Consider the following 922,746-nt stretch of genomic DNA (forward strand, 5'->3'; position numbering starts at 1 on the left):
GCTGATGCCCGGACAGACCCAAAAGGGCGACGTCCGGAGCAGGCGCAGCGCGGCTCGCATTCGCTGATCCCCGGACAGACTGAAAAGGCGACGTCCGGAGCAGGCGCAGCGCGGCTCGCGTCGCTGATCCCCGGACAGACCGAAAAGGCGACGTCCGGAGCAGGCGCAGCGCGGCTCGCGTCGGCGTGGACCGAACCGCGGCTCGGGCCCCCGCGGACCGGACCGTCGCTCACGCCGGGGCGAACCGTACCTTCGTCGTGCCCGGGTCCGCCGCCGTGAGGCGTACGCGCAGGTGTTCGCCGAGGGGCAGCCTCGAACGGCCGCCCGTGATGCGGGCCAAGACGGCCGGGGACTCCAACTGCACCGTTCCGACGGTGGGGTCGTGGTCCTGTACGTCGACCACGCAGGCCTCGAAGAGTTCGCCGACCCGGTCCTTGAGCAGTGCGGCCTCGACGATGTCGACGCACTCGCGCTCGACGGTGCCCGCGCGCCGGCTGCCCTCGGCCATCTCCTTGGGAAGGGCGTCGAGGCCGGTGAGGACCCACTCGGGGGGTTCTCGGCCCGCGGCGGCGGCGAGGCAGATCTCCGCGGCGTAGCGGTCGCCGAGGCGGCGCAGTGGGGCTGTGCAGTGGGCGTACGGCGCGGCGACGGCCGCGTGGGAGGTGACGTCGGGGAGCAGGCCGTCGCGGAAGGCCGTGTAGCCCGCGCCGCGCAGCAGCGTCGTGCACTCCTGGAGGAAGGCCGCGTGGCGCGGCCGGTGCGGGTCGAGGGAGCGGATGAGCTGGGCGTAGGAGACGTGGTGCGGCCAGTCGATGCGCAGGGCCTTGGCGGTACGGCGCAGCCGGCCGACCGCGCCGTCGGGGGCGGCCGGGAGCGTGCGCAGGACGCCTGTGCCGTGGGCGAGCATCAGGTCGGCCGCGGCCATGCCGGTGAGCAGGGAGATCTGGGCGTTCCAGCCCTCGGCGGGGAGGGGGGCGCGGTAGGAGAGTGAGCAGGTCCCGTCCCGCTCGACGATCTCCTGTTCGGGGACGTTGAGCGAGATGCCGCCGCGTTCCACCTCCAGGCGCTCGCGCAGCACGCCGATGTCCTTGAGGAGGGCGAGGGGTTCCTCGGCCGTCCCCGCGTCGATGCGTCGCTGGACGTGCGCGTAGTCGAGCTTGGCCCGGCTCCGTACGAGGGCACGGCGTACGTCGGTCGACTCGGCGCGGCCCTCCGGGTCGAGGTCCAGCGTCCACAGGACGGCCGGGCAGGTCTGGTCGGGGAGAAGGCTGGCGGTGCCCTCGGAGAGCTGGGGCGGGTGGAGGGGGACCTTCTCGTCGGGGAAGTAGAGCGTGGTCACGCGGCGGTGTGCCTCGGCGTCGAGCGGGCCGCCGGGTGTCACGAAGGCGGCGACGTCGGCGATCGCGTACCGCACGCGGTACCCGCCCCGTTCGCGCCGCGTGAGGTGCATCGCCTGGTCGAGGTCGGTGGACGCCGGCGGGTCGACGGTGAAGAAGGGGATGTCCGTGGCGTCGTGGGAGGGCAGCAGGGGTGGCCGGCCCGCCTCCTCCAGGGCGTCGGGCGGGAAGCTCCCGGGTACGCCGAGCTCGGTGCGCAGGGCGCGCAGGGCGGCCCCCAGGGGAGCCTCCGGTGCGCAGACGGCGCGCATGTGGCGGCGGGGCATGGGTCGAGCGTAGGTCGCCCGCGCGCGGCGGGCACCCCGGGCCGCACCCCTTAGGCTGGCGCGCGGGCCATACCCGCCGTTAGGAGAACACCACCGTGCTCGTGCTGCTGCCGCCCTCCGAGGGGAAGGCCCCCTCGGGCCGGGGAACCGCTCTGAAACTGGAGTCGCTGTCCCTGCCCGGCCTCACCGAGGCACGTCGGGCGGTCCTCGACGAGCTGGCCGAGCTGTGCGCCGGTGACGAGGAGAAGGCCCGCGAGGTGCTCGGGCTGAGCGAGGGGCTGCGCGGCGAGATCGCCAAGAACACGGAGCTGCGCACCACCGGCGCGCGGCCCGCCGGGGAGATCTACACGGGGGTCCTGTACGACTCGCTGGACCTCGCTTCGCTGGACACGGCCGCCAAGCGGCGCGCCGGCCGTTCACTGCTGGTGTTCTCGGGGTTGTGGGGCGCGGTCCGGGTGACGGACCGGATCCCGTCGTACCGCTGCTCGATGGGTGTGAAGCTGCCCGGCCTCGGGGCGCTCGGCGCGCACTGGCGGGCCCCGATGGCCGCGGCGCTGCCGGAGGCGGCCGGGGACGGGCTGGTGCTCGATCTGCGGTCCTCGGCGTACACGGCGGCGTGGAAGCCGAAGGGCGAGGTCGCCGGGCGCACGGCGACGGTGCGGGTACTGCACTCGCAGTGGGTGGACGGGGTCGAGAAGCGGTCGGTCGTCAGCCACTTCAACAAGGCGACGAAGGGCCGGATCGTGCGGAGTCTGCTGAGTGCCGGGGCGGCGCCCAAGGGCCCGGCCCAGCTGCTGGAGGCGCTGCGGGATCTCGGGTACGTGGTGGAGGCGAAGCCGCCGGCCGGTGCGGGCCGGCCGTGGGCGCTCGACGTGGTGGTGACCGAGATCCACTAGTCCCCCGGGGACTTCCGGGTTCGTCGCCCGGGTCGCACTCCCTCGCATTGCAGCATGCGCAACGGTCTTTGCGCATGCTGCACACCCCGGGCAGGATGACGAGCATGACCTCGTCACCGCCCTCACCTTCGCCTGCCCCCGTACCCGGTCCCGTGTCCGCCTCCGTGCTGGATCTCGCGCCCGTCATGCCCGTCGTCGTGGTCACGGACGCCGCCGACGCGGTGCCGCTGGCGCGGGCGCTGGTCGCGGGCGGACTGCCCGCGATCGAGGTGACGCTGCGGACCCCGGCCGCGCTCGACGCCATCCGGGCGATCGCCGCCGAGGTGCCGGACGCGGTGGTCGGCGCCGGCACCGTCATCACGCCCGCCCAGGTGGCGGACACGGTGGCCGCCGGAGCGCGCTTCCTGGTCAGTCCCGGCTGGACGGACGGGTTGCTCGACGCCATGAAGGCGTCCGGGGTGCCGTTCCTGCCGGGGGTGTCCACGGCCTCGGAGGTCGTGGCGCTGCTGGAGAGGGGGGTGCGGGAGATGAAGTTCTTCCCCGCGCAGGCGGCGGGCGGGACGGCGTATCTCAGGTCGTTGGCCGGCCCGCTGCCGCAGGCGCGGTTCTGCCCGACGGGCGGCATCACGCCGGACTGCGCCGCGGAGTACCTCGCGCTGCCCAACGTCGGGTGCGTGGGCGGCACCTGGATGCTTCCCGGCGACGCGATCGCCGCGAAGGACTGGCGCCGGATCGAAGCGCTGGCCAGGAACGCGGCGACGCTGTACGCCCGTTGAGGCGCGGTACGGGGATCAGTTCACCCTGATGACGACCTTCCCGAAGGCCGCGCCGCTCTCGTAGTACCGGAACGCCTCGCGCACGTCGTCGGTGCCGAAGCCGAAGACCCGGTCGACGACGGGACGCGTGCCGTGCAGCGCCAACGCCCGGTTCATGGACTCGAAGTGGGCCCGGCTGCCGACGAACACCCGGCGGATGGTCGCCAGGCTCGACGCGTACGCCGCGTGGGAGATCTCGATGCCGGGCCTGCGCGGGTTCCCGGTGATCAGGAGCACGATCTGCCCGTACAGCGCGGCGGCGCGCACCGACTGCTCGACGGTGTCGGGGCCGTTGGTCTCGACGACGAGGTCGGCGCCGCGCCCGCCGGTCAGCTCCCGCACCACGGAACCCCATGCGGGATGCCGTGCGTAGTCGACGACGTGGTCCGCGCCGAGCCCCTTGAGCCGGTCGGCCTTGGCGGCGCTCGACGTCGTCGCGACGACCTGGGCGCCCAGCATCTTGGCGAACTGCACGGCGAAGAGGGACAGCGCGCCGGTGCCGAGCGTGAGCACGGTCTGGCCGGGGGCGAGCGGCTCGCCGCCGGTGAGGGAGTGCCACGCGGTGACCCCGGCACAGGGCAGACAGGCCGCCTCCTCCCAGGTCAGATGGTCCGGGACGCGTACGGCCGCCTCCTGGTCCAGACGGGCGTACTCGGTGAGCATGCCGTCGAGGGTGGCACCCGGCTGGTCGAGGAGGGCCGGGGTGATCCGTCCGTCGAGCCAGTTCGGGAAGTACGTCCCCGCCACCCGGTCGCCGACCGCGAACCGGGTCACCTCCCCGCCCACCGCGACGACCTCTCCGGCCCCGTCGCTGACCGGGACGACGTCCGGTACGGCCCGCAGCGGATAGGTCCCCTTCATGATCAGCAGATCGCGCTTGTTGAGGGAGACCGCCCGCACGCGGACGAGGATCTCCCGGGGACCGGGCTCGGGGCGGGCCGTCTCGCGCGGGACGACGCCGTCGACGGTGCCGAGTGTCTCGAGGTGGTACGTACGCATGTCGCCCCCTGCGGTGTGTGCTCCGTGTGCACGGCTCCGTGTGCACTCCTTGGATGCGTCCATGCTGTTCGGACGGGGGCCGCGCCTCAATTCCCTGCGGGGTATGACGGATCGCGCCGAGTCGCGGCCGGACCGCGTCCGGAACCGGCGCCGACCCGATGACGTCCCGCCGCCGTCCCCGACGACGTCCCGCTGCCCGCCCGATGACGTACAACTGGTCCATGGTCACCGGCATCGCGAGCGAACCTCCCCCCTTCGCACGGGAGTTGCTGCGCTGGCGCACCGCTCGCCGGGTCAGTCAGCTGGAGCTCGCCTCGCGGGCGGGGACGACACAGCGGTACGTCAGCTTCATCGAGCGTGGGCGTTCGGTGCCCGGCAGGGAGATCGTGATCAGGCTCGCCGCGTCGCTGGGCCTGACACTGCGGGAGCGCAACTCGCTGCTGCTGGCCGCCGGTTACGCGCCGGCGTTCGCGGAGTCGCCGCTCGACGCGGTCGCGCTGCGGCCCGTGCGGGAGGCATTGGACAGCATCCTGGAGGGGCACCTGCCGTATCCGGCGGTGGTGGCGGGGCCCCGGGGTGAACTCGTCGCGGCGAACGCGGCGTTCGAGGTGCTCACGGAGGGAGCCGCCGCAGAGCTGCTCGCCCCGCCGGTGAACGTGCCGCGGCTCGCCCTGCATCCGCGCGGCATGGGGTCGCGGGTGGTGAACCTGGACGCGTGGGGACAGCACATCGTGGAGAACCTCCGGGCCCGCGCCGTGCGCAGCCCCGACCCGCTGCTCGACGCGCTGGTCGAGGAACTGGCGCATTACGTGCCGGCGGGCGAGCCCGGCGCGGACTACCTCGGCTTCGCCGTCCCGCTGCGACTGCGCTGCGCGGAGGGCGAGTTGAGGCTGCTCACCACACTGACGTCGTTCGCGACCGCCGTCGACGTGACGCTCGCCGAGCTCCACCTGGAGGCGTTCCTGCCGGCGGACCCGGGGACCGCGGAGATCCTCCGGACGCGGGACGCCCGGCGAGCCGGGACCGGCGGTCCGCTCAGCGCAGGTGGGAGGTGTCGTTGAAGAGGCGCAGGCTGGCGTTGCCGTCCGCGTAGTACGCCACCGCCGACAGGGAGGCCGCGGACAGCTCCATGCGGAACAGCGACTCCGACGGGGCGCCGATCGCGAGCCGTACGAACGTCTTGATCGGGGTGACGTGGGTGACGAGCAGGACCGTGCGGCCCGCGTAGGAGGCGACCAGCTTGTCGCGGGTGGCGGCGATGCGGCGGGCGGTGGCCTCGAAGCTCTCGCCGCCGCCGGTGGGTTCGGCCTTCGGCGAGGCGAGCCAGGCGTTCAGGTCGTCGGGGTGGCGCTCGCGGACCTCGGCGAACGTCAGCCCCTCCCAGGCGCCGAAGTCCGTCTCCCGCAGGCCGTCCTCGATGGTCACGTCGAGCCCGAGACGGGCGGCGACGGCTTCCGCGGTCTGCCGGGTCCGGGTGAGCGGAGAGGACACGACCGCCTGGATCGTGCCGCGCGCGGCGAGCGCCGTGGCGGCCCGCTCGGCCTGTTCCCGGCCGACGTCCGACAGTGCGGGGTCGGTGCCACCGCTGCCGGAGAACCGCTTCTGCGGGGTCAGCGGGGTCTCGCCGTGCCGCAGCAGGACGAAGGTCGCGGGCGCGCCCATGTCGGGGGCCGCGCCCCAGCCGACGGCCGGGGCGGGGGTGGCCACGTTCCGCGCGGCCCGTACGTCGTTCTCGGACTTCGCGGCTTCGCCGCCGAGGGTCGGGTCGGTGGACGGAGTTGTCGGACCGCGGGCCGGTGGGGGCTGGTCGCGCGGTTCCCCGCGCCCCTTGTGGGGCGCCTCCGAGCCCGGCGGTCTCAAGGCCGCGCGGGCCTTCGCGGCGCCCGCCGCCGCGTCCCCCGGCGGGCCCGACGGCTCCGGCGTCGCGGACCTCGCGTCCAGCTCCGCCGTCGACCGCGACGGCGACCACCGCTCGCCCCGCTTCCCCGCGTCCATGGCCTCGTTGGCCAGTCGGTCGGCGTGCTTGTTCCGTTCGCGCGGGATCCACTCGTAGCTGACCTGCGCGGGCGGCAGGATCCGGGCCGCCTCGGCGGCCAGCGGCTTCATGTCCGGGTGCTTGATCTTCCATCGGCCGGACATCTGCTCGACGACGAGCTTGGAGTCCATCCGGACCCGGACCGTGGCGGTCGGGTCCAGCTCACGGGCGGCCTTCAGTCCGGCCACCAGGCCCCGGTACTCGGCGACGTTGTTGGTGGCGAAGCCGATGTACTCGGCGGCCTCCGTCAGCGTCTCCCCCGTGGCCGCGTCGATGACCACGGACCCGTACCCCGCGGGGCCCGGGTTGCCCCGGGAACCGCCGTCCGCCTCGACGATGAACTCCCGCGCGCCCATGGCCCCTACAGGCCGGACTCGGACGTGCGCACCAGGATCCGGCGGCAGTTCTCGCAGCGCAGCACGGTGTCCGGGGAGGCCGCCTTGACGTCGTTGACCTCGGTGATGTTGAGCTCCAGGCGGCAGCCCTCGCAGCGGCGCTGGTAGAGCCGGGCCGCGCCGACGCCGCCCTGCTGCTCGCGCAGCTTGTCGTAGAGCTTGAGGAGGTCGGCCGGGACCGAACCGGCGACGACGCCGCGCTCCTTGGTCACCGTGGCCGTCTCGGTGTCGAGGGACTCGAAGGCCGCGTCCCGTCGCCCGGTGGCGTCGTCGATCTTCGTCTGGACGGAGGAGACCCGCTCGGTCAGTTCGGCGACCCGCTCCTGCGCGGACTCGCGGCGCTCCATGACCTCCAGGACGACGTCCTCCAGGTCGCCCTGCCGCTTGGCGAGGGAGGTGATCTCGCGCTGCAGGTTCTCCAGGTCCTTGGGGGAGGTCACGGCACCCGAGTCCAGGCGCTGCTGGTCGCGGGTGGCGCGCTGGCGCACCTGGTCGACGTCCTGCTCCGCCTTGGTCTGCTCGCGGGCGCAGTCGCTCTCCTCGGTCTGCGCGGCGACGAGCAGGTCGCGCAGTTGCGTGAGGTCCTTGTTCAGCGACTCGATCTCGGCGTGCTCGGGCAGCGACCTCCGCTTGTGCGCGAGCTGCTGCAGGCGTGCGTCGAGGGTCTGGACGTCGAGGAGTCGGATCTGGTCGGCGGGCGCGGCGTTCAGTTGGGGGCTCCAGATGTGTCGGTGTTCGAGGCCGCGTGGGCGGTCCAGGGGTCGGTGACCGTCTTCGAGACGTGGACCCGCAGGTCCCATCCGTGGCGGTCGGAGATCTCGTCGAGCTGGGTGGCGGCCAGCTCGCACCAGGGCCACTCGGTGGCCCAGTGCGCCGCGTCGAGCAGCGCGAGAGGACTGGGGGTGCGGACCGCCGTGAACTCCGACGCCGGGTGGTGGCGGAGGTCCGCGGTGAGGAAGGCGTCGACGCTCGCGGCACGCACGTCGTCGAAGAGGCTGTCACCGGAGCCGCCGCTGACCGCGACGGTCCTTACGAGCGCGTCGGGGTCGCCGGCGACCCGGATGCCCTGCGCGGTGGCCGGCAGCCGTCCGGCGGCGCGCGCGGCGAACTCGCGGACGGTCACCGGGTGGTCCAGTTCACAGACGCGGCCCAGGCCACGGCGCCCTTCGGGGTCGCTCGGGTCCGGCACGAGGGGGCGTACGACACGGAGGTCGAGCGCGCCGGCCAGGGCGTCCGAGACACCGGGGTCGGCCCGGTCGGCGTTGGTGTGCGCGACGTGCAGCGCGATGTCGTTCTTGATGAGGGTGTGCACGACCCGGCCCTTGAAGGTGCCGGCCTCGACCGTCGTCGTCCCGCGCAGATAGAGCGGGTGGTGGGTGACCAGCAGGTCGGCGCCCAGCTTCACCGCCTCGTCGACGACGTCCTGGACCGGGTCGACCGCGAACAGGACCCGCGTGACCTCCTGGTCGGGGTCGCCGCAGACGGTGCCGACCGCGTCCCATCCCTCGGCCCTCTCGGGCGGCCAGAGGGTGTCGAGCGCGGCGATGACTTCAGACAGACGGGGCACGGGGAAAGGCTACCTGCCTCACGTCCGTGACCCACCGGTCGCGGGTGCGCTCGACCGGGCGGGCGGGACGCCCCCGGGCGCGGATACCGCCGTCGTCCCGGCCCCACGCGCTCCGCCGCGCCCTGCTCAGCACACCCGCCCCCGTTCCCTCAGGCGAATCGCGGCACGGCCACCCTTATGTGTGAAGCGGCCGGGCGTCGGTCCCGCGTCTGTGCGTACGAAAACTAGCTTCGTCGCCGGAGGTGACCGAACGATGACGGCCTGTGCGACCGAGCCCGCGGCGGACCACGCGAACCAGAACACGGTGAACACGGAGAACGCAGCACACGAGAACGGGCGGGCCAGCCGCCCCGGATGCGTGATCACCGCGGACGGAACCTACGCGGCGCGCCTCGCGCTCGACGGCGAGTGCTGGTTCCCGGAGCGCTGGACGCTGGACGGCCACGAGCCGTACGCCGTGCCGCTGCCGTCCCACCAGCCGGAGGAGCCCGGCACCGAGGTGCTGCCGATGACCGACGGGCGGGTGCTGATCCACCGGGTGACGGCCGGACGGCACGCGTTCTCGCTGCTGTATCCGACCGGGCCCGGCACCGGGGAGCTGCCGCTCGGCGCGGTGGAGTGCCCGGAGGAGGGCTTCCGGCTGTGGCTGCTGCCGCCCGCGCCCGACGGGGAACACGCGTACGCCCTCGCGGTGGGACGGGCATCCACGGCGGTCTGGCTGGTGGCGGGCGGCGCCTTCGGTCCCGAACACCTCGCCGAGATCCCGGGCCGTTGTTCGGGCGGGGTGTGGCTGGACGGCACGGGACGCATGCTGGCGCTGGACCGTTTCCAGGGCGGCCGGACCAAGACCGTGGTCGTCGACCTGGAGCGCGGCGGCGAGGTGTCACCGCTGCTGCAGATCGCCGAGGACAGCAACGACCGGCTGCTGCTCGCGGACGCCGACAGCGGGCTGTTGCTCATCCGTTCGGACGCGCCCTCGCCGGGGCACGCCCGGCTGGGCTGGGGGGTGCTGGGGAGCACGCTGCCGGTCCGCTTCCCGGAGTGCCTGCGCGCCTCGGACTGCGCGGTGACGCCGTTCGCGATCCAGCCGGGGCAGGTGCTCACGCCGGAGCGCTGCGCGGTGGCCCTGCGGATCGACGGGCCGGGCGGCACCTGGGTGGGGATGTGGCGGCCCGTCGAGCGCCAGGTCCACCATCTTCCGGCGCCCGAGGGGTGGTTGGCGGGGGCGGGTCTGTTGACCGGGGAGGGCGAACTCCGACTGCCGTACGCCACGAGGGCGGTGCCGTGCGGGGTGGCGCGGCTGGCGGCGCCACCCGTTCCGGTGGACGCGGAATGCGCACGCCCGCCGGAACGGGTGGCCGCGCGCCCGGTCCCGCTGCAACAGGCACCCCTGACCGGCCGGGCGGCTCCGCCGGCCCGGCCGGTGGGACAGGACGGCGCCGGTCCCGCCGCTCCGGCCGTTCCCTGCCTTCCGTTCGTCTCCGCCGTTCCGATCGTTCCGATCGCTCCCGCCTTTCCGGTCGCCCGCGCCGGGCGGGGGGCCGGGGACAGGACGCCCGGTGGATGGGAACGGGTGGAACTGGCCGGCGCGCGTCCCGGTCACCTGCCGACGACCCGGTCATGACCGCCGGTTAGAATCCCCCGGCTACAAAGAAGGATCTTGTTGACGGGGTGAACACCAGATGAGCGACATCAGCACCATGGAACCGCCGGTCACCGACGCCCAGGACGCCGCGGCGCAGGCCGCGGGCCACGGCAGGCACCGGGGGCCGGTCTCCGGCCAGGACGACGAGGCGATGCCGCACGGCCGGCACCGCAAGCCGTCCGGTCAGCCGGACAGGTCGGCCTGACAGCACGTCGGACCTACGACACGGCCCCGCTCACCTCGGGTGAGCGGGGCCGTGTCGTTCCCGTCATCGTGTCGTTCCCGTCATCGTGTCGTTCCCGTCATCGTGTCCTCACCGTCGTCGTCCGGTCCCGTGTCCTGTCCCCGTTCCCGGAGCGGCTCGTTCGCGTTCCCGGGGCTCCCGGTCACGGCCGGCCCGCCCTGTCCCGCCGGCCGGGCGCTACCCGCGCTTGAGCCCCAGGACCTCGGCCGCCGCGAACGTCTCGCCACGCGGGCGCCCGGCGTAGTGCGGGCTGAGCAGGGCGTCGAGTTCGTCGTAGGTGAAGGCGTCCTGCTTGGTGTCGAACTTGGCGGCCACCCGGGGCCGTTCGACGACCGCCACCATGCCGCCGTGCACGACGAGCAGCTGCCCGTTGACGTGCGCGGCGGCGGGCGAGGCCAAGTAGCCGACGAGCGGGGCGACATGCTCGGGGGCGAGCGGGTCCAGCCCCTCCCCCGGCTCCGCACCGGCCTGTGGAGCCGGGAAGCCCGCGAACACGTCCTCGGTCATACGGGTCCGGGCCCGCGGGCAGATGACGTTCGCCGTCACCCCGTACCTGGCCAGCGCCAGCGCGGTCGACGTGGTCAGGCCGACGATCCCGCCCTTGGCCGCCGCGTAGTTGGGCTGTCCCGCCGAACCCGCGAGGAACGCCTCCGACGAGGTGTTGACGATCCGCCCGTACACCGGCCCGCCCACGGCCTTGGACCGCGCCCGCCAGTGCGCGGACGCGAAGTGCGTCATGTTGAAGTGGCCCTTGAGATGGACCCGGATGACCGAGTCCCACTCCTCCTCCGACATCGAGAAGACCATCCGGTCGCGCAGGATGCCCGCGTTGTTGACCAGGATGTCCAGTCTGCCGAACCCGGCGACCGCCGACTCGACCAGCCCGCGGGCCTGTTCGTGGTCGGCGACGTCGCCGGTGTGGGCGAGGGCACGGCCGCCCGCGGCACGGATCTCGGCGGCGACCTCCTCGGCGGGCGCGGCCGAGGCCGCGCCCGAACCGTCCCGCCCGGGACGTCCGTAGTCGTTGACGACGACGGACGCGCCCAGGCCGGCGAGCTCCAGCGCCTCGGCCCGGCCGAGGCCGCGCCCCGCGCCGGTGACGATCGCGGTCAGCCCCTCGAGTGGCAGTGACATCAGGGTCCTCAGCGGTGGTCGGGGTCGGATTCGGGGTCAGATCTCGATGCAGGTGCGCAGGGCGGTGCCCGTCCGCATCTGGTCCAGTGCCTCGTTGATCCCGGACAGCGGCACCCGGTGGGTGATCAGTCCCTCCAGGTCGATACGGCCCGCACGCCACAGGGCGATGGTCCGCTCGTAGGAGCGCAGGACGTCGCCGCCGCCGTACATGGAGGGCAGGATGCGCTTCTCGTCGAAGAACAGCTCGAACATGTTGAGCTGGAGGTAGTCGTCCATGGCGCCCGCGCCGACGACGACGAGGGTGCCGCCGCGCCGGGTGGTCTCGTAGGCGGTGCGGGCGGTGGCCGACCTGCCGACGACCTCGAAGACGTAGTCGAAGCCCTCGCCCGCGGTCACCGACTGCTTGGCGTCGGCGAGTCCGTCCGGGGCGACCGCCCTCGTCGCGCCGAACCTCAGCGCGGCCTCGCGACGGGAGGCGACCGGGTCGACGGCGACGATCTCGGCGGCGCCCTTGAGGCGCGCGCCCTGGATGGCGGAGATGCCGACCCCGCCGCAGCCGATCACCGCGACCGACGAACCGGCCTCCACGTCGGCGGTGTTGAGGGCGGCGCCGAGCCCGGTCGTGACGCCGCAGCCGATGAGGGCCGCGATGTCGAAGGGCACGTCGTCGGGGATGGGCACGGCGCAGCCCGCGTCCACCACGACCTCCTCCGCGAAGGTGCCGGTCCCGGCGAAGCCGAAGACATCCTGGCCGGAGCGCCTGAAGTTGGGGGTTCCCGCGTTCATGAACCCGGCCAGGCACAGCTCGGTCTGGCCGCGCTTGCAGGCGGGACAGGCACCGCAGGCCGGCAGCCAGCAGACGACGACCCGGTCGCCGGGCTTGAGACCGGTGACTCCCTCGCCCACCTCGGTGACCTCTCCGGCGCCCTCGTGACCGGGCACGAACGGTGCGGGCTGCGGCAGTACGCCGCTCATCGCGGACAGGTCCGAGTGGCACAGTCCGGTGGCCCGCACCCGGATCCTGACCCGGCCGGGCCCGAAGCCCACGGCCTCGACGTCGTCGACGACGTCGAGTTTGTCCTGGCCTGTCTCGTGCTGTACGGCTGCGCGCATGGTGCGGCTCCTCTCAACGGTGGGCTGGGCTCACGCGTGCTCGACGACGGTGTCGGCCAGCACCGGCGCGTCGTCCCGGTCGGCCGCGGTCACCGACACCCGGATCCCGCCGTCCCGGGCAGGCCCGCGCCACATGCGGATGCGCAGGGTCTCGCCGGGGAACACGACACCGGCGAAGCGGGTGGTGTACGAGCGGACGCGGGACACGTCCCCGTCGAGCAGCGTGTCGACGACCGCCTTGAGCGTCACGCCGTACGTGCACAGTCCGTGCAGGATCGGCCGGTCGAAGCCGGCCAGCTTGGCGAACTCCGGGTCGGCGTGCAGCGGGTTCCAGTCGCCGGAGAGCCGGTAGAGCAGCGCCTGGTCCTCGCGGACCGGGCGTTCGACGGTCCGGTCCGGCGGCCCGTCCGGTGCGTCGAGGCGGGTGGAGGGGCCGCGGTCGCCGCCCCAGCCGCCCTCTCCCCGTACGAAGATCTGGGCGTCGTTCGTCCACAGCGGCCCCTCGGCGTCCGCGACCTCGGTGCGCATGACCAGGATCGCGGCCTTGCCCTTGTCGTAGACGGCGGCGATCCGCCCGGTGGCCGTCGCCCTGCCCTCGGCCGGTATCGGGCGGTGCAGTGCGACGCGCTGCCCGCCGTGCAGGACGCGGGTGAGGTCGACGTCGACCCCGGGCATGGACAGACCGCCGATCACACCGGGGGAGCCGGCGCCCGCGACGGTGGCGAAGCTCGGCAGGACGTGCAGCCTGGACTCGAGGGTGTAGCGCAGCTCGTCGGCGTCCGTGGCGGGGGTCCGCTTGTCCGGGTTCGCGCCCGCTCCGAGGCCGAGGTGGTAGAGCTGGACGTCCTTCCGGTCCCAGGTGATCTCACCGATACGGGGTTCGGCGGCGAGGGCCTTTGCGGCGTCGATGGGCATGGGGCTCCTGATCACTAGCGCGAAAGACCTCGATGCGGCCGTCCGCACCGTCGGCCGCACCGAGGTCGACACGGGGCCTCGGAACCCGCCTGTTCTAGAACGCGTTCCAGTACGGCGACCCCCTGTATAGCCCAGCGCCCCCGAGTTGTGAAGGCTGCTGACGTCATGTCAGATCCGGGCTCGCGGCACCGGCCGGAACACGAGCCGTGAGGCGAGACGAGGCACCGGACGCGACACCGGCCGACGGCGGCCGTGACATTTGTCCCGGCCGACTGCCCACAAGTGCCTCTGCCGGGCCCGCCGTCCCGGCTCGTAACGTCGTCCTCATGACATGGACGACGGGGACGACCGGAACGACGGAGACGGAAGCGGCGGTGTCCTTCACGGGGGCCGTCAAGGCGTTCGGCGCGGTGCGCGCCGTGGACGGGGTGGATCTGGAGATCGCCCGCGGCGAGACCGTGGCGCTGCTGGGCCGCAACGGGGCGGGCAAGTCGACCACGATCTCCCTCCTGCTCGGGCTGAACGAGCCCGACGAGGGGTCGGTCGCGCTCTTCGGCGGGCCCCCGGAGCGGGCGGTGCGCGCCGGGCGGATCGGTGCCATGCTCCAGGAGGCGCGGCCGGTGCCCCGCGTGACCGTCCGCGAGCTGGTCTCCTTCGTGGCGGGCCGCTATCCGGCGCCGTTGCCGGTGGACGAGGCGCTGCGGCTGGCGGGGATCGCGGAGCTGGCGGGACGGCGCGCCGACCGGCTCTCCGGCGGCCAGGCGCAGCGGGTGCGGTTCGCGGTGGCGCTCGCCGGGAACCCCGCGCTGATCGTGCTCGACGAGCCGACCGCCGCGCTGGACGTGGAGGCGCGGCAGGCGTTCTGGGCGTCGATGCGGGCGTACGCGCGGCGCGGGCACACCGTCCTGTTCTCCACGCACTATCTGGACGAGGCCGACGCGCACGCGGACCGGATCCTCGTCATCGACCGGGGGCGGATCGTCGCGGACGGCACCGGTGAGCAGCTCAAGCGGTCGGTCGGCGGCAACCTGGTCTCCTTCGAACTGGCCGGAGAGAGCACGCGGGGGCTGACCCTGCTGCCCGGTGTGGTGTCGGTGGAGGTGCGCGGGGACCGGGCGCGCCTGCGGACGGACGACTCGGACGCGACGGTGGTCGCGCTGGCCCAACGGGGCTCGATCCGTGGCCTGGAGGTCACCGCGGCGTCCTTGGACGACGCGTTCCTGGCCCTCACCTCACCTGCTCTGGAGGCGGTGTGATGCTGGACTACCTGCGGCTGGAGGTGCGCCGCACGCTGCGCGACACCGGCTTCGTGATCGGTGGCGTCGCGATGCCCGTGATGATGTACCTGCTCTTCACCAACCTCGGTGGCGGAGGCGACGACGGCGGCTGGAAGACCGGTTCGATGATCGGGATGGCCGCGTACGGGGCGGTGGGCTCGGCCCTGAACACCGGCGGCGGGGTCGCCGAGGACCGGGTGACCGGCTGGCTGCGGCAGCTGCGGGTGACGCCGATGACGCCGCGCGAGGTGGTGCTGGGGCGGGCGCTGACCGGCTCGGTGACCGTGCTGCCGGCGATCGCCGCGGTGCTGGCCGCGGGCGGTCTGGTCAACGGCGTGCGTCTGGCGGCCTGGCAGTGGGCGGCGGTCGCGGTGCTGCTCTGGCTCGGCTCCGTGCCGTTCACGCTGCTCGGCCTGGGCAACGGCTACCGGCTGACCGCGCAGACCACCGGCGTCGCGAACATGGCGTGCAACCTGGGGCTCTCGGTGGTGGGCGGTCTGTGGTTCCCGGTCACGCTGTTCCCCGACTGGCTGCGGTCGGTGTCCGTGTACACGCCGGCCAACCGCTTCGCGGAGCTCGGCCTGTCCGTCACCGACGGCCGCGCTCCGGCGCTCGGCGCGGTCGCGGTGCTGGTGGCCTGGCTGCTGGCCTTCGGTTCGTACGCTGTGGTGTCGTACCGCAGGGCGGCGCGGACCGCCTGAAGGGCGGCGGGCCGTCCGTACCGCGACGGTCCGCCCGGGCGGCGACGGTCCGCGGACGGCGGCGGCCCGCCCGGACGGCGGCGCGGCGGCAGCAGCAGCAGCGGGGAAAGGTCCCAACTGGAGCGGGGAACGGGGAGCACGGACATGTCGTGGACGCACAGCTCGTGGATGCGCGGAGTCGTCTGCCGGGTCAAGGCGTGGCAGGAGTCGCGGCGGCGGTGGAAGGCGGACATGGTGAGGTTCAAGGCGGCGCGGCGCACCGCGCGCGGGAACGGGCAGGCGCTGCCCGAGAACCCGGGGCCGCCGCCGACCGGGTTCGCCCTGCTGCCCTGGCTGCTGCTGGGTATGGGGGCCTTCTCCAACCTGTTCCAGGGCAGGACCGCGAACCCCTGGATCGGCGCCGCCGGCCTGTTCATCTTCAACTCCCTTTACATCAACGTCGCGTTCCGTGCCTTCGTGAAGGAGAAGCGCGAGGCCCTGTCCACGCGCCTGGCGCTCGCCGCGATGGGCGTGCTGACCTGCGGTCTCGCCATCGGCTACGGCGGCAACTGGCTGCTGTTCTTCCCGCTGCTCGGTCTCGCGACGGGGGCGACCCTGCGCGGCCCCTGGCTCGGCAGGACGGGTATCGGTCTGGCCGCGCTGGCGGGTGCTGTCTCCGGCGTCCGGGAGGGCTGGGACGCGATCAACATCGCGTACGGCACCTTCCTTTCCACGATGGTCACGGCGGCGATCCTGTCCCTCGCCGAGGCGGTACGGGAGCTGCGGGCCGCCCGTGAGGAGCTGGCCCGGCGCGCCGTGGAGAAGGAGCGGCTGCGTTTCTCCCGCGACCTGCACGACCTGCTCGGCCACACGCTCTCCGTGATCGTGGTGAAGTCGGAGGCGGCCCGCCGGCTGGCGCCCCGCGATCTGGAGGCGGCCCTGGTGCAGGTCACGGACATCGAGTCGGTCGGCCGCCAGGCCCTCACGGAGATCCGCGAGGCGGTCACCGGCTACCGCGAGGGCAGCCTCGCCACCGAGCTGGACCGGGCCCGCTCGGCGCTGTCCGCGGTGGGCGTCGACCCGGTCGTACGGCAGTCGGGGCCGCCCCTCGTGCCGCGGTCCGAGGCCCTGCTGGGCTGGGTGCTGCGCGAGGCGGTCACCAACGTCGTCCGGCACAGCGGCGCGACCCGCTGCGAGATCAGCGTCGCCGGTACGCGGGACCGGGTCCGTCTGGAGATCGCGGACGACGGGGACGGCACGCTCTCCCCGTCACCCGTGCCGGGCATCGGCGGAACCGGTCTGAAGGGCCTGACCGAACGCCTGGCGGCGGCCGGCGGGTCCCTGCGGGCCGGCCCGTCCCCGCGCGGCGGCTTCACGGTCACCGCCGAACTGCCCGTGGAGGGCGAGCTTCCCGTGGACGGTGAACTCCCCGCGGATCCGGTGGAGTTGCCGCTGTCCAAGGTACCCAGGGCGCGGTGACCACGCATCCCACCTCGTCCGTCCAGGACATGGCGCTGCCGCAGGCCTACGCTGGGCCCGTGGATGAGATGCCCCGGGATCACCGTCCGGTGAAGTGTGTGAGGGTCCTGCTCGCCGAGGACCAGGGAATGATGCGCGGGGCGCTCGCTCTGCTGCTCGGCATGGAGGAGGACCTGGAGGTCGTCGCGCAGGTCGCGGCGGGCGACGCGATCGTGGACGCCGCGCTGCTGCACCGCCCGGACGTGGCCCTGCTGGACATCGAACTGCCGGGCATGAGCGGTCTGGACGCCGCCGCCGAGCTGCGCCGGCAGGCCCCGGACTGCCGGGTGTTGATCCTCACGACCTTCGGCCGGCCCGGCTATCTGCGCCGCGCCATGGAGGCGGGCGCCGCGGGGTTCCTGGTCAAGGACGGGCCCGTGGAGGAGCTGGCCGAGGCGATCCGTCGGGTGCTGACCGGCGAGCGGGTCATCGACCCGGCGCTGGCCGCGGCCGCGCTGAGCGCCGGGCCCAGTCCCCTCACCGCCCGCGAGTGCGACGTGCTGAAGGCCTCGGTGGACGGCGCCACCGTCGCCGACATCGCGGGCAGACTCCACCTCTCCGAGTCGACGGTCCGCAACTACCTGTCCTCCGCGATCGGCAAGACCGGCACCCGCAACCGTATGGAGGCGATGCGGGAGGCCCGTCAGCAGGGATGGCTCTGACCGGCGGCCGCCCGCGTCGCCGCGCGGCTCCTACTTCGTCACCGCCACCGCCTTGAAGGTCCTGCCCTCCGGTCCCAGGCAGACGAACCAGTCGGACGGGGAGCCGTCCGCCGGGCGGATCAGGTCCTCGAAGTCCCCGCCGATGCCCGTGCCCGGGGCGGGCCGGTACGCCGTGGTCGTCGTGGCGTCGTCCCAGGTGCAGGTGACCTCCTGGGCCGTCGTGGAGACCCGGCCGATCACGAGCCGCTCGCCGGACCCTCTCGGCGTCGTCCTCCTGATCTCCAGCGGCAGTGCGGCGGACCACACGTCCCGGCCCGACATCGTGCCGCGCTTGTCGAACGCCCCCAGCATCTTGGTCGACGTCGTGCCGTCCACGGTCAGGCGCACGAAGTACGCGCTCCTGCCGACGAGTTGGACGGCGGTCGGCGGCTCCACCCCCGGATTCCCGAACCCGGACCGGGCCATGGCGTCCATCTGGCGCTGTGCCTCCGTCCGGTCACGGGGCGCCCCCCACACGTAGATGACCACCTTCCACTTCCTGCCCTGGTCGGTTCCCCTGGCCAGGTCGCTGCTCCGCGGCTCGTACAGATGCCGTTCGTCGCTCACCGGCAGGCGGGTCGCGGCCGGCGCGACCCGCTTCGCGCCGTCGTCCCTCGCCCCGGCCAGCGCCAGCGTCCCCGTCGAGCCAGCGACCACCAGGGCGGCGGTCGCGGCGATCGCCCAGCGGCGGGCCCTGCGGCGCCGGCCGGCGCGGACCAGCGCCTGGCAGGGGGCCGGGCCGATCCTCACCCCGTCCGCCGCCGTGGCCAGCAGCACGGCGATGTCCCCGTGCGTCATGTCGTGGTCGGTCTCCCGGTCCGCGTCCATCACTTCCGCCCTCCGTACGTCACCATGTCGGCCAGTCCCGGTACGGCGCGGAGCTTCGCGATCCCCTTCGCCGCGTTGCTCTTCACCGCGCCCACCGAGCAGCCCATCGCCTCCGCCACCCGCGCCTCGCTCAGGTCCTCCCAGTACCGCAGGACGACCGCCTCGCGCTGGCGTGGCGGCAGCTGGGCGAGGGCCTTCAGCAGGGCGCTGCGGTCGTCGGCCTGGGCCATCCGGTCGCCGCCCTCGGGAACCTCGTGGGTGAGGCCCGAGTCGTCCTTCGGCGCCAGGAACTCCTTGAGGCGCCGGCGGTGCCTGCGGGCATGCGCGTTGACCATCACGCGCCGGACGTAGGCGTCCGGGTCGTCGGCCGTGTCGACCCGGCGCCAGGCCACGTAGATCTGTTCCAGCGTCGACTGGACCAGGTCCTCGGCCGCGTGCTGCTCCCCCGTGAGGAGGAACGCCGTACGCAGCAGCCGCGGCCAGCGGCCGACGACAAAGCCCTGGAACTCCTCGTCCCGGGCCTGTTTCCGATCCCCCATGGGCACCTCCTAGATGTTCAAAGGAGTCCACGAGGACCGGTTTTCGTTGCCTCGGTGGCCGGATATCCTCCGCGGCGGTTTCGGCGACCCCGGCGACCCGGCGGTCCCGGCGGGATCGGCCCCGCGCCGCCGGACCTCACGGGTCACACGGTACGAGGGGCCGGCGCGCGCGGACCCCGGCGGGGCCACCCGCGTCCGGGCCGCCCTCGCCTCCGGGGTCCGGGCGGGCGTCCGCCCGGCCAGGGCCCGGCCACCGGGGCCGGTCACGACGGCCCCCACGGACGCCGGCCGGGAACGTGCGGAGCCGGCCGGTCCCGGTTCAGCCGCCTGCCGCCCGCAGCAGTGTGACCACGGCCGCCCCGCCGAGCCCGATGTTGTGGGCGAGGCCGACCCGCGCGTCCGCCACCTGCCGCTCGCCCGCCTCGCCCCGCAACTGCCAGACCAGCTCGGCCACCTGGGCGATCCCGGTCGCCCCCAGCGGGTGCCCCTTCGAGATCAGACCGCCGGACGGGTTCACCACCCACCGCCCGCCATAGGTGGTGGCCCCCGATTCGACGAGCTTGCCGGACTCCCCCTCACCGCACATGCCGAGCGCCTCGTACGTCAGCAGTTCGTTGATCGAGAAGCAGTCGTGCAGTTCCACGACGTCCACGTCCTCGATGCCGAGCCCCGCACGCTCGTAGACCTGGCGTGCGGCCTCCCGGGACATGGGCTGCCCCACGACGTCGATGCACGACCCGGAGGCGAAGGACTCCTCGGTGTCCGTGGTCATCGCCTGCGCGACGATCTCCACCGCCCTGCCGCCCAGCCCGCGCTCTTCGGCGAACCGCTCGGACACGACGACGGCCGCCGCGGCGCCGTCGGAGGTGGGCGAGCACTGGAGCTTCGTCAGCGGCCGGTGCACGACCCGGGCGGCGAGGACCTCGTCGACCCCGTACACGTCCTGGAACTGGGCGTACGGGTTGTGAGCCGAGTGCCGGTGGTTCTTGGCGCCGACCGCGGCGAGCTGCGCCTCGGTGGTCCCGTACCGCTCCATGTGCTCGCGTGCCGCGTCGCCGAAGATCTGCGCGGTGGGCGGGGACATCTCGAAGCCGTGCCGCGCGGCCATGACCCCGTAGTGCCGGGCCACCGGGGAGGTCGCGAAGTCCCCGGCGTCGGCGCCGCCGCCCAGCGCCCCGCGCTTCATCTTCTCGAACCCCAACGCCAGTACGCAGTCCGAGATCCCGCCCTCGACGAACTGCCGCGCCAGCATCAGCGCGCTCGCCCCGGTGGCGCAGTTGTTGTTGACGTTGTAGACGGGCACGCCGGTCAGGCCCAGCTCGTAGGCGGCCCGCTGCCCCGCGGTGGAGGCCTGGAAGCAGTGGCCGACGGGCACCTGCCGGACGTCGATGTACGCGATCCCCGCGTCCCGCAGGGCACGGGTACCCGCCTCCTTCGCCATGTCCCAGTACTGCCAGTCCCGGGTCTCCGGCTTCTCGAAACGGGTCATCCCGACCCCGACGACGTACGCCTTCACGGCACCCCCAGCCTCGTGGTGCGCGCCAGAGTAGAACACGTTCTACTCATCCACCAGGTCTGACGGTCGTTCAGATCCTCACGAGAAGGTCAAGTTTTCGTTAGTACGCCGAAGCATCGGAATAGTTGCCCCGGCAGACCGGGTTCACCTTGCACGTATCCCGCACCGACTCCCGCACGGATCGTTCTCGCCTGCTCTCTTCTCCCGGCCTGGAGGCCTCACGCAATGACGCACACGACGACCCAACAGCCCGCCCGGAGGACCAGTGCTGCGGTCGTGCCGGTGCTGGCCTTCGCGGGCATCGTTGTCGCGGTGATGCAGACCCTGCTCGTCCCGGTCATCAAGGACCTGCCGGAGCTGCTGGGTACCGCCCCCAGCAACGCCACCTGGGTCATGACCTCGACGTTGCTCGCGGGAGCCGTCGCCACCCCGATCATGGGCCGCCTCGGTGACCTCTTCGGCAAGCGGCGCATGCTGCTCATGAGCCTGTCCGTGATGGTCGTCGGCTCACTGATCGCCGGGTTCACCAGCGACCTGCTCGTGATGATCGCCGGCCGCGCCCTGCAGGGCTTCGCCATGGGCGCGATCCCGCTCGGCATCGGCCTGATGCGCGACATGCTGCCCCGCGAGAAGCTCGGCTCGGCGATGGCCCTGATGAGCTCCTCGATCGGTGTCGGCGGCGGTCTCGCACTGCCGCTCTCGGCCCTGGTCGCGCAGCACGCCGACTGGCACTCCCTGTTCTTCCTCGCCGCCGGACTCGGCGTCGTCTCCATCGTGCTGACCCTCGTCGCCGTACCGGAGTCCCCGATGCGCGCGGAGGGCACCTTCGACGTGCTGGGGGCGATAGGCCTGTCCGCGGGTCTCGTCCTCTTCCTGCTGCCGATCACCAAGGGCAGTGACTGGGGCTGGAGCTCGGGCACCACGCTCGGCCTGTTCGGCGCCTCCGCCGTCGTGCTCGTGCTGTGGGGCGTGATGGAGCTGCGCGTCAAGGCGCCGCTGGTCGACCTGCGCACCACCGTCCGCCGCTCGGTGCTCTTCACCAACCTCGCCTCGATCATGGTCGGGGTCTCCTTCTACGTCGTCTCCCTCGTCCTGCCGCAGCTCCTCCAGCTGCCTGAGGCCACCGGTTACGGGCTCGGCCAGTCGATGGTGGTCGCCGGTCTGTGCGTGGCGCCGCTCGGCCTGACGATGATGTTCACCGCGCCGGTCTACGCCCGGATCTCCGCCAAGTACGGCCCCAAGGTCACGCTGATCATCGGCATGCTGATCATCGGGATCGGCTACGGCGCGGGGCTCGGCCTGATGAGCGCCGCCTGGCAGACGATCGTGATCGCGGTGGTCCTGGGCGCGGGCATCGGCCTCGCCTACTCCTCGCTGCCCGCGCTGATCGTCGGCTCCGTCCCGGCCTCGGAGACGGGCGCGGCCAACGGCCTCAACACCCTGATGCGCTCGATCGGCACGTCGGTGTCCAGCGCCGTCATCGGCATGGTGCTCGCGAACACGGCGAACGACGTCGGCGGTGTCGCGGTCCCGACCATGCACGGCTTCCGGGTCTCCTTCATGATCGCGACGGGCGCGGTGGCCGTCGGCCTGGTCATGGCCCTCTTCCTGCCCCGCCAGCGGCAGGCGACCAAGCCGCAGCTGCTCGCCAGCAGCGCCGAGGACGCCGCGCTGGAGCGGGCCCACGAGGTGCTCGGCGGCTTCCGCGGCCGGGTCCTGACCACCGCCGGTGATCCCGTCGCCCGCGCCAAGGTCACCCTGATCGACCGGCGCGGCCGTCAGGCGGGCGCCACGCTCTCCGGGGAGGACGGCTGCTACGCGCTGGCCGTGCCCGCCGAGGGCGCGTACGTCCTCGCCGCCCGGGCCGCGGGCCACGGTCCGCTCGCCTCCTCGGCGACGCACTCCGGCGACGACCGTCCGGTCGACCTGGATCTCGCCCTGCCGGGCGAGACCGTCCCCGCGTAGGTCCGGGCGCACCAGCCCACCCCCACCGGGCCGGCACCACCTGGACCGCACCAGCGCCACCGGGCCGGCACCACCCGGACCAGCCGGACCGTGCCGGCCCCGCACCGGGCCGGCACCAGCGGTCCCGCCGACGACGCCCCCCGTGGGGCCCCGCCCGCGCACAGCCCACCCCCGTCGCCCCCCGCGGCGGGGGTGTGGTGCAGCATGGGGCGCTCACGGGCCCGTGCAGGAGGGACCGGTACCAGCTGGAGGACCCCATGCCCGCGGCACCCAAGCCGGAGATCCTCGCCGCCTTCGAGGCCGCCAAGGGCTTCATGCCGCTCGACGAGGGCCTCGCGCTATACGACGCCGCCGTCGAGGCGGGCCGGCTCGGACTGCCCCTCCTCGAGGTCGGCACCTACTGCGGGCGCTCCACGATCCTGCTCGCCGACGCGGCGCGCGCGGCCGGGGTGACGGCTATCACGGTCGACCATCACCGGGGCAGCGAGGAGCAGCAGCCCGGGTGGGAGTACCACGACCCGTCAACGGTCGACCCCGAGATCGGCCGGATGGACACGCTGCCCACCTTCCGCCGCACCCTCCACCGGGCGGGGCTCGAGGAGCAGGTGGTCGCGATCGTCGGCCGCTCACCGCAGATCGCCGCGTTCTGGGGGACGCCGCTCGGTCTCGTCTTCATCGACGGCGGCCACACGGACGAGCACGCGTCCGGCGACTACGAGGGCTGGGCCCCCCATGTGGCCGAGGGCGGCCTGCTGTTGATCCACGACGTGTTCCCGGACCCGGCCGACGAGTTCACCGGTCAGGCCCCGTACCGCGTCTACCTCCGGGCCCTGGAGTCGGGCGCGTTCACGGAGATCTCGGTGACCGACTCGCTGCGCGTCCTGCGGCGAACGGGAGCAGGGATCCGAGGTCGCGGTTAGAGTCGCAGACGTGTCGTACGTAGGCCCTGACTTCGATCCTCCCCAGCCGCGCCGCCCCGGGCGCGGGCCGATGACGGTGACGCTCGCCGCGCTGGTGACGGGCTCACTGGTGGGATGGCTGGTGTGGCAGGCGGTGGATGACCCGGGCGGTTCCTCCGGAGCCGCCTCGTCCTCGTCCATCTCGCCGACGTCCCCGTCCTCCGGGGCCGCCGCGTCCTCCGCGTCCCGGACACCGTCGGCGTCCGGGACGGGTGACGCGCAGCACCGGAGCCCGTCGCCCTCCGGCACCGCCACCCGTTCCGGCCCCTCCACCGCGGGTGGTCCCGGCGCCTCCGGCCCGCTCAAGGGCAAGGTCGTGGTCGTCGACCCGGGACACAACCCGGGCAACTTCCAGCACTCGGCCGAGATCAACCGCAAGGTGAACATCGGCACGAACTCCAAGGAGTGCGACACCACCGGCACGTCTACCAACGCGGGTTACGCCGAAGCCCGGTTCACCCTCGATGTCGCCCGCAGGCTGCGCACGCTCCTCCAACAGGAGGGCGCCACGGTGAAGTTCACCCAGGACGGCGACCGCTCCTGGGGCCCGTGCGTCGACGAGCGGGCCCGGATCGGCAACGACTCGCACGCCGACGCGGTCGTCTCCATCCACGCGGACGGCTCCGCAGCCGGCAACCGCGGCTTCCACGTCATCCTCCCCGCGTCCGTCCACTCGGGCGACGCCGACACCCGGCCCATCGTCGCCCGGTCGCGCGATCTGGGTGAGCGCATCGCGGGCAACTTCGTCCGCGCCACCGGAAGCGCGCCCTCCAACTACGTCGGCGGCGGCACCGGACTGGACGTCCGCAGCGATCTCGGCGGTCTCAATCTGTCAACGGTTCCGAAGGTGTTCATCGAGTGCGGCAACATGCGCGATAGCAAGGACGCGGCGTTGCTGACCAGCGGCGCGTGGCGGCAGAAGGCGGCGCGTGGAATCTCTGAGGGAATCGTGGGTTTCCTGCGCGGGTAGTGACCGGCGGGCCGCACCCTCCGGACACCCCGATCGTATGGGCGATAGTGTCGCCTTTACGATGTGGGGCCGCCCCCGCGCTTCACACCAGGGCCCGACGGCGACATGGTGTCAGCGATGCCTCCACCGACGACGAGACGACTGACGAAGGACCTGAAGTGAATATCCGCTCCCTCACTCGAGGCGACGGCGTGGTGATCGGAGCAGCGGTCCTGCTGTTCATCGCGTCGTTCCTCGCCATCTTTTCGATCGACGACGTTCCGACCGCCGACGGGCGAACGGTCCGCGTCGACAGCCCCAGCACCTGGGCGAGCGGCCCCTTCGTACTGAGCGTGATCCTGGCCGGCATCCTCGGAGCCGGACTGGTCGTCGCCTCCCGCGCGCTGCCGCACGTATCCAAGGTCGCCGGACTCGACCTCGGCCCGTTCGGTGTCGCCTTCACCGTCTTCGCCGCGTGGAGCGCGCTCGGGAACGTCTTCGACCCGACGGGCGGCTTCAACAACATCCAGGGCGGGGGCGGCGGTGTGGGCCCCGGCATCGGCCTCATCCTGTCCCTCGTCGCGACGCTGATCATGGCGGCCGCCGCGATCGCCACCCCGCTCGTCCCCGCGCTCCAGGTCGGCCTCGTGCCCGCCCCGAAGCCCGCCGCCCCCCAGCCCTACGGCGGTCAGCCGCAGGGTGGTTACGGGTACCCGGGTGCCCAGCAGCCGGGTCAGCCCTACGGCGGTCAGCCGCAGCAGGGGCAGCCGTTCGGCGCGCAGCCCAGCCAGCCGCAGCAGGCGCCGGCCCCGCAGGCGCAGCAGCCCGCCGGGGACTTCTCGCCGTTCTGGTTCGCCGTGCCGGTGCCGCGTCCGCTGTTCTCGGAGGACGGTTCGCCGGCGCCGATCGCCGAGCTCGCGCCGGGCACCTGGTACCTGGCCGTGGAGCAGCGCGGCCAGCACCTGGTGGCGCAGACGCAGGACGGTCGCCGCGGTGTGCTGCAGGACATCTCGGGGATCCAGCGCGGCTGACGCGCACAGGTCTCCGCGCGGCCCCTCGCCCTTTCGGGCGGGGGGCCGTTGCCGTACAGTCGCCTGACGGTTGCACAGAGCTGACGATGCGTCAGAACATGGCGCCTGGAGGGGACATGCGGCTCGGTCTCGCACTCGGTTACTGGGGGCGCGGCCCCTCCGCGGACCATCTGCCGCTGGCGCTGGAGGCGGAACGGCTCGGCTATCACTCCGTGTGGACGGCCGAGTCCTGGGGTTCGGACGCCTTCACCCCGCTGACCTGGATCGCCGCGCAGACCACCCGTATCCGCCTCGGTACGGCGGTCGCGCAGATGGCCGCCCGCTCCCCCACCACGACCGCGATGCACGCGCTCACGCTGGACCACCTCTCGGGCGGCCGGATGATGCTCGGTCTCGGCCTGTCGGGGCCGCAGGTGGTGGAGGGCTGGTACGGGCGCCCCTTCCCCAAGTCCCCGCTGACCGCGACCCGGGAGTACGTGGACGTCGTACGCCAGGTCCTCAGACGCGAGGGGCCCGTGCGACTCGACGGGCGTTTCCACTCCCATCCCTACCGGGGGGCCGACGGCACGGGGCTCGGCAAGGCGCTGCGTCCGATCACCCATCCCCTCCGCGCCGACCTGCCCGTCCTGCTCGGCGCCGAGGGGCCGAAGAACATCGCGCAGACGACCCGGATCGCGGACGGATGGCTGCCGCTGCACTGGTCGCCCACCCGTCCGCAGGCGTACGAGGCTGCGCTGGCGGAGCTGGGTGACGCCCGCACCGGAGCGGGCGCGGCGCCGTTCCTCGTCGCGCCCATGGCCCATGTCCGCGTCTGCGACGACGTCGCCGAGGGGCTGCTGCCCGTCAAGGCGATGCTCGGCTTCTACATCGGCGGCATGGGGCACTCGGCGCGCAACTTCCACGCCGATCTGATGGCACGCATGGGCTACGAGGAGGAGGCGCGGCTCATCCAGGAGCTGTTCCTCGCCGGGCGCCGTCAGGAGGCGGTGCTCGCCGTGCCGGACGCCTTCGCCGACGAGATCTCACTGGTCGGGCCGCGTGAGCGCATCGCCGAACGGCTCGAACTGTGGCGCAAGGGACCGGTGACAGACCTGCTGGCGCTGTCGCCGGACCCTCACTCGCTTCGCGTCCTGGCGGATCTCAACTCCTAGTGTCGCGACAGGGCGGAAGGGGTTCTCAGCCGTGGGTCAGCTGGGAGCCCGACGGCACCTTGTCGGTGACGTTGGCACCCGCGCTCTTCCCGGCGTCCTTCACCTGGTTGATGATGTCGTCGAAGGAACCCACGGTGGAGTCCGTCGACTTGCCCTTGCGGAGCTTGGCGGGCAGGGTCTTCAGTGCCTCGATACCCGCGGTCAGCGGGGCGATCGCCTTGGACAGGGTCGGGTCGCCCTTGGCGTTCCTGCTCGCCGCCTTGAGCCTGTTGTACGCGAAGGCGCCCGCCACGCCCGCCTTGATGAGGGCGAACTTGCGTCCCTTCGCGCCCTTCTTGAACTTTCCGGCCTTCCAGGGCTTCACGATCCACTGGTAGGTGGCTCCGGCCGCGAGGCTCGCGTTGGCCACGAAGCGGGTCTTCGAGAGCTTCTGCTTCTCGGCGGTGGTGCTCGGGGACGGTGTCGCCGCCGCCGCGACGGCCGCGGTGTCCTTGATGGCACTGCTGCCGCCGCTGGAACAGGCGGTGGCACCGGCGACCAGAGCACAGGAAAGAGTGAGCGCCACGATGAGGCGCCGTATCGATACAGGCACGGGGTCCTCCGGGGTGGGGAACGGTCCTCCCCGGATGCGGGAAGAACACGGCTCTTACAGCAGCCTCACCCGGCTCCGTGCATTACGCCACTTGGGCGAAACCCGTACGGGTTTCAACCCTGAATACGCGGCAACCCGGACGGCATGTCCCCTCGATATCGCAACGGCTCCAACCAGGCGGGCACGGTCATAGCGATCGTCGCCGACGTGATGGCCCTCATCCTGGGCCTGTGGATCCTCATGTATCTGCTGGACGCAAATCGGGCCAACGACCTGGTCCAGTTCGTCCACAACCTGGCGAGCTGGCTCGCGGGCTGGTCCCGTGACCTGTTCACCTTCGACGAGGCATGGGCGCGCGTCGTCGCGGGCTACGGTCTCGCCGCCGTCGTCTACCTCTTCATCGGCCACGCCATCGCCAACCGCATGCACCGCCACTGAGCCAGTCCGGCGGCACCACGGCTCGTCGGCCGTGTCCGCCCCGGTCGGCCGGACCTTTTCCACCGGTCCGGCCGACCGGGGCGGACACGGCCTAACAGCACTCCGCGTCGAGTCCCCGCGGCAGGCGTTCGCCGCCGAAGACGGCGCAGGTCGGCTCGTCGCCGCCCAGCGCGGCGACGGCGAGGAGGAGGGAACCCGCCGTCCAGGTGGTCAGCTCCTCGGGCCAGATCGCCCGGGCGTCGAAGACATAGCCCGTCCAGTAAAGGCCGGTCTTCGGATCACGCAGGTGCTGGATGGACTGGAGAATCTCCAGAGCACGGTCGGACTCGCCCACGGCCCACAGCGCCAGGGCGAGTTCGGCCGACTCACCGCCGGTCACCCACGGGTTCGGCACGACACAGCGCACCCCGAGGCCGGGCACGACGAAACGCTCCCAGCCCTCCGCTATCCGGGACTTGGCCTCGACGCCGGTCAACGCGCCGCCGAGCACCGGGTAGTACCAGTCCATCGAGTAGCGGTCCTTGTCGAGGAACCGCTCGGGGTGCCGGCGGATCGCGTGCCGCAGCAGGCCGAGCGCCAACTCCCAGTCGGGCTGCGGCTCTTCGCGCTGTTCGGCGATGGCGAGCGCACAGCGCAGCGCGTGGTGGATCGACGAACTCCCGGTCAGCAGCGCCTCGTCGGTGGCCGTCCCGTCGTCCTCGCGCTTCCAGCCGATCTGTCCGCCGGGCTGCTGGAGTCCCAGTACGAACTCCACGGCCGCGTAGACCGAGGGCCACATCCGGTCCAGGAAGGTGTCGTCGCCGGTGGCCAGGTAGTGGTGCCAGACGCCCACCGCGATGTACGCGCAGAAGTTGGTCTCCCGGCCGCGGTCCGTGACGTCCGCGAAGTCCCCGTCGGCGTACGCCGCGTACCAGGACCCGTCCGGGTTCTGATGCCGGGCCAGCCACGCGTAGGCCCGCTCGGCCGCCTCGTGCTCGCCCGCGGCGTCCAGCGCCATGGCCGCCTCGGTGTGGTCCCACGGATCGAGGTGGTGACCGCGGAACCACGGTATGGCGCCGTCCGGACGCTGCGCCCCGAGGATCGCGCGCACCGTGACGGCGGCCTCCTCGGCGGTGAGCACCCCGGGCAGGACGAGGTGCTCCGTGCGGGGTGTGGTCACGAAGCGTCCACCGTGGCGGCGTCGGCGGGCAGGTGCGGCTTGGTCGCGTACGCCACGAAGCTCTTGCCGATCAGCGGGTTCAGCGCGTTCTCCGCGACCCGGGTGGCCAGGGGTTTCTTCATGATGTCCCAGACCAGCAGCTTGTGGTAGGCCCGCACGGGCAGCGCCTTGTCGTTGTCGACGCCGAACGCGCACTTCAGCCACCAGTAGGGGCTGTGCAGGGCGTGGGCGTGGTGGGTGCCGTACGGCTTGAGCCCGGCCTCCTTCATCCTGCCCAGCAGTTCGTCCGCCCTGTAGATGCGGATGTGGCCGCCCTCGACCTCGTGGTACGCGTCCGACAGCGCCCAGCAGACCTTCTCGGGCCCGTAGCGCGGGACGGTGATCGCGATCCGGCCGCCGGGCCTGAGCACCCGGACCATCTCGGCGAGGACGCCCTTGTCGTCGGGGATGTGCTCCATCACCTCGGAGATGATCACGACGTCGAACGACTCGTCGGGAAAGGGGAGTTGGAGCGCGTCGCCCTCCATCGCGGTAGCGGTCGCGCCCTCCGGTGCCTCGCCCGCCTCCTTCATCGCGGCGAACCACTTGGCGACCTCGCGGATCTCCTCGCCGTTCTGGTCCAGCGCGACGACCCGGGCACCGCGCCGGTAGCACTCGAACGCGTGCCGGCCGGCACCGCAGCCGAGGTCCAGTACGCGGTCGCCCGGGGCGAGCGGGAACCGGGAGAAGTCGACGGTCAGCACGTGGCCCTGCTTTCGCGGTTGGGTACGACAACTTCGGCTGCTTCTTCGGCGACGCCTGCGGGGGCGGCACCGGGAGTCACGGAGGGGCCGGGGGCCGGGGACGCGGCGAGGCCCGGGGCCGGGGACGCGGCCTGGCCGGAGGCCGCCGAGGAACCGACCGCAGCGGACGCGGCGTGGCCGGAGGCCGCGGACACGAACGCCGAGGGGGCGGCGGCAGCAGACGCCGCGTCGCCGGGCACCGCGGACCCGGAGGACGCGGGGCCCGGCACGGAGCGGCGGGGGGCGGGAGCCGCGGCGCGGGCGATGGCCTCGCGGTAGTGGGCGACCGTGCCCTGGGCGGCGCGCGCCCAGGTGAAGCGTTCCAGGACCCGCGCGCGTCCGGCGGAGCCGAGCCTCGCGCGCAGTTCCGGGTCGCCCAGGAGCCGGCTCAGCCCCGCGGCCAGTGCGCCCGCGTCGCCGGGAGGCACCGCCAGACAGGTCTCGCCGTCGGGGCCCGCGACCTCCGGGATCGCTCCGCCGGTGGTGGCCACCAGCGGCGTACCGGTGGCCATGGCCTCCGCGGCGGGCAGCGAGAATCCCTCGTACAGGGAGGGCACACAGGCGACTTCGGCGGACCGTACGAGGTCGACGAGTTCCGCGTCCGAGATGCCCTTGACGAACTCGACGGCGCGCTCCAGGCCGTACCGCTCGATGGCCTGGGCGACCGGCCCGTCCTCGGCGCGCTTGCCGACGACGACGAGGTGTGCGCCGGGGCGCTCGGTGCGCACCTTGGCGAGCGCCTCGACGAGGTGGACGAGTCCCTTGAGCGGCACGTCCGCGCTGGACGTGGTGACGATCCGGCCCGGCACCTGCGGCACGGCGGGGTCGGGCGAGAAGAGGTCGGTGTCGGCGCCGATGTGCACGACGTGGATGCGGTCCTGGGTGACGCCCAGATGGTCGACGATCTCCTGGCGCGAGGTGCCGGAGACGGTGAGCACGGACGGCAGACGGCGCGCGACGCGCTTCTGCATCCGCGTGAAGGCGTACCAGCGGCGCACGGACGCGCGGCGGCGGCGCCCCTCGGCGGCGTCCAACTCCAGTCGGCGGTCGACGGTGATGGGGTGGTGGATCGTGGTGACCAGCGGCGCGCCCACGTCTCCCAGCAGGCCGTAGCCGAGGGTCTGGTTGTCGTGCACGACGTCGAACGCGCCCTGCCGGGCCCGCAGATGGCGGCGGGCGCGCAGCGAGAAGGTCAGCGGCTCGGGGAAGCCCCCGGTCCACATGGTCCCGACCTCGACGGCGTCGATCCAGTCGCGGAACTCCTCGCGCGCAGGGGTCCGGAAGGGGTCCGGCTGGCGGTAGAGGTCGAGGCTGGGCAGTTCGGTGAGGCTCAGGCCGGGGAGGCCCTCGTCCAGGACGGGGTAGGGCTGGGAGCCGATGACCTCGACCCGGTGGCCCAGGCGGGCGAGTTCGCGCGAGAGGTGTCGTACGTACACGCCCTGACCGCCGCAGAACGGGTTTCCCTTGTACGTCAGGAGCGCGATGCGCAACGGTCCGTCGCCGTCGATGGCCGCGCCCGCCCCGGGGCCCGCCTCCATGGCCTCAGCGGTCACTTACGGCCCCCTTCTCCCTGCACATTCCCGCGAGATTACGCCGGGACGCTAATCTAGAACAAGTTTCAGACTTGATCGTTCGAGGAGCACTGAATCTACCGGCAGGTAGGGCCTCTGGGAGAAGTGGATCAGGTGATCCGCGCCACGACGGAGGCGTTCCGGCCCGCGGATGTGTTCTGCCATGCTGTCTGGTCGCTCCTCCAGCTGAACCCACGGAACGGGACCCATGCCTGCGGAAGTCAAGGTGGAAGCCAAGTCCGCGCAGTTCGCCTCTCCCCCGCTCACCGAGCGGCAGGAAGCACGCCGCCGGCGGATCCTGCACGCGAGCGCGCAGCTGGCCGGCCGGGGCGGCTTCGACGCGGTGCAGATGCGCGAGGTCGCGGAGTCGTCGCAGGTCGCCCTGGGCACGCTCTACCGCTACTTCCCCTCCAAGATCCATCTGCTGGTGGCCACGATGCAGGACCAGCTGGACCACATGCACGGCACCCTGCGCAAGAAGCCGCCGGCCGGCGACTCGGCGGCGGAGCGGGTCGCCGAGACGCTGATGCGCGCCTTCCGTGCCCTGCAGCGCGAGCCGCACCTCGCCGACGCCATGGTCCGCGCGCTGACCTTCGCGGACCGCAGTGTGAGCCCCGAGGTGGACCAGGTGTCCCGGCAGACCACGGCGATCATCCTGGACGCCATGGGCCTGGACGACCCGAGCCCCGCCCAGCTCTCCGCGGTCCGCGTCATCGAGCACACCTGGCACTCGGCGCTGATCACCTGGCTCTCCGGCCGCGCCTCCATCGCCCAGGTCAAGATCGACATCGAGACGGTGTGCCGTCTCATCGATCTGACGGATCCGGGCGAACGGAGCTGAGGCGCGCCCGCGCACGTGAGGAACCTACGAGACGGGTTCCCTTCGCCGGTATGGTCCGGATCAGGTACTGGGGGTCGCCTTCGGGTCCGCCTGCTACCGTCCGGCCTCTCAGCTCGACCGTCGACGTCGGCCCCGGCGGAGGTTGCTGCCTCCCGCCAAAGTCGGCTACTCCGGTTGAGCTCCCTCACTCGTCTCGTAGGCCAATACCAGGATAGAACCTCCATCGCCGGATGGACCCTCCCATAGTGAGACTTTTTTCGAAATCTCCCGGTGAGGGCCCGTACCGACAGAGGGCCCCGGCCTCACTCCTCGGGCGGGAACACCGGCTCCCCGCTGCCCAGCAGCGTGATCATGATGGCCTCCACCGGACAGCCCTCCGCCGCCGCGAGGAGCCTCTCGTTGGCGTCGGTCTCCGGTTCGGCGGGGTGGGACTGCATGCCGGAGTCGAGGCGGAAGGCCTCCGGGACGAGGTGGACGCACTGGGCGGAGCCGATGCAGAGGGAGCGGTCCACCTCGATGTTCCAGCGGTCGCCCATCCCTCACGCCTCCCAGCCCGCGGGGAGGTGGATCATCTTGTGCTCAAGGAACTCGCCGTAGCCCTCGGGGCCGAACTCCCGCCCCAGCCCGGAGTTCTTGTAGCCGCCGAAGGGGCCGAGCATGTCGAGGCTGAAGGTGTTGACGGAGTAGGTGCCGGTACGGACCTGGCGGGCGACGTCGACGCCGTGCGCGACGTCCGCCGTCCAGACGCTGCCGCTCAGCCCGTAGTCGGAGTCGTTGGCGATCTTCACGGCCTCGGTCTCGTCGCCGTAGGGGAGCAGGCAGATCACCGGTCCGAAGATCTCCTCGCGGGCGATCCGCATGGAGTTGTCCACGTCGCCGAAGAGGGTGGGTTCGACGTACCAGCCGCGGTCGATGCCGTGCGGGCGGCCTCCGCCGGTGAGGATCTTGGCGCCCTCCTCCTGGCCGATGCGGATGTAGTCGAGGTTGCGCCGCTGCTGCCGCTCGGCGACCAGCGGGCCCACCTGGGTCGCCGGGTCCAGCGGGTCGCCGACCACCAGGGCGCTCGCCGCGGCGGCGAAGGCGTCCGCGAACTCGTCGTAGCGCGAACGCGGTACGAGGATGCGGGTCTGGGCGACGCAGGCCTGCCCGTTGTTCATCCAGGCGGCCTGGACGATCCCGGGGACGGCCGTGGCGAGGTCCGCGTCCGGCAGCACGATCGCCGCCGACTTGCCGCCCAGTTCGAGCGTCACGCGGGTGAGGTTGCGCGAGGCGACCTCCATCACGCGCCTGCCGGCCGCCACCGATCCGGTGAAGGAGACCTTGTCGACACCGGGATGCCCGACCAGGTACTCGCTCACCTCGCGGTCGGCCGGGAGGATCGACAGGACGCCCTCGGGCAGCCCTGCCTCCCGCGCGATCTCGCCCAACAGATAGGCGTCCAGCGGCGATTCGGGGGACGGCTTCAGCACGACCGAGCAGCCGGTCAGCAGCGCGGGCGCGAGTTTGGCGGCCGCCACGAACTGCGGCACGTTCCACGGCACCACGGCCGCGACGACCCCGACCGGCTCCCGCCGGACGAGGATCCTGCCGAGGACTCCGTCGCGCGTCTCCTCGTACGTGAAGCCGCGCGCCACCGTGAGGGCCGCGTCCCAGACCATCATCGCGCCGAGGGCCTGCGCGAGGACGCTCCAGGAGTACGGGGAGCCGTTCTCGGAGGAGATGACGCGGGCGATCTCCTCGTGACGGGCGCCGATCGCGTCCTTGATCCGGGTGACGACCGCGATCCGTTCGCCGGGGCTCATCCGGGGCCAGGGGCCTTCGTCGAAGGCGCGCCGCGCGACGGCGACGGCCCGGTCGACGTCCTCGGCCGAGGCGTGCGGGACGCGCCCGATGACCTCCTCCGTGTGCGGCGAGATCACCTCGATGACACCGGTGCCCAGGGGATCCGTCAACTCCCCGCCTATGAACAGCTGTCCGTGTTCCACGAGCTCGGTCATGACCGACCGCCTCCCCGGGGGGCGTTCTCCGACACTGCCGACTTCTGACGCTTCATCAGATACGAGAACTGATACCAGCTCCGGTCCGAGGAGTCCACGGGCCGGAGGCAACGGCACAACGGTTGGTTCGGGCACCCATTGGAATGCGTTCTAGTTATAGTGACGGCACGACGGCGATTGGTGGGAGCCCATGACACAGGTGACCGATCACGGCGGGGGCGTACGGTCGCTCAGGGTCCCCATCCCCGACAACCCTCTCGGCACCACGCTGGTCCACGTCGTCGACACCGACCGGGGCCCCGTACTGATCGACACCGGCTGGGACGACCCGGCCTCCTGGGACGTCCTCACCGCCGGCCTCGCCGCCTGCGGCATCCCGGTCGCCGAGGTGCACGGCGTGGTCATCACCCACCACCACCCCGATCACCACGGCCTGTCGGGCAAGGTGCGGGACGCGTCCGGGGCATGGATCGCGATGCACGCGCTGGACACCGAGATCGTACGGCGGACCCGGGAGCACAAGGCCGAGCGCTGGTTCGCCTACATGGCGGACAAACTCGAGGCCTGCGGCGCACCCGAGGAGCACGTGGCGCTGCTGCGCGCGGCGCGCACGGCCCGGCGCTCGGGCAGCCTGCCCCAGTTCTCCCCCGCGCTCCCCGACCGCGAGATCGTCCCCGGCGAACTGCTCGACCTGGCCGGCCGCCGGCTGCGCGCGATCTGGACCCCGGGCCACACACCCGGCCACGTCTGCCTGCACCTGGAGGAGGCGCACCCCGCCGGACTGCCGGGCCACGGCCGCCTGTTCTCCGGCGACCACCTGCTGCCGCGGATCACCCCGCACATCGGCCTGTACGAGGATCCGGACGACGTCACCGTCGCCGATCCGCTCGGGGACTACCTCGATTCCCTGGAGCGCGTGGGCCGCCTCGACCCCGCCGAGGTGCTGCCGGCCCATCAGCACGCCTTCACCGATGCCCCCGGCCGGGTCAGGGAGTTGCTCACCCACCACGAGGAGCGCCTCACCGGTCTGCTCACCCTCCTCGCGACCCCCCTGACCGCCTGGCAGCTCGCCGAACGCATGGAGTGGAACCGGCCCTGGGAGCAGATCCCCTTCGCCTCCCGGAACATCGCCGTCTCGGAGGCCGAGGCCCACGTCCGCCGTCTGGTGAAACTCGGCCGCGCGGAGGCCGTCCCGGGAAGCGGTCCGGTGACGTACGTGGCGGTCTGAGCCGCCCGGCGCGGCCCGCGTCCGCCGTGCGTCAGCAGTCCCCCGCCGCGTAGTCCAGCCCCTCCTCGTACGGCATGGCGCGGCCCTCTTCGTACGCCCTCTTGTACGCGGTGTCGCCGATCTCGGCGCGGATGCGGTGTTCGTGGGAGCGGCGGTTGGCGAGCAGGTCGGGTGAGTTCATCTGCGCGCGGCCGGCGAGTTCCCAGACCCGCTCGCCGATACCGAGGAGCCGGGCCGCGCGAGGTCCGTCGCCGGCCGCGAGGACGGCGGCGGCCAGGACCTCCAGCGCCATGGCCGTGCCCACGGTGTTGTGCAGCAGGGCGTGCCCAGCCGGCGCGGTACGGGCGTTGCCGACCGCCGCGCGGACCTCGCCGCGGGCCAGGTCGGTCTGCGCGAGGACCGTGTCGGCGAAGGCGGCCGCCCAGGACTCCCCGCACGCCGCGCCGGCCTCGCGCGTCTCCTCGGCCACGACGCGGGCCCGCCCGTACTCGCCCCGCAGCAGGTGGGTGAACGAGAGGGCCACCCTGACCTGGAGCTGGGCGGCCCCGAACCCGTCCGGTCTGATCGGCAGCCGGGGCGTGGCGGACAGCACGTCGACCGCCTCGGCCAGCCGGCCGCTCAGGGCCAGCTGACCTCCCGTGAGGTACGCGGCGGCCACCACGGCCACCGGGTCGGTCTGCTCGTCCGCCGCGTCCGTGCAGCGTTCCGCCCAGTGGGCCGCGACCGCGAGATCGCCCTGCAGCAGGGCCACCGCGCCCCGCGCCCACAGTGCGCGGGTGCGGTCGGGTCCGGGCTCCGGGTCGGTGGCGAGCACGAGGTCCAGGCAGTGCTGGGCGTCGCGCGGATAGCCGCAGTGCCGCCACAGGAACCCGACGTCCGCCGCCATGCCCAGGGCGATCCTGCTGTCGGGGTCGGTGAGCGCACAGTCCATCGCGGCACGGAGGTTGGCGTGTTCGGTGAGGGTGCGTTCGCACCAGGCCACCTGCCGTCCGGTGTTCCACTCGGCGCGGCCCTGGCGGGCCAGCCGCCGGAAGTGGTCGCGGTGACGCAGGCGCAGGGCGTGCTCCTCGCCGAGGGCGCGCAGCCGGTCGGCGCCGAACTCGCGTACGGTGTCGAGGAGTCGGTAGCGCTCGGGGTCGGTGCGGTGGCGTTGCACGATGGACTGCTCGACGAGCCGGTCCAGCAGTCCGGGGATCCGTCCGGCGGGCAACGGGCCGCCCACGCAGACCGCCTCGGCGGTGCGCGCGCAGAAGCCGTCCGCGAACACCGAGAGCCGGGCCCACAGCAGCCGCTCCAGCGGCGCGCAGAGCTCGTGACTCCAGCCGATCGCCGTGCGCAGGGTCCGGTGACGCGGCTCTCGGCCGCCGTCGGGCGGCGCGCTGAGCAGGTCGAGCCGGGAGGGCAGTCGTTCGCCCAGGTGGCCGTGGAGCTGGGCGAGGGAGAGTTCGCACAGCCGGGCGGCGGCCAGTTCGAGGGCGAGCGGGATCCCGTCGAGGCGGCGGCAGACGGACTCCACCGTGGGCCGGTTGGTGTCGTCGAGGGCGAAGCCGCCGGCCGCGACGGCCGCGCGCTCGGCGAACAGGGTCACGGCGTCGTCGGCGACCGGCAACGGGTCCAGCGGCAGGACGAGTTCGCCGGGCAGTGCGAGCGGCTCCCGGCTGGTGACGAGGATCCGCAGTCCGGGGAGGGCGGGCAGCAGGGTCTCGACGAGGGCTGCGCAGTCGGCGAGGACGTGCTCGCAGGAGTCGAGCGCCAGCAGCAGCCGTTTGCCCCGAGCCCAGTCGGCCACCACGTCGGCGACCGGGCCGGTCGACTGGTCGGCGAGCCGCAGCGCCTCCACGACGGCGAGGCCGACCAGGCCGGCGGTGCGCAACGGGGAGAGTTCCACCAGCCAGACGCCGTCGGGGTACGCGTCCTGGACGCGGGCCGCCGCCCGCAGCGCGAGCCGGGTCTTGCCCACCCCGCCGACCCCGACGACGCTCAGGAGCCGGTGGACACCCGCCGCTGGGTCCAACTCCTGCTCCAGCCGGGCGAGTTCCTCGCGCCGTCCGACGAAGCCGCGCGTCTCGGTCGGCAGGTCGCCGGACCGGCCGCCGGTCGTCCCGTCCTCCGCACCGCCCCGCGAACCGCCGGCCGGCCCTCGGGCCCCGCCGCCCCCGGCACCACCCACAGCACCGCCCGTCACCCCGCCGGCCGCCTTGTCGGACACACGACCAGTCTGACCGGATCATGGCCGTGCCCGGCCCCTGTCGCCGGACTCGGACGAGAAGCCGTCCACATCGGCTCGCTTCCGGACACTTTCCGACACCACACGGTCAACTCCGCGCGAACGGGGCGGTTCCTAAGGGCTGTCCCGTGATCCCCGGCGGGCGCACGACGACAGCCACGGCACCTCGCCGCGTTGTCGGATCGCCCGAACACACCCAGTACGAGGACGACCCTCCGCCTTGCGATGCACCGCATCCGACGCCGCGCGCTGATCCACCGGGGATCACGGGAAAGCCCTTAGAGGGCGAGCGTGCGGACCAGGTCCTCGGCGTCGCCGAGGAGCCGCACCTCACGTCGGCTCATCGTCGGATTGGCGGCCCGCCGCCGCACGGCCTCCGTGAGACCGTCCCGCGTCACCTGGTCCGTGTTCGCGTCGAGCATCGCGGCCAGTGTCTCCCCGGCCACCCCGGCCTGCGCCTCGTCGCCGACGGCGACCTGCGCGAGGATCACCGCGGACATGCCCCAGTCGAGGCCGGGCGGACCCTCCTCGGCGTCGGCCCAGTCGATGACCTTCGGACCGTCCGGGGTCAGCATCACGTTGTCGGGATGCAGGTCCAGGTGCAGCACCCGGACGGCGGGGTCGGCGGAGAGCCGCGCGGGCACGGCGTGCAGCTTGCGCAGCAGCCGGGCCAGGGTGAGCCCGGCCTCCTCTGCGGAGAAGAGCCCCGCTCCGAACGCCTCCAGCATGGTCGGCCCCGTCAGCCGTTCCATCACCAGGTCGCCGCGGGTCGCGGCCCGTATCCCCGGTACCGGATAGCCGTGCCGGCGTACGTGTTCCATCACCGTGGCCTCGGCCGTCGCGTCGCCCCAGCCCTCCCGGTTCCGCCGCAGCACCCACGTCTCGTCGATCTCGTAGACATCCGCCGAACGCCCCGAGCCGAGCAGTCTCCCCGTCCGCATGAGCCGAACCTAGCCGGTCGTGGGCCCCGCCCCACAGGCGGCGCCGGGGCGATTCCTACGGGCCGGTAGAGTGAGCGCGTCGTCATCACGCCCGTACGGGAGGAAGCCGGTTCAAATCCGGCGCCGACCCTGTCCCCGAGCCCTCGGCTCCGTCCGAGCGGGGAGACCCCGATCCGTGAACCGCCCGGCCGGCGGAGCCGGATCACCACGCCCGCGGACGTGAACGACTCGTGCCATCGGCAGCCCGCCGGTGGCCGGCACCGTCGAGGCACACGGAGCCGGAGCCGCTCGGGGCAGCCTGCGCCCGGTGCTGCCCGGCCCCGCAGGGAGAGTCATGATCGTTCGCCGCACCGCCGCGGTACTGGCAGCCACCGTCGTGATCGGTACGGCCCTCGTCCCGGCCGCCGTGGCCGACAGCTCCTCCCCGTCCCCCACCGCGTCCCGGGCGATACCCTCCGGCCTCTTCGGCAGCGCCGACCCCACCTACGACGGCGTGTGGCGGCAGTCCCTCGCCCTGCTCGCCCAGCACACGGTGGGCGAGCGGCCCGCGCCCAAGGCCGTCGACTGGCTGGCCGGACAGCAGTGCGCGAACGGCGCGTTCGCCGCGTACCGCGCCGACGCGGCGGCCCCGTGCGACACCAGGACCATGGTCGACACGAACAGCACCGCGGCGGCCGTGCAGGCCCTCGCCGCGCTCGGCGGGCACGACGGCGGGACGCGCAAGGCCGTCGGCTGGCTGAAGTCCGTACAGAACAAGGACGGCGGCTGGGGCTACACGGCGGGCGGGGCGAGCGACGCGAACTCCACGTCCGTGGTGGTCGGGGCGCTGGCCGCGGCCGGCGGGACGCCCGGGGACGTGAAGTCCAGGACGGGCAGGTCGCCGTACGACGCGCTGGTGAAGCTGTCGGTCGCGTGCGACGGCAAGGGCGCCGACGCGGGCGGCTTCGCCTACCAGCCGGACAAGCGGGGCGCGCTGGCCGCCAACGCGGACGCCACGGCCGCGGCGGTGCTGGGATCCCTCGGCAAGGGGCTCGTGACGACGGCCGGGAAGGCCCTCCCGCACGGCAACACCTGCGAGAAGGCGGACACCTTGACCCCCGCGCAGGCCGCGGGCAACGGCGCCTTCCACCTCGCCCACCTGCTGCACGACACCCCGTACCTGAAGTCGGCGATGCCCGGCGCCAAGGACCGGCCCGACTACGGCAACACCGCGGACGCGGTCGTCGCGCTGGCCGCCCAGGGCGGGATCGCGGAGACGAAGAAGCCCCTCGCCTGGCTGGAGAAGAACTCCGGTCCCTGGGCGACGGCATCCGGTCCGGCCGCCTACGCCCAGCTGATCCTCGCCGCCCACGCGACCGGCACGGACCCGCGCGCGTTCGGCGGCACCGACCTCGTCGAGCGGCTCGGCGCGACGGGTCCGGCCGCCCAGGCGTCCGGCCCGGCGGCCTCCGCCGACGCGAACGACAACAACCAGAAGGACCAGAAGAAGGACGACGGCAAGGGCGTCAACGTCTGGTGGATCATCGGTGTCGGTCTCGTCGGCGGCATCGGCATCGGCTTCCTGATCAGCGGACGCTCGAAGAAGCAGCAGCCGTGAGCCGGCGCCGCACGACGGCTCCGGCCCTGCTCCTCGTCCCCCTGCTCCTCGCCCCGCTGCTGCTCGTCCTCACCGCGGCCGGGCCGGCGCAGGCCGTCGGCTACCGTTACTGGTCCTTCTGGGACCGGACCGGCAGCACCTGGACGTACGCGACGCAGGGCCCGTCGACCGCGCGGCCGTCCGACGGGGACGTCGAGGGTTTCCGCTTCGCGGTGAGCGAGGACTCGCAGGACGCCTCGAAGCCGCGCGGGAACGCCGACTTCGCGTCCGTCTGCGCCGGCACCGGGGCACGGGCGGGCACCAAACGGGTGGCCCTGGTCCTCGACTTCGGCACGGCGGCCGACGCTCCCTCCGGAGAGACGCCGCCGGCACCGCGTACGGCCTGCGCCCGCGTCCCCTCCGACGCGACGGCGGCGGACGCACTGGCCTCGGTGGCCAAGCCCCTCCGCTACGACACCAACGCCCTGTTGTGCGCCATCGCGGGCTACCCGCGAACCGGCTGCGGCGAGCAGGTCTCGGCCCCGCACGAGCCGACGGCCTCCGCCCGCCCCCGGTCCGGGGCACCCCGCCACGGCCCGTCGGCGGGCCTGCTCGCGGGCCTCGCCGCGGTGGTCCTCCTCGGCGCGGCCGCGATCTGGCAGGCCCGCCGCCGCCGGGGCTGAGCCGGGGTGACCAGGATGACGACAGGCAACGGGGAACGGGGCACCGACCCGGACACACCCGGTGCACCCGTCACCGCCGCCGCGGCCTGCGCCCGGCCGATCCGGCTCCCCCGGGCGGAGTCCGGCTCCTCCGCGCCCGCCGTGCCCGCCATGCGCGCCGCACCCGCCGTGCCGGACGACGGCCGTGGCGGGCGTCGGCGGCCACGTCGCACCCGCGCGCCGCAGGCGCACCGCGGCAACGCCCTGCACCCCGGAGCCTGGTGGATCTGGGCCCTTGGCCTGGGCACCGCCGCCTCCCGCACCACCAACCCGCTGCTGCTCGCGCTCCTCGTCGGCACGGCCGGATACGTGGTGGCGGCACGCCGCACCTCGGCCCCCTGGTCCCGCTCGTACGGCGCGTTCGTCAGACTCGGTATGGCCGTGCTCGGCATCCGTCTCGCCTTCGCGGTCCTCCTCGGCTCCCCCGTCCCCGGCTCGCACGTCCTCGTGACGCTCCCCGAGGTCCCCCTCCCGCACTGGGCACAGGGCATCCGTATCGGCGGCCGGGTCACCGCCGAGGGCCTGGTCTTCGCGCTCTACGACGGCCTGAAACTGGCCACGCTCCTCATCTGCGTCGGCGCGGCGAACGCCCTCGCGAACCCGGCGCGGCTCCTGAAGTCCCTGCCGGGCGCGCTCTACGAGGCGGGTGTCGCGGTCGTCGTCGCGCTGACCTTCGCACCGCACCTGATCGCGGACGCGCAACGACTGCGCGCCGCCCGCCGGCTGCGCGGCCGCCCCGACCGTGGCCTGCGCGGACTGCTACAGGTCGCCCTCCCGGTCCTGGAGGGCGCGCTGGAGCGTTCGGTCGCGCTCGCCGCGGCGATGGACGCGCGCGGCTACGGCCGGACCGCCGAGGTGGCGCCCGCCGTCCGCCGCACCACCGCCGTCCTGACGCTGGGCGGGCTGGTCGGCGTCTGCGCGGGCACGTACGGGCTGCTGACCGCCGAGGGCGACGGTTACGGACTGCCCGTGCTGCTCGCCGGGCTGGCCGCGGCGCTGGGCGGCCTGTGGCTGGGCGGCCGCCGCTCCCCGCGCACGCGCTACCGCCCCGACGTGTGGGGCGCGCGGGCGTGGCTGGTGGCCGGGTCCGGCGTCGCCGTCGCCGCCGGACTGATCGTCAGCGCCGCGTACGACCCCGTCGCGCTGCGCACCGGTGTCGTCCCCCTGGTGGCCCCGGCCCTTCCCCTGTGGCCCGCGGCCGCCGTGCTGCTCGGTCTGCTGCCCGCCTTCGTCGCCCCCGTTCCCGGACGGCCCCGCTCACCCGGGAAACGTCCGGCCGCCCAGGAACCCGCCGCCCCCGAGGAGCCCTCATGATCCGCTTCGAGGATGTCTCCGTGACGTACGACGGAGCGGCCGGACCCACCGTCCAGGGCGTGGACTTCGAGGTGCCCGAGGGAGAACTGGTGCTGCTCGCCGGGCCCTCCGGAGTCGGCAAGTCCACCGTTCTCGGTGCGGTCGGCGGTCTCGTCCCGCACTTCACGGGCGGCACCCTGCGCGGCCGTGTCACGGTCGCCGGCCGGGACACCCGTACCCACAAGCCGCGCGAACTCGCCGACGTCGTCGGCACGGTGGGCCAGGACCCGCTGTCCCATTTCGTGACGGACACGGTCGAGGACGAACTCGCCTACGGCATGGAGTCGCTGGGCCTCGCACCCGCGGTGATGCGCCGCCGCGTCGAGGAGACCCTCGATCTGCTGGGCCTCGCGGACCTGCGTGACCGGCCGATCGCCACCCTCTCCGGCGGCCAGCAGCAGCGGGTCGCCATCGGCTCGGTCCTCACCCCGCACCCTCGGGTCCTGGTCCTCGACGAGCCCACGTCCGCCCTGGACCCGGCCGCCGCCGAGGAGGTCCTCGCCGTCCTGCAGCGCCTCGTCCACGACCTCGGCACGACCGTGCTGCTGGCCGAGCACCGCCTCGAACGCGTCATCCAGTACGCCGACCGCGTCGCCCTCCTCCCCTCCCCCGGCACCCCGCCGCTCCTCGGCACCCCGGCCGAGATCATGGCCGTCTCCCCGGTGTACCCGCCGGTGGTGGACCTGGGCCGGCTGGCCGGCTGGTCCCCGCTCCCGCTCACCGTGCGCGACGCGCGGCGCAGGGCGGGAGCGCTGCGCGAACGGCTCGCGGAGTTCACGCCGGCGGCGCCGTCGGCACCGGGGCTTCTCCCCCCGCCGGGTGCCCCCGCCGACGGGCCGCCCCAGCGTCCCCGGTCCCTCCCGCCTGTCCGTCGGCGTCCGCGTCTCCTCCGCGGGCGTACCCCCGATTCCCCGGCGGCGCCCGCACCCGCCGCCGTCGTCGAGGGCCTCGCCGTGCGCCGCGGTCAGGTCGACGCGCTCCGGCGCGTGGACCTGACCGCCGCCCCCGGGGGGATCATCGCGCTGATGGGACGCAACGGAGCAGGCAAGTCCACCCTGCTCGGCACACTGGTGGGACTGGTCGAACCGGCCGCCGGTTCGGTCCGGGTCGGGGGCGCGGTCCCGCACCGGACGGCGCCCCGGGACCTGATCCGGCGCGTGGGTCTCGTACCGCAGGAGCCACGGGATCTGCTGTACGCCGACACGGTCGCCGCCGAGTGCGCCGCGGCCGACGCCGACGCGGGCGCCGAGGCCGGTACCTGCCGGGCGCTGGTCTCCGCGCTGCTGCCCGCGATCACCGACGACACCCATCCCCGGGACCTGTCGGAGGGACAGCGGCTGGCGCTGGCGCTGGCCGTCGTCCTGACGGCCCGCCCCCCGCTGCTGCTCCTCGACGAACCGACCCGGGGCCTCGACTACGCGGCGAAGGCCCGGCTGGTCACCATCCTGCGCGAGCTGGCCGCCGAGGGGCACGCCATCGTGCTGGCCACCCACGACGTGGAGCTCGCCGCCGAACTCGCGCACCGCGTGGTCGTCCTCGCGGACGGCGAGGTCGTCGCCGACGGCCCGACCGCCGAGGTGGTCGTCGCGTCCCCGTCCTTCGCCCCGCAGGTCACCAAGGTGCTGGCCCCGCAGCCATGGCTCACGGTCGCCCAGATCAGGGACGCGCTCGCAAGGGACGCGCTCGCATGACCGCGCCCGGCGCCCCCCGGCGCACCGCACCGCACCAGCCGCAGGTCCGTGCCGTCCGTCTCGGCCCCCGCTCCCTCGCCGCCCTCTGCCTGGTGAGCGTCATCGGCGTCGCCGGATTCGGCTGGCCGCTCTTCGCGGACCCCGCCTCCCAGGTCGGCACCCACGCGCAGGACGCCCCCTGGCTGTTCGCGGGGCTGCTCGTCCTGCTCGTCGCGGTCGTGGCCGCGACGATCTCCGAGTCCGGTCTCGGCCCGAAGGCGGTGGCCATGCTCGGCGTGCTGGCCGCGACCGGCGCCGCCCTGCGGCCGATCGGGGCCGGGACCGCCGGGATCGAGCCGATGTTCTTCCTGATGGTGCTGAGCGGACGGGTGCTCGGACCGGGGTTCGGGTTCGTGCTCGGGTCCGTGACCATGTTCTCGTCCGCGCTGCTCACCGGCGGGGTGGGGCCGTGGATGCCGTTCCAGATGCTCGCCATGGGCTGGTTCACCATGGGCGCCGGGCTGCTGCCCGGACCGGACCGGCTGCGCGGGCGCGCCGAGCTGTCCCTGCTCGCCGTGTACGGGTTCCTGGCCGCCTTCGCGTACGGCACCGTCATGAACCTGGAGGGCTGGCCCTTCATGAGCGCGCTGGCCTCGAGCGTCGCCTTCGACCCGCACGCAGGCGTCCCCGCGAACCTGGCCCGCTTTCTCGCGTACTGCGTGGCCACCTCGCTCGGCTGGGACCTGGGCCGGGCCGTGGTGACGGTCGTCCTGACGCTCACGCTGGGCGCGCCGCTCCTCAGGGCGCTGCGCCGGGCCACGCGGCGGGCCGCCTTCGAGACGCCGGTCACGTTCGACCCCCGCTGAGCTGCGGCGCCCGTCACACCGGCCGGACGCGCTCCGCACATCCGTGTGCGCGCTGCGCGAGGTGGAGAGTGAAGCAGCCCACAGGGCGTTGGTCACATCCGAGGCGCGATAGTAGTGATTTCCAGTGTCATGGACGCGTCCTCGTGCCCTCTGACCTGGGGTTTGAGAGCCAGATCACATAAGGCACTTTCTCCCCTGATGCGACCACCACTAGTAAAAGGGGGTCATTGCGGACGGGCCTCGAGCCTGTTTCTCTGAAGCCGTCGCGAGGCGCCGACGAACCCACCCGGGTCGCGGCACCGGCGTACGCAGCCACCACGCACCGCGTGGTTCCGGCCTACCGCGACGTTCGTGTCCCCGAAGAAACAGGTTCTCAGTGTCCGTCTCCTTCATCCGCCGCATCGCCTCTCCGAAGAAGGTCCTCACCACTGCCGCCGTGGCCACCGCCACCGTCGGCATGGCTCTGGCCGCGGCTCCCGCCCAGGCCGCCACCACCTCGGCCTCCTCCGCCCAGTCGATCGCGCACGAGATGATCCCGGACGCCGCGCAGTTCACCGCCTTCAGCAAGATCGTCGAGCGCGAGAGCGGCTGGAACCCCAGCGCGACGAACTCCGCGTCCGGCGCCTACGGTCTGGTCCAGGCCCTGCCCGCGTCGAAGATGTCGTCCGCCGGCTCCGACTGGAAGACCAACCCCGCCACCCAGATCAAGTGGGGTCTGGACTACATGAACTCCCGCTACGGCAGCCCGGTCGGCGCCTGGAGCTTCTGGCAGGCCCACAACTGGTACTGAGCGACCCCCACCGCACGTGAAGGCGGCGGCCCCCGATCCCCGGGGCCGCCGCCTTCGCCTGTCATGGGCCAGGGGCGAGGGTCCGGTACGTCAGCGGTACGCCCGTACGTCCTCCGAACGTGCTCGGAGCCGGGAGCGCCCAGGCGAGCGGGCCGCTCCGGCGCAGCCGCTACCGCACCGGTCCGGTGGCGGGTCCCCCACGAGTGCGGTGAGCAGCGTGCAGGCCGCTCCGGCGAGTCCCCGCCGCGCACGCCAACCGGTCCGTTCCTCCCGCGTCCTGCGCGTGTCGTCACTCCTGCGTCCCGCAGGTGCCGGCACTTCTGTCGGCGGCGCCACGGGTTCGTTTCGCGGGGCATCCGAGCGTGCGCGGCGGTCGTCTTCCATGGACGGGAGCCTTCCTTGGGCTCACCCGGCTTCCGACGCCCGCGGGGCTCCGGGCAGACTTCGTCGGAGCAGTCCCATGACCAGGAGGATCACGCATGATCACGCTCACGAAGGAAGACGGCCCGGCGGACCTCGACGGGGTGACCCATCTGTCCATCGGGGTGTCCTGGGACCCCACCGCCGGATCGAGCGGCGGACTGATGGGGAAGCTCCGCCGGCAGGCCGGCACCGACCTCGACCTGATAGCGATCGCGATGCAGGGCCCGGACCCGGTGCGGCTGGCGGGCCTGGACTCCCTGGACCCGCTGGGCAACGGCTCGTTGGTGCACAGCGGTGACAACCAGACCGGCCGCGGCGACGGCGACGACGAGACGGTGACCGTCGAGTTCGCCCGGGTGCCGGCCAACGTCACGTCGATCGTGTTCGTCGCCGCCGCGTTCAAGAAGAGCAGTTCCTTCCAGAAGGCGCGGAACATCAGCATCAAGGTGTACGACGCGACCGGGGGCACCACCCAGCAGGTCGCCGACATCTGGCCGAGCCTGCTCAGCAACGACAACGGCTGCGCGGTGGCCAAGGCGATAAGGGTCGGCAATGTCTGGAAGCTGGAGGTGATCAACCAGACGGGCCGGATCAAGCAGGGTGACGAGCGGGACCTGATGCGCTTCGCGGTGAACAAGTAGGGGTACGAGCAGGGACACGTCCAGGACATGGGGGCTGACTCGTACGTCAGCCCCCACCCGGCACGCCGCCGGGCGCCCCGGCTACAGCCGCTGAATGATCGTCCCGGTCGCCAGTGCCCCGCCCGCGCACATGGTGATGAGGGCGAACTCCTTGTCCCTGCGCTCCAGTTCGTGCAGTGCCGTCGTGATCAGGCGCGCTCCCGTGGCCCCCACCGGATGCCCGAGGGCGATCGCGCCGCCGTTCACGTTGACCTTCTCCAGGTCCTGTTCGAAGACCTGGGCCCAGCTCAACACCACCGAGGCGAAGGCCTCGTTGATCTCGACCAGGTCGATGTCACCGAGCGACATGCCGGCCTTGCCGAGTACGGCCCGTGTCGCGTCGACGGGTCCGTCCAGGTGGAAGTGCGGGTCGGCGCCGACCAGCGCCTGGGCCACGATCCGGGCCCGCGGCCGCAGCTTCAGTGCCCGCGCCATCCGCTTCGAGGCCCACATGATCGCGGCGGCTCCGTCCGAGATCTGCGACGAGTTGCCCGCCGTGTGGACGGCCGTGGGCATCACCGGCTTGAGGCGCGACAGCGCCTCCGCCGACGTGTCGCGAAGCCCCTCGTCGCGGTCGACGAGTCGCCACATGCCCTGCCCGGCGCGCTGTTCGTCCTCCGTCGTGGGGACCTGCACGGCGAACGTCTCCCGCTTGAAGCGCTCCTCCGACCAGGCCACGGCCGCCCGCTCCTGCGAGACGAGACCGAGCGAGTCGACGTTCTCGCGCGTCAGCCCCCGGCGACGGGCGATCCGCTCCGCCGCCTCGAACTGGTTGGGCAGGTCCACGTTCCACTCGTCGGGGAACGGCTTCCCCGGGCCGTGCTTGGACCCCGAGCCCAGCGGCACCCTCGACATCGCCTCGACGCCGCAGGAGATGCCCACGTCGATCACCCCCGCCGCGATCATGTTGGCGGTCAGGTGCGAGGCCTGCTGCGAGGAGCCGCACTGACAGTCGACGGTCGTCGCGGCGGTCTCGTAGGGCAGGCCCATGGTGAGCCACGCCGTGCGCGCGGGGTTCATCGACTGCTCCCCGGCGTGCGTCACCGTGCCGCCGACGATCTGCTCGACACAGTCGGCGTGGATGCCGGTGCGGCCGAGGAGTTCACGGTAGGTCTCGCCCAGGAGATAGGCGGGGTGGAGATTGGCGAGCGCGCCGCCGCGCTTGCCGATGGGGGTGCGTACGGCTTCGACGATCACGGGTTCCGCGGCCATGGGGCTAGGTCCTCTCCTCGCTGACCCGCGCAGCGCGGGGCGTCCCGGCCCACCCACCGCGCCGAACTAGAACGTGTACTAGTTCTCCGTGCAGTCTGCTGAGCGGAGCCCCCGTGCCGCAAGGGGCGTGCAGGCCCCGAAGTCGCCATCCGGGCCGTCTCCGCGCTCAATTGAGGGTGCCGCACCCCTTGCGACTTGTAGAACCCGTTATTACCTTCACGGCAATTCCCTTTTTCTGATGGGTCGTCAGGCCATCGGAGACTCGGCCGTCGGAGCACGGCCGCCGGAACACCGTCGCCACAACAGAACGCGTGAGACCTGGAGTTGCCGATGCCCTGTCCAGCGCTGCCCGACGGGTTCGACTTCACCGACCCCGACCTGCTCCACCACCGTGTGCCCCTGCCGGAGTTCGCCGAGCTGCGCCGGGCCGAACCGGTCCGCTGGATACCCCAGCCGCCCAACCTGGCCGGCTTCCAGGACGAGGGCTACTGGGCGGTGACCCGGCACGCGGACGTCAGGTACGTCTCCACGCACCCGGAGCTCTTCTCCTCGTCCCTCAACACCGCGATCATCCGCTTCAACGACCGCATCGAGCGCGACGCGATCGAGGTCCAACGGCTGATCCTGCTCAACATGGACCCGCCCGAGCACACCCGCGTCCGCCAGATCGTGCAGCGCGGTTTCACCCCCCGGGCCATCCGGGCGCTGGAGCAGCGGCTGCGTGACCGCGCCCACACGATCGTCGAGGGCGCGCGTGCCCGCTCCGGGCCCTTCGACTTCGTCACCGAGGTCGCCTGCGAACTGCCCCTCCAGGCGATAGCCGAGCTGATCGGCATCCCGCAGGACGACCGGGTCAAGATCTTCGAGTGGTCCAACCGGATGATCGCGTACGACGACCCGGAGTACGCCATCACCGAGGAGGTCGGCGCCGAGTCGGCCACCGAACTCATCTCGTACGCCATGAACATGGCCGCGGACCGAAAGCAGTGCCCCGCGAAGGACATCGTCAGCACGCTGGTGGCCGCCGAGGACGAGGGCAACCTCGGTTCCGACGAGTTCGGCTTCTTCGTGCTGATGCTGTCGGTCGCCGGCAACGAGACCACCCGCAACGCCATCACGCACGGCATGCACGCGTTCCTCACCCATCCCGAGCAGTGGGAGCTCTACAAGCGCACCCGTCCGGCGACCACCGCCGAGGAGATCGTCCGCTGGGCGACCCCGGTGGTCTCCTTCCAGCGCACGGCGACCCAGGACACCGAGCTCGGCGGCAAGCTGATCAGGAAGGGCGACCGGGTCGGCCTCTTCTACGCCTCCGCCAACCACGACCCCGAGGTGTTCGCGAACCCCGACGAGTTCGACATCACGCGTGATCCCAACCCGCACCTCGGCTTCGGCGGCGGAGGCCCCCACTACTGCCTCGGCAAGTCCCTGGCCGTCCTGGAGATCGACCTCATCTTCCACGCCATCGCCGACGCGATGCCGGACCTCGCCCTGGTGGGCGACCCGCGCCGGCTGCGCTCCGCGTGGATCAACGGCGTCAAGGAGCTCCAGGTCGACGCCGGCTGACCCCGGCACCGTCTCGGGCCGACGGCCTCCCGGCGTCCGTCGGCCCGTCCCGCGGGAGGCAGGGGCAGCCCCCTACGCTCCGCCCCTGCCTCCCCCGAGGGCCGGGCCCGGGACCGCTACGCGCGCGCCGGAGATCGGCGCCGGAGCAGCGCCGGACCAGCGCCGGATCAGCCCGCCGTACGACCCGCCGGGCTGTCCGCGGGGCTGTCTGCCGGGCTGTCCGTGCGACGGCCTTCCGGGCTGCCGGCGGCACTCCCCTGACGGCCTGGCCGGCTGCCTGCGGCACTCCCCGCGGGACCGCCTTCCGGGCTGTCCGCGAGGCCGGCACCCGGACTGGCCACCGGACTGCCCGACGCCTGGGCCGGCACCTTCGCGCCGCCCTCCACCGCCCGCGTCAGCGGCCGCGGCCTCGGGCCCTGGAGGAGGTAGGTCAGGCCGAAGCCCGCGGCGACGACCGCCGCGCCGCCCACCGCGTCCAGCACCCAGTGGTTGCCGGTCGCCACGATCGCCGAGACGGTGAACAGCGGGTGCAGCAGACCGAGCGCCTTCATCCACCACTTGGGCGCCAGGATCGCGATCACCAGTCCGCACCACAGGGACCAGCCGAAGTGCAGCGAGGGCATCGCCGCGTACTGGTTGGTGAGCGCGGTCAGCGTGCCGTAGTCCGGCTTGGAGAAGTCCTGCACCCCGTGCACGGTGTCGATGACGCCCAGCCCCGGCATCAGGCGCGGCGGGGCCAGCGGATAGAGCCAGAAGCCGACGAGCGCGAGCAGCGTGGCGAAGCCGAGTGCCGAGCGCGCCCAGCGGTAGTCGCCGGGACGGCGGGTGTAGAGCAGGGCGAGGACGGTGAGCGGGACGACGAAGTGGAACGACTCGTAGTAGAAGTCGAAGAAGTCCCGCAGCCACTCGACCTTGAACACCGCGTGGTTGGCCCAGTGCTCGATGTCGAGGTGCAGGAGCCGCTCGATGGAGAGTATCTGGTCGCCGTGGTGCTCGGCGGTGGCCCGGCCGCCCGCGTTGGTGCCGCCCGTCGCGGCCAGCCTGACCTGCTGGTAGGCGGAGTAGCCGACGCGGATCAGCAGCAGTTCGAGCAGCAGGTTCGGGCGGGTGCGGACGCGGCGGAGGAAGGGCAGCAGCGGCACCCGCTTCCATCGGGTGGGGACGGGCTCCGCGTAGTCCGTGGGGATCGGCGCCCGGTAGTACTCCGAGGTGCGGGAGAGGAACGGCACGACCGTGACGGCGGCGAGCGCGGCGAGCAGCACCACGTTGTCGCGCAGCGGGTAGACCGCCGCCATGTTCGGCAGCATCATCTTCGCGGGCAGGGTCATGACGAGGACGACGGCGACGGGCCACATGGCGCGGTCCGAGGCCTTCCTGCCGACCCGGCCGACCAGCGCGAGCAGGACCCACAGCAACTGGTGCTGCCAGGTGGTGGGCGAGACGGCGACGGCGACGCAGCCGGTGATCGCCACGGCCAGGAGCAGCTGCCCGTCCTTGGCGTAGCGCACGGCACGGCGCAGGCCCAGGACCGCGACTCCCGCGCCGAGCAGCAGGAACAGGCCGATCTCCAGCGGGCCGTTGAGGCCGAGGCGCAGCAGCGCGCCGTGCAGCGACTGGTTGGTGAGGTCGTCGGCGTCCCGGCCGAGCCCGACGCCCGCGAGGTGGTGCACCCAGTACGTGTGGGAGTCGTGCGGCATCGCGGCCCAGGCGAGGGCGGTGCAGGCGACGAAGGTCAGCGCGCCGGACACGGCGGCGCGGCGGCGCCCGGTGAACCAGAGCAGCGGGGCGAAGAGCAGCACGGTGGGCTGCAGTGCCGCCGCGAGGCCGATCAGGACGCCGCTCGCCCGTTCCCCGCGGACCGTGAAGCAGGCCAGCAGGACGAGCAGGACCGGGATGATGCTGGTCTGGCCGAGGTAGAGGGCGTTGCGCACCGGCAGCGACAGCATCAGCAGGCTGATGGCCACGGGTGCGGCGAGCAGTGAGGTGCGCCGGCTCACGGGCTGCGGCAGGGCGCGCGCCGCGACCACGCCGAGCGCGACGACCAGCGACAGGCTGCCGAAGGTCCATCCCCAGCCGAGCCCCTGTTCGGCGGCGCGGGTGAGGGGCTTGAGGACGAGTCCGCCGAAAGGTGTTCCGGTGAACTGCGTCGAGTCGTACAGCGATCCCTTCACATGAAGGACGCCCTCGGGCCCGACCCAGGTCTCAAGGTCGGTCAGCCGTTCCCCTTTGGGGGTGCTCAGGACGACGGCGACCTGTCGCACCGCGAGGACCGCGGCGATCAGCCACAGCCCGATACGGATCGTGCGTAGCCGCGCCTTCGCCGATTCCGCCGCCCCCGCCCCCGCCCCCGCCCCGAAGGCACCACCCGCTCGCCCACCGTGCTCCACATTCGCCACGCCCCGTCGGCCCTCCCGCCCCGTTCGTCCCACGTATCCCGTGCGCCGGTGTCTGTCCGGACCCTAAGAGGCTCGCACTGCCCCCGTGGAAGGACGCAGGCAACCCCCTCTTCACCTGACGTCCCCCCGCCTTTTGTCCGGATGACGATAGTGCGGGATCGGTTCGGTTCCCCCCTCGGTCCGCGACATGGATCACATTCACCCGCGACAAAGGTCACAGACAGGCCACTCGAAGCCGGCGTCCGCCGGGTCCGTCGCCCCTGCGCACACGGTGTTTGCGCACGTTGCGCGCAAGACCGGCCACGGCACGTGACGCACGAGAGCGACCCTATGGTCGCTTTTTGGTCTGTCCCGGGTCATCCCGCGGGGCGGACCACGTCCTTGTCCCCGTCGAAAGGCAGGCGAGCGGAATCTTGCCCTCCGTCACTCCCGTCGCTCCCGTCGCTCCCGTCCCTCCCGTCCGGCTCCGGCCCCCCGCGCCGACGGAGGTCACCGTCACCGACCCCGCCCTGGTGAAGCGCGCCGTGAAGGCCGCCGCCCTCGGCAACGCGATGGAGTGGTTCGACTTCGGTGTCTACAGCTACATCGCGGTGACGCTGGGCAAGGTCTTCTTCCCGTCCGGCAACCCCACCGCGCAACTGCTGTCCACCTTCGGCGCGTTCGCGGCGGCCTTCCTGGTCCGCCCGCTGGGCGGCATGGTCTTCGGACCGCTGGGCGACCGCATCGGCCGCCAGAAGGTCCTGGCGCTCACCATGATCATGATGGCGGCGGGCACCTTCGCGATCGGTCTGATCCCGTCGTACGCGACGATCGGCGTCGGCGCTCCCCTGCTGCTGCTCGCGGCCCGGCTGGTGCAGGGCTTCTCCACCGGCGGCGAGTACGCGGGCGCCTCCACCTTCATCGCCGAGTACGCGCCCGACAAGAAGCGCGGCTTCTTCGGGAGCTGGCTGGAGTTCGGCACGCTCGCCGGATACATCGGCGGCGCGGGCCTGGTCACCCTCATGACCGCCTTCCTGTCCACCGAGGACCTGCTGGCCTGGGGCTGGCGCGTGCCGTTCCTGATCGCGGGCCCGATGGGCGTCATCGGCCTGTATCTGCGGATGCGCCTGGAGGAGACCCCGGCGTTCGCGGCGGAGCTGGAGAAGGCCTCGAAGAAGGAGAAGGACCGCCCCAAGGTGCCGCTGCGCGTGATGCTCGCCGGCCAGTGGCGCGCGCTGCTGCTCTGCGTCGGCCTGGTGCTGGTCTTCAACGTCACCGACTACATGCTGCTGTCGTACATGCCGAGCTATCTGACGAGCGAGCTGAAGTACGACGAGACGCACGGCCTGCTGGTCGTCCTCGGTGTGATGGCGCTGATGATGATCGTGCAGCCCTTCGCGGGCGCGCTGACCGACCGGATCGGCCGCCGCCCGGTGATCGCCGCCGGATGCGCCGGGTTCCTCGCGCTGTCCGTCCCGGCCATCCTGCTCATCCGCCAGGGCAGCCTGCTCGCGGTCGCGCTCGGCATGGGCGCGCTGGGTCTGCTGCTGGTGTGCTTCACCTCCGCGATGCCGGCCGCCCTGCCCGCGCTGTTCCCGACGAAGGTCCGCTACGGCTCGCTCTCCATCGGCTTCAACGTGTCCTTCTCGCTCTTCGGCGGCACGACGCCGCTGGTGGTCACGGCGCTCATCGGGGCGACCGGGAACATGATGATGCCCGCCTACTACATGATGGCCGCGGCCGTGATCGGCGGCGTGGCGGTGTGGTTCATGTCCGAGTCCGCGGGCCGGCCCCTGCCGGGTTCCGCGCCGGCCGTCGAACCCGGCACCCGGCCCGACGCCGGACCCGGCGCCCCCCGCGCCACCGGGGCGGACGCCTGACCCGTCTCCGCCGATCGGCCGGTGTCACCCCCGCGCACGGAGGATCACTCCGTCATGCGGCTGACAAGCGCGGGCGGCGCGACTAGATTCGTCGGCGAAACTAGTTAGCGCTTCTAACTAGGCATACGAAAGGCATGGTGCATGAGCGAGTCGCAGTTGTGGAACGACGTCGACGACTACTTCACCGCCCTCCTCGCCCCCGCCGACGAGACCCTGACCGCCGCGCTGCGCGACAGTGACGCCGCCGGGCTTCCGAAGATCAACGTCGCGCCGAACCAGGGCAAGCTGCTCCAGCTCCTCGCCCGGATCCAGGGCGCGCGCCGCATCCTGGAGATCGGCACCCTAGGCGGCTACAGCACGATCTGGCTGGGCCGCGCACTGCCCGCCGACGGCCGGCTGGTGACCTTCGAGTACGACGCCACCCACGCCGAGGTAGCCCGCCGCAACCTCGCCCGCGCCGGCCTCGACCGGATCGCGGAGGTGCGGGTGGGTCCCGCGCTGGAGTCGCTGCCGAAGCTGGCCGAGGAGAACCCCGAGCCGTTCGACTTCGTCTTCATCGACGCGGACAAGGTGAACAACCCGCCCTACGTGGAGTGGGCCCTCAAGCTCACCCGCCCCGGCAGCCTGATCGTCGTCGACAACGTCGTGCGCGGCGGTCACGTGGCCGACGCCGGCAGCACCGACCCGAGCGTGCGGGGCACCCGGGCCGCGCTGGAACTGATCGCCGCCCACCCCAGGTTGAGCGGTACGGCGATCCAGACGGTGGGCAGCAAGGGGTACGACGGGTTCGCGCTGGCCCGGGTCCTCGACTAGGGCACCGGTCCCGCTCCCCGGGCTCTACCGCTCGTGGTAGAAGCCCACGTTCACGCTCTGCGGGCCGGTGCGGTCGAAGATGACGATCTCTCCGGAGCTGCCCGCGGGGAGCTGCGCCGTCCCGCCGTACGCGACGGACTGGGTAGGCATCCCGGCGAAGGTCAGCCGGACCTCGGAGGAGGGGTCCGGCCGGGAACCGTGCAGCCAGGTGACCTGCCAGGAGCCCTCCGGACCGCACAGGAACTCCAGGTGGACGCGGGAGACGAACAGCCAGTCGTCGGGGGTGGCGAGCCGGCACACGGTCCGGTCCCGGCCCACCCGCAGCACGGCGCCGGGGTCGCTCGGTGCGTCGGCCATCAGCATTCCGGCCGTCGCACCCGCGTCCGCCCCGGTGACCGAGGCCATGGTGAGTTCGAGCACGTGCGCTCCTTCGCGTGCCGGTGATTCGTCCCACCGGTTCAATCGTCCTGGTACCGGGCGTGGTTGACGCGCCGCCGCCGCATGATAATTCGCCCGATCGTCCGCTCGGGCGTCCTCCGGCACAATGGACGTATGACCGAGCGCAAGCCACCCGGCGTCAGCTTCGAGTCCTGGGTCGACCGGCAGATCCGCGAGGCGGAGGCACGCGGTGAGTTCACGGACCTCCCCGGCGCGGGAAAGCCGCTGCCCGAGGTGACCGACACGTCGTACGACGAAATGTGGTGGATCAAGCGGAAGATGGCCCGTGAGGGCCTGTCGGTGCTGCCCCCGACGCTGGCCCTGCGCAAGGAGGCCGAGGACGCGCTCGCCGCGGCGTCAGCGGCGCCCTCGGAACGGGCCGTGCGCCGGATCGTCGAGGACATCAACGCCAAGATCCGCGAGGTCATGTTCAAGCCGCCGCCGGGGCCTCCCCTCGGCCTCAAGCCCTATGACGTGGACGAGATCGTCCGGGACTGGCGCGAGCGCCGGGCCGGGTGACCCCGTCGACGCGTGAGGCCGCGCCCCGGAACATGGTCCGGGACGCGGCCTCACGATCGCCGTGCGGTGCCGCTCAGAGGTGCAGCAGGCGGTCCGTGACCTCACGGTAGTCCCGCAGGGCCAGGCGCAGCTGCTCGGTGTCGGACGCCTCGTCCGCACCGGCCTGCTCCCAGGACGTGCGCAGCGTGCGCCGACGCCGGGCCATCGCGTCCGTGAACTGCGCCGTGAGCTCCTCGAGGACATGGTCGGCCTCCTCGACGGACGCCCGCGGACCGTCGACGAACCCGCCGACCGCGTGCCGCATCCGCAGCGCGAACTTGTCGCACGCGTCGTGCGACAGCAGCGTGGTGTCGTCCGCTCCGGCGGCGCCGTTCTCACCTGCCGTGCCGGGGGCGTGCGCGCCGGTGCGGGCGGGCTCGCGGGAGCCGTCTCCGGCGCGCCCGGCGGCCGCGGCCGCTGTCCCGGTCCCGGTCCCACGGGAGCCCTTGGACTCACGTGTGGTGGTCGCCTCACGCGAGGTGGTGCCCTCACGGGAGCCCAGGGGGACCGGTGTGCGCGGCGTCATGGCGTGCTCGCCGGTGGTGGATGCGGCCCGGTCCGGTGTCTCACGGTGATCGTCCGCGGTCGCGCCGGACGGGGCCGCAGTCTGACGGGAGGGAGCGGGGAAGGGAGTGCGCGCGGCCGTGCCACGCTCACCGGGGCCGGCTGCCCGGTCCGCGGTGTCGCGGTGGGTGTCCGCGGCCTCGCGGCCACGGTTGCGCTCGTCCCCTCGTACCGCCGTGCCCTCGGTCTTCTCGGCCTCGGTCTTCCCTGTCGTCTCGTGCTGCGGGTCTGTCGTCTCGTGCTGCGGGGTGGTCCCGTCCCTCGGGGTCCGTGCGGCGGGTGTCGCCTCCGTGTCGCCCTTCAGTACCTCGCGGCGGGTCGCCGTGTCCTTGGCTTCGTCCGGTGTCATGTCGTTCACCTTCCTCAACTCCCCTTCACCTGGCGCCTGGTGAGCGCCCACGGCGTGCGGGATCGGTTGTCGGGAGCCGGGTCCGGCCGGCCGGCGGCGGTGTCCTGGCGCTTCGTGGACACCAGTTCCTCGAAGAGTGCGCGGGCCTCGATCATGGCCTCGCGGAGTTCCTCCGTGCCGGCTCGGTCGTCCGGGGTGGGGTTGTGCGTGGCCTCGTGAACCCGCCGGTAGCCGTGGACACGGTGTCCGTGGTGGACCGAGAGGGCCTCCAGCCGCTCCTCGTAGCGCTCGCCGTCGGGGAAGCCGCGCTCACCGGCCACCTCGCCGAGCAGCCGGTCCGCCTCGGCCACCGCGTCCTGCGGCGAGTCGACGAAGCGTTCCTGGGCGGCCGTCCAGCGCGCCGTGTACTGCTCGCGGGCCGCCGCCTCCAACGGCCGCTGCCGCAGCGTGCCGTGGCGCTTGACGCGCTCGGCGAGGTCACGTTCGGCGGCCCTGGCGTCGCCGTCGTGCCGGGCGACGGCCCGGTCGTACTCGGGCCCGAAGCGCCGCCGCAACGTGCGTCCGCCCTGCGGCCTGCGGGCGAGGAGGATCAGGGCGGCTGCGACAACGGCAACGGCCGCCACGATCACGATCAGAGCGATGATGACGCCTGTGGACATGGATGCCTTCCAGGGTTTCTCGACCCAACGGGCCGGTTCGCGGATCGGGTTGCCCGGAAGTACGCCTTCAAACGGGGCAGGCCGCGCCCGGTCCCGCACGGCTGTCCCGCCGCAGGGGGCCAACTCCTCGCGTCCTCCCGCCTCCTCGTGTCCTCTCGACGTACGTCTGTCGGACGGTGACGCGTGTGGGCCGCGAGACGGCCCGGCCCGGCAGGAGGCCGTCTCGCGGCCGAACAGGCGCTTACCCGTGGGAACCGATCACACCGCCGGCGCTGAGCACGACGTACACGCCGTCGGCGTCCAGCCCGACGTCGTGCTGGTTCGCCTCCGGCGTGGCCACCGCGCCCTCGTTGCCGAGGATCTGCGCGCGGTACCGCAGCTCGCCGATCTTCCCGACCTTGGCCGTCCAGCCGCCCGCGAGCCTGAAGGTGCCCGGTCCGGTGTGTCCGCCGCCCATCCAGGAATGGACCTCGCCACCCAGTGCGAGTACGACGAACATGTCGTTGGCGTCGAGCCCGGCGTCGTACCCCTCGTCCCCAGCGTGGCCAGGACCAACCCGCGGCTGACGATCCTGACGCGGTAGTACTCGGCGCGCCGCCCGAGCCCTCAAGTCCCGGACGTACGGCCCCGCCTGACGTGGGATCAGCGTCGCGACCCGAGTGGGCGGCGGGCAGGTGTCATGCGCGTCGGACGACCAGCACGGCCACGTCGTCGATGTGGTCCACCGCGACCGCGGCGTCGAGGATGCGGTCGGCGGTCTCCTCGGCGTTCAGCCCGTCCCGGAGAGCTTGGGCGGCCAGTGTTCCGGCTCGTTCCAGGCCGGCTTCCAACGTGAGGCCCGGGCCCTCGACCAGGCCGTCGGTGACCATGACCAGCGCGCTGTCCTCGTCCAGGGCGAAAGTCCCCTCGCGGTACTCGATGTCGGGCAGGACTCCGAGGACCGGCCCCCCGGGCAACTCGCGGACGCTGTGGCTGCCGTCCCCGTGCACGCTGAGCACCGGCACGTGGCCGGCGCTGGCGCCGGTGACCCGTCCGTCGCTCGGGTCGATGTGCAACATGGTGCAGCTGGCGAAGCGTGCCGCGTCCATCGTGACGAGAAGTTCGTTGGTGCGCGTCAGCACGGCCGCCGGATCCGGTTCGCGGGCGGCGATCGCACGCATGGAGGCGCGCACCTGTCCCATGGCCGCGGCGGCGTCCACGTCGTGCCCCTGGGCGTCGCCGATCTCCAGGGCGACCGCGCCGTCGGGCAGGACGAAGGCGTCGTACCAGTCTCCGCCGATGTCCAGCCCGTGCCGGCTCGGCCGGTACCGGGCGGCGACCTCCAGGGCCGGGAGGTGCTCGGGCAGCGTGGGGAGCAAGGTCTTCTGCAACGCGGTGGCCAGCTCGACTCGTGCCTCCTGCGACCTGATGCGCCTCAGTGCCTGGCCCGCGAGGTCGGCCAGGGTACCCATGAGGGTTATTTCGTCCACGGACGGCCGGTATCCGCTGCCGTGGGTGACCAGCCACGCGCCGAGTGGCTGATCGCCCGTCTCGCTGAGGGGGGTGATGGAGACGGCGTAGTCGGAGCCCAGCCGGGCGAGCTGAGGAAACTCGGTCCCGTGCGGCCAGCGGTGGACGTAGTCCCGTCGGCTGGGGATGAACTGTGGGCTGCCGGTGCGGATCGCCTCCGGAACCGGGCTCGGATGGTCCAGCGGCAGGCCGTGCATCGCCTCGACCTCCCACATGGCTATCCCGCCGTCGGTGGAGACGCGCAGGCGGCCTTCGTCGACGAGTGCGAGCAGGGCGCCGGTGGCACCGAAGGTGGCGGCGAGCCGGGTCAGGGCGATCTGCTCCAGCTCCTGCTCGGTGGCCGCGGTGATCAGGGCCGAGGAGAAGTCGGCGACGTCCTTGGCACGCTGTCGCTCGGCGGTCAGTGCAGCCTGCACCTTTTTCCTGCGCTTCACCTGCTTGGTCTCGTCACGAACCACCCCGAAGATCCGTTCGGGGCCGCCGTACCCCAACTGGATCCGACGCGTCTGAGCTGCCAGCTGGTGCCAGCCGTCGTGCTGGGTGAGGTACCGCACCCCCACCCAGGGGGACTGGGCGGAGGTCGAGCGCAGGAGCTGCCGCAGTCCCTCCCTGTCGGCAGAGTGCACCGCCGAGATCACCGCGGAAAGGGACGCGGTGGGATCCGGGAAGAGCGCGGCCACGGCGGGTGCGCCACCGAGCCACTCCAGACAGCGGTCCCGGGACGAATACATCCACAGGCCCAGATCGGCGGCCTTGGTCGCCATCCGGAACGGGATCAGCAGGCTCGCAAGGTCGTTCCGCGCATCCAGTGCGTGCACCCAGACCAGCTGTTCGTCACCGGTGGGATCCTTCACCGGCCGCGCCTCGACCAGGCAGGCGACGGGTGCCGCTCCGCCCTGCGCGGGGAAGTCCAGCACCTGCATGGCGACCGTGTTCGTCCTGGCGGCGTGGAGCACGAGGCTCTCGGCCGACATCCGCTGGTTGGCGGGCCACAGATCACCGAAGTCACGTCCCCGGCACTGCTCCCCCCGCAGATCGGCGAAGTCACCTCCCCGGCACTGCTCGGCCGGCCTGCCCAACGCCGTGGCCATCGCGGCGTTGAGGCTGCGGACGGCACCGTCCATCGTCACCAGAGCCGCCGGGTCGGTGCTTCGAAGGAGTTCGTCCGAGGCGTTCATCTGTGACTCCCACAGGGACGGGTCAGGTCATCGGCCCCTGGGGTCGCGGCACCGAACCGTCGTGCGGGCGCTCCGCGTCGGAGCCCGACATCTCCGCGTTCAGCTCCTCGACCAGCCTGACCAGGTCCGTCGGCCGGTCCGGACCCCACCAGTCACCCAGCAGCTCGGCGAGGGACTCCTCACGGGCCTTCGCCAGGTTCCCGGCGGCCTCACGGCCCTCGTCGGTGAGCACGAGGTCGAGACCCTCGCGGTCGACGAGGCGGCGCACCTCCAGCTGACGGGCCGCGGCGAGCACCACGGGCAGCGGTACGGTGCTGCCCTCGGCCAGCTGCGCCGGCTCGGCCCAGCCGTACTTCTTGATCCGCAGCAGCAGCCAGCTCGCGGCGGGCAGCAGGTCGTATCCGGCCCGCGCGGTGATCTTCTCGTAGACCGCACGCCGCCCCTCCCGGGTGCCCAGCACCGACAGCGCGCGGCACACCTCGTCGTACGACGACCGCTCCACCGGATTGGTGGCGAGCGTCTCGGTGAGGTCCGGCGCCGTGACCGACCCCCGCAACGTGTCCTCGCGCAGGAACCAGGCCAGTACGAAGCCGAGCAGGGCGACCGGGGCCGCGTACAGGAAGACGTCGGTGATCGACGAGGCGAACGCGTGCAGGATGGGCTGGCGCAGCGTGGGCGGCAGGCCGGGGATGCCCTTCGGGTCGGCCTTGAGGCTGTCCGGAGAGATGCCGGGCGGCAGCTGCCGTCCGCTCAGCGCGGCCGTGAGTTTGTCGCCGAGGCGGCTCGCGAAGACCGTGCCGAAGATCGCCACGCCGAACGAGGCGCCGATGGAGCGGAAGAAGGTCGCGCCGGAGGTGGCGACGCCCAGATCCTCGTACGAGACCGCGTTCTGCACGATCAGGACCAGCACCTGCATCACCAGGCCGAGACCCAGGCCGAAGACGAAGAAGTACGCGCTCATGCGGCCGGCGCTGCTGTGCTCGTCGAGCTGGTGGAGCAGGAGCAGGCCGATGGTGGTGATGCCGGTGCCGGCGACGGGGAACACCTTCCAGCGGCCGGTGCGGCTGACGATCTGGCCGGAGACCGTGGACGAGATCAGCAGCCCGAACACCATGGGCAGCATGTGCACGCCCGACAGCGTGGGCGACACGCGCTGGACGACCTGCAGGAACGTCGGCAGATAGGTCATCGCCCCGAACATCGCGAAGCCGACGATGAAACTGATCACCGCGGAGAGGGTGAAGGTCCGGATGCGGAACAGTTTCAGCGGCAGGACGGGTTCGGCCGCGCGCCGCTCCACGGCCACGAAGGCCACGGCGAGGGCCACTCCGAGCGCGGCGAGGCCGATGACCTGCGGCGATCCCCAGCTCCAGGTGGTGCCGCCGAGCGAGGCGACCAGGACCAGGCAGGTGGCGACCGCGGCGATGAGAAAGGTGCCGAGGTAGTCGATGACGTGCTTGGCGGCCTTGCCGGGGACGTGCAGGACGGCCGCGATCACGACGAGCGCGACGGCGCCGACGGGGAGGTTGATGTAGAAGACCCAGCGCCAGCTGAGCTGCTCGGTGAAGAGTCCGCCGAGCAGCGGGCCGAGCACGCTCGTCGCGCCGAACACGGCGCCGAACAGGCCCTGGTACTTGCCCCGATCCCGGGGCGAGACGATGTCGCCGACGATCGCCATGGACAGCACCATCAGGCCGCCGCCGCCCAGGCCCTGCAGGGCCCGGAAGCCGATCAGCTCGCCCATGTTCTGTGCCATGCCGCACAGTGCGGAGCCGATCAGGAAGATCACGATCGCGGTCTGGAAGAGTTTCTTGCGGCCGTACTGGTCGCCGAGCTTGCCCCACAGCGGGGTCGCCGCGGTCGAGGCCAGCAGATAGGCGGTGACCACCCAGGACAGGTGCTCCAGACCGCCCAGGTCGCTGACGATGGTGGGCAGCGCGGTCGACACGATCGTCTGGTCCAGGGCAGCCAGCAACATGCCGAGCAGCAGTGCGCCGATCGAGACGACCACGCCGGCGTGGACCGTCTCCTGGGCGTCGGCGGCGGCCGCGGAGCGCCTTCGTTCGGCGGACTCGTTCACGGCGTACGGGGGTGTGTCGGCGTTCGCGCCGCGCGGGTCGCCGTACGGGTCTCGCTGCGCGTCTCCCTGCTTGTCGCCCTGTACGTCGCCGGGTATCTCGCCCGTCATTCGCACCTCCCATGGCCCCCGAGGATCTCGGTCACCCTCCATCGTGGTCGTTATGTCCGTTTGCGGCCTGTCGAGCCGGAGGGAGATGTTCCGGGGGCTCCCGGAAGAGGGCGGGGGGCGTCTGGATAGCCTCGGGAACTCAGCGGGGGATCTTCAGGGGAGGGAACCCAAGGCGTGACTGATCCGAACGGGCATGTCTGCCCGGAGTGTGCCGTGCCCCGGGCGGGGGACGGGACGCCGTCCTGCGCCTGCACGCTACGCGCGTCCGACGCCCTGCGGGACGCCCGTACGGCGGAGGCGGCCGCGGCGGAGGACTTCGATCCGCTGCGGATACGTCCGTACGTGGAACTGGGCGTGAGCGGTGGGGGCGGTGAGCCCTCCGACGCCGGGGGCGAGGGCGGAGGCGGAGGCCGGGGCGGCGACGAGGACGCTTCGGCTCGGACGATGCGGTTGGGGCGGGTGCCGGCCGAGGACACGGTGGCGCTCTTCCGGGTCGGGCACGGGATGCCGGGTGGGGGTGCCGGTACGAGTACCGGTGCGGGTGCCGGTGGCGGGGGCGAGATGGACGCGGATCGTGTCGCCGCGTCGGACAAGTCGGGGCGGCGTCGGCGGGCCGCGCTGCTGGCCGCTGCCGGTGTGGTCGTGGCTGTCACGGCGGCGGGGTTGGTGAGTGGGCTCTTCTCGTACGACGCTCCGGCGCGGGACGGGGCGCTGCCGGACGAGGTGAGGGCGAGCGTGCCCGATCCGTCGCCGACGTCCGCCTCGGCTTCGGCGTCCGCGCCGCGATCGTCACGATCGGCGGTGGCGGTGGCGCCGTCCAGCACCAGCCCGTCGCCCTCCGCGTCGGCCTCGACCGCGTCGGCCTCGCCGTCCTCATCGGCTTCGCCGTCCCGGTCGCCCGGGCCGTCGCAGTCCGCCGAGAGCCCCGCGGCGACCGGCTCGGCGGCGCCCGGACAGGGGACCTCGCCCTCGAACGGGCAGTTGTCTGCGACCCTGCGGCGCGGCGACAGGGGTCCGGAGGTCACAGAACTCCAGCTGCGTCTGCGCCAGCTCTACCTCTTCAACGGCAAGGCCGACGGCAACTACTCCCGTCAGGTGGAGGACGCCGTACGCCGTTACCAGTGGGCCCGCGGCATCAGGAGCGACGAACAGGGCGTGTACGGCAGGGCTACCCGGGCGAGCCTCGAAGCGGAGACGCGGGAGCCGTAGCAGGTGGGTGGTGGGTCGGGGCCGGGGCGGTACGTCGAGGGTGTCGCCGCCGGATCAGACGTGGGCCGGGCAAGCGACCCGCGGCTCGATCCGAACGTAAGCGACACCCTTGCGACGCACCGCCCCGGCCCCTCCCGCAGGCCGAACGACTGCGGGAGCGGACCTGCGAATGACCCGACCCGGTAGCCGTAGCGGTAGCGGTAGCGGGGGGCTGGTTCCTCCGGGGGCGGCAGGGGCAGGGGTACGAGGTAAGCGGCAGGTTGCAGGGTTCTGAGGGGCGTTCTGGGGAGAATCTGTCGGGGCGGTGGAGTTCTTGGCGAACCGGGATGCGGGTTTCGGGCGGGGTGACTTCCCATGGGCTGTATCGCTCAGTTGCCCGGCCGCCCGCGTGCCGGGGTCGGTCGATCATGGGGGGTCTGATGAGTCTCACGGGCGCGTACCTGGATACGGCTGCTCAGGCGGTGACGTTGCTGGGTGCGCCGGAAGTCGCAGCTTCCTGGGCGAAGCCCAGCGCGTTGACGGACATGACGGTCGGCGGCCTGGCCGGTCACCTCGCGTACCAGGTCTTCAGCGTTGCTCCAGCCGTGCGGGAACCCGCGTCGCAGGAGGTGCCGATCCCGCTTCTCGAGCACTACGCCCGCGCGGCGTGGATCGATGCCCCACTCGACGGTGAGGCGAACGCCGGCATTCGGGCGAAGGGTGAGGACATCGCGTCCGAGGGCGCCCGGGTGCTGCTGGAGCGCGCCCACGCGGCACTTGCCGAACAGCGGGCTGCCCTTCCGGTGGTCCGGGGTGGCCTGGTCGTGTTCATGCCCCAGACCGGGTGGGCTCTGAGCCTGGACGACTTCCTCGTGACGCGCATGATGGAGCTCGCCGTTCACATGGACGACCTGGCCGTGAGCGTGGGAATCGCCGCCCCGGAACTCTCGGCCGCGGCATTCGATCCCGTGCTGACGTTGCTGGCCAGACTCGCGGCCCGTCGGCACGGCCAGGCAGCGTTGCTGCGCGCTCTGGCTCGGGCGGAGCGCGCGCCATCGGCGATCAACGCGGTCTGAGCCGAGCCGCTCAGGCCTCGGCCCCGCCAGGGTGCGGGGCGCAGCCCCGTCGGGGAGTCGGGGGCGGAGCCCCCTGGGACGGGAAGGGTAGGGCGGCGGGAAAAAGGGCCCGGGTCAGCTGATGTGCAGGCGCAGGGAACCGTCGCTCACACGTTCCACGCGTATCTGCGTCAGGTCGCGGACGAGGACGTCGGGGCGGTGGAAGCCGGCCCGCGGCCCGACCCCGACCACCCGCATTCCGGCCGCCCGCCCGGCCGATATCCCCGCACCGGAGTCCTCGAAGACGACACAGTCCTCGGGCGCGACGCCCAGCTCGGCGGCGCCCTTCAGGAAGCCCTCGGGGTCCGGCTTACTCGCCCCGACGGACTCGGCGGTCACCCGCACGTCGGGCAGCCCGAGCCCGGCGGCGGCCATCCGCGCGCTGGACAGCCCCACGTCCGCCGAGGTGACGAGCGCGTGCGGCAGCCCGGCGAGGGAGGCCAGGAACTCCTCGGCACCGGGGACGGCGACCACGCCGTCCATGTCGGCGGTCTCCTCGGCGAGCATCCGCGCGTTGTCGGCGTGGTTCTGCTCCATGGGCCGGTTCGGCAGCAGTACCGCCATCGAGGCGTACCCCTGCCGCCCGTGGACGACCTTCATGACCTCGTCCCCGTCCAGCCCGTGCCGGTCGGCCCAGCGGCGCCAGCAGCGCTCGACGACGACGTCCGAGTTGACGAGGGTGCCGTCCATGTCGAGCAGGAGGGCGCGGGCGGTCAGAACGGTGGTGGCCGTCATCGGCAGGCTCCAGAACGCGGGGGAGAACGCGAGGGAAGGGAAGGGAACGGGGACGGCCGGTCCGAGGCTCGGCGCGGGTCCCCCCGGGGGGACAAGGCGGCCCCGCCCGCCGGTCAGGGAGTGCGGGCGGGAGCCACTTTGTTTCCCTACGATACAAAATGGACGGCTCCGGCGCCACCGCTTCCGCCGGGACCCTGCCGCTCCGGTCGGCTCAGCCCGCGACCGCCTCGTACAGGCTCCACGCCCCGAGCCCCAGCATCAGCACCGCGGCGACCTTGGTGACCAGTTCCAGCGGCACCCGCTTCATCAGCGCCTTTCCGCCGACGATGCCGAGCGCGCCCACCGCCCACAGCGCGAGCACCGCGCCGAGACCGACGGAGAGCGGGGCGTCGTAGCGGGCCGCGAGGTTCGCCGTCATGATCTGCGTGAGGTCACCGAACTCGGCGACCAGGATGAGCATGAAACCCGCCCCCGAGACCTTCCAGAAGGTCTGGTTCTCCGGCTTGCGGATCTCCTCGTCGTCCTCGCCCTTCTTCAGGAGCAGCACGGCCGCGCCGGCGAGGAAGAGCACGCCCGTGAGCGCGTGCACGATCTGCTGCGGCAGCAGGGTCAGCACGCTGCCCGCCGCGACGGCGAGCGCGACATGCACGGCGAAGGCGGCGGCGACGCCCGCGAAGACGTACGAGGCGCGGTAGCGGGTGCCCAGGACGAGCCCGGCGAGCGCGGTCTTGTCCGGCAGTTCGGCAAGGAAGACGACACCGAAGACGAGCGCCATCACGGTGATGCTGATCAACATTCCTCAATCGGTCGGGGCCGCCCCACCGAGAGTGCTGTGACTGCTGCGCGACACCTCGGCACGGCAGCACACATCGGTGCCCCCGCGTACGAGGACGCGCGGGCGGTGCACTGCATGGCCGAAGGTCTCGCCGGCCGGCCTCCGCGGACCCGGTGGGTCGCGGTCGGGGCCTGCCTCCGGGCGCCGGCTCAGACGAGCTGAGCAGTATGTCGACGGTCCGGCGAAGAGCTACTCCCCTTCTGCGCCGACCACTGTACGGGACGCCGGAAAGGGCGGGTAAGGGCCGAAGGTCCCATGGCCGGGAAGGACGCGATCCGTGATGTCACAGGTCTTGGCATGTCATGAGCACGTCACTAGCTTCTAACCTGATGCACCCCTCCCGGAAACGAGCCGGCGCAAGCATGAGCCCGCTCGCTCCAACGTCCCCCCACCCCAAGGGAGTTCGCATGCCGAAGGTCTACGCGCGTCGACGGCTGAGCATACTCGCAGCCTTCACCGGTCTGATAGCCATGGCCGGGATATTCACCGGCCCCAACGCCTCCGCCGCCCTGCCCACCCCGGTCAGCGCCGCCACCGCCCGCACCTACCTCGCCTCCCTCTCGGTGAAGACCGAGAACCGGACCGGCTACAACCGCGACCTGTTCCCCACCTGGATCACCATCAGCGGCGCCTGCAACACCCGTGAGTACGTCATCAAGCGCGACGGCTCGAACGTCGTCACCAACTCCGCCTGCACGGCCACCAGCGGCAGTTGGTACTCCGTCTACGACGGCGCCACCTGGACCGCCGCCTCCGACCTGGACATCGACCACCTCGTGCCGCTGGCCGAGGCCTGGGACTCCGGCGCCAGCGCCTGGACCACCGCGCAGCGTCAGGCCTTCGCCAACGACGTGACCCGCCCGCAGCTCATCGCCGTCACGGACAACGTCAACCAGCAGAAGAGCGACCAGGACCCGGCCGAGTGGATGCCCCCGCTCAGCTCGTACGCCTGCACCTACGTCCGCGCCTGGGTCCAGGTGAAGTACTACTACAACCTCGCCGTCGACTCCGCCGAGAAGGCCAAGCTGAGCTCCGTCCTCAGCGGCTGCTGAACCAGCGCCGTCCCCCACCACCGAAACCGGCGCGCTTCCCGGAACCTCCCCGCTCCCCTCCGTCGTTCCGTACCGTACGGGGCGACGGAGGAGGGTGATCACCATGGCGGAGCTGCTCCTGGGGCCGCTGTTGAGGTACGTCGACGGGTCGTCCGCGACCTTCTGGGTCGAGGCGAGCCGTCCGTGCACCGCCGAGGTGCGCTGCGCGGGCGGCGCCCGCGGCGAGGCGCGCACGTTCCAGGTCGCCGGGCACCACTACGCGTTGGTGCCGGTGGACGGACTGACACCGGGCACGGTGTCCGCGTACGAGGTACTGCTGGACGACGTCTGCGTCTGGCCGCTGCCCGACTCGGCCTTGCCGCCCTCGGTCGTCCGCACCCCGGACGGACAGGACGCGGTCCGGGTCACCTTCGGTTCCTGCCGCTGGGCGGCTCCCCCCGCCGACGAGAAGGACCCGGTGGGTCCCGACGCCCTGGACACCCTCGCGCGACGTATCGCCGCCGCACCGGACGGCGAACGCCCCGACGTCCTGCTGCTGTTGGGCGACCAGGTGTACGCGGACGAGGTCTCCGACGCGACCCGCGCGTGGCTCGCCGCCCGCCGCAGCCTCGCGGACCCCCCGGGCAGCCAGGTCGCGGACTACGAGGAGTACACCCGCCTCTACTACGAATCCTGGCTCGACCCCGAGGTCCGCTGGCTGCTGTCGACCGTGCCCAGCTGCATGATCTTCGACGACCACGACGTCATCGACGACTGGAACACCAGCGCCGCGTGGGTCGCCGACATCCGGGCCACGGGGTGGTGGCGCGAGCGGCTGCTGAGCGGACTGATGTCGTACTGGGTCCACCAGCACCTCGGCAACCTCTCGCCGCGCGAACTGGCCGAGGACCCCCTCTACGCCGCCGTCCGCGAGACCCCCGACGGCACGGACGTGCTCCGCGGCTTCGCCGCCCAGTCCGACGCCGACCCCGCCTCCGTGCGCTGGAGCTACCGCCGCGACTTCGGCCGCGTCCGGGTGCTGATGGTGGACACCCGGGCGGCCCGGGTGCTGGCCGAGCACGAGCGGGCGATGCTGGATCCGGGCGAGGCCCGGTGGCTGCGCGAGCAGGCACTGGACGCCCCGGGCTCGTACGACCACCTCCTGATCGGGACCTCGCTGCCCTGGCTCCTCCCCCACCTGGTGCACGAGGCCGAGGCGTGGGACGCCGCGCTGTGCCGGGGCGAGCGGGGCACGCGCTGGGCCAGGTTCGGGGAGAAGCTGCGCCGCGGGGCCGACCTGGAGCACTGGGCGGCCTTCCCGGCCTCCTTCGACGCGCTGGCCGGGCTGGTCGCCGAGGCCGGTTCGGGTCCGGACGCGCCGGCCACCGTGTGCGTGCTGTCGGGAGACGTCCACCACGCCTACGTCGCCGAACCCTCGTGGCCCGAGGGCACCTCCGGTCCCGACGCCCGCGTGCTGCAACTGACCTGCTCCCCCGTCCACAACTCCATACCGCCGTACATGCGGCTCGGATTCCGCTTCGGGTGGAGCGCGCTGGGCCGGGCGATAGGCCGCCGTCTGGCTCGGCACGGCAACTGCGCGCGCCCCGCCGTCAGCTGGCGCAGGACGGGCGGGCCCTGGTTCGGCAACCAGCTCATGACCCTGACCCTGCACGGCCGTTCCTCCCGGCTGCGGCTGGAGCACGCGCGGGCCGGGCGGAGGGGCGGGCGCGAGGGCGCCCGGCTGCGGACGGTCGTGGAGTCCGAGCTGAGTCCGTGAGGTCGGGGGCCCGCGGGTTCGGGAGACCGGGGGTTCGGGAGACCGCGGGTTCGGGAGACCGCGGGTTCGGGAGCGCGGGTTCGGGAAGCCGCGGGCCCGGGGGACACCGAGTCCCGGGGGCCGCGGGTTCGGGAGGCCGTGAGTTCGCGGCTTACGGAGGAATTCACCTCGTCCGTCCTGGACGTCCGCAGTCATCCGCAACCGCCCTTTGCAGGCGGTGTATACGGTTGTCGCGCGCGTCGCCCGTGATGCTCGTGACGCATCACACAGCCGGCGGCCTTCCAGCCGCCCGGGGCTCGGCTCCCGTGCCCCACGACGGCATGATGAGGCGGACCGTCCGCTTCCAGCGGGCAGTTCGCCGCCATGCGCCCCACCATGTCCGGGAGTCACACTCTTGTCTGCACCGACCGCGGAATCCGCAGGGCCCGCCGAGCCGACCGAGGTCGCCGTCGCCGTGGTGGGCGCCGGACCGCGGGGTACGAGCGTCCTCGAACGCCTCTGCGCCTCCGCGCCGGAACTCCTGCCGCCGGACACCAGACTGACCGTCCACGTCGTCGACCCGGCGCCGCCCGGGCCCGGCCGCGTCTGGCGCACCACGCAGTCCCCGCACCTGCTGATGAACACCGTGGCCTCACAGGTGACCCTCTTCACCGACGACAGCGTGGCCTGCTCGGGCCCGATCCGCACCGGGCCGAGCCTGCACACCTGGGCCGGCGGCGACCTCGGCCCGGACGAATACCCGACCCGTGCCCACTACGGCCGCTATCTGGAGTGGGTGTTCGCCGAGGTGGTACGGGAGGCGCCGGACACCGTCCGCGTCCGGACGCACCGGGCGCGTGCGGTACGGCTCGACGACGGCCCCGGCGGCCTCCAGACCCTCACCCTCGACGACGGGCGCGCCCTGCCCGAGCTGTCCGCGGTCGTGCTCGCCCAGGGCCATCTGCCGGTGTCCGCGGACCGCGGCCTGCGCGACCTCGCCTCGTACGCACAACGGCACGGTCTGCGGCACGTCCCGCCCGCCAATCCGGCCGACGTCGATCTCTCCGCCCTCGCCCCCGGCGAGCCCGTCCTGCTGCGTGGGCTCGGCCTCAACTTCTTCGACCACATGGCACTGCTGACGGCGGGCCGCGGCGGCCGCTTCACCCGGTCCCGCCGGGGCCTGCGGTACCACCCCTCGGGCCGGGAGCCCCGTCTGTACGCGGGCTCCCGCCGCGGTGTCCCCTACCAGGCCCGCGGCGACAACGCGAAGGGGCCGTACGGCCGTCACACCCCGCTCGTCCTCACCCCCGAGACCGTGGGCCGCTTCCGCGGACGCGCCGACTCGGGCGAGGCACCGGACTTCCTGGGCGAGATATGGCCGCTGGTGGCGAAGGAGGTCGAAACCGTCTACTACGAGGGGCTGTTGAGAGGGCGCGGGAGGCTTCGCGGCGGGCCGCGGGAGTTCCGGGAACGCTTCCTCGCCGTACCCCACGGCGATCCTCAAGAGGCCGCGCTGCTCGACGAGTTCGGTGTGCCGGAGGCCGACCGCTGGTCCTGGGACCGCATGTCGCGTCCGTACAACGGGCATACGTTCGCCGACGCCGGCGAGTGGCGCGGCTGGCTGCTCGCCCATCTGCGCAGGGATGCCGCGCAGGCCGCGCTCGGGAATGTCGAGGGCCCCCTGAAGGCCGCCCTGGACGTGCTGCGGGACCTGCGCAACGAGGTGCGGCTGATCGTCGACCACGGCGGTCTGCGGGGCGGGTCGCGCCGGGAACACCTGGACCGCTGGTACACACCGCTGAACGCCTTCCTGTCCATCGGGCCGCCCCGCAGACGCGTCGAGGAGATGACCGCGCTGATCGAGGCGGGCGTCCTGGACGTCCTCGGCCCACGGTTCGACGTGCGGGCCGAGGACGGGGCCTGGATCGCGCACTCCCCGGACGTACCGGGCTCGGCCGTACGCGCGACCACGCTCATAGAGGCACGGCTTCCGGAACCGGACCTAAGGCGGACGGCCGACGAACTGCTCGCCCGGCTGCTGAAGACGGGTCAGTGCCGCCCGCACACGAGTGACGGTTACGAGACCGGGGGGCTGGACGTGACACGGCGCCCGTACCGCCTGATGGATCGTCAAGGCCACGCGCACACACGGCGGTTCGCCTTCGGGGTGCCCACGGAGGGCGTGCACTGGGTGACCGCGGCCGGCGCCAGACCAGGGGTGGACTCGGTCACGCTGTCGGACGCCGACGCGGTGGCGCGGGCGGCGCTGCGTGCCGCGACGGCCGAGAAGGAGGCGGGCACCGCCCCTGTGGCCCCCCGGATGCTCGTCCCGGCGCCACCCGGGTAGTCCCCCCGCGCTCCCTCATTCCCCTCGGCGTCAACGCACCGTGAACAACACATGAGCCCCCCGTGACCCCGCCGTCACACCCGCCGCGTACGCTGTATGGCTGTCACAGGCCGCCCTGCCGCTCCCCCGCGACGTAGCGGCGAGGTCGTGCCCTCGGGGGAGTACAGGGGAGTTTTCGGTGCTGGAGAGTATGGGGTCGCTTACGGGCAGCCCATGGATCTACGCGGCGGTGGCCGTCTCGGTCCTGCTGGACGTCTTCCTGCCGGTGCTGCCCAGCGGCGTCCTGGTCATCACGGCGGCCACCGCCGCGGCGGCGGGCTCCACCGGAGCCGTTCCGCACGCGGTGCCCGACATCCTGGCGCTCACCCTCTCCGCGGCCACCGCCTCGGTCCTCGGCGACCTGGTGGCGTACCGGCTGGCCTGGCGCGGCGGCGAACGCCTGGCCCGTGCCATCGCCCGCTCCCGCCGCCTCTCCAGCGCGCAGGAACGTCTCGGCGCGGTGCTCGCGCGCGGCGGAGGCGCGGGCGGCGCGCTGGTCGTCCTCGCCCGCTTCGCGCCCGCCGGCCGCTCGGTCGTCTCGCTCGGCGCCGGCGCCGCCCACCGCCGCGTCCGCGAGTTCCTGCCCTGGTCCATACTCGCCGGCCTGGCCTGGGCCGCGTACAGCGTGGCCCTCGGCTACTTCGGCGGGCAGTGGCTGGGCGCGACCTGGCTGGCCACGGGGGTCTCGTTCGCGGCGCTGTTCGGCGCCGGCGCGGGCGCGGCCTACCTGATGCGCCGGCCCATACCCCAGGAGTCGGGCACCGGCGCCTGACGCACGCCGTGCCTCACGGAGCGCCTTGCGGGACCGTTCCGCCGCCGGGTCGGATCATCCGGCGCGCTGGGTGACCCCGCGCACCTCCAGGCCGCCCAGCAGCTCGGCCGTGGCGGCCGCGACCGCCTCGACCGCCCGCTCGAAGACCTCGCGGTTGTGGGCGGCCGGAGCCCGGAACCCGGAGACCTTGCGAACGTACTGGAGGGCGGCGGCGCGGATGTCCTCCTCGGTGGCCTCTTCGGGGAGTACGGGCGGGCGGAGAGTCTTGATGCTGCGGCACATACGTCCATTCTCGCGCGGACGACGCCGCCACGGGCTCCGGTCGTCGCACGCGGTACGGGTACGAGTACACGTGCGGGTGCGGGTACAGGTGCGGGTACGGGTACGGGTACGGGAATACGATCTCGTTCCGGCCCCTTGTGCAGAACATGACCCCTGTGCAGATCACCTACGTCGGCGGGCCCACGGCCGTGGTCGAGCTCGGTGGTGTCCGGCTGCTCACCGACCCGACCTTCGACGCCCCCGGCGAATACGCCATCGGCGCGCGCAAGCTGGTGAAGACCGCGGGACCGGCGGTGGCGGCCGCGGAGATCGGCGCCGTCGACGCCGTACTGCTCTCGCACGACCAGCACCCGGACAACCTCGACTCCGCCGGACGGACGTACGTCTCCGGCGCGCCCCTCACCCTGTCCACGGCATCGGCGTACGACCGCATCGGCGCTCCCGTACGGGCCCTGCCCGCCTGGGAGAACGTCGAGCTGCCGCGCCCCGACGGCGGCGGCGCGCTCCGGGTGACCGCCGTACCCGCGCTGCACGGCCCCGAGGGCTCCGAGCCGGTCGTGGGCGAGGTGACCGGGTTCGTGCTGTCCGGCGAGGGACTGCCCAAGGTGTACGTCAGCGGTGACAACGCGTCGCTGGACGTGGTCCGCGAGATCGCCCGGCGGGAGGGCCCGTTCGACGTGGCCGTCCTCTTCGCGGGTGCGGCGCGCACCCCGCTCGTACCGGACGCCCCGCTGACCCTGACCAGCGAGGAGGCCGCGCGGGCCGCCGTGATCCTGGGCGCCCGGCACGTCGTCCCCCTGCACTTCGAGCACTGGGGCCACTTCACGGAGGACGGCGCCACGCTGACGAAGGCCTTCGCGGAGGCCGGACTCGGCGACCGGCTGCACCTGTTGGAGCCGGGGGCGTCGGTGCGGCTGTAGCACCGGACGGCGCGGCTGGCATGATCCACGTCCAGGCGGCCACCGTTTCCGGGGCCGACCGACGAGAGGATCGAACGGACATGACGAGGAACGTACGCGACGAGCGGTTCACGGTGGCGGTACTGGGCCCCGGCGGCGTCGGCGGGCTGCTCGCCGCGCTGGTGGCGCGGGCCGGGCACCGGGTGATCTGCCTGGCCGGGGACGCCACGGCGCGGGTGCTGCGCGCGGACGGCATCCGGGTCCACAGCGGACGGTTCGGGGAGTTCACGGCGCGTGTCGAGGCGGACACCGAGCTGCGCGAACCGGTCGACGCCTGTCTGATCGCGGTCAAGCACACGGCGCTCGACGCGGCACTCGACCGGGTACCTGCGGGGGCGCTCGGCGACGGTCTGCTCGTGCCCTTCCTGAACGGCGTCGAACACCCCGCGGCCCTGCGCGCCCGCTACGGACCGGACCGGGTGGCCCCCGCCGTCATCCGTGTCGAGTCGACCCGGACCGCCCCCGGGGTGATCGAGCACGGCAGCCCCTTCGCGGAGATCGACCTGACCGGTGACACCGTGGCGCGCGAGCGGCTCGACGCCCTCGCCGGGGTCCTCACGGCGGCCGGACCGGCCGTCCGCGTCCAGGCCGACGAGGCGGCGGTGCTGTGGGCGAAGATGTCGTTCCTCGCCCCGTTCGCGCTGCTGACGACGCGTTACGGAGTGCCGCTGGGCGACGTCCGTACGCTGCACCGAACGGAGTTGACGGCTCTGGTGGCCGAGACGGCCGCCGTCAGCCGGGCGAGCGGGGCCCCCGCCGACCCGGCCGCGGCCCTCGCTCGCTACGACGCCTTCCCGCCGGGTACGAAGTCCTCCATGCAGCGTGACGCCGAGGCGGGCCGTCCGCTCGAACTGGACGCGATCGGCGGCGCGTTGCTTCGGGCCGCGGCCCGGCACGGGGTGCCCGTGCCGGTCGCGGAGCGGCTCGTGCGGGAGCTGGAGGACGTGCGTCCCCGCTGACGCGGGGCGCGGGTCACGCGCGGGTCTTGGCCAACAGCTCCACGATCTCGGCGGTCGTGCCGGTCTCGCCGAGGCGGGGGAAGATCCGCTCGACGCTGTTGCGGTGGGTCTCGCCGTCCAGGTCGGTCATGGCGTCGGTGGCCAGGGTCACGTGGTAGCCGTGCTCGTGGGCGGCGCGGGCGCTGGACTCGACGCCGATGCTGGTGGCGATGCCGGTCAGCACGATCTGGGTGATCCCGCGGCGGCGCAGCTGCAGGTCGAGGTCGGTGCCGTAGAAGGCGCCCCAGTTCCGCTTGGTGACGGTGATGTCCTCGGGGTGTCCGGCCAGTTCGTCGACGATGACGTCCCAGCCCTCCGGGAAGCTGCGGGCGCGGTTCGGCCCTTCGTTGCGGCCGGGTACGGCGTCCGCTCCGTCGGCGGCGGCGGTGACCCGTACGAGGACGACCGGGAGGCCCTGCTCGCGGAAGGCGTCGGCGAGCAGCACCGACCGCTCCACGACCTCGGCGGCGGTGTGAGGGGCGAGGCCCGGGTTCCCGACGATGCCGTGCTGCAGGTCGATGACGACGAGGGCGGTGTGCGGGTCGAGCGTGGTGACTGCCATGGTCAGGCCTTTCGGAGGGGTGTGCCGGTGCGTGTACGGAGGGATCGGTCCGGGAGGGGCGCCGCCGGGAGCGGTACGGCTCCGTCGGGCAGGAAGGAGGGGAACCGGCCGGCACGGACCGCCGGTGTCGGCGCGGACCGCCGGTGTCGGCGCGGACCGCCGGTGTCGGCGCGGACCGCCGGTGTCGGCGCGGACCGCCGGTGTCGGCGCGGACCGCCGGTGTCGGCGCGGACCGCCGGTGTCGGCGCGGACCGCCGGTGTCGGCGCGGACCGCCGGTGTCGGCGCGGTCCGCGAAGAAGGCGGCGTCGGTGAAGGAGGCGGCGCCGTCCGCGTAGGCGGCGTCGGCGGGGGCGACCATGACGCCGGGCGGCGGCACTGGGGGCCGGGAATCCGCCGGGACCGTGTGCGGGGGGCGGGTATCACGGGCGGGTGAGCCGGTCCAGTACGGCCATCGCCTCGATGACGCTCTGCCGTTCGGCCTCCGTGCAGCGGTCCTGGAGGGCCTTGGCCAGCCATTCCCCGCGGGCCTGCCGGGTGCCCTCGACGCGTTCGCGGCCCGCGTCGGTCAGCGTGACGAGCTGTCGGCGGCCGTCCCCCGGGTCCGGGTTGCGGGCGATCAGCCCCTGCTGGTCGAGCACGGCGAGGGTGGCGGCCATGGACTGCGGCCGGACGCCCTCGGTGGCGGCCAGCGCGCTCGCCGTGGCGGCACCGCTCTTGCTCACCAGAGTGAGTGCGGAGACCTGTGAGGGGGTGAGGTCCTGCCGCTCGGAGACCTCCCGGATCCGCCGCCGCAGCCGGTTGAACGCCACCCGCAGATCCTGCGCCGCGCGAGCGGCGGACTCGGAGATGCCCTCGGCGCTGTCGTCCATGCCGCCACACTAAATCCATCAGTCAAGACTGTCCAGTTTGAACTGGCCAGTTCAAACTGGACAGTCTTGACTGGTCAACTGCGCTGTGCGCTTCCGTCGGCCGGAGAGGGCGCGAGGGCGCATCGAGCGTCGGCCCGCCTTGGGTGACGCCAGCACTCCGCGCCGCTCGGCCAGCAGCCGAGCACGGGCCGGGCCGGGCCTGCTGAAGCGCCCGGTCACAACCGTTCGTGTGAACTCCCGGAAGGAACTCGCACCCCAAAATCGAACAGGCGTACCATTGCCGCGTGGCTGCGACCTATGACTTCCCGAGTGACCTCCTGGCAGGCCAGGAGGAGTTGCACCAGGTCCGGGCGGAGCTCCTGGCCCTGCTCAAGCGGCTCCCCTGGTCGGTGGAACCCCTGGACGGCTTCAGCGACGACAGGGGCTGGCGCCAGGTGGAACGCCCCGCGTCCCCCGGCTGGACCGAGGACGAACAGGCCGAGGTGGAGAAGCTCAGGCAGCGTGAGCGCGAGCTCGCCGTGTTCGTGACCTGCCACCGCTTCTGGTCGGAGGTCGCGCCCCCGGAGACGGTCGACGCCCGCGCGAGGCTGAAGCACGCCCACGGGGCGCCGGCGGCGAACCCGTCTTAGCCACCGTGGCCGTCGTAGCCACCTCGGCTGTCGCGGCTGCCGTGACCGTCGTAGCCGCCGTAGCCGCCGTAGCCGCCGTGACCGCCGTGACCGCCGTGACCGGCATACGATGCGGCATTCGTCGTACGGCGCGCCGGCCGTCAGGTCCGCCGCAACTCTCCCCGTGAGCCAACACGTGACCGCCCGTCCGAGGACGAAGCGGCGCGCCCCCCGAGCCCGGGGCGGCACAGGACGGCTCTCCCCCCATCGGGTGAAACCCTGCGGACAGGGACAACCTCACCCCTCCCCCTCCCCGTCGTAGACCAAAACGGTACAAACCACTCAAGGGGAGTTCATGAGCGACCACCAGTACCCGTGGCAGCAACAGCAGCCCGGACGGGGCGGACCGCCACAGGTCCCGGACTACGGCACGCCCGCGCCGGAGCCGCCCGCGAAGCGCGGCGTGGGCCGGGCCATGGCGTTCGGCGGCCTCGGCGTCCTCGGCCTCGCCGTCATCGTCGGGATCGCCGGGGCGACCGGAGGCGGCGGCCCGGACGGGGGCGGCGACGGGGACATCGGCGCCTCGAACTCCTCCTCCGTCCACAGCGGGGTGAAGGACGAGGCGCACAACGACTCACGCGACGGCTCCGGGGCCGGGGACACCGGACCCGGCTCGCAGGCGGCCGATTTCAAGTCCTGTGCGGACAAGAACGGCACCGCCGCCGAGAAGGCGGCCGTCCGGCACATCACAAGGGTGACCGGGGCCGACAAGCGGAGCAACATCCTGGACACCCCTGAGGTGTTCACCGACTTCGGCGGCGGCCTCACCGGCCCGCACCAGGGCGAGGGCAAGCTCATCGCCTCCGCGTTCAGCTCCTGCTACGAGTCGGACAACGGCCTCGTCACCGTCTACGACAAGGCGGGCGAGATCCTCGCCAACGGCACCTTCTAGCGGCCCTCGCACGGGCGGCCCCAGGACGCCGCTATGGATGTCGGCCGAGCCGACCGTTCGCCGGGGCGGTGATTCAATCGCCTGAGTGGCCCCAGAAATGGATCTCCTGGGGGTTGCCCTCGGCGTCGTGCAGCACCGCGCATCGTCCGATCCATCGGGACCGGGGGAACACGTCGAAGTCCTCGACGTGCGCCCGGGTCAGCCTGTCCGTCCCCAGCAGCTCGCGCGCTTCCTCGGCCGTCACGGGTTCCACGGTGTTGTAGTCCGGGGTGTCGTCAGGCCCCACGACGCGGAAGATGTCCAGGATCGAGTGCGTGCCGGCCTCCTGCACCAACTCGTCATCCCACAGCTCCTCGAGCGATCGCGGGCGAGGCTCTCGCTCCTCCTCCGGCCGCCAGTCGCCCCCGTTGACCCAGTAGTAGTCCCCTGCCTCGAACACCTCACGCCGCAGCTGCTGCAGCGCAGCGTTCAGGTCTTCCTGGTACGGCACGTAGTAGTCCCACCCCGAAGCCCCCACCAGCCCCCGTCCCCTTCCGGATTCCCTTGGGGGGCGGAAGCTAAGGGCTGTCCCGTGATCCCCGGCGGGCGCACGACGACAGCCACGGCACCTCGCCGCCTTGGCGGATCGCCCGAACACACCCAGTATGAGGACGACCCTCCGCCTTGCGATGCACCGCATCCGACGCCGCGCGCTGATCCACCGGGGATTGCGGGACAGCCCTTAGCACCGGCGCTGACATTCGAACTCGCAGCTCGGGAAGCTGCGGTCGCCCGCGGTCTCCTCGGCGGTGTCAGGGGTCACCGGAAGGCGTCACCGGGCGAGTTCGGTCGCTGCACCGTCCCGGAAGCGCACATGACGATCGCCCTCAGCGACTTGTTCCCGGTACGGAGCACCCGACGGGTCACCGGTCCGGTGAGCACGCGCGTCGGCGCTGGGTTCGTCGGCTCTCGGATCTCGCCGTCCGCGACCGCGGGGTCCCCGGCAGGTCGGGCAAGGACTGAATATTCACTGGTCGGTCTCATCCCGCCACGACCCCCCGATGACTTGCCCTCTCTTGCCGTCCTCGCCTCTCCTTCCGTTATGGCCCCACCTGCCGCGATGACCGTCCTCCCCGTCCCGCCCCGGTCTGCCCGTCGGGCCGGTGGGGCCGGCCGGCCCCGAGGGACCCGAGGGGCCGGGCGACCCCGAGGGGCCGCGCATGATGCCGTTCCCCTGGAGGTCGATGCGTCGCCCTCGGAGTTCGTCGATCTGCTGTTGGTGGGCGACGAGCACAGCCGTCTGCGCGACGACCGCGACGGTCAGCACCGCGCTGAGCACAAGGCGGCGCCGGGGGCCGCGCCACTCCTCGTTTACGCTTCTCACGTTATCCCTCACGCTGTGTGACGACGAAAGTGTAAAGAACGAGGCCTCGGGGAGACCGCGTCGAGTGTCCGACCCCGGGCGGCCTCGAACACGCCGAGTCCGCCGGTCACTTGCACCGAGGCACTGACGCTTGGCACCGGCGAGACCCGGCGAGCACGTGGAACCACATTCACCTGCTCAGGGCGCGACCACGACGCGCCGGAGCTCAGGCCGGCCGACCCCTCCGGCCGACAGCTCGCACCGGTGCAGTTCGTCGGAGGGGCTGTCCACACTGCGATCGAGCCCGTCCCGCCCGAAGAGGCGGGCAACTTCAAGGGCTTGGCGATGAATCGCTCGGCTCCGGCGGGACGACAGCATCCTTGCCGTCCGTCCCGTCCTTCCCGTCATGCCCGTCCCGCCCGTCCTGCCCGTCCTGGCCGTCCGTCCCGTCCTTGCCCGGCGGGCCGACGGCGCCGTCCGCACCGGGAGGGCCGGACGGGCCGGACGGCCCCGGGGGGCCGGGCTCGAGGTGCTCCTGGAGGTCGATGGGCTGTGTCTGCAGACTGTCGAGTTGCATCTGCTGGGCGACGAGTGCAGCCGACTGCGCCACCAGCGCGACCGTCAGCACCGCGCCGAGCACAAAAGGGCGCCGCGGGGTACGCAGCGCTTCGATCACGCTTCTCACATCGTTCCTCACGTTGTGTGACGGCGAAAGTGTAAGGGACGAGGCCTCGGGGGAAGGCGGAGCGCGTCGAGTGTCTTCCCCAAGGGTGTCGGTTTGGCGCTGATCGACGGGGTCGCTCCACATCGCTGCTGCGCTGCGACGTCCACGGCCGCCGGCCGGCAGTTCCTGGACGGGCCTCCGACGGCCCAGCTCGGTCGGTAGCCGAGACCTGGTTTCACATCGGAGTGCCCCGAGGAGCTTCCCTCCGCCTCGCACGAAGCCTGGTCTCCCAGCACCACCTCGCCTTGCGAGACCTGGACGGAGGACTGAAGCTGAACGTGAGGCATGCCTACCGATCACATGGACCGAACGCAGACGGCCGCGGGGCTCGGCCACCCCGGCCCCTGCAGGGAGCCGGGTTCCCATGAGGCTTGTCGTCGATCTCAACCGGTGCCAGGGGTTCGCGCAGTGCGTCTTCCTCGCTCCGGACGTCCTCGCCCTGCACGGCGAAGAGGCGCTGCTGTTCTCCCCTCGCTTCGACGAGGTCCAACGTGACCGGGTGGAGAAGGCCGCTGCCGCCTGCCCGGTCCAGGCCATCCTCGTCGACTACTCCGATGAGCCGACGAAGCGGGTGGAGCCCCATGTCGGCTGACACGGACGTCGAGGTCCTGCGGCGTCAGGGCCGCATCGTCGTCGGTGCCTCGCCGGCCGGTCTGCGCGCGGCGGAGACCTTGCGCGAGCAGGGCTTCACCGGATCACTGACCATGATCGGCGACGAACCGTACGAGCCCTACGACCGGCCGCCGCTGTCCAAGCAGGTGCTGCTCGGACGGGCACGCCCCGAGGACACCGCGCTTCCGCGGCGGCGGGACATCCACGCCGAGTGGCGTCTGGGCGTCGCCGCCGAGAGCCTGGACCCGGATGCCAAGCAAGTGCGCCTGACGAACGGCGACACCGTCCCCTACGACCGCCTGCTGATCACCACCGGGACCAGAGCGCGGCCTTGGATCCACCCGGAAGAGGCCACCCCGGACGGGGTGTTCGTGCTGCGCACGCGCGACGACTCCGCCCGCCTCTACCGGAAGCTGACCGGGGGCGCGCCCCGGGTGTTGGTGATCGGCGCCGGTTTCACGGGCTCCGAGGTCGCCTCCGCCTGCCGGGAGCAGGGCCTTGAGGTCACGGTCGCCGAACGCGGCCCCGCACCGCTGATGGGTGCGCTCGGCGGAGTGATCGGCGCGGTCGCGGACCGGCTGCAGCGCAAGCACGGGGTCGACCTGCGGTGCGGCGTCAGCGTCAAGTCGGTGGGCGTTCCCTCGCTGGGCGACCAGTTGGTCGTCGCCCAGGGGACACTCGCCGAGGAGCGGTTCGTCGCGGTGTACGGCTACCGCGGCCGCGTCATCGCCGCGGCGTCCTTCGACGGAGCCAAGTGGCTGGGGTTCTACGAGCAACAGATCGCGTCGGGCGTCCCCTTCCCGCCGGAGTACGGCTCGGTCGACCGCCGGGGCGAGATGTTGCAGCCGATCGACTCGGCCTTCCCCGACCCCCATCTGCTCACCCACGGGCCCACCATCACACTGACGGGCCACTCGCCGAACGGGCGGCGTGTCACGTTCGTTCCGTCGCATGCCTGATCACCGGCCCTGCACCGCCCGGAGCCCTTAGGAGTCACCATGACGTCCGGCACACTCTCCGCCCAGATCACCGACTACGCCAATCGGGCCGACCCCTATCCGCTCTACGCGGAGCTGCGCGAGCAACCGGTCAGGCGGGAGGACGACGGCACCTATCTGGTCAGCACCTATTACGAGGTGCGGAGCCTGGCCAACGACCCGCGGCTGAGCAACGACACGAACAACCGTCTACCCGGCTACGCCCGCGTCGGTCAACCGGCGGAGGAGTCCGGCCTGCCGCCCAGCTTCATCTTCACCGACCCGCCCGTGCACGACCGGCTGCGCGGCACCATCAACCGGCCGTTCGGCCCGCCGCACAGCCCCAGGTTCCTCGACGGCCTGCGCGAAGAACTGGCCGACGTCGTCACCGAGTTGCTCGACGCCTTCGAGGGCAAGGACCAGGTCGACATCGTGGAGGACTTCTCCTACCCCCTCCCCGTCACCGCGATCTGCAAGGTCCTCGGCGTGCCGCGCGAGGACGAACCGCGCTTCCACGTCTGGGCTGATGCCCTGGCCTCGTCACTCGACCCTCGCTCCGGCGACGACGGCGGCCCGGAAAAAGCACAGCGGGCACGTCAGGAACTGGGCGCCTACCTGTCCGATCTGATCGAGACCAAACGCCGCCACCCCGGCCCCGGGATGCTCAGCGCGCTCGCTCCCGAGATGACACCGGCAGACCTGGAGGCCACCGCGGTGCTGCTCCTGGTCGCCGGCCACGAGACCACCGTCAACGCGATCACCAATACGACGCTCACCCTGCTGCGCCACCCCGACCTCCTCGAACGGTTCCAGAAGGACCCGGACCTGGCCGTCCCGCTCATCGAGGAAGTGCTGCGGTACGAGCCTCCGGTCCAGTTCGTCCCGTGGACCACCGCCCTGGCCGACATCGACGTCGCCGGCACCACGATCCCCAAAGGCTCGCCGGTCTGGCTCATGCTGGCCGCGGCCAACCGCGATCCCCGGCGCTTCGAGGACCCCGACCGATTCGATCCCGACCGGAAGGACAACGAGCACCTGGGCTTCTACACCGGCATCCACTACTGCTTCGGCGCCCCTCTCGCCCGCATAGAACTCCATCTGGCCGTGCCCGAACTCTTCCGCCGGGTCAAGTTCTCCCGGCTGCTCGAGGACCCGCCGCCGTACCGCGCCAACGCGGTGCTGCGCGGTCCGCGCCATCTTCCCGTGGCCATCGAGGGCTTGACGACCTGAGCACCACCGAGTCTTCCGGCGCGCCGGACAGTCTGTGAACCTGCCCGCCGTAGCACGATGTTGGGACCATGATCTTCGAGGCTCGCGCCCAAGTGGCCGGGTGAACTCGCGGAGCCGACCGCCCAACCACGAGGGGTTCTGACCTCATGCTCCCTGTGCCTGCCTCCTGGACTGGAGCGGGCGTGCCGGTGGTGCCGATGGGTTAGCGCTTCTCGCGCATCTTGCGCCTCTGCGCCTTGGCTTCCTCATGCTGTGCAACGATCCTCGGTGAACGCGAGGAGAAGCCAGTGAGGTTGCGCAACGTATCGCCGGACGATGTCGACGCCTACGTCCGGATGCGGTGCGATCCCGTCATGATGGCTGACCTGGGCGGCCCCCAGTCGCGTGAGGGGATGGCGGCCAAGGTATGCCGGGATGCAGAGCAGGCGGCTGCCGACCTTGCCTGGTTCAAAATGATCGTTCCCAATCCTGCCACCCCCGAGGTGGTGGCAGGGACGGTCGCCCTCTGGTCCCACACCCCCGATGACGGACCGATCTCCGAGATCGGCTGGATGGTTCTGCCCCAGTTGCAAGGGCAAGGACTGGGCAAGCGCGCCGTGCGCGCTCTCCTGGACCAGGCTCGGGACGAGAACCGCTGGGGAGTCGTGCACGCCTTCCCAGCAACGAACAACGCCGCCTCGAACGGCATCTGCCGCTCGGTCGGTTTCCGCTTCGTCTCCGAGACCGACCTGACCTTCGCCGGTCAGATCTTCAAGACCAACCACTGGGCCGTGGACCCGAGGACGGACCTGCCCTGACGGGATATGGCGACCGCACCGCACCGGCGCCCCGACGGCCCCGGAGACAAGTCCGGGGCCGCCGTGCTTCCCGTTGCCTGGCCCCCTCGATGCGAACTATGGGCGTGAAGGACGCAGGTCTGGCGAGCACGTCAATTGGACGACTGGGGCCGGTAGTGGTCGGTTGCGGTCGTGGTGGTTGCTGTACTTCGCTGCGGTACAGCACCGGATTGACGATGGGGCACGGTCATCAGAAGGCGTCTTGCCACCATCGATGAGGTGGGTTGCCGTACGGCACAGCGTCGGGACGTTCGAGGATCTTCATATCGAGAGGCTGCACGATATTGCGGAGCTCCCGCGCGGTCTTCCTGGGGAGAGCGCAGATCGCTAGTTCCAGCAGATCTCGCTCGTCCGCGGGTTCCGGGCAACAGTCCGGAACTCCGCACCGATCTCCGAACGGCGAAGGGAGTTGATCCCACGGTGCACGGGCGATGGCATTCCACCGAGTGAGAGCTTGCTTAACCAGGCCGGGTTGGAGACGAGTCCGCTCCAACTGAATGATCTGTGCCTGAGCCGGGCCAGAGAGCCGGCCGAGCTTCGAGTAGCGGCGATGCGCAGCAAAGCGCCTGTTGTCCGCCCGCAGGCGTGATGGGCGCCTACGCGGCATGGACCTTTCGGCTGCAAGTCATGAAGGGCAGTCTGACACGCGGCCGGGCTGATGCGAAGGTCGGTGGCGTCCCAGGCAATCCAGAGGCCCTCCCCGGGTGAGCCCCTGATCGACCGCAGGGTTTGGACCTGTGGCCTCATCCTTATCAGGTCGATCACGGGGACCATCGACGTCGGTCAACCTGTCCTCTGCCTCGTCCTGCTGGCTGCTGAGGTTCGGCGTCGACCGCCCCTGTTCGCGCCTGTTGGTGTCAGGCGCTGGTGTCAGACCTGAAACTCCTGGACTGGTTCCCCTGCCCTTTGTGCGGCCTCTGCGGAAGTGGGCCCGTGCAGACCTGGAACGCATCACCTTTCTGATCGAGATCGTGATGTGTTCCTGTCGGTCGCGCTCCTCGATGCGAACTACGGCGCGACGGTCGCTGAGGCTTGCTGGGCTGCCCAGCAAGCCGCGTACGTGCAGTGATGGCCGGCTGCGGTCGTACCGGTTGCTGTACTTCGCTGCTGTACGGCAACCGGCTCCACCTCATCGGTCCTGCTGCCGTTGTCTACGACGCAACCGCCTGGCAGTGACGACGGTGACGAAGAAAGTGCCGCCTACTGTCATGGGGAGCTCAGAGGTGAAGGGCCTTAGAGGGGGGTCTTCAAGGAAGGCCCGGGCGAACGCGATTCCGATCAGGGCAGCTGTCAGCGTGATCGCCCACAGGAGCAGTACGAGCGACCATGTGCTCCGGGCGCTCAGCCAAGAAGTCATTGGATCATCATGCACCCGACATACCGCCGACCACAGTCCCCCTCGCTAGAAAGTCACGCTCAACCAGCCCTCAGTGACGTCCTGTTGGGCAACTGCTTCCCTTAAGCGCGACCCGCCCCAACTCCCATCCCGTCTGCCGTCGACCCACACACCGTGGAGCGGGCGTGGTTCATGGCGTCCAGGTGGAGCGCGCCACTGTACGAACGACCTTGACGCCCTGGGCCACGACTACCCGACTCTGCCTGGGGCGATGGCAGACGGGATGGGAGCACCCCGCGCACGCCGCTGCTCGCCCGGCACTCTCGAACGGCGCCCCCTCCATCTCGGAGCCTGAGCGCCCCCGCCGGAGGCATTCTTTGACCGGGAGTGCTGTGTATGCAGATCTCTACGCTCGGGCCGTTGCTTGCTGCGGCCCCATGGGCCGGCCCCGGCGCCGAATGAGTTCGGCGCCGCAGGTACGACACCAGTACGCCTGTCTCCTCACCACGGACCTCGGCCCGGTCGGCGTCGGCCAGGCGGACTCCCTACGGGCCAGCCGGCACGACGGCTCCCAGCAGCCAAAAAGATCAGGCCCAGGTCCCGGAATCACACCGGTTGACCTGGGCCTCTCTCGCGTCCCGAACCTCGTGGGCGCGGACGGTTTCGAACCGCCGACAGCCACCTTGTAAGGGCGGACGTGATCGGCAGCATGGGTGCCCAGGTCGCTCCGGCTGTAGCCACTGCCCAGGTGAACGGTGCATCTCGACTGTGGCGAGCCGTCGTTGACCGTGGTTGGCCGCACGATGTGGCACGACTGTGGCACGTTCGGAACGATCGAGCGTTTAGAAGGCGCTTGGCGAGATCACCGGCGCACGCCCTCTGACCTCACGTTCTTCGGCTGACGACTGCGGACGTGCGGCGCCTTCGACACGCATTCGACAGAGTGGCGGGCAACGCGGGTCGGCTGAAGCCGTACGCCCGGGGGTATCCGCCTGAACATGCTTGCTCTGATTGCCTACCGCTCGTACCACGGCGCAACGACCGTGTGGGCCTTCGTCGTTGCCATCCTCATCGTGCTGGTGGCCGGTTGGTACATCCGACGCTGAAGGTAGTCGCGACACCCGCGCATCTGCTTCCGCAGGTCCGGTAGGCCGCTATGGACGGTTGATCGAAATCTCGTAGACGATCTCGTAGTGAGCGGCGGGCACCACGATGTCCGCAGTCTCCACGGCCCGCCCCTCGTCGCTGTAATACGTCCGCGCCGCGACACTCTGGATGCCGGGTGCAGGTCGGGCAACTGCTCCGGAGGCCCTCTGGGCCTGTGGCGTCGCTGCTGGTCACAGGGCCGCTTCTGCGTGCTCGACGGCTGCATGTCCACGGATGGTCCACGGGCGCTGATGCCTACCCGCATGTGCCGGACCGGTGCTGCGGGACGAGTCGGGGCGGGGGTTGCCTCTGGTGGAGGTACTCGCGGAGAGGTGGGCCGTAGGGGAGCGCGAGCTCGGCGGGATCGTGAGGTGCAAGTTGACCCTGGTGGACGGGGGAGCCACTCGTACGCGCGCGCGTGACGACGACACGCCAAGCGCCGGTTCCCGAATCACGATTTTACGTTACATGAGGTGTCTTTGACGGCGAGTCGGACTCAACGGTGCATTGCGGACGTCAATATGAATATGTCCGACCCAGGCAGGCGCATTTGGCACCTGCCGTGAAAGGAGCACGGAATGCGGGTTTCCCGTTTTGCCGCCGCGCTGGGCGTCGCGGCCGCCATCCTGGTAGGCGGCGCCACTGGCGCCAGCGCCGCCGCCGCGCCTTCGGTGGTATCTCATGCCACGCACGACCGTGGTCACGACCATAGGGGCGGCGACCGTGACGGCCGCTGGGGTCACGACCACGACGGCCGCTGGGGCCACCACCGCGGCGACCGTGACGGCCGCTGGGGTCACGACCACGACGGCCGCTGGGGTCACGACCGCGACGACCACCGCTGACCGTCCTTGGGGGTGCACTTCCGCTGTTGGGGAGGGCACCCCTTCCGCGTCCTCCGCATACCTTCGGCCGCACAGACACCCGCGACTGGCCGAGATCTACGATCCGCTCGATTCCGACCGCAGGGATCTGGATCCGCACATTGGTGTCGTGCAGGAGTTCAATACGCGTCGGGTGCTGGACATCGGATCCAGGGACGGGTGCGCGACACCCGCTTTAGGAGTTCGATCCGGCGGCCCTTCGAGGCCTGCATAGCGGCTTCGTACCGCCGTTCGTGGGTGCGCCCTCAGCTGCACTAATACGCCGACGTTCGCGCCCGTTGATGTCAGGACTCGATGTCAGCTGGCTCGCTGACGTCCCTGACCCGCGGATCGTGAGGCAAAGGCGTTTGCGGGGTCACAGGGCGTATCGCCCCCAGGTAGGGGGCGATACGCCCTGCCGCGCGCTGGCTAACCCATGGTCTTGGCGCCGTCCAGGGACTCGCGGATGATGTCGGCGTGGCCGGCGTGCTGGGCGGTCTCGGTGATGATGTGCATCAGTACCCGGCGGGCCGACCATCGCGTGCCCGGTTCGGACCACGGGGCCTTCGGTAGCGGTTGTGTGGCGTCCAGGTCGGGGAGGGTGGCGATCAGTTCGTCTGTTCGGCGGGCTACCTCGGCGTAGTCGGCGAGCACGCCGGTCAGCGTCTCGCCGGGCAGCATCCGGAACTCGTCGGCCCGTCGGGCCCAGTCGGCATCGGTCATGGAGGTGAAGTCGGGCATCGCCGACGGGCCGTCCAGGATGAACTGCGCCCAGGCTCGCTCGACCGCAGTGACATGTTTGATCAGGCCGCCCAAGCACAGCTGGCTGGCGGTGGTCCGGCGCCCGGCCTGCTCGTCGGTGAGGTCACGGGTGGTGAATCGCAGGAAGTGACGATGCTTGGCCAGGGCCTCCAGCAAGTCGGCGCGCTCGCCGGTAGCGGTGGGCTCATGGGCCGAGTCGTGGGTGGCCAGTTCGTTGACAGTCACGGTCTCGCTCATGGTCGCTGCCTTCCGTGGTTCGTCTTGTGCCGGGCAAGGAGGACGCTAGGGGGCATGGAGGTCAGATACTGACCTAAATGACCGGAGGGGTGAGGATGCTGAGGCTTGACCTGGTGCTTGACCTGTCGGGGTGGCGGGATTTGAACCCATCCACGCCGCCGCCGCGCACTCCTACACCTCGGTCTCCGCCCCGGCCGCCGACATCCAGCCAGCGCGCACCTTCCGGTGGGGCACCCAGCTCGACGTCCGCCCCGTGAAGGCATTCGGCGACGGCTCCGACATCACCGAGCAGGCCGTCGCCTCCTACGTCGCGAAGTACGCCACCAGAGCCGCCGAGAACACCGGCACCCTCGACCAGCGGATCGGCGAACTCGCCGAACTCGACCGCCACCAGATCCCCGACCACACCCGCCGCCTCATCGAAGCCTGCAAACAGCTCGATCCGCTCTACCCCGAACGGCGACTGTGGGCGTGGGCTCACATGCTCGGCTTCCGCGGCCACTTCAGCTCGAAGTCCCGCCGCTACTCCACCACCCTCGGCGAACTCCGCCAGGCCCGCGCCGACTTCCGCGCCGCACAGGAACGGCAAGCCCTCGGCCTGGAGGAGCGCGAGCCGGACACCGTCCTCGTCCTCGCCGACTGGCAGTACGCCGGCCACGGCCACACCCCCGGCGAATCCGCCCTCGCCGCCACCATCGCCCGCGACCTCCAACACAACCGCGAAACAGCCCGCGAAGCCCTACGCGACCAACTCGCCCTGGAGGGAGCCGCAGCATGAAGGGCCGATACCTCAGCGTCGATCAGGTGGCCGAACTGCTCGGCACCTCGGCGCGCTTCCCCCGACGGCTGATAGCCGAGCGGCGCATCACCTTCGTGAAGGTCGGCCGTCACGTCCGCATCCCGGAGAGTGCCGTGGACGCCTACATCACGGAGCACACCGTGGAACCGATCACGGTCCGTGCCACGCGCCTGAAGGCGGTGGCGTGATGGCGAACTCCAAGGGGCGCCGTCGTCGCTTCGGGTCCGTGCGCAAGCGGCCCTCTGGCCGCTTCCAGGCCCGCTACCGGGGCCCGGACGGTCTGATGCGCACGGCTGACGCGACCTTCGCGACGCAGACCGCTGGCTCGTCAACCAAGAGGCCAAGATCCTCGACGGCGACTGGGCGAACCCGGACGTCAAGATTGCGTTCGGTGACTTCGCGCAGTCGTGGTTCAAGGATCGCGACTACGCGGCCACCACGCGGGAGCGCAACGCCGGCGTGCTCAACCGGCACATCCTGCCGACGTTCCGCACGGTCCCCCTGCGGGAGATCACCACTCCGCAGGTACGGCGCTGGCGTACCGACCTCCTCGACGCCGGGGTCGGGCCGGCCACCGTCTCCAAGGCGTACCAAGTCCTCCGGGCCATCATGAACACGGCCGTGGATGATGGGCTGATCGAACGGAATCCGTGCCGGGTCAAGGGCGCGGGAACGGTCACCCACACCGAGCGGCCGTTCCTCTCTGTCCCCGGGGTGTACCGGCTCGCCGACGCGGTCCCGCCTCACTGCCGCGTCCTGGTGCTCCTGGCCGCGTTCGCCGCGCTCCGCTTCGGTGAGCTGGCCGCGCTCCAGCGCCGGGACATCGACCTGGAGGCCCGTACCGTCTCCGTCCGTCGCTCGTACTCCGAGACCCGGACCGACGGCCTCACGGTCAAGGCACCCAAGAGCGCGCCGGGCGTCCGCACCGTGGCGTTCCCGGCCTCTCTCGTGCCCGACTTGGCGCACCACCTCGCGGAGCATGCGGAAGCCGGCCGCACCGGGCTCGTCTTCGTCGGGGCCCGCGGCGGTGTCCTCCGGCGGAACAACTTCCGGCGGATCTGGCTCCGCGCCCTCTCCACGACCGGTCTCGGTGACGTCCACTTCCACGATCTCCGGCACACCGGCAACACCCTCGCCGCGACCGGCGGCGCCACCACCCGCGAACTGATGCACCGCATGGGCCACTCGTCGGTGCGGGCCGCGCTGGTCTATCAACACCTCGTCAACGGCCGCGACCACCAGATCGCGGACTACGTGGGCGGTCAGATCAAGAAGGTGAAGCGGCCTCCGCGCGGCCCATCTGGCACGTGAGTGGCACGGCGGCGAAAAGTCGTCGAGAAAGATCAAGGCCCAGGTCTCCGGCTTCGCACCGGTTGACCTGGGCCTTAGTCGTGTCCTGAGACTGGTGGGCGCGGACGGTTTCGAACCGCCGACATCCGCCTTGTAAGGGCGGCGCTCTACCACTGAGCTACGCGCCCAGGACGAGTCGACAGCCTACATTGCCCGGGGGCATGCCCCGCAAACCCGTATCCGGCCGGAAGGGCCGGTGGGCGGGGGTTAACCCCACCCCCGATCCGCCAGCCGCCCGGATCCCCCGCCGGGGCCCGGATCCGTACGGTCGGAGTGCGTCGGAGGAACGTGCCCGAGGGGCCCGGCGCACTCGCGTTCTTCTCAGGGGGATGGATCTTCATGGCACGTACAGCGCGCACTCGGACGGTGGCCGCGACCGGCGCCGTCGTGGCCCTCGTCGCGACGCTCGCGGCATGCGGCGCGGGCGCCGGGGACGACCGGCATCCGGAGCACCGGTCCTTCGCCCTGCACGGGCGCACGCTCACCGTGGACTCGGACGACTCCGCGCTCGAGCTCGTGGTCGCCGACTCCGCGCGTACGGACACGGTCGACGTCACCCGGTGGTTCCAGGGGCACGTCGTCGTCGGAGGCGACCCCCGGGTGACCTGGGCGATGAAGGGCGACCGGCTCACCCTGCGGATGAAGTGCTCGGGCATGATCGCCGACTGCAGCGCCAAGCACCGGATCGTGGTGCCGTCCGGCGTCGCCGTGAACGTCGTCGACGGGGACGGCAGCGTACGGGCGAACGGATTCACGGCGGCGCTGAACATCCGCACGTCAGACGGCAGTGTCCGCGTGACGGACTCCTCCGGCCCCCTGGACCTGCGCAGCGGCGACGGTTCGATCAGCGCGCTCGACGTGGACTCGCGCCAGGTGCGCGCCCGCACCGAGGACGGCTCCGTACGGCTCGGACTCGGCGTCGTACCGGACCTGGTGGAGTCCCGCAGCGGCGACGGTTCGCTCACCATCGAGCTGCCCCACCACGCCTACCGGGTGAGCACCGGGAGCGACGACGGCTCGGTGCATGTGTCCGTGCCCCGGGACCCGGCCGGCTCGCACCGGATCTCCGCCCACACCGGCGACGGGAGCATCACCGTGCGGACCGCGAAGTAGCCCGCGGTAGACCTTACGGTGCGAACCGAGGGGACTAGCCGAGGGGACTAGCCGACGAGGTGAGCCGACGGTTCAAGCTCGCGGTGCGAACTTGCGAACCTTTCGGCCCGTGTGTTCGTCCTCTACCGGTGGGAGAATGACACCGGTACAGGGTGGATGACAGCACGGGAGAGGGATGTGACGGCGACGACATCTTCAGAGCCGCACACACCGTCGTCGTCAGGCGCGCCCTCGCCGTGTCCCCGTCGGGCCCGTCGCGCCCGTGGGTACGGTGACGCGCTGGCTCTCCTGACGCTCCCCCTGCTCGCCGCGCTCGTCCTGCCCGCCGCGTTCGCCGGCGGCGGCACCCGCCGGTGGTTCGGCGGGCGTTCCGAGAGTCAGCGGGCCGAGGCGCAGGCCGCGAAGGACGCCGCCGCGGCCGCCTTCTACGAACTGGACACCGCCCAGCGGGATCTGCGGATCTCGATCGAGACGATCACCGCTGTCGACGACTCCCCCGCCGCCCGCCGCGCCGTCTCCGACTTCGAGGCGCTGGGGCAGCGCATCGACGAGGCGAGTCGGAAGTACATCGAGGCCGTCGACGCCCACGATCTCGACCGGGACGAGCTGGAGGCCTCGGTCGCCGCGCGCGCCCGTGCCGAGCTGACCGCCGCAAAGGACGAGCTGAACCGGGTGAAGGGCGAGCTGGACCGGTACGCGCAGGGGCTCGGTCCACTGCTCGGCAACGCCGAGACCCAGCTGGCCCGCCTCGCGCCGGCCGTCGAACGGGCCCGCCAGGCGCTGCTCGCCGCCTCGAACGCGCTCGACGACGTACGTGGCTCCGGGCTCACGGCCGACGATCTCGCCGCCCGCCTGGCCGCCCTCGGACCCGAACTGACCAGGCTCAACCAAGGGGCCGGGCAGCACGGCGTGCCCGAGACGCTGGAACGGGCCGAGCGGGTGTCGCGAGAGGCCGCGGCGGTGCGCGCGGAGGCCGAGCGGCTGCCGGAGCGGGCCGCCGAGATCGACCACCGGCTGGTGTCGCTGCGCACCCGCGCCGAGGCGCTGACCACCCGTGCCGGGCAGGTGGAGCCGGTACTGAGCGAGCTGCGGCGCCGGTTCACGGCCGCGTGCTGGCAGGACTTGCAGCACGTACCGGACCATGCCGCGGAGAACGTACGGCAGGCCGAGCTCAAGCTGAAGGAGGCGCAGGCCGCGCGGGACGCCCAGCGCTGGCCGGACGCGACCTCGCTGCTGTCCACCGTGCGGGCACTGCTGAACGGTACCGACGAGGCCGTGTCGGCGGCCGGCGACCGGCTGCGGCGGCTGAACGCCGTCGCCAAGGACCCGCAGCAGGAGATCGACCGCACCCGGTTCGCCCTGCGCGACGCCCAGCGGCTGGCCATGGCGGGCCGCAACACACCGGACCCGCGGCACGCCCGTCCCCTCGACGAGGCCGTGGCCCGCCTGGACCGCGCCGTCTCCACGCTGGAGGGTCGCCATCCCGACTTCTGGCACTTCCTGACCGAGACGGAGGCGGTACGGGGGGTGGCGGCTCGGGTCGTCTCGCAGATCCGAGGGGAGCGTGGAGCCGGGGCCTGACCGCTCCGGGCCTGCCTCACCGCTCCGGGCCTGCCTCACCACCGCCGGCGGTCCTGTGGTGGCGGTCCGGGCCTCGCGGGCGGATGCTGGTGGGTACGTACGGCCTCCGCTAGCTGCAGAGGGAGGCGGATATGGCCACGCACGTACTTCGTCCCGGACCCGGAAAGCGCTTCGTCCTCGACGAGCATCTGCCCGTCGATCACCGGCTGAGCACGTTCTACCGGATCGGCGCGGGCCTCATGGGCCTGTTTCTGCTCGCCTTCGGCATCCTGGGCCTGACCGACAACATCGGCTTCTTCACCACCCACGGGGACACGGTCGTGGGGCTGAACACCAACGGCACGCTCAGTGTGCTGTCGATCTGCGCCGGGCTCGTCCTGTTCGCGGGCATGATGATCGGCGGGAACGTCGCCTCCACCGTCAACATGATCCTCGGTGTGCTGTTCATCCTCAGCGGCTTCCTGAACCTGGCGCTGTTGGACACCACCTTCAACTTCCTCGCCTTCCACATCCAGAACGTGCTGTTCAGCTTCGTGGTGGGCGTCCTGCTGATGTTCTTCGGGATGTACGGAAGGGTCGGCACGGCCCTGCCGCACGACAACCCGTACTGGAAGGCCCGCCACCCCGAAGCGGTGGAACGGGACGAGCGGACGCGGACTCTTCAGGAGTCGGCCACGGCGACGGCGCTGCAACGAGGCCGCAGCACCCCGGCGGCCCCGGCGGCCCCGGCGGCCCCGGGTACGACGATCTCCGGCGACAAGGACCCCGGCACCGTGGGCCACGGCACCATGGACCCCGGGAGCAAGGATCCCGGGGAAACCGGGGGGATTTCATGAAGGAAAGGTCAACTTCCTTAACGGATAGGTAAGTTGACCGGACCCTCGGTTACTTCACCACTGTCGACCAGTCCGGCGACTGCGCGGGGTCCAGGCTGCGCAACCGCTCCAGCGTCGCCGGCTTCTGGACGTCGAGCCAGTCGGCCAGTTCCCGGAAGGACACACAGCGAACGCCCTTCTTGGTGCAGACGTTCTTGACGACCTGATCGATGGACTTCATGTAGATGCCACCGTTCCAGTCCTCGAAGTGGTTGCCGATGAAGAGCGGCGCCCGACTGCCGTAGTACACGCGGTCGAAGCCCGCCATGTACGACTTCACGGTCTCCTGTTCCCACTCCGGGTACTTCGCCGGGTCGCCGGTGGTCTCGCCCTCGGACTGGTTGTAGAGGAAGTTGAAGTCCATGGACAGGCCCTGGTACTTGCCGCCCTCGTAGGGAAGCATCTGGAGCGGGAAGTCCCAGACGCCCTCCTTCTTGGCGGGCCATATCTGGAAATCGCCGGCCGAGCTGGCGTCGTAGCGCCACTTGTACTTCTTGGCGGTGGCCTTCATGGCCTTGAGCAGGTTCTGCTGCCCCTCCAGGCACGGCGCGCGGCCGCCGTTGACCTCGCGCGTGGGGTCGAAGGGCAGGGCCGGCAGGTCGTTGTAGCCGGTGTTGGTCTTCCACTTCTCCACGAAGGAGAAGAACTGGTCGATCTCGCTCTCCCACTCCGCCACGCTCCAGTCCCCGCCGCCCTTGTCGCCGCAGAAGTGGCCGTTGAAGTGGGTGCCGATCTCGTTGCCCTCCTTCCACGCCTCGCCGAGCTGCTCCACCGTGGTGCGGATGTGCTCGTCGGTGGGATAGCTGATCGCGGCGGAGCCCGGCGAGTGCATCGGCGGCTCGTAGAGCGTCTTCTTGGCCTTGGGCAGCAGATAGATGCCGGTCAGGAAGAACGTCATGTGGGCGTTGTATTCCTTGGCCATCTCCGTGTAGTGCGAGAAGAGCTTGTCGTCGCCCTGCAGGGCGCCGTCCCAGGAGAAGACGACGAACTGGGGCGGCTTCTCACCCGGCTTGAGCGGCACGGGCTTCAACTCGCCCTTCTGCGGGCCGCTGTAGGACGTGGAGCCGTCCCCGAGCACCTTGGTCCTCCCGTCCCACACGGGCTCCTTGGGCGCCTTCGGGGCGGCGCTGGAGCCGCGTCCGGCGGACGCGGCCGGAGTGGTGCTGTCGGAGCCCCGCAGGGCCAGGAAGGTGGCCGTCGAGGTGGCCACGACGAGGAAGGCCGTCATCGCCACGAAACTCTGGCGGGCGGACGTGGCAGCGGAACCGGGAGCGGGCTCGCGGCGGCGGCGCCTGCTGTGCTTCGAGTTCATACGGGGCACATTCTGGGAAGGGGGCGGACGGAGCGAGGGACGGCTTCTCGGCCGTCGTGGTCAGCCGAGCGGGCTCATGGCGCCGGCCCAGATGCCGTACGGGACATCGTCGTCGGGGGTGCCTGCGATCCCCTTGAGCGGCAGCGGTTCGAGACTCTTGGTCAGGTCCAGGCGGTAGAGGACGATCGCCGTCGACACGGACCGGTTCGTGCCCACGTACCAGGCGGCCTTGTCGTCCTGTGTGGTGCCGGCCTTGCCGGCCGTCTGCGGCGCGGACTGGGCCGCGGCGGGGTGCGCGCCGCGGAAGGCGTCCGTGAGCGCCTCGGTGACCTGGCCGGCCACCTCGGGGCGTACCGCGCGGCGGGGCCGGGGCGTGGCCAGGGCGACCGAGGAGCCGTTGCGGGTGACGCGTCGCACGGAGTACGGCTCGGTGTGCGACCCGTCCGCGGCGAAGGTGGCGTAGGAGTTCGCCATCCGGATCGCGCTCGGTGTGGAGCTGCCCAGCGACAGCGCGGGCACCTGCGGTCCCAGGCTGGAGGAGAGCAGTCCGCTCGCCTCGGCGGTCTGCCGCACCCTGTCCAGTCCGGTGTCCATGCCGAGTTGCATGAACGGCACGTTCACGGACTCGGCCAGCGCCTTGCGCAGGCTGATCCGCCCCCAGGACTTGTTGCCGTCGTTGTGGGCGGCGACCTTCTTGCCGCTGCGGTCCCAGTAGGGGCCCTCGGGTGTGGAGACGGGGACGCCGTCGTCGGCGTCGTAGAGGGACTCGGGCGAGACCGGTGTCGCCGTGCTGTCGCGGGTCTTGTGCACACCGTGCTGGAGCCCGGCGGCGTAGACGAACGGCAGGAAGGCCGAGCCGGCCGGGACGGTCGTCGCGTTGGACTCGTTGTAGCCCTGCGTCCGGTGGTCCGGGCCGCCGTAGACGGCGAGTATCCGGCCGTCGGTGGCCACCGAGGCGGCCCCGTAGTGCGCGGTCTTCGCCGTGTCGGCGTCGTCCTTGCGCGCCTTGTCGCGGGCCTTGGTGACGGCGTCGGTGAGCGCGGTCTCCCGCTTGCGGTCGAAGGTCGTGTAGATCTGGTAGCCGCCCAGGTCGAACTCCTTGTCGGAGATGTGGCCGGCCTTCTTGGCGTACTGGGTGGCCAGCTCCACCAGGTAGTCGCTCTGCTTGCCGGTGTCGTAGACCCGGCCCTGCTTGAGCGGCTCGGGGAACTTCGTGTAGTTGGCGCGCTCGGCGGGCGACAGCTGGCCGATCTTGACCATGCGGTCGAGGATCCAGGACCAGCGTTCCACGGCCCGGTCGTGGTTCTTCTGGCTCAGCGTGGGGTCGTAGAGGCCCGCGCCCTTGAGGAGCGAGGCGAGGAAGGCTCCCTCGCTCGCGTTGAGCCGGCTCACGTCCTTGCCGTAGTAGGCCTGGGAGGCGCGCTGGAGGCCGTAGGTGCCGCGGCCGAACCAGCTGGTGTTGAGGTAGCCCTCCAGGATCTTGTCCTTGCTCATCCTGTTGTCGAGCTTCAGGGAGATCATGGCCTCGGTGAACTTGCGGGTCACCGTCTGGTTCTGGGTCAGATAGACGTTCTTGACGTACTGCTGGGTGATCGTCGAGCCGCCCTGGGTGTCCCCCTGGCCCACCGTGCGCACCAGGGCGCGGCTGATGCCCTTGAGGGAGATGCCCGGGTCGGAGTAGAAGCTCTCGTTCTCCGCCGCCAGCACCGCCCAGCGCACCTGCTCGGGGATGTCCTTCAGCGGCATCGCCTGCCGCTGCACCCACCCGGTGCGGGCCATGGGCGTTCCGTCCGACCAGAAGTAGACGTTGTCCTGCTGGGTGGCATAGGTGTTCAGGTTCTTGGGGATGTCCGTGGCGGCGTACGCGATGGCCAGCAGGGAGGTGCTCAGGCCGATGGCCAGGCCCCATGCCGCCAGCCACTGCCGCCACGAGGGCACCCAGCGCCGCCAGCCGGTACGGCCCGGCCGGGGGTACTGCGGTTTCAGACGGCGGGCGAGAGGTGCGAGCCGCCCGGCGAGGACGGAGGACTGCACGGGCCGACGACGCGAGCCACGATGGCGTGAACTCGCCCCTCTGTCGGCTTGTTCTGTGTCCTCCTCCGCGGCCGCGGGCTCCTCGTCGGGAGTGCCGTCGGGAACCTCGGCGCGCGGCGGTATACGGAGCTGGGTGGTCTCCTCCGCGGGACCGTCCGCGCGCGGCGGTATACGAAACTGGGTGGTCTCCTCCGCGGGACCGTCCGCGCGCGGCGGTATACGAAACTGGGTCGTCTCCTCCGCGGGACCGTCCGCGCGCGGCGGTATACGAAACTGGGTCGTCTCCTCCGCGGGGAGGCCGGTGCGCGGCGGTATACGTAGTTGGGTGGTCTCCTCGGCAGCGGTCTCGTTCCCCGTACGCCGGCCCGCGGCGTCCTTCGGCGCGGCCTCGCGGCGGCCCGTGCGGCCGTCGTCCTCCGGTTCAGCCATGGCGGGCTCCGGCGCGTGGACGGCCCAGAGGATGCGGGACATCCATGCGATGCCATGCCTCGGTCACGACTGCGTCTCCCTCCGCACTTCGGAATTGCGCGCGCGGGCAGATGCAGCGGCCGCACATGCGGCTGCGAGCCCCCCTCCCCGACCTTGCGGCTCGTCGCGGCCCTCTTAAATTATCAGCGACTAATACGATCTCTTCGCTCAGGAACGAGACAGAGATGTTCCGGAGCTCAAGTCGGCCTGCCGCCCGCGACCGTGAACTGTCTGTTTCCGGTCCCCGCCGATCCCACCCGAAAGCCGGGTCACGGAACACTGCGATCGTCGCCACCGGCCCGCTAACCTGGGCACATGCCTCGCTACGAGTACCGCTGCCGGACCTGCGGCGACACCTTCGAACTGAGCCGGCCCATGGCGGATTCCGCGGCCCCCGCGGCCTGCCCCGCCGGGCACGACGACACAGTGAAACTTCTCTCCACCGTCGCGGTCGCGACGGGCGGCGCGGCGCCGGCGCCGCGCACGAGCGGTGGTGGAGGCGGGGGCGGCGGTTGCTGCGGCGGCGGCTGCTGCGGCTGAGCCGCCCTTTCTCAGGAACTCTTCACGTTCGTCCGGCGGGTCCCGGGAGCGCCGCCCCCGGGAGACCCGCCGACGTCTTCTCAGACCGGGCCCGGTCGCCCGCAGGCGGCCATGAACTCCCGCAGGATCCGTTCGCCCGCCGCGACGCCCCGCTCCGGGAGCGCCGTGACCGCGGGCCCGGTCCAGTCGGCCTCGGCCAGCTCGCCGTGGCCCGGACGCCAGCCCCGGTCGGCGGCCAGCAGCAGGTCGGCGTCGAGGAGGGAGTCGCCGGCGGCGAGGGTCAGGGTCGTGCCGGTGCGCCGGGCGATCTCCCGCATCGCCGCGCTCTTGGTGAGCGGCTTCGGAACGGCGTAGACCTTGCGGCCCTGGAGCGAGACCGTCCAGCCGCGGTTCTCGGCCCAGACGGCGAGATCCTTCACCCACTCCTCGGGCAGCAGCTCGCGCTCGACGACGAGATAGACGAACAGGTCCTCGGCGACCCGGTGCTTGCGGACCCAGGCCGGGTCGGCGGTGGCCTCCAGGTGCGCGCGCACCTCGGCCAGCGGAGCGCACTCGGCGGCGATCCGCGCGGTCACCCGCGCGTGCCACTGCGGATCGGACACGCCGTCGACGAGCAGGTGTCCACCGTTGGCGCAGATCGCGTACTTCGGGGCGGGGCCCGGCAGGTTGATGCGCTGGTACTGCTTGCGGGTGCGGGTCGTGGTGGGCACGAAGTCCGCCGTGTCGCCGAGTTCCGAGAGCAGCGCGGCGGCCGTCTCTGTCATGTACGACAGCGGCCTGCTCTCGTGCACCTCGACGCAGAGCAGCCGGGGCGCCCGTGCGTCCGGCATGGTCAGCCCGAGGGCGGCGGCGGAGTAGATGAGCGTACGGTCCAGGTCGCTGGCGACGAGTGTGTTGGCCGCGGACATCAGAGCGCCACCGCCCTGCCGTCGGCACCGGTCGCGCCGCGCGTGTACTTGGGGTGGATCAACCCCACGCAGGTGTAGGGGAGCTCGGCGACCTCCTCGACGGGCACCCCGCGCTGCTCGGCGAGCAGCCGTACGTGGTCGAGGTCGGCGCCGGCTCCCGCGCGGGCGAGGATCTTCCAGGGGACCCGGCGCAGCAGCACCCGGGTGGTCTCGCCGACGCCCGGCTTGACGAGGTTCACGTCGTGGATCTCGTACTCCTCGCTGATCCGCTCGACGGCCGCCCAGCCCTCCCAGGTGGGGGTGCGGTCGGCGGCGAGGAGTTCCTTCCCCTGGGCGCAGGCCGCCTCGGCGACGTCGGGGAAGTGGGCCGCGACGGCGTCCAGGAATTCGACGGAGACGTCGGAGCCGGCGAGTTCGCGGTAGAACTTCGCGCCGTGGAAGTCGTGTTCGCCGACCAGGTCGGAGCGCAGGACGGTCCGCGATATCAGCCCGGACACCGTCGAGTTGAGGCAGGCGGACGGGATGAGGAAGTCCTCACGGGTGCCGTACGTCCGTACGCAGGAGCCCGGGTCGGCGAGGACGGCGATCTCCGGGTCGAAGCCGGTGACGCCCTCGGCGGTCTCGAACTCCTCGATGGCCTGGGCGAGTTCGCGGGTGATCGCACCCTTGCCCGTCCACCCGTCGACGAACACGACGTCGGCGGGGTCGTGGTGGGCGGCGAGCCAGCGCAGCGCGTTGGGGTCGATGCCACGGCCGCGGACGATGGAGACGGCGTAGTGCGGCAGGTCGATGCCGTGCCGGTACTGGGCCCAGCGGCGCATGAGGACGCCGACGGGGGTTCCCGCGCGGGCCAGCGACACCAGCACCGGCCGCGGGGTGGAGGTGTCCGGGCCGAGCGGGGAGCGGGAGCGCTCGGCGAGCACCAGTTCGGTGACGGCACCGACGGCCTGGGCGATGCGGGCGGCCGAGATGTCGAGGGCCGCGCGGAACAGTTCCTGGTACTGGTCGCTCGGCTGGTACTCGACCGGCAGCGACTCCGCGTAGTGGGCGCCGCCGCTCTGGATCGCCTCCTCGCGCTCCTCCGTGGGTGCCTCCAGCGTCACGTCCGAGAGGTCCCGCAGCAGCCAGCCGACCTCGTCCGGCGCGTACGAGGAGAAGGCGGGGCCGCGGAGGGGCTCGGGCAGCATGGAGGGCCTTTCGGTGGACGGCCGTGCGGGGACGTACGAGGGGACCACGGCGAGCAGGACGCTCGGGGTGTGGTCCGCGAGCCGAGCCAGCAGTCCGCCGGGGGCGTGCAGCTCGCAGGTGTCGGCGGCGGAGTCCACGACGGCCACGACGGCGTCGAAGCCGGCGCCCGCGACGTTGTAGGCGTAGCGCTCACCGGGGCCGTCGTCCGGGTGGTCGTGGGCCGGGAAGACGAGCCGGGTGCGGATCGCGTAGCCGGGGTCGTCGAGGGCGAGGACCGGGGACCTGGTGGTCGTGGAGTAGCGCACCTCGGCGGCCACGACCTGCTCGAGTTCCCTGGCCAGCCGCAGCGGCGCGTACATCAGCTCCTCGAAGCCGAGCACCAGCACGCGGCGGGCGCCGACCGGCAGCGCCTCGGCGATCCGGGCGGCCATGGCGGGCAGGGCGCCGTCCAGCCGGACGCGGTGTCCGGGCGTGAAGCCGTGCCGGCCGCCGTCGGGGACGCCGCGCGGCCAGCCGAGCTCGACCCGGGTGGCGGCCGGGTGCGTACGGTGGCGCGGGGCGCGTCCGGGGGCGGACACGTCGGCTGAGGCCGGTACGGATCCAGACCGGGACACCTGGCCCGGAGCGGGCGCGCGCCCCGGCGGGGACGCCGCGCCCGGAGCCGGTGCGCGTCCCGGCGCGGACCCGGCGGCGTCGGCGGACTCGTACTGCGCCACCAGGGCCTGGCCCTTCTCCAGTACGCCCTCCGGAAGCCTCACCGTGCCGCTCGCGGCGACGACCAGGTCCACTCGCGCGCCGATCTCCCGGGCGAAGTCCTCCAGCCGCCCCAGGTCGGCGGCCGACCGCATGTCGACCAGCGCCACTATCACGTACCGCTCGCGCGGATGGCGGGCGTGCAGGTCCCGGATGGTGTTGAGGACGGTGTTGCCGGTCGAGAACTCGTCGTCGACCAGGACCAGCGGGCCGTCCCCCGCCAGCAGACGGGGGTCCCGCGGCAGCAGCAGATGGGACGTGGCGTGCGAGTGCGACTCCTCGAAACCCCCCGCCGGGGTGATGCCCGGGACGGGGCGGCGGGTCGAGTGGAGGTAGGGCGCGAGGGCCACCCCGTCGGCGACGCAGTGGCCGAGCCCGGTGGCCGTCTCCGCGTACCCGAGGACGACGGCCGCACGGGCGTCCTCGGTGCCGAGCAGCTCCCGCACCCGGCGGCCGAGCGCGAACCCGTACCCGTACACCACGGACGGCGACTGCGGGACGTGCTTGCCCAGCACGTTCGAGACCAGCAGATGCGCCCGCCGGGGGTTGCGCCGCAGCGCGAGTCCCAGCAGGTCGCCCAGCTTCTCGTCACCGACGAGTTCGACGCCGAGCCGCTCCGCGACCCAGGTCCCCGTCCACACCACGTTGTCCATCAATTCCTTAGTCTGCGAGGTCGTACGTGTCGGCGCGGCCCGGTCAGGCCGGGAGCCCGGCGGCGAGCAGCTCCACGAAGCCGATGTCCTCGTTGGCGACGCCGAACACCTCGGCGCGCTCCAGAGTGCGCTCGGCCCAGGCGCGGTGCGGCTTCACCTCGTTCATCTTGTTCGTGTACGCCGACCGCAGCACGCCCCCGCCGCCGCGCTCGGGCCGCAGGATGTCCTGCGCGTCGCTCCACTCCTCGTGGCTGACGACGGACAGGGCGTGCACGGCCGGGACGTGCGAGGGGTGGATGCAGGTCTTGCCGAGCAGTCCGTTGGCGCGGTCGAGGGCGATCTCGCGCAGCAGTCCGTCCATGTCGTGCTCGATCAGGGCCTCGCGCAGCTCCTCGACCTCGCCCTCCAGGAAGGGGCTGCGGCGCAGCTGCGGCTTGAACATGCGTTCCTGGACCCGGAAGTACTCCCAGACCGGTCCGGTCACCGTGAAGCCGGTGCCGTCCGCGCGGCCCAGCGTGTTCACCACGTCGGCGATCACGGAGGCGACGATCTGCACGTCGTAGGCGGTCATGTCCGGCGCTCTGCGCAGGCCGTACGCCGAGCAGAAGTCGGTGACGCCCAGGCGCAGCGCGAGGACGCGCTCGCGGTACTTGTCGACGACCCGGGAGATGCCCGCCAGGGTCTCCCGGCGGCTCTCCAGGTACAGCAGGCAGGGCGATTCGAGGACCGGCATGGCGAACAGCCGGCGCCCGCTCGCGGCCTCGGCCGCGGTGAGGGCCTCCAGGAACGGGACACCCCGCTCCTCGGTGAACTTCGGCAGTACGAATCCGGACAGCAGTCGCACGGACGCGCCGAGCCGCTGTACGAGGTCCGGGATCTGCTCCGGCTCGCGCACCCGAACGAAGAGCAGCGGGAGCTCGGCCGTGGGCCGTGCGGCGAGGTCGGCGAACTGCCGGACCAGGTTCTGCTCCGCCCCCACGACCTCGGAGTCGTCGATCGAGTCCTCCAGGCACAGCACCATGGAGACCACGCCGCGGGCGGCCTGCTTGAGGATGTCGTCGGCGAGGTGGGGTCGGGTCGCGGGGCTGTAGAGGGTGGCTCCCAGGGCCGCCGCCAGCAGGCGGGGCGAGGAGTCGGCGGTGAAGGCGCAGGGCTCGCGATAGAAGAGGCGCTGCCGCTCTTCAGGGGCGATGTGCCCGAAATGACGCATGAGACTCCCCTATGGCGGCTAGTCGGATCTACGTGATGTGGCCGGTAATAGTACGTACAAATGCATGTCAGGGGTTCCCACCGGGCGTGAAGTTCAGGTAACTCGGCCATGTCGGTTGTCCTCACGCTCCGACGGGGAATCCTCACCCCCGCGTTGTCGTGACCAGGACCGAGAGGGCAGGATGACCGCATGACGCACGCGATGCTGAAGGGGTCGAACATCCCGCTGGACGCCACAGCGGTTCGTGCCGTGCTGCGCTGGACGCCCGGGCAGGGTGTCCCGGACGTCGACGCCTCGGCGCTGCTCCTCGGTCCCGACGGTCGTGTGCGATCCGACGAGGACTTCGTCTTCTACAACCAGCCACGTCATCCTTCGGGCAAGGTCTGGCGGCTCGGCAAGAAGCGCGTCGCCGAGGGCCTCTCCGACACGATCCAGACAGATCTGGCCGGTGTCGAGTCCGGTGTCGGACAGATTCTGCTGGTCGCATCGGCGGACGGGGTGTCCTTCGACCGCGTACGCTCCCTGCGCATTCTGCTGTACGACGCCTCCGGTGCCGAGGGTGAACCACTGGCGTACTTCGACGTCAAGCCGGAGACCGGTACGGAGACGGCGCTGATCTGCGGCGAGCTGTACCGGCGCGGGGCCGGCTGGAAGTTCCGGGCGCTCGGTGAGGGTTACCCGAACGGGCTGGAGGGACTGGCCTCCGATTTCGGGATCACGGTGGACGAGTCGGAGCCGGAGGCCGCCGCAGCGACCGGGACCGTACCGGAGGCGGCGGACTGGGCCGTCCCGGTGACGTCGCCGGAGACCTCGGTGCCGCTGCCTGCCGAACAGCCCGCCCCGGTGCCCCAGCAGCCCGCTTACGGCTATCCGCAGCCGCAGACGGCACCCGGCCGGCCCGCCTACGGCTATCCCCAGCCGGCGGGCCGGCCCGCCTACGGCTATCCCCAGCCGCAGACGGCGCCCGCCGTTCCGCCGGCGTACGGCTTCCCGCAGGCGGTCGGCACGCTGCCCGACCCGGATTTCCGGCTGCCGCCGCAGGGTCCCCAGTTCGTCGGTCGCTGAGCCGCACCGCGGGGAGCGCCGTCCGGGGCGGCGCTCCGCGGCCCGGGCGGCCATCCGTCCGGCGGGGGGCGCGCCGGGTCGAGGCGTTCTCAGCGGCCGACCTTGGACTTGTACCCCCGCCCCCACTGCAGTCCCCAGCCGTACAGCCGGTCGAGTTCGGCCTGGAAGCCGTAGACGAACTTCACCTCGCGGCGCACGGTGATCTCGCCCTTGTTGTTCTCGATCATCACGACCGCGCAGGACCGGGCCTGTGGATGGCGTTCGTCGAGGCCGATCTCGATCCTCGGGCCGTTGCTCGGGTAGAGCGTGATGACGGCGTGCGTACGGTCGAAGGCGGGCGTCTGGTCGTAGATGTAGACGAAGACCAGCAGCCGTTTGATGTCGTCGCGGTGGTCGAGGTTGACGTACGCCGTCTCGCCGGAGCCGGAACCGAAGCGGTCGTCGCCGCTGAGCTTCACGAACGGCGGGCCGTTGATCTCACCGAGGAGGCCGCCCAGCGGCTGCACCACGCCCTTGGTGCCGTCCGTGAGCTCGTACAGGACACCGAGGTCGAGGTCGACGTTCACCATGCTCTGGGTGTGCGCCTGGACCACGTCCGGTTTGAAGATCTTGAGGGGGTGCCGCAGCAGACTGCCGGACTGCTGGCCGCCGCCGATGTCGGAGGTGCGCATCCGCCAGGAGAGGTTGATGCGCAGGTTGCCGGTGGCCGCGCCCTGCTTGGTGAGCGAGACCGTGTGGTTGCGTTTGGTCAGTTCTATGGAGTTGGTGGCCGCGCTGCCGGAGTCGAAGTCCGTCGTGCGTCCGCGCCACAGCTCGTCCCAGAAGCCCATTGCCGATCCCGCCCCCATGCTGCCTCGATATGCGGCGGGGCGGCCGTGAGGACTGGTCCTCCACAGCCGCCCCGTTCAGAGCGTTCCCTCACCCGGCCCCGGTTCACACCCGCGCGGCGCCGCCCCCGGGGCAAGTGGGCCGAAGGGGCGCGTCGGTGTCGAGCGGGTGGACCGGGACTCCGGAAGACGGGAGTCCGTCAGACCCCGGACGAGACCTCAGCCTTCTCGTCCGAGGTCGTGCCTTTTCCCTCGGCGGCCGCGAGCGCCTTGTTGCGGCGTACCGACGACAAGAAGGACCAGCCGATCAGGACGACACCGACGAGACCGGTGATGACCTCGTTGATCTGGTACTGGATGGTGACGAGCAGGATCACGGCGAGGGCGCCGATCGCGTAGTGGGCGCCGTGCTCCAGGTAGACGTAGTCGTCGAGGGTGCCCTGGCGGACCAGGTAGACCGTGAGCGATCGGACGTACATGGCGCCGATGCCGAGGCCGAGCGCCATCAGCACGATGTCGTTGGTGATGGCGAAGGCGCCGATGACGCCGTCGAAGGAGAACGACGCGTCCAGGACTTCCAGGTAGAGGAACATGAAGAAGGCGGCCTGGCCGGCCAGGACGACGGCGGGCTTCTTCTTGCCCGTCCGCTCGGCCTCCTCCTCTTCCTCGTGGGTGCGCTCCTCCTCCTCTTCGAGCCGGTCCTCGAAGTAGCCGGAGAGTCCGCCGACGACCATGTACGTGATCAGGCCGGCGATGCCGGAGATCAGTACCGTCTGCGCCTTGTCCGCGTGGCCGCCGCCGTGCTGGTGGGCGTGGACCGCGAAGGTGAAGGAGGTGATCAGCAGGACGACCAGGGCGATGCAGACCGACAGCATGTCGACCTTGCCGAGCTTGGCCAGCGGGCGCTCGATCCAGCGCAGCCACTGGATGTCACGGTCCTCGAAGATGAAGTCGAGGAAGATCATCAGCAGGAACATGCCACCGAAGGCGGCGATCGACGGGTGGGCGTCGGTCACCAGCTGCTGGTACTTGTCCTTGTCGTTCAACGCGAGATCGACGGCGTCGATCGGGCCGATCTTGGCGCTGATGGCGACGATGACGACGGGGAAGACCAGACGCATACCGAAGACGGCGATCAGCACACCGACCGTGAGGAAGATCTTCTGCCAGAAGGCACTCATCTTCTTCAGGATTCCGGCGTTGACCACCGCGTTGTCGAAGGACAGCGAGATCTCCAGGACGGCCAGGATCGCCACGATGCCAAAGGCGGTCCACCCCCCGTAGAAGGCCGCTGCGACCAGACCGATCGCGGTAATCGCGAACGACCAGCCGAAGGTTTTCAGAAGCACTGGCTACCCAATCATCGTGTGGTGGGGGCACCCCCAAGCGCCGGCTTGGGGGAGGGCCTCCCCCGCGCCGTACTCGGCTTTACCTACTGTTGACCACGAAGTCTAGAGGCCCGCCCTCGGCTGGTGCAGGTGGGCCTAGGAAACATTGACTCCGAAGTCGAGGGCGATACCGCGCAGTCCCGACGCGTACCCCTGGCCGACCGCGCGGAACTTCCACTCGCTGTTGTAGCGATAGACCTCGCCGAAGATCATCGCGGTCTCCGTGGAGGCGTCCTCGGAGAGGTCGTAGCGGGCGAGCTCCTGGCCGTCGGCCTGGTTGACCACACGGATGAAGGCGTTGCTGACCTGGCCGAAGGTCTGGCCGCGGTTGTCGGCCTCGTGGATGGAGACCGGAAAGACGATCTTGTCGACGTTGGCCGGCACCTTGGAGAGGTCGATCAGGATCGACTCGTCGTCGCCCTCGCCCTCACCCGTGAGGTTGTCGCCGGTGTGCTCCACCGAGCCGTCCGGGCTCTTGAGCTGGTTGTAGAAGACGAACCACTCGTCGCCGAGCACCCGGCCGGAATTGCACAGCAGCGCGCTGGCGTCCAGGTCGAAGGGGGCTCCGGTGGTGGAACGCGCGTCCCAGCCGAGACCGATCATCACGTGTGTGAGGTTCGGTGCGGCCTTGGAGAGGGAGACATTGCCTCCCTTGGCGAGCGTGACGCCCATGATCTGATTCCTCCCCGGTGAAGCGTTCACTCAGTCCTGCGGGCGGTGTCCCCGCCGTTCCCGGCCGGCCCGTCCGCTTGGTCCGGGTCCGGGAGGTGTCTTCCCCCGGCACGGCACGGCATGCGCGCGGCGCCCCGGCGCTCGGATGTCGCACACCGGGCGCGCGGATATCGGGCAGGCCCGGCGCCGCACCCGCGGAGGTGCGACGCCGGGCCGAGGAGCCGGAGGCCGTGGGCCCGGGACAGGGCCGTACGGCCGGGGGCTCGACGCCGGAGCACGGCTCAGACGTTGACGCCGAAGTCCTGCGCGATGCCGCGCAGGCCCGAGGCGTAACCCTGGCCGATGGCGCGGAACTTCCACTCCGCGCCGTTGCGGTACAGCTCACCGAAGACCATGGCGGTCTCCGTGGAGGCGTCCTCGGAGAGGTCGTAGCGTGCGATCTCCGCCTCGCCGGCCTGGTTCACCACGCGGATGAACGCGTTGCGGACCTGGCCGAAGGACTGCTGGCGGTTCTCGGCGTCGTAGATCGAGACCGGGAACACGATCTTCTGGACGTCGGCCGGGACGGCGGCGAGATTCACCTTGATCTGCTCGTCGTCGCCCTCGCCCTCACCGGTGACGTTGTCGCCGGTGTGCTCGACCGAGCCGTCCGGGCTCTTCAGGTTGTTGAAGAACACGAAGTTCTGGTCGGAGCTGACCTTGCCGTCCGCGTTCGTGAGGATGGCGCTGGCGTCGAGGTCGAAGTCGACGCCGGTCGTCGTACGGGCGTCCCATCCCAGACCGACGATGACCGCGGTCAGTCCCGGGGCCTCCTTGGTCAGCGATACGTTGCCGCCCTTGCTGAGGCTGACTCCCACGAGTCCTCCCATTGGTGTCCGGGGGCGGGGAGCCCCGTCGTGCGTTGGTATCGGATCAACGTGTCGATCCTAGTGACGGGTTCCCGCACCCTGCAGGCCCTGCGACCGAAGAATCACAGGGTGTCGAGCGCCTTCACGTACTCGTTCAGGTCACGCGCGTCCGGCAGACCGTTGACCACGGTCCAGCGGACGACGCCCGCCTTGTCGATGATGAAGGTGCCGCGCACGGCACACCCCTTGTCGTCGTCGAAGACGCCGTACGCGCGTGAAGTGTTGCCGTGCGGCCAGAAGTCGGAGAGCAGCGAGTAGTCCAGGCCCTCCTGCTCGGCGAAGACGCGCAGGGTGTGGATGGAGTCGTTGGAGACGGCCAGCAGCTGGACGTCGTCGTTGACGAACTTCGGCAGTTCGTCGCGCAGGGCGCACAACTCGCCGGTGCACACACCGGTGAACGCGAACGGGTAGAAGAGCAGCACCACGTTCTTCTCGCCGCGGAATTCGGACAGCTTCACGGTGGCGCCGTGGTTGTCCTTGAGCTCGAAGTCCGGTGCCTCGGTGCCGACCTCGATCGCCATACTCACACGCTTCCCTTCCAGGGGGCTGTTCGGGTGACGACCACCCTACGCAGGGGCGTCCGGGCGTCCCGGCACGGCCCATGGCGGAGGCCCCCGCCGGCGGATCGCCGGCGGGGGCCTCGCACACACGGATGCTCTGCGGCAGACGGAGCGACAGCTCAGCGCTTCGACTTGGGCGTGGCCAGACGCGTGCCCGACCACTCCTTCCCCACGGAAATGCTCTTCGTCTGGGAGAGGCCTGCGGTCTGGGCGGCGTCATTGATGTCGCTGGGCTCGACGTAGCCGTCCCGGCCGGTCTTCGGGGTCAGCAGCCAGATCATGCCGCCGTCCTCAAGGAGACCGATGGCGTCCACCAGGGCATCCGTAAGGTCGCCGTCCTCGTCGCGGAACCACAGCAGTACGACGTCTGCGACGTCGTCGTAGTCCTCATCGACCAGGTCCTGGCCGATCAACGATTCGATACCTTCACGGAGGTCGTGGTCAACGTCGTCGTCGAAGCCGATCTCCTGGACCACCTGTCCGGGCTCGAACCCCAGCCTGCCGGCCGGGTTGGTCCGCTCCTCCGCGTGGTCCGCGGTCGCGCTCACGGCTTGCCTCCTGATCATGTTTCGGTAGATGTCTCAGCCACGCGCGTGCGCGAAGCATTGGCCGTAGTCCACACGGGCGGGGCGGATCGCGCAAGTACCCGGCCGTCGAGACCGCCGAAACGGTGACGATCCCGGCAGTGTCGGCGCAACTCCAGTCGGTGAATCACGGCCATAGGTGACGCACACCACACCTTTCTGCCCCATTTGTGAAGTTCGGAACCCTTGGAGCGTACGAGACCCGAACGACTTTGCGGAACGCGTCACGGAGTGAGCGTATCGTTGCGTTTTGGTCTGGCACGTCCCGGCGATCTGCGGCAATGTCTCGGTTACCTATCGGTAGAGATGACGATTCCGTTCCCGAGGTACACGATTGGGGAGCGGTGCCGAGACACCGTTGATCCGCCCCAGACAGCGCCCAGAAACCCCTTACTCAGCCCCCCGGGCAGCCTTCAGACAGCCCTCTGACAGCGAAGGAACAGCGTGGCTTCCGGATCCGATCGCAATCCGATCATCATTGGCGGCCTTCCCAGTCAGGTCCCGGACTTCGACCCCGAAGAGACACAGGAGTGGCTCGACTCGCTCGACGCCGCCGTCGACGAGCGCGGCCGCGAACGCGCCCGCTACCTGATGCTGCGGCTCATCGAGAGGGCCCGCGAGAAGCGCGTGGCCGTGCCCGAGATGCGCAGCACGGACTACGTCAACACGATCGCCACCAAGGACGAGCCGTTCTTCCCCGGCAACGAGGAGATCGAGCGCAAGGTCCTCAACGCGACCCGCTGGAACGCGGCCGTGATGGTGTCCAGGGCGCAGCGCCCGGGCATCGGCGTCGGTGGCCACATCGCCACCTTCGCCTCCTCCGCCTCGCTCTACGACGTCGGCTTCAACCACTTCTTCCGCGGCAAGGACGAGGGCGACGGCGGTGACCAGATCTTCTTCCAGGGTCACGCGTCCCCCGGTATCTACGCCCGGGCGTTCCTGCTCGACCGGCTGAGCGAGCAGCGGCTCGACGCGTTCCGCCAGGAGAAGTCGAAGGCGCCGTACGGGCTGTCCTCGTACCCGCACCCGCGGCTGATGCCGGACTTCTGGGAGTTCCCGACCGTCTCGATGGGCCTCGGCCCGCTCGGCGCGATCTTCCAGGCGCGGATGAACCGCTACATGGAGGCGCGCGGCATCGCGGACACCTCCGCGTCGCACGTCTGGGCGTTCCTCGGGGACGGCGAGATGGACGAGCCGGAATCGCTCGGACAGTTGTCCATCGCGGCTCGGGAGGGCCTCGACAACCTGACCTTCGTGGTCAACTGCAACCTCCAGCGTCTCGACGGCCCGGTGCGCGGCAACGGCAAGATCATCCAGGAGCTGGAGTCGCAGTTCCGGGGCGCCGGATGGAACGTCATCAAGCTGGTGTGGGATCGCAGTTGGGACCCGCTGCTGGCGCAGGACCGGGACGGCATCCTCGTCAACAAGCTGAACACCACGCCCGACGGCCAGTTCCAGACGTACGCCACCGAGACCGGTTCGTACATCCGCGACCACTTCTTCGGCGACGACCACCGGCTGCGCGCCATGGTCGAGGGCATGACCGACGCCCAGATCCTGCACCTGGGCCGTGGCGGTCACGACCACAAGAAGATCTACGCGGCGTTCTCGGCGGCCAAGGCGCACGCGGGCCAGCCGACGGTGATCCTGGCGCAGACGGTCAAGGGCTGGACGCTCGGGCCGAACTTCGAGGGCCGCAACGCCACGCACCAGATGAAGAAGCTGACGGTCGCCGACCTCAAGGGCTTCCGCGACCGGCTGCACCTGCCGATCTCGGACAAGGAGCTGGAGGACGGCGCGCCGCCGTACTACCACCCGGGCCGCAACTCCGAAGAGATCCAGTACATGCACGACCGGCGCAAGGGACTCGGCGGCTACGTCCCGACGCGTGTCGTGCGCGCGAAGCCGCTGCAGCTGCCCGACGACAAGACGTACGCGAGTGTGAAGAAGGGTTCGGGCCAGCAGTCGATCGCCACGACCATGGCGTTCGTACGGCTCCTCAAGGACCTCATGCGGGACAAGGAGATCGGCAAGCGGTTCGTACTGATCGCGCCCGACGAGTACCGCACCTTCGGCATGGACTCCTTCTTCCCGAGCGCGAAGATCTACAACCCGCTCGGTCAGCAGTACGAGTCCGTGGACCGCGATCTGCTGCTCGCGTACAAGGAGTCGCCGACCGGTCAGATGCTGCACGACGGCATCTCGGAGGCGGGCTGCACCGCCTCGCTGATCGCGGCGGGTTCGGCGTACGCCACGCACGGCGAGCCGCTGATCCCCGTCTACGTCTTCTACTCGATGTTCGGTTTCCAGCGCACCGGTGACCAGTTCTGGCAGATGGCGGATCAGCTGGCGCGCGGTTTCGTGCTCGGCGCGACCGCCGGCCGTACGACTCTGACCGGTGAGGGACTGCAACACGCGGACGGCCACTCCCAGCTGCTCGCCTCGACGAACCCGGGCTGTGTCGCGTACGACCCGGCGTACGGCTTCGAGATCGCGCACATCGTGAAGGACGGTCTGCGCCGGATGTACGGTCCGGACTCGGAGGACGTCTTCTACTACCTCACCGTCTACAACGAGCCGATCCAGCACCCGGCGGAGCCGGCGAACGTCGACGTGGAGGGCATCCTCAAGGGCGTCCACCGCTTCAGCGAGGGCACTTCGGGCTCGGTCCCGGCGCAGATCCTGGCGTCCGGCGTCGCGGTTCCGTGGGCGCTGGAGGCGCAGCGGATCCTCGCCGCCGACTGGAACGTCAGGGCGGACGTCTGGTCGGCGACCTCGTGGAACGAGCTGCGGCGCGAGGCCGTCGAGGTGGAACGGCACAATCTGCTGCATCCCGAGGAGGAGCAGCGCGTGCCGTATGTGACGCGGAAACTGAGCGGTTCCGAGGGACCGTTCGTGGCCGTGTCCGACTGGATGCGATCGGTTCCCGACCAGATCGCGCGCTGGGTGCCGGGGACGTACCAGTCCCTGGGCGCGGACGGCTTCGGCTTCGCGGACACCCGCGGGGCGGCGCGGCGCTTCTTCCACATCGACGCGCAGTCGATCGTGGTCGCGGTGCTGACCGAGCTGGCCCGTGAGGGCAAGGTCGACCGGTCGGTGCTGAAGCAGGCGATCGACCGCTACCAGTTGCTCGAAGTGGCGGCGGCCGACCCCGGGGTCGCGGGCGGCGACGCGTAGGCCCGCGTACACCGGTCGTGTGAGGGGCGGCGGAGCCCGGAGCTCCGCCGCCCCTCCGGCTTTCTTTCTACGATGCGGGTATGAAAGAGCTATCGGCACAGCTCCGTTGGGAGCAGCGCACGCAACGGCCCCTGCTGGCGCTCGCGGTGGCGTTCGCGGTGGCCTACGCCGTGCCGATCGTGGACAGTGACGCCGGTCCCGCCGTGGCGGTGGCGTGCACGGTGGTGGAGTGGACGGTGTGGGGGTCGTTCGCCGCCGACTATCTCGTGAGGCTCCTGCTCGTCCGGCGTCGCAAGGAGTTCGTCCGTACGCACTGGCTGGACCTGTGCGCGGTGATCCTGCCGATCCTTCAGCCGCTGCGGCTGCTGCGGCTGGTCGCCACTCTGACTCTGGTCGGGCGGCGGGCCCGGATGGCCTCGCAGATCCAGCTGACGACGTATGTCGGGGGCGCGGTGATCGGGCTGCTCATGTTCGGTTCGCTAGCGGTGCTGTCGGTGGAGCGGGAGTCTCCGAACGGGAACATCAAGACGCTGGGTGACGCGGTGTGGTGGTCGTTCACGACGATGACGACGGTGGGGTACGGGGACCACGCGCCGACCACCGGGATGGGCCGTATCCTCGCCGTCGGTCTGATGCTCTCCGGTATCGCCCTGCTCGGTGTCGTCACCGCCAACATCGCGGCGTGGTTCATCTCGCGCTTCGAGAAGGACGACGTGGAGGAGCGCCGGCAGACGGCGGCGATCGAGGCGCTGACGGAGGAGGTGCGGGCGCTTCGCGCGGAGGTCGCGGCACTGTCGGGCGTCCGGGTGGCTGTCCGGCACCCAGCGCCGGGGGTGGCGGAGGAGCCTGCGCGCTGACCCGCGCGGGGGCGCCCTCCCGCCCTGGGAACTGCAGGCGCGCTGCCCCCCTCCGACAGCGCGCCGCAGATCCGTTCGCCTCCATGTTCGTGCGGAGGACGTGACCCACTGTGACCTGCGGCGCGCGTCGAACGGGCGGGATCTTGTGCGGTGTCACCCGGACGGGTGACACCGCACAAGAAGACGCCGGTCAGATGTGACCGGCCCCCGCGCCCGCGGCGTCCGCGTTCTCGCCCCGTTTGGTGAGCAGCGCGACGAAGACCGCCACCAGGGCCACCACGGCGGCGACCAGGCAGGCCAGGCTCATGCCGGAGACGAACGTGTCGTGGGCGACGGTCGTGATCCTCTCCGCGAGCTGGGCCGGGGTGCCCTTGGCCACCGGCGCGGCGCCGACCTGGACGGCCTGCGAGGCCTGGTCGAGCTGGGCCTGGGTGAGCGGCGGAAGCTTGGCGTCGGCCCAGTTGCCCGCGAGGTCGCCGTCGACCTTGGAGGCCATGACGGCGCCCAGGACCGCCGTACCGAGGCTGCCGCCGATCTGCATCGCGGCCTGCTGGAGACCGCCGGCGACACCGGAGAGCTCCATCGGCGCGTTGCCCACGATGACCTCGGTGGCGCCGACCATGACCGGGGCGAGCCCCAGGCCGAGACCGGCGAACCAGAGCGACATGACGGCGCCGCTGGTGCCCGTGTCCAGCGTGGACATGCCGTACATGGAGATCGCGGTGAGGGCCATGCCGCCCGCGAGCGGGATGCGCGGGCCCGTCTTGGTGATCAGGGCACCGGCCAGCGGGGAGCCCACGATCATCATTCCGGTGAGCGGGAGCAGGTGCAGCCCGGCGTCGACCGGGCTCATGCCGTGCACGTTCTGCAGGTAGAAGGTGACGAAGAACAGGCCGCCCAGGAATGCGATGGCCATCAGCACCATGAGGACCACGCCCGCCGACAGCGGTACGGAGCGGAACAGCCCCAGCGGGATGAGCGGCTCCTCGACCCGCGTCTCCCAGAGGGCGAAGAGCGCGAAACCGAGCACCGAGGCGGCCAGGAAGGCCCAGGTCAGGCCGGAGCCCCAGCCCCACGCCGGGGCCTTGATGAGCGCCCAGACCAGGCAGAACATGGCGCCGGAGAGCAGAGCGATGCCGGGGATGTCGAAGGAGCGCGGGGCGTTCTGCGCGCGGTGGTCGGTCAGGATCAGCAGGCCGAGGACCAGCGCGGCGACACCGACCGGGACGTTGATGAAGAAGACCGACTGCCAGCTCACGTGCTGGACCAGCAGGCCGCCGAGGATCGGGCCGCCCGCGGTGGAGGCGCCGATGACCATGCCCCAGATACCGATCGCCATGTTCAGCTTCTCGGCCGGGAAGGTGGCCCGCAGCAGGCCGAGCGCGGCCGGCATGAGCAGCGCGCCGAACAGACCCTGGAAGACGCGGAAGGTCACCACCAGGGCGATGCTGCCGGACAGGCCGATGGCCCCGGAGGCCGTGGCGAAGCCGACCACACCGATCAGGAAGGTCTGGCGGTGTCCGAAGCGGTCGCCGAGCTTGCCCGCGGTGATCAGGGTGACCGCGAGTGCGAGGAAGTATCCGTTGGTGATCCACTGGACGTCGGCGAAGCTCGCGCCGAGGTCCTTCTGGATGGCCGGGTTGGCGATGGCGACGATGGTGCCGTCCAGGGCGACCATCATGACGCCGACGGCCACGGTGAACAGGGTGAACCACGGATGGCCGCGCAGCCCGGAGGGCCCTGGCCGATCCGACGGGGCGACCGGCGTCCTGTCTCCGGACCCCGTCGTGCCGATGGTGGTCTGACTAGTCATGCGTCGAGGCTAATGACAGCCGCTGACAATCGACAAACCAATTCACAAGTCGGTAACTGTCACGTCACCCGCGAGTACGCTGAGCTGGGCAGGAGAACAGAAGAGGACCCCATGGACACGACCTCCTTCACACCGATGGCGCCGCGTCCGGGCCTGCGTGAGCGGAAGAAGAAGCGCACCCGGGACGCGCTGCTGCGGGCTGCCCTCGAGCTGTTCGTCACGCAGGGGTACGAGCGCACGACCGTGGACGAGATCGCGGAGGCCGTCGACGTCTCGCAGCGCACCTTCTTCCGTTACTTCGCGGGCAAGGAGGACGTCGCCTTGTTCACCCAGAGCATCGCGGAGTCACGCTTCCTCGCCGCCGTCCGTGAACGTCCGCCCCACGAAGCCCCGTTGGAGACACTGCGCGGTGCCGTGCTGGAGGGCTGGGACACCATCAGTGAGGCGGTCGAGGCGGTCGTCCCGATCGAACTGCACATGCGCGCCCGCCAGTTGATCGAGGCGACGCCCGCACTGCTCGCCGCCCATCTGCGCCGTTCCGCCGAGCTGGAGGACGAGATCGCCCGGGTGATCGCCGAGCGCGAGGGGGTCGACGTGGACACGGATCCGAGACCGCGGGTCGCGGTGGCCGTGTTCTGCGGGGTGATGCGGGTGACCCACCGGATGTGGGGCGCGGGCGAGGACGGCAGCGTCGAGGCGATCCGCACGCTGACCGTCACACACCTCGACCACCTCGGGCCCGCATTGGCGGAGAAGTGGCGCACGGAATGAGCAACTCCGCGCACACAACGTCACTATTTATCTGAAACTGAACCCGCTTTGCCCCAATTACCCCGCCAGAAACGTGATCCCGACCACTCGTTTAACGGGAGGCACCCCTCTTCTCCTAGGGTGTCCTCTCAGTGACTTCCTTCGACACATCTCCCCAACTGAACGTCTGGCGCGCGTTGCTCGCGCTGGCCGTGGTTTTCGTGATGCTGGCCACCAGTGGCTGGACCGCGCTCCACAGCCATCGGGGGGCAACCCCCCTCCAGGCGTCCCGCTCCGCGTGGGAGCACGGCCGGGTAGCCGGACAGGCTCTCCCGGACCCCGACTCCGCGCCGAGCCGCCTGTCCCGCTTCTTCGCCTCGCTCGACACCCACCAGCGCGGCCGTCTGGCGCACCGCTACCCGCTCGCGGTCGGCAACATGAACGGCGCGCCCGTGCGGCTGCGCTACACGGCCAACCGCATCGCCATCGGGCAGCAGCGCAGGATCGAACTGGGGCGCATGCACGACAACCGGCTCTCGTCCGTCGGGCAGCAGGAGGCCGGCCGCCGCATGCACCGCTACGAGGCGATGCTGCACAAGGGCCGTACGTTCCTCGCCTTCGATCCCATGGGCTCGGGCCGGGTCGCCGAGGTCCTCGGCGACCTCGACAGGGCCCAGCGGATCTCCGTCGTGGTCCCCGGCGTCGACACCGACCTGCTCACCTTCCAGCGCACCACCAAGAAGTACTCGGCGCCGGTCGGCATGGCGACCTCCCTGTACGAGGCGGAGCGCGCGACGAGCCCCCTGACGCGTACGGCCGTGATCGCCTGGGCCGACTACACCGCGCCCAGCGGACTCGGCATGGACGCGGCCACCGGCGTCCGCGCGCAGGAAGGCGCGGTCCGGCTGAACGCGCTGCTGCGCGCGCTGCCCGGCAGGGCCCCCGTCGCCCTGTACTGCCACAGCTACGGCTCGGTGCTCTGCGGTGTCGCCGCCCACACACTGCCCTCCCGGGTCTCCGACATCGCGGTCGCGGGCAGCCCCGGCATGCGCGCCGACAAGGCCTCGGCGCTGCACACCTCGGCCCGCGTCTGGGCGATGCGGGACTCCGACGACTGGATCCAGGACGTCCCGTACCTCGAGTTCGGCGGGCTGGGACACGGTGCCGACCCGATGTCGAAGGCGTTCGGCGCGCGGGTGCTGTCCGCCCGGGGCGCGAAGGGCCACGGCGGCTATTTCGAGCCCGGCACGGAGAGCCTGCGCAACTTCGCGGACATCGGCACTGGCGCATACGACACGGTGCGGTGCGCGCACGACGACGACACCTGCCGGCAGGATCTGGCCGGCACCTCGGCGGCAGGACGCGCGTAGAGGACCGAAGAAGTGCGGCCCGCCCGAGGAGGGGACTCCGGCGGGCGCGCCGCTTACGATGGCCCGCATGGGTGACGTACTGGCCGGATTTCATGCCGCCTGGGAGTTCGAGTCCGACTCCGTGCTCATCCGCTTCGAGCGGGGGATCCGTACACCGAAGCTGTTCCAGGTGCTCGGCGAACGCCGTGTCCCCCTGGAGGCGATCGAGGCGGTGACGCTGACGCCGGGCAGGCGCGGCACGGTCGTGCTGCACGCCCTCCCCAGGGCGGGCGCCGATCCGCTGATGGACGCGGCCTCCGGTCAGCTGAAGGAGGGGTGCGACCCCTACCGGCTGGTGCTGCCCAGCGACCGGGAGACCCTCGCCGAGTACTACGCGGACGAGCTGCGCGCCCGGCTGACCGGGAACGCCGGGCCCCCCGAGCGCTATCTCGTCGCGGCGCCCGAGGCGCCGCTGCGGTTCAAGGCGTACGACGGGAAGGCCGCCTTCGACGGCGCCGCGGTGTCCTTCCGCTGGTTCTGGACCGGCGCGTCCTCCGCCAAGTGGAAGGCCGGCGACCAGAGTTTCCCGGTCGCCGGGCTGAGCGGCGTCGAGTGGCGCTCCCCCGAGGTCTTCGAGGGTCATCTGCGGCTGCTGCGCCGCGAACCCGCCACCGCGCAGCCCGCCCAGGCCGACCAGGATCCGGCCGCCGTCGTCTTCGGACTCGGTTACGGGCCCGTCCACGAGTCGCTCCCGTTCGCGGCCTCGGTGCTCGCCGCCGTACGGGCCTCGGGCCCCGCACCGGTGACCGCGGCCCCCGCTCCCCGCCGCGACCCGGCCGACATCGCCGACCGCATCCGCCACCTCGGCGAGCTGCACGAGGCGGGACTGGTCACGGACGAGGAGTTCACGAGGAAGAAGGCGGAGCTGCTGGCGGAGCTGTGAGGCGCGCCGGCGACCGCCGCGCCGCTACTCCCGCCCCGCCGACGTGAACGACATGTCCGCGTACCGCTCCCCCGCCACCTTCGAGGCGATCGGTTCGAGCAGCGCCATCTCCTCGTCGCCGAGAACGATCCGCGTGGCCGCCGTGTTCTCCTCGACCCGGCTGCGCCTGCGCGTCCCCGGGATCGGCACCGCCGGCACCCCGTACGACGCGGCCTGCCGCTGCACCCAGGCCAGCGCGACCTGGCCGAGTGAGGCGCCGTGCGCCTCCGCGATGGCGCGCACCGGATCCAGCAGGGCGGCGTTGACGGCCGCGTTGTCGCCGGTGAAGCGGGGCTGCTGCCGGCGGAAGTCCGTGTCGGTCAGCTCCTTGTCGGCGTTCGCGAACGATCCGGTCAGGAAGCCGCGCCCGAGCGGCGAGTACGGGACGAGCGCCACGCCCAGCTCCGCGGCGGCCGGGACCACGCCCGCCTCGATGTCACGGCTGAACAGCGACCACTCCGACTGCACGGCCGCGATCGGATGCACGGCCTGCGCGGCGCGCAGCTCCCCGCCGGTGACCTCGCTGAGCCCGAGGTGCTTGACCTTGCCCTCGCGCACCAGCTCGGACATGACCCCGACGGTCTCCTCGATGGGGATGTTCGCATCACGGCGGTGCATGTAGTAGAGGTCGATCACGTCGACGTCCAGCCGCCTCAGGCTCGCCTCTACGGCCTGGCGGATGTACGGGGCGTCGTTGCGGATCACCCGCGTCGTCGGGTTGTCCGGCGGGATCGACAGGCCGAACTTCGTCGCGACGACGAGCTCGTCGCGGTGTGCCTTGAAGAACGGCGACAGGAACGTCTCGTTGTCGCCCTGGCCGTAGGCGTCCGCGGTGTCGAAGAGCGTGACGCCGAGTTCCAGCGCCCGCTCCAGGGTGGCCCGCGCCTCGTCGGCGTCGGTGGGCCCGTACGCGAAGCTCATCCCCATGCAGCCCAGGCCCTGCGCACCGACCTCGGGGCCGTCGGTGCCGAGCCGTACCTTCGCGATCTTGCTGTCCGTCATCAGGACCTCTCCGACGCCAGGGCCCGCCCGGCGTCCGCATAGAAACTGATCTTGTGGTCGAGGACCGCCAGGGTGTCCTGGAGCTCGGCGATCCGCGCCTGCACGTCCCGGCGGGTGGCTTCCAGGAGCTCGAAGCGCTCGAGGTAGGTGTCGTCGCCCTCCCGCACCAGTTCCGCGTAGCGCACCATGTCGGCGACCGGCATGCCGGTGAGCCGGAGCTTGCCGACCAGGCTCAGCCAGTCCAGGTCGCGGTTGCTGTACCGGCGCTGCCCGGTGTGCGAGCGGTCGATGTGCGGCATGAGACCGATCCGCTCGTACCAGCGCAGGGTGTGCGCGGACAGGCCGGTGAAGGCGACGACCTCGCTGATCGTGTAGCTGTCCTGGCCGTCCGGGCGCCGGTGCCGCTCGGGAGGCGCCGCGCACACATCTGTCCTGGTGCCGGTCTCGGCGGCCCCGGCCGTGGTCTCCATCACCGTCATGACCTCCACGCTAAAACCTTGGAGTGCACTCCAAGCAAGCGGTATCCGGTAAAAGGCGACCGGCGCGAAAGAGAGGACGTCCGCGGGGTGCGCTGGCTACCGTGCGGATCATGACTCTCGTACGCCGTGCCGTGCCCGGGGACGCACGGGAAGTGCTCCGCCTGCGCCAGATCATGCTCGACTCGGTCTTCACCACCGACGGATCCACGGAGTGGCACACCGGGTCGCTCCCGACGATACGCGGCAGACTGGCCCGCCCCGAGGGCGACTTCGCGGCCTTCGTCGTCGACCACCCCGGCCGGCCGGGCGCGCTGGCCGCGCTCGTCGCCGGGACCATCGAGTACCGGATCGGGCGGCCCGGCAATCCGCGGGGCGCGGTCGGTCACGTCTTCAGTGTCGCCACCGACCCCGACGTGCGGCGCCGGGGATACGCGCGGGCCTGCATGGAGACGCTGCTCGACTGGTTCCGCGAGCGGGACGTGCCCCAGGTCGACCTCAACGCCTCCGCCGAGGCCGAGCCGCTGTACGCGTCCCTCGGGTTCGTGCGCAAGCCGGACCCCTCGATGCGGCTTCGGCTGTGAGCCGCTTAGGCTCGTACACATGTCCCTGCACAGCCTGGCGTTGATCGAGAACTGGCCCGTCCCCACGGCCGCGGCGGCCGTCGTCCGTGCGGACGGCACGGTGACGGGGTCGCACGGTCCGGTCGACCACCGCTTCCCCCTCGCCTCGGTCACCAAGCCGCTCGCCGCGTACGCCGCGCTCGTCGCGTACGAGGAGGGGGCCATCGATCTCGACGAGCCGGCGGGTCCGGCCGGTGCGACGGTCCGTCACCTCCTCGCGCACACCTCGGGGCTCGCCTTCGACGAGCACCGGGTGACGTCCCCGCCCGGGGAGCGGCGGCTGTACTCCAACGCCGGGTTCGAGGTGCTCGGGGACCACATCGCCAAGGCGACGGACATCTCCTTCCCCGAATACCTGCGGCAGGCGGTGCTGGAGCCGCTGGGGATGACGGGAACGTCGCTCGACGGCTCGCCCGCGAAGGACGGGGTGTCGACGGTGGCGGACCTCGTGCGGTTCGCCGCGGAGGTCCAGGCGCCGCGGCTTCTCGATCCGCGGACGATGGCGGACGCGATGACCGTGCAGTACCCCGGTACGAAGGGCGTGCTGCCGGGATTCGGCCACCAGAACCCGAACGACTGGGGGCTCGGTTTCGAGATCCGTGACTCCAAGTCCCCGCACTGGACGGGTGCCTCGTCCTCGCCGCGCACCTTCGGCCACTTCGGGCAGACCGGTACGTTCCTGTGGATCGACCCGGTGGTGGGCGCCGCGTGCGTCGCCCTCACGGACCGGGCGTTCGGGCCGTGGGCGACGGAGGCGTGGACGCCGTTCACGGACGCGGTGCTCCTGGAGCTGCGCGGCTGACCCGGCTGCGGGATGCCGGGGACGGTTCTTCGGGTGCGGGTCGGTGGGGGCGGGTCGCGCACTTCCCCGCGCCCCTGAAGACGTCCGGACCCACCGGCGTTCGCAGGCACGGAAAACTCCGCGCGCCACAGGACACCGGACGCGGGCCACGCTTTCAAACGGCACGGAGAGCTCCGCGAACCACAGGACACCGGACGCGCGGCCATGCCTCAAGGGGCGCGGGGAACTGCGCGACCAGCCCCCACGCACCCTCAGCCGAAAGCCCTTCAGCCCGCGGCCGTCATCTCCCACAGCAACAGCTCCGCAGGAGTCGTCGCCACCGCCTCCAGATCCTTCGCGTCCGTGATGCGGGCCGCGTCGCCCGGCCCCAGCTCCCCGCCGTCCAGACGCACCCCGCCCCGCACCGCGTGGACGTAGACGAACGCCGCGTCCGGAACCGCCGTCCGCTCCCCCACCGCCAGCCGCCGCACATGCAGCATCGCCCCCGCCTCCGGGACGGCGTAGGGCGTGGAGTCCGCGATGCCGTGGACGACCTCGTAGGACGGAACGCCACCGGCCGCGGCCGGAGCCAGCCACATCTGCACGAACACGAGCGGACCCGGCCCGTCGTTGCGCTCGACGTGCCGGATACCGGCCGCCGCGCTCAGCCGCTGCACGTCGCCGGCCCGCACCAGCGACTCGTGACCGGCCGAGTCCCGGTGGGTCAGCTCGCCCTCCACCACCCACGTGACGATCTCGGTGTGACTGTGCGGGTGCTCGTCGAATCCCGCGCCGGGCGCGAGCCGTTCCTCGTTGCAGGCGATCACCGCGCCGAAGCGGAGGTTGTCCGGGTCGTAGTGCGGGCCGAAGGAGAAGGCGTGCAGCGAGGAGATCCCGGCCGCCGGGTCCCCTCCTCGGTAGCGCTCGTCAGCGCGCCGTACCTCGATCACATCCGCCACATCCGCCACATCCGACAGCGCCGTACGTCCGTCACGTCCCCCACCGTAGCCCCGCTCCCGTCGCTCCCGGCGCCGATGGGAGACCCGCCGCCGCACAGCTCCGTCCTGATAAGGCAGTCTTGTCCCGTGCCCGAACCCGAACGCAGCAACACCGAGCGCCCAGCGCACGACATCCACACGCACTCAGCGACCCTGAAGCGGCTGGAGAAGTCGTCCGGAAGTCTCGCCGCGCAGGCCATCGCGCGGATGGACGAGACGCTGCCGTGGTATCGGGCCATGCCACCGGAGAACCGTTCCTGGATCGGGCTCGTCGCCCAGGCCGGCATCGCCGCGTTCACCGAGTGGTTCCGGCGTCCCGACGCTCCCCAGGCCATCTCCACCGACGTGTTCGGCACCGCCCCCCGCGAGCTGACCAGGGCCATCACCCTGCGCCAGACCGTCGAGATGGTGCGCACGACGATCGAGGTGATGGAGAGCGCCATCGACGAGGTGGCCGCTCCCGGCGACGAGTCCGTGCTGCGCGAGGCCCTTCTCGTCTACGCCCGCGAGATCGCCTTCGCCACCGCCCAGGTCTACGCGCAGGCCGCCGAGGCACGCGGCGCCTGGGACGCCCGGCTGGAGTCCCTGGTCGTGAACGCCGTGCTCTCCGGCGAGGCGGACGAGGGCGCCGTCTCCCGCGCCGCCGCCCTCGGCTGGAATTCCCCCGAACACGTCTGCGTGGTGCTGGGTACGGCGCCCGACGGTGACAGCGAGCTGACCGTCGAGGCCATCCGGCGGGCGGCCCGGCACGCCAAGCTGCAGGTGCTGACCGGGGTGCTCGGAGACCGGCTCGTGGTGATCGCGGGCGGCAGCGACAACCCGCTCGGCGTCGCCAAGTCGCTGATCGGCCCGTACGCCGCCGGACCCGTCGTCGCCGGGCCGATCGTGCCCGACCTGCTCGCGGCGACCCGCTCCGCGCAGGCCGCCGCGGCCGGCCTGAAAGCGTGTTTCGCCTGGCAGGACGCCCCGCGCCCGGTCCTCGCCGACGACCTGCTGCCGGAGCGCGCGATCGCCGGAGATCCCTCGGCCCGTGAGCAACTGGTGGAGGAGATCTACAGACCACTGGAGGAGGCCGGCTCCGCGCTCCTCGAAACCCTCAGTGTGTATCTGGAACAGGCGAGCAGCCTCGAAGGCGCGGCCCGAATGCTCTTCGTTCACCCCAACACCGTGCGCTACCGGCTACGACGTGTGACTGACGTCACCGGTTGGTCACCCTCGGATGTACGATCCGCCTTCACACTGCGGATCGCGCTCATCCTGGGGCGTCTGGCCGATGGAGATCTCCAGACGTAGTCATTTGTCGGAGCCCTACAATTCCCCTTCGTGTTCTTCGTCCCTGTCCCCACGGGCGGCCGTGGCCGTCCACAAGAGAGAGTGTGAGAGTGCTCGTACTCGTCGCTCCCGGCCAGGGCGCCCAGACGCCCGGCTTCCTGACTCCCTGGCTCGATCTCCCCGGTGCCGCCGACCGCCTCGCCGCGTGGTCGGACGCCATCGGTCTCGACCTTGCCCACTACGGCACGCAGGCCGACGCGGACGCGATCCGGGACACGGCTGTCGCACAGCCGCTCCTGGTCGCCGCCGGACTCCTCTCCGCCGCGGCACTCGGCGACGTCTCCGCCCTCGCTCCCGGCGCCGTCGCCGGGCACAGCGTCGGTGAGATCACCGCGGCCGCGTTCGCGGGGGTGCTCGACGACACCGCCGCGCTGACGCTCGTACGCACCCGGGGCCTGGCGATGGCCGAGGCCGCCGCCGTCACGCAGACCGGTATGTCGGCGCTGCTGGGCGGTGACCCGGAGACGACGGTCCCGCACCTGGAGAAGCTCGGCCTGACCCCCGCGAACGTGAACGGCGCGGGCCAGATCGTGGCCGCCGGCACGCTGGAGCAGCTGGCGGCCCTGGAGGCGGACAAGCCCGACGGCGTACGCCGGGTGGTGGCCCTGAAGGTCGCCGGCGCGTTCCACACGCACCACATGGCACCGGCCGTCGAAGCGCTCGCGCAGGCCGCCCAGGACCTGAACCCCGCGGACCCGCAGGTCACGTACGTCTCCAACAGGGACGGCCAGGCCGTCAAGTCCGGCGCCGACGTCCTGAAGCGGCTGGTCGGCCAGGTGGCCAACCCGGTCCGCTGGGACCTGTGCATGGAGACCTTCCAGGAACTCGGCGCGACCGCGCTGATCGAGGTGTGCCCGGGTGGCACGCTCACCGGCCTCGCCAAGCGCGCGCTGCCGGGTGTGAAGACCCTGGCGCTGAAGACCCCAGACGACCTCGACGCGGCTCGCGAGCTCCTCGCCGAGCACAGCGGCTGACAAGGAGCCCGAGAGCATGTCGAAGATCAAGCCCAGCAAGGGCGCCCCGTACGCACGGATCCTGGGCGTGGGCGGCTACCGTCCCGTCCGGGTCGTGCCCAACGAGGTGATCCTCGAGACGATCGACTCCTCGGACGAGTGGATCCGCTCGCGCTCCGGCATCGAGACCCGGCACTGGGCCTCCGACGAGGAGACCGTCGCCGCGATGTCGATCGAGGCGTCCGGGAAGGCCATCGCCGACGCCGGGATCAACGCCGACCAGATCGGCGCCGTGGTCGTCTCCACCGTGTCCCACTTCAGCCAGACCCCGGCCATCGCCACCGAGATCGCCGACAAGCTCGGCACGAACAAGGCCGCCGCCTTCGACATCTCGGCCGGCTGTGCGGGATTCGGCTACGGACTGACCCTGGCCAAGGGCATGATCGTCGAGGGTTCGGCGGAGTACGTCCTGGTCATCGGCGTGGAGCGGCTGTCCGACCTCACCGACCTGGAGGACCGTGCGACGGCCTTCCTGTTCGGCGACGGCGCGGGCGCGGTCGTCGTGGGTCCCTCCCAGGAGCCGCACATCGGCCCCACGGTGTGGGGCAGCGAGGGCGACAAGGCCGGCACCATCAAGCAGACCGTGCCGTGGGACCGTTTCCACATCGGCGACGTCTCGACGCTCCCGCTCGACTCCAAGGGCGAGATCAAGTTCCCTGCGATCACGCAGGAGGGCCAGGCGGTCTTCCGCTGGGCCGTGTTCGAGATGGCGAAGGTCGCCCAGCAGGCGCTGGACGCGGCCGGGATCAGCCCGGACGACCTGGATGTCTTCATTCCCCACCAGGCCAACGAGCGGATCATCGACTCGATGGTGAAGACGCTGAAACTGCCGGAGCACGTCACGGTCGCCCGCGACGTACGCACCACCGGCAACACCTCGGCCGCCTCGATTCCGCTCGCGATGGAGCGGCTTCTGGCGACCGGTGAGGCGAAGAGCGGCGACACCGCGCTCGTCATCGGATTCGGGGCGGGTCTCGTGTACGCCGCCACGGTGGTTACCCTCCCCTAGGCACACCGTCCGGACCACTCCGGCCGGAGTACCGCCACACCCTCTGGATACATACCGAAGGAGCGCCTGACATGGCCGCCACTCAGGAAGAGATCGTCGAAGGTCTCGCCGAGATCGTGAACGAGATCGCCGGGATCCCCACCGAGGACGTCCAGCTGGACAAGTCCTTCACCGACGACCTGGACGTCGACTCGCTGTCCATGGTCGAGGTCGTCGTCGCCGCCGAAGAGCGCTTCGACGTCAAGATCCCGGACGACGACGTCAAGAACCTCAAGACCGTCGGCGACGCGACCGACTACATCCTCAAGAACCAGGCCTGATCCGCGGATCGGGCCCGGCCCGGTCCATCGATCAGTCCGTTGCCCCGCCACCCGGCGGTGGCGCCGCTGAATCCTCGTATCCGTTGGAGAAAGAATTCCCGTGAGCTCGACCAATCGCACCGTGGTCGTCACCGGTATCGGCGCAACCACACCGCTGGGTGGCGACGCAGCCTCGACCTGGGAGGGCCTGGTCGCCGGCAAGTCCGGCGTCCGCGCCCTGGAGCAGGATTGGGCCGCCGAACAGGCGGTCCGCATCGCGGCGCAGATCGCCGTGGAACCGGGCGAGGTCATCCCCCGCCCGCAGGCCCGCCGTCTCGACCGCTCGGCGCAGTTCGCGCTGATCGCGGCCAAGGAGGCCTGGGCGGACGCCGGCTTCACCGACCGGGCCGGCGACGACCCGGCCATCGACCCGGACCGCCTCGGCACCGTCATCGCCTCCGGCATCGGCGGTGTGACGACCCTGCTCGACCAGTACGACGTGCTGAAGGAGAAGGGCGTCCGCCGCGTCTCCCCGCACACCGTCCCCATGCTCATGCCGAACGGCCCGTCGGCCAACGTGGGGCTGCTCGTCGGCGCCCGCGCCGGCGTGCACACGCCGGTCTCCGCCTGCGCCTCGGGCGCCGAGGCCATCGGCTACGCCATCGAGATGATCCGCACCGGGCGCGCCGACGTCGTCGTCGCGGGCGGTACCGAGGCGGCCATCCACCCGCTGCCCATCGCCGCCTTCGGCAACATGATGGCGATGTCCAAGAACAACGACGACCCGCAGGGCGCCTCGCGGCCCTACGACGTCGCACGCGACGGCTTCGTCCTGGGCGAGGGCGCCGGCGTCCTGATCCTGGAGTCCGCCGAGCACGCCGCCAAGCGCGGTGCCCGGGTCTACGCCGAGGCGGTCGGCCAGGGCATCTCCGCCGACGGCCACGACATCGTGCAGCCGGAGCCGGAGGGCCGCGGCATCTCGCACGCCCTGCAGAACCTGCTGGACAACACCGACCTGGACCCGGCCGAGATCGTGCACGTGAACGCGCACGCGACCTCGACGCCCGCCGGTGACGTGGCGGAACTGAAGGCGCTGCGCAAGGTCTTCGGTGACGACGCCGACCACATGGCGGTCTCCGCGACCAAGTCGATGACCGGTCACCTCCTCGGTGGCGCCGGGGGTGTGGAGTCGGTGGCGTCGGTGCTGGCTCTGTACAACCGGATCGCTCCGCCGACCATCAACGTCGACAACCTCGACCCCGAGGCCGAGGCGAACGCCGACATCGTGCGCGGGGAGGCTCGTAAGCTGCCTGTCGAGGGCCGCATCGCCGCGCTGAACGACTCGTTCGGGTTCGGCGGCCACAACGTGGTGCTGGCGTTCCGTACGATCTGAAGCCGGCCCTAGGTGTACTGAACCGGCGTGTGGCCCGGACTCCCTGTCGGAGTCCGGGCCACATCCGTTTGTTCGTCCTGTTCGTCGGGTGCGGGCTCGTGGGGGGCTGGGCGCGCAGGTCCCCGCGCCCCTAGAGGCTTCCCGTCACGCCCCTCATCAGGTCAGACCACCTGGTGGAGCCAGCGGACCGGGGCGCCCTCGCCCGCGTACCGGAACGATTCCAGTTCGTCGTCCCAGGGCTTGCCCAGGAGCTTGGCGAGGTCGGCCTCCAGGTCGGTCTCGCCGCGCTGGGAGCGCAGGAGCGCGGCACGCAGCCGGTCCTCGGGGATCAGGATGTCGCCGTGGATTCCGGTGACGGCGTGGAAGATGCCGAGCTCGGGGGTGCAGCTGTAGCGCTCGCCCTCGGCCGTGGCGCAGGGTTCGGCGGTCACCTCGAAGCGCAGCATCTGCCAGCCGCGCAGCGCGGAGGCGAGTTTGGAGGCGGTGCCCACCTCGCCCTTCCAGGAGAACTCGGATCTCCAGGTGCCCGGCGCCGCGGGCTGCCGGATCCAGTCGAGGTTGACGCGCGTACCGAGCACACCCGCGACCGCCCACTCGACGTGCGGGCACAGCGCGCGGGGCGCGGAGTGCACGTAGAGAACTCCACGTGTCGTCACTGGGGCCTCCGGGCAGAGCGAGACATCTTGTAACTTAGCGGAACGGCAGTGGCAGGGCGGCCACGTGGCGAGGCTACCGTGCGGCGGCGCAAGGAGTGTGACGTACCGTCGGTCCCAGCGCCCAGAAACATCGAGGTTTCACCCGAGGGGACGCGGTGCGACCGACCGTGTACTGCGGGATGTCGGCCAACCGTGTCGGTCAGGTGCTGACCAGACATGTTCAACGAACGAGGGGAGCAGGGGATGCGCATCCGCAGCCACAGTCCGCGCGCCGTCCTCGCCGTGGTGGCGGCGGCCCTGCTGGCTGTCGCCGGGTGCGACGCCTCCGGTGACGGCTCCTCAGCTCCGCACAGCACCGCCGGGGGCCGTCCGTCCCCGAAGCCGACCCCCCTCTGGAACCCCAGTCCCCGCTCCGTGGCCGCCGTCGGGGACTCCATCACCCGCGGCTTCGACGCCTGCACCGTGCTGTCCGACTGCCCCGAGGTCTCCTGGGCGACCGGCAGCGACACCGGGGTCCGCAGCCTGGCCGTGCGGCTGCTCGGGCGGGCGGGAGCCGCCGAGCGCAGCTGGAACTACGCGGTGACCGGTGCGCGGATGGCGGACCTGCCGGAGCAGATGGCGCAGGCCGTGGTCGAGAAGCCGGAGCTGGTGACCGTGATGGTGGGCGCCAACGACGCCTGCCGCTCCTCGGTCTCGGCGATGACCCCGGTCGCCGACTTCCGCGCCGCGTTCCAGGCCGCGATGGGCACCCTGCGCGACGAACTGCCGAGGACACAGGTGTACGTGTCGAGCGTGCCGGATCTCAAGCGGCTGTGGTCCGAGGGGCGCGGCAACCCGCTGGGCAAGCAGATCTGGAAACTGGGCATCTGTCCCTCGATGCTGGCCGACGCGGATTCCCTGGGCTCCAGGGCGATGCTGCGGCGGGCGAAGGTGCAGGACCGGGTGGAGCAGTACAACAAGGTCCTCAGGGACGTGTGCGCCAAGGACCGGCGCTGCCGTTTCGACGGGGGCGCGGTCCACGACTTCCGCTTCGGTACGGACCAGCTGAGCCACTGGGACTGGTTCCACCCGAGCAAGGACGGCCAGGCCCGGCTCGCGGAGCTGGCCTATCGGGTGGTGACGGCCCGCCGGCCGGTGGGCTGAGGACTGCCCCGGCGGCCGGGCGGACGGCCCGGGCCGGTGGGCACAGGTCGTTGGCCTAGGCTTCCGATCATGGACAGCGAACTCTTCGGCACCCTTCCCGACGGCACCCCGGTCCACCGCTGGACGCTGGAGCGTGCCGAGGTGCGGGTGCGGATCCTGACGTACGGCGGGATCGTCCAGTCGGTCGAGATCCCCGACCGGGACGGGCACCGCGCGGACGTGGTGCTGGGCTTCCCCGACCTCGACGGGTATCTCGCGCACCCGGACCCGTATCTCGGGGCACTGGTCGGGCGGTACGCCAACCGGATCGCCGGCGGCCGCTTCCCGCTCGACGGTCTCACCTACAGCCTCGCGCAGAACAACGCCCCCAACTCCCTGCACGGCGGGGAGCGCGGTTTCGACAAGCGGGTGTGGGACGTGGAACCGGTCGGGCACGGGCTGCGGCTCACCCGGGTCTCCCCGCACGGCGAGGAGGGCTTCCCGGGCCGTCTGGAGGTCACGGCGACATACGGGCTGGACGCGGCGGGCGCGCTGCACATCGCGTACGAGGCGGTCACGGACGCGCCGACCGTGGTGAACCTGACGAACCACACGTACTGGAACCTGGCCGGTTCGGGGAACGCGGGCGGTCACGAGCTCCGTCTGGCCGCCTCGCGGTTGACGCCGGTGGACGCGGATCTCATCCCCACCGGGGCGCTGGAGTCCGTGGACGGTACGCGCTTCGACTTCCGGACGGCGCGGAAGGCCGGCGCCGGGTACGACCACAACTTCGTGCTGGACAAGGGAACGACGGCGAGCGCGGTCGAGGTCGCGGAGCTCCACGATCCCTCCTCCGGGCGGGTGCTGACGATCGCGACCACCGAGCCCGGCCTCCAGCTCTACACCGCCGACCATCTGGGCGAGCCGTTCGCGCCCGGCGACGGGATCGCGCTGGAGACGCAGCACTTCCCGGACTCCCCGAACCGGCCGGAGTTCCCGAGCACGCAGCTGCGGCCGGGCGGGACGTACCGTTCGGAGACGGTGTACGGGTTCGGGGTGCGCTCCTAGCCGGACCCGGCCGACGGAGAGCGGGACGGTCGGGCGATCAGGACGATCGGGCGGCCGGGCGATCAGGGCGGTCGGGGCACGAAGTCCCCGTGGGCCCTGCGGTCCGAGGCCGTTCGGGAACCGACGAGCCCCGGTCCGGAGGTCAGGTTCCGGACCGGGGCTCGTCGGGGGGGCTTGTCCCGGATCAGACGTTAATCGTCGTCACGACCCGGTGGTCGGTGATCGAGCGGCCTGCGGCAACCTCGTACGAACCCTTCACAAACACCCATGTGCCGGCCTCCTCGTCCCAGATCTCGAAAGCGCGGCGGGGGATGCCGAGCACGGCCTCGGCGCTCTCTCCCGGACCCGCCTCGACACCGGCGAAGGCGGCGAGCCGGCGGACCGGGCGCTCGCTGTCCGCCTCGACCGGCTTCAGATAGAGCTGGACGACCTCGCGGCCGGGACGCGCGCCGGAGTTGCGGACCCGGACCGTGACCGTCGCGACGCTGTCCACGTCAACGTCGCTGTCACCGTCACTGCCACCGGCGGAAGGTTCGATCGACTCGTACGCCCAGTCGGTGTAGCCAAGGCCGTGACCGAAGGGGTACGCGGGGGTCCCGCCGTCCCTCTCCCAGGCCCGGTAGCCGATGAACACACCCTCGGTGTACGGGAGTTCACCGTCGACAGGGATCACCTGGGTGACCGGGGCGTCCGCGAGCGAACCCCAGGTCGTGGGCAGCCGGCCGCCGGGCTCGTGGGCGCCCGTGAGGACGTCCGCGAGGGCGCTGCCGCCCTCCTGGCCGGGGAACCAGCTGAGCAGCACGGCGGCGACCTCCTCGCGCCACGGAAGCTCCACCGGGGAACCGGAGTTGACGATCACCACGGTGTTCGGGTTGGCGGCGGCGACTGCGTGCACCAGGTCGTCCTGGCGCCCGGGGAGCCGGAGGTCCTCGCGGTCGAAGCCCTCGGACTCGACACGCTCGGTCGTGGCGACCACGACGACGGCGGTGTCCGCGGCGCGGGCCGCCGCGACCGCCTCGGCGATCAGTTCGTCCGGATCGCGCTGCGGTTCCTGGTGGACGAGGGCGAAGCCGACCATCCTCAGGGGCGCGCCCTCGGGCAGGACGACCACCTGGCGCAGGGACACCTCGTACGTCTCACCGGCGGCGAGATCGACCCGGGCGCGCTCCTCGGGGGCGCCGAAGAACGCCGTGAAGGGGCTGTCCTCCGTGCTGACCTGGGTGCCTTCATAGCGGACCGTGCCGTCGACCGTGAGTGTGAACGCGCCGAGGCCCTTGATGCCGAAGGTGTGCGTACCGCCCACACGCGGGGTGAAGGTGCCCCTCAGGTCCACGGTGTGGAGGTTGTCGTGGGTGACGCCCTCGGGAAGGTCGTTGCCCATCCACTGGATCTGGCCGTTGGGCGCGGAGCCGCAGCCGATCATCTCGCCGTCCCGGTCGCGGCATTCCGCGCGGAGCGCGAACCCCTTGTCGGCGACGGCGAGTTCCTGGTTCGGGTCGGCTCCGACGGCGTACGACAGGCTGCCCTCGGGGAGGGCCGCGGTGAGGCCGTCCAGGGGCGACACGACGTGGGCGGGGAAGACGGTGGCGGAGCCGCCGCCGAGGACACGGGCGTCGCGGGCGGCGGCGCCGCTCAGCGCCACGGTGCCCGGCCGCAGCGGCAGCGTCGCGTTCTCGTTGCGTACGAGGACGAAGGAGCGGCGGGCGATCTCGCGGGCCAGGGCCTCGCCGTCCACGGACGCCGGCAGCTCGGTGACCACCGGTTCGGCGCCCTCCAGGATGCCGACGCGGGCGGCGAGCCGCAGGACGTTGCGGACGGCCTCGTCGACCTTCGCCTCCTCGGTGCGGCCCGCGCGGACGGCGGCGGCGAGCGCGTCGCCGTACACGGTCCCGGGGCCGGGCATGGCGACGTCGAGGCCGCCCTCGATCGCCCCCACGGTCGAGCGGGCCGCCGTCCAGTCGGAGACGTTGAAGCCGTCGAAGCCCCACTCGCCGCGCAGGATCTCGTTCACGAGATAGTGGTGCTCGGACATCGTGGTGCCGTTGACCGAGTTGTAGGCGGTCATGATGCCCCAGGGACGGGCGTTCTCGACGATGGCCTCGAAGGGGGCCAGATAGAGCTCGCGCAGGGCGCGTTCGGAGACGAGGTTGTCCACCGTGAAGCGGTCGGTCTCGGCGTCGTTGGCCACGAAGTGCTTGACGGTGGTGCCGACGCCGCCGGACTGCACGCCCCGCACATAGCCGGTGCCGATCCGCCCGGTCAGGTACGGGTCCTCGCTGTACGCCTCGAAGTGGCGGCCGCCGAGCGGCGAGCGGTGCAGGTTGACCGTGGGCGCGAGCAGCACGTGGACGTGCTTGCGGCGGGCCTCCTGGGCGAGGAGGACGCCGGCGCGGTGGGCCAGGGCGGGGTCCCAGGTGGCGGCGAGCGCGGTCGGTGAGGGGAGGGCGATGGACGGGTCGTCGGCGGTCCAGCGCACGCCCCGCACACCGATCGGACCGTCGGACATGACGAGGGAGCGCAGCCCGATCGCGGGGAGTTCGGGCAGCGACCACATGTCCTGCCCCGCGAGCAGCCGCGTCTTCGCGTCCAGGTCGAGCCTCCCGAGGGCCGCCTCGACGACCCTCTCGCGCGCCCGGTCCGCCGCGCTCCCGTCCCTGGTCCCGGCCCGGCTCTCGACAGTCCCCGCTGTCCCCGCTGTCCCCGTTGTCTCCGTTGTCTCCGCTGCCTCCGTCACGGTGGCACCTCCTCGTTGAAGTCCGTGAAGCCCGTGCAGTTCTTGAAGTCCCCGAAGTCCCTGAAGTCCGCGGAGCCGTGGGGCTGTACGGCGGACGGCCGCGGGTTCCGTCGGACGTTCTCATCCTGCACCCGCGACCTGTAGAGCGGTAGGTTTCGTTTCCTTGCCGTGATGTTCGGGGTGGACGGATACCGTACGGTGACGCCATGACGACCAGGTCCAGGAGCGAGGAGCGGCGCGCGGAGATCGTGCGCGCGGCCCTGGAGGTGATCGCCGAACGCGGTTACCGGGGCGCGAGCATGGCCGCCGTCGCCGAGCGCGTGGGCCTCACCCAGCAGGGCCTGCTGCACTACTTCCCGACCAAGGACACCCTGCTGGTCGCGGTCCTCAAGGAGCGCGACCAGTGGGACGCCGTGCCCGACAGCCGGTGGCGGCTGGATCTGCTGGCCTCGCTCGCCGACTACAACGCCATGCGGCCCGGCATCGTGCAGACCTTCTCGGCGCTGCTCGGCGAGAGCGTCACGGAGGGGCATCCGGCGCGCGAGTTCTTCACCCGGCGTTATGTCGCCGTGCGCGCGAGCATGGCGCAGGTGCTGCGCACCGAGTACGGGGAGCGGCTGCCGAGCGGGCTCACGCCGGAGCGCGCCGCCCCGCTGCTGGTGGCGGTGATGGACGGGCTCCAGTACCAGTGGCTGCTGGATCCGGAGTCGGTGGACATGCCGGCCGCGTTCCGGGACTTCCTGGTGCTGCTGGGCGAGGCCTGAAGCCCGGCCACGGACGGGCCGCCACCGCCGCGGCGGCCCGGCGTCGCAGCGACCCACCATCGGAGCGGCCACCATCACGGCGGTCCACCGGCGCCGGCCGGCTGTGCCGGCTTCACCGTCGTCGGCTCACTGCTGCCAGACGGCCGCCGCTGTCTTGCTCACCGCGCAGACGGCGGCGAGGGCGACGGCCCAGCCCGTGGCCCCGGCGAGGGCCAGCGCGGCCACGCCCGCCCCGAACCAGAGCAGTTCGAAGCCGACGCGGACCGCGCCACGGGTCTTGCGGCGCGACTTCGGGGAACCGAAGAGCGCCCACAGCACGACCAGTACGGCCGGGGCGCCGAGACCGAGCAGCCAGGTCGCCGGTGTCGCCGCGTCCGCGCCGAACCCCCAGTACCCGGCGGCCACGAGGACGGCGAGCTCCAGCAGGAACAGGACGCCCAGGTTCGCCGCCTTGATGACCTTCATGCGCGGAGTATCACCCGGAAGGATTCACTCCGGCCCCCGGACGGCGGGGACGGCGGCCACTACCTCGATCTCGATGAGCGCCTCCGGCTTGAAGAGGCGGGAGACCTCCAGGGTCATGCTGGTGGGCGGGGTGCCGGTGAGGTACCGGGCGCGTACGGCGCCGTACTCGGGGAGCCCGGTGATGTCCGTCAGATACGTACGGATGTTGATGACGTCGGCGAGCGTCGCGCCGTGTGCCTTCAGCAGCGCGTCGATCGCCTCGAAGACGCCCCGGCTCTGCTCGGCCAGGCCGACACCGTCGGCGACCTGGCCGGAGAGGTACAACAGGGCTCCACCGCCCGCGAGTTCGACGCGTGCCACCTGGGAGTAGTGGCCATTGGCGGGCTGGGGCGCACCGGCCGGGCTGTCGAGTGTGATCCGCACGGCGTCTCCTCAGGCCGAATGCCGGCGGATGCGCTCGACGGCCTGCGCGATGTCCGCGTCGGCGACGGCGGGATCGGCCGCCGCCCGCTTGTAGTGCTCCAGCACCGCCTCCATGGCGGGGAGTTCGGCGGTCCTGGTGGCGAGGGCGACGTCCTTCACCGCGAGCGAGGTACCGAAGTGCACGCCCTCGGCGAAGGCACGGCCGACGGCACCGCCGAGCGGCCCGCCCGCGAGCGAGCCGCGCACGGTGTCCTCGTCGAGGCCGAGCGCGTCCGCGAGGACCATGGCCTCGGCGACGAGGGCGACCCCGCCGAGCACAGCGGTGTTGACGACGAGCTTGAGCGCGGCGCCGGAGCCGGACGGGCCGGTGCGGGTGACGGTGCCGAGGGGGGCGAGCACCCGCTCGACGCCGGCCACGTCACCGCCCGCGAGGATGCCGAGCTGCCCCGCCGCCGCCTTGTCCGTGCTGCCCGCCACCGGCGCGTCGACGAGGCGCACCCCCTCCCCCAGCCGGGCGGCCAGCTCCTTCACCACGTCCGGGCCGACGGTCGACATCTCCACCCAGTACGTCCCCGGGCGCAGCCGCGGCACGACGGCGTCCGCGACCGCGCCGAGCGCGGCGGGGTCGGCGAGCATCGTGATCACCACATCGGCGTCCCGCACGGCCTCGCCCGGGGACGCGGCGAGCGTGGCCCCGGCGGCGACCAGCGGCTCCGCCTTCGCGGCGGTACGGTTCCAGACGGTCAACGGGTGCCCGGCGTCGAGGAGTCGGCGCGCCATCGCCGCGCCCATGTGACCGAGTCCGAGGAATGCGATCTTTTCCATGTCCTCGACGCTAGGCGGGCCCGAGCGATGCGGCAAGCGAATGTCTAGCATGGGTCCCATGCCCAACCCGCATGACGTACCCGGTCTCTCCACCACCTGGCTGCGGGTCTTCCTGGAGGTGGCACGGCACGGTTCGTTCACCGTGGCCGCGCGGACCCTCGGCTGGACGCAGTCCGCGGTCTCCCGGCAGATCTCCTCGCTGGAGTCTGCGCTCGGCGGGGTCCCGCTCTTCGACCGGCTGCCCCGGGGCGTCCGGCTGACGGACGCGGGACGGGTCCTCGTGCCGCACGCCGAGACGGTGGTCGAGCGGCTGCACGGCGCCGGACGCGAGCTGGCGGCGCTGCGCGAGGCGGCGGGCGGCCGGCTCCGTTTCGGCGCCTTCGCCACGGCCGACGCGGCGCTGGTGCCGCGCGCCATCGCCGCCTTCCGCACGCGGCGTCCGGGGGTACGGATCAGCCGCGAGGAGGGGCTGACCCCGGCACTCCTGGACCGGTTGTCCACGGGCCATCTGGATCTGGCGATCGTCTCGACGACGGGCCGCGCCCCCTTGGAGGCCCACAGCCTGCACCACCTTCTCGACGAGTCCCTGTATGTCGCCGTGCCCGCCGGTCACCCGCTCGCCGCCGAGGCGTCGGTGCGACTGCCCCAACTCGCCGACGCCGACTGGATATCCGGCTCCGCCCGCCCCGAGGGCACGCTGCTGGACGCGGCCCTGCGGCACGGCTTCCGTCCGCGTGTCGCGCACGTCGTGGCCGAGTGGACCGCCAAGCAGGGGTACGTCGCCGCCGGTCTCGGGGTGACCCTGGTCCCGGGGCTCGCGGCCGAGTCCGTGCGCCCGGACGTCGTCCTGCTTCCGGTGCGCGACGAGGAGGCGCCGGCCCGGGCGGTGTACGCGGCGACCGTACGGGGCCGGTCCCTGGCACCGGCCACGGCGGCGTTTCTGGGCGCGCTGCGGGAGGCGGCGGCACGGATCCCCGGATGACCGCCGCACCGCAGCACGGCGCGCGCCACTCCTCATGGCGTCCGCCCCCTCCGTCACGCGATACTGCGGCCGTCCGGCAGCACCCCACGGCGACGGAAGGCATGAACTCCCTTGACCTACAGAGGCGTTCGGATCGGCTTACTCGCACTGACCCTGATGGCTGGGGCGGCGGTCACCCCCACCGCGTCGGCCGCGGCGCACCCCGGCACCGCGGACTCCGGTACCACGGACTCCGCCACCGTGGGTTCCGGCACCGTGGGTTCCGGCACCGTGGGTTCCGGCACCGTGGGTTCCGGCACCGTGGAGGAACAGCGCCTCGACCGGGCCGCGCCCCAGGAGATCCTGCGGCGCTCCGGATTCGACACGGTGGCACCGGAGTTCACCCGGGCGCTGAGACGGTCGGGCTCGTACGCGCGGGCCGAGCACGTGGTCGCACAGCAGGGTGCGCGGCTGTGGCGGCGGGCCGTGGACCGGGCGCAGGGACGCGGCGCCGCGGGCGGCGACCTGAGCCGGGACGACGACCGGCCGCTGTACTGGGCGCGGCTCGCAATGACCCGCGAAGTGCGGCAGTGGACACCCGGGTTCGGGCTGACGAACGCGCAACGCACGCGACTGCTGGCCACGTTGGAGCGGGCCTCGCGCGGCCAGCAGGACATCCGCTATCCGCACGCGAAGGGCGTGAAGCGGATCCTGGTCACCGGGTTCGACCCGTTCACGCTGGACCAGGACGTCCGGACCTCCAACCCGTCCGGGGCCACCGCCCTCGCTCTCGACGGTACGACGATCCGGACGGCGGACGGACCCGCGCGCGTCGAGACCGCCGTGTTCCCCGTCCGCTGGCAGGACTTCGCCGAGGGCACGGTGGAACGGACGCTGCGGCGGCAGCTGCCGCGCGTGGACCTGTTCACGACGGTGAGCCAGGGCCGCGTAGGGCGCTTCGACGTGGAGCGGACCAACGGAGCCTGGCGGGGCGGTTTCCCGGACAACGAGAACGTGTCGCGGACCGGGACGGTCCCGGTCACCGATCCGGCCTCGCAGCCGCAGTGGACGTCGACGACCCTCCCGTACGCGCGGATCGTGGCCGCGAGCACCGGCCGCTTCCCGGTGTACGACCACACGTCGGTGACCGAGATCCCGGCGGGAGGCACCGATCCGGTCGTACGCCCGGACGGCCCGACCCCGGGCTCGACGGCGCGTGCCGGGGGCGGCGGGGACTATCTCTCCAACGAGATCGCCTACCGCGCGACGCTGCTGCGCGACCGCCTCGGTCTGCACGACAGCCTGCCGGGCGGCCATGTACACACACCCGTGCTCGCGTTCGGCACCGGCAACGCGGACCCGGCGACCGGGACGGTCACCGATCCGGAGTTCGTCCGCAACCGGCTGGACATCATCGCCCAGGTCCGGTCGATCCTGACGGTGGCCGCGGACGCGGGCGCGCCGGGGGTCAGCGGGACGGCGCGGACCCGAGACCGAGGCCGGCCGGGACGGTGACGACGGCGACGGCGAGGACCTGGTTCACGCCGTCGCCCCGAGCTCCCGGTCCTCCTGCTCTCCCCGGTCTCCCTGGGCCGCCCGGTCTGCGCTCGGCTCGCCCGTCTCCTCGCCCAGCAGGTCACGGGCCATCAGCGTGGCGCCCGCGACGGCACCCGGCATCAGGAAGACGGCGACGACGGGGACCAGGAAGGCGAGGCCCAGGGGGGTGCCGAAGCCCCAGACCAGCATCTTCCGGGAACGGAGCAGGCGGAGGCGGGCGCGGAGCTCGACGCGGCGGCGCTGGAGGGCCACCGCGGTGAGTTCCTCGGTGAGGAAGAAGCCGGTGACGAAGAAACCGATCACCGGGACGACCGTCTGGCCGACGACCGGGACGAAGCCGAGGGCGAAGAGGAGGATGCCCCAGACCAGAGCCCGTACGACGATACGGAGGCTGTCGCGTGCGGAGATCCACAGCTCGCGCCAGAGCGGCAGCCCGGACTCGGGGGCGGTGCCGTCCGGGGAGACGTCGCGGTCGACCTTCTCGGAGAGCGACTCGTAGAAGGGCTGTCCGACGAGGAGCGTGACCGCGGTGAAGGTGACCACGGCGAGCAGGAGGGCGAGGGCGAAGAGCACGGCGGTCAGGAGCCCGCGGAAGAGGCCCGTCCAGGGGCTGGTCCAGTGGTCCGCGAAGGGAGTGGCCCAGGTGACGAAGTCCTCACCCCAGACGGCGAGGGCGATGAGTGCCGCCGCGTACAGCACGAGGGTGATCAGCCCCGGAAGCAGGCCGAATCCGTACTGCTTCCCGTGCCGTGCGGCCCATCGCTGGCCCTGTATGAGGTAGTTGAACCCTGCCCCGAGATCACGCATGCGGGCCACTTTACCGGCGCTCGGGCCGCCTTCCCCCACCCCCTGCGTCCCTGGACGGGACGGTCCCCGGGGGCCTAGGCGGGGGTCACCGCCACCACCACGCCTCCGTCCGCCGCGGGCGACACCGCCGCCGACACCCGGACCGCCGCCGCCCGCGCCACCCGTCCCGCCCGGGACGCCGAGGCCAGCAGCAGTGGCTGGAGATGCTCGAGCCCGGAGACGAGGAGTTCCTCGCCGGCGATCAGGACCGGACGGACGGCGTCCGTCGTGGCGGCCGCAGCCTCCGTGAGGTCGGCCAGCGGCGGCAGCGCGGCCCGGACCACCCCCGCCCCCGCCGTGGCCGCCCGCTCGGCGAGCGCCACCTGCAGCGGCAGCAGTGGAGCGAGCGCCTCGGTCAACGCGTCCGCGATGCGCCGGAGTTCCGGCGACGAGTCGCGCAGGACGTCGGCCGCGGCGCGGATCACCGGCGTCGACGCCAGCAGCACCCCCGCCACCACCCCCGCCACCGTCGGCAGCAACGGCGACCCCGCCTCCAGCAACTCCCCGAGCGCGGAGGCCGCCTCCTCCACCGCGGGCTCCACCGCGTCGAGGATCGGCAGCAGGCTGTCGCCCACCGCGGCCAGCAGCACCCGGGCCGGTTCGCTCACGGGATGCGTCGCCAGCGGCGCCCCGGTCGTCCCCAGCCGCGTCAGCGTGTCCACGATCCGGTAGAAGGCCTCCTGCGCCTGCGGCGACGCACTCGCCTCGGCCAGCTCCGCCGTGGTCTCCCGGAGCACCCGCAGCGCCTCCGCCCCGGAGCCGTCCCGGGGGTCGAGGGTGTTGAGCGCGATTCTGGTGATGTTCCCGGCCGTGTCGAGGAGTTGGCCGCTGACGTCGGTCGTGGTGCGCGCGATGCGCAGCACGTCGGCCCTGCTGGGGAGCGACGGAATCGGGGACATGGGCCCTCCTCGCCACGCGCGGCACATCGGCCGGGAGCCCGCGCGGCCCTCCGTCGGCGCCGGTGCCCACCCCCAGCATGCCCGCTCCGGCCCGCCGGGGGTGCGCCATCCGTGGCATTGGTGACGCCCAGGTCCTTTTGTCGCGGGAGAGCCCACGGCCGCCGCCCGCCTCGTCGGCCATCCGCTCGCCAACGACGTACGCGTCACCCGCGCGGCCCGCGCCTTCCGGCTCGCGGGACGGTCGTACGCGCGGGGCCCGTACCTCGTCGACCTGCACCAGCCCAAACGCGGACTGGCCAACGTGCTGCTGGCGGACGGGCGGGACATCAGCGACCAGGTCTCGACGATGTACGACATCTCCGGCTGGAGCCCGGGGCGGCTGTGGGGCGCGTCGGTCGTACCGGTACGGGCCGGCGACCTGCCGGCGGCGACCGCGGCCGCCGCCGCCCGTGCGGTGCGGGCGGCCGCGCCGGCCGGGTACCTCGCCCCGCACGGCGACCCGCGTCTGCGCCTCGACACACCCCAGGCGATCGCGGCGCTCAACTCCCGGCTCCGGCAGGGGGTTCCGGTACGGCGGCGGGCGGACGGCAGCGCGGCCGTGCCCTCCTCGGCGCGCCCGCGGGCCAACGCCCTCGCCCGGAGGTACGACGTCGTCTTCGACGCGGCCAGGGACACCCGGGGAACGCCGCTGCACCGGGTCAGGGTCGCCGCGGCGGTCACTCCGGGCGAGCTCTTCGCCCTGCGCGAGATGGACTTCGATATCGTCCCGGTGTCGACGGCTGTCCTCGACGCGGGCTCCGACTGGTCCGCGGCGGACGTCCTGTTCGTGTCGGCGGGACTCGATCGCGCCCGTCCGAACCCGGCCGCGCGGGCGGCCCTCGACGCCTTCCCGGGCTCCCACGGGCTGGTCGGACGCGGTGTCTCCGGAGCGGCGCTCAACAGCGCGACGGGCCTGCTCGCGGCAGTACCGGTAGCGCGCGACGGGGACGCCAACGGCGTGGTCCGCGTGGTGAATTCGAGGGACGGCGGCAGCACGTCCGGCGCCCCCGGCCACAGCTTCGTCTACGCGCCCGTCTGGTTCACCGGCCTCGGCCCCCACGTCCGTGTCGAGCAGGCGTACGCGCCGGGCGACCCGCTCCTCTCGGGCCACTGGCGGCCGACGGCGGGCGGCGGCCCGAGAGCGGCCGGCGGCCACGCCTGCGTCATCAGCGGCCCGCACGCGGTCCTCTTCGGCACCGAGCCGCTCTTCCGCGATCACCCGAAGGGCGAATTCCCGCAAGCGGCACGGGCGTTGCTGACAGTGTCCTGAGGCGGCGCGGGGTCCGGCCGCCGCCCACCCCACCACGCGCGGGCCGCGCCCCGTTCCCGGGACGCGGCCCGCGCCGCGGTCGGTGGGCCCGTCAGACGAGCGTCACCGTGACGTCGCCCCGGGTCGCCTTCGAGTACGGGCAGACCTGATGGGCCCGCTCGAGCAGGTCCCGCGCCGTCGCCGCGTCCACGGCCGGGATGGCCGCGGAGATCTCGACGATGATGCCGAACCCGTCCTCGTTCTTGCCCAGACCGACCCTGGCGGTGACCGTCGAGCCGGTGAGGTCCGCGTTCAGCCCGCGGGCGACGACGCCGAGCGCACCCTGGAAGCAGGCGCTGTACCCGGCGGCGAAGAGCTGCTCCGGGTTGGTCCCGGCGCCGCTCCCGCCCAGTTCCTTCGGCGGGTTTACGACGACGTCGAGGCTGCCGTCGTCGGTGGCGACACGGCCGTCGCGGCCGTTGTGCGCGGTGGCGACGGTGGTGTACAGGACGTCGGACTGCTGGATGGACATACGGTGCGTTCCTCCCTGGTCCGCCGCGACTCGCGCCCACGATCGCAACGGCTTCGGAAAGAAGTTACCGTATGCCGGAAGTCAAGCAGAAGCCCTGCCGGGACGTCAGAGCTTGACGATCATCTTTCCGATGTTGTCGCCGCGCAGGACGCCGAAGAACGCCTCGAGGTTGTTCTCGATGCCCTCGACGAGGGTCTCCCTGTACTTGAGCTCGCCGGAGGCGACCCAGGGGCCGACCTCCTGGACGAACTGCGGCTGCAGGTCGTAGTGGTCGCCGACCAGGAAGCCCTGGATACGGCCGCGGGTCTGGATGAGACGCGCGAGATTCCTCGGGCCGGGGGCGGGCTCGGTGTTGTTGTAGACGGAGATCATGCCGCAGACCGCGACGCGGCCGTCCCGGTTCAGCCGGCCGATGGCGGCCTCCAGGTGGTCGCCGCCCACGTTGTCGAAGTAGACGTCGACGCCGTCGGGGGCGGCCTCGCGCAGCTGCTCGCTCACCGGGCCGTTCTTGTAGTTGAACGCGGCGTCGAAGCCGTACTCCTCGACGAGCAGCTTGACCTTCTCGTCGGAGCCCGCCGAGCCGATGACCCGCGAGGCACCCTTGAGCCTGGCGATCTGTCCGACCTGGCTGCCGACGGCTCCGGCCGCGCCCGACACGAAGACGGAGTCGCCCTCCTTGAAGGAGGCGGTGCGCAGGAGGCCCGCGTAGGCGGTCAGACCGGTCATGCCGAGGACACCGAGGTACGCGGAGAGCGGCGCGGCCTGCGGGTCGACCTTGACGGCCTGCTTGGCGTCCACGACGGCGTACTCGCGCCAGCCGAGGAAGTGCAGGACGTGGTCACCGGCCTCGATCCCCTCGGCGCGGGAGGCGACGACCTCGCCGACCGCGCCGCCCTGCATGACCTTGCCCAGCTCGTAGGGGGCGGCGTACGACTTGGCGGCGCTCATCCGGCCGCGCATGTACGGGTCCACGGAGAGGTACTTGTTGCGTACGAGGATCTGACCCTCCGCGGGCTGCGGGATCTCGGCCTCGACCAGGGCGAAGTCCTCGGGCTTCGGCCAGCCGACCGGGCGGGCGGTCAGGTGCCATTCGCGGCTGACGGAGGGAAGCTGGGTGTCGGTCATGAGGGTGTGTGCCTTTCCTGCATGCATGCACGCTTGCCTGCGCACTACGGCTCTAATACTTCACTACCTGAAACAACCATGCTCCTGAATATTTCATGATGTCAAGTAAGGGAGTATCCTGGAGGCCATGGCCACCCAGAAGACGCACCGGATCGACCCTCTCACCCTGGAAGTCGTCGACCTCATCGGCTCGGTCGTGGCCCGGTACCACGAGGACTACGAGGACGCCGCCGCCGAGCACGCCCTCACCGGGGCGCAGGCGCGGCTGCTCGGCCTGCTGTCGCTGGAGCCGTTGCCGATGCGGAGGCTGGCACAGAAGCTGAAGTGCGAGCCGTCGAACGTGACGGGGATCGTGGACCGGCTGGAGGCGCGGGGGCTGGTGGAGCGCCGGCCCGACCCCTCCGACCGGCGGGTGAAGCTGGCGGCGGCGACCGAGGAGGGGCGCCGGGTGGCGCACTCGCTCCGGGAGTCACTGCGGTTTGCGCGGGAGCCGTTGGCGGGGTTGTCGCGTGAGGAGCGGGTGTCCTTGCGCGATCTGCTCCAGCGCATGCTGACGCCGTAACCGGGGGCTCGACCAAGGGGCTGCCGCCCGCAGACCCCCGCATCGGCCTGAACGGCCGATGGCGGGGGTCCAGGGGGCGCAGCGCCCCTGGCGGGGTCCGGGGCGGAGCCCCGGGGACGACGGGGGTCCCCCTGCTCGAGCCAAGTCGAGAGCTTGGGGGAGGGTAGGGGGCGGCGGGGCCGAGAGGCCCTACGTGCACCACCACAGGAAACGATTGCACGTGTGCGACGGGGAAGGCGTCGGAGTCGACGGCGCCGAGGTCGGCGCGGCCGGCGGCGTCGTGACGGAACGCGGCGGCTCCGAAGAGGCGGGCGCCGACACCGACGCCCCGCCCCCCGTCCCCGCCGTGGCCGACTCCCCCTGGGTGTCCTTCTTGTCCCCGTCCTTGGACTTGTCACCCTTGGCGGACTCGGACGCGGAAGCGGAGGGCGACGCCGAGGCACTCGGCGAGCCCGTGGCGGTAGGCGCCCCGCCCCCGGAACCCCCGGTGTCACCGGCCGGCCGCGCCGTACGCTCCGCGGAGGCCCCGGAGCCCCCGTCGGCGGACGCGTCCGCGCTGGCCGCGTGCGGAGTCACTCCGGGCGCCTCGATGCCGAGTTCGGCGAGACTCAGGCCGCCCGCGGCGAGCAGCAGCCCCGCCCCGGCGAAGAGCACCCTGCGACGCCTCCTGCGGTGCGCCGCGGCCTTCCGGTCACGCCGGCTCGCCCCGCCCGCGGCGGGCCCCCGCCCGCGCCGCCGCCCGCGGGTGCGGCGCCCGCGACGGCCGTCCTCGCCGCCGCCCTCGTCCTCGTCGTCGTCCTCTTCGTCGTACGCGTCCTCGTACGCGTCCTCGCTCTCGTACGGGTCGTCGGAGTCGTACGGGTTCGTCCCCGCGTCCGGTTCCGGGTGCGCCCCGGTGCGGCCCGCGGATGAGCGGAGCTGTTCGGCTGAGGTGCCGCACCCCGGGCAGGCAAGGGCGCCGTTGAGGTGCCTTCGGCACGGGTCGCAGTAGTCCATGACGCCGGAAGACTAAGTTCCTCATGCGTCCCGTTGATAGTCACGGCTGTGAAAGTTGTGTGGTGAACCATCCGTTTCGGCGCGTCGCACCCCTCGTTCACAGCGGCACGTGGGCGACGACCCGAGGCATATCGCCAAAATCCGCCGCCGACCGTCGCGTTCGACCCATTGACACTCACGGGCCCGCATCCTACTGTCACGCCAGCATTTCGAACGTGTGACGAAATTTCGAACAGACTGCAAGAGCACAGGGGGCAACTGCCGTGCGCATCACGGGAATCAGCACACACGTGGTCGGGACGCCCTGGCGGAACCTGACCTACGTCCAGGTGCACACCGACGAGGGCGTCACCGGAGTCGGCGAGACCCGCATGCTGGGCCACACCGACGCGCTGATCGGCTATCTGCGGGAGGCGGAGGCCAATCACATTCTCGGTTCCGACCCGTTCGCTGTCGAGGACCTCGTCCGACGCATGAAGTACGGCGACTACGGGCGCGCCGGCGAGATCGTGATGTCGGGCATCGCCGTCATCGAGATGGCCTGCTGGGACATCAAGGGGAAGGCGCTCGGCGTCCCCGTGTGGCAGTTGCTCGGCGGCAAGGTCACCGACCGGGTCAAGGCCTACGCGAACGGCTGGTACACGACCGAGCGGACCCCGGAGGCCTACCACAAGGCCGCTCAGGAGGTCGTCGCCCGCGGGTACCGTGCCCTCAAGATCGACCCGTTCGGCACCGGCCACTTCGAGCTCGACCACGAGGCCACGCTCTACTCCGTCTCACTCATCGAGGCGGTGCGCGACGCGATCGGCCCCGAGACCGAGCTGATGCTGGAGATGCACGGCCGTTTCTCGCCCTCGACCGCCGTCCGGCTCGCCCGCGAGCTCGCGCCCTTCAAGCCCGCGTGGCTGGAGGAGCCGGTGCCGCCGGAGAACCTGAAGGCGCTGGAGAAGGTGGCCGCCAAGGTCGACATCCCGATCGCCACCGGCGAGCGGATTCACGACCGCATCGAGTTCCGTGAGCTGTTCGAGAGCCAGGCCGTCGACGTCATCCAGCCCGACGTCGGTCATCTCGGCGGGATCTGGGAGACCAGGAAGCTGGCCGCGACCGCCGAGGCCCACTACGTGCTCGTCGCTCCGCACAACGTCGGCGGCCCGGTCCTCACCGCCGCCTCCCTCCAGGTCGGCTTCAGCACCCCCAACTTCAAGATCCTGGAACACTTCAACGACTTCGCGGACGCGGAGATCAAGAAGGTCGTGAAGGGCGCCCCGCAGGTCGTCGACGGTTACTTCGAGCTGTCCCACGAACCCGGTCTCGGTGTCGAGCTGGACGTCGACGCGGCGGCCGAGTTCCCGCAGCAGCAGGCCCGCTTCGACCTCTGGGCGGACGGCTGGGAGCAGCGCAGGCCGAAGGGGGCGCAGTGAGTACCGCGGTCGTCGTCGACGCGCCGGGTGAGCACCGGCTGACCGCCCACGAGCCGGTGCCGCCGGCCGCGGGCGAGGCGCTGGTCCGGGTCCACGCCGTCGGTATCTGCGGCAGCGACCGCGAGGTGTACCAGGGCAACCGGCCCGAAGGGTATGTGCGTTATCCCCTCACCCCCGGCCACGAGTGGTCCGGGACGGTGGCGGAGGTGGGCGCCGGGGTGCCCGCCGGTCTCGTCGGCCGCAAGGTCGTCGGCGAGGGTTTCCGCAACTGCCAGGTCTGCGACCGCTGCCACGCGGGCGAGACCACGCTGTGCACGGCGGGGTACGAGGAGACGGGCTTCACCCAGCCGGGCGCGATGGCCGCCACCCTCACCCTGCCGGCCCGGCTGCTGCACGTCCTGCCGGACGACGCCGACCTGACGGCGGCGGCCCTCCTGGAGCCGGCCGCCTGTGTCGCGGCGGCCGCGCTCAAGGCGAACGCGCGACCCGGTGAACGGGTCGCGGTGGTGGGCACGGGGACGCTCGGGATGTTCGCCGTCCAGTTCCTGCGGGCGGGTTCCCCCGGGGAGCTGCTCGTCGTGGGCACCCGCCCCGACCGGGACAAGCTCTCGCGGACCTTCGGAGCCACCGACTTCCGTACGAAGGACCAGGAACTGCCCGCCGACTTCGACGTCGTCATCGAGACCGCCGGGTCCGCGTCCGCCGCGCGCACCGCCGCCTCCCTGCTCCGGCGCGGCGGACGCCTGGTCCTCACGGGCATCCCGGCGCCGGGCGCGGAGGGGCTCGACCCCACCGACCTCGTCGTACGGCAGTTGGAGGTGCACACCGTGTTCGGGGCGCCGCCGGCGGCCTGGGCGCACACGGTGCGGGTGTTCGGCGCGGGGCTGCTCAGCCCGTTGCCGCTGGTCACGCACGAACTGCCGCTCACCGGGTTCGCCGAGGCCATCGAGTTGGCGGGGTCCGGCGATCCCGCGGTCGGCAAGGTCCTTCTGCGTCCCTAGCCGTACGCCGGTGCGGAGTTACCTGACGGCTCCGTACCGGCGTACCACCCGGCCCCGCACGCCGAAACCCGCGAACTCCGTCCGAAATCACGAACATGAAGGACAGCCAGTGACCGACCCCTCTCCCCCGGCTCCCCGTCGACCCGCCGAGCAGGCACTCGCCGCGCTCGGCCTGGGCGCGCCCGTCCTCTCCCCCGCCGACGCCTCGCCGCACAGCTTCCCGGAAGGCGGTCGCTGGCGCACCGAGGTTCCGTCCGTGGAGGGTCCCGAGGCCTTGGCCGTGGTCCTCAAGGAGTCCTCGCGGCTCGACGTTCCGATCCACCGGATCAGCCAGGGCAGCGGTGTCTGGATGCTGACCGACGCCGAGATCACCGAGATGGTCGAGGCCACCGCTTCGCGCGACATCGAGCTGTGTCTGTTCACCGGTCCACGCGGCACCTGGGACATCGGCGGTTCGGTACGCTCCGACTCCCGCGGCGGCGGACTGCGCGCCCGTGGCCACGACGCGGTGGCCGGCTGTGTCGAGGACGCCGTCAGGGCGACGGAGCTGGGCGTCAAGTGCCTGCTCGTCGCCGACGAGGGCGTGCTGTGGACGCTGCACCGGGCCCGCGTGGCCGGGATCATCCCGGCCGACACCACCCTCAAGCTCTCGGCACTCGTGGGGCCGGTCAACCCGGCCTCGTACGCGGTATACGAAAGGCTCGGCGCGGACTCCATCAACGTCCCGAGCGACCTGACGCTCGATCACCTCACGGAGATCCGTCGGGTTTCGGCCGCACCCATGGACATGTACATCGAAGCCCCCGACGATCTCGGCGGGTATGTCCGGATGTACGAGGTGGCCGAGCTGATCCGGCGCGGCGCACCGATCTATCTGAAGTTCGGCCTGTCCAAGGCCCCCGGGATCTACCCGTACGGCCATCACCTGCGGGATCTGACCCTGAACACCGCCCGGGAGCGGGTGCGGCGCGGCAGGCTCGCCCTGGACCTGCTCGCACGGCACGGAGCGGACGGCGACATGGCGCCGCTCGGCTCGCGAACTCCCGGTCCGATGTCGCGTTTTGACACCTCCTCATAACGTTCCGACTAACTCCCCTTCACAAAAGCCGACACGGCCGCGCACAATCCCACACACCTCTCCTCGGTCTTTTCTTCGCACCGCCCCACGGAGCGTCCCCGCATCGCGAGGCGGAGCCCGGTCCACGACATCAAGGAAGATGATCATGCGCAATCGCAGAGCCGTCCTCACCGCCATAGCCGGCGCCGCGTCCCTCGCGCTGTCCCTGTCCGCCTGCGGCCAGAGCAGCGATGGAGGCAGCAAGAGCGACAGCAAGGACATCAAGGGCGCCACCATCGGCATCTCGATGCCGACCAAGTCCTCCGAGCGCTGGATCGGGGACGGCAACAACGTGGTCAAGGACCTTCAGTCCAAGGGGTACAAGACCAAGCTGGCCTTCGGTGAGGACGACCCGGACCAGCAGGTCTCGCAGATCGAGAACATGATCACGCAGGGCGTGAAGGCCCTGATCATCGCGGCCATCGACAACAAGTCGATGAACAACGTGCTCCAGCAGGCCGCCGACGCCAAGATCCCGGTGATCTCCTACGACCGCCTCATCCTCGGCACCAAGAACGTCGACTACTACGCGTCGTTCGACAACACCAAGGTCGGTGAGCTGCAGGCCGGTTACATCGTCGACAAGCTCGGCCTGAAGGACGGCAGCAAGAAGGGCCCGTTCAACATCGAGCTGTTCGCCGGCTCGAACGACGACAACAACACGAAGTACTTCTTCCAGGGCGCGATGAGCGTTCTGCAGCCGTACATCGACAAGAAGCAGCTCGTCGTCAAGTCCGGCCAGACCCAGCTGAACCAGGTCACCACGCTGCGCTGGGACGGCGGCACCGCGCAGAAGCGCATGGACGACATCCTCACCTCGGCGTACAAGACGGCCCACGTCGACGCGGTGCTCTCGCCCTACGACGGCATCTCCATCGGCATCCTCTCGTCGCTGAAGTCGGACGACTACGGCTCCAAGAGCAAGCCGCTGCCGATCGTGTCCGGCCAGGACGCCGAGCTCGCGTCGGTGAAGTCGATCATCGCGGGCGAGCAGACGATGACCGTCTACAAGGACACCCGCAAGCTGGCGACGGTGGCCTCGAACATGGTCGACGCGGCGCTCAAGGGCAAGAAGCCCGAGATCAACGACGACAAGACCTACGACAACGGCACCAAGGTCGTCCCCGCGTACCTGCTGCAGCCGGTCAGCGTCGACAAGACCAACTACGAGAAGGAACTCGTCGCCACCGGCTACTACAAGGACAGCGACCTCAAGTAACCGCCACCTCCTAGTGATTGGAAGGCACGACCATGGCGGGACCCGTCCTGGAAATGCGCTCGATCGTCAAGACCTTTCCCGGCGTCAAGGCGCTGTCGGACGTCACTCTGACCGTCCAGCAGGGCGAGGTCCATGCCATCTGCGGGGAGAACGGCGCCGGCAAGTCGACCTTGATGAAGGTCCTCTCCGGCGTTCACCCGCACGGGAGTTACGAAGGGGACATCCTCTTCGAGTCGGAGGTCTGCACGTTCAAGGACATCAGGGCCAGTGAGCAGCGCGGCATCGTGATCATCCACCAGGAGCTGGCCCTGGTGCCCTACCTCTCCATCGCGGAGAACATCTTCCTCGGCAACGAGCACGCCACCCGTGGGCTCATCAGCTGGACCGAGACGCTGCGGCACGCCTCCGAGCTGCTGCGGCGGGTCGGGCTCGACGAGAACCCGCAGACCCGCGTCGCCGACATCGGCGTGGGCAAGCAGCAGCTCGTCGAGATCGCGAAGGCGCTGTCGAAGAAGGTGAAGCTGCTCATCCTGGACGAGCCGACCGCCGCCCTGAACGACGAGGACAGCGGCAAACTCCTGGACCTCATCCTGGAGTTGAAGAACCAGGGCATGACCTCGATCATCATTTCCCACAAGCTGAACGAGATCGAGCGGGTCGCGGACTCGGTGACCATCCTGCGCGACGGCCGGACCATCGAGACGCTCGACGTGAAGGCCGCGGAGACCACCGAGGACCGGATCATCAGCGGCATGGTCGGACGCGACCTCGAGCACCGCTTCCCGGAGCGGACACCGCACCACCCCGAGGAGGGCGCCGCGCCCGCCCTGGAGATCCGCGACTGGACCGTGTTCCACCCGATCGACCAGCAGCGCAAGGTGGTCGACGACGTGTCGATCTCCGTACGGCGCGGTGAGATCGTCGGCATCGCCGGGCTCATGGGCGCCGGGCGCACCGAACTGGCGATGAACGTCTTCGGGCGCGCCTACGGCCGCTACGCGGGCGGCACGGTGCTCAGGGACGGCAAGGAGATCCGGACGAAGACCGTGTCCGAGGCGGTCGGGCACGGGATCGCGTACGTCACCGAGGACCGCAAGCACTACGGCCTCAACCTCATCGACACGATCAACCGCAACATCACGCTCAGCGCCCTGGACAAGGTCGCCAAGCGCGGGATCGTCGACGAGCACGAGGAGCGGCAGGTCTCCGAGGGCTTCCGCAAGTCGATGAACATCAAGGCACCCACGGTGTTCGAGCCGGTGGGCAAGCTGTCGGGCGGCAACCAGCAGAAGGTCGTCCTGAGCAAGTGGATCTTCGCGGGCCCGGAGGTGCTGATCCTGGACGAGCCGACCCGCGGGATCGACGTGGGCGCCAAGTTCGAGATCTACACGGTCATCGACAAACTGGCGGCCGAGGGCAAGGCGGTCGTCTTCATCTCCTCCGAGCTGCCCGAGCTGCTCGGCATGTGCGACCGCATCTACACGATGGCAGCGGGACGGCTGACCGGTGAGTTCTCGCGGGCGGAGGCCTCGCAGGAAACGCTGATGCGTCAGATGACGAAGGACAAAGAGGTAACGCGATGAGCACGGATGTGACCGCCAAGACGCCGGCCCCCGCGCCGCCGGGAAAGAGCGGATCGGCCGCCGGGGGTGAGGGTCTGCTGCAGCTGCTCCTCGACGGCATGCGCCGCAACATGCGGCAGTACGGCATGCTGTTCGCCCTCGGTCTGATCGTGGTGCTGTTCGCCGTGTGGACCGACGGCGACCTGCTGCTGCCGCGCAACGTCTCCAACCTGGTCCTGCAGAACAGCTACATCCTGATCCTCGCGATCGGCATGATGCTCGTCATCATCGCGGGCCACATCGACCTGTCGGTCGGCTCGCTGACGGCGTTCGTGGGCGCGATCGGCGCCGTGCTGATGGTCAACCACAACCTCTCCTGGCCGCTCGCCCTGGTGCTGTGCCTGGCCATCGGCGCGGCCGCGGGCGCCGCGCAGGGCTTCCTCATCGCGTATCTCGGCATACCGTCGTTCATCGTGACCCTGGCGGGCATGCTGACCTTCCGCGGTCTGACCGAGATCTTCCTCAAGGGCCAGACGATCGGCCCGTTCCCCGAGGGTCTGCAGAAGGTCGCCAACAGCTTCCTGCCCGAGGTCGGGCCCGACACGAACTACCACAACCTCACGCTGCTGCTCGGTATCGCCCTGATCGCCTTCGTGGTGTTCCAGGAGGTCCGCGACCGCAAGCGGCAGCAGGAGTTCTCGCTCGGCGTCCTGCCCAGGAACCTCTTCCTGCTCAAGCTCGTCGCGCTGATCGCCGCCGTACTCACGGTCACCATGCTGCTCGCCAGTTACAAGGGCGCGCCGGTGGTCCTGCTGATCCTCGGCGTCCTGGTCGCCGGCTTCGGCTACCTGATGCGCAACGCGGTCATCGGCCGCCACATCTACGCGATCGGCGGCAACCTCCCGGCGGCGAAGCTGTCGGGCGTGAAGGACAAGAAGGTCACCTTCCTGGTCTTCCTGAACATGGGCATGCTCGCGGCCCTGGCGGGTCTGGTCTTCGCCGCCCGCTTCAACGCGGCCTCGCCCAAGGCCGGTCTGAACTTCGAACTCGAAGCGATCGCGGCCTCGTTCATCGGCGGCGCGTCGATGAGCGGCGGCGTGGGCACGGTCCTCGGCGCGATCATCGGTGGTCTCGTCCTGGGCGTGCTGAACAACGGCATGAACCTCGTCGGCATCGGCAGCGACTGGCAGCAGGTCATCAAGGGTCTGGTACTGCTGGCCGCGGTCGGGTTCGACGTATGGAACAAGCGCAAGGTCGGTTCGTAAGTCGCTAGGGCCCCCACTTCGGTGGGGGCCTTCAACTTCCACTGCAGGAGCCGTCATATGGAAACCAGCAGACGAACGATCATCGCCGCGGCGGCCGCCGCGGGCGTCACCGCCGCCACGGTCGGCACCGCACACGCCGGCACCGGGGGCGGGAAGCCGGTGAAGGAGCTCTTCGGCAGGCTCGCCGACGGCACGAAGGTCCACCGCTGGTCGCTGGAGAACGGCGGCACACGTCTGAAGGTCATCTCCTACGGCGGGATCGTCCAGTCGCTGGAGATCCCCGACCGGCACGGACGCTACGCGAACGTCTCCCTCGGGTACGACAACCTGGCGTCGTACGTCGCCGGCACGACGTTCTTCGGGGCGACGATCGGCCGCTACGGCAACCGCATAGCGGGCGGCCGCTTCACCCTCGACGGCAAGGCCTACCAGCTCTCCGTCAACGACGGCGTGAACAGCCTGCACGGCGGGGCCAAGGGCTTCAACACCAAGGTCTGGGACATCGAGGGCTTCACCTCCGGCTCCGATGTCGGCCTGCACCTGCACTACACCAGCATCGACGGCGAGATGGGCTACCCGGGCACGCTCAGGGTGAAGGTCACCTACACCCTCACCCGGCACGGCGACTGGCGCATCGACTACGAGGCCACCACCGACAAGGCCACGGTCGTCAACCTCACCAACCACACGTACTACAACCTCGCCGGTGAGGGCCGCGGTGGCATCTACGACCACGAACTCACCCTGGCCGCACGACGCTTCACACCCACCGACGCAGGTCTGATCCCCACCGGCGAGCTGGCCGGGGTCGCGGGCACCCCCTTCGACTTCCGGCGCGCCAAGCCGATCGGCCGCGACATCCGGGCCGGCCACCCCCAGCTGGTCACCGCCAAGGGCTTCGACCACAACTGGGTGCTCGACAAGGGCGTCACCGCCCGGCCCGAGCACATCGCCACCCTGCGCGACCCGGGCTCCGGCCGCACGCTGAAGATCGCGACCGACCAGCCCGGCGTGCAGTTCTACTCGGGCAACTTCCTGGACGGCACCCTGGTGGGCACCTCCGGGCACACCTACCGGCAGGGCGACGGCATGTGCCTGGAGACCCAGCACTTCCCGGACTCCCCGAACCATCCCTCGTTCCCCTCGACGGTGCTGCGCCCGGGGCGGACGTACCGCACGACGACGGTGCACTCCTTCGGGGCGTGACACCCCGAGGGTCCGGCGCCGGACGCCGTCGAGGGCCGTGAGGTTGCCCCAGCGCGCGGACCCTCACCGGATCCTCACGAGTTGAACAGCGCCACTCCTCTCTCCGTATGAAGGGTCGGCCCGTGTTCCCCCGCACGGGCCACCCAGAGACGGAGGTTCCATGGCCGACAACGTCGCCTCGCTGTTCCGCGGTACTGCGGCGCACAGCCCCTCGATGGCTGCGCTCGCCCGCGAGAGCGATGGAGTCGGCCCGATCGACTTCTGCATCCCGTGCAACCCGTACTTCCCCACGCCCGGCATGTTCGACGAACTGGCCGGGCGGCTGCGCGAGATCATCACCTACTACCCGAGCAGCGCCGACACCATCACGGCCGAGCTGTGCTCGCTGCTCCAGCTCCCGCCGAGCTGTGTCGCCATGGGCAACGGTTCCACGGAACTGATCACCTGGATCGACCACCTGCTGGTCCGCGAGTCCCTCGCCATCCCCGTCCCCACCTTCGGCCGCTGGACCGACCAGCCGATGGAGACCGGCAAGCGTGTCGACATGTTCCCGCTCCAGGAGTCGACGGGTTTCGCCCTGGACCCCGCGAAGTACATCCAGTTCATCCGCGCCCGGGGCACCCGGGTCGCCGTCATCTGCAACCCCAACAACCCGGACGGCGGCTTCCTGAGCCGGCAGACGGTCGTGAACTTCATGGACGCGCTCCAGGACCTGGACCTGGTGATCATCGACGAGTCGTTCCTGGAGTTCGCCGACGCGGAGAACGAGCCGAGTGTCGTCGAGGAGGCGGTGCTGCGGCCCAACGTGATCGTGCTGCGCAGCCTCGGCAAGAACTTCGGTCTGCACGGCATCCGCTTCGGCTACCTCGTGGCCAACCCCGCGCTCGCGGGCAAGGTCCGTTCCATGCTGCCCAAGTGGAACCTCAACTCCTTCGCGGAGACCGTGGTGTTCATGCTCAAGGAGCACGGCGCCGAGTACATGGAGAGCCTGCACCTGGTGCGCCGCGACCGGCTCGACATGGCGCGTCAGCTGACCGCGCTGCCCGGCCTGACGGTCTACCCCTCACAGGGCAACTTCCTCTTCGTACGGCTGCCCGTGGGCGCCGAGGGCACCGTCGTCCGCGACCGGCTGCTCACCGAGCACCGGATCCTGGTGCGCGAGTGCGGCAACAAGATCGGTTCGTCCAGTCGCTTCCTGAGACTCGTGGTGCGCCCCCAGGTGGACGTGCGTCGCCTGGTGTCCGGCCTGGAGCAGGTGCTCTACGGGTCCAGGAGGGGAGCCGCCGTGCCCGAGCCGAGCGCAGGGACCAGCTACAGCTCGGGCACGGCGGCGGTGGACCGTCTGATCAGCGAGACGAACGGGGTCGGTATGCCGCTGGTCGCGCAGGCCGCCGCGATGCCCGGTCTGCCGCCCGCGCAGACCTGGCCGGGCCCGGCCCAGGCTCCGGCGCAACTGCCCGGCGGCATGCCCGGACTGATGCCCGCGCCGGCTGCCGCCATGATGCCCGCCCCCACCCCGGCGGCCGCCATGATGCCTCCCATGGCCCCCATGCCCCCGGCCGCCCCGCCACAGCAGCAGCCCATGCCCGCGGTCGCCCAGATGCCGCCCCCGCCGATGCCGGCGGTGGCCCAGATGCCGCCCCCGCCGATGTCCGCGCCCCCCATGCCGAGCATGCCCGGCATGCCCAATTCAAACGGTATGCCCGGTATGACCCCCGCGCCGGCCGCCGGACTCGGCCAGACCGGGATACCGGGCCTGCGCAACGGCGGGCTGACCGCCGCCCAGGTCCGGGGCCGCACCCAGCCCGAACCTGAGCCCGCGCCGCAGCCGACGGGCTGGCCGGCCGCCGGCGCGATGTACAACCAGGTCGGCTAGCCAGGATCGGGGCGGACGCGCGCGGCCGGAGATCCTCGCGGACCGCGCGGACGACGAAGGGCAAGGAGAACTCCCGCTCCTTGCCCTCTTCAACGTATAGCGCGCCAGGGGGCTTGCGGCAAGGCCCCGGTCGTGCCGCAGAATCGTCGACCGGGGCCGGAACCTGCGGAAATGCCTACTTCACGACGTACATGCGCCGTTGTCCGCGTATGACGTCGCGTTGCGCGCGGGCCTGCGCACGGGGCGGCCGGCCGACATCCCCTCTGGTTGAACGGGCGTACTGATGATTGACGTGATCGTGGTCGGCGGCGGACCGACCGGACTGATGCTCGCCTGCGAGCTGCGCCTGCACGGTGTGCACGTGGTCGTGCTGGAGAAGCTGTCCGAGCCGACCGCGGAGTCCCGCGGGCGCGGCCTGCACGCGCGCAGCGTCGAGATCATGGACCAGCGCGGCCTGCTGGACCGGTTCCTCGCGGTCAGCGAGAAGTTCCAGGTCGGCGGTTTCTTCGGCGGCATCCACAAGCCGTGGCCCGACGGGGTGGACACGGCGCACCCGTACGGCCTCTCCACCCTGCAGCCGGTCACCGAGCGCCTGCTCCACGAGCGCGCCCTGGAGCTCGGTGCGGAGATCCGGCGCGGCCACGAGGTGGTCGGACTGAGTCAGGACGAGGTCGAGGACGAGAACGGGGCCGCCGCCGGCGCCGGGGTGAGCGTCGATCTCGCGGACGGCACGCGGCTGCGCGCGCGGTACGCCGTCGGGTGCGACGGTGGGCGCAGTGCGGTGCGCAAGCTGCTCGGTGTCGGTTTCCCCGGGGAGCCCGCCAAGGTCGAGACGCTGCTGGGCGACGTGGAGATGACCGAGGACCGGGCCACGGTCGACGCCGTCGTCGCGGAGGTCCGCAGGACCCAGCTGCGGTTCGGCACCATCGCCAACGGGGACGGGACGTACCGCGTCATCGTGCCCGCCGACGGGGTGGCGGAGGACCGTGCGACCGCGCCGACCCTGGAGGAGTTCAGGCAGCGGCTGCGGGCGGTCGCGGGCACCGACTTCGGCGTGCACTCGCCGCGCCGGCTGTCGCGGTTCGGCGACGCGACCCGGCAGGCCGAGCGCTACCGGGTCGGCCGGGTCATGCTGGCCGGCGACGCGGCGCACATCCACCCGCCGACCGGCGGGCAGGGGCTCAACCTCGGTGTCCAGGACGCGTTCAACCTCGGCTGGAAGCTGGCCGCCGCGGTCGGCGGCTGGGCACCGGAAGGCCTCCTGGACAGCTACCACGCCGAACGCCACCCGGTGGGCGCCCGCGTGCTGGACAACACCCGCGCGCAGATCACGCTGCTGGGGAGCGACGCGGGGGCGACCGCGCTGCGCGAGCTGTTCTCGACGCTCATGGAGTTCGAGGAGGTGAACCGGTACGTGACCGAGATGATCACCGCGGTCGGGGTCCGCTACGACTTCGGCGAGGGACACGACCTGCTCGGCCGGCGGTTGCGCGACATGGAACTGAAGCAGGGTCGCCTCTACGCGCTGATGCACACCGGCCGCGGTCTGCTGCTCGACCGGACGGGCCGGCTGTCGGTGACGGGCTGGGCGGACCGGGTCGACCACGTCGTCAACGCCGGCGAGGAACTGGACGTGTCCGCCGTGCTGTTGCGCCCGGACGGTCATGTGGCGTGGGCCGGCGAGGACCAGGAGGATCTGTTCGACGTGCTGCCGAGGTGGTTCGGCGCGCCCGCCGCCTGACCGCGCGCCGCTCTGCGCCGTCCCGTTCACCGGCCGCCCGCCCGTCCGGTCAGGGCCGACCATCCCGGCAGGTCGATCTCGGCGCGGACCGTCTTGCCGGGCGGTTCCCGGTCCTGCACCTCCCACCGGTCGGCGAGCGCCTCGACGAGGACGAGCCCGCGCCCGTGTTCGCCGAGCGGGTCCGCCGGCGGTACGTCGCCCGGTCCGGGCGGACGCGTCCCGTCGCGTGTGTCGGTGACCTCGACCCGGACGCTGCCCGTGACGAGGGAGAGCCGCAGCTCGAAGTCGCGGCCGGGCACCCGGCCGTGGGTCACCGCGTTGGCGGCCAGCTCGGCCACGATCACGGCGGCGGTGTCGGAGGCGTCCGTGCCGTGCGGGATGCCCCAGGTGCGCAGCTGGTCCAGGGCGAGGTGGCGGGCGAGGCGGGCGCCGCGCGGAGTGGCGCTGAAGCGCTGCGTGAACACACGTACGGTAACCGGGCGTCGGGGGGTGGGTGGTGCGGTCATGCCCCCAATCTCGGGGTGAGCGAGGGCACTTCACCAGGTCGGCGCCGCGTACGCCACGGGAGCGTACGCGGTGACGGGGTGGACAGTACCGGTCACGGGGCGTGACCATGATCGCGGGAGGTGACCATGGCGGTCGAGGGTGCGGTGGGGACGGGTGGCGAGCCGGAGTCGTCCGACAGTCTGCGGACGTTCGGCGCGGTCGTACAGGCGTTGCGGGAGCATGCGGGGCTGAGCCGGGAGGAGTTCGGCGAACGGGTGCGGTTCTCCAAACACACGGTTGCTTCGGTGGAGTTGGGCCGCCGCATGCCGGACCCGACGTTCGTCGAGCGGGCGGAGGAGGCACTGGGGAACACCGGGGCGTTACGAAAGGCGGCCGGGCATCTGGCACGGCAGCCGGGGCTGGCGGCGTGGTTCCGGCAGTGGGCGCGGCTGGAGGCGACCGCGATCACCCTCTACACATACGAGTGCCGGTTGATTCCGGGGTTGTTGCAGACGGAGGCGTACGCGCGCACCTTGTTCACGAACCAGTTGCCCCCACTGGACGACACGCAGATCGAAGCGCAGTGGGTGGCACGCGCGGAACGCCGGCGACTGCTGCGGGAGCGCCCGAACACGGCTTTCGGCTTCATCCTGGAGGAGGGGCTGCTCCTGCGGCGCACGGGCGGGGTGGAGGTCACCCGAGGGCTCACCGATCACGTCCTGGAGATCGCCCAGCTGCGGAACGTCGAGATCCAGGTCATGCCGCAGGTACGGGAGACACATGCAGGGCTCGACGGTCCCATGCAGTTGCTGGAGACGCCGGAGAACACCTGGTTCGCCTACTGCGAGGGGCAGCGAGGCGGCTTGCTCATCCCCGATCTGAAGGAGATCAGCGTCCTCCAACGGCGCTATGCCAGGATGCGTTCACAGGCTCTCGCCATCACGGACTCCCTGAGCCTGTTGGAGCAGATGCGAGGAGCGCTATGAGCACCAGCGGACTGACGTGGTTCAAGTCGAGCTACAGCAGCGGCGGCGACGGCGACTGCGTCGAAGTAGCCCTCTCCTGGCGCAAGTCCAGCTACAGCGGTGGTTCTGGCGACGACTGCGTAGAGGTGGCCACCTCCCCCCGCACCATCCACGTCCGTGACTCCAAGAACCCCCAGGGCCCCCACCTCGCCCTCTCCCCCGCCACCTGGGCCGACTTCCTCACCTACGCCGTCACCCGCGCCTGAGTCCCGGCCGCCCTTGCCGCGCCGGGAACCTCATATGACCGGAATAGGACGTATCGCTGTGGACAATGATCACAGCGACGCCGCTGTCCCTGGGAGGCCCCGCATGGTGTTGAGCAGACGTACCTTCAGCGCACTCGCCGGCGCCGCCGCGCTGGGCCTCACGCTGGGCGGCAGCGCGGAGGGCGGCGCGTACGCGGCCGGCACCGTGCCCACCGGGCCCGCTCCCGGACCGCCCGGCGCCGACGGACGGCGGCACACCATCGGGTTCGACAGCTACTCCATGCTGATCGACGGCAGGCGCGTGGTGCTGTGGTCCGGCGAGGTCCACCCCTTCCGGCTGCCGAGCCCCTCCCTCTGGCGCGACGTGCTGCAGAAGCTGCGCGCCCACGGCTACAACACGATCAGCGTCTACGTCTCCTGGAACTTCCACTCCCCCGCACCGGGGCACTACGACTTCACGGGCGTCCGCGACCTCGGCCTGTTCCTGCGCACGGCGGCCGAGACAGGTCTGTACGTGATCCTGCGGCCCGGTCCGTACATCAACGCCGAGGTCGACGCCGGCGGCTTCCCGGGCTGGCTGACGGCCACCCGGGGCACCGCCCGGACCTCCGACCCGACGTACCTGTCGCACGTGGACGAGTGGCTGACCGCCGTGAACCGGGTCGCCTCCCGGCACCTGCACACCGACGGCGGCGGCACGATCGTCCTCTACCAGCTGGAGAACGAGTACGCGAACAACGTCACCAGCCCGCTCGGCCGCGACTACATGGCCCACCTGTACGCCAAGGTCCGCGCCGACGGCATCGACGTACCGCTGTTCCACAACGACAAGGGCAGGAACGGCCACTGGGCCCCGGGGACCTTCAGCACCGGCGGGGAGAAGGGCCGTTACCTGTACGGGTTCGACGGTTACCCGTCCCCGGTCGAACAGCCGCCGGACTGGGGCTACTACGGCATCGGCGGGACGAAGGGCGGTGCGACCGCGAGCCCCGGGACCCCCGGATTCCTGGCCGAGTTCGGCGGCGGCTGGTTCGACCCGTGGGGCGGGGTGGAGTTCGACGGCAAGGGTTACGCGGAGTCGGCCCGCACCCGGGACGCGGCGTACGAGCGGCGCTTCTACCTGACCAACCTCGCCAACGGCATCAAGGTCCACAACGTCTACATGACCTTCGGCGGCACGTCCTGGGGCTGGCTGCCCGCGCCGGTCGTCTACACGTCGTACGACTACGGGGCCGCCCTCGACGAGGCCCGCAGGCCGACCCCGAAGCTGGTCCCGATGCACCAGATCGGGCAGCTCCTGCACTCCGTGCCCGACCTCGCCAAACTGGACCGGGCGCCGGCCGTCGCGGTCGGCGAGGGCAGCGGCGGGTCACGGGCCGTCTCCGGGATCACGGCGTACCACCTCGTCAATCCCGACACCGAGGCGCACTTCCACGTGCTGCGCAACGACCGGCCCGCCGACGTCGTGGCCGACGTCACGCTCGCCGGCGAGAGCGTCCGCGTGCCCCTCCCCGGCCTCGACGCCCGGCTGCTCGCCACCGGACTCTCCCTCGGGCGGCGGACGCTGCGCTACTCCAGCGCGCAGCCCATGCTGCGGATGGCCGCCGGACTCCAGGACATCGCGGTGTTCACGGGACGGAAGGGCGAGGCGACCTGGACGGTGCTGGAGTGCGCGAAAGCGCCGAAGGTCACCGTGCTGGAGGGCGGCGCACGCCATGCGCACGCACACGGCCTCCTCCGCATCGACGCGGAACTCGGCGGTCTGACACGCGTGTTGGTGGAGGGCGGCGGCAACACCGTGCCGCTTCTGCTGCTCCTCGCCGACGACGCGGCCTCCGCGCGGCTGTGGCGTCACGACACCCCGTCCGGCCCGGTCCTGGTGCGCGGCCCGGCCCTGGTGCGCACCGCTGACCTGCGCGGCACGACCGTCCACCTCACCGGGGACACGGTGTCGCCCGCGGACCTGGAGGTGTGGGGGCCGCGCGGGGTGGACGGCGTGGTCTGGAACCAGGGCACGCTGCGCACCCGCGCCACCACGTCCGGCAGCCTGCTGGCCGAGCGGCGGCTGCCCGGCGTACCGGCCGTCACGCTCCCGGCGCTGGGGAAGTGGCGCCACCACACCGAGAACCCTGAGTCCGCCGCGAAATTCGACGACTCGGCCTGGCGGACCGCGGACCGGGCGTCGTCCCACAGCGTCACCCCCGTACCGGCCGGGCAGCCCGTACTGTTCGCCGACGACTACGGCTTCCACTACGGGGACGTCTGGTACCGGGGCCATTTCGCGGACGCGGCCGGCGTGCAGTCGGTGTCCCTGTCGTACGTCACGGGCACGCAGGGGCTGCTGATGGCGTGGCTGGACGGCAGGCCGCTGGGCACGCACCGGATGCCGGTGCCGGACAGGAAGACGGTCCGGCAGGGGACCTGGGCCGCCACGGCCACCTTCCCGATCACACCGGAGGCGAGCCGGGCGAAGGGGCCGCACGTGCTGTCCGTCCTCGTGCGCCGGATGCAGCACGACCAGGACGGCGCGGCCCGGGACACGCACAAGGCGGCCCGCGGGCTGACGGCCGTGACCTTCGACGGCGCCGCACCCAAGCTCTCCTGGCGGATCCAGGGCGCCGCGAAACCGGACCCGGTGCGCGGGCCGCTCAACCACGGCGGGCTGTACGGGGAGCGGCAGGGCTGGCATCTGCCGGGGTTCGCGGACGGCGGCTGGCAGACCGTGGAGTTCCCGCGGGCGCGGCGGGGGCAGGGCGTCTGCTGGTACCGAACCGGGTTCCGGCTCGCGGTGGACCCCGGCGTGGACGCCTCGATCGGACTCACCCTCACCGACGACCCGTCCCGCGCCTACCGTGTCCAGATCTTCCTGAACGGCTGGAACCTGGGCCAGTACATCAACGACGTAGGCCCCCAGCACACCTTCGTACTGCCGAACGGGCTGCTGAACACACGTGGTGCCAACACTCTTGCCCTCGCCGTGCTGGCAGACGGGACCACACCCGCGGGTCCGGGCACGGTGCGGCTGACACTGATGGGCAGTGCGGCCGGAGGGGTGCCGGTGACGCAGGTGAACTCCCCCGGCCGGTGACCGGCGGCGCGACCCGATCGTCCCCGCCCGGTCACCGACCGGGCGGGGACGCCGGGGAAGCCGGCCTTCGGGAAGCCGTCAGCCGGCGAACGCGGGCTGGGCCAGGCCCTTGCCGGCGCCGGGGACGACGAGCACCGAGCCGGAGAGCGGATGCGGCGCCACCAGCCCCGTACGGGCGGTGGTGATGTACAGGTCGGTCAGGTCGGCACCGCCGAACGCGCAGGCGGTGGGGCGGCGCACGGGCAGGGCGATCACACGGTCGAGACCGCCGTCGGGGGTGTAGCGGCGGACCGCGCCGCCGTCCCAGAACGCCACCCAGACGCAGCCCTCGGCGTCCACGGTGAGTCCGTCCGGGTAGCCCTCGTCCGCATCGATGTCCACCAACGCCCGCCTGTTGTACGGCAATTGGTCCGCACCGACGTCGAAGACGTCGATCCGCCGGGTCGGTGTGTCGATGTAGTACATCAGCCGGCCGTCGGGGCTCCATCCCGTGCCGTTGCTGACCGTGACGTCGTCCAGGACGGTGTGCGCGGTGCCGTCCGCCGCGATCCGGGACAGCGCGCCGCCGCCCCGCGCCTCGTCGTAGCGCATGCTGCCGGCCAGGAGCGCGCCGTCGGGGGCGACCGCGGCGTCGTTGCCCCGGCGGCCCGGGACGAGTTCGCGGTGCAGCCAGCGGAATTCCCCGGACCGGCCGGACGAGCCGGCGGGACCGTACAGCCCCACGCCGTCACGGAGGTTGACCACGAGACCGCCGCCCACGCGGGGCTTGGCGGCGCCCACGTGCTGCTCGGTGACCATGACCGTACGGCGCCCGGAGCGGGGATCGTAGGTGTGGACCCGGGAGCCGAGGATGTCGACCCAGATCAGCCGCTGTCCGCGCTCGTCCCAGGTCGGGCCCTCGCCGAGGGCCGCGTCGGCGCGTATCGCGACGTCGAGGTCGCTCATCCCACCACGCTCCGGTGTCCGAGCCGCTCGGAGAGCTCGGCGGCGCCCTTCGCGGCGAGCTGCTCCAGCTCGCCGCGGCGCTCGTCACTCCATCGGATCATCGGTACGGAGATGGAGAGCGCGGCGACGACCTGTCCCGCCCGGTCGCGCACCGGGGCGGCGACACAGCTGACGTCCGGGTTCGACTCACGGCTCTCCACGGCGACGCCGCGGCGGCGGATCTCCGCCAGGGCCTCGCGCAGGGCGCCCGGTTCGGTGATGCTGTTCGGTGTCATCGCGACCAGGTCCGCGTCGCCGGGGATGCGGGAGGCCAGCTCCGGATCGGGCAGCGAGGCGAGCAGCATCTTGCCCACGGAGGTGCAGTGGGCGGGGAGGCGGCGCCCCGCCGCCGACACCATGCGCACGGCGTGCGTGGAGTCGACCTTCGCGATGTAGATGACGTCCGTGCCCTCCAGGATCGCCACATGCACCGTCTCGTCGCAGGTCTCGGCGACGGAGCGGGCGACCTGCTGGCCCTCCGCCGCGAGGTCCAGCTGCTCGGCGTAGCGGCTGCCGAGCTGGTACGGCCGCACACCGAGGCGGTAGCGTCCGGGCTGGCCCGGTATCTGCACGATGTACGAGCGGGCGGCGAGCGTGGTGACCAGTTCGTGCACCGTCGTCCGCGGCAGTTGCAGCCTGCGCACGATGTCGGGGGCGGAGAGCGTGCCGTCCCCGTCGAGAAAGAGCTCGAGAATGTCGAGAGCCCGGGTCACGGCAGGTACGAGGCGTCCCACAACCGGCCCCCTCCCTATGTTCGAAATTTCAACAGACGATCGGCATGACGAACACAGGCTACTCATGGTGGTCTTGGAGGGGCAATGGGTGGGCCCCGGCGAGGTGCCGGGGGCTGATTTCGACCAGTGGGGACAGCGAGGCGTACGCCCCTTCCACGAGGCGCCGCCCGCGTACCGGCCCGATGCGCGATCATGGGCTCCATGCCCGCCAAGCGACCCGCCGGCCCCTTCACCCCGCTCGACTTCCAACTGGTCCTGCTGCGCCGCATGGCCGACCACAACCCGGACCTCGTCGACGACGCCCGCCGCGAACTCGGCGCCTCCCTCGCGGACATGCGCGAGGCCAACCGGCGCTGGCAGGCGATGCTGCACGCCCCGCGCTCCCGCTCCGCCGCCCACCGCTACCGCTCGGTCCTCGGCGCCCCGGAGTCGGTCACCCCGCGCCGGATCGGCGACCTCACCTGCGAGGCCCTGCTGTGGCCCGTCCCCCTCTGGCCCGGCCTGCGCTTCGAGGTTCTCGCCCTGTCGAACGGGGTGGTCTGGAACGAGTGGCTGGTCCGCGCACCCGGCGTCGCCGGTCCGGTGCTGAAGACCCTCGACGACCTGACCCCCTGGTCCTGCACGGTCGACGAGGCCGCCCGCGCCTTCGCCCCCGCCCGGCCGCTGGAGGGGACCGCCCCCACCCGCTGGGGGCTCGCCTTCACGGCCCCGGACGCGTCGGGGGCACGGCAGGAGTGCGCGGCCGAGTTCACCTGGGGGCTGCTGCAGCGGGTGGCCGTCAGCGGGCGGCCCGGATGATCGCCTCCGCGACGACGGGCACCGACTCCGGGTGCAGCCAGAGGAAGAGGTTGGGTTCCACCAGTTCCAGTTCCATGACGCACGGCTCCCCGTCGTCGCCGTCGACGACGTCGACGCGGGCGTACAGCAGGGCGTCCCCGTCCGTACCGGACGGTACGGCGGCCAGCGCGCGCTCGGCGAGGGCGAGTTCGGCCGCGGTCGGCTGCCAGGCCTCCAGCCGGGGGTGCGGGACCTTGTCCGCGTCGTACGCCGTCCCGGGCTCGAGGACGGCGCCCTTGCGGGCGGCGTGCAGGAAGCGTCCGCCGAAGAACTGCAGCGCCCGCTCGCCGGAGGTGTCGACGCCGCGCAGGTAGGGCTGGACCATGGCGGTCAGCCCCTGCTCGTGCATCCGGGCGAGCTGTCGCAGCGCGGTCTCCCGCTCCTCGGGCCGGTAGCGGGCGGCGAGCCGTGCGCCCGCGCCCGACGTGGGCTTCACCACGTACTCGTGGTCGCCGGGAAGATCCGCGGGATCGCCGGGCGCGAGATACCGGGTCGGCACGGTCGCCACCCCGGCCGCGGCCAGTTCGCCGACGTACCGCTTGTCGGTGTTCCACCGCACGACCGCCGCCGGATTCGCCAGCCGGGTGAGCTTCGCGACCCGCTCGGCCCACGCCACGAACTCCGCGACCCGCCAGCTGTAGTCCCAGGTCGAGCGGATGACGACCAGGTCGAAGTCCGCCCAGTCGACCGCCGGGTCGTCCCAGTACGCGATCTCGGCCGGCGCCCCGGCGTCCTCCAGCGCCCCCTTCAGTACGGGCAGGTCCCGGTCCGCGCTCGTCGTGCCCTCCTCCGGCCGGTAGGTGGCGAGTGCGATGCGGGGGCGGGCGGCGGTGCGGGCCACGGCGGACTCCATCCTCGTAACGTCTGATCTCCGGGGAGGCTACAACCGCCCGTACGGGCCCGGCTCGTGCGGGGGCCGGGCGTTCACCGGGCCGGGACCCGCTCGGCCGGCACGGCCGCGACGGCGCGCACCGCCCGGATGTCCTCGGGGCGGCGCAGGGCCCGCGACACGGCCTCGATCTCCGCCAGCAGGTTCTCGGTGTCCGGGTCCACGAGAGGAGCGGTGCCGCCGTCCCGACGTGTTCGCCTCCCGGTCCCGACGGCGTCCTGGACCGTCACCGCGTGGGCGAGCGCCCGCGCCCGGCCGGCCTCGAACCCCAGACCGACCGCCGCCTCGTACGCCGTGCGCCGCAGGTCCTCGTCGAGGAACCGGGAGAGGTGGAGCAGCGCGTCCCGGATGAACGTCTCACGGCGCATCAGGCGCAGTTCCGGAGTGCCCCGGAGCCTCAGCGGGACCCGGCTGCCCGCGACCGTGCGCATCAGCCGGTACAGGGGCCGCAGCCGCCAGAGGCCGAGCCGGGTGCGCGCACGCCGCTGCAGGTACTGGCCGGCGTGCGGCAGGATGAATCCGACGGCGATCAGGACGGCGGAGAGGGAGGCGACCGGCGGGCCCAGCCGGGTACTGAGCCAGTCCAGGTCGTGGCCGCTCCAGCGGGCGCCGACGGCGCAGAGCTTCCCGGCGTCGTAGACCAGGTTCACCGTGTAGCCGACGCCCAGGAACTTCAGCCCGCCGCGCAGCCATACGTCGAGTCCGTCGGTACGGATCCAGTTCCAGAGCAGCTTGGACGTGATCAGGCAGGCCGTGGTGTGCGCGAGCAGGTAGAGCACGATCACTTCACGCATGAAGGGCGTGCGGGCGTAGTACGTGTCGAGGTCCCTGATCCGCTCGACGGGCGCGTCGGCGAGCGCGAACAGCACCCACAGCGCGACGATCACGCCGGCGTAGACGGCGACGACCCAGCGGGTGGCGCGCCGGGTGGCCACACGGTCGGTGATGCCGTTGCGCCAGGTCGTGATCATCAGCAGACAGGCTCCGCTGAAGGCGGTGACGAGGCTGTAGAGCAGAGGCGCCGAGATGTTCGGTACACCGGTGACGCGGTTGGTCCAGGAGATCGTCGGCGGCGCGGCGAAGACGAAGACACAGCAGGCGAGGACGAGGAGGCCGCCGACGGCCCGAAGGAGCGGGTCCTTCCAGAGCTTGACGATGCTGGGCAGCTTGATGGCGAGGGCGGCCGTGAGGACCGCGATCGGTATCCAGAAGGAGATGTAGATCCCGGCGAGGAAGCGGGCGGGGTCCATCACCGGTCAGTCCTGGGGGCCGCGGTAGCCCAGGGAGGCCTGGATCGCGCGTCCGAGAGGGTCGGCGGGACCCTGTGGGCGGGAGCCGGTCACCCAGGAGCGGAAGACGCTCGCGAGGTGGAGGCCGAAGTCCTCGGCCTCGGCCTCGTCGGCCTCGTGCGAGCCGTTGCGGGCGGCGACGGTGAGCGCGATCTCCTGCCAGCGGGGGTCGTCCGACAGGGCGCGGGCGGCGGCCGCGCCGGCGAAGTGGTGGTGGGAGTGCGCGTGACCGGCCGACAGGTGCCACAACTCGTGTCCGAGGATGACGAGTTGCTGGACCGCTTCGGCCCGCTCCTCGACGATGACGAGGTCGAAGTCGTGGAACTCCATCCACAGACCGGTGACCTCGATCTCGTCGGGGAAGCGTTCGAAGCGGAGCTGGACGGGCCGGCCGTCCCGGCGCCGGCTCATCTCCTCGCAGAGCGCGCCGGCCAGCTCCCGTACGTCGACGGGCGGGTCGAGACGCTTCCTCATGACCCGGGAGAGCTCGACCGCGAGGGCGCGCATCTCGGAGTCGGCCCTGCGCGAGAACAGTGCCGCCGCGCGCTTCCAGACGCCGCCGGTCCGTCCGGCCGTCCTGCCCGTCACACCGCTCGCCGCACTCCGCGTCACTCCTCGCTCCGCCCCGCTCCTCGCTCCGTCGCGCCGTCGACCCGCCGCCCCGTGATGTCGTGGCGGTTGATCCGTCAAATGGTCGCGCCGTGGGCGAGACTACGGGCCCGGATCGTCCCACGCCATGGTTTTCCGCACGGTCGTTCCCGGCTCGGGAACGACGTGACCACCCGCCGCCCGGACGTCCCGGCCGCACGTGCCGGCACGCGCCCCCGCGCGAACGTCGACGCGCGTCCTCGTGCACGTCCTTCTCACCGGGTCCTGGTGCGGGCCCTCGCGCCGGGCGCCGAGCGCGTCCGGGTGCCGGTCGCCGGACGAGGTCGGGTGCCGGTCGCCGGACGAGGTCGGGTGCCGGTCGCCGGACGAGGTCGGGTGCGGACTCCCGTCCGGTGTGATCTGCCTCGCGCTCCGCCGGTCGCGGGCTCCGGCAGGTTTCCCGCGCCCTGGTGTAGGAACGGTTCTGACTGTCACCGGCAGATCGTCCCTACTGGCAAGGAGCACCCCGCGTGTCCTCCCTCTTTCCGGCCCTGGTCAGCGGTTCGACCGCACGGCGGCCCGCCCTTCGCTTCGGCGACCGGTCCCTGACGTACGCGGAACTCGCCGCCTCGGCGGGCGCGCTGGCCGCGCGCCTCGAAGGCCGGGAACGGATCGCCGTGTGGGCGACGCCGTCCCTGGAGACGGCCGTCGGGGTGGTGGCCGCGCTGCTCGCCCGGGTGCCCGCCGTTCCGCTCAACCCCAAGTCGGGCGAGGGCGAACTGGGACACATCGTGTCCGACAGCGCGCCGTCGCTGGTGCTCGCCGGGAAGGGGGACGACCTCCCCTCGCCCGTACGGGAGTTGGAGCGCATCGACGTCGTGACGCACCTCGCGGGCGGGGTCGTCCCGGAGCACCCCGACGAGCCGGACGACCCCGCCGCCCCGGCCCTCGTCGTCTACACCTCCGGCACCACGGGTCCGCCCAAGGGCGCCGTCGTCCCGCGACGCGCGATCGCCTCGACCCTGGACGCGCTGGCCGACGCCTGGCAGTGGACGGGGGACGACGTGCTCGTGCACGGGCTGCCGCTCTTCCATGTGCACGGCCTGATCCTGGGCATCCTCGGGCCGTTGCGGCGCGGCGGGGCCGTGCGGCACCTGGGGCGGTTCAGCGCGGAGGGCGTGACGCGCGAGCTGAACGCGGGGGCGACCATGCTGTTCGGGGTGCCGACGATGTACCACCGGCTGGCCGAGGCGCTGGCCGAGGACACGGAGCTGGCCAAGGCGCTCGGCCGGGCACGGCTGCTGGTCTCCGGTTCCGCCGCGCTGCCGGTGCACGACCACGAGCGGATCACGGCGGCGACCGGTCGGCCGGTCGTCGAGCGGTACGGCATGACCGAGACCCTCATGAACACCAGCGTCCGGGTGGACGGTCCGGCACGGCCCGGGACCGTCGGGGTGCCGCTGCCGGGCGTCGGGCTGCGGCTGGTCGAGGAGGACGGTTCGACGCTCGCCTCGTACGACGCGGACGGCACCCCGACCGGCTCGTACGACACCGAGGGCAATCCCACCGGCGCCTACGACGGCGAGAGCGTGGGCGAGATCCAGGTGCGCGGGCCGAACCTGTTCACCGAGTACCTGAACCGGCCCGACGCCACCGCCGCCGCGTTCACCGCGGACGGCTGGTTCCGCACCGGTGACATGGCGGTGCGCGACGCCGACGGCTGCGTACGCATCGTGGGCCGCAAGGCCACCGACCTGATCAAGAGCGGCGGTTACAAGATCGGCGCAGGTGAGATCGAGAACGCGCTGCTGGAACACCCCGCCGTGCGCGAGGCCGCCGTCACCGGGGAGCCCGACGACGACCTGGGCGAGCGGATCGTGGCCTGGGTGGTGCCGGTGGACGCCCCCGCCCCGGGCCTCGACCGCGAACTCGCCGAGCACGTGGCCCGCCGGCTGGCCCCGCACAAGCGCCCGCGCACGGTGCGCTTCCTGTCCGCCCTGCCCCGCAACGACATGGGCAAGATCCTGAAGCGGGCGCTCCCGGACGCCCTCGCGGACTCCCGCCCGAACGACGTCACGCATGACTGACCGCTTCCCGGCCCGTGAGGCCATCGCCCTCGTCACCGACGAGTTCACCGAACTCCGGGTGCCGATGAGGCATTTCGAGCCGGACGGCCCGCTGTCCTGGCAGGGGTACGACGAGGCACGCTCCCGTGCCGCCGCCCGCACCGGCGAGGACGAGTCCGTCGTCTGCGGCGGCGCGGTCGTCGGCGGCACCCGGGTCGCGCTGATCGCCTTCGAGTTCGGCTTCCTCGGCGGCTCGCTCGGCGAACGCACCGGCGACCGTCTGGAAGCCGCGTACGCCCACGCCCGGGAACACCGGCTGCCGGTCGTCTCGCTGGTCGCGACGGGCGGCAGCCGGATGCAGGAAGGCATGCTCGCGCTCACCCAGCTCCAGCGGGTGGCACGGCAGTCGGCGCTGACCCGGGAGGCCGGGCTGCCGCAGATCGCGGTGGTGCGGGATCCGACGACGGGAGGCGGCTGGGCAACGCTGGGCGCGGGTTCCGACGTGACCCTGGCGCTGCCCGGCGCCCAGGTGGGTTTCGCCGGCTCCCGGGTCCGCCCGCCCGGCGCGGACCCGGCGGCGTACACGGCGGAGGCCCAGGTGGCGGCGGGCGCGGTGGACGCCGTCGTACCGGAGGGGGAGCTGCGGGAGACGCTGGCGCTGTGGCTGGCCCTGCTCAGCGACCCCTCCGCCGAGGCCGCGCCGGTGCCGGCCGCCCTCGGCGCGCCCGGCCTGCCCGCCACCGGCTGGGACGCCGTCGTCCGGGCCCGCTCTCCCGAACGCCCGCGTGCCGAGGCCTACTTGGACGCCTACTTCAGCCGCCGCGCGGCGATCGGCGGCGATCGCTGCGGCGGCACCGACGCCGGCCTGCTGTGCGGGTTCGGCATCGGGCCCGAGGGGCGGACGGTCGCGTACGCGGCACAGTGCGGGACCGCGACCCGTCCCGCCGGGTACCGCACCGCGGCACGGCTGATCCGTCTCGCGGGCCGGCTCGGCATCCCGGTGCTGACGCTGGTGGACACCCCGGGTGCCGCCAACGACGCGCAGGCCGAGCGGCAGGGCGCGGGCTCCGCGATCGCCGACCTGTTCGCCGCGGTGGCCACCGCCCGCACTCCCGTCACCACGCTGGTGATCGGCGAGGGCGGCTCGGGCGGCGCCCTCGCCCTGGCCGCGCCGGGCAACACCTGGGCCACGCCTGACAGTTATTTCTCCGTCATCGCGCCGGAGCCGGCGGCGGCGATCCTCAAGCGCCCCGCGTGCGAGGTGCGCGCCACGGCGGACCAGCTCCGCATCCGGCCGCAGGACCTGGTGGACCTGGGGGTCGTACGGGGCATCGCGGAGCACCCGGGGAAGTGAACGCGCGGGCGGCGCCGGCTCCCTCTCCCAGGGGAACCGGCGCCGCCCGTACCGTGGGGGCCCGCTACCGCACCCCCACCGCCCGGACGGTCTCCTGGCTCACCGAGCCGCCCCGGTCGTCGCGGGCGAAGGCCCGCAGCGAGATGAACCGGGCGTCCCGGGGCACGTCCAGCGTCCCCTTCCAGGAGGCCTGTCCACCCGTGAGCCGGACCGTCCGCCAGGTGGCCCCGTCGTCGTACGACACCTCCAGCCCGCCGCCCCCGAGGGTCCCGGTGTCCGTCGCGCCCGCCACGTACCCGGCGTGGATCCCGACCCGCACCCGGCCCCCGCCGCGCACCGTGCCCGCGAGGTCGGTGTCGACGTCGTACGCGAGGTTGATCAGCGGCAGGAAGGTCCAGCGGTCGTCGGGGGTGGCCGCGGAGCGCACGGTCCACTCCGAGTGGCCCTTCGTCGACAGGGTCCAGCGGTCCGGGTCGAGCGTGGTGTCCGTGACGACCTTGTAGGTGTGCTCGTCGGCCGGCGCGTCCCAGACGTACACGCCCGAGCTCGTGCGCCGGTCCACCAGGGTGCCGTCCTGGTACACGCCGGTGACCTGGGTCATCCCGGAGTCCTCGCTCCACACGTCGCCGAAGCCGGTGTGGTCGGGCCCCGAATCGCCCCAGCCGGGGGTGTTGAACTGGATCACGCCGCCCGATCGCTGCTGGCCCCAGCCGAGGCCGGTACCCAGCCATGGGTGCAGGACCGGCCTGAACCACTTCAGCGTCGGGTGCGTTCCGCCCCGGTAGCGGATCAGGCCGCTGCGCTCCTCCAGCGCGCCGGCCCCGAGGTTCACCGACTCGTGCCACAGCTGCCCCGCCTCTGTGGAGACGTAGTCGGTCCGCTCGGCCGGGTAGTCGATCCGCTCCTGGAAGCCGATACCGACGGGGAAGGTGTCGGTGACCGAGTACCGGAACTCGCTGCCCGACGCCGGCCGCGACCCGTGGAACCTGGTGTGCAGCTCGGCGAGTTGACGCGCTCCGGGCCGGTAGGTGAGGTCTCCCCGCGGGACGGCGCCCGGGTGGCCCTGCGAAAGGTCGTACACATAGGGCGTGTTGCGTGTGCCGGTCATCCCGACGTGGCCGAGCGCCCGCAGCCGGGCCGCGTCCGCCGTGTTCACCGTGGCGATCTGCAGCGGCCGGTCCGCGTTGTCGTCCGTGCCGAACCAGGCGTTGAGCCTCCCGGCCGCGTCGTCGGTCACGAACAGGGCCTTGGCGCCGGCGTCCTGGGCGGCCTGGGCGAGCGCGGCGGGTTCGACCCCCTCGCCGAGCCGCGCGAGGACGGCCTTGCCGCGCACTCCCGTGAACGGCCCGGTCCCGACGTCGACCAGGGGCAGCCCGCCGCGGCCCTCGATCAGCGTGCCGCCGGGCTGGACCACGGCCTCACCGACGCCGTCGACCTCCAGCAGCGGCTTGCCCAGCCGCCACACCGTCCGGTACTCGAAGCCGCCCTGCGTCACCTTCGGCGTCGGTGCCGCGAACACGCTGTCGTACATGACGGGCACCTGGACGGCGCCGGACAGATCGGAGCCGCCCGCGTTCCGGTCGTACTCCATGAGCAGCTGCCGGGTCTCGGTCCGCCGGTCGACCTTCGCCTTGATCTCCCGCAACTGCCTTCCGTCCAGGATGACCTCACGATCCCGGTCGAGGGTGATCTCCGGCGCCGCGAGGAAGCCCAGGCCGAGCGAGTCGGCGCCGTGGCTGCCCCGCACGTCGAGGAAGGACGTCAGACCGTACGTCCCCGGCACCAGCCGGAGCTTCAGGGTGCCGGAGTCGCCGACCGCGGCGGAGTAGGGGTCGGCACCGGCGGCGAACCGCTGCACCGCGAGGTCGGCGGCCGCGGGAGCTCCGTCCCGGTCCTTGACGTGGACGGTGAGCGTGTACCGCTCCTCCTCCTTGACCAGCCCGAACACGGTGTGCGCGACGGGCGCGCCGTTCGCCGACGCGACGATCTGGCCGGAGGTGTCGCCCACCGGGGCCTTCGAGCCGTCGCCCGTCACCGTCGTGGACGCGGTCCCGTGCGCGGGCACGGTGAGCGCCGAGTCGGCGAGAGTGGCGACCCCGTCGGCGGCGCCCCGCACGGAGAGGCTCAACTCCACACCGGTGTCCGAGGAGTTGGCGTACGTCACGGTCTTCGTGACCGGCTCGTTCGTGTCGTAGGGCCAGCCGTAGAAGCCCAGATCGGCGCTTCCGGTGGCGGTGACCCGGGCGTCCACCGCGTCCGGCACGCTCACCCGGCCCGCGCCCAACAGGTATCCGGACGCGTCGAGTTGCTTCGACGTCGACATCAGCGCGTCCTTGAGCCGGGCACCGGACCAGTCGGGGTGCCGTTCGGCGAGCAGCGCGGCGACCCCCGCGACGTGCGGCGTCGCCATCGACGTACCGCTCATGGACGTGTAGTAGCCGTCGCCGTCGACGAGCCCGGAGCGGGCCGCGAGGATGTCGACGCCCGGCGCCGAGAGGTCGGGCTTGAGGGCGTTGTCGCCGTAGCGCGGCCCGCCGCTGGTGAAGTAGGCCGGCCGGTCGTCGGAGTCCACCGCGCCGACGGTCAGCGCGGCGTCGGCCGCGCCGGGCGAGCCGATGGAGGAGGGGGCGCCGGTGTTGCCCGCGGCGACGACGAAGAGCGCGCCCGTCTCCTCGGACAGCGCGTCGACCGCCTCCGCCATGGGGTCGGTGCCGTCGCTGGGCTCGGTCGAGCCGAGGCTCATGGAGATCACCTTGGCGTGCACGTCCCGGGCGGCCCACTCCATGCCCGCGATGATCTGCGAGTCGCTGCCCGAGCCCTGGTCGCTGAGCACCTTGCCGACGGCGAGCGCGGCACCGGGGGCGACGCCCCGCTCCTTGCCGTCGGAGGCCGCGCCGCTGCCGCCGACCGTCGAGGTCACGTGCGTGCCGTGCCCGTTGCGGTCGGCGACCTCCTGCCCCTCGATGAAGCTCTTGGTCGCGAAGACCCGCCCGGCCAGGTCGGGGTGGGTGACGTCGACCCCCGTGTCGAGGACGGCGACCGTGACGCCCTTGCCGGTGAGCCCGGCCTCCCAGGCCCGCGGTGTGCCGATCTGCGCGTTGCTCTCGGCCATCTCCGCCCGGACCCGCCCGTCGAGCCAGACCTTGCCGAGACCGGCCTGCCGGGTCAGGGACTCCCAGAAGGTGCGCCCCTTGTCCGCGGTGAGGGCGGCGCCCCGGATGCTGGGCAGGACCCGCGTGCGCTCCGAACCGCGCGGGGCGGCCGTACGCGCCGCTTTGCCGTACGTCTTCTTGTCGTACGTGACGATCAGCGGCAGTCGGTGCGTCGTACGGTCGGTGAGCCCATGGCGTATCAGCTCGCTCACGTCGAACAGCCGCCGGTCGAGGGTGCCCGCCCGAAGGTAGGGCAGCGCCTCGTCGGGTACGACGGTGACGGCGCCGTTCGTCACCTGGGTGCGCACCGCCCCGGTGGCCCCCGCGGGCCGCTCGACCGTCACCGTCCTCTTCCCGCCGCCGAGGTCGGTGACGGTCACCCGGTCGCCGGTGACGAGGGTGACGGTCCGTACCGTGGCGGGGCTCTTCGGCGCGGTACCCGTCCCCGCGGCCCCCGCCGCGTCCGCCCGCCCCATGGGCAGCGCGGCGAGCACGAGCCCGGCCGACAGCAGTGCCGCCCCGCGTCTCGCTGGTCCTCTGGTCATCGATGCCCTCTCCTCGTCGGCACGTGATGGCTCCAGTGCTGCGAAGAGTGTCGGGGGCCTTGTGTTGCGGGAGATTTGACCGGTCCTGGCGGGAAGGCGCCCTGGCGGCTTCCCGCCAGGACGGGCCGGGACGGCCCGGGACGAGCCGGGCCGAGCCGCGGAAAGCGGGACATCGACGCGATCTGCGGCGGCCCGGGGAGCGGTACCGGTTGCGGGGACGGGGGACATCTGTACGCGCGCCGGGAACCGGGGCCGCGGTCGTGCGAGCCCGGTCCGCCCGCCGGCCGAGCGTCAGGTACCGCCCGGCGTCACCCGTTCGGCGGTACCCCGCCCGGCCCCCCTCGGAAGGCGCCCCGGCCCTCTTGAGCGGACGATGCGAGAAGGGACCGCCAAGAGGCGGAGCCCGACGGTCTGCTCTCGGGAGGACCCGCCATGACCGCCAGTCTGGAGCAGCTGCGCCGCTGCCACTTCGCCGTCGACCTGGGCGCGGCCAGGACACGTGTGTATGTGAAGGGCGCGGGACTGGTCGTCGACCAGCCGAGTGTCGCCGCGATCAACACGAAGAACGGCGCACTGATCGCGGTCGGTGAGTTCGCGGAGAAGATGACGGGCCGCACCCCCGACTACATCCGGGTGATGCGGCCGGTGTCCGGCGGCACCGTCGTCGACATCGAGATGGCCCAGCGCATGCTGCGCCAGCTGCTCGGTGACAAGGTGCGCCGCGCTCTGCGCCGCAAGCCGAGGCTGCGCGCCGCCGCCTGCACGCCGCACGACGCGGACCCGCTGGCGCAGCGCGCGACGATCGAGACGCTCGTCGGACTCGGGGCGAGGCGGGTGGAGCTCGTCGACACGCTGATCGCCGCGGCGGTGGGCTGCGGGCTGCCGGTCGAGCGGCCGGAGGCCACCATGATCATGGTGTGCGGTGCCGCCGCCACCCAGGTCGCCGTGCTGTCCCTGGGCTCCATCGTGACCGCCGAACGCATCCCGGTGGGCGGCGAGGCCGTGGACCGCGCGATCGTGCAGCACCTACGCCACCAGCACGAGCTGATGCTGCCGTCGCAGTCCGTACGGCCGCTGCAGCTCGCCCTGTCGGGCAACGGGCTCACCCCGCACGGCCCGACGTCCACGGAGATCCACGGGCGGGACGTGGCGACCGGCCTCGCCCGTTCGGTGCAGGTCGACACCGCCGCAGTACGCGATGCCATCCAGACCCCGCTGACCGCCGTCCTCGACGGGATCGGGAAGGTGCTGCGGGCCTGTCCGCCGGATCTGGTGGCCGACCTCGCCGACCGCGGGATCATGATGGTCGGCGGCAGCGCGCTGCTCCCGGGGCTCGACCAGATGCTGCGGCACGCGACGGGCATGCCGGTGCACATCGCCGAGCGGCCGGACGTGTGCGCGGTGCAGGGCCTGGGCTACATGCTGGAGGGCAAGATCGAGCCGCTGACGCTGGAGCCGCTGCCGGGCTGACGGCCGGCCCGCCCGGGACCGGTCGATCCCCGTCCCCCGACCTCCGAGGGGCCCGTATGACCGACCCCGTCCCCCGCCTTCCGGCCCTCGTGGAAGCCGTCCTGTGCGTCGGTTCCGACCTCGAACTGCGGGCCACGCTCCAGCACATCGTGGATGCCGCCGCCGACCTGACGGGGGCCCGGAGCGCGGCGCTGGACATGGCCGAGCCGGGTGACGCCGGACTGCTGGAGATCCGTACGGCTCGGCCGCCGACGGCCGGCCAGGACCGGAGCCCCCATGAGCCCCATGAGCGGTCCGACGACGCCCTGGGCGTCCCGATCCTCGTCGACGACACGGTGTTCGGGAACCTGTACGTCGCCGGGAAGCGCGCCGATCCGTTCACGGATGAGGACGAGCAGTTGCTGCGGGTGCTGGCGACCCAGGCCGGCGTCGCGATCGGCAATGCCCGGCTGTACGAGACGGCCCGGCAGCGCGAGCGGTGGATCGAGGGCGCGGCGGCCGTCACCACCGCGCTGCTCACCGGGGAGGACGCCGCCGGCGCGCTGCTGACCGTCGCCGAACGGGCCCGGATCCTCGCCGACGCCTCGGCCGGCCTCATCCTGCAGCCCACGGACCAGGGCGGCATGAGGATCGTGACCGCCGCCACCCCCGACGGCTCCGCCGACCCCGGTGACATCGTCGGCACCACGATCGAGCCGGGCAGCCCCCTGGTGGCGCAACTTCTCGGCGGCGAACCGGTGTTCATCGACGACTCGGCGACCGACCCGCGACTGACCACGCATGTACGACACCGGTTCGGGCCGAACATGATGCTGCCGCTGCAGTCGGGCGGCCGTCTCATCGGCACACTCGCCCTGCCCCGCGACCGCGGCGGGCGCCCGTACAGCGCGGCGGAACGGCTGCTCGCCGCGCAGTTCGCCTCACAGGCCGCGCTGGCGCTGGTCCTCGCGGACGCCCAGCACAGCCGGGAGCGGCTCGCGGTCTACGAGGACCGCGACCGGATCGCCCGCGACCTGCACGACCTGGTCGTCCAGCGGCTCTTCGCCACCGGCATGATGCTGGAGTCCACGCAGCGACGCAGCTCCGGGGAGGCCGACGCCGAGGTACGCGAGATCCTGGGCCGGGCCGTCGACGAACTGCAGTCCACCGTCCAGGAGGTCCGCACCGCGATCTTCGCCCTCCAGCAGCCGCCCGCCGACGCCCCCACCACCCTGCGCGGCAAGGTGCTGCGCGAGACGGCGGGCGCGGCGGCAGTCCTGGGTTTCCAGCCGTCCACCCGTTTCACCGGCGCGGTGGAGGCACTCGTGCCGGAGCCGGTCGTCGGCCACCTGCTCGTGGCCCTCCGCCGCGCCCTCGCCTCCGCCGCGCGCCGCTCCGGGGTGTCCCGCGTCGAGGTCACGGTGGACGCGACGACGAGCCTGCCGGACGGGCGGGCCGGGGTGCGGCTGACGGTGTTCGACGACGGTGAGACGGGGGAGGGCGGCACAGGGGACGGGGACACGGGGGACGGCCAGGTGGGGACGACGGTCGTGTGGCGGTCGCCCCTGTGAGCGCCGGGCCGGTCACCCCTCACGTCAACTGCGCTTTTCCGCACGGCGCTTGACGCCTCACCCCGGCCTCCGTACCGTCACGTCTCGCATGCGTGGACATGACTCTGATTCACATCCGCGGACGCGAGGGACCGGACGAGCGCGGGACAGGACAAGGGTGAGGACGGGGTGGCCATGACCCAGCGGCGCGTGGTGGTGTCCGGTGGCGGCACCGGGATCGGCCTGGCGACGGCGGAGGTGTTCGCCGCGGACGGGGACCGGCTGATGCTCCTCGGCCGCCGCGAGGAGGTCCTGCGCAAGGCGGCCGACACGCTGAACAGCCGGTTCGGGGAGTCGACGGCGACCTGGTGCGCGGCGGACCTCTCCGACCCCGAACAGGTCGGCATGGTGAGGGACTTCGTCACGGGGGACGAGACCCCGGTGGACGTGCTGGTCGCCAACGCGGGCGGCAACGCGGCCGCCGCGCACGACGGCACCCTCGCCTCCATCGCGGACGGCTATCGCCGCAACTTCGACGCCAACGTACTGACCGCCGTGCTGCTCACCGAGGCCCTGCTCCCGCACGTCCGCAGGCCCGGCGGCCGCATCGTGCAGCTCTCGTCCATCGCCTCGCTGCGCGGCCCGGGGTCGTACGGCGGCTCCAAGGGCTGGATCAACACGTACACCTACGACCTCGCCCAGCGCGTCGGCCCCGAGGGCATCACCGTCAACGCGGTCGCCCCCGGCTTCGTCGGCGACACGGAGTTCTTCGGCGACCGGGCGACCCCGGAGTTCGTGGCGTCACGGGTCGCGCAGTCCCTGACGGGGCAGCCGGGTCACCCCTCGGAGATCGCCGCGGCCGTCCGGTACGTGGCGTCACCCGAGGCGGCGTATCTGACGGGGCAGCTGCTGCACGTCAACGGCGGGGCGGCGCTGGGCCGCTAAGGGCTGTGGCGCCGGGCCGACAGCGCGGGGCCGCCCTTCTCGCCGGGCGGGCGGTGAGGGCGACGCCGTCGCTCCCGGACCGGCGCCGGGGCGGATCAGCCGGTCAGGGTGGTCCCGCGCTGCCCGGGACCACGGGTGCCCGCGCCGGCTCCGTCCTGGTCTCCGCCCTGACCCCCGTCCCGGACGGTCCGTCCATGAGGACGTGCCGGCCGCCCGCCCGGCGCCTCCGTCGAGGCGCACGCCGATCTCCTTCGTCCACCCGGTGTCGTGGAAGTACAGGACGGCGGTCCGGCGCTCGGAGCCCTCGTCGGAGAAGCCGGCGGGGCCGCGACGTTCCGGAATCGGAGCGCGGCGTTCACCAGTTGGGGTGAGCCCGGCCCTGTCACCCCGCCCCTTCTCGGAGAGGTGGCCCCGGTCGTCCTCTGGTCGCGCGTGGAGGCGAGTGGATCAGGATCACCCGGCCGGTGTCCCGCACGCCGTCACCAAGGGCCGTGCGGCCGTCAACGGGGGTCCGCGGGGCGTTGGTCGGCCGTCCGTGCGCGGCGGGGCCACCTGGTCCTGGTCCGGATGGATGAATGCGGACCGCCGCCTCGGGGCTGCGACTCCCGTTACCGCGTTTCCACAGATAGAAACGGTTCTGCTACGCAGGCACTGGGTGGGGCGGGTGGGACTCGAACCCACGGCCGACGGATTATGAGTCCGCTGCTCTAACCGGCTGAGCTACCGCCCCTTACGGCGCGTCGCGCACATTTGTGCGCGCCGTCTGCCGCAGCATAGCCGCTCATACGATCTCCTGCTTCGGATGGTCGGCAACGCATGACCATGTGGACTTCGGTGCCGGCCACGCGGTTCCCCCGGACATGAAAAAGGACCCCTGAGGGGTCCTCTTCCGTTGCTCTCCCGACTGGACTCGAACCAGTAACCTGCCGGTTAACAGCCGGCTGCTCTGCCAATTGAGCTACAGGAGATCGCGCTCCCCCGACTGGACTCGAACCAGTAACCTGCCGGTTAACAGCCGGCTGCTCTGCCAATTGAGCTACGGAGGATTGCCTCGTTGCATCGAACGCACCTACCTGGGTATTCGCCAGGGGGCGTGCGCTCGCTGCGACACATACATTAGCGCAAGCAGGGGGGTGCTCCGCCAATCGGTTCCCCCCGCACCGATGCCGACGCAAGGGAAGGGTGGCCGTCATGCGCTACCGGCTCACATTCGTCGCCGGACTGGCCGTGGGTTACGTGCTGGGCACACGCGCCGGGCGCGAGCGCTACGAACAGCTGAAGAAGTCCGCGCGGCAGGTCGCGCAGAACCCCGCGGTGCGCAACACCGCCGAGACCGCCGCCCAGCAGGGGCGCCAGGCCGCGGGCAAGGCGTACCACGCGGTGAGCGAGAAAATGGGCGACCACGTGCCCGACTCGGTGACCCAGCGGGTCCGCTCCCTGCGCGAGCGGAACACCAACGGCTCCGGGGCGGACGACTGGGGCACCACCAACACCTGAGGCTCCGGACGGCACCCGAGGCTCCGGATGGCCGTATCGCCCGAAAAGCCCGGTGCGAGAGGCGTCGGGCCCCTCGCACCGAGGCCTCAGGGCCCCCGGGCACCCGTGCCCACCAGGGGTGACACCCGGCCCGGCGCGCTCACCTCCCGCGGTACGGCAGAATTTCCGCCATGGGGATAGTCGCCGGGTTGGACAGTTCACCCGATTTCACTCGCATCGTCGTCTGCGACACGGACACGGGCGCCGTGCTCAGGCAGGGGTATGCGCCGCACCCGGTGGAGAGCACCGAGAGCGGCGGCCGCCCTTCCGACGTCGATCCGCAGGCCTGGCTGCTGTCCCTGGGCGAGGCCGCCGGCGGCGGCCTGCTCGAAGGCGTGCAGGCCATCGGCGTGTCGGCGCAGCAGAACGGGCTCGTCCCACTGGACGCGCAGGGCAACACGGTGCGCCCCGCCCTGGTCGGCGGTGACAAGCGGGCCCAGGTCGCCGCCGCCGACCTGGTGGACGCGCTCGGCGGGCGCGAGGCGTGGGCCCAGGCCGTGGGCTGCGTCCCCCAGGCCGCGCAGCCGGTGACCAAGCTGCGCTGGCTGAACAGGAACGAACCCGACGCGGCCCAGCGCACCGCCGTGCTGCTCCAGGCGCACGACTGGCTGGTGTGGCAGTTGCTCGGCCGTCCGCTGCGCCGGACCACCGACCGCGGCGGGGCCTCCGGCACCGGCTACTGGTCGGCGGCGACCGGCGCCTACCGGCCGGATCTCGTCGACCTCGCGCTGGGCCACCAGGCCACGCTGCCGGAGGTGCTCGGCCCGTCCGAGGCCGCGGGCACCACCCCCGAAGGGCTGCTGATCTCGGCGGGCACCGGCGAGACGATGGCGGCGGCCTTCGGACTCGGCATCGGGCTCGGGGACGCGGTCGTCTCCCTCGGCGCCTCCGGGTCCGTGATGGCCGTACACACCGAGGCGCTGGCCGATCCCTCCGGCATGATCACCTCGCTGGCGGACGCGACCGGGCTCCACCTGCCGGTGGTGACGACGCTGAACGCCGTTCGGACCCTGCGCGGCGCCGCCGAACTGCTCGGCCTGCCCGACCTGGAGAGCCTGTCCGAGCTGGCGATGAAGTCCACGCCGGGCTCGCACGGACTGGTCCTGCTCCCCTATCTGGAGGGCGAGCGGACCCCGAACCTCCCCCACACGGCGGGCACTCTCGCCGGGCTGCGGCGCGAGTCGATGCGGCCCGAGCACCTGGCGCGGGCCGCGTTCGAGGGCATGCTGTGCGGGCTCGCGGACGCGCTCGACGTCCTGCGCGGGCGGGGCGTGGACGTCCGGCGGGTCTTCCTGCTCGGGGCCGCCGCGGAGCTGCCGGCCGTGCAGGCCGCGGCGCCCGCGCTGTTCGGCGCGCAGGTCGTCGTGCCGCAGCCCGCGGACTACGCGGCGCTCGGCGCGGCCCGCCAGGCGGCGTGGGCGCTCGGCGTGTCGCAGGGCACCCTCGACCCCCGGCTGCCACCCGTCTGGCAGGGTGCGGTCGCCCAGATCCTGGAGCCGGGTGAGGAACTGGCGGTGGGCCAGGCCGTACGGCAGCAGTACGTCTCCGTACGGGAGCAGACGCATCCTGGGGCGTTTCGCGCATGACGGCGCACAGGGGGGCACACGGGGGAACCGGGACGCGCGGTGAAGTCCCGTGGGGGCCGCGGGCGTACGTCCGAAGGTCCGGTTCGGGTCGGCTCTTGGTCCGCTCTTGGATTAATCGATTGGGGTAACGCGGGTGGAGTGTCCGACGATAGGGGGTGGTGCACCACCGACCGCACTGTCGTCGACGACTCCGAGAGAAGCCGCGTGCTCATACGACTGCTTCGGACCTACCTCAGTCCGTACAAGAAACCCATCGCCCTCCTGGTGTTCCTGCAGTTCCTGCAGACCTGCGCCACCCTCTACCTGCCGACCCTGAACGCGCACATCATCGACAACGGCGTGGTCAAGGGGGACACGGGATACATCCTGTCCTTCGGTGCCCTGATGATCGGGATCTCGCTGGTCCAGGTCTTCTGCAACATCGGAGCCGTCTACTACGGCGCCCGGACGGCGTCGGCCGTCGGCCGGGACATCCGCGCGGCCGTCTTCGACCGGGTGCAGTCGTTCTCCGCGCGCGAGGTCGGTCATTTCGGCGCCCCGTCACTGATCACCCGCACCACGAACGACGTGCAGCAGGTGCAGATGCTCGCGCTGATGACGTTCACCCTGCTGGTGTCGGCGCCCATCATGTGCGTGGGCGGCATCGTGCTCGCCCTCGGCCTGGACGTGCCGCTGTCCGCGATCCTGGTCGCCGTCGTGCCCATCCTCGGCATCGGGGTGACGCTGATCGTGCGCAGGCTGCGTCCGCTGTTCCGGACGATGCAGGTGCGGCTGGACACCGTGAACCGGGTGCTGCGCGAGCAGATCACCGGCAACCGCGTCATCCGCGCCTTCGTCCGGGACGACTACGAGAAGGACCGCTTCCGGGGCGCGAACACCGAGCTGACCAAGATGTCCCTGGCCACCGGCCGGATGCTCGCGCTGATGTTCCCGATGGTGATGACCGTCGTGAACCTCTCGTCGATCGCCGTGGTCTGGTTCGGTGCCCACCGCATCGCCAGTGGCGGCATGCAGATCGGCGACCTCACCGCGTTCCTCGCCTATCTGATGCAGATCGTGATGTCCGTGATGATGGCCACCTTCATGTTCATGATGGTGCCGCGCGCGGAGGTCTGTGCCGAGCGCATCCAGGAGGTCCTGGACACCTCCTCCAGCGTCGTGCCGCCCACCGCGCCCGTCCTGGAGCTGCGTCGCCACGGCCATCTGGAGATCCGCGGCGGCGGGTTCCGCTACCCGGGTGCCGAGGAGCCGGTGCTGAAGTCCATCGATCTGGTGGCGCGGCCGGGCGAGGTGACGGCCGTGATCGGGTCGACGGGCAGCGGGAAGTCGACCCTCCTGGGTCTGGTCCCCCGTCTCTTCGACGCCACCGACGGCCAGGTGCTGGTGGACGGTGAGGACGTGGCGACCGTGGAGCCGCAGCTGCTGGCCAGGACGGTCGGACTCGTCCCCCAGAAGCCGTACCTGTTCGCGGGCACGGTGGCGAGCAACCTGCGCTACGGCAATCCGGACGCGACCGACGAGGAGCTGTGGCACGCCCTGGAGGTGGCACAGGCCAAGGGCTTCGTGGAACAGCTGGACAACGGCCTGGACTCGGTGATCGCGCAGGGCGGCACGAATGTGTCGGGTGGTCAGCGCCAGCGCCTCGCGATCGCGCGCACCCTCGTTCAGCGCCCGGAGATCTACCTCTTCGACGACTCCTTCTCGGCCCTCGACTACGCGACGGACGCGGCGCTGCGGGCAGCGCTCGCCGAGGAGACCGCCGAGGCGACCGTGGTGATCGTCGCCCAGCGGGTGTCGACCATCCGTGAGGCCGACCGCATCGTGGTCCTCGACGAGGGCCGGGTCGTCGGCACCGGACGCCACCACGAACTGATGGCGGACAACGAGACCTACCGGGAGATCGTGCTCTCCCAGCTGACGGAAGCGGAGGCCGCCTGATGGCCGGGCCCATGGGACGCATGATGGCCGGGGGCGGCCCCGATCAGCGCTCGCTGGACTTCAAGGGATCCGGAAAACGGCTCCTGGCGCAGTTCAGGCCCGAACGCGTGACGCTCTACGTCATGCTGTGCGCGGTCGTGCTGAGCGTGGGGCTCTCGGTGGTCGGACCGAAGATCCTCGGCAAGGCCACCGACCTGGTCTTCGCGGGGATCATCGGGCGGCAGATGCCGGCCGGGGCCACCAAGGCCGAGGTCCTCGCGGGCATGCGCGAGCGGGGCGAGGGCGGCATGGCCGACATGCTCTCGGGGACGGACTTCACCCCGGGCAAGGGCATCGACTTCGGCGCCGTCGGCAACGTACTGCTGGTCGCGCTCTGCACCTTCCTGGTGGCCGGACTGCTGATGGCGGTGGCGACGCGCCTGGTGAACCGGGCCGTCAACAAGACCGTCTTCCACATGCGTGAGGACCTGCAGGCGAAGCTGTCGCGCCTGCCCCTCTCCTACTTCGACAAGCGGCAGCGCGGCGAGGTGCTCTCGCGGGCCACGAACGACCTCGACAACCTCCAGCAGACGCTCCAGCAGTCGATGGGCCAGCTGGTGAACTCGCTGCTGACCATCGTGGGTGTGCTCGCGATGATGTTCTGGGTGTCGTGGCTGCTGGCGCTCGTCGCGCTGGTCACCGTCCCGCTCTCCTTCTTCGTCGCCACCCGCATCGGCAAGCGCTCGCAGCCGCACTTCGTGCAGCAGTGGCGCACCACCGGCCAGCTCAACGCGCACATCGAGGAGATGTACACCGGGCACACGCTGGTGAAGGTGTTCGGACGCCAGGAGGAGTCGGCCGCGCAGTTCGCGGAGCAGAACGAGAAGCTCTACGAGGCCGGGTTCAAGGCCCAGTTCAACAGCGGGGTCATGCAGCCGCTGATGATGTTCGTGTCGAACCTGAACTACGTGCTGGTGGCGGTGGTCGGCGGGCTGCGGGTCGCGTCGGGCACGCTGTCGATCGGTGATGTGCAGGCCTTCATCCAGTACTCCCGGCAGTTCTCGATGCCGCTGACGCAGGTCGCGTCGATGGCGAACATGGTGCAGTCCGGGGTCGCCTCGGCGGAGCGCGTCTTCGAGCTGCTGGACGCGGAGGAGCAGGAGGCGGATCCCGTCCCGGCGGCGCGTCCGGACGAGCTGCGCGGGCGGGTGGCGCTGCAGAACGTGTCCTTCCGCTACGACCCCGAGAAGCCGCTCATCGAGGACCTGTCCCTGAAGGTGGAGCCCGGACACACGGTGGCGATCGTCGGCCCGACGGGTGCGGGCAAGACGACGCTGGTGAACCTGCTGATGCGCTTCTACGACGTCACGGGCGGCCGGATCACCCTCGACGGTGTCGACATCGCGTCGATGTCCCGGGACGAACTGCGGTCCGCGATCGGCATGGTGCTCCAGGACACCTGGCTGTTCGGCGGCACGATCGCGGAGAACATCGCGTACGGGGCCGCGCGCGACGTGACCCGCGGGGAGATCGAGGAGGCGGCGCGGGCGGCTCACGCGGACCGGTTCGTCCGGACGCTGCCGGACGGCTACGACACCGTGATCGACGACGAGGGAAGCGGGGTCAGCGCGGGTGAGAAGCAGCTGATCACCATCGCGCGGGCGTTCCTGTCCGATCCGGTGATCCTGGTGCTCGACGAGGCGACCAGCTCCGTCGACACCCGCACCGAGGTGCTGATCCAGAAGGCGATGGCCAAACTGGCGCACGGGCGGACGTCGTTCGTGATCGCACACCGGCTCTCCACGATCCGGGACGCGGACACCATTCTCGTGATGGAGAACGGGTCGATCGTGGAGCAGGGGGCGCACGCCGAGCTGCTCGCGGCGGGCGGGGCGTACGCGCGGCTGTACCAGGCGCAGTTCGCCCAGGCGGTGGCCGAGGTCGACTAGGGCGTGTTGCGAAAGTCCCGTCGTCCGCCCGGAGGGCGGGCCTCGCGGCGTCTGGTGCGTGCTCTCGGCGTGCCGGGCGGAAGCCCGCGTACTGGACGTACTCGGGTTTTCGCCCGGTGCGGCGAGAGTGCGTGCCAGGCGCCGCGAGGCAGGCGGGACTTTCGCAACACGACCTAGACCGCCGGGCAGACCAGGGGGACCGGGGAGGGGTGCTCGCCGCCGCGAGCGCTCCTCCCCGCTCCTTTGCCCGTTCCCTCGTCCGGCGCGGGCGGAGGGGTGCTCAGTCGAGGTAGCCGCGCAACTGGTCCGCGAAGGCGTGGTCCCGCAGTTTGTTGAGGGTCTTGGACTCGATCTGGCGGATGCGTTCGCGTGTCACGCCGAAGATGCGGCCTATCTCCTCCAGGGTGCGGGGGCGGCCGTCCGCCAGGCCGTAGCGGAGCTGGACCACCTTGCGTTCCCGCTCGCCGAGCGTGGACAGGACCGCCTCCAGGTGCTCGCGCAGGAGGAGGAACGCGGCGGACTCGACGGGCGACGCCGCGTCGCCGTCCTCGATCAGGTCGCCCAGTGCCACGTCGTCCTCCTCGCCCACGGGGGCGTGCAGGGACACCGGCTCCTGGGCGAGGCGCAGGACTTCGCTGACCCGCTCGCTGGGGAGGTCGAGGTGGGCGGCGACCTCTTCGGGGGTGGGTTCGTAGCCGCGTTCCTGCAGCATGCGGCGCTGCACGCGGACCACCCGGTTGATCAGCTCGACGACGTGGACGGGGACCCGGATGGTCCTGGCCTGGTCGGCCAGCGCCCGCGACATGGCCTGCCGGATCCACCAGGTCGCGTACGTCGAGAACTTGTACCCGCGGGCGTAGTCGAACTTCTCGACGGCTCGGATCAGGCCCAGGTTGCCCTCCTGGACGAGGTCGAGCATGGTCAGGCCGCGGCCCACGTAGCGCTTCGCGACCGAGACCACGAGCCGCAGGTTCGCCTCGATCAGCCGGCGCTTGGCCATGCGGCCCATGACGACCAGTTTGTCGAGGTCGAGGGCGAGTTGGCTGTCCAGGTCGCAGGCGAGCCGCAACCGCTCCTCGGCGAAGAGACCGGCCTCCACCCGGCGGGCGAGTTCGACCTCCTCGGCCGCGGTGAGCAGCGGGATGCGGCCGATCTCACGCAGGTACTGGCGGAACAGGTCGGAGGAGGGGCCGCCGGTGTCCGCGGTGCGGGTGCGGAGCGGTTCCACGGGCTCGGGGGCCTCGGTCTCGACGTCGACCGCGTCCGCGGGCGGCCCGTCCGGCTCGGTCGGGATTTCCGGCTCCGCCTCGGGGTGGTGCGCGGCACGGCTCTGCGGGGGCAGCGCCGCGCCGACGCCGGGCTCCGCGTCCGTGTCCGTGGGGTTGTCGGTCTGTGTCAGGGTCTGGGTCTGCACGGGGGCGACCTCCAGGAATGTCGCTGCTGAGACGTGCGGCAGCGGTACGTCGGGGATGGGGTCGGCGGCCTCGCCGCTGTCCATCCCGTAGTCGTTTGGCGGAACGGCGGGTATCGGGAACCCGCCGCGTGCGGGTCGGCCGCGCTCCGAGGACTCAGGCACCGGAACCCAGTGTGGAGTACGACACATCGCCGCCACGAGGGGCGTGCGGTGACTTTTTGCGTCCGGTCCGTGACCGCGCGATTACCCTCGTGCACGAGTGCGCAGGGCCGGGCGGGCGAAACCTGTGGAAAGGCGCATGTGGGCGGCGAGCACCCCGGGGGACGGCGTGAGCGCCGGGGTCGCTCCAGTGGCGTGCGGGCCGCGGGCGCGGGCCGCCGCCGCGCGGCGGCGGCCCGGACCGGGCCGGGCCTCAGAGCGCTTCCGCGCCCCGTTCGCGCAACGCCTGCCCGTACTGCTGGAGGACCCACAACTCGTTCTGCACGGCGGTCAGCTGGGCCGGGTCGCCGTGGGCGCTGGCGCGGGCCAGGGCGCCCTGGACGTCCACGACGCGGCGCTCGACGGCACGGCGGCGGACCATGACGAGCTGGTCGCCTGCGTAGGTCTCGTCGACGGTCTTGCGCATGATGGCCTCGACGGCCAGCTCGGTGACCATGGCGCGCACCGTGTTGTCCGGGGCCGCCTCGCGGACCAGGACCAGGTACTCCTGGGGGTCCTGGGCCCCGTACTCCGCGCCGCCCGCCTCCATGATCGCCTGGCGTACGGCGGCGTACGGCGGGGCGGTGAACTCGTCGATCCCGTAGGCGTCGAAGGCCGGGGAGACCAGCTCGGGGCGCTGGAGGGCGAGCTTGAGCAGCTCGCGCTCGGTGGCGAAGACGGGGTTGCGGAGGTTGAGGGCGGGACCGCCGCGCGGTGTCTGGACGGCCGCGTACGTCTGCTGGGGCCGCTGTCCGGCGGGGGCCGGGCCGGCCGGGCCCTTGCCGCCGCGGTCGCGGGCCCAACGGGCCAGCTGGGCCACCCGCTTGACCACGAACTGGGTGTCGAGGATGCCGAGCATGCCGGCGAGCTGCACGGCGACCTCGTGCTGGGCGCCGCTGTTCTTGATGCGGGCGACGACCGGGGCCGCCTCGTCGAGCGCGGCCGCCCGTCCGGCCGGGGTCTCCAGGTCGTAGCGCGCGACGATGTGGCGCAGCGCGAACTCGAAGAGCGGAGTGCGTGGTTCGACGAGGTCGGCGACCGCCTCGTCGCCCTTGGCGAGGCGCAGCTCGCAGGGGTCCATGCCGTCCGGGGCGACCGCGATGTAGGTCTCGGCGGCGAACTTCTGGTCGTCCTCGAAGGCGCGCAGGGCCGCCTTCTGGCCGGCCGAGTCGCCGTCGAAGGTGAAGATGACGCGCGCCGAGCCGTTGTCCATCAGCAGCCGTCGGAGGATCTTGATGTGGTCGCCGCCGAAGGCCGTGCCGCAGGTCGCGATGGCGGTCGTGATGCCGGCCAGGTGGCAGGCCATGACGTCGGTGTAGCCCTCGACCACGACCGCGCGGCTGGTCTTGGCGATCTCCTTCTTGGCGAGGTCGATGCCGTACAGGACCTGGGACTTCCGGTAGATCGCCGTGTCGGGAGTGTTGAGGTACTTCGGGCCGTTGTCCGCCTCGTACAGCTTGCGCGCGCCGAAGCCGACGACCTCGCCGCCGATGTCGCGGATCGGCCACATCAGGCGTCCGCGGAAGCGGTCGATGGGGCCGCGGCGGCCCTCCTGGGAGAGGCCGGACAGGAGCAGCTCCTTGTCGGAGAAGCCCTTGCCGCGGAGGTGGCGGGTGAGGTGGTCCCAGCCCTGCGGGCTGTAGCCGACGCCGAAGTGCGCGGCGGCGGCCTGGTCGAAGCCGCGCTCGGCGAGGAACTTGCGGCCGGTGTCGGCCTCGGGGCTGGTGTCGAGCTGCTCGATGTAGAACTGCGCGGCGACCTTGTGGGCCTCGACCAGGCGGATGCGTTCGCCGCGCTGGTGGGACGGGTTGTACCCGCCCTCCTCGTAACGGAGTGTGATGCCCGCCTGTCCGGCGAGGCGCTCGACGGCCTCCGAGAAGGAGAGGTGGTCGACCTTCATCACGAACGTGATGGTGTCGCCGCCTTCCTGGCAGCCGAAGCAGTGGAAGAGACCCTTGCTCGGGCTGACCTGGAAGGACGGTGACTTCTCGTCGTGGAAGGGGCAGAGGCCCTTGAGGTTGCCGCCGCCCGCGTTGCGCAGCTGGAGGTACTCCGAGACGACGGCGTCGATCGGGACCGCGTCCCGAACAGCCTTCACGTCCTCGTCGTTGATCCTTCCAGCCACGGGTGAATTCTACGGGGGCGCGGTGACAGCCGAGTGCCGCCGTGGGTCACGGGAGCAGACTGTCCAGCGGGACGTGCGGGTCGGCCAGTGCCTCGGCGTCCAGCCGGGCCCGGGATCGGATCAGCTGCTGGATCGGCTCCGTGACGTCCCACACATTCACGTTCATCCCGGCCAGCACCCTGCCCTCCTTCAGCCAGAAGGCGATGAACTGCCGCTTGCCCGCGTCTCCCCGGATCACCACCTGGTCGTAGGTGCCCGGGGGCGCCCAGCCGGAGTACTCGAGTCCGACGTCGTACTGGTCGGAGAAGAAGTAGGGCACCCGGTCGTACGGCGTCTCGCGGCCGAGCATCGCGCGGGCGGCCGCCGGTCCGCCGTTGAGGGCGTTGGCCCAGTGCTCGACGCGCAGCCGGGTGCCGAAGAGGGGGTGGGGGAAGGCGGCGACGTCGCCGGCGGCGTGGATGTCGGGGTCGGAGGTGCGCAGCCGCTCGTCGACGGCGATGCCGCCGCCGTGCGCCCGGGGGACGAGCTCCAGGCCCGCGGCCTCGGCGAGCCCGGTGCGCGGCGCGGCTCCGATGGCCGCCAGGACGTCGTGGGCCGGATGCTCCTCGCCGTCGTCGGTGCGGGCGGCGAGCACCATGCCGTCCTGGCCGACGATCTCGGTGAGGCGGGCGCCGAAGTGGAAGCGGACGCCGTGCTCGCGGTGCAGCTCGGTGAAGAGCTGGCCGAGTTCGGGGCCGAGGACCGAGTGCAGCGGGGTCGCCTCCGGCTCGACGACGGTGACCTCGGCGCCGTACTCGCGGGCCGCGGCCGCGACCTCCAGGCCGATCCAGCCGGCGCCGGCGATCACGATGTGCCCGTTGTCCCGGCCGAGCGCGGCGAGCACCCCCTTCAGCCGTTCGGCGTGGGCGAGGCGGCGCAGGTGGTGGACTCCGGCGAGGTCCGTGCCCGGGATGTCGAGGCGGCGCGGCTCGGCACCGGTCGCGAGGAGCAGCTTGTCGTAGTGGACGAGGGTGCCGTCGTCGCCGAAGCGGACCGTCTTCGCGGTCCGGTCGATCGCGTCGACGGTCTGGCCGAGGTGCAGCTCCACGTCGTTCTGCGCGTACCAGGCGGGTTCGTGCACGAAGACGCTGTCGCGCTCCTCCTTGCCGAGGAGATACCCCTTGGAGAGCGGCGGGCGCTCGTAGGGGTGGTCGCGTTCGTCGCAGATCAGTATCACCCGCCCGGTGAATCCCTCCGCTCGGAGTGTCTCGGCCGCCTTGGCGCCGGCCAGGCCTCCTCCGACGATGACGAATGTCTGATCCGCGTCGACCACTTGATGCCTCCTCGTAAGGATGTCGCCCCATGCGAGCGTCCCGCACGCAGCGTGATGCGGGAAGAGGGAGTGGCCCGATCAGGCCACGCAGGGTCACACTCCGCCGCCTGTGGTGGGGCGGGTGGTGAGCCTGAGGTGCAGTGAGCGCGCCGAGGCGTCCGTCAGCGAGGCGACCTGGTCGACGATCACCCGCTTGCGGGCGCGGTCGTCGGGCGCCTCGTCGAACAGTGCCCTGAACTGCGGGTCCAGGCCGTCCGGGGCCCGGGCGGTGAGCGCCTCGGCGAGTTCGGCGACGACGATCCGCTGATCGGCGCGGAGCAGTTCCTGCTCGGCGCGCTGCATGACGTAACGGTCGGCGACCGCCTTGAGGACCGCGCACTCCAGGCGCGCGGCGCGCGGAACGACCAGTTCCGCCCCGTAGCGGGTGAGTCTGCCGAGGCCGTACGTGGTCCGTGTGGCGCCCTCGGCTGCCAGGCAGAAGCGGCCGATGAGCTGGCTGGTGGCGTCCTTGAGCCGGGCCTGCGCGATGGCCGATCCGTCGTAGCCGTGCGGCCACCAGTCCTGGTCGAGGAGGCGGTCGAGGGCCTCGGCGAGCTCGGCGGGGTCGGTCTCCGCGGACACGTACCGCCCGATGGCCACGGCGAAGATCTCCTGCCGCTCCGGCTCGGCGTGCAGACAGCCGGGGTCGATGTGGCCCGCGTGCAGCCCGTCCTCGACGTCGTGCACCGAGTAGGCCACGTCGTCCGCCCAGTCCATGACCTGGGCCTCGAAGCAGGTACGGGTCGCGGGGGCGCCCTTGCGGATCCAGTCGAAGACCGGCCGGTCGTCCTCGTAGACCCCGAACTTCGGAGACTCGGGAGTGGTGGGGTGGGCGCCGCGCTGCCAGGGGTACTTGGTGGCGGCGTCGAGGGTGGCGCGGGTGAGATTGAGGCCGACGCTGACCAGCTCGCCGGTCTCCTCGGACCGCACGAACCGCTTGGGCTCGATGCGGGCGAGCAGCCGCAGCGACTGCGCGTTGCCCTCGAAGCCCCCGCAGTCCCGCGCGAACTCGTTCAGCGCCTGTTCGCCGTTGTGTCCGAAGGGCGGGTGGCCGAGGTCGTGGGAGAGGCAGGCCGCCTCGACGAGGTCGGGGTCGCAGCCGAGGGCCGCGCCCAGCTCACGGCCGACCTGGGCGCACTCCAGGGAGTGCGTCAGCCGGGTGCGGGGGCTGGCGTCCCAGGCCCGGTGGAGGGTCCCCCCGGTGCGCGCGAAGTCGAGGCCCTGGGGAAGGGTGCCGGGCGTGACGACCTGGGTCTTGCCCGCCAGCCGGCGCAGCGCGGAGGAGTGCAGCACACGCGCGCGGTCGCGCTGGAAGGCGGTGCGTCCGGGGCGCTTGTCGGGCTCGACCGCCCAGCGCTCGACGGCGGTCTCGTCGTACTCCTCGTGGTCGGTGTGGTGCTCGTACGCCTTCGGTGCGGTGCCTTCCATGCACCCGACAGTAGACGCAGGTGGTGACGATCGGGGCTCGGAGGACCACCGCGAGCCCCGGTTCAGGTGGCGGCGAGCTCGCGTTCGGAAGCCGGCTCGGGGGTCGCGAGGGCCTGGTCGTAGCGGTGCAGGACCAGGCGGGCCATCGCCGGGTGGGCGCCCAGGGGTGCGGCGGCGATCCAGGGGGCGGCCTCGGCGCAGGCGGTGGCGAAGCGGCCGGGCGCGGTGAAGTAGGAGGCGACGGCGATGCGGTGGCGGCCGCGGGCGGCCATGGCCCGCACGGCGGCCGGGACGGTGGGCGCGGCGGCGGAGGCGTACGCCGCCACGACGGGGACGCCGAGGCGTTCGGCCAGCAGTCGGGCGGTCCGGCGGGTGTCGACGGCCGCTTCGGGGTCGCGGGAGCCGGCGGCGGCCAGCACGACACCGCTCGCCCGGCGGGCGGCGTCACTCGGCCGGGTGCGCCAGCCGGCCTCGACCAGCCGCTCGTACAGCGTCTCGACGAGCAGTGGGTGCGGGCCGAGCGGGGCGGCGACGCGGGCGCGCAGGCCCGGGACGGCCGCCGCGGCGTCGGGGACGTCCCGCTTGACGTGGTGGCCGCGGCTGAGCAGCAGGGGCACGAGGACCGCCCGGGGGTCCCGGTCCGTGTCGATCGAGGCGAGGGCGGCGGGCAGCAGCGGTTCGTCGAGCTCGATGTGACCGAGCCGCACGGACAGGTGCGGGCGCAGCTCGCGGACCCGTTCGACGAGGGTGCGGACGGTGCCGAGCGCGCGCGGGTCGCGGCTGCCGTGCGCGACGAGCACGAGCGGCGGGGGCGCCGGGCGCCGCGTGCCGTTGAGCGAGACGAGACTGAGCTGACTGCCGAGCCGGCTGGTGATCGCGTTCATCAGTTGCGCCGTACTGTCGAGGGGGGCGCCCGGGAGCGGCCGGCCCCCGGTGCCGGTCGGGGACTCGTCGTGAAGGGGGTGCGACGCCGTCATGGACTGATCGTGCCGGTAGGAGGTTGCCGCGCCGTTGCACCGGCATGACGGGGGTTTTCCGGGGGTTCACGGTGACGTGCGGCCGGTCCGTGAGGCTTCCGCACCCACGGGTCACCTCGCGCCGGGTGACCCCGGTCACCGCACCGCGCCGAACCGAACCGGCTCACGCTGCGTCCCCATCTGTCGAACGCCGCTGCGAGCCGACGCCATCTGGGGGACACCGATCATGCTGCGCCTGCCGCGCCCGAGCATCCGTAGACCGTTTCCCCGACAGCTCCCGCGGCTCCCGCGCACCCGCGCCGGGCAGCGCAGGGCGGTGCAGGTGGTCATGCTGCTGTGCGTTCTGGCGCTGCTTCCCGCGACCTGGCTGTACGTGGTGACGGGCGACCGGCTGCGGACCGCCGCGGACGTGCCGAGGACCGAGGTCGCGGTGGTGTTCGGGGCGGGTCTGTGGGCGGGCGAGCCGTCGCCGTACCTCGCGCACCGGCTGGACGCGGCGGCTCGGCTGTACCGGGCGGGGCGGATCGAGGTCGTGCTCGTCACCGGGGACAACAGCCGCGAGGACTACGACGAACCGGACGCGATGCGCGCGTATCTGACGAAGCACGGGGTACCGGACGGCCGGATCGTCAGCGACTACGCCGGGTTCGACACCTGGGACTCGTGCGTGCGGGCCCGGAAGATCTTCGGGGTCCACGAGGCGGTGCTGATCAGCCAGGGGTTCCACATCCGGCGGGCCGTCGCGCTGTGCCGGGCGGCGGGGGTGCGCTCGTACGGCGTCGGGGTCGACGCCAAGCACGACGCCACCTGGTACTACGGGGGTGCGCGCGAGGTGTTCGCGGCGGGCAAGGCCCTGCTGGACGTGGTGTTCGAGCCCGACCCGCGGTTCCTCGGGCGGAAGGAGCCCGGGGTGGCGCGGGCGCTGGCGGCTGCGGGCGAACGGTGATCCCCGCCGACCTGACGCCCGCGGAGTGCCGGGTCCGGGACGCCTTCCCGCTCGGCGAGGGCGTCGACTTCCGCGAGAGCCCCGACGAGGATCCCGCGGGCGGGGCCTCCTGGGGACCGGAGCGGACCGTGCGCGCCGAGGTGCTGCGGGCGCTCCTGATCGGCGGAGCCGCCCGGGACGGCGAGATAGCCGGCCTGAGACTGAGCGGAGCGCGCGTCACCGGGCGGCTGGACCTCACCTACGGGACGGTCGACCACCCCGTACGGCTGCGGTTCTGCCACTTCGAGCAGGACCCGAACCTGTACGGGGCGCGGCTGCGCAACCTGGTGCTGAGCGACTCGGTGCTGCCCGGACTCACCGCGGGCACCCTGCGGGTGGAGGGGGTGCTGCGGCTCAGCTGCTGCCGTGTCGCCGGACAGGTACGGCTCCAGGGCGCGAAGATCTCGGGCGCCGTCTTCCTGAACGGGGCGCGGCTCGGCACGCCCCCGGACCCGGACGCTCCGGACCGGGATCCCGGGGCGCCCGAGGCGTCCGCGGAACCGGCCCTCCAGCTCAACCACGCCGAGGTCGGCACCGACGTGTGGGCCGTCGGTCTCGTCGCCCACGGCCAGGTCCGGCTGAACGGGGCGACCCTGGGCGGGCAGTTGAACCTCGACGACGCCGAGCTGCACGCGCCGGGCGGCACCGCGCTGCACGCCGAGACACTGTCGGTCGGCACCGATCTGCGGGCCATGGGGCTGCGCGCCCACGGGCGGGTCAACCTCAGCGGTGCCAGGATTCCCCACCAGCTCAACCTTGCCTACGCCCGGCTGTCGAACCCCGGGGGACCCGCCCTGCGGGCCACCAGCTGTGTCGTCGGCGAGCTGTGGCTGCGCGAGGCCGCCCCGATCGTGGGCACGGTCAATCTGCGCCGTTCCCAGCTGGACCTGCTGCACGTCCCTCCGGAGACCTGGCCCGGCCGGGTGCGCATCGACGGCCTCAGTTACCGCACCCTCGCCCCGCACCTGCCCGCCGAGCTGCGGCTGCCGCTGCTGGAACGCGAGGAGTCCGGCTATCTTCCGTACGCCTACGAGCAGTTGGCCGCCGCTTACCGGACCGTGGGGGACGACGCCGCCGCGCGTACGGTGCAGCTGGCCAAGCTCCGGCGGCACCGCGGGACGCTGCCACGCCCCGCCCGGTTCTGGGGCCATCTGCAGGACGCGACCGTCGGGTACGGCTTCCGGCCGATGCGTGCCGCCGGCTGGCTGCTGCTCCTGCTGTGCACGGGCGCGGTCGCCTTCGCGCTGCACCACCCGGCCGCCCTGAAGCCGGCCGAGGCGCCCGGTTTCAATCCCCTCGTCTACACCCTCGACCTGCTGCTGCCCCTGGTCGACTTCGGGCAGGAGACGGCCTTCGCGCCGCGCGGCGGGTACCAGTGGCTCTCGTACCTGCTGATCGCCACCGGCTGGATCCTGGCGACGACGATCGCGGCGGGCGTCACCCGCTCCCTCAACCGGCAGTAGCCGACGGCGGATGCCGGTCGCGCGCCGCGCCCGGCGCACCGCTCGCTCCCGCCCGCGCCGACGGCGGATGCCGTCACCGCGTACGCCGACGCTCCCGCCAGTCCCCGCCGGGGACGAGCCGGCCGTGGGCGCGCAGCCGGGCGGCGACGGCGGGGGCGGCCAGGTACACCCAGGCCCGCGTGGCCGTGCCGTCCGCGCGGGTCACGTCCCGGACCACCCGCTCGTACAGGTTGCGGGGGTCGCCCGGCACGTACTCCTCCAGCCTGTCGAGCGCGCCGAGCAGTTCCGCGTACGTCTCGGGCAGCGCCGTGACCAGCTCCCCGCGCACGACACCGTCGGGCTCCTCGACGGCGTACGGGTACCCGGGTCCGTCGTACAGCACGATCCCCCGCATCCTTCCGGGCTGTTCGGACCGCGTCCGTCCGCGCAGGAACAGGTCGTGGTTGTGCTCGCCGGGGCGCAGGGTGCCGTAGACGAAGAAGGGCAGCCGTCCCCCGTCCGTGACGCTCAAAAGTCCGTCCCTCCCTCGTTCCCGGGTTGTCCCGGCGCCGCTCCGGACGTGGTCACCACCGTCGTTCCTGTGGGCGTTCCGGGGACGTTCCGGCCGCCGTCTCCATGATCGTCTCTCATTCGTGAGGGCTCGGAAACGATTCTCTGCACACGCGCCGCAACCACGTATGCGCTATGGACATGACATGTCATGGACCTTTAAATCTGAACGGACATCAGCGCCCCCCACACACGCGCCAGAGCGTGCCTCCCCGAGGAGACCGATGAGTCGGAACCGGATACGGCCCACCCGAGGTTCCCGTCTGGCCGCCGCCGGGGTGGCCGCCGCCACCACCGCCCTGCTGGCGACCGCCCTCACTCCCCCCGCCGACGCGGCCGACCGGCCGAGCCGGGCCACCGCGATCGGCGACGCGGCGGCGGCCCTCGTGCACGAGGCCGCCCGACTGGGCCTGACCTCTGCCGAGGGCACCAGCGTGCGCGATGTCGTCATCGACGCGGACGGCAGCCGGCATGTGCGCTACGACCGCACCTACCACCGACTCCCGGTGCTCGGCGGCGACTTCGTGGTCCATCTCGCCCCGAACGGCTCCTACCGCGGCGCGAACCGGGCCACCGCCCGCGACCTCGCCGTCCCCACCACGACACCCGCGCTCTCCGCATCGAAGGCCGCCGGCCTGGCCGCCAACGCGCTGCGCGCCGCACACGTCGGCCAGACCCTGAAGAAGGTGACGGCCAGGCCGAAGCTGGTGGTCGACGCCCTGCACGGCGCGCCCCGACTGGCCTGGCGCACCGACGTGATGGGCCAGGACTCCCTGGGCAACCCGGTCGCCCGCGCGGTGCTGACCGACGCCCGCACCGGCCGGCAGATCGACGCCTGGGACAGCATCGAGACGGCGACCGGTACCGGCCGGTCGCTCTACAGCGGCTCGGTCCCGCTGGAGACCACGCCGTCCGGATCGGCGTACCAGCTCAAGGACCCCACGCGGGGGAACACCTACACGGGCGACGCGGCCAACAAGACGGACCTGTGCATCCTCGGCATCTGCATCAGCCGGGCCCCGGCGACCCTCTTCACGGACGCCGACAACCACTGGGGCAGCGGGGCGGCCTCGGACCGCGCCTCGGCCGCGGTCGACGCCCAGTACGGCACGGACGCGACCTGGGACTACTACAAGGACGTGCACGGACGGAACGGCATCGCGGGCGACGGCAAGGGCTCGTACAACCGCGTGCACTACGGCAGCAACTACAACAACGCCTTCTGGGACGACAGTTGCTTCTGCATGACGTACGGGGACGGCGACGGCACGACGTTCGGCCCCCTCGTCGCGCTGGACGTGGCCGGTCACGAGATGTCCCACGGCGTCACCTCGAAGACGGCGGCGCTGACGTACTCGGGCGAGTCCGGCGGTCTCAACGAGGCGACCTCCGACATCTTCGGCACGCTGGTGGAGTTCCACGCGCACAACGCCACCGACCCCGGTGACTACCTGATCGGCGAGAAGGTCGTGCGTTCCGGGTTCGGCAAGCCGGCCCTGCGTTTCATGGACCGGCCCTCCAAGGACGGCAACTCGGCGGACTGCTGGAGTTCGTCGGTGGGGAACCTCGACGTCCACTACTCGTCCGGTGTGGCGAACCACTTCGCGTACCTGCTCGCCGAGGGCAGCGGCGCGAGTACCGTCAACGGCGTCTCCTACAACAGCCCGACCTGCAACGGCGCCACGGTCACCGGCATCGGCCGGGACAAGCTCGGCGCGATCTGGTACCGGGCGCTGACGGTCTACATGACGTCCTCGACCAACTACGCGGGCGCGCGGACGGCGACACTGAACGCGGCGAAGGATCTGTACGGCGCGGGGAGCACGGAGTACGACGCGGTGGCGGCGGCGTGGTCCGCCGTGTCCGTGGGCTGACGCGCCGGGCCGTACACCCGGCCCGGGTACCGTCCGGTCCCGTCGACGCCGAGCCGGCGCCGTGTCCTGCCGTCGGGGCCGGACGCCCGTGCCGTCAGGGCCGGACGCCCGTGCCGTCAGGGCCTGGCGCCCGTCCCTGTCGGGGCCGGGCGCCCGTCTCGTCGGGGCCGGACGCCGTCACCCGTTCACCATCACCCTCCCCCCTTCGGACCCCCGCTTCCCCCCACGTTCGCCCCACACCGTTGACCTGCCGAAACGGTCTCCGATCCCCCCGTTCGGCCCTCTCGTACACCACCCGTTCACCACACCTCCGGTCTTTCCCCGGCAAGCGGGCCCCCACCGATGCCACTTACCTCGGAAGGGCAGGGGCACGACCGACGCAGCGGCACTTGGGGGTGCCGCGGGCCGCGCCCCCTCGGAGGAGCAGCAACCATGCGACGCACAGCCCGTCTGGTGACCGGTACCGCGTTCGCCGTCGCCGCCGCGGCCCTCACCGCCGTACCCGCGTACGGCGGGAGCACCGTGAGTCTGGAGGTGTCCCCCTCCACCGCGCTGCCAGGTCACGACATCGCCGTCAGCACGGAGGCGTGCGGCACGAACGGTGCCGCCACGGGTGACGCCAGCGCGGTCGGCGCCGGCACCTTCATGCTCGCCGCCGGCACGCACGAGAACGACGCGGTCGGCCGGTTCCGGGTGCCGCCCAGCGCGCAGCCGGGGACGTACGAGATCGTCGCGAAATGCTCCCGCGGCACGCTGGTCACCGGCGATCTGACCGTGACGATGACCGCGGCGGCCTCGTCGCGCGACCAGGTCCAGCCGCGCGGGCATGTGAACACGGGCGTCGGTGGCGCACTCGGCACCGACCCCACGAGGACCGCGGCGGGAGTGGCGGCACTGGCCGTCGCCGCCGCGGGCGGTACCTGGCTCCTGCATCGCCGGGCGAGAGGCGACGGGATCTGACGGACACCCTCCGCTGTCCGTCCGCAGGTACCGCCGTCCCCTCCCCCTCCGTGGCCCGACGCCCCTCGCGGCCCGGAGGGGGACGGGGACCCACCCACCCCCGAGCGACACCCCGAGGCAGCCCGGAATGGACCCCTGCCTCCCCCGAGAGGAGGCTCCAGTGCACCGGATACCCAAGGCCGGTCGCCCCGGCAGCGTCGGCAACACCGTCATAGCGTCCGTCACCGTGGTCGCCCTCTGCTCGGGCGTCTGGCTGGTGCGCAGCGGCACCGAGGGCCATCCGCCGCCCCAGCCCTCCGCCGCCCAGTCGGGCACCGGCAGCGCCGCCCGGCAGTCCGTCCCCGCGCTCCGCCACTCCCCGCCCGAACGGATCCGCATACCCTCGATAGGCGTGAACGCCCCGCTGATGGGCCTCGGCCTCACCCCCCAGGGCAGTCTGGACGTCCCGCCCGCCGAGGAGAAGAACCTCGCGGGCTGGTACGAGGCCGGCACCACGCCCGGTGAGCGCGGCACCGCCATCGTCGCCGGCCATGTCGACAACACCGAGGGACCGGCCGTCTTCTACGACCTCGGCGCCCTGCACAAGGGCAGCGCCATCGACGTGGCGCGCCGCGACGGCGGCACCGCGCACTTCACCGTCGACGCCGTCGAGGTGTACGACGCCCGTGACTTCCCCGACGACAAGGTGTACGGGGCCGCGTCCCGCCCCGAACTGCGTGTCATCACCTGTGGCGGCGGCTATTCGAGGACGACGGGTTACCAGGGCAACGTGGTCGTCTTCGCCCACCTGACCGGCGGCAGCTGACCCGCGGGCGGCCGGCACGGGTCCGGCCGGAGCGCCGGCCTCAGGCCAGCCACTGCTGGTACGCCAGGTTCGCGACCAGCGCGAACACCACCGTCAGCAGGACCACCCGGACGAAGCCGCTGCCCCGCTTCAGCGCTGTGTGCGCCCCGACGGTGCCGCCGACGAGGTTGAAGACCGCCATCAGCGCGGCCAGTTGCCAGTACACCGTGCCCTTCCAGGCGAAGGTCGCGAGGGCGCCCGCGTTGGTGCAGCAGTTGACGATCTTGGCGGTGGCGGAGGCGGTGACCAGGTCGAGGTGGAGCAGCGCGGTGAGGGCGAGGACGAGGAAGGTGCCCGTGCCGGGGCCGATGAGCCCGTCGTAGAAGCCGATACCGAGGCCCGCGAGACCGATCGCGGCGAGCACGCGGCGCGGCGGGACGGGCTCGGCGGAGGGCGCGGTGCCGAAGGCGGGGCGCAGGATGACGAACGTCCCGACGCCGACCAGGACCACCATGACGACCGGCTTCAGGACGTCCGTGCTCATCCCGGCGGCCACGAAGGCTCCGCCGGTGGAGCCTGCGAGCGCCGCGAGACCGATCCGGACGGCCAGCCGCACGTCGACGGGCGCCTTGCGCGCGTACGTCACCGCCGCGCCGCTCGTCCCGACGATCGCGACCGCCTTGTTGGTACCGAGCGCGTACGCCGCCGGGGCGCCGCCCGGCAGTCCGAGCAGCAGCGCGGGCAGCAGGAGCAGTCCGCCGCCGCCCACCACGGCGTCGATCCATCCCGCCGCGAGGGAGGCGAGGCACAGCACAACGACCATGGTCAGCGATATGTCGGGCATGATCGCGACCTTATGAAGGGGATGGATGTGCCGTCCATGGAATTGGGCGTCTTCTGAGATTCGGCTGCTGGTGCCGAGCGCCGCGGGACCGCCCCGCGCCCGTCGGTGACGCGTGTCGGACGACGGCACCCGCCGGTGCGCGGCAGGAGGCGACACCCACCGGTGCACGGCGCCCGGCGACGACACCCACCGGTGGCGCCCGTGGGACGGCCGTGGGGCGGGACCCTCACAACCGGCCGCCGCCTCCGCTGAGATCAGCGTTCCGCCCGGGAAACAGCGGGGATGCGGCCGGGTAACACCGGCGTCGCACGCTGCGGGCATGACCTCGAACGTGCGCCCGGCGGAGACCGGTGCCGGATCCGCGGGGCCCCGTCCCGCCCGCGGCGGGCCGAACCCGGCGCCGCGACGAACCCGGCGCCGCGAAGAACCGGTGCCTCGGTGGTGTCCGCCGTACCCGCGGGCGCCGAGGAGCACCGCCCGCGCCACCGTGTGCCGCCCGCCCGGGTCCCGGCCGCAAGCCGCACCACCGCTCCCCGACGACGGAGGCTCCTGATGTCCACGGACACCCCCACGATCGTGCTCGTCGGCCACGGCATGGTCGGCCAGCGCTTCCTGGAGGCACTGGCCGAACGCGGGCTGACCGCCACGCACCGGGTGGTCGTGCTGGGCGAGGAGCCCCGCCCGGCCTACGACCGTGTGCGGCTCACCTCGTACTTCTCGGGCCGCACCCCCGACGAACTCTCCCTGACCGATCCCGGGTTCATCAGCGCGCACGGCATCGAACTGCACCTCGGCGACCCGGCCCGGACGATCGACCGGACGGCGCGGACGGTGACGGCCCGCTCCGGCCTGACCGTCGTCTACGACACCCTCGTCCTCGCCACCGGCTCCGCCCCCTTCGTGCCGCCCGTGCCAGGCAGGGACGCCGAGGGCTGCTTCGTCTACCGGACCATCGAGGACCTGCTCGCCATCGAGGAGTACGCGAAGGCGCGGGCGACGACCGGCACGGTGGTCGGCGGCGGTCTGCTGGGCCTGGAAGCGGCGGGCGCGCTCCAGAGCCTCGGACTGGCCACGCACATCGTGGAGTTCGCACCGCGCCTGATGCCCTTGCAGGTCGACGAGGGCGGTGGCGCGGCACTGCTGCGCACCGTCGGGGAACTCGGCCTGAGCGTCCGCACCGGCACCGGCGCGCGGGAGATCGTCACCGGTGCCGACGGCGCCGTGACCGGCATGAGACTCTCCGACGACTCCGAACTCGCCACGGATCTCGTGGTGTTCTCGGCGGGCGTGCGTCCGCGCGACCGGCTCGCCCGCGACACCGGACTCACGGTCGGCGAGCGCGGCGGCATCACGGTCGACGAGCGGTGCCGCACCTCCGACCCGCGCGTGTTCGCGATCGGCGAGTGTGCCCTCGCGTCCGACGGCCGGGTGTACGGGCTGGTCGCGCCCGGGTACGAGATGGCCGAGACGGCCGCCGCGACGATCGCCGGCGCGGACGCCGGTTTCACCGGTGCCGACCTCTCCACCAAGCTCAAGCTGCTCGGCGTGGACGTCGCGTCCTTCGGCGACGCGCACGGCACCACCGCCGACTGCCTCGACGTCGTCTACGCCGACTCGCGCTCGGGCACGTACCGGAAGCTCGTCGTCGGCCGCGACGGTGAGCTGCTCGGCGGCATCCTGGTCGGCGACGCCGACGCGTACGGCACCCTGCGCGCCCTCACCGGATCGGTGCCGCCGATCGCCCCCGGGCAGCTGGTGCTTCCGGCGGCCGCGGGCGCCCCGGCCGTTCTCGGCCCCTCCGCGCTCCCCGACTCGGCCGTCGTCTGCTCGTGCCACAACGTCACCAAGGGCACGGTCCGCGACGCGGTCACCGAACACGCCTTCACCACCGTGCCGGAGGTGAAGAGGTGCACCAAGGCCGGTACCGGCTGCGGGAGTTGTGTCAAGGTCCTCGGTCAGCTCGTGGACGAGGAGCTGGCGGCGCACGGCGTCGAGGCCGACCACGGCCTGTGCGGCTGCTTCCCGCAGACCCGCGAGGAGCTGTACGAGATCGTCCTCGCGCTGCGGATCTCCTCGTACCGGATGCTGCTGGACCGCTACGGGCGGCCCGGTGCCCGGGGCGGCGACGGCTGCGAGATCTGCAAACCGGCCGTCGCCTCGGTCCTCGCCTCGCTCGCCCCGGTCATCGGCGCGAGCGGCCATGTCCTGGACGGCGAGCAGGCGGCCCTCCAGGACACCAACGACCACTTCCTCGCCAACCTGCAGAGGAACGGCTCGTACTCGATCGTGCCGCGCGTCCCCGGCGGCGAGATCACCCCCGAGAAGCTCATCGTGATCGGTGAGGTGGCCCGGGACTTCGGCCTCTACACCAAGATCACGGGCGGTCAGCGCATCGACCTGTTCGGCGCGCGGGTCGAGCAACTCCCGCTGATCTGGGCCAGGCTGGTGGACGCGGGCTTCGAGTCCGGGCACGCGTACGGAAAGGCGCTGCGGACCGTGAAGTCCTGCGTCGGCCGGACCTGGTGCCGCTACGGGGTCCAGGACTCGGTCCGGATGGCGATCGACCTGGAGCTGCGCTACCGGGGGCTGCGCTCACCCCACAAGCTCAAGTCGGCGGTCTCCGGGTGCGCCCGGGAGTGCGCCGAGGCCCGGTCCAAGGACTTCGGCGTCATCGCCACGGCAGGCGGCTGGAACCTCTGGGTCGGCGGCAACGGCGGCGCCACACCGCGCCACGCGGACCTGTTGGCCCAGGACCTGGACGATGCGCAGCTGATCCGTCTGATCGACCGGTTCCTGATGTTCTACATCCGTACCGCCGACCGGCTGGAGCGCACCTCGGCCTGGCTGGAGCGGATCCCGGGCGGTCTCGGCCATGTCCGGGACGTCGTCGTGCACGACTCGCTCGGCATCTGCGAGGAGCTGGACTCCCTGATGGCCGCTCATGTCCGCGCCTATCGCGACGAGTGGGCGGAGACCCTCCACGACCCGGTGCGACTGGCCCGGTTCGTGTCGTTCGTGAACGCCCCCGGCGTCCCCGACCCGGTGGTCGGCTTCGTCCCGGAGCGCGACCAGATCAAGCCGGACCTGCCGCTGCTGGCCATCGGCCGACGCCCTCTGGAAGGAAGCGCCCAGCGATGACCCGACCGCGGAACTCCCATCCCCCGGAGGTCCAACTCCTCCTGGGTGCGGACTGGTTGACCATCTGCGACCTGTCCGCCCTGACGCCCGGCCGGGGGGTGGCCGCACTGCTGCCGGACGGCCGTCAGGCCGCCGTCTTCCGTGACCGGACGGGCCGGACGTACGCCATCGACAACCGCGACCCGTTCAGCGGCGCGGCGGTCCTCTCCCGGGGTCTGACCGGCTCCCACCAGGGCCGGCCCTTCGTCGCCTCGCCGCTCCTCAAGCAGCGGTTCGACCTGGCGTCGGGACGGTGCCTGGACGACGAGACGGTGACCGTCACGACGTACGAGGTGCGGACCCACCGGAGCAGCGCGCACACCATTTAACTTGACCAGTCGTTCTGGAAAAGCCTAGGCTGCCCCCCATGGCCAGGACCAAGGAGTTCGATCCGGACGCGGCGCTGCAGTCGGCCCTGGAGCTGTTCTGGCGCCGCGGCTACGAGGCGACGTCGATGACGGATCTCGTCGAGCACCTCGGCGTCGGGCGGGCCAGCATCTACGCGACCTTCGGCAACAAGCACGACCTGTACCTGAAGGCGCTGGACCGTTATCAGCAGGCGCGCAATCCGCAACTGCTGCGGGAGTTGTCCCAGCCGGGCCCCGCCCTGCCGGCCGTCCGTGCGGTGGTCCGCCGTTTCGCCACCGAGGCGACGACCGGCGAACGGCGCCTGAGCGGCTGCTTCGTCACCAACACGGCCACCGAACTGGCTCCGCACGACACGGACGCGGCCCGCCGGGTCGAGCACAACTGGGACCACCTCGAGACCCTGCTGCACGCGGCCCTGGTCCGCGCCGAGGCCCAGGGCGAACTGCCCGCCGGCCGCGACCCGCTGGCCCTCGCCCGCATGCTGCTGGTCCTGATGCAGGGGCTGCGGGTGGTGGGCAAGGCGTCCACCGATCCGGCCCGCGTGCAGGACGCCGCGGAGCAGGCACTGGCCCTGCTCGACTGAACACGCCGCCGCTCGGCGCGTTTCGGCGTCCCCTCATATTGAACCGATCAGTCTATAAATTCGCCATCCCCTCGCGTACGCGTCCCGTACGACACCGCAGACGAATGGAGGACTCGTGAGCGTCCGCTTCTCCGGCAGGACCGCCCTCGTCACGGGTGCCGGATCCGGCATCGGCCGCACCACCGCCCTGGCGTTCGCCGCCGAGGGCGCGCACGTCGTCGTCGCCGGGCGCACCGCCGCCCCGCTGGACGAGACGGTCGCGCTGATCGAGGCGCGCGGCGGCAAGGCGCTGGCCGTGCCCGCCGACGTGTCGCGCGCCGCCGACTGGCGGGATCTGGTCGGGGCGGCCGTGGACCGCTTCGGCTCACTCGACGTGGCGGTCAACAACGCGGCCGTCTTCCGCGGCGGAACACCGCTCGCCGACCTCGCGGAGGCGGACTGGCACGCACAGGTCGACATCAACACGACCGGCGTTTTCCTGGCTCTCCAGGCCCAGATCCGGCAGATGCGGACCCAGCCGTCCGGCGGCGCGATCGTCAACATCGCCTCCACCATCGGCGTGCACACCCGGCGCCCGGGCGTCGCCGCCTACGCCGCGTCCAAGGCGGCCGTCACCGCGCTGACCCGCGCCGCGGCCCTCGACCACATCGCCGACGGTGTCCGGATCAACGTCGTCAGCCCCGGCGCGGCCGCCACCACGATGTCGCTGCGCCCCGGGGAGTCGGAGGCCGAGCGGGTCGAGCGCGTGCGGCACGAACTGCCGCTGGGCCGGGTGTCCAGGACGGAGGAGGTGGCCGCGGCCGTCCTGTACCTGGCCTCCGAGGACGCGGCGTCGGTCGTCGGCACGGACCTGGTGGTGGACGGCGGCGGGGCGCTCTGAGCTCCGGCGGACCGGTCAGGCCTTCAGGGCGTCGTACGACACTCCGGTGAGCTGCTCGGAAACGTCCCAGAGCCGCTCGCCCGCTGTGTCGTTGCGGGTCCAGCCGGTCCGCCAGGACTCCGCCGGCGCGCCACGCCACATCGCGAACGAGGGCCCCGTGAAGGAGTCGGGGCGCACACCGGGCGCGGTGGCCGCGTACAGCGTGGGCAGGGCCCCCGCCTGCGGGCTCTGCCCGAAGACCCGGTTGCCGATCTCCATGAACCGCTCGGCCCCCTTGCGGCCGGCCATCCTGGGCCCGGCGGTCTGCAGGTTCGTCGCGGCGTACCCGGGATGGGCCGCGGCCGCCACGACGTCGGAGCCGGTTGCGGCCAGCCGGCGTGCCAGTTCGTGGGTGAAGAGCAGGTTGGCGGTCTTGGAGCGGGCGTAGGCGACCCAGCGCCGGTAGGAGGGCCGCTCGCTGTCGAGGTCGTCGATGTCGATGTTGGAGAGCGCGTGCATCATGCTCGACACGGTCACGACGCGTGCGTCGGGGGTGTTCAGCAGCGCGGGGAGCAGCAGCCCGGTGAGCGCGAAGTGCCCCAGGTGGTTGACCCCGAACTGCGTCTCGAACCCGTCGGTGGTACGGCCCTGCGGCAGGGCCATCACCCCGGCGTTGTTGACGAGCAGATCGAGCCGCTCGCCGTGCACCTGGTCGTACGTCGACGCGAACTCCCCGACGGAGTCGAGGTCTCCCAGGTCCAGCCGCACGAACTCCAGGTCGGCGCCGGGTACTTCGGAGACGATCCGGTCACCCGCCTCGCTCCCCCGCGCCTCGCTGCGGCAGGCCAGCACGACCCGCGCTCCACGCCGGGCGAGCTCACGCGCCGTCACATAGCCGATTCCGCTGTTGGCGCCGGTGACGACGGCCGTACGACCGCTCTGGTCGGGGATGTCGTTCACGTTCCACGCGGCCATGCCGGACCTCTCTCCACCGATGTCTGTCCCTCACCGTACGCCGCACCAGGTGCCCGACCTCCGTGCCGACCGTCGCGTCGGATCAACTCGGGGTCGATCCGCCGCCCGGACGTCGGCAACGCGCCGACGGCGGCCACGATCACGACGCCCGGCGTGCAGGCGAGCAGGACGGGGACCCCGGCCCCGTCCCAGAGGACCGGCCCGCCGCCGATGACCAGATAGCTCGACTCGGCCATCTTCCCCACCACCAGGGCCGGCACCAGCCCCACCACCAACGGCGACACCACCTGCGCCACCTGCGCGGCCCGCGGAGTCCGCGTCCGCGCGCCGAGCAGGGTCAGCGCGGTGGCCTGCGGCCGCCGCGCCACGGCACGGTCGGTGGCGGCCACGAGGTCGGCGGCGGCGCCGATGACCAGACCGGGGATCATGCCTACGGTGAGGAGGGTTTTGACGATGGTGTCCGGCCCGGCGGATTGAACCTGTACTTGCCCTCATGGAAGCGCACACCCGGAACACCCATCTCCGGGAGGCCGTGCCAGGATGCCGCGACCGCGGTGCCCGCTCCGGCCAGAAGACGCCTGCCGTCACCACGCCGGCCCATACCCGCCTCATGTCTCACCTCTCGCGATCCCCAGGGCCGCATCGACCACCGGAGACGACAGAAGGCAATGGATCAGTAACGTGCTGAATCCTTTGGCCTCCGGATCGCCATCCCATCAGGTGATCCGGAAGCACGGAAGGCGCGGGCGAGGGTTCGGGGCGGTTCTCAACTGTCGCTGGGGCGCGGTGACTTACGCGGCCCGGACCGCCGGAGGGCCACGCACGACGGGGCGGCACCCCGCACAAGGTGCCGCCCCGCTTCTTTCGTACGCCGGAACCGTCGATCGCCGGTGAGGGTCGAATGGTGGTCGACGGCCCCGGAGTTCCCGGTGTTCCCGGGGCTACCGGTGGTCGCTGCCCTTCGCCGTCGACGCCGCGCGGCCCGCCTCCAGGCGTGCCACCGGAATCCGGAACGGCGAGCAGGAGACGTAGTCGAGGCCGACCTCGTGGAAGAAGTGGACCGACTCGGGGTCGCCGCCGTGTTCGCCGCAGACGCCGAGCTTCAGGTCGGGTCGCGTCGCGCGGCCCGCCTTGACGGCGGAGCGGACGAGGGAGCCCACGCCGTCCCGGTCGATGGTCTCGAAGGGCGACACCCCGAAGATGCCCTTCTCCAGGTATGCCGTGAAGAAGCTCGCCTCCACGTCGTCCCGGGAGAAGCCCCAGACGGTCTGCGTGAGGTCGTTCGTGCCGAAGGAGAAGAACTCGGCGGCCTCGGCGATCTGCCCCGCCGTGAGAGCCGCCCGCGGGAGCTCGATCATCGTGCCGATGGCGAGCTTCAGCTCGGTGCCGGTCGTCTCCTGCACCTCCGCGATGACCCGGTCGGCCTCCTCGCGGACGATCTCCAGCTCCTGGACCGTGCCGACCAGCGGGATCATGACCTCGGCGCGCGGGTCGCCCTTGGCGTTCCTGCGCTCGGCCGCCGCCTCCGCGATGGCCCGTACCTGCATCGTGAACAGGCCGGGGATGACCAGGCCGAGGCGCACACCGCGCAGACCCAGCATCGGGTTCTGCTCGTGCAGCCGGTGCACCGCCTGGAGCAGACGCAGGTCGTTCTCGTTGGCGTCGCCGCGCGACTCCGCGAGCGCCACCCGTACCGACAGTTCGGTCACGTCGGGCAGGAACTCGTGCAGCGGCGGGTCGAGGAGACGGATCGTCACCGGAAGGCCGTCCATCGCCTCGAAGAGTTCGATGAAGTCCCGCTTCTGGAGCGGGAGAAGCTCCTTCAGGGAGTCCTCGCGCTCCGCGTCCGTGTCGGCCAGGATCAGGCGTTCCACCAGCTCGCGCCGGTCACCGAGGAACATGTGCTCGGTACGGCACAGGCCGATGCCCTGCGCTCCGAAGCGCCGGGCCCGCAGGGCGTCCTCGGCGTTGTCGGCGTTGGCCCGTACCCGCAGCCGGCGGACCCGGTCCGCGTACGCCATGATCCGGTGCACGGCGGCGACCAGTTCGTCGGCGTCGTCCGCGCCGGCGTGCATCCGGCCCTCGAAGTACTCGACGACCGGGGAGGGCACGACCGGGACCTCGCCGAGGTAGACCTTGCCGGTGGAGCCGTCGATCGAGACGACGTCACCCTCCTCGATCACCACACCGCCGGGGGCCGTCATCCGGCGCCGCTTGGTGTCGACCTCCAGTTCCTCCGCGCCGCACACGCACGTCTTGCCCATGCCGCGCGCGACGACCGCCGCGTGCGAGGTCTTGCCGCCGCGGGAGGTGAGGATGCCCTCCGCCGCGATCATGCCGTCCAGGTCGTCGGGGTTGGTCTCGCGGCGGATCAGGATGACCTTCTCGCCGGAGCGCGACCACTTGATCGCCGTGTACGAGTCGAAGACGGCCTTGCCGACGGCCGCGCCCGGTGAGGCGGCGATGCCGCGGCCGATCTGCTCGACCTTCGCCTGGTCGTCGAAGCGCGGGAACATCAGCTGGGCGAGCTGGGCGCCGGTCACGCGCTGGAGCGCCTCGGCCTCGTCGATCAGGCCCTGGTCCACGAGCTGGGTGGCGATCCGGAAGGCCGCGCCCGCGGTGCGCTTGCCGACGCGGGTCTGGAGCATCCACAACTGGCCGCGCTCGATGGTGAACTCGATGTCGCAGAGGTCCTTGTAGTGGTTCTCCAGGGTCTCCATGATCTGCATCAGCTGGTCGTACGACTTCTTGTCGATCGACTCCAGATCGGCGAGCGCGACCGTGTTGCGGATGCCGGCGACGACGTCCTCGCCCTGGGCGTTCTGCAGGTAGTCGCCGTACACGCCCTGATGTCCGGAGGCCGGGTCGCGGGTGAAGGCGACTCCGGTGCCGGAGTCGGGGCCCAGGTTGCCGAAGACCATCGAACAGACGTTGACGGCCGTACCGAGGTCGTGCGGGATGCGCTCCTGGCGGCGGTAGAGCTTGGCGCGGTCGGTGTTCCAGGAGTCGAAGACCGCGTGGATGGCGAGGTCCATCTGCTCGCGCGGGTCCTGCGGGAAGTCCCGGCCGGCCTCGGTCTTGACGATTCTCTTGAACTTCGTGACCAGCTTCTTGAGGTCCGCGGCCTCCAGCTCCGTGTCGACGGTGACCTTCTTGGCCACCTTCGCGGCCTCCAGCGCGTCCTCGAAGAGCTCCCCGTCGACACCGAGGACGGTCTTGCCGAACATCTGGATGAGGCGACGGTAGGAGTCCCAGGCGAAGCGGTCGTCGCCGGCCTGCTGGGCGAGCCCCTGGACCGACTTGTCGGAGAGCCCGATGTTCAGGACCGTGTCCATCATGCCGGGCATCGAGAACTTCGCACCGGAACGGACCGACACGAGCAGGGGGTCGTCGGCCTGGCCGAGCTTCTTGCCCATGCTCGCCTCGAGCGCCTTGAGGTGCGTGCTGACCTCGTCACGCAGTGCCGCGGGCTCCTCACCGCTGTCGAGGTACGTCTTGCACGCCTCGGTGGTGATCGTGAAGCCCGGAGGGACGGGAAGGCCCAGGTTGGTCATCTCGGCGAGGTTCGCGCCCTTGCCGCCCAGGAGGTCCTTGAGGTCCTTGTTGCCCTCGGTGAAGTCGTAGACGAACTTCACGTCCCCGACGCCGCTGTCGCCGCTCTCGGCTACGTGGGGATCTTTGTTTTCCGACACGAGTCTCGACTCCTCGACGTCGCGGTGGCTGCCCTGACGGCGAGGAACATACCCAGATCGAAGGCACCTGGGTACGTCCACTTGCACGTCATGCGCCTGTAACCACCCGTCCGCCACGCGATCGAAAGTCAAGGCTTGGCAAGCGCTCGGAGGGGGATGTTTTCACTTCTTGAACGAGCGGACCTCCACACCCCAACAAAACCGCTCAGATGAGCACCCTCCGACACGTCTGAGTTTAATCGATGAACGATCAAGGGGTGGCACTGAGTGCCACCCCTTAGGGAAGTGCAGTCGTCGAAGATCCGCTCATCTGAGCGTCACCCCGATCAGGGGTGGCGAGAATCACGCCGGGACGGCGGCCGGGATTTCATCATGCGGACCGCGACGCGGACGCGACACACGGCTGTCACACGGTGCCGGGCGCCGGGGTCTCACACGCCCAGCGCCGCCAGCCGTTCCTCGACCCGCTCCGGCGCGTACAGGTACTCCACGACCAGCGCGCCGGCACCGACCAGTCCGGCCCGCTCGCCGAGCCTCGACGTCACCACGTCCAGATGAGCGGTGGAGCGGGGCAGCGCCCGCTGGTACAACAGCTCGCGCACGCCCGTGAGGAACGGGGTTCCCGCCAGGTCTCCGGCGATCATCAGCACACCCGGGTTGAGCAGGGTGACGACGGTCGCGAGGACGTCCCCGACCTGGCGCCCGGCCTCCCGCGCGAGCGCCGTCGCCTCCGGGTGCCCGGCCGTCAGCAGGTCGCGCACGTCCGAGCCGGACGCGGCCGGCACTCCGGACTCCGTGAGCCGCCGCGCCACGGCGCCTCCGCTCGCGACGGCGGCCAGACAGCCGTACGACCCGCACCGGCACAGCGCGTCGGCGCCGACCCGGATGTGCCCTATGTCGCCGGCGCCCCCGTCGACACCCCGGTAGATGGAGCCGCCGACGACCATGCCCGCGCCGATACCGGTGGAGACCTTGACCAGGGCGAACGCCGAGCAGTCCGGGTACCCGGCGCGCTGTTCGCCGTACGCCATCAGGTTGGCGTCGTTGTCGACGAGGACGGGGACCCCGGCACCGCCACTGCCCGTGTGCTCCGCGAAGGCGCGCCCCAGGCGCCCCCGGATGTCGTAACCGTCCCAGCCCGGCATGATCGGCGGCTGCACGACCCGGCCGGTCTCGCTGTCGACCGGGCCCGGCACCGCCAGCCCGATCCCGCACACCGAACCGACCGGCCGCCCGGCCTTCTCCAGCAGTTCGGCGAACCAGCCGCCCAGTTCACCGAGGACGGCGTCCGGGCCGTCCTCGATCCGCAGCGGGCCGTGGTGCTCGGCCTGGATCTCGCCGGTCAGCGAGACCACGGCGGCCCGGCCGTGCCGGGTGTCGAGGTCGGCGGCGAGGACGACGGCGTGCGCGTCGTCGAACTCCAGGGTGATGGAAGGGCGGCCGCCCAGCGGTGAGTCCACCGGGCCGCCCGCGCCCTCACGCAGCCAGCCCGCACGGAAGAGCCGGTCGAGGCGCTGGCCGACCGTGGCCCGCGACAGACCGGTGGCCTGCTGGAGCGCGCCGCGCGTCGTGGCACGGCCGCTGCGCACCAGTTCGAGCAGATCTCCGGAGCTTGCCTGGTTCCCGGCCCTCATGCCCTTCGCCGCCCTTCCCGTCATGCCGGTCATGCCCCACCCCTTGCGTTCCCCAACTCTGCATTACATATTGAGTTTTGCGTGTTAAATAGGCGTAACTCTACGGTACCCAGTGCCGAACCGGTCGGCCGGACGTCTTCGGGGAGACCTGAGTGGACCGCACAACCCAACTCACCATCCACCGCACGGGAATCACCACTCCCGTGCGCACCTCGGGCTCCCCCGCTCCGCCCGGCTCGCGCGAGATCACCCACGCCGCCGCCGACGTATACGATCCCGTCAGGTCCGCCGGGTCGCTGCACCTCAGGGCCGCTCACGTGCTCGAAGGCAACTGGACGGGAACGTCCACCGTCCCCTCGCGCGGCTTGTACCCGCACCAGTGGTCCTGGGACTCGGCCTTCGTCGCGATCGGACTGCGCCATCTGTCGCCCCTGCGGGCGCAGACCGAACTGGAGACCCTGCTCGGCGCCCAGTGGGGTGACGGCCGGATTCCGCACATCGTGTTCAACCCCTCCGTCCCGCTCGACGCGTACTTCCCGAGCCCCGACTTCTGGCGCTCCTCGACCGCGGGGCGCGCCGCGGGCGCCCCGCGCACCGTACAGACGTCGGGCATCGTGCAGCCACCGGTGCACGCGTTAGCCGCCTGGCTGGTGCACCAGGCCGACCCCGGTCTGTCCCGGGCGCGGTCCTTCCTTCCCAGGGTGTATCCCCGCCTCGCGGCCTGGCACCGCTATCTGCTGCACCGCCGGGACCTGGGCGGCGGCGGGCTCGCCTCCGTCGTCCACCCCTGGGAGCAGGGCATGGACAACAGCCCCTGCTGGGACGCCCCCCTCGGCCGGATCACCCCGGCCTCACCGCGCACCTTCCGGCGCGCCGACCTCGACCACGGGTCCGCCGAGGACCGCCCGACGGATCTCGACTACGGGCGGTACGTGCGGCTCGCGACGGACTACCGCGACGGCGGATACGCCGACGGGGCCGGGGCCGGGCGATTCGCCGTCGAGGACCCCGCGTTCAACGCGCTGCTGATCGCCTCCGAGCACGCGCTCGCGGCCATCGCCCGCGAACTGGGCGCGGCGGGGACCGCACGGCACGCACGCGCGGAGCGCCTGACGGCGGCGCTGGTGGAACGGCTGTGGGACCCGGCCGAGGGGATGTTCTTCTGCCGGGACGTGTACGGCGGGGGCGAGAGCGGCGCTCACGGAGCGGAGCGGCGCTCTCCGAGTGGCGACCGCACCTCGGAGCCACGCTCGCGGAGCAGTGCTCGCGGAGCGGAGCAGCGCTCACGGAACGGTGCTCGCGGTGCGGAGCAACCCGCACAGAGCGGTGCTCTTGGAGCGGAGCAGCGCTCACGGAACGGTGCTCACCGTAGGGAGCGGCGCTCTCCGAGTGGGGCGCTGATCCCCGAGCGCAGTGTCGCCGGGCTGCTCCCGCTCATTCTCCCGGCGCTGCCCCGCGACATCGCCACCACTCTCGTCCGCACCGCGGGCGGCCCGCACTTCGGGCTCGGCGGGGTCGCCCGGCTGGTGCCCAGCTACAACCTGACCGGGCACGCCTTCGACCCCCGCCGCTACTGGCGCGGTCCGGCCTGGTTCAACACCAACTGGCTGCTGGAGCGCGGGCTTCGGCTGCACGGGGAGCACGGGCGGGCGGAGGAGCTGCGCTCGGCGTTGCTGGAGACCGCGGACGCGTCCGGCTTCGCGGAGTACGTGGATCCGTACACCGGCGAGGCCTGCGGAGCGCTCGGCTTCAGCTGGACGGCCGCGCTGACGCTGGATCTGCTGCACGAGCCCTCGGGGGCGGATCAGGTCGTGTCCCGTCCGGGGTGCGACGCGTTCGACACGGCACAGGGCGCGGCCTCGCACGGCACACCGCCGGACGGCACGACGCCGCGCAGTTCATTCGAGACGGGCGCCAAGGGAGGGGACCGGGGATGACGGACCGGCATCATCTGCTCGTGCACGGGGGGACGTTCGCCGCCGTGGGTGACGGCGGGGACATCAGCGGGGTGCGGGGCGGCAGCTCCCCGGACGGGTTGTTCGTACGGGACGCCCGGCACCTCAGCCGCTGGCAGCTGACCGTCGACGGCGCGGTGCCCGAGGCGCTGACGCCGGTCTCGGACGGCGACACGGCGCGCTGTGTGCTCGTCCCGCGCGGTGGCCGCAACGAACCGCCCGCGTACACGCTCTTCCGTGAACAGGCGGTCACCGACGGCGCGTTCGTGGAGGCGCTGCGGGTCACCAGCAATCGTCCGACGCCCACGACCGTGCGGATCGCGCTCACCGTGGACGCCGACTTCACGGACCAGTTCGAGCTGCGCTCCGACCACCGCACGTACGCCAAGACCGGCGCCGTACGAGGGCGCCGGATCCTGGACGACGGGGTGGAGTTCAGCTACCGGCGCGGGGAGTGGCGGTCCTGTACGACGGTCGCCTCCGAGCCGCCGCCGGACGGGATCGAGGAGACGGGCACGGGCGCCCGGCGCCTCGTCTGGACCCTGGACCTCCCGCCGCACACCTCGGCGGAGCTGTCGCTGCGCGTCGCGGCGCGTCCGCACGGCGCGCTGAAGGAGCCGGAGGTGCCTGCCTCCCCCGCCGCGGCGAACGAGCGGCTGCTCGCGCTGGAGGACGAGTTCGCGGAGGGTGTGCCCTTCCCGACCGGCTGGCCGGAGCTGGCGGCGGCCTGCGCGCGCGGGCTGTCGGACCTCGCGGTGCTCCAGGTCCCGGCGACCGGCCCGGACGGCGAGGAGCTGCGGGTGCCGGCCGCGGGTGTCCCCTGGTTCCTCACGCTGCTGGGCCGTGACGCCCTGCTGACCTCGCTGTTCGCGCTTCCCTACCGGCCGCGGCTCGCCGCCGCCACGCTGCCCGCGCTCGCCGCGACCCAGGCGGTCGAGGTGGGGGCGGCCGCGGTGGCCCAGCCCGGCAAGATCGTGCACGAGGTGCGGCACGGCGAGCTGGCGCACTTCGGGCAGGTGCCGTACGGGCGGTACTACGGGTCGGTGGACGCCACGCCGCTGTTCCTGGTGCTGCTCGGCGCGTACACCGAGCAGACCGGTGACGTGGCCCTGGCCCGGCGGCTGGAGTCGCACGCGCGCGCGGCGATCGGCTGGATGCTGGACCACGGCGGCCTGACCTCGTGCGGCTATCTCGTCTACCGCGCGGACGGCGGCGGTCTCGCCAACCAGAACTGGAAGGACTCCCCGGGCGCGATCTGCTCGGCGGACGGCAGTCGTCCCAGCGGCCCGGTGATGGCGGCGGGCGCGCAGGGATACGCGTACGACGCACTGCGCCGCACCGCCCATCTGTCCCGTACGGTCTGGGGCGACGAGGTCTACGCGGCCCTTCTGGAGCAGGCCGCCGGTGATCTCCGCGACCGCTTCCAGCGGGACTTCTGGATGAGCGAACAGGCCTTCCCCGCGCTGGCGTTGGACGGTGACGGCCGCCAGGTCGACGCGCTCGCCTCGGACGCGGGCCATCTGCTGTGGTCCGGTCTCCTGGACAAGGAGTACGGCGAACTGGTCGGCCGGCGGCTGCTGGAGCCGGACTTCTTCTCGGGCTGGGGCGTACGCACCCTGGCCGCCGACCAGCCCGCGTACCACCCGCTGTCGTACCACCGCGGCTCGGTCTGGCCGCACGACAACGCGCTGATCACGCTGGGGCTGGCCCGCTACGGCCTGCACGACGAGGCCCGCACGGTCGCCCACGCCCTGGTCGACGCGGCCACGGCGGCCGGCCACCGGCTCCCCGAGGTCCTCGCGGGCTACGGCCGCGCCACGCACACGGAGCCGGTGCCCTACCCGCACGCGTGCGTACGGGAGTCGAGGTCGGCGGCGGCGCCGCTGGCGCTGCTGACGGCGGTGGGGGGAGCCTGACGGGACTCAGGGGGTGCTCATGGCGTCCCGGGCCGTCCCGGTGAACCGCTCCAGCGTGTGGCGGAAGGCCGCGTGGGCCTCGTCGAAGCGTTCGCGGGCGCCCGGGTCGCCGCAGGTCACGCGCCACAGCGCGCGGTTGGCCTGCGCCGCCGCCTGCTGGAGGGCGTTGGCCGCCTCGGCGGCCCGGACCGGGCCCTCCAGGACGACGACCCGGACACCGCGCATGAGCGGGTCGAAGGCGGCGCGCAGTTCGTCCCGCAGTTCCTGAACACGCGTCAGGCGGTCGTCCGGGTCGTCGAGTTGCGCGTAGGCGTCACCGACCCGCCAGTACAACTGGCCGGTGAGGTGCGCCTGTTCCATGAGGTCGAGGTAGGCGGCCCGCCGGGTCTCCCGGAGCCGGTCGCGGTGCTGGACCCGGGCCGACGCCTCGGCCTGGACCCGGGCCGCGCGGGCGTTGCCCAGGGTGGTCACCCAGCCGGCGAGCACCGCCGTCGCGCCGGTGAAGACCGCGACCCATACCGTGCTGTCCGTCACGCCGATCAGTGTCGGGGAGCGGTGTTCCCCTGTCGAGGGCGCCTGCCGCCGACAGGGCCGGCCCGGTCAGCCCCCGGAGGTGTCCAGTTCGGCGTCCTCGCTGATGCCCGCGCAGTCGTACGGGTCCTTCAGCCAGCCGTCCGGCAGGACGACCCGGTTGTTGCCGGAGGTGCGGCCACGGGGGCCGTCGGCGCCGGTCGGCCACGACTGGTCGAGGTCCAACTCGGCGAGCCCGTCCGCGAGTTCGGCCATCGACGAGGTGATCGCGAGGCGCTTTCGCATGTCGGAACCGACCGCGAAGCCCTTCAGGTACCAGGCCACGTGCTTCCGGAAATCGATGACGCCGCGGGCCTCGTCGCCGAGCCACTCGCCGAGCAGGGTGGCGTGCCGGACCATGACGGCCGCGACCTCACGGAGGGTCGGGCTGCCGCCGTGTCCGTCGGGGCCTTCGGCCCGGACGTCCGCACGTCCCTCGAAGGCGGCCACCAGGTCGGCGAACAGCCACGGCCGGCCGAGGCAGCCGCGCCCGACCACGACGCCGTCGCAGCCGGTCTCGCGCACCATCCGCAGCGCGTCCTCGGCGGACCAGATGTCGCCGTTGCCGAGGACGGGGATCTCCGGCACGTGCTCCTTGAGGCGCGCGATGGCGTCCCAGTCCGCCGTGCCGCCGTAGTGCTGAGCGGCGGTGCGGCCGTGCAGCGCGATGGCGGTGACACCCTCCTCCACGGCGATCCGGCCGGCGTCCAGGAAGGTGATGTGGTCGTCGTCGATGCCCTTGCGCATCTTCATCGTGACGGGCAGGTCCCCGGCGCCGCTCACGGCCTCCCGCAGGATCGCCCGCAGCAGGTTGCGCTTGTAGGGGAGGGCGGAGCCGCCGCCCTTGCGCGTCACCTTCGGCACCGGGCAGCCGAAGTTGAGGTCGATGTGGTCGGCGAGGTCCTCCTCCGCGATCATGCGGACGGCCTTGCCGACGGTCGCCGGGTCCACGCCGTACAGCTGGATCGAACGCGGCTGCTCGGTCGCGTCGAAGCGGATCAGCTGCATGGTCTTCTCGTTGCGCTCGACCAGCGCCCGCGTGGTGATCATCTCGCTGACGAACAGGCCCTTGCCTCCGCTGAACTCCCTGCACAGGGTACGGAAGGGCGCGTTCGTGATCCCGGCCATGGGGGCCAGGACGACGGGCGGCTGGACGGTGTGGGGGCCGATCGACAGCGGGGTGGCGGGGGCGAGGACGGTCGTGGACATTCCCCCATTGTCGCGTACGGGAGCGGGTGCCGTGACAGCGGCCGGGGACCTCCCGGGGAGGTGCGATGGACGTGCGGCGGACACCGGGACGCGCCGTGACCGCCGTCACGGTGTTCGGTGAGGGTCATTAGTTAGACGCACTATCGAAGTGGGCGTAGGCTTGTGGAATGCCCGAGCTCACCCCACGCCGCCGCCTCCTGGTGCTCGCGATCTGCTGTATGAGTCTGCTGATCGTGAGCCTGGACAACACGGTACTGAACGTCGCCCTGCCCTCGATGCAGAAGGAACTGCACGCGAGCGTCGCCGGCCTCCAGTGGACGATCGACGCGTACACGCTGGTCCTCGCGTCGCTGCTGATGCTCGCGGGTTCGACCGCCGACCGCATCGGCCGCCGCCGGATCTTCAAGGCGGGCCTGGTGATCTTCACCGTCGGCTCGGTGCTGTGCTCCGTCGCCCCGAACCTCGAATCGCTGGTCGCCTTCCGCATGGTGCAGGCGGTCGGCGGTTCGATGCTGAACCCGGTGGCGATGTCGATCATCACCAACACCTTCACGGACCCGCGCGAGCGCGCCCGCGCGATCGGCGCCTGGGGCGGCGTGGTCGGCATATCGATGGCCGCGGGCCCGCTGGTGGGCGGACTCCTGGTGGACTCGGTCGGCTGGCGCTCAATCTTCTGGATCAATCTTCCGGTGGGCCTCGCCGCCCTCCTGCTCACCTGGCGGTATGTCCCGGAGTCCCGCGCCCCCAAGGCCCGCCGTCCCGACCCGGTCGGCCAGGTCCTCGTCATCGCGCTGCTCGGCTCGCTGACGTACGCGATCATCGAGGCGCCCAGCTCCGGCGTCGCCAGGACCACCGTCTTCGGCGCGATCGCCGTCGCCGCCCTGCTCGGCCTGCTGTGGTACGAGCCCCGGCGCGCCGAACCCCTCATCGACCTGCGCTTCTTCCGTTCGGCGCCGTTCAGCGGGGCCACGGTCATCGCCGTCAGCGCGTTCGCGGCGCTCAGCGGCTTCCTGTTCCTGTCGACGCTCTATCTTCAGAACGTCCGCGGCCTGGACGCGCTGCACGCGGGCCTGTGGATGCTGCCCATGGCGGCGATGTGCTTCGTGTGCGCGCCGCTGTCCGGGCGACTGGTCGGCAGTCGGGGGCCGCGTCTGTCCCTGCTGATCGCGGGCGTCGCGACCACCGCGAGCGGGCTGCTGTTCGCCGCGTTCGAGGCCGAGACGTCGAATGTCACGCTCGTCATCGGCTACGTGCTGTTCGGCCTGGGCTTCGGCTTCGTCAACGCCCCCATCACCAACACCGCCGTCTCCGGGATGCCCCGCACCCAGGCCGGTGTCGCCGCGGCCGTCGCCTCGACCAGCCGTCAGATCGGCGGCACCCTGGGCGTCGCCGTGATCGGCGCGGTCCTCGCCTCCGGCATCCACGCCTCCGCGTACCGGGAGACGTTCGTCGCGGCCGCCCGCCCCGGCTGGTGGATCCTCACCGGCTGCGGTCTCGCCGTCCTCGTCCTCGGCGCCCTGACGAGCGGACGCTGGGCGCGCGGCACCGCCGAACGCACGGCACGGCAGCTGGCGCCCGCGGAGGCGGAGACGCGCGAGCCGGTGGGCGCCCGCGCCCAGGACGCGCCGGCCGCCTAGAAGCCCCGAGGAGACCCACCCCCTGGGCCTGTCCGGCCATTTCCGTGATCGCCCGCAGGGCGGACGGGAACGGCCGGACAGAACACCTAGGCCGCCTCGGTCTCCGCCGCCCGCGCGATCTCGTGCAGCTTCTCCAGCCCCTCACGGCTCGCCTCGTCGGTCGGGGCGTAGGTCACCATCCGGGCGCCCATGTCGGGGGCGAGCCACAGGTCGGTGTGATCGAGGGTCAGGAGCCCGACGTACGGGTTCAGGAACTGCTTCGTCTTGCTGCGGGCACCTCCGAACACCTCGTACCGCTCCCAGATCTCGCGGAACTCCGCCGACTCCGTCCGCAGCCGTTTCACCAGCATCTTCCAGGCGGGCTCGCCGAGGTGTCCGGCCATCGAGGCGCGCAACTTGGCGGCCATCATGCGCATGGTCTCGTCGAGGAGCACGATCGACCTGCGCCACTCCTCGTGGGTGTAGACGAGGACCATGCAGTTGCGGTCCTCGGGCGCCACCGCGTCCAGGTCGCTCATCATCAACCGGGCGTATGTGCGGTTGTACGCCAGGATGTCGTACCGGCTGTTCTGGATGCAGGCCGGGACCGGCTCCAGCTGGGTCAGCATCTGGCGCAGGGCCGGGGTGATGGTCGGGCACCGCGCGGCGGGCGTGGGGTCGACGGCGCCGGCCAGTTGGAAGAGGTGGGCGCGCTCGCTGGAGTCCAGCAGCAGGGTGCGGGCCAGCGCGTCGAGAACCTGTTCGGAGACCTGGATGTCGCGGGCCTGTTCGAGCCAGGTGTACCAGGTGACGCCCACGGACGAGAGCTGGGCGACCTCCTCGCGGCGCAGTCCCGGGGTGCGCCGGCGGCGGCCGCGGGGCAGTCCGACCTGCTCCGGCGTGATGCGTTCGCGCCGGTTGCGCAGGAAGGCGGCGAGTTCGTGCCGCCGGATCGCGCTTCCGCGCGGGGCGGCGCCGGCGGCCGGGCCCGGGGTGGTGGTCGTCTCCCGCACCATCGTCGTCATGTCTCCAGACTGCCGTCCGCCGGAACCTGTTGCCAGGTACTGCCTCTACCAGGATAAGGAAACTCTGGTACCAGCCTGAGGTGGGGACGAAGCTCTTTACGTGACCGAAACCGGAACTCTGACCGCACCCGTCCGATCACCGTCCGCGCCACCCCTTCTCAGTGGCCTCGGACTCTTCACCGTGTTGCTCGGTGCCGCACTGCCGCTCATCGACTTCTTCATCGTCAACGTAGCCCTCCCGACCATCGGCCGGGACCTGCACGCGAGCGAAGCCGTCCTCGAACTCGTCGTCGCCGGGTACGGGGTCTCGTACGCCGTCCTGCTCGTTCTGGGCGGCCGGCTCGGCGACCTCTTCGGACGGCGGCAGCTCTTCCTCGGGGGCATGGCGGCCTTCGGCCTGACCTCGCTGGCGTGCGGGCTCGCGCCCAGCGCCTGGACGCTGGTCGCGGCCCGTGTCGCGCAGGGCGCGGCGTCCGCCGCGATGCTGCCGCAGGTGCTCGCCACCATCCAGGCGGCGACCGCGGGAGGGCGCCGCGCCAAGGCCATGGGCCTGTACGGCGCGACGGCCGGACTGTCCATGGTGGCCGGGCAGATACTCGGCGGCCTCCTGGTCGCCGCGGACATCGCGGGCACCGGCTGGCGCGCGGTGTTCCTCGTGAACGTCCCCGTCGTCCTCCTCGGCCTGGTCCTGGCCGCACGGGCCGTGCCCGAGACCCGCTCGCAGCACCCGGAGCCGATCGACACCCCCGGCACCGTCCTGCTCGCCCTCTCGCTGCTGACGCTCCTGGCCCCGCTGACGGAGGGCCGCGCGGCGGGCAGGCCGCTGTGGACCTGGCTGTCACTGGCCCTGTTCCCCCTGGTCGCGGCGGCGTTCTACCACGTCGAGCGCCGGGAGGACCGCGCCGGCCGCACTCCCCTGGTGCCGCCGAGCCTGTTCGCGCTGACCTCACTGCGGCGGGGCCTGATCATGATCGTGCCGTTCTCGATCGGCTTCAGCGGCTTCATGTTCGTGATCGCGGTGGCCCTGCAGCAGGGCGCGGACCTCGGTCCGGTGGCGGCCGGGCTGGCCCTCGCCCCGATGGCCGTGGTCTTCTTCGTCACCTCTCTCTGCGGGCCGCGCCTGATCGCCCGCTACGGCACCCGGGTCGTCACCGCGGGCGGCCTGATCCAGGCGGTGGGCGTGGCCCTCATCGCGCTGACCGTGTGGCGGTCCTGGCCGGACCTCGGGGTGTGGGAGCTGCTCCCGGGCACGGCGGTCGCCGGTGCGGGCCAGGCGCTCCAGTTGCCGGTGCTCATCCGGATCGTCCTCTCCGAGGTACCGGCCGCGCGGGCCGGTGTCGGCAGTGGCGTGATGGCGACCACCCAGCAGTCGGCGCTCGCCGTCGGCGTCGCCACCCTGGGCACCCTGTTCCTGTCCCTGGTCCCGGGTCACGGCATGCGGGACGCCCTGGTGACGACGCTGCTGGTGCAGCTGGCGGGCGTGGCCCTGACGGCGGCACTGAGCCTGCGGCTGCCGCGCAAGGTCGGCTGAGCGGGCAGCGCGGCGCGGGCTGGACGGCGAGCGCCGCGGCGCGGGCCCGCAGCGCGGGCCGGGCGGCCGCCCCGTCGGGCACCGAGCACCGGGGCCTTCCGGCGACGGGTCCGTTCAGTGGCGGACCAGGCAGAACGGGTGCCCGGCCGGATCCGCGTAGATGTGCCAGCCGCGCCCGTCGGGGTCGTCGAGGACGGTCGCGCCGAGCGCCAGGACCTGTTCGCGCGCGAGGTCCAGGTCGGGGACGCCGAAGTCCAGATGGAACTGCTGGGGCCGGCCGGGCTCCGGCCAACGCGGCGGCTGGTACTCCGCCACCCGCTGGAAGGCCAGGACCGGACCGGACGGCGTGTGGAGCGTCGCCCAGCCCTCGCCGAGCGCCCAGCGTTTGTCGGGCCGGTCGACCTCGCCGCCGAGCAGTTGCGCGTAGAACCCGGCGAGCCGGTGCGGGTCCGGGCAGTCCAGCACGACGCACTGCAGTTCGGCGGTGACGGGGGCGGGTCCCGGGCCGGCCGGCGGAGCGACCAGGGTCGGCGACTGGCCCGAGCGCCGCAGGGCGTCCGCGACGAAGCCGCCGGACTTCAGCTCCTCGACGAGATCGCGCAGGAAGCGGACGGTCTCGGGGCGGCGGGTCCTGGTCGTGCCGACCGCCTGCCGGATCTGCATGAACCGGTCTTCGATCAGCCGGAGTTCGGGATGTTCCTCGACGTACGCGGTCATCGGCTGCCGGATCCCGGCCGCGGCCTCCAGCCCTTCGGCGCTGAACGCGTCGACGCCTTCCTCCCCGCGTACGACGCTCGCGTGCCGCAGCGTGCGGGTGAGGAAGAGGTCGTAGGCGGATCCGCGCTTCACACCGATCCGTACACCGGGACGGTCGACGTCGGCGGCGCTCGCGTGGTCCGAGTCGCGGGGCACGGCGTACACGCCCTCGATCACCACGTACGGCTCCGTGAAGGCGACTTCGGCCTCGCGTGCGGGCTCGACGGCCAGGAAGCAGAGGTCGGCCCGGCCCTCCGCCATCGCCTCGTAGGACTTGCGGGCCGCGTCGAAGCAGAGGAGTTCCACGGGCAGGCCCAGCCGCACGCCGATCTCGCGCGCGAGGTCCACGGTGATGCCGGCCGGGGACTGCGGAGTCCCCCCGGCCAGTACCGGATTGCCCAGGTTGATCGAGGCCCGCAGGATGCCGTTCGGTGCGAGATCCCGCCCGATGGCGGCGGCTTCGGTCGTCATGCAGCGGAGTCTAGGCCGACGGCCTCGCGGCCCCGCCGGTCAACTCGTGACCGAAGAGCCCCCGTTGATCTTCTCCATGCTGCACACTCCTTGCTGCACAGGCCTTGCCGAACAAGCGGAGCGGAAACACCAGGAGGTGTCATGCTGCAGATCAACACGAGCAAGGTGAGCCGCTGGGACCAGCACGGCCGCGAGCACGTCGTCCACGTCCAGCGGACGGGGATGCAGCGCACGATCAGGTGCGGCACCTGCGGCTGGCGCAAGAGCGCGCAGTTCCTGCCGTGGCTGAAGGCGGAGGAACACCTCGCCGACGCCCACCAGGCGACGGTGGACCCGACGGAGGGCTGAGCGCTCTCCGCCGGGTCCACCGGTCAGGGGCGCAGGCCGCGCAGGACGAGGTCGACGACCGCCGTGAACTCGGCCTCGATGCCCGGCTGTTCCCATTCGCGGGCGTAGGCCGGGTCGTGGAAGCGGTTCGTGGCGTCGAAGAGCGCGCGGGCCGTCGCGGCGGCGTCGCCGTCCACCGCCGCGAAGTCTCCCTCGCGCACGCCTCGGCCGACGATGTCCGTGAGCTGGCCGACGAGCTCCTGGACATGTTCCTCGACCACGCTGCTGGTATCGGCGAGGAGCACCGTGTACGTGGCGAACAGCTCGGGGTCGTCGCCCGCCTTGTGCCGCTTGGCGGCGAACAGCGCTCCGAACCACTGCCTGAGCGCCTCGGGAGGCGTCTCGTCCGTCGCCCCGACGATCCGGGCCAGCGTCTGCGACGTGCGGTCCAGCCAGCGTTTGGTGACCGCCTCCCGCAGCGCCGCCTTCGTACGGAAGTGGCGGTAGACGCTGCCGTGGCTGACGCCGAGCGCGCGGGCCACGTCCACCACGGTGGCCTTGGCCGGGCCGTGGCGGCGCAGCACCTCCTCGGTCACTTCGAGGATGCGCTCGGCGGTCAGGGTCTCGCTGGTCGGTGGTGCCATGACGACGACCGTACCCGGGGGTACTGTCAGCGCTCCGTGCCGAGGTGCGTCATCTGCGCCTGCGGGTAGCGGTCGCCCGCGGCGGCGCCGTCCGGCACGGCCTCCTCGATGGCGGCGAGGTCCCCGGCGTCGAGCGTGACGTCCAGGGCGCCCAGTGCCTCCGCCAGCCGCTGCGGGGTGCGGGCGCCGACCAGGGGCACGATGTCCTCGCCGCGCGAGAGCACCCACGCGATGGCGATCTGGGCGACGGAGACGCTCTTCTGCTCGGCGACCTTGCGCAGCGCCTCGACGAGGGTGAGGTTGTGCCGCAGGTTCTCGCCCTGGAAGCGGGGGCTCATGGCGCGGAAGTCGTTCGCGCCCAGTTCCCGGTCGGCGGTGAAGTGGCCGGAGATCAGTCCGCGGGAGAGCACGCCGTACGCGGTGATCCCGATGCCCAGCTCGCGGGTGGTCGGCAGTACCTCGTCCTCGATGCCCCGGGAGATGAGCGAGTACTCGATCTGCAGGTCGCTGATGGGGGCGGTGGCGGCGGCCCGGCGGATGGTGTCGGCGCCGACCTCGCTGAGGCCGATGTGCCGGACATGGCCCTTCTCGACCAGTTCGGCGATCGCGCCGACCGTCTCCTCGATCGGCACGCCGGGGTCGGCCCGCGCGATCCGGTAGACGTCGATGTGGTCCACGCCGAGGCGCTGGAGGGAGTACGCGGCGAAGTTCTTCACCGCGGCGGGGCGGCCGTCGTAGCCGCTCCAGCCGCCGTCCGGGTCGCGCAGCGCGCCGAACTTGACGCTGGTCAGGGCCTGTTCGCGCAGGGCCGCGGGGGCGGTGCGCAGGGCTTCGCCGATGAGCATCTCGTTGTGGCCCATGGCGTAGAAGTCGCCGGTGTCCAGCAGGGTCACGCCGGCTTCGAGTGCGGCGTGGACGGTCGCGATGGACTCGGCGCGGTCCGCGTCGCCGTACAGCGCGGACATGCCCATGCAGCCGAGGCCGAGGGCGGCGACCCGGGGGCCGGTCGTTCCGAGGGGGCGGGTGCGCATGAAGGTTCCTTCGATTGGGGGGTGGGTGCCGTCAGGTGACCCGTACCCACCATGACATGACAGCTGACAGATTTCAATATCTGTCAGCTGTCATGTGTCAGCGGTGGCGCTTACCCCCTACCGCCCTTGCCACCCACCCCCGCCGCCCTTGCCGCCATCGCCGCCGCCCCACTTGGTCCAGACCTATTGACGACAGGTCTGGACCGCGCGCACTGTCATGCATGCGACACGCCCCCTCCGCGCCCCCCACTCCAGGAGGCCCCGCATGATCCGCCGGAAGTTGCGCCTGCTCGCCGTCGCGCTGGCCGCCGCCGTCCTCGCCCCCCTGTCGGTCGCCGCCGCCCCCACCGCGTCCGCGGCCGACACCTGCGCCGTGAAGTCCCGCCCCGCCGGCAAGGTCCTCCAGGGCTACTGGGAGAACTGGGACGGCTCGTCCAACGGCGTCCACCCGCCCTTCGGCTGGACCCCGATCACCGACTCCCGCATCGCCGCGCACGGCTACAACGTGCTCAACGCGGCCTTCCCCGTCATCCGGTCCGACGGCACCGCGCTGTGGGAGGACGGGATGGACGCGGGCGTGAAGGTCGCGACGCCCGCGGAGATGTGCGCGGCCAAGGCGGCCGGGCAGACGGTCCTGCTGTCCATCGGCGGGGCCGCCGCCGGCATCGACCTGAGTTCCTCCGCCGTCGCGGACAGGTTCGTGTCGACGATCGTGCCCATCCTGCAGAAGTACAACTTCGACGGGATCGACATCGACATCGAGACGGGCCTGGTCGGCAGCGGGAACATCGGCCAGCTCTCCGCCTCCCAGGCCAACCTGATCCGCATCATCGACGGCGTGCTGGCCCGTATGCCGGCGAACTTCGGGCTGACCATGGCGCCGGAGACGGCCTACGTCACCGGCGGCAGCATCACGTACGGCTCGATCTGGGGCGCGTATCTGCCGATCGTCAAGAAGTACGCGGACAACGGCCGGCTGTGGTGGCTGAACATGCAGTACTACAACGGCAGCATGTACGGCTGCTCCGGCGACTCGTACTCCGCGGGCACCGTCCAGGGTTTCGTCGCGCAGACGGACTGCCTGAACAAGGGGCTGGTCGTCCAGGGCACCACCGTCAAGGTGCCCTACGACAAGCAGGTCCCCGGCCTGCCGGCCCAGTCCGGCGCGGGCGGCGGCTACATGTCACCGAGTCTCGTCTCGCAGGCCTGGCGCCACTACGGGACCTCGCTCAAGGGCCTGATGACGTGGTCGGTCAACTGGGACGGGTCCAAGAACTGGACGTTCGGGGACAACGTGAAGGCGCTGCAAGGCCGTTGAGGCGCTGTTGAGACGCCACGAAGCCCCCGCCTCCCGTGGTCACGGGAGGCGGGGGCTTCGTCGTCCCACGGGCGGCGGCCGGTCAGCGGCCGGCCGGCGCCGGCCGGCGGCTGATCAGCAGCCGATCAGACGGGACGCGAGGTAACCCTCGATCTGGTCCAGCGACACGCGCTCCTGCTTCATCGAGTCGCGCTCGCGCACCGTCACCGCGTTGTCCTCGAGGGTGTCGAAGTCGACGGTGACGCAGAACGGGGTGCCGATCTCGTCCTGGCGGCGGTAGCGGCGGCCGATGGCACCGGCGTCGTCGAAGTCGATGTTCCAGTGCTGGCGCAGCGCGGTGGCCAGGCCCTTGGCCTTGGGCGAGAGCTCCGGGTTGCGGGACAGCGGGAGAACGGCGACCTTGACCGGCGCGAGGCGCGGGTCGAGGCGCAGCACCGTGCGCTTCTCCATCTTGCCCTTGGCGTTGGGGGCCTCGTCCTCGACGTAGGCGTCGAGGAGGAAGGCCAGCATCGCGCGGCCGACACCGGCGGCGGGCTCGATGACGTAGGGGGTCCAGCGCTCGCCGGCCTCCTGGTCGAAGTAGGACAGGTCCTGGCCCGACGCCTTGGAGTGCGCCGACAGGTCGTAGTCCGTGCGGTTGGCGACGCCCTCCAGCTCACCCCACTCGTTGCCGCCGAACTGGAAGCGGTACTCGATGTCGGCGGTGCGCTTGGAGTAGTGCGAGAGCTTCTCGGCCGGGTGGTCGTACCAGCGCATGTTCTCCTCACGGAGACCGAGGCCGGTGTACCAGTTCCAGCGCTCCTGCATCCAGTACTCCTGCCACTTCTCGTCCTCGCCCGGCTTGACGAAGAACTCCATCTCCATCTGCTCGAACTCGCGGGTGCGGAAGATGAAGTTGCCGGGCGTGATCTCGTTGCGGAAGGACTTGCCCATCTGCGCGATGCCGAACGGCGGCTTGCGGCGGGAAGTCTGCTGCACCGAGGCGAAGTTGGTGAAGATGCCCTGCGCGGTCTCGGGGCGCAGGTAGGCGACGGAGCCGCTGTCCTGCGTGGGGCCGAGGTGGGTGGAGAGCAGACCCGAGAACTGCTTGGGCTCGGTGAAGGTGCCCTTGTTGCCGCAGTTCGGGCAGTTCAGGTCGGTGAGGCCGTGCTCGGGGAGGCGGCCGTGCTTGGCCTCGTACGCCTCCTCCAGGTGGTCGGCGCGGTAGCGCTTGTGGCAGGAGGTGCACTCGGTGAGCGGGTCGGTGAAGGTGGCGACGTGACCCGACGCGACCCAGACCTCGGTGGCCAGGATCACCGACGAGTCGAGGCCCACGACGTCCTCACGGGAGGTGACCATGTAGCGCCACCACTGACGCTTGATGTTCTCCTTGAGCTCGACGCCGAGCGGGCCGTAGTCCCAGGCGGCGCGCTGTCCGCCGTAGATCTCACTACAGGGGAAAACGAAGCCACGGCGCTTGCTCAGGCTGACGATGGTGTCGATCTTGTCGGCGGCCACGATGCTCTCTTCAGTACGACGGACGGCGCGAATGATTCAGGTTACCGGCGCGGCCCACCCTCGTATCAAATCGGTTCGGTGACCAGCCCGCCCGACCCGCCGTTCACCGAGGACTTACCGAGGGCTTGTTGACAATCGTTTCCAAGTTTGTTGAAAATGACTGTCATGAACGTACGACGACGCCTCATATCCGGGTCCGCGGCGCTGGCCGCCACCACCCTCGGTCTCGCCACCCTCTCCGCCTGCTCCGGCTCCGCGGCGGCCGACGGAAGGAGCGACGGGAAACTCGATGTCGTCGCGTCGTTCTACCCCATGCAGTACCTCGCCGAGCAGATCGGCGGGACGCACGTGCGCGTGACGAGTCTGACCGAGCCCGGCCAGGAGCCGCACGACCTGGAGATCAGCGTCCGGCAGACCATGCGGCTCGAGAAGGCCGGCGCCATCGTCTACCTCAAGGGCCTCCAGCCGGCCGTCGACACCGCCGTCGCCCAGTCCGGGGTCGGCACGAAGATCGACGCCGCGTCACTGACCCGACTGGAGAAGCACGGCAACGAGGTCGGTGGACACGCCGCCGCCCACGACGACAGCGACGGCGAGGAGACCGGGGCCACCGACCCGCACATCTGGCTCGACCCGGTGAAGTACGCCGAGGTCGCCCGGGGCGTGGGCAAGGGCCTGGAGAAGGCCGACCCGAAGCACGCCGCCGACTACCGGAAGAACACCGACGCACTGGTCGAGAAGCTGGGAGCCCTGAACACACGGTTCGCCGACGGACTGCGGACCACCAGGACCAGGACCTTCATCACCACCCACGCCGCCTTCGGCTACCTCGCCGAGCGCTACGGCCTCACCGAGGAGGCCATCAACGGCCTCGACCCGGAGTCGGAGCCCAGCGCGAACCGCGTGAAGGACCTTGAGAAGATGGCGAAGGCCGACGGCGTCTCGACGGTCTTCTACGAGACGCTCGTCAGCGACAAGACCGCGAAGACCGTCGCCGGTGACGCCAGGCTGAAGACGGATGTCCTCGACCCGATCGAGGGCATCACCGCGAAGTCCCGGGGCGACGACTACTTCCAGGTCATGGAGTCCAACCTGAAGGCGCTGCAGACGGCTTTGGGCGCCCAGTGATCCCTACGGAGGACGGCATGACGACCCAGCCCGTCATATCCCTGCGCGGTGTCACCGCCGAACTGGGCTCACGCCCCGTCCTGCGCGGCATCGATCTGACCGTGCGGCGCGGCGAGGTCGTCGCGCTGCTCGGCGCGAACGGCTCCGGCAAGTCGACCGCCGTGCGCAGCGTCATCGGCCAGGTCGCGGTCAGCGGGGGCGAGATCGAGCTCTTCGGTACACCGCGGCACCGCTTTCGCGAGTGGCGGCGCGTGGGGTACGTCCCGCAGCGCACGACCGCGGCCGGCGGCGTGCCCGCCACGGTCACCGAGATCGTCGCCTCCGGCCGGCTGTCCCGCGCCCGCTTCGGCGTGCTACGCCGGGCCGACCACGAGGCCGTACGGCACGCCCTGGAGCTCGTCGGCATGGCGGACCGCGCCAAGGACTCCGTGAACGCGCTCTCCGGCGGCCAGCACCAGCGGGTGCTGATCGCCCGCGCGCTGGCCTCCGAGCCCGAACTGCTGATCATGGACGAGCCGATGGCCGGCGTCGACCTGGCGAGCCAGGAGGTACTGGCGCGGACGCTCACGCAGCAGGTGGCGGCCGGCACGACGGTGCTGCTCGTCCTGCACGAACTGGGACCGCTGGAGCCGCTGATCGACCGCGCGGTCGTCCTGCGCGACGGCTGCGTCCTGCACGACGGCCCGCCCCCGGCCGCGGTGGGCCAGCACGCCCTGCCCGGCCACGACCACGTACACCCGCACACGGCTCACGACGCCGAACCGATCCGGACGGGACTGCTGAGCTGATGGAGATCCTCGACTACACGTTCATGCAGCGGGCGCTGCTCGCCGCCGTCCTGGTGGGCATCACCGCGCCCGCCGTCGGCATCTACCTCGTCCAGCGCCGCCAGGCCCTGATGGGCGACGGGATCGGCCATGTGGCGATGACGGGCGTCGGCCTCGGCTTCCTGCTGTCGGCCAACCCCGTGTGGATGGCGACGGCCGTCTCGGTGCTGGGCGCCGTGATCATGGAACTGATCCGCTGGTACGGCAGGACACGCGGCGACATCGCGCTGGCCATGCTCTTCTACGGCGGCATGGCGGGCGGCGTCATGTTCATCAACCTCGCCCCGGCCGGCTCGAACGCCAACCTGACCTCGTACCTCTTCGGCTCGCTCTCGACGGTCAGCGAGTCCGACGTGACGGCGATCTGCCTGCTGGCGGCCTTCGTGGTGCTCGTCACCGTGGGGCTGCGCCGGCAGCTGTTCGCGGTCAGCCAGGACGAGGAGTTCGCGCGGGTGACGGGACTGCCGGTGCGCGCGCTGAACCTGCTCACCGCCGTCACGGCGGCGGTCACGGTGACGGTCGCCATGCGCGTCGTCGGCCTGCTGCTGGTGAGCGCGCTGATGGTGGTCCCGGTCGCGGCGGCCCAGCAGCTCAGCCGCAGCTTCGCCGCCACCTTCGCCATCGCCGTCGCGATCGGGGTGAGCGTGACGATCGGCGGGACGGTGACCTCGTTCTACCAGGACGTGCCCCCCGGTGCGACGATCGTGCTGCTGACCATCGGGGCGTTCATCGCGCTGACCGCGCTGGCGACGCCGCTCGCCCGGCGCCGGGCGCGGGCAGCGGCGGCCGGGCAGACGCCAGGGGACCCGGCGGAGTGCGTGATTCCGGCCGGCCGCGCCCCGGAACGCAAGGTCGGCGTCTGACCACGGACAGTCCGGACTGGCACAATGACCGGGCAAGGGCAGACGTGAGGAGGCAACGGTGACTACCGCTGGATCGCCCGTTCGGGGCCGCTCCACCCGGCAGCGTGCCGCCGTGGCGGCGGCGCTCGACGAGGTGGACGAGTTCCGCAGTGCGCAGGAGCTCCACGACATGCTCAAGCACAAGGGTGACTCCGTCGGGCTCACCACCGTGTACCGCACGCTCCAGAACCTCGCCGACGCGGGCGAGGTGGACGTGCTGCGCACCTCCGACGGCGAGTCCGTCTACCGCCGTTGCTCCAGCGGCGAGCACCACCACCACCTCGTCTGCCGCGTCTGCGGCAAGGCGGTCGAGGTGGAGGGCCCGGCCGTCGAGAAGTGGGCCGAGGCGATCGCGGCGGAGCACGGCTACGTGAACGTCGCGCACACCGTGGAGATCTTCGGCACCTGCGCGGAGTGCGCCGCGGCGAACACCTGAACCCCGGAGGGGATCAGACGCGCGTCAGGTTGCGGTCGAGGATCGCCCGCAACCGGTCGACGTCCTCGGGAACGCGCACGGCGCGCTTGGGCAGCACCGTGAAACCGACGGCGTTCCTGTCGGGGCTGATCATGACGAAGACGTCCGCCGTCTCCCGGTAGCGGGGCTGCGCGACCCAGTTGAGCGCCGTGGTGGCGTTGTCGGTGCGCACCGTCACCCCGGCGTCCGTGACGGTCACGCGGAACGTGCCCTGGCGCTCCGCGAGCCGGTGGAACTGGCGGGCCATGAGCCAGGGCGACAACAGGACCAGCGGCGCGCACGCGACGAGCCAGATCGCGGGGTATACGGACGCGTCCTGTCCGGACAGCGCGAGCGCGGCCTCCAGCGCGACCACGACGGCCACGACACCCAGCACCCAGAACTGCCGCCTGCCGGCCCTGCTGACGCCTCTGCGCGCCCTCAGTGCCGCCGACAGGTCCCCGACGGTCGGCCGGTACTCCAGCTCGACGGTATCGGCCCCGTGCTCCCGCGGCTGTTCCGGCGACTCCCGCTGCCGCGCAACGCCCTGGTCCTCGACCACGGCCCCTCCCCAGTTCGGTGGTGACGAGCCGTGATCGTAACGCCCGATGCGGACAACGCCGCCAGGGGCGGGTACCACGCCGCGGGGGGTGGCGGGTATTACGACCCGTCGCCCCGCATGTCCCGCTCCATCGCGAGCAGTTGCTCGTTCGGGACGGCGCCGCCGAAGCGGCGGTCGCGCTGGGCGAACTCCACACAGGCACGCCACAGGTCACGGCGGTCGAAGTCCGGCCACAGGACGTCCTGGAAGACCATCTCGGCGTAGGCGCTCTGCCAGAGCAGGTAGTTGGAGGTGCGCTGCTCGCCGCTCGGCCGCAGGAACAGGTCCACGTCCGGCATGTCCGGGTAGTACAGGTACTTCGCGAAGGTCTTCTCCGTGACCTTGTCCGGGTCGAGCCGGCCCGCCCGCACGTCCTCCGCCAGGGCCTGCGCCGCGTCCGCGATCTCCGCACGGCCGCCGTAGTTCATGCAGAAGTACAGGGTGAGCCGGTCGTTGTCCTTGGTCTGCTCCTGGGCGACCTGGAGCTCCTTGGCGACCGACTTCCACAGCTTGGGCATCCGGCCCACCCAGCGCACCCGGATGCCGAGCGCGTCGAGCTGGTCACGCGTCTTGCGGATGAAGTCACGGTTGAAGTTCATCAGGAAGCGCACCTCGTCGGGCGACCGCTTCCAGTTCTCGGTGGAGAACGCGTACAGGGAGATGGCCCCGACCCCGGCCTCGATCGCACCCTGCAGCACGTCCAGCACCCGCTCGGCGCCGATCTTGTGCCCCTCGGTGCGGGGCAGCCCGCGCTCCTTGGCCCAGCGGCCGTTCCCGTCCATGACGATCGCCACGTGGTTGGGGACCAGCTCGCCGGGGAGCTTGGGCGCGCGGGCACCCGACGGGTGCGGCTCCGGCGTCTCGTACTCGCGGCGCTGGCGCCCCAGGAACCCGCGTACCACCATGTGTTTCTCGTCTCCCTAGGTCTTGCGTCCGTTGCCCTGCACTACTTCATGACTTCTCGACGTACCGCAGTGAGCGCAGCCCGCGCTCCAGGTGCCAGTGCAGATAGGCCGAAACCAGCCCGCTGCCCTCCCGGACGAACCGCGGCTCGCACGCGTCCGCGGTCTCCCAGTCTCCCGTGAGCAGTGCGCCCAGGAGTTCGAGGGCCCCCGCCGAGGGTACGACGCTGCCGGGCACCCGGCAGTCGACGCAGACGGAACCTCCCGCGGCGACCGAGAAGAACCGATTCGGTCCTGGCATCCCGCACTTGGCGCAGGAGCTGAAACTGGGCGCGTAACCGTTCACGGCGAGGGAGCGCAGCAGGAAGGCGTCGAGGACGAGGTGCGGTTCGTGCTCACCGCGGGCCAGGGTGCGGAGCCCACCGACGAGCAGCAGATACTGCTGCACCGCGGGCTCCCCCTCGTGGTCCGTGAACCGCTCGGCGGTCTCCAGCATGGCCGTCCCGGCCGTGTACCGCGCGTAGTCCGTCACGATCCCGCCGCCGTACGGGGCGATCGTCTCGCTCTGCGTGCACAGCGGCAGGCCGCGCCCGATCAGCTCGCTGCCCCGCGCGAAGAACTGCACGTCCACGTGGGAGAAGGGTTCGAGCCGCGCCCCGAACTTCGACTTGGTGCGCCGCACGCCGCGCGCCACGGCCCGTACCCGGCCGTGACCGCGTGTGAGCAACGTGATGATCCGGTCCGCCTCACCCAGCTTCTGGGTGCGCAGCACGATGCCGTCGTCGCGGAACAGACTCATGGGGTCCATTCTCGCCTACGGCGCCCGCGCCCCGGCCCGGGCGGGCCCCTTCCGTTCCGCCCGCTCCCGTCGCCCCCTTCAAGGGACCTCGCCGCGGCTGCGTGCGTTGGCGTACGCGGTGGCCGCGCTGAGCCGCTCCGCCGGGGTGGCCCGGCGCACCGCGCCCGGATCGCAGTCCCACTCCCTGCCGCCGCCTAACGGTCTCAGCTGTACGTACGGCCCCACGTGTCCCATGACCATCCCCACCCTCCCGGTGCCCACGTCCACGGCGTACGAGCCGACCGGCGGCCTCGTCGGCGGCTTCACCGCGGCGCCGCCCGGCCGGTCCGGCGCGACGGCAACGTAATTCCGGCCTTCTTCCGTGGTGCCCGCAATTCCTTCACCGTTACCTCCGCCTCTTCGGCGCGGGGCGCCGAGTGTTGTGCCCTCACCCTGTTCCCCGGACTCTCGGAGTTTCACGCTTCCCGTCTCCGTGGTGCCACTGTGCACCTACACTCGGCAGGAGTCTGTCCTCCACAAGTGCTGCACGTCATAGGACGTTTGACCTGTGGCCAAGGGTGCACGACAGACGGTGTGCGATTTCCTTCCGGAACCGCGCCGAACAGCTCGAACGGCCCATTCGCAAAACACGTTCGGGTGCGTCGTCGCGGATCGAAAAAACCTGGAACCCAATGGTCCTTTCGAGTACGGCGGATCAAATCCGGAGAAGGCCGGCGACGCACCGACTGGACGGGGAATTCCACGGCGCACACCGCCTCCGGGTCGTACGGATCGGTTACCGGTCGTCGGCGATGACGACACGGATCGCCGTCGGACGGCTGCCGTCGGCGGGGCCGGCGCGAGCGGAGCCGGTGCGTACGGGCGGGCGCGTGCGGCGCTGTCGGCGGGCGGCCGTACTGTGCACCCAACGCCGTCTCGCATCAGCCGCACTGGAGGAACCATGTCCGCGAGCGCCCGTCTCGTCACCACGCTCGCCGGCCCGCTGGACACGGCCGCGGCCGGCGCTCCGGACGTGCTGTGCCTGCCGGACCGGACACTGGTCCTGCAGAGCGACGACGCTCAACTGGCCGCGTACGACCTGGCCGAGGCTCTCGCGGGCGAGGCCTCGGTGGCGCGCTTCCCTGCGCCGTGGCGGCGCCGGTTCGGGACGCGCACGGTCGCGCCGGGGCTGGATGTCGCCGTCTTCGCCGGGGTGCACGCGATACGGGCGGTGGACGGACGCGGCGCGACCCTGTGGGAGGTGCGGCACGGCTGCTGGGAGGGCGGCTGCCGGGAGTTGCACACCTCGGTCGACGAATACGCGGACAGCCGCGACCACTTGTACGCCGACAGCGGCTCGGCGGTCTTCTCGGCGGACGGCAAACTCGTGTGGGCCCATGTCCGCGGACCGCTGGCCGAGGACGGCGAGGACCCGGAGGTGCTCGACGAGTGGCTGGTGCTCGACGCGGCCGACGGGACGGTGCTCGGGGAGGCGGACGCGCAGACGGTGGCGGCCGGTTCGGACCACGTGTCGCACCCGGACCCGGGTCAGATGGGGCTGAGTGTCGGCGAGGGACAGGACGGGGTGCCGCTGCTGTGGGGCCGCTGGGACGGCGAGCGGCTCTCGGTCGACCGGATCGGCGACGACGACCGGATCCTGCTCGCGGTGAGCCCGTCCGGCGAGCACTTCCTGACGGTCACGCACTATCAGGAACTCCTCGCCCTGCACCGGGTCGCGGACGGCTCGGTCGTCTCCGAGCTGGACGCCGAGGAGGCCGTCGCACCCCATCCCGCGCTCCCGCCGGAGAACGACGAGCCCGAGGTGCACTGGGACTACTACGCCGGTTTCCTCGACGAGCACACCGTCATCACGGGCACGGTCGAGGCCGACGAGGAGTTCGGGGCGGGGCGGCACTGGCTGGTCGACGTCCGCGACATGCGCCTGCTCGGCGAGGTCGGCTATCCGTTCCCGGTGTCCGGTGTTCCCCTGGCCCTGGGCGACGGCAGCTGGTGCACGGTCGACGAGGACACGAACGAACTCCAGGTGTGGCGGCTCGACGCCTGAGCCGGGATTCGGGGGGGGCGGGTCCAGGGGGTTCCGGGGCCCCGGGCAAGGCTCCCGGGAGCCGGTTCGGGGCGTGCTCAGTCGGTGAAGCGCCGTACGTACCGCCGTTGCCAGGGCGTCTCCACGGCGTGCCGGTCGTAGCCGTCGCGGACGAACGCCACCGCGCGGTCGGGTGGCAGCCCGTCGAGGACGGCCAGACAGGCCAGGGCGGTGCCGGTGCGGCCCCGGCCGCCGCCGCAGGCGATCTCCACACGGTCGGTGGTGGTACGCCGCCACGCCTCGGTCAGGGCCGCGCGGGCCTCCTCGAGGTCGCCGGGCAGCCAGAAGTCCGGCCAGCGAAGCCAGTACGTCTCCCAGGGGACCTCGGGGGGACGCCTGCCGAGCAGATGGACGGCGTACGTCGGCGCCGGGCCGCCGTCCGGGAGCGGGCGGCGCAGCCCCCGGCCCCGGACGAGCCGCCCGGAGGGAAACCGCAGAACGCCGGCGCCGGCCGGGTCCCAGGCCCCGGGCGCGCCTTCGGTGCCGACGGGATCCCCTGTGCCCCCGGAGTTCCGGATGTTCTCCACCGCGCCAGCGTAGGCGGGTCGGGCCCGCCGGCGCCGTGATCCGGCCCGGCGCCCCGCCCGGAGGCCGCGTTCAGCTCACGCCGCGCGACTCCTGGGCCGCCCTCGCCTCGATTCCGCGGAAGTGGTCGGCCATCGCGCGCTGCGCGGCCCCGACGTCGCGGGCGCGCAGCGCCGTGACGATGTCCCGGTGGCGGCGGACGGTCACCTGGGGTGCCGGGTCGTCCGTCCAGCCGCGGACGCCGGCGACCCGGCTGAAAACCGTCCAGAAGGCGCCGAGCAGTTGCGGCACCAGCGCGTTGCCCAGCGGGGCGTACAGCAGTTCGTGGAATTCCCGGTCGAGTTCGGGGAAGGGGCGGCCCGCACGGCCCGCCTCCTCCATTTCGGCCACGACGGCTTCGAGCCGGTCGAGTTCCGTCTCGGTGACCACCGCCGCGACCCGGTGTATCAGGCCCTCCTCCAGGACCTCGCGGACCTGGAGGATCTCCGCCAGCGCGCCGGTCTCGTTCGTGTCGTCCTGCTGGGCGAGCGTGCGGAAGGTGAGGCCGTCGACGAAGGGGGTGAGGGAGGCCTGGCCGACATAGGTGCCGTATCCGTGCCGGATGTCCACTATGTCGAGTGCCTGCAGGGCCTTCAGGGCCTCGCGGACGGAGTTGCGGCTGACGCCGAGGTCGTTCATCAGCTCCGTCTCGGTGGGCAGCGGGGCGCCCGCCTGGAGCCTGCTGTCGAGGATCAGCTGCATGACCTCGCGCTGGATCTGGCTGCTCACCCGGCGCTCGGGCCTGCGCCGGCTCCCGGTCTCCTCGGCCATGCGCCGCATCGTACGCTCACTGGACATCCGACGTCCCACCTCCAGGCGGATTCAGCACCAACTACCCGTATGTCAAGGCTTCATTGGTCGCACCTCTGGAAGATACGCCATTCGTGTGCGAGCCCTTGACCGCCCTCACAGCCCCTCCTATGGTCACGCTGCCCCTATGACGTAGGACGTCGTATCTCTGCCTCTCGGACCACCTCTCCCCACTGGAGGAACCGTGCGCGACGTGACCGACCTCCCGGCGCCGCACCGCCGGTCGTTCCTGAAGTACACGGGCGCGCTCGGCGCGGCCGCCGCCCTCTCCTCGTCGCTGGCCGCCTGTTCGTCCGGCCCGCAGTCCACCAACGACACCGGCGGCGGGAAGGGCGGCAAGGACGCCACGCTCACCGCGGTCATCGGCTACGGGAACGACGGAAGCTGGGACCCGACCCAGACCGCGTCCGCCTTCTCCATGGCCGCCAACCAGCACATCTACGAGGGTCTGCTCGACACCGACCCGATCTCGCGGGAGCCCTACGCGGCCCTGGCCACCGAGGTCCCCTCCGACCTCACCGGCACCTCGTGGAAGTTCACGCTGCGGGCCGGGGCCACCTTCCACGACGGCAAACCCGTCACCGCCGACGACGTGGTCTTCGTCTTCGACCGGATTCTCGACCCCAACACCCAGACCCTCGCCAAGGGGTTCTTCGAGAGCTGGCTGAAGAAGGTCCGCAGGATCGACGCCTCGACGGTCGAGCTGATCCTCAAGTTCCCCTTTCCCGACGGCCTTTCACGGCTCACCCTGGCGAAGATCATGCCGCGGCACGTCTTCTCCCGGCCGGGCGCCTGGGACGACGCGATCAAGGGGAAGGCGGTCGGTTCCGGGCCGTACCGGCAGACCGCCCACCACCCCAAGTCGAACACCACCTTCGAGGCCTTCGCCGGCTACAACGGCCCGCGCCCGCCCGCCTTCAAACGGATGAACTGGCTGACGATCGTGGACGCGGCCCCGCGCGTCGCGAAGATCTCGGGTGCCAGCGCCGGCGCGCAGATCGCCGACAACATCCCGTACGCCAACATCGAGCAGCTCAAGAAGGGCGGCATGAACGTCCAGGGGGGCGCGGGGATGAACAACCTCTTCCTGATGTTCAACACCCGGCACAAACCCTTCGACGACGTACGGGTGCGCCAGGCGCTGCACTACGCCATCGACACCGCCAAGATGGTCGAGGTCGCCCTCAGGGGGCACGGCAGGCCGTCGAGTTCGTTCCTGAACGAGGGCAACCCGACCTACCGGTCCGCGAAGACCGTCTACGGCTACGACCCCGGGAAGGCGAAGAAGCTCCTGAAGGCCGCCGGGGTTTCGGGGCTCAAGATCGACATCCTGGCGGTGAACGTCAGCTGGATCTTGGACTGTCTGCCGACCATCAAGGCGTCCTGGGACGCGATCGGCGTCGAGACCACGCTCTCTCCGCAGGAGACGACGGCCGTGTTCACCAAGATGGACCAGAAGCAGGACTACCAGGTCGTCGCCGCCGCCTCGAACCCCAACCAGTTCGGTCTCGACGCCGACCTGATCATGCACTACAACTACGGCCCGCAGAACCTGTGGATGCAGTACGCCCGTTGGGCCGACGACCCGGTCGCCCGGCAGCTCTTCAAGGACATGGACCGGGCGACTCGGGAGCCGGACGCCGACCGGAAGAAGGCGATGATCCAGGACTACGTCGACGTCGTCGCCGAACAGGCCGTGCTCTACCCGGTGGTGCACAACGAGCTGATGACGGCCTGGGATCCCGGCAGGCTCTCGGGGATCAGGGCCCAGCCCTACCCGGGGATCAACCTCCTCCAGGCCAAGTGGGCATGACGGACCGGGGAGTTCGCCGATGACGGCCATCGTCCGCATCCTGGGCCGCCGGATCGCCCTGCTCGTCCCGCTGCTGCTCGGCATCGTGCTGTTCGTCTTCCTGGTGATGCGCTTCTCGGACGTCGACCCGGCGTCCGCGTTCTTCCAGGGCGCCAACCCCACACCGCGGCAACTGCACGACTTCCGGGAACGCAACGGCCTGCTCGACCCCTTCCCCGTCCGCTACGTCCACTTCGTCGGCGACCTGCTCCACGGCGACCTGGGCACCAGCGCCCTGACCCGGGCGCCGGTCGTCGACCAGGTCACCACCGCACTGCCGCTCACCCTCCAGCTGACCTTCCTGGGCCTGGGCATCGCGGTGGTGCTGGCGCTGCTCGGCGGGGTCACCGCGGCGCTCCACCGCGACCGGCTGCCCGACCAGGTCATCCGGGTCGTGTCGCTGACCGGGGTCGCGGCGCCGGCCTTCTGGCTGGCGCTGCTGATGATCCAGTACCTGGCCGTGGACCTGGGCTGGTTCCCGACCGGCGGCTACGTCAACCCCGGTGACTCGCTGAGCGGCTGGCTGAGAACGATGACGCTGCCGGCCTTCGCGCTCTCCCTGCCGGTCGCCGCGCAGCTCACCCGGATCGTCCGTACGGCCGTGGTCGAGGAACTGGACAAGGACTACGTACGGACGGCGGTCGGGAGCGGGCTGCCGCCCCTGGTCGTGGTCGGGCGGAACGTGCTCCGCAACGCCCTGATCAACCCGCTGACCGTGCTGGGGCTGCGGGTCGGCTATCTGCTGGGCGGCGCGGTCGTCATCGAGACGATCTTCTCGCTGCCCGGAATGGGCAAGCTGATGATCGACGCCGTGCAGAACGGCGACCCGGCGGTCGTCCAGGGGGTCGTCCTGACGACGGCCACCGGCTTCGTGGTCGTGAACCTCGTCATCGACATCCTGTATCTGCTGGTCAATCCACGCCTGAGGGACGCCGCTCGATGATCATCACGCGCAAGAGTCTCGCGGCGGCCCTCTCCCGGCCCGGGATCCGGCTGCGCCGGCTCCCCGTGCTGTCCCGGATCGCCGTCTGCTTCCTGGCCGTCGTCGTCCTGCTGGCCCTGTTCGCCCCTCTCCTCGCCCCGCACGACCCGCTCGACCAGCAGCCGCGGGCCGACGGCAGCGGGCATCCCTCCGCCGGCCACTGGATGGGACAGGACAGCCTCGGCCGGGACATCCTCAGCCGGCTGATGTACGGCGCCCGCTGGTCCCTCGCGATCGGCCTCGGCGCCACCGCGCTGGCCCTGGTCGTGGGCGCGCTCCTCGGCGCGGTCGCGGCGACCTCCCGCAAGGCGGTCGACGAGACCCTGATGCGCTGCCTGGACGTGGTGATGGCGTTCCCCGGTATCGCGCTGGCCGCCGTCCTGGTCGCGGTCTTCGGCGGCGACATCACGGTCCTGATCTGCGCGATCGCGTTCCTGTTCACCCCGCCGGTGGCCAGGGTCGTCCGGGCGAACGTGCTCGACCAGTACGGCGAGGACTACGTGACGGCCGAGCGGGTCATCGGTGCCCGCACGCCGCACATCGTGCTGCGGCACGTGGCCGTCAACTGCGCCGCCCCCGTCCTCGTGTTCTGCACGGTCCAGGTCGCGGAGGCGATCGTCTTCGAGGCGTCGCTGTCCTTCATCGGCGCGGGCGTCCGGCCGCCGGACCCCTCCTGGGGCAGTGTCATCGCGGACGGCAAGAACATGGTGCTGACCGGCGGCTGGTGGGCGACGGTCTTCCCCGGCCTGCTGATGCTGATCACCGTACTGTCGCTGAACGTCCTCTCCGAGGGGGTCTCCGACGCCTGGGCGGCGCCGCCCGCGCGGGAGGTGGAGACCGGCGGGGACCGGCTGGAGACGCCGGAGCCCGGCAGCGGAGCGGTCCTCGAACTGCCGGATCTCGCGAAGGCGGGGGCCCGGCTGCGTTCCCGGGCCCGTCCGCTGCCCACCGGCCCGCCGGTGCTCCGCGTCGAGAACCTCGCCATCGGCTTCGACGCCCGGCACAGCGGCGTGGACATCGTCGACGGCATCAGCTTCGAGGTGCGCCCGGGTGAAGTCCTGGGTCTGGTGGGCGAGTCGGGCTGCGGGAAGTCGCTGACGGCGCTCGCGGTGATGGGCCTGGAGCCGCCGGGGGCCCGGGTGCGCGGCCGAGTCCTCTTCGACGGGACGCAGTTGGTGGGCGAGCCGATGCGGGTGCGGCGGCGGCTGCTGGGCCACGAGATGGCGATGGTCTACCAGGACGCGCTGTCGTCGCTGAACCCGGCCATGACGATCCGGGCGCAGCTGAAACAGGTGGTACGCAGGGGCGGCAGGCGCTCCCCCGCCGAACTGCTGTCGCTGGTCGGCCTCGATCCCGGCCGCACGCTGCGCAGTTATCCGCATGAGCTCTCCGGCGGCCAGCGCCAGCGCGTCCTGATCGCGACGGCCCTCTCCCGCAGCCCCCGGCTGATCGTCGCCGACGAACCTACGACGGCGCTCGACGTGACCGTGCAGGCGCAGATCATCACGCTGCTGCTGAGGCTGCGCGAGGAGCTGGGCTTCGCCCTGGTCCTGGTCTCCCACGACCTGGCGCTCGTCGCGGACGTCACGGACCGGGTGGTGGTGATGTACGGCGGCCGGATCGTGGAGACGGGTGTGACGGCGGACCTGGTCCAGTCGCCCGCCCACCCCTACACGCGCGGCCTGCTGGGCAGTGTCCTGTCCCTGGAGTCGGCGGCCACCCGCATGACACAGATCAAGGGGGTCGTGCCCTCCCCCGCCGACTTCCCGGCGGGCTGCCGGTTCGCCGACCGCTGTCCGTCGGCGACCGAGGTGTGCCGGACGACGAGACCCGCCCTGCTGGGCACGCCGACGCACACGGCGGCGTGCCATCACCCGGCGGTGGAGCTGACGACCACGGAGAGCGAGACCGTCTCATGACCGCACTCGTCCGGCTCGCGGACACCCATGTCGTCCACCGCGCCCGCAGCGGCAGCCTGTTCGCCCGCGACCGGGTGTACGCCCTGACCGGTGTCGATCTCACCGTCGCGCCCGGCGAGACGGTCGGGGTCGTCGGCGAGTCCGGCTGCGGGAAGTCGACGCTCGCGAAGGTGCTGGTGGGCGTCCAGCGGCCGACGTCCGGCACGGTGACGTTCGGCGGCCGCGACCTCTGGTCGATGAAGCCCGCCGAACGGCGCGCGGCCGTCGGCGGCAGCACGGGCATGATCTTCCAGGACCCGTCGACGGCACTGAACCGCCGGCTGCCCGTACGACGGATCCTGCGCGACCCGCTGGACGTGCACCGGCGTGGCACGCCGGCCGAACGTGAGCTGCGGGTGCGGGAGTTGATGTCCCTGGTGGGCCTGCCCCGGGCCCTGACGGAGGCCCTGCCGGGGCAGCTCTCCGGCGGTCAGCGCCAGCGTGTGGCCATCGCGCGCGCCCTGGCGCTCGACCCGGACCTGGTGGTGGCCGACGAGCCGACGAGCGCGCTGGACGTGTCGGTCCGCGCCCAGATCCTCAACCTCCTGCTGGACCTCAAGGAACGGCTCGGGCTCGCGCTGGTGTTCGTCTCGCACGACATCCAGACGGTACGCAGGATGAGCGACCGGGTGGTCACGATGTATCTCGGCCGGATCGTGGAGGAGTCCCCGGCCGCGGAGGTGACCGACCGGGCCCGACACCCCTACACCCGGGCCCTCTTCTCGGCCACGCCGGGTCTGCTGGCACCGATCGACCCCATTCCCCTGGCGGGCCCGGTGCCCTCGGCCACCCGCCCGCCGACCGGCTGCCCCTTCCGCACCCGCTGCTGGAAGGCGGACGGAACCTGTGCGTCCGCCATGCCGGGCTTCACGGCCGCGTCGACCCCCGGACACCGCTTCCGGTGCCACCATCCTGTGGAGGAGGGCGAGTCGACGCGCGACCTGGTGGCACAGGCCGTGGCGGTCTCTCCCCCCGTGGCCGACATCCCCGCCCAGCATCACCAGCATCAGCCCTAGGGAGCCTCCATGCCGATCCCCGCCCCGCTGACCGGTGTCGTACCGCCCGTCTGCACGCCCCTGACACCGGACCGCGAGGTGGACGTGCCCTCCCTGGTCGGGCTCGTGGACCATCTGGTGGGCGCCGGGGTCGACGGCCTCTTCGTGCTCGGCTCGTCATCGGAGGCGGCTTATCTGACCGATGCGCAGCGCCGGCTGGTGGTGGAGACGGTGAAGGCGCACCTCGGCGGCCGGCTGCCCCTGCTGGCGGGCGTGATCGACATGACGACCCCGAGGGTGCTCGACCACGTCGCGTCGGTCACCGCGGCGGGGGCGGACGCGGTGGTGGCCACGGCGCCCTTCTACGCCCGTACCCACCCCGCGGAGATCGCCCGGCACTACCGTCTGATCGCCGCGCGCTCCTCCGTGCCCGTCTTCGCCTACGACCTGCCGGTGTCCGTCCACACCAAGCTGGGCGCCGAGCTGGTGCTCGAACTGGCCGCGGACGGGGTGCTGGCCGGTCTCAAGGACTCCAGCGGTGACCTGGGCGGCTTCCGGGCGGTGGTGACCGGGGCGAGGGCGCATCCCGGTGTCACCGGTTTCAGTGTTCTCACCGGTTCCGAACTCGTCGTCGACTCGGCGCTCGCGCTGGGGGCGGACGGGGCGGTGCCCGGTCTCGCCAACGTCGATCCGCACGGGTACGTGCGGATCGACCGGTTCTGCCGGGAGGGGGACTGGGAGCGGGCCCGGGCCGAGCAGGAGCGGTTGTGCGCGTTGTTCGGGATGGTGGGGGTCGGTGACCCCGGGCGGATGGGGAGTGGGTCGTCGGCGCTCGGGGCGTTCAAGGCCGCGCTGTATCTGCGGGGGGTGATCTCGTGTCCGGCGACGGCGGAGCCGCAGGTGCCGTTGTCGGAGGGGGAGGTGGAGCGGGTGGGCAAGTATTTGGCGACGGCGGGCCTTCTGTAGACGTTCTTCCGCCCCCGCCGCCCCTACCCGACCCGACCCGTCCCTGGGGCTCCGCCCCAGACCCCGCCAAGGGGCTGCGCCCCCTGGACCCCCGCTCGCCCGAAGGGCTCGTCCTCGAACGCCGGACGGGCTGACATACATGCCCCGGCCGGCACCATCAGCCCGTCCGGCGCTTGAGGACAAGGCCCTTGAGGCCGACGGGCGTCCGGGGGCGCGGCCCCCGGCTAGAGGATGGGACGGGTAGGGGCGGCGGGGGCGGGAACAGCGGCTGCGAGGCGACGGAACTCGACGCGGGCGTACGGGCCCGACTCCCCCGTCTCGTAGAGAATCCCGACCCGCCCGGAACCGAGCGGCACGAGGTCCGAGTACGCGGCCGGACGCACGGAGAGGGTCGTGGTCCTGGTGAACGTGACGCCCGCGTCCGTACTGCTCCACACCGCCATGCCCCGCCGCGCGTGGGGGGCGGAGGGCCCGGAGAAGAGAAGGGGAGCGCGCCGGCCGGGCAGTTGCAGGACGCTGCCCTGGACCACCGGCACATCGTTCAGCCCCGGCTGGACGGCGTACTGCCGGGACAGCGTCTGCCCACCGTCACGGGAGTAGGCGTCCAGCCGATGCCCGCCCGAGCCCCCCGTGCCGTTCTGGTCCCGCGCACTGAAGTACAGCCGCCCGTCGGGGAGTTCGGCCACACCGCTCTCGTTGACGTTGAGCCGTCCGTCGTACGAGTCGTCGACGAACCCGAGTCGCCAGTGCTGTCCGCCGTCGTCGCTGTAGAGGGCGTGTCCGCCGTAGTACCGGGGCTCCCGGCCGGTGTCGGAGGAGCCGGACGGCGGCGCGGAGGAGTGGTCGGCGGGAACCACCAGCCGCCCGGCGTGCGGACCGTGCCGCAGGGCGATAGCGTGCCCGGGCCCTGTGGCGTACCACCGCCACCCCGGCCGTTTCACCGCGCCGGTGATCTCCCGGGGGGCGGAGAAGTGACGGCCGTCGTCACGGCTCGTCTGGACGAAGACACGGCGGCCGAGTCCCCGCGCGGCCTCGCCCCGCATGATCTGCGCCTCGGTCACCCGGCCGCCGTTGAAGCAGGTGAGCAGGACGACGCGGCCGCTGCGGGGGTCCACGACGGGCGCCGGGTTGCCCCGGGTGTCCCCGTCGCCGGCCGCGACGACCCGCAGCGGACCCCACGTACAGCCTCCGTCGGCGGACCGTCTCAGGACGACGTCGATGTCCCCCGTGTCGCCCTCGGCGTCGTGCCGTCCCTCGGCGAAGGCGAGCACCGTGCCCGCGCCGGTCCGGACGACGGCCGGGATGCGGTAGGTGTCGTAGCCGTCCTGGCCGGCGGTGTAGGGCACGGAGGCCGTGCAGCGGGGCTCGGACCGGGCGGCCGCGGACGCGGTGCCGACGCCGGTGGGAGCGGCGAGGAGACCCACGGCCAGCGCGGCGACGAGGCTGCGTCTCAGGGTGGCCTCGCTCTCGCCTCGCACACCACGAGGCGCGCTACGTCACGTAGCGAACACATTACCCCGGGTGACGGTGAGCGACACCGAGTGACTGCCCGCACTTCCGCGGCCCGGTCCAGGGCGTGTTGCGAAAGTCCCGTCGTCCGCCCGGAGGGCGGGCCTCGCGGCGTCTGGTGCGTGCTCTCGGCGTGCCGGGCGGAAGATCGCGTACTGGACGTACTCGGGTTTCCGCCCGGTGCGGCGAGAGGGCGTGCCAGGCGCCGCGAGGCAGGCGGGACTTTCGCAACACGACCTAGGACGGTGTGCGCGCCGCGACCAGGAGCCGTGTCACCTCGTCCGCGCAGATCGTCAGCGCCGCGCCGACGGTGGAGAGGACGTCCCGTTCGGCGGGCGTGTACGGCCCGTCGGCCAGCGCGATCCGGGCCCCCTGGAGCAGGATCGATTCGCGGCCGGCCGACGCGAGGTGCGGCGCGAGCGGGTCCAGGGCCTCGTGGAGCTCTATCGCGAGGCCTGCCCCGCAGGGCTCTCCGAAGAGCCGGCCGGTGTCGGCGGCGAGTGCCTCGACGAGCGCGGCGAGCTGGTCCTCGGTGCAGTCGTCGAAGCCGGCCGAGCGCACCGCGACGGCCGCGGTCTCCAGGGACGTACGGGAGCAGGTGCCGCCGGCCGCGAGCACGGCGAGCGCGACGGTGTGGACGGCGTCGCGGAGCATCGCCGAGAAGCGCGTGGTGGTGGGGTGGTCGAGGACGTCCGCGCCGTAGTGGCGGCGGCAGGCCGCGCACTCGACGACGGGGCCCGTCTCACCGCGCGGCAGGACCGGGACACCCAGCAGGGTGAAGCGGCGGCGGCCGGTGAGGCGCTGGTAGTTGCGGTCGCCTCCGCAGCCCGGGCAGAAGAACTCGCCGTCCCCCTTGGTGGTCCACGCGGTACGGGTGCCCAGGATGCGGGGAACCTGAACTGCACGACCGTTTCGTCCCCACCCTGGCAGCACCGTCGCACACCTCCGTAACGCCGCGGCAACATCGCCGCGCTGGCGTGATGTTAGCCACATTGTCGAGGCGGAGTCAGTACCCCGGACGAGACCTCTCCGTGATCTTCACGGGGATTGGCCGGTAAACGACGTGGCCCCGCTCGCCTCGAAAGGCGGACGGGGCCAGGAAAACGCCGGTCAGAGTGGTCAGCGGGCCGCGCGGTTGACGGCGGAGACCACGGCCTTCAGCGAGGCACGTGTCGTATTCGCGTCGATCCCGATTCCCCACAGGACCTTGTCACCGATCGCGCACTCGATGTAGGACGCGGCCTGCGCGGACGCGCCCTCGCTCATCGTGTGCTCCTGGTAGTCCAGCAGGCGTACGTCGACGCCGATGGACTGCAGGGCGTCGAAGAACGCGGAGATCGGACCGTTGCCGGTACCGGTCAGGACCGTGTCGACGCCGTCCACCGACGCCTCGACGGTCAGCGAGTCGATGCCGTCGCGGTCCGTCGTGGTCTGGCCGGTCTTGACCTGGATGCGGCCCCACGCGTTCCCGGGGTTCGGCAGGTACTCGTCCTGGAAGATCCCCCAGATGTCCTTCGGGGTGACCTCGCCGCCCTCGGCGTCCGTCTTGGCCTGGATGATCTTCGAGAACTCGATCTGCATCCGGCGCGGCAGGTCCAGCTTGTGGTCGTTCTTCAGGACATACGCGATGCCGCCCTTGCCGGACTGCGAGTTGACGCGGATGACGGCCTCGTAGCTGCGGCCGACGTCCTTCGGGTCGATCGGCAGGTACGGGACGGCCCACTCGATGTCGTCGACGGTGACGCCCTTCGCGGCCGCGTCGGCCTCCATGGCGTCGAAGCCCTTCTTGATGGCGTCCTGGTGGGAGCCGGAGAAGGAGGTGTAGACGAGGTCGCCGACGTACGGGTGACGGGCGTGGACCTCCATCTGGTTGCAGTACTCGGCGGTGCGGCGGACCTCGTCGATGTCCGAGAAGTCGATCTGCGGGTCGACGCCCTGCGAGAACAGGTTCATGCCCAGGGTGACCAGGTCGACGTTGCCGGTGCGCTCGCCCTGGCCGAACAGGCAGCCCTCGATGCGGTCGGCGCCGGCCATCAGGGCCAGCTCGGCGGCGGCGACGGCCGTACCGCGGTCGTTGTGCGGGTGGACGGACAGGCAGACGTGCTCGCGGCGGGAGAGGTTGCGGCTCATCCACTCGAAGCGGTCCGCGTGCGTGGAGGGGGTCGAGCGCTCCACCGTGGCGGGCAGGTTCAGGATGATCTCCCGGCCGGGGCCGGGCTGCCAGACGTCCATGACGGCCTCGCAGACCTCCAGGGCGAAGTCCAGCTCGGTGTCGGTGAAGATCTCGGGGCTGTACTGGTAGCCGAAGGTGGTGCGCTCGTCGAGCAGCTTCTCGGCGTACTCCATGACCAGCCGGGTGCCGTCGACGGCGATCTGCTTGATCTCTTCCTTGGAGCCGCGGAAGACGACCCGGCGGAAGACGGGGGCCGTCGCGTTGTACAGGTGGACCGTGGCCCGCCTGGCGCCCACCAGGGACTCCACCGTGCGCTCGATCAGGTCCTCGCGGGCCTGGGTCAGTACGGAGATCGTGACGTCGTCCGGGATGGCCGTCTCGTCCTCGATGATCGAGCGGACGAAGTCGAAGTCCGTCTGGCCGGAGGCCGGGAAACCGACCTCGATCTCCTTGTAGCCCATCCTCACCAGCAGGTCGAACATCTCGCGCTTGCGGGCCGGGGACATCGGGTCGATCAGCGCCTGGTTGCCGTCCCGCAGGTCCGTCGACAGCCAGCGGGGGGCGACGGTGACACGCTGGTTCGGCCAGGTGCGGTCCGGGATGTCCACCTGCTCGTACGTGCCGTACTTGTGGATCGGCATGGCGGTGGGCTGCTGGAAGTTCGGCATGATGCGTGGGCTCCTCAGAGGGTGTCCGGAAGGACGGCCGACGGCGCAACGCCGAACTCCGCGGGGAGGGGGTCGGCCTCGACTACAGGCCCTCGCCGCGGCAGCTAAGGAGAAGCAGCCCGAAACGCATGATGCTCCGCAGCCTAGCCGAGCCGCGCTCCGTACGGGGGGCTGTATCAGTATGCGGGATCGCCGACCCATAAGGAAGAAAACAGACAAAACGTACGTCACGTCACTCAGAGTGAGACTTCATACCACCCAGGAGCGGACGGGGGCACTCCCTATCACCGCATTTCACACGATCTTGGTCGCCGGTAGTGACACGGGCGTGACTCAGTGCAATCGTGCCGGGCATGACCGCCAACGCGGCAGGCTTCGAGCCTGTCTTCTGCACCATCGTGCCGCCCCACGTCCTCGACACGCTGGCCCAGCACGAGGACCCAGCGCTCTCCGGGCCCGCGCGCCGCACCCTGGAGCGCGACGCCTTCGAGCGCACCCACCGCCGGCTGACCACGGTCATCGGCGCGCCCACGGTGGCCGCGCCGCAGGGCGCTGCCACGGACAAGCCGCAGCGCACCGTCTACGACGCACGCCACCACCAGGACCTGCCCGGCAACAAGGTCCGCGGCGAGGGCGACGACCCCGGCAAGGACGCCACCGTCAACCGCGCGTACGCCGGCCTGGGGGCCACCTTCGACCTGTACCTGAACGCCTACGCCCGTAACTCGATCAACGGCGAGGGCCTTCCCCTCGACGCGAGCGTGCACTTCGACCGGGACTACAACAACGCCTTCTGGAACGGCGAGCAGATGGTATTCGGGGACGGTGACGGCGAGATCTTCCTCGACTTCACCATCCCGGTCGACGTCATCGGCCACGAGCTGACCCACGGCGTCACCCAGTACACGGCGAACCTCACCTACTTCGGCCAGCCGGGCGCCCTCAACGAGTCCATGTCCGACGTCTTCGGCTCGCTGATCAAGCAGTACACGCTCGGCCAGACCGCGTCCGAGGCCGACTGGCTGATCGGCGCCGGACTGCTCGCCCCGCGGGTCACCGGCAAGGCGCTGCGTTCCATGAAGGAACCGGGCAGCGCCTACGACGATGACGCGCTCGGCAAGGACCCGCAGCCCGCGACCATGGACGGCTATGTGCGCACCGGCCGCGACAACGGCGGCGTCCACATCAACTCCGGCATCCCCAACCACGCCTTCTACCTCGTCGCCCAGGCACTCGGCGGCCACGCCTGGGAGCGTGCCGGACAGATCTGGTACGACGTCCTCACCGGCGGCGAGCTCCCGTCGCAGGCGAGCTTCGCCGACTTCGCCGAGCTGACGGTCGCCCGGGCCAGGAGCCGGTACGGGGAGGGCGAGGAGCTCCAGTCCGTCACGAAGGCCTGGGAGCAGGTCGGGGTCGCGACGTCGTAGCCCCGGCGCCCGATCCGTACTAGACAGGACCCATGCGTATTCAGGTGAGGCGCACGGGCGGATTCGCGGGCATCGAGCGCCGGGCCGAGATGGACACCTCGGGACGGGCAGACGGCCGTGAGTGGCAGGCCCTGGCCGAGCGGGCGGTCGCCGCCGGCCGGGGCAGCCGCCCCGCCGGGGTTCCGGACGGTTTCAGCTACGAGATCACGGTGGACGGCAGGACGGTGTACGCGGCCGACCCGAGTCTGACGGAGGAGCAGAGGGAGCTGATCTCACGCGTGCTCAAGGAAGGGGCGTGAGAGGGGCCGCCGGGACGGGGCACCGGCGGGGAAGCGGCAACTCGTAGTTCACGCCCGCCCGTTGACTTCCTTTACTGTCGGTAAGGATGATCGCGCGCATGGCGACGAACCCTCTACCGCAGTTCCCGCCCGGCTTCCTCTGGGGCGTGTCCACCTCGGCCCACCAGATCGAGGGCGCCGTCCAGGAGCGCGACCCCTCGGTGTGGGACGCCTTCACCGCCGAGCCCGGCCGCGTCAAGGACGGCTCGACCGCGGCGGTGGCCTGCGACCACTACCACCGCTACCCCGAGGACGTGGCGCTCCTCGCCGACCTGGGCGTGGACGCGTACCGCTTCTCGGTCTCCTGGCCCCGGGTGAACTCCCCCGGCGGCCTCGACTTCTACGACCGGCTCGTCGACGCGCTGTGCGCCGCCGGGGTGCGCCCCGTCCCGACCCTCTTCCACTGGGACCTGCCGCTGGAGCTGGACTGGCTGAACCGGGACACGGCGGAGCGCTTCGCCGAGTACGCCGGTGTCGTCGCCGCCCGGCTCGGTGACCGCGTACAGAAGTGGATCACCCTGAACGAGCCCGCCGAGCACACCCTGCTGGGCCACGCGCTCGGGGCGCACGCCCCGGGCAGGCGGCTGCTCTTCGACGCACTGCCGGTGGCCCACCACCAACTCCTCGCACACGGCCTGGCGGTACGGGCGCTGCGTGCGGCCGGGGTCGCCGACATCGGGATCGCCAACTCGCACGGGCCGACCTGGGCGGCGTCCGGGCGCCCCGAGGACGTGGCGGCCGCGGACTTCTACGACCTCCTGCTCAACCGGCTGTTCGCGGACCCCCTGCTGCTGGGCCGGTACCCCGAGGGCATCGGCGAGCTGATGCCGGGACACCCCGAAGGCGTCGAGGCGGACCTGAAGGTGATCGCGGAGCCGCTGGACTGGTACGGGATCAACTACTACCAGCCGACCGGCGTGGGAGCCCCGCAGGGCACGGAGATCGAGTTCGGCGGACTGACCCTGCCCGCCGAACTCCCCTTCTCCGTAAGGGAACTGGAGGGGTACCCGGTCACGGACTTCGGCTGGCCGGTGGTCCCCGAGGCGCTGACCGAACTGCTGGTGGGCTTCCAGGAGCGCTACGGCGACCGGCTCCCGCCGGTGGTCATCACCGAGAACGGCTGCTCTTACGAGGGCATCGACGACCAGGAACGGATCGCGTTCCTCGACGGTCATGTCCGGGCCCTGCACCGGGCGTCGGAGCGGGGCGTGGACGTCCGCGGCTACTTCGTGTGGTCGCTGCTGGACAACTTCGAGTGGGCGGAGGGGTACGCGCGCCGCTTCGGTCTCGTGCACGTCGACTACGACACGCTGAAGCGCACCCCCAAGGCGTCGTACACCTGGCTGCGGGACGCCCTGCGGGCGCGGGGATGACGGCGGCGGACCCGGCCGCGACGCCCCTGAGCGCCCTCGCCGAGCCCGTCGAACGGGTCGGCCGGGGCTGGACATCGGCGCTCTCGCTCGCCAACGGGGCGATCTGGGTGGGCTGGTACGGCCCGCTGCAGATCCTCCTCGCCTCCCAGGCGGAGGACTTCGCGCCCGGCGCCGACCTGTCCAAGGAGACGATGCTGGCGTGGGTGACCGGCGCGGGCGCGGTCGTGTCGCTGGTCGCCAACCCTGTCTTCGGCGCGCTCTCCGACCGGACCACGGCCCGCCGGGGCCGCCGTACACCGTGGATCGTGGCCGGGTCCGCGGGCGGCGCCCTCTCGCTGCTGCTCCTGGCGGGGGCGGACGGAATCTGGACGATGGCGCTGGGCTGGTGCCTGGTCCAGCTGACCCTGAACGCCGCCTTCGCCGCGGTCACCGCGGCCGTCCCCGACCGGGTGCCCCGGCTCCAGCGGGGCTCGGTGGGCGGCTGGCTGGGCGCGGCGCAGATCCTGGGCGTGGTCGGCGGGACGGGCCTGGCGACCGTGGCCGGGGGCGTGGGCGGCGGCTACGCGGCCTGCGCGGTGTTCACGCTGGTGGGCGTACTGCCGTACGTGCTGCGCTTCCCGGACCTGCGGCTGTCCCCCGCACATCGGCCGCCCTGGTCGTGGCGCTCCTTCGCCGCCTCCTTCCGGCTGCGCCCCCGCGACCATCCGGACCTGGCCTGGGCCTGGCTGACCCGCTTCCTGATCAATCTCAGCAACGCGCTCGTCCTCCTCTACCTGCTGTACTACCTGCGTGACCGGCTGCACTACGGCGATCCCGAGAACGGTGTGCTGATCCTGACGGCGGTCAACGGTGTCACGCTGCTCGCCACGGTCGTGGTCGGCGGGGTGTGGTCCGACCGGGTGGGCCGCCGCAAGCCGTTCGTGATCTGGTCGGGTGTGCTCATGGCCCTCGCCACGGGGGTCCTGTCCGGCTGGCAGACCTGGCCGGGCGCGATCCTCGCGGCGGCGGTGCTGGGCGTCGGCTTCGGCGTCTTCACCTCGGTCGACTTCGCCCTGATGACGGACGTGCTGCCGACGGCCCTGGACCGCGGCAAGGACCTCGGCGTCATCAACGTCGCCAACGCCCTGCCCCAGGTGGCCGCCCCGGCGCTGGCGGCCCCGATCGTGACCTACCTGGGCGGCTACCGGGTGCTGTACCTGGTGGCGGCCGTGATCGGACTCGCGGGGGCGGTGCTGGTGCGGCGGATCAGGGGCGTCGACTGAATTCGGGTGCCCGGACGGGACCGTTCGTCTTGGATGACGTCATGCCCCCTGTGCACACACCGCTGGACCGGCTGGAGCGCTACTACGACGCGGTACCGCGCGCCGCCGCGCGGACCGAGGACTTCGGGCCACTGACCCTCTTCGTGCGGGAGACGGCCGGCTGGCCGTACTACGCGCGCCCCACGCTGGAATGGACGGGTCCGGCGGCCACCGTCGCGGACGTGGACCGGGTGCGGGCGCGGCAGCGGGAGCTGGCGGTGCCCGAGGCCGTCGAGTGGGTGGCGGAGGTGACGCCGGGCCTGCGGGAGGCCGTCGAGGCGAGTGGGCTACGGGTGCACGCGCACCCCCTGATGATCCGCGACCGGGACGCTCCGCTGCCCGGCCCGCATCCCCTGGTCCGTGTCCTGGGACCCGAAGACCCCCTCATCGCGGGCGCGTTGGCGGTGCCGCACCTCGCCTTCGCGGCGCCCGGCACCGCGGTGGGCGAGACCGGGGCCGAGGCACTGGCCGCCGGGATCACGGCCCGCGCCGGGGAGGTTTCCGCCGCCGCGGACCGTATCCGGGCCGGCCGCAGCGTCCTTGCCGCGGCGGTCGGGGACGGCGTCGCGCTCTGCTCCGGGATGCACCTCCCCGTCGGCCGCGTGAGCGAGATCGTGGGCGTCGGCACCCTGCCCGCCGCACGCCGCCGCGGCCTGGCCTCGGGTGTCACCGCCGCGCTGGTGGCCGACGCGCGCGAGCGGGGTATCGACACCGTGTTCCTCTCGGCCGGGGACGACGACGTGGCCCGTATGTACGCCCGCCTGGGCTTCCGGCGCGTGGCCACGGCCCTGATCGCGGAACCCGTGGAGTGAGCGGGGAGGTCCCGCCCCCGACCGCGCTCCACGGAGGGACGGACTTCGGCCACTTTCGCCGCGCCTCCGAGGAATCCCCCGGGTGTCCCTTGCCATCCCACGCCGCTCGCGCATCAATGGAACCGTAAGTTCCGACGGACCGTCAGATACGCCGTGCGGTGTCCCGCACCCCGCTCGCGGACGGTCCCCGCGTACACGTCTCTCCGCACCCGCACCGGAGCCCCGGTGACGCGTCCGTGTGCCCGGTACCGGAGACACACCGGTGCCGTCCCTCCATCCCCACATGGCAATTCCCGTACAAGGGAAGGGAACCCGATGAGACGCAAGCAACTGGGAACCGCCGCGGCGCTGGCCGCCGGCGCCCTCGCCGCGACCGGTCTGGCCTTCGCGCCGACCGCCGCGGCCGTCAGCCCGCTGACCGCGACCATCAGCGCCACCTGCACACTCGGCGGCGGCGGTGCGGCCACCCTCACGGCCACCCAGAACGGCACGGCCGCGACGATGACCCTCAGCTCCACCTCGATCACCTCCCCGCTCCCCCTGGCGCAGGACTCGATCGCCTCCACGCTGACGCTGGCGAAGGCCGGTGGCGGCACCACCGCGTTCACCGGCACGAAGAACCCCGCCATCGCGGCCGGCGACGGTGTCTCCGTGGGTCCGCTCGACGGCACCGTCGCCTCCGGGGACAGCCTGGACGCGTACGGCGGCTCCCTGCGGATGGTGGTCTTCGGCATCACCATCTCGTGCACCGCGGACGCGCCGCAGTCACCGGGCCCGTTCGTCTTCGACTGATCCCCACCCCGCGCAGGTGAGGACCGGTGTCGCCCGCGCTCGGCGGCACCGGTCCGCACGCCCGGCCACACGCCCGGCCGGCCCACGAACCCACCGGGCCGGTGATGTTGACACGATCTGATGGCCCATCAGTCGATGGTCCTGCGTTCCATTGACTTCTCTCACGACCCGCACGTCAATGGCCCCCTGTCGGCGCGGACGAGCCGCTGCGCCCGCATCCCTCAGGAGGGGGCAACAACCATGGGAACCACGGGTTCGACAACCCGAAGACGCCGCTGGGCGGCGCTGCTCGGGGCGACCGCGCTGGCGGTCACCGCGGGCGGGGCGCTGGCCACCCCGGCCGGAGCCGTGTCCACGGAATCCCAGAACGTGGACTTCGCCACGCACTGCATCCCGCCGGCGATCGCGGGCATCCCCCCGATCGACGGCACCACCACCGCGGTCGTCTCGGTGGACAACGCCACGCCCAAGGTCGGCGACACCGTCACCGTGACGTACAAGGTGGTCACGCCCGCCGCGAGCAACCCCACCGCCATCAACCTGCCGGCCGACATCATGACGCCCACCGGCAAGGTCACCCTCGGCGGGGCCCAGACGGGCTCCATCACCGTCGCGGGCCCCAAGAAGAACGACCCGGTCGCGGGCAACGCCCCCTTCCCGTCGTTCAGCATGACCGGCACCTTCACGGTCACCGCGCCGGGCGCCATCACGCTCTCGCCCGGCGACTACAACATCCACACCAGCTACATCCTGGAACTCGACACCCCGTGCACGGTCACCAACCCGCCCGCCCCGGTCTCCGACACGGTCACCGCGACGGACGGGAGCCAGACCAACACCCGTGCCCTCACGCTCGGCACGGCCTCCGGGAAGCCCGGTGACAGCGTGACCGTCACCGGCAGCCACTTCACCCCGGGCGCCACCGTGACCCTCGCCGGACGGTCCGGCACCACCCAGACCGCCGACACCGCCACCGCCACCGCCGACGCCCAGGGCGCGTTCAGCGGCACGCTGGCCGTCAACGACAGGACGACGACCGGTGTGGTGGCGTACGAGGGGGCGAGCTGGAGCGACGCCAAGGGCGCGGGGCCTGCGGCGTACGTCGTCGTCGACGACACGCCCGTCCCCGGCAACGCCCAGAAACTCACCACCACGGTGAAGGCGGGGACCCTGTCGATGTCACAGGCCGGGGACGCCGTCCAGCTGTCGGCGGTCGACTTCGGCCAGGGCGGGGCCTCGGACGGAGCCCTGCGCACGGTGACCGTCAAGGACTTCCGCGGCGGACCCGCGGGCTGGTCCCTGACCGGCAAGGTCACCGACTTCACCGGTCCCGGCGCCAAGATCGACGCCGGCCGGCTGAGCTGGAGCCCCGCCTGCGCCACCAAGGCGGGCAGCCCGAGCACCTGTCAGGCCGGGTCGTCCGGCACGGTGGGGACCTCGGGAGCGACGCTGGCGTCCACTCCCAACGGGGGCCTGGCCGGCGGTGAGTTCACCGTCGACGCGGGGCTGTCGCTGAACGTGCCCGCGTTCACCCCACCGGGTTCGTACTCCGGCGTGCTCACCCTGACGCTCACCTGACCGTTCCGTTCGCACCCCGGTGGCCGGGCGCGCACCCGCCCGTCCACCTCGTCCGTGGGGGTCCGCACCCATGCGCAAGCCGTACGCCCTCCCGCTGTCCGTCCTCCTGTCCTTCCTGCTCGCCCCGCTCGCCCTGCTCGCGCCGGCCGCGTCCCGCGCGTACGCCGCCGACAACGGCAGCTGGTCCGTCTACCCGTTCGCGACCGAGCTCTCCGCACGGCCGTACTTCACCCTCTCCGCCGACCCCGGCACCACGGTCAGGGACAAGGTCACCGTCACCAACAAGACCGGCGCCCCGCTGGCCTTCCGGCTCTACGCCGCCGACGCGTACAACACCGTGCGCGACGGGGGCTTCGCGGTGCGCACGGCGAAGGAGCGGCAGCGGGAGGTGGGCGCGTGGGCGCGGCCGGCCCGCTCCCGGGTGACGGTTCCCGCGCACGGCTCGGTCACCGTGCCGTTCACGCTCCGGGTCCCCGAGCGGGCCGAGCCCGGCGACCACGCCGGCGCGCTCGTCGCGCTCGACGAGCGGATCGATCCGGGCGCCGGAGCCGTCGCGATGGGGATCCAGCGGGCGGTCGGCGCCCGGATCTACCTCCGGGTCGGCGGCCCGACGGTCCCCGCCCTCGCCGTCGAGAAGGTCCACGTCAGCCACCGCCAGCCGCTGGTCCCCGGCACGGGCACCAGCACCGCCACCATCTCCTACACCCTCCACAACACGGGCAACGTGACGCTGGACCCGAGGGTGCGGCTGAAGGCGGAGGGGCTCTTCGGCCGGACGCTGTTGTCCCGGGGCCTGACCAGGATCCCCGCCGAGCTGCTGCCCGGACAGCGGGTACGGCTGAGCGAGCCGTGGCGCGGGGCGCCCCAGCTCGACTGGGGCGACGTGACCCTGACCGCGAGCGCGCAGGGCACCCGGCAGTCGGCGAGCACGTCCTTCCTCGCCCTGCCGTGGCTGGTCCTGGCCCTGGTACTGGCGGCGGCACTCGGCGGCGCGGTCGTGGTGGTCAGGGCGCGTGGCGGGCGGGGGTGGCCGTGGACGCCCGGGGCGGCGTGGGGCCGTGCCCGGCCGTGGCCGCTCAGAGGGCGTCGGGGCCGCGCTCGTCCGTCCGTACCCGCACCACCGTCTCGACCGGAACCGTCCACACCTTCCCGTCGCCGATCTTCCCCGTCCGCGCGGCCTTGACGATCGCGTCGACGGCCGGGCCGGCGTCGGCGTCCTCGACGACGACCTCGACCCGGACCTTGGGGACGAGGTCGACCTGGTACTCGGCGCCCCGGTACACCTCGGTGTGCCCGTGCTGGCGCCCGTACCCGCTGGCCTCCGTCACGGTCAGACCGTGGACACCGAGTTCCTGCAGAGCGGTCTTGACCTCGTCGAGGCGATAGGGCTTGACGATCGCGGTGATGAGCTTCATGCCTGGGTCCTGGCCTTCTGCGCGGTGGGGAGGGACGACGGGACCGGGGCCCGGTGGCCCGGGACCCCGTGATCGTAAGCGGTTCCGGCGTGTGCCGTGGGGCGGCGGCCGGTGTGTTCGCGCACCTCGTCCGCCCGGCGGCCGACGCCCCTGCCGAGGCGTGCGGGAGGGGCGGTTCGTGGTGGGCGGGGGCTTGCGGAACCCCGCCGCGGGCGCCGGGGGCGCACGGCGTGCGGCAGGTGCCCGTGGATCAGGGAGAATGGGCGCCATGAGCGTTCGTAGTCAGTCATCCGAGCCGTCCGAGGCCACCCATCGCGCCGGTTTCGCCTGTTTCGTGGGCCGCCCCAACGCGGGCAAGTCCACTCTCACGAATGCTCTGGTCGGCCAGAAGGTGGCGATCACCGCGAACCAGCCGCAGACCACGCGGCACACGGTACGGGGCATCGTGCACCGCCCCGACGCCCAGCTGATCCTGGTCGACACCCCCGGTCTGCACAAGCCGCGCACCCTGTTGGGTGAGCGTCTCAACGACGTCGTGCGCACGACGTGGGCCGAAGTGGACGTCATCGGCTTCTGCCTGCCGGCGAACGAGAAGCTCGGCCCGGGGGATCGTTTCATCGCGAAGGAACTGGCGTCGATCAAGAAGACGCCGAAGATCGCGATCGTCACGAAGACCGACCTCGTGGACAGCAAGACGCTCGCCGAGCAGCTCATCGCGATCGACCAGCTCGGTCAGGAGCTGGGATTCGAGTGGGCGGAGATCGTGCCGGTGTCGGCGGTCGCCGACCAGCAGGTGAACCTGCTGGCCGACCTGATCGTCCCGCTCCTGCCCGAGGGGCCCGCGCTGTACCCCGAGGGCGATCTGACCGACGAGCCCGAGCAGGTCATGGTCGCGGAGCTGATCCGTGAGGCGGCACTGGAAGGCGTGCGGGACGAGCTGCCGCACTCCATCGCCGTCGTCGTCGAGGAGATGCTCCCGCGCGAGGACCGGCCCGCCGACAGACCGCTCCTCGACATCCACGCCTTCGTCTACATCGAGCGTCCCAGCCAGAAGGGCATCATCATCGGCCCCAAGGGCAAGCGCCTGAAGGAGGTCGGGATCAAGTCCCGCAAGCAGATCGAGGCGCTGCTGGGCACACCGGTGTTCCTCGACCTCCATGTGAAGGTCGCCAAGGACTGGCAGCGAGACCCCCGCCAGCTCCGCAAACTGGGCTTCTGACCCTCCCGGAACCGCGCCTCCACTTCTTCCGGGGGCGCGGAACCCCACGCGCCGTGCGGCCTCAACAGGCCCCGCCCGCAACGGCGGACGGCCTCAACAGGCCCGGCCTGCAACGCCGGACGGCCGGAGACACGTGAAGGGGCGCGGGGAACCGCGCGACCAGCCCCACCGCCCCGCACCCGAAGAAGCTTCCGGGGTCGGGGCGCGGCCCCGGACGAAGGGGACACCGGGCAACCGACGGAGTCAGCCCGCCGTCACCGTCACACGTACCACCCCGTCCGGTCCCGCCAGCAACACCGGCGTGTCCGCCCCGCCGAGGTCACGGACGGCCGCCCGGTCCTCCTCCGGAACGGCCTCCGCCCCGGAGACCACCGCCGCCGCCTCCAGGGACGTCGCTCCGGACGCCACCGCCATCGCCACCGCGGTCCGCAGGGCGCTCAGCCGCAGCGAGGGCAGGTCCACGGTGCCGGCGACATAGGTACGGCCCGTCTCGTCCCGGACGGCCGCCCCCTCGGGCACCCCGCTCCGGGCCCGCACGGAGCGGGCCAGGGTGACGATCTTGCGGTCCTCGGGGTCGAGCGCGCTGCTGTCGGTCATGCACCGAGCATACGAAGCGCCGCCCGGGCCCCGCGCGGCGGTCCTCTCCTACCCGGCCACCGGGTACATCGACCCCCGCCGTCCCTCCGGCGAGGCCAGCCACTCCAGCTTCGCCGCGGTGTTCGCCTCCGGCAGCGGCGTGTGCAGCACGATCGTGAGGTCGGGCCGGGCCGGCACCTTCATCGCGGTGGACTCGACCGCGAGCAGTCCGACGAGCGGATGGTCGAGTTCCTTGCGGATCTGCCCCGCGTCCTCGATGTCCCGCCGCTCCCAGAGTTCCGTGAACTCCGGGCCGGCCGCCTTCAGCCGGGCCAGCAGCTCCTGAAACCCCTCGTCGTCGGGCGCGGCGGCACAGGACGCCCGGAACTGGGCGACGACCGTGCGGGCGTTCCGCTCCCAGGTCCGCGACCGTCCCCGGTACAGGGTGTCCGTGAAGAAGTCGACGACGCAGTTCTGCACGTTCTCGGGGCGCATCCCGAGGACCATCCCGGCGGCGTCGTTGTACAGGACGCAGTTGTAGTACAGGTCCATGATGTGCGCCGGGTACGGCATCCACGTGTCGATCAGCCGCCGCAGCCCCTCGCACATGTCCCGGTCGTCGGGCGCGACTTCGGGGGCGGGCGGGTTGAGCCCGGCGAGCACGTAGAGGTGCCGTCGCTCGGCGTTGCTGAGCCGCAGTACCCGGGCGACCGCGTCGAGGACCTGCGGCGAGACGGAGATGTCCCGCCCCTGCTCCAGCCACTGGTACCAGGACGCGCCGACGCCCGCGAGGACCGCGACCTCCTCGCGGCGCAGCCCCGGAGTACGGCGGCGGGCTCCTCCGTCGGGCAGTCCGGCCTGCGTCGGTGACACCCGTGCCCGACGGCTCATCAGGAACTCCCGCAGGTCCCGCCGTCGGTGGGTCCTGAGCGCGTCCTCCGTCACGTGCGAATCCCCCTCGTGGTGACTGGTGGTGCGACCACCAGCATAAGTTCCCGCTCCCCACGGATATTCCGACGGCCGCAAGCTCCTGTCATGGCCACCAAGACCACGACATCCGACCCCACGACTCGGTCCACGACCGGCACCACCCCCGATCCCGCCCGTCCCGCGCGCGGCCCCCGGCGCCCCGCCGGCGCCCGGCTGTCGGCCCGCGACAGACTCGTTCTCTTCGTGCTGTGCGCGGCTCAGTTCATGGTCGCGCTCGACTTCTCCGTACTGAACGTGGCCCTGCCCGTCCTCGGCACGGACCTGGGCATGAGCCGGTCCGCGCTGCAGTGGGCGGTCACCGCCTTCGCGCTGCCCTCCGGCGGCTTCCTTCTCCTGTTCGGCCGCATCGGCGACCTGTACGGGCGCCGCCGGCTCTTCCTGACCGGGCTCGCCCTCTTCGGTACCGCCTCGCTCCTGGCCACCTTCGCGTGGGACCCGGCGTCGTTCCTGGCGGGGCGGGCCCTGCAGGGCCTCGGCGCGGCGGCGATCGTACCGACGGGCATGTCCCTGCTGACGACGACGTTCCCGGAGGGCCCGGCGCGCGATCGGGCCCTCGGCATCTCCGGCACGCTCCTCTCGCTCGGCTTCACGGTCGGCATGGTGGCCGGCGGTGTCCTGACCGACGTACTGAGCTGGCGCTCCACCATGGGCCTGCTGTCGGTGTTCGCGCTGGTCGTGCTGCCGCTGGCGCCCCGCGTGCTTCCCCCCTCCCGCCCCCGGGACCCCAGGACCGGGGCAGCCTCCCCCGCCCCGGGCCGCTCGCGTCTGGACGTTCCCGGCGCGGTCACCGTCACCGGCGGCCTGCTGGCCCTGATCTACGCCCTGTCGACGGCGGCGGACCGCGGCTTCGGCGGCACGGACGTGATCGCGACCCTGGTCGTGGGCGTCCTGCTGCTCGCCACGTTCGGGTACGTGGAGTCCCGCGCCGCCGCGCCCCTGGTCAGCCTGCCCATGCTGCGCCGCTCCACGGTCGCGTGGGGCAACCTGGGCGGTCTGGTCACCTTCTCGATGATGTCGACGGTGGTCTTCGTGCTGACGCTGTACCTGCAGGAGACCCTCGGGCTCTCCGCCTTCGAGACCGGCCTGGTCTTCGGGGTGCAGGGCGTCCTGTCGGCCGTCGCCGGGGTGTACGCCCCGAAGGTCGTCGGCCGCTTCGGAGCCCGCCGCACACTGGTCGGTTCGCTGGCCGGCCAGGGCCTGTTCGTGGGTTCGCTGGTGCCGCTGAACGCGCACCCCTGGTCCGTCTGGCCGGCCACCGCCGCGGTCGCGCTGGCGAGCATGTGCCACCTCGGCGCGATCATCTCGTACGGTCTGACCGTCACCTCGGGTGTGCCCGACGAGGAACAGGGGCTCGCCACCGGGCTGGTGACCTCCACCCAGCAGGTCGGGATCACCATCGGTATCCCGCTCCTCGGCGTCCTCGCCACCACCTCGTCGGACCTGCTGGCCGGGGTGCACACGGTCCTCGCGCTGGACGCGGTCGTCGTCCTCGCGGCGGCGGCCCTGGTCGCGGCGGGACTGCGCCGCGGCGGCTCAGGGGCGGTCGAGCCGGAGGCGCTCGGCCTTCGGTAGACCGGCGACGACGAGGTCGTACGAGTCCTCGACCAGCTCCCGGACCAGGCGGTCCGGGAGTTCGCCGTCGGCGGTCACCGTGTTCCAGTGGCGCTTGTTCATGTGGTAGCCGGGGATGATCAGCCCGGGGTGCTCGCCGCGCAGCCGGATCGCGTCCTCCGGGGCGCACTTGAGGTTCACCGTCAGCGGGCGCGCGTCCAGGCTCGACAGGGCGAAGAGCTTGCCCAGCACCTTGAAGACCGAGGTCTCCGGGTTGAAGGGGAAGTCCTCGACGGCCGCGTTGAAGGAGAGGCAGAACGCGCGCAGCTGCTGGGGGGTCATTCCGGCTTCTCCTCCTCGCGGGGCTCCGCGCCGGCGGCCGGTTCGACGAGCACGGTGACGATCTTGTTCCGGCGTCCGGCCGCGGCCTCCGCCGTCAGCCGCAGCTCCCGCCCGTCGGGCAGCTCGACGACCGAGGAGGCCCCGGCGATCGGGACCCGGCCGAGCGCCTTGGCGAGCAATCCGCCGACCGTCTCCACGTCCTCGTCGTCGTACGCCTCGAAGCCGTACAGCTCGCCGAGGTCGCCGATGTCGAGGCGCGCGGTCACCCGGTAGCGGTCGTCACCGAGCTCCTGGACCGGCGGCAGTTCACGGTCGTACTCGTCGGTGATCTCGCCGACGATCTCCTCCAGGATGTCCTCGATGGTGACGATGCCCGCCGTGCCGCCGTACTCGTCGATGACGACGGCGACGTGATTGCGCTCCTGCTGCATCTCGCGCAGCAGGTCGCCCGCGTTCTTGGTGTCGGGCACGAAGGTGGCGGGCCGCATGGCCGTCGACACGAGCTCGGACTCGGCGTCGCGGCTGATGTGCGTCTTGCGGGCCAGGTCCTTCAGGTACACGACGCCGACGATGTCGTCCTCGCTCTCCCCGGTGACGGGAATGCGCGAGAAGCCGGAGCGCAGGGCCAGGGTGAGCGCCTGCCGGATGGTCTTGTAGCGCTCGATGACGACGAGGTCGGTGCGCGGCACCATGACCTCGCGTACGAGGGTGTCGCCGAGTTCGAAGACGGAGTGCACCATGCGGCGCTCCTCGTCCTCGATCAACGACTCCTTCTCGGCGAGGTCGACGAGCGCGCGCAGCTCGGCCTCGGAGGCGAAGGGGCCGCGCCGGAAGCCCTTGCCGGGTGTCAGCGCGTTGCCGATGAGGATGAGCAGGGACGGGATCGGGCCCATGATCCGCGCGAGCGGCAGCAGGACGTACGAGGCGACGGTCGCCGTGTTCAGCGGGTGCTGGCGGCCGATGGTGCGCGGTGAGACGCCGACGGCGACGTAGGAGACGAGGACCATGACCCCGATGGCGACGCCGAGTGCCTGCCAGGTCTTGTCGAACTCCTGCAGGCAGGCGTACGTGACGAGCGCGGCGGCGGCCATCTCGCAGGCCACGCGGACGAGCAGGGCCACGTTGAGGTAGCGGGTCGGGTCGGCGGCGACCTGCGCGAGGTTGGCGCTGCCCCGCCGGCCGCCGCGTACGGCCTCCTCCGCGCGGAAGCTGGAGACGCGCGCCAGGCCCGCCTCCGCACAGGCGGCGAGCCAGGCGACGACGACCAGCAGGACGGCGCCGAGAACGAGTTGAGGACTCATGACACGGTCGGGGCCGGTGAGGGGCCCGTCATGCCCTTCTCCGCGCGCCAGCCGTCCACGATGGCCGCCTGGAGACCGAACATCTCGGCCTTCTCGTCGGGCTCCTCGTGGTCGTAGCCGAGCAGGTGCAGCACTCCGTGGACGGTGAGGAGCTGGAGCTCCTCGTCCATGGAGTGCTGCGTCGGCGCGTCCTTGCCCTGCCGCTCGGCGACCTCCGGGCACAGCACGATGTCACCGAGCAGGCCCTGCGGCGGCTCGTCGTCGTCCTTGGACGGCGGGCGCAGCTCGTCCATGGGGAAGGACATGACGTCCGTGGGACCCGGCAGGTCCATCCACTGGATGTGGAGCTGCTCCATGGCGTCGGCGTCCACGACGATCACCGAGAGCTCGGAGAGCGGGTGGATGCGCATCCGTGCGAGCGCGTAGCGGGCGATGTCGAGGATCGCCTGCTCGTCGACCTCGGTTCCGGATTCGTTGTTGACGTCGATCGACATGCTGGTGCTGGTCTACTTCCCCTTGTGTCCGGCGTTGCCGCGGCCCTTGTGGGAGCCGTTCTCGGTGCCGTTCTCGCTGTCGTACTTCTCGTACGCGTCGACGATACGGCCGACCAGCTTGTGCCGTACGACATCGTGGGACGTGAGCCGCGAGAAGTGCACGTCGTCGAGGCCGTCCAGGATGTCCTGGACCTGGCGCAGACCCGACTTCGTCCCGTTCGGCAGGTCGACCTGCGTCACGTCACCCGTGATCACGATCTTCGATTCGAAGCCGAGGCGGGTGAGGAACATCTTCATCTGCTCGGCGCTGGTGTTCTGGGCCTCGTCCAGGATGATGAAGGCGTCGTTGAGGGTACGGCCACGCATGTATGCGAGGGGCGCGACCTCGATCGTCCCGGCCGCCATCAGCCGTGGGATCGAGTCCGGGTCGAGCATGTCGTGCAGCGCGTCGTACAGCGGGCGCAGGTACGGGTCGATCTTCTCGTAGAGCGTGCCGGGCAGGAAGCCGAGGCGCTCGCCCGCCTCCACCGCCGGGCGGGTCAGGATGATGCGGTTGACCTGCTTGGACTGGAGCGCCTGCACGGCCTTCGCCATCGCGAGGTAGGTCTTGCCGGTGCCGGCGGGGCCGATGCCGAAGACGATGGTGTGCTTGTCGATGGCGTCGACGTACCGCTTCTGGTTGAGCGTCTTGGGTCGGATGGTGCGGCCGCGCGAGGACAGGATGTTCTGCGTGAGCACTTCGGCGGGGGTCTCCTCGCCGTCGCCCTCCCCGTTCTCGCTCGCCCTGAGCATGGCGATCGAGCGTTCCACTGCGTCCTCCGTCATGGGCTGCCCCGTGCGGAGCACCAGCATCATCTCGTCGAACAGGCGCTGGACGAGAGCGACTTCACCGGCGTCGCCGACCGCACTGATCTCGTTGCCCCGGACGTGGATGTCGGCCGCCGGGAAGGCCTTCTCGATCACGCGCAGCAGTGCGTCTCCGGAACCCAGAACAGTCACCATGGGGTGCTTGGCCGGGACGGTGAAGTGCGCGCGCGCCTGCCCCTGAGCGGGGCTGTGAGCTGTGGGTGTCTGAGTCATGGGCCGGCTCTGTAGGCCTGCTTTTCCTCCTTGATCGGCACGCTTGCCACGGGGGCAGCCTTGCGCCTCCAAGGGTACGTCTCCGCACTGACGGAGCCGTAGGGCTTTTCGTCACCTCTCCCTGCGGCCTCGCCCTTTTCTCCCGGGCACGGTTCACACCGACCGGCCGAACCCGATCGTCGGCACCGCCCGCCGCAGCGGCCACGGCCGTGTCACCTCCGGCAGCAGGCCCTCCAGGAAGGCGTACCGGCGCAGGGCGGCCGGATCCTGGTCGTCGACGGACTGGACACGGCGCCACCAGGCCGCGATCTCGGACCAGCCGGGGGCGGAGAGGGAGCCGCCGAACTCCTGGACGGACAGGGCGGCGGTGAGGCCGGCGAAGGCGAGGCGGTCGGCGAGCGGCCAGTCGGCGAGGGTGCCCATCACGAAGCCGGCGACGAAGACGTCCCCGGCACCGGTGGGGTCGAGGGCCTCGACGTCGATGGCCGGAACCGCTGCGGTCTCGCCGGTGCGGCCGTCCACGGCGTAGGCGCCCTCGGAACCGAGAGTGACGACGGCCAGCGGTACGTGCTCGGCCAGCGCGTGCGCCGCGGCCCGCGGACAGCGCGCGCCGGTGTAGCGCATCGCCTCCTCGGCGTTCGGCAGGAACGCCTCGCAGTGTTCCAGGTCGGCGAGGCCCGCCAGGTCCCAGCGGCCGGTGTCGTCCCAGCCGACGTCCGCGAAGATCCGGGTGCCGGCGCGGGCGGACTCGGCGATCCACTGCGCGCGCGTGCCGGGCGCCAGGGAGGCGACGGCGGCACGCGCGCGGGGGGCGTGTTCCGGGGCGGTCTCCACCGGCGGCGGCTCGTGCCCGTGGCTGACCATCGTCCGCTCACCCTCGTAGGCCATCGACACGGTGACCGGCGAGTGCCAGCCGGAGACGGTGCGCGACGGGGAGAGGTCGATGCCCTCACCCTGCTCCAGGGCGTCCCAGCAGTACTCGCCGTAGTGGTCGTCCCCGAAGGCCGCCGCGAGGGAGGTCTTCAGGCCGAGGCGGGCCAGTGCCGTCGCCATGTTCGCCACCCCGCCGGGGCTCGACCCCATGCCGCGGGCCCAGGACTCCGTCCCGCGCACCGGGGCCGAGTCGAGCCCGGTGAAGACGATGTCGAGGAAGACGGTGCCGGTGAGGTAGACGTCCCAGGGCGGATCCTGGGGGGTGCGCAGACCGGCGAGCGGGTCGACGTGGGGGTGGCTGAACGGTCGCTCTCCGTTGGACGCGATCACGGTGCGCTCCCTGACGTGGTGCGGATTCAGGCCAGTGTGCACCAATTGGCTCGCGGGACGGAGTGGACCCCGCGGAGGCGTCCGTCGCGTAGCGAGCCCTTCGAACGAACGGCGCCGGCGGACGGAAAGCCGCGTGTCTACCCCGCCTTCACCGCACCAAACAGAACGTGACCCAGATCACGTCGCCCCACCTGTTTCCGGCCCGGGGCCGCTTGATACAAATTGCCCGCGCGTTCCTGTCCGTCGACAGCCGCCCAACCCCCTCATCGAGCCGCTTCTTTCGCATGCCCTGGGAACGCCCGTGTCCGCCCGCACCACCCTGCCCTGGCCCCTCGTCGCCCTTTTCACGGCCGGGTACCTCGCCCCGTACCTGCTGCCGACCACCGTCGGCAGACTGAACGCGGGCCTCCCCCTCTCCGCCACCGAGGCCGGCTGCGTCGGCAGCGTCCTGCTGCTGAGCTCGGCGACGGCGGGCTTCCTGCTCGCCTCCCGCGTCGACCGCTTCGGCCCGCGCCGGCTGGCCCGCGCCGGGCTGCTGCTCGCCGCCGTCGGCTACGGCAGCGCCGCCCTCACCACCACCGTGCCGCTGGTCGTGGCCGGCGCGATCGTCGGCGGCCTCGGCTCCGGCACGGTCACCACCGTCGCCGCCACCGGGATCGCCGCCCAGCGCGACCCGCACCGCACCACCACGCTCGGTCTGCTCGGCGTCTCCGCCCTCGCGGGCACGCTGTACCTGACGATCCCGCACCTGGGCCCGGGCCACGGCCAGCCGCTGGCCGCGATCGCCGTCACCGCGCTGCTCGTCCTGCCCACGACCCGGCGACTGCCCGCCCGCGCACCCGCCGCGCGGACCCTGCGCGCAGGCACCCCCCTTCCGCACCCCCGCGCCGGGGTCGTCCTCGCCGTCGCCATGCTCTGCTGGTCCCTCGCGCAGAACTCCCTGTGGGGCGTCAGCGGCCGCATCGGCCTGACCCAGGCGGGGTTGAGCGAGGTCACCGTCGGAGCGGTCTTCGCGGCGGCGCTCGGCGCCGGGCTGCTGGGGGTGATCGGGGCGGGCGCGCTCGGCCCGCGCCTCGGCCGCGCGCTGCCCATCGGGGCGGGCACCGCGCTGATCGCGGGCTGTATCGCGCTCAGTTCGGCCGCCGACGACCTGCCGTCCTTCGCGACCGGCGAGATCGCCTGGAACACGCTGTACCCGGTCGTCCTGTCCTACGTCATCGGGCTCGCCGCGTCCCTGGACCAACGGGGGCGCTGGGCGGTCCTGGTGGGCTCCGCCTCCTCGCTCGGCACGGCCTGCGGCCCGCTCTCGGGCAGTCTGCTCTCCGCGCGGACGGGCTACCCGGGGATGGGCGTGATCCTGGCCCTCGGCCTGCTCCTGCTCACCGTTCCGATGACGGCGGTGGCCCTGCGCACCCGGCGCGGCACCCCGCAGGAACACCCGGTGGTGGAGATCCCGCTGGAGACCGCCGAGGCCCGGCGGGCGGCGTACGGCACGGCGGGCCCCCGGCAGACCGCCGCCGCGTCGGCGGGGCCGGGACCCGGACCGGGCTAGTCCCCGGACCGAACCGGGCGCGCGGCTCGCGGCTCGCGGCTCGCACCCAGCGGCTCCATTCGAAGTGGGCACCGCTCCGGGTCGGCCCGGTCCAGGCGGGCCCGGTCCAGGCGGCTCTACCCGAACTCGTACGCCTCGACCTCGGCGAGGTAGCGCGCCCGTCGCTCCTCGTCGTGGTCGAGGAAGGACGCCACGAACGAGTTGCGCGCCAGTTCCCGCATCCGCTCGCGGTCCAGACCGAGCGCCTCGTGCACCGCGTGGAAGGTGTCGCCGACGTACCCCCCGAAGTAGGCGGGGTCGTCGGAGTTGACGGTGCACAGGAGCCCGGCGTCCAGCATGGCGGGCAGGGGGTGGTCCTCCAGGACGTCCACGGCGCGCAGCCGTACGTTCGACAGCGGACAGAGCGTCAGCGGCACCCTGTCCCGGACCAGCCGCTCGACCAGCTCGGGGTCCTCCATGCAGCGCAGCCCGTGGTCGATGCGCTCGACGCCGAGGACGTCCAGCGCCTCGGTGATGTACGCGGGCGGCCCCTCCTCGCCCGCGTGCGCGACGCGTCGCAGCCCGAGGGCGGCGGCCGCCTCGTACACCTCGCGGAACTTGACCGGCGGGTGTCCGACCTCCGCCGAGTCGAGGCCGATGCCGACGATCCGGTCGAGGTACGGCCGCGCGGCCTCCAGCGTCGCCATCGCCGACTCCGCGGACTCGTCGCGCAGGAAGCACATGATCAGCTGGGTGGAGACGCCGTGCGTGTCCTCGCTGCGGGAGAGCGCGCGGGACAGCCCCTCGACGACCGTCCCCATCCCGACCCCGCGCGCGAGGTGCGCCTGCGGGTCGAAGAAGATCTCCGCGTGCCGGACGCCCTGCGCGGCGGCCCGCGCGAGATACGCGTCGGCCAGGTCGGCGAAGTCCTGCTCGGTCCGCAGGACGGCCATCAGCTCGTAGTACAGGTTCAGGAACGACTGGAGATCGTCGAAGAGATACGCCTTGCGCAGCTCCTCGGTGTCCGCGTACGGGAGCGTGACGCCGTTGCGCGCGGCGAGCTCGAAGGCGAGTTCGGGCTCCAGGGTGCCTTCGACATGGAGGTGCAGTTCTGCTTTGGGGAGGGGCATCAAAGCATGGTACGGGCGTTTTATGAGCGCTTCGGAACCGGCACCCGCATCAGATCGTGCGCCACGCTCAGTTCCCCGTCGAACCCGGCGGCCCGCGCCTGCCGCTCGAACTCGTCGGGATCGGAGTACCGCTGGCTGAAGTGCGTGAGCACCAGATGCCGTACGCCCGCGTCGCGTGCCACCCGGGCCGCCTGACCGGCGGTCAGATGCCCGTGGTCGGAGGCGAGCCGGTGGTCCTCGTCGAGGAACGTCGACTCGATGACGAGCAGGTCGCAGCCCTCGGCGAGGGCGTCCACCCCCTCGCACAGCCGGGTGTCCATGACGAACGCGAACCGCTGCCCGCGCCGCACCTCGCTGACGTCGTCCAGACGGACTCCGCCCAGGGATCCCTCGCGCTGGATCCGCCCGACGTCCGGCCCCTTGACGCCGTGCGCGGCGAGCCGCTCCGGCAGTATCCGCCGCCCGTCCGGCTCGACCAGCCGGTAGCCGAAGGACTCCACGGGGTGGGAGAGCCTGCGGGCCTCCAGGGTGTAGGAGGCCGTGGCCGCGAGCACGCCGTCCGTGTCGACCGGCGCCTCGGTGAGCGCGACGGTCTCGCGGTACGCGGTGGCGTACCGCAGCCGGTCGAAGAAGCGCTGCCCGGAGCGGGGGTAGTGCGCGGTGACCTCGTGCGGCACACGGTCGAGGTTGATGCGCTGGATCACCCCGGCGAGCCCGAGCGAGTGGTCGCCGTGGAAGTGCGTGACGCAGATCCGGTGCAGGTCGTGCGCGGCGACCCCGGCCCGCAGCATCTGCCGCTGGGTGCCCTCGCCGGGGTCGAAGAGCAGCCCCTCCCCGTCCCAGCGCAGCAGATAGCCGTTGTGGTTGCGGTGCCGGGTCGGGACCTGGCTGGCGGTGCCGAGGACCACCAGTTCACGTACGGACAACGCCGGTCACCCCGGTGGCCACTGCATGCCGCGGCCACCGAGGAGGTGCGCGTGCGCGTGGAAGACGGTCTGTCCCGCACCGCTGCCGGTGTTGAACACGATCCGGTAGCTGTCCAGCTTCTCCTCGCCCGCGATCTCACCGGCCTCGCGCAGCACGTCCGCCGCGATCCGTGGCTCGGCGGCCGCCAGCGACGCCGCGTCCGGGTGGTGCACCCTGGGGATGACCAGGATGTGGGTGGGCGCCTGCGGGTTTATGTCGCGGAAGGCGAGGGTCGTCTCGCTCTCCCGGACGACGGTCGCCGGAATCTGCCCCGCGATGATCTTGCAGAACAGGCAGTCGTCCTGCGGTTCTCCCGCCATGCGTGTCCCTCCTCGTGCCGGCCGGCCCCGGTGTCCCGGACGGCGTCGGTCCCTGCGTCCGCACGGCGCCGGCCATCCCGCCGCGCACGGCGCCGATCATTACGCCGTGCATGCTATCGGCACCCTCGTCAGCCCAGCTCCGGGAGCGGCGGCGGGGTCTTCGCCGGGTTCTCCTCCAGGGCCGCCAGCGCGATCCGGATCGCCTCGTCCAGCTGGACGTCGCGGCCGGCGGCGTGGTCCTGCGGGGCCTGGACGACCTCGACGTCCGGGTCGACGCCGTGGTTCTCCACGCCCCACCCCTGCCCCTCCAGCCAGAACGCGTACTTGGGCTGGGTCACCAGGGTGCCGTCGACGAGCCGGTAGCGGCTGTCGATGCCGATCACACCGCCCCAGGTGCGCGTGCCCACCACCGGACCGATCCCGAGCGCCTTGACCGCCGCGTTGACGATGTCCCCGTCCGAGCCGGAGAACTCGTTGGCCACGGCGACGACGGGACCGCGCGGCGCGTCCTCCGGATAGCTGTACGGCCGCATCCCGCGCGGCAGGTCCCAGCCCACGATCCGCCGGGCGAGCTTCTCGACGACCAGCTGGGAGGTGTGGCCGCCGCGGTTCTCCCGCACGTCCACGACCAGCCCCTCCCGGGCCACCTCGATCCGCAGGTCCCGGTGGAGCTGCGCCCACCCGGAGCCGACCATGTCCGGCACGTGCAGATAGCCCAGTCGGCCCCCGGAGCGCTCGTGGACGTACGCCCGCCGGTCCGCGACCCACGCGTGGTAGCGCAGCGCCTCCTCGTCGGCGAGCGGGACGACCACCGCGTGCCGGGGATCTCCGCCGCCGGAGGGGGAGACCGTCAGTTCGACCGGCTTGCCCGCCGTGCCCACCAGCAGCGGCCCTGGACCGGTCACCGGGTCCACCGGCTGCCCGCCGACCTGGACGATCGCGTCCCCGGCCCGCACCGCTACCCCGGGCGCGGCGAGCGGCGCCCGTGCGTCGGGGTCGGAGGTCTCCGAGGGGAGGATCCGGTCGATGCGCCAACTGCCGTCCTCGTGACGGGAGATGTCCGCCCCGAGGAGTCCCTGCGCCCGGTCGCCGCCGGCCCAGCCGCCGCGCGGGGACACGTACGCGTGCGAGGTGCCCAGTTCGCCCTGCACCTCCCAGAGCAGGTCCACCAGGTCGTCGTGGGTGGCGATCCGGTCGAGGACCGGCCGGTAGCGGTCGAGTACGCCCTCCCAGTCGGCCCCGCCCAGATCGGGCCGCCAGAAGTTGTCCCGCATCAGGCGGCCCGTCTCCTCGTACATCTGGCGCCACTCGGCGGCCGGGTCGACCGTCTGGCGGATCCGCGAGAGGTCGACGGTGATGTTGGTGTCGCTCTCGTCGTCGTTCGAGGCGCGGCGGTCGCTGGGGACGAGCTTGAGCTTGCCGTCGGTCCACAGCAGGACCCGCTTGCCGTCGCCGGTGACGGCGAAGTGGTCGGCGTCCGCGGCGAGATGCTCGATGCGGTGCTGGGCCAGGTCGTACCGCTCCAGCTCGGTCTTCGGGTCCGGGTCGTCCGGAGTAGCGCGGGAGGCACCGAGCACACCGCGGACCGGGTGGCGCAGCCACAGCAGCCCGTCCTTGGCGGCCCGCAGCGTCGAGTAGCGGGCGGCCTCGACGGGGAACGGGACGATCCGGTCGCCGAGTCCTTCGAGGTCGATCCGGGTCGCGGGGGTGCCCTCGCTGTCGGGCGTCTCGGCCCCGCGGCCCTCGGGGGCGTCGAAGGCGCGGCCGTGCCGCTGCGGTCCGAAGGGGGACGGGGTGGTCGCGGCCAGCGTGATCAGGTGCGGGCGGGATCCGCCCACGAACGCCAGGTCGAAGACGTGTTCGTCGTAGACCGGGTCGAATGCGCGCGCGGAGAGGAAGGCGAGGTGCTTGCCGTCGAGGGTGAACGCGGGCGCGTAGTCGCGGAAGCGCAGCGGCGTCGCCTCGGTGACCGACAGGTCGGCGGTGTTCGCCAGTTTCAGCTGGCGCAGCGGACGGGGGCCGGGGTGCGACCAGGCGAGCCAGGCGGAGTCCGGCGAGAAGACCAGCCCGCTGACGTCCCCGTCGGCGCTGCGGTCGACCTCGCGCACCTCCCCGGTCTCCCGCTCGACGAGCAGTACCCGTCCGTCGTGCGAGGCGACGGCCGCGCGGCTGCCGTCGGGTGCCATCGCGAGCCCGAGGACGCGGCCGAGCCGGCCCGCGGCGAGCCGGCGCGGGGTCGCTCCGGGGGCGGTCCCGGTCGCCGGGGCGAACTCCAGCGCGTCGTCGCCCGCCGCGTCGGTCACCCACACCACGTACTCCTCGCCCTCCACCCGGAAGGTGCGCGGCAGCCGGGCGCGCACGCCGGGCCGGGCGGCGAGCGCGCGGGCCGGACCGGAGCGGTGGGTGATCCAGTGGACGGAGCCGCGCACGGAGACCGCGCTGCCGCGTCCGGTGTGGTCGGGCGCGGCGGCCGAGAACCAGCGGGACGCGCTGACGGGGTGCGGCTGCTGGCCGACGCGCTGTCCGCCGAGCCGGATGTCGAGTCTCCGCGGCTCGGCGCCGTCCAGGTCGTCGAGCAGCCACAGTTCACCGGCGGACGCGTAGACGACCCGGGTGCCGTCGGTCGCCGCGTGCCGGGCGTAGAAGCCTCCCTCACCGGGGGTGTGGCGGCGCAGGTCGGAGCCGTCGGCGAGGGACGAGTAGAGGGCCCCCACCCCTTCGTGGTCGGACAGGAACGCGAGCCGCTCCCCCGCCCACAGGGGGTATTCGAGGTTCCCGTCCAGCTCTTCGTGCAGGCGTACGAACTCGCCGTCGCCCTCGCGGTCGATCCACAGCTTGCCCGCCGTGCCGCCGCGGTACCGCTTCCACCAGGCCGCCTCGCGTCCCATCGGGGCGGACAGGAGCAGCACGCCGGGCCCGCCGTACGCGACATCGCCGACCGGCCCGTACGGAAGGGTGGTGGCGGGACCGCCGTCGAGCGGGACGGCCCGCGCCCAGCTGCGCCGCAGGCTCGCCTGGCCCTGGGTGCTGAGGGCGAGCACCTGTCCGTCCGGCGTCCAGCCGCGCACCTGGGTCCGCGGATTCCCCCAGTACGTCAGCCGTCTGGCCGCTCCGCCCGCCAGCGGGGCCACGTGCACCTCGGGCGCCCCGTCCCGGGCGGAGGTCCAGGCGACGCTCTCACCGTCGGGCGAGATGCGCGGGTGGTTCACCGGGACGTTGTCGGCGCTGACCCGCCAGGCCCGGCCGCCGCCGTCGAGGGGAGCGGCCCAGACGTCGTCCTCGGCGGTGAACGCGACCAGATCGCCACGCAGATGCGGGAAGCGGAGGTATCCGGATGATACGGACGATGCAGACTGTGTCACCCGATCACCCTATGCAGCGACAGCTCACCCGGAAAGGGGTTTGGATCACTTGCCCCGGCCGGGGGCCACCGGCGGGCGGGCGGCGTGCGCGAGGGCGTGCCTCAGTTGCGCAGGAGCAGCCACTCCTGGAGTTCCACGAGGTTGCCCTCCGGGTCCTTGAGGTGGGCCACGCGCATACGGTCGGTCATCGGAGCGGGGCCGTGGGCGATGACGCCGCCGCGCGCGACGACCCCGGCGCAGTACGCGTCGAGGTCGTCGACGCGCAGGACGACCAGGGAGCGGTGGCCCGTCGCCGAATCGCCCAGCTCGCCGAGGATCCGGGCCATCATGGCGCGGTCCTGGAGCGCGATGCCCGCGGAGCCGGTGGCGGCACTGAACTTCTCGTACGGTCCCTCGGCCGCCCCCGACTGGGGCTTGAGGCCGAGGACTTCGGCGTAGAAGCGGTAACAGGCCGGGAAGTCGGCGACGAGCAGCCGTACCTGGGCGAGTTCCAACGCATCCCCCGTGGGTGTTCGTTCAGGACCAGCGGCCGGTGCGCCCCAGCAGCAGCGCGGTCGCCGCGGTCCCTGCGGTCGACGTACGCAGCACGCTACGCCCCAGCCGGTACGCCTTCGCACCCGCCTGCGCGAAGAGGTCCAACTCCTCGGGGGAGACGCCCCCTTCAGGTCCCACGACCAGAACGATCCTTCCGGACGAGGGCAGTTCGGCCGTGGCGAGCGGCTCGCTGCCGTACTCCCGGTCCTCGTGCAGCACCGCCGCGAAGTCCGCTTCGGCCAGAAGTGCGGCGACCTGCTTGGTCGTCGCCGCGTCCGCGACCTCCGGGAAGCGCACCCGGCGGGACTGCTTGCCGGCCTCGCGCGCCGTCGCCCGCCACTTGGCGAGCGCCTTCGGACCCCGGTCGCCCTTCCACTGGGTGATGCAGCGCGAGGCGGCCCAGGGGACGATCGCGTCCACCCCGGTCTCGGTCATCGTCTCCACGGCCAGCTCGCCCCGGTCGCCCTTGGGCAGGGCCTGGACGACGGTGATACGAGGGGACTGGGGAGGTTCCTCGGCGAGGGAGTCGATGCGGACGGTCAGCCGGTCCTTGCCCTCGGCAGCGACGACGACGCACTCCGCCCAGCGTCCGGCACCGTCGGTGAGGACGACGTCCTCACCGGCCCGCAGCCGCTTCACGGAGACGGCGTGCCGGCCCTCGGGGCCGTCGAGGACATGGTGCCCCTCGCCGTCCACGTCGAAGTGGTCGACCACGAACACCGGTGCCGTCATCGGTCCGTACCGCCCGCTCCGCCGGCCGCGGACAACGCTGTCCGCGCCGCGTCCAGCTCGGCGCACAGCACCTCCACCAGTTGCCCCGCGGACAGTTCACGGGCCATCCGGTGCCCCTGTCCCGCCCACAGGGCCATGCCCTGCGCGTCGCCCGCTTTGGCCGCGGCCTTGCGCAGCGGGGAGGTGAGGTGGTGGACGTCGGGGTACGCGGCGGGCGCGTACGGACCGTGCTCCCGCATGAAGCGGTTGACCAGGCCGCGCGCGGGGCGGCCGGAGAACGCGCGCGTCAGCTCCGTGCGGACGAAGAGGGGGTTGGTCAGGGACTGCTTGTGCACGGCGTGCGCGCCGGACTCCGGGGTGGCGAGGAACGCGGTGCCCAGCTGCGCCGCGTCGGCGCCCGCGGCGAGCACGGCGGCGATCTGGCTGCCGCGCATGATGCCGCCGGCGGCGACGACCGGGATCTGCACGGTCTCGCGGACCTGGGCGATCAGGGAGAGCAGTCCGATCCCCGTGCCGTCCGTCTCCGGGTTGTCGCGGTGGGTGCCCTGGTGACCGCCGGCCTCCACGCCCTGCACGACGACCGCGGCGGCCCCCGCCCGCTGCACCGCGAGCGCCTCCTCGGCGGTGGTCGCGGTGATCATGGTGAGCGTGCCGACGCGGGCGAGGGAGTCCAGGACGTCACGGGTGGGGCAGCCGAAGTGGAAGGAGACCACCGGCACCGGGTTGTCGAGGAGGACCGCGAGCTTGGCGTCGTAGCCGTCGTCGCGGCCGCTGTCCGGATCGCCGAGGTCCGTCTCGTACCAGGTGGCCTCACCGGCCAGCTGGTGGGCGTACACCTCGACGGTGGCCGGGTCCGCGTACTCGGCCTGCGGCATGAAGAGGTTGACCCCGAAGGGCCGGCTCGTCAGCCCGCGCAACTGCTTGATCTCCTGGTACATGCCGTCGGCGGTCTTGTACCCGGCGGCGAGGAACCCGAGCCCGCCGGCCTCGGACACGGCGGCCGCGAGATGCGGGACGGAGACCCCGCCCGCCATGGGGGCCTGCACGATCGGGTGAGGGAAGAGATCGGTCAGTGCGGAGGACATGACGGCATGTTGTCACGTCCTCCGAACAAGTCCGAAATCCGGCCTTCCCCCCGCCGCGGGCCGCCGGGACGGACGGTCCACGGCCCTGTTCCGCCCTCGCGGCCGCCCCCTGCTCGTCCCGGTCCGAAGGCCGCCGCCCCCGGACCCGCTTCGGCCCGAACGGCCCCGTCCTGGAACGCCGGACGGGCCGAAACGAGCCGACGCCCGGGGTCAGCGGCCGTTGAACGCGTCCTTCAGGCGGGAGAACAGGCCCTGCTGGCCCGGCTGGAACTGCCCGGTCGGACGCTCCTCGCCGCGCAGCTGTGCCAGCTCCCGCAGCAGCCGCTCCTGCTCGGGATCGAGCTTGGTGGGCGTGGTGACCTCGACATGCACGATGAGGTCGCCCCGGCCGCCGCCGCGCAGATGCGTGACGCCGCGCCCGTGCAGCGGGATCGACTGCCCGGACTGCGTGCCGGGCCGGATGTCGACCTCCTCCAGACCGTCGAGGGTCTCGAGCGGCACCTTGGTCCCGAGCGACGCCGCGGTCATCGGAATGGTGACCGTGCAGTGCAGGTCGTCACCGCGGCGCTGGAAGGTCGAGTGCGGCAGTTCGTGGATCTCGACGTAGAGGTCACCGGCGGGGCCGCCACCGGGCCCGACCTCGCCCTCGCCCGCGAGCTGGATCCGGGTGCCGTTGTCGACGCCCGCCGGGATCTTCACCGTGAGCGTGCGCCGGGACCGGACCCGCCCGTCGCCCGCGCACTCCGGGCACGGGGTCGGCACGACGGTGCCGAAGCCCTGGCACTGCGGGCACGGACGGGACGTCATGACCTGGCCCAGGAACGACCGTGTGACCTGGGACACCTCACCACGTCCGCGACACATGTCGCAGGTCTGGGCGGAGGTCCCCGGCGCGGCGCCCTCACCGTTGCAGGTGGCGCACACGACGGCCGTGTCGACCTGGATGTCCTTCGTCGTGCCGAAGGCGGCCTCGTCCAGCTCGATCTCGAGCCGGATCATGGCGTCCTGGCCGCGCCGCGTGCGCGACCGGGGGCCCCGCTGCGACGCCGTGCCGAAGAAGGCGTCCATGATGTCCGAGAAGTTGCCGAAGCCACCGGCGCCGAAGCCGCCCGCGCCCGCGCCGCCCGCCTGGGACAACGGATCGCCGCCGAGGTCGTAGACCTGCTTCTTCTGCGGGTCCGACAACACCTCGTACGCGGCGTTGATCTCCTTGAACCGCTCCTGCGTCTTCGGATCGGGATTGACGTCCGGATGCAGCTCGCGCGCGAGCCGCCGGAAAGCCTTCTTGATCTCGTCCTGGGACGCGTCGCGGCGCACGCCGAGCACGGCGTAGTAGTCCGTGGCCACTTAAGACTCCGCCAGGATCTGTCCGACGTACCGTGCCACCGCTCGTACCGCTCCCATCGTTCCCGGGTAATCCATGCGGGTCGGTCCGACCACGCCGAGTTTGGCTACTGCCTCGTCGCCCGAACCGTAGCCGACGGAGACCACGGACGTGGAGTTGAGTCCCTCGTACGCGTTCTCGTGACCGATCCGTACGGTCATGCCCGAATCCCCTGCCTCCCCAAGCAACTTGAGGAGCACGACCTGTTCCTCCAGCGCTTCGAGCACCGGTCTGATCGTGAGGGGAAAATCATGTCCGAAGCGGGTCAGGTTCGCGGTGCCGCCGATCATCAGGCGCTCCTCGGTCTCCTCGACGAGCGTCTCCAGAAGGGTGGAGAGCACTGTCGCGACCGTACCCCGGTCGTCCGCCTCGAAGGCGTCCGGCAGGTCCTGGACCAGCGGCGGGACGTCCGCGAAGCGGCGGCCCGCGACCCGGCTGTTGAGCCGGGCCCGCAGATCCGCCACGGACGTCTCCCCGAACGGCGCCGGACAGTCGATCATGCGCTGCTCGACCCGCCCGGTGTCCGTGATCAGGACGAGCATCAGTCGCGCGGGAGCCAGGGACAGCAGCTCCACGTGCCGCACGGTCGATCTCGTCAGCGACGGGTACTGCACGACGGCGACCTGCCGCGTCAGCTGCGCGAGCAGCCGCACGGTCCGCCCGACGACGTCGTCGAGGTCGACGGCGCCGCCCAGGAAGTTCTGGATGGCCCGCCGCTCGGGTCCGGTCATCGGCTTGACGCCGGCGAGCTTGTCGACGAAGAGCCGGTAGCCCTTGTCGGTGGGGATGCGCCCGGCACTGGTGTGCGGCTGGGCGATGTACCCCTCGTCCTCCAGGGCGGCCATGTCGTTGCGGACCGTGGCCGGGGAGACCCCCAGCTGGTGCCGCTCCGTCAGTGCCTTGGAACCGACCGGCTCCTCGGTGCCGACGTAGTCCTGGACGATGGCGCGCAGCACTTCGAGTCTGCGTTCACTCAGCACCGCGCACACCTCCAGCTGTCGGTCCCTCGTCGCCTCGCTTGGCACTCAGCGCGTGCGAGTGCCAGCATTCCCCGGCCCAGTGTACGGCCGGTGGGTACGGCCCCGGCAAGGGCGGGCCCGCGATCTTGCGCACGTATGCCGACGTGTCCCGCGATGTCTCACCGGCGTCCGCCCTCCGGCCGGCGCCGCGGCACTAGCGTCACCGTATGAAGGTGACTTGGGAAGAGCCGGGGTGGGAGGAGCTGGCTCCGCACGTGGGGCGGCGGCGGCTCGCGCGCTGGGACTGCACGGCGGGGCTGGTGGTGGGCGGGAGCGCGGCGCTCATGGTCGACGCGGGGGCGAGCCTCGGGGAGGGCGCACGGTTGCGCGCCGAGGCGCGACGGCTCCTCGGCCCGGACCGGGACGTGACGCACCTCGCACTCACCCACCCGCACTTCGACCATGTCTTCGGCGCGGCGTCGTTCACGGACGCGCAGGCGTTCGGGGCGGCGGGTCTCGGCGCGGTGTTCGCGCACGAGGGCGCGGAGCTGCGCGTGGACGCCGTACGCCACGGCCTGGACCCGCGTGACGCCGCAGAGGCCGCGGACGCCCTGGTCCCCCCGCGGCACTCCGTGTCCGGCGAGCGGACGCTCGACCTGGGCGGCGGTGTGCGGGCCCTGCTGGCGAACGTGGGTCCTGGCCACACCGCGCACGATCTGGTGGTCCTGGTGACCGGGGCGCCCGGCTCACCGGAGGTCGTCTTCTGCGGGGACCTGGTGGAGGAGTCGGGCGAGCCCCAGGCGGGTCCCGACGCCGTCCCCTCCCACTGGCCGGCGGCGCTGGACCGGCTGCTCGGTCTGGGCGGCGAGGAGGCGGTGTACGTGCCCGGTCACGGGGCCGCGGTGAATGCGGCGTTCGTCCGGGCTCAGCGGGACGCGCTGGCGACACGTTTCGGCGTGTCGTAGGGATCTCACCGTCACCTCCCCGCCGGTTCTCCTATCGTCATCCGAATGCGCCAGTACTCTCCGGATCTCACCCCGCCGTGGAAGAAGCCCAAGCCGGTACCCGAGGTCCCCGCGGACCCGGGTCTGGTGGTCGAGGAACCCGGTACGGGGTTCTGCGGGGCGGTGATCGGCTGCGAGGCGGGCACGGTGACGCTGGAGGACCGCTTCGGCAAGCACCGCGTGTTCCCGCTTGAGCCGCGCGGCTTCCTGCTGGAGGGCAGGGTGATCACCCTGGTCCGTCCGGCCGCGGGGCCGGTACGGTCCGGCCGTACGGCATCCGGTTCGGTCGCCGTGCCGGGCGCACGGGCCCGGGTGGCGCGGGCCGGCCGCATCTACGTGGAGGGCCGCCACGACGCCGAACTGGTCGAGCGGGTCTGGGGCGACGACCTCCGCATCGAGGGCGTCGTGGTCGAGTACCTGGAGGGCATCGACGATCTCCCCGCCGTCGTCGACGAGTTCGGGCCGGGGCCGGACGCCCGCCTGGGCGTGCTGGTCGACCATCTGGTGCCCGGCACGAAGGAGTCGCGCATCGCGGAGGCGGTCACGAGTGAGCACGCCCTCGTCCTCGGCCACCCGTACATCGACGTCTGGGAGGCCGTGAAGCCGTCCTCCGTGGGCATTCCCGCCTGGCCCCGCGTCCCGCGCGGGCAGGACTGGAAGACGGGCGTGTGCCGGGCCCTGGGCTGGCCGGAGAACACGGGTGCCGCCTGGCAGCACATCCTGTCCCGGGTGCGCTCCTACAAGGACCTGGAGCCGGAACTCCTGGGCCGGGTGGAGGAACTGATCGACTTCGTCACGGCGCCGGAGTGACGTCGGGGCCGTCGAGGCCGTGAGGGTGGCGGGGGTCGTGGGAGCCGACGGGACCGCCGGCGCCGCCGCCCCGGCTGCGGTGACCCTTCCTGTCACTTTCTCCCTCGTAGCCGAGCGGCATCCGCTCACCGCCGAACCAGAGCCGCGGTGCCCACTGCCGACAGCCCGCCGCCACCGCGTGCCGGGCCGCTGCGGGCCGGATGGGAACACGGTGACGCAGCCGGGGCAGCCCCGGCCGCAGCGGCTCGTTGTCGCGTACCCACGCCCACAGCAGCGGGTCGTCGCGGTCGATCTCGGCCTTCGGGCAGAGTTCTAGCGTGCGCAACAGCGGCGCCTCGTAGATGCCGACGCCGGCGAGCGAGTCCCACGGGAGCGTCGCGGACCACCCGCTCCGGACGAAGTGGACCCCGTCGGCGTCCATGGTGACGCGGCAGCCGTAGTCCGCCCGGGCTCCCCGGGCGATGGCCACCACGGCCCAGCCGGCCGACAGCACCAGCACGGCGGCGATCACCTCGCGGACCACTGCGCCCGTACCGCGCCCGTGCTCGGGTACGAGTGCCCATACGGCCCACCCGCAGAGCGCCACCAGCGCCAGCGCCACGCCGAGCCGCCGGCGCACCAGGATCACGCCCCTCTGGACGACCACCGTGTCCCCGATGTCGACGGCGTCGAACAGGAGCGGTGCGCGCGTCCCGCGCGCCGGCGTGTCGGTCCGCTCGGCCGTCCGCTCCCGGTGACCCGTCTCGTCCGGCCACCCCGGATACGACATCGGCTGCTCCTTGCGCCCGAACCACAGCTCGGGCGCCCACCGCACGAACGCCTTCTCGTACGCCTTGTGGGAGTCGCCGACGTCGATGCGGTAGCGGAGCCGGGGCAGGCCCGGCCGGAGCGGTTCCGTGTCGCGGACGAACTTCCACAGCAGCGGATCGTCGCGGTCCACCTCGTCACGCGGGCACAGCTCGACCGTGAAGACGGCATGGTGGCGCGTCCGTGCCCAGTGGATACCGACCCCGGCCAGCGAGTCCCAGCGGATCAGGGCGGTCTCTTTGCCGCGCATCCACCAGAAGCCGGTCGAGTCGAAGGCGGTGACCCAATGACGGGCCCGCCAGCGGGAGACCAACTGGATCAGGCCGCCCAGGCCCATCGCCAAGAGGATCGCGAGAGGTATCCAGCCGGCACCGATCCCGTCGTCCCGGAAGGCGAACCAGAGACCCGTCCCGCCGGCCGCGAGGAACACCACCACGACCGGCAGGCTGAGCAGCAGCCGCCGCAACCCGTACCGGAGGACGGTCGCGTCCTCGGCCGGCCACTCACCAGAGATCATGCACGCGGACAGTAGTCGAACGGGTGTTCAGTCCACCAGATCCCTGACCACCGCGTCCGCGAGCAGCCGTCCACGCAGTGTGAGGACGGCGCGGCCCTCGTCGTAGGGGCCGTTCTCGAGGAGTCCGTCGGAGAGCGCGCGGCGGGAGGCCGAGAGCCCCTCCGGCCGCAGCAGGGAGAGCGGGCAGCCCTCGCGGAGCCGCAGTTCGAGGAGGATCCGCTCCACGCGGCGGTCCTCGCCGGAGAGCAGCTCGCGCCCCGCCCCGGGGGACCTCCCGGACGCCAGCGCCGCCGCGTACGCCCCGGGGTGCTTCACATTCCACCAGCGCACGCCGCCGACGTGGCTGTGGGCCCCCGGCCCGGCCCCCCACCAGTCCGCGCCGCGCCAGTACAGCTCGTTGTGCAGGCACCGGCCGGCCTCGGAGGTGGCCCAGTTGGACACCTCGTACCAGTCGAAGCCCGCCGCCGCCATCACCTCGTCCGCGATGAGGTAGCGGTCCGCGTGGACGTCGTCGTCCGTCATCGGGACCTCGCCGCGGCGGATGCGCCGGGCCAGCTGGGTGCCCTCCTCGACGATCAGGGCGTACGCGGAGACGTGGTCGGGCCCGGCGCCGAGCGCGGCGTCCAGCGAGGCCCGCCAGTCGTCGTCGGACTCACCGGGCGTGCCGTAGATCAGGTCGAGGTTCACATGGTCGAAGCCCGCCGCGCGCGCCTCGGCGACACAGGCCTCGGGGCGCCCGGGGGTGTGGGTGCGGTCGAGCACCTTGAGTACGTGCTGCCGGGCGCTCTGCATGCCGAAGGAGATCCGGTTGAAGCCCCCGGCCCGCAGGGTCGCGAGGTACGCCGGGTCCACCGACTCCGGGTTCGCCTCCGTGGTGACCTCGGCGTCGTCCGCGAGCCCGAACTCCTCGCGGACCGCGTCCAGCATCCGTACGAGGTCGTCGGCGGCCAGCAGGGTCGGCGTGCCGCCCCCGACGAAGACCGTGCGGACGGGGCGCGGGTCGTCGCCGAGCACCTTGCGGGCGAGCCGGACCTCGTCGATCAGGGTGGCCGCGTAGTTGTCGCGGGAGGCGAGCACGCCTCCGGTGCCCCGCAGCTCGGTCGCCGTGTAGGTGTTGAAGTCGCAGTACCCGCAGCGGGTGGCGCAGTACGGCACGTGGAGGTAGAACCCGAGGGGGCGAGCGGCGGCCCCGGCCAGGGCGTGCGCGGGCAGCGCCCCGTCGTCGGGGACGGGCTCACCGTCGGGGAGTGCGGAAGGCATGCCTTCCATTGTCCCGTACTCGGCCGCATGCCCCTTTCCACGCACTCTCGCCCGTCCGACCCCCCGCTCCCGCGCCGGTCCCGGCTCGCATGCCGGTCCCGCCCTACTCCGCCTGCAGCACCAGCAGGGCCAGGTCGTCCTCCGGGGGCTTGCTGCCGAACTCGTGCACCAGTCGCCGGATCCGCTCCGCGACCAGCTCGGCGCCGAGACCCGTACAACTCGCGAGGGCCTGGGCGAGCCCCTCGTCGTCGTCGAACTGACGCGGCCCGCTGCGGCGCTCCGTCACGCCGTCGGTCACGCACAGCACGGTGTCGCCGGGGTACAGGTCCAGGGTCTCGGAGACGTAGGTCGCGTCCTCGAAGACGCCGAGCAGCGTCTGCGGCTCGGCCACCTCCCGTACGTCGCCGTCGGGGCCCAGGATCAGCGGCAGCGGGTGTCCGGCCGACGCGAGGGTGCAGCGCACGCCTCCGTCGAAGGGCACCAGTTCGCCGTACAGCATGGAGAGGAAGCGGGTCTGCGGGCCCTCGTCGGGACCGAGGCCGGGGCCGCCCGCGGCCACCAGCGCGCGGGCCGCCGCGTCGGCCGCCTCCGTCGCGTCGTCGAGCAGGAGCTGGTTGAGGCGGTCGAGGACGTCGGCGACCTGGTAGCCCTCCCGGGCCAGCAGCCGCACCCACGGCCGGGCCAGGCCGATCACGACGGCGGCCTCGGGCCCCTTGCCCTGCACGTCACCGAGGACGAAACACCAGCGGCCGTCACCGGCCGGGAACAGGTCGTAGAAGTCCCCGCTGGGGCCGCCCTTGTCCAGCGGTTCGTACACGAGGGCGCTGCGCACCCCGGGGATCTCGGCGACCGCGCCGGGCAGCAGGCCTCGCTGGAGGACCCGGCTGATGGTGGCCTGCCGCGCGTACTGGCGGGCCGCGCCGATGGCGAGGGCGATCCGGCGGCTGAGGTCCTCGACGAGTCCGGTGATCTCGTCGGGGAAGCAGGTCAGCCCGGCCCGCCCGATGACGAGGGTCCCGAGCGGCCGCCCGCCGGCGATCAGCCGGTAGGCCAGCGCCGCCCCGCCCACCCCGGCGGCCCCGCTCCCCCCTCCGGCGCCGGCCAGCATGTCGCCCGCTCCCAGCGTCTCCCCCGGCCAGGGCACGGGCACGGCCCGGGACCGCACCGAGTCGGGCAGCCGGGGCGGGTCCTTCTCCAGCGCCCCGCGCAGTTCCTCGATGCGGTTCTCACTGCCGTGCCAGACCCGGGCGAGCCGCGGCCCGAGCGCCAGCCCGAGGCCGCCCGCCCGGTCGGTGGCCTCGTCCTCCAGCCAGACCGCGCACCAGTCGGCGAGCCGGGGCACCAGGAGCTGTCCGGCGAGCGCGGCGACCAGGTCCTCGTCCAGCTGGCCGGCGAGCAGGTCGGAGGCCTCGGCGAGGAAGGACAGGGCGCCGCGGTTGAGCCAGTCGTGGTCACGGGACGGATCGCGCCTCGGTTCCGCGGTGGTCGTCCCGCCGCCGGGCGCCCCGATCCCGCAATCCCCGGCGTACGCGCCGGTCTCCGCGCCACCGCCCGGGCCCGCACCGCCCGTCCACGCGACGGCACCCGGACCCCGGTCACCCGAAACCCGGTCGACGCCCGCTTCCCCTGCCACCCCCGTCCCGGTGGCGTCCCCCGTCTCCCCCTCCAGCCCGAACCCCGCGCCGAATTCCGCCGCGCCGTCCACGGGCAACCGCGCCCACACGGTCTTGACGCCGGTGCGATAGGTGATGCCCCAGGCCTCGGAGAGCGTGGAGACGAGCCGCAGCCCGCGCCCGTACTCGGGTGTGCCGTACGGGCGTTCGGCCGCGTCCTCGCGCACCGCGCGCGAGGGGTGGTGGTCGGAGACCTCGACGATCACCGCGTCCAGCACACCCGGCCCGCCGTCGTCGCCGATCTCGAGCCGACACACCAGCTCCACGTCCGTGCCCGCGTGCACCACCGCGTTGGTGACGAGTTCGCTGACGATCACGACGGCGTCGTCGCGAAGGCGCTCGCCGACCGTCTCGGCGCCGGGCAGCGCGAGTGCGGCCCGGTCGGCGAGCGCCTCGCGCACGAGCCGACGGGCCGCGCCGGGCGCGAGCGGGGTGCCCGGCAGCGCCGCGCGCACCACTGTCTCCAGGCCGGCACGGTGGTGCGCGGGCGCGTGAGGGGCAGGCGCCATGGAGTCCCGCTGCGACTCCCGTTGCGTCGGAATGGCCCCCACTGTGCGGCTCCCTGAGCAGTTCGGACGATTGCGCCTCAGGCGACACGGACAGAGTGACAGACTGGCCCCGCCCATAAGCACCGAGTTACCGAAGTGGGCCGCCATGAGTGAGAACAGTGCTACGCGCGTGCTCGAAGAAGGACAGAATCGGGCATTCGATGACGGCCGGATCCGGGCGTCCGATCCGCGTCCGCCGCTCGCCGCGACGACCGCCGCACGCGACGGGGGCTTCACCGAGGCACCGGAGACGGGGTACGGCCCGGCCGCGGAGCTCAGCACGGCGTTCCACCGGATCATGGACCGCTACGCCCTCTTCAACACGGAAGTGCAGCCGATGTGGGCGGAGTTGGCGTGGCACGAGCTGCTGTCCGCGCGTCCGGGGCGGAGCGGACGGACGACCCGTGTCGACGACGTGAGCCGGCTGCTCGACATCCTGGTGGCACCCGCCGGGAACGCGACGCGTGTCCTCGACGCGGTGGCCGGCGGCGACCTCACCCGGCGGGTCGACCCGCACGACCGGATCCGCCGGCTCCGCGGCGCCCGACTCGGCGGCGTCGCGCGCCACTACAGGGCGGACAGCCTGCCCTCGCCCGTCCGCCGCACCGCGGAGGTCGCGACGGCCGTGGGCCGGCTCGAAGCGCGGGACGGCGGCGTTCCCGAACCCGTTGTTCCGGGACCGAGCACGACCGGGGAGGCCGCGGTCCCGCCGACGACCGAGTGAGGCACAGTCACCATGAGCGCTGAGGAAACGACCGACGAGCGCGCCAGCATCCTCCTGGTCGACGACATGGAGGACAACCTGATCGCCCTGGAGGCCGTCCTGGGCTCCCTCAACGAGCCTTTGGTGCGCGCGCGTTCGGGCGAGGAGGCGATGAAGGCGCTGCTGCGGCAACGCTTCGCCGTCGTCCTCCTGGACATCCACATGCCCGGCATGGACGGCTTCGAGACCGCCGCGAACATCAAGCGGCTCGACCAGACCAAGGACGTCCCCATCATCTTCCTGACCGGTACCGACGCCGACGCGGGCTACGCCTTCCGCGGTTACGCCACCGGTGCCGCGGACTATCTGACGAAGCCGTTCGACCCCTGGGTGCTGCGCGCCAAGGTCACCGTGTTCCTGGACCTGCACCGCAAGAACCAGCAGCTGGAACGGCTGCTGGCCCAGGAACGCACCCACGCCGCCCGGATCAGCACGCGCCTGGCGGCCCTGGAGAAGCAGTTGGCGACCGAGGACCCCCCGGACATGCCGGACCTGCGCAGACAGGTGGGAGAACTGCAGCGTCTGGTGGCGCGGGTGGCCGGCACCCGCGCCCCGTGACGAACGGGGGGAACCGCCCGCCGCTAGGGACGGGAAGCGGCGCGGGGAACCGCCCGCCGCGAGGGACCGGACACGGCGCGGGGAACCGCGCGGCCGGCCACAGCGGACCCGGCCGCCGGCGAGCGGTCCGGCCGCCCCGGGCTCACGCCTCGCGCGTACCGGCGTACATCTCCTCGATCAGCCCCTTGTACTCCCGCTCCACGACCGGCCGCTTCAGCTTCAGGCTCGGGGTGATCTCCCCGTGCTCGACGTCGAGGTCGCGCGGCAGCAGACGGAACTTCTTGATCGTCTGCCAGCGCTGGAGGCCGCTGTTGAGCTCCTTCACATAGCCCTCGATCAGCTCGACCGTGACGGGGGCGGCCACGACATCCGCGTACGACCTGCCCTCCAGCCCGTTGTCCTTCGCCCACTCCAGGATCGACGGCTCGTCGAGCGCGATGAGGGCGGTGCAGAAGTTCCGGTCGGCGCCGTGCACGAGGATGTTGGAGACGTACGGGCAGACCGCCTTGAACTGGCCCTCGACCTCGGCGGGCGCGATGTACTTGCCGCCGGACGTCTTGATGAGGTCCTTCTTGCGGTCGGTGATGCGGAGATAGCCGTCGGGGGACAGCTCGCCGATGTCACCGGTGTGGAACCAGCCGTCCGCCTCCAGGACCTCGGCGGTCTTCTCCGGCAGCCCGTGGTAGCCCTCCATGATGCCGGGGCCGCGCAGCAGGATCTCGCCGTCGTCCGCGATGCGCACCTCGGTGCCGGGCAGCGGCTTGCCGACCGTGCCGGTGCGGTAGGCCTCGCCGGGGTTCACGAAGGAGGCGGCGGAGGACTCCGTGAGGCCGTACCCCTCCAGGATGTGGATGCCGGCGCCCGCGAAGAAGTAGCCGATCTCGGGGGCCAGGGCCGCACTGCCGGAGACGCAGGCGCGCAGCCTGCCGCCGAAGGCCTCGCGGATCTTGGAGAACACGAGCGCGTCCGCGACCTTGTGCTTGGCGGCGAGCGCGAAGGGCACGGAGGCGATGCCGGTGCGGCGGAAGTTGTCCTGACCGGCCTTCGCGTACTCGCGGGAGACCTCGGCGGCCCACTGGAAGATCTTGTACTTGGCGCCGCCGCCGGCCCGCGCCTTGGCCGCGACCCCGTTGTAGACCTTCTCGAAGATGCGCGGGACGGCCGCCATGTACGTCGGCTGCACCACCGGCAGGTTCTCGATGATCTTGTCCACCCGGCCGTCGACGGCGGTGACGTGCCCGACCTCGATCTGACCGGAGGTGAGCACCTTGCCGAAGACATGGGCGAGCGGCAGCCAGAGGTACTGAACGTCGTCGGGACCGAGGAGTCCGGTCGAGGCGATGGCCTTCGCCATGTACGCCCAGTTGTCGTGCGGGAGGCGGACCCCCTTGGGGCGGCCCGTGGTGCCGGAGGTGTAGATGAGGGTGGCGAGCTGGTCGGCGGTGATCGCGCCGACCCGCTCCTCGATCAGCTCGGGGTTCTTCTCCAGGTACGCGGCGCCGCGCGTCTCCAGCTCGGCCAGGGACAGGACGTCGTCGCCGGTCTCGACGCCGGCCGGGTCGATGACGACCACATGCGTCAGCTCGGGCAGTTCGGCGCGCTTCTCGCGCACCTTGGCCAGCTGGGCCGCGTCCTCGGCGATCAGGACCCGGCTGCCCGAGTCGGAGAGGATGAACGCGGACTCCCCGGCGTTCGTCTGCGGGTAGATCGTCGTAGTGGCCGCGCCCGCGCACATGATGCCGAGGTCGGCGAGGATCCACTCGACCCGCGTGGAGGAGGCGAGCGCGACGCGCTGCTCCGGCTGCACACCCAGTTCGATCAGTCCGGCCGAGATGGCGAAGACCCGCTCGGCGGCCTGCGCCCAGCTCAGCGACTTCCAGTCGTCCGCACCCTGACCGGCGGGGGCACCTGCCCGCTCGGACGAGGCCGGGGCCCCGGGGACGGCCGGCACGGGGTAGCGGTAGGCCTCGGCGTCCGGCGTGGCCGCCACGCGCTCCAGGAAGAGGGCCGCCACGGACGGCGGACGGTTCTCGATCAGGGTCTGTGTGTCGCTCACGACATCCTCCGGGGCCCGCGACAACGCGGCTGGCTGGCTCATTGCGGCTGTTGTTTAACTCGCGAGTAACTATCGAGCAGTGATCAGAGTAGAGCGCGTCCGGCCGGTGCGTAAGAGGCGGCGTCCTGTCACTTCCTACAGAGAGCGACGGTACGCATGCGCGAGGGCCCGCCACGCGAAAGCGCAACGGGCCCTTGAAATCGGCGAATCGGCCTACCCTCGGCGACTACTTCTTGCCCTTCGCCGCGCCACCGCTGTCGTCGCTGGAGAGCACGGCGATGAAGGCTTCTTGCGGAACTTCCACAGAGCCCACCATCTTCATCCGCTTCTTGCCCTCCTTCTGCTTCTCCAGCAGCTTCCGCTTACGGGAGATGTCACCGCCGTAGCACTTGGCGAGGACGTCCTTGCGGATGGCGCGGATGGTCTCGCGGGCGATCACACGGGAGCCGATGGCCGCCTGGATCGGCACCTCGAAGGCCTGCCGCGGGATCAGCTCGCGCAGCTTGGCGACGAGCCGGACACCGTACGCGTACGCCTGGTCCTTGTGCGTGATCGCCGAGAAGGCGTCCACCTTGTCGCCGTGCAGCAGGATGTCGACCTTGACCAGGCTGGAGGTCTGCTCGCCGGTGGGCTCGTAGTCGAGCGAGGCGTAGCCACGGGTCTTCGACTTCAACTGGTCGAAGAAGTCGAAGACGATCTCCGCGAGCGGCAGCGTGTAGCGGATCTCGACGCGGTCCTCGGAGAGGTAGTCCATGCCGAGCAGGGTGCCGCGCCGCGTCTGGCACAGCTCCATGATCGAGCCGATGAACTCGGAGGGGGCGAGGATCGTGGCGCGTACGACGGGCTCGTACACGTCGTTGATCTTGCCCTCGGGGAACTCGCTCGGGTTGGTGACCGTGTGCTCGCTCCCGTCCTCCATGAGCACCCGGTACACCACGTTGGGCGCGGTGGCGATCAGGTCGAGCCCGAACTCGCGCTCCAGCCGCTCACGGATCACGTCCAGGTGCAGCAGGCCCAGGAAGCCGACGCGGAAACCGAAGCCGAGCGCCGCCGAGGTCTCCGGCTCGTACACCAGAGCGGCGTCGTTGAGCTGCAGCTTGTCGAGGGCGTCACGCAGTTCGGGGTAGTCGGACCCGTCGAGCGGATACAGCCCGGAGAAGACCATGGGCTTGGGGTCCTTGTATCCGCCGAGCGCCTCGGTCGCACCCCCGTGCAGGGTGGTGATGGTGTCACCGACCTTGGACTGGCGGACGTCCTTCACGCCGGTGATCAGGTAGCCCACCTCGCCGACACCGAGCCCGTCGGCCGGCAGCATCTCCGGCGAGTTGGTCCCGATCTCCAGGAGCTCGTGCGTGGCGCCCGTGGACATCATCCGGATGCGCTCACGCTTGTTGAGCTGCCCGTCGATGACACGCACGTACGTCACGACGCCCCGGTAGGAGTCGTAGACCGAGTCGAAGATCATCGCGCGGGCCGGGGCGTCCTGGACACCCACCGGCGCCGGGATCTCGGCGACGACCTTGTCCAGCAGGGCCTCGACACCCAGACCGGTCTTGGCGGAGACCTTCAGTACGTCGTCGGGGTCGCACCCGATGAGGTTGGCGAGCTCCTCGGAGAACTTCTCCGGCTGGGCCGCCGGCAGGTCGATCTTGTTCAGTACGGGGATGATCTTGAGGTCGTTCTCCATCGCCAGGTAGAGGTTGGCGAGAGTCTGCGCCTCGATGCCCTGGGCCGCGTCGACAAGCAGGACCGTGCCCTCGCAGGCCGCGAGGGACCGGGACACCTCGTACGTGAAGTCGACGTGCCCGGGGGTGTCGATCATGTTGAGGATGTGCGTACTGCCCGGATCCTCGGAGGGCGCCCAGGGCAGCCGGACCGCCTGGGACTTGATCGTGATCCCACGCTCGCGCTCGATGTCCATGCGGTCGAGGTACTGAGCGCGCATCTGCCGCTGATCAACCACCCCGGTCAGCTGGAGCATGCGGTCGGCGAGCGTGGACTTGCCGTGGTCGATGTGCGCGATGATGCAGAAATTGCGGATCAGAGCCGGGGCGGTACGGCTCGGCTCGGGCACATTGTTAGGGGTCGCGGGCACGCAGGGTCCTGTCTCTTGAGGCGCCTGTCGCCTCGGGTCGGATCGATACGTAGGCTCCATGGTCCCACGGGTGGGGAGCTGCGACCGGTTTGGGCCGGTCGTGCGGCGGCTGGTAGCCTGGGTGGCTGTGTCTCATGCCCTCTCTGCAGGAGGCACACCCCAAGGAAATCAAACGGCGGGCGAGACTGCTGTCTCGCGCGCCTGAACCTGTAAAGGCTCATTCGTGGCGAACATCAAGTCCCAGATCAAGCGGATCAAGACCAACGAGAAGGCCCGGCTGCGCAACAAGGCCGTCAAGTCCTCCCTGAAGACCGCGATCCGCAAGGCCCGCGAGGCTGCTGCCGCGGGTGACGTCGAGAAGGCCACCGAGTACACGCGCGCCGCGTCGCGCCAGCTCGACAAGGCCGTCTCGAAGGGCGTCATCCACAAGAACCAGGCCGCCAACAAGAAGTCGGCGCTTGCTTCGAAGGTCGTCGCCCTCAAGGGCTGAGTCCTACTCGACTTGACCGCCGGAAGGGACCAAGCGGGCCCTCTCATCCGCTCCTGACCGGCACCCCCGGATCCGTGCGCGGCCTGCGTTCGCCACGCGGGCACGGCTCCACAGGCTTGAACCGAAGGCCCCGCTCGGCCTCCTTCCCCAGGAGGGCGAGCGGGGCCTTCGTCTTGTCGGGTGCCTTGTCGGGTGCCTTGTCGAAAGTCCCGTCGAAAGATCTACCGAAAGCCCTGTCGAACGTCCTAAGGGCTGTCCCGTGATCCCCGGTGGGCGCACGACGACAGCTACGGCATCTCGCCGCGTTGTCGGATCGCCCGAATACACCCAGTACGAGGACGACCCTCCGCCTTGCGATGCACCGCATCCGACGCCGCGCGCTGATGCACCGGGGATTACGGGACAGCCCTTAGCCCCGTCGGGACCGAGCCGCCCGGGCGATGGCCACGACCGCCTTCTCCAGCGCGTACTCGGGATCGTCCCCACCGCCCTTGACCCCGGCATCCGCGTCGGCGACCGCCCGCAGCGCGACGGCCACCCCGTCCGGCGTCCAGCCCCGCATCTGCTGCCGCACCCGGTCGATCTTCCACGGCGGCATCCCCAGCTCGCGGGCGAGATCGGCCGGCCGGCCCCCGCGCGCGGAGGACAGCTTCCCGATCGCCCGCACACCCTGCGCCAGCGCGCTGGTGATCAGGACGGGCGCGACCCCGGTCGACAGGGACCAGCGCAGCGCCTCCAACGCCTCCGCCGCCCGCCCCTCCACGGCCCGATCGGCCACGGTGAAGCTCGACGCCTCGGCCCGCCCGGTGTAGTACCGGCCCACGACGGCCTCGTCGATCGTCCCCTCGACATCCGCGGTCAGCTGGGACACCGCGGACGCCAGCTCCCTCAGATCGCTCCCGATGGAGTCGACGAGCGCCTGACAGGCCTCCGGTGTCGCGGACCTCCCCAGCGCCCTGAACTCGCTTCGCACGAACGCCAGCCGGTCCGCCGGCTTCGTCATCTTGGGGCACGCCACCTCCCGGGCCCCCACCTTGCGCGCGGCGTCGAGCAGCCCCTTGCCCTTGGCTCCGCCCGCGTGCAGCAGCACGAGGGTGATCTCCTCGGCCGGCGCGCCGAGATACGCCTTCACGTCCTTGATGGTGTCGGCCGACAGATCCTGCGCGTTGCGTACGACCACGACCTTGCGCTCGGAGAAGAGCGACGGACTCGTCAGCTCCGCGAGCGTGCCGGGCTGCAACTGGTCCGGGTTGAGGTCCCGGACGTCCGTGTCGGCGTCAGCGGCCCTGGCGGCGGCCACCACCTCCTGCACGGCACGGTCGAGCAGGAGATCCTCCTGGCCCACGGCGAGTGTGAGGGGGGCGAGAGGGTCGTCTTGTGCGGTCTTCTTGGCCATCCCTGACAGCATCCCACGCGCCACCGACAACGAACGCCGCGCAGTCGGGCCGTGCCATCGCCGGTACGGGTGCGGTGCCCCGACGACGCGCGAGGGATCGGACGACGCGTCCCCCGTCCAAGGCCACCGCGCAGCCGACGCGGTACCTGCGCGCCCCGCACGTCCACGTGTCCGCACCGCCCGCGTCGCGCGCCCAGCCCGATACACGGCACCCCCGCAACCCCGCGCGCCTCCGCTCCGCCCGGCACCCCGGCACCCCGGCGGGGCCTGACGCGGCGGTCCTCTACGGCTCCTCGCGCCAGCCGTCCCACTCCGCGGCGAACTCGTCCAGCTCCGTCGGATCGAGCCGCTCCTCGGAATCCGTCAGGACCACCAGCCACTGCGCGTCCTCGGCGTCGTCCTCGCCGGCCAGCGCGTCCCTGACGAGCTGCGGTTCCTCCGCGAGCCCGAACCGGTCGCCGACCGCCTCCGCCGCCTCCTCCGCCGCGTCGCGGTCGGGCAGCACCAACACATGTCTCACGTCACTCACGAGGACATTTTCCGCTACGTCCGGCCGGGCCGACGCCCGGGTCCTTCATGGCGCCGGCTCCGGTCAGGACTTCCGCACCTCCGGCACCTGGTCCAGTTCGATCCCGAAGCGCTCCCGGTAGATCGCCAGCACCTCCTCGTCCGTGGCCGGCTCCGTCACCTCCTTCGTCCCGTCCGGCGCCGTCACCGTCAGGCTCCGGCCGCTGAGCGTGATCCGCCCACCGTCCTCCGTGACCCGCGAACACACCGTCGACCGGCCGAAATGCGACATCGGCGAGGTGCTGTGCCACCAGGCACCCGCCACGAAGTCCCCGAGCACCCGCGGCCGGACCTCCAGGCGGTACTGCGGTCCGGCGTCCCGGATGACGTCCAGGTCCTCGGCCTCCCGCCGTCCTCCGACTCCCCGCACCCCCGCCGCGTCCGGCCCCGCCTCGACGACCCTGAACGTGCCGCCCGGGTCCGCCTGTTCGCTCCGCTCCCCGAAAGCCAGCGGATAGTGACTGTGCGCCCCGAAGCCGACGTCGGCCAGCCAGTCGCCCCCGTCCACCGTCCGCACCCGCAACGCGAGGTGGTCGTAGGGAATCCCCAGCCGTCCCTCCTCGCCGTACCCCCGGGCCGAGAGAAGCGTCACATCGAAGCCCAACGCCCCCAGCAACGCCCCGAACAGGCCGTTCAGTTCGTAGCAGAAGCCACCCCTGCGCGCGCCCACCACCTTGTCCAGCAGGCGTTTCTCCTCCAGCACGATCTCCTCTCCCAGATGGATCGACAGGTTCTCGAACGGCACCGTCTTGAGATGGCGGAGGTGCAGCTCACGCAACACCCCGGAGGTGGGCCACGCCGGGTGCTGGGCCCCGATCCGGCGGAGGTAGGCATCAGCCTGTGCGGAATTCATGACCTCAGTCTCTCGCCACGCCCAGCTCCGCGCCCGCACCGACGACAGCCAGTGCCCCGTCCTCGTCCGTCCGCAGCACCACGGCACCACCCGCACGCAGCGCCGCTACCGTGCCGGGAGCGGGATGCCCGTACGGGTTGTCCCTCCCGCAGGAGATCAGAGCGATGCGCGGAGCGGCCTTCCGTATGAGCTCCGGATCCTGGTAGGCCGAGCCGTGATGGGCGACCTTGAGCACGTCCACGGCCGCCAATCCACCGGCGACGGGCGACCTCAACAGCGCCCGCTGGGCCGGTGGTTCGAGGTCCCCAAGGAGCAGCATCCGCAGTCCGGCCGACCGCACGAGCAGGGCGAGACTGGCGTCGTTCGGACCGTCCGGCACAGGGCCCGGCGGGCTCGGCCCCGGCCACAGCACCTGCCATTCGAGGCTTCCCGTCCGCCGTCGCTCTCCGGCCACGGCCCGCGTCACCTCGATGTGCCGCGCGGCCGCCTCCCGTCGGACGAACTCGGCCTGGTCCGGCGGCTCCTCGAACCCGGTCGTCTCGATCGCCCCCACGGAACGACCGCGCAACACCCCTGGCAGCCCCGCCACATGATCGGCGTGGAAGTGCGTGAGTACGACGAGCGGAATCCGGGTGACCCCGAGCGCGCTGAGGCAGTGGTCGACCAGTCCCGGGTCCGGCCCGGCGTCCACCACCACCGCGGTGCCGTCGCCTGCCGCCAGCACCGTCGCGTCGCCCTGCCCCACGTCGCACATCACGAACCGCCAGCCGGGCGGCGGCCATCCCGTGATCACCCTGGTGAGGGGTGCCGGCCGCACCACGATGAGCAGGAACACCACGAGGCACACACCGATCGCCCACGGGTGCTTCAGGAACCGTCGGCCGACGAGCACGACGGCCGCCGTGACCAGGGCGAGCAGCACCGCCCCCGCCCAGCTTCCCGGCCAGTCCACGGCCCCACCGGGCAGGGCCGCTCCGGTTCGGGCGATGTCCGCGATCCACCGGGTGGGCCAACTCGCGCACCATGCCTGCGCCTTGGCGACAGCCGGGGTGAGCGGTGCGGTCGCCAGCGTCGCGAACCCCAGCACGGTGGCCGGCGCGACGGCGAACTCCGCGAGCAGATTGCACGGCACCGCCACCAGGCTCACCCGTGCCGACAGGACGGCGACGACCGGTGCGCACAGCGCCTGTGCGGCTCCGGCCGCCGCGAGCGCCTCGGCCAGCCGCGGTGGCACCCGGCGCCGGCGGAGCGCCGCACTCCAGCGCGGGGCGAGCGTGAGCAGGGCGCCGGTCGCCAGGACGGAGAGCAGGAAGCCGTAGCTACGGGCCAGCCAGGGGTCGTACAGCACCAGCAGCAGTACGGCCGTGGCCAGCGCGGGGATCAGTGATCGGCGGCGTCCGGTCGCGACGGCGAGCAGAGTGACCGTGCCGCAGGCCGCGGCCCGCAGCACGCTCGGATCGGGGCGGCAGACGATCACGAACCCGAGCGTGACCGCGCCGCCCAGCAGCGCGGTCGTCCGCAGCGGAATGCCCAGCCGTGGTGCGAGGCCGCGTCGCTCGGCACGCTGGGCAAGGCCGGGCGGTCCGATGAACAGGGCCAGCAGAATCGTGAGGTTGCCGCCGCTGACCGCGAGCAGATGCGTGAGATCCGTCGCCTTGAACGCGTCGTCCAGCTCCGGTGTGATCCGTGCGGTGTCCCCCACGACCAGCCCCGGCAGGAGGGCCCGCGCGTCCGCTTCCAGTCCGCCGGTCGCCTGCCGCAGCCCCTCGCGCAGCCGACCGGCGAACCGCTGCGGCCCGGACGGCTCCCCCACCACCTCCGGTGCCCCGCTCCCCCGTACACGCAGCACTGCCGCGACCCGGTCACCGTCCGACTGTGCGGGCGCCAGCCGCCCCTCCACCCGCACCCGGGTGGACGGCAGGAGCGACAGCCAGGGCGACCGCCGGTCGGCCGGCTCGGGCGGGCCTCTGGGCGTCCTCGCGTCGACGATCATCAGTACCGGCGTACGCGTCTCCACGGCTCGCCCGCTCCCGTCCGCCCGCGTCACCCGCCGGATCTCGGCGTCGAGCAGCACGGCGGTCGGAGCCGCGTGGTCCCCCTTGATCCGGGGTCGGGTGAGCCGTGCGTCGGAGGTGACCTCCGCCTCGACGGTCACATGGGCGAACTGCCGCGCCAGGGCCGGGACCGGCCCACGGCGCACATCCGCCCCGTGCAGTCCCGCGGAGGTGGCGGCTGCGGCGGCGCAGAGCAGCACGGCGGCTGCGGACATCCTCGGCCACACCCGCGGCGTCGCCCGTGGCCGCGGTTCGCCCCGCCGGCCCGCACCGTGCGTGCGCCTGCGTCCCGCCGCCAGCAGGACGCAGGCCACGGCCACGCAGCCCACCACCACGCCCGTGGTCCAGCCGGCCGGGGCGTCCAGCGTCAGCGCCGCCGTCATCCAGGCCGCCAGAGCGGGCGGCACGAGTCGCAGGTCCGCAGGCCCTTCCTCCTGCGGATGCGCCATACCCAGCCGCCTGCCAGAGGCCGCGTGCACGGCCCGGCGCCTCCTCGCCCCGCGGGTGTCCCTGGCCCCGCGGTTCCTGGCCCCGTGAGCCTCACCTGCCTTGCGGATGATCTTTGTCTCGCGCGTGCTCCCGTCGTCACGGAGGACCCCATCGGTGTGGAGTACCCCATCGGTGTGGAGGTGCCGGTCGTCGTGGAGGTCCGGGATCTCGGGGGTGTTCCGAGGCTCAGGGACGGTCCGGGTCACGGGGACGGTCGGGGTCGTGGACACGGTCCGGTCCGAGGCCGTCCGCTCACAGGGGTTCGTGGGCCCGCTCACGGCCGCACGAGATTCTGCAGATCGGCGAACCGGCGGTCCCCGATTCCATTGACCTCGCGGAGTTCGTCGACCGTGCGGAAACCCCCGTGCTCGGTGCGGTACTCGATGATGTGCTGGGCGAGCACCGGGCCGACGCCGGGCAGGGTGTCGAGCTGGTCAACGGTGGCCGTGCTGAGGGAGACCGGAGCCGATGGCGCCGTCCGGGGGCCGGCTCCGCCCGCACCACCGGCGAGGGAGCCGCCGCCCGTGGCCGCCCCCGCCACGGGTGCGGGAGCACCGACGACGACCTGTTCGCCGTCCACCAGGAGGCGTGCGCGGTTGAGACCCTCCGTGTTCGCCCCTGGCCGCACTCCGCCCGCGGCCCGCAGCGCGTCCTCGACCCGCGACCCGGCCGGCAGGCGCTGGAGCCCAGGACTGCGCACCTTGCCGCTGACGTCCACCACGATCACCGTTCCGGCCGGGCCCGCGGTGTTCGCCACCCCGGCCGGGCCGCCCGCCTCCGCCGACGACGGTTCCGTGACTCCGCTTCCGCCTTCCGGCCCCTCCCGTCCGCCGAAGGGAGCGACCGCCCGCACCGCTTCGGGAGCCCGCACCGGCTGTGTCCGGCCGGCCCAGAAGTGCTGCACGGCGAAGACGGCGGCGACGACGAGCAGCACACCGAGCGCCGCCACGCTCCGGCGCTCCAGGCCGCACCTCGACTGCAGCCACAGCGGCATCCGCTCCCGTACGGCGAGCCCGGCCCGGTGCCGCCACTCGGCCGCCGCACCGCGCGCGGGAACGCCGGTACCCGCGGGACCGCCCATGTCCGGTGCCGGAGCCTCTTGCCCTGAGGGTCCGTCGGGCGAGGGGACGCCACTCCGCGAGGAACGGTCCTCGCCCCAGCCCTTGGCGTCCCCGAGCCCCGCCGAGGTTCTCGCCCTCGGGGCTCCCACGTCCCGATCCAGCCCCGGCGGTCCGTGCCCCGACTCCCCTTCCTCCCGCTCCGATTGGGGGAAGAGCGCCCGTGCGCGCAGGCGGAGCGCCTCGGCCGGGGCGTCGTGGCGCCGAACGTCGGCCCGGGAGCGGCCGCGCGGGTGGGATCGGCGATGGTGGGTGCGGCCGTCGGAGACGGGGCCGCGCCCCGGTCCACTGGTCGGTGTGGCTGTGCGTGAGCGTGATCGAAGTGCCATGCGTCGAGGATCCGGCACATCGCCGACTCGCGATGATCTTGCTCAATTCCGGTGGACCACGGACGAATTGTGGACAACTCCGTCACCCGCAAGGGTCACGGCCGACGTGGCCTGCACCGCCGACTCGATCGACACGATCGCCAACGGCCGACGGCCGACACAACCGCCACGGCCGGAGAACCAGCACGATCGCGAACGCCCGACACCATCGCCACGGCCGGAGCGGTCAGCAGGGCCAGCAGGGTCGGCACGGTCGGCTCGACAACGTCCCCGCCCTCACCGAGGCGAGACGACCGCCCCCAACAACCCGGGCCCGGTGTGCGCCCCGATCACCGCCCCGACCTCACTCACATGCAGATCGGCCAGACCCGGCACCCGTACCCGCAACCGGTCCGCGAGGGCGGACGCCCGCTCGGCGGCGGCCAGGTGATGGACGGCGATGTCGACCTGGGCGCTGCCGGCGCGCTCGACCACGATCTCCTCCAGGCGGGCGATCGCCTTCGCGGCTGTGCGTACCTTCTCCAGGAGTTCGATGCGGCCGCCGTCCAGTTGCAGCAGCGGCTTCACCGCGAGCGCGGAGCCGAGCAGCGCCTGCGCCGCACCGATCCGGCCGCCGCGGCGCAGATAGTCGAGGGTGTCGACGTAGAAGTACGTGGAGGTGCCGGAGGCCCGCTTCTCCGCGGCCGTGACCGCCTCGTCGACGGTGCCTCCCGCCTCCGCGGACTGGGCCGCGGCCAGTGCGCAGAACCCGAGGGCCATCGCGACCATCCCGGTGTCCACCACGCGCACGGGCACGGGCGCCTCACGCGCCGCGAGGACCGCGGCGTCGTAGGTGCCGGAGATGTCGGCGGACAGATGGAGGGAGACGATGCCGGTCGCACCCGACTCGGCGAGCGCGCGGTAGGTGGCGGCGAAGACCTCGGGGCTGGGCCGGGACGTGGTGACGGGGCGCCGCTTCTGGAGTGCCTGGGCCAGGGAGCGGGCCGAGATCTCGGTGCCTTCTTCGAGCGCCTGGTCGCCGAGGACCACGGTCAGGGGCACCGCGGTGATGCCGTGGCGCTCCATCGTCCGGGGCGGCAGGTAGGCCGTTGAATCGGTGACGATCGCGACATGGCGGGACATGAGCTGGAGGTTACCCGCCGGGGCGCCCGGACGGCAGCCCGGCCCCTCTCACCTGGGGTCCAGGTCGGGTCAAGTCGTGCTCTCGGGGCGGGGCTTCTTCTGCCAAGGGTAGGTGGGACGCCGCCCCGGCGGGGTGATGGCGGAACGCGTCGGCTCGTCGGCCGGGCGCGACCGAGGGGGCCCCGGCCAGGTCTGGCTGTCGGAAGCTGTCGCGTCCGGAGCCGGTGCCTCCGGCCAGGAGGAGGTGGGCTGCGGCTCGGTCGTCCAGTGCCGCAGCGCGCCCGCTTCGACGTCGATCTGCGCGCTCAGCGAGTCCAGGTCGTCCTCGGCGAACCGGCGGGCGCGGTCCCGCGCTGCCCAGCGCAGCGAGTCCGCGGACCCGGTGATCCGCTCGGTGCGCTCGCGCAGTCCGGGCAGGCGCGTGGCCAGGGTGTCCTTGTCCGGCTCCGTCTCGAGGCGCTTGAGCTCGTCGTCCAGCTCCCGCCCGTGCGCGCTGAGTCGCTCGAAGAGCCCCAGGGACTCCTTCAGGGACTCGTCCTCGCCCACGCCCGCGTGCAGCGCGTCCTGCGTGGCCCGCATCGAGGTGCGCAGCTTCAGCCGCAGCTGGGCGATCTCGCCGGCCGGGCCGAACTGGGTGAAGGTCTTGGCGCGAAGGGTGCTGTCCTCGACCGTGCGGCGGGCCTGCGAGATCGTGCGGTCCACGCTGCGCTTGGCGGCGCCGATCACCTTCACCGTGGCGTACGCGCCCAGGACCACGAACAGCAGGAAGAGCAGGGCGATCACTGCGATCACGGCTTCCACCACGCTCCTCCTCCCGACGGTCGCGGCGGCTGCCACGACGCTCTTCAACGGTAAACGCAACGGGCAGGTCCGGAGTTCCGGAAGAACCCCGAACCTGCCCGTAGGGGACCACCCCGACGTCCCGGCCCGAAAGAGGCCGCGCGACGGGGAGACCTCGCGTGGACTCGGGCGCGAACCTGCGCGCGAGTCCACGCGAACCCGGCATGGACACCGGTGAGCGGCCCGCGCGCGGGCCTCCGCCCGCCCTAGCCCGTAACGATGTTCACCAGCTTCGGCGCCCGCACGATCACCTTGCGGATGCCGGCGCCGTCCAGCGCCGCGACGACCTTCTCATCGGCCAGCGCGATCTTCTCCAGCTCCGCGTCGGAGATCGACGGGGAGACCTCCAGGCGCGCCTTGACCTTGCCCTTGATCTGCACGACGCAGGTCACGGCCTCGTCCACGACGTACGCCGGATCGGCCACGGGGAAGTCCTGGTGGACCACCGTGTCCGAGTGGCCCAGCTTGCGCCACAGCTCCTCGGCGATGTGCGGGGCCAGCGGCGCGATCAGCAGCACCAGTGCCTCGGCGACCGTGCGCGACACCGGGCCGCCCGCCTTGGTCAGGTGGTTGTTCAGCTCGGTGACCTTGGCGATGGCCGTGTTGAAGCGCAGGCCTTCCAGGTCCTGGCGCACGCCGTCGATCGCCTTGTGCAGGACCCGCAGCGTGTCCTCGTCCGCGTCGTCCTCGACGACGGTGACCGAACCGGTCGTCTCGTCGACGACGTTGCGCCACAGGCGCTGCAGCAGCCGGTACTGGCCGACCACCGCGCGCGTGTCCCACGGTCGCGACACGTCCAGGGGGCCCATCGCCATCTCGTACAGACGCAGCGTGTCCGCGCCGTACTCGTCGCAGATCTCGTCCGGAGTGACCGCGTTCTTCAGGGACTTGCCCATCTTGCCCAGCAGCCGGGAGACCTTCTCGCCCTGGTAGTAGTACGCGCCGTCGCGCTCCTCCACCTCGGCGGCGGGCACGGCGATGCCGCGGCTGTCGCGGTACACGAAGGCCTGGATCATGCCCTGGTTGAACAGCTTGTGGAAGGGCTCCGCCGAGGAGACATGGCCCAGGTCGAACAGGACCTTCGACCAGAAGCGCGCGTACAGCAGGTGCAGCACGGCGTGCTCGGCGCCGCCGACGTACAGGTCGACGCCGCCGGTGGGCTGGCCCTCGCGCGGGCCCATCCAGTACTGCTCGATGGCCGGGTCGACCAGCTTCTGATCGTTGTGCGGGTCCAGGTAGCGCAGTTCGTACCAGCAGGAACCGGCCCAGTTCGGCATGGTGTTGGTCTCGCGGCGGTACTTCTGCGGGCCGCGGCCGTCGCCCAGGTCCAGGGTGACGTCGACCCAGTCCTCGTTGCGGGACAGCGGCGTCTCCGGGGAGGTGTTCGCGTCGTCCGGGTCGAAGGTGCGCGGTGAGTAGTCCTCGACCTCCGGCAGCTCCAGGGGCAGCATCGACTCGGGCAGCGCGTGGGCGACGCCGTCCTCGTCGTAGACGATCGGGAAGGGCTCGCCCCAGTAGCGCTGCCGGCTGAACAGCCAGTCGCGCAGCCGGAAGTTGACGGTGCCCTCGCCGATGCCCCTGCGGGCCAGCCACTCGGTGATGCGCGCCTTGGCGTCGACGACGCCCAGGCCGTCCAGGGAGATCTCGGCACCCGAGGAGTTGACGATCTTCGCGTCGTACGAGGCGAAGGCGTCGTCCCAGGTCGAGGGGTCGGTGCCCCGGTCGTCGCTCGGCTCGACGACGCAGCGCATCGGCAGCTCGAAGGCGCGCGCGAACGCGAAGTCGCGGGTGTCGTGCGCCGGGACGGCCATGATGGCGCCGGTGCCGTAGCCCATCAGTACGTAGTCGGCGATGAAGACGGGGATCCGCTCGCCGCTGACCGGGTTGGTGGCGTACACGCCGGTGAAGACGCCGGTCTTGTCCTTGGCCTCGGCCTGGCGCTCGACGTCCGACTTCGAGGCGGCCTGCGCGCGGTAGGCGGCGACGGCCTCGGCCGGGGTCGCGTGCGCGCCGGTCCACACCTCGTGGGTGCCCTCGGGCCAGGCCGCCGGGACGAACTTGTCGACCAGCGGGTGCTCGGGGGCCAGCACCATGTAGGTGGCGCCGAACAGGGTGTCCTGACGCGTGGTGAAGACCGTGATGGCGTCGCCGTCGACCGGGAAGTCGACCCGGGCGCCTTCGGAGCGGCCGATCCAGTTGCGCTGCTGCAGCTTGATGGCCTCGGGCCAGTCCAGCGCTTCCAGGTCGTCCAGCAGGCGGTCGGCGTACGCCGTGATCCGCATGTTCCACTGCCGCAGCTTGGCCTTGAAGACGGGGAAGTTGCCGCGCTCGGAGCGGCCGTCCGCGGTGACCTCCTCGTTGGCCAGTACGGTGCCCAGCCCGGGGCACCAGTTGACGGGCGCGTCGGAGGCGTACGCCAGCCGGTACTCGCTCAGGGTGTCGGCGCGCTCGACGGCGGTCAGCTCGTTCCACGCGCGCGCGTGGCCGTCAGCGCCCGCGACGGCGCGGTCGCCGCTCTCGAACTGGGCGATCAGCGCGGAGATCGGACGGGCCTTGCCGGCCTCGTCGTCGTACCAGGAGTTGAAGATCTGCAGGAAGATCCACTGGGTCCACTTGTAGTAGTCCGGGTCGATCGTCGCGAAGGACCGGCGCTTGTCGTGGCCCAGGCCCAGCGCGCGCAGCTGGACCTTCATGTTCTCCATGTTGGCCTCGGTGGACACGCGCGGGTGCGTGCCGGTCTGCACGGCGTACTGCTCCGCGGGCAGGCCGAAGGCGTCGAAGCCCAGGGTGTGCAGGACGTTGTGACCGGTCATCCGCTGGAAGCGGGCGAACACGTCGGTGGCGATGTAGCCCAGCGGGTGGCCGACGTGCAGGCCCGCCCCGGAGGGGTACGGGAACATGTCCATGATGAACTTCTTGGGCTTCGCGGCCAGCGCGGGATCGCCGGCCAGGTCACCACTGGGGTTCGGCGCCTCGTACGTGCCCTCGGCGTCCCAGAAGTCCTGCCAGCGTGCCTCGATCTCCGCGGCCATCGCGGCCGTGTAGCGGTGCGGCGCTGCCACCTCGGAGGCGGCAGCGGGGTTCGTCTCGCTCATGATCCTCAAAGCTCCATCGATCGTCTCTGCCAGCGGCTCAGAAATGAAAAATCCCCTCGCACAGGAGGGGAGGCCGCGCCGATTCCGACCACGGGTCGTCAGTGGTCGGGACTGATCAGCGCGGCTCACTAAGCAGAAGGCGTACGGCACGCATGGCGTCAGGGTACCGCAGCACCCGCGCGCGTCGCGACGGGCTTCCGGGGCACGCGACACGCCGCGCGACGGTCACGATCGCGCCAAAAAACTGAACAATATTCAAATATTACTTCGCGTAACGGACCCTAAGGGACAACACAAGGGCCCGGCGGCCCTTTGATAACAACGTAATAACTCAATCTCGTATCCCTCAGGAGTGACTCGACCTAGAGTGCGGCTTCGGGACCGCTTCCCCGAACCGTTGGGAGTAACCCCCCTATGAACCCTCGTCGTAATGGCAGCACCCTTTCCCGCCCAGGTCGCTCCGCCTATGGAGTGGCCACCGCTGTCATTCTGCTTCTCATACCCGTGGTCGTACTGGCAGGAGGCAACGGAGTCCGGGACTTCCTCAACTTCGGCGCCGGCGTGCTGTCGCTGGTCGCGCTCTCCTGCTCCGTCATCTGGGGGCTGGTGGCGACCGACCGGCTGTTCCTGAACACCCGCCAACGCCTGGTGGCGCAGGCGGTGCACCGCACGACCGCCGTCTCCTCGGTCGCCTTCCTGCTGCTGCACATCACGGTCAAGCTGGCGCTCGACCACACCGTGCTGATCGCCGCCCTGATCCCCTTCAGCCTCGGCGTCTCCGGGACGGCCGGACTCATCGGCTTCGGCTCCCTGGCCGGACTGCTCATGATCTTCACGGCCATCACCGGCGCGCTGCGCAGCGCCTTCGCGTCCCCGGCCCCGGTCGCGGCCCGCTGGCGCGCGATGCACATGCTGGCCTACCCGGCCTGGTGCTCCGCGCTGATCCACGGCCTCTACGCGGGTCGACAGGCGAAGCCGATCTTCACGATCCTGTACAGCCTGTGCCTGGTCGCGGTCATGGCCGCACTCGCCCTGCGCTCGGCGCCCGCCCCCTACAAGCGCAAGGTCGCCGACCGGGTCCTCGCGCTCCTCGGTGAAGGCAACGGCTTCAGCGCCCGCATGGCACGCGAGGAGCAGCTGACGGCATCCCGCGCCGCCCGGGCCGAGAACAACGCGCCGGGCTTCGCGCCACGCCCCGCCCAGCAGCCCACGGGAGACTCCTTCGTGCCGCCGCAGCGCACCCCGGGCCCCGAGCAGTCGCTCTACCAGACCCCGGTGGACCCCGCCGCCGCGGGCGGGACGCCCGGATTCGCGGCCGCCTACCGGGCCGTGTCGGGTACGCCCGGCGGGAACCCCGCGGGGGCCGCGCCGACCGAGCGCTTCCAGATGCCGATGAACACGCAGCCCACGGAGACGTTTCCGCGCGCCGACGGCAGCAGCCCGTCGGGCAGTTGGCCCATCCCCTCGCCGCCGCCGGTCGGCGAGGCACCCCGCTCCGCGTACGACCCGCTGGCGGACACGGGATACAACATCCCCGTCTACGACAATTCGGCCACGGCCGCGTACCGCACGAGTGATGTGTACGACACCGGTGAGACGAACCCCGCCTTCGGCACGTACAACACCAACGACACGTACGACAGCGGTCCCACGACTGACGTACTGCCGGGTGCCTTCGACGCTCCTGGCTCCGGTGAACCATGGAACGCCCCTTCCGGAGGCTTTAAGTGAACGAGGCCCTGCCCGACGTCCCGGAGGTCCGCGTCGTCGGACTTCCGCAGCTCACGTCGGGTTTCGACCTGGTTGAACGGCTCGATCTGCCCATGCACCTCAAGGTGCACGGGCCGCTCGAGCCGATGGGCGGTGAACAGCTCGCGGGCCTCGCCGAGGCGATCGGCCTGAAGGGCCGCGGCGGCGCGGGCTTCCCCTTCGCCAAGAAACTGCGCTCGGTCGCCGAGTCGGCCATCAGCAAGGGCATCCGGCCCGTGGTGGTCGTCAACGGGAGCGAGGACGAACCCGCCTGCCGCAAGGACACGGTGCTCATCAACCGTGCCCCGCACCTCATCCTGGACGGAGCACTGCTGGCCGCGGAGGCCATGGGTGCGCGCACCCTGGTCATCGGCGTGACGCGTGAGTCCACCCAGAGGTCCATGGAGGCGGCGCTGGCCGAACGCGGCCTGAGCGACCGGCGCGGATCGCCTCTTCGCGCGCGCGTGCAGCGCAATCCGGTACGCATGGTGACCGGGGCCGCGGCCTCGCTCATCCGCTCCATCGACGGCGGCCCGGCCATCCCGCCCGGCCGCAAGATCAGTGCGTCGCAGACCGGCGTCGGCGGCGCTCCCACGCTGCTGTCGAACGCCGAGACGTTCGCCCAGCTGGCCATCGCCGCCCGCATCGGCCCCGACCGGTACCGCAACACCGGCCTGTACGACGAGCCCGGCACCGTCTTGCTCACCGTCTCCGGCGCCGTCGCGCGCCCCATGGTGATCGAGGTCCCGACCGGCGTACCGCTGCGGTACGTGCTCCAGCTCGCCGGCGCCCCGCCCACCCCGCAGGGCGTGCTGACCGGCGGCTACCACGGCAAGTGGCTGGACGCGGCGATGGTCAACGAGGCGATCGTCTCGCGCAACTCCCTGGACGCCGTGGGCGGCGCGCTCGGCGCCGGCGCCATCCTCCCGATCACCCAGGAGACGTGCCCGCTGGGCGAGTCGCTCCGAGTGGCGCAGTGGCTGGCCGAGGAGAGCGCGGGACAGTGCGGTCCCTGCTACCTCGGCCTGCCCGCCGCGGCGCGTGGTCTCGAGGACATCCTCAACGGCGGCGGTCCGGCCGCGCTGGAGGCCGTGAAGCAGGTCGCCAAGGCCGTGAAGCGACGCGGTGCGTGCTCCCACCCGGACGGCTCGGCGATGTTCATCGAGTCGACGATCAAGGCGTTCACCGACGACCTCGCCGCGCACGTCCTCGGAAACGGCTGCGGAAGGCCCGTGGAGGGCGTTCTGCCGCTCTTCGAGGGCGGCCAGACCCCGACGGGCATCCCGGGCGGCCAGGCGCAGGAGGAGGCGGGCCCCAGCCGCCAGAAGATCTACGTCGACTGGACGCTGTGCCGCGGGCACGGCCTGTGCGCGGACATCCTGCCCGAGGTCTTCGAGCTCGGCGCGGACGGGTTCCCCACCGTCGCGCAGGCACAGGTCCCCCGGTACGCGGAGGCGAAGGCGCTGCGGGCCGTACGCCGCTGCCCGGCGCTCGCCCTGCGCATCGAGGAGGACACCAGATCCTCCGCACCGGCACGCAACAACCTGCCGGTGCTGTCCCAGCGCCGTGGCCGCCGGGCGCTGGGCAGCGGCCGCTGAACACCACGAAGGCGGGCCACCCGATCGGGTGGCCCGCCTTCAATTTCTGTGGAGCTAAGGAGAATTGAACTCCTGACCTCCTGCATGCCATGCAGGCGCTCTACCAACTGAGCTATAGCCCCTTGTTCCGCTCCGCCCGGTCTCCCCGGCGGCGACGCCAACATTACACGGTCCTCCCGGTGCACCGCCAAATCGATTCCGCGCCGCTCGGACAATACGGACAAGCGGGATAGTGTCGGCCTCCGTGACCGTGATCGCCCTCCCTCGTGTCCGCCGCCACGCGTCCGTCGCCCTGGGGACCTGCCTGTTGTCGTTCGCCGCCTTCTGGTGCGCGCAGCGGGCCGCGCACGTGTCGATGATCGACCTGACGGTGTACCGGGCGGAGGGCGCGACCGTACGCGCGGGCGGCGACCTCTACGCGCTGCGCACGACCGAGGCCCATCTGCCCACGACGTACCCCCCGTTCGCGGCGCTGCTGTTCACACCGCTGACCCTGCTCGACACGGCGGACCTGCGGACGGCGGCGACGGCCGGGAACCTGGCCCTTCTCGTGGCTTTCGTGACGCTCTCGCTGCGGCTCGTCGGCCACGCGCGCGTGGAGAGCGTGTGGTGGGTGTCGGCGGCGGCCGTGTGGTGCGAGCCGGTGTGGACGACGCTGCGCTACGGGCAGGTCAACCTGCTGCTCGGCGTGTTGGTGCTGTGGGACCTGACCGGGCGGCCCGGACGGCGCTGGGCCGGGGCGGGCATCGGGATCGCCGCGGCGGTCAAACTGACCCCGGCGCTCTTCGCGGTGTTCCTGCTGACCGCCGGCCTCGTGGAACACGCGCGCCGGGGCAGCGGAGGCCCCCGGCTGCGCCACGCGCGCGGGGCGGCCGTCGCGTTCACCGGGGCGACGCTGCTCGCGGCCGCCGTCCTGCCGTACGACTCGTGGCGCTTCTGGAGCCGGATGGTCTTCGAGACGGGCCGGGTCGGGCTGGTGGAGGACACCGCGAACCAGTCGCTGCGCGGGGTCATGGCCCGGCTGCTGCACAGCGCGCATCCCGGCCTCTGGTGGATCGCCGCGGCTGCCGTGGTGGGGTCCCTGGGCCTCACGGCCGCCGTCGCCGCGGAACTGCGCGGGCTGCGGGCCTGGGCGGTGACCGCCTGCGCGGTGACGGCACTGCTGGTCAGTCCGGTGTCCTGGTCGCACCACTGGGTCTGGTGCGTGCCGCTGACGCTGCTCCTCGCGACGCGCGGGAGGGCGTCTGCCGTCGCCACCGCCGTGGCGTTCTGCTCGTACGCGCTGTGGTGGGTCCCGCACGGCCCGGGCAGGCTCGAACTGCACCAGAACGGCGTCCAGTCGACGCTGTCGGCCCTCTACGCGGGAGCCGGCTGCGCCTTCCTGGCCCTGCTCGGGGTCAGGCTGTCGCGAACGAGTAGAAGCGCTTGAGCGTGCAGTGCTCGTCGAGGAGCCGCCCGTAGATCGGCTCGCCCTCCAGCTCGCGGTACGTCTCGATGGGGTCGCCTTTTATGATCAGCGCCCGCGCGCACTCCTCGCACCAGTACTGGTAGTCGTGATTGACCGGTTCCATGTCGCGGACGATGGGCGTACCACTGCCGCACCAATCGCACTTTCGCCTGTGTGCACCCATCGATCAGCTCCAGCTGTGGCCGCAGGCCGTGCACACGTAGGAGATCCCGCCGTTGTCGCCGAGGACCTGGGCGATGTGGACGGATCCGCAGGAAGGACAGTCGAGGCGAGTGGCTCTTCTACGTTTCGGTGCCACTTCGAGAAGATCGTGGACCTCCTCGAGGATGCTCGCAGGCATCGCTTCTCCCTCCCGTCGGGCCGCGCCCCCTTCCGGCCGTTTGATTCTGCCACGGCCGGAGCAATACGGTCAGCGACGCCTTCGTACCAGTCCGGACACGGCACCCGACGTAGCCGTCGCGGCCAGCGCAGACGTGCACATGAGGAGCGCGTCCGCAGAGGTATACGCCCCCGGGGCCCCAAGTGACTCAAGCCGGTCCGAGAAGAGTGTGACGAAGGCCGCCCGGAGGCCCCGGGTACACAAAAAACCCCGCCCCCCGGAGGGGACGGGATCTTCGTCATCGATCTTTGACGACTCAAGAGAGTCGATCTGTGGAGCTAAGGAGAATTGAACTCCTGACCTCCTGCATGCCATGCAGGCGCTCTACCAACTGAGCTATAGCCCCTTGCGTTCTTCCCGCCCTGCGGGGCGAACAAGAAGAACTTTAGCCTGCGACCTGCCGGAAAGTGAAATCCGGTCCCGACGGGTCTCCGGGACCGGACAGAGGGCCGCTCGATCCGCTCAGTCGTCGTCTCCGAGCACCGGCTCCGGCAGTGTGCCGGCGTTGTGCTCCAGCAGTCGCCAGCCCCGCGCGCCCCGTCCGAGGACGGACCAGCAGCAGTTGGAGAGGCCGCCGAGACTCTCCCAGTGCTGAGACTCCAGGCCGAGCAGACGCCCGATGGTCGTACGGATCGTGCCGCCGTGACTGACGACCACGAGGGTGCCGTCCTCGGGGAGTTTGTCGACGTGCCGCAGCACCACGGGGGCGGCGCGGTCGGCGACCTCGGACTCCAGTTCTCCCCCGCCGCGGCGCACGGGCTCTCCGCGCTTCCAGGCGGCGTACTCGTCGCCGTACCGGCCGAGGATCTCCTCGTGCGTCAGCCCCTGCCAGACGCCCGCGTAGGTCTCCCGCAGGGCCTCGTCGTGGGTGACGTCGAGGCCGGTGAGCTCGGCCAGCTCGGCGGCCGTGGCGGCGGCGCGCCGGAGGTCCGAGGCGATGATCGCGTCGGGCTCCAGCGAGGCGAGCAGCCGGGCAGCGCGCCGGGCCTGGCCGATGCCGGTCTCGGTGAGCTCGACGTCCGTGGAGCCCTGGAAGCGGCTTTCCACGTTCCAGGAGGTCTGGCCGTGCCGCCAGAGGATGACGCGGCGGCCCCGGCCCGGCTTCCTGCCGGCCCCGGCGGTCACCGCAGCTCCTCCAGTTCGGCGGAGTCCTCCTCGGCCTGCAGCTTGGCGTGCTCGGCGGTCTTGCCCCGGGTGGCCTTGGCGTCGGCCGGCAGGTCCAGCTCCGGGCAGTCCTTCCAGAGCCGCTCCAGGGCGTAGAAGACGCGCTCCTCGCTGTGCTGGACGTGCACGACGATGTCGACGTAGTCGAGCAGCACCCAGCGGGCCTCGCGGTCACCCTCGCGGCGCACCGGCTTGACGCCGAGCTCCTTGTTCAGGCGCTCCTCGATCTCGTCGACGATCGACTTGACCTGGCGGTCGTTGGGTGCGGACGCCAGCAGGAAGGCGTCGGTGATCGAGAGCACATCGCTGACGTCGTAGGCGATGATGTCGTGCGCGAGCTTGTCGGCGGCCGCCTGTGCGGCGGTGTTGATGAGCTCGATGGAGCGGTCCGTGGCGGTCACTACGCGGCTTTCCGTCGGCGGTCAGTAATGACTCAAGGGTCTCACGGACAGCAGAGGGCACCCCACGCGTTTTGGCGGCCGTGCCCCGAAAGCCCCGGGCACGGCCGCGTACACCTCGTGATCGCCGGCCGTCACCGCCGGTCGCGCGGGGTCACCCGGCCGAGGTGCTCACCTTGTAGTCCTGGCCCAGGACCACGGACACGTCCGCGTTGGACGTCGCCTTGCCCCTCGTCACGGCGCCGGTCGGCAGGCCCAGGGTCTTCGCGACCTCGACGGCGTCGTTCTTCTTGGCGGCGTCGGCGTAGGTGACCCGGGACACACTCTGGGCCGCGGCGGCGGTGCCGGAGTCCAGGAAGGTGTAGCCGCCGTTGACCAGGACGACGCGGGCCTTCTCCGTGGCGGACTTCACGCCGGTGGCGTTCCTGATGCCGACACGGACTGCGGCGCCGGCGTCGGGGCTCTTGGCGGTACCGCCGAGCACGTCCTTGACCACGCTGTCGGTGGCGCTCTCGCTCAGGGTGCCGTCCTGCTGCACGGGCAGCAGCGCCGTCTTGTAGTCGCCGCCCTTGGCGAGGTCGGCGAGCTTGGCGAGGAAGACGCCGAGGTCCTGGTCGGTCAGCGGCGGGTCGAGGATCTGCGCGAGGGTCTGCACGGTGGTCGTCGCGGCCTGCTTGTCGGACGACACCTTGCGCAGCACGCCCTGCATGACCTGCCCGAACCGCTCCAGCTGGGCGTTCTGGGCCTCACCGGGGGCCCGGTAGGTCGCGTACGCGACGGCCGCCTTGCCGCCGAGGGTCTGGTCCTCGCCCTTCTTCACGAGGGGCGGCTCGCCCTTCTTCTTGGCGTCGGGGTCGGGCACGGCGGTGTTGGTGGTGATGTCGATGTTGCCGACGAGTTCGACGAGGTTGCTGAGGTAGGGGGTGTCGAGACGCCAGGTGCCCTGGATGTCGGTCCCCAGCACCGTGTCGATCGCGTCCTGCGTCCCGGACGAACCGTCGTCGTCGACGGACTTGGCGAGTGTGGTCGTCGAGCCGTCGTCGCCCGTCAGGGCAAGGGAGTTGGGCAGCAGGACGGTGGTGCCCTGCTTGGTGGTGGTGTTGTCGACGAGCAGCGCCGTGGAGGTGCCGCCGCCCTTCGTGTCGTGCAGGTGGACGACGAGCACGTCGCGGTTCTGGGCGCTCGACGCCGTCGTCGTGGCGGGCTTGTCGTGCGAGGAGGTGCCGGGCAGCTTGCCCGCGTACCAGAGGTAGCCGACACCGCCGACCACGACGAGGGCGAACACCACGATCAGGGCGACGATCCGGCCGCGGGCGCGGCGGCGGGCCTCCTCGCGGCGCTCGGTGCGGTTCTCGGTGAACTTCAGCCAGTCGATGACGTCTTCGGACTCGGCTTCCTGCTCCTCGACGAACGCGAACTGCTCGGTGCGGTAGTCCCGGTCGGCCCGCGGCCCGCCGTCCTCCGCGGGGCCCGCCTGCTGCGGGATGTACGCGGTCTGCTCGGCGACCCGCGGCTGCTGCCCGGTGCTCGCGGCACCGGCCGTGCCCGGGGTCTGCCCGCCGTGGCCGCCGTAGCCGGCGGGCCCGTCCTGAGCCGCCCGGCCGGTCCGACCCGGCTGCCCCGTCCGTCCGGTCTGTCCGCCGCGCTCGGTCTGCGTCGTGTGAGCGGAGTGCGCCGTGTGGGGGGTCTGGGACGTCCGGGCCGACTGCCCGTAGGGGTCGTACGCCGTATCCGCCCCCTCGGGCGCGGGCGCGCCGGCCCCGTACGGGGCGTAGGGGTCGTACGCCGGGACGGACGTCTGCTGACCGGTGTCGTAGGAGGACGCCGACTGCCGGCCGGTGTCGTAGGCCGACCCGCCGGTCGCGTACGGGTCATAGCCGTAGCCCTGCGACTGCTGGGGCTGTTGGGGCTGCGCGTACGGGTCGTAGTTCTGCTGGGACTGCTGGGGCGGCACCTGCCGGTACACAGGCTGCCCGAACTCGTCGTAGCCGACGAGCTCGTACTGGTCGCCGCCCGCGTATCCGTCGTATCGGTCGTTCACCGGTGCCCCTCTCGGCTCACTCGCCGCGGTACAGCTCACGCTTGTCGATGTAGCGCACTACACCGTCCGGCACCAGATACCAGACGGGATCTCCCCTGCCGACCCTCGCACGACAGTCTGTCGACGAGATGGCGAGCGCGGGAACCTCGACGAGCGAGACCCCGCCCTCGGGAAGCCCGGGGTCGGTCAGGGTGTGACCGGGCCGGGTGACTCCGATGAAGTGCGCGAGGGAGAACAGTTCTTCCGCGTACCGCCAGGTGAGGATCTGGCCGAGCGCGTCGGCGCCGGTGATGAAGAACAGGTCGGCGTCGGGGTTGAGAGCGCGCAGGTCGCGCAGGGTGTCCGTGGTGTAGGTCGGTCCGCCGCGGTCGATGTCGATGCGGCTCACCGAGAACTGCGGGTTCTCGGCGGTCGCGATGACCGTCATCAGATAGCGGTCCTCGGCCAGGGAGACCTTCCGGTCGGTCTTCTGCCACGGCTGCCCGGTCGGTACGAAGATCACCTCGTCGAGGTGGAACTGCGCGGCCACCTCGCTGGCCGCCACCAGGTGCCCGTGGTGGATCGGATCGAACGTCCCGCCCATCACGCCGAGACGGCGCTTGCCCGGATTCGAGGGGCCGTTGCGGCGGCCGGTCGTCAGACGGCTCACGCCGCCACGCGCCCCGCCACCCGCGGCGTCGCCGACTGCGCCGCTCTCCGAGTCACTCGCCGGACCGGTAGGCATGTCCTGCTCTCCCATGCGTGCAGACCCTACCGGCCCGGTCGACGGGCTCCGCCCGACAGGGGTCCCGGGGACGGCCGCGGGTGGCTGAAAGGGCTCAGCGGTCGCGGTTGAAACGCGTCGTGATCCACAGCAGCAGGAGCAGGACGAAGAGGGCGCCACCGCCGGTCAGGAACGGGCTGAGGCTCTCGTGGTTGCCACCGTGCTCCTCGCCCTCGGCGGCAAGAGTGACCAACTGTGCGGCAGTGCTGTGGAAGCTCATCTCGGCAGGACCTATCCGATCGAGGTCCCCCCGCTCGAGCGAAGTCGAGAGTGGGGGAGGGCGGGATAAAGACGTCGGCCCATCGTAAGCGGGTGCCCCGGCCGCGATCACCCCGACTCCGCCGTTGGGGAGGCCGGTTGCCGCGCGCGACGGCCACGGGCGCACGGACGACGGCCACGGCGCCGGTTCCCGCCGCGCCGGGTGCCCGGCGCGGAGCTCAGTCGTCCTCGCGCTTGTACCCCCGCAGCAGGAACCAGGCGGTCAGGGCCAGTCCGACGATCATCACGATCAGCACGACGCGGAGCAGATCGCCCGGGCCCTGCTTGTCTGCCGCGCTCGCGGCCTCGGTGAGCCAGGCGGCTGCGGGGATGTGCTCCATGGCGTACGACTCCTTCTCTGTACTGCCCGTCCACGGTATCTCCGCCTAGGCTGGGCCGTGCCTTGGGGGCACAAAGGGCACTCAGACGCACATGGGGGAACACATGTCCGACGACAGCCAGCAGGGGAACGGGCACGAGAACGTGCCGAGCAGGCAGCGCAGGCGCTTCGAGGGGATCTCCTCGCGGGCGTACGAGCACCCGGCGGACCGCTCGGCCCTGGTGGCCCTGCGCAAGCTCACCGGCTTCGACACGGTCTTCAAGGCCCTGAGCGGCCTGCTGCCCGAGCGCAGCCTGCGGCTGCTCTTCCTGTCCGACTCGGTGCGCGTCTCGGACGCCCAGTTCGCGCACCTCAACGCCATGCTGCGAGATGCCTGTTACATCCTGGACCTGGAGAAGGTCCCGCCGATGTACGTCACCCAGGACCCGCAGCCGAACGCGATGTGCATCGGCCTGGACGAGCCGATCATCGTCGTCACGACCGGTCTCGTGGAGCTGCTGGACGAGGAGGAGATGCGGGCCGTCGTCGGGCACGAGGTGGGCCACGCGCTGTCCGGTCACTCCGTCTACCGCACGATCCTGCTCTTCCTGACCAGCCTGGCCCTCCGGGTGGCCTGGATCCCGCTGGGCAACCTCGCGATCATGACGATCGTGACCGCGCTGCGGGAGTGGTTCCGCAAGTCGGAGCTGTCGGCCGACCGGGCGGGGCTGCTCGTCGGACAGGACCCGCGGGCCTCGATGCGCGGCCTGATGAAGATCGCGGGCGGCAACCACCTGCACGAGATGAACGTGGACGCGTTCCTCGCGCAGGCCGAGGAGTACGAGGCCGGGGGCGACCTGCGCGACTCCGTGCTCAAGATCCTCAACGTCCTCAACCGTACGCACCCCTTCACCACGGTGCGGGCCGCCGAGCTGAAGAAGTGGGCCGAGTCCCGCGACTACCAGCGGATCATGGACGGTCACTATCCGCGGCGCGGCGAGGACAAGGACACCTCGGTCTCGGACTCCTTCCGGCAGTCGGCGTCGAGCTACGCGACGGATGTCAAGAACTCCAAGGACCCGCTGATGAAGCTGGTCAGCGACATCGCGGGCGGGGCGGGCGACCTCGGCGGCCGGGTGCGGCGCGGCTTCGGCGGCTTCGCGGGCGGCTCCCCCAGGGACACTCCGCCGCGGGACGGGCGGGACGGCGCCGAGCGCCCCGGTGGCACCGGCCCGGAGGACGGCCACCCGGGCGGCGGCGCGGGCTCCGAGGGCGACGCGGGATCCAAGGGCGACGGCTGACGGACTCCGCGTCGGCCGCCGGTCACCGGGCGGGCCCGTGGCACCACTTCACGATCACCGGGCGCCGCCCGAACGCCACCTCACGGTCGCCGGGCCCCGCCCGTAACGCCGCTTGACGATCGCCGGCCGCCGACGCGCAGGTCAGATCTTCGGCTGCGCGCTCGTCGCCAGCGACCCGCACAGCGCCGTCGTGCCGCCGGTCGCGTACGGGTCGGTGCCGGCCGGGCCGCCCGCCTTCGCCGTCTGTCCGGCGAGCAGGGGACGCAGCCGGTCCGCCGAGTCGTCGGCGCAGGCGAGCGGTCCGGCCTGGAGGTAGGAGACGACCAGCTCGGCCTGGTGCATGCGCAGGTCGTCGCGGTCGAAGCGGAAGTGCAGCTCGCGCCGGACGGTGAACAGGGAGGCCTTCGCGCGGGTGTCCGCGCCCGTCGGCTTCAGGGCGTAGACGAAGGTGTGGTCCGCGAGGACCTCGAGGGTGTTCGGGTCGGATTCGGCGGCCTGCAGAGTGCCCTGCACCCGGATCCTGAGGTCGGCCAGCTCGGTGCGGGCGGTGTCGAAGCGGACCAGCCAGCCGGTGGGCGCGTGCCGCCCGTCGGCGGCCGGGTGGGTGAAGCTCTGGTCGAACTGGTCGAGCTGCTGGGGGTCGAGCAGAATCCGCACCGGCCGGTCGGTGCCTCCCTTGAGCACCTCGGGGTCGAGCGAGGACTTCACGAGGTAGTCCTTGGCGGTCGTCAGGGCGGCGACGACCTGGCTGTCCGAGAAGTGCGCGGTGCGGCGGGAGGCGGGCAGCGCTATCCCCTCGGCACCGACGCCGAACTGCGCCGCGGGACTGTGCGCGTACAGGTCGTCGACGTTCGTGGCACCCGGCACGGGGGTCTGCGGCGCGAGGGGGATGACCGTCATGCGCAGCGGTTCCGGCGGCTGGGCGACGGGGTTCTGGTAGGGGTGTCGTACACCCATGTAGATCGCGGTGCCGAAGGCGACGGCTATCAGCATGACGAGGATCAGCGCCTGCCGGGACAGGCCGCGCTGGAGGGCGGGTCTGCGACGTACGGCCGGGGCGTGGTCGGCCATCCGCTCCCGCGCCGAGAACTCCTGGAGGCGGGCAGCACGGACGAACGACTCGTCGAAGACGACGGATCGGTACTCGTCCTCTCCACCTGCGGGAGCGCCCTCGGGTGTCCCCTCAGGAGGGTCTCCAGGCCCGCCCATACTTTCAGGGTAGGTCTCCGGGGCCTCGGGTAAACGCGGTGGTGCATGACAAGTTCTGACAGGATCCCACCAGGACCACCCGGGATCACCGGGGTGTTCGAAGGGTCGACAACGCCGCTGGTGTCACGGGGTTCGGGGCGTCGCCGACACGGCCGGGTGGGAGTAGTCGGCCGAAGCCGAGGGACCGGTGCCGGTGACCTTGTCCTGGCCTTGTTCGAGGCCCGTGGAGGCCGGTGGCGGGACCTGGTCCTGGCGGCCCGAGGAGGCCCCCCGGTAGACCGCCGTGAAGGCGAGGGCGACCATGCCGATGCCCATCACCAGGGCCAGCACCCAGGCCACGGGACGGTGCCAGCGGGCCTGCTTCCCGTAGGCCCTGCCGTACAGCGCGCCGTAGCGGCCTTCCAGGACCTCGGTGCCGTCCAGGTCGTCCCCGTCCGGGTCGCGGCCGTGTCCGCCGTGGCCCTCGGGGTCGAAAGGGTCCTCGTAGCGGTCGTCGTCGCCGCGGGTGCCCCGGGCGTGCGACCGGCGCGCTTCCGCCTCGGAGGCCTCCGCGCGGGCCTGAGCGGCCGCCAGCAGGCGTTCCACGGCGGTCGGCTCGTGGATCACCGCCGCCCGTACGAAGTCCTCGTCGAAGACCACGGAGGCGGACTCTTCGTCCGCACCCCCGCGGTCGCGGTCGTCGTCGGGCTCCCAGCCGTCAGGGAACGGCGTGCCCCCCACGTCCTCCGGCACGGATCCAGAGTAGACCTGGGGGGTCATTTTGGGCAGACGGTATGGAAATTCATCCGCCTGGCGAGACGCTTCTCGCGCGGACCTCACCGTCGCGCGCCGTATGGCCCGCGCCGCGCGCCCCGCGCCCCCCGGAGCCCCGGTGTCTCAGCGCCGGATGTGGCCGTCCCCCGTGACGATGTACTTGGTGCTCGTCAGCTCCGGGAGCCCCATGGGACCCCTGGCGTGCAGCTTCTGCGTGGAGATGCCGATCTCCGCGCCGAAGCCGAACTGGCCGCCGTCGGTGAACCGCGTCGAGGCGTTCACGGCGACCGTGGTGGAGTCCACCAACTGGGTGAAACGGCGGGCGGCCTGCTGCGAGGTGGTGACGATGGCCTCGGTGTGGCCGGAGGTCCACAGCCGGATGTGTTCGACGGCCCGGTCGAGGGAGTCGACGACCGCGGCGGCGATGTCGTAGGAGAGGTACTCCGTCTCCCAGTCCTCGGGCGTGGCCTCGACGACGGTGGCCTTGGAGTCCTTGGCGTAGGCGAGGACGCGCTCGTCGGCGTGCACGGTGACCCCGGCGTCCGCGAGGGCGTCCAGGGCGCGCGGCAGGAACTCGGGCGCGATGTCCTGGTGCACGAGGAGGGTCTCGGCGGAGTTGCAGACACTGGGCCGCTGGGCCTTGGAGTTGATCAGGATGTCGATCGCCATGTCGAGGTCGGCGTTCGCGTCGACGTACACGTGGCAGTTGCCGGTGCCGGTCTCGATGACGGGGACGGTGGACTCCTGGACGACCGTACGGATCAGCGAGGCGCCGCCGCGCGGGATGAGGACGTCGACCAGACCGCGGGCGCGCATCAGCTCGCGCACCGACTCGCGGTTCTCGCCGGGCACCAGCTGGATGGCGTCGGCGGGCAGTCCGGCGCCGCCCACGGCGTCGCGCAGCACGCGGACGAGGGCGGTGTTCGACTCGAACGCCGAGGAGGAGCCGCGCAGCAGGACCGCGTTGCCGGACTTCAGACAGAGGGCGGCGGCGTCGACCGTCACGTTCGGGCGGGCCTCGTAGATGATGCCGACGACGCCGAGGGGGACGCGGACCTGGCGGAGGTCGATGCCGTTGGGAAGGGTAGAGCCGCGCACGACCTCGCCGACCGGGTCGGGCAGCGCGACGACGTCCCGTACGTCCGAGGCGATGGCGCGTACGCGCTCGGGCGTCAGCGTGAGCCGGTCGATGACGGTCTCGCTGGTCCCGGCCTCCCGGGCCCGCGCGATGTCCTTCGCGTTGGCCGCGACGATCTCGCTCGTACGGACCTCCAGCGCGTCCGCGATGGCGAGCAGCGCGTCGTCCTTCTCGGCCCGCGGCAACGGTGCGAGGTCGGCGGCGGCGGCCTTGGCTCGGTAGGCGGCCCGAGTGACCGGAGACATCGAGTCGTACGGCGAGAGCGTGGTCATATCGGAAGGGTAGTGCGCCGGACGAGTCCGGCCGGTCGCTGTCCCACACCCCGAGACACCCTCAAAAAGGGTGAACTCCCACCGGAGTGGCCGGAAGCGGCCCGTACCCCTCCGCGATGCGCTGGTGGTAGGTCTCGCGGTCGATGACCTCCAGGCCGACGATCTCCCAGGGCGGGAGCTTGGCGGTCTGCCGGTGCTCGCCCCACAGCCGCAGTGCGACGGCCGCCGCGTCGTGCAGGTCGCGGGCCTCCTCCCAGTAGCGGATCTCCGCGTGGTCGTTGGCGTACCGGCTGGTCAGCAGGAAGGGGTGGTCGTGGGCCAGCTGTTCCAGCCCGCGCCGCACCTCCTTCAGCGGGGCCTCGCCGCCCGAGACGCTCAGCGTGACGTGCCACAGCCGCGGCTGGTCGGCCGGCTGCTCGCCCTCGAAGGTGTCTCCGGCCGCGACGCTCGTCAGGGCCCGTTCCTCGCCCGCCGCACGGGATGGGGCTCCCCCCGCTCGAGCGGAGCCGAGTGTGGGGGAGGCACCACCGCGGGACGCCGCCGCCCCAGGGCGCACTCGTCTCACGACGGCCTCCTTTACGCAATGGTCGTAACAGAACCTCGGGGTCTCCCTGCAACAAAGTTGAGCAGGTGGGGAGCGTCCGCGTGGCGCTTTTACGGAGTTTCACCGCGCTGCGACGGGCGTCCGCGAAACGTTCACACCAGTTTTCGGCCGGGGTGCGGGGATTGGACCCCGGGTCGTACGCAGGCGCTACGGCGCACAGGTGCCACGCACGGACGTCCTACGGAAACAGGAGCACCAGGTCGTCGCGGTGGACGACCTCGCGTTCGTAGGCGGGGCCCAGTTCGCGCGCCAGCTCGCGGGTGGAGCGGCCGATGAGCTGCGGGATCTCCTTGGCGTCGAAGTTCACCAGACCCCGCGCGACCGCGCGGCCGCCGCTGTCGCGCAGCTCGACGGGGTCCCCCGCGGCGAAGTCGCCCTCGACGGCCGCGATGCCCGCCGGCAGCAGCGAGGTGCGCCGGTCGACGACGGCGCGCACGGCCCCGTCGTCCAGGGTGAGCGCGCCCTGCGGGGTCGAGGCGTGCTGGAGCCACAGCAGCCGGTCCGCGGAGCGCTTGCCGGTGGGGTGGAAGTAGGTGCCGGTGTCCCCGCCCGCCAGGGCCTCGGCGGCGTGCACGGCGGAGGTGAGCACGACGGGGATGCCCGCGGCCGCCGCGATCCGGGCGGCCTCGACCTTGGTGACCATGCCGCCGGTGCCGACGCCCGCCTTGCCCGCGCTGCCGATGTCGATGCGCTCGAGGTCCTGCGGTGCGCGCACTTCCGCTATCCGCGAGGTCCCGGGCCTGCCGGGGTCCCCGTCGTAGACACCGTCCACGTCGGAGAGCAGGACCAGCAGATCGGCGCGGACGAGGTGGGCGACGAGGGCCGCGAGCCGGTCGTTGTCGCCGAAGCGGATCTCGTCCGTGGCGACCGTGTCGTTCTCGTTGACGACCGGCAGGGCACCCATCGCGAGGAGCTTGTCGAGGGTGCGGGCGGCGTTGCGGTGGTGGGCGCGGCGGCTGGTGTCGTCGGAGGTGAGGAGCACCTGCCCGACCCGGATGCCGTGCCGGGCGCAGGACGCGGTGTAGCGGGCGACCAGGAGGCCCTGGCCGACACTGGCGGCGGCCTGCTGCCGGGCGAGGTCCTTGGGGCGGCGGCGCAGGCCGAGTGGGGCCAGACCGGCGGCGATGGCGCCGGAGGAGACGAGGACGATCTCCTTCTCACCGCCGCTGCGGTGCTTGGCGAGCACGTCGACGAGGGCGTCGACCCGGTCCGCGTCGAGGCCGCCCGCGGCGGTCGTCAGCGAGGAGGAACCCACTTTGACGACCATCCTGTGGGCCCGCGCCACAGCCTGCCGTACCGCTGTCGCCCGCCCTGCCGCGTTCCCTTCCGCCTGCCCTGCCACCTGCGGTGTGTCCCCTCGTCCGTCCGGTCGTCCCGCCCGGCAATCTACGCGAAGGGGCCGGGCCGACGCCTCCCGGTCCAGCTGCCGGACGCCTGCCCGTAGTCGGCCGCTCACGGCTCGCGTATGCAGAAAAGGTTGTACGCGTTCCTCATGGAACTTAAAGAGGACGCAAAGATAAGTTGAACGTTGTGGCACCTAATGTTCATCCAGTGAAGCGCATACTCCTGAGATCAGGGAAAAGCCCGTATGACGCCGTTCCGGTGGAGCAGGCCCTCCACCAGGACGTCTTCGCCACCAACTCGGGCAACCTGATCTTCAGCGACGCCGCGCACAAGATCCTCGAGACCCCGGACACGGAGGTCGTGTCGAACGGCATCCGTACCGACGTCTCGGCCGCGGGCCGGATCAACGAGGAGTACGACGCGTTCGTCGTACCACTGGCCAACGCCTTCCGGCCCTCCTTCGAGCCCCAGCTCAGGCGCCTGACGCAGCTCATCGGCAAGTTGCGGATCCCCGTGGTCGTGCCGGGGATCGGCGCGCAGACCGGTCTGGACTACAACCCGGCCCGGCTGAAGCCCATGGAGCCGGCCGTACGGGAGTTCGTCACCGCGGTCCTGGACCGCAGCGCGTCCATCGGAGTGCGCGGCGAGTTCACCGAGCGCTATCTGAAGGACATGGGCTTCCACGACGTCGAGGTCATCGGCTGCCCGTCCATGTTCATGTACGGCAAGGACCTCGACGTCCGCAGGAGTGCTCCCGCGCTCGGTCCCGAGTCCAGGATCGCGGTCAACGGTTCGCACAGCGCGGTGAAGTCCCAGGGCCTCGACCGGGTGATCCGCCGGGCGCACACGCGCTACCCGTACCTGCGCTTCATCGGACAGAACCTCAGTGACGCCCGCCAGCTGCACTGGCGCGACCTGTCGGACCCGAACGGCTCCGTCACCGCGATGCCCACGCACCCGGACCACCCGATGTACCGCGAGGACAAGGTCCGCGTCTACATCGACCCCGTCACCTGGATCGACGACCTGCGGGACTTCGACTTCTCGTTCGGATCCCGCATCCACGGCAACATCGCGGCGCTCCTCGCGGGTACGCCCGCGACCGTGCTGTGCGGCGACTCGCGCACCCTGGAGCTGTGCCGCTACTTCGACATCCCGCACCGCAGGATCAACACGCTGCCGCGGGACCTCGACCCGGCCGAGCTGTACGCGGAGGCGGACTTCGGCGCGCTGACGGGCGGCCATCAGGAGCGCTTCGAGCGCTTCACGGGCTTCCTCGACCGCAACGGCCTGCGGAACACCTTCACGCACGGCGACGGCGGCGCGGCCTACGACAGGCGCATGGCCTCGCTCACCTTCCCGGCCGGCGTCCGGCCCTGGAACGACGCCGACGTGGCCTCGCTCACCACCCGGTTCGGCTGGCTGCAGACCCGTATCACCGAGTTGTCCACGGACAACGCCAAGCTGAAGCGCGACCTCGACCGGGCCCGGAAGGGTGGTCCGAAGGCCCTGGCTCAGGCCGTCGTCCCGCAGCGCTCCGTCTACCGCATGGCGCGCCGCGCGGTGGGCCGCCCGCTGCGCAAGGCGCTGCAGTCGGGCCGCCAGTAGCCATCCGCTCCCGTGGGGTCCCCCGCTCCCCGGTACGCGCCCCGCCGACGCCCGTTCCGTACGCCCCCAGGGCGCCGGAACGGGCGTTTCGCGTCATCCCTCCGCGCGGCGGGGTCCCAGCACCCTGCGGGCCACCCGGCGGGCGGTGCGCATACCGGGGAAGTGGGCGGCGGGCGCGAACTTGAAGCTCTCGATGGTGACCGTCTCGCGGCTGGTCGGGACGAACCAGCTGTCCGGGACGGGCGCCTCCTTGTCACGGAAGTGCGGGTAGCCGAGATAGGCCTTGCGGCTGCGCGGGTCCACGTGGAGCGTGGGCGCCTTCTTCTTCTTGAGGAACACCAGGAGGTCGACCAGGAGGTCGGCCCGGCCCAGCCCGGCCAGGTTCACCCGCAGCCGCTCGGCGACCTTGAGACGGTCGGCGACGCCCTCGGTCCAGTACGCGTCGATCAGCGGCTTGGCCAGCGCGAGCTTGTCGCGCCTGACCTCCTCGTCGTCCCTGAGGAAGACGGGGCCGAACTGCGGGAGCAGGGTGATGAGGAAGGGCCGGACCATCAGGCCGTCGCGGCGCTTGCCCGCGGGCACGTGTTCGGCGATCAGACCCATCAGGGCCCGGGCGGAGTCGAAGCGCAGCCGGTAACTGCCGCTCTTGGTCACGTGCTTGCCGTCCTCGCGGCCGACCAGGTAGTAGCAGTCGTAGTCGGCGATCACCGACACACCGTCGGCGCGGAGGTAGGCCTCCATGGTGAACAGGGCGTCCTCGCCGGTCTTCAGCGACTCGTCGAAGTGCATGTCGTACCGGGTGAGCAGCTCGCGTCTGAAGAGCTTCTGCGCACTGAGCGTGAACTTGATCTGCGAGGAGAACACGTCCGTGCGGGGCAGGGTCTTGCCCCACATCGACTTCGGGGCGGTGCGGTTGACCCCGATGACCTTGCCGAGGACGACGTCCGTGCCCTGCGCGTCGGCCATGGCGACCATGCGCTCCAGGGCCTCCGGGCCCAGGTGGTCGTCGGCGTCGAGGAAGAAGACGTACCGTCCGCGGGCCTTGTCGAGGCCGACGTTGCGCGGACCGCTGGGGCCGCCCGAGTTGGCCTGCCGGATCACGGTGACCGCCATGGCCGCCCGCTCCGCGAACTCCTCCAGGTGCTCCCCCGTACCGTCCGTCGAACCGTCGTCGACGGCGATGATCTCGATCCGGTCGGGCCCGAGAGTCTGGTCCTCCACCGACTGCAGGCACTTGACCAGGTACGGCATGGCCTCGTACGCCCCGATGATCACGCTCACATCAGGCTGCGTCACTGTCACGTTTCCCCATCGTCATCAGAAATTTCCCCCCGTATCACCGCAAGGACTACTTAGTAGACGGACGAGAACGGGATTCGGTTGCCTGACGAACCCTCATGTGTGACGCGCTTCACACAAGGAGCCCGGCTCCAAGGGTGCACCTCGGAGCCGGGCCCTGTCACACGCGCGTGGGCGACCGGCGGTCGGCCGGCGGCGGGGGGATCAACCCTTGACCGCCGCACCGCCCGTCTCGCCCGCGGTGGCGGTCCGCTGACCGGGCACCGCGCCCGCCGGCTCCGCCGCGGCGGACGCGCCGGCCTCCTGGCCCTGGTTGCGCACCCGGGACTTCTTCGCCAGGTCGCGCACCGCGCCGTTGAACTGGTCGATCGACGACGGCTCGTCGGGGCCCAGCAGATACCGCTTCAGCTCCCCGCGGTCGGCGGCCAGCGTGTCCGCCGACGGGTCGGCGACCCCGGCGAGCAGTTCGTCCAGTTCGGCGGCCGAGTTGGAGAGGATCACGGCGGCGCGCACCGCGGTGTTCTGCCGCTTGAACTCTTCGACGCCCAGCTCCGCGGAGTCGGTGACCGCGTACGGCTTGCCGCTCGCGATGAAGTCGGAGACCACGCTGGATATGTCCGAGACCATCGCGTCGGAGACGTTGAAGCAGTCGTACAGGCGGGGCTCGGCGCCGGTGATCACCCGGTGCTCGGCGCTGCCGAAGGAGCGCCAGTAGGCGTCGTTCCACTCGGCGCGCAGCCGGGCGACCTCGGCGTGCGCCGCGGTGTCGACCATGCCGTCACGGGTGGCCTCGGCCTCGTCGCCGCTCTCGGTGACGCCGGTCAGCTGCTCGATACGGGCCGCGATCCGGGCCAGCTCGGCCACGGCCGCGCTCCGGGCCGCCGCGTCACCGGTGAAGCGGGGGTCGGCGGCCCGTTCCGTCGCCGCCTTCTCGACCAGCGCGACGATCCTCTCGTGCGCGGCCTTGGCCCGCGAGCTGCGGGTGCCGGTGAACGGGTGCGGCTTGTAGAGGACGCGGACGGGCGGATCGGCCTGCACCAGACGACGGACGATGTTCTCGCCCGCCAGCAGGATCGAGGTGTTGCCCGGGTTGTCGTCCCAGCCCTCCCAGGTGGGGGCGTACAGGATCGTCGGGCAGCGGCCGTCCGCGCCGGTAAGGCCGTCCGGCGTGCTCTGCCAGGTCCGGATCGGCGCGAGCTGCGGGCGGCCGACCTCGGCGATGTCGTCGTCACGGACGCCGACATCGGCGATGGCGTAGCGGTCGCGGCCCGCGCGGCCGGCGGTCCACACCTCGTCGTACGCCTTGCTGAACGGGTTGACGCTGGCGAGCTTGTCGCTGTCGCCGTGCCCGATGAAGACGTGCTTCATGGTGGGGACGCGCAGCAGGTGGATGTTCTTGCCTACGTTCGCCGCGTACAGCGCGACACGCACCGTGGACAGGTCCATGTTCATCAGGTGCACCCCTCCGGGCACGCAGATGACCGGCACCGTGGTGGGCGCCATGCGGTCCAGGACGGCGCGCTCGCGCAGGATGATCAGCGGCCGGGTGTCCAGCTGCTCCATCGTCTCCAGCCACATGTTGACCTGGTACGCGGAGTCCTTGGAGCCCGAGAAGTACAGCACCGTCTCCGGGCGGTACTCGCGCAGCCAGCCGTCGACCGCGGCGAGGACCTTGTCCGCGTTCGGCGGGGTCTTCCTGGCGCGGATGTACGGGACGAGCGCGACGACGTAGAGGAACGCGAGCCCCAGCGAGACCGCGATGCCGGCGAAGCCGTACACGTTGGTGTCGGTGGCCGCGGTGACGAGCACACCGGCGACCGCCACCAGGTCGAGGTGGAGCATCTTCTCCGCGGCGCGGTTCAGCAGGCGGCGCGGGGGCGCGTCGGGGATGCGGACGCGGGAGGCCAGGTCGACGTTGCGGGTGGCGACGGGCATCTTGCGGCGCAGCCGGATCAGCGTGACCAGCGCGCTGTGCGGGGCCTGGAAACCGTAGAAGGCGAGGAAGCACGCGATCGCCGCGTAGAAGACCATGCTGTTGGACAGGTCGAGACGCGCCAGGAGGAGCACCAGCAGCAGCTGCCGTACCAGGAATCGGATGGACAGACCGGCGCGCACCTTGCTGAGGCGGTTGATCAGATAGCTGCCACGCCGGTGCAGATAGTGGTCCGCCAGGTACGTCACGGCGGCCGCGGCGGCGAAGGCGCCGACGCTCGGGAGGAGCGCCGCGAGCATCAGGCAGGGAAAGCCCAGCATCATGAGGGCCGCCGCAGCCAGCTCGGCGGCACTGCCCACCCGGGCAACGCGTATAGCGGTGGAAATCACGGATAAACCTGCTCTTGGAGGGGAGTGCCGGTTTGGTACGGAAAATGCGCTTGGTACTGAAAAAGTACTGAAGCGGTTTTGTGAACGTTCTGGGAAATTTACGGATTCAGGCCTCTGTGAATGCGCCGCGAACACGCGGCCACAGAGGCCTGAATTACCGGAAGATATTGAGATTGATTATGCCACGCCGTCCTGCCGGTCCAGCACGCTGGCCAGCGCCGCCTCGAAGCCGGAGGCCTGGCCGGCGCCCGCCGTCGGATCCTGCTGGCGCACGTCGATGACGTGACCGGTCAGTTCGGAGACGAGGACGTCGAGCGAGGTGCGCGCCACGGCCTCGGAGGAGAGCAGCGAGCCGGTGGGCTCCTGGCCGAAGGCCTTGGTGCGCATCGGGGTCGCGGTCCGCTCGGGGTTGATGCAGTTGACGCGGATGCCGTCGCCGGCCCACTCGTCGGACAGCGCCTGGGTGAGGTTCACCATGGCGGCCTTGGTGGAGGAGTAGAGGCTGTACTCGGCGCGGCCGCGGGTGTAGCTGCTGGAGGTGTAGAGCAGCAGCTGGCCCTTGGTCTCGGCGAGGTACTTGTACGAGGAGCGGGCGATCTGCACCGGGGCCAGGTAGTTGACCTTCAGCGCTTCCTCGATGGTCGCGTTGTCCGTCTCGGCGAGCTTGCCGATGCGCAGCACGCCGGCGGTGTTGATCACGTAGTCGATGCGCCCGGTCTGCGCGTAGGCCGTGGACAGCGCGTCGTCGACCTCCTCCGGGTTCTCGACGTGCGTGCCGGTGGTCGAGCGGCCGAGCGCGTACGTGTTCGCGCCGTAGCCCTCGGCGAGCTCGGCTATGTCCTTGCCGATGCCGTAGGAACCGCCGAAGACCACCACGGTCTTGCCGGTGAGCAGCTCGCGGTAGGCGGCCTCGTCGGCCTGCTCGGGCGCGGCGGTGGAGGCGAGCTGGAAGAGCTTGTCGGCGATGAAGACGTCGACGGGCTGGGTGACCTTCATGTTGTACTCGTCACCCGCGACGACGTGGATCGGCACGTCCGGCAGGTACTTGAGCACGACCGAGCAGTCGTCGGTGGCCTGGAAGTTGGGGTCACCGGACGCGACCTCGTACGCGCGGCGGATCGTGGACAGCTTGAACGCCTGGGGCGTCTGGCCGCGGCGCAGCCGGGAGCGGTCCGGGATCTCGGTGATGAACTCGCCGTCCTCGCCGTGGGTGCGGGTCACGATGATCGTGTCCGCGGACGGGATGGCGACGTCCACGGCCTGGAAGCGCTCCAGCGCGGTCACGCAATCGTCGATCACGCGCTCCGACAGCAGCGGGCGTACGGCGTCGTGGAACAGGACGTTCGCGTCCTCGCCCTCGGCCAGGCCCTCACCGAGGGCGGCGATGGCGCGCTCGGTCGTCTCGTTCCGCGTCGAGCCGCCCTCGATCACCTTGGTGACCTTCTTCAGCCCCGCCTTCGCGACGATCTTCTCGACGTCCGGGACATAGCCCGGGGCCATCAGCACGATGATGTCGTCGATCGAGTCGGCCTGCTCGAAGGTGGTCAGCGTGTGCTCGATGACCGCCTTGCCGGCGATCTTCAGCAGTTGCTTCGGAATCGACAGACCCACGCGCTGACCGGTGCCGCCGGCCAGGATCACTGCGGTGGTACGGGGCTTGGCAATGTGCTCAGACACAGGTGACCTACCTTGGGGCGACAGGGAACATTCGGATGGTCCCACTTACGGTTACTGCGGTGCAAGGTGAGCGACCTCTGCCGCATATGTGCGCGCAACCGGTTATTCACCTTGCATGCAGGCGACTTCTCCGACACCTGTCCGGGTTGTACTGATTTGCTGTGAGTAAGTGCACACGTTTTCCCTGATCCCTTCACGTCCGCTCCGGACCGGGAGAACCGTGGCCCCGCCCGGCATCGGACGCGGTGTCCGCTTCCTGTGCCGACGGTCACGCCCGCTTCGGGCACTCGGAGTGTCCTGAGTCGCTCCGTGCCGCGCCGGCCCAGGACCTGACGGATTCCCTGGACGGCCTGACATGAACGGGGTGACGGGTGTCGTGCGGGCCGGTGCGCGGCAGCCCGGGCGCGGTTGGTGGCGCGTATGGGCGGCCCGGGGATGCGGAGAGGCGGCACGGGGACGCGGGGGCGCCTTTTCCGGCGACGGCCTCGGGAGGCGGCGAATCTCTTACCTGAGTCATACGCAAGAACGCTCCGGCCCACGTGGTCCCCCCGGCCCTGGGTCGGGGCGGGCCGGGGAGATCCGTGAGCGCCGGAGCGTTCCGTTCGGGCTGTCGGGGCGGGCGCAACTGTCCGTCAGACCAGGCGTACGCCCGGATCCCCCGCCTCGACCCGCAGCCGGGCCAGCGTGCTGGAGGCGGCGTCCGGCAGCAGCACCGTCTCGGGGCGCGCACCGTCGCGTCGATGCCGTCGCGCCCGATGTCGAAGAGGTGGTAGCCGCGGTGGGCGTCGATGAACTTCCAGTGCGGGTTGTCCGGCATCCGCGCGTCCCACTCCGTGTGGAACGCCGCCTGGTCCTGGTCGCCGCCGCTGGAGATGGAGGTCCCCACGAACTCCGCGCCGACGACGTCGGAGTCCGGGTCGGCGAAGTCCTCCTTGAGGTCGCTGACCATGGTGAGGTGCCGGTCGCCGGTCAGCACCACGGGGTTGCGCACGCTCGCGAACACGCCCATCAGCGCGTTGCGTTCGGCCTGGTAGCCGTCCCAGGCGTCGTAGTACCAGAGCTTGCCCGGGCCCACCTGCAGATCGGTCTCGGCCATCATGATCTGCGAGGCGATCAGGTTCCAGCGGGTCGGCGAGTGGTGCAGGCCGTCGAGCAGCCACTCCTTCTGCGCGGCGCCGAGCATGGTCATCGAGGGGTCCTCGGCACCCGCCTGGCCGGTCGCCTGGTCGCTGCGGAACTGCCGGGTGTCCAGGACGTTCAGCCGCACCAGCCGGCCGAAGTCGAGCCGCCGGTACATCTGGATGTGCGGCCCGTCGGGGACCGCTGCCGCCCGGACCGGCATGTGCTCGTAGTACGCCTGGTAGGCGGCGGTCAGCCGGGCCACGAAGGCGTCGTGCGACTGCTTGGCCGGGTCCTGCGGGACCTCGCCCGCGAAGTCGTTGTCGACCTCGTGGTCGTCGAAGGTGACCACCCAGGGCGCGGCCGCGTGCATCGCCGCGAGGTGCGGGTCGGTGCGGTACTGCGCGTAGCGGTTGCGGTACTCGACGAGGGTGTACGGCTCCCCGCCGCCCTCGTGCCGGCGGACGGCCGTCGCCGACGGCGCGGACTCGTAGATGTAGTCGCCGACGAAGAGGACGAAGTCCGGGTCCTGGCCGAGCATGTCGGCGTAGGGCGTGAAGTAGCCGTTCTGCCAGTTCCGGCAGGAGGCCAGGGCGACACGGAGCGAGCCGCCGCGGCTGTGCGGATGCGGCGCGGTGCGGGTGCGTCCGACCGGCGAGAGCCGCCCCGAGGCGCGGAAGCGGTACCAGTAGGCGCGGTCCGGGCGCAGTCCGCGTACGTCGACATGGACGCTGTGCCCGTACGCGGGCAGTGCCTGCGCGACGCCCCTCCGTACCGGCCTTCCGAAGCGGGCGTCCTCGGCGACCTCCCATTCCACCGGCACCGCGCGGTCGGGCATGCCGCCCCCGTTCAGCGGGTCGGGAGCGAGCCTGGTCCAGATCACGACGGCGTCGGGCAGCGGGTCCCCGGAGGCCACGCCGAGCGTGAACACCTCCTCGGGCAGAGGCGTTTCGGCCGCGCGGGCGGCGGTGGGCAGCCACAGCTGGGCGGTGGCTGCCGCACCCAGCACCGCGCCGCCGGCGGTGAGAAACCGGCGTCGATCGCGTGAGAATGCTCCGGTCATCGGCGAACTCCCTTGCTTCGGTGGCCCCTTGGACACCAGAAGGCTCACACGGAGCAACGACACGGTCGCTGAACGGAGTCCATCAAGGGCATGACAACTAGGCGAGCAAAGAGCGACCCGCGGCACGCGGGAAGGCTCTCCGCTCCGCGGCGGGTCCGACGGTGTCCCTGCTTCCGACACGCTCAAGGTGCTCGCCGGTCTTCAGGTGCTCGCCGGACTCCCGGTACCCGGCGGCTTCCCGGTGCCCGACCACCACCGTTCGGCCGACCGCCACCGGGTTCGGCCGAACGTCAGCCAGCTCCTGATGAGCTCTCAGTCATTGAACCCCAGGCCCAGGCGGGCGCCGGTGGCGACAGTGCCGACCGTGCCCGCGCCGAAGGCGAACGAGTCCTTCGGCGTCACCCCGGAAGAGGTGGATCGCGGCACCCGTACCGACCCGGCGTTCGCGTTCACGCCGGGCGCGGCGAGCAGCGAGAGTGCGACGACGGCCACGCGTCGTGTGCTTCGCGGGACGGACGCCGGAACGGGCACGTGAACTCCGGGCGGCCTGAAGGAAGTCGGGCGCGGAGCGGGAACACCCGCGTCCGCGCCCTCTACGACTTCCGGTCCACCCGCTCGGTCGCCCTCCGCACGCCATGGCCGTCCCCGACGTTCACCGGGGACGGCCATGGACCGCGGGGCCCGCCGCGGCTCAGAACGGCTCGAAGTCGTCGTACTCCTTGTCCGCGTCGTCCCGCTCCGCCTGCTTGTCCCTGCGGCGCTGCGCGGCGGGCCTGGGGGTGTCGAGGCGGTGGTCCTCGCCGCGGCGGCCGAGCATCTCGGCGCCGGCCATGACCGTCGGCTCCCAGTCGAAGACGACCGCGTTCTCCTCGGGTCCGATGGCGACGCCGTCGCCCGAGCGGGCGCCCGCCTTCACCAGCTCCGCCTCGACGCCGAGGCGGTTGAGACGGTCGGCGAGGTAACCGACGGCCTCGTCGTTGTTGAAGTCCGTCTGACGGACCCAGCGTTCGGGCTTCTCGCCGCGCACCCGGAAGAGGCCGTCCTCCTCCTGGACCACGGTGAAGCCGGCGTCGTCGACCGCCTTCGGGCGGATGACGATCCGGGTCGCCTCCTCCTTGGGCTTGGCGGCGCGCGCCGAGCCGACCAACTCGGCGAGCGCGAAGGACAGTTCCTTCAGGCCCATGTGCGCGACCGCCGACACCTCGAAGACGCGGTAGCCGCGGGCCTCCAGTTCGGGGCGGACCATCTCGGCGAGGTCCTTGCCGTCCGGTACGTCGATCTTGTTCAGGACCACCATGCGGGGCCGGTTGCCGAGACCGCCGTACTGCTTCAGCTCCTCCTCGATGATGTCGAGGTCGGTGACCGGGTCACGCTCGGACTCCAGGGTCGCCGTGTCCAGGACGTGCACCAGCACGCTGCAGCGCTCCACGTGACGCAGGAACTCGAGGCCGAGGCCCTTGCCCTGACTGGCGCCGGGGATGAGACCGGGCACGTCGGCGATCGTGTAGACCGTCTCGCCCGCCGTCACCACACCGAGGTTGGGCACGAGGGTCGTGAAGGGGTAGTCCGCGATCTTCGGCTTGGCCGCGGAGAGGACGGAGATCAGGGACGACTTGCCCGCGCTCGGGTAGCCGACCAGCGCCACGTCCGCGACGGTCTTCAGCTCCAGGACGATGTCCTGGAAGTCTCCGGGCACACCGAGCAGCGCGAAGCCCGGGGCCTTGCGGCGGGCCGAGGCCAGCGCCGCGTTGCCGAGGCCGCCGCGACCGCCCTGGGCGGCTACGTACGAGGTGCCGTGGCCGACGAGGTCCGCGAGGACGTTGCCCGCCTTGTCCAGCACGACGGTGCCGTCCGGCACCGGCAGGATCAGGTCCTGGCCGTCCTTGCCGGAACGGTTGCCGCCCTCGCCGGGCTTGCCGTTGGTGGCACTGCGGTGCGGCTTGTGGTGGTAGTCGAGCAGCGTGGTGACGGACTGGTCGACGACCAGCATCACGTCACCGCCACGGCCGCCGTTCCCGCCGTCGGGGCCGCCGAGCGGCTTGAACTTCTCCCGGTGTACGGAGGCACAGCCGTGGCCTCCGCTACCCGCGGCGACGTGCAGCTCGACGCGGTCCACGAAGGTGGTCATGGGGGGTGCCTCCAGCACTTCGATTACGTCAGTACGTACGGAATGTCTTCTTGCGTACTGTATTTCATTGACAACATGCGAAAGGCGGACCCGCTTCCCGTACGGGAAGTGAGGTCCGCCTCGCGAAAGAACCGGTCAGGCGACCGGAACGATGTTCACGACCTTGCGGCCGCGGTGGGTACCGAACTCCACCGCACCGGCGTCAAGGGCGAACAGCGTGTCGTCCTTGCCACGGCCGACGCCGTTGCCCGGGTGGAAGTGGGTGCCGCGCTGGCGGACCAGGATCTCACCGGCGTTGACGACCTGACCGCCGAAGCGCTTCACGCCGAGCCGCTGAGCATTGGAGTCGCGACCGTTCCGAGTGGACGATGCGCCCTTCTTGTGTGCCATCTCTCCTCAGTCCCTTACTTCGCAGCCGCGGGGATCTCAGTGACCTTGATCGCCGTGTACTGCTGGCGGTGGCCCTGACGACGGCGGTAACCGGTCTTGTTCTTGTAGCGAAGGATGTCGATCTTGACGCCCTTGTGGTGGTCCACGATCTCGGCCTGGACCTTGATGCCGGCAAGGACCCACGGGTCGCTGGTCACGGCGTCGCCGTCGACAACGAGCAGGGTCGAGAGCTCGACCGTGTCGCCAACCTTGGCAGTGGAAATCTTGTCAACCTCAACGATGTCGCCGACAGCAACCTTGTGCTGGCGACCACCGCTGCGCACGATGGCGTACACGCGGATCTCTCTCTCGCTCGGAACGGAACCCCGCAGTCCAGCCACGCGCAGAAGCGAACGGCCTCTCCCGGGCGCATGGCGCCGGGAGGAAAAAGGTTTACGGGATGCGGCGCGTCTAAGAACACGCCGACGGTCAAGGTTACGGGGCCACGACCGAAAGGGTCAAACCAGGTCGGGCCCCGTGGATGTGCCACCGGTCACGCCGGTGCCCCGGGCTCCGCCGTCGACGGAGATCCGGGGCACCGGGCGGGACTCAGCTCTCGTCGGTGGAGGCCGTGACGGAGGGGAGCGTCTGCTCGGCCGCCGCGGTCTTCTTCGACGTCGACTTGGCGGCCGTCTTCTTGGCCGTCGCCTTCTTGGCCGTGGTGGCCTTCTTGGCGACGGTCTTCTTGGCCGCGGTCGCGGTCTTCTTGGCGACGGTCTTTTTCGCCGTCGTCTTCTTGGCGGCCGTCTTGCGGGTGGCCGCCTTCTTGGCCGGGGCCGGAACCTCGGCGTCCGCACCGGCGTCGGTCGCCTGGTCCTGCCCGGTCTCCGTGGCCGGCTCGGCGGGCGTCTCCGCCGCCACCGACGGGACGACCATGACGGCCGCCTCCTCGGACGCGGTGGGCGCGGTGGCCTTGCGGACGGCGCGCCGGCGCGGGCGGGCCGGAGCCGCGCTCTCGACGGGCGCCTCGGCGGGCGCTTCGGCGGTCTGCTCGGCCGGGGTCTCCGGCGCGGGCGCCGCGACCGGCTCCGTGACCGTCACCACGGTGTCCTGCGCCGCCTTCGGTGAACCGGCCGGGGCCGACACCTTCCGCGTCGCACGGCGCCGCGTACGGCCCTTGGGAGCGGCCTCGTCCTCGGCGGCGGGGGCCGGCGCGGCCTCCGTCACCTCGACGGCCTCGGCCTGCGCCACCGGCGCCTCGGCCGCGGGGGCCTCGACGACCGGGTCCTCGACCGCGACCGGCTCGGCCTCGGCGGCCTCGCGGGAAGCCCGCTCGGCCCGCTCCTCACGCCGGCTCCGGGGAGCGCGCTCCTCGGCCTTCGGCGCGCCCGCGGGGGCCGAGGCACGCCGGGTGGCGCGGCGCCGCGAACGGCCCCGGGACACCGCGGCCTCCGCCTCGGCGGCGCTGCTGTAGAACTCCTCGTCGGCCTGGAACTCCGACACGGGCTGCGCCGGCGCGGCGGCCTCGACGGCCACCTCGGCCTCGGCCGTCTCCGGCTCCTCCGCCGCCTCGTACGTCTGCTCATGGTCGTGGTCGTGGTCGTGCACCTGCTCGGCGCCGCCGCGACCGCGCTTCTTGCGCTTGCCGCCGCCCCCGACGGACGTCGGCTGCTCCATGTGCACGATGACACCGCGGCCGTTGCAGTGGACGCAGGTCTCGGAGAACGACTCCAGCAGGCCCTGTCCGACCCGCTTACGGGTCATCTGCACCAGACCCAGCGAGGTCACCTCGGCCACCTGGTGCTTCGTGCGGTCGCGTCCCAGGCACTCCAGGAGGCGGCGCAGGACCAGGTCGCGGTTGGACTCCAGGACCATGTCGATGAAGTCGATGACGACGATGCCGCCCAGGTCGCGCAGCCGCAGCTGGCGCACGATCTCCTCGGCCGCCTCCAGGTTGTTCCTGGTCACGGTCTCTTCGAGGTTGCCGCCCTGGCCGGTGAACTTGCCGGTGTTGACGTCGACCACGACCATCGCCTCGGTCTTGTCGATCACCAGCGAACCGCCGCTGGGCAGCCAGACCTTGCGGTCCAGCGCCTTCATCAGCTGCTCGTCGATGCGGTACGTCGCGAAGACGTCGACCTCGGAGGTCCACTTCGAGAGGCGGTCGGTCAGGTCGGGGGCCACGTGCGCGACGTAGCCGTGGATGGTCTCCCACGCCTCGTCGCCGCTGACGATGACCTTGGAGAAGTCCTCGTTGAAGATGTCGCGGACGACGCGGACGGTCATGTCCGGCTCGCCGTAGAGCAGCGTCGGGGCGTTGCCGCTCTTCGCCTTCTTCTGGATGTCCTCCCACTGCGCCTGCAGACGCTCGACGTCACGGCGCAGCTCGTCCTCGCTCGCGCCCTCGGCGGCGGTGCGCACGATGACGCCCGCGTCCTCGGGGACGATCTTCTTGAGGATGGTCTTCAGACGCGCGCGCTCGGTGTCGGGCAGCTTGCGGCTGATGCCGGTCATCGAGCCCTCGGGCACGTAGACCAGGTAACGGCCGGGCAGGGAGACCTGGCTGGTGAGGCGGGCGCCCTTGTGGCCGATCGGGTCCTTGGTGACCTGCACGAGGACCGACTGGCCCGACTTCAGGGCGGATTCGATGCGGCGCGGCCCGTTGGCCATGCCGAGCGCCTCGAAGTTGACCTCACCGGCGTAGAGGACCGCGTTGCGGCCCTTGCCGATGTCGATGAAGGCGGCCTCCATCGACGGCAGCACGTTCTGGACCTTGCCCAGGTAGACGTTGCCGACGTACGAGGTCGACTGCTCCTTGTTGACGTAGTGCTCGACGAGCACGTTGTCCTCGAGGACGCCGATCTGGGTGCGCTCGCCGCTCTGGCGGACGACCATCACGCGCTCGACGGCCTCACGGCGGGCCAGGAACTCGGCCTCGGTGATGATCGGAACACGGCGGCGGCCCTGCTCGCGCCCTTCACGACGGCGCTGCTTCTTCGCCTCCAGGCGGGTGGAGCCCTTGATGGACTGCACCTCGTCGCTGGGGTGGTCGTCCTTCTTGCCGCGGGGCTCGCGGACCTTGACGACGGTGCGCTCGGGGTCGTTCCCGGTGGAGTCGCCGTCCGTGCCGGAGTCACCGGCGCGACGACGACGGCGACGACGGCGCCGGCTGCTGCTGGAGCCGCCCGACTCCTCGCGCTCGTCCGACTCCTCGGCGTCCTCGGCGTCCTCGGCGGTCTGCTCCGCGGTGTCCTCGGCGTCCTGCGCGGCCTGCTCGGCGGCGTACTCGTCGTCACCGTCCTCGCCGTCCGCGTCGGCGGACTCGCCACGGCGACGGCGACGGCCACCGCGACGGCGGCGACGGCGCGAACCGGCCGACTCCTCCTCGTCGGACTCGTCACCCTCGGCGGCGTCCTCGACGGACTCGTCGGGCTCCTCCGCCTCGTCGGCGGCCTCGACGGGGGCGGCCTGTACGGGGGCGGCCTGTACGGGGGCGGCCACGGGCTCGTCCTCGACGGTCCGGCGGCGACGGCGCCGGCGTCCGCCGGTCGTCTCCTCGGCGGCCGCGACGGGCTCGGGGGCCTCGACGACCTCGGTCACCTCGTCGGCCTCTGGAGCCTCCACGGCCTCCTCGGCCGCTTCGGCGGCAGCCGCGGCCGCGGCCCGCTCCGGCGTCTGGAACATCGGCTCGGTGAACACGGGCGCCTGGAAGACCGCGACGGCCGGACGCGCGGGGCGACGGCCGGACTCGGTCTCCTTCGGCGCGGGGGCGGAGAAACCGACGGCGGCCTTGCGGGTCGCGCGGCGGCGGCCCCGGCGCGGGGCACCGTCCTCGGCGGTCTCCGTGGTCTCCGTGGTCTCGACAGCCTCGACCGGGGCGGCGGCGGTGCTCTCGCCGGTCCGGCGCGTCTCGCTGGGCTGGGTCTCGCTGGACACGGGCGCCTCCACACGCTCGTCGGCGGTGTCGCCCTCGGGCTCACCGGCGGGTGCGGAGACGCGCCGGGAAGCGCGACGTCGGGTGGTACGACGGGGTGCGGCGTCCTCGGCGGCGGGCGCATCGGCCTCGGCGGGCACCGGCTCTGCCGCGTCGTCGGCGGACGCGACGGTCTCGACGGCCTCGACGCTCGCGGCGGCCTGGGGCGCGCCGGTCGGCGCGGAGGCGCGCCGGGTGGCACGGCGGCGCGGGCGGGCGGCGGGCGCGGCCTCGTCGGCGGCGGCCTGCTCGGTCCCGGCCTCTACGGCGGGGGTCTGCGCCTCGGGCGCGGGAACCACGGTCTCCGTGGCCTCCGGCGCCTCGGCGGTCTCCGCCGTCACGGGGGCGCCCGCGGGCGCGGAGGCCCGGCGGGTGGCACGACGGCGGCTACGGCGCGGAGCGGTGTCCTCGGCGGTGGTGTCCTCGGCGCCGGTGCCGTCGGCCGGGGTCGGGCCGGAGGCGGTCTCGGCCACCGCTTCCTCGACCGTCTCCTCGGCCTCTTCGGCCTCGGCGGCCGCTACGGCCTCGGCGGATGCCACCGGCGGTATGGCCGGGGCGGTGGTCTCGGCCACGGCCGCGGACTCGGCAGCGCCGGTGGGCGGGCCGGCGGGACGCGACGCCGCACGGCGGCGGCGCCGCGGCGGCAGGGTGTCGCTGGGGGTGTTGTTGGTGTCGGAGCCCGTGGAGGGCTCAGTGGGTTCGGTCGGCTCGAGCATGCGGGTGGATCTCCCGTCAGGCTCCCGGGCGCCGCGCCTGGTCCGGCAGTGCCGGTGACGTCCGCGGCTCGCGCGATGCGCGGTGCCGCCGTCCGGGGCGCGGGCGCCGCACGGGAGCTCTCTGTGTCCTGTCTCGCCGGTTCCGTACGCCATGTGTGCGTACGGCCTGGCGAAAGTCTTCTGGTGGGTGCGCTGCCCGACCCAGGTGGCTCCCGGATACGAGGGCGGCGCTACGACATCCGTCCCTACGCGGGACCTTCCTTACGCCGACGCCTTCGCGGCGGCAGCTGTGGCGGCCCCTGTGCGATCGGCTGGAGCGGCCGTGACTGCCTCGCGGTCGGGCGCGAGCGGGTCGGTCACCGTGCCGGTCTCTTCATCGAACAGCCCCTGCGCCAGCCTGGTCACCGCTGCGGCGACCGGCGGCGCCAGGTCGGCCACGGCGCGAAGACCGGACAGGACGTCGTCGGGTCGAACGGCAGGCGTCACGTGCCGAACAACCAGCCGCAGTATCGCACAGGGCTGGTCCGTCGGCCTATCAGCCTGCGCGCTGTGCGCCTCGAGGCTCGCCACTGCGCTGCGGGCGTCGAAGGTGCGCATCCCGTTCTTGGTCCTGCGCTGGACCTCCACGGCGTCGGCCGCCGTGAAGGCGACGACCGCGCGCTCCGCGTCCTCGGGCGTCACGCCGTCGAGGCGCAGCTCCCACACGGACGCGGTGAGCCGGTCGGCGAGACCCGAGGTGCGGGCCTCGACCGCCTCGATGATGTCGAGCCCCACGGGCATCGACTCGTCGAGGAGCTCGCGCAGCTTCTCCGGGTCACGCGCCGCCGTGAGCGCGATCTCCAGGTACTCCGCCTCACTGCCCGTGCCGGTGGGTGCGGCATTGGCGTACGACACCTTCGGATGCGGCGTGAACCCCGCCGAGTAGGCCATCGGCACGTCGGCACGGCGCAACGCACGCTCGAAGGCGCGCTGGAAGTCACGGTGGCTGGTGAACCGGAGGCGGCCGCGCTTGGTGTAGCGCAGTCGGATGCGCTGCACCGCGGGTGCGGGCGGCGGGCCTTCGGGCTGTCGCTTGCCCAGTGTCGTTCAGTCCTTCGTGAGAGCGGTCGTACTGCTACCTAGAGTACGTGCAGCGGGGGCTCCTGGTTCCCCGCGGGGCTTCGTCGCCCGGAGCGGCTCGGGCTCGCGGGGCGTGCCGAACAGGAGCCGGCGGACGTCGGCACCGGTCTGCCGCGCGGACTCGCGGGCGGCGTCCAGGATCTGCCGGGTGACCCGGCCCACACTGCGGGCGGCCTCGGCGGCGGGCCGCAGAACCGTGTCCCGGACGGCATGCCCGAGCGGCGTCAGGACGGTCCGGTACGCCCAGCGCACGGGCTCGACGAAGGCCAGCCGGAGCAGCCGTGCGAGGAAGCGCCCGACGGCGAGCGACAGATGCCCGGCCACCCGCCAGGCGTGTCCGAGCGCGTCCACGATCTCCCGGCCGACGACGGCGAGGACGCGGCCCACGGGCACCAGGACCCCGCGCCACACGGCGAGCGCGGGCAGGACGAGCAGGACACGCAGCGTCCAGCAGAGACCGGTGCCGATCCCGCTGAAGATCATCCCTACGAGTCGTCCGAGTCCGCGTGCCGTCCACGCGACGGCCCGTCCGGCGGGCGCGAGGACCCACTCGTAGCACCACAGCGCCGGTACGACGATCAGATACCGCGTCAGCCAGGCCACGGCCCCGTACACCCCGAGTCCGACAGCCGCGAGCTCCATCCCGACGCCTTTGAGCAGCCGGGCGAGCGCGCGGCCCACGGGTACCAGCAGCCACGCGTACACCCGGCCGAGCCCGGCACCGATGCCGCGCAGCACCCGGCCGAGCCCGCTGAGAACGCCCCGCAGCACCCACGCCAGTGCGGCGCCGGTCCCCCGCACCGTCCAGGCGATCGCGTGCCCGAGGGGGGTGAGCACCCGGCCGTACAGCCAGGCGGCGGGCACCACGAGCAGCACGTACCCGAGCCGGCCCAGCATCCTGCCGACCGGGACCACGACGTACCGCCACAGCGTCGCCCAGGGCCACACGAACACCGCCCACGCCACCCACAGCAGCGCCCGGCCCACCGGCCGCAGCACGGTGTCGCGCAGCAACCGGCCGCCGGCGACCAGCGCGTCCCACGCCATGCGAACCGGCACCACGAGCACGAACACGACGATCCGTACGGGCAGCCGGACAGCGACCGTGAGGCACCCCTCGGCCCGGGGCACGGGTCGCTCGGTGGGCGGCTTTTCCAGATCCATACCGAAGTAGACGCGCCACCGCGGCGTCTGGATGCGCGCGGCCTCCCCTCTCCTCGCCTCCGCGGCCCCGTCGGGAGGGGATTGCCGGTCGCCCCCGGGCCCGTCCCCATGCACTCCGCGACCGTCCTTACCCTCGGCCCCTCACACCACCGCGCGAATGCGACAGGGCGATATTCAGAATGACGGGAACGGCAAGAATGACAAGAATGACGGGAACGGCGAGAACGGCGAGAACAGGGAGAACAGTAGGAACGAGGAGAACGAGGATCAGCGGGAAACCCTATTCCGCAAAGATCAATTCCGCACTCGACCCTCGCCCGGACCAGCGGCAGGCATCTCACCCCCCTGCCCCCAGACCGGACTCCGCGACCCCCGGCCGAAATCCGACACCCTTTCCGTTTCCGCTGTCCAGCGCAAGCGAATAGAGTCGACGGTCGACGCCAATCCACCTGCACCCTCCCGGCCTTTGATGATTCCACCTGATCCGTTCGGCGCAAATGTCGGATGATCGGAAATGTAAAATGAATTCTTCAACTGCTCATTGCGCCATCCGAAGGGTAAGCACTTCCCTTACCCTCTCCATAGCTTCCGGGCTGATTTTCCTGCGTAATATGCCACATCAGCAACATGGCTTCCCGGGCGATCGGTAGGGCCCGGTACGCCACGGCCCCCACAGAAAATGGCCCCTAGATGAAGCTGAAGTTCCCTCAAGCGGCTCGCGGCCGTAATTTGTCCGGCTTGCTGGCCTCGGCTCTCGCCGCGACGGTTGCCGCCACGATGGTCGCCCTGACACCGACACAGGCGATGGCCATTGCCACACCCGTGCCGTTGGCCACCGCCGCGAGTTTCTCCGTCCTGTCCGGTCAGGGCGTCATGAACACCGGCCCGTCGGTGCTCAGCCACGACCTCGGCACGAGCCCGAACCCGGCCATCACCGGATTCCCGCCCGGCGTGGTACTCGGCGCCGTGCACCCCGCCGACGCTGTCGCGCTCCAGGCCAAGTCCGACCTGGTGACGGCCTACAACCAGGCGGCCGGCCAGGCCACGGACTTCGCACTGCCGGCGGCCATCACCACGGGCACCACGTTGATCCCGGGTGTCTACACCGCCACGTCCGGCGTCGGACTCACCGGCGACCTGATCCTGGACGCCGGAGGAAACCCGAACGCCGTCTGGGTGTTCCAGATCCCCGAAGCCCTCACGACGGCATCGTCCAGCCGCGTGCTGCTGACCAACGGCGCATCGGCCTGCAACGTGTACTGGCAGATCGGGAGTTCGGCCACCCTCGGCACCACCTCCACGTTCGTGGGCACCCTGATGGCCCTCACCTCGATCAGCGTGACCACCGGCACGAACATCGAGGGCCGGGCCCTGGCCCGCAACGGCGCCGTGACCCTCGACAGCAACAAGATCTTCCTCAACAACTGCGCGACCACCACCACCGGCGGCACCACCACCGGCACGACCACCAGCGGTGGCCTGATCACGGGTGGCCTGGTCAGTGGCGGCCTCCTGGGCGGACCCGTCGTCAGCGTCACCAGCGGTGACACCTCGGGCAACATCGCCGGCAACACGTCCGGGAACACCGCGGGCAACACCGCCGGGAACACCACCTCCGGGAACACCCAGGGCAACACCGCCGGGAACGGCACCGCCGGAAACACCGTCGGCGGCAACACCACCGGCGGATCCGGACACGGCGGAAAACCCGAAAAGCCGCACCACCACAACAAGCCCGCCCGCCCGCACCACGACGAGAAGCCCCACCACGGCGAGAAGCCCCACCACGGCGAGAAGCCCCAGCACGGGCACGACATGGACCACGGCAAGCCCTCCTACGGCGAGCAGCCCGAGGAGAACTACGGCTACGCCGACGTCCCCCACGGCCGCGAGGCCGCCCTCGACTACGCCAAGGGCTACGAGGGCTAGACGACACCCCGCAGTGAATCCGCTCAGCGGATGACGGCGCGCGGCGGAATCCTCACCGATCCCGCCGCGCGCCGCCGGTGACAGTCCGAAAAAGTGGCCAGACATGAGTAGCTGATATGAGAAAGACAGGGTGGGCGGTGTCGAGCGGAATTGAACCAGCGGACGTGAAGGAACTCCCGCACTCCGATTCCGGCCCGGCCGCACAGGAATGTCCTGACGACGTGCCCACGCCGGCCAAGACGTCGAAGAGGGCTCGGGTACTGAAAGCAGGGATGTCCGCCGCAGTGGTCCTGTGTGTGGCGACGACTCTCGTCCATGTCGTCCTGGTGTTCCTTCACGTCGCACCTGCCAACACCGTCTCCAAGCGATACAACCCGTTGATCAACGCATGGGTGTATCCGTTCTTCGAGCAGAACTGGCGGCTTTTCGCCCCGGACCCCGAGTCGGTCAACCGGCAGATTCTTGCGAGAACGGCACGCAGCGGCACCGGGAAATCGGTTCACGTGAGTTCCTGGTTCGACCTGACGGCCGTGGACAACTCCGCCGTCGAACACGACCCGTTCCCCAGTCACACGGCGCAGAACCTGTTGCGCCGCTCCTGGACTTCCTACGTCGAGTCACACGGTGGGGACGACAGGGCGCACACGGAGCGCGCGTTGATGATGCAGAAGTATCTGAGCAACATCGCCGCGGACCGCATGGCGGCCCACAACGGCGGCACTTTCGACTTCATTCAGCTCCGGGTCGTCACACGGCCCATCGCCGCGCCCGGGTCCCCGGTCGGCAGCCGCCCGCCGGCGCCGACCGAGAACCGGCTCCTGCCCTGGTGGAAGGTGACCCCCCATGGGAACTGAGCAGATCCCCCGGATCACCCCCACGGCACCCGCACCCGACGGGTCGGGGGGCCGGCGGAAGGCGCACTCGGGCCCCGTCCAGTGGCTCGTCGACCGGGCCGCGGCCGCGGGGGAACTTCTGACCGGTCGGCCGGTGTCCCTGTACGCCGCGTCGGTGCTGCGCATCGGCTACGGACTGCTCTACCTGGTCTTTCTGCTGCGCGAGTTCCCGCACCGTGACGAGATCTGGGGCCCCGACTCCCCGTGGACCCCCGCGCTGGCGCGACAGCTCTTCGACCAGACAGGGTGGAACAGCATCCTGACCCTGTCCGACAGCCGCGCCTACTTCGAGCTCTGCTACGCGCTCGCCCTCGTCACGTCCGCGCTGTTCGTACTGGGCTGGCGGACGCGCGCCCTGTCCGTCCTCTTCGCCGTCGTGGTGGTCTCGTTCCATGCCCGGGCGATCTTCATGACGGACGGGGGCGACAACCTGGTCCTGCTGATGGCCATCTATCTCGCCCTCACCGCGTGCGGCCGGCGCTGGTCCCTGGACGCACGGAGGGTCCGGCTGAGGACCGCTCGTGGCGGCGCCCCGGCGCCGCGGGTGGAGCACCACTTCCTCCGACAACTCCGCGCGTCCCTGGCCACCTTGACCACGGTGGTCCACAACTGCGGCATGTTCGTCATCGCGGCCCAGGTCTGTTTCCTCTACGGATCAGCCGGCCTGTTCAAGGTCCAGGGCGCTTCCTGGGGCGCCGGAACCGCTCTCCACTTCGTCCTGAACCTCCGGCTCTTCCAGCCCTGGCCCGCGCTCTCCCACTACGTGGACCAGCACACGATCCTGATCGCGATCGCCGGCTACCTGACGGTGCTCCTGCAGGTGGCCTTCCCGTTCGTGCTGTTCGGCAGGCTCAAGTACCCGGTTCTCGCCATGCTGCTGGGTATGCACCTCGGCATCGCGGTGCTCATGGGGCTGCCTCTCTTCTCCGGCGCGATGATCGTCGCGGACGCCGTGTTCCTGCCCGACCGCTTCTACGTCTTCCTTCCTCGCCTGTGCCGACGCGTGGGGCTGCGGACAGGTGTGTGGCGGCCGGCACCCTCGCGGGCGACGGGAGCCGGGTCGGTACCCGCGCAGGGCGGGCCCGGCGTACCCGGCCCGAAGCGTCCCTCCGCTTCGCCGGAACCGAGAGACACCCCGGTCACCACAGAGCTCGCGTCCGGCAAGGACTGAGAGTGGACTGGGTCGTCACGCGCCGCGTCCACGACGTGCTCCGTCAGGAGTACGGGCGCAGATCACCGCGGGGCAGCAGAATCACCCGGGCCTGAAAGCTCCCGACCGGGGAACCCGACTTCTGCGACACCGATGGGTGCCGCTTCCCCGAAGGAAAGAGAAGATCGTGTACATAGGTCTGGGTACTGTCGTCCTCATCATCGTCATCGTCGCCGTCGTCATGATGCTGCGCCGCGGCTGACCCACGCCCGCGTTCCACACGGTCAGCCATGAACCACAGCCCGCCCCGAATCTCCATCTCCGGGCGGGCATGGTCATGATCGGCAACGGCCGGCTGCGGTGCTGCGAGAGCGGTGCGGTCCGCTCATGGCACCGAGCCCGGCTGACACCCTTGGCGCGTCACAGGCCCGCGCCGGCTCCGTGGAGGTGCGTGTCCGCCCCCGGCAGCACCCGGCAGCACCACCCCGCAGGCGACCAGCCCGGCCGTGACCGCCAGAACCGGGCCGGAAATCCGTGGACGATGATCCGCGTCCATCCGCCGCAATGACAAATAGCATAATGGCGAGGAAATTCAACGGGCCGCCGCTTTCCTCGAATTCGCGTTCCGGGCAACAGTGCCACGGTCACCCTTGTTAATCTGCGACTCCCAGAGATTGTCGACAAGGGATCGAACACGCCAATTGGTGAGGAATATTTGCCTTGGCCGAATAATGGCGTAGTCCGGTCGAGAGGATACGGACCACGCAGGACTTTTCTCGTCGCGGACTGCTGAAGGCCACGGCGGTCACCGGTGCGAGCGCGGTCGTTCTCCCGGGCATCGCGGCCGCGGAGGCCCCGGGCGCGAGCGCCCTCGCCTCCGAGGCCGGAGGCGCGACGTGCGGGCCGGCGAAGCTGACCGGCCGCATAGTCCGTCCCAACGATCCCGACTACGCGAACGCGAGCCTCGGGTGGGACGAGCTCTTCCGGGTGCCGACTGGGGAACCCGTGGCGAGCCGGGCGGTCAGAATGGCGCGATGGAGCATCGCCTCGTGGGCATCCCAGAGTTGACCGGCGTTCCCCGTGTCGCCGTCGTCATCGACGTCATGCGCGCCTTCACCGTGGCTGCCTGGGCCTTCTCGCGAGGCGTCGAGAGGATCGTCCTCGCCTCATCGGAGAGTGAGGCACTTGCCCTGAAGGAAAGCCACTCGGGTTGGCTGGCTCTGAAGGACGGAGCGCCGGCAGCGGGCTTCGACGCGGTGAACTCACCCGGCTTGCTCAGGTCACGCGATTTCGCCGGCCGCACGCTGGTGCAGAAGACGACGGCAGGAACCGTGGGCGCGCTGGCCGTCGCGAACGCGCCGCTGGTCCTGTGCGCGAGCTTCGTGGTGGCCGGCCCGACCGCGCGGTTCCTGCGGACCAGGGATGCCGGTCCGGTGACGTTCGTTGTCACCGGCGAGGGAGGCCGGGCCGACGAGGACCGGGCCTGCGCCGAATACATTGGCCGATGTATGGCCGGAGGCGATGTCGACCCGGCCCCCTACCTCCACCGCGCGAGGACTTCTCGTGCCGCGGCGGACCTCGCCGGTGGGCTGCGGAGTGGTTACCACCCGGACGATGTCGATCTCTGTCTGGAGATCGACAGGTTCTCCTTCGCCATGACGGCTCGCCAGGAAGAGTCCCTGACGGTGCTCCGTCCCGTTGCGGTGCCCACCATCCCGTCCGGTCTCCGCTGACCTGCTGGAACTCTGGATTTCAGGCGGCGGCGCTCACCGATCAGGGCGGCCTCTGCCGCCTACGCCGGTCGCTGGGAGCGATGCGGGTGTCGATGATGTTCCCAGGTCCCCGTGTCCCTCTGAGCCAGAGGATCCGAGAGGCCCGTCAGTCGAGAAAGCCCCGCCGACGTGCGGCGTCGGTGAGCACGCGAACCAACCAGTGCCGTCCGTGGCACAACCGGAGCATCGCGACGCCGTGGGGTATCCCAAGGATTTCCGAGACCTCCCTCGCGGAGAAGTCTTCGACGTCCGCGAGATGGACAACGATCGCCAGCTTTCGGGGAAGTTCCCCGAGAGCCGCTTTCACCTCATGGCCGGACAGCCGGTCCAGGGCCTGGGATCGAGGCATCCGAGGCGCACTGAGCGTCGGAGGGTGCTTCACCGTCCGCCAACGGCGGGGACATCCCGCCGAGCATGTCGACCGTGCCGAGCACTCCCCCTCACCGGGGGCGTGGAAAGCGGTGTCGGCCAGGAGGTGGAACAGCCGGAGCTGGAGGCTCGTGCCGCCGGTGAACGCACCGAACGCGCTGAAAGCCCGGACATACGTCTCTTGCACCAGGTCTTCGGCGAGAGCGCGGTGGTGGGTCACGTGTGTCGCGGCCACGTACAGACGGTCGAGGAATGGCATGGCCTCGCTTTCGAAGCGTACGAGGAGCCGGACTTGATCCTGGGCTGCTGGGTGAAGGATTCGAGGCGCCGGGGCCCCGTGGAGCCAGGATCTGAGTCTCGGTGGAGCTGCCGGACGGGATACGTCGCCGCCCGGGCGGTCGAGGCCTATTCATCGTTGCGATCTCGTAGATCAGCGGAGAACCCACTCATGGAGGAGCACATGTCCGTCCGCGGAGAGGCCGAGGAGACACGGGGCGGCCGAGTGGGCCTGGAGCCGCTTCGCTCGTCCGCCCCGTCGTGCCGGCGCCTGTTCAGGCGTCGGGCACTAGCGCATGGAGCGGAAGCCTGTGCGAAGCTCGTTCACGAGGAGCTCCGGCTGCTCCCAGGCGGCGAAGTGCCCGCCCTTGGGGAGCCGGTTGTAGTGGACGAGGTTCGGATAGGCCTGCGCGGTCCAGCTCTTGGGGGCCTGGTAGAGCTCGTCGGGGAAGACGCTCACGGCGACCGGGAGCTTGACCCCGTTGACGGCGAAGAACGGAGTCGTGTTCTCCGCGTAGAGACGGGCCGCGGAGACCGCGGTGTTCGTCAGCCAGAACAGCGTGACGTTGTCCAGGACGTCATCACGGGACAGACCCTCGCTCACACCGTCGAAAGCACGGGTGATCATGGCCAGGCTCTTCGCGTCGTGGTCGAGCAGGAAGGACGCCAGACCCACCGGGGAGTCCGCCAGCCCGGTCAGGGACTGCGGACGCGAACCCATCATGTACGCGTAGTAGACGTGCCGGTACACGAAGTCCAGCTGGTCGACCGCCGTCTGCTCCTCGTCGGACAGTGTCAGGCCCTCGGGCAGCGGGTCGCCCTTGGCGAGCGCGGCGTCGATGTCGGTCGGAATCACCTTCGGCATGTTGGTGTGGATGCCGATCAGGCCCTCGGGCTCCTGCGAACCCATCAGGTCGGTGACGATCGCACCCCAGTCGCCGCCCTGCGCGACGTATTCGGTGTAGCCCAGGCGCTTCATCAGCTCACCCCACGCGGCAGCGATGCGCTCCGGGCTCCAGCCCTTCTCCGAGGGCTTACCGGAGAACCCGTAGCCGGGCATCGACGGAATCACCACGTGGAAAGCGTCCGAGGCGTCCCCGCCATGAGCGGTCGGGTTGGTGAGCGGCTCGATGATCTTCAGCTGCTCGACGACCGAACCCGGCCACCCGTGCGTCACGATCACCGGCAGGGCGTTTTCGTGCTTGGAGCGGACGTGGATGAAGTGGATGTCCAGCCCGTCGATCTCGGTGATGAACTGCGGGTAGGAGTTCAGCTTCGCCTCGACCTTGCGCCAGTCGTACTCCTTCGCCCAGTACCGCGCCAGTTCCTGAACCGTGGAAAGCTGCGTGCCCTGGGACTGGTCGGCGACGGTCTCCTTCTCGGGGAAACGCGTCGCCTCGATGCGCGCACGCAGGTCCTGGAGCTCCGCCTCGGGGAATTCGAAGGTGAAGGACCGGATTGCCGTCGATGCGGCAGTGTCAGACATGTGGGGGTTCTCCTTGCGGTGGTCAGCGGCTCCGTGCCGCGGGACTCGTCCACAGTGGATGGGGGCGACGCGCGTCGCCCCAGGGGAACCCCCGGGGTCGGTCCCGTGGCCGGAACCCGGGGGCGGTCCGAGCCCGGCACGCATACCGAAATCAACAGAAGCGGAATAAGGTCATATGGCGGGGTAATCGGCGTATCAGGGAGCGACCCATGGGAGTGCCCGCCGTCGATTCACCGGTCACACTCCGTGGCCGAGGCCAGGAGAAGGCTGCGTTGGAGCGTGCGCTGGACACGGCGCGCGGAGGTAGCAGCGCTGTGCTGGTGCTTCGCGGCGAGGCGGGGATCGGGAAGACCGCGCTGTTGGGCTATGCGGCCGGCCGGGCCGAGGGGTTCCGCACCACCGCCGTCGCGGGCGTCGAGTCGGAGATGGAGCTCCCGTTCGCGGGCCTTCAACAGTTGTGCGCTCCCCATATGGGCCGGCTCCAAGGGCTGCCCGGACCGCAGCGGAATGCCCTGTCCGTCGCGTTCGGGCTGCGGGAAGGAGAGGCGCCCAACCAGTTCCTGGTGGGTCTGGCCGTGCTCGGTCTGCTGGCCGGCGCCGCCGAGGACCGGCCGCTGGCCTGTCTCGTCGATGACGCGCAGTGGCTCGACGACGGTTCACTGCAGGTGCTCGGATTCGTCGCACGGCGATTGGTGGCCGAGCCGGTGGCTTTGATCTTCGCCCTGCGGGATTCTGCCAGTGATCGTGAACTGGCGGGTCTGCCGGAAATGCTCGTCTCGGGCATGAGGGATCCCGAGGCGCGAGCCCTGCTGGCATCGGCCGTGCGCGTGCCCTTCGATCCCCTGGTACGGGAGCGGATCGTGGCCGAAGCACGCGGAAACCCGATGGCTCTGCTGCAGCTGCCGCGCGCGCTCGATCCCGCCGAGCTGGCGGGCGGCTTCGGGTTCCCCGGCGGAGGCCCCGTGGCCGGCAGTATCGAGACCGCCCTCCGCCGGCGCCTCCATACGCTGCCTGACGAGAGTCGACGGCTTTTGATGACTGCCGCGGCCGAGCCGACCGGGGATGTGGAGCTCCTGTGGCGCGCGGCCGGCCTGCAGGGGATAACCGGGGACGCCGTCGCGGCGGCCGAAGCCACCGGTCTGGTCAAATTCGGAGCCGGGGTCCGTTTCCAGCACCCCTTGGTACGCTCAGCCGTATACCGGACAGCATCCGCGCCGGAGCGCAGGGCCGCCCACAAGGCGCTGGCGGAAGCCACCGACCCGCACCACGATCCCGATCGCAGGGCCTGGCATCGCGCTCACGCCACCGCCCGGCCCGACGAGGATGTCGCCTTCGATCTGGAACGCTCCGCCTGCGGGGCGGAGAGCAGAGGCGGCGCCGCCGCGGCAGCTGCCTTCCTGCGGCGGGCGGCGGAGCTGACGCCCGACCCCGCGCGCCGCGTCACCCGCGCGCTGGCTGCCGCCCAGGCAGCGATCGACGCCGGCGGGGGCGACCAGGCCCACCACATGCTGGCGGTGGCCGAGACCGGTCCCCTCGATGACCTTCAGAGCGCCCGCTTGGAGCGGCTGCGGGCCCGGCTGGTGTTCTCCGAAGTGCGCGGCAGCGACGCGCCCCGGCTCCTGCTCGACGCCGCGCACCGGCTGGAGCCCCTGGATGCGGCCCTCGCCCGCGACACCCTGCTGGAGGCGACCGGCGCGGCGATCTTCGCCGGCCAGTTGAACGAGGGACCGGGATTGCGCGAGGTAGCGGAGGCGGCCCGCGCCGGACCGCCGCCCTCGACGCCGCCGCGGATGGTCGATGTCCTTCTGGACAGCTTTGCCAGCTTGATCATCGACGGCTACGCGACCGGCGTCGATACTCTGAGGCGTGCCCTGCACGTCGTTCTGGAGCGACAGAGATCCAGCGCGGCGGATACCGACAGGCGATGGCTGTGGTTGGCGTTCCGGGTGACGCCCGAGGCCCTCGCACCGGAGCTGTGGGACGACGAGGCGTGGTACGAGTTGGCGACCGGCGCGGTCGCTGTCGCTCGCGGGACGGGAGCGCTCGCCGTCCTCCCGATGGCACTGAGCTACCAGGCATGCTTCCACGTGCATGCCGGTCAGTTCGACACCGCGGCGGCCCTGATCGACGAGGCGACGGCTATCTCGGAGGCGATCGGCGGCGCGCCCATGATGTACTCGGAACTCGTGCTCGGTGCCTGGCGAGGACGGGAAACCCAGGCGCTGGCCGGCATCGAGAAGACCATCGAAGAAGTGCGCCCCCGGGGTGAGGGACGCGTTATCGGCCTGGCCGAGTACGCGACCGCCGTGCTCTACAACGGCCTCGGCCGTTACGAGGACGCGCTTGCCGCCGCGACACGTGCCTGCCGGTTCGAAGACCTGGGATTCTTCGGCTGGGCACTGGCCGAACTCATCGAGGCGGCTGCCCGCAACGGGCAGCCGGAGGCAGCCGTTTCCGCGCTGGCCAGGCTCAGCGAACGCACCCGTGCCTGTGGCACCGAATGGGCGTTGGGTACGGAGGCCTGCTCGCGCGCGCTGCTGAGCGACGACCGAGCCGCCGAGTCGCTCTACCAGGAGGCGATCGAGCGTCTGGAACGTTGCCGGGTCACCGTCCACCAAGCCCGCGCCCGGCTGCTGTACGGCGAGTGGCTGCGCCGCCGGAACCGCCGCCATGACAGCCGCACTCAGCTCCGCACCGCCTATGAGACGTTCACCCGGGTCGGCGCCGAAGGATTCGCCGAGCGCGCCCGTAGGGAACTCCTCGCCACCGGGGAGACCGCCCGCAAACGGACCTTCGGCACCGACTCCGAACTGACCGGCCAGGAGGCCCAGATCGCGGGGCTCGCCGGGGAAGGGCTCACCAACACCGAGATAGCCGCCCAGCTCTTCATCAGCTCACGCACGGTGGAATGGCACCTCGGCAACGTCTTCGCCAAGCTCGGGCTCAGCTCCCGCAGGCAACTGCGCTCCGCGTTGCCTCCGCCGAACCAGCGCCGCAGACGGCAGAACCAGCAGGTGGCGACCTGACGGCGAATCAGGGACGTCGCGCCGTCGCAACGGGCTTGAAAGAGGTCGTGGCAGCGGTGTCACCGTGGGTTCAAATCCCACACGCACCTCCGCCCAGGACGCCTGGTCTCTGCCCGGTTGCTGAACTCCGAGGCCGTTCATAGGCGTTGATGCCGACGATGGATGTCAACAGGCCGCGATGCATCAAGGCCGCGGCACAGACGCTCGGAAGACAAGGGTGGAGGCGCGGGACGGCCTGATCGCCCAGGTCACTCCCGCTTCGGAAGGTCGGTCAGCGGTCGAGCGGCGCGGGCTGCGACTGCCGACGGTGGCGCCTCGTCTTGAGGAGCGTGGTGAGGGCTCCGACGAACCCCACACTCAGCGCAAACCCCGCAACGATCATTCCCGCATTGTCGTCGACCGAGCCCACCATCACCGTGAGCGCCCACGTACCGAAAGCGCCGAGGCACCATGCTCGGGCAGCGAGATTGCCCCGCCGGCGCCACTGATGGAAGAGAAAGCTGCGACTGCGACCTGAGGGCTGTCCCGCGATCCTCCGATGAGTTCCGCCGGCTGCGCCGGTCTACCAGGACGCACGCCATCGAGCCACCGACTGGAGACCCGCCATGACCAATCCCGCACATCCCGGCCGCATGCTGTTCGTGAACATCCCCGTCGCGGACCTCGAGCGCAGCAAGGCGTTCTTCGGCAAGCTCGGGTTCAGCTTCGATCCGAAGTTCACCGACGAGACCGCCGCCTGCATGCTGGTCGGCGAGCACGCCTTCGTCATGCTGCTCAGCCGCGAGAAGTTCGCGGAGTTCGCGAAACTGCCGATGGCCGATCCCACCACGCACACGCTGGCGTTGTACTGCTTCAGCGTGTCGTCCCGCGACGAGGTCGACACGGTCAGCGCCGCTGCGCTCGCGGCGGGCGGCGCCAAGGCAGATGACGCCGAGGACTACGGCTTCATGTACTCACGCAGCTTCTTCGACCTCGACGGCCACGGCTGGCAGGTCATGTGGATGGACTCGACGGCGGCGGAGCAGGGGCCCGAGGCGTTCGCGGCCTCCACGCAGGACGCCGACACCCCGGCCTGACCCAATGCGTGCCGCACCTGCGCTGACCGCTGCGGTTCGTGCTTGTTGGTGTCAGCCGCTGGTGTCAGACGCCGCATGCAGTCTGACAACAAGGCTTACTTCGCCGCTCTACAGCACCCGTCCTACTCCTCCGGGTCCCACGCGCGAAGCAGGTCGAACAAACCTGCGTCTCCCTCGATCTGCAGGGAGTCCGCCGGGATACGGTCGTACACGAAGAGAACCAGCTCACTGGCCGTGCCGCGAACGGAGACGCCGGCCGCGCTCGGGCCCCCGTCGGCAGCGGCGACAGGCGTCGTGCCGGGCGCGGAGACACGGGTGGAGCGTGCGCCGTCGCCGTCGACCGTGAGGCGCCACGAGCGGCCCTCGGTGGCGTGGAAGTCGAAGGCAGTGGGCTTGTGCGGCCAGGCACTCGTCGTCGCGACACAGGTGAACAGGAACTCCTCGACACCGTCGAGTGCCACCTCACCCGGCAGCGGCTCCGGGGCACCCCCCAGAGTGACCTGGGCGTCGTACGTGTGCACCGCGAACTGCTGGAGCTGGTGCCGGGCGACGGCGCCACAGGTCCGCGGCGACTGGGACGCATCCCACCACGTCCAGCAACCGCGATCCGGGCCGACCTCCCGCAATGCGTCCAGCAGTTGCTCCGTGGACTCCGCCAACCAGGCCAGCAGGGCCTCGCGCTCCCGGGGCGCAGCCGGGGCGCCCTCCGCTGCGGACTTGGCCGGAGCAGGCCCTGCGGCGACGGTGGCGGCCCAGTCGCGGCGCCCCTCGCCGATGTGCTGCGCCAGATCGAACAGCGTCCACTCGGGGCAGGTCGGCACCTGCACGTCGAGGCTGGGCGCGGAGGCGACCGCGGCGCGGAAGGCGGTCGACCGTTCGTCGATCAGTCGCAACAGAACGGGGAACGTAAGTGTCGTTGTCACAAGGACTCTTTATCACCGTGTCCCGACAATCGGACAGTGATTTTCACAGCCGCGGCGGCGAGCGCGCGGCACGGGCCGGGCGCCCTCGGATGACGCCGTGTCCACATTCTGAAACGATCGGTGAGTCACGCAACGCCGCGCCGGCAAGGCCGGCGGAGTGCAGCCGGGTGCCCTGACGAAGTGGAGCAACCCGTAACTCAGCCGCGTAAGGCACCCCTCAGCGCCAAGCCCATAACTCACGTGCCGACGAAAGCCGGCGAGCCCCCTTCCCGCTCAGGAAAGGGGGCTCGCGGCAATACAGTCACGCAAAAGCCGGTACCAACCTGAGACCCACTCCACCTCGGAAACGGTGTGCGGCGAAGCCTCGGGGCGCGGCAGCGGCGTCCGGAGGGGCGTTGACGGCGCCGACGGCCGAGGGGCCGAGACGCCGACCGCAGCCGCCACCTCGTCCTCGCTCACCCCGCCAGCACCTCAACCACCCGTTCGAGCACCCCGCTCACCTCAGTGCGTGTGACCGCTCGAAGCGGGCGTCGGTGCAGCGTTCTTGACCGTCAGCGGCAGCAACTTCTTGCCGGTCGGGCCGATTTGGATGGACGTGTCCATCTGCGGACAGACGCCGCAGTCGAAGCACGGCGTCCAGCGGCAGTCCTCGACCTCGGTCTCGTCGAGGGAGTCCTGCCAGTCCTCCCAGAGCCAGTCCTTGTCGAGGCCGGAGTCGAGGTGGTCCCAGGGGAGGACCTCCTCGTACGTGCGCTCACGGGTCGTGTACCAGTCGACGTCCACGCCGAAGGCGGGGAGGGTCTTCTCGGCGCACGCCATCCACCGGTCGTACGAGAAGTGCTCGCGCCAGCCGTCGAAGCGGCCACCGTCCTCGTAGACCGCTCGGATGACCGAGCCGATGCGGCGGTCGCCGCGGGAGAGCAGGCCCTCGACGATGCCGGGCTTGCCGTCGTGGTAGCGGAAGCCGATCGAGCGGCCGTACTTCTTGTCGCCGCGGATCTTGTCGCGGAGCTTCCCGAGGCGGTCGTCCGTCTGCTCGGCGGAGAGCTGCGGGGCCCACTGGAAGGGGGTGTGGGGCTTGGGAACGAAGCCGCCGATCGAGACCGTGCACCGGATGTCGTTCTGGCCGGAGACCTTGCGGCCCTCGGCGATCACGTTCATCGCCATGTCGGCGATCTGCAGGACGTCCTCGTCCGTCTCCGTCGGCAGGCCGCACATGAAGTACAGCTTCACCTGGCGCCAGCCGTTGCCGTAGGCGGTGGAGACGGTCCGGATCAGGTCCTCCTCCGAGACCATCTTGTTGATGACCTTGCGCATGCGCTCCGAGCCGCCCTCGGGCGCGAAGGTCAGGCCCGAGCGGCGGCCGTTGCGTGTCAGCTCGTTCGCCAGGTCCACGTTGAAGGCGTCGACGCGGGTGGAGGGGAGGGAGAGGCCGATCTTGTCCTCCTCGTACCGGTCCGCCAGGCCCTTCGCGATGTCACCGATCTCGCTGTGGTCCGCGGAGGACAGGGACAGCAGGCCCACCTCCTCGAAGCCCGTCGCCTTCAGGCCCTTCTCGACCATGTCGCCGATGCCCGTGATGGAACGCTCACGGACCGGACGCGTGATCATGCCGGCCTGGCAGAAGCGGCAGCCGCGCGTGCAGCCGCGGAAGATCTCCACGGACATGCGCTCGTGGACCGTCTCCGCGAGCGGGACGAGGGGCTGCTTCGGGTAGGGCCACTCGTCGAGGTCCATGACCGTGTGCTTCGACACGCGCCACGGAACGCCCGACTTGTTGGGCACGACACGGGCGATCCGGCCGTCGGCCAGGTACTCGACGTCGTAGAACGCCGGGATGTAGACGTTGCCCGTCCTGGCCAGGCGGAAGAGGACCTCCTCGCGGCCGCCCGGGCGGCCCTCCGCCTTCCAGGCCCGGATGATCTCGGTCATGTCGAGCACGGCCTGCTCGCCGTCGCCGATGATCGCCGCATCGATGAAGTCGGCGATGGGCTCGGGATTGAAGGCCGCGTGGCCGCCGGCCAGCACGATCGGGTCGTCGAGCGTGCGGTCCTTGGACTCCAGGGGGATCCCGGCCAGATCCAGGGCCGTCAGCATGTTCGTGTAGCCCAGCTCCGTGGAGAAGGACAGCCCGAAGACGTCGAAGGCCTTCACGGGGCGGTGGCTGTCCACCGTGAACTGGGGGACCCGGTGCTCGCGCATCAGCTCCTCCAGGTCCGGCCAGACGCTGTAGGTGCGCTCCGCGAGGACGCCCTCGCGCTCGTTGAGCACCTCGTAGAGGATCATGACGCCCTGGTTGGGCAGTCCGACCTCGTAGGCGTCGGGGTACATCAGTGCCCAGCGGACGTCGCAGGTCTCCCAGGGCTTGACCGTGGAGTTGAGCTCTCCGCCGACGTACTGGATCGGCTTCTGCACATGCGGGAGCAGAGCTTCGAGCTGTGGAAACACCGACACAGCGGCTTCGGCAGGCATCTCGCGAACCTTCGTGAGCGGGGATGTACTGACAGGGGTGACCATCCAGCGTAACGCGACCGGGAGCACCCCCCGTACGCTCAGATCCCGCTGCCGCCCCGGATCGCCTCCCACTCCCCCGGGAACGCGGCCTCGACCGCCGCCGCGCGACGCTCCTCACGTCCGTACAGCACCCCGTACGTGAACGCGCTCTCGCCCGCCGCGTGGGCCTGGGCGGCCAGGTCGCGCAGGGCCTCGCGGGCCATCACGCTGTCCTGGTGGTCGCCGAGCAGGCTCTGCAGCGACTTCATCGACTTGACCAGGCCGGCCGCGGGTCCGCCGAGGGCGGGGACGGCGGCCTCGGCCGCGTACCGGGTGCGCTTGGCCTTCTTGCGGGCCTCGTGCATCGCGAGGTCGCGGTCGGCGCCGGGGGCCAGGTCGAGGGCCTGGTCGGCCAGCGCGGAAACCTTCGCGAAGTCCTTCCGTACGGCCTTGGTGATCACCTTCGAGGGGTCGCCCGCCGCGGCCTTCAGCCGGGGCGGGTCGGTCACCACACCGTCCAGCGCCGCCAGCAGGTCCAGGTAGCGGCCGCCGTCCAGCACGGCGATCAGGTGGCGTCGGGAGCCGTCACCGCGGGCCTGCGACCAGGTGCGCACACGGTCGCGGACGGGGCCACTGAGCAGGGCACCCGGGAGCTCGTCGAGCGCCGTCGTGAGGCGTTCGGTGAGGACTTCCTGGTCACGGCCGACGCCCAGCTCGCCGGCGAGCCACTTCAGTTCCTCGCCGATCGGGTCGGTGACGACGCGGTCGAAAATCTTGCCGTACGAGCGGAAGGCGCTGCGCATCCGGCGGGTGGCGACGCGCATGCTGTGGACGGAGTCGTGCAGGTCCCGGCGGACGGCGGGGTCCAGTTCGATGATCGCGTCGAGCTGGGTGCGGAGGTAGGCGAGGACGTGGTCGCCGGCCGTCCGCGGGGCCCGGTCCGCGGGCTTGTCCGGCTTCTTCGTGGCCTTCGTGGTCTTCGTCGTCCTCGTGGTGTCCGTGTCGCTGAGGGCCCTGGCCAGTTTGGACTTCGAGGAGGAGCGTGCGAGTCCCGCCTTGCGGAGCTTCTTCTCCACCTTGTCGAGGAAGGCCGGATCGCCGTCGTCGGCGAGCTCCACCTCGATCTCCGTCCACTCGGCGGCGCCGGTGCCGCCGCTGAGGCGCTCCGCTCGGACGCGGTCGACACTGACCTCGGCGAGCAGCGCTCCGGAGGCGTCGACGAGGTGGCGGACGTCGCGGGCCGACAGCAGGCGTACGACGGGGACGAGTTCGGCCTCGCGCACCCGGGAGCGTACGAGGGCGGACAGGGAAGCGGGGACGGTGTCGGAGAGCGGGGCGCGGATCTCGTCGCGGACGCCTTCGGAGACGGGGAGCTTGAGGTGCCAGCCGGCGTCGTCGCCGCCGGTGCGACGGCGCAGGGTGAGGGAGGCGGCGGCGAGTCGTTGGTCGGCCGTGTCGTAGTAGGTGGCGTCGAGGTCCGCCACGCCCTTGTCGATGACGCCCGAGACCCCGGGGACACGGGTCAGGTCCGGCAGGGCCGGGTCCCCTCCGGTGGGGGAACCCTCGTACTTCCGCTCGATTTCTCGCTTGGTGTCCGCCATGACCTGAATCTAGTGGCAGCGGGGCCGGGATGGCAGTGCCCGGACCTGCCGGGACTGTCGCGGGAGTCCGGATTCCGCCCCCGCCGCGCCTCGCCGTTCCGCTCCCCCCGGCGGCCGCCGTCCCCGGTTCCCCGCGCACCCTGAACGATCCCGTCCGAAAAAGCCCGGGCCGCCCTGAACACGAACCGGGCCGCCCTGAACGAACCGTCCCGACCGGCGTCCGGGGGACGGCAACCACCGTTCGGCGCACGGCACCCCGACACGAGTCGGGCCGGCCCACCGTCGGGCGGCCCCGGAGACCGGCGCAACGCGCCCTGCGGAGCGGGGCGCCCGGTGGGGCGCCCGACGGGAGACATCCCCGTCCAACCGCCGGATGCCTACGCCGACATGGGCCGTTGGACTCTGATCGACTGCAGCAGGCCCACCGCCACCCATACCGCGAACATCGATGAGCCGCCGTAGGAGACGAAGGGGAGGGGGAGGCCGGCGACCGGCATGATGCCGAGCGTCATGCCGATGTTCTCGAAGGCCTGGAAGGCGAACCAGGCGATGATGCCTGCGGCGACGATCGTGCCGTACAGCTCGGTGGTCTCGCGGGCGATGCGGCAGGCCCGCCACAGGACGACGCCCAGCAGGAACAGGATGAGGCCCGCGCCAACGAAGCCCAGTTCCTCGCCCGCGACCGTGAAGACGAAGTCCGTCTGCTGTTCGGGGACGAACTGGCCCGTCGTCTGGGAGCCGTGCCCCAGGCCGGTGCCGAAGAGGCCGCCGGAGCCGATGGCGATCCGCGCCTGGTTGGTGTTGTAGCCGACGCCTGCCGGGTCGAGGTCGGGGTTGGCGAAGGCGGCGAAGCGGTTGATCTGGTACTCGTCGAGGATCTTGAGCTGCCAGATCGCCACCGCGCCCAGCGCGCCCGCCCCGAGCAGGCCGAACACCCAGCGGTTGGAGGCACCGGAGGCGAGCAGCACGCCGAGCACGATGATGACCGCGACCATGATCGTGCCGAGGTCGGGCATGAGCATGACGATCATCATCGGGACGGCCGCGAGGCCCAGTGCCTGCAGCACCGTGCGGTGGTCCGGGTACTGCTTGTCGCCCGCGTCCACCCGGGAGGCCAGCAGCATCGCCATGCCCAGGATGATCGTGATCTTGGTGAACTCGGCGGGCTGGAGCGAGAGACCGCCCGCGACGAGCCAGTTGCGCTGGCCGTTGATCGTCGCGCCGAGCGGGGTGAGCACCAGCAGGATCATGAAGACCGAGAGGCCGTACAGGATCGGGACCGCGGTGCGCAGGGTGCGGTGGCCGAGCCAGACCGTGCCGATCATCAGAGCGATGCCGATGCCGGTGTTCATGAGGTGGCGGATGAGGAAGTAGTACGGGTCGCCCTGGTTGATCTCGGTGCGGTTGCGGGTCGCCGAGTAGACGAGGGCCGAGCCGATCAGCGACAGCGCGACGGCCGAGAGCAGTATCGGCCAGTCGAGGCGGCGGGCCAGCGAGTCGCGGGCGAGGAGCCGCGACATTCCGCCGCGCTCGGGGCCGTACCCGGAGACGGAGAAGTTGTTCGCTCCGGTCATGTCAGGATCCTCGTCCTCCGCCGCTTCCGCGGGCGCTGCGCGCGCCTGCGGGTGTCGCGGTTGCTCGTATTCGGCGACGGCGTGGTGGCCCCGTCCTGGTTCTGGTCGGTGGTGTCGGAGGTGTCCTTCTTGTTGGCCTGCTGGTCCTTGGCCGGGTCCTTGGAGATCTCCGGGGAGTCGATCGAGCCGTCGGGCTGGATCTTGGGAAGGCTCTTCTGCGGGGTGGGGAGCAGGGCCTTCTTCTTGTCGACGGCACCGTCGGGCGAGACGCCGTACAGGGCGTTGTAGATGTTGCGGACGGCCTCACCGGAGGCTCCGGAACCCGTACCGGCCTGGGCGATCGTCATGACGATCGTGTAGTCCTTGGAGTAGGTGGCGAGCCAGGACGTCGTCTGCTTGCCGTAGACCTCGGCGGTACCGGTCTTGGCGTGCAGCGGGATCTTGTCCTGCGGCCAGCCACCGAATTTCCAGGCGGCCGTACCGCGGGTGACGACGCCCTCCAGGGCCGCGTTCATGCCCTTGAGCGTGGCCTTGCTGACCGGCAGTTTCCCGCGGACCTGGGGCTTGATCTCCTTGACGCTCCTGCCGTCGGCGCTGACGATCGCCTTGCCGATGGTGGGCGTGTGCACGGTGCCGCCGTTGGCGATCGCCCCGTAGATCATGGCTTCCTGGATCGGGGTGACGAGGGTGTCGCCCTGGCCGATGGAGTAGTTGATCGAGTCACCCTCGCGCATCTTGTTGCCTTCGAGGCAGTTCTCGTACGCGATCCGCTGGACGTAGTCGCCGTTCTTCTTGCCGGTCTTGCACCAGACGGCCTTGTTGGCCTTCCAGTAGTTCTGCTTCCACTGGCGGTCGGGGACGCGGCCCGTGACCTCGTTGGGCAGGTCGACGCCGGTCTCCTTGCCGAGGCCGAACTGGTGGGCGGCCTTGTAGAAGTAGTCCTTGGGGGTCTTCTTCGGGTTGATGCCGCCGTCCTTCTTCCACTCGTTGTCGGCGAGGCCGTAGAAGACGGTGTCGCAGGAGACCTCGAGGGCCCGGCCGAGTGAGATGGGGCCGAAGTTCTCGCCCTCGAAGTTCTTGAAGACCTGGCTGCCCACGGAGTAGGAGCTCGTGCAGGGGTAGTTGCCGTCGAAGTCGTAGCCGGCCTCGACCGCGGCGGCCGTGGAGACGACCTTGAACGTCGAACCGGGCGCGGACTGACCCTGTATGGCCCTGTTGAGCAGCGGGTAGTCGGAGCCCTTGCCGGTGAGCCGCGTGTAGTCCTTGGCGGAGATGCCGCCGACCCAGGCGTTCGGGTCGTACGTCGGGTTGGACGCCATGGCGACGATCCGGCCGGTCTTGGCCTCCATCACGACGACCGCGCCGGAGTCGGCCTTGTAATTCTCGCTGGTGATCTTGTCGTACTGGGTACGGGCGATCTTCATCGCGTTGTTCAGCTCGTACTCGGCGACGCGCTGGACCCGGGCGTCGATGCTGGTGACGAGGTTCGCACCGGACTCGGCCTTGTCGCTCTTGGCCTTGCCGATGACACGGCCCAGGTTGTCGACCTCGTAGCGGGTGACGCCGGCCTTGCCGCGCAGTTCCTTGTCGTACTGGCGCTCGAGACCGGAGCGGCCGACCTGGTCGGAGCGCAGGTACGGCGACTCGGTGTCCTTGGCCTTGGTGATCTCGGCGTCGGTGACGGGCGAGAGGTAGCCGAGGACCTGTGCGGCGTTGGACTTGCCGGGAGCGGCGTAGCGCCGTACGGCCTCGGGCTCGGCGGTGATGCCGGGGAAGTCCTCGGAGCGCTCACGGATCTGCAGGGCCTGCTTGGCGGTGGCCTCGTCCGTGATGGGGATCGGCTGGTAGGGCGAGCCGTTCCAACAGGGCTGCGGGGTCTTCGCGTCGCACAGCCGGACCTTCTGGATGACGTCCTCGGGCTTCTCGCCGAGCACGCCGGCGAGCTTGGTCAGGACCGCCTTGCCGTCGTCCTTCATCTTCAGGAGGTCGGTGCGCGAGGCGGAGACCACGAGCCGGGTCTCGTTGTCGGCGATCGGCACACCGCGCGCGTCGAGGATCGAGCCGCGCACGGCGGGCTGGACGACCTGCTGGACGTGGTTGCCGGAGGCTTCCTTGGCGTACTCGTCGCCGTTGCGGATCTGGAGGTACCAGAGGCGGCCGCCGAGGGTGCCGAGGAGGGAGAGCACGAGAATCTGGATGACGACGAGTCGGATCTGGACCCGTGGGGTCCTGCCGGTCTCGGGGATGTTGGTCACTGCTGCTGCCTCCCCCTCTCAGTGTGTGTACGAGACATACGAATACCCGGCCAACCTGTGTACGCCAGCCACGGCGCCCGGAGTGAACTCATCCGCGGTCACAGTCGCTTGACCCCCTTGATGCGCCCCGCGCGGGCGACGCGCGCCCTGGCCGCCTTGACCCGCATACCGCGCTGGCTGCCGATGCGCAGACCGGTGCCGGAGGCGAGCCACCCCGAGGAGACATCGGCGGCCTTGGCCGACGCGCCGGACTCGCCGAGCGGGTTGTTCTCCGCGCGCCGGGCCAGCGCCATCAGGCCCGGCACCACGAACGGCGCGAGCAGCAAGTCGTACAGCGCGGCCGTGAACAGCAGGCTGCCGAGGCCCACATGGCGGGCGGCGGTGTCGCCGACGAGGGCGCCGACACCGGCGTAGAGCAGGGTGGAACCGACCGCGGCGGCGACGACCACGGCCATCGGTCCGGTCGCGGACTTGAGCTGGCCGTTCTCCGGCTTCACCAGACCGGCGAGATAGCCGATGACGCACAGCACGAGGGCGTAGCGCCCGGCGGCGTGGTCGGCGGGCGGGGCGAGGTCGGCGAGCAGGCCCGCGCCGAAGCCGATGAGGGCGCCGCCGACATGGCCGTAGACCATGGCGAGGGCCAGCACGGTCAGGAGGACCAGGTCCGGGACGGCACCGGGGAGGTGGAGACGGGCGAGGACGCTCACCTGGATCACCAGGGCGACGACCACCAGGGTGGTGGAGAGCAGCATCCGGTTGAGACGCATGGGGTTCGGCTCCTACTGCTGTTGCTGCTGGCCGTCGAGGGGGGCGTCCGCCGAGGGGGTGACCGTGACGGTCACGGTCGGCGTGGGCGTCGGTCTGGGCTTGGGGGGCAGGACCTCGTCGCGGGGGTCCTTGCGGGGGGCCTGGACGACGACGCCGACGATGTCGAGCTTCGTGAACGAGGCGTACGGCGTCACGTAGACCGTGCGGGTCAGGCCGCCGCCGGAGGGGTCGACGCGGGAGACCACGCCGACCGGGACGCCGGGCACGAAGGGCTTGTCGGCCTGCGAGCCGAACGTGACCAGGCGGTCGCCCTTCTTGATCTTGGCCTTGCCGTTGAGCAGCTCGACCCGCAGCGGGCGGTCGCCCTGTCCGGAGGCGAAGCCGAGTTCGTCGCTCGACTCCATGCGTGTGCCGACCGTGAAGTCGGGGTCGTTGGCGAGCAGCACGGTGGAGGTGTCGGGGCCGACGGTGGTGATGCGTCCGACCAGCCCGTCCCCGTTCAGCACGGTCATGTCGCGGGTGATGCCGTCGTTCGCGCCGACGTCGATCGTCACGGTCCAGGAGAAGCCCTGGGCCGCTCCTATGGCGATGACCTCGGCGCCCTTGATGCCGTACTGTCCGTCGCCGGCCATGCGCAGCACCTTGTTGAGCTGGCCCAGCCGGCTGCGGTTGCGGTCGTCGCTGCCGAGTTTCGCCTTCAGCGCCGCGTTGTCGTGCTCGAGCCGGGCGACGCGGTCGTGCCGGTCGTCCGAGTCACGGACCGCGGTGATCGCGTTGCCGACGGGGTCGACCGCGGAGGACACCCCGTTCTCGATCGGGCCGAAGACCGTCGCGGCGGCCTGACGGGCGCCCTGGACCGGTGAGTCCTCTCCGCCCCGGATGTCCACCGTGATCAGAGCGAACGCGATGGCGATCAGCAGCACCAGGAGCAGCCGGCTCTCTCGTGTGTCCCTCACGTGCGGCGGCCGTGCCTTCCTCGTCGGAATTCGTCGTACCCAAAGAGGGCAGCCCGCAGGGCTGACCGGAGGGCCTCCCCAAGAGGCTGCCCCAAGAGGCTCTTTGGGTGAGCTTATGCCTCTATATCAACGATCCGCCGTACGAGAGGAGATCATCTCGTACGGCGGAACCGAAGAGTTACCTCATCTGCGCGGCTGGGCGTCCAGCACCTGCTGGAGCGCCTCGAACTCCTCGACGCACTTGCCGGCGCCGAGCGCGACGCTGTCCAGCGGGTCCTCGGCGATGTGGATCGGCATGCCGGTCTCGCGGCGCAGCCGCTCGTCGAGACCCCGCAGCAGGGCTCCGCCGCCGGTCAGAACGATTCCGCGGTCCATCACGTCGCCCGACAGCTCCGGCGGGCACTTGTCGAGCGTCGTCTTCACGGCGTCGACGATCGCGTTGACCGGCTCCTCGATCGCCTTGCGGACTTCGGCCGCGGAGATGACGACGGTCTTGGGCAGCCCGGACACAAGGTCCCGGCCACGGATTTCGGTGTGCTCGTCAGTGTCGAGGTCGTACGCCGAACCGATCGTGATCTTGATCTGTTCCGCGGTCCGCTCACCGAGGAGGAGGCTGTACTCCTTCTTGATGTGCTGGATGATCGCGTTGTCCAGTTCGTCGCCCGCGACGCGGATGGACTGGGCGGTGACGATGCCGCCGAGCGAGATCACCGCGACCTCCGTGGTGCCGCCGCCGATGTCCACCACCATGTTGCCCGTGGCCTCGTGGACCGGCAGGCCGGAACCGATGGCCGCGGCCATGGGCTCCTCGATGATGTGCACCTGGCGGGCGCCGGCCTGGGACGACGCCTCGATGACGGCACGGCGCTCGACGCCCGTGATGCCGGAGGGCACACAGACGACGACACGTGGACGGGCGAGATAGCGCCGCTTGTGGATCTTCAGGATGAAGTAGCGGAGCATGCGCTCGGTGATCTCGAAGTCGGCGATGACACCGTCCTTCAGCGGACGTACGGCAACGATGTTGCCGGGGGTCCGCCCGATCATCTTCTTGGCCTCCGCGCCGACCGCGAGAATGCCACCGGTGTTGGTGTTGATCGCGACGACGGACGGCTCGTTGAGTACGATCCCGCGACCCCTGACGTACACCAGCGTGTTGGCGGTCCCGAGGTCGACAGCCATGTCACGGCCGATGAACGACATTGAGTTCCCCATCAGGATTCGTCTGGCCTTCCCAAGTGGAGCTTTGACGGCTTGTCAGGTAAGGCGAGGTGGGTGCTGTGACGTGAAGGCTTACATCGTAGACGCGCCTGCACGAACACTGCGCGAGGGTCTTCGCCATTGTCAGCATGTGCGACGCCGCCCCGCTTGTGGAGACGGGCCATCGGGGGCACGCGTTCCCCCAATCGGCACGCATATGCCACAGGACGGCCGGAAATTTCACGGCCGCCCCGGAGCGGACATCCGAATGACGAGACGATCCCGCGAAAAATTCGCGGAAAATTAGCGCTCGCGCGGTCCGTGGAACTCAGCCGCGGCCGGGAAAGAAGATCTTCAGCTCACGCTCGGCGGACTCCTCGGAGTCGGAGGCGTGGATCAGGTTCTCGCGGACGATCACGCCGAAGTCCCCGCGGATGGAGCCGGGGGCCGCGGCGATCGGGTCGGTGGGGCCGGCCAGCGCCCGCACCCCTTCGATGACCCGCTCACCCTCGACGACCAGCGCCACGACCGGGCCGGACGCCATGAACTCGACGAGCGGCTCGTAGAACGGCTTGCCCTTGTGCTCGCCGTAGTGCTGCTCCAGCGTGTCCTGGTCCAGCGTCCGCAGCTCCAGCGCGGTGATCTGCCAGCCGGCCTTGCGCTCGATGCGGCTGATGATCTCGCCGGTCAGGCCACGACGGACGGTGTCGGGCTTGAGCAGGACGAGGGTGCGCTGGCTCACGGTGGTGCTCCTTCAGGTCACAAGTGTGCGGGTGACCGAGGCTACAGGGCGTGTCGGGGTGGGTGTCACGCAGAGTCAGGTGATACGCGGCCTCGGGACCTGCGCGGAAGTCGTGGGGCGCGTCCGCTACACGGCGTGCCCCTCCGCCTCCGCCTGCGCGGCGAACCGGGCCTTCGCCTCGTCGATCTTCCGGCCGTAGTGCACCGAAGCCCACCACAGCGCCGCGAAGATCGCGCCCAGGAAGAACATCGAGGTCACGAAGAACCCGCCGGCGATCAGCACGATCTGGAGGGCCCAGCCGAGCTGCACGCCGCCGGGCCGGGTGATCATGCCACAGAGCAGGACACTCAGCACCATGACGATCCCGCTGACCGTCCAGACGGTGGACGTGGACAGCCCCGGGTCCTTCATCGCGACCAGCCCGGCGAAGCCGACGACGAAGAACTCGCCGATCAGGGTCGAAGCACAGAGCGTACGCACGGGGGTCAGCGCCTTCCCAGAAGCAGTCGGGCCTCGCCGACGGTGATGACGGAACCGGTGACGAGGACGCCGCCGCCGGTGTACTCGCCCTCCTCCTCGGCCAGCGTGATCGCGGCCTCGATCGCGTCGTCGAGGCGCGGCTCGACCTGCACCCGGTCCTCGCCGAAGATCTCGACGGCGATCCCGGCCAGCTCGTCCACGTCCATCGCGCGATGGCTGGAGTTCCGCGTGACCACGACCTCGGAGAAGATCGGCTCGAAGGCTTCCAGCAGCCCCCGTACGTTCTTGTCGGCACTCGCGCCGACCACACCGATCAGCCGGCTGAAGTCGAAGACCTCGCTGACGGCCTCGGCGGTGGCACGGGCGCCCGCCGGATTGTGCGCGGCGTCCAGGACGACGGTGGGCGAGCGGCGCACGATCTCCAGGCGGCCCGGTGAGGTCACCGAGGCGAAGGCCTTGCGGACGGTGTCGATGTCGAGGCTCTGCGCGTGCGCGGCACCGACGCCGAAGAACGCCTCGACCGCGGCGAGCGCCACGGCGGCGTTGTGCGCCTGGTACGCGCCGTGCAGCGGCAGGAAGACCTCCTCGTACTCCCCGCCGAGCCCGCGCAGCGTGACCAGCTGACCGCCCACGGCGACCTGCCGCGCCACGACCCCGAACTCCAGGCCCTCGCGGGCCACGGTGGCATCGACCTCGACTGCCTTCTTCAGCAGCACCTGGGCCGCGTCCACCGGCTGCTGCGCCAGGATGACGGTCGCGTCCTGCTTGACGATGCCGGCCTTCTCCGTGGCGATCTCGCCGGGGGTCGTGCCGAGGCGGTCGGTGTGGTCGAGGTCGATGGGGGTGACGACGGCCACGGCGCCGTCGATCACGTTGGTGGCGTCCCAGCTGCCGCCCATCCCGACCTCGACGACGGCCACGTCCACGGGAGCGTCCGCGAAGGCCGCGTACGCCATGGCCGTGAGCACCTCGAAGAAGGAGAGCCGGTACTCCTGCTGGGAGTCGACCATCTCGACGTACGGCTTGATGTCCTCGTACGTCTCGATGAACCGCTCGGCGGAGACCGGGGTCCCGTCGAGGCTGATCCGCTCGGTGACCGACTGGACGTGAGGGCTGGTGTACCGGCCGGTGCGCAGGTCGAAGGCGCCCAGCAGGGCCTCGATCATGCGTGCGGTGGACGTCTTGCCGTTCGTCCCGGTGATGTGGATCGAGGGGTACGCGCGCTGCGGCTCGCCCAGCACGTCCATCAGCGCGGCGATGCGGCTGACGGAGGGCTCCAGCTTGGTCTCGCCCCAGCGGGTGGCGAGCTCGGCCTCCACCTCGCGCAACGCCCTGTCGATCTCGGGGTCGGCCGGGCGGGCGGGCACGTCGGCCCGCTCGGCGGCGCTGCCCCGGGCACGCAGGGTGCGGCTGCCGGCCTCGATCACCGCGAGATCGGGGTCACGGTCGGTCTCGGCCGCGACGATCTCGTCGAAGAGACCGATCGGATCCCGCGGTTCCGATTCGCCTGACTCGCTGCTGTCGTCGTACGGGGGGAGCTCACTCACCCTCCCAGTCTACGGAGCCGCGCCCCTCCGGGGGTTCCCGCCCCCACCGGCCCCGCGGCCTCGACTCCGCTCGCCCAGGGACCGGCCAGGGGCGCTGCGCCCCCCGGACCCCCGCATCGGCCTGAACGGCCTCGTCCTCGAACGCCGGACAGGCTGAAACACCCACCGGGGGCGAGGCCCCGCCCAAAAGGCGCGGGGAACTGCGCGACCAGCCCCCACCGGCCCGCACGCGAGAGACCGGGCCGAATCCCCGCCCAAGGGGCGCGGGGAACTGCGCGAGCAACCCCCACCCACCCGCACCCGCACCCGCACCCGCACCCGCACCCGCAGAAACGACAAAGGCCCCCGGAACCTCAAGGGTCCCGAAGGGCCTTCGTCGGCCAGCCTCATGCCTGCGGCAGTCGCTCCAGCTGCGTCCGGATCCGCGCGATGTCCTCGTCCGCCTTGGCGAGCCGCGTACGGATCTTCTCCACCACCTGGTCCGGAGCCTTGGCGAGAAACGCCTCGTTGCCGAGCTTGGCGTTCGCCTGGGCCTTCTCCTTCTCCGCGGCGGCGAGATCCTTGGCGAGCCGCTTGCGCTCGGCCGCCACATCGATCGTGCCGGAGAGGTCGAGCGCCACCGTGGCACCGGCGACGGGCAGCGTCGCCGTGGCCGCGAAGGCCTCCCCCTCCGGCTGCAGGCGCAGCAGCTGGCGGATGGCCGCCTCGTGCGGGGCCAGCGCGGTCCCGTCGAGCGTCAACCGGGCCGGAACGCGCTGACCGGGCTGCAGCCCCTGGTCGGCGCGGAAGCGGCGGACCTCCGTGATGACCTGCTGGAGCGTCTCGATCTCCCGCTCGGCGGCGGCGTCACGGAACCCGCTGTCCTTCGGCCAGTCGGCGACGACGACCGACTCGCCGCCGGTCAGCGTCGTCCAGAGCGTCTCCGTCACGAACGGGACGACCGGGTGGAGGAGGCGGAGCGTCACGTCGAGGACCTCGCCGAGCACCCGGCCCGAGATCTCCGCGGGCTCGCCGCCCGCCATGAACGTCGTCTTGGACAGCTCGACGTACCAGTCGAAGACCTCGTCCCACGCGAAGTGGTACAGCGCGTCCGACAGCTTCGCGAACTGGAAGTCCTCGTAGAACGCGTCGACTTCGGCCACGGTCTTGTTCAGCCGCGACAGGATCCACCGGTCGGTTGCCGACAGCTTCTCCGGGTCCGGCAGCGGCCCTTCGACCGTCGCGCCGTTCATCAGCGCGAAACGGGTGGCGTTCCAGATCTTGTTGGCGAAGTTCCGGGACGCCTGGACCCAGTCCTCGCCGATCGGCACGTCCGTACCGGGGTTGGCGCCGCGGGCGAGCGTGAAGCGGACGGCGTCCGAGCCGTACGCGTCCATCCAGTCGAGCGGGTCCACCACGTTGCCGAAGGACTTCGACATCTTCTTGCCGCGCTCGTCACGGACCAGGCCGGTGAGGGCGATGGTCTTGAAGGGCACCTCGCCGTCCATCGCGTACAGGCCGAACATCATCATCCGGGCGACCCAGAAGAAGATGATGTCGTGGCCGGTGAGCAGGACGTCGGTCGAGTAGAACTTCTCCAGGTCCACGGTCCGCTCGGGCCAGCCCAGCGTGGAGAACGGCCACAGGCCGGACGAGAACCAGGTGTCCAGGACGTCCGTGTCCTGCTTCCAGCCCTCGGCCTCCGTGCCCGGCGGCTCCTCGTCGGGGCCGAGGCAGACGACCTCGCCGGCGGGCCCGTACCAGACGGGAATCCGGTGACCCCACCACAACTGCCGCGAGATGCACCAGTCGTGCATGTTGTCGACCCAGTCGAAGTAGCGCTTCGACATGTCGGCGGGGTGGATGGCGACCCGGCCGTCGCGGACGGCGTCACCGGCCGCCTGGGCGAGCGGGCCGACCTTGACCCACCACTGCATGGACAGACGCGGCTCGACGGTGGTCCTGCACCGCGAGCAGTGGCCCACGGAGTGGACGTAGGGGCGCTTCTCGGCGACGATCCGGCCCTGCGAACGCAGCGCGGCGACGATCGCGCTGCGCGCCTCGAAGCGGTCGAGGCCCTGGAAGGGGCCGTGGGTGGTGATGACGGCCCGCTCGTCCATGACCGTGATCGACTCGAGGCCGTGGCGCTGGCCGATCGCGAAGTCGTTCGGGTCGTGGGCGGGGGTGACCTTCACGGCGCCCGTGCCGAACTCGGGGTCGACGTGGGTGTCCGCGACGACCGGGATCGTACGGTCCGTCAGCGGAAGCTTGATGCGCCTGCCGACCAGGTGCTTGTACCGCTCGTCGTCGGGGTGGACGGCGACCGCCGTGTCACCGAGCATCGTCTCGGCACGGGTGGTGGCGACCACGAGGGTCTCGTCACCCTCCCCGTACTTGATCGAGACCAGCTCGCCGTCGTCCTCCTGGTACTCGACCTCGATGTCGGAGATCGCCGTCAGACAGCGGGGGCACCAGTTGATGATGCGCTCGGCGCGGTAGATCAGCTCGTCGTCGAACAGCTTCTTGAAGATGGTCTGGACGGCCTTGGACAGCCCCTCGTCCATGGTGAACCGCTCGCGGTCCCAGTCGACACCGTCACCGAGGCGCCGCATCTGGCCGAGGATCTTGCCGCCGTACTCCTCCTTCCACTGCCAGACGCGCTCGACGAACTCCTCGCGCCCCAGGTCCTGCCGCGACTTGCCTTCCTCGGCGAGCTGCTGCTCGACCTTGTTCTGGGTGGCGATACCGGCGTGGTCCATGCCGGGGAGCCAGAGCGCCTCGTAGCCCTGCATGCGCCTGCGGCGCGTCAGCGCGTCCATCAGCGTGTGCTGAAAGGCGTGGCCCAGGTGCAGCGAGCCGGTGACGTTCGGCGGCGGGATGACGATGGTGTACGCGGGCTTGTCGCTCTTCGCGTCGGCGGCGAAGTAACCCCGTTCTACCCAGCGCTCGTACAGCTTCCCCTCTACCTCGGCCGGCGCGTACTGGGTCGGCAGTTCGGAAGTGGGCGCTGATTGCGGCTGCTGAGAGTTCTCGGTCACGGGGTCAGTTTAGAGGCGTCACCGCCCTGTCCCTAAACGCGTTTCTTTCGTAACGGTCCGCCCCCCACTGCCGTGGCATCCCGGGCGTTGCGCCAGGATGTCAGGAACACATAAGCATCTGGAGGGGAACCCAGAATGAGCTACAACCAGCCGGGCCCGTACGGCGGGCAGCCCCAGCAGCCCGGACCGTACGGCGGTCAGCCGGGGCAGCCTGGCCCGTACGGCCAGCCGCCGCAGGCGCCCCAGCCCGGCTACGGCTACCCGGCACAGGCTCCGGGGACTCCCCCGCAGCCCGGCTACGGCTATCCCCAGCAGGCTCCCCAGGCGCCCCAGGGTGCCCCGCCCCAGACGCCTCCGTACGGCCAGCAGCAGCCGTACGGCCAGCAGCCCCCCTACGGTCAGCAGCCCCCTTACGGTCAGCAGCCCTACGGCGCTCCGCAGCCGCCCGCGCCCGGCGGCGGCAAGAAGAAGACGGCGCTCATCATCGGCGCGGTGGCGGTCGTGGCCGTGATCGCCGTGGGCGCGGCCCTCCTCGCCGGTGGCGGCGGGGGCGGCGCCTCGGTCGGGGACGACGGGGCGCACAAGCTGACGGCGCCGGCGACCGTGATCGACGACACGTACAAGAAGAGCGGCGACGCCAAGTCCGGCACCATGTCCAAGTCGGACATCAAGGACGCCGAGAGCTGGGGCGTCGAGAACCCCAAGGACGTCAGCGCGAGCTACCAGAGCGGCAGCCCCGTCAACGGCAAGCTGGTGACGTTCAGCGGCGTCTACGGCAGCATCGACGACCCGGAGAAGGTCATCGACGCCATGTTCGCCAACACCAAGAAGGAGTCCGAGAAGGGCTCCGCCTCCGACGGCAAACTCGTCGGCAGCCCTCAGAAGATGACGCCCGCCGGCTTCAAGAACGGTGTCATGAAGTGCCAGTTCGTGGAGACCGAGGCCAGCGGCAAGACGACCCGGATGCCGATCTGCATCTGGGGCGACCACAGCACCGTCGCCTACGTGGTCTCGTACGACACGGCGAGCATCATCGCGGGCAAGAGCGGGTCGATGGACGTCGCGGCCGAGACCGCCAGCAAGCTCCGTGACGACGTCCGCGTCAAGATCTGACCGTTCACGTCGACACACGAAGGGCCCCGGTCGGTCGACCGGGGCCCTTCGTCATGTGCCTGGTGTGTACATCTGCGGGTTACGCCGTCTTCTGCTCCCCCGGGCCCCGCCCGCGGGCGTCCCGCGGGATGAGTGTCGGGTTGACGTTCGACAGGACCACGTCGGCCGTGATGACGACCCTCGCCACGTCCTTGCGCGAGGGGACCTCGTACATCACCGCCTGGAGGACCTCCTCCATGATGGCGCGCAGGCCGCGCGCGCCGGTCTGGCGGAGGATGGCCTGGTCGGCGATGGCCTCGAGCGCCTCGCGCTCGAAGTCCAGCTCCACACCGTCGAGTTCGAAGAGACGCTGGTACTGCTTGACGAGCGCGTTGCGCGGTTCGACGAGGATCTGGAGGAGCGCCGCGCGGTCGAGGTTGTGGACCGACGTGATGACCGGGAGCCGGCCGATGAACTCGGGGATCATGCCGAACTTGACCAGGTCCTCGGGCATGACGTCCTCGAACTGGTCCTTCTCCTCCAGTTCGCGCTTCGAGCGGATCGTCGCGCCGAAGCCGATGCCCTTCGCACCCGCGCGGGACTCGATGAGCTTCTCCAGGCCCGCGAAGGCGCCGCCCACGATGAACAGGACGTTCGTCGTGTCGATCTGGATGAACTCCTGGTGCGGGTGCTTGCGGCCGCCCTGGGGCGGGACCGAGGCCGTCGTGCCCTCCAGGATCTTCAGCAGCGCCTGCTGGACACCCTCACCGCTCACGTCGCGCGTGATCGACGGGTTCTCGCTCTTGCGGGCCACCTTGTCGATCTCGTCGATGTAGATGATGCCCGTCTCGGCCTTCTTGACGTCGTAGTCCGCTGCCTGGATGAGCTTCAGCAGGATGTTCTCGACGTCCTCGCCGACGTAGCCCGCCTCCGTCAGCGCCGTCGCATCGGCGATGGCGAACGGGACGTTGAGCATCCGGGCGAGTGTCTGGGCCAGCAGGGTCTTGCCGGAGCCCGTGGGACCCAGCAGGAGGATGTTGGACTTCGCCAACTCGATGGCGTCGTCCCGGTTCTGACCGCCGCCGTTCTCACCCGCCTGGACCCGCTTGTAGTGGTTGTACACCGCGACGGAGAGGGCCTTCTTCGCGGCCTCCTGGCCGACGACGTACCCCTCCAGGAACTCGTAGATCTCGCGGGGCTTGGGGAGTTCCTCCCAGCGGACCTCGCTCGTCTCCGCGAGTTCTTCCTCGATGATCTCGTTGCAGAGATCGATGCACTCATCGCAGATGTACACACCGGGGCCTGCGATGAGCTTCTTGACCTGCTTCTGGCTCTTGCCACAGAACGAGCACTTGAGCAGATCGCCGCCGTCACCGATGCGTGCCACGGTGTGCTTCCCCTTCGCCTGGGAGACGCCTAGGTCCAGCGACTCCTGGTGCTGCCTTATGAACGACGGTACCTTGCCGAGCCCCCCGTTCGGGCCCCCCTTGGCGTGGTTCACTTTGTCGTGAACCGCGCCAAGGAGCGGCAGACGATACAGCGGTACGTCAGACGATCGCGGAACTGTTCATCTTGCGGGTGGAGATGATCTGGTCGATCAGGCCGTACGCCAGCGCGTCCTCAGCGGTGAGGATCTTGTCGCGCTCGATGTCCTCGCGGATCTTCTCGATCGGCGTGGTCGAGTGCTTGGCCAGCATGTCCTCGAGCTGCGCACGCATCCGGAGGATCTCGTTCGCCGCGATCTCGAGGTCCGAGACCTGGCCGCGGCCGGTCTCGCTGTAGGGCTGGTGGATCAGCACACGGGCGTTCGGGAGCGCCATGCGCTTGCCCGGCGTACCGGCGGCCAGCAGGATCGCGGCGGCCGAGGCGGCCTGGCCCATGCAGACCGTCTGGATGTCGGGCTTCACGAACTGCATCGTGTCGTAGATCGCGGTGAGCGCCGTGAAGGAGCCACCGGGACTGTTGATGTAGACCGAGATGTCACGGTCGGGGTCCATCGACTCCAGGCACAGCAGCTGCGCCATGACGTCGTTGGCGGAGGCGTCGTCGATCTGCACGCCGAGGAAGATGACGCGCTCCTCGAACAGCTTCGCGTACGGGTCGTACTCACGCACGCCCTGCGAGGTGCGCTCGACGAAGCGCGGGATGACGTAGCGGGACTCCGCGCGAGGACCGGTGTACTCGGCCTGCGCGCGGGCGTGGAGGCCGCTGCCGGGGAAGTCGTTCACTGTGTCTCCTGAAGAGCCTGAAAAGGGCTGAGGCGGTCGCCTGGGGGCGCTGGGGGCCCTGCGCCACCCCCGCCGGGCGGGGATGGCGGCTGGGGGCCCCACGGCCGCCCTGGGGGCGCTGAGGGGCTTACGCCGCCCCGGTGCCGCCGCCGCCCGGCATGCCGGCAGCGGTGGGCATGATGTCGTCGATGAGGCCGTACTCCTTGGCCTCGATCGGGTCGAACCAGCGGTCGCGGTCCGAGTCTCGGGTGATCTGCTCCACGGTCTGGCCGGTGTGGAAGGAGGTCAGCTCCGCCATGCGCTTCTTCGTGTGCAGCAGCCGCTCGGCGTGGATCTTGATGTCCGAAGCCGAGCCGGCGAGACCGGCCGACGGCTGGTGGATCAGGATCTCGGCGTTCGGCAGCGCGAAGCGCTTGCCGGGGGTGCCCGCGCTGAGCAGGAACTGGCCCATCGAGGCCGCCATGCCCATGGCGATCGTCACCACGTCGTTCTTGATGTACTGCATGGTGTCGTAGATCGCCATGCCCGCGGTGATCGAACCGCCGGGGCTGTTGATGTAGAGGTAGATGTCCTTGTCCGGGTCGGAGGCAAGGAGCAGCAGCTGCGCCGTGATCTTGTTGGCGATGTCATCGTCGACCGCCTGGCCGAGGAAGATGATCCGCTCGCCGAGCAGTCGGTTGTAGACCTGGTCGCCGAGGCCACCACCGATGGGGTCGCCGGCAGCTGTGGGCATCAGATTCGTCACGTATCCACCTGCTCGTCTTACGACGGCGCCGGGCCGTCTCACGTCTTCTGCTGGGGGCGTGGGACCCCGGTGCAACACCGCTCCGGGCGGCTTCGGGGACTCCCCTGCCCTCGTATTCATGGACCCTAACGCGCTGGTCCCTCCGGGGAATCCCGGAGAAGGAACTGTTCGCTGTGAGCGCATGCGCCGCGGCGCCCGGACCGGGGTGCCGCGGGCCCCTGGAGAGGCGCGCGGAGCCGCGCCGCCCACCCCCGCGGGGCCGTGCGGACGTCCGCCACCGACTGTGCGCCGTCGGGTACGTCCGGTGGCGGAGCGCTCGCCCGGTTCCGTACGCCCCCGAGACACGCGGCGGGCCCCAGGGGGCGAGGACGGGGGCCCGGAAGACGTACGGGCCCCCGGGGACTCGTAAGTCCCCGGGGGCCCGTCGCGACGTACTGGTGAGGCGGTCAGCCCTCGGGCTGGTGAGGCGGTCAGGCCTCGGGCTTGCCCTCGGCGGCCTCGGACTCGACGACCTCGGTGGACTCCGTGGAGCCCTCCGTCTCGTCCTCGTCGTCCAGGTCGACGATCTCGCCGTTCGTGTCCTTGACCGTGGCGGCCTCGACGACGACAGCGAGCGCCTTGCCGCGGGCGACCTCGCCGACCAGCATCGGGACCTGGCCGCCCTCGACGACCGCCTGGGCGAACTGGTCGGGGGACATGCCGGAGGAGGCCGCACGCCGCATGAGGTGCTCGGTGAGCTCCTCCTGGTTGACGTTCAGCTTCTCCTTGTTGACGAGCTCGTCGAGGACGAACTGCGTCTTGATGCCCTTGACCGCGGCGTCCTTGGTCTCGGCGTCCCACTCTTCCTCGGTCTTGCCCTGGATCTCCAGGTACTTCGCGAGGTCGAGGCCCATCTGGCCGAGCTGGTGGTGCTCGAGGTTGTGCTTGCGGGTGTTGATCTCGTCCTCGAGCAGCTTCTCGGGGACGGGCACCTCGACCAGCTCGAGCAGCTTCTCCAGGACGCGCTCCTGGGCCTGCGTGGCCTGGTCGTACTCCTTCATGTTCTCGAGGCGCTTGCGGCTGTCCGCGCGGAGCTCCTCGAGGGTGTCGAACTCGGAGGCGAGCTGCGCGAACTCGTCGTCCAGCTCGGGGAGTTCGCGTGCGGCGACCTGGGAGACCTTGACGGTGACCTCGGCCTCCTTGCCGGCCGCGGAGCCGCCCTTGAGCTCGGAGGTGAAGGTGGTCTCGCCACCGGCCTCCAGGCCCTTGACGGCCTCGTCGATGCCTTCCAGCAGCTCGCCGGAGCCGATGGTGTACGAGACGTCGGAGGCGACGCCGTCCTCCAGCACCTCTCCGTCGACCTTGGCCTCCAGGTCGAGCGTGACGACGTCGCCCTCCTCGGCGGCGCGCTCGACCGGCGAGGTGGACGCGAAGCGCTCACGGAGCTCCTCGACGGCCTTCTCGATGTCCTCGTCGCTCACCTCGATGGCGTCGACCTCGACCTCGATGCCGGAGTAGTCCGGGATCTCGATGGCCGGACGGACGTCGACCTCGGCGGTGAAGTTCAGCGTCTCGCCGTCCTTCAGCTCGGTGATGTCGACCTCGGGCTGGCCGAGGACGTTCAGCTCAGCCTCGTTGACCGCTTCGGTGTAGAACTTCGGGAGCGCGTCGTTGACGGCCTCTTCGAGCACGGCGCCGCGACCGAACCGCTGGTCGATGACGCGGGCCGGGATCTTGCCCTTCCGGAAGCCCTTCACCGTGACCTGCTGGTTGATCTTCTTGTACGCCGCGTCGAGGCTGTCCTTGAGCTCCTCGAAGGGCACCTCGACAGTGAGCCGAACCCGGGTCGGGTTCAGGTTCTCCACGGCGCTCTTCACGGTTCGGTCTCCTTGTGGCTGACTTCTTGGGGGTACTGCTGCGGGGTTCCGCTGCGTGCGTCCGCCCGGTCGGTCGGGCGGAGCCGTAGTGGATTCACGGGCCCTTGAGAGACGTAACAGTGCAGACATACGGGCGCGCAACCTGCATAGTAACCGCAGGCGGTACACGCCCCAAAAGGCGATCTTGCGATCCCGGCCATCGGCCTTCGGTCGCCGGATGCCGCTGGTGGTCGGGGTGGCGGGATTTGAACCCACGGCCTTCCGCTCCCAAAGCGGACGCGCTACCAAGCTGCGCCACACCCCGTCGGTGCGACACGTAGGGTACATGCCCGCAGGCAGTGCGGCTGCCGCATTTCACGGACGTCCGCGGGGCGCCGGAACAGGGTGTGCGTCGAGGGGGTACAACCCGCTACGATGCCTTCAGCGCCGCGGTCACTGACCTGCGGGGCAATGCGTGCGGGCGTAGCTCAATGGTAGAGCCCTAGTCTTCCAAACTAGCTACGCGGGTTCGATTCCCGTCGCCCGCTCTGAACGGCTCAGGGCCAGGTCAGAGGTTCATTCCTCCGCCTGGCCCTGATCGTTTCCGCGGTCCGAGTGAGCCTGCGGAAGCTTCAGCACGAGCCCTGCCCCTGACGGAACCCGGATTTGAAGCCGTCCTTGAAGCCGCGCTGGTAGTCCCTGTCCTTGTTCTTGTCCTTGTGCAGGACGGTGGCGGCTCGTTCGTCGTCCCCGCAGCTCCGCTGACCCTGGCGGACACCGGACTTGAAGCCGTCCTTGAAGCCGCGCGTGTAGTCCTGGTTCGACTTGGAAACGTTGACGGCCGCACTGGCGTGCGTCTCGCTCGGTGCGGACGCGGACGCCTGCTGCATGCCGACCGGGACCAGAGCGATGGTTGCGGCGATGAAGGCCGAGCTCAGGATGGCGGCGCCTCTTCTGTGCGCGGTAGACATAACAGTCCCTTCGCATTTTTCTCACATAGAGTCAATTCCTACTATAGTCACCCATTCAGGTGTCGCAACTGGGCTTGTCGCTCAGGCATTTCCTGCCCGGGGCGCGGCGCCCAGGGGGCGCGAGGGCAGGAGTCGAGTGGCGTTCTCCCCCGGCCCGGCCTCGGTCGTTTTCGAGGTTGCCGGGGCGCGGCGAGGCCGGCCGGTCGCGCCGCGGACGGCACGAAGGGCCGAGCATGGCGCGGACCGGCGCGAAGGGGTGAGCGCGGCGCGGACGGCGTGAAGGCTCGCGCGCTCGGCGCAATACAGCGTGAAGGGTTGCGCGCTCCGCGCGGGCGGCGCGGAGCGGTCAACCGCGGGAGTGCCGGGGTGCGGTGGCCGGGCATCCGGCGGGCAGGGGTGGCCGAGGGCGCGGCCGTCGGTGTCCGCGGCCGTCGCGTGCGGGCCGGGCCGCGGCCGGACCTGGATCAGTCAGGACCGGTCCGGTCAGAAGCTGATCGAGTTGATGGTCTGCGCTATCGAGTCGAGGAACCGTTGGATGGACGGAGCCATGCCGGTCGACGCGAGGAAGAAGCCGAAGAGCACCGCGACGATCGCGGGCCCCGCCTTGATCGATCCTCCCCGGATCAGCACCACGAGGATGATCGCCAACAGCAGTACCACTGACAGCGAGATGGCCACAACTGATCACACCCTACGGTCGGTTCGCTCTCCCGGCCCGGGGATGCAACCCCTCACACCCCCGCCAGAACCATCGTGCCACCAACGCGGCTTCCGTATGCCGCAGGTGACACATCATCGGTCGCGAACCCGTGGAGCCCACTCACCGGCCGCCTTCGGGAACGAGTGAACCACAGTGCTCCGCAGCGTAATTCGAGGGCATCCCGGTCAGGAAATTCAGCAGGACCGTTGCTGTGTCCACACATCTCGTTCGCAGGCAATTCGAATTGTTGCCACAGGCACATCGAGGCCGCCGCACACCGGTCGCCAACAGGCCACTAAAGACTAATGAATCGGACATATCACCAGAGTCGCCCGCGAACCTTATGCACCGTTTAGTCATGAAGAATGTGGACAGACCAGCCGCACAACCGCCCAGTACGGTAAGCGAATCGGTATGCGGATCCGCTTGCGAACCAAGAGGCACACATCTTCAAATACGGGGTACCCGCCGCCCATATGCAGGAATGACGCCGAGGGTTTTACGAAGACACACATACGACGCTAGGGTGCCTCAGATGTTCCACGCCGCCTCGCCCCCCGCAAGCGCAGCAACGTTCCGGACCGTCTCCCTCCGCGCCTGGCGGGAGGGTCTGTGACGAACTCACTCCGACCGAACGGCCGGCAGCGAGCGCCGCTCCCCCCGGCACAACAGCCGGCCCGGGGAGTGCCGGGTCCGCGCTCACCACGGGATCAGTCCGCGCAGCACGCCACGACGGTACCGACCGAGGCCGCCGCCCCGGCCGCGAAACCCGCGGCGCAGCGCGACGCCTTCTTCGACAACGCCAAGTACCTGGCGATCGTGCTCGTGGCCATGGGCCACGCCTGGGAGCCCCTGAAGGGCCAGAGTCGCATCCTGGAGGCGGCGTACACGGTCGTGTACTCCTTCCACATGCCGGCCTTCATCATCATCTCCGGCTACTTCTCGCGCAGTTTCGACATGCGCCCCGACCGTCTGAAGCGGCTGGTGACCGGCGTCGCCGTCCCCTACGTCGTCTTCGAGGTGTCGTACGTCCTCTTCAAGCGCTGGGCCGCCGGCGACACGTCGCTGCCGATCAGCCTGCTCGACCCGTGGTACCTCACCTGGTTCCTGTGCGCGCTGTTCATCTGGCGGCTGACCACCCCCCTGTGGAAGATGGTGCGTTGGCCGCTCCCGGTCGCGCTCGTCGTCGCCATGCTCGCGTCCGTCTCACCGGACATCGGTGACGACCTCGACCTGCAGCGCGTGCTCCAGTTCCTCCCGTTCTTCGTGCTGGGCCTGATCATGAAGCCCGAGCACTTCCAGCTGGCACGCCGCCGTGAGGTGCGCATCCTGTCGGTGCCGGTGTTCGCCGCCGCGCTCGCGGTGGGCTGGTGGGCGGTGCCGCGGATGAACACCGCCTGGTTCTACCACCGCGACAGCGCGCAGGAACTCGGCGTCCCGTGGTGGGTGGGCCCGGTGATGGTGTTCGCCCTGTTCGGCTGTTCGCTGCTGCTCACCGCGTGCTTCTTCTCCTGGGTTCCGCGCCGCCGGACGTGGTTCACTGCGCTCGGCGCGGGCACCCTGTACGGCTATCTGCTGCACGGCTTCCTGGTCAAGGCCGGCACCTACTGGGGCTGGTTCGACCACGCGTGGATGCACAGGCCGCTCGGCGAGATCTTCGTGACCCTGGTCGCGGCCACGGCCGTCACCCTGCTGTGCACGGCACCCGTCCGGCGGGTCTTCCGCTTCGCGATGGAGCCCAGCATGGACTGGGCCTTCAAGCGGGACGCCACGGAACTGGCCCGCGAACGGGCCAGGGCCAAGGCCTAAGGGCTGGACTCAGTTCGGGGGCAGGCCCAGCAGGGCCCGCATGGCGGCGTACTTCTTCGTGAGCCGTGCGCGCGTGTGCTCGTCGAGGACCGCGAGCCGGGCCGGGTCACCGTTGTGCGCCAGGTCCGAGGCCTTGACCAGGAGGGCCCCCGGAGTCGTACGGATGCGCTTCGCGTACGACTCCGGGGGCTCTCCTTCGCGTTTGGTGAGCGCCAGCACGATGTCCCGCGTACGAGCGGGCAGCGCGGCCTCGCGCAGCCAGTCCTCGGAGAGCACGTCGTCCTCGACGGCGTCGTGCAGCCAGGCCGCCGCAATCTGTTCGTCGTCGCCGCCACGCTCGCGCACCCCGTCCGCGACGGCCTGCAGGTGCTCGGCGTACGGCCGCCCCGCCTTGTCGGTCTGGGCGGAGTGCGCCGCACGGGCGAGGGCCTCTATCTCGGCCAGGGTCAGGAGAGTCTGCGTCACCCCTCCAGTGTCTCCCGCCACAGGGCCGCGCGGGCCGGGACCGCCCCCACCGTCGCACCGAGCTCGGTGATCGGCGTGGCGAGCGCACCCACGGCGTCGCGGAACGCCCTCGGGGAGAAGGGTCAGCGGGCCGGGGCCGGGGCGGGGGCTTCCCGGCAGATCAGCAGGAGCGCCCTGTCGTCGTTCACGTCCTTGGCCACCGCCTCGATGAGGTGCCAGGCGGCGCCGTGGAAGCCGCCGGCGACATAGCGGTCGGCCTCACCGGTGAGGCGGTCGATGCCCTCGACGATGTCGCGGTCGGAGGTCTCCACCAGACCGTCCGTGAAGAGCATGAGGACGTCACCGGGCCGCAGCGAACCCTTGACGGGGTCGAACTGGGCACCGTCGTACACCCCGAGCAGCGGGCCCTCGGCCGCCTTCTCCTCCCAGCGGCCGCTGCCCGCGCTGAGCTGCAGCCCCGGCGGATGTCCGGCGGAGAAGAGCTCGTAGTCGCCGGAGTCGAGGTCGAGGACCAGGTGGATGGAGGTGGCGAAGCCCTCGTCCCAGTCCTGACGCAGCAGGTAGCCGTTGGCCGCGGTGAGGAAGGCGTGCGGGGGGAGCGAGCCCAGCAGACCGCCGAAGGCGCCGGACAGGAGCAGCGCCCGCGAACCCGCGTCCATGCCCTTGCCCGACACGTCCGTGAGGACGACTTCCAGGGTCCGGCCGCCGTTCGTACGGGCCGCGACCACGAAGTCACCCGAGAAGGACTGGCCGCCGGCCGGGCGCAGCGCCATCTCACGGTGCCAGCCCAGCGGCAGCTTCGGCAGCTTGCTCTGGACCCGGATGCGCTCGCGCAGGTCGAAGAGCATGGTGCCGCCGCGGCGCCAGGGCACACCCACGCGGCTGCGGAACTGCGCGATCAGCAGACCGAAGAAGCCGCAGGCCGCGACGACCAGGACCACACCGGGGGTCACCCGGGACGGGCCCTCCGTGTACGGGCCGAGTTTCACGGACTCCACTATCAGCGCGGTGGCGGCGGCCGCGTAGAGACCCAGCAGGCTCGCGGGGCGCAGCAGGAGGCCGCCCGCCACGATCGGGAGGACCAGCGCGGCCGGTGAGCACCAGACCGAGTTGACCAGCGTGGTCGCGGCGATCAGCGGGATCGTGAGCAGCAGACCGGCCAGGGCGATCCAGTCGGACCCGTCCCCGCGGAAGTAGTCCACGGCGGATCTGCGCAGGCCGGTGCGGGCCCGGTGCCACTGCTTCTTCAACCGGGCCGTGAACGTCTCGGCCGCCGCGCGCCGCCCTCGTCCTGCTGCCATTAGTTCGGGACCCTATCCATCGGACCAGGTGCTTGGCACGGGAGGTCCCACTTGTCCCCCGTCCGAGCGCTCAACATCACAGTGAACTGCACAGTGAACTGCACGGCGAGCCTCATGGAGAAGGTCACGGCAGGCACTCCCCGCGGCCGGTGGAAAATTCTCTCGCCCGTACCGCACCGCCCTGGTAGGCATGGCGCATGACGACTGACTTGCGGGTGCTGCGGCAGCCCGAGTGGGATGCGTGGTACGACAACCTGGTTCGCGCGTTCGGGGGCGTGCCGGAGTCGTCCGAGGAGCGCGAGCTGTGGAACGAGCTCACAGAGTACGACCGTTCCCTGGGAATCTGGGAGGGCGACCAGTGCGTGGGCACCGCGGGGGCGTTCTCCTTCCGGGTCACGGTCCCCGGCGGCGCCTCCGTACCGGCCGCGGGCATCACGATGGTGAGCGTCGCGGCCACGCACCGGCGGCGCGGGCTGCTGACGTCGATGATGCGGCGGCAACTGGACGACATCCATTCCTGGGGTGAGCCGCTCGCCGTCCTGACCGCGTCGGAGCCGGCGATCTACGGCCGGTTCGGCTACGGCATCGCGACGCACCAGCACAGCGCCGAGATCGACACGACCCGGGTACGGCTGTCCGTACCGCCCGGCACCGATGACGTACGTCTGCGGTTCGCCGCGCCCGCCGATGTCCTCGACGTCTGTGAGTCGGTGTACGCACGGTCGGTTCCGGGGCGGCCGGGGATGCTGGCGCGGCGGCCCGGCTGGGAGCGGGTGACGGTGCTCGACCCGGAGAGTGAGCGGGACGGGGCGTCGCCCTTGCAGTGCGTGGTCGCCGAGCGGGACGGCGAGGTGGTCGGCTACGCCCGGTACCGGATCAAACCGGACCACGACCACGCCGGGGCCAGGGCCACAGTCGTCCTCCACGACCTCCAGGCCCTGGACCCAGCGGCGGACGCCGCGTTGTGGCGGCTGCTCTTCGACCTCGACCTGACGACGACGCTGCGCACCCGGGGGCGTCCGGTGGACGAGTCGTGGCACCACATGGTGTCCGACATCCGGCGCTGCGCCGTGCGGTTGCGGGACGGTCTGCATGTACGGCTCGTCGATGTCGACGCCGCGCTGGAGGCGCGCACGTACCAGGCGCCGGTGGACCTGGTGTTCGAGGTCGAGGACGCGTTCTGCCCCTGGAACGAGGGGCGTTGGCGGCTCACCGGTGACGCGAAGGGGGCCTCCTGCGTGCCGGCCCGGGAACCCGCCGATCTCGCTCTGTCCGTAAGGGAGTTGGGGGCGGCGTATCTCGGCGGGGTGTCGCTGGTGTCGCTCGGGGCGGCCGGGCGGGTGCGGGAGCTGCGGCAGGGGGCGCTGGCGGAGGCCTCGGTGGCCTTCTCGTCGGCGGTCGAGCCGTGGCTGCCGCACGGGTTCTAGGGGGCGGCGACAGGAGACGTTCGCCCCGTCGGGGGACCAGTAGCGATTCGGAGCCGGGGCGCCGGCTCCGGACGCGGATCACCGGTGCTGGCAGTTCGGGCACCAGAAGAGGTTGCGGGCGGCGAGACCGGCGGTGCGGATCTCGCCGCCACAGATGTGGCAGGGCAGGTTGGCCCTGCGGTACACGTAGACCTCGCCGCCGTGGTCGTCCACCCGGGGCGGGCGGCCCATGGCCTCGGGGGCGTGTGCCGGACGCACCGTGTCGATGCGGTTGTTGCGCACGCCCTCGCGCATCAGGTCCACGAGGTCGGCCCAGATCGCGTCCCACTCGGCGGGGGTGATGTCCCTGCCCACGCGGTACGGGTCGATGCCGTGCCGGAAGAGGACCTCGGCGCGGTAGACGTTGCCCACGCCCGCGATGATCTTCTGGTCCATGAGGAGGGCGGCGATCGTCGTGCGGCTGCGGGAGACACGGCGGTAGGCCACCGACGGGTCGGCGTCGGGGCGCAGGGGGTCCGGGCCGAGGCGGGCGTGTATCGCCCGCTTCTCGTCGTCCGTGATCAGGGCGCAGGTCGTCGGGCCCCGGAGGTCGACGTACGTCGTGGCGTTCGCGAGGCGGAGGCGGACCGTGTCCGTGGGGGGCGGGGCGGGGGCGTCGCCGAAGTTCACCTTGCCGAAGAGACCCAGGTGGATGTGGATCCACTCGGAGGCGCGGAAGCCGAGGAAGAGGTGTTTGCCGTGGGCGTCGGCGGATTCCAGGGGGGTGCCGTCGAGGAGGGCGGCGGCGTCCGCGAACTTGCCCTGCGGGCTGGTGACGCGGGTGGGGGTGCCGTCGGTGAAGGCCGCCGCGTAGTCCTCGGCGAGCCGGTGGATCGTGTGCCCCTCGGGCACGGGGTCCTCCTGGTGGTGTGCGTCTGTGACGAACTGGGCGGGGGCCTTTTCTCGCCCCCGCCGCCCCTACCCGTCCCTGGGGGCTCCGCCCCCAGACCCTCGCCAAGGGGCTGCCGCCCCCTGGGCCCCCGCTCGCCCGAAGGGCTCGTCCTCAAACGCCGGACGGGCTGAGGGTGCGGACCCGCGCCGGATGGTTCCGGTCGGCGTTCGAAAGGGCTACGCCTGCGGGTGGTGGGGCGGGATCGGCGGGAGGTCGCCCGTGGCCTCGTACGCGGAGAGCATGTCGATGCGGCGGACGTGGCGGTCCACACCGGAGAACGGGGTGGTGAGGAAGGTCTCGACGAACTTGGTCGCCTCCTCCTCGGAGTGCATCCGGGCGCCCACGGAGACGACGTTGGCGTTGTTGTGCTCGCGCCCCAGCTCCGCCGTCTCCTGGCTCCAGGCGAGCACGGCGCGGACGCCGGCCACCTTGTTCGCCGCGATCTGCTCACCGTTGCCGGAACCGCCGATCACGATGCCGAGGGCATCGGGGTCTGCCGCCGTGCGCTCCGCGGCACGGAGGCAGAACGGCGGATAGTCGTCCTCCGCGTCGTAGACGAGGGGCCCGCAGTCCACGGGTTCGTGGCCGGCCTCCTTGAGCCACTCCACGAGGTGGTTCTTGAGTTCGAAACCAGCATGATCGGAGCCGAGATACACGCGCATGGTCCGAGTGTGACACGGCTGTTTCGGATCGGCCTCGTCGGGTGCCGCGAGGGAAAACTGTGAGCAAGGCTACAAAACCTCAAGAAAACCTCAAGTAACGATCCGGATTCAAAGGTTCACGAATCTCTTTGCCTCCGATTCACTGGACCGGCTCGTACACCGCTCGTACGAGTCCCGTACACCGCTCGTACGGGAAGTACGAGAAGTCCGAGCAGTTCACCCCCAACGGAAGTACGGGAAATCCGCTCACCGGCGCAAAGGAATCCCCCCTCATGACCTCGCAGCCGACCCCCACGAAGGCCGTCGACGGCCCCGGAGGCCCCGGAGAACCCGGCTCGGGCCTCCAGGCCGGGCTCAAGAACCGTCATCTGACCATGATCGCCATCGGTGGCGTCATCGGAGCGGGCCTCTTCGTGGGCTCCAGTTCCGGTATCGCCACCGCCGGACCGGGCATCCTGCTCTCCTACGCCCTCGTCGGCACGCTCGTGGTGCTGGTGATGCGGATGCTGGGCGAGATGTCCGCCGCCAATCCGACCTCCGGTTCGTTCTCCGCCCACGCCGACCGCGCGCTCGGGCGCTGGGCCGGTTTCTCGATCGGCTGGCTGTACTGGTTCTTCTGGGTGGTCGTCCTGGCCGTCGAGGCGACGGCGGGTGCCACGATCCTCGAGGGCTGGGTCCCCGCCGTGCCGCAGTGGGGCTGGGCGCTCATCGTGATGATCGTGCTCACCGCGACCAACCTGGTCTCGGTCGGCTCGTACGGTGAGTTCGAGTTCTGGTTCGCCGGGATCAAGGTCGTGGCGATCGGCGCGTTCATCGTCGTCGGCGGCCTCGCGATCTTCGGCGTGCTGCCCGGCGTCGACGCCGAGAAGGCGGGGCTGGGGAACCTGACCGACCACGGCGGCTTCCTGCCGCACGGCCCCGGCGCGATCCTCACCGGTGTGCTCCTGGTCGTCTTCTCCTTCATGGGCAGCGAGATCGCGACCCTCGCCGCCGGCGAGTCCGAGAACCCGCAGCGGGCGGTCACCAAGTCCACCAACAGCATCATCTGGCGGATCGGCGTCTTCTACCTCGGTTCGATCCTGGTCGTCGTCGCCCTGCTGCCCTGGAACGACCCGTCCATCAAGGACAAGGGCTCGTACGTCGCCGCCCTCGACTCCCTCGGCATCGCGCACGCCGGTCAGATCATGAACTTCATCGTGCTGACGTCCGTGCTGTCCTGTCTCAACTCCGGCCTCTACACGGCCTCCCGGATGGCCTTCTCGCTCGGTGAGCGCGGGGACGCGCCCAAGGTCTTCGCGAAGACCACCTCGCGCGGTGTGCCGCTGGCCGCGATCGTCGTCTCGGTCGTCTTCGGCTTCGTCGCCGTCTTCTTCAACTACAAGTTCCCGGACTCGGTCTTCCTCTTCCTGGTCAACTCCTCCGGCGCGGTCGCCCTCTTCGTCTGGCTGGTCATCTGCTTCTCGCAGCTCCGGATGCGGAAGATCATCGAGCGCGAGTCCCCGGAGAAGCTGGTCGTCAAGATGTGGCTGTACCCGTACCTGACCTGGGCCACGGCCGCGCTGATCGTCTTCGTCCTCGGCTACATGCTGACCGACACCGAGCACGACGGACGCGAGACCGTGCTGCTGTCGCTCCTCGTCGCCGCCGTGGTGGTGGCCATCGCGGTGATCAGGCAGCGGCTGCGCGGCGGCGGTGCCGCCACAGAGACCGCGAGCGCCCCGGTGCCGGTCGAGGCCTCGTCCGAGGCCCGCTGAGCACCGCGGATCCGACGAGGGCGGGGCCCGGCGGCAGTGCCGCCGGGCCCCGCCCCTTTTTCGCGCAGCCGCTCACAGCGGTGTGAAGCTCTTCCTGACCTCGTCGTAGACACGCAGCGCGGCGGCCTCGATGTCCGGGTGGTACCAGGTGCTGATCTCGTACGACGTGCCCCCGGACCGGAAGCCCAGCAGCCGCACGTGCCAGAGCCGGCCCCTGGCCATGACGGTGTACTCCCACGCGACCGCGGGCTCCCCGCGGAACGTCGTCCGCTCCAGCCGGATCCGCCGGTAGTCCAGCCCCTTGCTGGTGTCCCCCTCCGCCTGCTCCCACTGCGTCAGCAGGTCGCCCCTGGCCGGGGTCGCGTTGGCCACGATCTCCTGCGCGCTGTCGGGCGAGGTGTAGTGCACCTCGGAACCGCTCTGTGCCACCCGCTGCCAGTCCTGCGGGGGGACCCAGGCGTACAGCCCGGCCTCCTTGCGGGCCCCGGCGGGCAGGCTCGGCGGACGCGACGTCCCGTCGACGGTGGGGAGAGGGGAGGAGGGTCCGCCGGACGCCACCGGTGAGCTGGACGCGGACGGTGACGACGACGCGCTGCCGGTGTCGTGGGAAGACCCCCCGTTCGCCGCGATCACGATCCCTGCGACGGCTCCCGCGACCACCACTCCGCCGGCGGCGGCGAATGCCATCCGGCGTCTGCGGTTGCCCGGAACCCACGGCACCACGGGGCCGGGGGGTTCACCCGGCGGCACGCGTACGGGAGCGAGGCCGTGGGCGGTGGGCTGCGAGACGAGGGAGGAGGGCGAGGAAGGAGGGGACGGAAGGGGTCGAGGGGAGGGGGTGGAGGAAGCGGGAGGGGCCGAGGGGGTTTCCGAGCGGACCTGTGCATGCAGCTCGGCGGGGGTCTCGGTGGAGGTGTTGGAGGTGGGAGAGGAGGGGGCGGTGAGAGTGGGGGCGGGAGGCTGAGGCGGTTCGGGTTCCTCGGCCGGGGTCTCACCGGGGTCGGGTGGGGACTTCCGCGTCGGGGTGTAGCGGAGGGGAACGGCGTCCTGCACGGGATCGAGCTCCGGGGCGAGCTCGGGAGGGGGTTCGGACCCGCGATCGGGGGCGCGTTCAGATCTGCGCTCGGGATCGGGGGCGGGTTCAGGCCCGCGCTCCGGATCGGGCTCGGGTTCCGATCCCGAGTCCGGCTCAGGGCCGGGGGCCGAGTCAGGCACGGTTGCGCATTCCGCGTCCGGCGCCTGGTCGTGGTCCGGCTCCCGGTCCTGTCCTCGCTCCCGCTCCCCCGCCTGCTCCGGCGCTACCTCCGGCTCCGGCTCCGGCTCTGATTCCGGTTTCTGCTCCGGCTCCGGCCGTGGCGGGCGGCGTCGTGCCTCTCGTATCAGCTGAGGGTCCAGGAACACCGGTGTGGGGGACTCCTCGTAGACCGGGGGGACGGAGGGTACGGCCTCCGGTACCCCGGAGAGCGCGGCGCTGACCGGCGCGGCTCCTCCCTCCCCTCCTCCCTCCGTGGAACCCGGGCTCGGATCCGGCCGCGGTCGCGGCTCCCGCGCGGGCCTCGGGAACGCGATCGGCCGCAACGCCGTCTCCAGTTCCTCAAGACCGGGCCGGGTCGACGGGTCCTTCTCCAGGAGCGCCGCCAGGACGCCCCTCAAACCGCCCTCGACCGAGGGGAGTTCGGGCTCCTCGTAAAGGACGGCGTGCAGTGTCGCCAGAGTGGTCGAGCGGGAGAAAGGGGAACGGCCGCCGAGGGCCGCGCAGAGCGTCGCCCCGAGGGACCACACGTCGGACGGCGGGCCCTGCGGGCGGCCGGAGATGCGCTCGGGCGCCATGTAGTCGGGGGAACCGACCAGCATCCCGACCATGGTGAGCGCCTCGGCGTCCTGCAACGCGGCGATGCCGAAGTCGGTGAGGACGACACGCTGACCACTCCGTTCGACCAGGACGTTGCCCGGCTTGATGTCCCGGTGCAGCACTCCCCCGGCGTGCACCTGGCGCAGGGCCGAGACGAGTCCGAGGCCGATACGGGCCGCGGTGCGCGGGTCGAGCGGGCCGTCCTCGACCACCACTTGTTCGAGTGAGCGGCCTGCGACCAGTTCCATCACGATCCACAGCCGCTCGCCCTCGTCCACGACGTCGTAGATGCGTACGACGTTGGGGTGGTCGATCCGAGCCGTGGCCCTGGCTTCGCGCAGTGTGCGTTCGCGGCGGGTGCGGGTTTCCTCCGGGTCGAGTCCGTCGATGCGCATTTCCTTGACGGCGACCTGCCGGTCGAGCACGTCGTCGGTGGCCCGCCAGACTCGTCCCATTCCCCCCTGCCCAATACTCTCGGCCAGCCGATATCGGCCCGTCACCAATAATCCCGGAACACCGCCACTCGCATTCCCCGGCAATCTCCCGCACCCCCTCGGAACCCGCCATAAACGTCCGCCACACAGGAAACACAATGGTCACACTTCATGCCGTACCAGCATAGTGCGGAGAAATCTTGTGGTACCTCTTCAAGTACTGCGAATTCAGGCGCAGCCAAGGGGGACGAACATGAGTTCTCGTCACACGACGACCATCGCGGGATCGCTGCTCACGGCATCTTTCTCGGCCGTGATGATCCTTTCCTTCACCGCCGTCGCGGACGATCAGGGACCGGGGAGCAGCAAGGGAGGAAAGGCCGTCGATCCGGCACCGGCAGGCGTGAGGCCGACCACCGCACTGCCCGCAAAGATCTCGGTCGACAACAGTTCGCACAAAACGTCGATCACCGCCACCGTAAAGAACGAGGGGACCAAGGAAAGCGGTGATATCCGGCTTTCGGTGGTCGGTTTCGACGGTTTGCAGGTCAAAGGCGTTCAGGGGTGTTCCGCCATCGCGGACAAAGATCTCCCGAAAGGTTCGAACAGTGGTTTCGTGTGCGACGTCGGCAATCTGGGGGCCGGAAAGTCGAAGTCGTACGCCGTCGACGCGACCTTCGATCTGAGCAGGACCGGAAAAATCTGCCTGCCGGTCCAGGACAGCACCGGGAAGAAGACGTTCTGGCAGCAGGGCCCGGTGCCGTTCGGTGCGACGAACCCGTCGCCCAACGCCCCGACCACCCCACTGCTGCTCGACACCACCAACAAGCCGGTGTCGCCCGGCGGCGACGAGTTGCCCAGGACAGGCGTCGGAAGTGATCTCCTGCCGCTCGGCGCGGCGGGGGCGGCCCTCGTCTCGATGGGCGCGGCGGGGCTGTGGTGGTCCCGGCGGCGGCCTCGGCGGCAGCCGTCCTGACCTGAGGGAACGTCCGTCCTGACCTGAGGGGACATCCGTCCCGACTGAGGGGACGTCCGCGCGGACGCGGAGCTGCGGATCCCAGAGTCTCAGAGCCGCGGAAACACGGAGACGCGGAAGAGGCTCGCCGAATCGAAGGTCGCGACGCGACCCGGCGAACCTCTTCCGCGGGACCACTGGATCGGGGCCCGTCACGTCGGGGCCGCGACGTCACTTCTTGTCGAGGAACTTCCACGCCGTGGGCAGCAGGCCCATCGCGAGTGCCGCCTTCAGCGCGTCGCCGATCAGGAACGGGGTGAGACCCGCCGCGATGGTCGCGCCGAGGGACATGCCGGTGGAGGCGCCCAGGTACGGGAGGCCGACCGCGTAGATGATCGCCTCGCCCAGCAGCATCGCGCCGGCCGTGCGCAGTACCGAGCGGTCGGCGCCGCGGCGGGCGAGGGCGCCCACGGCGGCGGAGGCGAGGACCATGCCGAGGACATAGCCGAGAGAGGGGGCCGCGAAGCCGGAGGCGCCGCCGGCGAACCAGGGCATGCCGGCCATGCCGACGAGCGCGTACACCAGGAGCGAGAGGAAGCCGCGGCCGGCGCCGAGGGCCGTGCCCACGAGGAGGGCGGCGAAGGTCTGGCCCGTCACCGGCACCGGGGAGCCCGGCACGGGGAGGGAGATCTGGGCGGCGATCCCGGTGAGCGCGGCGCCGCCGAGCACCAGGGCCGCGTCCCGGACGCGGGAGGCCGGGAGCAGGTCGGCGAGGACCTCGCCGGGGCGGATGCCTGTGCGGGACGTGACGGCAGCGGTGCTCATGGGGACTCCGGCGGGTGACAGGGGCTGCGGGACACGGTGACGCTATCCCAGGGGCCTTGGGTGGATCACCGTCAGCGGTCGACAAAGCGGGGATCGGCGGCTTGGTGCACCTCTCACAAAAGTGCGGCATACACCTGCCGGAGCGTGACACTGGTCACTGAGGTGGGATCGTTTCGGCTACGGAGTCGGGTCGAGCGCCCGCTGTAGGGTCCCGCCAAACCGCCGTGGCCCGATCTGAAGTCCTTCCCGGCCCGCGCTCCCCCCCGCCCCCCCCCTGGACGCGCCCCGAACCCAGACCGGGTAACCGGACCGTCACCCTCCGCATCATTCGCGTCCGTATGGTGGGCACGGGCTGCCCCGCAGCGGACGGGCCGCCCAGACTGTCGGCGTTTTGCCCCCTCGCACGTAAGGGACCACCCGCTCTCATGTCCCGCACCACCCTCGACGCCCCGCCCGGTAGCCCGGCCGCCGGGAACGTCCCGCTCTCCCACGGCCTCAAGCAGCGCCACCTGTCGATGATCGCCCTCGGCGGGGTGATCGGCGCGGGCCTGTTCGTCGGCTCCGGCGCGGGCATCGCCGCCGCCGGACCGTCGATCGTGATCGCGTACGCCGTCTCCGGTCTGCTCGTCATGCTGGTGATGCGGATGCTCGGCGAGATGTCGGCCGCCCACCCGTCCTCGGGCTCCTTCTCGGCACACGCAGAGCGGGCGATGGGCCCGTGGGCCGGCTTCACCGCCGGCTGGTCCTTCTGGGTGCTGCTGTGCACGGCCGTGGGCCTGGAGGGCATCGGCGCCGCGAAGATCGTCACCGGCTGGCTGCCGGGTACGCCCGAGTGGGGCTGGGTCGCCCTCTTCATGGTGGTCTTCTGCGCCGCGAACCTCGCCGCCGTGAAGAACTTCGGCGAGTTCGAGTTCTGGTTCGCCGCGCTGAAGGTCGGCGCGATCGGCCTGTTCCTCGTCCTCGGCGTGCTGGCCATCGCCGGAGTGCTGCCCGGCACGGACTCCCCGGGCACGGCCAACCTGGCCGACTTCCTGCCGCACGGCAGCGAGGGGCTGGTCATCGGCCTGCTCGCGTCGGTCTTCGCCTACGGGGGCCTGGAGACGGTCACCATCGCGGCGGCCGAGTCGGAGGACCCGGTCCGGGGCGTCGCCCGAGCCGTCCGTACGGCGATGTGGCGCATCGCGCTCTTCTACATCGGCTCGATGGCGGTCATCGTCACGCTGGTGCCCTGGGACTCGAAGGCGGTCGTCGAGCAGGGCCCGTACGTCGCGGCCCTGGACCGGCTGGGCATCCCGGGCGCCGGCCAGCTGATGAACGCGGTCGTGCTGGTGGCGCTGCTCTCGGCGATGAACGCCAACATCTACGGCTCCTCGCGCATCGCCTACTCGCTGGTGGAGCGCGGCCAGGGCCCGAAGGCCCTCGGGAAGGTCTCGGCCGGGGTCCCGCGCGTCGCCGTGCTCGTCTCCTGCGTCTTCGGCTTCGCCTGCGTCCTGCTGAGCTACTGGCGGCCCGACGACGTCTTCCCCTGGCTGCTGAACATGATCGGCGCGGTGATCCTGGTCGTCTGGATCTTCATCGCGGTCTCCCAACTGCGGCTGCGCCGCACGGTGGAGCGCGAGGCGCCGGAGAAGCTGGTCGTACGGATGTGGCTGTTCCCCGCGCTGACCTGGGTCGCGCTGGCCGGCATGGCCGCGATCTTCGTCCTGATGGCCCGGGAACCCGACACCCGGGTGCAGCTGTACTCCACGGGCGGGATGACGCTGCTCCTGGCGGCCGCCGGGTACACCAGGCAGCGGATGCGCGCCCGGGACTGAGCCCCGCCGCACCCACCGCCGCCCTCGCGGCGCCCGCCGCTCCCGAAAAGCCCTCGTGCCCCGCACGAGGGCTTTTTGCTGCTAGCTTGTAATTGCAAGTCTATTGCAATAAGCCTGGAGGGGACCCCGCCATGCCCGTCTACACACTCCCTGAACTGCCGTACGAATACTCCGCACTCGCGCCCGTGATCAGTCCCGAGATCATCGAGCTGCACCACGACAAGCACCACGCGGCGTACGTGAAGGGGGCCAACGACACCCTGGAACAGCTCGCGGAGGCACGCGACAAGGAGTCGTGGGGAACGGTCAACGGCCTGGAGAAGAGCCTGGCCTTCCATCTGTCCGGCCACATCCTGCACAGCGTCTACTGGACGAACATGACCGGCAACGGCGGCGGTGAGCCGCTCGCCGCGGACGGCGTGGGCGACCTCGCGGACGCCCTCACCGAGTCGTTCGGCTCCTTCGCCGGGTTCAGGGCCCAGCTGACCAAGGCCGCCGCGACCACCCAGGGGTCCGGGTGGGGTGTCCTCGCCTACGAGCCGATGAGCGGGCGTCTCCTGGTCGAGCAGATCTACGACCACCAGGGCAACGTGGGCCAGGGCTCGGTGCCGATCCTGGTCTTCGACGCCTGGGAGCACGCCTTCTACCTGCAGTACAGGAACCAGAAGGTCGACTTCGTCGAGGCGATGTGGCAGGTCGTCGACTGGCAGGACGTGGCGCGCCGTCACGCCGCCGCGAAGTCCCGCGCGAATGTGCTGCTGCCGGCCCCCTGAGACGGAGGCGAGACGTCCTGCTCGTGATCGTCTTCTCACCCTTCACGCGGCAGGCGGAGAAACGGAGAGCCCCCGCGCGGACCGGCCGCACGGGGGCTCTCCCACGCCGTGGCTCACGCGCACGGCACGTTGAGCGACAGCAGCGCGGCGGCCCCGTCCGTCATCCGGAGTTCGGTGAGCGCCGCGTTGCGCAACCCGGGGAAGACCCTGCGGTACTCGCCCAGCGGGATGCCGAGCAGCGAGCAGAGCACCAGCCGCAGCAGGGTGTTGTGGGCGACGACCAGGACGCGTTCGCCGCGGTGGGCCGCCGCGATGCGGCGCAGGGCCGCGGTGCCGCGGGCCGCCGCGGTCCGGGGGTCCTCCGCCTCCGGGAACGGGTAGGACACCGGGTCCGACCGGTACGCCTTCGCGCGGGCCGGGTTGTCGGCCTCGAACTCGGCGAGGGTACGGCCCTCCACGACACCGAAGTCGCATTCGCGCAGGGTGGGTTCACGGTGTGCGGTGAGGCCGAGGGCCCGGCAGGCGGGGGCGGCGGTGGCGACGGCGCGGGAGAGGGTCGACGTCCACACCGCGTCCACGGGATGGGCGGCGGCCCAGCGCCCGAGGGCCTCCGCCTGGGCGCGGCCCTCGTCCGTGAGGGCCACGTCGCTCACACCGGCGTAGCGGTTCTCGGCGTGCCAGACGGTCTGGCCGTGCCGGGCCAGCAGCAGGGTCGCGCTCACCGGAGTCCCGGGGCTCGTGGCGTCGTCGGTGGTGTGCGTCGTCCTCATGACCCCGCAGTATCCAGGTCGAGGCGGGCGCGTGCGTGCGCTCCCACGGAAGCGGGCAGCCAGCCGCGTTCTTCGAGTACGTCGACCAGGCGTGCGTAGGGGTCGGCGAACCGCGCCGTGCGGGCGGGGCGCGGGGTGAGGACCGTACGGACGCGGACCATGTGCGCGGCGGCCTCCGCGAGGGTGGCCGCGCCTCCTGTGCCGTACGCGGCCAACACGGCCATGCCCAGGGCGGTTTCGGTCTGTTCGGGGACGCGGGCGGGGCGGCCGAGGATGTCCGCGCGCAGCTGGTTCCAGTACGGGCTGCGGGCGGCGCCGCCCGTGAGGGTGAGCGGGCCCTCCAGTGGGGCGCCCAGGTGGTGCAGGTAGTCCAGGCAGAGGCGTTCCACGAGACCGACGCCCTGGAGGAGGGCGGCCCACAGGTCGGCGTCGGAGGCCGGGGTGCCGAGGACGAAGGGAACGGCGTCCGGGGCGAGGAAGGGAAAACGTTCGCCGGGTGAGACGAGTGGATAGGCGAGGACGGACGCGGGTTCGTGGGCGGCGGCGGCCCGGTCCAGGGCGGCCGGATCGGCTCCCGGGAAGGCCGCCCGCAACGCGCCGGCGCCGACACCCGAGGCCCCGCCCGGCAGCCAGCTGCCGTCCGGGGCACGATGGTTGTAGACCACTCCGGTGTCGTCCCGTACCGGGTGCCGGGCAACGCCCTTGAGTACGAGCGTCGTTCCGAGCACCGCGTTCCAGGAGCCCTCGCTCAGGGCGCCGGAGGCGATCTGGGCCGCGCAGCCGTCGGTGGTCCCGGCGATCACCGGTGTGCCGGCGGGGATGCCGGTCCCCTCGGCGGCCTCGGGGTGGACCGTCCCGAGGGTGCTGCCGGGGCGGACGACCTCGGGCAACAGGTCGCCGGTCAGGCCGAGTCCGGCGAGGGCGGCGTACGGCCAGGTGTCGTGCTCCAGGTCGTAGGCCGTCTTCAGCGCGTGACCGGAGTCGGTCGGCGCCGGATGGCCCACGAGGCGGGTGACGATCACGTCGGCCTGGTGGGCGATGCGGGCCGGCCCGTACTCCTCCACCAGCCACATCGCCTTCGGCAGCCCCCAGCCGTTCTGCACCCGCAGGCCCGCCTCCCGGGCCCGCCCGGCCTGCGCCGCCGCGCGACCGTCGTCGTACATCAGGCCGGGTGTCAGCGGGCGGCCCGACCCGTCGGTGAGCAGCACCGTGCCGGAGGTGGCGCACACCGCGAGGCCGCCGATCCGCGCCGCCGGGCGGCCGGCGAGCGCGGCCCGGGAGGCGGCGCACACGGCGTCCCACCACTGCGCCGGGTCCTGTTCGTGCCGCACTCCGGCGCGCCGTCCGCCCAGCGGGGCCGCGCCGCCGCCGAGGACCGTGCCGTCGCCCGTGACGAGCAGGGCGCGCACCCCCTGTGTGCCCAGGTCGATGCCCAGCCAGGCCGTGCCGTCACCCTCCACCGGGACCTCCCGCGCCGTCGCACCCGATCGGACCGTCACCCGAACGTACCGACTCCTCCTCCTGTACGGCCGCCGCGCGGGCTGGGAACCTGCTGCGGTGAGGACCACACCTGTCCATGTGCTGGCCGCCGGTGACCACTTCGTCCTGCCGTCCCTGATCGCCGGAGCGGTACGCGCCTCGCTCGGTGAACACCCCTGCTCGGTAGGAGAGTTGAAGCTCGGCTGGCCGCTGGAGCCGTTCGGTCCGGTGGCCGAGGTGGAGGAGGCGAGCGACGCCGAGGAGGAGCTGATCGACGCGCTCGCCGACGCGGACGTCCTGGTCACCCAGATGGGGCCGGTGACGGAGCGGGTGCTCGCCGCCTCGCCCCGGCTGCGGCTGGTGGTCGTGTGCCGGGGCGGCCCGGTGAACGTGAACCGGGACGCGGCGCGCGCGCACGGCGTACGGGTGTGCTTCGCGCCCGGCCGGAACGCGGCGGCCACCGCCGAGTTCACCGTCGGGCTGCTCCTCGCCGTCCTGCGGCGCATTCCGCGGGCGCACGATCTCCTGGCCCGGCAGGAGAGCTGGGAGGGGGCGGCCTACTACACGTACGAGCGGGCGGGGCTCGAACTGGAGGACCTGCCGGTCGGACTCGTCGGGTACGGGGCGGTCGGCAGCCGGGTGGCCCGGGTGCTCGGCGCGTTCGGCGCGCGGGTCCTGGTGTACGACCCGTATGCGCGCGGCGAGGTGCACGGGCTGCGGGTCGGCTCGCTGGACGAACTGCTGCGCCGGTCCCGGGTGGTCAGTCTGCACGCGCGCCTCACCCCCGAGACCCGTGGCCTGCTCGGCGCCCGCGAGCTGGCGCTGCTGCCGCCCGGCGCCGTCCTGGTGAACGTGGCGCGCGGCCCGCTGGTCGACGAGGGCGCGCTGTGCGAGGCGCTGCGGAGCGGCCGGCTGTCGGCGGCGGCGCTCGACACCTACGAGCGGGAGCCGGTCCCGCCCGGTTCCCCGCTCTTCGGCCTCGCCGCCTCCGGACGGCTGGTCATGACCCCGCATCTGGGCGGGGCGAGCCGCGCGGTGGCCGAGAAGGCGGCGCGCATCGCGGCGGCCGAGGTGGGCCGCTGGACCCGCGGGGAGCCACTGGCGCACTGCCTCGACTGAGGCCCGTTCCGAGCGACGCGTTGACCTGAGGAGGCGGCATGTACGTCGGTGTCGATGTGGGCACGTCCCTGGTGAAGGCCGCGGCCTTCGACTCCGGGGGCCGCCAACTGGCCGTCGAGGCCCGGCCGGTCGACCTCGTCCTGCGCGGCGGTCTCGTCGAGCAGGACATGGAGGAGGTGTACGGGGCGGTGGTCGCCGTGCTCACCGCGCTGACCGCCGCCGTGCCCGGTCCCGTGGAGCTGGCGGGGCTGACCGGGCAGGGCGACGGGGTGTGGCTGGTCGACGCCGAGGGCAGGCCGGTGCGCGCGGCGGCCTCCTGGATGGACGGCCGGGCCCACGAGCTGCTCGACCGGTGGCTGGCGGACGGCACGTTCGAGGAGGTCTTCCGGCGCACCGGCGGTGCGATGTTCCCGGGCTCCCCCGGCCCGCTGCTGGCCTGGCTCGACCGTCACGAGCCCGCGTCCCTCGACGCCGCGGCCACCGCCCTGTACTGCAAGGACATGGTCTTCGAACGGCTGACCGGGATGCGGGCGACCGATGTCTCGGACGCGTCGATGCCGTTCCTCGACCCCCGCACCCGGACGTACGACGACCGCGTCGTCGAACTGCTCGGCCTGACCCACCGGCGCCGGCTCCTCCCGCCGATCGGCGACCCGCTGCCCGTCGGCCGCACGCTCGGCGGTGGTCTGCCCCCGCACACCCCGATCGCCAACGGGCCCTACGACCTGGCCGCCTGTGCGCTCGGCGCGGGCCTGACCGAGCCCGGCGACGGCCTGCTGATCGTCGGCACCTGTCTGGCCGCTCTGGTGGCGACGGCCGACCTCGACCTGACCGGCGAACCGGCCGGCCTGTACATCTCCACCGACCGGCCGGGATTCTGGCTGCGCGCGATGCCCGCGATGGTCGGCACGGCGGCGCTGGACTGGGTGCTGTCGACGACGGGGGTCCACCACGACGAGGTGGACGCGCTGCTGGACGCGGCCCCGCCCGGCGCGAACGGGGTGCGCGTGCTGCCGTACTTCGCCCCGTCCGGCGAGCGCGCGCCGTTCGTGGAGCCGCGGCTGCGTGCCGAGCTGACCGGTGTCTCGCTGGAGTCCACCCGCGGCGACCTCGTGCGCGCGGTCTGCGAGGGCATCGGCTACGCGGCCCGGCACTGTCTGGAGGCCGCGGGCCTGAAGGGTTCCCTGGCGGTCTGCGGCGGCGGCACCCGCAGCCCCGCCTGGATGCGGCTGCTCGCGGACGTCCTGGGCCGCCCGCTGCGGGTGGTCGAGGGCGAGGTGGGCGCGCGCGGCGCGGTGCTCGCCGCCGCCGAGCGGTACGGGACCGCTCTCGACAGGGCGGCGTGGACGGAGCCGACGGCGGTGGTACGGCCGGACCCGGGGCGTGCGGCGTACTACGCCGAGGGGTACGAGGACCACCTGTCCAGGCTGGCGCGGGCCCGCGAACACGCCCGCCGCTGAACCCCGGGCGGCACGACGCGACCGGCGCGGGGGCGTGCGGTGTCTTACGGCATGGGGGCTTCCGGGGCATTGTGGCGGGATGCCCAAGGGCTGTCCCGTAATCCCCGGCGGGCGCATGACGACAGCCACGGCACCTCGCCGCGTTGTCGGATCGCCCGAATACACCCAGTACGAGGACGACCCTTCGCCTTGCGATGCACCGCATCCGACGCCGCGCGCTGATCCACCGGGGGTTACGGGACAGCCCTTAGGGAAATGACGTATCCCTGCTACACGTGCGGATCGGACCAGCCGCACCGACAGCCCCGGGACGACCGGGAACGGGACATCATCCGCAAGCCGGCGCACGCCCGGACGCCCCACGCGTACGTCGACGACTACTGGATCTGCGGTCGCACCGACTACGACTGCCGCAACATCCGGCACGCGTGGCGGGTCAAGCCGTTCGACCCGCCACAGAAGATGCCAGAGCCGGACTGAAGAAGATGCCCGAGCCGGACCGACTCAGAGGTTCCTGAAGTCCGGGCCGGCCGTCCGCGTCCGCTTGATCTCGTAGAAGCCGGGCGTGGAGGCGACGAGCAGCGTGCCGTCCCACAGCCTGGCCGCGGCCTCGCCCTTCGGGGTCGGGGTGACGACCGGGCCGAAGAAGGCGATCTGCTCGCCGTCGTCGCCGGGGAGCGCGATCACCGGGGTGCCGACCTCCTGGCCGACCTTGTCGATGCCCTCCTTGTGGGAGGCGCGCAGTTCGGCGTCGAACTCGAAGTCCTCCTGGTCGGCGTAGTCGATCAGGGAGGCCGGCAGGCCGACGTCGGCGAGCGCGCCCGCGACCGCCTCGATGGTCGGGCCCTCGCCCTGGTTGTGGATGCGGGTGCCGAGCGCGGTGTACAGCGGGCCGAGGACGTCCTCGCCGTGCTTCTGCCACGCGGCGGTGACCACCCGGATCGGCTTCCAGGCCTTGGTGGCGAGCATCTCCCGGTACTCCTCGGGGAGCGTGTCCAGCTTGTCCTCGTTCAGCACCGCGAGGCTCATGATGTGCCAGCGGACCTCGATGTCCCGGACCTTCTCCACTTCCAGGACCCAGCGCGAGGTCATCCAGGCCCAGGGGCACAGCGGGTCGAACCAGAAGTCGACGGGGGTCTTGCCGGAGATGGTCTCGGACATGGTTCTCCTCAAAGGGTCCTCTTTTCCGGGGCAACACCACGGGTGCCCCGGGTCATTCCCGGGTGCCCGCCGTCAGTCAGGGGCACATGGGAGGATCGCTCCTGTTCACACATGTCCATGACGCCATGAGGGAGTGCCGCCGTGCCCGGTGAGAATCTGTCCCGCGACGAGGCCCAGGAGCGGGCAGCCCTGCTGTCCGTGGACGGGTACGAGGTCTCCCTCGACCTGCGATCCGCCGTGGGCGACGCCGAGGCCGGAGCGCGTACGTTCCGCTCGGTCACCACGATCCGCTTCCGCTGTGCCGAGCCCGGCGCCGCGAGCTTCGCCGACCTGATCGCACCGAGCGTCACGGCTGTGTCACTCAACGGCAGGGACCTCGACCCCGGCGAGGTGTTCGACGGCACCCGTATCCGGCTGGAGGACCTCGCCGCGGAGAACGAACTGGTGGTCGACGCCCAGTGCGCCTATTCCCGCACCGGCGAGGGCATGCACCGCTTCGTCGACCCCGAGGACGGCGAGACCTACCTCTACACCCAGTACGAGCCCGCGGACGCCCGGCGCGTCTTCGCCAACTTCGAGCAGCCGGACCTCAAGGCGCCCTTCCGCTTCGAGGTCCGGGCCCCCGAGGGCTGGGTCGTGTGGAGCAACGGCGTCGGTGAACTCACGGACGGGGTGTGGAAGTTCGCCGAGACGAAGCCGATCTCGACGTACATCACGGCGGTCGTGGCGGGTCCGTACCACTATGTGACGGACAGCTACTCCCGCACCTTCGACGACGGTACGACGCTGGAAATCCCGCTCGGCGCGATGTGCCGCAGGGGTCTGGCCCCCCACTTCGACGCGGACGACGTCTTCCTCGTCACCAAGCAGGGTCTGGACTTCTTCCACGACCACTTCGACTACCCGTACCCCTTCGGCAAGTACGACCAGGCGTTCGTGCCCGAGTACAACCTCGGCGCGATGGAGAATCCGGGACTCGTCACCTTCCGGGAGGAGTACATCTTCCGCGGCAAGGTCACGCGGGCGTCGTACGAGGGCCGGGCGAACGTCATCCTGCACGAGATGGCGCACATGTGGTTCGGCGACCTCGTCACCATGGAGTGGTGGGACGACCTGTGGCTCAAGGAGTCCTTCGCCGACTTCATGGGCGCGTTCGCGCTGGTCGGGGCGACCCGCTTCGAGGACGGCTGGATCACCTTCGCCAACCGCCGCAAGGCGTGGGCCTACCGCGCCGACCAGCTGCCGTCCACACACCCGATCACGGCCGACATCCGCGACCTGCAGGACGCCAAGCTCAACTTCGACGGCATCACGTACGCCAAGGGCGCCTCGGTGCTCAAGCAGCTCGTCGCGTACGTCGGCCAGGACGCCTTCCTGGAGGGCGCGCGCCGCTACTTCAAGCGGAACGCCTACGGCAACACGCGCCTGGGCGACCTGCTGTCGGCGCTGGAGGAGACCAGCGGGCGCGATCTGGCCACCTGGTCACGGGCGTGGCTGCAGACGGCCGGGGTCAACTCGCTGACCCCGCAGGTGATCCTGGGCGCGGACGGACGGGTCGCCGAGCTGTCCGTGCTCCAGGAAGCGGCCGAGTCGCATCCCGAACTGCGCCCGCACCGCGTCGCGGTGGGCCTCTACCGGCGCGAGACCCGGCCGGACGGGGAGACCGGTTCCCTGGTGCGCTACGCACGCGCCGAGACGGACGTCGACGGCCCGCGGACGGTGGTCGGGGAGCTCGTCGGCGCCGAGGCCCCGGAGCTGGTCCTCGTCAACGACGACGACCTGACCTACTGCAAGATCCGCTTCGACGAGAACTCGCTGGCCACGCTGCGGGAGCTGCTCGGCGACATCACCGACCCGCTCGCCCGCGCGCTGTGCTGGTCGGCGCTGTGGAACCTGACCCGGGACGGGCTGATGCCCGCCCGTGACTTCGTCGGCCTGGTGCTGCGCTTCGCGGGCCGCGAGTCGGACATCGGCGTGCTCCAGATGCTGCACGCGTGGGCCGACTCCGCGCTCACCCACTACGCGGCGCCGGACTGGCGGGCGACCGGCGGCCGGCTCCTCGCGCAGGGCGCGCTGAAGGAGCTCCGGCTCGCCGAGCCCGGCAGCCAGCACCAGCTCACCTGGGCCCGTTTCTTCGCGGCGGTCGCCTCCGAACGGGCCGACCTGCGGCTGCTCCAGGACCTGCTGGACGGCACGGCGAAGATCGACGGCCTGGACGTCGACCAGGAGATGCGCTGGGCGTTGCTGGAACCGCTGGCCGCGCACGGGATCGCCGACGAGTCCGCGCTGGCCGCCGAGCTGGCCCGCGACGACACGGCCTCCGGCAAGCGCCACCAGGTCCGCTGCCTCGCCGCCCGTCCGTCGGCGGCGGTCAAGGCCCAGGCCTGGGCCCAGGTCGTCGAGTCGGACGCGCTGTCGAACGCGCTGGTGGAGGCGACCATCGCGGGCTTCACCCAGCCGTCGCAGCGGGAGCTGCTCGCGCCGTACGCCGGGAAGTACTTCGCCGCCATCGAGCGGATCTGGGCCGAGCGCTCCATCCAGATCGGCATGGACGTGGTGAAGGGAGTGTTCCCCTCCCTCCAGGGCTCCCAGGAGACCCTGGACGCGACGGACGCGTGGCTGACGGCGCACGAGGGCGCGGCGCCTGCCCTGCGCCGCCTGGTGCTCGAGGCCCGCGACGACCTGGCACGGGCGCTGCGCGGACAGCGGTACGACGCGGCGACCGCCGGCTGAGCCGAGCGGAAACGAGCAGCAACGGGCGGAGGCGGGCGGACCCGAGCGGAAACGAGCGGTCCGACCCGCGGCACCAGAGGGGCACCGGTTCCGACCGGTGCCCCTCTGTCGTGGACACCACCGGTACGGGTGGTTACGAAATTCAGGTACGCACAGCCGTAACCCCTGCTGGCCCCCATCCGGACCAGCGTCTTTCGGCAGTCGAACGCCCGTACTTTAGGACGAGCTTGTCCGCATTTGCCGACGAGCGTGTAACAGCGGTTAGGGGACGGATCGGGCGCGGAAAGCCCCTGTGCATGAACCACGACACCCCGCTCTCCCCCCGCCCCCTGCGTCACCTCTCCGACGTCCGGCGCCGGGTGCTGACCACCGCCGAGCTGCGCGCCCGCGGCGTCACCGCCGCCGGGGCGAGCGAGCAGTGCCGGCCGGGCGGACCCTGGCAGCAGTTCCTTCCCGGTGTCTTCCTCCTCCACGCCGGGCCGCCCACCTCCGAGGAACGCCTGCACGCGGTCCTGCTGTTCGCCGCCCGCACCCCCGCGACGGCGCCCGCGGCCGCGATCCCCGTCCAGCCGGGCGCCGAGGAGCCGCACGCCCCCCAGTCCTACTCGGACGCGCTGATCACCGGTCTCGCCGCCCTCACCCTGTACGGCTTCGCGTCGGCCCCGTCCCTGCTCTCCCTCGACAGGATCGACGTCCTCGTCCCCCGCCTGCGCCGGCTGCGCTCGCAGGGCTGCGCCCGCGTCGTCCGTACCGCCTCTCTTCCCGCGCCCTCCTACGTCACCGGTGTCCCGGTCGCCCCGGTCCCGCGCGCCCTCGCCGACGCGGTGGCGGAGCTGACGGACGCGGACGCGGTACGCCGTCTGCTGACCGAGGCGGTACGCGACGGCCACTGCGATCCGGCGGCAGTGGTGCGGGAGTTGACGCAGGCCCGGCTGCTGAGCCGGCCGCACGTGGTGGACGCCGTCGACTCCCTGCTGGCCGAGGGACGCTCCGTCGCGGAGGACCGGCTCTACCGCATGGTCCGTGAGCACGGTCTGCCCGAACCGGTCTGGAACGTGGACCTGCGTCTGCCGGGCGGCCCTCACCTGGGCGGTCTGGACGCCTACTGGCCGGAGCAGGCGGTGGCCCTGGAGCTGGACACCCGGGCTGCCCGCCAGGACGAGGACTCCCTCTGGTCGGAGCACGCCCGCAAGCGCGAGCACCTGGAGCGGCTGGGCATCACGGTCGTCCACGTCATGCCGCGGAAGCTCCGGGACGCGGTCCAGCAGCAGGCGACGGTCGTGCGGACCGCCCTGATGGCGGCGAACGACCGTGAACCGGCGGCGTATGTCGTGGTGCTGCCCCGGTAGGAGGGGCCGGTCGGGCGGCAGGAGGGGCCCCCGGGGTGCCGGTGGCCCCTCCGCGTACGTGCGGGCGCGGACCCGGGGTCCGGGCGGCTACTCGGAGCAGAACTCCGCGTCGATCACCGCGTCGCTGTCCCCCGACCAGTCCCCGTTGAAGTTGAAGGCGAGGGAGTGGCGGCCGTCCGCCGTCGTGGTGGCCGAGGACGTCGAGCCGTGGATGCCGCCGTCGTGGCCCCAGACGTGGACACCGCAGCCGAGGGTGCGGTCGATCAGGCCGAGACCGTAGCGGGCGTTCGGGATCCCCTCGGCCGCGACCGTGGTCTTCATCTCCTTGAGCTGCTCGGGCGGGAGGAGCCTGCCGCGCAGCAACGCCGTGTAGAAGCGGTTCAGGTCGGAGGAGTCGGAGATCATCCCGCCCGCGGAGGAGGCGAGGGAGGGGTTCAGGGTCGTCACGTCGTAGGTCGGGCCGGTCGTCGTCGCGGCCAGTTTCGAGTACGCGCGGCTGCTGGGGCGCGGGAGCGTCGTCCGGGTGCCGGGGACGGAGGTCGCGCGCAGGCCCAGCGGGGCGATGACGCGCCGGTCGATCTCCGTCGCGTAGGAGTGGCCGGTGACCTTCTCGATCACCATGCCCGCGAGGACGTAGTTGGTGTTGGAGTAGCTCCAGGAGGCGCCCGGCACGAACAGCGGCCGGTGGGCCGTCGCGATCGCCACCAGTTCGGCGGGCGACTTGGTGTCGTAGCGGTGCCGGAGGAACCCGTCCTTGAGGAAGTAGGTCCGTACGAAGTCCTCGTCCTCGGTGTAGTCGAAGATGCCGCTGGTGTGGTTGAGGAGCCGGCGGACCGTCACCTCGCGGCCGTCGTTGCCGTGGCCGCGGACCAGGCCCGGGAGCCATCGGTCCACCGTGTCGTCCAGCGACAGCCGCCCCTCCGCCTCCAGTTGCAGCAGCACGGTCGACACGAAGGTCTTGGTGATGCTGCCGACGCGGTAGCGGTCGTTCCCGCCGCGGGGCTCGCCGGTCCTCAGGTCGCCCACGCCCGTCGTGGCGGACCAGGTGCCGCGACGGTCCCCGGCCGTCGCCGTGACACCGGGGACACCCGACCGCACGACGGCCTCCATGGCCCGCTCCGTCGCGGCGTGGCCCGCCGCGACGTGAGCCGCCGACCCCACTCCCGCCGATGCGTGAGCCGCCGACGCGGGCCCCGCCAGGGCCGCCGCCGACGCCGGCGCGGTGAGCCCCACCACTCCCGTACGTACGGACATCCGCTTCATGCCTTCCCCTTTTTCCGCCGCTTTGTCGCCGAGCATGTCGGCGGGAGGGACTCGTGGCGCGGGGGTGCGGGTTGAGCGGCCTGGGCCCGTTGGGCGCGATTCAGCCCTTCTTCAGCACAAGTTCCGTGTTGCGGTCGCCCGAGGTGCCGCTCAGCACGGTGCTCCGGCCGGGCGCGTTGAAGGAGAGCTCGCGGTAGAGCGCCGCGAGGCCCGTCTGGCTCAGGTCGGAGAAGTCCGTGCGGTGCGGGGCGGCGGACTCGATGAGGGTGGTGAAGAGGGAGAGCGTGCCGTCCTTGTTGTCGACCAGCTCGACGATGCGGGCGAGGTGCGGGAAGTCGACGTGGGAGGCGGTGTTGATCTCCCAGAACGACCCGTTGCCCGGCGCGGAGTGCGGGATGATCTCGTTCTTGTGGGTGTGGCCGTTCACCCAGGCCAGGACGTTGCGGTGCTTGGAGAGCGCGGCGACGACCTCCTCGCCGCCGTGGCGCTGCTCACCGGGGTGCGCGGGGTCCTTGCGGCGGTTGCGCATGGACTTGCTGGTGTGGTGACTGAAGACGATCGCGTACGAGTCCTTGTTCTCGGTCAGCGTCCGCTCCAGCCACTTCAGCTGGGCCGTGCCGACCGAGCCCTCGTAGTGGCCGCCCGGGTCGGTGGTGTCGAGGCTGACGCCGATGACGTCGTCGGCGATCCGGAAGGCGTAGTACTGGGTGCCCGCGGTGAGGTTCGCCTCCGAGTAGCCGTGGCCGACCGGGCCCGGTCCGGTGTGCGCCGGGTCGAGGTGCGCCTTGAGGTACTCGGCGGGAGTGAAGGGGGCGCGCGACTCGTCGGGGGTGACCGACCTGAGCTGCCGCGCGTGCGCCTTGAGCAGGTCCCGGAGCTGGGTGCCCTTGGGGTCCTTGTCGTTCTTGATCGCGGCACGCAGGTCGACGCTCTGCGGGGCCGGCAGGCTCATCAGTTTCTTGCCGCCGACCGCGAACTCGGCGAGGAAGGAGTCGCCGTGCCGGTAGCAGCCCAGCGGCAGCGCGTCGTGGTTGCCGACGGTGGAGTACCAGGGCAGGCCGAGGCCCGGGCTGCGCAGTTCGCGGATGGCGGCGGCCAGGAACCCGTGGAGGTGCGGGAAGCCGCGCTGCTTGTCGGCGTCGCGCACGGCCCCGTCGGGCTGCCAGTACGTCGTGATGCCGCTGTTCTGGACACCCTCGTAGTGGCGCGGGTCACCGCTGTTGGGGCGGATGCGGCCACCGCTCATGACCTTCAGGAACCAGTCCAGCTCCGTCTTGGAGTTGTTGTCCGTGTTGTCCCCGGTGGTCATCACGAAGTGCAGCGGGGAGCCGGTGACGGGGGCTCCCCGCAGCGAGTTGACCCGCTCGACGAGCGAGACGGCGCCCGCGACGGTCAGCGCCTCCTGCGGACGCCAGGCGTTCGCGGCGCCCGAGCGCAGGAACTCCAGCCGCAGCGGGTGCTGGACGTCGATCAGGTGAAGGTCGGTGAACTGCACGAAGGAGGCGAGCGCGGTGCGCCGCTCGGCCCGGCCGGCCTTGGCCGACGCCAGCTCGCCGCGCACCACCCGCTTCCAGGCGGGGCCGTCGCCGAGCCGCTGGTAGCCACCGGTGCCGGAGCGCGGGGCGGCGACGCTCTGCAGGGTGGTGCCGCGCTCGTACGGCGCGAGCGGGGCGGGGGGCGCCTTGCGGGAGACGGCGACGGGGGCCTCGCCGGCGTCGGCGGCGTGCGCCCCGCCCGCGTCGGCGGCGTGCGCCTCGGAGTCGGGCCGCAGGGCGTAGCCGATGCCCGCGGACAGGGTCACCGCCCCGGTGGCGGCGAGGAGGGTACGGCGATTCATGGCAGCGGCGGTGGCGACAGAGCGTATGCGCGACATGGCGCGATCTCCCCGAGTGCGAACGCGTCGGCAGTGGTCGCGGGGGGCTCGTTGCGGTAACTCCCCGCTCACTCTGGATCGTTGGCACCTGGGGTGACCTGGACGTTAACTCGGCGGCAACGCCCGACACCGATCACCGTACGTGGATCTTGGACTACCCTGCGCGTCCATGGAGCCCTCCCCGGACGGCCGGGAGGCGGTCACTCCGTGTTCATTTTCCGGGGTAGGGAACCGTGGCCGTGGTCGGACCCGGCCCGGGCCGCCCGCCCGAGCGCCGGCCGCTCGCGCCAGAGTCCCAGGCCTATGTCGACCAGTCCGACCCGTTCGAGCGACGGCACCTCGTCGAGGGGGTACCAGGCCGCCATGTCGGTGGAGCCGTCCGTCTCGTGGCGGAGGTCACCGCCGGTGATCCGGGCCTCGTAGACGATCCGGAGGCCGTGGAAGTCGGTGGCGCCGCCCATCCGGCGCGGGTGGGTGCGCAGCTGGGAGTCGATGCCGAGCAGCGCGACCGGTTCGACGGCGTACCCCGTCTCCTCGTCGACCTCGCGGACCACGGTGTCGTACGGGTCCTCGCCGTGGTCCATCCCGCCGCCCGGCAGGGTCCACCGTCTGGTCCCGTCGCCCGCGACCCACCGGGCCAACAGCATCTGCGCGTCCCGCACGCATACGGCGTAGGCCGCCACCCTCAACTGCTTCGGCATGCCCAGACGTTACGGCAGGGAGGGGTTGGCGGGAGAGTATTCGGGTGCCGACCAGCGCAGGGGGCTGCCCGCGGGGGTCTCGACGACCCCGGTGACGGTGAAACGGACCGTGCGCTCCCCGTCCGGGGCGTACTCGGCGCGGGCCGTGCCGGTGAGCCGCAGCACCGTTCCCGACGTCCAGTCCAGGAAGAGCAGTCCGGCCCGAGGGTCCGCCTCCAGGTTGCCGAGGGTCAGGAACATGGCGTTGCCGGGGTAGTCGCGCCAGTGCAGCTCGGACGGCCCGTCCGCGTGGACGAAGCCAGGGTTGCCGCCCCGGTGACTGGCGTCTGCGCCGTGCGCGTGGACGGTGGCCAGGAAGAAGGTGTCGGCCGCCTCGACGAGGGCGCGCTGCCGGGGGGAGAGCAGGCCGGAGCGGCAGGCCTCGCCCGGCCGGCGTTCGACCGTCTCGTAGGACTCCCTGCGCTGCAGGTACTTCGGGCAGTTGGCGAAGACCCGGTCGGCCTCCACCGCGAATCCCCGGGCGGTGGGCCGGGACCGGCCGTTCAGGCGCATCCGGCGGCGGGTGCGCGGGTCGAGCGCGATCGTGCCGACGAGGGTGCCCTCGGTGGCGAGCGCGGCGGCGAGGGGATCGCCCTCGGACGGGCCGCCGGTGACCGAGATCTGCCGGACGCCGGTGGCCCGTACGAAGCCGGGCGGGCCCGTGAGCAGTGAGGCCCACACCTCGCCGGTGACCGGGTCGGCCGCCCCGGCCACCAGCATCGGCTGCTGTTCGAGGAAGGCGGCGGCCACCGGGCGGATGCCCTGCCCGACCGCCTGCCCCACGTGATCGGCGAGATCACGGACGCCCACCCGGTCCTGTACGGCTCGCGAGCCGGAGTGATAGGTCATCTCACCCTCCATCTAGAAGAAGCCGCAGGTCGGAGCGGACTCGGAGGGCGCCGGCGCCCCTTCGGCGCCGGTCGGGGCGTAGATCTCCAGCCGGGTGCCGTCCGGGTCGTGGAAGAAGATGCCGCCGGACGCCGAGCCCTCCCGGTGGGCGACCACGCCCTCGTGGGCGAACGCGACGCCCTGGCCGCGCAGCGCCGCCTCGTACGTCCTGACCTGGTCGATCGAGTCCACTTCGAGGGCGAGGTGGTGGAGGCCGGCGCGGTCCTCGCCGTACGGCCCCCGCGCCTGCTGCCAGAGGGTGAGCACGGGACGGGCGTCCCCGTCCGAGGAGCCCAGGAACGCGTACCTGCGCTCGTCCTCCTTGCCCTCGGCGAGAAGGGTGAAGCCGAGCACGTCCCGGTAGAAGGCGAGCGAGCGGTCGAGGTCCGTGACGTTCAGGCCGACATGGCCGGTGCGCGGTGTCATGACTGTCCTCCGGGACGGCGGTGGCCCCCACAGCGAGAGCTAACCTTTGTATGCGAGGTTAAGGGTTAGAATGGGTAACGTCAACCAGTCATCTACTCTTGAACGGTTAGCCGCCGAAGGGAGCCCCACCGTGTCCGCCGCCACCGACCCCCGCCCCCTCACCGGGGAACCGCTCGCGCTCGACCTGCTCAACACCCGCTGGAACCGCGAGGGGGTGCCCCAGGACCTGCTCGCCGACACCGAGGGCCTGGCCGTGTGGCTGACCGCGAACGGATTCGGCCTTCCGGCCGACGAGACCGTGCTGCGCCACACCCTCCAGGCGCGCGACGCCCTACGCGCGGCGGTGGACGGACTTCTACGGGAGAAGCGAGGGGCGGACGGGACACCCCCGACAGGGGCGGAGCGGGTCGACGCCGTCCTCGCGCACGGGCGGATCAGGGTCACCCTGACGCCCGAGGGGCCGGGCGAGCGCGCCGAGTTCGAGGACCCGGCATGGGGGCCCGGCTGGCTCGCCGCGCGCAACTACCTGGAGCTGCTGGGCACTTCCCCCGACCGCATCCGCCACTGCGCCCACGAGACCTGCGTACTGCACTTCCTCGACACCTCACGCAACGGCACCCGCCGCTGGTGCTCGATGGCGGGCTGCGGTAACCGGGCGAAGGCGTCCCGACACTACGCGCGCACGAAAGAGAGCTGAGCCGGCGCCCGGATGGTCCGAGGCGTCCGGCATGTCCGGTCATACCGCGCTATCACCGGCGTGACGTATGGCGGAAGTACGCCATGGTTCCATCCCGCCACGGTCAACTCTCCCCAAATAACTGTCCCTTGGGTAAAGCTGAGCGGTCATCCGGGTTCACATACCGGACTGATGTGATCGCGTCCCGCAGGAACGTCGGGACCGGTCACCCCACGCTCGTTCCTTTACCTACAAGGGATGCCGATGACCCACGACCCCCAGCGCGCTCCACTGTCGGGCGCGAGACGCGTGGCCCGCATAGCCGTGGCCGCCGGCCTGGTGGCCGCACTCTCCGCGGCCGGACCGATACCCATGGCCCTCGCCGCGGACCACGCACCCGCCGCGACGCCCGACCCGGGCACCAAGTCCGCGAGCGCCAAGCTCGGTTCGGACGACGCGGCCCTCCTCGCCGAGGCCAAGGCCGACGGCACCAAGAACGTCACGATGATGGTCGCCACCGCGCCCGGCCAGACCGAGCAGGTCTCCCGGCAACTGGACGCGGTCCAGGGCGGTCTCGTCGGCCGGACCTTCGACAAGGTCGGCTACGTCCGGGCCACCGTCCCGACCGCGAAGGCGGACGCCGCCATCGCCGCCGCCGCCAAGCTCTCGTCCGTGCACGGCATCGACCTGCGCCAGGACATCGCGCTCGACGACCCGACACCGGGCGCGGACACCGCCAAGGGCGCCGACAAGGCCCACGGCACGGTCACCCGCTCCGCCCCGAACAAGAACACCCCCGCCGAGAACCCGTACAACCCGTCCTTCGAGACGGGCGCCGTCGACTTCGTGAAGAAGAACCCGAAGGCGGACGGCCGCGGTGTCACCATCGGCATCCTCGACTCGGGCGTGGACCTGGGCCACCCCGCGCTGCAGAAGACCACCACCGGCGAGCGCAAGGTCGTCGACTGGGTCACGTCCACCGACCCGGTCAACGACGGCGACGGCAGCTGGCGGCGGATGACCAGCGCGGTCTCCGGCCCGTCCTTCCCCATCACGACGGCCAGCCAGGGCACCGAGACCTTCAAGGCCCCGGCCGGCGCCTACAAGTTCAACTACATGTACGAGTCGGCCACCGCGGGCGGCGACGAAGCGGGCGACCTGAACCGCGACGGCGACACCACCGACGCCTGGGGCGTGCTGTACGACCCGGCCTCCGGAACCGTGCGGGTCGACTCCAACGACAACCTCGACTTCACCGACGACGCGCCGATGAAGCCGTACAAGGACGGCTTCCAGGTCGGCTACTTCGGCAAGGACAACCCGGCGACCGACGTCGTCGAGCGCATCCCGTTCGTCGTCGAGATCCGCAAGGACGTCGTCTACGACGCGGCCGGCAGCAAGGCCGACTACGTCAACATCGGCGTCATCTCCAGCGAGCACGGCACGCACGTGGCGGGCATCACCTCCGCGAACGGCCTGTTCGGCGGCCGGATGAACGGCGCCGCCCCCGGCGCGAAGATCGTCTCGTCCCGTGCCTGCGTCTTCGGCCCCGGCTGCACCAACATCGCGCTCACCGAGGGCATGATCGACCTCGTCGTCAACCGCGGCGTCGACATCGTCAACATGTCCATCGGCGGCCTGCCCGCGCTGAACGACGGCAACAACGCGCGCTCCGAGCTCTACACGCGTCTCATCGACACCTACGGTGTCCAGCTGGTGATCTCCGCGGGCAACTCCGGCCCCGGTGCCAACACCATCGGCGACCCCGGCCTCGCCGACAAGGTCATCTCGGTCGGCGCGTCCATCTCCAAGGAGACCTGGGCCGCCAACTACGGCTCGGTCGTGGAGAAGAAGTACGCGATGATGCCGTTCTCCTCGCGCGGTCCGCGGGAGGACGGCGGCTTCACGCCGACGCTGACGGCGCCCGGCGCCGCGATCAACACCACCCAGACCTGGCTGCCGGGCTCCCCGGTCGCCGAGTCGGGCTACACCCTGCCGGCCGGCTACTCGATGCTCCAGGGCACCTCGATGGCCTCCCCGCAGGCCGCGGGAGCGTCCGCGCTGCTGCTGAGCGCCGCCAAGCAGAAGGGCATCGCCCTGACGCCCGCCGACCTCCGCACCGCCCTCACCTCGACCGCCGACCACATCAAGGGTGTGCAGGCGTACGAGGAGGGCGCGGGTCTCATCGACATCGTGGACGCGTGGAAGTCGATCAGGAACGACGCGACCGCCCACGAGTACACCGTGAAGGCGCCGGTCGACACCGCGATCGACTACGCGCTGAAGACCCCCGGCTTCGGCACCGGACTGTACGACCGCGAGGGCGGTCTCAAGGCCGGCGTGAAGAAGACCTACGAGATCACCCTCACCCGTACCTCCGGTCCGGACCGGGCGATCCGCCACGAGCTGCACTTCGAGAACAACGCAGGTGACACCTTCAGGATCGTCGGCTCCGACGAGGTGAAGCTCGAACTGAACAAGCCGGTCACCGTCAAGGTCTCCGCGAAGGCCTCCTCGGCCGGCATCAAGAGCGCCATCCTCGAACTCGACGACCCGAGGACCGAGGGCGTCGACCGGCAGATCCTGACCACGGTCGTGGTCTCGACGCCGCTCAAGTACGCGTTCTCCGACTCGGCTTCGGTGCAGCGCGACAGCACGCGGTCGTACTTCCTGACCGTGCCCGAGGGCGCCAGGAGCCTCGAGGTCGCCATCGGCGGGCTGAAGGGCCTGAGCCAGACCCGGTTCATCTCCATCCACCCGTACGGTGTCCCGGTCGAGGACACCGGCACCCCGTACTGCTACAGCAACTACCCGAACACCAACGGCTGCAAGCCCGACGTGCGTTCGTACGCGGACCCGCAGCCCGGTGTCTGGGAGGTCGAGGTCGAGGCGCGCCGTACGTCGCCGCTGCTCGACAACCCGTACAAGCTGGAGGCCACCGTGCTCGGCGCGGCCTTCGACCCGGAGACCGTGACGGTGCCCGAGGCCAAGGTGGGCACGCCCGTCACCGCCTCCTGGAAGGTGACGAACCAGTTCGCCGCGATCGACGGCAAGCTGCAGGGCGGCCCGCTCGGCTCCTCGAAGACGGACCGGCCGACCATCGCCCAGAACGCCACGCAGACCACCACGGTCGACGTGCCCGCGGGCGCCGCCTCGCTGGACGTCGCCATCGGCAACGTCTCCGACACCGCCGCCGACCTCGACCTGACGGTGTACGACTCCACCGGCAAGCAGGTCGCCCAGTCCGCGGACGGCGACTCGGAGGAGGCGGTCTCCATCCCCAGCCCCGCGGCGGGCAAGTACACCATCGAGGTCGCGGGCTACTCGGTCCCGTCGGGCTCGACCGCGTACGACTACCGTGACGTCTTCTTCTCGTCCGCGCTCGGCACGGTCGGCGTCGACGCGTCCACGCCGGTGAAGCTCTCCACGGGCGGCACGGCGACGGTGTCCGGCACGGTCACCGCCCTGGCCCCGGCACCCGAGGGACGCGAGTTCTTCGGCCAGGTGCAGCTGGTGAACGCCCGTGGCACCGCCGCGGGCCTCGGCAGCGTGAAGATCGAGAAGGTCACGCCGTAGCGCGTGCGCCCCTGAGGGGGCGGGCACCCGGAGGTCCGGGTGCCCGCCCCCTTTCTCATGCCCGGGCCGGCCCTCTCATTCGCAGGCGAGGCCATGGGAGGCGGGCAGCGCCCCGAGGATCCACTCCCGGTCGCGGGCGATCTCCTTCTCCCCCGTCGTCCACCGGTCGGGGGTCACCGCGCCCCGCCGGATGCCGACCAGTACGTGCTCACCGCGCCGCGGACCGGCCTCCCGGTCCACCAGGAAGGTGACCCGCGCCCGCGCCTTCGCCGGCTTGTAGGAGCGCGTCACGTCCAGGGTGATCCGGTCCCGCCCGGTGCCCTGGACCGGCTCGATCCCGGTGATCTCGCCCTCGACCAACAGCCGGGAGCAGGCGAGGTAGCCGGGGGCGCTGAGCGAGGCCGAGCCGCTCGCGCCGTCCGCCGCCTTCGCCGCACTGTCCGACGACGTCTTCGAATCCACGCCCCCGGCGCCCTGTGCGATCAGCCAGCCCATGCCGACGACCATCGCGGCGACCACGGCCGCGGCGAGAGTGCCCAGGGCGACCGCTAGGGGACGGCGACCCCGGTTCCGCGGCGCCCCCGCCGGGCGGCGCGGACGCCGCCCGGGAACCCGTACGGGCCTCGGCTCCTCCCCCGGTTCCGCCAGCGCGCCCCCGATGACGGCCAGCTGCTCCCGCAGCAGCGTCAGGTCCGCGACCGCCGACCGGTGCTCCGCCACTGCCTCCGGGTCGTCGCGGGCCCCTTCGGGCAGCGGTTCACCGGTGATCGCGGCCCACAGCGCGTCCGCTGCCGCACTGTCCTCGTGCTCGGCGTACCCGGCCACGTCACACCACCTCGTCCTCGTGCAGGCGGGCGCGCAGGGCACGGACCGCCGAGTGCAGCCTGCTCTTGACCGTGCCCTCCGGGATGCCGAGCTCCTCGGCTATCCCGCGCACGGAGAGATCGGCGTAGAAGCGCAGGACGAGGACCTGCCGATGCGCGTCGGGCAGGTCGTCCAGCCCCTGCGCGACGGCGAGCGAGAGCACGCTGGAGTCCTCATCCGAGGGGTGCTCCAGCTGCCGGAGCCCGGCCAGCCGCTCGCCGAGCCGCTGCTGGCGGTGCTTGGCCCGGTGCCAGTCCATCGCCAGGTTCGAGGCGACGACCGCCGCCCACGCGGACACGTCACGCGGTGCCTCGTCCCCCTTCGCTGCACGCTCCAGCAACCGCAGGCGGACCTGCTGCACCCCGTCCGGCAGGTCCGCCTGCGGTACCCCGCCGAGCGCGAGCACCGCCCGCACCCGGCGTTCCTGCGCCGCGTCCAGCGGGTCGTCCACCCCCTGGGCACTGCGTGTCCTTCTGCGCAGCACAGCTGCCCTCCCCTCCCGCGTTTCCCCTACGACGCCGCTGCGGGCCGAAACGTTCGGCCGCGCGCCGAGGAGTCGTACGGAGTCGTACGTCACACCGGACCGGGACCGGAGGGACGCGAGCACCGTACGGCTTGCGGTCACCGGGCTCCGCCGGACGGTTTTCTTGCGGCCGCCGCGCGCCGGCCGCGTCCCACTCCGCGAGCGGCGTGGGCAAAGGATTGGACACAACGGCACGGGTCAGACGCATGATGGAAGCGCTGGACCACGTAGAACGCACGCAAAGGGAGTCGCCGTGAGGGTCGGAATCGTCGGAGCCACCGGTCAGGTCGGCACGGTCATGCGCAGGATCCTGGTCGAGCGGGACTTCCCGGTCACGGAGCTGCGCCTGTTCGCCTCGGCCCGCTCGGCCGGGACGGTGCTGGACGGCGTGACGGTCGAGGACGCGACGACGGCCGACTACTCCGGCCTGGACATCGTCCTCTTCTCGGCGGGTGGCTCGACCTCCAGGGCACTGGCCGAGAAGGTCGCCGCGCAGGGCGCCGTCGTGATCGACAACTCCTCCGCCTGGCGCAAGGACCCGGAGGTACCCCTGGTGGTCTCCGAGGTGAACCCGCACGCGATCGCCGACCGCCCCAAGGGCATCATCGCGAACCCGAACTGCACGACGATGGCCGCGATGCCCGTGCTGCGTCCGCTGCACGACGAGGCGGGTCTCGAGGCGCTCGTCGTCGCCACCTACCAGGCCGTGTCCGGATCCGGTCTCGCGGGCGTGGCCGAGCTGCACGGCCAGGCGCTGAAGGTCGTCGCGGACGCCGACCGGCTCACCCACGACGGCGGCGCGGTCGACTTCCCCGAGCCGCAGGTCTACAAGCGGCCCATCGCCTTCAACGTGCTCCCGCTCGCCGGCTCGATCGTCGACGACGGTCTGCACGAGACGGACGAGGAGCAGAAGCTGCGCAACGAGTCCCGCAAGATCCTGGAGATCCCGGACCTCAAGGTCTCCGGCACCTGCGTCCGTGTCCCGGTCTTCTCCGGCCACTCGCTGCAGGTGAACGCCCGCTTCGAGCGTCCGATCACGGTGGAGCGCGCCACCGAGCTGCTGGCAGGCGCCCCGGGCGTCACCCTCTCCGACATCCCGACCCCGCTCGAGGCCGCGGGCCAGGACGCGTCGTACGTCGGCCGCATCCGCGCCGACGAGACGGTCGAGCACGGTATCGCCCTGTTCATCTCGAACGACAACCTCCGCAAGGGCGCCGCCCTGAACGCGGTCCAGATCGCGGAGCTGGTCGCGGCCGACCTCAAGGGCTGACACCCACCGCACACGCCCCCGGGGCGGTCACCCCACGGTGACCGCCCCTCCTCACGTCATCTCCGCCCCTCCCCGCGGTACGTCCGGCCGTCCCGCGGCACGGGGTCGTCACGCCCGGCGCACCTCGTAGAGGAAACAGCCGTACTCGACGGCCCGTACGTGGACCAGCTCCACCGCCGGATCGGCGAACGCCGCCTCGAAGGCCGCCTCGAACGCGGACCACTCCGGGGCCTCCACCAGCCGGCCCCCGAGGATGCGGCCCCCGGCGGAGTAGCGCCGCACGGTGCGGTGGGCCCCCTCGAACGGCCGGACGTCCGCGGCCGGACCCCCGCACTCCCGAGCGTGGACGAAGACCGGACCCTGCTCGTCGTAGGCGCCCGGATCGGCGCCGGCCGCGGCGGCCCAGCGGCGCAGCGGGGCGTACGAGACGAGGGCGATCCGCTCCCCCGGCTCACTACGGCGCAGACAGCAGCGGAGCGGAGCGCCGCCCTCCTCGTCCGTGAAGGGAACCATCGGGCGGCCCGCGTCGTCAGCTGTGCGGAGATCCTTCAGGACCTCCGGTCCGATGGGGCGTGCGATGTAGGTCGTCATGCGCTCCAGAGTCGCGCCCGAACGCCCCGGTCACCGGCGGGATACGGACATCGCGTTCCGTGCTGGTCCCGTGGAAGGATGGCGCAACCGTCACATAACGAGGAGATGACCGCGTGCCTGGCACAAACCTGACCCGCGAAGAGGCGCAGCAGCGCGCGAAGCTGCTCACCGTTGACTCGTACGAGATCGATCTCGACCTCTCGGGCGCGCAGGAGGGCGGCACCTACCGGTCCGTGACCACAGTGCGCTTCGATGTCTCCGAGAGCGGCGCGGAGTCCTTCATCGACCTGGTGGCCCCGGCCGTCCACGAGGTGGTCCTGAACGGGGACGCCCTCGCCCCCGCCGACGTCTTCCAGGACTCGCGGATCGCGCTGCCGGGCCTGCTGGAGGGACGCAACGTCCTGCGGGTCGTCGCCGACTGCGCGTACACCAACACCGGCGAGGGCCTGCACCGGTTCGTCGACCCGGTCGACCAGCAGGCCTACCTGTACACCCAGTTCGAGGTCCCGGACGCCCGGCGCGTCTTCGCGTCCTTCGAGCAGCCCGACCTGAAGGCCACCTTCCGGTTCACCGTGAAGGCGCCCCCCGGCTGGACCGTCATTTCCAACTCGCCGTCGCCCGAGCCCAAGGACGACACCTGGGCCTTCGAGCCGACGCCGCGGATCTCCACGTACATCACCGCGCTGATCGCCGGCCCGTACCACTCCGTGCACAGTGTGTACGAGAAGGACGGGCAGAGCGTGCCGCTCGGCATCTACTGTCGTCCCTCGCTCGCCGAGTTCCTCGACTCGGACGCGATCTTCGAGGTCACCCGGCAGGGCTTCGAGTGGTTCCAGGAGAAGTTCGACTACGCGTACCCGTTCGAGAAGTACGACCAGCTCTTCGTGCCGGAGTTCAACGCGGGCGCGATGGAGAACGCGGGCGCGGTGACGATCCGGGACCAGTACGTGTTCCGGTCGAAGGTCACCGACGCCGCGTACGAGGTCCGCGCCGAGACGATCCTGCACGAGCTCGCCCACATGTGGTTCGGCGACCTCGTGACCATGGAGTGGTGGAACGACCTGTGGCTGAACGAGTCGTTCGCCACCTACACCTCCATCGCCTGCCAGGCCTACGCCGCGGGCAGCCGCTGGCCGCACTCCTGGACGACCTTCGCCAACTCCATGAAGACGTGGGCGTACCGGCAGGACCAACTGCCGTCCACCCACCCGATCATGGCGGAGATCCGCGACCTGGACGACGTGCTCGTCAACTTCGACGGGATCACGTACGCGAAGGGCGCGAGCGTGCTGAAGCAGCTCGTCGCGTACGTCGGCATGGACGAGTTCTTCCGCGGCGTGCAGGCGTACTTCAAGCGGCACGCGTACGGCAACACGCGTCTGTCCGACCTGCTGGGCGCGCTGGAGGAGACCTCCGGGCGCGACCTGAAGAACTGGTCGGAGAAGTGGCTGCGGACCGCCGGCATCAACGTCCTGCGCCCGGAGGTCGAGACGGACGCGAACGGGGTCGTCACCTCCTTCGCGATCCGCCAGGAGGCCCCGGCGCTCCCGGCGGGCGCCAAGGGCGAGCCGACGCTCCGCCCCCACCGCATCGCGATCGGCCTCTACGACCTCGACGACGCGAGCGGCAAGCTGGTGCGCGACGAGCGGATCGAGCTCGACGTCGACGGTGAGCTGACCGCCGTGCCCGAGCTGACCGGCAAGCGCCGTCCGGCCGTCTTCCTGCTCAACGACGACGACCTGTCGTACGCCAAGGTCCGTCTCGACGAGGACTCGCTGGCCTTCGTGACGGAGCACCTCGGCGACTTCGAGTCATCGCTTCCGCGCGCGCTGTGCTGGGCCTCCGCCTGGGACATGACCCGCGACGGGGAGCTCGCCACCCGCGACTACCTGTCCCTGGTGCTGTCCGGCATCGGCAAGGAGTCCGACATCGGTGTCGTGCAGTCGCTGCAGCGGCAGCTCAAGCTGGCGATCGAGCTGTACGCCGACCCCGCCACCCGCGAGGCGCTGCTGACCCGCTGGACCGAGGCGACCCTCGCGCACCTGCGCGCGGCCGAGGCCGGCGGCGACCACCAGCTCGCCTGGGCGCGCGCCTTCGCGGCGACCGCCCGGACTCCGGAGCAGCTGGACCTCCTGGAGGGCCTGCTGGAGGACCGGGAGACCATCGAGGGTCTCGCCGTCGACACCGAGCTGCGCTGGGCGTTCGTACAGCGGCTCGCGGCGGTCGGCCGCTACGACGAGGCGGAGATCGCGGCCGAGTACGAGCGCGACCGGACGGCGGCCGGTGAGCGGCACGCGGCCACCGCGCGGGCCGGCCGTCCCACCGCGGAGGCGAAGGAGGAGGCCTGGGTCTCGGTCATCGAGTCCGACAAGCTCCCGAACGCCGTGCAGGAGGCGGTGATCGGCGGCTTCGTGCAGACCGACCAGCGTGAGCTGCTCGCTCCGTACGCGGACCGGTTCTTCGCCGTGGTGAAGGACATCTGGGACGCCCGTTCGCACGAGATCGCCCAGCAGATCGCGATCGGCCTGTACCCGTCGATCCAGGTCTCCGAGGAGACCCTCGCCAAGACGGACGCGTGGCTGGCCTCCGCCGAGTCCAACGCGGCCCTGCGGCGTCTGATCTCGGAGTCCCGCGCCGGGATCGAGCGCGCGCTGAAGGCACAGGCGGCGGACGCGGCCGCTTCGTAACCGGTCGTCCCGCGTCTTGCCTCGCACGCCGTACGGCTTGCGTCTCACGTCGTACGGCTTGCGTCTCACGTCGTACGGACAGGGGGCGCCCGGCATGTGCCGGGCGCCCCTTTCCGTCCCCGGGCGGGCGGATTCCTTCGGACCAGGGGGCGGCGGCCCTCCGGTGTTCACGAGGCCCGTGGATGCGTTCCGTCCACGGTGTCGCCGGACCCCTCTGTCGCCCGGGCCGCGCGAGGGGTCCTCACATCAGGGCGCGGGCGAGCACGAGCATGGTGCGGGCCTGGAGTGCGGTCTGGTCGGCGACGGGCACCCAGCGGGCGTCGAACGTGCGCTCCAGCTCGCGGGCCCACCCGGCCACGAGCGCGTCCAGCGCCGGTGCGCCGCCCAGGGCCCGGCTCATCATGGCCGCCGCGCGCAGTGGGATGCGGCGGGCCGCGATGCCGAGCGAGACGGAGTTGCCGACGGTGGTGGCCAGTTGGGCGGCGCTCCAGGTGTCCACGACGCCGGAGCCGATGTCCATGAGTTCGCGGGCCGCCGTGAAGTGGGCCAGCTCGTCGGGCGTCACGGGCGGAAGCGGGTCCAACTCACCGACCAACGACTCCAGTTGCTTGACCCGGCCGAGCAGGAGCTCGCTGACGTCGGCGAGTTCACGGCGCGGATCGGCCACCGGCCGTGGATCGCCGACGCCCGCCACGCTCCAGAAGGGCGCCTCGACCACGGCCGAGACGGTGCCGTGCCGCATCGCATGCAGCCAGGTCGACCGTGAGACGAAGCCCGAGGGGTCCCGTTCCTCCGCCGGGCTGCCGTCGGGCAGGACGAGCACGCCCGGTCCCTCGACGAGCCACCCCATGCCGTCGAAGGGCCGGTGTTCCAGGGGAACGCCCAGGTCCGCCGCGATCCGGCGGTAGGCGGCCGGCGCTCCGGGCACCGCACGGGTCAGTTGCAGGAAGGTTCCTCCTACTTCGACACCGTGCAGCGAGAACTGCACGACGGGGCGCAGTTCGTCGATGAGCCGCAGCAGGGCCTCGGACTCCGGCATCGGCGCGCGCGGATCCTCCGTGACGGGCGGGAACTCGGGCTGGGCGGCGAAGGCGGGGCGGTAGAAGCCCCGGTAGTAGCTCCCCATGAGGGGCGGTGCGGGGGCGGGCGGCACGGCGCGCGACGACGGTCGGGCACCGGACGGCGCCCCGGCCGTCCGCCCGTACGCGGTGTCCGAAGCGTTCACGGCGTCCAGGGTGCCCATGGCACCCACGCCGTTCGAGGCGGCGGAGGCGTTCGCGGACATCCAGCCCTCGGCGAGACGCGCACCGTCGGGATCGAGGCAGAGCAGGAAGTGCCAGGTGCAGTCCAGCCCTCCCTCGCCCCTGCCCAGGACGCTCGGATCACGGGCGAGCCGGCGGGCGAGCCGCAGTGAAGTGGCCCCGCCCACCGGCTCGTTGGCGTGCGCGCCGGCGACCGTGAGCACCTGGCGCGGGCCGTGCCCGGCCGACAGCAGCCACAGCGGCCGGCCGGCACGCGAGGTCCCGATGTCGCGCAGACGCAGGTCGCCGGGGAGCGCGGCCACCGTCGCACGAGCGCCTCGCAGCAGCTCGTCCAGGGTGGGATACGGGGTTCCCCGCATGCCGGGCTCCGGTCAGGTGCCGTTCGCGTTGCTGGCCCCGGTGGTCTCCTTCTTGTCCAACGGACGGATCACGATCCTGGCAGCCATGTGGTCCCCTCTCCTTCACGACCGACGGTGCGCGCAACAGCGGAGCCCGGACCGCGCCGGGCCGTCGAGCGGGTACGGCGGGCTGGTCAGCCGCCGTTGCCGCCACTGCTGTCGCCCGTGGTCTCCTTCTTGTCCAACGGACGGATCACGATCTTTGTGGGCACGCCAACTCCTCCCCCTCGCAAGGATGTTGCGCATCACGGCGCGATCGTCGACCGCGTCTTGTCAAGGCTCGACTCGGGGCACCAGAGTGTCAAGGCATGTACCTGTAACGGGAAGGGGTCCTGGTGACGGTCACGGTCGAGACGCTCCGCCGACCCCGGATCAAACCCGAGCACCGGGCCTACCGCACGATCGACGGCAACGTCCGTATCGGCAGCGTCATCCACGGCATCGGCGCGGAGATCGCGGACCCTGAGGGCTGGGTCTGGACCCTGGTCGAGGCGATGGACGGGACGCGGGAGCCGGCCGAGGTGGTGGACGCGGTGCTGCGGGCGCATCCCGGACTCCGCGGTCTCACGGACGAGGACACCCGTCAGGCGATGGCGGATCTGCTCGACGCCGGGTTCGTGGAGGACGCGGGAGCACCCGTGCCGGTGTCCGCGCGGGAGCGCGTCCGCTACAGCCGGGGCGTGCCGCTGCTGCGCTGGATGGACCTCGGTCCCCGGACGACCCCGTGGGACGCCCAGCTCCGGCTGCTCGGCGCCCGGGTGCTGCTGATCGGCGTCGGCGGCACGGGAGGCCATGCCGCGCAGAGCCTGGTCGCCTCCGGCGTGGGCCATCTGCACTGCGTGGACCCGGACGTGGTCGAACTGTCGAACCTCAACCGCCAGCCCCTGTTCCGCGAGCCCGACCTCGGCCGGCCCAAGGTGGAGGCCGCGCTCGGCACCCTGCGGGCCCTGAACTCGGACGTGACGGTGACCGGGGAACGGCGGGAGGTGCGGGGGCCGGAGGATCTGGCGGAGCTGGTGCGGTCCGGGGCGCCCGAGGCCCCGCGTCCGCCCGGGGTCCCGGATCCGCCCGAGGCCCCGCGCGCGTCCGCGGTCCCGGATCCGCCCGAGGCCCCGCGCGCGTCCGGTCCGTACGACCTGCTCGTTCTCGCCGCCGACCGTCCGGACGACATCCGGCGCTGGGCGAACCGTGTCTGCCTGGCCGCGGGACTGCCGTGGGTCGACGCCGGATACCGGGGCCCTCTGGTGACGGCCGGGGTGCACGTGCCCGGCCGGGGAGCCTGCTGGGAGTGTCTGCGGGCCGCGGAGGTCGCCCGCCGCGATCTGCGGCTGGGGCCGGGCCAGGACGAGGAGGCCGCCTCCCCGCATCTGCCGTGGAACCCGGCGAGCGCGGTCACCGCAGGTCTCTCCGGCGGTCTGCTCGCCCACGCGGCCCTGGCCCTGCTCACCGGCGTGCCCGCGCTCGACCCGGGTTTCCGCTTCGGGATGAACCTGATGCTGCCCGGGGATCCCGTGCTGGAGAGATCCCCGCGACGGCCCGACTGCCCGGCCTGCGGCGACCGGCCCACCGGAGAACGCGCCGGGTCACGGGTCGAGGGCAGGACCGAGGGAACGTCCGGAGAACGAACCGGGGACCGGACCGGAGGGCAGTCCGGACAACAGGCCGGAGGCCAGGGATGACCCGGTCCGCCGGGGAGCGTCACGGGTGCGCCGGCCCCGCCGGCCGGTCCCCGGCGGCCCCGGGCCCCACCCCCCACGTACGGCTCCACCGGCTCGACTCGCGCCCCGACGGGGACGAATGGATCGTCGGGCGGCTCGCGACCGGCCGGTTCGTCGCGCTGCCCGAGGTCGGCAAGCAGGCGCTGGACCTGCTCGGGCAGGGGCTGGGCGCAGCCGAGGTGGGGCGGCGGCTGCGGGAGACGACCGGCGACGACATCGACGTAGCCGATTTCGTCGAGGCGCTGGTGGACCTCGGGTTCGTGGCCGAGGTGGACGGGCGGGCCACGGAGTCGCCGCCTCCGCCGAAGCCGACGTTCGCCCGGATCCGCCCCCGGCACGTGCGCTGGGTGCTGAGCCCCGTCGTCCCCGTCCTGGTCGGACTGCTGATCGCGGCCGCCCTTCTCAGCCGGCCACCCGTTCCGCTCAGCTACCACACCCTCCTGTGGAGCCCGCACGGCAGCGCGGTGATCGCGCTCGGCGCGGGCGTGGGCTGGACCCTCCTGCTGCTCCACGAGTGCGCGCACCTGGTGGCCGCCCGCGCGACCGGCGTCCCCGGCCGGATGCGGCTGGGCACGCGGCTCCAGTTCCTGGTCATGCAGACGGACATCAGCGGCATCGAGATCGCCCCGCGCCGCCACCGTCTGACCGCCTATCTGGCCGGCATCGCGACCAACCTGTCCGTCGCCTCGCTCGCCGCCCTCGCGGCGGGCACCACGGACGGCGCGGGCCGCCGGGTCCTCGCCGCCGTCGCGCTGCTCGCCCTGCTCCCGCTGCCCTTCCAGCTCATGGTCTTCATGCGTACGGACCTGTACTTCGTGCTCCAGGACCTGACGCGCTGCCGCGATCTGTACGGGGACGGGGTGGCGTTCTCCCAGTACGCCGCCCGGCGGGTACTGCGGCACACGTCCGCCCCGGACCCCAGCCTCCAACTGCCCGTCCACGAACGGCGAGCCGTGCGCGTGTACAGCGCCGTGCTCGTCGTGGGCACCGCGCTGTGTCTCGCGTTCCTCGCGGCCGTCACGCTGCCCGCGGACGTCACCCTCTTCGCCCGCGCGGTGGCCCGGCTGGGCGCCGGCCACTCCGCCGCGCAGCGCCTCGACTCCGCGGCGGTCGTGGTCGCGCTCGGCGGGGTCCACGTGCTGTGGGCGCGCACCTGGTGGCGGGGGCGCCGGCTCAGTGCGGGACCATCCCGCCCGTGACGTTGACGAACGTGCCGGTGATGCCGCCCGCCCGGTCGGAGGCGAGGAAGGCGGCGGTGGCGGCGATCTCGGCGAGGGTGGGGTTGCGCCGGGTCATCCGCATCCCGGCGAGGTTCGCGAGCAGTCCCTGAAGAGCCGTCTCGTCGAGGTCCATACCGCTGTGGACCGCCGCGAGCTTCTCCCGGGTCAGCGTCTCGGGCACCCCGGCGGCCCACAGGCCCACGACCCTCAGCCCGCGTGGCCCCAGCTCCATCGCCAGGTTCCGCACCAGCGTGTCGATCGCCGCGTCGGCCGGTCCCGTGCCGCCCATCATCGGACTGCCGTGCGCGGAGCCGCTGTTGAGCGTGAGCACCACGCCCGAGCCCGCCTCGGCCATGCGCCGGGCGGCGGCGCGGGCGGTCGTGAACGTGGCGCGGATACCGGTCTCGACGGGCCGTACGAAGTCCTCGACCGGCAGGTCGACCAGCGGAACTCCTTGCACGTCGCCCCGGGTGACCAGGTTGAACGAGATGTCGACGGCGTCCAGCGAGGCGACGTGCGCCTCGACCGCCGCCTCGTCCAGGGCGTCGAGCACCGCGGTCTCGGCGTACCCGCCCGCCGCCACGATGTCCTTCGCCACCGCGTCCAGCGTCTCGCCCGTACGACCCACCAGGTGCACGCGGGCACCCTCCTGGGCGAAGGTGCGCGCGACGGCGCCGCCGATGGATCCGCCGGCGCCGTAGACGATCGCGGTCTTGTCGGTGAGCAGCATGGTGAAGTCTCCTGAAGGTGTACGGCCGTACGAGTGCGTCGTACGGGTCCGTCGAACGTGTCGGTCATACAGACGTACGCGCCCTCCCGCAGTCGTCGGTCACCACTCGTCGGTCACCACTCGTCGGTCACCACTCGCCGGTCACCAGTCGTCGGTCACCAGTCGTCGGCCGGCGCTCATCGGCCGGCGCTCACGGCGCGTCGCTCACCGGTCGGCCGGGAGCCGCAGAGGCAGTCCGAACGCCGGGAAGAGGTGCGGCTCGAAGGAGGTGATCTCCACGATGCGGTCGCCCTCGATGCGCAGGACGTCGAGGACCTGCGCGCGGTACACGGTGGTACCGGGGCGGCGTACGTAACCCCCCGCCGCGAGCTGCCCGTTGGCCCGCGCGGGAAGATGGCGCCAGTGGCCGAGGAACAGCGGGGACGCGGGGTCGAGGCTGATCCCGAGGAACTCGGTGAGCGCGGCGCGGCCGACGAACCAGTACGGGTTCGGCGGCATGGTGAGCCTGATGTCCTCGCTGAGCAGGTCGGTGAACGCGGCGAGGTCGAGGCTCTCGGCGGCTGCCATGTAACGCCCGAGGACCTCGCGCTCGCGGGCGTCGGCCTCGGCGGTCCATTCGGTGCGGCGGCGGGGCAGACGGTCGCGCAGGGTGGGCCGGGCGCGTTGCAGGGCGCTGTTGACCGAGGCCACCGTCATCTCCAGCGCCTCGCCGGTCTCGGCCGCGGAGAGTCCGAGCACGTCACGCAGGACCAGGACGGCACGCTGGCGGGGCGGCAGATGCTGGATGGCGGCGAGGAAGACGAGCTCCATGGTCTCCCGGGAGACGGCGACGGCGTCCGGCTGGTCGTCGGCGGAGGGCAGGTCCCCGTCGGGGTACGGCTGGAGCCAGGTGATGCGGGCCGGGGGTTCGGCGCTGCCGTGGTTCATTCCGGGCAGCGGCTCGTAACGCCGGGGACGGCGGGCGGTGCGCCGCTGGAAGTCCAGACAGGCGTTCGTGGCGATCCGGTACAGCCAGGTCCGTACGGCCGCCCGCCCCGCGAAGCCGTCCCGGGCCCGCCAGGCACACAGGAACGTCTCCTGCACGAGGTCCTCGGCGTCGTCGTACGAGCCCGCCATCCGGTAGCAGTGCACGCGCAGCTCGCGCCGGTACGGCTCGACGAGCGCGGCGAAGTCGCTCTCCCCGAGGGCGGCGTGCGGACCGGAGTCCTGCGTCACGGAGGTCCGCGTGGCGGAAGGCCGTGTGACGGAAGGCCGTGTGACGGAAGGCCGTGTGACGGAATCGCGCGTTGCGGAATCATCCGTACCGGAATCGCGCGTGACGGAATCGCGCGTACGGGGGCCCTGGTCCGGGGAGGTCCGCGGGGTGGTGGGGTGCGGGGCGTCATGGTCCGCTGTGGTGGGTTCGTCGGCGGGGGCGGGTGAGCCCGGCCCTTTCGTCACGTCGGCCCGCGTGACGGAACCGACCTTCGCGGTGTCCCGGGCGACCCGGGCGATACGGCGCAGCCGTCCGACCGAGGCGGCCAGGTCGGTCACGCCGGAGTAGAAGACGGACGGCGGCTGCGGAACCAGCGCCTCGACCTGCCGCCCGACCTCCTCGATCAGCCCGCGCACGGTGTCGACGGGCGCCGCCTGCCGCTCCCGGTACGCCTTCTGCCGACAGGCGGCCGAGCAGTACACCGAGCTCCGTCCCGCCCGCCCGGCCCGTCCGGCCAGGGGCTTGGCACAACTGCGGCACACGGCATCGGTCACGGGAACCTCCGGGGGACACGTCACGCGGGATCGACGTGACGCTATCGCCGCGCCCCGGTCTCGCGAAGGCGATCGGCCCGGTCCGGAGGACACCCCCGGTTCAGTCGCCCACCGCGGCCGTCACCGCCGCCTCGACCGCCGCCTCGTCGGGGGTCTCCGCGGCCCAGGCCACGTAGCCGTCGGGCCGCACGAGCAGCGTGGTCCGCCGGTCGCTCGCCCAACTCTCCACCACGAGGCGGTCCTTGCGATCGCCGGCCTCGTACGGCCGAGGGGCCGGCCCCGGCGTCACGAGGACGAACCTGCCGCCCCGTAGCGCCTCGTAGAGACGTCCGCCGCGCAGGGCGACATCCGGGACACGGGTGCCGACGAGGGCGTGCGCGCCACGCGGCGCCCGGTAGGCGTAGCCGATGCCGGTGATCTGGCCGGCCGCCTTCCGGCCCGCCGGGCCGACCCCGTTGAGGACCGTGGTGAGCGCGGTGCGCAGCGCCAGCGTCCACGGACGCCTGGCCATCGCGAGCCGTACGATCCCGCCGCTGCTGCGCAGCACCGACCTGCCGACGGGGTGGCGCTCGTCCTGGTAGGTGTCCAGCAGGGCGGGCGCCGCGTGACCGTTGACGACCAGGGCCAGCTTCCAGCCGAGGTTCGCCGCGTCCTGGAGACCGGTGTTCATGCCCTGACCGCCGGCCGGGGTGTGGACGTGGGCGGCGTCACCGGCGAGGAAGACCCGGCCGACGCGGTACGCGGGTGCCTGGCGCTCGTCGCTGTGGAAGCGGGACATCCAGCGGGCGTCGTGCATGCCGTAGTCGCGGCCCAGGGAGAGCCGGGTGATCTCCTTGACCTCGTCGAGTCCGAGCGGCTCGCTGTCGGGGACGTTGCGGCCCCGGTGCCAGCCGATCACGCGGTAGTAGCCGTCGCCGAAGGGCGCGATGAAGGCGAAGGCGTCGCCGACGGCGTTGGCGGTCAGCACCGACTCCGGTTCCTCGGCCAGCAGGACGTCCGCGAGGACGACGGACCGGATGACGGACTTGCCGGGGAACGGCAGTCCGACCGCCTCGCGCACCGCGCTGTGCATCCCGTCCGCGCCGACGACGTACGCGCCGCGCAGTTCCCCGGTCTCCCCGTCCGGGTGCCGGACGTCGAGCGTCACGCCGTCCGCGTCCTGGCGCAGCCCGGTCACCTCGGTCTCGTACACGAACCGCACCCCGGCCTCGACCGCCCGCCGCTCCAGCGCCTTCTCCACCTCGTACTGCGGGATCACCAGCAGGTGGTTGAAGCGGGAGGGGAGGGTGTCGAGCTCGACGGAGAGCCGGCCGAAGAGCCGGATGCGGTCGAGGGCCCGGCCCTGGGCCTCCAGCTCGTCGGCGAGACCGCGGGCGTCGAGCTGCTCCAGGGTGCGGGCGTGCAGGACGAAGGCCCGGGAGAGGTTACTGATCTTGTGCGGGCGCTTCTCGACAAGGGTCACGGGGACGCCGGCGGTGGCAAGGTCGGCGGCCAGCAGAAGGCCGGTGGGGCCGGAGCCGACGATGATCACGGTCCGGTACGCGGCGTCGGTGCGGGTCTTGCCGTTCATGGCGGCCTCCTGATGCCAACAATCATGGGCCAACACTCGTTGACCAACCATTCCCGCCCGGCGGTCCCCGCCGGGTGATGCTGAGCGACCGCTGGTCAACACCTCGTCAACGCTTGTTGGCCAACGCTCGTTGACAAACGTAGAACGCCCACACTGGACTGTCAACAGGTGTTGGCCTACGGTTGTTGGCATGCCCGTCAAGGAACCCTCGGCCACCGCGCCGGCCTCACCCCCGACCTCGCCCCAGGCCTCGCCCCGCCGCTCCGACACCACCCGCACCGCGATCCTCACCGCCGCCCGCGAGCGCTTCGCCGCCGACGGCTACGAGCGCGCCACCATCCGCGCCATCGCCAAGGACGCCCGTATCGACCCGTCCATGGTCATGCGGTACTACGGCTCGAAGGAGGGGCTGTTCGCCGCGGTCCTCGACGTCGATCTGCGGCTGCCGGCGCCGGAGCGGCTGAACCGCGAGGACGTGGGCCACGCCCTCGTCCAGCACTTCCTGGACCTCTGGGAGGAGAACGACGTGCTCACCGCCGTACTGCGGGTCGGCGTCACCAACCAGGCCGGCGCCGAGCGCATGCAGGGCATCTTCCGGGACCAGCTGCTGCCGATCGCCCGGCACCTCTGCCCCGACCCGGAGCAGGCGCCGGTCCGGGCCGCGCTCACCGCCGCACAGCTGCTGGGCCTCGCCCTCGCCCGCTACGTCCTGTGCTTCCCACCCGCCGTGGCGCTGCCGCGGGAGGAGATCGTGGCGTGGCTGGCACCGACGGTGCAGCGGTACCTCACGGCGCCGCACCCCTAGAGATCGCGCCGCACTCCCGGAGCGTGCGCCCGGCGCCCCCGGAAGGCGCGCCTCCCGGAAACACGTCGAGGGAGTCCGCGCGCACCCGGGTGGGTGAGCGCGGACTCCCTCGACGGAGAGACGGAAGGGCGGAAGGGAGCCGGAATCAGCCCCGCTTCGCCTGCTTGGGAGACTTGTCCAGGACCATGACGAGGCCCGCGATGATCGCGAACAGCAGGATCGGCGCGACGACGTAGAGGCCGACCGTGTCGATCACGCTCAGGCCCTTGCCGGGGTCGTCACCGTCGTCGCGGGTCAGCGCGAGCGCGGGGGACGACATGAGCAGCATCATCAGCGTCGTACCGGAAGCCAGGGCGCCGGCGCGCAGGGCGTTCTTCTTGTCCACGGTGCAAACGTAGCGAACACCCGAATGAGCCGCGCGCCCGGGGGTGCCGTACGGAGGCCTCAGCGGTGTCCCAGCGGTGTGTCAGCGGTGTCTCAGCGCTGTGGGCCACCTCCCACGCCGTCCCCGGGGAGCGCCCGCAGCACGTCGACGAGGGCGTACAGCCGCGGTGAGGCGGCCAGTTCCTCCAGCGTGACCGGGCGGCCGTCCGCGCCGGCGACGGGCAGCCGCCAGTTCGGGTACTGGTCCCAGGTGCCGGGCAGGTTCTGCGGGCGCCGGTCACCGACCGCGTCCGGGAGCCAGACACCGACCATGCGGGCCGGAGTGCGCAGCAGGAACCGGTGCACGGCCTGGATCTCGGCCTCCTCCGACACCGCGGAGCCCGAGCCGCGCAGCAGCCCGAGCCGGGCGAAGAGTGCCAGCCACTCCCCCATCTCCGACGCGGCCGCGGCCCGCTCCTCCGCCAGGCCGCCGGTCAGCAGGCCGAGCCGGCCGCGGAGTTCGACGTGGTCACCGGTGAGACGGGAGGCGGTGGGCGGCAGGTCGTGGGTGGTGGCGGTGGCCAGGCAGTCCGCGCGCCAGCGCTCGGGAGGAAGGGGCTGTCCGTCGCCGTCCCAGTCGCGCTCGAACCACAGCACCGAGGTGCCCAGCACCCCGCGCTCCTGGAGCGTCTCGCGCACCCCGGGCTCGACGGTGCCGAGGTCCTCGCCGATCACCAGCGCCCCGGCCCGTGAGGCCTCCAGCGTCAGGACGGCGAGCATCGCCTCGGCGTCGTAGCGGACGTACGTCCCCTCCGTGGGCGGCTGTCCCTGCGGGATCCACCAGAGCCGGAAGAGGCCCATGACGTGGTCGATGCGCAGCGCGCCCGTGTACCGGAAGAGGGCACGCAGCAGGCGGCGGTAGGGGGCGTAGCCCGAGGCGGCCAGCCGGTCCGGCCGCCACGGCGGCAGGCCCCAGTCCTGTCCGCGCGCGTTGAAGGCGTCCGGGGGCGCGCCGACCGACATGCCCGCCGCGTAGTACTCCTGCTGCGCCCAGGCGTCGGCTCCGCCCGGATGCACCCCGACCGCGAGGTCGTGCACGAGTCCTACGGGCATGCCGGCGTCCCGCGCGGAGCGCTGTGCGGCGGCGAGCTGGGCGTCGGTGAGCCAGGCGAGACGGCTGTGGAAGTCGACCCGGTCCATCAACTCGCTTCGGGCGCGGGCGGTTTCGGGTGAGCGGGGGTCGCGCAGGCCCACGGGCCACTTCTGCCACTCCGGACCGTGGACCTCGGCGAGCGCGCACCAGGTGACGTGGTCCTCCAGAGCCTCGCCCTCCTCGGCGAGGAAGTCGACGTACGCCGCCCGCCGTCCGGGCCCGAGCGGTACCTCGCGGATCAGTTCCAGCGCCTCGCGCTTGAGTTCCCAGACGGCGTCGCGGTCGATCAGCGCGTCCTTGTCGAGCACCGACGCGCGCAGTCGCTCGGCGCGCTCCAGCAGCGTACGGACGTGGTCGCGGTCGTCGACGTACGCGTACTCGGGGATGTCCTCGATCCGCAAGTGCACCGGGTCGGGGAAACGGCGGGAGGAGGGGCGGTACGGGGAGGGGTCCGTGGGCGTGCCGGGCACGGCCGCGTGCAGGGGGTTGACCTGGACGAATCCGGCACCCAGGGCCCGGCCGGCCCAGGCGCTCAGTTCGGCGAGGTCGCCGAGGTCGCCCATGCCCCAGGAGCGGCGGGAGAGAAGGGAGTAGAGCTGGACGAGGAGTCCGTAGGTGCGTCCGGGCGGCGTGGGCAGCCGGTCGGGGGCGACGACGAGGTGGGCGTCGGCGGTGCGGCCGTCGGGGGCGGTGGCGCGTAACGCGTGGACGCCGGGCGGGAGTTGTTCGGCCGCGGCGCGGGTCTCGCCCTGTTCGGTGGTGATCCGCAGACGGGTGCCTGCGGGCAGCGCGGAGAGCGCGTCGGGCGGCCGGCCGCCCCAGCAGACCACGGTCGGCGGCAGAAGCCGGTCCCGTGTCTCGGCCTCCCGGGCGGCGAGGGCCGCGCGGACGGCTTCGGGGGTGCTCGCGTCGACGCCGAGCGCCGCCAGCGCGGCGACGACCGCGGTGTCGGTGGCCGCGACGGTCCGGCCGGGCGAGGGGCTGTAGGAGGTGGCGACGCCGTGCAGTGCGGCGAGCCGGGACAGCGGCATCTAGACCCCCGAAGCGTCCGTGGCGGCGCCGGTGGAGATGGGTTCGCTGGTCAGGTGCGCGGCGTCGGCCAGCGGCGGCTCACTGGTCAGCGGCTCGGCGTCGGGGAGCGGGGGTTCGCTGGTGAGCGGGAGCTCGGCGGCGGTGCCCTCGGCGGTGAAGAGGCAGAAGCGGGGTTCGGCGGAGAAGCGCGGCTCGACGGAGAAGCGGGGTTCGACGGTCGGTTCCGTCGGGCGTTTGGAGAGGGCCGAGAGCAGAAGGTGTGCCGATGCGGCCACGGGGGCCTCCTTGTCGGGTACGGCGGCGGGCGGGTTACCGCAGCCCTACCCAACGCGCGGGACGGCAGACGTACACGGGCGAACAATGTGCTTTTGGTCACGTTCTGTTCCGGCTCGGACCTGTGGGCCGTGCGGGAATGAACCGGTGGTTCCGACGGGACCGATAGACGGGGTGTGAGACTGTTCCGCCCCGTGAGGGGCCACCGGGAGGACGCCACGGACGCGGCACTGCTGCGAGCCGTCGCGGACGCGGACTCGGCGGCGCTGGCCGCACTGTACGACCGGCACGCCGGATGGCTGCACACGCGGCTGACCCGGCGCTGCGGTGATCCCGAGGTCGTCCGGGAGGTGCTGCAGGACACCTTCGTGACCGTGTGGCGGTCGGCGGCCGGGCACCGGGGCGCGGAGGCGGGCGGCTGGCTGTGGACGATCGCGGCGCGCCGGCTCGTCGACGCCCGGCGGGCGCGGGAGCGTGCCGTACGGGTCGAGCGGGCCGAACAGACCGAGTACGCGGCACCGCGGCCCGTGCCCTCCGCGGAGGAGCGCGTGCTGGCGGGCCTGGAGTACGGGGACGTGGGCACGGCCCTGGACCGCATCTCCCCCGAACTGCGCGAGGTGCTGCGCGCCACCGTCGTCGACGGGCTGACCACGCGCGAGGCGGCCCGGCTGCTCGGGATCCCCGAAGGCACGGTCAAGACCCGCGCGATGCGGGCGCGCGCGGAACTCAGGTCGGCGCTCGCCCACCTCAACCCCTCTGTGGACCCGTCACCGCTGGGAGGCCCGGCATGACCGGCTGGCACGCCGCCGACGATCTCGTCGCCCGTTACACGGACGGCACCCTTCCGGAGCCGGACGCGTGGTCCCTGGAGAAGCACCTGGAGAGCTGCGGTTCCTGCGCCGCACGGGCATCCAACGCGGCGCTCGCGGGGGCCGCGGGGCCGGTCCTGGCGCGCGTGCGGGACGCGGTCCTGGACACCGTCCTGCACCCGCCCCGGGATCCGCTTCCGGCTCCCTCGCTTCCCCCGGCCGCGGCGCCCGCACCCTCGGCGCCGCGGCGCGCCCGGGCCGCCGGGGGGCGGCTCGGGCGGATCGTCTGGGCCGCCGGGCCCGCTCTGCGCGGCGCCTGGACCGGAGCCGTGCTGCTGGTGGCCGTGGGGGCGCTCGCGCTGGCGTACGGCGGCGGGTCCGACAGCGCGCGCCCGCTCCTGTTGGCCGTCGCGCCGGTGGTCCCCGTCGCCGGGGTCGCCCTCTCCTACGGCCGGCACGCCGACCCGCTGCACGAGCTCGTCGCGACGTCGCCCTCCGGCGGACTGCGGCTGCTCCTCACCCGGACGGCCGCCGTACTGGCGGTGAGCGTGCCGCTGCTGACGGCAGCGGGGCTCCTGCTCCCCACCGTCGGTCCGCGCCTGCCGCAGACGCCCACGGCGGCGGCCTGGCTGCTGCCGGGGCTCGCCCTGACGCTGGCCACGCTGGCGTTGTCCGGGTACACGAGCTGTCGTACCGGCTCCACGGTGGTGGGCGGCGGCTGGCTGCTCGCGCTGACGGCACCGCTCCTCGCATCCGGCGGCCCGGGCCTGGCGGCCACCGGCTCGGGCCTTACGGAGCGTCTCTCCCAGCAGCTCTCCCTCTACTTCACCGGCGCGCCCGCGCAGTGGGGATGGGCGACGGGGTGCGCGCTCTGCGCCCTGCTGCTCGCCGCGCGCCGCACCGCGTACGACCGTCTGGAGACGATGTGAACAACCCTGTCCCGCGCGGCACTTACCCGGAGGACGGGGGTCCGGTCGCCGGACCCGCCGCGATACGGGTGTCTGGGCTGACCGTCCGGCACCGCAGGACCACCGCGCTCGACGCGGTCGACCTGGACTTCGGCCCCGGCGTCCACGGGCTGCTCGGTCCCAACGGCGCCGGCAAGACCTCCCTCATCCGGGTCCTCGCGACCGTGGCCGAGCCCGCCGGGGGCCGTGTGGAGATGCTCGGCAAGGATCTGCGCCGGCACCGGGAGCGCAGCGCGTTCCGCCGTGAACTCGGCTACCTGCCACAGGACTTCGGGTACTACCCGGGGTTCACGGTACGGGAGTTCGTGGCGTACGTGGCCTGGCTGAAGGAGGTTCCGGCCACCGCCGCCCCGGCCTCGGTCGAACGGGCCGTGGCCCGGGTCGGGCTCACCGACCGCATCGACGCGAAGGTCCGGACGCTGTCCGGCGGCATGGTCCGCCGGGTCGGCATCGCCCAGGCCATCGTCAACGACCCCCGCGTCCTGCTCCTCGACGAACCCACCGCGGGACTGGATCCGGAGCAGCGCGTCGAGTTCCGGGCACTGCTGCGGGAGCTGGGCGAGGAGTCCACCGTGATCGTCTCCACCCACCTGGTGGAGGACGTGGCCGCGGCGTGCACGGGTGTGACGCTGATCGAGGCGGGCCGGGTCGCCTATCGCGGCACCCCCGGGACGCTGGCCGCCCTCGGCGCGGACGGCCACGAGTCCGACGGCAACGCGATCGAGCGCGGCTACACCACGGCCCTGCGCGGTCACCGCGCGGCGACAGGGGCGGCCCGATGACCGTACGGATCCGCCCGGACGACGACCGCCCGGCCGACACGGACGCCCTGCCCGGCACGGCCGGCACGGCCGGCACGGCCGGCACGGCCGGCACGAAAACCACGGCCGGCACGGACGCCCCGCCCGGCGAAGCCCCGTGGACGCGTCGGCGGCCCGAGCCGGCCGACAGCCACCCGGCAGAACCACCACCCCCACGGACCCGGCCCCGCGACAACCGCCCGGCAGACTGTCGGCCCCGGCCCCACGAAAGCCCCGGGACGGGCCCGCGGACCCGGGGCGTGCCCGCCCGCGCGGCGGCCGCCTCGCCCCACCCCCTCCGGATCGAGTTCCTGCGCGGGTTCGCCCCCTGGGCGGCCGCCGCTCTGCTGCTCGCTCTCGCCTGGGCACTCGCCGCCACGGCGGCGCAGTGGCAGGGCAGCTGGGGTGGGACGACGGACAGGCTGAGCACGGCGACCAGCGTGATCGCCATTCCCTTCGCCCTTGCCGCGGGAGCCTGGCAGGGCGGCCGGGAGCACCGGCGGCGGATGTCGGAGCTGCGGGCCTCGACCCCTCGTACACCGCTCGCCCAGCTCCTGACGGCCGCTCTGCCGCTCGCCTGCGCGCTGGCGGGGGCGTACCTGGTGGCGGCGGCCGGCGCGCTGCTGGCCTGCGCGCCCTACGCGTCGGCGGGCGGCCCGGTCCCGACCGTCTTCGCCGGGGCCGCGCTGTCGATCGTCGCGTGCACGCTGCTCGGCCATGTGGCCGGGCGGGTGATGCCCTGGCGGCTGACCGCTCCCGCGTTCGCGATCTGCGGATACGTCATGGCCATCACCAGCGGTATCGGCTCGCGGTCGGCTCCGGCCGCCCTCGCCCCCGCCTCGCTGCGCCCGTTCGGCGACGGCTACCTCCCGGTCTGGTGGTACCCCCTCGTATCGGCCCTGTGGGCGGTCGGCCTCGCCGCCGCGGTGGTCCTGGCCCATGCCGCACGCCGCCGTGTCACCGCGCTGCTGCCGCTCGCCGCCGCTTCCGCCGCGGCCGTGCTGCTGGTCCACACGGGTGACGGGATGGTGCGCGACAACCCGCTCGCGCACCGCCAGGTGTGCGACGAGTCGACCACCCCGCACGTCTGCGTCAACGCCACCCACCCGGGCCTGCTGCCGGAGGTGAACCGCGCGCTGTCGGGCCTCACCGGGCGTCTGCGGGGCGTACAGAATGTGCCGGTCCGCTTCGAGGACCTGCCGCGCTCCCCCCGCGCGGACGAGGCACAACTGCCGACGCTCACCCCGTTCGGCTGGAGCACCGTACGCGGGGAACTGACCGATCCGGAGCAGTACGCCTGGGAGGCCGCACAGCTGATGGTCCGCGTCGATTGCGACCGGTCGCCGTCCACACCGCGCGTCCAGGCCACCGACCAGGCCGTAATGCGCTGGCTGGCCCCCGCCGACATGGAGGACGACCTCCGCGAGGACTTCGTGGCATCGGCCCGGCAGCGGGGTGACACGGAGGAACTCGCGCAGTACCGCGCCGAGGACCGGGCGTACGCGCACCTCGCCGCTCTGACCGGCGACGAGCGCCGCTCCTGGCTCGGCCGCTACTTCGCCACAGCCCGCCGATGCGATCCCGACGCGAGCGAGGTCCCGTCCCTGTGAACGTCCCACGCGAAGTCACCCGGCCGGTCCCCCGCACCCTCCCCGCCCACTCCCGTGCCGCCCTCACCCTCTACGCCCGCTCCCGTGCCGTCCCGGCCACCCTGGCCGCCCTCGCCTGTGCCGCCCTCCTCACCATGTGGGCGGCGAGCGTGCCGGACGCCTTCCTCGACCCGTACCGCAGGGTCCCGCTGGTGTCGCTGGCCCCACTGGCGGTCTCGGCGGCGATCGGTGCGAGCCTGCACGTGTACGGGCGGGACCTGGACGACACCGCGGTGCGCCCCTGGTGGCCCAGGCGCCTGGCCCACCTGCTGGTCCTCACCACGCTCGGCGCCACCGCGCTCGCCCTCGCCCTCCCAGGGAACGCACAGGTGTTCGGTTCGGCGGCGATGGTCCGCAACACGCTGGGTGCCGTCGGTGTCACCGTGCTCGGGGCGGTGCTGTTCGGCGCCCGGGCCGGCTGGATGCCCACGACGCTGTACTTCAGCACGGTGTACCTGTCGGCCGGCTCGCCCCGCATGAGAAGCGCGACGATCCTGACCTGGCCCGTGCAGACGGGCCCCCAGCGGGGCGCGTGGGCCGCCGCCCTGGCGCTGTTCGTGCTGGGCGCCGGGCTGTACGCGGTACGTGGCGCCCGCCCCGAAGGACCCCGCGGCTGACCACGGGGCGCACAGGGCGGGCCACGGCGCACCCGGGCCAGGGGTGCACAAAAGCCCGGATCGTCAGGCGGAAATGCCGTCGATCCGGGCCATCGCATCCTCCGCGCCGTACGGCTGCAGGTAGGGCAGCCAGCGCGGGTCCCTGTGCCCTGTTCCGATGATGCGCCAGGCGAGCCCCGTCGGCGGGGCCGGTTTGTGGCGCAGGCGCCAGCCGATCTCGACCAGGTGGCGGTCGGCCTTGGTGTGGTTGCAGCGGCGGCAGGAAGCCACCACGTTGTCCCAGGCGTGCTGACCTCCGCGGGAGCGCGGGATGACGTGGTCGACGCTGGTTGCGACGCCACCGCAGTACATGCACCGGCCGCCGTCGCGGGCGAACAGTGCCCGACGGGTCAGCGGAACGGGCCCACGGTAAGGGACCCGCACAAACCTCTTCAGCCGGACCACGCTGGGTGCGGGGACAGTAACGGTCGCGCTGTGCATGAAGGCGCCGGATTCCTCGAGAGAGACGGCCTTGTTCTCAAGGACGAGGACGAGCGCGCGGCGGAGCGGTACGACGCCGAGTGGCTCGTACGACGCATTGAGGACCAGGACATGCGGCACGGATGCCTCCTTGTACGCCGGCGGCGCGTGGCTCGCGCCGGGACGATCTGCAGTCAGTCTCCCCTCTTGCCTGGTGGAAGCGCCACCATGTCCCGGTAACGGGCTGGGAGTGTTTTCGACCACATTCTGTTCATCCCCAGGTGAGTACTGTCTCTCCCCCGAACATCACAACGATCCACACACGATGCCCCGTTAGTGTGGTTGTTCTGCCCGGCGGCGCCCATACCTGTCCCCGAGCCGTGGGCAGACCGCTACGCCTGGAGGTACCTGCTGTGTTCTCGACCGTCCTGCGGGCCGCAGGGTCCAGTCCGTCGCCCTCCCCCTCGGCGACGACGGACCCTACGGTCGCCACGCTCCAGGACGCCCAGGAAAGCGCGACCAACGCCGCGAGCTGGGTCGAGCAGAACTGGTCGACATGGCTCGCGATAGGTCTGCGCGTGCTGCTGATCCTGGTCGTCGCGGCGGTGCTGAGAGTGGTCGTCCGGCGGTCGATCACCAAGCTGATCGACCGCATGACCCGCACCGTCCAGGCGGTCGACGGGACGGCCCTCGGCGGCCTCCTGGTGAACGTCGAGCGCCGCCGCCAGCGCTCCCAGGCCATCGGCTCCGTCCTGCGCTCGGTGGCGTCCTTCCTGATCATCGGCACGGCCGCCCTGATGATCCTCGGCACGTTCGAGATCAATCTCGCCCCGCTGCTGGCCTCGGCCGGTGTCGCCGGTGTCGCCATCGGTTTCGGCGCCCGCAACCTGGTGACGGACTTCCTCTCCGGCGTCTTCATGATCCTCGAGGACCAGTACGGCGTGGGCGACACGATCGACGCGGGGGTGGCCTCCGGTGAGGTCATCGAGGTCGGTCTGCGCGTCACCAAGCTGCGCGGTGACAACGGCGAGATCTGGTACGTCCGCAACGGCGAGGTCAAGCGCATCGGCAACCTCTCCCAGGGCTGGGCCACCGCCGGCGTCGACGTCCAGGTCCGCGCCTCCGAGGACCTGGACCACGTCCGGTCCGTGCTGAACGAGGTCGCCGAGGCGATGAGCAAGGAAGAGCCCTGGAACGAGCGCCTCTGGGGCCCGGTCGAGGTCCTCGGCCTGGACAGCGTGCTCCTCGACTCCATGGTGGTGCGGGTGTCGGCCCGGACGATGCCCGGCAAGGCGCTCTCCGTCGAGCGCGAGCTGCGCTGGCGCATCAAGCGCGCCTTCGACGCCGCGGACATCCGCATCGTGGGCGGACCCACCGCGGCCGTGGACGAGGAGCTCGTCGACCCGTCCGCCGCGGTGTCGGCCCCGTCGGCCCTCGGCAACCCGGCGTCCCCCCAGTCGGAGGCGGCCGCCCCCATCCCGGTCCCCGTCCCGGGCCCGACTCCGTCGAACGCGCCGAAGTAGGCCCCGGCCGTACGCCAGGGAGGGGGCGGCACCCGGGTTCTTCCCGGATGCCGCCCCCTCGTACGTACCAGCTCATCCAGGAGCGGTCGCGGACTCCAGCCCGGCGGCCCCGGCCATCCGACACACCGATGTCGCGCGCCCCTCACCCACCCCGACCGAGCGGGACAGCCCCGGTCCCCGCCCCCGTAGGTAACGACTCGGTTGCCTCGGGGGCGGTTTCTCTTGACGCCTCCGAGGCCTGCGGCCTACGGTCCTCCCACCAATAGGAAACCTTCCTAACAATGATCTTGCGGTGGACTTCCCCGCGACCACCCTGGGAAGCTGAGCGACCGGGCAGTTGAAAGGCAGGTGTCGACACACATGGCAGGATCCGCCGGCACGCCGGGCACCCCGCGCGTCCTGCGCGCCATGAACGATCGCGCCGCCCTCGACCTGCTGCTCGCGCACGGGCCGCTCTCGCGGACCAGGATCGGAAAGCTGACCGGGCTGTCCAAGCCCACCGCCTCCCAGCTCCTCGCCCGGCTGGAAGCGGCCGGACTGGTGCTCGCCACCGGCACCAGCGAGGGGCGGCCGGGCCCCAACGCCCAGCTGTACGCGGTGAATCCGGTCGCCGCCCACGCGGCGGGCCTGGACGTCACCCCCGAGCGCATCCTCGCCGCCGTCGCCGACGTGACGGGCCGGACCGTGGGTGAGTACGAGCTGCCGACGCCCGGCCGGCGCCCCGCGCAGCCCGTCGTACGCCAGGTCACCGACGCCCTCGACGGCGCGGTGAAGGAGGCGGGGCTGGCCCGCGACGACGTCCACCGGCTCGTCATCGGGACACCCGGCGCCTTCGACCCCAACACCGGACGGCTGCGGTACGCCTCCCACCTGCCCGGCTGGCACTCGCCGAGCCTCCTCGACGAACTCGCTGCCGCGCTGCCCATGCCGGTCGAGTACGAGAACGACGTCAACCTCGTCGCCATCGCCGAACAGCGGCTCGGCGCGGCGCGCGGACACGAGGACTTCGTCCTGCTGTGGAACGAGGGGGGCCTGGGCGCCGCCCTCGTACTCGGCGGACGGCTGCACCGCGGCTGGACCGGCGGCGCCGGAGAGGTCGGCTTCCTGCCGGTACCCGGCGCACCCCTCGTCCGGCAGGTGACCAAGGCCAACAGCGGTGGCTACCAGGAACTCGCCGGTTCCCAGGCCCTCCCGAAACTCGCCCGCGAGCTGGGCGTCCAGCCGATCCCCGCCGGGTCGTACACCGAGGTCGCCGCCGCCCTCGTCGGCCAGGCCGCCACCCGTGACGAAGGCCCCCACCGCAGGCTCCTGGAGACGTACGCGACCGGACTGGCCACCGGTCTCGCCTCACTCGTCTCGGTGCTCGACCCCGAACTCGTCGTCCTCAGCGGCTCCTCGCTCACCGCCGGCGGCGAACCGCTGCGCGCCCTGGTGCAGGCCGAGCTGGAGGAGCTGGCCGCGTCCCGCCCGCGCCTCGTGGTCGGCGACGTACACGAACACCCCGTGCTGCGCGGCGCGTTGGAGAGCGCGCTGGCGGCCACCCGCGACGAGGTGTTCGACACCTCCCGCTGAACCCCCTCGACCCACTCGCCCGTCCCGCCCACACCACCGCCCCCGGCCCTGCCCTAGGGAGACACCGCCATGCCCGGAATATCCAGGAAAGTCGCCACCGCACTCGCCGCTTCCGCGTCCCTCGCCCTGCTCACCACCGCCTGTACCGGCCAGTCGGACTCCAGCGCGAACGACGACGCCTCCAAGGAGACGACGATCAACTTCTGGCACGCCTGGAGCGCGCCGGGCGAGGTCCAGGGCGTGAAGTCCCTGGTCGCGGGGTTCGAGAAGGCGCACCCGAACATCCACATCAACATCGTCGCCAACATGACCGACGACAAGATCAACCAGGCGCTGCGTTCCGGCGGTGACAAGGCGCCCGACGTGATCTCCTCGTTCACCACCAACAACGTGGGCAAGTTCTGCTCCTCGGGCGCGCTCGTCGATCTCAACCCCTTCTTCAAGAAGGCCGGTATCGACGCGACGACGACCTTCCCGAAGGCGATGAACGAGTACACCCAGTTCGACGGCAACCGCTGCACCGTGCCGCTGCTCGGTGACGCGTACGGGCTCTACTACAACAAGACCGCGTTCAAGAAGGCCGGGATCACCACTCCCCCGAAGACCTGGTCCGAATTCGAGTCCGACGCCAAGAAGTTGACCGTCACCAAGGGTGACTCGTACTCCCAGCTCGGGTTCATGCCGAACTACCACGGCTGGGAGTCGACCACCGAGCACTACTTCGGCCAGTTCTCCCCCACGTACTTCGACGAGAGCGGCAAGTCCAGCATCGCCAAGGACCCCGCTTTCGAGGCCGGGTTCACCCTCCAGAAGAAGCTCGTCGACGAACTCGGCGGCTACCAGAAGCTGGAGAAGTACCGGTCCAAGCTCGGTGACGAGTGGGGCCCCAAGCACCCCTTCCACACCGGCCAGGTCGCCATGCAGCTGGACGGCGAGTGGCGGCTCGGCATGGCCGAGGAGGCCAAGCCGAGCTTCGAGATCGGCGTCGCCCCGCTGCCCGTTCCGGACGACCAGGCCGACCAGTACGGCAAGGGTTACATCACCGGCACCATCGCTGGCATAGCGGCCACCAGCAAGAAGCAGAACGCCGCCTGGGAACTGGTCAAATACATGACCACGGACACGGACGCCGTCGTCGGCTTCGCCAACGCCATCCACAACGTCCCCTCCACGCTCGCGGCACTCAAGTCCCCGAAGCTGAAGTACGACCCGCGTTTCAAGACCTTCCTGGACATCGCCTCCAACCCGAACTCGACGACGACCCCCGCGTCCATCAACGGCGGCACCTACCTCGTGACGATCCAGCAGTTCGGATACGACTACGAGAGCGGCAAGGCCAAGGATCTGAAGGCCGGTCTGCAGAAGACCGCCGCACAGATCGACACGGACATCGCGCAGGCGAAGTAGGAAGCAGTACGGACATGAGCGCCACCTACACCCTGCGCGCCAAGCGACGCCGGGCGGCCCTGAGAACAGCCGCCTTCATGTCGCCCTGGCTAATCGGCTTCGCGGTCTTCTTCGCCTATCCGCTGCTCTCCACCGTCTACTTCTCGTTCATGCACTACGACGGCTTCAAACCGCCGACGTGGAGCGGGACGAAGAACTGGTCCTACGTCTTCCGGCACTACCCGCTGTTCTGGCCCGCGCTGCGCAACACCCTGTGGCTGGTCCTGGTCATGGTGAGCCTGCGGGTCGTCTTCGGACTCGGTGTCGGACTCCTCATCACGAAGATCAAGACGGCTACGGGCGTCTTCCGCACCCTCTTCTACCTGCCCTACCTCGCGCCGCCCGTCGCCGCCACGATGGCCTTCGCCTTCCTCCTCAACCCCGGTACGGGGCCGGTCAACTCGATCCTGGAGAAGGCCGGCATCCCGGCGCCCGGCTGGTTCAACGACCCCAGCTGGTCCAAGCCCGCCCTCACGCTGCTCGCCCTGTGGGGCATCGGCGACCTGATGGTCATCTTCATGGCCGCGCTGCTGGACGTACCGACCGAGCAGTACGAGGCGGCGGAGCTGGACGGCGCGTCCGCGTGGCAGCGGTTCCGGTACGTGACGCTGCCGAACATCTCGCCGATCGTGATGTTCGCGGTGGTCACCGGCGTGATCCAGACCATGCAGTACTACACACAACCGCTCATCGCCGGGAAGGTCGCGTCGGGCGTCATCCAGGGCGCCGGTACGCAGTTCGAACCCGGCTACCCCGACAAGTCGACGCTCACCCTGCCCCAGCTCGTCTACAACCTCGGCTTCCAGCGCTTCGACTACGGCTCCGCCTGTGTGGTCGCGCTCGTGCTGTTCGCCCTGTCCATGGTGTTCACCGCGTTCCTGATGCGGCGCCGGGGCGGTCTCATCCAGGCAGGTGACTGACCATGACCCAAGCACCTCAGGTGTCCCGTGTACTCGACCGGACGGCGGAGCCGCGGACGAGGACCGTCTCCCCCGCCGAGCGCACCGCCCGCCGCAGGACGCTCCTGGAGTGGATCGCGGTCCACGCGCTCGGCGTCGCGGCCGCCCTCTTCTTCGTCCTCCCCTTCGTGTTCGTGTTCCTCACCTCGCTGATGAGCGACACCCAGGCACTCAGCCGTGACCTGATCCCGCACACCTGGGAGTGGGGCAACTACAAGAAGGTCTTCGACACCCCGGGCTTCCTCACCTGGTGGAAGAACACCCTGCTGTACGCCGGCGCCGGCACCGTCCTGACCGTCGTGTCGTCGATCCCCGTCGCCTACGCGCTCGCCAAGTTCCGCTTCCGCGGCCGGAACCTGTCGCTGATGCTGGTCATCTCGATGATGATGCTGCCGCCCCAGGTCGTCATCATCCCGATGTACCTGTTCTGGGCGAAGCAGCTGGACCTGTCCGGGACCCTCTGGCCGCTGATCATCCCGATGGCGTTCGGCGACGCCTTCTCCATCTTCCTGCTGCGGCAGTTCCTGATGACCATCCCGAACGAGTACCTCGACGCGGCGAAGGTCGACGGCTGCGGGGACCTGCGGACCCTGCTGAAAGTCGTCCTGCCGATGGCGCGGCCCGGGATCGCCGCCGTGGCCCTGTTCCAGTTCTTCTATGCCTGGAACGACTACTTCGGGCCGCAGATCTACGCCTCCGAGAACCCCGGCGCCTGGACCCTGTCCTACGGCCTCGAATCGTTCAAGGGCGCGCACCACACCGACTGGAATCTCACCATGGCCGCGACCGTACTGGTCATGGCCCCCGTGATCCTCGTGTTCTTCTTCGCGCAGAAGGCGTTCGTCGAGGGCGTCACGCTCACCGGAGTGAAGGGCTGACTATGAAACTGGCAGTAGTGGGCGGGGGCTCCACCTACACCCCTGAACTCATCGACGGCTTCGCCCGGTTGCGGGACACCCTGCCGGTCGAGGAACTGGTCCTCGTCGACCCGGCCCCCGAACGGCTGGAGCTGGTGGGCGGCCTCGCCCGGCGCATCTTCGCCAAGCAGGGACACCCGGGCCGGATCGTCACCACCGACGACCTGGACGCGGGCGTCGAAGGCGCCGACGCCGTGCTGCTCCAGCTGCGCGTCGGCGGCCAGGCCGCCCGCGAGCAGGACGAGACCTGGCCCCTGGAGTGCGGTTGCGTCGGCCAGGAGACGACGGGCGCGGGCGGCCTCGCCAAGGCGCTGCGCACGGTGCCGGTGGTGCTGGACATCGCCGAGCGCGTCCGCCGCACCAACCCGAACGCCTGGATCATCGACTTCACCAACCCCGTCGGGATCGTCACCCGCGCCCTGCTCCAGGCCGGACACCGGGCCGTCGGACTGTGCAACGTGGCGATCGGATTCCAGCGCAGGTTCGCCGCGATGCTCGGCGTCGCGCCGACGGACGTCCATCTGGACCACGTGGGCCTCAACCACCTCACCTGGGAAACCGGCGTGCGCCTGGGTGGCCCCGAGGGCGACAACGTGCTGCCGAAGCTGCTCGCCGAGCACGGCGACGCCCTCGCCGACGACCTGCGCCTGCCGCGCGACATCATCGACCGGCTGGGCGTCGTCCCGTCCTACTACCTGCGCTACTTCTACGCCCACGACGAGGTCGTACGAGAGCTGCGCACCAAGCCGTCGCGGGCCGCCGAGGTCGCCGAGATGGAACGGGAACTGCTGAAGATGTACGGCGACCCGTCCCTCGACGAGAAGCCGGCGCTGCTCGCCAAGCGGGGCGGCGCCTACTACTCGGAGGCGGCCGTCGATCTCGCGGCCGCGCTGCTCGGCGGGGGCGGCAGCCCCTACCAGGTGGTGAACACGTACAACAAGGGCACGCTGCCGTTCCTGCCGGACGACGCCGTGATCGAGGTACAGGCGGCGGTCGGTCCGCACGGGCCGACACCCATGCCGGTGCAGCCCGTGGACCCGCTGTACGCCGGGCTGATGGCCAACGTCACCGCGTACGAGGACCTGGCGCTGGAGGCCGCCCTGCGCGGCGGCCGCGACCGGGTCTTCCGGGCCCTCCTCAGCCACCCCCTGGTCGGCCAGTACGCGTACGCCGACGCCCTGACCGACCAGCTGATCGCGCACAACCGGGAGCACCTCGCGTGGGCATGACCTCATCGGGATCCGAAGCCGGGACGGCCTCCGGGTCCGGCCCCGCGGGTCCGGTGCTCGCCATCGACGCGGGGAACAGCAAGACCGACGTCGCGGTGGTCGCGGCCGACGGCACGGTGCTCGCCACCGCGCGCGGCGGCGGGTTCCGGCCGCCGACGGTCGGTGTCGACGTGGCCGTGGACGCGCTCGCCGAGGCGGTCGGCCTGGCCTTCGCCGACGCCGGGATCGCCTCGGTCGCCCATGTCTCGGCATGTCTGGCCAACGCCGATCTCCCGGTGGAGGAGGAGCAGTTGGCGGACGCGCTGCGGGCGCGTGCGTGGGGCGCCGGCGTGGTGGTGCGCAACGACACGTTCGCGATCCTGCGGGCCGGGATCGCGGAGCCGCGCGGGGTCGCCGTGGTGTGCGGCGCCGGTATCAACTGCGTCGGCATGCTGCCCGACGGCCGCACCGCCCGCTTCCCCGCGCTGGGCCGCATCTCCGGTGACTGGGGCGGGGGTTGGGGGCTGGCCGAGGAGGCGCTGTGGCACGCGGCGCGGGCCGAGGACGGACGCGGCGGTCCTACGGCGCTGACCCGCACGCTGCCCGGCCACTTCGGGCTCGACTCCATGTACACGCTGATCGAGGCGCTGCATCTCGAACACATCGGGCAGGCGCGGCGGCACGAGCTGACGCCGGTGCTGTTCGCCACGGCCGTGGACGGGGATCCGGTGGCCCGTGCGCTCGTCGACCGGCTCGCCGACGAGGTCGTCGCGATGGCGACGGTGGCCCTGGCCCGGCTGGACCTCATGGACGAGGAGGCACCCGTCCTCCTCGGCGGCAGCATTCTCGCCGCGCGCCATCCCCAACTCGACGACCGCATCCGCGAACTGCTCTCCGAGCGGACTCCCAAGGCGGTCCCCCAGGTGGTCACGGCCCGCCCCGTGCTCGGCGCCGCGCTGCTGGGCCTGGATCACATAGGTGCCGTGGGCGAGGCCCACACCCGCGTACGGGGGTTCTACGAGGGTTCCTGAGGTCACCCGCCCCTGGGGGCCGGCGCCCCCAGACCCCCGCTGTCGGCCTGAACGGCCTTGTCCTCAAACGCCGGACGGGCTGGAGATGCGAGCCCGCGCCGGATGGTTCCAGTCCGGGCTGGAGGTGTGAGGCTCGCTGAACGGCTGACGGCCGGGGTCATGCATTTCAGCCCGTCCGGCGTTTGAGGACGAGCCCTTCGGGCGAGCGGGGGTCCAGGGGGCGGAGCCCCTTGGCGGGGGTCTGGGGGTGGAGCACCCAGGTACGGCCACCCGAGGCAAGGGAACCGAACGGATACCGAACGCGTATTCATGGTCAGGGGGATCCCGCACACCACACCGTCGGAATCCGAACAAGATCCAGTCAAGGCCTGTGCGGATGTCGGCCCCGGCGGCGATACTTGCGGCCGTGCACCTCCCCTCGCGCTCCCGCGCGCGCGGGGGACGGTGACCGACGGATGACCATGGGGGAGGTCAAGTGACACACCCGCCGCAAGGCAGCACGGCACCACCACGGCCCACAGCCGGGGCCACGCCGGCCGTCCCGCCGCAGTCCGGCTCCCCCGCACCGCCGGGGAGACAGCCGGCGACGGCCCCGGACGCGATGCCCGCGCGCCGCACGGCCTGGGCCGAGGGCGTCGACCGGCTGCGCGCCGCGGCTACGACGGAGCCCGGCCGGCTCCGTATCATCGGCGCCGTACTCGCCCTGCTGGTCGTCGCGTTCGGCGCGGTCACCGCCTGGCAGACGACGGAGCGTTCGGCGGCCGCGGACGACGTGCTGCACAGCAGTCAGCCGCTGAGCGCCGGCGCGGCGGACATCTACCGTTCCCTCGCGGACGCCAACACCGCGGCCTCCAGCGGCTTCCTGGCGGGCGGCCAGGAGACGGCGGCCTCCCGCGACCGGTACGAGAAGGACATCCGGACCGCGGCCCAGGGCCTGATCACCGCCGCGGCCAGTTCCGACCCCGGCTCCCCCTCCGCGCACACCATCACGAGGCTCAACCAGCTGCTGCCCGAGTACAAGGGCCTGGTCGAGCGGGCCCGTGCCAACAACCGCCTGGGCTACCCGCTGGGCGGCGCCTACCTGCGGTACGCGAACGAGACGATGCAGGGGCAGATGCTCCCCGCGGCCAAGGACCTCTACGAGCGGGAGAACACGCGGCTGGGCGCCGACTACGCGGACGCCAAGCCCTACCCGTGGGCGGCCATCGGTCTCGGCGTGCTGGTGCTGGCGGGACTCGCCTGGGCCCAGCACCGCCACTACCAGCACACGAACCGGGTGCTGAACCAGGGCATGGTCGCCGCCACCGCCGCCTCGACGGTCGTCCTGCTCTGGCTCGTGGTCGGCCACACCGTGGCCCGGGCCGAGCTGAACGCCTCGTACGACCACGGCGTCCGTTCGCTGAACGTGCTGCACGACGCCCGGATCGCGTCGCTGAACGCCCGGGGCAACGAGAACCTGACGCTGGTCAGCCGCGGTGCCGAGACCAAGGAGGTGTCGCCCACCGAGGTCGTGGACCGGTACGACTACGACTTCCAGCAGGACATGAAGACGCTCACCCAGGGGCTGGCCCTGGCGGCGGACCTCGCCGACGACAAGGCGGGCGAGGCCCCCGTGACCGCGGCGACCGGCAACATGAAGGTCTGGAAGGCCCGTCACCTGGACGCCCGCAAGGCCGACGACGACGGCAACTACCAGGGCGCGCTGGACAAGGTCATAGGCGCCAAGGGCGCGACGGGCGAGTGCTTCGACGGCGTCGACACCAACCTGGCGCTGGCACTGACGCACGAGGAGAGCGAGTTCAAGCGGGCGGCGGCCGACGGCCTGGGCGCGATGACCGGTCTGCCGGCCGGTGCGGCGGCCCTCGCGGTGCTGGCCGCCGCGGGCGCGCTGCTGGGTATCGGGCGCAGGCTTTCGGAGTACCGGTGAAAGGGGGCTCGGCGATGACCGCACGGCGCCTGCGGGCGAGTCTGAAGGGCTGGGGTGGCGTGGGCGCGATGGCCGTCGCCCTGGTCGTCACCGCGGTCTTCGCCCTGCTGCTGCCGCTGAGCGGCGCCCGCGGGGAGGGCGGCGCGGACCTCGGCGGCCAGGGCGTGGCCCGGGGCACCCAGGCGAAGGCCGGCTCGTGCACCGACGGCACCGCGCAGGACAAGAGCCCCGCGCCGTCCGGTGACGAGAGCGGCGACACGATCACGGCCATCAAGGAGCGCGGCTATCTGTCGGTCGGCGTCGACCAGAACAGCTACCGCTGGGGCTACCGCGATCCGAACAGCACCAAGAAGAGCAGTGACCTGGAGGGCTTCGACATCGATCTCGCGCACGAGATCGCGAAGGAGATCCTCGGCAGCCCGACGGCCGTCCGGTTCCACGCCATCCCCACCAACCAGCGCGTCCCGGCGATCAAGAACGGCCAGGTCGACATGGTGGTCCGCACCATGACGATCAACTGTGCCCGGCTGAAGGACGTCGCGTTCTCCGCCCCCTACTTCGTCACCGGCCAGCAGGTACTGGCCCCGAAGGCGTCGGCCATCGAGGGCTACGACGCGTCACTGGCGAAGCAGCGGATCTGCACCGCGTCGGGATCCACGGCCCACGAGAAGCTGGCCGCCGACCAGAAGGCGGGCAAACTCGCCTCCTCCGCCGACATCTCCACCACCGTGCCGAACCAACTCGACTGCCTGGTAAGGCTGCAGCTCGGTGAGGTCGACGCCGTGGTGACCGACGGCGCGCTGGCCGCGAGCCAGGCCGCGCAGGACCCGACGGTCGAACTGAAGGGCAGCACCTTCACCACCGAGTACTACGGCGTGGCGATGAAGCGGGGCGCGGAGGATCTGGTACGCCGGGTCAACCAGGTGCTGGTGGACTACGTCAAGAGCGGTGGCTGGCAGGCCTCGTACGACAAGTGGCTGTCCCCGACGCTGGGCGCGGACTCGCCGTCGTCGAAGCCACCGGCGACGTGACACCGGCGGACACCTCGACGCAAGCCGCGGGGGCGACCGAGCTGATACGACTGGAGAGTTACCCCCGCGCACCGGACGGGCGCGCGGGACACGACCGAGAGCGAGAGGTGATCGATGGGCGTCACGGGACCCCCCGGGCCGGTGATGGACCGGGACGAGGTGGACCGTGCGCTGGCGCGGCTCGGCGCGGAGCACGAGGCCATCGAGACCTCGCTCCTCGCCCTGCAGGACCACGCGGGCCGCAGACTCCTCGAAGGCGCCGAGCTCACGGGCACGACCAAGGAGCGCTGGACGACCGCGGACGCGTCGATCACGCTGCTGTGGGCGTACTTCGACGCGTACACGGACGCGCTGCGCTCCGCCCGCGACATCCGTTCGCGGCGGCGCTGGTCGAGCCGTGAGGACCTGGTCGAGCTGACCGAGCTGCTGCGCGGCGCGAGCGTCACGGTCGCCGGCTCCGCCACCGCGACGGCGAACGCCCCGACGCTGTCCGGAGCGGGCCGGCTCAGCGAACAGTTCTCGCTGGCCGCCCTGGTGGAGCGGATGAACGAGTTGTACGCGACCTCGCTCGACATGGTCGTGACCGCGGACGCCGTCTGGTCCGCGCTGCCCGCCCGGATCGATTTACTGGCCGCGGAGCTCCAGCGCACCCGCCAGCTCGCGCACTCCGTCGGCGTGCGCCCCGGTGAGCACCCGTCGGGTGACGATCTGGAGCGGATCACCCGGACGCTGACCACCCTGCGAGAACGGGTCGTCTCCGACCCGCTGGCCTTCTGGGTCCCCGCGCAGGGCAGTTCGGCGCCCGGCGGCGGCCGTCCGGACACGACGACGTACGACCGCGAGGCGCGCGCCCTGGAGGACGTGCGCCGGGAGATCGACGCGGTGCTCACCGTCCGGCAGGACGCGGAGGCACGCCTGGTGCGGCTGCGCGACCTGCTCAGCCGCGCCGACCGCACCCTCGCGGAGGCGCGAAGCGCCCGCGGTGAGGTACTGGCGAAGATCGCCGCGTCCGAGGTCCCCGCCGTCAGCGGCCCGCCGACCGCGCTGCAGGAGCAGCTGGCGACGGCCGCGGAGTACCGCAGACACGCCCAGTGGCATCGCCTCTCGCCGCTTCTGGAGGCCCTGGAGGAGAAGGCCGAGGACGAACTGCTGCGCGCCCGCGAGTCGTTGACCGCGGTCACCGCGCCGCTGGCGATCCGCGCGGAGCTGCGCGGGCGCCTCGACGCGTACAAGGCGAAGGTGGCACGGCACGGCCTCGCGGAGGATCCGTTCCTCATCGAGCGCTACGACGCGGCGCGGCGCATGCTGTGGAGCGCGCCCTGCGATCTGCGGGTCGCGGAGGACGCGGTGCTGCGCTATCAGCGCGCGGCGGCCGATCTGCTGAGCCCGCGGGTGCCGGAGCAGGGCGGCCCCACCGACCGGAGAGGGCCCCAGGCGTGAGCGTTGAAGGTGATGCGGTGTGAGTGGACAGCCCGAGGGCGAGGAGCGGCGCACGTGCCAGCGGCCCGGTTGCCCGGGATCGTACGAGGACATGAGCGACGGCGAGCTGTACTGCGACACGTGCGGTCTGGCACCGGTCGTCTCGGCGACCGGCATGGTGGGCTCGCCCCCGACCGGGATCACGGCCGGCGGGCGGGGTTCGCGCGGGTCCGGCAGCCGCAGCGCCCGCTCCGGTTCACCGGCCAGCTCCCGTACGTCGTCGCGCTCCTCGCAGTCCCGGCGCTCTGTCTCCGGCCGGCTGTCGCGCTCGGTGTCGGGCACGTCGACCGGCCGCTCGGTGTCGGTGCGCAGCTCCGGTTCGGCCACCGGCTCCAGTGGGCGCGGCCGGCTCGGCGCCGGTCTCGTGCAGGTCCCGGACGTACCGCGGCCCGACCCGCGCGCGATGGTCCAGGAGAACCCGGAGGTGCCCGAGCGCAAGCGGTTCTGCTCGCGCTCCGACTGCGGTGCGCCGGTGGGTCGTTCGCGGGGCGAGCGGACCGGCCGCACCGAGGGGTTCTGCACCAAGTGCGGTCACCCGTACTCGTTCGTGCCGAAGCTGCAGGCGGCCGACATCGTGCACGGCCAGTACGAGGTGGTGGGCTGCCTGGCTCACGGCGGCCTCGGCTGGGTCTACCTCGCCGTCGACCGCGCGGTCTCCGACCGCTGGGTGGTCCTCAAGGGCCTGCTGGACACGGGCGACCAGGACGCGATGGAGGCGGCGATCTCCGAACGGCGCTTCCTCGCGGAGATCGAGCACGCCAACATCGTGCGGATCTACAACTTCGTCGAACACCTGGACCAGCGGACCGGGTCGCTGGACGGGTACATCGTGATGGAGTACGTCGGCGGCAAGTCCCTCAAGGAGATCGCCAACGGACGCCGGACGGCGGACGGCAAGCGCGATCCGCTGCCGGTGGAGCAGGCCTGCGCGTACGGGATCGAAGCCCTGGAGGCGCTCGGGCACCTGCACAGCCGCAACCTGCTGTACTGCGACTTCAAGGTCGACAACGCGATCCAGACCGAGGACCAGCTCAAGCTGATCGACATGGGCGCGGTGCGCAGGATGGACGACGAGGAGTCGGCCATCTACGGCACGGTCGGCTACCAGGCGCCGGAGGTGGCCGAGATCGGCCCGTCGGTCGCCTCCGACCTGTACACCGTCGCACGCACGCTCGCCGTCCTCACCTTCGACTTCCAGGGCTACACGAACGTGTTCGTGGACTCCCTGCCGGATCCGGACACCATCGAGGTCTTCCGCCAGTACGAGTCGTTCTACCGGCTGCTGGTCCGCGCCACCGATCCCGACCCGGCCCGCCGGTTCGCCTCGGCGCAGGAGATGGCGGAGCAGCTGACGGGGGTGCTCAGGGAGGTCGTGTCCCTCCAGACGGGGCGTGCCCGCCCGGCGCTGTCCACGCTGTTCGGGCCCGAACTCAAGCTCACGGACACGGAGCTGTTCGGGAAGCTGGACGGGGACGTGTCGCGGCTGGGCCCACGGATCGTGCCGGTGAGACGGAGAAGGGGCGTGCCGGCACCGCGGACGGGCGCCCACGGCACACCGGGCGCCGATGGCACGCCGGCGCTGCCGACGGCTCCCGCCCCCGCTCCGGTGACCCTGGTCAAGCCGCTGAACGCCGCCGCCACGGCTCTCGCGCTGCCGGTCCCCCTCGTCGACCCGGGCGACCCCAACGCGGGCTTCCTCGCGGGCCTGATGGCGTCCGCGCCCACCGAGCTGATCACCGCCCTGCAGGCGGCTCCCGCCGGCTCCCTGGAGCTGCGTCTGCGTGAGCTGCGGGCCCGGCTGGAGATGGGCGAGCCGACCGGTGCGGCCGGGGCGCTGGAAGCCCTGGAGGCGGACCATCCGGACGACTGGCGGGTGGTCTGGTACCGGGGCGTCGCGGCGCTCGCCACCGGGGAGCACGAGATCGCGGCGCTGTCCTTCGACGCGATCTACGACGCCTTCCCGGGTGAGCCCGCGCCGAAGCTGGCCCTCGGCCTGTGCGCGGAGGTGCTGGGGCAGCTGGACAACGCCGCCGAGTACTACCGCCTGGTGTGGACGACCGACCCCAGTTATGTCAGCTCGGCGTTCGGCCTGGCCCGCGTCCAGCTCGCGGCGGGCGACCGTCGTGGCTCCGTACGCACGCTGGAGTCCGTCCCGGAGTCGTCGATCCACTACACGGCGGCGCGGGTCGCGGCCGTGCGGGCGCGGCTGCGGCAGCGGCTGGCCGAGGAGGCCGCGGCAGCGCCGTTCCTGGACGATCTGACCGCCGCCGCGGGCCAGGTCGAGGCGCTGGACGGATACGGTCTGGACGCCGTGCGACGCGAGCAGTTGTCGACGGAAGTCCTCGGCTGCGCCCTGGACTGGGTACTCTCCGGTAGCCAGGGTTCCGTCCCGCACTCCGGTGGCGGACGGGTGCTGCTCGGCAGTGAGCTGGACGAGCGCGGTCTCCGCTTCGGTCTGGAGCGCTCGTACCGCACGCTGGCCCGGCTCGCGCGGGGCGGCGAGGAGAGGATCGACCTGGTGGAACGTGCCAACCGTTACCGCCCCCGGACGTGGGTGTGATTGATGTCCCAGATGCCCCAGCCGACGGCCCTTTCGCGGTGCCCCAGTTGCGAGGAGCCCCTGGAGGCGGGTGACCGCTTCTGCGGTGCGTGCGGGTTCGACCTGTCCGCGGTGCCCGCACCGCCGGAGGACCATCCCACGATCACCATGAACGGCACGCCGGCGCCTCCGCCTTCGGCCGTCGCCTCCGTGGACTGGCCCGTCGCGCCCGAGCCGACGAACTCCGGCACGCCCGTGCACCGGGCCACCGACATCCAGGGAACCGACTCGGGCGGCTCGGAACTCCCGCACGAACACGGACACGAACACGGGGTCGGGCACGGGCTCGGGCACGGGCAGGGGCTCGGGCACGGACAGCCGGGATCCGCGGGCCCGCAGCCCCCGGGCGGCCTGCCGTCCGGCGCACAGCCTCCCGGCGTAGAGCCGTCCGGCACACAGCCGCCCGACGCTCAGCCGGCCGGAGTGCGCTTCGACCGGCCCCCGGAGCCCGACGAGTACCCGCTGGCTCCCCCGGCCGGGTCCCCCGTCGGAGTCCCGTCCGAGGCCCCCGCCGGGCATCTGGCCGATCCGCGGACCGCGGACCTCGGCACTCCCCCCGCGGGCACCAAACTGTGCGTCGCCTGCCGCTCGGGCCACGTCGACAGCGACGGCTACTGCGAGAACTGCGGTCACGCCCAGCCACGCGAACGCGACCACATGGAGCAGGAGTTGACCGCGGTCGCCGCGGTCAGCGACCGCGGTCTGCGCCACCACCGCAACGAGGACGCCTTCGCGCTCTCCTCGACCGCGCTGCCCGACGGCTCCCCCGCCGTCGTCGCGATCGTCTGCGACGGCGTCTCCTCGGCGACCCGCCCCGACGAGGCCTCGCTCGCCGCGTCCCGCGCGGCCGCCGAGGCGCTGCTGGCGGCCCTGCCCCTGGGCACCCACCCGCAGCAGGCCATGCACGAGGCGATCGTCGCCGCCGCGGAGGCCGTCAACTCCCTGGCCGAGGCGCCCCCCGCCCACGACGAACACGCCCCGCACCAGAACGCGCCCGCCTGCACCCTGGTCGGCGCCGTCGTCACCCCCACCCTGCTGATCGTCGGCTGGGTCGGTGACAGCCGCGCCTACTGGGTCCCCGTGGACCGGAGTTCGCCCCCGGCACGGCTCACCGAGGACGACTCATGGGCCGCGCAGATGGTCGCCGCGGGCCTGATGAGCGAGGCGCAGGCGTACGCCGACGAGCGCGCCCACGCCATCACGGGCTGGCTCGGCGCGGACGCGTACGAACTGGAGCCGCACACCGCTTCCTTCAAGCCGGACCGGCCGGGTGTGGTGGTGGTGTGCACCGACGGCCTGTGGAACTACGCCGAGGCGGCGGAGGAGATGGCCGAGGTCGTCCCGCTCGACGCCGCCGAACGGCCGCTGCACAGCGCCCAGGTGATGGTCGGCCACGCCCTGGACGGCGGGGGCCACGACAACGTAACAGTGGCCGTCGTACCGTTCCCCGCGCCGTCGCAGGGGGCAGGATCGGCCTGAGGCCGCAAAAACGCGCAAGCGTCGACGACATCGACAACATCGGCAACGACGACAACGGCGACAACGGGGTCGGCCTCGGACCGGAGGGGACCGGTCCGCGGACAGTCATCACCTCCGTCAACCACCGGAGGCCTTGAGGGGGACGAAGAAGCATGGCCAATTTCTCGAAGTCGAGCGTGCCGCAGTTCTCGGTCGACGTGTACCAGAACGAGTACCTGCCCGAGAACGGCCGTGAGGTCAACGCCATCGTCACGGTGAGCGCCACCGGCGGCGGCACCGTGGGGAGCGCGGTCGGCGCGCCCCACCTGTACACGGCGGGGCAGAGCCCGGACGCGGCCGTGGCGATCATGGTCGACTGCTCGGGTTCGATGGACTACCCGCCGACCAAGATGCGCAACGCGCGGGACGCGACGGCCGCCGCGATCGACACCCTGCGCGACGGTGTGCACTTCGCGGTGATCGGCGGCACTCATGTCGCCAAGGAGGTCTACCCGGGCTCCGGGCGGCTCGCGGTGGCCGACGCGGCCACCCGCGAGCAGGCCAAGCAGTCGCTGCGCAGGCTGAGCGCGGGCGGCGGTACGGCGATCGGCACCTGGCTGCGCCTCGCCGACCGGCTGCTGTCCTCGGCGGAGGTGTCGATCCGGCACGGCATCCTGCTCACCGACGGCCGCAACGAACACGAGTCGCCGGAGGATCTGAAGGCCGCGCTGGACTCCTGCGCCGGACGGTTCACCTGTGACGCGCGTGGAGTGGGCACCGACTGGGAGGTCAAGGAGGTCACCATGATCGCCTCGGCGCTGCTCGGCACCGCCGACATCGTCGCCGACCCCGCCGCCCTGTCCGCCGACTTCACGCAGATGATGGAGACGGCGATGGGCAAGGAGGTCGCGGACGTCTCGCTGCGGCTGTGGACGCCCGTCGGTACGGCGATCAAGTTCGTGAAGCAAGTCGCCCCCACCGTCGCGGAACTGACCGGCCGTCGCACCGAGGCGGGCCCCCGCGCCGGCGACTATCCCACGGGTTCCTGGGGCGACGAGTCCCGCGACTACCACGTGTGCGTCGAGGTCCCCCTGGCCGGGGTCGGCCAGGAGATGCTGGCCGCCCGGGTCTCGCTGGTGATCCCGCAGGGTGACGGGAGCGTGCAGAACCTCGGCGCGCAGGGTCTCGTACGGGCGGTGTGGACCGACGACATGGTGGCCTCGACGAGGATCAACTCACAGGTCGCGCACTACACAGGTCAGGCGGAACTGGCACAAGTCATCCAACAAGGTCTTGATCTTCGCAAATCGGGAGATGTCGACGGCGCAACGGCCAAGCTGGGCCGCGCCGTTCAGCTCGCAAATGTGTCCGGCAACGCCGATACTGCGAAACTGCTTGCGAAGGTGGTGGACGTGGTCGACGCCGCGGCAGGTACTGTGCGATTGAAGGCAAAGGTCGAAGAGGCCGACGAAATGACGCTCGAGACACGGTCCACAAAGACTGTTCGTGTAAAGAAGTAGCGAGCCCGGCTCCCGTGGGGAGCCGGAGAAACCCGGTCAGAACGACCGGAAGAGGAGAGGGGGAAGCGCCGACATGCCGACCTGCCCGAACGGACACCAGTCGGGTTCCGACGACTGGTGCGAGGTCTGCGGTCACCGCATGGCCGGTGCCGTGCCTCCGCCCCCACCGCCGCCTGCCGGATACGGCTATCCGGCGCCGGGCTCGCAGCCCGGTCCCGGCGGACGGCCGCACCTCTCCGGCGTGCCCGGTGCCGAGCCGGAGCTCTGCCCGCAGTGCCGCACGCCCCGTGAGGGCGGTGCGCCGTTCTGCGAGGAGTGCCGGTGGAACTTCCTGACGAACACGGCGACCTCGTACACCCCGGCGGCGCCGCGTCCGCAGGCGCCCGCGCCCGGACTGCCCAATCCGGCGCTGCGGTTCCAGCAGTCCGGTCCGGGGCAGCCGGGCGGTCCGGGACAGCCCGGCGGTCCGGGGCAGCCGGGCGGTCCGGGCGGTGGCCCCGGTCACGACCCGTTCGACTACCAGAGCTCCCGGCCCTCGCAGATGAACCGTCCCGCGGAACCGATTCCGCCATACGGGGCGGACCCCTCCGGTTTCCGCGGCGATCCGTCCCGTCAGAGCGGCCCTCCCGGCGGCCCCGGTGGTCACGGCGGCTTCGGTGCCGACCCCTCGCGTCCGGGCCCGCCGCCCGGACCGACGTCCGGCGGCCCCGGTGCCCCGCAGGCCTTCACACAGCAGCCGGCCGCGCCCGCGTTCCCGCAGCAGGGGCAGCAGGGGCAGCAGGGGCAGCAGCACGGTCAGCAGGGGCCCGGCGGGCCCGGCGCCGGGGGCCCGTCCTTCGGCGGCGGTGACGACGACTGGGTGATCTCCCCGCCGGCCGGCGGCCAGGGCGGTCCCGGCGGTCGCCCCGGTGGTCCCGGCCCCGCTCAGGGCGGCGGCTACGGCTACCCGCAGCCGGGCGCGACCCAGGCCCCGCCCGGTGTCGGCTACCAGCAGCAGCGGCAGCAGCTGTCCTGGAACGTGACGATCGGCCCCGACCGTGAGTACTTCATGGCGATGATGCAGCGCTCCGGCCCCGAGGCCGCGGGCCTGAACCTGCCCGCGTACTCCCCGGAGCAGCAGCGCCCGCTCACCGGCAACCAGCTGACGATCGGCCGCCGCAGGCACTCCACCGGCGACACCCCCGACATCGACCTCGCGGTGCCCCCGGAGGACCCGGGGGTCTCGCACCAGCACGCGGTCCTGGTCCAGCAGCCGGACGGCAGCTGGGCGGTCGTCGACCAGAACTCGACGAACGGCACCACGGTCAACGGCGGCGAGGAGCCCATCCAGCCCTTCGTCCCGGTTCCGCTCCAGGACGGGGACCGGGTGCACGTCGGCGCCTGGACGACGATCACCATCCGGCTCGGCTGAGCGGCACGTCCCGTACGCGTGCGGGGGTCGTCCTCCCGTACGCGTACTTCGGGCCGCCCTTGCCCGTACGGGGCCGTCCTGTGCCACCCGCACCTGCCGGGGCCCCTCCCCCGCCCGTGCGCCGTGCGCGGGGTTCTACGGCAGCGGCCAGGCGTGCGGCCCCTCGGGGTCGTCCAGCCACGCCCACGCGTCCGCGCCGCTGACCGTGATCCCGTACCGCTCGCGCACCGGCTGCCGCTCGCGCTCCCACAGCGTGAACGCCTCGTAGGGATCGAGACTGCCCGCCGTGAGCGTCAGCAGGAACCGGAACAGTTCGTCGCCGCGGGCCCGGCGCGGCAGCCCGCCCAGATGCTGCGGCTCCGGGTCGTCGGGCCGGGTGTCGCCGCGCAGCGGGACGAAATAGGCGGGCGTGTGCAGGAAGCGCCCCTCGGCGAACCCGGCGTCCCGCACCCGCAGCGCGATCAGACCGGTGGCCAGCGGTGTGAGAATGAGCGCACCCGGACGGCACTGCGCCAGCCAGGGACGCGGGATCGAGGTCAGCGTGCAGGTCGCCATGATCCGGTCGAACGGGGCCCGCTCGGGGACCCCGCGGGTGCCGTCGCCGGTGACGACGGTGGGATGCCTGCCGACGGCGTCCAGGTGCTGTCGTGCGGACTCGGTGATCTCCGGGTCGAGGTCGACCGTGGTCACGAGGCCGTCACCGAGGCGGTGGGCGAGCAGCGCCGCGTTGTAGCCGGTCCCGGCGCCGATCTCCAGTACGGCGTCCCCGTCCCGTATCTCCAGAGCGGTCAGCATCATCGCCATCAGTGACGGCTGACTGCTGGAGGAGAGCAGCTCGGCGTCACGGACCCTGGTGGCCAGCGCGGTGTCCGCGTAGGCGCCGCGCACCCAGCGCTCCCGCTGTCCGGGGTCGGGGTCCTCGCACCACACCCGCTCGAAGCCGTCCGAGGCGCCGACGTAGTAGTAGGGCACGAAGAGGTGGCGCGGGACCTCCTGGAACGCCTCCCGCCAGACCGGGTCGGCGTCCCAGGCCCCGCTGGCCTCGATCACGCGCACCAGCGCGGCCCGCGCCGAGGTGGCGAGATCGTCCAGATCCTTGTCGAGTATGTGCGCGCCCATACCTCCACTGTGCTGCCGGGAGGGCCCGGAGGCGAGTGCCGGCCGGGCTGATCGGGTGCGCGCGGACCTGGCCGGGGACGGGCGCGGGCCGCTCCGGTCCGTCGGCGCATGGAGTGGTCCTAAGCCTCGAGTCCTCGGTCACCGGGTCTGAGACCATGGGAGACGTGAATGAGATCCGGCGCGGCACGCTTCAGGAGCAGACCTTCTACGAGCAGGTAGGCGGCGAGGAGACCTTCCGGCGCCTCGTGCACCGTTTCTACGAGGGAGTCGCCGAGGACCCGCTGCTGAAGCCCATGTACCCCGAGGAGGACCTGGGCCCGGCCGAGGAACGCCTCACGCTGTTCCTGATCCAGTACTGGGGCGGCCCGACGACCTACGGCGAGAACCGCGGCCACCCCCGGCTGCGGATGCGGCACGCCCCGTTCGCCGTCGACCAGGCGGCGCACGACGCCTGGCTCAAGCACATGCGCGTGGCCGTCGACGAGCTCGGCCTCTCCGAGGAGCACGAGCACACGCTGTGGAACTACCTGACGTACGCGGCGGCCTCGATGGTGAACACGGCGGGTTGACGGTGCGGCCGGCGCCGATCGCACGGCGCCGGTCGGGAGGAAGGACCCACGAAGGACCGGCGAAGGGCCTAAGAAGGGCCGACCCCGGACTCGGTCAGCACGGGCGGCCGGGGCGAAGGCCGGGGCCGCACCGGCGACTTGGGGCGAAGGCCCCGCTGGTACGGGCGACTTGAGGCGAAGGCCCCGCTGGTACGGGCGACGGCTCAGCGGACGCTGACGTCCAGCGCTCCGAGTCCCGCCCGGCGGACGGCGATCGACCCGTAGGGCGTGCGGAGCCGGAGCCACGCTCCCGACGAGTACAGGCCCAAGGGGCTCGCCTCGGGGCCGACCCGGCCGCCCTCGCGCAGGAACCCCAGCGACTGCGCCGCGTGTGCGGCCCGTACCGGAAGATCGCTGTCACCGATCGGCCGGGACCAGATCTCCCGCCCGATGCCGTCGAGTTCGGCGCGGGTACGCCGCTCGGGCGCCAACTCCTCGGTACGGGACCGGAATTCGGCGACCGCGGCACCGACCGACGCACGCACGGCGTCCGGCGCGGGCAGCCCCGGCTCCTGCCGCCAGCCGCCGCGGGGCGGCAGCACGCCCGCCCACGGCGGGCCGGTGACGGCCGCGGGAACGGTGACCGTGGCCGCCGGCTCCTCGACGGACTCCAGGAGTTCACCGGCGGAGACGGTCACGTCTAGCGTGACGTCCAGCCCGTTCTCGTACGGCTTGGCGAGCCGCACCGTACGGATCGCGAGGACCTCGAACGCCGGAGGTCGCCCGAAGACCGCGAGCGCGTTGCCGGACGCCTGGAGGCGCACGGCGGCCGCGCGGTCGTAGTGGATCAGCCGGGCGAGGAAGGCGGCGAGGTCCGCCGCCTCCCCGTCGTCGGCAAGGTAGACGGCGGTCATGCCGCGACGGCCTCGTCCACGTCGTCCCGGTACTCCTCGAGGAACTCGCGCTCCTGCGCCGTGATGCGGCGCGGACGCTGCTGCGCGAAGTCGAACGGCACGATCACCGTCGAGGCCGTGACGTAGATCTGGTCCGGGTCCTTGACCTCGTAGGCGATCGTGAACGACGCCGCTCGTATCTGCGTCACCCACAGCTCGATGTCCACCGGCGTGTGCCGGTGGACCAGCTGCCGCTTGTAGTCGATCTCGTGGCGCGCCACCACGGATCCCTGCTGGAAGTCCTTCTCCGGGCGGAACAGGAAGTCGATACGGGCTTCCTCCAGGTACCGGAGGAAGACCACGTTGTTCACGTGGCCGTACGCGTCCATGTCCGCCCAGCGCAGCGGGCAGCGGTAGATGTGCCGCAAGATCAGCCCCGGGTCAGCTTCTTGTAGGTGGCACGGTGCGGGCGGGCCGCGTCGGCACCGAGCCGCTCGACCTTGTTCTTCTCGTACGACTCGAAGTTGCCCTCGAACCAGAACCACTTGGACTCGCCCTCGTACGCGAGGATGTGCGTCGCGACCCGGTCCAGGAACCAGCGGTCGTGGGAGACGACCACGGCCGCACCGGGGAACTCCAGCAGCGCGTTCTCGAGCGAGGACAGGGTCTCGACGTCCAGGTCGTTCGTCGGCTCGTCGAGGAGCAGCAGGTTGCCGCCCTGCTTGAGGGTGAGCGCCAGGTTCAGACGGTTGCGCTCACCGCCGGACAGGACGCCGGCCGGCTTCTGCTGGTCCGGGCCCTTGAAGCCGAAGGCCGAGACGTACGCGCGCGAGGGCATTTCGACCTGGCCCACGTTGATGTAGTCCAGCTCGTCCGAGACGACGGCCCACAGCGACTTCTTCGGGTCGATGTTCTCGCGGCTCTGGTCGACGTACGAGATCTGGACGGTCTCGCCGACCTTGATCGTGCCGGAGTCCGGGTTCTCCAGACCCTGGATCATCTTGAAGAGGGTGGTCTTGCCGGCGCCGTTCGGGCCGATGACGCCCACGATGCCGTTGCGCGGCAGCGTGAACGACAGGTCGTCGATGAGGACCTTGTCACCGAAGGCCTTGGAGAGGTTGTTGACCTCGACGACGATGGAGCCCAGGCGGGGGCCCGGCGGGATCTGGATCTCCTCGAAGTCCAGCTTCCGCATCTTGTCCGCCTCGGCGGCCATCTCCTCGTAGCGAGCGAGACGAGCCTTGGACTTGGCCTGACGCCCCTTGGCGTTGGACCGCACCCACTCGAGCTCTTCCTTGAGCCGCTTGGCGCGCTTGGCGTCCTTCTGGCCCTCGACCTTGAGGCGGGAGGCCTTGCTCTCCAGGTACGTCGAGTAGTTGCCCTCGTAGCCGATGGCGCGGCCGCGGTCGAGCTCGAGGATCCAGCCGGCGACGTTGTCGAGGAAGTACCGGTCGTGGGTGACGGCGACGACGGTGCCGGGGTACTTCGCGAGGTGCTGCTCCAGCCACTGCACGGACTCGGCGTCCAGGTGGTTGGTGGGCTCGTCGAGGAGCAGCAGGTCGGGCGCCTCGATCAGCAGCTTGCACAGCGCGACGCGGCGCTTCTCACCACCGGAGAGGTTGGTGACCGGCCAGTCGCCGGGCGGGCAGCCCAGGGCGTCCATGGCCTGCTCCAGCTGGGCGTCCAGGTCCCACGCGTTGGCGTGGTCCAGGTCCTCCTGGAGCTTGCCCATCTCGTCGAGGAGCGCGTCCGAGTAATCGGTCGCCATGAGCTCGGCGACCTCGTTGAAGCGCTTGAGCTTGCCCATGATCTCGGCGGCGCCGTCCTGGACGTTCTCCAGGACCGTCTTGGACTCGTCGAGCGGCGGCTCCTGCAGCAGCATGCCGACGCTGTACCCGGGCGACAGGAACGCGTCGCCGTTGGAGGGCTGCTCGAGCCCCGCCATGATCTTGAGAACGGTGGACTTACCGGCACCGTTCGGACCGACCACACCGATCTTCGCACCCGGCAGGAAGCTCAGGGTGACGTCGTCGAGAATCACCTTGTCGCCGTGCGCCTTGCGCGTCTTGCGCATGGTGTAAATGAACTCAGCCAAGAGAAACCGTCCGGACGCTTGAAATCGGCAGTGGGCAGATACACCCCATCTTGCCTGACGGCCACCCCCCGAAGGAAACCCGTCTCATCGGGGGGCTGTGAGCTGGCGGTTCGGCGACCCCGTCGATCGCCGAACCGTCACTGACCGTCATCGATCGGACACGTTGCCGGCGGAACGCGCGCTGCCGGCCGGACACGTCGTCGGCCGAACGCCCGGAACGGGCCGACGGCGCGAAATGGCAGGGGCCGGACTCTCTTGCGATCCTGGTCCGGTGGCACGTGATCCTGAGCAGGTTGCACACCGCACCTCCGCGCACGAACCGGCCCCCGGCCCGGACCCCGGTTCCACGCCCGACACGCCCCGGACCGACTACGCGGGTGCGATCTACGGGTCGCTCCTGGCCGCTTCGGTGGTGGCCGGGGCCGGTGCGCTCGGCCCTCATCCGCGCGCCGAACTCGTGGCCCTCCTTCTCTGCACCGGTCTGGTGTTCTGGGCCGCGCACGCCTACGTCCGGTTCGTCGGAAACCGATTGCGGCATCAGTCGGTGACCTGGCGGGAGATCCGCCAGGTGTGCGCTCGCGAGTGGCCGATCGTCCAGGCGGCCTTCCTGCCTGCCGTCGCCGTGGCGATCAGTCCACTCCTGGGGCTCGGGGCCGAAGGGGCGGGATGGCTCGCGCTGGGCCTCGCCGTGGCCCAGCAGGTCGGCTGGGCCACGGCCACGGTCATCCGGGCCGGCGCCTCCGCCGGTGCGGTGGCGTCCGTCGCCGCCGTCAACCTCGTCCTCGGTTTGATCATCGTGGCCGCCAAGGTCGCGCTCCACTGAGCGTCCCGCGTCCCGCGTCCCGCGTCCCGCAATGGACGTACCGGTGCCTGCGGTGGCTTCTGATTTCCGCGGCTCCGACTTCCCCGGCTCCGATTTCCGCGGCTCCGATTTCCGCGGCTTCGATTTCGGCGGCGGCTTCTGGGTCTCCGCTCCCCCGGCCCGGAACTCTCCGCGCACGATGCAGGACCGAGTGTTCACATATCGCCCCACCCCGTGCGGAGCCGGGCGAAGAAGCACACTCTGGAAGGAGGGCTGGGGTAGCAGGGGCTGGGGTCGGCCCCGGAGGTGATCGTGATGACGCAGACGACAGCAGACATGAAGCCGACACGACCGCAGGCACGGACCGCCGTCGGCTGGCACGTCGAGATGGAGTTCGAGGAGGACGAGCACCGCACGCGTGCCGCCGCCCTCCTGCGGCTCGCCGACGGGAACGAGGTGCGCGCGCACGGGTACGCCAGCCGCCATCCCAGCGACTCGAACCAGCCGAGGGTCGGCGAGGAGGTCGCGGGAGCGCGGGCGCTCAACGAGCTGGCGATGAAGCTGCTGACCAAGGCGCACGACGAGATCGACGAGGTGTCGGGCAGAACCTCGCATCCACTGCGGTGACGATGCGACTGGCGTGACGGTCCGGCAGGGCCAGGGCTCACGCCGGTGAGGAGTCGTCCATGACTTGGCCGGGTGAGGACTCGGCCGGGTGAGTGCTGGGGCGTGCCCTTTTCGGCGTGCTCTTCTCACAGGACGCCCGATGACCGTGCCCCGGTGCCCCGGTGCCCCGGGGCGCCCCGGTGGTACGAGTGACGCGCCCGTGGCGAGGAATGAACAGGGCGCCGGCCGGTGCCGATGGCGACGGCGGGCGCCCGTCACTGCCCCGCTCCGGAAAGGGTCCGCATGCCCAAGAAGATCATCATCGACTGTGACCCCGGGCTGGACGACGCGATCGCCATCCTGCTCGCCGCCGGGAACCCGGATGTCGAGATCGTCGCCGTCACCACCGTCGCGGGCAACCACACCCTCGACAAGGTCACCCTGAACGCCCGTCAGGTCTGCACCCTGGCCGGCCTGCACGACGTACCCGTCGCAGCGGGCGCCGACCGTCCCCTCGTCCGTGACCGGATCATCGCGGCCGAGATCCACGGCGAATCAGGCATGGACGGCCCGGACTTCATCGCTCCGGCCATGGAGGCCGACCCCCGGCACGCCGTCGACCTCATCGTGGAGACGGTTCTCACCCACCCCGGCGAGATCACGCTCGTCCCCACCGCGCCCCTGACCAACATCGCGCTGGCGCTGCGCCGGGAGCCCCGGATCGCCACGCTGGTCAAGGAGGTCGTCCTCATGGGCGGGTCGTACACCCGTGGCAACGTCACGCCCGCGGCCGAGTTCAACGTCCACGCCGATCCCGAAGCGGCAGCGATCGTCTTCTCGGCGGACTGGCCCGTGACCATGGTCGGTCTCGACCTGACGACGCAGGCCGCCGCCACCCCGGACCTGCTGTACCGCATCGCGGCGCTGGACACGCCGGTGTCCCGGTTCGTCGTCGATCTCCTGCACCGCTACAACGCCACCGTCGGCAAGGTCCACGGCACGACGGCCACGATCCACGACGCGTGCGCGGTCGGCCGTGCCATCGACCCCACCCTGATGGAGGCCGTCGAGGCCCATGTCGAGGTCGAACTGCGCGGCACGGCGACCTACGGGATGACCGTCACCGACTTCCGCGGCCACATCGGCCCGCCGAACACGTTGGTGGCCACCGAACTGCACACCGAACGCCTCTGGGACCTGCTCATCCGCTCACTCGAGACCATCGCGGCCACCACCCGAACGTCCACCGGCCCGAACGTCCCCCAGCCCGGAGGCGAGCGGCCCGAGCGCACAACGCCGGGCGGGACGACCTTCGGAGGGAACACGAGAGGGCGCGTCTGACAGGAGGAAACACAGCCAGTGCGGTCGCGGCGAGGTCGCTCGGCTCCCCTCGGCTCCTGGACAGCCGGCCTGGGCCCAGTCCTGGCGTACTCGATCCCTCCATGGCCGATGTACTCGGGCGGAGCTGAGTACTTGCGCTCTGGTCGGCGGTGGGGCGAGCGGAAACGCTTGGGTCATGCGTGAAGGACCACTGAAACCTGTTCCCCAGTTGGTGTCGATCCTCCTGCTGGCCGGGGTGTCGCTGGCGGCGTGGGCTGCCTGGCTGGGCTGGGACCAGCATCGTGACGTACATCCTGACGGCACGACGACCGGTCCGTACGAGGCGTGGCAGGTGATCGGGCTGGTGCTGACTCTGCTGGCACCGGTGTACCGGGCGGCATCCCGGCGCTACATCGCGGGCGCCGTGCTCGGCACCACGGCCGGCCTCACCGCTGCTGCCTGTGCCGACTGGTCGGACGACTCCAGTGGCCTCTTCATGGTCGGCGTGGGGTTGGTCATGACGGGAAGCCTCCTCGCGACCGCCGTCGTTGCCGTGATCGCCTCCGCGAAACGACAGGGCGGGCGGCCCCGGGGACATTGACGTCCGGGCAGTTGACGCAGCCAGTGCCGGTGGGCGAGGGCACGCCCGTCGCACCGTCCCTCGACACGCCGAATTCATGGGGCGTTCCGCCGCCGACCCCCCGGACGCGCGGTGGCCGACGCCCCCGTCCGCGCGCGGCGCAACTGTGCCATGGCACAAGAGTGACGTGTGCGACGCCTTGAACGACGGCGGGGGCGGCCGGAGGATCCAGTGATCTTTCGCTCTTCGCCGCGTCTCAGGAGTTTCCTTGCCCAAGGTTCCCATCCCCCGGCCCGGGCCGATCGCCCTCGCCGTGGCGGCCGCGCTCACACTCGGCGTCCTACCGGCGTCTGCCGCTGTGTCCGCGTACTCCGCCGGTGAGGTGTCGCACGACGACGCCGGACACCGGCCCCCCGGCGATGCCGGCACCCACACCGTCACCCTGATCACGGGTGACAAGGTCACCATCGGGACCGCCGCCGACGGCACCGTCGTGCGCTCCTTCCAGGCCGCGAGCGGAGCCACCACCGGCTTCCACCGCGCCGTCCTGGACGGCGCCACCTACGTCTACCCCGACTCCGCGCTGCCGTACGTGAGCGCCGGCAAACTCGACAAGCAGCTCTTCAACGTGACGCGGCTGATCTCCGAGGGCTACGACGACGCGCACAGCTCCCGGCTGCCGCTGATCGTGCGCTACACCGGAGCCGCCGCCAAGTCCCGCACCCGGACGAAGATGTCCGGCTCGACCGAGGTCCGCCGCCTGGACAGCATCCAGGGCGCGGCCCTCGCGCAGAACCACAAGCAGGCACCGGAGTTCTGGTCCTCGCTCACCGGGGGTTCCGGCGCGGCGGCCCGGTCCGCGAAGCCGTCCTTCGCGGGCGGCGTCGCCAACGTGTGGCTCGACGGCAAGGTGCAGGCCGACCTGGCCGACTCCACCGCCCAGATCGGCGCCCAGAAAGTATGGGCGGAGGGCGACACCGGCCAGGGCGTGAAGGTCGCGATGCTCGACAGCGGCGCGGACACCGAACACCCGGACCTGGTCGGGCAGGTGTCCGACAGCGCCAGCTTCGTCCCCGGCGAGGACGACATCGCCGACTACAACGGCCACGGCACGCACGTCGCCTCGACCATCGTCGGCACGGGCAGTGCCTCCGACGGCAAGGAGCGGGGTGTCGCCTCCGGCGCCCGGCTGGCCGTCGGCAAGGTGCTCAACTCCGAGGGCAGCGGCCAGGAATCCTGGATCATCGCGGGCATGGAGTGGGCCGCCCGCGACCAGAAGGCCAGGATCATCAGCATGAGCCTGGGCGGCGGCGGTGACAGGACCGACCCGATGAGCCAGGCCGTCGACGAACTCAGCCACGACACGGGCGCGTTGTTCGTGATCGCGGCGGGCAACGGCGGCCCGCACTCCATCAGCAGCCCCGGTGCCGCGGACGCCGCGCTGACCGTCGGCGCCGTCGACTCCACCGACACGCTCGCCGACTTCTCCAGCCAGGGCCCGCGGGACGGCGACGGCGGGCTGAAGCCGGAGATCACCGCGCCCGGCGTCGACATCGTCGCGGCGCGCTCGCACTACAAGCGCGGCTCCGGCTACTACACCACGATGAGCGGTACGTCGATGGCGACGCCGCACGTCGCCGGTGCCGCCGCCCTCCTCGCCTCCGAGCACCCCGACTGGACGGGCACCCAGCTCAAGGAGGCGCTGGTCAGCAGCGTCAAGGCAACCCCGGCGTACACCCCGTACCAGGCGGGTGCCGGCCGGCTCGACGCGCTGGCGGCCGTGCACACCACGGTCTTCGCCACCACGACCGCGTACTCCGGCTTCCACACGTGGCCCCCGAAGCCCGGAGAGACCGACGTCCAGACGGTGACGTACACCAACGTCGGCGACGCCCCGGCCGACCTCGACCTGGCGGTCAACGGCACCGTCCCGGCAGGGTTGTTCAGCCTCTCCGCCGACCACGTCACCGTGCCCGCCCACGGCACCGCCACGGTCACCCTGACGGCGGTTCTGGACAAGCTGGCCGGCGACCAGTCGGTCAGCGCCATGATCACCGGTACGGACGGCAGCGGAGCCGTCCGCGCCCGGACCCTGATCGGCGCGGCCCGAGAGGGCCGGCGCCAGAATCTGACCGTCGTCGCGAAGGACCGTGCGGGCAAGCCGCTGGCGGGACGGGTCGTCCTCACCGCGGAGCACCTCTTCACGGTGATGGACCTCGACGCGTCCGGCACCGGCACCACGCGGCTGCCCGTCGGCAGCTACAGCGGCTGGCTCACCGGGGACGTGCAGGGCGCCGAAGGCCCGAACTCGCTCGGCATGGTGCTACTCGCCTTCAACGACGTGAAGCTGGACCAGGACCGCACCGTCACGCTGGACGGCCGCAAGGCGCGCCGGATCCTGGCGCGCGTGCCGCAGCAGACCACCGCCGTCGCGCCGCGCCTGGACGCCCACCGGTCCTTCACCGACAGCCTGGTGGAGACGTCGATGCTGCCCAACCCGTCGTACGACAGCGTCTGGGCGCTCCCGACCGGCAAGAAGGTCACCGACGGCGAGTTCGAGGCCGGCGCCCGCTTCCGCCTCGAGCAGCCGGCGCTGACCTTGAGCACGAAGTCGACGACCTTCAACGACCCGCTGGTCAAGCGCGCGGCCACGCCGCTGCCCGCCGGTAGCCGGAACCTGACGGCGGTCTTCGCCGGCGGCGGCACGGCCGAGGAGCTCGCGCGGCAGAACGTGCGCGGCAAGGCCGTCGTGGTGCGCGGCGCGGGCACGGAAGGGATCAAGGCGCAGGCGGAGGCGGCCGCGGCGGCCGGTGCCCGGCTGCTGCTGGTCGTCAACGACGGCGTCGGCCGTCTGGAGCCCTGGGACGAGGCCCCCTGGAGCCCGGAGAGCCCGGCCCCGGTGACGGTGGCGACGCTCACCGCCGACCAGGGCGCGGAGCTGATCGGCTCGCTCCGGCACGGCGCGGTGTCGCTGAAGGTCACCTCGCACCCCACGACGGACTACGTCTACGACGTGGTGCACCACTGGACCGGAGCCGTCCCGGCGGACCCGACCTGGCGCGAGGAGCCCAAGGACCTCGGCCGGGTGAACGTCTCCTTCCGGAACTACCGGCAGGGCAAGGCGATGGAGTTCCGTCCGGACGTCTGGCGCGGCTGGGCCGTCGGGAACCAGCTCACGGCGCCCGCCCAGGGCGAGCGCACCGACTGGGTCACCGCCGGCACCACGTGGCTGGACGACGCCTTCATCCAGGGCGAGACCGGACAGCACTCCATCGACCCGCTGCAGTACCCGGCGCGCAAGACCGGCAAGGTCAGCTGGTTCGGCCCGATCCAGCGGCCCCGCATGGGCCCGGTGAACTACCAGCCCGTGCGCTACCTCGACACGATGTACATCACCGCGCCCGGCTGGGGCGACTCGGGGTCCGGCCACGTCGGCGACGCCGGCGCGAACTTCGACGTCAAGGACTGGATGTCGCTCTACCAGGGCGACCAGCAGCTCGACTGGGGCAACGCCGAGTACCTGCAGGTTCCCGGGCTCGGTGCGGAGCGCCTGCCCTACCGGCTGGTCCTCGACAACGACCGTGGCGCCTGGGCCAACCCGTACTCGACGCACACGCTGACCGAGTGGAACTTCACCTCCGCGGTCACCGGCGGCGAGTCGGCGGTGTCACTGCCGCTGATCCAGCTCGACTACGGCGTGGACACCGACAAGTCCGGCCGCGCCGACCGGCACGCCGGGCTGACGGTGACCGCCTCGCACCTGCCGGGCACCACCGCCGCCATCGCGAAGCCGTCCGTCGAGGTCTCCTACGACGACGGTGCGACCTGGCAGCGGACCGACCTGAGCCGGTGCGGTGACGGATGGCGGACGAACCTGCGCGCGCCGCGGTCGGCCGGCTTCGCCACCCTTCGGGTCGGCGCCCGGGACAGCGCGGGCAACACCGTCTCGCAGACGATCACCCGGGCCTTCGGCCTGCGCTGACGTCACACCCCGGGAGGTCACCCGGGACAGCACCGCGTGGGTGGGACCGCAGCCGGCGGCCCCGCCCACGCGGCATGCGTCGGGCGCCCTCAGCCTGGGAAGCTGCGGGCCCTTGCAGTCCGTTGATGTGCTGACCTGGGCGAAGGCCAGGGGCATGGCCTACTCGTGCTCGGTCGCTTTCACCGTGATTCCCCGCTGTTCCCCGCTCGATCTGGTGCGGTTGTGGTGCGGTCCTCGTTGTGGCGGTCGCGCTCACGATCCCTTCTACGCCCGGAGCCGCGGCCCCAGGGCATGACGGCACTCCGGGCGTAGAAGAGGATGCGGCCATGGGATCAATGCAACCGGACACGACCTGGCCGTTCCCCGCGGTCGCCTTCCCCTCGGAGTTGCTGGCGATCGTCCAGCGCACAGTCGCCGAAGGGCAGTTCCCGGCTCTGATGGTGATCCACGACGAAGAGGATGACTGGCTCCTGTGCGACAGCATCCACGATCCGAACGCCGACGGCGCCTCGATCGTGACGCACATTGATCACGTCCTCGCCCAGGACTCGTCAATCGCAGAGCTGGCCGGCATGCCACCAGGGCACATCGCAGAGCGATCGAATGATCAGAGTCCGTGGGAGATCAGGCCATGGACGTACCCGAGTGACGAGGAGACCTGACCTGCTGCCCAACACGCTTTCCAGCTGTGGTGGTGGGGTGTTGGGCTGTGTGCAGGGGTGTTCACCTGGGTTCATGACCGGCCGGCCCGTGGCCAGGAGCGGCCTTCAGGTCTCGGCTGAACGTCGGCGGACTGTGGGGGCACAAAGGTCTTCGGGAGCCACCTCGGGACTACGTCACGGTGCGGCTCGCGGACGACACCAGGGTCCGCCGGCTGCCCTGCTGGACGCGCTGGCCGAATTTCTCTGAGCAGGGGGAGGGAAGCCCTCGCGTGGGCCGATCTTGGCTGATATACGCTGCGCCTGACTTGATCGAACAGATCGGCGAATCCGTGCCACCGGATACGCCCTGCCCGGGGGGGCATTCCCATGACTTCGCAGTTCCGCGCGGTGCTCGGCATCGCGCTCACTCCCGTCCTCACCCTGGCGGCCGCGGCCCCGGCCGCCGCCCACACCACGGCCGCGGTCGCGGCCACCGGCACCACCGCCACGGCCACCGGCACTGCCCCGGCCGCCGTCGAGACGCGTGCGCCGGGCCCGTGGGGCACCCGCACCCTGCACGCCCCGAACCCCAACCCCGTCTCCGCCTCGGGTGGGGTGAACGCCTTGGAGTCGGCCGGGAACGGCGCCCTCGTCTCCCTCACCGGCGACGGGCTCTCCCGTTCCACCCGGATCCGGCCCGCCGGCAGCACCCGCTGGCTCGCCCCGCAGACCTGGCCGGACGCCGGCGGGTACAACACCGAGCTTGTCTCGCTCGGCGACGGGTCAGTGCGTCTGGTCTGGCGGGGCGAGCGTGCCGACGACCACAACAACTACTGGCTGAAGGTGGCCACCCTCGCGCCCGGCGCGACCGCCTTCTCCGAGCCCGAGTACGTCGCCGCGGTCCCCCAGAAGGGCTACCACCACCTGGCGGCGGCCCCCGACGGCCGGCTGGTCGCCGTGTGGTCGGTCTCCGGTGTGGTGAAGGCCGCCGAGAAGACCGGCCCGCGGGCCGCGTGGACCGCTCCGGCCGACCTCAACGAGCAGCCGCCGTCCGGCAGCCGGGACATTTCCGGCATGGACCTGGCGGTCGCCAAGGACGGCACCGCCCTGCTGGTGTGGCAGTGGCAGGCAAGCAAGGCCGTCGTCGCCCTGGAGAAGGCCCCCGGTGCGTCCGCCTGGACCGCGGCCCAGGACTTCCCGGTCCCGGGCGTGGACCTGGCGCGCCCGAAGGTGTTCGCTGATCCACAGGGCGGCTTCGACGTCTTCTACGACGACACCGCGCACCTCATGCACACGCGCCGGCCCGTCGGCGCCACGCAGTGGAGCACCCCGCGGTCCGCCGCCAACTATGGCAGCACGTACGGGATGACGGCGCCCGTCTACCTGCCCGACGGCGACCTCTTCGTCGCCGGCGGGCCCGGCTACTCGACCGGCCCCTGGTACGCGGTGCGCTCGGCGGCCACTGGCGCCTGGCAGCCGTACACGCAGCCCTTCTCCACGCACGAGAAGGTGCGCGCGGTCGACGCGGCCGCCACCTCGGGCGGCACGGTCACGGTGACGTGGCGGGAGGGCTACTCGAGCGAGGAGTACACGATGGCCGCCGTCTTCAAGGGCGGCACCTGGTCCGCCCCGCGGCGGCTGAGCGCGACGAGTGCCCAGTTCACCGGGGCGCCCCAGGTGGCCGCCGACGAGCTCGGCCGGCCCGTCGTGCTGTGGGACGAGTACAAGCGGACCGAGACGAACAGCTTCGTCCTGGACGGCGTCTACCAGGCCACCACCACCAGCCGGGCGTTGCCCAAGTGGCGTGACTACACGGACGACGGCAAGGCCGACCTGTTCGGCCGCAACAGCACCGGGCTGAAGGTGTACGCGGGCGACGCGACGAAGCTGTCCGCGGGGCAGCGCGCGAGCAGCTGGCCGACGGGCACGCTCGTGCTGCCGTTCGGCGACCTCGACGGCGACCACTGCAGCGACGTGTTCGTCCGCTACCCGAAGGGCGAGGCCCGCGTCTACCCGACGATCTGCGGCGGGCTGCCCGACCAGCAGTCGTTCCACGTCAAGGTCTCCTCGGACTGGAGCGGGTACGACGCGGTCGTCTCGCCAGGCGACGTGACGGGCGACGGGCGGGCCGACCTGCTGACCCGGTCCGCCTCGACCGGGAAGCTCTACTTGTACGCGAACAACGGCGCGGGCGGCTTCAAGGCCCGCTCGCTCGCCGGGTCCGGCTTCGGCGGCTACAAGAGGCTGATCGCCGCCGGGGACCTCGACGGCGACGGCAAGAACGACCTGCTGGCCCTCGACGCGTCGAACGAGCTGTGGCGGTTCAGGGGTACCGGCGCCGGCACGTTCACGCCCCGGTCGCTGGTCTTCAAGGACTGGGGCACCTCCTACAAGGACGTCGTCGGCGGGCTCGATCTGTCCGGGGACGGCCGGGCCGACCTGATCTCGCTGGACAAGGACGGCCGGGCCTGGCTGAACCGGGGCAACGGCCACGGCGGCTTCGACAACCGGTCGCAGGTCGGCAAGGCCACGAACTGGTCGGACATCCGCATCTCCTAACGGCGCGGATCCGGGGGCCACTCGGGACCACGGGGGTTTTGGGGGCCGGCTTCGCGTCTGGTTCCGGTTCCGGCGGGTCCGTCCGGACCACCTCGACCCGGAAGGGCAGCGGACCGGCCGGGTCAGGCATCCGCAGTCGCGCCGTGACGCCCGGCCGAGCAGGGCGCCGTCCACTTTTATGGACGGCGCTCTGCCCTTGGGGCGTTTCCAGGCCCGCTGCCCCTGCACGGACGACACGCTGCGGCCTGAGTCAGACACCTTCGAGGAGACGTTCCTCGTCCAAGTCCAAGCGGACCGGACGCGGGGCGACTGGATCGATCCGACAAACGGTTCCTTCGAGACCAGTGGTTCGCAGCCGCCACACCGACGCGGGTGTTCCCAGCTGCAGGTCCTACGCGTCGACTGCGCCGTCAACGGCGGCCGGGTCGAGGGAGTCGATGTCCTCCATGAATCTCAGCATCCGGGCGTTGGCCAGGTCGGGGTGGTCGATCTGCGGTCCGTGGCCAGTTGCCGCGACGATTTCGGCGCGGGCGCCGGGGATGACACGCGGTCACCTGGGCCGATGTGTGGAAGTCATCGACGAGGTGGCACACGACGACGACGAGCCGTTCTCCACAGTCGTGGTCACCCCACCCGTGCAGGGGTGGAGAACGCAAGAACACCGCCAAGACCCTGCCGGCCGTCACGATCGCCCTGCTACGGGCCCAGCCAGCCCAGTTCGCCCCGGTGGCAGTGCGGACCGCGTTGCGTGAGTGGGCGTTCAACGCGTCCCGTCGTGCCGAAGCCCCCCGGGACGTGGTGACCATCCTCAGGTGGGTGGAACGCAACTCTCTGCCCGTCTCGGCCTGGGAGGACGCCAAGAGGGCCGATGAGGTCCTGAGAGCCGTCGACACGCGCCTCGACGGCAGGCGGGCGGCGGCCTGGTCCAGGAAGCGGCACCGCCGGATCCTCAACGTCGTCATGAAGCACGCGATCCGGCGGCGCGTCCCGCGGACCAACCCGCTCCCCAAGGGCAAGGAGTCGACGGCCGTCACCAGGACCAGCAACGCCGTGGACAAGCGGTCCTTGCCGAACGCGGACCAGGCGGCGGCGCTCCTCGACTGGATCCGGCGCCGGCCTCGCGGCGGAAAGCGGCTGCACGCGTTCTTCGCGACGCTGTACTACTGCGGTCTCCGGCCGGAGGAAGCGGTGGCCATGCGCGTGCACGACGTCACCCCCCCGGCCCGGATGCCGCGGACCAGTGGTGCGAGCTGCTGATCCACACGGCGACCCCGGAGGTCGGCAAGCAGTGGACCGACACCGGAGAGATCCACGAGGAACGCGACCTGAAGGGCCGCGCCGAGGGCGAGACACGCAGCGCGCCGGGGCATCCGTCACTGACCCGCATCCTGCGGCAGCACATCGAGGACGAACGGCTCAAGCCCGGTGACCTGCTCTTCCAGGGGGAGAACGGCGGCATTCTCGCGGGCTCGGTGATCCGCCGGGCATGGCGCGGCGCGCGGAAGGCCGTCCTGCCCCCACACGTCTTCGAGTCGCCCACGGGACGGCGCGTGTACGACAACCGCCACACCCGCCTGACCAAGTGGCTGAACGACGGGATTCCACCCGCACAGGTGGCGGACTGGGCCGGCAACAGCGTCCCGGTGCTCCTGGCGACCTACGCGCGATGCGTCGAAGGGCAGCTTCCTGACCTGAAACGGCGCCTCGAAACCGCGGGAGATCTCCTCGAGCCGCCCGACGCGGGCTGAGGCTTCCCGCCCGAAAACTTCGACACGTATTCGACACAGCCACCCGCGAAAACCCGGTGACAGCCGGACGGCCCCGGACCTTGCCCTTGATCATCGCGGCGGTGTTCGGGGCTTCGTCGGTCCGAGGGAAACATGCCCTGACCTGCAAAAAGCCCTCCCATAGGGGAGGGCGGAGACTTGCGCCCCCGGCAGGACTCGAACCTGCGGCCAAGCGCTTAGAAGGCGCCTGCTCTATCCACTGAGCTACGGGGGCCGGGTGTGGTGGCCGGTGTCGCAGTGCCCGGGTGTGGGCCGATCCGTGACCTTGTCGGGGACAAGGATAGGGCTCCCGGGTCCTTGTCCCTGGCGCTTCACCTCCGTGGCTCGATGTGGAGGTTCAGTGAAGCGGTCCTGATAATCGCAGGCAGGTACGAATCATGCACCGCTTTTGGCGCCCGGCGCCCCGGGTGTTGTGCACTCGTTATGCCTGCACCCCAGTCGCCCCTTCCGCCCCATGTGTCCTGTCGGCGCGCAGGCGTGGCCATATGCTTCAGAAAGCCTCCAAAATTGGGCATTCTTCGCATGTGGTGACCTTGGACGTACGGCCCCAGCTGCTCGACGCACTCTCCGCCCTGCGCGACCGTGTCGCCGCCGCACGCTTCCCGCTGCCCCTGGCGGGGGCTCCACGCGCGCGTGCCAACCGCGACGAACTGCTCGCACAGCTCAACGACTATTTGGTGCCCCGGTTGAGAGACCCCGAAGCGCCGCTTCTGGCCGTGATCGGTGGATCCACCGGGGCGGGTAAATCCACCCTCGTCAACTCCATTGTGGGACGCCGGGTCAGCGAGGCCGGGGTACTCCGGCCGACGACCCGTACACCGGTACTGGTGTGTCATCCGGAGGATCATCACTGGTTCAGCGGAATGCGGGTGCTCCCCGACCTCACCCGTGTGTGGATGCCCCACCAGGAGCCCGGCGACGACCTGCCCGCATCCGTCGAGCGAGGCGAACGGGTGCTGCGGGTCGAGACCGTCGACACCCTCCCCCGCGGCCTCGCCCTGCTCGACGCCCCCGACGTCGACTCCTTGGTCGCCGAGAACCGCGTACTCGCCGCGGAACTGATCAGCGCGGCCGACATCTGGGTCATGGTGACCACGGCCGCGCGGTACGCCGATGCCGTCCCCTGGCACCTGCTGCGCACCGCCAAGGAGCACAAGGCGACCCTCGTCACCGTCCTCGACCGGGTGCCCCACCAGGTGGTGTCCGAGGTGTCGCGGCAGTACGGCGCCCTGCTGACCAAGGCCGGGCTCGGCGAGGTGCCCCGCTTCACGGTGCCCGAGCTGCCCGAGTCGGCGTGGGGTGGCGGCCTGCTGCCCGCCTCCGCCGTCGCGCCGTTGCGTACGTGGCTCGTGCACCAGACACAGGACGCAGGCGCCAGACGCCAGGCGATGGCCCGTACCGCCCATGGGGTCCTCGACTCCCTGAATGTCCGGATGCCCGAACTGGCGAACGCGGCCGCGGCCCAGTACGCGGCCGCGCTGCGGCTCACCGCTGCCGTCGACGGCGCGTACGACAGGGAGCACGCGCGCGTGCAGGGGCGTTTGCAGGCCGGTGCCGTGCTCGCCGGGGACGCGCTCAAGCGGTGGCGCGCCTATCCGCTGGACTGCACCGCCGGCGAGTTGCTCGACTCGCTCGTCGAGAGTCTTGCCGCCCTGATGCTGTGCACCGTCACGGCCGCCGACGAGCGCGTGGACGAGGCCTGGCGCCGCGAACCGGCCGCCGGGGTTCCGGAGCTGACGGACCGGGACCCGGCCCTGGAGAGCCCCGAGCATCGGATCGGAGTGGCCGTACGACGGTGGCGACGGGTCCTGGAGGAGTACGCCGAGGAGGAGGTCCGCCACCTCGACAAGAGCGCGGCCCCGGACACCGAGGCCGTCGCCGCGCTGGTCGCCACCACGCTCCTGGGCGGCAACAGGGCGCATGCCGCGGGTGAGCAGCTCGCCGACCGGATCGGCGCGCAGGGTGCCCTGCGGCTGCGCGAACGGGGCGGACACCTCCTCACCGAGTACCTCGATCAGACGCTGCACACCGAGCGCGAACGGCGCCTGGCCCCGCTCGACGCCCTCGACGTCCATCCGGAGCCCCAGTCCGAACTCATCGCCGCGCTGTCCGTACTGCAGAAGGAGAGGTGACCGCGATGACCGCCGTCACAGACCACACGGACCACACGGACCACCCAGATCACACGAATCGCTCAGATCACACGGGCCACGCCGCTCACATCGAGCACGCCGGTGACGGGTCCTCCGAAAACGGCGTGTCGGACCACGACCCGTCCGAGCGGGATGCCTCCGCCCAGGACGCCTCCGCCCAGGGCACACCGGGCGACGGCCCCTCCTGGGGGTCCCACGACGAGGACCGGTCTCCGGCGGCGGCCCGCAAGGAAATCGCGGACAGGGAGCCCGCACCTGGGACGGCCCGGGACGGCCACAAGGACCGCAACGACCACGAGGCCCGCACGGACCGTGAGGCCCGCGAGGGCCACGGAACCCATGAGCCGCGCGAGAACCGTGCGGCCCGCGAGACCCGCGAGGGCACCGAGGACACTGAGGACACCGGGAACCGCCCCCCGGGCACCCCTCACCGCGCCGGCCACACGCCCCTGGAGCGCGACCCGGCACACACGCGCGTGAAGGACGACGCCGGGCACGCGCGCGTGAAGGGCGACGGCGCCCCCGCCCGTACCGAAGCCGAGTCCGTCTGGGACGACGGGCTGATCGCCCGCCGCGCGTCCGACGCCCCCACGGCTCAGGAAACCCCGGCCCCGGAGGTCAGGACCGCCACCCAGGCCCCGCCGCCCCCTCTCGCGTACGACGGGCCCCTGCGGTCGCGACTCGACGCGCTCCGGGAGCTGGTCGGACTGTCGCGCGCCCGTCTCGACGCCAGGACGCTCGCCGAGGCGGGCAGGGTTCTCGACGAGGCGGCCGCGCGGCGCAAGCTCTCCGGACAGCACACCGTCGTCGCCATCGCCGGCGCCACCGGCAGCGGCAAGTCGCAGCTCTTCAACGCGCTCGCCGGGGTGACCATCTCGGAGACCGGCGTCCGCAGGCCGACCACCGCGGCGCCCATCGCCTGCAGTTGGAGCGACGGCGCGGCGACGCTCATCGACCGGCTCGGCATCCCGGGGCGGCTGCGCAGGCGTCCTCTGCAGAGCCCGGAAACGGATGCCCAGTTGCACGGCCTCGTCCTGGTCGACCTGCCCGACCACGACTCCGCCGCCGTCCAGCACCGCGAACACGTGGATCGCATCCTGGCGCTCGTCGACGCGGTCATCTGGGTCGTGGATCCCGAGAAGTACGCGGACGCCATGCTTCATGAGCGCTATCTGCGGCCCATGGCGGGGCACGCGGAGGTCTCCTTCGTGGTCCTCAACCAGGTGGACCGGCTGCCCGGCGAGGCCGCCGACCAGGTCCTCGACGACCTGCGCAGGCTGCTCGACGAGGACGGGATCGCGCTGGGCGAGTACGGCGAACCGGGCGCGACCGTGCTCGCGCTGTCCGCGCTCACCGGGGAAGGCGTCGGCGAACTGCGGGAGGCACTCGGGCAGTTCGTGGCCGAGCGCGGCGCCGCCGCACGTCGAATCTCGGCCGATCTCGACGCGGCCGCCACTCGGCTGCGGCCCCTGTACGCGACCGGTCAGCGCACGGGGCTCAGCGAGGAGGCGCGCGACGAGTTCTCGGACCGGCTCGCGGACGCGGTGGGCGCCACCGCGGCCGGCCAGGCGGCCGAGCGCGCGTGGCGCCGCAACGCCAACCGCGCCTGCGGCACACCCTGGCTGCGGCTGTGGCGCTGGTGCCAGGACCGGCGCGACCCACCGACCGGACGGCATGCGCTGCGGATGCCCGCCGACGAGGAGGCCACGGCTCGCCAGCGTGTCGAGCAGGCCGTCCGTACGGTGGCGGACCGGGCGGCCCGCGGTCTCCCCGCGCCCTGGGCACTGGCGGTGCGCGAGGCGGCCGTACGCGGCGCACGGGGGCTGCCGGAGGCTCTGGACGAGATGGCGACGCGTGCCGCGACACCGGCGGGGCGGCCGCCACGGCCGGGCTGGTGGCCGGTCGCCGTCCTCGCGCAGGCGTCGATGACGATCCTTCAGGTCGTCGGCGGGCTGTGGCTGCTGGGGCAGATCGTCGGGTTCATGGCGCCGAACCTCTGGGTGCCGGTGCTGCTGATGGTGGCGGGCATCATCGGCGGCCCGTTCGTCGAGTGGAGCAGCAGACTGGCGGCGCGCGGGCCGGCCCGGCGGTACGGACTCGACGCGGAACGACGGTTGCGGGAGGCCGCCGCCGGGTGCGGGCGGGCGCGGGTCCTGGATCCGGTGGCGGCGGAGCTGCTGCGGTATCGGGAGGTACGGGAGCAGTTCGGGCGGGTCACGGGGGCTTCGGTCGGTTGACCGGGCTGGCCGGTTGACCGGGGCTGGTCGGCTGGCCAGGGCTGGTGGTGGACCCGGACTGGTCGCCTGTCCGGGGCCGGTCGGTTGAGGACCGGGGCCGGACGACCGATGGCCTCGCACTCCTGCGGGTGAAGCGGTTGTCCACAATTCTCGGACCGTGCACAGCGTCCAGCGGGCTCGGCCCGGCGAAGGCAGTCTGAACTCGCGGCGATCGCAGCGCATGCGATCGCCGCGACAGACGCAGTCGTACGGGAGAGGGGTCCGGGCATGAACGAGACGATGGTCTGCGCGGTGGGCAACGTGGCGACGCAGCCGGTGTACCGAGAGCTGGCGAGCGGGGCTTCGGCGAGGTTCCGCCTCGCGGTGACGGCGCGGTACTGGGACCGCGAGAAGAGCACGTGGACGGACGGGCACACCAACTTCTTCACCGTGTGGGCCAATCGAGCGCTCGCCACCAACGTGGGGGCGTCCCTGTCGGTGGGCGATCCCGTCATCGTGCAGGGCAGGCTGAAGGTACGCACCGAGGTGCGCGAGGGACAGAGCTGGACGTCGGCGGACATCGACGCGGTGGCGATCGGCCACGACCTCTCACGCGGCACTTCGGCTTTCCGGCGCCCGCACAAGGAGGGTGACGCACCGTCGGCTTCCCGATCGCCCGAGCCCAACTGGGAGACGGAGCCCGGAAGTCCGCCCGAGGCAGCTACCCCTCCGCGGGCGACGCCGGCCGGGGTGACCTGAGCCCGGGTGAGGACGGTCGCGTGCGCGGCCGGACGGTGAACGCGGCGAGGGTGCCGCTGCCGTGCTCATCCCCGTCGCCGGACGCTCCGACCGAACTGCGGCCTATCGACGCATACATGCGGTTTCTGCATGGAATGCTTCGCCGACACCCGCCATGGATTTGTCGATAAGCGCAGCTCACAGCCTTGCTGACCGATAACGATTCCGATTCGGATCGGTTATTCGGATGGAATGCCCGGGGGGCGTGGTGCGCCGCGTCCTTAGGATGCCGGGCATAGCTCACGGGGCTTCTGATTCTGCTGGCGGGACCGTCCCCCCATGTCAACGGGTCCTGCTCGAAGGGGAATTCTGTGTTTTCTGCGCTCTCTGCGTTCTCTGCGGCGTCCGCTTCGGCGGCGGCGCGCAGGCGAGGGACCGGCCGCCTCCTCGCCGCGACGACGGTGTCGGGGCTCGTCGCCGCCGGGGCGATGGTCACCGCGGGTCCGGCCGTCGCGGACGAGGTCCCGCAGAGTCAGGGCGGCGCGACCGCGACCATCACCGGACTGAAGACGTACGGGTCCGCGGTGATCCACGACAACGGCCAGGACCAGCAGGTGTCCGCGGGTCTCTTCGAGATGTCCGTCGACAACGGCGGCATGCTGCAGACCTACTGCATCGACCTCCACAACCCGACCCAGCGGGACGCCAAGTACCAGGAGACGTCCTGGAGCGGCACGTCGCTGAACGGCAACAAGGACGCGGGCCGGATCCGCTGGATCCTGCAGCACTCCTACCCCCAGGTGAACGACCTGGCGGCGCTGGCCGACAAGGCCGGGGCGAGCGGCCTCACCGAGCAGGACGCCGCGGCCGGCACACAGGTGGCCATCTGGCGGTATTCGGACGGCGCCGACGTGGACGCGGTGAACCCGCGGGCGGAGAAGCTCGCGGACTATCTGCAGAAGAGCGCGCGGAACATGCCGGAGCCCAAGTCGTCACTGACCCTCGATCCGCCAGCGATCTCCGGTCACGCCGGCGAGAAGGTGGGCCCGATCACGGTGCACACCGACGCGGACAGTGTGACGGTGACACCACCCGCGGACGCCTTCGCGAGCGGCGTGAAGGTCGTCGACAAGGACGGCAGGCCGATCACCTCCGCGGCCAACGGCAGCCGGCTCTACTTCGACGTGCCGGAGGACGGCACGGACGGCTCGGCGGCGCTGACCGTGCAGGCGTCGACGACCGTGCCGGTCGGCCGGGCCTTCGCCTCGGAGACCCGCAGCCAGACGCAGATCCTGGCCGGCTCCAGCGAGTCGACGGTCTCCGCGACGGCGACGGCGACCTGGGCCGCAAAGGGCGCGATACCCGCGCTCTCCGCCGAGAAGAACTGTGCCGCGGGCGGTGTGGACGTCATGGTGGCCAACGCCGGCGACGCGCCGTTCACCTTCGAGCTGATGGATGCCGAACACACCGTCGCGGCCGGTGAGTCCGTGACGGTGACGGTCCCGCTGCGGGAGGACCAGGCATACGCCTTCGCGGTCACGGGTGCGAACGGCTTCGAGAAGCGGTTCACCGGCATGCTCGACTGCAAGACGCAGGGCAGCGCGAGTGACGTCACGACCCAGACGGTCGGTGAGCCCAGCCCGGCCGTGTTGGACGCCGCTTCCGGGGGCACCGACCTCGCCGAGACGGGCGGCTCCGGCGCGACCCCGATCATCGCGGGCACAGCCATCGCCCTGGTCGTCCTCGGTGGCGGGGTCGTGTTCCTCCTCCGCCAGAAGGAGACGCCGACGCGGGACTGAACAGGCGCCGGACAGGCACTGGGCTGCACTGCACCTTGGCAACTCAACAGCGAGTGACCGCGAGCCCGGTGCGCTCGTGAGCCCACGGCCCCGGCCTGCCCCCCAGGCGTCCGGGGCCGCGCTCCTCTCCGGCCGGCCTGTCACCGCTCGCGTCTGGTCTCGACAGGCACCGCCGCCCTTCGTACCAGGCCTGCCCCGTGAGACCCCCGGCACCTCTCGGGGCAGGCCGTTCCCATCAGGCCGCCGCGTCGACCAGCCCGCAGAGCTCGGCGTCGGACAGCGAGGCGACGAGGGAGCTACGGGCACGGGCCACCCGTGAGCGGACCGTGCCGACCGGGCAGTCGCTCACCAGGGCCGCCTCCGCGTAGGGAAGTCCCAGGAGCTGGGTCAGCACGAAGGCCTCTCGGCGCTCCTCGGGCAGCCCGGCCAGCAGGTCGTCGAGCGCGATGCCTTCGTCGAAGCCCGGCAGACCGCGCGGCTGGGCCCGTTCGACGGCGAGTTGCCAGTCGTCGAAGTCGGCCGGCCGGGGCCGGGTGGCCGCGTTCCGGAAGCTGTCGACCACGGCACGGCGCGCGATGGCCAGCAGCCATGCGCGGGCCGAGGAGCGGCCCTCGAAACGGTGCAGGCTGCCGAGGGCGCGCAGGAAGGTGTCCTGGGCAAGGTCGTCCGCGGTCTGGGGGTCCGCGCCGAGATAGGCGACGTAGCGGCGTACGTCTCGGTGGAGAGCGCGGACGAAGTGGTCCACGGCTTCGGGGTCGCCGCCGCGGGCGGCCATCGCCCAGGCCGTCAACGAGGCGTCACGTGAGGTGGGCAGGGCAGGAGTGGTCACCTGGTGTCCTTCTCGGGTCATCCGGAATCCCGCGCCGGCGCACAGGAGTGGGCCGTGGGTCCGGTGAGGGAGACGGCCGCGCGCACAGGCACGGCCGGCCCGGGGCGCACGGTGGTCGCCCCGGGATACCGGCTGTCGTCAGACGACAGCGGTCCCGGCGGGCGGACCCCGAGAAGTGATCGCGTGGACGAGAAGGAGCAGGCGCGGAGCGCGCGCCGGGCGATGACGGCGCAGGCGCGGGCGCGGGTGGCCCACCGGGGCGGGCAGCGCCAGGAGCAGCCGCAGCGGGGCGGCCAGCCGGGCCGCGAGGGCCCGCAGGACGCGGAAGGCGGCGCGCTCTCCGTGCGCGAGCCAGAGGCCGCAGAGCAGGGCGGCCAGCAGGTGGGCGGCGAGCATGCCGAGCGAGGAGGCGCCGCCCGCCGCGCCGCCCATGTGGTCCATGGCCCCCATGGTCCCCATGTTCATGGAGTCCATATCCGCGGGCCCCATGGGCATGGCATCAGTGGACATGGAGCCAGCGGTCATGGCTCCCCCGGACATGGAGCCCCTTCCCGGGGTGCCCGTTGTGGGCGTGGTGGTTGCAGACGCCTGGGCGAGCGAGAACGCCGAGTGGAGTGCCGCCTGAGTGACCATCACCGCGGCCACGATCAGGGGCAGTCCACGCTCCCGGCCGGCCAGGCCCCACCCCGTGCCGCCGATCACCACCACCGAGGCGCCGAGGACCCACGGAGGCACCTCGCGGCCGGACATCATCACGTGCCCGAGGGCGGCGAGCAGCACACAGACGGCGGCGAACACCGCGGCCCGTACCGTGCGCGAACACCACCCAGCTGTCATGGCGGCCTCATCCTCGCATCCGTGCGCCGGTCGTCACGGAGAGGTACGGAAATTTCCCACGCCTCGCTCACGCCCGGGCCGGGCCCCGTCATCCGGGGGACCGCAGCGCATGCCGGAGGGGCGGTCGCGGGCGCGCTTCGGCGGCCCGTCGCCCCGTCGGCGGCATTACCGCCGGGCGGCGGCCGGCGGGGCGAGGACTGTCCGTTCGCCGGGGTTACGAACCGGCGTTGCGGCCGCGTACGAGGGCGAACGCCGCCGCGCCCAGGCCGAGGACGCCCACGACCAGCCCGGCGATGCCCAGGCCTCGTGCCGTGGAGTCACTGCTCGACGCCGAGCTCTCGGCCGCGGGAGCCGGAGCCGAGCTCGACGCCGCCGACGTGTCAGAGCCCGACTCCGAACCCGACCCCGAATCCGCGGACGAGCCCGCACCGGAGTCCGCGTCGGAACCGGTCTCCCCCGCCGCCTTGGCGGTGAGGGCGAGCACCGGTGCCGGGTTCTCCGGCTCCTCCCCGCCCTTCTGCGTCTCCTCGATCCAGCGGGCGACATTGCCGTCCGAGTACGTCTGCAGCGTCTTGAACGCCAACTGGCCGGTGTCGTCGGGCAGCTGCCCGAAAGCGACGTCGAAGTCCTGGAACTGGCCGTGCCGGATCCGGCCGCCGGTCCAGGTGATCTCCGAGACGGCCTCGGTGATGGTGCCGTCGTCGGTCTTGACGGGGGTCTTGAGCTTCGTGGTCGTCACCTTCGCCGTCCAGCCGCTCTGGGGGGTGACGAGTACGCCGAGGACCGGGTGGTCCGTCGGGAGGAAGACCTGCACCTTCGTTGTGCTGGCGGTGTCCTCCTCGTTGGGGACGCGGAAGGTCAGGACACCGTCCGTGGCGCCCTTGGCGTAGCTCCCGGGGTGGACGGTCACGTGCGCGGAGGCGGCACCGGCGGCGGTCAGGATCCCGGCCGCGGTGAGGGCGGTGACGAGGCCCGCGCGGCGCAGGGCGGTGCGCATCGGAGGCACTGAGAACATCGAGGGCATCGGGGACATCGGCGGAACTCCGTACTGGTGGGATTGCGGTCAGGGCGCGTACGACAGCCCCGGCGGTGGTCCCCGGCGGGACACCGCGTGCCGCAGCAGTACCTGCCGAAGCGGCCCGGGCGCGGCGGCGTCCGGGCAACCGGCGTCCGGCCGGACCGGGCCGGCCGGTCCCGTCCGCACCCGCCACCAGGCCGCGAGCCCCGGAACCAGCGCGACGGCCCGGCGCAGCAGGCACCAGAACGCCGCTTCGCCGCGACGCAGCCACCAGGTCGCCAGCACGGCTGCCGCCACATGGGCCGCCGTGGCGTGGGGGGTCATGGCGTGCGGGTAGCCCATGGGCATGCCGTGCATGTTCATCGTCATCCGCGGCCTGGCCGCCTCGAACGCGACGTGCAGTCCGGCCTGAGTGGCGAGCATCCCGCCGCCGATCCCGAGGAGTGAGCGTTCGCGCCCGCTCAGCAGACAGCCGGCCGCGAACACGGCGAGGAATCCGGCCCCGTCCGCCCACAGCGGTGGGGCCTCCCCCGAAGCGAGCCCGTGACCACCGGCGGCCAGCAGCACGCACAGCGCGGCGAACACCGCCGCGCGCAGGCTCCGTACCTCTGGGGACGCACTCATGAAGCCCAGATACTGCCACGGGGAGCGAACGGCCGTCGCGGCTTCCCCCTCAGTCGCCGCCCGCGAGAGCTCCGCGGCGGCCGCGAACGCCTCTCGGTTAGGCTCCGGTCGAGCCTGGGAGGGACCTGACATGCGACTTCGCTGTGCTGTGCTCGACGACTACCAGGGGGTGGCGACCGAGGTCGTCGACTGGTCGCCGGTCGCGGACGACGTCGAGGTGGTCGGGTTCCGCGAACACCTTGCCGACGAGGACGCGCTGGCCGCCGCCCTCGCGGACTTCGAGATCGTCGTGACGCTGCGCGAGCGGGTTCCCTTCCCCGCCTCGTTGCTGGCCCGGCTGCCCCGCCTGAAGCTGCTGATCGCCTCCGGGATGCGCAACACGGTGATCGACTACGTGGCCGCCGAGGCGCAGGGGGTGACTGTGTGCGGCACCCCGAGTTCCTCGACGCCTCCGGTCGAGCTGACGTGGGCGCTGCTGCTGGGTCTCGCGCGAGGTCTCGTCGAGGAGAACGGCGCGTTGCGGGCGGGCGGCTCCTGGCAGAGCACCCTGGGCGCCGATCTGCACGGACGCCGGCTGGGTCTGCTCGGGCTCGGGAAGATCGGCGGCAGGGTGGCGCGGGTGGGCCTCGCGTTCGGGATGCGGGTCGGCGCGTGGAGCCGGAACCTCACCGAGGAGCGCGCCGAAGAGGTCGGGGTGGAACGGGCGGCCTCCAAGGAGGAGTTGCTCGCGAGCAGCGACTTCGTCTCGGTGCACCTCGCGCTGGGCGAGAGCACCCGTGGTCTGGTGGGCGCCGCCGAACTGGCCCTCCTCAAACCGACCGCCTATCTCGTCAACACCTCACGCGCGGCGATCGTCGACCAGGACGCGCTGCTCGCGGCCCTGCGCGAGGGCCGGATCGCCGGGGCGGGGGTGGACGTGTTCGATGTGGAGCCGCTCCCCGCCGACCACCCCATGCGTACGGCGCCGCGTCTTCTCGCCACCCCGCATCTGGGCTATGTGTCGCGGGCCAACTACGAGGCGTATTACGGCGGGGCGGTCGAGGACATCCAGGCCTTCCTCACGGGCAGGCCCGTACGCCTCCTCGGCTGAGGACGCAGCCGGACCGAACCGGATCGGCCGAACCAGCCCGGCCCGGCCCCGCCCAGCCCGGCCCGGCCCGGCCCGGCCCGGAAGCGTCGGTTCAGACCTGTGCGGGCCGCCAGTAGAAACCGTACTGCCGGGTCAGATGGTGCAGGTCCACGAGGTAACGCCGGAGGGTCACATGGTCGACCGGCGCGTCCTCGCACCAGACGCGCAGTTTCTCGTTGACGGTCCGCTCGGGGTACTCGACGCCCGGTTCGAAGGTCTGCTCGGCGATGTGCCGGAGCACGACCAGCTTGCGCTGCCACTGGGCGGGGAGCCGGACCAGGCGCCCGCCGCGTACGAAGGTCCGCAGGACGGCCTCGGTCGGCTCGTCCTCGGAGCCGTGGGTCTCGGGAGGTGTCCGGGTGCCGCGTGCGAGTCGCCTGAAGTGGCCGTAGGCAACGGCCAGTCCCCCGTCGTCGGTGATGACGTCCTGGCTCAGCAGCCGGCGCAGCGCCGTGATCGCGTCCCTCGGGGACAGTCCGGCCTGCTCCATGACCTTCGTGGGGGTGTCCGCGCCGAGGGCCACCGCGGCGAAGGCGCGGACCCGGATCTCCTCGGCGAACAGCCCGGGCAGCGGGTCGATCGGCTGGTTGATCGGCGGGTCGATCGGTGGGGCGGCCGACGGGGAGTTCGACAGGTCGGTAGGCATGCCCGGCAGGCTAATTGAGGGCGCGGTGCGAGCCGTAGTGGATTTCCGCCCGCGGCGGCCCGGGTACGGCTGGGCGGCGGACGTCCCGTCCGAAATGAGTGATCCACCGATGTACGCCGTGACCGGCCGTGGGCGTGCGCGTTGAAGGATGAGTGCAGCCGCGTTCGAGCGGCCGCGCTCACCGATCCAAAGGAGAAACGTGATGTCGCGCATCGCGAAGGCAGCCGGTGTCGCTCTCGGCACGGGCGCCGTGGTCCTCAGCGGGGCCGGTCTTGCCATGGCGGACGCGGGCGCCCAGGGTGCGGCCGTCGGCTCCCCCGGCGTCCTTTCGGGCAATGTCGTCCAGGTCCCGGTCGACGTGCCGGTCAACCTCTGCGGGAACACCGTCGACGTCGTCGGTCTGCTGAACCCGGCCGTCGGCAACGCCTGCGCCAACGTCGGCGCCCCCGCCCCGGTCACCAACGTCCCGGTCACCCCCGCCCCGGGCGGCTACGGCAACTGACCGCCGTACGCACGAGGAAGGCCCCCGCAGCATGTGCTGCCGGGGGCCTCGCCGTGACCCGGGCGACACCGCTTCCCACGCGAGCGGGCAGCGGCGGGATACGGGCTGCGGGCTCTACGCGTACCGGTAGATCCTGCTGTGGTTCTCCAGTTCGTCCGGCGTGACGTCCCAGGGCGGCATCCGTTCGTGCCGGGCGACGATCCGTCCGTGCTGGTCGTTGCCGGAGCCCGGTGGCCGGGCGGGCAGGTAGCGGGCACCCCGGTGACGTTGCTGCCAGCGGGACCACTGGAGGTCCACGAAGGCGTGGTGCAGCCAGAAGACGGGATCGTTGACCGAGGCGCCGCCGAGCATGGCGCCGCCGACCCAGCGGTGGACCCGGTTGTGGTTGTGCCAGGCCGTGCTCCCGGACCCGCGCCCCCACCCTTCGAGCTTGTTGCGGAAGCCCTTGGTGGACGTGGAGTTCCAGGGGGCGGTGTCGTAGACGGGGTCGGCGAGGGCCGAGTCCAGTTCACGCTTCGTGGGCAGTTCGAACGGGTCCTGCCGACGCCCTAAGTCGCGGGTGAGGTAGGCGCCGTCGGTCACCCCCTCCTTGATCGTCCAATTCCCGTGGGCGTAGGCGAAGGGGCCGGTCATGACCTGGCGGTCGGAGCGCCGCCCGTTGCCTCCGAGCAGGTCCGCGGTCCAGGGTACGGAGGACGGCTTCCGCTCCCGTGTCCAGTCCCAGTAGGGCACGCTCACTCCGGAGTCCACGCGGCGCAGCGCCCGCTCCAGATCCAGCAGGAACCGCCGATGCCAGGGCAGGAACGAGGGGGCCATGTGGGCCGTGCGCAGGCCCCGGTCGCCGTCCGCCACGTAGTGGTCGATGTGCATCCGCACGAACTCGTCGTACTCGCCCCGGCGTTTGATCTCCAGCATCGCGTCGACGAACCGGCGTCGCTCCGCGCCGGTCAGCTTGCTGACGTTCTTACGCGTGTACACCATGGTGGCCGCTCCCCTCCGCCTCGACGCCGCGAAGGTGCTCCGAGGGGCCCAGTTCGTCGACGGCCGCACGCGCGGCAGCCAGCGCGGTCGGATACGACTCGTAGTGGTCCACCATGCTCAGATAGGTGCCGTCCGCGCGGCGCATCAGGTACAGCGGCCGGCCGTCGACGGTGACCTGCCACTCACCTCCGCCGACCGCGGCACGGCCGCCCACTCCGGTCCTGGCGCCCAGGAGGTGGCGTCCGTGGTAGACCTCGTCGAACGGGAGGTCGTCGGGGCCGGCCGGGTGCGGGGGCCATGATGCGGCGACGACGGGGGCCAGTACCGCGGCGGCCGCCGACGCGAGCAGGCCGTGCATCACACCCCTCCGGGTCACCGGCACGCTGCTCGACACTCTGCTGACGGACATGGTTCTCTCCTCGGCGGATCCGGTCGGATGAAGCGGCGGTGACCCACACGGCACAGGGCTCGTGGTGCGGTTACGCCCCCGCGCCCATGCCCAGGTCGGCCTCCGGCACCGTCTTCAGCAGCGGTGTGAGGACGGCGACCTGGGGGAGCTTCGGGTCGGGCATGCCGGGCTGTGCGGGGTTCGGCGCGGTGAGCGGGGCGTCCAGGGACAGTCCGGGGGTCAAGGCCGCCAGGTCGGCCGCGGGCGCGTCGAGCCCGAGGTGGTCGGAGCCCTCTCCGAGGACGTGCGGAAGGATCGTCCGCACGTCCGCCCCCGGCAGCCCGGCGCTGACCGGCAGTTGTGGCACGGCCCGGTCCGGGAGCAGTCGGCCCTCCACGTACCGCGGCCCTGCCGGGCTGCCCGGCATGGGTACCGGCAGTTGCCCGGCGATGTCGGGCACGGGCAGGTTGAGACCCCGTTCCACACCGTCCAGGGGGACGGGGACAGGAACCGTTCCGGCGGCGACGGCCGGGGTCACGGCGGCGGCACCGATCACTGCCGCGACACCGGTCACGACGGCGGCGCGAGTTCCTCGGGTGGTCGGCTTCATCTCAGGTACGGTCCCTTTCAGGATTCGGGGCTCTGGGTCCGTGGTCCGTACCGGGTAACGATCCCGCGGACGACTTCACCTCAAGATTCCCCCGACGGACTCAATGGTCAGCTCGTCCAGAAATCCCACCAGCGGGTCAGGATCAGCATGCCGATGACACCGACGTGCAGCAGCGGGAAAACCCAGGTGAATTCACCCAGGAATCCCCTCAACCCACGAGGTGCGGGCAGGAAATTATTTCGTACGTTGAATGACGTCACGTACCAGAACATGATGATCGTGGCGACCCAGGCCAAGCAGCACCACAGGCACAGCGAGTTGATGCGGTACAGCGACTGGAACTGCAGCCAGGTGCAGAATCCGACGCCGAAGAGGGTGCCGGCGTTGAAGGTCAGCCAGTACCAGCGCGGGAAGGTGGCCCGCGCCAGCAGGCTCACTCCGACGCAGATCACGATGCCGTACGCCACCAGGCCCAGCATCGGATTGGGGAACCCGAAGGCCGAGGCCTGGTCGCTCTTCATGATGTTGCCGCAGGAGACGACCGGGTTCAGACTGCATCCCGGCACGAAGTCCGGGTTCTCCAGCAGCTTGAACTTGTCGATCGTGATGACCCACGCGGCGAGCAGGCCGGCCGCACCGGTGATCAACAGCAACAGGGCGAGCGCACGGCTGCCCCCCGCGGTCCGCGTCATCAGCCGCGCAGGCTGCGCGCGGGCAGGAGCACGTGCGCCGCGCTGAGCAGGGTTTCCTCGTCACCGGCGAACGCGGCCAGACTCTCGGGGGCGACGGGCCTGCCCGGCTCCGCCTCGGGCCAGGCCCGGGTGGCGAACAGGAAGTAGGCGTAGCCGCGTTCGCCGACCGCCACGAGCCATTCCGGTGGCACGACGCACTGGGCATTGAGGTAGGGCATGGTGACGACGGCCTGGCCGGCCTCGACGAGCAGGGTGAGCGGCAGGCTCGGCTGCCGTGATCCGTCGAGGAGCGTGTCCCCGATGGGCAGACCGTTGTTGCGCAGCAGTTCCTCGATGGCGACCGTGGAGGCACCGGCGCCGCCCTCGCCGTCACCCAGGGAATAGGCGAGGAGATAGGGCATGTCTCCGTCAGGGGCTTCACCACTGAAGGCCATGACGGCGAGCGTGCCGAGATCTGCGGCCCGGAAAGGACGCGTTTCGCTTGAGGTTGAGGTCACCGCGGAACCTTATCGACGCACCCGAACGGACCTCACGCTTTCTCACCCGACCGGGCGACAAGCGGGCGGGTGACCACACGAAAGAGGGACACGCCTCGAACACGCCAGGCGCCGACCCATTCGAAAGGGCCGGATCCGCGGGGCACCGAGCCGACCCTTCCCTCTGAATGACGGCCTCCGCCGCGGATGGCGCGACGTCGGTAATGTGCGTAATCAGTCCAGCGCGCTATCAGTCCAGCACATAATCAGTCCAGCGCGTCATCGGTGGTGCGCTCGATCTGTGGTGCGCGCAAGCTGTCACTGGTCGGCGCAGGTGTTCCCGAACGCAGGGTTCAGCACACCGACGACGTCGACCGTGGTGCCGCAGAGGTTCACCGGAACATGCACGGGCCCTGGATGACGTTGCCGGAGGCGATACCGGGGGACCCGAGAGGACCTGAGTGCCGCGCCCTCCGCACCCGTGTCAGCGACGGCGCTGCCGGCCGCGGCGCCTCCGGCCATTCCGGCGGTGACGAAAAGGAGCGCGGCCTTCTTGGCGGTGTTCATCGTCGGGCCTTTCCTCGGGGATGTGCCACAGCCCGGGGATACGTCCACAGCACTTCCGGAAAAGACACGCGCCGAATGAATCGATCAGCTCTGGAGCGGAAGTCCGCCGAGCAGCTGCGCGGGGCCACCAGTCGAGTTGAGCGTCTTCGTGGTGCCGTTCAGGGAGTTGAGGACCGAGCCCTTCTTCTCGGTGTCGAGCGCGTCCGACTGGTGCTGCAGGGGCTGCACGTCCTTCAGGCTGAGCGAGCGCTGGCTGGTGATGGTCTCCAGGGCGCCGTTGAGGCTGGTGGGCGTGAGGTCGGAGGCCCCGGCCGCAAAGGCGGGCGCGGCGGCACCAGCGATGACCATGGACCCGGCGACGACAGCGGCGGCCTTCAGGGACTTCATCGTGTTCCTTTCTTCGGCAACTCGCGTCACCGGCGGGAGTTTTTCACTGCGCCCTGACTAACGAGCCCCGCACTGGACGGAAACCCCGTGTGCAGAAGATTCCTGCACCCCACCCGAACACCCCACCCGGGAACGGCGCGTCGCATTCTCATACAAGAACCGCCGATAAGCCGACGACGCGAAACGACCGTCGTGCCGACCGGATCGGTCGGCACGACGGCGGGCGGAGGAACACGTCGCCTCAGGCGCCGCTCCCCGTACCCGAGAGGGCGGGGGACCGGTCACCGGCGTCCACGTGGTCGACGTACACGACGCGGGCGATCGCGGCGCGGGCCTTGACCGCGCGGGCGATCACGGCGCGGGCGATCGGTTCGCCGTACACGTCGTGGGCGATCACGTCGTCGGCAGGCCGGGCAGGTTCGGTGCGGGCAGGCCACCACCGAGTACGACGGCGACGGCGAAGTTGACGAGGCCCGTCACCACAGCGGTGGCCGCGGGCACCACCTGGGTGGCATCGCCGGACGTGACCGCCTCGACCAGCGCGTCGACCGCCTTCTGCAACGCGGCGAGTGCGTCGCCCGCGAGGCTCGCCGCAGCTCGCGAACCCCTGGCGCTCGGCGCCTTGTCGTCCTGCTGCTCGGCGCAGCCGCGCGGGTGCTTGGAATCGTGTGCCCACCGTGTAAGCCGCCATCGCCTTGTGCAACCGTACGAACGCACCGTGCAATCACCCCTCGCCCCTATCACCCCCATCGCCGCTGGTGAGGAGCCACACCGGGGTCGCGCACCCCCTTCCCCCGTTCGGGGCAACGCGGACCGGCCGCCCTCCCGTTGGGGAGGACGGCCGGCAGAAGGGTCCGAGCCGACGTCAGTCGTTGGCGCAGGTGTCGCCGAACCCGGGGTTCAGCAGGCCGATCACGTCGACGGTGTCCCCGCAGACGTTGACCGGGACGTGGACCGGGACCTCCAGGACGTTGCCCGACAGGAGGCCGGGAGAGTTGGCGGCCGCGCCGTTTGCGCCACTGTCGGCGGCGGCGATGCCGGCGGTGCCCGCCATGGCGGCGGCGGCAACGGAGGTCAGGACCAGGCCCTTCGCGATACGCGACATGGAGAAGTGCTCCTTGAAATCGTCACAACAGCCGGGCGGAATGCCCAGCGCTGGAATCAACGCGCGGGGCACGCACGGGTTGTGCCTCCAAAGGAGTGATCTCACGAACCCCCGGACGACGGTTCCAGGGGCCCCGGGGAGTCACGCGCACCCCCTGACCCCGACCGGTTCTCCGGCATTACGACACACTTGTCAGGTTTCGACAAATAAATACAGATAAGAGCTAGAGTCGGTCACCTCCCGAGGCTGCTTGGAACCAGATGTCGGAAGGCGTCCCGAAACCGACGGGGGAGTCAGCGCGCACCCAAGTGATCTGCGGATCTCCGTTCCTCCGCCGGTCCAGAACCTTTTCCCGAAAGGGCAACGCCGGTCATGCCTCATTCCCCGGGCTCTCTGCCGCGCCGCGCGACGGCGGGCCGCTCCGCCCTCGTCGCCCTCCGGACATCGGTCGGCCCCGCGCAGGTCGACGGCGACCGCGGCAGCACCGGAGACCCGCTGAGCCTGTCGGCCGGCGACGATGGGCCGACCGCGCCGAGCGACGCCACCGCCCCCCTGGACGACGTATCCGACTCGTCGGTCACCGGGCCGGGGAACGCCCCCGGGGACGCCCCGGCCGCACGCGTGCCCAGGTCCTCGAACCCGCCCGGATACGACTCCGCCGTCCTCGGCCAGGACACGGAATTCCGGTTCGGGGGTGACCGGTTGACCGTCCAACTCGTTTCGCAGCGAGACGCGGCCTGGGTCGGAGCGCTGTTCGCCGCCGTCGACGCGCAGCGGTGACGCGCGCGTCAGAGCGCCGCCCGTCGCTAAGGAACCCGCGCATGTCATTGCCATCGAGCGACCGCCCGCCGCGAGTCCTGCACCTCAGCCAGCCGGTCGACGGCGGAGTGGCCCGCGTGCTCACCGACCTGGTGAAAGCACAGCTCGCCGCCGGACTGCACGTCACCGCGGCCTGCCCGCGGGACAGCGGCCTCGCGCACACACTCCGTGCGCTCGGCACCGAGGTGACGCACTGGCAGGCGACGCGCGCGCCGGGTCCCCGGCTGGTCCGGGAGGTACGAGGGCTCGCTCGCGTCGTCGCCGAGGCGCGGCCCGACGTGGTGCACGCGCACAGCGCCAAGGCCGGGCTCGCCGCCCGGCTCGTCCTGCGTGGCCGGGTGCCGACCGTGTTCCAGCCGCACGCCTGGTCGTTCGAGGCGGTCGACGGCCTCGCCGCGAACCTCGCGCTGAAGTGGGAGCGGTGGGGGGCGCGTTGGGCGTCCCGGGTGGTGTGTGTGAGTGAGGCGGAGCGAGTCACCGGAGTGCGCGCCGGGGTCAGGGCGACCTGGAGCGTGATCCCCAACGGGGTCGACACCGAGCGCTTCCACCCCGCGGAGGCGGGGACCGTACGGACCGGGATCCCCCTGCTCGACCGGCTCGATCCGGCGGCTCCCCTGGTCGTCTGCGTCGGACGGCTGTGCCGGCAGAAGGGCCAGGACGTCCTGCTGCGGGCCTGGGACACCGTACGGCTGCGGATGCCCGGAGCCCGGCTCGTGCTGGTCGGCGACGGTCCGGAGGCGGCGCGGCTGCGGGCCTCGGCACCCGGCGACGTGCTGTTCGCCGGAGCCGCCGACGATGCCGTGCCCTGGTACCAGGCCGCCGATCTGGTGGTGCTGCCGTCCCGTTGGGAGGGCATGGCGCTGGCCCCGCTGGAGGCCATGGCCTGCGGGCGCCCGGTCGTGATGACGGACGTGGACGGCGCCCGCGAGAGCCTGCCGCCGGGCCTCGACACCCGCTGTCTGGTGCCCTCCCAGGCGCCGGGGCCGCTCGCCCGCGCGATCTGCGACCTGCTGGCCGATCCCCCGCTGCGCGAGTCGCTCGGCCGACAGGGGCGGCGCCACGTACTGACCACGCACGACGTGCGGCGCGCGGCCGACGCGGTCGCGGAGGTCTACCGCGAGTTGCTCACCGCGGGGCCCGGCGGGCACGTCGTGTGCGGGGAACACACCGAGTGCAGGGAGCCCATCCACACGTGACTGCGGAAAGCACCGTTCCCTCCCCCGGCGGACAGCCCCGGGAGTACGGATTCTCGCCCGTCTCGGTCATCCCTTCGCGCGGGGCCGCCGACGGCTTCAGGTTCCCCGCCGGGCAACGGCTGTCCGCCCCGCGCGCCGCGTGGCTGCCCCTGCTCGTCGCGGACGGCGGTGCGGCGCTGCTGGCGGGCATGTCCCTCGCCCAGGTCCAGCGGCACCCGCCGTTCCTCGCCGCGCTGCTGCTCGGCGTACTCGCGCTGAACACTCACGGGGCGCTGTACCGTCCCGGGCGGATCCCCACGGTGCTCGACGACCTGCCCGCCGTGTGCGCGCGCGTCGTGATGACGTGGTGCACGCTCGCGGCCCTGCTGGCGGCGCTCTCCCCTGCCGCGGCGCTGCCAGCCCGGACCCTGGCCGTGGGCTGCGCGCTGCAGTCGGCGGTGAGCTGCGCGGCCCGCGCCGTCGTGCACTGGCGACGCCGCCGGGCCCTGGTCCTGCGTCCCGAGGCCACCCTGGTGATCGGTCCCGCGGGGACCGCCCAGCGGGTGGCCGCGGCCTTCCTGAGGCACCCGCGGTGCGGCCTGCGGCCGGTGGGCATCGTCGCCGCCCAGGGCACCGGCGCCGACGGGCTGCCGGTCCTCACCACGGGCGAGGAGGTGCAGCGGGCCCTCATCCAGAACGGCGTGCGCGCGGTGCTCGTGGTGGAGCCGCGCCGTGAACACGGTCCGTTACTGAGGGCGTTGAGCGAGGCGGGCTGCGTGCTGTGGCACGTCGACGCGGACTCGGCCTCGCAGGAGATCCCGTACGGAGTACCGCGGGGCAGAGCCCACGCGGGCGCGCACGGCAGGGCGGGCGGGAGCGGGCGGCTCGCCGGGTTCGCCTGCCGGCGGATCAACGTCTCCAGGCCGCACGGGAACCTCGGCAAACGGCTTCTCGACGTCGCCGTCTCCGGGGCACTGCTGCTCGTGATCAGCCCACTGCTGCTGGTGTGCGCGGTCACGCTGCGGCTGAGCGACGGACCGGGGGTGGTCTTCCGGCAGGAGCGCATCGGCAAGGACGGGCGGCCCTTCACGCTGCTGAAGTTCCGTACCCACCGCCCGGTCGACGCGCACGAGGCCGCGACCCGCTGGAGCGTCGCGGGCGAGCGGGAGATGAGCCGTTTCTGCCACTTCCTGCGGCGCACCTCGCTCGACGAACTGCTGCAGCTGTGGAACGTCCTGCGGGGCGACATGAGCCTGGTCGGCCCGCGTCCCGAACGGCCCTATTTCGTGGCCAAGTTCAGCCAGACCTACCCGGGCTACGCGGCTCGCCACCGCATGCAGACCGGCATCACCGGACTCGCCCAGATCCACGGGCTGCGCGGCGACACCTCGATCGAGGACCGCTGCCGGTTCGACAACGCGTACATCGACAACTGGTCGCTGTGGCAGGACGTCTGCATCCTGCTGCGCACGGCAGCCTCGCTGGTACGCCCGACGGGGAGCTGAGCCGATGAGCCGAGCCCTGCCCCACTCGCCGCCGGCCGCCGCGCACACGCCGCCGGCCGGCCCCTGCTCGCCGCCGGCCTCCTACGCGCCACCGGCCACCCCTCGCTCGCCACTGGGCACCCTGATGTCCGGGGTGCGCCGTGCGCTGCCAGTGCTGCCCGTCGTGGCGGTGGTCGCGCTGCTCGGGCTGCCGATCGCGCCGAGCGGGGAGGGCGGCGCGAACATCGCGGACGCCATGTCCGGTCTGGTCGTGGTCTGCTGCGCGGTACGGCTCGTACGGGACCGTCGGCGTCCCCTGTCCCCGGGCGCGGCGGTGGTCCTCGCCCTGCCCGTGGTCGGGATCGCGGTCGCGGCGGCCGGGGCGGCGAGCCCCGGGGCCGGGATCACCGGTCTCACCCGCTATCTGCAGATCTTCGTCCTGGTGCCCGCGGCCGTGCTGCTGCTGGTCCGGGACCGCCGCGACTTCCGGCTGCTCGCCTGGTCGTTCGTCGCCCTGGCGCTGTGGCAGGGGGCGGTCGGGGTGCACCAGTACGCCACCGGGACGGGTGCCTCCTACCGGGGCGAGGACGTCCGGGCCGTGGGCACCTTCGGGCCGACGGACGTGATGGGCATGGCGACGGTGGTCGCCTTCGGGCTGGTGTGCTCGCTCGCGCTGGCGCTCGGTTCGGGCACGGTGCGGCAGCGGGCCTCCGCCGTGGTGTGCGCGCTGGCGCTGCTGCCGCCGCTCGCGCTGTCGTTCAGTCGGGGCGCGTGGATCGCCACGGCTCTGGCGTGCGGTGTCCAGCTGACGCTGGCGGGGCTGCGGCGCGCGGTCAGGGTGGGTGCCGTCGTCGCGGCCGTGGCCGTGATCCTGGTGGGCGGGCTCGGCGTCGGTACGGAGATGCTGCAGGAGCGCGTCGACAGCATCACGCAGGTCACCAACGCCCCGGACCAGTCGGTGGTGGACCGGTACACCATGTGGGCGGCGGCCGTCGACATGTGGCGCGACCACCCGTTCACCGGCGTCGGGCTCAAGGGCTTCCCCGACCAGCGCGACGGCCATGCCTCGCTCGCCCTCTCCTCCGGCAGCGACATCGGGGGCGCCGGAACCGCCTACAGCAAGCAGCCGCTGCTCTCCCCGCACAACATGTATCTGCTCGTGCTGAGCGAACAGGGACTGATCGGGCTGCTCGCCCTCACGGGCAGCTGGCTGGCGCTCCTGGTGTGCGCGCTGCGCGGCCTGGTCCGGGTGCGCCGGACGGCGCCGGGTGCCCTGCCGGGGCTCGGCCGCCCCGTCCCGGCACCGTCGGGGCTCGACTGCGCGCTGGTCTCGTGCGGGCTGCTCGGCTGGCAGCTGGTGGACTTCGTGTACGCGGACATCGGCGGACCCTCGACCGTGCTGACGGGGGTCTGCTTCGGCCTGGTGGCCTGGTGGGCGCTGGTGGACCGGGCGTCCCCGTTGTCCCTGGCCTCCGCAGCCGCCGCGTCTCCGACACCCTGGGCCTCCGAAGCGTCCCCGACCTCCCGGGCCTTCGAAGCCGCGGCGCCGCCCCCCGTGTCCTCGTCGCCGGCGGCGGGCTCGCCGGAGGAGGCCGCGACGCGATGACGGTGCAGCCTCCCCGGGCGGCGGCGGCGGCCGACGGCGGCGGGACCGACGACCCGTTCGCCCTGCCGGGTGCCCGAGACGCCGCCCCCGCCTACGACCCGTCCGGCCCGCTCACCCCTCCTCCCCCTTTCTCCCCGTCCTCCCCGCCCATCTCCTCCTCCACCCCCACCGCTCCCGCCGCCTCCACGGAGAACGCCTCCAACCGGTTCCTCGCCAAGGCCGCCCTCGTCACGATCGCGCTGTCGATCGCCGGAGCCCTGCTGGGCCTCGGCCGCGACCAGGCCCTCGCGCACCTGTTCGGAGCCGACTCCGAGACGGACGCCTTCCTGGTCGCCTGGACCCTGCCGGAGTTCGCGGCGACACTGCTGATCGAGGACGGCCTCGCCTTCGTGCTCGTACCGGCGTTCAGCATGGCGGTGGCGCGGCGCGCCCAGGGTGCCGTCGGCGACCCGGTCCGCGCCCTGGTCGCCGCGACCCTGCCCCGGCTGACGCTCGCCGTCACGGCCGTCGCCGCGCTGCTGATCGCCGGGGCGCCCTACCTCGTGCAAGCTCTCGCGCCGGGCCTGCCGGACCCGCGGCTCGCGGTGGACTGCACCCGGTTGACGGCCACCTGCGTGTTCACCTTCGGACTCACCGGGTACTGCAGTGCCGCACTGCGGGCGCACCGCCGGTTCGTCGCACCCGCGGCCATCTACGTCGCGTACAACACCGGCATCATCACGGCCATGTTCGTCCTCGGCGGCCGCTGGGGAGTGCGCGCGGCGGCCCTCGGGGTCGCGGTGGGCGGCGCCCTGATGGTGGTCGCGCAGGCGCCCGCGCTCTGGCGGCAGCTCAGGCGGCACGAGGTGACCGCGGACGGGGCGGCCGTCGCGCAGGCGCGTCCGATGGACCTGACGCTGATCAGCACGGTCCTGCTCTTCGCCCTGTGCCGGCAGTCCCAGGTCCTGATCGAACGGTTCCTGGCGTCGTCCCTGCCCGCCGGTGCCATTTCGCACCTGAACTACGCGCAGAAGGTCGCGCAGATGCCGATGGTGCTCTCGCTGATGCTGTGCACCGTCACCTTCCCGGTGGTGGCGCAGGCGATGGCCGAGGGCGACACCGAGCGGGCCCGCGTCCGTGTGGAGCGCGACCTGGCACTGGTCTCCTGCACCGTTCTCCTCGGCACCGCGGCGGTCGTCGCGTGCGCACCCCAGATGATCCAACTGCTCTTCCAGCGGGGCGCGTTCACCGCTCAGGACACCGCCGCCACCGCCGCCGTGATGCGGGTCTACGCCGTCGGACTGCTCGGCCACACGTTGGTGGGCGCGCTCGTACGCTCCTACTTCTCCTCGGGGCGGCCCACCTGGTACCCGCTGTTCGCGATGACCGCCGGGATCGTCGCCACCTCGTGGATCGGCGCGCTGGCCGTCGGCAGCTGGGGCGTGTGCGGCATCGCCGCGGCGAACGCGGGCGGCGTCACCCTCAGCGCCCTGCTCCTGCTGTGCGGCATGGGAACACGCAGTGTGCCGATCCGCACCCGTCAGGTCGTCGCCGAACTGAGCAAACCGGTGCGCGCGGCGCTCGTCGCGGGCGCGGTGGGGGCGCTCTGCGCGAGCCGTGCGCACTCCCCCTTGGTGGGTCTCCTCCTCGGCGGCACCGTCGTGACCGTCGTCTTCGCCGTGCTGGCCTGGGCCCTGGGGGTCCAGGCCCTCGCACCCGTCCTCCGTTCCCTCAAGCGAAGGCTGCCGCATGTCCGTTTCCGCTGACCGCTTCAGACGTGTCGACGCCCGCGCCGCCACCGACCTCCGTCGCCGCACCCGCTTCCACACCGCCGTGCGGGCCGCCGACACGGCCCCCTGGATCGCGATGTACCACTCCGTGGGCGACTGCTCCGACGACCCGTACCGCATCACCGTGTCGCCGGACCGCCTCGACCACCAGCTGGGGTGGCTGAGCCGCCGCGGACTGCGCGGGGTGGGCATGGCAGAACTGCTCGCCGCACGCGCCCGGGGCAAGGGCCGCGGCCTGGTCGGTCTCACCTTCGACGACGGATACGCCGACTTCGTCGAGACCGCCCTGCCCGTCCTGCACCGGCACGACTGCGGCGCCACCCTCTTCGTCCTGCCGGGTCGGCTGGACGGCGACAACGCCTGGGACCCGCTCGGTCCCCGCAAGCCGCTGCTCGGTGCCCGGGGCATCCGGCTGGCCGCCGCCGAGGGCGTCGAGATCGGCTCGCACGGCCTCACCCACATCGACCTGACCCAGGTCGACGACGCGCTGCTGCACTCCGAGGTCGCCGAGAGCAGAGCAACGCTCTCGGACCTGACGGGCGCCCCCGTCGGCGGCTTCTGCTACCCCTACGGAACCATCGACGCGCGGGTCGTGGACGCCGTGCGCGACGCCGGCTACACCTACGGCTGCGGGATCGATCCCGGCCCGCTGACCGGCCCGCACGCCCTGCCGCGCGTCCACATCGGGCAGAACGACACCGCCGTACGCCTGCTGCTGAAACTCAAGCTGCACCGGCTGCGGCGGCGCCCGGTCGAGGGGGCCTGATGAAGGCCCTGCACATCATCACCGGCCTCGGTGTCGGCGGTGCGGAGCAGCAACTGCGGCTGCTCCTGCGGCACCTTCCCGTCGACTGCGACGTCGTCACGCTCACCAACCCCGGCGCGGTCGCCGACGGACTCGCCGCCGACGGCGTACGCGTCGTCCACCTCGGCATGACCGGCAACCGGGACGTCGCCGCGCTCCCCCGGCTGGCGAAGCTGATCCGCGGGGGCCGCTACGACCTGGTGCACACCCACCTCTACCGGGCGTGCGTGTACGGCCGGATCGCCGCGCGGCTGGCCGGGGTGAAGGCCGTCGTGGCCACCGAACACTCCCTGGGCGATTCGCAGATGGAGGGACGCAGGCTGAGCGCGGGCGTCCGCGAGCTGTATCTCGCCAGTGAGCGGCTCGGCCGGTCCACCGTCGCCGTATCGCCGACCGTGGCCGACCGGCTGCGCCGCTGGGGGGTGCCCGGACCGCGCATCGAGGTCGTCCCGAACGGCATCGACGTGGACCGTTTCCGCTTCGACCCGTCGCTGCGCGCACGCACGCGTCGCCGGCTCGGGCTGCCCGACGGCGCCTACGTCGTGGGCGGTGTCGGCCGGCTCACCGCGGCCAAGCGGTTCGACGTCCTGATCCGCGCGCTGGCCGAACTGCCCCCGGACCACTGGCTGCTGCTGGTCGGCGGCGGCACCGAGGAGAGCGTGCTGCGACGGACCGCGCAGCGGGCCGGGGTCGCGGACCGGGTGCTGTTCACCGGCGAGCGCCCCACCGGCGGCCTGCCGGGCGCCGATCTGCCGTCGCTCACCGCGGCCATGGACGTCCTCGCCTCGCCCAGCGCCGAAGAGGCCTTCGGGCTCGCGGTCGTGGAGGCGATGGCGGCCGGGCTGCCGGTCCTGTACGTCTCCTGCCCCGCGGTCGAGGACCTGCCCGCGGGTGCCGCGCCCGGCGCGCGCCGGGTCCAGGGCGGCGTCGACTCGTTCGTACGCGCCCTCCGGGCGGTCCGCGGGGCGGGTCCCGGGCCCCGTTCGGTACCGAACGCCGCCCACCACTACAGCATCACCCGCAGCGCCGCGCAGCTCATGGACGTGTACGCGGCCGCCGTCTCCTGCACCCCTCTGGGAGTGAGTTCCTCATGACCGAAATCCCCACCAGGCAGCAGCGCTCGGCCGAACCGGCCGGACCGGCGGACACGCCCGCCCCGGCCGGACCGGCGGACACGCCCGCCCCGGCCGGACCGGCGGACACGCCCGGCAAGGCCGGACCGGTGGGCACATCCGGCCCGGCGGGCACGCCCGTCACCCGTCGGAGGGGCCTGCCGCCGTGGACCCTGCTCGTCGCCGGCGCCCTGCTCGGCGGCGCGCTCGGGGGCGCGTACGGCGTCGAGAAGCCCCCGACGTACACGGCGACGAGTTACGTCATCGCCGTCCCGACGGACAAGTCGGACCCGGCGTCGGCGCTCGGCTTCGCGCAGGCGTACGGCCGGGTCGCCACACAGCTGGCGGTGCTCGCGGACGCGCAGCCGCGGGCCGGGGTGCCGGTCTCCACGCTGCAGCGCAGCGTGCAGACAGCGACCTCGCCCGACGCGCCGATGGTCGCCGTGTCGGCCACGTCCCCGCGTCGGGGCCTCGCGGCCGACATGGCGAACGCCGTCTCGCGCTCGCTGACCGAGCACGCCAACGCCACCCGTGCCAGTACGCACGTCCAACTCCTGCAGTTCTCCCGCGCGATGAAGCCGACCGCCCCCTCCTCGCCGTCGCCGAAGGTGACCGGTCTGGTCGGCGCGAGCGCCGGCGGCCTGCTGGGCGGACTGATCCTGCTGGTGCGTCCGCGGCGGGACACGGACTTGGCCCGAACGGCCTCCGTACCGAGCCCGGCGACCGCCGCCGACGCGCACGGACAGCTGTGAACGGCACCCTGCGGGCCGGACTCGGCGGCACCCTGCGGGCCGAGATCATCACTGAGGAGCGGGAGTTCGCCGCCCTGGCCCCCGCCTGGGGACGCCTGTACGGCCGGTGCGCCGCCGCCACCCCGTTCCAGAACCACGCCTGGCTGTACTCCTGGTGGCTGTCGTACGGCACCCCCGGCCGCCTCCGCCTGGTCCTGGTCCGTGACGGCGACGAGCTCCGCGCGGTCGCGCCCCTGATGCGCGTACGCCGCCCCTTGCCGGCGCTGGTCCCCCTCGGCGGGTCCATCTCCGACTACGGCGACGTCCTCATCGACGACGAGTACGCCGACCGCGCGGCGGCGACGCTCGCCGAGGGGCTGTCCCTGGCCGCACGCAGCGCGCTGATCGACTTCCGCGAGGTACGGCCCGGCGGCGCGGTGGAACGGATCTACGAGCGCTGGCGCGGACCGCGGCGCCGGGTGAACGACTCGATCTGTCTGGAACTGCCCGCCCTCTCGATGGACGAACTGGTGCGCCGGCTGCCCTCCTCGAAGGCCCAGCGCGTGCGGGCCAAGCTGCGCAAACTCGCCGCGCTGGGCATCGAGCCCCGGATCGTGCCGCCCGGGGAGGTGGACGCGGCGCTGCGCCGCCTGCTGGAACTGCACCGGCTGCAGTGGCAGGGGCGGAAGGTGACGTCCGAGCATCTCCAGGAGCGGTTCGCCGAACACCTGATCCGGTCGGTCGGACCGATGGTGAGCTCCGGGGACGCGGTGGTCACCGAGTTCCGGCTCGACGGCACCGTGATGGCGGTGGACCTCACCCTGCTGTCCCCGCGGCTGGCGGGCGGCTACCTCTACGGGGCCCATCCGGATCTGCGCGAGCGGAAGGCGGACGTGGCCGTGATGCTGCTGGACGCCTGCGCCCGGCACACCGAGGGGGACCGTCGCGGGGCACTGAGCCTGCTGCGCGGCGACGAGCCCTACAAGCACCACTGGCGCCCGAACCCCGTCGTCAACCAGCGCCTGCTGCTGGCCCGGCGGCGTACGGCGCCGCTGCTGTCGGCGGTGGTCTGCGACGTCGCCGCGCGCAGCCGGGGCAAGGAGCTGGTGCGCCGCTGGAGGGAGCGGGGTGGCGACAGGCCGTGACCGACCCGTCGCCACCCCGATGTCCCGTCCACGGTCCGGTCACCGGTTGCGCGACCACCAGTCGAGGCCGAGGCAGAGCTTCCCTCCGAGCCAGTACTCCACCCAGTCGCCCAGGTCCACCGGCGAACAGCTGGGAGGGTGCACCGGCGTCGGCACGGAAGTGGGCACCGGTGTGGGTACGGGTGTCGGCAGCGGCTTGGGCACGGAGGGCACCGGCGTCGGCATCGGTGTCGGCGCCGGTGTCGGGCCGAGGTGGCCGGAGAGCACCGCGTGGTACACCGAGGACGCCTTCGGGTTGTCCGCGCACTGCCACACGCCGTGCGGGCAGTAGTCGGTCAGCGTGTTGTACAGGGGCGGGTGCTCGTTCATCCACGCGAGCATGCGCTTCATGTACGCGGCGTTGTCGCCGTTGCGGAAGAGCCCCCATTCGGGATACGAGATGGGCTTGCCGTGGACCTTGGCGAAGTCCACGTGCTCCTGCAGGCCGTACGGCTCCTTGACCTCGTCGTCGAACGACAGTCCGCGCGGCTGGTCGTAGGAATCCATGCCGATGATGTCGACCGTGTCGTCCCCGGGATAGCACTGCGTCCAGGGAATGGCGTCCTGGCCGCGGCTCGGGGTGAAGTCGAACCGGAATTTCTGTCCGGGCACCGACCGCATGGCGGCGACGATCCTGTTCCAGTACTTCTTCCACGCGTCCGGGTCCGGCCCGCAGCGGTGGGTGTACGTGATGCCGTTCATCTCCCAGCCCAGCACGATCACGGTGTCCGGCACCTCCAGCCGGACCAGCCGCTGGGCGAGCGCTCGGAAGTGCACGTCGAACGCCCCTTCGGCGCCCTGCCGCAGCAGCGCCCGCACCTCGGGGTCGGAGACGTTCTCCTCGTTGTGCTCCAGCATCGGCACGTTGAGCACGAGCATCCGGTCGGCCCGCTCGCGCCGCCAGTTCGCCCAGACGTCGAGGAAACCGGGCGGTCCCTCGATGTTGCTCCAGAGGTCGCCCGGCAGGTACGTGTGCCCGACGCGCAGCTCCGTGCCGCCCAGCCACTGGCTGAGCTGGGCGATCCGGGCCACGCCCAGCGGGCCGTAGTCGAGGTAGGCCCCGAAGGCCGGGCGCGGTGCGACCGTCGCGGGGGGCGTGGGCTGCGCGGACGTCGCGGGACTCGGCGTCACGGGTGCGGTGGGTGGGGCGGTGGGTGTCACGGATGCGGTGGGAGGCGTCGGCGCGGGCGGCTTCGTGGACGGCGCGGGCGGCTTCGTGGACGGCGCGGGCGGTACGGGCGTCTGCGCCTGCGGTCTCACCGACGCCGGTTTCGGTGTCGGTGTCGGAGGATCGGCGGCGCGCACCGCCCCGGCTCCCACGGCGTATCCCGGACCCGGCGCCAGTGCGATCGACGCGACGATGCCGGCCGCGACGAAGGCCAGCCTTCCGCTCCGGGACCATTGCTGTTGTGGGGCCATGCCTGCTCCTCTCTCCGCTCTCTGCTGCTCCGGCTGCTTTCTCTCTCCTCCTCCACTGACACCCAGTCATATAAATGCCCGTTCCGCCAACAGAGGCATCGTCTTTCCGGCACGTCGGTCACCCGCGCGGGTGACGGAACGAGGGGAAATTCCGCTCCTCTGCTCGGCGGAGCGGGCGTGGAAGGGTGCGCGCCGCGATTCCGCGGGAATTCCCGTTCGTGGATCGGCTTTCGCCCGCGAGACGCAGCCGTCGCCGCCCGGCGTGAGCGGCGCGGGCGTCGTCCCGGCATTGCTCCGAGTGGCCGCGCGTCCGTCTCGTCCAGCCGTGCTTCATCCCGATGGATGACGCGAGCGCCGCGGCCCAGCCGTCGGCGGGCGGCGTACGGCGACGTAAGGCATAGGGCTGGAGACGGTGGGGCGGTACGGGTGCGGAGACGGTGGGGCGGTACGGGGGCGAACGCCGCGGCGGCCGAACGTCACGTCGCGGGGGACGGGTTCGGGGCGCGCCGCGAACCGTCCGGGCCGCTCGGCGACGAGCCGCGCGGGAGCCCGGCCGTGGCGGCCCACGGCCGGCCGGGGCGTCGAGTCCCCGGCGCCGGGTCTGTTCATGACGGCCCCGGGAACAGACCCGGGACCGGCTCCGACGACGAGCTCGGGTGCCGGACACGGTGAGGTGTCCGGCACCCGGTGCGTCGTACGGGCATCCTGCTGGTGCCGCGTGCTAGCGACGCGACGTGGCTCGGCCTCGCCGGTACAGGACGGCGCCGCCGATCAGCAGCGCTGCGCTGGCGGCCGAGAACCCGAGCACGTCCTCACTGCCCGTCTGGGCCAGGGAGGGCGGAGCGGGAGGGGTGACGGGCGGCGTCACCGGCGGAGTGACGGGCGGCGTCACCGGCGGTGTCACCGGCGGTGTCACCGGCGGCGTCACCGGCGGAGTCACCGGCGGCGGGGTGGTGGGGGGCGGCGGAGTGGTCGGCGGCGTCGTGGGAGGCGGCGGCGGGGTGTCGCCGTAGCCGTTCTCGCAGTCGTTGCCGAACGCGGGGTTTCCGATGCCGATCACGTTCACCGAGTCGCCGCAGGCGTTCACCGGGATGTCCACCGGGGCCTGCACGGTGTTGCCCGACCCGATGCCGGGCGAACCGTGCGTCTCGCCGTACGCCGAGGCACCGGAGCCCAGCGAGCCGGAGCCCAGGGAACCCGAGCCCACGCCGGAGCCGGCCGAGTCGTTGCCGGTGGGGCCGCTGTAAGGGCCCGACCCGTGGTGGTCAGTGTGACCACCCACGTGCCCGACCCGGCCCACCTGGTGGACGGGCTGGTGCCTCACGCCACGCGACCCTTGCGAACCCGAGCCGTTGGCGCAGGAGTTCCCGAAGGCCGGGTTGAGCGCGGCGATCACGTTGACGGTGTTGCCGCAGACGTTCACCGGCACGTTCAGCGGAACCTGAAGCGTGTTGCCCGATGCGACGCCGGGCGAGTCCGCCGTGCCGCCGTTCGCCTGCGAGTCCGCGAACGCGGGGGTGCCGTACAGGGACAGGATGCTCGTCGTGGCCGCGGCCATGACCATTCCCTTGCTCAGGGTCTGTCGCAATCTCTTGTCCTCCCTGTGTGAAGAAGTGAGAAGTGATAAGTGAGGAAGGCCGGCCCCGGAGCCGGCAAGGCGGTCCAAGGCCGGCCGTGACACAGCCGGGTGACTGGTGTCCTGTCGCGTCAGTCGTTGGCGCAGGCGCCGCCGAAGGCCGGGTTGAGCAGGCCGATGACGTCGATCGAGTCGCCGCACACGTTGACGGGAATGTGCACGGGAACCTGGACCGCGTTGCCCGAGAGGACACCCGGGGAACCCATGGCGGCGCCCTCGGCACCGGAGTCCGCGAAGGCCGGGGCGGCCATACCCAGGGCCATGATCGCGCCGGCGACGACAGCAGCGCTCTTCTTGTGCTTCACGTGCTTTCCCTTCTCTGCGGTCATGCCCCTATGACGGCCGAAGCCGAGCGAGCGCAACAGGAACGGCTCGCTTCATGACCTGCAGGCTGTAAACGAGGCCGGGACGCCGGAAGAAACTGCGGAACGCACGCCGTTTGGGAATTCACTCGAATTGCCCTGTTTCCCTGGCGGGACCGAGGCCGCACAAGAGAAGAAACGCTTCCCTGAATTGCCGGGAAGAGCAGCGGGCCGCCCGCGTCGAACGCGACGGGCGGCCCGAGCCTCTTCGAGGCGAAGATTCAGCGGCGACGGTCAGTGGTTGCCGACACCGTTGCCCGACAGGACCGGGATGTCGTCCACCAGGTGCGACAGCGGCTCGTCACCCTTGGCCTGGGTCGAGTTCTCGGCGCACTGCTGGTTCTGCGGGGCCGACAGGACCGGAATGTCCTGGACGGCGACGGGCACGAGGACCCCGACGAGCGAGCCGGCGTTCGCCTTGGCCGGCAGGCCGACACAGAGCTTGTTCAGCGAGCCCTGCGCGAGGCTGAGCTGCGGGCTCATGTTGCCGCCGGTCACCGAGTTGCCGAACGACTGGGTGGCGCCGTTCCCGCTGACCGAGGTCGTACCGCTGTCGTCACCGATGGCAAGCGCCTGGGGCGCGGCCGCCGCCGAGACACCGACGACGGAAGCGGCGACCGCCGCCGCGGCCATTGCCTTCTTGAACATTTCGCGTTCCTTTCCTGGCAGAGACACGTGTTCCTGCCCTGGCATCAACCCGGCGGCCTCGCATTGGTTTCGGTGGTTCACCCGGTTGGCCCGTTCAGCGGACGGTAATGCGCGGGAATCCATGGCGCGCGCGAGCCCGGAGTCCCTCTTCGATGTGCGCCATCGGAGTGAATGGGAGCAACCAAGGACGTCCGCCGCAGTTGACCAGTGCGCTCCGGTGGACGGGGTTTCTCCAGAAGGGACTAGCTAGTGATCAAGAAGGTTATGGCCGCCGCCGCGGTCGCCGCTTCCGTCGTCGGCGTTTCCGCCGCGGCCGCGCCGCAGGCGCTGGCCATCGGAAACGACGGTGGCACGACGTCCACCAGCGGTAACGGTGCCACCCAGTCGTACGGAAACTCGGCGACGTTCGGCAACATGAGCCCGCAGATGGCGCTCATCCAGGGCTCCCTGAACAAGCCCTGCATCGGCCTGCCGGCCAAGGCGAACCTCGGCTCGCTCATCGGCGCCGTGCCGATCAGCGTCCAGGACGTCCCGATCCTGTCGGCTCCGCAGAACCAGCAGTGCGTCGAGAACTCGACCCAGGCCAAGGGCGACGAGCCGCTGTCGCACATCCTGGACGACATCCCGGTCCTCTCCGGCAACGGTACGGGCAACAGGTAATCCCTCTCGCAGTCCTCTTCCTGAGTTCTCGTCAGCGGGCCGCCGAGCATTCGGCGGCCCGTCGGCGTTTCCCGGACCCTTCCGACTCTTCACACATTCGGCTCTTCATGCATTCCCTTCTTTCCTTCTTCAGCTCTTCGGCTTGCCCGCTCCTCAGGCAAATTCCTTTCCCGGCCGCATGGTTCGCCGCGCTTCGGCCGTGGCGTCTTCTTTCAGGGGAGCTCACCGGCGTACACGTGGCGAATCGAGCTCTCCGGGCGCTGCGCCGAATGGGGCACAACCCGAAACCCCGGCGCGGCTACGGCAGTTGATGATCATGCAGCTCCTCCCCAGGAGTCCGCTTTCCGAAGGGAACGAACATGAAGAAGCTGTGGGCAACCGCCGCTATCGCCGCTTCCGTCGCCGGCATCTCGGCCGTGGCCGCCCCCCAGGCCCTGGCGATCGGTGACGACGGTGGCACCACGTCCGTCAGTGGCAACGGAGCCGAGCAGTCGTTCGGCAACTCCGCCACGTTCGGCAGCATGAGCCCGCAGCTCTCGCTGGTCCAGGGTTCGCTGAACAAGCCGTGCGTCGGCCTGCCCGCGAAGGTCAACGCCGGTTCGCTCGTCGGCCTGGTCCCGATCGCCGTGCAGGACATCCCGGTCCTGTCGGCCCCGCAGAACCAGCAGTGCGTCGAGAACTCGACCCAGGCCAAGGGCGACGAGCCGCTGTCGCACATCCTGGACCAGATCCCGGTCCTCTCCGGCAACGGCGCCAACAACGGCTGATCCCCACATCGCGAGGAGCGGGCCGTCGAGCATCTCGGCGGCCCGCTCTTCGCGTGTTCAGGTCCCGTACAGCGCCTCGATCTCGGCCGCGTACGCGGTCGCCACCGCATGGCGCCTGACCTTCAGGGACGGCGTGAGCAGTCCGTTGGCCTCGGTGAACTCGTCCGCCACCAGGGCGAAGGCGCGGATGGACTCGGCCCGCGAGACCGCGCCGTTCGCGTGGTCCACGGCCTTCTGGACATCGGCGCGCAGCGAAGGGTCCCTCACGAGTTCGGACAGCGGGGTGCCGGCGGGACGGCCGCGGACGGCGAGCCAGTGGGCGACGGCCTCGGGGTCGAGGCTGATCAGGGCGGCGACGAAGGGGCGGTTGTCGCCGACGACGACACACTGGCCGACGGGCGGACGGCTGCGCAGCCGGTCCTCCAGGACGGCCGGGGAGACGTTCTTGCCGCCCGAGGTGACGAGGAGGTCCTTCTTGCGGCCGGTGATGGTGAGGTAGCCGTCCTCGTCGAGGGCTCCGAGGTCGCCGGTCGCGAACCAGTCGTCGCGCAGGACGGCGTCGGTCGCCGCGGGATCGTTCCAGTAGGAGCCGAAGACGACACCGCCCCTGACGAGGACCTCGCCGTCGTCGGCGATACGGACCGCGGTGCCCGGGACCGGGAGGCCGACCGTGCCGGGGCGCGGGCGCAGCGGCGGCACGATCGTCGCCGCGGCCGTGGTCTCCGTCAGGCCGTACCCCTCGTAGACGATGACGCCGGCGGCGTAGAAGAACAGATTGAGGTTGCGGTCGAGCGGGGCGCCGCCGCTGATGGCGTAACGCATGCGGCCGCCGAGTTCCCTGCGGATGCGGCGGTAGACCAGCAGGTCGTACAGCGCCCACGCCGCGTACAGGCCGGGGCGGGCGCCCTTGCCCGTCCCCAGGAACTTGTCCAGGCAGGCCTGTCCGAAGCGGACGCCGACGCGGTCGGCGCGGTCGAAGGAGGCCCCGCGGCCGATCCTCTCGGCGGTCGCCCGCCCTGTGTCGTGGATCTTCTCGAAGAGGTAGGGCACACCCACGAGGAAGGTGGGACGGAACTGCCGGAGCGCGGGGCGGAGTTCGTCCGGCTTGATGCTGGGGCAGTGGCCCAGTTCGATCCGGGCCATCAGGCAGGCGACCTGGAGGGTGCGGCCCAGGATGTGGGCGAGCGGGAGGAAGAGGAGGGTCGAGGCGGTCTGGCCGGTGACCTCCTTGAAGATCGGGTGCAGCAGCTCGACCGTGTTGGCGGCCTCGGCGTGCAGGTTGGCGTGCGTGAGGACGCAGCCCTTCGGCCGTCCGGTGGTGCCGGAGGTGTAGCAGACCGTCGCGACCGTGTCCGGGGTGAGCGCGGTGCGGCGTTCGGTGAGTTCCTCGTCGGGGATGTCCCGTCCCTGGGCCACGAGTTCGGACATCGCTCCGGCGTCCAGCCGCCGTACGTCCGGGGGTTCGGGATGCCGGGCGGTGCCGGCGGCGACGGTGGCCGCGTTCTCGGCCGTCTCGGCGATCACGAACCGTGCGCCGGAGTCCCTGACGATCCACTCCACCTGCTCGGCGGAGGAGGTCGCGTAGACCGGGACGGTGAGGCCGCCGGCCGCCCAGATCGCGAAGTCGAGGACCGTCCACTCGTAGCGGGTACGGGACATCACCGCGACCAGGCCGCCGGGTTCGAGGCCCGCGGCGATCAACCCCTTCGCGGTGGCCGCGACTTCGCGGGCGAAGGCCGCCGCGGTGACCGGGCGCCAGGTGGCGCCCTCCCTGCGGCGCAGGACCACGGCGTCCGGGGCCTCGGCCGCGTTGGTGAAGGGCAGGTCGGCCAGGCTGCCGGTGGCGGGCCGGGGCGCGAGCGGTGTGGTGCGCACCTCGCGCACCACACCGCTCGCGTCCCTGGTCAGCTCGGTCTCGGCGCGGGCCGCCAGGTCGGTCCGCCGCCCTGCCCGTTTCAGATCCTTGCGTACGCCCATGACGGCTCCACCAGGTCGCAGGATTCTTACTCGCGGGTCAACTTACCCACTCGTAACGGAAGTTCAATGGTCCGGCCACGAGCGGTCGGGAGCCGCGGGCCGGCGGTCCCCGGCCCTCGCCGTCAGCCCGCCAGTCGGCTCGCCCGCTCGACCGAGTCGGCGAGGTCGCGTACCGCCCCGTCCTCCGTGGCGGACGCCACCGTACGGGCCCGGCCCGCGAGTTCGGACAGAGGAAGGGCGCCCGGCAGCCCGCTCCCGTGGCCGCCACCCGTGCGCAGAGCGTCGGCGAAGTAGGCGGCCACCGCGTCGACCTGGAGGCGGGGTGCGGAGGTCCACAGGTCGCCGTCGAGGGAGCGGGTCTCCAGTTGGCCGGACTCCTCGTGCGGGGCGCGGGTGCGGGGGTCGAGCCAGCGCACGCTCGCGGTGGCGAGGTGGCCAGAGGCGCCGAGGCGGGTGCGCACGGCATAGAGCGCGGTGACCGTGTGGCCGGGACCGATCTCGCCGCCGTCCACCCGGTCGTCCCGGAAGTCCTGGTCGGCCACCTGACGGTCGTCGTACCCGAGGAGCCGGAACTGCCGTACGGTCTGCGGGTCGAAGGCGACCTGCGCCTTGGCGTCGCGGGCCGTGAGGTCGATGTTCTCGGGGAGCTGCTCGCAGAAGACCTTGCGGGCGTCGTCGTCGTTCGAGACGTACGTCGTGTGGCCGTCGCCCTTGTCGGCGAGGCGCTCCATGAGGGCGTCGCCGTACTCGCTGCCCACACCGACGCCGAAGAGGGTGATGCCGTGCTCGCGGCGGGCGCCGGAGATGCGTTCCAGGATGGTGTCCGCGTCGGTCTCCCCCGTGTTGGCGAGGGCGTCGGAGATCAGGACGACCCGGTTGGTGGCGCCCTTGCGCAGGCCCTCGACGGCCGTGTCGTACCCGGTGCGCACCCCCGCGCCGAGGTTGGTCGACTCCGTCGGTTCGAGCGCGTCGATCGCGTCGTGGACGCGGCCGCGGTGGTGGCCGAGTCGGGTCATCGGCAGCACGGTCTCGGCCTCGTCGCTGAAGGTGACCAGGGCGACCGAGTCGTCGTCGCGGAGCTGGTCCGTCATCACGCCGAGGGAGTCCTTGGCGAGGTCGAGCCGGCCGGGTTCGCCCATGGAGCCGGAGACGTCGATGACGAAGGTGAGGGCGGCGGGCGGGCGTTCGCCCTCGCGCGCGGACGTGCGGGTGGCGAGGCCGACCCGGACCAGTGACCAGTCCTCGTCCCGGGTGCGGGCGCCGTCGACGGTGACGGAGAAGCCGTTGCCCTCGGGGCGCCGGTAGTCCTGGCGGAAGCTGTTGACGAACTCCTCGGGGCGCACGGTGGCGGGGTCGGGCAGCCGTCCGTCGGCGAGCGAGCGGCGGGCGTAGCCGTACGAGGCGGTGTCGACGTCGAGGGCGAAGGTGGAGAGGTAGTCGGGGGACTGCGCGATCTCCCTCCGCGCGTCGCCCGTCTGTTCGCCGTCCGGCTCTCCCTGGCCGGAGCCCGAGGTCCGGTTCGGGGCGGGCAGCGGACCCGGGTATCCGCCGGAGCCGTGCGCGCCGTCCGCGGAGCTGTGGCTGCCGTCGCCCCCACTGCAGCCGGAGAGCAGCAGACCACCCGCGAGTACGAGGGCGAGCAGGGTGCCGCGCGGCCGCCACCGACGAACGGGGCGCTCCGACCGCCCGGGGTGTTCCGGCCACCCGGCGTGTTCGGGCCGTCCCGGGTGGGCTGTCCGTCCAGGACACTCCGTCCGCCACGGTCGCCGTATGTGGTCGTTCCCCATCCGTGCCCCCTCGGTGAGTCGCCCGTCGGCCCGTGTACTGGGCCGATGTCAGTGACTGTGACGTCCGAGGGGGCTCCGGCGTGCGCCACGGAGCGTTGCGGATGGATCTCGAAGCGGCCACGAAGGGCGGTCGTCGAGACCGGTAGGTGACGCTCCGGAGATCTACGACACGATGTCCTTGCGCCGGAAACCCCGGAAGGCCAGGGCGAACAGGACCAGCGCGTACGTTACCGAAATCGCCGTGCCCTTGATCATGCCCGCCCACTCCAGCTGCGGCTGAACGGCGTCGGCCCACGCGAACTGCCAGTGCGCGGGCAGGAAGTCACGCCAGTGGCCGAGGGCGGTGACGGCGTCCAGGACGTTGCCCACGATCGTCAGGCCGACCGCGCCGCCGACCGCGCCCAGGGGCGCGTCCGTCTTGGTCGACAGCCAGAACGCGAGCCCCGCCGTGACCAGTTGGGAGACGAAGACGTACGCGATCACCACCAGGAGCCGCTGGGTCGCGGTGCCCGTGGAGAGCGCGCCGCCGGTGGGGATCTCCAGCGGGCCCCAGCCGTAGGCCGCGGTGCCCACCGCCAGCGCGACGACCGGCAGCAGCACCATCGCGGCGAGGCTGAGGCCCAGCGCGACGCTGAGCTTGGACCACAGGAGCCGGGTCCGCGGCACCGGCGCCGCCAGCAGATAGCGCAGCGAGGACCAGCTCGCCTCGGAGGCGATGGTGTCCCCGCAGAACAGCGCGACCGGGATGACCAGCAGGAAGCCGGCGGACACGAACAGGTTCACCGCGGCGAAGTTCGCGCCCGACGCCGTGGCCGTGTCCATCAGTGTGACCTGCCCGTTGCGCGAGCCGGGCCCGCCGCCGATCGCGAACGCGACGACGAGCACGAAGGGCAGCACCGCCAGGATCGCCCCCATGACGAGGGTGCGGCGGCGCTTGAGCTGCCGCAGCAGCTCGACGCGCAGCGGCAGTGTGTGCCGCGGACGGTAGCCGTCCGCGGTCTCGGCCCGCTCGGCGAGCGTGCTCATGCGGCACCTCCGATCAGGGTGAGGAAGGCGTCTTCCAGGCGCCGGTGCGGGCCCACCGACGCCACCGGCACTTCGAGCCGTACGAGTTCCACGACCAGGGCTTCCGCGCTGCCGTCCGCGTCGAGGCGGACCAGCAGCCCGCCCTCGGCGGCGACGGCCGAGGCCACGCCCGGCAGCGCGCCGATCTTCTCGACGACCGGGCCGTCCACGGGGGACCCCGTGCCGACGAGGAGGGTGTCGCCGGAGCCGACGATCTCGCTCACCGGGCCCGCCTGCACCAGCCGTCCGCGGTCCATGACCACCAGGTGCGTGCAGGACTGCTCGACCTCGGCCAGCAGATGGCTGGAGACGATGACGGTGCGGCCCGCCGCGGCGTAGCGGATCATGACCTCGCGCATCTCGCGGATCTGGGGCGGGTCCAGGCCGTTGGTCGGTTCGTCGAGGATCAGGAGGTCCGGCAGGCCGAGCATGGCCTGGGCGATGGCGAGCCGCTGGCGCATGCCCTGGGAGTAGGTGCGGACCGCGCGGGCCAGCGCGTCCCCCAGGCCAGCGATCTCCAGCGCCTCCGCCAGGTGCGCGTCCTCGGGCGGACGGCCGGTCGCCCGCCAGTACAGCTCCAGGTTCTCGCGGCCCGAGAGGTGAGGCAGGAAGCCGGCGCCCTCCACGAAGGCACCGACCCTGGAGAGGACCGGCGCGCCCGGCCGGATCGCGTGCCCGAAGACGCGGATCTCGCCGCCGTCGGGCTTGATCAGGCCCATGAGCATGCGCAGGGTCGTCGTCTTGCCCGCGCCGTTCGGCCCCAGGAGCCCCAGGACCTGGCCTCTTTCCACGCGGAACGACAGGTCGCGTACCGCGTACCGGTCCGCGGACTTCGCGTACCGCTTGCTCAGGTCGGTGATCTGGAGCGGGACTTCGGCGAGGGCCGGGTCGGGCACTCCCGGCGTCATGCGGCGGCGGCCGGTGAGCAGGAGCGCCAGGGCGACCAGCGCGCCGGTCAGGGGCAGCCACCACACCCACGAGGGCAGGGGCGCCGCGGCGGTCCGCACGCCGGGCGCCGTCGGGACCTTCAGGTCGCTCCTCAGGGAGACGGTGTACGTCGCCGGGGCGGCCGGTGAGGCGTAGCCGAGGTCGGTCGAGGCGAGGACCAGCCGCAGCCGGTGGCCCTTCTGGATCTCGTGGTCGATCGCGGGCAGGACGATCGTGACGTCCTTGCCCGCCTTGGCTCCCGTCACCCGCAGCGGGGCCACCAGTTGTGCCGGCAGTACCGGCTGGGTGCCGCCCGGGCCGACGTCGTACACCTTCCCGAAGAGGACCGCGTCGTCGGTGCTCGACGTGACGTGGACCCGCACGGTCGGCGATCCCGTGACGCGCAGGCCGGTACGGACGGGCGCGGAGTCGAACCGCGCGTACTGGCCCGGGAAGTCGAGCGATACGCCGACGCCGAGGGAGGAGAGCTGGGAGAGGCCGCCGGCGCCGCCGAGTCCTGGGAGGGCGGAGATCGCGGGTGGGCTCGCGCCCGCCGGGTTCTGGAAGGTCTGCTTCCGGCCGGTGCCGAGTGGAATCGCGTGCTCGGTGCCCTCCAGGCCGGGGTATGCGTCGCCGCTCGCGCCCTTGAGCTGCACGGCGCCGTCGGTGGAGTCGATGCCTCCGGTGCGGGTGACGCGGAACGCCGGGCCGGTGTGGGCGTTCTTGTCGTCCTTCAGATAGCGGTCGAACCAGGAGCCGACGCGGGCCTCGACCCGGCCGGTCTCCATGTCCCCGCCGTCGTGCCCGCCCGCGATCCAGTCGACGTCCACGGGCGCGCCGTTGGCCCGGATCGCCCTGGCCATGGCGTCGGCCTGGCCGAGTGGGAAGAGGGAGTCGGTCTGCCCCTGCATGATCAGCGTGGGCACCTTGATGCGGTCGGCGACGGCGGACGGGGAGCGGGCCTCGAGCAGGGCACGGGCCGCGGCGTCCGGCTTCCCGGCCTCCGCGACCCGGTTGTACATGGCGCACAGCTGCGGCTCGAAGTGGGAGCAGCCGCCGCCGGAGTTGATGAAGATGCCGGCCCAGAGCTTCTTGAAGACGCCGTTCGGGAAGAGGGCGTCCGCCAGGTTCCAGTACGTGATCGACGGGGCGATCGCGTCGACCCGCGGGTCGTGCCCGGCGGCCAGAAGCGAGACCGCTCCGCCGTACGAGGCACCGGTGACGCCCACACGCGGGTCGCCGGCCTTGTCGAGCCGGACCTCGGGGCGCGTGGCGAGCCAGTCGACGAGCCTGGAGACGTCGGCGACCTCGCCCTCGGGGTCGTTCAGTCCGATCCTGCCGCTGGATCCGCCGAAGCCGCGCGCCGACCAGGTGAGCACCGCGTACCCGTCGCGGGCGAGCTTCTCGGCCTCCTGCCGGACGTCGTCCTTGCTGCCGCCGAAGCCGTGCCCGATCAGCACGGCGGGGCGGCGGCCGGAGCCGGCGGTGAAGTACGAGGTGTCGACGCGCACCCCGCCGCCCATGGCCATGACGCGGTCGGTGCGGTGGACGGCCGGTCCGTCGTCCGAGGCCACAGCCGTCCACGTGCCGGCGCCGGCGAGCACGACGACGGCGGCCGCCGCGGCTGTCCACCGTCGCCGCTTGCGCGGTGCGGCCCCGCGCAGTCGGGGCAGTCGAAGATCCATGCGTCAACGGTACGGGCCGCCGCCGGCAACCGATGCCGCCGCCGGTCTGAACCCTCGCCCCTCCTGCGGGAGTAGACGTCGGCTCCGGCGTACCGCGCCCGTGGTACGAACGCCCCATGGAGATTCGCCGCGCCACCTCCGTCGCCGAACTCGTGGCGGCCGAGCACCTCTTCGACCACGCCGTTCGCCCCGAGTGGGCCCGGCGCTTCCTGGACTCGCCGGGGCATCACCTGTTCCTGGCCCACGAGGACGGCGGCGCGGTCGGTTTCGTCAGCGGTGTCGAGACCGTCCATCCTGACAAGGGCGCCGAGATGTTCCTGTACGAGCTGGCGGTCGCCGGGCCCTTCCGGCGGCGCGGGACCGGTCGGGCGCTGGTCCTGGCGCTCGCCGCGCTCGCCCGCGCACGCGGCTGCTACGGGATGTGGGTCGGTGTGGACACCGGGAACGACGTCGCCCTTGCCGCGTACCGCAGTGCGGGAGGCAAGGACGACGGGACGTGCACGGTGGTGACGTGGGACTTCACATGACGGTCAGGCCTGCGCGTCCTCGGGGATCGACACCAGCCAGCGGGTCTCGCGGCGCGGTCGCAGGTAGAAGGCCCAGTAGAGGGTGGCGACGGCCGTGATGCCGCCGGTCCACACGAGGTAAACCGTCTCCTGCCGGCTGAGGATGTAGGCGAGGACGGTGATCAGCAGGACCGGCACCGCGGGCCACAGCGGCATGCGCCAGGCGGGGGTGTGGGCGTGGCTGCCGCGCCGGGCGAGCAGCGCGGCGACCGCGACGAGCAGGTACATGGCCGTCACGGACACGCCCGTGACGCCGTACAGCGTGTCCAGGTTGACGAAGCAGAGGGCGGCACCCGGAACGCCCACGAGGAGGGTGGCGACCCAGGGCGAGCCGAAGCGGCCGAGCCGTGAGAGGCCCCTGTTGACCGGTCCGGGCCAGGCCTTGTCGCGGGCCGAGGCGAACAGCACCCGGGAGTTCTGGATGACCATGACGATGCCCGCGTTGATGATCGCGAGGGCGACGCAGAGGCTGACGAAGGTGCCGACGGCGGAGTTGGACCAGGCGGTGACCATGGTGCTGATGTCGCCGCCGGTGAGGGCCGCGAGGTCCGGGGCGCCCATGGTGATCGCGACGACCGGCACCAGGATGATCACGGACGAGATCGCGAGGGTGGCCAGGACCGTACGGGCGACGTTGCGGCGCGGGTTCTCCAGTTCCTCGGAGAGGTAGACCGCGGTCGAGAAGCCCTGGGTGATGAAGAGCGCGATGGCGAGTCCGGAGACCACCAGCATGGCCGTCACGGTGTCCGTGTGGCCGCCGGAGCCCGCGATCTGCATCGAGACCAGGCTGCCGGCGCCCCGCTGGCTGTGCGCGAAGCCCAGGACGGCCACCACGGCCGCCGCGATGACCTCCAGGACCAGGAAGACACCGGTGATCCAGGCGTTGGCCCGCAGGTCGAGCAGGCCCGCGAGGGTGGCCAGGAGCATCACGCCCGCACCGGCAAGCGACGCGTTGAGGTGCACGATCGGTGCCAGGTAGTCCGCGGTGCCCATCGCGATCACCGGCGGCACGATCATGACGACGAGCAGGGAGAGCACGAAGACCAGCCAGCCCGCGAGCCGGCCGGCCAGCGTGGAGACCATGGCGTACTCGCCGCCCGCGCTGGGGATGAGGGTGCCCAGCTCCGAGTAGCAGAACGCGACGGCGATACAGAGCAGCGAGCCGATCGCGATGGTGAGCGCGGTCGCGGTGCCGAGGGACGAGAACAGGTCGGGCACGACCACGAAGAGCGTGGAGGCGGGTGTCACGCAGGAGAGCGTGAGCAGGGTGCCTCCGACGATGCCGATGGAGCGCTTGAGCTTCTGGGGGCTGTCGGAGGCCGTGGAGGCGGTGTCCGGGGCAGCGGTCTCGACAGGGCGGAGCGTGTCGGTCATGGAGCGGTTCCGATCGACTCGTGCGTCAGAAGACGACTCGTGCGTCAAGTGATTCGGTCGGGAGCGCTATCGCCTCCGGCGGCTCGCGTCGTACATCTCTTCTCTTCGTCCGCTCCCGGTTGGACCGAATGGAACCCCGACGAAAACCGTCGCGTCAATGGGTGTTTACCTACGGAATCCGCACCCGTAAGACCGTCTCAACGTTCATCGGGGCGCAACAGGTCAAGCGGAGGAGTGCCTTGGCTCACTACGGGAACCGCAGCACCCGCACAGAAAAAAGTGAGGCCGTCCGCTATACGGACGGCCTCACGGGTCTTGTGCGGGGGTTCTCAGTGGTTGCGCGGGAAGCCCAGGTCGACGCCGGACGGCGCTTCCGACGGGTCCGGCCAGCGGGTCGTGACGACCTTGCCGCGGGTGTAGAAGTGCGTGCCGTCGTTGCCGTAGATGTGGTGGTCCCCGAAGAGGGAGTCCTTCCAGCCGCCGAAGGAGTGGTAGCCGACGGGCACCGGGATCGGCACGTTCACGCCGACCATGCCCGCCTCGATCTCCAGCTGGAAGCGGCGGGCCGCGCCACCGTCCCGGGTGAAGATCGCGGTGCCGTTGCCGAAGGGCGAGGCGTTGATGAGGGCGACACCCTCCTCGTACGTCTCCACGCGCAGCACGCACAGCACGGGGCCGAAGATCTCGTCCCGGTAGGCGTCCGCGGTCGTGGGCACCTTGTCGAGCAGCGAGAGGCCGATCCAGTGGCCGTCCTCGTACCCCTCCACGGTGTAGCCGGTGCCGTCGAGGACGACCTCGGAGCCCTGCGCCGCCGCGCCGTGCACGTAGGACGCCACCTTGTCGCGGTGCGCCGCCGTGATCAGCGGGCCCATCTCGGAGGCCGGGTCGTTGCCGGGACCGATCTTGATCTTCGCGGCGCGCTCACGGATCTTCTCGACCAGCTCGTCGCCGATCGCGCCCACCGCGACGACAGCGGAGATCGCCATGCAGCGCTCACCGGCCGAGCCGTAGGCGGCCGAGACCGCGGCGTCGGCGGCCGCGTCCAGGTCGGCGTCCGGCAGGACCAGCATGTGGTTCTTGGCGCCGCCCAGGGCCTGGACGCGCTTGTGGTGCGCGGCGGCGGTGGTGTGGATGTAGCGGGCGATCGGCGTCGAGCCGACGAAGGACACGGCGGCGACGTCCGGGTGCTCCAGGAGCCGGTCCACCGCCACCTTGTCGCCGTGCACGACGTTGAAGACACCGTCGGGCAGGCCGGCCTCGGCCAGCAGCTCGGCGAGCTTCATGGCGGCCGACGGGTCCTTCTCCGACGGCTTCAGCACGAAGGTGTTGCCGCACGCGATGGCGATCGGGAACATCCACATCGGCACCATGGCCGGGAAGTTGAACGGCGTGATGCCCGCGACGACGCCCAGCGGCTGCCGGATCGAGGCCACGTCGACCCGGGAGGCCACCTCGGTCGACAGCTCGCCCTTCAGCTGCACGGTGATCCCGCACGCCAGGTCGACGATCTCCAGGCCGCGCGCGACCTCGCCGAGCGCGTCCGAGTGCACCTTGCCGTGCTCGGCGGTGATCAGTTCGGCGATCGCGTCCCGGTTGGCGTCCAGCAGCGCCCGGAACTTGAAGAGGATCGTGGTCCGCTTCGCCAGCGAGGACTGGCCCCAGGTCGCGTAGGCGTCCTTCGCCGCGGCGACCGCGGCGTCCACCTCGTCCACGGTCGCGAACGCGACCCGCGTGGTCACGGCGCCGGTCGCCGGGTCGGTGACCGGTCCGTACGTACCCGACTCGCCCGCGGCGTTCGCGACGGGCTTGCCACCGATCCAGTGGTCGACGGTCTTCGTCATGGCCAAGAACTCCTTCACAGATGGCGGCGTCGGGCGGCGACGTGCCGGTCGTACTCCTCACGCGCCTTGACCGCCGACGCTCGGGTCGCGGTCTCGGCCACGGGTACATCCCACCAGGCTTGGGCCGGGGGCGCGCCCGACACTGTGTCTGCCGTTCTGGTCTCCACGTAGACACAAGTGGGAGTGTCCGCGGCGCGCGCCTCGGCCAGGGCCGAGCGCAGGTCACGGACGGTCTTCGCGCGCAGCACGCGCATGCCGAGGCTGGCCGCGTTGGCGGCGAGATCGACGGGCAGCGGGGCTCCCGTGTACGTGCCGTCCTCGGAGCGGTAGCGGTACGCGGTGCCGTACCGCTCGCCGCCCACGGACTCCGAGAGACCGCCGATCGAGGCGTAGCCGTGGTTCTGCAGGATGAGGACCTTGATCGCGACGCCCTCCTGCACGGCGGTGACGATCTCGGTCGGCATCATCAGATACGTGCCGTCGCCGACCAGCGCCCACACGGGGCGGTCGGGTGCCGCCAGCCGGACGCCGATCGCGGCCGGGATCTCGTAGCCCATGCACGAGTAGCCGTACTCGACGTGGTACTGGTCCCGCGACCGCGCCCGCCACAGTTTGTGCAGGTCACCGGGGAGCGAACCGGCCGCGTTGATCAGGATGTCGTCGTCGGTGACCAGCTCGTCGAGGACGCCGAGGACCTGCGGCTGGGTGGGCCGCAGATCGATGTCCTCGGCCTCGAACGCCGCGTCGACCCGGTACTCCCAGCGCTCCTTGTCGTCCGTGTACTCGGTGACGTACCCGGGCTCGGCGTGGTGCTCGTGCAGCAGCAGCGCCTCGGTGAGGGCCTCGATCGCGGCCCGCGCGTCGGCGACCAGCGGTATCCCGGAGAGCTTGTGGCCGTCGTAGGGCGCGATGTTGAGGTTCAGGAAGCGGACGCCCGAGGCGGTGAAGAGGGTGCCGGAGGCGGTGGTGAAGTCGGTGTAGCGGGTGCCGACGCCGATCACCAGGTCGGCCGTGCGGGCCAGCTCGTCGGCGGTCGCGGTGCCCGTGTGGCCGATGCCGCCCACGTCCTGCGGGTGGTCCCAGCGCAGCGATCCCTTGCCCGCCTGGGTGGAGGCGACCGGGATCCTGGTGGACGCGGCGAGTTCCGCGAGCGCCTCCTCGGCACGGCTGTGGTGCACGCCGCCGCCCGCGACGATCAACGGGCGCCGGGCCCCGCGGATCGCCGTGACGGCGGCGGCCAGCTCGACCGCGTCGGCCGCCGGTCGGCGCACGGTCCAGGTCCGCTCCGCGAAGAACTCCGCCGGCCAGTCGTACGCCTCCGCCTGCACGTCCTGCGGCAGCGCGAGCGTGACGGCGCCGGTCTCGACCGGGTCGCTGAGCACGCGCATGGCCTGCAGGGCGGCCGGGATCAACGCTTCGGGGCGGGTCACCCGGTCGAAGTACCTCGACACCGGGCGCAGACAGTCGTTGACCGACACATCGCCCGCGTAGGGGAGTTCGAGCTGCTGGAGCACCGGGTCCGCGGGGCGGGTCGCGAAGGTGTCACCGGGCAGGAGGAGCACCGGCAGGTGGTTGATCGTCGCGAGCGCGGCACCCGTGACGAGATTGGTCGCGCCGGGGCCGATGGACGTGGTCACGGCGTGCGCCGACAGCCGGTTGCTCTGCCGTGCGTAGCCGACCGCCGCGTGAACCATGGACTGCTCGTTGCGACCCTGGAGGTACGGCATCTCGTCCGGGTACTCGACGAGCGCCTGGCCGATCCCGGCGACGTTGCCGTGGCCGAAGATGCCCCAGGTGGCGCCGATCAGCCGCTGCCGCTCGCCGTCCCGCTCCGTGTACTGCGCGGCCAGGAACCGCACCAGCGCCTGCGCGACCGTCAGCCTGATCGTCGTCGGCTCCTCCGCCGTCGGCTCTGTCATCGGTAGCCCTCTGTGCTTTCTACGTGTCCCGGGTGGAAGCAGATCCGCCATTCCCTCTCCTCGCCCGGTCCGGCCATCACGTTCAGGTAGTACATCGTGTGGCCGGGCTGGGCGATGGACGGACCGTGCCATCCGTCGGGGACGAGCACGGCATCGCCGGTGCGGACCTCGGCGAGGACGTCGGTTCCGCCCTCACGCGAAGGGAATACGCGCTGATAGCCGAATCCGTTCGGGCCGTCGATCTCGAAGTAGTAGATCTCCTCGAGCTCGCTCTCCTCCCCCGGCCGGTGCTCGTCGTGCTTGTGCGGCGGATACGAGGACCAGTGGCCGCCGGGGGTGATGACCTCGACGGCGATGAGCTTGTCGCAGTCGAAGGCGTCGGCCGAGGCGAAGTTGCGCACCTGACGGGCGCAGCTGCCGCTGCCGCGGTCTTCGACGGGAACCTCCGGCGCGGGGCCGTAGCGGGCGGGGAGTCGGCGCTCGCACTTCGCTCCTGCCAGGGCGAAGCGGCCTCCCGCGCCGGAGGCGATCTGTGCCCGGGCGTCTCGGGGCACGTACGCGAAGTCGGTGACCCCCGCGAACACGCTTTCCCGACCCAGGATTTGGAACTCTTCGTCCTCTGTGCGCACCGTACAGGCGCCGTTCAGCGGAAGCACGATCCACTCGCTGTCACCGGTGGTGAAGATGTGCGTGCCGCCCGGCTCCAGCTCCACCACGCGCAGGCTGCTGTGGGTCCAGCCGGCCCGCTCGGGGTCGATGTCGACGGCGTACAGCCCTCCAGCAGTGGCGCCCTTGGGGACGTACAGGTCGTTGCTCGTCATCGGATCCTCACAACAGTCCTACGGCGGTGTCCACCGCGGCGGTCACATCGCCGTCGGCCGGGTACAGCAGCGAGCGGCCGACGACCAGGCCCTGCACGGTGGGGAGCTGGAGCGCGCCGCGCCACTTCTCGTACGCGCCCTCCTGGTCCTCGCCGACGTCGCCGCCGAGCAGCACGGCGGGCAGGGTGGAGGTCTCCATGACCCGGGCCATGTCGTCCGGGTTCTCGGTGACGGGGACCTTCAGCCAGGTGTACGCCGAGCTGCCGCCCAGGCCACTGGCGATGGCGATGGACTTGATCACGGCGTCGGCGCTCAGATCGTTGACCAGTTTGCCGTCCGCACGGCGACGGGAAAGGAACGGTTCCACGAAGACCGGGAGTTGACGCTCCGCCATCTCGTCTATCGCGCGGGCGGTGGACTCCAGGGTGCGCAGCGAGCCCGGGTCGTCGTAGTCGATGCGCAGCAGCAGCTTGCCCGCGTCGAAGCCGAGCCGCTCGATGTCCCGGGGGCGGTGGCCCGTGAAACGGTCGTCCAGCTCGAAGGAGGCGCCGGCCAGGCCGCCGCGGTTCATCGAGCCGAGGACCACCTTGTGGTCCAGGGCACCGAGCAGCAGCAGGTCGTCGAGGATGTCCGCGGTGGCGAGCACGCCGTCGACGCCGGGGCGGGAGAGGGCGAGGCAGAGCCGCTCCAGCAGGTCGGCGCGGCTCGCCATGGCGAACTTGCGGTCGCCGACGGCGAGTGCCCCGCGGGCCGGATGGTCCGCGGCGACGATCATCAGCCGGCCGGTGTCGTCGAGGAGGGGCCGGCGCGGGCGGCGCGCGGCGGCCTCGGCGATGGCCTCGGGGTGGCGGGCACGCAGTTGGACGAGCGCGGCGACGTCGACGTCCAGGGGGCCCTCGTGGCCCACGCGTCCCGCCCTCATCGGACCGCTCCCGCCGCGAGCGCGTCCTCGACCTCTTCGGGAGTCGGCATCGCGGAGGAGCACTCCAGCCGGGAGGCGACGATGGCGCCCGCGGCGTTCGCGTGCCGCATGATCCGTTCCAGGTCCCAGCCGGACAGCAGGCCGTGGCAGAGGGAGCCGCCGAAGGCGTCGCCGGCGCCGAGGCCGTTGAGGACCGTCACCGGGAGGGGCGGGACCTCTGCGGACGTGCCGTCGCGGTGGACGGCCAGGACCCCCTTGGGTCCCTGCTTGACCACGGCGAGTTCGACACCGGCGTCGAGGAGGGCGCGGGCGGCCGCGTGCGGTTCGCGCGCGCCGGTGGCGATCTCGACCTCGTCGAGGTTGCCGACGGCCACGGTGGTGTGGCGCAGTGCCTCGGCGTAGAAGGGCCGGGCGGAGTCCGGGTCCTTCCAGAACATGGGACGCCAGTCGAGGTCGAAGACCGTCGTGCCGGACCTGGCACGGTGGGCGAGCGCGGTGAGCGTCGCCGTGCGGCTGGGCTCCTCGCTCAGGCCGGTGCCCGTCATCCAGAAGATGCGCGCCTCGCGGACGGCGTCCAGGTCGAGGTCGTGGGCGTCGAGCTCCAGGTCCGGTGCCTTGGGCTGCCGGTAGAAGTACAGGGGGAAGTCGTCCGGCGGGAAGACCTCGCAGAACGTGACCGGGGTCGGCAGCCCGGCGACCGGGGTGACCCAGCGGTCGTCGACGCCGAAGTCGCGCAGCGCCTCGTGGAGGTACGTGCCGAAGGGGTCGTCGCCCGTGCGCGTGATCACCGCCGTGTTCCGTCCCAGCCGGGCCGCCGCCACCGCGACGTTCGTCGCCGAGCCGCCGAGGAACTTCCCGAAGGACGACACCCTCGCCAGCGGGACCCCCGTCTGCAACGGATACAGGTCCACACCGATCCGTCCCATGGTGATCAGGTCGTACGCCATCGAGTTCCCTTCGCTTCGGCCTCCCCAAGGTCTAGCCCCGCGCGGGACGCCCTGTCAACGGTTTGTCCAGACATTCGGACCAGGCCTTGACACCTCACCGGGGCCGTCGGAAGCTGACGCCCATGACGTCGTTGTCACCGCAGACATCACCCCAGTCCTCACTGTCCCGCATCCGGATCGGTTCGGCTCCGGACTCCTGGGGCGTGTGGTTCCCCGACGACCCGCGACAAATCCCCTGGCAGCGCTTCCTCGACGAGGTCTCCCAGTCCGGATACGAGTGGATCGAACTGGGCCCGTACGGCTATCTGCCGACCGACCCGGCCGTCCTCAGGGAGGAGACCGCACGGCGCGGGCTCACCGTGTCGGCCGGCACCGTCTTCACCGGGCTGCACCGCGGGCCGGAGGTGTGGGACGCCACCTGGGCGCACGTCTCCGACATCGCGGCGCTCACCCAGGCGATGGGCGCCGAGAACCTCGTCGTGATCCCGGCCTTCTGGCGGGACGACAAGACGGGCGAGGTACTGGAGGACAGCACCCTCACGCCCGCGCAGTGGCGCGATCTGACCTCCCAGACCGAGCGCCTCGCCCACGAGGTCCGCGAGCGCTACGGGCTGCGGATCGTCGTCCACCCGCATGCCGACACGCACATCGACAGCGAGGAGAACGTCACCCGTTTCCTCGACGCGACCGACTCGTCGCTGGTGTCGCTGTGCCTCGACACCGGGCACTACGCCTACTGCGGCGGCGACAGCGTCAAGCTCATCGAGACGTACGGGGAGCGCATCGGGTACCTGCACCTCAAGCAGGTGGATCCCGCGATCCTGGCCGAGGTGCGGGCGAACGAGGTGCCGTTCGGGCCCGCCGTCGCCCGGGGTGTGATGTGCGAGCCGCCGTCCGGCGTACCGGCGCTGGAGCCGGTGCTCGCCGCCGCGCAGAAGCTCGACGTCGACCTCTTCGCGATCGTCGAGCAGGACATGTACCCGTGCCCGCCGGACAAGCCGCTGCCGATCGCCCAGCGGACCCGGGCGTTCCTGCGCTCGTGCGGCGCCTGACGACCTCCGGGACTCCGCGAGGCTCGTAGACGGGCTCATAGTCGGGGCGGGCGGGGGCCCGGGGCCCGTAGTCGGGGTGGGCGGGGGCCCGGGCGCCCGTAGTCGGGGTGGGAGCGGGAGCCGCGTGGCCCGTGGACGAGGGCTGGGCCGGGAACCGAGGGCGGGGGGCCGCGGGGCCTGAGACGGGGGCGGCGGGGGGCCGCCGGGCACTTCCGGTCGAGGCCGCGTGGCACCGGCCGCGGAAGCCGCGTGGCGCCGCCGGCGGAAGCCCCGTGGCACCGGCGGCGGAAGCCCCGTGGCACCGGCCTGCGGAGCCCGTCCGGCCCCACCCCCCTCTCGACGCTCCCTCCCATTGCGTCACCTGTGTCACAAATGCCACCTTCCTGTCACACATGTCCCGTGTACGCGGGTCTTCCGTCACACCCGGTCGACAAGCACTGCCCTGCTCTCACGCCGTGTCGTTCACCGGGCACAGGCTTTGTGATCACCAGCGCAGCGCCCGGCTCCCCCGACGGCCGCCCCCGGCCGCCGCCGTGGCGCGCGCAGGGAGGTGCCACTCATGACCGACCGAAGGCTCTGGTCGTACAAGGAGATCGCGGCGCACATCAAGGTGCAGCCGGACACCGTGCGGTCGTATCGCAAGCACGGGCTGCTGCCCCCTCCTGACCATGTGGAGGGGGGGAAGCCCTACTGGTACGCGGACACGGTCCGCGCCTGGGTCGCCTCCCGCCCGGGGAACCGCGGCCGCAGATCCGACTGACCGACCGGGCACGACGCCCGCGGTCCCCGCCCCTGTCCCCGCTCCACCCCTGTCCCCGTCCTGTCCCGCCCGTCCACTGCTCCCGTCCATGTCCCGGCCCGTCCACTGCCCCCGGCCTGTCCCGCCCCGCCCGGTGTCCATCGGACGGGGCGGGACAGGTGAACTCCGCTTCTCTCCCCCGCCTTGTACGGTCCCGAATCCGGGCGGGGGGGCGGGGCCGTCCCTCGCCGTCACCCCGCGACGGACCCGCTCAGTTCCACGGCTCGATGACCGTCACCCCGGTCCCGGGCGCCGTCCCCATCGCGGCCAGCGCGGCCGGTGCTGCGTCCAGCGGCAGGGTGGACGTGACCAGGAGGTCGGGCCGGAGGACACCCGCGCGCACCAGCTCCAGCATCCGCGGGTAGGCGTGCGCCTGCATCCCGTGACTGCCCAGCAGTTCCAGTTCGAGGCCGATCACCCGGCCCATCGGAACGGCGGGGGCCTCGGGCAGCAGACCGACCTGGACGTGACGCCCCCGGCGGCGCAGTCCGTTCACCGAGGCCGCGCAGGTGACCGGGGAACCCAGCGCGTCGAGGGAGAGGTGGGCGCCGCCACCGGTCAGTTCACGCACCGCCTCCGCCGTGTCCCCGGCCCGCGCGGCGTCCACGGTCTCCACCGCACCGAACGTCCGGGCCAGCTCCAGCGCCCGGGGCGAGACGTCGACCGCCACGACCCGTGCCCCGGCCGCCGCCGCGATCATCACCGCCGACAGGCCCACACCCCCGCAGCCGTGCACCGCGACCCGCTCCCCCGCGGCCACCCGGCCCTGCGCGACCACCGCGCGGAACGCCGTGGCGAACCGGCAGCCCAGCGCCGCCGCCGTCGAGAAGGACATCTCGTCCGGCACCGCCACCAGGTTCACCTCGGCGTGCTCCAGCGCCACGTACTGCGCGAAGGAGCCCCAGTGCGTGAATCCGGGCTGGGTCTGCCGCTCGCACACCTGCTGATCGCCCGCCGCGCAGGAGGGACAGCTGCCGCAGGCGCAGACGAACGGGACGGTGACCCGGTCGCCGGCCCTCCAGCCCGCCACCCGCGCGCCCACCGCCTCGACGACTCCGGCGAGTTCGTGGCCCGGCACATGGGGCAGGGTGATGTCCGGGTCGTGTCCCATCCAGCCGTGCCAGTCGCTGCGGCACAGCCCGGTGGCCTCGACCCGCACCACCACCCCGTGGTCGGCGGGCACCGGGTCCGCCACCTCACGGACCCCGGCCGGCTCCCCGTACCGCTCGAACACCACTGCCCGCATCCGTCCCGCCCTCCGCCCGAAGATCACCTTCCGGGGTGAACGCTAGCCGCGCACCTCGACCCTGTCCCGGTCCCGGTCGTCCGTCTTCTCGCTCGGGCTGCCGGGTTCCCCGCCCTCCGTGACTGCCGGCTCCCGTGTCTCGCCCTCGCTGAGCCCGAACCGGTCGTGGAAGCGGCGCAGTGGCGCGGGCGCCCACCAGGTCGCGCGCCCGGTGAGGCGCATGACGGCCGGGACCAGCAGGCTGCGCACGACCATCGCGTCCATCAGGACGGCGAGCGCGATGCCCAGTCCGAGCATCTTGGTGTTGGTCACGCGCGAGGTGCCGATCGCGACCATGACCACCGCCAGGATGACCGCGGCGGCGGTGATCAGTCCGCCGGTGCGCTGGAGGCCGAAGCGGACCGACTCCCGGTGGTCGCCCGTGCGGTCGTACTCCTCCTTGATGCGGGAGAGGAGGAAGACGCCGTAGTCCATGGACAGTCCGAAGGCGACGCAGAACATCAGCACCGGCAGGGTCGTCTCGATCGATCCCGGGCTGGTGAAGCCGAGCAGGCCGGAGAGGTGGCCGTCCTGGAAGACCCAGACCACCGCGCCGAACATCGCCGTCAGACTGAGCGCGTTGAGGAGCACCGCCTGGACCGGGATCAGCACACTGCCCGTGAGCAGGAAGACCAGCAGCAGCGTGACGATCGCGATGAACACCGCCGCCCAGGGGAGCCGGTCGGCTATCGCGTGCTTGGAGTCGACCAGGACCGCAGCCGTGCCGGTCACCGCCGTGCCGAACGGGGCGTCCGTCGCGCGCAGTTCACGCACCAGGTGCTGGGCCCCGTCACCGACGGCCTCGCCCTTCGGCTGCACCGTGAAGTACGCCGCGTCGCCCTTCACCAGGGGTCCGTCCACCCGCAGCGCCTCGGGGAGGGCGGCGATACGGCTTTTGTAGGACGCGTACTGCTCCTCGGTGGCCGGGCCCTCCGCGAGGATCTCCAGCCCGCCGCCGGGGCTGCCCGGGAAACCGTCCCGGATGTGCTGCTGGACGACATGGGACGCTGCGCCCGAGGGCAGCTGCCGGTCGTCCGCGGTGCCGAACTTCACGCCCAGGAAGGGCAGTCCGAGGACGATCAGCCCGACGGTGGTGGCCACCGCGAAGAGCGGTGCCCGGCGCATGACGAGGGAGGCCATGCGTCCCCAGGCCGCACCGTCGCCGGACGTGCGCGGCTCGCCGCGCCGGAACAGGCGCCGCAGGTCGAGGGAGTTGACCCGGTGGCCGAGCAGCACCAGGGCCGCCGGGAGCAGGATCAGGGCGGCCGCCGCGGCCAGCAGCACCACCGCGGTGCCCGCGTAGGCGAAGGACCGCAGGAAGTACTGCGGGAAGAGCAGCATCGCGGCGAGCGACACCGCGACCGTGAGGGAGGAGAAGAGAACCGTGCGGCCCGCCGTGCGCAGGGTGGTGCCGACAGCGGTCACCGGCTCGGCACCGGCCGCCAGCTCCTCGCGGAACCGTCGGACGATGAACAGGGCGTAGTCGATCGCGAGGCCGAGCCCGAGCGCCGTCGTGAGGTTCATCGCGAAGACCGAGACGTCGGTGAACTCCGTGAGACCGCGCAGGACGGCGTTCGTGCCCAGGATCGCGACGATGCCGAGACCCAGCGGCAGCAGGGCCGCGATCGCGCTGCCGAAGACCATCACCAGCAGCACGAGGGTCACCGGCAGGGCGATGAACTCGGCCCGGGTCAGGTCCTCCCGGATGGTCGTCTGCATCTCGTGCTGCACGGCGACGGGGCCGCCGACCTTGATCTCGACCGGGCCGTGCGTGCCCCGGTAGGAGGGCGCGAGACGGTCCAGGGTCTCGCTCGCCGTCTTCTCGTCGCCCGTGATCCGTGCGGCGATCAGTGCCTCGTGGCCGTCCTCGGCGCGCAGCGAGGGGGCGCCCGACGCCCAGTACGAACCGACTCCCGTGACACCCGGCTCGGTGGCGAGCCGTGCCGCCAGCCGCTTCGCCTCGGCCGCCGCCGAGGGAGCGTCGACCGTGGCGCGCCCCGAGTCGACCAGGAGCAGCAGATTGGGCTGGGAGGCGGGGAACTCGCGCTCCAGCGCCTTCGTCGCGTACGTCGACTCGGCGGTCGGGTCCTGCCAGCCGCCGCTGCCCAGCCGGTCGGCGACCCCGCTGCCGGCGACCACCGCGAGGGCGGTGAGCAACAGCGCGACGAGCAGGGACAGCCGGGGCCGCGCGGTCACGAACCGGGTCCATCCCCCCACCCGTGGACCGCCGCCCGTCCGCGCGCTGTCGCCCTTCCGCGCGCTGTCAGCCGGCCGGGGACGGTGGCCCGCGAGCGCGGCCTCACCCGTCGGCGGAGCACCGTCCGCAGCGTCCCCGCCTCGCGCGCCCCTCCCGCGCTCCGCGCCCCTGCCCCGGTCCTGATCTGCGCTGTTGACTTCGGTCATCGCGCGGTGTCCCCTTCACCGTGACCCTGTGTCCGTGCGTCCGCGGCCGTCCGTGCGCTCAGGCAGCATGGGTCTGTCATTGCCACAGAATCGGCAAACACGAGAGATCGCTCGCGTTTCACCAGAATGCGAGCGACCGCTCGCGTTTGTCAAACACGTCCGGAGAGTTGGGGATAACTCGTGCCCGACAAGCCCGAGAAGCGGCGTACCGCCGAAGAGCGGACCGCCGCCGTGCGGCCCGCCGCCGAGCGGACCCCCGGCGACCGGACCGCCGACGACGAGCGGCCCCGCCGACGACAGGCCCGCGGCGAACGCCGGATCACCCAACTGCTGGAGGCCGCGGCCTCCGTCTTCTGCACCACCGGCTACACCGCCGCCAGCACCAACGCGATCGCCCGGGAGGCGGGCGTCTCGCCGGGCACGCTGTACCAGTTCTTCCCGAACAAGGAAGCCATCGCGATCGAACTGGGCGACCGGCTCATGCACGAGATGCGGGCCACCTACGGGGAAGCGCTCGGCCCGGTCACCCCCACGACCACGCTGGAGGAGGCAGTCGGCGCCGCCGTCGACCGCTTCGTCGCCTTCAACTGCGAGCACCCCGTCTTCTTCGCGCTGATGCACGGCCCCGACATCCCGGGGCGGATCGCCGAGGAGCACGACGCGCTGCACCTGACCCTGGTCTCCCGGGTCGAAGGCCTGCTCTCCGCGTTCCTGCCCGACGCGCCCGCCGCCGGCGTCACACGCACGGCGCAGGTGTGCGTGGGCATCTACAAGGCGGGGCTCGAACTGATCCTCGCCCACGAGGGAGCCGAGCGCGCGGCGTACATCCAGGAGCTGAAGAACGTCCTGTTCCGTTACGTCGAACCGCTGACCGACGGCAAGGCACTCGCCTCCGACACCTTCGCCACCCGACCCTGACCCGCCCCCCGCCCTGCGGAGCGTCGCCCCCGACCCGGTCGGCCCGTACCCCGACCGGTCGCCGGGTCGCGCCCAGAAACAGGACATACACGCAGAACTACGACACGACAGGCTCTCTGCCATAAGGTTCGGACAAATCGGTCGGCTATCCCTCGCAACCCGAGATGCGCCCCACTCCCCGGGCCGACCCGCCCCACCCGGACCTTGCTTGGAAAAATACCCCCTAGGGGTATAGTCTGGTAAGCATCGAAGGGAACCCTGGAATCTCAGGACCCCCCTCGGCCCACAGGCATCACGCCACGACCCGCCTGCGACCGACCCGCCTACGACACTCCGCCGACCCCGCGACCCCGCACCGCCTCGACGAGGAGCACGCCATGACCACGCAGACCGACACCCAGGGTTCCATCACGGCCGTTTACCAGGTGAGCGGCATGAGCTGCGGGCACTGCGAGGGCTCCGTCTCCGGTGAGATCTCCGGGATCCCCGGCGTCAGCTCGGTCCAGGCCGTGGCCGCGACGGGCGAGGTCACCGTGGTCTCCGTCGCGCCGCTGGACGAGGCGGCCGTGCGCGCCGCGGTCGACGAGGCGGGCTTCGAGCTCGTCACCAAGGCCTGAGCCGGCCGCTTCCCGCGTCGCCCCCCAGTTCCACCTAGCTCTCCACACCGGGCCGTACCGACCAGCTGATACTGGCTCCGTACGGCCCGGCTCATTCCCTGGAGCCGGACCATGACCACCGCAGCACCCGAGTCACCCATAGCCGAGACGCCCGTGACCGCCTCGCCGACCGACGTCACCGCCGAAGTCGAACTCATGATCGGCGGAATGACCTGCGCCTCCTGCGCGGCCCGCGTCGAGAAGAAGCTCAACCGCATGGACGGCGTCACCGCCACGGTGAACTACGCGACGGAGAAGGCCAAGGTCGTGTACCCGGTGGGGGTACAGGTCGCCGACCTGATCGCCACCGTCGTGAAGACGGGATACACGGCCGAGGAACCCCCGCCGCCGCCGACCGCCACGCCGGAACCGGCCGCCACCGTCGCCGAGGACCCCGAACTCGCCTCCCTGCGCGAGCGGCTCGTCGTCTCCGCCCTGCTCGCGCTCCCCGTCGTCCTGATGTCGATGGTCCCCGCGCTCCAGTTCGACAACTGGCAGTGGCTCTCGCTGACGCTCGCCGCGCCCGTCGTCGTCTGGGGCGGGCTGCCGTTCCACCGGGCCGCGTTCACCAACGCGCGGCACGGCGCGGCCACCATGGACACACTGGTCTCGGTCGGCACGCTCGCCGCGTTCGGCTGGTCCCTGTGGGCGCTGTTCCGGGGGCACGCGGGGATGCCCGGCATGCGGCACGGCTTCGACCTCACCGTCTCGCGCACGGACGGCTCGTCGACGATCTATCTCGAGGTCGCCTCCGGGGTCGTCGCGTTCATCCTGCTCGGCCGTTATCTGGAGGCCCGATCCAAGCGGCGGGCGGGGGCGGCGCTGCGGGCGCTGATGGAACTGGGCGCCAGGGACGTGGCAGTGCTGCGGGACGGCCGCGAGGTGCGCGTGCCCGTCGAGCGGCTCACGACCGGCGACCGTTTCGTCGTACGGCCCGGCGAGAAGATCGCCACGGACGGCACCGTCGTCGAGGGCGCCTCCGCGGTGGACGCCTCCATGCTGACGGGCGAGTCGGTGCCGGTCGACGTCACGGTGGGCTCGGGGGTGACGGGCGCGACCGTGAACGCCGGGGGCCGGCTCGTCGTCGAGGCGACCCGGGTCGGAGCGGACACCCAGCTCGCGCGGATGGCGCGGCTCGTCGAGGACGCGCAGAACGGCAAGGCCGAGGTGCAGCGGCTCGCCGACCGGATCTCCGGAGTCTTCGTACCCGTGGTGCTGCTGATCGCGCTCGGCACCTTCGCGGTCTGGCTCGGCGTCACGGGCGACACGGCCGCCGCCTTCACCGCGGCCGTCGCCGTGCTGATCATCGCCTGCCCGTGCGCGCTCGGCCTGGCCACCCCGACCGCGCTGATGGTCGGTACCGGCCGCGGCGCCCAGCTCGGCATCCTCATCCGGGGCCCCGAGGTCCTGGAGTCCACCCGCCGTGTCGACACCGTCGTCCTGGACAAGACCGGCACGGTGACGACGGGGCGGATGACGCTGCGCGAGGTGTACGTCACCGCGGGCGGCGACGAGAAGGAGCTCCTGCGGCTCGCAGGCGCCCTGGAACACGCCTCCGAGCATCCGGTGGCCCGGGCGATCGCCGCGGGCGCCCAGGAGCGGGCTGGAGGCCTTCCCGCGGTGCAGGACTTCGAGAGCACCCCCGGGCTGGGCGTGCGCGGGCGCGTGGAGGGGCACGACGTCCGCGTGGGGCGGCTCGATCAGGAACCGCTCCCGGAGGAGCTGGCCCGGGCGAAGGCCGGGGCCGAGGCGGACGGGCGGACGGCCGTCGTGGTCACCCGGGACGGGGTGGCGCTAGGCGTCCTGACCGTCGCCGACACGGTCAAGGAGACCAGCGCGCAGGCCGTGCGCGAGCTGCGTGCCCTGGGGCTCACGCCCGTACTGCTCACCGGCGACAACCGGGCGGTCGCGGAGTCGGTGGCGCGCGTCGTGGGCATCGACCCCGGTGACGTGGTCGCCGAGGTGCTGCCGCAGGACAAGGTCGACGTCGTCAGGCGGCTGCAGGGCGAGGGACGGACCGTGGCGATGGTCGGCGACGGGGTGAACGACGCGGCCGCGCTCGCCACCGCCGACCTCGGCCTTGCGATGGGCACGGGCACGGACGCGGCGATCGAGGCGAGCGATCTGACGCTGGTGCGCGGTGATCTCCGGGTGGCGGCGGACGCGATCCGACTGTCACGCAGGACGCTGTCCACGATCAGGGGAAACCTCGTCTGGGCCTTCGCCTACAACGTGGCGGCACTGCCGCTCGCCGCGGCCGGACTCCTCAACCCCATGATCGCGGGGGCCGCGATGGCCTTCTCGTCCGTGTTCGTGGTGACGAACAGCCTTCGACTCAGGACATTCTCATGACGACGGAGTAAGAGTCCCCCTAGAGTCCAACGGGAGCCTCACATAAGCTCTTCACAAGGCTCGCGCATCTTCCTTACGCTTGGCCCCCGATTCCCGTATCGGGGCTCTTGCGTATCTTCAGGACATACGCAAGAGACACAGATCACAGTGATGTGAACGTAACCAGCGAAGGGGTTCGTGAGTCTAAGTTGGCGATGCCAGGGACGTCTTGGGGGGCGTTTCTGACATCTGGGGATGTCTTGGGGGACGTTCCCGGAACTGCGTTGCCGGGGCACGTACACCGGGGAGCTTTGAGCGGCCCTCCCGTCGGTACGGGTCCCGGCAGATCGCACCGGAGCGCGCGGGAGCGCGCGCTAGCACGAAGAGTTCTGCTCGTTTTACTCGCAGCGATTCAGGCGCTGTCCACAGACGCCCGGCCGGATCCCGTGGGGGGAATCCGCACCGGGACAAGGAAAGCGCCCTGACTGCCGGCCCGTGGGGGGACCGGTAGCAGGGCGCTTTCCGTTTTGCTCGGGTTGCTCGGTTTTGAACTCTTCGTACGGCTATGCCCGCAAGAAGATGATCAGCGAGCCTCGACCGGCACGAAGTCGCGCTCGACGACACCCGTGTAGATCTGACGCGGACGGCCGATGCGGGAGCCGGGCTCCTTGATCATCTCGTGCCACTGGGCGATCCAGCCCGGGAGGCGGCCGAGCGCGAACAGGACCGTGAACATCTCGGTCGGGAAGCCCATGGCGCGGTAGATCAGACCCGTGTAGAAGTCCACGTTCGGGTAGAGGCTGCGCGAGACGAAGTAGTCGTCGGAGAGCGCGTGCTCCTCCAGCTTGAGCGCGATGTCCAGCAGCTCGTCGGACTTGCCGAGCGCCGAGAGGACATCGTGCGCGGCCGCCTTGATGATCTTCGCACGGGGGTCGAAGTTCTTGTAGACGCGGTGCCCGAAGCCCATCAGGCGGACGCCGTCCTCCTTGTTCTTCACCTTGCGGATGAAGGAGTCGACGTCGCCGCCGGAGGCCTGGATGCCCTCGAGCATCTCCAGCACCGACTGGTTGGCGCCACCGTGCAGCGGGCCCCAGAGGGCGGAGATGCCGGCGGAGATCGAGGCGAACATGTTCGCCTGCGAGGAGCCCACCAGACGCACGGTGGAGGTCGAACAGTTCTGCTCGTGGTCCGCGTGCAGGATGAGCAGCTTGTCGAGCGCGGAGACGACGACCGGGTCGAGCTCGTACTCCTGGGCGGGGACCGAGAAGGTCATGCGCAGGAAATTCTCGACGTACCCGAGGTCGTTGCGCGGGTAGACGAAGGGGTGGCCGATCGACTTCTTGTAGGCGTACGCCGCGATCGTCGGAAGCTTGGCGAGCAGGCGGATCGTCGAGAGGTGACGCTGCTTCTCGTCGAACGGGTTGTGGCTGTCCTGGTAGAACGTCGACAGGGCGCTGACCACCGACGACAGCATCGCCATCGGGTGGGCGTCGCGCGGGAAGCCCTGGAAGAAGCGCTTGACGTCCTCGTGCAGCAGGGTGTGCTGCGTGATCTCGTTCTTGAAGGTGGAGAGCTCGTCCACGTTCGGCAGTTCGCCGTTGATCAGCAGCGAGGCCACCTCCAGGAAGGTGGAGCGCTCGGCCAGCTGCTCGATCGGGTAGCCGCGGTACCGGAGGATGCCCTGCTCACCGTCGAGATAGGTGATCGCGGATTTGTAGGCGGCGGTGTTGCCGTACCCGCTGTCCAGCGTCACCAGCCCGGTCTGGGCGCGGAGCTTCCCGATGTCGAAGCCCTTGTCGCCGACGCTGCTGTCGATCACCGGGTAGGTGTACTCGCCATCGCCGTACCGCAGTACTACAGAGTTGTCGCTCACGTCATCCCTCACCGACGTTGTGCCTCTTCTTCGAGGTGCCCTGACTGTCTCTACCATCCCCCATTTGGCCCTGGAGAGTGCACTCGGGGTCGACCATTGGGCCTATCGGCGGCACTCAGTGCCGCCAACCTGCTCATCCTGCCCCCCTTCGCCCTGGTTCCGGAAGTGGTGTGTGACCTTTACGACTCCTTTGATCGATCATTTTTTTGGGAGACCCGGCCGAGCGGTCCGGACGGGGTCGTGCCCGAGGACCGGCCGGAACCGGTCAGGGCCGGTGGGCCGGTTCCGGAGCGGGCACGTGGGACAGGGGGCGGCCCGCGAGACGGAAGGCCAGCGCCGTACCGCGTCTGCCGGCCGACACCGTGCGCACGGCCTGGCCGATCGCCTTCCGGGAGCCGACGAGGACGACCAGCTTCTTGGCCCGGGTCACCGCCGTGTAGAGGAGGTTGCGCTGGAGCATCATCCAGGCCCCCGTGGTGACCGGGATCACCACCGCGGGGTACTCGCTGCCCTGGGAACGGTGGATCGTCACCGCGTACGCGTGGGCCAGCTCGTCCAGTTCGTCGAAGTCGTACGGGACCTCCTCGTCCTCGTCCGTCAGCACCGTCAGACGCTGTTCCACCGGGTCGAGCGAGGTCACGACGCCCACGGTGCCGTTGAAGACACCGTTCTCGCCCTTCTCGTAGTTGTTGCGGATCTGGGTGACCTTGTCGCCGACGCGGAAGACCCGGCCCCCGAAGCGCTTCTCGGCGAGCTCGGGACGCGCGGGCGTGATCGCCTGCTGGAGCAGGCCGTTGAGGGTGCCCGCGCCGGCCGGCCCCCGGTGCATCGGTGCCAGCACCTGCACGTCCCGGCGCGGGTCCAGCCCGAACTTGGCCGGAATCCGCCGCGCCACCACGTCCACCGTGAGCCGTCCGGTCTCCTCGGTGTCGTCCTCGACGAAGAGGAAGAAGTCCTTCAGGCCGTCGGTGACCGGGTGTTGCCCGGAGTTGATCCGGTGCGCGTTCGTCACCACCCCGGACTGCTGGGCCTGGCGGAAGATCCGGGTCAGACGGACCGACGGGACGGGGCCGCCCTCGGCGAGCAGGTCCCGCAGGACCTCGCCCGCGCCCACGCTGGGGAGTTGGTCCACGTCTCCCACGAACAGGAGGTGGGCGCCCGGCGGCACCGCCTTGGCCAGCTTGTTGGCGAGCAGCAGGTCGAGCATGGAGGCCTCGTCCACGACCACCAGGTCGGCGTCCAGCGGCCGGTCCTTGTCGTACGCCGCGTCCCCGCCGGGCTTCAGCTCCAGCAGCCGGTGCACCGTCGAGGCCTCGGCGCCCGTCAGCTCGGCGAGCCGCTTGGCCGCGCGGCCCGTGGGCGCGGCGAGGACCACCTTCGCCCGCCTGGCGCGCGCCAGTTCGACGATCGAGCGGACCGTGAACGACTTGCCGCAGCCGGGGCCTCCGGTGAGCACGGCGACCTTCCTGGTCAGCGCCAGCCGTACGGCCTCCTCCTGCTCGGGCGCCAACTCCGCCCCCGTACGCCCCTTGAGCCAGGTCAGCGCCTTGTCCCAGGCCACGTCCCGGAACGCGGGCATCCGGTCCTGGTCGGTGCGCAGCAGCCGCAACAGCTGGGCGGAGAGGGAGAGTTCGGCGCGGTGGAAGGGCACCAGATAGACCGCCGTCACCGGCTCGCCACCGTCGGGACCGGGCACCTTCTCGCGCACGACGCCGGGGTCCGCGTCGTCCTCCGGGGGTGCCGCGAGTTCGGCCAGGCACTCGATGACCAGGCCCGTGTCCACCTGGAGGAGCTTCACCGCGTCCGCGATCAGCCGCTCCTCCGGGAGATAGCAGTGCCCCTGGTCGGTGGATTGCGAAAGGGCGTACTGGAGGCCCGCCTTGACGCGCTCGGGGCTGTCGTGCGGGATGCCGACGGACCGGGCGATCCTGTCGGCGGTGAGGAAGCCGATGCCCCAGACGTCGGCGGCCAGGCGGTAGGGCTGGTTCCTGACCACCGAGATCGACGCGTCGCCGTACTTCTTGTAGATGCGGACCGCGATCGACGTCGACACCTCGACGCTCTGGAGGAAGAGCATGACCTCCTTGATGGCCTTCTGCTCCTCCCAGGCGTCGGCGATCTTCTTCGTCCGCTTGGGTCCGAGGCCGGGGACCTCGATGAGCCGCTTCGGCTCCTCCTCGATGATCCGGAGCGTGTCCAGTCCGAAGTGCTGGGTGATGCGGTCGGCGAAGACCGGGCCGATGCCCTTGACCAGGCCGGAGCCGAGGTAGCGGCGGATGCCCTGGACGGTGGCCGGGAGGACCGTCGTGTAGTTCTCCACCGTGAACTGCTTGCCGTACTGCGGGTGGGAGCCCCAGCGGCCCTCCATCCGGAGGGACTCGCCGACCTGCGCGCCGAGCAGCGCGCCGACGACGGTCAGCAGATCTCCCGCGCCACGGCCGGTGTCCACGCGCGCGACCGTGTAGCCGCTCTCCTCGTTCGCGTACGTGATCCGCTCCAGTACGCCTTCGAGGACGGCCTGCTGCCGCGCCCCGGTCCCCTCCTGCTTGGACATGATCCGAAGGTACCCGCGGGGACCGACACCGCGGGCCCGGCCGGCTCGGGCGGCCCCTGAACGGGACGCGCCCTGCCGGACGGATTTCATCACGATCCGGTCTCAGAGGGTCTTTGGACCCTTGCCGCATGCCCGTGTAATCGATTCCAATCCTCCCTGTAATCGATTCCACGAGGAGGTGGGGCGGTCATGGCGAGCATCAAGGATGTCGCCGCGGAGGCGGGTGTGTCCGTCGCCACGGTCTCCCGTGTGCTGAACGACCACCCGTCGGTCAGCCCGGACGCACGCACCCGAGTGCTGACGGCCGTGGCGAACCTGGGCTACCGCCCGAACGCCGTCGCCCGTTCGCTGCGCACCGACCAGACGCGCACCCTGGGCCTGGTCATCAGCGACGTGCTCAACCCGTACTTCACCGAACTGGCCCGCTCCGTCGAGGAGGAGGCCCGCGCCCTCGGCTACAGCGTGATCATCGGCAACGCCGACGAGCGGCCCGAGATCGAGGACCACCACGTACGGACCCTGCTGGACCGGCGCATCGACGGTCTGCTGGTCTCCCCCACCGACGGCGGCTCCCCCGGGATGCTCGACGCGGCGCGCGCCGGTACCCCGATGGTCTTCGTGGACCGCTGGATCGCCGGCGTGGACGTACCCGTCGTACGGGCGGACGGACGCACGGCCGTACGTGACCTCGTGGCCCATCTGCACGGTCTCGGGCACCGCCGGCTCGCCATCATCGCGGGCCCGGCGGCGACCACCACCGGCAGTGAGCGCGTGGAGGCGTTCCGGGACGCGCTCGCCGCCCACGGCATCGCCCTGCCGGACGCCTACATCGGACAGGGCGACTTCCAGGCCGAGAGCGGGCGCCGCGCCACCGAACGGTTCCTGGACCTGGCCGAACCTCCCGAGGTCGTCTTCGCCGCCGACAACCTGATGGCGCTCGGCGCGCTGGACGCCGTCCGGGCACGTGGGCTGCGGGTGCCCGAGGACATCGCGCTCGCCGCCTTCGACGACATCCCGTGGTTCGTGCACACCGACCCCCCGATCACCGCGATCGCCCAGCCGACCGGCGAGCTGGGACGGGCCGCCGTACGCGCGCTCGTCGACCGGATCGAGGGGCGCCCCCCGCAGTCCGTCACCCTCCCCGCCCGTCTCGTCGTCCGCCGCTCGTGCGGCGAGCCGCCCCCGGTGCGGACGACGCCCGTACAACCGCCCCCCGCACAACCGACCCCACCAGAGACGACCCCCGCACAGCAGTCCCCCGTACAAAGGAGCCAGTCGTGAGCAACCAGGACGAGTTGCTGCGCATCGAGGGCATTCGCAAGACCTTCCCCGGCGTGGTCGCGCTGGACAGCGTGGACTTCGATCTGCGCCGCGGCGAGGTGCACGTGCTGCTCGGCGAGAACGGCGCCGGCAAGAGCACGCTGATCAAGATGCTCTCCGGCGCCTACCAGCCCGACTCCGGGCGCGTCCTCGTGGACGGCGAGGAGGTGCGCATCCACGGGGCGCAGGACTCCGAGCGCCTCGGGATCGCGACCATCTACCAGGAGTTCAACCTCGTTCCCGATCTGACGGTCGCCGAGAACATCTTCCTGGGACGGCAGCCGCGCCGGTACGGGCTGATCGACCGCAGGACGATGGAGGCCGAGGCCGCCGCGCTGCTCGAACGGGTCGGCGTGAACGTGTCGCCGCGCGCGCGGGTGCGCGAACTCGGTATCGCGCGCCTCCAGATGGTCGAGATCGCGAAGGCGCTGAGTCTGGACGCACGCGTCCTGATCATGGACGAGCCGACCGCGGTGCTCACCTCCGAAGAGGTCGAGAAACTCTTCGCCATCGTGCGCCAGCTGCGCGAGGACGGCGTCGGCATCGTCTTCATCACGCACCACCTGGAGGAGATCGCGGCCCTGGGAGACCGGGTCACGGTCATCCGCGACGGCAAGAGCGTCGGCCAGGTGCCCGCGACCACGCCCGAGGACGAACTGGTCCGCCTGATGGTGGGCCGTTCGATCGAACAGCAGTATCCGCGTGAGCGCCCCGAAGCCGGGACCGCCACGGAAGGCGCCGCCGGAACCGCGTTGCTGACCGTCGAGGGGCTGACCCGGGACGGTGTCTTCCACGACGTGAGCTTCGAGGTGCGGGCCGGTGAGGTCGTCGGCATCGCGGGGCTCGTGGGTGCCGGACGTACGGAGGTCGTCCGCGCGGTCTTCGGCGCCGACCCCTACGACAAGGGCGCCGTGAAGGTCGCCGGAGCCGAGCTGCGCCGGCACGACGTGAACGCGGCGATGCGGGCCGGCATCGGGCTCGTCCCCGAGGACCGCAAGGGCCAGGGACTCCTCCTCGACGCCTCCGTCGAGGAGAACCTCGGCCTGGTCACCATGCGGGGCGCCACCCACGGCGGACTCGTCGATCTCAGGGGTCAGCGGGTGGCCGCCGCGCGGATCGCCGAGCAGCTCGGCGTCCGGATGGCCGGCCTCGGCCAGCACGTGCGCACCCTGTCCGGTGGCAACCAGCAGAAGGTCGTCATCGGCAAGTGGCTGCTGGCCGACACCAAGGTGCTGATCCTCGACGAGCCGACCCGCGGCATCGACGTCGGCGCCAAGGTCGAGATCTACCAGCTCGTCAACGAACTGACGGCCGCGGGCGCGGCCGTCCTGATGATCTCCAGCGATCTGCCCGAGGTGCTCGGCATGAGCGATCGGGTGCTGGTGATGGCCCAGGGCCGGATCGCGGGCGAGCTGTCCGCGGCCGAAGCCACGCAGGACTCCGTGATGGCACTCGCCGTCAGCACACCGACCACCAACAACTCCGAAACCGCTGTGGAGGGCTCCCGTGGCCACTGACACGCTCAAGAGCACATCGGGCGCGAGTGGCGCCTCGGCGGTCCGCCGCCTCCTGCTCGACAACGGAGCGCTCACCGCGCTCATCGCCCTCGTCATCGCGATGGCGGCGCTGTCCGGCGACTTCCTGACGACGGACAACCTGCTCAACATAGGCGTCCAGGCAGCCGTGACCGCCATCCTCGCCTTCGGCTCGACCTTCGTGATCGTCGCCGCCGGCATCGACCTGTCGGTCGGCTCGGTCGCCGCGCTCTCGGCGACCGTCCTCGCCTGGCTGGCGACCTCGCAGGGTGTCCCGGTCTGGATCGCGGTGATCGTCTCGATCGCCGCCGGCATCGCCGTCGGACTGATCAACGGCGTGATGATCGCGTACGGGAAACTGCCGCCGTTCATCGCGACGCTCGCCATGCTCTCGGTGGGCCGCGGCCTGTCCCTGGTGATCTCGCAGGGCAGCCCGATCGCCTTCCCCTCCTCGGTCTCGCACCTCGGTGACACCCTCGGCGGCTGGCTGCCCGTCCCGGTCCTCGTCATGGTCGCCATGGGCCTGATCACGGCCGTGATCCTCGGCCGTACGTACATCGGCCGCTCCATGTACGCCATCGGCGGCAACGAGGAGGCGGCCCGCCTCTCCGGCCTCCGGGTGAAGAAGCAGAAGCTCGCGATCTACGCCCTGTCGGGTCTGTTCGCGGCCGCCGCGGGCATCGTGCTCGCCTCCCGGCTCTCCTCCGCGCAGCCGCAGGCCGCGCAGGGCTACGAGCTGGACGCGATCGCCGCGGTCGTCATCGGCGGTGCCTCGCTCGCGGGCGGCACCGGCAAGGCGTCCGGCACGCTGATCGGCGCGCTGATCCTCGCGGTGCTGCGCAACGGCCTCAACCTGCTGTCCGTGTCCGCCTTCTGGCAGCAGGTCGTCATCGGTGTCGTGATCGCGCTCGCGGTGCTGCTCGACACGGTGCGGCGCAAGGCCGGGGCGACCCCGGCGCCCGCGGGGGCCGGTACACCGGGCAACCGGGGCAAGCAGGCGGCGACATACATCATCGCGGCCGTGGTCGCGGCGGCGATCGTCGGTGCGATGTCCTTCGTGCACGGCGGTTCCTCCTCGCCGGCGACGAAGAAGGTGGGCCTGTCGCTCTCCACCCTGAACAACCCCTTCTTCGTCCAGATCAAGGCGGGCGCGCAGCAGGAGGCGAAGAAGCTCGGTGTGCGCCTGACGGTCACCGACGCGCAGAACGACGCTTCCCAGCAGGCCAACCAGCTGCAGAACTTCACCAGTTCGGGCCTCGGTTCGATCATCGTCAACCCGGTGGACTCGGACGCGGCGGGCCCGGCGGTCCGCTCGGCGAACAAGGCCGGCATCCCCGTCATCGGTGTCGACCGGGGGGTGAACAAGGCGAACACGGCCGCGCTCGTCGCCTCCGACAACATCGCGGGCGGCAAGCTGGGCGCCAAGGCGCTGGCCGAGAAGCTGGGCGGCAAGGGCAAGATCGTGATCCTGCAGGGTCTGGCGGGCACGTCCGCGAGCCGTGAGCGGGGCGCGGGCTTCGCCGAGGGCCTGAAGGCCTACCCCGGCATCAAGGTCGTCGCCCGGCAGCCCGCGGACTTCGACCGCACCAAGGGCCTCGACGTGATGACGAACCTGCTCCAGGCGCACCCCGACGTCCAGGGTGTCTTCGCCGAGAACGACGAGATGGCGCTCGGCGCGCTCAAGGCGCTCGGTTCCAAGGCCGGCAAGTCCGTCTCGGTCATCGGCTTCGACGGCACCCCCGACGGACTGAAGGCGGTCAAGAACGGCACGCTGTACGCCTCCGTGGCCCAGCAGCCGACGGAGCTCGGCCGGATCGCGGTGGAGAACGCGCTCAAGTCCGCCGAGGGCAAGAAGGTCGAGAAGACCGTGATGGTGCCGGTGAAGGTGGTCACGGCGCAGAACGTGGCCGGGTTCACCGGCTGAGCCGACCGGCGACGGGGCGGCCGGGCGGTCCACGCGACCGGCCGGCCGCCCCGACCCACCTCAGCTACACAGGGAGACAGTTCATGTACGACTACGACCTGCTGGTCGTGGGCTCGGCCAACGCGGACCTGGTGATCGGGGTCGAGCGGCGGCCCGCGGCCGGTGAGACGGTGCTCGGCTCCGACCTCGTCGTCCACCCCGGCGGCAAGGGCGCCAACCAGTCGGTCGCCGCCGCCCGTCTCGGGGCCCGTACGGCCCTGCTGGCCCGGGTCGGCGACGACGCGCACGGCCGGCTGCTGCTCGACTCGCAGCGGGCGGCCGGCGTCGACACCGCGGGCGTGCTCGTCGGCGGGGCGCCCACCGGCGTGGCGCTGATCACGGTGGACCCGTCCGGGGACAACAGCATCGTGGTCTCCCCGGGCGCGAACGGCCGGCTGACGCCCGAGGACGTCCGGGCGGCCACGCCTCTCGTGCGGGCCTCCCGGGTGGTCTCGGCACAGCTGGAGATCCCGTTGGAGACGGTCGTGGAGGCCGTACGGACGCTCGCGTCCGGCAGTCGTTTCGTGCTGAATCCGTCGCCGCCCCGGCCGCTGCCCGCCGAGGTGCTGGCGGCCTGCGATCCGCTGATCGTGAACGAGCACGAGGCCCGGGTGGTGCTGGGCGACGGTGCGGGCCCGGAGCCCGAGGACTGGGCGACGGCCCTGCTCGCCCTGGGCCCGCGCTCGGTGGTCGTCACGCTGGGCGCGCGGGGCGCGCTGGTGGCGGACGCGGACGGAGCCGTGCGGGTGCCGTCCGTGCGGGTGGAGACCGTGGACACGACGGGTGCGGGGGACTCGTTCACCGCGGCGCTGGCCTGGCGGCTGGGGCTCGGCGAGCCGCTGTCCGCCGCCGCCGCGTACGCGGCCCGGGTGGGTGCCGTCGCCGTCACCCGGCCCGGTGCTCAGGAGTCCTTCCCGACCGCCGAGGAGGTCGAGTCGTTGTGAAGAGAGCCGGAATTCTGAACCGCCACCTGGCGGGCGCCCTGGCCGAACTGGGCCATGGGCACGGGGTGCTGGTGTGCGACGCCGGCATGCCGATACCGGAGGGGCCGCGCGTCGTGGACCTGGCCTTCCGGGCCGGGGTGCCGTCGTTCGCCGAGGTGCTCGACGGGCTGCTCGCGGAGCTGGTGGTGGAGGGCGCCGTCGCCGCGCGCGAGGTCCACGGGGCGAACCCGGCGGCCTCCGCGCTGCTGACCGGCCGCTTCCCCACGCTGGAACTGGTCCCGCACGAGGAGCTGAAGGCGCTGTCGGCGGGCGCTCGGCTGATCGTCCGCACGGGGGAGGCACGGCCGTACGCCAACGTGCTGCTGCGGTGCGGGGTGTTCTTCTAGACGCCGGTGCCGGACCGGACGTGGTCGGACCGAACGTGGTGCCGGACCGGACGTGGTGCCGGACCGGACGGTTCGGCTACGGAGCCGGGAAGACGAGCCGCAGACCGTGCTCCCGCGCGGCCCGGTGGAGTGCCGGGACGAGGGTCGCGCGCAGGGTGCGGACCTCGGCGGCGTGGTCGGCGAGGAAACGGGCGCGCAGCCGTAGACGGGCCGGTTCACGGACGGCCTCGACGGGGCGCATGCAGTCGGCGTACGCGCTGCCGAGGGCGCGTTCGACGGCGGGCAGCCCGTCGGGGGCGGCGGTCTGTTCCTGGGTGTCGGCGAGGGCGAAGAAGCCGTTCTCGTCGCGGACCCTGATCCCGTGCCCGGCCAGGCAGCCGGGCAGGGTGCGCAGGGCCTCCAGCACGGCGGGATCGCGGCGCAGGGGGACGAGGGTGTCGAACCACCGGCCCTGGAGGGCGGCGTAGGTGTCGCGCAGCGCCGTGGCGGCGGCCGTCCCCTCGGTGACGCAGCGGCGCGCGGCGGCCGAACCGCCGGAACCATCGCCGGACCCACCACCGTCACCGCTCCCGCTCGCACCAGATGTACCGGCGCCGGTCGTCGCCGGTCCGGGCACGGCGGCGGGTACCGCGGCGCTCTCGCTCATCCCGTGCCGGGCGACGAAATCCAGGTCGGGGAGCTCGTAGTAGCGGATGAACGTGAGCGGGGCCCGTGCGGGAAGAGCGGTCCCGTGGTCCCGCGCGCACGACGCGGCGGCGGCCCGCGCCTCCTGCCGTACGAAGACGTCCAGCCCCTGGGTCCAGCGGGTCTCGGCGCCGGTCGCGGGCAGGACCATGCGGACCGGGTCGTCCGGCAGGGCGGCGCTGAGGCGGGCGGCGGCCACGCGTGCCGCCGGGGCCGGGGCCGACGGCGGGGCGGGGTCGGCCGAGCAGGCCGCGGTGAGCAGAGCGGCGACGGCCAGGCCCACGCCCCTGACCGGGAACCGGCGCCTGCCACCCGTCTCGGCCGGACGCACCATCCGAATCACTCCCCCCGCCTCCCCATCTCCTCCGCGGTCCCCCGTGTCCTGTCCCCGTGTCCCCCGCCCCTCGCCCCCTGTCCCCCGTCTCGCCCGTCGGCCCCCTGCCCCTGGCGGGGGTGCCGTCGGCCCGCGCCGATGACACCCCCGCGCGACAGGGACCGGGTCGGCGAACGCTCCGCTCCCGGTCAATGGGTGATCTTGACGGAGTCGCCGCCGTCGAGCTGGCTCGCCACCGTGAACGGGGTGTTGTCGGAGACGTCGGTGCACAGCCAGTACGTGGAGTCGTTGACGCTGTGGCTGCCGTCGGAGGCCCAGACGTAGCCCTTGCTGCAGGTGTGCCAGACGCCGCTGGAGTTGCGCAGCCGGCCGGCGTAGTAGTCCCCGTACGGGGAGGTCGAGTCGTCCGAGTAGGTGAGGTTCAGGTCGCCGCAGCTGCTGGTGGCGGACTTGTTGCGGATGGTTCCGACGCCTTCGTTGCCCCCGGTGGTGAGCGTCGAGGTCACACAGGCCTGTGGGGCGGCGGAGGCCGCGGGAGCGAGCGTCAGACAGGTCGCGGCGGAAACGAGCGCGAGCGCGCCGGCGGCGATGGCTCTGTTCATGCTTCCCCTTTTCGGTGTTCCGGGTGTTCCGGTTGTTCCGGGTGTTCCGGTGTTCCGGTGTTCGGTCGTGCCGTCGCTCGTGCACACGGCCGTGGGTCCGGACGGACAGTGGCTGCCGCGTCCGGGGTGCACGCCGCAGACGCTCGCAGAGCCGGCCCGTGCGGACCACGACCTTCGACCGGGCTCGAAAGTGCCCGGCCCGGCGGCGGAGTCCCTTGCTCCGGCGGTGACCGTGCGGCCGGTGGGGCTGGTGGGACGGTCCGGGGCGCGTTTCGCCTGCCGCGGACCGTGGGTCATGACCGGAACTCAGTGCCGGACCGCCGGGCCTCCCGGGGCCACCGGTGTCCGGCGGAGCAACGCCGCCCCCAACGGGGTGAGGGTGTGCAGCACGGTGTTGTGCCACCGCCTGCTGGTGATCAGCCCCGCGTCGCGCAGCACCGTGGTGTGGTGCGTGGCGGTGGAGGGCGAGACCCCGAGGAAGCGGGCCAGCTCCGAGGTGGTGGCGCCCAGGGCCAGGGACCGCAGGGCGGCGGCGCGGGTCCCGCCCAGCAGCGCGGCGAGGGGGGCGTCGGCGGCCGGCCCGGCGGCGGGCGGCCGGGAGGTGTGCAGGGGGTAGATCAGCACCGGTCGCAGGGAGTCGTCGGCCATCGAGATCGGCGACTGCCAGCAGAAGTACGACGGGACCAGGCGCAGCCCGCGGCCGCCGAGATACAGGTCGCGGTCCTCCACGTAGTCGACGTGGAGGACCGGTGGATGCCAGCGCATGACCGGCGACAGACCGGCGAGCAGCCCGTCGATGCCGGTGTCGAGGGTCTGGCGGGCCCGCAGCGCGCGCTCCCCGGCGATCCCCGCGCAGATGCGGTCGTGGTGCGGCGCGATGACCGCTTCGTGGTAGGCGCGCAGAGCCTTGACGAGCTCCTCGCGGGTGCCGCGTTCGACCAGCCGGGGTGCCCAGGACGGGGCTCCGCTGAGCCGGTCCAGCAGACCCACCTCGTGGGCGACGCGGGCGGGCGGGGTGTCGACGATCGCCGCCAGTCCCCGGTCCAGCCCGTCGACGGCCTCGTACGGGGTGAGGAAGTCGGGGAGGTACAGCGCGCGGGGCAGGACCGGGACGAGCAGCCGGCGGACCGCCGCACCGAGCCCAGTGCCCGCGAGGGTGTCCCGGGTGGTGCGGTACCAGTCGGCGTACGCCCAGCGCCCGCGCGTGGTCTGGAGCCTGTGCAGGCTACAGGTGATCTCCCAGAGCGGGTCGGGGGTGCCCGCCACCCGGATACGGGTGAAGTCCTCGGGCGTGAAGTGGATGCGCAGCACGGGATCCGCCCCCCGAATCGACCGTCGTCCGGCTCAGGGAGCAGCGTGGGCGTCCGCCGTCACGCGGGCAACGGCGGATTCAGCCGCTCCCCGTGGGTCACGGCCCGTGCACCGGTCCCGGCCATGAGCGGAGGCGGGGACGCGAGCGGAGGCCGGAATGCTTCGAGAGGGCCCGGTCCGTCGACCGGGCCCCCTCGCGTTCCCCTCCGCATCAGAACCCCCGCGATCCCCCCAGATCCCCCTCCAGAAGTCCTGATGCCAAGTACGACCCACCAGGTGCGGGGAGGGTTGTACGTACTTCCGGGATTTTTTCGGCGTGCCGACCGACCGGGGTGCACGTAGCGTGTGCGGCATGAACGAGGAGCCACTCCAGAAGGATGTGCTCGACGCGCTCGACGACGCCGGGCTCCAGGAGATCGCGGGTCTGCTCGGCACGGACGCGGCCGGAGCGCGCGAGGTCGTCGGCACGACGGTCTCGGAATTCTCGGGAGGCATCCAGGACCGTGCGGTCACGGATCCGGGGGAGGTCCAGCAGGCCTACGCGGAAGCGCAGGAGGCCCCGCTGAGCGGGGTGGCCACCCTGGGCGGCCTGGGCGGCATGGGGACCGGCGGCCTGATGGGCGGCCTGCTCGCCCGCATCAGCAGGCCGGCCGCGAACGCGGTCGCCAGGAAGACGGGGCTGCCTCCGGCGACGGTGGCCCGGGTGATCGACCTGGTGATCCCGGTGCTGCTGTCGGTCCTGACCAAGCGGGCCGCCCACGGAACACGGAAGTAACCTCCGCACGCTCCGGCGACGGGCGCCGACGCCACCCCGCGCAGCTGCCCACCACCGGCTACCCGGCTACCCGGCTACCCGGCATGCTCCACGAACCGTGCCACCGTCTCCGCCAGCACCTCCCGCCCGTCCCGGGCCCAGAGCCCGTCGTTGAACAGCTCGACCTCGATGGGACCGGCGTAGCCCGCCGCCTCCACGTACCCCCGCCACTCCCGCATGTCGACGGCACCGTCGCCGATCTGGCCGCGGCCGTTGAGGACGCCCTCGGGCAACGGGGTCGTCCAGTCGGCGAGTTGGAAGGTGTGGATACGTCCGGACGCCCCCGCGCGAGCGATCTGGGCGGGCGCGGTGTCGTCCCACCAGACGTGGTAGGTGTCGACGGCGACGCCCACCTGGTCGGCGGGGAAACGTTCCGCGAGGTCCAGTGCCTGAGCGAGGGTGGAGACGACACAGCGGTCGGCGGCGTACATCGGGTGGAGGGGCTCGACGGCCAGCCGTACGCCGCGCCCGGCGGCGTACGGGCCCAGTTCCGCCAGCGCGTCGGCGATGCGCTCACGGGCGCCGCGCAGGTCCTTCGACCCGGCCGGCAGACCGCCGGAGACCAGGACCAGTGTGTCGGTGCCGAGCGTCGCGGCCTCGTCGACCGCCGCCCGGTTGTCGGCCAGGGCACGGGCACGCTCGGCGGGCTCGATCGCGGTGAGGAACCCCCCGCGGCACAGTGTCGTCACCGACAGGCCCGCGTCCCGCACGAGCCTGGCGGTCGCCCCGATGCCGTAGGACCGGACCGGCTCCCGCCACAGCCCCACGCCCCGGACACCGAACTCGGCGCAGGCGGCGACCAGTTCGGGCATCGTGAGCTGTCTGACGGTCATCTGGTTGATGCTGAACCGCTCAAGGACGTCGCCCACCGGCCTCACCGGGCCGGCCGGGCTCACTGGTCCACCCCGTACAGCGCGAGCAGGTTTTTGATCCGGGTCTCCGCAAGGGCCGGGTCGGGGAACAGCCCCAGTCCGTCGGCCAGTTCGTAAGCACGGCCGAGGTGCGGGAGGGAACGGGCCGACTGCAGGCCGCCCACCATCGTGAAGTGCCCCTGATGTCCGGCGAGCCACGCCAGGAGGACGACTCCCGTCTTGTAGAAGCGGGTCGGCCTCCGGAAAAGGTGACGGGACAGCTCGACGGTGGGATCGAGCAGCTCGCGGAATCCCTTCACGTCACCCGTGTCGAGCACCCGCACCGCCTCGGCCGCCAGCGGTCCCAGCGGGTCGAAGATGCCCAACAGGGCATGACTGAAGCCCTGTTCGTCGCCCGCGATCAACTCGGGGTAGTGGAAGTCGTCGCCCGTGTAGCAGCGGACCCCGTGCGGGAGCCTGCGGCGCAGGCCGACCTCGCGCCGGGCGTCGAGGAGGGAGACCTTGATGCCGTCGACCTTGTCGGGACGGGCCGCGATCACCTCCAGGAGGACGTCCGTCGCCGCGTCCAGGTCGCTCGACCCCCAGTAGCCCTCGAGCGCCGGATCGAACATCGGGCCCAGCCAGTGCAGGACCACCGGCCGGGAGGCCTGGCGCAGGAGATGCCCGTAGACGTCGAGGTAGTCCTCGGGGCCCCGCGCGGCGGCGGTCAGGGCCCGTGAGGCCATCAGGACGGCCTGCGCGCCGGTCTCCTCGACGAGCGCGAGCTGCTCCTCGTACGCGGCGCGGACCTCCGCCAGGGAGCCGGCGGTGATCTGGTCGGTCCCCACTCCGCACGCGATCCGGCCACCGACCGCCTTCGCCTCCGCCGCCGACCGGCGGATGAGTTCGGCCGCGCCGGCCCAGTCCAGGCCCATCCCGCGCTGCGCGGTGTCCATCGCCTCGGCGACACCGAGGCCGTGCGACCACAGGTGGCGGCGGAAGGCGAGGGTGGCGTCCCAGTCGACGGCGGCGGGCGAGTCGGGGGACACGTCGGCGTAGGGGTCGGCGACGACGTGCGCCGCCGAGAAGACCGTACGGGAGGTGAGGGGCGACCCGGTGGTGAGGGCGAGGGGCTCGGCGCGGGGCTCGTACAGCCTCACCCCGCCCGCCGGGTCCGGCAGACGGACGGTCACAGCGAGATCTCCGGCACGTCGACACGGCGGCCCTCGGCCGAGGACTTCAGGCCCAGCTCGGCGAGCTGCACGCCGCGGGCGCCGGCCAGGAGGTCCCAGTGGTAGGGCGCGTCGGCGTAGACGTGCCGCAGGAACAGCTCCCACTGGGCTTTGAAACCGTTGTCGAAATCGGCGTTGTCGGGGACCTCCTGCCATTGGTCGCGGAAGGAGTAGGCGGCCGGGATGTCGGGGTTCCAGACCGGCTTGGGGGTGGCGGACCGGTGCTGGACACGGCAGTTGCGCAGCCCGGCGACGGCCGACCCCTCCGTCCCGTCGACCTGGAACTCGACCAGTTCGTCACGGTTGACGCGAACGGCCCAGGAGGAGTTGATCTGGGCGACGGCACCCCCCTCCAGCTCGAAGACGCCGTACGCGGCGTCGTCGGCCGTGGCGTCGTACGGCTTGCCCTGCTCGTCCCACCGCTGCGGGACGTGGGTGGCGGTGAGTGCCTGGACGGAGGTGACCCGGCCGAAGAGCTCGTGCAGGACGTACTCCCAGTGCGGGAACATGTCGACGACGATGCCGCCGCCGTCCTCGGTGCGGTAGTTCCAGGAGGGACGCTGGGCGGACTGCCAGTCGCCCTCGAAGACCCAGTAGCCGAACTCCCCCCGCACGGACAGGATCCGCCCGAAGAAGCCGCCGTCGATCAGGCGCTTGAGCTTCAGCAGCCCCGGGAGGAAGAGCTTGTCCTGCACGACCCCGTGCTTGACGCCCTTCGCGTGGGCGAGCCGGGCCAGTTCCAGGGCGCCGTCCAGGCCGGTGGCGGTCGGCTTCTCGGTGTAGATGTGCTTCCCTGCCGCGATGGCCTTCTTGATCGCCTCCTCGCGGGCGGAGGTGACCTGCGCGTCGAAGTAGAGGTCGACGTCCGGGTCGGCGAGGACCACGTCCACGTCCGTCGACCAGTGCTCCAGCCCGTGCCGCTCGGCGAGCGTCCTCAGGGCGTGGGCGCGGCGGCCGACGAGTACCGGCTCGGGCCACAGCACCGTGCCGTCGCCCAGATCCAGACCGCCCTGGTCGCGCAGGGCGAGGATCGAGCGGACGAGGTGCTGGCGGTATCCCATGCGTCCCGTCACGCCGTTCATGGCGATACGCACCGTCTTGCGTGTCACGTCTTCCCCTTCGTACGCGGGTTCCGCGCCGCGTACGCCCCCACTGACGAGCGTGACAGCAAGCGCTTTCTATCCAAGAGAGAAGCTAGCCTCTGTCCAGCCGATCGGACAAGACCACGCGGATGACGAGATGTTCGACCGCCCGGACGGCTGGACTTGGGGGCGCGGGCACGATCGGATGGACCCGCACGTGGCGGGCGTACACGGGTGCGGGGGTGTGCGCGACGCCTGGCCGCGCGCCTCGGCGCCCCGGCTCCTCGCACCCGCCTGTTTGCAGCACGACGACAACGCGACGCGTGACCGGAGGACGACGAGATGACCGTGACCCTGGCGGACGTGGCGGCGCGGGCGCAGGTCTCGCCCGCGACCGTGTCCCGGGTGCTGAACGGGAACTATCCCGTCGCGGCGTCCACGCGCGAGCGGGTGCTGCGCGCGGTGGACGACCTGGACTACGTACTGAACGGGCCCGCCAGTTCGCTGGCCGCCGCCACCTCCGACCTGGTCGGGATCCTGGTCAACGACATCGCCGACCCGTTCTTCGGGATCATGGCGGCCGCGATCCAGTCGGAGATCGAGGGCCCCGGGGGGCGTGCGGGCGGGGAGCGGCTGGGGGTGGTGTGCAACACCGGCGGCATCGCGGAGCGCGAGCTGACGTACCTCACGCTGCTGCAGCGGCAGCGCGCCGCGGCGGTCGTACTGACCGGCGGCGCCGTAGAGGACGCGCCGCACGCGGCGGCGGTCGCGGCGAAGCTGCGCAAGCTCGGGGAGGCGGGGACCCAGGTGGTCCTGTGCGGTCGTCCGCCCGCGCCGGACGCCCCCGAGGCGATCGCGCTGACCTTCGACAACCGGGGTGGCGGGCAGCGGCTCACCGAGCATCTGATCGGGCTCGGACACCGGCGGATGGGGTACATCGCCGGGCCCGAGGAGCGGACCACGACCCGGCACCGGCTGGAGGGGCACCGGGCCGCGCTCGCCGCGCACGGGATCGAGGACGATCCGCGGTGGACCGTTCACGGGCGCTACGACCGTCGTTCCGGGTACGAGGCGACGGTCGAACTCCTGCGCAGGGAGCCGGGGCTGACGGCTGTCGTCGCCGCGAACGACACCGTCGCGCTCGGCGCGTGTGCGGCGTTGCGTGACGCGGGGCTGCGTATCCCGGACGATGTGTCGGTCGCCGGGTTCGACGATCTGCCGTTCAGCATCGACGCGGTGCCGGCGCTGACGACGGTGCGCTTGCCGTTGTCGGAGGCGGGGGCGCGGGCGGGGCGGGTCGCGATGGGCCGTGAAGAGGCTCCGCCCGGGGGGATCGCCACGGTGCGGGGGGAGTTGATGGTGCGGGGGTCCACCGGGGTCCCCAAGACCTGAGGCCCCCGTCCTCCTGCCGGACGCCCACGGCCCGCCCCCCAAACCGTTCCTCGCCCCCGCCGCCCCTACCCGACCCATCCCGTACCCGGGGGCTCCGCCCCAGCCCCCGCCAAGGGGCTGCGCCCCCTGGACCCCCGCTCGCCCGAAGGGCTCGTCCTCAAACGCCGGACGGGCTGAAAAACCACACCTCGCCCCCGCACCCGCAGCCGCCCGTGCCACGCGAGGGGCCGTGCCGGTGTGTCGCAGGCCGTCGCTTACGTTCGGATCGAGCAGCGGCTCCCATGCCCGGCCCACGCCTGATCCGGCGGCGACGGCCTCGACACACCGGCACGGCCCCGACCCACCCACCGACCGCGGGCCGGCACTACTCACACGTGCGGCCGCCGCCCCCGCTCCCGGTGCGGGAAGGACTGGTCGGCACCGGGAAGCGTCGGCTTCGGCAGCGTCGCCACCTCACTCCTTCGCCTTCTCCAACTGCTCCGCCGTGTCGTCCGGCAGCCGCGGCGCCGGCGGTCGGGGAGCCCACGTAAGGCGGCCAAGCACCGGCGACGGCCGGGCGACGTCCCGACGGCCAGGGTCATGGCTGACACGTCCGCCCCGTGGACTCCACCTCATCCGCGCCCGTACGCTCGACCCGTACCTCTGACTGAGTCAACCGTCCCCACCACTCGCCCAGATCCACCCGCACCGATCACCCAGAGCCGACAGCCAGAGCCGACATCCGGGGTTGACCATGACCGTCCAGGACATCCGCTCCTTCAACCGCTTCTACACGAACGTCATCGGCGCACTCGACTACGGCCGCCACCTCTACGCCCCGTACACCCTCACCGAGTCACGCGTGCTGTACGAGCTCGCGCACTCCCCGCACTCCGACGCCGCCGACCTCCGTGCCGAACTGTCGCTGGACTCCGGATACTTGAGCCGGATCCTGAGCAAGTTCGAGCAGGACGGCCTGATCGAACGGGCACCCTCGCCGCGCGACCCGCGCCGCCGCCGGATCACACTCACCCAGCGCGGCCGGGAGACCGCTGCCGTCCTGGACGAGCGCTCACGGGAATCCGTCGGAGCCCTGCTGGCGACCGTCCCGGCCGACGACCGTCCCCGCCTCGCCGAGGCGATGCACACCGTGCGCACCCTCCTGTCCGCCCACCGCCCCCGCCCCGCCCCGGGTGCGCGCCACCACCGCGAGGACGTCGTGCTGCGCGAGCCCGTCCCCGGCGACCTCGGCTGGATCGTGCAGCGCAACGCCGCGCTGTACGCCGCCGAGTACGGCTGGAACACCGACTACGAAGGTCTGGTCGCCCGGATCGTCGCGGACTTCGCCGAGGATCACGATCCGCACCTGGAGCGGGCCTGGATCGCCGAGCTGGCCGGGCGGCCGGTGGGGTGCGTGATGTGCGCGCGGGACGACGCCCCGGGAACGGCCCGGCTGCGTCTGCTCCTCGTCGAGCCGGACGCCCGCGGCCTCGGCATCGGCGACCGGCTGGTCGAGGCGGTCGTCGGTTTCGCGCGGGACGGCGGCTACCGGGACCTCGTCCTGTGGACCAACGACGTCCTGACCTCGGCCCGCCACCTCTACCAGCGCCACGGTTTCTCCCTCGTCGCCGAGAAACCGCACCGTTCCTTCGGCGCGGATCTCGTCGGCCAGGACTGGCGACTGGATCTGCACGGCTCCCCCGGATGATCCGGAGTGCCGGGTAGGGTCCCGGTCCATGAAGCTGGCCTTCTCCACGCTCGGCGTGCCCGGGCTCCCCGTCCCCGACGTCGTACGACTCGCCGCCGCGCACGGCTATCACGGCGTGGAACTGCGCGCGCACCCCGAGGAACCGGTGCACCCCGGGCTCGGGCCGGCCGAGCGGGCCGGGGTGGCCGCCGCGTTCGAGGCGGGCGGTGTCGAGATCATGGGCCTGGCCGGGTACACGCGGGTGGCGGCGCCCGGTGACGACGCCCACGTCGTCGCCGAGATCCGCGAACTGCTGGACCTGGCGCGGGACCTGTCGGCCCCGTTCGTCCGTGTCTTCCCGGGCGCGAGCGCCGACCAGAGCGCCGAGGAGGCCGACTCGACGGCGGCGCGACGGCTCGGCACGGCCGCGGAGTACGCCGCCGACGTGGGTGTACGCATCCTGCTGGAGACCCACGACTCGCACCGCACCGGCGCGGACGCGATGCGGATCCTGGGTCTGGTCGGCCATCACCACGTGGGCGCGCTGTGGGACGTCATGCACACCTGGCTCGGCGGCGAGGAGCCGCCGTCGACGTACGCGGCCCTGTGCACGTACCTCGGCTATGTGCAGGTCAAGGACATCGCGTCCGCCGAGGACACCACCCCGCTCCCGCTGGGCGCGGGTGTTCTGCCGCTCGCGGAGTGTGTGGAGCTGCTCTCCCGGGAGGGCTGGGACGGCTGGCTGTGCTGGGAGTACGAGAAGCGGTGGTACGAGGCCGCCGCGCCGCTACCGGAACTGCTGGGCCCGGGCCGGGACCATCTCGGGCGTCTGCTGAACGAGTCGGCGTAGGCCCGCCCCGGCCCCTCCGGACCCGGCACCGGACCGCCCCGCGCGGACCGGCACCGTACCCCGTCGCCGCGCCCCCTCTCCGCACCCACCGCCCCACCCGTGTTCGAGGACCACCGCGCCGCCTCCCCGCCACCACCTGGGGCGATCGCCTTACCCCCCACTCACCCCCGGCAAACCGGCTATCGTGGTCGGCATGTCGGCCCCGGAACTGATCCGTATCGTCTCCCGCGACTCCCCCATGGCCTTGGCCCAAGTGGAGCGCGTACGAACCGAGTTGAGCGCGCTCCGTCCAGAGATCCGCACCGAGGTCGTCCCGGTGAGGACCACCGGCGACAAGTGGATGGGCGACCTGTCCAAGGTCGAGGGCAAGGGCGCGTTCACCAAGGAGGTCGACGCGGCGCTGCTGGCGGGCGAGGCCGATCTCGCGGTGCACTGCGTGAAGGACATCCCCGCGGACCGCCCGCTGCCCGCGGGAACGATGTTCGCCGCCTTCCTGGCCCGGGACGACATCCGCGACGCGCTGATCCACCCCGCCGGGCTCACCCTCGACGAGCTGCCGCAGGGCACCCGGATCGGCACCTCCTCGGTGCGGCGCGTCGCCCAGCTGGCCGCCTCGCACCCGCACCTGGAGTGTGTGCCGTTCCGGGGCAACGCCAACCGCCGGCTGGAGAAGCTGGCGGCGGGTGAGGCGGACGCACTGCTGCTCGCGGTGTCCGGGCTCGAACGCATCGGCCGCGCGGACGTGATCAGCGAGACCCTGTCGCCCGAGACGATGATGCCGCCGATCGGCGCGGGCATCCTGGCCCTCCAGTGCCGCGAGGGCGACACGGACCTGATCGAGACGATCAGCGACCTCGGCGACCCGGACACGCACCGCGAGGCCACCGCCGAGCGCATGTTCCTGCACGTGCTGCAGGGCCACTGCAACTCGCCGATCGCGGGCTACGCGAAGGTCGGCGGCGGCGGCGAACTGTCGCTGCGCGCCTGCGTGTTCACTCCGGACGGCAAGACGGTCCTGAACGCGCACGAGTGGGCGGGCCGTCTCGACGCCGCGACCCTCGGCACCTCGGTCGCCGTCGCCCTGCTGCGCCAGGGCGCCCGCGAACTGATCGACGGCATCCCGCACTGACCGGCCGGCATCCACCGCCCGGGCTCGGACCCGGGGATGTCGGCCAGGGCCGTGCGCTCACGCCTGCTCCCCGATCCGGTCCCGCGCCGGTCCGTCCGGCGGACGGACCGGCGCGCGGGCCGTCCATGAGGGTGCCAGGGAGGTCAGGGCCACCCCTCCCACCAGCAGCGCCGCCGCTCCCCAGCGCAGGGGGCCGACCGACTCGCCCAGGAACAGGGCCGCGGACGACATGCCGAAGACCGGGACCAGCAGGGAGAAGGGCGCGACGGTGGACGCGGGGTGGCGGTGCAGCAGCCACCCCCATGCCCCGAAGCCGAGGACGGTCGTGATCCAGGCGACGTAGACCACGATTCCGGCGCCCCGCCAGTCGAGGGCGCGCAGCGCGTCGAGGTCTCGGGCCGGGCCCTCCGTCAGCAGCGAGAGGCCCAGCAGCGGCAGTACGGGGACGGTGCTCACCCAAACCATGAAGTTGAGGGAGTCGGGCGGGGACGCCCTGCGGGTGAGGACGTTGGACACGCCCCAGCAGGCCGCCGCCGCGATCACCAGCGCGAAGGCGCCGAGCGGGCCGCCGGTGCCCTCGTCCACGGCGGCCAGGCCCACCCCGCACAGGGCCACCGCCATACCCGTGAGCCGTACACCGGTGGGCCGTTCACCCAGGACGACGTAGGCGATCAGGGCCGTGAAGACGGCCTGGATCTGGAGGACGAGGGACGACAGGCCGGCCGGCATCCCGGCGTCCATGCCGATGAAGAGCAGTCCGAACTTGGCGACGCCCAGGACCAGTCCGACCGACACGATCCACTTCCACGCGACCTTGGGCCGCCCCACGAAGAACACCGCGGGCAGGGCGGCCACCAGGAAGCGCAGTGCCGAGAAGAGCAGGGGCGGGAAGTGGCCGAGGCCGACCTCGACGATCGTGAAGTTCACACCCCAGACGGCGGCGACGAGGACGGCGAGACAGATGTGGGCGGGTCGCATGGGTCGAGGATCACGCCCGTGAACCGTTAAGCACCAGCGAATCCTGCTGCATGGTTGGATGAAGCATTCCTGATGGAAGGGGTGGGCCGTGCTCGATCTCCAGCGTCTGCGCGCCCTGCACGCCGTCTCCGTGCACGGCACGGTCGGCGCCGCCGCGGCCGCGCTCGGGTACACGCCCTCCGCCGTGTCCCAGCAGATCGCCAAACTGGAGCGGGAGACCAGGACCGTACTTCTCGAACGGCGCGGACGCGGTGTGCGGCTCACCGAGCAGGCCCTCCAACTAGCCTCCACCGCACAGCAGTTGATGGCCATCGTGGAGCGGGCCGAGACCGAGCTCGAGGAGCGGCGCGGGGTGCCCGCGGGCCGGCTGGACCTCGCCGCGTTCGCCAGTGCGGCACGCGGGCTGCTGCCCGCCGTACTGGCCGACCTGGCCGTCCGGCATCCGGCCCTCGACGCCCGGCTCACCGAGATCGACCCCCATCTCTCCGTGGACCTGGTCGCCAAGGGCGCCGTCGACGTGGCCGTCACGCACGACTGGGACATCGCGCCGCTCCCCGCTCCGCCGGGCGTGGAGCAGGCGGTGATCGGGGACGACCTGTGCGACCTCCTCGTGCCCGCCGGGCATCCCTTCGCCGGGCGGGCGTCCGTGCGGCGGGAGGAGCTGGCCGGCGAACGGTGGATCTGCCAGCCGCCCGGCCGGGTGTGCCACGACTGGCTGGTGCGCACCCTGCGCGCGGCGGGCTGCGAGCCGGACATCGTCCACCAGGCGGACGAGAACCCGACCCTCGTCGCCCTGGTCGCGGCCGGGCTCGGGGTCGCGCTCCTCCCCCGGCTCGGGCGTGGCGCGCTTCCCGACGGGGTGGTGGAGGTGCCGCTGGACCCGATGCCCGTACGGCGGCTGTACGCGGTGTGGCGCACCGGCGCGGCACGGCGTCCTGCCATCGCGGAGACGGTTCGCACCCTTCGGTCCCACTGGTCCTCGGCGTCCCGGCACGACGCGCCGTGAGCAGCGCCTCGACGCCTCACCGGACCCGCCCGGCACTCCCGTACCGACTTCGGCGATCAGCCGCTATCCGGGAACCCGGACCCGTGCCGGCCCGTCCAATCCGCATGCTGCCGCACGAGTCTCGCAGTGCGGTGTCGGCCTCGCTGCTGGCTGCGATCGCTGACCACCCTCTCCGCCGCCTGCGGCCGGCAGCACGCCGTCACCGGCGCGCCCCCCTCCAACTGCGCCGGTGACGGCCCCTGTCCGGCTACTGTGCACACCCTTGACTGGAAGAAACTTCCCGGATATTCGTGTCTCCTCGGAAGTTTCCTTCACGAGGGAAGGAGCGCTCGTGCGCGACTCCAGCACGGGAAGCACCGCACCACCGTCCAGACGTACGGTTCTCGCCGCCACCGCCGCGACCACCGCCGCTCTCGCCCTGGGCACGGTCCCCGCCCGGGCCGCCGGGGGCCATCATGACGAAACGTCACTCCGCGCCCTGATCTCCCGCATGACGCTGGAGGAGAAGGTCGGCCAGCTCTTCGTGATGCGCGTGTACGGCCACTCGGCCACCGCCCCCGACCAGGCCGACATCGATGCCAACCTCGCCGAACTCGGCGTCAGAACGGCGGCGGAACTGATCGCCCGCTACCGCGTCGGCGGCATCATCTACTTCACCTGGGCCCACAACACCCGCGACCCGCACCAGATCGCGGCTCTGTCCAACGGCATCCAGCAGGTCTCCCTGGCCCAGCCGCGGGGCCTGCCCGTGCTGATCTCCACGGACCAGGAGCACGGCATAGTGGCCCGGGTCGGCAAGCCCGCGACGCTCTTCCCGGGCGCGATGGCGCTGGGCGCGGGCCGTTCACGCGAGGACGCCCGCACGGTGGGGCGGCTCAGCGGGACCGAACTGCGCGCGCTCGGCATCCGGCAGGACTACTCCCCGGTCGCCGACGTGAACGTCAACCCGGCCAACCCGGTCATCGGCGTGCGCTCCTTCGGCGCCGACCCGGACGCGGTGGCCGAGCTGGTGACGGCCGAGGTGCAGGGATACCGCAGCGCGGGCGTGGCCGCCACGTCCAAGCACTTCCCGGGGCACGGCGACACCGCCGTGGACAGCCACTTCGGCTTCCCGGTCATCACGCACAGCCGTGAGCTGTGGTCGGGTCTCGACGCCGTGCCCTTCCGCGCCGCGATCCGGGCCGGCATCGACTCGATCATGACCGCCCACATCATGGTCCCGGCGCTCGACCCGGCCGGCGACCCCGCCACGCTCTCCCACCCGATCCTCACCGGCATCCTGCGCGAGGAACTCGGCTACGACGGTGTCGTGGTGACGGACTCGCTCGGCATGGAGGGCGTGCGCACGAAGTACGGTGACGACCGCGTCCCCGTACTGGCCCTGAAGGCCGGCGTCGACCAGCTCCTCAACCCGCCGTCCATCGACGTCGCCTGGCACGCCGTGCTCGACGCGGTGCGCGGCGGCGAGCTGACCGAGGCGCGCCTCGACGAGTCGCTCCTGCGCGTCCTGCGCCTCAAGGCGAGACTCGGGCTGCTGGAGAACCCGTACGTCGGCGACGGCGGGGTCGACCGCGCGGTCGGCACCGCGGCCCACCTCAGGGCGGCCGACCGGATCGCCGAACGCACGACGACCCTGCTGGTCAACCAGCGCGGCCTGCTGCCGCTCTCCCGCCGTGCGCACAGGAACGTGCTCGTCGTGGGCGCCGACCCCGCCTCGCCCTCCGGCACCGACGGCCCGCCCACCACCGTCCTCGCGACCGCCCTGACCGCGCTGGGCTTCACGGCGACGGCGCTGTCCACGGGGACGGCGCCGACCGAGGCGGCCATCGGCCGGGCGGTCGCGGCCGCCTCAGGGATGGACGCCGTCATCGTCGGGACGTACAACGTCACGGCGGCGAGTTCCCAGCGGACGCTCGTCGAGCGGCTGGTCGCCACCGGCGTCCCGGTCGTCGTGATCGCCATCCGCAATCCGTACGACGTGGCGCATCTTCCGTCTGCCGACGCCCACTTGGCGGCGTACTCCTGGACGGACGTCGAACTGCGGGCCGCCGCACGGGTGATCGCCGGCCGGGCGAAGCCGCGGGGCAGGCTTCCGGTCGCGGTGCAACGGGCGGACGACCCTGCTCAGGTGCTGTATCCGATCGGGTACGGAATGACGTATTAGCCCTACGTCGCAGACCGGACGCACCACCCCCGACAGACGCAAAGCACCCCGGATGTCTGGCGTGTGCCCGCCGCGGCGGGTCACGCTGGGCAGGGGTATCGGGGGGAAGACATGCGAGCCAGCTCGGTGGGTCGGCGTTGCGTCGGGGCGGTGTGCGCGCTGCTGCTGGCCGTCACCGCGCTCGCCGGCTGCGATCGCTGGTCGGCCTCCGACGACGCCGAACCCCGCCCGGTGACGACCTCGGCCCGACCCTCCGGCTACGGCGCGGTGTTCCTCGAGGTCGCCGAGTGCAGTTCCTTCGGGACGACCAGCTTCACCGAGGTGCCCTGCACCAGCGAACGGGCCGCCGCGCGCGTGATCGCCCGCTACGACGGCAGGGTCGCCGACGGTCCGCTGTGCCCGCCGGCCACCGACTTCGTCCTGCACATCAGCGAGACCCGGCCCACCGCGGACGAGAACGGCGACGGCGCGGTCCCGCAGGGCTACGCCTGCATGCGCAAGCTGGAGGCCCCGCACCCCGGTGACCCGGGCGGCGGCGGAGGTCCCCGCACGATCGTCGGCGACTGCGTCTACAGCGCGGGCAGCGGTCAGGTCCGCGAGACCGCCTGCGACGGCAAGGGCAGGAAGCCCCCGCAGTACCGGGTGACCTCGGCGGTCGTCGACCGCTCCAAGTGCCCGTCCAGCACGGCTCTCTACGTCCAGTTGGGCGGCGGCAGACCGGTGGGCTGCGCCCGCCCGGTATGACCGGCGGGCGGGCGCAGTCGCGCCTTACGGGCGCAGCGCGGGCTCGCGCTCGATGTCGCGCCGGTCGAGCCTCGCGTCGAATCCGGCCAGCGGCCGGGCCGCCGACGGGTCGGCCTGGACGGCCGCGGAGGCGACACCGGCCCATTGCAGGATGCGGGCCGTCGCGAGCGCCTTCTCGTCGGGGACGAGACCGGCGACGTTGGCACCGTGGTTGAGGCCGGGGGCGGTGAAGACGTACGCGTCACGGGCGCCCCTGCCGAGGCGGAAGCGCTCCGCGCCCCACGGGTCGTTCTGGCCGTAGACATACAGCATGTGGTGGGCGTGGTGCGCGACCCATGTGTCCACGTCCCGCATCGCCGACCGCTGGAAGGTCATCGGGATGGAGCGCGGCACGAAGTTCCGCGGCGGCTGGTAGCCGTAGCGGATCAGCTTCTTCTCGATGGAGGGGAAGTGGATCGTGGGCGCGCCGAGCTGGGTGCCCGCCTGGTAGTAGTACGGCGTGTACGTCTCCAGGCCCTGGTCTGTGTAGGCCGAGAAGCCGGAGATGGTGTCGACGGAGTCCCAGATCGCGTCGTCCGTGGCGTGCGGCGCGTCGGCCGGGATCGTCGCGCAGTCGGCGAGCAGGCTGTACTGCCAGAAGCCCCACACGTAGTCGAGGACGACCGCCTCGTAGGCCTTGTCCAGGCTGCCGATCGTGGTGAAGGTGTAGCCGTTGTCGGCCGCGTACTGCGCGTACTTCTTCTCCAGCGGCTCGCGGCGCACCAGCGCCTCGCGCTGCACCGCGTTCAGCTTGTCGCGGCACTCCTTGGTGCCGACGTTCCTGAAGAAGCGGTCGTACGCGGAGTCCTCGTCGTTCACCACGTCGTTGGGGGCGACGTAGGCGACCACGCCGTCCATGTCGCGCGGGTAGAAGCGCTCGTAGTACGTGGCGGTCATACCGCCCTTGGAGCCGCCCGTCGAGATCCACCTCTGGGTGTAGACGGGCTTGAGGGCCTCGAAGATGCGGTGCTGGTCGCTGGCCGCCTGCCAGATGTCGAGCTTGGACCAGTCGGCCGGCTGGGGGCGGGACGGGGTGAAGAAGCGGTACTCCATCGAGACCTGGTTGCCGTCCACGATCTGGGTCGGCTCGCGGCGGCTCGGGGTCGTGGAGACGTTGTAGCCGCCGGTGTAGAAGACCGTCGGGCGGGCGGTGTCCTTGTGCAGCACCGTGATGCGCTGCTGGAACGTCCCCCTGGACGGGTGCCGGTGGTCGATCGGCTGGGTGTAGTCGAGGACGAAGAAGCGGTAGCCGGTGTACGGCTTCTCCTCGATCAGGCTCATGCCCGGTATCGCGAGAAGACGGTCCTTGATGTCCCCGGTGGTCGTGCCGGTCGTGCCGGTCGTGCCGGTGGTGGCCTCCGGCTCGGCCGCGGTGGCCGCCCCGGCCGTGCTCAGCGTGCCTATGAGCACCGTGAGCGCCAGCAGCCATCTGAGCGCCTTGCGCATGCACCCTCCCCTGGAGTTACACAGATGTCCGCCGGAACCTAGCGGAGCAATGGGTGTGACACCAGGGGGACTTGAGGGAACCCTGTGACTTCTCTGTGATTCAGCCGAGAATCGCCGGGCCCCCGGCCGGGACCGCCCAGCTCAGCACAGGATCCAGCCCGAACTCACGGAACCCGAGCCGACCGAGCCCCTGATGCGGACGCAGCGGTGGCCCGCGTGGACGGTGACCGGGCCCGCGTGGTGCGTGAAGCGGCCCGCGTCGACCACCGGCCGGTTGCCGCGCGCCTGCACGCTGACCGACATCGGCCGTTTCTTCGACTGCTGCTCCTTGGGAACCGTCACGGCGCAGACGTAACCGCCGCTCCGGTAGAGCTGCACGGAGCCGGTCGCGAAGGGGACCGTGCGCACCTTGCGTCCCGAGCAGTACGAAGCGGCCTGCGCGCTCCCCGGGCACACCAACGCGAGCAGCCCGGAGGCGGTCAGCACAGCCAGGCCGAGCGCCATGCGCCGACGGATCGCACCACTGTCCACAATCGCCCCTCCCCGACCATTGAGCGTACTGGTGTACGGACGCAGAACGTATGTCGGATGGTTGCGTGCGCCCGGCCGTCCGCCCCCGCCCGGTGACCCGGACGGGTTTTTTTCCGTTTTCGGGGCAACCGCGCCGCTTTAGCCGGTGTCCAACTGGTCAGAAAAGCGAAAGGTGGTACCCGATGTCCCGCACGTCCCGTTCCCGCTCGAACCGGTCCCGCACGTCCCGTTCCCGCGCCGCTGTCGGCGCGCTCGTCGGCGCCGCGCTCCTCGCCGCGGCCGGAGCCTCCGTGCCCGCGTTCGCCGGTTCCCCCGCTCCCCCGCCCGTACGCGGCGGCGCCAACGGCCCGGCGTACGACCGGGTGGCCGACTTCTACGGCGCCTACATCGACGCCGTGACCGACCAGGGCGCCGGCCGTCTCGGCTCCCAGCTGCGCTCCTTCTACCTGACTTCGGGCCTGCGCACCCGGCTGGCCGGGTGGGAGAGCCGTGAGCACGCCGACGGCGTCCTGCGTGCCCAGGACGTGCCGCGCGCCTGGAAGGTGACGGCGGGCGACAGCGGCGCGGGCCACACCTGGTCGACCGTCCGCCTGACCTGGGGCTCCGCGCAGCACCCGACGTACACCTATCTGGCCGTCCAGTCGGATCTGTCGACGAAGAAGATCTCCGACATCAAGCAGAAGGGCTGAGCGGGCGGGCGTCAGGCGGAGGAACCGACCGGCTCCTCCGGCTCCGGCGCCCCCACGAAGGTCCGCCACAGCTCCGCGTACCGGCCGTCGAGCAGGAGCAGTTCGTCGTGCGTGCCGTCCTCCGCGACCCGGCCGTGGTCCATGACCACGACCCGGTCCGCGCGGGCGGCCGTGGTCAGCCGGTGGGCGACGACCAGGGTCGTACGGCGGCCTGCAAGCCGGTCGGTGGCCTGGTTGACCAGGCTCTCCGTGGCGAGGTCGAGCGCGGCGGTGGCCTCGTCGAGGAGCAGGACGTCGGGGTCGACGAGTTCGGCGCGGGCCAGGGCGATCAGCTGGCGCTGGCCCGCGGAGAGGTTGCGGCCGCGCTCGGCCACCTCGTGGAGGTAGCCGCCGTCCAGCGTGGCGATCATCTCGTGCGCGCCGACCGCGCGGGCGGCGGCCTCCACCTGGGCGTCCGTGGCGCCGGGGCGGCCGTAGGCGATGGCGTCGCGGACCGTCCCCTGGAAGAGGTACGCCTCCTGCGGGACCACCCCGAGCCGGTGGCGGTAGGAGGTGATGTCGAGGGCGCGCAGGTCGGTGCCGTCGACGGTGACCCGGCCGCCCGTCGGATCGTAGAAGCGGGCGACCAGCTTCACCAGCGTCGACTTGCCCGCACCGGTCTCACCGACGAAGGCGACGGTCTGCCCGGCCGGGATGCTCAGGGAGACACCGCTGAGGGCCTCCTCGTCGTCGCCGTACGCGAAGCCGACGTCCTCGAAGGCGATGTCGCCGCGCAGGGAGAGCACCTCCAGCGGCTCGGCGGCGGCCTGTGTCGACGTCGGTTCCTGGAGCAGCTCCTGGATGCGGCCCAGCGACACCGTCGCCTGCTGATAGCCGTCGAAGACCTGGGAGAGCTGCTGCACGGGCGCGAAGAACAGATCGATGTAGAGGAGGTAGGCGACCAGCGCGCCGGTCGTCAGCGTCCCGGCGTCGACCCGGTGCGCGCCCACCATCAGCACCGCGGCCGCCGCGACCGACGACAGCAGCTGCACGAAGGGGAAGTAGACGGAGATCAGCCACTGTCCGCGGATGCGCGCCGCGCGGTAGCCGGCGCTGCCCTCCGCGAACCGCCGGCTGCCCGCGCGCTCGCGCCGGAAGGCCTGCAGGATCAGCAGTCCCGAGACCGACTCCTGGAGGTCGGCGTTGACCGCCGAGACGCGCTCGCGGGCGAGTTCGTACGCCTTCACGCTCGCCCGGCGGAAGAAGAACGTGCCGACGACCAGCGGCGGCAGTGTCACGAACACGACCAGCGCCAGCTGGACGTCGATCACCAGCAGTGCGCCCATGATGCCGAAGAAGGTGACGACGGAGACGAACGCGGTGACCAGGCCGGTCTGCAGGAAGGTGGACAGGGCGTCGACGTCGGTCGTCATCCGGGTCATGATCCGCCCGGTCAGCTCCCGCTCGTAGTAGTCGAGCCCGAGGCGCTGGAGTTGCGCGAAGATCTTCAGGCGGAGCGAGTACAGGACCCGCTCGCCGGTCCGTCCCGTCATCCGCGTCTCGCCGATCTGCGCCGACCACTGGACGAGCACGGTGACCAGCGCCAGGGCCGCCGCGGCCCAGACCGCGCCGAGGGCCATCCTGGAGACGCCCTGGTCGATGCCGTGCCGGATCAGCACGGGCAGCAGCAGGCTCATGCCGGCGTCGACGGCGACCAGGCCGAGGCTCACCAGGAGCGGGAGTCCGAAGCCGCGCAGCAGCCGGCGCAGTCCGTACGACTCCTCGGGCGTGACCGCGCGTGCCTCGTCGATGGCCGGGATGTCGGTGGCCGGGGGCAGCGCCTCGACCTGGGCGAGGAGCTCGGGCGTGGCCGGCATGCCCGCCAGCGCGTTGTCCCTGGGCTCGCGGTCGCCGGTCCACAGATGCGGGGTGACACCGCGCTCGGCGTCGAACTCGGCGTCCAGCTCCTCCCGTACCGAGGTGTCCTCGGCCGCGGCCACGGGCTGGGCGTGTCCCGGGGAGACCCCGCCCAGTTCGTCCGGGTCGGTGAGCAGCCGCCGGTACAGCGGGGAACGGTCCTGGAGCTCCTCGTGGGTGCCGATGTCGGCGAGCCGGCCGCCGTCGAGCACGGCGATGCGGTCGGCGAGGTTGAGGGTGGAGCGGCGGTGTGCGATCAGCAGGGTCGTGCGGCCCTCCATGACCTGTTTCAGCGCCTCGTGGATCTCGTGCTCGACACGGGCGTCCACGGCGGAGGTGGCGTCGTCGAGGACGAGCAGGCGCGGGTCGGTGAGGATGGCGCGGGCGAGGGCGACCCGCTGGCGCTGGCCGCCGGAGAGGGTCAGGCCGTGCTCGCCGACCTTGGTGTCGTAGCCGGCGGGCAGCTCGGTGATGAAGCGGTCGGCCTGGGCGGCCCGGGCGGCCTGCTCGATCTCCTCCTGGGTCGCGTCGGGGCGGCCGTAGGCGATGTTGGCGCGCACGGTGTCGGAGAAGAGGAAGGAGTCCTCGGGGACCAGGCCGATCGCGGCGCGCAGCGACTCCTGCGTGAGCTCGCGGACGTCGTGGCCGCCGACGAGGACGGCGCCGTGCGTGACGTCGTAGAAGCGGGGCATCAGCAGCGACACCGTCGACTTGCCGGACCCCGAGGAGCCGACGACGGCCAGGGTCTCGCCGGGCCGGATCTCGAAGGTCAGCCCGTTGAGCACCGGCCGACCGTCTTCGTAGGCGAAGGACACGTCGTCGAACTCGACGGTCGCGGGCGCGTCGGCCGGGAGGGCCTTGGTGCCGTCCTGGATGGCCGGTTCGGTGTCGATCAGTTCGAGCACGCGCTCGGCGCCGGCCCGGGCCTGCTGCCCGACGGTGAGGACCACCGCGAGCATCCGCACGGGCCCGACGAGCTGGGAGAGGTACGAGGAGAACGCCACGAACGTACCGAGCGTGATCTGTCCCCGTACGGCGAGCCAGCCGCCCAGCGCGAGCATCGCGACCTGACCGAGGGCGGGCACGGCCTGGAGGGCGGGGGTGTACCGGGCGTTGAACCGGATGGTCCGCATCCGTCCGGCGAAGAGCCGTCGGCCGACCTCCCGGAGCTTGCCGGTCTCCTGCTCCTCCTGGCCGAAGCCCTTGACCACGCGGACGCCGCTGACGGCGCCGTCGACGACGCCCGCCACGGCGGCGGCCTGGGCCTGCGCGTACCAGGTGGCGGGGTGCAGCCTGGAGCGGCTGCGCTTGGCGACGAACCACAGGGCGGGCGCGACGGCCAGCGCGACCAGGGTGAGCGGCAGGGAGAGCCAGGCCATGATCCCGAGCGAGATCAGGAAGAGGAGCACGTTCCCGATGGTCATCGGGAGCATGAAGAGCAGGCCCTGGATCAGCTGGAGGTCGCTGGTGGCCCGGCCGACGACCTGTCCGGTGGACAGTTCGTCCTGGCGGCGTCCGTCGAGCCGGGTGATCGTGTCGTACATCTCGGTCCGCAGGTCGTGCTGGACGTCGAGGGCGAGGCGTCCGCCGTAGTAGCGGCGGATGTAGGTGAGGACGTAGACGACCACGGCGGCCGCTATCAGCGCGCCCGCCCAGGGGGCCATGGAGCGGGTGTGGTTCCCGACGACGTCGTCGATGATCACCTTCGTGATCAGTGGGACGACCGCCAGCACGGCCATGCCGCCGAGCGCGGACCCGAGCGCGAGCAGCACGTCCTTCGGGTACCGCCACGCGTACCCGGCGAGTCGCCCTGCCCATCCCCGTTGACCTGCCACGCCGGTGCCTTCCGTAGATCTCACTCCGCCGGAAGACACCAACACCGGGCGAAGCGGATTTCATCCCTCCGCAACAATCATTCCCTCACCGTCCGTGGCAGTCGCACGCGCAGGGAGTACGGACGGGTGGTCCGCGCCGCGGTCCGGTTGTCGTCGCCGACCGGGAACAGGCCGAGGCGGCCGTATCGGGTGCGGCCGGTGCGGTGAGCGGGGACGGGCCGAAGGGCGTGGCGACGGATGCGTCGGGGTCCACGGCGGGTCCGGAGAGACTGCCGACGGTGCCCTCGTACCAAATCCAGGGCCTGGCGGGGCAGCTCTCGACGGCGCCGGAGGGCGAACGGGCGGGGCCGGTGAGGGCCCGGGCGGGCCGGCGGCGGTCGGCGAGGTGGCCGCCGCCGGTCCGCGGTGACCGCTGTCAGCTCGCGGGCGCGGGCACGGACGCCTCCTGCGGGGTGCCGGTGGGCACGTACCGCAGCACGCTCGCGCCGCTCGTGGAGGTGGCCGGCACGAGGTCCTTGTGAATCGCCTTGGCCACACCCTGGATCGTGCTGACGCCGTAGCTCATGGTGCTGTTCCCGTGGGTGAGCACGGTGATCATGTAGTCGTGACCTGCACCGTTGAAGGTGCCGATGCTGTGGACGCGCCAGCCGTGCGTGGAGCGCGACAGCCAGCCGTTCTTGACGTGCACGGCGACCGAGGAGGGCGCTCCGGCCGGGGTGCCCCAGCGCTGCGAGGAGATGACCTTGCCCATCAGCTTCAGCTCGTACGCGCGGGAGTTGTCGCTCAGCACGGAGTTCTTGGCGGTGAGGAGCGCGAGCAGCTTCTGCTCGTCGCGCACGGTGATCTGGGTGAGACCCCAGTAGCCGTTCGCGCCCGGCTTGGTCTCGGTCATCCCGGCGGCGGCGAGGAAACCTTTCACCTTGGTCACGCCGAGCTGCTTCCACAGCGTGGTGGTCGCGGCGTTGTCCGACTTGGTGATCATGGCCGTGGTGAGCGTCTGCTCACGGCTGGTCAGATACCGGTTGTGCTTCTTCGCGTCCCACAGCAGCGTGGCCAGCACGGTGGCCTTGACCACACTGGCGGAGTCGTAGGCGGAGGTGGCGCGCAGGGTGCAGGTCGTCTTCGTCGTCCGGTCGTAGAGGCCGACGGCGATCGTGCCCGCGCGGTTCTTCACGGCCGCGGTGATGTCCTTCTGCAGCTTGGCGGCCAGGCCCGCCTTGGCCGAGGTGCAGCTGACCTGCGGCGCCGCGGCGGCCGAGGCCGGTGCCGCAGCCGCCGCGAACGGCACGAGCACCCCGGCGCCGAGGCTCGCTGCGAGCATCCGGGCACGCCGGGATATCCGGTGAGTCATGGAGGTTCCCCATCCCCTGTCGACCAGTACGAGCGCGCCTGCGGCGCACCCGACTGTCATGACTCGCGGGGGTGACCGAAAGTTGTACGTGTGTTCGCGGGGTGCGAGTACGTGCCGCCGCCCCCGTGCCGGCGTCCCTCACCTGCGCGCCGAGCCCCACGCCTTCCGGCTCCGGGTCCCGCTGTGGACCGCGGAACCGTGGAAGCCGTGGAGCCCGGAGCCGGACGATTTCCAGGAGTACGGCACCGCGGCCGGCGCCATGGCCGCGCCGGGCACGCTCCGCATCCCGCACTCCCCGGTGAAACGGGCGTTCGGCCACGCGGCCGCCACGATCGCCGCGCTCGTCCCGGCGCTCACCCCGATCGCCGTCGCCATCGAACGCGACACCGACACGTCGCCGGCGCCGCGGCGACCGCCCGGGGGAAGAAGAACGCCACCGCGGTGAAGGCGCGTACAGCAAGACCATGTCCACCGGGCCGGGTTCGGCCACGGCGACGCTCCACCGCCTGGATCCGCCGGACGTCGGCCGATCCCCTCAGGTACCGCCGACCGGCTCCGGAAACCCGGCCCCCGGCTCCTCCCCGGTCGGGGGCCGCTCGGCGCGTCATATAGCCCGCGCGGAAGGCGACCTGCCGGATTCCGACACGGAACCGACACCGCCCGTTCATTGCCCGCATCGCATGTCCATGTCACGCTCCGGTTGCCCGCTCGATCAACACGCGTAGAACGGACTCCCCACGATGCCCGCGACAACGCACATACGCCGCTGGAAGACGCTGGCGCTGACCACATCCGCCGTCCTGGTGGGCCTCACCCTGCCGACGGTCACCGCGGCTCCCGCGAGCGCCGCGACGACCACGTACGACAGCACGTACTACAAGAACGCGGTCGGCAAGACCGGCGCGAGCCTCAAGTCCTCGCTGCACACCATCATCAGCAGCCAGAGCAAGATCTCGTACTCCGCGGTCTGGAACGCGCTCAAGGTCACCGACCAGGACCCGAACAACAGCAACAACGTGATCCTGCTGTACAGCGGCGTCTCCCGCAGCAAGTCCCTCAACGGCGGCGACGTCGGTGACTGGAACCGTGAGCACACCTGGGCCAAGTCGCACGGCGACTTCGGCGAGGTGACCGGCCCCGGCACCGACCTGCACCACCTGCGTCCCGCGGACGTCCAGGTCAACGGCGTCCGCGGCAACCTCGACTTCGACAACGGCGGCAGCGCGGTGACGAACGGCGGTGGCAGCCGCGTCGACTCCGACTCCTTCGAGCCGCGCGACGCGGACAAGGGCGACGTGGCCCGCATGATCCTCTACATGGCCGTGCGCTACGACGGCGGCGACGGGTTCGCCGACCTGGAGCCGGACGAGAAGGTCAACAACGGCAGCGCCCCGTACATCGGCAAGCTCTCCGTGCTGAAGCAGTGGAACGAGCAGGACCCGCCGAGCGCCTTCGAGGAGAAGCGCAACCAGGTCATCTACGACAGCTACCAGCACAACCGCAACCCGTTCATCGACCACCCGGAGTGGGTCGAGGCGATCTGGTAGCGGCCCGGCCGGCTGCCGCTCGGGGCGGCAGTCGGCCGGTCCGGCAGTCGTTCGGCGCGGCGGCCGTTCAGCCGTCGAGGTGCGTGGGCGCGAACATCCGCAGGACCGCCGGGAGCAGCACCACCGACGGTCCGGGGGTCGCCAGCGCCTTCGACAGGTCCGCTTCGAGCGTCCCGGGGGTCGTCCGGATCCCCGGGACACCGAAGGACTCGGCGAGGGCCACGTAGTCCGGGCGGGCCAGTTCCGTCGCCGTGGCCTGGCCGAAGGCGTCGGTCATGTACTCGCGCAGGATGCCGTAGCCGCCGTCGTCGACGATCAGCCAGGTGACGTCGAGGCCGTACTGCTTCGCCGTGGCCAGCTCGGCGATCGAGTACAGCGCACCGCCGTCGCCGGAGACCGCGAGGACCGGGCGGGTGGGGTCGGCGGCCGCCGCTCCGAGGGCCGCCGGGAAGCCGTAGCCGAGACCGCCGGCGCCCTGGGCGGAGTGCATGGCGTTGGGCCGGCGCGGGTCGAAGGCGGACCACGCCCAGTACGCCAGGATGGTCATGTCCCAGAAGGACGGGGAGCCGTCCGGCAGGGCGCGGCGCACGGCCGCCAGCACGTCCTGTTCCAGGGTGAGTTCCTGCGCGGCGATGCGCTCGCCGACCCGGGCGAGCAGCGTGCGCACGCGCTCGGGCGCCGTCGGGTCGGGGCGCTCCTCGACCGTCTCCAGGAGCGCGGCGATCGCGAGCCTGGCGTCGGCGTGGATGCCCAGTGCCGGATGGTTGGACTCCAGCTTGCCGAGGTCGGCCTCGATCTGGACGACCCGGCCGCGGGGCTTGAACGTGTGGTAGTTCGAGGAGAGTTCACCGAGACCGGAGCCGACCACCAGCAGGACGTCCGCGTCCTCCAGGAGGTCGGTGGTGTGCCGGTCCTCCAGCCAGGACTGGAGGGACAGCGGGTGGTTCCAGGGGAAGGCGCCCTTGCCGCCGAAGGTGGTGACGACGGGGGCGTTCAGCCGCTCGGCGAGCTGGAGCAGCTTGCCGGAGGCGTCCGCCCGGACGACACCGCCGCCAGCGATGATCGCGGGGCGGGCGGCCGTGGACAGCAGGTGGGCGGCGACCGCGGTCAGTTCGGGGCGCGGGACCACCTCCTCCGGGGTGGCGTCCATCGCGGTCACGACCGGCAGGTGCGTCGGGGCGAGGAGGACGTCCTGCGGGATCTCCACCCAGACCGGGCCGTGCGGGGCCGTCAGCGCCGACTCCCAGGCCGCCGCGAGGGCGGAGGGGATCTGGGACTGCGTACGGACGGTGTGCACGGACTTCACGATGCCCCGGAACGAGGCCTGCTGGTCCGGGAGTTCGTGCAGATAGCCGTGGCGCCCGCCGCCCAGTCCGGCGGTCGGGATCTGGCTGCTGATCGCGAGGACGGGGGCCGAGGCGGCGGCCGCCTCCTGGAGCGCGGCGAGCGAGGTCAGCGCCCCCGGGCCGGTGGAGAGCAGCAGCGGCGCGGCCTCCCCCGTGATCCGGCCGTACGCGTCCGCAGCGAACCCCGCGTTGTTCTCGACGCGCAGCCCCACGTACTGGAGCGACGAGCGGCGCAGCGCGTCGAACATGCCCAGCGCGTGCTGGCCGGGCAGGCCGAAGACGGTGGTCGCGCCGAGCCCGGAGAGGGTCTCCACGACCAGGTCCCCGCCGTTGCGCCCCGGGGGCGGGTCGAGCGCGGCTGAGGTCTGGGCGGCCGTGGGGCGGAGCACCAGGTCGTGGTCGTGGGTCACTTGGTCCGGGCCTCCGCGATCTGACGGGACATGATCGTGGTCAGTTCGTACGCCGTGTGGGACGCGGCGACGGCGGTGATCTCGGCGTGGTCGTAGGCGGGCGCGACCTCGACCACGTCCGCGGAGACCAGGTTGCAGGAGGACAGTCCGCGCAGGATCTCCAGGAGTTCGCGGGAGGTCATGCCGCCCGCCTCCGGGGTGCCGGTGCCGGGCGCGTGCGCCGGGTCGAGGCAGTCGATGTCGATGGAGATGTAGAGCGGGCGGTCACCGATGCGCTGGCGCAGCTGGTCGGCGACCTCGTCGGCGCCGCGGCGGTAGATGTCCGCCGAGGTGACGATGCCGAAGCCCATCTTCTCGTCGTCGGTGAGGTCCTGCTTGCCGTACAGGGGGCCGCGGGTGCCGACGTGGGAGAGGGCGGAGGTGTCGAGGATGCCCTCCTCGACGGCGCGGCGGAACGGGGTGCCGTGGGTGTACTCGGCGCCGAAGTACGTGTCCCAGGTGTCGAGGTGCGCGTCGAAGTGGAGCAGGGCGACCGGGCCGTGCTTCTTCGCCACGGCGCGCAGCAGGGGCAGCGCGATGGTGTGGTCGCCGCCGAGGGTCATCAGCCGGGCGCCCGTGCCGAGCAGCTCGTCGGCCGCCGCCTCGACGGTCTCCACGGCCTCGTTGATGTTGAACGGGTTCGCCGCGATGTCACCGGCGTCGGCGACCTGGGCGAGGGCGAAGGGGGAGGCGTCCTGCGCCGGGTTGTACGGGCGCAGCAGGCGGGAGGCCTCGCGGATCGCGTTGCCGCCGAAGCGGGCGCCGGGCCGGTAGGAGACCCCGGAGTCGAACGGCACGCCGACCACGGCGACGTCGGCGGTGCCGACCTCGTCGAGGCGGGGCAGCCGGGCGAAGGTCGCGGGGCCGGCGTACCGCGGGACGCGGGACGAGTCGACGGGGCCGCGTGGCTGACTGCCGCCTGCTGCCGGGTTCTCGGTGCTGCTCATCGTCGGACTCCTCCAGGTGATACCGGTGATGCGTGGTACGGGTGATACGGGTAGTACGTCTTCCAGTGTCGCGGACCCCGACCACCGGAGTCCGCCCGGCCCGGCCGCCCCACGACGACCGGCCCGAAACTCTTCAGCCCTCCTCGGCCGCCCGGCCGCCGGCACCGGGAGGCGACGGCGCCCCCTTCAGGGTCCGGTGGGCGAGGAGGCCCCTTCACGACCCCGGGGAGGGCGGCGCCCCCTCAGGGGCGCGGGGAACCGCGCGACCAGCCACGAACGACCCGCGGCCAAACACGACCCCCAGCGTTCTCGGGCCCTCGGGGGCCGGGACCCCGAGAGCTCGCGCCCCGCGAACCCGGGGACCGATCCCCACTCACGCCGACACCCTCTCCCCCTCCACCGAGGGAACCCCACGCCCCGCCAGCCGCTCGCGCCAGGCGACCAGCACCGCCGGATCGGTCGCGGGTGTGACCAGGGACACGACCACGTACACGACCAGCGAGGACAGCAGCCCGTAGTAGACCGGCTCGTTGGCGAGGACGCCGTACGCCGCCATCAGCCCGACCACCGCGAGCCCGCCGACCACGACGGAGGCGAGCGCGCCCTGCGCGGTCCCGCGCTTCCACAGCAGTCCGCCGAGGATCGGCACGAGCAGGCCGCCGACGAGCAGGTTGTACGCGACGGTCAGTGCCTCGACGACGTTGTTGAGCGCGATGGCGGTGCAGATCACCGCGACGCCCATGACGAGGATGAAGGCCCGGTTGCCCTTGACCTCGTCGTGGTCGCCGCCGTGCTCCTCGCCCGCGGGCCGTACGGCTCCGCGCAGCCGGGACCAGATGTCGTTGTTGGCGACGGTGGCGCAGGCGATCAGCGCGCCGGAGGACGTCGACATGACGGCCGCGAGCGCCGCGGCCAGCACCAGCCCGCGCACGCCGACCGGGAGTTCGTCCTTGACGATGGTCGCGAAGGCGGCGTCGGCGCTGGGCAGCGTCGGGTAGAGGACCTTGGCCGCCGTGCCGATGACGGCGCCCGCTACGGCGTACACCAGACAGTAGGTGCCGGCGACCGTGCCGCCCCACCTCGCCGTGGTGTCGCTGCGGGCGGTGAACACGCGCTGCCAGATGTCCTGGCCGATGAGCATGCCGAACGTGTAGATGAGCACGTAGGTGAAGATCGTCTCGCCGCCGATGCCCAGCGGATCGAAGTACTCGGTGGGCAGCTTGGCCTTCATCTCGCTGAACCCGCCGGCCTTGACGACCGCGATGGGCAGGAGCAGGAGCAGCACACCGATGGTCTTGACCACGAACTGCACCATGTCGGTGAGGGTGATCGACCACATGCCGCCGAGCGTCGAGTACGCGACGACGATCGAGCCGCCGATGACGATCGCGAGCGTCCGGTTCATGTCGAAGAGGACGTCGAAGATCGTGGCGTACGCGATGGTCGAGGTCACCGCGAGCATCAGGGTGTACGCCCACATGACGACGCCGGAGATGACACCGGCCCGGCCGCCGTAGCGCAGGTCCAGCATCTCGGAGACGGTGTAGACCTTCAGCCGGGCGATGCGGGCGGAGAAGAAGACGGAGAGGGCGAGCAGGCCGAGCCCGATGGTGAACACCATCCAGGCCCCGGAGAGCCCGTACTGGTATCCGAGCCCGACGCCGCCGATGGTGGAGGCCCCGCCGAGCACGATCGCGGCCATGGTCCCGGAGTACATCGCGGGCCCGAGGCGGCGTCCCGCGACGAGGAAGTCGCTCTTGGACTTGGCGCGGCGCATGCCCCACCAGCCCATGGCCAGCATGCCGGCCAGATAGACGACGATCACTGTGTAGTCGATGGCCATGCGGGGCCCTCCTTCGCGCACTCTCGGTGGCGTGTCGTGCAGATGCGGACGGGGACGCGGCCGGGGCGAGCGCGGTCCGGCCGGGAAGACCGGCGGCGGATCCGCGAGCGATTCCCGCCCGGTCGGTGCGGCAGCGGACCGCGGGGACAAACGCCCGTACCCGCGGCTGCCGACGGCACGACCCTAGGTGGCCGGAAGACGACTCTGAAGTGTACTTTTCATCCACTGCTGCTGAACCGGATGGAGGGAATGTCCAGCATGCCGGACGCATCCGCCCCGCCAGGCCCGCCGCCCTCGTCCGCGCCCTCGGCTCCACCGGCCCCTCCGGCCCCTCCGGCCCCTCCGGCACCGCCGGTCCCGCCGACTCCGCCGGTCCCGCTGAGCGCGCTGCTGGCCCGGGAGGACCTGGCCCTGCGCCGCATCGCGGGCCCCGCCGGCCCGGACACGGTGATCCACTGGGCCCACACCTCGGAGATGGCGGACCCGTATCCCTATCTGCTGGGCGGCGAGCTGCTGCTGACCGCGGGCGTGCACGTCCCGGAGGCGGCGGGCCCGGCCGGGGAGGCCCCCGGCCGGACGGAGTCGCGGCTCAGGGAGTACTTCGACGGCTACGTCTCCCGCATCGTCGCGGCGGGCGGCGCGGCGCTGGGCTTCGGCCTGGCGCCCGTGCACGACACGGTTCCGCGCGCGCTGGTCGAGGCCTGCGACGCCCACGGCCTGCCGTTGATCGAGGTGCCGCCCGAGACGACCTTCTCGGGGGTGGCCCGCGCGGTCTGGCAGCTGATGGCCCAGGCCCGCCTGGCGGAGCTGCGCCGTGTCACGGAGGGCCAGCAGAGTCTGGCCGCGGCGGCGGCCCGCCCCGACCCGGTTCCCGCGGTGCTGCGCCAGCTGGCCCAGCGGGTGTCCGGCCGGGCGGTGCTGTACGGGCCGGAGGGCGCGGAGCTGGCGGGTGCCGGAAGGACCCGGGAGGCAACCGTCGGGCGGGCCCTCGCCGGGCTGGCGGCGGTGGTGCGCCCCGGGGAGACCCAGGGTCCGACCCCCTCCTCCGCCAGCGACACCGTCCAGGGAACCCATCTCGCCGCCTACGCCCTCGGCGGCGGGCAGGGCTTCGTCCTCGGCGTGGCGGCGCCGCGCCGCGACCCCGGGGACCACACCATCGCCTCCGTCGCGGCCGTGCTGCTCTCCCTGCTCACCGGGGAACAGCAGAGCGGGAGCGGCGCGGCACGGTCGGCGGCGCTCGTCCGGCTGCTGCTCGGGGCCGCGCCGGAAACGGTCGCACCCCTGCTGGGCGGGGAACGGTGGACGGTCGTGCACGCGCGGCCCACGGCGGACGGTCCCGCTCCGGACGCCGTCGCCGCCTCCGCGCTGGGGACGGCGCTGGGCTCCGCGCTCATCGACGCCGGCGGCGACGTGGTGCGCGTCCTCGTACCCGGCGACGGCGAACCGGCCGCCCAGCTGGGCTGGACCTGCGGGGTCAGCGCGCCCGTCGGCCCGCACGAGTGGGCGCTCGCCGACACCCAGGCCGCCCGGGCGCTGGCCCGCGCGCGGGCGACCCGTACGGCGCTGGTACGCCACGCGGAGCGTCCCGCGCTCGCCGGCCTCGTTCCCGCGGCCGACGCGGAGGCCCACGCCCGCGCCCTGCTCGCCCCCATCGCCGCGACCCCGGCCCTCACCGAGACCCTGCGCACCTGGCTCTCCCTGCACGGCAGTTGGGACCGCACCGCGGTGGCCCTCGCCGTGCACCGCAACACCGTGCGTCAACGCGTTGCGCGCTGCGCGGCGTTGCTGGGTGCCGATCTCGACGACGCCGACGTGCGCATGGAGTTGTGGTTCGCTCTGCGGGAGCGGTGAGCGGAACGCCCGGGCGCGGCGTGGCGAGCGGTGACCGGGGGTGGCACGCCACGTCCGGTCCCGCACTCCCCCGTCGCGAGTGACGCGCGTCCCAGGGCTCGGGACAGCCGTTCCCCGGGCGGGACGCCCCGGCACAATGGGGGCATGCCAATATCCGGGACCCCCAACCGCAGCGAGCTCGTCGACCACCTCGTACGGACGCGTATCGCGGGCGATGTCGCCACGCCCCGCGAGAACAACCTCTCCCACTACCGCAAGCTCGCGAACGGCGACCGCAACTTCTGGCTCGGCCTGGAGCTCGGTGACCGCTGGACCGACGAGCAGGACGTCCTCGCGGTGATGGCGGAGCGGTGCGGTGTGAACGACGACCCGGAGTACCGGTACGGGCAGGACACCATCGACCCGGAGCTGACGGTCGACGCCCTGGACCGGATGGCGGCGCGGCTGCGCAAGGCCGCGGCCGCGAAGGAGCGGGTGCTGTTCGCGACCGGGCACCCGGGCGGGCTCCTCGACGTGCACCGCGCGACCGCCGCCGCGCTGCGTGCCGCGGGCTGCGAGATCGTCGTCATTCCCGAGGGGCTGCAGACCGACGAGGGGTACGTCTTCCAGTTCGCGGACGTCGCGGTGCTCGAACACGGCGCGACGCTCTGGCACACCCACTCGGGCGAGCCGATGCGGGCGATCCTCACCGGGCTGGAGCGCGAGGGCCGCCCGCTGCCCGGCCTGGTCGTCGCCGACCACGGCTGGGCCGGCTGCGCGGGCCAGCTCGGCATCGACTCCATGGGCTACGCCGACTGCAACGACCCGGCCCTCTTCCTCGCCGAGTCCGAGGGCACCGTCCAGGTGACGATCCCGCTCGACGACCACGTGACGAGTCCCCGGCACTACGACCCGATGACGGCGTATCTGCTCAACGCGGCGGGCCTCGCCTGACACAGCCGCGCCGGGGAGACGCCCGCGCCCGACGCCGCGCGCTGATCCACGGGGACCCGGCGACTCCCGGACAGCCCTCAGGGCCAGGGGTTCAGCCCCTCGGCCCGGCGTCGGGCGTGGCCCGGGGTCGGGTCCAGGTACACCCGGCTCACCACCGGGAACGCCTCCCGCAGTCGCTGTTCGGCCTGTTCGCAGGCCCACTCGATCTGGCCGGCGGACGACATGTCGCGGAAGTCGACCTTGGCGGCGACGAGCGCCTCGCGCGGTCCCTGGACCAGGGTCGTCAGCTCCAGTACGGCCTCCACGTGCTCCACTGCGAGCAGTTCGGCCCGGATGCCCTCCCGGACGGCCTTCGGCAGCGGACGCCCGATGAGCAGCTCCGCGTTGGAGCGGCCGAGGACCCAGGCGACGTACAGCAGCAGGAGACCGATGCAGAGGGACGCGACGGCGTCCCAGACGCCGGAGCCGGTGAGCTGCCCGCCGAGCAGACCGCCCGCGGCGAGGACGAGACCGATCAGCGCGGCCGAGTCCTCCAGGACCACGGCCTTCACGGCGGTGTCCGGGGTGTGGCGGAGGTAGCGCTTGAAGGGCGCCCCGATCCGTGCCGCCTCACCGCGTGCCTGCCGTACGCCGGTGCGCAGGGAGTAGCCCTCCAGCAGGAAGGCGACCGCGAGCACGACGTAGGAGACGAGAGTGTCGCCCAGTTCCTCGCCCGCGACGAGGGTGTGCACCCCGTCGTAGATCGAGAACACCGCGCCGCCGACGAAGGTCGCGACCGCCGCGAGCATCGCCCAGATGTAGCGTTCGGGCCCGTATCCGAGGGGGTGTTCCTCGTCGGCCGGTTTCTCGCTGCGCTTGAGCGCGGTGAGCAGCAGCACCTCGGTGACCGTGTCGGCCACCGAGTGCGCGGCCTCGGACAGCATCGCGCTCGATCCGCTGATGACGCCCGCGACCGCCTTGGCCACCGCGATCCCCAGATTGGCGAGGGCGGCGACGATCACCGTGACCGTGCTCTCGCCCGCGCCGTCGTCCTGTGCAGCTTCAGTCATGCCCCAGTCTTACCGGGGGATCAGGACATCTCACGGGGGATCCGGACGACGCCCTCCTGGATCACCGAGATGGCCAGCCGGCCGTCCTGGGTGTAGATCCGGGCCTGGCCGAGCCCGCGGCCCCCGGACGCGGACGGGGACTCCTGGTCGTACAGCAGCCATTCGTCGGCGCGGAAGGGCCGGTGGAACCACATCGCGTGGTCGAGCGAGGCCCCGACGACGTCACCGGTCACCCACCCGCCACGCCCGTGCGCGAGCAGGATGGAGTCGAGGAGCGTCATGTCGGAGACGTAGGTGGCGAGGACGACGTGCAGCAGCGGTTCGTCGACGGCGCCGTCGAGTTTGCCGTTGGTGCGGAACCACACCTGGGAGTGCGGTTCGCGGGTCTCGCCCACGGTGCCGTAGGGCGGCGGGTCGACATAGCGCAGGTCGACCGACTCGCGCGCCTCCAGGAGGCGTTCCACGACGACGGGGTCCTTGAGGACGTCCGCGTACCGCGGCAGAAGCTCGGCGGCCGTGGGCAGCGTCTCGGGGTCGGGCGCGGGCGGCATCGGGGCCTGGTGCTCCATGCCCTCCTCGTGCGCCTGGAAGGACGCGGAGAGGTGGAAGATCGGCTGCCCGTGCTGGACGGCGACCACCCGGCGGGTGGTGAAGGAGCGGCCGTCGCGGATGCGGTCCACCGAGTACACGATGGGCGCGCCGGGGTCCCCCGCACGCAGGAAGTAGGCGTGCAGGGAGTGGGCGAAGCGGTCCTCTGGGACCGTGCGCCCCGCCGCGACCAGCGCCTGCGCGGCGACCTGCCCGCCGAAGACCCGCGGGACGACGGCGGAGCGGGACTGGCCGCGGAAGATGTCCTGCTCGATCCGCTCCAGGTCGAGCAGATCGAGCAGGGACTGCAGTGCCTGACTCATGGTGTCAGTTGTACCGCGCAGTTGTTTCCGGTGATCCTTCGCGGGCCTTACAGGCCCATGTCCTTCGCGATGATCGACTTCATGATCTCGCTGGTGCCGCCGTAGATGCGGTTGACGCGGTTGTCCGCGTACAGGCGGGCTATCGGGTACTCGTTCATGAAGCCGTAGCCGCCGTGCAGCTGGAGGCAGCGGTCGATGACGCGGTGCGCGACCTCGGTGCAGAACAGCTTGGCGCTGGCGGCCTCGGCCGGCGTCAGCTCGCCCTTGTCGAGGGCCTCCAGGGCGCGGTCGGCGACGGCCTGCGCGGCGTCCACCTCGGCCTGGCAGGCGGCCAGCTCGAACTTGGTGTTCTGGAAGTGCGAGACAGGCTTGCCGAAGACGGTGCGCTCCTGGACGTACTCCTTGGCGAACCGGACGGCCGCCTTGGCCTGGGCGTACGCGCCGAACGCGATGCCCCAGCGCTCGGAGGCGAGGTTGTGGCCGAGGTAGTAGAAGCCCTTGTTCTCCTCGCCGAGGAGGTCCTCGACGGGCACCTTGACGTCGACGAACGCGAGCTCGGCGGTGTCGGAGGTCTTCAGGCCGAGCTTGTCGAGCTTGCGGCCGATGGAGTAGCCCTCGGACTTGGTGTCGACGGCGAAGAGGGAGATGCCGAAGCGGCGGTCCTCGGCGGTGGGCGCGGAGGTCCGGGCGCAGACGATCACGCGGTCGGCGTGGACGCCGCCGGTGATGAAGGTCTTGGAGCCGTTGAGGACGTAGTGCGTGCCGTCCTCGGAGAGCCGGGCCGTGGTCTTCATGCCCGCGAGGTCGGAGCCGGTGCCCGGCTCGGTCATCGCGAGAGCCCACATCTCCTCGCCGGTGACGAACTTCGGCAGGAACCGCTTCTTCTGCTCGTCGGTGGCGAGCATCTTGATGTACGGCAGGCCGAGCAGCACGTGCACGCCGGAGCCGCCGAACTGGACGCCCGCGCGGGCCGTCTCCTCGTACATCACGGCCTCGAACTTGTACGAGTCGATGCCGGCGCCGCCGAACTCCTCGTCGACACGGATGCCGAAGATGCCGAGCTCGGCGAGCTTGTGGTAGAAGTCGCGCGGCGCCTGGCCCGCGGCGAACCACTCGTCGTAGACGGGAACGACCTCGGCCTCGATGAAGGCCCGCAGGGTCTCCCGGAACGCCTCGTGGTCCTCGTTGAACACCGTACGGCGCACCGCCGCCTCCTCCGCCTGGTTACCTGACGCATGTCTAAGCGCTTGCTCAGACCTCAGGTTACCCGCCGGTCACGACGGCCGTCCAGAGCCATCGGCCCCCGCCGGCCCATGACGCTCGTCACGCCGGAAACCGGAACCCGGCCGGCGCGCCCGGTCCGCCGGCTCACTCCGCCCCGGCCGCCGCCTCGAACGCCCCCAGGGCCATCCGGTGCAGCAGGGCCGCCGTCACCCCGCGCCCCGGCAGCGCACCCGGCCGCCCCAGGTGCGGCGTCGAGTTCAGCAGCCCGAACACCGAGTGCACCGCCGAGCGCGTGGTGGGTTCGGTGAGGGTCGGATACACCTCCCGCACGACCTCCACCCACAGCTCGACGTACTGCCGCTGGAGCTGCCGCACCAGCTTGCGGTCACTGTCCCGCAGGCGGTCCAGTTCGCGGTCGTGCAGGGTGATCAGGGGCCGGTCGTCGAGAGCGAAGTCGATGTGCCCCTCGATGAGCGAGTCGAGCAGCGCCTCCGGGCCGCCACCGGCCTCGGCCACCCGGCGCTTTCCCCCCGTGAGCAGCTGTCCGCTGATCCCGACCAGCAGCTCGGCGAGCATCGCGTCCTTGCCCGGGAAGTGCCGGTACAGACCGGGGCCGCTGATACCGACGGCCGCTCCTATCTCGTCCACGCCGACGCCGTGGAAACCGCGCTCGGCGAAGAGCCGCGCGGCCTCCTTGAGGATCTGCTCGCGTCGGGTGGGGGCGTCGGTTCTCGTGGCCATGAAAGCAATTCTAGACAGGGAGGTTAGCGGTCGTTAACCTGGACGACATGCGTTAACGCTCATTAACTGGTGGACCACTGGGCGAGGGGACCGCAGGACATGCAAGAAGCACCGGAGCTGACGAGCGCGGCCGATCCCGCGTCGGAGGCCTGGCGGGCCAACGAGGCGGCACATCACGCCCTCGGGGAGGAGCTGCGCGCCAAGCTCGCCGAGGCGCGGCTGGGCGGCGGCGAGCGGGCCCGCGCCCGCCACACCGCGCGCGGGAAGCTGCTCCCGCGCGAGCGGGTGGACCAGCTGCTGGACCCGGGATCACCGTTCCTGGAGCTGGCCCCCCTGGCGGCGCACGGGATGTACGAGGGACAGGCACCGGCGGCCGGAGTGATCGCCGGAATCGGCCGGGTCAGCGGCCGCGAGTGCGTGATCGTCGCCAACGACGCCACCGTCAAGGGCGGCACGTACTACCCGATGACGGTGAAGAAGCACCTGCGAGCGCAGGAGGTGGCGCTGGAGAACCGCCTCCCCTGCGTCTATCTCGTCGACTCCGGCGGCGCCTTCCTGCCCATGCAGGACGAGGTGTTCCCCGACCGCGAGCACTTCGGGCGGATCTTCTACAACCAGGCGCGGATGTCGGGAGCGGGAATCCCGCAGATCGCCGCCGTCCTCGGTTCGTGCACGGCCGGCGGCGCGTACGTCCCGGCGATGAGCGACGAGGCCGTGATCGTGCGCAATCAGGGCACGATCTTCCTCGGCGGCCCGCCCCTGGTGAAGGCCGCCACCGGTGAGGTCGTCACGGCCGAGGAGCTGGGCGGCGGCGAGGTCCACGCACGCGTGTCGGGCGTCACGGACCACCTCGCCGAGGACGACGCGCACGCACTGCGGATCGTCCGGAACATCGCGGCCACCCTCCCCGCACGCGGGGCGCTGCCCTGGGAGGTCGCACCGGCCGCGGAGCCCAAGGTCGACCCGTACGGCATCTACGGCGCCGTGCCCGTCGACTCCCGCACCCCCTACGACGTGCGCGAGGTCATCGCGCGCGTGGTCGACGGTTCGCGCTTCGCCGAGTTCAAGGCGGAGTTCGGGCAGACCCTGGTCACCGGTTTCGCCCGCATCCACGGACATCCGGTCGGCATCGTCGCCAACAACGGCATCCTGTTCTCGGAGTCCGCCCAGAAGGGCGCCCACTTCATCGAGCTGTGCGACCAGCGCGGCATCCCGCTGGTGTTCCTGCAGAACATCTCCGGCTTCATGGTCGGGCGCCAGTACGAGGCGGGGGGCATCGCCAAGCACGGTGCCAAGATGGTGACGGCGGTCGCCTGCACCCGCGTTCCGAAGCTGACCGTCGTGATCGGCGGCTCGTACGGAGCGGGCAACTACTCGATGTGCGGCCGGGCCTACTCGCCGCGCTTCCTGTGGATGTGGCCCGGCGCCAAGATCTCCGTGATGGGCGGCGAGCAGGCCGCCTCCGTCCTCGCGACCGTCAAGCGCGACCAGCTGGAGGCGCGCGGGGAGTCCTGGCCCGCCGAGGACGAGGACGCCTTCAAGGCCCCGATCCGCGCCCAGTACGAGCAGCAGGGCAGCGCCTACTACGCCACGGCCCGCCTCTGGGACGACGGTGTGATCGACCCGCTGGAGACCCGGCAGGTGCTGGGCCTCGCCCTGACCGCGTGCGCCAACGCGCCCCTGGGTGAACCCCAGTTCGGCGTCTTCCGGATGTGAGGGACCTCTGACCATGTTCGACACCGTTCTTGTGGCCAACCGCGGCGAGATCGCCGTCCGGGTCATCCGCACCCTGCGATCGCTGGGCGTGCGCTCGGTCGCCGTCTTCTCCGACGCGGACGCCGACGCCCGGCACGTGCGCGAGGCGGACACGGCGGTACGGATCGGCCCGGCGCCCGCCGCCGAGAGCTATCTGTCGGTGCCCGCCCTGCTGGAGGCGGCGGCGCGGACCGGGGCCCAGGCCGTGCACCCGGGCTACGGCTTCCTCGCGGAGAACGCCTCGTTCGCGCGCGCCTGCGCCGAGGCCGGTCTCGTCTTCATCGGCCCGCCCGCCGACGCGATCGCCCTCATGGGCGACAAGATCCGCGCCAAGGAGACGGTCCGGGCGGCGGGCGTCCCGGTCGTCCCGGGCTCCTCCGGCAGCGGTCTCACCGACGCCCAGCTGGCCGAGGCGGCACGGGAGATCGGCATGCCGGTGCTCCTGAAGCCGAGCGCGGGCGGCGGCGGCAAGGGCATGCGGCTGGTGCGGGACGCCGCTGACCTGGCCGACGAGATCGCCGCCGCCCGGCGCGAGGCCCGCGCCTCCTTCGGCGACGACACCCTCCTCGTGGAGCGCTGGGTCGACCGCCCCCGCCACATCGAGATCCAGGTCCTGGCCGACGGCCACGGGAACGTGGTGCACCTCGGCGAGCGCGAGTGCTCCCTGCAGCGCCGCCACCAGAAGATCATCGAGGAGGCGCCCAGCGTGTTCCTCGACGCCGCGACCCGGGCCTCCATGGGCGAGGCGGCGGTCCAGGCGGCCCGCTCCTGCGGGTACGAGGGCGCGGGCACCGTGGAGTTCATCGTCCCCGGCTCCGACCCGTCCTCCTACTACTTCATGGAGATGAACACCCGCCTCCAGGTGGAGCACCCGGTCACCGAACTGGTCACGGGACTCGACCTGGTGGAGTGGCAGCTCCGGGTGGCCGCCGGCGAGCGGCTGCCCTACGAGCAGCAGGACATCACGCTCACCGGGCACGCCGTCGAGGCGCGCGTCTGCGCGGAGGACCCCTCCCGCGGCTTCCTCCCGTCCGGCGGCACGGTGCTCTCCCTGCGCGAGCCGCAGGGCGACGGGGTGCGCACCGACTCGGGACTGAGCGAGGGCACGGAGGTCGGCAGCCTGTACGACCCGATGCTGTCCAAGGTCGTCGCCTACGGCCCGGACCGCGCGACCGCGCTGCGCAAACTGCGCGCCGCCCTCGCGGAGACGGTCACGCTCGGCGTCCAGACCAACGCGGGGTTCCTGCGCCGGCTGCTGGCCCACCCGGCGGTCGTGGCGGGCGAGTTGGACACCGGCCTGGTGGAGCGGGAGGCGGACGGCCTGGTCTCCGGTGACGTGCCGGAGGAGGTGTACGAGGCGGCCGCGGCCGTACGGCTCGACGCCCTGGAGCCCCGGGGCGAGGGCTGGAGCGACCCCTTCTCGGTGCCGAGCGGCTGGCGGCTCGGCGGCACTCCCGCGCCCGTGGGCTTCCACCTGCGGGTGCACGACCCCGTGGACCACGTCCCGCGCGGCACCCACACGGTCACCGCCGACCAGGTCTCCGTGACCCTCGACGGCGTACGCCACACCTTCCACCGGGCCGGTGACTGGCTCGGCCGCGACGGCGACGCCTGGCACGTCCGCGACCACGACCCGGTCGCCGCGTCCCTGACCGGTGCGGCGCACGCCGGGGCCGACTCACTGACCGCGCCCATGCCCGGCACGGTGACCGTCGTCAAGGTCGCGGTCGGGGACGAGGTGGCCGCGGGGCAGAGCCTGCTGGTGGTCGAGGCGATGAAGATGGAGCACGTCATCTCCGCCCCGCACGCGGGAACCGTCAGCGAACTGGACGTCACCCCGGGCACGACGGTCGCCATGGACCAGATCCTGGCCGTGATCACCCCGTACGAGGAGACGACATGAGCACCCCGGAACTCGGCCTCCCGATGGTCGTACCGGCCCAGGACCTGCCCGCGCGGGTGCGGATCCACGAGGTCGGCGCGCGCGACGGACTGCAGAACGAGAAGGCGACCGTACCGACCGAGGTCAAGGCCGAGTTCATCCGGCGCCTCGCCGACGCGGGCCTGACCACCATCGAGGCCACCAGCTTCGTCCACCCGAAGTGGGTGCCCCAACTGGCGGACTCGGAGCAGCTGTTCCCCCTGGTGAGCGACCTCGGCGACACGGCCGGGGTGCGCCTCCCGGTCCTCGTACCGAACGAACGCGGTCTCGACCGGGCCCTCGCCCTCGGCGCCCGCCATGTCGCCGTCTTCGCCAGTGCGACGGAGTCCTTCGCGAAGGCCAACCTCAACCGCACCGTGGACGAGTCGCTGGCCATGTTCGAGCCGGTGGTGTCCCGGGCCAGGGCCGACCGGGCGCACGTCCGCGGCTACGTCTCGATGTGCTTCGGCGATCCCTGGGAGGGCGCCGTCCCCATCCACCAGGTCGTGCGCGTGTGCAGGGCCCTGCTGGACATGGGCTGCGACGAGCTGAGCCTGGGCGACACGATCGGCGTGGCGACGCCGGGCCACGTCCAGAACCTGCTGGCCGAACTCAACGAGGAGGGCGTGCCGACCAGCGTGCTCGGCGTGCACTTCCACGACACCTACGGCCAGGCGCTCGCCAACACCCTGGCGAGCCTGCAGCACGGGGTGACGACCGTCGACGCGTCAGCGGGCGGCCTCGGCGGCTGTCCGTACGCGAAGTCCGCGACCGGCAACCTCGCCACCGAAGACCTCGTATGGATGCTTCAGGGCCTCGGTATCGACACCGGGGTCGACCTCGGCCGCCTCACCGCCACCAGCGTGTGGATGGCCGGACAACTGGGCCGACCCAGCCCGTCCCGCACCGTCAAAGCCCTCTCCCACCAGGAGTGAATCCCATGTCCCTGGACCACCGCCTCTCCCCCGAACTCGAGGAACTGCGCCGTACGGTGGAGGAGTTCGCGCACGACGTCGTGGCACCGAAGATCGGTGACTTCTACGAGCGGCACGAGTTCCCGTACGAGATCGTGCGGGAGATGGGCCGCATGGGCCTGTTCGGTCTGCCCTTCCCCGAGGAGTACGGCGGCATGGGCGGCGACTACCTCGCCCTCGGCATCGCCCTGGAGGAACTCGCGCGCGTGGACTCCTCGGTGGCCATCACCCTGGAGGCCGGCGTCTCGCTCGGCGCGATGCCGATCCACCTCTTCGGCACCGACGCGCAGAAGGCCGAGTGGCTCCCCCGCCTGTGCTCCGGCGAGATCCTGGGCGCCTTCGGCCTGACCGAGCCGGACGGCGGCTCGGACGCGGGCGCGACCCGGACGACGGCCCGGCTCGACCCGGACACGGACGAGTGGGTGATCAACGGCAGCAAGTGCTTCATCACCAACTCGGGCACGGACATCACGGGCCTGGTGACGGTCACGGCGGTCACGGGCCGCAAACCCGACGGCAAGCCGCTGATCTCCGCGATCATCGTCCCCTCCGGCACCCCCGGCTTCACGGTGGCCGCGCCGTACTCGAAGGTCGGCTGGAACGCCTCGGACACCCGTGAGCTGTCCTTCGCCGACGTCCGTGTCCCGGCCGCGAACCTGCTGGGCGAGGAGGGCCGCGGGTACGCGCAGTTCCTCCGCATCCTGGACGAGGGCCGCATCGCCATCTCGGCCCTGGCGACGGGACTGGCCCAGGGCTGCGTGGACGAGTCCGTGAAGTACGCCAAGGAGCGGCACGCGTTCGGCCGGAACATCGGCGCGTACCAGGCCATCCAGTTCAAGATCGCGGACATGGAGACGAGGGCCCACATGGCCCGCGTCGGCTGGCGCGACGCCGCCTCCCGGCTGGTCGCGGGTGAGCCCTTCAAGAAGGAGGCGGCGATCGCCAAGCTCTACTCCTCCACGATCGCCGTGGACAACGCCCGCGACGCCACGCAGATCCACGGCGGCTACGGCTTCATGAACGAGTACCCCGTGGCCCGCATGTGGCGCGACTCCAAGATCCTGGAGATCGGCGAGGGCACCAGCGAGGTGCAGCGGATGCTGATCGCGCGGGAGTTGGGGCTCACGGGCTGAGCGTCCCCCTGAGCCGAAGCCTTGTGAACAGCCCCCTGACCAGGACGCGTCCGCGCCGGTCAGGGGGCTGTTCGGCCCGGGGGCACGAGCGCCCGGCCTACGGCGGCGGCCCGAACCGCGCCCTCGTCGCCACCACTCCACCGGAACGGTCCGCGTCCGCGTCCGCGCAAGGGACGCGTCGACCCCCTGTCGGAGCGGGACGGACCTCGGCCCCTGGACGGCCGGCGCCCGCTCCGGCGACAGCCCGGTGACCAACTCCGGCACGTCGACGCCTCGAACGGCCTCGGCACGCTTCTCGGGCAGCGCTCCGGACCTGACGGGTGGCACCGGCGAGCGGCCGGCACCCGGACCCTGGACAAGTGGTGAGGTTAGGCTAACCTACCTTTGAACTTGTCCGGCGGGCGCTCCGCCCCGTGCCGAAAGCAGTCACTCTCATGTCCAACGCCCGTGCCACCCACCTCTCCCGCCGCGGCATCCTCGCCGCCGGCGGCGCCCTCGGCCTCGGTGCCGTCCTCGCCGCCTGTGGCGACGACGACGCGAAAAGCGGTGGCTCGGACTCGACGAGGGCGGCCGCCAAGTCCAAGTCCGGCCCCTGGACGTTCAAGGACGACCGCGGCACCACCGTGAAGCTCGACAGGACACCGGCGAACATCGTCGCCTTCACCGGTGTCGCCGCCGCGCTCCACGACTACGGCATCGAGGTCAAGGGCGTCTTCGGCCCGACCACGACCAAGGACGGCAAGGCCGATGTCCAGGCCGGCGACATGGACGTCACCAAGCTGACCGTGCTCGGCAACGAGTGGGGCCAGTTCAACATCGAGAAGTACGCGGCCCTCGCGCCCGACGTGCTGATCTCCACGATGTTCGACGCCGCGGGCACCCTCTGGTACGTCCCGGAGGAGTCCAAGGACAAGATCCTCAAGCTCGCGCCGAGTGTCGGCGTCTCCGTCTACGACCGCCAGATGCCGCAGTCCTTGGAGCGCATGTACGCGCTGGCCGAGTCCCTCGGCGCGGACGTGAAGTCCGCCGCGGTCGTCGAGGCGAAGAAGAAGTTCGAGACGGCCGCCGAGCGGCTGCGCAAGGCCGCCAAGGCCCGTCCGGAGATCAAGGTCCTGGCCGGCTCCGCGAGCCAGGACATCTTCTACGTCTCCGGCTCGAACCTCTCCATCGACCTCGAGTACTTCAAGGCGCTCGGCGTGAACATCGTCGAACCCTCCGCCAAGGCCCTGAAGGCCAGCGGCGGCTGGTTCGAGAACCTGAGCTGGGAGAACGTCGACAAGTACCCGGCGGACGTCATCATCATGGACGACCGCAGCTCGATCATCCAGCCGGCCGACATCACCGAGGCCACCTGGAAGAAGCTGCCCGCCGTCAAGGCCGGCCAGGTCATCGCCCGCTCCCCCGAGCCGATCATCTCCTACGACAAGTGCACCCCGCTGCTCGACAACCTCGCCGAGGCCATCGAGAAGGCCAAGAAGGTCGCCTGACACCCCGCCGCGCAACCCTGACCAGCACTCAGGAGTACTGATGACGACGGCCGTCGCCTCCCCGTTCCGTTTCTTCTCCCTCCAGGTCGTACGGACGAGGCGGCTCGGCCCGTCGCTGGTCCGGGTCTCCTTCGCGGGCGCCGACCTGGACGCCTTCGTCTCCGGCGGCCGGGACCAGAGCCTCTCGCTCTTCCTGCCGCACCCCGGCCAGACCGACCCCGCCGTCCCCTTCGAACGAGGGGACAACTGGTGGCAGGGCTGGCGCGAACTCCCGGAGGACGTGCGGGCGGTGATGCGCTCTTACACCCTGCGGGCGCTGCGCCGCGACGCCGGGGGCCGTACGACCGGGATCGACATCGACTTCGTGCTGCACGGAGTGGAGCCGGACGCCGAGGTCCCCGCCGGTCCGGCGTCCCGGTGGGCCTCACGTGCGGCGGCGGGTGACCGCGTGGTCCTGCTCGGCCCGGCGGTCGAGGACAACCGGGCGATCCGCTTCCGGCCGCCCGCCGACGCCGATCTGATCGTGCTGTGGGCGGACGAGACCGCGCTGCCGGCCGCCTCCGCCATCCTGGAGTCGCTGCCGGCCGGCACCCGGGTCCGGGCCTGGCTGGAGGTCCAGCACCACGAGGACGTCCAGGACCTGTCCGTCGCGGCCGACGCGGAGATCACCTGGCTCGTGCGCGACAGCGGCTCCCCCCTGGCCGCCGACGCCGTGCGGGCCGCCCGGATATCGTCCGCCGAGCGGCCGTACGCCTGGATCGCGGGCGAGTCCGGCTGCGTGAAGGAGATGCGCCGTCACCTCGTGCGCGAGCGTGGGATCGACCGCAGGCGCGTCACCTTCGTTGGCTACTGGCGGCGCGGGCTGACGGAGGAGCAGCTGCGCGAGGAGGAGTAGCGGAGGGACGGCCGCGCGGACGGGACGGGTACGCGCCCGCCCGCGCCGACGTGCCGCCCGCCGCGCCACCTACGGGTGAGGCCCGTCAAACAGAGGCGTACGTCACTGCCGAGAGCCGGGGAACAGGGTCGCGGAAGTAACTTAGGTTAGGCTAACCTAAGTTGAAAGACGCGACTCCGCCCCTCTCGTCTTCCCGCCCTCTCGCCCTCTCGCCCGAGCCGTCCCTCCGCCACGCCGCCCGGACGCTCCCTCTTCCCCGCACGGAGGACCCCCACATGCGCTCGCACCTGCTCAATGACAGGACCGCGGAGCGGTATCGCCGCTCCGTGACCGAAGGAATCGAGCGGGTGGCGGCCAAACTCGCCACCACCGACCGTCCGTTCACGGGCGTCACGGTCGACGCCCTCGCGCCCCGCATCGAACGGATCGACCTGGACCGCCCGCTGCACGACACCGGCGCGGTCCTCGACGAACTGGAGGAGGTCTACCTCCGGGACGCGATCTACTTCCACCACCCCCGCTACCTCGCACACCTCAACTGCCCGGTCGTCATACCGGCCGTGCTCGGCGAGGCCGTGCTGTCCGCCGTCAACTCCTCCCTGGACACCTGGGACCAGTCGGCCGGCGGCACCCTCATCGAGCGCAGGCTCATCGACTGGACCAACGAGCGCATCGGCCTCGGACCCGCCGCCGACGGCGTGTTCACCAGCGGCGGCAGCCAGTCCAACCTGCAGGCACTGCTGCTGGCCCGCGAGGAGGCCAAGACCGACAACCTCGCCCGACTGCGCGTCTTCGCCTCCGAGGCCGGCCACTTCAGCGTCAAGAAGTCGGCGAAACTCCTCGGCCTGAGCCCCGACTCCGTCGTGTCGATCCCCGTCGACCACGACAAGCGCATGCAGACCCTCGCGCTCGCCCGCGAACTGGAGCGCTGCAAGAACGAGGGCCTGGTCCCGATGGCGGTCGTCGCGACCGCGGGCACCACCGACTTCGGCTCCATCGACCCGCTGCCCGGGATAGCCGAGCTGTGCGCCCGGTTCGGGGCCTGGATGCACGTCGACGCCGCCTACGGCTGCGGACTGCTCACCTCGCTGAAGAACCGGGACCGCATCGACGGCATCGAGCGCGCCGACTCCGTCACCGTCGACTACCACAAGTCCTTCTTCCAGCCGGTGAGTTCGTCCGCCGTGCTGGTACGCGACGCCTCGACCCTGCGCCACGCCACCTACCACGCGGAGTATCTGAACCCGCGCCGCATGGTCGAGGAGCGCATCCCCAACCAGGTCGACAAGTCCCTGCAGACCACCCGCCGCTTCGACGCGCTCAAGCTGTGGATGACGCTGCGGGTGATGGGCGCCGACGGCATCGGCGAACTCTTCGACGAGGTCTGCGACCTGGCACAGGGGGGCTGGCGGCTCCTCGCCGCCGACCCGCGCTTCGACGTGGTGGTCGAGCCCTCGCTTTCCACCCTGGTCTTCCGGTTCATCCCGGCCGCCGTCACCGACCCGTCCGAGATCGACCGCGCCAACCTCTACGCCCGCAAGGCCCTGTTCGCCTCCGGTGACGCCGTCGTGGCGGGCACCAAGGTCGGCGGACGCCACTACCTGAAGTTCACCCTGCTCAACCCCGAGACGACGGTCGCCGACATCGCCGCCGTCCTCGGTCTGATCGCCGGCCACGCCGAGCAGTACCTGGGAGAGTCCCTTGACCGCGCTTCCTGAATTCGTCGAAGGCACCGGAAAGACGCACGACTTCGTAGGGATCGGTCTCGGCCCCTTCAACCTCGGTCTGGCCTGCCTGACCGAGCCGATCGCCGAACTGGACGGCGTCTTCCTGGAGTCCAAGCCGGACTTCGAATGGCACTCCGGGATGTTCCTGGAGGGCGCGCACCTGCAGACCCCGTTCATGTCGGACCTGGTGACCCTCGCCGACCCGACCTCCCCGTACTCCTTCCTCAACTACCTGAAGGAATCGGGCCGTCTGTACGCGTTCTACATCCGCGAGAACTTCTACCCGCTGCGGGTCGAGTACGACGACTACTGCCGCTGGGCCGCGTCGAAACTCTCCTGCGTCCGCTTCTCCACCACGGTCGCCGAGGTGACGTACGAGGACGCGGCCGGGGTCTACGCCGTACGGACCGAGGCCGGTGAGACCTACCGCGCCCGGCACCTGGTCCTCGGCACGGGCACCCCGCCGCACATCCCCGAGGCCTGCGCGGACCTCGGCGGGGACTTCATCCACAACTCCCGCTACCTGCGGCACAAGAGGGAGTTGCAGTCGAAGGAGTCGATCACGCTGGTCGGCAGCGGGCAGTCCGCCGCCGAGATCTACTACGACCTGCTCAGCGAGATCGACGTCCACGGCTATCGGCTGAACTGGGTCACCCGCTCCCCGCGTTTCTTCCCCCTCGAATACACCAAGCTCACGCTGGAGATGACCTCCCCGGAGTACATCGACTACTTCCACGCGCTGCCCGAGCAGACCCGCTACCGCCTCCAGACAGAGCAGAAGGGCCTGTTCAAGGGCATCGACGGCGAGCTGATCGACGCGATCTTCGACCTGCTCTACCAGAAGAACCTCGGTGGCCCCGTCCCCACCCGGCTGCTCACCAACTCGGCCCTGAACAGCGTGCGTCACGAGCACGGCGAATACACCCTCGGCCTGCGCCAGGAGGAGCAGGGCAAGGACTACGAGCTGCGTTCGGAAGGCCTGATCCTGGCCACCGGCTACAAGTACACCGAGCCCGCGTTCCTGGCACCGGTCCGCGACCGGCTGCGCTACGACACCCGCGGCAACTTCGACGTCGCCCGCAACTACGCCATCGACACCACCGGGCGCGGCGTCTTCCTCCAGAACGCCGGCGTGCACACGCACAGCATCACCAGCCCCGACCTGGGCATGGGCGCCTACCGCAACGCGTCCATCATCCGTGAGCTGCTCGGCACCGAGTACTACCCGGTCGAGAAGTCGATCGCGTTCCAGGAGTTCACCGTATGAGCCGCACCGGCATAGGCGTCCTCACCGTCCGCCCGCTCGATCCGATCCAGGACGCCGGGCTGCTGCACGGCTGGGTGACGCACCCCAAGTCCGCGTTCTGGATGATGCAGGACGCGAAACTGCACGACGTGGAGCGCGAGTACATGGCCATCGCGGCCGCCGAGCACCACCACGCGTACCTCGGGCTGCGCGACGGCGAGCCCGCGTTCCTGATGGAGAGGTACGACCCGCGCCACGTCGAACTGGTCGGCCTGTACGAGCCCGAGCCCGGCGACGTCGGCATGCACTTCCTGGTCGCGCCGACCGACACGCCCGTGCACGGTTTCACCCGGGCCGTGATCACGACGGTGATGAAGCACCTGTTCGCCGACCCGACGACCCGGCGTGTCGTCGTCGAGCCCGACGTGGGCAACACGGCCGTGCACGCGCTCAACGAGGCCGTCGGCTTCGTGGCCGAGCGGGAGATCCAGAAGCCCGAGAAGCGCGCCCTGCTGAGCTTCTGCACGCGGGAGCGGTTCGAGGCAGTGGTAGGAGCAGCCGTATGACCCTGTCCGACGCCGTGTCCCACCTCTCCCCCGAACGCTGGGAGCACGCCAACCGCCTCCTCGTCCGCAAGGCTCTCGCCGAGTTCGCCCACGAGCGGCTGATCACACCGGAGGGCGCCGGTGACGACGGATACGTCGTCCACAGCGACGACGGCCTGACCCGCTACGGGTTCACCGCGACCGTCCGCTCCCTCGACCACTGGCAGATCGACGCCGAGTCGATCACCCGTCACCGCGACGGGGCCGAACTGCCGCTCGCGGCACTGGACTTCTTCATCGAGCTGAAGAAGTCGCTCGGTCTGAGCGACGAGGTCCTGCCGGTCTATCTGGAGGAGATCTCCTCCACCCTCTCGGGCACCTGCTTCAAACTCACCAAACCGCAGGTCGCCTCGGCCGAACTCATCCGGGCGGGGTTCCAGGCGATCGAGACGGGCATGACCGAGGGCCACCCCTGCTTCGTCGCCAACAACGGGCGGCTCGGCTTCGGTGTCCACGAGTACCTGTCCTACGCGCCCGAGACCGCGAGCCCGGTCCGGCTGGTGTGGCTGGCCGCGCACCGCTCCCGGGCCGCGTTCACCGCGGGTGCGGGCATCGCGTACGAGTCCTTCGTACGCGAGGAGCTCGGCGAGCCGGCCCTGACACGGTTCGCCACCACGCTCACCGGCCAGGGGCTCGACCCGGAGGACTACCTCCTGATCCCCGTCCACCCGTGGCAGTGGTGGAACAAACTCTCGGTGACCTTCGCGGCCGAGGTCGCCCGGCGTCACCTGGTGTGCCTGGGCGAGGGGGACGACGAGTATCTGGCCCAGCAGTCGATCCGCACGTTCTTCAACACGTCGAGTCCCGAGAAGCACTATGTGAAGACCGCTCTGTCGGTCCTCAACATGGGCTTCATGCGCGGGCTTTCGGCCGCGTACATGGAGGCGACGCCGGCGATCAACGACTGGCTGGCCCAGCTCGTCGAGAACGACCCGGTGCTCAGGTCCACCGGCCTGTCGATCATCCGCGAACGTGCCGCCGTCGGTTACCGCCACCTGGAGTACGAGGCCGCCACCGACCGCTACTCGCCGTACCGCAAGATGCTCGCCGCCCTGTGGCGGGAGAGCCCGGTGGCCTCCCTCCAGGAGGGCGAGACCCTGGCGACGATGGCCTCCCTGGTCCATGTCGACCACGAGGGCGCCTCCTTCGCGGGCGCGCTCATCGAGCGGTCGGGGCTGACGCCGGTGGAGTGGCTGCGCGGCTATCTGCACGCCTACCTCACGCCGCTGCTGCACAGCTTCTACGCCTACGACCTCGCCTACATGCCGCACGGCGAGAACGTCATCCTCGTCCTCAGGGACGGTGCCGTGCAGCGCGCGGTCTACAAGGACATCGCGGAGGAGATCGTCGTCATGGATCCGCAGGCGGTGCTGCCGCCCGCGGTCGAGCGGATCCGCGTCGAGGTCCCCGAGGACAAGAAGCTCCTGTCGATCTTCACGGACGTCTTCGACTGCTTCTTCCGCTTCCTGGCGGCGAACCTCGCGGCCGAGGGCATCCTCGACGAGGACGTCTTCTGGCGGACGGTCGCCGAGTCGGTGCGCGCGTACCAGGACTCGACGCCCGAACTCGCGGACAGGTTCGCGCAGTACGACCTGTTCGCGCCCGAGTTCGCGCTGTCCTGCCTCAACCGGCTCCAACTGCGGGACAACCGGCAGATGGTGGATCTGTCGGATCCGTCCGGAGCGCTGCAACTGGTCGGCGCCCTGAGGAACCCGATCGCGGGCCGATGAGCCGGGGGGCTCAGGGGACGGTCCCCCTGAGCCCCACCTCCGTTTCACCGGATGTCAGACGCCGGGCCAGGGAACCTGCGGCGACCTGTAGTAGCCGATGCCCAGCGCTTCCCAGCGCGGCCCCTGGGCCGCGAGCCGCACCTTGTAGGTGTCCCAGTCGTGCGTCGAGGCGGGCGACCAGCCGAGTTCGGCCACTCCGGGCAGCCGCGGGAAGGCCATGTAGTCGATGTCCGCTCCGGTGACGAGGGTCTCCGTCCACAGCGGCGCCTCGACGCCCCGGATCGCCGACGCGGGCGCGCCGGGAAGGTAGGTGCCGGGATCCCAGTCGTACGCGCGCTTCACCTCGACCAGGCCCGCCCAGTCCTGCCCGAGCGGGGTGTCCTGCGTGTACTTCATGTCGAGGTAGATCCGGTCGGCCGGCGACAGCACGACCCCCGTCCCGTTCCGCGCGGCCTGCGCGACCTGCTCCTTCTCCGCGGCGCTGGTGTCGTCGAGCCCCCAGTACTGCGCGATCGCGCCCTTCGCCGGGGTGGCCCCGGTCAGCTGGTGCCAGCCGATCACCTTCTTGCCGTACTTGGCGACGAGTGGCTGCACCTTGTCCATGAAGGTCACGTAGTCGGCGTGGCTGGTGGAGTGGGCCTCGTCCCCGCCGATGTGGAGGTACTCGCCGGGCGTGAGCGCGGCCAGCTCCCGGATGACGTCGTCCACGAAGTCGTACGTCGCCGGCTTGGCCACGCACAGCGAGCTGAAGCCGACTTCGGTGCCGGTGTAGAGCGGCGGCGCGGTCCCGTCGCAGTTCAGCCCGGCGTACGAGGCGAGCGCGGCGTTGGTGTGCCCCGGCATGTCGATCTCCGGAACGACGTCCAGATAGCGCTCGGCGGCGTACCGCACGATCTCCCGGTACTGGGCCTTGGTGTAGAAGCCGCCGGGTCCGCCGCCGACCTGGGTGGAGCCGCCGTACGCGGCGAGCCGGGGCCAGGAGTCGACGGCGATGCGCCAGCCCTGGTCGTCGCTCAGGTGCAGATGCAGCTTGTTGATCTTGTACAGGGCCAGCTCGTCGATGTACCGCTCGACCTGGGCGACGGTGAAGAAGTGCCGGGAGACGTCCAGCATCGCGCCGCGGTAGCCGTAGCGCGGGGTGTCCTCGATGGTGCCGCCCGCGACCAGCCAGGGGCCCGGCTGCACGGAGTCGCTCTCGACGGCGGCCGGGAGGAGCTGGCGCAGGGTCTGCACGCCGTGGAAGAGACCGGCGGGTCTGCCCGCGGTGATGGTGATGCCGTTTCTGCCGCTGTCCAGCCGGTACCCCTCGGCACCCAGGCTCCGGTCACCGAGCCGCAGCCGGATGCCGCCGGTGCCCCGGTCGGTGACCGGCAGCCGGTAGCCGGTGGAGGGCCGCAGGACGCCGGCCAGGTACGCGCCGACCCGGCGGACCTCACGCGAGTCGTCGACCCGGATGCGGGTGTCCCGGGTGATGCCGTACGGTGACCCGCCCGCGTCGACCGAGGCGGGCGCCGGGACAACCCGGCCCAGCGGGACGGCTGTTCGGCCGGCAGCGGAGGATGTCGCGCCGACGACGGAGATGCTTGCGGCCGCCACGAGCAGCAGCGTACCGAGAAGGCGGGGCGTTCTGTGCTGTCTCACATGCGCTCCCTTCAGGTCCCACGAGCTGTCATGAGCCCCTTGGCTTCCCTGGGCTCCAATGGGTATAGACCACTCTGCCGCAGAGCCGGTGAAACAATCCCCCTCATGGCGGAAATCATCCAGAAGGACGGGACCTGGATCTTCGACGGCGACGCGCTGCGGCTGACTCCCGGGCGCGACAGGAACGTGAGCGTGCTCCGCAGGGCCCTGGGTGAACTCACCGTCCCGCTGGGGGCATTGGCCGGAATATCCTTCGAACAGGGCAAGCGCAGCGGGCGGTTGAGGCTCCGGCTCCGGGACGGCGCCGATCCGCTGCTGCAGGCCACCGGCGGCCGGCTCGCCGAGCCCAACGACCCGTACCAGCTGACCGTCGAGTCCGAGCGCTACGGCGTCGCCGAGTACATCGTGGACGAGGTCCGCAACGCGCTGCTCCTGGACCAGGTCCCGGCCGGTCCGGTCGACGGCTATCTGCTCCCCGGACCCGCTGTGCCGCTGTCCGCCTCCGCGGGCGACGGCACGGCGAGCTTCGACGGGGAGCAGGTGCGCCTGGAGTGGAACTGGAAGACCGAGGACGCGAAGGCGTCCGCCGGCGCCCGCCGCCTCGCGCTCCGCGACATCACGGGCGTCGAGTGGCACCCCGCGGTCGGCCTGGAGAACGGCTGCCTGCGCTTCACCGTGCGCGGCGCCGGGACCAAGGCTCCGCCGAAGTACGACCCGCACGCGGTGGAGCTGTGGGGCTTCAAGAAGGATCCGCTGATGGCGCTGGTCGCGGCGGCGGTGCAGGCGCGACTCGGCCATCCGGCGGCGCCCCCCGAGCGGCCACCGGTCAAGGACTCTCCGGCGATCCCGCACCCCGCCCCGGAGGCCGACCACGACGCCCTGTTGCGGCGCCTGCGCGAACTGGGCGACCTCCACAGGTCCGGCGTCCTGACGGACGACGAGTTCGCCCTGGCCAAGCAGGCGGTCCTCAGGCGCATGTGAGCACCGGCGGATCGAGGACCGCCCGCGGCGCGTACGCCCCGGCTCGCGGGCGTACGGGGTGGCCTACTTGGCCCGGCGCGCCACCGTGAATTGGTCGACCTCTTCACCGGTCTCGGCGATGCCGCGCACCTTCAGCGTGGTCAGGCGGCCCTTCGACGCGGGGGTGACGTCCACGCGCAGGAACGAGTAGTTGAGGTAGCGCACCCGCGACCAGGCGACCGTCTCGTTCTGCTTGCCGTCCTTCAGGTTGATGAAGGAGGCGACCGAGTCGACCTCGTTCTCGTGACCCTCGTACGACTCCGCCGCGGTGAACGCGTACAGGCTGCGTCCGGCCGCGCCCGCCGTCACGTACACGACACCGTCGGTCTCCGGGTACGCCGTGCCGCCGATCGGCAGCTTCTTCGTGACCGCGTTGCCCTTGAGGACGTCCGTGCGCTCGTACTGGTGGTTGTGACCGTTGATCACCAGGTCCACCGTGTACTTCTCGAACAGCGGCACCCACTCCTGTCGCACGCCCCCCTCCGAGGCGTGCGCCGTGGAGGTGCAGTAGGCGCAGTGGTGGAAGAAGACGACCACGAAGTCGACGTCCCTGGCTGCCCGGAACTTCTTGAGCTGCCCCTCCAGCCACTTGGTCTGGGTCCCGCCGGAGATGCCGAGGTTGGCCGGGATCTCGAACGAGATGTCGTTGGCGTCCAGCGAGATGATCGCCGTGTTGCCGTAGACGAAGGAGTACACGCCCGGGAGGTTCTTCGCGTCCGGGCCGTTGTCCGGGAGGTTCCAGCGGGCCTCTTCGCCGCCGTAGCCGTTGGGCGAGTACCAGGCCTCCATGTCGTGGTTGCCGTACGCCGGCATCCACGGCACCTGCTTGGCGACCGTCTCGGTCTGGGCGAGGAACTGGTCCCAGATGCGCGAGTCGAAACCGGCGTCGTCCGTCTTGCCCGCGCCGGCCGGGTCCGCGTACGCGATGTCGCCGGCGTGCAGGTGGAAGGCCGGGTTCTGGCCGAGCAGCAGGGCGTCGTTGGCGAGGCCGTGGTAGCCGACACCCTCGTCGCCGAAGGCCGTGAAGGTGAACGGCTCGGCGTGCGCGGGCGCGGTGGTGAAGGTGCCGAGGGTGCCCAGCAGGTGGGGCGCGGCCGGGTCGAAGCCCGCGTGGCCGACGCCGTAGTAGTACGTCTTGCCGGGGCGCAGGTGGGTGAGCTTGGCGTGCAGGTAGTACTGCGTGTGGTCGCCGCTCGCGCCGACGCCGGCCGGGGTGTAGAGCGTGCGCACCTCGGCCTCGATCTTGCGGGAGAGGTCCCAGGGGTGGGCGCCGATACGGATGAAGGGCTTCTTCACCGCGGTCGGGACCTGCCAGGAGACCGTGATCTCCGTGCGCGGGTCGTTGCCGAAGGCGAGGTGGCGGCCGAAGGGCGCGACGAGGGCGCCGTCGACCTTCTCGGCGGCCGGGGCCGCGGTGGCCCGGGTCGGGACCGCGGCCTGCGCCACGGCGCCCGGCACGAAGGCACCGCCCGCGACGGCGCCGAGGGTCACGGCTCCGCCTCTGATCATGTTGCGCCGCGAGAACTTGGCGCGGAGATACTCGTGCTGCTCGGCCATGCTCATGTGCTCGGCGAGCTTCTCCGGTACGCCCATGCGTGGAGTGTCCATGGGCTCAGAAGTTGCTCCCGGCAATCGACGCGGCGCAAGACGGAGTATGGACAGATCGCAAACAGCGGCCCATAAGAGATTCAACAGCCGCTTGCCCGATATCGGGCAGGATTCTTGCGAATCGGCTCCTCGTACTCCAGGATCATCGGGTGCACGACGAACTTGCGGATCATCTGACGCGCTCCACGCCCCTGAACCGGGGCGAGGCGCTGCGGGTGATCCAGGACGTGCTCGCCTACTTCGACGAGCCGACCGAGGAGTACGTCCGCCGCCGCCACCGCGAGCTCCAGGCCCAGGGCTGGGTCAACACGGCGATCTTCGAACGGATCGAGGCGGACCTGAAGTACCGAGCGGTCGCGCCGCCGGAGCTCACGCTCAGGCAGTTGCGCCGCATTGTCTACGGCTGAGGAATACGTATATATGTGCGGAATCGTCGGATACATCGGCAGGCGTGACGTGGCTCCGCTGCTGCTCGAAGGTCTGCAGCGGCTGGAGTACCGCGGCTACGACTCGGCGGGCATCGTCGTCACCACGCCGAAGTCGGCCGGCCTGAAGATGGTCAAGGCCAAGGGCCGGGTCCGCGACCTGGAGGCCAAGGTCCCCGCACGCTTCAAGGGCACCACCGGCATCGCCCACACCCGCTGGGCCACCCACGGCGCCCCCTCCGACGTCAACGCGCACCCGCACATGTCGGCCGACAACAAGGTCGCGATCGTCCACAACGGCATCATCGACAACGCCGCCGACCTGCGGAAGAAGCTCGAGGCCGACGGGGTCGAGTTCCTCTCCGAGACCGACACCGAGGTCCTCACCCACCTCATCGCCCGCTCCCAGGCCGATACCCTGGAGGAGAAGGTCCGCCAGGCGCTGCGCGTGATCGAGGGCACCTACGGCATCGCCGTGATGCACGCCGACTTCCCCGACCGCATCGTGGTGGCCCGCAACGGCTCCCCGGTCGTCCTCGGCATCGGCGAGAAGGAGATGTTCGTCGCCTCGGACATCGCCGCCCTGGTCACCCACACCCGGCAGATAGTGACGCTGGACGACGGCGAGATGGCGACCCTCAAGGCCGACGACTTCCGCACGTACACCACCGAGGGCACCCGGACGACGGCCGAGCCGACCACCGTGGAGTGGGAGGCCGCGTCGTACGACATGGGCGGCCACGACACGTACATGCACAAGGAGATCCACGAGCAGCCCGACGCCGTGGACCGCGTGCTGCGCGGCCGCATCGACGACCGCTTCTCCACCGTGCACCTCGGCGGCCTGAACCTGGACGCCCGCGAGGCGCGTCAGATCCGCCGTGTGAAGATCCTCGGCTGCGGCACCTCGTACCACGCGGGCATGATCGGCGCCCAGATGATCGAGGAACTGGCCCGCATCCCCGCGGACGCCGAGCCGGCCTCCGAGTTCCGCTACCGCAACGCCGTGGTCGACCCCGACACGCTGTACGTCGCGGTCTCCCAGTCCGGTGAGACGTACGACGTCCTGGCCGCCGTCCAGGAACTGAAGCGCAAGGGCGCGCGGGTCCTCGGCGTGGTCAACGTCGTCGGCTCGGCGATCGCGCGCGAGGCGGACGGCGGCATGTACGTGCACGCGGGTCCCGAGGTCTGCGTCGTCTCGACGAAGTGCTTCACCAACACCACCGTCGCCTTCGCGCTGCTCGCGCTGCATCTCGGCCGTACCCGTGACCTGTCGGTCCGTGACGGCAAGCGGATCATCGAGGGGCTGCGCAGGCTGCCCGGGCAGATCTCCGAGATCCTGGAGCAGGAGGACGAGATCAAGAAGCTGGCCGAGCAGTACGCCGAGGCCCGCTCGATGCTCTTCATCGGCCGGGTCCGCGGCTACCCGGTGGCCCGCGAGGCCTCTCTGAAGCTCAAGGAGGTCTCGTACATCCACGCCGAGGCCTACCCGGCCTCCGAGCTCAAGCACGGTCCGCTGGCGCTCATCGAGCCCGCGCTGCCGACGGTCGCGATCGTGCCCGACGACGACCTGCTGGAGAAGAACCGCGCCGCCCTGGAGGAGATCAAGGCGCGCAGCGGCAAGATCCTCGCGGTCGCGCACCAGGAGCAGGAGAAGGCCGACCAGACGATCGTCGTCCCGAAGAACGAGGACGAGCTGGACCCGATCCTGCTGGGCATCCCGCTGCAGCTTCTCGCCTACCACACGGCGCTGGCGCTCGGCCGGGACATCGACAAGCCGCGCAACCTCGCGAAGTCGGTGACGGTCGAGTAGGACCGCCCGTTCACGGCTCCCCGGACATGAACGGCCCCCTGTGCGCGCCACCTTCGCACGGGGGGCCGTTCCTTCCAGGCCGGAGCCGCCTGTACCCCGGCCCGCGCCGGGCTCAGCCGGTGGCCGTCACCCCCCGGCCGGCGGCGCGTCCGGGAAGGGCGGTGGGCCAGTGGGCGAGCGCCGCCGTGGCCGCGTACCAGGCGACCAGGCCGCCGGCCGCGGCGAACCAGCCGCCGGCCTTGGCGAGGGCGGCACTGTCGCCGAACCGACCGACGGCCAGCAGGAGCAAGGCCACGAACAGCAGCGCGTACGTCCCCCGGGCGAGCAGCGGGGCGCCGCTCGCGCCGGCGGTCAGGCTCAGCGCGACGAGTGCGAACAGCAGCATGAAGAGGCCGGTGGCGTTGGCGGACATCCGCCCGTCGGAGGTGACGCCCCAGGTGAACCAGAACGCGCCGAGTGCCGTGAACGCCGTACCGGTGAAGGCGTCGCGGTCACGGAAGGCGAACAGGCCCGCGACGAAGAGCGCGATCCCGCCGACGTACGTGGCGAGGGAGACGGAGTCGGCCGCCGTCACGCCGTCGATCACCCGGGTGTTCCCGAGGCCGAAGAGCAACAGGGTCAGTCCGAGGGCGAGTTGGCCGAGAGTCGAGGTGGTGCTTCCCGAGGGGACGTCATTGTCCACGGCGGGCTCCCTTCATGCGGGTGCAGTCGTGCTGCGCGGTGCCGGCCGAGGGATGGGGCCGGTGACCGGTATGTACCCTTCACAAAGGCACAATCCACCTTGTCGCGCGAGTGGATTCACGCGTTTTCGGACGCGTGTCAAAGGGAGTTGACGGTCTGCCAGGAGATTGACCGGATCACCCCGCCTGGAACGACGGCGAGTTGACGACCGGTCAGGGAATGACGATCACCGGGCGCTGCGCGCGCTTCGCCAACCGCCCCGCCACCGAGCCGAAGATGCGCCCGACGATGCCGTGCGTGGAGCCGACGACGATGGCGTCCGCCTCGTACTCGCGCCCCACCTCTTCGAGTTCGTGGCAGATGTCTCCGCCGCGCTCGACGAGGATCCAGGGCACCTCGGCCAGGTACTCGGCGCAGGCGAGCTCGAGTCCGAGCACCTCGGTGCGATGGTCGGGCACGTCGACGAAGACCGGTGGTTCACAGCCCGCCCACACCGTGGTGGGCAGCCGGTTCGCGACATGCACGATGATCAGGCCCGAGCCCGAGCGATGGGCCATCCCGATCGCATAGGCGAGGGCGCGCTCGCTGGACGTCGAACCGTCGAAACCGACGACGACGCCGTGCTTGAAGGCGGGATCGCAGGACTGGCGGGGTTCTTCCGCCGCCAGGGGCTCGGCCGCCGTGGGATCGGCGAGCGGGCGCTTGCGGTCCGCGGGATCGAAGAATTCGTGACCGGCCATGGGTATCTCGGCGTTTGGATCCTCGTGGTGGGGACGACAACGATCGGCAGAGCTGTGTCCGGGAATCATCTTCCCAACCCCATACCCCCAAGGGTACGGCGGCACGCCTCCTCTGCCCAGATACCGCGCGCACTGTGCGGCGTTCCCCGGAGCATGCATGAGAGGCGCCCGTAACGCAATGGTTGCTGCCCCGTACAGGCGGTTTGCGCAGGGTTCACCCAGGGATGCACCCCCGGCGCGGGACCGCAGACCGGTGGCCGGGCAGTGACCGGCCGGTCGAACACGCGTTGAACAGGTGAGCCACCGCCATGGAGAGCAATGGAGTACCAGGGAACCAGGGAGCAGACCGTGCCCGGACCAGAGACCGTGTCCCGCCCCTCCTCCGGAGCGCGCTCCGAGCCGCCCCCCGCGCCGGACGCGGCGAGCGAGGTGGCGCGCTGGGCGGCCTTCAGCTGCGTCCTCGTCCCGGTCGTCCTCGTCTGGTTCGGCACCTCGCTCGCCGGGGCGGCCGGTACGGCGCTGGGCCTGGCCGCCGTGACCGCGGCGTGCCTGGTGCTGCTGCGCCAGTCCGAACGGGGCGCCGCGCGCATGCGCGCCGGCGAGCGGGCCCCGCACCGCGCGCCGCGGCACGGCAGGTGCGGTCCGCGGGAGCGCGGATCCCGGGAGCGGACACATCGGGACCGGGGCGGGCGCGACCGGGACGGGGGCGGGCGGGACCGGGGCGGGCGGGACCGGGGCCGGGACGGATGGGATCCTGCCGCTCGGAATCCCGTCGCCCGGGATCTCGCCGTCGGCGCGCGGGATCGCGACGGGGGAGATCGCGTCACGGGAGTTCCCGGGCCCGGCGTCGGTCCCGGGGTCGCTCCGGCGCCGGCTCCCGGCGCGCAGGATGTGGCCGACACGCACATCATGAACGGCTTGCCGGGCAGGAGTGGCGCGGGGGCGCACAGGGGCGGACGCCGCGGTACGGGAAAGAAGCCGGTCGACTGACCGGTTTGCGCGCACGCCCCCGCTTCTTTTCAGCCAACTTCGGCCTCCCGGGCATCCCTTGCCGGAACGACCCCCCAACCCGCGTTCGACCTGCGGCTAAAGGCCCCTGGAGGGCTCGTGCACCCTATGTGGATTGGCCACTGACACGAGGCGCACTTCCCTGCACGGCCCACGAGTGCAACGCTTCGTGATCGAATGCTTCACGCCAAGTTGCCATGTCGACATTCTGTCGAGTGTCGAAGTGGTCACCCAGGCGTGACGGGACACAGTAGATTCGATCTTGACTGTCTTACGGCGGGGGACTCGTGCAGGACCGAGGGGAAACGTGCAGGAGCGACACAACCGAGGAGCCGCGACCACCGAGGGGGGCTTAGCAGTATGAGCCACGACTCCACTGCCGCGCCGGAAGCCGCGGCCCGGAAACTCTCCGGGCGACGCCGCAAGGAGATCGTCGCGGTGCTGCTGTTCAGCGGCGGCCCCATCTTCGAGAGTTCCATTCCGCTGTCGGTGTTCGGGATTGACCGCCAGGACGCCGGCGTGCCGCGCTACCGACTTCTGGTCTGCGCCGGCGAGGACGGCCCGCTGCGGACCACAGGGGGCCTGGAACTCACCGCGCCGCATGGCCTGGAGGCGATCTCGCGAGCGGGCACCGTCGTGGTGCCGGCCTGGCGCTCGATCACCTCGCCGCCACCGGAGGAAGCGCTCGACGCGCTGCGCCGGGCGCACGAGGAGGGGGCCCGCATAGTCGGACTGTGCACCGGTGCTTTCGTGCTGGCCGCCGCCGGACTGCTGGACGGCCGCCCGGCGACGACGCATTGGATGTACGCGCCGACGCTGGCCAAGCGCTATCCGTCCGTGCACGTCGATCCGCGCGAGCTGTTCGTCGACGACGGTGACGTACTGACATCGGCGGGCACCGCGGCCGGAATCGATCTCTGTCTGCACATCGTGCGGACGGACCACGGCAACGAGGCGGCCGGCGCGCTGGCCCGTCGTCTGGTGGTCCCGCCGCGCCGGAGCGGCGGACAGGAGCGCTATCTCGACCGGTCTTTACCGGAGGAGATCGGCGCCGACCCCCTCGCGGAGGTCGTCGCCTGGGCGCTGGAGCACCTGCACGAGCAGTTCGACGTCGAGACGCTGGCGGCACGCGCGTACATGAGCCGCCGCACGTTCGACCGCCGCTTCCGCTCGCTGACGGGGAGCGCGCCGCTGCAGTGGCTGATCACCCAGCGCGTGCTGCAGGCGCAGCGGCTGCTTGAGACGTCCGACTACTCGGTCGACGAGGTCGCCGGACGCTGCGGCTTCCGCTCGCCGGTCGCGCTGCGCGGACACTTCCGGCGCCAGCTCGGCTCGTCCCCGGCCGCCTACCGGGCGGCGTACCGGGCACGTCGGCCGCAGTCCGAGCGGCCGTCGGACCCGGACGGTCCCGTGGGCTCGGCCGGGCAGTCCCCGGTCCTGGCCCAGGAGAGCCCGGTCCCGCCGCAGACCCGTCGTACGGCGGCCGCCGGTGCCCTGAGCCCGGCCTCGCTGTCGACCGCGACGGATCCGGGCAAACCGGGCGCGGAGCTGTACGCGGCGGGGCGGCCGAGCCTGCCGGGGCAGCGCAGCGCGCCCTAGCGTTCGGGCGCCGTGGCGCCCCGGCGCCCCGGCGCCGTGACGACGTCACACCGCCCGTGCCGCGAACGGCCCGGGGCCCTCGGGTCCCGGGCCGTCGCCGTGTGCGCGGGCGCCCGGGACCCGAGGGCCCCGGGCCATCGCCGTCCCGGGCCTGCCCGTGCGCCGGGGCGCGCCGTAGGGTTGGGGCCATGAACGATCGCATGGTGTGGATCGACTGCGAGATGACCGGGCTCTCGCTGTCGGAGGACGCACTCATCGAGGTGGCCGCGCTGGTCACCGACTCGGAGCTGAACGTGCTCGGCGAAGGGGTGGACATCGTGATCCGCCCGCCGGACGCGGCCCTGGAGACGATGCCGGACGTGGTGCGCCAGATGCACACGGCCTCCGGCCTCCTCTCCGAACTCGCCGACGGCACCACCCTGGCCGACGCCGAGGAACAGGTCCTCTCCTACGTGCGTGAGCACGTCAAGGAGCCGGGCAAGGCCCCGCTGTGCGGGAACTCGGTCGGCACGGACCGGGGTTTCCTGCTCCGCGACATGGCCACGCTGGAGGGCTATCTCCACTACCGCATCGTGGACGTCTCCTCCGTCAAGGAGCTGGCCCGCCGCTGGTACCCGCGGGCGTACTTCAACAGCCCGGACAAGAACGGCAACCACCGCGCCCTCGCCGACATCCGCGAATCCATCGCCGAACTCCGCTACTACCGCGAGGCGATCTTCGTCCCGCAGCCCGGCCCCGACTCGGAGACCGCCCGCACCATCGCGGCGAAGCACGTACTGCCCGTGGAATGACGCGTGTCCGGGGTCCCGGCGGACCCCGGACAAAAGGCGGGCGCGAGCACCCCTCCGGACCCTGTACACTTTTTCTCGGCCGGTCAGGGAAACCAGAACCGGACATGGTGGGTGTAGCTCAGCTGGTAGAGCACCTGGTTGTGGTCCAGGATGCCGCGGGTTCAAGTCCCGTCACTCACCCTGATGACCGAGGCCCGGTCCGCGCAAGCGGACCGGGCCTCGGTCATGTGCGGATCCTGGTCGAGTCCAGTGTCCGGTGCCCGGTCGTACGCGGGAGGGTCCGCCCTTAGGCTCACCGCGTGCCCCTCCACACCGAAACCCTCCGCACCGCCCGCCTCGACCTGCTCCCCCTGCGCGTCGAACACGCCGAGGAGATGGCCGCGGTACTGGCCGACCCGGAGCTGCACACGTTCACCGGTGGCGAGCCCGACACCCCCGAGTCCCTGCGTTCACGCTATGAGCGTCTGGTCGCGGGCTCCCCCGATCCCGCCGTCCTCTGGTGCAACTGGGTGCTGCGGCTGCGCGAGGCCGCGGAGGACGGGGGCTACGGAGACGACGGAGGCCGCCTGGTGGGGACCGTTCAGGCGACGGTCGGCGCGGACACCGCGGAGGTCGCCTGGGTGGTAGGCACCCGCCGGCAGGGGCGCGGGTTCGCCGGGGAGGCGGCGCGGGCGCTGGTCGCCCGGCTCGGCGAGGAGCCGGGCGTCCGAACGGTCGTCGCCCATGTCCACCCGGACCACCGGGCGTCCGCGGCCGTCGCCGCGGCGGCCGGGCTGACCCCCACCGGCATCCTCCACGAGGGCGAAGTCCGCTGGCAGCGAGCGGTACGGCCCTGAGGAGACCGATGCCGGGGGGCCGCCCGCCCGGCATCGGACGCCTGAATCCGGGCTGCTGATTCCGGGCTCCTGGGTCCGGGCGCCCGCCCTCGGAGAGCCGACCTCGAACAACCGGCCTCGGACAGTCCGCCTCAGGCAGCCGATCTCAGGCGACCGGCGCGGTGTCGGCCGCCCGCCACGCCTCGGCGAAACGGTGGACGTTCTCGAAGCGCTCCCCGGGATCGGTCCGGGTGGCACGGACGATGACCGTCTGCTGGGCCGGAGTGCCCCGCCAGGCGCGCTCCTCGTCGCCCGCGTCCAGCAGGAGCCGGGCGGCACGGCCCAGCGTGAACACGGTCGTCCGGGTGTCGATCACCGCCCCGCGCACCCACTCCTCGGGAGCCATGAACCGCCGGGAGCCCGGCAGTCGTTCGTCCTCGACCACGAACGGACCCGGCCGGTACTCGTCGAGGTCGACCAGATGGGCGACGTCGCGGTCGAAGTCGTACAGCAGCGCACCGTCGTAGAAGTCCACGGCGACCTGGCCGGCGGCCTCCACCGCGAGGTGGGCGTCCAGGACCCGGTCGAAGGCGCGCAGGACCGCGTCGGCCGGCAGGGCCCGGAAGCGTGCCATCGCACTGGCCGGGTCCGTACGGTCGCGCACCCCGTCCACCTCCGCGGGGTAGAGCACCTCGCCCTCCCGCCAGGGCATCACCACCGCCCAGCCGCCGTCCTGCAGGGCGATGCGGTGCACCTGCGGGACGATCGCCCGGTGCCGAACCGACCGGTGGAAGGCCCAGCCGCGCTCCAGCGAGCGCCGGCCGTGATCCGTGACCGCCTCCTTGAGGAACCACCGGCCGCCGTCGAGCAGTCTCACCCCGTACGACACGCACCCCGAGTCCTGCTCGCGGAACGTCCGGAACACCTCGCCCACCCGGCCCAGATAGGGCTCCACGGCGGGCACTTCATCGACTCCCAGCAAGGGATGCAGGACCATACCCGCCAGACTGCCCTACGGAACTCTTCCCGTGCGGCAACAGCGGCAACAGCGGCGGGGCGGCTCGGCCGTCAGCGGTACAGGGCGGTGACGGGACCGAGCGGCGGCAGCAGTGGGGGCGGGGCGCCGGCACGCGGCAGGACGGTCGCGTGCGCCCGAGCGGTCGCGTGCGCCGGAGCGGTCGTGCGCCCGAGCCTTGGCTTGCCCTGTCAGGACGACGCCCGCGCCACCAGCTCGGTGGGCAGCACGACCTGACGCTTCTCCAGCTCCCGTGACACCGCCGGGCGACGGTCCGCGATCTCCCCGAGCAGCAGGTCGATCATCGCCCGGCCCATCTCCTCTATCGGCTGGCGCACGCTCGTCAGGGGCGGATCCATGTGGCGGGCGATGGCGGAGTCGTCGTACCCGACGAGGGCCACGTCGTCCGGTATACGACGGCCCGCCTCGCGCAGGACCTGGCGGGCGCCGGCCGCCATCACGTCCGAGCCCGCGAAGACGGCGTCCAGATCGGGGCAGCGGGCCAGCAGTTCGGTCATCGCCCGCCGCCCGCCCTCCTCCGTGAAGTCGCCGGCGACGATGAGGTCGTCGTCCACCGGACGGCCCGCGGCACGCAGACCCTCGCGGTAGCCGTCGACACGACGCTGGGCACCGAAGACGTCGAGGCGGCCCGCGAGGTGGACGATCCTGCGGCGCCCCCGGGCGACCAGGTGCTCGACGGCGAGGCGCCCCCCGCCGTAGTTGTCGGAGTCCACGGACGGCAGCGTCTCGTCCGCCGAGCGCCGGCCGCTGATCACCGCCGGGATCTCCAGCTGGGAGAGCAGGTCGGGCAGCGGGTCGTCCGCGTGCACCGAGACCAGCAGGACACCGTCCACTCGGTGCGCCGCCAGGTACTGGGCCAGGCGCTGCCGCTCCCGGTCGCTGCCCGCGAAGATCAGCAGCAGCTGCATCTCGGTGTCGGAGAGCTCCGCACCGACGCCCCGGAGCATGTCCGAGAAGTACGGTTCCGCGAAGAACCGGGTCTCCGGCTCGGGGACGACGAGCGCGATCGCGTCCGTGCGGTTGGCGGCGAGGGCGCGTGCCGCCGTGTTCGGGACATAACCGAGCTCCGCCACCGCGGCCTCGACCGCGGCACGGGTCGTGTCGCTGACCCGCGGGGAACCGTTGATCACCCGGGACACCGTGCCGCGGCCCACACCGGCGCGCGCGGCGACCTCCTCGAGGGTCGGCCGCCCGCCGCTCCGGCCCCGCGCTCCGTGGCCTGCCATGGTCCGCCTCCCGTCGACGCCGCGCTTCTGAGCGGCTGGCCTGGAATCTAACAGTCCCGTTCATGGACAGGGGCCCGGCCGTGGTGGCAACCTCGCCGGGGCTGCTGGTGCCGGCCTCGCCGGCCGGCCCCGGGAAGTCACCTCGGCACGACCCGCTCCACCCGTCCCCCCACCCTCTTGCGCCCCGCCCCTCGGAGTTAGTTAACAGGCCGATAACTGAACGCGGCTCTCCGTGTCCGCTCCCTTGACACCCCCGCGTGAACCGACGACTCTTCAACACATCACCTGTGGGAGCGCTCCCACGGTACCTGACACCTACACATCCCGCACGTTCCCCGCCCGAGCCGCAGCGAGAAAAACGGGCCCAACAATGCAGTTGGCCGGGGGGTCGGCACGTCAGGCAACAGGAGGACGCAATGCGCACGAGTACCCGCCGGTCCCGCAGGCTGGGGGCCCTCGCGGCCGTCGCCGCGCTGACCACAGGGCTGCTGGCCGGCTGCGCCAACGACTCGAACGACGGCTCGTCGGCCTCGGGCGACGGCGGTGGTGGCGGCAAGGGCAAGACCACGCTGACCATCGGTACCTTCGGCGTCTTCGGCTACAAGCAGGCCGGTCTCTACGACGAGTACATGAAGCTGCACCCGGACATCTCGATCAAGGAGAACGTCACCACCCGCACCGACGTGTACTGGCCCAAGACGCTCACCCGTCTCCAGGCCGGCTCCGGCACCGACGACATCCAGGCGATAGAGGTCGGCAACATCACCGAGGCCGTCCAGACCCAGGCCGACAAGTTCGTCGACCTCGGCAAGGAGGTCGACAAGTCGCAGTGGCTGGACTGGAAGACCGCCCAGGCCACCACCAAGGACGGCAAGACCATCGGGCTCGGTACGGACATCGGCCCGATGGCGATCTGCTACCGCAAGGACCTCTTCGAGAAGGCCGGTCTGGAGACCGACCGCACCAAGCTCGCCGCGCAGTGGAAGGGCGACTGGGCCAAGTACGTCGACCTCGGCAAGCAGTACATGAAGAAGGCGCCGAGCGGCACCAAGTTCGTGGACTCCGCCTCCTCGGTCTACAACGCGGCGCTCGGGGGCGAGAGCGAGCGGTACTACGACAAGGACGGCAACGTCATCTGGGACAAGTCCACGGGCGTGAAGAAGTCCTGGAACGCCGCGATGACGGTGGCGACCAGCAACATGTCGGCGAAGCTGAAGCAGTTCGACCCGACGTGGGACCAGGGCTTCGCCAAGGGTTCGTTCGCGACGGTGGCCTGCCCCGCCTGGATGATGGGCTACATCCAGGAGAAGTCCGGTGACGCCGGCAAGGGCAAGTGGGACGTGGCGGCAGCGCCGACCGCGGCCAACTGGGGCGGTTCGTTCATCGGTGTCCCGACGGCGGGCAAGCACCAGAAGGAGGCCATCGCGCTGGCCAAGTGGCTGACCGCGCCGGAGCAGCAGGCGAAGGTCTTCGCCAAGCAGGCCAGCTTCCCGTCGACGCCCGCGGCCTACGACAGCCTGAAGCCGGCAGCGGCGACGACGTCGTACTTCTCGGACGCGCCGATCACGCAGATCTTCGCCGACTCGGCGAAGACCATCCCCGTCCAGAACTTCGGCACCAAGGACCAGCCGATCGGCACCGCGATCACCGACGTCGGCATCCTCCAGGTCGAGCAGAAGGGCAAGTCCCCCGACCAGGGCTGGAACGCGGCGAAGGCTGAGATCAAGGACGTGCTCGGCCAGTGACCAGCTCCAAGCAGGCTCTCGCGCATCCCGCGACGAGCGCCGACGCCGCGCCCGGCTCTCAGCCGGGCGCGGCCCGGGGCGCTCGGGGTCGCGGTACGCCGCCGCCGGACCCGGGTTCCTGGCGCAGCCGGCTGTACCGCTGGGACATGAAGGCGTCGCCCTACGCGTTCATCGCCCCCTTCTTCGTCATCTTCGGGGCCTTCGGGCTCGTGCCGCTCCTGTACACGGCCTGGTACTCGCTGCACAACGTGCAGCTGTCCGGCCTGGACCACCAGACCTGGGCCGGCCTGGACAACTACAAGAACCTGCTGTCCTCGGAGTTCTTCTGGAACGCCCTGGAGAACACCTTCACCATCGGTGTGATCTCCACGGTGCCGCAGCTGGTCATGGCGCTCGGGATCGCCCACCTGCTCAACTACCGGCTGCGCGGCTCGACCGTGTGGCGGGTCGTGATGCTCACCCCGTACGCCACCTCGGTGGCGGCGGCGACGCTGGTCTTCACGCTGCTGTACTCGTGGGACGGCGGCATGATCAACTGGCTGCTGCACTTCGTCGGGGTCCACCCGATCAACTGGCGCGAGTCGGACTGGGGTTCGCAGTTCGCCGTCTCCTCGATCGTGATCTGGAGGTGGACCGGCTACAACGCGCTGATCTACCTCGCGGCGATGCAGGCGATCCCCACCGACCTGTACGAGTCGGCGGCTCTCGACGGCGCGGGCCGCTGGCAGCAGTTCCGCCACGTGACGGTCCCGATGCTGCGGCCGACGATCCTGTTCACCGTGGTCGTCTCCACCATCGGCGCGACGCAACTCTTCGGTGAACCGCTCCTGTTCGGCGGGGTCAGCGGCTCGAAGGGCGGCTCCGCGCACCAGTACCAGACGCTCGGCCTGTACATGTACGACCAGGGCTGGGGCATCGGCAACCTCGGCAAGGCGTCAGCGATCGCATGGACGATGTTCCTGATCCTGCTGATCGTCGCCGCGATCAACCTGCTGGTCACCCGACGGCTGAGGAAATCCCAATGACCACCACTGAACTGACTGTCCCCCAGCCGGCGGCGCAGGACTCCCGGGACGACCGGGGCCCCGGACGCCGCCGGGTGCTGGGCGCGGGCAAGCAGCTGCACGCGGGGCCGGTCACCTATGTCGTCCTGGCCGTCTTCGCGCTGGTCTCGCTGGCTCCGCTGGTCTGGACGGCCATCGCGGCCTCCCGCAACAACGAGCGGCTTGCGCAGACACCGCCGCCGCTGTGGTTCGGCGGCAACCTGTTCAAGAACCTCCAGGCCGCGTGGGAACAGGCCGGGCTCGGCACCGCGATGCTCAACTCCACGATCGTCGCCGGGACCATCACCGTCGGTACGGTCGTCTTCTCCACGCTCGCCGGGTTCGCCTTCGCCAAGCTGCGGTTCAGGTTCTCCAGCACCCTGCTGCTGCTGACCATCGGCACGATGATGATCCCGCCGCAGCTGGCCGTCGTACCGCTGTACCTGTGGATGAGCGACCTCGGCTGGTCCAACCAGTTGCAGACGGTCATCCTGCCCACCCTGGTGAGTGCCTTCGGCACGTTCTTCATGCGGCAGTACCTGGTCCAGGCGCTGCCCACCGAGCTGATCGAGGCGGCGCGGGTCGACGGCGCGAGCAGTCTGCGGGTCGTCTGGCACGTCGTCTTCCCGGCGGCGCGGCCGGCGATGGCGGTCCTCGGTCTGCTGACCTTCGTGATGGCCTGGAACGACTTCCTGTGGCCGATCATCGCCCTCAACCAGCAGAACCCCACCGTGCAGGTCGCCCTCAACTCGCTGGGCACCGGTTACGTACCCGACCAGGCCGTGATCATGGCGGGCGCGCTGCTCGGCACGCTGCCGCTGCTCATCGCCTTCCTGCTGTTCGGAAAGCAGATCGTGGGCGGCATCATGCAGGGCGCGATCAAGGGCTGACCCGTCGCACCGCCGCCCGTGGGGGCCGGGTCACCGCCGCCCCGGCCCCATCGCCCCTTTCCCTCTCCCCTTCTTCTCCCCCTTCTCCCCCTTCTCCCCCTTCTCCCCCTTCTCCCCCCTTCTCCTCATTACCGTCGTTCGCCACGACCTCCTATGGGAGCGCTTCCATGCCTGAACCCGCATCGCCCGTGTCCTTTCCCCCCGCGTTCCTCTGGGGCGCGGCGACCTCCGCGTACCAGATCGAGGGGGCGGTACGGGAGGACGGCCGCACGCCCTCCATCTGGGACACCTTCAGTCACACGCCCGGAAAGACGGCCGGCGGCGAGACCGGTGACATCGCTGTCGACCACTACCACCGCTTCCGCGACGACGTGGCCCTGATGGCGGAGCTGGGCCTGTCCGCGTACCGCTTCTCGGTCTCCTGGTCCCGGGTGCAGCCGACGGGGCGCGGACCGGCGGTCCAGCGGGGTCTGGACTTCTACCGCAACCTGGTCGACGAGCTGCTGGCCCACGACATCAAGCCGGCCATCACCCTCTACCACTGGGACCTCCCCCAGGAGCTGGAGGACGCGGGCGGCTGGCCCGAGCGCGACACGGCGCTGCGCTTCGCCGACTACGCCCAGATCGTGGGCGAGGCGCTCGGCGACCGGGTGGAGCAGTGGATCACCCTGAACGAGCCGTGGTGCAGCGCGTTCCTGGGCTACGGCTCCGGCGTGCACGCGCCGGGCCGCACGGACGCGGCGGCGTCGCTGAAGGCCGCCCATCACCTCAACCTGGCGCACGGCCTGGGCGCGAAGGCGCTGAGGTCGGTGATGCCGGCCCGCAACTCGGTCGCGGTGAGCCTCAACTCCTCCGTCGTCAGGCCGCTTTCGCAGAGCCCCGCGGATCTCGCGGCGGTCCGGCGCATCGACAACCTGGCCAACGGTGTCTTCCACGGCCCGATGCTGCACGGCGCCTACCCGGAGGGCCTGTTCGAGGAGACGTCCGCGATCACGGACTGGTCGTACGTCCTGGACGGCGACCTGGCGGTGATCAAGCAGCCGCTCGACGCGCTGGGGCTGAACTACTACACCCCGACGCTGGTGTCGGCGGCGGACGCGACCGCGTCCGGTCCCCGGGCGGACGGTCACGGGGCGAGCGCGTACACGCCGTGGCCGGGCGCCGACGACGTGATGTTCCACCAGACTCCGGGCGAACGGACGGAGATGGGCTGGACGATCGACCCGACGGGCCTGCACGACCTGATCACGCGCTACACGCGGGAGGCGCCCGGTCTGCCGCTGTACATCACCGAGAACGGCGCCGCGTACGACGACAAGCCGGACCCGGAGGGGCGTGTCCACGACCCCGAGCGCATCGCCTACCTGCACGGCCACCTGTCGGCGGTCCGCCGCGCCATCGCCGACGGCGCGGACGTCCGCGGGTACTACCTCTGGTCCCTGATGGACAACTTCGAGTGGGCGTACGGCTACGGCAAGCGCTTCGGCGCGGTGTACGTCGACTACGCGACCCTGGCCCGTACGCCGAAGTCGAGCGCCCGCTGGTACAGCCGGGCGGCCCGGACGGGGACGCTGCCTCCGGTGACGGACGCGGCCGAGTAGGTCACATTCCGGGAGACCGGGGCGGGGGGTGTCGGGGGGCGGGGCGCGGCGTCCGGAAAGGGGGCCGCGCCCCGGCCGGATGGGGGGTGGTCCCGGCCGGGACGCTCTTCCCGTGGGGGAGGACTCGGTGGCTGCCGGGCCTACTTGTAGGCGCCGAGGGCCTTCGAGAACGCCCCCGCGCCCTGGACGACCGAGCTGCACGTCGCGTCCGCGGAGTTCTTGGCGCCGCCCGGGCACTGCTTGTCGCGGCTCGCGGACCACATGGAGAGCCAGCCGAGCCCCTTGGACCTGGCGAACGCCACCAGCTGGGCGGCGTCGTCGACCTTGAAGATCTCGGACGCCACGTCGTTGACGCCGATCATCGGGGTGACGGCCACGGTCTTCCAGGCCGCGCTGTCGGAGAGTCCGAGGACGCTCTTGACCTGGGCCTGCGTGGCGGTGGCGGCCTGCTCGGCGTAGGTGCCCATGTCACCGCTGTACGCGGGGCCGTAGTCCATCGCCATGATGTTGACGGCGGAGATCTTCACGCCGTTCGACCTGGCGTCGGTCAGGAGGTTCACGCCGTCCTGGGTGAGGCCCTCGGGCATGACGGGGAGCGTGAAGGACACGTCCAGGCCCGGGTGCTGCTGCTGGAGCTTCGCGATGGCCTTCGCGCGATTCGTGTTCGCCGTGGTGTTCGGCAGCGCGCCGCCCTCGACGTCGAAGTCGACCTTCGTCAGCTTGTACGCGTCGACGGCCTTCCCGTACGCCGTCGCCAGCGCGTCCGCCGACGAACAGGTCGTCGCCAGCTCCGAGCCGGAGGCGCCGCCGAAGGAGACGCGGACGTCGCCGCCCTTCGCCCGCAGCGCGCCGATCTGCGCGGCCACCGCGTCACTGGCGAGGTCGCTCACCCCACCCCACTTGGGCGTACAGCCGCCGCCGTCGGTGATGAAGGCGAGGTTGTAGTTCTTGACCCCGGTGGCCGTCGCGCTGCCGACCAGGTCGAAGGCCGGGTAGAGGGAGGTGTCGACGTAGGGCGCGAAGCCCGCGCCGGTGATGGTGCCGCTGCCGGTGCTCGCCGAGGGGGAGGGCGTGGGGGTGGCCGGGGTGGAAGCCGGGGTGGTCGGGGTGGTGCTGCGGGAGGCGGTCGGGGTGGGCTTCGGCGTGGTCGTGGGGGTGGCCGACCGCGTGGGGCGACCGCTCGGTTCCGGGGTCGCGCCGTCGTCCACCGAGCACTTGGCGCCGTCGATGACACAGCTCTTCGGGTCCGCGGTGCCGTTCACGACGAAGCCGACGGTGACCGACTCGCCGGCCGCCAGGCCGTCCTTGTCCCAGGACGGGGGCTTCACCGTGACGTGGCTTCCGCTCACGCCGGCCTCGCCGTTCCACAGCGAGCCGAGCCGGGTGCCGGAGGGCAGGTCGAACTCCAGTGTCCAGTCGCTCTTCGCCTGGCCGGTGTCGTTCGTGATGACGTACTGCGCGGTGTAACCCGTCGACCAGTCACTGGTCTTGGTGTACGCGGCGCCGACACCGGCGGCGAGCGCGGTGCCGGAGAACAGGAAGGCGCCGCCGCCGACCAAGGCAGCCGCGACGACGCCGCCTATCGCCTTGTTCCTGCCACTGACCTTGCGCCGGTGCGTACTGCTCATCGCGTGCCTGCCTTCGCGGTTTCACGGGAGTTCGCTGGGGATTCCCAGGGGGTGCGGGCAGCACGCTAGCGATCCGGAATCGGGCAAACCGCTTCATCCGGACGGAGGCCTGCGCTCTTAGGGTGCGCTTAAGGAAGGCATCGGGGACGGTTAAAGGTCGAGACCAGTTCAGGGCCGCGTTCAGGGCCGCGGACCGGCTGGGATCGGCCTCGGCTCAGCTCGCGCCGACGCTGTGCCTGCGTCGCCGTACGGATCCCCGGTGCCCGCGCCGCACCGGCGCCCGCCCGTCCAGCTGGATCCATATCCGCACCTCGGTGCCTCCCAGCACCGACGAACCCAGCCGAACGTCCCCGCCCGTCGACTCCGCGAGCCGCCGCACGATGTCCAGCCCGAGTCCGGTCGAGCCGTCGCTGCCCGAGCCCCGTCCGCGCGCCATCGCCGTCTCCGGGTCCACGATCCCCGGTCCCGCGTCCGACACCAGCACGATCACCGCGTCGTCGCCGTTGTGCACGTCGACCGCGAAGGCCGTGCCCTCGGGGGTGTGCCGGAAGACGTTGCCGAGGAGCGCGTCGAGCGCGGCCACCAGGTCGGCCCGCGCGACCGGTATGCGGACCGGACGGTCCACGCCCGCGACCCGCACCTTGCGGCCCTCGTCCTCGGCGAGCGCCGACCAGAAGTCCATCCGCTCGCGGACCACCTCGGACGCGTCGCACCCGGCCCCGACGCCCAGTGCGATCGTCTGCGGCTTGGCCTCCCGCGCCGTCCGGATGATCGTGTCGACCTCCCGCTCCAGTTGTGCCACGGCCGCCCGGGTCTGTTCGGCGGCCGGTCCGTCGCCGAGCGAGGCCGTGTTCAGCCGCAGTACGGTCAGCGGGGTGCGCAGGCGGTGCGAGAGATCCGCCGCCAGCTCCCGCTCGTTCGCCAGGAGTTGGACGACCTGGTCGGCCATCGAGTTGAACGCGACGGCCGCCAGCCGCAGTTCGGTTGGTCCTTCCTCGGGGACCCGTGCTCCGAGCTTGCCCTCCCCCAGTTCGTGCGCGCCCTCGACCAGCCGCTGGGCAGGCTGGACCATGCGTACGCCCAGCCGGTCGGCGACCGCGACCGAGCCGACGATGAGCGCGACGCCGACCGCGGCGAGCACCGCCCAGGCCGTCCCCACGCCGTTGCTGACCTCGGACTCGGGGACGTACACCTCGACGACCGCGATCTCGCCGGAGCTCAGCGCGGTGGGCTGGAGCAGGGTGGAGCCGCCGGGGACCTCGGTGGTGGAGGCCCGGCCCAGTCCGCGGGTGGTCGCGATGTCCTTGGCGGCGGCGCGCTGCCGGCCGATGTCGACCGCCTTGGCGCCGTCGCTCGCCGGTATGTGCACGGCCATGCCGTCGTCGGAACCGGCGGAGGCGACGACCCGCTCCAGCTGGTCCCGGTCGGTGGTGATGGAGAGCGCGGGCGCGACGGCCGCGGCCTCCCGTTCGGCGTTCGAGAACGCGCGGTCCCGGGCCATCTCCTTGATGACGAGTCCGAGCGGCACCGCGAAGGCCACCACGACCATCGTGGTCACCGCCACGCACACCTTGACCAGTGCCCACCTCACAGCGGCGGCTCCGCTCGCGGGAACTCCGTCCGCGGTGGCTCCAGCTTCACGCCGACACCGCGCAGGGTGTGCAGATAGCGCGGCCTCGCCGCCGTCTCGCCCAGCTTCCGCCGCAGCCAGGACAGATGGACGTCGATGGTCTGGTCGTCCCCGTACGACTGCTGCCACACCTCGGCGAGCAGCTCCTTGCGGGCCACGACGACACCGGGCCGGCCGGCCAGGAAGGCGAGCAGGTCGAACTCGCGCCGGGTGAGGTCCAGTCGGACGCCGTCCAGCTCTGCCCGGCGGCGCAACGGGTCGATGGCCAGACCGCCGACCCGGATGACCGGCGACGCGGGCGCCTCCCCCACCGCCCGCGAGCGGCGCAGCACGGCGGCCATCCGCGCGGACAGGTGCTCGACCGAGAACGGCTTGGTCAGGTAGTCGTCCGCGCCGTCGTTCAGCAGGCGGACGATCTCCGTCTCGTCGTCCCGGGCGGTGGCGATGATCACGGGGACGTCGGTGATGCCGCGCAGCATCTTGAGGGCCTCGGCCCCGTCCAGATCGGGCAGACCGAGGTCCAGGATGACGACGTCGAAGGGGAAATGAGCGACCTCGCGCAGCGCCTCGAGCGCGGTGCCGACACTGCGCACCGTGTGCGAGGCGTCGGTCAGATGCCGGATGAGGGCCGAGCGTACGAACTGGTCGTCCTCGACCACGAGCACACTTGCCATGGGCGGCACCGTACGCCATCCGTGCGATGCCGGTCCGGCGCCTGTGGACAACTGCGGCCGCGCGACGGGCACGAGACACCCGTGGGGCGCGTGAGGCAGTATGGCCGCGATGCGCAGAGGACTCGTACACGTACTGGCTTGGACGCTCGCCACGGGCGCGGCGGTCACGCTGTCGTGGTGGGGTGTCCACACGGTCATGACGGGGACGGCGTACGACCCGCCGCGGGCGCTGCCCGTCACGGTGGGCGACTCCCTCACGCAGAAGGCGAAGCCGCTCCCCTCCCCGACCCGCCGGACCGGGGTGCCGCACGCCGCTCCGACCCCGGGGCCGGAGCGGAGCCGGCGGCCGGCCGCCACCCCGTCGCCCTCGAAGTCGCCCTCCTCCGGCCCGAGTCCGAGCTCCTCCGCCGCGGCCGGACGGACGGGTCGGGTGAAGAGTTACGACACCGACGGCGGGCGGGCGGTCTTCGACCTGGGCACGGCCTCCGCGACGCTCGTCTCCGCGACGCCCGGCTCGGGCTGGTCGATGCAGGTGTGGAAGACCGAGTCGTGGATCCGGGTGGAGTTCACGTCGGGTGCGGACCGGGTGTCGGTGTTCTGCACGTGGCACGACGGGCCGCCGCGGGTGGAGATCGGCACCTACTAGGAGCGTGTCTCAGTAACCGGCAACCCGCCTGCGGTTCGTGATTATTCATACGGGATGATCACGGTATGCGTGGTGGCGAGGGGCTGTTCGAGGTCGAGCCGGTCGGGAAGAAGCGGCCGCAGGGTCAGCTGGCGGCGGTGGACAAGACGTTTCGGCCCTTCGATCCGCATCAGGTCCTGCTGCTGCCGCCGTCGCTGGACGACTGGCTGCCCGAGGGCCACCTGGCCCGGTTCGTCGCCGACCTGGTCGATGAGGTGCTCGACCTCGGACCGGTCCTGGCGGACTACACCGAAAAGCGCGGCTACCCGCCCTACGATCCGCGGCTGATGGTACGACTGCTGATCTACGGCTACACCACCGGCGTCCGCTCCTCCCGGGCGATCGAGCGCCGCCTGGCCGACGATGTCGCGTTCCGGTTCCTGGCCGCCGGCCAGGAACCGGACTTCCGCTCGATCGCCCGCTTCCGCCGCCGCCACCTCGACGCGCTGGCCGGTCTGTTCACCCAGTCCCTGCACCTCGCACAGACACTCGGCATGGTCAAGATGGGACGCGTCGCGCTGGACGGCACGAAACTGGAGGCCAGCGCCTCCAAACACAAGGCGATGAGCTACGGCCGCCTGGTCGACAAGGAAGAGCGGATAGAGGCCGAGATCGCCGCTCTGGAAGCGAAGGCCCACGCCCTGCTGACCGACGCCGAGGCCGCCGACGAAGCCGAGGACGACACCTTCGGCGTGGACGGCAAGGAGGCGGACCTGCCCGCCGAGCTGGACCGGCGTGAGAAACGCCTGGCGAAGCTGCAGGCCGCCCGCGCGCAGATCGAGGCCGAGGCCGCCGCCAAGGCCCGCGCCCACGCCGAGGACAAGGAACGCCGCCGTCAGGAACGTGCCGCCAGCAGCGACGAGCAGGCCGTCACCGACGCCGGGGAAGCGGCCGCCGCCAAGGCCCGTCCCAAGCCCAAAGCCCAGGCCAACTTCACCGACCCCGACTCGCGGATCATGAAGAACAGCGACGGCGCCTACATCCAGGCCTACAACGCCCAGGCCGTCGTCGACGAAGAACACCAGGTCATCACCGCCGCCGACGTGACGACCAACCCCTCCGACGCACTGAACTACACCACGATGCTCGACCAGTCCGCCCACAACACCGGCATCCACCCCAAGCAGGCCCTGGTCGACGCCGGGTACTGCTCCGAGACCAACCTCGAAGCCGCGAACGAGCGCCAACTGGCCTGCGGCACCGACACCTTCATGGCCACCGGCCGACTCGCCCACGACGAGCAGGTCCCGCCCGCTCCACGCGGACGCATCCCCAAGGACGCCACGCTGAAGGAGCGCATGGCCCGCAAACTGCGGACCAAACCCGGCCGGAAGGCATACAGCCGCCGCAAAGCCATCGTCGAACCTGTCTTCGGACAGGTCATGACCTGCCAGAACGGCCGCCAGCTCCTCCTGCGTGGCGAGGACGGCGCCCGCGGTGAGTGGCGACTGCTCGCCGCCTGCCACAACCTCCGCAAGATCTTCCGACACTCCGGGCTCGCCGCCCAGGCCGGCTGACCAGCCAGGCCCCCCGGCCCACGCCACAGGCCCTACCAGCCGAACAACAGCCGGGAAGGACCCAACCACGGCCTCACAGGTGCACACGAAACGGCCGCGACCGATCCCATCGATCACGGCCAGCGAGCCCCTTGCTCGTTACCGAGACACGCTCCTAGCCCCGGATCGTGCCGGGCTGTCCGAGGCCGTCGGAGCACTGCGCCGGAACGTGCCGGTCCGGTGCCGTCACGGCGCCTGACGGCACCGGGCGGGCGGGTGTCGTCAGCGGAACACCGAGGGGGGTGGGGCCGGTGAGGCCACCGCCGCCGCGTCCAGGACCGGTGCCGCTCCCCCGGTGAAGTCGGCGAGCTGTCTGCCGTGTTCGACCCGGCCGGGGTGCGGGTCCGAGGCCGCGCGGCGGGTCAGTTCGGCCAGTGGCAGCGGCCGGTCGCAGGCGACGAGGACGGCGTTGCCGAAGCGCTTGCCGCGCAGCACCGTCGGGTCGGCGACGAGGGCCAGTTCGGGGAAGACCGCCGCGGCGGTGGCGATCTGGCCGCGCAGATGGGCCAGCGGGGGTCCGTCGGCGAGGTTGGCGGCGTACAGGCCACCGGGTTTGACGACCCTGCGGACGTCGTCGAGGAATTCCACGGAGGTCAGGTGGGCCGGGGTCCGCGCGCCGCTGAACACGTCGGCGATGACCAGGTCCGCCCAGCCGTCCGGCACCTTGGCAAGCCCCTCACGGGCGTCCACGGAACGCACCCGGATACGGGCGTTGGGGTCCAGCGGCAGCTCACGCCGGACGAGTTGGACGAGGGGGCCGTCGCGTTCGACGATCTGCTGGGTGGAGCGGGGGCGGGTCGCGGCGGTGTAGCGGGCCAGCGTGAAGGCGCCGCCGCCGAGATGCACGGCGTGCACGGGCTTGCCGGGCGGGGCGACCAGGTCGATGACGTGGCCGAGGCGTCGCTGGTACTCGAAGCCCAGGTGGGCGGGGTCGTCGAGGTCGACGTGGGACTGCGGGGCGCCGTCGATCAGCAGGGTCCAGGCGCGCGGGCGGTCCCGGTCGGGTATCAGCTCGGCGAGCCCGCCGTCGACCGTCTCGACGAGGGGCTCGGTGGGCGCCTGGCCGCGCCGCGCGTTCTTCGACCTTCCCATCCCGCCATTATCAGGGGCTCCGGGACCGTCGGCCCAGCGGCCGCTTCGGACGCTCAGCGACAGTTGTCCGCGGCCTCGATGAGGCGTGCCGCCTCGCCCAGCGCCGCCCGCAGGACGGCCGGGTCGGTCGCGAGGTCCGCCTCCCCCGGCGGCAGCAGCCAGTCCGAGCCCTCGACCGGCGGTTCGGGGGCCTGCCGCAGGCCGCGGCCGACGGTCCGCGTACAGGTGCTGCCCGGCACGTCCCAGGCGTCGGCGGTGCCGCGCGGCACCAGGAAGCCGAGGGTGTCGCAGCCGCCGTCGAGCAGAACGGGCCCGACGGATTCGCAGGCGCCGCGGCGGAGAATGTCCACCGCCTCCAGGCCCTGGCGCGCCGGAACGGTCACCACGTCGCAGCCGGCGACCGGCTGCGGTGGGGCGCCGTACTCCGGGGACGACCCGTACGCGGCGGTCGACAGCGGTCTACGGAACTCGGTGCTCTCCAACCCGGCCTCCAACACGGAACCCCTCCTCCTGCACGAGCGGGTCGGGAGTTCGGGTGCGCTCCCGGTCCACCGGGTTCAACGCGTCAGAACGTCAACGGCTACGGCGGAACACCGCCGCAAAGGATGGCAGTTCATGGCAGATCATGCATGAGATATCCGTTTTGTAGCTAAACCCAGCGTGGCGACGCCGTCACAGCAGGTACGTTCTTGCTCCGCCGGAGCAGGACACCCCACGGCATGACACAGGCATTTCGCCCTGCTTCCGGCATGGTTCGACGGTTCGCAAGAGAGGGCCCGGCCATGGCGTCGTCAACGATGACCTCGTCCCAGTCCCCCCGGCCACCGCGGCCGAACCTCGCCTTCCGGCGGCTGCGCGGACAGCGCTCGCCGGGCGAGTTCGCCGCGGCGGTCCGGCGGGCCGCGCGCGAGATCGGCGAGCGGGTCAGCTGCGACGCGCGCTATGTCGGGCGGGTGGAGGCCGGCGAGATCCGCTGTCCCAACTACGCGTACGAGCGGGTGTTCCTGCACATGTTCCCCGGCCGCACACTGACCGACCTGGGCTTCTCGCCCCGCTCGTCCGTGCGCGGACGAGGGGCGCGCGGCACGGACGAAGAGCCCCCCTCGCACACCACAAGCCTTCCGTGCACCACGGGTGAGACGGAAGGGGCGTGCGAGACGTACGAGACCACGCAGAACCCGCACGACCCGCACGACCCGTACGACCCGCACAAGCACCATGAACAGAACCACGAGGAGAGCGACGTGCAGCGTCGCGCATTCATGACCGGAGGCACCGCCACCATGGCGGCAGCCACACTCGGCCCCTTCGCGGGCACGTTCGGCGGTACGGCCGAGGCCGCGGACCACCGTGCCCCCCGTGGCCACCGCGTGGGGACGTCCGAGGCGGGCGCCCTCGAAGAGGCCGTACGAAGGATCCGGCTGCTCGACGACCGGCACGGGGCCGACGGCCTCTACCGGCGGGCCGCCGCCCCGCTGCGCACCGCGTACGAACTGCTCGACGCGGGCACCACCCGTCAGCGGACCGCCGACCGGCTGTACGCGGGGGCGGGCGAACTGGCCATCTCGGTCGGCTGGTTGGCACACGACTCCGGGCGCTTCGACGACGCGCGCTCGCACTACGCCGAGGCGCTGGCGACCGCACGGATGTCCGGCGACCCGGGCCTGGAGGCACATGCCTTCTGCAACACGGCCTTCCTCGCGCGCGACGCGGGCCGCCCGCGTGAGGCGGTGCGCGCGGCACAAGCGGCGCAGCGGGCGGCCCGCCCGCTCGGCTCCTCACGGCTGCTCTCGCTGCTCGCGCTGCGCGAGGCGGGCGGCTGGTCGGGGCTCGCCGACCGCGCGGAGTGCGAACGGGCACTCGTCCGCGCCCAGGCCCTCTTCGAGCGCGGCCCCTCGGAGGCGGATCCCGAGTGGATGACCTTCTACGGGGAGGCCGAACTGGAGGGCCTGGAGGCGCAGTGCTGGTCCACGCTGGGCGACTGGCCGCGCGCGGCCCGTCACGCCCGTCGCGCGGCGCACCTGCAGGATCCGCACTTCACCCGCAACATCGCCCTCTACACCGCGGAGCTCGCCGACGACCTCGCCCGCGGCGGCCGTCCCGACGAGGCCGCCGTCGCGGGTCTGCGCGTCCTCGAACTGCTGGCCGAGGTCCAGTCGTCCCGCATCCAGACCATGCTGGCGGCCACCGCGCGGGTGCTGCTGCCACACCGCAGGGCGTCGGGCGTCTCGACGTTCCTGGAGCGCCACGCGAGTCTGCCGCGGACCGCGTGAGCCGGCCCCACCGGACAGAAGGCGGCCCCGGTACGAAGGGACGGTCCCGGTACGAAGGGACGGTCCCGACGTGACAGGGCCGGCCCTGACGTGAAAGGGCCGACCCGGCCTACGCGGTCAGATGTCCGAGGTCGTTCCAGGCCTCGATGGCGGGCTCCCCGTAGGCCCAGCCGAGCACCGACAGCGAGGTCGGGTGGAGTCGGATCCGGGCGGCGAAGTCGAGCGGGAGGCCCAGCCAGCGGGCACCGATGGAGCGCAGGATGTGGCCGTGCGCGAAGACCAGCACGTCGCGGTCCGCGGCGCGGGCCAGGGCGACGACCTCGTCCGCGCGCGCGGTGACCTGCTCGAGGGTCTCGCCCCCGGGCACACCGTCGCGCCAGATGAACCAGCCCGGGCGCACGGCCTGGATCTCGGCCGGGGTCATCCCCTCGTACGCGCCGTAGTCCCACTCCATCAGCGTGTCCCAGGAGGTGGCGCGCTCGCCGAAGCCGGCCAGCTCGCACGTCTCCCGCGCGCGTGCCAGCGGACTGGTGAGCACCTCCGCCCCCGGGAGTCCGTCGAAGGGTGCCCGGTGCAGTCGCTCGCCCAGCGTCTCGGCTCCGCGCCGGCCCTCCTCCAGCAGCGGTACGTCGGTCCTGCCGGTGTGCTTGCCGGACAGCGACCACTCCGTCTGTCCATGCCGGGCCAGCAGGATGCGCGGTGCCATGAGGAGAAGCCTTCCCGATTCGCCGGATAAATGGGTCACTCCATCATCCCGCACCCCCGCGAGGGGCAACCCGCCGGGCGATCTCAGCGTCCTTGACGACCGGGGGCGCTTCCCATGGCCGTTCACATACGCCGTAAAATCCGGTGCGGCCACGCATCGTCACGAACAGACCTGCGCACCGTCACACCGCGAGCGGTCGCTCGCGCACGGCCGGTGCGGCCACCGGCGGTGTCGCCGGGGCGCTACAAGCAGATGGGGGAGGGCGATCGGATGCCGCAGACCGATGCACGGCGGACCGGGACGGCACCGCGCGCCCGGCTCCGCCGGTGGACCGAGCTGCGCCCTTCCGCGCCCCACCTCCGGCTGCGCTGGTGGACCGAGCTGCCGCTGATAGTCCTGGTGTACGCGTCGTACTCGGCGGGCCGGCTGCTCGCCCGGGGCGACACGGACAGCGCCGTCGGCCACGGCCTGGAGATCCTGCGCATCGAGAAGGCCCTCCACCTCAACGCCGAGCACCCGCTCAACCGGCTGTTCACCCGCGAGGCCTGGCTCGGCGTGCCCGCCGACTTCTGGTACGCGTCACTGCACTACCTGGTGACGCCCGCCATCCTGATCTGGCTCTTCCGCTCCCGCGCCGTCCTGTACCGAGCGGCCCGCACCTGGCTGATGACGTCCACCCTGATCGGTCTGATCGGCTTCACCCTGATGCCGACCTGCCCGCCCCGGCTGCTCTCGGCGGGACACGGCTTCGTCGACACGATGGCCCAGTACAGCTCGTACGGCTGGTGGGGCGGCGAGGCGAGCGCTCCCCGGGGTCTCGGCGGCATGACGAACCAGTACGCGGCGATGCCGAGCCTGCACGTGGGCTGGTCGCTGTGGTGCGGAGTGATGCTGTGGCGCTACGGCCGCACACGCGTCGTCCGGCTCGCGGGCATCGCTTACCCGCTGCTCACCACGATCGTCGTGATGGGCACGGCCAACCACTACTTCCTCGACGCGGTCGCCGGTGTCGCGGTGATGGGAGCGGGCCTGCTGCTCACCCCCTGGGTGACACGGCTCGCGGACCGCGTGAAGACACTCCTGACCACCCGGATCCCGTGGCTCTCGGGCGCCTCCCACGACGCGGGTTCCCCAATTGTCAGTGCCGGATGCCAGACTTCCACGGGTGAACGCATTCCCCGACAGCGCGAGTCCCGCACCGGACCGGGAGCCGACCCCGGTGCCCCACCCACGCACGCGGGGGACGGAGCTGCGGACTGGGATCTCCCCTCCTCCAGCGAAGCCGGGAGTCTGGGGAAGACTCGCTGAGCTGCGCGGCCCCGCCGTACCGCCCAAGGCTCTGGACGCGCGCGCTCTCGCGGCGCTCGCCGCGAACCCCGGATGCGAGCGCCGCGCCCTGCTCGACGGCGCGGGCGTCGACAAGGCGAAGCTGGCGGAAGGGCTGGGCTCACCGTCCTCCTTCGGCCAGTCCCAGTTCGCCTTCATGCGGGGCAACGCGTTCGAGGCGCGGGTCAAGGCGGACGGCGGCGCGGAGCTGCTGCGGCTCGTGCACGAGAAGCTGGACCCCGGCGCCGAGCCGCCCCGGGCCGGGACCGTCCCCGACCTGACCGCCGCCGGCCCCGAGGGCCGCACGGCCCGTACCGCACTGGCGCTGCGCGACGCCACCGCCGCCAGCGGCTGGACCCTGCTCGACCACCCCATGCTCGCCCTCGGCGTCGCGGGCTCCCCCGCCTTCCTCGAACCGGACGCCGTCGTCGTGCACCCCGACGGGACCTGGACGGTCGTCGAGATCAAGTCCTTCCCGATGCTGGACGGCTCGGCCGACCCGGCGAAGGTGGGCGCCGCCGCCCGCCAGTCGGCGGTGTACGTCCTCGCGCTGGAGGAGGTCGCCGCGCGCCTGGACCCGGCCCCCGAGGTCCGCCACCGCGTCCTGCTGGTCTGCCCCAAGGACTTCTCCAACCTCCCGACCGCGTCCGCCGTCGACGTCCGCAAGCAGCGCGCCGTCACCCGCCGCCAGTTGGGCCGCCTCACCCGCGTCGAGGACATCGCGGCAGCCCTTCCCGAGGGCACCTGTTTCGACCCCCGCCTGCCGGCCGACCGGCTGACCGCGGCGGTCGAGGCCGTCCCCGCGGCCTACGCCCCCGAGTGCCTGGCCGCCTGCGAGCTCGCCTTCCACTGCCGCGCCCGCTCCCGGGACGAGGGCGCGGTGACCTCGCTGGGGCGGTCGCTGCGCGCCGAACTGGGCGGTCTGACCACCGTGGACGACGTACTGGCGGCGGCCCGCGGAGACGCCGGGGACCCGCGTGATCCGGCGGTCGCCGCCCTGCGCAGAGCGGCCCGGCTGCGCGCGGAAGCCCTGCGGGCGGTGGGGTCGACGCGCCCCGCCGGCCAGGCCGCGCTTCCGGAGGTGGCCCCTTGTCGCTGATCGCCACCCTCGCCCGGCTGGAGGCCGTCGAAAGCGGGCGGGCACAGCCCGTCGCCACGGTCCGGCACCGGCATCTCTCCGACCGGCCGCTCGTCCTCGTGCCCCTGGTCACCGCCGGTGAGGCCGGCGCCCCCCTCGGGGCCCTGGTCGGTACGGACCGGGACGCGCCGCGACTGCTGGTCGTGCCGCAGCCCCGGGACCGCGATCTGCGGTTCGCGTTCCTCGCCGACCTCGCGGACGTCGTCCTGCCGTACCTCGACTCCTACGCGGACGTGGTCGAGGCGGCCGAGCGCAGTGAGACCGATCCGGAGACCGGGAAGCGGGTCAAGGTCGAGGTCGAGCTGTGCGCGGACGCGCCCCAGTTGATCGTGCCGAGCCGGGCCGGCGTGGAGTTCGTACGACTCCTCGGGCGCTCCATGCGGTTCCGGCGCACCGCGGAGCAGGAGCCGGAGGCCGCTCACCCGGCGCCGCCCCGGGTGCCGCTGCTCGGGCGGTGGCTGACGCACTTCGGGGAGCGGGCCCGGGTGCCCGGCTCCGCCCTGCTGCTCGCCCTCGGCGACGTGCTGTCCCGGCACTGGGCCACCGGTCAGAGCAGCCTGGAGGACCAGCACCTGGGAGCGCTGCTCGCCTGGATCGATCCCCCGGCGGGCGAGTCGGGCGCGCGGGCGGCCCTGGCGGCGGAGCTCCGGCGGGACTCCGGCGGCCAGCTCGTCCGCCCGCCCGCGGGACCGGCCACCGATCCCGCCTTCGACAACAAGCTGCTGGCCCCCGCCATCGAGCGCTACGACCGCGCGCGGACGGCACTCGCCGCCGCCGAGGACGGCCTGGAGGCGGACGACCGGCTCGGTGAACTCACCGCGGCCGAGCGGGAGATCCGCGCCCTGGTGGAGCGTGTCGCCCGGCCCACCTGGGACGCGGTGTGGCAGGGCCTCGACCTGCTGCGGACGCTGCCGGAGGGGGCGCACGCGGCCGACCGGTGGACCCGCGACCGCTGGTCGTTCACCGGTCACCGCGACCGGGTCGTCGCGGGCGAGCCGCCGCAGCCGCGCCGCGACGACGCGGTCACGGCGGCGAACAAGCTGGCCACGCGCGAGCGCGAACAGGCCCGCCTGGACGCGCAGGAGGCCCTCGACGATCCACTCGTCATGGCCGGCCGGCGCCTGGTCGGCGAGGCCTTCACGGGCGAGGTCGTCGATGTCGTCATGACGTACAGCGAGAGCAGACGCCCGAGCCCCCGCCCCCTGGTGACCGTCCGCACGGACGACCGGCCGCATCTCGGTGAGCGCACGAAGGTGTACCGGTCGCTGGCCGGCAAGCCGCAGGCGGCCGAGTTCGTCGGACACGCGGAGGCCCCCGGACACGCGGAGTGCACCGGACGGGCGGAGGCCCCCGGACCTGCCGGAGACGGTGGTCCCGCGGGAGACGGTGATCCCGGGAGGGGCGTCGTCGGCCGGGAGGGACCGGAGGAGGAGGGCGGTCTGCTCGTGCTGCGGATCGTCGACAAGATGGGCCGCGGCAAGGAGCCCGAGCCCGGATCCGTGCCGGAGAAGGGGGACCTCGTCTGCTTCACGCTCTTCGAGCACGAGCAGCGCGGCGGCGCGAAGCTGCCCGAGCCGGAGGAGACACCGTGGACGCACGGCGGGCCGCCGGGCGACCCCGACGCCGTACCGCAGCCGGATCCGGTGACGGAGGAGGACATCCTGTGACCACGGTCTTCGATCCCGGGGCCGCGGCCGCCCGCGCCACCGACGCGATCCTGCGCGACACCCTGCACGGCACGCACCGCGGAGTCGTCGTCGACTCCCCGCCCGGCGCCGGGAAGTCGACCCTCGTGGTGCGCGCGGCACTCGAACTCGCCTCCGCCGGACGCCCCCTGATGGTCATCGCACAGACGAACTCCCAGGTCGACGACCTGGTGCTGCGGCTCGCCGAGAAGGATCCGGAGCTGCCGGTGGGCCGCCTGCACAGCAGTGACGCCGACCCGTACGACAAGGCGCTCGACGACCTGGGGAACGTCCGCAAGTCGGCGAAGGCCACCGATCTGGCGGGCCTCCCGGTCGTCATCTCGACCGCCGCGAAGTGGGCCCACGTCAAGAACGTCGAACCCTGGCGGCACGCGATCGTCGACGAGGCCTACCAGATGCGCTCCGACGCGCTGCTGGCCGTGGCCGGCCTCTTCGAGCGGGCGCTGTTCGTGGGCGATCCGGGCCAGCTGGACCCGTTCTCCATCGTGGGCGCGGAGCAGTGGGCGGGACTGTCCTACGACCCTTCGGCGTCCGCCGTCACGACCCTGCTCGCGCACAACCCCGAACTGCCGCAGCACCGACTGCCGGTGTCGTGGCGGCTCCCGGCGTCCGCGGCCCCGCTGGTCTCGAACGCGTTCTACCCGTACACGCCCTTCCGCAGCGGTACGGGACACGGTGACCGGCGGCTGAACTTCGGTGTGCCGTCGGACGGTTCCGGACCCGACCTGGTCATCGACGAGGCGGCGGAGACGGGTTGGGGGCTCCTGGAGCTGCCGGCCCGGCACACGCCGCGCACCGACCCCGAGGCGGTACGGGCGGCGGCCCGGGTCGTACGGCGGCTGTTGGAGCGCGGTGGCGCGGCGACCTCGGAGCGGTCGGCCGATCCGGTGCCGCTGACGGCCGACCGGATCGCCGTCGGCACGGCGCACCGTGACCAGGCGGCGGTGGTGCGGGCGGCGCTGGCGGACCTCGGGGTCACGGACGTCACCGTCGACACGGCGAACCGGCTCCAGGGCCGCGAGTTCGACGTGACGGTGGTGCTCCACCCGCTCTCCGGGCGGCCGGACGCGACGGCGTTCCACCTGGAGACGGGCCGGCTGTGCGTCCTCGCCTCCCGGCACCGGCACGCGTGCATCGTGGTCTGCCGGGCGGGGGTGACCGAACTGCTGGACGACCACCCCTCCACCGAGCCCGTCCAGCTGGGCGTCACGGTGAAGTTCCCGGACGGCTGGGAGGCGAGCCACGCCGTGTTGTCGCACCTGGCGGAGCACCGGGTGGAATGGCGGCCCTGAACCCCGGTCCGGCCCGTTCCACGGGCCCCCTTGCGCGAGCGGGGGACAATGGACGGTGGCCCACCCACGAAACGGGCCCCCGAACCGTACGAGGAGGAGAAGACATGGCGGAGCCCACGCCGCGTCGGAACGAACCGCGGCTACGCCCCGCGCCCCTGCTCTTCGAGCCCGCGGAGGCGGCCGGTGACCCGGAGCACTTCTTCGATCTCGAGTCGATAGACGATCCGCGGGCGCTGCTGGCGCGGGCCACGGAGCTGACGCTCGCCTTCCGGGCGGCAGCCGACAGGGCGCTGGAGTTCCAGGCCATCGCCGCCGCACAGCTCGCCGACCCCCGCCGCTTCGACCGGCTCACGACGGCCGACATCGCCGAGCGCGCCGAGTGGACCGAGGACTACGCGAAGAAGATGGTCGAGTTCGGCCGTGACCTGCTCCGGGGAGCGGACGGGAACGGACACGGCCACGGGGTGGGCGACCACGCCTGACCGGCACGGTGCGACGGCCGGGGGCCTCCCCCGGCATCCCCGGCGTCCCTGCCCTCGGCGACCCTCGGCGGCCTTCTCGTGCCAGGCGGGCGGCACCCGCAGGATCTCCTGGCATACGCCGGCGGTGCGTGACATACCCCATTCCCGCCCTCCCTGTCCCGATTTCCCGCAACCCTCGGAGACGGAGCGCTCACCGACGGTAGACCTTGTCGTCATGAGCAGCACACGGAACACCGCCGGCTCCTCCCCACACGGCACCGGCGCCCCGCCGTCCGACCGGTCCGACGCCTCGGGCGTCACCGCGGAAGGGACCGCCTGGCTCGCCTCGGCAGGAACGTATCCGCGCAGCACCCTCGCCCTCTGGGAGGACCGGCCGACCGCGCCGGTCGTCCTGGCCTGCGGCACCGCCTTCGACGTCGTCAATACGCCCGCGATCTTCGGTCGGCGGATGCTGGACCGCCTGTGGGAGGAGGGGCCGGGCTCCGGCCCGGTGGCCGTGTTCCGCGGACGGATGCTGCTGTTCGGCGCGCCGGGCACGGCTCAGCGACTGCCGTCGCTCCTGGAGTGGGAGGAGTGGGGATCCCGCGGCGCCGAGGACCCATGGGGCACCCGGGACCCCGGCGCTCTCGGCAGCTTCGACGACCGTGACGGCTTCGACGGCGGCATCGGCGCTCCGGCCGGGCCGGGCGGCCTGGGACGCGTCGGCGCGATCCCTCCGCTGCTCTGTCACGGCATCGGCGACGCGGTGACCGTCCCCGCCCTGAGGGACGGCGGCACAGCCGGCGACGGCACCGGCGGTATTGGGCCCGATCTTGAGACCCGTCCCGATTCCCGCTGGCTGGTGGCCCCCGACACCCGGCATCCCTGGCTCCCCGGCGCCGAGATCCTGGTCTGGGCCGCCGTCCGTGCGGCCCGCGCGGCGGCCTCCGCCGCGGTGCGGATATCGATTTTTCCTCCCGCCGATCAGGATGCTAAGGTCTACGACGTCAGCAGGCGCCGCTAGCTCAGTTGGTTAGAGCAGCTGACTCTTAATCAGCGGGTCCGGGGTTCGAGTCCCTGGCGGCGCACGCTAGCGATGGCGAGGCTTGTTCGCAGACATGCGAACGTGCCTCGCCATCGTCATGTCCGCAGGGGTTCAGCCCGTCGTGATCTTCACCGTCCACTCCCCCGCGGCCGTCCAGTCCTCCACCTCGACGCGCACCTTCTCGCCGGGGACCGTGAAGCTCTCGCCGAGCCCTACCGGCGCGTCCGCGAGCGGGGGGTAGACCGACTCGCCCCAGCAGGACTCGGAGTGCGGGTGGGCGTCGATGACCTGGATCGGGCCGTCACCGGACGCGGCCTCGCTGCGCACGCGGTAGACGAGGATGCCCTGCGTGCAGGTCGTCCCGTCGTTGCCCGCCGAGCCGCGCGCCTCGAAGGCGAGCGCGCTCTCAGCCCCCGTACGGACGACCGCCAGCTTGGTGCCGCGCCCGGAGCCGAAGACCGGCAGACCGGCGCCGACCGGCCCGGGACCGAGAGCGCCGCCGGGAGCGCCGGAGGTGTCCGCTTCCGCAGCGGCCCCGGCGGCCGGCGCCCCCGCCGCGCCCACCCCAGGCGCCGGCGGCCCCGCGCCCAGCGGCTCCAGCGTCAGCCGCGTGCTCCCGCGGGCGCCCACACACACCACCTGCCGCGGCTCCAGCCACCCCAGCTTCCACTTGTGCCAGCCGAACAGGTCCGGCGCGAGGCCGAACTGGCTGCCCATGAGGTCCCAGTCGCCGACGTACGTGTCCCAGTCGCCCTTGCCGTCGGAGGGGCGGTGGTAGAGGTCGGGCAGGTCGAAGACGTGCCCCGTCTCATGGGCGAGGACGAGCCGGTCCGGCGGGTGCTTCTCGAAGACCGTGACGACGCGGCTGATGTCCTTGCCGTCGGCCCGCAGGGGGGTGTCGAGGTTGACGACCTTCGTCGCGTCGGAGTCGACACCCGGCGCGTCCGGATCGGCGACGAAGTAGACGATGTCGTAGCGCGAGAAGTCGACCTGCCGGTCGGCCGCACCGATCGCGTCGCGCAGATAGGAGGCGCGGCGCGTGGCGTTCCAGTCGCGCCGCATGGCGTACGAGGTGGAGGAGTGCGGCATCCGGATCCAGTCGTGCTGGGCATGCGGGCGCAGCGTGAACCTGCCGTAGGAGGCGCGCTCGAAGAAGCGGCTGGTGGAAGGGAAGTAATCGGCCGTCAGTTCGGCGGGCGTGGTGCGCGGGCGGGAGTCGGGGAAGGAGAGGAAGACCAGCACGGCGTCGAGGGGACGGGTGGGGCGCGGGTAGGCGGCGTTCCACGCGTCCAGGCCCTCCGAGTGGTGGGCGTCGGTCCGCTTGAGGGCGCAGGGGGCGAAGAGGGGTTCGGCGAGGGCGGGGCCCGTCACCAGGGAGGTCGCGACCACCGCCGCCAGCGAGGTGAACGCCGCCGCGGTACTGCGCCAGCGGGAGGTCCCTCGCGGAGCGAGACCCAGCAGGAGCTCACGGGCGAGACTCCTCAGGGGGAGCTGACGCGGCACGTCGACCTCCGGATGCGGCTTTCGGGACACCGCACCCAGCTTGGTTCGATTCGTACTACTTCGCCCTGTTTGTCTGCACCAGAAGAGTGAGGGGCCGCATACGGTCGACATCCCGGCCGACACCCCGAACACTCACGGAACGTCACATATGATCGCCTGACGAAGGATCCGGTCCAGATGCAGGCAGAAACGATCTGTCAGAACGGGTGGTTGTTCCGGGACACTGGAGAGTGGCTGCAAGGCCCCGAGACCAACCTCTATGATCGGCACACTTTCCTGCACGGACACGGCTTGTTCGGCCGTCCAGCACCGGCCGACCACTCCGAGAGACCCATACGAAGAACGAGTGCTTTGCGGGAGCGAGCGGTGAGCGGAACGTCCGAAGGGCCGGCGCCCGCGGCAGACCTCGACCGGCCGGCCGTCACAGAACGTCACACCACTACATCTCCTCGTACGTCCACCGGATCGTCCTCCGGCGCGTCCGCCCCATCCGGCTCCCCATCCGGCTCATACGTCCCGGCGGAACAGCTCACCGACCCGGCAGGGCCTCCCGGGACGTCCCCGCGTACGTTTCGCGCCGCCTTCGCCGCGGCGCCGCTCCCGATGGCCGTCGTCGACCGGGAGGGTCAGGTCGTCACGGCCAACGAGTCACTGGGCGCGCTGCTCGGCTTCGGAACCGGCGCGCTCACCGGGCGGATCGCCGCCGATCTGGTGGACCTGGCCTCCGACGCCCGTACCTGGCACGCCTACCGGGAGGTGCTGCGCGGCCGGCAGGCCCGGCTGCGCTGCACCCGGCGGCTGAAGCACCCCGACGGGCACTCGTTGTGGGTGCAGGTGACGGTCGCTCCGCTGCCCCCTGGCGAGGAGGCGGTGCTGCTGTCCGTCACGGACCTCAGCCCCCGCCGTGAACTCCAGGCGCGCCTGCGGCACTTGCAGATGCACGACCCGGTGACCCGGCTGCCCAACCGCACCCTGTTCTTCGAACGTCTGACGTCCGCGCTGGAGGCGGAGGCCTACGAGGAGGGCGGCACCGGCCGGATCGGGCTCTGCTATCTGGACCTGGACGGGTTCAAGGCGGTCAACGACACGCTCGGCCACCGGGTGGGCGACCGGCTGCTCGCCGCCGTCGCCGAGCGGCTGACCCGGTGCGCCGACGCGGCCGGCTCGGGGAGAGCGGTCACTCCGCTGGTGGCCCGGCTGGGCGGCGACGAGTTCGCGCTGCTCGTCGAGGACTCCACGGGCACCGACCAGCTGGCGGACCTCGCCGGGTCGGTCCTGACGTCACTTCAGGCGCCGTTCGACCTCTCCGGCCGGCGGCTGTCCCTCTCCGCGTCGATCGGGGTCGTCGAACGCCGCGCCGCCGGGACGACCGCGACCGGTCTGATGCAGGCCGCGGACACGACGCTGTACTGGGCGAAGGCGGACGGCAAGGGCCGCTGGACACTCTTCGACCCGGAGCGCAACGCCCACCGCATGACCCGCCAGGCACTCGCCTCCACCCTCCGGGCGGCCGTCGAGCGGGATGAATTCGCCCTGGAGTACCAGCCGTTGGTGGGCATGGAGGACGGCGGCGTACGCGGGGTCGAGGCGCTCGTGCGCTGGAACCATCCGGAGTTCGGCTTGCTGACGCCGAATCGGTTCATCGGGCTGGCCGAGGAGGACGGTTCGATCGTGCAGCTCGGCCGCTGGGTGCTGGCCACCGCCTGCCGGCAGGCGCGCCGCTGGCAGCTGGACCATCCGGACGCGCCCCCGATCTTCGTCAGCGTCAATGTCGCCGTACGGCAGGTGTGGGACTCCGACCTGGTCGCGGACGTCGGGGACATCCTCGCGGAGACCGGCCTCGCCCCGCAGCTGCTCCAGCTGGAGCTGACCGAGTCGGCGGTGATGGGCTCGGCGGGCCGGCCGCTGCAGGCCCTGCAGGCCCTCAGCGACATGGGCGTGCGTATCGCCATCGACGACTTCGGCACCGGCTACTCGAACCTCGCCTACCTCAGCCGGCTGCCGGTCTCCGTCCTGAAGCTGGACGGTTCCTTCGTCCGCGGCTTCCAGTACGACAGCCCCGACGGCGGCTCCGCCCGGTCCAGCCTCGCCGACGAGGTCATCGTCGAGGCGCTCATCCAGCTCGCCCACCGGCTGGGCCTGACGGTCACCGCCGAGTGCGTGGAGACCGCCTCCCAGGCGTCCCGGCTGCGCGGTATCGGCTGCGACACCGGGCAGGGGTGGCTCTACTCCCGCCCGGTGGCACCGGACCGTATCTCCGCGCTGCTGACGGCGGCCTGCGCTCAGGCCTGAGCGCCCGGGTCCGCCGGGGCCTCCTGGCCGGGCCGGGCCTTCGGCAGCCCGTAGGCGTCCGCGATCAGTTCGTACGAGCGCAGGCGTACGTCGCCGCTGTGGGCGTTGCCCGTGATCATCAGCTCGTCGGCGCCGGTGCGCTTCCGGAGGTCGTCGAGACCGGCGCGGACCTCGTCGGCGGTGCCGTGGATGACGTTGGCGTTCCAGGAGGTGATGAACTCCCGCTCCATCGGCGAGAAGGTGTACGCCTCCGCCTCCTCCGGGGTCGGGACCAGGCCGGGGCGTCCGGTGCGCAGGCGCACCATGTTCAGCGCGGCGGCCATCACCTGACGGCGGGCCTCCTTCTCGTCGTCCGTGGCGAGGGCGGAGACACCGATCAGGGCGTACGGGGAGTCCAGTACCTCGCTCGGCCGGAAGGACTCGCGGTACAGGTCCAGGGCCGGGATCGTGTTCTGCGCCGAGAAGTGGTGCGCGAAGGCGAACGGGAGGCCGAGGACACCGGCCAGACGGGCGCTGAAGCCGGAGGAGCCGAGGAGCCAGATCGGGGGGCGGTGCGGGGACTGGACGCCGCCGGGCGAGGTGGCCTGCACCGGGCCGGGCACGGCGTGGATACGGCCGTAGGGGTGACCGTCGGGGAAGTCGTCGTCCAGGAAACGGGTCAGCTCCGCGAGCTGCTGGGGGAAGTCGTCGGCGCCTTCGCCCGGGTGGTCGGTGCGGCGCAGGGCCGCCGCGGTGGCGCCGTCCGTGCCGGGGGCGCGGCCGAGGCCCAGGTCCACCCGGCCCGGGGCCATGGCCTCCAGGGTTCCGAACTGCTCCGCGATGACCAGGGGGGCGTGGTTCGGGAGCATGACGCCGCCGGAGCCGAGGCGGATGCGGGTGGTGTGGGCGGCCAGGTGGGCGAGGATCACGGCCGGCGAGGACGAGGCCACGCCCGGCATGGAGTGGTGCTCGGCGACCCAGTAGCGGTGGAAGCCGCGGGATTCCGCGAGGCGGGAGATGGCGACGCTGGTGCGGAGGGCGTCGGTGGCGGTGCGGCCGGCGCCCACGGTGACCAGGTCCAGCACGGAGAGGGGTACGGGGGCGGTGCCCTGTGCGGTGCCTCGGATCTCGTCCGTGTCGTCCGTCGCGTCCACCGTGGTGCCTCCTGATTGCGTACGTGATGCGGTCCTTCGTGGTGGAACAGGAGACAGTCCCCGCTTATTCCCGCCCAACGGCCTTTCCTCGCCCCCGCCGCCCCTACCCGGCCAATCCCCGTGGGCTCCGCCCCGGACCCCGCCAGGGGCGCTGCGCCCCCAGACCCCCGCTTCGCCCGAAGGGCTCGTCCTCAATCGCCGGACGGGCTGGATATGCGGGCCCGCGCTGGATCGTTCCGTTCCGGGCGTCGGCCTTTCAGCGCGGGCGCGCGCTATCAGCCCGTCCGGCGATTGAGGACGAGGCCGTCCAGGCCGAACGGGGGTCTGGGGGCGCAGCCCCCAGGGACGGGGTCAGGACTGGACCAGGGGCTCCCTGGTGAAGAGGGCACCGAGCGCCGGCGCGTTGACGCGGCGGTCCGCCAGCCGAAGCGCCTCCCAGACACTGACCTGATTGGCGGTGAGGACCGGCTTCCCCAGCTCCTTCTCCAGCGCCGTCAGATGAGCGACGGTGTGCAGAGCCGTGTCCGGCAGAAGCACCGCATCGGCGTCGGAATGATCCCCGTCCCGCGCCAGCGCGAACACCTCCGCCTCACCCCACGTCCCGACCTCCGCCCCCGTCACGATCCCGGACGCCCGCACGGAGACCACCTCCACCCCGGCCTTCCGGAGAAAGTCCGCGAAGAGCTCGGCCACGTCGTCCGGATACGTCGCGGCGACAGCGACCCGCCGCGCCCCGATCTCCCGTACGGCGTGCGCGAAGCCGAAGGACGTCGAGGAGGCCGGCAGGCCCGCCGCACGGGCCAGGGAGCGCACCTGGTCGTGCGCGCCCTCCCAGCCGTACACGAAACTGCCGCTGGTGCACGCCCAGACCACCGCCTCGGCCCCGGACAGCCGCAGCTCCTCGACGCCCGGCGAGAGCCGCTCCAGGGAGCCCATCTCGCGCAGGGCGTCCACCCGGTGCGCGTCCTCACCGATGTCCGTGTGGATCAACGGCAGCCGGATGTCGCTGCCCAGGAGCTGCTCCATACGCGGGTAGTCGTCCTCGGCCGAGTGGCCCGGGTAGAGGAATCCGAGTGCGGTCATGTCCAGCCTTCCTGTTCTTCCGGCAGTACAGGAGCCCGGTGCGCGGACTGTCCCCCGGAACCCGAGGGGCGGGGAAGGTGTCCCCGGACCAGCCGCTGACGCGGGCCCACTGCCCGGGTACCCAGATGACGCAGCGCGGCCCACATCGTCACCTGGTTGGCCGAGATGACCGGGATGTCCAGTTCCGTCTCCAGCCGGGCGATGACGTCGTACGTCGGCAGATTGGTGCAGCTGATGAAGAGCGCGTCCGCCGGGCCGTTCCGGACGGCGCGGTGGGCCATGTCGACCACGTCGCGGTAGGGCACCTTCCAAATATGCCTGGTCAGGCCCATGAAGGCACGCCCGGTGACCTCCGCGCCCGCCTCGGCGAGGTACTCCTCCAGGGACTGGGTGACCGAGACCGTGTACGGCGTCACCAGGGCGATCCGGCGTGCGCCCAGCTCGGCCAGGGCCTCCAGCAGCGCCCCGGACGTGGTCAGCGAGACCACCTCGCCCGCCCGCCTCATGGCCTCGCACATCGCCTGCTCGCCCGCGACCCCGCCCACGAAACTGCCCGAGGTGCACGCGTACGCCACGACCTCGGGCCCGACGGCGTTCAGCGCCCGGACCGCATCGCCGAGCGTCTCGTGCTCGGAGACCAGGCGGGCCAGGTCCAGGCTGACCTCGACCGGCACGAACGGGGTGCGCGTGACGTGCAGGGAGACGTCGTCCGGGACCCAGCGCCACAGTTCCCGGTCGAGGGCGAAGTCGAAGGGGGCGACGACGCCCACCCCACGCTGCGGGCGGGGACCGCCCAGAAACGAGATGTCCAGGGAGACGTCCATGGCAGCACCGGCCTCACGAAGGCGAACGCGGACGACGAGACGAGGGGAGGAGCGAGGAGGAGCCAGGAGGAGCGGGTACGGCGGTGGGGCAGGGCTGGGCGGAACACGGGACCCACGCGGAGGCGCCGACGGACAACAGACCGTGCGCGCGACCGTGTTGACGAAGGTAGGTTCGGGTGCGAGCGTGGTCAATCCGCGCATCTCAGACGGCTCCGGCCCCGCCCCGCTCCCCCGGCTTCGCCCCCTCGGCCGCGTCTCGCGCACGCCCGGCCCCGCACGCTCGTCCCCGCAGGTTCGTCCTCTCAGGAAAGCGGACTCGCATTGCGAAACGGTTTCCCCCGCACGCCCCGTCCGGTGTCCGCGACCGCGTCCACGCCGCTGTCCGCCGCCGCGTCCGGAGACCGCACCACGCTGCTCGTCCTGGACGCCGACCCGCTCCCCCGCCTCGGCAGGCTCACCGGCCGGGTGCGGATCGAGCACGCCGACGAGTCGACGCTCGCCGAACGGCTGCCGCGCGCGGACGTGCTGCTGGTCTGGGACTTCACCTCGCGCGCGGTACGGCGTGCCTGGCCGGGCGAGGGCCGGCGGCCGCGCTGGGTGCACACGGCGAGCGCGGGCGTCGACCATCTGCTGTGTCCCGAACTCGCCTCGTCCGACACGGTGGTGACCAACGCGCGGGGCATCTTCGACCGGCCGATCGCCGAGTACGTCGCCGCCCTGGTGCTGGCGATGGCGAAGGACCTGCCGCGGACCTGGGACCTGCAGGGGCGGCGCGAGTGGCGGCACCGGGAGTCGCAGCGGGTGGCCGGAACCCGCGCCTGCGTGGTCGGCTCCGGGCCGATCGGACGGGCGATCGTCAAGTCGCTCAAGGCACTCGAGGTGACGACCGCACTGGTGGGACGCACCCCGAGGACCGGGATCCACGGACCCGAGGAACTCGACCGGCTGATGGCACGTGCCGACTGGGTGATCTCGGCGGCGCCGCTCACCGAGGCCACGTACGGCATGTTCGACGCCCGGCGCTTCGGGATGATGCAGCCGTCGGCCCGCTTCGTCAACGTCGGGCGCGGGCCGCTGGTCGTCGAGGACGCGCTCGCCGAGGCCCTGTCGAAGCGGTGGATCGCGGGCGCGGCCCTCGATGTCTTCCAGCACGAGCCGCTCGGCCCGGACAGCCCGCTGTGGGACGTTCCCGGCCTGATCGTGTCACCGCACATGAGCGGGGACACGGTCGGCTGGCGGGACGAACTCGGCGCGCAGTTCGTGGAGATGTACGAGCGCTGGGAGGCGGGCAGACCGCTGCCGAACGTGGTGGACAAGAAACGCGGGTACGTGCCCGGACACTGAACCGCCGAACTTCCTGGAGGGGCAGGCCGATGACCGAACTCACCGAGCTGACCGCGGTCCAACTCGTCGACGGCTATCGCAAGGGCGAGTTCGGCCCGGTGGACGCGACACGGGCCGCGCTGCGCAGGGCCGAGGAGGTGCAGCCGGCCGTGAACGCGTTCGTCCGCCTCGACGCGGACACGGCGCTCGCGCAGGCCGCGGAGTCCGCGGACCGCTGGCGGCGGGGCGAGCCGGCGGGGCTGCTGGACGGCGTTCCGGTCTCCGTCAAGGACATCCTGCTGCTGCGCGGCGGCCCGACCCTGCGGGGCTCGAAGACCGTTTCCCCGGAGGGCGACTGGGACGAGGACGCGCCGTCCGTCGCCCGGCTGCGCGAGCACGGCGCCGTCTTCCTCGGCAAGACGACGACACCCGAGTTCGGCTGGAAGGGTGTCACCGACTCACCGCTGTCGGGGGTCACGCGCAATCCCTACGACGTCTCGCGTACGGCGGGCGGCTCCAGCGGCGGCAGCGCGGCGGCCGTCGCCCTGGGCGCGGGACCGCTGGCCCTGGGCACGGACGGGGGCGGCAGTGTGCGCATCCCGGCCGCCTTCTGCGGGATCTTCGCGCTGAAGCCGACGTACGGGAGGGTGCCGCTGTATCCGGCGAGCCCCTTCGGAACGCTCTCGCACGTGGGGCCGATGACCCGGGACGCTGCCGACGCGGCGCTGATGATGGACGTGATCAGCGGGCCCGACGCGCGGGACTGGTCGGCGCTCGGGCCGGTCGGCGGTTCCTTCGTGGACGCGCTGGACGACGGGGTGCGCGGGCTGCGGGTCGCCTACTCGCCGTCCCTCGGTGGCCAGGTCGCGGTCCAGCCGGACGTCGCGGCGGCCGTGCGGCGGGCGGTGGAAAGGCTCGCGGGCCTGGGCGCGTACGTCGTGGAGGCGGACCCCGACGTCAGGGACCCGGTGGACGCGTTCCACGCCCTGTGGTTCGGCGGCGCGGCCCGGGTGGTCCAGCACCTCGCGCCGCACCGGAGGGAGCTGCTGGACCCCGCCCTCCGGGAGATCTGCCGGCAGGGCACACGGCTCAGCGGCCTGGACCATCTGGCCGCGGTGGACGTCCGGATGGACCTGGGGCGCCGCACGGGCCGCTTCCACGAGTCGTACGACGTGCTGGTGACGCCGACGGTGCCGATCACCGCGTTCGAGGCGGGCGCCGAGGTCCCCAAGGGCTCCGGACACCGGCGCTGGACGGGGTGGACCCCGTTCACGTACCCCTTCAACATGACGCAGCAGCCCGCGGCTTCGGTGCCGGTCGGTACCGACGCCGCCGGGCTGCCCGTCGGCCTGCAGATCGTCGCCGCCCGTCACCGTGACGACCTGGTCCTGCGGACGGCGCACGCGCTGTACGGGGCGGGGGCGGCCGGGGTCGCTGCGCCGCCCGTCCTCGCTACGCCCGCCGGAAGCTGAGGCTCTCCCCCAGCGCGCCGGAGCGCCACAGGTCGTTGCAGGCCTCGGCCATGGTGTCGAGGCCTTCGACGATCCGGCCCCAGACGATGCCCGGCACCCAGCCGACGTCACCGTTGATCAGCAGGTTGTTGCGTTCGTAGAACAGCGCGAGGTCGACGACCGTGGTGCCGGGGCGCACCTCGGTGTCGTAGCCGTACGCCTTGGTGCCCAGCTCGGTGCCCGCGAAGGCGAAGTAGCAGAGGTCGCCGGGGACGGGGGTGACCGTGGGGTTCTCCAGCGGGGGTTCGGCGGCCGCGAACGGCGGGAACAGGGCGTAGATCTCGTTGCGCGCGTACTTGGCGTGATACACGTCACCGGCCAGGGGGAGGGCGTTCCACACCGCCGCGCAGGTGAGGGGTGCCCGCTCGTCGAGCAGTCTGGCCGTGCAGTGGACTCCCCGCTTGACCAGGGAGACTTCGATGTGCCGGTCGGTCATGCGCTCGGTCATGCGTTCCATGGTCTCGCCGGGGTCAAGGGCGCCTCGTCGACGGTCGGGGCGCACGGTGGCCGGAATGGATCGCGTGGTCCCGGGTAGCCGCGCCGCCATGGCTCCACCACTACGCAATGACGGAAGCGACGGGAACGGTACGCGGACACGCGGCCCGAGCCGGCGGGCGCTGCTCACGGGCGTCTCGGCGCTCGGCGCGGTCGGCGCGCTGGGTGCCGCGGGCTGCAGCCGGGTGGCCACGGCCGCCGACACGGACGGCGGCGATCTCCTCGGCCGGCTGAGGGCTCAGGGTGTCGTGCGGCTGGGCATCGCGGGCGAGATCCCGTTCGGCTACATCGACAGGAACGGTGAACTGACGGGAGAGGCGCCCGAACTCGCGAAGGCGGTCTTCAAGCGGCTGGGTGTCGGCCGCGTCCAGCCGGTCCCGACCGAGTTCGGCTCGCTCATTCCCGGGCTCAACTCGCAGCAGTTCGACGTCGTGTCCGCCGGGATGTACATCAACCCGGAGCGCTGCCAGCAGGTCGTCTTCTCCGACCCGGACTATCAGATGCTCGACGCCTTCATCGTGCGCAAGGGCAATCCGAAGGCCCTGCACGACTACAAGGACGTCGTGGCGAAGAAGGCCAGGTTCGCGACGGGCACCGGGTACGCCGAGATCCAGTACGCCGTCGAGGCCGGGTACAAGGAGAGCGACATCCTGATCGTGCCCGACCAGGTCGCCGGGCTGAACGCCGTCGAGGCGGGGCGCGTCGACGTCTTCGCCGGGACCGCGCTGACCGTCCGCGAGGTGGTGCGGAAGTCCCGCAAGGCCGAGAGCACGAAGCCCTTCGCGCCGCTGGTCAAGGGCAAGCCGCACGTCGACGGCGGCGGCTTCGCGTTCCGTTCGGCCGAGACACGGCTGCGGGACGCCTTCAACGGGGAGCTGCGGAAGATGAAGAAGAGCGGCGAACTGTTCCGCATTCTGCGGCCGTTCGGCTTCACCAGGGCCGAGATGACCGACATGACCGCGAAGGAGCTCTGCCGCGGATGACCCCGGGACTCTGGGAACTCGTACTCAAGGGGATATGGGTCACCCTCCAGCTGCTGTTCCTCGGCTCGCTGGTGGCGGGAGCCGTCTCCTTCGTGGTGGGCGTCGCGCGCACCTCCCGGCGGTGGATCGTCCGCTTCCTCGCGGGCCTCTACACCGAGGTGTTCCGCGGGACCTCCGCGCTGATCATGATCTTCTGGGTGTACTTCGTGCTGCCGCTCGCCTTCGGCTGGCAGCTCGTCCCGCTGTGGGCGGGCACGCTGGCGCTGGGGCTGACGTACGGGGCGTACGGCAGCGAGATCGTGCGCGGCGCCCTGAACGCCGTCGACCCCGCGCAGCGCGAGGGCGGCATCGCGCTCAGCTTCACGCCGTGGCAGCGGATGCGGCTGATCCTGCTCCCGCAGGCGGTGCCCGAGATGATCCCCTCCTTCTGCAACCTGCTGGTCGAGCTGCTCAAGGGCACGGCCCTGGTCTCGATCATGGGCATGGGCGATCTGGCCTTCAGCGGCAACCTGGTGCGGCTCGCGCTCCAGGAGAGCGCGGAGATCTACGCGTACATCCTGCTGATCTACTTCGTGATCGCCTTCGTGATCACCCGGCTGATGCGCGTCCTGGAGCGGCGGCTGAAGGCCGGGCTCGGCAGGGCGCCCGAGGGCCGTGTCCTCGCGCGGGAGCCGCGGCGCGCCGGGGCGAGCGGAGTGGGCGCGGCGAGCGGAGGTGCCTCATGACCCGGTACACGACGGCCGATGACGGAGGTGCCGCATGACGTGGGACTGGAGCGCGGTCGGTGACTTCATGCCGCTCTTCCTGGACGGGCTGCTGGTCACCCTGAAGGCGCTGGCCCTCGGCTCGTTGATCTCCTTCGCCCTCGGGCTGGTGTGGGCGCTGCTGATGCGGGCGCCGACCCGCTGGGTGCGCTGGCCGGTGGGGGCCGTCACGGAGTTCGTGCGCAACACCCCGCTGCTGGTGCAGCTGTTCTTCCTCTTCTACGTGCTGCCCGAGTGGAACATCACGTTCTCCGCGCTGACCACCGGGGTCGTCGCGATCGGGCTGCACTACTCGACGTACACGATGCAGGTCTACCGGGCCGGTATCGAGGGCGTGCCGGCCGGCCAGTGGGAAGCGGCCACGGCACTCAACCTGCCCCTGCGGCGCACCTGGACCGCGGTGATCCTGCCGCAGGCGATCCGCCGGGTGGTGCCCGCGCTGGGCAACTACGTCATATCGATGCTCAAGGACACCCCGATGCTGATGGCGATCACGGTCCTGGAGATGCTCGGCGAGGCGCGGCTGTACTCGCAGGAGCACTTCCAGTTCACCGAGCCGCTCACGGTCATCGGCGTGGCCTTCATCCTCATTTCCTATCCGGCTTCCCTCCTTCTGCGAGCCCTGGAGCGACGTCTTGTCCGTTGACACCGACAACCAGACCCCCGACACCCACCAGCAGGAGACCCAGGAGCTGATCCGGTTCGACAAGGTCACCAAGCGCTTCGGGGACAACACCGTCCTGGACGGGCTCGACTTCCGCGTCGACCCCGGCAAGCACGTCACGCTGATCGGGCCCTCGGGCTCCGGCAAGACGACGATCCTGCGGCTGCTGATGACCCTGGCCAAGCCGGACGAGGGGACGATCACGGTGGCCGGGGAGCGGCTCTTCCCGGCCGGGGAGAAGCAGATCCGTGAGGTCCGCAAGAAGATCGGGATGGTCTTCCAGCAGTTCAACCTGTTCCCGAACATGAAGGTGCTCCGCAACATCACCGAGGCACCGGTCACCGTCCTCGGCCTGTCCAGGGACGAGGCCGAGGAACGGGCCCGTGAGCTGCTCGACCTGGTGGGTCTCGCGGACAAGTGCGACGCCTATCCGAGCCAGTTGTCCGGCGGTCAGCAGCAGCGGGTCGCGATCGCGCGGGCGCTGGCGATGCGGCCGCAGGTGCTGCTGCTGGACGAGGTGACGTCCGCGCTCGACCCCGAGCTGGTCGCGGGGGTCCTCGACGTCCTCCGTGACATCGCCCGCACCACCGACATCACCATGCTCTGCGTGACCCACGAGATGAATTTCGCCCGTGACATCTCGGACCAGGTGCTGATGTTCGATTCCGGTCATGTCATCGAGGCCGGGTCGCCGGAGCGGATATTCAGCGATCCGGAGCACGAAAGGACCCGGGAATTCCTCAGCGCGGTCCTGTGACTACAAGCAGTGAACGCGGGAAGGTGCGAGGTCCGGCCCGCGGGGCATGCCCGACGGGCCATGACCTTGGCATATGCCAGGGTGTCACGCCCCTGCTGAGAGCACCGCGAGGGACGAACATTCTGGTCAACAGCCCCTCCTTGTCCACCGTTTGACAGTTATCGTGGAGGAGCTCAGCTGTCCGGATCGAGGACCCAGGAAGCGCAGGGGGAAACCGTGGCGCTGATGAACGAGCCGACCGCGCCGTACCGCTCGGCCCAGGACGCCCTGCGCGTCCTGGAGGCGGTGGCCCGGCACTCCGCCGGCATCACCGACGCCGAACTCGCCCGCAGGACGCGCCTCGGCCCCGACCGCCTGACCGCGCTGGTGCGGATGCTGCGCCGGGAGGGGTACGTCGAGCAGGTCACCGACGGCGTGTTCGTCGCCGGCGCCGCCCTCGGACGGCTGGACTCCGCCCACGGCCGTGACCTGGCACTGCGCGAGAAGCTCCAGCAGACCATCGACCGGTTGCGCGACTCGGTGGGCGCCGCGATCTACATCAGCCGCTACATCGACGGCGAGGTGCAGGTCACCCAGTGCGCCGAGAGCCCGGCGACCCCCGCGGTCAACGAATGGGTCGACTTCCGCTCCTCGGCCCACGCCAGCGCCGTCGGCAAGAGCCTGCTCGGCCAGCTCGATCTCGACGCCCGCCGCGACCACCTCTCCCGTCACAGGATGGCCCGCCTCACCTCGCGCACCATCACCGACGAGCGGTTGCTGCTGTCCCGACTCGACGCCCAGCCGCCGACGGTGCCGGTGCTCGACCTCCAGGAGTACGCGATCGGCACGGTCTGCGCGGCCGTACCCATCACCGCGGGCTCCTCGGTCGGCTGCCTCGCCCTGTCCCTTCCGGTCGAGCACGCCCACCGGCTGCGCCGGGCCGCGGACACCCTGAACCGCGGGGCGGCCCCGGTGCTCGTGTCCCTCGCCCTCTAAGGCCTGTCCGCACCTTCGCGCCGCCCGACCGGTGGGCAGCGGCGGACCCGGCCCGGGTGGTCCGGAGCACCCCGCCGGACCAGGTAGTATTTCTTTCGTCGCCGACCGCGGAAGCGGAAGGCGGGGGTCATGCGCCGCTAGCTCAGTTGGTTAGAGCAGCTGACTCTTAATCAGCGGGTCCGGGGTTCGAGTCCCTGGCGGCGCACAGAATGAAGGCCCTCCACAGCTGTGGAGGGCCTTCACGCATGTCCGGGCTCCGGGGACGGTCAGCCCGCCGTGACGAACTCGGTCAGCACCCGCGCCAGCAGACCGGGGTCCTTCGCCCCGCACAGTTCGCGGGCGGAGTGCATCGACAGCCCCGGTACGCCCACGTCGACGGTGGGGACCCCCAGCCGGGCCGAGGTGATCGGTCCGATCGAGGTCCCGCACGGTATCGCGTTGTGGGAGACGAACGGCTGCCAGGGCACCGATGCCCGCTCGCAGGCCGCGGCGAAGACGGCGACTCCGGTGCCGTCGGTGGCGTACCGCTGGTTGACGTTGACCTTGACGACGGGGCCGCCGTTCGGCAGCGGGTGGTGGTCCGGGTCGTGGCGCTCGGCATAGTTGGGGTGCACGGCGTGCGACATGTCGGCGGAGACGCAGAAACCGCCGGCGAGGGCCCGGTGGAAGTCCTCGGCGCTGCCGCCGCGCGCGCCGATCGACCGGCTCAGCACCCGCTCCAGCAGCGGTCCGTGGGCCCCCGACCAGGAGCCGCTGCCGACCTCCTCGTGGTCGAAGGCGGCGAGTACGGGCACGTACGCGGGCGGCCGTACGGCGGTGGCCGCGGCGACCAGCGCGGTGATGCCCGCGTGCACGGAGATCTGGTTGTCGAGGCGGGAGGAGACGAGGAACTCCTCGTCCGCGCCGAGGTAGCCGGGCGGCTGGATGTCGTGCAGCATCAGGTCCCAGCCCAGGATCTCGGCGACGTCGGTGTCGGCCTCGTCGGCGATCCGGCCGAGCAGGGCGCCGGGCCGGGTGCCGCCGAGCCCCCACAGGGGGGTGAGGTGCCGCTGCGGGTCCAGCGCGACACCCTCGTTGACGCCGCCGTCGAGGTGGATGGCGAGCTGCGGCACGCGCAGCAGCGGCCGGTCGACACGGACGAGGCGGCTGGAGCCGTCCCGCGTCATCAGCCGTCCCGAGATGCCGAGATCGCGGTCCAGCCAGGTGTTGAAGGGCACGCCGCCGTAGACCTCCACGGCGATCTGCCGCCAGCCCGCCGTGCCGGTGTCCGGTTCTGGCTTGATCCGCAGGTTCGGGGAGTCGGTGTGGGCGCCGACGATCCGGAACGGTGTACGGGCCGGAGCACCCTCGGGTACGTACCAGGCGAGCAGCGCTCCCGCGCGGACGACGTACCGGCCGCCCTCGGCGCCGGCCGCCCAGTCGTCCGTCTCGCGCAGCTCCTGGAAGCCCGCCTTCTCCAGGCGCTGGGCCGCGTTCGCGACCACGTGGTAGGGCGAGGGGCTGGCGCGGACGAAGGACAGCAGATCGTCGCTGTGACTGCGGTCATGCGTGGGGGACATGGGCGCTCATGCCTTTCGGGAAGGACTGGCGAGGGTTGAGGAGCGGGTCGGCGGGACCGTCCGGCCGAGTGCACGGTTCGGGGGACGGAGGACGGTCGGCGGGGAACTCCCGGGCCGTGGATGGGACTTCCGGGCCGTGGACGCGTTCCACGGACGGCGGCGACCAGGGGGAGGGCGCGGTGCCCCGGGCCGGGCCGTCGCACGGGGAGGAGCCGAAGGAGGGGTCACCGCGGGACACGGGCCGGGGGCGCTCCCGCTCCCGGCGTCACCCGTCGAAGCCCCCGGCGGCGTCGCGACGGCCGGCACGCACACCGCTCGCCCCCTCCCCGCCCGCGCCGTGGACCGCGGCCGGCGCGGACGGCGCGGTCGTCGACCCGGTCGGCGGTCTCCCGCCCGGCACCCCGTTGGACAGGAGCATGACAATAACCTGACCGGGATCCGCCCGCGGCATCGCGCACGCCGGCCGTCACCGGAACCGCGCCGTGAGCCGACCGCAGCGTCCAAGCACCCCGAATGGCCCTAGCGGTCCGAACGGCCCGAACGGCCCCGGCCGTCCGGAGCGCCCGAAGCCCCCGAGTGTCGCGCGGACGGCCCGGCGCGCCCGCGCGGGGCGGTGCGGCGCCGACGGCCTCCACGACCCGGATCAGGTGACGCATGTTCCCTCATTCCTCGACGCGGCGCCGTCCTCGGCACGGGCGACACGGGTGTCCGGGTGCATCCTCCCCCTGTCGGGCGGCGGGGATTCCTCCGCCGCCCGAGACCTCCGCACGACCTCGGCCCGCCTCGCGGACAGACCGGTACACACCATCGGAACGAGGGGAAATCCGAGGTGACTTCAGCCCTGCGTCGTCGGCAGCAGGTCCTCGCGCCCCCGCGCCCGGTACTCGGCCAGCAGTCCCCGCACGTCCGCCGGTCCGAGCCGGCGGTAGGCCGGCTCGCCGGCAGGCCGCCACCACACCGGGTCGGTACAGCGAAAACCCGCGCGCCGCAGGACCGCACGGTGGATCTTGTTGGTGGCGGTGACCGGCATCCGCTCCACGATCCGTACGAAGCGGGGCGCCATCTTGGTCCCCAGGTCGGGCTGCGCGGCCAGGAACGCGGCGAAGGCGTGCGGGTCGAAGGGGACGTCGTCGCGCGGCGCCACCGTGGCCATCACCTGGTCCCCCGCCACCGGGTCCGGCACCGCGTACACCGCGACGGCCGCCGCGCCCCGGTACCGGGCGAGGATGTTCTCGATCATCGCGGCGGCGAGGTTCTCACTGTCGACGCGCAGCCGGTCGTCCGTGCGACCGGCGAAGTAGAGGTAGCCGCCGGTGTCGCGGTAGAAGAGGTCGCCCGTCCAGTACCAGCCGTCGCGCCGCCGGGCCCGGTCGGCGGCCGGATTGCGCCAGTAGCCCTCGAAGGGGTTGGCTCCGCGGTTCACCAGTTCCCCTATCGCCGCACTCCCGTTGAGCAGCCGGCCGTCCGGGCCGAAGACGGCCGCGGGGCATTCGGCGCGGGTCTCCGGGTCGATCACGGCCAGGTCGTCGCCGGGTGCCGCCCGCCCGATCGCGCCGGCCGGGGTACCGGGCGTGCGCTGGATGGCGGCCCCGCCCTCCGAGGACCCGTACCCCTCCACCAGCCGCACCCCGAAGCGCTCTTCGAAGGCGGCCGCGTCGACCGCGCCGGCCTCCGTCCCGAACCCCGTCCGCAAGGGGTTGTCCCGGTCGTCGGGACGGGCGGGCGTGGCCAGCAGGTACTGCACGGCACGGCCCACATAGGTGAAGTACGTGGCTCCGCAGGCCCGTACGTCCGGCAGGAAGCCCGACGCGGAGAAGCGGCGCCGGAGCGCGACGCGCGCGCCCGCCGCCAGTGCGGGCGCCCAGTCGGCGATCACCGCGTTGCCGTGGAACATCGGCATGCAGATGTAGTGCGTGTCCTCCGGGCGCACCCCGAAGTGGTCGGCCAGTGAGCGTCCGGCGGCGGCCAGCCGGCCCTGGGTGCAGATCGCGGCCTTGGGGGCGCCGGTCGAGCCGGAGGTGAAGTAGAGGAGGAGGCGGGCGTCCGGCGACACGGAGGGCGCCACGTCCGGCTTCGCGCCCTCGTACGGCGCGAGGAGTTCCTCGTAAGCCTCGGTGTCGGTGACCAGGACGCGTACGCCGGGCAGTTCGAGGCCGTCGAGGAGGGGCAGACGGGTCCGCTCGGTGACCAGGACACGGCATTCGGTGTGCAGGATGTCGCGGGCCAGTTCGGGGCCGCGCCGGGTCGGGTTGATCCCGGCGACGGCGGCACCGGAGAGGGCCGCCGCGCTCAGCCACAGAGGATATTCGGGGGTGTTGTCGAGCAGCACCCCGACGTGCGGTGCGGCGCCGGGCGGCAGCAGGTCGGCGAGGAGCGCCGCCCGCGCCGCCGCGTCCGCCGTCACCCGGTGGTTGCTGCGGTCCCGCCCCTCGAACCACAGCCCCGGCCGGTGGTCGCCCCACCGTCGCTGCACGAGTTCCGCGACGGTACCCCTCATGGACCCCATGGAGGCGAACGGTAATTGACGCTCCGTCAGAAGGGGAGCCCCGCGCCCTCGAACTCGTCCCCTCCGTTCCAGGCCGAGTCCCACATCGAGAAGAACTCGTGGACGCCCACCATGAAGCCGACGCAGACGAGGACGATCACCGTGCAGAAGACCAGGATGAAGACCGTGCCCGCCGCCAGCAGTCCCCGGCGCGGCGTGTAGGCCGTCGCCCTCTCCGGGCGATCGGCGATGTAGTGGACGGTGACGATGTCGCCCTCGATGATCGTCGCCGGGCCGTTCGGCTCCTCGAAGCGGATCGTACGGCCGTCGCGCGTCACGAACTCGTACACGTGGTGCAGCGTCGTGGACACGGAGGTGTCACCACCGCCGCCGCTGGTCGTCGTGAACGACCGCACACAGCGCGCCTCCGCGGTCAGCCCGCTGTTCCACGCCCGGCTCATGTCCAGCGACCGGCGGACCACCACGACCGCCATGAAGATCGCCCCGGCCATGATCACCGCCGGCGCGGCATAGAAGAAGACGTCCATGGCATTCCCCCGTTGTCCGTACAGCTCCACGCACGCCGTCATGGACATGTCGACGTGCGTGGAACCTACCCGTGGGGGGTGGACCGGCGCCTCAAGGGAGGCTCAGAACATCCGTGCTCGGTACGTTCAGAACGTGACGTCCGCGCACGAGTAGAACGCGTTCGCGGTGTCGGCGATCGTCCACACGCCGAGGATGACGTGGTGTCCGCTCAGACCGGTGGGCAGGGAGCCGGAGTGGGAGACGGTGGACGGCGGGCGCTGGCCGTTGTACGGGACCGTCAGGAACGGTGTGGTGTTCAGGTCGGCCCGGGTCAGCGCGTGGTTCTGGTTCCAGCCGGGCTTGGTGACGAAGTACTTGAAGTCGGTCGTGGCGTGCACGGCCGTGAACTGCCAGCGGAAGGTGTAGCTCTGGCCGCCGGTGACCTTGGTCGTGGGCCAGGCGCCGCCCGAGGGGGTCTTGGGCTGGTCGAGCTGGCCGAAGTTGGTGTGGTTCGCCGAGCAGATCCGGCCGTCCGCGGGGCCCGCCGCCGGGAAGCCCTTGGGCCCCTCGACGCTCTGGGGCTCCCACTGGATGTCACCGCAGTTGGCGACGCTGCCGCCACTGGCGCACATCTTCTGCCGGCTGAGGGGCTGGTCGGTGTAACCGTGGGCGCCGGCACTGCCGGTGGAGAGCACGAAGGTGCCCGCGGTGGCGAGGCCGACGACGGCCGCGTACCACTTGGCGTTGTTCCTGGTCGTCCGTATGCGCATGCTGCCGCTCCTGGAGGACGTGGGGGAGGTTCTCGTGAGCCGTGCGCGCGTTTTCAGGTCTAGACCAAGTCCCAGATTATTGCGGCTTCTTGAACATGTCCAGACCAATCACACACACGCCGGGCCTGTCGTCCGGACCAGGTGGCGCCGGAGCGCGGCGCCTCGTCAGCCGGGCCGGGCCCCGCGTCCCGCCACGATCCAGACGCCGGGGCCTATGGCGAGCCCTCCCTGCGGCCGGTGCAGAACGCCACCGTCAGATCCTTCACCAGCGCCTTGCGTTCGTAGTCGTCGAGTTCGACCAGACCGCGCAGGGTCAGCCGGGTCACCGTGTCCTCGACCGAGTCGACGACGGAGTCGAGCACGGAGTCGCGGTGCTGGGCGTCCAGGGCCGCGATCCGGTGACGCTGTATCACGGCGGCGATCTCGGGCGCGTACTCGATCCGGCTCGGCTGCGCCGAGAACACCTCCAGACCGACCGGCGCCGCGTCCTCGGCCACCAGCCCGGTCAGCGCCTCGCCGACGGCGTCGGAGTTGCGCAGGGTCACGTCCTTGACCACCGAGGGCGGCAGGTCCGCCGGCAGCCGCGTGAGCACCCGCGACAGCGCCGCCTCCACGCACTCGCGCAGATACGTCTCATGGTCCTCGACCCCGAGCACGGCCCGCGCGGTGTCCTTGATCCGCCACACGACGAGCACCACCACCCGCAGCGCAACCCCGTTCGCGTCGACCACGGACATCGGCTCGCTGCGCCAGTGCCGCAGCCGTACGTCGGCCCGGCGCCGGATCACCAGCGGGTTGATCCACATCAGGCCGGTGCGCCGGACCGTGCCGCGGTAGCCCCCGAAGAGACCGAGCACCCAGGCCCGGCCGGTCCGGCCGCGGGCCAGGCCGCCGAAACCGAACAGGCCGAGCGCGCCCGCTCCGGCGTAGGCGCCCAACTGCGCGGGCCCGAGCCCTGCGCCCGCGTGCCCGGGCAGCCCCAACGCCTGCCCCGCGGCCGACGGCAGCGTCCCCGCCCACCAGGTGGTGAGGACACATCCGGCCACCCCACAGGCCCCGGCCAGCACACCCAACACCGCCGGCAGCACCCGCGCGGGCCGCTCCACCAGAGCGGGATCGACCTCCGGCACCGGGCGCGCGGGCCGGCCCGACGCGCCCCGGCGGACCCGTGCCGGTTCGCGCTCCCCGTTTCTCACCTGCGCCCGCAGGGGGACGGTGAGGTCCGGCTGCCGCTCCACGACGGGGGGCGCGAGCGGCACCGGCTCGGTCTCGTCCCGGAAGAGCAGGTGGACGGGGATCTCGGTGGTCGCCTCGTTGTGGATGAGCCGGGCGGACCGGACGGCACCGCTCTCCGGGGCCTCGTCGGGCTCCGGGGTGGGTGAAGTGGTCGAAGTCATTCCTGCCTCCATGCCTGCGCGCGTGGAAGTGCGATCACGGACCGCGTCGGGAGCGTGGGCCGTGCGGCCCCGTCAGGAACCCCCGTGACGACTCGGGGACCTGCGCCGCGCCCGGGTTCCGTGCGCCCGGGTTCCGTGCCGAATCGGGGACCAGGTCACGAGAAGACCCGCCGCCAGGTCTCCGCACCCGGATAGCCGTCGGCCGCGCCGCCCCGCCAGCCCTGCGTCCGCTGGAAGGCCTCGACGGCGCGCCGGTCCGACTCGCCCCAGTCCGGCCCGGGCCCGCTCGTGTAGTAGGCGCCGAAACCCTTCTTTACCAGCTGCTTTCCGAGCAGGGTGATGTACGCGTTGTGTGCGCCCGGCCGGAACATCCCGCGCCCGGGAAAGCCGGGAACGGCAGCGGACGGCGCCCTGTTGGCCCCCGCGGTGCTCACCGCCGTGCCCACCGCGGTACCCGCCGCCGTACCCGCCGCCGTGCCCACCGCGGTACCCGCCGCCGTACCCGCCGCCGTGCCCACCGCCGTGCCCGCCGCGGGTGGAATGTCCCTGCCCTTCCCCTCAACCAGGTACGACCAGGTCCGCGGCCCCGGCAGCCCGTCCGCGCCGGCCCCCTTCCACCCCTGGGCGAGCTGGAACGCCTGGGTGGCCCGCCGGTCCGCGTTCGACCAGCGCGGCCCCGGCCCCGAGGTGTAGAAGCGGCGCCCGCCCCGCTCCACGAGGAGCCGGCCCAGCTGGGTGACGTACGCGTTGTTCGTACCGGGGCCGAAGGCGGACGCGCCCGGGTAGGGCATGGCCTTGGTACCCGGTACCGAGGGCTGCGCGCCGCTCGCGCCGTCGGCCAGCCCCTTGTGACGGTAGGGCAGATAGTGGGTCGAGTTGCTCCAGTACGCGTACGGCGTGGACTGCCGGCGGGTGTGCGGGCGGGTCTGTTCGTAGGCGATGTAATACGTGTGCGTGTAGTCCGTCCAGCCGCCGAAAAGGACGACGTGCGAACCGTTCTGGGGATCCGCCGGATTGTGGAAGAGAAGAATGTCGCCGGGTTGCAGCTGATCGCGGGAAATGCGTACGCCGTACGCGCCGAGACTGCCCGTCCATTCGTTTCCCGGCAGATTCCAGGCCATCGAGACGTATCCCGAGCAGTCCTGCCGGTATCCGTCCGACCAGTACGTGCTCATGCTGTACGGCACCTGCGCGGTGATCCACTTCTTGGCCCGGTTGATGATCGCCGCGCGGGTGGTGGCGGGCACCTCGACCCCGGCCCCCGGCTTCGCGGGACTGCCGGCCGACCCGTGCAGCGGGGCCTCGCCACCCTGCGGCGTGTCGGGCTCGTCACCTGCGGGATCGCCCGGCCGAGCAGGTCCGTGCGCGGCGGCGGCGACAGGCACCGACGGGACCGCGACAAGGACCGCTCCCGCCGCCGCGGCGATCGCCAAGGCCCTGTGCGCCGCCGGGCGGCCGACCGGGCCCGGGAGGGCGGAAGAGGCCGGGAAACGCCGCCTGCGCACGCATCCGGGGCAATCGCAGTCACTCGCGGGATCGAATTCCTCGAAGACCGGAGTCTCCATGCGTCGCCCCTCACCCTCCAGATAGAAATCTCCGCTTTTCTGCACAGTCGTCAGTTTCTCAACTGTCATCCGGTGTCGCATGTTGACGGTCCGAATGATGTACGGGGCCGGCCATGGGCGGCCGGGGCCGCACCGCGGTCGGGAGCACCCGTTCGGATCGGGTAGAGTTCTCGGGTCAGCAGGCGCCGCTAGCTCAGTTGGTTAGAGCAGCTGACTCTTAATCAGCGGGTCCGGGGTTCGAGTCCCTGGCGGCGCACCGACAGAAGGGCCCCTCGCCACAGGCGAGGGGCCCTTCGTCGTACGAAGACATCCCATCTTCGCACAGACGTCCCAATTAGAGCGTATGACCGGTTAACAGCGCGTTTCGCACCTTGCGATCATGACGAGCGCCGTAGAACCCTGGGCGCCAAGGGACTGTCGGCACACGGCAGTTGGGGGCTTGGCCGGTTGCGTCCGTGGGGGGTTGGGGGCCCCGTTCACGAACGGGTGTCGAGGGGGCACCGTGCAACCGGATGGTCGCGTTTCCGCGCTCTTCATGCGTGTGGATGAAGGGCTGACGCCGCCTGCCAGCATGCGTCCGTGACGGTCTAGGGGGATCCGAGCGGGCGACAAGAACCGACGAACACGCACCCGACCGTGCGTGTGGGGGGAATGACTCATGACGTCGACGCCGACAGGCGCCCGACAGGACTTCGACGCATCCGAGACGACCCGGCTCCGGGTGCCGTCGCAACGGACCGGTGGCCTCGACAGGATCAAGAAGACCCTGCCGAGATACGACTACGAGCACTACAGCAGGCTCGCGGGGCCCCTCACACGGCCCGATCCGAGCAAGCCGTACAAGGTGCGGTACCGCTCCCTGCTGTCCCAGGAGCCGCACCGCGTACGGGCCGCCCTCATGCTGGGCGCGGCGCCGCTGCTCTCACTGGTCCTGCTCGGCTGGCTGCTCCAGCCGGAACACTGGACCGAACGCGACTACCCGGCCCACGACTTCCTGCCGGTGCTCGACATCGTGATGCTCGTCTCGATCGGCCTGATCGAGTTCTTCCGCTGCATGAACGTGCTCTCGAACGCACACGCGACCCTGGTCGCCCGCGATCCGATCCCGGTGGTGCCCGAGACCGGCACCAGAGTCGCCTTCCTCACCTCCTTCGTGCCCGGCAAGGAGCCGCTCGCGATGGTGACCAGGACCCTGGAGGCCGCCGTCAGGCTGCGCCACCGGGGCCTTCTGCACGTCTGGCTCCTCGACGAGGGCGACGATCCCGAGGTCAAGGAGGTCTGCGAGCGCCTCGGCGTGCACCACTTCTCCCGCAAGGGTGTCGCGCAGTGGAATCAGGCCAAGGGGCCGCACCGCGCCAGGACCAAGCACGGCAACTACAACGCCTGGCTGGAGGCGCACGGCGACGCGTACGACTTCTTCGCCTCCGTCGACACCGACCACGTGCCGCTGCCGAACTACCTGGAGCGGATGCTCGGCTTCTTCCGCGACCCGGACATCGGTTTCGTGATCGGCCCGCAGGTGTACGGCAACTACGACAATCCCATCACCAAGGCCGCCGAGTCCCAGCAGTTCCTCTTCCACGCGCTGATCCAGCGGGCCGGCAACCGGTACGGCGCGCCGATGTTCGTGGGCACCTCCAACGCCGTACGCATCAGGGCGCTGCAGCAGATCGGCGGCCTGTACGACTCGATCACCGAGGACATGGCGACCGGCTTCGAGATGCACCGCCACCGGAATCCGGTCACGGGGCGCAAGTGGCGCTCGGTCTACACCCCGGACGTGCTCGCGGTCGGCGAGGGCCCGAACGCCTGGACGGACTTCTTCACCCAGCAGCTGCGCTGGTCGCGGGGCACGTACGAGACGATCGTGAAGCAGTACTGGAAGGGCTTCTTCTCGCTGCCGCCGAGCAAGCTCTTCAACTACACGATGATGATCATCTTCTACCCGATGTCGGCCCTCAACTGGATCCTGGCGGCGCTGAGTTGCGCGCTGTTCCTGGGCCTGGGCGCTTCGGGCGTGAACATCGACCCGACGGTCTGGCTGATGCTGTACGGCAACGCCTCCGCGCTGCAGATCGGCCTGTACGTGTGGAACCGCCGGCACAACGTCTCCCCGCACGAACCCGAGGGCTCCGGCGGGGTCGCGGGCATGATCATGTCGGCGCTCTCCGCGCCGATCTACGCCCGCTCGCTGATGGACGCCGTGCTGCGCCGCAAGAGCAGGTTCGTGGTGACCCCCAAGGGGGATTCGGCGAGCCCGGACACGCTGTTCGGGACCTTCCGGATCCACCTGTTCTTCGTTCTGGTCTTCGCCGGCTCGATCGTCGCCGGACTTCTGCTCGGGCACGCCCACCCAGCGATGATCACCTGGGCCTGCTTCGCCCTGCTGATCACGGCCTCGCCGATCCTCGCCTGGCAGTGGAGTCTGCGCCGGGCCGGGAGAAAGCCCCCGGTCCCGCCCGAGAAGACCGCTCCCCAGCCCGCGCGCTCCTCCGCGCCCCAGCAGGAGCGGCACACCCCGCACGCGCCGCAGTACGAGCCCGGCCGGGCGGCGGCGCAGGGCGGCGCCGAACAGACCCTGCGGATGTCGCTCGGAGGGCATGAGAAATGAGAGACGGTGCCCGTCGCCGCCGCGCTCGTCGTCTTGCGATGGGCGGGGCGGTGGTGCTCGCCCTGGCCGGGATGAACGGACCGTGGGTCTACCGCTTCAGCACGGAGAGGTACCACCAGTACACGATCGACAAGCCCGAGTACAAAGCCGAGAACGGCCACTGGGACGTCGTCCGGTTCCCCGAGGGGTACCGCCTGAACACCATCCACGCGGCCCTGCTGCACACCGGCAAGGTCCTGCTGGTCGCGGGCTCGGGCAACAACCAGGACAACTTCGACGCGAAGAAGTTCGACACGCGGCTCTGGGATCCGGTCAAGGGGACCGTCAGGACGATCCCGACACCGGCCGACCTGTTCTGCACGGGCCACACCCAGCTCGCCGGCGGCAATCTGCTGATCGCCGGCGGCACCAAGCGCTACGAGACGCTGAAGGGCGACGTCACCAAGGCCGGCGGCCTGATGGTCGTCCACAACGAGAACCCCGACAAGCCGGTCACGCTGCCCGCGGGCACCAGGTTCACCGGCAAGGAGAACGGCAGGACGTTCGTCTCCAAGGACCCGGTGCTCGTCCCGCGCGCGAAGAAGGTCTTCGCCAGGGCGACCGGCGCGTTCCTGCGCAACGACCCGGGCCTGGGCCGTATCTACGTCGAGGCGCGGAGGAGCGGCCGGAAGTACGAGACGGGCACCCAGGACAACTACCGGGTCCAGGGCCTGACGGGGCCGGACGCGCGCAACACGTACGGCATAGCCCAGAAACTCGCCCTGGACAAGAAGGACTTCCAGGGCATCAGGGACGCGTTCGAGTTCGATCCGGTCGCCGAGCGGTACATCAAGGTCGATCCGATGAACGAGGCCCGCTGGTACCCGACGCTGACGACCATGAGCGACGGCAAAATCCTCAGCCTCTCCGGCCTGGACGAGATCGGCCAGCTGGTCCCGGGCAAGAACGAGGTCTTCGACCCGGAGACCAGGAAGTGGACGTACACCAAGGGCATCCGCCAGTTCCCGACCTATCCGGCGATCAGCCTGATGCAGAACGGCAAGATGTTCTACTCGGGCTCGAACGCGGGCTACGGACCGGACGACGTGGGCCGCGACCCCGGCATCTGGGACGTGGCGAAGAACAGGTTCACCCCGCTGCCCGGCCTGAGCGATCCCACCAGGATGGAGACGTCCGGCACGGTGCTGCTGCCGCCCGCGCAGGACGAGAAGTACCTGGTGATCGGCGGCGGCGGAGTCGGCGAGTCCAGGCTCTCCAGCAAGAAGACCCGGCTCATCGACCTCAAGGACAGGAACCCGAGGTTCGTGGACGGCCCCGAGCTGGAGAAGGGCACCCGCTATCCGCAGTCCTCGATCCTGCCCGACGACACCGTGCTGGTGTCCGGCGGTTCCGAGGACTACCGCGGGCGCGGCGCCTCCGACATCCTCCAGGCACGCATCTACGACCCCCGTGCCAACACCTTCGACCGGGTCGCCGACCCCCTGGTGGGCCGCAACTACCACTCGGGGTCGATCCTGCTGCCCGACGGCCGCGTGATGTTCTTCGGCTCCAACCCGCTCTACGCGGACAAGGCCAATACCAAGCCCGCCACGTTCGAGCAGCGCATAGAGATCTACACGCCGCCGTATCTCTACCGCGACTCCCGGCCCGGCCTGGCCGGCGGCCCGAAGACCGTCGCACGCGGCGCCTCGGCGGCCTTCACCTCGGCGCACGCCTCGTCCATCAGGACGGCCCGCCTGATCCGGCCGAGCGCGTCCACCCATGTCACCGACGTCGACCAGCGCTCCATCGCGCTGGACTTCAGGAAGACGGCGAAGGGGATCACGGTGACCGTGCCGAAGAACCGGAACCTGGTGGAGTCCGGCTGGTACATGCTGTTCGTGACGGACGACCAGGGGACGCCGTCCAAGGCCCAGTGGATCAGGGTTCCCTGACCCCCCGGAACCTGCCCGCGTGACAGGGGGCGCCCTCCGCTCGACGGCGGAGGGCGCCCCCGGTCACGTACCTGCCGCTAGCTGAATGATGCGAAGGCGTGGGCGGTCGAGATGGATGTCACCTGGTCGCTCGGACTGACACCAGCCGCGTGCACCCACCGCGATCTGCCGCCTGAGCCGGGCCACGCCGGGTGGCGCCTGGCCGGGCGTGCGGGAGCTACTGGAGACGGTTCGCAGTCCGGATGAGGTCGGCGACGGCTCTGGACCGGCTGTGCGGTGGCCAGGCGATCACGGTGGTGACTGTCGGCGCGTCCAGCACGGGCACGGCGGCGAGGTCCCCGTGCAGTTGGGCTCGGCACGACTCCGGTGAGACCGCACAGGCACGGCCGAGCGCGACGAGCTGCAACAACTGCGCATGGTCGCGGACCTGCGGGCCGGGGCCGGGCGGGTAGGTGCCGTCGGGGTCGGGCCAGCGCGGGAGGGGCAGGCCCGGCAGCCCGGTGATGTCGGCCATGCGCACATGAGCACGGGCGGTGAGCGGATGCCCGGCCGGCAGGACCACAACCTGACTCTCCGTGCTCAGCTCTTCGGTGTGGAATCCGGCCGTCGAGTCGAACGGCCGGTGCAGCAGCGCCACGTCGGCCCGGCCCTCGCGCAGGAACCGTTCCTGTTCGGCCGGACCGCACAGGATGACGTCGACGGGGACCGCGCCGGGTTCGGCGGCATACGCGTCGAGCAGTCTCGCCAGCAGTTCCCTGGACGCGCTGGCCTTCGTGACCAGGACCAGGCCGGGGCGGCCGGTCACGGAAAAGGCGGCGCGCCGGGTCCGGCGCTCGGCGGCCTCGACCGCGTCGAGAGCCGCCCGGCCCTCGACCAACAGCACCGAGCCGGCCTCGGTCAGCGTGACAGTGCGACTGGTCCTGTCCAACAGCACTGCCCCGAGCCGGCGTTCGAGCCGCTGGATCGCCCGTGACAACGGTGGCTGCGCGATCCCGAGCCGCTGCGCGGCACGCCCGAAGTGCAGCTCTTCAGCGACAGCGACGAAATACCGCAGTTCCCGGGTCTCCATCCGGCCACGCTATCCCGGATCAATACCCTGACGGTATCGTTGCGCACCCGATCGGTCTTGGACGCCCGCCGAGGTCCGAAGGCAGCATCGTCCCTATGACTGAACGGACGATCGCGCTGGTCACCGGCGCGAACAAGGGAATCGGCTACGAGATCGCCGCAGGCCTGGGCACCCTCGGCTGGAGCGTCGGCGTCGGCGCCCGCGACGACCAGCGCCGAAGCGCCGCGGTGGAGAAACTGCGCGCCGCCGGCATCGACGCGTTCGCCGTACCGCTGGACGTGACCGACGACGCGAGCGCGAGCGCCGCCGCACGGCTGATCGACGAACAGGCCGGACGCCTCGACGTGCTCGTCAACAATGCCGCCATCACAGGCGACGTACCACAGGAGCCCACCCGGATCGACCCCGCCACCATCCACACGGTCGTGGACACCAACGTGATCGGCGTCATCCGCGTCACCAACGCGATGCTGCCGCTGCTGCGCCGCTCCGCCGCACCACGGATCGTGAACATGTCCAGCAGCGTCGGCTCCCTCACCCGGCAGTCAGGACCCGCCGCCGAGCAGACGACAGGTCCGGTGTCCGCGGCGTACGCGCCGTCGAAGACGTTCCTGAACGCCGTCACCCTCCAATACGCCCGGGAGCTGAGCGGCACGAACATCCTGATCAACACCGGCTGCCCCGGCTACGTCGCCACCGATCTCAACGGCTTCCGCGGCGTGCGCACCCCCGAACAGGGCGCGGCGATCGCCATCAGACTCGCGACCCTGCCCGACGACGGCCCCACCGGACAGTTCTTCGACGACGCCGGCGTAGTGCCCTGGTGATGTGCACGGCGGCCGTCACCCGCCAGGCTGACGCCGCTGCGCCCATGCATCTCAAACAGATCTGTGGTGGCGTCCCTGCCAACGTTCGGGTGCCCGGGGGCAACGCCCAGCACCGCTACCGGCTCCCACCATCGTGACCCGGGGATCCGAATCGCAAGACCTCACTGCTGTTCACCAATCCTCCGACCTGCCGAATCTCCATGCGCTCGGTGACAACCGGGCCGAAAACACCAGTGCGATCCGGCACAACGACCACACCGGCCAGCCCGTCATGCGCTCGCTGACCGCCTGTGGCCACAAACCCCTCGCATCACTCATCTAGGCGCAGGCCTTCACTCGGAGGCCTTCACTCTCAGGGCCTTCACTCGGAGGCCTGCGCCAGCTCGAGCGCGTACTCGGGCCACCAGTCGCCCGCCTTCGGACCGCCCTTGCAGGTGCCGTCCGACTCGCCGGGCCGCTTCACCCACAGATAGGCGTCGACGAGCGGATCGGCGGTCTTCGTCGTCGGGCTCTCGCCCAGCGCGCGTCCCGGCGGATTGCACCAGTTCTCGTCGGCCTCGCCCGCCGTGTACGGCCCGTTGCCGTTGCGGCTGGTGTCGATGACGAAGTGCTTGCCGCCGACCTTCGCGGACAACCGCTTGCCGTACGCGACGGAGTCCCGGGTCGAGTAGAAGTTGGAGACGTTCACCGCGAAGCCGTCGGCCAGGGCGACGCCCGCCCGTTCGAGCGGCTGGAAGATCTGGTCGGGGTGGCCCCAGCCCGCGTTGCCCGCGTCCAGGTACACCTTCGTGTTCTTCAGGGACTTGAGCCTGGTGACGGCCTCCTTCAGAAGGAAGTAGCGCTCCTCCTGCCACCGCGCCGGAGTGCACCGGTCGACCAGGTGCAGGACCGCGTCCGGCTCCAGGACCACCGTGGCGGGCCCGTCGCCGATACCCCGGGCGACCCCGTCGATCCAGGTCCGGTAGGTGTCACCGTCGGCGGCGCCGCCCTGCGAGAACTGGCCGCAGTCGCGGTGCGGAATGTTGTAGAGGACCAGTACGGCGGCCCGGCCGGCCCGCCGGGCGGCCTGCGTGAAGCCGCGCGCCTCCCGCTCCGGGTTCTCCGGCCCGATCCACTCACCGGTCGGCCGCTCCGCTATCTTGCGGATCTGCTCCGCGTCCTCCTTCCTGCCCGCCTTGGCGTACGCGGCGACCTGCTGGGCCGCTCTGCCCGCCGGGTTGACCCAGAACGGGTCGGAGTTCCTGGGCTGTTGGGTGATCCCGGATCCCGCACCGTCGCTCTCGTCCCCGCCGCCCCCCGCGGACGAACACCCCGCCAACAGCAGGACCGCCCCCATCACCGCCATGGACGCCCGTGCCCCGGCCTCCTTGCCGCCGTACATGCAACTCCCCCTCGGATGCGCCGCATTGAGGGTCAATCGTGACATAGGCGTCTCCTCGCCCACGAGATCGCCCGAGCCCTGTCGGAGAGCTGTTACAGGCCCGGGCGCACTGGGTAGGCGCCGCTGAACGGCGACCCGGCACAGCGGGACGACACCGACGGAGACGACAGGGGGACACGGGGACAAGGGGGACAGGGGGGGACGACAACGGAATCGGGGTACGGGAGATGCATCCGAGCACCCGGGAGACACGGCTCGCGGCGGCACTGATGGAAGCCGCGGACACCCTCTCCGACAGCTTCGACACCGCGCACTATCTGCAGCGCCTGTCCGACCACTGCGTGGAGATCGTCGGCGCGCACTCCGCCGGGATCATGCTGGTCGCGGGCGCCGAGAGGGTCTCGTTCGTGGGCAGCAGCCGCCGCCAGGACATCGCGCTGGACCTGCTGACCGTCCAGGCGGCCCCGGACCGCCGCGGCCCCTGCCTGGACAGTTACGGCACCGGCAGGCCCGTGCCACACGCCCCGATCGGCGCCGCCCGGACCGCCGCCCGCTGGCCCGACTTCACCCGGCGCGCGCTGCGCCACGGCATCGCCGCGACCTTCGCGGTCCCGCTGCGCCGCCGCGAGACCCTGTTCGGCGCGCTCAACGTGTTCGTACCCCCGCCGTCCGGTCCCCCGGAGCCGCCCGGTCCGAGGGAGCCCCGCGGCCGACCGGAGCCGCTCGGCGACGAGGAGAGCGTGCGGCTGGCGCAGCTGCTCGCCGAGGCGGCGGCCGCCGGACTGCACAACCAGCGGCTGCACGCCGAGTACCGCACGCTGGCGGGGCAGTTGCAGTCGGCGCTCTCCCGCAGCGTCCGTGTCGAGCAGGCGAAGGGCATACTCGCCGAGCGCTGGAACACGGGTGTGGACCAGGCCTTCCCGGCGCTGCGCCGGTACGCGCGCCGCCACCGGATACCGCTCGACGAGGTCGCGGCGCGGGTCGTGGCGGGCTCGTTGGACCGGGACGGCCTGGACGACGAACGGCCCCGTCCCGTATGAGGCGTTCGCCGACCGCCCCCCTCAGCGGCCGTCACCTGGGCGGATCACACAGCGCCACCAGGTGCCGACCGACGTCCGACAGCCTCTAGGCCGCAACGCTCATCCGCTCTAGAGTTGCCTCGAACGCCCCCGGCCCCCGGCCGTTCGCGCCATACCGGTCCTCCGGATCACCGGGCTCCTCCCCGTGGTTCGCGATGTCCGGAATGGTCTCGGAACCTCCCGCGCCGTCGCCGGGTTACTCCCGCAGCCCGTGCGCGCGCGGTCGAGGACCAGTCCGGTCGGCGGCCCCGGGGGGAGCGGGCCGCCGGCCGGGCCAGGTGCGCGGGACCCCTGGGGCTCCGCGTACGGGGGCCGCCTCGGATTCAGAAGCCCTTTCCGGTGAGGTACGCGGACACGACCACGTTCGCGGTGTACGTACGGCGGGTCCGGTCGAAGGTGCCGCCGCAGGTGACGAGCCGCAGCTCGGCCCGTCCCGACTGCCGTGGCCCGTAGGCCTGTTGCGCGTCGAAGTGATCGCGCGGGAAGACCGCGACGTCGTCCACGGTGAACTCGGCGACGGTCCCGTCGTCGCGCATCACCCGGACCGTCTGGCCCGGCCGCATAGCGCTGAGCTTGTAGAAGACCGCGGGCCGGGTCTCGGTGTCGACGTGCCCCACGAACAGCGCGGTCCCGGCCGACCCCGGCTGCACTCCGGCGGAGTACCAGCCGACCACGCCCGGCTGCTCGTAGGGCGGCGGATCGATGGCGCCCTGGGTGTCGAGCCCGCGAGCCACGACCGGTGCCCGCACCCCCATGGACGGAATGTCGACGCGCTGTGGCCGTGCCCTGCCGAGCGGCTTCAGCGGGGGAGGCATCCGGACCTCCGGCGGCCGTCCCACCGCCGCGATGTCCCCGGTGGTCGGCGCCGACATCCCCAGCCGGACGTCGGTCACCTCCCGGCCCCACATCCACAGTCCGAGCAGCAGTAGTACCCAGGCGACACCCGTCAGCAGCCGCCCCGCACCCGAGGAACGCTCCCTGTCCGGCATGTCACTCGGAGGTGTCTCGGCCACGGCTGGCGCTGCGCAGCGCCACGGCCACCGCGGCGACGCCCGCGAGGACGAGACCGATCACCGCCTGCCGGGTCCCGGGACCGGTCTCCCGCGCGTCCACGGCCACCGTGTGGGTGCCGCTTCCGTCGGCGTGCGCGGTGCCGCCGCCACCCGCGTGCACCGGGGCGACGGGCGAGGCGGGGGCCGGGAGCGACTGCGTGGCGGAGAGCGTGGAGAGCGGCTCCGCCTGCCCGGTGACCGTCAAGGTGCCTTTGACCTGCCGCTGGCCCTGACCGCCCTCGCAGCCGACCGTGACGTCGTAGGTGCCTGGCGACAGCGAGGTGCGGACCCGGGTCTCGCCGGTGAGCACCCCGCCGGAACCGGTGAGCCGCGCGTCCGAGACGAACGCGGCGGACGCGGCGGTGCCCGTGCTTCCCGCGCAGCCCTGCGCCCGCAGCCGGATGTCACTGCCGGCCGCGGGGGCCGCGGGGGTCACCGAGACGGCCGCCGCGTCACTTCGGGGAGCGGTCGCGTACGCGGCGGGGGCCGACGCGGCCACGTACACGGTCGGAGTCAGCGCGGCCGCGACCACCGCACTCGCACAGAGAGTGAGTTTCCTTGAACCCATCGTGAACCTCCAGATATCTGGAGACTCCCCCCGCGGGCCGCCCGGCGCATCCGCTGACGCCCGCGACTGCTCCGGACGGGTTACGAATGGTTTAGGGGTGTCGTCCCCCTCAGATCCGGTCGACGAGGTCCGCGATCGAGTCGACGACCCTGGAGGGCCGGAACGGGTACTTCTCGATCTCGTCCCGCGTGGTGAGACCGGTCAGGACCAGGTAGGTCTCCATCCCCGCCTCCAGTCCGGCCAGCACGTCGGTGTCCATGCGGTCGCCGATCATCGCGCTGGTCTCGGAGTGTGCCCCGATGGCGTTCAGGCCCGTCCGCATCATCAGCGGGTTCGGCTTGCCCGCGAAGTACGGCTGTTTTCCGGTCGCCTTGGTGATCAGCGCGGCGACGGCACCGGTCGCGGGCAGCGGGCCCTCGGTGGACGGGCCGGTCTCGTCGGGGTTGGTCGCGATGAACCGGGCGCCGCCCCTGATCAGCCGGACCGCCTGGGTCATGGCCTCGAAGGAGTAGGTGCGGGTCTCACCGAGGACCACGTAGTCCGGCTCGTGGTCGGTCAGGACGTACCCGATGTCGTGCAGCGCGGTGGTCAGACCCGCCTCGCCGATGACGTAGGCGGTGCCGCCGGGGCGCTGGGCGTCCAGGAACTTGGCGGTGGCGAGGGCGGAGGTCCAGATGTTCTCCACCGGGACGTCCAGACCCATGCGGCGGAGCCGGGCGTGCAGGTCACGGGCGGTGTAGATGGAGTTGTTCGTGAGCACCAGGAACGGCTTCCCGGACTCCCGCAGCCTTTTGATGAAGGCGTCGGCGCCGGGGATCGGCACACCCTCGTGGATGAGCACACCGTCCATGTCGGTGAGCCACGACTCGATGGGCTTGCGCTCTGACATCTGCTGGATCTCCTGCCGTCCTGGCGTTCGTACGCACTGGATCCGGGGGCGCCGGAACGACGCTGTGCCGACGCCCCCCAGCCTAGTCAGGGCCGTACGATCCCGACCTGGTCAGGCCTGTTCGATCCGCACCCCGTCGATCACCCAGTACCAGTTGTTGCCGCCGGTGTAGCGGAACCGGGCGCGGGCCGTCCGCGCGCCGGCCGGGACCTGGAGGGTGAGCGTCTCGGTGCGGGAGGGCACGTCGGCGGTGTACGTCTTCACCGGGACCGGCGCGGCGTCGTCGTAGGAGACGAGCACCTCGCCCTTCTGCGGGGCCTCCTGACGGTAGTACGTGGTGTACGTCAGCGTGGCCGTGCGGCCGCCGGTGACCGGGTGGGCCGGGCTGATCAGGGTGGAGTCGAAGGTGCCCGAGACGGTCCTGTCGTTCCACTCGTCGCCGTCGGCGACCGCGAAGACGTTGCGGGCCCGGACGTTGGACTCGCGTTCCTGGTCGACCTGGGCCGCGGTCCAGAACTCGTCCGTGGTGAAGGACCAGCCGCGCCACTCCGTGACGCCGCGCGTGCCCATCGCGGAGTTGTCGACCGACCAGCCGGGGGGCGGGGTGTGGGTGAAGCCCAGGATGCCGGCGCCGATGCCGGTCTCGTCGACGCGCGTCCCCAACTGGGCGCGCAGCGCGTCGAAGTCGTCGGCCACCGGCTGCTGGAGCGGCCGTCCGTCCAGGCCCCAGCCGGGGTCGATCGCGATGCCCAGGTGGGCGAGGGCGGAGGCGGCGACGTCGGGCATCTTGATGTCGTAGCGCACCGATCCGGCCGCTGTCCCGGCCCCGGTCGCGATCACGAAGGTCTGCCGCTCGGGCCGGCTGGAGCCGCCGTGGCCGCCCGCGTCGGTGTGTCCGTGGTCGGCGGTGATCATGATCAGCCAGTCCTCGCTCGGGTACGAGGCACGGGCTTCGACGGTGGCGACCAGCTGTCCGACCTGGGTGTCGACACCGTGGACGGCGTCCAGGTACTGGGAGCTGGCGGCGCCGTAGCTGTGGCCGGCATGGTCGACGTTGTCGAGCTGGACGAAGACCGCGTCCGGGTTGCCGTCCCGCAGCCGCGCCACCGCGCGCGAGGTCGTGCCGGTGTCGTACTCGGCGCTGGGTGTGGACACCCGGGTGTCGACCTTCGACGAGAGGACCGTGTCGGTGATCGGCGCCCAGGACGAGACGGCGTACGTGCTCAGGGACGGCTTCGCGGTCTCGATCCGGGTGAGGAAGTCCGGGTACTGCGCGAACCTGTGACCGGTGAAGGCGTTGTCCTTGACGTTGTGCTTGTCGGGCCAGACGCCGGTGATGATCGTGGACCAGCCGGGGCCGGACAGGGTGGGCGCGAAGGGGTTGGCGTAGATGCTGCTGGGCGCGGTGAGGCCCGCGGCCATCAGGGCGTCGAGGTTCGGGGCGTCGGCGTCCTTGATCCGGTTCAGCAGGGTGCCGTCCAGACCGATGACCAGGGCCTTGGGCGTCCTGGCGGCGGCGCGGGCGACGGCGGAGAGTGGCCCGGCGGAGGCCGCGAGGGCGGCCACCGAGACGGGCAGCGAGCGACGGGACATGCGTGACGGCACGTGGTCCTCCGTTGAGGGACGGTGCGGGGCACGAATGAGACGTGGAGCGCGAGAAGAGAAAGGGAGAAAGGGAGAAGGAGGGAACGGGTGAAGCGGTGAGGACGGGGTGGGGAGGGAGGGGGCGGCAGGCCGAAGCGCCGGCGGGCGTCAGCTGCCCGTGGCCGACTTCCAGTCCTCGACGTACGAGGTGAGGTTCTTGTCGATGTCGGACCAGTCCGGCTCGAAGACCTCGACCCCGTCCATGAGCTTGGTCAGGGCGATGGCGTTGGCGTCGGTGGCCTTGACGTCCCCTCGTGCGGAGAAGCCGCCGCCGATCTCGCTGACCTGCTGCTGCGCCTTGGCGGAGAGCATGAAGTCGAGGAGCTTCCGGCCGTTCTCCGTGTGCGGGGCCTTGGTGACGAGGCCCGCGGCGTACGGGAGCGCGAAGGTGGTCGGCTTCCCGGCGGCGTCGGCGGCCTTGTTGAGACACAGCACCAGGACGAGGCTGCCGCCGGCCGCGAGCGCGGGCAGCGCCTCGGGCAGGATCACCTGCCGCACGATCCGCGCGGGCCGCGCCCCCAGCGAGGACGCCACCTCCAGCTGGGCGGTCTCGATGCCCGAGAACGCGGCGAGCAGGGGCCGCATCACGAACGGCGTGAAGTACGTGATCTCGGCGAGCAGCACACCCCACGGAGTGGTGAGGAACTGGAACGGCCCCTCGGCGGCACCGGTCGCGTCCGTCCACAGTCCGTTGGCGATGCCCACGCTGCCGTAGAGGAACAGCAGGGCGAGCGTGATGAGGAAGGACGGGAAGGACAGGAAGACGTCGATGAACCGGGCGACGGCCTTCCCGCCGGGGAACGGCACGAACGCGATGACCAGGGCGAGTGCGAACCCGAGTACGAGACACCCGGCCGTCGAGCCGACCGCCAGCCACACGGTGGTGCCGAGCGCCTCCCGGAAGGCGGTGGAGGCGAACACGTCGCCGTACGCCTGGGCCGAGGTGCCGCCCGTGTCCGGCTGGAAGGACTGCTGGACGACGAGGGCGAGGGGGTAGAGGAAGACGAGGCCGAGGACGGCGACGGGCGGCAGGGCCCAGGCCCACGGCGGTATCCGCCGGCGGGACCCGGCGGGTGCCGCCGCGGGGGCGGTGGCCACGGCGCTAGCCATCCGCGGTCACCCCCGCCGACAGCAGTACGGCGTCGTCGGGCGCGAAGTGCAGCGTCACCGGGTCGCCGTGGGCGGGGGGTTCGCGCAGCTCGCGGAGGTCCGCCAGCACCCGGTGGCCCGCGACGTCGACGTACAGCCGGTGGGTGGATCCGCGCCACTGCACCTCGCTGACGGTCCCGGCGACCTGGTTGGGTCCGGGGCCGAGGCCGACGAGGTGGGGCCGTACGCACAGGGTCGCCGAGGCGCCGGGCGCGGCGTCCGCGGTGTCGACCTTCAGCTCGGTCCCGGCGAGGGAGACGGTTCCGGATCCGACGGTCACGGGCAACAGGTTGGCGTTGCCCACGAAGGACGCCGTGAACGCGGTCCGCGGCGTCCGGTACAGCTCCTGCGGGGTCCCGCAGTCCCGCAGCCGCGCCCTGTCCATGACCGCGATCCGGTCGGCCAGGGTGAGCGCCTCGATCTGGTCGTGGGTGACGTACAGGATCGACACATCCGGCAACTCGCGGTGCAGCCGGGCGAGTTCGGTGAGCATTCCGGAGCGCAGCTGTGCGTCGAGGGCGGACAGCGGCTCGTCGAGCAGGAGCACGCCGGGCCGGATGGCGAGCGCCCGCGCGATGGCGACGCGCTGCTGCTGTCCGCCGGACAGCTCCCGGGGACGGCGCCGGGCGTAGGCCGCCATCCCGGTCATCTCCAGCGCCTCGGCGACCCGCCCGCGGATCTCGCTCCTGGCGACCTTCTGCGCCTTGAGCCCGAAGGCGACGTTGTCCTCGACGCGCAGGTGCGGGAAGAGCGCGTACTGCTGCACCACCATGCCGATGCCGCGCCGGTGTGGCGGCAGGTCGGTCACGTCCCGGTCGCCGATGAACACCCGTCCGGCGGCGGGCCGTACGAACCCGGCGACGGCCCGCAGCGCGGTGGTCTTCCCGGATCCGGAGGGCCCGAGCAGCGCCATGACCTCGCCGGGTTCGACGGTCAGGTCGAGGGCGTCGAGGACCGTGGTGCCGTCGTAGGCCACGGACACCCGGTCGAAGCGGATACCGCTGGTCATCGCCCGTCCCCGCCGGACCGGCCGGATCCGAGGAGCAGGGCGGGCAGTTCGGCCACGGAGCCGAGCACGTACCCGGCTCCCGCAGCACGCAGTGCCGGTTCGTCGTGCGCCCCGGTCAGCACGCCGGCGACCAGACCAGACCCGGCGCGTGCCCCGCTGAGCATGTCGTACGAGGTGTCGCCCACGACCGCGATCTGCTGGACGCCGTCGGCGGCCCCGGTCCGCAGGAAGGCCTCCAGGACCATGTCGGGGTACGGCCGTCCCCGGCCGCCCGCGTCCGCCGGGCACAGCGTGAGCGGTACCAGGTCCCGCCAGCCCAGGGCGTCGAGGATCGCGTCCTGGGTGACGCGGGCGAACCCGGTGCTCAGTACGACGGTCCGGCCGGACGCGGTGAGCGCCTCGATCGCCTCGCGCGCTCCGGCGATCGGTGCGATGCGCCCGCCGTCGACGAGTTCCCCGTAGGCCTTCTCGAAGGCGGAATTGGCCCGCTGGGCGAGGGGCTCCTCGCCGAACAGGTGCCGGAAGACGGAGATCTTGGACTCGCCCATGGTGGCCCGTACGTAGTCCAGCTTCTCGGCGTGGTCCGCGGATCCGGGCTCGACGCCCAGTTCCCCGGCGGCCATGGCGAACGCCCGCTCCACCAGGCCGCCGTCGGCGACGGTGGTGCCGGCCATGTCGAGGACGACGAGCCGGGTGTCCGTGGTCATTTCCTTCACCATCTCTTTCACCATCCCAGTTCGTTGGCAGTGGTCTCGGCGATCGCCGGTGAACAGGTCATTCCGCGCCCGCCGGGCCCGGTGACCAGCCACACCCCGTCCCGCACCCGCTGCCGGTGCACGACCCGGCTGGTGTCCGTGCACTGCGCGTACACCCCGGCCCAGCGGCGCCGGATCTTCGGCAGCGGGCGTCCGAGGAAGGACTCGACGACCTCGGTGAGGTGGTCGTAGGGGTCTTCGAGGGTGTCGAAGGCGAAGGGGTGTTCGTACTCGTGGGTGTCGCCGATGGTCAGTCCGCCGTCCGCGCGCTGCACCATGAGCAGCTGCATCCGGTGCTCGGCGGCGGTCGGGGCCTGGGGCTGGAGCGTGTTGAGCTCGTCGAGGGCGGGGCTCCGGTAGGCGGGGTAGTACCGGAAGCTGTCGGCGTCGGCGACCGAGGTCGTGAGCGGCTCGCCGAGCGGGTCGGTCTGCATCATCTGCAGCCGTACGCGCCGCACGGGCAGCTCGGGACCGGCCAGCTCCCGGACGAGACCGCCGAGCCAGGCGCCCGTGCACAGCACGACGACGTCACCGGTGTGCACGTCCCCGTGGTCGTCGCGGACGGCGTGCTCGCCGATCACGTCCCGGACCTCGCGCCCCGGCAGGAAGGTGTAGTGCGGGGACCGCAGCAGCTCCTCGCGCAGGGCGAGCTGGGCGGTGCGGGGTTCGACGGCCGCGTCGCGCTCGCAGTACAGGGCGGCGTCGAACGTCCCCCGCAGGGCCGGGTTCACCGCGCGCGCCTCGTCGGGCGTGAACAGCTTGTAGCCGCGGGCGGCGGCGTCCGTACGGGCCAGGGCGGCCTCGGCGACGGCGAGCTCGCGCTCCCCCCGCAGGGGGGTCAGGGAACCGTTGGCCCGGAAGCCGAGGCCGGGCACGCGGGCCCCGATCGACTCCCACAGTTCTCGTGCCCGCAGGGCGGTCTCGAGTTCCTCGCCTCCGGCGCGACCACTCACCCAGATCTGCCCGAAATTGCGCAGCGAGGCCCCGCGGGCCTCCGCCTCACGCTCGATCTGTAGGACCTCGTGGCCGCGCTCCACTGCGTGCCAGGCATGCAGGGTGCCCACCACTCCGGCTCCGACAACTATCACTCTCACGACGGCAACGCTCCTCGGTACGGGGGAATCGGAAGGGTCCGGACTGCAACCAGATGGTGAACTGCCCATCACGTTTGGGCTAGACCCGTTATCTTGTCGTTACAAAAAGGGGCGGGCCGGAGCCCGCCCGAACATGGCTCGAATCATCCCCCGAGGTGGGCCGTGAAGGAGAACCGGTCCCCCCGGTACAGCGTCCGCACCCGCTCCAGCGGCCGCTTCTCCGTGTCCCGCGAGACACGGTGGATCAGCAGCATGGGCAGGGCCGGCGGCGTACCGATGAGCAGTGCCTCGCGCGGGGTGGCCAGCACGGTCTCGATGCGTTCGTCCGCGTCGCCGAACGCGATGCCGAGCCGGTCGTGGAGGTACGCGTAGAAGGACGAGTCCGGCGTGAAGTCGCGGTCGAGGTGCGGTACGCGCGCCACGGCGACATAGGTGCTCTCCAGCCCGACCCGCTCGTCGTCCGCGAGCAGCACACGCTCCATGTGCCAGACGGGCTCGCCGCGGGTGAGCCCGGCTTCCGCCGCGAGGGTCTCCGAGCAGGGGAAGCGATCGAGACTGATCAGCGTACGGCCGGGGGTGCGCCCCTGCCGCCGGACGCCCTCGGTGTAGCTCGCGAGGGAGAGCGGCTGCTCCAGTTTCGGCCCCGCGACGACCGTCCCGCGCCCCTGCCGCCGCAGCTTCCCTTCGAGCAGCAGCTCGCGCAGGGCCTGGCGTACGGTCTCGCGGGCGACCTCGTACTGCTCGGCGAGGTCCCGCTCGGTCGGCAGGAGGCCGCCTTCGCCCAACTCCTCGATCAGCAGGGCGATGTGCGCCTTCACCGCGTAGTACTTGGGGATGCGGCCGTGCTCCGGGATGCCGGAGCGGACGGGGGCGCCGGGGGCCTGGTCGTTCGGGTAGTCCACGGGTGGGATGGTCGCAGATGGGACGCGCGGCCGTGCCCGCGGGAGGGCTCAGCGGCGATCGGACCGGGCCCGGAGGAAGCACTCAGCGACGTCCGGACCGCGCTCGGCGGGCCACGACGAACAGGGCGACACCGGTCGCGAACAGGCCGATGACGCCGGCCGCGCCGAACCCGTGCGGCGCGCCGGGCCCGGTCTCGGCGAGCTCGTCCGCGGCGGAGACTCCACCCGTACCCCCGTCGCCGTCCGTGCCCCCGCCCGTGCCTCCGTCGCCGCCGGTGCCGCCGCCGCTGTCACCGCCACCGGACCCGCCCCCGCCGGTGGCGGAATCGGTACCGGCACTGGCATCGCCGGTGCCGCCGCTGCCGCCGCCCTGGTCGGGGGCGGTGCCGTCCCCTCCGTCGCCACCGCCGCTCCCCCCTCCGCCGGTGCCGCCGCTGCCGCCCCCGCCGGTGGCGCCGCCATCGGTACGGCCGTGGTTCTCCGCGGTCCCGGGCACGTCGGGGTCACCGCCGGTGATCCGGAACCGGTAGTCGTTCGACTCCCCCACCCAGTCCCCGTCGTCGTCGTGCCGCTGGACGACCGCCGCGTTGGCGACGACGTCGTTCGGCACCGCGTCCGAGGTCACGGAGAGCCGCACCTTCACGGTGACCGTCCGGCCCGGCCCCACCGTGAACCCCGGGAACCCGTCGTCGAACGCCCCCACGTTCTCGTCCTCGTCGCTCTTCTCGAACACGACCGGGTGCGGCTTCTCACCCTCGTAGAACTCCATCCGCGCCTGCTTCGGCTGCAGCGCCCGCTTGCCGTCCACCAGCACGACGACCGGATGGATGTCGCCGCAGGTGTACGCCGTGGTGTTGGTCAGATCGATGTACCAGGTCCCGAAGCCGCCCCCGGCCTCGAAGCTGCCGGGCCCCCCGTGAATCCGCGTCTTGACGGGGAAGGCGCGGGTGTCGGGGGCGGCACAGGTGGGACGGGGGTCCGCGGGAGCCACGAGCGCGTGCGCGGGGGCGGGCGCGAGAGCGAGGGCGAGAGCGAGGGCGGGCGCGAGGGCGGGCGCGGCGGCGGTCGGGGCGAACGGGAGCGAGTTCAGGACGAGCGGGAGGGACGGGCGCGGTCGCATGAAAGGCCTTTGCCGATCGAGGACGGTGGGGACCAGGAGCGTCAGGCGGTAACGGGCAACGGCACGCGAGACCCTGCCACTCCCGCCCGGCGGCCCCGCGCCGCCACGCCCGACCGTGGCCCCGATCGGCCGCGGAAGTCCCCTCGAACAGCGGACCGAGGCGTCTCTCAGCCCTCTCCCCGCCCGAACAACGGGGCCAGCAACAGCTGCGCCGCCCCCTCCGCCACCCCGCGCGCCCCGCCGGGAGCGACCCGCACCGGAACCGTGTCCGTCCCCTCCCGCCGGGCCCGCTCCCCCAGCACCGCACCGACACCGCGCACGAAGGCCTCCTGATGGGCCGCGACCGTGCGGCCGCCGAGCAGCACCAGATCGATGTCCAGCAACCCGACCAGGTTCGCGGCCCCCGCGCCCAGCACCCGAGCCGCCTCGTCCACGGCGCCGCGTCCCACCGCGGCGAGGCACAGCGCCTCGACGCAGCCGCGGTTGCCGCAGTCGCACAGGGGGCCGTCCAGCTGAATGACCTGGTGCCCGAATTCCCCCGCCCCGGTACGGGCGCCCCGGTGCACGGCCCCGCCGAACACGAGCCCGGCCCCGAGCCCGGTACCGAGATGCAGATAGGCGAACGCGGCCTCCCCACTCGCGGGAACACCCCGGCCGCCCCGGCCGCCCTCACCTCCGCCCTCGCGCGGTCGGGGACGGCCGCCGGCGTGGTCCCCGGCACGGCCGCCGGCTCCGTGGCTGTGGCTGTGGCTGCTGTCGCCATGGCTGTCACCGCCACCGAACCCGGCACCCTGTCCGGGCCCCGGTTCCCGCCCCGGCCCGCACCCGCCCACCGCCAGCCCCAGCGCGGCCGCGTTGGTGTCCTTGTCCACCACCACCGGCACCCCGAGCCGCCCCGCCAGCGCGTCCCGCAGCGGGAACCCGTCCCACTCCGGAAACCCCGTGAGCCGGTGCAGCACCCCCCGCGCGTGGTCGAGCGGTCCGGGCAGCGCGACGCCCACTCCCAGGACGGACACCCCGGCTCCCCCGATCAGCGCCTCGACCTCCCGCGCCGCCCCTTCGACGACGGCCCCCGCCCCGGCCCCCAGCCCGAGCGGCGCCCTCCGCTCGGCGACCACCGTGCCCGCGAGATCGCAGAGCACCGCCGTCAGCTCGTCCCGGTCGAGATGCAGCCCGACCGCGTGCCCGGCCTCGGGGACGAGGCGCAGCACGGTACGCGGCTTGCCGCCCGTCGAGGCCAGGTGCCCCGCCTCCGCCGCCAGCCCGTCCGCCCGCAGCCGAGCGGTGATCTTGCTGACGGCCTGCGGGGTCAGCCCGGTGCGCTCGGCGAGTTCGAGACGGCTGATGCCCGTCGGCCCGGCCGTGCGCAGCAGGTCGAGCACGAGCGCCCCGTTGTGACTGCGCAGGGCGAGCAGATTCGCCCCCGCCCCCTCGAGCCGCCCCGGCAGGCTCGCTCCCGACTCCGCGCTGGTCCTGTTCACGTACGCCATTGTCCCCCGCGCTTGCACTTTGGCAACAGCGTTGCGAAAGTGGAGTCATGACAGGAAGCACGACTGACACAGGTCCTGAAGCAGGTTCCGCCCCCGGCGCCCCCCTCCGCGTGGCCCTCATCGGCTACGGGCTCGCGGGCTCCGTCTTCCACGCCCCGCTGATCGCCGCGACCGAGGGCCTGGCCCTGGACACGATCGTCACCTCGAACCCGGAGCGGCAGGAGCAGGCCCGCGCCGAGTTCCCCCAGGTGCGCTTCGCCGCCACCCCGGACGAGCTCTGGGCACGCGCCGACGAGCTGGACCTGGTCGTCATCGCCTCTCCGAACAAGACCCACGTCCCGCTCGCGACCGCCGCCCTCGAGGCGAACCTCCCGGTCGTCGTCGACAAGCCGCTCGCCGGCACGGCAGCCGAGGCCCGGGCGCTCGCCGCCCTGGCCGACGAGCGCGGCCTCTTCCTCTCGGTCTTCCAGAACCGCCGCTGGGACAACGACTTCCTGACCCTCCGCAAGCTGCTCGACGAGGGCGAGCTCGGCGACGTATGGCGCTTCGAGTCCCGGTTCGAGCGCTGGCGTCCGCAGCCCAAGGGCGGCTGGCGCGAGTCCGGCGACCCGGCAGAGATCGGAGGTCTCCTCTACGACCTCGGCAGCCATGTCGTCGACCAGGCGCTCGTCCTCTTCGGCCCCGCGGCCTCGGTGTACGCCGAGGCGGACATCCGCCGCGACGGCGCCCGGACGGACGACGACACCTTCATCGCGATCACGCACACCAGCGGCGTCCGCTCCCACCTCTATGTCTCGGCGACCACCGCGCAGCTCGGCCCGCGCTTCCGCGTCCTCGGCTCTCGCGCCGGTTACGTGAAGTACGGACTCGACCCGCAGGAGGCGGAGCTGCGCGAGGGCGGGCGTCCCGGCACGACGGCCGAGTGGGGTGTCGAGCCCGAGTCCCTGTGGGGCCGCGTGGGTTCCGGCGAGTCCCCGCTCACCGGAGGCGGCCGGCCCGAGCCCACGCTCCCGGGCGCGTACCCCGCGTACTACGCGGCGGTGGCGGCCGCCCTGCGTGACGGCGGACCGAACCCGGTCACCGCGCTCGAGGCGGCGGCAGCGCTCGACGTGCTGGAGGCGGCGCGCCGCTCCGCCGGCGAGAACACGGTGGTGGCCCTGTGAGCGCCCCGGACATCGCGGAACTGGAGGAGCAGGAGCGCCGGTTGGTGCTTCCCCGGTTCACCCACGACGACGCGTGGGTCCTCGGCACGCTGCTCGTCGAGCTCGCCCGTGAGCGCCGCGCCCCCGTCGCCGTCGACATCCGGCGGGGTGGTCAGCAGCTCTTCCACGCGGCGCTGCCCGGCTCGACGCCGGACAACGACGCCTGGATCGACCGCAAGCGCCGGGTCGTCGAGCGCTACGGCTGCTCCTCGCTCCTGGTCGGCACCCGCTTCCGCGCCAAGGGCACGACGTTCGAGGAGTCCTCACGCCTCGACCCCGACACGTACGCGGCCCACGGCGGCGCGTTCCCGGTCACGGTCGAGGGCGCGGGCGTGATCGGCACCGTAGTGGTCTCGGGCCTGCCCCAACTGGACGACCACGCGATGGTGGTCGAGGCCCTGACCCACTTCCTGACCCCTTGACGCGCCGAGCCCGTGCCCCACGTCCGGGGCACGGGCTCGTCCGGTCAGGAGAACACACCCTCGCAGGACGCCCACACGAACGCGCCCATCAGGGGCGGGGAACTGCGCGCCCGACCCCCACCCACCCGCAGCTCACCCACCACCCTGATCTCCCCGCACCCCACCTCACCTCACCTCACCCGGCAGAGCCCTACGCCTTGTCGAAGACCTGCCGCTGCCGCCCCAGCCCCTCGATCTCCAGCTCCACGACATCCCCCGCCCGCAGATACGGCTTGGGCTCCGGCTGCCCCAGTGCCACCCCCGCCGGCGTACCGGTGTTGATGACGTCACCCGGGTAAAGGGTCATGAACTGGCTGACGTAGCGGACCACTTCGGCGACCGGAAAGATCTGCTCGGCCGTCGTGCCGTCCTGCTTGAGCTCGCCGTTGACCCACAGCCTCAGCGCCAGGTCCTGCGGATCCGGGACCTCGTCGGCGGTCACCAGCCACGGCCCCAGCGGATTGAACGTCTCGCAGTTCTTGCCCTTGTCCCAGGTGCCCCCGCGCTCGATCTGGAACTCGCGCTCGGAGACGTCGTGCGCGACCGCGTACCCGGCGACGTGCGCGAGCGCCTCCTCGTGGGACCGCAGGTAACGGGCGGTACGTCCGATCACCACCGCCAGCTCCACCTCCCAGTCCGTCTTGACCGACCCGCGCGGCACGAGCACGGTGTCGTGCGGCCCGACCACCGTGTCCGCCGCCTTGAAGAAGATCACCGGCTCGGCGGGTGGCTCGGCCCCGGTCTCCCGGGCGTGGTCGTGGTAGTTCAGGCCGATGCAGACGACCTTGCCGATACGGGCGAGCGGCGGCCCGACCCGCAGCCCCGCCGCGTCCAGCGCGGGCAACTCCCCCGACTCGGCGGCCGTACGGATCCGGCCGAGCGCCGCGTCGTCGGCGAGCAGCGGCCCGTCGATGTCCGGGACGACACCCGACAGGTCCCGGAGGGTTCCCTCGGTGTCGAGCAGCGCGGGCCGCTCCGATCCCGCCGTACCGACTCGCAGCAGCTTCATGATCACAATCTCCCTCGATCGCGGGCAGCCTCCCATGGGTGCAGCCATCGGAGGACTGGTCGATCCTCCAAGCTGCACGTCCAGTCCGCAAGACCCCGTTCACGGACTGGACCGCCCGCCGGCGTCACCCCGGGGCGGCCCGGCCAGCGGGCTCAGGGGTACAGCACCGCCCGCTCCACCGCGCTCCACGTCGTGCTGGTCACGACGTACAGCGCGGCGGCCAGCGGCACCAGCGCCACGGTGAGCAGCGTGAAGTAGGAGAGGAACGGCATGACCGCGCCGACCGCGCCGAGCCCGGGGACCCGCTGCTCCCCGCCGGTCTCCGGCGCCCCGGCGGCCGTCGTCCGCTTCGTACGCCGGTAGTTGAAGGTCGCCACCGCAGCGACCACCGCGAACAGAGCGAGGTAGACGAGCCCCTGGGTCCCGAACACCCCGCCGTCCCCGAGCGCGTCCGCGTACCGGTGGCCGAGCGGCGCGCCGAACAGCCGATGGTTCAGCAGCCCGTTGGGTCCGCCGCCGATCGTCGTGCTGGAGAACAGGTGGTAAAGGAGGAAGAAGGCCGGTATCTGCAGCAGTCCGGGCAGGCAGCCGGCCAGCGGCGACACCTCCTCCCGCGCGTGCAGTTCCAGCAGTGCCTTCTGGTACTTCTCCGGGTTGCCGCCGTGCTTCTCGCGCAGCTCGGCGACCCGCGGGCGCAGCGCGGTACGCGCCCGCTGCCCGCGCGCCGACGCCCGGGACAGGGGGTGCACGAGCAGCCGTACGAGCGCGGTGATCACGACGATCGCGGCGGCGGCCGCGGAGGCGTGGAACAGCGGCTCCAACAGGTCGGCGACCTGCTCGACCAGAGTGGCGAAAACGGACATGAGTGTGGACATGGATGAGCCCTCCGAGGGTCTCGTCGTGCCGGAGTCGAAGCAGTTGTCGGCATGACGACCCGCGTGAGCCACGGCGGTCGCACGGAAGGTGCGGAGCGTACGGAAGGGGGTGCCGTGGCCTACGCGGTGGTCGCCGGGAGGGCGGTTCCCGGTGCCCGGGGACGGCTGCGTCCCGCCGCGTCGGGATCGCGCTGCGGCAGGAAGGCCGTACGGTGCTCGCGGTCACGGAGGGCCGTACGGACTCTCGTGCGCGGGACGACGGGCGCGCAGCGCGCGGCGAGGACGGCGCACACGGCGAGGGCGGAACCGACCGCCGTGGTGGCGGCGAAGGCGACCGCGACGGCGGCCGAGAGGCCACCGGCGTCGAGCAGGACGACCTCGGCCAGGAAGAGGACGACGAGGGGCAGGGGATGAGGGAACGACGCGACGGCGGAGCGCACGGTCGCCCGGCGACGGATCATCGGCCACTCCCCCTCTCGCGCATCCTCAGGTCCCGCCGGGTCGGGATCGGGTCCGGGCCCGGCACCTCTTCGACGTCCGGGAGGGGCACGACGGTTCCGCGGGCGGGGAGTTCACGGCTCACAGGAGCGGCGCTCTCCGGGACGCCCGGGTCCTGCGGGGACTTGACGGTGCTCACCGGGGCTTCATGGACCGCAGCTTCCCCCACACCACCAGGCGGTACGTGGAGGTGTACTCGGGGGTGCAGGTGGTGAGGGTGATGTAGTACCCCGGCTCGCTGTAGCCGTAGGACGGCCGGACGCTGCTGCGCGGCACCGGACCGATGACACCGCCGTCCCGCGCGGAGGTCCGCGGCAGCGTCCTGTCGACCACGTACGTGAAGACGGCGGACGCCGTCTCGACACGGACGGTGTCCCCGGGCCGCAGCCGGTTGATGTACCGGAACGGCTCCCCGTGGGTGTTCCGGTGCCCGGCGAGCGCGAAGTTCCCGGTCTGGCCCGGCTGTTGGGAACCCTTGTAGTGACCGACGTACCCCTTGTTGAGGACGTCCCGCTTGCTGACGCCCTCGGCGACGGGGACACGGAGGCCGAGACGGGGGACGGTGAGGACGGCGTACGCCCGGGACCAGCGAGGCGCGGCGGCGGAGGTGTCGGTGGACCCGGCCCCCCGTTCGCGCTCCGGGGCCCGGGCGCTCCCGTCCCCGCCTCCGGCCTCCGTCTCCGCCGCGCCGGCCCCCGCGGAGGGACCGGCCGGCCCCGGCGTCCCGGGTGCGCCCCACTCCCGTTCCAACGCCCGCACCTCGCGATCGGCGTTGTGCTGGGCCTGCCGGTTGGTCCACCACAGCTGGTGAACGACGAGGAGCAGGAGGACGACGCCGACGGTGACGAGAAGTTCGCCGCCGGTCCACAGGACGCGTCTGCGCAGAGCACGCCGGCGCAGAGTGCTGTGCCGCACCACGGGAACCCGCACGCGCACCCCTCTTCTCCCGGTTCGCCTCCCCTGCCCGCAGACCTGGGTCCGGTACGCCCGTTGCCCGCGCCGGGGCCCGCACGATAGGGCGTACCCCCTCAAGTCACCAGCCCTGTACGCCTCTTCTCGCCCGAGCCCCTTCGTACAGCCGTTTTAGAAAGGGGTGTCGCAACCCTCGACAACCCCACGCGCCACACCCGATGCTTCCTGAGGGCACCGGCGGGACCGGTGTCATCGACCGGACAGGCCGACGCCGCCAGGACGAGCGGCAGTCGAGCGGTACGGAAAGGTGGAGAGCCGTGATCCGACGCAGAACACTGCTGGCCGCAGCGGGCGGTACGGTCCTCGGTGGCGCCCTGGCGACAGGGACCGCGTATGCCGACGCGACCATCGCCGTCAACCCCGGTGCCACGTACGGGACATGGGACGGCTGGGGCACCTCGCTCGCATGGTGGGCCAACGTGTTCGGGGCCCGGGACGACTTCGCGGACCTCTTCTTCACCACCAGGTCGGTCACCTACAACGGCGCCGCGCTGCCGGGCCTCGGTCTGAACATCGCCCGCTACAACCTCGGCGCGTGCAGCTGGAACAGCGTGGGCGGCGAGAGCATGGCCGCCTCCGCCGGCATCCCCGCGTACAAGCAGATCGAGGGCTACTGGCAGGACTGGAACAACGAGGACCCCACCTCGTCGGCCTGGAAGTGGACGGCGGACGCCACCCAGCGCGCCGCCCTCACCAGGGCGACCGCGCGCGGCGCGACGAGCGAGCTGTTCGCCAACTCCCCGATGTGGTGGATGTGCCTCAACCACAACCCGTCGGGCGCGGCCGGCGGCGGCAACAACCTCCAGTCCTGGAACTACCGCCAGCACGCCTCCCACCTGGCCGCGGTGGCCCTGTACGCCAGGAACAACTGGGGCGTGAACTTCTCGACGGTGGAGGCCTTCAACGAGCCGTCCTCCAACTGGTGGACGGCCACCGGCACCCAGGAGGGCTGCCATGTGGACGCCTCCGTCCAGTCCGCCGTCCTGCCCTACCTGCGCGGCGAACTCGACCGGCGCGGCCTCACGGACACCAGGATCTCGGCATCCGACGAGACGAGCTACGACCTGGCGCGTACGACCTGGAACTCCTTCGGCCCGACGACGAAGGCGCTGGTCGACCGGGTCAACGTGCACGGCTACCAGGGGTCGGGCGGCCGCCGTGACCTCCTCTACACGGACGCCGTGACCACCGGGGGCAAGGCCCTGTGGAACTCCGAGTACGGCGACGGCGACGGCACGGGCCTCACCCTGGCGAGCAACCTGCTCCTGGACTTCCGCTGGCTGCACCCGACCGCCTGGGTCTACTGGCAGGTCATGGACCCGACAGCGGGCTGGGGGATGATCAAGTACGACGCGAGCACCCTCACCGCCGGCGCGGTCGAGACGAAGCTCTATGTGATGGCCCAGTTCAGCCGCCACATCCGCCCCGGGATGACGATCGTGGACACGGGCGTGGACTACGCGGTGGCGGCGTACGACACCACGGCGAAGCGCCTGGTGATCGTCGCGGCGAACAAGTCCACGTCCGCCCGGACCCTGACCTTCGACCTCACCCGCTTCACCACCGTGACCGGCTCCACGGGCGGCCTGGTCCCCCGCTGGAACACCCTCACCGACGGTGGCGGCGACCTCTACACCGCGCACTCGGACACGCGTCTGAACGGGAAGTCACTGAGCGTGCCGTTCGCGGCGGGCGCGGTGCAGACACTGCAGGTCGACGGCGTGGTGACCTGAGCCCGCCGCGCGACCGGGCGCCCACCGTGGAGGGGCGCCCGGCCCCTGTCCTCCCGTGCCCCCGAGACGGTTACCGGCCGCCCGCGCTCACCCTCTGGCCAGCGGATCTCTCCATTTCGTAAGGCGACGGCAGTACGGTGTCCCCCATGCGCCCCGACACGCCTGCCGAGAACGTCGACCACACCGCCGAAGCCGCACGCCTGGAGCGGACCGCCGGCCTCTATCCCGAGGACGCCGAACACCTGCTCCTGCAGGCCGCGGCCCACCTCGAACTGGCCGGCGACCGCCCCGGCGCCAGCGCACTCTACGACCGCCTCCTGTCCTCCCCGACGCCCCTGGAGCGCCCCCACCTGGTCCGCGCCCTGAAGGCGTCGAACCTGTGGGAGTACGGCCACGAGGCGGAAGCGCGCGCGATCATCGACGGAGTCCGCGCCGCGTCCCCGCGCGACCCCGCCCCCTGGGTGATCGTGGCCGAGGCGCTGGAGTCGCACGACGAGCTGGAGGCGGCGCAGGAGACGTTCACGGAGGGCGCGACGCTGCTCCTGACGGACGTGACGGACCCGCCGTACGCCACCCGCCCCATCCTCTTCGGCCGCCACCGCGTCCGCCGCATGCTGGGCGTCGCCCACGACGACTGGGACGCCCTCGCGGACACCCTCCACTCGTCCCCCGTCTCCCTCGACGAACTCCACGACCCCAAGCGCGTGTGGTCACTCGGCTCGGAGAACCCGGCGGAGCTCCAGGCGGAGATCAGCCGCCTCCGCGCCGAACTGGGCGCGCACCGGGAGGCCCTCTCCCGCCCGTTCCCGGTCGCGGTCCTGCACTGGCCCGCCGCCGAACTGGCGGAACTCCTCGCCGCGTATCCGTCCCTCGCCGCGGAGTACCCGTCCCACGAGGAACACCTCGCGACGATAGAGGCGTCCCTGCGCGAACTGTCCGCCTCCGGCACCCCCAACCTGGGCATCGTCACCGGCACGGTCCCGTCCTACGAGGCCTTCTCCGCCTCGGAGGCCTCGTCCCCGTCCGACACGACACTCCTCCCCCAGTACGCGACGACCCTGGCGGCCCGAGGCCGAGCGACGTCCTGGCCGCCGCAGCGGGGGGTTGTGTGCTGGTGCGGGTCGGGGCGAGGGTATGGGGAGTGTCACGGGGCGTCCAATTAACCGAAGGAGCGCCGTGCTCTGGCCCTGGCCTGTCGGCCGGGGCCCCGTAGGTCGCTTCCGCCGGCCACCCTCGCAGAGACCGGCCACCTCGTACGACGCCCGTCGGTGACTGGGCGGCCACAGGCCGGATGAGCCCGGGGTTTGTCATGGCCAGCGCGTACGGGAGCCATCCCCCTGTGCACCGGGGTCGCGCTCGCTTGCCGCGGTGCCCGAAGGCCGGCCGGCCCCCACGCAGCGCCCGGTCAGCCAGACACGCAGCAGAGCGTACCCCTCACGACCCCTGCTTGACGGCCTCACCGCGTCGGATATCTGATCACTGAGGGGCGCGGCCTGCGCCCCTGGCCAGTGGAAAGCCGACGGACCTCTTCTACGTCCAGCGGTTGGTCATCGCCAGCCCGCTGTCAGTGGCCTCTGTTAGACATGTGCAGAGCTATCTGAGCGACCAAGGGGATCAGCGTGTCCGAGTCGGGGGATCTGACGCAGCCGGCCGTGGGGGTGTACGAGGAACTCATCACCGTGCGCTTCGAACAGAAGTTGAAGGAGTTCGCGAGCCTCGGGTGGCATCCGGTGAGCGACACAGTGGGGGCCGAGTCTGTTCCCCATGTTCTGGCAGGACACATCGCCCGGACGGTACGCCACGTGCTCCAGAACCTCCCTGCAGAGGAACGGGTATACGCGGCAAACCACATCTTGGACTCCATCAGCACGCTTGAGGGAGCACAACAGTGGGTGGACCTGGTGGCAGACGGGCCTCGCCAACTCCTCGCGCTGACCAAGCAAGAAGCACCCGGGGTCTTCACTGTGCGCCCCGGCATCCCCCTCTCTGACACTGCGCTCATCACCAACTCGCCCGAAGATCCAAGCCTCGGCTTCGAACTGCGTGCCGAGCTCGCCACTGCAGACCGCGTCGATCTGCTCTGCGCCTTTGTGAAGTGGCACGGTCTACGCATCATCGAGCAGTCCTTGAAAGCCGCCCACGATCGGGACGTGCCGATACGCGTCATCACGACGACCTACATCGGAGCAACTGAGCGGCGCGCCCTGGACCGGCTGGTGCGAGAGTTCAACGCCGAGGTCAAGGTCAACTACGAGACGCGCTCCACTCGCCTCCATGCCAAAGCCTGGTTGTTCCGGCGCGGCAGTGGCTATGACACGGCGTACGTCGGTAGCTCCAACCTCTCCAAGGCCGCCCTACTCGATGGACTGGAGTGGAACGTCCGACTGTCTTCCATCGCCACCCCAGACGTCTTGCGGAAGTTCGAAGCAACCTTCGAGGCGTACTGGAGCGACCCTTCCTTCGAGACCTACAACCCTGATGCGGATGGAGCCCGCTTGCAGGAGGCGTTGGCGATCGCGGGAGGTACGTCCTCGACGTCGTCCGCGGCCCGAAGGATCACGTTGTCCGGCCTTGAGGTGCGGCCTTACCCACACCAGCGCGACATGCTGGAGCGACTCGAAGTTGAGCGCGGGGTTCATGACCGACACCGGAATCTGCTGGTGGCTGCGACCGGCACCGGTAAGACCGTCATGGCGGCTCTCGACTACAAGCAGCTACGCAAGAAGCATGACCGCGACCTGCGGCTGCTGTTCGTCGCCCACCGCAAGGAGATCTTGCAGCAGTCTCTGCGGACCTACCAAGATGTCTTGGTGAACCCGAACTTCGGGGAGTCCCTCCACAGCGGGGAAATCCCGGAGCGATGGACACACGTCTTCGCCAGCGTGCAGTCGCTGAGCGCTGGCGCACTGAGCCGGCTCTCTCCCGACCACTTCGACGTAATTGTGATCGACGAGTTCCATCACGGCACCTCGCCAACGTACCGGAAGATCCTCGATCACTTCCAGCCGTTGGAACTGTTGGGGCTGACCGCAACCCCTGAGCGCATGGACGGCAAGAACGTCCAAAATGAGTTCTTCGATGGCCGCATCGCTGCCGAGATGCGGCTGTGGGAAGCTTTGGAAAACGATCTCCTCAGTCCTTTCCACTACTTCGGAATCAGTGACAACACCGACCTGAGCACGGTGGAGTGGAAGCGTGGAGCGTACGACGCGAGCGCTCTGAGCAATGTACTCACGGGTAATGACGCGCGGGCTCGACTGGTTGCGAAGGCGGTTGAGGAGAAGATCGCTGAGCCTGGAACTATGCGCGCCTTGGGCTTCTGTGTGTCGGTCGCGCACGCGCACTTCATGGCCGAGTACTTCCGGGCAGCGGGTCTCCATGCCGTTGCTCTGTCCGGCGAGACTCCCACCAACCAGCGTGATCAGGCGCTGGCCGATCTCCGGTCGGGGTCACTACAGGTAATCTTCTCGGTCGACCTCTTCAACGAGGGCCTCGACATTCCCGACGTAGACACGCTGCTCCTACTGCGCCCCACTTCCAGCGCGACCGTGTTCCTCCAGCAGCTTGGCCGTGGCCTCCGCCGCACGGAGGGCAAAGCAGTGCTGACCGTACTGGACTTCATCGGTCAGCACCGTAAAGAATTCCGTTTCGAGAACCAGTTCAGAGCGTTGACGAACCTCACCCGTAAGCGTCTCCTGGACAACATCGAGCATGACTTTCCACAGCTCCCCTCCGGCTGCCAGATCATTCTTGAGGAGAAGGCTAAGAAGGTCATCATCGCTAACATCAAGGAGCAGATCGGTGTCAATGTGACTGCTCTAGCTAGGGAAGTCGCAGATTACGCCGAGCCGAGGCTTAGCAAGTACCTAGAGGAGAGTGGGCGGGAGCTACGGGAGCTCTACCGAGGCAACGGGAACTCATGGACCGGGTTGCTCCGGCGTTCTGGACTTCTGAAGAGCGAAGCGCCCGAAGGTGAAGCCACGCTACTCAAGCGAGTTTCCGCCTTCCTTCACGTGGACGACCCGTTGCGCGTTGCCGCGTACACGCGACTGCTGGAAGATGACGCGCCCGGTTACAACGCATTGAACGAACAGGGGCAGGCTTACGCCCGCATGCTGTTCTTCCAGCTTTGGCCGCTCGGTGGAATCACCCGGAAGAGCTTCGCGAGTTATGATGCCGGATTTTCGACGTTGCGCCGCCAGCACGCCGTGCGCGACGAGCTACGCCGGGTGTTGGCGTACAACCTCGCCCACACCGAGCATGTTCCCATCCCGCTGCTCGGGGTCGGCGGGAAGGCCGGCATTCCGCTCACGGTGCACGCCTCCTACAGTCGAGAAGAGATCCTCCCCGCGCTCGGCCAATCCTTCATCGGCGGCTTTATGCCAGGTGACTTCCGCGAGGGAGTCAAGTGGTGTGACTCGATCAAGACCGACGCCCTACTGATCACCTTGGATAAAGACGAGAAGGACTTCTCCCCACAGACCCGATATCACGACTATGCGCTGAGCGAGACCCGCTTCCACTGGGAGTCGCAGAACCAGACCTCGGCCACTTCCCCTACCGGCCTCCGCTACCAGCACCACGCCAGAGAAGGTAGCCACGTCTTGCTCTTCGTTCGCCGCTACAAGAACACTGATATCGGCGGAGCCCAGCCATGGGTGTTGCTCGGCCCCGGCAAGTACGACGGGCACGAAGGGAGCAAGCCGATGGCGATCACGTGGAAGTTGGCACATGAGATTCCGGCGGACGTCTGGACATACTCCGCAATCGCTGCGGGGTAGCACCTCATAGTCGATTTTCCTCCCCCGCGCAGGCTTCCGCCTCAAAGTGCCTCTGCGCGCGTTCCAGCGCATCGTCCACGTCGCGGCCGTGTGCTTGCAGCCAGTGGAGGAGATCAGTGATGGCGTCGACTGCCGTTTCCGCCGCCATGGCCGCTGCCAAAGTTGAGGTGCTCGGGCTCGCGTGTCGGGCCGCCCTCGCCGAGCCATAGGCGCTGAGGAGGACGCCCGCTCTTGCCACGCCGGCACCACCAGTGTGGCTGTTGGGCGAGTTCAGACCGGTCGCCAACTCACACCAGGTGACCTTTCGGTCGGCATGGAGTTGGACGCCCCAGTGTTCAGCAATCGCGCCGACGAGCGCCATGCCACGGCCACCTTCGGAGTCAGCAGTCGCGTCAAGAAGCGTCGGGAGAGCCCTGGTGTCGGGGTCGTGGACTTCAATGCGTAGATAAGTGCCCTTTATTGAGACGGCGAGCGTGGTCGGGGTGCCCGGGCCGACATGCGTGATCACGTTCGAGACGAGTTCGCTGACACAGAGTTGGGCCGTATCAGTGGCTTCCTGTAAGCCCCAGAGCTCAAGTTGCAACCGCACGATGCGGCGCAGCGCGGCCACTTCCTCCGGTTCGGCCAGAAAGGCCAAGTCCCACGGCTTGCGTGACATGCACACCTGTTGGATCACCGAGACCCCTCTCATCGACGGAAACGCCATCCCCATAGGTTGACAGAGCGTTACGTACGCTCACATCGAGTGGCGTCGCTTGCCAGGATGGCGGCTGCGAATCCCCCCGTGCAATGTGCACGGGGGGATTCCCACTTCCGAGTGATTGGCACGCACCCCCCTTGGCGAAAGACTGAATGCCCGTTATCAGGAAAGGGGTTGGGATGGCCGGATCGCCGACTGCACGTCGTCGACGTCTCTCGATCGAACTGAAGAAGCTCCGCGAGCAGAGTGCGCTAACCTGCGCTCAGGTCGGTGCCGCGCTGGACTGGAGTGGCTCCAAGGTCAATCGGATGGAGACGGGCAGCGGCAGGATCCAGCCGTCCGACATCGATGCCCTGTGCCGGTTCTACGCCACAAGTGACGAGCTGCGTGAGTTTCTGAAGGCGCTGGCCCGGCAGGCAAGGACGCGGGGTTGGTGGCAGGTGCACGGCGCCGGGGTTCCGGAGTGGTTCTCCATCTACATCGGTCTGGAGCAGGACGCCTCCACGTTCCGCCAGTACCAGTGCGAGCTGTTGCCGGGGCTGATGCAGACCTCGGCGTACGCCGGTGAACTCCACAGGACCGGCGCGCACCTGTCCACCCAGGACATCGACCGTGCGGTGCGGGTGCGGATGGAACGGCAGGCGATGTTGACGCGGGCCGGCGGTCCCGATGCCTGGTTCATCGTGAACGAGGGCGCGTTGCGCAACGTCATCGGGGATCGAGCGCTCATGCGTGAACAGCTCGAACGAATCCTGGAATCAATCGAGTTGCCCAGTGTGACTCTGCAGGTGCTGCCCTTCGACGCGGGCACCTACCCGGCCACTGGTTCGTTCACGCTGCTCGGCTTCCCCGACCAGGAGGACCCGGACCTCGTCTATCGGGACGGCATCACCGATGCCGTATACCTCGAAGGCGAGCATCATGTGCGTGAGTACACGAGGGCCTTCGACGGACTGCGAGCAGCGGCTTTGAGCCCTCGGCGCTCCGCCGAACTGATCGAAACCGTCCTCAAGGGGTATGCGAGATGAACGTCGCACCGTCCATGGCCGCCCGCACCTCCGCCTGGTTCACGTCCTCCTACAGCAACGGCGCGGGCGGCGAATGCGTCGAGTGCGCACGCGGCGTGGACGGCGTCCTGGTACGGGATTCCAAGGAGACCGATGGGCCTGTCGTCGTCTTCCGTTCGCACCCCTGGAGGGCCTTCATAGGAGGGTTGGAGGGCGACCGTCGGTCAGCCGTCCGTCCGAGTTAGCCTCGGTTTGTTCAGCATGCGCAGGTAGGTGCAGGTAGGTGCAGGCACAGACAGCCGCAGGAGGCAGCAATGGCGAAGATCCCGGCCGCGGTGGTGGCCGCCGGTGGGCTTGTCGGTGGGTACGGCGTGGCCCGGTGGACGATGAAGCGGCAGCTCGGTGGGGTCGTGCTGGCCGCCGCGGGGGCCACGGCCGCGCAGCAGTGGCGGCGGCAGGCCGGTGGCAAGGCTGCCGGAGCGCTTACCGTCGCCTACGTCGCCGCCTTCGCCGGGTCGCATCCGCTGGCCAAGAAGGTGGGCGCCTGGCCCGCGGTGTTCGGAGTCGCCGGGGCCGTCGCCCTCGCCTCGTGGGCCGTGGCCGACCGGCGGGCCTGAGCACGGCGCAGAGCACAGCTCGGCCGCGTCTCCGCGTCCGCCCCCCGCGTCAGGAGGCTCGCTCCTCCGCCCCCTGAAACGCCCGTCGGTACGCGTACGGGCTCGTCCCCACCACTCGTTTGAAGCGGTCCCGGAACGCCGTCGGGGAGCCGAAGCCCGCCTGGGCGGCGATGCGTTCGACCGGGTACGTGGTCGTCTCCAGCAGGTACTGGGCGCGGCGGACCCGGGCGCGGTGCAGCCACTGGAGTGGTGTGGTGCCCGTCTGTTCGCGGAAGCGGCGGTTGAGGGTACGGGTGCTCGTGCCCGCCCGGACGGCGATGTCCTCCAGGGTCAGGTCCCGGTCCGCGTTCTCCTCCAGCCAGCCGAGCAGCGGCTCCATGGTCGTGCCGGCCGGGGCCGGCGGCTGGGCGTGGACGATGAACTGGGCCTGGCCGCCCTCCCGTTCGAGCGGCATCACCGACAGCCGGGCCGCGTGCGCCGCGACGGCCGAACCGTGGTCCCGGCGGATCATGTGCAGGCACATGTCGAGGGCTGCGGCCGCGCCCGCCGAGGTCAGGAACTGGCCGTTGTCGACGTAGAGGACGTTCGGGTCGACGGTCACGGCGGGGTGCAGGGCCGCCAGGTCCCCGGCCGCGATCCAGTGGGTGGTCGCGCGCAGCCCGTCCAGCAGACCGGTGGCGGCGAAGACGAAGGCGCCGACGCAGATCGAGGCGATCCGGGTGCCGTTCGCGGCCGCCGCGCGCAGCGCTTCGGCAACCCCCGGCGGGAGCGGGGCGGTGGGGTTCTCGGTCCCGGGCAGGATGATCGTGTCCGCCTCGGCCAGCGCGTCCAGGCCGTACGGCGCACGCAGCGTGAACAGGCCCGCGCCGACCTCCTGGCCCGCCTCGACCGAACAGACCCGGATCCGGTAGGCCGCGCGGCCGTCCGGCAGGCGTGCCCGGCCGAAGGCGTCGATCGGAGCCGAGAGGTCGAACGGGATGACCTGGTCGAGGGCCAGTACGGCAACGGTGTGCATGGCCAGAGCGTATGCGTCCGCCGGATTATGGCCAAGGGCACCACCCCGCCTCCGCCGCGGTGGGCCGCCGGTTGGTCCCGTGGGGCGCCCTCGGCTCGTACGCAGACCATGGCCTCTCATGCCCTCCTATGGCCTCCTACGGCCGCGTAGGGCAGCCGTACGACCGCGTCGTACGGCTTCCGCACCACCGTGTACGACCCCTGCGGATCGGCGACGTGACATCCGCTGGCGGGAATCCGTCGTGCCCTGGCAAAAGTGCCACTTCTGCAAGATCCGTGCCGCCCATAGCGTCACCCCGTGACCAAGTTCCTTCTTGCTGTGCACGTCCTCGCCGCGATCGTCGCGATCGGGCCCGTCACCGTCGCCGCCAGCATGTTCCCGCCCGCCGCCCGTAAGGCGCTCTCCGAGCCGCGGGACGGTCAGGCCCGCTCCACCGTCCAACTGCTGCACCGCATCTGCCGGGTGTACGCGACGGTCGGCGTCGTCGTCCCCGTGTTCGGGTTCGCCACCGCCAGTGCCATGGGTGTCCTCGGCGACACCTGGCTGATCGTCTCCATCGCCCTGACGGCGGTCGCCGCGGCCGTGCTCGCGGCGCTGGTGCTGCCCCGGCAGACCGCGATCGTGGAGGGCATCTGGCACGACACCGGCACGGCGGGCCCCCGGGCGACGGTCCGGCTCGCCATGTTCACCGGCGTCTTCAACCTGCTCTGGGCCACCGTGACGATACTGATGATCATTCGTCCGGGGTCCACCACGGGTGCCTGAGGGCTGTCCCGTAATCCCCGGTGGATCAGCGCGCGGCGTCAGATGCGGTGCATCGCAAGGCGGAGGGTCGTCCTCATACTGGGCGTATCAGGGAGATCCGACAACGCGGCGAGGTGCCGTAGCTGTCGTCGTGCGCCCGCCGGGGATTACGGGACAGCCCTCAGCCGCAGGATCCGGCCCGACGGCCGGTGAGGAACGGTGTGTCGGCCTGTTCCTCCAGGTCCGCCCTGAACTGCCGTGCCACCGCCGTCGCGACCAGCACCCCCGCCGCGACGACCAGCGTGAAGGACGCCCACGCCAGTGGCCAGACCGCGGCGTCCGGTGGCTCCGGGTGGGCGTGGAAGGAGACGTACATCAGGGCGGCGGGCGGGGCCGCGACCAGCAGCAACGGCCAGGCCAGCGCGTCCCGGCGGCCGAAGTAGGCCGCCAGGAACAGCAGGGCCCCGCCGAGGAGCACGATGCCGAGGACGGTCACCGGGGTCGTCTCGGTGAGCGACCCGGGTGTCTCGGGACGGTTGCGCAGGTCCCACGGCAGGCAGAGGAGGTACGCCGCGCCGGAGAGGGCGGCGCCGAGCACGCGCGTCAGCCAGCGTTCCGGCCAGGGGCGCGTGCGCAGAGGGCTTAACAGCTTCTCGGTCATGCGTACGAGGGTTCCCGTGCCGGGGGCGGCCCGACAGAGTACGCGTACTCAGATCCTCGTAACTCGGCGGCCGATCCGATCGGATCAGATCCGATCACATCCTCGTGACTCGGCGGACCGATCAGGTTCTCGTATCCGGCGGGTCCGGCGCGCCGAATCCGCTCGGCGGACCTCCCCGGTTCGGTGGACAGAACCGGGGAGGCGGGCAGAACCGGGGGCGGCTCGTCGTCCGTGAAGCGGGTCAGGCCGTCTTCTGGGACGTGCCGGACGATGTCGTCGACAGCGGGGCGGCGATGTCCTCCAGGGAGCGCCCCTCGGCCTTCACCGCGAGGATCGCGGCCACCAGGCCCGCCGCGCACATCAGGGCCGCGCCGATCTGGAAGGCGAGCACCGTGTCGCCGACGACACCGGACGACGTGAGGTCGGCGAAGACCAGCGGTCCGCTGATACCGCCGGCGGCCGTTCCGAGGGCGTAGAAGAAGGCGATGGCCATCGCGCGGGTCTCCATCGGGAAGATCTCCGAGACCGTCAGATACGCGCTGGAGGCGCCCGCCGAAGCGAAGAACAGGACGACGCACCAGCACGCGGTGAGGGTCGCGGCGTTCAGTGAGCCCTGGCCGAAGAGCCACGCCGTGCCGAAGAGCAGCACGCCCGACAGCAGGTACGTGGAGGAGATCATCACCTTGCGGCCGACCGTGTCGAAGAGCTTGCCGAGCAGCAGCGGGCCGACGAAGTTGCCGGCCGCGATGACGGCGAAGTAGTAGCCGGTGCCGCCGGAGGGGACGTCGTAGAACGTGGTGAGGATGGCGCCGAAGCCGAAGGTGATCGCGTTGTAGAGGAAGGCCTGGCCGATGAAGAGGGAGAGGCCGAGCACGGCGCGTTTCGGATAGCGGCGGAAGACGGTCTGCGCGATGAGCCCGAAGCCGATGCTCTTGCGCTGCTCGATGGTGATCTCGCCCTCCGCGCGCGGCAGCGGCCTGCCCTTCTCCCGCTCGATGTCCCGCTCGACGGAGCTGACCAGCTCGTCCGCGTCCTCGCCGCGACCGTGGATGAACTGCCACCGCGGGCTCTCCGGCACATGCCGCCTGACCAGCAGGACCACCAGTCCGAGGACCACTCCGAGGGCGAAGGTGAGCCGCCAGCCGACGTCCTTGGGGAAGATGTCCGTGTTCAGCATGACGATGGACAGCAGCGCGCCGCCGACCGCGCCGAGCCAGTAACTGCCATTGATGATCAGGTCGACGCGGCCCCGGAACTTCGCGGGGATGAGCTCGTCGATCGCCGAGTTGATGGCCGCGTACTCGCCGCCGATACCGAAGCCGGTGAGGAAGCGGAAGGTGAAGAACCACCAGGCGTCGAAGGAGAGCGCGGTCATCGCGGTCGCCGCGAGGTAGACGACGAGCGTCACCATGAAGAGCTTCTTGCGGCCGTAACGGTCGGTCAGCCAGCCGAAGAAGAGGGCTCCCGCGCAGGCTCCCGCGACATAGAGCGCCGCGGCGACGCCGGTGACCTGGGCCGAGGAGATGGACAGGCCGCTGCCGTCCTCGGAGAGCCGGCTCGCGATGTTGCCGACCGTGGTGACTTCCAGACCGTCCAGGATCCAGACGGTTCCCAGACCGATCACGATCATCCAGTGCCACCGGGACCAGGGGAGCCGGTCGAGGCGGGAGGGGACACTCGTGGTGATGGTTCCCATGGAAGCGGGCACGGAGGCCGGCGGGGCTGGTGGGGTCATGGCTCCCTCTCCGTTCGACGAACCCTGACCGGATTCCCCGCCGCGGGGTGGTTACGCCCCCAGCGCTCGCGACACCACGTAGATCAGCAGTCCGGCCAGTGATCCCACCACCGTGCCATTGATCCGGATGAACTGCAGGTCACGGCCGATGTGCGCCTCGATCTTCCGCGTCGTGTGCTCGGCGTCCCAGCCGGCGACCGTGTCCGTGATCAGGGAGGTGATCTCCTTGCGGTAGGTCGTCACCACGTACACGGCGGCACCCTCGACCCACCGGTCGACCTTGGCCTGGAGCTTGGGTTCGGTGGCCATACGGGTGCCCAGCGAGAGCAGCGAGGCCCGCACCCGCAGACGCAGCTCGCTGCGCTCGTCCTCCGCGGCGGAAACGATCATGGATCGTACGGCCGTCCAGGCGGATGCGATCAGGTCCTGGACCTCGCCGCGGCCGAGCACCTCGCCCTTGAGGCGCTCCACCCGGGCGCGGGTGTCGGTGTCGGACTGGAGGTCGGCGGCGAAGTCGCCGAGGAAGCGGTCGAGGGCGCCGCGCGCCGGGTGGGACGGGGCGTCGCGCATCTCGGTGACGAAGCGCAGCAGTTCCTTGTAGACCCGCTCGCCGACCTTCTTGTCGACGAAACGCGGGGTCCAGCCGGGCGCGCCGCCCTGCACGGCGTCCATGACCTGCTCGTCGTGGAGCACCAGCCAGTCGTGGGCGCGGGCGCAGATCAGGTCCACGACCCGCTTGTGACCGCCGTCCGCGACGATCTTCTCCAGCATCTTCCCTATGCCGGGCGCGATCTCCTGGGCGTCGGCGCGGCGTGTGATGGCCTCGCCGACCACCGCCTGCACGTCGGAGTCGCGCAGGACGGTCAGTGCTCCCCTGAGGGCGGTGGCCAGCTCGGCCGTGACCCGGTCCGCGTGCTCCGGTTCGGCGAGCCAGACCCCCAGCCTGCCGGCGATGCCGACGGCGCGCAGGCGCTGGCGTACGACCTCCCCGGAGAGGAAGTTCTCGCCGACGAACTCGCCGAGCGACACGCCCAGCTGGTCCTTCTTGGTGGGGATGATCGCGGTGTGCGGGATGGGCAGGCCGAGCGGATGGCGGAAGAGGGCCGTGACCGCGAACCAGTCGGCGAGCGCGCCGACCATGCCGGCCTCGGCGGCCGCGGCGACATATCCGGCCCAGGGGCCCGCACCCTCCTGCGAGGCCCACTTGGCGAGGACGTACACCAGTGCGACCAGGAGGAGCAGGCCGGTCGCCGTCGCCTTCATCCGGCGGACGCCGCGCTGCTTCTCCTCGTCGGCGGGGCTGAAGGAGGCCATCGTGCGGTTCGCCGGGCCGGGCGCCGTCGCCGCGCGGTGCGTGGTGCCGCCCGGCCCGGCGCTCCGCCCCTCGGTATCCGCTGCTTCCGGTTCTGTGCGTTCCATTCGCTCCACCCGTTCGCCGACCCCGTCCGAGGCCTCGTACCCATTGTCCCTTCCTGACCGACTCCTGGAACGGAACAGGAGTTCCCGGCGTCTTGTTCGGATGGGAAGAACTCAGGGAGATCTCCGGGACGCCTCAGGGTCGTCCCGGAAGGGGCCCTGTCCTTCTCCGTCTACCCCATGACGCATCATGGGACATCACATCGGAGCCTCGGGCTCCCCTCGCCCGAGGAGACACGCACCGCATGACCAAGCGTCACGGTTATGCCCTGCTGGCCGCGATCGTCGCCGTGATCGTGGTCATATCCGCAGCCATATACGTGGGCGCCGCGGCCGACGACGAAAGCGGCACCGGCAACGCCCTCGCCGGCGCCCCCGGCCCGCACAACTCCGCGGCCCCCGCCTCCGTGGGCACCTGGGTCGGCGCCTGGTCGGCCTCACCCGGCGGAGCCGAACCCGGCACCGAGGCGAGCGGCATGGCCGGCCGCTCCGTGCGCAACGTCGTGCACGTGGGCGTCGGCGGCACCAACGCCCGCATCACCCTCTCCAACCTCTACGGACAGCAGCCGCTGCGCATCACGCACGCCTCGATCGCGGTCGCCGCGGGCGAGAACGACGCGGCGGCGGCGGCCGGGACCATGAGCCGCCTCACCTTCGCCGGCAGCACCGCGGTGGTAGTCCCGGCGGGGCAGCAGGTGATGAGCGACGGCGTGCGGATCCCCATTCCGCGCGACACCGACGTCCTCGTGACCACGTACTCCCCCACCCCGTCCGGACCGGTCACCTATCACCAGCACGCGCGGCAGATCTCGTACGTCGCCGAGGGCGACCGCACCGAGGACCCGGCCGGTACCGCGTACACCGAACAGACCCCGTACTGGCGCTATCTGACCGCCCTCGACGTACTGAGCAACGAGTCGGCGGGCACCGTCGTCGCCCTGGGGGACTCGCTCACCGACGGCATCACTTCCACGACGGGCGCCAACCACCGCTGGACGGACGTCCTTTCGGAGCGGCTGCGCGCCGCGGCCGGTTCCGGGGACGTGCCGCGCTACAGCGTCGTCAATCAGGGCATCAGCGGCAACCGCGTCCTGGCCGACGGTCTCGGGCGGCCCGCCGACAACCCGAGCGGCCTCAACCGTTTCCGGCGCGACGTGCTCGACCGCACGAACGTCAAGGCCGTCGTCATCGACCTCGGCGTCAACGACATCCTGCGCAACCCGTACCGGGTCGACCCGCGCACGATCACCGACGGACTGCGCCGGCTGGTCCAGCAGGCGCACGCCCGGGGACTGCGCGTCGTCGGCGCGACCCTGATGCCCTTCGGCGGCCACCGCGGCTACACGAGCGGCCGCGACGCGGTGCGCCGGGCCGTCAACGAGGAGATCCGCGCGGGCCTCGTGTACGACGCCGTCGTCGACTTCGACAAGGCGGTGCGCGACCCGTACGACCCGCGCAGGCTCCGCTCCGACTACGACTCGGGAGACCACCTCCACCCGAGCGACAAGGGGTACGAGCGGATGGCGGAGGTCTTCGACCTGGACGACCTGAAGGGGTCGGCCCCGGCGGAGCTGTAGCGGGGGCCGACCGGGTCCGGACGTCGCGCCGCCGGCGGCTGCGCACCGCTCGGGACGTCGCGGTGACGGCGGCGGCGCTCCGCTCAGAAGTCGCGGTGGCGGCGGTGGCGTTCCTCGCGGCGGGCCTCGTGGCGCTCGCGGCGCTCGGCGTGCCTCTGCCGGCGTTCCTCGTGGCGCTCTCGGATCAGGTCCCGGGCCTCCTCGAGCGCCTCGAGATGGGCGTCGTACACGTCGTCGAGGCGGCCGCGCGAGCCGCCCTCCAGCGCCCCTCGGCCGGCCTTGCGCTCCAGCTTCTCCTGGCGGCGCTCCTCCCTCAGGCGCTGCCGCTCGGCGCGGGTGATCTTCCGCTCCACGCCGACTCCGCCCCAGAACGCGAAGCCCGTGACGATCACGCGCGGGGCCCCGGGGTCGCCCGGCCGGCCCTCCTCACGGTGGTCGAAGCCGCCCATGATGCCGATGCCGCGCACGACGACCTCCACGCCGGGCGGCACCACGACGTTCACACCGCCCATGACCGCGACGCAGTTGATGACGACCTCACGGTCGGCGAAGTTCGCCTCGCGCAGATCGATCTCGCCGCCGCCCATGAAGGCGAAGGAGCTGAAGCGCCGCGGCACGGTCCACCGGCCCTTACGCTCGAACCCGGACAGGATCGCGACCCCCCACGCGGACGATCCCTCCCCGCCGACGATCCGCGAGGCCCAACTCCCGCTCTCGGCGGGCTCTTTGACCATGTTCACCGGAGTCGCGGCGGCCGGACCCGGCAGATCGTGGGTGAGCGGCGCCAGGTCCCGGTAGGTACGGGCCTTGAACGTCGCCTCCAGCCGCTCCTCGAACTCCTCCATGTCGAGGCGCCCCTCCGCGAGGGCGTCCCTGAGCTTTTCGGCGACCCGTTCACGATCGGCATCGGAGGCTCGCAACTCCGGGCCCGCGGGTTCGGGAGCCCGCGGCACCGGGCGCTGGTCGTCGCTTCCCCGGGAAGGCACATCCTCGGTCATGGGGCCAGCCTACGAGAGAGCCTTCTCCTCGTACATGCGGCTGATGACCGCCTCGATGTCCGGCTCCCGCACCGAGAGGTCCACCAGGGGGTACTCGGCCGCGATCCGCGCCACCAGCTCGGCCGCCGACGCCGACGCGGGGAAGGCCAGCCACTGCCGGGGCCCCTCCACCTTCACCACCCGCGCCGACGCCACCTCGACGGGCGGCAGTTCCCGCTCCAGGTCCACCACGAGGGTCCGCTCGCTCGCCCCCACCTCGTGCAGCCCGGTCAGCGGCCCGTCGTACATCAGCCGCCCGTGGTCGATGACCATCACCCGTCGGCACAACTGCTCGATGTCGGTGAGGTCGTGCGTGGTGAGCAGCACCGTCGTGCCGCGCTCGGCGTTCAGGTCGCGCAGGAACGAGCGGACCTTGGCCTTGCTGATCACGTCCAGGCCGATCGTCGGCTCGTCGAGATAGAGGACCTCGGGGTCGTGCAGCAGCGCCGCCGCGATGTCCCCGCGCATCCGCTGGCCGAGGGACAGCTGCCGGACCGGTACGTCCAACAGCTCGCCCAGTTGCAGGAGTTCGACGCAGCGGTCGAGGTTCTCGCGGTAACGGGCGTCCGGAATACGGTACATGCGGTGCATCAGCCGGTAGGAGTCGATCAGCGGGAGGTCCCACCACAGCGTCGTGCGCTGCCCGAAGACGACCCCGATGCGCCGCGCGAGCCGGGTCCGCTCCCGTGACGGGTCGATGCCCGCGACCCGCAGCCGGCCGCCGCTCGGTGTGAGGATCCCGGTCAGCATCTTGATGGTGGTGGACTTTCCGGCGCCGTTCGGCCCGATGTAGCCGACCATCTCGCCGCGCGGCACGGTGAAGGAGAGGGAGTCCACCGCCCGCACCTGACGGCGCTCACTGCGCAGGAAGCCGGTCTTCTTGCGCACGTCGAAGACCTTCTCGACGCGGTCGAGTTCGATGAAGGCGTCAACCGGGTCCGCGACCAGGTCTGTTGTCATGTCGGTTCAGCTCCCCGTGCTGCGATAGGAACGAAGTCCCGCCCGCCAGGCGGCTCCCGCCAGCACGCAGCAGCCCGCCGCGACCAGTGGTGGCGCGAAGGCGACCCAGGCCGGCAGGTCGAGCGGATAGGGCCGCCCGAGGACGTAGAGGGCGGGCAGCCAGTTCACGAAGGCGAGCGGAAGCACGAAGGTCACGCCGCGCACCAGGTCCTTGGCGAAGACGGTCGGCGGGTACTGCAGGAGCGTACTGCCGCCGTACGTGAAGGAGTTCTGCACCTCGGAGGCGTCCTGCGCGACGAACTGGAAGGCCGCGCCGGCCACGAAGACGGCCGAGAAGATCGCGGCGCCGCTCAGCACCATCAGCGGGACCAGGAGCAGCTTCAGCGGCGTCCAGGTGATGTCGAGTGCGGTGACCGCGTACCCGAAGACCAGCAGTCCCTGGGTGATCCGGCCGAGCCGGCGCAGCGCGAAACGGTCCGCGGCGACCTGCGCGAGCACGGGCACGGGCCGCACGAGCAGCGTGTCGAGCGTGCCGTCGCGCACCCGGCGCCCGAGCCGGTCCATGGAGCCGAGCGCGAGATCCGTGAGCCCGAACGCGGTGGCCGAGACCCCGTACAGGAAGGCGACCTCGGGCAGGCTGTAGCCGCCGAGCCGGTCGATCTGCGAGTACATCAGCAGGATCGCGACGAAGTCGAGACCGGTCGCCGCGAAGTTGCCGAAGGTGGTCATCGCGAAGGACGCGCGGTAGGCCATCGTGGAGCGGATCCACATGGCGGCGATCATGCGGTAGGCGCGCAGTCCGTCACTTAGCCGGGTGTACGTCCTCTGCCGGGCCCACGGGTCCACGGCCGTCCGGGACCGCCCGTCCGCCGGACCGTCAACCGGACCGTCCGTCGAGCTGTCCATCGGGCTGTCCATCGGGCTAGCCACCCTGCACCACCACCCTTCGCGTCGCCGCCGACTGGAGGAGCCGTCCGAGCGCCAGCAGCCCGACCGCCCAGGCCGCCTGGAACGCGTACGTGCCGAGGGGGTCCGCCGTGCCGAGCAGCACGTCGACGGGCGCCTGGATCAGGGACGACCAGGGGAGGGCGCGCACCACCTCGCCCAGCACGCCCGGGAAGACGTTCAGCGGCAGCAGCATCCCCGAGCAGAAAACGCCCGCGATCATGGACATCTGTGCCGTGCCCGCCCCGTCCAGGAGCCAGAAGGCGGACAGGGCGACGAGATAACGGATGGAGAAGCTGACCAGCACCCCGAGGGCCACCGCGACCAGGAACGCCAGCCAGGTCAGCGGGTCGGTGGGCAGCGCGAGCTCGAAGCAGAGCGCGCCGAACGCCAGCGGGACCACGCCGCGCCCCAGCAGATGGAACAGCGCCCGGCCCGCGTCCTGGGCCAGCCACCACAGCTGGAGGTCGGCGGGACGGTAGAGGTCGATCGCGATGTCACCCGTACGGATACGCTCCAGGAGTTCGTCCTCGAAGCCGCCGCCCATGGTGGCGACCACCATGAGCAGCGCCTGGGACAGCCACACGTAGGAGAGCGCCTGCGCCTGGTCGTAGCCGCCGAGGTGCGGTTTCTCGTCCCACAGCGCTGTCATGATGTACGCCAGGATGAGCCCGAAGACGGTGTTCGTGAACACACCGGCGGCCGTCGCCGTCCGGTAGGTGGCGTAGCGCCGGAACCCGCCCAGGGCGACGGCCGTGTACAACCGCCCTGTCCCCACGAGGTTGTCCTCCTTGCGCCGGGAAAGCCGTTTTCGGCCGAAGCGCAGGAGCCTAGCCCCACGGCGGCGCTCGCTGCCAGGCATTTTCCGGCACGACACGTGCCGGAATCCGGGAACGGAACGCTTGGTGCGACAGTCTTCAAGAGGGGGCGCACAAGGCGTATGAGGTCGTACGGGTGCGTACGACGTGAAACAGGAGTCCGGCAAACAGATGAGCGACAAGCCGCAGCCGCAACAGGACGACCAGGGCTGGGCACCCAGGGAGCCCGAGCCGGCTGCCCAGGCGGCACCGGCCGGACCCGGTGAGCCGGGGAAGGCGCCCGGAACGCCGGGGGACCCGGAGAAGCCGGAGCAGCCGGAGAAGCCGGAGCAGCCGGGGAAGCCGGAGGAACGCGCGACGCCGGAAGAGCCGGGAGAACCGGAAGAGCCGGAGCAGCCCGGGCAGCCGGAGGAACGCGCGACGCCGCAGGAGCCCCGGAAGCCGGAAGGAACCGGAAGGCCGGAAGAGCCCGGGAAGCCGCGGGAAGGCGCGACACCGCAGGGACCCGCGACACCGGAACAACGCGCGACGCCTCAGGAACCCGGGAAGCCGGGGAAGAAACCGAGGCGGAAGCGTACCGGCTGGGGACGGCTCATCCCCACCTGGCGAGTGGTCCTCGGCACGTTCATCGGCCTCGTCCTGCTCGTGGTCGGTCTCTTCGCGCTCGGCTACTACCTCGTCAAGATCCCGTCCGCGAACGCCGCCGCGACCAAGCAGAGCAACGTCTACCTCTACGCGGACGGCAGCCAGCTCGCCCGCGACGGAGAGGTCAACCGCGAGAACGTGTCGCTCGCGCAGATCGCGAAGGACGCCCAGCACGCGGCGCTCGCCGCCGAGGACCGGGACTTCTACACCGAGTCCGCCATCGACCCCAAGGCGATGATCCGCGCCGGCTGGAACACCGCCACCGGCAAGGGCAGGCAGTCCGGCTCCACGATCACCCAGCAGTACGTGAAGAACTACTACCTGGGCCAGGAGCAGACGGCCACCCGGAAGGTGAAGGAGTTCTTCATCTCCATCAAGCTCGACCGCCAGCAGAGCAAGTCCGACATCCTCGAGGGCTACCTCAACACCAGCTACTACGGCCGCAACGCGTACGGCATCCAGGCCGCCGCCCAGGCCTACTACGGCGTCGACGCCCAGGACCTGACGGTCGGCCAGGGCGCCTACCTCGCCGCGCTCCTGAACGCGCCGAGCGAGTACGACGTGATCGCGCACCCCGAGAACAAGGCCGCGGCCCTGGCCCGCTGGAACTACGTCCTCGACGGCATGGTCAAGAAGCAGTGGCTCACCCCGGCGGCACGCGGCAAGGTCACCTTCCCCGAACCCAAGCAGTCGGTGATCGCCACCGGCATGTCGGGGCAGCGCGGCTACCTCGTCAAGGCCGTGAACGACTACCTCGTCGAAAACAAGATCATCGACGAGGACACCCTGCAGACCGGCGGCTACCGCATCACCACCACCCTGCAGAGGCCCAAGCAGGACGCCTTCGTCAAGGCCGTCGACGACCAGGTGATGAACCACCTCGACAAGAAGGGCCGCAAGGTCGACCGCTACGTCCGCGCCGGCGGCGTCTCCATCGACCCGGCCACCGGCAAGGTCGTCGCCATGTACGGCGGCATCGACTACACCAAGCAGTACGTGAACAACGCCACGCGCCGTGACTACCAGGTCGGCTCGACCTTCAAGCCGTTCGTGTTCACCTCCGCCGTGCAGAACGACTCACGGACCGAGGACGGCCGCACGATCACCCCGAACACCTTCTACGACGGCACGGACAAGCGTCCCGTGCAGGGCTGGAACGGCGGCCCCTACGCACCCGAGAACGAGGACAACGTCTCCTACGGGCCCATCACCGTGCGCACCGCCACCGACAAGTCGGTCAACGCCGTGTACGCGCAGATGGCCGTGGACGTCGGCCCGACCAAGGTCAAGGAGACCGCCGTCGACCTCGGCATCCCCGCCGACACCCCGGACCTCACCGCCACCCCCTCCATCGCGCTCGGCCCGTCCACCGCCAGCGTCCTCGACATGGCGCAGGCGTACGCGACACTCGCCAACCACGGCAAGCACGGCACGTACACGCTCGTCGACAAGATCACCAAAGAGGGCGCGGAGGACGTGCACCTGCCCGAGCAGGCCACGAAGGAGGCGGTGACCCGGCAGGCCGCCGACACCACCACCTCCGTCCTGCAGAGCGTCGTCGAGGGCGGCACCGGCACGGCCGCGCAGGCCGCCGGACGGCCCGCCGCGGGCAAGACCGGAACGGCGGAGGAGGACCAGGCAGCCTGGTTCGCGGGCTACACCCCCGACCTCGCCACCGTCGTCGCCGTCATGGGCCAGGACCCCGACACCGGCGTCCACAAGTCCCTGTACGGCGCGCTCGGCCAGGCCCGGATCAACGGCGGCGGCTACCCGGCACAGATCTGGGCGCAGTACACGAAGTCCGCGCTCAAGGGCACCAGCCCGAGCGACTTCGACCTGCGGCTCCAGCCGGGCGCCGAGGAACAGCAGCTCCCGAGCACCGGACCCACCGACCAGTCCCCCGGCACCGGCGACCAGGACAACGGCGGCGCCGCGACCGGCGGCCAGGACACCCAGAGCCCGCCGCCCGGGGACAACGGCGGCCAGACCCAGGGCCAGACGGACGCCGGCACCACGGACGGGGGCGGCACCACCGACGGATCGACCACCGACGGCACCACCGACGGCGGCACCACCGACGGATCGACGACCGACGGCACCACCGACGGCGGCACCACTACGGACGGGGGCGCCACCGACGGCGGCACCCCGGGCAACGGGGGCGCCACCGACGGCGGGACGACGGGCACGACCACCGGGGTGGGACCGCTGACCGGGCTCACCCAGAGAAGGCAGTAGCCGCGGGCGCGGATCGCGACGGGTCAGTGGCCGGAGGTGACCTTCAGACCGACCACGGCCACCAGCAGCAGACAGACGAAGAAGATCCGGGCGGCGGTCGCCGGCTCACCGAGCACGACCATGCCGAGCACCGCCGCACCGGCCGCGCCGATCCCCACCCACACGCCGTACGCCGTGCCGATGGGCAGTGACTTCGCCGCGTACGACAGCAGCACCATGCTCGCGACGACACCCGCGCCCGTGAGCACGCTCGGCACCAGCCGCGTGAAACCGTCCGTGTACTTCATCCCGATCGACCAGCCGACCTCCAGAAGGCCGGCGACGAGCAGCAGGATCCAGGCCATGACAGGCACCTCCGTCAGTGGGGCAACAGGGGTGCGTCGTCTTTGCGGGATCCCGGTACGGCGCGTCTCGTCGGGTGTCCCCACGGTAGCAAAGCACAGGCAAAAGGGGCTGGTGACCACGGTCACCAGCCCCTTTCGGACCGCGGACTACAGGTAGAGGCCCGTCGAGTCCTCGGAACCCTCGAACCGGTCGGCGGCCACCGCGTGCAGATCCCGCTCGCGCATCAGCACGTACGCGATCCCGCGCACCTCGACCTCGGCCCGGTCCTCCGGGTCGTACAGCACACGGTCGCCCGGCTCCACCGTCCGCACGTTCTGCCCCACCGCGACGACCTCGGCCCAGGCGAGCCGCCGGCCCACGGCCGCCGTCGCGGGGATGAGGATGCCGCCGCCGGAACGCCGCTCGCCCTCGGCGGCGTCCTGCCGCACCAGCACACGGTCGTGCAGCATGCGGATGGGCAACTTGTCCTGGTGGGTGTTCTGCTTGTCCTGATTGGCGCTCACGCCCCGAACCTACCTGCCTTTGAGCCGTCCGTACGCAGCCGGGTCAGCGCTTGCGGCGCCGCGAGCCCACGGCGAGCAGTCCCACCACGCCCACCACCACCAGCGCCACGGGCACGATCCGCTCCAGCCTCGGCGCGCCCTCCTCGGTCACCAGCCGGCCCTTCACATCGCCGACGACGCGGTGGACACCCACGTACGCCCGCCCGAGGGTGTGATCGACGTTCGCGACGACCTTGGCCTTCGCGTCCCCGACGATCGTCTTCGGGTGCACCCGCACACCGATCTCGTCCAGCGTCTCCGCCAGGGTTTCACGGCGGCGCTTGATGTCCGCCTCGATCTGCGCCGGAGTCCTGGTATCCGGCGTTCTCGACGTATCCGACACCGCGCTGCCTCCGTGGTCGATTCTCGAACTCTGTGCCGTCGACAGTCTGTCAGCTCACGCTGCGCCTCACCCCTCGGCACCCCCTATTACGCTCAACCCGTAGTTCCGTAACCATCCCCCGGCCACGTGAGGTACCGATGAGCGAGCGACTCCAGCCCGGCGACACCGCCCCCGCCTTCACCCTGCCCGACGCCGACGGCAACGAGGTCTCCCTCGCCGACCACAGGGGCCGCAAGGTCATCGTCTACTTCTACCCGGCCGCCCTGACCCCCGGCTGCACGAAGCAGGCCTGCGACTTCACGGACAACCTCGACCTGCTGGCGGGCGCGGGCTACGACGTCATCGGCGTCTCCCCCGACAAGCCCGCGAAGCTCGCCAAGTTCCGCGAGCAGGAGTCCCTGAAGGTCACCCTGGTCGGCGACCCCGACAAGACCGTCCTGGAGGCGTACGGCGCCTTCGGCGAGAAGAAGCTGTACGGCAAGACGGTCGTCGGCGTCATCCGCTCCACGATCGTGGTGGACGAGGAGGGCAAGGTCGAGCGCGCGCTGTACAACGTCAAGGCGACGGGGCACGTCGCGAAGATCATCAAGGATCTGGAGATCTGAGGCCGCCCGGTCCTCCGGAAGGGATCCGCACGCCGGGAGGCAGGTCCGCCCGCTGCGGCACCGACCTGCCTCCCCACCGCTGACACCCCGCACCGCGCCTCGTCCGCGGGCCGGCCTTCACCGGCCCCGGACATCGGGCGTGACCGTCCGATAAGCGGTTCGTTACTCCGTACGAGGTCGCGAACAGGCGATCGGGGCGGAGGGGTGAAGAGTATGGGGAACGCACCGGCACCCGAAGGCGGGACAGCACGCGGAGGTGAGACCCCGTCGTCGGATCCCCTCGCAAGGGAGCGGCTCGCACGGGTCGTCGCGGAGGCCCGCAATTGGACGGACCTGATGCGGCGGCTCGGTTGCGAGCCCAGCGGCGGCCGGCGACGCGTGCTCCAGGAGAAGGTGGTCGCGTACGGAGTGGACACCAGCCACTTCGTCAAGCGCACCCCGTGGCGGAAGTATCCCGACACCGCCGTCGCCGAGGCCGCCGCTTCCTCCTCGTCGCTGCGCGAAGTGGCACTCAAGCTGGGCGCGACCCCGGCGACGGGAACTCTGTCCCACCTCCGTCGCCGGATCACAGCGGCGGGCATCGACATCGGCCACTTCCCCGGCATCAAGCGCTCCGAGCATGAACTTTCCTTCACCACCGAGGAGTTGAAAGAAGCGGCCGCCGCGGCGAACAGCGTCCGCGGCGTGGCGCGCTCACTCGGCGTGCCGGACGACAGCCGCTCACGCGCCGCGCTGGCACACATGCTGCGCACGAGGGGCGTTGACATCGAGCACTTCTCCCACCGGCGCCTCTCGATCCCCGAGGACCGGCTTCGCAGCCTCGTGGAACACTGCACCAGCTATGCCGACGTCATGCGTGGTCTTGGGCTGGAGGTCAACGACACCAATCACAGACGAGTCCGGCGCGCGGTAACCCGCATCGGTCTCAAGACAAGCCACTTCAGGCGTCGGAGCTGGGGGCGGCCCGCGGACCCCGCACCTGCGGAGAGAGCGAGCAAGGTGCTGGTCGTCCTGCCGGAGCGCGCTGGCCGGACCAACAGGACTCAGCTCCATCGGACGCTGACCGAGATCGGGGTGCCGTACCTGTGTGTGGCATGTGGCAACACCGGTGAGTGGCTGGGCCGGCCCATCACCTTGCAGATCGACCACGTCGACGGGAACTGGCGGGACAACCGCAGGGCGAATCTGCGCTACTTGTGCCCGAACTGCCACGCGATGACGAGCACCTGGTGCAGGGGACGCGCCCGAAGCCGGAAATCGGCGTGAGACAAAACCGCCGCTCATCGACAAGCTCGCGGCCGGTACGATGGCAGGCGGTTGGCGGCGGTGGCGCAATGGCGACGCAGCAGACTTAGGATCTGTGGCCCGTGAAACGGCTTGAGGGTTCGAATCCCTTCCGCCGCACCCCATACGGCCTGCGAATCGAAAGATCCGCAGGCCGTATTCGTACGCCCCCTCAGACCCGCAACTCCCGCAGCACCGGCACCAGCGCCCGGAACGCCTTCCCCCGGTGGCTGATCGCGTTCTTCTCGTCGGGGGTGAGCTCCGCGCAGGTGCGGGTCTCGCCGTCCGGCTGGAGGACCGGGTCGTAGCCGAAGCCGTTCGTGCCCGCGGGGGTGTGCCGGAGGGTGCCCCTCAGCTGGCCCTCCACCACCCGTTCCGTGCCGTCGGGCAGGGCGAGGGCCGCCGCGCAGGCGAAGTGGGCGCCCCGGTGCGGTTCGTCGATGTCGGAGAGCTGGGCGAGCAGGAGGTCCAGGTTGGCCTTGTCGTCGCCGTGCCGGCCGGCCCAGCGGGCGGAGAAGATGCCCGGCGCGCCGTTCAGGACGTCGACGCAGAGGCCGGAGTCGTCGGCGACGGCGGGCAGGCCGGTGGCCCGGGCCAGGGCGTGGGCCTTGAGGAGGGCGTTCTCGGCGAAGGTGACGCCGGTCTCCCGGACGTCGGGGATCTCCGGGAAGGCCTCCGCGCCGACGAGGTCGTGGGAGAGACCGGCGTCGGCGAGGATCGCCTTCAGCTCGGTGATCTTTCCGGCGTTGCGGGTGGCGAGGATCAGGCGGGTCATGGCCCTCAGTATCCCCAACTCCCACGGGTGGTTCCTACGGGGTGCAGACCTTCGTCAGTTCTCCCGCGGCGTCGGTGACGGGGCTGATGTCGGGGGTGTTGTCCCCGTTCCTGACGGCCGTACGGACGTTGTCGACGGCCTTGCCGAGGTCGTCGACGGCCTTGTTGACATCCGCGTTGTCGGTCTTGTCGCCGATCTTGTCGAGGTTCTGCTCTATGGCGTTGAGGGACTGGTCGGTCTGCGTCGGGTCGTTCGCCGCGTTCTCCACGGCCTGCTGGAGGTTGGTGACGCTGTCGGCGATGGCGTCGGCGGTCTGGACGCAGTCCAGGGCCTTGTTGACGGCATCGCAGCCGACCGCCGCGGGCAGGGCGACGAGTGCGGCGGCGACGGCGATTGCGGCGGTGCGGCGACGGTGGCGCGCGGCCATGGAACGGTCCCTCCCCGTGGACAGGATGTGGTCGACCGGTGGTGCGGTCGGCCCGCCCCGTGGGGGGCCGGCGGGGCGCACGGCTGGACCGTACGCCCGTACCCCTAAGAACGCGAAGGGTTAACGCACGGTTGCCTCGAGCGTCGCCCGCTGGATCGCCGCGAGCTCGTCGCAGCCCGAAACGGCCAGGTCGAGCAGCGCGTTGAGCTCCTTGCGGTCGAAGGGCTCGGCCTCGGCGGTGCCCTGGACCTCGACGAAGCGGCCGTCGCCGGTGCAGACGACGTTCATGTCGGTGTCGGCCTTGACGTCCTCCTCGTAGCAGAGGTCGAGGAGGGGGACGCCGCCGACGATGCCGACGGAGACGGCGGAGACCGTGCCGGTGAGTGGCTTGCGGCCGGGCTTGACCAGCTTCTTGTTCTGCGCCCAGGTGACGGCGTCGGCCAGGGCGACGTAGGCGCCGGTGATGGCCGCCGTGCGCGTGCCGCCGTCGGCCTGCAGGACGTCGCAGTCGAGGACGATGGTGTTCTCGCCGAGCGCCTTGTAGTCGATGACGGCGCGCAGGGAGCGGCCGATCAGACGGCTGATCTCGTGGGTGCGGCCGCCGATCTTGCCGCGGACGGACTCGCGGTCGCCGCGGGTGTTGGTGGCGCGCGGGAGCATGGAGTACTCGGCGGTGACCCAGCCTTCGCCGCTGCCCTTGCGCCAGCGCGGGACGCCCTCCGTGACGGAGGCGGTGCAGAACACCTTGGTGTCGCCGAAGGAGACGAGGACGGAGCCTTCGGCGTGCTTGCTCCAGCCGCGCTGGATGGTGATGGGGCGCAGTTGCTCAGGGGTGCGGCCGTCGATTCGAGACATGCCGCTGAGCCTAGTCGTATGCGGATGAGGGGCTGCCTCCGATGGCGGAAGCAGCCCCTCAGGGGTGAGCCGGGCTTCAGGGAGCGTGGCTCACATCATGTCTTCGATGTCCGCGGCGATCGGGTCGGCGTCGGTGCCGATGACGACCTGGATGGCGGTGCCCATCTTGACGACGCCGTGGGCTCCGGCTGCCTTCAGGGCGGCCTCGTCGACCTTGCTCGGGTCGATGACCTCGGTGCGCAGGCGGGTGATGCAGCCTTCGACCTCTTCGATGTTGTCGATGCCGCCGAGCCCGGCGACGATCTTCTCAGCCTTGGTGGCCATGTCCTACTCCCTGATCCGAACCGCTTTGTCGCAGTAACCCACAGTTGGCCCAACTTCGCGAGCGTTCATGCGGTGTGTACCGAATGATGGCGTTCACGACAGTGCGGCCGTTCGCCGACCGGTCATCCCCGACCAGCCCACACCCGACTGGTCTACACCAGCTGACGGACGGTCGCCAAACCCGGCTCCGCCCAAAGGACGCCCATGAGTGCCGACAGCGCCGCCGTACCCGTGCGCGCCCGCTGGAACAACCTGTTCCAGGGGCTGCAGAAGATGGGCCGCAGCCTTCAGCTCCCGATCGCGGTACTGCCTGCCGCGGGCATTCTCAACCGCTTCGGCCAGCCGGACATGTTCGGCTCGGACGGGCTCGGCTGGGACAGCGTCTCCAAGGTCATGAAGGGGGCCGGCGGCGCGCTGCTCGACGGCTCGCTCGGGTTGCCGCTGTTGTTCTGCGTCGGTGTGTCCATCGGCATGGCGAAGAAGGCGGACGGCTCCACCGCGCTCGCGGCGGTCGCGGGGTTCCTCGTCTACTTCGGCGTGCTGCACCAGTTCCCGGAGAGCTGTGCGCAGCAGGCGAAGGTGATCCAGAACATCGGCTGTCAGTTGCCCGACACCTCGGTGACGGCGTTCACCTACCAGAATCCGGGGGTCTTCGGCGGCATCGTCATGGGGCTGCTGACCGCCTACTTCTGGCAGCGGTTCCACCGCACCAGGCTGGTCGACTGGCTCGGCTTCTTCAACGGGCGCCGGCTCGTGCCGATCATCATGTCGTTCGTCGCCATCGTGTTCGCCGCGCTGTGTCTGTGGATCTGGCCGCCGATCGGCGACGGTCTGCAGACCTTCAGCGACTGGCTGGTCAGTCTCGGCGCATGGGGCGCGGGCGTGTTCGGTGTGGCGAACCGGGCGCTGCTGGTGATCGGTCTGCACCAGTTCCTGAACGTGCCCATCTGGTTCCAGTTCGGCAGTTACACCACGCCGGACGGGACGGTGGTGCACGGTGACATCAACATGTTCCTGCAGGGCGACCCGAACGCGGGTCAGTTCACCTCGGGCTTCTTCCCCATCATGATGTTCGCGCTGCCGGCCGCCTGTCTGGCCATGACCCACTGCGCGAGGCCGCATCGCCGCAAGGAGATCGGCGGCATGATGCTCTCGCTCGCGCTGACGTCGTTCGTCACGGGCATCACCGAGCCGATCGAGTACTCGTTCGTGTTCATCGCGCCGGTGCTGTACGCGGTCCACGCGGTGCTCACCGGTGTCTCCATGGCGGTGACGTGGGGGCTGGGCGTGCACGACGGCTTCAGCTTCTCGGCCGGTCTCATCGACTACGTCATCAACTGGAATCTGGCGACGAAACCGTGGGCGATCATCCCGATCGGGTTGTGCTTCGCCGTCCTGTACTACGTGATCTTCCGGTTCGCGATCACCAGGTTCGACCTCAGGACGCCGGGACGGGAGCCGGAGGAAGAGGTCGAGGACCTCACCAAGGCGTAGCCCTCCCCCGCCCGAAAGGCCCCCGGACCTGCAGGTCCGGGGGCCTTTCGGCATGTATGCAGGGGGTATTTCCGGTATGGCCGAGGCCACAAAATTCGTGGGTTCCTTATCCCGCCTTCACCGTGCTACAACAGGTCTACACCACTGAGTGGTGTAGACCACGCGGCCGCTGCCCGCCCGCTTTTCACCCTTCCCGTCCCCCGGCAGCGCCGGCACATGGAGGAACTATGAGCACCGCCACCGCATCGGCGGCTCCCGCGAAGAAGCGGGGATCCGGCCTGTTCCAGGGCCTGCAGAAGGTCGGTCGCAGCCTACAGTTGCCGATCGCCGTGCTGCCGGCGGCGGGCATCCTGCTCCGCCTCGGCCAGCCGGACGTGTTCGGCAAGGACGGCCTCGGCTGGGACAAGGTGGCGTCCGTCTTCGCCACCGCCGGCGACGCGGTCTTCAGCAATCTGCCGTTGTTGTTCTGCGTCGGTATCGCCATCGGCTTCGCCAAGAAGTCCGACGGTTCTACCGCGCTGGCGGCGCTGGTCGGCTTCCTGGTCTACAAGAACGTACTCACCGCGTTCCCCATCACCGACGCCAAGGTCACCAAGGGTGTGGACGTCGCCGCGACGTACAACGACCCGAAGGTCCTCGGCGGCATCATCATGGGCCTGATAGCCGCCGTCACCTGGCAGCGGTTCCACCGCACCAAGCTGCCCGACTGGCTCGGCTTCTTCAACGGCCGCCGGCTCGTCCCGATCCTGATGGCCTTCATCGGCACCGCCGTCGGTGTCTTCTTCGGTCTGGTCTGGGAGCCCATCGGCGACGTCATCACCAACTTCGGTGAGTGGATGACCGGACTCGGTGCCGTTGGCGCGGGCATCTTCGGCGCCATCAACCGTGCGCTGCTCCCGGTCGGCATGCACCAGTTCGTCAACACGGTGGCCTGGCAGGAGATCGGTACCTACAAGGACTCCGCCGGCGCCGTGTGGCACGGCGACCTGCCGCGCTTCTTCCACGGTGACCCGACCGCCGGCCAGTTCATGACGGGCTTCTTCCCCATCATGATGTTCGCCCTCCCGGCCGCCGCCTTGGCCATCACGCACTGCGCCCGCCCCGAGCGCCGCAAGGCCGTCGGCGGCATGATGCTCTCCCTCGCGCTGACGTCGTTCGTCACCGGCATCACCGAACCGATCGAGTTCTCGTTCATGTTCATCGCGCCGGTCCTGTACGTGATCCACGCGGTGCTGACCGCGCTCTCGCTGGCCGTCACCTGGGCCCTGGGCGTCCACCACGGCTTCAGCTTCTCGGCAGGCGCCATCGACTACTTCCTCAACTGGAACCTGGCCACCAAGCCATGGCTGATCATCCCGATCGGCCTGGTCTTCGCGGTGATCTACTACGTGGTCTTCCGCTTCGCGATCCTCAAGTTCAACCTCGCCACCCCGGGCCGCGAGCCCGAAGAGGAGGTCGAGGACCTCACGAAGGCGTGAGCCGTCCGGCCGTATGACCGAAGGCCCCCGGAACCAGTCGGTTCCGGGGGCCTTCGCGTACGCAGGGGCGGTCAGATCTCGTACGACATGCGAGGCGTCGCCAGATCCGCCGGGCCCGAGTACACCGTGCGGGCGTCGGCCAGGTTGATCCGGGGGTCCGTCCACGGCGGGATGTGGGTGAGCAGGAGACGCCGGGCGCCGGCGCGGCTGGCCGTCTCGCCCGCCTCACGGCCGTTGAGATGCAGGTCGGGGATGTTCTCCTTGCCGTGCGTGAACGCGGCCTCGCAGAGGAACAGGTCGGTGTCCCGGGCGAGTTCGTCCAGCGTCCCGGTGACGCCCGTGTCCCCGGAGTACGTCATCGACTTCCCCCCGTGCTCGACACGGATGGCGTACGCCTCCACGGGGTGCCGGACCCGTTCCGTGTGGACGGTGAACGGGCCGATCTCGAACGAGCCCGGCTTGACCGTGTGGAAGTCGAAGACCTCGCTCATCGAGGAGGCGGTGGGAGTGTCCGCGTACGCGGTGGTCAGGCGCTGCTCCGTGCCCTCGGGTCCGTAGACGGGGATCGGGTCGCAGCGGCCGCCCTCGTGGCGGTAGTAGCGCGCGACGAAGTACGCGCACATGTCGATGCAGTGGTCGGCGTGCAGATGGCTGAGGAAGATCGCGTCGAGGTCGTAGAGACCGCAGTGGCGCTGCAGCTCGCCAAGGGCACCGTTGCCCATGTCGAGAAGCAGCCGGAAGCCGTCGGCCTCTACGAGGTAGCTCGAGCAGGCCGATTCCGCGGACGGGAACGACCCCGAGCAGCCGACGACGGTGAGCTTCATAAGAGCTGGAACCTCCGCGCTGACAGGAAGTGCAGAGAGTAAGTGCGGTAGGCAACTACTCGGAGCAGATACGGGAACGGGGGTCGTGCGGTCCGTCGAGCGTAAGGCGCAAAAGGGCGGGTCGCTCCTCCGCCAGGGGCCGTTGTGGGCGAACTCACCTGTGCTGTCACCGGTTCGGATGGACGCTCGGACGAAGGTGGGACGGGCGCGTCGCGCGGGCGGGGGGCGCGACGGGGTGCGCGCCGGTACCTTCTTTGGTATGGACACGTCCTGGTGGCTCGCGTTGGCGGCCGTGGTGCTGCTCGCGCTCGTCGCGACGCTGGTGGACGGCTGGGGGCGCCGTGGGCGCCGGCCCGCCGCGCGTACCCGGCCGCCCGGCCGGCCCGGCCGGCGCCCCGGCGGGGTGCGGCGGGGGACGCGGCCCCGGCCGGCGGAGATCTGGTGGGCGAACGTCCCCTACGAGGACATGTCCGGGGGGAAGGACCGGCCGTGTCTGGTGCTGGTGGTGCGGGGGAAGCGGGCGACCGTCGCGAAGATCACGAGCAAGTACCACGACGAGCGGGCCGGGGTGATCCCGCTGCCGCCCGGGGCGGTCGGTGACGCGCACGGGCGGACGAGTTTCCTGGAGACGGATGAGCTGCGCGAGGTGTCCGTGGGGGAGTTCCGGCGGCGGGTCGGGGTGGTAGATCCGGTGCTGTGGGACCAGGTCCGCCACCTGGCCGACTGAGCCGCGTCGCCCACCTGACCCGCCCCTGGGGGCTCCGCCCCCAGCTCCCCGCCGAGGGGCTGCGGCCCTGGACCCCCGATCGCCCGAAGGGCTCGTCCTCGAACGCCGGACGGGCTTGACATACATGGCCCCGGCGCCGGCCTTCGAGGGCGGCCGATCAGCGCAGCCCCGCGCCCTCAGCCCGTCCGGCGTTCGAGGACGAGGCCGTTCAGGCCGAAGCGGGGGTCCAGGGGGCGGCAGCCCCCCAGGTAGGGACGGGTAGGGGCGAACCCCGCCGGGGGCCCTACGCCCAGAGCTGCCCCTGGAGCGTGGCGATGGCCTCCTCCGTCGTCGCGGCGGTGTAGACCCCCGTCGACAGGTACTTCCAGCCCCCGTCGGCCACGACGAAGACGATGTCGGCGTTCTCACCCGCGGCGAGCGCCTTGCGGCCGACCCCGATCGCGGCGTGCAGCGCGGCCCCGGTGGAGACCCCCGCGAAGATGCCCTCCTGCTGGAGCAGCTCCCGGGTACGGGTCACCGCGTCGGCGGAGCCGACCGAGAAACGGGTGGTCAGGACGGACGCGTCGTACAGCTCGGGAACGAAGCCCTCGTCCAGGTTGCGCAGCCCGTACACCAGGTCGTCGTAGCGCGGCTCCGCCGCGACGATCTTCACGTCCGGCTTGTTCTCCCGGAGGAAGCGCCCGACGCCCATCAGGGTGCCGGTGGTGCCGAGACCCGCCACGAAGTGGGTGACGGAGGGCAGGTCGGCAAGGATCTCCGGCCCGGTCGTCGCGTAGTGCGCCCCCGCGTTGTCCGGGTTCCCGTACTGGTACAGCATCACCCAGTCGGGGTGCTCGGCCGAGAGTTCCTTCGCGACGCGCACGGCGGTGTTGGAGCCGCCTGCCGCCGGACTGGGGATGATCTCCGCGCCCCACATGCCGAGCAGCTCACGCCGTTCCTGCGAGGTGTTCTCGGGCATCACGCACACCATGCGGTAGCCCTTGAGCTTCGCCGCCATCGCCAGCGAGATGCCCGTGTTGCCCGACGTCGGTTCCAGGATGGTGCAGCCGGGTGTCAGACGGCCGTCCTTCTCCGCCTGTTCGATCATGTGCAGCGCGGGCCGGTCCTTGACCGAGCCGGTGGGATTGCGGTCCTCCAGCTTCGCCCAGATACGGACGTCCGCGGACGGCGAGAGCCGCGGCAGGCGCACCAGAGGGGTGTTGCCCACCGCGGCGAGCGGGGAGTCGTAGCGCATGAGTGACCAGCGGCCGATCAGGCCATACCGCCGGCCACGGCCGGCAGGATCGTCACGTTGTCGCCGTCGGCGAGCTTGGTGTTGATGCCGTCGAGGAAGCGGACGTCCTCGTCGTTCAGGTAGACGTTGACGAAGCGGCGCAGCTGGCCGTCGTCGACGATGCGTGCCTGGATGCCCGCGTGCCGGGTCTCGAGGTCGGCGAAGAGCTCGGCGAGGGTCTCCCCGCCGCCCTCGACGGCCTTCTCGCCGCCGGTGTAGGTACGGAGGATGGTGGGGATGCGGACCTCGATGGCCATGGGTTCGGGCTCCTGTCGGAAGGAAGTCGGTCGGTGGGCGCGCGGCAGCGCGGTAAAAGCATGGGGTACGCCGGTTGCGGATCCCCGAAGCCCTCGGCTTCGCCCGGGGTGCCCCGATGGCTCACGGCCGTACGGCGGCGGCGCGATCAGGGCGTACAGATGGCGCTCTGCAGCCTGCACAGGTCGACGTGCAGCCGCGCCACGAGCAGCACGCCCGGCGTCTTCTCGCTCACGTCCTGGGAAACCATGGGCTCATCGTATCGATTCCCGCCCGGGATCCCCGAGTGCGGTCTCGCATTCCGGATACTTTCGGGCCGGAGGGTGAGATCAGTAGGTCTCTACGACCTTGACCTCCTCCTCCGTGACCTCGCCCTCCAGGATCCGGTACGAACGGAACTGGAAGGGCCCGGCGTCGTCGGTGTCCGCGGTCGAGACGAGGACGTAGTGGGCGCCGGGCTCGTTGGCGTAGGAGATGTCCGTGCGGGAGGGGTACGCCTCGGTCGCCGTGTGGGAGTGGTAGATGATCACCGGCTCCTCGTCGCGGTCGTCCATCTCGCGGTACAGCTTCAGCAGGTCGCCCGAGTCGAACTCGTAGAAGGTGGGCGAACGGGCGGCGTTGAGCATGGGGATGAAGCGCTCGGGGCGGCCCGCGCCCGCCGGGCCCGCGACGACGCCGCACGCCTCGTCGGGGTGGTCCTGGCGCGCGTGCGCGACGATCTGGTCGACGAGGGCCTGAGTGATGGTCAGCATGTCGGCCAGGATAAGCAGACGGGCCGCCCCGTACCGAGGAGTGGTACGGGGCGGCCCGTATGCCGGACGTCCGAGCGGCGGCCCGTGCGGGCCGGACGTCTGCGGCCGGGTCAGTGGGCCTTCTCGAAGGTGGGCTCACGGCGCTCGGTGACCTGCGGGTTGCGGGTCTTGAGGACGGCCCAGCCCACGGCCAGCGCGACGGCCCAGACGGCCATCACGTAGAGGCAGATGCGGGAGTCGGCGTCATAGGCGATCAGGCCCGTGACGAAGAGCAGGAACGCGACCGCGACCCAGCTGCACTTCGCGCCGCCCGGGGCCGGGAAGGACGAGGCCGGCAGGCGTCCGGCGTCGACCGCGCGGCGGTAGAGGATGTGGCTGACCAGGATCATCAGCCAGGTCCAGATGCCGGCCGCGGTGGCCACCGAGGTGACGTAGCCGAAGGCCTTCTCCGGGACGATGTAGTTCAGGATCACGCCGATGCCCATGAAGAGCACGGAGACCGTGATGCCGAAGGCCGGGGTCTTGGTCGAGGAGAGCTTGTTGAAGATCTTCGGCGCCTCGCCGTTGTCGGCGAGGGTGCGCAACATGCGGCCCGTGGAGTACATGCCGGAGTTGCAGGACGACAGGGCGGCGGTGAGCACGACGAAGTTGACGATGCCGGCGCCGGCCGGGATGCCGATCTTCGCGAAGGCCTCCACGAAGGGGCTCACCCCGGGGGCGAACTCCGTCCACTTCACGACGCAGAGGATGACCGTGAGCGCGCCGACGTAGAAGAGGGCGATGCGCCACGGGAGGGTGTTGATCGCCTTGGGAAGCGTCTTCTCGGGGTTCTCGGACTCGCCCGCGGTGACGCCGACGAGCTCGACGGCGAGGTAGGCGAACATGACGCCCTGGAGGGTCATCAGGGAGGAGCCGATGCCCTTGGGGAAGAAGCCGTCGAACTGCCAGAGGTTGGCGACGGAGGCGGTGTCACCGGCGGAGCTGAAGCCGAAGGTGAGCACGCCGAGGCCGATCACGATCATGCCGATCAGCGCGGTGACCTTGACCATCGAGAACCAGAACTCGATCTCGCCGAAGAGCTTCACCGAGATCAGGTTCGCCACGAAGAGGACGACCAGGAACACCAGTGCGGTCACCCATTGGGGGACGGCCGGGAACCAGTAGTGGACGTAGATCGCGGCGGCGGTCAGCTCGGCCATGCCGGTGACCACCCACATCAGCCAGTACGTCCAGCCGGTGAAGTAGCCGAAGAACGGGCCGAGGAACTCGCGGGAGTACTCCGCGAAGGACCCCGAGACCGGGCGGTACAGGAGCAGTTCGCCGAGTGCCCGCATGATGAAGAAGATGATCACGCCGGCCAGGGCGTACATGAGGATGAGGCTGGGGCCGGCCTTGGCGATGTTCGCCCCGGCGCCCAGGAAGAGACCGACGCCGATGGCGCCGCCGATCGCGATCATCTGGACCTGGCGGCTTCCGAGCCCTCGCTCGTACCCCTCTTCGGGGGCGTCGCCGCCCACGGCCTCACTGCCCGCACGCGGCTCGTCGGTCTGGTCGACCTGCGATGAGGTCATGTGTGGTGCGCCTTTCTCCATGCCGTTCCGAGCCAGTCCCCCTGGCCTCGGATCGGGTTCCGATCCCCCCGGATTGATGGAGCTTGTGCCTGGCCGGCGATCCGCCGGCTCGGTGGCGCACCCGACCGGACGTGGGTGGTGTCCTGTCGGGCGGTCGTGAAGATTTATCACGACCGCAACGGACGGGGCGGGCGGCTCGTGTAGTGCACACCACAGGGAGAAGCGGACAAAGAGACCACAGCGCTATATAGCAGGCCGCAACGGTGACGGGATCGTTATCCGGATTTGAGCGTCCTCTGAGCGAACGCCGAAATGCGGAGAGATCACGGCATAAGGGTCTCGACGAGCGTCTCCTGGAGACCGCCCAGCCAGAGGTACGCCATCACCATCGGCTTGCGCGGGTCCTCGTCGGGAAGACGGTAGAGGAGGTCGGTGTCCTCCTCGTCGACGACGTCGAGCCGGGCGCCGATCGCCAGCCGCAGGTCGTTGAGCGCGCGCAGCCACGACTCGGACTCCGGGACGGAGAGCTTGAGGACCGCACCGCCGTCGCCCGCCGTGGTGAGCGCGTCGAGGCAGCGGATCACCACGAGGGCGTTCTCACGCTTGCCCGCGCGCAGGTCGTTCTCGGTGAAGCGGCGGAACTCGGAGGAGTACGCCCGCTGCTCCTCGGCCTGCTCCGGCGAGGCGGCTTCGACGCCGGGGCCGCTGTAGGCGTCCGGGAAGAGGCGCTGCAGCACCGGGTCGGAGGGCGGCTCGCTGGGGCCCTCCGCGAACAGCTCCGCGAGCGGGTCGTCGGGGGCGTCCTCCGCGGGGCCGGGACCGATGAGCTCCAGGAGCTGCACGGCGAGGGAGCGGATGATGGAGATCTCGACCTCGTCGAGCGCGACGGCCGCGCCGCCGTCGGGGAGCGGTTCGAAGTGTCCTGGCATGGAGTGAGTTCGCTACTTCCGGTCCTGCTCGCGGTTTCGGGGCTTTTCGGTGGTCCGGTTACTTCCGGTCCTGCTGAAGGGTGGCCCACAGACCGTAGCCGTGCATCGCCTGCACGTCGCGCTCCATCTCCTCGCGCGTGCCGCTGGAGACGACCGCCCGGCCCTTGTGGTGGACGTCGAGCATGAGCTTGGTGGCCTTGTCCTTGGTGTACCCGAAGTACGTCTGGAAGACATACGTCACGTAACTCATGAGGTTGACCGGGTCGTTGTGCACGATCGTGATCCAGGGGACGTCCGGCTCGGGCACGGCGAAGACCTCCTCCGCCGACTCGGTCTTTTCGGTCTCTAGGGGTGCGGGAGCCGTCACACGGCCCATGCTGCCACCACAAGGGGGTGCCCGCACAAACGGGCCCGACAAACCGGACCCACAAATCGTCAGAGTGACGAGATGGGGGTACGATCCCGTGCTGTGCGGCGATTCCGGGGGACGACCCCCGGCCCCCCGGCCCCGTGCCGGGGGACACGGAGCGATGAGTGCGAGGAGAGCACAGTGAATCCAGCGGACCTCGGACTGCCGGTGGACGTGCCCTCGACGGCGCTCTTCACGGACCAGTACGAGCTGACGATGCTGCAGGCCGCGCTGGCCGCCGGGACCGCCGAGCGGCGCTCGGTCTTCGAGGTCTTCACCCGGCGGCTGCCCGAGGGACGCCGCTACGGCGTCGTGGCGGGCACCGGGCGGGTCCTCGACGCCGTCGAGAACTTCCGCTTCGACGCCGACGTCCTCGGCTTCCTGCGCGAGCGGGCCGTCGTGGACGAGCCGACCCTGGAGTGGCTCGCCTCGTACCGCTTCCGCGGGGACATCTGGGGCTATCCCGAGGGCGAGGTGTACTTCCCGGGTTCGCCCATCCTGCGGGTCGAGGGGTCCTTCGCGGAGTGCGTGCTCCTGGAGACCGTGATCCTCTCGATCCTCAACCACGACTCGGCGATCGCGGCCGCCGCCTCCCGGATGTCCTCCGCCGCCGGCGGACGACCGCTGATCGAGATGGGCGCCCGGCGCACCCACGAGCTGGCGGCGGTCGCCGCCGCGCGGGCCGCGTACGTGGGCGGTTTCACGACCACCTCCGACCTGGCGGCCGGCTTCCGCTACGGCATCCCGACCGTGGGGACCTCCGCGCACGCCTTCACCCTCCTGCACGACCACGAGCGGGACGCCTTCCAGGCCCAGGTGAACTCGCTCGGCCGGGACACCACGCTGCTCGTGGACACGTACGACGTCGCCGAGGCCGTGCGGACGGCCGTCGAGATCGCCGGGCCCGAGCTGGGGGCGGTCCGGATCGACTCCGGGGACCTGCTGCTGGTCGCGCACCGGGTGCGGCAGCAGCTGGACGAGCTGGGGGCGACCGGGACGAAGATCGTCGTGACCTCGGACCTGGACGAGTACGCGATCGCCTCGCTGGCGGCGGCGCCGGTGGACGCGTACGGCGTCGGCACTCAGCTGGTCACGGGGTCCGGCCACCCCACCTGCTCGATGGTCTACAAGCTGGTCGCGCGCGCCGAGTCTGCGGACCCGAAGGCTCCGCTGGAGCCCGTGGCCAAGAAGTCGACCGGGGGCAAGACCTCCATCGGCGGGCGCAAGTGGGCGGCGCGGCGGCGCGACGAGCGCGGGTTCGCCGAGGCCGAGGTGATCGGGACCGGGCCGGTGCCCGGCGGCCTCGCCGACCAGCAGCTCCTGGTCGAGCTGGTCAAGGGCGGCCAGGTCGTCTCCCGGGAGCCGCTCGACATGGCGCGCGACCGGCACGCGGCCGTCCGTGCCCGTCTGCCGCTCTCGGCGACCCAGCTGTCGCGCGGGGAAGCGGTGATTCCCACGGAGTACGTCTGAGGATTCCCCCGGACCACGTCGGAGAAGGACTACGCGTCCGTCGAGAAGGCGTCTGCGCGGCGGCGTGTCCCGGGCGGCGTCCGGCTCCGCCCGCCCGCACACGTCCGTTGCGCCCCGGGTGCGCCGGGGTGCGCGCGGGCAACGCCGTGGCGGCAACCGGCTTCTTCGGCCTCCCCCGGGCAAACACGAATGAACGGGCGGTCAGCGGGAATGCAACGGCAGCACGCACGAGCACAGCCGTCGGGGCCGACAGCAGTGACCCAGCCCCCTCCCGCGCCGCACGTGAAGTCTCCAGGCGGGCCCGACAGGCCGGGCCCGCATCCCCACACCGACCCCATAGTCGAAGGACACCGACCATGCGCCGCGCCTTGATCGTCGTAGACGTGCAGAACGACTTCTGCGAGGGAGGCAGCCTCGCGGTGGCCGGGGGCGCCGACGTGGCCGCCGCCATCACGGAGCTGATCGGGCAGGCGCCCGCCGGCTACCGGCATGTCGTCGCCACCCGCGACCTGCACATCGCCCCCGGCGGCCACTTCGCCGACAACCCCGACTACGTCCACTCCTGGCCCGCGCACTGCGTGGCCGGCACCGAGGGCGTGGGGTTCCACCCGAACTTCGCCCCGGTGGTCGCCTCCGGCGCGATCGACGCCGTCTTCGACAAGGGCGCGTACGCGGCGGCCTACAGCGGGTTCGAGGGCGCCGACGAGAACGGGGTCTCGCTGGGCGACTGGCTGCGGGCCCGCGAGATCGACGAGGTGGACGTGGTGGGCATCGCGACCGACCACTGTGTGCGGGCCACCGCGCTCGACGCGGTGCGGGACGGTTTCCGTACGCAGGTGCTGCTCGACCTCACGGCCGGGGTGTCCGAGGCGACCACGGAGCGGGCGCTGGAGGAGCTGCGGGGAGCGGGCGTCGAACTGACCGGCAAGCCGGTCGTCTGACGGCTGTCCCGGTTCCTTCGGGATCCGCCTGTCTCACGGCTGAGGGGCCGGGCGTCTCAGGAGGGCTCTGATCGGGTGCCAGAGCTCCTGGGACGGGACCGGGCACGCGACACCGGTGTCGGGGGCCGTACGCCATATCAGGCCGTCGGGATGGTGCAGCACGGCGGTGATCTCGTCGGGGGTGGGCGGAGCCCCGTTGCCGCTGAGGTACACGGCGCGCAGGCCCAGGTTGCGCAGGCGGGTCAGGGCGCGGGCCCGGTTCTGGGCCAGCACCAGGAAGCGCACGCAGCCCAGCGCCGAGCCCGGCGGGCTGGGCAGGTTCAGCGCCACCACCACACTGCCGTTCGGCAGCTTGCAGAAACCTCCTGCGGCCATGCAGTCACACCCCCGTGCGTCCCGGTGTCAATAAGAAATCCACAGGACGCACCTAAACACGATCGGCCGCAACCCGCCAGGGGGTCACGGCCGATCATGCTCTGACCTGCTAAAACATCGCTTACTTCGTCGACGGGCCCACGAGGAGCGTGATCGTCGAGCCGTCCTTCGGCTCCTTCACGATCCGGATCTTGGTGTTGGTGTCAGTGACCTTGACACCACCCGTGGGGTTCGCCGGGTCGTAGTACGAGTTCCTGCCGTCGTCGAAGACGGAGACCCCCTTCTGCGACTTGATCTTCAGTGCGACGTCGGCGTTGTGGAGCTTGAGCTCGTCCGTCGGGTAGGTACTGAAGGTCGAGTCGAAGGTCTGGATCTTGTTCCGGAGGATCGTTCCGTCGGTCCACTTCAGGGCCGCCGGGTGCGCGTCCACCGGCAGGATCTGACCCGCGCCCGGGTGGGCGCTGGTGTTGTTGTCCGCCTGGGAGGTGTCCCACTTCCAGATGAGCAGACCGTTCTGGTACGGGTAGTGCTCGACCCAGTCCGGACGCGTCGTCGAGAAGCCGAAGTTGTACGGGCCGACCTTGAGGGTCTTGTCGTACGAGACGTACTGGCGGTTCTCGGCGATGTAGTACTGCGCGTACTCGTCGGAGAAGGACGCGCCGATCCGGGAGAAGCCGGCGGCGGTCCACGCGGCGTCCGCGCTCTCCGCGTTGTCGGAGAAGAGCGGCGTGCCGTCGGCGGTCACGGTGATCTCGTCGGCCGTGAAGCCCTTCAACGCCACGCCACCGTCGCTCTGGTAGCGGAAGCGCAGGTCGATCTTCTTGCCCGCGTAGGCGTCGAGCGGGAAGGACAGCTTCTTGTACGCGTCCACGGAGCCGGTCAGCGCGGGCTTGCCGCTGCCGTCGCGCGGGATCGCGGCGCCGTCCACCGTGCCGTCGAGGGCGGTCCAGTTCGCACCGCCGTCGGTGGACACCTCGGTGTAGAGGTAGTCGTAGTCCTGCTCGATGTCGTACCAGCCGTCGAGCGTCAGCGTGGCCGCTGACTTGCCGGTGAGGTCGACCGAACGGGTCAGCGTGTTCTTGAGGTCGTTGCCGCTGCCGCTCCACCACTGGGTGGCGCCCTGTGCGGGCGTGACGACCGTGGTGGTGACTTCCTTGTCAGGCAGCGAGACCACGACGGCCTGCCTGTTCTTGGTGTTGTACTCGGCGACGCCCAGCTTGTGCTCCGACGTCACGCCGGCCTTGGCCCGGTCGTAGTCGAGCCAGCCGAGCTGCAGCTTGTCCCAGGCGTTCATGTCGCCGGGCAGGTCGCCGATGGCGTTCTTGCCGGTACCGAGCCAGGAACCGGCCGACATCAGCGTCCAGAAACCGGTGCCGTTCTCGCCGCCGCCGGAGGTGTCGTACTCGTCCGGGAGGCCGAGGTCGTGGCCGTACTCGTGGGCGTAGACGCCGAGTCCGCCGTTCTCCGGCTGGATGGTGTAGTCGCCGACCCAGATGCCGGTGTCGCCGATCGCGGCGCCGCCCAGCTTGTTGCCGACCGGGCCGGTCGCGCCGGCGTCGGTGCCGAACGCGTACCAGCGGTGGGCCCAGATCGCGTCCTCGCCCTGCGCACCGCCGCCCGCGGACTCGTCCTCACCGGCGTGGACGATCTGGAAGTGGTCGATGTAGCCGTCGGGCTCGTTGAAGTTGCCGTCGCCGTCGTAGTCGTAGCGGTCCCACTGGTCGTACTGGGCGAGGTCCGCCTTGATGGCGGCATCGGACTTGCCGGCCGCCTTCTGGTCGGCGACCCAGGCGGTGACTCCGTCCTGGACCGCGTACCAGGCGCCGGTGGACGCCTTGTTGGAGCCGTAACGGGCCTCGTTGTAGGGGACCTTGACCCAGTCGGTGACCTCGCCGTCGACCGAGTAACGGCCCGAGGACTCCTTCTCGTAGTACTTCTTCAGCGACTCGGTGTTCTTGCCGGTGCCGAAGTAGAGGTCCTGGAAGTGCTTCTGGTTGTAGTCCGCCTGCCACGCCGTGCTGTTGTCCTTGGCGCGGTCGGGCGCGGCTATCTGGTTGTGCAGCGGGCCGACGGTGCCGCCGTAGCGGCTGTCCACCTGGTCGCCGAACTCGACGAGGATCGTGAAGATCCGGTCGGTCTTCTCGCGGCCGAGCTCGACGTACTTGCTCTTGCCCTTGTTCTTGCCCTTGAGCTGGACGACGTGCGAACCGTTGCGGTCCTGCACCTTCGCGTCGCCGGATATGACCTGGTCCAGGGCTTCTTTACGCTGTGCGTCCTGGGTCTTGCTGAGCGGGCCGTCGAGGTCGTGGTCGACCTTGTTCCTGGCCGGCTGCGGGTCGTGGCGCTCCACGGTCGCCGACGACGACGCGCCGTCGGCCTGCGCAACGGCGAACGTCGAGAACGTGGCGGTGGCCGCCGCGAGGGCGACGCCCACCGCGGCTGCTCTGAACGTCCATGGTCTGCTGGTCACTTGAAATCCTCCCCCGCGCCCGTCCGCGCGGATGGGGGGATCCCGGTGTCACGCTCCGCGCGCGTATACGCGTGTCAAGTGACGACATTTGACCGGAGTTACCAAAGAAAAGACAGATCTTGACTTGCACAAGTCAACTGCACTATGTAGGAGCGCCCGTTCGGTATCCGAACCCCCACAAGTGCACCCAACGGGCGCGTCCGACCGTCCACTTGATGGACGCGATGAATCCGTGCGCCCCCTGTGCACCGGCACCGTGGGTTAGGTCACGCTTACCGGGCGTTCCAGTCGGGCATGCAGGCGAATAGAGTCGATTGGCGCAACGTTGGAATGCCGACGGATCGACAGGGGGACAGCGTTGTCGCCCCGCGATTCACCGTTCCGTCCGAGCTCGCGGGGCCACCCGGGCTCGGTGCCCCACCCCGGTTCGCCGTACCACCCGAGTTCGCAGCTCCACCCCCGTTGTTGTCCGCATCCTCCCCCATCTCGAGAGGCACGGGGGGAGTACCCCCACCCCGAGGAATCGCCATGCCTCGTCCGACCGCCGCACAGCTCGCCTACGGTTCCTGCACCGTGATCTTCTCGACGCTCGCCATGCTGCTGCTGTCTCAGACGAGTTCGGGCCTGGGGATCGCGGTGATCACCCTCTCGGCACTCGCTCTCGGACTGCTCGTCGCCGTAACGGTTCCGCTGCCGAAGCGCGCACCGTCGGCCGCCGCGGCCCCCGCCGTTCAGGCGCGGGTTCCGGTGCGGCGCGAGACCGCGTCCGTCGCCGCTTCCGTCTCCGCGTCGTCCGAGCCCGTTCACGAACCGGCGGGTCCATGACCCTGCGCACGTCCGGCGGGCCCCCGAAGCGCGGACCCGCCGTCCCGGTCAGCCGTCTCCTGGTGGAGTGCGGCTGATCGCTGGTGTCAGCCGGTGGCCACCACCACCGTCTTGGCCGCCTTGTCGTGCAGACCCTGCTTGTAGGGCTTGTCGAAGAAACTCCAGCCGCCCGCGATCGCGGTCCAGATGCACGCGCAGCAGAACGCGAACGGAATCCACAGCACCAGCGCGCGGATCAGCGAGGTCTGTGTGGAGGGTGTGGCGCCGTTGTCCAGGTCGGCCACCCGCATGTTGAACAGTCTCATGCCGAGGGTCTGGCCCGACCTGCGGATCAGGAAGGTGTCGTAGCCGGTGTAGAGCACGGCCGCGATCACGGACTGCCCGAGGCCCTTGCCGTACTCGACCCGGTCCGCGTTCACGTTGTACTCGGTGACCCCGAACGCCCAGGACAGCAGCCACACCACGATGCCCACGAGGATCATGTCGAGGATCCTCGCCAGCACGCGTTTGCCGCTGTCGGCGAGCGGCGGCATGCCCTCCAGCGGATCGCCGCCGTAGGGACCGCCGGGTCCGTAGGGATCGCCGCCACCGGAGCCGTACGGGCCGCCGCCACCGGAGCCGTAGGGACCGCCGCCACCCGAACCATAGGGGCCCCCGCCGGGGGGCGGGGGCTGACTCCCTGACGGCGGGGTCCGGTTGTCGTGCGGGGAGTCGTACGGCGAACCCGAAGGCGGCGGGGACGAGGTGCCGTCGTACGGGGAACCGCCGCCCTCAGCCGGCGGGGGCTGCTTCTTGAACGGGTCATCCTCCGGTGGCTGCCCGGAGCCGGGGGGCGGCGGTTCGCTGCTCATGGCCCGAGTCGACCGCGAACCCTCCGGCTCCGCATCCCGCGGGCGGCCGTCCGGGGGACCGCGGAGCCCGCCGCCGCCCGACCCGGACGGCAGACCCTAGGCGGAGGGCGGCTGGGCGGCCACGAAGGTGTGGGCCGCCTTGTCGTGCCAGCACTGCCGCCAGGGTCGGTCGAACAGGCACCACAGGACGCCCACGACACCGACGCCCAGGACGCCGGCGACGCTGTAGACGAGCCAGCGGCGCAGCGCCCGGCCGAAGGACGGGGGTTCGTGGCCCTCGATGTCCCGGACCTCGATACCGCACAGCTTCTTGCCGAGGGTGCGGCCCCAGCGGGCGGTGGGCAACGCGTCGTAGACCACGCCGAACAGGAGCAGGACGGCGAGGCAAACACCCAGGTAGCCCGCGGTCGTACCGTCCAGCAGCCAGACCGTCACGGTCTGTCCGGACCGCTTGGCCGCGTCGATCTTCTCGTTGATGTGGTCGATCGCCTTGGTGCCCAACGGCACGGCGGCCACGGCGGTGACGGTGCCCAGCACCGCGGTGTCCACGATCCGGGCCACCAGCCGTCTGCCCAGGCCCGCGGGCCGTGCCGCGGAGTGGCGGCGGGCGGCGGCCTGGAACACGTCGTCGACCGGCGGCTTCCAGGGCGGGACGGGCCCCTCGTCGCCCGCGAGCCGGTGCACCTGCTGGGCCCAGGAGGGCTGTCCGCCGCCGGCGCCGCTCGACAGCGGCGTGGCGGCGGGGCCGCCGGACTGCTGGGGCACGGCCGGGGCGGGCGGCTGCTGGGCGGCGGCGGCCTTGGCCGCCTGGGCGGCCGCCGCCTGTCCGGCACCGAAGCCGCCCCCGGCACCCGCGGGGCCGTCCGCGGGCGTGGCCGCCCCCGCCGCGCCGCCTGCCGGGGCCGGGCTCCCGCCCCTCGCCCCGCCCTGCTGCTCCGTGCGCGCGGAGCGCGCGCGGAAGGTCATGGTGCCCTCGGAGGGGACGGGCTCCTGGCTGCCCGGGGTACCGGTGGCCGGACCGGTGGCCGCGGACGCTCCGGGGCCCGCCTGCTGCCCCGGGCCGGCGAACTGCGCGCCGCTCGCCGCGGCCGGGCCGGCGTTCCCGCCCACGGCCCCCGCGGCGCCGGTCGCCGCGCCGGGACCCGCCGCCGGGGACCGGCGGCGGAAGACGAAGGTGCCGTCGGGCTCCGGGGGTTGCGAGCCGCCCGCCGGGTCCGTGGGCCCGAGCGTCGCCGTGCCGTCCGTGTGCGGCGTCTCGCCGCCGGGCGGCCGGACCGCTTCGGCGGGCTCCGCCGCGCGCGGCAGACGCGGGTCGGCGCCCTGGGGCGCCCCCCAGGACACCCGGCGGTCCTGCTCGCCGCCGAAACCGGACTGGTGCGAGCGGTCGGCGCCCCACGCGGTCGCCGGCTCGGGCCTGCTGCCGTGCTGCGCCTCGGCCGGGGTCACCAGCCGCGGCTCGGCGGCCGGCCCGGGGTCCTCGTCGAAGAAGTGCGGTCCCGTCTCCTCGGTGGGCGCCGGTGCCGGGGCGGGTACGGGAGCCACCGGGCGCGTGCCGGGCGGCGGCGCGAGCGGCACGCCGTCGGACGGTGCGGGACGGCTCGTACCCGGTACCCAGGCGGCACCGTTCCAGTACCGGACATATCCAGGAATGGAGGGGTCCGGGTAATACCCTTCGCGGGGCCTGTCGTCACCGGGGGCCGGGGTTGGGGCGCTCATGTCCGTCGTCCCGTATCTGCTCGGGGGTCTTTTGGGGGCTCCACATCTATCAGACCGACGCACCCGTCAGCGGCGCTCCCGCGGTACCCACCTCTTTCGGGCAAGGATCCGCCACTTCCGGTCACCGGCCGGACGGTCGGCTCCGGCACGCCTGCCAAAAGATTTCTCCGAACCCGCGTAATGGTTCCGCGCCACCGCGCTCTCCACTCGTACGGACCCGCCTTGGAGGCCCGTAGACGAAGGGAAGCGCACCGACATGCACACCGTGGTGGAACGCGAACTCGAACTGCACCTCGTCCTGTCCCCCGAGCGCAGCATCCCCGTGCCCGCCCGGCTGGCCTACCGCTCCGACGACCCGTACGCCGTCCACATCACCTTCCACATCTGCTCGGACCATCCGGTCAGCTGGACCTTCGCCCGTGAGCTGCTCGTCGAGGGCGTGTTCCGGCCGAGCGGGCACGGCGATGTGCGGGTGTGGCCGACGAAGGTCGCGGGACGCGGCGTCGTGCTGATGGCGCTCACCTCACCCGACGGTGACGCGCTGCTGGAGGTGCCGGCCACGCAGGTGTCCGCGTGGCTGGAGCGCACCCTGCGGGCGGTTCCGCCGGGGTCCGAGAGCGAGCAACTCGGCCTCGACGACGGCCTCGCCGAACTGCTCGCGCCCTCCCCCAGGCTCTCGGCCTCTCCCCCGCGTTCGGCCTCGCGTGAGCACGGGGACCTCCAGGACCAGCCGGGATCTCCGTCGGCCGACGAGTTGTGGCTGCGCGACCCGTGGCCGTCGGACGAGTCGAAGGACGGGGAGTGAACACGGCGCGGGCACGGCGGCGCATTTACCCGGCCGGGTCCGACGCCGCGGCACGACCTGGTGCCGCGGCAGGCAACGTTCGCCCCGTCACGACGCCCGGCACGCACTCTCGCCGCACCGGCCGAAAGCCCAAGTACGTCCAGTACGAGGACTTCCGGCCGGCACGCCGAGAGCAGGCACCGGACGCCGCTCCTCGAAGGGCGAACGGTGCCCGCCGCGGCACTAGAACACCTTGCCCGGGTTGAGGATCCCGAGCGGGTCGAACGCGGCCTTGACGGCGCGCTGCATCTCCACCCCGACCGGCCCGATCTCGCGCGCCAGCCACTCCTTCTTCAGGACGCCGACCCCGTGTTCGCCGGTGATCGTGCCGCCGAGTTCCAGACCGAGGGCCATGATCTCGTCGAAGGACTCACGGGCGCGCCGGGACTCGTCGGGGTCGGTGGCGTCGAAGCAGACGGTGGGGTGGGTGTTGCCGTCGCCGGCGTGCGCGCAGACGCCGATGGTCAGGGAGTACTTCTCCGCGACGCGCTCGATGCCGTCGAGCATGTCGCCGAGCCGGGAGCGCGGCACGCACACGTCGTCGATCATCGTGGTGCCCTTGACCGCTTCGAGCGCGGTGAGCGACAGACGCCGTGCCTGGAGGAGGAGTTCGGATTCCGCCGCGTCCTCCGCCGGTACCACCTGGGTGGCGCCCGCGGCCTCGCACAGCGCGCCCACTGCGGCGAGGTCGGCCGCCGGGTCGTGGGTGTCGAAGGCGGCGAGCAGGAGGGCCTCGGTGGTCTCCGGCAGGCCCATGTGGGCCAGGGCGTTCACCGCCTTCACCGTCGTACGGTCCATCAGTTCGAGGAGGGAGGGCACATGGCCGCCCTCCATGATCCGGCAGACGGCGTCGCAGGCGGCCCGTGCCGACCCGAACTCGGCGGCCAGCACCAGTTGCCGGGGCGGCTGCGGCTTCAGGGCCAGCACCGCCCGTACGACGATGCCGAGCGAACCCTCCGATCCGACGAGGAGCCGGGTGAGGTCGTAGCCGGCGACCCCCTTCGCGGTGCGGCGGCCGGTGCTCATCAGCCGTCCGTCGGCGAGCACGACGTCCAGGCCGAGGACGTACTCGGCGGTCACCCCGTACTTCACACAGCACAGACCGCCGGAGGCGGTGCCGATGTTGCCGCCGATCGTGCACATCTCCCAGCTGGAGGGGTCCGGCGGGTAGTACAGACCGTGTTCGTTGACCGCGCGCGAGAGCGTGGCGTTGACGACGCCGGGCTCGACGACGGCGATCCGGTCGACGGGACTGATCTCGAGGATCCGGTCCATCTTCACCAGGGAGAGCACGATGCACCCGTCCGAGGCGTTCGCGGCACCGGACAGGCCGGTGCGGGCGCCCTGCGGGACGACCGGAACCCGCAGCGCGGTCGCGGTGCGCATGACGTGCTGGACCTGTTCGACGGTGCGCGGCAGGACGACGACGGCGGGTGTGCCGGCCTCGCAGAAGCTCGCCATGTCGTTGGCGTACGAGACCGTGACGTCCGGGTCGCTGAGGACCGCCTCGCTCGGCAGGCCCGCCAGGAGACGGTCGACGAGGGTGCCGGTGACGTCGTCGCGCGGGGCTTCGATACGGCTCATGATCACAGCGTCGCACTCGGGGCCATCGGTGTGAACCCCGTCTGCCGCACCCTTCGTGTGTCGGGATGTGGTCGTCGTACTGACGCATGGTGAGCGGCATGGAGATCGAACAGCGAGAGCGGGACCTCACCGGGCGGGGATCCCGAAAAGCGTCCGGGCGGCGCCGCTCCCGCGCCGCCCGGCGCGCGCTGATCGGCGTGGTCGCGGGGTGTGCCGTTTTCGGCGGGGTGATGGTGCTGCTGCCCACCGGCGGGTTCACTCCGACGCCGCCCGCCCCGGGGCCGGTGGCCGGGGCGATGACGGCGGTGACGGCCGGGATGCCCGTGTCGCTGCGCGATCTGACGGCGCTCGTCCGTGACCGCGAGGCGTATCTGCGCACCCGTCCGCGGGACGCGGCGTCGTGGGCGGTGCTCGGGACGGCGTACGTGGAGCAGGGGCGGCGCACCGCGACGCCCGGCTACTTCCCGAAGGCCGAGCGGGCGCTGCGTACGTCGCTGACGGCCGGGCCGACGGGGAACCTGGCCGCGCTGCAGGGCCTGGCCGCGCTCGCCAACGCCCGCGGCGACTTCCGCAAGGGCCGCACGTGGGGGGAGTCGGCGCTGAAGCTGGCGCCCAAGCAGTGGACGACGTATCCGCTGCTGATCGACTCCTTCCGGGGCCTCGGCGACTACAAGGCGAGCCGCAAGGCGCTGGAGAAGCTGCAGGCGCTGCACTCCGGGCCGCCGGTGATGGCCCGCGCCGCCCAGGTGTACTGGGACCGGGGCTGGCGCGAGGACGCGGTGGCGGCGCTCTCGGACGCGGCGGCGGGCGCCCGGACACCGGCCGAGCGGGCGGTCTGGCTGGCGGAGGCCGGCCGGCTGGCGTGGGAGCGCGGTGACCGGGCGGAGTCGCTGCGCTCCTACGAGGGCGCGCTGCGCATCGACCGCGACGAGCCGGCCGCGCTCGCCGGGCGGGGGCGCGCGCTGGCCTCGCTCGGGCGGGTGCCGGAGGCGCTCCGCGCGTATCAGGCGGCGTTCGCCGGGCGGCCCGCGCCGGGGTACGCGCTGGAACTGGGCGAGCTGTACCAGGCGCAGGGCCTCGACCCGGCGGCGCGGGCGCAGTACGGCCTGGTGCGGGCGCGGGTGCGGACGGAGACCGCGGGCGGTGTCGACGACACGCTGGTCCTCGGGCTGTTGGAGGCGGACCATGGGGATGCGGCGGAGGCGGTGCGGCGGTTGCGCGCGGAGTGGAAACGGCAGCCGGGTATCGGCGTCGCGGACGCGCTGGGGTGGGCCCTGCACCGGGCCGGGAAGAACAAGGAGGCCCTGACGTTCGCGGCGCGGGCGACGGACAAGGAGCACGGCGGCGGGGTGCGCAGTGCGCTGTACGTCTATCACCGGGGGCAGATCGAACGCGGCCTGGAGTTGACCGGGGCCGCCCGCCGGCACCTCGCGGAGTCCCTCCAGATCAATCCGTACTTCTCGCCCCTTCTCGCTCCCCTGGCCCGGCGGACGCTGGACAGGCTGGGCGAGCCGTCCACGTCGTCCACGGCGCTCCCGGGCGAGCTGGAGGAGGACCCGGCGTTCCCGGAACCAGAGGTCCCGGAGCCCGTCCGCACCGCACCGGCCGCTTCCGCGCCGGACGTGTCCGCCCCGTCCTCCCCGTCCGTCCCGGCCCCGGCCGGGTCGTACGAGGCACCGGCACCGGCGGCCTCGGCGTCCCCGACGTTCCCGGCCGGCCCGGCGACGGGCGGGCAGCGGCCGGAACCCCCGACCGCGCCCCGCCGTACCGCCCCGCGCTGACCGGGCGGGCGGTACGGCGGGCGGGCGGCGCTACAGGTTGCCGCGCTTCTCCTGCTCGCGCTCGATCGCCTCGAACAGGGCCTTGAAGTTGCCCTTGCCGAAGCCCATCGAGCCGTGCCGCTCGATCATCTCGAAGAAGACGGTCGGACGGTCCTGGACCGGCTTGGTGAAGATCTGGAGCAGGTAGCCGTCCTCGTCGCGGTCGACGAGGATCTTCAGTTCGCGCAGGGTGTCGACGGGGACGCGGGTGTCGCCGGCCCACTCGCCGAGGGTGTCGTAGTACGAGTCGGGCGTGTCGAGGAACTGGACCCCGGCCGCGCTCATGGTCCGTACGGTCTGGACGATGTCGTTGGTGTTCAGCGCGATGTGCTGGACGCCCGCGCCGCCGTAGAACTCCAGGTACTCGTCGATCTGGGACTTCTTCTTGGCGACGGCGGGCTCGTTGATCGGGAACTTGACCTTGAGCGTGCCGTCGGCGACGACCTTCGACATCAGGGCGCTGTACTCGGTCGCGATGTCGTCGCCCACGAACTCCTTCATGTTCGTGAAGCCCATGACCTTGTTGTAGAAGCCGACCCACTCGTTCATGCGGCCGAGCTCGACGTTGCCGACACAGTGGTCGACGGCCTGGAAGGTGCGCCGGGCGGGCGGCTCGACGATCGGGGCGGCGGCCTCGTACCCGGGCAGGTAGGGGCCGTCGTAGCCGGTCCGCTCGACGAGGGTGTGCCGGGTCTCGCCGTACGTGGCGATCGCGGCCAGCACGACGGTGCCGTGCTCGTCCTTCAGCTCGTACGGCTCGGTGAGCGCGCGGGCGCCGTGCTCGACGGCGTACGCGAACGCGGCGCGCGCGTCCGGGACCTCGATGGCGAGGTCGACGACCCCGTCGCCGTGCGCCGCCACGTGCTCGGCCAGGAAGTGGCCCCAGGGGGTGGAGGGCTTGATCACGGAGGTGAGGACGAAGCGCGCGGAGCCGTTCTCCAGGACGTACGACGCCGTCTCGCGGCTGCCGTTCTCCGGTCCGGAGTAGGCGACCAGCCGCATGCCGAACGCGGTGGAGTAGTAGTGCGCGGCCTGCTTGGCGTTGCCCACGGCGAAGACGACGGCGTCCATTCCCTTGACCGGGAAGGGATCGGCCTGCCGGGCGGTGTCGGGAGTCTGGTCTGGGTTCGCGTCGATGAGGGACATGGCCGCAGGCTCTCGCCCTTCCACAAGGTGCGCAATAGTTTGAGTATCGGCTGGGCAATGTGTTCAGCTCTCCGCCCCGAATGCCGGGCGGTCTGTACAGGATGACCACTCCGGAGGCGCGCATGGCGATCGATCACCTGGATGGCCGGCTCATCGTGCTGCTGGCGCGGGAGCCGCGGATCGGCGTCCTGGAGATGTCCCGGCGGCTGGGGGTCGCGCGGGGCACGGTGCAGGCCCGGCTGGACCGTCTTCAGTCGAATGGAGTCATCCGGGGATTCGGCCCGCAGGTGGATCCGGCCGCGCTCGGATACCCCGTGACGGCCTTCGCGACGCTGGAGATCCGGCAGGGGCAAGGCCCGGACGTACGGGCTCACTTGGCGACCGTCCCGGAGGTGCTGGAGCTGCACACGACCACCGGCAGCGGGGACATGCTGTGCCGGCTGGTGGCCCGCTCGAACGCCGATCTCCAGCGGGTGATCGACCGGGTCGTCGGCTTTGATGGCATCGTCCGGGCCTCCACGGCGATCGTCATGGAGAACGCCGTACCGCTGCGGATCATCCCGCTGGTGGAGCAGGCGGCGGCCGAGCACTGACCGACGACAGGGTGAGGCGGCGTGAACTTCTGGGAGTACCTGAGCAGCCGCCATCAGCAGTTGCTCATGGACGCGTACCAGCACGCCAGCGTGGTCTTCCAGTGCATGGTCGTCGCGACCCTCATCGGCGTGGTGCTCGGTGTGGTCACCTACCGCAGCGACTGGGCGGGCGGCCTCGCCACGGTCACCACCTCCTCGATCCTGACGATCCCGTCGCTCGCCATGATCGGTCTGCTGATCCCGGTCGTGGGTCTGGGCGTCCCGCCCACCGTGATCGCGCTGACGCTGTACGGACTGCTGCCGGTCGTGCGCAACTCGATCGTGGGCCTGCGCGGGGTCGACCCCGCGCTGGTGGACGCCGCGAAGGGCATCGGGATGTCCCGGGTGGCCCGGCTGCTGAAGGTCGAACTGCCGCTCGCCTGGCCGCCGATCCTCACCGGCATCCGGGTCTCCACGCAGATGCTGATGGGCATCGCGGCGATCGCGGCCTACGCCTCCGGGCCCGGCCTCGGCAACGAGATCTTCCGTGGCATCGGATCCCTGGGCAGCAAGAACGCGCTCAACCAGGTACTCGCGGGCACGGTCGGGATCATCATCCTGGCGCTGCTGTTCGACGCCGCGTACGTGCTCGTCGGGCGGCTGACCATCCCGAGGGGGATCCGTGGCTGAGACGACCGAGGCCGGGCGGGACAGGCACGCCGCCGCCGTCGCGCACACGTCCACGACCGGCGCCACCATCGAGCTGGAGCACCTCACCAAGCGCTATCCGGGCAGCCGTGACCCCGCCGTGGACAGCGTCAACATGGAGATCAAGGCAGGCGAACTCGTCGTCTTCGTCGGCCCGTCCGGGTGCGGCAAGTCCACCACCCTCAAGATGATCAACCGGCTGATCGAACCGACCGGCGGCCGTATCCGCATCGGCGGCGAGGACGTCACCGACATGGACCCGGTGAAGCTGCGCCGCAGGATCGGGTACGCGATCCAGTCGTCCGGGCTCTTCCCGCACATGACCGTCGCCCAGAACATCGCCCTCGTACCGAAGATGGTCGGCTGGCCGAAGCCGCGGATCAGGGCGCGGGTCGAGGAGATGCTGGACCTGGTCGGCCTCGACCCCGGCGAGTTCCAGGGCCGCTATCCGCGTCAGCTCTCCGGCGGCCAGCAGCAGCGGGTGGGCGTGGCCCGGGCACTGGCCGCCGACCCGCCCGTCCTGCTCATGGACGAACCCTTCGGCGCCGTGGACCCCATCACCCGCGACCATCTCCAGGACGAGCTGATCCGGCTCCAGCGCGAGCTGCACAAGACGATCGTCTTCGTCACGCACGACTTCGACGAGGCGATCAAGCTGGGTGACCGGATCGCCGTCCTGCGCGAGCGCTCGCACATCGCGCAGTTCGACACCCCGGAGGCGATCCTCACCAACCCCGCCGACGACTTCGTGTCGGGGTTCGTGGGCGCGGGCGCGGCGCTGAAGCGGCTCAACCTCACCCGGGTGCGGGACGTGGAGATCACCGACTATCCGACGGTCACCGTCAACGACCGGCTCCAGGAGATCTTCAACAAGCTCCGGAGCAGCGGGACGAACGAGATCCTGCTGCTCGACAAGCGGCGCCGCCCCTACAAGTGGCTGCGGCGCGGCGACCTGATGCGGGCCAAGGGCTCGCTGGCGCGGGCGGGCACGCTGGTGCACGACACGGTGACCCGGGACGCCACGCTGCGGGACGCGCTGGAGGCCGTGCTCACCGACAACACCGGCCGGGTCGCGGTGACCGGGCGGCGCGGCGAGTACATCGGTGTCGTCGACATGGAGACGCTGATGAACTCCGTGCACGAGCTGCTGGAGGAGGACCGGCTCGAGGCGATGGAGCACCAGCACGAACTGGAGGACGCGCGCGCCCAGCAGACCCACTTCGAGCAGGAGGGCCCGGGCGGGGAGGCGAAGGCATGAGGACTCCCCCGCCCGGGCGCCGGCCCGAGGGCGAGCACGAGGTCAAGGGGCTCGCGTTCCGGGACGACGGCGCGTTCCCCGACGACGAGGGCCTCCCCGAGGACGCCGGCCTGCCCGACGAGCGGGAGGCCGTGCCGCCGCCCGCCGCGCCGCGGCGCCGGATCAGCCGGCAGAAGCTGATCGTCCTGCCGGCGGTGCTGGCGGCCGTGCTGCTGGCCACCTGGCTGTGGTTCCAGCAGGCCACCCTCGACCCCATCTCCAGGAACGCGCTGTCGAACGGGCAGGTGTCGAAGGCCCTGTGGCAGCAGATCGAACTGACCGTGATCTCGACGTTCTTCGTGCTGATCATCGCCATCCCGCTGGGTGTGCTGCTCACCCGCCGGATGTTCCGCAGGGCGACGCCGGTCGCGATGGCCTTCGCCAACATGGGACAGGCCACCCCGGCGATCGGTCTGCTGGCGCTGCTGGTCATCTGGCTCGGCACCGGCCAGAAGGCGGCCCTGATCGGCATCACCGTCTACGCCATCCTGCCGGTCCTCTCCAACACGATCGCGGGTCTGAAGGCCAACGACCCGACGCTCCTGGAGGCGGCGCGCGGTATCGGCATGTCCCCGATGGGTGTCCTGTCCCGGATCGAACTCCCGCTGGCCGTCCCGCTGATCCTGGCCGGTGTCCGTACGGCCCTGGTCCTGAACGTGGGCACGGCCACGCTGGCCACCTTCGGCGGGGGCGGCGGCCTCGGCGTCCTGATCACCACCGGGATCACCAACCAGCGGATGCCGGTCCTGGTGCTCGGTTCGGTCCTCACCGTGACGCTCGCGCTGCTCGTGGACTGGCTGGCCTCGCTGGCCGAACTGCTGCTGCGGCCGCGGGGTCTGGAGGCGGACTCATGAGGCGGACGGGGCCGTGCGCGGCACTGGCCGGTGCGCTGGTCCTTCTCTCCGGCTGCGGTCTGACCAGCGGCTCCCCCATGGTCGACGACGTCGTCCCCGGCTCCGTCGGGCAGGGGCTGCCGCTCAAGGGGGCCCATCTGACGGTGACGTCGAAGGAGTTCACCGAGCAGCTGATCCTCGGCGCGATCATGGGTATCGCCTTCCAGGCGGCCGGCGCGGACGTCCTCGACCGGACCGGGATCCAGGGGTCGATCGGCGCCCGGGAGGCCGTCAAGAGCGGTGACGCGGACGGCATGTACGAGTACACGGGCACCGCCTGGATCACGTACCTCGGCAACAGCAAGCCCATCCCCGACCCGCAGAAGCAGTGGCAGGCGGTGCACGACGCCGACCTGAGGAACGGGATCACCTGGCTGCCGCCGTCCGCGCTCAACAACACCTACGCGCTGGCCATGAACCAGGCCAACTTCAAGAAGTACGGCACGAAGACGCTCTCCGACGTGGCCGCGCTGTCCAGGAAGGACCCCGGCGCGGTCACGCTCTGCGTGGAGAGCGAGTTCGCCAACCGGGCCGACGGACTGCCGGGCATGGAGAAGGCGTACGGGATGAGCGTGCCCGCGAAGAACATCACACAGATGGACACCGGGATCATCTACACCCAGGTGGCGAAGGGGAGTTGCACGTACGGGGAGGTGTTCACCACGGACGGGCGCATCAGGTCGATGCACCTGGTCGTGATGGCGGACGACAAGAAGTTCTTCCCCAACTACAACGCGGCACCCGCGATCAACTCCAAGGCGCTGAAGAGATATCCGGCGATCGCCCGGGTCCTCGACCCGGTGACGAGGAAGCTGAACAACACGGTGGCGCAGGAGTTGAACGCCAAGGTGGACGTGCAGGGGCAGGATCCGCACGAGGTGGCACTGGACTGGATGACCGCGGAGGGGTTCGTGAAGCAGGGCTGACGCCCTGGCGCCGCGCCTCAGTGTCCGGCGGCCGACATCCAAAGAACCAGTTGCAAAGAAACCCTTGCAAGTACTTCTTTGCAACGCTACCTTTGCATGCATGCAGGAGCACGGAGAACCGACCGAGCCGACCGAACCGAGCGCACCCGCTGCACCGGCCGGACCCGCCGCAGCCGAACCGTCCGTATCCGACCCGACCGCACCTGGACTGAGCGCCCGCACCCTCGACGCCCGCTCGCTGCGCGGCATCGCGCACCCGCTGCGGATGCAGCTGCTGAACGCGCTGCGGCGCGGCGGCCCGGCCACCGCGTCCCGACTGGCCGCGAAGCTGGGCGAGTCCAGCGGGGCCACCAGCTACCACCTGCGTCAGCTGGCCGCGCACGGCTTCGTCGAGGACGCGCCGGGGCACGGCAAGGGGCGGGAGCGCTGGTGGCAGGCGGTCGATCAGGCGCTGGTCTTCGACAACGACCGTTTCGACGGCTCGGACCCGGAGATACGGGGAGCCGCCGACCTCTTCCTGCACGAGGTCGCGACCACCCACAACCGCGAGCTGTCCACCTGGATCGCGAACCGGGACGACTGGCTGCCGGCCTGGTCGCGCGCCAGCGACATGAGCGACTGGACCCTGCGGCTCACGCCCGAGCGCTCCGCGGAGCTGGTCGCCAGGATGCACGAACTCCTGGACAGCTACCGCGCGGGGGCCGCGGCCGAGGACGACCCCGAGGCCGCCGAGGTCCGCGTCCACAGCCACGTCTTCCCCGTCCAGAAGGGCTGAGCCCGCCCCGCCCTCTCCACCTCCACAAGGACAGAGCCTTCTCCACCGACTCCCCTCACCAGGCACCGACAGGACCGAGAGGTACTCCGATGATCGACGCCCAGACGCACCTCGCCCTGCACCACGCCCGCACCGCCGAGCTCCGCGCCGAGGCCGACGCCCACCGGCTCGCCGTCGCCGCCCGCGTACCGGGCGAACTGCGCACCCGCCTCGGCTGGACCCTGGTGGAGATGGGCCTGCGCCTCGCCTCCGCGCCCAGGCCGGCCGTCGCTTCCTAGGCCACGTGCCCCTGCGCGCCTGACAGCAGGGGCCGGCGCCACGGTGTGTCCGCGAAGTCGCGTCGTCCGCCCGGAGGCGGGCGCGACTGTGCGGCACTAGCAGCCCGGAACCGAGCCCTTCCCCTTCTCCAGGGACACCAGCGCGTCGACCGCCCCCTTGAGCGTGGTCACCGCCACCAGCCGCAGCCCCTTCGGGAGCTCGGCCTTGGCGTCCGAGCACTCCGCCTTCGGAACCAGGAAGACCGTCGCGCCGTCCCGCCGCGCGGCCTGGGTCTTCAGCGCCACGCCACCGACCGCGCCGACCTTGCCGTCCGCGTCGATCGTCCCCGTACCCGCGACGGTGCGACCGCCCGTGAGGTCGCCGCCGCTGCCGTCGCCGTCCAGCTTGTCGATGATGCCCAGCGTGAAGAGCAGTCCGGCGCTGGGGCCGCCGACGTCGGCCAGCTTGAGCGTGACCTTCACGTCGTTCTTCTCGTGCAGATAGGACAGCGCGGCCTCGGTGGCCGTGTCCTGCGACTGCTTCATCTCGTCGGCGTTGTGCTGCTCGATCTCCTTGACGCTGTTCCCGCTCGGGTAGACCGAGTCACGGGGCATCACCGCCCGGTCCTCGGCGAACCAGCCGCTGATCACGTCACCGAGCGAGACGTGCGCGTCCGGCCCGGTCGCCTCGATCGTCGTCATCCGCAGCTCTCCGCGGGTCCGGCGGACGGGCGACCCGCTGATCGTGATCACCGGGGCGCCCTTGTTCTCGCCGAGGACGTTCGCCGTCAGTCCCGGCTGCGCGAGGGAGAAGGGCAGCGGCGCGAACACCGCCGTGGCGAGCAGGGCCACGACGGGAACGGCGCAGACGGCGACGGCCTTGGGACGTGTGAGGCGAGAGAGCACGGGATCAATCTAACGTCCGTGCCCTCCCGGATCTTCAGGGCGTCGTCCGCCGGGCCGCCGGACCGGCCTCAGCGCAGGGCGTCCGCGACCTCACGGGCCGCGTCCATGACCCGCGGCCCGACCCGCTCCGGCACGGAGTCCGCGAGCATGACGACGCCCACGCTGCCCTCGACACCGGTCACGCCGAGGAGCGGTGCCGCGGCGCCGCTCGCACCCGCCTCCAGTTCCCCGTGCGTGAGCGTGTATCCGGGCTCGCCCACGGGCGCCTGCCGGGCGGAGAGGATCGCGCGGCCCGCCGCACCCCGGTCCAGCGGGTGGCGGAACCCGGCGCGATAGGCGACGTGGTAGTCGGTCCAGGTGGGCTCGACGACGGCGACGGCGAGGGCCTCGGTCCCGTCGACGAGCGTGAGATGCGCGGTGGCCCCTATGTCCTCGGCCAGCGCGCGCAGCGCGGGCAGCGCGGCCTCCCGCACCAGCGGATGCACCTGGCGGCCCAGGCGCAGCACCCCGAGCCCGACCCGGGCGCGGCCGCCCAGATCACGGCGCACCAGCGCGTGCTGCTCCAGCGTGGCGAGCAACCGGTACACGACGGTCCGGTTGACACCCAGTTTGTTCGAGAGCTCGGTGACCGTCAGCCCGTGATCAGTGTCGGCGAGCAACTTGAGGACGCGCAGTCCCCGGTCGAGCGTCTGAGAGGTCTCCGCGGTCACGACGCCCACTCCTTAGTGGTGAGGTCGGCGGCCCCCTCCCGGCGGTCGCGGCACCGAGTCCCGTCGGCGACGCGCTTCAGAGGCCACCGTCGGCTGACGACCCGGGCTCTTCCCGGGCGGAGTCGCTACACGGCTGCGCTCCGCGGCTGCGCTGCCACGGGGCGTGTGCGTAGCGTGACAGTAGCGAGCCGGTCCGCTCAGCGGAAGTCTCCGTCCAGAATCCGGTCACGGGCCGGTACGGACTCTCTCCCTTTGTCCCGTTACACGCAGCGCCCGCCACACGGCGCGCACCACCCCCGCACACCGCGCACACATCCCGGGTCACACGCCGTGGCGCACGCAAAAGCGCGCGCCGACGTCGATCGGCGCGCGCCAGGGGCGGGCGGAGAAGGTGTACGGGCCCGTCACCGCATCCGGGTGGCCCACTCCTGCACCTTGGCGATCCGCTGGCGCAGCTGCCCCGCGGTGGCCTCCGCGCTCGGCGGCCCGCCGCACACCCTCCGCAGCTCGGTGTGGATCACCCCGTGCGGCTTGCCGCTCTGGTGGACGTACGCGCCGACCATGGTGTTGAGCTGCTTGCGCAGTTCCAGCATCTCCTTGTGCGAGACCACCGGACGCCGGTCGGCGGGGAGTTCGAGGAGATCGGCCTCCTCGTCGGGCTTCTTGCGGCTGTGCGCGATCTGCCGGGCCTGCCGCTTCTGCAGCAGCATCTGCACCTGGTCGGGCTCCAGCAGCCCGGGAATCCCGAGGTAGTCCTGCTCCTCCTCGCTCCCCGGGTGGGCCTGCATCCCGAACTCGGCGCCGTCGTACAGCACCCGGTCGAAGACGGCCTCGGACTCCAGCGCCTCGAAGGAGAACTGCTCCTGCTCGCCGGTGTCCTCGTCCTGCTCCTTGTTCGCCTCGTCCATCTCCTTCTCGGACTCGGCGTACGGGTCCTCCTCGCCCTCCTTCTTGGGCTTGTCGAGGACGTGGTCGCGCTCGACCTCCATCTCGTTGGCGAAGCCGAGGAGGTCGGGGACGGTCGGGAGGAAGACGGAGGCGGTCTCGCCGCGCCGCCGGGAGCGGACGAAACGGCCGACGGCCTGCGCGAAGAACAGGGGGGTCGAGATCGTGGTCGCGTACACGCCGACGGCGAGCCGTGGAACGTCGACGCCCTCGGAGACCATGCGCACCGCGACCATCCACCGGTCGTCGCTGTGGCTGAACTCGTCGATGCGGTTCGAGGCGCCGGCGTCGTCGGACAGGACGAGGGTCGCCTTCGTACCGGTGATCTCACGGATCAGTTTGGCGTAGGCGCGGGCCGAGTCCTGGTCGGAGGCGATGACGAGGGCACCGGCGTCCGGGATGCCCTTGCGCACCTCGGTCAGCCGCTGGTCGGCGGCGCGCAGCACACTGGGCATCCACTCGCCGCGCGGGTCGAGCGCGGTGCGCCAGGCCTGGCTGATGGCGTCCTTGGTCATCGGCTCCCCGAGCCGGGCCGCGATCTCGTCGCCCGCCTTCGTGCGCCACCGCATGTTGCCGCTGTAGGAGAGGAAGATGACGGGCCGCACGACGCCGTCGCCGAGGGCGGACCCGTACCCGTAGGTGTAGTCGGCGGACGACCGCCGGATCCCGTCGTTCCCCTCCTCGTAGGTGACGAAGGGGATCGGGTTCGTGTCGGACCGGAAGGGCGTACCGGTCAGCGCGAGCCGACGGGTGGCCGGCTCGAACGCTTCGAGGCAGGCCTCGCCCCAGGACTTGGAGTCACCGGCGTGGTGGATCTCGTCGAGGATGACGAGGGTCTTGCGCTGCTCGGAGCGGTTGCGGTGCAGCATCGGCCGCACGCCGACACCGGCGTACGTCACGGCGACGCCCTGGTACTCCTTGCTGAGCGGGCCCGCGCTGTACTCGGGGTCCAGCTTGATCCCTATCCGCGCCGCAGCCTCCGCCCACTGCTTCTTCAGGTGCTCGGTCGGCGCGACCACGGTCACCTGCTGCACCACGTGATGGTGCAGCAGCCAGGACGCGAGGGTCAGCGCGAACGTCGTCTTGCCGGCGCCGGGGGTGGCGACGGCGAGGAAATCGCGCGGCTGCTCCTGGATGTACCTCTCCATCGCCCCCTGTTGCCAGGCGCGCAGCTTGCCCGCGGTGCCCCAGGGGGCGCGCCCGGGAAAGGCGGGTGACAGGTGGTGCGAGGAGGACGCGGTGGTGGCGGTGGTAGTCACGGTCTCCGTGGGGTGGTCGAGCGGCTCGGCTACGTATGACAACCGGGCCACCCTACCGGCGACCCGGATGCGTCACGGCGCGGACGGCGCCGGGGCACCCATGGATGCGACCCACCTCACAGCGCGCGCAGCCGGGTCGTCACCCAGGCGCCTGCCAGTGCCACGCCTGCCATCGGCAGGAACACGGCGGCGAAGGCGGCGGGGTGGGAGCCGGCCGCCGAGGCGGCCGTGTCCGTGACCGTGCCGCCGCCCAGGGAGGCGAAGGCCGCGCCGCCTGCCGCGAGCAGGACGATGTTGGAGAGGGCGTCGGAGATCTGCAGCGAGGCGGAGTTCGCGCCGGCCTCCTCGGGTGCCGAGAGATGGAGCAGCAGCACACTGGTCGAGGCGATCACCAGCCCCATCCCGAAGCAGCCGAACCCCCAGGCGACCGCGACGGTCCACACCGGCACGGCGTGCAGCAGGACGCTGGGCACGGCGGCGATCGCGGCCGCGACCAGCACCATCCCGAAGAACATCAGCCGCTCCCGGTACGGCTCCACGCGCGGCCTCGACTGCACGTACGAACCCAGCGCCCAGGTCCCGCCGCCCGCCGCGAGCGAGAACCCGGCGAGCGTCGGTGACAGCCCGCGCTGGGTGACCAGCATGAGCGGCACGAAGGACTCGGCGGCGACGAAGGAGCCGGCCGCGACCCCGCGCAGCAGCACCACGGAGGGCAGGCCGCGCGCGGCCCGGTAGGTGCCGGCCGGGAGCAGCCGCAGCACGGCCGGGACGAGCAGCGCGGCCCCCGCCGCGGCCGGGACGAGGGACAGCCATCTCAGGTCCTGGGCGGCGTACTGGAGCAGCCCCGCCCCGAGGGCGATCCCGAGCGCCGAGCGGATGCGCCGCCGGCCCGCGGGCACGAAGGCGGCGTCCGCCGGCCGTCCCCGCGTGCGCCGCCGGATCTGCGGCAGGGCGAGGGCCAGCGGGAGGACGACCAGAACCGGCATGCCGACGAACACCCAGCGCCAGCCGAGGTGTTCGGTGACCGCGCCCGCCGCGAGCGGCCCGACCACGGACGGCACCACCCAGGCCGCCGCGAAGCCCGCCATGATCGACGGCCGCAGCCGCTCCGGGTAGGCCTGCCCCACGACCACGTACAGCGCGACGATCACCAGGCCGCCGCCGAGCCCCTGCACCGCCCGCCCGAGCACGAACAGCCACATGCCGCCGGCCGTACCGGACAGGATCAGTCCCGCCGCGAAGGCCCCGATTCCCGTGGTCAGCGAGCCCAGGGGGCCGTCCCGGTCCGACCACTGGCCGGCGAGCACCATCCCGAACAGGCTCGTCGTGAAGTAGCCCGAGAACGCGAACGCGTAGAGCGCGACCCCGTCGAGCTCGCGGGCCGCCACGGGCATGGCCGTGCCGACCGCCGTCGCCTCGAACGCGATCAGCAGCACGACGGAGACGATCCCGACGCTGAGCGCCCGGTACGGCCCGCTCAGCACCCCTTCCCGGGCCTGGGCCCCGGTCTGCGGCCGGGCGGTTGCGGCGTCCCGTGGTTCCAGTGCGGTCATGGCCGTCAGCGTAAGGGGCACAACCCGCACTGGCTCCTGTCCGAAGACCGTGATCAGCTGGTTCTTTGGTCGTACGACCACCCGTGCGCCGCACCCGCGAGGCGTTTCGTGAACGGCGTGTGGCAGTCCCGTTGCAGCGGGTGCGGATCCCTTGAGCCCCGCCCGTGCCTGCGCCTACGTTCGACCCATCAGGTTCGGAACGAGTGAGCCGTGCCGCACCTGAGAACGGCCGTGTGCCCGAGTGGTTCAGGGACTCGCCTGCAAAGCGAGTTACGCGGGTTCGATTCCCGCCACGGCCTCCACCGCCTGACCAGGCAGAAGACAAGGGCGGCACCCTCCAGTGCACACGGTTCAAGGCCCCCCGGGATGATCCCAGGGGGCCTTTGGCATGGACGCGGTCGCCAGCTCACTTGTCATGCGGCCCATTCAGGACCTGTGGCCTCAGGTACTCAGGTCCTGACCGTCAGGTACTGCCAGCCGCCCCACGTGCTCACGTTGGTGGTGTCCTTCGAGCTGTGGACGTACTCCGAGCGCACCCGGAATTTCTGGTTGACCGCGTGGGAGAGGCTCAGCCGCGCCGCCACGGCGCTCTTGGAGGCGAGCGTGAAGCAGCCCGAGGTGCTGAGCGTGTGCCAGGCACCGCTGTAGTACTGCTGGACCTGCAAGTGCACGCACTGGCCGGACTTATTCGGCGACACGGTCGTGGTCACCGTTGGCTGCACCGTGTGGTGGTAGACGCGGTAGGTCGTGCCGCTGTACGTGGTAGTCGTGTAGTAGCCGCTCAGAGCCTGCGCGACCTTCACCTGGTCGCTCACGGCGCGGGTGGCCGTGGCCGGGGCGTAGCGGTAGTCGCCCGCGTAGGAGGCGGTGAACGTCGTGTTGCTGGCGAGCTTGTACGTGGCCGTCAGGTTGCCCTTGCTGTCCACGGTGCCCGTCTTGACCAGCGTCTTCTTACCGCCGGCGGGCGTGGCGTAGAGCGAGACCGTACGGCCGTTGTACGTGGTGCCCAAGTGGGCGGTGACGGTGGCCGTCGCGCCGTACGCGTAGGTCGAGGCGTTGGCGGCCACGGACAGGCTCGTCGTGGCGCGCGAGACCTGGACGATCGCGGAGGCGGCGGCCGCCCGGTGGCTGATGTCGCCCGCGTAGCTGACCGTGTAGGTGTTGCTGCCGCCGGTGGACGGGGTGTCCTTGACGATGATCGTTCCGTCGGCGGCCACGGGGGCCGTCCACGTCACGGGCGTCGTGGTGTGCGCCGCGTCCGTGTGGGTCACGGTGACCGTCTCGCCGCTGTCGTACGGGCCGTCGCCCAGCACGGCGCCGAAGCTCAGCGCGGCGCCTCGCGTGGCGGTCGTAGGGGCCTTCAGCGTGAGGGCCGGGGCGTAGGGGGAGATGGTGGTGCTCACGTCGTTCGCGCCCGGCTGGTGGGTGATGTCACCCCCGAACGACAGGCGGTAGGTGAACCATCCGGCTGTTCCCGGGTCGTCGGTGACCGTGAACCGGCCGGTGGCCGGGTCGACCGGGGCCGCAGGGAGCCGCGTCGACTCGTGCGTGTCCTCGTTCGTCCGGGTCACCTCGACGGTGTCGCCCTGTGCAAAGGGGCCGCGGCTCAGGTCGGTCATGACCGTGCCGGTGAAGGCCACCTCGTGCGGCGCCGCCGAGCTGAACTCCGGGTACGGGATGGAGGTTCCGAGTCTGGACACCCCCACCGTCAGCGCGGTGGTCGCGGGCCGGTGCGTCGCGTCGCCGGCGTAGGACACCTCGTAGGTGTACGTGCCCTCGTCCTGGCGGGTGTCGGTGATGCTGAACGAGCCGTCCGCGCCGACCGTGGCGTCGGGCAGATCGGTGCCGTCGCGGGTGATCTTCAGCGTGGCGCCGGCCGGCACGAAGCCGTGGCCGCCCACCGTTCCGTTCAGCGTGAACTGCTGGGCGGGGATCGCGTACGGCGACGGGGTGTTCAGGGAGAGCTGGGTGTCCGTGAGCTTGGCGTCGCCGAGGATGTCGAGGGTGTAGGACCCCTTGTCCTGGGTGACGGCGTAGAGCGTGCGGCCGTCGGTGCCCCAGGCGAGGCCGTCGCGGGCGACGGTGCCGGCCGGGAAGGCGAAGTGGTTCTCGGCGATCTGGTCGGCCGCGTAGACGTAGGCGCCCGCGCCCGAGCCCGCGGTGCTGCCGAGGGCGATCGTGCCGTCGGAGTCGACCGCGACGGAGTCCGGGGAGGAGCTGACGCCGCCGGTGTAGTACCCGTAAGGCTTGGCGGCGCTTAGGTCCGCCGTGCTGTACACGTACACGGAGGCCGACTGCGGAACGAGCAGTTTCGTGCCGTCCGCGGTGACCTGGACGGGGCCCGTCGCGGCGCCGCCGAGGCCCATGTCGACCTTGAGGGAGGCGGTCCCGGAGGAGACTTCGTAGGTGGCGACGTGGGTCATGGAGGACTGGGCGTCCTGCACCGCGAGCACCCCGCCGCCTGTGCTGAGAAGGGGGGCGGCCGACCAGTGCGGCATGACGGGCTGCGGGGTCGGCGCGGGGTCGGCGGCGGAGGGGTCCACCGAGCCGACGGTGCCCTTGCCGTCGTCGGCCGTGTAGCCGTACCAGACCTTGCCGCCGGCCACGGCGACGGAGACCGGGGTGCTGGCGGTGCCGGTGCCGACGCGGCCGGTCTCGGTGAGCGTCGCCGTGTCGATGGCGGCGATCGCGTCGCCGTCGGTCAGGGCCGCGTACAGCGTCTTGCCGTCGGCGGACAGCGCGAGGCCGTCAGCGCCCTGCTCGTCGTCGATGGTGGTGACGGGGTTGCCGGACAGGTCGGTCACCACGATGCCGGTTGTGCCGGCGCCCTGACTGAAGAAGAGGTGCTGGTGAGCGCCGTCGACCATCATGTGGGCGTAGTGCGACAGCGGCAGCGCGGCCGTGTTGTCGGCGTCGGCCCAAGCGACAGGCCCGGTGAGGCCGACGGTAGCGGTGGTCAGACCCGCGACGACGGATATCGCCGCCGCGAGCGAGACCTGCTTGAGGCGCATGGGGCTCCTGGAGAGAGGGTGGACAGGCAGCCGCACGACCAGGCCGGTCCCTGACAGGACGGCCGACGGGTGGATGCCGGACGCACATGAGACCGCTGACCTCCCCTTTTGGTTGTACCGCTGCGTCGTGAGGTTCGGGGCTGCCGCCACCTTCAGTGGTGGCGCGGTCGACTTCGACCAGGTGACGCTCAGCGGAGGCAGGGGCAACTTCACCAACGCGACGTTCAGCGGCACCGTGTTTGTGTGGGGTTCTCTTCCTGTGCCGGTGGGTGCCCGGACTTGGCTGATCTCCGGTCAAAGCTAGAGCTGAGGCGATGATGCGCTGGCATTGCCCCAGGTCAAGCAGCTTTCACGTCCCGCTGGTCGGCGGTCTTGAAACCCGTCGTGGCAGCGATGTCACCACAGGTCGGCTGCGGACTGCTCCGTCTCGGTTACCGTCTCATTCACCCCGGTCCGGAGCCGTCCCCAGCGGTTTACGCGGCGGGCACGCGTAAGGAAATGGACAGGCGCGAACGAATCTGGATCACGCTTTGACCAGCACGGACAAATCTGCCAAGCCAGTTACGCGGGTTCGATTCCCGCCACGGCCTCAAAAGGTCCGCAGGCCCCGCCGCGGGGCAGGCGAACGGGGCACCGCGGGTGGTAGGTCCGCGCGGTGCCCCGGTGTCGGCGGGCCGGTGCCCCGGTGAGGGCGGTCTCAGCGGGGCTTCTCGGGGCCGGGTGCCTCAGTGGGGCCCCAGGCCGCCGCTGCCGAACGAGCCGCTTCCGCCCTCGACCCAGCGTGGTCGCTCCTGCGACGCGCTCGGCCGGGACGAGTGGGCCAGTTCGTACGGGGTGAGGGCGTGCCCGCTCTTGTCCACCTTGGGGATCTCGGCGGCCTCTCGGATCTCACGGACCTCGTGGACCGCACCGCCCGGTGGCAGCTGCGGCTGCTCCTCGGGGCGCGGCAGTTGTTCGCGTGCTCGGATGCGGCAGCCCAGCCAGAGACTGCCGGCCAACAGGGTCACGAGGGCCACGGCGACCAGGAACAGCCCGAGGCTGAGCAGGCCGCTGGGCGCTGCAATCTGCATCGATGCGGTACTCATATCAGTCAAATACCCACAAAGACCCTCATCAATCAGCCACCCTGACCCGATACGGCCCATCCTGTCCGAATACGGACCGTCCTGATGCGATGAGGACCACTACGCGTACAGCGTGCCGCCCGCCTGGTCCTCGAACGCCTCCGGCCAGTAGCGCCAGCCGTCGTCGCCGTCGAGCCTGGGGGTCGGGTCGCAGGCGACCGGGTCGACCGCGGCGAGGGTCTGCGCCATGGTCGCGGCGAGCTGCTCGTAGGAGTCGGTGAGGTCGTACGCCGCGTCGATCGACTTCTCGCGGTGCAGCAGCCAGAGGGTGAAGGCGAGCGTGGAGATGTCGGCGTTGAGCGGGCGCAGCGTGGCGTCCGGCTCGCTCCAGGCGAGGACCGCGCCCGTCGTGCCGTCCACGACGAGGCTGGTGTCCTCCAGGAGATAGCCGAGGCGTATGAGCCGGTCCGCCGTCGCGGGCAGCTCCTCGGCGGCGAACTCCTCGGCACGCTCGTCCGCGTAGTACTCGGTGAGGGCCGGCAGCGGCACCTCCGTGTCCAGCTGGAAGAGCAGGCCGTCCTCCGGCAGGCCCGTCTCGCGCAGGAAACGGCGCGTCGGCTCGTGCACGAGCGCGGGCGGGAAGTCGACGTCCTCGAAGCGCATGATCGCGCCCGGACCGAACTCCTCGTCCAGCAGCCGCTGCGGCAGGTCGAGCAGGAGCCCCTCGCCGGGGCCCGCGATCCGCGCGAGGGGGCGGATCAGCGCGGCCATCCGCCAGTACGCCGCCACCTCACCGCCCGCGCCCGTCTCGAAGACCTCGGTCAGCGACTCGGAGACCTCCATGACCGCCTTCGGCCCGAACCGGCCCCCAAGGGACGCGAACTTCCCCTGGGGCGCGGCCAGCTCCTCCGTGGCCGCCGCGAAACGCACCAGCGCCTCCAGGGACGGCGCCAGCGGAGCGAGGTCCATCAGGGCGGGGTGGGAGGAGATGTGCGTCGTGCCGACCTTTCCGGTCGACCCGTCCAGCACGATCGACTCCAGGTCCCGGTCGAAGGTCCGCAGCGCCCCGATGACCAGCTGGTCACGGAGCTCCTCGGCGAGCTTGTCGGCGTCCGAGGCCAGGTCCGTCACCCTGCGCAGACCGTGCTCCCGCAGGGTGCCGAACCCCAGCAGTGTGCCGTCGGACGGCAGTCCCGGGCCTGTCAGCCGGTGCCGTGTGTCCGCGTGTGTGATGTACGGATCCAGCTCGCCCTCGGTCAGCGTGATCGCGCCGACGACATCGGTGTCAGTCGTGCTCATGGCTCCCCCGCGCATGTGAACGCTTGTGTGCTTCCCCCGGGCAACACCCCACCGCCCAGCGGCTGTTCCCCACTGACCGAGAACCATACGCCGCCCCACTGACAACGCCGGAAACTCGCAGGCACACGGTGGGCACCGCCGGGAAACCTGCCGGTTCAAGCCACCCACGGCAGGACCTGGCGGGGTTCGGACGTCCCGCACGCGGAGCGTCGAGCACTCAGGCCCACGCTCCGTCGCCCTCAGGTGAAGTACACGCCGCCCAGCACGACCGCCAGGGCCGCCACGAAGAACAGCAGCACCCAGATCATGAGCTTGCCCACACTGGGCGGAGGTTCGTAGCGCGGCAGGTCCCCGTCGCCGTCCTGCGGCTGCGGCTGCGGCTGCGGCTGCGGGGGCTCCTCCTCCGGGGGCTCTGACGTGGTCATGCGGTCGTCACCACCGCGGCCTGCGGGCGGATCGGGAGGCGGTTGACCGGGCGCCCGGTCGCCGCCCGCACGGCGGACGCCACTGCGGCCGGGGACGTCACGACCGGCACCGCACTGGCCGCCTTCGCGCCGAAGGGCGCGACGACGTCCCGCTCCTCGACGAGCTTGACGATGCGGATGTCGGGCGCGTCCAGGGCGGTCGGGAGGGCGTAGCCGGTCAGGTCGGGGTGGCGGACCAGGCCGCGCGCGGTCCGCAGGTTCTCGGAGAGCGCCGCGCCGACGCCCTGGGTGACACCCGCCTCGATCCGGGCCGTGAGCTGCGCCGGGTTGAGGATCCGGCCGACGTCCTGGGCGAGCGCGAGTTCGACGACCCGTACCGAGCCCAGTTCGATGTCCACGTCCACCACCGCGCGGATCGCACAGAAGGCGAGGCCCACGAAGGCGTCGCCCTGCCCCGTTTCGTCCAGCGGCTCGGTCGGGTGCGGGCGGCACTGCGCGGTGGCCCACAGCTCCTTGCCGTCCATCGCCTCGGTGACGGTCGTGGAGAGCACGCCGTCGTACGACGTGATCTTGCCGTCGGTGATCTGGAGCAGCTCGGTGGACATGCCGAACTTGTGCGCCAGGGGCTGCAGCAACTGCGTACGGACCATCTTCGCCGCGCGTTCGACCGCTCCGCCCGACACCCACGTGTGGCGGCCCCGGCAGCTCGGTCCGGCGGGCGGCTGGTCGGTGTCGACCGGTGCCACGTGCACCTCGTCGATGCCGAGCGTCTCCTGGACGATCTGCCGGGCCAGCGTGGTGAAGCCCTGACCGGTCTCGACGGCCGCGCAGAGCACCGTGGCGACACCGTCGTGGACCTTGACCGTGGCCGTGGAGACCTCGTCCGTGCCCTCCGCGCCGAGCATGTGGACCATGCCGAGGCCGTAGCCGACTCCGCGGCGCACGGCGCCGGGCTCGCCCGCGCCCTCGGGGCCGCCCGGGAGCAGCCACTCGTCCTCGGGCGTGTCCTTGGGGAGCGCGGGGAGCGGGAAGTCCCGTACGGCCTGGAGGAGTTCCGCGACCGGGGCGGGGCAGGTCACCGTCTGGCCGGTCGGCAGCACGTCACCGGTGGCCATCGCGTTGCGCAGACGCAGCTCCGCCGGGTCGACGCCGAGTTTCTTCGCCAGCTTGTCCATCTGCGCCTCGTAGGCGGCGCAGACCTGCATGGCGCCCTCGCCGCGCACATGGCCGGAGGGCGGGTTGTTGGTGCGTACGGCCCAGCCCTCGATGAAGGCGTTCGGGACGACGTAGGGGCCGCACGCGAAGGAGACCGCCGCGGCCAGCGACTCGGAGGACGTGTCGGCGTACGCGCCCGCGTCGAGCAGGATCTGCGCCTCGACCTTCACCAGCTTGCCGTCGCCGTCCGCGTGGTGGCGGTAGCGCAGCAGCGTGGGATGGCGGTGGGCGTGGCCGAGGAAGGACTCCTCGCGCGTAGCGGTGAGTTTCACCGGGCAGCCGGTCTTCAGGGCCAGCAGTCCGAGCGGGAGCTGGAAGCCCTGGTCCTCGCGGTCCGCGGTGGCGCCGGGCACGCCGGTGACGACGACCTTCACGCGCTCGGGCTCCAGGCCGTAGCAGGCGGCGGCCGTGTCGCGGTCGGCGTGCGGGTCGGTGGAGGCGATGTAGAGCTCCACCCCGCCGTCGGGGCGGGGCACGGCGAGGCCGGCCTCCGCGCCGATCGGGGCCGGGTCCTGGCGGCCGATGCGGTAAAGGCCCTCGACGACGACCTCGCCCGCCGCGTCGGGATCGCCGTGGCGCAGCGGGATGTGCCGGATCAGGTTGCCGTCGGGGTGCAGCGGTTCGGCCTCGAAGGCCTGCTCCGGGTCGGTGACCGGGTCGAGCACCTCGTACTCGACGATGACGGCGGCCGCGGCCATCCGCGCGGTGTCGGGGTGGTCGGCGGCGACGGCGGCGATGGGCTCGCCGTGGTGGCGGACGACCTCGGAGGCGAAGACGGGGCGGTCCGCCCTGCCGCGGCCGTGCAGGGCGGCGCCGGGCACGTCCTCGTGGGTGATGACCGCGCGTACGCCGGCCATCTCGCGCGCGTGGCTGGTGTCGATCGACACGATGCGCGCGTGCGGGTGGGGCGACCTGAGGACGGCCGCCCAGAGCAGGCCCTCGGCCCACAGGTCGGCCGCGTACGGGAAGGTGCCCTCCGTCTTGGCGCGGGCCTCCGCGGCGGGCAGCGACACGCCGAGCCCGTGCGGCAGCGGCTCCGGTCCGGTCTCGGTCGCCGCGGCAGTCGCGGTCACGGTCTCGTTGCTCACGCCTGGCCTCCGTCCTGGCCGTACGGCTGCTCGTACGGCGCCCGGGCGTCGTACGGAGAGGGGTCCTCGTACGCCGACGGGTTGACTCCGCCGGCGCCGGGGCCCGCCTGGTGCGGGATGCGTGGTTCGTCCGCGTCCGGCACGGACTCGGCGGCGGCGGCGCTGTGCGCCTCGCGTTCGGCCACGACCTCGCGCACGGCGTCCAGGACCCCCCGGTAGCCGGAGCAGCGGCACAGGTTGCCGCAGAGCGCCTGGCGGGCCTCCAGTTCGGTGGGGGCGGGGTTGCCCTCCAGGAGGTCGTGCACGGTCATGGCCATGCCCGGTACGCAGAAACCGCACTGCACCGCACCGCACTTGGCCAGCGCGCGCTGCACGTCCGAGGGCTGGCCGTCGGCGGCCAGGCCCTCCACGGTGCGTACCTCGCTGCCCGCCGCGGTGACGCCCGGCACCAGGCAGGACGCCACGAGCCGCCCGTCCACCTGCACGTTGCAGGCGCCGCACTCGCCCTGCGAGCAGCCGTCCTTGGCGCCCGCTAGACCGAGCCGCTCGCGCAGGACGTAGAGCAGCGACTCGCCGATCCAGGCGTCGGTCACCGGGCGGTCGGCGCCGTTGACGCGCAGGACGTACGAGGCGAGGGGGTGTTCGTCGTGCGCGGACGTGCCGGAGGGCTCGTCCGCGGCGTCGGCGGCGGCGACTTCGGCGTCGGGGGCCGTGGAGTCGTCCTCGCCGGAGGCGGGGCCGGGCGGCCGGGCGGAGTCCGGTTCGCGCGCTTCGAGGGGCGCGGAGAGGGTGCCTTCCGCGGACAGGGGTCCGGCGACCGGTTCGGAGGCCTCGTGAGCGCGCTCCACGGCCTGCTGGGCGGCCTCGGCGGGCCGTTCGGCATGAGTCGGCCGCGCGGGCGCCCCGGGGGCCTCAGCGGCCTCAGGAGCGGCCGTCGGCGGTGCGGCGGACCAGGGTTCCCCGATGGCCTCGGTCGTCGCCCAGGGCGCGGACGCGCCGCCGGGGAGCGTGGCGGGCGGGGTGCCGCCCCACTGCTCGACGAGCGCCGAGGTGGTGAACTCGCCCGATTCGTCCGGAAGATCACCTCCGGCGACCGGAATCGACCACTGTCCGGTGACGTCGTGCCCGGGAGCGCCGCCCGCGTGGTGCCCGCCGGAGGCGCCCTCCTGGGCCACCTCCCCGAAGTCCCACTGCCCGGTGGCGCCGGGGTGGTACGAGAACCCGTCGTGCGAGGTCCGGTGATGTCCGGTGTCCTGGTGCGCGGTGCCCGGCTCGGGCCACTGGGCCGCCTCGCCCGGCGCGCCCCAGGCGTCCGTGCCGCCCTGGTCCTGCGCCGGGGGCGCCGCGGTGATCTCCGGGGGCACATAGCCGTGTCCGGGCGCCGCGAGCGGGCTGTTGCTGTTGCGGTCCCGTTCCGCGAGGAGGGCTTCGATGCCTCCCTCGGGGAGCTTGACGAAGGCGGTGGCGCCGTCGTCGTAGTCGCCCTGCGGGAGGGGATCCCAGCGGCCCCTGCCCTGCGGAGCGCCCTCTTCGTGCTGGTCGTCGGTCACGACAGTGCCCTCCCCAGTGCTCGTCGGGCCAGCGCGGCGACGGTGCGGCGCAGATGCAGTACGGCGGGCGGAAGTGGTTGTACGGAACCGTCCTCGGCCGGGACGGGGTCGGGAATGCAGGCCGCCGCGACGTACTCGCCGAACGCGGTGAGCGCCTCCGGCACGATCGCGCGGTTGTTGTCCCAGTCGATCAGCTGGGCGACCCATGCCTCCGCGTCCAGGGGACGCAGCGGCATCGGAGCTATGGCTCCGACGGCGCACCGCACGCCGCGCCGGGCCGGGTCGAGGACCAGCGCCACGGACGCGATCGCCCGCCCGGGACCGGTGCGTCCCGTCGCCTTCAGGAAGACCTGCGGGGCGTGCAGCAGCGGAACGCGCACGTAGCCGATGAGTTCACCGCCGCGGAGCATTTCCATGCCCGCGAGCAGGTGCGACACCGGGATCTCCCGGCGGGAGCCGCCCTGGCCCGCGATGACCAGCGTGGCCTCCAGTGCGGCCAGCACGGGCAGCGCGTCCCCGGTGGGGGCGGCCGAGGCGATGTTGCCGCCCAGGGTGCCCGCGTTGCGGATCTGCGGCGGCCCCGCGGCGCGCGCGGCGGCGGCCAGCGCGGGGATGAGGGCGGCGAAGTCGGGGCGCCCCATGCGGGCGTGGGTGAGGCCGGCGCCGAGCAGCGCGTGGCCGTCCTGGTACTGCCAGCCGCGGATCTCGCTGATCCGGCCGAGGCCGACGAGCGCGGCGGGCCGCAGTTGTCCGGAGTTGACCGCGGCCATGAGGTCGGTGCCGCCGGCCACCGGAACGGCGGCGGGCATGGCGGCCAGCGCCGCCACTGCCTCGTCCAGCGAGGCGGGCAGCGTCACGGCCTGCGCCGCCTGCGGTGCGTGCGTGGTCAAACCGGCTGCCCCTTCCCGCTGCCCCACCTGGTCCCACCTGTGTTGCGCGTACGGTACGTGCTGACAGGGCGGACGTGGCAACTCTGGCACATCTTCCCCGGCCCCCGACGCGGGGGTCCGCTAGGAGGCATTCGCCCCCCTCACCAGGGAGATGGTCCGTTTTCGTACGGCATCGCCGGTCAGTGCGAATTGCCACTCTTCGGTGACCCTTGGGCCTCTTTTTCCTCGTCGGGCCCCGGTGGCGGACCCGGGCGGTCCGGGACACGCCGCCCGGGAGCCGCCTCACACGTTTGGGGGCGCCCCCTCGATCGGGCGTCCGAGCACCCCCGGGCGCTTTTGCCACGGAAGCGGGCCTCCGGGCGGCCGATAGGCCACTCCCAGGGCGTCAAGTCGCCCGTAGTGGGCGGCCATCCGCCGCTCGAAGCCGGCGAAGTCACGCTCCGCGGGGGCCGGAAGCGCGCTCCAGGCGACCTCCGCGAAGGCCGCGAGCCGGGGAAAGACCTGGTAGTCCACGCGCGCGGGGTCCTCCATCACCTCGGTCCACACGTTGGCCTGGGTGCCCAGCACATGCCGCGCCTCCGCCTCGGTGAGCTCGGACGGAACGGGCTCGAAGCGGTAGACGTCCTCCAGGGTGCGGACGTAGGCGATGGGCACCGGCTCGTCCTCGCCGGCGTCCTGGCGGTAGTCCAAGTACACCTGCTGCTCGGGGCACATGACGACGTCGTGGCCCGCGCGGGCGGCCGTGATGCCGCCCTGGTACCCCCGCCACGAGGACACCGCCGCGCCGTCCGCGAGCCCGCCCTCCAGGATCTCGTCCCAGCCGATCAGCCGACGGCCGCGCGCCGAGAGCCAGTTGTCGAAATGCCGGACGAACCAGGACTGCAACTCGTCCTCGTCCGCGAGATCCAGCTCCTGGATACGCGCCTGCGCGGCCGGCGACCGCTCCCACTGTTCCTTGGCGCACTCGTCGCCGCCGATGTGGAAGAAGTGCGAGAACGGCCCGGCGTCCGCCGGGAACAGGTCGAGGAGTTCCTCGAACACCCCCTCGTAGAAGCGCAGGGTGTCGTCAGTGGGGGCGAGTACGTTTTTGGAGACGCCCCAGGAGTCCCAGACGGTCAAGGAGGCGGTGTCGATGACGTCGGAGTTGCCCAGTTCCGGATACGCGGCGATGGCGGCCTGCGAGTGCCCCGGGATGTCGATCTCCGGCACGACGCTGATATGCCGCTCGGCCGCGTACGCGACGATCTCGCGGATGTCGTCCTGGGTGTAGAAGCCCCCGTGCGGCTTCTCCTCCCACAGCGGCGAGGCGCGGTGGCCGAATTTCGTGCGCGCCCGCCAGGATCCGACCTCGGTCAGCCTCGGGAAGCGCTTGATCTGAACACGCCACCCTTGGTCGTCGGTGAGGTGGAAGTGGAAGACGTTGAGTTTGTGCGCGGCCAGCAGGTCGAGGTGACGCAGGACGCCTTCCTTCGGCATGAAGTGCCGGGACACGTCGAGCATGAGACCGCGCCAGGGGAATCGGGGGGCGTCCTCGACGGTCACCTCCGGCAGTTCCCAGTCCCGGTCCGGCCGCAGCGGAGCCCTGCGGTACGCGTCGGGGCCGAGCAGTTGCCTGAAGGTCTGCGCGCCCCAGAAGACCCCCGCCGGGGCGCCTCCCTCGATCCGGTGCGTGCGACCCTCGACGACGAGCCGGTAGCCCTCGGGGGCGAGGTGCGGATCGATGCCCAGCACGATCCGGTGGTCGGTGTCGTGCCCGTCCCCCAGGCCGAACCCGGTGGCCGCGCCCAGCGTGGCCCGCAGCCAGCGCGCCACGCCCTCGGTGCCGAGCCGGGCCTCGATCGTCGTCCGCGCGTCGATGCCCGCCCGCCCGCCGAGGCCTTCCTGCCGGGGGCGGCCCGGTGCCCACGCGAGGTGCCGCGGCGCCGGGATCAGCCCGGAATCCGTCATGTCCATCAGTCCATCAGTCCTTCACCGCTCCGCCGAGGCCGGAGACCAGTCGTCGCTGTACGAGTACGAAGAAGATCAGCACGGGAATCGTCATCACCGTGGACGCCGCCATCACGCCGCCCCAGTCCGGCTCGTCGGGCTTGTAGAAGACGAGCAGGGCCATCGGCAGGGTGGACTGCGAGGTGTCGCTGATGATGAAGGACTTGGCGAACAGGAAGTCGTTCCAGGCCGAGATGAAGGAAAAGACGCTCGTGGCCACCAGCCCCGGGAAGACGAGCGGGAAAAGGATCTGCCAGAGGAATCGCGCGCGGCTCGCCCCGTCGATGTACGCGGCCTCCTCCAGCGCGTCCGGCACGGCCTTCACAAAACCCCGCAGCATCCAGATCGCGAAGGGCAGCGAGAAGGCGATGTGGGGCAGGATCAGCGAGCCCAGTGTGTTCAGCTGACCGAAGTCCCGCATGAGGAAGAAGAGGGGGATCGTCAGCGCCTCCACGGGCACCATCTGCGCGACCAGGAACATGATCAACAGGGTGGTCCGGAAACGGAAGCGGAATCGCGTCACCGCCGTCGCCGCGAGAAACGCGATCAGCGCCGAGACGACGACCACCGAGCCCGCCACCACAAGGCTGTTGAGGAAGTAGCGGCCGAATTCCTGCTGCCCGAAGACCCGCCGGAAGGAATCCAGGGAGGGCGAAAGCGTCCAGGGCCGGGGCTCGGTGGACTCGATCTCACCGGCCGGTTTGAAGGCGCTGAGCACCATCCAGTAGAGGGGGAAGGCGACGACCACCGCGATCAGCAGCGCGGACGCCTCCGCGGCGAGCCGCCACGGCCGGCGCACGGCGATTCCCGGAAAGCTCACAGTTCCTCCCCCTGCCCGCGCAGCAGCCTCAGGTACACGAGCGTGACCGCCAGCAGGATCACCAGCATCACCACACCGATCGCCGAGCCGAGACCGTACTGCGAGGAGGCGAACGCCTTCTGGTACGCGTAGACGTTCAGCACGAGGTTCTGTCCGGCGATGCCGCCTCCGTTCGTCATCACGTAGATCTGCGTGAAGACCTTGAAGTCCCAGATGACCGACTGGATGGTGACGACCACCAGGATCGGCCGGAGCATCGGCGCGAGCACCGAGCGCCAGATCCGCCACTGCGAGGCCCCGTCCAGCGCGGCCGCCTCCAGCACCTCGGCCGGGACGGCGCGGATCCCCGCGTACACCGTCACCATCACGAACGGGAAGGAGCACCACACCACTTCGAGCAGGACGAGCGCGAAGGCGCTGTAGCGGCCGTACGTCCAGGAGTGGTCCCCGATGCCGAGCATCCGGTCGACGGGACCGAAGTCGGGGTCGAAGAGGAACAGCCAGACGGTGGAGCCGGTGACGGCCGGGGTCGCCCAGGCGCCGAGCGCGGCCAGCATCAGCGCCAGCCGCGGCAGGGCCCGCACCCGGGTGAGAAGCACCGCGAGCGCGCAGCCGACGGCCAGCGTGGAGACCACGCAGGCCGCCGCGAACACCACGGTGGCGGCCAGTACCTGCCAGAACTGGTCGTCGGCGAAGAGCGCCGTGTAGTTGCCGAAGCCCTCGAAGGTGGTCGGCTCGCCGCCGCTGACCTGCGCCTGGGTGTAGTTCAGGAACGAGATCAGGCCGAGCTGGTAGACGGGGTAGACGAGCAGCCCGCCGAGCACGACGAGGGCGGGGGCGAGGTAGAGCCAGGGGGTCGGGCCCGCACCACGGCGCCGGGGCCGGGCGGGCGCCGCTTCGGTCGCCGGGGCCCGCCCGGCCACGGCCTCTTGCGTGGTCATCCGCTCAGCCCGCGGAGCTGAACGCGTCGTTCATCTTCTTCGCCGCGTCCTTCGAGGCCGCCGCCACGTCCTTCTTGCCGCTGATGACCTCCTGGAACATGGTCGGCAGGACGAGCGAGGCGTCGATCTGCGACCAGGCCGGCGACGCGGGCACGAACCTGGCGCCCGAGGCGAGCGTCTTCACGAAGGGCGCGACGAACGGCTGCTTCCTGGCCACGTCGTCCCGCACGTCGGTGTACGTGGGCAGGAACCCCATGGCGTCGAAGAGCGCGGCCTGGGTCTTCTTGCCGGCCAGCTCCTCCATCAGGTCGACGGCGAGCGTGCGGTGCGAGGTGCTCTTCAGGACGCCGATGTTGTTGCCACCCGCGAACGCCGGGGCGATCCGGCCCGCCTTCAGGCCCGGCAGCGGTACGACGGCGTACCTGCCCTTGATCTTCCCGGCCTCGATCGCGGCGTGGCTGAAGTCGCCGCCGATGGCCATGGCCGCCTTGCCGGAGGAGAACGCGGTGACCGTGTCGTTGCCGGTCATGCCCGCGCACTTGGCGGCCGGACAGTTGTCGTCGCCGAAGAGCGAGGTGTACGTCTTGATGCCCTTCTGGGCGGCGGCGCTGTCGATGGTGGCCGCGTACGAACCGCCCTTGCCCTCGGCGAGTTCACCGCCCCGGGACCAGATGAACGGCATCGCGCCGTAGGTGTAGGCACCGCCGACCGCGAGCCCGTACAGGTCCGGTTTCGCCGCCCGGATCTGCCGGGCGGCGGCGACCAACTCGTCCTGGGTCCTCGGGACTTCGATGCCGAGGTCCTTGAAGATGTCGGTGCGGTAGTAAAGGGCGCGGACGCCGACGAAGAAGGGAGCGCCGTAGATCTTCCCGTCCACCGTCACCGACTGCCTGGCCGTCGGGTCGGTGTCCTTGGACTCGCTCCAGTCCGCGAACTCCTCGGTGACGTCGGCGAGTCCGCCGTCCTTGACGTACCCGGCGGTGTCCGTGTTGCCGTACTCGATGACGTCCGGGGCGCTCTTCGGGTCGTTGAAGGCGGCCTTCATGCGCTGGGCGCGGGTCTCCACGGGGATGTACTCGATGGTGACCCTGGTGTCCTCGTGGGCCTTCCTGAAGGTGTCGACGGCGGCGTCGACGACCTTCTCCTTCGGCGCGTTGCTGACCTCCTGGAAGAGCCAGACGCGCAGCGTGCCGGTCTTCTCGTCCTTCTTGGAGGCGGAGTTGCCGGAGCTCTGGGGGGCGCAGGCGCTGGCGGTGAGAGCGCCGACGGCGAGTGCCGTCGCGGCGGCGGCCATGCGGACGGAGAGATTCGCCGTGCGGACGGAGAGGTTCAGCTGGAACTTCATCGAGCGGCCTCCGGTGGGGGGTGCGTTGCAACATGCGCAATGGGGGTTTTGCTCTGCACAACACACCGGAGGCTATGGAGTACATGAACATGCCCACAAGAGGTCTCCACCACTCTGTGACCACAGGACGCACTCCGTGCAACGCGCGCACGAAAGGACCGCGGCACCCCGCACGGGGATGCCGCGGTCCTGCTCGCTCCACGCGGCGAACCGCGCCCGCGAGGGCGCGGGGGGCTCTACTTCTTGTCGCCGCCCTTGTCCTTGTCGCCACCGGCGCCCATGGACTCGTAGATCTCCTTGCACATGGGACACACGGGGTACTTCTTCGGGTCGCGGCCCGGGACCCACACCTTGCCGCAGAGGGCCACGACGGGCGTGCCGTCGAGGGCGCTCGCCATGATCTTGTCCTTCTGGACGTAGTGGGCGAAGCGCTCGTGGTCCCCGTCGCCGTGCGACACCTGCGGCGTCGGCTCCACGAGGGTCCCCGTCCCAGTGCCGCGCTGGGGCTGGGTCTCAGGCTCAAGAGTGCTCATGGGAGCAAGGGTAGTCAACGACGCGCCGCTACAGCGACGGGCCCGCGTCACAGATGGACAGCCGTACGAGGAGCGACCGCCTCCGCGGCCGTTCGCGCCGCCGGGGAACCCCTGCCCGAGACCGGGCGCGGCGACGGGAACCGGGCCGGAGCCCGCACGTCAGTTCAGGGAAGGGTCGTCCGGATACGTCGCCACCATCGCCAGCTCGTTGCGCTGGCGGCGCAGCACCTCGCGCCACAGGCGTTCCGGGGACGGGGACGAGACGTCCCCCGGTTCGGACTCGACCACGTACCAGGCGCCCTCGACCAGCTCGTCCTCCAGCTGGCCGGGGCCCCAGCCCGCGTACCCGGCGAAGATCCTCAGGGAACCGAGGGCCGAGGCGAGGAGTTCGGGCGGTGCCTCCAGGTCGACCAGGCCGATCGCGCCGTGCACACGCCGCCAGCCGAGTGGTGCGCGCTCCCCGGACGCCATGCCGCCCGGGATCACCGCGACACCCAGTGCCGAGTCCAGCGACACCGGGCCGCCCTGGAAGACGACACCGGGCTCCCCGGCCAGGTCCGCCCAGGCCTCCAGGATGTCGCTGACATCCACCGGGGTCGGGCGGTTGAGGACGACACCGAGCGAGCCCTCCTCGTCGTGGTCGAGGAGCAGCACCACCGCGCGATCGAAGTTCGGGTCCGCCAGGGCGGGCGTGGCCACGAGCAGCCGTCCTGTGAGCGAGGACACCTCGGTCATGCCAGACATGATCCCGCATCTTCCCCGCGTAGGGGGACCCAATACCCGTAACCGAGTGAATGCAGCTCAGGGCGCAGGGAAGCGCCCCCCGCGCACAAGGCTTCCGGTGACCCGGTGTGCCCGATACGGAACGGTTCGTGTTGTGGCAAAGCTATGACGCTCCTGGGTGGTCCTCGGGCTTACGGAAGGGGGGTGGGCGGCGATTACCCTTGCTGTTCGGCTCCCGCCCAACAGGCCTGCCGATGCGCCCCCCTGCCCAACTCTTCGGATCGCGAGACACATGACCGTCAACGGCTCTGACGATGTACTGATTGTCCACGGCGGAACCCCGCTCGAGGGCGAGATCCGGGTCCGCGGTGCGAAGAACCTCGTACCGAAGGCCATGGTCGCCGCCCTGCTGGGCAGCGCGCCGAGCCGGCTGCGGAACGTCCCCGACATCCGCGACGTGCGTGTCGTGCGCGGACTGCTGCAGCTGCACGGGGTGACGGTGCGGCCGGGCGAGGAACCGGGCGAACTGGTGCTCGACCCCTCGCACGTCGAGAGCGCGAACGTCGCGGACATCGACGCGCACGCGGGCTCGTCCCGGATCCCGATCCTCTTCTGCGGTCCGCTGCTGCACCGCCTGGGCCACGCCTTCATCCCGGGCCTCGGCGGCTGCGACATCGGTGGCCGTCCCATCGACTTCCACTTCGAGGTGCTGCGGCAGTTCGGCGCGAAGATCGAGAAGCGGGCGGACGGGCAGTACCTGGAGGCCCCGCAGCGACTGCGCGGCACCAAGATCAAGCTGCCGTACCCGTCCGTGGGCGCCACCGAGCAGGTGCTGCTGACCGCCGTCCTGGCGGAGGGCGTCACGGAGCTCGCGAACGCGGCCGTGGAGCCGGAGATCGAGGACCTCATCTGCGTACTGCAGAAGATGGGCGCGATCATCGCCATGGACACCGACCGGACGATCCGCATCACCGGCGTGGACTCGCTCGGCGGCTACACCCACGCGGCTCTGCCGGACCGTCTGGAGGCCGCCTCCTGGGCGTCCGCGGCGCTGGCGACGGAAGGCAACATCTACGTCCGGGGCGCCCAGCAGCGCTCGATGATGACGTTCCTGAACACCTACCGCAAGGTGGGTGGCGCCTTCGAGATCGACGACGAGGGCATCCGCTTCTGGCACCCCGGCAGCCAGCTCAAGTCGATCGCGCTGGAGACGGACGTCCACCCGGGCTTCCAGACCGACTGGCAGCAGCCGCTGGTCGTCGCCCTGACGCAGGCCACCGGCCTGTCGATCATCCACGAGACGGTCTACGAGTCCCGCCTCGGCTTCACCTCCGCGCTCAACCAGATGGGCGCGCACATCCAGCTCTACCGCGAGTGCCTCGGCGGCTCGAACTGCCGCTTCGGCCAGCGCAACTTCCTGCACTCCGCGGTCGTTTCGGGCCCGACCAAGCTCCAGGGCGCCGACCTGGTCATCCCCGACCTCCGCGGCGGCTTCTCGTACCTGATCGCCGCTCTCGCGGCCCAGGGCACCTCCCGGGTCCACGGCATCGACCTCATCAACCGCGGCTACGAGAACTTCATGGACAAGCTCGTCGAGCTCGGCGCGAAGGTGGAACTGCCCGGCAAGGCGCTCGGCTAGACACGGTCGGACGTGCCCGGCACGTCACGGTCGCCACGACGACGATGGGGCGGCCCCCCGGTGAAGGGGGCCGCCCCATTGGCGTTACCGGACCTCGTGCGCCGTCCCGTGGCACACGCAGGAACCTACTTGCCCTTGGCCGCTTCCTTGAGCTTGCTGCCCGCGGAGACCTTCACGCTGTAGCCGGCCGGGATCTGGATCGGGTCGCCGGTCTGCGGGTTGCGCGCGGTGCGAGCGGCACGGTGGGTGCGCTCGAAGGTCAGGAAGCCGGGGATGGTGACCTTCTCGTCGCCCTTGGAGACGATCTCGCCGACGGTCTCGGCGAACGCGGCCAGAACGGCGTCGGCGTCCTTGCGGGTCACCTCGGCGCGGTCGGCCAGCGCGGCCACCAGCTCACTGCGGTTCATGTTGTTACTCCCGTGTTCTTCTTGCCGTTGAGGCGTGCCACGCGGCGGAGCCGCATGTCGGATGCGGCGAAGCCGATGCTGCCAGGGTCCTCGGTCGGTCCCCGGACCCGGGTCCGTAGCCAGACCCTCGCGCCCGAAGACGCATCCTGCCCCCACCTGCGGCGGGAAAGCCAATCCGGCACCCCTGGGAGTCACACGAACACCCTTGGGAGTCACACGAAAAGCGCCACTGCCTCAGTGTGGTGACGCTCCGTCCGCTCCCGGCAGCGGACCGCAAGGCCTGCGAAAGCCTGAGCCTGGCCGCCACCCTAGAGGGCGCCCGCGGGCCCCGCGTTCCACGACGCGCCGGTGCCGGACCGGCCGTGGCGATCGTCACAGCCGGTGCGCGCCCGGGCGTGGCCCGCGCCGGCGGTCCACGCGTCCTGCGCGCCCCCGAACCGGCGCGCCGGGGTCTACTCGGCCGCCGACGCCCCCGCCGCCTTCGCGGCGTTGCGCACCGCTCCGGCGACCGCGCCCGCGACCTTGTCGTTGAAGACGCTGGGGATGATGTAGTTCGGGTTCAGCTCGTCCTCGGTCACGACGTCCGCGAGGGCGGCCGCGGCGGCCAGCATCATCTCCGTGTTGACCGTGCGCGACTGGGCGTCCAGCAGGCCGCGGAAGACGCCCGGGAAGACCAGCACGTTGTTGATCTGGTTGGGGAAGTCGGAGCGGCCGGTGGCGACAACTGCCGCCGTCTGGCGGGCGATTGCCGGGTCGACCTCGGGGTCGGGGTTCGCGAGCGCGAACACGATGGCGTCCTCGGCCATGCCGGCCACGTCGTCGCCGTCCAGCACGTTCGGGGCGGAGACGCCGATGAAGACGTCGGCGCCGCGCACGGCCTCCTTCAACGTGCCCGTGAGGCCCTCGGGGTTGGTGTTGTCGGCGATCCAGCGCAGGGCCGAACCATGGGCCGCGTCGACCAGGTCCGCGCGGTCGGCGTGCACGACACCGTGGATGTCGGCGACGACCGCGTTCTTGACGCCCGCGGCGATCAGCAGCTTGAGGATGGCCGTACCGGCCGCGCCCGCGCCGGACATGACGACCCGGATGTCACCGATCGCCTTGCCCGCCACCCGCAGCGCGTTGGTGAGGGCGGCCAGGACGACGATCGCGGTGCCGTGCTGGTCGTCGTGGAAGACGGGGATGTCGAGGGCCTCGCGCAGCCGGGCCTCGATCTCGAAGCAGCGCGGCGCGGAGATGTCCTCCAGGTTGATGCCCGCGAATCCGGGGGCGATGGCCTTGACGATCTCGACGATCGCGTCGGTGTCCTGGGTGTCCAGGCACAGCGGCCAGGCGTCGATGCCGGCGAAGCGCTTGAAGAGGGCCGCCTTGCCCTCCATGACCGGCAGCGCGGCCTTCGGACCGATGTTGCCCAGGCCCAGCACGGCCGAGCCGTCCGTCACGACCGCAACGGAGTTGCGCTTGATGGTGAGGCGGCGGGCGTCCTCGGGGTTCTCGGCGATCGCCATGCACACCCGGGCCACGCCCGGCGTGTAGATCATCGAGAGGTCGTCACGGTTGCGGATGGGGTGCTTGGACTGCATCTCGATCTTGCCGCCGAGGTGCATCAGGAACGTACGGTCCGAGACCTTGCCGAGGGTGACGCCCTCGATGTGGCGCAGCTGCTCCACGATCTCGTCGGCGTGCGACGTGGAGGTCGCCGCGATGGTGACGTCGATCCGGAGCTTCTCGTGACCGGAGGCGGTCACGTCGAGGCCGGTCACCGAGCCTCCGTGGGACTCGACGGCCGTGGTGAGCTGGGAGACCGCGGTTCCGCTCGCGGGCACCTCCAGCCGGACCGTCATCGAGTAGGAGACGCTGGGCGCCGTTGCCATGGCCGACTTCCTCTGCTTTTCACCGTGTACTGCCGTGTCGCGGGTATGCCGTCCGATCGTCGCACCTACCGCGGAGTACGTGGTAGCCGCCCCGGGTTGCGAACGTTTTGTTCGCGAGCGCGAGAACTTTTCGGAAAACCGGTTCCACCATACGAGAACTCACCTGGCGGTGGAAGGGCGGACCGGGAAGGACCACGCGCCGCGAAAATGAACTTTCGGGACGGGAATTGCCTAGCGGGGATCCTTTGTTACCGTGGACGTGACACCGGCCCGATCCAAGCCCCCGGGCCCAACCTTCGTCGCTACGAGCGACCACTTGCCGCGAGGCGAGCATGGCGGGTCGGTGTCGTGAACGAACGAGAGGCCCACGTCACCCCGTGACGTGGGCCTCTCGCCGCACCCCCCCCGGGCGCCCGGGGGGGGTGCGCCTCAGTCGCGCAGCAGGTCCGGCACCCCGTTCCCGTCCGGCTCGTCCCGCTCACCGGAGACGATGGTCAGCTGCTGCGTGGCACGGGTCAGCGCGACGTACAGGACCCGCAGGCCCGCGGGCGACTCGTCGGCGATCTCCGCCGGCGAGACGACCACCGTCGCGTCGTACTCCAGCCCCTTCGCCTCCAGGCTGCCGAGCGCCACCACGCGGTCGCCCAGGCCCGCGAGCCAGCGGGCGGCCTCCTCGCGCCGGTTCATGGCCACGACGACGCCCACGGTGCCGTCCACCCGGTCCAGGAGGTGCGCGGCCTCGGCCCGGACGGTCTGCGCGAGCGAGTCCTCCACGACCGCGAAGCGCGGCGCCACGCCGGTGGACCGGACCGCCGACGGGGCCTCGGATCCCGGCATGGCGAGGGCCAGGACCTTGGCGGCCAGCTCGGCGATCTCGGCGGGGTTGCGGTAGTTCACGGTCAGGGTGAAGCGGCGCCGGGGACGGCTGCCCAGGGCCTCGTCACGGGCCTGCGCGGCCTCGTCCGGGTCGGACCAGGAGGACTGCGCGGGGTCGCCGACGACGGTCCAGGTGGCGTGCCGCCCGCGTCTGCCCACCATCCGCCACTGCATGGGCGTGATGTCCTGCGCCTCGTCGAGGATGACGTGCGCGTACTCGGTCCGCTCCTGGGCCAGCCGCTCGGCCCGCTCGCGCTGCGACTCCTCGCGCACGGGCATCAGCTCCTCGAGACCGGTGAGCTGGTCCAGCGGGTCCAGATCGCGCCGCTTCCTGGGCCGCGCGGGCGCGCCGAGGATCGCCTGGAGCTCGTCCAGCATCGCCACGTCGTGCACGGACAGACCGTCCCGCTTGAGCGAGCGCGCCACCCGGCGGACCTCGCCCGGGTTCAGGATCCGCCGCGCCCACCGCCCGAGCCGCCGTTCGTCGGCCATCGCCTCCAGCACCCCGCGCGGGGTCAGCTCCGGCCACCACGCGTCCAGGAACGCGATGAAACTGTCCTCGGAGGCGACGTCCTCGTCGAACGACGAGCGCAGCTCCGCGGCCAGCTCGGGGTCCGAGTGCCGGGTGCCGGCGCCGGACCGCGCCCACAGCGCGTCCAGCAGCAGCTTGCGGGCGCGCGGGCGCAGCAGGTTCACGGGGGCGGTCCCGCTCAGCGCGTTCTGCTTGACGCGGTCCAGCTCGGCCGCCTCCAGCTCCAGGCGCCGTCCGAAGGCGACGACCCGCAGCCGCACCGGCGGCCCGGTCGGGGCCTCGGAGGTGTCCGCGCCGAAGGCTAGCTGCTCCCCGGAGCTCCCGGAGCCCGCGGTGCTCCGACCGGAGGCCCTGTCGGGCCGCCGCGAGCCCGCTCCCTGCCGGGAGCCGCCCGGCGCCTCCAGCGCCCCGCGCGCCGCCTTCCGGAGCACCTTGAGCATGCGGTAGGAGCCCTTGGCGCGGGCGACGGCCGGGGAGTCGTACAGGGTGGCCTCCGCGTCGTCGACGAGGGAGCCGATGGCGCGGATGGCGACCTGGCCCTCCTCACCGAGGGAGGGCAGCACACCCTCGGTGTAGGCGACCAGGAGCGGGGTCGGGGAGACGATCAGGATGCCGCCCGCGTACCGGCGGCGGTCCTGGTAGAGGAGGTAGGCGGCGCGGTGCAGGGCGACGGCGGTCTTGCCGGTGCCCGGTCCGCCCTCCACGTACGTCACGGAGGCGGCGGGGGCCCGGATCACCAGGTCCTGTTCCGCCTGGATCGACGCCACGATGTCCCGCATGGTGTGGCTGCGGGCCTGGCCGAGGGCGGCCATGAGGGCGCCGTCGCCGATCACCGGGAGCGCCTGGCCGTCCAGGGTGGCCTTGAGCTCCGGGCGCATCAGGTCGTCCTCGACCCCGAGGACCCTGCGGCCCTTGGAACGGATCACCCGGCGGCGGACCACCCGGCCCGGGTCGACCGGCGTCGAGCGGTAGAAGGGGGCCGCGGCGGGCGCCCGCCAGTCGATGACGAGGGGCGCGTAGTCCGCGTCCAGCACCCCGATACGGCCGATGTGGAGCGTCTCGGCGATGGAGGCGTACTGACCGGTCTCGTCCGTGCGGACCGCGCCCTCGGCCGGTTCGACGGCCGTGTAGGCGCCGTCCGGACCCTTCTTGCCGTCCTTCCCGGGCAGAAGGTCGATCCGGCCGAAAAGGAAGTCCTCGAACTCGTTGTTGAGGCGGTTGAGGTGAATTCCCGCCCGGAACACCTGGGCGTCACGCTCCGCGAGCGCTCCCGGCGTACCGACCTGGCCGCGCTGGGCGGCGTCGTTCATGAGGAACTCCGCCTCGTGGATCTTCTCCTCGAGGCGCCGGTACACCCGGTCCAGATGTTGCTGCTCGACCCCGATCTCCCGCTCCCGTACGGAGTCGTCCTTGACGGACTCCTCCGGTACGGAACCGTGGACCGGGCCGAGCGCGGTTTCCTGCTGAGCCTGAGCGGCCACCGGGCCCCCTTCTGACGTGCTGGGCAGCCGTCAACCGTACGCGAAGGGGACCCCGTGAGGCTACGTGCGCGCCCTGGCCTCGCTCACGCGTTCACCTGTACGAGCCGCTGGCCGTCGAAGGTCATGACCTCGAAGTGGTCGATCTGGTTGGGCGTGAAGGCCGCTCCGCCGTGCACGTAGAGAGGGCTCTTCGCCTTTTCCTCCGTGGCGCCGGCGATGCCGTAGCCCCAGCCCGGGACCGCCCAGGAGGTGACCGTCTCGCGCTCGCCGTTCTTGCCGACGGCGATCAGGGAGCACTTGAGCGGTCCCTTGACGTTCGAGAGCTGGAGGACCGCGTGGGTGCCCCAGTCCTTCGACTCCACCGCGACGGTCGCCTTGACCTTGGTCTTCGGGTCCGTGGCGGTGACCTTGTCGGTCATCGTCTGGAACGCCGCCTTGGCCGGGCTGGTGGCCATCGCCGCGGGCGTCCTGGTACCGCCGTCGCTGCCGCCGTTGACCGCCATCACGGTCAGCGGACCGCCGATGATCAGTGCCGCCGCCGCGGCCACCAGGTACATTCCGCGCCGGCGCTTGACGGCGCGCCGCTGCGAGACCTCGTCGACCAGCCGTTCCGCGAGCCGTGGGCTCGGGCGGGCGGACAGCGACTCGCCGATGGCCGGGGTGCCCTGCGCGGCGGGCAGATCCGCGAGCGCGGCGAGCATCGGTTCCATCCCGGCGAGCTCGTCGAGCTGCTGGCCGCACCACTCGCAGGTGGCGAGGTGGGCCTCGAAGGCCGTGGCCTCCGCGTCGTCGAGGATGCCGAGGGCGTAGGCGCCGACGGTTTCGTGGATGTTGTCACCGGGATTCTGCTGTCCCCGTGGTCCCTGCATGGCTCCTGGACCGCCCGTTCCGAATCCCCCGTACGCGTTCATGCCGTCACCCCCCGCTCCTCCAGCGCCAGCTTCATCGAGCGCAGGGCGTAGAACACCCGGGAGCGCACGGTTCCGCTGGGTATGCCGAGCGTTTCGGCCGCCTCATTGACCGTACGCCCTTTGAAGTACGTTTCGACCAGAACCTCCCTGTGGGCAGGGGTCAGGTCGTCCAGCGCGTCAGACAGTGTCATCAGCCACAACGCCTTGTCGATCTCGTCCTCCGCGGGGATGACCTCCAGCGGTGCCGGGTCCACCTCCTGCGGCCGGGCCTGCCGGCTGCGGTGACCGTCGATGACGATGCGCCGGGCGACCGTCACCAGCCAGGGTCGTACCGAACCGGTCGCCCGATTGAGCTGACCGGCGTTCTTCCAGGCACGGATGAGTGTTTCCTGTACGACGTCCTCGGCACGCTGCCGGTCGCCGGCGACCAGCCGCAGCACGTATGCGAGCAAGGGCCCCGCGTGCTCCCGGTACAGCGCACGCATCAGCTCCTCGTCGGGTTCGTTGTTCGACGAAGCCGACGCGGACGGATTCATGCGATGTCGGGCCCTTGACCTTCGTTCATCAGCCACGGCCGAATCCTTGCGCACGCCTACCTCCGGTGTCCGGGGGTTCCCCCAGTCGGTCGCTCATGACGGGGTACGTGCGGGGGCGGGCCCGTGTTCAAAGGGGCGGTACATATTTCCTGGGGGAGTTGTGAAGATCTCTCCATGACCACTCCGTGCGATCGGAAGATCACGTAGGGGTGGAGAAGAGGCCTCCGGAGGGCGGATTCACGCTCGGGCGAGGGCAGCCCGTCGCCGGTGCCGGGCCACTCGCTCCCGGTTGCCGCACACCTCGCTCGAGCACCATCGACGGCGCCTGCCACGGGAGGTGTCGAGATAGACGATCGGGCAGTTGTCACCCGCGCATTGTCTCAGGCTCGCGCGCGCCGCCGGATCGGTGAGCAGTTCGAGGGCGTCACGGGCGATCACGGCGAGCAGCCCGGGACAGCCGGGCGGGGTGTGCAGTCCGCGTCGCAGCGAGCCGTCCTCGGCCCGGACGGCCGAGAGGGCGGGCGGGGCGACGAGGGCGAGCGCGTTGACCCGGGCGAGCGCCGCCTCGGCGGGCCGGCCGTCCAGTTCCCCCCGGACCAACTGGGCCACTTGACCGCGTAGTTCGCGAAATCCCACGAGCCAGGGGGGATCGGCCGCCGCCAGCGGTGTGCCCGCCGGGACGAGGCCGGACCGGGTGATCCAGACCCGCAGCCGGTCCACCGTGTCGAGCCGTTCCTCCGGGTGGGTGGTCGCCAGGAGGTCCAGGCAGATCCGCCCGGAGTCGAACCGCAACTCGTACGAGGCCGTGGCCGTGGCCGTACCCGATGCCATGTGCCTGTCACCGCCTTGGGGTTACCGCCGTGGGGGGTACCTCCTACAGTGCATGCCCGCGCGCGCCGCCGGAAGACCCGGTACCGCACAGGCAGGGGACGGGCGCGGGGACAGCGGCGCGGGCAGCCGCGTGGACGTCCGCTTATACGGCCGCGCGCCTCGGCCATGTCCCCTTTCCCGCCACGCCGGTTGACTCGGTGCCATGACAGAGAACAGCACGGGGCGGCCGGCGGCCGCCGCAGGTGTCCTGGGCGCGGCCACGGTCGCGACGGGTCTGATCGCGGGCGTCTTCTGCATCTTCGCCTGCGCCGTCATGCCGGCGCTGGCGCGCAGCGACGACCGCGTCTTCGTCGAGGTCATGGGGAACATCGACGACGTGATCCAGAACCCGGTGTTCTTCCTGAGCTTCCTGGGCGCGCCGGTCCTCACGGCCGTCTCCGCCCGGCAGACGCGCAGGTCCCCCCACCGCCGGTGGGTGTGGGCGGCCCTGGCCGCATACGGACTCGCGTTCCTGGTCACCACGGTCGTGAACGTCCCGCTCAACGACCGGCTGGCGGCCGCGGGCGACCCGGCGCGGAACACCGACCCGGCCGCCGTGCGCGAGCGGTTCGAGGACACCTGGGTCGCCTGGAACGTCGTACGGGCCCTGCTGTCGACGGTCGCCCTGGCCTGCCTCGCCCGCGCCCTGCTCCTCCACCGAGGAGCGGCCCTCACCCGTCCGCGTACTTGGCGTCGGCGGCCGGGTCGAGGGCCAGCCGGTAGCCGCGCTTGACCACGGTCTGGATGAGTCCGGGGGTGCCCAGCGCGGTGCGCAGCCGGGCCATGGCCGTCTCGACGGCGTGCTCGTCGCGTCCGGCGCCCGGCAGCGCCCGCAGCAGTTCGGCCCGCGCCACCACCCAGCCCGGCCGCCTCGACAGGGCCCGCAGCAGCGACATCCCGGCGGGCGGTACGGGACGCAGCGCGCCGCCGACCAGCACCGCGTGCCCGCGGATCTCCACCCGATGGCCGGCGATCGGCAACGTGCGGGCGCGGCCCGGGAGTTCCTGGCAGAGCAGTTGGACGAGGGGGCCGAGCCGGAAGCGCTCGGGCTGGACCGTGGTGACGCCGCGGGCCTGGAGCGGCAGCGCGGTGACCGGGCCGACGCAGGCGGGCAGCACGTCGTGGTGGAGGGCGGCGAGCAGTTCGGGGAGCAGGCCGCGTCCCTCGGCGCGGGACAGCAGGGAGGCGGCGGCGGGCGCGCTGGTGAAGGTGAGCGCGTCCAGGCCCCGGGTGACGGTGGCGTCCAGCAGCCGGTCGACGGGGCCGATGTCCTCCGGCGGCATCCACCGGTACACCGGCACGGGCACCACCTCGGCGCCCGCCGCCCGCAGCGACTCCACGAACCCGGGCAGCGGTTCACCGTGCAGTTGTACGGCGATCCGGCGGCCCTCCACGCCCTCCTCCAGGAGCCGGTCGAGCACCTCGGCCATGGACTCGGAGGACGGCGACCACTCCTCGGTCAGTCCCTGGGCCCGTATCGCGCCCTTGACCTTGGGCCCGCGCGCGAGGACCTCGACTCCGCGCAGCCGTCCGAGCAGGGCCTCGCCCAGTCCCCATCCGTCGGCGGCCTCGATCCAGCCCCGGAAGCCGATGGCGGTCGTGGCCACCGCGATGTCCGGGGCCCGGTCGATCAGTTCCTTGGTGGCGGCGAGCAGTTCGCCGTCGTCGGCGAGCGGCACGATGCGCAGGGCCGGGGCGTGCTGGACACAGGCGCCGCGCCGCTGGAGCAGCGCGCCGAGTTCGTCGGCCCGGCGTGCGGCCGTCACGCCCACGGTGAAACCGGAGAGGGGGCCGTGATCCTGCGGGGCGGGTCGCTGCGGTTCCTCGTACATGGGTCTCGTCTCACGCTGGAGTCGTCGTGCACTGGCGGCCGACCGAGCCTGTCAACGCCCCGTGACAGGCCCGGTTCCCCGTGATGTCACCCGTGTTACGTCAGACCTCGGCGTAGTCGAGCCGCGGCTTCGCCTCCGCGGCTGCGACGGTCCGGGTCCGGGGTGCGGGCCCGCGAAGGTATACGGCCCAAGTGACCGCGAAGCAGAGCCCGTAGAAGGCGAGGAAGGCCACGAAGGCCCCGGTGCCGGAGCCATAGGAGAGGAAGGACTGCCTCAGGGCGAGGTTGATGCCGACGCCGCCGAGCGCGCCCACCGCGCCGATGAGTCCCATGGATGCCCCGGACAGCCGCCGCCCGTAGGAGGCGGCCTCCTCCCCCCGCAGCCCCTCGGCGACCGCCTTGGCCTGGAAGATCCCGGGGATCATCTTGTACGTCGAGCCGTTGCCGAGTCCGGTGAGCACGAACAGCGCGACGAACGCGACGGTGAACAGCGGCAACGACCTCTGGACCGAGGCGACCACGACGACGCCGGTCGCGCCGGCCATGGCGACGAAGTTCCACAGCGTGATCCGCGCCCCGCCGTACCGGTCGGCGAGCCGTCCGCCGACGGGCCGGACAAGGGAGCCGAGCAGCGGGCCGACGAAGGTGACGTACGCCGCCTGCAGGGGCGTACGCCCGAACTGGTTCTGCAGCACCTGCCCGAACGCGAAACCGTAGCCGATGAACGACCCGAAGGTGCCCGTGTAGAGGAAGGACATGATCCAGGTGTGCGCGTCCTTCGCGGCGTCCCTGACGGCGCCGGTGTCGTTCCGCACGGACGCGAGGTTGTCCATGTGGACCGCGGCGAGCGCGGCGGCGGCGAGGACGAGCGGGATGTAGATGCCGATCAGCACGCGGGGCCCGCCGTGCGCGCCGATGACCGCGAGCGCCGCGAGCTGGATGACGGGCACGCCGATGTTGCCGCCGCCGGCGTTGAGGCCGAGCGCCCAGCCCTTCCGGCGCAGCGGGAAGAACGCGTTGATGTTGCTCATGCTGGAGGCGAAGTTGCCGCCGCCGACGCCGGCGAGCAGACCGACCAGCAGGAAGGTGGAGTACGAGGTCCCCGGCTCCATCACGACGAACGCGGCGACGGTCGGCACGAGCAGCAGGCCCGCCGAGACGATCGTCCAGTTCCTGCCGCCGAAGATCGCCACCGCGAAGGTGTAGGGCACCCGCACCACGGCCCCGACCAGCGTCACCAACGACGTGAGCAGGAACTTGTCGGCGGGGGTGAGCCCGTACTCGGGCCCCATGAAGAGCACCATGACCGACCACAGGGTCCAGACCGAGAAGCCGATGTGCTCGGAGAGCACGGACAGGAGCAGGTTGCGCCGGGCGACCTTCGCCCCCGTCTCGTTCCAGAAGGTCTCGTCCTCCGGGTCCCATTCCTCGATCCAGCGGCCTCCCCGGTTCCGGGCGGGGGCTGTGCTCGGGGCTGTCATGACGCCTCCACGGTTCTCCGGTGCGGTGCCCAGGTGTCGGCCGACGACCTGCTGAGTCCCGAAGGTAGGGAGGACGCGTTTCCGGGCTGTGGCCGCGAGTGACCGGAGCGGAACGTTGCTCTCACCGGAGAGCGGGGGCGACGGTGAGGAGTTCCCGGCGTGCCGTCGCCTCCGCGCCCGGGTTCAGGCCCGGTGGCCGCCTCCTGACGGTGTCCCGGGCCGGACCCGGTGGCTGCCCCGGGAGGCGCCGCCCCTCGGCTTCGCTCCGTTCGGCCACAGCCGTGGGCTGCGCTTCGCCGCGATGTCCTCGATCCAGCCGAAGGCCAGGATGGCCAGGCCGATGAGGGGCCACACCAGGACGAACGTCCACAGCGTGTACGTCGCGTCCAGCGCCGCGGCCGCGCTGTCGCTGTCCATGAAGGGAAGGCCGTACATCCGGTCGAGGATCGGGACCGTGGCCATGATCACCATGTTGTGCCACAGGTAGATCGTGACCGCGCGGTTGTTGGACAGCGTCACGAGCTTGTCCCACCTGGCCAGGCGGCCCGGCAGTTCCTTCCAGGACGGGCTGTACTGGAGCAGGATCACCACGAAGCCGAAGGACCACAGCGCGTCGGCCAACGGGATGTCGTTCAGGTCCCAGCCCTCGGAGCCGGCATGACCCGAGGCCCACCACAGGGCGAAGGCCATCACCAGCGTCGAGCACGAGATCGCGAGGTAGCGGGGGACCTTCACCAGCATCCCCTCGTGGTGGGCGAAGCCCAGGACCCAGCAGCCGCCGTAGACCGCGAAGTCGGTGACGGCGTTGCCCGTCTCGCCGGGGATGGTGACCAGCCCGGTGCCGATCACCGCCGTCAGCGCGAGCGGAGCCAGCAGGGTCGCCCAGGGAACGCGGCGGAACGCCCACAGCAGGAGCGGGGACGCGACCACGAACCACAGGTAGGCGCGCAGGTACCAGAGCGGACCCGCGCCCTGTTCCGCCCAGGTGGATTCCAGCAGGCCCGACTCGGAGCCGGCGTGCGCGGGGTACGGCGGGGCGCCGACCGGGAGGATGTAGTTGAGGACGTCGGCGACGCCCCAGACACCGCCGCCGGTGTCCGGATCGTGCGCGGGGTTCCAGCCGCCCGCGAACATCAGGGCCAGCACGACCGCGCTGAAGGCCCAGAGCGGGGGCAGCAGACGCCGCACGCGCCCCCGGATCACACTCCACGCGGGACGGCTCAGCGAGCGTGCCATCAGTGAGCCCGCCAGCGCGAACATCACGCCCATGGAGGGGAACAGGATCGACAGCCACGCCCAGCCGAAGAGGTGGTAGACGATGACCCGGACCAGGGCGATCGAGCGCAGCAGGTCGAGGTAGCGGTCACGGCCCGGCTTCGTGGCCGCCGCCGCGGGCGCCTGCGCGGGCGCCGCCGCCGGTTCGGTGCGGACGCGGGGGGCACCCAGGGGCGGGGTCGCACCCGCCGTGTACTCGTGCGTCGTCATGCGACCGGCCTCCGGTCCTTCCCGCTCTCGCTCTGTGCCGACCGCTGCCGCGGGATCGCCCCCGGCGCCTCCACCACACCCGTGCGCCGGAGCTTCTGCCAGCGCAGCCGGCCTCCGGTGAGAGCGGTGATCCAGGACTGGATCAGGACCATGTACATCAACTGCCGGTAGAGGATCTGCTGGAGCGGGAGCGATACGAGGTGGGTCATGCGCTCGCGGTCCAGACGGAAGGCGTACGCCGCGCAGACCGCCTGGACGGCGAGGACACCGAGCCAGGCGATGATCGTCTTCTGGGTCGGTCCGAACACCACTCCGTAGAGCAGGAAGACGTCGATCAGCGGGGCCAGCAGCGGGGCCAGCACCATGAACAGCGCCACCAGCGGCAGGCCCACCCGGCCGAAGCGGCCCGAGGGGCCCTTCTCCACGACGGCCCTGCGGTGCTTCCAGATCGCCTGCATCGTGCCGTACGACCAGCGGTAGCGCTGGGACCAGAGCTGCTGCACGGACTCCGGGGCCTCGGTCCACGCGCGTGCCTTCTCCGCGTACACCACCCGCCAGCCGTCGCGGTGCAGGGCCATCGTGATGTCGGTGTCCTCGGCGAGCGTGTCGTCGCTCATGCCGCCGACCCGGTCCAGGGCGGTACGGCGGAAGGCGCCGACCGCGCCGGGGATGGTCGGCATGCAGCGCAGGATGTCGTACATCCGCCGGTCGAGGTTGAAGCCCATCACGTACTCGATGTGCTGCCATGCCCCGATGAGGGAGTCGCGGTTGCCGACCTTCGCGTTGCCGGCGACCGCGCCGACACTCGGGTCGGCGAAGGGCTGCACCAGTTCACCGACGGTGGCCGGTTCGAAGACGGTGTCACCGTCCATCATCACGACGATGTCGTGCCGGGCGTTGGCCACACCCCTGTTGAGGGCCGCGGGTTTGCCCGCGTTCAGCTGGCGCACGATGCGGACGTTCGGCAGCCGCAGGTCCTCGACGATCCGGGCCGTGCCGTCGCTCGAACCGTCGTCGACGACCACGACCTCGACGGGGTGCTCGCTCGCCATGAGGGAACGGACCGTGTTCTCGATGCACTTGGCCTCGTTGTACGCCGGCACGAGCACCGACACCGGTTCGGTGACCGGGACCGGGCCCCACCGGAAGCCGTCGCGGCGCACCCGGCGGGCGTGTGCGGCGGAGAGCACGAGCATCATGCCGAAGCGGGTGAAGACCAGGACGCCGATGACGGCGATGCCCGCGACCAGCACGTCGGTGCTGTCGTCGGAGGCCCCCACCAGGTAGATCCAGGCCTTGCCCTTCCACAGGTCGAGGCCGGTGACCGGGGTGTGCGCACTGGGGGCGTCCAGCGCCTCGGTGAGGTTCTGGAACTCGTAGCCCTGCCGCTGGAGTCCGGGCAGGAACCTGTCGAGCGCCTCCACCGTCTGGTGCCGGTCACCGCCGGAGTCGTGCATGAGGACGATGGCGCCCTTGCCGCCCTTGGGCGTAGCGCGGCGGATGATCTCGTCGACCCCGGGCTTCTGCCAGTCCTCGCTGTCGGTGTTGTTGACGACGGTGATGTAGCCGCGGGTGCCGATGTACTTCGTCACCGGCCAGGACTTGTTGTCCATGGCGTCGGCGAAGGAGGAGTACGGGGGGCGGAAGAGGGAGGTCCGGATGCCGGCCGCGCCCTCCAGGGCCAGCTGGCTCTGGGACAGCTCCCAGTCGATGCGCTCCTTCGACTGGTACGAGAGGTCGGGGTGGTTGAAGGTGTGCAGGCCGACCTCGTTCCCCTCCTCCACCATGCGCCGCACCAGCTCCGGATAGCGCGAGGCCATGGTGCCGGTGACGAAGAAGACCGCGTGCGCGTGGTGCTTCTTGAGGACGTCGAGGACCTTGGGCGTCCACTTCGGGTCCGGGCCGTCGTCGAAGGTGAGGACGAGCCGGTGGTCGGGGACGCCGAGGCTGCTCGTGCGGCCGCTGCGGGTGTCGATGACCGGGCCGCCGTCGAGGATCTTCTCGGGCACCTTGTCGGTGGCGGCCTCGGGCTGGATGCGGTGGTCGGCGAGGATCTCGCTGTGGACGTAGCCGCGCAGCATCAGCATCGCGAGCAGGGCGACGAGGAGCAGCGAAGGCAGCAGGAAACGCATCGGCAGCCGTCGGCGCCGGGCGTTGGGAACCGGGCGCGGCGCACGGGGTGCGGACCCGTGCGCGCTGGTGCGGGAAGCCATCAGACGAGGTTCTCCGGAGACGGGGTGCCGGTGGTGCCGGGCGCGAGGTCCAAGGGGTGCGGCTCGACGGGGCCGTCGGCGACGGTTCCGGCGCCACCGGCGGCGGGGCTCTCCGAGGTGCCCGCGGAGGGGTCCACCGACGGGCTGGGATCGGGAGGGCTGGAGACCGGCAGGGACGGTTCGACGACCGGCTCCTTGGTGGTGCTGGCGCTCGGCTTCGGCTTGGTGGTCGTGGACGCCGAGGGCTTCGGGTCCACGGAGGTGCCAGACGGCACGGCGCTGCCCGAGGCGGCGGGCGTCGGGGCGACGCCCGCCGCCGGCGTGGTGCCGTCGCTGACCGCCGCGCTCGCGCCGGGTGTCACGCCGCTGCCCGCGTCGGAGGGTTTCACCGAGTCGGTGGGCAGCGGTGAGGTGTGGACCTGGCCGGCCGGTGGGTCGTCCTCCTGCCCCGGCACCGGCAGCCAGGGCGCGTTGGAGTTCCCGGACAGCAGCGTGGCGACGATGACCACGGCGTACACGGCGCAGGCGACGCCGACCAGGATGCCGAGGCGGCGGAACCTACGGCTGCGGCGCCCCGACTCGTCGACGAAGACCGGGCCGTCCGAACTGTCCGGAACACCAGGGGCGGCCTTGGTCCGGTCGACGAGCTGGTCCTCCAACCGGCGTCCCGCTCCGTCGAGTTGGACGGTCACCTCGTGGGGATCGTGGGTGTGGTCCGGCTCCTCGGGCCGCTCCCAGGGGACGGTGGCGAAGGCGGCACGGGGGCCGCTCCGCGGCGGACCGCCGGCCGCACTCCGGTGACTCGCGTCGGCCGGGCGGTCCGCGCCGGTCCGTTGCGCGCCCGCGGCCCGGCCGCCGCCCACCATCGCCGGCCGGTCGGCTCCGGTCCGGCCCTCGACCTCACCACGAGGCTCCGAACCCATCGGGCCCGCCGCGGACATCGGTCGATCCGCACCCACCGGGCTCTCCCCCGACACCGGACGATCCGCACCCACCAGGCTCTCCCCCGGCATCGGCCGGTCCTCACCCGTCGGGCTCTCCCCCGGCATCGGCCGGTCCACCGACGCCGAACGATCCACGGACGCCGACGGATCCGCCGGTATCGCACGGTCCGCCCAACTCGGCCGGTCCACGCGGAATCTGTGGTCCGTACCGAATCTGCGGTCCGTACCTATTCGGCGTTCCACCCCGATTCGGGGTTCCGTCCCGGTTCGGGACGGCGTCGAAACACCCCACTCCACCGCAGCTCCACGAGCTGTTTCGGCATCGTGTTCGACCTCGGTATCAGATTCCGCTTCTGCGGCGCGCGAGGCCTCGGAGCCGATTCCGGCCTGCGGCCAGGTCGACGTGGCCTGGGCCGCGTCGGGCCAGACAAAGGGTTCTCCGGGGCCGCCCGACGTCACGTCGCCGGCTGGTCGCCGTTCCGACGGATCAGGGCCGGTCCCCTCCATCTGATCATCGTTCTGATGATCAGGTTGGGCTTCTTTTCGCCACTTCTCCACGTGCACGTACATCCCCCCAGGGACGGATTTCGGGGTGCGCGCACGACGCCAAAAGCTACTGGCCCGCCGTCCGGAACGGGCCCCCACCCGTTCCGAGCGCCCCCTTTACCACAATGAACCCGGAAGATGAATGTAGCGCACGTAGAGGATCGGTGTGGTTATGTGTCAATCCTGCCCCGTCATGATGCCCGCGTCGCTGTCCGGAATCCAACTGCCCGTCGGGCGTCGCAGCCAGCCTTCCTCGGCTGCGAGTTCGACCGCCGCCCGCCGCAGGGCATCCATTCCGGGATGCTCCAGCCCCCTCCGCCACACCAGTGAGACGGGTGACAGGGGAACGGGATCGATCAGAGGTCTGCGTACGGTTTCGGACATCATCGGAAAGTCCACGACGGCCAGCACAGGGTTCCGCTTCTTCGCCATGATCCGCCGGAATTCCTCGACTCCGAGGGCCACGGGCGCGGGGGGCGCCAGCGCGATCCCACGTCCCTCGAAGAGATGACGCGCCAGGTCGGTCCACTCCAGCGTCCGGGGATTCCCCGCGCCGGCGTACACGGTCTCGCCCGCCAGCGCGTCCAGCGGCACCGCGTCCAGGGCGGCGAGAGGATGGTCCTCGGGCAGGACGACGGCCATCGGCTCGTACCGTACGGGCTGCTGTGCGAGCCCGGCCCGGACCGCCGGACCGAGGCCCGCGAACCGTCCGAACGACGCGTCCAGGCGCCCGGCGAGGATCTCCTCGGCCGCACCGGTGAGCCCGCTCTCGAAGCGGGCCATCAACTCGCAGTCCGGGACGAGCGCGCGGGCCCGGTCGAGGACGCGCCCGCAGGTGAGCCCGGGGGAGTTGACGTCGACCAGCAGCGGCCGGTCCGGGCCGTTCCCCGCGAACGCGGACAGCAGGTCCTCGTTCGCCTCGAGCACCCGCCGCGCATACGGCAGCAGGCGCTCACCGTCCGCCGTCAGCGTGACCTGCCGGGTCGTCCGCACGAACAGCTCCGCCCCGAGCTCCCGCTCCAGCCTGCGGACGTCGCGGCTCAGGGCCTGCTGGGCGACGTACAGCCGGGCCGCGGCCCGCGTGAAGTGCAACTCCTCGGCGACGGCGAGGAAGGCGCGCAGAAGACGGGGGTCGGGGTGGGCGGTGGGCCCGGGTGCGGGACGGCGGGCGAGAGGCACGGTGCGGGAGGCGGCAGGAGGCCGTTGACCAGGCATCACGCGAATTTACAACGCGGATGCGTGAATCACCGCGGAACAGGTGTTGGACCGCTCGCCCCACCCCGGTGACGGTGGGCCCATGCCGCAACAGCCCTCCGAGCAGGCATGTACGCCTCCGCTCCCCGTCACCGGCGCCGGCCCGGCCCCCGCCGCCGCGGACGTCCGGCCCCGCCCCCGCTCGTCGAAGACGACCCGACCCACCCGCACCCCTCGAACCGCCCGCACCCGAACCCCGTACCACCGCCTCTTCGCCGTCCCCGGCGCCCGCGCCTTCACCCTCGGGAACCTGCTCGCACGGCTGCCCATGGGCATGTTCAGCGTCAGCGCGGTCATCATGATCGCCGGGGCGCGCGGCTCCTACGCGCTCGCCGGTGCCGTGACGGCGACGGGCCTCGCGGCGACCGCGCTGGTCGCCCCCTGGACCGCGCGTCTTGTCGACCGCCACGGCCAGGCCCGGATCGCCGTGCCCGCCACGGCCTTCGCCCTGCTGGGAAGTCTGGCGCTGCTGCTGTGCGTGCGCTTCGGGGCGCCCGACTGGACCCTGTTCGCCGCCTACGCCGCGACCGCCACCACGCCCAACACGGGCGGCATGTCGCGCGCCCGCTGGGCCCACCTCTTCCGGGACGACCCGGACGCCGTGCACACCGCGAACTCCTTCGAACAGGCCGCGGACGAGCTGTGTTACATGCTGGGACCGGTGTGCGCGGCGTTCCTGTGCACCACGCTCTTCCCGGAAGCGGGGACGCTGGTGGCCGGAGTCCTGCTGATGACCGGCGTCCTGGTTTTCGCCGCCCAGCGCTCCACGGAACCGCCGCCCCAGCGGCACCCGAGGTCCAGGTCCCCCGTCCTGGCCCCCGGAATGCCTCCGCTCCTGCTCGGCTTCCTCGCCACCGGAGCGGTGTTCGGTTCGATGGAGGTCGTCACGATCGCGTTCGCGGACGCGCAGGGGCACCGGGCGGCCGCGGGCGCGGTGCTCGCTCTGCAGGCCGCCGGCTCGTGCGCGGCGGGGCTGCTGTACGGGGCCCTGAAGCCGGCCGGCCCCGCCGAACGGCGCCACCGGCTCGGCCTCGCCGCCATGACGGTCACGATGTCCCTGCCGCTGCTCGCGGCCTCGCTCACCGGTTCGCTCCCGGTCCTGGCGGGCGCGCTGCTCCTCGCCGGGACCGCCACCGCGCCGACCATGGTCACCGGAATGGCGCTCGTCCAGCGGCGCACGCCCGAGGGCCGACTGAACGAGGGCATGACGCTCGCGGTGACGGGTCTGCTCGGCGGGATCGCCTGCGGCTCGGCGGCCGGGGGGTGGGTGGTGGAGCGCTTCTCCTCGACGGCCGGATATGTCGTGCCGGTCGTGGCGGCGGCGACCGCGTTCACGCTCTCGGCCCTGATATCAGGGCGTTTTCGAGGGAGTTCACCGTCTTTTCGAGGGAGTGCGCCGTCCGGCGGGTCGAACCCGTGCGCCAATTCCGACGCACCCCATTGACGCGCCCAGGGCCCCCACATACCTTCCCCCGTCGAAGCGCTTCGACGTCACGCATCGAATCGATTCGACGACTGCTGCGTGACGGCTCCGATCCCCATCCGACTCCCCGGAGGCAATGGATGTCGACGACACGAAGGCGTGTGGTGGCGACGGCGGCGGTGACCCTGACGGGCGCCCTGCTGCTGGCCTCCTGCGGCAGCTCGGACAGCGGTTCGCCGGACGGCGGGACGCTGAAACTGTGGCACTACGAAGGACCGGACAGCGCGATGGGCGTGGCCTGGAACGAGGCCATCAAGGAGTTCGAGAGGACCCACCCGGGCGTCAAGGTGAAGTTCGAGGAGAAGGGCTTCGAACAGATCCAGAAGACCGCCCCGATGGTCCTGAACTCGAACGATGCGCCCGATCTCATGGAGTACAACAAGGGCAACGCGACAGCCGGGCTGCTCTCCAAGCAGGGGCTTCTCACCGACCTGACCGCCGAGGCGGCCAAGCGCGGCTGGGACAAGAAGCTCAGCGCGGGTGTGCGCACCACCAGCCAGTACGACACCAACGGGGTCATGGGCTCCGGCAAGTGGTACGGCGTGCCCAACTACGCCGAGTACACGATGGTGTTCTACAACAAGGACCTCTTCAAGAAGTACGGCGTCGCGGAGCCCACCACCCTCGACCAGCTCACCGCCGCCATGGACACGTTCGTGTCCAAGGGCATCACCCCGCTGGCCGACGCGGGCGCCGAGTACGTGGCCCAGCAGTACCTGTACCAGCTCGCCCTCTCCAGGGCCGACCGCTCGTGGGTCGACAGGTACGAGCTCTACAAGGGCAGGACGGACTTCCACGACGCCGCGTGGACGTACGCCGCCACCACCTTCGCCGACTGGGTGAAGAAGGGGTACATCAGCAAGAAGTCCACCTCGCTCAAGGCCGAGGACGCGGGCGTCTCCTTCATCCAGGGCAAGAGCCCGATCCTGTTCAGCGGCAGCTGGTGGTACGGGCGCTTCCAGGCGGAGAGCAAGTTCGACTGGGGCACCTTCCTCTGGCCGGGCAGCAATCTCACCCTCGGCTCCGGCGGCAACCTCTGGGTCGTCCCCAAGGGCGCCAGGAACAAGGACCTCGCCTACGACTTCATCGACATCACCATGTCGCGGAAGATCCAGAACCTGCTCGGCAACAAGGGCGGGGTCCCGGTGGGCGCCGACACCGCCGCCATCACCGACCCGAAGGCCAAGACCCTGATCGCCGACTTCAACACGCTCTCCGGCAAGGACGGTCTGGCCTTCTACCCGGACTGGCCGGTCGCCGGCTTCTACGACGTCCTCGTCTCCGAGACCCAGAAGCTGATCACCGGGAGCGAGAAACCGGACGCCTATCTGAGCGCGCTGCAGACTGCGTACGACAAGGGCGCGCCGAAGACATGACGGCTACCGTCGAACGGGGCGGCCAGGTGGTCCGGCGGCACCACGGCCGTGCGGCCCACCCGCGCCGCCCCCGCTCCTCCTACGCCCTCTTCCTGCTCCCCGGCGTCCTCGCCTTCCTCGCGGTGGTCGTCGTCCCATTCCTGATGAACACCGGTGTGAGCTTCACCGACTGGCAGGGCGTCGGCTCCCCGAAGTGGTCGGGGCTCGCCAACTACCGCGAGCTGATGGACGACTCCGAGTTCTGGGCGTCCTTCCGGCACAGCCTCTTCATGGTCGTCGCGATGGCCGCCGTACCGACGGCTCTCGGGCTCGTGCTGGCCGCCGCCCTCTTCGACTTCGTCGGCAAGCACTTCGGCACCAGGATCGCCGCCGTCCTGCGTGCCTGCTTCTACCTCCCCCAGGTCCTGCCCATCGCCGTCGCCGGCATCGTCTGGAGCTGGATCCTCGCCCCCGACAACGGCTCCCTGAACGCACTGCTGAAGGCGGTGGGCCTCGGCTCGCTCCAGCAGGACTGGCTCGGCGACCCCGATCTCGCCCTCTACAGCGTCATGGGCGTGATGGTGTGGGTCCAGATCGGCTTCCCGCTGGTCGTCTTCATGGCGGGGCTGCAACGCGTCGACCCGCAGCTGTACGAGGCGGCGGAGCTGGACGGCGCGGGCTGGTGGCGTCGTTTCGCGCACATCACGCTGCCGCAGATCCGCCCGGAGATCTACGTCGTCCTCCTCTGGTGCACGATCGCCGCGCTCAAGGTGTTCGGCGCGGTGTACGTCCTCACGAAGGGCGGCCCCGGCGGCGCGACCGACGTGCCGTCCTACTTCTCCTTCACCACCTTCTTCGAGAAGACCCAGGTCGGCTACGGCGCCGCGATCTCCACCGTGCTGACCGTGATCATCCTCGTACTCGCCCTGGTCGGCCTGAAGTTCCAGACCCGCGCCGAGGACGCCGAGGAAGGACTCCGCGCATGACCGCCGTACGCCGTTATCCCGTCCTCGTGGCCCTGATCATCGCGGCCCTGTTCATGGTGCTGCCGTTCGGCATCGTCGCGGTCAACGCGGTCAAGTCCCCCGCCGAGTACGCGTCGAACGGGCCCCTCAGCCTGCCCCACGGTCTCTACCTCGACGGACTCGAGGACTTCTGGCAGCGCGTCGACTACGGCCAGAAGCTGGTCAACTCGGTGCTGATCTCCGGCTCGGTGGCGATCGGCGCCGCCGTACTGTCCGTCCTGAACGCGTACGCGATCGGCATCGGCCGCATCAGGGGCCGCACCTGGGTCCTCGCCTTCTTCGTGCTGGCGAACATGCTGCCGCAGGAGGCGCTGGTCTACCCCGTCTACTACCTGAGCAAGCAGGCGGGCCTCTACGACACCCGGCTCAGCGTGATCATCGTGTTCACCGTCGTCCAGGCGGCCTTCGGCACGTATCTCCTGTCCTCCGTCCTCGGGCAGTTCCCGCGCGAGATCATCGAGGCCGCCCGGATCGACGGGGCGAACAAGTGGCAGGTGCTGTGGCGGATCGTGGTCCCCGTCAGCCGCCCCACCATCGGCGTCCTCCTGGTCTTCTTCTTCATCTGGACCTGGAACGAGTTCCTGCTGCCGCTGGTCATGCTGATCTCCAACGACAACCAGACGGTGTCGGTGGCGCTCGGCGTCCTCCAGGGCCAGCGCCTGATGGACGCGACCATGACCAACGCGGCGGCCCTCCTCGGCGTGCTCCCCGCGATCGTCTTCTTTCTCGTCTTCCAGCGGACGCTGACCCGCGGTATCGCCGTGGGCGCGGTCAAGTAAGGGGTGTGGGCGTGAAGTTCACCGACGGCTACTGGCTGCTGCGCGAAGGCGTCACCGCGGCCCACCCGGTCGAGGTCCTCGACGTGAGCGCGTCCGACGGAACCCTGGAGATCCATGCGCCGACCCAGCCCATCCGCCACCGCGGCGACCTGCTGAAGGGACCGGTCGTGACGATCAGCGCGCACGCGCCGATGCCGGACGTCATCGGCGTGACGTTCACGCACTTCCAGGGCGAAGAACCGCGCGGTCCCCGCTTCGAAGTCCACCGCAGCGAGTTCTCCCCCCTCGTGGAACACGACGACGAGCACGCGACGCTCACCGCGGGCGCCCTGTCCGTCCGGGTCGCCCGCACCGCCCCCTGGCACGTCGACTTCCTCGCCCACGGCCGCGTCCTCACCAGCAGCGGCCCCAAGGGCATGGGCATCATGCGGGACGCGGCCGGCGCCCATTATCTGCGCGAGCAGCTGAACCTCGGGGTCGGCACCCAGGTCTACGGCCTCGGCGAGCGCTTCGGCCCGCTCGTCAAGAACGGCCAGGTCGTGGACATGTGGAACGCCGACGGCGGCACCGCCACCGAACAGGCGTACAAGAACGTGCCGTTCTATCTGACGGACGCGGGCTACGGAGTCTTCGTCGACCACCCGGGCCGGGTCTCCTTCGAGGTCGGCTCGGAGGCGGTGTCGAGGGTCCAGTTCAGCGCCGAGACACAGCAGTTGACGTACTACGTGATCCACGGGCCGAGTCCGAAGGAGATCCTGCGCAAGTACACGCGGCTCACCGGCCGCCCGGCCCTCCCGCCCGCCTGGTCCTTCGGGCTGTGGTTGTCGACGTCCTTCACCACCTCCTACGACGAGGCCACCGTCACCTCCTTCATCGACGGCATGCGGGAGCGCGAACTCCCCCTCTCCGTCTTCCACTTCGACTGCTTCTGGATGCGCGAGTTCAACTGGTGCGACTTCGAGTGGGACCCGCGCGTGTTCCCCGACCCGGCAGGCATGCTCACCCGGCTGAAGGACAAGGGCCTGCACATCTGCGTCTGGATCAACCCGTACATCGCGCAGCGCTCCCCGCTCTTCGCGGAGGGCAAGGCCCTGGGCCATCTGCTCAGGAGGCCCGACGGCAGCGTGTGGCAGTGGGACCTGTGGCAGCCGGGCATGGCGCTGGTCGACTTCACCAGCCCCGCCGCCCGCGACTGGTACGCGGCCAAACTGGAGGCACTGCTCGACCAGGGCGTGGACTGCTTCAAGACCGACTTCGGCGAGCGGGTCCCGGTCGACGTGGCGTACGCCGACGGCGCCGACCCGGAACGCATGCACAACTACTACACCTACCTCTACAACCGCACCGTCTTCGAGGTGCTGCGCAAGCACCGGGGCGAGGGTGAGGCCGTCGTCTTCGCCCGCTCGGCGACGGCCGGCAGCCAGCAGTTCCCGGTGCACTGGGGCGGCGACTGCGAGGCGACGTACGCGTCGATGGCCGAGTCACTGCGCGGCGGGCTGAGCCTCGGCATGTCGGGCTTCGGTTTCTGGAGCCACGACATCGGCGGCTTCGAGGGAACGCCGCCGCCGGCCCTCTTCAAACGGTGGATCGCCTTCGGGCTCCTCTCCTCCCACAGCCGGCTGCACGGCTCGTCCTCCTACCGGGTGCCGTGGCTGTTCGACGAGGAGGCCGTGGACGTGCTGCGGCTGTTCACCCGGCTGAAGCTCGGCCTCATGCCCTATCTGTACGAGGCCGCCCGTGCCGCGCACGCCGAGGGGGTGCCGATGATGCGGGCGATGGTGCTGGAGTTCCCGGACGACCCGGCCTGTGCGCATCTGGAACGGCAGTACATGCTCGGCCCCGACCTGCTGGTCGCGCCCGTCTTCAACGACGAGGGAGACGTCTCCTACTACGTGCCGGACGGCACCTGGACCCACCTCCTCACGGGACGGACGGTGACCGGTCCGCGCTGGGTGCGCGAACGCCACGGCTTCCTGAGCGTGCCGCTGCTGGTGCGGCCGGGCGCGGTGATCCCGGTGGGCGCGGTGGACGACCGGCCCGACTACGCCCACGCCGACGGGGTCACCCTGCGGGCGTACCGCCTGGAGCGCGGCGCCCGGGTGACGGTGCCGGTGGGCGGGGTGACGTTCACCGTCGTCCGTGAGGGCGACACCCTGCGGGCCTCGTCGAGCGATCCGGCGGCGCCGTGGGGGCTGGCGGCGGGCGGGCGCGAGGCGCGGGCGGAGACGGGGACGGGCTTCCTGTCCCTGGAGCTGGAACCCGAACCGGGGCCGGAGGGGGCTCCGGGGTCCGAGTGATGGTGAAGATCACCGATGTGGCGCGGCACGCCGGGGTCTCCCCCAGTACCGTCTCCTACGCCCTCAGCGGCAAGCGCCCCATTTCCGAGGAGACCCGGCGGCGCGTCGAGGCCAGCATCCGCGAACTCGGCTACCGCCCGCACGCCGGGGCGCGCGCCCTCGCGAGCAGCCGGTCCAACGTCCTGGCACTGGTGGTGCCGCTGAGGGCGGGCATCCACGTGCCGGTGGTGATGCAGTTCGCCGTGTCGGTGGTGACGGCGGCGCGGCGGCACGACCACGACGTCCTGCTGCTGACGCAGGAGGAGGGCGAGGAGGGGCTGCGACGGGTCGCGGACACCGCGCTGGTGGACGCCCTGATCGTGATGGACGTCCAGCTGCACGACCCCGGGCTGCCGCTGCTGCGCGCCCTGGACCGGCCCTCCGTCCTCATCGGGTTCCCTTCCCGGCCCGCCGGACTCACCTGCATCGACCTGGACTTCAAGGCAGCGGGTGAGCTGTGCGTCGAGCGGCTGGCGGGGCTCGGGCACCGGGTCGTGGCGCTCGTCGGGTCGCCCCCCGAGGTGTACGTGCGGGGGACGGCGTTCGCCCAGCGCGTGGTGGAGGGCTTCACCGCCGCCGCCGACCGGTGCGGGCTCGCGTCCTCCGTCCACCCCTGCGACGCCTCGCCCGCCGGCGCCCGCCGGGTCGCCGAACAGCTCCTGCGCGAACAGCCGGCGCTCACCGGCGTCGTCGTCCACAACGAACCGGTCCTGGAACCGCTGATCGACGCCTTCGAGCAGCTCGGTCTGCGCGTCCCCGCCGACCTCTCCGTCACCGCGATCTGCCCGGACGAACTCGCCGAGAACGTCCGCGTCCCCGTCACCTCCGTCACCATCCCGTCCACCGAGGTGGGCGCGCGGGCGGTGGAACTGCTGATGAGGAAGCTGGGCGGCGCCGACGTCCCGGAGGCCACGCTCCTCGCACCCCGGCTGACGGAACGCGCGAGCACCGCACCGCGCACGCTGACCTCTTGAGGAACCGTGCCCCCGAGGAGAGGCGGGGGGACGGAGTCCGCGTACGACCGCGCGCGCATGAGACCCCCGCCGCTCCCCCTTCACCCGGCGCCGAGGCGGGTCAGCGAGCCTCGATCAGGTGATCCACGTCGGAGACGTGGTACTCGCCGTACCCGATGCGCTCGCCGATCGCGCCGTACCGGTCGTACTGCTCCTGGGTGAGCGGCGCGGCCAGCTCGATCAGGACGCGGAGGAACAGCCGGAACCCGAGATCGGCATCGATCCGGGTGACCACGTGCTCCAGCGCGTCCATGACGTCCACGGCGAGAACGGGACGCCAGTGGGGACTGATGACCCTGACCATCACCGTGGACGCCACCTCCCGGACCTCCCGCAGCACCACGTCGGCGAGCTCGGTCCGGGCGGGCGCCACGACGGGCGTGTACGCGGGGGCGACCTCCCGCAGCCGCTCCCGGCACACGTCCGCGATCAGCCGTAGCCAGTCCCGGCCTTCGACGGGCCCCGGCACACCCGAGGCCCCGGCCCACAGCGCGGAGAGCGCCGCGTCGGGCAGCGCGGACCCCAGCAGCCGGAGTGTGTCCTCCAGGAGGACGGCCGCCGCGGAACCCGGGGTCTGTCCGACATCGTCGCCGTCGGCCGCGCTGCGGATCTCCTCCCGGCTCGCACGCCAGTCCCAGTGGGCCTTCCCGGCGAGACCGGACAGCCCGAAGTCCCAGGTGGTGTCGCGACGGGCCGGGTCGAGGGGCGGCCACACGATGTCGAGACCGGAGTCGACCAGCGCGGAGCTGTGACCGAACCTTTCGGCGAGCGCCTGCAACCGGTCGTACCACTCCTTGTCGATCCGTACGGAGTGGGCCTTCAGAGCCCGCAGGAAGAGCCGGAAGCCGAGTTCGGGAACCCGGGCGGCCACCTCTTCCAAGGCGCCCAGAGTGTCGGGGGAAGGGAGGGAGCCCGCCGACCGCTCGCGGCAGAACCGTATCTCCGCGACGACGTCGTCACGCACCTCGTCGGCCGCCGGCGGCCGGTGATCCCACAACGCGGAAGGTGCCGGCCGCCGCCCGGGGATTCTCCGGCGAGGGCGTGCGACGCAGGTCTCGTCGACGCGCCGCAGCCAGTCGCGGGCGCTCAAGCCGTGCGCCGCGGGATCCCACACGCCCCCGGCGGCCGCTCGCCACACGGTCCGGATCGCCTCGTCCGTCAGCGGCGACTCGACGAGCCCGCGCACGTCCTCGCGCAGATCGTCGGCGTACCCCCACTCGTCGTGGCTGATGTCAAAGCCGAGGACGCTCCGCTCATCCGCGCTGAGATGGCCGACGCCGCCCACGGCGCGTTCGAGGTCGTACGCGTCGAGCTTCGCCGCGACGAGGCCGAGTGCCGCGCCGGTGTCCTTCGGGGCGGGTGAGAGGGCGAACGCCTCGGTCAGTCCACTGAGCCCGAAGTCCGCGTCGTAGTCCACGTAGTACGGCTCCTGCCGTCCCGTCACGGTCGTCCCTCCACCTTCCTGATCAACCGGGCCGACGCCTCGGCGCCCAGTGGCCGGCGCTCGAAGCCCCTCGGGGGTGACGTCCGCATCGAGCCGCGTCGGGAACATCCGGTTCCCAGCCGGACCGCGCGCACCCGACGGTCACGCCGACATGGCCTGCTCGCCGCCTTCCGCGTCCTCCGCGCAGGCGGCGGCCAGGTCGTCGAGTGACAGGTGCAGGGCGTGGGCCAGGGCCGCCACGGTGAAGAAGGCCGGGGTCGGGGCCCGGCCCGTCTCGATCTTGCGAAGGGTTTCAGCGGACACCCCGGCCGCTGCCGCCACGTCGACCATGCTGCGCTCGCCGCGGGCCTCGCGGAGCAGCGCCCCGAACCGCTCTCCACGTTGCCGCTCTTGCGGGCTCAAGGGAACTCTCACCATACCCGTGATACTAATACCGGTATAAGTATTGGACAGCATCGCAGGGCAGGGAGTCACGACACATGGTGGAGATCAAGACCGACACGGCACTGGAGGCGATGCGCGAAGCAGGACGCGTCGTGGCCCACGCACTCGCGGCCGCCCGCGCGGCGGCGGCCGTGGGAGTTCGCCTGCGCGAGCTCGACGAAGCCGCCCGCACCGTGCTCACCGAGGCCGGAGCACGTTCTCCGTTCCTGGGCTACCAGCCCTCCTTCGCCCCCGTCCCCTTCCCCGCCGTGATCTGCGCGTCCGTCAACGACGCCGTCGCGCACGGCATCCCCGACGACCGCCGCCTGCGCGACGGGGACCTGGTCAGCATCGACTGCGGAGCCGAACTCGACGGCTGGACCGGCGACGCCGCGATCAGCTTCACCGTCGGCACCCCGCGCCCCGCCGACCTCGAACTCATCGCGGCCACCCAGCAGGCCCTGGACGCCGGCATCGCCGCCGCCACCGTCGGCCATCGCATCGGGGACATCTCCCATGCCGTCAGCACGGTCGCCCGCAAGGCCGCCTGCGGCATGCCGGCCGACTTCGGCGGCCACGGCATCGGCCGTCAGATGCACGAAGACCCCCACGTCCCCAACCACGGACGGCCCGGCCGCGGCTTCCCCCTGCGCCACGGCCTCACCCTCGCCATCGAACCCATGCTCATGGCCGGAGGACGCAACGAGTACCACACCGACCGCGACGGATGGACCCTGCGCACGGTCGACGGCAGCCAAGCCGCCCACATCGAACACACCATCGCCATCACCGAGGACGGTCCCCGTATCCTCACCCTCCCCTGACCTCGAATCCGCCCCCCGCCGGGCAGCCGGACCGGGAGGAGACGGAGCAGGGACGTGGACAGGTGGGTCCTTCACGCGTCGGTCGCCTGGCCGGTGGGAATTCACCGGACCACAGACTCGTACCGGTGTGGGGGCGCGGGGCTGGGCCCGCACTCGGGTGAGTGGGCCCCGGGTCTACAACCGCCGGTCGCCCAGCCCGGTGATGGCCGTCATCGCGGCCGGACCACCATGGGCCAGGCCCCCCGAAGCCGTCTTCAACGGCACGACCCAGCACGCGGATTCAGCGCGGTCGACCGCGAACACACGATCGGAGCAAGCCCGCCATGACCCTCGAAGGACCGCGTGACCTGCTCGTGCGGGCCCGGGGCGAGTCGTCTCCCCTGTACGAGCCGGAGGACGCCGGGACTTACGAGGGTTTCCCCTCTCGTCCGGAGCTGCGCAAGCACGTCAAGCAGGATCTGGCGGCCACCCGGCGACTGGCCGGGCGGCTCGGGCCGTTGTGGCCGGTGCGCTACTGGGACGAGCGCCACCGGACCGCGAAGTGGGTGTTCCGCCGGAAGTGCCAGCCGGTCGTCGTCCAGCGGAGATCGGCCTTCCGAACACCCGGGTGCCGACCCTGGTGTTCCAGGGCAGTGTTTTCTTCACGGGGGTTGGGAACCGAGCCTGCTCACACGGCGGAAGAGCGCGGTGTGCCCTCACAGGACCTTTCCCGCCGGTCCGTCGGGAAGGGGAGAGAGACACCTCCGGTGCATGGATCGCGGAATCCACGTGGTCGGGTACTTCGTCCCGCAGTGCGGCCAGGACGTTCGTCGCAGGCAGGCGATATTGCGGCACGGCGGTCTTTCCCCCGTGACGGGGGTGTTCCCCGGGTGCCGGAATCCGGGCGCCGGACGCCGGGCATGACAAAGGCCCCGTCGCTCGAAAGCGACGAGGCCTCGGCCCACATGGGATGTGGAGGTCCGCGGGACCTCCTGATCGTGGAGATGGCGGGAATCGAACCCGCGTCCACCGGTGCAGAATCAGGGCTTCTCCGTGTGCAGTTCGCTGCGATTTTCTCGGCCCCGGTGATCACGCGAACAAGTCGCCGACGGGCCCAGTCACTGTTTGATTTCCCATCGAACCCCGTGACCGGGCTCGATGGTTTAGTTCCCTAGATTATGCCAGGGTCCGGGTCGGGAACACCCCCGGGCTGACACCCATTAAGGGTCCTTCACTCACTGCTTATTAGGCAGCGAGGGCGAAGGACTGGGAATCGCTCTTGGAATTGGCGATTATTGGTTGCGACATATGGTTAACGAGATCATTGTCGCTTCCTCGACACGCTTCCCCTGCTTCGACAGCCGCTGTCGAAACCGATCATCCCCATGTTGTTTTTTCAAGCCCCTCCGAAGAGGGTGGCGCACCCGCTGTGGGGTGCAGATCCCATCGTACGTGAACAACGCACGTCGGTGCCACCGTATTCCCGTGGCCACCGCCTCGCGGTACCGCCCGCGGCTACTCGCCCCGCTGCTTCCGCTTCGCCGCCGCGATCGCGCGGTCCGACTCCCGGCGGTCCTGCTTCTCGCGCAGGGTCTGCCGCTTGTCGTACTCCTTCTTACCGCGGGCGAGCGCGATCTCGGCCTTGGCCCGGCCGTCCTTGAAGTACAGGGCGAGGGGCACGATCGTGTGACCCGTCTCCTCCGACTTCGACGCCAGCTTGTCGATCTCCTCGCGGTGCAGGAGCAGCTTGCGCTTGCGGCGCACCGTGTGGTTGGTCCACGTGCCCTGGCTGTACTCGGGAATGTGGGCGTTGTGCAGCCACGCCTCGTTCCCGTCGATCTGGACGAAGCCGTCGGTCAGCGAGGCGCGTCCCTGGCGCAGCGACTTCACCTCGGTGCCGGTGAGCACGAGGCCGGCCTCATAGGTGTCGATGATCGCGTAGTCGTGGCGTGCCTTCTTGTTCTGCGCGACGATCTTGCGCTTGCCGTCCTTGGCCTTCGCGGCCCCTCCGCCCTGCTTGGGCTGGGACTCCTTCGGTACGTACATTCCCTTGCTCATAGTGCTGACCATTTTCGCACTACAGGGGGCTCCGGGGGAAAGCCGATTACGGGAGCCCGAGATGACCGCGAGGGGGCGGTGCCCACGACGGGCGGGGCCGGGCCGATGACTACGAAGGGTCGCCGAGGCCGCTGAGCACGGTCTCGGCGCGCTCCACGGCACCCGCGTCGGCCTCGAGGTCGGGGGTGATGCCCCGCCCGTCGACTCCATGGCCGGAGGGGGTGCGGTAGTGCCCGACGGTCAGCTCGGCGACGGAACCGCCGGGGAGGGCGCTCGGCATCTGGACCGAGCCCTTGCCGAAGGTCCTGGTGCCCACCACGACCGCGCGGCCACGGTCCTGAAGGGCGCCGGTGAGCAGTTCGGCGGCGCTCATCGTGCCACCGTCGACGAGTGCGACCAGGGGTCTGGTGGTGTCGCCGCCGGGCGCGGCGTGCAGGGCGCGCTGTTCGCCGTTGACGTCGTACGTGGCGACGAGGCCGCCGTCGAGGAAGGCGGACGCCGTCGTGACGGCCTCGGTGACCAGTCCGCCGGAGTTGCCGCGCAGGTCGAGGACGATCCCGGCGCGCCGGGGGGCCTGCTCGACGGCGGTCCGTACGGCGTCGCCCGCGCCCTTGGTGAAGGCCGCGACCTTGATCACGGTGGCGCCGCCGGGGAGCTTGTGCACGGTCACGGAGTCCGTGGACAGCCTGGCCCGGCGCAGGGTCTCGCTCCACGCGCGCGCGCCACGCTCCAGACGGAGGCGGACCTTCGTACCGGCCGCCGCGTCGTCCGCGTCCCCGCGCAGTAACGAGACCACCTCGGTGACGGGCCTGCCGTCGACGTCCTCGCCGTCGACGCTGCGCAGCCGGTCGCCCACGCGGATACCGGCGGCCGCCGCGGGCGACGCGGTCTGCACCCGGGTCACCTCGATCCGGCCGTCACGCTCGCGCCGGGCCCACAGCCCGACGCCGGTGTACTGGCCGTCGAGGGCTTCCTCGAACTCCTCGTAGTCGCCCTGGGAGTAGACCGCGCCCCAGCGGTCGCCGCTGCGGCTGACCGCGCGCTCGGCCGCCTCCATGGGGGACTTGCCGTCGGCCATCGCCTCGGCCGCCGCCGCCGCGATGTCCTTGTGGTGGGCGGCCGGCGTCGAACGCGGCGACGGGAGCGGGGATTTCCGGTCGGGGTCGCCGAACGAACCGGTCGCCGCGCCGGCGACGAGAACGCTCGCAAAAACCAATGTCAGGGCAGCCCCGCGGCCGACGCGGCGGGGCTGGCAGAACAGGTCACGACCTGACATGGCGGTGAGTCTAGGACAACGCGAGGGGCCGTACCGCCGGTTGGCAGTACGGCCCCCTTGGCATGCGTCACACCTTCAGGTACTTGCGCAACGCGAAGAACGCGGCAAGTGCGGGCATCAGCAGACTCGTCGCGAGGATGAGCGGCAGCTTGGTGAGCACGGCGTCCCAGCCGATGAAGTTGATCAGGTTCAGCTTCTCGGACAGGGCCAGACCGTGATCGATGATGAAGTACCGCGCGATCACCAGGAATCCGCAGGCGACCCCACCGCCGATGAGCCCGGCGACCGCGGCCTCCATGATGAACGGCGCCTGGATGTAGAACCCGGAGGCGCCGACCAGGCGCATGATCCCGGTCTCCCTTCGCCGGCTGAACGCCGAGACGCGCACCGTGTTGACGATCAGCATCAGGGCGACGACGAGCATCATCGCCATCACCGCGCGCGCGGCCCAGTTCATGCCGTTGAGCAGCCCGAAGAGGTTGTCCAGGATGCCCTTCTGGTCCTGCACGGACTGCACGCCGTCGCGCCCGTCGAAGGCGGTCGCGATGACCTGGTACTTCTCCGGGTCCTTCAGCTTGATGCGGTACGACTCCTGCATCTGGTCCGGCGTCAGGGAGCTGGCCAGCGGGGAGTCGCCGAACTGCTCCTTGTAGTGCTTGTAGGCCTCGTCCGCGGACTCGTACGTCACTTTCTGGACGACGGTCATCTTGCCGAGGTCGCTCTCGATCTGCTTCTTCTGCTCGGCGGTCACGGCCCCCTTGGCACAGTGGGGGTCGGACTCCGCGTCGCTCTTGTTGCAGAGGAACACGGAGACGTTGACCTTGTCGTACCAGTAGCCCTTCATGGTGCTCACCTGGTCGCTCATCAGGAGCGAACCGCCGAACAGGGCGAGGGAGAGGGCGACCGAGACGACGACCGCGAAGGTCATCGTCAGATTGCGACGGAGACCGACACCGATCTCCGACAGAACGAACTGGGCGCGCATGGCGTCTGCTAAGCCTTTCCGTGGACCGTCGTCAGTGCTGGTAGCCGTAGACGCCGCGCGCCTGGTCGCGGACGAGACGACCCTTCTCCAGCTCGATGACGCGCTTGCGCATCTGGTCCACGATGTTCTGGTCGTGCGTCGCCATCACCACAGTCGTGCCCGTCCGGTTGATGCGGTCGAGCAGCTTCATGATGCCGACGGAGGTCTGCGGGTCGAGGTTGCCGGTCGGCTCGTCCGCGATGAGGAGCTTGGGCCGGTTCACGAAGGCTCTCGCGATGGCCACACGCTGCTGCTCACCACCGGACAGTTCACCGGGCCTGCGGTCCTCCTTGCCGCCGAGCCCGACGAGGTCGAGCACCTGGGGCACGGACTTGCGGATCTCGCCGCGGGACTTGCCGATGACCTCCTGGGCGAAGGCCACGTTCTCGGCGACCGTCTTGTTCGGCAGCAGCCGGAAGTCCTGGAAGACGGTCCCCAGCTGGCGCCGCATCTGCGGCACCTTCCAGTTGGAGATGCGCGCGAGGTCCTTGCCCAGGACGTGCACCTGACCGTGGCTGCACCGCTCCTCGCGGAGGATCAGCCGCAGGAAGGTGGACTTCCCGGAGCCGGAGGAGCCCACGAGGAACACGAACTCACCACGCTCGACCTCCAGGGAGACGTCCCTGAGAGCGGGGTGGGTCTGCTTGGGGTAGACCTTGGAGACATTGTCGAATCGGATCACGGATGCACCACGGGTCGCCGGGGGTAGGTGTGCGTGACCATACGCGAACCGGGTGTGGGTCCGCAGTCGGCGTCCGGGGTTGCGCGACGCTTGCACGTTTTGTCACGGATCTGACGGGCTGGAAAGCGTCCGGGCGGGGCAGGATAAGGCGAGCCGCGCCGAATTCCGCGGAACCTGGCACAGTGGAGGGGGAACGGTTGCGTTCCCCGCGGCGTTATGTACGCGGAGGACGGCGCAAGGAGGGCAAGCGCATGACGTACGACCGATTGGTGTGCGCGAACTGCGCGGCGCCCGTCAGTGAGGGCCGCTGCCCTGTCTGCCGCGCGAACCGGGAGCGGCTGCAGCAGGAGAGCCCCTTCGCCGGACTGAACCCGATGGCACTGATAGCGCTGCTGGCCGTGCTCATCGCGGCGGTGGCGCTGCTGGCCCACCAGACGGTGTAGGACCCGCGAGAGGGCACCCAGGGCGTACGAACAGCTACCCAGGGCATACGGGAAGGGCCCGGAGCACTCGCTCCGGGCCCTTTTCGCGTCTCACGCGCGGAGGGTGTCGCGCATCACACCGGTCTGCGTCAGGCAGCGGCGCCGCGGCCACCCATGAGGCGCGGCAGCAGGCGGAAGCCGATACCGCCGGCGATCATCGTGGCGGCGCCGACCAGCAGGAACGTGGTCTCGGCGGCACCCGTCTCGGCCAGCTCGCCGCTCTTGCCCTGGGCGGAGGTGTCCGAGCCGGTGTCGGTCAGGCCGGAGGAGCCCTTGCCCTGCTCGACGGGCTTGGAGCCGCCGTCGGGGTTGCTGTCGTTGCCGCCCGTGCCGGCCCCGTCGGTGGGGTTGTCGGTCGGCTCGTCGGTCGGGTCGGTGGGCTCGGTCGGCTCCTCGGTGGGGTCCGTGGGCCCGTCGGTCGGCTCGGTCGTGGCCGGCGCGGACTCGGAGGGAGGCGGGGTGGTGGGCGGCTCGCTGGTCGGCGTCGAGGCGCTGGGCGCCGGGCTGGTGGGAATGCCCGTGCCGCTCGTCGTCGGGGTCGGGCCGTCGATCGTGACACCGACATTGATGTCGAGAGCCGAAGCGGCACCTGCGGCGGTCAGCGAGGCACCGGCGGCGATCACCGCGCAGGCGGCTATCCGCGCTGTGCGTATCCGCGTCTTCTTGGTCATCTGCTTGCTACCCCCAGTAGCTGATCGTCAACGGAGCAGCGCCCGGGGCCACGGCGTCACAGGGTGGCTTTGCTCGACCCCCCGGTTCACATGCGCCCCAGAGATACGCATGCCACGCGTCACCCTTCCCAGTTTTCAAAGCAACGTCAAGGTCGTTGCGGCCGCGATGTCCAGATCGGCGCCATTTGACCGCCATGAAGACATGTGACTGTGACGTAAAACCCAGACAACCGCCACACAAAAGGCAACTGCCGCTCAAAGAGCGGCAGTTGCCATGTCGACAAGGAGCCCCTGGGACCCGGCGTCACTTCTCCTGCTGCTTGCGCCAGCGAATTCCGGCTTCGAGGAACCCGTCGATCTCGCCGTTGAAAACGGCCTCGGGGTTACCCACTTCGAAGTCCGTCCGCAGGTCCTTGACCATCTGGTAGGGGTGCAGCACGTACGAACGCATCTGGTTGCCCCAGGAGTTGCCGCCGTCGCCCTTGAGGGCGTCCATCTTGGCCTGCTCCTCCTGGCGGCGCCGCTCCAGGAGCTTGGCCTGCAGGACGTTCATCGCGCTCGCCTTGTTCTGGATCTGCGACCGCTCGTTCTGACACGACACGACGATGCCGGTCGGCAGGTGGGTCAGACGCACCGCGGAGTCGGTGGTATTGACGCCCTGGCCGCCCGGACCCGAGGAACGGTAGACGTCCACCCGGAGCTCGGACTCGTCGATCTCGATGTGATCGGTCTGCTCGACGACGGGCAGGATCTCGACACCGGCGAACGACGTCTGCCGGCGACCCTGGTTGTCGAAGGGCGAGATCCGCACGAGCCGGTGGGTGCCCTGCTCCACGGAGAGCGTTCCGTAGGCGTACGGCACGTGGACGGCGAAGGTGGTGGACTTGATGCCCGCCTCTTCCGCGTACGAGGTCTCGTAGAGCTCGGTCTTGTACCCGTGCCGCTCGGCCCAGCGCAGGTACATGCGCTGCAGCTTCTCGGTGAAGTCGGAGGCGTCGACGCCTCCGGCCTCGGCGCGGATGGTGACGACGGCCTCCCGGGAGTCGTACTCCCCCGACAGCAGCGTCCGCACCTCCATCTCGTCCAGCGCCTTCTTGACGGCGGTGAGCTCGGACTCGGCCTCGGCGCGGGTGTCCGGGTCGTCCTCCTCCTCGGCCATCTCGAAGAGCACGCTCAGATCGTCGATACGCCCGCGCAGCGCCTCGGCCTTCCTGACCTCCGCCTGGAGGTGGCTCAGCTTGCTGGTGATCTTCTGCGCCTCGTCCGGGTCGTCCCACAGGGACGGCGCGGCCGCCTGCTCCTCGAGCACGGCGACGTCTGCCCTCAGCTTGTCGAGGTCCAGGACGGCCTCGATCGACTCCATGGTCGAGGAGAGGGACTTGAGCTCTTCGGATACATCGACGACTGCCACGCCTCCAGCGTAACGGCTGCGGCAAGCGGGGCTCTCACCCCCGGGGGCTGCGCCCCTAGGCCTCCCCCGCCCCGGGGGCTGCCGCCCCCGGACCCCCGCTTCGGCCTGAACGGCCTCGTCCTCAAACGCCGGACGGGCTGAAAAGACACACCTCGGCCGCCACCTCCGGCCCGGGCCGAAACCGCCCGGCCCAGACCCGCATCTCCGCCGACGCCGGAACGTACGGCGCAGGCCCGCACATCCAGGCCCGTGCGGAACCGCCCGGCGCAGGCCCGTGCGGAACCGTCCGGCGCAGGCCCCCATCTCCAGCCCGTCCGGCGTTTGAGGACGAGCCCTTCGGGCGACGGCGGGGGTCCAGGGGGCGCAGCGCCCCTGGCGGGGTCCGGGGCGGAGCCCCAGGGGCGGGACTGAGCGGGGTCCAGGACGGAGCCCCGTCCAGGGCCGGCCGGGGTCCGGGCGGCCCCCCGTACGGGATGGCACGCGTCAGGGAGACGCCGGCGCCGAGCTCTTCGTGTCGGACGGCTGCGACCCCGCGTCGTCCCCCGAGGTGGCGAGCCACGTCCCCACCCCCACCGCGGCGACGAGCACCACTCCCGCCGCCCCCAGCGTGATCCGGCGCCGCCGGGCGGACGCCCGATGCCGCGCCGACCCGGGCCGGGGCGCCCCCGCGGCACGCGGGGCACGTGCCGTCCCGCGCGCCCCGCCGGCCAGCTCGTCCGGCCCCGGCACCCGCATCGACGTGTGCGTGTCCCGGTTCGAGTCCGGCGCGGCGCCCGGCACCAGCGGCACGGCCCCGCGTCGTATCCGCGACGTCGGCTCGGCCGGCTCCGCGGCCTCCTCGGACGTCTCCTCCGCGGGTTCACCGTCCGGCTCGTCCACGTCGAGCGGCGGCATCCCCGCCAGCAGCGGCAGCTGCTCCCGCAGCCGCGCTCCCAGCTCGGACGCCCGCAGCCGTGACGCCGGGGCCTTCGCCAGACACTGCACGAGTAGCTGCCACAACTCCTCGGGGATCCCCGGCAGCGGCACCACCGTCTCGGTGACGTGCCGCCGCAGCACCGCTCCCGGGTGTCCGCCCCCGAAGGGCGTGAACCCGGCGAGGAGCTCGTACAGGACGGTCGCCAGCGCGTAGATGTCGACGGCGGCGCGCGGCGGCAGTCCCTCGATGATCTCGGGCGCGAGGTAGTCCGGCGTGCCGATGATCTTCGTGGCCCGGGTCCGCCGCGGCGAGTCGATGAGTTTGGCCACACCGAAGTCGGTCAGCAGCGCGGGGTGCGCGCCACCCGGGCCGAGCGGCCCCTGCATGTCGAGCAGTACGTTCTCGGGCTTGACGTCCCGGTGGACCACCCCGGCCGCGTGCGCCGCCGCCAGCCCGTCCGCGACGTCGGCCACGATCGCGACCGCGGCCTCCGGCGCCAGCCGCCGTTCCCGGTCCAGCCGGGTGCGCAGGTCCGTACCCCGTACGAGGTCCATGACGAGCGCGAGGTCGTTGCCGTCCACCACGAGATCACGCACCGCGACCACATGGGGATGGTCGAGACCGAGCAGGGCCGTGCGCTCCTGCACGAAGCGGCCCACGAGCTCCTGGTCGGACGCGAGGTCCTCGCGCAGCAGCTTGATGGCGACGGGCCCCTCGGGTCCCTCGCCCAGCCACACCGTACCGGCGCTGCCCCGCCCCAGAATCTGGTGGGCGGTGTAGCGGCTCCCGATCTTCCGTGCCAAGACTGCTCCTACCGACGCGTGTTGCCGCTAAAAGTACGCGTCCGAGGAGCCAACCTTCACTCCGGAGGCGGAAATCACCCGCCAGATGTCGACAAGTCCCCAGAGTCGGCCGCGGACCGGCCGCCGGTCGGCCGCCGGTCGGTCATCGGCCAGGTGCGCGTCAGTTGCGGGACGAGCCCGAGCCGAGATTCCCGACCCAGTCGCTGACGGTGTGGTACGTGTGGGTCACCTCGCCCCAGAAGGACCTGGTGGAGCCGATCCAGTCCTGCAGGGGACTGAACTCCCAGACCAGCCATCCGCCGACGAACAGGATGACGATCATGAACAGGCAGCCCTTGAGGCAGCCGAGCCCCGGGATCCTCATCCGGTTGGCACTGCGCTGCCTCGGCTCGCGCGACTGCCTCGGTGCGGGCGCCTCGGGCTGCTGCGGCGCGGGAGCGTACCGCTGGGGCTGCGGCTGCGGCTGCTGACGCTGCGCCCGCCGGGACTGCTGTTGCTGCTGTTGCTGCTGCTGTGCGTACTGCTGTTGCTGCCCGTAATGCTGCTGTTGCTGCTGCCCGTACTGCTGAGGCTGCTGAGGCGCGTACCGCTGGGGCTGCCCCTGCTGCGGATACCCGTATCCGGGCGGCGGCTGCTGGCCCTGCTGCTGCTCGGGCCGCTGCTGCGGTCGTGCGACCTGCCGCTGCGGACGCCGGCGCAGCGGGTCCTGGTCGGGGTCGACGTACTGCTGGACCTGCGTCTGCTCGTTGCGGTCGCGGGCCGCCCGCAGCTGGCTCTGCCAGGGATGCGGGTCCTCCGGCCGGCCGGGCCCTCCGCCGGGCTGGTTCTGCGGCACCGGCGGCATGACGGCGGTCGGGTCGGCGGCGCCCGTGTGCGGAAGGACACTGGTCGCGCCGTTCGGGTCGTACGCCCCCGGAGCGCCGTGCGGCAGCACCTGGGTGGGGTCGGCCGCGCCCGGCGTGCCCGGCACCGGAGCCGGTGCCGGGTCGGGGGCGAGCAGCGCGCCCACCCCGTCCGCGGCGGCGATCTGCGCGGAGGTGGCGTGCACGCCGACGCCCTCGGCGACGGCGCGCAGCCCGCGCGCGAGGTTCTCGGCGCTGGGCCGCTCGTCAGGGTTCTTGCGCAGGCAGCGTTCTATGACCGTCCACAGCGGGTCGGGCACGGTGGAGGGCCGGCGCGGCTCGGCACTCAGGTGCTGGTGCAGGACTTCGAGGGCGGAGCCGCCGGAGAACGGCGGCCGTCCGGTGACCAGCTCGTACAGCAGGATGCCCGCCCCGTAGATGTCGACGGCGGACGTCTGCGGACGCCCCTCCGCGGACTCCGGCGCGACATACGCGGGCGTGCCGACGAACTCGTGGGTCCGGGTCAGGCCCGGGGAGTCGGCGAGGCGGGCGATGCCGAAGTCGGTGAGCAGCGGGTGCATCCGGCCGCCGTCCTGCTTGAGCAGGACGTTCGCGGGCTTCAGGTCCCGGTGCACGACACCGTCGGCGTGGCTGGCGGCGAGCGCGTCGGCGACCTGGGCGGTGAGGAGAGCGGCGGCGACCGGCGAGAACGGCCCGTTCTCGCGCAGGTAGCGGTGCAGGTCGGGCCCCTCGACCAGATCCATGACGAGCGCGAGCAGGTCGCCTTCGACGACGAGGTCGCGCACCCGCACGATGTTCGGGTGGGTCAGCCGCAGCAGGACGGACCGCTCCCGCAGGAAGCGCATCACGACGTCCGCGTCGTTGGCGAGCTCCTCCTTCAGGACCTTGATCGCCACGGTCTCGCCGGGCTGGCCGGCGACGGCCGCCTCGGCACCCGCGGTCTCCCGCTGGCGGGCTCGCCAGACGGTGCCTGTGGCGCCGCGCCCCAGCGGCTCCTCAAGGAGGTACTTGCTCCCTACCGGCCGCACGTCATGCGCTCCCTGTTGCTTGCTTGCCTGGTCCGTCCGCCGTTGTCACTTCTGCCGCGGCGGTTCCGCCCACTGTAGTGCCGAGGTGCCCGGCACCGGGTTGTCGTCCTCGTGTGCTTCCCGTGAGCACTTGTGGTCCGCATAAGCGCTTACGTACGCGTTCCCGTCCATGTTCGATGGAAAGACGCTCACTCGCGACGGTTGGTTGCCGTTCGGCCCCTTCGGCGGGGGTGTGACGGATGCCGCGAGCGATCCCAAGCGGGCACCGGTCGGGCACTGGTCAGGCACTTTTACGGGCAGAGCCGACCAATCAAGATCACTTCTGCCCGGGTGGCGGGCGTGTTGTCAGTGGCAGGTGCGAGGATGCCCTCAGTACTGGCCGACGTGTCCGTGCGCGGTGGGGGGATCTGCGGTGGGGGGACCGCAGCACAGCCTCGTCCTCGTCGCGGGCGCCTGCGCGGAAGGGACCCCTGACGGCGATGCAGATCCGGCTGACCGTCGTAGACCCGCTGGGCCCGCCTTCGGAGCCGCGGGGGCGTGCCGCCGCCTGCGATGTGCTGGTCACCGCCCCCGCCGGGACGGCGCTGGCGGCGGTGGCGGCGGGTCTGGCCTCGGCGGTCGGCGGGGACGGGAGCGCCGCCCCGTCCGAGCGGAGCCGGGAGCTCGGCGGTGGTCCGGTCGTGCTGTACGCGGGCGCCGAGCGGCTCGACGGGCAGCGCTGCACGCTGGGTGAGCCGCCGCTGACCGACGGCGCGGTGCTGTCCCTCGGCGCCCCCACGGAGCCCGGTCCGGACGTGGACGAGGACGCGGCCCAGCTGCATGTCGTCGCGGGCCCCGACGCGGGCGGCGTCCACCTCCTGCACGGCGGGCGGATCGACATCGGCCGCTCCGCCGAGGCGGACGTTCCGCTGGACGACCCCGACGTCTCCCGTCTGCACTGCGCGGTCACGGTCTCTCCCGAGGGCCGTGTCACGGTCGCCGACCTGGGATCGACGAACGGTACGACGCTGGACGGCACCCGCGTCACCACCCGCCCGGTCGGCTTCCCGCCGGGCGCGCTGCTGCGCGTGGGCGAGTCCGCCCTGCGGCTGGCGCCGCCAGGCGGCCCCCACTCCGTGGGGACGGCGCCCGACGGGGAGGGACATGTCCGGGTGACCACCACGACCGGTGCGGGCGCCCGCCCGGATCCGGCGTCCGCCCGCGTCCCGTCCGTGCCGCAGGCCCGTACCGCGGACGCCTCCGGGCTGCCCCGCGGTGAGACCCGTCACGCCTACGGATCGGCGCGGCGGGAAGCCGCCAGGGACGATCCCGGGACGCACACGCACGGCCGGGCCGTACCCCCCGCCGCCCCTTCCGCCTCACCCGCCTCCTCGGCCGCACCCTCCTCCATGCCCCCCGTCGTGCCGGAACAGGGCAGGGCGCCCGGGATCGAGAGCAGGCGGGCAGAGCCGTCCGGTCCCGGCAGCCCGCCCGCGGGGGACATCACCCGGGACCCCGCCGCTCCCGGTCAAGGCGCCAGGAAGGGCACTCCCCCGCGGGGCACCGAGCTGCCGCCGGGCGTGCGCAAGCGGGGCAGCCTCGGGGCCTGGGCGCGCCGGCTGACCGGAAGCCGGGACGAGCCCACGGACACAGGCCAGGACCCGTACGAGTACGCGTACGAGTTCGGGGAGTACGGCGAGCACGGCGCGTACGCGGACGACGCCGCCGGGCGCACGGCGGACCACGGCGCGGCACAGGCGCCGGAGAACTGGCCCGACCCCGCGGCCCTGCTGCTCACCGCGCTGGGACCGGGATCGCGGCTGTGGGAGCGCGGCCCTGGCCACCCGGAGGCGCTGACGGTACGGCTGGGGACGGCCGACCGGGCGACGCCCCACGGTTCGGGGCTGCTGCCCGCGGTGCCGGTCACGGCCGGTCTGCGGGAGGTAGGCGCACTGGGCCTGGCGGGGCCGCGGGCGCGCCTCGCGGGGCTGGCCCGCTCGGTGGTGGCGCAGCTCGCGGCGCTGCACTCACCGGACAACCTGGAGATCGTCCTGCTCAGCACGGACCGCTCCCGCACGGTCGAGGAGCGCACCGCGGAGTGGGCCTGGCTCGGCTGGCTCCCCCATCTGCGCCCCACCCACGGCCAGGACTGCCGCCTGCTCCTCGCCTACGACCGCGAGCAGGCGACGGCCCGCACGGACGAGCTCCTGCGCCGCCTGGAGGACCACCTCACGGACACGGACGGCGGTCACGACACGCACGCACGGGGCACGGGCACCACCGGCCCCGGCGCCCGCCCCCGGCCGTACGACGAGGCCGACCGCATCCCGCTGAACACCCGGGCCGCCGAACGGCGGCCGTCCTGGGCACGGGACCAGGACCCGTCGGACGTGCGCGGGACCGGGGACAGTGGCCCGGACAGGGACCGGGAATTCGACGGGCCGTACACGCTGGTCGTCGTCGACGGGGACCCCGGAGGAGCCGACGTGCGGGACGCCGTGCTGCGGCTGGCGCACGAGGGGCCCCGCGCGGGCATCCACGTGGTCTGCCTCGCCGAGACGCCGGCGGCGTCCCCCGCGTCCCCGGTGACGAAGACGTACGAGGCGGCCTGTTCGGCGTCACCGGCGTTCCGCGAGTGCGGCGCCGTCGCGCTGCTCAGCGGGGACGTGGCCACGGCGCTGCGGCTGATGCGGGTCGCGTCCGGCGGCCTCGTGGGGCACGGCACGGTCGCCACCGTGGACGCGGTGTCCCGGGCCTGGGCCGAGCGCTTCGCCCGCGCCCTCGCGCCCCTGCGCACGGACGGCGCGCCCGGCGACCGGCACGCGCGCGTGTCCGCTCCGCTCCCCCAGGTCGCCCGTCTGCTGGACGAACTGGGGCTGGCCCGCGCCACCCCCGCCTCACTGATGGCGCGTTGGGCGGACGCGGCGGACGACACGGAGGCGCTCGGCGGGCGCGGCCGGGCGGTCCTCGGCGCCGGTCCGCGGGGGCCGCTGGCCGTGGACCTCCCCGCCGAGGGCCCCCATCTGCTGGTCGAGGGCCCGCCGGGCAGCGGCCGTACGGAGCTGCTCCGTTCGATCGCCGCGTCCCTGGCCGCCGCGGAGCGGCCCGACCGGCTCGGCATCGTGCTGATGGACGGCCGGGACAGCACCGGCGGCCATGGCGCGGGACAGGGCGGCGAGGGACTGCGAGTCTGTACCGACCTCCCTCATGTCACCACCCATCTCACCGCCAACGACCCCGTGCGGATGCGGGAGTTCGCCCAGTCGCTGAGCGCCGAGCTGAAGCGGCGGGCCGAGCTCCTCGGCCGGCTCGGCTTCGCGGAGTGGCACACGCACCGGGAGGTGTCGGGCCGGTTCGTCGGCCAGCGAGCGGCCCGGCCGTCCTCCGGGGGGCCGTCCGGCGCGTCCTCCGGGGCCGCCGACCTGGACACCCCGCCCAGTGCGACGCTGCGGCTGCGTCCGGCGGCCGGCCGCGCGCGTGCCGAGCCCGGGCCGCCGCTCGCCCGTCTCGTCGTCGTGGTCGACGACCTGGACGCGCTGCTCTCGCCCGCGCTGGGGTCACCGGGGCGGCCGGCCGCCGGTTCGGTGATACGTGCCCTGGAGGCCGTGGCCCGTGAGGGCGACCGGCTCGGTGTCCATCTCGTGGCGGCCGCCTCGGACGACGGGCGGGCGGCGGCCAGTGAGCCGGGGCGCTCCGCCGGGCTCCGTGTCACCCTGGACCCGGTGTCGCCCGGGGCCGACGAACCCGCCCCCGGGCGTGGGCGGTTGTTCACGTCGGACGGCCGGGTCACGCCCTTCCAGGCCGGGCGGGTCACGGGGCGCATTCCGCGGACGGCCACGCTGCGGCCCACGGTCGTGCCCATCGAGTGGCAGCGCATGGGGGATCCGCCGGCCCGGCGGACGGTACGGGAGTTGGGGAACGGGCCGACGGATCTGGCCTTGCTGGCCAGTGCGTTGGAGCGGGCGGCGAGGTCGGTGGCGGCCGCCGAGGTTCCGTCCCTCCTCTGACCCCGTTTCCTTCGCCCCCGCCGCCCCTACCCGACCCATCCCGTACCTGGGGGCTCCGCCCGCAGACCCCCGCCAGGGGCGCTGGCGCCCCCTGGACCCCCGCTCGCCCGAAGGGCTCGTCCTCAAACGCCGGACGGGCTGAAAGGCATGCCCCCGGGCGTCGGCTCTTTCAGCGAGGCCTCCCACCTCCAGCCCGTCCGGAACCATTCAGCGAGGCCCCGCGCCTCCAGCCGGTCCGGAACCATTCAGCGCGGGCTCGCATCTCCAGCCCGTCCGGCGTTTGAGGACAAGGCCGTTCAGGCCGACAGCGGGGGTCCGGGGGCGGCAGCTCCCGGGAACGGACGGGCCGGACAAGGGCGGCGGCCGTGAGCCGCACCTCGAAGGGGCGCGGGGAACTGCGCCACCAGCCCCCACCCACCCGCACCCCGAGAACCACCCCCACGCCCCAACCAGGCCGGCAGGCCACGTCACGACCCAATCACGATCTTCCACTCGACACCGCAGGCGCTCTTGCCCCCGTTGAGGCCCCGGGCGTAGACCAGACCGCACGGGACAGCGCCGGACGTTCGATGAGGAACGAAGAACGGGGCAGTAATGCGCAGATCGCTTGGTACAGACAGGTCGCACACGCACTCGACGCACAGGGCCGCACAGGCCGCCGCGGTCGCCGTCATCGCCGGCGCACTCACTCTCACCGCATGCGGCGGCAGCGACGACAAGAAGAGCGACGACGGCAAGAGCGGCGCCGCCAGCGGCGACACCGCGGGCAGCGGCGGGAGTGTCAGTCTGCCCAAGCTCGACGGCGCGAGCCTGGAGGTCGCCGCCGTGTGGACGGGGCCCGAACAGGCCAACTTCAAGAAGGTGCTGGCGGAGTTCGAGAAGCGCACCGGCGCGAAGGTCACCTTCGTCCCCGCGCAGGACCCGATCATCAACTTCCTCGGTTCGAAGATCGCGGGCGGCGCGCCGCCGGACGTCGCGATGCTCCCGCAGGTCGGCGCCATCAAGCAGGCCGTCGAGAAGAAGTGGGCCAAGCCCGTCGGCGCCGAAGCCCAGGCGCAGCTCGCCAAGAACTACTCGCAGGGCTGGCAGGACCTCGGCAAGGTCGACGGCAAGCAGTACGGCGTGTACTACAAGGCCGCCAACAAGTCGCTGGTCTGGTACAACACGAAGGTCTTCGAGAACGCGGGGGCGAAGGAGCCCGCCACCTGGAAGGACTTCCTCTCCACCGCGCAGACCGTCTACGACTCCGGGGTCACCCCCGTCTCCGTGGGCGGCGCGGACGGCTGGACCCTCACCGACTGGTTCGAGAACATCTATCTCTCCCAGGCCGGTCCGGAGAAGTACGACCAGCTCGCCCAGCACAAGATCAAGTGGACGGACCCGTCCGTGAAGGACGCGCTGACCACGCTCGCCCAGCTGTGGGGCAACAAGAACTACCTCGCGGGCGGCCCGGACGGCGCACTGCAGACGGAGTTCCCGGCCTCGGTGACGCAGACGTTCACCGGCGGCGACCAGCCGAAGGCGGGCATGGTCTTCGAGGGCGACTTCGTGGGCGTCAACATCGCGGAGACGAAGGCGAAGATCGGCACGGACGCGAAGGTGTTCCCGTTCCCGGCGGTGGGCGACAAGGCGCCCGTGGTCAGCGGTGGTGACGCGGCCGTCGTCCTGAAGGACTCCAAGGCGGCCCAGGCACTGGTCACCTTCCTGGCCTCCCCGGACGCGGCGTCCATCCAGGCGAAGCTCGGCGGTTACCTCTCCCCCAACAAGAGCGTGCCGAACTCCGCGTATCCGAACGCCGTGCAGCAGTCCATGGCGAAGGCCCTGATCGCCGCCGGCGACGACTTCCGCTTCGACATGTCCGACCAGGCCCCGCAGGCCTTCGGCGGTACGCCCGGCAAGGGCGAGTGGAAGGACCTGCAGGACTTCCTGAAGAACCCCAAGAACGTGGCTGGGACGCAGGCGAAACTGGAGGCCGACGCGGCCGCGGCGTACAAGGGCTGATCCGGCGATGACGTCGGCAACGGCGGGAGGGGTCGGCCCGACCCCTCCCGCGGCAACGCGGCGCAAGAGCGTGACCGGTACCCGCAGGGCCGTGGCAGTGCTGTTCCTGCTGCCCTGCCTCGTGCTGCTCGGCGCGCTCGTGGTCTACCCGATCGGGTACTCGCTGGTCCGCAGCTTCCTCAACCAGTCCGGTGACGGTTTCGCCGGATTCGACAACTACAAGGCGTTGTTCACGGACGACGGCATTCGCACCGCGCTCAAGAACAACGTCATCTGGGTCGTGTTCGCGCCCACCGTCGCGACCGCCCTGGGTCTCGTCTTCGCGGTGCTCACCGAACGGGTGCGCTGGGGCACGGCGTTCAAGCTGGTCGTCTTCATGCCGATGGCGATCTCGATGCTCGCCGCGGGGATCATCTTCCGGCTCGTGTACGACCAGGACCCGGACAAGGGCGTGGCGAACGCGGTCTGGGTCGGGGTCCACGACACGTTCGCGGAATCGTCCGCGTTCCCGAAGGCCCACCCGGGGCGGCAGTCGCCGCTCCAGCCGGAGAAGGGCGGGTTCCTCACCGGTCAGCCCGTCCGGGCGGGGCAGTCCGTCGCCCTCCCGCTCGTCGGCGTCGCCCCGGACCAGATGCCCGGCAGCGCGAAGAAGGCCGTACGGGCCGCCGTCGAGCCGGGCAAGGTCACCGGTACGGCCTGGCAGGACTTCACCCGCGGCAAGGGCGTCGGCAGGCTCGGACAGGTCGACCCGAGCGAGCTGGGCTACGCCGGCATGAAGGTCGAGGCCGTCAAGGACGGCAAGGTGGTCGCCTCCACGAAGGTGCGCGACAACGGCACGTTCACGCTTCCGGCCCAGGCCGACGGGGCCCGGCTCCGGCTCCCCGCGAGCAACTTCAAGGAGCCGTACAACGGCCTCGACTGGCTCGGCCCGTCCCTGGTCACCCCGGCGATCATCGGCTCGTACATCTGGATGTGGGCCGGTTTCGCGATGGTGCTGATCGCGGCGGGGCTCGCGGGCCTGCCGCGGGAGCTGCTGGAGGCCGCCCGGGTCGACGGCGCGAACGAGTGGCAGGTCTTCAGGAGGGTCACGGTGCCGCTGCTCGCGCCGGTGCTCGCGGTCGTCGCCGTCACCCTGATGATCAACGTCCTGAAGGTCTTCGACCTGGTCTTCATCATCGCGCCGGGCTCGTCCCAGGACGACGCCAACGTGCTGGCCCTCGAGCTGTACCGCAAGGGCTTCTCCGAGGACCAGCCGGGCATAGCGAGCGCCATCGCGGTGTTCCTGCTGCTGCTCGTGATCCCGGTGATGCTGTTCAACATCCGACGGCTCCGGCGGGAGGTACGGCGATGACCACACACGCCGGCACGGTCACCAAGACCACGCCCGTCACCGCCCAGGAGAAGGCCAGGACCTCGCTCGGCTCCCGCCTCGCGAACGGCGTCAGCGGCGGGATCCTACGCGTCTTCCTGCTGCTCGTCGGCCTGTTCTGGCTGGTGCCGACCATCGGGCTGCTGCTGTCCTCGCTGCGCAGGCCGGCGGACATGAGCGCGTCCGGCTGGTGGAAGGTGTTCAGCGAGCCCTCGCAGCTCACCGTGGACAGCTACCAGAAACTCCTGGAGAACAGCGACATCACCAACTCGCTGCTGAACACGGTGCTGATCACCGTGCCGGCGACCCTTCTGGTCGTGGTGATCGGCTCGCTCGCGGGCTACGCCTTCGCCTGGATGGAGTTCCCGGGCCGCGACTGGTGGTTCCTCGGCACGGTCGGCCTGCTGGTCGTCCCCGTGCAGGTGGCGCTGATCCCGATCGCCGAACTCTTCGGGAAGATCGGCATCTTCGGCACCATCTTCGGGGTGATCCTCTTCCACGTGGGCTTCGGCCTGCCCTTCGCGGTGTTCCTGCTGCGGAACTTCTTCGCGGAGATCCCGCGGGAGCTGCTGGAGGCGGCCCGGCTGGACGGCGCGGGTGAACTGCGCCTGTTCGTACGGGTCGTGATGCCGCTCGGCGGTCCCGCGATCGCCTCGCTGGGCATCTTCCAGTTCCTGTGGGTGTGGAACGACATGCTGGTCGCGCTGGTGTTCTCCGACTCGGGCAGTCAGCCGATCACGGTCGCCCTGCAGACCCAGGTACGCCAGTTCGGCAACAACATCGACGTGCTGGCACCGGGCGCCTTCATCTCGATGGTGATCCCGCTGGCCGTGTTCTTCGCGTTCCAGCGGCAGTTCGTGTCCGGCGTGATGGCGGGCGCGGTCAAGTAGTGGTACAGCGGGCGGATCGAGGGGCGGGCCGGACACCGGTTCGCCCCTCGGCGTTCACCCGGGGTCCCCCATATGCCACATCTGGCGTAACCAAGTCACCCCTTCGGCCGTTGCCGGGCAGTATGCCCGCGCCGACCCATGGATGTCCGTTGCCCAGGTTCAGTGTCATCGTCCCCGCGTACAAGGTTCAGGCGTACCTGCACGAATGCCTCGAATCCGTGCTGGAGCAGTCCTTTCCCGACCTCGAACTGATCGCCGTCGACGACTGTTCGCCCGACGCCTGCGGCGCGGTCATCGACGAGTTCGCCGACCGTGACGCCCGCGTCCGTCCCGTGCACCTGCCGCGGAACGTGGGCCTGGGACACGCCCGCAACGCGGGGCTCGAACAGGCCACCGGCGACTACCTGGTCTTCCTGGACGGCGACGACACCCTCGCACCGGGCGCCCTGCACGCCATCGCCGACCGGCTGAAGGAGACCGGCGAACCGGACGTCCTGGTCTACGACTACGCGCGCACCTACTGGTCGGGCGAGGCGGTCCGCAACCAGTTCGCGGCGCAGCTCACCGAGGAGGGCCCGGCGCCGTTCCGGCTCGACGACCGGCCGGGGCTGCTCAAGGTCCTGATGGTGGTGTGGAACAAGGCGTACCGGCGGGAGTTCGTCGAACGGGCGGGCTTCACCTTCCCGCCCGGGTACTACGAGGACACGCCGTGGACGTACCCGGTGCTGACCTCCGCCGGGACGATCGCCACCCTCGACCGGGTCTGTGTGCACTACCGCCAGCGCCGCCAGGGCAACATCCTCGGCACCAGCAGCCGCAAGCACTTCGACATCTTCGCCCAGTACGACCGGGTCTTCGCGCACCTCGACGCGCACCCGGAACTGGAGCACTGGCGCCCGGTCCTGTTCCGCCGCATGGTCGACCACCTCTCGACGGTGTTCACCAAGCGGGGCCGGCTGCCGCGCGGCACCCGCGCCGAGTTCCTGCGCGCGGCCCGCGCCCACTACCGGCGCCACCGTGCGCCGGGCGCGCCGGTCCGCCTCCGTACCCGCGTCCGGCACGGTCTGGTCCGGCTCGGCAACCACCGCACGTACCGGCTGCTGTCGCTGGCCTCGCGCGTTCACAAGAGGACGCTGTGCCGCACCAAGGAACTGCTCCGCAGGGCGCGCGGCGCGGCGCTCCAGTTCCACTACCGGGTGCAGCTCCGCCTCCCGCTGCGCGCCGACCGCGCCGTCTTCTCCAGCTACTGGGGGCGCGGTCACGGCTGCAACCCCGGCGCCCTGGAGTCCGCGTTCCGCGATCTCGCGCCGCACATCCGCACCGCGTGGATCGCGCACCCCGAACACCACCACACGGTCCCGCCGTCGACGCGCCGGCTGCGGCCGGGGTCGGCCGGGTACTGGACGGCGCTGGCCCGCTCCAAGTACCTGGTCAACAACGTCAACTTCGACCGCAGGCTGGTCAAGCGGCGCGGCCAGATCATGATCCAGACCCAGCACGGGACCCCGCTCAAGCACATGGGCCTCGACCTGCAGGACCGCCCGGCCGCCGCCCGCGGCACGGACTTCGCCGAGCTGTTGCGCAGTGCCGACAAGTGGGACTACTGCCTGTCCGGCAACCGCCACTCCACCCTGGTGTGGGAGCGCGTCTTCCCCGCCGCCTTCACCACGCTGGAGTACGGTCTGCCCCGCAACGACGTGTTCCACCGGGCGACTTCGGCGGACGTCACACGGCTGCGCGAGTCCCTGGGCATCCCCGCGGACACCGTCGCGGTCCTCTACGCGCCGACGTACCGCGACTACCGGCGCACCCAGCGCCTCACCCTCGACCTGGAGCGCGTCCTGCGCCGCCTCGGCCCGCGTTTCGTCGTGCTGACCCGCGCCCACCACGCGTACGCGGGTCCGCTCACCGCCGTCCCCGGGGGCCGGATCATCGACGTCTCAGACCACCCGAGCGTCGAGTCCCTCTGTCTCGCCTCGGACGCGCTGGTCACCGACTACTCGTCCCTGATGTTCGACTACGCGGTCCTCGACCGGCCGATCGTGATCCACGCGGACGACTGGGAGGCGTACGAGGCCTCCCGCGGCACCTACTTCGACGTGCGCGCCTTCCCGCCGGGCGAGGTCGCGCGGAGCGAGGACGAACTGATCGACATCTTCGCGGGCGGACACTGGCGCGGCTCCCGCTCGGCGCAGCTGCGGGCCACGTTCCGCGAGCGCTTCTGCCCGTACGAGGACGGGTTCGCCGCCGAGCGGGTGGTGCGCCATGTCGTGCTGGGCGAGAGCGGCGGGCTGCCGCGGGCCGTCCCGCTCGCCGAGCGCCGCCCGGTGCCGCCGGCCGCCCAGGACCACCCCGTGCCGTCTCTCGCCACGGTGCCCGCGCCGGGTTCTCCCGTCCCCGTCACCGAGACCCTCTGAACCGGAGCAGGCATGCCCTCCAGCCCCTCCCGGCCCACACCGTCCCGGCCCGCCACCTGGCGCCCCGCCGGTCGGCCGGGGCGATGACACCCCCAGCCCTCAGCTCCCTGTGAGAGAAAGAGCAGAATGCCCCGCTTCAGCATCATCGTCCCCACCCATGGAGTCGCCGGGCGGCTGGCCCTCGCACTGGACTCGGTCCTCGGCCAGTCCTTCGGCGACTTCGAGCTGATCACGGTCTGTGACGCGCCGGACTCGCCGGCGGGCGAGGTGGTCGCCGGGTACGCCGCGCGCGACCCCCGGGTCGTCGCGGTGCACTCACCGCCGTCGGACGGGCTGAGCGCGGCGCGCAACACCGGGATCACGGCGGCGGCCGGCACGTATCTGCTCTTCCTGGACGGTGACGACGTCCTGGTGCCGGGCGCGCTGGGGGCCCTGGACGGCGGGCTCCGCGAGGAGACCGACGTCCTGTACTTCGCGCACGAGCGGGTCCACTGGTGGGAGGTCGAGACCAGCACGCCCCCGCTCCCGCGGACACCCGAGGGGGTCTTCGCGCCCGACCGGGCACCGCGGCTGACCGGTGTGCTGCTGCCGGCCTGGAGCGCGGCCTACCGCCGGGCCTTCCTGCGCGAGCGTCATCTCTCCTTTCCCCAGGGCCACTTCACGGACCTGGGCTGGGGCGGTCTGGTGAACGTCGCCGCCGAGCGGATGGCGGTGCTGCGCTCGGTCCTCGTACGCCATCTGCTGCGCCGGCAGGGCAGCCGGCTGAACGAGCCGGGCGAGCACCAGTTCCACCTGCTCGACCAGGTCGACCTGGTGCTCGGGCGGGCCGCCGGACAGGGGCTGTCCGAGGAGCGGACGAGGGCGCTGTTCACCGACCTCTTCACGGCGGTGCTGAAGTCGGCGGCCCATCCCAGGCGGCTTCCGATGAGCCGGCGCCGGGCCTTCTTCCGCCGTGCGGGCAGGCTCTACCGACTTCACCGCCCGGCCGGGTTCCGCCCCCCGGCGGGCCGGATCGGGGTGCAGCACCGGCTGCTGGCGGCCGGTGCCTACAGCGCCTTCCGTGCGCTGCGCGGTGCCAACCAGCGGCTGCCGAGGCTCTGGGGAAAGGTGCCGCGCCCCCGGCTGCTGCGCACCCGCACGCGGTACGCCGCGCAGCTGCGCCGCCCGCTGGACGAGAACCTCGCCGTGTACTGCGCCTACTGGGGCCGCGGCTACGCCTGCAATCCGGCCGCTATCCACGCCAAGGCCCGTGAACTCGCCCCGCACATCCGGGGGGTGTTCCTGGTCGAGGCGGACGCGGTGGACGGGCTGCCGGCGGGCGTGGACCACGCGGTGATCGGCAGCGCCCGCTCCTGGGAGGTGCTGGCGCGCGCCAAGTACCTGATCAACAACGCCAATTTCGCGGACGGCGTCGTCAAGCGCCCCGGCAGTGTGCATCTGCAGACCCAGCACGGCACCCCGCTGAAGAAGATGGGCGTCGACCAGTCGACGTACCCGGTGGTGGCCGCGGCGACCGGCAGCTTCGCCAAGCTGCTGACCCGGGTGGACCGCTGGGACTACAACCTGTCCTCCAACCGGCACTCCACGGAGATGTGGGAGCGGGCGTTCCCGGGCACGTACGAGGCCCTGGAGTACGGCTATCCGCGCAACGACGTCTATTGCACGGCGACCGCCGAGGACGTGGCCCGGGTACGCGCGGAGCTGGGCGTGCCCGAGGGCAGGACCGCCCTCCTGTACGCGCCGACGCACCGGGACTACAGCACGGGATTCGAGTCCCGGCTGGACCTGGAGGCGTTCTGCGAGGAGATCGGCGACTCCTTCGTCGTGCTGCTGCGCGCCCACTACTTCTACGACGACGGCGGCCGCGCGGGCAGCGGCCGGATCATCGACGTGACCCGGCACCGCTCCTCGGAGGACGTCTGTCTGGCCGCCGACGCGCTGATCACGGACTACTCGTCGATCATGTTCGACTACGCCAACCTCGACCGTCCGATCGTCGTGTACGCGGACGACTGGGAGGTGTACCGGGACACGCGGGGCGTCTATTTCGACCTGCTCGAGGCGCCGCCGGGGCCGGTGGCCCGTACCCCCGAGGAGCTCGCACGGGTGTTCCGCGACGGCTCCTACGCGGACGGCTCCTCGCGGTCCCTGCGGGCCGGCTTCCGGGAGCGGTTCTGCGCGTTCGACGACGGGCAGGCCGCCGAACGGGTCGTCCGCAGAGTGCTGCTGGGCCAGCCGCCCGAGGCGGTCCCCCCGGTGATCCCGCTCGCCGAGCGCCTGCCGGCTCCCGCCGCGTCCACCCTCGTAAGGAGCTGACGTGCCCCGCTTCAGCATCATCGTCCCCGTCTTCAAGGTGCAGGGGTTTCTGCGCGAGTGCCTCGACTCGGTCCTGGAGCAGTCGTACACGGATCTCGAGGTCATCGCCGTCGACGACTGCTCGCCGGACGGCTGCGGCGCGATCCTCGACGAGTACGCGGCCCGCGACCCGCGCGTGCGGGTGCTGCACCTGCCGCGGAACGTGGGCCTCGGTCGGGCCCGCAACGCCGGAATCCCGTACGCCGGCGGGGAGTTCCTCTTCTTCCTGGACAGCGACGACACGCTCACGCCGGGCGCCCTGCGCGCCATCGCCGACCGCCTCGACGAGATCGCCGGCACCGACGGCCCCGAAGGCCCCGATGTGCTCGTGTTCGACTACGCGCGCACCTACTGGTGGGGCGGGACCCGCCGCAACGTCCTCGCCCATCTGCTGTCCGAGGCGGGCGACGGCACCTTCCGGGCCGCCGAGCACCCGGAGATCCTCGAACTGCTGATGGTGGTGTGGAACAAGGTCTACCGCCGCGAGTTCGTCGAGCGGGAGGGCTTCACCTTCCCGCCCGGCTACTACGAGGACACGCCCTGGACCTTCCCGGTCATGCTCAGCGCCGAGCGGATCGCCACGCTCGACCGGATCTGTCTGAACTACCGGCAGCGGCGCCAGGGCAACATCCTGTCCACCACCAGCCGCAAGCACTTCGACATCCACGACCAGTACGAGCGGGTCTTCGCGTTCGTGGACTCCCGCCCGGAGCTGGCGCGCTGGCGCCCGTATCTGCACCGCAAGATGGGCGAGCACTGTCTCGACATCCTCGCCAAGCCGGACCGGCTGCCCGCCTCCGACAAGGGCGAGTTCTTCGAGCGGACGGCCGCGCTCTTCCGCCGGCACCGCAGCGGCCCCGTGCCGCCCGAACTGCGTGTCCTGCTGGGCGGTTACGCGCGTTACCGGGCCGGGCGGCAGGCGGCCCGGGCCGGCGGGGAGCTGGCCCGGCGCGGGCAGCAGGCGCGCTCGGCCGCGGTCACCCGGATCAAGCGCGGCTGGTCCGCGGCGCACGGACTGCGGCCGCTGGACCCCGGCCTGGCGGTGTACTCGGCGTTCTCGCACCGCGGGGTGCTCGGCGACCCGGGTGCCGTCTACCGCGCGGCCCGTGAACTCGCGCCGCACATCCGGGGGGTGTGGGTGGTGCGCGCGGACCAGGTGGCGCTGCTGCCGCCCGGTGTCGAGCACGTCACCCCGGACTCGCTCGACTACCGGCGGGTGACCGCGCGGGCGACGTACTTCGTCAACAACGTCAACTGGCCCGGCTCCCTGGTCAAGCGCGAGGGCAGCGTCCACATCCACACCCACCAGGGCACACCGCTGAAGTACATGGGCGCGGACCTGCTGGGCAAACCCGGTGCCCGGTACGGCTTCGACGTGCCGCAGATGCTGCGGCGCGCGGACCGCTGGGACTACAGCCTGGTCGCCAACCGCCACTCCGAGCTGGTCTGGGACCGCGCCTACCCCTGCCACTTCACCTCGCTGCGCACCGGCAGCCCCCGCAACGACCTCCTCGTGCGGGCGCGGCCCGGGGACGGACTGCCGGTCCGGGCGCGTCTGGGCATCCCGGCCGGCCACCGGGTGGTGCTGTACGCGCCGACGCGCCGCGACTACGTCCGGGGCGGCCACGTCGAGCGTGTCGATCTCGCCCGGTTCGCCGACGACCTCGGCGAGGGCCACACCCTCGTCGTACGTCTGCATCCCTCGCTGGCGGACGGTCCGGCGCGCGGGGCGGGTCTGTCCGAGCTGCACCGGCGCGGGGTCGTGGTCGACGCGACGGACGAGCCGCACGTCGAGGAGCTGATGCTCGCCTCCGACGTGCTGGTCACGGACTACTCGGCCCTTCTGTTCGACTACGCCAACCTGGACCGGCCGATCGTGGTGCACGCCGACGACTGGGGCGCGTACGCGGCGAGCCGGGGCGCGTACTTCGACATCACGGCCGACGCACCGGGTCATGTGACCCGCTCCTACCGGGAGCTCGCGCGGTTGTTCGCGTCCGGGGCGTGGCGGGACGCGGAGTCGGCGCGGCTGCGCGCCGGGTTCCGGGCGCGGTTCTGCTCGTTCGACGACGGGCGGGCCGCCGAGCGGGTGGTGCGGACGCTGATGCTCGGTGAGCACGTCGAGGGAGCGGCGCCCTCCGTCCAGGTGCCCGCGCAGGCGGAGCACGACGTCCTCACCTCGTCGTGAGCGCCCCGGTGGACGTTCTACCGTTTTCCAGGCCCGCGCGGTTCTGGGTGATCGTCCTGGCCGCCGTCTTCGCCGTCCTGCAACTCGCGAACGTGACCGGCCGGGACACCCCCGACAGCAAGAACTACCTCTCGTACGCGCTGAGCCTGGGCGGCGCGGGCAAGCACGAGGCGGCCGCGCTCACCATCGACTACGTCTGTACCGGCAGGGCCTCCCTCGCCCGCCGTGACCAGAGCGTCGACGTGCTGCGCTTCCACGCGCCGAGCCCCACCCGGCGGGTCTTCGAGGAGTGCCGGCGCGAGCAGTGGCAGGGGGTGTCGAAGCGGCTGCGGGCCGGGCAGACCTCGGGGCACACGGTGCCGTTCATGTCGGCGCGCTTCATGCGGATCTTCGAGGCGCGGCCCGGGTATCCGGCGCTGCTGGCCCCGTTCGTCACGGTCCTCGGGGTGACGTGGGGCGTGTGGGTGTCGAGCGTCCTCGTCACCGTCGCCGGGGGCGTGCTCGCCTTCCTCGTGCTGCGCACCCTGCGCGCCCCCACCGTCGCGGCCCTCACCGGGCAGGCGCTCTTCTACGTCCTGCCGTGCGGCACGACCGCGATGCGTCCGATGACCGAGGGCCTGCTGCTGGACCTGACGCTGGCCGCGCTGTGGGGCTGCGCGCTGGCGCTGGAGGGCCGTGCGCGGGCCGGGACCCTGCTGGTCGGGGGCTCGCTGGCGGCGCTCTTCACGGTGAAGCACTCGCAGGCGTTGTTCCTCGGGCTGTGTCTGACGGGCGCGTGCGCGGTGATCGGTGTGCGGCGCAGGGGTCTTCGCCGGCCGCTGCGCGGGCTCACGCCGGCGCTCAGGGGGATCGGCGCGGTGGCGGCCGGGGCGGTCGTCGTCACGGTCCTCGCGGCGCGGGCGCTGCGCTACCCGTCCGAGTCGGAGAGCCTCCAGGACCTGCTCACGGGGCACTTCGCCGTCCCGGACCGCACCCGCCTGTGGCCGGAGTTCCTGCATCTCGAAGCCGACTTCTGGGTGGAGTGGCTGCGCCGCGAGCTGTGGGAGCCGTTCGTCCTCGCGGCCCTGGCGGCCGGGGCCTGGGGGGTGGGGCGGCGGCGTCCGGCGTTCGCCGTCCTCCTGCTCGCGGGCGCGCTCACCGGCGTCCTCAACCAGGCCGGGCATCCCGACATCACCATCTACGGGGACCGGCTGATCGTGCTGGTGTGGGTGCTGCCGGTGGTGGGGCTCCCGCTGCTGCTGGAACAGGCCGGCCGACCACGGGTGCGGGGCCTGGACACGGTGCCGGGACCGCTGCGCACGGACACCAGGGTCACCCGATGAGGTGAAGCGCAGGGGGCGCGGGCCTGTCCGACGCCGCGGGGCGGCGAGGGCCGGGCGCACGGAACACCCCGTGCCCCTCGCAGGCGCGGGGCACGGGGTGGGGTCGCACGGCGCGGTACTACTCGACGACGAGCTCGACCGGGATGTTTCCGCGGGTCGCGTTGGAGTAGGGGCAGACCTGGTGGGCCTGCTCGACCAGCTTGCGGCCGGTGGCCTGGTCCACGGAGTCGGGGAGCTCGACGCGCAGCGTGACGGCGAGGCCGAAGCCCTCGCCCTGCTTGCCGATGCCGACCTCGCCGGTCACCGCGGCCTCACTGACGTCGACCTTCGCCGCGCGGCCGACGAGGCCGAGGGCGCTGGCGAAACAGGCGGCGTAACCGGCGGCGAACAACTGCTCGGGGTTGGTGCCCTGCCCGTTGCCGCCCATCTCCACCGGCACGGCCAGCTGGAGGTCGAGCTTGCCGTCGGAGCTGACGGCACGACCGTCACGGCCGTGGGTGGCGGTGGCGACAGCAGTGTAGAGCGCGTCCATGGAGACCATCCCTCTCAGGTGAATGTCCTGTCGTGAGCGGCCGGTCCGGCCGCCTCACGGAGTTGATTAGAGCACGCAATTCAATTGCACACAACTTAGTGATGGGCGAGAAGCTATCCTGTAGGCATGACCGCCATGCCTACCCCGCGCCCCCAGGCCCCGTCCGACGGGGACTACCTCCGTCTCGACCAGCAGATCTGCTTCTCCCTGAACGCGGCGTCGCGCGCCTTCGGCGGCGTCTACCGGGTGATCCTCAAGGACCTCGGGCTGACCTACCCGCAGTACCTCGTGATGCTGGTGCTGTGGGAGCACGGCGAGCTGCCCGTGAAGAAGGTCGGCGAACACCTTCGGCTCGACTCCGGGACCCTGTCGCCGCTCCTCAAGCGGCTGGAGACGGCCGGTCTGGTGCGGCGTGAGCGCAGCGCCCTCGACGAGCGCTCCGTGCACGTCCACCTCACCGACGAGGGCACCGCCCTGCGCGAGCGCGCCCTGCAGGTGCCACGCCGGATCGCCGCCGCCACGGGTTTCGAACTCGGCGAGATCCTCGACCTGCAGTCCCGCCTGGACCGGCTGACGGCCGCGCTGGACGACGCGGCCCGGAAGGAAGCGCCGGACCCCGCATCAGGCCGGCACTAGACCCGCGCCAGATCTGCGCCAGACCGGCCGGAGGGCGGTCCCCGGATCGTCCGCCGACGGGCTGCGCACATACAGGCGCAGGGTGATGCCCCGGCGCGCGTATTGCTCGCGCAGGGTGAACTCCGCACCGATCACGGCGAGTTTGACCCGCTCGGTCGGGGTGTGCGGGTGCCAGCCCGGCCGCAGCGCGAACGGCGCGGCGACCAGCCACACGTGGTCGAGTCCGGCGAGCCTGCGGCGCAGTTCGGCAGGGCCCTCCTCCTCGCCGTACAGCGTCCCGGAGGCCGTCGCGGAGGCCCGGAGCGCGACGTCCCGTGCCCCGCGGAAACCCTTCGGATAGGCGAGCGCGGACCGCCGCGCGAGCGAGGGAAGGAACAACACCGGGTCTCCGGGGCGCAGTTCGCGCCCGGCGGCGGCGGAGACGGCGGCGAGGTTGTCGGGGCGCCGGCCGGGGGCGCGGTCCTGGCACAGCAGCGGGAACTGGGCGGTGAGCGCGAGCGCGACCGCGAGGACTCCGGCGAGGGCGGCCACCGGCAGCCGCGTCCTCGTCCGCGCCGTCCACGGGGATCCCGCCCCCGTCCACCGCACCCACGGCCGTGCCACCGCCCGCGCCAGCCGGTCCGTCCCGGCGGCGGCCAGCAGCGGCGCCCCCGCCAGGGAGTAGAGGACGTACCGCTCGTCGTACAGCGGCCAGAAGCGGGAGACCGTGATCAGCACCGCGGGCGGAAGCACCATCAGTGGCGCGGCGACCGCCGCGAGGGTCACCTCCCCGCGCGGCACCGGCCTCAGCACCCCGAGGACGATCAGGAACAGGTAGGGCACGAAGACCGGTTGCGTCGGTCCGGCGAACTCCCGCAGCAGCCGGTCCACGCTCTCCCAGTCCGGCGCCGTCAGCCACGCGACCTGCCCGGACTGCCCGTGCGAGACCAGGACCAGCGGCGACAGCACCAGCACCGCCCCTCCGGCCGCGCGCCCCCAGCGCCGCCAGACCCGGCGCGACAGCCGGGCCGAGGCCAGGGTCGTGGCGTGCGCGAGCAGCAGGAGCACCGCGAACTCGTGCAGCAGACAGGTGACGGCGACCGTCGCGCCGTACCCCCACCACACTCCCGTCCCCGCCGACCGCACACCCCTGACCAGGAGCAGCGTCGCCCCCGCCGCACCCGCCGCGACCAGCGCGTACGACCGGCCCTCCTGAGCGAAGTGCCCGGCCATCGGGGTGACGGCGTACAGCAGCCCCGCCCACAGGCCGACCCGCGGGCGGCACAGACGGACGCCGAGAGCGGCGACGAGGCCCGCGGCGGCGGCGGCGCCGCAGACCGAGGGGAGCCGGAGCGCGACCTCACCGGGGTCGGAGGCGAGGACGGCGTGCATGAAGAGGTAGTACAGGCCGTGCACCGCGTCCACGTGGTGCAGCAGGTGCCAGATCTGCGGAAGCGAGCGCCGCGCGACCTGGAAGGTGGCCGCCTCGTCGCGCCACATGCCGCCGCGGTCGAGCCCCCAGAGCCCGAGCGCGAACATGACGAGCACGGGCAGCAGGACCGCCACGACCTCCGCGACGACCACCGGACGGCCGGCTCCGGACCGCTTCATCAACACCCTCACCGTGAGACCGATTTAATACTATTAGCCAACCTTTAAAGGGTCCTGACGGCGTATCGCCGCCCCTGAGGCATTCAGGAAGCTTACGATCCGGCATTGATGAGCGTTTACCTGAGCCCCCGACACCGCCTGCTCTCCCTCGCCGCGGTCTGGGCCGTCACCCGCGCCCTGATGCTGTGGCTGCTCGCGCACGACGACCTCGCCGTGCTCGGCGGCGGCGGGGTCTCGCGGGAGGTGAGCCATCTGTACTTCCGCTGGTACGGCGTCCTGTCGCACGGCGCCTGTCCGGTGGGCGACCGGCTGTGGCAGTACCCGCCGGGCGCGGGCGCGGTTCTGCTCTCGCCCGCCCTGCTGCCTGGCCTGACGTACCCGCAGGCCTTCGTCGCCCTCACGCTCCTCGCGGACGCCGTGATCGCCGTGGCACTCGTGCGCGCGGGTTCCCGGGCGGGCCGCAGCCTGCGGGGCGCGACGCTGTGGACGCTGGGCCTGCCGCTGCTGCTGCACGTGCCGCTCGCCCGCTACGACGTACAGGTCACGGCGTTCGCGGTGATCTCCCTGCTGGCGCTGCCGCGTTCCCCGCGCGCGGGCGGCGTGTTCGCCGCGTGCGGCGCCCTGGTGAAGGTCTGGCCCGCACTGGCCCTGCTGGGCACACCGCGCGGCCGTACGACCCGGGAGGCCTGGACGTCGGCGGCTCTCGCGGCGGCCGTCCTGCTCGCCGTCCTCACGGCGGCCTTCAGCGACCCCTTCGACTTCCTGCGCCAGCAGGGCGGCCGGGGCGTGCAGATCGAGTCGCTCGGCGGCACGGTCCTCGGTTTCGCGCGCCACGCGGGCTGGCAGGGCAGCGTCCGCTACCAGTACGGCGCGATGGAGTTCGTCGGCCCGCACGTCCCCACGGTCGCGGCGGCCTCGCTCGCACTCACGGTCGTCTGCTTGGGGCTCCTGCTGCTGTGGCGGGTGCGCGCGCGCCGCTGGACGCTCGCCACCCCGAACGACGCGGCGCTCGCCGCCGTGCTGCTGTTCACCGTGACCAGCCGGGTGATCAGCCCCCAGTACATGGTGTGGCTGCTCGGCCTGTCCGCCGTCTGCCTGACCTCGCGTCACACCACCCAGCGGCCGGTCGCCGCACTGATCGTGGCGGCGACCGCGGTCAGCTCCGTGGTCTACCCCGGTCTGTACGAGGAGGTCACCCGGAGCACCTGGACGGGCTGCCTGCTGATGCTCGTACGCAACGGTCTGCTGGCGACGGCCGCCGCGCTGTCCTTCACCCGGCTGTGGCGCTCCGGCCTCCCCGCGGCGCAACGACCCGAGCCCTCCGCGCCCGTCCGGGGCCCGCAGCCGGCTCCCACCGTCTCCCCGACCGGACACTGAACACCTCTCAACGGAACATATCTGCCATCACCTACGATTTCGGCCAGTGAATCCATGAAGCCTCAGCACGCGCAGGTCTGTGTCGTCGCCATCGGGTACAACGACGCCGCCCACGTGACGGACGCGGTGCGCTCGGCACTCGCGCAGGGCCCGGCCGTCCGGGAGGTGCTCGCGGTCGACGACCGGTCGACCGACGGGAGCGCCGACCTGCTCGACCGCCTCGCCGCCGGCGAGCCGCGCCTGCGGGTCGTCCGCCGCCGGGAGAACAGCGGCGGCTGCGGCAGCCCCCGCAACGACGGCATCGACGAGACGACCGCCCCGTACCTGATGTTCCTGGACAGCGACGACGTGCTGCCGCCGGGCGCGGTCGACGCGCTGCTCGGCGCGGCCCTGGAGTGGCGCGCCGAGGTCACGGCCGGCCTGTGCGTACGCCGCGAACTGCCCTCCGGGCGCGAGACCCCGTGGCAGCGCGCGCTCTACGCCGAACCGGCCGTGCTCCCCCACCCTTCCCGACGGCCCCGCCTGGTCCACGACACCCTCTGCGTCAACAAGCTGTACCGGACCGACTTCCTGCGTGAGCACCGCGTCCGCTTCCCCGAAGGCCGCCACCCCTACGAGGACTTCGTGTTCACCGCGCGGGTGCTGGCCGCAGGGCCGCGCGTCGCGCTGATCCCCGACACCGTGTACGTCTGGCACGTACGGCGCACCGCCGAGCGGCTGTCGATCTCGCTCGACCGCGCCGACATCGACAACTGGCGGGCCAGGACCGAGGCCGGCCGGGCCGCCCACGCGATCCTCCTCGACGCCGGCGAGAAACGCCTCGCACGTGCCTCGCACGCCAGGTTCCTCGACCACGAACTGCGCCTCTACGCCCGCGAGCTGGAGCTGCGCACCCCCGCGTACCGGCGTGCGTGGTGGGACCTCACCCGCGCCCACCTGGAGTCGTTCGACGCGGCCGACCTCACCGTCGACCCGACCGCCCCCGGCCGCCTGATCGCCCGGGTCGTCCTGGCCGCCCCCGGCCCCCGCGACCTCCCCCGGCTCAAGGAACTCGCCGCCCGCCCCGCACGACTGCGCCCGCCGTACGCGCGCGCCGCCGACGGCACACCGGTCTGGTCCGACGACCTCCCCCAGGTGACGCTGGACCACCTCCTGCTGCGGCCGGCGCACGCGCTGCCGGCCGCCGTCGACGCCGAACTGCGGCCACGCGCGCGTGCGGCCCTGCTGCGACTGCGCCTGCACGACCTGTACGGGCGGATCGCGCAGGCCGGACCGGCCGCGGTGGACGTCACGTTCTCGCACCGGGAGGAGGGACGGACGGGCCCGAGCCTGAGGGTCGCCCTCGCGCCGGACCCGGACCGGTGCAGCTGGACGGCCGAGACACCGGTGGACCTGTCGGCGCTGGGCCACGGCACCTGGGACCTGCGGCTGCGGCTCCACTTCCGCGACGGCGCGCACCGGGACGTCAGCGCCCACGCGGTCGGCGGCCCGGGTCTGCTGCGCCGCCGCGCGGTCCCGGACACCCGGTACGGCGTGCTCCTGGTGCAGCCGTACCGCACCCACTCGGGAGCGCTGGCACTGCGGCTGGCGCCCGGATGGCGAGGAATGACCGAAGTGGTGCGCCGTCGCCTCGACCGCCTGCTTCACTGAAGGGCGACCATGTCACCGGTCCACGGCCACCCCGCCGATCCACGACCGGCGACACCGGCACCGGCACCCTCACCGGTCCACCGACGAGAGGACTACCGTCCATGACCTGGCTGATCACCGGCGGCGCCGGTTACATCGGGGCGCACGTCGTGCGCGCGATGCGGGATGCGGGCGAACAGGCCGTGGTCTACGACGACTTGTCCACGGGCATCGCGGAACGGGTGCCCGCGGGCGTACCGCTGGTGGTCGGCTCGACCCTGGACGCGGGGCTGCTGGCCCGGACGCTCACGGAGCACGCCGTCACCGGCGTGGTCCATCTGGCGGCGAAGAAGCAGGTCGGCGAGTCCGTGGACCTGCCGCTGCACTACTACCGGGAGAACGTCGAGGGGCTGCGGGTCCTGCTGGAGGCGGTGACAGCGGCCTCCGTCCGCTCCTTCGTGTTCTCGTCCTCGGCCGCGGTGTACGGGACGCCGTCGGCCGCCGCAGGGGACCTGGTGACGGAGGAGACCCCGTGCGTGCCGATGAGCCCGTACGGCGAGACGAAGCTGGCGGGCGAGTGGCTGGTCCGCGCGACGGGCCGGGCGACGGGCCTGTCCACCGCCTCCCTGCGCTACTTCAACGTGGCGGGCGCGGCCACCCCCGAACTCGCCGACGTCGGCGTCTTCAACCTCGTCCCCATGGTCTTCGAGAAGCTCACACAGAACGCGCCGCCGCGCGTCTTCGGGGACGACTACCCGACGCCGGACGGGACGTGCGTCCGTGACTACATCCACGTGGTCGACCTCGCGGAGGCCCATGTGGCCGCGGCCCGCGCGCTGGACGCGTCACCCGGCCGGGACCTGACCCTCAACATCGGGCGCGGCGAGGGTGTTTCGGTCCGCGAGATGATCGACCTGATCAACGCGGCCACCGGCTACGACCGCCCTCCGGTGACCGCGCCGCGCCGCCCCGGCGACCCGGCCCGGGTCGTCGCCTCCGCCGACCGCATCCGCGGGGAACTGGGGTGGAAGGCGCGGTACGACGTCCAGGACATGATCACTTCGGCCTGGGCGGGGTGGCTGCGGCTGCACCCGGAGGCCGCCCGCGCCTGACCCCTGCCGCCCCTTCCCGTCCGGGCCGGACGGGAAGGGGCGGACCCCGGCCTCAGCTCCCTGCCATGACCCTCCGCGCGGCCTCGCCCAGCCGGGGGAAGATGACGCCGGTCAGCTCCTCGGAGGCCCGCCACAGACGGACGGCGGAGACCGGGTCGCTGGCCGCGGCCGAGCGGCCGACGAGGGTCGGTCCGCCGCGCATCCCGCCGAACCCGTCCGGTCCGACATAGCTGGCGCCCGGCAGGTCCTGCGTGGCCGCGTACAGCGTGGGCAGCGCGCCGGCCCTGTTGTCCTGGGCGACGAACCGGTTGCCCACCGCCATCAGGACGCGGCGCACCACGCTGGCGTCGTGGCCCTGGAGACCGGTGGCGGCCCAGCCGGGGTGCGCGGCCAGCGCGCGTACGGGCGATCCCGCCGCCGCGAGCCGGCTCTGCAGCTCCAGGGTGAACAGCAGGTTGGCCAGCTTGGACTGGCCGTAGGCGGTGATGGGCGCGTACTCGCCCGTCAGGTTCAGGTTGTCGAAGTGCATGTGGGTGCTGCCGGGAATCCGGTGGGCCCCCGAGGACACGGTGACCACGCGGTCGGTGATGTGCGGCAGCAGCAGGTTGGTCAGGGCGAAGTGCCCCAGGTGGTTCGTCCCGAACTGCATCTCGAAGCCGTCCTTGGTGCTGGCCTCGGGGATGTTCATGACGCCCGCGTTGTTGATCAGAAGGTCGAGGTCGCCCCGCCATGACGCGGCGAACTCACGGACGGAGGCGAGGTCCGCCAGGTCCAGCCGGCGCACCTCGACGCTGCCGTGGACGGTCCGGGCGGCGGCCTCGCCGCGCTGCGGGTCCCGCACGGCGAGGACGACATGGGCGCCGGCCCGCGCGAGGGCGTCGACAGTGGCGATGCCGAGCCCGCTGTTGGCGCCGGTGACGACGGCGGTGCGGCCGGTCTGGTCACCGACGTCACCCGCGCTCCACTTCTTCTTGCTCTGCTCGACAGCCGAGTCCTTGGTAGCCATGCCTTCAATGTAGGCGTCGCCAACAATGATGTCAACGACAACAATGCTGGCGATGCCAACAATGTTGTCGCCGGTCACATACCGGATAGACTCCCGCCCATGCAGACCCGCCCCCGCCCCTACCACCACGGCGACCTGCGCGCCGCCCTGCTCGCCCGCGCCGAGGAGACCCTCAGGGAGAAGGGGCCCGCCACGCTCTCGCTGCGCGAGCTCGCCCGCGACCTGGGCGTCAGCCACGCCGCACCGAGCCGCCACTTCAAGGACAAGCAGGCCCTCCTGGACGCGCTGGCCCTGACCGGCTTCGAACGCCTGAGCACCACCCTGGCCGCCTCACAGGAGACCGCGGGCGACTCCTTCGCCGACCGCCTCGGCGCCCTCGCCCGCGCCTACGTCGGCTTCGCCACCGCCAACGCCGAACTCCTCGACCTCATGTTCTCCATCAAGCACGACCCCGCGGCCTCCGAAGCCCTCGTCCAGGCCTCCCAGGGCATGGCCGTACTCGCCACCCGGCTCATCGAGGAAGGCCGCCGCACCGGCGAGGTCCGCGACGCCCCGCTCGAAGCCATCGCCGTCCCCATGTTCAGCACCCTCCACGGCTTCGCCAGCCTCGCCGTCAGCGGCACCCTCCCCCCCGACACCCTCGACGCCGACCTCGACGACGTCATCGCCCACACACTCCGCGGCTGCGCACCCGACCACCCGACACCACACTGACCCACCCTCCCCGGACAGCCCGTACGCCGCCCCGATGACCGGACCCCGTGAACTCCGAGCCCTCGGCAGCGTCCTGGGCTCCGCCGTGGGCGACGCGCTCGGCGCGCCCTTCGAGTTCGGCCCCGAGGGCGCGTTCTCGGCACGCTTCCCGCAGCCCGGCCACGGCGGGGAGATGTGCGGCGGCGGAGGGTGGGAGCCGGGCGAGGCCACCGACGACACCCAGATGGCCGTGCTGGTCGGGGAGTCGCTGCTGGACCGGGGCGGTCTCGAACTCCCCGACGTCTTCCGGAGGTTCCAGCGGTGGGCGGCCGCGGAGCCCAAGGACATCGGCCTGCAGACCGAAGCCGTGCTGGGCAGCGGGGACCCCTGGGACCTCGCCGCCGGACTGCACTTCCAGGTGAGCCAACGGGCGGCGGGCAACGGGTCGTTGATGCGAGGGGCCACCTCCGCCGTGTACTTCGCGCGGCAGGGGCGGGACGCCACCATGGAGGCCGCCCGGCGCATCGCCGCGCTCACCCACGGCGACCGCGCGGCCTGGGAAGGCACCGCGGTGTTCCACGAGCTGGTCCGGGTCGCGCTGGACGGCGGCGATCCGCTCACCGCCGTACCCGCGACCCTGCGGGCCGTGCACCCGGACCACCGGGCCCGCTACGCCGCCGTTCTCGCCGACGACTGGCATCCCGACCGGGCGACCGAGTTCAACGGCGCCGTGTGGCCGTGCCTCGGCTCCGCCGTCTGGGCGCTGCGGAACACGGACTCCTACGAGGGTGCCCTCCGCGCTGCCGTCGACCTCGGCGGCGACACGGACACCGTCGCCGCGGTCACCGGCGGCCTGGCGGGGGCCGTGTACGGGGCGGACGGCATCCCCGGACGGTGGATCGAGCCGCTGCACGTGCCGCTGCCGGGTTTCGGCGGGCGGGTGCTGCGGGCGGCGGAACTGGGCGTACTCGCCCGGCGACTGGCGGAGTGAACCGGCCCCGGGGACCGGGGACCACGGACACCGGCACCACCGAGGCCGCGCGGACGGTGCGCGTCGGCACCACCGAGGCCGCGCGCATCCCCACCGCGTCGCGGTCCGGGCCCGCTACAACGCCCGCAGCGCCGCCGCCGTGGACCGGGCCAGGCTCGCCAGGTACCCCTTCGGCAGCTTGGGGCCGCGGACCACGACCGCGCGCCAGTACAGCGGCCCCGACATGAGGTCGAGCGCGAGTTCCAGGTCGATCCCCTCGTCCAGCTCGCCCCGCGCGGCCGCCGCCGCCACGATCCCGCTCGCCACTCCCTGCTGGCCCTCCCGCAGCGCCTTCTGCAGGGCCTCCGCGATGTCGGGGTTGCGCGCCGCCTCGGCCTGGAGGTCCGGGATGATCTGGCCGGCGACGGGGTGCCGCAGCGCCCGCGAGGTGACCTCGTACAGCAGACGCAGGTCGCCCTCCAGGGAACCCGTGTCCGGGGCGGGCAGCCCCTGCACCGCTATGGCGGAGACGAGGTCGAGGACCAGGTGCAGCTTGGAGCGCCAGCGCCGGTACACCGCCGTCTTTCCGACGCCCGCGCGACGCGCGATCCCCTCGATGGACATCCGGGCGAAGCCGACGGCCGCGAGTTCCTCGAAGACGGCGGCCCGGATCGCCTCGGTCACGTCCTCCCGCAGCACGGCCGCACCGGCGGGAGCCCTACGACGCGGGGCCTTCCCGGCAGCACTCTCCGCACTCGCGGCGGCACTCGTGGTGTCGGCGTTCGTCGTCATGCCGACCAGCATAGGCCGTAGCGACGAAACGGTTGCGTTCCGACGCTCCGAAGCTCTACGCTCCCGTTGCGACGATACGGTCCCGTCCCGACGTAAGCTGCTGGCAAAGACGCAGTGGGAAAAACGTCAAGGACGGGACCGCGCATCCCACCCCCTGAGCGAAAGCAGCGGATGTGAGCCAGGTCCTCCACACACCGCCCCCGACGCCGGTCCCCCCGGCCGACGATCCCGCGGCGCTCGCCGCCCGGTACGGCCTCAGCGTCAGCGGCGCGCGTCCGACCCTGCGCGAGTACGTCCGTCAGCTGTGGGCGCGGCGCCACTTCATCACCGCCTTCGCCACCGCCAAGCTCACCGCCCAGTACAGCCAGGCGAAGCTCGGCCAGGTCTGGCAGGTGATGAACCCGCTCCTGAACGCGGCGGTCTACTACTTCATCTTCGGTGTGCTGCTCGGCTCCAAGAAGGGTGTGCCGGACTACATCCCGTTCCTGGTCACCGGCGTCTTCATCTGGACCTTCACCCAGAGCTCGATCATGGCGGGCACCCGGGCCATCTCCGGGAACCTCGGCCTGGTGCGGGCCCTGCACTTCCCGCGGGCCGCGCTGCCGGTCTCCTTCGCCCTCCAGCAGCTCCAGCAGCTGCTGTTCTCGATGGTCGCGCTGATCGTCATCCTGCTCTGCTTCGGCGTTCCGGTGAGCGCGTCGTGGCTGCTCGCCCTGCCCGTCCTGGTGCTGCAGTTCACCTTCAACGCGGGCGTCGCGATGGTGATGGCGCGGATGGGCGCCAAGACCCCGGACATCGCGCAGCTCATGCCGTTCGTGCTGCGTACCTGGATGTACGTCTCCGGCGTCATGTGGAGCATCGACAAGGTGCTCAGCAAGGACGATCTGCCGCGCTGGGTGATGGTCGCGCTGGAGAGCAACCCGGCCGCCGTCTACATCGACCTGATGCGCTATTCGCTGATCGACAGCTTCCACGCCCACCAACTGCCGCCGCACGTGTGGGCGGTGGCGATCGGCTGGGCCGTGGTCGCCGGGGCAGGCGGCTTCATCTACTTCTGGAAGGCCGAGGAGACGTACGGACGTGGCTGACACCCTGACCAAGGAATCCGGCCTGCCGCAGGACGCGGTCTCCGCGGCGACTCTCATCCCCACCGTCGTCGCCGACGGGGTCGACATCGTCTACCGGGTCAACGGCACCGGCGCGGGGCGCGGCTCTGCCACCGCCGCGCTCAACCGCATGCTGCGCCGCAAGCAGTCCGAGAAGGCCGCGGGCGTGCGCAAGGTGCACGCCGTCAAGAACGTCTCCTTCACCGCCTACCGCGGTGAGGCCATCGGCCTGATCGGCACCAACGGCTCGGGCAAGTCGACCCTGCTGAAGGCGGTCGCCGGCCTCCTCCCGGTGGAGAACGGCAGGATCTACACCGACGGCCAGCCCTCCCTGCTCGGCGTGAACGCGGCGCTGATGAGCGACCTGACGGGCGAGCGGAACGTCTACCTCGGCGGGCTGGCGATGGGCATGTCCCGCGAGCAGATCAAGGAGCGCTACCAGGAGATCGTCGACTTCTCGGGCATCAACGAGAAGGGCGACTTCATCACCCTGCCCATGCGGACCTACTCCTCCGGCATGGCGGCGCGCCTGCGCTTCTCCATCGCGGCCGCCAAGGACCACGACGTACTGATGATCGACGAGGCGCTGGCCACCGGCGACCGTTCCTTCCAGAAGCGCTCGGAGCAGCGGATCCGCGAGCTGCGCAAGAGTGCGGGCACCGTCTTCCTGGTCAGTCACAACAACAAGTCGATCCGCGACACCTGCGACCGCGTGCTCTGGCTGGAGCGCGGTGAGCTGCGACTGGACGGGCCGACCGAAGAGGTCCTCAAGGAGTACGAGAAGTTCACGGGGAAGTAGGGGAAGCACACCGAGGCCCGGGCCGCGCAGGCCCGGGCCTCGGCGCTCCACCGCTAGCGCTCCAGGAACGCGAACAGCTCCTCCCACCTGCGCACGATCTCGTCCGTCGAGTAGCGCTGGATGTTGACGCGGGCCGCCTCGCCCATTCGGTCGCGCAGCCGCTTGTCGGACATCAGCGCGTCGAGGCGGCGGGCGAGTTCCCCGGTGTTGCCGCGGGTGGCGAGGAGACCGTCCTCGCCGTCGCGGACGATCTCGTGGACGCCGGGCGCGCAGTCGAAGGCGGCGCACGGGAGGGCCGCCGCCATGGCCTCCATGACGGCGAGCGGGAAGCCCTCGCCGCGCGAGGACAGCACGAAGACGGAGCCGCCCCGCAGTGCGCCCGGCACGTCCGTGGTCGCGCCCATCCACTCCACCGAGTCGTCGAGACCCAGGGCCGTGCACTGCTTCCTGAGGAGCTCCTCGTCCTCCCCGGAGCCGTAGATCCGCAGGCGCCAGTCGGGGTGGCGCGGCGCGACCTCGGCCCAGGTGTCGAGGAGCATGTCGATGCCCTTCTGGTCGGTCAGCCGGCCGACGCTGACCACCACCTTCGCGGTCCGGGGCGAGGGCACCTCGGGCATGAACGGGATCGGGTTCGGCATGAAGGACGCGTTGTCGAGGCCCTGCCTGATCCACAGGTCGGCGTCCTCACGGGTGAGCGTCAGCATCCGGTCGACGTCCCGGTAGTGCCGCCGCACCCGCCCGAAGCGCGAGGTCACCCGTGAGTAGGCGAAGGACTCGTGGCTCATGCCGATGACGGTCAGACCGGTGGTGTCGGCCAGTTTCACCCACTCCATCGCCCACACCTGGGTGACGATCACCACGGCCCCGGGGCGCGCGGACCGGAACAGCACGCTCAGCTTGGCGGCCTGCTCGCGCATCCCCGCCGCCCGTTCGGCACGCCGCCTGCGCTCGGCCACGTCGAGCCGCCCCCTGATGCCGCGCGCGGGGCCGACGCGCGGCGGGTGGACGTCGTACAACGTGAAGGTGGGGTACGGGAGTTCACCGAGCTCCTGGGGGACCTCGGGATCGGTGATGCCGATGACCTTCACACGGTGGCCGCGTTCGGTGAACAGCCGGGCCATCTGGTGCGACCAGCTGGTCACCCCGCCCAGCTCGTCGACGCTGTTGGAGACGAAGAAGATGTCCCGCCGGGGGTCCGCGGTCATGTGCGCCTCCAGTGGGCGAAGAACTGGTCGACGACGCTCTGCGCGGCGTTCCCCCGGTCGAACTCGCTGAAGTCGGCGGCGAACCGCTCGCGCTGGGCCGCGTACTTCACCCTCTGGTCCTCCAGCGACCCGAGGACTGCGTGGAGCTCGTCCTCGGTGCGGACGACCGGTCCGGGGGCCCGTTCGAGCAGGTCGAAGTAGGTACCGCGGTCCTCGTGCACGTACTCCTCGTAGTCGTACGTGAAGAAGAACATCGGGCGGTCGAGGAGGGAGTAGTCGAACATCACCGACGAGTAGTCGGTGATCAGGCCGTCGGCGAGGGTCAGCAGGGGGGTCACGTCGTGGTGGTCCGTGACGTCGATGACGCGGCCGCGCACGGACGGCGGGAGCACGACGTGGTTGAGGTAGTGCGAGCGGACGAGCAGGACGTACCGGTCGTCGAAGGCGTCGGCGAAGCGCTCCACGTCGAAGGGCAGCTCGAACCGCTTCCGCTTGCGCCCGTACTGCCGGAAGGTGGGCGCGTAGAGCAGCACCTCCTTGTCGGACGGAATGCCCAACTCGGCCGCCAGGAGCACCGGTTCGCGTCGGCCGCCGGACGCCTCCGCGCGCTTCCTGGCCCGTACCAGCGCGTCGTTGCGGGGGTAGCCCACCCGCAGCAGGGTCCGCTCCGGGAGCCTGAACGCCCGGGCGAGAGTGCGTACATCGTGTTCGGAGCGGATCAGGAACCGGTCGAAGCGGTCGAGGGTGCGCTGCTGTGCGGCCTGCGCGGCGCGGGACCTGACCTTCCACCCCGGTTCGTCGAAGCCCATGCGCTTGAGCGCGGAGCCGTGCCAGGTCTGCAGATACGTGGTCCCCGGCCGTTTGGTGAGCTTCAGCGGGTAGCTCTGGTTGTCGACCCAGAACTCGGCCTGTGCGAGCGCCTTGAGGTACGGGAGCGACCAGCGGCGCACCAGTGTGGCGTCGGCCGGGAAGCCGACGGGGCTGCCCGCGTACGCCCACACGGCCTCGAACTCCAGCCCCTGCCTGCGCATCTCCTCGTAGATGGCCTTGGGGCTGTCGCTGTACTGCCGGCCCAGGTGGCTCTCGAAGACGACGAGGCCCTTCCTGTGCGGGAGACGGCTGAACACCTCGTGGTAGAGGCGGAGTTTGGAGCGTCCTGAGGCGAGGTCCCTGCGCCGTGCCCTGACCTTGCGGTAGCCGGACTTGACGCGCCGTGCGGTCGTTCCGCGCATCCCGCGTCGCACCAGCTCGTCGGCCTTCTTGCCCGGGACCAGCCGGAAGGAGAGGTGTCCGCGCGCGGAGACCTCGGGCTCCATCCGGTCGGCCACCAGCCGGGTGAGACGGGGCCGCACCGGCAGCCGGCCGGCGGGCGGTCCGGCTTCGGCGGCGGTGAGCCGGGTCGTGGTCCGGGCACCGTCGACGTCGAGGTGGACGCGTACGTCCCACACGGCGTCCACGATGCCGATGGGCCGCAGACCCCTGGTGAGATTCGCCAAGGCCTCCCAGGCGATGGCTTCGCCCTCGTGCCGCACCTCAGCCACGGGGAAACGGAAGGTCTGGAAGCGCACCCCCTTGCGGCGGGCGTAGAACTCCAGCTGGGCGGAGAGCCGGGCGCCGGGCGGGATCACACCGAGCGGGTTGGTGATGCGGCCGGCCAGCCGCACGGTGCCGGCGTGCTCCTCGTAGAGGGTCAGCGCGTTGCGCAGGAACATCTTCTCGACCGGCTTGGTGTGGTAGCCCAGTTCGGTGACGTCCAGGACGTGCCGGCCGAAGGTGTCGTCCTCGATGTGCCGGGCGCACCAGTACACGCGTCCGGCGCGCTCGACGAGCGGCGAGGAGATCTTGTCGCGGTTGATGAGTGTGTCCACGGCGGGCAGCAGGTTGTCCCAGTCGCTCTCGTGGAGGAGGTAGGCGCAGATCGCCTGGATCGGCTCGGTCTCGTCGAAGGCGGCGCGGTCGATCGACTCCAGGTACGCACGGGCGATCGCGGCGAATTCCCGCCGGTACGCCGCGTCCCGGAACGGCAGCTCACGCAGGTGCAGGACCAGGTCGTGCTTGAGCCACTTGACGTCCTTGGCGAACTTCAGCTCCAGCAGGCCGTGCTGGGCGAGCAGCCGGTCCACCCGGCGGTGGATCTCCATGCGGTGCGCGAAGTTGGCGATCTCGTCACGCCGGTTGCTGATGGACCTCGCCGCCGTCATCCCCGGCCGGTCCACGATCCGCCAGTCGTAGACCCGGTTGGGGATGAGGGTGATCCGGCGGGCGGCCACGTACGCCTGGGCGGAGAAGAGCAGGTCCTCGTAGTGGATGCCGACCGGGAACTCCAGTCCCTCGTCCAGCAGGAACCGTCTGCGGTAGCACTTGTTGGTCGACAGGGTGTCGAAGACCAGCAGGTCGGGCAGTTCGGAGACGGACTCCAGGGTGCGGGTGCGCTCGTACAGCCAGGGGTACCACTTGACCTCCTTGCGCGTGCGCGAGTCGACGTGCACCCGTACGCACAGCCCGGAGACGAGGTCGGCGCCGGTGTTCTCGGCTGCCTCCAGCATGTTGCGGCAGGCGTTGCGCTCCAGGACGTCGTCACTGTCGAGGAAGAGGACGTAGTCGCCGCGGGCCTGCTGGATGCCGTGGTTGCGCGGGGCCCCGCAACCGCCGCTGTTCTCGGGCAGCCGGAAGACGCGGACCCGGTCCGGGTGGGCGGCGGCCAGCCGCTGCGCCGCCGGGTACGAGCCATCGGTGCTCCGGTCGTCCACGATGACGACCTCGACGCTCCGCAGCGTCTGGTCGAGTACGGAGTGCACGGCCGTGGGCAGCCTGTTCTCGTCGTTGTAGACGATCACGACCACGGACACGGCGGGTACGGCTCCGGTTCCGGTGGGCCCGGTCCCGGATGCGTCGGGCGCGCAGCGCTGATCCACTTTCACCCTGTCAAGGGTAGACATTTCCTATGAAATTACACAGGTGACTGCTCCATCCGTGCGTCACCCGGGCAGCTGCGGGTCGTGGGCAAGCTCTTGGCGGTCGCGTTTCGTCTGCTCGAACACCCATGTCCGGTACACCAGGAACCGGAAGGCCGAGGCCAGCACGATCGACAGCGCCTTGGCCAGGTTGGAGCCGAGCGGACCGCTCATGCCCAGGCCGTGGTAGGCGACGTAGAAGAGCGCGCTCTCCATGACGACGCCGATGCCGCTGAAGACGAAGAACAGGAAGATCTGCCGCCGGGTGCGCGAGGCCCGGTCGCGATAGGCGAAGAAGCGGAAGCCGAGGTAGTTGGTGCCCATGGCGACACAGCTGGCGATGACCGTGGCGACCATCGGGGCCCACTTCAGGCCGTGCAGAAGGAGATTGAAGACCAGGAAGTTGACCGCGACACCGCTGCCGCCGACGGCGCCGAACTTGACCACTTCGAGAGCGATGCGACGGGTCCGCGCGAAGGGCCCGCGGGGACCGGTGGGCGAGGGCTGGGCGGGCGCGGGGGCCCGGCGCCCGATACGGGCCCACCCCTCGGAGAGATTCACGGTCACAATTGTCCCTTTTATCAGCAATAGGTAAAAGCCAAGTCCGGTTCTTCCGTGAGGTCCATGAGAGATCGGCAAGAAAGACGGGGGCGCCCCCGGCCTCGTCGGCCGGGGACGCCCCCAGGAGTGTCGGGATCGTACGGACTACGAGTGCGTCCGCAGCAGGGTCCGCATCGTGCGCATCGCCACCGACAGGTTGGCGAGGTCGAACGAGTCGGAGCCCTGGATCTCCTCCAGAGTGGTGCGGGCGCGGCCCAGGATCGCCGCGTTCTTCTCCTCCCAGGCCTTGAAGCGCTGCTCGGGGGTCGAGGTGCCGTTGCCGACGGCGAGGACGTCGGCGGTGAGCAGGGCGTGGGCCGCGTACAGGTCCTCGCGGATCGAGGCGCGGGCCATGGACTGCCAGCGGTCGGCACGCGGAAGCTCGATGATGCGGTCCATGAGCTGGGTGATGCTCAGGCGGTCGGCGAGGTCGTAGTACACCTCGGCGACGGCCATCGGGTTCTTGCCCATGCGGTCGGCCACCGCGACGATGTCCAGCGTCGGGAAGGCCGAGGAGAACCCGGCCACCCGGGTGGCCAGCTCCTCCGGCACGCCCGCACCGGACAGCTCGTCGAAGATCCGCTGGTACCACTCCAGGTCCGCGCCGCGCAGCAGCTTGGGCAGCTCGCCCCAGACCTGCGCGACCCCCTCACGGAAGAACGAGATGTTCTCGGCGAGCTGGAGCGGCTGCGGCCGGTTGTTGAGCAGCCAGCGCGTACCGCGCTCGACGAGCCGGCGGGAGTGCAGCCGGATCCGCGTCTGGACATCGGCGGCGACGACATTGTCGAGCGCCTCCACCGCGTCCCACACCGTGCTCGACTCGAAGATCGTGCGGGCCGCGGTCTGCGCCCGGACGATCTCCTCGAGGGAGGCGCCCGTCTCCTCGCGCAGACGGTGCAGGAAGCTCGTACCGCCCGTGTTGACCGTGTCGTTGACCAGGACGGTCGTCACGATCTCGCGGCTCAGCGCGTGTCCCTCGATCTGCTCGCGGAACTTCTCCCGCAGCGCCGTCGGGAAGTACGCGAACAGCAGGCTCTGCAGATACGGGTCGTCGGGCAGCGAGGTGGCGAGCAGTTCGTCGGAGACCGTGATCTTCGTGTAGGCGAGGAGGACGGCCGTCTCCGGACCGGTCAGGCCCTGCCCGGAGTTGATCCGCTCGCGGATCTGCCGGTCGCTGGGCAGGAACTCCAGGGCCCGGTCGAGGTGGCCCTCCCTGACCAGGTGGCGCAGGAAGCGCTGCTGGGCGTGGAGCATGCTCCCGGACTGGGCGAGCGCGTTGGAGATCGCCACGTTCTGCGCGTAGTTGTTGCGCAGCACCAGACGGCCGACCTCGTCGGTCATCTGGGCGAGCAGCTTGTTGCGCTGCTTGACGGTCAGATCCCCGTTGGCCACCACGGCGTTGAGCAGGATCTTGATGTTCACCTCGTGGTCGGAGGTGTCCACGCCCGCGCTGTTGTCGATGGCGTCCGTGTTCACCTTGCCGCCGTGCTGCGCGAACTCGATCCGGCCGAGCTGCGTCAGGCCCAGGTTGCCGCCCTCGCCGACGACCTTGACGCGGAGGTCGGCGCCGTCGACCCGGATCGCGTCGTTGGCCTTGTCGCCGACGTCCGCGTGCGACTCGGTGGACGCCTTGACGTAGGTGCCGATGCCGCCGTTCCACAGCAGGTCGACCGGCGCCTGGAGGATCGCCTTCATCAGGTCGGCCGGGGTCATCTTCACGATCCCGGACTCGATGCCGAGGGCCTCGCGGACGTGGGAGTTGACCGGGATCGCCTTGGCGGTCCGCGGGAAGACGCCGCCGCCGGCGGAGATCAGCTCGGTGTCGTAGTCGGCCCACGAGGAGCGCGGCAGCTCGAAGAGGCGGCGGCGCTCGGCGTACGAGGTCTCCGCGACCGGGGTCGGGTCGAGGAAGATGTGCCGGTGGTCGAAGGCCGCGACCAGCCTGATGTGCTCGCTGAGCAGCATGCCGTTGCCGAACACGTCACCGGACATGTCACCGACACCGACGACGGTGAAGTCCTCGGTCTGGGTGTTCACGCCCAGCTCGCGGAAGTGCCGTTCGACGGACTCCCACGCACCGCGGGCGGTGATGCCCATCTTCTTGTGGTCGTAACCGGCCGAACCGCCGGAGGCGAAGGCGTCCCCGAGCCAGAAGTCGTAGCTCTCGGCGACCTCGTTGGCGATGTCGGAGAAGGTGGCGGTGCCCTTGTCGGCGGCGACCACCAGATAGGTGTCGTCCTCGTCGTGCCGGACCACGTCCGCCGGGGGCACGATCTCACCGGCGACCATGTTGTCGGTGATGTCGAGCAGCGCGGAGATGAAGGTCCGGTAGCTGCGGATGCCCTCCGCGAGCCATGCGTCACGGTCCACGGACGGGTCGGGCAGCTGCTTGGCGACGAAGCCGCCCTTGGCGCCGACCGGCACGATGACGGTGTTCTTCACCATCTGCGCCTTGACGAGCCCGAGGATCTCCGTCCGGAAGTCCTCCCGCCGGTCGGACCAGCGCAGGCCTCCGCGGGCCACCTTGCCGAACCGCAGGTGCACACCCTCCACCTTCGGCGAGTACACCCAGATCTCGTACGCGGGGCGCGGCGCCGGCAGGTCCGGGATGGCCTGCGGGTCGAACTTCATGGAGACGTACTCGTGCGGCTTGCCGCCCAGCGCCTGCTGGAAGAAGTTGGTGCGCAGCGTCGCCTTGATGACCGTGAGGAAGGACCGCAGGATCCGGTCCTCGTCGAGCGAGGCGACCTGGTCCAGGGCGGCGTCCAGCTCCTCCATCAGGGCGTCCGTCAGCTCGACACCGGCGTGCTGGCGCTCCGGTGCCATCCGCGCCTCGAAGAGCGAGACGAGCAGCCGGGTGGTGTGGACGTTGTTGCGGAGGGTGTCCTCCATGTAGTCCTGGCTGAAGGTCGACCCGGCCTGGCGCAGGTACTTGGCGTACGCGCGCAGCACCATCGCCTGCCGCCAGGTCAGCCCGGCGCTCAGCACGAGGGCGTTGAAGCCGTCGTTCTCGGCCTCGCCGATCCAGGTGGCGGCGAAGGCCTCCTGGAAGCGCTCGCGGCCGTCGTCACCGAGGTAGTCGCCGTTGCCGTTCAGGAACTTGGGCAGACGCAGCCCGAAGTCGTAGATCCACGCCGTCGTACGGTCCGAGCAGCGCAGTTCGTAGGGGCGCTCGTCGGTGACCTCGACGCCGAGGCGGTTGAGGGCAGGCAGGACCGCGGAGAGGGAGACCTGCTCGCCGGTGCGGTAGATCTTGAAGCGGCGCTCGCCGGGACCGGCGCCCACCGGCTCGTACAGGCTGAGCGCGAAGTCCTTGGTGTCGTCGTCGGTGAGCTTCTCCAGGTGGACCAGGTCGGCGACGGCGGCCCGCGGGGTGTGGTCGGCCTTGTAGCCCTCGGGGAAGGCACCGCCGTAGCGGCGGAGCAGCTCGGCCGCGCGCTCCTCACCGCACTCGGCGTTCAGCGCCTCGGCGAAACCGTCGGCCCAGGAACGGGCGGCCTCGACGAGCCGCACCTCGAGCCTGTCCTTGTCGGCGTCGCTGAGCTGCGCCAGCTCGGTGCCCTGCGGGACCCGGACCACGAAGTGCAGCCGGGAGAGGATCGACTCGGTGTTCCAGGCCGTGAAGTCGACGCTGCTGCCGCCGAGTTCCTCCTTGAGGATGTCGATGATCCGCAGGCGTACGCCGGTGGTGTAGCGGTCGCGCGGGAGGTAGACGAGCGCCGAGTAGTAGCGCCCGTACTCGTCCTGGCGCAGGTAGAGCCGCAGCCGCCGCCGCTCCTGGAGGTAGAGCACGGAGGTGACGATGGAGCGCAGCTCGTCGGGGGGCGTCTGGAAGAGCTCGTCGCGGGGGTACGTCTCCAGGATCTGCAGCAGGTCGCGGCCGTCATGGCTGTTGGGCGAGAAGCCCGCGCCCCTGAGGACCTCCTCGACCTTGCGGCGGACGACGGGAACGCGCCGTACGGACTCGGTGTAGGCGGCCGAGGAGAACAGGCCGAGGAAGCGCCGCTCGCCGACGACGTTGCCGTCGGCGTCGAACTTCTTCACGCCGATGTAGTCGAGGTAGGACGGCCGGTGCACGGTGGCGCGGCTGTTGGCCTTGGTGAGCACCAGGAGCTTGTGCTCACGGGCCTTGGCGCGGGCGTCGGCGGGCAGCCGCTCGAAGGAGGGGCTGACGGGGTGGCTGTCGTCGCCGGCGTGCTGCGGGTCGGAGCGCAGGATGCCGAGCCCGGTCCCGGGCACGGCCGCCAGCACATCGTCGTCGCGCAGCTCGTATTCCCGGTACCCGAGGAAGGTGAAGTGGTCGTCCGAGAGCCAGCGCAGCAGCTCACGGGCCTCTTCGACCTCCCGGTCGCGCAGGTCCCCGGCGGTCGGCTCGGCCGGCAGTTCCTCGGCGATGCGCAGCGAGGCGTCGCGCATCTTCTCCCAGTCCTCGACGGCCTCGCGGACGTCGGACAGGACACGCAGCAGATCGGCGGTGATCTGCTTCAGGTCGGCCCGGTCGGTCTCGCGGTCGATCTCGACGTGGATCCAGGACTCGATGTGCGCGTCGTGCGACAGCTCGTCGGCGACAGGCCGGCCGGGCAGCACCTCGATGAGCTCGCCGGTCACGTCACGCCGGACGACGACCTGCGGGTGGATGACGAGGTGGATGCCGCGCCCCTGCCGGGACAGCTCGTTGGTGACCGAGTCGACGAGGAAGGGCATGTCGTCGGTCACGACCTCGACGACGGAGTGGCTGCAGGTCCAGCCGTTCTCCTCGACGGTGGGCGTGTGCACGCGGACGCTGGCCGTGCCCTGGGGGCGGTTCTCGGCCAGGCGGTAGTGCGAGAAGGCGGCTCCGAAGACGTCGACCGGGTCGCGGTCGGTCAGGTCCTCCGGGGCGGTGTGCAGGTAGTAGCGCTGGAGGAACGCGAGCACGGTCTCCCGGTCCGGGGTGCCCCCGCCCGTCTTCACGGTCGGTAGGTGCCCCCCGACCGGACTGTTCTCAGCTACCCGGGCGGCCCGTTCGAGCAGCTCGGCCTTTGCTTCGTCCAGCTTGGTCTGCATTGTCCTCTGGCTCCTGTCGCGCGCCATTGCGTGACGTAGAAGGAAGTACGGTCTCTTCTCCGACGTGACGCCGTGACGCGGGGTGTCCGGTCTGGTCCGACGCTATGCCGCATGGAGAGATGAGCGGGGGGATATCGGCCATGTTCGGCATCCCTGGAGACTGTGACGCTGCTCTCGGCGACGTCCGTCCACGGGGTGTCATCGGCATACGGAGTGCGCTTGCCGCTCCGTCCCGCCCGCGAAGGTCAGCGACTGACGCCCGGTCACGGATGTCGTCCGTGGTCTCCGGGCGCGGGGCAGGGGCGACGGCGCCCCCGCGAGATATCGCGCTGATCACGCCACCAGGCTATCGCTCCTCACCCCGGACTCGTCATGAGCCGTATGTGTACAAAACCGGGGGTCGAACTTTGACAGTCTGCACAGGGACGAAAGGGACGGTAACGTGCAGTGCGGGCCACGGGGGCTGCCGACGCGGGCCCCGTACGGGCGGTCGGCACGGCTCGCGAGCCCCCTGGAGAGGCGCGGGGAACGCGCGACCGGACGACCCGGCCATGAGTGCCCCGCGAGCCGCCACACGCCCCGCGGTGCCCCGGCGAGCCGCCGCTCCGTGTCCGAAACACCTGCACGCCCCCTTGGCAGACCCCGCCCGCGGAGGCACGTTGCCCAGGACGGCTGACGAAGACGCACCCACGGCTTCACAGAGCGGAGCGACATGGCAGCGAAGATCCTGATCGTCACCGGTGACGCGGCGGAGTCACTGGAGGTCCTGTACCCCTACCAGCGCCTGCGCGAGGAGGGCTACGAGGTCCACATCGCGGCCCCCAGCCGCAAGAAGCTCCGTTTCGTGATCCACGACTTCGAACCCGGCTTCGACACGTACACCGAGAAGGCCGGCTACACCTGGCCCGCCGATCTCGCCTTCAGCGAGGTAGATCCCGGCCAGTACGTCGCCCTGGTGATCCCGGGCGGCCGAGCCCCCGAGTATCTGCGGGGCGACCCCGAACTCCGCAAGATCCTCAGGTCCTTCTTCGAGGCGGACAAGCCCGTGGCCCAGATCTGCCACGGGCCACTCCTCACGGCCTCCGTCGACGCCCTGCGGGGGCGCCGTGTCACGGCGTATCCGGCACTGGAGCCGGACATGCAGACCGCCGGCGCGACCTTCCAGGACACGGAGACGGTGGTCGACGGCACGCTCGTCTCGGCGCGCGCCTGGCCGGACCACTCCAGCTGGATGCGCGAGTTCCTCACGGTACTGCGCGCGAAGGCGCCGGTGAGCTGACGGCGGTGAGCAGGCGCCGGTGAGCAGACGGCGCGCGGGCCGTACGGGTGGGGCGCAGAGCGCCGTACGAGACGGCCGTGGGGCCCGTACGCGGCGGGCTCGAGGCCCTTGCGGGCCGGGCGCGAGGCCCGTACGGGTCCTCTCTTCCCGGCGTACCGGCCGCCCGGCGTCGCTGCCAGGTCAGGCCGCCAGCCGCTCGGCCTCCTGGACCGCCTCGGCCAGGCTGTCCACCACGGGCACTCCCACCACTTCGAGGCTGGCGCGGCCGTGCGATCCGCCGGTGTAGAGCACGGCCCGGGCCCCCACGTGCAGCGCGGCGACCGCGTCGTCGGCGGCGTCCCCGATCACGACCGTGCGCCGCGGGTCCACCCCGGCGAGCGCGCCGATGTGCCGCACCATGTGCTCCGCCTTGCTTCCGCCGGACGGTCCTGTCCGCCCCTCCACCCGTACGAAGTGCGGCTCGATCCCGAAGCCTCTGACCAACGGGACCAGCTCGTCGTGGACGTACATGCTCAGCAGTGACTGGCTGTGCCCCGCCGACCGCCACCCGGCGAGCAGTGTCGCCGCCCCCTCGGTCAGCTCGCAGGCCGTGCGGTGCTGCGTGTAGTACCGATGGAAGGTCTCGTCCATGATCTCCCACTCGGCGTCCGTCGGCAGCCTCCCCATCAGCCGCTCGTAGAACTTCGGCACCGGAACGCAGTACAACGCCCGGTACCGCTCCAGCGTGATCGGTTCCAATCCCAGTTCGGCGAACGCCGCGTTCGTCGCCCCGATGATCGCGGTGTTGTCGTGGAACAGAGTCCCGTTCCAGTCCCACACGATGTGCGCTGCTGTTCCGTGCTTCCCCATACCAAGAACGTACCCGGCCCCGCCGACATCGTCGTGCCGCGTCGGACCGGACACCTGTGCGCGGCGCGTCCGTACGCGCGGCGGCTTCGGGACGGGCGGCGGGAACGGGACGGACGACGCCTCAGTCCCCGAGTCCCACCAGGTTGGGGATCTCCTGCGTCGCGAACCACAGCAGCTCGTGGTCCTCGGCCCCGTCCACGACGAACTGCGCGTCGTCGTCCCCGTGGTCGGCCGCCCCGAGCGCCCGCACAGCGGCTGCCACGTCCTCCTCGGCGTCGTCGGCGTCGACGTGCACCGCGGCCGCCTTGGCCAGGGCCACCGCCCCGGACACCCGCACCTCACCGAGCGCCACCGGATCGAGCCCCCGGTCGGGATCCGCGACCGCCGCGCGGTCGGGGACGTCGACGGCGACGACCACCCGGCGCCGCGCGGTGTCCCGCTCCCCCGCGAGCAACCGGAGCGAGGCCAGCGCGGCCCGGTTCAGCGCCGCGTACTCGAGCTCCTCGATGTCGTCGGAGAGATACCACTCGCGCAGGGCGGGCGTGACGGCGTACGCCACGAACGGTCCCGCTCCCAGTTCCCCCGTCTTGTACGCCTCGGCGAGACCGGAGAGGGTCAGGGGGACGTAGACGCGCATGGCTGGCCGCTTTCGTAGTCGGGAGCTCCAGGGTGGCCGGGGAGCTCCTTGGAGGGCTGTCCCGCACCTCCCGGGAGGGCCTTCAGGATACGTGCGGGCGTCCTCTTTCGGGTCCCGGCCCCCACTGCCCCCGGCGTCCACACCCGGCCCGCGATTCACCCGGTACGCCCCTTTCGCGCCAAGGGTCCCGCACCCGCCGACCACCCTGATAGGTGAATCCCACGGCCACCGCGACATGCGCCGGACATCCTTGCGGGCCCCCGCTCCCGCCTCGTACAAGATCTCCAACACGAAAGTTACCGCCCGGTACCGACCGGGCCGCAGCGAACGGGGACGACGTATGAACAAGGTGATGACCAGGACGCAGCGCCGCCCGGGCACCCGCCCTCCCGGCCGTCAGGACACCCGCCGCCCGGGCACCACCCCGCCCCGCGCGCCGGGCGGCGGCGCTCCGCGCACGGCCCCCGCGGGCAGCCCGCCGCCGTCCTCCCCGCGGACGACACCGGTCCCGTCCCCCTACGCGGCCGGAACCCGGCAGGGCCCCGCTCCGCAGCCCCGGCCCACCGACCTCTTCGCCGACCGCCTGCTCGCCGTGCTGAGCGGTCAGCGCCCCGTCCACTGCATGCTGCGCCACACCGCGGGCCGCGCCTACGACGAGCTCGCCTGGCTCGCCGAACGCGGCCGGCTGCGCACCCGCGGCAGCCGGCCGGTCGTCCGCGACATCGGCTACTACGTCCCCCGCCCCGGCGCGATCGAGGCCTTCGCCCGCATCGGCGCGGGCGACCGGATCCGTGCGATGGCCTTCCGCCTGGAGCAGGGCCCCGACCTCCGCTGGCGGTGCACGGCGGTGGAACTGGGCGGCCCCCGCATGCCCCTCGCCGCCGACGACGGCTGAACACCACGAAGGGCCGGACACCCGAGGTGTCCGGCCCTTCGACCCATCAGCCCGTCACGGCGTGGCCCCGCCGGACCGGTCAGCCCTCACGGACCGCTCGGCCCTTCCGGGCGCGGCCGTCACTTCTTGCGGCGGCGGCCGATGCTCTTCTGCTGCTTGCGGCGCTCGGCGCGCGTGAGGCCGTCCGCCTCGGAGCGCACCGGCTCGTCGTCGTTGGCGAAGTCGCCCTCGACCACGCCGCCCTCACCGTCCACGGTGGGCGCGGAGAAGTGCAGCCGGTCGGGACGCTGCGGAGCGTCGAGCCCCTTGGCGCGGATCTCGGGACGCGCACCCGCGGGGACGACGTCCTCCTTCTCCAGCGACGGCGCGGCGTCCTCGACCGGGACCTCCTCGACCTGCTGCTCGACCTGGACCTCCAGGTTGAACAGGTAGCCGACGGACTCCTCCTTGATGCCGTCCATCATGGCGCCGAACATGTCGAAGCCCTCGCGCTGGTACTCGACCAGCGGGTCCTTCTGCGCCATGGCGCGCAGACCGATGCCCTCCTGGAGGTAGTCCATCTCGTAGAGGTGCTCACGCCACTTGCGGTCCAGCACGGAGAGCACGACCCGACGCTCCAGCTCGCGCATGATCTCGGAGCCGAGCTGCTCCTCGCGCGCCGCGTACTGCTCGTGGATGTCGTCCTTGATGGACTCGGAGATGAACTCGGCGGTCAGACCGGCGCGGTCACCGGCCGCCTCCTCCAGCTCGTCCACGGTGGCCTTCACCGGGTAGAGCTGCCTGAAGGCGCCCCACAGACGGTCGAGGTCCCACTCCTCGGCGAAGCCCTCGGCGGTCTCGGCCGCGATGTACGCGTCGATCGTGTCGTCCATGAAGTGCTGGATCTGCTCCTGCAGGTCCTCGCCCTCCAGGACACGGCGGCGCTCGCCGTAGATGACCTCGCGCTGGCGGTTGAGCACCTCGTCGTACTTCAGGACGTTCTTGCGGGTCTCGAAGTTCTGCTGCTCGACCTGCGACTGGGCGGACGCGATCGCGCGCGTGACCATCTTGTTCTCGATCGGCACGTCGTCCGGCACGTTCGCCATCGACATCACGCGCTCGACCATCTGGGCCTTGAAGAGGCGCATCAGGTCGTCACCGAGGGAGAGGTAGAAGCGGGACTCGCCCGGGTCGCCCTGGCGGCCGGAGCGGCCGCGCAGCTGGTTGTCGATGCGCCGGGACTCGTGGCGCTCGGTGCCCAGTACGTAGAGGCCGCCGAGGTCCTTGACCTCCTCGTTCTCCGCCCTGACGGCCTGTTCGGCCTTCTCCAGGGCGGCGGGCAGGGCGGCGGCCCACTCCTCGATGTGCTCCTCGGGGTCGAGGCCGCGCTGACGCAGCTCGGCCTCGGCGAGGTCCTCGGGGTTGCCACCGAGCTTGATGTCGGTGCCTCGGCCGGCCATGTTCGTGGCGACGGTCACGGCGCCCCGGCGGCCCGCCTGGGCGACGATCGTGGCCTCGCGGTCGTGCTGCTTGGCGTTCAGCACCTCGTGCTGGATGCCGCGCTTGGAGAGCTGCTGCGAGAGGTACTCGGACTTCTCGACCGACGTCGTACCGACGAGGATCGGCTGGCCCTTCTCGTGCTTCTCCGCGATGTCGTCGACCACCGCGTCGAACTTGGCCACCTCGGTGCGGTAGATCAGGTCCGACTGGTCCTTGCGGACCATGGGCTTGTTGGTCGGGATCGGGACGACACCGAGCTTGTAGATCTGGTGGAACTCGGCGGCCTCGGTCATCGCCGTACCGGTCATGCCGGAGAGCTTGCTGTAGAGGCGGAAGAAGTTCTGCAGGGTGATCGTGGCGAGGGTCTGGTTCTCGTCCTTGATGTCCACCCCTTCCTTCGCCTCGATCGCCTGGTGCATGCCCTCGTTGTAGCGGCGGCCGGCGAGGATACGGCCGGTGTGCTCGTCGACGATCATGACTTCGCCGTCGATGACGACGTAGTCCTTGTCCTTCTTGAAGAGTTCCTTGGCCTTGATGGCGTTGTTCAGGTAACCGACGAGCGGGGTGTTCACCGACTCGTACAGGTTGTCGATACCCAGCCAGTCCTCGACCTTGGCCACGCCGGGCTCGTGGATGGCGACGGTGCGCTTCTTCTCGTCGACCTCGTAGTCGCCGGTCTCCTCGATGCCCTTGAGCGGGTTGCCGGCCTCGCCCTTCTTCAGGCGGGTGACCAGCTTGGCGAAGTCGCCGTACCACTTGGTGGCCTGGTCGGCCGGGCCGGAGATGATCAGCGGCGTACGGGCCTCGTCGACGAGGATGGAGTCGACCTCGTCGACGATCGCGAAGTTGTGACCGCGCTGGACGAGTTCGTCCTGGGCCCACGCCATGTTGTCGCGCAGGTAGTCGAAGCCGAACTCGTTGTTCGTGCCGTAGGTGATGTCGCACGCGTACTGCTCGCGGCGCTGGGCCGGCGTCATGTTGGCCAGGATGCAGCCGACGCTCAGGCCCAGGAACTTGTGGACGCGGCCCATCATTTCGGAGTCGCGCTCGGCCAGGTAGTCGTTGACCGTGATGAGGTGGACGCCGTCTCCGGAGAGGGCGTTCAGATACGCGGGCAGCGTGCCGACCAGGGTCTTGCCCTCACCGGTCTTCATCTCCGCGACGTAACCGAGGTGGAGCGCGGCGCCACCCATCATCTGCACGTCGTAGTGACGTTGGCCGAGGACGCGCTTGGCGGCCTCGCGGACCGTGGCGAACGCCTCGGGCAGCAGGTCGTCGAGGCTTTCGCCGTCGGCGTACCGCTGCTTGTACTCATCGGTGAGGGCCCGCAGCTCGGCGTCGGAGAGGTCGACGAAGTCCTCTTCGATGGAGTTGACCTGGTCCGCGATGCGGTGCAGCTTGCGCAGGATCTTGCCTTCGCCTGCACGCATGATCTTCGAGAGGACGGACACGGGGGTTTGTCTCCTTGCCGGTCGGGCCTGGGACGGTCGGTTTCAATGACGGTGTCAAGAGCAGCTTGAGCAACGGCCATCGTAAGCGAGGACCCCACCGCACCGGGAGGTCTGCCCACGACAGCCACTAGGACAACGGACAGGGGTTGCGTAAGGTGCCGCGTCCACGCTGCGAAACGTAACCGAAGCATCACCCACGGCAAAGGAATGGCGCCCTTACGGCAGCCCGAGCAGAATCGGCCCGATGGACCCCGTCACGCTCACCACCGACCGTCTGCTCCTGCGCACCGTGGGCTCGCACGACACCGACGCCGTGTTCGACGCGGCCCAGGATCCCGACATCCAGCGCTGGACCACGATCCCGTCGCCGTACCTCCGCGAGCACGCGGCGGGGTTCACGGACCAGATGGTGCCCGACGGCTGGGCGGACGGCTCCATGTTCACCTTCGGCGTCTTCCTCCCTTCCGGGGAACTGGTGGGCATGCTCGGCATCACCATGCGGTCCCTGGGCGTCGGCGAGGTCGGCTTCTGGGCCACGAAGGAGCACCGCGGCAACGGCTACCTCACCGAAGCCACCGTCGCCGCCTCCCGCTGGGCGTTCACCAGCCTCGCCGTCGACCGCGTCGAATGGCGCGCCGAAGTCGGCAACCAGGGCTCCCGCGCGGTGGCCGAACGGGCCGGCTTCACCGTGGAGGGCACGCTCCGCTCCGCCATCAACAACAAGGGCGTACGCCGCGACTGCTGGATCGGCTCCCTGCTCCCCTCGGACCTGGGCCTGCCCTCGACGGCGCCGTACCTGCCGGGTCCCTCCGGCGCGCCGAACACCTGAAACGGGGACAGCCCGCGCGACGCCGGCCCGTCCGTGTGTCCCGGCCACCGCCCGGGCGCGTCGGCGGCGGGCTCCCCGGCGCCCGGACCACGGGCCCGGCCCCCACTGTCAGTGCCACCGCCTATCGTGCGGGCATGACGAGTTTCCCGGGTCCCGCCACCGACCTCTCCGCCGACGAGGCCCGCCGCATCGCCCTCCGCGCCCAGGGTTTCCTGGGCGCCCCGGACCGCAGGTCCGGCGTCCGCGGAGTCCTGCGGCACCTGGGCGCGGTCCAGCTCGACACGATCTCCGTCCTCGCCCGCTCCCACGAACTCATCCCGTACGCCCGGCTGGGCGCGGTGGGCCGCAGCACGGTGGACGAGGCGTACTGGACACCGGGGACCGGCGGCGCCCCTCACGCCTTCGAGTACTGGTCCCACGCGGCCTGCATCCTCCCCATCGAGGAGTGGCCCCACTTCGCCTTCCGCCGCCGCGCCTACCGCGCCCGCCCGCACTGGAACCACGCCCTGCCGGACGGCACCTACGACCAGGTCATCAAGCAGCTCCGCACCGAAGGCCCCCTCACGGCCACGGACTTGGGCGGCGCGAAGAAGACCAGCGAGTGGTGGGACTGGTCGGGCACGAAGGTCGCCGTGGAGCGCGCGCTGATGTACGGCGAGGTGGTGTGCACCGAGCGCCGCGGCTGGAAGCGGGTGTACGACCTCGCGGAGCGCGCCGTCCCCGACGCCCTGCTCCATGACCAGCTGGACGACGCGGAGTGCCTGCGCCGCCTGGTCCGCCTCGCGGGCCAGTCCCTGGGCGTCGGCACCCGCGCGGACATCGCCGACTACCACCGTCTCAGGGGCGAGCAGGTCGACGCGGTGATCGCGGACTCGGGGCTGGTCCCGGTGGCCGTGGAGGGCTGGGGCAAGCCGGCATGGGCCGATCCGGCCGCCCTGGAGACAACGCCGCGCGGCCGTCACCGTACGACGCTGCTGTCCCCGTTCGACTCACTCGTCTGGGAGCGGGCCCGGACGGAGCGCATCTTCGGCTTCACCCACCGCCTGGAGGCGTACACGCCCAAGCCGAAGCGGGTCTACGGCTATTTCGCGATGCCGGTCCTCGCCGGCGGCCGGCTGGTCGGCCGGGTGGATCCCGCCCGGGAGGGGCGCACCCTGGTCGCCAAACAGGTCACCCTGGACGGCGCCAAGGCGGTGCCCGCCGTGGCCCAGGCCCTGGTGGAGGCCGCGAGCTGGGTGGACTGCACGAGCGTGCGCGTGGAGCGGGTGGACGCGCCCGAGCTGCGCGACCCGCTGACGAGGGAGCTGACGCGCGCCCTCGGGTGACGACAGCGGACCGGCCTCTCACCACCCCGTGCACCACGCCGCGCACCACCCGCAGCATGGCGCGGTGCGCGGCGGCTAGCGGATCTCGAGGATCTTCTCCCGCATCGCGTACACCACCGCTTCCATCCTGGAGTGCAGCTGGAGCTTCTCCAGGATGTTGCGCACGTGGTTCTTCACCGTGTTCTCGGAGATGAACAACTCCTTGGCGATGTCCCGGTTGTTCATGCCGGTCGCGACGAGCTTGAGAACTTCCAGTTCGCGATCGGTGAGCCGCGGCGCGGGCACCAGCCGGCGCTCGTCGGTCCGCTGGATCATCGACTTGAACTCGGTGAGCAGTTTCGACGCCATCGAGGGGCTGATCTGCGACTGGCCGTCCGCCACCGCGCGAATGGCCGTGGCCACCTCGTCCGTGGAGATCTCCTTGAGGAGATATCCGGTCGCACCGGCCTTGATCGCGTCGTAGAGGTCGGCCTCCTCGTCGCTGATCGTCAGCATGATGATCTTCGCACTGGGGGCCACCTCCTTGATGGAGGTGCATGCCTCGATGCCGCCCCGTTTCGGCATGCGTACGTCCATCAGCACGATGTCCGGGAGCAGGTCGGCCGCCTTGTCGACCGCCTCCGCCCCGTCACCCGCCTCGCCGACGACCTGGATGTCCTCCTCGGCCGCGAGCACGATCTCCAGACCGCGGCGGAAGAGGGCGTGGTCGTCCACGACGAGGACACGGATGGGCTCCTTGCGCGAGGCGCCCGCGTCCGGGCTCGCGCCGACGACCCCGCCGTCGGCATCCTCGACACGCATCGGTCCGAAGCTGTCCGCCATCGTTCCTCCCCCTGAAGGCCGTGGCCTGTGTTCCTGTGCCATCGCCAACCCAAGGCAACGGCCCCCCGGTTGGGGCCGGTGCGGCCATGATTTCATGCCCGGACGACAGTGGGGTGACAGAGCGGGTCGCGAAGTGGTCGCACACCGGTGCCCCTGGGGGCGCACGCGCGCACCAGGGGCACCGGCTCAGTCGTCATCGGGGCGGATCTAGCCGCCGAGCGCACCGCCCGGCGCGGCCGATCCGGCCTCGGTGACCATCGGGTCCGTATTGAGGTGGATGACGCCGTAGTCGTACGCGTGCCGCCGATAGACGACACTCGGCTCCTTGGTCTCGGAGTCGACGAACAGATAGAAGTCGTGCCCGACCAGCTCCATCTCGTAGAGCGCCTGGTTGAGCGTCATCGCGGCGGCCACGTGGGTCTTCTCCCGGACGACGAGGGGTCCTTCTCCCATGACCTCGAGGGAGCCGATCTTCTTGGTCGGCACGCTGTCGGGCTCGTCCTCGTGGACAACACTCCCGTTCCCGTTCAGTGTCGCGGCACCAGGGACGTGGTCGGCGACCTCGGCGGCCGAGAGCCGGCCGTTGCCACGGCGGGTGTAGCGCTTGTCGTGCTGCTTGCGCAGCCGGGCTTCGAGCTTGTCCGCCGCCAGGTCGAGTGCTGCATACGGGTCGCTCGCCGCTGCCTCCGCCCGGATCACCGGACCGCGGGAGCGGAGCGTGATCTCCACTCGGTCACAACGGTCGGCCTGCCGGGGGTTGGGCTCCTTGGACACCTCGACGTCGAGGCTGATCACCTTGCCATCGAGCTTCTGGATCTTCTCCAGCTTCAGCTTCTCGGCCACGTGCTTGCGGAACCGCTCGGGCACCTCGGTCTTGCGGCCCTTGACGACGATGTCCACGCAGAACTCCGTTCCCGGATAGCCCCGCTCCACAGGCGGAGCATCTCCCTTTTGCACCAGATCCCGGTGAGCCCCGGAACCTCGGACTCGGTGACTTTCACCTCCTCCTCCCCCATGGGCAAGATCTACATCCCATGGCGGGCGGGTGATTCAGAAACCCGCAGCACGGCATTCGGATATACGAGGTGTGGCCAGCGCCGTTGCCTCACAACCGAACATATCTCGCGCGGACGGATGTCGTCACCCTCTACTGCGGCGTACCTCCGTTCAGGTGAATTGACCTGGTCATTACCAGCAACGACGGAAGTTCTCAGTCAGTTCCGGTTGATTTCGAAACCATCCGGCGACGCCGCGACCACAGCGGCACAAATCATGGCGCCGGCTTCGTACGCGTCCGTCTTTCCCCGGGCTGCCGGATTTCGGTCCTCGCCCTCTGTCGTTGCCTCAGTCATCCGTTTCCCCGCTCGTCTCCGGATCCGTTCCTCCGTTGCTTCCCCGGCTTCTCTCCCGTATGCATCGGCGCCCGCCACCGCCACCCGTACGGCGCGCGCCGCCTCCGCCAAGGAGGCTCCCGTGGTCATCAGGTCGTCCACCAGCACCACCCGGCCGGCGCCCGCCAGCAGCCGATCGCCTCCCGTGGCGACCTCCAGCGCGCCCGCGAGATTGTGCCGCCGTTGCCGGGAGTCGAGTCCCGCCTGGTCGGCCACGGCGCGTCGCTGCCGCAGCACGGCCAGCACCCGGACCGGCGCCCCCGTGCGCCGCATTTCCCCGGCCGCCGCGAGAGCGATCCGGCGCGCCGGATCGTGGCCGCGCGCCCGCACCGCCCGCCGCGAGGAGGGCACGGGAACCAGCAGCACGGGTCCCCGCCCGCCGGCGGACCCCGGCCACCCGCTCCCCTCGCTCGGAGGCCCGTCCGAGGCCGTTCGACGCCGGTGCGGGTGCGGGAGGCTCGGATGTCCCAGAGCCGCCCTCACAGCCCCCGCCAGGGCCGTTCCCAGTGGTGTCGCCAGTGTCAGTGCCCCCCGTTCCTTGTGCGCGAGGAGTGTCGCGCGCACCTCGTCCTCGTACGGGGCCGCCGCGTGCACGACCGGCAGCCCGGGCGGCGCCGGATCCGGGCGCACCCGGCGCGGTGCGGCCCCGCTCAGGGCGGCACGGCACTCCGGGCAGAGCACCGCGCGAGGTCTCCCGCAGCCTCCGCACTCGGCCGGCAGCACCAGGTCGGTGAGGTCCTGCCACCACGCCCGCATGTCCTCCACTGTGCCAACACCACGGCCGACCGGCCACCCCTGTGGACAACCGCCTGTGGACAACCGGACACCCGTCACCCGCGGGGCTGACCCTCGACCAGGACACCTGACGGACCGACCCGCGGAGCCACACGGAGCCCCGGAGCCCCACGGACCACGAACGGGCCCTCACAGAACGCGATCAGGGCCGCCCCGGAACCACGGGACGAGCCCACCACGACACGGATCACGAGACGGAGGGAGACACGGACACGGCGGAGAACCGAGCCGACTACCCGGGGTAGACCGGCGCCGTGCCGTTCTTGACGACCTTCTGCCACTGCTCCCCGGAGGACAGCCGCACGATCCCGTCCTCCTCCGAGTGCGCCACCAGCGGCAGCCGCTCGTCCTCGGACGCGGCGATCTCCTTCACCCCCGTCAGCGCGGACGGCGCGGCGCCCACTGGAGTGGAGCCGTCGACCTGGACGTACCGCATCTGCAGCACCCCCTCGGACTCCCGCCCGACGACCACGAGCCGGCTGTCCCCGGCCCATGACATGGCCGTGACCTCCTCAAGCTGCGGTGCGACCGAGTGCAGTTCGAGAACCGAGACGCCGGCCCGCTGATCGGCCTTGGGGTCCCGGTCGATGCGCCCGATCTGCAGGGAGCTCTTGCCGTCCTTCTCGACGATCAGCGCGATCCGCACCCCGTCGGCGGCCACCCGCACCGCCTGGATCCGCCCGTCGAGTCCCGGCGTCGAGACCTCCAGCGGTTCGCCCGCGCCCTTCTCCAGCAGCAGCAACCGGGGTTTCGCGGGATCGCGGTCCGCCACCCACAGGTCGCCCCGCCCGTCCCAACTGGGGCTCGTCAGCCGGTCCTGCGGCGTCTTGCCCTGGCTGCGCAGCACCGCGTCCCCGAGCGAGGCGCCCGACACCAGCGAGCCGACGTACAGCGAACTCCCGTCGGCCGACACGCCGGCCGCGCTGTCCTCGTCCCGTGACACCGCGGCGGCCCGCAGCTTCCTGCCGCCGTCGCCCAGCGCGCCGGGCACCGGCTCGGGCTCCTTGCCGCCGCCGGCGCTGGGCAGCCGTACGAGGCGCTGCTTGCCGTCGATGAAGTACTCGAACTGGGGATGCTCGGCCGTACCGTGCGAGGCGATGATCTCGGCGTGGTTCTCGGTGAGCACGCACAGCTGCGAACCGTTCGAACGCTGCAGCTCCACCTCGTCGACCCCCGTGGGCGTCAGGTCCCGGAAGGTGAGCAGGAGTTGGGCCGCCATCCTTTCGCACTGGGCCTCATTGACGTGGTCGGCTCTGCGGTTCAGCGGGACCGTCACCCGGTTGCGGTCGTCGGGCGACAACGAGGTGACGCCCTCCTTCAGATCCGTGCCGGACGGGAAGCTCGACGTCACCACCGGATCGAGCCAGCGCGTGGGCCCCTTCAACAGCGCCCGGGCCATCTCGGTCATCGGGTCCACCTTCTCGCGCACGTAGACCGGATCGGCGACGGTCCCCAGCTGTCCGGCCGCCCCTACGGGCGCGTTCGAGGCGAAGTAGTACTTGTTGACGGACACGTAGTTGCGCTGGAAGTCGGAGTTGCCCATCACCACGCCCTGCGGCAGCCCGTCGATGCGCCACTGCTTGGTGTCCTTCTGCCGGGTGAGGTGCACCGTCGCGTGGTAGGCGGCCGAGTCCGGCGTGTACGCGTGCTGGTCGTTGACCGTGGCGACCTTGGTCCCGGCCAGCACGTACGAGTAGCTGCCGTCGCTGCCGTCCGCGTTCACCTGCTGCTGGCGGTTGGCGTCGGGGCCGTCGGTGAGGACGGTGGTGGAGCTGAAGGGGTCCCAGGTCTTGCGGGCGGCCGACGTCAGATACTTGAGCGCCGTCTTGTACTGCGCGTCGTCACTGGTCAGTGCCTCCAGGAAGCCCTGCACGATCTCGGCGGGCCGGGCGTCCTCGCGCGGCGGCAGCGCGAAGACGCGGACCTGCGAGTCCTGCCGCGGCGTGGACTCGACGCCGCGCAGATCCCCGCTGTCCGGCATCGAGGCGCACCCCGTCAGCAGCAGCGCACCGCAGCCGAGGTACACCCCCACGCGTACGGGACGCAGCCGGCCGCTCCCCTCGCGGTCAGCGCCCACGGAATGTCTCCCCTTGTCCGAGCTCTTCGTGCTGCCCGAGCTCCTCGTGCTCGCCGCGGTCCTCCGCGGTCCGCTCCCCACCCGCGGCCGGTGTGCCGTCCGGCCGTCGCACGGCCCCGGCGGGCCGCGGTACCACGCGTGCGCCGTTGCCCGGCAGCGCCGTCGGATCGGCCGTGGGCGACACCCCGGCCATCCGCGACTCCATGGACGTGCGCGGCGGCATCGGGGGCGGCGCGTGACCGCCCGTGGACTGCGCCGGCACGGTGGCGAGTTTGCCGCCACCGCCGGAGGGCAGTCCCGCTTCGCTCAGTCCACGATTGCGCCGTGAATCCTTGGGCTCCAGGGGTATCGGGGACCCCCGCAGCGGCTCGTCCGCGGTCCGCGGCAGCGTCAGCCTGAACTGCGACCCACCGCCGGGTTCGCCCCACGCCTGGAGCCAGCCGCCGTGCAGCCGGGCGTCCTCCAGGGCGATCGACAGCCCGAGCCCGGTACCGCCGGTGGTCCGCGCACGGGCCGGGTCCGCGCGCCAGAAGCGGCTGAAGACCCGGGTCGCCTCGCCGGGCTTGAGGCCCACGCCGTAGTCGCGCACCGCGATCGCGACCGCTCCGCCCGCCGCGGCCAGCTTGACCACGACCTCCTTGCCGTCGCCGTGCTCCACGGCGTTGACGACGAGATTGCGCAGCACCCGCTCCACCCGCCGGGCGTCCGCCTCGGCGATCACGGGCTGCGCGTCGCCGACGATCCGTATCGGGGATCCCTTGCGCTCGGCGAGCGGCTCGGCTCCGCTGACCACCCTGCGTACGACCTCCCTGAGGTCGATCGCGTCGGCCTCCAGCGCCGCCGCGCCCGCGTCGAACCGGCTGATCTCCAGCAGGTCCGCGAGCAGTGTCTCGAAACGGTCCAGCTGGTCGGCGAGCAGCTCGGCCGACCGGGCGGTCATCGGATCGAAGTCCACGCGCGCGTCATGGATGACGTCGGCCGCCATCCGGACTGTCGTCAGCGGCGTACGCAGCTCGTGCGACACGTCCGACACGAAGCGGCGCTGCATCCGCGACAGGTCCTCGAGCTGCTGGATCTTCAGCTGGAGGTTCTGCGCCATCTTGTTGAAGGCCTCGCCGAGCCGCGCGATGTCGTCCTCACCGGTGACCTTCATCCGTTCCTGGAGGTGGCCGGCGGACAGCCGCTCGGCGATGCCGGCCGCCATCCGCACCGGCGTGACGACCTGGCGCACCACGAGCCACGCGATGGCCCCCAGCAGCACCACGACGAACAGCCCGGCCGTAGCGAGCGTTCCCTTGACGAGGCTCAGCGACTTCTCCTCCTGCGTCAGCGGGAAGAGGTAGTACAGCTGGTACGGGTCTCCGTTGGGGTCGTTGACCTGCTTGCCGACGACCAGCGCGGGCTGCGACTGCGTGCCGTCCTTGTAGACGACACGGGTGTAGCTCTGGGCCGCCAGCGTGCTGCTGTCGACGCGGGCCCGCAGGTTCTCCGGCACGCTCAGGGTCGGATCGACGTCGCCGGAGGAGCGCGGGCCGAGCCCGGCGCCGCCGGAACCGGCCGCGGTGGAACTGAGCGTCACCACGTCGAAGGCACCCTGGCCACCGCTGGAGAGGGACACCACGAGGTCGCTCATCCACTGGCTTACGTTCTTGGAGGGGCGGTCGTCCGTGCCGGACCCGGCGTCACCGTTGGCCGTGGCGGTGGCGTCCGCCTTCTGCTTGGCCACCGAGAAACCACCGGTCGCCTGGCTCTGCGACGCCTTCACCTTGGCGTCCAGCAGACCGTTGCGCACCTGCCCGATCACGACGAAGCCGAGCAGGAGGACGACGCCCAGCGACATCAGGAGCGTCGTGACGACGATCTTGAGCTGGATGTTGCGCCGCCACAGCCGCATCACCGGCAGCAGCGGACGGCGCACCCAGCGCATGAGCAGCCGGAGGATCGGGCTGCCCTTGACTCCGCCCTGGAGCAGCCCGCCCGCCATGAGCCGCTCCCAGCCGGAGCCCGTCATGGTCCGGCCGACAGGCCGCTCCGCGCGGTTCCCCGGCTGTCCGGGCGCCGAAGCGGCACTGTCCCTGGACACGTCAGCTCGGTCCCGCCTTGTAACCGACTCCGCGGACGGTCACCACGATCTCCGGCCGCTCCGGGTCCTTCTCGACCTTGGAGCGCAGCCGCTGGACGTGGACGTTCACCAGACGGGTGTCCGCCGCGTGCCGGTAGCCCCACACCTGCTCCAGGAGCACCTCACGCGTGAACACCTGCCAGGGCTTGCGCGCCAGCGCCACCAGGAGGTCGAACTCCAGCGGCGTCAGCGCGATCGACTGCCCTTCCCGCTTCACGGAGTGACCGGCGACGTCGATCACGAGGTCGCCGATGGCCAGCTGCTCCGGCGCCGGCTCCTCGGAACGGCGCAGCCGCGCCCTGATCCGTGCCACCAGCTCCTTCGGCTTGAACGGCTTCACGATGTAGTCGTCGGCACCCGACTCGAGGCCCACCACGACATCGACGGTGTCGCTCTTCGCCGTGAGCATCACGATCGGCACCCCGGACTCCGCCCTGATCAGGCGGCACACCTCGATGCCGTCCCGGCCGGGAAGCATCAGGTCCAGAAGCACCAGATCGGGCTTGGTCTCACGGAAAGCGGCCAGCGCCTTGTCGCCGTCGGCTACGAAAGACGGCTCAAAACCTTCACCACGCAACACAATGCCGAGCATCTCGGCCAGTGCGGTGTCGTCATCGACGACAAGGACTCGTCCCTTCATGTACGACATCATCCCATTCTCATAACGGTGAAGGAGGTGCAGGTGAGCAGGCTCACTGACCTGTGACGATAGTCGTACGGGGCCGTCACTGTCTGCCCCTGTCCGTCGACGTCGATGTCAGCGGCGGATGCCGGCCTGCTGGCCTGTGGGAGCGCGCAGCCTTTCGGCTTGGACGCCTGGGGGGCGGTGGACGCCAACCTAGTGCCGGTGGTGGGTCGGCGGTGGGGCCGGCCTGGTGACAGCAGTAGCTACCTGGCTCGCCGGCCGCAGCCAGGCGCTTGGGCAGTCGGCTGATCAGCGCGGGGACGGGCCCACGGGGTGGCCCTTACCGTCCGGTGCTACCTGCGGTGTCTCTCTAGTGCACGTTCCCCTTGCAGTCGGCACCGATCCGGAGCTCGTGCATCGGCTCGCCCTTGACGACGAATCCTGATCCGGTGGTGCGGGTGACGAAAACCGACCAGGTACCACGGGTGAGCCGGCTCTCGTCGGTACCCCCGGAGCGGACCGACTTCCAGCCCTGTGCCCGCAATGCCGCAGTCACGTCCTCACGGGAGTGCGGATCACTCCTCGTCGGCACCCAGCCGACGAGAGAGATCATGCAGAGGTCACCTGACGGCGTCTCCTTGCCTCCGCCTTCCATGGCGCCGGGTACTTTCGCCTCCGCGACTGCTTGGAGCAGCTCCGTGCGAGTTGTCTCGTACTCGGTGCGGCGATGCCCCTCCGAAGGGTCCGCGCTCACCTTCGGCCGGTTGGAGGAAGGCTGGGGAGCCTTGGCGGTCCCGCAGCCTGCGATCAACGCGATCAGGGGCAGAACGCAGACGAGACGGGGTATGGCATGACGCATGCCCGAGATCTTAAGACGCTGGTCAGCGGGCTGGGACGCGCCAAACAGGAGACAAGGGTCACGGACGGTTTCTGGAAGCCGTGGGCCGAAGGCAAGAGCCCTCCGCCCTGTCCCGCGAGGCCGTAGGCCACCTGCCGGGGCCGAGGCGTTGCCGCTGAGGCCGGCGGAGCGTGGGGGAGCCGCGGGACCGACGAGGGTGCGGCGGTGTTCTGGCATCCCAAGTGCGCCACGGCTGAGGCCTGCCGGATGCTGCGGGCTGCGGCCGGGCGGGGGCTCCCCTCGCCACCCGAAGGATGGGGCGTGAGGGGCTCGGGAAGATGAGTCCGAAGGGGCTCCGGAAGTCCTGCGGAACGCTCCTGGCGCATCTCCGGGTGCATCCGCGGGTCACCAAGGCGATCTTGCGGCGCAGCCGGATCCCGACGTCCAATGTTGCAGGCGTTGGATGTCACGGCCCCTCTCCCTGCGATCGTCGCAGGTGGAGGGGCCCTTTCGTCCGCTAGCGCGACATCATCCCATTCACTGGATCGCTACCTGGCGTGACCTGTCACACAGCTCGGCAAGCGCCTCAGCCGTCACGGGCGAAATCACGCCCTCTTCGGTCACGATCGCCGTCACCAACTCGGGCGGCGTCACATCGAATGCCGGGTTGTACGCCTGGGTTCCCAGGGGTGCCACCGGTATCCCGCCTCCCGCCTCCACTCCCACCACCGGCACCTGCGGCGCTGTGAGCTCGGTCACTTCGTGACCGGCGCGCTGCTCGACCTCGATGGACGCTCCGTCCGGGGTGTCCAAATCCACCGTCGTCAGCGGCGCCACCACGATGAACGGCACATGGTGGTACCTGGCCAGCACCGCGAGCGGATAGCTCCCCACCTTGTTCGCCACCGAACCGTCGGCGGCGATCCGGTCGGCCCCTACGAGCACCGCGTCCACCTCACCCGCCGCGAACAGGGATCCCGCCGCGTTGTCCGTGAGCAAGGTGTACGCCATTCCGTTGCGCGCCGCTTCGTAAGCCGTCAGGCGAGCACCTTGCAGCAACGGACGCGTTTCATCCACCCACAGCCGCCGCAACTGCCCCGCCCGGTGCGCCGCGAGGGCCACCGCGAACGCCGTGCCCTCCCCTCCGGACACCAGCGCCCCGGTGTTGCAGTGGGTCAGAATCCGGTGGCCGCCGCCCGGCAGCAGCTCGTCCAGCAGCGCCAGCCCGTGCACGGCCATCCGGGCACTGGCCCGGGCGTCCTCCCGGTGCAGCGCCCGTGCCGCGGCGAGCGCCGCCTCCCCGGCCGCCCGCTGATCACCGCCGTCCGCGAGTGCTCCTCGGTACGCGGCCTGCGCCCGGCGCACCCCCACGGCGAGGTTCACCGCCGTCGGCCGGGCCCCGGCCAGCGCACGGGCGGCGTCCTCGACGTCGAAGCCGCGCACGGCGGCGAGCGCGACACCGTACGCCCCGGCGATGCCGAGCAGCGGCGCACCGCGCACGGCCAGCGTGCGGATGGCCTCCACCAGCGCGGGGGCATCCGTGCACACCAGCTCGACCTCCTCGGCCGGCAGCCGCGTCTGGTCGAGAAGGACCACTACAGGCCCTTCGGGTGGTTCGTCCCAGCGGATCGCAGGTATCTCCATCGGCCCGTCGTGCTCGCGGGATTGCGCGTACTGATCAGCCATCCGCCCAGTCTGCCCCGTACCCGGCGGACAATTGAAGATGTGCAGCCCATACTGCGGCCGGTCCCTGCCGGGCACACCGTGGCACGATGGCTGCCAACCTGCCGCCGCGTCCCGCGGACGGGCACCGTGAAGGAGCGACGATGAACGACACTCCGGGCTGGGCCTCGCCCGGATCCGCCCCCTCCGACGGGCAGGAGCCGGACGGCTCCGGCACCGCGCAGCCCACGGAGCGGCCCTCGGACCCGAGCGGCACCAACCAGCCGGAGCCGCCGTCGAAGTGGTCCAAGGAGCAGCCTCCGGCCGGCCAGTGGTCCGCCCCGAGCCCCCAGGGGCCCGGCCGGACCCCGCCACCGTCCCCGCCCGGCTCCGGCTGGGGCGCCGGCCGGCCTCCCGGCCCGGGGGGCCCGGCAGGTCAGGGCGGCGGCTACGGAGCCTGGGGCGGCTCCGGCCGCGGGCCGGGGGGTCCCGCAGGCTGGGGCGGCAACTGGGGCGGGCCGCCCCCCGCCGCCAAGCCCGGCGTCATCCCGCTGCGCCCGCTCGGCGTCGGCGAGATCCTCGACGGCGCGGTCTCCACGATGCGCACGTACTGGCGCACGGTGCTGGGCATCTCGCTGACCGTCGCCGTCGTCACGGAGGTCGCGGTCGTCCTGCTCCGGGGCTTCTTCCTGGACGACAACACCGGCGCCGACGCCCTCAACGACCCGAGCGCCACCGTCGGCGAACTGAGCCACGCCCTCGGGGCCGCCATGCTCAGTTCCGGCGTCGTCCTGCTCATCACCCTGCTCGGCACCATCGTCGCGACGGCGCTGCTCACCTCCGTCACCAGCCGCGCGGTGCTCGGCAAGCCCGTCACCGCCACCGAGGCCTGGCGGGACGCCCGGCCGCAGCTGCTGAAACTGTTCGGTCTGACCTTCCTGCTGCCGCTCCTCGCCTGCGCGATCATCGGCGTCGGTGTCCTGCCGGGTGTGATCATCGCGTTCGCCGGCGCGAGCGGCGCCGGCGCCGCGCTCGCCGTCCTCGGCGGACTCGGCGCGGCCGTCGTCGCCCTCTGGCTGATGATCCGCTTCTCGCTCGCCTCGCCCGCGCTCATGCTGGAGAAGCAGGGCGTCCTCAAGTCGATGAGCCGCTCCGCGAAGCTCGTCCGCGGCTCCTGGTGGCGGATCTTCGGCATCCAGCTGCTCGCCACGATCATCGCCAACATCGTGGCGGCGATCGTCGTCGTCCCGTTCTCCATCCTCGCCGCCGCCCTCAGCGGCAACGGCATCAGCGGCTTCCTCAACAGCGGCAACGGCAGCCTCGGCTGGACGTTCCTCGTCATCAGCGGGATCGGCTCGGTCATCGGGTCCATGCTCACCTTCCCGATCACCGCGGGCGTCACCGTGCTCCTCTACATCGACCAGCGCATCCGCCGCGAGGCCCTCGACCTCGATCTGGCCCGCGCCGCCGGCGTACAGGACTACGGATCCCACGCCCCCGGCACCACTGCGGGGAGCTGACGGAGTGAGTCCTTCGGGGGGAGTTCTCACAGCGCTGCGAGCGCTGCGAGCGCTGCCGCAGACCGGCGCCGCGGCCGTCCTCGCGCTGCCGCACGGCGGCGACGAACCACCGGTGACGATCCCGCGCGACCCCGCACGGGAGGCGGCCAGGCGCGAACTGTCCAAGCCGATGTACCACGAGAACGAACCCAGCCTGGTCCAACGCGCCCTGAACGCCTTCTGGCACTGGGTCGACAAACTGTTCGGAGCCGCTTCCACCGCGACCCCTGGCGGCGCCCTCGGCCTCCTGGTGATCGTGCTGGCCGTACTCGCCGTCGCCGCCGCCCTCTGGTGGCGCCTGGGCACCCCTCGCCGCACGCCCACCTCGGCCGCCGCACTCTTCGACGACCGCCCCCGCAGCGCCGCCGAACACCGCGCGGCGGCCGAGGCCCACGCCGCCCAGGGCCACTGGAACCAGGCCGTCCAGGAACGCATGCGCGCCCTCGTCCGCTCCCTGGAGGAACGCACCCTCCTCGACCCGCGCCCCGGCCGCACGGCGGACGAGGCGGCCGCCGAGGCGGGCCGCACCCTCCCCGGACACACGGACCGACTGCGCGCCGCCGCCCGCGACTTCGACGACGTCACGTACGGCGGACGGGCCGCCGACTCCCGCACGTACGGCCGCCTCACCGAGCTCGACCGCGACCTGGAGCGCAGCAAACCCGTACTCACCGGCAGCGCCCACCACACCGGCCACGGAGCCGCCTCATGACCGAGGCCGCCCTCCCCTCCACCTCCGCCTCCCCCACCGCCCGCCAGGTGTGGACCCGCGCCCGGGGAATCACCCTCGCGGTCGTGATCCTGCTGGCCGCCGCCGTGGCGATCGCCGCGATCCGCTCCGGCGCCCAGCACGGCCGCCTCGACCCGCGCTCCGCCGACCCCTACGGCAGCCGCGCCACCGCCGAACTCCTGCGCGACCGCGGCGTCTCCACCCGCGTGGTCACCACCCTGGACCAGGCCCGCGCCGCCGCCGGCCCCGACACCACGCTGCTCGTCGCCGCCCCCGACCTGCTCACCGACAGCCAGCAGTCCGGCCTCCACCGGGCCACCGCGAGCTCCGGCGGCCGCACGATCCTGATCGCCCCCGAAGCTCCCTCCCTCGGCACCCTCGCCCCCGGCGTCACCGCCGACCCCGCGATCAGTTTCGACTCGACGCTCCCACCCGGCTGCGACCTGCCGGCCGCCCGCCGCGCGGGCAGCGCCGACACCGGCGGCATCCGCTACACCATCACCGACCTCGACGCCGACTCCTGCTATCCCAGCGAGGGCCTGCCCACCCTGCTGCGCATCCCGGCAGCCTCCGGGAACGGCGACACCGTCGTCGTCGGCGCCCCCGACATCCTCTACAACAACCGTCTCGACAAGCAGGGCAACGCCTCGCTCGCCCTCCAACTGCTCGGTTCCCGCCCCCACCTGGTCTGGTACCTCCCCTCGCTCTCCGACACCTCGGCGACCGACACGGGCGGCAAGACCTTCTTCGACCTGCTCCCCTCGGGCTGGCTCTGGGGCACACTGCAGCTCTTCATCGCGGCAGCCCTGGCCGCCTTCTGGCGAGCACGCCGGCTCGGGCCCCTCGTGCCCGAACGCCTGCCCGTCGCGATCCGCGCCTCCGAAACCGTCGAAGGCCGCGCCCGCCTCTACCGCAAGGCCAACGCCCGCGACCGCGCCGCCGGCGCCCTGCGCTCCACCACCCGCACCCGCCTCGCCCCCCTCGTCGGCGTGTCCCCCGCCCAGGCACACACGCCCGAGGCCCTGCTCCCCGCCCTGTCCGCGCAGCTGCACGGCGACGGACAGTCCTCCCTGCACTCCCTCCTCTTCGGGCCGCCGCCCCGCGACGACGCGGCCCTCGTCTCCCTCGCCGACCGACTAGACGCCCTCGAAAGAGAGGTACGCCGTTCATGATGGCCCCGACCACTGACAACGCCGGGTACACAGGGGATCCGGGCGCCGCCCGCGCCTCCCTGGAAGCCCTGCGCGCCGAGATCGCCAAAGCCGTGGTCGGCCAGGACCCCGCCGTGACCGGTCTCGTCGTCGCCCTCCTGTGCCGCGGACACGTGCTCCTCGAGGGAGTCCCCGGAGTCGCCAAGACGCTGCTCGTCCGCGCCCTGGCCTCGGCCCTGGAACTCGACACCAAGCGCGTCCAGTTCACCCCCGACCTGATGCCGAGCGACATCACCGGCTCGCTCGTCTACGACGCCCGCACCGCCGAGTTCTCCTTCCAGCCCGGCCCGGTCTTCACCAACCTGCTGCTGGCCGACGAGATCAACCGCACCCCGCCCAAGACGCAGTCGTCCCTCCTCGAGGCGATGGAGGAACGTCAGGTCACGGTCGACGGCACTCCCCGGCTGCTCCCCGAGCCCTTCCTCGTCGCGGCCACCCAGAACCCGGTCGAGTACGAGGGAACGTATCCCCTCCCGGAAGCCCAACTGGACCGCTTCCTGCTCAAGCTGACGATCCCTCTCCCCTCCCGCGAGGACGAGATCGACGTCCTCACCCGGCACGCCGAGGGATTCAACCCCCGCGACCTGCGCGCCGCCGGCGTACGCCCCGTGGCGGGCCCGGCCGACCTGGAAGCCGCGCGCGCCGCCGTCGCCAAGACCGCGGTCTCCCCCGAGATCACCGGCTATGTGGTGGACATCTGCCGCGCCACCCGCGAATCGCCCTCCCTCACCCTCGGTGTCTCCCCGCGCGGTGCGACGGCCCTCCTCGCGACGGCCCGCGCCTGGGCCTGGCTGACCGGCCGCGACTACGTCATCCCGGACGATGTGAAGGCCCTGGCCCTCCCCACGCTCCGCCATCGCGTCCAGCTGCGTCCCGAGGCCGAGATGGAGGGTGTGACCGCCGACTCGGTCATCAACGCGATCCTCGCCCACGTCCCCGTCCCCCGCTGATGGCACTCACCGGACGCGCGGCTCTCCTGGCGGCCCTCGGCACCCTCCCCATCGGCATCTGGGAGCCGAGCTGGACGGGCATTCTCGCCGTGAACGGCCCCCTGGCGCTGGCCTGCGCCTGCGACGCCGCGCTGGCCGCACCGGTACGCCGTCTCGGTCTGACCCGCTCCGGGGACACCTCGGTACGCCTGGGCGAGACCGCGGACGTCACGCTGACCGTCACGAACCCCTCGGGCCGCCCGCTGCGCGCCCGCCTCCGCGACGCCTGGCCCCCGAGCAGCTGGGAACCCGGCACCGAGGTGGCCGCGTCCCGCCACCGTCTGACGGTCCCGCCCGGTGAACGCCGCCGGCTGACGACCCGGCTGCGCCCCACCCGCCGCGGCGACCGGCACGCCGACCGCGTCACGATCCGCTCGTACGGCCCACTCGGTCTGTTCTCCCGCCAGGCCAGCCACAAGGTCCCGTGGACGGTGCGGGTCCTGCCCCCGTTCACCAGCCGCAAGCATCTCCCGTCCAAACTGGCCCGGCTCCGCGAACTCGACGGCCGCACCAGCGTCCTGACCCGCGGCGAGGGCACCGAGTTCGACAGTCTGCGCGAGTACGTTCCCGGCGACGACACCCGGTCCATCGACTGGCGTGCCACGGCCCGGCACTCCACGGTCGCCGTCCGCACCTGGCGACCCGAGCGAGACCGCCACATCCTTCTGGTCCTCGACACGGGCCGCACCTCGGCGGGCCGTGTGGGTGACGCCCCGCGCCTCGACGCCTCCCTGGACGCGGCCCTGCTCCTCGCGGCACTGGCCTCACGGGCCGGCGACCGTGTGGACCTGCTCGCGTACGACCGCCGGGTACGCGCCCTCGTCCAGGGCCGCGCGGCGGGCGACGTCCTGCCTTCCCTGGTCGCCGCGATGGCCACCCTGGAGCCCGAGCTCGTCGAGACCGACGCCCGCGGCCTGACGGCCACTGCACTCCGTACGGCCCGGCGCCGTTCCCTGATCGTCCTGCTGACGACGTTGGACGCGGCCCCGGTCGAGGAGGGTCTGCTCCCCGTCCTCTCCCGTCTCACCCAGCGCCATACGGTCCTGGTGGCTTCGGTGGCCGATCCGCAGGTCGCCCGTATGGCGAAGGCCCGTGGAAACACCGACGCCGTGTACGAGGCGGCGGCAGCGGCTCACGCCCAGGCGGAACGCCGTCGCACGGCCGAGCAGTTGATGCGTCATGGAGTCACGGTCGTGGACGCGACGCCGGACGATCTGCCGCCCGCTCTCGCGGACGCGTATCTGGCCCTGAAGGCAGCAGGACGCCTGTAGGCCGGCACAAAAAAGGGGCCTCTTGTTTCAAGAGGCCCCCTAATCAAGCGATCCCAAACGCAGAAAACCCCCGTACCGATTTCCCGGTACGGGGGTTCCTTTTTCAAAATTTGTTCGGCGGCGTCCTACTCTCCCACAGGGTCCCCCCTGCAGTACCATCGGCGCTGTAAGGCTTAGCTTCCGGGTTCGGAATGTAACCGGGCGTTTCCCTCACGCTATGACCACCGAAACACTATGAAACTGTCAACCGGAGCCGTGGCAAAGCTACGACGGTTGTTCGTGGTTTCAGAACCAACACAGTGGACGCGAGCAACTGAGGACAAGCCCTCGGCCTATTAGTACCGGTCACCTCCAGCGGTTACCCGCCTTCCAGATCCGGCCTATCAACCCAGTCGTCTACTGGGAGCCTTAACCCCTCAAAGGGGGTGGGAATACTCATCTCGAAGCAGGCTTCCCGCTTAGATGCTTTCAGCGGTTATCCCTCCCGAACGTAGCCAACCAGCCATGCCCTTGGCAGGACAACTGGCACACCAGAGGTTCGTCCGTCCCGGTCCTCTCGTACTAGGGACAGCCCTTCTCAATATTCCTACGCGCACAGCGGATAGGGACCGAACTGTCTCACGACGTTCTAAACCCAGCTCGCGTACCGCTTTAATGGGCGAACAGCCCAACCCTTGGGACCGACTCCAGCCCCAGGATGCGACGAGCCGACATCGAGGTGCCAAACCATCCCGTCGATATGGACTCTTGGGGAAGATCAGCCTGTTATCCCCGGGGTACCTTTTATCCGTTGAGCGACGGCGCTTCCACAAGCCACCGCCGGATCACTAGTCCCGACTTTCGTCCCTGCTCGACCCGTCGGTCTCACAGTCAAGCTCCCTTGTGCACTTACACTCAACACCTGATTACCAACCAGGCTGAGGGAACCTTTGGGCGCCTCCGTTACTCTTTAGGAGGCAACCGCCCCAGTTAAACTACCCATCAGACACTGTCCCTGATCCGGATCACGGACCCAGGTTAGACATCCAGCACGACCAGACTGGTATTTCAACGACGACTCCACCATGGCTGGCGCCATGACTTCAAAGTCTCCCAGCTATCCTACACAAGCCGAACCGAACACCAATATCAAACTGTAGTAAAGGTCCCGGGGTCTTTCCGTCCTGCTGCGCGAAACGAGCATCTTTACTCGTAGTGCAATTTCACCGGGCCTATGGTTGAGACAGTCGAGAAGTCGTTACGCCATTCGTGCAGGTCGGAACTTACCCGACAAGGAATTTCGCTACCTTAGGATGGTTATAGTTACCACCGCCGTTTACTGGCGCTTAAGTTCTCAGCTTCGCCAAACCGAAGTTTGACTAACCGGTCCCCTTAACGTTCCAGCACCGGGCAGGCGTCAGTCCGTATACATCGCCTTACGGCTTCGCACGGACCTGTGTTTTTAGTAAACAGTCGCTTCTCGCTGGTCTCTGCGGCCACCCCCAGCTCACCGAGTAAATCGGATCACCAGTGATGGCCCCCCTTCTCCCGAAGTTACGGGGGCATTTTGCCGAGTTCCTTAACCATAGTTCACCCGAACGCCTCGGTATTCTCTACCTGACCACCTGAGTCGGTTTAGGGTACGGGCCGCCATGAAACTCGCTAGAGGCTTTTCTCGACAGCATAGGATCATCCACTTCACCACAATCGGCTCGGCATCAGGTCTCAGCCTTGATGTGCGACGGATTTACCTATCACACGGCCTACACCCTTACCCCGGGACAACCACCGCCCGGGATGGACTACCTTCCTGCGTCACCCCATCACTCACCTACTACAGGTCTGGACCATCGGCTCCACCACTCCCCTTTGCCCGAAGGCTCCAGGGCGGCTTCACGGACTTAGCATCGCCTGGTTCAATGTTTGACGCTTCACAGCGGGTACCGGAATATCAACCGGTTATCCATCGACTACGCCTGTCGGCCTCGCCTTAGGTCCCGACTTACCCTGGGCAGATCAGCTTGACCCAGGAACCCTTAGTCAATCGGCGCACACGTTTCTCACGTGTGTATCGCTACTCATGCCTGCATTCTCACTCGTGAACCGTCCACCACTGCCTTCCGGCGCGGCTTCACCCGGCACACGACGCTCCCCTACCCATCACAGCAGGCGTTGGCCCTATTGCTGCAATGACACGACTTCGGCGGTACGCTTGAGCCCCGCTACATTGTCGGCGCGGAATCACTAGACCAGTGAGCTATTACGCACTCTTTCAAGGGTGGCTGCTTCTAAGCCAACCTCCTGGTTGTCTGTGCGACTCCACATCCTTTCCCACTTAGCGTACGCTTAGGGGCCTTAGTCGATGCTCTGGGCTGTTTCCCTCTCGACCATGGAGCTTATCCCCCACAGTCTCACTGCCGCGCTCTCACTTACCGGCATTCGGAGTTTGGCTAAGGTCAGTAACCCGGTAGGGCCCATCGCCTATCCAGTGCTCTACCTCCGGCAAGAAACACACGACGCTGCACCTAAATGCATTTCGGGGAGAACCAGCTATCACGGAGTTTGATTGGCCTTTCACCCCTAACCACAGGTCATCCCCCAGGTTTTCAACCCTGGTGGGTTCGGTCCTCCACGACCTCTTACAGCCGCTTCAACCTGCCCATGGCTAGATCACTCCGCTTCGGGTCTTGAGCGCGCTACTAAATCGCCCTATTCGGACTCGCTTTCGCTACGGCTTCCCCACACGGGTTAACCTCGCAACACACCGCAAACTCGCAGGCTCATTCTTCAAAAGGCACGCAGTCACGAGATATGTGCAAGCACATATCCGACGCTCCCACGGCTTGTAGGCACACGGTTTCAGGTACTATTTCACTCCGCTCCCGCGGTACTTTTCACCATTCCCTCACGGTACTATCCGCTATCGGTCACCAGGGAATATTTAGGCTTAGCGGGTGGTCCCGCCAGATTCACACGGGATTTCTCGGGCCCCGTGCTACTTGGGTGTTTCTCAAACGAGCCGTTGACGTTTCGACTACGGGGGTCTTACCCTCTACGCCGGACCTTTCGCATGTCCTTCGCCTACATCAACGGTTTCTGACTCGTCTCACGGCCGGCAGACCGTGAAAGAGAAATCCCACAACCCCACATACGCAACCCCTGCCGGGTCTCACACGCATATGGTTTGGCCTCATCCAGTTTCGCTCGCCACTACTCCCGGAATCACGGTTGTTTTCTCTTCCTGCGGGTACTGAGATGTTTCACTTCCCCGCGTTCCCTCCACTTGCCCTATGTGTTCAGGCAAGGGTGACAGCCCATGACGACTGCCGGGTTTCCCCATTCGGAAACCCCCGGATCAAAGCCTGGTTGACGACTCCCCGGGGACTATCGTGGCCTCCCACGTCCTTCATCGGTTCCTGGTGCCAAGGCATCCACCGTGCGCCCTTAAAAACTTGGCCACAGATGCTCGCGTCCACTGTGCAGTTCTCAAACAACGACCAACCACCCATCACCCTGCCCGAAGGCAAGTTCACTGGGGCCGGCACTGAAGGCAGCCAACAATCGGCCGTACCTTCAGACACCCAACAGCGTGCCCGACACACTCCCCGCTTCCCTCATTCGTTCCACGCCCCGAAGGACAGTACTGGAAGGAGAAGACGATCAAGTGTGCCGAATAATCAACGTTCCACCCATGAGCAACCACCGTCGAACATTTGCCGACGTAGTGGCCTCTGACCTCACCCCGGAGGGATCGGTAAGAAGTGCTCCTTAGAAAGGAGGTGATCCAGCCGCACCTTCCGGTACGGCTACCTTGTTACGACTTCGTCCCAATCGCCAGTCCCACCTTCGACAGCTCCCTCCCACAAGGGGTTGGGCCACCGGCTTCGGGTGTTACCGACTTTCGTGACGTGACGGGCGGTGTGTACAAGGCCCGGGAACGTATTCACCGCAGCAATGCTGATCTGCGATTACTAGCAACTCCGACTTCATGGGGTCGAGTTGCAGACCCCAATCCGAACTGAGACAGGCTTTTTGAGATTCGCTCCGCCTCACGGCTTCGCAGCTCATTGTACCTGCCATTGTAGCACGTGTGCAGCCCAAGACATAAGGGGCATGATGACTTGACGTCGTCCCCACCTTCCTCCGAGTTGACCCCGGCAGTCTCCTGTGAGTCCCCATCACCCCGAAGGGCATGCTGGCAACACAGAACAAGGGTTGCGCTCGTTGCGGGACTTAACCCAACATCTCACGACACGAGCTGACGACAGCCATGCACCACCTGTACACCGACCACAAGGGGGGCACTATCTCTAATGCTTTCCGGTGTATGTCAAGCCTTGGTAAGGTTCTTCGCGTTGCGTCGAATTAAGCCACATGCTCCGCTGCTTGTGCGGGCCCCCGTCAATTCCTTTGAGTTTTAGCCTTGCGGCCGTACTCCCCAGGCGGGGAACTTAATGCGTTAGCTGCGGCACCGACGACGTGGAATGTCGCCAACACCTAGTTCCCACCGTTTACGGCGTGGACTACCAGGGTATCTAATCCTGTTCGCTCCCCACGCTTTCGCTCCTCAGCGTCAGTAATGGCCCAGAGATCCGCCTTCGCCACCGGTGTTCCTCCTGATATCTGCGCATTTCACCGCTACACCAGGAATTCCGATCTCCCCTACCACACTCTAGCTAGCCCGTATCGAATGCAGACCCGGGGTTAAGCCCCGGGCTTTCACACCCGACGTGACAAGCCGCCTACGAGCTCTTTACGCCCAATAATTCCGGACAACGCTTGCGCCCTACGTATTACCGCGGCTGCTGGCACGTAGTTAGCCGGCGCTTCTTCTGCAGGTACCGTCACTTTCGCTTCTTCCCTGCTGAAAGAGGTTTACAACCCGAAGGCCGTCATCCCTCACGCGGCGTCGCTGCATCAGGCTTTCGCCCATTGTGCAATATTCCCCACTGCTGCCTCCCGTAGGAGTCTGGGCCGTGTCTCAGTCCCAGTGTGGCCGGTCGCCCTCTCAGGCCGGCTACCCGTCGTCGCCTTGGTGAGCCACTACCTCACCAACAAGCTGATAGGCCGCGGGCTCATCCTTCACCGCCGGAGCTTTCAACCCACCCAGATGCCCAGGCAGGTATTATCCGGTATTAGACCCCGTTTCCAGGGCTTGTCCCAGAGTGAAGGGCAGATTGCCCACGTGTTACTCACCCGTTCGCCACTAATCCACCCCGAAGGGCTTCATCGTTCGACTTGCATGTGTTAAGCACGCCGCCAGCGTTCGTCCTGAGCCAGGATCAAACTCTCCGTGAATGTTTTCCCGTAATCGGGACGACACCACGAGAGCGGAACCAGGAAGAGGAATAATCCTCCCGGTTCACAGCGTCCTCGCTGTGCGCCTACCCCGAAGGGGCAGGACTTTTTCAAAGGAACCTCGTCCCAGCCGATCGGCCGGAGACGGGGTATCAACATATCTGGCGTTGATTTTTGGCACGCTGTTGAGTTCTCAAGGAACGGACGCTTCCTTTGTACTCACCCTCTCGGGCTTTCCTCCGGGCGCTTCCCTTCGGTCTTGCGTTTCCGACTCTATCAGACCGTTTCCGTATCCGATTTCCTCGATGCTTTCCAGGTTTCCGCTTTCGCGTTTCCCTTTCCGGCGGTTCCGACTTTACCAGATCTGTTTTCCGTTCCGTTTCCGGTCGGAATTCATTTCCAGTGGCCGTTGGAGGAGCCTTTGCCTATTCGCGCCTTGCGGCTCTCTTTCGGCATGTCCGACTTTATCAGAAGCTTTTGATCGGCCTTACCGGCCGCTCGGTCCTGACTAATCGGGAGGTGCTTCTCGGAATCGCGTTCACAAGAAGCTCGCAGATGCTAACTGCCACCGACTGGACGTGTCCAGTTCTAGGCAACTGTTCGAATCTACCTCCCCACCGGCTCCATGTCAATGGCTCCTGTGGGGCGAAGAGGAGACTAGCAGGTCAGCGGGCGCAGTCGCACATCACGCGGCCGTCGGCAGCGTGGCGCTGCGCTCGGCCTCCTCGACGTCACCGGTGTCACCGGCCCGTACGGCACGACCGCCCAGGACATAGACGTACGTGAGGAAGGCCAGTTCAGCCACGATCCCTATGGCGATGCGGGCCCAGGTGGGGAGGCCGGACGGGGTGACGAAGCCTTCGATGGCGCCCGAGACGAACAGGACCAGCGCCAGGCCGATCGCCATGCCGAGGGCGGCTCGGCCCTCTTCGGCGAGGGCTGTGCGGCGGGAGCGGGGGCCCGGATCTATCAGGGTCCAGCCCAGGCGCAGGCCCGTACCCGCGGCGACGAAGACGGCCGTCAGTTCCAGGAGACCGTGCGGAAGGATCAGGCCGAGGAAGGTGTCGAGGCGGCCGGCCGACGACATCAGGCCGATGCCGACACCTACGTTGAGCATGTTCTGGAGGAGGATCCAGAGCACGGGTATCCCCAGGAAGACGCCCAGGACCAGGCACATCGCGGCGGCCTCGGCGTTGTTCGTCCACACCTGGGCCGCGAAGGAGGCCGCCGGGTGACTCGAGTAGTAGGTCTCGTACTCGCCGCCGGGGCGCGTGAGCCGGCGCAGTTCTGCGGGAGCCGCGATCGAGGACTGGACCTCCGGGTGCGCGCCGATCCACCACCCCAGGAGGACCGCGACGGCGGTGGAGAAGAGTGCTGTGGGCACCCACCAGTGGCGCGAGCGGTAGACGGCGGCGGGGAACCCCTGGGTGAGGAAGCGGGTGACATCGCGCCAGGAGGCGCGGCGAGTGCCGGTCACGGCGCTGCGCGCGCGTGCCACCAACTGGCTGAGGCGCCCGGTGAGCTGCGGGTCCGGGGCACTGGACTGGATGAGGGAGAGATGGGTGGCCGTGCGTTGGTACAGGGCCACGAGTTCGTCGGCCTCCGCTCCGGTGAGCCGGCGCCGACGGCGCAACAGGGCGTCCAGGCGGTCCCACTCCGCGCCGTGCGCGGACACGAAGACGTCGAGGTCCATCGGTTCTGCTGCTCCTCGTCCTCTCGTACCGCGTGTCAGCTTGTCGTACCGCGGCGCGATGTTGCCCACAGCTTGGCAGACTGGCGGTTCTCGGGGCAGGTCAGGGGAAGGACGGACGAGCGTGAGTGAGCTAGTGACGGGCGAGGCGGTGGCGCTGGAGCTGCGCCCCGCGAAACTGCCGAGCCGCGCGCTGGCCGTGCTGCTCGACCTGGTCGTGGCGATGGCGGCCTATCTGGTCGTCACCGTCGCCCTGGTCGCCTCGACGGCGGCCCTGGACGAGGCGGCGCAGGTCGCGGTGTCGATCGCCAGTTTCGTTCTGCTGCTGGTCGGTGGGCCGATCGCGGTGGAGACGCTCAGCCACGGCCGTTCGCTGGGGAAGCTGGCGTTCGGGCTGCGGGTGGTCCGGGACGACGGGGGGCCGATCCGGTTCCGGCACGCGCTGGTGCGCGGTGCCATCGGGGTGGTCGAGATCCTGATGACGTTCGGGATCGTCGCGTGCATCGCCTCGCTCGTGTCGGAGCGGGGGCGGCGGCTCGGTGACGTGTTCGCCGGGACGCTCGTCGTACGGGAGCGGATTCCGGCCGGGCGGAGCGCGTTCGTGCCTCCCCCGCCGCCCTGGTTGGCGGGACGTTTCTCCGGGCTCGACCTGTCGGCGGTGCCGGACGGGCTGTGGCTGGCCGTCCGCCAGTACCTGACGCGGATGCGGCAGCTGGATCCGCAGGTCGGTGCGGCGATGGCGGAGCGGCTGGCCTCGGATCTCGCCGCCCGTACCGGGGCGCCCGCGCCACAGGGTGTCCCGGCGGCCGCGTATCTGGCGGCCGTGGTGCACGAACGGCAGGCGCGGGATGCCAGACGGGCCTTCGGGGGCAGGCCGGCCGTCGCAGCGGTGCCGGGAGGTCCGGGCGGGTTCGTCGCCGGGATGCCGGGCGTGAGTGGCCCGGTCGTGCGGCAACCGGGATTCCCGGATCCTCAGGCGGCTCCCGCCTCCGCTCCTGCCGCTGGGGTTTCCCATGCGTCGCCGGTCGTGGACGGCGACGGGTCGCCGGGGCGGCAGGCGGTTCGGCCCTCGGCGGCGCGGGAGGAGCGGACCGACCGGCCCGCGACCGGATTCGCGCCGCCCGCCTGACGCCCACCGCGGGGGGCCGGCCTCAGGCGAACGCCGACGGCGGTGATTCGAGGTGTTCCAGCTCGATGCCGGGTGCCGCGAGGACGACGTCTCCCGACAGGTGCACGGCGTGCTGTTCTCCCGTGTCCAGCGCTGTGACCTGGTACGCGTCGACGATCAGGGGGCCGTTGTCAGTGGCGTGTGTTTCTCTCGAGACCAGGGCCCAGGACTGGTCGAGGGTGCGGGGGGCGAGGACCGGGTCGGTGAAGGCGACGAGGCGTACGCGGGTGGCCGACCCGGAGGGGGTGAGGCGCAGGAGACGGGCCGTGGCGACGAGGAACGCGGGGGACGTGCCGGTGAAGGCATGGGCGTGGGCATTGCCCTCGGTGGCCTCGGTGCCCGTGGGATCGGTGCGGACCCAGGTGACGCCTTCGAGCGCGGCGCCCCGGACCTGCCAGCTCGCGGCGTGCAGTTCCAGCCGGATGGGGCGGCCCAGCTCGTCGAGAGCCAGATCGACGGAGCCGGCGTGGTCGCCGGAGGGTGCCGTCAGCTGGGAGACGTAGCGCCAGCCCGAGGGCCCCGGCGCGCAGTGGAAGTGTTCTTCGGCCAGGGGGGTGTGATCGTGCGGATCGTGGAGCGAATAACGGCCGCGTGGCATGGGCGTTCAGGTCCTCATCGGGGACAGGCCCCCGCCACGGGGGCGGGGGCCTGCTGACATCCGTACGCCGCGCGGCCGGTGCGGCCGCTCGGCGGGGGTGCTCAGTAGCGGTAGTGGTCCGACTTGTACGGGCCCTCGACCTCTACGCCGATGTAGGCGGCCTGCTCCGGGCGGAGCGTCGTGAGCTTGACGCCGAGGGCGTCGAGGTGGAGACGGGCGACCTTCTCGTCGAGGTGCTTGGGCAGCACGTAGACGTCGGTCGGGTATTCGTCGGGCTTGGTGAACAGCTCGATCTGGGCCAGCGTCTGGTCCGCGAAGGAGTTGGACATCACGAACGACGGGTGGCCGGTGGCGTTGCCCAGGTTCAGCAGGCGGCCCTCCGACAGCACGATGAGCACCTTGCCGTCGGGGAACTTCCAGGTGTGGACCTGCGGCTTGACCTCGTCCTTGACGATGCCCGGGATCTGCGCCAGGCCGGCCATGTCGATCTCGTTGTCGAAGTGACCGATGTTGCCCACGATCGCCTGGTGCTTCATCTTGGCCATGTCCGAGGCCATGATGATGTCCTTGTTACCGGTCGTGGTGACGAAGATGTCGGCCTTGTCGACGACCTCGTCGAGGGTCGTGACCTGGTAGCCGTCCATGGCCGCCTGCAGGGCGCAGATCGGGTCGATCTCGGTGATGATCACGCGGGCGCCCTGGCCGCGGAGGGACTCCGCGCAGCCCTTGCCCACGTCGCCGTAGCCGCAGACGACGGCGGTCTTGCCGCCGATCAGGACGTCGGTGGCACGGTTGATGCCGTCGATCAGGGAGTGGCGGCAGCCGTACTTGTTGTCGAACTTCGACTTGGTGACGGCGTCGTTCACGTTGATCGCCGGGAACAGGAGGGTGCCGTCGCGGTGCATCTCGTACAGACGGTGCACGCCGGTCGTGGTCTCCTCGGTCACGCCGCGGATCTCCGAGGCGAGCTGGGTCCACTTCTGCGAGCCGTCGGTGATGGTGCGGTTCAGGAGTTCGAGGATGACGCGGTGCTCGTCGGACTCGGCGGTGTCGACCGAGGGGACCTTCCCGTCCTTCTCGTACTCGACGCCCTTGTGGACGAGGAGGGTGGCGTCACCGCCGTCGTCCAGGATCATGTTCGGGCCGCCGGTGGGGGTGTTCGGCCAGGTCAGAGCCTGCTCCGTGCACCACCAGTACTCCTCCAGGGTCTCGCCCTTCCAGGCGAAGACCGGGACGCCCTGCGGGTTGTCCGGCGTGCCGTTCGGGCCGACGGCGATGGCCGCGGCGGCGTGGTCCTGGGTGGAGAAGATGTTGCAGGAGGCCCAGCGGACCTCGGCGCCGAGGGCGACGAGGGTCTCGATGAGGACGGCGGTCTGCACCGTCATGTGCAGGGAGCCGGTGACGCGGGCGCCGGCCAGGGGCTGCGTGGCCGCGTACTCCTTGCGGATCGACATCAGGCCGGGCATCTCGTGCTCGGCGAGGGTGATCTCCTTGCGGCCGAAGTCGGCCAGCGAAAGATCGGCGACCTTGAAGTCCTGTCGGTTGTCGACAGTCGTCATGGGGAGCTGCTCCTCGGGATTGTGGCGAGGTGGGTACGGCTGTTCTGCGCGACGGCGGGCACAAGGGTGCCCTCGGGCACAGGTGCGCCCGGTGCGCGCAGCTCAGTCCGTCGGAGGCCCTCTCTCCCTCGGCCGGTCCGCGGTGGGACCGCCCGACCGCCATCAGCAGCGACGTCTGGCTCAGTCACCAAGCTACACCGGTCACCCCAGGCCTCCCCAGTCCGGCTCCGGCCATAGTGTGCCTCGGAGGTTCCCAGGAAACCCCTAGCGTCTGGGTGCGCGGGCGCCGGGACATGGGCTCGCCGCGCACGTCTGCGGGGTTTCGAGGTCAGTGCTCGGCCGGACGTGCCGGGCCCCCGGGGGCCGCGTCGGGGTCCGGGCCCTTGGCCGCCTCGGCCTCGCTGTAGATGTCCGGCTCCAGGTAGATGACGCGCGCGATCGGGACGGACTCCCGGATGCGGGCCTCGGCGGCGTTGATCGCTGCGGCGACCTCGCCCGCCGTGTCGTCGTGCTGGACGGCGATCTTCGCGGCGACCAGGAGTTCCTCCGGGCCGAGGTGGAGCGTGCGCATGTGGATGATGCCGGTGACCGTGTCGCCGTCGACGATCGCGGTCTCGATCTTCTTCACGTCGTCGACGCCGGCCGCCTCGCCCAGCAGCAGGGACTTGGTCTCGGCGGCCAGGACCAGCGCGATCAGGATGAGCAGGACGCCGATGCAGAGCGTGCCGATGCCGTCCCAGAGGCCGTCGTCGGTGAGCAGGGCCAGGCCGACGCCGCCGAGGGCGAGGACCAGACCGATCAGTGCGCCGAAGTCCTCGAGGAGGACGACCGGGAGCTCGGGGGCCTTGGCGCGGCGGATGAACTGCGACCAGGACAGCTTCCCGCGCAGTTCGTTGGACTCCTTGATGGCCGTGCGGAAGGAGAAGCCCTCGGCGATGATCGCGAACACCAGGACGCCCACCGGCCAGTACCAGTGCTCGATCTCGTGCGGGTGCTTGATCTTCTCGTAGCCCTCGTAGACGGCGAACATGCCGCCGACCGAGAAGAGGACGATCGAGACGAGGAAGGCGTAGATGTAGCGTTCACGGCCGTAGCCGAAGGGGTGCTGGGGCGTCGCCTCGCGCTGGGCCTTCTTGCCGCCGATCAGGAGCAGGGCCTGGTTGCCGGAGTCGGCGATCGAGTGGACACCCTCGGCGAGCATCGAGGACGAACCGCTGAAGGCGAACGCGACGAACTTCGTTACCGCGATCGCGAGGTTTGCGCCGAGTGCCGCCACGATCGCCCTGGTGCCGCCTGAAGCGCTCATCTGCTCCTGCTGTCCCTTCGTACGCCGTCCCGGTCCCCGTCCGTACCCTCGTACCCCGGTCCGGGCTTTGCCCGCCCTTTGCGGTGGGCCATTGTTGCAGCCCGGTTCGGGGGCGGCGCGGCTGGCCACCCCGGCGACCGGGCCGGGCGGCTGCCGTCACCCCGTCAGGCGACCACTGTCGCACGGAAGATCGTGCCCGAGCCGGACACCTCGGCCTTTTCGCCGGCCGGTACGAAGACCGACCGGCCGGGGGTCAGGACCTCGCCGTCCGCGTGGACGGAACCCGCCGTGCAGAGCAGGATCTGCGGGGTCTCGCGGGTGAGGTCGTGCGGGGCGGCACCCTCCGCGAGGACGTAGCGGGAGAGGCGGAACTCGTCGATGGGGGTCGCGTAGACCTCCTCGCCGCCGGGCGACTCCTCCGGGCGCAGGACACCGGGGTCGCTCGCCTCGAAGCGGACGACGCGCAGCAGTTCGGGGACGTCGACGTGCTTGGGGGTCAGACCGCAGCGCAGGACGTTGTCGCTGTTGGCCATGATCTCGACGCCCAGGCCGTTCAGGTACGCGTGCGGGACGCCGGCGCCGAGGAACAGGGCTTCGCCGGGCTGCAGTTGGACGTAGTTGAGGAGCATCGCGGCGATGACGCCGGGGTCGCCCGGGTAGTGGTGCGCGATGTCGGCGTACGGGGCGTGGGCGCCGCCCAGGCGGTCGCAGGCGGCCGCGGCCTCGGTGACCGTGCGGGCCATGTCGTCGGGGTCCGCGCTCAGCACCGCTGTCAGGACCTCGCGCAGGGCCGCGTCCTGCGGGTGGGCGCGCAGCAGGTCGACGTACGGCTTGAGGGAGTCGACGTCCAGGGCGGCGAGGAGGGCGGCGGCCTCGTCCGGGGTGCGGAAGCCGCACAGGCCGTCGAACTCGGTGAGCGCGCAGATGAGTTCGGGTTTGTGGTTGGCGTCCTTGTAGTTGCGGTGCGGGGCGTCGATCGGGATGCCCCGGCGCTCCTCGTCCTCGAATCCCTCCCTCGCCTGTTCGAGGTTCGGGTGCACCTGGAGGGAGAGGGGGGCGCCCGCGGCGAGGATCTTCAGCAGGAACGGCAGCCGGGGGCCGAACCTGGCGACGGCCGCGCGGCCGAGCTCCTTCTCGGGGTCCTCGCCTATGACCTCGGTGAGGGGACCGCGCGCCGTGAGCGAGGGGGCGCCGGGGTGCGCGCCCATCCACATCTCCGCCTGCGGTTCACCGGTCGGCTCGACGCCGAGCAGCCGCGGTATGGCGGTGGTCGAGCCCCAGGCGTAGGGGCGGACGGTGTTGTCGAGGCGGTCCATGTGCGCTTTTCTTCTCCGTACGTACGCTGCTCTGCGGTCGTTTCCCCACCAGGTGGGCGCCCGTGGCCGTGCGCCCGGGTGGGGCGTCAGCCGGTGTGGGTCAAGGTCAGGCCCCCGAGGCGAGCGCCAGGTAAACGGCGGCGAAATCCGTGACGGCGATCAGTTCCGCGAGCGTCTCGAGGTCGCCGCCCTCCTCGGGTTCGAGCTCGCTGATCGCGGTGTCGTGGCTGAGGGCCAGCTCGCGGGCGGCGGGCGCGGCGGTGAGGCCGCCGGCCGGCCGGTCGCGCAGGAGCACCACGCGCGCGTGCAGGACCTGCTGCTCCTCGACGCGGTCGCGGAAGAAGTCGTCGGGGTCGGCGGCCGCGGCCAGTGCGCCCGAGAGCAGGACGCTGTGGGCGGCGAGCGCCTCGGGGAGTTCCGCGGCGAGCGCGGGGCGGCCCGCCAGTTCCGCGAGCGCGGCGGTGAAACGGCGGCCCGCGGGGCCCGCGGAGGTGCCCTCCGTCCAGATCACCGGGAGTGCCTCGGCCAGATCGGCGGCGAGCGTCTTGGCGGGGTTGCCGTAGGTCGCGATGGCCGGGCCGCAGCGTTCGGCCACGTGGTCGAGGCGGTCGGCGACCTTCTGCAGCGCCTCGGGCGGGGCCGAGACCAGGCCGGTGCGGTCCAGCAGGGCGAGGAGCGGGGTGAGCAGCGCCCACAGGACGCCGGGGGCGGAGGCCGCGAGGGGTGAGTTCGGCTCGTACGGGGCGGTCGCCATCGGTACGAACAGGCCGTGCGTGCCCTCCACCGCTTCGGCGATCGGGGTGCCGGTGGGGGCCACCGCGACGACGGAGCTGCCGCGCCGGTACGCCTGCTCGACCAGGAGTTCGAGTCCTGGTTCGGCGCCGTCCGGGGTGGCGATCAGCACGAGGTCCACCGGGCCGGCCCAGCCGGGCAGCTCCCAGCGCAGGGCGCCTCCCGCGGGGGCGACGCCGGTGGGGGTGAGCCGGGTGACGGGGCAGCTTGCTCCGGCGAGCGTGCCGAGCAGTTCGGCCACTCCGGTGGCCGCCAGTCCGGGGCCGGCGATCAGGACCGCGCGTGGGCGGCCGTCCGGCTTCAGGTCCGGGATCCCGGCCTCCGTGGCGTGCCGGACCGCGGTACGCACGCGGGCGCCGGCCTCGGCGGCGCCTCGGAGCAGCTCACGACGGTCGGCGCGGGCGAGCGCCTCTGGGTCGTCGAGCAGCGAGTCGTCGAGCATGGGTCGGCAGCCTCCCGATCGCCGGTGTGTCGCCTGTGTCGCTGTGGTGCGGGGTGGGCGCCCGGGTGGTGGCGGCGCCCGGTGGCTCGCTTACGCGGGGCGGCGGGCCTCGTCGACGAGCAGTACGGGGATGCCGTCCCGGACGGGGTAGGCGAGGCCGCAGTCCTGTCCCGTGCAGACCAGCTCGCTCTCCTGCTCCTTGAGCGGGGCGTGGCAGGCCGGGCAGGCGAGGATCTCCAGGAGGCCGGCTTCGAGCGGCATGGGATGTCCTTTCGAACAGGTGGATGCGGCCTGGTCAGAGTACCGCTGTGGGGGGCCGGGTGCCGGAGTTAGGTGACCGGGGGCTTCGGCGTCCTGCGCCTGGGGCTTCGCCCTGGCCCCCGCCGGTCTTTGCCTCGGCCCCCGGCAGGGGCTCGGACCCGGACCCCGCCAAGGGCTCGGACCCGGACCCCGCCAAGGGGCTGCCGCCCCCTGGACCCCCGCGTCGCCCGAAGGGCTCGTCCTCAAACGCCGGACGGGCTGGATACGCGGGCCCGTACTGGAGGTGCGGGCCTGCGCTGGACGGTTCCGAACGGGCCGGAGGTGTCAGCCCGCCCTGGACGGTCCCGGACCGGCCGGAAGCGTCAGCCCGCCCTGGACGGTCCCGGACCGGCCGGAAGCGTCAGCCCGCCCTGGACGGTCCCGGACCGGCCGGAAGCGTCAGCCCGCCCTGGACGGTCCCGGACCGGCCGGAAGCGTCAGCCCGCCCTGGACGGTCCCGGACCGGCCGGAGGCGTGGGCCCGCGCCGAATGGTTCCGGGGCGGGTCGTCCGGGCCGGGTTCAGCCTCGGATGAGGTCCAGTACCTCGTCGCGTACCTTCGCCACCGTCGCCTCGTCCCTGGCCTCCGCGTTGAGGCGGAGGAGGGGCTCGGTGTTGGAGGGGCGGACGTTGAACCACCAGTCGTCCGCGGTGACGGTCAGACCGTCGAGTTCGTCGATGGTGACGCCCTCACGGCCCTGATAGGTGTCCCTGATCGCGGTGAGGCGGGCCGTCTGGTCGTCGACGGTGGAGTTGATCTCGCCGGAGGCGGCGTAGCGGTCGTACGCGGCGACGAGCTCGGAGAGCGGGCCGTCCTGGCCGCCGAGCGCGGCGAGGACGTGGAGGGCGGCCAGCATGCCCGTGTCGGCGTTCCAGAAGTCACGGAAGTAGTAGTGCGCGGAGTGCTCGCCGCCGAAGATCGCGCCGGTGCGGGCCATCTCGGCCTTGATGAACGAGTGGCCGACACGGGTGCGGACCGGCGTGCCGCCCTGCTCGCGGACGACCTCCGGGACCGACCAGGAAGTGATCAGGTTGTGGATGACCGTGCCGCCGCCGTGCTTGGCGAGCTCGCGGGAGGCCACCAGCGCGGTGACGGCGGAAGGGGAGACCGGGTCGCCGTGCTCGTCGACGACGAAGCAGCGGTCCGCGTCGCCGTCGAAGGCGATGCCGATGTCGGCGCCCTCGTCGCGGACGCGCTGCTGGAGGTCCACGATGTTCGCCGGGTCCAGCGGGTTCGCCTCGTGATTCGGGAACGTGCCGTCCAGCTCGAAGTACATCGGGACGAGGTCCAGGGGCAGGCCGGCGAAGACGGTCGGCACGGTGTGCCCGCCCATGCCGTTGCCCGCGTCGACGACGACCTTCAGGGGGCGGATGGAGGCCAGGTCGACGAGCGAGCGCAGGTATCCCGCGTAGTCCTCCAGCGTGTCGCGCTGGGTGATCGAGCCCGGCGTGGCGTCCGAGGCCGGGGCGCCCGAGTCGAGCCAGGACTCCACGAGTTCGCGGATCTCGGCGAGGCCGGTGTCCTGGCCGACGGGGGACGCGCCCGCGCGGCACATCTTGATGCCGTTGTACTGCGCGGGGTTGTGCGAGGCCGTGAACATGGCGCCGGGCAGGTCGAACGCGCCCGACGCGTAGTACAGCTGGTCCGTCGAGCAGAGCCCGATCTCGGTCACGTCGACCCCGCGCGCCGCCGCCCCGCGCGCGAAGGCCCGCGACAGGCCGGGCGACGAAGGCCGCATGTCATGCCCGATCACGATGGCTTCCGCTCCGGTCACCTGGACGAAGGCGGCCCCGAACAGCTCGGCCAGCGACTCGTCCCACTGGTCCGGGACCACCCCGCGTACGTCGTACGCCTTCACGAGCTGCGACAGATCAGCAGTCACGGCCAACCCTCCAGAAGTCCACTTCGGTCACCCCAAGCTACCCGTCCGTGCAGACAGTCCGCTGTGCGGCGGCTGATCGGACGCGCATCCGTCACCTGGGAAGCCCCACTCGTCACCCCGGGGTAACGCACGGACGGGACCCCGTCAGGGCAGCATCCACCCGAGGACGGGCGAGCTCTGCCCCAGCACGATCAGGCACATGATCAGCAGCAGCCCCGCGCTCCACGGCAGCACCTTGCGCAGCAGATCCCCCTCGCGGCCCGCGAGCCCGACCGCCGCGCACGCGATGGTCAGGTTCTGCGGGGAGATCATTTTGCCGAGGACGCCTCCCGAACTGTTGGCGGCGGCGAGCAGTTCGGGAGAGAGCCCCGACTCGCGGGCCGCGCTCACCTGGAGGGCGCCGAACAGGGCGTTCGACGAGGTGTCGGAGCCGGTGACGGCCACACCGAACCAGCCGAGGACGGGTGACAGGAAGGCGAGGCCCGCGCCGGCCGCCGCCACGAACTGGCCGATCGTGGCGGCCTGGCCCGACAGGTTCATCACGTAGGCGAGGGCCAGAACGGAGGTGACGGTGAGGATCGCGAACCTCAACTCACGGACGGTGGCCGCCCATTCCTCGACCGCCACGCGCGCGTGGACACCGAGAACGGCGGCCGTGCACAGCCCGGCGAGCAGTACGAGGGTGCCGCCGGTCGAGACGATCGGGAGCGTGAAGACGTTGCCGCCGACCGGCTTGCCGTCCGGATTCACGACGTTCAGGAAGGGCCAGTCGAACGTCCGCGTCGCTCCCGCCAGCCAGTTCTTGACCGCCGGTATCTGGGCGACCGAGAAAACGACGACGATCAGGGCGTACGGGGCGTAGGCGCGCACGACTTCGGGACGGGGGTCCTCCTCGTCCAGGTCCGTGCTGCGGACGCCGGTCAGGACCGCGACGCGTACGGGCTCGGCGGCGGCCCGGCGCGCCTGCGGCAGGGCGACCAGGGCGGCGGCACCCGCCAACGCCGCGGCGATGTCCGCGAGTTGGGCGGAGACGTAGTTGGAGGCGGCGAACTGGGCGGCGGCGAAGGCGACTCCGCACGCCAGAGCGGGTGCCCAGGCCTCCCGCAGGCCGCGCCGCCCGTCGACCAGCGCCACGAGCAGCAGGGGCACCACGAGGGCCAGCAGGGGCGTCTGACGGCCCACCACGGAGGCCACCGAGTCCAGTGGCAGGCCGGTGACCTGGGCGAGAGTGACGACCGGTGTGCCCATCGCGCCGAAGGCGACCGGCGCGGTGTTGGCGACGAGTGCCACCACGGCCGCGCGCACCGGGTCGAAGCCGAGGGCGACCAGCATCACGGAGCAGATCGCGACGGGTGCGCCGAAGCCCGCGAGCGCCTCCAGGAGCGCGCCGAAGCAGAAGGCGACGACGAGGGCCTGGATGCGCGGGTCGTCGGAGAGGCGCCCGAAGGAGCGTCGAAGGATGTCGAAGTGCCGGGTGCGGACCGTCATCCGGTACACCCACAGGGCGTTGACGACGATCCACAGGATGGGGAAGAGGCCGAAGGCGGCTCCCTGGGCGGCGCTGGACAGCGTCTGGCCGACCGGCATGCCGTACGCGAACAGGGCGACCAGGGCTGCGGCGAGGAGTCCGAGGAGGGCCGCCACGTGCGCCTTCATGCGGACGCCGCCGAGCAGCACGAGGACGAGGACGAGGGGCAGGGCCGCGACGAGGGCGGACAGGCCGAGCGAGTCGGCGACGGGTTCCACTTCCTGGACGTACACGGGCGCCTCCCCGGATTCGGCCGCGCGGGAGATTCCGCGATGCGGAAAGCGATTTCTCACGGCTGCGGAAATGGTCGTGTCCGCGACAACCAACCGTCAATGGGCGTGCACGGCCCTGTGACACCGGGGCGCGAGAAGGAGAGAGGCGGGGAAGTGGAGAGGTGGCGGGCAGGGCGCCGGTCGTGTCGGGTCGCGGAGCCCGGAACGCGGGAACTGTGCGGAGCGGGCGCTCAGTTGTCCGGTGAGCGCAGCACCCGCAGGTGGCCGCGGCGGGCGACCTCCATCGGGTCCGCCGACCGCCCGCTGCCGCCGGCCTCGGCGGCGCGCTGCTGCGGACGGGCCGCCTCACGCACCGCGTTGGCGAGCGCCTCCAGATCGTCACCGCTGGGGCGGGAGGGGGCGGAGGCGTCGGCGAGCCGGACGACCTCCCAGCCACGGGGCGCGGTGAGGCGCTCGGAGTGCTCGGCGCACAGGTCGTAGCAGTGGGGTTCGGCGTAGGTGGCGAGCGGGCCGAGGACCGCGGTCGAGTCGGCGTAGACGTACGTCAGCGTCGCGACGGCCGGACGGCCGCAAGCGGTTCGCGAACAGCGACGTACAGGGCTCACGACGTTGGACGGTACCGCACTCTTGAGCGGGCCGCGACGACTCTCCCCCAGGTCACCCCACCGTGTCGTGCTGTGAGACCGCCCACAGGGGCCACCGGACCCGCCTCGCCGACCTGGGACGACCTCCGCCGCCGGAGGGCCGAACACACCTGAATCCGGTCGCCACTTGGTGCAAACCATGTCAATTGCCATGTGTGCGACGGTCCTGGAGGGATACGGAATCGAGCCCAAGGTTGGCTGGAATGGTCATCCAGCGACATCCGGAACACCCGCCGGGCCCCCGCCGAGGGGTCGCGGGCAGCCGCGTGGGGCCGGGCGCGCGACCCTCGCGGGGACTACGCTTCGTGAGTGATGGACACCCCCGTACCGCCCCGCGCCGCAGCACCCGGGCCCCGCCGCCGTGATCGCCACGGAAGGGGCATGCGCGGCCCCGTCGCGCCGCCCCAGGTGCCGCTCGCGGCGAGCCGCGCCGAGGTCTTCGCGGACCTCGTGCAGGACTCCGTGGAGCGCCTGGAGCGGCGCTGGCCGCAGCTCGCCGACATCGACTTCATGGTCCTGGAGGTGCCGCGCCTCGACGGCCCCGGCGAGAGCTGGAACGACGAGGCGGTGCCGCTGGGCGGCACGATCGCCGCACGTGAGGGCCATCCCGCGCGCGTGGTCGTCTACCGCCGCCCGGTCGAGATCCGCACCAAGGGCCGCGACGAGCGTGCCGCGCTGGTGCACGAGGTCGTCGTGGAGCAGGTCGCGGAACTTCTGGGGCTGACTCCGGAGACGGTGGACCCGCGCTACGGCGAGGAGTGAGGATCCACCGCGTCCCCTCGGGACCCGGTGGATCACCCGTCCGGGATCACTCGTAAGTGATCAGCTCTTGAGCAGTACCGACAGGTCCTGGTCCGCCTCCGGGACCGCCACCGTCCCGTGGTCGTCCGGAAGTGTCTGGATCGTGAAGCCGGGCACGCCCTCCTGGGTGGAGGCGAGCGTCCGCGAGGCGTAGACGGGACCTCCGGAGACCGACTCGACCGTCAGGGCGTACGTCCCCCGCAGACCGCTCGGCGCGGGGGCGTCGACGTCCTGGGTCGTACCGCCCTTGATCGTGTACGTCTTCGTCACCGGTGTGCCGCCCTCGCTGCCCGCGGACGCGGTGACCTTGACCTGGGCGGACCGGCCGGGCGCTGACAGGGCGAGTGTGGTGCCCTTGGCGCTGTTGTCGGCGACCGACGCGCGCGCGGCGACCGGAGCCGTGGCCGGGATGAACGCCGACTCCTGCTTGTCGCCCTTGCCGCGCACCACCCGCAGGGCGGCGACGACCGGCACCGGGGTGCCGCCGGTGGGGGTGAGCACCAGGGAGCCCGCCTCGCCGCGTGTGACGTCGCCGAGGTCGACCGCGGTGGTCATGCCGGACTTGATGTGGAGCGTCTCGTTGCCGGCCGGGGTGATCAGCCCCGAGGGCGAGGCGAGTCGCACCTTCAGGTCGGCGTCCTGGTCGCCGGGCGCGAAGGCGACCAGCCGCACGGAGGTGGCGTCCTTCGGGATGCCCGGCATGACGAGGCTGCCCGCCGGGTCGGTGGAGGCGCCCAGCCAGTCGCCGCCGGTCCGGTCGTCCAGGGCCTGGACGGCCGCGCCGACACGGCCGCTGCGGACGGTGACATGGACCGTGAGGTCGGTCTGCGGCGCGCCGGTGAGCGTGCTCAGCAGGATCGGCTCGCCGGCGTGCGGCGGGACCGTGATGCCGTCGCCCACGGTGGACTTGAGTGTCCCGTCCTTGCCGTAGAGCTCGATGTCGACGACGGCGGCCGAGTCGTCCGGGTTGGTCAGGTGCACGTAGTCGGTGCGGCTGTCGGCGGTGCTGGCGCCCGGGAACCAGAACTCGGTGTCCGGGGCCGTGCAGTTGGTGCCGAGCAGGCCGCGTCCGGTGCCCGCGGCGACCTCGGTGGTCTCCTGGACGGTCCAGCCGGGCGCGAACCGGCCCTCGGCGGTGCCCACCAGGGCGGGTCCCTGGGCGCCCGAGCTGTCGCCGGTGGCCGGCGTGCCGGGCGCCTTGGGCACCACGGCGGGCTTGGAGGCCTTCTTGCCGGTCTTCTTGCCGCTCGGGGAGTCCGGCGACTCCTCGGTCGCGGACTGCAGTTCGGCCTTGCCGCCCTCGCTCGTGCCCCGGGTGACGGGCGTGAAGGACGTGTACGCCGTCTCCGCGAGGTCGGACGTGCTGGGTTGGGGGCACAGCAGGCGGCTGCGCTCCACGGGCTGCTGGACGGCCGCGCGTGCGGTGCTGTCGATGGATGCGGCAGGCGCGTTGAGCGAGGCGAAGCCGGTGACGGCGGCGAGCGCGGCCGCGCCGGCGATCAGGGACAGGGTGGTGCGGTTCACTGCTGGCTCCCGTCGGGGCGCTCACTGTCGGTGCCGTGCGGCGGCTGCGGGGGCATCGGGGGCTGCTGCGGGTCGTACGCCGTCTCGTAGCCCTGCTGGTACGTCTGGTCGTACGACGTCGTGTTCCCGTACCCGTACGGGTCGTACTGACCGGTCTGGTACGGGTCCGCCTGGTACGGATCGGCCTGGTACGGCTGTTCGTAGGTGCCCGCCTGGTACTGCTGCGTGCCCTGGTACTGCTCGCCGCCGTAGGAGCCGTAGTCGGCGCCCGCGTAGCTGGGCGCGTCCCATTCGCCGTACGTCTGCTGGTGCGGGATCGCGGCGGGACCGTCCTCCGGCTCCTCATCGGGCATGAGGAGGTCCGCGTCCTGGCCCGTCCGGGCCGCCTCGTCCGCCTCGGCCTCGGCCTGGGCGCGCAGGCGGCGGGCACGGCGGCCGTCACCCGTGACGTCCTGGGCGGGCAGGGCCGGCTCCTCGGGGAGGTCGTCGTCGATGTCGCGGCGCCGCCCGGGCAGGGCGAGGACCACGAGGACGACGGCGAGCGCGCCCTGGGCCCACAGCCAGCCGGTGTGGCTCAGCGGGGCGTCGAAGGCGACGTCCAGCCTGCCGCCGTTCGCGGGCAGTTCGAAGCCCTGCGCCCAGCCGTCGACCGTGGTGCGGGTGAGCGGCTTTCCGTCCAGGGTCGCCGTCCAGCCGGCGTCCGCCGTGTCGGCGAGGCGCAGGACGCGGCCCTCGGAGCCGGCGGGGACGGTGGTGTGCAGCTCGACGGGTCCGGCGGCGATGGACAGCGGCTCACCGGACCTGGGGACGATCGAGGCGCGCGAGACCTGACGGTCCAGACGCCACAGCGCGCTTCCGTCCTGCTGGCTGAGCCGGGACAGCCCCGGCGTGGCGTCCAGGACGCGGCTCACCTCGCGGGGCGCGCCCTTGCGGACCAGGACGTAACGCACCGCGAATCCGCCGAGCTGGTCGGCCTGGTCGGCGCCGGAGCCCGCGACGAGGTTGGCGACGACCTTGTCGAGCCTCTTGTTCTCGCCGCCCGACGCCGCGAGTTCGCCGTCGCCCATGCGCCCGCCGGAGCCGCGCACGAGGGTGTAGCCGACGCGGGCGGCGGTGTCGCTGTCGAGCACCAGGGTGCGGGCCTGGTCACGGGTGCCGCTCTCCTCGGCGACGAACGCCGGCACCTGCACCGGGTCGCGGCGCTCCACGGGACCGTCGGCGCCGCCGATGACCCACCCGGCGGCCACGAGCAGCGGGCCCGCGGCCGAGGCGAACGCGATGAGCGCGGCGACCGGCTGGCGCCAGCCGAAGCTCTGCTCGGCCACGCGGGAGCGTGCCCCGTCGGCGCCGAGCGCGGCGGCGACGAGCAGCGCGAGGCCGTAGACCAGGGTGGCGGGGCCGGCCCACGCCGACTTGTTGGACAGCACGGCGAAGACGAGCGCCACCAGGGCGACGGCCCAGGCCGTCCAGACCGCGCGCTGTCGCTCACCGCGCAAGAGGGCGGCCAGCGCGGCGAGCACGATGCCGATGAGCATCACTCCGCTGACCGTGCCGGGACCGCCGGGGCTGGCGCCGAGCAGGTCGAGTGCGGAGGCCGCGCTCGCGCCGTACGGCAGGCCGGCCTCCTTGAAGAAGCCGAACGGAAGCAGCGTCAGCGACCAGGGGGCGAGGACCAGCAGCGGGGTGCCCAGCTGGGCCAGGAACCGCGGCCCGTACGCCGTGAGCTCCCTGCGGCGCACGGCGAGGAGCGCGATCCCGAGGACCAGCGCGATGGGCCACACGATCGGCGTGAACGCCGTGGTGAAGCTCAGCAGCAGGGCGTACGCCCAGGTGGCGCGCCAGCTGCCGCGCGCGCCGGAGGCGTGCGCCAGCCCGCTCGCGGCGATGCCCGCGCGGGCGATGAGCGGCAGCAGGATCGCGAGGAAGGCGGTGCCGACCCGGCCGCCCGCGAGCGCTCCGGCGGCGGCGGGCAGGAACGCGTACGCCACGGACGCCCAGGCGCGCAGCAGGCGCGACTCGACGAGCGGGCGGGAGGCGAAGTACGCGGCGAAGCCGGCCAGCGGCACGGAGGCCACCATGAGCACGGTGACCGCGAGCCCGGTGGAGCCGAGGAGCAGCGAGGACAGCAGCGCGACGAGGGCGAGGTAGGGCGGCGCGGACTCGGTGCCGCCGGCTCCCACCGGGTGCCAGCCGTCGAGGTAGCGCGACCAGAGCTCGGAGGCGTCGGCGGGCGCGGGCAGCAGCGCGCCGCCCGCGAGCGCCCCGCCGCCGAGGAGGCCGCGGCAGGCGAGCAGGGAGACGAACAGCAGGACCAGGAAGAGCATCGGGCCGGGGTTGCGGGCGATGCGCTTGAGACGGGCGAACTGCTCGATCTCGAGGAAGTCGGCGTCGTCGCCGCCGGGACCGGACTCGACGGCGCCGCCGTGCCGTCCGGCGCCGGCGGTGGCCTCGGGGTCGTCGCTGCCCATGAGGTTGCCCGCGGCCTGCTCGACGGTGGCCCGCACGGTCGCGCCGGGGGGCGGGAACAGCGCGCGCAACTCACCCTTGTCGACCTGTGGGCTGCCTCGCCTGCGGCGGCCCGCGAGGATCCGCTCGGGCCGCAGCAGGGTGCCGAGCAGGCCGCGGATCTCGTCGACGGCCTGTCCGGGGACCTTGCCGACGAGGTAGGCGAGGGTGCGCAGCAGGGTGCCGAGGACGAGCCGGATCAGGATCCAGGGGAGCTGTGCCGTCCGGGCGTTGACCAGCAGGGTGTAGACGGCGCCCGCCTTGTCGACCTTGTGCGGGGAGGCGGAGGTGCGCCCCACGCAGTCGACGGTGCGGCGCTCACGGGAGGCCGCCTCGGCGTGCCGGACGACCGCCTCGGGGGCGACCAGGACGCGGTGTCCCGCGGAATGGGCGCGCCAGCACAGGTCGACGTCGTCACGCATCAGGGGCAGGCGCCGGTCGAAGCCGCCGAGCTCCTCGAAGACATCACGGCGGATCAGCATGCCGGCGGTGGAGACGGCGAGCACGGGGTGGACGTGGTCGTGCTGGCCCTGGTCCTGTTCGCGGCGGTCCAGACCGGTCCAGCGGCGGCCGGAGTTGGCGATGGTGACGCCGACCTCCAGGAGGGCGCGCCGGTCGTACCAGCCACGGAGCTTGGGGCCCACGACGGCGACTTCCTTGCCGAGCTCCTGCTCGTTCTCCACGACGCGGAGCAGGTGGGCGAGGGCGTCGGGCTCGGGGGCGCAGTCGTCGTGCAGCAGCCAGAGCCACTGCTCGGGTTCGCCGTACGGAAGCTCCGGCATGTCGTACGCGTCGTCGCGCCAGGTACGGGTGACGGGGTCCCAGCCACTGGGGCGCTTCAGGTAGGGCAGCTCGTCGGGGGTGAGCACACCGGCGCCGCGGATGGCCTCCTCGACGGCCTGGCCGAAGCCGGTCCGGCGGGCGAGGTGCAGCACCCGGTCGGCGCCGAGTGCGTCGGTGAGCAGCTGGGCGGAGTCGTCCGCGCTGCCGGTGTCGGCCGCCACCGCGTTCTGCACGGGGCGCTCCTGGCCGAGCAGGCCGGCGAGCGCGTCGGGCAGCCAGCGGGCGCCGTCGTGGGAGACGAGCACCGCGGTCACCACGTGGCGCGGGAACTCAGGAGCGGCAGCGTCTTGTTGGGCTGCCGTATGGCTGTGCACGGACATCGAGGTACGGGCCCCGGTTCGATGGACTGCGGTGGACGCCTGTGTCCGGCGGGGACAGCTGGGCGTCTCGGACGAGGGCCCACACTAACGGCTGGGCAACACGGCGGCCCGCCGCCTGTGGATAACCCACCTGCGACGGGCCGTTCCTTACGTGTCGGTACGGAGAGGTGTGCGCCGTTCGGTCGGACGGCGGCCTGCTTCGGACGGTGTCGTGCGCGGTCAGACGGCGGCCTTCTTCAGACGGCGCCGCTCGCGCTCGGACAGACCGCCCCAGATGCCGAACCGCTCGTCGTTGGCGAGCGCGTATTCAAGGCACTCGGAGCGGACCTCACAGGCGAGACAGACCTTCTTGGCCTCGCGGGTGGAGCCGCCCTTCTCGGGAAAGAAGGACTCGGGGTCGGTCTGGGCGCACAGCGCGCGCTCCTGCCAGCCGAGTTCCTCGTCCGCGTCGTCGACCAGCAGTTGCTGCACCAGCTCGGTCATGTGCGCCCCTCGTCTGTCTTTCGCGTCCCCGTGATGCTGTCGTTACCGTTTTCGGCTGAACGACACGAGTGAAATTACAAGTGTGCCGATCCGGGCCAGTCAAGCCGAGATCTGCTATTGGGCCCCTTATTCACTCTGCGGAACCAAGGCTATGCGGAAAGTGTTCAAATCGGCATAAACCATGACAGCCTCAAGGGTCCGACCGGACCTCCGACCCGCTACAGGGAAGGACGTCCAGAAGTTCGATCTCGTTCCGACGCGCGTCCCGGAGCGAACCGGATCACATTTGGATCACAGGATCGTGCCGAGGTTTGCGCGCCCGGTTGTGCGCCATGTGTCCGGGGCGGCTACTGAGCAAACCTTTCGCCTTACAGATGAACCGGATGAGGTGAAACATCTCCCACATACCGGACAGGAAGTTGACAGTCCGGGTGTGAACCGGTGTGCTAGTGGGCATGCTCGCGAACTTGGCACGCACGTCGACCCGCACCGCCGGGTCCCAGGGTGCTGCCCTCGCTCGCCGCAGCTGTTGTCGCTGTTCCAGCTGTTGAGCCTCACCGCGCTCCGGCTGCCTCGCCGCCACTGAGGCGAATCCCCGCCCCTCGCAGGGGCGAACGCCCGCACCAGGGCACCTCTCCCCGTCCGCGACCCGGACGCAACGACCCTCCCCCACGTTTTCGGCTTCGCTCGAACAGGGGGTCCCCCGCACTCTCCGCCGAGGAAACCACCGCACCCATGAACAGCGACAGCGACCTCCAGATCGCCGGCGACATCCTCGAAGTCCCGCACCTGCTCCAGCCGCCGCGCGAGCACCCCGCCACCGTGGCCGACTTCGTCGGCCTCGCCCGCGCCGTCTCCGCCGACCGCTCCCGGTGGGAGCACCTCGTCCAGTACGACGCGACCTCACGCTGGTACCACCGGCTGCACACCGGGCCCGGCTACGAGGTGTGGCTCCTCTCCTGGGTGCCCGGACAAGGCAGCGGTCTGCACGACCACGGCGCCTCCTCCGGCGTACTCACCGTCCTGGACGGCGTGTTGACGGAGCGCACCGACCGCGGCAGGCGCGCGTTGGGCGCGGGCGCGCAGCGGGTCTTCGCGCCCGGGTACGCCCACGAGGTCGTCAACGACTCCCTCGAACCGGCCGTGAGCCTGCACGTCTACTACCCGGGTCTCACCGAGATGCCGATGCACGGGGCGCGGTGCGCCGTCGCCGAGGTCCAGTAACCGACTCACACCTTGTCGTAGCCGCCTGCGAGACTGAACACCATGCGCATTGTGGTTCTGGCAGGCGGCATCGGTGGTGCCCGGTTCCTTCGTGGTCTCCAGCGGGCCTCGCCGGACGCGGACATCACGGTCATCGGCAACACCGGCGACGACATCCATCTCTTCGGGCTGAAGGTCTGCCCGGACCTCGACACGGTGATGTACACCCTCGGCGGCGGCATCAACGAGGAGCAGGGCTGGGGTCGGACCGACGAGACCTTCCACCTCAAGGAGGAGCTCGCGGCGTACGGGGTCGGGCCCGAGTGGTTCGGGCTCGGCGACCGCGACTTCGCCACGCACATCGTGCGGACGCAGATGCTGAGCGCGGGCTATCCGCTCAGCGCGGTCACCGAGGCCCTGTGCGACCGGTGGAAGCCGGGCGTCCGGCTGATCCCCATGTCCGACGACCGCGTGGAGACCCATGTCGCCGTCACGCTGCCGGACAGCGGCGAGCGCAAGGTGATCCACTTCCAGGAGTACTGGGTGCGGCTGCGCGCCTCCGTGCCGGCCGAGGCCGTCGTGCCCGTCGGCGCCGAGCAGGCCAAGCCCGCGCCCGGGGTCCTGGAGGCCATCGCGGAGGCGGACGTGATCCTCTTCCCGCCGTCCAACCCGGTCGTGTCCATCGGCACCATCCTCGCCGTGCCCGGCATCCGGGAGGCCATCGCCGACGCGGGCGTGCCCGTGGTGGGCCTGTCCCCCATCGTCGGGGACGCGCCCGTGCGCGGCATGGCCGACAAGGTGCTCGCGGCGGTCGGCGTGGAGTCGACCGCGGCCGCGGTCGCCGAGCACTACGGCTCGGGGCTCCTGGACGGCTGGCTCGTCGACACGGTGGACGCGTCCACCGTGGAGCGCGTGGAGGCGGCCGGCATCCGCTGCCGTTCCGTACCGCTGATGATGTCCGACCTCGACGCCTCCGCACGGATGGCCCACGAGGCGCTGACGCTGGCGGAGGAGGTGCGAGGCGCTTGAGCGGCGGACCGGTCGAGGACGAGGGAGCCACGGGCGACGTGAGGCCGACGGACGACACGGGCCGTGCGCACGGTGCGGGCGGCACGGGCGGCAAGGACGACGGCGGAGGCTCGGATGCCGCTGTCGGCTACCGGGTCTGGGCCCTGCCCGGCCTTCCGGAGGTGCAGCGGGGCGACGACCTCGCCAAGATCATCGCCGGGGCCGAGCCGGGGCTGGCCGACGGGGACGTCCTGCTCGTCACCTCGAAGATCGTGTCCAAGGCCGAGGGGCGCCTGGTGGAGGCCTCCGACCGGGAGGCGGCCATCGACGCCGAGACCGTACGGGTCGTGGCGCGCCGCGGCGCGCTCCGGATCGTCGAGAACCGGCAGGGGCTCGTGATGGCCGCCGCCGGGGTCGACGCCTCCAACACGCCGGCCGGGACCGTCCTGTTGCTGCCCGAGGACCCCGACGCGTCCGCCCGGACGATCCGGGCGGGCCTGCGGGACACCCTCGGGGTGGACGTCGGCGTCGTGATCACCGACACCTTCGGGCGCCCCTGGCGCACCGGGCTCACCGACGTCGCCATCGGCGCCGCGGGCGTACGGGTGCTGGACGACCTGCGCGGCGGCACCGACGCGCACGGCAATCCGCTGAGCGCGACCGTCGTCGCCACCGCCGACGAGCTCGCCGGCGCCGGTGACCTGGTCAAGGGCAAGGCCTCCGGGCTGCCGGTCGCCGTCGTGCGCGGGCTGCCCCAGGTGGTGGCCGAGGACGACGGCGCGGGGACGCGCGCGATGGTGCGGGGCGCGCGCGACGACATGTTCCGGCTGGGCACGTCCGAGGCCGTACGGGAGGCGGTGACCCAGCGGCGTACCGTACGGGCCTTCACCGACGAGCCGGTCGACCCGGGCGCCGTACGGCGTGCGGTCGCCGCCGCGGTGACCGCGCCCGCGCCGCATCACACCACGCCCTGGCGGTTCGTGCTGCTGGAGTCCGCCCGGTCGCGGACGCGGCTGCTCGACGCCATGCGGGACGCGTGGATCGAGGATCTGCGCGGGGACGCGAAGAGCGAGGAGTCGATCGCCAAGCGGGTGCGGCGCGGCGACGTGCTGCGCAACGCGCCCTACCTGGTGGTGCCGTGCCTGGTGACGGACGGGTCCCACACGTACGGCGACCCGCGCCGGGACGCGGCCGAGCGGGAGATGTTCGTCGTCGCCATGGGGGCGGGGGTGCAGAACTTCCTCGTCGCGCTGGCCGGGGAGCGGCTGGGCTCCGCGTGGGTGTCCTCCACGATGTTCTGCCGCGACGTCGTACGGGACGTGCTGGCCCTTCCGGAGGACTGGGACCCGATGGGTGCCGTAGCCGTCGGGCACGCGGCGACGGCGCCCGGGGCGCGGCCCGAGCGGGACGCCGGGGCGTTCGTCGAGGTGCGCTGAGCGGCGGCGGTGCGAGGCGCGGGGCCCGCGACTCCGGGGGACCTGGGCGGCTCGTGTGTCCACGGTGCCGGGAGCGCCTACCCTCGTAGGGCGACCCGAGCACCCTTAGGACCTCTTCCGTGGCTGGACGATTCACCCCCCGGCCGACGCGTACGACCGTGCGCGGCGGGCAGGTCGACGTGCCCGCGGGCGCCGGCCCCGGCGTACCGCGGCAGGCGGCCGGGCCCGGACTCGGACGGACCTGGACACCGCCCGGTCCGCTCGATCTCGGTCTGGTGCTCGGGCCGCTGCGCCGGGGGCCGGGCGACCCGACCTTCCGCGCGACACCGGACGGGTCCGTGTGGCGGGCCAGCAGGACGCCCGCCGGCGCCGGGACCCTGCGGGTCGCGGTGCGGTCCGGGGAAGTCCGGGCCGAGGCGTGGGGGCCGGGGGCCCGGTGGCTGCTCGAACAGCTGCCCGACATGCTCGGCGCGTCGGACGATCCCGCCGCCTTCGAGCCGCGGCACCGGCTGGTCGCCTCGACGCGGCACCGGCGGCCGGGGTTGCGGCTGACCCGTACCGGGCTGGTGCTGGAGTCGCTCATTCCGTCCGTTCTGGAGCAGAAGGTCACGGCGGACGAGGCCTATCGGGCGTGGCGATTGCTCGTACGGAAGTTCGGGGAGCCGGCGCCGGGGCCCGCACCGGAACGGATGTACGTCATGCCGACGCCTCGGACCTGGGCCCTGATCCCCTCCTGGGAGTGGCACCGGGCCGGAGTCGACAACAAGCGGGCTTCGACGATCCTGCGGGCCGTGCGGGTGGCGGCACGGCTGGAGGAAGCGATGGGCATGGAGGCGGAGCGGGCGCAGGCGCGGCTGGAGCTGGTGTCCGGGATCGGGCCGTGGACCTCGGCGGAGACCGTGCAGCGCAGTCACGGTGCGGCGGACGCGGTGACGGTCGGGGATCTTCATCTGCCGGGGATCGTGGGGTACGCGTTGGCGGGGGACCGCGATGCGGATGATGCCGTGATGCTGGCGTTGCTGGAGCCGTATGCCGGGCAGCGGCATCGGGCCGCGCGGTTGATTCTGTTGTCGGGGCGGACGCCGGCGCGGCGGGTGCCGCGGATGCCGCGTGGGGATATCGGGCGGTTGTGATCCGGGGGGTGCGTGGGGTGACGGGGCCGGATGTTCCTCGCCCCCGCCGCCCCTACCCGTCCCGTCCCGGGGGCTCCGCCCCCAGACCCTCGCCAAGGGGCTGCCGCCCCCTGGAGCCCCGCTTCGCCCGAAGGGCTCGTCCTCAAACACCGGACGGGCTGAGGGTGCGGGCCCGCGCTGAACAGTGCACGCCCGCACCGGGTGGCGGACGCCCGTGCCGGGTGCCGGACGCCCTTGCCAGGTGGTTACTGGTCCGAGGAGAAGCGGAGCGCTCCCGCTGGGATGTGAGCCCCGCACCAGATGCGTACGCCCTCGCGGAGTTCGTTGTCGGGGCCGATCACCGCGCCGTCGCCGACGACCGTGCCGGAGAGGACGGTGCGTTCGCCGATGCGGGCGTGGGCTCCGACGAGGGAGTCGGTGATGACGGCGCCGGGTTCGACGACGGCGCCGGACAGGATGGTGCTGCCCATGACCCGCGCGCCCTCGCCGACGTGCGCGCCCTCACCCACGACCGTGCCGCCGGTCAGCTTGGCGTCCGGGGCGACCCGGGCCGTGGGCAGCACCAGACGGTCGCCGCAGCGGCCGGGGACGGCGGGCGAGGGGGCTCGGCCGAGGACCAGGTCCGCGGAGCCCCGCACGAAGGCCTGTGGGGTGCCCAGATCCAGCCAGTAGGTCGAGTCCACCATGCCCTGCAGATGGGCCCCGGTGGCCAGCAGCTCCGGGAAGGTCTCCCGTTCCACCGAGACCGGGCGGCCGGCCGGGATCGAGTCGATGACGGAGCGGCGGAAGACGTACGCCCCCGCGTTGATCTGGTCGGTGACGATCTCCGCGGGCGTCTGGGGCTTCTCCAGGAAGGCCGTCACCCGGCCCGAGGGATCCGTCGGGACCAGACCGTACGCCCGGGGGTCCTCGACCCGGGTCAGGTGCAGGGACACGTCCGCGCCGGTCGCCCCGTGCGTCGCGACCAGCGCCTGGATGTCCAGCCCCGTCAGGATGTCACCGTTGAAGATCAGGACCGGCTCGTCCGGGCCCGAGTGCAGACGCTCGGCGACGTTGCGGATCGCGCCGCCCGTGCCGAGGGGTTCCTCTTCGGTGACGTACTCGATGTGGAGACCCAGCGCCGAGCCGTCACCGAAGTACGGCTCGAAGACCTCGGCCAGGTAGGAGGTCGCCAGGACGATGTGCTCGACGCCCGCCGCTCTCGCCCGCGCCAGCTGATGCGTGAGGAAGGGCACCCCGGCCGCCGGAACCATCGGCTTGGGGGTGTTCACCGTGAGCGGGCGCAGCCGGGTGCCTCTGCCACCGACCAGGAGGATCGCTTCTGTCACCTGTCGTCTCTGCTTCCTGCCGGGACCGGCCGAAGGGTGTTCCGGCCGGTCAGTGTATGCAGTCCGTTCGATGGCGCCTTCGACGGCGGTGGGGTGTCCTCGACGGCCGGGGCCGATGCCGGGCCCGACGGCCGGGTCCGTCGGACGTGGGGCTCCACGATGGCCTCCAGCCCCCTCAGCGGCCCTGGTACCGGGCCGCGGTCGTACGGGCCGAGCCGAGTTTGCCGTACAGGAGTCGTCCCGGGCACTCCGTGGCGAACCCGTCCCGATGGCCGGAGATCACGTTGAGTCGTACGTTCTTGCCCTTTCGGTAGAGATTGCCACCCGCGGACTTCAGGTATGTCTTGCCGCGCGGATCGACTCCGTAGAGACCGAGCTTCCATGCCGTGAGCCGCCCGATGGCCTTCAGCGCGGCAGCGGCCGGCTTCGTGCGGGCGAAGCTGCCGAGGACGGCGATCCCCATGGTGTCGCTGTTGAAACCGAGGGTGTGGGCGCCCATGACGGGCTTGGCCACGCCCCCGGCCCGGCCTTCGTAGATGTTTCCGCACTTGTCGACGAGGAAGTTGTAGCCGATGTCACGCCAGCCGCTGCTCTTGACGTGGTAGCGGTAGATACTGCGGATGACCGAAGAGGCCTGCGAGCAGCGGTAGTTGTTGCCGGAGGCCGTATGGTGCACGAAGGCGGCCTTCACCTTTTTGGTGTACACCGAACCGCGCTCGCGCAGGCCCTCGTCCGCGCCCCAGCCGCGCCGGGTGACGATGCGCGGGCGCGCGCCGATGTACGGCTTCGCACGCGGTTCGCCCGGGTGGGCGGCGAGGTACTCGCGCTCGGTGCGGGCCTTGGAGAGTGCCGGGATCACGGTGGCGCCGAGCGGCGCGAGTCCGGCGTTGGCGGCGGTCGCTTCGCGGGCGGAGGCGGTGGCCGCGGCGGCGTCCACGACGGGGGCCGCGACGGTGGTCGCGGAGCCCGTCCCGGCGTTCCACCCGGCGGTGCGGCCGCCCGTCGTCGGCGCGGCCTCGGACCGGGGTCCCCCGTCGGGGTCGACGAGTTCGAGGTGCATGCCCCTGGGGAGGGGCGACTCACCGGGGGAGGTCGAGCGTTCGTCCACCGCCGCCTGGACGCGGACCTCGACGCCGTCGGAGTCCCCGACCCACAGCGGCGCCGTGGAACCGCGCACCCGGCCCGAGCCGCTCTCGGCGGTGTCGGGGTCGGCGCCGTGTTCGTGGTTGTGCGTCTCGATGTCCTGCCACCCGGTCCAGTGGGCGGTGCCGAAGGCGCGGGTACGGACCTGGACGCGGCCGCGCAGTTCGGTGTCGGGGTCGTCCCAGATGACGCCGACGAGCGAGAACGACCGTACGGCCCGTCTGGCGACCCCCTGTTCGGGCGCGGCGGGTCCGAGGCCGCGGTCGTCGCCGAGCGGGACGAGCGGGAGGGATTGGGTGCTGCCCGGGACGGCGGGCTCGGTCTTCGCCGCCTGGGGAAGGGCCTGTGCCGGGGCGGACAGGGCCAGCGGAAGGGCGAGAGCGGCCGCGCAGGTGACGCCGACCGAGGAAGCAAGGAATCCACGCATGCCCCTGATCGTGGACATAGTCATACATATCTGTCCATTGGTGATGTGACGGACCGTCTGCTGTGCTCGGCCGAACCGGGGGCACGGCCGGTCCGTCCCGCGCGCGGGGTCCGCGTACGCTTCTGCGCGTGAACGCCACCGATCGCACCCCTGCCGACCTGCTGCGATCCGCGCTCGCCGCGGACCCGGCCCGCCCGCTGGTGACCTTCTACGACGACGCCACGGGTGAACGTGTCGAATTGTCCGTGGCCACCTTCGCCAATTGGGTGGCCAAGACCGCCAACCTGCTCCAGGGCGAACTGTCCGCCGAACCCGGCGACCGGGTGGCGCTGCTGCTGCCCGCGCACTGGCAGACGGCGGTGTGGCTGCTGGCGTGTTCGTCGGTGGGGGTGGTCGCGGATATGGGCGGCGACCCCGCCGCGGCCGACCTGGTGGTCAGCGGACCGGACACGCTGGAGGCGGCCCGCGCCTGCACCGGGGAGCGGATCGCGCTCGCGCTGCGGCCGCTCGGCGGGCGCTTCCCGCAGCCGCCGGCGGGCTTCGCCGACTACGCGGTGGAGGTGCCGAGCCAGGGGGACCGTTTCGCGCCGTACGCCGCGGTGGACCCGGAGGAGGCCGCGCTGATCGTCGCTGGGGCGGAGTACACGGGGGCCGAGGTCGTGGAGCGGGCCCGGTCCGGCGCGCCCGCGCTCGGGCTGACGGGGCCCGGTTCGCGGATCCTGTCGGGGCTCGCGTACGACACCTGGGAGGGGCTGAGCGCGGGGTTGTACGCGCCGCTGTCGACCGGTGCGTCCGTGGTGTTGTGCCGGCATCTGGAGCGGCTGGGTGACGAAGGGCTGGCGAAACGGGTCGAGAGTGAACGGGTGACCGCGACGGTTCGCTAGCGCGGGCCTGTGCCGGTGCCGGTGCCTGTGCCGGGGGGGCTGGTGGGGTTGGGCTGTCGGGTGCGGGCCGTGTGTGGCTGGGCGCGCCCATCCCCGCGCCCCTGACGGCGCACAGCCCGTACAGGCCGCCGGAGGCCCGGGCGCCCGGAACCCGCACCAGGAGCTGGCCGGCCGCGCCCTCGAGTGCGGGCCGTATGCGGCTGGGCGCGCCCATCCCCGCGCCCCTGACGGCGCACAGCCCGTACAGGCCGCCGGAGGCCCGGGCGCCCGGAACCCGCACCAGGAGATGACCGGACGCGCCCTCGAGTACGGGGCGTACCTGGCTGAGCGCGCCGTTCCCCGCGCCCCTGACGGCGCACAGCCCGTACAGGCCGCCGGGAGCCTGGGCGCCCGGAACCCCCACCGGGAGATGGCCGGCCGCGCCCCCTTCGAGAGTGCGGGCCGTGTGTGGCTGGGCGCGCCGTTCCCCGTGCCCCTGGGGGGTGTCGCCCGTTCGGGCTATCAGCGGCCGGCCTCGGGCGGTCCGGCGGGCCATGGTCGTAGGAACACCGCAGCACGACACGCCCGTACGCCAGGAGGGGGTTCCCCGACGTGACCGACAGCGCAGGGCCGGGAGCGGGGGCGTCGGCCACCGGTACCGGGCTCGCTCGGCGGCGTCGGCGGTTGTGGCTGCGCAACGCGTCCCTGGGGCTCGGCGTCTTCGTGCTGGCCGCGAGCGGGACCGGCTGGGCCGTGTACGAGAAGCTGAACGGGAACATCACGGCGGACAACGACGCGGCCGCCGAGCTCGCCCGGTACGAGAAGGAGCGGCCCACCGCGCTCGTACGGGGGGCGCAGAACATCCTGCTGATCGGATCGGACTCGCGCTCGGGGAAGGGGAACCGGAAGTACGGCCGCGACTCCGGGACCGAGCGCTCCGACACCACGATCCTGCTGCACCTGGCAGCGAACCGGCACAGCGCGACCGCCGTCTCGCTGCCCCGCGACCTGATGGTGCATCTGCCGGACTGCCGCCGCCCGGACGGCACCCGCAGCCGGCCGGCGTTCGCGATGTTCAACTCCGCCTTCGAGCAGGGCGGTTCGGCCTGCACGATCCGGACCGTCGAGAAGCTCACGAACATCCGCGTCGACCATCACATGGTCGTCGACTTCCACGGCTTCAAGGACATGGTCGACGCCGTGGACGGCGTCCAGGTGTGCCTGAAGCAGCCCATCGACGACAAGGACGCCAAGCTGAGGCTGCCCGCGGGCGAGGTGACGCTCAACGGCGAACAGGCCCTCGGCTACGTGCGCGCCCGCAAGAGCATCGGCAACGGCAGCGACACCGACCGGATGGACCGCCAGCAGCGGTTTCTGGGCGCGCTCGTCAGCAAGGTGCGCAGCAACGACGTCCTGCTGAATCCGACGAAGCTCTATCCCGTGCTCGACGCGGCCACCTCCTCGCTCACCACCGACCCGGATCTGGCGAGCCTGCGCGGGCTGTACGAGCTGGTGCGCGGCATGCGCGACATTCCCGTGGAACGGGTGCAATTCCTGACGGTGCCCCGGACGACGTACGCGTACAACGCCAATCGCGACCAACTCGTCGAGCCCGAGGCGGCACAGCTCTTCGCACGGCTGCGTTCGGACACGCCGGTGGCGGTCACCAAGGGTCTTCCGAAGGGGTCTCCCGCGGACGTTCCGGAGGATTCCGGAACGCGGAGCGGGAATGCGGCGACGGGCCGTCCTGGCCCCGCGCGGAACTCGTTCGAGGGCCGCGATGAAGGCGCGTACGACTTCGCATTCGACTACGAAGTGCAGTCGCGCGACGACGGGAAGTGGCCAGGCGAACAGGGTCTCTCACCCGCCGGCACCTCTCCCCCCGCGCCGACTTTCCGGGGCAACACCGCGGCCGAGGACGCCTGCGGGTAAAGCGTGCGCCAAGGACGGGAACTGCTGAGCTAAGAAGTCCCTGAGGTATAGGGCGGATTGCCCAGTTGTAGGCAAGTGGAATTTGTCACCGTCGTCGCTCGACACTGACCTGGGCAGATAGTGTGAGCGATCCGGTGCACCCGGCCACGAGGTCTGTCCTGGGGGTCGCGCACTGTTGGACCGAGAGACCCGAGCGCCCTGAGGGGGAAGGGCGCCGCGTGGCCCCGACGGAGGATTCAGACAACCGTGGACGCGCAAGGCCGTGGGCGGGCGGACAATATCGATCCCGCAGACCAATGGGTGCTCAACCCGAACACCGGCGAATACGAACTGCGACTGACCGCTTCCGCACCGCAGTCGGGAGTCCCGAGACCGCGTCGCGGCAACCCCGCGCCGACGGGAGCGGGAGGGAGGTCGGGACAGCGTGCGCGCACGGCGCCGGAGCGGGACAGTCCCGCGCCGCCCAACACCGACGTCCCAGGGCCGCGCCGACGCCGCGGTGCCCCGGCCGAGCCGCCGCCGGGCCGCCGCCGGACGCGGACGAAGCCCAAGAAGTCGAAGGCGAAGAAGGTCCTGCTGTGGACCGGCGGTTCGATGGCCTTCGTGCTGATCGCCGTGTCGGCCGGGGGGTACCTCTACCTCAAGCACCTCGAGGGCAACGTCAGCACGACGGATGTCGGCAGCGCGGGCAAGAAGGGCTTCAGCAAGGACGAGGCCTTCAACATCCTGATCATCGGCACCGACAAGCGCACCGGCAAGGGCAACGAGGGCTACGGCGATGCGAACAGCGTGGGGCACGCCGACACCAATATCCTGCTGCACGTCTCCAAGGACCGTACGAACGCGACCGCGTTGAGCATCCCGCGTGACCTGATCGCGAACGTCCCTGACTGCCCGACCAAGCAGCCCGACGGCAGCACCAAGGTCGTCCCGGGCACGGAGAACGTCCGCTTCAACATCAGCCTGGGGCAGGACGGTCGCGACCCGGGCTGCACCATGCGTACGGTGAAGGAACTCACCGGCATCTCGGTGGACCACTTCATGATGGCGGACTTCAACGCGGTGAAGACTCTGACGACGGCGGTGCAAGGCGTCGATGTCTGCCTCGCGCACGCCGTCAACGACAAGGACTCGCACCTCAATCTGCCCGCAGGCAAAAGCAAGGTCGAGGGTGAGCAGGCGCTGGCGTTCGTCCGCACCCGCCACAGCTGGGGCAATGAGGGCGACCTGGACCGTATCAAGGTGCAGCAGCAGTTCCTGGCCTCCCTCATGCGCAAGATGAGCTCCAGCGACACCCTCACCAGCCCTACCAAGCTGATCAGCCTGGCCGAGGCGGCCACCAAGGCGCTCACGGTGGACACGGGCATAGGAAGCGTCAGCACGCTCAAGGACGTGGCCCTGGAGCTGAAGAAGGTGCCGACGAAGAACATCAGTTTCATGACGGTGCCGGTGCTCGACAACCCGGCCGACGGCAAGTACCACAAGACGGTCATCGTCAATCCGGCCGCGGCCCCCGACGTCTTCGACGCGATCAGGAACGACGTCTCCTTCACCGAGGTGAAGAAGAAGGAGAAGGCGGCGAAGGACGCCCAGGCCGCCCGCCTCAAGGGCACCAAGTCCGCGGCCTCCGAGGTGCGGGTGCGGATCCTCAACGGTGGTGCCGCCGGCGGCTCCGCTCAGCTGACCCTCGCCTGGCTGCAGAACTCCGAGGGCGTGCTGAAGTCCGAGAACGCGGGCAACGCGCCCACGGCACTGAGTAAGACCACGCTCGAGTACGCGCCCGACCAGGCCGCTCAGGCACGCCGGCTGGCCGAGATCATGGGGCTGTCCGGATCCGCGCTGAAGCCCGGCAAGAGCGTGACCAACTCCCAGGGGCTGCCCGCGATGACGCTGACCCTGGGCAAGGACTTCAAGGGCGCGGGCGAGCCGCTCACCGCCGCGACGAAGGCGCCGGAGGTCGACAAGTCCACGGCGGACAAGGAGAAGTGCGCCTCGTAGGTGACTCGACGGGTCCGTCGTGCGTCGCTGCGGGCGCGGGGCGGACGCATGTCAGGGCGGTGTCGGGGAGGGCTCGTCGGCGCGCACGCGTGCCGACGAGCCGCGGTCTCATGAAGCGGCGGATTCCCGTACGGCGGGACGCCGTGAGGCGATCACCTTTCTGGCCAGCGCTCGCGGGCTGGTCAGGAAGCCGAAGCCCCAGGACATGTGCATGGTGGCGAGGGCCACGGGGATCTGCAGGCGGGCCTTGGCCGACAGCCCCTTGCCCGCGGGCAGCGAACCGGCGGCTATCGCCGCGAGGTAGCCACCGGGGATCAGGAAGCCCCAGGGCGTGAGGGCCGCGCCCACCACGACGCCCGCCGCGATCGCGCACACCGCGGTCGGCGGGGCGAGGTAGCGCAGGTTGATGGAGCCCTCGTGGTAGCGGGCGACGACATGGCGCCAGCGTCCGTAGTCCTTGTACTGCTTGGCGAGGGCCCTGACGGAGGGCCGCGGCCGGTACGACACCCTCAGCTCGGGCGAGAACCAGATGAGGCCGCCGGCCTCCCGGATCCGGAAGTTCAGCTCCCAGTCCTGGGCGCGGATGAACTCCTCGTTGTAGCCGCCCTGCCGCTCCAGCGCCTCCCGCCGGAAGACGCCGAGGTACACGGTCTCGGCCGGTCCGGCCTCGCCGCCCGTGTGGAAGGCCGCGTTGCCCACGCCGATCTTCGAGGTCATCGCGGCGGCGACGGCGTGCTCCCAGTCGTTCTCGCCCTCGGCGTGCATGATGCCGCCGACGTTCTGCGCGCCGGTCTCCTCCAGGAGACGGACGGCGGTGGCGATGTAGTTCGGCGAGAGCATGCCGTGCCCGTCGACGCGGACGACGACGGGGTGCCGGGACGCCCTGATCGCCGCGTTGAGCGCGGCGGGGGTGCGGCCGGTCGGGTTCGGCACGGTGTGCACGCGCGGGTCCTCGGCCACGAGCCGGGCCGCGATCTCGTCCGTACGGTCCGTGGACGGACCGATGGCGATCACCACCTCCATCTCGCCCTCGTACTCCTGCGCCAGGATCGCTTGGACGGCTCCGCGCAGGTGCCGCTCCTCGTTGAGGACGGGCATGATCACGGATACGGCGGGGGGCTGCACGCCAGACTTCTCGCTCATCGGACGTCACGTTACCGCGAATGGGGGACACGGGCGCGCGCCGCCCTGCCTACGGGCCGGGCAGCAGATCGTATCTGCCTACCGTGCTCACGCATCCCCACGCCCAGCCTCGCGGAGGTGTCCCTCTTGCCCACGTCGCCCCGCTCCGCCGCCCCGCCCCATGCTCCCGACCCCGCCCGCCCGCGGCGGCCTCCTCACCAGGGCCGCCCGCAGCCGTCCCGCACCCGGCGGCCTCCGGCGCGGCCCCCCGTACGGAGGAGGAAGCCGCGCTGGGCCATGCGGGTCGTCACCACGCTGTCGGTGGTGGTCCTCGCCTCGGCGGGCATCGGGCACGCGGTGGTCACCAGCCTCGACGAGGACATCACCCGGGTCGACCCCTTCAAGGACATGAAGAACCGCCCCGCGGCGGGCCACGGCATGAACATCCTGCTGGTCGGCACCGACGGCCGCGACAGGATCACGGAGGGGGAGCGGCGCAAGTACCGACTGGGCGGAGCCCCCTGTCACTGCACCGACACGATCATGATCGTGCACATCGCGGCGGACAAGGAGCGGGCCAGCGTCGTCAGCCTGCCACGCGACTCGTACGCCGAGACGCCCGCGCACACCGACCAGACCACCGGGACACCGCACGGCGCGCACCCGATCAAGCTCAACGCGGCGTACGCGGAAGGCGGCCCGCAGCTGACCGTGCGCACCGTCGAGAACATGACCCACCTGAAGATCGACCACTACCTGGAGGTCGACTTCACCAGCTTCATGAAGACCGTGGACGTGCTCGGTGGCGTCGACATCTGCACCACGCGTCCCCTGAAGGACGCGTACACGGGACTCGACCTGACGGCCGGCACGCACGAGCTGAACGGCGGGCAGGCGCTGCAGTACGTGCGCTCCCGGCACGTCGACGGTGCCTCCGACCTCGGCAGGATGCAGCGCCAGCAGCGGTTCCTGGCGGCACTGATCAGCCGGGCCACCTCCTCCGGGGTGCTGCTGAACCCGATGCGGTTCCGTGACGTCACCCGCGCCGTGCTCGGCTCGGTCCGCGCGGACAAGGGCTTCGGCACGGACGAGCTGCTGGACCTAGGCCGGGCGATGCGCAACTTCTCCCCTTCCTCCTCCGAGTTCACCACCGTGCCGATCGGGCAGATGGGCTACGCCGTGAAGGGCATCGGCTCGACGCTGAAGTGGGACGGGCCGAAGGCCGCCCACCTCTTCCGGTCGCTGCGCGACGACAAGCCGCTCGCCCCGCCGCACCAGGCGGCCGTGCGCAACGCGGTCGCACGCGTCGAGGTGGCCCCGCAGCAGATCCACGTCCAGGTGCAGAACGCGACCTCCACCGAGGGCCTCGGCAGGCGGGTGGACGGCGCGCTCGCCGCCTCCGGGTTCCGTACGACCGGACAGCCCACCGCCGCGCGGGAAACCGGGCTGAAGCACACCGTCATCGCGTACGACCCCCGCTGGGACCGTTCCGCGCGCTCCCTGGCGGCGGCGCTGCCGGGCAGCGAGCTGCGCGCGGTCGCCGGACAGGGGCCGGTGCTGAAAGTGCTCGCGGGGGCGGACTTCAAGGAGGTCAGACGGGTACGGGTCGACGCTCCGCCCCAGGCGGAGTCGTCCGCCGTGGTGACCGGCGACGAGGTGCTGTGCCCCTAGGGCCGGCCGTGACAGGGCCCCGCCGAGATGCTCGGCGGGGCCCTGTCACGGCTGCGGGGCGTCGGGTCCTCAGTTGCCCGAGACCGTCACCTTGTCGTCGTTCTTCAGCTCGTCGACCAGCGCCTTGACCTTGGTCTTGTCCCAGACGAGGTTGCCGCCCGTGGAGCCCGAGATCGGCATGTTCATGGACTTGCCGTCGCCGCCGGTGACTCCCTTCATCGCCCAGAACATGTCCGCGAGGTCCCACAGGCTCATGTCCTTGTCGACGGTCAGCGAGTCCAGGCCCGCGCCCATCGTCGGGTAGAGCGTGAAGGGGTTCAGGACCGTGGTCGGGGTCGCGACCTGGTGGGCCAGGGCGGCCAGGAACTTCTGCTGGTTCTTCGTGCGCTCCAGGTCCGAGGCGGCGAAGGCGTGCCGGGTACGGACGAAGGCGAGGGCCTGCTCGCCGTTCAGCGTCTGCTTGCCCGCCTTGAAGTCGGCGCCGGAGTACTTGTCCTTGAAGCCCTTGTCGAGGGTCATGTCGACGCCGCCGACCGCGTCCACGATCTTCGCGAAGCCGCCGAAGCCGATCTCCACGTAGTGGTCGATGCGCAGACCGGTGTTGAACTCGACGGTCCGCACGAGGAGTTCGGGGCCGTCCTCCGCGTACGCCGCGTTCAGCTTCACGTGCCGGCCGGTGCCCTGGTACGTCTTGCCGGAGTCGGAGCCCTTGTACGTCGGTATCTCCACGTCCGAGTCACGGGGCAGCGAGACCAGCGTGGAGCCGTTGTCGCCGGTGTGCAGGATCATCATGGAGTCCGTGCGCTTGCCCTCGGCGGACCCGGTGTGCAGCTTCTTCTTCTCCTCGGCGGACATGCCGGCGCGGCTGTCGGAGCCGACGATCAGATAGTTCGTGCCCTTGCCCCCGTCGGGCCGGTCGATGACCTTCGACAGATCCACGTCACGGTGGAGCTTGGAGTCCGCCCAGAAGTACGTGCCGACGGAGACCACGACCAGCAGCGTGACCAGCGTGATCGCGGTCCACTTGATCCGGCGCCGCCAGTTCGGCGCGGGGCGCGGACCGCGGGTGCCGGTGCCACCGGGACCCTGCGGACCCCCGGGGCCGTTCGGCGATCCGTAGACCTGGCCGGTGTTGTAGCCGGAGTCGTATCCGTTGTCGTAGTCGTCGCCGTACCCCTGGCCGTCCCCGTAGTTCGGCTGCTGGGGCACTCCGCCGTAGGGCGGGGCGCCGGGGCCCGGACCGGGCGAGGCCGGGCCGCGCCGAACCTGCCGCATGACGCGGGCGCTCTCGGGCTGTGCGCCCGCGCTGCCGCGACCGTACCGGTTGCCGCCGTTGTTGCGGCTGTCGTCCCACCCGTCGGGCCAATCGTTCATGCGGACCAGTGTGCAGGGCCGCACCATGCGCCTAACAAGAGAGGGAGGAGATCTGGGTCACGCCTGTTGCAGATCTGATGCAAAGCGGACCGTGTCCGCACCCCGCATAGGGTGGAGGGCATGACAGACCACGCGCCCACTCCGGAATCCGATATTCCGGGTAAGCCGACCTCCGCGTCCCGAACCACCCTCAGCCACATCATGACCCACAACGACACCAACCTCCTGGGTACGGTGCACGGTGGAGTGATCATGAAGCTCGTGGACGACGCGGCGGGCGCGGTGGCCGGGCGGCACTCCGGCGGGCCCGCGGTGACCGCCTCCATGGACGAGATGGCCTTCCTCGAGCCCGTGCGCGTGGGCGACCTCGTCCATGTGAAGGCCCAGGTCAACTGGACGGGCCGGACGTCGATAGAGGTCGGCGTCCGCGTGCTCGCCGAGCGGTGGAACGAGTCCACGCCACCGCAGCAGGTCGGCTCGGCCTATCTCGTCTTCACCGCGGTCGACGCCGACGGCAAGCCGCGCCGCGTCCCGCCCGTCCTGCCGGAGACCGAGCGGGACGAACGCCGCTACCAGGAGGCCCAGATCCGCCGCACCCACCGGCTGGCCCGCCGCCGGGCGATCATGGAGCTGCGGGAGAAGCGGGTGGCGGACGGCCTGGACGTGTAGAGCCCGCGGCGCACGGTGTCGCGGAAGTCACCCGGTGCCGCGGAAATACTGAGACTGCCCGCCCTGGTCGACGGCTTCCCGGGGCCGGATGTCAGGGTGGCGGCATGACCCTCTCCCCCGCCTCCCGCCCCACCTCGGACGGTCGCCCCTTCGACGCGGTGCTGTGCGACGTCGACAACGTGATCCGCGTCTACGACCCGTCCCGCCTGAACGCGCTGGAGCGCGCCGCCGGACTGGCCGAGGGCACCACCATGAAGCTGGCCTTCGCACCGGACACGGTGCTGCCACTGGTGGTCGGGCGGATCACGCCGGACGAGTGGGCGCGGTCGGCCGTGCGGGGCCTGGCCGGACTGGTGTCGCAGGAGACGGCCCGGGAGCTCGGCGGGGCGCTCGTGCGGACGCCGTTCCGGGCGGACGCGGCGGTGGTGTCGCTGCTGCGCGGGGTCCGCGCCCAGGTGCCCCTGGTCCTCGTCACCAACACCTCGGTGCAGTTGGAGGAGGACCTGGAGGTCCTGGGTCTGACGGACCTCGCCGACCATGTGGTCAGCAGCGCGCGGGTGGGCATCGCCAAGCCCGACCGGCGCATCTACGACATCGCCGTCGAGCGGGCCGGCGTTCCGGCCGAGCGCTGCCTGTTCGTGGACGACACCCTGGAGAACGTGGAGGCGGCGGCCGCACTCGGGATGCGGGCCGTCCACTACCGCGGCCCCGAGGACCTGCGCCGCGCGCTGGGCGCCCTGTGACCACCGGTCGGCAAGGGGGCCTTGGCCCCGCCCCCCGACTCGTCCCGTGCTGTCCTTTCCTGACGACTGCCGGCGGCGGGCCAGGGGCTGAGGTGGCCGCGCCTCCGACGCACGTCATGCGGTAACTCCGGGAACACCGACGCCCCTCCTCACGCGTTCCCTGGCCGGGGAGCCGCGCCCGGACGACAACAACGCGGGCTGCGCAGAAGGGCTCCGCTCCCGCACCGACCAGGGAAGCGGGTTTACCGGGTGCCCCTTCCGCCCCGCCCGCTCACGAACCATCTCCCGCTCGAACTCGGGTGGGGGCACAACAGGCAGTCGCCCCAAACCCGCCTCGCCGAAGCGGCGTTGACCAGCTGGGCCCTGCCCGGCGTACCGCGGGACCCCGCCCACCGACGGCGCCCACGGGTAAAGCGTCCACCAAGGAACGATCTTTATTCCCCGGAAATAAACTAATTGACCGGTTGTACGGGAGTGGCATTACTCACCGCTGTCGCTCGATGCTCAACTTGGCCGATAGTGTGAGCGATCCGGCGTGCTTGACCACGAGTCGCGCGTTGCCCGAGCGCATGACCGACCGAGGGCTTTGGGGGGCTGGTACGCCGCGTGGCCCCGACGGAGGACAAGACGACCGTGGACGCGCAAGGCCATGGATGGGCAGACAGCATCGACGCATCGGACCAGTGGGTGCCGAACCCCCGGGCTGTTGGGTTCGAGCTGCGACCTGGCCCGTCCGATGGCCCGGAGCCCACGGCACCAAGCCGCCGCCGCTCTGGCCGGACGCTGAAGAAGTCGACAGGCAAAAGGTTTCTGTGGACCAGTGACACCCCGCCGTACGTCCTGGCCGCCGGCACGAACGCCGTCCACTTCAGCCCTGCGGACACCGGCGTCCTCCTGCTTGTCTCCAAGCGCATGATGAAGTGCGACTCGGCGGATCGGACGAACGCGACCGCGTCGAGCGCCCCCCGGGACCTCCTCGCCGACATCCCGGACGTCGGCATCCACAACGCGGACGCACCCGGCGGTTCCGCCCGGACGACCCTTGTTCGGTCGCAGAACCAGAAGGGCGTGCTCAGGTCCACTCGGCTCGGCCACGCCGCCGCGAAACAGCGGGGGACGGTTCTGAAGCCGTCAGGAGCGCGGGCAACTCGCAGGGAATGTCGGCGATCGCGCTGCGCTCGGTGAGGACTTCAAGTGTGCGGGCGTACCGGTCACCGCTCCGACGAAGGCACCGGCCTGGCGTTCCACGGCCGACAGCCAACGGGTTCAGGTGCGTCTGGTGACCTCAAGGCGTGATTCTGCGTCTCACTGAGTGGAGGAACTCGGCAACGCACGAAACGTGCCGTGGCCGAGACTTCGTCCGGCCTGTGCCCAGACTTTCCGAGGCACACGGTCGAGGGGGAAGGCGACATGGTTGCCCCGGTCCGTACTAGGACGTGTGCCGGGACGCGAAACGAAGCCGCGGTGAGGATGCCGGGGGCGGGAGGGGCAGGAGAATGACACGAAGCAGCGTGCGCAGAGAAGGGGCTCTGCCGCGCACTCGGCGCGGCGACGAACCTGGTGACGCGGGCGAGACGCAAGGCGCGGGCAGCGGACGGCACAAGGAGGGCGCGCGGGCGCGGTCCGGCGACCGCGATCCGCAGGGCGGCAGCCGGAGGCGCGGAGCGGAGCCGAGACCCCCGCGCCCGAAACGGCGAATACTGCGCTGGTCGGCGATGACGCTGACGGTGGTGATACTGGGCACCGCCGGCGCGGGTTACCTCTACTACGAGCACCTCAACAGCAACATCAAGAAGGACAAGCTCAACCTCGGCGACGACGCCGCGCCCAAGGCGACCGCGAACGCCGCCGGTCAGAGTCCGCTGAACATCCTGATGATCGGCTCGGACAGCCGGAACACCGCGGAGGACCTCAAGCTGGGCGGGTCCAAGGGGGATGTGGGCCGCCCGCCGCTCGCGGATGTGCAGATGCTGGTGCACGTCTCGGCCGACCGCAGCAACATGTCTGTGGTCAGTCTCCCGCGCGACACCATGATCTCCATCCCCAAGTGCACCGACCCGCACACCCACAAGGTGTACGAGGCGCTCTCCCTGTCCATGGCGAACGAGTCTCTGGGTCGTGGCGGCCCCGGCTGCACGGTCGCCACATGGGAAAAGCTCACCGACATCCACATCGACCACTTCATGATGGTCGACTTCTCCGGGGTCGTGTCGATGGCGGACGCCATCGGTGGCGTCCCGGTCTGCGTTCGTCAGAACGTCTACTCGCACACCTCGGACGGCCACGGATCGGGCCTGAAGCTGAAGGCTGGCACCACGCCGGTCAAGGGCAAGCAGGCCTTGCAGTGGCTGCGCACCCGCTACGGCTTCGAGGACGGCACCGACCTCGGCCGTACCCACGCCCAGCACATGTACATGAACTCGATGGTGCGCCAGCTGCGCGAGAACGCGACGCTCAGCAACCCCGACGAGATGCGCAGCCTGGCGGAGACCGCGACGAAGGCGCTCACGGTCGACGAGGGTCTGGGAACGGTCAAGAAGTTGTACGACCTCTCCGAGGACTTCAAGCAGGTGCCCACCAAGGGCATCACGATGACGACGCTGCCCACGGAGCAGTGGTCGCAGGACCACAACCGGCTGGTGCCCATGCCCGGTGACGCCGACCAGCTCATCTCGATGATCCGCAAGGACACTCCGCTGAACGGCCACGGCGCGAAGCAGAAGGCCGAGCAGGCGTCGAAGGACCCCGCGGCACCGAACGGCCAGATCGCCGTGCAGGTCCGCAATGGCACCGGGGTGCACGGCCAGGCCCCGACGCCCCAGCGTGCCCTGGCAGTCGAACAGGCACTGCAGGACAAGGGGTTCACCGAGGCCACGAAGGACACGGAACTGACCCCCGAGGCCGAGACCACCGTCCTCTACCCCAGTGCCGATCTGGAGGGCGACGCCCAGGCGGTGGCCAAGGCGATGGGGGTGCCGGTGGGCTCGGTACGCAAGTCGACCGATGTCTCGGGAGTCACGATGATCGTGGGTGCGGACTGGCGTACCGGGAACACCTATCCGGCATCCGCGCAGCCGACGAAGGCGCCCAAGTCGGCCGCCGTGCTGAGCGGTGACAAGGAGGACGCGTGCATGGAGATCCAGAAGGGGTTCACCTGGGGGTGAGCGGGGCTCGCTGACCGCGTCGGCGGACAGCGAGCCCACGGCGAAGGGGCCGCAGCTCCGTGAAGAGCTGCGGCCCCTTTCGGCGCGTGCCGGTGATCAGCGCGCGTGGGAGATCAGTACGCGGCGGTCCGAGTCTGGATCTCGCCGCTGACGATGTCGATGTATCCCTTCGCGAAGGACGTCATGCCCTTGTCGTACACCTGCGGGGTGTAGCACTGGCTCTGCCCTTGGCTGATGGTGCAGCTGTACGAGCGTCCATCGTCGTTGCGGGTGACGGTCGCCGCAGCGCAGGCGTAACCGGCGGAAGCGTTTCCGCATGCGAACTGGGTGTAGTTGAGCGTGAGCCTGGCCCAAGCGGTGTGACACTTCAGGCTGTAGCGCAGCTCGATGGTGCCCTGCGTGCCGCCGGCGTTCTTCATGGGCGCGGACGCGACCGTGGTCCCGTCGTCGGCGCAGCCGGTGGATGCCGGGCTGGTGCCGTCGTTGGTGTACGCCTGCGCGGCTCCGGTGGCGGCGATCACCGACAGGGCGACGCCTCCGGCCAGCACGCCGACGCGAGCGAGAGCTCTCTTCTTCACGTTCATTTCTACCCCCTGGACATGAAACGCCGCTGACGGAGGATCATTTTCACGTCAGTCAGGCGCTGTTGATAGGAACGGGTCGGGTGGGAAGTGGCGGCGATCAGCTGCAGTGGTCGTTCCACTGGATGTCGGTGACGCCTGAGCTGTAGGCGACATAGCCGCCCCAGTCGATGCAGTGATGCGCGGCGTAGACGTACCGCGGACCCGCGTAGTACCGGTACTGGCCCGAGTCCTCGTTCCAGTTGCCCCCGGAGACCTCGATCTCGGCGTTGACCCACTGCGTCGTACCGGTGTTGTTCATCGTGACGACGCAGTTGTAGCCGTTGGAGCTGTTGTACGTGAGGTACGTGGTACCGGCGCCTTGGAAGCCCACGCTCATGGAGTCGATGACGCTGTAGCCGCTGCCGCAGGCGCCGTTGTACCCGGCGGCCTGTGCCGGAGACGCGGCGAGGACAAGGCCCCCGACAGTGATCGACAGCGCCGCGGCACATCCCGCGAGTCTCCTGCGCATGGACATGGTCATCGCCAATCCCCCATAAGACTCTCCCGATCGATCGTTTGATCGACTGGCAGATCATGACCGACGGATTCTTGTCATGGCAAGGGCATATTTCGTCCCCGTGGGCCACAACAACCGCACCAGTTAAGAAGATTGACGGGACATCACCAAACATGATCCAATTCGGCGTCAACTCGGGTTGCCGCCATTCACATAACACGACATCAAGGGAGTCCTTGTGCGCATCCAGGCCAAGCTCTTCACCGCCGCCGTCGCCGGCGTCGCGGTACTCGGTCTCGCCGTGCCCGCGCAGGCGGTCAACCACCACTCCACCGGCAACGCCACGGGCCGGTGCGGCAACTCGGTGATCGGCGGGGGTAACTACCAGCCGCTGTGCCTCTTCTACGGCCACGACGGCTCCGCCGCGATCTGGGGCAAGGACGGCAGCGTCTCCAACCTGGCCGGCTACACGTTCAAGAGCGGCTCAGGCACCGGCTCCGGCCAAGCGGTGAAGAACAATGCGACCGCCATGGAGTCGGAGTACTTCGAGAACCGTGGTGGCACCGTCTGGGTCAACAGTGGCTACAACGGCAACTACGACTGGTCGTACGACGGCGAGGGCGGCGCGCTCGGCTACACCTGGAACAACAACGCCGCCACCCAGGTCGGCATCGGCGTCGGCTGACCTGACCGACCGCTGAAGGCTGCCTGATCCTCCCCTCTTCCTCGCTGCCGTTCCGGTCCCGGAACGGCAGCGAGGCTCCTTGACGTGAGACACACATGACGATTACCTCTGGCCGGGCGGGCGTCGGACTGATCTGCGCCGTCGCCGCCGTCGGTCTCCTCGCGGGCTGTTCGAACGGGCTCGGCGGCACTTCGTCGCAGGAGGAGAAGCAGCCGAAGCCGACCGTCTCCAGGATCCCCGGCGTCACCTCGATCACGAAGCTCACCGACACCGCGGACCTCGCACTGCCCGTCGACGCCTACATGCCGACGGGGCACGACCTGATACAGACGACCGACGCCATGACGACGCTGGAGCAACGCTGCGTCAGCCGGTTCGGAGCCAGGTACACCCCCACCGAGGCGCGGCTGCCGAACTTCAGCAAGAACTCGCGTCGTTACGGCGTCCCCGAATCCCTCCAGGTCGCCCGGGAGTTCGGCTTCCACATGACGCGGAACGACCCGCGCAGCCTGCCCGAGCACGTGGGCACCCCGCCCTCGCCGGAGGTGCGTACGGTCCTGACCGCCACGTCCGCGCAGGGGCTGGTCGACTCCTACCACGGCATGCGCCTGCCCAGCGGCGGCTGTGTCGGCGAGGCGGACCGCGCCATCACGGGGGGCGACGTGGACCAGCGCGCCGGGCACTCCCCGCTGGCCGAGCAGATCCGGGCGCACTCCTTCGAGTACTCGACGCTGGACCCCCGCGTCATCGCGGCCCAGACGGCGTGGAAGAAGTGCATGAGCGCCCAGGGGTACACGAACTACAAGAAGACGTTCGACGCTTCGGGTGACAAGCGCTGGGGCGCCGCGGCGGCGACGTCGCAGGAAATCGGCGTCGCGGTGGCGGACTGGCAGTGCGCGAAGGGGGTCAACCTCGTGGGCATCTGGTTCGCCGTGGAGAGCGCATACCAGAACGACCAGATCGACAAGCACGCGGAAGAGCTGCAGCAGGCCCGGGAAGGACTGCGGCAGCAGTCGAAGCGTGTCGCGACCGTACTGGCCGGCGGCAAGCTGTCCGGTTCCTGACCGGGGAAGAGAAACGATGGCAGACCTGATGAAGAGCGCGGACGCCGTCCCGCGGCGGTCCGCGCCAGAACCCGACCCCGCAGCGGGCGGCGACCGCACGGCCCGTACCAGCGCCTTGGCCCGTCGTCGTCGTGGCGTGCTCGCGGTGGCGTCGGCGGCCGCGCTGCTGTCCCTCGGCGGGCTCGGCGGTGCGATGCTGGTGAAGTCCCCGGCACAGGCGGCGGCAGACACCCGGGCACCGGAGGCCAGTGTCATCACCGCGTCCGTCGGCTCCGAGCGGCTGGCCCGCACGGTGGTGCTGCGCGGTGACGTGACCAGCGGCGCCACTCTGTCCCTCACGCCTACCGAGGTGGCGGACAGCCGCGCCCTGGGCGGCGCGACCAACCTGGGCGGCTCCTCACCGGTGCTCACCCGAAAACTGGCGCACGTCGGCGACACGGTCAAAGCCGCCGAGCCGATCGTGGAGTTCTCCGGCCGCCCGGTCTACATCTTGCCCGGCCGGATCCCGGCCTACCGCGACATGGTCCCCGGCGAATCCGGCGACGACATCGCCCAGATACAGGGGGCCCTGGCCACACTCGGCCTTTACCACGGTGGCGACAAACACGGCTACTTCGGCGCGGTGACCAAGAAGTCCGTCGTGGCGCTGTACCACCGCCTGGGCTACCCGGTGCCGGTCACCGGGGGCGCCGCGGGGAAGGGCGGCGGGTCGGGAGCCACGGGCGAACCGTTCGTCCCCCTCTCCGAGATGGCGTTCGCCGCCTCGGTGCCGGTCAGGGTCGTCGGCCTGCCCGCGGCCGTGGGCGACAAGGTGTCCGGCCCGGTGGCCTCCCTGGCCACCGGCGGCCTGAAGCTCACCGGGTACCTGGACCCCTCGTACCAGGGCCTGGTCAAGGAGGGCATGAAGGTCCGGATCACCTCCGAGGCTCTCGGCGTGACCGCCAGCGCCGGCGTGTCCTCGGTGGGCGAGCTGGTCACCCCCGGCGACAAGTCCGGATCCCTGCCCTCCGGCGGCGACGCGTCGGACCAGGGTGGGAACGCTCCGGCCAACGGCGGGATCCCTTACCTACCGGTCCAGGTGACGCCCATCGGCACGTGGGACAACCGGCTCGACGGCCAGAACGTTCGGATGACCATCACGGCCGCCGCCACGACCGGCGCGGTCCTCACCGTCCCGGAGGCGGCCATCAACGCCGGTGCCGACGCCCGGACCAGCGTCACGGTGGTGGCGCCGGACGGCTCCCAGCACCGGGTGCGAGTCACGGTGGGCGTATCGGCGGACGGAAAGGTGCAGGTCACACCGACCGGTACGGCACGGCTGCGGGCCCGCGACCGCGTGGTGGTCGGCCAGTGAGCGAACCGACTCCGTCCGCTCCCGTGATCCGGCTTCGGGGCGTCGCCAAGACGTACCCGGGCGCCGTCGCGGTCCACGCCCTGCACCCCACCGACCTCGACGTCGAGCGCGGCGACTTCGTGGCCGTGGTCGGCCCCTCGGGTTCGGGTAAATCCACCCTGCTCAACCTGATCGGCATGCTGGACCGGCCCTCCGCAGGCCGCTACGACTTCGCCGGCACCGACGTGTCCTCCCTCCGGGAACGGGAGCGCACGGCCCTGCGCGGCCACAGGATCGGCTTCGTCTTCCAGTCCTTCCATCTCCTCTCCCACCGCACGGCCACGGAGAACGTCGCCCTGGCCCAGCTGTACGTCACCACGGACCGGCGCGCCCGCGACGACCGGGCGGTACGGGCGCTGCGCACCGTGGGACTCGGCCACCGGCTCGACGCGCTGCCGCCCACCATGTCCGGCGGCGAGCGCCAACGCGTCGCGATCGCCCGCGCGTTGGTCAACCGTCCCGAACTGATCCTCTGCGACGAACCCACCGGCAACCTGGACTCCGTGACCTCGGCGCACGTCATGAACCTGCTCGAAGAACTCCACACGGCGGGGCTCACCGTGGTGGTCATCACCCACGACCCCGCCGTGGCCGAACGCGCCCGGCGTGTACTGACCATCCGCGACGGGCGCCTCCTCAGCGACACCGAACGGCGGTCGGCCGCGTGAGAGCCGACCGCGTGCGAACCGCGCTCCGCCGTGACCGGAACCCGTCCCCGGCGCCCCCGTCACGCCTCCTCATCCGGGACATGTTCGCCGAGTCTCTGGCCGGCCTGGTCCAGCGGCCGGGCCGTTCCGTGCTCACCATGCTGGGCACGGTGCTCGGAGTGGGCGCGTTCGTCGCCGTACTCGGCCTGACCTCGACGGCGGCCGGCCAGATCAGCGCGTCGTTCAACGTGCTGCGCGCCACCACGGTGACGGTGGACGACGTGACACCCAAGTCCGACGAGAGACCCGAGGTCCACTTCCCCCAGGACTCCGACGATCGGATCCAGCGGCTCAACGGCGTGGTGGCGGCCGGCGTCTGGTGGGGCGCCCCACTGCACAACCCGAGGATCGGCACCCAGCCGCTCCCTCCGACCGACAACCCCAGCACCGGAGTGACGGTCTTCGCGGCGTCCCCCGGGGCCCTGAAGGCGATCCAGCCGACCCTGCGGGCGGGCGCTCTCTACAACCACTTCCACGAGAGGCGGGCCGAACCGGTCTGCGTGCTCGGCGCGGGCGCGGCACGCGTCCTGGGCATCACCCGGCTGGACAACCAGCCTGTGGTCTTCATCAACGACAGCGCCTACACGGTCGTGGGCATCGTGTCCGACGCCCAGCGTAAGCCGGAAGCGCTGATGGGCGCGATGCTGCCGACCACGACAGCGCTCAAGGCCTTCGGGCCGCCGACCGACCAGCCCGCCGAAATGATCATCCACACCCGTGTCGGCGCGGCGCGCCTCCTGGCCCACCAAGCCCCGATCGCCCTGCTCCCCGACCACCCCCGCCTACTGCACGCCGCCACGCCGCCGGACCCGCACGCCCTGCGCGACTCCGTGAACACCTCCCTCTCCGGCCTGTTCCTCCTGCTCGCGGCGATCTGTCTGGTGATCGGCGCGCTGGGCATCGCTAACACCACTCTGGTGGCGATCCTGGAACGCACGGGCGAAATCGGCCTTCGTCGCTCACTGGGCGCCCGCCCCCGGCACATTGCGGCCCAGTTCCTGACGGAGTCCACCACCCTGGGCACGCTCGGCGGCCTGATCGGCACGGCGATCGGCGTCTGCACGGTCGTCGTGGTCGCCCTGATCCAGCACTGGACGGCCATCGTCGACCCCCTGACCGTCCTGCCGGCCCCGCTCGTCGGTTCCGTCGTGGGTCTGCTGGCCGGCCTCTACCCCGCGCTGCGGGCCGCCCGCATCGAGCCGCTGGAAGCCCTGCGGCAGTGACCGCCGCGGAAGGCGCCCCGCCGCCCATGCCGCAGGCCGCCAGGAGATCTACGTGTGTCGCCCTCCGCCCGGAGAGGGACGGAGGGCGACCGGGACGCACGGAGTCAGACTCCGCTCACGGCAGGTTGCGCGCCATGACGATCCGCTGGACCTGATTCGTTCCTTCGTAAATCTGCGTGATCTTCGCGTCGCGCATCATGCGCTCCACCGGGTAGTCACGCGTGTAGCCGTAGCCGCCGAGCAGCTGGACGGCGTCCGTGGTGACCTCCATGGCGACGTCGGAGGCGAAGCACTTGGCCGCCGCGCCCTGGAAGGTCAGGTCGGCGTCGCCCCGCTCGGACTTGGCGGCCGCCGCGTACGTCAGCTGGCGGGCGGCCTCTATCTTCATGGCCATGTCGGCGAGCATGAACTGGATGCCCTGGAAGTCGGCGATCGGCTTGCCGAACTGCTTGCGCTCGCGGACGTAGCCCTTGGCGTAGTCGAGAGCACCCTGGGCGATGCCGAGCGCCTGGGCCGCGATCGTGATGCGGGTGTGGTCCAGGGTCTTCATCGCGGTGGCGAAGCCGGTGCCCTCCTCGCCGATCATGCGGTCCGCGGGGATGCGAACGTTGTCGAGGTAGACCTCGCGCGTCGGGCTGCCCTTGATGCCGAGCTTCTTCTCCGGAGCGCCGAAGGAGACGCCCTCGTCCGACTTCTCGACCACGAAGGCCGATATGCCCTTGGAGCGCTTCGTGGGGTCGGTGACGGCCATCACCGTGTAGTACTCGGACTCGCCCGCGTTGGTGATCCAGCGCTTCACGCCGTTGAGGACGTAGGAGTCGCCGTCGCGGACCGCCTTCGTCTTCATGCCCGCCGCGTCCGAGCCCGCGTCCGGCTCGGAGAGGCAGTACGAGAACATGCCGTCGCCCGCCGCCAGGGGCGCCAGGTACTTCTGCTTCAGGGCCTCGGAACCGGAGAGGATCACCGGGAGCGAGCCGAGCTTGTTCACGGCCGGGATGAGGGAGGAGCTGGCGCACACCCGCGCCACCTCCTCGATCACGATCACGGTCGCGAGCGCGTCGGCACCGGCACCGCCGTACGTCTCCGGCACGTGCACGGCGTGCAGGTCGGAGGAGACCAGGGCATCCAGGGCCTCCCGCGGGAAACGGGCTTCCTCGTCGACCACCGCCGCGTAGGGCGCGATCTTCGCCTCGGACAGCGAGCGGATCGCGTCTCGGAGCATGTCGTGCTCCTCGGACGGGCGGTACAGGTCGAAATCAGCCGATCCGGCCAAGGTCTCTCACGCTCCAAAGACGCTAATTACCGTTAAGTAACCCAAATTTTAGGGGCCCGCCCACGGGAGGGATACGTGAGCTTGGCGACAGCGGAAAACCTGCCCGACGAGGGGCCCGGTCATGCCCCGACTATGCTCGGGCAGCGCACCCACGGCCGTATACCCCAGGAGCACGCATGGCCCTCAAGATCACCGTGATCGGTACCGGCTATCTCGGCGCCACACACGCCGCGGCCATGGCCGAACTCGGTTTCGAGGTGCTGGGGCTCGATGTGGTCCCTGAGAAGATCGAGATGCTCCAGCGGGGCGAGGTCCCGATGTACGAGCCGGGCCTGGAGGAGCTGCTGCGCAAGCACGTGGCGGGCATCGAGGGGTCCACCGGGCGCCTGCGCTTCACCATGGACTGGGCCGAGGTCGGGGCGTTCGGCGACGTCCACTTCGTCTGCGTGAACACCCCGCAGAAGCACGGCGAGTACGCGTGCGACATGTCGTACGTCGACGCGGCCTTCGAGTCGCTCGCCCCGCACCTGACGGGACCCGCCCTCGTCGTCGGCAAGTCCACCGTGCCCGTGGGCTCCGCGGAACGGCTGGCGCGGACGCTCGCCGAGCTGTCCCCCGCCGGCGAGGACGCCGAACTCGCCTGGAACCCGGAGTTCCTGCGCGAGGGCTTCGCCGTACAGGACACGCTGCACCCCGACCGGATCGTGGTGGGCGTGCGCGGCGAGCGGTCCGAGAAGCTGCTGCGCGAGGTGTACACGACACCGGTCGCCGAGGGCTCGCCCTTCGTGGTGACCGACTTCCCGACCGCCGAGCTGGTGAAGACCTCCGCCAACTCCTTCCTCGCGACCAAGATCTCCTTCATCAACGCCATGGCCGAGGTCTGCGAGGCGGCCGGCGGCGACGTCGCCATGCTGGCCGAGGCGATAGGGCACGACGAGCGGATCGGCAAGAAGTTCCTGCGGGCCGGGATCGGCTTCGGGGGCGGCTGTCTGCCCAAGGACATCCGCGCCTTCATGGCACGCGCCGGTGAGCTGGGCGCCGACCAGGCGCTGACCTTCCTGCGCGAGATCGACTCCATCAACATGCGGCGGCGCGGCCAGATGGTCGAGATGGCCCGGGAGGCGCTCGGCGGCGGCTCGTTCCTCGGCAAGCGGGTCGCCGTGCTCGGCGCGACCTTCAAGCCCGACTCCGACGACGTACGGGACTCGCCGGCGCTGAACGTCGCCGGGCAGATCCACCTCCAGGGCGGCCAGGTCACCGTGTACGACCCCAAGGGCATGGCGAACGCCGAGCGGCTCTTCCCGACGCTCGGGTACGCCGACTCGGCGGCCGGTGCCGTACGCGGCGCCGATGTCGTCCTGCACCTCACCGAGTGGCGCGAGTTCCGCGAGCTGGACCCCGCCGCCCTGGGCGAGGTGGCCACCGCCCGCGTGCTCCTCGACGGGCGCAACGCCCTCGACCCGGAGCTGTGGCGGCGGGCCGGCTGGACGTACCGGGCGATGGGACGGCCCACCGCCTGACCCGCCCGCTCTCCCCCGCTTGCGGGCCCTTGGCACAGGACCCCACGCTGTCCCTGACGCCCCTTGTGTTCGATCTGTCCCGTTGCGGCCCGGTCACGTGATGCCACGGCGTTGATCGCAGGCGCCTCCTCGGCCACGCGCCTGTCCGGTCCCGGCGACGGAGGGCGGTGACGCACGGGTGACCGACGGATCGCGTCGTGCGCACGGACGGGCGGACGCCCCCGGGACGGGTCCGGATGCGGGCCGCGGCTCCGGTCGTGGCGGGCGACGGGCGCGGTACGTCGTACGGGGGAGCCGGCCCGCCGGCGGAGTGGGCACGGTGGCCCGGGCGCGTACGGCCGGGACGGCGGCCCGGCGCGGCGGCGACCGCGACAGCGTGACGCCGAACGTGAACAGCGGCCTGCGGGTGACCGCCGCGTACGCCTGGCGGCTGCTCGTGCTGGGAGCGGCCGCGTACGCGTGTTTCAAGATCCTGGGGCGGTTGCAACTGGTCGCCGTCGCGCTGTTCCTCGCGCTGGTGGTGACCTCGGTGCTGCGTCCGGCGGCCAATCTGCTGGCACGGTGGGTGCCGCGGGGCGTGGCGGCGGCGGTGAGCCTGGTGGGGAGCCTGGTGGTGGTGTTCGGGCTGCTGGCCCTGGTCGGCAGTCTGGTCGCGGGGGAATCGGACCGGCTGAGCCAGGAGTTCGCCGGCGGCGTCGGACGGATCGAACGGTGGCTGGAGGGGTCTCCCTTCCATGTGGACCACACGGCGCTGGCGAACTTTCAGGACAAGGTGACCTCGTATCTCTCGGAACACCGTGCCGCACTGCTCAGCAGCGCGCTCAGCGGTGCCGGGCGGCTGCTGGAGGTGCTGACCGCCGCCGTGCTCGCACTGTTCTGCTCCCTGTTCTTCATCCTCTCCGGGGAAAGGTTCTGGCAGTGGTTCCAGGGGCTGCTGCCCGAGAGCGCGCGGGAGTCGTGGGACCGCGCGGGACGGGCGGCCTGGCGGACGTTCGCCGGGTACACCCGGGGCATCATCATCGTGGCGGCCACCAACGCCGTGCTGGTGGGCGTCGCCCTGTCCCTGCTGGGCGTGCCGCTGGCCATGCCGCTGACCCTGCTGGAGTTCTTCGCCGCGTTCGTCCCGCTGGTGGGCTCGCCCGTCGCGCTCGGCGTGGCCACGGTCGTCGCGCTGGCCTCTCGGGGTCCGGTGGTCGCCGTCGTCGTCCTCGCCCTGATCGTGGTCATCGGCCAGCTCGAGGGTCATGTGCTGCACCCGCTGGTGCTCAGCTGGGCGGTCCGGCTGCACCCCGTGGTGGTGGCCCTCTCCGTCATCGCGGGCGGCGTCCTGGCCGGGGTGATCGGCGCGGTCGTGGCCGTTCCGATGGTGTCGGTCGCCTGGTCCGTGTTCGGCGCGCTGCGCGGGCCGCCCGTACCGCCCGCACCGGACCCGCGCGCCCCCGACAAACCGCGCCCGTAGCCGCATTCAGGGCATTCCACGCATCTCGTTTCAACCCCGGGGCTGGGGGGACCCGGCAGGTAGAGGCGCACATCGGGCGCCGGCGAGGAGGCTCTGCCCCATGTCAACAGGAACACTTCTGGCCATCATCATTCCTGTCGTGGTGGTGATCGCCCTGATCGCGGTGGTGGCTTCACAGCTCATGCGGCGCCGGAAGCTGCGCGAGCGCTTCGGTCCGGAGTACGAGCGAACGGTGGACAACGCCGACAACCGCTCGGACGCCGAGCGTGACCTCAAGGCCCGCGAGAAGCGGCACGACTCCCTGGACATCCGGCCGCTGGACAGCGGCGCCAAGGACCGGTACACCCGCGACTGGGCCGGCGTGCAGGAAGACTTCGTGGATCACCCGGAGGGCGCCGTGCACGACGCGGACCGCCTGGTGACCTCGCTGATGAACGAACGCGGCTATCCGACCCAGGACTTCGAGCAGCAGCTCAAGGACCTCTCGGTCGAGCACGGCCGCACCCTGGAGCACTACCGGGCCGCCCATGACGTGGACGCGCTCAGTATGCGGCACCAGGCGACGACGGAGCAGCTGCGGGGGGCCATGGTGCACTACCGCGTCCTCTTCGACGAGCTGCTCTCCGACGGCGGCCGTCGCCGCCACGCTCGGGCCTGACCGGCCCGGACCGATCGGAGGAGCGATGCACCGCCAGGACACACGAGGGCATGACATGCCGGACACCGCCACCGAGAGCGGCCTGTCCACCGACGATCTCGCCCAGCCCCGCGACCGGGACACCGAGGGCACGTCGGGCCCTCCGCCGGAAGCGCCGACGTTCCCCGGCGAGAGCACGGCCACACCGAGCGACGCCCCGGAGCGTGACGACACCGGACGCGAGGACACGGGACGCGAGGGTGTCGGGCGCGAGGACACCGAACGCGACGCCGGCGGTCCGGACGACCGGGCCGGGAGCGCCGACACGCAGGCGACGAGCTCGCGGGACCGGACAGCCCGTGGTGACACCGGGGCCACCCAGGACGGAGACGACACTCCCCAACTCCTCAGCCCGCAGGACGAGGAGGCGTTCCGCGCACGCTGGCAGGAGGTGCAGAGCCAGTTCGTCGACGACCCGCGCGACGCCGTGCACACCGCCGACGCCCTCGTCGCGGACGTGATGCAGAGGCTCGCCGCCACCTTCGCCGATCACAAACAGGAACTGGAAGGACAGTGGAACCGGGGCGAGCAGGCCGACACGGAGAACCTGCGCCTGGCACTGCGCCACTACCGCTCGTTCTTCAACCGGCTGCTGGTCACCTGACCCGGTACCGCACGGCACGGCAGTACCCGGACGACGCCGGTCCGGCCGAGGCTCAGTCGGCCGGACCGGCGTCGTCCCACATTCTCCACCGTCCCGATGACCGGCGGGGCCGGTCGGCCCACTTCATTTCGTACGGCTCCGTCGGCTGCTTCTACTTCGCGCGGTAGCGGCGCATCTTGGCGCGCGCCCCGCAGACCGACATCGAGCACCAGCGGCCGCGGCCGGCCGGGGAGCGGTCGTAGTACGCCCAGTGGCAGGTCGGCGCCTCGCAGGCCTTCAGCCGGGCCCAGGTGCCTTCGACGAGCGACTCCGCGATGGCCGCTGCGACTCGTGAGGCGAGGGACTCGTTCGCGGCGGGCAACGGGGCGTCAGAGGCCGCGAGTACGTCAGGGGCCGAAGGGGCGGCCGATGCCGAGGTGACGGCAGGGGCGGCGGGAGCGAAGCCCGCGCCGCCGTCGCGTCCGTCGACCATGAGGTACAGGGGCGCCCCGGCCAGCAGCTCGCCGAGCGGGGTGACCGGCTGGTGCGGCGGGTGGTCGGCGTGCGCCAGGCACACCGCGCGCAGCGACTCGCGCAGTTCGCGTGCCGCCTCCGTGCCGCCTTTCGCGAGGCCGAACGCGGCCCGGCCCTCGGCGGTGTCCAGCCGGTCCGCGCCCGATTCGAGGTCGAGGGTGTTCACCAGGGACTGGATCAGGACCAGTCGTCCGGGCGCGGGTGCGCGGTCGTTCATGGTTGCGACGTTACCTCCTGTGCGGGACCATGCAGTAACCGTTACCCCATTCAGGGGTCTACGGGTAACCATTCTTCCTCAGGAGGAGTCATGGCTCTCGCCGAGCTCGGCGTCGTCGTCCTGGACTGTCCCGACCCGCGCGCACTGGCCGGGTTCTACGCCCAGGTGCTGGGCGGCACCGTGGAATCGGACGAAGGGGACGGAGGCGACACGGACTGGGTGGATCTGAAGGTGCCCGGCGGACAGTCGTTGGCGTTCCAGGCCGCCCCCGGGCACGTACCGCCGCGATGGCCCGCGCCCGAGGGCTCGCAGCAGTTCCACCTGGACCTGACCGTCGACGACCTGGACGCGGCCGAGAAGGGCGTACTCGCGCTCGGAGCGCGGCCGCTGGACACCGAGGACCGCTCGCGGGGCTGGCGGGTCTACGCCGACCCGGCGGGGCACCCGTTCTGCCTCTGCGCCTGCTGACCGGGTCCGGGTCCGGGCGGCCCGCTCAGCCGTCCAGATCGGCGATCCTGGCCGTGGACGGCTCGCGGCGCTGCTGGGCCGCCCGCGCCGTGAAGTCCGCAGTGCGCACGATTCGCTGGACGTTTCCCCAGGTCAGCAGGGCGAGGTCGGCCTCTGACCAGCCGCGGGCGAAAAGTTCGGCGATCAGGTTCGGGTAGCAGGACGCGTCGGCGAGGTCCTGTGGGTGGGCGGCCCCGGAGTCGTACGTCCCCGAGACACCGACGCACTCCGGGCCCGCGACGGACCGCACGTGGTCGAGGTGGTCGGCGACGTCCCGCACGGTCGGGCCCGCCTGCTCGGCCGTGAGCGGGACGAGACACACCCCCTTGGCCGCGCCCAGTCCGGCGAGGACGTCGTCGGAGAGGTTCGCCGGGTGGGGACGCAGCGCGCGGGCCGCGGAGCGGGTGAACAGGACCGGGGCCTTGGAGGCCGCCAGGGTACGGGCGATGGTGGCGTCCGAGGTCCCGGAGAGGTCGGCGATCACGCCCAGCCGGTTCATCTCGCGCAGCACCTCCTCACCGAACCTGGTCAGGCCCGCCTGGCTCGCCCAGGAGGCGCCCGCGAGGGTGAGGACCCGCAGGCCGAGCGAGCGCAGGGCCCGCAGGATGCCGAGCGAGTCGCCGAGCGCGGCGGCACCGGCCGGGCCCAGCAGCACGGCCACCCGGCGGCAGTGCCGGGCGTCGTTGATCTCGGAGGCGGTGTGGGCCATCCGCAGCCCCTCGGGGTGGGCCCGGACCACCGTGCGCACCAGGTCCAGCTGCTCCAGGGTGGCGCCGACGGCCCGGTCACCGGCCAGCCCCTCGGGCAGGTGCAGCGACCAGAACAGCGCGCCGACATGCCCCTCCCGCAGCCGCGGCACATCCGTGTCCACGGCGCTCTCGCCCACCTCCAGGTCGTACCAGGGCAGGTGTCGCAGCGCCCAGGGCAGACCGCTGTAGCCGTCGGCGACGGGATGACCGGCGAGGAAACTGCGCGCCCGCTCCAGGGGATCGGCGTCCGGGACGGTCTCCCGCGCCGCCGTCGGCGCGGACTCCGGGACGTCCAGGTCGGCCGCCCCGGACTCCGGCCCGGCCTTCGCCCAGGCAGTGGGCCGGTCGAGCTCCGCCACCTCGGGGGTGGGGTGCAGTTCTTCCTGCAGGTCTGCCATGGCGTGGCTCCGTTGGGTGGACGGTGATCGCAGTACCGTCACCGTCGCACGGGGCGCGGGGGAGCTTCCTGGTGGACGGGGCGTTCGGGGGTACGGCCCGTCCACCGGGAAGCGTCCGGAGCGGTCAGCCGTCCAGCTGTCGCAACGTCGCGTTCGACGGGCCGCGCGTCGCCCGCAGGTCGCGGGCCACGTCCTCGGCCGCGCCCAGCACCCGTACCGCGTTCTGCCAGGTCAGCTTGGCGAGGTCGGCGCGGGACCAGCCGCGGGCGAACAGTTCCGCGATCAGGTTCGGATAGCCGGAGACGTCGTCGAGGCCCTCGGGCGTGAACGCCGTGCCGTCGTAGTCGCCGCCGATGCCGAGGTGGTCGACGCCCGCGACCTCGCGCATGTGGTCGAGGTGGTCCGCCACCGTCGACACCGTGGCGACGGGCCGCGGGTTGGTCTCCTCGAAGGCGCGGTGGACCTTCATTCCCTCGGGGGTGGTGTCGAGGTGGTGGAGGCCGTGCGCGCGCATGTTCTCGTCGGCCGCGGCCGTCCAGTCGACCGCGGCCTGCAGGACGAACTTCGGTACGAACGTCACCATCGCCACTCCCCCGTTGGCGGGCAGCCGCTCCAGGACGTCGTCCGGGATGTTGCGCGGGTGGTCGCAGACCGCGCGCGAGGAGGAGTGCGAGAAGATCACCGGGGCGGCGGAGGTGTCCAGCGCGTCCCGCATGGTCGTCGCCGCGACGTGCGAGAGGTCGACCAGCATGCCCTCGCGGTTCATCTCCCGGACGACCTCGCGGCCGAAGGCCGACAGACCGCCGACGGCGGGGACGTCCGTGGCCGAGTCCGCCCACGCGACGTTGTCGTTGTGGGTGAGCGTCATGTACCGCACGCCCAGCGCGTACAACCCCCGCAGCGCGCCGAGGGAGTTGTCGATGGAGTGACCGCCCTCCGCGCCCATGAGCGAGGCGATACGGCCCTCCGCCCGCGCCGCGGTCATGTCCGCCGCCGTCAGCGCGGCCCGCAGGTGGGCCGGGTGACGGTCGATCAACTGTCGTACGCAGTCGATCTGTTCGAGCGTCATGGTGAGCGGGTCGGGCAGGTCCGAGCGGACGTACACCGACCAGTACTGCGCGCCGACGCCGCCGGCGCGCAGGCGCGCCAGGTCGGTGTGCAGATGGGCGCTCTGGTCGGCGGCGATGTCACGGGCGCCGAGGTCGTAGCGGACCTGCTCGCGCAGGGCCCAGGGCAGGTCGTTGTGCCCGTCGACCACGGGGAACTCCCGCAGCAGGTCCCGGGCTTCGTCGAGGGAGGCCATCCGCGTCACTTCCCGAAGCCGAAGCCGCCGGCCGCGCCCTCGACCTTGGCCCGCAGCCGCTTGCCCTTCTCGGTGGCCTGGTCGTTCAGCTCCTGCTGGAAGTCCCGCATGCGGGTGAGGAGTTCCTCGTCGTGCGCGGCGAGGATCCGGGCCGCCAGCAGGCCGGCGTTGCGCGCGCCGCCGACGGAGACGGTGGCGACGGGGACGCCGGCCGGCATCTGCACGATCGACAGCAGTGAGTCCATGCCGTCGAGGTACTTCAGCGGGACCGGAACGCCGATGACGGGCAGCGGGGTGACGGAGGCGAGCATCCCGGGCAGGTGGGCGGCGCCGCCGGCACCCGCGATGATCGCCTTGAGCCCACGCCCCGCGGCCTGCTCGCCGTAGGCGATCATCTCGTGCGGCATGCGGTGCGCGGAGACGACGTCGACCTCGTAGGGGATCTCGAACTCGTGGAGGGCCTGGGCGGCGGCCTCCATGACGGGCCAGTCGGAGTCCGACCCCATGACGATGCCTACAACTGGGCTCATTCTGTGATCGTGCCTCTCAGGTAACCGGCTGCGTGACGGGCGCGATCGAGGACGTCGTCCAGGTCGTCGCCGTAGGTGTTGACGTGGCCGACCTTGCGGCCGGGCTTCACGTCCTTGCCGTACATGTGGATCTTCAGTTGGGGGTCGCGGGCCATGCAGTGCAGGTACGCGGAGTACATGTCCGGGTAGTCGCCGCCGAGGACGTTGACCATGACCGTCCACCTGGCGCGCGGGCGCGGGTCGCCGAGGGGGAGGTCGAGGACCGCGCGGACATGGTTGGCGAACTGGGAGGTGATCGCGCCGTCCTGGCTCCAGTGGCCCGAGTTGTGCGGGCGCATGGCCAGCTCGTTGACGAGGATGCCGGGCGTCCCGTCGGGCTCGCGGATCTCGAACAGTTCGACGGCCAGGTGGCCCACGACGCCGAGTTCCTTCGCGATGCGCAGGGCGAGCTCCTCGGCCCTCAGGGCCAGCTCGTCCGAGATCCCGGGCGCGGGGGCGATCACCGTGTCGCAGACGCCGCCGACCTGCTGGGACTCGACGACCGGGTACGCGACCGCCTGGCCGTGCGGTGAGCGGACGACGTTCGCCGCGAGTTCCCGTACGAAGTCGACCTTCTCCTCGGCCAGCACGGGGACGCCGGCGCGGAAGGGTTCGGCCGCCTCCTCCAGGGAGCGTACGAACCAGACCCCCTTGCCGTCGTAGCCGCCGCGGACGGTCTTCAGGATCACCGGAAAACCGTCGCCCTCGGCGCCGGGCGCGAGACCCTCGGCCGCGAAGGCGGCGACGTCGTCGACGTCGCTCACGATCCGGTGCCGCGGGCAGGGCACGCCGATCGCGTCGAGCTTCGCGCGCATCACACCCTTGTCCTGGGCGTGCACGAGCGCGTCGGGGCCCGGGCGGACGGGAATGCCGTCCGCCTCCAGGGCCCGCAGATGCTCGCTGGGGACGTGTTCGTGATCGAAGGTGATCACATCGCAGCCCCGTGCGAAGTCACGCAGCGTGTCGAGGTCGCGATAGTCGCCGATGACGACATCGCCGACCACTTGCGCCGCGGAATCCTGCGGGGTGTCACTGAGGAGCTTGAACCTGATGCCGAGCGGGATGCCCGCCTCGTGTGTCATACGAGCGAGCTGACCCCCGCCGACCATGCCGACTACCGGGAACGTCACGCTCCAAGAGTATCGGCCGCGCCGCGGGGACCGGATTCCGCTCTCCGCACCCCGGTCCCCGGCCGCCGCGCGGCCCGCCCGTCCCCCTGGCGTACGCCCCGCGCCCGCCACCGTCGGTGACCCGCTTTTTCCCCACCCGTGAGTCTGCCCACAGGCAGCACAGGGAGCCGCTGGTTAGCATGGCCGGGTTGAAATAACCGAACGACGACCGACCGATGACCGATCGACGGGGGCTGGCGACACCATGGGCAGTGCTTCTTCGGGGCTTCATACGAGGCCTCGCAGCGCGGTTCGCCGCCGGTTCGACCAGCTCCTGCGCGAAGTCGCCAAATTCGGCGCGGTCGGCGGGGCGGGGCTGCTCGTCAACCTGGTGACCTTCAACCTGGTCCGGCACGCCACCGGGCTGCAGGTCGTCCGGGCCAGCGTCATCGCCACGATCGTCGCCATCGTCTTCAACTACGTCGGGTTCCGCTACTTCACCTACCGGGACCGCGACCGCGGCGGCCGTACCCGGGAGATGACCCTCTTCGTGCTGTTCAGCGCGGTGGGGCTGGTCATCGAGAACGGTGTGCTGTACGTGGCGACGTACGGCTTCGGCTGGGACAGCCCGCTGCAGAGCAACGTCTTCAAGTTCGTCGGCATCGGCATCGCGACCCTCTTCCGCTTCTGGTCGTACCGCACCTGGGTGTTCCGCACGCTGCCGGCCGAGGAGCCCGCGACCGAGCCGGAGCCCGGGGCGGTGCTGCGGACGCGGCCCGTCCTCGACGCGGAGACGCAGGCCGGCGCCGAGCGCGCGCCGGCCAGGGCCCGGGCCAACTAGGGCAGGCGTCTCCGCGCACCCGCCGTGGGACCCTCCGCCGCGCCGGAGCCCCGCGTCACCGGACCGTCGGCTCCTCGTCGTCCACCAGCGGAGGCCTCTTCAGCGGCGTACGCGACAGGAACAGGCCGAACACCGGCGGTTGCGCCTGCAGCATCTCCAGACGGCCCCCGTCGGCCTCCGCGAGGTCGCGGGCGACCGCGAGACCGATACCGGTGGAGTTGCGGCCGCTGATCGTGCGCTCGAAGATGCGGGCGCCCAGGTCGGTGGGGACCCCGGGGCCATCGTCCGTGACCTCGACGACGGCCTGGTTGCCGGTGACGCGGGTACGCAGGGCGACGGTGCCGCCGCCGTGCATGAGCGAGTTCTCGATGAGCGCGGCCAGCACCTGGGCGACCGCGCCCGGGGTGCCGACCGCCCGCAGGTGCCGCTTGCCGGAGCTGACGATGGCGCGGCCCGCGCTGCGGTAGGCGGGACGCCACTCCTCCAGCTGCTGCTTGATGACCTCGTCGAGGTCGAAGGAGACGGCGGAGCCCGTACGGGGGTCTCGGGCGTTGGTCAGCAGCCGCTCCACGACGTCCGTGAGCCGCTCGACCTGGGTGAGCGCGATCGTCGCCTCCTCCTTCACGATGTCCGGATCATCCGTGAGGGTGATTTCCTCCAGCCGCATCGAGAGGGCCGTGAGGGGCGTACGGAGCTGGTGGGAGGCGTCGGCGGCCAGGCGGCGCTCGGCGGTCAGCATGCGGGCGATGCGCTCCGCGCTGCCGTCCAGGACGTCCGCGACACGGTCCAGCTCCGGGACGCCGTAGCGCTTGTGGCGGGGGCGGGGGTCGCCGGAGCCGAGCCGCTCGGCGGTCTCCGCGAGGTCGGTGAGCGGGGAGGCCAGGCGGTTGGCCTGGCGTACGGCGAGCAGGACGGCGGCGATGATCGCGAGCAGGGCGACCGCGGCGATGATCAGGAGCGTGCGGCCGACCTCGCGGGTCACGGCCGAGCGGGGCTCCTGGACGACGACCGTCTCGCCCTCCTCGCCCTTGGCCGTGGAGTGGATGACGTCACCGCTGGGCTGGATCCCGACCTCGACGGGGGCCTGGCCGGGGACCCGGATCACGGCGTAGCGGTCCTCGGCGACCTGGTTCTTGAGGATCTCCGCGTTGATGTGTTCCTCGCCGAGGATGCGGCTGTCCACGATGCTGGCGAGGCGCAGGGCCTCGGAGTCCACGCGTTCCTGGGCGCTGTTGCTGATGGTGCGGGTCTCGACGATCACGAGGGAGACGCCGAAGACGGCGATCACCACGAGGACGACGGAGAGGGTGGACTGGATGAGGCGGCGACGCACGGGGCCCTCCGGGCGGGTGGCTGTACGGGGACCAGTGTGCACTGTCGCGGTGGCGGACGGGTTCTTCCGCCCCCGCCGCCCCTACCCGTCCCGTCCCTGGCGGCTTCGCCCCCGGTCCCCCGCCAGGGGCGCTGCGCCCCCGGACCGCCGCTTCGCCCGAAGGGCTCGTCCTCGAACGCCGGACGGGCTGCAATACATGACCCCGGGCCTCGGCCTTTCAGCGCGGGCGCGCGCCCTCAGCCCGTCCGGCGTTCGAGGACGAGGCCGTTCAGGCCGAACGGGGGGTCCGGGGGCGGAGCCCCCAGGGTCGGCGACGGGCCTCGTGTCAGCTCTTCTCGAAGCGGAAACCGACACCCCGTACCGTCGCGATGTACCGCGGATTCGCCGCATCGTCACCGAGCTTCTTGCGCAGCCAGGAGATGTGCATGTCGAGGGTCTTGGTGGACGACCACCACGTGGTGTCCCAGACCTCGCGCATCAGCTGGTCCCGGGTGACGACCCGCCCCGCGTCCCGGACCAGCACCCTCAGCAGGTCGAACTCCTTGGCCGTGAGCTGGAGTTCCTCGTCACCCATCCAGGCCCGGTGCGACTCGACGTCGATCCGTACGCCGTGCGTGGCGGGCGGCTGCTGCGGCTCCGCGGCGCCGCGCCGGAGGAGGGCCCGGACGCGGGCGAGCAGTTCGGCGAGGCGGAACGGCTT

Annotated in this window: 765 protein-coding genes, 15 tRNA genes, 3 rRNA genes, 1 other RNA gene, 10 pseudogenes and 1 riboswitch (1 of these 795 cut by a window edge); of the genes and pseudogenes, 371 read left to right on the forward strand and 423 right to left on the reverse strand. The window is 71.4% G+C overall.

Annotated elements, in window-relative coordinates:
• Positions 1-229 precede the first annotated feature (229 nt).
• Entirely contained in the window at positions 230-1,663 is a 1,434-nt protein-coding gene (locus OHB41_RS15960) for an RNB domain-containing ribonuclease (RefSeq protein WP_266698849.1), read from the reverse strand.
• Between the two features lie 95 nt (positions 1,664-1,758).
• Between OHB41_RS15960 and yaaA the strand changes: the two genes are divergently transcribed.
• The gene (yaaA, locus tag OHB41_RS15965; RefSeq protein WP_266698851.1) at positions 1,759-2,559 is read left to right on the forward strand and encodes a peroxide stress protein YaaA; all 801 of its coding nucleotides are present in this window, start codon (positions 1,759-1,761) and stop codon (positions 2,557-2,559) included.
• A 104-nt stretch (positions 2,560-2,663) separates the two neighbouring features.
• Complete coding sequence (locus OHB41_RS15970; RefSeq protein ID WP_266698852.1) at positions 2,664-3,335, forward strand: bifunctional 4-hydroxy-2-oxoglutarate aldolase/2-dehydro-3-deoxy-phosphogluconate aldolase; 672 nt, start codon at positions 2,664-2,666, stop codon at positions 3,333-3,335.
• A 15-nt stretch (positions 3,336-3,350) separates the two neighbouring features.
• On the opposite strand, the gene OHB41_RS15975 is transcribed toward OHB41_RS15970, so the two are convergent.
• The gene (locus OHB41_RS15975) at positions 3,351-4,373 is read right to left on the reverse strand and encodes a zinc-dependent alcohol dehydrogenase family protein (RefSeq protein WP_266698854.1); all 1,023 of its coding nucleotides are present in this window, start codon (positions 4,371-4,373) and stop codon (positions 3,351-3,353) included.
• 221 nt (positions 4,374-4,594) lie between these two features.
• Here OHB41_RS15975 and OHB41_RS15980 point away from each other — a divergent pair, with 221 nt between their 5' ends.
• On the forward strand, positions 4,595-5,434 hold the full coding sequence (locus OHB41_RS15980) for a helix-turn-helix domain-containing protein (RefSeq protein WP_266698855.1): 840 nt from the start codon (positions 4,595-4,597) through the stop codon (positions 5,432-5,434).
• Here the strand turns inward: OHB41_RS15980 and OHB41_RS15985 are convergent.
• The 3 genes from OHB41_RS15985 to OHB41_RS15995 are packed head-to-tail and all read right to left on the reverse strand — an operon-like array spanning position 5,409 to position 8,370.
• A complete protein-coding gene (locus OHB41_RS15985) occupies positions 5,409-6,764 on the reverse strand; it encodes a bifunctional RNase H/acid phosphatase (protein WP_266698856.1) in 1,356 nt (451 codons plus the stop codon). The two genes, OHB41_RS15980 and OHB41_RS15985, sit on opposite strands and share 26 nt — an antisense overlap.
• A 5-nt stretch (positions 6,765-6,769) precedes the next feature.
• Positions 6,770-7,513: a zinc ribbon domain-containing protein gene (locus tag OHB41_RS15990; protein ID WP_266705890.1), complete on the reverse strand. Its 744-nt coding sequence runs from the start codon at positions 7,511-7,513 to the stop codon at positions 6,770-6,772.
• On the reverse strand, positions 7,510-8,370 hold the full coding sequence (locus OHB41_RS15995) for a Nif3-like dinuclear metal center hexameric protein (RefSeq protein ID WP_266698857.1): 861 nt from the start codon (positions 8,368-8,370) through the stop codon (positions 7,510-7,512). The genes OHB41_RS15990 and OHB41_RS15995 overlap by 4 nt, the downstream gene beginning before the upstream one ends.
• 253 nt (positions 8,371-8,623) lie before the next feature.
• Here OHB41_RS15995 and OHB41_RS16000 point away from each other — a divergent pair, with 253 nt between their 5' ends.
• A complete protein-coding gene (locus OHB41_RS16000) occupies positions 8,624-9,994 on the forward strand; it encodes a hypothetical protein (protein WP_266698859.1) in 1,371 nt (456 codons plus the stop codon).
• A gap of 58 nt (positions 9,995-10,052) precedes the next feature.
• Complete coding sequence (locus OHB41_RS16005) at positions 10,053-10,220, forward strand: hypothetical protein (protein WP_266698861.1); 168 nt, start codon at positions 10,053-10,055, stop codon at positions 10,218-10,220.
• Positions 10,221-10,436: 216 nt separating this feature from the next.
• On the opposite strand, the gene OHB41_RS16010 is transcribed toward OHB41_RS16005, so the two are convergent.
• The 3 genes from OHB41_RS16010 to chsH3 are packed head-to-tail and all read right to left on the reverse strand — an operon-like array spanning position 10,437 to position 13,421.
• Entirely contained in the window at positions 10,437-11,393 is a 957-nt protein-coding gene (locus OHB41_RS16010) for a 3-oxoacyl-ACP reductase (RefSeq protein ID WP_266698862.1), read from the reverse strand.
• 36 nt (positions 11,394-11,429) lie between these two features.
• On the reverse strand, positions 11,430-12,506 hold the full coding sequence (locus tag OHB41_RS16015; RefSeq protein ID WP_266698863.1) for a Zn-dependent alcohol dehydrogenase: 1,077 nt from the start codon (positions 12,504-12,506) through the stop codon (positions 11,430-11,432).
• A 30-nt stretch (positions 12,507-12,536) separates the two neighbouring features.
• Positions 12,537-13,421: an enoyl-CoA hydratase ChsH3 gene (gene chsH3 / locus OHB41_RS16020; RefSeq protein ID WP_266698864.1), complete on the reverse strand. Its 885-nt coding sequence runs from the start codon at positions 13,419-13,421 to the stop codon at positions 12,537-12,539.
• A 326-nt stretch (positions 13,422-13,747) separates the two neighbouring features.
• Between chsH3 and OHB41_RS16025 the strand changes: the two genes are divergently transcribed.
• The 4 genes from OHB41_RS16025 to OHB41_RS16040 all read left to right on the forward strand — a co-directional run bounded on the left by OHB41_RS16025 (position 13,748) and on the right by OHB41_RS16040 (position 17,558).
• Positions 13,748-14,677 carry an ABC transporter ATP-binding protein gene (locus OHB41_RS16025; protein WP_266698866.1) on the forward strand — a complete coding sequence of 310 codons (930 nt, stop codon included), beginning with the start codon at positions 13,748-13,750 and terminating at the stop codon, positions 14,675-14,677.
• Complete coding sequence (locus OHB41_RS16030; protein ID WP_266698868.1) at positions 14,677-15,399, forward strand: ABC transporter permease; 723 nt, start codon at positions 14,677-14,679, stop codon at positions 15,397-15,399. The genes OHB41_RS16025 and OHB41_RS16030 overlap by 1 nt, the downstream gene beginning before the upstream one ends.
• 144 nt (positions 15,400-15,543) lie before the next feature.
• Entirely contained in the window at positions 15,544-16,857 is a 1,314-nt protein-coding gene (locus OHB41_RS16035) for a sensor histidine kinase (RefSeq protein WP_266698870.1), read from the forward strand.
• Positions 16,858-16,925: 68 nt separating this feature from the next.
• Entirely contained in the window at positions 16,926-17,558 is a 633-nt protein-coding gene (locus OHB41_RS16040) for a response regulator transcription factor (RefSeq protein ID WP_153293147.1), read from the forward strand.
• 30 nt (positions 17,559-17,588) lie between these two features.
• On the opposite strand, the gene OHB41_RS16045 is transcribed toward OHB41_RS16040, so the two are convergent.
• From OHB41_RS16045 to OHB41_RS16055, 3 genes are all read right to left on the reverse strand, one after another.
• Complete coding sequence (locus OHB41_RS16045; protein WP_266698871.1) at positions 17,589-18,425, reverse strand: hypothetical protein; 837 nt, start codon at positions 18,423-18,425, stop codon at positions 17,589-17,591.
• Positions 18,425-18,964, reverse strand: coding sequence for a SigE family RNA polymerase sigma factor (locus OHB41_RS16050; protein WP_266698873.1), 540 nt, complete (start codon positions 18,962-18,964; stop codon positions 18,425-18,427). The genes OHB41_RS16045 and OHB41_RS16050 overlap by 1 nt, the downstream gene beginning before the upstream one ends.
• Positions 18,965-19,283: 319 nt before the next feature.
• Positions 19,284-20,480 carry a lipid-transfer protein gene (locus OHB41_RS16055; protein ID WP_266705894.1) on the reverse strand — a complete coding sequence of 399 codons (1,197 nt, stop codon included), beginning with the start codon at positions 20,478-20,480 and terminating at the stop codon, positions 19,284-19,286.
• Between the two features lie 225 nt (positions 20,481-20,705).
• On the opposite strand from OHB41_RS16055, the gene OHB41_RS16060 reads away from it, so the two are divergent.
• The 5 genes from OHB41_RS16060 (at position 20,706) to OHB41_RS16080 (ending at position 26,535) form a co-directional block, all read left to right on the forward strand.
• A complete protein-coding gene (locus OHB41_RS16060; RefSeq protein ID WP_266698875.1) occupies positions 20,706-22,445 on the forward strand; it encodes an MFS transporter in 1,740 nt (579 codons plus the stop codon).
• A gap of 257 nt (positions 22,446-22,702) precedes the next feature.
• The gene (locus OHB41_RS16065) at positions 22,703-23,365 is read left to right on the forward strand and encodes a class I SAM-dependent methyltransferase (RefSeq protein WP_266698877.1); all 663 of its coding nucleotides are present in this window, start codon (positions 22,703-22,705) and stop codon (positions 23,363-23,365) included.
• A 10-nt stretch (positions 23,366-23,375) separates the two neighbouring features.
• Positions 23,376-24,374, forward strand: coding sequence for an N-acetylmuramoyl-L-alanine amidase (locus OHB41_RS16070; RefSeq protein ID WP_266698878.1), 999 nt, complete (start codon positions 23,376-23,378; stop codon positions 24,372-24,374).
• A gap of 158 nt (positions 24,375-24,532) precedes the next feature.
• A complete protein-coding gene (locus OHB41_RS16075; protein WP_266698879.1) occupies positions 24,533-25,384 on the forward strand; it encodes a DUF5336 domain-containing protein in 852 nt (283 codons plus the stop codon).
• Between the two features lie 116 nt (positions 25,385-25,500).
• Entirely contained in the window at positions 25,501-26,535 is a 1,035-nt protein-coding gene (locus OHB41_RS16080; RefSeq protein ID WP_266698880.1) for an LLM class F420-dependent oxidoreductase, read from the forward strand.
• 25 nt (positions 26,536-26,560) lie between these two features.
• On the opposite strand, the gene OHB41_RS16085 is transcribed toward OHB41_RS16080, so the two are convergent.
• Positions 26,561-27,127 (reverse strand): hypothetical protein, encoded by a 567-nt coding sequence (locus tag OHB41_RS16085; protein ID WP_266698881.1) that lies wholly within the window; start codon positions 27,125-27,127, stop codon positions 26,561-26,563.
• Between the two features lie 144 nt (positions 27,128-27,271).
• Between OHB41_RS16085 and OHB41_RS16090 the strand changes: the two genes are divergently transcribed.
• On the forward strand, positions 27,272-27,565 hold the full coding sequence (locus OHB41_RS16090; protein WP_153290868.1) for a hypothetical protein: 294 nt from the start codon (positions 27,272-27,274) through the stop codon (positions 27,563-27,565).
• A 91-nt stretch (positions 27,566-27,656) separates the two neighbouring features.
• Here OHB41_RS16090 and OHB41_RS16095 read toward each other — a convergent pair whose 3' ends face one another.
• The 3 genes from OHB41_RS16095 to OHB41_RS16105 are packed head-to-tail and all read right to left on the reverse strand — an operon-like array spanning position 27,657 to position 31,059.
• The gene (locus tag OHB41_RS16095) at positions 27,657-28,724 is read right to left on the reverse strand and encodes a prenyltransferase/squalene oxidase repeat-containing protein (protein WP_266698882.1); all 1,068 of its coding nucleotides are present in this window, start codon (positions 28,722-28,724) and stop codon (positions 27,657-27,659) included.
• The gene (locus OHB41_RS16100) at positions 28,721-29,467 is read right to left on the reverse strand and encodes a class I SAM-dependent methyltransferase (RefSeq protein WP_266698883.1); all 747 of its coding nucleotides are present in this window, start codon (positions 29,465-29,467) and stop codon (positions 28,721-28,723) included. The genes OHB41_RS16095 and OHB41_RS16100 overlap by 4 nt, the downstream gene beginning before the upstream one ends.
• Complete coding sequence (locus tag OHB41_RS16105; RefSeq protein WP_266698884.1) at positions 29,461-31,059, reverse strand: glycosyltransferase family 4 protein; 1,599 nt, start codon at positions 31,057-31,059, stop codon at positions 29,461-29,463. Before OHB41_RS16105 ends, OHB41_RS16100 begins: the two co-directional genes overlap by 7 nt.
• A gap of 226 nt (positions 31,060-31,285) precedes the next feature.
• Between OHB41_RS16105 and OHB41_RS16110 the strand changes: the two genes are divergently transcribed.
• Positions 31,286-31,918, forward strand: coding sequence for a TetR family transcriptional regulator (locus OHB41_RS16110; protein ID WP_266698885.1), 633 nt, complete (start codon positions 31,286-31,288; stop codon positions 31,916-31,918).
• A gap of 302 nt (positions 31,919-32,220) precedes the next feature.
• On the opposite strand, the gene OHB41_RS16115 is transcribed toward OHB41_RS16110, so the two are convergent.
• Both OHB41_RS16115 and OHB41_RS16120 read right to left on the reverse strand, forming a co-directional pair.
• Positions 32,221-32,454 (reverse strand): ferredoxin, encoded by a 234-nt coding sequence (locus tag OHB41_RS16115; RefSeq protein ID WP_266698886.1) that lies wholly within the window; start codon positions 32,452-32,454, stop codon positions 32,221-32,223.
• Positions 32,455-32,457: 3 nt separating this feature from the next.
• Positions 32,458-33,915: an aldehyde dehydrogenase gene (locus tag OHB41_RS16120; RefSeq protein WP_266698887.1), complete on the reverse strand. Its 1,458-nt coding sequence runs from the start codon at positions 33,913-33,915 to the stop codon at positions 32,458-32,460.
• A gap of 190 nt (positions 33,916-34,105) precedes the next feature.
• Here OHB41_RS16120 and OHB41_RS16125 point away from each other — a divergent pair, with 190 nt between their 5' ends.
• Positions 34,106-35,143 carry a Strvi_7410 family MBL fold metallo-hydrolase gene (locus tag OHB41_RS16125; RefSeq protein ID WP_266698888.1) on the forward strand — a complete coding sequence of 346 codons (1,038 nt, stop codon included), beginning with the start codon at positions 34,106-34,108 and terminating at the stop codon, positions 35,141-35,143.
• A gap of 31 nt (positions 35,144-35,174) precedes the next feature.
• On the opposite strand, the gene OHB41_RS16130 is transcribed toward OHB41_RS16125, so the two are convergent.
• Both OHB41_RS16130 and OHB41_RS16135 read right to left on the reverse strand, forming a co-directional pair.
• Complete coding sequence (locus OHB41_RS16130; protein WP_266698889.1) at positions 35,175-37,352, reverse strand: ATP-binding protein; 2,178 nt, start codon at positions 37,350-37,352, stop codon at positions 35,175-35,177.
• 296 nt (positions 37,353-37,648) lie between these two features.
• Entirely contained in the window at positions 37,649-38,311 is a 663-nt protein-coding gene (locus OHB41_RS16135) for a phosphotransferase (protein WP_266698890.1), read from the reverse strand.
• Between the two features lie 334 nt (positions 38,312-38,645).
• On the opposite strand from OHB41_RS16135, the gene OHB41_RS16140 reads away from it, so the two are divergent.
• From OHB41_RS16140 to OHB41_RS16170, 7 genes are all read left to right on the forward strand, one after another.
• Positions 38,646-39,908, forward strand: a complete 1,263-nt coding sequence (locus OHB41_RS16140) for an SCO2321 family membrane protein (protein ID WP_266698891.1) — start codon at positions 38,646-38,648, stop codon at positions 39,906-39,908.
• Positions 39,905-40,570 (forward strand): SCO2322 family protein, encoded by a 666-nt coding sequence (locus OHB41_RS16145; RefSeq protein ID WP_266698892.1) that lies wholly within the window; start codon positions 39,905-39,907, stop codon positions 40,568-40,570. Before OHB41_RS16140 ends, OHB41_RS16145 begins: the two co-directional genes overlap by 4 nt.
• A 150-nt stretch (positions 40,571-40,720) precedes the next feature.
• Positions 40,721-41,923, forward strand: coding sequence for an energy-coupling factor transporter transmembrane component T (locus tag OHB41_RS16150; protein ID WP_266705896.1), 1,203 nt, complete (start codon positions 40,721-40,723; stop codon positions 41,921-41,923).
• Entirely contained in the window at positions 41,920-43,653 is a 1,734-nt protein-coding gene (locus OHB41_RS16155) for an ABC transporter ATP-binding protein (protein WP_266698893.1), read from the forward strand. The genes OHB41_RS16150 and OHB41_RS16155 overlap by 4 nt, the downstream gene beginning before the upstream one ends.
• Positions 43,650-44,498 (forward strand): ECF transporter S component, encoded by an 849-nt coding sequence (locus OHB41_RS16160; protein ID WP_266698894.1) that lies wholly within the window; start codon positions 43,650-43,652, stop codon positions 44,496-44,498. Before OHB41_RS16155 ends, OHB41_RS16160 begins: the two co-directional genes overlap by 4 nt.
• A 376-nt stretch (positions 44,499-44,874) precedes the next feature.
• Entirely contained in the window at positions 44,875-45,288 is a 414-nt protein-coding gene (locus OHB41_RS16165) for an aggregation-promoting factor C-terminal-like domain-containing protein (RefSeq protein WP_266698895.1), read from the forward strand.
• 479 nt (positions 45,289-45,767) lie between these two features.
• Entirely contained in the window at positions 45,768-46,352 is a 585-nt protein-coding gene (locus OHB41_RS16170; protein WP_266698896.1) for a TerD family protein, read from the forward strand.
• Between the two features lie 81 nt (positions 46,353-46,433).
• Here OHB41_RS16170 and OHB41_RS16175 read toward each other — a convergent pair whose 3' ends face one another.
• On the reverse strand, positions 46,434-47,603 hold the full coding sequence (locus OHB41_RS16175; protein WP_266698897.1) for a steroid 3-ketoacyl-CoA thiolase: 1,170 nt from the start codon (positions 47,601-47,603) through the stop codon (positions 46,434-46,436).
• A 330-nt stretch (positions 47,604-47,933) separates the two neighbouring features.
• Here OHB41_RS16175 and OHB41_RS16180 point away from each other — a divergent pair, with 330 nt between their 5' ends.
• Complete coding sequence (locus tag OHB41_RS16180; RefSeq protein ID WP_266698898.1) at positions 47,934-49,169, forward strand: cytochrome P450; 1,236 nt, start codon at positions 47,934-47,936, stop codon at positions 49,167-49,169.
• Between the two features lie 167 nt (positions 49,170-49,336).
• On the opposite strand, the gene OHB41_RS16185 is transcribed toward OHB41_RS16180, so the two are convergent.
• A complete protein-coding gene (locus tag OHB41_RS16185; RefSeq protein ID WP_266698899.1) occupies positions 49,337-51,565 on the reverse strand; it encodes a bifunctional glycosyltransferase 87/phosphatase PAP2 family protein in 2,229 nt (742 codons plus the stop codon).
• A 413-nt stretch (positions 51,566-51,978) separates the two neighbouring features.
• Here OHB41_RS16185 and proP point away from each other — a divergent pair, with 413 nt between their 5' ends.
• Positions 51,979-53,424, forward strand: coding sequence for a glycine betaine/L-proline transporter ProP (gene proP, locus OHB41_RS16190; protein ID WP_323138377.1), 1,446 nt, complete (start codon positions 51,979-51,981; stop codon positions 53,422-53,424).
• Between the two features lie 141 nt (positions 53,425-53,565).
• A complete protein-coding gene (locus OHB41_RS16195) occupies positions 53,566-54,237 on the forward strand; it encodes an O-methyltransferase (protein ID WP_266698900.1) in 672 nt (223 codons plus the stop codon).
• A 24-nt stretch (positions 54,238-54,261) separates the two neighbouring features.
• On the opposite strand, the gene OHB41_RS16200 is transcribed toward OHB41_RS16195, so the two are convergent.
• Positions 54,262-54,657, reverse strand: a complete 396-nt coding sequence (locus tag OHB41_RS16200) for a hypothetical protein (protein WP_266698901.1) — start codon at positions 54,655-54,657, stop codon at positions 54,262-54,264.
• A 132-nt stretch (positions 54,658-54,789) separates the two neighbouring features.
• Between OHB41_RS16200 and OHB41_RS16205 the strand changes: the two genes are divergently transcribed.
• Positions 54,790-55,194 (forward strand): DnaJ family domain-containing protein, encoded by a 405-nt coding sequence (locus OHB41_RS16205; protein ID WP_266698902.1) that lies wholly within the window; start codon positions 54,790-54,792, stop codon positions 55,192-55,194.
• Positions 55,195-55,267: 73 nt separating this feature from the next.
• Here the strand turns inward: OHB41_RS16205 and OHB41_RS52625 are convergent, their stop codons facing one another.
• From OHB41_RS52625 to OHB41_RS16230, 5 genes and pseudogenes are all read right to left on the reverse strand, one after another.
• Positions 55,268-56,146 (reverse strand): hypothetical protein, encoded by an 879-nt coding sequence (locus OHB41_RS52625; RefSeq protein WP_526024917.1) that lies wholly within the window; start codon positions 56,144-56,146, stop codon positions 55,268-55,270.
• Between the two features lie 14 nt (positions 56,147-56,160).
• Positions 56,161-56,805, reverse strand: a complete 645-nt coding sequence (locus OHB41_RS16215; protein WP_266698903.1) for a hypothetical protein — start codon at positions 56,803-56,805, stop codon at positions 56,161-56,163.
• Between the two features lie 241 nt (positions 56,806-57,046).
• Positions 57,047-57,387, reverse strand: a pseudogene (locus tag OHB41_RS16220) (hypothetical protein); the annotation flags it as partial.
• Positions 57,388-57,482: 95 nt separating this feature from the next.
• Positions 57,483-59,492 (reverse strand): SpoIIE family protein phosphatase, encoded by a 2,010-nt coding sequence (locus tag OHB41_RS16225; RefSeq protein ID WP_266698904.1) that lies wholly within the window; start codon positions 59,490-59,492, stop codon positions 57,483-57,485.
• 22 nt (positions 59,493-59,514) lie between these two features.
• A complete protein-coding gene (locus OHB41_RS16230; protein ID WP_266698905.1) occupies positions 59,515-61,680 on the reverse strand; it encodes an MDR family MFS transporter in 2,166 nt (721 codons plus the stop codon).
• 174 nt (positions 61,681-61,854) lie between these two features.
• Here OHB41_RS16230 and OHB41_RS16235 point away from each other — a divergent pair, with 174 nt between their 5' ends.
• Together OHB41_RS16235 and OHB41_RS16240 are read left to right on the forward strand one after the other, a co-directional pair.
• Positions 61,855-62,889, forward strand: a complete 1,035-nt coding sequence (locus OHB41_RS16235) for a peptidoglycan-binding domain-containing protein (protein WP_266698906.1) — start codon at positions 61,855-61,857, stop codon at positions 62,887-62,889.
• 419 nt (positions 62,890-63,308) lie between these two features.
• Positions 63,309-63,944, forward strand: a complete 636-nt coding sequence (locus tag OHB41_RS16240; protein ID WP_266698908.1) for a maleylpyruvate isomerase N-terminal domain-containing protein — start codon at positions 63,309-63,311, stop codon at positions 63,942-63,944.
• A gap of 114 nt (positions 63,945-64,058) precedes the next feature.
• Here the strand turns inward: OHB41_RS16240 and OHB41_RS16245 are convergent, their stop codons facing one another.
• Together OHB41_RS16245 and OHB41_RS16250 are read right to left on the reverse strand one after the other, a co-directional pair.
• Positions 64,059-64,718, reverse strand: a complete 660-nt coding sequence (locus OHB41_RS16245; RefSeq protein ID WP_393083739.1) for an HAD family hydrolase — start codon at positions 64,716-64,718, stop codon at positions 64,059-64,061.
• 211 nt (positions 64,719-64,929) lie between these two features.
• Positions 64,930-65,511, reverse strand: a complete 582-nt coding sequence (locus tag OHB41_RS16250) for a TMEM165/GDT1 family protein (protein WP_266705902.1) — start codon at positions 65,509-65,511, stop codon at positions 64,930-64,932.
• A gap of 449 nt (positions 65,512-65,960) precedes the next feature.
• Between OHB41_RS16250 and OHB41_RS16255 the strand changes: the two genes are divergently transcribed.
• From OHB41_RS16255 to OHB41_RS16270, 4 genes are all read left to right on the forward strand, one after another.
• The gene (locus tag OHB41_RS16255; RefSeq protein WP_266698909.1) at positions 65,961-66,605 is read left to right on the forward strand and encodes an HNH endonuclease family protein; all 645 of its coding nucleotides are present in this window, start codon (positions 65,961-65,963) and stop codon (positions 66,603-66,605) included.
• Between the two features lie 103 nt (positions 66,606-66,708).
• Positions 66,709-68,361 carry an alkaline phosphatase D family protein gene (locus tag OHB41_RS16260; protein ID WP_266698910.1) on the forward strand — a complete coding sequence of 551 codons (1,653 nt, stop codon included), beginning with the start codon at positions 66,709-66,711 and terminating at the stop codon, positions 68,359-68,361.
• 394 nt (positions 68,362-68,755) lie between these two features.
• Positions 68,756-70,687: an FAD/NAD(P)-binding protein gene (locus tag OHB41_RS16265; protein WP_266698912.1), complete on the forward strand. Its 1,932-nt coding sequence runs from the start codon at positions 68,756-68,758 to the stop codon at positions 70,685-70,687.
• Between the two features lie 178 nt (positions 70,688-70,865).
• A complete protein-coding gene (locus OHB41_RS16270; protein ID WP_266698913.1) occupies positions 70,866-71,498 on the forward strand; it encodes a DedA family protein in 633 nt (210 codons plus the stop codon).
• Positions 71,499-71,552: 54 nt separating this feature from the next.
• Here the strand turns inward: OHB41_RS16270 and OHB41_RS16275 are convergent, their stop codons facing one another.
• The gene (locus OHB41_RS16275) at positions 71,553-71,780 is read right to left on the reverse strand and encodes a DUF2277 domain-containing protein (RefSeq protein ID WP_266698914.1); all 228 of its coding nucleotides are present in this window, start codon (positions 71,778-71,780) and stop codon (positions 71,553-71,555) included.
• Between the two features lie 146 nt (positions 71,781-71,926).
• Here OHB41_RS16275 and OHB41_RS16280 point away from each other — a divergent pair, with 146 nt between their 5' ends.
• Positions 71,927-72,700, forward strand: a complete 774-nt coding sequence (locus OHB41_RS16280) for an MBL fold metallo-hydrolase (protein WP_266698915.1) — start codon at positions 71,927-71,929, stop codon at positions 72,698-72,700.
• Between the two features lie 80 nt (positions 72,701-72,780).
• Positions 72,781-73,698 carry a ketopantoate reductase family protein gene (locus tag OHB41_RS16285; protein WP_266698916.1) on the forward strand — a complete coding sequence of 306 codons (918 nt, stop codon included), beginning with the start codon at positions 72,781-72,783 and terminating at the stop codon, positions 73,696-73,698.
• 13 nt (positions 73,699-73,711) lie between these two features.
• Here the strand turns inward: OHB41_RS16285 and OHB41_RS16290 are convergent, their stop codons facing one another.
• The 3 genes from OHB41_RS16290 to OHB41_RS16300 all read right to left on the reverse strand — a co-directional run bounded on the left by OHB41_RS16290 (position 73,712) and on the right by OHB41_RS16300 (position 75,169).
• Positions 73,712-74,299: a hydrolase gene (locus OHB41_RS16290; RefSeq protein WP_266698918.1), complete on the reverse strand. Its 588-nt coding sequence runs from the start codon at positions 74,297-74,299 to the stop codon at positions 73,712-73,714.
• A 2-nt stretch (positions 74,300-74,301) separates the two neighbouring features.
• Positions 74,302-74,658, reverse strand: a complete 357-nt coding sequence (locus OHB41_RS16295) for a hypothetical protein (RefSeq protein ID WP_266698919.1) — start codon at positions 74,656-74,658, stop codon at positions 74,302-74,304.
• Positions 74,659-74,719: 61 nt separating this feature from the next.
• Complete coding sequence (locus OHB41_RS16300; RefSeq protein ID WP_168527913.1) at positions 74,720-75,169, reverse strand: MarR family winged helix-turn-helix transcriptional regulator; 450 nt, start codon at positions 75,167-75,169, stop codon at positions 74,720-74,722.
• Between the two features lie 284 nt (positions 75,170-75,453).
• On the opposite strand from OHB41_RS16300, the gene OHB41_RS16305 reads away from it, so the two are divergent.
• Together OHB41_RS16305 and OHB41_RS16310 are read left to right on the forward strand one after the other, a co-directional pair.
• Positions 75,454-75,798: a DUF8825 domain-containing protein gene (locus OHB41_RS16305; RefSeq protein ID WP_266698920.1), complete on the forward strand. Its 345-nt coding sequence runs from the start codon at positions 75,454-75,456 to the stop codon at positions 75,796-75,798.
• Between the two features lie 334 nt (positions 75,799-76,132).
• Entirely contained in the window at positions 76,133-76,729 is a 597-nt protein-coding gene (locus tag OHB41_RS16310) for a hypothetical protein (RefSeq protein ID WP_266698922.1), read from the forward strand.
• 73 nt (positions 76,730-76,802) lie between these two features.
• Here the strand turns inward: OHB41_RS16310 and OHB41_RS16315 are convergent, their stop codons facing one another.
• On the reverse strand, positions 76,803-77,246 hold the full coding sequence (locus OHB41_RS16315; RefSeq protein ID WP_266698923.1) for a hypothetical protein: 444 nt from the start codon (positions 77,244-77,246) through the stop codon (positions 76,803-76,805).
• Positions 77,247-78,402: 1,156 nt separating this feature from the next.
• Entirely contained in the window at positions 78,403-78,747 is a 345-nt protein-coding gene (locus tag OHB41_RS16320) for a hypothetical protein (protein ID WP_266698924.1), read from the reverse strand.
• Positions 78,748-79,159: 412 nt separating this feature from the next.
• On the opposite strand from OHB41_RS16320, the gene OHB41_RS16325 reads away from it, so the two are divergent.
• The 4 genes from OHB41_RS16325 (at position 79,160) to OHB41_RS16340 (ending at position 82,411) form a co-directional block, all read left to right on the forward strand.
• On the forward strand, positions 79,160-79,387 hold the full coding sequence (locus OHB41_RS16325; protein WP_266698926.1) for a ferredoxin: 228 nt from the start codon (positions 79,160-79,162) through the stop codon (positions 79,385-79,387).
• Entirely contained in the window at positions 79,377-80,366 is a 990-nt protein-coding gene (locus OHB41_RS16330; protein WP_266698927.1) for an FAD-dependent oxidoreductase, read from the forward strand. Before OHB41_RS16325 ends, OHB41_RS16330 begins: the two co-directional genes overlap by 11 nt.
• 39 nt (positions 80,367-80,405) lie before the next feature.
• Positions 80,406-81,614 carry a cytochrome P450 gene (locus OHB41_RS16335; RefSeq protein WP_266698929.1) on the forward strand — a complete coding sequence of 403 codons (1,209 nt, stop codon included), beginning with the start codon at positions 80,406-80,408 and terminating at the stop codon, positions 81,612-81,614.
• 287 nt (positions 81,615-81,901) lie between these two features.
• Positions 81,902-82,411 (forward strand): GNAT family N-acetyltransferase, encoded by a 510-nt coding sequence (locus OHB41_RS16340; RefSeq protein WP_266698931.1) that lies wholly within the window; start codon positions 81,902-81,904, stop codon positions 82,409-82,411.
• A gap of 2,529 nt (positions 82,412-84,940) precedes the next feature.
• Here the strand turns inward: OHB41_RS16340 and OHB41_RS16345 are convergent.
• Positions 84,941-85,093 (reverse strand): annotated as a pseudogene (locus tag OHB41_RS16345) (GntR family transcriptional regulator); the annotation flags it as partial.
• A gap of 417 nt (positions 85,094-85,510) precedes the next feature.
• On the opposite strand from OHB41_RS16345, the gene OHB41_RS16350 reads away from it, so the two are divergent.
• A complete protein-coding gene (locus OHB41_RS16350) occupies positions 85,511-85,777 on the forward strand; it encodes a hypothetical protein (protein WP_266706572.1) in 267 nt (88 codons plus the stop codon).
• Positions 85,778-86,224: 447 nt separating this feature from the next.
• On the opposite strand, the gene OHB41_RS16360 is transcribed toward OHB41_RS16350, so the two are convergent.
• Positions 86,225-86,794, reverse strand: a complete 570-nt coding sequence (locus tag OHB41_RS16360; RefSeq protein WP_266698932.1) for a DinB family protein — start codon at positions 86,792-86,794, stop codon at positions 86,225-86,227.
• A 142-nt stretch (positions 86,795-86,936) separates the two neighbouring features.
• On the opposite strand from OHB41_RS16360, the pseudogene repSA reads away from it, so the two are divergent.
• From repSA to OHB41_RS16375, 4 genes and pseudogenes are all read left to right on the forward strand, one after another.
• Positions 86,937-87,572: pseudogene (gene repSA, locus OHB41_RS16365) on the forward strand (replication initiator protein RepSA); the annotation flags it as partial.
• Positions 87,569-87,781: a helix-turn-helix domain-containing protein gene (locus tag OHB41_RS16370; protein ID WP_266698933.1), complete on the forward strand. Its 213-nt coding sequence runs from the start codon at positions 87,569-87,571 to the stop codon at positions 87,779-87,781. The pseudogene repSA and the gene OHB41_RS16370, both read left to right, overlap by 4 nt.
• Positions 87,781-87,864 (forward strand): annotated as a pseudogene (locus OHB41_RS52630) (hypothetical protein); the annotation flags it as partial. The gene OHB41_RS16370 and the pseudogene OHB41_RS52630, both read left to right, overlap by 1 nt.
• A 110-nt stretch (positions 87,865-87,974) precedes the next feature.
• Positions 87,975-88,904: a tyrosine-type recombinase/integrase gene (locus tag OHB41_RS16375; protein WP_323138453.1), complete on the forward strand. Its 930-nt coding sequence runs from the start codon at positions 87,975-87,977 to the stop codon at positions 88,902-88,904.
• Between the two features lie 92 nt (positions 88,905-88,996).
• Here the strand turns inward: OHB41_RS16375 and OHB41_RS16380 are convergent.
• Positions 88,997-89,071: transfer RNA gene (locus OHB41_RS16380), tRNA-Val, on the reverse strand.
• Between the two features lie 211 nt (positions 89,072-89,282).
• Between OHB41_RS16380 and OHB41_RS16385 the strand changes: the two genes are divergently transcribed.
• From OHB41_RS16385 to OHB41_RS16395, 3 genes are all read left to right on the forward strand, one after another.
• Positions 89,283-90,056 (forward strand): DUF4097 family beta strand repeat-containing protein, encoded by a 774-nt coding sequence (locus OHB41_RS16385; RefSeq protein ID WP_266698934.1) that lies wholly within the window; start codon positions 89,283-89,285, stop codon positions 90,054-90,056.
• A gap of 156 nt (positions 90,057-90,212) precedes the next feature.
• A complete protein-coding gene (locus tag OHB41_RS16390; RefSeq protein ID WP_266698936.1) occupies positions 90,213-91,637 on the forward strand; it encodes a hypothetical protein in 1,425 nt (474 codons plus the stop codon).
• A 131-nt stretch (positions 91,638-91,768) separates the two neighbouring features.
• Complete coding sequence (locus tag OHB41_RS16395) at positions 91,769-92,473, forward strand: DUF4383 domain-containing protein (protein WP_266698937.1); 705 nt, start codon at positions 91,769-91,771, stop codon at positions 92,471-92,473.
• Positions 92,474-92,522: 49 nt separating this feature from the next.
• Here the strand turns inward: OHB41_RS16395 and OHB41_RS16400 are convergent, their stop codons facing one another.
• Entirely contained in the window at positions 92,523-93,824 is a 1,302-nt protein-coding gene (locus OHB41_RS16400) for a polysaccharide deacetylase family protein (RefSeq protein ID WP_266698938.1), read from the reverse strand.
• Positions 93,825-93,884: 60 nt separating this feature from the next.
• Positions 93,885-96,287 (reverse strand): transglycosylase domain-containing protein, encoded by a 2,403-nt coding sequence (locus tag OHB41_RS16405; protein ID WP_266698940.1) that lies wholly within the window; start codon positions 96,285-96,287, stop codon positions 93,885-93,887.
• A gap of 354 nt (positions 96,288-96,641) precedes the next feature.
• On the opposite strand from OHB41_RS16405, the gene OHB41_RS16410 reads away from it, so the two are divergent.
• Positions 96,642-96,866: an FmdB family zinc ribbon protein gene (locus OHB41_RS16410; protein ID WP_266698941.1), complete on the forward strand. Its 225-nt coding sequence runs from the start codon at positions 96,642-96,644 to the stop codon at positions 96,864-96,866.
• Positions 96,867-96,946: 80 nt separating this feature from the next.
• Here OHB41_RS16410 and OHB41_RS16415 read toward each other — a convergent pair whose 3' ends face one another.
• The 3 genes from OHB41_RS16415 to OHB41_RS16425 are packed head-to-tail and all read right to left on the reverse strand — an operon-like array spanning position 96,947 to position 101,578.
• Positions 96,947-97,774 (reverse strand): HAD family hydrolase, encoded by an 828-nt coding sequence (locus OHB41_RS16415; RefSeq protein ID WP_266698943.1) that lies wholly within the window; start codon positions 97,772-97,774, stop codon positions 96,947-96,949.
• The gene (locus OHB41_RS16420; protein WP_266698944.1) at positions 97,774-100,368 is read right to left on the reverse strand and encodes a phosphoribosyltransferase; all 2,595 of its coding nucleotides are present in this window, start codon (positions 100,366-100,368) and stop codon (positions 97,774-97,776) included. The genes OHB41_RS16415 and OHB41_RS16420 overlap by 1 nt, the downstream gene beginning before the upstream one ends.
• A gap of 43 nt (positions 100,369-100,411) precedes the next feature.
• A complete protein-coding gene (locus OHB41_RS16425; RefSeq protein WP_266698946.1) occupies positions 100,412-101,578 on the reverse strand; it encodes an HpcH/HpaI aldolase/citrate lyase family protein in 1,167 nt (388 codons plus the stop codon).
• Positions 101,579-101,767: 189 nt separating this feature from the next.
• Here OHB41_RS16425 and OHB41_RS16430 point away from each other — a divergent pair, with 189 nt between their 5' ends.
• Positions 101,768-102,643 carry a TerD family protein gene (locus OHB41_RS16430; protein ID WP_266698947.1) on the forward strand — a complete coding sequence of 292 codons (876 nt, stop codon included), beginning with the start codon at positions 101,768-101,770 and terminating at the stop codon, positions 102,641-102,643.
• A gap of 89 nt (positions 102,644-102,732) precedes the next feature.
• On the opposite strand, the gene OHB41_RS16435 is transcribed toward OHB41_RS16430, so the two are convergent.
• The 6 genes from OHB41_RS16435 to OHB41_RS16460 form a co-directional block, all read right to left on the reverse strand.
• Complete coding sequence (locus OHB41_RS16435) at positions 102,733-103,473, reverse strand: TerD family protein (RefSeq protein WP_266705904.1); 741 nt, start codon at positions 103,471-103,473, stop codon at positions 102,733-102,735.
• A gap of 197 nt (positions 103,474-103,670) precedes the next feature.
• Positions 103,671-104,819, reverse strand: coding sequence for a DUF475 domain-containing protein (locus OHB41_RS16440; RefSeq protein ID WP_266698948.1), 1,149 nt, complete (start codon positions 104,817-104,819; stop codon positions 103,671-103,673).
• Positions 104,820-104,954: 135 nt separating this feature from the next.
• On the reverse strand, positions 104,955-105,530 hold the full coding sequence (locus OHB41_RS16445; RefSeq protein WP_148013792.1) for a TerD family protein: 576 nt from the start codon (positions 105,528-105,530) through the stop codon (positions 104,955-104,957).
• Between the two features lie 281 nt (positions 105,531-105,811).
• Positions 105,812-106,387 carry a TerD family protein gene (locus tag OHB41_RS16450; RefSeq protein WP_266698950.1) on the reverse strand — a complete coding sequence of 192 codons (576 nt, stop codon included), beginning with the start codon at positions 106,385-106,387 and terminating at the stop codon, positions 105,812-105,814.
• 113 nt (positions 106,388-106,500) lie between these two features.
• Positions 106,501-106,959 carry a peroxiredoxin gene (locus tag OHB41_RS16455; RefSeq protein ID WP_266705906.1) on the reverse strand — a complete coding sequence of 153 codons (459 nt, stop codon included), beginning with the start codon at positions 106,957-106,959 and terminating at the stop codon, positions 106,501-106,503.
• A gap of 158 nt (positions 106,960-107,117) precedes the next feature.
• A complete protein-coding gene (locus OHB41_RS16460; protein ID WP_153290793.1) occupies positions 107,118-107,546 on the reverse strand; it encodes a DUF3052 domain-containing protein in 429 nt (142 codons plus the stop codon).
• A gap of 480 nt (positions 107,547-108,026) precedes the next feature.
• Here OHB41_RS16460 and aceE point away from each other — a divergent pair, with 480 nt between their 5' ends.
• Together aceE and OHB41_RS16470 are read left to right on the forward strand one after the other, a co-directional pair.
• A complete protein-coding gene (gene aceE, locus OHB41_RS16465; RefSeq protein ID WP_266698952.1) occupies positions 108,027-110,759 on the forward strand; it encodes a pyruvate dehydrogenase (acetyl-transferring), homodimeric type in 2,733 nt (910 codons plus the stop codon).
• 80 nt (positions 110,760-110,839) lie between these two features.
• Positions 110,840-111,616, forward strand: coding sequence for a potassium channel family protein (locus OHB41_RS16470; protein WP_266698953.1), 777 nt, complete (start codon positions 110,840-110,842; stop codon positions 111,614-111,616).
• 190 nt (positions 111,617-111,806) lie between these two features.
• Here the strand turns inward: OHB41_RS16470 and OHB41_RS16475 are convergent, their stop codons facing one another.
• The gene (locus OHB41_RS16475) at positions 111,807-113,297 is read right to left on the reverse strand and encodes an MFS transporter (protein WP_526025045.1); all 1,491 of its coding nucleotides are present in this window, start codon (positions 113,295-113,297) and stop codon (positions 111,807-111,809) included.
• Positions 113,298-113,540: 243 nt separating this feature from the next.
• Between OHB41_RS16475 and OHB41_RS16480 the strand changes: the two genes are divergently transcribed.
• The 3 genes from OHB41_RS16480 to OHB41_RS16490 all read left to right on the forward strand — a co-directional run bounded on the left by OHB41_RS16480 (position 113,541) and on the right by OHB41_RS16490 (position 116,471).
• A complete protein-coding gene (locus tag OHB41_RS16480) occupies positions 113,541-114,200 on the forward strand; it encodes a TetR family transcriptional regulator (protein WP_266698957.1) in 660 nt (219 codons plus the stop codon).
• 131 nt (positions 114,201-114,331) lie between these two features.
• Positions 114,332-115,549: an alpha/beta hydrolase gene (locus tag OHB41_RS16485; protein ID WP_266698958.1), complete on the forward strand. Its 1,218-nt coding sequence runs from the start codon at positions 114,332-114,334 to the stop codon at positions 115,547-115,549.
• A 58-nt stretch (positions 115,550-115,607) separates the two neighbouring features.
• A complete protein-coding gene (locus OHB41_RS16490; protein ID WP_266698959.1) occupies positions 115,608-116,471 on the forward strand; it encodes a DUF4429 domain-containing protein in 864 nt (287 codons plus the stop codon).
• Positions 116,472-116,495: 24 nt separating this feature from the next.
• Here OHB41_RS16490 and OHB41_RS16495 read toward each other — a convergent pair whose 3' ends face one another.
• Both OHB41_RS16495 and OHB41_RS16500 read right to left on the reverse strand, forming a co-directional pair.
• A complete protein-coding gene (locus tag OHB41_RS16495) occupies positions 116,496-117,512 on the reverse strand; it encodes an aldo/keto reductase (RefSeq protein WP_266698960.1) in 1,017 nt (338 codons plus the stop codon).
• Complete coding sequence (locus tag OHB41_RS16500) at positions 117,512-117,991, reverse strand: MerR family transcriptional regulator (RefSeq protein WP_266698962.1); 480 nt, start codon at positions 117,989-117,991, stop codon at positions 117,512-117,514. The genes OHB41_RS16495 and OHB41_RS16500 overlap by 1 nt, the downstream gene beginning before the upstream one ends.
• A 110-nt stretch (positions 117,992-118,101) precedes the next feature.
• On the opposite strand from OHB41_RS16500, the gene OHB41_RS16505 reads away from it, so the two are divergent.
• Both OHB41_RS16505 and OHB41_RS16510 read left to right on the forward strand, forming a co-directional pair.
• A complete protein-coding gene (locus OHB41_RS16505; protein WP_266698963.1) occupies positions 118,102-118,572 on the forward strand; it encodes a GNAT family N-acetyltransferase in 471 nt (156 codons plus the stop codon).
• Positions 118,573-118,591: 19 nt separating this feature from the next.
• Positions 118,592-119,413 carry a serine hydrolase domain-containing protein gene (locus OHB41_RS16510; RefSeq protein WP_266698964.1) on the forward strand — a complete coding sequence of 274 codons (822 nt, stop codon included), beginning with the start codon at positions 118,592-118,594 and terminating at the stop codon, positions 119,411-119,413.
• A 266-nt stretch (positions 119,414-119,679) separates the two neighbouring features.
• Here OHB41_RS16510 and OHB41_RS16515 read toward each other — a convergent pair whose 3' ends face one another.
• On the reverse strand, positions 119,680-120,342 hold the full coding sequence (locus OHB41_RS16515) for a pirin family protein (RefSeq protein WP_266705908.1): 663 nt from the start codon (positions 120,340-120,342) through the stop codon (positions 119,680-119,682).
• 135 nt (positions 120,343-120,477) lie between these two features.
• On the opposite strand from OHB41_RS16515, the gene fasR reads away from it, so the two are divergent.
• The 5 genes from fasR to OHB41_RS16540 all read left to right on the forward strand — a co-directional run bounded on the left by fasR (position 120,478) and on the right by OHB41_RS16540 (position 125,436).
• Positions 120,478-121,683, forward strand: a complete 1,206-nt coding sequence (gene fasR / locus OHB41_RS16520; protein ID WP_266698965.1) for a fatty acid biosynthesis transcriptional regulator FasR — start codon at positions 120,478-120,480, stop codon at positions 121,681-121,683.
• 89 nt (positions 121,684-121,772) lie between these two features.
• The gene (locus OHB41_RS16525) at positions 121,773-122,696 is read left to right on the forward strand and encodes an ACP S-malonyltransferase (RefSeq protein WP_266698966.1); all 924 of its coding nucleotides are present in this window, start codon (positions 121,773-121,775) and stop codon (positions 122,694-122,696) included.
• Between the two features lie 16 nt (positions 122,697-122,712).
• On the forward strand, positions 122,713-123,744 hold the full coding sequence (locus tag OHB41_RS16530) for a ketoacyl-ACP synthase III (protein ID WP_266698967.1): 1,032 nt from the start codon (positions 122,713-122,715) through the stop codon (positions 123,742-123,744).
• 71 nt (positions 123,745-123,815) lie between these two features.
• Positions 123,816-124,064: an acyl carrier protein gene (locus OHB41_RS16535; protein ID WP_148013808.1), complete on the forward strand. Its 249-nt coding sequence runs from the start codon at positions 123,816-123,818 to the stop codon at positions 124,062-124,064.
• Positions 124,065-124,164: 100 nt separating this feature from the next.
• Positions 124,165-125,436: a beta-ketoacyl-[acyl-carrier-protein] synthase family protein gene (locus OHB41_RS16540; RefSeq protein ID WP_266698968.1), complete on the forward strand. Its 1,272-nt coding sequence runs from the start codon at positions 124,165-124,167 to the stop codon at positions 125,434-125,436.
• A gap of 161 nt (positions 125,437-125,597) precedes the next feature.
• Here OHB41_RS16540 and OHB41_RS16545 read toward each other — a convergent pair whose 3' ends face one another.
• Positions 125,598-126,092: a DUF3145 domain-containing protein gene (locus OHB41_RS16545; protein WP_148013810.1), complete on the reverse strand. Its 495-nt coding sequence runs from the start codon at positions 126,090-126,092 to the stop codon at positions 125,598-125,600.
• A 243-nt stretch (positions 126,093-126,335) separates the two neighbouring features.
• Between OHB41_RS16545 and OHB41_RS16550 the strand changes: the two genes are divergently transcribed.
• Positions 126,336-127,235, forward strand: a complete 900-nt coding sequence (locus tag OHB41_RS16550) for an SGNH/GDSL hydrolase family protein (protein WP_266705910.1) — start codon at positions 126,336-126,338, stop codon at positions 127,233-127,235.
• Positions 127,236-127,304: 69 nt separating this feature from the next.
• A complete protein-coding gene (locus OHB41_RS16555; protein WP_266698969.1) occupies positions 127,305-128,282 on the forward strand; it encodes an aldose epimerase family protein in 978 nt (325 codons plus the stop codon).
• 184 nt (positions 128,283-128,466) lie between these two features.
• On the opposite strand, the gene OHB41_RS16560 is transcribed toward OHB41_RS16555, so the two are convergent.
• Together OHB41_RS16560 and OHB41_RS16565 are read right to left on the reverse strand one after the other, a co-directional pair.
• Complete coding sequence (locus tag OHB41_RS16560; RefSeq protein ID WP_526024918.1) at positions 128,467-131,016, reverse strand: glycoside hydrolase family 3 protein; 2,550 nt, start codon at positions 131,014-131,016, stop codon at positions 128,467-128,469.
• Positions 131,013-131,147, reverse strand: a complete 135-nt coding sequence (locus tag OHB41_RS16565) for a hypothetical protein (RefSeq protein ID WP_266698970.1) — start codon at positions 131,145-131,147, stop codon at positions 131,013-131,015. Before OHB41_RS16565 ends, OHB41_RS16560 begins: the two co-directional genes overlap by 4 nt.
• Before the next feature lie 57 nt (positions 131,148-131,204).
• Here OHB41_RS16565 and OHB41_RS16570 point away from each other — a divergent pair, with 57 nt between their 5' ends.
• Positions 131,205-131,780, forward strand: a complete 576-nt coding sequence (locus OHB41_RS16570; RefSeq protein ID WP_266705914.1) for a TetR/AcrR family transcriptional regulator — start codon at positions 131,205-131,207, stop codon at positions 131,778-131,780.
• Between the two features lie 126 nt (positions 131,781-131,906).
• Here the strand turns inward: OHB41_RS16570 and OHB41_RS16575 are convergent, their stop codons facing one another.
• Genes OHB41_RS16575 through OHB41_RS16585 form a run of 3 tightly spaced genes read right to left on the reverse strand, consistent with a single transcriptional unit; the run spans position 131,907 to position 133,493 of the window.
• The gene (locus OHB41_RS16575; protein ID WP_266698971.1) at positions 131,907-132,245 is read right to left on the reverse strand and encodes a YrdB family protein; all 339 of its coding nucleotides are present in this window, start codon (positions 132,243-132,245) and stop codon (positions 131,907-131,909) included.
• 24 nt (positions 132,246-132,269) lie between these two features.
• The gene (locus OHB41_RS16580) at positions 132,270-132,668 is read right to left on the reverse strand and encodes a RidA family protein (RefSeq protein ID WP_266698972.1); all 399 of its coding nucleotides are present in this window, start codon (positions 132,666-132,668) and stop codon (positions 132,270-132,272) included.
• 9 nt (positions 132,669-132,677) lie between these two features.
• Positions 132,678-133,493 carry an NAD(P)-dependent oxidoreductase gene (locus OHB41_RS16585; RefSeq protein ID WP_266698973.1) on the reverse strand — a complete coding sequence of 272 codons (816 nt, stop codon included), beginning with the start codon at positions 133,491-133,493 and terminating at the stop codon, positions 132,678-132,680.
• A 49-nt stretch (positions 133,494-133,542) separates the two neighbouring features.
• Here OHB41_RS16585 and OHB41_RS16590 point away from each other — a divergent pair, with 49 nt between their 5' ends.
• Together OHB41_RS16590 and OHB41_RS16595 are read left to right on the forward strand one after the other, a co-directional pair.
• A complete protein-coding gene (locus tag OHB41_RS16590; protein ID WP_526024919.1) occupies positions 133,543-134,475 on the forward strand; it encodes a LysR family transcriptional regulator in 933 nt (310 codons plus the stop codon).
• A gap of 156 nt (positions 134,476-134,631) precedes the next feature.
• Positions 134,632-135,969 (forward strand): pyroglutamyl-peptidase I, encoded by a 1,338-nt coding sequence (locus OHB41_RS16595; RefSeq protein WP_266698975.1) that lies wholly within the window; start codon positions 134,632-134,634, stop codon positions 135,967-135,969.
• 24 nt (positions 135,970-135,993) lie between these two features.
• On the opposite strand, the gene OHB41_RS16600 is transcribed toward OHB41_RS16595, so the two are convergent.
• Together OHB41_RS16600 and OHB41_RS16605 are read right to left on the reverse strand one after the other, a co-directional pair.
• The gene (locus OHB41_RS16600) at positions 135,994-136,818 is read right to left on the reverse strand and encodes an EI24 domain-containing protein (protein WP_266698976.1); all 825 of its coding nucleotides are present in this window, start codon (positions 136,816-136,818) and stop codon (positions 135,994-135,996) included.
• Between the two features lie 74 nt (positions 136,819-136,892).
• A complete protein-coding gene (locus tag OHB41_RS16605) occupies positions 136,893-137,756 on the reverse strand; it encodes a hypothetical protein (protein WP_266698977.1) in 864 nt (287 codons plus the stop codon).
• A gap of 154 nt (positions 137,757-137,910) precedes the next feature.
• On the opposite strand from OHB41_RS16605, the pseudogene OHB41_RS16610 reads away from it, so the two are divergent.
• Positions 137,911-139,065: pseudogene (locus tag OHB41_RS16610) on the forward strand (M14 family zinc carboxypeptidase); the annotation flags it as partial.
• A 91-nt stretch (positions 139,066-139,156) separates the two neighbouring features.
• Here the strand turns inward: OHB41_RS16610 and OHB41_RS16615 are convergent.
• Complete coding sequence (locus OHB41_RS16615) at positions 139,157-139,576, reverse strand: organic hydroperoxide resistance protein (RefSeq protein ID WP_266698978.1); 420 nt, start codon at positions 139,574-139,576, stop codon at positions 139,157-139,159.
• 105 nt (positions 139,577-139,681) lie between these two features.
• Positions 139,682-140,701 carry an NADP-dependent oxidoreductase gene (locus tag OHB41_RS16620; RefSeq protein ID WP_266698979.1) on the reverse strand — a complete coding sequence of 340 codons (1,020 nt, stop codon included), beginning with the start codon at positions 140,699-140,701 and terminating at the stop codon, positions 139,682-139,684.
• Positions 140,702-140,828: 127 nt separating this feature from the next.
• Here OHB41_RS16620 and OHB41_RS16625 point away from each other — a divergent pair, with 127 nt between their 5' ends.
• Positions 140,829-141,263, forward strand: coding sequence for a MarR family winged helix-turn-helix transcriptional regulator (locus OHB41_RS16625; RefSeq protein ID WP_266698980.1), 435 nt, complete (start codon positions 140,829-140,831; stop codon positions 141,261-141,263).
• Between the two features lie 189 nt (positions 141,264-141,452).
• On the opposite strand, the gene OHB41_RS16630 is transcribed toward OHB41_RS16625, so the two are convergent.
• Positions 141,453-142,259: an SCO2400 family protein gene (locus OHB41_RS16630; protein ID WP_266698981.1), complete on the reverse strand. Its 807-nt coding sequence runs from the start codon at positions 142,257-142,259 to the stop codon at positions 141,453-141,455.
• Between the two features lie 263 nt (positions 142,260-142,522).
• On the opposite strand from OHB41_RS16630, the gene OHB41_RS16635 reads away from it, so the two are divergent.
• The 9 genes from OHB41_RS16635 to rox all read left to right on the forward strand — a co-directional run bounded on the left by OHB41_RS16635 (position 142,523) and on the right by rox (position 154,667).
• Positions 142,523-143,680, forward strand: a complete 1,158-nt coding sequence (locus OHB41_RS16635; RefSeq protein WP_168527970.1) for a mandelate racemase/muconate lactonizing enzyme family protein — start codon at positions 142,523-142,525, stop codon at positions 143,678-143,680.
• Positions 143,677-144,681, forward strand: coding sequence for a zinc-dependent alcohol dehydrogenase (locus OHB41_RS16640; protein ID WP_266698982.1), 1,005 nt, complete (start codon positions 143,677-143,679; stop codon positions 144,679-144,681). The genes OHB41_RS16635 and OHB41_RS16640 overlap by 4 nt, the downstream gene beginning before the upstream one ends.
• Positions 144,682-144,790: 109 nt before the next feature.
• Positions 144,791-145,759, forward strand: a complete 969-nt coding sequence (locus OHB41_RS16645) for a hypothetical protein (protein WP_266698983.1) — start codon at positions 144,791-144,793, stop codon at positions 145,757-145,759.
• Positions 145,760-145,904: 145 nt separating this feature from the next.
• Entirely contained in the window at positions 145,905-147,017 is a 1,113-nt protein-coding gene (gene chvE, locus OHB41_RS16650; RefSeq protein ID WP_526024920.1) for a multiple monosaccharide ABC transporter substrate-binding protein, read from the forward strand.
• Between the two features lie 32 nt (positions 147,018-147,049).
• Entirely contained in the window at positions 147,050-148,600 is a 1,551-nt protein-coding gene (mmsA, locus tag OHB41_RS16655) for a multiple monosaccharide ABC transporter ATP-binding protein (RefSeq protein ID WP_266698985.1), read from the forward strand.
• Positions 148,597-149,844: a multiple monosaccharide ABC transporter permease gene (gene mmsB / locus OHB41_RS16660; RefSeq protein WP_266698986.1), complete on the forward strand. Its 1,248-nt coding sequence runs from the start codon at positions 148,597-148,599 to the stop codon at positions 149,842-149,844. Before mmsA (OHB41_RS16655) ends, mmsB begins: the two co-directional genes overlap by 4 nt.
• Positions 149,845-149,901: 57 nt before the next feature.
• Complete coding sequence (locus OHB41_RS16665) at positions 149,902-151,050, forward strand: aldose epimerase family protein (RefSeq protein ID WP_266698987.1); 1,149 nt, start codon at positions 149,902-149,904, stop codon at positions 151,048-151,050.
• Between the two features lie 160 nt (positions 151,051-151,210).
• Positions 151,211-152,926, forward strand: a complete 1,716-nt coding sequence (locus OHB41_RS16670) for a pyridoxal phosphate-dependent aminotransferase (RefSeq protein WP_266698989.1) — start codon at positions 151,211-151,213, stop codon at positions 152,924-152,926.
• 283 nt (positions 152,927-153,209) lie between these two features.
• Positions 153,210-154,667 carry a rifampin monooxygenase gene (rox, locus tag OHB41_RS16675; protein ID WP_266698990.1) on the forward strand — a complete coding sequence of 486 codons (1,458 nt, stop codon included), beginning with the start codon at positions 153,210-153,212 and terminating at the stop codon, positions 154,665-154,667.
• A 26-nt stretch (positions 154,668-154,693) separates the two neighbouring features.
• Here rox and OHB41_RS16680 read toward each other — a convergent pair whose 3' ends face one another.
• Entirely contained in the window at positions 154,694-155,173 is a 480-nt protein-coding gene (locus tag OHB41_RS16680; RefSeq protein WP_266698991.1) for an ATP-binding protein, read from the reverse strand.
• A 126-nt stretch (positions 155,174-155,299) separates the two neighbouring features.
• On the opposite strand from OHB41_RS16680, the gene OHB41_RS16685 reads away from it, so the two are divergent.
• From OHB41_RS16685 to OHB41_RS16695, 3 genes are all read left to right on the forward strand, one after another.
• Positions 155,300-156,139, forward strand: coding sequence for a helix-turn-helix domain-containing protein (locus OHB41_RS16685; protein WP_266698992.1), 840 nt, complete (start codon positions 155,300-155,302; stop codon positions 156,137-156,139).
• Positions 156,136-156,384 (forward strand): DUF397 domain-containing protein, encoded by a 249-nt coding sequence (locus tag OHB41_RS16690; RefSeq protein WP_266698993.1) that lies wholly within the window; start codon positions 156,136-156,138, stop codon positions 156,382-156,384. The genes OHB41_RS16685 and OHB41_RS16690 overlap by 4 nt, the downstream gene beginning before the upstream one ends.
• 103 nt (positions 156,385-156,487) lie before the next feature.
• Positions 156,488-159,472, forward strand: a complete 2,985-nt coding sequence (locus tag OHB41_RS16695; RefSeq protein WP_266698994.1) for a beta-galactosidase — start codon at positions 156,488-156,490, stop codon at positions 159,470-159,472.
• 78 nt (positions 159,473-159,550) lie between these two features.
• Here the strand turns inward: OHB41_RS16695 and OHB41_RS16700 are convergent, their stop codons facing one another.
• Together OHB41_RS16700 and OHB41_RS16705 are read right to left on the reverse strand one after the other, a co-directional pair.
• Positions 159,551-160,417 (reverse strand): SMP-30/gluconolactonase/LRE family protein, encoded by an 867-nt coding sequence (locus OHB41_RS16700; RefSeq protein ID WP_266698995.1) that lies wholly within the window; start codon positions 160,415-160,417, stop codon positions 159,551-159,553.
• Complete coding sequence (locus OHB41_RS16705) at positions 160,414-161,190, reverse strand: IclR family transcriptional regulator (RefSeq protein ID WP_266698996.1); 777 nt, start codon at positions 161,188-161,190, stop codon at positions 160,414-160,416. The genes OHB41_RS16700 and OHB41_RS16705 overlap by 4 nt, the downstream gene beginning before the upstream one ends.
• A 192-nt stretch (positions 161,191-161,382) precedes the next feature.
• Between OHB41_RS16705 and OHB41_RS16710 the strand changes: the two genes are divergently transcribed.
• Entirely contained in the window at positions 161,383-161,988 is a 606-nt protein-coding gene (locus tag OHB41_RS16710; protein ID WP_266698997.1) for a hypothetical protein, read from the forward strand.
• Here the strand turns inward: OHB41_RS16710 and OHB41_RS16715 are convergent.
• From OHB41_RS16715 to OHB41_RS16725, 3 genes are all read right to left on the reverse strand, one after another.
• A complete protein-coding gene (locus OHB41_RS16715) occupies positions 161,969-162,868 on the reverse strand; it encodes an ATP-grasp domain-containing protein (protein ID WP_526024921.1) in 900 nt (299 codons plus the stop codon). The two genes, OHB41_RS16710 and OHB41_RS16715, sit on opposite strands and share 20 nt — an antisense overlap.
• Positions 162,869-162,951: 83 nt before the next feature.
• Complete coding sequence (locus OHB41_RS16720; protein ID WP_266705916.1) at positions 162,952-164,166, reverse strand: MAB_1171c family putative transporter; 1,215 nt, start codon at positions 164,164-164,166, stop codon at positions 162,952-162,954.
• Between the two features lie 6 nt (positions 164,167-164,172).
• The gene (locus OHB41_RS16725) at positions 164,173-164,817 is read right to left on the reverse strand and encodes a toxin-antitoxin system, toxin component family protein (RefSeq protein ID WP_451289206.1); all 645 of its coding nucleotides are present in this window, start codon (positions 164,815-164,817) and stop codon (positions 164,173-164,175) included.
• Between the two features lie 506 nt (positions 164,818-165,323).
• On the opposite strand from OHB41_RS16725, the gene OHB41_RS16730 reads away from it, so the two are divergent.
• Positions 165,324-166,880, forward strand: coding sequence for an acyl-CoA synthetase (locus OHB41_RS16730; RefSeq protein ID WP_266698999.1), 1,557 nt, complete (start codon positions 165,324-165,326; stop codon positions 166,878-166,880).
• Entirely contained in the window at positions 166,873-168,213 is a 1,341-nt protein-coding gene (locus tag OHB41_RS16735; protein WP_266699000.1) for a carboxyl transferase domain-containing protein, read from the forward strand. The genes OHB41_RS16730 and OHB41_RS16735 overlap by 8 nt, the downstream gene beginning before the upstream one ends.
• Positions 168,214-168,277: 64 nt before the next feature.
• Here the strand turns inward: OHB41_RS16735 and OHB41_RS16740 are convergent, their stop codons facing one another.
• The gene (locus OHB41_RS16740; RefSeq protein ID WP_266699001.1) at positions 168,278-171,910 is read right to left on the reverse strand and encodes a S8 family serine peptidase; all 3,633 of its coding nucleotides are present in this window, start codon (positions 171,908-171,910) and stop codon (positions 168,278-168,280) included.
• Between the two features lie 432 nt (positions 171,911-172,342).
• Between OHB41_RS16740 and OHB41_RS16745 the strand changes: the two genes are divergently transcribed.
• The 3 genes from OHB41_RS16745 (at position 172,343) to OHB41_RS16755 (ending at position 175,854) form a co-directional block, all read left to right on the forward strand.
• The gene (locus OHB41_RS16745; protein ID WP_266699002.1) at positions 172,343-173,380 is read left to right on the forward strand and encodes a rod shape-determining protein; all 1,038 of its coding nucleotides are present in this window, start codon (positions 172,343-172,345) and stop codon (positions 173,378-173,380) included.
• 56 nt (positions 173,381-173,436) lie between these two features.
• Positions 173,437-174,930, forward strand: a complete 1,494-nt coding sequence (locus OHB41_RS16750; RefSeq protein ID WP_266699003.1) for a GAF domain-containing protein — start codon at positions 173,437-173,439, stop codon at positions 174,928-174,930.
• Between the two features lie 174 nt (positions 174,931-175,104).
• Positions 175,105-175,854, forward strand: coding sequence for an SDR family NAD(P)-dependent oxidoreductase (locus OHB41_RS16755; RefSeq protein ID WP_266699004.1), 750 nt, complete (start codon positions 175,105-175,107; stop codon positions 175,852-175,854).
• Between the two features lie 656 nt (positions 175,855-176,510).
• Here OHB41_RS16755 and OHB41_RS16760 read toward each other — a convergent pair.
• The 3 genes from OHB41_RS16760 to OHB41_RS16770 form a co-directional block, all read right to left on the reverse strand.
• A tRNA-Ile gene (locus OHB41_RS16760) sits at positions 176,511-176,584 on the reverse strand.
• Positions 176,585-176,749: 165 nt separating this feature from the next.
• Positions 176,750-176,822 (reverse strand) — tRNA-Asn (locus OHB41_RS16765).
• 5 nt (positions 176,823-176,827) lie between these two features.
• Positions 176,828-176,900: transfer RNA gene (locus OHB41_RS16770), tRNA-Asn, on the reverse strand.
• A 145-nt stretch (positions 176,901-177,045) separates the two neighbouring features.
• On the opposite strand from OHB41_RS16770, the gene OHB41_RS16775 reads away from it, so the two are divergent.
• From OHB41_RS16775 to OHB41_RS16790, 4 genes are all read left to right on the forward strand, one after another.
• Positions 177,046-177,351, forward strand: a complete 306-nt coding sequence (locus OHB41_RS16775) for a YtxH domain-containing protein (RefSeq protein WP_266699005.1) — start codon at positions 177,046-177,048, stop codon at positions 177,349-177,351.
• A gap of 170 nt (positions 177,352-177,521) precedes the next feature.
• Positions 177,522-178,976, forward strand: a complete 1,455-nt coding sequence (locus OHB41_RS16780) for an FGGY family carbohydrate kinase (RefSeq protein ID WP_266699006.1) — start codon at positions 177,522-177,524, stop codon at positions 178,974-178,976.
• Between the two features lie 204 nt (positions 178,977-179,180).
• Complete coding sequence (locus OHB41_RS16785; RefSeq protein WP_266705920.1) at positions 179,181-180,914, forward strand: ABC transporter ATP-binding protein; 1,734 nt, start codon at positions 179,181-179,183, stop codon at positions 180,912-180,914.
• A complete protein-coding gene (locus tag OHB41_RS16790; RefSeq protein ID WP_266699007.1) occupies positions 180,914-182,842 on the forward strand; it encodes an ABC transporter ATP-binding protein in 1,929 nt (642 codons plus the stop codon). Before OHB41_RS16785 ends, OHB41_RS16790 begins: the two co-directional genes overlap by 1 nt.
• Before the next feature lie 280 nt (positions 182,843-183,122).
• Here the strand turns inward: OHB41_RS16790 and OHB41_RS16795 are convergent, their stop codons facing one another.
• From OHB41_RS16795 to OHB41_RS16815, 5 genes are all read right to left on the reverse strand, one after another.
• Positions 183,123-184,418 (reverse strand): RNA polymerase sigma factor, encoded by a 1,296-nt coding sequence (locus tag OHB41_RS16795; RefSeq protein WP_266699008.1) that lies wholly within the window; start codon positions 184,416-184,418, stop codon positions 183,123-183,125.
• Positions 184,419-184,668: 250 nt separating this feature from the next.
• A complete protein-coding gene (gene dnaG, locus OHB41_RS16800; RefSeq protein WP_266699010.1) occupies positions 184,669-186,579 on the reverse strand; it encodes a DNA primase in 1,911 nt (636 codons plus the stop codon).
• Between the two features lie 46 nt (positions 186,580-186,625).
• Complete coding sequence (locus OHB41_RS16805; protein ID WP_266699011.1) at positions 186,626-187,891, reverse strand: NAD(P)/FAD-dependent oxidoreductase; 1,266 nt, start codon at positions 187,889-187,891, stop codon at positions 186,626-186,628.
• 93 nt (positions 187,892-187,984) lie between these two features.
• Positions 187,985-189,358, reverse strand: a complete 1,374-nt coding sequence (locus tag OHB41_RS16810) for a deoxyguanosinetriphosphate triphosphohydrolase (protein WP_266699012.1) — start codon at positions 189,356-189,358, stop codon at positions 187,985-187,987.
• A 62-nt stretch (positions 189,359-189,420) separates the two neighbouring features.
• Positions 189,421-190,335 (reverse strand): sirohydrochlorin chelatase, encoded by a 915-nt coding sequence (locus tag OHB41_RS16815; RefSeq protein ID WP_266699013.1) that lies wholly within the window; start codon positions 190,333-190,335, stop codon positions 189,421-189,423.
• Positions 190,336-190,561: 226 nt separating this feature from the next.
• Between OHB41_RS16815 and OHB41_RS16820 the strand changes: the two genes are divergently transcribed.
• The gene (locus OHB41_RS16820; RefSeq protein ID WP_266699014.1) at positions 190,562-191,281 is read left to right on the forward strand and encodes a SanA/YdcF family protein; all 720 of its coding nucleotides are present in this window, start codon (positions 190,562-190,564) and stop codon (positions 191,279-191,281) included.
• A complete protein-coding gene (locus OHB41_RS16825) occupies positions 191,278-192,783 on the forward strand; it encodes a membrane-associated oxidoreductase (RefSeq protein WP_266699015.1) in 1,506 nt (501 codons plus the stop codon). The genes OHB41_RS16820 and OHB41_RS16825 overlap by 4 nt, the downstream gene beginning before the upstream one ends.
• Positions 192,784-192,856: 73 nt before the next feature.
• On the opposite strand, the gene OHB41_RS16830 is transcribed toward OHB41_RS16825, so the two are convergent.
• Entirely contained in the window at positions 192,857-193,294 is a 438-nt protein-coding gene (locus tag OHB41_RS16830; protein WP_266699016.1) for a gamma-glutamylcyclotransferase family protein, read from the reverse strand.
• Between the two features lie 262 nt (positions 193,295-193,556).
• Between OHB41_RS16830 and OHB41_RS16835 the strand changes: the two genes are divergently transcribed.
• The 3 genes from OHB41_RS16835 (at position 193,557) to OHB41_RS16845 (ending at position 196,971) form a co-directional block, all read left to right on the forward strand.
• Entirely contained in the window at positions 193,557-195,206 is a 1,650-nt protein-coding gene (locus tag OHB41_RS16835; protein ID WP_266699017.1) for a M4 family metallopeptidase, read from the forward strand.
• Between the two features lie 432 nt (positions 195,207-195,638).
• Entirely contained in the window at positions 195,639-196,166 is a 528-nt protein-coding gene (locus OHB41_RS16840) for a GVDTG sorting domain-containing protein (RefSeq protein ID WP_266699018.1), read from the forward strand.
• 127 nt (positions 196,167-196,293) lie between these two features.
• Positions 196,294-196,971, forward strand: coding sequence for a class F sortase (locus OHB41_RS16845; protein ID WP_526024922.1), 678 nt, complete (start codon positions 196,294-196,296; stop codon positions 196,969-196,971).
• Positions 196,972-197,011: 40 nt separating this feature from the next.
• Here the strand turns inward: OHB41_RS16845 and OHB41_RS16850 are convergent, their stop codons facing one another.
• On the reverse strand, positions 197,012-197,794 hold the full coding sequence (locus OHB41_RS16850; RefSeq protein WP_266699021.1) for a sulfite exporter TauE/SafE family protein: 783 nt from the start codon (positions 197,792-197,794) through the stop codon (positions 197,012-197,014).
• Positions 197,795-198,346: 552 nt separating this feature from the next.
• On the opposite strand from OHB41_RS16850, the gene nirB reads away from it, so the two are divergent.
• The 4 genes from nirB (at position 198,347) to OHB41_RS16870 (ending at position 202,803) form a co-directional block, all read left to right on the forward strand.
• On the forward strand, positions 198,347-200,932 hold the full coding sequence (nirB, locus tag OHB41_RS16855; protein WP_266699023.1) for a nitrite reductase large subunit NirB: 2,586 nt from the start codon (positions 198,347-198,349) through the stop codon (positions 200,930-200,932).
• Positions 200,929-201,300, forward strand: a complete 372-nt coding sequence (gene nirD, locus OHB41_RS16860; protein WP_266699024.1) for a nitrite reductase small subunit NirD — start codon at positions 200,929-200,931, stop codon at positions 201,298-201,300. The genes nirB and nirD overlap by 4 nt, the downstream gene beginning before the upstream one ends.
• Before the next feature lie 38 nt (positions 201,301-201,338).
• Positions 201,339-201,923, forward strand: coding sequence for a TetR/AcrR family transcriptional regulator (locus OHB41_RS16865; RefSeq protein WP_266699025.1), 585 nt, complete (start codon positions 201,339-201,341; stop codon positions 201,921-201,923).
• Positions 201,924-202,038: 115 nt separating this feature from the next.
• On the forward strand, positions 202,039-202,803 hold the full coding sequence (locus OHB41_RS16870; RefSeq protein WP_266699026.1) for an SDR family NAD(P)-dependent oxidoreductase: 765 nt from the start codon (positions 202,039-202,041) through the stop codon (positions 202,801-202,803).
• Between the two features lie 15 nt (positions 202,804-202,818).
• Here the strand turns inward: OHB41_RS16870 and OHB41_RS16875 are convergent, their stop codons facing one another.
• The 4 genes from OHB41_RS16875 to OHB41_RS16890 all read right to left on the reverse strand — a co-directional run bounded on the left by OHB41_RS16875 (position 202,819) and on the right by OHB41_RS16890 (position 209,116).
• The gene (locus OHB41_RS16875; protein ID WP_266699027.1) at positions 202,819-203,757 is read right to left on the reverse strand and encodes an oxidoreductase; all 939 of its coding nucleotides are present in this window, start codon (positions 203,755-203,757) and stop codon (positions 202,819-202,821) included.
• Positions 203,739-204,185, reverse strand: a complete 447-nt coding sequence (locus OHB41_RS16880; protein ID WP_266699028.1) for a hypothetical protein — start codon at positions 204,183-204,185, stop codon at positions 203,739-203,741. Before OHB41_RS16880 ends, OHB41_RS16875 begins: the two co-directional genes overlap by 19 nt.
• 513 nt (positions 204,186-204,698) lie before the next feature.
• The gene (ppdK, locus tag OHB41_RS16885; protein ID WP_266699029.1) at positions 204,699-207,449 is read right to left on the reverse strand and encodes a pyruvate, phosphate dikinase; all 2,751 of its coding nucleotides are present in this window, start codon (positions 207,447-207,449) and stop codon (positions 204,699-204,701) included.
• A gap of 431 nt (positions 207,450-207,880) precedes the next feature.
• A complete protein-coding gene (locus tag OHB41_RS16890) occupies positions 207,881-209,116 on the reverse strand; it encodes an ROK family transcriptional regulator (protein WP_266699030.1) in 1,236 nt (411 codons plus the stop codon).
• Positions 209,117-209,235: 119 nt separating this feature from the next.
• Between OHB41_RS16890 and OHB41_RS16895 the strand changes: the two genes are divergently transcribed.
• Both OHB41_RS16895 and OHB41_RS16900 read left to right on the forward strand, forming a co-directional pair.
• The gene (locus OHB41_RS16895) at positions 209,236-211,020 is read left to right on the forward strand and encodes an MGH1-like glycoside hydrolase domain-containing protein (RefSeq protein ID WP_526024923.1); all 1,785 of its coding nucleotides are present in this window, start codon (positions 209,236-209,238) and stop codon (positions 211,018-211,020) included.
• Positions 211,017-212,954: an amylo-alpha-1,6-glucosidase gene (locus tag OHB41_RS16900; protein ID WP_266699031.1), complete on the forward strand. Its 1,938-nt coding sequence runs from the start codon at positions 211,017-211,019 to the stop codon at positions 212,952-212,954. The genes OHB41_RS16895 and OHB41_RS16900 overlap by 4 nt, the downstream gene beginning before the upstream one ends.
• A gap of 6 nt (positions 212,955-212,960) precedes the next feature.
• Here OHB41_RS16900 and OHB41_RS16905 read toward each other — a convergent pair whose 3' ends face one another.
• Both OHB41_RS16905 and dusB read right to left on the reverse strand, forming a co-directional pair.
• Positions 212,961-213,488, reverse strand: coding sequence for a hypothetical protein (locus tag OHB41_RS16905; protein ID WP_266699032.1), 528 nt, complete (start codon positions 213,486-213,488; stop codon positions 212,961-212,963).
• Between the two features lie 66 nt (positions 213,489-213,554).
• Positions 213,555-214,733 (reverse strand): tRNA dihydrouridine synthase DusB, encoded by a 1,179-nt coding sequence (gene dusB, locus OHB41_RS16910; RefSeq protein WP_266699033.1) that lies wholly within the window; start codon positions 214,731-214,733, stop codon positions 213,555-213,557.
• Between the two features lie 167 nt (positions 214,734-214,900).
• On the opposite strand from dusB, the gene OHB41_RS16915 reads away from it, so the two are divergent.
• Positions 214,901-216,370, forward strand: coding sequence for an MFS transporter (locus tag OHB41_RS16915; RefSeq protein ID WP_266699034.1), 1,470 nt, complete (start codon positions 214,901-214,903; stop codon positions 216,368-216,370).
• 86 nt (positions 216,371-216,456) lie between these two features.
• Here OHB41_RS16915 and OHB41_RS16920 read toward each other — a convergent pair whose 3' ends face one another.
• A complete protein-coding gene (locus OHB41_RS16920; protein ID WP_526024924.1) occupies positions 216,457-217,374 on the reverse strand; it encodes an MmyB family transcriptional regulator in 918 nt (305 codons plus the stop codon).
• A gap of 100 nt (positions 217,375-217,474) precedes the next feature.
• Between OHB41_RS16920 and OHB41_RS16925 the strand changes: the two genes are divergently transcribed.
• Positions 217,475-218,905, forward strand: coding sequence for an MFS transporter (locus OHB41_RS16925; protein ID WP_266699035.1), 1,431 nt, complete (start codon positions 217,475-217,477; stop codon positions 218,903-218,905).
• A gap of 114 nt (positions 218,906-219,019) precedes the next feature.
• Here the strand turns inward: OHB41_RS16925 and OHB41_RS16930 are convergent, their stop codons facing one another.
• Positions 219,020-219,430, reverse strand: a complete 411-nt coding sequence (locus OHB41_RS16930) for a VOC family protein (protein WP_266705926.1) — start codon at positions 219,428-219,430, stop codon at positions 219,020-219,022.
• A 54-nt stretch (positions 219,431-219,484) separates the two neighbouring features.
• Positions 219,485-220,132 (reverse strand): annotated as a pseudogene (locus OHB41_RS16935) (transporter substrate-binding domain-containing protein); the annotation flags it as partial.
• 141 nt (positions 220,133-220,273) lie between these two features.
• Between OHB41_RS16935 and OHB41_RS16940 the strand changes: the two are divergent.
• Positions 220,274-220,480, forward strand: coding sequence for a hypothetical protein (locus OHB41_RS16940; RefSeq protein WP_266699036.1), 207 nt, complete (start codon positions 220,274-220,276; stop codon positions 220,478-220,480).
• Between the two features lie 23 nt (positions 220,481-220,503).
• On the opposite strand, the gene OHB41_RS16945 is transcribed toward OHB41_RS16940, so the two are convergent.
• Entirely contained in the window at positions 220,504-221,103 is a 600-nt protein-coding gene (locus OHB41_RS16945) for a TetR/AcrR family transcriptional regulator (protein ID WP_266699037.1), read from the reverse strand.
• Between the two features lie 26 nt (positions 221,104-221,129).
• Positions 221,130-222,134, reverse strand: coding sequence for an aldo/keto reductase (locus OHB41_RS16950; RefSeq protein WP_266699038.1), 1,005 nt, complete (start codon positions 222,132-222,134; stop codon positions 221,130-221,132).
• 265 nt (positions 222,135-222,399) lie between these two features.
• On the opposite strand from OHB41_RS16950, the gene OHB41_RS16955 reads away from it, so the two are divergent.
• Positions 222,400-223,452 (forward strand): chitinase, encoded by a 1,053-nt coding sequence (locus OHB41_RS16955; RefSeq protein WP_266699039.1) that lies wholly within the window; start codon positions 222,400-222,402, stop codon positions 223,450-223,452.
• Positions 223,453-223,566: 114 nt separating this feature from the next.
• Here OHB41_RS16955 and OHB41_RS16960 read toward each other — a convergent pair whose 3' ends face one another.
• On the reverse strand, positions 223,567-224,949 hold the full coding sequence (locus tag OHB41_RS16960; RefSeq protein ID WP_266699040.1) for a glycine--tRNA ligase: 1,383 nt from the start codon (positions 224,947-224,949) through the stop codon (positions 223,567-223,569).
• 165 nt (positions 224,950-225,114) lie between these two features.
• Here OHB41_RS16960 and OHB41_RS16965 point away from each other — a divergent pair, with 165 nt between their 5' ends.
• The 4 genes from OHB41_RS16965 to OHB41_RS16980 are packed head-to-tail and all read left to right on the forward strand — an operon-like array spanning position 225,115 to position 228,242.
• Positions 225,115-226,077 (forward strand): metal ABC transporter substrate-binding protein, encoded by a 963-nt coding sequence (locus OHB41_RS16965; RefSeq protein ID WP_266699041.1) that lies wholly within the window; start codon positions 225,115-225,117, stop codon positions 226,075-226,077.
• Positions 226,078-226,094: 17 nt separating this feature from the next.
• Positions 226,095-226,865 carry a metal ABC transporter ATP-binding protein gene (locus OHB41_RS16970; protein WP_266699042.1) on the forward strand — a complete coding sequence of 257 codons (771 nt, stop codon included), beginning with the start codon at positions 226,095-226,097 and terminating at the stop codon, positions 226,863-226,865.
• A complete protein-coding gene (locus OHB41_RS16975; RefSeq protein ID WP_266699043.1) occupies positions 226,865-227,767 on the forward strand; it encodes a metal ABC transporter permease in 903 nt (300 codons plus the stop codon). Before OHB41_RS16970 ends, OHB41_RS16975 begins: the two co-directional genes overlap by 1 nt.
• 58 nt (positions 227,768-227,825) lie before the next feature.
• On the forward strand, positions 227,826-228,242 hold the full coding sequence (locus tag OHB41_RS16980) for a Fur family transcriptional regulator (RefSeq protein WP_266699044.1): 417 nt from the start codon (positions 227,826-227,828) through the stop codon (positions 228,240-228,242).
• Between the two features lie 13 nt (positions 228,243-228,255).
• Here the strand turns inward: OHB41_RS16980 and OHB41_RS16985 are convergent, their stop codons facing one another.
• The 4 genes from OHB41_RS16985 to OHB41_RS17000 all read right to left on the reverse strand — a co-directional run bounded on the left by OHB41_RS16985 (position 228,256) and on the right by OHB41_RS17000 (position 230,868).
• A complete protein-coding gene (locus OHB41_RS16985; protein WP_266699045.1) occupies positions 228,256-228,822 on the reverse strand; it encodes a YcxB family protein in 567 nt (188 codons plus the stop codon).
• 98 nt (positions 228,823-228,920) lie between these two features.
• Positions 228,921-229,766, reverse strand: a complete 846-nt coding sequence (locus OHB41_RS16990; protein ID WP_266699046.1) for an isoprenyl transferase — start codon at positions 229,764-229,766, stop codon at positions 228,921-228,923.
• A 46-nt stretch (positions 229,767-229,812) separates the two neighbouring features.
• Complete coding sequence (gene recO, locus OHB41_RS16995) at positions 229,813-230,562, reverse strand: DNA repair protein RecO (RefSeq protein WP_266699047.1); 750 nt, start codon at positions 230,560-230,562, stop codon at positions 229,813-229,815.
• Positions 230,563-230,640: 78 nt separating this feature from the next.
• Positions 230,641-230,868 carry a hypothetical protein gene (locus OHB41_RS17000; RefSeq protein WP_266699048.1) on the reverse strand — a complete coding sequence of 76 codons (228 nt, stop codon included), beginning with the start codon at positions 230,866-230,868 and terminating at the stop codon, positions 230,641-230,643.
• 634 nt (positions 230,869-231,502) lie between these two features.
• Here OHB41_RS17000 and OHB41_RS17005 point away from each other — a divergent pair.
• The gene (locus OHB41_RS17005; protein ID WP_266699049.1) at positions 231,503-232,606 is read left to right on the forward strand and encodes a hypothetical protein; all 1,104 of its coding nucleotides are present in this window, start codon (positions 231,503-231,505) and stop codon (positions 232,604-232,606) included.
• Between the two features lie 77 nt (positions 232,607-232,683).
• Here OHB41_RS17005 and OHB41_RS17010 read toward each other — a convergent pair whose 3' ends face one another.
• Together OHB41_RS17010 and OHB41_RS17015 are read right to left on the reverse strand one after the other, a co-directional pair.
• Complete coding sequence (locus OHB41_RS17010; RefSeq protein WP_266705927.1) at positions 232,684-233,163, reverse strand: protein-tyrosine phosphatase family protein; 480 nt, start codon at positions 233,161-233,163, stop codon at positions 232,684-232,686.
• A 79-nt stretch (positions 233,164-233,242) separates the two neighbouring features.
• Positions 233,243-233,989 (reverse strand): FadR/GntR family transcriptional regulator, encoded by a 747-nt coding sequence (locus OHB41_RS17015; protein WP_266705929.1) that lies wholly within the window; start codon positions 233,987-233,989, stop codon positions 233,243-233,245.
• 214 nt (positions 233,990-234,203) lie between these two features.
• On the opposite strand from OHB41_RS17015, the gene OHB41_RS17020 reads away from it, so the two are divergent.
• From OHB41_RS17020 to OHB41_RS17040, 5 genes are read left to right on the forward strand one after another with little or no spacing between them, the layout of a single operon-like run.
• Positions 234,204-235,832, forward strand: a complete 1,629-nt coding sequence (locus tag OHB41_RS17020) for an ABC transporter substrate-binding protein (protein WP_266699050.1) — start codon at positions 234,204-234,206, stop codon at positions 235,830-235,832.
• 19 nt (positions 235,833-235,851) lie between these two features.
• The gene (locus OHB41_RS17025) at positions 235,852-236,814 is read left to right on the forward strand and encodes an ABC transporter permease (protein WP_266699051.1); all 963 of its coding nucleotides are present in this window, start codon (positions 235,852-235,854) and stop codon (positions 236,812-236,814) included.
• Positions 236,811-238,772, forward strand: coding sequence for a dipeptide/oligopeptide/nickel ABC transporter permease/ATP-binding protein (locus OHB41_RS17030; RefSeq protein WP_266699052.1), 1,962 nt, complete (start codon positions 236,811-236,813; stop codon positions 238,770-238,772). The genes OHB41_RS17025 and OHB41_RS17030 overlap by 4 nt, the downstream gene beginning before the upstream one ends.
• Entirely contained in the window at positions 238,769-239,827 is a 1,059-nt protein-coding gene (locus OHB41_RS17035; protein WP_266699053.1) for an ABC transporter ATP-binding protein, read from the forward strand. The genes OHB41_RS17030 and OHB41_RS17035 overlap by 4 nt, the downstream gene beginning before the upstream one ends.
• A gap of 9 nt (positions 239,828-239,836) precedes the next feature.
• Positions 239,837-240,772 (forward strand): dihydrodipicolinate synthase family protein, encoded by a 936-nt coding sequence (locus tag OHB41_RS17040; protein ID WP_266699054.1) that lies wholly within the window; start codon positions 239,837-239,839, stop codon positions 240,770-240,772.
• A gap of 224 nt (positions 240,773-240,996) precedes the next feature.
• Here the strand turns inward: OHB41_RS17040 and OHB41_RS17045 are convergent, their stop codons facing one another.
• From OHB41_RS17045 to leuA, 3 genes are all read right to left on the reverse strand, one after another.
• Complete coding sequence (locus OHB41_RS17045; RefSeq protein ID WP_266699055.1) at positions 240,997-242,250, reverse strand: sialidase family protein; 1,254 nt, start codon at positions 242,248-242,250, stop codon at positions 240,997-240,999.
• A gap of 268 nt (positions 242,251-242,518) precedes the next feature.
• Complete coding sequence (locus OHB41_RS17050) at positions 242,519-243,214, reverse strand: TerB family tellurite resistance protein (RefSeq protein ID WP_266699056.1); 696 nt, start codon at positions 243,212-243,214, stop codon at positions 242,519-242,521.
• Positions 243,215-243,400: 186 nt separating this feature from the next.
• A complete protein-coding gene (leuA, locus tag OHB41_RS17055) occupies positions 243,401-245,122 on the reverse strand; it encodes a 2-isopropylmalate synthase (RefSeq protein ID WP_266699057.1) in 1,722 nt (573 codons plus the stop codon).
• A 353-nt stretch (positions 245,123-245,475) separates the two neighbouring features.
• Here leuA and OHB41_RS17060 point away from each other — a divergent pair, with 353 nt between their 5' ends.
• From OHB41_RS17060 to OHB41_RS17095, 8 genes are all read left to right on the forward strand, one after another.
• Positions 245,476-246,549: a M4 family metallopeptidase gene (locus OHB41_RS17060; RefSeq protein ID WP_266699058.1), complete on the forward strand. Its 1,074-nt coding sequence runs from the start codon at positions 245,476-245,478 to the stop codon at positions 246,547-246,549.
• A gap of 32 nt (positions 246,550-246,581) precedes the next feature.
• A complete protein-coding gene (locus OHB41_RS17065) occupies positions 246,582-246,848 on the forward strand; it encodes a protealysin inhibitor emfourin (protein ID WP_266699059.1) in 267 nt (88 codons plus the stop codon).
• An 86-nt stretch (positions 246,849-246,934) separates the two neighbouring features.
• Positions 246,935-248,260 carry a GH1 family beta-glucosidase gene (locus OHB41_RS17070; RefSeq protein WP_526024925.1) on the forward strand — a complete coding sequence of 442 codons (1,326 nt, stop codon included), beginning with the start codon at positions 246,935-246,937 and terminating at the stop codon, positions 248,258-248,260.
• The gene (locus tag OHB41_RS17075) at positions 248,257-249,522 is read left to right on the forward strand and encodes an MFS transporter (RefSeq protein WP_266699061.1); all 1,266 of its coding nucleotides are present in this window, start codon (positions 248,257-248,259) and stop codon (positions 249,520-249,522) included. The genes OHB41_RS17070 and OHB41_RS17075 overlap by 4 nt, the downstream gene beginning before the upstream one ends.
• Before the next feature lie 41 nt (positions 249,523-249,563).
• Entirely contained in the window at positions 249,564-250,373 is an 810-nt protein-coding gene (locus OHB41_RS17080; protein WP_266699062.1) for a GNAT family N-acetyltransferase, read from the forward strand.
• 315 nt (positions 250,374-250,688) lie between these two features.
• A complete protein-coding gene (locus OHB41_RS17085; protein WP_266699063.1) occupies positions 250,689-251,165 on the forward strand; it encodes a hypothetical protein in 477 nt (158 codons plus the stop codon).
• A gap of 240 nt (positions 251,166-251,405) precedes the next feature.
• Positions 251,406-252,743 carry a beta-xylosidase gene (locus OHB41_RS17090; protein ID WP_266699064.1) on the forward strand — a complete coding sequence of 446 codons (1,338 nt, stop codon included), beginning with the start codon at positions 251,406-251,408 and terminating at the stop codon, positions 252,741-252,743.
• 70 nt (positions 252,744-252,813) lie between these two features.
• Positions 252,814-253,926: a WxL protein peptidoglycan domain-containing protein gene (locus OHB41_RS17095; RefSeq protein ID WP_266699066.1), complete on the forward strand. Its 1,113-nt coding sequence runs from the start codon at positions 252,814-252,816 to the stop codon at positions 253,924-253,926.
• Here the strand turns inward: OHB41_RS17095 and OHB41_RS17100 are convergent.
• Positions 253,820-254,158, reverse strand: coding sequence for a P-II family nitrogen regulator (locus OHB41_RS17100; protein ID WP_266699067.1), 339 nt, complete (start codon positions 254,156-254,158; stop codon positions 253,820-253,822). The two genes, OHB41_RS17095 and OHB41_RS17100, sit on opposite strands and share 107 nt — an antisense overlap.
• Positions 254,159-254,417: 259 nt before the next feature.
• Between OHB41_RS17100 and era the strand changes: the two genes are divergently transcribed.
• Positions 254,418-255,377: a GTPase Era gene (era, locus tag OHB41_RS17110; protein ID WP_266699068.1), complete on the forward strand. Its 960-nt coding sequence runs from the start codon at positions 254,418-254,420 to the stop codon at positions 255,375-255,377.
• A 243-nt stretch (positions 255,378-255,620) separates the two neighbouring features.
• On the opposite strand, the gene OHB41_RS17115 is transcribed toward era, so the two are convergent.
• Both OHB41_RS17115 and OHB41_RS17120 read right to left on the reverse strand, forming a co-directional pair.
• Positions 255,621-255,974 (reverse strand): cytidine deaminase, encoded by a 354-nt coding sequence (locus OHB41_RS17115; RefSeq protein ID WP_266699069.1) that lies wholly within the window; start codon positions 255,972-255,974, stop codon positions 255,621-255,623.
• Between the two features lie 48 nt (positions 255,975-256,022).
• Complete coding sequence (locus OHB41_RS17120; RefSeq protein ID WP_526025046.1) at positions 256,023-256,844, reverse strand: helix-turn-helix domain-containing protein; 822 nt, start codon at positions 256,842-256,844, stop codon at positions 256,023-256,025.
• 144 nt (positions 256,845-256,988) lie between these two features.
• Between OHB41_RS17120 and OHB41_RS17125 the strand changes: the two genes are divergently transcribed.
• A complete protein-coding gene (locus tag OHB41_RS17125) occupies positions 256,989-258,515 on the forward strand; it encodes an MFS transporter (protein ID WP_266699072.1) in 1,527 nt (508 codons plus the stop codon).
• Here OHB41_RS17125 and OHB41_RS17130 read toward each other — a convergent pair.
• From OHB41_RS17130 to OHB41_RS17150, 5 genes are all read right to left on the reverse strand, one after another.
• Positions 258,477-258,836, reverse strand: coding sequence for an MmcQ/YjbR family DNA-binding protein (locus OHB41_RS17130; RefSeq protein ID WP_266699073.1), 360 nt, complete (start codon positions 258,834-258,836; stop codon positions 258,477-258,479). The genes OHB41_RS17125 and OHB41_RS17130 overlap by 39 nt on opposite strands.
• On the reverse strand, positions 258,833-260,137 hold the full coding sequence (locus OHB41_RS17135; RefSeq protein ID WP_266699075.1) for a hemolysin family protein: 1,305 nt from the start codon (positions 260,135-260,137) through the stop codon (positions 258,833-258,835). The genes OHB41_RS17130 and OHB41_RS17135 overlap by 4 nt, the downstream gene beginning before the upstream one ends.
• The gene (gene ybeY, locus OHB41_RS17140; RefSeq protein WP_148013894.1) at positions 260,134-260,631 is read right to left on the reverse strand and encodes an rRNA maturation RNase YbeY; all 498 of its coding nucleotides are present in this window, start codon (positions 260,629-260,631) and stop codon (positions 260,134-260,136) included. The genes OHB41_RS17135 and ybeY overlap by 4 nt, the downstream gene beginning before the upstream one ends.
• A 12-nt stretch (positions 260,632-260,643) precedes the next feature.
• Entirely contained in the window at positions 260,644-261,711 is a 1,068-nt protein-coding gene (locus OHB41_RS17145) for a PhoH family protein (protein ID WP_266699077.1), read from the reverse strand.
• 153 nt (positions 261,712-261,864) lie between these two features.
• Positions 261,865-262,974, reverse strand: coding sequence for a carbohydrate kinase family protein (locus OHB41_RS17150; RefSeq protein ID WP_266699078.1), 1,110 nt, complete (start codon positions 262,972-262,974; stop codon positions 261,865-261,867).
• A gap of 301 nt (positions 262,975-263,275) precedes the next feature.
• Here OHB41_RS17150 and OHB41_RS17155 point away from each other — a divergent pair, with 301 nt between their 5' ends.
• On the forward strand, positions 263,276-264,526 hold the full coding sequence (locus tag OHB41_RS17155) for an MFS transporter (protein WP_266699080.1): 1,251 nt from the start codon (positions 263,276-263,278) through the stop codon (positions 264,524-264,526).
• 116 nt (positions 264,527-264,642) lie between these two features.
• Here the strand turns inward: OHB41_RS17155 and OHB41_RS17160 are convergent, their stop codons facing one another.
• The 9 genes from OHB41_RS17160 to hrcA all read right to left on the reverse strand — a co-directional run bounded on the left by OHB41_RS17160 (position 264,643) and on the right by hrcA (position 274,998).
• Entirely contained in the window at positions 264,643-265,635 is a 993-nt protein-coding gene (locus OHB41_RS17160) for an adenosine deaminase (protein ID WP_266699082.1), read from the reverse strand.
• A gap of 20 nt (positions 265,636-265,655) precedes the next feature.
• The gene (locus tag OHB41_RS17165) at positions 265,656-266,561 is read right to left on the reverse strand and encodes a ribonuclease Z (protein WP_266699083.1); all 906 of its coding nucleotides are present in this window, start codon (positions 266,559-266,561) and stop codon (positions 265,656-265,658) included.
• Between the two features lie 6 nt (positions 266,562-266,567).
• Positions 266,568-266,921, reverse strand: coding sequence for a histidine triad nucleotide-binding protein (locus OHB41_RS17170; RefSeq protein ID WP_266699085.1), 354 nt, complete (start codon positions 266,919-266,921; stop codon positions 266,568-266,570).
• Positions 266,922-267,049: 128 nt separating this feature from the next.
• On the reverse strand, positions 267,050-270,283 hold the full coding sequence (locus OHB41_RS17175; protein ID WP_266699087.1) for a S41 family peptidase: 3,234 nt from the start codon (positions 270,281-270,283) through the stop codon (positions 267,050-267,052).
• 101 nt (positions 270,284-270,384) lie between these two features.
• Positions 270,385-270,777: a VOC family protein gene (locus OHB41_RS17180; RefSeq protein WP_266699088.1), complete on the reverse strand. Its 393-nt coding sequence runs from the start codon at positions 270,775-270,777 to the stop codon at positions 270,385-270,387.
• Between the two features lie 22 nt (positions 270,778-270,799).
• The gene (locus OHB41_RS17185) at positions 270,800-271,549 is read right to left on the reverse strand and encodes a 16S rRNA (uracil(1498)-N(3))-methyltransferase (RefSeq protein WP_266699090.1); all 750 of its coding nucleotides are present in this window, start codon (positions 271,547-271,549) and stop codon (positions 270,800-270,802) included.
• A complete protein-coding gene (locus OHB41_RS17190; RefSeq protein ID WP_266699091.1) occupies positions 271,546-272,634 on the reverse strand; it encodes a nitronate monooxygenase in 1,089 nt (362 codons plus the stop codon). Before OHB41_RS17190 ends, OHB41_RS17185 begins: the two co-directional genes overlap by 4 nt.
• A gap of 210 nt (positions 272,635-272,844) precedes the next feature.
• Positions 272,845-273,981, reverse strand: coding sequence for a molecular chaperone DnaJ (dnaJ, locus tag OHB41_RS17195; protein ID WP_266699093.1), 1,137 nt, complete (start codon positions 273,979-273,981; stop codon positions 272,845-272,847).
• Complete coding sequence (gene hrcA, locus OHB41_RS17200; RefSeq protein WP_266699094.1) at positions 273,982-274,998, reverse strand: heat-inducible transcriptional repressor HrcA; 1,017 nt, start codon at positions 274,996-274,998, stop codon at positions 273,982-273,984.
• A gap of 206 nt (positions 274,999-275,204) precedes the next feature.
• On the opposite strand from hrcA, the gene OHB41_RS17205 reads away from it, so the two are divergent.
• The gene (locus OHB41_RS17205; protein WP_266699096.1) at positions 275,205-275,942 is read left to right on the forward strand and encodes an MBL fold metallo-hydrolase; all 738 of its coding nucleotides are present in this window, start codon (positions 275,205-275,207) and stop codon (positions 275,940-275,942) included.
• Between the two features lie 45 nt (positions 275,943-275,987).
• Positions 275,988-276,791, forward strand: a complete 804-nt coding sequence (locus tag OHB41_RS17210) for a DUF3097 domain-containing protein (protein ID WP_266699098.1) — start codon at positions 275,988-275,990, stop codon at positions 276,789-276,791.
• Here the strand turns inward: OHB41_RS17210 and OHB41_RS17215 are convergent.
• From OHB41_RS17215 to OHB41_RS17225, 3 genes are all read right to left on the reverse strand, one after another.
• Complete coding sequence (locus OHB41_RS17215; protein ID WP_266699099.1) at positions 276,775-278,115, reverse strand: hypothetical protein; 1,341 nt, start codon at positions 278,113-278,115, stop codon at positions 276,775-276,777. The genes OHB41_RS17210 and OHB41_RS17215 overlap by 17 nt on opposite strands.
• Before the next feature lie 27 nt (positions 278,116-278,142).
• On the reverse strand, positions 278,143-279,384 hold the full coding sequence (hemW, locus tag OHB41_RS17220; RefSeq protein ID WP_266699100.1) for a radical SAM family heme chaperone HemW: 1,242 nt from the start codon (positions 279,382-279,384) through the stop codon (positions 278,143-278,145).
• Positions 279,385-279,478: 94 nt separating this feature from the next.
• A complete protein-coding gene (locus OHB41_RS17225; RefSeq protein ID WP_266699102.1) occupies positions 279,479-281,557 on the reverse strand; it encodes an ATP-binding SpoIIE family protein phosphatase in 2,079 nt (692 codons plus the stop codon).
• Between the two features lie 145 nt (positions 281,558-281,702).
• On the opposite strand from OHB41_RS17225, the gene OHB41_RS17230 reads away from it, so the two are divergent.
• Together OHB41_RS17230 and OHB41_RS17235 are read left to right on the forward strand one after the other, a co-directional pair.
• Complete coding sequence (locus OHB41_RS17230) at positions 281,703-282,320, forward strand: hypothetical protein (protein WP_266699103.1); 618 nt, start codon at positions 281,703-281,705, stop codon at positions 282,318-282,320.
• 12 nt (positions 282,321-282,332) lie between these two features.
• Positions 282,333-282,917, forward strand: a complete 585-nt coding sequence (locus tag OHB41_RS17235) for a response regulator (RefSeq protein WP_266699105.1) — start codon at positions 282,333-282,335, stop codon at positions 282,915-282,917.
• 142 nt (positions 282,918-283,059) lie between these two features.
• On the opposite strand, the gene OHB41_RS17240 is transcribed toward OHB41_RS17235, so the two are convergent.
• Positions 283,060-284,973 (reverse strand): AMP-dependent synthetase/ligase, encoded by a 1,914-nt coding sequence (locus OHB41_RS17240; protein WP_266699106.1) that lies wholly within the window; start codon positions 284,971-284,973, stop codon positions 283,060-283,062.
• A gap of 226 nt (positions 284,974-285,199) precedes the next feature.
• Positions 285,200-287,068: a translation elongation factor 4 gene (lepA, locus tag OHB41_RS17245; protein ID WP_266699108.1), complete on the reverse strand. Its 1,869-nt coding sequence runs from the start codon at positions 287,066-287,068 to the stop codon at positions 285,200-285,202.
• Positions 287,069-287,291: 223 nt separating this feature from the next.
• Between lepA and rpsT the strand changes: the two genes are divergently transcribed.
• Positions 287,292-287,558 (forward strand): 30S ribosomal protein S20, encoded by a 267-nt coding sequence (rpsT, locus tag OHB41_RS17250; protein ID WP_168528058.1) that lies wholly within the window; start codon positions 287,292-287,294, stop codon positions 287,556-287,558.
• A gap of 409 nt (positions 287,559-287,967) precedes the next feature.
• On the opposite strand, the gene holA is transcribed toward rpsT, so the two are convergent.
• The 8 genes from holA to leuS all read right to left on the reverse strand — a co-directional run bounded on the left by holA (position 287,968) and on the right by leuS (position 299,421).
• Entirely contained in the window at positions 287,968-288,954 is a 987-nt protein-coding gene (gene holA, locus OHB41_RS17255) for a DNA polymerase III subunit delta (protein WP_266699112.1), read from the reverse strand.
• Positions 288,955-289,237: 283 nt separating this feature from the next.
• Positions 289,238-289,483: a hypothetical protein gene (locus tag OHB41_RS17260; RefSeq protein WP_266699114.1), complete on the reverse strand. Its 246-nt coding sequence runs from the start codon at positions 289,481-289,483 to the stop codon at positions 289,238-289,240.
• Positions 289,484-289,546: 63 nt separating this feature from the next.
• Entirely contained in the window at positions 289,547-290,374 is an 828-nt protein-coding gene (locus tag OHB41_RS17265; protein ID WP_266699115.1) for an arylamine N-acetyltransferase family protein, read from the reverse strand.
• Between the two features lie 4 nt (positions 290,375-290,378).
• The gene (locus OHB41_RS17270) at positions 290,379-292,907 is read right to left on the reverse strand and encodes a ComEC/Rec2 family competence protein (RefSeq protein WP_526024926.1); all 2,529 of its coding nucleotides are present in this window, start codon (positions 292,905-292,907) and stop codon (positions 290,379-290,381) included.
• A gap of 284 nt (positions 292,908-293,191) precedes the next feature.
• Positions 293,192-294,364 (reverse strand): ComEA family DNA-binding protein, encoded by a 1,173-nt coding sequence (locus OHB41_RS17275; protein WP_266699116.1) that lies wholly within the window; start codon positions 294,362-294,364, stop codon positions 293,192-293,194.
• A gap of 276 nt (positions 294,365-294,640) precedes the next feature.
• A complete protein-coding gene (locus tag OHB41_RS17280) occupies positions 294,641-295,486 on the reverse strand; it encodes a DegV family protein (protein ID WP_266699117.1) in 846 nt (281 codons plus the stop codon).
• Positions 295,487-295,555: 69 nt separating this feature from the next.
• A complete protein-coding gene (locus tag OHB41_RS17285; RefSeq protein ID WP_266705933.1) occupies positions 295,556-296,278 on the reverse strand; it encodes a hypothetical protein in 723 nt (240 codons plus the stop codon).
• 254 nt (positions 296,279-296,532) lie between these two features.
• A complete protein-coding gene (leuS, locus tag OHB41_RS17290; RefSeq protein WP_266699118.1) occupies positions 296,533-299,421 on the reverse strand; it encodes a leucine--tRNA ligase in 2,889 nt (962 codons plus the stop codon).
• A gap of 471 nt (positions 299,422-299,892) precedes the next feature.
• Here leuS and OHB41_RS17295 point away from each other — a divergent pair, with 471 nt between their 5' ends.
• Both OHB41_RS17295 and OHB41_RS17300 read left to right on the forward strand, forming a co-directional pair.
• On the forward strand, positions 299,893-301,152 hold the full coding sequence (locus OHB41_RS17295; protein ID WP_526024927.1) for a ferric reductase-like transmembrane domain-containing protein: 1,260 nt from the start codon (positions 299,893-299,895) through the stop codon (positions 301,150-301,152).
• Positions 301,149-302,768: an NADH-quinone oxidoreductase subunit NuoF family protein gene (locus tag OHB41_RS17300; protein ID WP_266699121.1), complete on the forward strand. Its 1,620-nt coding sequence runs from the start codon at positions 301,149-301,151 to the stop codon at positions 302,766-302,768. Before OHB41_RS17295 ends, OHB41_RS17300 begins: the two co-directional genes overlap by 4 nt.
• Positions 302,769-302,817: 49 nt before the next feature.
• Here the strand turns inward: OHB41_RS17300 and OHB41_RS17305 are convergent.
• Positions 302,818-302,890, reverse strand: a tRNA-Ala gene (locus tag OHB41_RS17305).
• A gap of 122 nt (positions 302,891-303,012) precedes the next feature.
• Here OHB41_RS17305 and OHB41_RS17310 point away from each other — a divergent pair.
• Complete coding sequence (locus OHB41_RS17310; RefSeq protein ID WP_266699122.1) at positions 303,013-304,197, forward strand: glycosyltransferase 87 family protein; 1,185 nt, start codon at positions 303,013-303,015, stop codon at positions 304,195-304,197.
• On the opposite strand, the gene OHB41_RS17315 is transcribed toward OHB41_RS17310, so the two are convergent.
• From OHB41_RS17315 to OHB41_RS17360, 10 genes and pseudogenes are all read right to left on the reverse strand, one after another.
• Complete coding sequence (locus OHB41_RS17315) at positions 304,166-304,399, reverse strand: hypothetical protein (RefSeq protein WP_010986886.1); 234 nt, start codon at positions 304,397-304,399, stop codon at positions 304,166-304,168. The two genes, OHB41_RS17310 and OHB41_RS17315, sit on opposite strands and share 32 nt — an antisense overlap.
• Before the next feature lie 3 nt (positions 304,400-304,402).
• A complete protein-coding gene (locus OHB41_RS17320; protein WP_266699124.1) occupies positions 304,403-304,576 on the reverse strand; it encodes a hypothetical protein in 174 nt (57 codons plus the stop codon).
• 69 nt (positions 304,577-304,645) lie between these two features.
• Positions 304,646-304,798 (reverse strand): annotated as a pseudogene (locus OHB41_RS17325) (MFS transporter); the annotation flags it as partial.
• Between the two features lie 90 nt (positions 304,799-304,888).
• A tRNA-Ala gene (locus OHB41_RS17330) sits at positions 304,889-304,961 on the reverse strand.
• A gap of 116 nt (positions 304,962-305,077) precedes the next feature.
• On the reverse strand, positions 305,078-305,740 hold the full coding sequence (locus tag OHB41_RS17335) for a histidine phosphatase family protein (protein ID WP_266699126.1): 663 nt from the start codon (positions 305,738-305,740) through the stop codon (positions 305,078-305,080).
• Positions 305,737-306,180 carry a ribosome silencing factor gene (gene rsfS, locus OHB41_RS17340; protein WP_266699128.1) on the reverse strand — a complete coding sequence of 148 codons (444 nt, stop codon included), beginning with the start codon at positions 306,178-306,180 and terminating at the stop codon, positions 305,737-305,739. Before rsfS ends, OHB41_RS17335 begins: the two co-directional genes overlap by 4 nt.
• Positions 306,181-306,331: 151 nt before the next feature.
• Positions 306,332-308,218, reverse strand: a complete 1,887-nt coding sequence (locus OHB41_RS17345) for an LCP family protein (RefSeq protein WP_266699129.1) — start codon at positions 308,216-308,218, stop codon at positions 306,332-306,334.
• A 16-nt stretch (positions 308,219-308,234) separates the two neighbouring features.
• Entirely contained in the window at positions 308,235-308,957 is a 723-nt protein-coding gene (gene nadD, locus OHB41_RS17350; protein ID WP_266699130.1) for a nicotinate-nucleotide adenylyltransferase, read from the reverse strand.
• 79 nt (positions 308,958-309,036) lie between these two features.
• Positions 309,037-309,201, reverse strand: a complete 165-nt coding sequence (locus OHB41_RS17355) for a hypothetical protein (protein ID WP_168528072.1) — start codon at positions 309,199-309,201, stop codon at positions 309,037-309,039.
• A 217-nt stretch (positions 309,202-309,418) separates the two neighbouring features.
• On the reverse strand, positions 309,419-309,580 hold the full coding sequence (locus OHB41_RS17360) for a hypothetical protein (RefSeq protein ID WP_168528073.1): 162 nt from the start codon (positions 309,578-309,580) through the stop codon (positions 309,419-309,421).
• 103 nt (positions 309,581-309,683) lie between these two features.
• Between OHB41_RS17360 and OHB41_RS17365 the strand changes: the two genes are divergently transcribed.
• A complete protein-coding gene (locus tag OHB41_RS17365; RefSeq protein ID WP_266699133.1) occupies positions 309,684-310,859 on the forward strand; it encodes a M48 family metallopeptidase in 1,176 nt (391 codons plus the stop codon).
• A 141-nt stretch (positions 310,860-311,000) separates the two neighbouring features.
• Here OHB41_RS17365 and OHB41_RS17370 read toward each other — a convergent pair whose 3' ends face one another.
• The 5 genes from OHB41_RS17370 to proB form a co-directional block, all read right to left on the reverse strand.
• Entirely contained in the window at positions 311,001-312,068 is a 1,068-nt protein-coding gene (locus tag OHB41_RS17370; protein WP_266699135.1) for an SCO2583 family membrane protein, read from the reverse strand.
• Between the two features lie 123 nt (positions 312,069-312,191).
• Positions 312,192-312,800: an SCO2584 family spore wall biosynthesis protein gene (locus OHB41_RS17375; RefSeq protein ID WP_451289807.1), complete on the reverse strand. Its 609-nt coding sequence runs from the start codon at positions 312,798-312,800 to the stop codon at positions 312,192-312,194.
• A 144-nt stretch (positions 312,801-312,944) separates the two neighbouring features.
• Positions 312,945-314,231: a glutamate-5-semialdehyde dehydrogenase gene (locus OHB41_RS17380; protein ID WP_266699138.1), complete on the reverse strand. Its 1,287-nt coding sequence runs from the start codon at positions 314,229-314,231 to the stop codon at positions 312,945-312,947.
• Between the two features lie 61 nt (positions 314,232-314,292).
• Positions 314,293-314,787 (reverse strand): DUF8830 family protein, encoded by a 495-nt coding sequence (locus tag OHB41_RS17385; RefSeq protein ID WP_266705935.1) that lies wholly within the window; start codon positions 314,785-314,787, stop codon positions 314,293-314,295.
• A 226-nt stretch (positions 314,788-315,013) separates the two neighbouring features.
• Positions 315,014-316,102 (reverse strand): glutamate 5-kinase, encoded by a 1,089-nt coding sequence (gene proB / locus OHB41_RS17390; RefSeq protein WP_266699140.1) that lies wholly within the window; start codon positions 316,100-316,102, stop codon positions 315,014-315,016.
• Between the two features lie 284 nt (positions 316,103-316,386).
• Here proB and OHB41_RS17395 point away from each other — a divergent pair, with 284 nt between their 5' ends.
• Positions 316,387-317,787 carry a polysaccharide pyruvyl transferase family protein gene (locus OHB41_RS17395; protein ID WP_266699141.1) on the forward strand — a complete coding sequence of 467 codons (1,401 nt, stop codon included), beginning with the start codon at positions 316,387-316,389 and terminating at the stop codon, positions 317,785-317,787.
• Between the two features lie 93 nt (positions 317,788-317,880).
• On the opposite strand, the gene OHB41_RS17400 is transcribed toward OHB41_RS17395, so the two are convergent.
• From OHB41_RS17400 to OHB41_RS17450, 11 genes and pseudogenes are all read right to left on the reverse strand, one after another.
• Positions 317,881-319,089, reverse strand: coding sequence for a glycosyltransferase family 2 protein (locus tag OHB41_RS17400; protein WP_266699143.1), 1,209 nt, complete (start codon positions 319,087-319,089; stop codon positions 317,881-317,883).
• A 201-nt stretch (positions 319,090-319,290) separates the two neighbouring features.
• Positions 319,291-321,378 carry a CDP-glycerol glycerophosphotransferase family protein gene (locus tag OHB41_RS17405; protein WP_526025047.1) on the reverse strand — a complete coding sequence of 696 codons (2,088 nt, stop codon included), beginning with the start codon at positions 321,376-321,378 and terminating at the stop codon, positions 319,291-319,293.
• A 207-nt stretch (positions 321,379-321,585) separates the two neighbouring features.
• Positions 321,586-323,085 carry a bifunctional cytidylyltransferase/SDR family oxidoreductase gene (locus OHB41_RS17410; protein WP_266699146.1) on the reverse strand — a complete coding sequence of 500 codons (1,500 nt, stop codon included), beginning with the start codon at positions 323,083-323,085 and terminating at the stop codon, positions 321,586-321,588.
• A gap of 632 nt (positions 323,086-323,717) precedes the next feature.
• Positions 323,718-325,267, reverse strand: a pseudogene (locus OHB41_RS17415) (alkaline phosphatase D family protein).
• A 312-nt stretch (positions 325,268-325,579) separates the two neighbouring features.
• Positions 325,580-325,759: a hypothetical protein gene (locus OHB41_RS17420; protein ID WP_266699148.1), complete on the reverse strand. Its 180-nt coding sequence runs from the start codon at positions 325,757-325,759 to the stop codon at positions 325,580-325,582.
• Between the two features lie 199 nt (positions 325,760-325,958).
• Positions 325,959-327,395, reverse strand: a complete 1,437-nt coding sequence (gene obgE / locus OHB41_RS17425; protein WP_266699149.1) for a GTPase ObgE — start codon at positions 327,393-327,395, stop codon at positions 325,959-325,961.
• Positions 327,396-327,530: 135 nt separating this feature from the next.
• Positions 327,531-327,785 (reverse strand): 50S ribosomal protein L27, encoded by a 255-nt coding sequence (gene rpmA / locus OHB41_RS17430; RefSeq protein ID WP_028802588.1) that lies wholly within the window; start codon positions 327,783-327,785, stop codon positions 327,531-327,533.
• Positions 327,786-327,799: 14 nt separating this feature from the next.
• Positions 327,800-328,120, reverse strand: a complete 321-nt coding sequence (gene rplU / locus OHB41_RS17435) for a 50S ribosomal protein L21 (RefSeq protein ID WP_006374708.1) — start codon at positions 328,118-328,120, stop codon at positions 327,800-327,802.
• Between the two features lie 253 nt (positions 328,121-328,373).
• Entirely contained in the window at positions 328,374-332,453 is a 4,080-nt protein-coding gene (locus OHB41_RS17440; protein WP_266699151.1) for an Rne/Rng family ribonuclease, read from the reverse strand.
• A 261-nt stretch (positions 332,454-332,714) separates the two neighbouring features.
• Complete coding sequence (locus tag OHB41_RS17445; RefSeq protein ID WP_266699153.1) at positions 332,715-333,491, reverse strand: TIGR03936 family radical SAM-associated protein; 777 nt, start codon at positions 333,489-333,491, stop codon at positions 332,715-332,717.
• Positions 333,492-333,539: 48 nt separating this feature from the next.
• Positions 333,540-334,736, reverse strand: a complete 1,197-nt coding sequence (locus tag OHB41_RS17450; RefSeq protein WP_266699154.1) for a hypothetical protein — start codon at positions 334,734-334,736, stop codon at positions 333,540-333,542.
• Between the two features lie 690 nt (positions 334,737-335,426).
• Between OHB41_RS17450 and OHB41_RS17455 the strand changes: the two genes are divergently transcribed.
• The 5 genes from OHB41_RS17455 to OHB41_RS17475 all read left to right on the forward strand — a co-directional run bounded on the left by OHB41_RS17455 (position 335,427) and on the right by OHB41_RS17475 (position 340,441).
• Positions 335,427-336,665 (forward strand): ice-binding family protein, encoded by a 1,239-nt coding sequence (locus OHB41_RS17455; protein WP_266699156.1) that lies wholly within the window; start codon positions 335,427-335,429, stop codon positions 336,663-336,665.
• A 272-nt stretch (positions 336,666-336,937) separates the two neighbouring features.
• The gene (locus OHB41_RS17460; RefSeq protein WP_323138378.1) at positions 336,938-337,519 is read left to right on the forward strand and encodes a DUF5819 family protein; all 582 of its coding nucleotides are present in this window, start codon (positions 336,938-336,940) and stop codon (positions 337,517-337,519) included.
• Positions 337,509-338,729 carry an HTTM domain-containing protein gene (locus OHB41_RS17465; RefSeq protein WP_266699159.1) on the forward strand — a complete coding sequence of 407 codons (1,221 nt, stop codon included), beginning with the start codon at positions 337,509-337,511 and terminating at the stop codon, positions 338,727-338,729. Before OHB41_RS17460 ends, OHB41_RS17465 begins: the two co-directional genes overlap by 11 nt.
• A 732-nt stretch (positions 338,730-339,461) precedes the next feature.
• Entirely contained in the window at positions 339,462-339,776 is a 315-nt protein-coding gene (locus OHB41_RS17470; RefSeq protein ID WP_266705937.1) for a twin-arginine translocation signal domain-containing protein, read from the forward strand.
• Positions 339,743-340,441 (forward strand): 2-phosphosulfolactate phosphatase, encoded by a 699-nt coding sequence (locus OHB41_RS17475; protein WP_266699161.1) that lies wholly within the window; start codon positions 339,743-339,745, stop codon positions 340,439-340,441. Before OHB41_RS17470 ends, OHB41_RS17475 begins: the two co-directional genes overlap by 34 nt.
• A gap of 973 nt (positions 340,442-341,414) precedes the next feature.
• Here OHB41_RS17475 and OHB41_RS17480 read toward each other — a convergent pair.
• Positions 341,415-342,611, reverse strand: coding sequence for an epoxide hydrolase family protein (locus tag OHB41_RS17480; protein WP_266699162.1), 1,197 nt, complete (start codon positions 342,609-342,611; stop codon positions 341,415-341,417).
• Between the two features lie 209 nt (positions 342,612-342,820).
• Here OHB41_RS17480 and OHB41_RS17485 point away from each other — a divergent pair, with 209 nt between their 5' ends.
• Both OHB41_RS17485 and OHB41_RS17490 read left to right on the forward strand, forming a co-directional pair.
• Positions 342,821-345,637, forward strand: coding sequence for an AAA family ATPase (locus OHB41_RS17485; protein ID WP_266699164.1), 2,817 nt, complete (start codon positions 342,821-342,823; stop codon positions 345,635-345,637).
• A gap of 605 nt (positions 345,638-346,242) precedes the next feature.
• The gene (locus OHB41_RS17490; protein WP_266699165.1) at positions 346,243-346,713 is read left to right on the forward strand and encodes a VOC family protein; all 471 of its coding nucleotides are present in this window, start codon (positions 346,243-346,245) and stop codon (positions 346,711-346,713) included.
• Positions 346,714-346,835: 122 nt separating this feature from the next.
• Here the strand turns inward: OHB41_RS17490 and OHB41_RS17495 are convergent, their stop codons facing one another.
• From OHB41_RS17495 to OHB41_RS17550, 12 genes are all read right to left on the reverse strand, one after another.
• A complete protein-coding gene (locus OHB41_RS17495; protein WP_266699167.1) occupies positions 346,836-347,636 on the reverse strand; it encodes a maleylpyruvate isomerase family mycothiol-dependent enzyme in 801 nt (266 codons plus the stop codon).
• 501 nt (positions 347,637-348,137) lie between these two features.
• The gene (locus OHB41_RS17500) at positions 348,138-350,108 is read right to left on the reverse strand and encodes a TIGR03960 family B12-binding radical SAM protein (protein WP_266699168.1); all 1,971 of its coding nucleotides are present in this window, start codon (positions 350,106-350,108) and stop codon (positions 348,138-348,140) included.
• Positions 350,109-350,188: 80 nt separating this feature from the next.
• Positions 350,189-351,730: a CYTH and CHAD domain-containing protein gene (locus tag OHB41_RS17505; RefSeq protein ID WP_266699170.1), complete on the reverse strand. Its 1,542-nt coding sequence runs from the start codon at positions 351,728-351,730 to the stop codon at positions 350,189-350,191.
• A gap of 377 nt (positions 351,731-352,107) precedes the next feature.
• Positions 352,108-353,304, reverse strand: coding sequence for a rod shape-determining protein RodA (gene rodA / locus OHB41_RS17510; RefSeq protein WP_266699171.1), 1,197 nt, complete (start codon positions 353,302-353,304; stop codon positions 352,108-352,110).
• On the reverse strand, positions 353,301-355,559 hold the full coding sequence (mrdA, locus tag OHB41_RS17515) for a penicillin-binding protein 2 (RefSeq protein WP_266699172.1): 2,259 nt from the start codon (positions 355,557-355,559) through the stop codon (positions 353,301-353,303). The genes rodA and mrdA overlap by 4 nt, the downstream gene beginning before the upstream one ends.
• 98 nt (positions 355,560-355,657) lie before the next feature.
• A complete protein-coding gene (gene mreD / locus OHB41_RS17520; RefSeq protein WP_266699173.1) occupies positions 355,658-356,326 on the reverse strand; it encodes a rod shape-determining protein MreD in 669 nt (222 codons plus the stop codon).
• A 12-nt stretch (positions 356,327-356,338) separates the two neighbouring features.
• The gene (gene mreC, locus OHB41_RS17525; protein WP_266699174.1) at positions 356,339-357,283 is read right to left on the reverse strand and encodes a rod shape-determining protein MreC; all 945 of its coding nucleotides are present in this window, start codon (positions 357,281-357,283) and stop codon (positions 356,339-356,341) included.
• A 183-nt stretch (positions 357,284-357,466) separates the two neighbouring features.
• Positions 357,467-358,486: a rod shape-determining protein gene (locus OHB41_RS17530; RefSeq protein ID WP_153290602.1), complete on the reverse strand. Its 1,020-nt coding sequence runs from the start codon at positions 358,484-358,486 to the stop codon at positions 357,467-357,469.
• Positions 358,487-358,811: 325 nt separating this feature from the next.
• Positions 358,812-359,225 (reverse strand): nucleoside-diphosphate kinase, encoded by a 414-nt coding sequence (gene ndk, locus OHB41_RS17535; protein ID WP_266699175.1) that lies wholly within the window; start codon positions 359,223-359,225, stop codon positions 358,812-358,814.
• A gap of 126 nt (positions 359,226-359,351) precedes the next feature.
• Entirely contained in the window at positions 359,352-359,705 is a 354-nt protein-coding gene (locus OHB41_RS17540) for a DUF4233 domain-containing protein (protein ID WP_266699176.1), read from the reverse strand.
• A 5-nt stretch (positions 359,706-359,710) separates the two neighbouring features.
• Positions 359,711-361,252 carry a bifunctional tetrahydrofolate synthase/dihydrofolate synthase gene (folC, locus tag OHB41_RS17545; RefSeq protein WP_266699177.1) on the reverse strand — a complete coding sequence of 514 codons (1,542 nt, stop codon included), beginning with the start codon at positions 361,250-361,252 and terminating at the stop codon, positions 359,711-359,713.
• Between the two features lie 386 nt (positions 361,253-361,638).
• Entirely contained in the window at positions 361,639-364,269 is a 2,631-nt protein-coding gene (locus tag OHB41_RS17550; protein WP_266699178.1) for a valine--tRNA ligase, read from the reverse strand.
• 135 nt (positions 364,270-364,404) lie between these two features.
• Here OHB41_RS17550 and OHB41_RS17555 point away from each other — a divergent pair, with 135 nt between their 5' ends.
• Positions 364,405-365,382, forward strand: a complete 978-nt coding sequence (locus OHB41_RS17555; protein ID WP_266699179.1) for a hypothetical protein — start codon at positions 364,405-364,407, stop codon at positions 365,380-365,382.
• Positions 365,383-365,461: 79 nt separating this feature from the next.
• Here OHB41_RS17555 and clpX read toward each other — a convergent pair whose 3' ends face one another.
• The 5 genes from clpX to OHB41_RS17580 all read right to left on the reverse strand — a co-directional run bounded on the left by clpX (position 365,462) and on the right by OHB41_RS17580 (position 370,494).
• Positions 365,462-366,748: an ATP-dependent Clp protease ATP-binding subunit ClpX gene (gene clpX / locus OHB41_RS17560; protein WP_266699180.1), complete on the reverse strand. Its 1,287-nt coding sequence runs from the start codon at positions 366,746-366,748 to the stop codon at positions 365,462-365,464.
• Positions 366,749-366,908: 160 nt separating this feature from the next.
• Positions 366,909-367,589 (reverse strand): ATP-dependent Clp protease proteolytic subunit, encoded by a 681-nt coding sequence (locus OHB41_RS17565; protein WP_266699181.1) that lies wholly within the window; start codon positions 367,587-367,589, stop codon positions 366,909-366,911.
• A 127-nt stretch (positions 367,590-367,716) separates the two neighbouring features.
• Positions 367,717-368,322 carry an ATP-dependent Clp protease proteolytic subunit gene (locus OHB41_RS17570; protein WP_060897745.1) on the reverse strand — a complete coding sequence of 202 codons (606 nt, stop codon included), beginning with the start codon at positions 368,320-368,322 and terminating at the stop codon, positions 367,717-367,719.
• Positions 368,323-368,804: 482 nt separating this feature from the next.
• Positions 368,805-370,190 carry a trigger factor gene (tig, locus tag OHB41_RS17575; RefSeq protein ID WP_266699182.1) on the reverse strand — a complete coding sequence of 462 codons (1,386 nt, stop codon included), beginning with the start codon at positions 370,188-370,190 and terminating at the stop codon, positions 368,805-368,807.
• 227 nt (positions 370,191-370,417) lie between these two features.
• A tRNA-Pro gene (locus OHB41_RS17580) sits at positions 370,418-370,494 on the reverse strand.
• Between the two features lie 152 nt (positions 370,495-370,646).
• On the opposite strand from OHB41_RS17580, the gene OHB41_RS17585 reads away from it, so the two are divergent.
• A tRNA-Gly gene (locus tag OHB41_RS17585) sits at positions 370,647-370,717 on the forward strand.
• A gap of 84 nt (positions 370,718-370,801) precedes the next feature.
• Here the strand turns inward: OHB41_RS17585 and OHB41_RS17590 are convergent.
• Both OHB41_RS17590 and OHB41_RS17595 read right to left on the reverse strand, forming a co-directional pair.
• Positions 370,802-371,140: a hypothetical protein gene (locus tag OHB41_RS17590; protein ID WP_266699183.1), complete on the reverse strand. Its 339-nt coding sequence runs from the start codon at positions 371,138-371,140 to the stop codon at positions 370,802-370,804.
• A 483-nt stretch (positions 371,141-371,623) separates the two neighbouring features.
• Positions 371,624-371,818: a hypothetical protein gene (locus OHB41_RS17595; protein ID WP_054231893.1), complete on the reverse strand. Its 195-nt coding sequence runs from the start codon at positions 371,816-371,818 to the stop codon at positions 371,624-371,626.
• A 634-nt stretch (positions 371,819-372,452) separates the two neighbouring features.
• Between OHB41_RS17595 and OHB41_RS17600 the strand changes: the two genes are divergently transcribed.
• Positions 372,453-373,649 carry an acyltransferase family protein gene (locus OHB41_RS17600; protein WP_266699184.1) on the forward strand — a complete coding sequence of 399 codons (1,197 nt, stop codon included), beginning with the start codon at positions 372,453-372,455 and terminating at the stop codon, positions 373,647-373,649.
• A 9-nt stretch (positions 373,650-373,658) separates the two neighbouring features.
• Here OHB41_RS17600 and OHB41_RS17605 read toward each other — a convergent pair whose 3' ends face one another.
• Both OHB41_RS17605 and OHB41_RS17610 read right to left on the reverse strand, forming a co-directional pair.
• Positions 373,659-374,114: an HD domain-containing protein gene (locus OHB41_RS17605; RefSeq protein ID WP_266699185.1), complete on the reverse strand. Its 456-nt coding sequence runs from the start codon at positions 374,112-374,114 to the stop codon at positions 373,659-373,661.
• A 122-nt stretch (positions 374,115-374,236) separates the two neighbouring features.
• Positions 374,237-375,415, reverse strand: coding sequence for a PP2C family protein-serine/threonine phosphatase (locus OHB41_RS17610; RefSeq protein WP_266699186.1), 1,179 nt, complete (start codon positions 375,413-375,415; stop codon positions 374,237-374,239).
• 197 nt (positions 375,416-375,612) lie between these two features.
• Between OHB41_RS17610 and OHB41_RS17615 the strand changes: the two genes are divergently transcribed.
• Entirely contained in the window at positions 375,613-376,842 is a 1,230-nt protein-coding gene (locus tag OHB41_RS17615) for a GNAT family N-acetyltransferase (RefSeq protein WP_266699187.1), read from the forward strand.
• A gap of 78 nt (positions 376,843-376,920) precedes the next feature.
• Here OHB41_RS17615 and OHB41_RS17620 read toward each other — a convergent pair whose 3' ends face one another.
• The gene (locus OHB41_RS17620) at positions 376,921-377,733 is read right to left on the reverse strand and encodes an Fpg/Nei family DNA glycosylase (protein ID WP_266699188.1); all 813 of its coding nucleotides are present in this window, start codon (positions 377,731-377,733) and stop codon (positions 376,921-376,923) included.
• Positions 377,734-377,949: 216 nt separating this feature from the next.
• A complete protein-coding gene (locus tag OHB41_RS17625; protein ID WP_266699189.1) occupies positions 377,950-378,435 on the reverse strand; it encodes a ribose-5-phosphate isomerase in 486 nt (161 codons plus the stop codon).
• A gap of 272 nt (positions 378,436-378,707) precedes the next feature.
• Here OHB41_RS17625 and OHB41_RS17630 point away from each other — a divergent pair, with 272 nt between their 5' ends.
• Positions 378,708-380,189 (forward strand): amino acid permease, encoded by a 1,482-nt coding sequence (locus OHB41_RS17630; RefSeq protein ID WP_266699190.1) that lies wholly within the window; start codon positions 378,708-378,710, stop codon positions 380,187-380,189.
• 72 nt (positions 380,190-380,261) lie between these two features.
• On the opposite strand, the gene OHB41_RS17635 is transcribed toward OHB41_RS17630, so the two are convergent.
• On the reverse strand, positions 380,262-382,496 hold the full coding sequence (locus tag OHB41_RS17635; RefSeq protein ID WP_526024928.1) for a protein kinase domain-containing protein: 2,235 nt from the start codon (positions 382,494-382,496) through the stop codon (positions 380,262-380,264).
• A gap of 232 nt (positions 382,497-382,728) precedes the next feature.
• On the opposite strand from OHB41_RS17635, the gene OHB41_RS17640 reads away from it, so the two are divergent.
• Positions 382,729-383,451: an LPXTG cell wall anchor domain-containing protein gene (locus tag OHB41_RS17640; protein WP_266699192.1), complete on the forward strand. Its 723-nt coding sequence runs from the start codon at positions 382,729-382,731 to the stop codon at positions 383,449-383,451.
• Between the two features lie 210 nt (positions 383,452-383,661).
• Here OHB41_RS17640 and OHB41_RS17645 read toward each other — a convergent pair whose 3' ends face one another.
• Positions 383,662-384,255 carry a biotin transporter BioY gene (locus OHB41_RS17645; RefSeq protein ID WP_266699193.1) on the reverse strand — a complete coding sequence of 198 codons (594 nt, stop codon included), beginning with the start codon at positions 384,253-384,255 and terminating at the stop codon, positions 383,662-383,664.
• Between the two features lie 425 nt (positions 384,256-384,680).
• Between OHB41_RS17645 and OHB41_RS17650 the strand changes: the two genes are divergently transcribed.
• Complete coding sequence (locus OHB41_RS17650) at positions 384,681-386,069, forward strand: amino acid permease (protein ID WP_266699194.1); 1,389 nt, start codon at positions 384,681-384,683, stop codon at positions 386,067-386,069.
• Positions 386,070-386,200: 131 nt separating this feature from the next.
• Positions 386,201-386,842: a superoxide dismutase gene (locus tag OHB41_RS17655; protein WP_266699195.1), complete on the forward strand. Its 642-nt coding sequence runs from the start codon at positions 386,201-386,203 to the stop codon at positions 386,840-386,842.
• 113 nt (positions 386,843-386,955) lie between these two features.
• Here OHB41_RS17655 and OHB41_RS17660 read toward each other — a convergent pair whose 3' ends face one another.
• Together OHB41_RS17660 and OHB41_RS17665 are read right to left on the reverse strand one after the other, a co-directional pair.
• Positions 386,956-387,612 (reverse strand): histidine phosphatase family protein, encoded by a 657-nt coding sequence (locus OHB41_RS17660; protein WP_266699196.1) that lies wholly within the window; start codon positions 387,610-387,612, stop codon positions 386,956-386,958.
• Positions 387,609-389,111, reverse strand: coding sequence for an FGGY-family carbohydrate kinase (locus OHB41_RS17665; RefSeq protein ID WP_266699197.1), 1,503 nt, complete (start codon positions 389,109-389,111; stop codon positions 387,609-387,611). Before OHB41_RS17665 ends, OHB41_RS17660 begins: the two co-directional genes overlap by 4 nt.
• A gap of 58 nt (positions 389,112-389,169) precedes the next feature.
• On the opposite strand from OHB41_RS17665, the gene OHB41_RS17670 reads away from it, so the two are divergent.
• The 3 genes from OHB41_RS17670 (at position 389,170) to OHB41_RS17680 (ending at position 392,150) form a co-directional block, all read left to right on the forward strand.
• A complete protein-coding gene (locus OHB41_RS17670) occupies positions 389,170-390,210 on the forward strand; it encodes a 2-hydroxyacid dehydrogenase (RefSeq protein ID WP_266699198.1) in 1,041 nt (346 codons plus the stop codon).
• A 38-nt stretch (positions 390,211-390,248) separates the two neighbouring features.
• A complete protein-coding gene (locus OHB41_RS17675; protein ID WP_266699199.1) occupies positions 390,249-391,670 on the forward strand; it encodes an FGGY-family carbohydrate kinase in 1,422 nt (473 codons plus the stop codon).
• A gap of 255 nt (positions 391,671-391,925) precedes the next feature.
• On the forward strand, positions 391,926-392,150 hold the full coding sequence (locus OHB41_RS17680) for a hypothetical protein (RefSeq protein ID WP_266699200.1): 225 nt from the start codon (positions 391,926-391,928) through the stop codon (positions 392,148-392,150).
• Positions 392,151-392,174: 24 nt separating this feature from the next.
• Here the strand turns inward: OHB41_RS17680 and OHB41_RS17685 are convergent, their stop codons facing one another.
• A complete protein-coding gene (locus OHB41_RS17685) occupies positions 392,175-392,831 on the reverse strand; it encodes a mycothiol-dependent nitroreductase Rv2466c family protein (RefSeq protein WP_266699201.1) in 657 nt (218 codons plus the stop codon).
• 141 nt (positions 392,832-392,972) lie between these two features.
• Between OHB41_RS17685 and pepN (OHB41_RS17690) the strand changes: the two genes are divergently transcribed.
• Both pepN (OHB41_RS17690) and OHB41_RS17695 read left to right on the forward strand, forming a co-directional pair.
• Entirely contained in the window at positions 392,973-395,564 is a 2,592-nt protein-coding gene (gene pepN, locus OHB41_RS17690; protein ID WP_266699202.1) for an aminopeptidase N, read from the forward strand.
• Between the two features lie 296 nt (positions 395,565-395,860).
• The gene (locus OHB41_RS17695) at positions 395,861-396,913 is read left to right on the forward strand and encodes a hypothetical protein (protein WP_266699203.1); all 1,053 of its coding nucleotides are present in this window, start codon (positions 395,861-395,863) and stop codon (positions 396,911-396,913) included.
• 87 nt (positions 396,914-397,000) lie between these two features.
• On the opposite strand, the gene OHB41_RS17700 is transcribed toward OHB41_RS17695, so the two are convergent.
• The 5 genes from OHB41_RS17700 to OHB41_RS17720 all read right to left on the reverse strand — a co-directional run bounded on the left by OHB41_RS17700 (position 397,001) and on the right by OHB41_RS17720 (position 402,103).
• On the reverse strand, positions 397,001-398,167 hold the full coding sequence (locus OHB41_RS17700; protein ID WP_266705939.1) for a serine hydrolase domain-containing protein: 1,167 nt from the start codon (positions 398,165-398,167) through the stop codon (positions 397,001-397,003).
• Between the two features lie 109 nt (positions 398,168-398,276).
• Positions 398,277-400,049 (reverse strand): TIGR03767 family metallophosphoesterase, encoded by a 1,773-nt coding sequence (locus OHB41_RS17705; protein ID WP_266699204.1) that lies wholly within the window; start codon positions 400,047-400,049, stop codon positions 398,277-398,279.
• Between the two features lie 200 nt (positions 400,050-400,249).
• Positions 400,250-400,750, reverse strand: coding sequence for an NUDIX hydrolase (locus OHB41_RS17710; protein WP_266699205.1), 501 nt, complete (start codon positions 400,748-400,750; stop codon positions 400,250-400,252).
• Positions 400,751-400,759: 9 nt separating this feature from the next.
• Positions 400,760-401,638: a pyridoxamine 5'-phosphate oxidase family protein gene (locus OHB41_RS17715; protein ID WP_266699206.1), complete on the reverse strand. Its 879-nt coding sequence runs from the start codon at positions 401,636-401,638 to the stop codon at positions 400,760-400,762.
• 12 nt (positions 401,639-401,650) lie between these two features.
• Positions 401,651-402,103 (reverse strand): VOC family protein, encoded by a 453-nt coding sequence (locus OHB41_RS17720; protein WP_266699207.1) that lies wholly within the window; start codon positions 402,101-402,103, stop codon positions 401,651-401,653.
• Positions 402,104-402,233: 130 nt separating this feature from the next.
• Between OHB41_RS17720 and OHB41_RS17725 the strand changes: the two genes are divergently transcribed.
• Positions 402,234-402,800, forward strand: a complete 567-nt coding sequence (locus tag OHB41_RS17725) for a CGNR zinc finger domain-containing protein (protein ID WP_266699208.1) — start codon at positions 402,234-402,236, stop codon at positions 402,798-402,800.
• A 243-nt stretch (positions 402,801-403,043) separates the two neighbouring features.
• On the forward strand, positions 403,044-406,355 hold the full coding sequence (locus tag OHB41_RS17730; RefSeq protein WP_266699209.1) for a S8 family serine peptidase: 3,312 nt from the start codon (positions 403,044-403,046) through the stop codon (positions 406,353-406,355).
• 75 nt (positions 406,356-406,430) lie between these two features.
• On the opposite strand, the gene OHB41_RS17735 is transcribed toward OHB41_RS17730, so the two are convergent.
• Both OHB41_RS17735 and OHB41_RS17740 read right to left on the reverse strand, forming a co-directional pair.
• Positions 406,431-407,180 carry a hypothetical protein gene (locus OHB41_RS17735; protein ID WP_266699210.1) on the reverse strand — a complete coding sequence of 250 codons (750 nt, stop codon included), beginning with the start codon at positions 407,178-407,180 and terminating at the stop codon, positions 406,431-406,433.
• Between the two features lies 1 nt (position 407,181).
• Positions 407,182-407,703 carry an RNA polymerase sigma factor gene (locus tag OHB41_RS17740; RefSeq protein ID WP_266699211.1) on the reverse strand — a complete coding sequence of 174 codons (522 nt, stop codon included), beginning with the start codon at positions 407,701-407,703 and terminating at the stop codon, positions 407,182-407,184.
• A gap of 292 nt (positions 407,704-407,995) precedes the next feature.
• Between OHB41_RS17740 and OHB41_RS17745 the strand changes: the two genes are divergently transcribed.
• Positions 407,996-409,012, forward strand: a complete 1,017-nt coding sequence (locus OHB41_RS17745; RefSeq protein WP_266699212.1) for an aspartate-semialdehyde dehydrogenase — start codon at positions 407,996-407,998, stop codon at positions 409,010-409,012.
• Positions 409,013-409,120: 108 nt separating this feature from the next.
• Here the strand turns inward: OHB41_RS17745 and OHB41_RS17750 are convergent, their stop codons facing one another.
• Positions 409,121-409,603, reverse strand: a complete 483-nt coding sequence (locus tag OHB41_RS17750) for a DUF1203 domain-containing protein (protein ID WP_266699213.1) — start codon at positions 409,601-409,603, stop codon at positions 409,121-409,123.
• 113 nt (positions 409,604-409,716) lie between these two features.
• Between OHB41_RS17750 and pepN (OHB41_RS17755) the strand changes: the two genes are divergently transcribed.
• Positions 409,717-412,290: an aminopeptidase N gene (gene pepN, locus OHB41_RS17755; RefSeq protein ID WP_266699214.1), complete on the forward strand. Its 2,574-nt coding sequence runs from the start codon at positions 409,717-409,719 to the stop codon at positions 412,288-412,290.
• A 241-nt stretch (positions 412,291-412,531) separates the two neighbouring features.
• On the opposite strand, the gene OHB41_RS17760 is transcribed toward pepN (OHB41_RS17755), so the two are convergent.
• A complete protein-coding gene (locus OHB41_RS17760; RefSeq protein ID WP_266699215.1) occupies positions 412,532-413,911 on the reverse strand; it encodes a M14 family zinc carboxypeptidase in 1,380 nt (459 codons plus the stop codon).
• Positions 413,912-414,321: 410 nt separating this feature from the next.
• On the opposite strand from OHB41_RS17760, the gene OHB41_RS17765 reads away from it, so the two are divergent.
• Together OHB41_RS17765 and OHB41_RS17770 are read left to right on the forward strand one after the other, a co-directional pair.
• Complete coding sequence (locus OHB41_RS17765) at positions 414,322-415,629, forward strand: HesA/MoeB/ThiF family protein (protein WP_266705941.1); 1,308 nt, start codon at positions 414,322-414,324, stop codon at positions 415,627-415,629.
• Positions 415,626-416,867: a hypothetical protein gene (locus OHB41_RS17770; protein WP_266699216.1), complete on the forward strand. Its 1,242-nt coding sequence runs from the start codon at positions 415,626-415,628 to the stop codon at positions 416,865-416,867. The genes OHB41_RS17765 and OHB41_RS17770 overlap by 4 nt, the downstream gene beginning before the upstream one ends.
• Here OHB41_RS17770 and OHB41_RS17775 read toward each other — a convergent pair.
• The 3 genes from OHB41_RS17775 to OHB41_RS17785 form a co-directional block, all read right to left on the reverse strand.
• Positions 416,842-417,618, reverse strand: a complete 777-nt coding sequence (locus OHB41_RS17775) for an SDR family NAD(P)-dependent oxidoreductase (RefSeq protein WP_266699217.1) — start codon at positions 417,616-417,618, stop codon at positions 416,842-416,844. The two genes, OHB41_RS17770 and OHB41_RS17775, sit on opposite strands and share 26 nt — an antisense overlap.
• A gap of 204 nt (positions 417,619-417,822) precedes the next feature.
• Positions 417,823-419,367 carry a sigma-70 family RNA polymerase sigma factor gene (locus OHB41_RS17780; protein ID WP_266699218.1) on the reverse strand — a complete coding sequence of 515 codons (1,545 nt, stop codon included), beginning with the start codon at positions 419,365-419,367 and terminating at the stop codon, positions 417,823-417,825.
• 100 nt (positions 419,368-419,467) lie between these two features.
• Positions 419,468-420,937: an FAD-dependent monooxygenase gene (locus OHB41_RS17785; protein ID WP_266699219.1), complete on the reverse strand. Its 1,470-nt coding sequence runs from the start codon at positions 420,935-420,937 to the stop codon at positions 419,468-419,470.
• Between the two features lie 190 nt (positions 420,938-421,127).
• Here OHB41_RS17785 and OHB41_RS17790 point away from each other — a divergent pair, with 190 nt between their 5' ends.
• Positions 421,128-421,742 carry a TetR/AcrR family transcriptional regulator gene (locus OHB41_RS17790; protein ID WP_266699220.1) on the forward strand — a complete coding sequence of 205 codons (615 nt, stop codon included), beginning with the start codon at positions 421,128-421,130 and terminating at the stop codon, positions 421,740-421,742.
• A 145-nt stretch (positions 421,743-421,887) separates the two neighbouring features.
• Here the strand turns inward: OHB41_RS17790 and OHB41_RS17795 are convergent, their stop codons facing one another.
• The 3 genes from OHB41_RS17795 to OHB41_RS17805 all read right to left on the reverse strand — a co-directional run bounded on the left by OHB41_RS17795 (position 421,888) and on the right by OHB41_RS17805 (position 424,565).
• Complete coding sequence (locus tag OHB41_RS17795) at positions 421,888-422,127, reverse strand: hypothetical protein (RefSeq protein ID WP_168528140.1); 240 nt, start codon at positions 422,125-422,127, stop codon at positions 421,888-421,890.
• 92 nt (positions 422,128-422,219) lie between these two features.
• Complete coding sequence (gene malQ / locus OHB41_RS17800) at positions 422,220-424,289, reverse strand: 4-alpha-glucanotransferase (RefSeq protein ID WP_266699221.1); 2,070 nt, start codon at positions 424,287-424,289, stop codon at positions 422,220-422,222.
• Positions 424,290-424,565, reverse strand: coding sequence for a hypothetical protein (locus OHB41_RS17805; protein ID WP_266699222.1), 276 nt, complete (start codon positions 424,563-424,565; stop codon positions 424,290-424,292). It abuts the gene before it with no gap.
• 174 nt (positions 424,566-424,739) lie between these two features.
• Here OHB41_RS17805 and OHB41_RS17810 point away from each other — a divergent pair, with 174 nt between their 5' ends.
• The 5 genes from OHB41_RS17810 (at position 424,740) to OHB41_RS17830 (ending at position 429,406) form a co-directional block, all read left to right on the forward strand.
• The gene (locus OHB41_RS17810; RefSeq protein WP_266699223.1) at positions 424,740-425,354 is read left to right on the forward strand and encodes an RNA polymerase sigma factor; all 615 of its coding nucleotides are present in this window, start codon (positions 424,740-424,742) and stop codon (positions 425,352-425,354) included.
• On the forward strand, positions 425,351-426,301 hold the full coding sequence (locus OHB41_RS17815; protein ID WP_266699224.1) for a zf-HC2 domain-containing protein: 951 nt from the start codon (positions 425,351-425,353) through the stop codon (positions 426,299-426,301). The genes OHB41_RS17810 and OHB41_RS17815 overlap by 4 nt, the downstream gene beginning before the upstream one ends.
• Positions 426,302-426,369: 68 nt before the next feature.
• Positions 426,370-427,122 carry an ABC transporter ATP-binding protein gene (locus OHB41_RS17820; protein WP_266705943.1) on the forward strand — a complete coding sequence of 251 codons (753 nt, stop codon included), beginning with the start codon at positions 426,370-426,372 and terminating at the stop codon, positions 427,120-427,122.
• Positions 427,119-428,750 carry a hypothetical protein gene (locus tag OHB41_RS17825; protein WP_266699225.1) on the forward strand — a complete coding sequence of 544 codons (1,632 nt, stop codon included), beginning with the start codon at positions 427,119-427,121 and terminating at the stop codon, positions 428,748-428,750. Before OHB41_RS17820 ends, OHB41_RS17825 begins: the two co-directional genes overlap by 4 nt.
• A complete protein-coding gene (locus OHB41_RS17830; RefSeq protein ID WP_266699226.1) occupies positions 428,747-429,406 on the forward strand; it encodes a hypothetical protein in 660 nt (219 codons plus the stop codon). The genes OHB41_RS17825 and OHB41_RS17830 overlap by 4 nt, the downstream gene beginning before the upstream one ends.
• Positions 429,407-429,469: 63 nt before the next feature.
• On the opposite strand, the gene OHB41_RS17835 is transcribed toward OHB41_RS17830, so the two are convergent.
• A complete protein-coding gene (locus OHB41_RS17835) occupies positions 429,470-430,006 on the reverse strand; it encodes an HNH endonuclease (protein WP_266699227.1) in 537 nt (178 codons plus the stop codon).
• Positions 430,007-430,278: 272 nt separating this feature from the next.
• On the opposite strand from OHB41_RS17835, the gene OHB41_RS17840 reads away from it, so the two are divergent.
• From OHB41_RS17840 to OHB41_RS17905, 14 genes are all read left to right on the forward strand, one after another.
• Positions 430,279-431,388: a mechanosensitive ion channel family protein gene (locus OHB41_RS17840; RefSeq protein WP_266699228.1), complete on the forward strand. Its 1,110-nt coding sequence runs from the start codon at positions 430,279-430,281 to the stop codon at positions 431,386-431,388.
• 360 nt (positions 431,389-431,748) lie between these two features.
• Positions 431,749-432,960 carry an ROK family transcriptional regulator gene (locus OHB41_RS17845; RefSeq protein WP_266699229.1) on the forward strand — a complete coding sequence of 404 codons (1,212 nt, stop codon included), beginning with the start codon at positions 431,749-431,751 and terminating at the stop codon, positions 432,958-432,960.
• Between the two features lie 69 nt (positions 432,961-433,029).
• Positions 433,030-434,367 (forward strand): ABC transporter substrate-binding protein, encoded by a 1,338-nt coding sequence (locus tag OHB41_RS17850; protein ID WP_266699230.1) that lies wholly within the window; start codon positions 433,030-433,032, stop codon positions 434,365-434,367.
• 14 nt (positions 434,368-434,381) lie between these two features.
• Complete coding sequence (locus OHB41_RS17855; protein ID WP_266699231.1) at positions 434,382-435,326, forward strand: carbohydrate ABC transporter permease; 945 nt, start codon at positions 434,382-434,384, stop codon at positions 435,324-435,326.
• A gap of 20 nt (positions 435,327-435,346) precedes the next feature.
• A complete protein-coding gene (locus OHB41_RS17860) occupies positions 435,347-436,243 on the forward strand; it encodes a carbohydrate ABC transporter permease (RefSeq protein ID WP_266705945.1) in 897 nt (298 codons plus the stop codon).
• A 2-nt stretch (positions 436,244-436,245) separates the two neighbouring features.
• Positions 436,246-437,511 carry a 6-phospho-beta-glucosidase gene (locus tag OHB41_RS17865; RefSeq protein WP_266699232.1) on the forward strand — a complete coding sequence of 422 codons (1,266 nt, stop codon included), beginning with the start codon at positions 436,246-436,248 and terminating at the stop codon, positions 437,509-437,511.
• Positions 437,508-438,521, forward strand: coding sequence for an N-acetylglucosamine kinase (locus tag OHB41_RS17870; protein WP_266699233.1), 1,014 nt, complete (start codon positions 437,508-437,510; stop codon positions 438,519-438,521). Before OHB41_RS17865 ends, OHB41_RS17870 begins: the two co-directional genes overlap by 4 nt.
• A 475-nt stretch (positions 438,522-438,996) precedes the next feature.
• Positions 438,997-440,448: a GlnX family signal transduction membrane protein gene (locus tag OHB41_RS17875; protein ID WP_526024929.1), complete on the forward strand. Its 1,452-nt coding sequence runs from the start codon at positions 438,997-438,999 to the stop codon at positions 440,446-440,448.
• 14 nt (positions 440,449-440,462) lie between these two features.
• Positions 440,463-441,479 (forward strand): glutamate ABC transporter substrate-binding protein, encoded by a 1,017-nt coding sequence (locus tag OHB41_RS17880; protein ID WP_266699235.1) that lies wholly within the window; start codon positions 440,463-440,465, stop codon positions 441,477-441,479.
• A 114-nt stretch (positions 441,480-441,593) separates the two neighbouring features.
• On the forward strand, positions 441,594-442,919 hold the full coding sequence (locus tag OHB41_RS17885; RefSeq protein ID WP_266699236.1) for a hypothetical protein: 1,326 nt from the start codon (positions 441,594-441,596) through the stop codon (positions 442,917-442,919).
• Positions 442,920-443,010: 91 nt separating this feature from the next.
• Positions 443,011-445,518, forward strand: coding sequence for a serine/threonine-protein kinase (locus tag OHB41_RS17890; protein ID WP_266705947.1), 2,508 nt, complete (start codon positions 443,011-443,013; stop codon positions 445,516-445,518).
• 3 nt (positions 445,519-445,521) lie between these two features.
• Positions 445,522-447,036 (forward strand): PP2C family protein-serine/threonine phosphatase, encoded by a 1,515-nt coding sequence (locus tag OHB41_RS17895; RefSeq protein WP_526024930.1) that lies wholly within the window; start codon positions 445,522-445,524, stop codon positions 447,034-447,036.
• 152 nt (positions 447,037-447,188) lie between these two features.
• The gene (locus OHB41_RS17900) at positions 447,189-448,535 is read left to right on the forward strand and encodes a vWA domain-containing protein (RefSeq protein WP_266699238.1); all 1,347 of its coding nucleotides are present in this window, start codon (positions 447,189-447,191) and stop codon (positions 448,533-448,535) included.
• A 73-nt stretch (positions 448,536-448,608) separates the two neighbouring features.
• Entirely contained in the window at positions 448,609-449,946 is a 1,338-nt protein-coding gene (locus OHB41_RS17905) for an FHA domain-containing protein (RefSeq protein WP_266699239.1), read from the forward strand.
• A gap of 135 nt (positions 449,947-450,081) precedes the next feature.
• Here OHB41_RS17905 and OHB41_RS17910 read toward each other — a convergent pair whose 3' ends face one another.
• Positions 450,082-451,065, reverse strand: a complete 984-nt coding sequence (locus tag OHB41_RS17910; RefSeq protein WP_266699240.1) for a methyltransferase domain-containing protein — start codon at positions 451,063-451,065, stop codon at positions 450,082-450,084.
• Positions 451,066-451,220: 155 nt separating this feature from the next.
• Between OHB41_RS17910 and OHB41_RS17915 the strand changes: the two genes are divergently transcribed.
• Entirely contained in the window at positions 451,221-451,634 is a 414-nt protein-coding gene (locus OHB41_RS17915; RefSeq protein ID WP_266699241.1) for a globin, read from the forward strand.
• Positions 451,635-451,837: 203 nt separating this feature from the next.
• Here OHB41_RS17915 and OHB41_RS17920 read toward each other — a convergent pair whose 3' ends face one another.
• From OHB41_RS17920 to ettA, 3 genes are read right to left on the reverse strand one after another with little or no spacing between them, the layout of a single operon-like run.
• Positions 451,838-452,527 (reverse strand): DUF8185 domain-containing protein, encoded by a 690-nt coding sequence (locus tag OHB41_RS17920; protein WP_266699242.1) that lies wholly within the window; start codon positions 452,525-452,527, stop codon positions 451,838-451,840.
• Complete coding sequence (locus OHB41_RS17925) at positions 452,524-452,934, reverse strand: acyl-CoA thioesterase (RefSeq protein ID WP_266699243.1); 411 nt, start codon at positions 452,932-452,934, stop codon at positions 452,524-452,526. Before OHB41_RS17925 ends, OHB41_RS17920 begins: the two co-directional genes overlap by 4 nt.
• 2 nt (positions 452,935-452,936) lie before the next feature.
• Entirely contained in the window at positions 452,937-454,601 is a 1,665-nt protein-coding gene (gene ettA / locus OHB41_RS17930; RefSeq protein ID WP_266699244.1) for an energy-dependent translational throttle protein EttA, read from the reverse strand.
• Positions 454,602-454,872: 271 nt separating this feature from the next.
• On the opposite strand from ettA, the gene OHB41_RS17935 reads away from it, so the two are divergent.
• From OHB41_RS17935 to OHB41_RS17965, 8 genes are all read left to right on the forward strand, one after another.
• Entirely contained in the window at positions 454,873-455,424 is a 552-nt protein-coding gene (locus OHB41_RS17935) for a hypothetical protein (protein ID WP_266699245.1), read from the forward strand.
• A 31-nt stretch (positions 455,425-455,455) separates the two neighbouring features.
• Positions 455,456-455,713, forward strand: coding sequence for a pentapeptide repeat-containing protein (locus OHB41_RS52335; RefSeq protein WP_353962905.1), 258 nt, complete (start codon positions 455,456-455,458; stop codon positions 455,711-455,713).
• Between the two features lie 5 nt (positions 455,714-455,718).
• Entirely contained in the window at positions 455,719-456,030 is a 312-nt protein-coding gene (locus OHB41_RS17940; protein ID WP_266699246.1) for a DUF1876 domain-containing protein, read from the forward strand.
• A gap of 282 nt (positions 456,031-456,312) precedes the next feature.
• Complete coding sequence (locus tag OHB41_RS17945) at positions 456,313-457,350, forward strand: nucleoside hydrolase (RefSeq protein ID WP_266699247.1); 1,038 nt, start codon at positions 456,313-456,315, stop codon at positions 457,348-457,350.
• A gap of 175 nt (positions 457,351-457,525) precedes the next feature.
• Positions 457,526-457,930 (forward strand): hypothetical protein, encoded by a 405-nt coding sequence (locus OHB41_RS17950; protein ID WP_266699248.1) that lies wholly within the window; start codon positions 457,526-457,528, stop codon positions 457,928-457,930.
• A 247-nt stretch (positions 457,931-458,177) separates the two neighbouring features.
• On the forward strand, positions 458,178-461,891 hold the full coding sequence (locus OHB41_RS17955) for a S8 family serine peptidase (protein WP_266699249.1): 3,714 nt from the start codon (positions 458,178-458,180) through the stop codon (positions 461,889-461,891).
• A 326-nt stretch (positions 461,892-462,217) separates the two neighbouring features.
• A complete protein-coding gene (locus OHB41_RS17960) occupies positions 462,218-462,553 on the forward strand; it encodes a hypothetical protein (RefSeq protein WP_266699250.1) in 336 nt (111 codons plus the stop codon).
• A 366-nt stretch (positions 462,554-462,919) separates the two neighbouring features.
• Positions 462,920-465,091, forward strand: coding sequence for an FG-GAP repeat domain-containing protein (locus tag OHB41_RS17965; protein WP_266699251.1), 2,172 nt, complete (start codon positions 462,920-462,922; stop codon positions 465,089-465,091).
• 391 nt (positions 465,092-465,482) lie between these two features.
• On the opposite strand, the pseudogene OHB41_RS17970 reads toward OHB41_RS17965, so the two are convergent.
• Positions 465,483-465,641 (reverse strand): annotated as a pseudogene (locus OHB41_RS17970) (alpha/beta fold hydrolase); the annotation flags it as partial.
• 266 nt (positions 465,642-465,907) lie between these two features.
• Here OHB41_RS17970 and OHB41_RS17975 point away from each other — a divergent pair.
• Positions 465,908-466,348, forward strand: a complete 441-nt coding sequence (locus OHB41_RS17975) for a site-specific integrase (RefSeq protein ID WP_266699252.1) — start codon at positions 465,908-465,910, stop codon at positions 466,346-466,348.
• Between the two features lie 215 nt (positions 466,349-466,563).
• Positions 466,564-466,839, forward strand: a complete 276-nt coding sequence (locus OHB41_RS17980; RefSeq protein ID WP_266699253.1) for a site-specific integrase — start codon at positions 466,564-466,566, stop codon at positions 466,837-466,839.
• 180 nt (positions 466,840-467,019) lie between these two features.
• Here the strand turns inward: OHB41_RS17980 and OHB41_RS17985 are convergent.
• A tRNA-Arg gene (locus OHB41_RS17985) sits at positions 467,020-467,092 on the reverse strand.
• A 310-nt stretch (positions 467,093-467,402) separates the two neighbouring features.
• Between OHB41_RS17985 and OHB41_RS17990 the strand changes: the two genes are divergently transcribed.
• From OHB41_RS17990 to OHB41_RS18005, 4 genes are all read left to right on the forward strand, one after another.
• Positions 467,403-469,010 carry a dynamin family protein gene (locus tag OHB41_RS17990; RefSeq protein WP_266699254.1) on the forward strand — a complete coding sequence of 536 codons (1,608 nt, stop codon included), beginning with the start codon at positions 467,403-467,405 and terminating at the stop codon, positions 469,008-469,010.
• A 5-nt stretch (positions 469,011-469,015) separates the two neighbouring features.
• The gene (locus tag OHB41_RS17995) at positions 469,016-471,268 is read left to right on the forward strand and encodes a GTPase (RefSeq protein ID WP_266699255.1); all 2,253 of its coding nucleotides are present in this window, start codon (positions 469,016-469,018) and stop codon (positions 471,266-471,268) included.
• A 267-nt stretch (positions 471,269-471,535) separates the two neighbouring features.
• Positions 471,536-472,006, forward strand: coding sequence for a single-stranded DNA-binding protein (locus tag OHB41_RS18000; RefSeq protein ID WP_266699256.1), 471 nt, complete (start codon positions 471,536-471,538; stop codon positions 472,004-472,006).
• Positions 472,007-472,356: 350 nt separating this feature from the next.
• Positions 472,357-473,784 carry a Cys-Gln thioester bond-forming surface protein gene (locus OHB41_RS18005; protein WP_266699257.1) on the forward strand — a complete coding sequence of 476 codons (1,428 nt, stop codon included), beginning with the start codon at positions 472,357-472,359 and terminating at the stop codon, positions 473,782-473,784.
• A 235-nt stretch (positions 473,785-474,019) separates the two neighbouring features.
• Here OHB41_RS18005 and OHB41_RS18010 read toward each other — a convergent pair whose 3' ends face one another.
• From OHB41_RS18010 to OHB41_RS18025, 4 genes are all read right to left on the reverse strand, one after another.
• On the reverse strand, positions 474,020-474,634 hold the full coding sequence (locus tag OHB41_RS18010) for a sigma-70 family RNA polymerase sigma factor (RefSeq protein WP_266699258.1): 615 nt from the start codon (positions 474,632-474,634) through the stop codon (positions 474,020-474,022).
• A 117-nt stretch (positions 474,635-474,751) separates the two neighbouring features.
• Positions 474,752-475,450, reverse strand: a complete 699-nt coding sequence (locus tag OHB41_RS18015) for a hypothetical protein (protein ID WP_266699259.1) — start codon at positions 475,448-475,450, stop codon at positions 474,752-474,754.
• A gap of 214 nt (positions 475,451-475,664) precedes the next feature.
• Complete coding sequence (locus OHB41_RS18020; RefSeq protein ID WP_266699260.1) at positions 475,665-476,465, reverse strand: YcnI family copper-binding membrane protein; 801 nt, start codon at positions 476,463-476,465, stop codon at positions 475,665-475,667.
• Positions 476,466-476,513: 48 nt separating this feature from the next.
• A complete protein-coding gene (locus OHB41_RS18025) occupies positions 476,514-477,092 on the reverse strand; it encodes a hypothetical protein (protein WP_266699261.1) in 579 nt (192 codons plus the stop codon).
• A 130-nt stretch (positions 477,093-477,222) separates the two neighbouring features.
• On the opposite strand from OHB41_RS18025, the gene OHB41_RS18030 reads away from it, so the two are divergent.
• Positions 477,223-478,182: a D-2-hydroxyacid dehydrogenase family protein gene (locus OHB41_RS18030; RefSeq protein ID WP_266699262.1), complete on the forward strand. Its 960-nt coding sequence runs from the start codon at positions 477,223-477,225 to the stop codon at positions 478,180-478,182.
• A 91-nt stretch (positions 478,183-478,273) separates the two neighbouring features.
• On the opposite strand, the gene OHB41_RS18035 is transcribed toward OHB41_RS18030, so the two are convergent.
• Positions 478,274-478,867 carry a DUF2087 domain-containing protein gene (locus tag OHB41_RS18035; protein WP_266699263.1) on the reverse strand — a complete coding sequence of 198 codons (594 nt, stop codon included), beginning with the start codon at positions 478,865-478,867 and terminating at the stop codon, positions 478,274-478,276.
• A 202-nt stretch (positions 478,868-479,069) separates the two neighbouring features.
• Here OHB41_RS18035 and OHB41_RS18040 point away from each other — a divergent pair, with 202 nt between their 5' ends.
• Positions 479,070-479,369 (forward strand): chaplin, encoded by a 300-nt coding sequence (locus tag OHB41_RS18040; protein WP_266699264.1) that lies wholly within the window; start codon positions 479,070-479,072, stop codon positions 479,367-479,369.
• Positions 479,370-479,483: 114 nt separating this feature from the next.
• On the opposite strand, the gene OHB41_RS18045 is transcribed toward OHB41_RS18040, so the two are convergent.
• The 10 genes from OHB41_RS18045 to OHB41_RS18090 all read right to left on the reverse strand — a co-directional run bounded on the left by OHB41_RS18045 (position 479,484) and on the right by OHB41_RS18090 (position 484,575).
• Positions 479,484-480,350, reverse strand: coding sequence for a tyrosinase family protein (locus OHB41_RS18045; protein ID WP_266699265.1), 867 nt, complete (start codon positions 480,348-480,350; stop codon positions 479,484-479,486).
• Positions 480,334-480,759 carry a tyrosinase family oxidase copper chaperone gene (locus tag OHB41_RS18050; RefSeq protein ID WP_266699266.1) on the reverse strand — a complete coding sequence of 142 codons (426 nt, stop codon included), beginning with the start codon at positions 480,757-480,759 and terminating at the stop codon, positions 480,334-480,336. Before OHB41_RS18050 ends, OHB41_RS18045 begins: the two co-directional genes overlap by 17 nt.
• A 70-nt stretch (positions 480,760-480,829) precedes the next feature.
• Positions 480,830-481,348 carry a hypothetical protein gene (locus OHB41_RS18055; RefSeq protein ID WP_266699267.1) on the reverse strand — a complete coding sequence of 173 codons (519 nt, stop codon included), beginning with the start codon at positions 481,346-481,348 and terminating at the stop codon, positions 480,830-480,832.
• Between the two features lie 107 nt (positions 481,349-481,455).
• Entirely contained in the window at positions 481,456-482,040 is a 585-nt protein-coding gene (locus OHB41_RS18060; RefSeq protein ID WP_266699268.1) for a vitamin K epoxide reductase family protein, read from the reverse strand.
• On the reverse strand, positions 482,040-482,537 hold the full coding sequence (locus OHB41_RS18065) for a DUF5949 family protein (RefSeq protein WP_266699269.1): 498 nt from the start codon (positions 482,535-482,537) through the stop codon (positions 482,040-482,042). The genes OHB41_RS18060 and OHB41_RS18065 overlap by 1 nt, the downstream gene beginning before the upstream one ends.
• 297 nt (positions 482,538-482,834) lie before the next feature.
• A complete protein-coding gene (locus OHB41_RS18070; RefSeq protein WP_266699270.1) occupies positions 482,835-483,083 on the reverse strand; it encodes a chaplin in 249 nt (82 codons plus the stop codon).
• Between the two features lie 84 nt (positions 483,084-483,167).
• On the reverse strand, positions 483,168-483,470 hold the full coding sequence (locus tag OHB41_RS18075) for a hypothetical protein (RefSeq protein WP_266699271.1): 303 nt from the start codon (positions 483,468-483,470) through the stop codon (positions 483,168-483,170).
• 241 nt (positions 483,471-483,711) lie between these two features.
• Positions 483,712-483,867 (reverse strand): hypothetical protein, encoded by a 156-nt coding sequence (locus tag OHB41_RS18080; RefSeq protein ID WP_266699272.1) that lies wholly within the window; start codon positions 483,865-483,867, stop codon positions 483,712-483,714.
• Positions 483,864-484,031: a hypothetical protein gene (locus OHB41_RS18085; RefSeq protein ID WP_266699273.1), complete on the reverse strand. Its 168-nt coding sequence runs from the start codon at positions 484,029-484,031 to the stop codon at positions 483,864-483,866. The genes OHB41_RS18080 and OHB41_RS18085 overlap by 4 nt, the downstream gene beginning before the upstream one ends.
• A 304-nt stretch (positions 484,032-484,335) precedes the next feature.
• Positions 484,336-484,575 carry a chaplin gene (locus tag OHB41_RS18090; protein WP_266699274.1) on the reverse strand — a complete coding sequence of 80 codons (240 nt, stop codon included), beginning with the start codon at positions 484,573-484,575 and terminating at the stop codon, positions 484,336-484,338.
• A gap of 372 nt (positions 484,576-484,947) precedes the next feature.
• Here OHB41_RS18090 and OHB41_RS18095 point away from each other — a divergent pair, with 372 nt between their 5' ends.
• The 9 genes from OHB41_RS18095 (at position 484,948) to OHB41_RS18135 (ending at position 495,221) form a co-directional block, all read left to right on the forward strand.
• The gene (locus OHB41_RS18095; RefSeq protein ID WP_266699275.1) at positions 484,948-485,355 is read left to right on the forward strand and encodes a hypothetical protein; all 408 of its coding nucleotides are present in this window, start codon (positions 484,948-484,950) and stop codon (positions 485,353-485,355) included.
• Positions 485,356-485,396: 41 nt separating this feature from the next.
• Positions 485,397-486,590, forward strand: a complete 1,194-nt coding sequence (locus OHB41_RS18100; protein ID WP_266699276.1) for a glycosyltransferase — start codon at positions 485,397-485,399, stop codon at positions 486,588-486,590.
• Positions 486,587-488,074 (forward strand): exopolysaccharide biosynthesis polyprenyl glycosylphosphotransferase, encoded by a 1,488-nt coding sequence (locus OHB41_RS18105; protein ID WP_266699277.1) that lies wholly within the window; start codon positions 486,587-486,589, stop codon positions 488,072-488,074. The genes OHB41_RS18100 and OHB41_RS18105 overlap by 4 nt, the downstream gene beginning before the upstream one ends.
• A 124-nt stretch (positions 488,075-488,198) precedes the next feature.
• A complete protein-coding gene (locus tag OHB41_RS18110) occupies positions 488,199-489,659 on the forward strand; it encodes an O-antigen ligase family protein (RefSeq protein WP_266705949.1) in 1,461 nt (486 codons plus the stop codon).
• Positions 489,656-491,404, forward strand: a complete 1,749-nt coding sequence (gene murJ, locus OHB41_RS18115; RefSeq protein ID WP_266699278.1) for a murein biosynthesis integral membrane protein MurJ — start codon at positions 489,656-489,658, stop codon at positions 491,402-491,404. The genes OHB41_RS18110 and murJ overlap by 4 nt, the downstream gene beginning before the upstream one ends.
• Positions 491,388-492,194 (forward strand): polysaccharide deacetylase family protein, encoded by an 807-nt coding sequence (locus OHB41_RS18120; RefSeq protein ID WP_526024931.1) that lies wholly within the window; start codon positions 491,388-491,390, stop codon positions 492,192-492,194. Before murJ ends, OHB41_RS18120 begins: the two co-directional genes overlap by 17 nt.
• Positions 492,194-493,327 (forward strand): glycosyltransferase, encoded by a 1,134-nt coding sequence (locus OHB41_RS18125; RefSeq protein WP_266699279.1) that lies wholly within the window; start codon positions 492,194-492,196, stop codon positions 493,325-493,327. The genes OHB41_RS18120 and OHB41_RS18125 overlap by 1 nt, the downstream gene beginning before the upstream one ends.
• Positions 493,324-494,097 carry a YveK family protein gene (locus tag OHB41_RS18130; protein WP_266699280.1) on the forward strand — a complete coding sequence of 258 codons (774 nt, stop codon included), beginning with the start codon at positions 493,324-493,326 and terminating at the stop codon, positions 494,095-494,097. The genes OHB41_RS18125 and OHB41_RS18130 overlap by 4 nt, the downstream gene beginning before the upstream one ends.
• Positions 494,094-495,221 (forward strand): GNAT family N-acetyltransferase, encoded by a 1,128-nt coding sequence (locus OHB41_RS18135; protein ID WP_266699281.1) that lies wholly within the window; start codon positions 494,094-494,096, stop codon positions 495,219-495,221. The genes OHB41_RS18130 and OHB41_RS18135 overlap by 4 nt, the downstream gene beginning before the upstream one ends.
• A gap of 39 nt (positions 495,222-495,260) precedes the next feature.
• Here OHB41_RS18135 and OHB41_RS18140 read toward each other — a convergent pair whose 3' ends face one another.
• From OHB41_RS18140 to OHB41_RS18160, 4 genes are all read right to left on the reverse strand, one after another.
• Positions 495,261-496,679 carry a glycoside hydrolase family 26 protein gene (locus tag OHB41_RS18140; protein ID WP_266699282.1) on the reverse strand — a complete coding sequence of 473 codons (1,419 nt, stop codon included), beginning with the start codon at positions 496,677-496,679 and terminating at the stop codon, positions 495,261-495,263.
• Positions 496,680-497,400: 721 nt separating this feature from the next.
• On the reverse strand, positions 497,401-498,267 hold the full coding sequence (locus OHB41_RS52035; RefSeq protein WP_323138379.1) for a chaplin: 867 nt from the start codon (positions 498,265-498,267) through the stop codon (positions 497,401-497,403).
• Positions 498,268-498,386: 119 nt separating this feature from the next.
• Positions 498,387-498,644 carry a chaplin gene (locus tag OHB41_RS18155; RefSeq protein ID WP_323138380.1) on the reverse strand — a complete coding sequence of 86 codons (258 nt, stop codon included), beginning with the start codon at positions 498,642-498,644 and terminating at the stop codon, positions 498,387-498,389.
• 267 nt (positions 498,645-498,911) lie between these two features.
• Positions 498,912-499,325, reverse strand: coding sequence for a rodlin (locus tag OHB41_RS18160; protein WP_266699283.1), 414 nt, complete (start codon positions 499,323-499,325; stop codon positions 498,912-498,914).
• Positions 499,326-499,574: 249 nt separating this feature from the next.
• Between OHB41_RS18160 and OHB41_RS18165 the strand changes: the two genes are divergently transcribed.
• Both OHB41_RS18165 and OHB41_RS18170 read left to right on the forward strand, forming a co-directional pair.
• Positions 499,575-499,985, forward strand: a complete 411-nt coding sequence (locus OHB41_RS18165; protein WP_266699284.1) for a rodlin — start codon at positions 499,575-499,577, stop codon at positions 499,983-499,985.
• A gap of 359 nt (positions 499,986-500,344) precedes the next feature.
• The gene (locus OHB41_RS18170) at positions 500,345-500,752 is read left to right on the forward strand and encodes a rodlin (protein ID WP_266699285.1); all 408 of its coding nucleotides are present in this window, start codon (positions 500,345-500,347) and stop codon (positions 500,750-500,752) included.
• 57 nt (positions 500,753-500,809) lie between these two features.
• On the opposite strand, the gene OHB41_RS18175 is transcribed toward OHB41_RS18170, so the two are convergent.
• The 4 genes from OHB41_RS18175 to OHB41_RS18190 all read right to left on the reverse strand — a co-directional run bounded on the left by OHB41_RS18175 (position 500,810) and on the right by OHB41_RS18190 (position 508,193).
• Positions 500,810-502,729 carry an AMP-dependent synthetase/ligase gene (locus OHB41_RS18175; RefSeq protein ID WP_266699286.1) on the reverse strand — a complete coding sequence of 640 codons (1,920 nt, stop codon included), beginning with the start codon at positions 502,727-502,729 and terminating at the stop codon, positions 500,810-500,812.
• A 122-nt stretch (positions 502,730-502,851) separates the two neighbouring features.
• Positions 502,852-504,516, reverse strand: coding sequence for a vWA domain-containing protein (locus OHB41_RS18180; RefSeq protein WP_266699287.1), 1,665 nt, complete (start codon positions 504,514-504,516; stop codon positions 502,852-502,854).
• 162 nt (positions 504,517-504,678) lie between these two features.
• Positions 504,679-505,542 carry an ABC transporter permease gene (locus OHB41_RS18185; RefSeq protein ID WP_266699288.1) on the reverse strand — a complete coding sequence of 288 codons (864 nt, stop codon included), beginning with the start codon at positions 505,540-505,542 and terminating at the stop codon, positions 504,679-504,681.
• On the reverse strand, positions 505,539-508,193 hold the full coding sequence (locus OHB41_RS18190) for an alpha/beta fold hydrolase (protein ID WP_266699289.1): 2,655 nt from the start codon (positions 508,191-508,193) through the stop codon (positions 505,539-505,541). The genes OHB41_RS18185 and OHB41_RS18190 overlap by 4 nt, the downstream gene beginning before the upstream one ends.
• 116 nt (positions 508,194-508,309) lie before the next feature.
• On the opposite strand from OHB41_RS18190, the gene OHB41_RS18195 reads away from it, so the two are divergent.
• A complete protein-coding gene (locus OHB41_RS18195) occupies positions 508,310-508,720 on the forward strand; it encodes a GNAT family N-acetyltransferase (protein WP_266699290.1) in 411 nt (136 codons plus the stop codon).
• Positions 508,721-508,723: 3 nt separating this feature from the next.
• Here the strand turns inward: OHB41_RS18195 and OHB41_RS18200 are convergent, their stop codons facing one another.
• The 6 genes from OHB41_RS18200 to iolC form a co-directional block, all read right to left on the reverse strand.
• Positions 508,724-510,133: an APC family permease gene (locus OHB41_RS18200; protein WP_266699291.1), complete on the reverse strand. Its 1,410-nt coding sequence runs from the start codon at positions 510,131-510,133 to the stop codon at positions 508,724-508,726.
• A gap of 329 nt (positions 510,134-510,462) precedes the next feature.
• The gene (gene mmsA / locus OHB41_RS18205; RefSeq protein WP_266699292.1) at positions 510,463-511,974 is read right to left on the reverse strand and encodes a CoA-acylating methylmalonate-semialdehyde dehydrogenase; all 1,512 of its coding nucleotides are present in this window, start codon (positions 511,972-511,974) and stop codon (positions 510,463-510,465) included.
• Positions 511,975-511,988: 14 nt separating this feature from the next.
• Positions 511,989-513,893 carry a 3D-(3,5/4)-trihydroxycyclohexane-1,2-dione acylhydrolase (decyclizing) gene (gene iolD / locus OHB41_RS18210; protein WP_266699293.1) on the reverse strand — a complete coding sequence of 635 codons (1,905 nt, stop codon included), beginning with the start codon at positions 513,891-513,893 and terminating at the stop codon, positions 511,989-511,991.
• Positions 513,890-514,714: a 5-deoxy-glucuronate isomerase gene (iolB, locus tag OHB41_RS18215; protein ID WP_266699294.1), complete on the reverse strand. Its 825-nt coding sequence runs from the start codon at positions 514,712-514,714 to the stop codon at positions 513,890-513,892. Before iolB ends, iolD begins: the two co-directional genes overlap by 4 nt.
• 7 nt (positions 514,715-514,721) lie before the next feature.
• Positions 514,722-515,636 carry a Cgl0159 family (beta/alpha)8-fold protein gene (locus OHB41_RS18220; protein ID WP_266699295.1) on the reverse strand — a complete coding sequence of 305 codons (915 nt, stop codon included), beginning with the start codon at positions 515,634-515,636 and terminating at the stop codon, positions 514,722-514,724.
• On the reverse strand, positions 515,633-516,583 hold the full coding sequence (gene iolC / locus OHB41_RS18225) for a 5-dehydro-2-deoxygluconokinase (RefSeq protein ID WP_266699296.1): 951 nt from the start codon (positions 516,581-516,583) through the stop codon (positions 515,633-515,635). Before iolC ends, OHB41_RS18220 begins: the two co-directional genes overlap by 4 nt.
• Before the next feature lie 122 nt (positions 516,584-516,705).
• Between iolC and OHB41_RS18230 the strand changes: the two genes are divergently transcribed.
• Both OHB41_RS18230 and OHB41_RS18235 read left to right on the forward strand, forming a co-directional pair.
• Positions 516,706-517,635, forward strand: coding sequence for a sugar phosphate isomerase/epimerase family protein (locus tag OHB41_RS18230; RefSeq protein ID WP_266699297.1), 930 nt, complete (start codon positions 516,706-516,708; stop codon positions 517,633-517,635).
• A gap of 559 nt (positions 517,636-518,194) precedes the next feature.
• Positions 518,195-518,395 carry a helix-turn-helix transcriptional regulator gene (locus tag OHB41_RS18235; RefSeq protein WP_266699298.1) on the forward strand — a complete coding sequence of 67 codons (201 nt, stop codon included), beginning with the start codon at positions 518,195-518,197 and terminating at the stop codon, positions 518,393-518,395.
• A 250-nt stretch (positions 518,396-518,645) separates the two neighbouring features.
• Here the strand turns inward: OHB41_RS18235 and OHB41_RS18240 are convergent, their stop codons facing one another.
• Together OHB41_RS18240 and OHB41_RS18245 are read right to left on the reverse strand one after the other, a co-directional pair.
• A complete protein-coding gene (locus OHB41_RS18240) occupies positions 518,646-519,680 on the reverse strand; it encodes a zinc-dependent alcohol dehydrogenase family protein (RefSeq protein WP_266699299.1) in 1,035 nt (344 codons plus the stop codon).
• A 42-nt stretch (positions 519,681-519,722) separates the two neighbouring features.
• Positions 519,723-521,915, reverse strand: a complete 2,193-nt coding sequence (locus OHB41_RS18245; protein ID WP_266699300.1) for an MMPL family transporter — start codon at positions 521,913-521,915, stop codon at positions 519,723-519,725.
• A 438-nt stretch (positions 521,916-522,353) separates the two neighbouring features.
• Here OHB41_RS18245 and OHB41_RS18250 point away from each other — a divergent pair, with 438 nt between their 5' ends.
• From OHB41_RS18250 to OHB41_RS18260, 3 genes are all read left to right on the forward strand, one after another.
• Positions 522,354-523,040, forward strand: coding sequence for a TetR/AcrR family transcriptional regulator (locus OHB41_RS18250; RefSeq protein ID WP_266705955.1), 687 nt, complete (start codon positions 522,354-522,356; stop codon positions 523,038-523,040).
• Positions 523,041-523,417: 377 nt separating this feature from the next.
• Complete coding sequence (locus OHB41_RS18255) at positions 523,418-523,657, forward strand: heavy-metal-associated domain-containing protein (RefSeq protein ID WP_266699301.1); 240 nt, start codon at positions 523,418-523,420, stop codon at positions 523,655-523,657.
• Between the two features lie 195 nt (positions 523,658-523,852).
• Positions 523,853-526,048 carry a heavy metal translocating P-type ATPase gene (locus OHB41_RS18260; protein ID WP_266705957.1) on the forward strand — a complete coding sequence of 732 codons (2,196 nt, stop codon included), beginning with the start codon at positions 523,853-523,855 and terminating at the stop codon, positions 526,046-526,048.
• A gap of 562 nt (positions 526,049-526,610) precedes the next feature.
• Here the strand turns inward: OHB41_RS18260 and OHB41_RS18265 are convergent.
• Together OHB41_RS18265 and recD2 are read right to left on the reverse strand one after the other, a co-directional pair.
• A complete protein-coding gene (locus OHB41_RS18265; protein ID WP_168528218.1) occupies positions 526,611-527,900 on the reverse strand; it encodes a citrate synthase in 1,290 nt (429 codons plus the stop codon).
• Between the two features lie 265 nt (positions 527,901-528,165).
• A complete protein-coding gene (gene recD2, locus OHB41_RS18270; RefSeq protein ID WP_266699302.1) occupies positions 528,166-530,454 on the reverse strand; it encodes an SF1B family DNA helicase RecD2 in 2,289 nt (762 codons plus the stop codon).
• 189 nt (positions 530,455-530,643) lie between these two features.
• Here recD2 and OHB41_RS18275 point away from each other — a divergent pair, with 189 nt between their 5' ends.
• The 5 genes from OHB41_RS18275 (at position 530,644) to rbsD (ending at position 536,602) form a co-directional block, all read left to right on the forward strand.
• The gene (locus tag OHB41_RS18275; RefSeq protein WP_266699303.1) at positions 530,644-531,735 is read left to right on the forward strand and encodes a LacI family DNA-binding transcriptional regulator; all 1,092 of its coding nucleotides are present in this window, start codon (positions 530,644-530,646) and stop codon (positions 531,733-531,735) included.
• A complete protein-coding gene (locus OHB41_RS18280; protein WP_266699304.1) occupies positions 531,732-533,291 on the forward strand; it encodes a sugar ABC transporter ATP-binding protein in 1,560 nt (519 codons plus the stop codon). Before OHB41_RS18275 ends, OHB41_RS18280 begins: the two co-directional genes overlap by 4 nt.
• A complete protein-coding gene (locus OHB41_RS18285) occupies positions 533,281-535,233 on the forward strand; it encodes an ABC transporter permease/substrate-binding protein (RefSeq protein WP_266699305.1) in 1,953 nt (650 codons plus the stop codon). Before OHB41_RS18280 ends, OHB41_RS18285 begins: the two co-directional genes overlap by 11 nt.
• Before the next feature lie 83 nt (positions 535,234-535,316).
• Positions 535,317-536,216 carry a ribokinase gene (locus OHB41_RS18290; protein ID WP_266699306.1) on the forward strand — a complete coding sequence of 300 codons (900 nt, stop codon included), beginning with the start codon at positions 535,317-535,319 and terminating at the stop codon, positions 536,214-536,216.
• Positions 536,213-536,602 (forward strand): D-ribose pyranase, encoded by a 390-nt coding sequence (gene rbsD, locus OHB41_RS18295; protein ID WP_266699307.1) that lies wholly within the window; start codon positions 536,213-536,215, stop codon positions 536,600-536,602. The genes OHB41_RS18290 and rbsD overlap by 4 nt, the downstream gene beginning before the upstream one ends.
• Positions 536,603-536,678: 76 nt before the next feature.
• Here rbsD and OHB41_RS18300 read toward each other — a convergent pair whose 3' ends face one another.
• From OHB41_RS18300 to OHB41_RS18310, 3 genes are all read right to left on the reverse strand, one after another.
• On the reverse strand, positions 536,679-537,620 hold the full coding sequence (locus tag OHB41_RS18300; RefSeq protein WP_266699308.1) for a hypothetical protein: 942 nt from the start codon (positions 537,618-537,620) through the stop codon (positions 536,679-536,681).
• A gap of 188 nt (positions 537,621-537,808) precedes the next feature.
• Positions 537,809-538,222, reverse strand: coding sequence for a hypothetical protein (locus OHB41_RS18305; protein WP_266699309.1), 414 nt, complete (start codon positions 538,220-538,222; stop codon positions 537,809-537,811).
• Between the two features lie 306 nt (positions 538,223-538,528).
• A complete protein-coding gene (locus OHB41_RS18310) occupies positions 538,529-539,533 on the reverse strand; it encodes an ArsR/SmtB family transcription factor (RefSeq protein WP_266699310.1) in 1,005 nt (334 codons plus the stop codon).
• A gap of 352 nt (positions 539,534-539,885) precedes the next feature.
• On the opposite strand from OHB41_RS18310, the gene OHB41_RS18315 reads away from it, so the two are divergent.
• Complete coding sequence (locus OHB41_RS18315) at positions 539,886-540,308, forward strand: DUF937 domain-containing protein (protein ID WP_266699311.1); 423 nt, start codon at positions 539,886-539,888, stop codon at positions 540,306-540,308.
• 74 nt (positions 540,309-540,382) lie between these two features.
• Here OHB41_RS18315 and OHB41_RS18320 read toward each other — a convergent pair whose 3' ends face one another.
• Genes OHB41_RS18320 through OHB41_RS18330 form a run of 3 tightly spaced genes read right to left on the reverse strand, consistent with a single transcriptional unit; the run spans position 540,383 to position 543,539 of the window.
• Positions 540,383-541,180 carry a sugar phosphate isomerase/epimerase family protein gene (locus OHB41_RS18320; protein ID WP_266699312.1) on the reverse strand — a complete coding sequence of 266 codons (798 nt, stop codon included), beginning with the start codon at positions 541,178-541,180 and terminating at the stop codon, positions 540,383-540,385.
• A gap of 59 nt (positions 541,181-541,239) precedes the next feature.
• Positions 541,240-542,391: a dihydrodipicolinate synthase family protein gene (locus OHB41_RS18325; RefSeq protein ID WP_266699313.1), complete on the reverse strand. Its 1,152-nt coding sequence runs from the start codon at positions 542,389-542,391 to the stop codon at positions 541,240-541,242.
• On the reverse strand, positions 542,388-543,539 hold the full coding sequence (locus OHB41_RS18330; protein ID WP_266699314.1) for a Gfo/Idh/MocA family protein: 1,152 nt from the start codon (positions 543,537-543,539) through the stop codon (positions 542,388-542,390). The genes OHB41_RS18325 and OHB41_RS18330 overlap by 4 nt, the downstream gene beginning before the upstream one ends.
• A gap of 315 nt (positions 543,540-543,854) precedes the next feature.
• Between OHB41_RS18330 and OHB41_RS18335 the strand changes: the two genes are divergently transcribed.
• Positions 543,855-544,904, forward strand: a complete 1,050-nt coding sequence (locus OHB41_RS18335) for a LacI family DNA-binding transcriptional regulator (protein ID WP_266699315.1) — start codon at positions 543,855-543,857, stop codon at positions 544,902-544,904.
• A 368-nt stretch (positions 544,905-545,272) separates the two neighbouring features.
• Here the strand turns inward: OHB41_RS18335 and OHB41_RS18340 are convergent.
• A pseudogene (locus OHB41_RS18340) lies at positions 545,273-545,420 on the reverse strand (phospholipase); the annotation flags it as partial.
• 217 nt (positions 545,421-545,637) lie between these two features.
• Between OHB41_RS18340 and OHB41_RS18345 the strand changes: the two are divergent.
• The 3 genes from OHB41_RS18345 (at position 545,638) to hemC (ending at position 548,549) form a co-directional block, all read left to right on the forward strand.
• On the forward strand, positions 545,638-546,591 hold the full coding sequence (locus OHB41_RS18345; RefSeq protein ID WP_266699316.1) for a bifunctional helix-turn-helix transcriptional regulator/GNAT family N-acetyltransferase: 954 nt from the start codon (positions 545,638-545,640) through the stop codon (positions 546,589-546,591).
• Positions 546,592-546,619: 28 nt separating this feature from the next.
• Positions 546,620-547,420, forward strand: a complete 801-nt coding sequence (locus OHB41_RS18350; protein ID WP_266699317.1) for a sugar phosphate isomerase/epimerase family protein — start codon at positions 546,620-546,622, stop codon at positions 547,418-547,420.
• Between the two features lie 193 nt (positions 547,421-547,613).
• Complete coding sequence (hemC, locus tag OHB41_RS18355; RefSeq protein ID WP_266699318.1) at positions 547,614-548,549, forward strand: hydroxymethylbilane synthase; 936 nt, start codon at positions 547,614-547,616, stop codon at positions 548,547-548,549.
• A gap of 57 nt (positions 548,550-548,606) precedes the next feature.
• Here the strand turns inward: hemC and OHB41_RS18360 are convergent, their stop codons facing one another.
• Positions 548,607-549,527 (reverse strand): EamA family transporter, encoded by a 921-nt coding sequence (locus OHB41_RS18360; RefSeq protein WP_266699319.1) that lies wholly within the window; start codon positions 549,525-549,527, stop codon positions 548,607-548,609.
• A gap of 88 nt (positions 549,528-549,615) precedes the next feature.
• On the opposite strand from OHB41_RS18360, the gene OHB41_RS18365 reads away from it, so the two are divergent.
• From OHB41_RS18365 to OHB41_RS18375, 3 genes are all read left to right on the forward strand, one after another.
• Positions 549,616-550,533, forward strand: coding sequence for a LysR family transcriptional regulator (locus tag OHB41_RS18365; RefSeq protein ID WP_266699320.1), 918 nt, complete (start codon positions 549,616-549,618; stop codon positions 550,531-550,533).
• Between the two features lie 331 nt (positions 550,534-550,864).
• Positions 550,865-552,697: a glycoside hydrolase family 3 protein gene (locus OHB41_RS18370; protein WP_266699321.1), complete on the forward strand. Its 1,833-nt coding sequence runs from the start codon at positions 550,865-550,867 to the stop codon at positions 552,695-552,697.
• A 111-nt stretch (positions 552,698-552,808) separates the two neighbouring features.
• A complete protein-coding gene (locus tag OHB41_RS18375; RefSeq protein ID WP_266699322.1) occupies positions 552,809-553,441 on the forward strand; it encodes a hypothetical protein in 633 nt (210 codons plus the stop codon).
• A gap of 24 nt (positions 553,442-553,465) precedes the next feature.
• On the opposite strand, the gene OHB41_RS18380 is transcribed toward OHB41_RS18375, so the two are convergent.
• Entirely contained in the window at positions 553,466-554,926 is a 1,461-nt protein-coding gene (locus OHB41_RS18380) for a S28 family serine protease (RefSeq protein WP_266699323.1), read from the reverse strand.
• A gap of 141 nt (positions 554,927-555,067) precedes the next feature.
• Positions 555,068-555,457 carry a hypothetical protein gene (locus tag OHB41_RS18385; protein WP_266699324.1) on the reverse strand — a complete coding sequence of 130 codons (390 nt, stop codon included), beginning with the start codon at positions 555,455-555,457 and terminating at the stop codon, positions 555,068-555,070.
• Between the two features lie 182 nt (positions 555,458-555,639).
• Here OHB41_RS18385 and OHB41_RS18390 point away from each other — a divergent pair, with 182 nt between their 5' ends.
• Positions 555,640-556,146: a hypothetical protein gene (locus OHB41_RS18390; RefSeq protein WP_266699325.1), complete on the forward strand. Its 507-nt coding sequence runs from the start codon at positions 555,640-555,642 to the stop codon at positions 556,144-556,146.
• Positions 556,147-556,157: 11 nt separating this feature from the next.
• On the opposite strand, the gene OHB41_RS18395 is transcribed toward OHB41_RS18390, so the two are convergent.
• From OHB41_RS18395 to OHB41_RS18405, 3 genes are all read right to left on the reverse strand, one after another.
• A complete protein-coding gene (locus OHB41_RS18395) occupies positions 556,158-559,877 on the reverse strand; it encodes an ABC transporter ATP-binding protein (RefSeq protein WP_266699326.1) in 3,720 nt (1,239 codons plus the stop codon).
• A gap of 415 nt (positions 559,878-560,292) precedes the next feature.
• A complete protein-coding gene (locus tag OHB41_RS18400) occupies positions 560,293-561,228 on the reverse strand; it encodes a serine hydrolase (protein WP_526024932.1) in 936 nt (311 codons plus the stop codon).
• Between the two features lie 138 nt (positions 561,229-561,366).
• Entirely contained in the window at positions 561,367-561,603 is a 237-nt protein-coding gene (locus OHB41_RS18405; RefSeq protein ID WP_266706574.1) for a hypothetical protein, read from the reverse strand.
• A gap of 365 nt (positions 561,604-561,968) precedes the next feature.
• Between OHB41_RS18405 and OHB41_RS18410 the strand changes: the two genes are divergently transcribed.
• On the forward strand, positions 561,969-562,775 hold the full coding sequence (locus OHB41_RS18410; RefSeq protein ID WP_266699327.1) for an endonuclease I family protein: 807 nt from the start codon (positions 561,969-561,971) through the stop codon (positions 562,773-562,775).
• A 67-nt stretch (positions 562,776-562,842) separates the two neighbouring features.
• Here the strand turns inward: OHB41_RS18410 and OHB41_RS18415 are convergent, their stop codons facing one another.
• From OHB41_RS18415 to OHB41_RS18425, 3 genes are all read right to left on the reverse strand, one after another.
• Positions 562,843-564,531 (reverse strand): thiamine pyrophosphate-binding protein, encoded by a 1,689-nt coding sequence (locus tag OHB41_RS18415; RefSeq protein ID WP_266699328.1) that lies wholly within the window; start codon positions 564,529-564,531, stop codon positions 562,843-562,845.
• On the reverse strand, positions 564,528-565,517 hold the full coding sequence (gene speB, locus OHB41_RS18420) for an agmatinase (protein ID WP_266699329.1): 990 nt from the start codon (positions 565,515-565,517) through the stop codon (positions 564,528-564,530). Before speB ends, OHB41_RS18415 begins: the two co-directional genes overlap by 4 nt.
• A 373-nt stretch (positions 565,518-565,890) precedes the next feature.
• A complete protein-coding gene (locus tag OHB41_RS18425; RefSeq protein ID WP_266699330.1) occupies positions 565,891-567,360 on the reverse strand; it encodes a sodium:solute symporter family protein in 1,470 nt (489 codons plus the stop codon).
• A gap of 258 nt (positions 567,361-567,618) precedes the next feature.
• On the opposite strand from OHB41_RS18425, the gene OHB41_RS18430 reads away from it, so the two are divergent.
• Positions 567,619-569,211, forward strand: a complete 1,593-nt coding sequence (locus OHB41_RS18430) for a PucR family transcriptional regulator (RefSeq protein ID WP_266699331.1) — start codon at positions 567,619-567,621, stop codon at positions 569,209-569,211.
• 144 nt (positions 569,212-569,355) lie between these two features.
• Positions 569,356-570,144 carry a phosphatase gene (locus tag OHB41_RS18435; RefSeq protein ID WP_266699332.1) on the forward strand — a complete coding sequence of 263 codons (789 nt, stop codon included), beginning with the start codon at positions 569,356-569,358 and terminating at the stop codon, positions 570,142-570,144.
• Positions 570,145-570,221: 77 nt separating this feature from the next.
• On the opposite strand, the gene OHB41_RS18440 is transcribed toward OHB41_RS18435, so the two are convergent.
• From OHB41_RS18440 to OHB41_RS18455, 4 genes are all read right to left on the reverse strand, one after another.
• Entirely contained in the window at positions 570,222-571,193 is a 972-nt protein-coding gene (locus OHB41_RS18440) for a cation diffusion facilitator family transporter (RefSeq protein ID WP_266699333.1), read from the reverse strand.
• 20 nt (positions 571,194-571,213) lie between these two features.
• Complete coding sequence (gene tesB / locus OHB41_RS18445; RefSeq protein WP_266699334.1) at positions 571,214-572,104, reverse strand: acyl-CoA thioesterase II; 891 nt, start codon at positions 572,102-572,104, stop codon at positions 571,214-571,216.
• A 47-nt stretch (positions 572,105-572,151) separates the two neighbouring features.
• Positions 572,152-573,309: an acyl-CoA dehydrogenase family protein gene (locus tag OHB41_RS18450; protein ID WP_266699335.1), complete on the reverse strand. Its 1,158-nt coding sequence runs from the start codon at positions 573,307-573,309 to the stop codon at positions 572,152-572,154.
• A gap of 163 nt (positions 573,310-573,472) precedes the next feature.
• Complete coding sequence (locus tag OHB41_RS18455) at positions 573,473-574,069, reverse strand: SACE_7040 family transcriptional regulator (RefSeq protein ID WP_266699336.1); 597 nt, start codon at positions 574,067-574,069, stop codon at positions 573,473-573,475.
• Positions 574,070-574,168: 99 nt separating this feature from the next.
• Here OHB41_RS18455 and OHB41_RS18460 point away from each other — a divergent pair, with 99 nt between their 5' ends.
• The 10 genes from OHB41_RS18460 (at position 574,169) to OHB41_RS18505 (ending at position 587,542) form a co-directional block, all read left to right on the forward strand.
• The gene (locus tag OHB41_RS18460; RefSeq protein WP_266699337.1) at positions 574,169-575,785 is read left to right on the forward strand and encodes a carboxyl transferase domain-containing protein; all 1,617 of its coding nucleotides are present in this window, start codon (positions 574,169-574,171) and stop codon (positions 575,783-575,785) included.
• 13 nt (positions 575,786-575,798) lie between these two features.
• Complete coding sequence (locus OHB41_RS18465) at positions 575,799-577,727, forward strand: acetyl-CoA carboxylase biotin carboxylase subunit (RefSeq protein ID WP_266699338.1); 1,929 nt, start codon at positions 575,799-575,801, stop codon at positions 577,725-577,727.
• A complete protein-coding gene (locus tag OHB41_RS18470) occupies positions 577,724-578,680 on the forward strand; it encodes a hydroxymethylglutaryl-CoA lyase (protein ID WP_266699339.1) in 957 nt (318 codons plus the stop codon). Before OHB41_RS18465 ends, OHB41_RS18470 begins: the two co-directional genes overlap by 4 nt.
• Before the next feature lie 11 nt (positions 578,681-578,691).
• On the forward strand, positions 578,692-579,852 hold the full coding sequence (locus tag OHB41_RS18475; protein WP_266705961.1) for an acyl-CoA dehydrogenase family protein: 1,161 nt from the start codon (positions 578,692-578,694) through the stop codon (positions 579,850-579,852).
• Between the two features lie 434 nt (positions 579,853-580,286).
• Positions 580,287-581,339 (forward strand): ABC transporter substrate-binding protein, encoded by a 1,053-nt coding sequence (locus tag OHB41_RS18480; RefSeq protein ID WP_266699340.1) that lies wholly within the window; start codon positions 580,287-580,289, stop codon positions 581,337-581,339.
• 40 nt (positions 581,340-581,379) lie between these two features.
• On the forward strand, positions 581,380-582,234 hold the full coding sequence (locus tag OHB41_RS18485; RefSeq protein ID WP_266699341.1) for a siderophore-interacting protein: 855 nt from the start codon (positions 581,380-581,382) through the stop codon (positions 582,232-582,234).
• 275 nt (positions 582,235-582,509) lie between these two features.
• Positions 582,510-583,952: a lysine decarboxylase DesA gene (gene desA, locus OHB41_RS18490; RefSeq protein WP_266699342.1), complete on the forward strand. Its 1,443-nt coding sequence runs from the start codon at positions 582,510-582,512 to the stop codon at positions 583,950-583,952.
• Entirely contained in the window at positions 583,936-585,228 is a 1,293-nt protein-coding gene (locus OHB41_RS18495; protein WP_266699343.1) for a lysine N(6)-hydroxylase/L-ornithine N(5)-oxygenase family protein, read from the forward strand. The genes desA and OHB41_RS18495 overlap by 17 nt, the downstream gene beginning before the upstream one ends.
• Positions 585,225-585,773, forward strand: a complete 549-nt coding sequence (locus OHB41_RS18500) for a GNAT family N-acetyltransferase (RefSeq protein WP_266699344.1) — start codon at positions 585,225-585,227, stop codon at positions 585,771-585,773. The genes OHB41_RS18495 and OHB41_RS18500 overlap by 4 nt, the downstream gene beginning before the upstream one ends.
• Complete coding sequence (locus OHB41_RS18505) at positions 585,770-587,542, forward strand: IucA/IucC family protein (RefSeq protein WP_266699345.1); 1,773 nt, start codon at positions 585,770-585,772, stop codon at positions 587,540-587,542. The genes OHB41_RS18500 and OHB41_RS18505 overlap by 4 nt, the downstream gene beginning before the upstream one ends.
• A gap of 54 nt (positions 587,543-587,596) precedes the next feature.
• Here the strand turns inward: OHB41_RS18505 and OHB41_RS18510 are convergent, their stop codons facing one another.
• Positions 587,597-589,183: a beta-N-acetylhexosaminidase gene (locus OHB41_RS18510; protein WP_323138381.1), complete on the reverse strand. Its 1,587-nt coding sequence runs from the start codon at positions 589,181-589,183 to the stop codon at positions 587,597-587,599.
• A gap of 105 nt (positions 589,184-589,288) precedes the next feature.
• Between OHB41_RS18510 and OHB41_RS18515 the strand changes: the two genes are divergently transcribed.
• Positions 589,289-590,164 (forward strand): DUF4429 domain-containing protein, encoded by an 876-nt coding sequence (locus OHB41_RS18515; protein WP_266699346.1) that lies wholly within the window; start codon positions 589,289-589,291, stop codon positions 590,162-590,164.
• A gap of 63 nt (positions 590,165-590,227) precedes the next feature.
• Here OHB41_RS18515 and OHB41_RS18520 read toward each other — a convergent pair whose 3' ends face one another.
• Entirely contained in the window at positions 590,228-591,796 is a 1,569-nt protein-coding gene (locus OHB41_RS18520; protein ID WP_266705965.1) for a purple acid phosphatase family protein, read from the reverse strand.
• Between the two features lie 164 nt (positions 591,797-591,960).
• On the opposite strand from OHB41_RS18520, the gene OHB41_RS18525 reads away from it, so the two are divergent.
• Together OHB41_RS18525 and glmS are read left to right on the forward strand one after the other, a co-directional pair.
• Complete coding sequence (locus OHB41_RS18525; RefSeq protein WP_148008533.1) at positions 591,961-592,218, forward strand: hypothetical protein; 258 nt, start codon at positions 591,961-591,963, stop codon at positions 592,216-592,218.
• A 13-nt stretch (positions 592,219-592,231) separates the two neighbouring features.
• Positions 592,232-594,049 (forward strand): glutamine--fructose-6-phosphate transaminase (isomerizing), encoded by a 1,818-nt coding sequence (gene glmS / locus OHB41_RS18530; protein ID WP_266699347.1) that lies wholly within the window; start codon positions 592,232-592,234, stop codon positions 594,047-594,049.
• Positions 594,050-594,161: 112 nt separating this feature from the next.
• Here the strand turns inward: glmS and OHB41_RS18535 are convergent, their stop codons facing one another.
• Together OHB41_RS18535 and OHB41_RS18540 are read right to left on the reverse strand one after the other, a co-directional pair.
• On the reverse strand, positions 594,162-594,731 hold the full coding sequence (locus tag OHB41_RS18535) for a GPR1/FUN34/YaaH family transporter (protein WP_266699348.1): 570 nt from the start codon (positions 594,729-594,731) through the stop codon (positions 594,162-594,164).
• Between the two features lie 211 nt (positions 594,732-594,942).
• Positions 594,943-595,470 carry a universal stress protein gene (locus tag OHB41_RS18540; protein ID WP_054232865.1) on the reverse strand — a complete coding sequence of 176 codons (528 nt, stop codon included), beginning with the start codon at positions 595,468-595,470 and terminating at the stop codon, positions 594,943-594,945.
• 348 nt (positions 595,471-595,818) lie between these two features.
• Between OHB41_RS18540 and OHB41_RS52635 the strand changes: the two genes are divergently transcribed.
• The 5 genes from OHB41_RS52635 to OHB41_RS18565 all read left to right on the forward strand — a co-directional run bounded on the left by OHB41_RS52635 (position 595,819) and on the right by OHB41_RS18565 (position 599,704).
• Positions 595,819-596,460, forward strand: a complete 642-nt coding sequence (locus OHB41_RS52635; RefSeq protein ID WP_526024933.1) for a hypothetical protein — start codon at positions 595,819-595,821, stop codon at positions 596,458-596,460.
• A 378-nt stretch (positions 596,461-596,838) separates the two neighbouring features.
• A complete protein-coding gene (locus OHB41_RS18550; RefSeq protein WP_266699349.1) occupies positions 596,839-598,077 on the forward strand; it encodes a helix-turn-helix domain-containing protein in 1,239 nt (412 codons plus the stop codon).
• A gap of 188 nt (positions 598,078-598,265) precedes the next feature.
• Entirely contained in the window at positions 598,266-598,868 is a 603-nt protein-coding gene (gene orn / locus OHB41_RS18555) for an oligoribonuclease (protein ID WP_266699350.1), read from the forward strand.
• 107 nt (positions 598,869-598,975) lie between these two features.
• Positions 598,976-599,048 (forward strand) — tRNA-His (locus OHB41_RS18560).
• 119 nt (positions 599,049-599,167) lie between these two features.
• Positions 599,168-599,704: a GNAT family N-acetyltransferase gene (locus OHB41_RS18565; RefSeq protein WP_266699351.1), complete on the forward strand. Its 537-nt coding sequence runs from the start codon at positions 599,168-599,170 to the stop codon at positions 599,702-599,704.
• A 145-nt stretch (positions 599,705-599,849) separates the two neighbouring features.
• Here the strand turns inward: OHB41_RS18565 and OHB41_RS18570 are convergent, their stop codons facing one another.
• Together OHB41_RS18570 and OHB41_RS18575 are read right to left on the reverse strand one after the other, a co-directional pair.
• Positions 599,850-600,680: a serine/threonine protein kinase gene (locus OHB41_RS18570; RefSeq protein ID WP_266699352.1), complete on the reverse strand. Its 831-nt coding sequence runs from the start codon at positions 600,678-600,680 to the stop codon at positions 599,850-599,852.
• A gap of 209 nt (positions 600,681-600,889) precedes the next feature.
• On the reverse strand, positions 600,890-601,945 hold the full coding sequence (locus tag OHB41_RS18575; RefSeq protein WP_266699353.1) for a LacI family DNA-binding transcriptional regulator: 1,056 nt from the start codon (positions 601,943-601,945) through the stop codon (positions 600,890-600,892).
• A 416-nt stretch (positions 601,946-602,361) separates the two neighbouring features.
• Here OHB41_RS18575 and OHB41_RS18580 point away from each other — a divergent pair, with 416 nt between their 5' ends.
• From OHB41_RS18580 to OHB41_RS18595, 4 genes are all read left to right on the forward strand, one after another.
• Positions 602,362-603,690: an ABC transporter substrate-binding protein gene (locus OHB41_RS18580; protein ID WP_266699354.1), complete on the forward strand. Its 1,329-nt coding sequence runs from the start codon at positions 602,362-602,364 to the stop codon at positions 603,688-603,690.
• Positions 603,687-604,715, forward strand: coding sequence for a carbohydrate ABC transporter permease (locus OHB41_RS18585; RefSeq protein ID WP_266699355.1), 1,029 nt, complete (start codon positions 603,687-603,689; stop codon positions 604,713-604,715). Before OHB41_RS18580 ends, OHB41_RS18585 begins: the two co-directional genes overlap by 4 nt.
• A complete protein-coding gene (locus OHB41_RS18590; RefSeq protein ID WP_266699356.1) occupies positions 604,712-605,623 on the forward strand; it encodes a carbohydrate ABC transporter permease in 912 nt (303 codons plus the stop codon). Before OHB41_RS18585 ends, OHB41_RS18590 begins: the two co-directional genes overlap by 4 nt.
• 167 nt (positions 605,624-605,790) lie before the next feature.
• On the forward strand, positions 605,791-607,224 hold the full coding sequence (locus OHB41_RS18595) for a GH1 family beta-glucosidase (protein WP_266699357.1): 1,434 nt from the start codon (positions 605,791-605,793) through the stop codon (positions 607,222-607,224).
• A 140-nt stretch (positions 607,225-607,364) separates the two neighbouring features.
• Here OHB41_RS18595 and OHB41_RS18600 read toward each other — a convergent pair whose 3' ends face one another.
• The 3 genes from OHB41_RS18600 to OHB41_RS18610 all read right to left on the reverse strand — a co-directional run bounded on the left by OHB41_RS18600 (position 607,365) and on the right by OHB41_RS18610 (position 611,156).
• Complete coding sequence (locus OHB41_RS18600) at positions 607,365-608,852, reverse strand: glycoside hydrolase family 18 protein (protein WP_266699358.1); 1,488 nt, start codon at positions 608,850-608,852, stop codon at positions 607,365-607,367.
• Positions 608,853-609,066: 214 nt separating this feature from the next.
• Positions 609,067-610,443 carry a sensor histidine kinase gene (locus OHB41_RS18605; RefSeq protein WP_266699359.1) on the reverse strand — a complete coding sequence of 459 codons (1,377 nt, stop codon included), beginning with the start codon at positions 610,441-610,443 and terminating at the stop codon, positions 609,067-609,069.
• Positions 610,440-611,156: a response regulator transcription factor gene (locus tag OHB41_RS18610; protein WP_266699360.1), complete on the reverse strand. Its 717-nt coding sequence runs from the start codon at positions 611,154-611,156 to the stop codon at positions 610,440-610,442. The genes OHB41_RS18605 and OHB41_RS18610 overlap by 4 nt, the downstream gene beginning before the upstream one ends.
• A 109-nt stretch (positions 611,157-611,265) precedes the next feature.
• Between OHB41_RS18610 and OHB41_RS18615 the strand changes: the two genes are divergently transcribed.
• Entirely contained in the window at positions 611,266-611,802 is a 537-nt protein-coding gene (locus OHB41_RS18615) for a hypothetical protein (protein ID WP_266699361.1), read from the forward strand.
• A gap of 137 nt (positions 611,803-611,939) precedes the next feature.
• A complete protein-coding gene (locus OHB41_RS18620) occupies positions 611,940-613,358 on the forward strand; it encodes an IS1182 family transposase (RefSeq protein WP_526025027.1) in 1,419 nt (472 codons plus the stop codon).
• Between the two features lie 261 nt (positions 613,359-613,619).
• Here OHB41_RS18620 and OHB41_RS18625 read toward each other — a convergent pair whose 3' ends face one another.
• Together OHB41_RS18625 and OHB41_RS18630 are read right to left on the reverse strand one after the other, a co-directional pair.
• Positions 613,620-614,489 carry a spermidine synthase gene (locus OHB41_RS18625; RefSeq protein WP_266699362.1) on the reverse strand — a complete coding sequence of 290 codons (870 nt, stop codon included), beginning with the start codon at positions 614,487-614,489 and terminating at the stop codon, positions 613,620-613,622.
• 53 nt (positions 614,490-614,542) lie between these two features.
• Entirely contained in the window at positions 614,543-614,944 is a 402-nt protein-coding gene (locus OHB41_RS18630; RefSeq protein ID WP_526025048.1) for a hypothetical protein, read from the reverse strand.
• A 327-nt stretch (positions 614,945-615,271) separates the two neighbouring features.
• Here OHB41_RS18630 and OHB41_RS18635 point away from each other — a divergent pair, with 327 nt between their 5' ends.
• Complete coding sequence (locus OHB41_RS18635; protein WP_266699363.1) at positions 615,272-616,762, forward strand: NsdA family TPR-like regulatory protein; 1,491 nt, start codon at positions 615,272-615,274, stop codon at positions 616,760-616,762.
• Between the two features lie 109 nt (positions 616,763-616,871).
• Here OHB41_RS18635 and OHB41_RS18640 read toward each other — a convergent pair whose 3' ends face one another.
• The gene (locus tag OHB41_RS18640; RefSeq protein ID WP_266699364.1) at positions 616,872-617,468 is read right to left on the reverse strand and encodes a histidine phosphatase family protein; all 597 of its coding nucleotides are present in this window, start codon (positions 617,466-617,468) and stop codon (positions 616,872-616,874) included.
• Positions 617,469-617,738: 270 nt separating this feature from the next.
• Between OHB41_RS18640 and OHB41_RS18645 the strand changes: the two genes are divergently transcribed.
• From OHB41_RS18645 to OHB41_RS18675, 7 genes are all read left to right on the forward strand, one after another.
• Positions 617,739-618,776, forward strand: coding sequence for a phosphatase PAP2 family protein (locus OHB41_RS18645; RefSeq protein ID WP_323138382.1), 1,038 nt, complete (start codon positions 617,739-617,741; stop codon positions 618,774-618,776).
• On the forward strand, positions 618,688-619,893 hold the full coding sequence (locus OHB41_RS18650) for a hypothetical protein (protein ID WP_526024934.1): 1,206 nt from the start codon (positions 618,688-618,690) through the stop codon (positions 619,891-619,893). Before OHB41_RS18645 ends, OHB41_RS18650 begins: the two co-directional genes overlap by 89 nt.
• Entirely contained in the window at positions 619,884-621,599 is a 1,716-nt protein-coding gene (locus OHB41_RS18655) for a hypothetical protein (RefSeq protein ID WP_266699366.1), read from the forward strand. Before OHB41_RS18650 ends, OHB41_RS18655 begins: the two co-directional genes overlap by 10 nt.
• A complete protein-coding gene (locus OHB41_RS18660; RefSeq protein WP_266699367.1) occupies positions 621,596-622,930 on the forward strand; it encodes an AAA domain-containing protein in 1,335 nt (444 codons plus the stop codon). Before OHB41_RS18655 ends, OHB41_RS18660 begins: the two co-directional genes overlap by 4 nt.
• 104 nt (positions 622,931-623,034) lie before the next feature.
• Entirely contained in the window at positions 623,035-623,412 is a 378-nt protein-coding gene (locus tag OHB41_RS18665) for a DUF8844 domain-containing protein (protein WP_148008554.1), read from the forward strand.
• Between the two features lie 214 nt (positions 623,413-623,626).
• Complete coding sequence (locus OHB41_RS18670; RefSeq protein WP_266699368.1) at positions 623,627-624,415, forward strand: bifunctional DNA primase/polymerase; 789 nt, start codon at positions 623,627-623,629, stop codon at positions 624,413-624,415.
• Positions 624,406-624,479, forward strand: a tRNA-Lys gene (locus OHB41_RS18675). Before OHB41_RS18670 ends, OHB41_RS18675 begins: the two co-directional genes overlap by 10 nt.
• Before the next feature lie 68 nt (positions 624,480-624,547).
• Here OHB41_RS18675 and OHB41_RS18680 read toward each other — a convergent pair.
• Positions 624,548-625,969: a M6 family metalloprotease domain-containing protein gene (locus OHB41_RS18680; RefSeq protein ID WP_266699369.1), complete on the reverse strand. Its 1,422-nt coding sequence runs from the start codon at positions 625,967-625,969 to the stop codon at positions 624,548-624,550.
• A gap of 336 nt (positions 625,970-626,305) precedes the next feature.
• On the opposite strand from OHB41_RS18680, the gene OHB41_RS18685 reads away from it, so the two are divergent.
• On the forward strand, positions 626,306-628,231 hold the full coding sequence (locus tag OHB41_RS18685; protein WP_266699370.1) for a putative bifunctional diguanylate cyclase/phosphodiesterase: 1,926 nt from the start codon (positions 626,306-626,308) through the stop codon (positions 628,229-628,231).
• On the opposite strand, the gene OHB41_RS18690 is transcribed toward OHB41_RS18685, so the two are convergent.
• The 3 genes from OHB41_RS18690 to OHB41_RS18700 all read right to left on the reverse strand — a co-directional run bounded on the left by OHB41_RS18690 (position 628,222) and on the right by OHB41_RS18700 (position 631,259).
• Positions 628,222-629,364, reverse strand: a complete 1,143-nt coding sequence (locus OHB41_RS18690; protein ID WP_266699371.1) for an LLM class flavin-dependent oxidoreductase — start codon at positions 629,362-629,364, stop codon at positions 628,222-628,224. The genes OHB41_RS18685 and OHB41_RS18690 overlap by 10 nt on opposite strands.
• Positions 629,365-629,715: 351 nt before the next feature.
• Complete coding sequence (locus tag OHB41_RS18695) at positions 629,716-630,447, reverse strand: maleate cis-trans isomerase family protein (protein ID WP_266699372.1); 732 nt, start codon at positions 630,445-630,447, stop codon at positions 629,716-629,718.
• The gene (locus OHB41_RS18700) at positions 630,444-631,259 is read right to left on the reverse strand and encodes a maleate cis-trans isomerase family protein (protein WP_526025049.1); all 816 of its coding nucleotides are present in this window, start codon (positions 631,257-631,259) and stop codon (positions 630,444-630,446) included. Before OHB41_RS18700 ends, OHB41_RS18695 begins: the two co-directional genes overlap by 4 nt.
• Positions 631,260-631,625: 366 nt before the next feature.
• Between OHB41_RS18700 and OHB41_RS18705 the strand changes: the two genes are divergently transcribed.
• Both OHB41_RS18705 and OHB41_RS18710 read left to right on the forward strand, forming a co-directional pair.
• Complete coding sequence (locus tag OHB41_RS18705) at positions 631,626-632,615, forward strand: D-2-hydroxyacid dehydrogenase (RefSeq protein ID WP_266699374.1); 990 nt, start codon at positions 631,626-631,628, stop codon at positions 632,613-632,615.
• Positions 632,616-632,644: 29 nt separating this feature from the next.
• Entirely contained in the window at positions 632,645-634,066 is a 1,422-nt protein-coding gene (locus tag OHB41_RS18710; protein ID WP_266699375.1) for an amidase, read from the forward strand.
• Here the strand turns inward: OHB41_RS18710 and OHB41_RS18715 are convergent.
• A complete protein-coding gene (locus OHB41_RS18715) occupies positions 634,047-634,541 on the reverse strand; it encodes a DUF3830 family protein (RefSeq protein ID WP_266705972.1) in 495 nt (164 codons plus the stop codon). The genes OHB41_RS18710 and OHB41_RS18715 overlap by 20 nt on opposite strands.
• 109 nt (positions 634,542-634,650) lie before the next feature.
• On the opposite strand from OHB41_RS18715, the gene ehuB reads away from it, so the two are divergent.
• The 6 genes from ehuB to OHB41_RS18745 all read left to right on the forward strand — a co-directional run bounded on the left by ehuB (position 634,651) and on the right by OHB41_RS18745 (position 638,948).
• Positions 634,651-635,583 (forward strand): ectoine/hydroxyectoine ABC transporter substrate-binding protein EhuB, encoded by a 933-nt coding sequence (gene ehuB, locus OHB41_RS18720; RefSeq protein WP_266705974.1) that lies wholly within the window; start codon positions 634,651-634,653, stop codon positions 635,581-635,583.
• Complete coding sequence (gene ehuC / locus OHB41_RS18725; RefSeq protein WP_266699376.1) at positions 635,580-636,308, forward strand: ectoine/hydroxyectoine ABC transporter permease subunit EhuC; 729 nt, start codon at positions 635,580-635,582, stop codon at positions 636,306-636,308. Before ehuB ends, ehuC begins: the two co-directional genes overlap by 4 nt.
• A gap of 34 nt (positions 636,309-636,342) precedes the next feature.
• A complete protein-coding gene (ehuD, locus tag OHB41_RS18730; protein WP_266699377.1) occupies positions 636,343-636,993 on the forward strand; it encodes an ectoine/hydroxyectoine ABC transporter permease subunit EhuD in 651 nt (216 codons plus the stop codon).
• A complete protein-coding gene (ehuA, locus tag OHB41_RS18735; RefSeq protein WP_266699378.1) occupies positions 636,983-637,768 on the forward strand; it encodes an ectoine/hydroxyectoine ABC transporter ATP-binding protein EhuA in 786 nt (261 codons plus the stop codon). The genes ehuD and ehuA overlap by 11 nt, the downstream gene beginning before the upstream one ends.
• Before the next feature lie 216 nt (positions 637,769-637,984).
• A complete protein-coding gene (locus OHB41_RS18740) occupies positions 637,985-638,743 on the forward strand; it encodes an IclR family transcriptional regulator (protein ID WP_266699379.1) in 759 nt (252 codons plus the stop codon).
• 131 nt (positions 638,744-638,874) lie between these two features.
• Positions 638,875-638,948, forward strand: a tRNA-Lys gene (locus OHB41_RS18745).
• A 61-nt stretch (positions 638,949-639,009) separates the two neighbouring features.
• On the opposite strand, the gene OHB41_RS18750 is transcribed toward OHB41_RS18745, so the two are convergent.
• From OHB41_RS18750 to OHB41_RS18780, 7 genes are all read right to left on the reverse strand, one after another.
• Entirely contained in the window at positions 639,010-640,302 is a 1,293-nt protein-coding gene (locus OHB41_RS18750) for a M18 family aminopeptidase (protein WP_266699380.1), read from the reverse strand.
• 265 nt (positions 640,303-640,567) lie between these two features.
• Positions 640,568-640,720 carry a hypothetical protein gene (locus tag OHB41_RS18755; protein ID WP_266699381.1) on the reverse strand — a complete coding sequence of 51 codons (153 nt, stop codon included), beginning with the start codon at positions 640,718-640,720 and terminating at the stop codon, positions 640,568-640,570.
• A gap of 417 nt (positions 640,721-641,137) precedes the next feature.
• Positions 641,138-642,808: an AMP-binding protein gene (locus OHB41_RS18760; RefSeq protein WP_266699382.1), complete on the reverse strand. Its 1,671-nt coding sequence runs from the start codon at positions 642,806-642,808 to the stop codon at positions 641,138-641,140.
• Between the two features lie 26 nt (positions 642,809-642,834).
• Positions 642,835-643,383, reverse strand: coding sequence for a hypothetical protein (locus tag OHB41_RS18765; protein WP_526024935.1), 549 nt, complete (start codon positions 643,381-643,383; stop codon positions 642,835-642,837).
• 78 nt (positions 643,384-643,461) lie between these two features.
• Entirely contained in the window at positions 643,462-644,085 is a 624-nt protein-coding gene (locus OHB41_RS18770; RefSeq protein WP_266699383.1) for a lytic polysaccharide monooxygenase auxiliary activity family 9 protein, read from the reverse strand.
• A gap of 212 nt (positions 644,086-644,297) precedes the next feature.
• Positions 644,298-645,482 (reverse strand): SPFH domain-containing protein, encoded by a 1,185-nt coding sequence (locus OHB41_RS18775; RefSeq protein ID WP_266699384.1) that lies wholly within the window; start codon positions 645,480-645,482, stop codon positions 644,298-644,300.
• Positions 645,483-645,637: 155 nt separating this feature from the next.
• Positions 645,638-647,047: a peptidoglycan-binding protein gene (locus tag OHB41_RS18780; protein WP_266699385.1), complete on the reverse strand. Its 1,410-nt coding sequence runs from the start codon at positions 647,045-647,047 to the stop codon at positions 645,638-645,640.
• A gap of 182 nt (positions 647,048-647,229) precedes the next feature.
• Here OHB41_RS18780 and OHB41_RS18785 point away from each other — a divergent pair.
• The 3 genes from OHB41_RS18785 (at position 647,230) to glxA (ending at position 651,592) form a co-directional block, all read left to right on the forward strand.
• Positions 647,230-647,303, forward strand: a tRNA-Lys gene (locus tag OHB41_RS18785).
• 402 nt (positions 647,304-647,705) lie between these two features.
• Entirely contained in the window at positions 647,706-649,658 is a 1,953-nt protein-coding gene (locus OHB41_RS18790) for a glycosyltransferase family 2 protein (protein ID WP_266699386.1), read from the forward strand.
• Entirely contained in the window at positions 649,655-651,592 is a 1,938-nt protein-coding gene (gene glxA / locus OHB41_RS18795; protein WP_266699387.1) for a radical copper oxidase GlxA, read from the forward strand. Before OHB41_RS18790 ends, glxA begins: the two co-directional genes overlap by 4 nt.
• Positions 651,593-651,809: 217 nt before the next feature.
• Here glxA and OHB41_RS18800 read toward each other — a convergent pair whose 3' ends face one another.
• Positions 651,810-652,661, reverse strand: a complete 852-nt coding sequence (locus OHB41_RS18800; RefSeq protein WP_266699388.1) for a LysR family transcriptional regulator — start codon at positions 652,659-652,661, stop codon at positions 651,810-651,812.
• A 95-nt stretch (positions 652,662-652,756) separates the two neighbouring features.
• On the opposite strand from OHB41_RS18800, the gene OHB41_RS18805 reads away from it, so the two are divergent.
• Entirely contained in the window at positions 652,757-653,488 is a 732-nt protein-coding gene (locus tag OHB41_RS18805; RefSeq protein ID WP_266699389.1) for an SDR family oxidoreductase, read from the forward strand.
• A 361-nt stretch (positions 653,489-653,849) separates the two neighbouring features.
• Here the strand turns inward: OHB41_RS18805 and OHB41_RS18810 are convergent, their stop codons facing one another.
• Entirely contained in the window at positions 653,850-654,869 is a 1,020-nt protein-coding gene (locus OHB41_RS18810; RefSeq protein WP_266705978.1) for a glycoside hydrolase family 6 protein, read from the reverse strand.
• Between the two features lie 227 nt (positions 654,870-655,096).
• Here OHB41_RS18810 and OHB41_RS18815 point away from each other — a divergent pair, with 227 nt between their 5' ends.
• A complete protein-coding gene (locus tag OHB41_RS18815) occupies positions 655,097-655,909 on the forward strand; it encodes an ANTAR domain-containing protein (protein ID WP_266699390.1) in 813 nt (270 codons plus the stop codon).
• Between the two features lie 362 nt (positions 655,910-656,271).
• On the opposite strand, the gene OHB41_RS18820 is transcribed toward OHB41_RS18815, so the two are convergent.
• The 11 genes from OHB41_RS18820 to OHB41_RS18870 all read right to left on the reverse strand — a co-directional run bounded on the left by OHB41_RS18820 (position 656,272) and on the right by OHB41_RS18870 (position 667,620).
• Positions 656,272-656,937 carry a class F sortase gene (locus tag OHB41_RS18820; protein ID WP_266699391.1) on the reverse strand — a complete coding sequence of 222 codons (666 nt, stop codon included), beginning with the start codon at positions 656,935-656,937 and terminating at the stop codon, positions 656,272-656,274.
• Position 656,938: 1 nt separating this feature from the next.
• Positions 656,939-657,568: a hypothetical protein gene (locus OHB41_RS18825; protein WP_266699392.1), complete on the reverse strand. Its 630-nt coding sequence runs from the start codon at positions 657,566-657,568 to the stop codon at positions 656,939-656,941.
• A gap of 109 nt (positions 657,569-657,677) precedes the next feature.
• Positions 657,678-658,457 carry an HAD-IIA family hydrolase gene (locus OHB41_RS18830; protein ID WP_266699393.1) on the reverse strand — a complete coding sequence of 260 codons (780 nt, stop codon included), beginning with the start codon at positions 658,455-658,457 and terminating at the stop codon, positions 657,678-657,680.
• A gap of 111 nt (positions 658,458-658,568) precedes the next feature.
• Positions 658,569-660,050 (reverse strand): alkaline phosphatase family protein, encoded by a 1,482-nt coding sequence (locus OHB41_RS18835; RefSeq protein ID WP_266705980.1) that lies wholly within the window; start codon positions 660,048-660,050, stop codon positions 658,569-658,571.
• Between the two features lie 159 nt (positions 660,051-660,209).
• On the reverse strand, positions 660,210-661,211 hold the full coding sequence (locus OHB41_RS18840) for a 2-aminoethylphosphonate ABC transporter permease subunit (RefSeq protein ID WP_266699394.1): 1,002 nt from the start codon (positions 661,209-661,211) through the stop codon (positions 660,210-660,212).
• Positions 661,204-662,259, reverse strand: a complete 1,056-nt coding sequence (locus OHB41_RS18845; RefSeq protein ID WP_266699395.1) for an ABC transporter ATP-binding protein — start codon at positions 662,257-662,259, stop codon at positions 661,204-661,206. Before OHB41_RS18845 ends, OHB41_RS18840 begins: the two co-directional genes overlap by 8 nt.
• A complete protein-coding gene (locus tag OHB41_RS18850) occupies positions 662,256-662,966 on the reverse strand; it encodes an HAD family hydrolase (protein ID WP_266699396.1) in 711 nt (236 codons plus the stop codon). Before OHB41_RS18850 ends, OHB41_RS18845 begins: the two co-directional genes overlap by 4 nt.
• A 17-nt stretch (positions 662,967-662,983) precedes the next feature.
• Positions 662,984-664,108, reverse strand: a complete 1,125-nt coding sequence (locus OHB41_RS18855) for a TIGR03364 family FAD-dependent oxidoreductase (RefSeq protein WP_266699397.1) — start codon at positions 664,106-664,108, stop codon at positions 662,984-662,986.
• A gap of 143 nt (positions 664,109-664,251) precedes the next feature.
• Positions 664,252-665,010 carry a GntR family transcriptional regulator gene (locus OHB41_RS18860; protein WP_266699398.1) on the reverse strand — a complete coding sequence of 253 codons (759 nt, stop codon included), beginning with the start codon at positions 665,008-665,010 and terminating at the stop codon, positions 664,252-664,254.
• Positions 665,011-665,092: 82 nt separating this feature from the next.
• Positions 665,093-666,130 (reverse strand): hypothetical protein, encoded by a 1,038-nt coding sequence (locus tag OHB41_RS52640; RefSeq protein WP_526024936.1) that lies wholly within the window; start codon positions 666,128-666,130, stop codon positions 665,093-665,095.
• Positions 666,131-666,297: 167 nt separating this feature from the next.
• Entirely contained in the window at positions 666,298-667,620 is a 1,323-nt protein-coding gene (locus OHB41_RS18870; protein ID WP_266699399.1) for an ROK family transcriptional regulator, read from the reverse strand.
• A gap of 47 nt (positions 667,621-667,667) precedes the next feature.
• On the opposite strand from OHB41_RS18870, the gene OHB41_RS18875 reads away from it, so the two are divergent.
• Together OHB41_RS18875 and OHB41_RS18880 are read left to right on the forward strand one after the other, a co-directional pair.
• Positions 667,668-668,783, forward strand: a complete 1,116-nt coding sequence (locus OHB41_RS18875) for a Gfo/Idh/MocA family oxidoreductase (RefSeq protein ID WP_266699400.1) — start codon at positions 667,668-667,670, stop codon at positions 668,781-668,783.
• On the forward strand, positions 668,780-669,244 hold the full coding sequence (locus OHB41_RS18880) for a heme-degrading domain-containing protein (protein WP_266699401.1): 465 nt from the start codon (positions 668,780-668,782) through the stop codon (positions 669,242-669,244). The genes OHB41_RS18875 and OHB41_RS18880 overlap by 4 nt, the downstream gene beginning before the upstream one ends.
• Before the next feature lie 190 nt (positions 669,245-669,434).
• Here the strand turns inward: OHB41_RS18880 and OHB41_RS18885 are convergent, their stop codons facing one another.
• The 4 genes from OHB41_RS18885 to OHB41_RS18900 all read right to left on the reverse strand — a co-directional run bounded on the left by OHB41_RS18885 (position 669,435) and on the right by OHB41_RS18900 (position 672,595).
• Positions 669,435-670,292 carry a fumarylacetoacetate hydrolase family protein gene (locus tag OHB41_RS18885; RefSeq protein ID WP_266699402.1) on the reverse strand — a complete coding sequence of 286 codons (858 nt, stop codon included), beginning with the start codon at positions 670,290-670,292 and terminating at the stop codon, positions 669,435-669,437.
• Between the two features lie 152 nt (positions 670,293-670,444).
• Positions 670,445-671,155, reverse strand: a complete 711-nt coding sequence (locus OHB41_RS18890; RefSeq protein WP_266705982.1) for a YidC/Oxa1 family membrane protein insertase — start codon at positions 671,153-671,155, stop codon at positions 670,445-670,447.
• A gap of 131 nt (positions 671,156-671,286) precedes the next feature.
• A complete protein-coding gene (locus OHB41_RS18895; protein ID WP_266699403.1) occupies positions 671,287-671,628 on the reverse strand; it encodes a DUF6412 domain-containing protein in 342 nt (113 codons plus the stop codon).
• 172 nt (positions 671,629-671,800) lie between these two features.
• Positions 671,801-672,595 carry a class E sortase gene (locus tag OHB41_RS18900; RefSeq protein WP_266699404.1) on the reverse strand — a complete coding sequence of 265 codons (795 nt, stop codon included), beginning with the start codon at positions 672,593-672,595 and terminating at the stop codon, positions 671,801-671,803.
• Between the two features lie 299 nt (positions 672,596-672,894).
• Between OHB41_RS18900 and OHB41_RS18905 the strand changes: the two genes are divergently transcribed.
• From OHB41_RS18905 to OHB41_RS18915, 3 genes are all read left to right on the forward strand, one after another.
• A complete protein-coding gene (locus OHB41_RS18905) occupies positions 672,895-674,370 on the forward strand; it encodes a glycoside hydrolase (protein ID WP_266699405.1) in 1,476 nt (491 codons plus the stop codon).
• 146 nt (positions 674,371-674,516) lie between these two features.
• Positions 674,517-675,533 carry an SEC-C domain-containing protein gene (locus tag OHB41_RS18910; RefSeq protein ID WP_266699406.1) on the forward strand — a complete coding sequence of 339 codons (1,017 nt, stop codon included), beginning with the start codon at positions 674,517-674,519 and terminating at the stop codon, positions 675,531-675,533.
• Positions 675,534-675,989: 456 nt separating this feature from the next.
• Entirely contained in the window at positions 675,990-679,151 is a 3,162-nt protein-coding gene (locus OHB41_RS18915; RefSeq protein ID WP_266699407.1) for a DEAD/DEAH box helicase, read from the forward strand.
• Positions 679,152-679,155: 4 nt separating this feature from the next.
• Here OHB41_RS18915 and OHB41_RS18920 read toward each other — a convergent pair whose 3' ends face one another.
• The gene (locus OHB41_RS18920; RefSeq protein ID WP_526025050.1) at positions 679,156-679,809 is read right to left on the reverse strand and encodes an ATP-binding protein; all 654 of its coding nucleotides are present in this window, start codon (positions 679,807-679,809) and stop codon (positions 679,156-679,158) included.
• A gap of 221 nt (positions 679,810-680,030) precedes the next feature.
• Between OHB41_RS18920 and OHB41_RS18925 the strand changes: the two genes are divergently transcribed.
• The 3 genes from OHB41_RS18925 (at position 680,031) to OHB41_RS18935 (ending at position 681,475) form a co-directional block, all read left to right on the forward strand.
• Entirely contained in the window at positions 680,031-680,879 is an 849-nt protein-coding gene (locus tag OHB41_RS18925; protein WP_266699409.1) for a helix-turn-helix domain-containing protein, read from the forward strand.
• Positions 680,876-681,103, forward strand: a complete 228-nt coding sequence (locus tag OHB41_RS18930) for a DUF397 domain-containing protein (protein ID WP_266699410.1) — start codon at positions 680,876-680,878, stop codon at positions 681,101-681,103. The genes OHB41_RS18925 and OHB41_RS18930 overlap by 4 nt, the downstream gene beginning before the upstream one ends.
• A 69-nt stretch (positions 681,104-681,172) precedes the next feature.
• Entirely contained in the window at positions 681,173-681,475 is a 303-nt protein-coding gene (locus tag OHB41_RS18935) for a hypothetical protein (protein ID WP_266699411.1), read from the forward strand.
• Between the two features lie 49 nt (positions 681,476-681,524).
• Here the strand turns inward: OHB41_RS18935 and OHB41_RS18940 are convergent, their stop codons facing one another.
• Complete coding sequence (locus OHB41_RS18940) at positions 681,525-682,490, reverse strand: GlxA family transcriptional regulator (RefSeq protein ID WP_266699412.1); 966 nt, start codon at positions 682,488-682,490, stop codon at positions 681,525-681,527.
• Between the two features lie 297 nt (positions 682,491-682,787).
• Here OHB41_RS18940 and OHB41_RS18945 point away from each other — a divergent pair, with 297 nt between their 5' ends.
• Positions 682,788-683,255 carry a DUF2269 family protein gene (locus OHB41_RS18945; RefSeq protein WP_266699413.1) on the forward strand — a complete coding sequence of 156 codons (468 nt, stop codon included), beginning with the start codon at positions 682,788-682,790 and terminating at the stop codon, positions 683,253-683,255.
• Positions 683,256-683,415: 160 nt separating this feature from the next.
• On the opposite strand, the gene OHB41_RS18950 is transcribed toward OHB41_RS18945, so the two are convergent.
• The 3 genes from OHB41_RS18950 to OHB41_RS18960 all read right to left on the reverse strand — a co-directional run bounded on the left by OHB41_RS18950 (position 683,416) and on the right by OHB41_RS18960 (position 687,049).
• Complete coding sequence (locus OHB41_RS18950) at positions 683,416-683,895, reverse strand: hypothetical protein (protein WP_266699414.1); 480 nt, start codon at positions 683,893-683,895, stop codon at positions 683,416-683,418.
• A 241-nt stretch (positions 683,896-684,136) separates the two neighbouring features.
• Positions 684,137-685,630, reverse strand: coding sequence for an MFS transporter (locus OHB41_RS18955; protein ID WP_266699415.1), 1,494 nt, complete (start codon positions 685,628-685,630; stop codon positions 684,137-684,139).
• Between the two features lie 51 nt (positions 685,631-685,681).
• Entirely contained in the window at positions 685,682-687,049 is a 1,368-nt protein-coding gene (locus tag OHB41_RS18960) for a DUF445 domain-containing protein (RefSeq protein WP_266699416.1), read from the reverse strand.
• Positions 687,050-687,291: 242 nt separating this feature from the next.
• Between OHB41_RS18960 and OHB41_RS18965 the strand changes: the two genes are divergently transcribed.
• Complete coding sequence (locus tag OHB41_RS18965) at positions 687,292-688,623, forward strand: SGNH/GDSL hydrolase family protein (RefSeq protein ID WP_266699417.1); 1,332 nt, start codon at positions 687,292-687,294, stop codon at positions 688,621-688,623.
• An 83-nt stretch (positions 688,624-688,706) separates the two neighbouring features.
• On the opposite strand, the gene OHB41_RS18970 is transcribed toward OHB41_RS18965, so the two are convergent.
• The 4 genes from OHB41_RS18970 to OHB41_RS18985 are packed head-to-tail and all read right to left on the reverse strand — an operon-like array spanning position 688,707 to position 692,343.
• Positions 688,707-689,621, reverse strand: coding sequence for a DUF1707 SHOCT-like domain-containing protein (locus tag OHB41_RS18970; protein WP_266699418.1), 915 nt, complete (start codon positions 689,619-689,621; stop codon positions 688,707-688,709).
• A 9-nt stretch (positions 689,622-689,630) separates the two neighbouring features.
• On the reverse strand, positions 689,631-690,620 hold the full coding sequence (locus tag OHB41_RS18975; RefSeq protein ID WP_266699419.1) for an ABC transporter ATP-binding protein: 990 nt from the start codon (positions 690,618-690,620) through the stop codon (positions 689,631-689,633).
• Positions 690,621-690,626: 6 nt separating this feature from the next.
• A complete protein-coding gene (locus OHB41_RS18980) occupies positions 690,627-691,526 on the reverse strand; it encodes an ABC transporter permease (RefSeq protein WP_266699420.1) in 900 nt (299 codons plus the stop codon).
• Between the two features lie 16 nt (positions 691,527-691,542).
• Positions 691,543-692,343, reverse strand: coding sequence for an ABC transporter permease (locus tag OHB41_RS18985; protein WP_266699421.1), 801 nt, complete (start codon positions 692,341-692,343; stop codon positions 691,543-691,545).
• A gap of 211 nt (positions 692,344-692,554) precedes the next feature.
• On the opposite strand from OHB41_RS18985, the gene OHB41_RS18990 reads away from it, so the two are divergent.
• Complete coding sequence (locus tag OHB41_RS18990) at positions 692,555-695,266, forward strand: transglycosylase domain-containing protein (protein WP_266699422.1); 2,712 nt, start codon at positions 692,555-692,557, stop codon at positions 695,264-695,266.
• A gap of 23 nt (positions 695,267-695,289) precedes the next feature.
• Here OHB41_RS18990 and sugE read toward each other — a convergent pair whose 3' ends face one another.
• From sugE to OHB41_RS19005, 3 genes are all read right to left on the reverse strand, one after another.
• Positions 695,290-695,610 carry a quaternary ammonium compound efflux SMR transporter SugE gene (sugE, locus tag OHB41_RS18995; protein WP_148008600.1) on the reverse strand — a complete coding sequence of 107 codons (321 nt, stop codon included), beginning with the start codon at positions 695,608-695,610 and terminating at the stop codon, positions 695,290-695,292.
• 30 nt (positions 695,611-695,640) lie between these two features.
• Positions 695,641-695,705: riboswitch (guanidine-III (ykkC-III) riboswitch) on the reverse strand.
• Positions 695,706-695,757: 52 nt separating this feature from the next.
• Positions 695,758-696,060 (reverse strand): GroES family chaperonin, encoded by a 303-nt coding sequence (locus OHB41_RS19000; RefSeq protein WP_187285621.1) that lies wholly within the window; start codon positions 696,058-696,060, stop codon positions 695,758-695,760.
• A 97-nt stretch (positions 696,061-696,157) separates the two neighbouring features.
• On the reverse strand, positions 696,158-696,496 hold the full coding sequence (locus OHB41_RS19005) for a DUF3618 domain-containing protein (protein ID WP_266699423.1): 339 nt from the start codon (positions 696,494-696,496) through the stop codon (positions 696,158-696,160).
• Positions 696,497-696,633: 137 nt separating this feature from the next.
• Here OHB41_RS19005 and bcp point away from each other — a divergent pair, with 137 nt between their 5' ends.
• The 3 genes from bcp (at position 696,634) to OHB41_RS19020 (ending at position 698,505) form a co-directional block, all read left to right on the forward strand.
• Positions 696,634-697,101, forward strand: a complete 468-nt coding sequence (gene bcp / locus OHB41_RS19010) for a thioredoxin-dependent thiol peroxidase (RefSeq protein ID WP_266699424.1) — start codon at positions 696,634-696,636, stop codon at positions 697,099-697,101.
• Positions 697,102-697,437: 336 nt separating this feature from the next.
• Positions 697,438-698,367 carry an HNH endonuclease signature motif containing protein gene (locus OHB41_RS19015; protein WP_266699425.1) on the forward strand — a complete coding sequence of 310 codons (930 nt, stop codon included), beginning with the start codon at positions 697,438-697,440 and terminating at the stop codon, positions 698,365-698,367.
• A 54-nt stretch (positions 698,368-698,421) separates the two neighbouring features.
• Positions 698,422-698,505, forward strand: a tRNA-Leu gene (locus OHB41_RS19020).
• A 52-nt stretch (positions 698,506-698,557) separates the two neighbouring features.
• On the opposite strand, the gene rdgB is transcribed toward OHB41_RS19020, so the two are convergent.
• The 4 genes from rdgB to OHB41_RS19040 form a co-directional block, all read right to left on the reverse strand.
• Positions 698,558-699,160 (reverse strand): RdgB/HAM1 family non-canonical purine NTP pyrophosphatase, encoded by a 603-nt coding sequence (gene rdgB, locus OHB41_RS19025; RefSeq protein ID WP_266699426.1) that lies wholly within the window; start codon positions 699,158-699,160, stop codon positions 698,558-698,560.
• Positions 699,161-699,194: 34 nt separating this feature from the next.
• Positions 699,195-699,587 carry a hypothetical protein gene (locus OHB41_RS19030; RefSeq protein ID WP_266699427.1) on the reverse strand — a complete coding sequence of 131 codons (393 nt, stop codon included), beginning with the start codon at positions 699,585-699,587 and terminating at the stop codon, positions 699,195-699,197.
• Positions 699,588-699,707: 120 nt separating this feature from the next.
• A complete protein-coding gene (gene rph, locus OHB41_RS19035) occupies positions 699,708-700,442 on the reverse strand; it encodes a ribonuclease PH (RefSeq protein WP_266699428.1) in 735 nt (244 codons plus the stop codon).
• 90 nt (positions 700,443-700,532) lie between these two features.
• The gene (locus OHB41_RS19040; RefSeq protein WP_030299876.1) at positions 700,533-700,766 is read right to left on the reverse strand and encodes a PTS sugar transporter subunit IIB; all 234 of its coding nucleotides are present in this window, start codon (positions 700,764-700,766) and stop codon (positions 700,533-700,535) included.
• Positions 700,767-700,970: 204 nt separating this feature from the next.
• Here OHB41_RS19040 and OHB41_RS19045 point away from each other — a divergent pair, with 204 nt between their 5' ends.
• Both OHB41_RS19045 and OHB41_RS19050 read left to right on the forward strand, forming a co-directional pair.
• Positions 700,971-702,260, forward strand: a complete 1,290-nt coding sequence (locus OHB41_RS19045; protein WP_266699429.1) for a PTS transporter subunit EIIC — start codon at positions 700,971-700,973, stop codon at positions 702,258-702,260.
• A 227-nt stretch (positions 702,261-702,487) separates the two neighbouring features.
• Positions 702,488-703,738: a PTS transporter subunit EIIC gene (locus OHB41_RS19050; protein WP_266699430.1), complete on the forward strand. Its 1,251-nt coding sequence runs from the start codon at positions 702,488-702,490 to the stop codon at positions 703,736-703,738.
• 71 nt (positions 703,739-703,809) lie between these two features.
• On the opposite strand, the gene OHB41_RS19055 is transcribed toward OHB41_RS19050, so the two are convergent.
• Positions 703,810-704,562: an MBL fold metallo-hydrolase gene (locus OHB41_RS19055; RefSeq protein WP_266699431.1), complete on the reverse strand. Its 753-nt coding sequence runs from the start codon at positions 704,560-704,562 to the stop codon at positions 703,810-703,812.
• Between the two features lie 259 nt (positions 704,563-704,821).
• On the opposite strand from OHB41_RS19055, the gene OHB41_RS19060 reads away from it, so the two are divergent.
• Positions 704,822-705,289 (forward strand): type II toxin-antitoxin system PemK/MazF family toxin, encoded by a 468-nt coding sequence (locus tag OHB41_RS19060; RefSeq protein WP_266699432.1) that lies wholly within the window; start codon positions 704,822-704,824, stop codon positions 705,287-705,289.
• Positions 705,290-705,572: 283 nt separating this feature from the next.
• On the opposite strand, the gene OHB41_RS19065 is transcribed toward OHB41_RS19060, so the two are convergent.
• The 7 genes from OHB41_RS19065 to clpS form a co-directional block, all read right to left on the reverse strand.
• On the reverse strand, positions 705,573-706,523 hold the full coding sequence (locus OHB41_RS19065; RefSeq protein WP_266699433.1) for a PLP-dependent cysteine synthase family protein: 951 nt from the start codon (positions 706,521-706,523) through the stop codon (positions 705,573-705,575).
• 17 nt (positions 706,524-706,540) lie between these two features.
• Complete coding sequence (locus tag OHB41_RS19070; protein WP_148008611.1) at positions 706,541-706,819, reverse strand: MoaD/ThiS family protein; 279 nt, start codon at positions 706,817-706,819, stop codon at positions 706,541-706,543.
• A gap of 146 nt (positions 706,820-706,965) precedes the next feature.
• Positions 706,966-707,067 carry a putative leader peptide gene (locus OHB41_RS52040; RefSeq protein ID WP_323138383.1) on the reverse strand — a complete coding sequence of 34 codons (102 nt, stop codon included), beginning with the start codon at positions 707,065-707,067 and terminating at the stop codon, positions 706,966-706,968.
• A 79-nt stretch (positions 707,068-707,146) separates the two neighbouring features.
• Complete coding sequence (locus OHB41_RS19075) at positions 707,147-707,569, reverse strand: M67 family metallopeptidase (RefSeq protein ID WP_266699434.1); 423 nt, start codon at positions 707,567-707,569, stop codon at positions 707,147-707,149.
• A gap of 110 nt (positions 707,570-707,679) precedes the next feature.
• Positions 707,680-709,140 carry an amino acid permease gene (locus tag OHB41_RS19080; RefSeq protein ID WP_266699435.1) on the reverse strand — a complete coding sequence of 487 codons (1,461 nt, stop codon included), beginning with the start codon at positions 709,138-709,140 and terminating at the stop codon, positions 707,680-707,682.
• Positions 709,141-709,463: 323 nt separating this feature from the next.
• The gene (locus OHB41_RS19085) at positions 709,464-710,069 is read right to left on the reverse strand and encodes a DUF2017 domain-containing protein (RefSeq protein WP_266699436.1); all 606 of its coding nucleotides are present in this window, start codon (positions 710,067-710,069) and stop codon (positions 709,464-709,466) included.
• A 58-nt stretch (positions 710,070-710,127) separates the two neighbouring features.
• Positions 710,128-710,445 (reverse strand): ATP-dependent Clp protease adapter ClpS, encoded by a 318-nt coding sequence (gene clpS, locus OHB41_RS19090; RefSeq protein WP_266699437.1) that lies wholly within the window; start codon positions 710,443-710,445, stop codon positions 710,128-710,130.
• Positions 710,446-710,619: 174 nt separating this feature from the next.
• Between clpS and OHB41_RS19095 the strand changes: the two genes are divergently transcribed.
• A complete protein-coding gene (locus tag OHB41_RS19095; RefSeq protein WP_266699438.1) occupies positions 710,620-711,948 on the forward strand; it encodes a nicotinate phosphoribosyltransferase in 1,329 nt (442 codons plus the stop codon).
• A gap of 356 nt (positions 711,949-712,304) precedes the next feature.
• Complete coding sequence (locus tag OHB41_RS19100; RefSeq protein WP_153290338.1) at positions 712,305-712,889, forward strand: isochorismatase family protein; 585 nt, start codon at positions 712,305-712,307, stop codon at positions 712,887-712,889.
• A 33-nt stretch (positions 712,890-712,922) separates the two neighbouring features.
• Here OHB41_RS19100 and OHB41_RS19105 read toward each other — a convergent pair whose 3' ends face one another.
• Together OHB41_RS19105 and OHB41_RS19110 are read right to left on the reverse strand one after the other, a co-directional pair.
• On the reverse strand, positions 712,923-713,264 hold the full coding sequence (locus OHB41_RS19105) for a hypothetical protein (protein ID WP_266699439.1): 342 nt from the start codon (positions 713,262-713,264) through the stop codon (positions 712,923-712,925).
• A 121-nt stretch (positions 713,265-713,385) separates the two neighbouring features.
• Entirely contained in the window at positions 713,386-715,734 is a 2,349-nt protein-coding gene (locus OHB41_RS19110; protein WP_266699440.1) for an immune inhibitor A domain-containing protein, read from the reverse strand.
• 528 nt (positions 715,735-716,262) lie between these two features.
• Between OHB41_RS19110 and OHB41_RS19115 the strand changes: the two genes are divergently transcribed.
• On the forward strand, positions 716,263-716,559 hold the full coding sequence (locus tag OHB41_RS19115) for a hypothetical protein (protein ID WP_266699441.1): 297 nt from the start codon (positions 716,263-716,265) through the stop codon (positions 716,557-716,559).
• Positions 716,560-716,645: 86 nt separating this feature from the next.
• Here the strand turns inward: OHB41_RS19115 and OHB41_RS19120 are convergent, their stop codons facing one another.
• Positions 716,646-717,410, reverse strand: coding sequence for an RDD family protein (locus OHB41_RS19120; RefSeq protein WP_266699442.1), 765 nt, complete (start codon positions 717,408-717,410; stop codon positions 716,646-716,648).
• Positions 717,411-717,506: 96 nt separating this feature from the next.
• Positions 717,507-719,126, reverse strand: a complete 1,620-nt coding sequence (locus OHB41_RS19125; RefSeq protein ID WP_266699443.1) for an RDD family protein — start codon at positions 719,124-719,126, stop codon at positions 717,507-717,509.
• 256 nt (positions 719,127-719,382) lie between these two features.
• On the opposite strand from OHB41_RS19125, the gene OHB41_RS19130 reads away from it, so the two are divergent.
• Positions 719,383-719,931, forward strand: coding sequence for an SsgA family sporulation/cell division regulator (locus tag OHB41_RS19130; RefSeq protein WP_266699444.1), 549 nt, complete (start codon positions 719,383-719,385; stop codon positions 719,929-719,931).
• Positions 719,932-720,153: 222 nt separating this feature from the next.
• On the opposite strand, the gene OHB41_RS19135 is transcribed toward OHB41_RS19130, so the two are convergent.
• A complete protein-coding gene (locus OHB41_RS19135) occupies positions 720,154-721,560 on the reverse strand; it encodes an FAD-binding oxidoreductase (RefSeq protein WP_266699445.1) in 1,407 nt (468 codons plus the stop codon).
• Positions 721,561-721,652: 92 nt separating this feature from the next.
• On the opposite strand from OHB41_RS19135, the gene OHB41_RS19140 reads away from it, so the two are divergent.
• Positions 721,653-723,335 (forward strand): tetratricopeptide repeat protein, encoded by a 1,683-nt coding sequence (locus OHB41_RS19140; protein WP_266699446.1) that lies wholly within the window; start codon positions 721,653-721,655, stop codon positions 723,333-723,335.
• A 30-nt stretch (positions 723,336-723,365) separates the two neighbouring features.
• Here the strand turns inward: OHB41_RS19140 and hppD are convergent, their stop codons facing one another.
• Positions 723,366-724,520 carry a 4-hydroxyphenylpyruvate dioxygenase gene (gene hppD / locus OHB41_RS19145; protein WP_266699447.1) on the reverse strand — a complete coding sequence of 385 codons (1,155 nt, stop codon included), beginning with the start codon at positions 724,518-724,520 and terminating at the stop codon, positions 723,366-723,368.
• Positions 724,521-724,642: 122 nt separating this feature from the next.
• On the opposite strand from hppD, the gene OHB41_RS19150 reads away from it, so the two are divergent.
• From OHB41_RS19150 to OHB41_RS19180, 7 genes are all read left to right on the forward strand, one after another.
• Complete coding sequence (locus OHB41_RS19150; protein ID WP_187285622.1) at positions 724,643-725,113, forward strand: Lrp/AsnC family transcriptional regulator; 471 nt, start codon at positions 724,643-724,645, stop codon at positions 725,111-725,113.
• 21 nt (positions 725,114-725,134) lie between these two features.
• A complete protein-coding gene (locus tag OHB41_RS19155; protein WP_266699448.1) occupies positions 725,135-725,782 on the forward strand; it encodes an ABC transporter permease in 648 nt (215 codons plus the stop codon).
• Positions 725,775-727,058 carry a betaine/proline/choline family ABC transporter ATP-binding protein gene (locus OHB41_RS19160; protein ID WP_451289705.1) on the forward strand — a complete coding sequence of 428 codons (1,284 nt, stop codon included), beginning with the start codon at positions 725,775-725,777 and terminating at the stop codon, positions 727,056-727,058. The genes OHB41_RS19155 and OHB41_RS19160 overlap by 8 nt, the downstream gene beginning before the upstream one ends.
• Positions 727,055-727,951 (forward strand): ABC transporter permease, encoded by an 897-nt coding sequence (locus OHB41_RS19165; RefSeq protein WP_266699449.1) that lies wholly within the window; start codon positions 727,055-727,057, stop codon positions 727,949-727,951. The genes OHB41_RS19160 and OHB41_RS19165 overlap by 4 nt, the downstream gene beginning before the upstream one ends.
• Complete coding sequence (locus OHB41_RS19170) at positions 727,948-728,916, forward strand: glycine betaine ABC transporter substrate-binding protein (RefSeq protein WP_266699450.1); 969 nt, start codon at positions 727,948-727,950, stop codon at positions 728,914-728,916. The genes OHB41_RS19165 and OHB41_RS19170 overlap by 4 nt, the downstream gene beginning before the upstream one ends.
• A gap of 100 nt (positions 728,917-729,016) precedes the next feature.
• Positions 729,017-729,691: an ArsR/SmtB family transcription factor gene (locus OHB41_RS19175; RefSeq protein ID WP_266699451.1), complete on the forward strand. Its 675-nt coding sequence runs from the start codon at positions 729,017-729,019 to the stop codon at positions 729,689-729,691.
• An 89-nt stretch (positions 729,692-729,780) separates the two neighbouring features.
• Positions 729,781-729,969, forward strand: coding sequence for a hypothetical protein (locus tag OHB41_RS19180; RefSeq protein WP_526024937.1), 189 nt, complete (start codon positions 729,781-729,783; stop codon positions 729,967-729,969).
• A gap of 96 nt (positions 729,970-730,065) precedes the next feature.
• Here the strand turns inward: OHB41_RS19180 and OHB41_RS19185 are convergent, their stop codons facing one another.
• The 4 genes from OHB41_RS19185 to OHB41_RS19200 form a co-directional block, all read right to left on the reverse strand.
• Positions 730,066-730,854, reverse strand: a complete 789-nt coding sequence (locus OHB41_RS19185) for a S16 family serine protease (protein WP_266699452.1) — start codon at positions 730,852-730,854, stop codon at positions 730,066-730,068.
• 68 nt (positions 730,855-730,922) lie between these two features.
• Positions 730,923-731,564: an IclR family transcriptional regulator gene (locus OHB41_RS19190; RefSeq protein ID WP_266699453.1), complete on the reverse strand. Its 642-nt coding sequence runs from the start codon at positions 731,562-731,564 to the stop codon at positions 730,923-730,925.
• Positions 731,565-731,968: 404 nt separating this feature from the next.
• On the reverse strand, positions 731,969-733,768 hold the full coding sequence (locus OHB41_RS19195; protein ID WP_266705989.1) for a DEAD/DEAH box helicase: 1,800 nt from the start codon (positions 733,766-733,768) through the stop codon (positions 731,969-731,971).
• A gap of 116 nt (positions 733,769-733,884) precedes the next feature.
• A complete protein-coding gene (locus OHB41_RS19200; protein ID WP_266699454.1) occupies positions 733,885-735,321 on the reverse strand; it encodes an MFS transporter in 1,437 nt (478 codons plus the stop codon).
• 227 nt (positions 735,322-735,548) lie between these two features.
• Here OHB41_RS19200 and OHB41_RS19205 point away from each other — a divergent pair.
• Positions 735,549-735,623, forward strand: a tRNA-Cys gene (locus OHB41_RS19205).
• Between the two features lie 147 nt (positions 735,624-735,770).
• Here the strand turns inward: OHB41_RS19205 and OHB41_RS19210 are convergent.
• The 13 genes from OHB41_RS19210 to OHB41_RS19270 all read right to left on the reverse strand — a co-directional run bounded on the left by OHB41_RS19210 (position 735,771) and on the right by OHB41_RS19270 (position 752,223).
• Positions 735,771-738,332: a beta-propeller fold lactonase family protein gene (locus OHB41_RS19210; protein ID WP_266699455.1), complete on the reverse strand. Its 2,562-nt coding sequence runs from the start codon at positions 738,330-738,332 to the stop codon at positions 735,771-735,773.
• A gap of 725 nt (positions 738,333-739,057) precedes the next feature.
• On the reverse strand, positions 739,058-739,477 hold the full coding sequence (locus tag OHB41_RS19215) for a DUF6479 family protein (protein ID WP_526024938.1): 420 nt from the start codon (positions 739,475-739,477) through the stop codon (positions 739,058-739,060).
• A 39-nt stretch (positions 739,478-739,516) separates the two neighbouring features.
• Positions 739,517-740,695, reverse strand: coding sequence for an SUKH-4 family immunity protein (locus OHB41_RS19220; protein WP_266699457.1), 1,179 nt, complete (start codon positions 740,693-740,695; stop codon positions 739,517-739,519).
• Positions 740,696-740,934: 239 nt separating this feature from the next.
• The gene (locus OHB41_RS19225; RefSeq protein WP_266699458.1) at positions 740,935-741,120 is read right to left on the reverse strand and encodes a hypothetical protein; all 186 of its coding nucleotides are present in this window, start codon (positions 741,118-741,120) and stop codon (positions 740,935-740,937) included.
• Positions 741,117-743,423 carry a xanthine dehydrogenase family protein molybdopterin-binding subunit gene (locus OHB41_RS19230; RefSeq protein WP_266699459.1) on the reverse strand — a complete coding sequence of 769 codons (2,307 nt, stop codon included), beginning with the start codon at positions 743,421-743,423 and terminating at the stop codon, positions 741,117-741,119. The genes OHB41_RS19225 and OHB41_RS19230 overlap by 4 nt, the downstream gene beginning before the upstream one ends.
• On the reverse strand, positions 743,420-744,973 hold the full coding sequence (locus OHB41_RS19235) for a (2Fe-2S)-binding protein (RefSeq protein WP_266699460.1): 1,554 nt from the start codon (positions 744,971-744,973) through the stop codon (positions 743,420-743,422). The genes OHB41_RS19230 and OHB41_RS19235 overlap by 4 nt, the downstream gene beginning before the upstream one ends.
• Positions 744,970-745,863 carry an FAD binding domain-containing protein gene (locus OHB41_RS19240; protein ID WP_266699461.1) on the reverse strand — a complete coding sequence of 298 codons (894 nt, stop codon included), beginning with the start codon at positions 745,861-745,863 and terminating at the stop codon, positions 744,970-744,972. Before OHB41_RS19240 ends, OHB41_RS19235 begins: the two co-directional genes overlap by 4 nt.
• A 282-nt stretch (positions 745,864-746,145) precedes the next feature.
• Positions 746,146-747,810, reverse strand: a complete 1,665-nt coding sequence (locus OHB41_RS19245; RefSeq protein ID WP_266705991.1) for a beta-N-acetylhexosaminidase — start codon at positions 747,808-747,810, stop codon at positions 746,146-746,148.
• Positions 747,811-747,823: 13 nt separating this feature from the next.
• A complete protein-coding gene (locus OHB41_RS19250) occupies positions 747,824-748,669 on the reverse strand; it encodes a carbohydrate ABC transporter permease (protein ID WP_266699462.1) in 846 nt (281 codons plus the stop codon).
• Positions 748,666-749,610: a carbohydrate ABC transporter permease gene (locus tag OHB41_RS19255; RefSeq protein WP_266699463.1), complete on the reverse strand. Its 945-nt coding sequence runs from the start codon at positions 749,608-749,610 to the stop codon at positions 748,666-748,668. Before OHB41_RS19255 ends, OHB41_RS19250 begins: the two co-directional genes overlap by 4 nt.
• 4 nt (positions 749,611-749,614) lie before the next feature.
• Positions 749,615-750,904 carry an extracellular solute-binding protein gene (locus OHB41_RS19260; RefSeq protein WP_266705993.1) on the reverse strand — a complete coding sequence of 430 codons (1,290 nt, stop codon included), beginning with the start codon at positions 750,902-750,904 and terminating at the stop codon, positions 749,615-749,617.
• Between the two features lie 287 nt (positions 750,905-751,191).
• The gene (locus OHB41_RS19265; protein WP_010986534.1) at positions 751,192-751,488 is read right to left on the reverse strand and encodes a DUF3039 domain-containing protein; all 297 of its coding nucleotides are present in this window, start codon (positions 751,486-751,488) and stop codon (positions 751,192-751,194) included.
• Between the two features lie 159 nt (positions 751,489-751,647).
• On the reverse strand, positions 751,648-752,223 hold the full coding sequence (locus OHB41_RS19270) for a YqgE/AlgH family protein (RefSeq protein ID WP_266699464.1): 576 nt from the start codon (positions 752,221-752,223) through the stop codon (positions 751,648-751,650).
• Positions 752,224-752,503: 280 nt separating this feature from the next.
• On the opposite strand from OHB41_RS19270, the gene murA reads away from it, so the two are divergent.
• Entirely contained in the window at positions 752,504-753,850 is a 1,347-nt protein-coding gene (murA, locus tag OHB41_RS19275; RefSeq protein WP_266699465.1) for a UDP-N-acetylglucosamine 1-carboxyvinyltransferase, read from the forward strand.
• A 125-nt stretch (positions 753,851-753,975) separates the two neighbouring features.
• On the opposite strand, the gene OHB41_RS19280 is transcribed toward murA, so the two are convergent.
• The 6 genes from OHB41_RS19280 to OHB41_RS19305 all read right to left on the reverse strand — a co-directional run bounded on the left by OHB41_RS19280 (position 753,976) and on the right by OHB41_RS19305 (position 761,298).
• Positions 753,976-754,257: an HU family DNA-binding protein gene (locus OHB41_RS19280; RefSeq protein WP_148008648.1), complete on the reverse strand. Its 282-nt coding sequence runs from the start codon at positions 754,255-754,257 to the stop codon at positions 753,976-753,978.
• 452 nt (positions 754,258-754,709) lie between these two features.
• Entirely contained in the window at positions 754,710-756,131 is a 1,422-nt protein-coding gene (locus tag OHB41_RS19285; protein ID WP_266699466.1) for an NAD-dependent malic enzyme, read from the reverse strand.
• A 429-nt stretch (positions 756,132-756,560) separates the two neighbouring features.
• Positions 756,561-759,020, reverse strand: a complete 2,460-nt coding sequence (locus tag OHB41_RS19290) for a HelD family protein (RefSeq protein ID WP_266699467.1) — start codon at positions 759,018-759,020, stop codon at positions 756,561-756,563.
• Positions 759,021-759,103: 83 nt separating this feature from the next.
• On the reverse strand, positions 759,104-759,889 hold the full coding sequence (locus tag OHB41_RS19295) for an anti-sigma factor family protein (protein ID WP_266699468.1): 786 nt from the start codon (positions 759,887-759,889) through the stop codon (positions 759,104-759,106).
• A 38-nt stretch (positions 759,890-759,927) separates the two neighbouring features.
• Positions 759,928-760,467, reverse strand: a complete 540-nt coding sequence (locus OHB41_RS19300; protein WP_266699469.1) for a sigma-70 family RNA polymerase sigma factor — start codon at positions 760,465-760,467, stop codon at positions 759,928-759,930.
• A 237-nt stretch (positions 760,468-760,704) separates the two neighbouring features.
• Entirely contained in the window at positions 760,705-761,298 is a 594-nt protein-coding gene (locus OHB41_RS19305; RefSeq protein WP_266699470.1) for a CGNR zinc finger domain-containing protein, read from the reverse strand.
• Positions 761,299-761,500: 202 nt separating this feature from the next.
• Between OHB41_RS19305 and OHB41_RS19310 the strand changes: the two genes are divergently transcribed.
• Positions 761,501-762,070, forward strand: coding sequence for an anthrone oxygenase family protein (locus OHB41_RS19310; protein WP_266699471.1), 570 nt, complete (start codon positions 761,501-761,503; stop codon positions 762,068-762,070).
• Here OHB41_RS19310 and OHB41_RS19315 read toward each other — a convergent pair.
• The 6 genes from OHB41_RS19315 to OHB41_RS19340 all read right to left on the reverse strand — a co-directional run bounded on the left by OHB41_RS19315 (position 762,009) and on the right by OHB41_RS19340 (position 771,052).
• A complete protein-coding gene (locus OHB41_RS19315) occupies positions 762,009-763,169 on the reverse strand; it encodes a uroporphyrinogen-III synthase (protein ID WP_266699472.1) in 1,161 nt (386 codons plus the stop codon). The genes OHB41_RS19310 and OHB41_RS19315 overlap by 62 nt on opposite strands.
• Before the next feature lie 100 nt (positions 763,170-763,269).
• Positions 763,270-764,649, reverse strand: a complete 1,380-nt coding sequence (locus tag OHB41_RS19320; RefSeq protein WP_266699473.1) for a nitrate/nitrite transporter — start codon at positions 764,647-764,649, stop codon at positions 763,270-763,272.
• A gap of 183 nt (positions 764,650-764,832) precedes the next feature.
• Positions 764,833-766,134 carry an acyltransferase family protein gene (locus OHB41_RS19325; protein WP_266699474.1) on the reverse strand — a complete coding sequence of 434 codons (1,302 nt, stop codon included), beginning with the start codon at positions 766,132-766,134 and terminating at the stop codon, positions 764,833-764,835.
• Complete coding sequence (locus tag OHB41_RS19330) at positions 766,131-768,347, reverse strand: bifunctional polysaccharide deacetylase/glycosyltransferase family 2 protein (protein ID WP_266699475.1); 2,217 nt, start codon at positions 768,345-768,347, stop codon at positions 766,131-766,133. The genes OHB41_RS19325 and OHB41_RS19330 overlap by 4 nt, the downstream gene beginning before the upstream one ends.
• Complete coding sequence (locus tag OHB41_RS19335; RefSeq protein ID WP_266699476.1) at positions 768,347-769,270, reverse strand: hypothetical protein; 924 nt, start codon at positions 769,268-769,270, stop codon at positions 768,347-768,349. The genes OHB41_RS19330 and OHB41_RS19335 overlap by 1 nt, the downstream gene beginning before the upstream one ends.
• 744 nt (positions 769,271-770,014) lie before the next feature.
• On the reverse strand, positions 770,015-771,052 hold the full coding sequence (locus tag OHB41_RS19340; protein ID WP_266699477.1) for a LysR family transcriptional regulator: 1,038 nt from the start codon (positions 771,050-771,052) through the stop codon (positions 770,015-770,017).
• Positions 771,053-771,134: 82 nt separating this feature from the next.
• Between OHB41_RS19340 and OHB41_RS19345 the strand changes: the two genes are divergently transcribed.
• The 6 genes from OHB41_RS19345 (at position 771,135) to OHB41_RS19370 (ending at position 779,043) form a co-directional block, all read left to right on the forward strand.
• The gene (locus OHB41_RS19345) at positions 771,135-772,535 is read left to right on the forward strand and encodes an MFS transporter (protein ID WP_266699478.1); all 1,401 of its coding nucleotides are present in this window, start codon (positions 771,135-771,137) and stop codon (positions 772,533-772,535) included.
• Between the two features lie 119 nt (positions 772,536-772,654).
• On the forward strand, positions 772,655-773,950 hold the full coding sequence (locus tag OHB41_RS19350) for an ABC transporter substrate-binding protein (RefSeq protein WP_266699479.1): 1,296 nt from the start codon (positions 772,655-772,657) through the stop codon (positions 773,948-773,950).
• Positions 773,947-774,915: a carbohydrate ABC transporter permease gene (locus OHB41_RS19355; protein ID WP_266699480.1), complete on the forward strand. Its 969-nt coding sequence runs from the start codon at positions 773,947-773,949 to the stop codon at positions 774,913-774,915. The genes OHB41_RS19350 and OHB41_RS19355 overlap by 4 nt, the downstream gene beginning before the upstream one ends.
• Positions 774,912-775,733 carry a carbohydrate ABC transporter permease gene (locus OHB41_RS19360; protein WP_266699481.1) on the forward strand — a complete coding sequence of 274 codons (822 nt, stop codon included), beginning with the start codon at positions 774,912-774,914 and terminating at the stop codon, positions 775,731-775,733. Before OHB41_RS19355 ends, OHB41_RS19360 begins: the two co-directional genes overlap by 4 nt.
• Before the next feature lie 11 nt (positions 775,734-775,744).
• Positions 775,745-778,030, forward strand: coding sequence for an alpha-xylosidase (yicI, locus tag OHB41_RS19365; RefSeq protein ID WP_266699482.1), 2,286 nt, complete (start codon positions 775,745-775,747; stop codon positions 778,028-778,030).
• Entirely contained in the window at positions 778,030-779,043 is a 1,014-nt protein-coding gene (locus OHB41_RS19370; RefSeq protein WP_266699483.1) for a LacI family DNA-binding transcriptional regulator, read from the forward strand. Before yicI ends, OHB41_RS19370 begins: the two co-directional genes overlap by 1 nt.
• Before the next feature lie 100 nt (positions 779,044-779,143).
• On the opposite strand, the gene OHB41_RS19375 is transcribed toward OHB41_RS19370, so the two are convergent.
• Both OHB41_RS19375 and OHB41_RS19380 read right to left on the reverse strand, forming a co-directional pair.
• Positions 779,144-780,526, reverse strand: coding sequence for a hypothetical protein (locus OHB41_RS19375; RefSeq protein ID WP_266699484.1), 1,383 nt, complete (start codon positions 780,524-780,526; stop codon positions 779,144-779,146).
• A 141-nt stretch (positions 780,527-780,667) separates the two neighbouring features.
• Positions 780,668-780,943 (reverse strand): helix-turn-helix domain-containing protein, encoded by a 276-nt coding sequence (locus OHB41_RS19380; protein WP_266699485.1) that lies wholly within the window; start codon positions 780,941-780,943, stop codon positions 780,668-780,670.
• A gap of 62 nt (positions 780,944-781,005) precedes the next feature.
• On the opposite strand from OHB41_RS19380, the gene map reads away from it, so the two are divergent.
• Positions 781,006-781,773: a type I methionyl aminopeptidase gene (map, locus tag OHB41_RS19385; RefSeq protein ID WP_266699486.1), complete on the forward strand. Its 768-nt coding sequence runs from the start codon at positions 781,006-781,008 to the stop codon at positions 781,771-781,773.
• Positions 781,774-782,748: 975 nt separating this feature from the next.
• Here the strand turns inward: map and ssrA are convergent.
• From ssrA to ftsE, 5 genes are all read right to left on the reverse strand, one after another.
• Positions 782,749-783,137, reverse strand: a transfer-messenger RNA (tmRNA) gene (gene ssrA, locus OHB41_RS19390).
• 130 nt (positions 783,138-783,267) lie between these two features.
• The gene (gene smpB, locus OHB41_RS19395) at positions 783,268-783,810 is read right to left on the reverse strand and encodes an SsrA-binding protein SmpB (RefSeq protein ID WP_054229635.1); all 543 of its coding nucleotides are present in this window, start codon (positions 783,808-783,810) and stop codon (positions 783,268-783,270) included.
• A gap of 109 nt (positions 783,811-783,919) precedes the next feature.
• Positions 783,920-785,086, reverse strand: coding sequence for a S41 family peptidase (locus OHB41_RS19400; protein ID WP_266699487.1), 1,167 nt, complete (start codon positions 785,084-785,086; stop codon positions 783,920-783,922).
• Positions 785,087-785,153: 67 nt separating this feature from the next.
• Positions 785,154-786,071, reverse strand: a complete 918-nt coding sequence (ftsX, locus tag OHB41_RS19405) for a permease-like cell division protein FtsX (protein WP_266699488.1) — start codon at positions 786,069-786,071, stop codon at positions 785,154-785,156.
• Between the two features lie 31 nt (positions 786,072-786,102).
• Positions 786,103-786,792 (reverse strand): cell division ATP-binding protein FtsE, encoded by a 690-nt coding sequence (ftsE, locus tag OHB41_RS19410; RefSeq protein ID WP_148008662.1) that lies wholly within the window; start codon positions 786,790-786,792, stop codon positions 786,103-786,105.
• A gap of 251 nt (positions 786,793-787,043) precedes the next feature.
• Between ftsE and OHB41_RS19415 the strand changes: the two genes are divergently transcribed.
• Positions 787,044-787,235, forward strand: a complete 192-nt coding sequence (locus tag OHB41_RS19415) for a hypothetical protein (RefSeq protein WP_095854342.1) — start codon at positions 787,044-787,046, stop codon at positions 787,233-787,235.
• A gap of 128 nt (positions 787,236-787,363) precedes the next feature.
• Here OHB41_RS19415 and OHB41_RS19420 read toward each other — a convergent pair whose 3' ends face one another.
• The 4 genes from OHB41_RS19420 to OHB41_RS19435 form a co-directional block, all read right to left on the reverse strand.
• On the reverse strand, positions 787,364-787,945 hold the full coding sequence (locus tag OHB41_RS19420; protein ID WP_266699489.1) for a hypothetical protein: 582 nt from the start codon (positions 787,943-787,945) through the stop codon (positions 787,364-787,366).
• 304 nt (positions 787,946-788,249) lie between these two features.
• Positions 788,250-789,356, reverse strand: a complete 1,107-nt coding sequence (prfB, locus tag OHB41_RS19425) for a peptide chain release factor 2 (RefSeq protein WP_153290286.1) — start codon at positions 789,354-789,356, stop codon at positions 788,250-788,252.
• Between the two features lie 483 nt (positions 789,357-789,839).
• Positions 789,840-791,075 (reverse strand): serine/threonine-protein kinase, encoded by a 1,236-nt coding sequence (locus OHB41_RS19430; RefSeq protein ID WP_266699490.1) that lies wholly within the window; start codon positions 791,073-791,075, stop codon positions 789,840-789,842.
• A 160-nt stretch (positions 791,076-791,235) separates the two neighbouring features.
• The gene (locus tag OHB41_RS19435) at positions 791,236-792,966 is read right to left on the reverse strand and encodes a serine/threonine-protein kinase (protein ID WP_266699491.1); all 1,731 of its coding nucleotides are present in this window, start codon (positions 792,964-792,966) and stop codon (positions 791,236-791,238) included.
• A gap of 479 nt (positions 792,967-793,445) precedes the next feature.
• On the opposite strand from OHB41_RS19435, the gene OHB41_RS19440 reads away from it, so the two are divergent.
• The 8 genes from OHB41_RS19440 to OHB41_RS19475 all read left to right on the forward strand — a co-directional run bounded on the left by OHB41_RS19440 (position 793,446) and on the right by OHB41_RS19475 (position 809,494).
• Positions 793,446-796,952: an FHA domain-containing protein gene (locus OHB41_RS19440; RefSeq protein ID WP_266699492.1), complete on the forward strand. Its 3,507-nt coding sequence runs from the start codon at positions 793,446-793,448 to the stop codon at positions 796,950-796,952.
• A gap of 594 nt (positions 796,953-797,546) precedes the next feature.
• Positions 797,547-798,953 carry an ABC transporter substrate-binding protein gene (locus tag OHB41_RS19445; RefSeq protein ID WP_266699493.1) on the forward strand — a complete coding sequence of 469 codons (1,407 nt, stop codon included), beginning with the start codon at positions 797,547-797,549 and terminating at the stop codon, positions 798,951-798,953.
• A gap of 7 nt (positions 798,954-798,960) precedes the next feature.
• A complete protein-coding gene (locus OHB41_RS19450; protein WP_526024939.1) occupies positions 798,961-800,304 on the forward strand; it encodes a carbohydrate ABC transporter permease in 1,344 nt (447 codons plus the stop codon).
• Positions 800,301-801,212 carry a carbohydrate ABC transporter permease gene (locus OHB41_RS19455; RefSeq protein ID WP_266699495.1) on the forward strand — a complete coding sequence of 304 codons (912 nt, stop codon included), beginning with the start codon at positions 800,301-800,303 and terminating at the stop codon, positions 801,210-801,212. The genes OHB41_RS19450 and OHB41_RS19455 overlap by 4 nt, the downstream gene beginning before the upstream one ends.
• Positions 801,213-801,361: 149 nt before the next feature.
• Entirely contained in the window at positions 801,362-803,629 is a 2,268-nt protein-coding gene (locus OHB41_RS19460) for a bifunctional glycosyltransferase/CDP-glycerol:glycerophosphate glycerophosphotransferase (protein WP_266699496.1), read from the forward strand.
• A gap of 126 nt (positions 803,630-803,755) precedes the next feature.
• Positions 803,756-805,945, forward strand: a complete 2,190-nt coding sequence (locus tag OHB41_RS19465; protein WP_266699497.1) for a bifunctional glycosyltransferase/CDP-glycerol:glycerophosphate glycerophosphotransferase — start codon at positions 803,756-803,758, stop codon at positions 805,943-805,945.
• A 1-nt stretch (position 805,946) separates the two neighbouring features.
• Positions 805,947-808,172, forward strand: a complete 2,226-nt coding sequence (locus OHB41_RS19470) for a bifunctional glycosyltransferase/CDP-glycerol:glycerophosphate glycerophosphotransferase (protein WP_266699498.1) — start codon at positions 805,947-805,949, stop codon at positions 808,170-808,172.
• A gap of 8 nt (positions 808,173-808,180) precedes the next feature.
• Positions 808,181-809,494: a hypothetical protein gene (locus OHB41_RS19475; protein WP_266699499.1), complete on the forward strand. Its 1,314-nt coding sequence runs from the start codon at positions 808,181-808,183 to the stop codon at positions 809,492-809,494.
• A gap of 118 nt (positions 809,495-809,612) precedes the next feature.
• Here the strand turns inward: OHB41_RS19475 and OHB41_RS19480 are convergent, their stop codons facing one another.
• Positions 809,613-810,026 (reverse strand): organic hydroperoxide resistance protein, encoded by a 414-nt coding sequence (locus OHB41_RS19480; protein ID WP_266699500.1) that lies wholly within the window; start codon positions 810,024-810,026, stop codon positions 809,613-809,615.
• Between the two features lie 126 nt (positions 810,027-810,152).
• On the opposite strand from OHB41_RS19480, the gene OHB41_RS19485 reads away from it, so the two are divergent.
• Positions 810,153-810,662 carry a MarR family winged helix-turn-helix transcriptional regulator gene (locus OHB41_RS19485; protein WP_266699501.1) on the forward strand — a complete coding sequence of 170 codons (510 nt, stop codon included), beginning with the start codon at positions 810,153-810,155 and terminating at the stop codon, positions 810,660-810,662.
• On the opposite strand, the gene OHB41_RS19490 is transcribed toward OHB41_RS19485, so the two are convergent.
• On the reverse strand, positions 810,648-812,252 hold the full coding sequence (locus OHB41_RS19490) for a glycosyltransferase family 39 protein (protein ID WP_266699502.1): 1,605 nt from the start codon (positions 812,250-812,252) through the stop codon (positions 810,648-810,650). The two genes, OHB41_RS19485 and OHB41_RS19490, sit on opposite strands and share 15 nt — an antisense overlap.
• A 108-nt stretch (positions 812,253-812,360) precedes the next feature.
• Between OHB41_RS19490 and OHB41_RS19495 the strand changes: the two genes are divergently transcribed.
• The 3 genes from OHB41_RS19495 (at position 812,361) to galE (ending at position 816,370) form a co-directional block, all read left to right on the forward strand.
• The gene (locus OHB41_RS19495; RefSeq protein ID WP_266699503.1) at positions 812,361-813,629 is read left to right on the forward strand and encodes a glycosyltransferase 87 family protein; all 1,269 of its coding nucleotides are present in this window, start codon (positions 812,361-812,363) and stop codon (positions 813,627-813,629) included.
• A 54-nt stretch (positions 813,630-813,683) separates the two neighbouring features.
• Complete coding sequence (locus OHB41_RS19500) at positions 813,684-815,279, forward strand: glycosyltransferase family 2 protein (RefSeq protein WP_266699504.1); 1,596 nt, start codon at positions 813,684-813,686, stop codon at positions 815,277-815,279.
• A 101-nt stretch (positions 815,280-815,380) separates the two neighbouring features.
• Positions 815,381-816,370, forward strand: a complete 990-nt coding sequence (gene galE, locus OHB41_RS19505; protein ID WP_266699505.1) for a UDP-glucose 4-epimerase GalE — start codon at positions 815,381-815,383, stop codon at positions 816,368-816,370.
• A 52-nt stretch (positions 816,371-816,422) separates the two neighbouring features.
• Here the strand turns inward: galE and OHB41_RS19510 are convergent, their stop codons facing one another.
• Positions 816,423-817,376, reverse strand: a complete 954-nt coding sequence (locus tag OHB41_RS19510) for an oxidoreductase (protein ID WP_266699506.1) — start codon at positions 817,374-817,376, stop codon at positions 816,423-816,425.
• 99 nt (positions 817,377-817,475) lie between these two features.
• On the opposite strand from OHB41_RS19510, the gene OHB41_RS19515 reads away from it, so the two are divergent.
• A complete protein-coding gene (locus tag OHB41_RS19515; RefSeq protein ID WP_266699507.1) occupies positions 817,476-818,090 on the forward strand; it encodes a TetR/AcrR family transcriptional regulator in 615 nt (204 codons plus the stop codon).
• A gap of 34 nt (positions 818,091-818,124) precedes the next feature.
• Positions 818,125-819,060 carry an ADP-ribosylglycohydrolase family protein gene (locus OHB41_RS19520; protein ID WP_266699508.1) on the forward strand — a complete coding sequence of 312 codons (936 nt, stop codon included), beginning with the start codon at positions 818,125-818,127 and terminating at the stop codon, positions 819,058-819,060.
• A gap of 114 nt (positions 819,061-819,174) precedes the next feature.
• Here the strand turns inward: OHB41_RS19520 and OHB41_RS19525 are convergent, their stop codons facing one another.
• Positions 819,175-819,831, reverse strand: a complete 657-nt coding sequence (locus tag OHB41_RS19525; protein ID WP_526024940.1) for a TetR/AcrR family transcriptional regulator — start codon at positions 819,829-819,831, stop codon at positions 819,175-819,177.
• A gap of 173 nt (positions 819,832-820,004) precedes the next feature.
• Between OHB41_RS19525 and OHB41_RS19530 the strand changes: the two genes are divergently transcribed.
• Both OHB41_RS19530 and OHB41_RS19535 read left to right on the forward strand, forming a co-directional pair.
• Complete coding sequence (locus OHB41_RS19530; RefSeq protein ID WP_266699510.1) at positions 820,005-820,919, forward strand: ABC transporter permease; 915 nt, start codon at positions 820,005-820,007, stop codon at positions 820,917-820,919.
• A 4-nt stretch (positions 820,920-820,923) separates the two neighbouring features.
• Positions 820,924-821,736, forward strand: a complete 813-nt coding sequence (locus OHB41_RS19535) for an ABC transporter ATP-binding protein (protein WP_266705995.1) — start codon at positions 820,924-820,926, stop codon at positions 821,734-821,736.
• 53 nt (positions 821,737-821,789) lie between these two features.
• Here the strand turns inward: OHB41_RS19535 and OHB41_RS19540 are convergent, their stop codons facing one another.
• The 4 genes from OHB41_RS19540 to OHB41_RS19555 all read right to left on the reverse strand — a co-directional run bounded on the left by OHB41_RS19540 (position 821,790) and on the right by OHB41_RS19555 (position 831,541).
• Positions 821,790-822,941 (reverse strand): glycosyltransferase, encoded by a 1,152-nt coding sequence (locus OHB41_RS19540; protein WP_266699511.1) that lies wholly within the window; start codon positions 822,939-822,941, stop codon positions 821,790-821,792.
• Positions 822,938-825,856: a bifunctional glycosyltransferase/CDP-glycerol:glycerophosphate glycerophosphotransferase gene (locus tag OHB41_RS19545; protein ID WP_266705997.1), complete on the reverse strand. Its 2,919-nt coding sequence runs from the start codon at positions 825,854-825,856 to the stop codon at positions 822,938-822,940. The genes OHB41_RS19540 and OHB41_RS19545 overlap by 4 nt, the downstream gene beginning before the upstream one ends.
• A gap of 63 nt (positions 825,857-825,919) precedes the next feature.
• Positions 825,920-826,456 carry a GtrA family protein gene (locus tag OHB41_RS19550; protein ID WP_266699512.1) on the reverse strand — a complete coding sequence of 179 codons (537 nt, stop codon included), beginning with the start codon at positions 826,454-826,456 and terminating at the stop codon, positions 825,920-825,922.
• A 144-nt stretch (positions 826,457-826,600) separates the two neighbouring features.
• The gene (locus OHB41_RS19555; protein WP_266699513.1) at positions 826,601-831,541 is read right to left on the reverse strand and encodes an NAD-glutamate dehydrogenase; all 4,941 of its coding nucleotides are present in this window, start codon (positions 831,539-831,541) and stop codon (positions 826,601-826,603) included.
• Positions 831,542-832,253: 712 nt separating this feature from the next.
• Here OHB41_RS19555 and OHB41_RS19560 point away from each other — a divergent pair.
• Positions 832,254-832,820 (forward strand): DJ-1/PfpI family protein, encoded by a 567-nt coding sequence (locus OHB41_RS19560; RefSeq protein WP_266699514.1) that lies wholly within the window; start codon positions 832,254-832,256, stop codon positions 832,818-832,820.
• 180 nt (positions 832,821-833,000) lie between these two features.
• Here the strand turns inward: OHB41_RS19560 and OHB41_RS19565 are convergent, their stop codons facing one another.
• Positions 833,001-833,669, reverse strand: a complete 669-nt coding sequence (locus OHB41_RS19565) for an HAD family hydrolase (RefSeq protein WP_266699515.1) — start codon at positions 833,667-833,669, stop codon at positions 833,001-833,003.
• A 121-nt stretch (positions 833,670-833,790) separates the two neighbouring features.
• Complete coding sequence (locus tag OHB41_RS19570; protein ID WP_266699516.1) at positions 833,791-834,306, reverse strand: DUF6912 family protein; 516 nt, start codon at positions 834,304-834,306, stop codon at positions 833,791-833,793.
• A gap of 340 nt (positions 834,307-834,646) precedes the next feature.
• On the opposite strand from OHB41_RS19570, the gene OHB41_RS19575 reads away from it, so the two are divergent.
• Positions 834,647-835,201: an Rv3235 family protein gene (locus tag OHB41_RS19575; RefSeq protein ID WP_266699517.1), complete on the forward strand. Its 555-nt coding sequence runs from the start codon at positions 834,647-834,649 to the stop codon at positions 835,199-835,201.
• Between the two features lie 119 nt (positions 835,202-835,320).
• On the opposite strand, the gene secA is transcribed toward OHB41_RS19575, so the two are convergent.
• A complete protein-coding gene (gene secA / locus OHB41_RS19580; RefSeq protein WP_266699518.1) occupies positions 835,321-838,131 on the reverse strand; it encodes a preprotein translocase subunit SecA in 2,811 nt (936 codons plus the stop codon).
• A 244-nt stretch (positions 838,132-838,375) separates the two neighbouring features.
• On the opposite strand from secA, the gene OHB41_RS19585 reads away from it, so the two are divergent.
• Positions 838,376-838,960: a GNAT family N-acetyltransferase gene (locus tag OHB41_RS19585; RefSeq protein ID WP_266699519.1), complete on the forward strand. Its 585-nt coding sequence runs from the start codon at positions 838,376-838,378 to the stop codon at positions 838,958-838,960.
• Between the two features lie 134 nt (positions 838,961-839,094).
• Positions 839,095-840,285 (forward strand): winged helix-turn-helix domain-containing protein, encoded by a 1,191-nt coding sequence (locus OHB41_RS19590; RefSeq protein WP_266699520.1) that lies wholly within the window; start codon positions 839,095-839,097, stop codon positions 840,283-840,285.
• 75 nt (positions 840,286-840,360) lie between these two features.
• Here OHB41_RS19590 and OHB41_RS19595 read toward each other — a convergent pair whose 3' ends face one another.
• The 8 genes from OHB41_RS19595 to mtnA form a co-directional block, all read right to left on the reverse strand.
• Positions 840,361-841,107 (reverse strand): response regulator, encoded by a 747-nt coding sequence (locus OHB41_RS19595; protein WP_266699521.1) that lies wholly within the window; start codon positions 841,105-841,107, stop codon positions 840,361-840,363.
• Positions 841,108-841,314: 207 nt separating this feature from the next.
• Entirely contained in the window at positions 841,315-842,007 is a 693-nt protein-coding gene (hpf, locus tag OHB41_RS19600; RefSeq protein ID WP_451290316.1) for a ribosome hibernation-promoting factor, HPF/YfiA family, read from the reverse strand.
• Between the two features lie 314 nt (positions 842,008-842,321).
• Complete coding sequence (locus tag OHB41_RS19605; RefSeq protein WP_266699523.1) at positions 842,322-843,254, reverse strand: ComF family protein; 933 nt, start codon at positions 843,252-843,254, stop codon at positions 842,322-842,324.
• Positions 843,255-843,525: 271 nt separating this feature from the next.
• Positions 843,526-845,370, reverse strand: a complete 1,845-nt coding sequence (locus OHB41_RS19610; RefSeq protein ID WP_266699524.1) for an LpqB family beta-propeller domain-containing protein — start codon at positions 845,368-845,370, stop codon at positions 843,526-843,528.
• Positions 845,360-847,453, reverse strand: coding sequence for an MtrAB system histidine kinase MtrB (mtrB, locus tag OHB41_RS19615; RefSeq protein WP_266699525.1), 2,094 nt, complete (start codon positions 847,451-847,453; stop codon positions 845,360-845,362). The genes OHB41_RS19610 and mtrB overlap by 11 nt, the downstream gene beginning before the upstream one ends.
• Position 847,454: 1 nt before the next feature.
• Positions 847,455-848,144 (reverse strand): two-component system response regulator MtrA, encoded by a 690-nt coding sequence (gene mtrA, locus OHB41_RS19620; RefSeq protein ID WP_323138385.1) that lies wholly within the window; start codon positions 848,142-848,144, stop codon positions 847,455-847,457.
• Between the two features lie 343 nt (positions 848,145-848,487).
• Entirely contained in the window at positions 848,488-848,976 is a 489-nt protein-coding gene (locus OHB41_RS19625) for a hypothetical protein (RefSeq protein ID WP_266699526.1), read from the reverse strand.
• A 516-nt stretch (positions 848,977-849,492) separates the two neighbouring features.
• Entirely contained in the window at positions 849,493-850,641 is a 1,149-nt protein-coding gene (mtnA, locus tag OHB41_RS19630; RefSeq protein WP_266699527.1) for an S-methyl-5-thioribose-1-phosphate isomerase, read from the reverse strand.
• A gap of 140 nt (positions 850,642-850,781) precedes the next feature.
• Between mtnA and OHB41_RS19635 the strand changes: the two genes are divergently transcribed.
• From OHB41_RS19635 to OHB41_RS19655, 5 genes are read left to right on the forward strand one after another with little or no spacing between them, the layout of a single operon-like run.
• Positions 850,782-852,137 carry a DUF7847 domain-containing protein gene (locus OHB41_RS19635; RefSeq protein ID WP_266699528.1) on the forward strand — a complete coding sequence of 452 codons (1,356 nt, stop codon included), beginning with the start codon at positions 850,782-850,784 and terminating at the stop codon, positions 852,135-852,137.
• A 4-nt stretch (positions 852,138-852,141) separates the two neighbouring features.
• On the forward strand, positions 852,142-852,888 hold the full coding sequence (locus OHB41_RS19640) for a DUF4129 domain-containing protein (protein ID WP_266699529.1): 747 nt from the start codon (positions 852,142-852,144) through the stop codon (positions 852,886-852,888).
• Positions 852,885-854,078, forward strand: coding sequence for a DUF4350 domain-containing protein (locus tag OHB41_RS19645; protein WP_266699530.1), 1,194 nt, complete (start codon positions 852,885-852,887; stop codon positions 854,076-854,078). Before OHB41_RS19640 ends, OHB41_RS19645 begins: the two co-directional genes overlap by 4 nt.
• Entirely contained in the window at positions 854,078-855,067 is a 990-nt protein-coding gene (locus OHB41_RS19650) for an AAA family ATPase (RefSeq protein WP_266705999.1), read from the forward strand. Before OHB41_RS19645 ends, OHB41_RS19650 begins: the two co-directional genes overlap by 1 nt.
• Entirely contained in the window at positions 855,067-856,377 is a 1,311-nt protein-coding gene (locus OHB41_RS19655; protein WP_266699531.1) for a DUF58 domain-containing protein, read from the forward strand. The genes OHB41_RS19650 and OHB41_RS19655 overlap by 1 nt, the downstream gene beginning before the upstream one ends.
• Positions 856,378-856,489: 112 nt before the next feature.
• Here OHB41_RS19655 and rrf read toward each other — a convergent pair.
• The 4 genes from rrf to OHB41_RS19675 form a co-directional block, all read right to left on the reverse strand.
• Positions 856,490-856,606: ribosomal RNA gene (rrf, locus tag OHB41_RS19660) — 5S ribosomal RNA — on the reverse strand.
• A gap of 86 nt (positions 856,607-856,692) precedes the next feature.
• Positions 856,693-859,814 (reverse strand): 23S ribosomal RNA (locus tag OHB41_RS19665).
• A gap of 314 nt (positions 859,815-860,128) precedes the next feature.
• Positions 860,129-861,654 (reverse strand): 16S ribosomal RNA (locus tag OHB41_RS19670).
• The 16S, 23S and 5S rRNA genes sit together here, the layout of an rRNA operon.
• Positions 861,655-862,339: 685 nt before the next feature.
• Positions 862,340-863,347, reverse strand: a complete 1,008-nt coding sequence (locus tag OHB41_RS19675; RefSeq protein ID WP_266699532.1) for a stage II sporulation protein M — start codon at positions 863,345-863,347, stop codon at positions 862,340-862,342.
• 121 nt (positions 863,348-863,468) lie between these two features.
• Here OHB41_RS19675 and OHB41_RS19680 point away from each other — a divergent pair, with 121 nt between their 5' ends.
• Positions 863,469-864,473 (forward strand): RDD family protein, encoded by a 1,005-nt coding sequence (locus OHB41_RS19680; RefSeq protein ID WP_266699533.1) that lies wholly within the window; start codon positions 863,469-863,471, stop codon positions 864,471-864,473.
• Between the two features lie 22 nt (positions 864,474-864,495).
• Here the strand turns inward: OHB41_RS19680 and OHB41_RS19685 are convergent, their stop codons facing one another.
• From OHB41_RS19685 to OHB41_RS19725, 9 genes are all read right to left on the reverse strand, one after another.
• On the reverse strand, positions 864,496-865,110 hold the full coding sequence (locus tag OHB41_RS19685; RefSeq protein ID WP_266699534.1) for a hypothetical protein: 615 nt from the start codon (positions 865,108-865,110) through the stop codon (positions 864,496-864,498).
• 101 nt (positions 865,111-865,211) lie between these two features.
• Positions 865,212-866,669 (reverse strand): adenosylhomocysteinase, encoded by a 1,458-nt coding sequence (gene ahcY, locus OHB41_RS19690; RefSeq protein WP_266699535.1) that lies wholly within the window; start codon positions 866,667-866,669, stop codon positions 865,212-865,214.
• Positions 866,670-866,997: 328 nt separating this feature from the next.
• Positions 866,998-867,975, reverse strand: a complete 978-nt coding sequence (locus OHB41_RS19695; protein ID WP_266699536.1) for a cation diffusion facilitator family transporter — start codon at positions 867,973-867,975, stop codon at positions 866,998-867,000.
• A gap of 164 nt (positions 867,976-868,139) precedes the next feature.
• Complete coding sequence (gene manA, locus OHB41_RS19700; protein ID WP_266699537.1) at positions 868,140-869,291, reverse strand: mannose-6-phosphate isomerase, class I; 1,152 nt, start codon at positions 869,289-869,291, stop codon at positions 868,140-868,142.
• Positions 869,292-869,397: 106 nt separating this feature from the next.
• Complete coding sequence (locus tag OHB41_RS19705) at positions 869,398-870,525, reverse strand: SIS domain-containing protein (RefSeq protein WP_266699538.1); 1,128 nt, start codon at positions 870,523-870,525, stop codon at positions 869,398-869,400.
• Between the two features lie 90 nt (positions 870,526-870,615).
• Positions 870,616-870,786, reverse strand: coding sequence for a Trm112 family protein (locus tag OHB41_RS19710; RefSeq protein ID WP_266699539.1), 171 nt, complete (start codon positions 870,784-870,786; stop codon positions 870,616-870,618).
• Positions 870,787-871,345: 559 nt separating this feature from the next.
• Positions 871,346-872,707 carry a phosphomannomutase/phosphoglucomutase gene (locus OHB41_RS19715; RefSeq protein ID WP_266699540.1) on the reverse strand — a complete coding sequence of 454 codons (1,362 nt, stop codon included), beginning with the start codon at positions 872,705-872,707 and terminating at the stop codon, positions 871,346-871,348.
• Positions 872,708-872,851: 144 nt separating this feature from the next.
• The gene (locus OHB41_RS19720) at positions 872,852-874,468 is read right to left on the reverse strand and encodes an L-lactate permease (RefSeq protein WP_266699541.1); all 1,617 of its coding nucleotides are present in this window, start codon (positions 874,466-874,468) and stop codon (positions 872,852-872,854) included.
• A 230-nt stretch (positions 874,469-874,698) separates the two neighbouring features.
• Positions 874,699-875,073: a DUF3499 domain-containing protein gene (locus tag OHB41_RS19725; RefSeq protein ID WP_266699542.1), complete on the reverse strand. Its 375-nt coding sequence runs from the start codon at positions 875,071-875,073 to the stop codon at positions 874,699-874,701.
• Positions 875,074-875,424: 351 nt separating this feature from the next.
• Here OHB41_RS19725 and OHB41_RS19730 point away from each other — a divergent pair, with 351 nt between their 5' ends.
• Complete coding sequence (locus OHB41_RS19730) at positions 875,425-875,874, forward strand: metallopeptidase family protein (RefSeq protein ID WP_266706001.1); 450 nt, start codon at positions 875,425-875,427, stop codon at positions 875,872-875,874.
• 60 nt (positions 875,875-875,934) lie between these two features.
• Here the strand turns inward: OHB41_RS19730 and OHB41_RS19735 are convergent, their stop codons facing one another.
• The 3 genes from OHB41_RS19735 to OHB41_RS19745 form a co-directional block, all read right to left on the reverse strand.
• Complete coding sequence (locus OHB41_RS19735) at positions 875,935-877,437, reverse strand: DUF5719 family protein (RefSeq protein ID WP_266699543.1); 1,503 nt, start codon at positions 877,435-877,437, stop codon at positions 875,935-875,937.
• On the reverse strand, positions 877,434-881,105 hold the full coding sequence (locus tag OHB41_RS19740) for a glycosyltransferase family 2 protein (protein WP_266699544.1): 3,672 nt from the start codon (positions 881,103-881,105) through the stop codon (positions 877,434-877,436). Before OHB41_RS19740 ends, OHB41_RS19735 begins: the two co-directional genes overlap by 4 nt.
• 219 nt (positions 881,106-881,324) lie before the next feature.
• Positions 881,325-881,588, reverse strand: a complete 264-nt coding sequence (locus tag OHB41_RS19745; RefSeq protein ID WP_003975777.1) for a WhiB family transcriptional regulator — start codon at positions 881,586-881,588, stop codon at positions 881,325-881,327.
• A gap of 735 nt (positions 881,589-882,323) precedes the next feature.
• Here OHB41_RS19745 and OHB41_RS19750 point away from each other — a divergent pair.
• The 4 genes from OHB41_RS19750 to OHB41_RS19765 all read left to right on the forward strand — a co-directional run bounded on the left by OHB41_RS19750 (position 882,324) and on the right by OHB41_RS19765 (position 886,368).
• A complete protein-coding gene (locus tag OHB41_RS19750; protein WP_266699545.1) occupies positions 882,324-882,812 on the forward strand; it encodes a cysteine dioxygenase in 489 nt (162 codons plus the stop codon).
• Positions 882,813-882,854: 42 nt separating this feature from the next.
• Positions 882,855-883,820: a 2-phospho-L-lactate transferase gene (cofD, locus tag OHB41_RS19755; protein ID WP_266699546.1), complete on the forward strand. Its 966-nt coding sequence runs from the start codon at positions 882,855-882,857 to the stop codon at positions 883,818-883,820.
• A 38-nt stretch (positions 883,821-883,858) separates the two neighbouring features.
• On the forward strand, positions 883,859-885,235 hold the full coding sequence (locus OHB41_RS19760) for a coenzyme F420-0:L-glutamate ligase (protein ID WP_526025051.1): 1,377 nt from the start codon (positions 883,859-883,861) through the stop codon (positions 885,233-885,235).
• A gap of 119 nt (positions 885,236-885,354) precedes the next feature.
• The gene (locus tag OHB41_RS19765) at positions 885,355-886,368 is read left to right on the forward strand and encodes a DNA-3-methyladenine glycosylase family protein (protein ID WP_266699548.1); all 1,014 of its coding nucleotides are present in this window, start codon (positions 885,355-885,357) and stop codon (positions 886,366-886,368) included.
• Positions 886,369-886,613: 245 nt separating this feature from the next.
• Here OHB41_RS19765 and manB read toward each other — a convergent pair whose 3' ends face one another.
• Positions 886,614-887,696 (reverse strand): mannose-1-phosphate guanylyltransferase, encoded by a 1,083-nt coding sequence (gene manB, locus OHB41_RS19770; protein WP_266699549.1) that lies wholly within the window; start codon positions 887,694-887,696, stop codon positions 886,614-886,616.
• Positions 887,697-887,871: 175 nt separating this feature from the next.
• A complete protein-coding gene (locus tag OHB41_RS19775; RefSeq protein ID WP_266699550.1) occupies positions 887,872-889,266 on the reverse strand; it encodes a peptidoglycan recognition protein family protein in 1,395 nt (464 codons plus the stop codon).
• 128 nt (positions 889,267-889,394) lie between these two features.
• On the opposite strand from OHB41_RS19775, the gene OHB41_RS19780 reads away from it, so the two are divergent.
• The 3 genes from OHB41_RS19780 to OHB41_RS19790 all read left to right on the forward strand — a co-directional run bounded on the left by OHB41_RS19780 (position 889,395) and on the right by OHB41_RS19790 (position 894,059).
• Positions 889,395-890,150: a TIGR03089 family protein gene (locus OHB41_RS19780; RefSeq protein ID WP_266699551.1), complete on the forward strand. Its 756-nt coding sequence runs from the start codon at positions 889,395-889,397 to the stop codon at positions 890,148-890,150.
• Positions 890,151-890,741: 591 nt separating this feature from the next.
• On the forward strand, positions 890,742-892,061 hold the full coding sequence (locus OHB41_RS19785; protein WP_266699552.1) for an LCP family protein: 1,320 nt from the start codon (positions 890,742-890,744) through the stop codon (positions 892,059-892,061).
• A 246-nt stretch (positions 892,062-892,307) separates the two neighbouring features.
• Positions 892,308-894,059 carry an LCP family protein gene (locus OHB41_RS19790; RefSeq protein WP_266699553.1) on the forward strand — a complete coding sequence of 584 codons (1,752 nt, stop codon included), beginning with the start codon at positions 892,308-892,310 and terminating at the stop codon, positions 894,057-894,059.
• Positions 894,060-894,167: 108 nt separating this feature from the next.
• On the opposite strand, the gene OHB41_RS19795 is transcribed toward OHB41_RS19790, so the two are convergent.
• Positions 894,168-895,202, reverse strand: coding sequence for a glycosyltransferase family 2 protein (locus tag OHB41_RS19795; RefSeq protein WP_266699554.1), 1,035 nt, complete (start codon positions 895,200-895,202; stop codon positions 894,168-894,170).
• Between the two features lie 126 nt (positions 895,203-895,328).
• Here OHB41_RS19795 and OHB41_RS19800 point away from each other — a divergent pair, with 126 nt between their 5' ends.
• Positions 895,329-896,852, forward strand: coding sequence for an LCP family protein (locus OHB41_RS19800; protein ID WP_451289659.1), 1,524 nt, complete (start codon positions 895,329-895,331; stop codon positions 896,850-896,852).
• 69 nt (positions 896,853-896,921) lie between these two features.
• Here OHB41_RS19800 and OHB41_RS19805 read toward each other — a convergent pair whose 3' ends face one another.
• Positions 896,922-898,226: an LCP family protein gene (locus OHB41_RS19805; RefSeq protein ID WP_266699555.1), complete on the reverse strand. Its 1,305-nt coding sequence runs from the start codon at positions 898,224-898,226 to the stop codon at positions 896,922-896,924.
• 120 nt (positions 898,227-898,346) lie between these two features.
• Here OHB41_RS19805 and OHB41_RS19810 point away from each other — a divergent pair, with 120 nt between their 5' ends.
• The 3 genes from OHB41_RS19810 to OHB41_RS19820 all read left to right on the forward strand — a co-directional run bounded on the left by OHB41_RS19810 (position 898,347) and on the right by OHB41_RS19820 (position 902,802).
• Positions 898,347-898,895, forward strand: a complete 549-nt coding sequence (locus OHB41_RS19810) for an acyl-CoA thioesterase (RefSeq protein ID WP_266699556.1) — start codon at positions 898,347-898,349, stop codon at positions 898,893-898,895.
• Positions 898,896-898,999: 104 nt separating this feature from the next.
• Positions 899,000-899,638 (forward strand): HAD family hydrolase, encoded by a 639-nt coding sequence (locus OHB41_RS19815; protein WP_266699557.1) that lies wholly within the window; start codon positions 899,000-899,002, stop codon positions 899,636-899,638.
• 1,496 nt (positions 899,639-901,134) lie between these two features.
• Entirely contained in the window at positions 901,135-902,802 is a 1,668-nt protein-coding gene (locus OHB41_RS19820; RefSeq protein WP_266699558.1) for an LCP family protein, read from the forward strand.
• Positions 902,803-902,915: 113 nt separating this feature from the next.
• On the opposite strand, the gene OHB41_RS19825 is transcribed toward OHB41_RS19820, so the two are convergent.
• Positions 902,916-903,386 (reverse strand): DUF2690 domain-containing protein, encoded by a 471-nt coding sequence (locus OHB41_RS19825; RefSeq protein WP_266699559.1) that lies wholly within the window; start codon positions 903,384-903,386, stop codon positions 902,916-902,918.
• 97 nt (positions 903,387-903,483) lie between these two features.
• Positions 903,484-903,906 carry a spore-associated protein A gene (locus OHB41_RS19830; RefSeq protein ID WP_266699560.1) on the reverse strand — a complete coding sequence of 141 codons (423 nt, stop codon included), beginning with the start codon at positions 903,904-903,906 and terminating at the stop codon, positions 903,484-903,486.
• Between the two features lie 214 nt (positions 903,907-904,120).
• On the opposite strand from OHB41_RS19830, the gene OHB41_RS19835 reads away from it, so the two are divergent.
• The 5 genes from OHB41_RS19835 (at position 904,121) to OHB41_RS19855 (ending at position 908,954) form a co-directional block, all read left to right on the forward strand.
• Positions 904,121-904,567, forward strand: a complete 447-nt coding sequence (locus OHB41_RS19835; protein WP_266699561.1) for a hypothetical protein — start codon at positions 904,121-904,123, stop codon at positions 904,565-904,567.
• 95 nt (positions 904,568-904,662) lie between these two features.
• The gene (locus tag OHB41_RS19840) at positions 904,663-905,631 is read left to right on the forward strand and encodes a hypothetical protein (protein ID WP_266699562.1); all 969 of its coding nucleotides are present in this window, start codon (positions 904,663-904,665) and stop codon (positions 905,629-905,631) included.
• Between the two features lie 16 nt (positions 905,632-905,647).
• A complete protein-coding gene (locus OHB41_RS19845; RefSeq protein ID WP_266699563.1) occupies positions 905,648-906,985 on the forward strand; it encodes an efflux RND transporter periplasmic adaptor subunit in 1,338 nt (445 codons plus the stop codon).
• The gene (locus OHB41_RS19850) at positions 906,982-907,692 is read left to right on the forward strand and encodes an ABC transporter ATP-binding protein (RefSeq protein ID WP_266699564.1); all 711 of its coding nucleotides are present in this window, start codon (positions 906,982-906,984) and stop codon (positions 907,690-907,692) included. Before OHB41_RS19845 ends, OHB41_RS19850 begins: the two co-directional genes overlap by 4 nt.
• A gap of 80 nt (positions 907,693-907,772) precedes the next feature.
• Positions 907,773-908,954, forward strand: a complete 1,182-nt coding sequence (locus tag OHB41_RS19855) for an ABC transporter permease (RefSeq protein WP_266699565.1) — start codon at positions 907,773-907,775, stop codon at positions 908,952-908,954.
• A 115-nt stretch (positions 908,955-909,069) separates the two neighbouring features.
• On the opposite strand, the gene OHB41_RS19860 is transcribed toward OHB41_RS19855, so the two are convergent.
• On the reverse strand, positions 909,070-910,227 hold the full coding sequence (locus OHB41_RS19860) for an acyl-CoA dehydrogenase (protein WP_266699566.1): 1,158 nt from the start codon (positions 910,225-910,227) through the stop codon (positions 909,070-909,072).
• A gap of 176 nt (positions 910,228-910,403) precedes the next feature.
• Between OHB41_RS19860 and OHB41_RS19865 the strand changes: the two genes are divergently transcribed.
• From OHB41_RS19865 to OHB41_RS19880, 4 genes are all read left to right on the forward strand, one after another.
• Entirely contained in the window at positions 910,404-911,747 is a 1,344-nt protein-coding gene (locus OHB41_RS19865; protein ID WP_266699567.1) for a UDP-glucose dehydrogenase family protein, read from the forward strand.
• Positions 911,748-912,066: 319 nt separating this feature from the next.
• Positions 912,067-913,206 (forward strand): AI-2E family transporter, encoded by a 1,140-nt coding sequence (locus tag OHB41_RS19870; protein ID WP_266699568.1) that lies wholly within the window; start codon positions 912,067-912,069, stop codon positions 913,204-913,206.
• Positions 913,207-913,306: 100 nt separating this feature from the next.
• Entirely contained in the window at positions 913,307-913,864 is a 558-nt protein-coding gene (locus OHB41_RS19875; RefSeq protein ID WP_266699569.1) for a hypothetical protein, read from the forward strand.
• A 55-nt stretch (positions 913,865-913,919) separates the two neighbouring features.
• Complete coding sequence (locus tag OHB41_RS19880; protein WP_266699570.1) at positions 913,920-914,507, forward strand: hypothetical protein; 588 nt, start codon at positions 913,920-913,922, stop codon at positions 914,505-914,507.
• Positions 914,508-914,658: 151 nt separating this feature from the next.
• Here the strand turns inward: OHB41_RS19880 and OHB41_RS19885 are convergent, their stop codons facing one another.
• Complete coding sequence (locus OHB41_RS19885) at positions 914,659-915,237, reverse strand: CGNR zinc finger domain-containing protein (RefSeq protein WP_266699571.1); 579 nt, start codon at positions 915,235-915,237, stop codon at positions 914,659-914,661.
• 90 nt (positions 915,238-915,327) lie between these two features.
• Between OHB41_RS19885 and OHB41_RS19890 the strand changes: the two genes are divergently transcribed.
• Positions 915,328-915,705, forward strand: coding sequence for a VOC family protein (locus OHB41_RS19890; protein WP_266699572.1), 378 nt, complete (start codon positions 915,328-915,330; stop codon positions 915,703-915,705).
• Between the two features lie 25 nt (positions 915,706-915,730).
• Here the strand turns inward: OHB41_RS19890 and OHB41_RS19895 are convergent, their stop codons facing one another.
• The 4 genes from OHB41_RS19895 to OHB41_RS19910 form a co-directional block, all read right to left on the reverse strand.
• Positions 915,731-916,891: a dipeptidase gene (locus tag OHB41_RS19895; protein ID WP_266699573.1), complete on the reverse strand. Its 1,161-nt coding sequence runs from the start codon at positions 916,889-916,891 to the stop codon at positions 915,731-915,733.
• 124 nt (positions 916,892-917,015) lie between these two features.
• On the reverse strand, positions 917,016-918,194 hold the full coding sequence (locus tag OHB41_RS19900) for a dipeptidase (protein ID WP_266699574.1): 1,179 nt from the start codon (positions 918,192-918,194) through the stop codon (positions 917,016-917,018).
• Positions 918,195-918,199: 5 nt separating this feature from the next.
• Positions 918,200-918,724 (reverse strand): 5-(carboxyamino)imidazole ribonucleotide mutase, encoded by a 525-nt coding sequence (gene purE / locus OHB41_RS19905; protein WP_266699575.1) that lies wholly within the window; start codon positions 918,722-918,724, stop codon positions 918,200-918,202.
• Positions 918,721-919,893, reverse strand: coding sequence for a 5-(carboxyamino)imidazole ribonucleotide synthase (locus tag OHB41_RS19910; protein WP_266699576.1), 1,173 nt, complete (start codon positions 919,891-919,893; stop codon positions 918,721-918,723). The genes purE and OHB41_RS19910 overlap by 4 nt, the downstream gene beginning before the upstream one ends.
• Positions 919,894-920,137: 244 nt before the next feature.
• Between OHB41_RS19910 and OHB41_RS19915 the strand changes: the two genes are divergently transcribed.
• Positions 920,138-920,713: a GtrA family protein gene (locus tag OHB41_RS19915; protein ID WP_266699577.1), complete on the forward strand. Its 576-nt coding sequence runs from the start codon at positions 920,138-920,140 to the stop codon at positions 920,711-920,713.
• A 55-nt stretch (positions 920,714-920,768) separates the two neighbouring features.
• Here the strand turns inward: OHB41_RS19915 and OHB41_RS19920 are convergent, their stop codons facing one another.
• Both OHB41_RS19920 and OHB41_RS19925 read right to left on the reverse strand, forming a co-directional pair.
• Positions 920,769-922,046 (reverse strand): sensor histidine kinase, encoded by a 1,278-nt coding sequence (locus OHB41_RS19920; RefSeq protein WP_266699578.1) that lies wholly within the window; start codon positions 922,044-922,046, stop codon positions 920,769-920,771.
• A gap of 325 nt (positions 922,047-922,371) precedes the next feature.
• Positions 922,372-922,746, reverse strand: the 3' portion of a protein-coding gene (locus OHB41_RS19925) for a response regulator transcription factor (protein ID WP_018566970.1). Its footprint extends 303 nt past the window's final position; the window shows 375 of its 678 coding nt (coding positions 304-678); the start codon falls outside the window, past its right edge; it ends in the stop codon at positions 922,372-922,374.

The organism is Streptomyces sp. NBC_01571, assembly GCF_026339875.1.
Classification (GTDB): Bacteria; Actinomycetota; Actinomycetes; order Streptomycetales; family Streptomycetaceae; genus Streptomyces.

Bases quoted from the DNA above. Each gene is read 5' to 3' on its own strand.
- OHB41_RS16330 (WP_266698927.1), top strand. From the start codon at position 79,377: ATGTCGGCTGACACGGACGTCGAGGTCCTGCGGCGTCAGGGCCGCATC.
- OHB41_RS16335 (WP_266698929.1), top strand. From the start codon at position 80,406: ATGACGTCCGGCACACTCTCCGCCCAGATCACCGACTACGCCAATCGG.
- rph (WP_266699428.1), bottom strand. From the start codon at position 700,442: ATGTCTCGAATCGACGGCCGCACCCCTGAGCAACTGCGCCCCATCACC.
- OHB41_RS19305 (WP_266699470.1), bottom strand. From the start codon at position 761,298: ATGGCATCGGGTACGGCCACGGCCACGGCCTCGTACGAGTTGCGGTTC.
- OHB41_RS19880 (WP_266699570.1), top strand. From the start codon at position 913,920: ATGCCGGACACCGCCACCGAGAGCGGCCTGTCCACCGACGATCTCGCC.
- OHB41_RS17920 (WP_266699242.1), bottom strand. From the start codon at position 452,527: ATGACCGCCGTCTACCTTGCCGACGACGGGGAGGCGGCGGACCTCGCC.
- OHB41_RS18695 (WP_266699372.1), bottom strand. From the start codon at position 630,447: ATGACCGCACTCGGATTCCTCTACCCGGGCCACTCGGCCGAGGACGAC.
- OHB41_RS19015 (WP_266699425.1), top strand. From the start codon at position 697,438: ATGCGGCGGCTCGGTTGCGAGCCCAGCGGCGGCCGGCGACGCGTGCTC.
- OHB41_RS18965 (WP_266699417.1), top strand. From the start codon at position 687,292: ATGACCAAGCGTCACGGTTATGCCCTGCTGGCCGCGATCGTCGCCGTG.
- OHB41_RS19890 (WP_266699572.1), top strand. From the start codon at position 915,328: ATGGCTCTCGCCGAGCTCGGCGTCGTCGTCCTGGACTGTCCCGACCCG.
- OHB41_RS16680 (WP_266698991.1), bottom strand. From the start codon at position 155,173: ATGACCGCACCACCCACCCCCCGACGCCCGGTTACCGTACGTGTGTTC.
- OHB41_RS16775 (WP_266699005.1), top strand. From the start codon at position 177,046: ATGCGCTACCGGCTCACATTCGTCGCCGGACTGGCCGTGGGTTACGTG.
- OHB41_RS19650 (WP_266705999.1), top strand. From the start codon at position 854,078: ATGGCCCCGACCACTGACAACGCCGGGTACACAGGGGATCCGGGCGCC.
- OHB41_RS16405 (WP_266698940.1), bottom strand. From the start codon at position 96,287: ATGGCTGAACCGGAGGACGACGGCCGCACGGGCCGCCGCGAGGCCGCG.
- OHB41_RS18910 (WP_266699406.1), top strand. From the start codon at position 674,517: ATGCGCCCCGACACGCCTGCCGAGAACGTCGACCACACCGCCGAAGCC.
- OHB41_RS19705 (WP_266699538.1), bottom strand. From the start codon at position 870,525: ATGCTCGACGACTCGCTGCTCGACGACCCAGAGGCGCTCGCCCGCGCC.
- OHB41_RS17500 (WP_266699168.1), bottom strand. From the start codon at position 350,108: ATGCCTGCCGAAGCCGCTGTGTCGGTGTTTCCACAGCTCGAAGCTCTG.
- OHB41_RS16125 (WP_266698888.1), top strand. From the start codon at position 34,106: ATGACACAGGTGACCGATCACGGCGGGGGCGTACGGTCGCTCAGGGTC.
- OHB41_RS19820 (WP_266699558.1), top strand. From the start codon at position 901,135: ATGACACGAAGCAGCGTGCGCAGAGAAGGGGCTCTGCCGCGCACTCGG.
- OHB41_RS17685 (WP_266699201.1), bottom strand. From the start codon at position 392,831: ATGTCCGAGACCATCTCCGGCAAGACCCCCGTCGACTTCTGGTTCGAC.
- OHB41_RS18100 (WP_266699276.1), top strand. From the start codon at position 485,397: ATGTCATTGCCATCGAGCGACCGCCCGCCGCGAGTCCTGCACCTCAGC.
- OHB41_RS18140 (WP_266699282.1), bottom strand. From the start codon at position 496,679: ATGGCCCCACAACAGCAATGGTCCCGGAGCGGAAGGCTGGCCTTCGTC.
- OHB41_RS17785 (WP_266699219.1), bottom strand. From the start codon at position 420,937: ATGAACGGCAAGACCCGCACCGACGCCGCGTACCGGACCGTGATCATC.
- OHB41_RS17815 (WP_266699224.1), top strand. From the start codon at position 425,351: ATGACCGGCTGGCACGCCGCCGACGATCTCGTCGCCCGTTACACGGAC.
- OHB41_RS18780 (WP_266699385.1), bottom strand. From the start codon at position 647,047: ATGGAGACTCCGGTCTTCGAGGAATTCGATCCCGCGAGTGACTGCGAT.
- OHB41_RS18045 (WP_266699265.1), bottom strand. From the start codon at position 480,350: ATGGTGTACACGCGTAAGAACGTCAGCAAGCTGACCGGCGCGGAGCGA.
- OHB41_RS17030 (WP_266699052.1), top strand. From the start codon at position 236,811: ATGATCATCACGCGCAAGAGTCTCGCGGCGGCCCTCTCCCGGCCCGGG.
- OHB41_RS17095 (WP_266699066.1), top strand. From the start codon at position 252,814: ATGCGCAAGCCGTACGCCCTCCCGCTGTCCGTCCTCCTGTCCTTCCTG.
- OHB41_RS18430 (WP_266699331.1), top strand. From the start codon at position 567,619: ATGCCGGACGCATCCGCCCCGCCAGGCCCGCCGCCCTCGTCCGCGCCC.
- OHB41_RS16025 (WP_266698866.1), top strand. From the start codon at position 13,748: ATGACATGGACGACGGGGACGACCGGAACGACGGAGACGGAAGCGGCG.
- OHB41_RS17005 (WP_266699049.1), top strand. From the start codon at position 231,503: ATGTCCGCGAGCGCCCGTCTCGTCACCACGCTCGCCGGCCCGCTGGAC.
- obgE (WP_266699149.1), bottom strand. From the start codon at position 327,395: ATGACCACCTTCGTGGACCGCGTCGAGCTGCACGTCGCCGCGGGTAGC.
- OHB41_RS16415 (WP_266698943.1), bottom strand. From the start codon at position 97,774: ATGTCCGCGGCCAACACACTCGTCGCCAGCGACCTGGACCGTACGCTC.
- OHB41_RS17650 (WP_266699194.1), top strand. From the start codon at position 384,681: ATGTCCCGCACCACCCTCGACGCCCCGCCCGGTAGCCCGGCCGCCGGG.
- OHB41_RS18110 (WP_266705949.1), top strand. From the start codon at position 488,199: ATGTCCGGGGTGCGCCGTGCGCTGCCAGTGCTGCCCGTCGTGGCGGTG.
- OHB41_RS15970 (WP_266698852.1), top strand. From the start codon at position 2,664: ATGACCTCGTCACCGCCCTCACCTTCGCCTGCCCCCGTACCCGGTCCC.
- OHB41_RS16530 (WP_266698967.1), top strand. From the start codon at position 122,713: ATGTCGAAGATCAAGCCCAGCAAGGGCGCCCCGTACGCACGGATCCTG.
- OHB41_RS16385 (WP_266698934.1), top strand. From the start codon at position 89,283: ATGGCACGTACAGCGCGCACTCGGACGGTGGCCGCGACCGGCGCCGTC.
- OHB41_RS19845 (WP_266699563.1), top strand. From the start codon at position 905,648: ATGGCAGACCTGATGAAGAGCGCGGACGCCGTCCCGCGGCGGTCCGCG.
- OHB41_RS16080 (WP_266698880.1), top strand. From the start codon at position 25,501: ATGCGGCTCGGTCTCGCACTCGGTTACTGGGGGCGCGGCCCCTCCGCG.
- OHB41_RS16500 (WP_266698962.1), bottom strand. From the start codon at position 117,991: ATGACGGTGATGGAGACCACGGCCGGGGCCGCCGAGACCGGCACCAGG.
- ehuC (WP_266699376.1), top strand. From the start codon at position 635,580: ATGACCCCGGGACTCTGGGAACTCGTACTCAAGGGGATATGGGTCACC.
- OHB41_RS18755 (WP_266699381.1), bottom strand. From the start codon at position 640,720: ATGCTCCTGTCCAACGGGGTGCCGGGCGGGAGACCGCCGACCGGGTCG.
- OHB41_RS17590 (WP_266699183.1), bottom strand. From the start codon at position 371,140: ATGTCTACCGCGCACAGAAGAGGCGCCGCCATCCTGAGCTCGGCCTTC.
- manA (WP_266699537.1), bottom strand. From the start codon at position 869,291: ATGGACCGCCTCGACAACACCGTCCGCCCCTACGCCTGGGGCTCGACC.
- leuS (WP_266699118.1), bottom strand. From the start codon at position 299,421: ATGAGCGAGACGAACCCCGCTGCCGCCTCCGAGGTGGCAGCGCCGCAC.
- OHB41_RS16205 (WP_266698902.1), top strand. From the start codon at position 54,790: ATGACCGAGCGCAAGCCACCCGGCGTCAGCTTCGAGTCCTGGGTCGAC.
- OHB41_RS16260 (WP_266698910.1), top strand. From the start codon at position 66,709: ATGGCGGAGCTGCTCCTGGGGCCGCTGTTGAGGTACGTCGACGGGTCG.
- OHB41_RS19730 (WP_266706001.1), top strand. From the start codon at position 875,425: ATGGACACCCCCGTACCGCCCCGCGCCGCAGCACCCGGGCCCCGCCGC.
- OHB41_RS16430 (WP_266698947.1), top strand. From the start codon at position 101,768: ATGACGCACGCGATGCTGAAGGGGTCGAACATCCCGCTGGACGCCACA.
- OHB41_RS19825 (WP_266699559.1), bottom strand. From the start codon at position 903,386: ATGAACGTGAAGAAGAGAGCTCTCGCTCGCGTCGGCGTGCTGGCCGGA.
- OHB41_RS15975 (WP_266698854.1), bottom strand. From the start codon at position 4,373: ATGCGTACGTACCACCTCGAGACACTCGGCACCGTCGACGGCGTCGTC.
- OHB41_RS19130 (WP_266699444.1), top strand. From the start codon at position 719,383: ATGCACACCGTGGTGGAACGCGAACTCGAACTGCACCTCGTCCTGTCC.
- OHB41_RS16945 (WP_266699037.1), bottom strand. From the start codon at position 221,103: ATGGCACCACCGACCAGCGAGACCCTGACCGCCGAGCGCATCCTCGAA.
- OHB41_RS18895 (WP_266699403.1), bottom strand. From the start codon at position 671,628: ATGATCCGTCGCCGGGCGACCGTGCGCTCCGCCGTCGCGTCGTTCCCT.
- OHB41_RS18935 (WP_266699411.1), top strand. From the start codon at position 681,173: ATGGCGAAGATCCCGGCCGCGGTGGTGGCCGCCGGTGGGCTTGTCGGT.
- OHB41_RS17645 (WP_266699193.1), bottom strand. From the start codon at position 384,255: ATGAGCACCGCTGCCGTCACGTCCCGCACAGGCATCCGCCCCGGCGAG.
- OHB41_RS19900 (WP_266699574.1), bottom strand. From the start codon at position 918,194: ATGGCCTCCCTCGACGAAGCCCGGGACCTGCTGCGGGAGTTCCCCGTG.
- OHB41_RS16840 (WP_266699018.1), top strand. From the start codon at position 195,639: ATGCGACGCACAGCCCGTCTGGTGACCGGTACCGCGTTCGCCGTCGCC.
- OHB41_RS18020 (WP_266699260.1), bottom strand. From the start codon at position 476,465: ATGTTCTCAGTGCCTCCGATGCGCACCGCCCTGCGCCGCGCGGGCCTC.
- OHB41_RS19330 (WP_266699475.1), bottom strand. From the start codon at position 768,347: ATGGCTTCCCGCACCAGCGCGCACGGGTCCGCACCCCGTGCGCCGCGC.
- OHB41_RS17135 (WP_266699075.1), bottom strand. From the start codon at position 260,137: ATGAGTCCTCAACTCGTTCTCGGCGCCGTCCTGCTGGTCGTCGTCGCC.
- OHB41_RS19810 (WP_266699556.1), top strand. From the start codon at position 898,347: ATGACAGACCACGCGCCCACTCCGGAATCCGATATTCCGGGTAAGCCG.
- OHB41_RS18830 (WP_266699393.1), bottom strand. From the start codon at position 658,457: ATGTCAGAGCGCAAGCCCATCGAGTCGTGGCTCACCGACATGGACGGT.
- OHB41_RS18805 (WP_266699389.1), top strand. From the start codon at position 652,757: ATGACTGAACGGACGATCGCGCTGGTCACCGGCGCGAACAAGGGAATC.
- OHB41_RS17185 (WP_266699090.1), bottom strand. From the start codon at position 271,549: ATGACGGCACCGGTGTTCGTGGTCGACCACTTCGACGTGGACGGCGAG.
- chsH3 (WP_266698864.1), bottom strand. From the start codon at position 13,421: ATGCCCATCGACGCCGCAAAGGCCCTCGCCGCCGAACCCCGTATCGGT.
- OHB41_RS18520 (WP_266705965.1), bottom strand. From the start codon at position 591,796: ATGGGCGTACCGGAGAAGCTCGCCGAGCACATGAGCATGGCCGAGCAG.
- OHB41_RS19445 (WP_266699493.1), top strand. From the start codon at position 797,547: ATGCGCAGATCGCTTGGTACAGACAGGTCGCACACGCACTCGACGCAC.
- OHB41_RS17680 (WP_266699200.1), top strand. From the start codon at position 391,926: ATGACGTATCCCTGCTACACGTGCGGATCGGACCAGCCGCACCGACAG.
- mtnA (WP_266699527.1), bottom strand. From the start codon at position 850,641: ATGGCTGATCAGTACGCGCAATCCCGCGAGCACGACGGGCCGATGGAG.
- OHB41_RS19645 (WP_266699530.1), top strand. From the start codon at position 852,885: ATGACCGAGGCCGCCCTCCCCTCCACCTCCGCCTCCCCCACCGCCCGC.
- OHB41_RS18350 (WP_266699317.1), top strand. From the start codon at position 546,620: ATGAAGCTGGCCTTCTCCACGCTCGGCGTGCCCGGGCTCCCCGTCCCC.
- OHB41_RS17475 (WP_266699161.1), top strand. From the start codon at position 339,743: ATGGAGCATCGCCTCGTGGGCATCCCAGAGTTGACCGGCGTTCCCCGT.
- OHB41_RS17710 (WP_266699205.1), bottom strand. From the start codon at position 400,750: ATGCCGAAGCAGTTGAGGGTGGCGGCCTACGCCGTATGCGTGCGGGAC.
- OHB41_RS16050 (WP_266698873.1), bottom strand. From the start codon at position 18,964: ATGGGGGATCGGAAACAGGCCCGGGACGAGGAGTTCCAGGGCTTTGTC.
- OHB41_RS16900 (WP_266699031.1), top strand. From the start codon at position 211,017: ATGACGGACCGGCATCATCTGCTCGTGCACGGGGGGACGTTCGCCGCC.
- speB (WP_266699329.1), bottom strand. From the start codon at position 565,517: ATGAGCAGCACCGAGAACCCGGCAGCAGGCGGCAGTCAGCCACGCGGC.
- OHB41_RS18485 (WP_266699341.1), top strand. From the start codon at position 581,380: ATGACGACGGCCGTCGCCTCCCCGTTCCGTTTCTTCTCCCTCCAGGTC.
- OHB41_RS19555 (WP_266699513.1), bottom strand. From the start codon at position 831,541: ATGCAGACCAAGCTGGACGAAGCAAAGGCCGAGCTGCTCGAACGGGCC.
- OHB41_RS19325 (WP_266699474.1), bottom strand. From the start codon at position 766,134: ATGACGACGCACGAGTACACGGCGGGTGCGACCCCGCCCCTGGGTGCC.
- dusB (WP_266699033.1), bottom strand. From the start codon at position 214,733: ATGTCCACGACCGTCCTCGCCCCCGCCACCCCGCTGTCGATCGGCCCC.
- OHB41_RS16155 (WP_266698893.1), top strand. From the start codon at position 41,920: ATGATCCGCTTCGAGGATGTCTCCGTGACGTACGACGGAGCGGCCGGA.
- OHB41_RS18235 (WP_266699298.1), top strand. From the start codon at position 518,195: ATGACCGACCGAAGGCTCTGGTCGTACAAGGAGATCGCGGCGCACATC.
- OHB41_RS19490 (WP_266699502.1), bottom strand. From the start codon at position 812,252: ATGAAGCGGTCCGGAGCCGGCCGTCCGGTGGTCGTCGCGGAGGTCGTG.
- OHB41_RS16865 (WP_266699025.1), top strand. From the start codon at position 201,339: ATGGCCAGGACCAAGGAGTTCGATCCGGACGCGGCGCTGCAGTCGGCC.
- iolB (WP_266699294.1), bottom strand. From the start codon at position 514,714: ATGACGAGCAACGACCTGTACGTCCCCAAGGGCGCCACTGCTGGAGGG.
- OHB41_RS18200 (WP_266699291.1), bottom strand. From the start codon at position 510,133: ATGACCGACACGCTCCGCCCTGTCGAGACCGCTGCCCCGGACACCGCC.
- OHB41_RS17880 (WP_266699235.1), top strand. From the start codon at position 440,463: ATGACCGCACGGCGCCTGCGGGCGAGTCTGAAGGGCTGGGGTGGCGTG.
- OHB41_RS16310 (WP_266698922.1), top strand. From the start codon at position 76,133: ATGAGCGACCACCAGTACCCGTGGCAGCAACAGCAGCCCGGACGGGGC.
- OHB41_RS19450 (WP_526024939.1), top strand. From the start codon at position 798,961: ATGACGTCGGCAACGGCGGGAGGGGTCGGCCCGACCCCTCCCGCGGCA.
- OHB41_RS16620 (WP_266698979.1), bottom strand. From the start codon at position 140,701: ATGACCGACACCCAGCTTCCCTCCGTCAGCCGCGAATGGCACCTGACC.
- OHB41_RS16665 (WP_266698987.1), top strand. From the start codon at position 149,902: ATGGAAACCAGCAGACGAACGATCATCGCCGCGGCGGCCGCCGCGGGC.
- OHB41_RS19400 (WP_266699487.1), bottom strand. From the start codon at position 785,086: ATGTCAGGTCGTGACCTGTTCTGCCAGCCCCGCCGCGTCGGCCGCGGG.
- OHB41_RS19070 (WP_148008611.1), bottom strand. From the start codon at position 706,819: ATGGCCATCGAGGTCCGCATCCCCACCATCCTCCGTACCTACACCGGC.
- OHB41_RS19695 (WP_266699536.1), bottom strand. From the start codon at position 867,975: ATGAGCGCTTCAGGCGGCACCAGGGCGATCGTGGCGGCACTCGGCGCA.
- OHB41_RS19510 (WP_266699506.1), bottom strand. From the start codon at position 817,376: ATGGCTACCAAGGACTCGGCTGTCGAGCAGAGCAAGAAGAAGTGGAGC.
- OHB41_RS18515 (WP_266699346.1), top strand. From the start codon at position 589,289: ATGGCGGAAATCATCCAGAAGGACGGGACCTGGATCTTCGACGGCGAC.
- OHB41_RS18885 (WP_266699402.1), bottom strand. From the start codon at position 670,292: ATGAAGCTGCTGCGAGTCGGTACGGCGGGATCGGAGCGGCCCGCGCTG.
- OHB41_RS18760 (WP_266699382.1), bottom strand. From the start codon at position 642,808: ATGGGGTCCATGAGGGGTACCGTCGCGGAACTCGTGCAGCGACGGTGG.
- OHB41_RS19180 (WP_526024937.1), top strand. From the start codon at position 729,781: ATGATCGACGCCCAGACGCACCTCGCCCTGCACCACGCCCGCACCGCC.
- OHB41_RS17900 (WP_266699238.1), top strand. From the start codon at position 447,189: ATGGCCAATTTCTCGAAGTCGAGCGTGCCGCAGTTCTCGGTCGACGTG.
- OHB41_RS19285 (WP_266699466.1), bottom strand. From the start codon at position 756,131: ATGGCAACGGCGCCCAGCGTCTCCTACTCGATGACGGTCCGGCTGGAG.
- mtrA (WP_323138385.1), bottom strand. From the start codon at position 848,144: ATGATGTCGTACATGAAGGGACGAGTCCTTGTCGTCGATGACGACACC.
- cofD (WP_266699546.1), top strand. From the start codon at position 882,855: ATGCGCATTGTGGTTCTGGCAGGCGGCATCGGTGGTGCCCGGTTCCTT.
- OHB41_RS16470 (WP_266698953.1), top strand. From the start codon at position 110,840: ATGAAAGAGCTATCGGCACAGCTCCGTTGGGAGCAGCGCACGCAACGG.
- iolC (WP_266699296.1), bottom strand. From the start codon at position 516,583: ATGGCGTACGACCTGATCACCATGGGACGGATCGGTGTGGACCTGTAT.
- OHB41_RS16720 (WP_266705916.1), bottom strand. From the start codon at position 164,166: ATGGACCCCGCCCGCTTCCTCGCCGGGATCTACATCTCCTTCTGGATA.
- OHB41_RS16150 (WP_266705896.1), top strand. From the start codon at position 40,721: ATGCGCGCCGCACCCGCCGTGCCGGACGACGGCCGTGGCGGGCGTCGG.
- OHB41_RS16225 (WP_266698904.1), bottom strand. From the start codon at position 59,492: ATGAACGCCTCGGACGAACTCCTTCGAAGCACCGACCCGGCGGCTCTG.
- OHB41_RS17635 (WP_526024928.1), bottom strand. From the start codon at position 382,496: ATGGGACGAGTCTGGCGGGCCACCGACGACGTGCTCGACCGGCAGGTC.
- OHB41_RS17855 (WP_266699231.1), top strand. From the start codon at position 434,382: ATGAGCGCCACCTACACCCTGCGCGCCAAGCGACGCCGGGCGGCCCTG.
- OHB41_RS17035 (WP_266699053.1), top strand. From the start codon at position 238,769: ATGACCGCACTCGTCCGGCTCGCGGACACCCATGTCGTCCACCGCGCC.
- OHB41_RS19345 (WP_266699478.1), top strand. From the start codon at position 771,135: ATGCCGCAACAGCCCTCCGAGCAGGCATGTACGCCTCCGCTCCCCGTC.
- ahcY (WP_266699535.1), bottom strand. From the start codon at position 866,669: ATGACGACTGTCGACAACCGACAGGACTTCAAGGTCGCCGATCTTTCG.
- OHB41_RS17070 (WP_526024925.1), top strand. From the start codon at position 246,935: ATGATCGCGCGCATGGCGACGAACCCTCTACCGCAGTTCCCGCCCGGC.
- OHB41_RS19685 (WP_266699534.1), bottom strand. From the start codon at position 865,110: ATGCCACGCGGCCGTTATTCGCTCCACGATCCGCACGATCACACCCCC.
- OHB41_RS16510 (WP_266698964.1), top strand. From the start codon at position 118,592: ATGTCCCTGCACAGCCTGGCGTTGATCGAGAACTGGCCCGTCCCCACG.
- OHB41_RS19030 (WP_266699427.1), bottom strand. From the start codon at position 699,587: ATGGCCGCGCGCCACCGTCGCCGCACCGCCGCAATCGCCGTCGCCGCC.
- OHB41_RS18160 (WP_266699283.1), bottom strand. From the start codon at position 499,325: ATGTTCAAGAAGGCAATGGCCGCGGCGGCGGTCGCCGCTTCCGTCGTC.
- OHB41_RS18435 (WP_266699332.1), top strand. From the start codon at position 569,356: ATGCCAATATCCGGGACCCCCAACCGCAGCGAGCTCGTCGACCACCTC.
- OHB41_RS19065 (WP_266699433.1), bottom strand. From the start codon at position 706,523: ATGCGCTACGACTCCCCGCTCGCCGCGGTGGGCAACACCCCTCTGGTG.
- OHB41_RS18440 (WP_266699333.1), bottom strand. From the start codon at position 571,193: ATGACTGAAGCTGCACAGGACGACGGCGCGGGCGAGAGCACGGTCACG.
- OHB41_RS17555 (WP_266699179.1), top strand. From the start codon at position 364,405: ATGAGCTACAACCAGCCGGGCCCGTACGGCGGGCAGCCCCAGCAGCCC.
- OHB41_RS18195 (WP_266699290.1), top strand. From the start codon at position 508,310: ATGGAGATTCGCCGCGCCACCTCCGTCGCCGAACTCGTGGCGGCCGAG.
- OHB41_RS18000 (WP_266699256.1), top strand. From the start codon at position 471,536: ATGAACGAGACGATGGTCTGCGCGGTGGGCAACGTGGCGACGCAGCCG.
- OHB41_RS17950 (WP_266699248.1), top strand. From the start codon at position 457,526: ATGCGTGAAGGACCACTGAAACCTGTTCCCCAGTTGGTGTCGATCCTC.
- OHB41_RS17895 (WP_526024930.1), top strand. From the start codon at position 445,522: ATGTCCCAGATGCCCCAGCCGACGGCCCTTTCGCGGTGCCCCAGTTGC.
- OHB41_RS18930 (WP_266699410.1), top strand. From the start codon at position 680,876: ATGAACGTCGCACCGTCCATGGCCGCCCGCACCTCCGCCTGGTTCACG.
- OHB41_RS17705 (WP_266699204.1), bottom strand. From the start codon at position 400,049: ATGTCGCGCATACGCTCTGTCGCCACCGCCGCTGCCATGAATCGCCGT.
- OHB41_RS16045 (WP_266698871.1), bottom strand. From the start codon at position 18,425: ATGGACGCGGACCGGGAGACCGACCACGACATGACGCACGGGGACATC.
- OHB41_RS17065 (WP_266699059.1), top strand. From the start codon at position 246,582: ATGCGTATTCAGGTGAGGCGCACGGGCGGATTCGCGGGCATCGAGCGC.
- OHB41_RS16735 (WP_266699000.1), top strand. From the start codon at position 166,873: ATGACTGACCGCTTCCCGGCCCGTGAGGCCATCGCCCTCGTCACCGAC.
- OHB41_RS18890 (WP_266705982.1), bottom strand. From the start codon at position 671,155: ATGTCCGTTTTCGCCACTCTGGTCGAGCAGGTCGCCGACCTGTTGGAG.
- proB (WP_266699140.1), bottom strand. From the start codon at position 316,102: ATGGTCGTCAAAGTGGGTTCCTCCTCGCTGACGACCGCCGCGGGCGGC.
- smpB (WP_054229635.1), bottom strand. From the start codon at position 783,810: ATGAGCAAGGGAATGTACGTACCGAAGGAGTCCCAGCCCAAGCAGGGC.
- OHB41_RS18590 (WP_266699356.1), top strand. From the start codon at position 604,712: ATGACCACCACTGAACTGACTGTCCCCCAGCCGGCGGCGCAGGACTCC.
- OHB41_RS16790 (WP_266699007.1), top strand. From the start codon at position 180,914: ATGGCCGGGCCCATGGGACGCATGATGGCCGGGGGCGGCCCCGATCAG.
- OHB41_RS18820 (WP_266699391.1), bottom strand. From the start codon at position 656,937: ATGCCGGACAGGGAGCGTTCCTCGGGTGCGGGGCGGCTGCTGACGGGT.
- OHB41_RS16135 (WP_266698890.1), bottom strand. From the start codon at position 38,311: ATGCGGACGGGGAGACTGCTCGGCTCGGGGCGTTCGGCGGATGTCTAC.
- OHB41_RS16875 (WP_266699027.1), bottom strand. From the start codon at position 203,757: ATGGCCGCGTGGAACGTGAACGACATCCCCGACCAGAGCGGTCGTACG.
- OHB41_RS18360 (WP_266699319.1), bottom strand. From the start codon at position 549,527: ATGCGACCCGCCCACATCTGTCTCGCCGTCCTCGTCGCCGCCGTCTGG.
- OHB41_RS16850 (WP_266699021.1), bottom strand. From the start codon at position 197,794: ATGCCCGACATATCGCTGACCATGGTCGTTGTGCTGTGCCTCGCCTCC.
- OHB41_RS18060 (WP_266699268.1), bottom strand. From the start codon at position 482,040: ATGACGCGGACCGCGGGGGGCAGCCGTGCGCTCGCCCTGTTGCTGTTG.
- OHB41_RS19895 (WP_266699573.1), bottom strand. From the start codon at position 916,891: ATGGCAGACCTGCAGGAAGAACTGCACCCCACCCCCGAGGTGGCGGAG.
- OHB41_RS16420 (WP_266698944.1), bottom strand. From the start codon at position 100,368: ATGGACAACGTGGTGTGGACGGGGACCTGGGTCGCGGAGCGGCTCGGC.
- OHB41_RS17100 (WP_266699067.1), bottom strand. From the start codon at position 254,158: ATGAAGCTCATCACCGCGATCGTCAAGCCCTATCGCCTCGACGAGGTC.
- OHB41_RS17750 (WP_266699213.1), bottom strand. From the start codon at position 409,603: ATGACGACCTACATCGCACGCCCCATCGGACCGGAGGTCCTGAAGGAT.
- OHB41_RS19175 (WP_266699451.1), top strand. From the start codon at position 729,017: ATGCAGGAGCACGGAGAACCGACCGAGCCGACCGAACCGAGCGCACCC.
- OHB41_RS18155 (WP_323138380.1), bottom strand. From the start codon at position 498,644: ATGACCGCAGAGAAGGGAAAGCACGTGAAGCACAAGAAGAGCGCTGCT.
- OHB41_RS18575 (WP_266699353.1), bottom strand. From the start codon at position 601,945: ATGGCAGGCCACGGAGCGCGGGGCCGGAGCGGCGGGCGGCCGACCCTC.
- OHB41_RS17080 (WP_266699062.1), top strand. From the start codon at position 249,564: ATGCCCCCTGTGCACACACCGCTGGACCGGCTGGAGCGCTACTACGAC.
- OHB41_RS16780 (WP_266699006.1), top strand. From the start codon at position 177,522: ATGGGGATAGTCGCCGGGTTGGACAGTTCACCCGATTTCACTCGCATC.
- OHB41_RS16590 (WP_526024919.1), top strand. From the start codon at position 133,543: ATGGGTCCCATGCCCAACCCGCATGACGTACCCGGTCTCTCCACCACC.
- map (WP_266699486.1), top strand. From the start codon at position 781,006: ATGGTGGAGATCAAGACCGACACGGCACTGGAGGCGATGCGCGAAGCA.
- OHB41_RS18390 (WP_266699325.1), top strand. From the start codon at position 555,640: ATGTCCCGCACGTCCCGTTCCCGCTCGAACCGGTCCCGCACGTCCCGT.
- OHB41_RS16390 (WP_266698936.1), top strand. From the start codon at position 90,213: ATGACAGCACGGGAGAGGGATGTGACGGCGACGACATCTTCAGAGCCG.
- murJ (WP_266699278.1), top strand. From the start codon at position 489,656: ATGACGGTGCAGCCTCCCCGGGCGGCGGCGGCGGCCGACGGCGGCGGG.
- hemC (WP_266699318.1), top strand. From the start codon at position 547,614: ATGTCGGCCCCGGAACTGATCCGTATCGTCTCCCGCGACTCCCCCATG.
- OHB41_RS16120 (WP_266698887.1), bottom strand. From the start codon at position 33,915: ATGACCGAGCTCGTGGAACACGGACAGCTGTTCATAGGCGGGGAGTTG.
- nirB (WP_266699023.1), top strand. From the start codon at position 198,347: ATGTCCACGGACACCCCCACGATCGTGCTCGTCGGCCACGGCATGGTC.
- OHB41_RS17485 (WP_266699164.1), top strand. From the start codon at position 342,821: ATGGGAGTGCCCGCCGTCGATTCACCGGTCACACTCCGTGGCCGAGGC.
- OHB41_RS16350 (WP_266706572.1), top strand. From the start codon at position 85,511: ATGCGGGTTTCCCGTTTTGCCGCCGCGCTGGGCGTCGCGGCCGCCATC.
- sugE (WP_148008600.1), bottom strand. From the start codon at position 695,610: ATGGCCTGGATCCTGCTGCTCGTCGCCGGCCTTCTGGAGGTCGGCTGG.
- OHB41_RS18175 (WP_266699286.1), bottom strand. From the start codon at position 502,729: ATGGGCGTACGCAAGGATCTGAAACGGGCAGGGCGGCGGACCGACCTG.
- OHB41_RS19805 (WP_266699555.1), bottom strand. From the start codon at position 898,226: ATGAACGATTGGCCCGACGGGTGGGACGACAGCCGCAACAACGGCGGC.
- OHB41_RS18030 (WP_266699262.1), top strand. From the start codon at position 477,223: ATGCGACTTCGCTGTGCTGTGCTCGACGACTACCAGGGGGTGGCGACC.
- OHB41_RS17090 (WP_266699064.1), top strand. From the start codon at position 251,406: ATGGGAACCACGGGTTCGACAACCCGAAGACGCCGCTGGGCGGCGCTG.
- OHB41_RS17145 (WP_266699077.1), bottom strand. From the start codon at position 261,711: ATGACTCAGACACCCACAGCTCACAGCCCCGCTCAGGGGCAGGCGCGC.
- OHB41_RS19590 (WP_266699520.1), top strand. From the start codon at position 839,095: ATGACGAGTTTCCCGGGTCCCGCCACCGACCTCTCCGCCGACGAGGCC.
- OHB41_RS16115 (WP_266698886.1), bottom strand. From the start codon at position 32,454: ATGGGCGACCGCTGGAACATCGAGGTGGACCGCTCCCTCTGCATCGGC.
- galE (WP_266699505.1), top strand. From the start codon at position 815,381: ATGACCTGGCTGATCACCGGCGGCGCCGGTTACATCGGGGCGCACGTC.
- OHB41_RS19370 (WP_266699483.1), top strand. From the start codon at position 778,030: ATGGTGAAGATCACCGATGTGGCGCGGCACGCCGGGGTCTCCCCCAGT.
- OHB41_RS17615 (WP_266699187.1), top strand. From the start codon at position 375,613: ATGACGACTGACTTGCGGGTGCTGCGGCAGCCCGAGTGGGATGCGTGG.
- OHB41_RS16820 (WP_266699014.1), top strand. From the start codon at position 190,562: ATGCTGCGCCTGCCGCGCCCGAGCATCCGTAGACCGTTTCCCCGACAG.
- OHB41_RS16710 (WP_266698997.1), top strand. From the start codon at position 161,383: ATGGGCTCCATGCCCGCCAAGCGACCCGCCGGCCCCTTCACCCCGCTC.
- OHB41_RS19585 (WP_266699519.1), top strand. From the start codon at position 838,376: ATGGACCCCGTCACGCTCACCACCGACCGTCTGCTCCTGCGCACCGTG.
- OHB41_RS18300 (WP_266699308.1), bottom strand. From the start codon at position 537,620: ATGGTGCGTCCGGCCGAGACGGGTGGCAGGCGCCGGTTCCCGGTCAGG.
- leuA (WP_266699057.1), bottom strand. From the start codon at position 245,122: ATGCCGAACTTCCAGCAGCCCACCGCCATGCCGATCCACAAGTACGGC.
- OHB41_RS17075 (WP_266699061.1), top strand. From the start codon at position 248,257: ATGACGGCGGCGGACCCGGCCGCGACGCCCCTGAGCGCCCTCGCCGAG.
- OHB41_RS16835 (WP_266699017.1), top strand. From the start codon at position 193,557: ATGAGTCGGAACCGGATACGGCCCACCCGAGGTTCCCGTCTGGCCGCC.
- OHB41_RS18665 (WP_148008554.1), top strand. From the start codon at position 623,035: ATGGCGGAGCCCACGCCGCGTCGGAACGAACCGCGGCTACGCCCCGCG.
- OHB41_RS17265 (WP_266699115.1), bottom strand. From the start codon at position 290,374: ATGAATTCCGCACAGGCTGATGCCTACCTCCGCCGGATCGGGGCCCAG.
- OHB41_RS16230 (WP_266698905.1), bottom strand. From the start codon at position 61,680: ATGACGGGCGAGATACCCGGCGACGTACAGGGCGACAAGCAGGGAGAC.
- OHB41_RS52040 (WP_323138383.1), bottom strand. From the start codon at position 707,067: ATGGTTTCCCAGGACGTGAGCGAGAAGACGCCGGGCGTGCTGCTCGTG.
- OHB41_RS16290 (WP_266698918.1), bottom strand. From the start codon at position 74,299: ATGGCAGTCACCACGCTCGACCCGCACACCGCCCTCGTCGTCATCGAC.
- OHB41_RS17025 (WP_266699051.1), top strand. From the start codon at position 235,852: ATGACGGCCATCGTCCGCATCCTGGGCCGCCGGATCGCCCTGCTCGTC.
- OHB41_RS16060 (WP_266698875.1), top strand. From the start codon at position 20,706: ATGACGCACACGACGACCCAACAGCCCGCCCGGAGGACCAGTGCTGCG.
- OHB41_RS18840 (WP_266699394.1), bottom strand. From the start codon at position 661,211: ATGGCTAGCGCCGTGGCCACCGCCCCCGCGGCGGCACCCGCCGGGTCC.
- OHB41_RS16140 (WP_266698891.1), top strand. From the start codon at position 38,646: ATGATCGTTCGCCGCACCGCCGCGGTACTGGCAGCCACCGTCGTGATC.
- OHB41_RS17380 (WP_266699138.1), bottom strand. From the start codon at position 314,231: ATGACCACGCTCTCGCCGTACGACTCGATGTCTCCGGTCACTCGGGCC.
- OHB41_RS17915 (WP_266699241.1), top strand. From the start codon at position 451,221: ATGGGAGACGTGAATGAGATCCGGCGCGGCACGCTTCAGGAGCAGACC.
- OHB41_RS16990 (WP_266699046.1), bottom strand. From the start codon at position 229,766: ATGGTGGTACGCGGGTTCCTGGGGCGCCAGCGCCGCGAGTACGAGACG.
- OHB41_RS17825 (WP_266699225.1), top strand. From the start codon at position 427,119: ATGACCGTACGGATCCGCCCGGACGACGACCGCCCGGCCGACACGGAC.
- OHB41_RS18960 (WP_266699416.1), bottom strand. From the start codon at position 687,049: ATGGAACGCACAGAACCGGAAGCAGCGGATACCGAGGGGCGGAGCGCC.
- OHB41_RS16920 (WP_526024924.1), bottom strand. From the start codon at position 217,374: ATGACGACGATGGTGCGGGAGACGACCACCACCCCGGGCCCGGCCGCC.
- OHB41_RS17845 (WP_266699229.1), top strand. From the start codon at position 431,749: ATGGCAGGATCCGCCGGCACGCCGGGCACCCCGCGCGTCCTGCGCGCC.
- OHB41_RS17455 (WP_266699156.1), top strand. From the start codon at position 335,427: ATGAAGCTGAAGTTCCCTCAAGCGGCTCGCGGCCGTAATTTGTCCGGC.
- OHB41_RS19525 (WP_526024940.1), bottom strand. From the start codon at position 819,831: ATGACGACGAACGCCGACACCACGAGTGCCGCCGCGAGTGCGGAGAGT.
- OHB41_RS19255 (WP_266699463.1), bottom strand. From the start codon at position 749,610: ATGACCACGCAAGAGGCCGTGGCCGGGCGGGCCCCGGCGACCGAAGCG.
- OHB41_RS18710 (WP_266699375.1), top strand. From the start codon at position 632,645: ATGACCGAACTCACCGAGCTGACCGCGGTCCAACTCGTCGACGGCTAT.
- era (WP_266699068.1), top strand. From the start codon at position 254,418: ATGGGCGCCATGAGCGTTCGTAGTCAGTCATCCGAGCCGTCCGAGGCC.
- OHB41_RS18835 (WP_266705980.1), bottom strand. From the start codon at position 660,050: ATGTCCCGTCGCTCGCTGCCCGTCTCGGTGGCCGCCCTCGCGGCCTCC.
- OHB41_RS19625 (WP_266699526.1), bottom strand. From the start codon at position 848,976: ATGCGTCATGCCATACCCCGTCTCGTCTGCGTTCTGCCCCTGATCGCG.
- OHB41_RS16495 (WP_266698960.1), bottom strand. From the start codon at position 117,512: ATGACGGACAGCAAGATCGCGAAGGTACGGCTCGGCACCGACGGCCCC.
- OHB41_RS17465 (WP_266699159.1), top strand. From the start codon at position 337,509: ATGGGAACTGAGCAGATCCCCCGGATCACCCCCACGGCACCCGCACCC.
- OHB41_RS19775 (WP_266699550.1), bottom strand. From the start codon at position 889,266: ATGCGTGGATTCCTTGCTTCCTCGGTCGGCGTCACCTGCGCGGCCGCT.
- OHB41_RS19100 (WP_153290338.1), top strand. From the start codon at position 712,305: ATGCGCCGCGCCTTGATCGTCGTAGACGTGCAGAACGACTTCTGCGAG.
- OHB41_RS18260 (WP_266705957.1), top strand. From the start codon at position 523,853: ATGATCGGCGGAATGACCTGCGCCTCCTGCGCGGCCCGCGTCGAGAAG.
- OHB41_RS17715 (WP_266699206.1), bottom strand. From the start codon at position 401,638: ATGACCTATCACTCCGGCTCGCGAGCCGTACAGGACCGGGTGGGCGTC.
- OHB41_RS18405 (WP_266706574.1), bottom strand. From the start codon at position 561,603: ATGGCGACGGCGATCGGGGTGAGCGCCGGGACGAGCGCGGCGATCGTG.
- ftsX (WP_266699488.1), bottom strand. From the start codon at position 786,071: ATGCGCGCCCAGTTCGTTCTGTCGGAGATCGGTGTCGGTCTCCGTCGC.
- OHB41_RS16040 (WP_153293147.1), top strand. From the start codon at position 16,926: ATGCCCCGGGATCACCGTCCGGTGAAGTGTGTGAGGGTCCTGCTCGCC.
- OHB41_RS19050 (WP_266699430.1), top strand. From the start codon at position 702,488: ATGAGCACCGCCACCGCATCGGCGGCTCCCGCGAAGAAGCGGGGATCC.
- OHB41_RS16275 (WP_266698914.1), bottom strand. From the start codon at position 71,780: ATGTGCCGCAGCATCAAGACTCTCCGCCCGCCCGTACTCCCCGAAGAG.
- OHB41_RS16000 (WP_266698859.1), top strand. From the start codon at position 8,624: ATGACGGCCTGTGCGACCGAGCCCGCGGCGGACCACGCGAACCAGAAC.
- OHB41_RS16170 (WP_266698896.1), top strand. From the start codon at position 45,768: ATGATCACGCTCACGAAGGAAGACGGCCCGGCGGACCTCGACGGGGTG.
- OHB41_RS16550 (WP_266705910.1), top strand. From the start codon at position 126,336: ATGCGCATCCGCAGCCACAGTCCGCGCGCCGTCCTCGCCGTGGTGGCG.
- OHB41_RS16750 (WP_266699003.1), top strand. From the start codon at position 173,437: ATGACCGACCCCGTCCCCCGCCTTCCGGCCCTCGTGGAAGCCGTCCTG.
- OHB41_RS19740 (WP_266699544.1), bottom strand. From the start codon at position 881,105: ATGTCCGTGCACAGCCATACGGCAGCCCAACAAGACGCTGCCGCTCCT.
- OHB41_RS17695 (WP_266699203.1), top strand. From the start codon at position 395,861: ATGAACCACGACACCCCGCTCTCCCCCCGCCCCCTGCGTCACCTCTCC.
- iolD (WP_266699293.1), bottom strand. From the start codon at position 513,893: ATGACAGAGCCGACGGCGGAGGAGCCGACGACGATCAGGCTGACGGTC.
- OHB41_RS19360 (WP_266699481.1), top strand. From the start codon at position 774,912: ATGACCGCCGTACGCCGTTATCCCGTCCTCGTGGCCCTGATCATCGCG.
- OHB41_RS18505 (WP_266699345.1), top strand. From the start codon at position 585,770: ATGACCCTGTCCGACGCCGTGTCCCACCTCTCCCCCGAACGCTGGGAG.
- OHB41_RS19210 (WP_266699455.1), bottom strand. From the start codon at position 738,332: ATGCGCCTCAAGCAGGTCTCGCTCGCGGCGGCGATATCCGTCGTCGCG.
- OHB41_RS18465 (WP_266699338.1), top strand. From the start codon at position 575,799: ATGTTCGACACCGTTCTTGTGGCCAACCGCGGCGAGATCGCCGTCCGG.
- OHB41_RS18810 (WP_266705978.1), bottom strand. From the start codon at position 654,869: ATGTACGGCGGCAAGGAGGCCGGGGCACGGGCGTCCATGGCGGTGATG.
- OHB41_RS16370 (WP_266698933.1), top strand. From the start codon at position 87,569: ATGAAGGGCCGATACCTCAGCGTCGATCAGGTGGCCGAACTGCTCGGC.
- OHB41_RS18540 (WP_054232865.1), bottom strand. From the start codon at position 595,470: ATGGCCGGTCACGAATTCTTCGATCCCGCGGACCGCAAGCGCCCGCTC.
- OHB41_RS16285 (WP_266698916.1), top strand. From the start codon at position 72,781: ATGACGAGGAACGTACGCGACGAGCGGTTCACGGTGGCGGTACTGGGC.
- OHB41_RS15980 (WP_266698855.1), top strand. From the start codon at position 4,595: ATGGTCACCGGCATCGCGAGCGAACCTCCCCCCTTCGCACGGGAGTTG.
- OHB41_RS16215 (WP_266698903.1), bottom strand. From the start codon at position 56,805: ATGTCCACAGGCGTCATCATCGCTCTGATCGTGATCGTGGCGGCCGTT.
- OHB41_RS17460 (WP_323138378.1), top strand. From the start codon at position 336,938: ATGTCCGCCGCAGTGGTCCTGTGTGTGGCGACGACTCTCGTCCATGTC.
- desA (WP_266699342.1), top strand. From the start codon at position 582,510: ATGCGCTCGCACCTGCTCAATGACAGGACCGCGGAGCGGTATCGCCGC.
- OHB41_RS18180 (WP_266699287.1), bottom strand. From the start codon at position 504,516: ATGGGGAACGACCACATACGGCGACCGTGGCGGACGGAGTGTCCTGGA.
- OHB41_RS17225 (WP_266699102.1), bottom strand. From the start codon at position 281,557: ATGGCGCCTGCCCCTCACGCGCCCGCGCACCACCGTGCCGGCCTGGAG.
- OHB41_RS18380 (WP_266699323.1), bottom strand. From the start codon at position 554,926: ATGCGCAAGGCGCTCAGATGGCTGCTGGCGCTCACGGTGCTCATAGGC.
- mmsA (WP_266698985.1), top strand. From the start codon at position 147,050: ATGGCGGGACCCGTCCTGGAAATGCGCTCGATCGTCAAGACCTTTCCC.
- OHB41_RS18950 (WP_266699414.1), bottom strand. From the start codon at position 683,895: ATGACCGAGAAGCTGTTAAGCCCTCTGCGCACGCGCCCCTGGCCGGAA.
- OHB41_RS16970 (WP_266699042.1), top strand. From the start codon at position 226,095: ATGACGACCCAGCCCGTCATATCCCTGCGCGGTGTCACCGCCGAACTG.
- OHB41_RS19655 (WP_266699531.1), top strand. From the start codon at position 855,067: ATGGCACTCACCGGACGCGCGGCTCTCCTGGCGGCCCTCGGCACCCTC.
- OHB41_RS19565 (WP_266699515.1), bottom strand. From the start codon at position 833,669: ATGGGGAAGCACGGAACAGCAGCGCACATCGTGTGGGACTGGAACGGG.
- OHB41_RS16245 (WP_393083739.1), bottom strand. From the start codon at position 64,718: ATGACGGCCACCACCGTTCTGACCGCCCGCGCCCTCCTGCTCGACATG.
- recD2 (WP_266699302.1), bottom strand. From the start codon at position 530,454: ATGTCCAAGCAGGAGGGGACCGGGGCGCGGCAGCAGGCCGTCCTCGAA.
- OHB41_RS17905 (WP_266699239.1), top strand. From the start codon at position 448,609: ATGCCGACCTGCCCGAACGGACACCAGTCGGGTTCCGACGACTGGTGC.
- OHB41_RS17275 (WP_266699116.1), bottom strand. From the start codon at position 294,364: ATGGCACTTCGATCACGCTCACGCACAGCCACACCGACCAGTGGACCG.
- OHB41_RS19140 (WP_266699446.1), top strand. From the start codon at position 721,653: ATGGAGATCGAACAGCGAGAGCGGGACCTCACCGGGCGGGGATCCCGA.
- OHB41_RS16940 (WP_266699036.1), top strand. From the start codon at position 220,274: ATGCTGCAGATCAACACGAGCAAGGTGAGCCGCTGGGACCAGCACGGC.
- OHB41_RS19915 (WP_266699577.1), top strand. From the start codon at position 920,138: ATGGGCAGTGCTTCTTCGGGGCTTCATACGAGGCCTCGCAGCGCGGTT.
- OHB41_RS16740 (WP_266699001.1), bottom strand. From the start codon at position 171,910: ATGACCAGAGGACCAGCGAGACGCGGGGCGGCACTGCTGTCGGCCGGG.
- OHB41_RS18940 (WP_266699412.1), bottom strand. From the start codon at position 682,490: ATGCACACCGTTGCCGTACTGGCCCTCGACCAGGTCATCCCGTTCGAC.
- OHB41_RS17775 (WP_266699217.1), bottom strand. From the start codon at position 417,618: ATGCTGCTCACCGACAAGACCGCGATCGTCTACGGCGCCGGCGGATCC.
- OHB41_RS17230 (WP_266699103.1), top strand. From the start codon at position 281,703: ATGAGTGAGAACAGTGCTACGCGCGTGCTCGAAGAAGGACAGAATCGG.
- OHB41_RS17190 (WP_266699091.1), bottom strand. From the start codon at position 272,634: ATGTCCTCCGCACTGACCGATCTCTTCCCTCACCCGATCGTGCAGGCC.
- OHB41_RS17960 (WP_266699250.1), top strand. From the start codon at position 462,218: ATGGGATCAATGCAACCGGACACGACCTGGCCGTTCCCCGCGGTCGCC.
- OHB41_RS19085 (WP_266699436.1), bottom strand. From the start codon at position 710,069: ATGCCAGGACACTTCGAACCGCTCCCCGACGGCGGCGCGGCCGTCGCG.
- OHB41_RS16555 (WP_266698969.1), top strand. From the start codon at position 127,305: ATGGACAGCGAACTCTTCGGCACCCTTCCCGACGGCACCCCGGTCCAC.
- OHB41_RS18010 (WP_266699258.1), bottom strand. From the start codon at position 474,634: ATGACCCGAGAAGGACACCAGGTGACCACTCCTGCCCTGCCCACCTCA.
- OHB41_RS19795 (WP_266699554.1), bottom strand. From the start codon at position 895,202: ATGAGCGAGAAGTCTGGCGTGCAGCCCCCCGCCGTATCCGTGATCATG.
- OHB41_RS17655 (WP_266699195.1), top strand. From the start codon at position 386,201: ATGCCCGTCTACACACTCCCTGAACTGCCGTACGAATACTCCGCACTC.
- OHB41_RS19000 (WP_187285621.1), bottom strand. From the start codon at position 696,060: ATGCTGCACGACCGTGTGCTGGTGCGGCAGGACGCCGCCGAGGGCGAG.
- OHB41_RS17085 (WP_266699063.1), top strand. From the start codon at position 250,689: ATGAGACGCAAGCAACTGGGAACCGCCGCGGCGCTGGCCGCCGGCGCC.
- OHB41_RS19875 (WP_266699569.1), top strand. From the start codon at position 913,307: ATGTCAACAGGAACACTTCTGGCCATCATCATTCCTGTCGTGGTGGTG.
- OHB41_RS18130 (WP_266699280.1), top strand. From the start codon at position 493,324: ATGACCGAAATCCCCACCAGGCAGCAGCGCTCGGCCGAACCGGCCGGA.
- OHB41_RS16880 (WP_266699028.1), bottom strand. From the start codon at position 204,185: ATGATCCCCGGTCTGGTCATCGGCGCCGCCGCCGACCTCGTGGCCGCC.
- OHB41_RS19245 (WP_266705991.1), bottom strand. From the start codon at position 747,810: ATGACGGATTCCGGGCTGATCCCGGCGCCGCGGCACCTCGCGTGGGCA.
- OHB41_RS17125 (WP_266699072.1), top strand. From the start codon at position 256,989: ATGGCCACCAAGACCACGACATCCGACCCCACGACTCGGTCCACGACC.
- OHB41_RS16090 (WP_153290868.1), top strand. From the start codon at position 27,272: ATGTCCCCTCGATATCGCAACGGCTCCAACCAGGCGGGCACGGTCATA.
- OHB41_RS19260 (WP_266705993.1), bottom strand. From the start codon at position 750,904: ATGGCCGCCGCCGCGACGGCACTCGCCGTCGGCGCTCTCACCGCCAGC.
- OHB41_RS16815 (WP_266699013.1), bottom strand. From the start codon at position 190,335: ATGACGGCGTCGCACCCCCTTCACGACGAGTCCCCGACCGGCACCGGG.
- OHB41_RS18550 (WP_266699349.1), top strand. From the start codon at position 596,839: ATGAGCCACGACTCCACTGCCGCGCCGGAAGCCGCGGCCCGGAAACTC.
- OHB41_RS19075 (WP_266699434.1), bottom strand. From the start codon at position 707,569: ATGCTGACCATCACTCAGGCCCTCGTCGACCAGATCGTCGCGCACGCG.
- OHB41_RS16195 (WP_266698900.1), top strand. From the start codon at position 53,566: ATGAGCGAGTCGCAGTTGTGGAACGACGTCGACGACTACTTCACCGCC.
- OHB41_RS18800 (WP_266699388.1), bottom strand. From the start codon at position 652,661: ATGGAGACCCGGGAACTGCGGTATTTCGTCGCTGTCGCTGAAGAGCTG.
- malQ (WP_266699221.1), bottom strand. From the start codon at position 424,289: ATGCCGCTGTCCCGGCTCGCCGCACTGCACGGCGTCGCCACCTCCTAC.
- OHB41_RS16425 (WP_266698946.1), bottom strand. From the start codon at position 101,578: ATGCGTCATTTCGGGCACATCGCCCCTGAAGAGCGGCAGCGCCTCTTC.
- OHB41_RS18425 (WP_266699330.1), bottom strand. From the start codon at position 567,360: ATGGCCATCGACTACACAGTGATCGTCGTCTATCTGGCCGGCATGCTG.
- purE (WP_266699575.1), bottom strand. From the start codon at position 918,724: ATGAGCCCAGTTGTAGGCATCGTCATGGGGTCGGACTCCGACTGGCCC.
- OHB41_RS17870 (WP_266699233.1), top strand. From the start codon at position 437,508: ATGACCTCATCGGGATCCGAAGCCGGGACGGCCTCCGGGTCCGGCCCC.
- OHB41_RS16670 (WP_266698989.1), top strand. From the start codon at position 151,211: ATGGCCGACAACGTCGCCTCGCTGTTCCGCGGTACTGCGGCGCACAGC.
- OHB41_RS18815 (WP_266699390.1), top strand. From the start codon at position 655,097: ATGCATCCGAGCACCCGGGAGACACGGCTCGCGGCGGCACTGATGGAA.
- nirD (WP_266699024.1), top strand. From the start codon at position 200,929: ATGACCCGACCGCGGAACTCCCATCCCCCGGAGGTCCAACTCCTCCTG.
- OHB41_RS18170 (WP_266699285.1), top strand. From the start codon at position 500,345: ATGAAGAAGCTGTGGGCAACCGCCGCTATCGCCGCTTCCGTCGCCGGC.
- ybeY (WP_148013894.1), bottom strand. From the start codon at position 260,631: ATGTCGATCGACGTCAACAACGAATCCGGAACCGAGGTCGACGAGCAG.
- OHB41_RS18750 (WP_266699380.1), bottom strand. From the start codon at position 640,302: ATGTCCCCCACGCATGACCGCAGTCACAGCGACGATCTGCTGTCCTTC.
- OHB41_RS19200 (WP_266699454.1), bottom strand. From the start codon at position 735,321: ATGACCGCACTGGAACCACGGGACGCCGCAACCGCCCGGCCGCAGACC.
- OHB41_RS19295 (WP_266699468.1), bottom strand. From the start codon at position 759,889: ATGCAGGGACCACGGGGACAGCAGAATCCCGGTGACAACATCCACGAA.
- OHB41_RS15960 (WP_266698849.1), bottom strand. From the start codon at position 1,663: ATGCCCCGCCGCCACATGCGCGCCGTCTGCGCACCGGAGGCTCCCCTG.
- hppD (WP_266699447.1), bottom strand. From the start codon at position 724,520: ATGTCCCTCATCGACGCGAACCCAGACCAGACTCCCGACACCGCCCGG.
- OHB41_RS18025 (WP_266699261.1), bottom strand. From the start codon at position 477,092: ATGAGTGCGTCCCCAGAGGTACGGAGCCTGCGCGCGGCGGTGTTCGCC.
- OHB41_RS18095 (WP_266699275.1), top strand. From the start codon at position 484,948: ATGCCTCATTCCCCGGGCTCTCTGCCGCGCCGCGCGACGGCGGGCCGC.
- OHB41_RS18670 (WP_266699368.1), top strand. From the start codon at position 623,627: ATGAGCAGCACACGGAACACCGCCGGCTCCTCCCCACACGGCACCGGC.
- OHB41_RS17640 (WP_266699192.1), top strand. From the start codon at position 382,729: ATGAGTTCTCGTCACACGACGACCATCGCGGGATCGCTGCTCACGGCA.
- OHB41_RS17610 (WP_266699186.1), bottom strand. From the start codon at position 375,415: ATGGCAGCAGGACGAGGGCGGCGCGCGGCGGCCGAGACGTTCACGGCC.
- rpmA (WP_028802588.1), bottom strand. From the start codon at position 327,785: ATGGCACACAAGAAGGGCGCATCGTCCACTCGGAACGGTCGCGACTCC.
- OHB41_RS16700 (WP_266698995.1), bottom strand. From the start codon at position 160,417: ATGAGCGACCTCGACGTCGCGATACGCGCCGACGCGGCCCTCGGCGAG.
- OHB41_RS19380 (WP_266699485.1), bottom strand. From the start codon at position 780,943: ATGGTGAGAGTTCCCTTGAGCCCGCAAGAGCGGCAACGTGGAGAGCGG.
- OHB41_RS19540 (WP_266699511.1), bottom strand. From the start codon at position 822,941: ATGACCGCGGACCCCCGGCGGGACATCTTCTTCGTCTCCAACAGCGTC.
- OHB41_RS18305 (WP_266699309.1), bottom strand. From the start codon at position 538,222: ATGAACAGAGCCATCGCCGCCGGCGCGCTCGCGCTCGTTTCCGCCGCG.
- OHB41_RS18070 (WP_266699270.1), bottom strand. From the start codon at position 483,083: ATGAACACCGCCAAGAAGGCCGCGCTCCTTTTCGTCACCGCCGGAATG.
- OHB41_RS16845 (WP_526024922.1), top strand. From the start codon at position 196,294: ATGGACCCCTGCCTCCCCCGAGAGGAGGCTCCAGTGCACCGGATACCC.
- OHB41_RS16455 (WP_266705906.1), bottom strand. From the start codon at position 106,959: ATGGCGATCGAGGTCGGCACCGAGGCACCGGACTTCGAGCTCAAGGAC.
- OHB41_RS19815 (WP_266699557.1), top strand. From the start codon at position 899,000: ATGACCCTCTCCCCCGCCTCCCGCCCCACCTCGGACGGTCGCCCCTTC.
- OHB41_RS18875 (WP_266699400.1), top strand. From the start codon at position 667,668: ATGACAGGAAGCACGACTGACACAGGTCCTGAAGCAGGTTCCGCCCCC.
- OHB41_RS17945 (WP_266699247.1), top strand. From the start codon at position 456,313: ATGCCCAAGAAGATCATCATCGACTGTGACCCCGGGCTGGACGACGCG.
- OHB41_RS19220 (WP_266699457.1), bottom strand. From the start codon at position 740,695: ATGAGCACGACTGACACCGATGTCGTCGGCGCGATCACGCTGACCGAG.
- OHB41_RS18640 (WP_266699364.1), bottom strand. From the start codon at position 617,468: ATGGCACCGCGCATCCTGCTGGCCCGGCATGGACAGACGGAGTGGTCG.
- OHB41_RS17355 (WP_168528072.1), bottom strand. From the start codon at position 309,201: ATGAGCTTCCACAGCACTGCCGCACAGTTGGTCACTCTTGCCGCCGAG.
- OHB41_RS16965 (WP_266699041.1), top strand. From the start codon at position 225,115: ATGAACGTACGACGACGCCTCATATCCGGGTCCGCGGCGCTGGCCGCC.
- OHB41_RS19745 (WP_003975777.1), bottom strand. From the start codon at position 881,588: ATGACCGAGCTGGTGCAGCAACTGCTGGTCGACGACGCGGACGAGGAA.
- OHB41_RS19415 (WP_095854342.1), top strand. From the start codon at position 787,044: ATGACGTACGACCGATTGGTGTGCGCGAACTGCGCGGCGCCCGTCAGT.
- OHB41_RS19315 (WP_266699472.1), bottom strand. From the start codon at position 763,169: ATGTACGAGGAACCGCAGCGACCCGCCCCGCAGGATCACGGCCCCCTC.
- OHB41_RS17530 (WP_153290602.1), bottom strand. From the start codon at position 358,486: ATGTCGTTCATCGGCCGTGACATGGCTGTCGACCTCGGGACCGCCAAC.
- OHB41_RS17130 (WP_266699073.1), bottom strand. From the start codon at position 258,836: ATGACCCCCCAGCAGCTGCGCGCGTTCTGCCTCTCCTTCAACGCGGCC.
- OHB41_RS18320 (WP_266699312.1), bottom strand. From the start codon at position 541,180: ATGACCGTCAGACAGCTCACGATGCCCGAACTGGTCGCCGCCTGCGCC.
- OHB41_RS18790 (WP_266699386.1), top strand. From the start codon at position 647,706: ATGACGTCGACGCCGACAGGCGCCCGACAGGACTTCGACGCATCCGAG.
- OHB41_RS19480 (WP_266699500.1), bottom strand. From the start codon at position 810,026: ATGGACGCGCTCTACACTGCTGTCGCCACCGCCACCCACGGCCGTGAC.
- OHB41_RS16110 (WP_266698885.1), top strand. From the start codon at position 31,286: ATGCCTGCGGAAGTCAAGGTGGAAGCCAAGTCCGCGCAGTTCGCCTCT.
- OHB41_RS18470 (WP_266699339.1), top strand. From the start codon at position 577,724: ATGAGCACCCCGGAACTCGGCCTCCCGATGGTCGTACCGGCCCAGGAC.
- OHB41_RS18040 (WP_266699264.1), top strand. From the start codon at position 479,070: ATGTCGCGCATCGCGAAGGCAGCCGGTGTCGCTCTCGGCACGGGCGCC.
- OHB41_RS16490 (WP_266698959.1), top strand. From the start codon at position 115,608: ATGGCCCGCATGGGTGACGTACTGGCCGGATTTCATGCCGCCTGGGAG.
- OHB41_RS17235 (WP_266699105.1), top strand. From the start codon at position 282,333: ATGAGCGCTGAGGAAACGACCGACGAGCGCGCCAGCATCCTCCTGGTC.
- OHB41_RS16595 (WP_266698975.1), top strand. From the start codon at position 134,632: ATGGCTGGGGCGGCGGTCACCCCCACCGCGTCGGCCGCGGCGCACCCC.
- OHB41_RS19265 (WP_010986534.1), bottom strand. From the start codon at position 751,488: ATGAGCACTCTTGAGCCTGAGACCCAGCCCCAGCGCGGCACTGGGACG.
- OHB41_RS19320 (WP_266699473.1), bottom strand. From the start codon at position 764,649: ATGACAGCCCCGAGCACAGCCCCCGCCCGGAACCGGGGAGGCCGCTGG.
- OHB41_RS18055 (WP_266699267.1), bottom strand. From the start codon at position 481,348: ATGAAGCCGACCACCCGAGGAACTCGCGCCGCCGTCGTGACCGGTGTC.
- OHB41_RS18190 (WP_266699289.1), bottom strand. From the start codon at position 508,193: ATGGATCTTCGACTGCCCCGACTGCGCGGGGCCGCACCGCGCAAGCGG.
- OHB41_RS18255 (WP_266699301.1), top strand. From the start codon at position 523,418: ATGACCACGCAGACCGACACCCAGGGTTCCATCACGGCCGTTTACCAG.
- OHB41_RS17720 (WP_266699207.1), bottom strand. From the start codon at position 402,103: ATGACACCGCGCACCGGCCATGTCGGCCTGAACGTCACGGACCTCGAC.
- OHB41_RS18220 (WP_266699295.1), bottom strand. From the start codon at position 515,636: ATGAGGGCGGGACGCGTGGGCCACGAGGGCCCCCTGGACGTCGACGTC.
- OHB41_RS16480 (WP_266698957.1), top strand. From the start codon at position 113,541: ATGGACACGACCTCCTTCACACCGATGGCGCCGCGTCCGGGCCTGCGT.
- OHB41_RS18185 (WP_266699288.1), bottom strand. From the start codon at position 505,542: ATGAGCACGCTCGCCGAGCGGGCCGAGACCGCGGACGGCTACCGTCCG.
- OHB41_RS18230 (WP_266699297.1), top strand. From the start codon at position 516,706: ATGACGTCGTTGTCACCGCAGACATCACCCCAGTCCTCACTGTCCCGC.
- OHB41_RS18845 (WP_266699395.1), bottom strand. From the start codon at position 662,259: ATGACCAGCGGTATCCGCTTCGACCGGGTGTCCGTGGCCTACGACGGC.
- OHB41_RS19575 (WP_266699517.1), top strand. From the start codon at position 834,647: ATGAACAAGGTGATGACCAGGACGCAGCGCCGCCCGGGCACCCGCCCT.
- OHB41_RS19485 (WP_266699501.1), top strand. From the start codon at position 810,153: ATGACCGCCATGCCTACCCCGCGCCCCCAGGCCCCGTCCGACGGGGAC.
- OHB41_RS19560 (WP_266699514.1), top strand. From the start codon at position 832,254: ATGGCAGCGAAGATCCTGATCGTCACCGGTGACGCGGCGGAGTCACTG.
- OHB41_RS17770 (WP_266699216.1), top strand. From the start codon at position 415,626: ATGACCCGGTCCGCCGGGGAGCGTCACGGGTGCGCCGGCCCCGCCGGC.
- OHB41_RS17160 (WP_266699082.1), bottom strand. From the start codon at position 265,635: ATGCCCCTCCCCAAAGCAGAACTGCACCTCCATGTCGAAGGCACCCTG.
- rdgB (WP_266699426.1), bottom strand. From the start codon at position 699,160: ATGACCCGCCTGATCCTCGCCACCCGCAACGCCGGAAAGATCACCGAG.
- OHB41_RS18120 (WP_526024931.1), top strand. From the start codon at position 491,388: ATGTCCGTTTCCGCTGACCGCTTCAGACGTGTCGACGCCCGCGCCGCC.
- OHB41_RS16010 (WP_266698862.1), bottom strand. From the start codon at position 11,393: ATGTCACTGCCACTCGAGGGGCTGACCGCGATCGTCACCGGCGCGGGG.
- OHB41_RS19225 (WP_266699458.1), bottom strand. From the start codon at position 741,120: ATGACCACGTCAGAGCCCCCGGAGGAGGAGCCCCCGCAGCCGCAGCCG.
- rodA (WP_266699171.1), bottom strand. From the start codon at position 353,304: ATGACCGGAGCGAACAACTTCTCCGTCTCCGGGTACGGCCCCGAGCGC.
- OHB41_RS17630 (WP_266699190.1), top strand. From the start codon at position 378,708: ATGACCTCGCAGCCGACCCCCACGAAGGCCGTCGACGGCCCCGGAGGC.
- OHB41_RS18015 (WP_266699259.1), bottom strand. From the start codon at position 475,450: ATGACAGCTGGGTGGTGTTCGCGCACGGTACGGGCCGCGGTGTTCGCC.
- OHB41_RS16505 (WP_266698963.1), top strand. From the start codon at position 118,102: ATGACTCTCGTACGCCGTGCCGTGCCCGGGGACGCACGGGAAGTGCTC.
- OHB41_RS18240 (WP_266699299.1), bottom strand. From the start codon at position 519,680: ATGCGGGCAGTGGTGTTCGAGCGGTACGGGGAGCCGGCCGGGGTCCGT.
- OHB41_RS18610 (WP_266699360.1), bottom strand. From the start codon at position 611,156: ATGGCAAGTGTGCTCGTGGTCGAGGACGACCAGTTCGTACGCTCGGCC.
- OHB41_RS18035 (WP_266699263.1), bottom strand. From the start codon at position 478,867: ATGCCTACCGACCTGTCGAACTCCCCGTCGGCCGCCCCACCGATCGAC.
- OHB41_RS16890 (WP_266699030.1), bottom strand. From the start codon at position 209,116: ATGACCGGCATGACGGGAAGGGCGGCGAAGGGCATGAGGGCCGGGAAC.
- OHB41_RS17700 (WP_266705939.1), bottom strand. From the start codon at position 398,167: ATGTCCGTACGTACGGGAGTGGTGGGGCTCACCGCGCCGGCGTCGGCG.
- OHB41_RS19865 (WP_266699567.1), top strand. From the start codon at position 910,404: ATGGCCCTCAAGATCACCGTGATCGGTACCGGCTATCTCGGCGCCACA.
- OHB41_RS18595 (WP_266699357.1), top strand. From the start codon at position 605,791: ATGCCTGAACCCGCATCGCCCGTGTCCTTTCCCCCCGCGTTCCTCTGG.
- OHB41_RS19440 (WP_266699492.1), top strand. From the start codon at position 793,446: ATGCAGATCCGGCTGACCGTCGTAGACCCGCTGGGCCCGCCTTCGGAG.
- OHB41_RS17315 (WP_010986886.1), bottom strand. From the start codon at position 304,399: ATGGGTGCACACAGGCGAAAGTGCGATTGGTGCGGCAGTGGTACGCCC.
- OHB41_RS19215 (WP_526024938.1), bottom strand. From the start codon at position 739,477: ATGGGCCGTATCGGGTCAGGGTGGCTGATTGATGAGGGTCTTTGTGGG.
- OHB41_RS18570 (WP_266699352.1), bottom strand. From the start codon at position 600,680: ATGGTCCTGCATCCCTTGCTGGGAGTCGATGAAGTGCCCGCCGTGGAG.
- OHB41_RS17015 (WP_266705929.1), bottom strand. From the start codon at position 233,989: ATGCGGCGCATGGCCGAGGAGACCGGGAGCCGGCGCAGGCCCGAGCGC.
- OHB41_RS16615 (WP_266698978.1), bottom strand. From the start codon at position 139,576: ATGTCCATCCAGCAGTCCGACGTCCTGTACACCACCGTCGCCACCGCG.
- OHB41_RS16475 (WP_526025045.1), bottom strand. From the start codon at position 113,297: ATGATGGTCGCCCTGGACGGCACCATCGTCGCCATCGCCAACCCGGCC.
- OHB41_RS18990 (WP_266699422.1), top strand. From the start codon at position 692,555: ATGAGCGACAAGCCGCAGCCGCAACAGGACGACCAGGGCTGGGCACCC.
- OHB41_RS16445 (WP_148013792.1), bottom strand. From the start codon at position 105,530: ATGGGCGTCACGCTCGCCAAGGGAGGCAATGTCTCCCTCTCCAAGGCC.
- OHB41_RS19830 (WP_266699560.1), bottom strand. From the start codon at position 903,906: ATGACCATGTCCATGCGCAGGAGACTCGCGGGATGTGCCGCGGCGCTG.
- nadD (WP_266699130.1), bottom strand. From the start codon at position 308,957: ATGGGAGAGCAGGACATGCCTACCGGTCCGGCGAGTGACTCGGAGAGC.
- OHB41_RS16745 (WP_266699002.1), top strand. From the start codon at position 172,343: ATGACCGCCAGTCTGGAGCAGCTGCGCCGCTGCCACTTCGCCGTCGAC.
- murA (WP_266699465.1), top strand. From the start codon at position 752,504: ATGACCGTCAACGGCTCTGACGATGTACTGATTGTCCACGGCGGAACC.
- OHB41_RS16585 (WP_266698973.1), bottom strand. From the start codon at position 133,493: ATGGAAAAGATCGCATTCCTCGGACTCGGTCACATGGGCGCGGCGATG.
- OHB41_RS17170 (WP_266699085.1), bottom strand. From the start codon at position 266,921: ATGGCGGGAGAACCGCAGGACGACTGCCTGTTCTGCAAGATCATCGCG.
- OHB41_RS19355 (WP_266699480.1), top strand. From the start codon at position 773,947: ATGACGGCTACCGTCGAACGGGGCGGCCAGGTGGTCCGGCGGCACCAC.
- holA (WP_266699112.1), bottom strand. From the start codon at position 288,954: ATGGCCAAGAAGACCGCACAAGACGACCCTCTCGCCCCCCTCACACTC.
- OHB41_RS17215 (WP_266699099.1), bottom strand. From the start codon at position 278,115: ATGATCTCTGGTGAGTGGCCGGCCGAGGACGCGACCGTCCTCCGGTAC.
- OHB41_RS19885 (WP_266699571.1), bottom strand. From the start codon at position 915,237: ATGAACGACCGCGCACCCGCGCCCGGACGACTGGTCCTGATCCAGTCC.
- OHB41_RS52335 (WP_353962905.1), top strand. From the start codon at position 455,456: ATGGACGTACCGGTGCCTGCGGTGGCTTCTGATTTCCGCGGCTCCGAC.
- OHB41_RS19170 (WP_266699450.1), top strand. From the start codon at position 727,948: ATGAGGCGGACGGGGCCGTGCGCGGCACTGGCCGGTGCGCTGGTCCTT.
- OHB41_RS18870 (WP_266699399.1), bottom strand. From the start codon at position 667,620: ATGGCGTACGTGAACAGGACCAGCGCGGAGTCGGGAGCGAGCCTGCCG.
- recO (WP_266699047.1), bottom strand. From the start codon at position 230,562: ATGAGTCTGTTCCGCGACGACGGCATCGTGCTGCGCACCCAGAAGCTG.
- OHB41_RS19310 (WP_266699471.1), top strand. From the start codon at position 761,501: ATGACAGAGAACAGCACGGGGCGGCCGGCGGCCGCCGCAGGTGTCCTG.
- OHB41_RS16690 (WP_266698993.1), top strand. From the start codon at position 156,136: ATGAGCACCAGCGGACTGACGTGGTTCAAGTCGAGCTACAGCAGCGGC.
- OHB41_RS16915 (WP_266699034.1), top strand. From the start codon at position 214,901: ATGCCCGAGCTCACCCCACGCCGCCGCCTCCTGGTGCTCGCGATCTGC.
- OHB41_RS16015 (WP_266698863.1), bottom strand. From the start codon at position 12,506: ATGCGCGCAGCCGTACAGCACGAGACAGGCCAGGACAAACTCGACGTC.
- OHB41_RS17360 (WP_168528073.1), bottom strand. From the start codon at position 309,580: ATGGAGCACATCCCCGCAGCCGCCTGGCTCACCGAGGCCGCGAGCGCG.
- OHB41_RS16295 (WP_266698919.1), bottom strand. From the start codon at position 74,658: ATGGTCGCCCCCGCCGACGCCGCCTACGCGGACGGCGCCGCCTCCTTC.
- OHB41_RS16325 (WP_266698926.1), top strand. From the start codon at position 79,160: ATGAGGCTTGTCGTCGATCTCAACCGGTGCCAGGGGTTCGCGCAGTGC.
- OHB41_RS18765 (WP_526024935.1), bottom strand. From the start codon at position 643,383: ATGTCCATGACGGCGTGCGTGGAGCTGTACGGACAACGGGGGAATGCC.
- OHB41_RS17730 (WP_266699209.1), top strand. From the start codon at position 403,044: ATGACCCACGACCCCCAGCGCGCTCCACTGTCGGGCGCGAGACGCGTG.
- OHB41_RS16810 (WP_266699012.1), bottom strand. From the start codon at position 189,358: ATGGAAGGCACCGCACCGAAGGCGTACGAGCACCACACCGACCACGAG.
- OHB41_RS16685 (WP_266698992.1), top strand. From the start codon at position 155,300: ATGGCGGTCGAGGGTGCGGTGGGGACGGGTGGCGAGCCGGAGTCGTCC.
- OHB41_RS18275 (WP_266699303.1), top strand. From the start codon at position 530,644: ATGGCGAGCATCAAGGATGTCGCCGCGGAGGCGGGTGTGTCCGTCGCC.
- OHB41_RS17625 (WP_266699189.1), bottom strand. From the start codon at position 378,435: ATGCGCGTGTATCTCGGCTCCGATCATGCTGGTTTCGAACTCAAGAAC.
- OHB41_RS19710 (WP_266699539.1), bottom strand. From the start codon at position 870,786: ATGCCGCTCGAAGCCGGCCTCCTGGAGATCCTCGCCTGCCCGGCCTGC.
- OHB41_RS16030 (WP_266698868.1), top strand. From the start codon at position 14,677: ATGCTGGACTACCTGCGGCTGGAGGTGCGCCGCACGCTGCGCGACACC.
- OHB41_RS17490 (WP_266699165.1), top strand. From the start codon at position 346,243: ATGACCAATCCCGCACATCCCGGCCGCATGCTGTTCGTGAACATCCCC.
- OHB41_RS18580 (WP_266699354.1), top strand. From the start codon at position 602,362: ATGCGCACGAGTACCCGCCGGTCCCGCAGGCTGGGGGCCCTCGCGGCC.
- OHB41_RS17570 (WP_060897745.1), bottom strand. From the start codon at position 368,322: ATGCCCACAGCTGCCGGCGACCCCATCGGTGGTGGCCTCGGCGACCAG.
- OHB41_RS18455 (WP_266699336.1), bottom strand. From the start codon at position 574,069: ATGGCCACGAGAACCGACGCCCCCACCCGACGCGAGCAGATCCTCAAG.
- chvE (WP_526024920.1), top strand. From the start codon at position 145,905: ATGCGCAATCGCAGAGCCGTCCTCACCGCCATAGCCGGCGCCGCGTCC.
- OHB41_RS18955 (WP_266699415.1), bottom strand. From the start codon at position 685,630: ATGACCCCACCAGCCCCGCCGGCCTCCGTGCCCGCTTCCATGGGAACC.
- OHB41_RS17120 (WP_526025046.1), bottom strand. From the start codon at position 256,844: ATGAGCCGTCGGGCACGGGTGTCACCGACGCAGGCCGGACTGCCCGAC.
- OHB41_RS18480 (WP_266699340.1), top strand. From the start codon at position 580,287: ATGTCCAACGCCCGTGCCACCCACCTCTCCCGCCGCGGCATCCTCGCC.
- OHB41_RS19150 (WP_187285622.1), top strand. From the start codon at position 724,643: ATGGCGATCGATCACCTGGATGGCCGGCTCATCGTGCTGCTGGCGCGG.
- OHB41_RS16435 (WP_266705904.1), bottom strand. From the start codon at position 103,473: ATGGGCTTCTGGGACGAGCTGTGGCGCGGACGCACGACGGACTTCGAC.
- OHB41_RS19420 (WP_266699489.1), bottom strand. From the start codon at position 787,945: ATGACCAAGAAGACGCGGATACGCACAGCGCGGATAGCCGCCTGCGCG.
- OHB41_RS19335 (WP_266699476.1), bottom strand. From the start codon at position 769,270: ATGGGTTCGGAGCCTCGTGGTGAGGTCGAGGGCCGGACCGGAGCCGAC.
- OHB41_RS18975 (WP_266699419.1), bottom strand. From the start codon at position 690,620: ATGACAACAGACCTGGTCGCGGACCCGGTTGACGCCTTCATCGAACTC.
- OHB41_RS17280 (WP_266699117.1), bottom strand. From the start codon at position 295,486: ATGTCCCGCCATGTCGCGATCGTCACCGATTCAACGGCCTACCTGCCG.
- OHB41_RS18775 (WP_266699384.1), bottom strand. From the start codon at position 645,482: ATGACTTCGACCACTTCACCCACCCCGGAGCCCGACGAGGCCCCGGAG.
- tesB (WP_266699334.1), bottom strand. From the start codon at position 572,104: ATGAGTCAGGCACTGCAGTCCCTGCTCGATCTGCTCGACCTGGAGCGG.
- OHB41_RS16035 (WP_266698870.1), top strand. From the start codon at position 15,544: ATGTCGTGGACGCACAGCTCGTGGATGCGCGGAGTCGTCTGCCGGGTC.
- OHB41_RS52640 (WP_526024936.1), bottom strand. From the start codon at position 666,130: ATGCGACCGCGCCCGTCCCTCCCGCTCGTCCTGAACTCGCTCCCGTTC.
- OHB41_RS17320 (WP_266699124.1), bottom strand. From the start codon at position 304,576: ATGCCTGCGAGCATCCTCGAGGAGGTCCACGATCTTCTCGAAGTGGCA.
- OHB41_RS19300 (WP_266699469.1), bottom strand. From the start codon at position 760,467: ATGAATCCGTCCGCGTCGGCTTCGTCGAACAACGAACCCGACGAGGAG.
- OHB41_RS18635 (WP_266699363.1), top strand. From the start codon at position 615,272: ATGGCGTCGTCAACGATGACCTCGTCCCAGTCCCCCCGGCCACCGCGG.
- mmsB (WP_266698986.1), top strand. From the start codon at position 148,597: ATGAGCACGGATGTGACCGCCAAGACGCCGGCCCCCGCGCCGCCGGGA.
- OHB41_RS18290 (WP_266699306.1), top strand. From the start codon at position 535,317: ATGTACGACTACGACCTGCTGGTCGTGGGCTCGGCCAACGCGGACCTG.
- OHB41_RS19125 (WP_266699443.1), bottom strand. From the start codon at position 719,126: ATGAGCGCCCCAACCCCGGCCCCCGGTGACGACAGGCCCCGCGAAGGG.
- OHB41_RS18850 (WP_266699396.1), bottom strand. From the start codon at position 662,966: ATGACCACGGACACCCGGCTCGTCGTCCTCGACATGGCCGGCACCACC.
- ehuB (WP_266705974.1), top strand. From the start codon at position 634,651: ATGGCTCCACCACTACGCAATGACGGAAGCGACGGGAACGGTACGCGG.
- OHB41_RS17995 (WP_266699255.1), top strand. From the start codon at position 469,016: ATGACCGCCGTCACAGACCACACGGACCACACGGACCACCCAGATCAC.
- OHB41_RS18645 (WP_323138382.1), top strand. From the start codon at position 617,739: ATGCCGCAGACCGATGCACGGCGGACCGGGACGGCACCGCGCGCCCGG.
- OHB41_RS19595 (WP_266699521.1), bottom strand. From the start codon at position 841,107: ATGGCGGACAGCTTCGGACCGATGCGTGTCGAGGATGCCGACGGCGGG.
- OHB41_RS16535 (WP_148013808.1), top strand. From the start codon at position 123,816: ATGGCCGCCACTCAGGAAGAGATCGTCGAAGGTCTCGCCGAGATCGTG.
- OHB41_RS16240 (WP_266698908.1), top strand. From the start codon at position 63,309: ATGAGTCTCACGGGCGCGTACCTGGATACGGCTGCTCAGGCGGTGACG.
- OHB41_RS17760 (WP_266699215.1), bottom strand. From the start codon at position 413,911: ATGCGGGGAACCCCGTATCCCACCCTGGACGAGCTGCTGCGAGGCGCT.
- OHB41_RS18400 (WP_526024932.1), bottom strand. From the start codon at position 561,228: ATGACTCACCGGATATCCCGGCGTGCCCGGATGCTCGCAGCGAGCCTC.
- OHB41_RS18920 (WP_526025050.1), bottom strand. From the start codon at position 679,809: ATGTCACGCAAGCCGTGGGACTTGGCCTTTCTGGCCGAACCGGAGGAA.
- OHB41_RS19270 (WP_266699464.1), bottom strand. From the start codon at position 752,223: ATGACCGAGGTGTCCTCGCTCACAGGACGGCTGCTCGTGGCCACGCCC.
- OHB41_RS16005 (WP_266698861.1), top strand. From the start codon at position 10,053: ATGAGCGACATCAGCACCATGGAACCGCCGGTCACCGACGCCCAGGAC.
- OHB41_RS17450 (WP_266699154.1), bottom strand. From the start codon at position 334,736: ATGGATCTGGAAAAGCCGCCCACCGAGCGACCCGTGCCCCGGGCCGAG.
- OHB41_RS16065 (WP_266698877.1), top strand. From the start codon at position 22,703: ATGCCCGCGGCACCCAAGCCGGAGATCCTCGCCGCCTTCGAGGCCGCC.
- OHB41_RS19515 (WP_266699507.1), top strand. From the start codon at position 817,476: ATGCAGACCCGCCCCCGCCCCTACCACCACGGCGACCTGCGCGCCGCC.
- OHB41_RS18460 (WP_266699337.1), top strand. From the start codon at position 574,169: ATGCAAGAAGCACCGGAGCTGACGAGCGCGGCCGATCCCGCGTCGGAG.
- OHB41_RS19165 (WP_266699449.1), top strand. From the start codon at position 727,055: ATGAGGACTCCCCCGCCCGGGCGCCGGCCCGAGGGCGAGCACGAGGTC.
- OHB41_RS16400 (WP_266698938.1), bottom strand. From the start codon at position 93,824: ATGAACTCGAAGCACAGCAGGCGCCGCCGCCGCGAGCCCGCTCCCGGT.
- OHB41_RS17060 (WP_266699058.1), top strand. From the start codon at position 245,476: ATGACCGCCAACGCGGCAGGCTTCGAGCCTGTCTTCTGCACCATCGTG.
- OHB41_RS18625 (WP_266699362.1), bottom strand. From the start codon at position 614,489: ATGGGAAGGTCGAAGAACGCGCGGCGCGGCCAGGCGCCCACCGAGCCC.
- OHB41_RS18375 (WP_266699322.1), top strand. From the start codon at position 552,809: ATGCGAGCCAGCTCGGTGGGTCGGCGTTGCGTCGGGGCGGTGTGCGCG.
- OHB41_RS17910 (WP_266699240.1), bottom strand. From the start codon at position 451,065: ATGGGCGCGCACATACTCGACAAGGATCTGGACGATCTCGCCACCTCG.
- OHB41_RS17440 (WP_266699151.1), bottom strand. From the start codon at position 332,453: ATGCTCGAGCCGACCGAACCCACTGAGCCCTCCACGGGCTCCGACACC.
- OHB41_RS19040 (WP_030299876.1), bottom strand. From the start codon at position 700,766: ATGGCCACCAAGGCTGAGAAGATCGTCGCCGGGCTCGGCGGCATCGAC.
- OHB41_RS19280 (WP_148008648.1), bottom strand. From the start codon at position 754,257: ATGAACCGCAGTGAGCTGGTGGCCGCGCTGGCCGACCGCGCCGAGGTG.
- OHB41_RS19115 (WP_266699441.1), top strand. From the start codon at position 716,263: ATGCCTCGTCCGACCGCCGCACAGCTCGCCTACGGTTCCTGCACCGTG.
- OHB41_RS18980 (WP_266699420.1), bottom strand. From the start codon at position 691,526: ATGGACAGCTCGACGGACGGTCCGGTTGACGGTCCGGCGGACGGGCGG.
- OHB41_RS19750 (WP_266699545.1), top strand. From the start codon at position 882,324: ATGAACAGCGACAGCGACCTCCAGATCGCCGGCGACATCCTCGAAGTC.
- OHB41_RS18090 (WP_266699274.1), bottom strand. From the start codon at position 484,575: ATGTCGCGTATCGCGAAGGGCCTGGTCCTGACCTCCGTTGCCGCCGCC.
- OHB41_RS16160 (WP_266698894.1), top strand. From the start codon at position 43,650: ATGACCGCGCCCGGCGCCCCCCGGCGCACCGCACCGCACCAGCCGCAG.
- OHB41_RS16255 (WP_266698909.1), top strand. From the start codon at position 65,961: ATGCCGAAGGTCTACGCGCGTCGACGGCTGAGCATACTCGCAGCCTTC.
- OHB41_RS16755 (WP_266699004.1), top strand. From the start codon at position 175,105: ATGACCCAGCGGCGCGTGGTGGTGTCCGGTGGCGGCACCGGGATCGGC.
- OHB41_RS19570 (WP_266699516.1), bottom strand. From the start codon at position 834,306: ATGCGCGTCTACGTCCCCCTGACCCTCTCCGGTCTCGCCGAGGCGTAC.
- OHB41_RS19520 (WP_266699508.1), top strand. From the start codon at position 818,125: ATGACCGGACCCCGTGAACTCCGAGCCCTCGGCAGCGTCCTGGGCTCC.
- OHB41_RS19500 (WP_266699504.1), top strand. From the start codon at position 813,684: ATGAAGCCTCAGCACGCGCAGGTCTGTGTCGTCGCCATCGGGTACAAC.
- OHB41_RS17865 (WP_266699232.1), top strand. From the start codon at position 436,246: ATGAAACTGGCAGTAGTGGGCGGGGGCTCCACCTACACCCCTGAACTC.
- OHB41_RS16625 (WP_266698980.1), top strand. From the start codon at position 140,829: ATGGCCACCCAGAAGACGCACCGGATCGACCCTCTCACCCTGGAAGTC.
- OHB41_RS17210 (WP_266699098.1), top strand. From the start codon at position 275,988: ATGCGCCAGTACTCTCCGGATCTCACCCCGCCGTGGAAGAAGCCCAAG.
- OHB41_RS19350 (WP_266699479.1), top strand. From the start codon at position 772,655: ATGTCGACGACACGAAGGCGTGTGGTGGCGACGGCGGCGGTGACCCTG.
- OHB41_RS19080 (WP_266699435.1), bottom strand. From the start codon at position 709,140: ATGACCTCATCGCAGGTCGACCAGACCGACGAGCCGCGTGCGGGCAGT.
- OHB41_RS19465 (WP_266699497.1), top strand. From the start codon at position 803,756: ATGCCCCGCTTCAGCATCATCGTCCCCACCCATGGAGTCGCCGGGCGG.
- OHB41_RS19635 (WP_266699528.1), top strand. From the start codon at position 850,782: ATGAACGACACTCCGGGCTGGGCCTCGCCCGGATCCGCCCCCTCCGAC.
- hemW (WP_266699100.1), bottom strand. From the start codon at position 279,384: ATGGAAGGCATGCCTTCCGCACTCCCCGACGGTGAGCCCGTCCCCGAC.
- OHB41_RS19675 (WP_266699532.1), bottom strand. From the start codon at position 863,347: ATGGACCTCGACGTCTTCGTGTCCGCGCACGGCGCGGAGTGGGACCGC.
- OHB41_RS16180 (WP_266698898.1), top strand. From the start codon at position 47,934: ATGCCCTGTCCAGCGCTGCCCGACGGGTTCGACTTCACCGACCCCGAC.
- OHB41_RS17365 (WP_266699133.1), top strand. From the start codon at position 309,684: ATGTCCGACGACAGCCAGCAGGGGAACGGGCACGAGAACGTGCCGAGC.
- OHB41_RS19120 (WP_266699442.1), bottom strand. From the start codon at position 717,410: ATGAGCAGCGAACCGCCGCCCCCCGGCTCCGGGCAGCCACCGGAGGAT.
- OHB41_RS16360 (WP_266698932.1), bottom strand. From the start codon at position 86,794: ATGAGCGAGACCGTGACTGTCAACGAACTGGCCACCCACGACTCGGCC.
- OHB41_RS17965 (WP_266699251.1), top strand. From the start codon at position 462,920: ATGACTTCGCAGTTCCGCGCGGTGCTCGGCATCGCGCTCACTCCCGTC.
- ehuD (WP_266699377.1), top strand. From the start codon at position 636,343: ATGACGTGGGACTGGAGCGCGGTCGGTGACTTCATGCCGCTCTTCCTG.
- OHB41_RS15985 (WP_266698856.1), bottom strand. From the start codon at position 6,764: ATGGGCGCGCGGGAGTTCATCGTCGAGGCGGACGGCGGTTCCCGGGGC.
- OHB41_RS17205 (WP_266699096.1), top strand. From the start codon at position 275,205: ATGAAGGTGACTTGGGAAGAGCCGGGGTGGGAGGAGCTGGCTCCGCAC.
- OHB41_RS17790 (WP_266699220.1), top strand. From the start codon at position 421,128: ATGCCCGTCAAGGAACCCTCGGCCACCGCGCCGGCCTCACCCCCGACC.
- OHB41_RS17660 (WP_266699196.1), bottom strand. From the start codon at position 387,612: ATGAGGACGACGCACACCACCGACGACGCCACGAGCCCCGGGACTCCG.
- OHB41_RS18825 (WP_266699392.1), bottom strand. From the start codon at position 657,568: ATGGGTTCAAGGAAACTCACTCTCTGTGCGAGTGCGGTGGTCGCGGCC.
- OHB41_RS16300 (WP_168527913.1), bottom strand. From the start codon at position 75,169: ATGGACGACAGCGCCGAGGGCATCTCCGAGTCCGCCGCTCGCGCGGCG.
- rox (WP_266698990.1), top strand. From the start codon at position 153,210: ATGATTGACGTGATCGTGGTCGGCGGCGGACCGACCGGACTGATGCTC.
- OHB41_RS16955 (WP_266699039.1), top strand. From the start codon at position 222,400: ATGATCCGCCGGAAGTTGCGCCTGCTCGCCGTCGCGCTGGCCGCCGCC.
- OHB41_RS19495 (WP_266699503.1), top strand. From the start codon at position 812,361: ATGAGCGTTTACCTGAGCCCCCGACACCGCCTGCTCTCCCTCGCCGCG.
- OHB41_RS19045 (WP_266699429.1), top strand. From the start codon at position 700,971: ATGAGTGCCGACAGCGCCGCCGTACCCGTGCGCGCCCGCTGGAACAAC.
- OHB41_RS16280 (WP_266698915.1), top strand. From the start codon at position 71,927: ATGACCCCTGTGCAGATCACCTACGTCGGCGGGCCCACGGCCGTGGTC.
- OHB41_RS17885 (WP_266699236.1), top strand. From the start codon at position 441,594: ATGGGCGTCACGGGACCCCCCGGGCCGGTGATGGACCGGGACGAGGTG.
- OHB41_RS19055 (WP_266699431.1), bottom strand. From the start codon at position 704,562: ATGAAGCTCACCGTCGTCGGCTGCTCGGGGTCGTTCCCGTCCGCGGAA.
- OHB41_RS18335 (WP_266699315.1), top strand. From the start codon at position 543,855: ATGACCGTGACCCTGGCGGACGTGGCGGCGCGGGCGCAGGTCTCGCCC.
- OHB41_RS17505 (WP_266699170.1), bottom strand. From the start codon at position 351,730: ATGGCGGACACCAAGCGAGAAATCGAGCGGAAGTACGAGGGTTCCCCC.
- glxA (WP_266699387.1), top strand. From the start codon at position 649,655: ATGAGAGACGGTGCCCGTCGCCGCCGCGCTCGTCGTCTTGCGATGGGC.
- OHB41_RS16175 (WP_266698897.1), bottom strand. From the start codon at position 47,603: ATGGCCGCGGAACCCGTGATCGTCGAAGCCGTACGCACCCCCATCGGC.
- OHB41_RS19340 (WP_266699477.1), bottom strand. From the start codon at position 771,052: ATGCCTGGTCAACGGCCTCCTGCCGCCTCCCGCACCGTGCCTCTCGCC.
- orn (WP_266699350.1), top strand. From the start codon at position 598,266: ATGAACGATCGCATGGTGTGGATCGACTGCGAGATGACCGGGCTCTCG.
- OHB41_RS18050 (WP_266699266.1), bottom strand. From the start codon at position 480,759: ATGTCCGTCAGCAGAGTGTCGAGCAGCGTGCCGGTGACCCGGAGGGGT.
- OHB41_RS18770 (WP_266699383.1), bottom strand. From the start codon at position 644,085: ATGCGCATACGGACGACCAGGAACAACGCCAAGTGGTACGCGGCCGTC.
- OHB41_RS17675 (WP_266699199.1), top strand. From the start codon at position 390,249: ATGTACGTCGGTGTCGATGTGGGCACGTCCCTGGTGAAGGCCGCGGCC.
- OHB41_RS16395 (WP_266698937.1), top strand. From the start codon at position 91,769: ATGGCCACGCACGTACTTCGTCCCGGACCCGGAAAGCGCTTCGTCCTC.
- OHB41_RS18075 (WP_266699271.1), bottom strand. From the start codon at position 483,470: ATGAAGTCCCTGAAGGCCGCCGCTGTCGTCGCCGGGTCCATGGTCATC.
- bcp (WP_266699424.1), top strand. From the start codon at position 696,634: ATGAGCGAGCGACTCCAGCCCGGCGACACCGCCCCCGCCTTCACCCTG.
- OHB41_RS17040 (WP_266699054.1), top strand. From the start codon at position 239,837: ATGCCGATCCCCGCCCCGCTGACCGGTGTCGTACCGCCCGTCTGCACG.
- OHB41_RS19455 (WP_266699495.1), top strand. From the start codon at position 800,301: ATGACCACACACGCCGGCACGGTCACCAAGACCACGCCCGTCACCGCC.
- OHB41_RS18410 (WP_266699327.1), top strand. From the start codon at position 561,969: ATGCCCGCGACAACGCACATACGCCGCTGGAAGACGCTGGCGCTGACC.
- OHB41_RS18345 (WP_266699316.1), top strand. From the start codon at position 545,638: ATGACCGTCCAGGACATCCGCTCCTTCAACCGCTTCTACACGAACGTC.
- OHB41_RS18615 (WP_266699361.1), top strand. From the start codon at position 611,266: ATGCGCAGAGGACTCGTACACGTACTGGCTTGGACGCTCGCCACGGGC.
- clpS (WP_266699437.1), bottom strand. From the start codon at position 710,445: ATGGGCCGTGTGACGGCTCCCGCACCCCTAGAGACCGAAAAGACCGAG.
- OHB41_RS19105 (WP_266699439.1), bottom strand. From the start codon at position 713,264: ATGGCCGCAGGAGGTTTCTGCAAGCTGCCGAACGGCAGTGTGGTGGTG.
- glmS (WP_266699347.1), top strand. From the start codon at position 592,232: ATGTGCGGAATCGTCGGATACATCGGCAGGCGTGACGTGGCTCCGCTG.
- OHB41_RS17480 (WP_266699162.1), bottom strand. From the start codon at position 342,611: ATGTCTGACACTGCCGCATCGACGGCAATCCGGTCCTTCACCTTCGAA.
- OHB41_RS18600 (WP_266699358.1), bottom strand. From the start codon at position 608,852: ATGAGCAGTACGCACCGGCGCAAGGTCAGTGGCAGGAACAAGGCGATA.
- OHB41_RS16410 (WP_266698941.1), top strand. From the start codon at position 96,642: ATGCCTCGCTACGAGTACCGCTGCCGGACCTGCGGCGACACCTTCGAA.
- OHB41_RS52625 (WP_526024917.1), bottom strand. From the start codon at position 56,146: ATGACACCGGACGAAGCCAAGGACACGGCGACCCGCCGCGAGGTACTG.
- OHB41_RS16575 (WP_266698971.1), bottom strand. From the start codon at position 132,245: ATGAAGGTCATCAAGGCGGCGAACCTGGGCGTCCTGTTCCTGCTGGAG.
- OHB41_RS18925 (WP_266699409.1), top strand. From the start codon at position 680,031: ATGGCCGGATCGCCGACTGCACGTCGTCGACGTCTCTCGATCGAACTG.
- OHB41_RS16975 (WP_266699043.1), top strand. From the start codon at position 226,865: ATGGAGATCCTCGACTACACGTTCATGCAGCGGGCGCTGCTCGCCGCC.
- OHB41_RS18970 (WP_266699418.1), bottom strand. From the start codon at position 689,621: ATGACCGAGGATGTGCCTTCCCGGGGAAGCGACGACCAGCGCCCGGTG.
- OHB41_RS17115 (WP_266699069.1), bottom strand. From the start codon at position 255,974: ATGACCGACAGCAGCGCGCTCGACCCCGAGGACCGCAAGATCGTCACC.
- OHB41_RS19840 (WP_266699562.1), top strand. From the start codon at position 904,663: ATGACGATTACCTCTGGCCGGGCGGGCGTCGGACTGATCTGCGCCGTC.
- OHB41_RS16630 (WP_266698981.1), bottom strand. From the start codon at position 142,259: ATGGACTACTGCGACCCGTGCCGAAGGCACCTCAACGGCGCCCTTGCC.
- mmsA (WP_266699292.1), bottom strand. From the start codon at position 511,974: ATGACGAAGACCGTCGACCACTGGATCGGTGGCAAGCCCGTCGCGAAC.
- OHB41_RS18500 (WP_266699344.1), top strand. From the start codon at position 585,225: ATGAGCCGCACCGGCATAGGCGTCCTCACCGTCCGCCCGCTCGATCCG.
- OHB41_RS18715 (WP_266705972.1), bottom strand. From the start codon at position 634,541: ATGACCGACCGGCACATCGAAGTCTCCCTGGTCAAGCGGGGAGTCCAC.
- OHB41_RS16695 (WP_266698994.1), top strand. From the start codon at position 156,488: ATGGTGTTGAGCAGACGTACCTTCAGCGCACTCGCCGGCGCCGCCGCG.
- OHB41_RS17850 (WP_266699230.1), top strand. From the start codon at position 433,030: ATGCCCGGAATATCCAGGAAAGTCGCCACCGCACTCGCCGCTTCCGCG.
- OHB41_RS16950 (WP_266699038.1), bottom strand. From the start codon at position 222,134: ATGCGCACCCGCCCCCTCGGAACGACCGGCCCCCGGGTCGCCGCCCTC.
- OHB41_RS16600 (WP_266698976.1), bottom strand. From the start codon at position 136,818: ATGCGTGATCTCGGGGCAGGGTTCAACTACCTCATACAGGGCCAGCGA.
- OHB41_RS18125 (WP_266699279.1), top strand. From the start codon at position 492,194: ATGAAGGCCCTGCACATCATCACCGGCCTCGGTGTCGGCGGTGCGGAG.
- OHB41_RS19060 (WP_266699432.1), top strand. From the start codon at position 704,822: ATGGACACGTCCTGGTGGCTCGCGTTGGCGGCCGTGGTGCTGCTCGCG.
- OHB41_RS17370 (WP_266699135.1), bottom strand. From the start codon at position 312,068: ATGGGCGGGCCTGGAGACCCTCCTGAGGGGACACCCGAGGGCGCTCCC.
- OHB41_RS17890 (WP_266705947.1), top strand. From the start codon at position 443,011: ATGAGCGACGGCGAGCTGTACTGCGACACGTGCGGTCTGGCACCGGTC.
- OHB41_RS17940 (WP_266699246.1), top strand. From the start codon at position 455,719: ATGACGCAGACGACAGCAGACATGAAGCCGACACGACCGCAGGCACGG.
- OHB41_RS19605 (WP_266699523.1), bottom strand. From the start codon at position 843,254: ATGCGGGCGTGGTGGCAGGACCTCACCGACCTGGTGCTGCCGGCCGAG.
- OHB41_RS19855 (WP_266699565.1), top strand. From the start codon at position 907,773: ATGTTCGCCGAGTCTCTGGCCGGCCTGGTCCAGCGGCCGGGCCGTTCC.
- OHB41_RS16605 (WP_266698977.1), bottom strand. From the start codon at position 137,756: ATGTCCCCGATTCCGTCGCTCCCCAGCAGGGCCGACGTGCTGCGCATC.
- mreD (WP_266699173.1), bottom strand. From the start codon at position 356,326: ATGCGTCTCAACCGGATGCTGCTCTCCACCACCCTGGTGGTCGTCGCC.
- OHB41_RS18315 (WP_266699311.1), top strand. From the start codon at position 539,886: ATGAACGAGGAGCCACTCCAGAAGGATGTGCTCGACGCGCTCGACGAC.